Below are 900,609 nucleotides of genomic sequence, written 5' to 3' on the forward strand. Positions count from 1 at the left end.
TTAGTCAGCCGCAACTGGCAGGAGAGCAGATTCCGGCTCAGCATGACGCTGCGGCGTGCGGAACTGCAACCGGACCGTACCTGGAATTTGCAGTCTTCGATACCGAGAGCTGGCCGCCCCGCCGGACGCCAAGTGTCTCGTTGATTCCGATCCCGATTCCGACCAGGATCCCGCGGCCATCGAGTCGCTCATCAGCTGGGGTTGCCGGGCCAGGCCGGTCCTGATTCGGGCCGTCTCAGTGGTCCTGAATCGGGTTGACATACTCACCCCGGCCGCCCTGGTATTGGTCGAACATCGCTGGCAGCTTACGTAGTGGTACGAAAGACCAGGTACTAGCATTTTTCGTACAACCAGGAGGCAGTGATGGCGATAACAGCAACTGAAGCCCGCCGCGGCCTTGTCCGTCTCATCGAGCGGGTCAACCTCGACCGCACCGAGGTTGAGATCGTGTCAAAGCGCGGATCCGCGGTTTTGATGTCGAAGGATGCGTACGACGCTTTGGTGGAAACAAGCTACCTGCTGAGTTCGCCCACGAATGCCCGCCGCCTGGTGTCGGCTCTGCAATCTGCCCGCGGAGCCGACACCGTCACACACGAGCCTTCGAGCTCCCCGTAGCATGGACTGCCTATTGCTCCATGGCCTTGTCTAGCATCTTCGTAATTGCCTTGAGTATTTCAGGGTCCACCGGACCACTCAGAGCCCTCACTGCGGAATCGCGTAACCCGGAGAGTCTCTTGATCCGCACTTGCGGAAGCACTGCCTCCAAGTCTGAAGGAAGTTCTGTGTCCTCGTGGAGCAAGTACTCCGGGTAAACATCAAATATCTTGGCAAGAACGAACAGACACTTATCCGGGACGACCTGATCCTTGCCTTCCTTGAGCAGGGACCATCTGGTGCGGGAGATGTAGTAGCCGAGCTTATCGGCTCGCTCGTGGATCGCCGGGTATTCGTACGGCTGCCCTATGGCGTCCGTTCTCATGTCCAGAAGCAGGTTGACCTTCCGGGCCAGCCATTGAGCTCGCCAGAGTTTCTCTTCTCGAGTGAGCTTTCGTTTGACGGTCGGGCGGACGGTCGAGGCTGTGTCGTTCGCCGCCACGGATAGCTGCCCCTCTCGGGGCTCGTTACGGAGCTCATCGAGGTCGATGGCGTCGAGATGAGCCTCGATAATTGGAGCCAGGTACTCTATGCCGGTGGTGTTGAGGGTTTCCAAAATCTCCTTCAGTTTCACTGCCCGCCCCATATCGAGCTTGACGGTGAACGAGTGGCGTGGGCCCTTAGAAGGCCGGCCCCGGCCTTTGGCGATGCGTTCCATTCCGCCGATTAAACATGTCTTTTACGAATCCAATTGGGCTAGGTTCGTACATACGAGGCATGACGTAGGCAGGTGTGAATATGGTTTCCTCATAAACCAACACTCTCGCTGTGGGATATCTCACAAAGAAATTCGAACGGCTACGTGCATCGTCGCCGCGTTCGATGCCCGACATTGAAACTTGAAACACCGGCGCGTGCGGACCCGCCCCGTTCCAACAGAAGTTCTACCTCTCGTATGCGGGACCTTCGTACTGACGATCCATATCGGTGACCCGGTTGGAGAGTCTCGCAGCGTCTATCTCCCTCTGCATCTCCAGATTCCGGCCCTTCCACTGCTCATAGCTGGGCCCGCTGTACTGACCGAGAGAGTCGCTGTCGCGGCGCTGGTGCGCAGCGAACTCCCTGTGTGCGTATTCCTCGGCCAGGTCCATGAGCGTTGCGCCGTCCCTGAGCCTCGTAGTCCTGAGGAACTTCACCAGCACATGAGACTGAGCTCCGAGGATCTCCCGGCGCATGTCGTCATAGCTCGGCGGACTCGGGTTGCCGTCCAACTTCTGCTGGATACGCTCGCGCAGGGCTAGGAGGCCCTGAGCGGCAGCCCGATAAGCCTGTTCGGCCGCCGCCGCCCGCCGTTCCCGCTCCTGAGCCGCGAGCAGGACGTCTGCGACCTCCTGGCGGGCATCTGCCCGAGCCTCGACCATCGCATCCTGTTTCGCCCTGCGCCTGAGCCGGGGCACCTCTTCGAGTCGCGCATCAACTTTCTGTCTGTCGTCACTCAGGGACTTGGCGGCCTCGCTGAGCTTGGCCTTTTCCGCGCGCACCTCCCGGCGTTCCTCCCAAAGCTTATCGGTGTCACGCTTGGCGACAGCGAGGGTGGCCCGCGCCTTGTCCGCCGTACGGGCATACTCGGCACTGGAGGTCCGCTTGGTCGACCGGTCAGTGACCATGCGCTGAGGGTCGTACCCCGCTGCTTCGAGGGCGTCACACAGCTCCTTGCGCTGCTTCACGAAATGCCCCGGCCCGCGGAAGAAGTCCTTCTGTGAGAGCCGGCCATCGTCGGTTACCGGTACAACCGACAGCTGCAGGTGAGGACTGGATTCATCCAAATCGAGGGACCCGCAGACGATGTTCTCCTGGCCGAATTCCTTGCATGCCCATTCCAGCTGGGCGTACATAAATCGCTGCGCCTCGTCGTTGAGTCCATCGCTGCGCCAGTCGGGACAGTGCGCGTCGAACCACCGCGGGTCGATCTGGAGCATGATGCCACGCATGACGACGGCATCTTTGCGAAGGGGCTTCTTGACCTGCGCCAGTCGACTGTCCCGGTAGTCGGCAAACTCCGCGCTGGGCGGCCTGGTCCTTCCCGCTGGGTCCTTCGTAACGACCGGCACACGAAAGCCGCCCTCACCGTCGTTGACGAAGGTGATATTCATCTTCGACCGGGCCAGGTCGATGTTGGGATTCCGATGGCCGAAGTTGAACCCCGCGGCCAGATCCGGCCCCCTACCGAGATGACGATCACGGGCCACCGCATGGGAGCCAGCGGCCTTGACCTTGGCCTCCGGAGAGGCGTCGTAAGTGACAGTCCAACTCACAGTGACCACCTCCGCTTCGCTCCGATGAAGCCTCCGGCGGCGCTCCCGCGGGGACTCCGTTTCTGAAGTCCGCTGCCCCTCCGCTCATGGGCCCCTGCACCCATAACCGGAGCCTCTGCACCGCACTTCAGAAACGGAAGAGCCGGAAGCGTAGCCCCATACACCTTTACTCTTCGTTCCAAGGTTCCCGAGGCCCTCCGGGGGCCGCTGCGCGGAGCTTCCTCGGCGCTGGGCGCCTCGACCAACCGATCCGTCAGCGCTCCACCGGAGCCCTGACGAATCGCAACGTGCTGGCCGCCGAAAGCGCTCATCGCGCACCTCCCGCGACCAGCAGCCCGCCGTTCGCGCGGAGCCGCGCGACCTTCCGATCAAGCTCGGCCCGGTGCGCTTCGACGCGCTGCCGACGGTCGTCCTCGGTGAGCACCGTGCAGGAGTCCGCATGCCTCCCGTAGGAGCCAGCGGGGCGCGGCGTGCAGGTGCACATCGCCGCCATACGCTGCTCCACCTGCCAGCGCTCGATCTCCTTCTGCCGCTTCTTGGCCGCAACCTCGGCCGCACGCTGCTCTGCCTCCTCAGCGGCTGCGGCAGCAGCCTGCCTGCGCCGTTCGCTCTCCTCGGCAGCGGCGACCTCGATAGCAGCCTTCTGCGCGAGGTACGCGGCCAGCTCGGATTCCGGGATCAGCTCGATCACGTCCCGGTTGTTTTCCATCAGGATCGACACGGCGAGGAAGCGGGCCGCGTCCTGAGCACCCTTCACCACCGCGACCGGAGCCATTTCGTGCGTCGTCGTGATCTCGCCGAGCGGCTCGCCTTCGCGATTCAGCACCGGCTCGATCCGGCGCGCGGCATTCACCGTGACCCTGCGGATGCTCACGAGCATCTCGGCGCGGATCATCGGGTAATCCTCATGATCGTTGCCGGTCAGCTGCAGCGACTCCGGGATCGAAACTTCGACCGCCCACCCAATGCGGCGCAGGAACTCGTCGATGTCCACCGGCGGGAAGCGCTTCGCACCCTGGGCGTTGAACGCCAGCACGTCGCTGGGCTTGCGCGCCTTCATCGTGAGTCCGAGCGACTGCGGCGTCTCGGTGCTCGACATCATGATCAGCCGCGGAGCGACCACCTGCCCGCTGCGGGTATGCCGCTTGTACGGCTCCGTGGCGCGGTGATTGTCCGTGTACCGCAACGTCTCGTCGTACGTCGGCGTGATGTCGAAGCGGGCATCATCGTGATGAGTGATCTTCGCATCCCCGACAGCTTCCAGCGCGTTGCGCCCCGGAGGCTGCACGTACGGCCAGTCACAACCAGCCAAAGCCACCAGCGCCTGAGTCTGCGCGGCGACCTCATCAGCAAGGATGCCCTTGCCCGACCCCTTCGGGCCGCAGATCGCCAGCACCGACTTGTGCCACGTCGTACCGAGGCCCTCGGCGACCAGAACGCTACGCTTCTGCTCGTACCGCGAGCGGAGCAGCTCCAACCGCGGCAGATCATCGGCGAACGCGTCTCGGTCAGCGGCCTCTGCCGCATCCAGCGTCATCCCGTCCATCACCGCGCGCCGAAGCTTCCGCTTCCTGGCAGCGAGGCTCTTTCCGCCCTCGGCAGCTGACACGCGCCCGGCCATGTGCGCGTCCAGTTCGACGCTGAAATCGAAGTTCGCCACGATGCGCCCGCGCCCGTACTGGTACTTGCCCGGATTGCCGTCCTGCTTGTTGTCCGTTAAGTACGTGCGCTCGGTCTGGTGCACTCCCGGAATCGCATCTGCCCGCCGCGACTCGTGAGGCAGGTACTCACAGAGGTCGAAGAACGCCTTCGACGCAGCACCGGAGCCTTCGTGCTTGTCCCCGCCCTCCTGGGCCACGACCTCCTTCGGCCACCGCACGCGAGCACTCGGTACCTCCAGTGCGTTCGAGACCGTGCGGGTCTTTGGGCGCTTCTCCTTGAACCACAGCACGAGGTGCCAGTGCAGGCCCTTGAGACCAATGCACCGGCAGTCCACACTGCCCTCGTCCACTTCCACGAGCCGATCGAACGGGTGAGCGGTGAAGGCCGACCACATCTCACCGAACTGCTCTTCGAGGAGGGCAAGACCGTCTTCCAGCTGCTCCTGGCTGTACATCGGCTCACCCGTCTCCGGGTGGTTCGCGTACTGCATCACCGAGAACACCCGCGAGAGCGTCTGAGCACGCTTCACCTGATCCGGGGTCTCGGAGGCCTTCTGTTCCTCGAAGAAGGCGCGGGCAGCCTCGATGTGGTCAGGCGACGAAGGCACTTCGAAGGGCTCCACATCGTCGCTGGGATCAGCTCCCGGCACCTCGAACGCGGAGTAGTCAACGGGGGTATCCGTTGGAGGAGATGGCGTATCCGTTTCTGAAACGGATACGCGCGAACCCAAGGAGTCGCGCGTGCACACAGGCTCCTGGCCTGCGGAAACGTCGTTCTCGGGGGTGTGTTCGTCGGTCGTGTATCCGATATCCGTTTTCTGAGCGGGAGAAAATCCCGGCTCACACAGCATGTTTTGGCTGTTCGGAGCGACGACGGGCAGCCCGCCTGCGGCGGGTGCCAGGCCAGGCCCTCCGGGCGGAGTCAGGCCGGTGGGAGCGATGCTGCGGATGCGGGAGGTGGTGCTCACTAGGCACCACCGCGCTTGCCGTAGCGCTTAATGACAGCCTGATGCGTAACGCCAAGCGCGTCGCCGATCTTGGCCCAGGTCACGCCGTCGGCGCGGGCGTCGGCGACGGCCATCTCCACGGCCTCTTCGAGGACGGACCGGAGCACGCCGAGGTCGTAGAGACGCGCTTCGGCGTCGGCAAGGGAGGGATCACCCTGACGCCAGCGGAAGCCGTCGACGTGTTGGAATGCGGCAGTGTTGGCGGTCATCAGACACCGCCCATCACGGAGGCCACCACGGCGCGCTGGTGCGGGGTGAGGGGTATGCGGGCGAGGCGCTCACCGGCCAGGCGGCCAGCGGCGCGCGCGGCGGCGATGACGGGATCAAGGTCGTCGACCTTTTCAATGGCGACCGAGTCCTGGTCATGACCAGAACGGTGCGGCGCGAATGCGCGGGAAGCGTCGATAACGACAGACATCACGAAAGTCCTCACGGAGGAGCCTTCCGCTCCACTCCCGACAACGAGGGCGGACTGTTCCCCGTTGCGATGGACTACTTATCAGTTCAACCGGTGGTTACGGTCTCCCTGAGCCTCGGTCTGTCGCCACCCGAGACACCATTAGCGAGGTGGAAACCCGGTGGCGAACCGGGCTGACGCCAACCTCTAGCGTTTATATGCAAGCATTGTCACACGACTTGACTTGCCATTGCAACGACGTGGTGAGTCAGCCGCGGCGCGGCTCTATCCGAATGAGGTCCGGGTCGAACTTCACGTGCCCCGGCTCGACCGGCTCAATGGTCACGGTCACCAGCTCGTCCACGAGCAACCGACGACGGTCCATGTCCAACGCCTCCCACTTCCGCGCGACGGCCTCGTGTCGCTGCGCGGTGCCGACCGGATCGTCGATGCCGGCCAGGAGGTCCGCGGTCGGCGACAGCGTGCTATCCAGCAGTTCTGCATCGATCTCAGTGATTCGCGCCTGGGCCAGCCCGAGCCCCTCGGTGATGTTCTTGACGGGCTGACGCACGTCAGCGAGAAGCGGGGTCAGCTCCTCGATGCGCTCGACCAGGGCCTTGCGCTCAGACAGCAGGGCCTCCCGGTCGATGGCCCTGTCCTCCTGTGGTGCGACGAGGTCGTGCACATCCAACGCCGAAAGCCGGGTGAGCACGGCTTCAACCACCATCGCATCGACGGCATCGCGCTGTCGCGATAGGTGGAAGTGCTCGCCGCACTTGTATGTGCCGAATCCCCGGCTGTTGTTCCCGGAAACAAGCGTCGCCCCGCACTTGCCGCACAGGCCGACAGACGACAGCAGGTACTTCGGGGCGTTGCCTTGCCTCGCGGCCCGGCGTTCGTTGTCCTCCAGCTTCGTTACCGCTGACCTCCACGTCTGCTCGCTGACGATGGGCGGGAACGCTTCGCCCTGGACCGGGAACAGCTCGCCGGTCGAGTACTTCTTGATGTAGCCGGCGTAGAGCGGGTTCGCCAGTAGATAGCGCACCGCGTCGATGGAGAACACGGAGTTGCGGGCCGTTCGGTGCCCCGCGGCGTTGAGATCTTCCCGGATGCGGCGGATGGACAGCGACGGTTCACCGAGGAAGGCATCGAAGGCTCTCCGGACCGCGGCGGCCTGCACGGGGATGATGTCGCCCTCCTTCGTCCAGCCGAATGGCGTCCAGGCCGAGGCGGGGATCCCTTCAGCTCGCCGCCGGGCATTCGACCGGAGCTGACGCTCGGATTTTCGACGGGTCTCGAACCGCGCCATGATTGTCAGGAACCCGGCGCGCATCTCGCCGTCCGCCGTTGAGAGATCGATCTCTCCGTCCACCGTCGCGACGTTGACGCCGGTGTCCATCAGGGTGTTCATGTCCCGTGTCGAGCGCAGCAGTCGGTCGATGTCCACGGCGACGACGAGTTCGAACCGTCCTGCCTCGGCGTCGTGGAGCATCCGTGCCCAGTCCGACTTGGGCCCACGGGGCTTTGAGGCCGAGACATCGTTGTCTTCGTACCACTCCACGATCTGCCAGTCACGGGCGCTGGACAACTCCGCGATTTTTCGGCGCTGTGTCTCAACGCCCCACCGCTCGCCCGTGGCGTCCATCGAGATCCGTACGTACGCGGCTACAGTCTTCATGCCCCAACGTTACAACCCCAATATGTGCTACGAGAACCCGCTCTACATGGCGGAGGATGCCGGCGCGGCAGACCTGATCGCCGGCGGCCGGCTGCAGCTGGGCATCAGTAGGGGGTCACCCGAGCAGGTCATCGAGGGCTGGCGCCACTTTGGCTTCGCTCCCGCCGAGGGCGAATCCGACGCCGACATGGGCCGCCGGCACACCGAGCGCCTGCTCGAGGTGCTCACTGGTGAGGGATTCGCGGCGCCGAATCCGCGCCCGATGTTTCCGAACCCGCCCGGTCTGCTGCGCGTGGAGCCGCACTCGGAGGGTCTGCGCGAGCGCATCTGGTGGGGTTCCGGCTCGAACGCCACTGCCGTCTGGGCGGCAAAGCTCGGCATGAACCTGCAGAGCTCCACGCTCAAAGACGACGAGAGCGGCAAGCCGTTCCACATCCAGCAGGCGGAGCAGATCGCGCTCTACCGGCAGGCCTGGAAGGAAGCCGGGCACGAGCGGGAACCGCGCGTCTCAGTCAGCCGCAGCATCTTTGCACTCACGGACGAGCGCGATTGGCATTACTTTGGCCGGGACCGCCGCAGTTCGGACCAGGTGGGCAACATCGACGAGAAGACCCGTGCAATTTTCGGCCGCTCCTACGCGGGTGCACCGGACGAACTGGCCGCCAAGCTGGCCGAAGACGAGGCGATCGCGGCCGCAGACACGCTGCTGCTCACTGTCCCGAACCAGCTTGGTGTCGACTACAACGCCCACGTGATCGAATCCATACTCCAGCACGTGGCGCCGCAGCTCGGCTGGCGCTGACCGGCGCGGACGGCGGGGACTACTTCCCGAAGTCGGCGCCCCGGCTCACGCTTCACGCTGTAAACGAAAAAACCCCGCAGATCCCATAAACACTGGGAACTGCGGGGTTCTAGCTGGTGGCTCCGACCGGCGTCGATCCGGTGACCTTTCGATTTTCAGTCGAACGCTCTACCAACTGAGCTACAGAGCCTTGGTGACGTGTCACCTTGACGGCCGGAATTTCTCCTGGCAATCAGAGCGACCCTGACGGGACTTGAACCCGCGACCTCCGCCGTGACAGGGCGGCGCGCTAACCAACTGCGCTACAGGGCCTTGCTTTTACTACTGTTTCTTGCTGTTTGCGGTATCGCTACTGCAATTTTTCAAGGCCTTTAGCCTACCAGACTTTTTCATCCGGCCCGACCAGTTCCTTGCGTACCCCCAACGGGATTCGAACCCGTGCCGCCGCCGTGAAAGGGCGGTGTCCTAGGCCGCTAGACGATGGGGGCCAGGACGCCATCCGGCAAAACCCACTGGATCAAGGGCAAAAAACAAGGGCCGAAGCCTTCCGTTTTGCGCCCTTCGGGTTCCTCCGAACTGGACCTATAAAACTATAGGGCCAACTTCCGGAAACTCCAAAATCGGCCCCACGACCCGGGAATACGCAGCCGGCGGGGTCTGGACAAGGCCGGTACCGCTGTGCGGATGATGGGCAGATGGACGCCGCCGCTGCCCTCAACGAGATCGCCTTTTGGCTCGAACGCGAGCGTGCCACGACGTTCAAAGTCCAGGCGTTCCGCAAGGCGGCCGATCTGATCGCCGGCCTCTCGCCCGAGGAACTGGCCGCGCGGAGGCGGGACGGCCGGCTCAAGCGTATGAAGGGGATCGGCGACCGGACGTTCGAGGTGATCGCCCAGGCCGTCGACGGCGGGATTCCCGACTACCTCGCGGGCCTGCGCGAACGCGGCGCCGCGCCGCTCGCCGAGGGCGGCCGCGAGCTGCTGGCGGAGCTCCGCGGGGACCTGCACACGCACAGCAACTGGTCCGACGGCGGGTCCCCGGTGGAGGCCATGGTGGATGCTGCCCGGATGCTGGGCCGCGAGTACCTGGCCCTGACCGACCACTCGCCCACGCTGCGGATCGCGAACGGGCTGAGCGCCGAACGCCTGAGTGAACAGCTGGACCTGGTCGCAGCGATCGACGCAGGCCGCCCGGGGGTCCGCCTGCTCGCCGGCATCGAGGTGGACATCCTCGAGGACGGGACGCTGGACCAGGCCCCGGAGCTGCTGGACCGCCTGGACATCGTGGTGGCGAGCGTGCACTCGAAGCTCCGCTCGGACAGCCGCACCATGACCCGGCGGATGCTGGCCGGAATCGAGGACCCGCACACCCGGGTGCTGGGCCACTGCACCGGCCGGCTCCTGAACGGCTCGCGGGGGACGCGGCCGCCGTCGGAGTTCGACGCGAAGCGGGTGTTCGAGGCCTGCGCGGACCACGACGTCGCCGTCGAGATCAACGCCCGGCCGGAGCGCCAGGACCCGCCGGATGAACTGATCCAACTGGCGCTCGACGCCGGCTGCCTCTTCAGCATCGATAGCGACGCGCACGCCCCGGGCCAGCTGGACTTTCTGCAGTACGGCGCGGAGCGGGCCGCCCGGAACAACGTGCCTGCGGAGCGAATCATCACCACCTGGCCCGTGGACCGGCTCCTGGAATGGTCCCGGCGCGGCAAGTAGACGCGGCGACGAGGTATGGCCAGACGCCAGGGAATAACGGCCGCGACGCTCAGGCCAGCAGCAACACGGCCAGGGTCACCATCACGACGGCGATTCCGGCGTCGAGCACGCGCCAGGCAGCCCGGCGCCGGAACAGGTCGGTCAGGAACCGAGCCCCCGCGCCGAGCGCGGTGAACCACGCCACGCTGCCCAGGCCCGCCCCGGCGGCGAACCACCACCGCCCGGACTCGCCCTGGGCAGCGGCGAGCGACCCGAGCAGCAGCACGGTGTCCAAGTAGACGTGCGGGTTGAGCCAGGTGAAGGCCAGGCAGGTGGCCAGCACGGCCGCCCGGCTGCCGGCCGGTTTGCCCAGGGTCTGGTCCAGCTGCTGCCCGCGGACCGCGCGCCAGGCTGCGAGCGCCCCGTAGGCGAGCAGGAAAGCGGCCCCGGCCCAGCGGATCACCACGAGGGCGGCCGGCGCCCGGTCCAGCAGGACGCCGATGCCCGCGACGCCCAGCAGGATCAGCAGCAGGTCCGATACGGCGCAGACGGCCACCACCATGGCGACGTGCGAGCGCTGAATGCCCTGGCGCAGCACGAAGGCGTTCTGCGCGCCGATGGCAACGATGAGGGACAGCCCGGCGGAGAGGCCGGAAAACAGGGGGAAGATCACTGTTCCACGGTAGGTGCCGCATCCAGATGAAACCAGTTAAACTTCCTGCGCATACGTAAGATGGGCTAATGATCGACATCTCGCCCGAGCAGGCCCGGACGCTGGCGGCCATCATCACGCATGGCAGCTTCGACGCGGCGGCAGCCCACTTGTCCGTGACACCCTCGGCCATCAGCCAGCGGATCCGCGCCGTCGAGGCAGCCGTCGGCCGGCCGGTGCTGACCCGGGCCCGGCCGCCGGGGCTCACGGAGTCAGGCCAGGCCGTGGTGCGGTTCGCCCGGCAGCTGGAGTTGCTCTCCGCGGACCTCGCCGAGGAACTGGAGCCGGCGGAACCCCACGGGCGGACCCGCCTGACCCTGGTGATCAACAGCGATTCACTGCACACCTGGGCCTTGCCCGGCCTGGCGGCAGTTGGGGACAGCATCCAGCTGGAGATCCTCCGCGAGGACCAGGAGCACTCGCTGGACCTCCTCCGCGCCGGCGCCGCGGCCGCCGCGATCACGGCGACGGCGGCGCCGGTTCCGGGGTGTTCGTCGCGCAGGCTGGGGGTTATGCGTTACCTGCCGGTCTGCGCGCCGGAGTTTTCCCGCCGCTGGTTTGAATCCGGCGTCACGGCGGCGGCGTTGGCCCGCGCCCCCGTGCTGGTCTACGACCGCAAGGACGATCTGCAGGACCGCTGGCTGCGCCGGTTCAGCCGTTCAGCCCTCCAGCCGCCGCGGCACTACGTCCCGGCCGCCCAGGAGTTCGGTGACGCCATCCGCTGGGGCATGGGGTGGGGCCTGATGCCCGAGATCGAGATCGGCGAGGACCTCCGGGCCGGGGCACTGGAGCTCCTCGGTCCCGGCAGCCCCGTGGACATCACCCTGCACTGGCAGCAGTGGCGGCGGGGTTCGACGGCGCTGGGAGAGGTGGCGGACGCCGTCCAGGCGGCCGCGCGCGTCCTCCGGTGAGGCCGGCCGGACCGCAGCCCGAACCGCTGGCCGGACCACTGCCGGGAACATTGGCAGGAAACCGACTAGACCTGACCGATTTCCGCCAGCCGCAGGCCCGCCGCTCGGGCTAGATTGGCAGCATGGCAACAACCGCCGAGACAGGCTCCCCCACTCCGGACAGCGCCCACCCGGGCACCACAATCCCGGACAGCACCCACCCCAACAGCACCCACGAAGCGGCCTCGCATGCCGCCCCTCCCGCAGCGGCCACGGCGCCCCTCCGGCCGGGACAGATCAGCGGGCTGGGGATCGCCGCCGTCGTGGTCACCGTTGTCCTCTGGGCATCGGCCTTTGTGGGGATCCGCGCCGTCGGGCCCAGCTTCTCCCCCGGGGCGCTGACCCTGGGCCGGCTTTCGGTGGCCGCCGTCGTGCTGGGCCTGGTGGTGCTGCCGCAGTTCCGCAAGGCGGCCGTGTTCCCCCGGGGCCGCGAGTGGTGGCCCATTCTGGCCTACGGCGTGATGTGGTTCGGCGGCTACAACGTTGCCTTGAACGCCGCCGAACACATGCTCGATGCCGGCACGGCCGCGCTGCTGATCAACGTCAACCCCATCTTGGTCGCTGTGATGGCCGGGATCATCCTGAAAGAGGGCTTCCCGCGCTGGCTGATCATCGGCAGCCTGGTCGCGTTCGGCGGCGTCGCGGTGATTGCCCTCGGCTCCGGCCAGCGCTCGACGGCGGACGTCGCCGGGGTGCTGCTCTGCCTGCTCGCCGCCGCCCTCGCCGCGGTCAGCGTGATCGTGCAGAAGCCGGTGCTGCGGAAGTTCCCCGCGGCGCAGGCCACCTGGTTCGGCATCATGGTGGGTGCCGTGTGCTGCCTGCCCTTCAGCGGCCAGCTCGTCGCCGAGCTGCAGGCCGCGCCGCTGCCAGCGACGCTGGGTCTGGTCTACCTCGGTGTCTTCCCCACCGCGATCGCGTTCACCACCTGGGCCTACGCCCTCTCCCTGATCGACGCCGGACGGCTCGCCGCCACCACCTACCTGGTGCCCGGCACCACGATCCTGATCTCCTGGCTGGTGCTGGGCGAGATTCCCACGATCTGGGGTCTGGTGGGCGGCGTGATCTGCCTCGCCGGCGTCTCCCTGACCCGGCGCCGCTCGCGGCCGGGCTCCCGCCAGACTCCCGGGCCGGTCGCGAAGCCGGGGGCATAGAGTTCTGGGTATGCCCGCTTCACTGCCACCCGGCCTGCCGATCGTGCCCGACGCAAACGACTCCGGAAACGACGACGGCCGCGAGCGCACCGGGCCCGACGGCGGGCCGTTCCCGATGTCCGAGGACGAGTTCGAAGCCGCCGTGGGTGACGCGCTGGACCGGATCCCGCCGGAGCTGGCGAAGACCATGAACAACGTGGCGGTCTTCATTGAAGACGACTACATCGCGCAGCCCGGCGAGGACCCGGACACCGTGCTGCTGGGCCTGTACGAGGGCGTGCCGCTGACCGAGCGGGATTCCTGGTGGGACGCGGGCTCGCTGCCGGACCGGATCACCATCTACCGCCAGCCGACCCTGGAGCTCTGCGCCTCCCGCGAGGACGTGGTCGAGGAAGTAACCGTCACCGTGGTGCACGAGATCGCGCACCACTTCGGCATCAGCGACGAGCGGTTGCACGAACTCGGCTGGGGCTAGCCGGCCCCGGGGCGACTAGCCTTGGAATCATGGGACACGACCACAGCCACTCGCACGGCATTACGGCCACCGGCAAGCACCGCAAACGCCTGATCGCCGTCCTGGGCATCACCCTTGCCGTGGTCCTGATCCAAGTCGCCGGCGCCATGGTCTCCGGCTCGCTGGCCCTGCTGGCCGACGCCGGGCACATGCTCTCCGACGCGGCCGGCGTATTCATCGCACTGCTGGCCGCCTGGATCGCGGCCCGGCCGGCGAGCGATGCAAGGACCTACGGCTACCAGCGTGCCGAGGTCCTGGCCGCGCTGGCCAACGCGCTGGTCCTGATCGTCATTTCCGTGGTCATCTTCACGGAGGCCATCCGGCGGCTCGGCTCGGCCCCCGAGGTTCAGACCGACGTGATGCTCTTTGCCGCCGTCCTGGGCGCGGTAGCCAACCTCGTCTCGCTGCTGATCCTGCGCGGCGCCCAGAAGGAAAGCCTCAACGTCCGCGGCGCCTACCTGGAAGTCCTCGGCGACCTGCTCGGCTCCTTCGCCGTCATCGTCGCCGCCGTGGTCATTATGGCCACCGGCTACCAGGCTGCGGACACCATTGCCTCGATCGTGATCGCCCTGATGATCCTGCCCCGGGCCTGGCACCTGCTCCGCGACGTCGTCGACGTGCTCCTCGAAGCCACCCCCAAGGGCGTGGACGTGCAAATGATCCGCGAACATATCCTGGCCGTGGATGGTGTGGTCTCCGTCCACGACATCCACATCTGGACCATCACCTCGGGGGTGCCGGTGTTCTCCGCGCACGTGGTGGTGGAGGACGCGGCGCTGGGCGCCCGCGGGGCCGACCGGGTGCTGGACAAGCTCGTCAGCTGCCTCGGCTCGCACTTCGACACCGAGCACTGCACCTTCCAGCTCGAACCCGCCACCCACGCGGAGCACGAGGCCCACCAGCACGCCTGACGTCCGACCGGTCACGACGCGACACACCGGAATAAATGTGACCGAATCACATCATTGTTGTTTATGTTATTGATGTGACCTCTGTTGCCAAAGTGGTATTTGGCACGTAGCCTCGTCCGTGCTGGGCGATCCACAGAGGGGCATTTACCCGTGCCGAAATTCCGACCTCGCTCGCTCCAGCCTGAACGCAGCGAGGTTTTCCATGGTTTGGACCCGACCGGGCGGCAGGGGCGCAGCCCTCTGCACCGCCGTCGTGCTGCTGGCAACACTGGCCGTCCCGGCCCAGGCCGCTCCGGCCCCTGCGGGCTCCGTCCCGGGAGTGAGGGTGCCGGCCGCCCCGGACCTTCCGTCGCCGGAGGACATCGCCGCGGCGAAATCCAGTGAAAGCGCGACGGCGGAGCAGGTCACCCGCATCGACCGCCTATTGGCGGAGGCGGCAACGGCCCGGGACAACGGGCTGGCCGCCTCGCTCTCGGCCAACAACGCCTACGCCGACGCCCTGGTGGAGCTCGGGATCCGGCGGGACGCCGCCAAGCTGGCGGCCGCCAAGGCCTCCGCCGCCGAGGCCGAACAGGCCAAGGCGCGCAAGCTGATCGGCCAGCTCGCCGGGGACCTGTACCGCAACGGCGGAATGACGCCGGCCCTCGGCAGCCTGGTCAGCAGCAACGGCCAGGCCCTGCAGCAGGCCGCCACGCTTGAGGCGGTAGCCGCCGGCCGCACCCGGGCCTTCCAGTCCGCGGAGACCGCCGCCGCTGCCGCCCAGTCGGCCAAGGCCTCCGCGGCCGACGCCGACCGCGCCGCCGACGACGCAGCCCGCACAGCCGAGTCCCGCAAGGCCGACGCCGAACGGGCCAACGAGGCCCGGCAGCGCGTGGTGACCGACGCCGCGGCGCAGCGCACGGTACTGGTGGACCAGCTGGCCACACTGCGGAACACCACCGTGGCACTCGAGTCGGCGCGGGTGGATGCCCTGGACCGGCAGCGCCAGCAGGCGCAACTGGCGGCCGTGACGGCCGTGTCCAACCAGCTGCCGGCCCCGCAGCCCGCCCGGTCCGGGCAGCCGGCGCCCGCACCCGCTGTACCGGCGCCCGCCGTGCCGGCGCCTGTTCCTCCGGCTGCCGCTCCCCCGGCGGCTCCCGATCTTCCCGCGCCGCCTGTCCCGGCTCCGGCCCCGCCGCAGGCTCCTGCCCCGCCGCCCCCGCCCGCTCCGGCTCCGGCTCCGGCTCCGGCTCCGGGCGGTTCCAACCAGACCGCGGTGTCGGTGGCGCTGGGGAAGACCGGCGCCCCGTATTTCTACCAGTACGGCGGAACCGGCGCCTACGGCTTCGATTGCTCGGGACTGGTGCAGAATGCCTTCGCGGCGGCCGGCAAGTCCCTGCCCCGCACGGCGTCCGAGCAGTTCGCCCAGGCTCCCGTGCATGTCCCGCTGTCCCAGGCGCAGCCGGGCGACTTGCTGGTGTGGGGCTCCGCCCCAGGGTTCTACCATGTGGCCATCTATCTCGGCGGCGGACGGGTGGTGCAGGCACTGAACGTGGACGCGGGTATCACCGTGACGGACCTTGCCGCCATGTCCGGAATGCAGCTCCACCCCATCGCCGCCCGGTACTGACGCCCGGTACTGACGTCGGCCGGAGGACCTAGGAGAGCACGTCCTTCGTCGCGAACCTGGCATAGGCGAGCGCCCCGAACACGGCCAGGTACCCGCCCTGCAGCAAGGCGTTGGCGGCGAACGAGTCCCAGACGATGGGCTGGCGCAGCAGGTCGGCGAAGTCCAGCCAGCGGTGGCTGAAGAGCCACGGGTGCAGCCACTCCAGCTGCGGCAGCGCATCCGCGACCTGGGCGACGACGGCGAGCACCACCGTGGCCGCCATCGCGCCGACGGGCACGTCCGTGAGGCTGGACATAAACAGGCCGATGGCGGAGACTCCGACGAGGGACACGGCGAGGTAGGCAGCGATCAGCAGCAGCCGTCCCAGGGCTTCGACGGCGCCGATCGTGTCGCCGGAGAGCAGGGTCACGGGCCCCACCGGGAAGAGCGCAGCCCCGATGCCGGCCCCCACCAGGGCCACGGTGAGCGGGGCGGCAACGGCGAATACCACCGCACCGGCGTACTTCACCAGCAGCAGCCGGCCCCGGCCGGCCGGGGCCGCCAGCAGGTACCGCAGGGTCCCCAGGCCCGCTTCGCCGGCGAGGGTGTCGCCGGCGACCACGCCGATCGTCAGGGGGAGGAACAGCGGGACGGCCACCAGCATCGCGGTGACGCCCACGAACAGCCCGTTCTGGCTGATCCGGTCCAGGAACGCTGGCCCGCGGCCGGGCGGCACGGCGGAGGAGAGCCGCACGGCCACGGCGATCAGCACGGGGATGGCGGCCAGGGCGAGCAGCATGGCCCAGGTCCGGCGGCGGCGGAAGAGCACGCCGAGTTCGGACCCGAGCAGGCGCAGGCCTGGAGTCCTGGCCGCGCCAGGAGGGAGGGCTACCGACGGTTCATTGGGCAACGTCAAACCCCTCTCCGGTCAGCTCGACGAAGCGGTCCTCGAGGCTGCCCTGTTCCAGGGCGAAGCCGCGCACCCGGACGCCGGCCGCGACAAGGGCCTCCACTACTGCCTCCGGCGTGGGCGCGCCGTCGTCGGACCCGGCAGGTAGCGGCGCGAACAGCAGTTCGCCGCCCGCCGCAGCGGTACCGCCGTCGGCCCGCAGCCCCAGGCCAGCCATCACCCGGGCGGCGTCCCCGGGGTCGGGAGTCAGCAGCCGGATCCTGGCGTTTCCGGCCCGGCGCAGCTCCGTGAGCGGGCCCTGCGCCACGAGGCGTCCGGCGCTCATGATGGCCGCGTGGGTACAGATCTGCTCCACCTCGGCGAGCAGGTGGCTGGAGACGAACACGGTGGCGCCGTCGGCCGCGAGGGAACGGACCAGATGGCGGACCTCGCGGGTGCCCTGCGGATCCAGCCCGTTGGTCGGCTCGTCCAGCACCAGCAGCTCCCGGGGCACCAGCAGGGCGTTCGCGATGCCGAGGCGCTGTTTCATGCCGAGCGAGTAGGCCCGGACCTTCTTGTCCGCCGCGTGCCCCAGCCCCACCCGCTCGAGCGCCGTGCGCACGCGCTCCTTCCGGGTCCCGGCCGGCGCCCCTGGGTCCGCGGCGTCAAAGCGCAGCAGGTTCGCCGCCCCCGAAAGGAACGGGTAGAAGGCGGGCCCTTCGACCAGGGCACCCACCCGCGGAAGCACGGTGCGCAGCTGCCCCGGCATCTCCTCGCCCAGGACGCGCACCGAGCCGCTCGAAGCCGCGGCCAGGCCCAGCATGATCCGGATGGTGGTGGTCTTGCCCGAGCCGTTGGGGCCAAGGAAACCGAACACGGAACCGCGCGGCACGGCCAAGTCGACGCCGTCGACCGCCAGCTGCCGGCCGAAGCGTTTGCTCAACCCCCGGGTCTCGATGCTCAGTTCGGTGGACAGCGCGACGGCGGTCACCGCCCGGCGGCCGCGGCCTGGAGCCGCTCCAGCGGGACGGATCCGGCGAAGACTCGGCCGTCGTCGAGGATCAGCACGTTCACGAGGGCGGTGGAAAGCAGCCTGCCGCCGGGCACCGGGACGCTCGCCTGGGCCAGCAGCGACGCCGCGCTCCCGGGCCCGCCCTGCTGCTCCGGGGCCTTGCCCGCGGCCCCTGCCATTGCACCCGCCGGAAGTTCGATGACGGATTCCCAGCCGGTTCCGCTGACGTGGACCTTGTCCTTGAAACCTTCCTTGGCCTTGTCGTCCGGCCGGCCCTTTGTGCCGTCGGATTTGTGGTCCGGGACCGGGATTTCCTTGACGGTGGCCCCGGGCGGCGGGCTGAACGTGAAGATTGCGGCGTCCGGGGCCTCGAGCGAGAGCTTGGTGAAGGCGACGCGGAACGCCGGGTCCGCCTGGCCGCGTGCCTTCACTTCGACGCCGAGCGGCATCCCGTTCTGGCCGTCCACCGAGATCGCCACGGAGGCCAGCAGGGTGGTCGAGGACTTGGGGGTGAGCATCAGCTGGTAGGCGGCGCGTCCGGCCACCTGGACATCCGTCCCGACGGACACGTCGCTGCTCTTCTCCAGCTTGGCCAGGAGTTTTTCGGCCAGCTGGTCCGGGGCGGGAACGGCGTCCTTCCCGGAGCCGTGGCGGTCTTTCAGCCCGGCAGGGAGGACGGCATGCGCGGCGGTGTTGTCCTTGGAGTTGTAGAACCAGAGATCGGCGCCGTGCCGGACGACGTCGCGCTCCGCCAGCCGGTCCAGCACCTGGATGCGGGCGTTGTCCGGGCCGTCACGGTAGATGCGGGCGGTGTGCGGCCCGGTCAGCAGCTCCAGCCAGGCGGTGTCGCCGTTCGCGGCTCCCGGACCGGCCTGCGGGGGTTCCGGCAGGCCGAGGCTGGAGGTTTGGTCCAGCGTTCCGGAGAAGGATGTTTCGCGGTGCTGGGCGATGAGCGCCAGCACCTGCTCGGGTGATTTGGCCGGCAGCGGATCGCCCGCGCTGGCCGGCAGGGATCCCGCCAGCACCCCGGCGGCGATCACGGCAGGAACGGTGACGGCCGGCAACCAGCGCAGCCAGGGGCGGGTCATTGCGACCGAGCACCAACATTGCAGCTCATGAATCAACTTTACGCCCGGGGCGGGCCTGCATCACCGCTCCCGCTCGGATTGCTTCAACGGACCTACGCCAACGTCCCGGCGCCGGCATTCCCCGCATCCGGCACCACGGTGCCTTCGCCGCCGTCGACCGTGAGGCGCTGCCCGGTGGCGATCAGCGTGGTGGCGTCCGGGACTCCGACGACGGCGGGGATGCCATATTCCCGGGCGACGACGGCGCCGTGCGAGTTGGGCCCGCCCATCTCCATCACCAGCCCGCCGGCGGTCAGGAACAGCGGCGTCCAGCCCGGGTCCGTGGATGGCGCCACCAGGATCTCGCCGGGCTCCAGCCGCGCGCCCTGCGGGTCGAGGATGACGCGGGCAGCAGCGGTGACAGTGCCGGCCGAAGCCGGGGTGCCGTTCAGCACCCCTGCGTCCGCGCCCGTCCCGGATGCGCGGGACCGCAGCGCCTCCGGTTCGGTGCCGTCCGAGAGCAGCACCCGCGGAATGTGCCGGCGGCCCAGTTCCCGGGCATAGTCTTCGCGGCGCACCTCCACCACCGCGTGCAGCGTCCGTCCGGCGAGGGCCTCGCGGGCCTCGACCAGGTCCAGGAAGACGATGTCGTCGGCGTCCGCGATGCGGCCGGCCGCGGCCAGCTCCGTCCCGATGGCCTGCAGTTGCGCGCGCACCGCGGCGAGGGCCTCGACGATGTGGTACTTCGGCAGTTCCCGCAGCCCGGCGAACATCCGGGTGCGTTTCAGGGCCGCCCGCACCAGGGCCGCGCGCAGCCGGCCCCGCTGGCCCGCGGCGGCGGCCAGCCGCTGCACCTGGGCCTCGGCGTCCCCTGCGGCCTTGCTGAACTGCCGGTCCGGGGCCAGGCCGGGATCCTCGAGCCGCAGGTAGTTGGCCAGGACGCCGAGGATGTGGGCCGGGTCCTCGGACCAGCGGGGCACGCCGAGGTCTATTTCCGCCACCGCCCGGTGCCCGTAGCGGCCCAGGAATCCGGCAAGCCCGGACTGCACGACGGCGGGCAGCTCCCGGGCCCGGTAGCGGCGGGCCAGCTCCGGCACCGCGTCGGCGTCGGACCCGGCGCCCTCGAACACCGCGGCGGCGCCGTCGTCGGCCCGGATGGCCTCGGCGAGCTGCCAGAGCGCCAGGTCCATCTCGGTGGTGACGTTGTGGGGCAGCCCCCGCAGCACCGGCTGCAGCGCGCCGGGCCCGGCGCCGGTGCCCAGCAGCCTGCCGGCGGCCGCCAGCAGGGCAAAGCCCAGGGCGGGCAGCGGCAGGATATTGGGCACCACCGGGAAAAGCTCCCGGCCCAGGATGCGCTCCACGTGGTCCAGCCGCTGCACCGCGGTGGACCCGGCCGGCACCACCAGGGCGGCCCGGAAGCGTTCGCCGAAGCGCTCCGCCCGGCGCAGCGCGGCCTCCGGCCGGACCAGGGCGCGCAGCAGCGACTCCGGGACCTTGGCCCGTGCCGCCACGGGGACAACATGCCGCAGCAGCCGCCACGGCGAGCGGCTGGTGACGGAGAACCGTGGGTCATCGAACAAGGACCGCAGCACCGCCGCGGAGCGGGCTTCCATCACGTCGAAGACCCGCGGCACCAGGGCCCGTCCGACGCCGTTGCGCAGCACCGGGGTCAGGTCGAAGAACAGCCGTTGCCCGGCCGCGGCATACGGGGAGGGCCCGTCGTGCGGGACGGGAACCTCGAAATGCGCCGCCCGGGCCACGGACGAGGCGATCAGCCGGAAGCCTGCCAGCCCCATCGGCGTCAGCGGGCGGGTCAGGCCCTGCGCCAGGCTAAAACACAGGTAGACGCGGGTCCCGCCGGGGTCATGCCGCCGCTCCGGCAGGGGGTAGAGCGTGGTGATGGGCCGCGACTGGGTCAGCCACGCCGCTCCGCCGTCGTCGATCGCCCATTCGAGATCCTGGGGCGCACCGAAGTGCACCTCCGCACGGCGGCCCAGCAGTTCCAGCGCCAGGAGCCCGGCGTCGTCGATACACGGCCGGGTGCCGGCGTCGGGCTGGATGATCCGTTTGGTTCCGCCGCCCGGCAGCGGCCGGATAGCCACGGCTTTGCTCCCGATCCGGCGCTCGAGGATCCGCCGGGTGGCGCTGTCGATGACGAAATGGTCAGGGTTGACCGCCCCGGACACCACGGCCTCACCGAGGCCCGGGCTGGCATCAATGACGGCCTCATGCCGCCTGCCGGTGACCGGGTTCGCGGTGAACAGCACCCCGGCCGTGGCCGCATCCACCATCCGCTGGACCACGACGGCGAGCGACACGGCCGCGGGGCTGATCCCGTGGGAGGCGCGGTAGCTCACCGCGCGGTCCGTCCAAAGCGAGGCCCAGCACTCGCGGACCGCGGCCAGGACCGCCTCAATACCCACGACGTTGAGGAAGGTGTCCTGCTGGCCGGCGAAACTGGCGGACGGCAGGTCCTCGGCGGTTGCGGACGAGCGGACCGCCACGAGGACGTCCGGGCCCAGCGCCGCGTAGGCCTCGCTGACCGCCTGGACAACGTCGTCCGGGACGTCCGCGGCCAGGACCAGGTCCCGGGCGTCAGCGGCCAGGGCGGCGAGCCCGGGGAGGTCCTCCGGAGAGGCCGCGGCCAGGGACTCGTGCACGGCGTCGAGCCCGGCGCCTTCGGTGGCGCGCCGGTAGGCCTGGGTGGTCAGGCAGAATCCCGCCGGGACCGGCAGCCCGGCCCGGAGCAGTTCGCCGAGGTTGGCAGCCTTGCCGCCGACCTCGGCCAGCTGTTCCGAGCCGGTCAGCTCAAGGGCCATCACCAGTCCGGGCTGCGGCTTTGTCCCTGAAACGGATGGGTGCTCCACCTGGCGGTCCTCCCTTGGGCGAGGAAGTGTTCGGCCTAGGAGCCGAGCATGGGTCCGAAGCTGGGACGGTCGGCCAGCCGGGGATCCTCCCGGTCCGGGACCACCATAACGGGGCCCTTGGCGTGGTGCAGGATGCCGTCGGAGGTCGATCCCAGCAGCATCCCGGCGAAGCCGCCCCGGCCGCGGGTGCCCACCACCACGAGTTCCACGTGCCGGCTCGCCTCGACGAGGATGTCAACCGGGGAACCGTCGACGAGCTGCGTCTCGACCTCCAGCCTGGGGAAGTGGCTCTTCAGCCAGGCCACCCCGGCGTCGAGCTGGACCCGGATGTCGGCGAAGAGGGCCTCGCGGTCCATCGGTGCGGGAACCCAGGCGAGCGAGCCGCTGTACTGCGGGACGGCGCAGACCAGGCGCAGCGGGGCGGAGAGGCGTTCGGCCTGGGCCGCGGCCTCAAGGACCGCCACCCGGGCCTGTTCGGAGCCGTCTACCCCCACCACCACGACGTTTTCGACCGGCTGGTGCCCGGACTTTTCCCGCTCGGCACGGACGTGCTTGTCGTCCGTGGTTTCGCCCAGCCGGTCCCCGCAGATCAGCGGGACGGTGACCGTGGGGCATTTGGCGTGCGCGGGCAGCGCGCTGCTGACCGATCCGAGGAGCCGGCCCACGAAGCCGCCCCGGCCGCGGGTGCCGAAGACCAGCAGTTCGGCGGTCTCCGTCATCTCCAGCAGGACGCCGGAGGCGTCGCCGTTCTCCACGGAGGCGTCGACGTCGATGTTGTAGCCGGCCACCTTGTCCAGCGCTTGCTTCAGGATCGCCTCGGCGCCTTCGCGGATCACTGAATCGTCCACCGTGGCGTAGCCGCCGTCCAGCCCGGACGCGGCGAAGACGGGCACCGAGTAGGCGGTCACGATGTGCAGCGGACGACGCCGGCGCTCGGCTTCCCGGGCCGCCCACACCAGGGCGCAGTGGCTGTGGTCCGAGCCGTCCACGCCGACCACGATCCCCCGGGGAGCATGCTCCACGGCCGCGTCTCCCGCCGGGTCCGGATGCACCTGTTCTCGGGCCATGGGGTCCGCCTCCTCGCGATACGTGGCTCTGTTGCGGCTATTCTGCCAGAACTGCGCGGATGCGGGCTCCACCTGCCCGGCAGGCAGGTTTTACCAACTGTTTACGTGGCGTTCCGCTGTCCAGGGAACCCGCGCGGCGGCGGCGATCCGGCGGGTCCTGCCCTGTGCGAAACCGCGTAAAACCGCGAAAAAATCAAACTGAAGCCGGCCCTGTTCACAGCCGGCAATCTTGGGTATCCTCTGAGGCATTGCTGAACCGAGACTCGTCTTTCAGATCGCAGGCTCCCCTGTGGAGTGCGCCTGGACGGGTCGATGGTGAAGCGTTCCGGGCATGGGTCCGGAATCCGCATCATTCGAGGAAGGACCCCGCAGTGTCGAGCATGCCCGTGTACGGCGGAATCGAACGGACCAGCACTGTGGTCATCGGCACGGGGCTTTCCGGACTGGCGGTGGCCAGCGAGCTGCAGCGCCGGGGGGTCGACGCCATTGTTGTGGACGGACTGGACCTGCTCGGCGCGGGGAACCCGGCCAACACCTCCTCGCTGCAGCGGTGCGACGCGGCGGACGCGGCCACGCTCAGGGAACGCAACGAGATCCTTCGGCACCTGCGCAACTACGCCATCAGCCACAAGCTCGATATCCGCAACGATGTCCGGGCATTGCAGCTGGACCACCTCGACCCGGACGGGTTCGGCGTCGAAGGTCTGGGCGGCGCCTGTGACGACGTGCTCGCCGGCGCGCACCGGATGCAGCCGTGGGCGGTCAGCACCCCCAACGGGATCCTGTACGCCGACCACCTGGTCCTCACCCGTTGCGCGCACAGCCAGCTGCGCCGCATGCTGGCCGAGTTGGGGGTGGCTGCCGGCCAGAACCTGATGGCCGCCATGCACGCGCTCGGCATGTACCTCGTCGGCGTCGGTGAACTCATCACGCCCACGCCCAAGGAAGTCCTGCGCCAGGCCAAGCTGGTGGGCCAGGCCATTTCCGCCAAGGTCAACCCGGAAGGCATGCCCTCCCTGCTGACCGGCGGGCTGGCCCTGCCGGCCTAGGAGTCGTCGCCGGCGTTGAGGCGGCGCTTCGCCGACAGCGCCAGGGCCACCAGGATGCCCACGGCTACCGCGACAAAGACCACGATGCTCCAGGGGAACGGCTGAGAGGCGTCAGGCGCCGGCGTCGGCGCGACCGTCGAGCCCGGCGGGGCGGTGCCCAGCGTCGGCACCGTGCCCGACGCCGGGGCGGTGCCCGACGCCGCACCCGCCGCCGCCGATGCCGTAAACGAGAAGGTGCCCTCAATCGGGTGGCCGTCGGAGCTGGCCACCCGCCACTGCACGGTGTAGGGCCCGGCCGGGGCGCCCGCCTTGAGCTTCTGCGAGGCAACGTTGTCCACGATCTGCACCGCGCCGTCGGACCAGTTGGTGCCGGCGGCGTCGGTGACGTTGATCTGGGTGCCGAGCGCCAGCGGACGCTCGCTGAGGGTGAGTGAAACCGTCCCGGGCGCCGCGGGCACCGTGGCGCCGGCGGCGGGGCTGGTCGATTCCAGGGAATCGTGGGCGGCTGCCGGTCCGGCACCCAGCAGCGCGGCGCCCAGCAGGAACGCAACCAGCGCGGTCAGGCCCAGCAGGGCACCCGGAAGTTGTCTGGTCAAACGCATGACTGGCCCGCTCCTAGTGTTGGCTTCCTTACAGACTAGGCGAGTTTGGCGGGTGGGCGCCGTCACGCCTAATAGGATTTAGCTAACACCCCTTTTCCCCTCCCGGAGGACCAATGCTTAAGCAGGGCTCTGCACTCGACCGGTATTTCAAGATTTCCGAGCGGGGGTCGAACTTCTCACGCGAGATCCGTGGCGGGTTCGCCACGTTCTTCGCCATGAGCTACATCGTGGTCCTAAATCCGCTGATCCTCTCCGGCCCGGACTCGTCCGGCGGAACGCTCGGCTTCCCGGCAGTCGCCGCCGTCACCGCCTTCGTGGCCGGCATCCTGACCATCCTGATGGGCGCCTGGGCCAAGCATCCCTTCGCGCTGGCCACCGGCCTCGGCGTCAACGCGTTCGTGGCCGTCACGGTTGCCACCAATCCGGGCCTGACCTGGCCGGACATGATGGGCCTGGTGGTCCTCTCCGGCGTCACCATGCTGATCCTGGTGCTCACCGGTTTCCGGACCGCGGTGTTCAAGGCCGTCCCCGAGGGGCTGAAGACCGCGATCGTGGTCGGCATCGGCCTCTTCATCGCCCTGATCGGCCTGGTCAACGCCGGCTTCGTCCGCCGCATCCCGGACGTCGCGGGCACCACCGTCCCCGTGGGCCTCGGCTTCGACGGCAAGCTCCTCGGCTGGCCCACGCTGGTCTTTGTGCTCGGCCTGATCCTCACCATCGCCCTCGTGGTCCGCAAGGTCAAGGGCGCGATCCTGATCGGCATCGTCAGCTCCACCATCCTGTCCGTCATCCTGGAATTCACCCTGCACATCGGGCCCAGCTTCCAGAAGGACAAGCCGTTCAACCCGCAGGGCTGGTCCCTCGTGGCGCCCAAGTTCACCGAATGGGCCGCCCCGGACCTGTCCCTGATTGGCAAGGCCAACCCGTTCGGCGCGTTCGAGCACCTCGGCTTCGTGGCCGCGACCCTGCTGGCCTTTGTGATCCTGCTGAGCATCTTCTTCGACGCCATGGGCACCATGGTGGGCCTGGCCACCGAGGCCGGCACCATCGACAAGGACGGCAACATCCCCAACGTGGACCGTGTGCTGCAGATCGATGCCCTGGGCGCGATCGTCGGCGGCGGCGCGTCCGTCTCCTCCAACCAGATCTATGTCGAATCCGGCGCCGGCATCGGCGAGGGCGCGCGCACCGGGCTGGCCTCGATCGTCACCGGGCTGCTGTTCCTTGTCGCCATGTTCTTCACCCCGCTGATCAACCTGGTCCCGTTCGAAGCCGTGGCTCCGGCGCTCGTCGTCGTCGGCTTTATGATGGTCTCCCAGGTCGGCAAGATAGACTGGCAGGACTGGGGCATCGCGATCCCCGCGTTCCTGACCTTCACGCTGATGCCGTTCACCTACTCGATCGCCAACGGCCTGGGCGCCGGGTTCATCTCCTTCGTGCTGATCCGACTGGTCCAGGGCCGCGCCCGCGAGGTGCACCCGCTGATGTGGGCCGTGGCCGCCGCGTTCCTGCTGTTCTTCGGCATCGGTCCGATCGAGGCCGCGCTGGGCATGCACTAAACGCACCTCCCCCGCCGAGTCCGCAGTTCGCGGCAATGTTTTACGGAAAACATTGCCGCCGATTGCGGACTCGGCGGCGTTTAACCGGCTTTTGGGAAAGGTTCCGGGATTTCGGACACCCTGACGGCGGCGCTGCTGGTTTTCGGGCCCGGGCTGGGGTGAGCTTGGGACATGCCTTCTCCCGCCCGCACCACCGACGTCCCGCCGCAGCCCTGGACCGGCCGGTTCGACGGCGACGGCCCCGAGCACCGACGCTGGTGGCAGGCCGTGACGCCCTACGCCCCGCACCGGCCGACGCACCCGCAGCCTGCCGGCTCCTCCGCGGCCCGGCCCGCCGTCCTCCTCGGCTTCGGCAGCGACGCCGGCGTGCGCCGGAACAAGGGCCGCGTCGGGGCCGCCGCCGCACCCGCAGCCATCCGCGCCGCGCTCGGCCCGCTCGCCTTCCACCTGGACCGGGACGTGCACGACGCCGGCGACGTCACCGTCACCGGGGACGCGCTGGAAGCCGGGCAGGCGCGGGCGGGCCTCGAAATCACCGGGCTGCTGGACGCCGGCGCGCTGCCAGTGGTGCTCGGCGGCGGCCACGAGACCGCCTTTGCCAGCTACCTCGGCGTCGCCGGCTCCGCCGCGGTCCGGGAGGGCCTCCGGGTGGGCGTGCTGAACCTGGACGCCCACTTCGACCTCCGTGACGAGCCCGTGGCCAGCTCGGGAACCCCGTTCCTGCAGATGGCCCGGGCCGAAGCCGCCGCGGGCCGCGAACTGCAGTACGCCGTCGTCGGGATCTCCGACCCCAACAACACCCCCGCGCTGTTCCGGACCGCCGCCGAACTGGGTGTGGACTACCTGCTGGACGAGGACTGCTCCGCGGACGCGGCGCACGCCTTTGTGGCCGCGTTCCTGGCGCAGGTGGACGCGCTATACCTGACCATCGACCTGGATGTGCTGCCGGCATCGGTGGCGCCCGGCGTCAGCGCCCCGGCCGCCTACGGCGTCCCGCTGCCGGTGATCAGCGGCATCTGCCGGCAGGTGGCCGCGAGCGGGAAGCTGCTGCACCTGGACGTTGCGGAACTGAACCCGGAGTTCGACGTTGACGGCCGCACCGCCAAGGTAGCCGCCCGGCTGATCAACACCCTGCTGCGGTAACCGCACCGCCGCGGCAGGAGCGCTCAGATGGCCGTGTGTGGCGCCTGGCCCTCGTCCCCGTGCTGTTCCACCGCGCGGCGCTGGCGCAGCCGGTCCAGCCGGTTCATCACCGGCGCGGTCGTTGCACCGTGCAGCACGATCGACATCGCCACCACCAGCCCCACAAACGCCCAGAGCTGCTCCGCCTGCGCGCCGAAGTTCCCGTGGCCCAGTGCGAAGGCGAGGTAATACAGCGAGCCGATGCCGCGGATGCCGAAGAAGGAGATCGCGATGCGTTCGCGGGGGCCGGTCTTACCTCGGGCCAGCCCCAGCCAGCCCGCCAGCGGACGCACCAGCAGCAGGAACGCCAGAGCCACCAGCACCTCGGCCCATCCGATCCCGGCCAGCAGGCCGCGCGCTATAGCCCCGCCCAGCAGCACCAGGATCACCACGGTCAGGAGCCGCTCCAGCTGCTCCACGTAGGAGTGCATCACGCGGTGGAAGCCATGCGTGCGTTCTGCGGCGCGGATGGTGACGGCGCAGACGAACACCGCCACGAAGCCGTAGCCCTCAACCATCTGGGTCACGCCGTAGGCCAGGAATGTTGCCGCCAGCGCCACAAAACCCTCGGAATGGTTGGACAGCCGGACGCTCTCGTGCCGGGCCGTGAAGAAGAGCCGGCCCAGCAGCTTCCCCGTCGCGAGCCCCAGCAGCACGCCGACGCCGATCCGCCAGAGCACGTCCACGGCTAGAAAGTGCCCCAGCCAGCCGGACGGGGACGCGCCCGCGAAGCTGATGGCGATCGCGAGGTAGACAAACGGGAACGCCAGGCCGTCGTTCAGGCCCGCCTCGGACGTCAGCCCGAAGCGGATCTCGTCCTCGTGTCCGGTTTCCGTTTCCTCATCGGCGGGCTCCCCCACCTGCACCTCGGAGGCCAGGACTGGGTCGGTGGGGGCCAGGGCGGCCGCGACAAGAAGCGCCGCGCCCAGCCCGAGGCCCAGGAACCACAGTCCCAGCAGGGTAAGGCCGAGGATGCACAGCGGCATGGCCAGGCCGAGCATCCGCCAGGTCGTTGACCACTGCCGGCGTCCGAGCGGCCGGTCCAGCGCCAGCCCGGCGCCCATCAGTGAGACGATGACGCAGACTTCGGTCAGGGAGGTGACAAATTCGCCGTGCTGCAACGGATCCGGGTCCGGCAGGGCGGGCATCAGGGTGAACGCCAGCATGCCCGCGCCGAGGAAGACCATGGGCATCGAGAGGGGCGCGTTGCGCAGCAGTTTGGGCAGCACGGCCGCGATGAAAACGGCGATTCCGGCCGCGGTGTAGGCAACACTGGGAGCCTCAAACACGTGCACGTCCTCCTGCCGCGAGCGGGATGCGGGCCTGGAATGGGTCGGGGCGCCGTTCCAACCAGAACGGCGCCCCTCGCCTCAAAAGATATACCGCCACCTGCACACTATCGGCTCCGGGCCGGTAAGCCACGCCGGACAGACTAGAATGGAGGGCGGCCAACCGGCCGGATTCTAGGAAAGACCAGTTAATGAACACACACACCATGCAGGCCCAGGCCGCTGACGCCACGTCCATCAGGCTCTCGTTTGCCAGCGCCCACGAGGTCCACCACGGCCTTGAAACGGCCGTCAACACGCTGATCGCCTCGGCCGTCCAGGACCGCCGCTGCGGGATCCGGGTCACCCGCCACGAGCCCGGCGCGTACACCGTGGCGCTCGACGAAACCGTGCCGTTCGGCGAAACGCACGAGGACGTCGCCGCCTAGCCCGCGGGCTGCCAGACGTCGAAGGGCCGGTGCGGGGTATTCCCCGCACCGGCCCTTCGCTTTGCCGCTCGCGGCGCGGGCGCTTAGCTCCGGCGCACCTGCACGCCGTCGGACTTCAGGAACAGCTGCGGCTCCGGTGCCGCGCCCGGCACCAGCCAGAGCACGTTGCCGCTGGCCGAGACCTCTTCGACGTCACCGGCCGCCAGCAGCTGTGCGTGCTTCACGATTTCGACCCGGTCCCCCGCCTTGAGGCTCTTCCAGTCGGAGACCGTGGCGGCGAATGCCGTGCGCCTGGACATGACCGTCCCGCGTGATTTCATGAACTTCTACCCCTTTGTAGATTCGTTTTTTAATTCTGGGCCCACAACATCATTGGTGTGGGCTTCGTCATATATTTACTACATTTTCCGGTCCCCCATTGACCGTGTTGCGCACGATTTCGGGGGCGCCGGAAAATCCCTGCCTGCCTCGTATTTTCTTTGCCTTCAGGCCAGATTTCCGACGGCGGATTCGGCTGCCGCCCGGACCTTGCCCGAGGCCACCAGTGCGTCCGCAGCCTCCAGCTCGGGCGAGAGGAACCTGTCCGTGCCCGGGCCTTCGACGACGTCGCGCAGCACCGCGATGACCGCGGCCCCCGCCCGGCCCGGGGTCAGCTCACCGCCGGAAAGCTCGGTCCGGATGTCCAGCGCCCGGGCCGAGGTCACGAGTTCAATCGCCAGGACGCGGCGCAGGTTCTCCACCGCGCGGCGGAGTTTGCGGGCAGCGTGCCAGCCCATCGAGACGTGGTCCTCCTGCATCGCGGAGCTCGGGATCGAGTCCACCGACGCCGGGACGGCGAGGCGCTTGTTGTCCGAGACCAGCCCGGCCTGGGTGTACTGGGCGATCATAAGCCCGGAGTCGACGCCGGGGTCCGAGGCAAGGAAGGCCGGCAGCCCGTGCGAGCGGGCCGGGTCCAGCATCCGGTCGCTCCGGCGCTCGGAGATGGAGCTCAGGTCCGCGACGGCAATGGCCAGGAAGTCCAGCACGTACGCCACGGGGGCGCCGTGGAAGTTGCCGTTGGAGCTGACCCGGCCGTCCGGCAGGACCACCGGGTTGTCGATCGCGGCGGCCAGTTCGCGGGAGGCGACCAGGGCGGCGTGGTCCACGGTGTCGCGGACCGCGCCAGCCACCTGGGGTGCGCAGCGCAGCGAGTAGGCGTCCTGGACCTTGGTGTCGTTGATCCGGTGCGAGGCCACGATCGGGGAATCGGACAGGACCCGGAGCATGTTGTCCGCGGAGGCGGCCTGGCCCGGGTGCGGCCGGAGCGCGGCGTGCAGCTCGGGCAGGAACACCTGGTCCGTGCCGAGCAGCGCCTCGACGCTGAGCGCGGCGGTGATGTCCGCCGCCGTGAGCAGCTGGCGGATGTCCGCGATGGCCATCAGCAGCATGCCGAGCATGCCCTCGGTGCCGTTCACGAGGGCTAGGCCCTCCTTTTCGGCCAGGGTGACGGGTTCGATCCCATGCGCGGCGAGAAGGTCTGCGACCGGCCGGCTGTCCTTGGCGCCGTACAGCTCGCCGTCGGGGCCGGTAGCTTCGCCTTCGCCCATCAGGACCAAAGCCACGTGGGAGAGCGGCGCGAGGTCGCCGGAGCAGCCGAGCGAGCCGAATTCGCGGACCACCGGGGTGATGCCGGCGTTGAGCACGTCCACCATGGTCTGCAGCACCACGGGGCGGACGCCGGTGCGGCCGGAGGCGAGGGTCTTGGCGCGCAGGAACATGATGCCGCGGACCACCTCGCGCTCCACCGCCGGACCCATGCCGGCGGCGTGGCTGCGGATCAGGGACTTCTGCAGCTGGGTGCGCAGCTCGGTGGGGATGTGGCGGTTGGCCAGCGCGCCGAATCCGGTGGAGATGCCGTAGGCCGGCGTCTCGCTGTGGGCGAGGCCGTCGATGTGGGCGCGGACCTTGGCGACGGCGTCGAGCGCGTCCTGGGCGATGGTGACGTGGGCGTCGTGGCGGGCGACGGCGACGACGTCCTCGGGGGTGACGCCGCTGGAGCCGAGGGTGACGGTGAGCGGCGAGTGGGTGGTGATGGTCACTTTGTGGATCCTTCGTTCATGGGGATGCGGACGCCGCGTTCCTTGGCGACCTCGACTGCGCGGTCGTAGCCGGCGTCGACGTGGCGGATGACGCCCATGCCGGGGTCGTTGGTGAGCAGGCGTTCGAGCTTCTGCGCTGCGAGGTCGGTGCCGTCGGCGACCGAGACCTGGCCGGCGTGGATGGAGCGGCCGATGCCGACGCCCCCGCCGTGGTGGATAGAGACCCAGGTGGCGCCGGAGGCGGTGTTGAGCAAGGCGTTGAGCAGCGGCCAGTCGGCGATCGCGTCGGAACCGTCGGCCATGGCCTCGGTCTCGCGGTACGGGGAGGCGACGGAGCCGGAGTCGAGGTGGTCGCGACCGATCACGATGGGGGCCTTGACCTTGCCGTCCTTGACGAGCTGGTTGAACAGCAGGCCGGCTTTGGCGCGGTCGCCGTAGCCGAGCCAGCAGATGCGGGCCGGCAGGCCTTCGAACTCCACCCGGTTCTGCGCGGCGTCGATCCAGCGGTGCAGGTGCTTGTTCTCCGGGAAGAGCTCCTTGATGGCCGCGTCCGTCACCGCGATGTCCTCGGGGTCGCCGGAGAGGGCAACCCAGCGGAACGGGCCCAGGCCCTCGCAGAACAGCGGCCGGATGTAGGCCGGGACGAAGCCAGGGAACTCGAAGGCACGGTTGTAGCCGCCCTTGCGGGCCTCGTCGCGGATGGAGTTGCCGTAGTCGAACACCTCGGCGCCGGCGTCTTGGAATTCCACCATGGCCTGGACGTGCTTGGCCATGGAGGCCTGGGCCTTCTTGGTGAAGCCTTCGGGATCGGCGGCGGTCTCGCGGTGCCATTCCTCGACCGTGATGCCCTCGGGCAGGTAGCTCAGCGGGTCATGGGCGGAGGTCTGGTCCGTGACGATGTCCACGGTGAGTTCGCCGGCGTTGTGGCGGCGCAGGATTTCGGGGAAGACCTCGGCGGCGTTGCCGACGTAGCCGACGGACCAGCCGCGGCGCTCCTCCTTGGCTGCCAGGACCTTGGCGATGGCGGCGTCGAGGTCGGTTTCCACCTCGTCGAGGTAGCGCTTGCCGGCGCGGCGGCGCAGGTGGCTCTCGTCGACGTCGACGATCAGGCAGGCGCCGTCGTTCAGGGTGACGGCGAGCGGCTGGGCGCCGCCCATGCCGCCGCAGCCGCCGGTGAGGGTCAGGGTGCCGGCGAGGGTGCCGTTTTCGTCCCCGGTGAGTTTGCGGGCGATCGCGGCGAAGGTCTCGAAGGTGCCCTGCAAGATGCCCTGGGTGCCGATGTAGATCCAGGACCCGGCGGTCATCTGGCCGTACATCATCAGGCCCTCGGCCTCGAGTCGGCGGAATTCGGGCCAGGTCGCCCAGTCGCCGACGAGGTTGGAGTTGGCCAGCAGCACGCGCGGCGCCCACTCGTTGGTGCGGAAGACGCCGACCGGCTTGCCGGACTGGACCAGCAGGGTCTCGTCCTTCTCCATGGTTTGAAGGGTGCGGGTGATGGCGTCGAACGCGGCCCAGGACCGGACGGCGCGGCCGGTGCCGCCGTAGACAACCAGGTCGTCCGGGCGCTCGGCGACCTCGGGGTCCAGGTTGTTCATCAGCATGCGCAGCGGGGCTTCGGTCTGCCAGCTCTTGGCGGTGAGCTCGGTGCCGCGGGCTGCTTTGACCGGGCGGGCGCCGGTGGTGAAATCGGCGGGTGCCATGGGGGCTCCTTCGTTCTCTGGGGTGGTTCGCGGGAAGAGGTTCTGTATCAACTAAAGCCTGTCCGGAGGCCCGGAAACAGGGGGTTCGAACGGGTGCTGTCCGGGATGCCAGACCCACCCGGGTACCCCAAGCAACTGGCAGCAGGGGCCGTTTTGAACGCCCAAAACGGCCCCTGCTGCCAGTTACTTGTCCGGGTCAGGCGGAGGGGCGGCCGTGGATCCGGGCCGAGAGGTCATCCGCGGCCTTTTTGACCCGCGCGGCCAGGACCGGCCACTGCTCCGCGGGCAGTTTGTCCTCCAAAAACGTCACAGCGACGGCGGCGGTGGGCCAGCCCGCATGGTCCGTCACGGCGGCGGCGATCGAGCCGAAGCCCGGCGTCACCTCGCCGTGTTCGGTGGCGTAGCCGCGCAGCCGGACCTGGTCCAGATGCGAGGACAGCGCGGAGTACTTGGTGATGGGCGATTCGGTCTCATGCCGCGCGCTGAAGGCCGCGGCGTTCGGGTACAGCGCCCGGACCTGGGACTTCGGCAGCGCGGCCAGGATTGCCCGCCCGCTGGCGGTGAGGTGGCTGGGCAGCCGGACGCCGACGTCGGTCACGAGCGAGGGCCGGTTCTTGGCACGCTCCTCGACGATGTAGAGCACGTCGCGGCCATGCAGCACGGCCAGGTGGGCACTCTCGCCGAGCACGTCCACGAGCGTCGCCAGCATGGGCCGGCCCAGCCGGGAGAGCGGCTCCTGGCGGGAATAGGCGGAGCTGAGTTCGAAGGCGCTGATGCCAAGGCCGTAGCGCTGTTCCTCGTGCAGGTGCAGCACAAAGCCGTTCGCCTCCATCACGCCCAGCAGGTGGTAGACGCTGGAGCGCGGCAGGCCCAGGGAGGTGGCAATGTTCGACGCCGCCATCGGCCCGCGTTTGGAGGCCAGCAGCTTCAGGATGCGCAGCGTGTTCTCGGCCGCCGGGACCTTGGACGCGGCCCTGGCAGATTTGGCGGCGGGCTTCGGCGCGGCGCTGGCGGCCACGTCTGGCGGGGTGATGGCGGCTGGCATGTGGTCCCCTTCGACGTCGGGCGGTGTCCGGTATCCCGTACTTAAGCATGCACCCTGGCCGCCGGCACCGGCGGGTACGCAGCAGAAGCCGGTGTCTGGAATACCAGACATTGTCAGTGTCGCCGCTGCGGGCCTTCCGCCCCTAGCCCGGCAGCCGGCGGCGGTGCTTCGCTGGACGCACGCCCCGGAACACGAGGAGGACCGCCGTGCGCTGGCTCGCAGGACTGTTTCTGGTCGCCCACGGCCTCGTCCACCTGGCCATTTGGCTGCCGCGGCCGGACGCCAAGGCGCCGTTCGACGTCGGCCGGTCCCCGTTTGCCGGGGAGGTGCTCCGGCTGGCCGTGGCCCTGGCCATCGCCGCCGCGGCGGTGCTGGGCCTCGGTGGTCTGGGGGTCCTGGTGGCGGCGCCGTGGTGGATTCCGGTCACGGTTGCCGGGGCGGGAATTTCCGCGGCCCTGCTGCTGCTCACGTTCAACCCGTGGTGGCTGATCGGCCTGGGCATCAATGCCGCCATCATTGTCCTGGCGCTGCAGCAGGGGTGACGCGGGCGTGGTCATTCGTCAGAGCCTGCAGGAGGCCGGGCTGAAAGCCGTCAAGACGGTGCACACGCTGGCCTGGTTCAGCATCGAGGCGTCGATGGTCTACGTCCTCTATGCCGGGATCCGGGGGCGCTCCGACCGGCGGGCAGGCATTGCCGGCGCCATCGTGTTCGCCGAAACGGCGATCTTCGCGGGCAACGGCTTCCACTGCCCGCTGACGGCGGTCGCGCAACGCCTCGGCGACGAGAGCGGCTCCGTGACTGACATTTACCTGCCCCAGTGGTTTGCCCGGAACCTGCCGGCGATCCACGTGCCGCTGATCGTGCTGGCCGTGGCTCTGCACGGGCGCAACCTCCGGGCGGCCGTTAAGGAAACCGGCGGCAGGATCGTCTCGCTCATGCGCCCACTCTAACCACCCGCCGGGCACCCCCCCCGGGGAGCTACCCGCGGGTAAGTAGTTTTCAGGTGCGGCCCAAGTGGTTTGGGGGTGCCAAAGGGGTAGCTGTTACTCGTGTTACTCAGGACGGCGGACCGTAAGGTTGCCGTACGACGTTACCGGACCGACCGGGCGCCTCCGCTGGGGGAGACCTCCGATCGATACGGACCGCCGGGGCCCCGCCGCCGGCCAGAGCGGCGGCGGGAGCCCTCCGCGCTGAGGTGGGACTCAGCGCCCCGGTCTCAGAAACTGGGCGCCAAGTCCCACCTCGGCAGCAGCGGAACCCGCCGCTCGTGAACCGGGCAGGCAGCCTACCGGGCGGACCAGCCGCCATCCATGGTGTAGCTGGCGCCGGTGACCATGCCGGCGTCGTCGGAGGCCAGCCAGGCCACCAGCGAAGCCACCTCCTCGGGCTCGACCAGCCGCTTGACGGCCGCCTCGGTGAGCATGATCTTGGTCAGCACCTCGGACTCGGGGATGCCGTGCACCTTGGCCTGGTCCGCAATCTGGGATTCCACCAGCGGCGTCCGGACATAGCCGGGGTTGATGCAGTTGGACGTGACACCGTGCGCGCCGCCCTCCAGCGCCGTCACCTTGCTCAGCCCTTCCAGGCCGTGCTTGGCGGAGACATAGGCGCTCTTGAACGGCGAAGCCCGCAGCCCGTGAACCGAGGACAGGTTGATGACCCGGCCGAACCCGTTTGCGTACATGTGCGGCAGCGCGGCCCGGACCAGCAGGAACGGCGCCTCCAGCATCAGCGTGATGATGCGGCGGAAGTCGGCCGGATCGAATTCCTCGATCGGGCTGATGCGCTGGATCCCGGCGTTGTTGACCAGGATGTCGCAATCCAGGCTGAGCGTCTGCAGGGTTTCGACGTCGAGCAGGTTCACCGCCCAGGCGGTTCCCCCGACCTCGTCGGCGAGGGCTGTCGCGGCGGCCTCGTCGACATCCGCGACCACCACCTTCGCACCCCTCGCAGCGAGGGCACGGACGCTGGCCGCGCCGATTCCGCCCGCGCCGCCGGTGACCAGTGCCTTGCGGCCATTGAGCGTATTTTCCATTACCCAGCCTTCCAGTTCAGAGATTCACGGTCATCAGAGTCAAACAGTTCAGCGGTTGGCCGCCACGGCCAGGCCCTCGCGTTCGGCGTCGGCCCGGTCCACCTCCTCAAGGGCGATGCCCTTGGTTTCCTTCAGGCTAAGCACTGCCACCGTCGTAATGGCGCAGGCCACTACCAGGTAGATGGCGGTGGGCAGCCAGGAGCCGGTGTCCTTGAGCCATGCGGTGGCCAGGAGCGGCGCCAGCGAACCGGCGAAGATCGAGGTGACCTGCGAGCCCAGCGAGACGCCCGCGTAGCGCATGCGGGTGGGGAACAGTTCGGACATGAGCGCCGGCTGGCCGGCGTACATAAACGCGTGCAGGCACAGGCCGATCGTCACGGCGAGCACAATGATCACCGGGTTGCGGGTGTCGAACATCGGGAAGGCGAAGAACGGCCAGGTGGCACCGGTGATCGCGCCGACCAGGTAGACCGGCTTGCGGCCCCAGCTGTCCACGAGCCTGCCGACCTGCGGGATGACCAGGAAGTGGATGACGTGGGCGATCAGCAGGGCGAGCAGCAGCGAGGACGTGTCGTACTTGTGCACGCTCTTGAGGTAGACGATCGCGAAGCTCACCACGAGGTAGTACATGATGTTTTCCGCGAACCGGAGGCCCATGGCCTGGAGGATGCCCTTGGGGTACTTGCGGATGACTTCGCGCACTCCGTAGCTGACGGCCTGCTCCTGCTCCAGCTGTGCCTTGGCCTCGAGGAAGATCGGCGCCTCGGAGACATGGGTGCGGATGTAGTAGCCGACGAACACGATCACGGCGGAGAGCCAGAAGGCCACACGCCAGCCCCAGCCGAGGAAGTCTGCGGCGCTCAGAACGTTGGACATGATGAACAGGACCAGGGTGGCCAGCAGGTTGCCGACCGGGACAGCGGCCTGGGGCCAGCTGGACCAGAAGCCGCGGGACTCGTTGGGGCTGTGCTCGGCCACGAGCAGCACGGCGCCGCCCCATTCGCCGCCGAGGGCGAAGCCCTGGATGAAGCGCAGTGCAACCAGCAGGGCCGGGGCGAGGTAGCCGATGTCGGCGAAGCCTGGGAGGCAGCCCATCAGGAAGGTGGACACACCGATGATCACGATGGTCAGTTGCAGGGTGGGCTTGCGGCCCAGCTTGTCGCCGATCTGGCCGAAGACGATGCCGCCGAGCGGGCGGGCAACGAACCCGACGGCGTAGGTCAGGAACGCCTGGATGATGCCGTCCAGCTCATTGCCGGTGGCCGGGAAGAAGTACTTGCCGAACACCAGGGTGGCGGCGGTGGCGTAGAGGAAGAATTCGTACCACTCCACGACGGTGCCGACCATCGATGCGGCGACGATTTTCTTGAGGCCTGCACCCTTGGTGGCTGCGGCGGGGGATGCTGCGGAGCGTTGTTCTACGCTCATTTGGTTCTCCTTAGTGTCCACGGTGACACGCGCTGTGATTCACGGCACGGAAAATGGGCTTCATCGAGTATTGCCGCACATTACCCGTGGTTCAATGGCCAAACGGGCACGATGTGTGTGCAGAATTGCAGATATGAAGGCAAATCCCGACGACCTTTTGGTCCTGCTGGCCGTCTCGCGTTCGGCCAAATTCACGACGGCGGCGCAGGTCCTGGGCCTGAACCACACCACGGTCTCGCGCCGGATCGCCGCCCTGGAGAAGGCCCTCGGCGGCAGGGTCCTGTCCCGGGCCTCCGGAGGCTGGGAACTGACGGACCTCGGCGCCGCGGCGGTGGCTGTCGCGGAGCAGGTGGAAGGCGCCGTGCGCTCGCTCGAGCAGCCGGGCACGACGCCGGACCCGGTCACCGGCGTCGTGCGGATGACCGCCACGGACGGTTTCAGCGCCTATATCGCGGCCCCCGCGGTGGCCCGGCTCCGTCGCCTCCACCCCGGCCTCAGCGTGGAGATCATCACAGTAACCCGGCGGGCGCTGCAGCAGCGCTCCGGGCTGGACATTGAGGTGGTGGTCGGCGAGCCGCAGGTGCACCGCGCCGAGGCGGCCCGGCTGGGCGAGTACATGCTGGGCATGTACGCCTCGCGCAGCTACCTGGCCGAGTACGGGACGCCGGCGTCGGTGGACGAACTAAAGGAGCACCCGCTGGTCTACTTCGTCGACTCGATGCTCCAGGTGGACGACCTCGACGCCCCGCGCCGGCTGGTGCCGACGATGCGGGACGGGCTGAGCTCCACCAACGTCTTTGTCCATGTGGAGGCCACGCGGGCCGGGGCGGGGATCGGCTTCCTGCCCTGTTTCGCCGCCGACCTGCACCCGGATCTGGTCAGGCTGCTGCCGGAGCAGTTCGCCGAACTGCTCCCCTACTGGATGGTCCTGCGGCCGGATTCGATGCGCCGGCCTGCCGTGGCCGCCGTCGTGCAGGCGCTGCGTGAGCAGACCGATGCGCACCGGGAGGCCCTGATGGGCCGCGGCGGCTACGCATCGACTGCTCCGTAGGCGCCGTTTTTGGGGCCCGAAAAGGGCCGTTACTGAGCAATCGACGACGACGCCGGGTCGGGTGACGACGACGCCGGGTCGTGGCGGACGGCGGCGCCGGCGGCGAAGGCGCGCACCTTGGCGTCGTCCCAGCTGTGGGCCGGCACGGCGCCGCCGAGCAGGCGACGGGCGAGGCCGGGGTCGTCGTCGAACGGTTCATCGCTGCCGGCGATGATCATGTTGCCGTAGCGCCGGCCTTTGAGCATGGCCGGATCGGCGATGATCATGATGTGTTTGAAGGCCGCCGCGATGGTGGCGGCGTCCTCGCGCGCGTTGGTCAGGGCGGGGGCGTCGCCGGAATTCACCAGGTAGATCCCGCCGGGCGCCAGGACCCGCTTGGCGTGTGCGGTGAACTCCGCGGTGGTGAGGGGCCGCGGGGTCACGGCGCCGGCGAAGACGTCGCGGATAATGAGGTCCCGGGTCTGCGGGGTGAGGCTCTCGGTCACTTCCCGGGCCTCCCCCACGCGCAGGCGCAGCAGCGGCGCTTTGGGCAGGTCGAACCAGCCTCGGACGTACTCGGCGAGCTTGCCGTCCAGTTCCACCACCACCTGGCGGGCGTCCGGATACGCGGCGTGGAAGTAGCGCGCCAGCGAGCAGGCCCCGCCGCCGAGGTGCAGGGCCCGCAGCTTCGGCCGGCCCGCAGGGGGCCAGCGCGATTCCACCAGCGCGGCGATCCAGCGCATGTATTCGAAGTCGAGGAACAGCGGGTCCGCGAGGTCGATGTGGGAGCTCATGACGCCGTTGATCCGGAGCAGCCAGCCGGTCGAATTGTCCTGGTCCGGAATGAGCTCACAGTCGCCGGTATCGATGTAGTAGACGCCCGCGGCGGGGCCGTCAGGGCGGGCACCCTTCGGCACCTCCACCACTCCCGGCGCCGGTGTTCCGCCGTTCCGGCCGGCCGCCCTGCCCCGCTTCGCCATCAGCCGTCCGCCGTTTTGCTCATGCTTCAACCCTAGCGGGCGCCGCTCCGGCTATTTTCCGGATCTCCTTGAAATCGAATGCGAAGCGTGCTTAGTATCAAATGGTAATCATGCTTACTATTCGAGTTCGGCGCTGCCGGTGTTCTCGCCGGCAGCAGATCTACAAGGAAAGAGAGCGACGATGACAGAGAACCAATGGCCCCAGGACGGTACCTACGGCACGCCGACGCACGGCGCGCAGCTGGGTACAGAACCAGAACTGCGGCACAGCTCGACGTTCCCGCCCGCTTCCACCGTGACGCCTCCCACCGGGACATCCTCGAAGACTGATACCGCCAAGGGCGAGGCCAGCGAAGTGAAGCAGCAGGCCGCCGAATCGGCACAGAACGTTACCGAAACGGCGAAGGCCGAAGCGGCCCATGTGGCCGGTGAGGTCAAGAGCAACGCCAAGGACCTCCTGCACCAGGCACGGACCGACCTCACCGCGCAGGCCGGAACGCAGCAGCAGAAGGCCGCCCAGGGCTTGCACTCCATCTCCAGCGAACTTCACACCATGGCAAGCGCTTCGGACCAGCCCGGCGTCGCGACCGACCTGATCCGCCAGGCCGCCGAGCGGTCCTCGTCCGCGGCCACGTGGCTCGAAAACCGGGACCCCGGATCCTTGCTCAATGAGGTCAAGTCCTTTGCCCGCCAGCGCCCCGGCACCTTCCTGCTGGCCGCTGCAGGCGCAGGCATCCTGGCCGGGCGGCTGAGCCGCAGCCTCAGCGCCGGCGCCCCGGAGACGACGCCGACTTCGCAGCCCACCGGCACCGCCGCCCAGTACGGCGCCCCGGCCGCCCGGGTACCGGACGCCGGCGTCGCGGTCCCCCCGCCGCCGGTAACCTACCCGGAAACGACGACGGCGAGCTTCGCCGACCCGTATCCGGCCAACCCGGGCGCCGACACGTACCCGCCCAGCCCGCTTGAGGGATCCGGCACCCAGGCCGACCCGTGGGCCAACGACCCGCTGGCGGCCGATCCGTACCGCATCGATCCGGCTGTCGACCCCGACCGTAAGGATCCGTTCGACGGAGGCCGTCGATGAGCAGCGAGATGCCCACGGGCGCCCCGATGCCTCCCACCGAGGCCCACATGAAGGCGGAAACCACCTCCCTGGGCGACCTGCTCGGTGACGTCACGCGGGACATGTCCACCCTGATGCGTCAGGAAGTGGAGCTCGCCAAGGCCGAACTGAAGCAGACCGCCGGCCGGGCAGGCAAGGGCAGCGGCATGTTTGCCGGCGCCGGCGTCGCCGGGCACTTCGTCCTGCTGTTCCTCTCCCTCGCCCTCTGGTGGGGGCTGGGAACCCTGATGGGACTGGGATGGTCCGGCGTCGTCGTTGCGATCATCTGGGGCATCATCGGCGCCGTGCTGGCCTCGATGGGCCGCAAGGAACTGAAGGCGATCAAGGGTATGCCGCAGACCGCGGAGACCCTCCAGGAAATCCCCCCGACCCTCAAGCCCAGCCACTAGAGCGAGGAAAACACAATGAGTGAAAACCCGGATGCCATCCGCGCCGACATTGAAGCAACCCGCGCCCGGCTCGGCACCAACGTCGACGCCGTGGCGGACAAGGTTACCCCGTCGCACATCGTCCAGCGCCAGACTGACAAGGTCAAAGACGCAGTGTTCGGAGTGAAGGAGAAAGTCATGGGAGCAGCCGACCACACCACCGGCAACGTGCATTCCGCGGGCGGCAGCGCCGCCTCGCACCTGAACGACGCCGGCTCCGCCGTCGCCGACGCACCGCACCTTGCCAAAACCAAGACCCAGGGCAACCCGCTCGCTGCGGGCCTCATCGCCTTCGGCGCCGGCTTGCTGGTGTCCTCGCTGATCCCGGCGAGCACCAAGGAGCGGGAAGCCGCGGACGCCCTCAAGACGGCCGCCGAGCCCCTCACCACCGAGCTGACCGAGGCCGCAAAGCACGTGGCCGAGGGCCTCAAGGAGCCCGCCCAGGACGCCATGGAGAACGTCAAGGCCACCGCCGCTGACGCCGCCCAGAACGTCAAGGGCGAAGGCCAAATGGCCGTCGCCGACGTCAAGGACCGTGCGGCCGACGCCAAGGACAACGTCCAGCAGGCGTAGCCCCACCCGGTAGACGGCCGGTTGCCCTCGCTGACGCGCTGGGCAGCCGGCCGCTGCGCTTAACCTCGAAAGAAGAACTCGATGGCCAAGAACCTCACGAACGCGGAAACTGGCTCTATGGACGACGCCGAGACCGCCAAGAGCAGCACCGCCAAAGCCAGGACCGCGCCCGCACCGGACGACTCCCGCAAGCCGAGCAGCCCTACCGATGTCACCAAACCCTCCTGGAAATACATCGCGAAGAAGACCCTGCGGGAGTTCACGAAGGACCAGTGCCCGGACCTCGCGGCATCGCTGACCTACTACTCGGTGCTCTCAATCTTCCCGGCCCTGCTGGCGCTGGTGTCACTGCTGGGTCTTTTCGGGGACGCCCAGAAAACCACCTCGGCGCTGCTGGACATCGTCCAGGGGATCGCGCCCGGTGAGACCGTCAAGACGATCCGCCCGGTGGTCGAAGAACTGGCCGGCTCCTCGGCCGCGGGCTTGACGTTCATTGTGGGCCTCCTCACCGCCCTCTGGTCCGCCTCCGGCTACGTCGGGGCGTTCGGGCGGGCGATGAACCGGGTGTATGAGACGGACGAGGGCCGGCCCTTCCTCAAGCTGCGCGGCACCATGCTCGCGGTAACGGTGGTTAACCTGCTGATCGTCGTCGTGCTGGCCGCGATGCTTGTGCTCAGCGGGCCGGTGGCCGAATCCGTGGGGAACATCATCGGCCTGGGCGGGGCCTTCCTGGCCGTCTGGAACATCGCCAAGTGGCCGGTGATGCTGGCGCTGGTGATCGTGGCCATTGCCATCCTCTACTACGCCACCCCGAACGTGAAGCAGCCCAAATTCCGCTGGATGAGCATGGGATCGGCCATCGCCCTGGTGGTCTTCCTGCTGGCATCCCTGGCGTTCGGCTTCTACGTGGCCTACTCCAACAGCTACAACAAGACCTACGGCGCCATCGGAGGTGTGATCATCGCGCTGCTCTGGCTGTGGATCCTGAACATGTCGCTGCTCTTCGGCGCCGAGTTCGACGCCGAAACCGAGCGCGGACGCCAGCTCCAGGCCGGCATCGAGGCCGAGGAGACCATCCAGCTGCCGCCGCGCGACACCAAGCAGAGCGACAAGCTGCAGGCCAGGGAGGAAGAGGACATCCGGCGCGGGCGGGAGCTCCGCGAGGAACACCGCCGCAACGGCCGGGCGGGGGACCAAAGCCCCTAGGCGCCCCGCACCCGGACGGGCTGTACTGGGGGGACGCACCGCTGGGGGGTGCCACCGTCCGCCTACCGGGAGGGTACATGCCGGCACCTGCAGCAGCTTCCCGGCCGGTCGCCGTCGGTTACGACGGTTCCGAGACCTCGCAGCTCGCCGTCCGCTGGGCCGCCAGCCATGCCGTCACCCGCCGCCTGCCCTTGAAAGTGGTGCACGCCTGGGTCTGGCCGATGTTCACCAAGGATCTGGGCCCGGTGAAGGGCGTCGCCGGCAGCGGGCTCCGGCATTCCGCCGAGGCCATCCTCGCCGAGGGCCTCGCGCTGGCCCGCGAGGCCGCGCCGGGGCTCGACGTCGACGGCGTGATGGAAGCCGGCCTGCCCGCGCAGGTGCTGCGGCATGCGTCCGACGGCGCCGCCCTCCTGGTCGTCGGAAGCCGCGGCATGGGCGGGGTGCTGGGACATCTGGCCGGGTCGGTGTGCCTGGAACTGGCCAGCTCCGCGCCGTGCCCGCTGATGGTGGTCCGCCGCCCGCACCTGCCCGGCCGGCCCGTAGTGGTGGGCGTCGATGCCGCGGCCCGGAGTTCGGCCGTCCTCGCCGACGCCGCCCGGCTCGCGGCCGCGATCGGGGCCGGGCTGCAGCTGGTCCACGTCGAGACGGGCCGGGGCGGGACCGGCAGGGAGCACGGCCGGCACGCCCCGCTGCACGGCTCCGAGCTGCTGGAGCACGCCGTCGCCGAGGCCGGGCGGCTGGTCCCCGTGCTTGCCGCCTTCGGCACCCTCAAGGACGGCCACCCGGCCGCCAAGGAACTGGTGGAGGCGGCGGCAGACGCGGATGTGCTGGTGCTCGGCACCCACAACCGCGAGGGGGGACTCGGCAACACCGTCTCCGCGGTGCTGCACAAGGCCCCCTGCAATGTCATGATTACGCGCTGATTCCCGGGCACCGGGAACACCGCTTCCGGAGCCCCCGATTCAGGAAGAGGAGTGTGGGAAAGGGAGGCGCTGTGCGAGCCTGGTGGGTTGCGCAGCCGGGCCCGATTGCCGCCGGGCCGCTGGTGTTCGGCGAGCGCCCGGACCCTGTGCCCGGCCGCGGGGAAGTCCTGCTGCGGGTGCGCGTCTGCGGGGTGTGCCGCACGGACCTGCACCTGGCCGAGGGCGAGCTGGCGCCCCGGCGGCCCGGCGTCGTCCCTGGGCACGAGGTGGTGGGCGAGGTGCTCGACGTCGGCCCCGGAGCGGCCAGGTTCCGCCGCGGTGAGCGGGTGGGGGTGGCGTGGCTGGGCGGCACCTGCCGGTCCTGCCGGTTCTGCCTGCGCGGGCAGGAAAACCTGTGCCTGTCCCCCACGTTCACCGGCTGGGACCGCGACGGCGGCTACGCCGAACTGATCACCGTTGCCGAGGATTTTGCCTACCGGATTCCGGACATCTTCCCGGATGAGCAGGCGGCTCCGCTGCTGTGCGCCGGCATCATCGGCTACCGCGCCCTGGTCCGCGCGGAACTGCCCGTCGGCGGCCGGCTGGGCATCTACGGCTTCGGCGCCTCCGCCCATCTCGCCGCCCAGCTGGCGCTGTACCAGGGGGCCAGGGTCTACGTGATGACGCGGTCGCGGGAGGCCCGCCGCCTCGCGCTGGAGCTCGGCGCCACCTTCGCCGGCGGGGCCGACGAAGTGCCGCCGGACCCGCTCGACTCTGCGATCCTCTTTGCCCCCGCCGGCGCCCTGGTGCCGCCCGCGCTGCGGGCCCTCGACCGCGGCGGGACGCTCGCCGTCGCCGGCATCCACCTAAGCGACATCCCGCCCCTGCACTACGCCGCGGAGCTGTTCCAGGAGCGGCAGCTGCGCAGCGTCACGGCCAACACCCGGGCCGACGGCGAGGAGTTCTTCCGTCTCGCCGCGGAGATCCCCCTCCGCCCCACCACGGTGGCCTACCCCTTTGACGCCGCGGACCGGGCGCTGCAAGACCTGGCCGCTGACCGGGTCACCGGCGCCGCCGTCATCCGAGTGGCCCCCTAGCCATCCTCTAACCATCCGCTAGCCGGCGCGGCGGAACTCGTGCTTCTCGCCGGCCCGGAGCAGCACCTGCCGGGCGCCCACTCGGACCAGGACCGGGGCGGCGTCCCCCGGGGCGGCGGAAACGAGCAGCCGGTCTGTTTCCAGGTGCACCGCCAGCAGCTGGTCGCGGTAGCGGACCTGGAAATCGACACGGCGGAGTTCGGCCGGGAGCCGGGGCGTGAAGTCGAGGGCGTCCCGGGTGATCCGCAACCCGGCGAAGCTGCGCTGGATGACGTCGATCGTCCCGGCCATGGCGCCGAGGTGGATGCCGGAACTGGTGGTTCCGCCCTGGGTGTCGTCCAGGTCCGCGTCCAGGGCTTCGCGGAACGTGGCCCAGGCCTGCTCGGGGTCGCGCTGGGCAAGGACCGAGGCGTGCGCCACCCGGCTGAGCGTGGAGCCGTGCGCCGTCCGGGCCAGGTAGAAGTCCACGGTCGCGGCCAGCTGCGCCGGGGTGACCGTGTAGCCCAGCCGGCCGAGGACGCCGAGGAGCTGGTCCTCGCCCAGGACGTAGAGCAGCATCAGTACGTCGGCCTGTTTGGCGAGCCGGTAGTGGTTGGTGCTGTCGCCTTCTGCTTCCAGGATGAGGTCCAGCCGCTCGATATTGCGGTAGCTGCGGCGGTAGTGGTTCCAGTCCAGTTCCCGGAGCGCACCGTAGCCCGCGAACTGGCTGATGATGCCGTCCCCGTGGAAGGGGACGAACATGTGCCGGCTCAGCCGCGTCCAGGCCGCTATTTCCGCCGTCGTTACGCCGAGCCGGGCCCGGAGGTCCTCCATGTCGAAGCCCCGGACGGACCGCATGATCCACCCGGCCTGGTCGAACAGCCAGGCGGCCATGATGTTGGTGTAGGCGTTGTCGTCCAGGCCGCCGCCCGGGTCGCCCGGATTTCCGGTGTGGTACTCGTCCGGGCCCATGACTCCGCGGAGGTGGAACCGGTCGTCGATGGGGTCATGCTCGGCCATCGAGGCGAACAGGCGGGCGACCTCGACAATGAGTTCCGCGCCGTGCTGGGTCAGCCAGCCCCGGTCCTGGGTGGCCTCGAAGTACTGCCAGGCGTTGTACGCGACGGCCAGCCCCACATGGCGTTGGAGGTGGGAATAGTCCGGCACCCAGTGCCCGGAAAGCTTGTTGTAGAGCAGCTTGGGGGTCTGCTCCGTGCCGTCGCTGCCGCTTTGCCAGGGGAACAGCGCGCCGCGCCGCCCGGCCGCCTTCGCGGCGTCGCGGGCCGTGCCGAGCCGCCGCCAGCGGTAGTCGATCAGCTCCCGGGCCAGCGAGGGCAGCCGGGAGTTCAACACCGGAAGGACAAACAGCTCGTCCCAGAAGACGTGCCCGCGGTAGCCCTCCCCGTGCAGCCCCCGGGCCGGCACACCCGCGTCCAGCTCGGCGGTGTGCGTCGTGAGGGTCTGCAGCAGGTGGAAGACGTGCAGGTTCAGGATCAGCTGCGCCTGTGAGGGGGCGTCGGACTCGATGATGAACGGGGCGAGCAGCAGGTTCCAGGCCCGCTCATGGTCCGCCAGCAGCGCCTCGAAACCGCCGGACCGCGCCAGCACCGCCTCCGCGCCCGTCAGCGGGGAGGAGACCGCGTGGTCGCGGGAGCTGGCCACCCCCACCGTCTTGGTCACCGTCACGGCGCTTCCGTCCGCGACCGGCACCTCGAAGCGGTGCGCGTACAGCCCGCCCAGCTGCTCGAAAACTGAATTGGCCGGGCCGGACAGCTCGGTCCGCAGCGCCAGGGCGATGCCGATCCTGCTCTGGCTGGTCTGCACCTGAACGCTCAGTCCGACGGCGCCGTCTACGGCTGTGTTCTGCCCACCGGCGGACTGCACACCGGCGGAGTGCACACCGGCGGAGTCCGTCACCTGCACCTCCGTCAGGTGCCGCGTGGACAGCTGCGCGTCCTCCGGGACGTTGGAGTTGGTCACCCCGGTGTCGCAGCCGCTGCGGATGCTGACGCGGCCGCTCCAGCCGTCGGCCGTGAGCCGCGTCTCCAGCGCGGCGAGGTGCGGCTCCGCCATCGAGACGATGCGGCGCTGCACCAGCTGCAGCCGCCGCCCGGCGTCGTCCTCCAGCAGCGCTTCCCGGGTGAGCAGAGCCTGCTTGAGGTCCAGTGTGCGGCGCTCCCGGCGCAGCGTCAGGCCTCCCTCGGACCACCAGGCGCCTTCCTCGATCCGCAGGTCCAGGTGCAGCCAGTCCGGGATATTCACCATGTGCTCGTCCACGGTCCGCTGGCCCTGGACCGTGCTGGCCAGCCGGTTGTAGACGCCCGCCAGGTAGCTTCCGGGGTAGTGGACTCCGCCGCCGCGGTGTTCGGGCGCCGCGCCGCGGGTGGCCAGATAGCCGTTGCCCAGGGTGGTCAGGGCCTCCCGGTGCCCCTCGTGCGCCGGATCGAAGCCATCGTAGACCAACAGCCAGGGGTGGGTAATGACGAGGCCGATGTCCAGTTCGCTGACGTCTTCGACCACGATGTCCGCGCCGGCGGCTTCGAGTTCGGCCCGCCGGCCGGAGCGGTCGATGCCAACCACCAGCCCGAAACCGCCCGCGCGTCCCGCTTCCACCCCGGCGACGGCCGCTTCGATGACCATGGCCCGGCCGGGCGGGATGTCCAGCCGGCGGACCGCTTCCAGGGCCAGCGCGGGGGACGGCTTTCCGGCGACGGCGCGCCGCGCGGACGCCTGACCGTCGGCAATGTGGTCGAAGGATCCGTCGAGGCCGACGGCGGCGAGGAGCTCGGCCGCATGGGTGGCGGAAGTGGCGAGCAGCACCGGGATCCGGCCCGCCCTGAGCCTTTCCAGCAGGGCCACCGTGCCGGGGAAGGCCCTCGGCGGCTGGCCGCGCAGCAGCTGCCCGAACAGCTCGTCCTGCCGTTTCCCGAGTCCGAACGCCGTCCATTCCTCCGGCCCGTCCGCGGGCGAGCCCGCCGGCAGCCGGACCCCGCGCGAGGCCAGGAACGCCGCGGCCCCGTCGGCAGGGGTCTTGCCCTCGATGAACGCGGTGTAGTCGGCGTCCGTGAGCGGCCCCCGCCGGGCTCCCGCCGGCAGCCGGGGATCGCCGAAAACCTCCTCAGCGAGCCGCTGCCAGGCGGCGGTGCGCAGTTCCGCGGTGTCCAGGACCACGCCGTCCAGTTCGAAGACGACCGCGTCGACGGGCGCCAGTGCGGCGGCGACTGTGGGCGAGTCCGTCATGCGCTATTCGTACCAGTCATCGGTGGGACGCAACAGTGGCGGCCGGCCCGGCGCGCGGCTTAGCCAAGGAGCGCATCCAGGGTCGTGAAGCCAAAGCCGGCCTGGCGGATCCGGGTGATGAGCTGCGGCAGGGCGTCGGCGTCCAGGGTGCTGCCGTCGTCGGGGTTGGAGCCGATGTGCATCAGCACGATTTCGCCCGGCTGCAGCCCGGCGAGCGCCCGGTCGGCGACGGTTTGGGCCGTGATCCCGCCGCTGGTCCCCTTCCAGCCCAGGGTGTCGACGCTCCAGCGGACCGGCAGGTAGCCCAGCGCGTTCACCGCGGCGATGGTCCGCGCGTCCCGCTCGCCGAAGGGGAAGCGGAACAGCGGGCGGGCATCGGCGCCCGCGGCCGCGATCGCCGCCTCCGCCCCGGCAAGTTGCTGGGCGATCTGGGCGTCGCTGAGGGACGTGAAGCCCGGGTGCGTCATCGAATGGTTGCCCACCCGGTGGCCGGCGGCCACAATCGAGGCGACGCCGCTCGGGTTGGCGCTGGCCCAGTTGCCGGTGAGGAAGAAGGTTGCCCGGACGCCGGTTGCGGCGAGCGTCTCCAGGATGCTCGGCAGGCCCGCCGAGTTGGCGCCGGCGTCGAAAGTCAGCGCGACCACCGGCCCCGCGTTCGGGATGAGCCCGACGTCGGCGCCCCGGAGCGCCGCCGGGAACGGGTCCGCGGGCGGCGGCGGCTCGACCGGCGGCGCCGGCGGGGGCTCAGCGGGCGGCGGTTCGGCGGGCGGGGGCGGGGCCTCGGTTGGCGGGGCCTCGGTTGACGGCGGGCTCGATGGCGGGCTGGCTGTGGTGCTCGAGGGCGGCGACGGCGTCGTGCTCGGGGTCGGCGCAGCGGCAGCGGACGGGGAGCCTGAGGCCGCCGGGGGTGGACCGTCGGACCGCCCGGCGAGGATCACCGCCGTCACCACCGCCGCGGCGACAAGCAGCACCGCGGCCGCCAGCGCAACCAAACGGCGGCGGTTCCCGGCCACGATCGACCACATGCTTCACCATGGCACCACCGGCCCCCGCGAGGTAGGGCTGAAGGACCCGCGCCACGGAGATGGGGAGGCCGCGCAGTAGGATGCAGGTAGGCGCAGGCGAGGGGTCCTGAGCGAAGAACGAGGCGGTTGACCGTGAAAATTGCGCTCCGGTATCCGCTGGTTGCGGGCACGGTTGCCGTTCTCCTGGCGGTGATATTGCTGCTGGTGTCGGGCCAGGACGGCATCGCGAGGATCGCCGCGAGCATCTATGCCCTCGCCGTCGCGGCCTACCTCGCCGTTGGCATGGTCCGTCGCCTGATCGGGGGCCAGTGGGGCATCGATATCCTCGCCGTCACCGCCATCGTCAGCACCGTGCTGGTGGGCGAATTCGTCGCTTCCATGATCATCGTGCTCATGATGGCCGGAGGCACCGCCCTCGAGGACTACGCGGCGGGCCGGGCCAAAAAGGAACTGACGTCCCTGCTGGAGCGTGTGCCGCAGACCGCCCACCGGGAACGCGCCGCCGGCCCCGCCGCTGCAGCGGGCACCAACCGTACCAACACTACGAACGCCGCCGGAACCAACCCGGCCGACACCAACACCGACAGCCATCATGAGGACGTGGCGGCCACCGACGTCGCGGTCGGCGACATCCTGCTGGTCCGGCCCGGTGAAGTGGTCCCGCTGGACGGCGTGCTGCTCTCCGAGGCCGGAACGTTCGACGAGTCCTCGCTCACCGGGGAAAGCCTGCCGGTGGAGCGGGTGGCCGGCGAGCCCCTGATGAGCGGGTCGCTGAACGGCGAGGCCGCCATCCGGATGCGGGTCACGGCGCTGATGGAGGACTCGCAGTACAGCCGGATCGTCGCCCTCGTGAAGGAGGCCGCCGAAAGCAAGGCGCCCATGGTGCGGCTGGCGGACCGCTACGCCGTCCCGTTCACCGCCTTCGCCTACCTCCTGGGCGCAATCGGCTGGATCATCAGCGGCAGCCCGGCCCGCTTCGCCGAGGTCCTGGTGGTCGCCACCCCCTGCCCGCTCCTGATCGCCGCGCCGGTGGCGTTCCTGGGCGGCATGAGTCGGGCCGCGCGCGGCGGCATCATCGTCAAGTACGCCGGGGTGCTGGAGCTGCTGGGCCGGATCCGCACCGCCGCGTTCGACAAGACCGGGACGCTCACCTACGGCAGGCCGGCCCTGGTTGAGGTCCGGACCGCCGGGGCCCTGCCGGAGGACGAGGTGCTGCGGCTGGCCGCCTCCGCCGAGCAGTACTCCTCCCACGTGCTCGCGGCCTCCGTGATGGACGCCGCCCGCTCCCGCGTGCTGGCCTTCGAACGCGCTTCCGAGGCCACCGAATACGCCACGCACGGCGTCCGCGCCCGGCTGGACGGGCGGGACGTAGTGGTGGGCAAGCCGAACTTTGTGGCCGAATCCGCGGAGGGGGTGGTGGAGACGGAGCTGGTGTCCGGGCAGCTGGGCATCTACGTGGGGGTGGATGGCAAATTCGCCGGCTGCCTCGTGATGAGCGACCCGCTCCGCGCCGAGGCACGCCGCACCCTGGCCGAGCTCCTTGACCTGGGGGTCTCCGAGACCGTCATGCTGACCGGCGACGCCCTGGCCACCGCCGAACACATCGCGGAGGCCGCCGGACTCACCGATGTCCGGGCCGAGTGCCTGCCGCCGGACAAGGTCGAGGCCGTGCGGTCGCTGCCGCTGCGCCCGGTCATGATGGTGGGCGACGGCGTCAACGACGCCCCGGTCCTGGCCGTCGCCGACGTCGGGATCGCGATGGGCGCGCGGGGCTCGACGGCGGCCGGCGAGTCCGCCGACGTCGTGATCATCCTCGACGACCTGTCCAAGGTCGCCTCGGCCGTGCGGATCGGCCAGCGGACCGTGAAAGTAGCGCTGCAGAGCATCTGGATCGGTATCGCGTTGAGCGTGGCGCTGATGGTGGCGGCGGCCGCGGGCTATGTCCCGGCGATCGCCGGGGCCTTGTCCCAGGAAGTGGTGGACCTCGCCACCATCCTGAATGCGCTGCGCGCGCTCAGCTCCGGGCAGCCCAAGGGCAGCGCGGGTGAGCAGGCGAAGAGGACGCCAAAGGTCAAGGCCACGCGCTAGTCGACATCATTTTCGAGCCATGGGAACCCCTGCGGAGAAGCATTCGCCCGGTTAGACACGGTCTCGAAGTTGTGAAGCCTAGGCGTGATTGGCAGATCCTGGGGAGTAACGGATACTTCGGCTACGACAGCAACGGGTTCCGTGCTGATGAACTGGCATTCGGTAATCTGCCCTAGAACAGGGTCTGTGTAACTGGGCATTCGAGTGAATTTCGTGGCCGGAAGCACATAAACCACGCCAGCTCGTGTAGGGGCCCGGCCTCCGGGCGTTGAAGCGTATGAGAGAAAAATACGTCGCTCCGACAAGGGGCCCACGGCATTTCCCGGATAGAAGCAGGCGTTCAGGAAGCGGCGGCACGTTGGAGACCGGATAGCGTACGCAATAGCCCACGTGGGATCTTCGGTCGCAAAGATGGCTTTTGTCTTCGAGAACTCGTCAGGACTGAAATCTAAGGGCGCTTGGGGTATGAGCGTCGAAAGCCCCGGTGTTTGCGAACCGTGGAGCAGGAACCCTTCGGCTGCAACGAGTTTGGCAAGGCGAGCCCAAACCGCGTCGCCGTCGACCGGAGCGGGTAGATGCCACGAAGATCTGTCCACGCGTTCAACGCTAGCAGCGGCTCATCAGGACAATTGCGGAGCGGTATGGGACGGGCGGCTAAAGCTAGCCAACGAGGTTGTCTCAAACGCGTCGCGTTTTGTCTGCAACAAACATATGCTGTGCCCGTTGGGAGAGCTATCCGATAAGGTTCAGCCCTTGGACGGAAACGCCATAGGGGGAAGCGTTCAGCTTTCACCAGTTTCACATTTGGCGTTCTAAAGTGATCTTTGGTTCGTATTTGTATGGGGGTGGTTGGAATGGCAAGGAAGCGCGGATTTCTCGCAGAGGTTCAACGTCAGCAGCGACTGGCTCAGCAGCGAGAAAGTACTGCTCAACGAGCTGTAGAGGCTGCCCAGGCAAGAGCAGTGAGAGCCCGGGCTGCCGCGGTTCGGGCAGCGGCGGCAGCGGAACGGGCGTCTGAGGCCGAACGCAAGCGGCTCGAGAAGGAGGCCCAAGCAGCGCACGTCGAAGCGCAGCAGGCTGTGGTCGAGAAGCTCAACCGCGACCTAGCCGATGAATATGCGCAGATAGACGACCTCCTTGCTGCCACCCTGGAGTCAGACGATTGGGTCGACCTGCAGTCTTTGAAGCGGAAGGCACAGCACCCACCTTTCCCGCATCCCGAATTGGAACGTCCGAACCCAGTTCCTGGACCTATCGAGGTACCCCCAGCTCCGGTCCTGCGCGAACCAGAACCTCCAACGGGACTCTTCGGCCGGAAGAAGAAGCTCGATGCGGCGCGCCAGGAGGCCAATGCCGAGTACGAGCATGCCATCCGGGAATGGACTGCCTACAGGGATTCGATCCCGCCAAAAGAAGCCGCGCTCAAAGCAACACACGCTGCCTTCGAGAAGAAGCGGCTCGAGCAGCTCAAGGCTGAACGTTCACGTTATGAGAGCGATTGCAAGGAGCGCGAGAAGGAGGTCACGGAGCACAACGCCGCAATCGACGACCTTGAGGCCGCCCTCGGCTACGGGGAAACCGATGCGATCGAGGAATACGTCGGGATCGTCCTTGCAAACTCCATCTATCCCGACCACTTTCCCGTTCAGTACGAGACCAAGTTCGACCCGGCCACGGCCGAGCTGAAGCTCACTGTAGCTGTCCCAGCACCGGACCACGTCCGGACCGTGAAGGCCTTTAGGTACGTCAAAGCCAGCGACGAGATCACCGAGACGCCGCTGTCAAAGACGGAAGCGAACAATCGCTACGCCTCCGCATTGAACCAGATCGCGATTCGTTCACTGCACGAGATCTTCGAGTCCGACCGCCAGGGCCTTATCCGAGCAGTCTCCCTGCAGGTCGGCCCCCAGACGAAAGATCCCGCGACGGGGCGAAACACCTTTATTCCCCTCGTTGCAGTGACATCTCCCCGGGAGACGTTCTTGGAGTTCGATCTCTCTGGCGTGGTCCCTGCTGCCACGCTCCAACACCTCGGCGCAGCCGTGTCCAAAAACCCCGCTGCGCTTTCAGCGGTGGATCCCGCTGGCGTACGCACGTCGTGAGTCCGGAGCACCTGCAATTCAACCCCGCCCCCGGGTGGCCGCCAGCACGGGCCGGATGGATTCCCCCTGCGGGCTGGAGGCCGCCGAGCTCCTGGCCCGAACCACCGCCGGGCTGGCAACTCTGGGTGCCCGTCAGCGGGAACGCAGCGGCAGTCGCGCCCACCGGTGTAGCAGATCTCGGTTGTGACGAGCAAGATCAAGAGACAGAGCAGAGAAGCGCCCCTGGTTCGGGGGGTGAGAAGGAGACGGAAACGTTCGAAGCGCTGGAGGCAGAGAACGCGAGACTCCGCAGACTACTCGCGGACGCTTCCGAGGCGTACGAAATCACCGTTCAGCTCGATGACCAGAAGGTGCTGCAGGAAGTAGGCATCTACAGGTACCACCACCCTCTCGAGAACGCTTCGGCTTACCTGCCGCGCCTCCAGGACGTCGAGTCCCGCTCAGCGGCCCTGATCCGCGACGGCCATGCGATCGAGACATCAAATATGTTCACCTTCGACAACTCGCTGGCCAAGGGCCGGAAGATGTCCGCCGATCTAGCCAAGCTAATGCTCCGCGCGTACAATGCCGAAGCCGAGAACAGCGTCCGCACGCTGAAGGTCGGCAACGTCCAGACGGCCAAGAGGCGACTGGAAGCCTCCCGCGTCGCCATCGCTCGATTGGGAGCGATGATGCAGATGCGCATCAGCGATGCCTATCATTCGCTCCGTATCGAGGAGATCGAACTGACGGCCGACTGGCTCATGATGAAGCAGGAGGAGAAGGAACGGGAGCGCGAAGAGCGAGCCCGCCTCCGCGAGGAGCGGCGCGTGGAGAAAGAGCTCGCAGAGGAACGCGCCCGGCTCGACAAAGAGCGCGCTCTGCTCATGCAGACGATTGAGACTCTCACCGCTGCCGGGACCACGAACGATGACATTGTCCGGAGGCTCGCCGAGATCGACCAGGCGATTGCAGACAACGACTACCGTGCGGCCAACATCCGCGCGGGCTTTGTCTACGTCATCTCCAACCGAGGAGCCTTCGGCGCGGGGGTCGTCAAGATTGGTCTGACGCGTCGGCTCGATCCCACCGACCGTGTGAGCGAGCTCAGTGGGGCTTCCGTGCCCTTCCGCTTCGACATCCACACGGTCTACTTCTCCGAAGATGCTGTCACCCTCGAAGCCCATCTACACCGGCACTTTGCAGACCGAGCCATGAATCAGGCGAATGCCCGGAAGGAGTTCTTCTTCGCCACACCGGCCGAAGTACGGGACGTCCTAGCAGGCCAGGTCGGTAGTCTCCTTGAGTTCACGGAAGAGGCCGCGGCGACGGAATACTTCCAGTCGCTGGGCGCGTGGCCTCCGCAGCGAAGGGCACTAGACAACGGACTATAAGCTCCGCCTCGCTGGGGATGAGGTCCAGGCATGGGGACGTGCGCACTGTGACCGGCAGGCAAGCCCTGTCGCCGGGCGGGGACTCGTTGTCGGTCGTCGTGAATTCGTAGCAAATGCCCGCGTTCCTCCCTCTTGGCGCGGTGCTGTCTCTCAGGCTTTAGACGGGCCGATGCGCCAGCCGGAACTCCTGGAGGGCCATAAGCCTACTGCGGCCCCTAGCCCCCGGACGCCAGCTTCTCGGCTTCCGCGATCCGCGGGACAGTTCTGAGGTAGCTGTCCGGGTTCAGAGAGATCGAATCGATGCCCTCGCGGACCAGGAAGGCCGCGAATTCCGGGTGGTTGCTGGGGCCCTGCCCGCAGATCCCGATCTTGATCCCGGCGGCGTGCGCCTTGCGGATCGCCTCGCTGATCATGGCCATGACCGCCTCGTCGCGTTCGTCGAACAGCGCGGCCAGCTGCGCGGAGTCGCGGTCCACGCCCAGGACCAGCTGGGTGAGGTCGTTGGAGCCGATCGAGAACCCGTCGAAGCGGGTGGCGAACCGCTCGGCCAGGACCACGTTGGAGGGGATTTCGCACATCATGTAGACCTGCAGGCCGTGCTCGCCGCGGACCAGGCCGTTCTCCGCCATCACGGCCAGCACCTTGTCCGCTTCCTGCGGCGTCCGGCAGAACGGGACCATCACGATGATGTTGCTGAAGCCGATCCGTTCCCGGACCCGTTTCAGGGCCCGGCACTCGAGCGCGAAGCCGTCCCGGTACCGGTCGTCGTAGTACCGGGAGGCGCCGCGGAACCCCAGCATGGGGTTCTCCTCGGCCTCCTCGAAAGCTGAACCACCCACCAGGTGCGCGTACTCGTTGGTCTTGAAGTCGCTGAGCCGCACAATCACCGGGTTCGGGTGGTAGGGCGCGGCGATCTTCGCGATGCCCAGCGCCAGCGCGTCCACAAAGTAGTCCCGGGGGTCGGCGTAGCCGCGCGTCAGGTCCCGGATCTGCGCGGCCTCCTGGGGATTCGTGACCCGTTCCGGATGGACCAGCGCCATCGGATGGACCCGGATCAGGGCGCTGATGATGAACTCCATCCGGGCCAGCCCGACGCCGTCCGCGGGCAGCCGCCACCACTGGAAGGCGGCCGCGGGGCTGGCGATGTTAACCATGACCTTGGTGCGCGTCGAGGGCAGTTCACCCAGGTCCACCTCCTCGGTTTCGAACGCGAGCGTGCCGGCGTAGACGCGGCCCGTGTCGCCTTCAGCGCAGGACAGGGTCACCGCCAGGCCCTCGGCCAGCACCCCGGTGGCGTTGCCGGTCCCGACGACGGCGGGCACCCCCAGTTCCCGGCTCACGATCGCCGCGTGGCTGGTGGGGCCGCCGTGGTCGGTGACGATCCCGGCCGCGCGTTTCATGATGGGGACCCAGTCCGGGTCGGTCATTTCGGTGACGAGGATGGCGCCGTCGCGGAACTTCTCAATGTCCGCGGCGCTCCGGATCACACATGCCGTCCCCTGCGCGATGGAGTCGCCGATCGCGGCCCCGGTTGCGAGGACGGTTCCCGTTTCCAGCAGGTGGTGCAGGGTGAAGCGGGAGCCGGTTTTTAGTGACTGCACGGTCTCGGGCCGGGCCTGGACCATAAAGAGTTCGCCGGTTTCGCCGTCGCGGGCCCATTCCATGTCCATCGGCCGGCCGTAGTGCTCCTCGACGGTCACGGCCCAGCGGGCCAGGGTAAGGATCTCGGCGTCGGCCAAGACGAAGGCGCGGCGTTCGGCGTCGGAGGTGTCCACCGTCCTGGTGCGGGCGTGGCCGCCGCGGCTGTAGACCATCTTCTGTGCCTTGGAGCCGAGGGTCTTCTCGATGATCGGGCTGATCCCCTCGGCCGGGCCTTCCGCCGCGGCGGCGTCGCCGAGCAGCGGCTTGAACACGAGGTACTTGTCCGGGTTGATGCTGCCCTGGACCACGGTCTCCCCCAGGCCCCAGGCGGCGCTGATCACGGCCGCGCGCGGGAAGCCGGAGTCCGTGTCGATGGAAAACATCACCCCGGAGGCGCCGACGTCGGAGCGGACCATCCGCTGCACCCCGATCGAGAGCGCGACGTCGAGGTGGTCGAAGCCCTTGACCTCCCGGTAGCTGATGGCCCGGTCGGTGAACAGCGAGGCGTAGCAGCGCCGGCAGGCGTCCATGAGTTCCCGGTCGCCGGCGACGTTGAGGAAGGTTTCCTGCTGGCCGGCGAAGCTGGCGTCGGGGAGGTCCTCGGCCGTGGCGCTGCTGCGGACCGCGACGGAGGCCCGCTCCCGCCCGGCGCGCCGGCCCAGGTCCCGGTAGTGCGAGCGGATGGATTCGGCGATGTCCGCCGGGAACTCGCTGGCCAGGAACAGTTCGCGGATGGCTTCGCCGGTTTCGCGCAGCGTTGCGTCACCGGACCGGTAGGCCAGGATCCGCGAGCGCATCGCCGGTTCGATCCCGTTCGCCGCGATGAAGGTCCGGTAAGCCGCGGCGGTGGTGGCGAACCCGTCGGGGACCCGCACGCCCCGGGCCTTGAGGGACTGGATGAGTTCGCCCAGCGAGGCGTTCTTGCCGCCGACCTGGGGGACGTCGCCCATGCCGATTTCTTCAAACCACAGCACATGTTCGGGCATGCCGGCGCTCCTCGGGTGTTGGTCCGCCAATGGTCCGATCCTGCTTCCCGGCGCGGCGCGGGGTCAGAGGCTTTGGACCTTTTAGCCGGCGCTTAGGCGGCGGCGCTCAGGCTGTGCGGCCCGTCCTGCGGTGGCGGGCCGCCTTGTAGAGCCAGTCGGCGAGCAGGACGGCGGGGATCGCGGCGAGCGCCACGGCGAGGCCGCCGGGGGTCGGCGGGGCGTGGCCCAGCAGGGCCGCGAGCGGGCCCAGGAACAGGAAGACCGCCAGCAGTCCCAGCTCCGCCAGCACGGCCCAAAGCAGCAGCCGGTTCGAGAACCAGCCCAGCCGCCAGGGCGGGGAAGTGGCGCTGCGGCACGCGAAGGCGTTGGCGAGCTGGCCCAGGACCACGGTGGTGAACGCGGCGCCCGAGGCGGCCAGCAGCGCGTCCGACGGCGGCAGTTCGGCTCCCGGGCTCCAGCCGGCGCCGAAAAGCACCGCGGTGTAGGCGATCATTTCCATCAGGGCCTCCACCGGACCCAGCAGCCCGAACACCCGGACCATCAGGGCCCGGTCCATCAGGTGCCGGCGTTCCGGCGGCCGCTTCAGGGCCCCTTTGCTGGGCGCCTCGCTGCCGAGGGCCAGCGCCGGCAGCAGGTCGGTGCCGATGTCCAGGGCGAGGATCTGCAGCACGCTCAGCGCCAGCGGGAACCGCCCGCCGGACAGTGCCCAGAACACGAACGGTGTCAGCTCGGCGACGTTGTCCGTGAGGTGGTAGGTCAGGAAGCGGCGGATGTTCGCGTAGGTGGCGCGGCCCTGCTCCACGGCCGCGATGATCGTGGCGAAGTCGTCATCCAGCAGCACCAGGTCCGCCGCCTCGCGGGCCACGTCCGTGCCGCTGCGGCCCATGGCGACCCCGATATCCGCCTGCTGCAGGGCAGGTCCGTCGTTGACGCCGTCGCCGGTCATGGCCACCACGTGGCCGCGGTGCTGCAGCAGCCTGGCCACCCGGAGCTTTTGTTCGGGCGAGACCCGGCTGACCACGACGCCGTCGCGGTCCAGTAGCGCCGCCAGAACCTCGTCGTCCTCCGGCAGGGTGTGGCCCTCCAGCACCAGCTCCGGGGATCCGATCAGTCCGGTTTCGCGGGCAATGGCGGCGGCCGTGAAGGCGTGGTCGCCGGTGACCATGCCCACCTTGATGCCTGCCTCGCGGGCCGCCTGCAGCGACAGCCGCACCTCCGCGCGGGGCGGGTCGTGCAGGCCGATCAGGCCCAGCAGCGTCAGCCCGGTCTCCAGCTCGTCGGGCTTGCTGTGGGCGCCCGGCGGGCCCGGCAGGCTCCGCTCCGCGACCGCGAGGACCCTGAGCCCGCGCGAGGCCATCTGGTCCACCATCCCCACGGCGGGCCGGGCGCCGTCGTCGCCGCCATGGCCGCTGCATAAGGGGATCACGGACTCCGGGGCGCCCTTGACGAAGAGCGTGGTGCCGACGACCGCGGACTCCCGCAGCCGCCGGGGGTCGAAGGCGAAGCGGTGCGACGGCGTCCGCTCCCCCACCCGGCCGTCCGGTCCTGCCAGCCGGGCGGCGAGCGCATCGATGGCGGCTTCCATCGGATCGCCCTCGGCGATCCACTGTCCCTCGTGCGGCACGGCCCGGCCCACCGAGGCGGCGCGCGCGGCGGCGCTGAGCCGCTGCCCCGCCTGGTACGCGTCGGCCCCTGGCGGGCCGCCGCCGTCGCCGGTGACGTCCGCTTCCGGCACGTAGCCTTGCCCGCTGATGCCGAGCGGCCCGGCGGGCGTCCAGACCTCGACGGCGTTCATCCGGTTCTGCGTGAGGGTTCCGGTCTTGTCGGTGCAGATGAAGGTGGTGGAGCCGAGCGTCTCGACCGCCTGCAGGTTCCGCACCAGGGCCTTGCGCGAGGCCATCCGCTGCGCGCCGATCGCCAGCGAGAGGGTGACGGTGGGCAGCAGGCCCTCGGGCACCAGCGCCACGGCCACGCCGATCGCGAAGAGGAACGCGTCCCGCCACGAGATGCCGACCAGCAGCGAGAGCAGAAAGAACAAGGCGCCGATGCCCAGGGCCACGGCGGCGACGATCCGGACAATCCGCTGCAGCTCCAGGGCCAGCGGGCTCGGCGGCGCCGCGACCTTGCCGGTGAGCGCGGCGATCTCGGCGAGCCGGGTCCGTCCCCCGGTGCTGGCCACCACGCCTTCGGCCGTGCCGATGACCAGGAAGGTCCCGCCGAACACGGAGTCGCCGGCGGCTTTAGCCACCGCTTCGCTTTCGCCGGTGAGCATCGATTCATCCACTGTGCAGCCGGCGGCGAGGGCCAGCTTCAGGTCCGCCGGCACCCGGTCTCCAGCCACCAGCACGACGGCGTCGCCGGGCACCAGTTCGGTGGTGTGCACCTTAACGACGCGGTTGTCGCGGCGCACAGAGACCATGGCCGGAAGCAACTCGCGCAGTTTGGCGGCGGCGTGCTGGGCGCGTTCCTGCTGGATGTAGGCGAACACCCCGTTGACGATGATCACGACGATGATGGCGACACCCAGTTGCGGCATCCCGGCGACGAAAGCGAGGACGGCAGCCACCCAGAGCATCACGGCGAAGAAGTGGGTCAGCTCCGCGAGCAGCCGCCGCCAGCCGGGGACCCCGCGGACCTGGGGCAGCCGGTTGGGCCCGGCCCGTTCCAGCCGCCGGGCGGCCTCCGCGGAGCTGAGCCCGGAGATCCCGGGCGCGTAGCTCATGCTTCCGAGGATGCCCCCGGGCGTCGGCGCAGGTTAGGGCCAAAAGTCACCGGCGCCGTCGTTCAACCGCCTGCGTCAGTTGCCGGTGGCGGCCGGCGGCCGCTGCCGCCCCAGCGCGCGCAGGTACGCGCCGAACCCCTGCGGCGCCCGCGCCTGGGTCCGCCCGGAGGTCAGCACGCGCATGCTGTCCGTGGCGAGGACGGTGAAAGCGAGGCTGCGCAGGCCCTGGACGAGGGTGCGGTCCTCGTGCGACTCCTGTTTGGAGAAGCCGCCTGCGGCCAGGTAGGCGGAGGCCCGGACGCCGAAGTTGGCGCCGTAGATGTGCGGGTGGTTTTCCTCGAAGGGGTGGCGCTCCAGCCAGCGGCGCAGCAGTTCCGGGTCCATGCCCACGGGGTCCGGTTCCACCGAGCCCAGCACCGCGTCTGCTCCGGCCTCCGCGAACTCGAGCTGCCGGACCAGCCAGTTCACCGGGACCTGCGAATCGGCGTCGGTGTTGGCCAGCCAGGTCCGGCCCGGCCAGGGCGCCGGCCGGGAGCGCTGGCCCGGTGCCCGCCGGCCGCCGAGCACGGCGCTGCGGACGCCCGCCGCCCGGCTGGCGCCGGCGCTGCGCAGCCGGACCTCGAGTGCGCTGAAGCGCGGGTCGGCGTCGACGTACCCGGCCGTAATCGCGGCGGAGCGGTCGGTGCAGCTGTCCAGGACGACGGTCACGCTGACTGCTACCCCGGGCCGCTGCCGCTGCAGCTCGTCGGCGGCGCGCTGCACCGCCTGCAGCGCCTGCCCGAGGTGCTGGTCCTCGTTGTGGGCGGGCATGACCACGGCGACGGCGTCGATGCCGGGGCGCCGTTGCGGGGTCCTGGCCGTGCCGGCCGCTCCACTCACGGCAGCCGCTCCGGGGCGCGGAGAATTTCCAGCACGAAGTCGCGCTCCCGGTAGAGGCCGGCGTCGGCCCAGCGGAGCTGCCGACGGGCGGCGGCGTGGACGGTGTCGCCGTCGAGTTCCCAGCCGTCGATCGGGTGCCGCCAGTGGCATAGCGCCAGCGTGCCGCCGGGCAGCAGGGCGGCTTCCACACGGTCGAACAGGGCTGCCAGCTCCTCCGGCGCGAGGTAGTAGCCCACCTCGGAGACTACGATCAGGTCAAACGCCCCCTCCGGCCAGTCCTGCGGGACGGTGAGGTGGCGGGTCCTCGCGGCGGGCAGGTGCGCAAGCCGCCGGGCGGCGTGCGCCAGGGCGGCGCTGCTGGCATCGACCGCCAGGAAGCTCTCACAGCGCTCCGCGAGGTCCACGCTCAGGGTGCCGATCGAGCAGCCGATCTCCAGTCCGGCGGTGAAGGTCCGGGCGGGCAGCGCGGCGAGCGTCAGCGCGCGTTTGCGGTGCTCGTACCAGCTGGTGGTGTAATCCCAGGGGTCCTCGTCCCGGGCGTGGACGGCGTCGAAGAGCCCCTCGGCGTCCGCCGCGGCGTAACCGGGGCGGACGCCTGCGGGCGGAGCGGGCGCCTGCCAGGCGAAGGTTTCCCAGGGCCGGGAGAAATGCTCCAGGAACGCCGGCGGGAGCAGCACTTCGTCCCCCGGCCGGTCCGAGAGTGCCCGGACCTGGGAGGTGTGCGCCGCCATGGCCTGCGCCTTGGCCTGTTCCTCGGCCGGCGACAGCGGGATCCGCAGCCACGGCTGCCAGGCCGGATCCCCCGGGCTCGCCCAGAGCCAGTACCAGACCGGGTATTCCAGCAGCCCGTAGCCGGCCGCGGCGGCCGCCTCGGCGGCGGCGGCGCCCAGCGCGTCGTGGTCGGTGTGGCCGTCGTGCCGGTACGGCGCCACGAGGACGATCCGCTCCGCCGACCGTCCGGTGGCGGCCGCGGCGTCGCCGATGGCGGCCAGGACCTGCTCCCGGTGCCCGGCAAGCCTTCCGTCAGGGAGCCCGAGGTACCGCCACTCGGCGGTCGGGACAAGCTGGCCCAGCGCACCGGCGAACTCGCGCAGCCGCAGGGCTGACAGCTGATCCGGGGTGGTACTGGGCGATTCGGGGTGCGAGGCCTCCCCCGCCGTGCACAGCAGCACCCGGACCTCGGCGCCGAGCCCGTGCAGCCGGGCCAGCAGACCGCCGGCGCCGAGCGATTCGTCGTCGGGGTGCGCGGCCAGGACAATAAACGCCATGGCGGCCAGCTCCGTTGCGTCCAGCGGCAGTTCCGGCAGGGCTGCGACGCCGCTGCAGGCCCAGTCGGCCTCGGGCGTCCCGGCGTCGTGGTGCGTAAAGCTCACCATGGATGGTCCCCCTTGAAGGTCAGGGCCCCGAGCTGGGCGTCGTCGCGCATGGCGTGGTGCTGGCGGACGTAGAGCGAGAGGTCGGCCATGCGTTTGGCGTAAGGCTCGTCGAAAGCCAGCGGGCCGGGCCCGAGGTTCCGGCCCACCAGCGCCTGGATCCGGTCGGCGGCGGCGGCCACGCTGCCGCGCACGCGCAGCGCCTCACTCCACGCGCCGGGTCCGGCGAGTTCCCCGGCGTCGATCCGCGCCGCGGTCCCCGCGAGGTAGTGCAGCAGGCCCGAGATCGTGCGGTCGATTTCGCCGAGGTGCGCGAGGGCCAGCTGGTCCGGGTCGCGGCCGCCGTCGGCCGCCGTCTTGAGCGCGTCCGTGTAGCTGCGGGCCACGGCGACGGCGCCGCCGAGCCAGCAGGCGGCGACCCCCATCCCGCCCCAGGCGAAGCCGGGGCGCCGGTAGTACCAACCGGTGCCGCCGAGCGGCACGGCCGGGACGGCATCGAAGTGCACGGTGCCGCTGGGGATTTCGCGCAGGCCCCGGCTTTTCCAGAGCGGGTCCGCGAAGCTGACCCCGGCGGCGTGCAGGTCGACGGCGAAGGCAGCGCGGCCGCCGCCCTCCACGTGGGCGGTCAGCACGGCGTGGTCGAGCTGCGCGGCGATGGAACACCATGGCTTGGACCCTTGGAGGACGACGGCGCCGCCGGCCTCCTTGGCGTCCAGCGTCAGCCCTGGCGCCTCGGCGGCGAATACCCCCCATGTCCCGTCGAACGGGACGCTGTTTGCAGCCTCCGCCCCCGCCGCGGCCTGGGCGAGGATGGCGGCGGCGTCAAGGTGGGGCTCCAGGATCCGGCCGGCGGCGACGTCGACGGCGGTGACCGAGGCGAGGATCTCCCAGAGAAACGCGGTCCGGCCGGACCCGGGCTTGGGGGCGGTCTCCCCCAGATCTTTGGCAAGGGCCAGCAGTGCCGGGACGTCCCCGACGCCGGCCTCGGCGGCTTCCAGCAGCGGCCCGAGCCCGGCAAGATCTTCCGGGGAGGAGCTGATCCGCACGGCGTGGGGAGGGCGGGCGTCCTGGGTCGCGTTCATTCGGTGGCCTTTGTCCTTTGCGAAGTACGCCTGGTGCTGTCCGTGCCAACGGCTGTGGGCCTGAGCCGCCGTCGGATAAATCTAAGCATACTTAGCATTTTCCTGCCGCGCCGTGCTGCCGCCTGTTTAACGCACGAGGGCGAGCGCGAAGCCGTCCCAGCCCTTCGACCCGACCGTCTGGATCACGGTGGCGTCCAGCCGCGGGTCCTCCCCCATCATCTGCAGTGCCGCGACGATCCCCGGGGCATTGACGGGGTCCAATGCGGGCTCCAGCACCGCACCCTCCCAGACCACGTTGTCCATCACCACCGTGGTGCCGGGCCGGCCCAGTCTGATGGCCCAGTCCAGGTATTGCGGGTTGTTTTCCTTGTCCGCGTCGATGAACACGAAGTCGAAGGGTTCGGCGTCCTCGGTTTCCAGTTCGCGCAGTGTGTCCAGGGCGGCGCCCACCCGGATGTCCACGAGGTGGCCGAGGCCGGCCCGGTCGAGGTTCGCGCGGGCCACCTCGGCGTGCCGGGGCAGGTATTCGCAGGTGACGAGCCGGCCGCCGTCGGGCAGGCCCTGGGCCATCCAGATGGTGCTAAACCCGGCCAAGGTGCCGATCTCCAGGACCCGGCGGGCGCCGGAAAGCCGGACCAGCAGCTTCAGCAACTTGCCGGCGTTCGGGGCGACCTCGATGGGCGGCATTCCCGCCTCGAGGGCGGCTTCCACCGCGTGCCGCAGCGATTGATCGGGCTGGACCACGACGCCGGAGAGGTACTCCTCGACGGCGATCCAGCGGGACGTGGGCTGATGCTCGATCATGCGCCCAGTCTTCCAGTTGGCCCCGTCCGGCGGTAGGGCCGGGGCCGGGCGCAAACGCTGTCACATGACAATGACACGACACCGATCAGCGGTAGGGTAGCCATGACCAAGACTGATATTGGGGGAGCCGCTTCAGAGGTGAAGGACGTATGACAAGCACGGACCAGCCCACCAAGACCCCTCGCCCCTTGCCGGAAGCGCCGGAATGGGCGCGGCTGGAGGACCTGTCCATGACCCGGCTGCTGGACACTCCCCCCGAGGAGCGTTTCGACCGGATCACCCGGCTCGCCCAGAGGCTTTTTGGAGTCAGCGCTGCCAGCATCTCCCTGATTGCGGAGAACCGACAGTACCTAAAATCGTTTGTGGGTCCGCTCTCCCGCGAATCGGAGCGACGCCACACGTTCTGCACCGAGACGATTAAATCCTCCGAAACACTGATCGTGGAAAACGCACTTGCCGACGACCGCTTCAAGCAGAGTCCGCTGGTGACCGGCAATCCGCACATCCAGTTTTACGCGGGCCATCCGTTGACCGGCCCGGGCGGAACCCACGTGGGGACGTTCTGCATCATCGACCAGTCGCCCAGAACGTTCAGCGCGGAACAGCAGGAAATCCTTGAGGACCTGACGAAAATAATCCAGCGCGAGATGAACCTGTCATGGGACATCGACCACGGCGCCCGGGTGCAGAGGGCTCTGCTGCCGGCCACCCCCGAGCCCCCGGCCGGGTACTCGCTGGGCACGTGCTTCTACCCCGCTTCCGGGCTCAGCGGCGACTTCTACGAACTCGGAACGACGTCGGCCGGGCAGCTCCGCATCACCGTGGGCGACGCGATGGGCAAGGGCATCGGCCCGGGACTCGTGGCCAGCGCTGTGCACACCGCCTTCGTCAACACCGGGTGGGAGGCCGGCCCGGGCGCCATCTTCGAGGATGTGGCGGCGCGCCTCGACGAAACCCTGGCCCGGGTCGGATCCTACGCAACGATCTTCCACGCCGTAATTGACCCGCTCAGCGGGGAAGGCCGCTACGCGGACGCCGGCCAGGGGCTCAGTCACATCCTGCGGGCGGACAAGACCATCGATCGGCTCCCCCCGACCGGGCCTCCGCTGGGACTGATGCCCGGGCAGTCGTGGGACACGCGTCCTTTCAGTCTCGGCCCCGGGGACGCCATACTCATTCCGACTGACGGTCTCCTGGACCTGCACGGCGGTGACCTTGACCGCCTCACCGACGCCATGGCCGCGCACGGGACGGACGACCATCCCGATGCCGTCGTCAGGGCCCTGTGCGACCGGCGGGGGAAGCGCGTCATTCTGGACGACATCACCGCGGTCCTGCTGCGACGGGACGGCCACTTCCACGTGGGCCTTCCCGAAGGGGCACCGGGGTGAGCGACCCGCAAAGGTTTCCGGATTCCGACGGCGCACATGGCCTTGACCACCGTCCGGGCCTGAACCCGGTCTGGGTCCGGCTCCTCGTGGTGCTGACACTGCTCGCCGGAGTCAACTACGTCGCCTGGCGCTGGCTGGCGTCCCTCAACTGGGACGCCTGGTGGATTGCTGTGCCCCTGGTCGCCGCCGAAACCTACAGCCTGATCGATGTGCTGCTCTTCGGCATGACCGTCTGGCGGCTCAAGACCCGCACGGCCCCGGCCCCGGCGCCCGCGAACGCCACCGTGGACGTCTTCATCACAACGTACAACGAGCCCTTGGACCTGGTGATGACGACGGCCCTGGCCGCCCAAAAAATCCGCCACCCGCACAGCACCTGGATCCTGGACGACGGGGACCGGCCGGAACTCCGGGACCTGGCCGCGGCGAACGGCCTGGGCTACGTGACCCGCGGCGCGGCGTGGAGCGGGATGCCCCGGCACGCAAAAGCCGGAAACCTCAACAATGCGCTCATGCTGACCGAGGGCGAGTTCCTGCTGATCCTCGACGCGGACCAGATTCCTGAACCGGACATTCTGGATAAGACACTGGGCTACTTCAACAACCGCAAAGTCTCCCTCGTCCAGACGCCCCAGTACTTCAGCAATGTCCCGGCGGACGATCCCCTGGGCAGCCAGGCCCCTCTGTTCTACGGCCCCATCCAGCAGGGCAAGGACGGCTGGAACGCCGCCTTCTTCTGCGGTTCCAACGCCGTTCTCCGCCGGGAAGCCCTGATGCAACTGGGCCTGGTCGGATACGTCAGGGAAACCGAAAAGAGCATTCGGCGCGCGCTCAGTGCGTCCCAGGCCGCCATCCGCAAGGCCCGGAAAGCAGCCGCCGGCGGGCCTGCCCTCCTGCAGCAGACCCTCGACGAAGTCGAAGCGGCAACCCTGGAAGCACGCCGCAGGCTCGACGCCGGCGACTCCCTGAGCGAGATCACGTACCGCGCGCGGCTGCGGGTGGACCAGGCGGTCCAGGCGCTGGTGCTGGCCGACGTGTCCGCCCTGCAGGCCGACCTGGAAGAGATTGCCGCGCTGTCGCCCGTGGAGGTCGGCGAAGCCGGCGTGCCGGTGGTGACCGACGACGCCGTCCAACGGCTCGCGGCCCGCGACTGGTCCCCCCTCGGGGCCATCGAGTCGGTCCAGGCCGTACTGGACGCGTTGTCGGTGGAACGGACCGACGAGGCCCAGCCGGTGATGCCGCTCGCCACCATTTCCGTAACGGAGGACATGGCGACCTCCATGCGGATGCATGCCATGGGCTGGCAGAGCGTCTACCACCACGAGGTTCTGGCCCACGGGCTGGCCCCCGAGGACATCGGCACTATGTTGACCCAGCGGCTCCGCTGGGCCCAGGGCACGATCCAGGTGTTCCTGCGCGAGAACCCCCTGTTCCAGCGGGGATTGAAGCTGGGCCAGCGGCTGATGTACTTCGCGACCATGTGGACCTACCTCAGCGGTTTCGCCGCCGTCGTCTATTTCGCCGCTCCTATCATCTACCTGCTCTTCGGCATCCTGCCCGTCACCAGCCTCAGCGCGGACTTCTTCCTCCGCTTCATCCCGTTCATGGTGGTCAACCAGCTCCTCTTTGCCGTTGCCGGCAGGGGTATCCCCACCTGGCGGGGGCAGCAATACAGCCTTGCCCTGTTCCCCACCTGGATCAAGGCATGCACGACGGCGGCGCGGAACGTCTGGTTCGGACGGCCCCTCGGCTTTGCCGTAACCCCAAAGGACCGCCAGTCCGGAGGGCCACGCTGGAGCCTGATCCGCCCGCAGCTCGCCGTGTCCGTGGCCTTGTTCCTCGCTGCTGTGGTGGGGATTGGGCGGCTGGCGGCCGGAATGTCCGAACCCGTCGGCACCCTCGTCAACGTATTCTGGGTGGTGTTTGACCTGGTTGTCATGAGCGTCCTGGTCCGGGCCGTGCTCTACCGCGGCTACCCGGCCGGCGAAGGGGCCGCCAGCAGCACCGAGACCTCCTCTGAAAGGGCCCGCCCGTGGACCTGAGCTATGAAGTGAACGACAGCTACGCCGAAGTTTCCGCGGTCGGCCGGCTCAACATGGTGTCAGCGCCGAAACTCCGCGAAATGGTCGCGGACGTTGTCGCATCGGGCTCCGCCCGGATCGTGATCAATCTGGCCGAGACCTCCTTTATGGACTCTTCCGGCCTGGGAGCGCTTATTGGCTGCCTGAAGGCTGCCCGGCAAGCAGGCGGCGATCTCCGGATCGCCGCCGTCCAGCCGCAGGTCCAAATGGTCCTGGGGCTCACCAGCATGGACAAGATCCTGACCTCGTACCCCTCCGCAGCCGAAGCCTTTGGGGATGACTGACATCCTGGCCCGGCGGACGCTTCGCCAGGCGGCACTTCCGGAAGCCATCGAGGACGTCCATGCCGAACTCGATGAGCTGTGGGTTGACGCGGCCTTCGTCCCGGACATGGACCGCATGACGTTCGCCACGGCGGTCATCGAGGCTGCCAGCAATGTGGTCCAGCACGCTGTTCCCGAGTCCACCAAGCCGGTGGAACTCGGGGTGGATATCAGCGTCACGCCCGTCAGGCTGGAGGCCCGGGTCAGCGCCTTCGGTGCCGCCTGCCCGGACCCCATCGACACGGACGCCGCCATGCCTGACGAGGAAGCCGAATCCGGGCGCGGGCTCGCCCTCATCCGGGCCTTGGTCACCACCGTGACCTTCAAACGGCAGGACGGGACCAACACCTGGATCCTGTCACGGTCTCCGCTGCACGACTGAGCCAAACCTTCGACAATCCTAGGGAACCCCTGCCTCTTTTGGCTTCCGGTCCGGCCCGGTCCTTGCGGAGAATGGAGATGACGGGTTCCCTAGGGAGGCCGGGTCCCGTCAGGATGCCCCGCTATGCCGGGCCCGCTTTAGGAGTTCCGATGAAGCTGCTGAGAAGCGTGGCCGGCGTTTTGGCCCTTGTCGCGCTGGGACTCACGCTCGGGGCCGTACCAGCACAAGCCGCCGCCGCGTCGATCAGCCTCAGCCCGGCCACGGGAGTGGCGGGGACCGTGGTCACAGTGACCGGATCCGGCTTCCCCAAGAAGGGCACCGGGACGCTCACCGCAGGGGTCAATTCGGCCGTGTTCAAGGCCAGCGCCTCGGGCTACTTCAGTGCGGCGGTGGTCATCCCCCAGACCTCCGCCCCGTTCCTGGACGTCCAGGCAGTCTCCGCATCCGTCAAGGCGTCGGCAACCTTCACCATCGTGGCTTCCGCGCCGGCGGGGGAAACCGGCCCGCCACCGATCAGCGCCTCGCCGCTGCGATTCGGCGTCGGCACCCCGGGCGGCCCGCTGGCCGCGTCCGAACTGGACGAGGCCGCCTACCTTGCCGGCGAATCGCCGTCGGTCATTTTGTCCTACAAGGATTTCAACCAGCCAGCGCCCATCACCGAGCTGGACGCGGTCCGCGGCCGCGGCGCCGTAAGCCTGCTGACCTGGGAACCCTGGGCCTGGGGCGGCGGGACCGAGCAGCCGGCCTTTGCCCTGGATCGCATTGCCACCGGGAACTTCGATGCCTATCTGCGGCAGTGGGGCCAGGCCCTGGCAGCCTGGGGACACCCGGTGATGGTGCGCTTCGGGCACGAGATGAACGGAAACTGGTACCCGTGGTCGGAGGGGGTCAACGGCAATGGCTCCGGGGACTACGTGGCCGCGTGGCGGCACGTCCACGACGTCGTCGCCGCCACCGGCGCATCCAACGTCACCTGGGTCTGGAGCCCCAACGTCCCCTATCCGGGGTCCACCTCCCTCGACGGGTTATACCCCGGCCCGGCATACGTGGATGCGGTGGCACTCGACGGGTACAACTGGGGAACCTCGACGGCGACGAGCGCCTGGACCTCACCGCAGGAGCTCTTCGGCTCCGGCTTCGCCGAATTGCGACGGCTCGCCCCGGGCAAGAACATCCTCGTGGCCGAGACGGCGTCCGCGGAACAGGGCGGCTCCAAAGCCGCGTGGAACACCGCGCTGATCAGCTATCTATCAGCGCAGCCGGACATCACGGCCGTGGTTTGGTTTAACTTCAACAAGGAAACGGACTGGCGGATCAACAGCAGCGCGAGCTCCGCCACTGCCCTGGCCGATGCCCTGGCGGCGCGCCCTCGGTCAGTCGCCTAGAACCGCTTCCAGCCGGTCCAGCTTGCCGTCAGGAGGGCTTACTGGTTAATGGGCTTGTCCAGGAAGAGGCTGATGGTCTGGCCGGGCAGAAGTTCCCCGGCCGGTAAATCGGCGAAGGCGTACCAGGCGCCGCCGGTGCCGGTGAGCGGACGGTTCGCGGCCCTCAGGTCCGTTGGTGAAAGTCGTGCCCGTTGGCGATGCCCCGGAAGGACGTCCCAGTTTGGGGATCCCCAAGCGGGACGCCCCGGCGGCCACGCGGCATCAAGCGGAGGTCTTGGCCTCCACTTGTGCCTTGAGCTCGGCAAGCATCGCCTCCACGTAGGGCTCGTGTTCCTTCACCATCATTCTCTCGATTGGCTCCCCCACGAGCGGGACCTTCACGTCCCACTCGGCCTCTGCGACTACCTTGGTGCCGCCTCCGGCGGGTTCGAACGTGAACCTCCAGGTCGGCTTCTCCGCGAAGAAGTGGACCTGCGCGACGATACGCTGACCCGGGACGACCTCGGTGTACTCGACGCCGCCCGCCAGGCGGAAGCCCAGGAGATGCGTGTTCAGACGGGCCGAAGTGCCGACGCCTTCAGGCTTGATGTCGACATCCGTCACCTCGACGTCCTTCATTTTCCACAGGTGCCTGATGTCCAACGCGAAGTCGAACACTGTGTCGACCGGGACGTCGATCGTGATGCTGCGTGTCAGTGTGGCCACGGCTCTAAACTCCCTCAATATGGACGGTCTCCCGTCTTCGTACTCCGACGCTAGGCAGGTGGCATGAAGGGCTCTAGAGGAGAAGGGCCCGGCCGGCCCAGGCATTGCAGGGGACCACACCGCGGTCCGGAGCAAACTCAGACGCCGGGCTACTCGCCCAGGGCTTTCTCCAGCCGGTCCAGCTTGCCGGTCAGTTCGCCGGTGTAGCCGGGGCGGATGTCGGCCTTGATGACCAGGGAGACGCGGCTGCCGAAGCGGCCCACGGCCTCGGTGGCCCGCTTCACGACGTCGAACACCTCGTCCCACTCCCCCTCGATGGTGGTGAACATGGAGTCCGTCCGGTTCGGCAGCCCGGATTCCCGGACGATCCGCACGGCCTCGGCGACGGCGTCGTGGACCGAGGCGTCGTCGGCGTCGGAGCCGGCCGGAGCACCCGCGGGCCGGCCGGAAGGGGAGACAGAAAATGCAAGCAACATGGCTCCAGTTTGCCACGCCCGAAGGAGCCCGCGCCGGGTCAGATCCGCGGTCCGACACGTCACAAAGGGGCGTACCGGCCGGTAACAGGTTTCCTCCACCTCCGCGTTGCTACCCTGAGCAAATGAACCGGGGAGTAGACCGCAGGCCGCTCCGTGCGGACGCCGCGCGCAACGTCAACAAGATCATTGCCGCGGCCCGCCAGTGCTTCCGTGAACACGGCCCCGAGGTCCCCCTGCAGACCATCGCCGTCACCGCCGGGGTGGGGCCCGCCACGCTGTTCCGGAACTTCGCCGACAAAGAGGAACTGGTCCTGGCGGCCCTGCACCAGCAGCTAAAACTGCGGGTCAACCCGGTCATCGAAGAGGCCCTGGCCGGCAAGGACGCCGCGGAGGGTCTATTCCGGGTGGTCGACGCCCTGATGGGGGTTGCCAGCGACGAAGCCAACCTCCTCGGCGCGGTGGCTGGCCGCCGCGGTGTGCTCACCGGCATCACCGGGGACCTGATTGAGTCGATGGCCGTGCTGTTGGGCCGCGGCCAGGGCCAAGGCACGCTGCGCAGCGACATCTCCATGACCGACATGATCCGGCTGCTGGCCATGCTGATCGGCGTGGTGGACACCATGGAAGCCGGCTCGGACGCCTGGCGCCGCCCGGTGGCCCTGCTCGAAGACGCCATCCGAGACGAACGGCCCGACCGGCCGCTTCCACCCCAGTCGCTGCTGCCGGGAACCGTGTACGGCACCGCGTTCGGCGTCGGCTACGGCAAAACCTCCGGGACCACGTACCGTTGATCCCATGACATGGGAAACCGTGGCCGGCGTGATCGGTGGCCTGTTGCTGGTCTACGCCGCCCTGCTGGTGCTGCTGTGGGGCTACGCCCGGCGCCACCCCGAGACGGTCACCATGAAAGACGCCCTGCGGCTGCTGCCGGATCTGCTCCGGCTGATCCGGCGGCTGATCGCCGACCGCACCGTCGCGGCGGGGGTGCGCATCCGGCTGGCCCTCCTGCTTGCCTACCTGCTCTCCCCGATCGACCTCGTCCCCGACTTCCTGCCGGTGATCGGCTACGCCGACGACGTCGTCATCGTCGCCTTGGTGCTGCGCTCCGTGGTTGCCCGGGCGGGCGAGGAGGCCGTGGCGCGGCACTGGCCCGGCACCCCCGAGGGGCTGGGGCTGATCCTGAAGCTGGCGGGCCTCGGCGCCGCCCGGTGAGCTGCCCCACGCTCGGACGCCCTGCGGAATAGCGCCCGCGAAGCAGCCGTTGACGCTTGCATGAAGGCAATCACCTACAGCGAATACGGCAGCCCGGACGTCCTCGAGTTGACGGAGCAGCCCCTGCCGAAGGTCGGGCCGGGCATGGTCCTGGTCAAGGTCAAAGCAGCAGCGGTGAACCCGGTGGACTGGAAGATCATGGCCGGCTACCTGGATGCCGCCATGGATCTGGAGTTCCCGGCGATCCCCGGGTGGGACGTGGCCGGCGTCGTCGAGTCGGTGGGCATCGACGCTCCGCACTTCAAGCCCGGCGATGAAGTCATCTCCTACGGCCGCAAAGACTACGTCCACGGCGGCAGCTTCGCCGAGTACATCGCCCTGCCGGAACGGCTCGTGGCGCGCAAGCCCGCGTCCCTGGGCTGGAACGAAGCCGCCGGCCTTCCGCTGGCGGGCCTGACGGCTTACCAGGTCCTCACCCGCCTCGGCCTCGCGGCCGGCGAGACGGTGCTCATCCACGGCGGCGCCGGCGGCGTCGGATCCCTGGGCATCCAGATTGCGGCCGCCCTCGGCGCCCGGGTGATCGCGACCGCCTCGGAGAAGAACCACGATTTCCTCCGCTCCCTCGGGGCCGAGCCGGTCAGCTACGGGGAAGGCCTCGCGGACCGGGTTCGCGCCCTCCGCCCCGAAGGCGTCGACGTTGTGGCGGACTTCGTCGGCGGGAACCTGGAAGCCACGCTGGCTGTCCTGGCATCCGGCGGCCGGCACGCCTCCATCGCGGACAGCGAGGTGGAGGAGCACGGCGGCACCTGGATTTGGGTCAATCCGGTGGGGGCCGACCTGCAGGAGCTCGCCAAAATGGTCGACGAGCGCGGGCTTCGGGTGGAAGTGGCGGACAACTTCCCGCTGGCGCGGGCCGCCGATGCCTTCCGGCTCAATATGGGTGGGCACACGCGCGGCAAGATTGTGGTTAAGGTCGACGGCGACGCCTGACGCCCGGCGGGCGGCCGGTCTGGCCGCCCGCAACGGCTGGGCCTGAACCGTTCAGCTGCCGCCTTGTTCTTCTGCCGGCTTTTCCTTGGCTTCATGAACGTGCTGGGCCGCCTCCTGCAGATGCTGCTGCAGTTTCTCTTCGGACTCGCGGCGGCGCCGGGCCATCTCGCGCAACTCCCGGGTGGACTCGGTGCCGGGGGAAACGAAGTGTTCGTGCGGCTTGGAGTGGTGCGCCTTGGCGGCGTCCGGAGTCGAGTCCGGCGTCGAGTCCGGGGTCGCCGCGTCAGGGGCCGCCGGATCGGGCGCAGCGCTGTTCGGAGCATCATTGTGGGTCATCTTTCAATACTCCCATCGGACGTCCCGGCGCGCTAAGGGCTAAAGACCGTTGAACGGCCCGCCGCGCATTAGTTCCAGCCGAGCAGCCGCAGCCCGGCCGCCGCGCCCGCCCCGGCCAGGACCACCACCAGGAACGGCGCCCGGAACCACAGCGCGACGGCCGCCGCGGCGAGGGCGCCGAGCCGGGCGTCCAGCGCCAGTGACTGCCCGGACGCCACCGTGTTCAGGACCGTCAGCGACGCCAGCAGCCCGATGGTCATGGTCCCGGCGATCCGGGACATCCGGGGATTGCGCAGCAGGCTGGCCGGAACGAGGTACCCCACCAGCTTCCAGGCGTAGGCCAGCACGCAGGAGAGCAGCAGCCACAGCCAGAGCGTCATGAGGCCTCCCCCGGGCTGCGGCGGCTTTTATGGCCGCGGTGTTGGTCCGCATAAGGGTCCACGTCCGGTTCCAGGCCCTCATCCGTGCGCCCATGGCTGAACCATCCCACCACCGCCGCCACGGCCGCGGCCACCAGGATCGGCACCCCGGCCGGCACCAAGGGCACAGCCAGGACCGTGGTCAGGGCGCAGACGACGGCGATCGCGACCGGTTCACGGCCCTTGAGCCGCGGCCACAACAGACCAAGAAACGCCGCCACCGCCGCGCCGTCGAGCCCCCACTGCTTCGGGTCGCCGAGGGCGGACCCGGCCAGCGCCCCCACGGAGGTGAAGAGGTTCCACAGCACAAAGATGCCGACCCCGGCCGTCCAGAAGCCCCGGCGCTGCTCCGCCGGGTCGGTCTGGCCGGTGCTGGTGGCCGTCGATTCGTCGATGGTCACGTGCGCCGCGGCGAACCGGCGCCAGCCCCGTGGCTGGAGCAGCGCGTTGAGCTGCATGCCGTAGATGCCGTTGCGCATGCCCAACAGGGTGGCTGCGCTCATCGCCGCGATCCCCGAGCCGCCGCCGGCCACGACGCCGATAAAGGCGAACTGCGAGCCGCCGCTGAAGAGCAGCAGGCTCAGCGCCATGGTCTGCCAGAAGTCGAGCCCGGAGGTCACCGACAGTGCCCCGAAGGACACGCCGTAGAGGCCGGTGGCGATGCTGATGGAGAGCCCCACCCGGACGGCCGGGGACTGTGCCAGCCTCACCGGAGGCGCTTCGGGGCGCGCCGGGACAGGCTCCAGGCCCACACGATCAGCGGGGCCTGCAGCGGCAGGCGCAGGCTGTGGACGCGCCGCTGTACCGGTGTGCCGGCGGGCCCGTAGGCCGTGCGGAGCACGTGCAGGTGCCCGGCGAGGAAGGCGGTGAACAGGACGGTGATCCCGCCCGCGGCCGCGCGGCGGGTCTGCGGGATCAGCAGTCCGACGCCGGCGCCGGCCTCCAGCAGGCCGCTCGCCGCGATCCATTCCTCGCGGGACAGCACGGCGAGGGGCCCGTTGCGCCGGCTGCCGGAGTCATCGCGGCACAGGTAGTCCGGGACCACCGGGGCGAAAAAGCCGGGGTCGCGGAAGTGTTTTGCCGCGCTGGCCAGCAGCAGTCCGGCCAGGGCGGCCGCGGAGAGCGTCTGGGTTGCCTGGGGGGACCAGCGAAAAGGCATGGAACCATGCAACCACAGCGGCGGAGCGGCCGGTAACCGGAGCCGTAACCTGCGGTGCGGCCTGCGAAAACAGGACTTTCCGCAGGGGTCCGCCAGGGCCGCCCGGGAGTACCTTGGTGACTATGAGCAGTGTCGTGGAGATGACCGGCGTCGTGAAGCGGTTCGGGGCCGTGACCGCCCTCAACGGCCTGGACTTCGAGGTGGCCGCCGGCGAGGTGCACGGCTTCCTGGGTCCCAACGGGTCCGGCAAGTCCACCACGCTGCGGTTGCTGCTGGGCATGCTGCGGACCAATGCCGGATCCATCCGGGTGCTTGGACTCGATCCCTGGCGCGACGTCGCGACGCTGCACCGCCGGCTGGCGTACGTACCCGGCGACGTGTCCTTGTGGCCCAACCTGACCGGCGGCGAGGTGATCGAGCTCCTCGGCAGGCTGCAGGGCGGCCAGGACCGGGCACGGCGGGATCGGCTGCTGGAGCTGTTCGAGCTGGATCCCACCAAAAAGGCCCGCACCTATTCCAAGGGCAACCGGCAGAAGGTGGCGCTGGTCGCCGCCCTGGCCACCGACGCGGAGTTGTTCCTGCTGGACGAGCCCACCAGCGGGCTGGATCCGCTGATGGAGGACGCCTTCCGCGGCTGCGTCCGGGACCTGCGGGCGCAGGGGCGCACGGTGCTGCTCAGCAGCCACATCCTCAGCGAAGCCGAAGCGCTCTCGGACAGGGTCAGCATCATCAGGGCCGGCCGGGTGGTGGAGACCGGCCCGCTGGAGCAGTTGCGGCACCTGTCCCGCACATCCGTCACGGCCGACGTCGGCGCCGTGCCGGACGGGCTGGAGCTGCTGCCTGGAGTGCACGATGTGGTGGTCGCCAACCACCGGGTCAGCGCCCAGGTGGATCCCTCGGCGCTGGGGCCTTTCCTGCAGGCCCTGACCTCGGCCGGGCTGCGCTCGCTCACCAGCCAGCCGCCGACGCTGGAGGACCTGTTCCTGCGGCACTATGGTTCCGGCGACGGCGCCGGAGGCTCCGTTACGGCTGGGGCCGGCCATGCCTGAGACCCTGGCCGGCACCGGGATCCTCCTCCGGCTGGGGCTGCGGCGGGACCGCTGGCTGCTGCCGGTGTGGGTGCTCGGCTTCGCCGTCGTGGCCTATTCGACGGCGCTGGCCGGCGCGGACCTCTACCCGGACGTCGGCAGCCGCATTGAAGCCGCCAACGCCCTGAATGCCACCGCCGCGATGGTGGCGATGTTCGGGCGCATTTACGATCCGGCCTCCCTCGGGGCGCTGTCGCTGATCAAGTACACCGCGTTTATGACCGCCATCCTCGCGGTCTTGATGGTCATCCTGATCATCCGGCACACCCGGGCCGATGAGGAAAGCGGACGCCTGGAGTTGCTCGGAGGCGGCCGGCTGGGACGCGACGCGGCACTGGCGGCCGCCCTCAGCATCGGCTTCGGCGCAAGCCTGGGCGTGGGGCTCCTCTCGGCCGCCGCGCTGGCCGCCGGCGGGCTCCCCGCTGCCGGGTCGCTGGCCTTCGGCCTCGGCTGGGCCGCCACCGGGATGGCGTTCAGTGCCGTGGCCGGCGTCGCGGCGCAGCTGACCGCGAGCGCCCGCGCCGCCACCGGGCTGAGCGTCGGCGTCATCGCGGTCACCTACGGGCTGCGAGCCGTCGGGGACCTGGCCGAACCGGGGCCCTCGGTGCTGTCCTGGCTCTCGCCCATCGGCTGGAACCAACAGATCCGGGCGTTCGCCGGGGACCACTGGTGGGTGCTGGCGCTGCCGCTGGCACTTTGTGTCCTTCTGATCCCGGCCGCGTTTGGCCTCCGGTCCCGCCGGGATCTGGGCGCCGGGCTGCGCGACGAGCGGCCGGGTCCCGCGGTGGGTTCGGTCACCGGGGTCTGGGCCCTGGCGGTGCGCTTGCAGCACCGGGTGTGGCTTGCGTGGGCCGTGGCGTTTGTCGTCTTCGGGATCGTCATCGGGTCCTTGGTCGGCAACGTTGAGCAGATGCTGAGTTCCCCCAACGCCCAGGACCTGATCAAGCAGATCGGGGGCACCTCAGCGCTGCAGGACGCCTTCCTGGCCGCTGAGATCAGCATCATGGGCCTGCTCGCCGCGGCGTACGGTGTGTCGGCAGTGAATCATCTGCGCGGCGAGGAAGCGGCGGGCCACACCGAAGCCCTGCTGGGGACGGCCACGACGCGCATCCGCTGGGCCAGCAGCCACTTTGCCTTCGCGCTGGCGGGGATGGCGGTGCTGATGGCGCTGGCCGGGGTGTCGATCGGCGCCGGCGCCGCCGCGACGATGCAGGACCCGGGGCTGGTGGGCCGGTCCACCGTCGCCTCGCTCGCGCAGATCCCCGCGGCGTGGGTGCTCGCCGGCGTGGCGCTGGCGGTGTTTGGCTGGGTGCCCCGGCTGGCGGGGGCGGTCTGGGGCGTGCTTCTGGCCTTCGTGGCGCTGGGAGAGTTTGGCGTGCTGTGGAATGCCCCCGGATGGCTGATGGACCTCTCCCCGTTCCGGCATTCGCCGCTGCTGCCGGTTGGCGCCGACGCGGTGCCTGCGCTGGTGGGACTGACCGCCGCCGCCGCAGGACTGGCCGCGCTGGGCTACCTCGGCTGGCGCCGCCGCGATCTGGCCGCGTAGCCGGACACGCGCAACAGCCCAACGATTCGGACGCCCCGTCCGGTGGCGCGCGAGATCTCAGCCCGCCCGGCGCACCATCTCGGTGATCCAGGTGGGCGCGAACGGCGACGTGCAGCCGGGCGGAGTCGGATAGTCCTTGAGTACGCCGAGGCGCTCACCGATGTCGATGGCGCGGGCGCGGTGCTCGGCGTGCTCGATTCCGATCTGGGCCAAGCAGTGGTTCATCGCCCACTGCAGGCGGTCCGGGGCATCTTTCATCTGCGCCTCAATGATGTCCAGGAGTCCGCCGAGGTCGAGGCCAACCGGATTCTTCGCCACCCGCTCGGTAGTCAGCGCCCAGCCTGCACTCGCGACCACCGGATCCGAATCGGAGAGCCACAGCAGCCGCAGCTCTTCGTTGTGGGGGTTCTTCTTCACCACATAGTTCACGAGCCAGTCGTGCACCTTCGGGATGCGGGCCGCACGCAGCATTACATCCAGCTCGTCGGTCCCGAACCCCGCCGGGCGGCAGATAAGAATCGCCACCAGCCGCGCCGGCGTCTCCCCCGTTTCCCACAGCCGGGTGGCAAGCTCCTGCTGCGTCTTCAACCGCTTCGCGATGGCGCGCAGCTCGCTGAGCTTCACCCCGTGATCATCGCCGTGCTTCTCGTTCACCAGGCGTGCCTTCGGGTCCTCGAGTGTGGCCAGTTCTGCCATCACCTCGGCCACTGACTGGGTCAAAGCCGTCTCGTTCATTCCGGGTTCCTGTCCGTCGTTTCGAGAGTCAGCCTACGACTGAAACCGGCGTGGTGGCACCTGCCCCGCACTTTGTGAGCACCTCATGGGTCCTCGGCGGCAGGGGCCCTACAGCGAAGCGAGCAGCCGGGCGCGGACCTCCGCGGGGCGGTTGGTGGTGATCTCCTGGATGCCCAGTTCCCGGCAGAGTTCGACGTCGTCGGCCGAGTCCACCGTCCAGACCCGGAACCGGCGGCCTGAATCGAGCCAGCGCCGGACGGCGCGGGCGTGCCCGCGGACGTAGGAGATGCCGGGTCCGGCCAGGCCCACCTCGCAGTCGTCCAGGATCCGCTCGCCCTCGGTCTGGGCGGCCTTCAGGACGTTGGCGAGAGCACCACCGGTGAGCGCGCCGAGGCCCAGTTCCTCCCGGATTTCCTCCACGTTCACGTCGTCCACGAGCTGGCAGATGGCGGCGGCCGGCACGGACTGGAGCAGGTGCTTTACCGAGTCGGGGCTGAAGCTCATGAAGGAGACCCGGATGTTGTCCAGCATTGAGGTGGCCCGGTCCCAGCCCTCGGCCTCGAGCACGGCCAGGACCCGGTCCTCGAGCTTGAGCTGGTACGGGCTGGGGTGCTTGAGTTCGATCGCCAGCCCGATCTCGCGGCCGGCCCCGCGCAGGATGTCCAGCAGCTCCGGGAGCGTCAGGAACTGCTCGGAGAGGGCACCGTATTCCTCGGGAATGCGGGCGCCTTTCCACGAGCTAAAGTCCAGCTGCCGCAGCTCCGCCAGGGTCCGCTCCGAAACCGGGCCGGTCCCGTCCGAGGTGCGGTCAAGATTGGCGTCGTGGAGCAGGACGGGGTGCTGGTCGCGGGTGAGGTGGATGTCGCATTCCACGCCGTCGGCGCCGTCGGCGATGGCCTGCAGGTACGCTGCGCGGGTGTGCTCGGCGAAAGCTGCGCTGGCGCCCCGGTGGGCGTAGACGAGCGGGCGGGCGGCGGCGGGCTCCTCGGTAGTCATGCTGACACGTTAGCGGACGCCGGTGACGGATGCGCGGCTAGGCTGGGGACATGCAGGTGAACACTGAACGACCCGCCCGCCCCGCCGTCCCGGCGGCCGGAGCCGGACACCGGCTCTCCCCCGCGGACGCCGAGAAAGCCGCGGCGCTGCGGAAGATGAAGCTGCTGGCGGTGTCGCTGCTGATCGGCATGGCGGTCATTTTCGTGGTGGCCTTCGCCCTGCAGAAGCAGTACCCGTGGCTTGAGTACGTCCGGGCCGCGGCCGAGGGCGGCATGGTGGGCGCCCTCGCGGACTGGTTCGCGGTCACGGCGCTGTTCAAGTACCCGCTGGGCCTGAAGATCCCGCATACCGCGATCATTCCCCGGCGGAAGGACCAGATCGGGGCGTCGCTGGGCGAATTCGTGGAAACCAACTTCCTCTCCGAGCAGGTGGTGAAGGAGAAGCTGGCCAGCGTGGATGTCGCGCGGAAGGTCGGCGCCTGGCTGTCCGGCCCGGGCGGCGCGGAGCGGGTGGCCAAGGAGGGCGCGGCCGTGATCCGCGGCGCGTTCACCGTGCTGAACGACGACGACGTCCAGGCCGTCATCGAGGGCATGGTCCGCCGGCACCTGCTGGCCCCGCCGTGGGGGCCGCCGGTGGGCCGGCTCGCCGAGCGCGTGTTCGACGACGGCCACCACCACGCGCTGGTGGACCTGCTGGTGGACCGCACCGTGGACTGGGTCCGGGACAACCACGAGACGGTCAACCGGCTGGTCACGGACCGCTCCCCCGCCTGGGTCCCCAACTTCGTCGACGGCCTGGTGGGCGACAAGGTCTACGTAGAGATCCTGAAATTCACCCACGCCGTGCAGGCCGACCCGCAGCACCAGGTCCGGCTCGCGATCGACAAATACCTGAAGGAACTGGCCCAGGACCTGCAGCACGATCCGGTCATGATCGCCCGCGCCGAGGGCGTCAAGGCGCAGGTGCTGGGCGACCCGGAGGTGCGCGAACTGGCTTCCCGGACCTGGGGCACCGTCAAGGCCGCGCTGCTCGCCGCCGTCGACGACCCGCACAGCGAGCTGACCGTCCGGTTCAAGGCCGCCGTGCACGACTTCGGCACGCGCCTGGTGGTCGACCCGGAACTGGCTGGCAAGGTGAACACCTGGATCGGCGACGCCGCGGGGTACCTCGTGAACAATTACCGCGCGGACATCGCCGGTGTCATCACCGATACCGTGGCCCGCTGGGACGCCGAGGAGACCTCGCAGAAGATCGAACTCCAGGTGGGCAAGGACCTGCAGTTCATCCGGATCAACGGCACCGTGGTGGGCGCCCTCGCAGGGCTCGCCATCTTCACCGCGGCGAATTTGGTGTTCGGCTGACCAACGCGCGAACGGACACTTGAGGGCCGCTAGGCGGGCGCGACCTTCGCCCGGGGCCGGCCGTGCAGGGCGAAAACCGTAAACGCCAGCGCCGCGAGCGCCGTGACCACAAGCAACAGCAGCCCGATCGAATAGCTGTGCGTCGCGGCGTCGTAGGTGGCGCCCATGACCAGCGGCGGGAAGTAGCCGCCCAGGCCGCCGGCGGCGCTGACCACCCCGCTGATGCTGCCCACCTTGCCCGCCGGGGCGAGCACCCCCACCCAGGCGAACACGCCGCCGGTGCCCAGGCCCAGGGCCGCCGCCATGGCGACGAACGTCAGCCCGGCGGGCACGTCGCCGTCGGGCTGCAGGTTCACCACCCAGGCCAGCACCGCGACGCCGGCGAGCGAAACCACCACCACGGGCTTGGGGCCGAACCGGTCCGCGACGACGCCGCCCACCGGCCGCGCCAGCACGGCGGCCAGTGCGAACCCGGCGGTGCGGGCACCGGCAGCGCTGGGATCAAAACTGTAGACATCGCGCAGATAGGTGGGCAGGTAGGTGGCGAACGACACGAATCCGCCGAAGACGACGGCGTAGAGGAAGCACATCTTCCAGGTGACCGGGGTCTTGGCCGCGTCCAGCAGCTTGGGCAGCACCGGCGCGTTGTTGCGGCTCCAGCCCGGTGATTCCTTCATCAGGAACCAGACCAGCGCGGCCATGACGGCCAGGACCCCTGCAATCAGCAGGTGCGTGGGGAAGTACCCGATCCAGGCGACCAGCCGCGGGTTCAGGAACGCCGCCAGCGCGGTGCCGCCCATCCCGGCGCCGAAGACCCCGGTGGCGAAGCCGCGCCGGGACGGTTCGTACCAGGCGCTGACGAAGGGGATGCCGACGGCGAAGACCGTTCCGGCGACGCCAAGGACCAGCCCGGCGCCCAGCACCAGCGGGAAGGATCGGATGGTGCCGCCGAGGGCCACCAGCAGGATCGGGACGATGGCCGCGAGCAGGACGAAGCTGAACATTGCGCGGCCGCCGTACTTGTCTGTCAGGGCGCCGACGACGATCCTGCCCAGCGAGCCGACGAACACCGGCATGGCGACGAGGATGCCGGTGGTGGCGGGGTTGAGCTGGAGGTTCTGGGTGTAAAACGCCCCCAGGGTGGCCACCGAATTCCACGCCCAGAACCCCGCCACGGAGGCGGCGGTGGCGAGCACCAGGTTGAGCGTCCGGCCACCCGGGGCAGCTGCGGACGGGTTAGCTCCGGCCATCGTGGTTCCTTTCGATTCAGCGGGGCGGGGTCAGTAACGCAGGCACCTCACCGGTTCCGGGTGTCCCGGTCGCGGGTACCGACGGCGGACCAGCCGCGGCGGGCGGTTGTGGTGGAATTCCGCGCGGCGGCGGCGCCGGCTTTGGCGCCGTCCCGGTCGCGGTCCCGCGAACGGTAGACGATGTAGGGGCGGAAGAGGTAGTGGAACGGGGCCGTGAAGGCGTGCACCAGGCGGGTGAAGGGCCAGATCACGAACAGCGCCATGCCCACCAGGGTGTGCAGGTGGAAGGAGAACGGTGCCGTCGCCATCGCCGCGATGTCGGGCTGGAAGATGAACAGCGAGCGGAACCACGGGGCCACCGTCTCGCGGTAGTTGTGCCCGTGTTCGCCCTCGAAAACGCTCGCCAGGGTGGTCCAGAGGCCAAACACGATGGCCGCGGTGAGTACCACGTACATGGATTTGTCGTTCCGGGTGGTGGCCATGAACACCGGCCCGGTGGTGCGGCGCCGGTAGATCAGCAGGATGATTCCGCCCAGGGTTCCCACCCCCGCGATCCCGCCCACCAGCAGGGCATTGAAATGATAAAACTCCTGGCTCATTCCCACGGCCTGGGTCCACGCCATCGGGATGACCAGGCCGAAGAAGTGCCCGGCGATGACGGCGAGCAGGCCGAAGTGGAACAGCGGCGAGGCGATCCGCAGCAGCCGGGATTCGTAGAGCTGGGAAGACCGCGTGGTCCAGCCGAACTGGTCGTATTTGTACCGCCAGACCAGGCCGCCCACCAGCACGACGACCATCACGTAGGGCAGGACGCCCCAGAGCACGATGTCCAGCGCCGAGATCGGGGCGGTGGCTCCGGGCTCGGCTTCGGAGGCAAGCATGATCAGGCCCCCTTCACGGGCAGCAGTCGAGGATCGTACGGGTCCAGCCCCACCGCTTCTGTGGGCGGGCCGTAGCCGGCCATCCGCATGACCGCCTGTTCATCCGCGGGCGACTTGCCGGGCAGCGTGGCGCAGATGGCCTGCAGGATGCGGGCGTGCGGCAGCTCGTCCCGGAGCAGCCCGAAGCGGAGCATCTCCAGGCTGGCCCGGTAGCGGCTCAGCAGTTCACGCCCGGCCGCCAGGTCCACTAGCGCGGCGTATTCCAGCACCATGGGCAGGTAGTCCGGCAGTTCCCCGTGGGTGTCCACCAGGATGTCGCTTTGCCGGTAGGTCTTCTTGAAGTTGCCCAGCACTTCGCCCCGCCGCCGGGTGTCCCCGTCGGTCCAGTAGGACAGGTGCAGGGCGTGGCGTTTGCCGAGGTCGAACTCGCGCACGTAGTGGGCCTGGAGTTCCATCGGCGGGGTGGATTCCAGCCGTTGCAGGACCTCGGCGAAGTCCGCGACGGCGCCGGGGAATTCGGCCAGCGCGGCCCGCATCAGCGGCACGCGCCCGAGGAGCTCCTCGTCCGGGTAGGACAGGCACCAGGCGGCGGCGAGATAGACGATCTGCTGGCGGCGGGTCACGGCTGGTCCTCCGCGGCCGCCAGAGTGCCCGGCTCGGGCGGCCTTTCCGGGAAGAGTCCCGCCGGTGCTCCGGTTCCGTCCCAGTTGAGCAGGTTCACCCGGCCCCGCAACGTTGTTTCGCCCGGCGCCGCGCCGGAGGTCTGCCGGTCGCGGAGGGCGTGGAAGGTTTCCACCGCCACCGGGACGGGCCTGCCGCTGGCCTCGCCGAAGGGCGAGGAGTCTTGCATGCCAGGGCCGCCGTCGAAGTCCAGCGAGCAGCCCATCTCCTCGAGGTCGTGGGCCTGTTCCACGTGGGCCTTGGGGATCACGTAGCGTTCCTCGTATTTCGCGATCGCCATCAGCCGGTACATCTCGTACATGGTCTGGCTGTCCATGCCCACGGCTTCGGGGATGGTGTCGTCCGGGTCGTTGCCGAGGCTGATCCCGCGCATGAAGGAACGCATGGCCGCCAGTTTCAGCAGCACCGCGGTGACCCGGTCCGTGTCCCCCGCGGTGAAGAGCTCGGCGAGGTACTCCACCGGGATGCGCAGCGCGTCGATGGCGCCGAACAGGTTGCCTGCGTCCTCGCCGTCGTGCCCCTGGTCCCGCAGCAGGTCCACCACGGGTGAGAGCGGCGGGACGTACCAGACCATCGGCATGGTCCGGTATTCGGGGTGCAGCGGCAGGGCCACCTTGTAGACCTTGGCCAGGGCGTAGACCGGCGAGCGCCGGGCGGCGTCGATCCAGTCCTCCGGGATGCCCTGGGCCCGGGCGTTGGCCTGCACTGCGGGATCGTTCGGGTCCAGCAGCACGTCCATCTGGGCGTCGTAGAGCTCTTGCGGGTCGGTGACGGCGGCCGCCGCGGTGACGGCGTCGGCGTCGTACAGAAACAGCCCGAGGTACCGCAGCCGGCCCACGCAGGTTTCCGAGCAGACCGTCGGTAGCCCCACCTCCACCCGCGGGTAGCAGAAGGTGCACTTCTCGGCCTTGCCGGTCTTGTGGTTGAAGTAGATCTTCTTGTACGGGCAGCCGGTGACGCACTGGCGCCAGCCGCGGCACTTGTCCTGGTCCACCAGCACGATCCCGTCCTCCACGCGCTTGTAGATGGCGCCGGAGGGGCAGGAGGCCATGCAGGAGGGGTTCAGGCAGTGCTCGCAGATCCGCGGCAGGTAGAACATAAAGGTCTGCTCGTAGGCGAACCTGATCTTGTCCTCGGATTCCCGCCGGACCTTTTCCACGATCGGGTCCAGGTGCCCGTTCTCCGCGGAGCCGCCCAGGTCGTCGTCCCAGTTCGCGGACCAGGTGATCTTGGTGTCTTCCCCGGTGATCAGGGACTTGGGCCGGGCCACCGGGAAGTCGTCGCCCAGCGGCGCGTCCACGAGCGTTTTGTAGTCGTAGGTCCAGGGCTCGTAGTAGTCCTTGAGTTCGGGCTGGACCGGGCTGGCGAAGATCCCGAGGAGCTTCTTGACCCGGCCGCCGGCCTTGAGCACCAGCTTGCCGCGCTTGTTCAGCACCCAGCCGCCGTGCCACCTCTCCTGGTCCTCGTAGCGGCGCGGGTACCCCTGCCCTGGGCGGGTTTCGACGTTGTTGAACCAGACGTATTCGGTGCCGGCACGGTTGGTCCAGGCCTGTTTGCAGGTCACGGAGCAGGTGTGGCAGCCGATGCACTTGTCCAGGTTCATGACCATGCCCATTTGAGCCATAACACGCATCAGTACTGCACCTCCTGGGAACGGCGCCGGACGGTGGCCACCATGTCCCGCTGGTTTCCGGTGGGGCCGAGGTAATTGAACGCGTAGGCCAGCTGCGCGTAGCCGCCGATCAGATGCGAGGGCTTGACCAGCAGCCGGGTGACGGAGTTGTGGATGCCGCCGCGCCGGCCGGTGGCCTCGGACTTCGGCACGTCGATGGTGCGCTCCTGGGCGTGGTGGACGTAGACGACGCCGGCCGGCATCCGGTGGCTGACGATCGCGCGGGCCACCAGGACGCCGTTGATGTTTAGGCATTCCACCCAGTCGTTGTCCTTGACCTCGATGGCGTCCGCGTCGGCCGGGCTCATCCAGACCGTCGGGCCGCCGCGGGAAAGCGAGAGCATCAGCAGGTTGTCCTGGTACTCGGAGTGGATGGACCACTTGGAGTGCGGGGTCAGGTAGCGGACCACCACTTCCATGGATCCGTCCCGGCCCAGCTTGGGTTCGCCGAAGAGCCGGTGCATGTCCAGCGGCGGCCGGTAGATCGGCAGGGCCTCGCCGATGTCCCGGATCCAGTCGTGGTCGAGGAAGAAGTGCATCCGCCCGGTCAGGGTGTGGAAGGGTTTGAGCCGTTCGATGTTGATGGTGAAGGGTGCGTAGCGTCGGCCGCCGGTTTCGGAGCCGGACCATTCCGGCGAGGTGATCACCGGGACCGGGCCGGCCTGGGTCTGGGCGAACGTGATGAACTTTTCCTCCGAGCCCTCGGAGAGGTCCGCGAGTTTCTTCCCGGTGCGGACTTCCAGGTCCTTGAAGCCCTGCACGGACAGCGCGCCGTTGGTGGTGCCGGAGAAGGCCAGGATGGCCTCGGCCATTTTCGCGTCGGTGTCGATTGCGGGGCGGCCGTCCGCGGCGCCGCCGAGCATCACCCCGTTGGAGCGGCTGAGCCTCTCCAGCGCGCCGGCGAGTTTGTAGGTGACGTTCTTGACCGTGAAGCCGAGTTTGTCGGCCAGCGGCCCGACGGCGGCCAGCTTGTCCGCGATGGCCGTGTAGTCCCGCTCCACCACGGAAAAGACGGGCATGTTCTGGCCCGGGACCGCGGGGATGGACGTGTCCCGCCAGTCCCGCACGGTCCCGCCGGGCTGGGCGAGCTGGCCGGGGGTGTCGTGCTGCAGCGGCACGCTGACCAGGTCCTTGCGGACACCCAGGTGCGTTTTGGCCTGCCGGGAGAACTCCTGGGCCAGCAGGTGGAACATGTCGAAGTCTGTTTTGGTCTCCCACGGCGGGTCGATCGCGGGGGTGAAGGCGTGCACGAACGGGTGCATGTCGGTGGAGGACAGGTCGTGCTTCTCGTACCAGGTGGCCGCGGGGAACACGACGTCGGACAGCAGCGTGGTGGAGGTCATCCGGAAGTCCGCGGAGACCAGCAGGTCCAGTTTCCCTTCCGGCGCCTGCTCGTGCCATTTCACGTCCTTGGGTTTGAGCCCTTCGGCGTGGTCCTTGCCCAGGACGTTGTTGTGTGTGCCCAGCAGGTTGCGGAGGAAGTACTCGTTGCCCTTGGCCGAGGAGCCGAACAGGTTGGAGCGCCACAGCACCAGGGTCCGCGGCCAGTTTTCCGCGGCGTCCACGTCCTCGATCGCGGGGTTCAGGGTCCGGTTCTTCAGCGCCTCCGCGATGTAGCCGGGGGTGTCCCGCGCGGTGCCGGCGGCGACGGCGGCCTCCGCCTCGTCCGCGACATCCAGCGGGTTGCGGTCGAACTGCGGGTAGAACGGCATCCAGCCCAGCCGGGCGGACTGGGCCATGGCGTCCGCGGTGTGCATCCCATCCAGGGCCCCGGTGGAGAGCGGGGACTTCAGCGCATCCGCGGAGTAGCCGTCCTGCCGCCACTGGTCCGTGTGCATGTACCAGTAGCCGGTGCCGATCATGGTCCGGGGCGGGCGAGACCAGTCCAGCGCGTTCGCGAGGGACACCCAGCCGGTGGCCGGCCGGGTCTTTTCCTGGCCCACATAGTGCGCCCAGCCGCCGCCGTTGCGGCCCATGCAGCCGGTCAGCATCACCAGCGCCAGCACGGCCCGGTAGGTGGCGTCGCCGTGGAACCACTGGCAGATCCCGGCGCCCATGATGATCATGGACCGTCCCTTGGACTGCTCGGCGTTGCGGGCGAACTCGCGGGCCACCCGGATGCAGGCCTGCGCGGGAACGGAGGTGATCTCCTCCTGCCACGCCGGGGTGTAGGGCGTCCCGGCGTCGTCGTAACCGGCGGCCCAGTCGCCCGGGAGCCCGTCGCGGCCGACGCCGTACTGGGCCAGCATCAGGTCGAACACGGTGGTGACCAGCTGGCCTTCGAGCTCGATGACGGGAACACCGCGCTTCAGCACGCTGCCGTCCCCGCCGGCGTCTTCGAAGCACGGCAGCAGGATCTCGGCGCTCTCGCCGGAGACTTCGCGCAGCGACAGGGCGGGATCGACTCCCTCGAGGTCCAGGTTCCATTTGCCTTCGCCGGTGCCGGAGTAACGGAACCCCAGGGAGCCGTTGGGGACTGCGGGCCGGCCGGCCTTCTTGTCGAACAACACCGTGCGGAACGCCGCGTCCTCGGCCAGGGATTCGGCCGGGAGGTCCTGGGCGGTGAGGAACTTGGCCGGGGTGAGGGTGCCGTCGTCGCGTCGTTCCAGCCGGACCAGGAACGGCAGGTCGGTGTATTGACGGACGTAATCGGTGAAGAACGGCACCTCGCGCTCGACGAAGAACTCTTTGAGCATGACGTGCCCCATCGCCATAGCCAGCGCCGCGTCCGTCCCGGCCTGCGCGGGGAGCCATTCATCGGCGAACTTGGTGTTGTCCGCGTAGTCCGGGCTGACCGTGACCACCTTGGTCCCGCGGTACCGCACCTCTGCCATCCAGTGCGCGTCCGGGGTGCGGGTCACGGGGACGTTGGAGCCCCACATCATGAGGTAGCGCGCATCCCACCAGTCGCCGGATTCCGGGACGTCGGTCTGGTCGCCGAAGACCTGCGGGCTGGCCACGGGCAGGTCGGCGTACCAGTCGTAGAAGGACGTCATCACCCCGCCGATCAGCTGGATGAAGCGGGTCCCGACGGCGTGCGAGACCATGGACATCGCGGGGATGGGCGAGAACCCGGCGCAGCGGTCCGGCCCGTAGGTCTTGATGGTGTTCACGTGCGCGGCGGCCGCGATCTCGATCGCTTCCTGCCAGGACACCCGGACCAGTCCGCCCTTGCCGCGGGCCTGCTGGTAGCGGCGGCGGCGCTCCGGGTCCCCCACGACGTCGGCGAAGGCCAGCACGGGGTCGCCCAGCCGGGACTTGGCCTCGCGGTACATCTCGACCAGCACACCCCGGGCGTAAGGGAACCGGACCCTGGTCGGGGAATATGTATACCAGGAGAAGGCCGCCCCGCGCGGGCATCCCCGCGGCTCGTATTCCGGGCTGTCCGGGCCCACGGACGGGTAGTCGGTCTGTTGCGATTCCCAGGTGATGATGCCGTCCTTGACGTACACCTTCCAGGAGCAGGATCCGGTGCAGTTCACCCCGTGCGTGGACCGGACCACCTTGTCGTGGCTCCAGCGGTCGCGGTAGAAGATGTCGCCCTTGCGGCCGCCTTCCCGGAACACCGCCCTGCCGTCGTCGGTTTGGTCCCATTTCGTGAAAAATCGGCCCAGCTTCAACATTGCATCCGAGGCGGGTCCGTCCAACCCCGCGGAGCCTCCGGCAGTCATGCCCCCAAGCTATGGGCCGGATTCCGGCGCCGATAGGGCCCTACGGCACTGGGCGGCCCCCGGCTTGTGCGTGCCGGGCGGCGCGGCACCGGGTCAGAAACTGATTCCCTTGACGAGGGTGACGAGCTGGTCCTTGGTCTGCTCGGCCGTGGGACCGGTGGGGGAGATCAGGATTTGCGCGGTGAAGATGGCCATGTTCTGGCCGCGGGCCACCATGAGGGACAGGTACGTGAGCGGTACGTCGCTGGGCGGACGCATGGCTTTGGGACCGCCGGGATCCGTCCGCACGATCAGAATCGCCCGGTCTCCGACGCCCTGGACGTCCTGGCCGTCCGGCACCGGCCGGGACAGCAATGAAGCGCCGCCCGGATGCAATTCGATGGAAAACACCAGCGAGTCCGGCCCGGGCGTACCCGGGGCGCCGAAGGTGTACCGGCAGTTACCCTCGCCCGGGAGGACCTGCGCCTGCGTGGTCGCGTCGAACGCCTGTTTGACCGCGTCGGCGCTGACCAGGGCGCACACGGGATTGTCGGTGGTGACCTGCGGGCCGACGGGCGGCGCGGACGGGACACTGAGCGCGCTCCCGTTGCCCCAGCCACCATCGACGGCGGCGTGTGCGAGCGAGCGGGCCGTGGCGTTGCCGTCCGGGACGGGTACGCCGGACGTCATCGGCGGCGTCGCCACGATGCGCAGGTCCAGTGACTCGGTGCCGCGGACCGCCTTGAGGACCGTGTTGGCCGATGCCCCGCCAGGTTCGCCGCGGAACCACCCCGTCCACTGGAAGCACGCGAAATCGCCGATGCCCGCTACGGGCGAGCAGTCCGGCGTCTTCCTCGCCTCGGCAATCTCTGCTGCCGACGCGGGCGAGGTCAACGCCACGGACAGGGCGTTCATGCCCTGGTCGGATTTGCTCATGTAGCTGCACAGGTACGCGGGGCTCCCTGGCGGTTTGCCCGCCTGGTTCTGGCCCGTGCCGGCGAAGCTCGGATCCACCTTGGCTGCAATCTCCGGGGTAATGAGGTCGCAGGCCGGATTACTCGAACCTGACGACGGCGACCCCGTCGAGGCAGGCGTACCCCCTTGCGCGCAGGCGCCGAGGAGAAGCACCAGGGCCGCGGTGAGCGCAAGGAAGTGTCGAGACGAACCGATCCGATGGCGCATTGTCTCCCCCAGTCCGCGGAGACTGCCTCCGCGTTTCAGGGGCGGCTCCGATAACACCCACGCTAGGGACCGGCGCCTCGTGTCAACAGGGCCGACCGGCCCCGGGGCCCCACGTTGTAGCTTCGCCCGGACTAGGCGAAGGGCTCCAGCTCGACGCCGGCCTGCTCCAGGGCGGCGCGGACGGCGGCGGCCACCGCCACCGAGCCGGGGGTGTCGCCGTGCAGGCAGAGCGAGTGCGGGGTCAGCGTGACCACCGTGCCGTCCACCGCCAGCACCTCGCCCTTGAGGGCCAGGCGCAGCGCGCGCTCGACGATCTCGTCCGGGTCCTCGATCACCGATTCCTCCTCCAGGCGCGGGACGAGCGTGCCGTCCGGGAGGTAGGCGCGGTCGGCGAAGGCTTCATGGAACACGGGGTTGCCGGCCTCCCGGGCAATCCCGAGCAGCGCGGAATGCTCCAGGCCCAGGATCGGCAGCCCGGGATCGTAGGCCTGGATGGCTGCGACCACGGCGGAGGCCTGTTCGGCGTCGTGGATGGTGCGGTCATAAAGGCCGCCGTGCACCTTGACGTAGTCCACCGAGGCGCCGACCGCATGGGCCACGCCGTCGAGCGCGCCGAGCTGGTAGAGGACGGCCCCGAACAAGTCGTCGAAGGTCATGTCCATGGCGCGGAGGCCGAAGCCGGCCAGGTCGGGGTAGCCCAGGTGCGCGCCGACTTTGACGTCGAGCTCGTAGGCCGCGCGGCAGGTGTCCAGCATCGTGACGGGGTCGCCGGCGTGCAGGCCGCAGGCCACGCTGGCGCTCGTAACCAGCGGGAACATCGCCGCGTCATCGCCCATGGTCCAGGAGCCGAAGGACTCCCCCAGGTCGGCGTTCAGGTCCACGGCTCAGCCTTCCGTTTCAGGGCCGGCGGCCGGGGCTTCCGGGGCCGTGTCGGCCGTGTCGGCCGCATCCGCGGGGCGGTCCGCGCCGCCGGGCTGCAGCTCGCCGGGGATGGTCGTGGGCATGGGGCCGAACGCCTCCTTGGCGTTCGCGATCACGGCACGTCCCATCATCCGGTTGCCGACGCCGCCCACCACGGCGCCGACGCCGAACGGCAGCGCCCGGCCCAGCAGCGCGGTGCCCTGGCGCTTGAGCAGGTTCCGCAGGAAAGCCTGCTGGATCCGCTGCCGCACGGAGCCGAAGCCGATCAGCGGAGCGCGGCGCGCAAACAGCGACCCCCACGCCTGGGTGGGTCCCTTGCCCTGGCCGGCGGCCTGGCCGCTCAGGGAGCTCAGCAGCGCCGTGCCCTCCTCGCCGAGCATGATCGCCATGACCAGGGTGCTGGCCTTCTCCGGGTCCACCATCCGCACCCCGTGGAGTTCGGCCAGCGAGGTTGCGTACAGTGCGGTGGCCTCGAGGAACCCGACCGTCGCGACGGCGGAGAGCCCCAGGGCGGCCACGGTGCCGACGCCGGGGATAACGGCCGATCCGCCGACCAGGGCGCCGCCGCCGGTGACGGCGGCCAGGTAATTGCGTTCCAGGATGGCGGCAAGCTGCGCCGCGGAGGCGTGCGGGTGCTTGCGCTGCAGCCGCCGCAGGTTTGCGAGCACCAGCGGGCGCTGGATTTCCACCGCGCGCAGGAGCATGTTGTGGACGCCGGCCTTGGGCTTGCCGTCGGCGTCGAACATCGCGCTGTGGGCGGTCTTCTGGGCAATTTTCATTGCCGGGTTGCTGCGCTGGGCCATCGTCGCCTCTCCGGAAACCATAAGGGTGCTGAACTTCTTCCAGCCTTAACACTAGGCCACAGCCCGTCCGGCCGCTCCTGCGCAGCAGGGCAGAGCCACCCGACCCGCCGGTTCAGGGCAGCTGGAGCACCCAGGATTCGGCCAGGGCGACGAAGGCCGAGGAGGACGGCCCCAGGGGGCCGGGGTAGACCGCCGGCGTTCCCGGCCATTCCACCCCGAATTCACTGAGCCGGCCCGTGCTGCAGGGCAGGTAGACGTTGCTCAGGGCGGCACTGCCTTCGCCGAGCTGGAAGTTCGGCGCGGTGAACTGCCGCCGGTCCAGGACCCCGTGGACGGCCAGTTCCGCCTTGTGGCCGGTGGCGCGGAACCCGGTCTCCGGGTCCACCTCCACCGTGAATTCGTCATGGGTATGCCCGACGCCGGTCAGCGGGAACCGGGCCGCCTCGGGGAAATAGCGGGTGAGTTCGGTGGCCAAGGTCTCCGCGAAGGCTTCGTTGGCGCCATAGCTCCGCCAGCCCTGCAGGGTGGCCACTAGCAGGGCGGTGCCCGCACCCCAGCGGGACCAGTCGGCCCGCCAGAAGGTCGCGAAGCAGCTGGCCGGCTCACCGGGAACCTGGGCGCCGCTGGGGTCCGCGGGGTGCAGCGCCAAGCCCACGTTGATCCCCACGAAGGCCAGGCTGCGCCTCCCCGTTGCGGTGGCCGTTTTCTCCATGGAAGGAGCCTAACGGGGCGGCAGCGGCCGCGGGCGGAAGGTCGTTGCTTCCGGCCGCGGCCGTGTCCTCGCGCGGTTTCCCGGCTGAAGCGGCTCCGCCTGGAGCCCGCCGCTTAGCGCGGGGTGCGGATGAGCTTCTTGTTAACGAACTCGTCCATGCCGAAGCGGCCCAGCTCGCGGCCCACGCCGGAGCGCTTCACGCCGCCGAAGGGCATGTCAGCCTGGGTCTGGGCCACCGAGTTGATGAACACCATACCGGTGTCCAGCTGGTCGGCGACGTCCTGGGCCTTCGCCGGGTCGGCGCTGAACACCGAGCCGCCCAGGCCGTAGGGCGAGCCGTTGGCCAGGTCGATCGCTTCCTCCACGCTGGCCACCTTGTAGATGACGGCGGCGGGGCCGAACAGCTCCTCGGAGAACGCGCGCATCTCAGGGGTGACGTCGGTCAGGACGGTGGGCTCCACGTAGGCGCCGGGGCCGTCCACCTTGTGACCGCCCGTGCGCAGGGTGGCACCCTTGTCCACGGCGTCCTGGATCTGCTCGACCAGGCCGTCCGCGGCGCTCTGGGAGGACAGCGGACCGAACCGGGTGTCCTCCTGCTGGGGATCGCCGGGCTTGATCCGGGCCATCCGCTCGGTGAACTTCTCCACGAAGGGCTCGTAAAGGTCCTCGAGGACGATGAACCGCTTGGACGCGGTGCAGGCCTGGCCGGCGTTGCCCATCCGGCCCCCGACGGCGGCCTTGACGGTGGCGTCCAGGTCATCGGAGTCGAGCACGATGAAGGGATCGCTGCCGCCCAGTTCGAGGACGTACTTCTTGAGGTTGCGCCCGGCGACCTCGGCCACCGCCGCTCCGGCCCGCTCGCTGCCCGTCAGGGAGACGCCCTGGACGCGGGGGTCAGCGATGATCTCCGCCACCTGGTCGTTGTCCAGGAAGAGGTTGGTGTAGGCGCCCTCCGGCAGGCCGGCGTCGTGGAAGATCTTCTCGATCGCGAGGGCCGACTGCGGGCAGCTGCCGGCGTGCTTGAGCAGGATGGTGTTGCCCAGGACCAGGTTGGGCGCGGCGAACCGGGCCACCTGGTAGTAGGGGTAGTTCCACGGCATGATGCCAAGCAGCGGACCGATCGGGGTGGAGCGCACGAGTGCGTCACCGCCGCCCCTGACCTCCAGCGCCTCGTCCTTGAGGAATTCCGGGCCCTCGGTGGCGTAGTAGTCGTAAATCGAGGCGACCAGCTTGACCTCGCCGCGGGCCTCGACCACGGGCTTGCCCATCTCCTTGGCGATCAGGCGCGCCAGTTCGTCCTCGCGTTCCCGGTACAGCTCGGCGACCCGGGCGATGACCTTGGTGCGTTCCTCCACGGGCGCCTTGCGCCACTCGAGGAAAGCCTGCTGAGCGGCGGCGAGCGCCGTCTCGACCTCTTCCTGGGTTGCGAGCGGAAATTCCTTTTCCGTCTCTCCGGTCGCGGGGTTCACTGTCTTGTAGGCAGTCATTGGTCCACCATCTCCGTTTCTGGCTGGTTTGAGCCGGTTCGGGCGCGGGACCGCGGTCTGGCGCCGGGTTCGGCGCCACGGCGGTTCCCGCCCAGTGCGTGGGCCGGCCTGTTCCCAAGAGCAGGACCGGTCCCGTAGGCGCCAACCGGCGCCTTCCCCGGACTATTCCAAGCGTGCCGCGTGGCTGCCCGGCACCGCTAGTTGACGGCGCGCACCACCGGGATCGACGCCGTCGGCGGTCCGCCCGGGAACACCGTCGGCGGGGGGCTCACGACGGCGTGCAGCGGCACGGCGACCGAGTCGGCGCCGACCGTGAACCGCGCCCCGCGGACGTCGACCTCCAGCGGCGCCCCGTCCGGGACCGTGAGCCGGAGCAGCGTGTGGTCCAGTTCGACGTGCAGCAGCCCGCCGCGGAGCTTCAGGTGGAAGTCCAGGGAGTCCCAGTCGGCGGGAAGCCGCGGATCGAAGTGCGGCACGGCACCCTGGTCCCGCAGGCCGGCGAAACCGCTGACCAGCGAGCTCCAGACGCCTCCGGTGGAGGCGATGTGCACACCGTCGATCGTGTTGCCGTGGGTGTCGTCAAGGTCGATGTAGAGGGCGTGTATGAAGTGCTCCAGCGCGGCCTCCCCATGGCCTACCTCGGCCGCCATGATGCCCTGCACACACGCGGAGAGGGTGGAGTCCCCGGTGGTGATGGGGTCGTAGAAGTCGAAGGCTCGGCGCTTTTCCTCCGCAGTGAAGTCCTGCCACTGCAGGAACATCGCCAGCACGGTGTCGGCCTGCTTGAGCACCTGGTGCCGGTAGATCACCAAGGGATGGAAGTTCAGCAGCAGCGGGTACTTGGACCGCGGCGTGTCCCAGTCCCACGGCTCCAGCGTCATGAAGTCGTTGTCCTGCGAGTAGACCTGGAGGTCCTCGTCGTAGGGCAGCTGCATCCGGTTCGCGGCCTGCTCCCAGAACTCCCGCTCGGCGTCGTCGATCCCGGGGTGGTCCAGCGCCGCTGCGGCACGCAGATTAAACCGGGCCATAACGTTGGTGTAGAGGTTGTCGTTAACGACCGCGGTGTACTCGTCCGGGCCGGTGACACCGTGGATGTGGAACAGCCCGTCCTTGCCGAAGAAGCCCAGCGAGGCCCACATCCGTGCCGTCTCGATCAGCAGATCGGAGCCGAGGGTCTCCTTGAACTCCGTGTCGCCGCTGGCCCAGATGTACCGGTTCGTGGCGAAGGCGATCGCGGCGGCGATGTGGAACTGCGCCGTGCCGGCGGCGTAGTAGGCACTGGCCTCCAGGCCGTTGATGGTGCGCCACGGGAACAGTGCGCCGTCCACGCTGAGCTCCTTGGCGCGGACCCGGGCCTCGGGCAGCAGGTCGTGGCGGAATTCCAGGACCTGGCGGGCGTTTCCCGGGTTGGTGTAGGTCAGGTAGGGCAGCAGGTACACCTCCTGGTCCCAGAAGTAGTGCCCGTCGTAGCCGGAGCCGGAGACGCCCTTGGCCGGGATGCCGGCCACGTCGGCGCAGGCGGTGGCCTGTGCCAGCTGGAAAAGGTTCCAGCGGATGCCCTGCTGCAGCTCGGCCTGGCCGCCCACCACAATGTCGCTGGTGGTCCAGTAGCCGCGGTAGTGCGCCGCGCTCTGGGCGAAGATTTCGGCCACGGACAGCAGTTCGGCTTCGGCCGTGCCGGCGAGGTCCTCGTCCGCGGCCCGTCCCACCGCGTAGCTGACGCTTTTCTCCAGCACGAACGGCGCGTCCGGGTTCACGGCGAGGACGTAGCGGACACTGCTGTCATCCTGGTCCACCTGGGTGTCGAACGGCTGGACACCGGCGGAAGTCCAGTGGTCCACGGCCATCCCGAGCCGCTGCTTGGACTCGGCGGCCTCCCATGAGAGCCGGAGCGAGCCGTCGCCGCCGTCGAGCCGGACCGGGAGCAGCACCCTCCCCGCGTGGCGGCCGGCGCGGCGCGGGTCGTGGGCCGAGTGGTCCTCCACCGGCTGGTCCTGCCGGTTCACCACGGCCGAGGTAACGTCCGCGGAGATTTCCCGGTCGGCCGCGACTTCCAGCGAAATGCCGAGGGCGCCGCGGGCCTGGTACCCCACCGCACGGCGCTCCGTGGTGGTCACGGTGGCGCCGGAGCGGCACTGCCAGACGATCCGACATTCGTAGACCCCGGTGGCGAAGTCCACGCTGCGCCGGTAGTCCAGCACCGTGGACTCCTCGAGACTGAGCATTTCGCCGTCGATGATGACAACGAAGTTGTTGGCGTCCGGAACGTAGAGGATGCGCTGGCCGGTGCGGGCGAAGCCGTAGGCGTTTTCCGCGTGCTTGATGTCCCAGATCTCATGGAAGCCGTTGATGAAGCTGCCCGGAAGTTCGGCGTCGGCGGCCGCCCAGTGGGCGCCGCGGATGCCAAGGTGGCCGTTGCCGAGGCTGAAGAGGGTCTCCAGCGTGCCGGCGTTGCCGGGCAGGTGGACGGTTTCCACGAGCTGCCAGGGGTCGTTGGGGAACCTGGCGCGGTCCGAGGTGATGAGAGCCATGGTGAATCCTTTTGGCAGTGGCGGTTGTGCGGGTGGGTGGTGGCGGCCGGCTAGAGCAGTTCGGCCAGATCGCCGACGACGATCGTGGCACCCGCGTCGAGCAGGGTCTTCCGGCCCGCACCGCGGTCGACGCCAATGACCGAGTGGAAGCTCCCCGCGCTTCCAGCCTGGACACCGGAGACGGCGTCTTCGACGACGATGCACTCCTCGCTGGGCAGGCCCAGCAGCTGTGCGGCGTATTCGTAGGTGGCCGGGCTGGGCTTGCCCGGCAGGCCTTCGGCGACCGCGACGACGCCGTCGACCACCACCGGGAAGTAGTCCGAGAGCCCGGCGGCTTTCAGCACCGGAACGGCGTTGCGGGAGGACGAGACGACGGCGAGCTTGAGTCCGCGCCCCCGAGCGGCCTCGATGAAGCGGACCGAGCCCTCGTAGGGCGTGACGCCACCGGCCGCCACGATGTCGTTGAAGACCTTGTTTTTGCGGTTGCCGAGGCCGTGCACGGTGTCGTGGGCCGGATCGTCGTCGGCCGGGCCTTCGGGCAGCACGATGTTGCGCGAGGCCAGGAAGTCACGGACGCCGTCGAAGCGCGGCTTGCCGTCGATATGGTCGAAGTAGTCACTTTCGCGGTAGCCCGGCGCGTCCGGCACGCTCTGGAGGAACCCGTCGAAGAGTTCCTGCCAGGCGCGTTCGTGCACCACCGCGGTGGGCGTCAGGACGCCGTCGAGGTCAAAGAGGATGGCGGAGGCGCCGGCGAGGACATCGGCCGCGGCGGTGCTACTCGAAGTTTCGGTGCCGTTGGAAATCTCGGCGCTGTTGGAAATCTGAGTCATGGAGCGAATGTCCTTTCAGACGGTGGCTGGAAGTCTTGGGAAAAACGGGGCCGCCGCGGGACCGCGCCGGGCGGCGGTCCCGGGGCGCGCGGTGGCGGGCATCAGCGCCGGCGGCGGGTGCTCCGGCGCTCCACCAGCTTGGTCTCCAGCAGGTGGGCGGCGGGCGGATTCTGGTTCCCCGGGTGGTGGAGCCTCTCGACCAGCAGGTTGGCGGCGAACGCGCCCTGGTCGGCGACCGGCTGGGCGATGGTGGTCAGCCCGAGGAACCAGCTCATCTGATGATCGTCGATGCCGATGACGGAGACGTTTTTGGGTGCTGACAGGCCGAGATCCCGCAGTGCCATCAGCGCGCCGAACGCGGTTTCGTCGCAGCCTGCGAACACGGCGGACGGCATCCGGCGGTTCTCGATCAGCTCCGTCATGGCCCGGCGGCCGCCCTCGATGCTGGATCCGGCGTCGAGCACCAAGTCGGGGTCGACGGTCAGCTCGTGCTCGGCGAGGGCCAGTTCGAAGCCGCGCCGCCGGGCGTCCGCGGTGTCCACGGAACGTCCCGCCGGCTCCCGTCCGGCCAGCATCGCCAGGTCCCAGTGGCCCAGTCCGAGCAGGTGGCCGGTGGCCTGCCGCGCGGCCTCCTGGTCGTCGATCCCCACGTTGTCCCACGGCACGGCGTGCATCCCCACGCTTGCGACGGCCAGGCCGGAGGCTTCCAGCGCCGCAATCTCACCGCGGTCGAGGGCGACGTTCAGCAGCAGGACACCGTCCACGCGCTGGGCCAGGCCGGCGAGGTCGCCGAAGAGTTTGCGCTGCACGCTGGGCCGGTTCCGCAGGCTGACCAGCACGGTGTCGTAGCCGCTGTCGGCGAGGACTTCCTCCGCGGCCTCGACCGCCTGCGCGAAGTACCAGGCAGTCGCGGTGGGAACAATGATGGCCACGGAGCCGGTGGTTCCGCCGGCCAGCCGGGCGGCGGCCGAGGACGCCTTGTAGCCGAGCTTGGCAGCCGCGTCGGTGACTTTGGCCTGCGCTTTTTCAGAAACGTTGGGGAGGTGCCGGAGCGCCCGGGAGACGGTGCAAATGGAGAGCCCGGAAAGGGCGGCCACGTCCTGGATTGTCACGCGCGGAGCCTTAGTCATGCGACACGGGCCTGGACCTTTCTTCCCCCTGCAGTAGTGGGCCGGTTTAAATTGGCCAAAGTAAACTGTAAACGCTTATAAATTGGGCGCGCAAGTGGCTGTTCCTGTCCATCGGGTGGAATTATCCGGCGGCTCCGGGCGCCGTCCGGCTCAGCGCAGCACGTAGTGGCGCAGGAACGCGCCGACGTCCACCAGTTCCGCCGCCGAGACCGAGTGGCCCATCCCTGGGTAGCTGCGCGCCGTGAGCTGGGTGTGCCGGTGCAGCCATTCCTCGGTGTGCGCAGTGGCGTCGTCGTTGATTACCGGGTCCGCCTTGTCCCGGCCCCAGAAGAACGGCGGCCGCGCGGCAAAGGACTCGCTCATGGCCAGCAGCTCGTTGTCCAGCACAAAGCCGGACAGCCCGACGACGGCGCGGAACCCCTCCGGCCGCAGCCGCAGCAGGGTACTTGCCATGGCCATGCCCTGGGAGTAGCCGAGCAGGCTGACGCTGCTGTGCTGCCCCTTGACCGAATCAATCCAGCTGAAGACCGAGGTGGTGGCGGAGATGACGTCGGCGAAGTCGTGGGTGAGGAAGTAGTCCAGCAGGAACCAGCCGTAGTCGTCGCCGATCACCTTCGGCCCCCGCGGGGCGGCGCAGGTGAACTCGGGCGGCAGGCCGGGGAAGAGTTTGGCCATCCGGGTCTCGTCCGTGCCGTAACCGTGGAGCATCACCAGCAGCGGCGTGTCCGCGCGCTCGTGCTCGGGCCTGGACCAGGCGACAGTTTCCATGGGGACAGCCTAGCCAGCCGCCGCCTGCCCCGGTCCGCAGCGGTTTCCGCGGCGGCTCTGGATTTGCGCTACGGATTCGGACGGCCGCACCCCGGACCCGCGCCGCGCCCGTCCGAAACCGCCGCACCCGTCCGGAACCGCCGCGAAATTAGCCCCGACACACCGAATTTTCCGGCGGCGCGTGGCCACAATCGTTGAAACGACAGGTACCGGGCTGTAGCGTGACGCTGGACAGCATGCTTAGCATTACCTATCGGTCCCACCGGACAACAAGGAGCAAGTCATGAGAATCGGTTCCTCCATCTTCCTTATCGCCCTCGGCGCCATCCTGGCCTGGGCCATCGCGCCCGGCCTGATCCCCAACGTCGACCAGACCATGATCGGCTACATCCTTATGGTGGTCGGCGTAATCGGGCTGGTCGCATCCCTGATCCTGGCCTCCCCCGGCCGCAGCCGCACCCGCCGGGTCAGCGAAACGCGTTCCGTCGTCGACCCCAACACGGGCGAGACCATCACCCGCAACGAGAGCCGCGACGCCGGCATCTAGGCACTCCCCCGGCGCAGCGATGCGCCGCAGCAACCAACCCGGACGCCGGGCCGGACCGTAAAGGTCTTGCCCGGCGTCCGGCGTTTAAAGCGCCACCCCCCCTCATCCGACGGACATGCCCGTCCCCGGCGGCCGCGAATGGACATATGCCGTATATGCCCAAGCTCCGAGCTCAGCTATGAACATGTTCGGCACCATTGGCTTCAAAGAATGGGCATGCCCGCTTCCCCGCCACCCAACGGACATGCCCATCCCCGGGCGCCACCAATGGACGTATGCCGTATATGCCCAAGCCCGGATCCGAGCAATGGGCATGTTCAGCAACGTCGGCTTCAAAGAATGGGCATGCCCGTCGGCCACGCCGCGGGTCGGGCATGTCCCCACGGCAGCAGCAAACCGCTTCTGCGTTCGTGTTGTTTTGTCGTTGACAAAGCCACATGAACAAAGATAAAGTCAATCAATTCCACTTCATGTGATGGATGTCACCGAAGGAGGAAGCCGCAGCACCCGCAGTTATCGTCGCAATGGAGGGCACGTGTTCGCCGAGGAACGCCAGCAACTGATCGTGGAGCTCGTCGCCGCCAGCGGCCGGGCCAGCGTCACCGACCTCGCCGAGCGTTTCAACATCACCACCGAAACCGTCCGCCGCGACCTGGCCGCCCTCGAGATCGCCGGCAGTGTCCGCCGGGTCCACGGCGGCGCCGTCTCACCGGAGCGCTTCAGCACCACGGAAGAAAGCATCCTCGAACGCACGGTGCAGCGGCAGAGTGAGAAGACCCGGATCGCCAAGGCCGCCCTTGACCTCATTCCCCAGGGCCGCGCCGGAAGCGTCCTGATCGACGCCGGTTCGACCACCGAGGCCCTCGCCGAGATGCTCGCTGCCCGGACCGCGGGGGCGGGCGCGGGGGCAGCAGCGGGCCAGGCCGGAGCGGGCCCCGCAGCAGCGGGCGGGCCGTCGGGGCCATCCGCCGGTGAAGCGGAGCTTGTTGTCATCACCCACGCGCTGCCCATCGCCGCGAAGCTCTCCGGCGAGCCCGGCATCGCGCTGCACCTGCTAGGCGGCAAGGTCCGCGGCCTGACCCAGGCCGCCGTCGGCCAGTCCACCGTGGAAGCCGCCCGGCGGATCCGGCCCGATATAGCGTTCATCGGCACCAACGGCATTTCCGCGGCCTTCGGGCTGAGCACTCCCGATCCTGAAGAAGCAGCCGTCAAGGCTGCCTTCGTCCATTCAGCGCGCCGCATCGTGGTGCTGGCTGATTCCTCCAAACTGGACGCGGAAACGCTGGTCCAGTTCGCCTCCCTGAAAGATCTGGACACCGTGATCACAGACACGAACCCCAGCCCGGACCTCGCCGCGGCCCTCGCGGACGCCGGAGTGGAGGTGGTGGTCGCATGATCGTCACCCTCACGGCCAACCCCAGCCTGGACCGCACCGTGGCGCTGCCCGGGCCCCTGCTCCGCGGCGAGGTCCAGCGCGCGATCTCGGTCCGGCAGGAATCCGGCGGCAAGGGCGTCAACGTCTCGCGCGCCCTCGTGGCCTCCGGGCTCAAGACCGTCGCGGTGCTTCCCGGCGCGGAGGCCGACCCGGTCCTCGCCGGGCTGCGCGAGAACGACGTGCCCTTCGCCGCCCTTCCCATCGGCGAGCCGCTGCGCAGCAACGTGGCCCTCACCGAGCCCGGCGGCGTCACCACCAAGATCAACGAACCCGGCCCGGTCCTGAATGCGGAGCAGCAGGAGGCCCTGATCGGGCTGCTGCTGGATTCGGCCCGCGGCGCCAGCTGGGTCGTGCTGGCCGGATCGCTCCCGCCCGGAGTCCCGGCCGACTTCTACGCCACCGTCACCCGGCGGCTGCGTTCCCTGCACGACGGCACCGAGGCACCCCTCATCGCCGTCGACTCCTCCGGCGAACCGCTCGCCGCCGCAATCTCCGGGGATGCCCTGGGGAGGCCGGACCTGCTTAAACCCAATGCCGAGGAACTGGCGGAACTGGCTGCCGCAGCCGGATTCCCCACGGACAAGTCCGCCGAGGAACTTGAAGCGGATCCGGAGGCTGCCGCGGCAGCCGCCGCCGCCGTCGTGCGTTCCGGAGTGGGTGCGGTACTCGCCACCCTCGGTTCCAAGGGTGCGGTGCTTGTGACGGCCGACGGCGCGTGGCTGGCCACGCACCCGCCGGTCAAGGCGGTCAGTACGGTCGGCGCCGGCGATTCCTCGCTTGCCGGCTACCTGCTCGCCGCCAGCCAGGGCGCCGCCCCGGCCGATTGCCTGCGTCAGGCGGTGGCCCACGGGGCTGCCGCTGCCTCCCTGCCCGGGTCGACCGTCCCGGCAGTGCACCAAACCACCCCCGCCGCCGTAACCATCACGGCCCTGAAGAAGGATTGTCAGTGACCCAGCTCATTACAACCGAACTGGTCGAGCTCGACCAGAATCTCGGCACATCGCCCGAGGACGTGATCCGGCACCTGGCAGGCAGAGTTGCGGCCAACGGACGCGCCACCGAAGTCGAAGGCCTCTTCGCCGATGCCTTCGCCCGCGAGTCGAAGACCGCCACCGGTGTGCCCGGCGGCATCGCGATTCCGCACTGCCGCTCGACGGCGGTCACCGAGGCAACACTGGCCATGGCGCGCCTGTCCCAGCCGGTCGATTTCGGCGCCAAGGACGGACCCGCGGACCTGATCTTCTTTATCGCGGCCCCCGAAGGCGCGGACCAGGACCACCTCAAGCTGCTCTCCAAGCTGGCCCGCTCGCTGATCAAAAAGGACTTCACCGCCGCCCTGCGGGCCGCCTCGACGCAGGCCGAAGTCGTGGAGCTGGTTGAGGGTGCGCTGGCGGACAAGCCCGCCAGCCACGCCGCCGACGTCCCGGCCGACGCCGCAGCACCGGCCGCCGGAGCAGCCGCCGGAGCCGGGGCATCCGCCACGGCTCCACGCGCCAAGCGCCTCGTCGCCGTCACCGCCTGCCCCACCGGCATCGCCCACACCTACATGGCGGCCGACTCGCTCGTGGCAGCGGCCAAGGAAGTCGGGGTGGACCTGCAGGTGGAGACCCAGGGCTCCTCCGGCGCGAAGGCCCTGGACCCGGCCGTGATCGCCGCCGCCGACGCGGTGATCTTCGCCGTCGACGTCGATGTCCGCGGCAAGGAGCGCTTCGCCGGCAAGCCCGTTATCAACGCCCCGGTCAAGCGAGGCATCGACGAGCCGGAGAAGATGGTCCAGGAGGCCCTCGCCGCGGCCGACAACCCCAATGCCCGGCGTGTGCCGCACTTCGGCGCCGAGGAACAGGCCCAGCACGAGGCCGAGGAAAAGGGTGAGCACATCGGCCAGAAACTCAAGAAGGCCCTGCTCACCGGCGTCAGCTACATGATCCCGTTTGTGGCGGGCGGCGGCTTGCTGATTGCCCTCGGCTTCCTGATGGGCGGCTATCTGATCACGAAGTACGCGGACGCGATCGTGGTGCAGAACAGCCTCTTCAACCTGCCCACCGAGTTCCCGGACAACGCCTGGGGGCCCGTCGGCGCCTACCTCGGGGCCGTGCTGTTCAAGATCGGCGCCCTGTCCCTGGGGTTCCTGGTCCCGGCCCTGGCCGGCTACATCGCCTACGCCATCGCCGACCGTCCCGGCATCGCGCCGGGCTTCGTCGCCGGTGCGGTGGCAGGCTTTATGGGCGCAGGCTTCCTCGGCGGCATCGTCGGCGGCCTGCTCGCCGGCTACGTCGCGCACATGATCGGCAGGCTCCAGGTGGCGCGCTGGCTGCGCGGCCTGATGCCGGTGGTCATCATCCCGCTGCTGGCCTCCCTGGTCGCCTCGGGACTGATGTTCCTGATCCTGGGCGGACCGATCGTCGCGATCACCAAGGGCCTGAACGGCTGGCTGTCCGGCCTCACCGGTGCCAGCGCGATTGCCCTCGGCGTGATCCTGGGCCTGATGATGTGTTTCGACCTCGGCGGCCCGGTCAACAAGGTCGCTTACGCCTTCGCCGTCGCCGGCCTCGGCGCCGCGAGCATGGACAACCAGGCGCCGTGGCAGATCATGGCCGCCGTGATGGCTTCCGGCATGGTTCCGCCGCTGGCCATGGCCCTCGCCTCGACCGTGCTGGACAAGCAGCGTTTCAGTCTGGCCGAGCGTGAAAACGGCAAGGCTGCCTGGCTGCTGGGCGCGTCCTTCATCTCCGAAGGCGCCATCCCCTTCGCTGCCGCCGACCCGCTGCGCGTCATCCCGGCGAGCATGCTGGGCGGAGCCGTCACGGGCGCCATCTCGATGGCGGCAGGCGTCGGTTCCAAGGCACCGCACGGCGGCCTGTTCGTCTTCTTCGCGATCGACAACTTCCTGATGTTCGTGGTGGCAATCGCGGTCGGCACGGTAGTCACCGCCCTCGCCGTGATCGCGCTCAAGCGCTGGGCAGTCAAGAAGACCGTTGATACGGTGGAACCGGTTCCCGTAACCGTCTGAGCCGGTCCGCAAGAAACCTTCCCGAGCTGATAATCCCAAGCTGAATCCAAGGAGCAACAATGACCGAACGTAACGCCACCATTGCCAGCCGCGTCGGGCTGCACGCCCGCCCGGCCGCCATCTTTGCCGAGGCTGCAGGCGAGTTCGATCTCGAAATCACCATCGCCCGGCTCGGCGAACCGGAGGACGAGGCCATGGACGCCGCCAGCATCCTGTCCCTGATGAGCCTGGGCGCCTCTCACGGCGAGGTTGTGGTGTTGCGTGCCGAGGGCGACGGCGCGGACGCCGCCCTTGAGCGCCTGGTCCAGATCCTCGAAACGGACCACGACGCCGAATAGCACCACCCCGTGCGGCCGCCGGCCCTCCTCCCCTGCCAGGGGCGGCGGGCCGGCGGCCGCGCGTCGTTAAGGCCCGGGCTTGTGGCTCAGCCCAGAGGGACATGCCCATTCCCCGCGACCAAACCCGCGCGGGACATGCCCATTCCCGGCCGCGGCCTATGGACATATAGGCACTATGTCCAATGGCGGCCCCGCCCGCTGGGCATGTCCAAGAGTCCGGCCCCGCCCGGGCTTCGAGGCAGCGCATGCCCATTCCTCATCGCCAACTTCCAAGGGACATGCCCATTCCCGGCCGCCTCCCCCGCTGGACAGGCCCATTCCCGGCCGCGGCCAGCGGACATATAGGCATTATGTCCAGTAGCCGCCCCGCCCGCTGGGCATGTCCGGCAGCGCAAGTCCCGTGATGGCGCCGCACAGGTGGCGCCCACGGGGCGCCAACGGGCCGCCGTCGTCCCCGCCCACCGCGACCCCGGGCCAGATTTCATAAGTGAACTTAGTAAGTGCTTGTCTTCGCCGTGCGGCGTGGATAGTTTGGGAACCGCGGCACCACCACCGTGGATCGCCGCGGCAACGTACCCGGACCGAAGGAGATCACCGCATGGCAAGCGTGCAGGAAAGCATCGAAGTTGACGTCCCCGTGTCCACCGCGTACAACCAGTGGACCCAGTTCGAGACCTTCCCGAACTTTATGAAGGGTGTGGAGGCCGTGGAACAGATCGACGAGACTTCCCTCCAGTTCCGCACCGACATCGCCGGGGTGCGGCGCGAATATCTAGCCCAGATCACCGAGCAGGAACCTGACCGCAAGATCGCCTGGGTCAGCACGGACAAACCCCGCAATGCCGGAACCGTCACCTTTGAACCCCTCGGCGCCGAACGCTCCCGCGTCAACGTCGAACTTGAATGGGAGCCCGAAGGCGTGGTGGAGAAGGCCGGTTCCGCCGTCGGGGCGGACAGCCGCCAGGTCAGCGCGGACCTGGGCCGCTTCAAAGAGTTCATCGAGTCCCGCGGCATCGAGACCGGTGAGTGGCGCTCCTCCGTTGACCGCGGCGAGGTCGACGACGTCGACCCTGCGGACCCTGGCGCAGGCGGGCCGCGCTAGCCATGCCCGCGAAAAAGGGTGCGTCGCAAGGTTCCGAGAGTCCCAGCATCAAGGACCCCGAACTCTACGAAGCGCTGCTGGAAGACGGCGCCTCAAAGCAGAAGGCGGCCCGGATCTCCAACGCCGCGGCCAAGCGGGGCCGGTCCGCCGTGGGCCGCAAGGGCGGCAAGTCCGGCGACTACGAGGACTGGACCGTCCCGCAACTGAAGGAAAAGGCCAAGGAGATCGGCCTCAAGGGCTACTCGGCCAAGAAAAAGAGCGAACTGATCTCCGCTCTGCGGAACTCCTGAGCCGATGACGGCGGGGCCGCCGGTCAACACCGGTGCGGGCTCAGGCGCCTTTGCGCGCGGTTTTGGCGGCAGGGGTCTTCGTAGCAGCGCTCTTGGACGCGGTGGTCTTGGCAGTGGTGATCTTGGCGGGGGCCTTCGTGGCCGGTTTGGCCGCCGTCCCGGCACCGCCGGAGGCAGCCTTGGCGGCGGGTTTGGCCGAGGTGCTCGCCGCGGTCTTGACCGTTGCCTTCGGGGCCGCCCCGGACCGGGGCGCCCTGGCCCCGCCGGCCTTGGCCTTGCTCCCGCCGCTCCCGCCGTCACCGCCGTCACCGCCGGCTGCGACGCCGCCGGCCCCGGCGCCGCCGCCCGCCGCCGCACCGCGTTTGCGCTCGATGCTGCGCTTCAGCGCCTCCATCAGGTCGATCACCTCGCCGGTTCCCGCTTCCGCCTCCGGAGCGCCGAAGGTCGCCTCCGTGTCCAGCGATTCGCCCTGCTCGAGCTTGGCCTCGATCAGCTGCCGCAGCTGGATCTGGTAGTCGTCCGTGAACTGCTCGGGTTCGAAGTCGGCCGCCATCGAGTCCACCAGGGCGGCGGACATTTCCCGTTCCTGCGCCGAGATCCGGACGCTGGCCTCGAGCGCGGGGAAGCTCGCCTCGCGGACCTCGTCGGCCCACAGCAGGCCCTGCAGCACCAGCACATCGCCGCGGATCCGGAGCGCCCCGAGCCGGCTCTTCTCCCGCAGCGCGAACTGGACAATGGCCACCCGGTCGGTGTCCTCCAAAGCACGGCGCAGCAGCACGTAAGCCTTGGGCGACTTGGCGTCGGGTTCGAGGTAGTAGCTCTTCTCGAACGTCATCGGGTCGAGCTGCTCGGCGGGGACAAACTGCACCACTTCGATCTCGTGGCTGTTCTCGGCCGGGATGGACTTGAGCTCCTCGCGGCTGAGGATCACCGTGCGGCCGTCTTCCTCGTAGGCCTTGTCGATGTCCTCGTAGTCGATGATTTCGCTGCAGACCTCGCACCGGCGCTGGTAGCGGATCCGGCCGCCGTCGGCGTTGTGGACCTGGTGCAGGCTGATGTCGTGGTCCTCGGTGGCGCTGTAGACCTTGACCGGAACGTTGACCAGGCCGAACGCGATCGCGCCTTTCCAGATGGCTCTCATGGCTCAAGTGAACACCAGAGCCGCACGGAGGTGAAGTCTTTTGGCTGAGGGCAAGGAACGCGTCCGGGTCGACGGCCGGGAACTGGTGCTGACCAACCTGGACAAGGTCATGTACCCGGAGACCGGAACCACCAAAGCCGATGTCCTGGCCTACTACGCCGCGGTGGCGCCGGTGTTGATCCCGGCGGCCGCGAACCGGCCGGCCACCCGGAAGCGCTGGGTCCACGGCGTGGGGACCGCCGAGGCCCCCGGCGAGATGTTCTTCCAGAAGAACCTGGACCACTCCACGCCCGGCTGGGTGCCGCGCGCCGCCATCACCCACAAGGAACGCACCATCCAGTACCCGCTGGTCAACGATCCGGCCACGCTCACCTGGCTGGCCCAGATCGCGGCCCTGGAAATCCACGTGCCGCAGTGGCGGGTGGACCCGCACGGCAACGCCCTGCCGCCGGACCGGCTGGTGCTGGACCTGGACCCCGGCGCCGGCGCCGGCCTGGCCGAATGCGCCGAAGTCGCCAAACTCGCCCGCAGCATCCTGGTGGACGTAGGCCTGGAGCCGGTCCCCGTGACCAGTGGCAGCAAGGGCATCCATCTCTACGCCGCGCTGGACGGCACCCAAAGCTCGGACCAGGTCTCGGACTTCGCGCACGAACTCGCCCGGGCCCTGGAGGCGGACCACCCGGAGCTGGCCGTGAGCGAAATGAAAAAGATCCTGCGCACCGGAAAGGTGCTGGTGGACTGGAGCCAGAACAGCGCCGCGAAGACCACGATCGTGCCCTACTCGCTACGCGGCAGGCTGCGGCCCACGGTGGCGGCTCCCCGGACCTGGCGCGAACTCGCCTCGGCCTCCCTGCGCCAGCTGGACTACCGGGAGGTGATGCAGCGGGTGAAAGCCGGCAAAGACCCGTTCGCGGTCATCTCCGGAGGCGCGCACGACGGCGCTCACGGCGGCGCGCACGGCGGCGCGCACGGCGGCGCACCCGACGGCGCCGGGGCCGACACCCCCGCGGAGCTCGACGGCGGCAGCGCCGACCCCCGGCTGGAGGAATACCGCGCCAAACGGGACGCGGCGGCCACCCCGGAGCCGTTCACGGCGGATCAGCACCGGAGCCGGAACGACGGCGGCACCCTCCGGGAAAGCTTCGTCATCCAGGAGCACCACGCCAGCCGGCTGCACTACGACTTCCGCCTCGAGCGCGACGGCGTGCTGGTGTCCTGGGCGCTGCCCAAAGGGGTCCCCACCACCAAAGCCAAAAACCATCTCGCGGTCCAGACCGAGGACCACCCGATGGACTACGCGGACTTTGAGGGCAGCATCCCCAAGGGCCAGTACGGCGCCGGCTCCGTCAGCATCTGGGACCGCGGCTCCTATGACTGCGAGAAATGGATCGCAGGCAAGGAAGTCATCGCCACCCTCACCGGGGAGGAAGGCGGCCGGCTGGGCGGGACCCGGCGGTTCGCGCTGATCCACACCGGCCAGGCCAACGACCAGTGGCTCATCCACCTCATGGACCCGCCGGGGCACAGCCACACACCCACCGCCAAAGAGGCTCCGCCTGCCGGGGCGAAGGCCCAGTCCGGCACCGCACCTGCCGCCGGCGCCGCCCCGGCTCCGGATCCAGCCCCGGATCCAGCGCAGCTCGCACCGATGCTGGCCAGCCCCGGAACCCCCGCGGACCTGGCGGACAAGGACTGGCAGTTCGAGCTCAAATGGGACGGCGTCCGCGCCCTGGTCCTGGCTGACTCGCAACGGATCCGGCTGATCAGCCGCAACGGCAATGACATGTCCGCCAGCTACCCGGAGCTCACCGACCGCTCGTGCTGGCCACCGCAGGACTTCGTCGCCGACGGCGAGATCATCGCCGTCGGCCCGTCCGGCCGGCCCGACTTCGGGCTGCTGCAGGGGCGGATGAAGCTCAGCAAGGCCGCCGACGTCGCGAAGGCGCGGGCCGCCACCCCGGTCCGCCTGATGCTTTTCGACCTGCTCACCGAGGGCGGCGAGGACCTCCGGCGCCGCCCGCTCCGGGAGCGGCGGAAACGCCTCGAAGCGTTCGCCGCGGCAGGCTTCCGGTCCGGCCCCCAGGAAGATTCCTGCCCGGTGGAGCTGTCCGAGGTGATCGACGCCGACGTCGGGCACCTCCTGGAAAGCGCCGAGGAGCTCGGACTCGAGGGCGTGATGGCCAAGCGCACCGGCGGACGCTACGTGGGGCAGCGGAGCCGGTCCTGGCTGAAGCTCAAGTTCGAGAAGACCCAGGAGGTGGTGGTCGGGGGCTGGCGGCCCGGCAACGGCGGCCGCCGCGACTCGGTCGGTTCGCTGCTGCTGGGCATCCCGGACGGGAAGACACTGCGCTACGTGGGCCGGGTGGGCAGCGGATTTTCCACCCGTGAACTCCAGGAGCTGCGCCAGCAGCTGGACGCCATCCCCCGCAAGACATCCCCCTTCAGCGAGGTCCCCGCGGAGGACGCCGCCGACGCCCGGTGGGTCTCGGCCAGGCTGGTGGGTGAGGTCACCTTCGGCGACTGGACCTCCAGCGGGAAGCTCCGCCACCCGGTCTGGCGGGGCTGGCGCCTGGACAAGGCGCCAGCCGACGTCGTCGCCGAACATGACTGAGGGCCCGCCGTAACGGGCCCTCATGGTGCTTAGTCGTGGTGCGGGATCTGCGGCCTGCTTTGGCGGTGGATGGCCGCGTCGGCCACCTGCTGCGCCTGTTGCCCTCGGACCACGTCGCGGTCCTTGGGATGACGGTGCTTGCCGCTGCCGTCCGGCCACTCGTGGCCGTCGGCCGGCGACGGCGGCTGAGGACGTTTGCCCTCCGGGCCCGGAACCTCGTCCATGGAGTCCGCGAGGTGGCTGGCAACCTCAGGCTTGATCTCTTCCCTAGAGTGATGATCCGCCATGGCTCTTCCTTTCTGCGATGAAATGAAGCGTCCCACAATCGTAGGTCGGCGCCGGTGAGAAGTCTCTAGGTGCTACCAGCGGACTTTCTTCTGCGCGGGGCCCTGCTTGCCGCTGGCGTGGGTGGGCTTATGGCTGCGTCCAACGCTTGGCAGTCCAGCGCCGCCGCGGGATTTGCTGGCGAGCATTTCCTTCTGGGCGTCGGTCAGGCGGGACTTCACGCCGCGCTCCGGTTTCGGTGCGGCGCCGGGTCCTTCCGCGCCGGGGGTCCCGGGCTGCTCCTGCTTGCCGGTGTTCTCTGTCATGGGAGGCTCTCCTCGGCTCGGCATGAATTGACGCCGGCAACGCAACCGGCGACGGGTCCACCATAGGCAGTTGCCACGCTGCTTGAACAGGGGTTCGGCAGCGGCACCGACGTTAGGCTGTGGCGCATGGATTACACGCTTCGCCACGCCACCGCCGACGACGCCGATGCGCTGGTACGGATGCACACCCTGGCGCACGAGCAGTGCTACGCCTCCCAGCTGCCCGCGGCGTTCTTCGCAGCCCGGCGCGCCAACATCCTTGATCGGATTGAACGGCGCCGCCCGCACCTGGACAGCACCGAACCCCGGATCATCGCCGTGGACGCCGGCGGCGACATCATTGGATTCGCCGACGCCGGACCGGGCCGGGACGCGGACCGGCCCCGTGACCTGGAGCTGTACTCCCTCTACACGCTGACCCCGGCCTACGGTACCGGGCTGGGCGCCGCGCTGCTGACGGCCGCCCTCGGCGACTCCCCCGCGTACCTGTGGGTGCTTGAAGACAACCCCCGCGCCCGGGGCTTCTACGCCAAGCACGGGTTCGTGCCCGACGGGCAACGCAAACTGCTGCCGCCCGAGTGGTCCGAGCTGCCCGAAATACGCCTGACCCGGCCGGCGGCGCCCCGGTAAAAGGGGCCCGCACTGCCCCGAAAAGCCCCCTGGACGGGCTCAAAAACGAAAAAGTTGCAAAAAAGATAAGCGAACTGGCTACTTCCCAAGAACGGCGCGGTCAGATCGCCCGTGCGGGCGCCGCTGAAGTGGCGCCCAGACGCCGGAATCGGCTGATCATACGGCACCGAAATCGGAAACGCCATGGACATCGCGTAAAATTGAAAGCCTGCCCGGAGCGGGGCAGCTACAAGTCGCAAGCAAATGACCTCCACAGGAGTTGCCCAAATGCCCAAAGACCGAAGCACCACCGACTCTTCAGCCGGCGTTTTGAACGCCAGCGGAACTAACCAAGGCGCACCCAGGGGCGCTAAGAAACCACGGCTGCGCCGCCGTCGACTCCGCGAGTCCGACGTCAACGTTGTCGACCAGCCCATGCTTAAAAAAGCGCTCGGCGGCACCATCGTGGGAAACACCATGGAATGGTACGACGTCGGCGTGTTCGGCTACCTGATCACCACCATGGGACCGGTGTTCCTGCCGGAAGCGGACAAGTCCGTCCAGACCCTCTTCCTGCTCGGCACCTTCGCCGCCACCTTCATCGCCCGCCCGCTCGGCGGCGTCGTATTCGGCTGGCTTGGCGACAAGATCGGCCGGCAGAAGGTTCTCGCCGCCACCCTGATGATCATGGCGGCCAGCACGTTCGCCGTCGGCCTCCTGCCCGGCTACGCGCAGATCGGCATCTGGGCCGCGGTCCTGCTGGTCCTGTTCAAGGTGATCCAGGGCTTCTCCACCGGCGGCGAGTACGCCGGTGCCACCACCTTCGTGAGCGAGTACGCGCCGGACAAACGGCGCGGCTTCTTCGCCAGCTTCCTGGACATGGGCAGCTACCTTGGCTTCGCCGCCGGTGCCGCCCTGGTGTCCGTGCTGCAGCTGACCCTGGGCCAGGACACCATGGAGCAGTGGGGCTGGCGCATTCCCTTCCTCGTGGCCGGTCCGCTGGGCCTGATCGCCGTGTACTTCCGGAGCAAGATCGAGGAATCCCCCCAGTTCCAAGCCACCCTGGACGCGCAGGAGAACCTCGCCAAGGACGCCACTGCCGCTGACACGGCCGCGTCCAAGGGCCCGGTCGGCATCGTAAAGGCCTACTGGCGCTCCATTATCGTCGCCATGATCCTGGTCGCCGCGGCCAACACCGCGGGCTACGCCCTGACCTCGTACATGCCGACGTACCTGACCGAGTCCAAGGGCTACGACGAGGTGCACGGCACGCTGCTGACCATCCCCGTGCTGGTCATCATGAGCCTCTGCATCCCGCTGACCGGCAAGCTCTCCGACCGCATCGGCCGCCGCCCCGTGCTGTGGATCGGTGCCCTGAGCACCGTCGTCCTGGCCGCCCCGGCGTTCCTGCTGATCGGCGTCGGCGAGATCTGGTCCACCCTGCTGGGCCTTGGCCTGATCGCCTTCCCGGTGACGTTCTACGTCGCCAACCTGGCCTCGGCCCTGCCGGCCCAGTTCCCGACGGCCAGCCGCTACGGCGCCATGGGCATCGCGTACAACTTCTCGGTTGCCATCTTCGGCGGAACCACCCCGTTCATCGTCGCGGCCCTGATCAACGCCACCGGCAACGACATGATGCCGGCCTACTACCTGATGGCCACCTCGGCGATCGGCGCAGTGGCGATCTACTTCCTCAAGGAATCCGCCCAGATGCCGCTGCCGGGCTCCATGCCCAGCGTGGACACCCAGGCCGAGGCCCGCGAACTGGTCGAGACGCAGGACGAGAACCCGCTGATCGACCTCGAGCACATGGACATGCCGCTCACCCCGGCAGAGGCGACCGACGGCGACGCCGGCAAGGTTCCGGCCCCGGCTTAGTCCGGACTGGACCGGCCCGTCCCTCCGGACGGACCCCACAGCCAAGCGCCCCGCCCGTAGAGGCCCGTCGCGCACGTTTCCCCTTGGGGAAGCGTGCGGGACGGGCCTTTGGCGGGTCAGCATCCCTTCCGCACCGCACCCTCTGGAGGCCCCGATTGCAGTCCCTGCTGGGACACGTCCGCGTGCTGCACCACCTTGGACCGGCAAACCGCGACCGAGCCTCGGCGCTGCGTCTTGCCGTCAGCGTGGCCGGGCCCTCACTGGCACTGCTCGCGGCCGGGCGGCCCGAGCTGATCGTCTACGCCGTGTTCGGCGCCCTGACCGGAATGTACGGCCGGTCCGAACCCCACCAGCTCCGGCTCAGGCACCAGCTCCAGGCGGCCCTGGTCCTGCTTGGCGGACTAGGCGTCGGCGTCCTGCTCTCGGTCCACCAGCTCCACTCCTGGACGCTCGTGGCCGTGGAGTCGGTCCTGGCCGCCGCGGGATCCTTGTTGGCGGACAAGGTGGGGTTGAAACCCAACGGGCCGTTCTTCGGGATCCTGGCCCTCGGCGCGTGCGCGTCCATCCCCACCCCCGGCCCATGGCCGCTGGCGCTGCTGGTCGGTGCAGGGTCGGCTGCCTTCTCCATCGCGGTCGGCTTTGGCGGCTGGGTCCGCGGCCGCGTGTGGGAGCCCGGCGCGGAGCGTCAGGTCCCGCCGCTGCGCGGCATCCGCCGTCGTGCTGCCTGGATCCACGCGGCACGGTACTTCGCAGCGGTCGCCGCGGCCGGCAGCATCGGGGTGGGGAGCGGCAGCGGCCACCCGCATTGGGCGATGGCCGCGGCAGCCGTTCCGCTGGCGGGGGCGGACCTGCCCAGCAGCGTCTACCGCGGGTTACACCGGATCGTCGGCACCCTGCTGGGCCTGGTGGTGGTGGCCGCGGTGCTGTTCCCCTGGGCAGGGTCGCCGCTGCGGCTTTTGCCCGGCCACGAAACGGCCGTCCTGGCCGTCCTGGTGATCGTCCTGCAGTTCACCACCGAGCTCTTTATGGCCCGGCACTACGGTCTCGCGATGGTGTCGTTCACGCCCGTCATCCTGCTGGTGACGCAGCTGGCCTTCCCCGCCGATCCGCACCTCCTGGTGGCGGAGCGGGCGGTCGAGACCCTGGTCGGCGCCTGCACCGGCATCGCCGTCGTGATCCTCATCCGGCGCCGCCGCCCGTCCGCAGCGGCTCCGGGCAGGTAGGCGCGTAGCCCGCCGTCCCCTACTTCGCGCGCCGCGGAGGCCCGGCCACGAGCCGCGCCGGCAGCACGCGCGTCGCAGCGGTGAGGATCTTGTAGCGTTTGCTGGGAATGGAGACGGCTTTGCCCTTTTCGTTGTCCGCCAGGCCCTCGCGGACCACCTGGTCGGCCTGCAGCCACATCCAGCGCGGCGCCACCGTTTTGTCCATGCCCATCCGGTCGTGGAACTCGGTGTGCGTGAAGCCGGGGCAGACGGCCGTCACTTTCACCCCGCGCCCGGAGTAGGCGAGGTTGGCCCAGCGGCTGAAGCTCAGCAGCCAGGCCTTCGCGGCGGAGTACGTTTCCCGCGGCAGGAACGCCGCCACGGATGCCACGTTGATGACCCGGCCTGAGCGCCGCTGCAGCATCCCCTGCAGTGCGGCGTGGGTTAGTTCCATGGCCGTCTGGACGTGCAGCCTGAGGTGCTGCCTTTCCTCGGCGATGTCATTGTCCGCGAAGGAACGCAGCAGCCCCATTCCCGCGTTGTTGATCAGGATCTCCACCGGCCGCGCCGGGTCACTGAGGCGCTCGACGACGGCGGCCACGCCGCCGTCGTCCGCCAGATCGGCGGCCAGCACCTCCGCACGAACGCCGTAGCGGTTCTCCAGGTCGGCTGCGCTGGCGCGGAGCCGGGCCTCGTCGCGCGCCACCAAGACCACGTTGTGCCCCTGCTCCGCGAGCTGGCGGGCAAACTCGGCCCCGAGTCCTGCGGTGGCTCCGGTGATCAGGGCGGTGGCGGCGGTAGCGGACGGTCCTTGAGCGGGTGTGTTCATAGCCACAGCCTAGCGGCGCCGGATGAGTTGGTTCAGGCCAGAGCCGGTCCTGCGGCCAGTTCCCCACCGGACGGGCCGTCCGTGGCACGGTCCGTGGCGATGGCCGGTCCGGAGCCCGTCAGGTCAGCGATGTCTGGCGCGGCGCCGTCGTCCGCCCCCTGGTAGCGCTGCTGCAGCTCGTCGGCGGCGAGCTCGTACCAGGTGTGCGCCCCGAAGGAGGGGCGGGGGGTGTCCAGGTGGCGGTACAGGGCGTCGGCCAGCTGTCCCAGCGCGGCGTCGGAGAGTGCCTGCACCGTCGCGGCCGGATCCATGGTGCCCTCGAAATAGTCGGAGAGTTCGAGCCCGTCGATCAGGTCCGGTCCATCCGGTGCAGGGGCCGCCGCCGCCGTGTCCCCGGGAGCCTCGATGCCGGCGCTGACCCGGCCGTGGACGCTGCCGGTGATCTCACCGTCAAGGTCGGCAAGGACCTCGCCGTCGGTGCCGACGTGCAGCAGGCAGATCGGCAGTTCTGCCGGTTCCTGGAGGATAAGGCGGAAGCCTTCGGTCGCGGCGGCTGCTGCGACGGCGGCGGCGCCGGGCGCGGCCGGGCCGGAGGCCGGGTCCGTGGTCGCCGCGAGCTGCCGGAGGTAGAGCAGGATCTCAGGATCGAGGTGGGAGGCGCCGTGCAGGTCGATGATGACGTCCGCGCCGGCGGCTAGGCGGCTGGCGCGCCGCATCATGTGCAGCAGGTCGGGGTAGTTTGCCTGGCTCAGGCAGCCGGTGACTTCGAGGGTCACCTGTCCGGGATCGACATCAACACGGACAAGCACACGCAGTTTGTGGTTCACGGGGTTCTCCAAATGAAGCGTCCTTGAGCCAACTGCATAACTCAAGCTAAACCATACGAGGTTGTTGCGCGGGCCACAAGCGGTCAGGCCCCGGCGGGTTCCTGTTCCGGCCAGTCGATGCACTGATTGTAGGCGTCGTGTTTGCGCAGATAGCGGTAGATGTAGGGGCAGTGCGGAATGATCCGCTTCCCCGACGCCACGACGTCGTCCAGGGCGAAGTGCGCGAGCACCCCGGCGAGCCCCTGGCCCGCGAATTCCTCGGCGGTTTCGGTGTGGATGAAGTCCACATGCCCGGGCCGGTCGACATAGCGCACCTGGACGGCGAGCTTGCCGCCGACGCGAAGTTCGTAGCGGTGCAGGGCGTCATTGCGGGTGGTGGAGACGTCCGGGGCGAACGTGTCTTCAGTGTCTACCGAGTTCTCCGTCATGGTTCGACATTGGCACTTAAAGGCGGGCGTGGCAATGGCAGTCCGGATCCGCCGGCGCTTCCGCCGGGGCTGCGGGCCGGAACCCGGCCCAGCAGCAGCACGGCGAGCACAAAGCAGGTCGCCCCGCCGCCAAGGAGCCCCACCGTGAGCCCGTTGAGTGCAGCGTCGGTGACCGGGATGAAAACGACGACGGCGGCCGTCACCACGGCGGCGGCCGGCCGGGCATGGGCGTTGCCCGGCGCCGTCGGCCGTTCCTCCAACCGCCCGAACAGCGCCAGCACCGGCAGCAGCAGAATGACGACGCCCAGGAGCGCCAGCGGCCGGGTCCACCACCACGCAGCGGTTCCCCCGGCGGGCTGGGGCAGATCCGTCAGCAGCAAGAGACCGGACATCGCGGCGAGCAGCGGCAGGTGCCACAGGTAGACGGTCATGGAACGCCGTCCCGCCCGGGCCAGCAGCGTTTGGACCGGGCCGAGGGCTGCCAGCCGGGCGAGCAGGGGCCGGAGCAACTGGAGCGCCGAGGCCTGGGAGACGGCCAGCAGAAACAGGGTGAGGTTGGGCGGGTTGAGGTTCACAAGCATGTTCCCGGAGTACAGGCGCAGCACCACCAGCAGGCCGAGAACCAGGTTGCTGCCCGCCACCAGGCCGAGGAGCCCGGCGGGCCCGAGGCTCCGCAGCGTCCCGTCGGCCAGCAGGAAGCCAAGCTGTTGCACGGCGCACCACAGGAACACCATGTTGGCGTAAGCCAGCTGGGGCAGGGCCCCGCGGAGGCAGTCCACGGCCACCACCAGCGAGACGAGCACGGCCAGGGTCAGCCAGGGCGCCCGGGCATGGAGCGCGGCCAGCCACGGGAGGTTCAGTTGCGCCGCCAAATACGCGGCCAGGAACCACAGCGGCATGCCCGCGCCGCTGGCCAGCAGCTGGATCACCTGGGGGTCCACGCCGCTGAGCCGCGCGGCCCACAGGCCGGTGAACATCACGGCCAGCAGGACCGCGGCGGGCCGGATCAGCCGCAGCAGCCGGCCCTGGACGAACTCGAAAGCGTTCCCGCCCAGGCCCCGCAGCCGCCGCCAGGAGTGCAGGCCGGTAATGCCGCCGGCGACGAAGAACAGCGGCATCACCTGCAGCACCCAGACCACGGGTTCGAACCAGCGCTGGTTGCCGAGGGTGTTTTCGGAGCTCACGGTGCCGTCCGGGTGCAGGACCGGGCTGACCATCAGGGTGTGGCCGATGACCACCAGCGCAAGGCAGAAGAACCGGGTGAGGTCAATGACCAGGTCACGCTCCGGCACGGAACCTGCCGGGCTGTCCGTGCTCCGGAGCCCTGGCATCCGCTGTCCGGCGCCGCCGGCCATCGCTGGGCTACACCTCTCCTACGCTGTCCACAGCACCATTGTGGCCCAGACTGCGGACCGGGGTAAGAGCGGCCGGTCCCGTCGGCCCGGCAGGGATGGATCGAGCGGTCCGGGCCCGCTAGCCCCGGATGGCCACGACGCCCAGGACCACTGCGAGCAGCGGCAGGGTGCCCTGGGTGGCGGCGGCCCGAAGGTACTTGCGTCCGCTGAGACCAAGCACGAGCGCGGCCAGCAGCATGGACCCGCAGCTGCTGAGGATAAGTGTCCAGCCCGCCACGGCCGCGGAAGTGCCCGCCCCGCCGAAAGCCACGCAGCCGGCGCCGATCAGGGCACCGACGGCTAGGAACAGGTTGTAGAAGCCCTGGTTGTAGGCCATCGGGCGGGTTGTCTCCGCGTCCGCCTGCGAGGCCAGGCCGAACCGCTGCCAGGTGGCGGGCCGGGTCCAGGTAAAGGATTCCAGGGTGAAGATGTAGACGTGGAGCAGGGCTGCCAGCAGGGCAAAGACGAGGGAGGCCAGGATCATGGCTTGATCCTAGCCTCCCGCCGTTGCCGAACTGGTGCCGGAGCTACCGGGCCAGGGTGGCCAGCGCCGTGGCCGCGAAGGTCCCCGCCGCGGCGCCCCACTCGGATAGCAGTCCCTGAAGGTTCTCGCCGTCTTTCCGGTGGGTGGCGGTGCGGGTTTCGAGGGTTTCAAGGACGCCGGTCCGCAGCTCCGTGTTGAAGTTGACCTTGCCCACGTTCATGCTGGCGGCCTTGACGAGCTCCGCGGCGGGGATGCCCGAGGCGCCGTGCAGCACCAGCGGAATGCGGGTCCGCACGGCGATGTCCTGCAGCACGTCCCAGCGCAACTCGGGCTCGCCCTGGTACCGGCCGTGGACGTTGCCCACGGCCACGGCCAGCAGCTGGGCGCCGGTACGGGTCACAAAGTCCTCCACCTGCGCGGAGTCGGTAAGCCCGGCCGCCCCCGCCGCCGGTGCGCTGCCTGCGGCGTCGGCTCCGAAGGCGCGGTCCTCATCGCCCGCGAGTCCGCCGAGCTCGGCCTCGATCACGATCTCCCCTGCGAAGCCGGCGCCGTCCAGAACGGCGCGCGCGGCACGGACCAGGGCGATGTTGTCTTCGTAGTCGAGTGCCGATCCGTCCACCAGGACCGAGTCGGCCCCGGCGGCAGCGGCGTCGGCAATCACCCGGAGGTCGGAGGCATGGTCGAGCTGGACGGCCACCGGGACGCCGGCATCGTCGGCCAGGCCGCGCAGTGCGGCGACCAGCCGCAGCCCGCCGGGCGTGGCCGCCGTGCTTGGCGAGACCAGCAGGATGGCGCCGCGGCCGGCGTCCTCCGCCGCCGCCACGACGGCGAGCGCCGTCGTGAAGTCGTAGCAGGTGAAGGCCGGGACGGCTGATCCCTGCTGCAGGGCGGCGCCGACGAGGGAGTCGAGACGGGCTCGCATCAGACGCTCAGGCCTCCCACCAGGATCCAGGCCACGAACGTCAGCGCGAAGCCGGCCAGGCCCAGCACGGTGGTGAGCACGGTCCAGGTCTTGAGGCCGTCGGCCACGCTCAGGCCGTAGTACCGGACAACCACCCAGAAGCCGGCGTCGGTCACGTGGGAGAGGCCCAGGGAGCCGAAGCCGATGGCGATGACGATCACAGCGATCTGGGCCGGGGTGTAGCCGCCGCCGGCCACGGCGGAGGAAAGCAGGCCCGCCGTGGTGACGATCGCGACCGTGGCCGAGCCCTGGGCGGCGCGGAGGGCCAGGGAGATGATGAAGCCCAGCAGCAGCAGCGGAACACCGAGGGTGTCGAGGGATTCGGAGAGTGCCTTGCCGATGCCGCTGACCTGCAGGACCCCGCCAAAGACGCCGCCTGCCGCGACCACCAGCAGGATGGAGGCGATCGGGGGCAGGGCCCCTTCGAAGATTTCGCCGGTTTCCGTCAGCGACCACTGGCGGCGGACGGCGAGCAGGAAGAAGGAGAGCGCGACGGCCACCAGGAGGGCGAGGACGGGGGTGCCGACGAAGGCCGCGACGCCGTACCAGAAGCTGTTCTTGTCGATCACCAGGGTGCCCACGGTGCCGAGCAGGATCAGCACGATCGGGGTGGCAATGAGGGTGATGATGAGTGCGGGGCGGGGCGCGGCCAGGGCCTTGCTGCCCGGGCCGTCATGGCCGACCCGGACCAGGGAGGCGGAGCCGAACTCGTCCACCTGGGCCTTGACGGAGGGCAGCAGTTCGTAGTCCTTGCGGTTCATGATCGAGGCCACGAAGTAGGACAGGAAGCCGAGCGGCACGCAGATCGCCAGCGAGATCAGGGCGATCAGTCCGATGTCGGCCCCGAGCACGCCGGCGCCGGCCACGATGCCCGGGTGCGGGGGCACCGCCACGTGGATGGCCAGCATGATGCCTGCCATGGGCAGGCCGAACTTCACCGGGTGGACGTTGGCGATCTTGGCGAAGGCGTAGACGATCGGCACCAGGACGATGATGCCGACTTCGAAGAAGACCGGGATCGCGACCAGGAAGCCGACGGCGGTGAGGGCCACGGCCACCCGCCGGGCGCCGAGTTTGGCGGTGAAGTGGTCCGCGAGCGACTGCACGCCGCCGGAAACTTCGATCATCCGTCCCAGGATCGCGCCGAGGGCGATCAGCAGGGCCACCTTGCCCATGGTGCTTCCGACCCCGTTGGCCACAACGGTGAAGACGTCCTTGAGCGGGATCTGGGCGGCCACGGCCACCAGAATGCTGACGGTCAGCAGGGCCACGAAGGCCTGGACCTTGAAGCGGATGATCATCAGCAGCAGCAGCGCAACGCCGGCCACGGCGATGGTCAGCAGCAGCGGAGTTCCCAGCTCCACGGCCGGCTTGATGACGGGCGCGTCGGCCGCGCGCACCATCAGGGAATTGAGCAGGGGGTTCATGCGGGGTGTCTCCTTTGACGTCACTCTAGCCAGTGACCGGGATTTGGACGACGGCGGACGGCGCCGCCGTCGTCGGGTACGGGGTTCCGGAGCAATCCGGGTGGCGCGGTGGTTTAGGCGTTGCGTCTGGTGGGAGCGAGGACCTTGATGACGGCGGAGTCGTCGGCGGCGGCGAGCCCCTGGGCCTGGCCCAGCCGGTAGAGCTGTTCGGCGGCGGCCGCCACCGGGGCGGCGAGTCCCGCGGCGCGGGTGGCCTTGCCGACGATCCCCATGTCCTTGACGAAGATGTCCAGGCGGCTGAGGACCTCCGCACCGCTTTCCGTGTAGGCCTCGAGGATGCGGGGGCCGCGGTTGGAGAGCATAAATGACCCCGCGGCGCCGGCTTCCAGGGCCGCGAGCGTCTTGGCTTGGTCCAGGCCGAGGGCGTCCGCGAGGGCCATCGCCTCGGCCGCCGCGGCGATGTGGATCCCGCAGAGCAGCTGGTTGACGGTCTTGAGGGCCTGGCCGTCGCCGGGCTTGTCCCCCACCACGGTCAGGGTCGAGGCGAGCAGTTCCAGGACCGGGCGGGCCGCTTCCAGTGCCTGCGGTTCGGCGCCGACGACGATCAGCAGGTCGCCTTCGCCGGCGCGCTTGGGCCCGCCGGAGAGCGGGGCGTCAACGAGGCCGACGCCGTACTCGGCGAGCCGGGCGACGGTGGACGGAATGGCCTCGGTGCCGACGGTGCTGCCGAGGATGACGACGGCGCCCGGCTTCAGCACGGCGGCGACGCCGTTTTCGCCGAAGAGGACATCGTCCAGCTGCTCGCCGTTGCGGACGGCCAGCAGCAGCGCATCCGCGCCCTCCGCCGCTGCCCGGGCGGAGGCGAAGGTGCGGACCCCGGCGTCTTCGGCGAGCCGGACGCGCGGCTCGGCGATGTCGAAGCCGTGGACGGTCAGGGCGGTGGCGAGGCGGGCGGCCATGGGCAGCCCCATGGCGCCGAGGCCGAGGACGGTGACTTGGTAGTTCATGGTCTTCTCCGTTGAAAGCTGGGTGCGGGGACTAGAAGGTGTTGCTGAGTTTGCGGGTGACCTGGGCCAGGGACTCGTCGTCGCCGACGTTGCCGGCGAAGACCACGTACGGGATGCCCTTGGCGGGACCGTCCACCGGCTCCCACAGGCTGACGATGCCCGGCAGCATGGGGCCGCGGACGATCGCGTGGCGGATTTCCAGGCCGTGGGCGGCCACGTCCGAGGAGGTGATGCCGCCCTTGGCGATGACAAAGCGCGGCGGGAACGTCTTCAGCGTCCGGTTCACCACGGCGACGACGGCCGCCGATACGGTGCGGGCAATCCGGAGGCTCTCCGCGGCGTCGTCCGTTTTGATGAGCAGCCGGCTGGTGTGCAGGATGACGTCGGCGCTGTGCAGGGCCTCCACCACGGTCCGGACGATTTCGTCAAGGTAGCCCTCGGCGTCGCCGTCGAGGAGCTTTTCGACGTCGATTTCCACGATGCGGGCGGAGCTGTGCTGTTCGACCAGGGCTTTGAGCTGGCGGGTGGTGACGCCGACGTGCGAGCCGACCACGATCAGGCCGCCGGCGTCCGAGGGTGTGTTGCCCGCGTAGGCTTCCTCAGCGCTGAGTTCGGCACGGATCTCCTGGCCGATGCGGCCGCGGACAAACGGCGGGCCTACCCGGTAGAGCAGTTTCTTGCCGCGCCGTTCGGCTTCCTCCAGGCCCAGGGCGAGGGCACGGAGGTCGTTTTCGGTGACGATGTCGGCGACGATCGGGGTGGAGTCGGTGGCGGCGTCGAGGGCGTCGGCGATGGCCTTGGCCGAAACCTGGGGATCGCCGTCCGGGCCGGCGGCGCGGATGACGTCCAGGTCCAGGACGATCACCGATTCCGCGGGGAAGCGGCCCTTGGACTTCTCTTCGACGTATTTGGCCAGTTCGGAGTTCGCGAAGCCGAAGCTCGCGTCCCTGGCGAATTCCGTCTCCGCCACGGGGGTGAGCCGGCCGGCGCTGGCGCCGGTTCCGCGCATGTAGTGCACGCCGCCGATGGTCACGCGCCCCGCGTCGGGGAAGGCGGGGACGATCACGACGCCGTCGGTCGCCTCGCCCCCGGCGGCGGCGACGGTGGCCGCGATGGTGTCCGGCTCCAGCGGGAAGTGGCCGCGGAGGGTGGAGTCGCTGCGGCTGACGAAACCCAGGCGCAGCCTGGAACCGGCAGCGCGTGAACCGGCGCCGTCGCTGGGCCCGGCGCCGTCGCTCACAAGGGCGGCCGCGGCCAGGGCGTTGCGGACCACTTCCTCGTTGCGGGCGGCCGCCTCCGCGGGGTCCAGGCTCCGCGTGTTGGTCAGCACGTAGACGGCGTCGGGACGGCGGCCGTCGATCCGGTGGCCGAACGCCCAGCTGAAGTCGTCGACATCCCAGCGGGTCAGGACCGGCAGGTTCGCGACGGACTGCGTTCCGGTCGGGTCGTCGTCGAGCACCACCAGGATGCGCGGTGACGCTCCGGCCGCGGCGGCGAGGGCGTCGGCGACGGTCCAGGCGGGAATTTGGACCTCGGCCGGGAAGGCGGCCAGCACGTCGGCTTCATAAGGCTCTGCTTCAAAGGGCACTTGCACTCCATTGTGGGAACTCTGCTGCGGTGTGGATTTGTAAGATGTCTGACATCTAACATTTGAATGTTAGTGTGGCATACGGCACAAAAACGCGCAAGTAGACTTGTCAGTCAGGTAACTCGGTGACGGCGGATGGGGAAAATTGGCTAGGAAATCGTTGGTCGGCGTGGTGGCAGATGAGCTGCTGGACCGCATCATTGCCGGCGAATTTCCGCCCGGGGCATCGGTCCCCGGCGAGCTGGAGCTGAGCGCGCGCCACGACGTGAGCCGCATGACGGTCCGCGAGGCGATGAAGACCCTGGAAGCCCAGCAGATCCTGAGCGTGGAGCGCGGCCGGGGAACATTTGTGAACCCGCTGAACCGCTGGGCCTCACTGGAGGCAGTCCTCCGGGCGGCCTCCGAGGGCGAGAACGATGCCGCGGCCGCCGTCCAGTTGATCGAACTGCGCCGGATGCTGGAAACGGGCGCCTGCGAGCTGGCGGCGGGGCGGATGGGCGAGTCCGACCTTGCGACGCTGCGCGGGCAGGTGGAAGCGATGCGGGAGGCGCATGAGAAGCACGACGTCGCGGCGTTCGTCGCGGCCGACCTGGCCTTTCACGACCTCATCCTGCGCGCATCGGAAAATGTTTTTGTGGCCGTGCTGTTCGCACCGCTGCACCGGGTACTGGAAAAGCGGCGGACGCAGACCTCAGAGGTGCGCGAGATCCAGGCGCACGCGATCGGCCATCACCGGAGCATTGTGGAGGCGCTGTCCACACGCGATCCGCAGCGGGCGCGGGAGGCCATGGACGCCCACATGCAGCAGACGCTCGATGACCTCAAGACCTACGTCCTGGCGGAACCCCGGGCCTGAGGCGCCGGCGTTGGCAGACCGGCGACTCAGGCGAGCGAGAGGAAGAGTTTCTCGAGTTCGGCCCGGTCCAGGCTCGGATCCTCCTGCTGCATGCACTGCTGCAGGCCGGTGGCGATGATGGAGAAGCCGGCCTTGTCCAGGGCACTGGAGACCGCGGCCAGCTGCGTAACGACGCTCTTGCAGTCCCGCCCCTCTTCGATCATCCGCGTGACCGCGGCGAGCTGGCCCTGGGCGCGGCGAAGACGGTTGATGACGGACTTCATGTCGCTGGGATCGAGTTCCATGGGTGGCCTCCGGGAGTAATTGGATTCCTTCCCATGATATACCCCCCTTGGTATTCCGCATACCCCGGGTGGTATAAGAGGGCGAACTGACGCGTAAATCACAGGCCCTAGGGACATATGCACCTAGCGGAGCCGCACATTCCGGCGTATTGCTGGGATCGTGAACGCGGCCAGCTTCAGCAATCCGGCAGAGGCCCGAAAAGGTGCCCCCACCACCGGCTCCGGGCCCTGGACACGCTACGTCGCCTTGGGAGACTCCTTCACCGCCGGTCTGGGCGATCCGGAGCCCCTGAACCCCGGCGGCATGAGGGGCTGGGCGGACCGGATCGCCGAGGAATTCAGCGCCGCGCGCCAGGATTTCGCCTACGCCAACCTGGCCATCAGCGGCCTCGTGCTGCAGCAGATCGTGGACCAGCAGCTTGCCCCGGCGATTGCCCTGAAACCGGACCTCGTCACCCTCTCCGCGGGCGGCAACGACCTGGTCTTCCACCGGCGCGACCCGGACCGGCTGGCGGCCAGCCTGGACGAGGCCGTGGCGGCGCTCTCCGCCACGGGGGCGACGGTTGTGCTGTTCACCGGGCCCGACTGGGGGGACACCCCGGTCTTCGGCCACATCCGGGGCAAGGTGGCCGTCTTCAACGAGAACATCCGGACCATCGCCGCCCGGCACCACGGCGTGATTGCCGACCTGTGGACACTGCGGCAGTTGAGCGATCCCCGGATGTGGGATCCGGACCGCCTGCACTTCTCGCCGCTCGGCCACCACACGATCGCCTCGATGGTGCTGGACACGCTGCACGTCCGGCACGGCCTGGAACCGCTGCAGCCCAAGCCGCTGCCGGCCGGCAACTGGCGGGAGACCCGGGCCGGCGACCTGGCCTGGGCCACGCACTACCTGCTGCCCTGGATGATGCAGCGCGTCCGGCCGCGACCCGGCAACGGACCTCCCGCCCCGAAGCGGCCCGAACCGGGCCCGGTCTTCGGCTGGCCGGGCAATGCGGCCCACCCCTAGTCCCCCACCCCTAGTCCGGCCGGGATCTGTCGGCTAATCTGCAGGGACGGCCCCGGCCGGAGACTGCAGACCGATGGCGATCATGAGGAGCGAAGTTGTCTAATCACACTTACAGCATTTCTGAAATTGTCGGGACCTCGAATGAAGGCGTGGACGCCGCCGTGCGCAACGGCATCGCCGAGGCCGCAAAGACCCTCCGGAACCTGGACTGGTTCGAGGTCAAGGAGATCCGCGGGCACCTCGAGAACGGCCAGGTGGCCGACTGGCAGGTGACGATCAAGCTCGGGTTCCGGCTGGAGCGTTAACGTCCCGGGAGGACCGCCCGTGCAGTACCGCCAGCTGGGCCGCTCCGGCCTGAAGGTCTCCCGCCTCGGCCTGGGCACCATGAATTTCGGGCCGCAGACCGAAGAAACGGCCGCGCAGGCGATCATGGATGCCGCCCTGGACGCCGGCATCAACTTCTTTGACACGGCCAATGTCTACGGAGGCTCCAAGCACCGGGGCTGGACCGAGGAGATCCTGGGCCGCTGGTTCGCCAAGGGCGGCGAGCGCCGGGAGCGGACAGTGCTCGCCACCAAGGTGTACGGCACCATGGAGGACCGCCCCAACGAGTCCAAGCTCTCCGCCCTGCACATCCGCCGCGCCCTCGACGCGAGCCTGCAACGCCTGAAGACCGACCACATCGACCTCTACCAGTTCCATCACGTGGACCGGAACACGCCCTGGGAAGAGATCTGGCAGGCGGTGGATGTGGCGGTGCAGCGGGGCAAAATCCTCTACGCGGGCAGCAGCAACTTCGCCGGCTGGCACCTGGCCCAGGCCCAGGAGGCCGCGGCCCGCCGTCAGTCCTACGGCCTGGTCAGCGAACAGTCCATCTACAACCTGCTGACCCGCGACGTCGAACTCGAGGTGCTGCCGGCCGCGCAGCACTACGGGCTGGGCATCCTGCCGTGGTCTCCGCTGCATGGCGGGCTGCTCGGCGGGGTGCTCAAGAAGGAGGACGCCGGCGTCCGCCGGACCCAGGGCCGAGCCCTCGAAGCCCTCAAAAAGCACCGGAATCAGATCCGCCGGTACGAGGACTTCGCGGACGAACTCGGCCAGGAACCCGGGCAGCTGGCCCTGGCCTGGCTGCTGCACCAGCCCGCCGTGACGGCCCCCATCGTCGGCCCGCGCACCATTGAACAGCTACGCGCCGCCCTGGGCGCACTCCAGGTGCAGCTCGACGCCGAAGCCCTCACGCGCCTGGACGCGATCTTCCCCGGCCGGCGGACCGCCCCGGAGGACTACGCCTGGTAGGGGCCGCCGCAGCTTTTTCGGGCCGGATCTTCGAACAGTTCCGGCCAGCGGATGGGCCAAATTTCCCCGTAAACTCAGGGATTTACGAAAATTTTCCGCGCGCCGGGTGGCATTTTGATAGTAAGCATGATTAGTATTTAGGCAGAAGGATGAAGCGCACCCGGCAACCCGGGTGTCTCCTCAACGAAAGAGAAGGGCCGATAAAAATGGGTTTTTTCGCATTTCTGATTCTGGGTCTTATTGCCGGCGCAATCGCTAAGGCTATCCTGCCGGGCCACCAGGGCGGTGGATGGGTTATCACGCTCGTCCTCGGCGTCGTGGGCGCTCTGCTGGGCGGCCTCATCGGCGGCGCACTTTTCGGCACCGGACTGCAGGAATTCTTCTCGCTGACGACGTGGCTGCTGGCGATCGGCGGTGCGATCATCGTACTGCTGGTCTACGGCATGATCACCAAGCGCTCGCACCGCTAAAACGGAGCGACCGGAAAACCGGTCCCGGGATTCATTTCCCGGGGCCGGTTTTTTGGCACCGGGCCAGTATTCGAATACGACTTCCAGAGCACCAAGAGCAGGAGTACAGCATGAAAGCCAAACTTCTTTTCGGCACCGGACTCGCAGCAGGCTTCGTCCTGGGATCCCGTTCAGGGCGGGCGGCCTACGAGAAACTCAAAGCCAGGGCGGCAGGCCTCTGGGAGAGCAAGCCCGTTCAGGACAAGGTGGCCGCCGCGACCGAAGCGGTCAAGGAAAAGGCCCCCGAGGTGTCCAGCCAGCTGACGGAGGCCGCACTCCGCGCGGGCACCGTCATCAGTTCAGCCGTTCGCCGGGACGACGCCGCGGACGTTCCCGCCGATGTCGTCTCTGATCCGGCCCTGAACGACACGACCGGACAGGACTGGTCCGACGAAGGCGGCGCCACGCCGGCCGGCCCGTCCACCAACGTGGACGCGGCGAAGCACTGACACACCCGGGAACGGGAACCCTCACCGCGGGGCACCGGCCGCCACACCGGCGGCAACGCCGCCCAGCACCACGGTGGCATCCAGTTTTCGCGAACTGAACACACGGCCGGAGAGCCCGCTCCCGGCGAAGATCTCGATGGTCCGGGGCGCCTGGCGCCGGCTCGTCTCGATCAGCAGGTGGCCGCCCGGCGCCAGCCATTCCGGCGCCGCGGCGGCCACCCGCCGCTGCAGCTCCAGCCCGTCCGGACCCCCGTCCAGGGAGACCCTCGGTTCGTGCAGCCGCGCCTCCGGCGGCATGGTCCCGATCATCGCCGAGGGAACATAGGGCGCATTGACGGCCAGAACATCCACGCGCCCGCGCAGCCGCTCCGGCAGCGCATCGTAGAGATCACCCTCGTGGACCTCGGCGCCCAGCGGCTGCAGGTTGCGCCGCGCGCAGGCCACGGCGGCAGGGTCGACGTCGGCGGCGTGCAGCTCCAGCGGGCCGGCCACGGCCAGCGCTGCCCCTACGGCGCCCGAGCCGCAGCAGAGATCCACCACAACAGGGGTCCCGGCCGCGGGGCGCGCCTGCAGGAGCCTTGCGGCCAGCCGGACAAGGTATGCGGTGCGGCGGCGCGGAACAAACACCGCGGGGTCCACGGCGATGCGGAGACCACAAAACTCCGCCCAGCCCAGCAAGTGTTCCAGCGGCAGGCCGGAGACCCGGCGCCGGAGAAGGGCCTCGAGCTCCGCCGCGGTGGCCGCGGCCTCCAGAAGCAGGGCAGCCTCGTCCTCGGCGAATACACAGCCGGCGGCGCGGAGCCGGCCGACCACCTCGGTCCGTTGCGCGGGAACTGCCTGCACGGATCACACCCTTTCCGCCGCGCGTCCCGGCAGCAGCTCCTGGAAGCCCCATGCTATCCAAGGAGCACCCAGACACCCCTGTGAACTTGCTGGTAAATCCATGTGCAAGCGCTTACAGTTGTGACTTGGCTCTCAGTAGCCGGTCTCCGCATCCACCCTTCGTCGAGGCAACGTCGCTCACCCGGAAGGTTTCCATCGTGTTCACCCGCAGCTCCAGCCTGCCCCGGCCGCCCCGTTTCAGGGGCAGCCACGGGCTCCCCCAGCCCCGCTACGCCGCCCGCACCGCCACGGCCCTGGCAGCGGCGCTGGCCGCCGTCGTCGTCGCCGTCGTCCCTGCCCATGCCACCCCCGGGGCCGGCGATCCGGGCACCCCGCCGGGGTCCCACGCGCTGCGCGGGCCGGTCACGGACGAGCGGTTCTACTTCGTGATGGCGGACCGGTTCAGCAACGGCAGCACCGCGAACGACGACGGCGGCCTCGGCGCAGACCCCATGGTCTCCGGCTTCGATCCGACAAAGAAGGGGTTCTACAACGGCGGGGACCTCAAGGGCCTGCGGGAGAAGATCGACTACATCCAGGGCCTGGGCACCACGTCGATCTGGCTGACCCCGAGCTTCAAGAACAAGGCGGTCCAGCCGAAGGACCACTCCGCCGGCTACCACGGCTACTGGGTCACCGACTTCACCCAGATCGACCCGCACCTGGGCACCAACGCCGAGCTGAAGACGCTCATCGACGAGGCACACGCCCGCGGCATGAAGGTGTATTTCGACATCATCACCAACCACACCGCCGACGTGATCAGCTACCAGGAAGGCGACCGGACGGCCTACAAGTCCAAGGACGCCTCGCCCTACCGCACCGCCGCCGGCGAACCGTTCGACGACCGGGACTACGCCGGCACCTCCACCTTCCCGAAACTGGATGCGGCCACCTCCTTCCCGTACACCCCGAAGCTCGCACCCGGCGACGAAAACCTCAAGGTCCCGGCCTGGCTCAACGACCCCACGCTCTACCACAACCGCGGGGACACGACGTTTGAGGGCGAAAACTCCTCCTACGGCGACTTTTTCGGCCTGGACGACCTCTTCACCGAAAACCCCGCCGTGGTCCACGGCATGGCCAGCATCTACGAAAAGTGGATCGGCGATTTCGGCGTGGACGGCTTCCGGATCGACACCATGAAGCACGTCAACGACGAGTTCTGGCAGCAGTTCGGCCCCCGCGTGCTCGACTACGCCAAGGCACACGGCAAGGACGAGTTCTTTATGTTCGGCGAGGTCTTTGACACCTCCAAGAGCTTCACCTCGCAGTTCACCACCCGCAACAAGATGCAGGCCGTGCTGGACTTCCCGTTCCAGGAGGCCGCCCGCAACTTCGCCTCCCGCGGCCAGGGCGCGAAGGAGCTGGCGACCTTCTTCGACGGCGACGACTGGTACACCGACGCCGATTCGAACGTCTACGAGCTGCCCACGTTCCTGGGCAACCACGACATGGGCAGGATCGGCAGCTTCATCACCGCGGACAACCCGAAGGCGGACGACGCCGAACGCGTCGCCCGGGACCGGCTGGCGCACGAGCTGATGTACTTCTCGCGCGGCAACCCGGTGGTCTACTACGGCGACGAACAGGGCTTCACCGGCCCCGGCGGAGACCAGGACGCCCGGCAGACCATGTTTGCCAGCAAGGTCCCGGACTACCTCGACGATGACCTGCTCGGCACCGACTCCACCCACGCGACCGACAACTTCAACCCCTCCCACCCGCTGTACCAGGAGATCAGCAAGCTCGCGGCACTGACCTCCGAACACCCTGCCCTGCGCAACGGCGCCCACCAGAACCGCTATGCCTCCGACGGACCTGGCATCTACGCCTTCTCCCGCACGGACGCGAAGGACCAGCGCGAATACGTGGTCTCGATCAACAACAGCACGCAGGCCCAGACGGCCGCGGTCCCCACGTTCGTGGGCAAGCGCACCTTCGCCCGGATCTACGGCGACGCGAGCGCCGAGGTCAAGACGGCGGCGGACGGCAAGCTGACGGTGACGGTTCCGCCGCTGTCCGCGGTTGTCTACGAGTCCGCGGGCCGGATCCCGCAGTCCAAGGCGGCCCCCGCCGTCGTGCTGCAGGAACCGGCAGCGGCGGCCGCGGACAACAGCCGCGTCCGGGTGGCCGCCGACGTCGACGGCAGCTCCTTCTACGAGGTCACCTTCCAGGCCCGCACGGCCGGCGGCGAGTGGGCCTCCATCGGCACCGATGACACGGCGCCGTACCAGGTCTTCCACGACGTATCAGCCCTTCGCGCCGGCTCGGCGGTCGAGTACCGCGCAATCGTGCTGGACAATGGCGCGCACTCCGCCGTAAGCCGGCCCCGCAGCGGCACCGTCCCGGCCCCGGCGCTCAGCATCGTCAACCCCAAGGAAGGCAGCAGCGTCCGCGGCAAGGTGGAGGTCGGCGCCGTCGCCAGCCCGGACAAGGCCGACTACGTGGTCCGGTTTGAACGCAGCATCAGCGGCGGTCCATGGTCGACGTTCGGCGAGGACAGCTCCTCCCCCGCGTACACCGCGGTGGACGACCTGGCCAAGCTGCAGGTGCCAGACGGCACCCAACTGCGCTACCGCGCCCTGATGACCGTGCCAGGCGCCGGCGAGGTCGCCAGCGGCATCCGCACCGTGGTCGCCGGGGACCTCCCGCAGCCCTCCTCAGTCACGGTGGCGGGCAACCTCGACTCGGAGCTGGGCTGCCCCGGAGACTGGCAGCCGGCCTGCCCCGCGGCCTTCCTCAAGCTGGACCCGGCGGACAAGGTCTGGCGGCTGACCGTTCCCGATCTCCCGGCCGGCAGCTACGAGTTCAAGGCCGCGATCAACGGCTCCTGGGACGAGAACTACGGCGCGGGCGGCGGGGCCAACGGCAGCAACATTGTGCTGAACCACCCCGGCGGCGCCGTGACCTTCCGCTATGACCACAGCACCCACCTGATCAGCGCCGTCTACGCCTCCCAGCAGCCGGCGGCGGTTGCGGTGGCCGGAGACCTCGACTCCGAGCTCGGCTGCCCGGGCGACTGGATGCCGGACTGCCCGCAGGCCCAGCTCACGCTGGGCCCGGCGGACCTCGTCTGGAAGCTGACCATCCCTGATCTGCCGGCCGGCACCTACTCCTACAAGGCCGCCCTCAACCGGTCCTGGACCGAGAACTACGGTGCGGGCGGGGAACCGGGCGGCGCCAACATCTCCCTGGTGCACGGCGGCGGGCCGCTCACCGTCCGGTACGACCACTTCACCCACCGGATCAGCGCCGGCTAAGGCGCAGGCCCAGGCCCAGGCCCAGGCCCAGGCCCAGCGGAGCGAAAGGCCGGCATGCGCCACGGGGGTACATGCCGGCCTTTCGCTGTGCCGGAGACCAGGGCGAGGGACCCTTGGCTCCTCCCGCCGGCCCTCAGCTGACGAGGCGGAGCTGCGGGACGGGCCGGGCGGAAGCGAGCCGGGTTGCCAGCTTCTGGGCCGCGGCGGCCGAGGGACGGGCCGCGGGATCCATCGCCGTCATGGCGGTCAGCAGGGACACCCAGTTGGCACCGAGGCTGGCCGGGATCTCCGGCGCCCGCAGGGTGCGGGCCACCAGCGACTCGACCGGGGTGCCGGGGTAGGCCTTGACGCCGGTGAGGCATTCGAGCAGCACCAGTCCCAGCGCGTAGATGTCCGTGGCAGGGTGGACAGGCTGTCCGGCCGCCTGCTCCGGGCTCATGTAATGCACGGTGCCCGACGAGTCGCCGGGCTCCGGGGCCGTCCCTGCCGGCGTGGCGATCCCGAAGTCGGCGATTCGTACCGAACACCTCCGGAGCGCGCTGAGCAGGATATTCGCGGGTTTGATGTCGCGGTGGACGAGTCCGCGCCCGTGCACGTGTCCGAGTCCGGACAGCGCGGCGGCGGCCCAGCCGGCCACCTCCTCCGGCGGGCAGGCGCCGCCACGGATCCGCTCGGCCAGGCTGCCGCCAAAGGCGAATTCCTCGACCAGGAACGGCCGGCCGGCCCACTGGTCGCCGCCGGGAACGGTTCCGGCGGCAATAAACCGGATGACGGCCGGGTGGTCCAACGAGGCGAGGATCCCCGCCTCTGCATGGATCCGACTCGCGTCCTTCTCGCCCGGACCCTCGGCCACCTTGATGGCCACCGGCCGGTCGTTGGACAGGTCCGTGCCACGGAAAACGGTGGCGGTCGCCCCGCGGCCCAGGAGTTCATGGACCAGGAAGCGCCCTTCGGGGGCGTCCGGAAGGTGCAGGATCTTGGCGTCGAGGCCGGCCGCGGCGGGCACGGCGGTGGGAAGGTCCGCCACGGTCGCTAGGGTCGCAGTCACGAGAGTGCGAGCAAGGCGTTGGAGGTATGGACGATGCCGTCGAGCTGGAACCCGCAGGAGCAGCGCCACACGGGCGGAAGGTCGGCGGAGCCGTTGCCGGCGTCGAACGAGTAGACGGACATGGCGTCCAGCACCGGCGCCGTCCATTCCATCGGCGTACCGCAGTGGCTGGGCGCCGGACTTGCCGTATTCAAGGGCAGCGAGGGCGCCGCGGCGCCCGGCTCTGCGGGTGACCGGGGCGCAGCAAAGGGGGCCGCACCGGCTCCCGGGGTTCCGGTGATCGTCAACAACTCAGTCACGACTCCTCCACGCACACGATTATCTGACACAAGTAGTAAGCATACATATCACTAGTCGAACTAGCTAGTTAATATGCCGTGATACTTTGCCGGCCGGTGCGGGACGGGCTCAGTGGTGTCCCGGCTGCCCGTCGAGCGCCTCGGTCATGCGGCGCAGGAAACCGACGATGATGCGGCTTTCCTCTGCGCTCAGCTCTTCGGCCACGGCCAGCATCCGGCGGTGCATCTCGCCGAGGGTGGAGCGGACCTCGGAGTCGGTGGCGGCGGTGGGGACGATCACGAGGGAGCGTCGGTCCGTGGGGTGCGGCTCGCGGCGGACGTGGCCGCTTTGGACGAGACGGTCAATCAGCGAGGTGGTGGACGCCGTCGTGATCCCCAAAGTGCGGCTGAGGTCTTTTGGCCCGACCCGCTCCCCCGTCGCCTGGGCACGCAGCAGGTACCGCAGCGCCAGCAAGTCCGTCTCGCCCATGCCCATGGAGTCCCGGGTGGAACGGCGGGTGGCGACCTCGGCAGCCCGGTAGCTCCGCAGCGCGTGCAGCACGGCCGACGGCGGATCAAGCCGATCGTCCGGGCCGTACCAGTACCCTGAGTGCGAGGCGCTGTCCGAGTTCATTCCTCAATCCTAGCCTGACTTATTACTAGATGGACTTGGAATGATGGGGCCTGTCTCCATCAACTGGAAAGTTGCCTGAGGCCATTGACGAAGGCTGGCGTCAGGGCCATTATTTCCCCTAGACGACGCTGGGGCGCTGTGGCACGAGGAGCCGCGCCGTGGACAGGCAACCGTTTCTAAGTTCATTCGAGGGACGCGTGCGGGGCGTCAATCCCGCCGCAGCAACCCGACGCAGCAACCCGGCCAGACGGTGCCGGCCATGATGACAGCGGTGTTGCGCCTGGTCCTCCAGTTCCGGCTGTTGGTGCTGGCCGTGGCCGCGGGAATCCTCGCTTTTGGGCTGACGACACTCCCCGGTATGGCCGTGGACACGTTCCCCGAATTTGCGCCGCCGCAGGTCGAAATCCAGACCGAGGCCCTTGGGTTGTCCGCGGCGGAAGTCGAACAGCTGGTCACCTCGCCGATGGAGGCCGACCTGCTCAACGGCGTGGCCTGGGTGGAGGCAATCCGCTCCAAGTCGGTGCCCGGACTGTCCTCGATCCAAATGGTTTTCAAACCGGGCACAGACTTGTTCCGCGCGCGCCAGCTGGTTTCGGAGCGGCTGACGCAGGCGCGCGCCCTGCCGAACGTGTCGGCAGCACCGGTCCTCATGCAGCCGCTCTCCTCGACCAGCCGGGTGATGATGATCCGGCTGACCTCCACCGACATGTCGGCCATCGACATGTCGGTACTCGCCCGCTGGACCATGAAACCCGGCCTGCTTGCCGTGCCCGGCGTCGCAAACGTTGCCATCTGGGGCCAGCGCGACCAGCAGCTGCAGGTCCTGGTTGACCCGGCACAGCTGGCAGCCAAAGGCGTGACGCTGGACGAGGTCATCAAGACTACCGGCAACTCCGTCTGGGTCTCGCCCCTGAGCTACCTCGAGGCCTCCACCCCGGGCACGGGCGGCTTCTTCGAAACGGGGCACCAGCGGATCGGCGTCCAACATGTCCTGCCCATCGCGTCCCCGCAGGACCTGGGCCGGATTCCCATTGAGGGAGCCAACGGCAGCCTCACGCTCAAGGACGTTGCCACGGTCGCAACGGACCACCAGCCCCTGATTGGCGATGCCCTCCTGGGCAAGGACGCCGAGCTGCTGCTGGTCATCGAGAAGTTCCCGGAGACCAACACGGCGGCCGTGACGAAGGGCGTGGATGAGGCCCTCAAAGCGCTCCAGCCCGGCTTGCCGGGCGTCAAGATCGACACCACCGTCTACCGGCAGGCGGACTTCGTCCAGGAGGAAACCGGCAGCCTAGGCATCGCGTTGCTGATCACGCTGGTGCTGATCGTGGCCATGTTCGGCGCATTCTTCCGCTCGTGGCGCGCCGCCGTCATCAGCCTGGTCACCATACCGGTCGCGCTGTCCGCGGCCGCGCTGCTGCTGTACGCGCGCGGCACCGGGATGAACACGATGGTCCTGGCCGGGATGGTCCTGGCGCTGGCCGTCATCGTCGGTGACGTGGCCGAGGATCTCAACGGCCTCGCCGGGCTGAGGGTTAAAGACCCGGGGGGCCACGAGCGGGACAAGGAGTGGAGGGTGGCCTTCATTCCGGAGGCCATGCGCTCGGTCCGGACACCGTTGCTCTACTCGCTGTTGATCATGGCGCTAGGCGTCATGCCGGCGTTCTTCGTGGCGGGCGAGAACGGGGCGCTGTTCGGCCCGCTTGTCCTGAACTATCTGCTGGCCCTCGTGATCGCCACAGTCGTGGCGCTCACGGTTACGACGGCGCTGGCGTACTACCTGCCGGCAGGTTCCGCCCCGCGCCGCGACCACGCCGCCCTGGCTCGGCTTGAGGGCGGATACGGCAGGCTCGAATCCCGGGTGACCACAAAGGCCCGGTGGGTCTTCGCGGCCTCCGCCGTGGTGGCGCTGGCCGGACTTGCCCTGGCCCCGCAGCTGGCCGGTTCCCGCCCCGTGGTGCCCGTCCTGGCCGACAGGACCCTAGTGGTGCACTGGAGCGCGGCGGCCGGCACCTCGGACCAGGAAATGAGCCGGATCACCGAAGCGGCCGCCGTCGAGCTGCGCGCCCTGCCGGGGGTCGCGAACGTGGGCGGACATGTGGGCCGCGCGGTCACGTCGGACCAGGTCGGTGACGTCAGCTCGGGTGAGCTGTGGGTCACCGTGGATCCGGACGCGTCCTACGGCGACACTGCGGCCGCCATCGGGCAGGTCGTCGCCGGGTACCCCGGCCTGACCAGCAAAGTTTCGACCTATCCGCAGGAGCGCATCGACCAGATCCGCGAGGCCGGCGACAACGGCTTCGGGGTGCGGGTCTTCGGCCTCGACACGGCGGTCCTCCGGCAGAAGGCTGCAGAGGTGCAGCAGATCCTGGAGCACACCGCCGGCGTCGTGAATCCCCACATCGACGCCCCCGTGGAACAGCCGATCGCGGAGGTCAAGGTGGACCTCGCGGCTGCGCAGAAGGCCAGCATCGTGCCCGGTGACGTTCGACGCGCGGCAGCAGCCCTGCTGCAGGGCATCGAAGTTGGAAACCTCTACGAGCAGCAGAAGGTCTTCTCGGTGATCGTGAAGGGGGCGCCGTCAACGCGGAACAGCCTCGACAGCGTCCGCGATCTGATCATCGACACCCCCAACGGCGGGCATGTCCGCCTTGGCGACGTGGCCCAGGTAACGATGGTGGGAAACGAAGCCGCGATCCTGCACGAAGACACCTCACGGCGCATCGACGTGAAGGCCGAAATCCAGGGCCGTTCCGTCGCCGACGTGCAGCAGGACATCAACACCAGGCTGCAGCAGATGCAGTTCCCGCTCGCCTACCACGCCGAGGTCCTGACCCGGTACGCACAGGTGCAGGGCAACTACCAGTGGCTGTGGATCCTGGCCGCCATTGCGGCGGCCGGCGTGCTGGTGCTGCTGCAGACGGCGGCCGGCGGCTGGAAGCTCGCCGGCATGATCTTCCTGGGCCTGATCCTGTCCCTGTCCGGTGGAGTGCTGGCTGCCCAGGCCTCAGGCTCGGTCAATTCGCTGGTTTCGCTCGTCGCCTTCGCGGCCGTGCTGGGGATCGCCGCCCGCGGCGCCCTCCTGCTGCTGGGAGCGGTCCGGGTCCTCCGGGCCAAGGACAGCGCCGCCCCGTGGCCCAACCTGGTGCTCCGGGGCGCGCGGGAACGGATGGGACCCACCCTCATGACCGCTTTGATGGCCGCGGTAATGCTGCTGCCGCTGGTCCTGATGGGCGGCGTCGTCGGGACGGAGATCATCCTGCCACTCGCCGTGATCATCTGGGGCGGGCTGCTGACGACGACCCTCTTCATGCTGTTCGTTATGCCCGCTGTGCTTCTTCGGTTCCAGCCGATGGAAGCGCTAAGCCCCCGGACCGGCAGGGGCCCCCTGGACCGGCCCGGAAGTCAGGATGTGCCATGAACCCGACCGCTTCGCGCCGGCGCCGAAAGTCCGCCGCGCTGGCCTTTGCCGCAGTCCTGGCGCTGGCTGCCGCAGGCTGCGCCAAGATCGAGGAGGCCGCACCACCCAACGGCGACCCTGCCGTCCTCGCGGCGGTTCCGGGCACTGACCTGCACCGCATCACCCTGACCGAGCGCGCCGTCGAGCGCGTCGGCCTCAAGACGGATGTGACGGCCATGGATCCGCAGACGCAGAAGCTGAGCGTCTCCTACTGGGCCATCCTGTACGACAGCACCGGCAAGACCTGGGTCTACACCAATCCCGAGCCCCGCGTCTACGTGCGCCAGGGGATCACCGTCGAGCGGGTCAACGGCGCCGTCGCGCTGCTGAGCGAGGGGCCCGCGGCCGGCACCGTGGTGGTCACCACGGGAGCCGAGGAGCTGTACGGCGCCGAATTCGATACGGCGCACTGACATGCGCTGGCTCATCGGCATCAGCCTGCGGTTCAGGACCATCGTCGTGGCCATCGCGTGCGCGGTGATGCTGCTCGGCTCACTGCAGCTGGGCTCCGCCTCCGTGGACGTCTTCCCCGAATTTGCGCCGCCCCGGGTGGAAATCCAGACCGCGTGCCTGGGGCTGACCGCGGAGGAAGTCGAGCAGCTGGTGAGCGTCCCGATCGAGGCAGCGGTGGGCGGCATGCCGGGCCTGGACGAGGTGCGGTCCAAGTCCGTGCCGCAGTTGTCCTCGATCGTGCTGATCTTCCATCAGGGTACGGAGCTGCTCAACGCGCGCCAGTTGGTGTCGGAGCGGATGGCGGCCGTGACGGCGGCCCTGCCCACCTGGGCAGCCCCGCCGGTGATGCTGCAACCGCTGTCCGCCACCAGCCGGGTTATGAAGATCGGGATGACGTCTGCGGACCGGTCCCTGATCGAGATGTCCATGCTGTCCTACTGGACCATCCGGGCGCGGCTGCTCCGCGTCCCGGGCGTAGCCAATGTGGCCATCTGGGGCGAACGCCTGCAGATGCTGCAGGTCCAGGTGGAACCGGACAAACTCAAGGCCCAGAACGTGTCGCTGAACCAGGTCATGGAAGTCACCGCCGGCGCCCTCGACGCCGGGCTGCTGAAGTACTCCCCGGGACGGTTCATCGGCACGGGCGGCTTCATCGACAGCCCGACCCAGAGAATGGGGGTCCGGCACGTCCAGCCCATACAGACGCCGGCCGACTTGGCCCAGGTCACCCTCCGGGAGAAAGACGGTGTGGCGCTGCATCTGGGCGACGTCGCCCAGGTGGTGGAGGACCACCAGCCGCTGATTGGGGATGCCGTCATCAACAACGGGCACGGGCTCATGCTGATCGTCGAGAAACTGCCGTGGGGCAACACCCTGGACGTGACCAAAGGCGTGGAAGAAGCCCTGAAAGAGCTCCAGCCGGGGTTGAGCGGGATCAGCTTCGACACCACCATCTTCCGCCCGGCGAGCTTCGTCGAGGAGTCCATCTCCAACCTCAGCACCGCCCTGCTGCTGGGCTGCCTGCTCGTCGTCCTGATCCTCGGCGCTTTCCTTTTCCAATGGCGTACGGCCCTGATCAGCCTGATCGCGATTCCGCTCTCGCTGCTCACGGCGGCCCTGGTGCTCTATTTCACGGCCAGTTCCATCAACACGATGGTCCTGGCCGGCCTGGTCATCGCCGTCGGCGTGGTGGTGGACGACGCGATCATCGACGTCGAAAACATCATGCGCCGGCTGCGGCAGCACCGTGCCCGGGGCAGCGACGAACCGGCGGCCTCCGTGGTCCTGAAGGCCTCCCTCGAGATGCGAAGTCCGATCGTGTACGCGACCCTGATCATTGTGGTCGCCGCCGTGCCGATCTTCTTCCTGGACGGACTGACCGGCGTCTTCTTCCGGCCGCTGGCCATCACCTACACCCTGGCGGTCCTTGCCTCCATGCTGGTCGCCCTGACCGTGACGCCGGCCCTGGCCCTGATCCTGCTGGGCAACGCAAAACTGGAGAAGCGGGACCCGCCGCTGGTGCGGGTGCTCAAGCGCGGCTACCACGCCGTGCTGTCCCGGATCATGAACCGTCCCCGTTTCGGCTACGCGGGCTTCGCGGCCCTCGCCGTCGTGGGCCTGGCGATCACCCCGCTGATGGGGTCGTCGCTGTTTCCGACGTTCAAGGAACGGGACTTCCTGATGCACTGGATCTCGCAGCCGGGAACCTCGGCGGAGGAGGAGTACCGGATCTCGCAGCGCGGCTGTGCAGAGTTCCTCAAGGTGCCGGGCGTGCTGAACTGCGGCACCCATATCGGGCAGGCGTTCGCTGCCGACGAGATTGTGGGGGTCAACGCCGGCGAGCACTGGATCAGCATCGACCGCCACGCGAATTATGACGAGACCCTGGCCGCCGTCCAGGAAGTGGTGGACGGCTACCCGGGACTTCACCGCGACGTCCAGACCTATCTGAAGGAGCGGATCGAGGAGGTCCTGACCGGGGCCAGCGAGCCCGTGCTGGTCCGTGTATTCGGTGACGACCTGAACGTGCTGCGGGAACAGGCCCAGCGGGTCAAGAAGATCCTGGATGACATTCCGGGCACCGACGACGCCCATGTGTCGCTCGAGGTCGAGGTGCCGCAGATTGCGGTCACGGTGGACCTGGCCGCAGCGCAGAAGTACGGGCTCAAGCCCGGGGACGTGCGGCGGGCGGCGGCGACGCTGGTGGCCGGCGAAGAGGTCGGCGACGTCTTCCGGGACGGGCGGGCCTACGACGTGCAGGTCTGGAGCACCCCGGCGACCCGTTCCAGCGTGACCAGCATCGAGGATCTGCCGATCGACACCCCCAGCGGGCAGCGCGTCCGGCTGGCCGACGTCGCCGCCGTCAAACTGCAGGCGACGCCGAACCAGATCGACCGCACCAACGGGTCCCGCCGGGTGGAAGTGGGATCATTCCTGGACAAGGGCGCAGACATGGGGGTGGTGGTCGGCCAGGTGCAGGACCGGCTGGCCGCCCTGCAACTGCCGGCCGGCTACAGCGTCCAGCTGCTGGGTGAGTTCACCGAGCGCGAGGCCGCGACGAACCGCCTCATGATCTTTGCGGTGGCGGCCCTCGCCCTGATCCTGCTGCTCCTGCAGACCTCGTTCCGCAGCTGGCGGCTGGCATTTCTTTCGCTGTTGACGCTGCCATTTGCCCTGGTCGGCGGCGTGATGGCTGCATACATCTCCGGCGGGGTCCTGTCCCTGGGCTCGGTGGTCGGGTTCCTCACGGTCATGGGGATCGCGGCTCGCAACGGCATCCTGCTCATCAACCACTGCCAGCATCTGGAAAAGCACGAGGGACAGGCGTTCGGCCGTGCCCTGGTGCTGCGCGGGGCCGGGGAACGGCTCTCGCCGATCCTCATGACCACGCTCGCCACCGGGCTGGCCCTGGTGCCACTGGTGGTCATGGGCGCTGTCCCGGGCCATGAAATCGAACACCCCATGGCCGTCGTCATCCTGGGCGGCCTGGTCACGTCAACGCTGCTCAACCTGTTTATTGTGCCGTCGCTCTATCTGCGTTTCGCCAGATCGAAGAAGGAGCGCCTGGCCGCCACACCCGGGGTTGCCGGCTGACACCCGACGCTCCCGGCGATCACCACCAAGAAGAGGACAGACCGATGTTTCGTATGCAACGTGCCGCATTCACTTGCCTCATCGCCCTCCCGCTGTCGTTCCTTGCCGCGGGCCCCGCCGCGGCCGGCACGGCGGACTGCGGGCCGGGCTCGCTGCCCGAGTTCAACGCCGCTGACTTCCCCGGGCACCCCTCGATTGACAACAAATGGCTTCCGATGGAACCGGGAACGCGGTCGGAGTTCTCCGGCACCGTCACGGACCTCAGCTCGGGGACCCCGGAAACCCACGAGCACCGGGTGGTGTCCATCGTGACCGGACTGACCAAGAAGATCGATGGCGTTTGGACCGTGGTCCTGTGGGACCGGGACTACTCCGACGGGATCCTGGCGGAGTCGGAACTGGCTTTCTTCGCCCAGTCCAAGCACGGTGACGTATGGCTCCTCGGTGAATACCCGGAGGAGTTCGACGCCGGCCGGTTCTCCGGCGCCCCCAACACCTTCATCTCGGGCCTGGACGATGCGCACGGAGGCTTCGCCATGCAGGCGCACCCCAGGGAAGGAACGGACGCCTACACCCAGGCCTCGGCCCCCTCGATCGATTTCCTCGACTGCGCCCGGGTGGTGGACCGCAACGGATCCACGCTGAAGATCGACGAGTTCAACCCGCTGGACGGTGCGGCCGTCGGCCACCAGCAGAAGTATTACCGCGCCGGCGTCGGAAGCTACAAGGTCACCGCGTCCGGCGGGGACAGCCAGGAAGTCCTCAACCTGGACAGGACGGTCACGCTGGATGCCAAGGCGCTGGCCAGCGCCAACGACCGGGCGAAGGCGCAGGACCGCCACGGCTACAAGGTCAGCCCCGACATCTACGGCCAGACCCCCAGGGCCGTCGAACGGTAGCGCCCGGCGACTGGCCGCGGGCCGCAAAACCCCGTGACGCACAAAAACCCCCGGCTTCCTGTCACCAGGAAGCCGGGGGTTTTTCCACTCTTCGCTAAAAGAGTGGGCCCTGTGGGGATCGAACCCACGACCCACGGATTAAAAGTCCGATGCTCTACCAACTGAGCTAAAGGCCCCCGCCGACAGCCTCAGCCGGCGGAAAATCCGCCGTTGACAGGCACGTCGGCCCAGTCCATTTCTGGACGTTAACACTGTACCCCAGACACAGGCGGCCTTTGACACCCGGGCCGACACGCCGTCGTCGGAGGCTGCGGCGCCGTCGTCCAGCGGCCGAACACCATGCTCGATTCCCGGAACGCACAGGAGTAGCGTGGGGGCATGAGCGAGCAAGCAGGAGCCAGCAGCCCCGGACCGCACCGTCACCACAAGCCCAAGCCCTTTGCCCCGATCGATTTTGAACCGTTCGCCGGCGGGGCGGACCCGGCGCGGGTCTCCGAGGCCGCCCATCTCGCGGCACAGGCGCTCGTGCGGCGCGGTCGGGACAGCGACGACCCCAAGGTCACCAAACGGCTGGTCAAACTTGCCGACGAACAGGGCCTGGACGCCATCGCCGAAATGTGGGCGGAGAGCCCGGCGCGGTCCCTGCCCGGCGCCCTCTGGCGGCTCTACGCCCTCCGCGCGGCGACGATCCGGGACCCGGAACGGATTTCCGTCTACTTCAAGGCGGGCAAGGACACCGCACAGGTATCCCACGTGGTGGCGGGTGCGGCAGAACCTCCCGGCGCCGAGGAGATGAAGTCGATGGCGGACGCCATCCTCTCCGGCGCCTTCGACGGCGAGTTCGACGTCGCGCTGGAGCGGTCCGCGGCGTTCTGCCGGGTGGTGGCGCTGGGCCAGGCCACCCTTGCCGACGGCGCGGAGCACAGCAACGAGAACCATGCGAGCAAGCTCACGCGCAATTCCCACCTGCTGGTCAAGACCGCCGAGGACCTCGAACACGCAGCCAACGCCTGGCGGCTGGGCGAGCTGGACTGACTCCAAAGCCGGCCGGCGGCCCGCAAATCAGGCCTTTTAGCCCTGCCCGGAGGCACTGTCAATACGCATGCCGGGCCCGTGCTGTCAATGTTGACTTGGGCCTGCCGACGTAGAAAACTGAAGGCGGTGTCGAACCGCGAAACCCCCGGGCTTCAACAATTAGCCGCCTAGAGCGGCCTACCGCCGAGAGGCGTATCCGGTTCGGCACCATTTTCATGCCCTGCCGGGCGGACGGTTTCCAGCCGTTAATTCCCGGGCGGTAAAGTAATCCCCATGCGCGGGTCATCGTCACGTTCCAGGGCCGGCAGACAACGCCCGTGTACGCCTCGTCCGGAGACCGGTAACCCCACGTGAAGCTGCGCCTTTTCCCCCAGGAGCCCGCAGGGCTGAACCTGCTGTCCCAGATGGCCCACCAGATCGCCCTCGCCACGGGAACCCTTTCGGAGATCCTCGGCGCGCCCGCCAGCGAGCATTCGCGGCTCGTGGAGGACATGCACGACCATGAGGCCAAGTCCGCGGAACTGCATTTTGCCCTCCTGACCCACATGCGGACCAGCTTCCTGAACCCGCTCCCCCGCGAGGACATGTACGCGCTCTCCCGCTACCTCAACGAGGCAATGGAGAAGCTCGACGCCGCCGCCGACCTCGTCTTCCTCTACAAGCTGGAACGGCTCCCCAAACGCGCGGCGGACCAGCTGGAAATCATCAGCCGACAGGCCGAACTCACGGTCGACGCCATGCGCCAGCTGAACAACCTTGATGACCTCGAGGATTACTGGATCGAGGTCCTGCGGCTCACCAAGCGCGCCGAGCGCACCCACCGGGTCTGGGTAGCGGACATGCTCAAGGACATGAAGTCGGCCCAGTACGCCCGCAACCGCGACATCGCGGACCAGCTCGTGGAAGTCACCAAGGACATGCGGCGGATCGCCACGCAGGTGGGCAGCATCATCGTCAAGGAATCCTGAGGTGTCCCTGGCCCTCTTTGCCCTGGTGGTCCTCTTCGCCGCGGCATTCGCCTTCCTCAACGGCTTCCGGGACGCTTCGTCCTCCGTTGCCCTCGCGGTCCGGACCAGGGCCCTGACCCCTACCGTCGCGGTGCTGCTGGCCGGGATGTTCAACTTCATCGGCGCCGCCCTCAGCGCGGCGATGGCGCTGACGGTCAGCCGTACCTGGGTGGCCCTCCCGGCCGGGGCCAACGGGCTGACCATCCTGATCGCCGGACTGCTCAGCGCCGTGCTGTGGGGCGTCTACACCTGGTGGCGCGGCATTCCCTCCTCCTCCACGCACGCCCTGGTGGGCGGCCTGGCCGGCGCCGGCGTCGCCAGCGTGGCCGTGGGCGGGAACTCCGTGGCCGGAGCGGACCAGTCGCTGCTGTTCCAGGTGGTGCTGCCCCTGCTGATCTCCCCCCTCATCGCCTTCGTGGGCGCCTACCTGCTGGTCTGGCCCGCCACCTGGGCGGCCCGGTACACCCCGCCGAATGTGGTGAACAACAGGTCCCGGCGGGCGCAGGCCATCGCCGCGGGCGCGGTGGCCTTTGGGCACGGCCTGCAGGACGGCCAGCGCACCAGCGCCGTGCTCATCCTGGCGATGCTGGCCGCCGGGCTGCCCGACGGCGGCTCCACACCCGCGTGGGTGGCGCTCCTGACGGCCGCCATGCTGACGGCGGGCACCCTCGCGGGCGGCTGGCGGATCTCCTACACGATCGGCTACCGGCTGGTGCGGATCGATCCGCTGCGCGGGTTCGTAGCCCAGCTCTACAGCAGCGTCATCCTGCTGGTGGGCGCCATCGGACTGCACTGGCCGGTTTCCACCACCCACACCGTGACCTCGGCCGTGCTGGGGGCGGGCACGAACCAGGGTTATGCCGGGACGAACCGGCGGCTGGTGGTCCGGGTGCTCGCCTTCTGGGCCCTGACCCCGCTGGTGACGGCGGCGGCGGCGTTCGTGCTGGAACTCGCCCTGTCCCCCCTCACCGGGTTCTAACCCCCGCCGACTGCTGGTTATCCGAAGCGGCCGGAGACGTAGTCCTCGGTGGCCTTCACGGTGGGGTTGCTGAAGATGGTGTGGGTGTCACCGTATTCGATCAGCTTGCCGGGCTTGCCCGTGCCCGCGATGTTGAAGAATGCCGTCTTGTCCGAGACGCGGGCGGCCTGCTGCATGTTGTGGGTCACGATCACCACGGTGTATTCGTCCTTGAGCTCGTTGATGAGGTCCTCAATGGCGAGCGTGGAGATCGGGTCCAGGGCCGAGCAGGGCTCGTCCATCAGGATCACCTGCGGCTCCACGGCGATGGCGCGGGCGATGCAGAGGCGCTGCTGCTGGCCGCCGGAGAGTCCGGACCCGGGCTTGGCCAGGCGGTCCTTGACCTCGTTCCAGAGGTTGGCGCCGCGCAGGGAGCGCTCCACGAGGGAGTCGGCCTCGCCCTTGGAGATCTTCTGGTTGTTCAGCTTCACGCCGGCCAGCACGTTGTCCCGGATGGACATGGTGGGGAACGGGTTGGGCCGCTGGAACACCATGCCGATCTGCGAACGGACCGTCACCGGGTCCACGCCGGGGCCGTAGAGGTTGTCGCCGTCGAGCAGCACCTCGCCTTCCACCCGGGCGCCCGGGATGACTTCGTGCATCCGGTTCAGGGTGCGCAGGAAGGTGGACTTGCCGCAGCCGGAGGGGCCGATGAAGGCGGTGACCGACTTGGCGTCGATGCTGATGTTGACGTCCTCGACGGCCAGGAATTTGCTGTAGTAGACGTTCAGGTCTTTGACGTCGATGCGCTTAGACATGCTGTTCCTTCACTTGTGGAGATAGGGACCGGGTGCCGGCGGGTGGCCTAGCGGCCGGCCTTCGGGGCGAAGATGCGGGCCACCAGGCGGGCAGCCAGGTTGAGCAGCATCACGAGGATGATGAGGACCAGGGCCGCGCCCCAGGCGCGCTGGTCGGAGGGACCCGGGTTGGACGGCGAGGTCGGGTTGAGGATCTGCGTGTAGATGAAGGTGGGCAGCGAGGCCATCCAGCCGCCGAACACGTTGTTGTTGATGGAGGTGGCGAAGCCGGCGGTGACCAGGATCGGGGCGGTCTCGCCGATCACGCGGGCAATCGCGAGGGTGACGCCGGAGGCGATGCCGGAAATCGCCGTCGGGATGACCACCTTGAGGATGGTCCGCCACTTGCGCACGCCGAGGGCGTACGCGGCTTCGCGGAGTTCGTTCGGGACGATCTTGAGCATTTCCTCGCTGGAGCGGACCACCACCGGGATCATCAGCACCGAGAGCGCGACGGCGGCAACCGCGCCGGTCTTGGTGCCGGGGCCGACGACGGCGAAGAAGAACGCCGCGGCGAACAGGCCGGCCACGATCGAGGGGATGCCGGTCATCACGTCGACGAAAAACGTGATGGCACGGGCCAGCGCACGGTCCTCGCCGTACTCGACCAGGTAGATGGCGGTGAGCAGGCCCACCGGGACGGAGATGACGGTGGCGAGCAGGGTGATCTGCACGGTGCCCAGCAGCGCATGGTAGATGCCGCCCATCACGGGCGCGCCTTCATCGACGCTCTTGTTGTCGAACGACCCGGTGACGCCGTTCATCGAAGTGCCCAGGAAGCCGGGGTCCAGCAGGCCCGGGAGGCCCTTGACGAGCACCGTCCAGATCACCGAGATCAGCGGCAGCAGGGCAATCAGGAAGGCGCCCACCACGAGGCAGGTGGCCATCCTGTCCTTGGCCTTGCGGGAGCCTTCCACGACGGCGCTCCAGCCGACCAGGCCGACGGCAAAGAGCAGGGCAGAAACGATGCCCCAGCCGAAGGCGTTGAAGCCGACCAGGGCCAGGATGGCCGCGCCGAGGACGAGCGCGAGGCCCAGGACGATGTACGGCGCCGCCTTGGGTAGCTGGCCTTTGGTCAGGGCCGAGCGTTTGCGGACCGGGGTCATGGTGGAGGTCATTTAGTTGGCTCCCGAGAATTCTTTGTGCCGGGTGATGATCCACCGGGCGATCATGTTCACGCCGAGGGTGATGACGAACAACACCAGGCCGGCGGCGATCAGCGTGCTGACCTTGAGACCTCCGGCTTCGGGGAAGTTCAGCGCGATTTCGGCGGCGATGGTCTGGTTGCCGGACTGGATCAGGCTTGCCGTGAGGGCGCCGGAGGACAGTACCAGCGCGACGGCCATGGTTTCGCCGAGGGCGCGGCCCAGGCCCAGCATCACGGCGCTGACGATTCCCGGCCGGCCGAACGGCAGCACGGCCATCCGAATCATCTCCCAGCGGGTGGCGCCGAGGGCAAGCGCGGCCTCCTCGTGCAGCTTGGGGGTCTGCAGGAAGATTTCGCGCGAGAGCGAGGTGATGATCGGCAGGACCATGACCGCCAGCACAATGCCCGCGGTGAGGATGGTCTTGCCGGTGGCCGAGGCAGGCCCCTGGAAGATGGGCAGCCAGCCCATGTTGGCGGCCAGCCAGTTGTACGCCGGTGAGATTTCCCTGGCCAGGAACGCCGCGCCCCAGGCGCCGTAGACCACGGACGGGATGGCGGCCAGCAGGTCGATCACGTAGCCAAGGCCGGACGCCAGCCGGCGGGGGGCGAAGTGGGAGATGAAGAGTGCGACGCCGATCGCGACCGGGGTCGCGATCACGAGGGCAATCACCGCGGCGATCAAGGTGCCTACGACGATCGGCCAGATGTAGGCGAAGAAGCCTGCGCCGCCCTGGATCTTGTCGGGGGAGGCCACGAGGGCGGGGATTGCCTGGATGACGAGGAAGAGTGCCACGCCGAAGAGGACGGCAAGGATCAGGCACCCTGCGGCCAAGGTGGCTGCGGAAAAGACTTTGTCTCCGGCGCGGCCTGCGCCCCGGGACGTGGTCAGGGAGGTGGTGGTCACTTCACGATCCTTCAGCTTCGATCTGCACCGGCGGCTGCACGGATCGCTCCGGGCCGACGGCGGTGAATCTTTGGGTACTTCGGACAAACGCCTAGGTTCCCTGCCCCGGGCGGACGGTCAGTGACCGTCGTTTCGGAACAGGGAACCTGGGTCAGGCTGGTGTTTCCACTATGCCTTGCGGCGCAAGAGAACCCTAGGACTTGGCCTTGATGGATTCGATGGACTTGAGCGCCTTGTCCTGCAGGGTCTTGGACAGCGGCGCGGACTTGGCGGCGTCGGCGGCAGCCTTCTGGCCGGCGTCGGAGACTACGTAGCTTTCGAAGCCCTTGACCAGGTCTGCGGTTGCCTTGGTGTCGTAGGTGGCGCACACGACGTGGAAGGAGACCAGCACGATCGGGTAGGCACCTTCGATCGTGGTCTTGCGGTCCAGCTTGATGGAGAGGTCGTTGGCGTTGCGGCCCTCGACCGGCTTGCCGGCGTCGACGGCCTTGGCAGCGGCGTCGGCGGAGATCTTGGTGAACGAACCGCCGACCTTGATCTGGGCGATGCCCAGCTTGCCACTGACAGCGGAGTCATCGGCGTAGGTGACGGCGCCGGGGGTGTCGGTGACCGTCTTGACGACGCCGGAGGTGCCCTTGGCGTTCTCGCCCTTCAGGGACGCGGGCCAGATGCCGGAGGACTTGTCGGTCCAGACGTCGGACGCGGCAGCGGCCAGGTAGTCCGTGAAGTTCTGCGTGGTGCCGGAGTCATCCGAACGGTTCACCGGGGTGACCTTGAGGTCCGGCAGCTTGGCGTCGGGGTTGAGCGCGGCGATGGCCGGGTCGTTCCACTTGGCGATTCCGCCGCGGAAGATCTTGGCGACGGTGGGAGCGTCAAGCTTGAGCTCCTTGAGGTCGGGCAGGTTGAAGGCCACTGCGATCGGGGAGATGTAGACCGGGATGTTCAGCGCGCCGTCGGGGCCGCACTTGGCCTGCGCGGCGGTCATCTCCTCGTCCTTCAGGTAGGCGTCGGAGCCGGCGAACTGGGCCGAGCCGTCGATGATGGCCTTGCGGCCGGCGCCGGAGCCGTCCGGGGAGTACTGCACGTTGGCACCCTGGTTGGCGGAGGCGAAGTTGGTCTTCCACACGTCCATGGCCGCACCCTGGGCGGACGAACCGATGCCGGTCAGCGTGCCGGTGACCTTGACGGCCGCGGCGGACGGCGTGGCCGACTGAGCGGTGTTGGTGGCGTTGTCGGAGCCGCAAGCGGTGAGCGCGAGAGCGCCGGCTGCGATGACAGCGATGGCCGAGTTGCGGCCGAAGCGTGATGCCTTCACTAGATGTACCCCTTCCAGGGTTATTCAGATGCGTGCCGGACCGGAGACGTCCGAACAAAAAGACGGTGGATACGGTTTGTACCTTTACCGAAGCTAAGTGCCCTAAGTGACGAGAATTGCGGTCCAAAGTGAACGGCAGGTTAACGGATCCCGGCTATTCGCTGACATCTGACGGGTTGAGGTTGCGTCGCGTGCGTCACAGTCGTAGGGGCCGCAGCCTGCGTCCCGGGCACCGCAGACGGCAAATAGACTGGTAGGCATGGCCCCCGCTACCGGACTCACTGCAAGCGCACGATTCCTGCGCGGGCGGGTCCGCACCGGATTTGTCCGGAGCCGCAAATCGCTCCTGCCGGCCATCCAGATGACGGCCTGCGCGGTGGGGGCCTATGCCTTCGCCGAGTACGTCCTGGGCCACACCGGGCCGCTGTTCGCCGCCACCTCCTCCCTGATCGCCCTGGGCTTCTCCCGAGATCCCCGGCTGCGAAGGGTCGTGGAGGTGGGCCTGGGCTGCACCATCGGCATCGTAGTGGGCGACCTGCTGTTGCACTGGCTGGGCGCGGGGATCTGGCAGGCCGCCGTCGTGCTCCTTTTTTCGATTCTATTGGCCCGCTTCCTGGACAGCGGAACTATTTTCACCACACAACTGGGCCTGCAGTCCCTGCTGGTGGTGCTGCTGCCGGCCCCCGCGGGAGGTCCGTTCACCCGGAGCATCGACGCGGTGGTCGGGGGCGTGTTCGCGCTGCTGGTGACCTTCCTGATTCCCAAGGATCCGCGCCGGGAACCCCGCAACGACGTCAAGAAACTGCTGCACGAACTGGCCGAGGTGCTGCGCGAATGCGCCTCGGCCCTGACCCACAGCGACTCCACCCAGGCCTGGCATGCGCTGATCCGCGGCCGCAACTGCCAGCCCCTGGTCGACGCGATGCGCCAGACGCTCCGCGCCTCCGGCGAGGTCGCCACCCTCGCCCCCGCCTACCGGCGGCACCGGGAGGAGCTGGACCGGCTGGCACAGTCGGTGGACTTCATCGACCTCGCACTGCGCAACAGCCGAGTCTTCGCGCGCCGGCTGACCAGCGCCATCAACCACGCCGCCCTCTCGGACGAGGCGACCGAGAACATCGCCGAGGTCCTGCAGGAGACCGCTGCCGCGATCGACGAACTGGGGCTGGGCCTGGCGGAGGTGCAGGACGGCGCCCGGCGCGCCCATCTGCGCACCGCCCGGGTGGAACTGAGCGAGACGGCCGGCCGGCTGCACCCGCGCCTGCTCGATGTGCAGCGGCTTGAAGGCGAAACCGTGGTGATGCTTTTCCGCCCGCTGATGGTGGACCTGCTCGAGGCCGCGGGCATGGATCCGGACGAGGCAAGGGACGTCCTGCCCGCCCTCTAGGACCGGGCCACCGGGCCGGCTTCCGGACGCGCGGGCGCGGGCACGGCTGAGCTACCCGGCCGCGCTAAATGCAGGAGTGGTCGTAGTCGAACCCGCCGGAAACATATTGGGTGAGCGTGACCTTTCCGCCGCCGGTAAGGGCGGCGTCCGCGCAGTTGCGCTTGGCGCCGGCGAGGGACCGGGCGCCGGCGAGCCAGCTCGGCAGTGTGTAGAGGTTGCTGGCGGACGGCACCGCACCGACGATTTGGTCCCACTGGCTGCGGGTCGAGTAGAGGCCCGCGCGGGCGCCGATGCTGGCGAAGTAGGCTGCCATGCCCTCGAGGTCCGCACGGTTCGCCAGGGTCTCGCTTGACCAGCTGTTGCCGGTCTCCACATCGAGCCACCAGAGGTACGACGCCGGGTTGCTCACACCGCGGATGGTGGCGTCGTCGTTGGCCTTCGCGTAACCGTACATATAGGAGCAGGCAGCTCCGTAGGAGCCCGCGGTGCATTCCCCGTAAGGATTCGCCACGGTGGTCCCGCCGTAGGTGTTGCTGGCAGGCCACCACGACCCGGACGCCCCGGGATTCGCGGTGTTGACGTACAGCGCGACCAACGGCTGGCCGGTTCCTCCCTTCGCGGTGCCGGCCCAGGTCAGCTGTGTGCCGAGGCAGGGGTTTGTGGTGTTGGCCAGGCCATTGTTGACGCCGACGATGCCGAAGGTCTGGCCTTTTGGCAGGGCTTTGCCGCACTGCGGCCATGACACGTCGTTGCCGGGTCCGGGTGCCGTGGCTGCCTGGGCGGGAACGGCGACAACGGTCAGCAGGGCGACGGCGGCCGCGGCCAGGGCCACCCGGAAGCGCCTTGGGAAAACAGCTGGGGTACGAGCAGACATCGTCGGCCTTCCGCTTTGGGCCTTACAGGGGCAGGACCCCAGCATGGGCGGACGAGGCGTGCGCGGTCAAGGCTCTCCCGCGGCCGAGGCCGCCCACGCTGTAGCCGGCCTCCGGCAGGATTGTCAGCGCCCCCGGTTAGGGTTGAGCAATGGCAACGAAGACAACCCGCGCCGCCAAGGCGCCGGGCTATAAGTGCGCGGAATGCGGCTGGACCACGGCCAAGTGGGTGGGCCGGTGCGGCGAATGCCAGGCATGGGGAACAGTCGAGGAAACCGGCGCCGCTGTGGCGCGGACGACGGCGGCGGCCACCGTCCTGGAGCCCGCTCGCCGGATCGCCGAGGTCGACGCCACAACGGCAGCGTTCCTCCCCACCGGGGTGGACGAGCTGGACCGGGTACTCGGCGGCGGGCTGGTGCCCGGCGCGGTGATCCTGCTGGCCGGCGAGCCCGGCGTGGGCAAGTCCACGCTGCTGCTGGACGTCGCCGCCAAGTTCGCCCGCACCGCCCAGGACGTCCTCTATGTCACCGGTGAGGAGTCCGCTGCCCAGGTGAAGCTGCGCGCGGACCGGATCGACGCCGTCGCCGAATCGCTGTACCTGTCCGCCGAAACGGACCTCGGCCAGGCACTGGGCCAGGTGGAAAAGCTCGAACCCAGGCTGCTGGTGGTGGACTCGGTCCAGACCCTGAGCAGCGCCGACGTCGAGGGCAGCGCCGGCGGGGTCTCCCAGGTCCGCGAAGTTGCAGCCTCCCTGATTGCCGCGGCCAAGCGCCGCAACATGACCACCCTGCTGGTGGGGCACGTGACCAAGGACGGCTCCATCGCCGGCCCCCGGCTGCTCGAGCACCTGGTGGACGTGGTCTGCCAGTTCGAAGGCGAGCGGCACTCCCGGCTGCGGCTGCTGCGGGCTGTTAAGAACCGCTACGGGCCCACCGACGACGTCGGTTGCTTCGACCTGAACGAGGACGGCATTGTGGGCCTGGCCGACCCCAGCGGCCTGTTTGTGTCCCGCACCAAGGACCCGGTCTCCGGCACCTGCATCACCGTGACACTGGAGGGCCGCCGGCCGCTGCTCGCCGAGGTCCAGTCGCTGCTGGCCGAGAGCGCCAACGCGCAGCCGCGCCGGGCCACCAGCGGCCTGGACAGCTCCCGGGTGGCGATGCTGCTGGCCGTGTTGCAGCAGCGGGCCGGCTGCCTGCTGAACAAGGACGATTCCTACGTGGCGACCGTCGGCGGGGTGAAGCTCAGCGAGCCTGCCACCGACCTCGCCGTGGCCCTGGCCGTCGCCTCGGCCAAAGCCAAAAAACCGCTCCCCCAGCGGCTCATCGCTTTCGGCGAAGTGGGCCTGGCCGGCGAGGTCCGCCCGGTGCCCGGGATCAACCAGCGCATCCAGGAGGCTCACCGGCTGGGGTTCACCCATGCCGTGGTCCCGGCGAGCCCCAACGGCCCCGGCCCGGTCCCGGCGGGCTTCTCGGTCCGGGAGGTGGGCCATCTGGCCGAAGCCCTGGGCCTGCTGATCAGCTGACGGCCGGTTCCGGCGCCCCGGGCGCGACTTAGGACCCTAGCGTTCCGCTTCCTGCAGGCGCACGATTGGGCCGGAAGCTACCAGCGGCGAAGGGACCGGTCATGATGTGGGGGTACGGGCAGAACCTGTGGTGGATGTGGCTCTGGGGCATGCTGCTCCTGGTCGGAATCGCAGTCCTCGTGCTGCTCGCGATCCGGGTCTTCGGCGGACCCGGCCGCGGAGCCCTGCCCGGGCAGGGGCACCCCGGGGCCTACGGCCCGCCGCAAGGTCCCGGACGGGGTCCCGGAACTCCCGGCGGCCGGAGTGCGGCCCGGCTGATCCTCGATGAGCGCTTCGCGAGGGGCGAGCTGACGGCGGAGCAGTACCGCGAGCAGGTAAAGGAACTCGGCGAGGGCCCGTAGTGCCGCCGATCAGCCGCCGGAAGGCCCTGCTGCTGGGCGGGCTCGGAGCCTCCGCGACCATTGCCGGCGGGGCGGGACTGTGGTCTTCGCTCAACTCCCGGCCGTCGCCGGTCACCGGGCTGGACCTAAGCCAGCCGGCGGCGCTCCGCAGCTCGGGCGGTATCCTCGCCGCCACCCTTGAGGCAGCCCCGGGGCGCTTGCTACTTGCTGGTCGGCAGGCCGGGGCCCTGGGCTACAACGGGGGCATCCCTGGCCCCACCCTGCGGCTCCGGGCCGGCGAGGTGCTCCGGCTCCAGCTGGTGAACAGGCTCGCCGAACCGACCAACCTGCACCTGCACGGGCTGCACGTCTCACCGCAGGGCAACAGCGACAACGTGTTCGTGACCGTGGAGCCGGGCAGCAGTTTCGACTACGAGTACCAGCTCCCGGCCGCGCACCCGCCGGGCCTGTACTGGTATCACCCGCACCACCACGGCAAGGTCGCGGCCCAGATCTTCGCCGGACTCTTCGGGGCCATCATTGTCGAGGACGCCGAGCCGGTCCCGGCGAGCGCCGAACGCATCCTGCTGGTCTCCGACACCAGCCTGGACGGCGCCGGGGACGTGGCCGAGCCCGCGGAGCCGGAGCGGATGGCCGGGCGTGAGGGCGCGTTGCTCCTGGTCAACGGGCAGGCCAATCCCCGTTTCACGGCGCGCCCCGGGGACCGGGAGCACTGGCGGATCGTCAACTGCTGCGTGGCCCGCTACCTGCGGCTGCGGCTGGACGGGCAGAAGTTGCAGCTGCTGGGGATGGACTCCGGGCGGTTCCCGGCGCCGTCGGACGTGCGGGAGGTGCTGCTGGCGCCGGGGAACCGGGCGGAGCTGCTCGTCACGGCCGCCGCCGGGGAATCGGTGCTGCGGGCGCTGCCCTATAACCGGGGAAGCCTTGCCGGGATGGCCGGACGCGGCATGGGCCCGGCCCGGCCGGAGGGCGGGGAGGGCGCGGCGGACCCGGCCGGCAGCGCCCTGGCCACGCTGCTGGTCGCCGGGGACCCCGCCGCAGCCTCAGCCGCCGCCCTCCCCGCCGGGCCCGCACCGCCGGAGCTGGGCTCCGCCGTCGTCGCCGCCCGCCGGCAACTGGTCCTTGGCACCGGCATGGGGATGGGTGCGGGCATGGGCATGATGGGCTTCACCATCAACGGCCGGGTCTTCGATGAGTCCAGGACGGACACCACCGCGGCCGCCGGCACGGTCGAGGAGTGGACGCTCGTCAACCGCAGCCCGATGGACCACCCGTTCCACCTGCATGTGTGGCCGATGCAGCTCATCGCAATAAACGGCCGGCCCGTGGAACCCGGGCTGCGGGATGTGGTCAATGTGCCGGCCAACGGACGGGTCACCGTGCGGATCGCGTTCCTGGATTTCACCGGCCGCTCCGTCTATCACTGCCACATCCTGGACCATGAGGACCTCGGCATGATGGGCGTGATCGAGGTGCGCTGACGCCGCGCAGACCAACAGCCGACAGAGGCTCACCGGCCGTGCGCCAACTCTTGCCAAGCATACCCCCCGGGGGTATGTTGGGAGGGAAGCCGGACGCAAGAAACCTCCCGGGAGGCAGGACCCATGGAACACCAGCACAGCGGACGAACAAGCCAACTGCAGCCCGGAGGCAGCGCCGGACACACCCACCACGGCCCGCCGTCCGTCCCGGACGATGAGCATGTGGTGCACAGCCACGGCCAGCATGCCGGGCACAGCGTCGCGATGTTCAAGAACCGGTTCTGGCTGACGCTCGCGCTGGCGGTTCCGGTGGTGCTGTTCAGCCCCATGTTCGGGAACCTGCTCGGCTACCAGCCTCCCGAGTTTCCCGGTTCCGCATGGATCCCGCCGGTCCTGGGCACGGTGGTGTTCCTCTACGGCGGCCAGCCCTTCCTGAAGGGCGGCCTCGCCGAGCTGAAGTCGCGCCGGCCGGGAATGATGCTCCTGATCGCCATGGCCATCACGGTCGCTTTCCTCGCATCCTGGGCAACCAGCCTGGGCATCGGCGGATTCGACCTCGATTTCTGGTGGGAACTGGCCCTCCTGGTGGCGATCATGCTGCTGGGGCACTGGATCGAGATGCGGGCCCTCGGCTCGGCCCAGGGGGCACTGGACGCGCTGGCGGCACTGCTGCCCGACGAAGCGGAGCGCCTGACCGACGGCGGCACGGAGACCGTGAGCGTCGCCGATCTCCTGCCAGGAGATGCGATCCTGGTCCGCCCGGGCGGCCGGATGCCGGCGGACGGCACCATCACGGAGGGCCAGGCGGAGTTCGACGAATCGATGATCACCGGCGAATCCAAAACCGTCCTCCGCTCCCCCGGCGATCCCGTGGTCGCCGGGACCATCGCGACGGACAACAGCGTCCGCGTGCGGGTCTCGGCGATCGGGGAGGACACCGCCCTGGCCGGGATCCAGCGCCTCGTCGCCGAGGCCCAGGCGTCCTCCTCGCGCGCCCAGGCCCTGGCGGACCGGGCTGCGGCCTTCCTGTTCTACTTCGCCGCCGGGGCCGGTGTCCTGACCTTCATCGTGTGGACCCTGCTGGGCAGCGTGGCCGACGCCGTTGAGCGCACCGTCACGGTGCTCGTCATCGCCTGCCCGCACGCCCTGGGCCTTGCCATCCCGCTGGTGATTGCCATTTCCACCGAGCGGGCTGCCCGGGCCGGTGTGCTGATCAAGAACCGGATGGCACTGGAACGGATGCGCACCGTCGACGTCGTGCTCTTCGACAAAACCGGAACCCTCACCAAAGGCGCCCCGGCGGTCCGCGCCGTGGCCGCCGCGGAGGGCACCGGCCAGGATGATGTCCTGGCCCTGGCCGCCGCGGTGGAGTCGGACAGCGAGCACCCCGTGGCCCGCGCGATTGTCAGCGCCGCCCGCGAGAGCGGACTGGACGTTCCGACAGCCACCGATTTCACCGCCCTGACCGGCCGCGGCGTCCGCGCCGGCATCGGAAGCAGGCAGCTCCACGTGGGCGGGCCGGCCCTGCTGCGGGAACTGGGGGCCGCGGAACCCCCGGAGCTCGCCGCCGTCACCGCCGCCTGGATCGAGCGCGGCGCCGCGGTGCTGCACCTGATCGAGGGCGGACGGGTGCTGGGCGCGGTCAGCCTGGAGGACGCCGTGCGCCCGGAATCCCGGCAGGCCGTCGCGGCCCTGCAGCACCGCGGCATCAAGGTCGCCATGATCACCGGCGACGCCGCGCAGGTGGCCCGCGCCGTCGCCGCGGAGCTGAACATCGACGAGGTCTTCGCCGAGGTGCTGCCGGCGGACAAGGACAAGAAGGTCGCCGAACTGCAAGGCCGCGGACTGAAGGTAGCCATGGTGGGCGACGGCGTGAACGACTCCCCCGCGCTGGCCCGGGCCGAGGTGGGGATCGCGATCGGCGGCGGGACGGACGTGGCGGTCGAGTCTGCCGGGGTGGTCCTGGCAGGCAACGATCCCCGGGCGGTGCTGTCCATGGTGGACCTTTCCCGGGCCAGCTACCGGAAGATGTGGCAGAACCTGGTCTGGGCCACCGGCTACAACGTCATCGCCGTTCCGCTGGCCGCCGGCGCCCTGGCCTTCGCCGGGATCGTCCTGTCCCCCGCGGCCGGCGCCGTGCTGATGTCCGCCTCGACGATCGTGGTGGCGCTGAACGCCCAGCTGCTGCGGCGCCTGAAGCTCAACCCGGCCCAGGTCCGCTGAGCCGAACGCCCATGGACGCCGGTGCCGGTCACGGTGCTCATCGGGGTTGCGGAGTCGCTGCCGGCGGCGGACGCCTCGGTCGACGTCGACCTCTCCAGCATGGGCCGACGTTCCCGCCCGGTTACCTCGGCACCCAGGCCTCCCGGGGCGGGGATTGCCGGGGTTTGCTGGAGCGGGGGCGCCCCCGCCGGCCCGGTAACCGGGCCGGAGCGCCGGCGACTGGACGCACGAAGGGCGCATGCCGCAGTGGCAGGCGCCCTTCGTGCACCCTCGCTTAAGCCTTTTTGGGCGGCAGCGCGAGCTTGAAGATCTTGGCCCAGGTGGAGCCGACCTGCTTCAGCAGCGGACCGGTGGTGTACGGCAGGCCGTAGCGCTTGCAGATCTCCTGCACCTTGGGCGCCACCTCGGCGTAGCGGTTGGAGGGCAGATCCGGGAAGAGGTGGTGCTCGATCTGGTGCGAGAGGTTGCCGGTCATCAGGTGCATGAACTTGGAACCGGAGATGTTGGCCGAGCCGATCATCTGGCGCACGTACCAGTCGCCGCGGGTCTCGCCGTCGACCATGTCCTCGGTGAAGGTGTCCGTGCCGTCCGGGAAGTGGCCGCAGAAGATGACCGCGTGGGCCCAGACGTTGCGGACCGCGTTCGCGGTGAGCGTGCCGTAGAGGGCCTGCTTGCCGGAGCCGGTGAGCATGGCCACGGCGGGCGTGGCGGCGTAGTCCTTGGTGAACTGCTTGAGGGCCTTGCGGCCAAGCGCCTTGAGGTCCTTGGTCAGGGCCTCCTTGGACTTGTTGCCCTCCTTGTAGTCCACGAGCTCGAGGTCGTAGATCGCGATGCCCCACTCGAAGACGGGGGCGAGCAGCGCGTTGTACAGCGGGTTGCCCAGGTTGAAGGGCTTCCATTCCTGCTGCGGGTCCATCCGCAGCAGGTTGTACCCGATGTCGTTGTCTTTGCCGACGACGTTCGTCCAGCGGTGGTGCAGGTCGTTGTGGGTGTGCTGCCAGGAGCGCGCCGGGGTGACGAAGTCCCACTCCCAGGTGGTGGAGTGGATGTCCGGGTCCCGCATCCAGTCCCACTGGCCGTGCAGGATGTTGTGCCCCAGTTCCATGTTTTCCAGGATCTTGGCGAAGCTGAGCAGCGTGGTGCCGGCGGCCCAGGCGGCCTTGTTCTTGCTGACCAGCAGCGCCGCGCGGCCGGAGATCTCCAGGCCGCGCTGGATCTTGATCATCCGGCGGATGTAGGCGGCGTCCGAGGAACCGCGCTTGGCGAGGATGTCGTCCTTGATGGCGTCAAGTTCACGGCCGAGCTCGGCGACCTGCTCGTCGGAGAGGTGTGCGGCCGCGGGCGGGCGCAGCAGCGGGCTGCCCGTCTCGGCGAGTGCCCCGGGCCGCTTCTTTACGGCGGCGGGTGCCTTGGCGGCGGCGGCAGAGGCGCCCTGGGGAGCGTCCTCGGATACGTCGGGCTTGTCGGAAACAATCGTCATGCGGTGGTTCTCCTCAGAGGTCGAGGTTAACGGGTCCGGCGGCTGCCGAAACACACGTCTGGATTAGTTGGCCGGGCTCGCCGTGGACTTCGTCCGTGCGCAGGTCACGGACCTGGCCTGCCCGGAGGGGGATGAGGCAGCTGTGGCAGATGCCCATCCGGCAGCCGCTGGGCATCAGGACGCCGGCGTCCTCGCCGACGTCGAGCAGGGGCGTGTCGCCGTCGGCCTCGACTTCGCGGTCGGAGGCCTCGAACGTGACCAGGCCGCCGTCGTGGCCTCCGCCGCCGGCGAGTTTGGTGCTGAAGCGCTCGATGGTGAGGCTGGCCTCCGAGGGTTCGGTACTTGCCGTTTCCGCCTCCCAGAGCGCCTCGGTGTCGTCGAGGAAACCTTCCGGGCCGCAGGCGTAGGCGGCGCGTCCGCGCCAGTCCGGGCACAGCGCGTCCAGCGCCTCGGTGGTGCCAAAGTCCAACCGCCCGCGTTCGCCGCTGAACCAGTGGATGACCTTGAAATTGGGGAATTGGTCGGCCAGTTCGGCCAGTTCCTCACGGAAGATGGCATCCTCCGCGGTCCGGGCGGTGTGGACCAGGACGACGTCGGCGTCGGGGCGGTGCGGGACCAGGGTCCGGATCATCGACATCACCGGGGTGATGCCGCTGCCGGCGGTCAGCATCAGCAGCGGACGCGGGTGCTCCGGCAGGACGAAGTCGCCCTGCGGCGGGGCCAGGAAGAGGACATCGCCCGGCTTGGTAGTGCGGACGAGTGTGCCGGAGACGGCCCCCATGTCCGTCACGGTGATGGCCGGGTCCTCGCCGGCGGGTGCACTGAGCGAGTAGGAGCGCCAGTGGCGCACGCCGTTGAGTTCGACGCCGATGCGGGCCCACTGGCCTGCCCGGTGTGCTTGCCAGCCTCGGCCGGGACGGAAGAAAATGGTGGCGGAATCGGCCGTTTCTGGAACCACCCGGGTGACCACGCCGCGCAACTGGCGGGCGGAAAACACGGGGTTGAACAGCGACAGAATGTCTTCTGGAGCTAGGGGGGTGGTCAGTAGAGATGCGGCGCGCGCCAGCTTACGGAGCCGGATCATCTACCAATCCTATGTCGGCATGCGTCATAATTCTTCACCCAAGGCATACGATCTACCTTAATAAACTATCCCCGCACAACAACTTTTTGGAATCCTGTGATGGACGCTTCCCCCGTCGGCCACCCCGGCTATCCCGCATATGACCCGCCCTGGCTGGCACTGCCGAAGGAGGTCTCCGACATGCTCCGGCCCAGGATGCCCGGCATTGTGGAGGCCATCATCGAGGCCGTGCCGCAATTGGTTCCCGCCTATGCCCGGCCGATCGAGGGCCGGTTCGGGCGCGGGCTGCGGCGCGGCGTTGCGACGGCGCTGGACCGCTTCCTGCAGCTTCCCGGCACCACGCTCCCGGCGCTCTCCGAGGAGAGCCGGCAGCTGGTGGCGGGGCTGGGCAGCGGGGAGTTCCGGCAGGGCAGGAGCATGGATGCGCTGCTGAGCGCCTACCGGATGGGTGCCCGCGTGACGTTCCGCGAGATGTCGAAGGTCTCGGTGGAGCACCATCTGGGCCAGAATGTGGTGGTGGACCTTGGCGAGTCGATCCTGGCCTACATCGACGAGCTCTCCGCGGTCAGCGCGGAGGCGTACGCCTTTGAGCAGTCCGAGCGCGCCGGCGCAGTGGACCGCCGCCGCACCGAACTGCTGGACCTGCTGCTGCTGGGGCAGGCGGACGAGGCGGCGCTGCGCCAGACCGCGGCCATGGCGGACTGGTCGCTGCCCCAGCGCATGGTGGTGGTGACGCTGCCGGTGGACCGGGCCGCCGGACTGCGGCTGCGGCTGGGTCCGGGAACGCTAGTGATTGAACGCGAGACCGACGCGGTGGCGCTGGTCCCGGCACGCAAGTCCAAGTCCGCGCGGAAGGACCTGGAGAAGGCACTGCGGGGCCGCGGCGCCTCCGTGGGCCCGGCCGGCGGCTGGGAAAAGGTGCCCGATTCCCTGCGGCTGGCGGTGCTGGCGGCGTCGGTCCTGCCGCACCGGGACGGCCCCGAGGACCCGCCGATCTGGGCCGACGAACACCTCTCGGCGGTGATCCTGGGCGCCGAGCCCTCCGCCATCGCCGAACTTGCGAACCGCCGGCTCGCTCCGCTGGAGGGGCTCCGCCCGGCGCAGCGCGAGCGCCTGGCCGAAACGCTGCTCTCCTGGCTGCGCCACTGGGGCCAGCGCGCGCCGGTGGCAGCGGAGCTTGGCATCCACCCGCAGACCGTGGGCTACCGGGCGGCCCAGCTTCGGGAGCTCTTCGGCGATGCGCTGGAGGACCCGACGGCGCGGTTTGAGCTGGAGCTCGCGCTCCACGCCGGTAAGCGTTAGACAGCGACGCCGCTAGCTGGCGATCGCCTCCCGGCCCTGAAGCCGCATCTCAAGATCGTTCATCACAATCGCGGCGAGGTCTTCCAGCGATTTAGTGTCCTCGGCGCTGAACTCCCGCGGCTCCCGGTCCAGGATGCAGAATGTGCCGAGGTTGTGGCCGTCCGGGGTGCGCAGCGGGACTCCGGCGTAGAACTGCAGTCCGAACTCGCCCGCCACCAGCGGGTTGGTCAGGGTCCTGGGGTCCGTCGAGGCGTCCTCGATGATCCAGGGCCCGTCCTGCAGGATCGCCGAGGCGCACAGCCCGGGGTCGCGGCCGATCTCGGTGACATCCGTGCCGTGGTGGGCCTTGAACCAGATCCGGTCGTGGTCCACAATGCTGACGATCGCGACCGGTACCGAAAACAGCCGGGCGGCGAGCGACACGATCCGGTCGAAGGTGCCGTCGCCGGGGGTGTCGAGGATGCGGTAGCGCTCGACGGCGCGCATCCGGCCCTCCTCGTCGTTTGGCCCCGCCGTGCGGTCCAGCCGGTGCCGGGCCGCGCTGTTGATGACTTCCTGGCGCAGCGCCAGTGAGACTTCCCGGGCGTGCGGCCTCGCGGCCGGGTCGCGGGACAGCATCGAGGACAGCAGCGCCACCCACATGGGGGCGAGTTCTTCCGGAATCTGCGGGTCCTGCAGCAGTCTGGCGACGGCGGACTGGATCGGCGCGCCGGGGTAGGCCATCTTTCCGGTCAGCCCTTCGAGCAGCACGAGCCCAAGGGAGTAGATGTCGCTCGCCGGGCCGGCGGGTTCGCCGGCGGCCTGCTCGGGGCTGAGGTAGGCCGGCGTCCCGGAGGTGCCGCCGTCGTCGTCGGCGCGGTCATGGCCGAGGATTGCCGCGACGCCGAAGTCGGTCAGCTTGGCGCGGGGGCGGCGGTCGTCGCTGCTGTAGTCCACCAGCAGGATGTTGGCGGGCTTGATGTCCCGGTGCACGATCCCGTGGTGGTGGATGTAGGACAGTCCGTCCGCCAGGTCGTAACCGATGTGGGCCATGTGCGCGGCGGACAGCGGGCCCAGCAGGGACCGGCGGCGCAGGTCCTGTCCGGGGACAAGTTCCATCACCAGGTAGGTCAGCCGGGAGCCCGGATGGCTCAGGTCGGCGCCGGCGTCGTACAGCGTGACCAGGGCATGGTGGCTCATCCCGGCGAGGATCCGCACTTCCTGCCCCTGCCGGCGGGTACGCTCAAAATCGTCCGCATCGTTGCGGAAGAGCTTGACCGCCACTTCGCGCCGGAGCAGCTCATCGTGCGCACGGTAGACGGTAGATTGGCTTCCCCTGCCAATGAGGGCTTCAATCCGGTACCGCCCGCTCAGCAGAAAGCCGGATTCCAGAGTTATTGTCAACGAGTTTGCTGTTCCCTCGATACGGGTCCGCACGGGGAATCGGGCGGATCAGTCCTAAGCCAGCCAGTCGGCCAGCGCCCGCGCAATTAGCAAGGTTACTTATGATACCGCGGAAAGCGGATTCAGGAAGACCCTGCGGCGGGTTATTCCGGGCACCCCGGCGGGGCCCCGGCTGGAAGTCCGGACGGCTGTCCGGCGGCTACTCCGGACGGCTGTCCGGCGGCTACTTTGCGGGGTTGTGGGTGCCGATCGGCACAAGCGTGAGGTCCGGGTGGTTCTTCTCGATCCGGCGCAGCGCCCAGATGTCGTTGAACAGTGCCAGGTACTCCCCGTCGGAGCGCAGCAGCACCTCTGCGCCCGGCACATTCGCCAGGGCCGGCATGGCGTCCGCCGTCGTGATCCGGGCCAGTGAGTACGGAAGCCGCTCGAGCCGCATCGGGGCGCTGAAGTCGTGCGCCATCCGGTCCTCGACCACCTCGAACTGCATCGGGCCGACGGCGGCCAGCACGGGTGCCTGGTCGCCGCGGATGTCGGAGCGGAGCACCTGGATGACGCCCTCGTGTTCGAGCTGTTCGATGCCGCGGCGGAACTGCTTGAAGCGGCTGGGGTCCTTGGAGCGTGCCACCTGGAAATGCTCGGGGGCGAACAGCGGGATGGCGGGGAACTCCACCGGCTTCTCCAGGAACAGGCTGTCCCCGACACGCAGCGAGGAGGCGTTCACCAGGCCAACAACGTCGCCGGGGAAGGCCTCGTCGATCACCTCGCGTTCGCGGCCGAAGACCTGCTGGGCGTACTTCGTGGCGAAGGACTTCCCGGTCCGGCCCTGGGTGACCACCATGCCGCGTTCGAAGACGCCGGAGCAGACCCGGATGAACGCGACGTGGTCGCGGTGGGCCTTGTTCATGCCGGCCTGGACCTTGAAGACGAACCCGGCGAACGGGGCGTCAACGGGCCGCGGGTCGCCCTCGACGTCGGGCCGGGGGGCGGCGGGCGGCGCGAAGTCCACCAGGGCGTCGAGGATTTCCTTCACGCCAAAGTTCAGCGCGGCAGAGCTGAACAGGATCGGCGTCGCCTTGCCGGCGTGGAAGGCGTCGACGTCGAACGCGAGGTTGGATTCGATCACGAGACCGGCCTCGTCAACGGCATTGGACCAGTCCCCGCCCTGGCTGGCGGCGGCCTGCTCCGGGGTGAAGTACTCGGTGAGGGCGATGTTGGCGCCGGCGTTGTTGCGCTGGAACCGGGCGAAGCGGTCGTTGCGCAGGTCCCAGACGCCGCGGAAGTCGCCGGAGATGCCCACCGCCCAGGTCAGCGGCATGGGCTGCAGGCCGGTGCGTTCGGTGATCTCATCCATGAGCGCGAGGGCATCCAGGCCCGGCCGGTCCCACTTGTTGATCACGGTGATGATGGGCAGGTTGCGCTGCTTGCAGACCTCGAAAAGCTTCATGGTCTGGGTTTCCAGGCCCTTGGCGGCGTCCACGAGCATCACGGCGCAGTCGACGGCGGCGAGCACCCGGTAGGTGTCCTCGGAGAAGTCCGCGTGGCCCGGGGTATCCAGCAGGTTGATGACGGTGTCGCGGTAGGCGAACTGCAGGGCCGCGGAGCTGATGGAGATGCCGCGGTCCTTTTCCATCTGCATCCAGTCGGAGACGGTTTCCTTGCGGTTGGCCTTGCCGCTGGAGGCACCGGCGGTGCCGATCACCTTCGCATGCAGGGCGAGCGCCTCGGTCAGCGTGGACTTGCCGGCGTCGGGGTGGGAAATGACTGCGAAGGTCCGGCGCCGGGCTGCCTGCTTGTGAATCTCCTGGACTCGGGCGGGGCTGTGGACTTCTTGAGACACGGTGCTACTTTCGCTGCGGCTGTGGACGGGTCACGGCGCGGAGAGCCCGCGGTACACCCAAGGCTTCAAGTTTATCGCAGGCGGGGGCGCGCCCGGGCGGCGGCCCAAAAATGCGCTTTACCGCAAAGACAGCTTTGGCCATCCTTGGGGGCCTCAGGTGCGGGCCGGAATGGGCCACTTTGAGGCTTGTTCGTGCGGAAACAGCCCTCCGGTACCCCTATGATGGTGCTTACGGGAAACCGGGCACTTTGTTCTTGCCGGAAAACGTTGGAAAACCGACGAAAACCGGCGCACTTGCGGGCAGCGGACCGCACCTTTGAAGGGAAAACCTATGGCTCGGAGCCCCGAAGATGCACTCAAGGCGACTCTGGCCAGGGTGGCACCGGGGACGGCCCTGCGGGACGGGCTCGAACGCATCCTGCGCGGACGGACCGGCGCCCTGATTGTGCTGGGCATCGACCGGACCATCGAATCCATCTGTTCCGGCGGCTTCGAAATCGGGATCGACTTCTCCCCCACCCGGCTGCGCGAACTGGCCAAAATGGACGGCGCCATTGTCTGCGACAAGGACGCGAGCAACATCCTGCGCGCGGCGGTCCAGCTGGTGCCGGACTCCAGCATCGAGACCCAGGAATCGGGCACCCGGCACCGGACCGCCGAACGGGTTGCCATCCAGACCGGCGTTCCGGTTATCTCGGTGAGCCAGTCAATGCAGATCATCGCGCTGTACGTCAACGGCCTGCGCCACGTCCTGGAAGGCTCCGAGAAGGTCCTGGCACGCGCCAACCAGGCCCTGGCAACCCTGGAGCGCTACCGTTCGCGCCTGGACCAGGTGACCAGCTCGCTGTCCGCCCTGGAAATCGAGGCCATGGTGACGGTGCGCGACGTCGCCGTGACCCTGCAGCGCCAGGAGATGGTGCGGCGCATCTCCGAGGAGATCTCCCAATACGTGCTGGAACTCGGCGAGGACGGCCGGCTGCTCTCGCTCCAGCTGGACGAGCTGACGGTGGGCCGCGGGCCCGGCAGCGACGTGATCATCCGGGACTATTCCGGCCCGCACGCCTCGGCGGAGGACATCGAGAAGGCCGTCAAGGCCCTCGTGAACCTGGGCCCCACCGAGCTGATCGACCTCGGCAAAATCGCCGGGATCGTCGGCTTCGCCGGCGGGGAGGCGAACCTCGACGCCGTCGTGCAGCCGCGCGGCTACCGCCTGCTGTCCGGGCTGAAGGCGGTGCCCAAGGCCGTCGCCGACCGCCTGGTGGACCACTTTGGCGGGCTGCAGTTCCTGATGGCCGCCACAATCGATGACCTGATGACCGTGGACGGCATCGGCGACCAGCGTGCCCGGACCGTCCGCGAGGGCCTGAGCCGGATGGCCGAGGCGAGCCTGCTGGACCGGTTCCTCTAGGCCCCTGAGTCCCGTCGATTGCTCCGTAACGGCCCTTTTGGGCCCGGAAAAGGGCCGTTGCGGGGCAATCGATGAGGTTCAGCCGAGCTGGAAGACGGCCTTCGGGCTGGTCTTGTTGCCCAGCCGGGCAGTGAACACGTAGGTGCCCGCCGCGGGCTGGGCCGCCACCGCGGTGCAGCCCTCCACCGAGCGGTTGCGGGCCCACGGGAAGTTCGCCGTCTCGCTCTGGCCGGGGGCGATCGTCTTGACCACGTCGCTGCTCTCGATCTGGCAGTCCTTGGAGGAGAAGATCCGGTCCGAACCGCTGGTGACCACGTATTCCATCTGCGACGTCCCGATGTTAACCTCGCACGGGACCCGGTTCCCGTTGCTGACCTTCAGGGTCAGCAGCGGCTTCTCGCCGGGCGCGTAGGCGGCCTTGTCGGTGGCCGCGGCGACGGTGAGCAGCTTCTCGTCGCAGCCCGTGCTCGGGCTAGGTGTGGCCGCTGCGGTCTGCTGCGGGCTGGGCGGCGGGGTGCTGCCCGGCTGTTCCTGCTGCGGGGTTCCGCTGGCCGTAGCCGCCGGCGCGGCATCGTTGAGGGCGTTGGAGATGGCCACAAAACCGCCCACGGCGAGGGCGAGCACCAGCAGCAGGATGGCCCCGACGAACAGCCGGCGGCGGCGGTAGACGGGGCTGACCGGCTTCCGTGCAGGGTTTCCGCTGGTCTGTGCCCTGGCAGACGCCTTCGGTCCCGAACCGTGCGTGCCTGAGTTGCCTTGCCTGACCATTCTTCTAGGCTAGAGAACGCGGCGGGTTCTGCCTGCCAACCACGCCGCTGGCGGCACTATGGCCCGCATCTCTATTAAGCTGGACCGATCAAAGCCTTAGCCGATTCCCCCGCCCTGCGGGCCGCCCCGGCCGTTCCAGCCGTTGCCCTTGCCCGCCTGCACGCCGCCGTCGCGGACTGGTTCGAGGACACCGCCCGCGACCTTCCATGGCGGGCGCCGGACTGCTCCGCCTGGGGTGTGCTGGTCAGCGAGATCATGCTTCAGCAGACGCCCGTGGTCCGGGTCCTGCCGGTCTGGACGGAATGGCTCAAGCGCTGGCCGGCTCCGGCCGACCTGGCCCGGGAGGCCGCCGGCGAGGCGGTCCGGTCCTGGGGCCGGCTGGGATATCCGCGCCGGGCGTTGCGGCTGCACGCGGCCGCCGTCGCGATCGTGGACAACCATGGAGGCCAGGTCCCCGGCCGCTACCCGGACCTGCTGGAGCTCCCCGGCGTCGGGGCCTACACGGCGGCCGCCGTCGCCGCGTTTGCGTTCGGCCGCCGGGAGACGGTGGTGGACACGAACATCCGCCGGGTCCATGCCCGTCTCGTCACCGGAGCCGCGTTGCCGGCGCCCGCCCTGACGGCCGCCGAGATGAAGCTGGCAGCACAACTGCTGCCCGACGACGACGGCGCATCGGTGCGGTGGAACGCCGCCGTGATGGAACTAGGGGCGCTGGTGTGCACCGCCCGGGCGCCGAAATGCGGTGAATGCCCGGTCCGTGACGCCTGCGCGTGGCTCGCCGCCGGCGAACCGCCGCCCAGCTACACGCCCAGGGGGCAGGCCTGGCACGGGACGGACCGGCAGGTGCGCGGAGCCGTGCTCGCCGTCCTGCGTGTGGCCGTATTTCCGGTGGCCCGCGATCTGCTGGAACGCGCCCCGGTGGATCTGGGCTTCGAAGCGGACGGGATCGGTGTTCCGCTCGCGGCGCTGCACCGGCTCAACTCGGCGCCGGAGCAGCTGGAACGCGCGGTGACCGGGCTGCTCAGCGATGGCCTGGCCGAGCTTCACGACGGCGGCCTGCGGCTTCCCGGCTGAGCCTTCCGGGTTGCGACTTCCGCGCCGGGTCAGGGTTCCCCGAAGCCGGCCTGGATCAGGGATCCCAGATAGTCCACGGCCCTGCCCGCGTCCGGGCCGCTGGCCTCGACGTGCAGCACGGTCCCCTTGACGGCACCGAGCATCATGAGCTCGGTCATGGACGCGCCGTCCACGCCGTTGACGGTGACATCGGCGTCCATTCCGGCCAGGCCGCCGGCAATTTTCGCCGCCGGCCGGGCGTGCATCCCGGCCTGGTTGACGAGTTCGAAGTCGCCCTGGGCGTCCGGCGGCTGCTGGTGTTCGTGCTCGGGCCCGTGCGGGTGGGCCGGCGGCCGGTAAACGGCTTCGGCCGCCTCCTTCACGGTCTCGGCGTCCGCCCCGGCCTGGGCCGAGACCGCGGCGGCGACCAGGCCTTCGATCAGCGGGGCGTCGGCGAGGTGGATGGACTCCGGTTCCGCGGCGAACTCCACCGCAGACTCGGCCGTCATAACGGCGGACCCAAGGTCGGTCAGCACCACAACGCCGCCCCCGCCGGCGGCCCGTTCCAGCGCGGCCATGACCTTCTCCAGGCTGGTTCCGATCCGGCCGTCGTCGGTGCCGCCCGCGGCGATGATCAGGACGTCCGGCGCCATTTGAGCGGCGAGTTCGACGGCGCCGTCGGCAATCTTTTCGCTGTGCGAGACGACGACGAGCCGGACGGTCATCCGGCGGCCCCCGACGCGGCGCGCAGGATCAGGGCGCTGGAGACCGCTCCCGGGTCCCGGTGGCCGATGCTGCGCTCCCCCAAATAGCTGGCGCGTCCCTTACGGGCCAGCATCGGATCGGTGGACACGGCCCCTGCCTCGGCCGCCTCGGCCGCGGCGGCCAGGACCTTGTGCACGTCGCCGTCGCCGGCTGCGGCGGCTGATGCGTCGACGGCGGGGGTCCAGGCATCCACCATCGTTTTGTCCCCCGACTCGGCCTTGCCGCGGGCCACGATGCCGTCGCGGGCCGCCTGCAGGGCCGCGGCCAGCATGCCGGCGTCGATGTCTTCGGCGTCCCCGAGGGCGGTGGCGGCGCGCAGGAAGGCCGTTCCGTACAGCGGGCCGGCCGCCCCGCCCACCTTCGACATCAGGGTCATGGCGGTCAGTTTCAGCGCCGCCCCGGCCGTTTCGGGCGGGGTTTCGGCGAGCTTATCCATCACGGCCCTGAAGCCGCGGTCCATGTTTTCGCCGTGGTCGGAGTCCCCGATGGGGCGGTCCAGTTCGATGAGTTCAACCCGGTGCTCGGCCATGGCCTCCGCGGCCAGCGTCAGCCACCGCACGGCCCAGTTGACGTCCAGCCCCACGTTCAGACGCCCCAGCGAAGGGCGGGCGTGTGGACGGGCGCGTCCCAGAGCCCGGTCATCTCATCGTCGAGGCGCAGGACGGTGATTGAGCAGCCCTGCATCTCCAGCGACGTGATGTAGTTGCCCACCAGCGAGCGCGCCACGGTGACGCCTTGGTCCGCGAGTCGCTGCGCGGCCCGGCGGTAGACGATGTACAGCTCGCTCGCCGGCGTGCCGCCCATGCCGTTGACGAACAGCAGCACCTTGTCGCCGGAGTTGAGGCCGAGGTCGCTGACCACCGGGTCCAGCAGGCGGTCGGTGATGCCGTCCGCGGCCTCCATGGGAATTTTGTGCCGGCCGGGCTCGCCGTGGATGCCGATGCCGATCTCGATTTCGTTTTCCTCGAGCTCGAAGCTGGGCACTCCGGCGTGCGGGACGGTGCAGGCGCTCAGGGCGACGCCCATGCTGCGCACGTTCTGGTTGACTCGGTCGCCGATGGCGGCCACCGCGTCGAGGCTGTCGCCGCGTTCGGCCGCCGCGCCGGCGATTTTCTCGACGAGGACGGTGCCGCCCACACCGCGGCGCCCAGCCGTGTAGAGCGAGTCCTGCACGGCGACGTCGTCGTTGACCAGCACCGTGCGCACCTCCACCCCTTCGGCCTGCGCCAGCTCCGCGGCGGTCTCGAAGTTCAGTACGTCGCCGGTGTAATTCTTCACGATGTGCACGACGCCGGCGCCGGAGTTCACCGCGAGGGTGGCCGGCAGGATCTGGTCCGGGGTGGGCGAGGTGAAGACCGCGCCGGGCACCGCGGCATCGAGCATGCCCATTCCGACGTAGCCGCCGTGCAGGGGCTCGTGGCCGCTGCCGCCGCCGGAGACGAGGCCGACCTTGCCCGCCACCGGAGCGTCCTTGCGGACAATGAATTTCGGATCCGGGTGGACGGTCACGAGGTCGGCATGGGCCAGCCCGAACCCTTCCACTGACTCGTCGACCACGGCTTTGGGATCATTGATGAGTTTCTTCATGGCTGTGCTCCCTGGATGGTGTCCTGGCTGCTTGATTAGACCCTACTACCGGGGCCCGGCCAGCGGTAGGCTCCGGATTCAACCACCACCGCAGGTCAGGTCCGGGGCGCTGCCTCGGGGGTGAAACCGGGCCACGCGTCGGCGCCGAGCGCGTCCTGGCGGCGCGGCCGGTGCGTGGAACCGGTGCTGTCCCCGCCGGACGGGTCCGGCGGCAGCGGAACGGCGTCGACTGTCATTTGGAATGCGGAGAAATCTGGAAAAATCACGCGATTCTGCAATTTCTGCCTCCGGAAGCTGGCGGCCCGCCCCATCGGGCCGGGATCAGTTTATCCACCAAGTTGATTTAGCGGAAGACCCCTCGCCCCGGACAGCGGCGGCCTACAGCGTCCGGATCATCCGGGTGTTGCCCAACGTGTTCGGCTTGACCCGCGCCAGGTCCAGGAATTCGGCGACACCTTCGTCATGCGAGCGCAACAGTTCCGAGTACACCACCGGGTCCACCGCCGTCTGGTCCGCCATCACGTCGAAGCCGTGCTTCTTGAAGAACTCCACCTCGAAGGTCAGGCAGAACACCCGGGAGATGCCCAGCGCCCTCGCGTCCTCGAGCAGGCGCTCCACCAGCAGGTGCCCCACACCCTTGCCGCGCCAGGCGTCCGAGGTGGCCAGGGTGCGCACCTCGGCCAGGTCCTCCCACATCACGTGCAGCGCCCCGCAGCCGATCACCTCGCCGTCGGCCGCTTCGGCGATCCGGAACTCCTGGAGGCTTTCATAGTAGGCCACGGTTTCCTTGGCCATGAGGATCCGCTGGTCGGCCAGGGGCGCCACGAGGGTCTTGATGGCGGCGACGTCGGACGTGCGGGCAGGGCGGATGCGGATCGTCTCAGTCACAGCCCAATCCTACGGCGCGGGCCCGGCGGCGCTCCTTCGGCCGGCCCCGCGCGGATCAGAGGCCGAGCTCGTCCGGGACGGGGAGGTCTTTGTCCAGCAGGTGCCTGGCGAGGAAGTGCTCGACGACGCCGTACCAGACCTTGGCGTGCTGCGGCTGCAGGATCCAGTGGTTCTCGTCCGGGAAGTAGAGGAAGCGGTGGTCGGTCTCACCGTTTTCGTCGGCCGCCAGTGCGGACTTGGAGAGCAGTTCGTACCAGAGCCGCAGCCCCTCGCCGATCGGCACCCGGTAGTCCTTGTCGCCGTGGATAACCAGCATGGGGGTGCGGATGTTCTCCACGTGCAGGTGCGGGGAGTTCTCCGCGGCCATCTCTGCCGTCATCTCCTTGAGCCAGTACTGCGCGGAGTCCGTCGTCGGGCCGAACTGGTCCAGGGCCCAGAGGCTGGCGTGGGTGACGATCGCCTTGAACCGGTCCGTGTGGCCCGCGACCCAGTTGGCCATGTAGCCGCCGAAGGAGCCGCCCATGGCCGCAGTGCGCGTCTCGTCGATGTCCGGGCGGCGCACCACGGCGTCGGTGATCGCCATCAGGTCCTGGAAGGGCGCGTTGCCCCACTCGCCCCAGCCGCGCTGGATGTGCTCCTGTCCGTACCCGGTCGAAAGCGCCGGGTCCGGGAGCAGCACCGCGTACCCCCTGGCCACGAGCAGCCACGGATTCCAGCGCCAAGTCCAGGCATTCCACGAGCCCAGCGGGCCGCCGTGGATCCAGAGCAGCAGCGGCGCCGGGTTGCCGGCCGAGGCGCCCTCGGGCATCGCCAGGTATCCGGGCACCCGGTCGCCGCCCGCCGAGGTCGCCTCCACCCGCTCGAGCACGCCGCGGTAGGCGGGACGTTCGGCGGGGGCGGGAAGGCGGGTGACGTCGCCGCTGGACAGGTCGATCCGCACGGCTTCCGCCGGGAATTCGTAGGAGCTCCGCAGCGCAAAGGCACTGCGGCCGTCCGGGGCGACGGCGACGTCGGTGTAGGCGGCTCTGTCGCGCGTCAGCCGGACCGGCTCAGCGTCCCGGCCGGTGGGGCCGGTCACGGCGATCCGGAACACCGGGGAGGCCCCGTCCTCGTCAGCGGTCACGAGCACGGCCGAGCCGTCCGGCAGCCAGGCCGCGGGCCGGGCCCAGCGGTCCCAGCCGGAGGCGAGCGGCACCAGGCCGGCACCGTCGGAGTCCGAGTCGGAGTCAGACTCGGCGCCGTCGCCCGAGACGTCCAGGAGGTGCAGCGCGACCCGGGGAGCCTGCTCCGGGGTGGTGTCGGTCTCGCTGAGCACCACCAGGGTGCGGCCGTTGGGGCTGACCGGGCCCGGGAAGTAGCTCATGCCCTCGGTGTCGAGCAGGACCCGCCGGGTGCCGCTGGCGACGTCGACGGCCACCAGCACGGTGCGGGAGTCGGCATTGGCGAGCGGTTTGGTGAAGCTGCTGAAGAGGGTCTTGCCGTCCGGGCTGGCGACCATGTCGGCCTCGCGCAGCCCGTTTCCGGCGTCGGGGGTCAGGTTGCGCAGGCGGACCGGCGGGGCGGCGTCGACCGTGGCCGGTTTGCCCGGCTCCGGCTCTGGGCCGGGTTCGACGGCGAACAGCCGGGGCTGCGCTGGCCCCAGGTCCGCGTCCCAGTAGCGCACCGGATAGCCGCTGTGCAGGATCGCGGCCACCTTGTTGTCCTGGCGCGCCTTGCGGCGGTCCTCGTCGTTGTCCTCGTCCGTGGAGCCGGCGAGCACGGATGCCGTCACGAACAGGGCATCGGCGTCCCTGGCGGCCAGGAGCCCGCTGACGCCGCCGGCGCGGGAGAGCGCCACGCGGGCCTCGCCGCCGTCGGCCGGCAGGACCCACAGTGCGTTGACCGGCTCGGTGTCCGGGTTTTCGGGATCCGGGCGGGCGGAGGTGAAGTAGAGCTTGCCGTCGGCGGCGAACACGGCCCCGGCCTCGCCCTTGGCGCTGCGGGTGATCCGCCGGGCCTGCTTGTTGCCCTCCGGATCCAGTTCCCACAGCGCGGTGCGGTATTCGGTGCCCTTGTCGTTGAGGGTGGCCACGGTGGTGACGAGCCGTTTGCCGTCGGGGCTCAGGGCCAGGCCGCTGACCTTCGGGATGGCGAGGTAGTGGTCCAGGTCGTGGAACGGGGTTTCGGGGTGTTCGCCCAGGGTGCGGGGATCGGTAGAAGCCATGCCCCTGATTCAACACCCCCTGTGCCGCGGATCACACCCCGTTCACTCTGAGTGAAACACTGCTTTCAGATCTCTTTATCCGGAAAACACGGCGGACGTCCAGAGTCAGTTGGCATGATGGGTCCATGAATCCTGAAACGCCCCTCCCCCGACGCTCCCTTCTGCTCGGTGCCGGCGCCCTGGGCGGCGGCGCCCTGGCCCTCTCCGCCTGCGCCGGCCCCGGCACCGGCACCGCGGCCTCCACTGCGGCGGCGGAGCCCGCGGTACCGGCCGGCACCGCCGTCAGGGTCGGCAAGCTCAGCGACGTCTCGGTGGGCGGCACGGCCACCGGGAAGGTGAACGGCAAGACGGTGGTGATCTTCCGGCCGGATGAGAAGACCGTCCTGGCGTACGACGCGACCTGCACCCATGCCGGCTGCCCGGTGGCGCCTGCCGGGGCGGACTTCGCCTGCCCCTGCCATGGTTCCTCGTTCAAGGGCGCCGACGGCAGCGTGGTCAATGGTCCTGCCCGCTCGCCGCTGGCCAGGCTGACGGCCGCGCTCGACGGCGAATGGATCACCGTCAGCGCCTGACGCCCCGCCACAGTGTGAGCGCAGCAAAAAACCCCGGCCGCCTCCTTGAGGGAAGCGGCCGGGGCCTTTCTTTGGCGTTGTACCTGCCTGGCGCCTAGACGCTCGGAGCGATCTCCGGGATGCGCGGCTTGGCGTTGCCGGCGAAGGTGAACTTCGCGTTGTCGCCTTCGCCCTCCACATCCACCACCACGATGTCGCCGGAGTGCAGTTCGCCGAAGAGGATCTTTTCGGAGAGCTGGTCCTCGATCTCGCGCTGGATGGTGCGGCGCAGCGGCCGGGCGCCCATCGCGGGGTCGTAGCCGCGGGTCGCCAGGAGCACCTTGGCCGCGGGCGTGAGCTCGATGCCCATGTCCTTGTCCTTGAGTCGCTTCTCGAGGCGGGTGACGAACAGGTCGACGATCTCGATGATCTCGTCCTGGGTCAGCTGCGGGAACACCACAACGTCGTCAACACGGTTCAGGAACTCGGGGCGGAAGTGCTGCTTGAGCTCCTCCGTGACCCGGGCGCGCATCCGGTTGTAGCCGGTCTGCGTGTCCGTGCCCGACTGGAAGCCGGTGGCAACGCTCTTGGAGATGTCCCGGGTGCCGAGGTTCGTGGTCATGATGATCACGGTGTTCTTGAAGTCCACCACGCGGCCCTGGGAGTCGGTCAGGCGGCCGTCTTCCAGGATCTGCAGCAGCGAGTTGAAGAGGTCGGCGTGGGCCTTCTCCACCTCGTCGAACAGGACCACGGAGAATGGACGACGGCGGACCTTCTCGGTCAGCTGGCCGCCCTCCTCGTAGCCCACGTAGCCCGGAGGGGCACCGAAGAGCCGCGAGACGGTGTGCTTCTCCGAGTACTCGGACATGTCCAGGGTGATCAGCGCGTCTTCCTCGCCGAAGAGGAACTCCGCGAGGGCCTTGGCCAGCTCGGTCTTGCCGACGCCGGTGGGGCCGGCGAAGATGAACGAGCCGCCCGGACGCTTCGGGTCCTTCAGGCCTGCGCGGGTGCGGCGGATCGCCTGGGACAGGGCCTTGATGGCCTCGTTCTGGCCGACCACACGCTTGTGCAGTTCGTCTTCCATCTTCAGCAGGCGCGAGGACTCTTCCTCGGTGAGCTTGAAGACCGGGATGCCGGTGGAGTTCGCCAGCACCTCGGCGATGAGATCCTCATCCACCTCGGAGATGTCGTCCATGCCGCCGGTCTTCCACTGGCGTTCCTTCTCGGCGCGTTCGGCAATGAGCTTCTGCTCCTTGTCGCGCAGCGAGGCGGCGCCTTCGAAGTCCTGCGCGTCGATCGCGGATTCCTTCTCCAGCTTCATGGCCGAGATCTTCTCGTCCATGACCTTGAGTTCCGGCGGGGCGGTCATCCGACGGATGCGCAGCCGGGCGCCGGCCTCGTCGATCAGGTCGATCGCCTTGTCCGGCAGGAAGCGGTCCGAGATGTAGCGTTCGGAGAGGCTGGCCGCCGAGGCGAGGGCGCCGTCGGTGATGGTGACGCGGTGGTGCGCCTCGTAGCGGTCACGCAGGCCCTTCAGGATCTCGATCGCGTCGGCGACGGAGGGTTCCTTGACCTGGATCGGCTGGAAGCGGCGCTCCAGCGCGGCGTCCTTTTCGATGTGCTTGCGGTACTCGTCCAGCGTGGTGGCGCCGATGGTCTGGAGCTCGCCGCGGGCCAGCATGGGCTTCAGGATCGAGGCCGCGTCGATGGCACCCTCGGCCGCGCCGGCACCCACCAGGGTGTGGATCTCGTCGATGAAGAGGATGATGTCGCCGCGGGTGCGGATTTCCTTGAGGACCTTCTTCAGGCGCTCTTCGAAGTCACCGCGGTAGCGGGAGCCGGCCACGAGGGACCCGAGGTCCAGCGTGTACAGCTGCTTGTCCTTGATGGTCTCCGGCACGTCGCCGCGCACGATCGCCTGGGCCAGGCCCTCGACGACGGCGGTCTTGCCGACGCCGGGCTCACCGATCAGCACCGGGTTGTTCTTGGTGCGGCGGGAAAGGACCTGCATAACGCGTTCCATTTCCTGCTCGCGGCCGATCACGGGGTCCAGCTTGTTTTCCCGCGCGGCCTGGGTCAGGTTCCGGCCGAACTGGTCGAGGACGACCGAGCCGGCGGGGGTGCCTTCGGCCTGGCCGGGGCCAACGCCTGCACCGGTGGTTTCCTTGCCCTGGTAGCCGGAGAGCAGCTGGATGACCTGCTGACGGACCCGGTTCAGGTCCGCTCCGAGCTTGACCAGCACCTGGGCAGCCACACCTTCACCCTCGCGGATGAGGCCGAGCAGGATGTGCTCGGTGCCGATGTAGTTGTGGCCCAGCTGCAGGGCCTCGCGCAGCGAGAGCTCCAGCACCTTCTTGGCGCGCGGGGTGAAAGGGATGTGGCCGGACGGGGCCTGCTGGCCCTGGCCGATGATCTCCTGTACCTGCTCGCGCACTCCGTCGAGCGAGATGCTCAGGGATTCGAGGGCTTTGGCGGCAACACCTTCACCCTCATGGATCAGGCCCAAGAGGATGTGTTCGGTGCCGATGTAATTGTGGTTCAGCATGCGTGCCTCTTCTTGGGCAAGCACAACTACGCGACGGGCACGGTCCGTAAATCGCTCAAACATTTCGCCACACTCCTAGCTACGACGTACTTTGATGCTACGTGGCGGAGTTCGAGATTTGTGGCTTGTTCGCCACGGGGGAAACCGGGGCGGGCCGGTGGCGTCACATCCGTGGACGAAGGCGGCCGCCCGGTGCCCGCACTCGGGCCCGGGAGTGGCTGCGCTCCCGCCCGGTTACTGCGGCCGAAACCCGCACGGCACGGCGTGTCCCCGGCTAATGGCGGCATTCCCAGCCGGTAACCGGGCGGGAACGCGACGGCGCCGCCACTACCGGACGGCGCACATGACAAAGCCCCCGCCGGAAGGCAGGGGCTTTGTCACTGGAAAATGCACCGGCACGCCGGGTGCGGGCCGAGTACGGGCGCGGCCGGAAGCTAGGAATTCGCCTTTTGGTACGCTTCCTGAATTTCAGCCTGGATACGGCCGCGACTGTTTACCGCATAGCCGTTGTCCCGGGCCCACTGCCGGATCTGCGCCGAGTCCTGATTGCGGCCGCTGGTTACTTTAGTCCGGGTTGCCCGGCCGCTTGATGTTTTACGTGCATGGCCTACGTACCGCTCAAGTGCCGAGCGGAGTTCAGACGCATTGCCGGACGACAGGTCAATTTCATAACTGACGCCGTCCAGGCCAAACCGGACAGTTTCGTCCGCGGATCCCCCATCCAGATCATCAACGAGGATGATTTTAACTTTCTGTGCCATAAAGACTCTCTTTTCAAAAGGACGAGTATTTAGAAAAGCAGGATGTATCTGTAAAAAGTATCTATCCTTTTATGGCCGCGAGTCAAAGCGGAAAAGCCCGTCCAAAGAAAATCCACAGGAAGGAATAACTGCCGGTTTTAGCGCTGTTCGGGGGAATGCCCGTTTTCCGGAGCGGGATTCTGTTCCTGCCCGCGGGCCGCCGCCTCCGCCTGGGCGCGCGCTTCAGCCTGGCGTTCGGACTTGTCTGCGTTGAAGATCGACTTCATGGCGAACCAGAAAATGAGTCCAACCACAACGGATGGGAGCAGGACGGCAATGTACTCCATGCTCAGTGGCCCTCGGGCTTGAGCAGCGGGAAGAGGATGGTCTCGCGGATGCCGGCGCCGGTGAAGAGCATGACCAGCCGGTCGATGCCGAGGCCGATCCCGCCCATCGGCGGGGCGCCGTATTCGAGCGCGCGGAGGAAGTCCTCGTCCAGCTGCATCGCTTCGACGTCGCCGGCGGCGGACCGGCGGGACTGCTCGGTGAGCCGGTCGCGCTGGATGACCGGGTCAATCAGCTCGGAGAATGCGGTGCCGCGCTCCATCCCGCCGATGATCAGGTCCCAGGCCTCGATCAGCCGGTTGTCTTCGCGGTGGTGGCGCGCCAGCGGCTGCGCGGAGGGCGGGTAGTCGTAGACGAAGGTGGGGTTGAGCAGCGTGGGTTCGACCAGCTCGCCGAAGAGCTCGACCACAAGCTTCTCGGCGTCCCAGCCGGCGTCGACCTTGACCTCGTGCTTGGCGGCGAGGGCCAGCAGTTCCGCGACGGGGGTCTCCGGGGTGATGTCCTGGCCCACGAAGTCGGAGAGGCCCGGGTACACGGCCATCCAGGCCCAGTCGCCGTCGAGGTTGATCTCGCCGGCCTCGGTCTGCAGCACGCGGCCCACACCGGCGGCGTCGGCGGCGTCGAGGATGATTTCCTTGATCCGGTCGGCCATCACGAACTGGTCGGCCCAGGCTTCGTAGGACTCCAGGGTGGTGAACTCGGGGCTGTGCGTGGAGTCGACGCCCTCGTTGCGGAACACGCGGCCCATGTCGTAAACCCGGTCGATTCCGCCGACGACGGTGCGCTTGAGATACAGCTCGGTGGCGATGCGCAGCGTCATCTTCTGGTCGAAGGCGTTCATGTGCGTCTCGAACGGGCGGGCGGTTGCCCCACCGTGCACCAGCTGGAGCATGGGGGTCTCGACCTCGACGTAGCCCTGGCGGTGCAGGGTTTCGCGGATGGAGCGGGTGATCGCGGCCCGGGTGTAGACCATTTCGCGGGCCTCGTCGCGGACAATGAGGTCCACGTAGCGCTGGCGGACGCGGGTTTCCTCGTTGAGTTCAGCGTGCAGCACCGGCAGCGGCCGCAGCGCCTTGGACGCCATCGACCAGGACTCGGCCATCACGGAGAGCTCGCCGCGGCGCGAGGAGATGACCTCGCCCTTGATGAAAACGTGGTCGCCGAGGTCCACGAGGGACTTCCAGTCCGCGAGCGCCTCCTCGCCGATGTTGGCCAGGCTGAGCATGACCTGCAGCCGGACGGCCTTGCCATCCACACCGCCCTCCTGCAGGGTGGCGAAGCACAACTTGCCGGTGTTGCGGATGAAGACGATGCGGCCGGTCACGCCGACGACGTCGCCGGTGGTCTCGTCGGCCACGAGGTGGGCGTACTTTTCGCGGATCTCAGTCAGCGAATGCGTCCGCTCGACCCCCACCGGATATGCCTCGATGCCGCGTTCGATCAACTTGGCGCGCTTCTCCATACGGACCAGGGTCTGTTCGCTGGCGTCGGAGTGCTCGTTCGGGTCAGGGGTGTTTTGGGAAGTCACAATCCCTAAGTTTACCGGGCATTCGGGACCGGCCGGTGCGGGAGGGGCGGGAATAGACCGGGAATACACTCACAGCTATGGAGACGTGGACGATTCGGACCGACGACGGCGAGGGGCACCTCGAGCTGAACACGTTCAGGCCCGCGCCGGGAGCGCGATCGGAAGCGCCGTCGGAAGCCGCGCCGGACCCGGCGGCAGGGGCCGGCGTCGTCGTGGTGCACGGGACCTTGATCACCGCCGCCCTGTACCGCCCGTTCGCCCGGAGCCTCGCGCGGCTGCTGGGCCGCCCGGTGCACTGCTACAACCGGCGCGGCCGGGCCGGGTCCTCGCCGCAGCCCGCGGACTACTCGGCGGCGACCGAGGTGGCCGACCTGGCTGCGGTGCTGCGCGGGACGGGCTCCACGGACGTCTTCGCGCACAGCTACGGCGGGTTCGTGGCGCTGCAGGCGGCCCGCAGTGTGCCGATCCGGCGCCTGGTGACGTACGACGCCGCCGTGTCGCTCGCCGGGAACCTCGCTAGCCGCTGGCGGCCCGAACTGGAGCGTTCGGTGGCGGCCGGCGAGCTGGACGCGGCGTGGGCGCACCTGGTCCAGGGGCTGGAGACCGCGGGCCCGGTGTCGAAACTGCCGCTCGGCGCCCTGCGTATGCTCAGTATCCTCTCGGCCCGGACCACCGTCGGCGCTCAGATGCGGGAGCTGCTGCCCACGGCCGTCGCGGAAATGCGCGCCGTGCTGGCCGCCGACGCAGAGCTCGCCGACTTCGCCGCCGTCACCACACCCACGCTGATGCTCACCGGCGGCTGGAGCCCGGACTACTTCGCCGAAACCGGGCGGCAGCTCGCGGCAGCAGTCCCGTCGATCGAGTTCGCCGTGGTGCCGGGCCAGCTGCATGAAGGTCCAATCCGGCCCGGGAACCGCCGGCTGTCCCTGATGGCGGCCAGGTTCCTGCTCGGCTCCGGCACTCCGGCGCGGCTGGGATTCCGGCGCCGGCTGCGGCTGGGCCGCTGAGGTCTGGCACTAGAATCGGGGGCGACCTATGTCGAAAGGAACCCCTTGGCCAAGCTCTACTTCCGTTACGGCGCGATGAACTCCGGCAAGTCGACGGGCCTGCTGCAGGCCGCGTTCAACTACGAGGAGCGGGGCCAAAGGGTTGTGCTCGCCAAGCCGGACGTCGACACCAAGGGCGACGCCGACGTCGTGTCCCGGCTGGGGATGACGCGCTCGGTGGATTTCCTGGTCCCCGCCGGGGCCTCCGTCCGGGAACTGTTTTCCGCGCACGCCCACGGCGACGACCCGGACGCCCTGCTCCAGCACGTGGACACGCCGCCGGTGGCCTGCCTGCTGGTGGACGAGGCCCAGTTCCTCGAGCCCGAGCAGGTGGACGACCTCTTCCGCATCGCCGTGCTGGACAACGTCCCCGTGCTCGCCTACGGCATCCGCACCGATTTCCGGACGCGCGCCTTCCCGGGATCGCTCCGGCTCCTGGAGATCGCGCACACCCTGGAGGAGCTCAAGACCATCTGCCGCTGCGGCCGCAAGGCCATCTTCAACACCCGCCGGATCGGCGACGAGGTGGTGTTCGACGGCGACCAGGTGGCGATCGACGGGCAGGACGCCTGGTACGAATCGCTGTGCGGCTCCTGCTATCTCGAAATCTCCGGCGGCAGGCTGGGCTAGCCGGGGCCACCCCTGCTACGCGGAACCGGGCGCCTCGGCTAGGCTCGGAGCATGACCCGCGAGAACATCAGAACCCCCGACGGCGGCACCCTCGAGCTCTTCAGCACGGGCGCGGACCTCGCCTCGGCGGGTTCCGGCGTCGTCGTTGTGCCGGCCTCGATGGTGACGGCCGCTGACTACACCCGTTTTGCCCAGAAGCTCAGCGCCGCCCTGGGCCGGCCGGTCCACACTTTCAACCGGCGCGGCCGCGGTTCGTCCTCGCCGCAGCCGGAGGATTACACGCTGGACGTGGACATCCACGACCTGGATGCCGTGATGAAGCACACCGCGAGCACCGACGTCTTCGGCCACAGCTTCGGCGGCGCGGTGGCGCTGCACGCCGCCCGGACCCTGCCGGTAGAGCGCCTCGCCGTGTACGACCCGGCGGTCTCGGTGAACCACAGCGTCACGGCGGACTGGACCCCCGAGTACGAGCGCCTGACCGCGGCGGGCGACGACGACCGCGCCCTCGCCGTGCTGGTCCGCGGCCTCGAAACCGGCAGCGCCCTGTCCCGGATGCCGCTGTCCATGCTGACGCTGGCGAACAAGCTCACCGCCGGAACGCCCGTTGGCAAGCAGCTGCGGGAGCTCATGCAGACCGGGGTCCGCGAGATCAAGGCGATCATTGCCGCGGACATGCCGGCCGAGCCGTTCCTGGAGCTGCCGCTCGAGACGCTGATCATCGTGGGCGAGAAGAGCCCCGCGTACTTCGGCGTGGCCTGCGGGCAGATCCACGACGTGCTCTCCGGCTCCAGCTACACGATCCTCCCGGGCATGGGCCACGACGGCGTCAACAAGGCGCCGGACAAGCTCATCTCCGAACTCAGCGCGTTCTTCGCAGGCTAAGCCTCTCCGGCCCCGGGCCGGCCGGGTCAGTGGGCCGCGGGGCCGCCGGCGCCCTCCGTCTTGCGCATCAGCACGGACAGCACGACGGCGGCGAGCGCTATCGCGGCCGCTGTCAGGAACGCGGCGTGCATGCCGGCGACGATCCCGGAGCCGGCCGAGACGACCGCAAAGATCGAGACCAGCAGCGCGGTTCCGGCCGCGCCCGCGACCTGCTGCAGCGTGCTCATGATGGCCGAGCCGTGGGAGTACAGGTGCGGCGGCAGCGGGTTAAGCCCGGTGGTGAAGGCAGGGGTAAACAGCAGCGCCAGGCCCAGGCTCAGCGTCACGTGCAGGGCAATGATCCAGGCCACCGGCGTCTGGGCGTCCAGCCCGGAGAACTGCCAGAGCGAGAGCACCATCAGGGCCGAGCCCGTGACGGTCAGGGGAAGCGGGCCGACCTTGTCGAAGAGCCGGCCGATGAACGGGCCAAGCAGGCCCATCGCGAGCCCGCCCGGCAGCAGTGCGAGCCCGGTTTCCAGCGACTTGAGGCCGCGGATTTCCTGCAGGTACAGGGGCAGCAGGATGACGGCGCCGAACAATGCAATCATCGCCACCACGAGGAGCAGCACGGAGACGGTGAACATCCGGAAGTTGAAGGCGCGCAGGTCCAGGAGCGGTTCGTTGGACTTCTGCAGCCGGAGCTGGCGCAGGACAAAGGCCAGCAGGGCCACGACGCCGACGGCGAGCGCCGCCACCGCCGCGGCCGAGGGCCCTCCCTTGCCGCCGCCGATCTGGCTCAGGCCGTAGACGACGCCGCCGAACGCGGGCACCGTCAGCACCACGGAGAGCGCGTCGAGCCGGGTCTTTTCGTTTTCGCCGATGTTCCGCAGGAACCTGGCGCCAATGCCGAACGCCAGCAGGGCGATCGGCAGGACGAAGACGAACATGAACCGCCAGGAGAAGTGCTGCAGGATCAGCCCGGAGACCGTGGGGCCCATAGCCGGCGCCACGGAGATCGCGATGCTCACGTTGCCCATCACGGCGCCGCGGCGTGACACCGGGACCAGAGTGAGGATGGTGGTCATCAGTAGCGGCAGCATGATGGCGGTGCCGCCGGCCTGGATGATCCGGGCCAGCAGCAGGACCTCGAAGCCCGGCGCCAGGGCCGCCAGCAGGGTCCCCCCGGAGAACAGCCCCATGGCCAGCATAAAGACCGCCCTGGTGGAGAGCCGTTGCAGGATGAACCCGGTGGTGGGAATGACCACCGCCATGGTCAGCATAAAACCGGTGGACAGCCACTGCACGGTGGGCGCGTCGACCCGCAGATCCACCATCAGCCGCTGCAGGGCCACGTTCATGATGGTCTCGTTCAGGATCACCACAAAGGTGGCCACCAGCAGGGTCGCGATGATGGTCACGGACTCCCTGGACAGCTTCTCCGGCCCGGCCGCCGGGGTGTCCCCGCGCTGCGACGTCGCCGGGACGGCGTCGTCGGTCCTGGGCGGCGGCGCCACGCTGGCTTGGACGTTGGAAGGGGCATCTGCTGGCATGGGGATTCCCTCAGGGAGTTGAAGTGGATTCGGCGCGCATCGTCGCCACTACGATTTCCAACCAGCCGTTCGCGCCGGTAATTCCCGACACGGCAAAACAACGCCGGGTCACTTACGGCCCATGCTGGACCCATGGACCGGCGCTAGGTGACCCCGCGTTGCTTCTTCGGGAGCGACGCGGGGTCAGGAGTTCAGCGGGACGTTGTCGATCAGCCGCACCGGGCCGACTTTGGCCGCGATCAGCACCAGGCCTTCGCCGCGGAACGGGGTTTCCCGGCAGTTCTCGGCGAGGGGATCGAGGGTGCGCGGATCCACGACGTCGAAATAGTCCAGCGCCACGAGCGGCTGGGACTCCACCAGCGCCCGGGCCGAATCCAGGTCGAGCGGCTCGTGGGCGTTGGCCCGCTCCTCGACCAGCCGCAACGCCCGGGACAGCACAAGGGCGGCCTCACGTTCGGCGGCCGAGAGGAACCGGTTACGGCTGGAGAGCGCCAGCCCGTCCGGGGACCGCACGATCGGCACCGGCACGATCTCCACCGGGAAGTTCAGGTCCGCGACCATCCGCTGGACCAAGGCCAGCTGCTGGGCGTCCTTCTGGCCGAAATAGGCCCGGTAGGCGGCCTGGCCTGCGCCGGGAAGCCCGTAGTGCAGCAGCTTCGCAACCACCGTCAGGGCACCGTCGAAGTGCCCGGGCCGGGACGCACCCTCCCATTTTTCCGCGAGCACGCCGGAGGTGATCCGCACCATCGGTTCCCCGCCGGGGTAGACCTCGTCCACCGACGGTGCGAAGGCCAGGTCGACCCCTTCGGCGTCGAGCAGGGCCAGGTCCGCCTCGAGGGTGCGCGGGTAGCGGTCGAGGTCCACGGCCTCGCCGAACTGCAGCGGGTTGACGAAGATACTGGCCACCACAACGTCGTTCTGCTCGACGGCGGTGCGCGCCAGCCGGGCGTGGCCCTCGTGCAGGGCGCCCATGGTGGGCACCAGCCCCTGCGAGGTGCCGCCCTTTTCGGTGAGCAGGCGTGCGCTCTCCTTGCGGAGCTCCGCCGCCGTGGTTACAATCCGGATGGCCATCTCAGGGTCCTTCCTCGGGATGCGGGCCGTCGGTGCCGGGGCCCTCGAGGGCCTGCCTGATGCCGTCGATTTGCTCCGGCCTGAGCAGCCCGCGGCTGCCGGCACGGCGGGCCGTCGCCCGCGCCATGGCCAGGTACGCGTCCAGAATATCGCCCGAGCCGCCGCCGAGTTCGCGCAGGGCCTCGGTGTGCGCGGCGACCGTCCCCACGTCCCCACGCGCCACGGGCCCGGTCAGCGCGGACTCCCCCGAGGCGAGGGCGTTCTCCAGGCTGGCGCGCAGCAACGGACCCAGCATACGTTCCGGTGACTCGACGCCGACTTCGCGCAGCAGTTCGGACGCCTGCGCCACCAGCGTGACCAGGTGGTTGGAACCGTGCGCCAGGGCAGCGTGGTACAGAGTGCGGTCCGCCTCGGCGATCGCTACCGGTTCGGCGCCCATCTCCACCACGAGGGCCTGCGCGATCGGCAGCATGGCCGGATCCGCCGTCACGCCGAAGCTGCAGTCCAGCAGCCGGGTGAGGTCCAGGCTCATGCCGGTGAACGTCATGGCAGGGTGCAGCGCCAGCGGGATGGCCCCGGCGGCGCGGACTGGATGCAGGATCCCGACGCCGAACCGCCCCGAGGTGTGGGCCACGAGCTGGCCGGGCTGCCAGGCCCCGAGCTTCGCGAGGCCCTCCACGAGGGGGCCGAGGGCGTCGTCCGGGACGGCCAGGAGCACCAATTCGGCGCGCTCCACGATGTCCTGCACCTCAAGGATGGGGACGCCGGGCAGCAGTGTTTCGGCGCGGTCGCGGCTCGCGTCCGACACGGCGGAGACCCCGACGACGGCGTGCTCCGCGGCGCGCAGGGCCGCCCCCAGGACGGCCCCCACCTTGCCGGCTCCAATGATTCCGACGCCGAGGCGTCCTGGCTTAGCCATGCTGCGGCCCTTCCTGTGGTGCGGGTTCGACGGCCTCGGGTTCGACGGCCGCGGGTTCGACGGGTGCGGCCCCGGCGAGCCAGTGTTCGCTGGTCTGCCGTTTCCGCGCCGTCCGGGCGCGGGCCGCCTGCGCGTCCAGCAGGGCCCGGGCCTCGTCCAGCCCGGCCTGGACCAGCCGTGGCGCCACCGGACCGGCGGTGGTGTGCAGGACCAGGTCCGCAACCCGGAAGCGCCGGGCCAGCGGCCCCTGCTGCAGCGCCATCGACTGGGTGCGCTGGTGCGGAACCAGCACGAGCTGGCGCCACCAGCGGCCGGAGCGGATCAGCAGCGCGGTGCCGGTGGCGGCAAAGCCGTTGCGCCGCCAACCCAGCGGGGCCAGCAGGCGCGACCGCCGCGGGGTGGTGACGAAGCCGCTTTCGTCCGCGGCTGCGGAAGCGCCCGCAGCACCGGGGGCGCCGCCGTTGGCCGGGGCGACTCCGTGCAGCCCCGCGGTGAAAACCCGCACGGGTTCCGGGGTCCCGGGATCGGGAAGGACCAGCGACAGCATGGTGAACACCTCCGCCAGGGTCCCGACCGGGAGCAGGGTGGTCCGGGAGGAACCCTCGCCGTTCCTTCCCGCGGCCCCGTAGCCGGCCACGTTGACCTGGATCCGGTACCAGCCGAAGATCCGCCACAGCGGGGGCTGGCTGACACGCAGGGCCTGGATCCGGCCCGGCGGCAGGGTCTGGGCCTGGGTGTCCAGCAGGCCGTAGTGCAGCCGGATCCCGTCGGCGGAAACGGCGGCGGTGAAGTTGTAGCCCTTGTTGAAGGAGTTCCAGTACGCCGCCACGAGGCCCAGGCCGGCAGGGATCAGGTAGAAATAGAAACTGCGATTCTCGGTCACGGCGGAGAGCACCACCGAGGCCACGGCTGCCAGGACAATGAAGACGCTCTGCTCGCTCAGCACCAACGATCCGGCCAGGCGGGGCGGTGGAACGGTCAGCACGGTGTGTTCCGGAGCCTCCACTGCGGCCGGAACGGGCGTCCCGGGCCGCGCCGTCGCGCCGGCGGGTCCTGTCGCGCCGGCGGGACCCGTCGCGCCGGCGGCTCCGGAGGCGCTGGCCAGGATGGCCGCGCGGAGCCGGCGGGCCTCGTCGGCGCGCAGGTAGGCCAGGTGCACCGCGGACTGGCCGGCGTCGGCCACCTCGAACCTGAGCTCCGCGAGCCCGAAGATCCGTGCGAGCAGGGGCTGCACGACGTCGATCGCCTGGACCCGGTCCAGCCTGGCCTGGCGCTGCTGCTTGAACAGGAATCCGGTGTTGACACGGACGTAGCCGTCCGCCACCTGGTAGCGGGTGAAATACCAGCTCAGTACAAAGCCGAGCACGGTCAGCAGCAGCACCGTGCCGCCGCCGAGCAGCAGCCAGGGGGCGCGTCCGGCGAGCCGCTCGTCAAAGACCGGGCCGCCCTGGAGCAGGCGTTCGAAGGAGTCGCGGCCAAAGAAGAAGAAGAGGGCGGCCAGCGCCACCCAGCCCCGGACAAAGGGCGACGCCGGATGCACGCGCTGCCAGCCGTCCCCGGTGGCCGTCACAGTCCGGCCAGCCGGGCCTCGCCGCGGGCGGAGAGCTGTTCACGCAGCCGCGCCCCTTCGGCGGCAGGCAGGCCGGGGATTTCAGCGCTGGTTCCGGCCGAGGCGGTGTGGAGCTTGAGCGTGCACAGGCCGAGGCCGCGTTCCACCGGGCCCGCGCCGATGTCCACGTACTGCATCCGCCCGTAGGGCACCACCAGCACACGCTGGAAAAAGATGCCGCGGCGGATCAGCAGGTCATCCTCGCGTTCGGCGTAGCCGATGGACCGCACCTGGCGCGGGATGAGCAGCAGCCGCCAGAGGGCGAGCAGGAAGGCCGCGGCGGGGACGGCAACGGCGAGCCAAAGCGGGGGCCAGGGCCACGCCCCGTTCAGGACCAGCACAAGCGGCAGGGACAGCACCACGACGGCGATGAGGTTGCCCAGCGCCCAGCCGGCGACCCGCACGGTGACGTACTTCGGTGAGACCCGCAGCCAGGACACGCCCGGCGGGTCAATCGCCTCGGTACGCATATTCGCCCTCCGCCTTCGGTTTGCCGCGCTTGCCCTGCAGCCCCGGGGTCCCGTCGGCGTCGCCGTCCTCGGGCGGAATGCGGCAGAACCGCTCCACCACCAGGCCCACCACAATCATGACGAGGCCGCCGCCGGCCATGACCAGCGTCTGCCAGGTGATGGCCTGCCCGCTGCGCACATTCCACAGCCGGAGCTGGTCCAGGAAGATCCCGGCGTGCCAGCCCAACAGCATGGCGCCGGTGTACGCGCATGCCTGGGCGAGGACCAGGGTCCAGGCGGCCAGGATCGGGTTGAGCATTTTCTTCTTTTTGCCGTTGCGCCAGCGCAGTACCCGGATCCCGAGGACCAGGGTCAGGACCACGATCACGCCCATGGTGACCAGGCCGGTCAGCGGCAACACCGGGGTGGCGAGGCTGTAACGGCCGGCCATCAGGGTGGCGAACCAGCCCGCGGCGGCCAGTCCGACGCCGATCACCAGCAGCACGAGGGGGTTGGTCAGCTTCACGGGGCCCCCACCGCGCCGGCCCCGGCCACGCCGTTGAGGCCCTCGAAGCCGTCGAAAGGCCTGAGGTCTGGGAAATCGGCGGCCCTGGCGGCCAGTTCGCCCACCCGTTCGCCGTTGAGCTCGGCCGCGGGGTCGATCAGGGACCACGGGTACAGCACGAAGGCGCGTTCCGCGGCCCGCGGGTGCGGGAGGGTCAGTTCGGGGTCGGAGCTCACCACGTCACCGTAGGTGATGATGTCGACGTCGAGCGTACGGGGGCCCCAGTGGACCTCGCGCACACGCAGGTGCTTCTGCTCCACCGCGTGGCAGTGCCGCAGCAGTTCCTCCGGGCTCAGCGAGGTTTCCACGGCGATCACCATGTTCAGGAAATCGGGCTGGTGGGCGGGGCCCCCCACGGCCTTCGTCTGCACGATCGGCGAAATGGCCAGCAGCCGCACTTCCGGCGGGTCGACGAGGTCCGCGACCGCGGCGGAAAGCGTGTCGTTGCGGGCCCCCAGGTTGCTGCCGAGGGCGATCACGGCCCGCGTGTAGGCGGCGGGCTGGACATTCATGGCCGGTCCCGGTGCACGCTGACGGACACGTCGCCGAAGTCGACCTCGATCGGGGCCTGCGGCTTGTGCACCGTGATGTCCACCGCCGCCACCGGGAAGCGCTGCAGCACGTCCTCGGCGATCCGCACGGCAAGGGCCTCGATCAGGTTCAGCGGGGCGCCGGTGATCCAGCCGCGGATCACCTCGGCCACCTCGCCGTAATGCGCGGTGTCCAGGACGTCGTCGGACGCCGCGGCCTTGCTGAAGTCCAGGTGCAGCACCGCGTCGACGACGAACGGCTGGCCCTCCCGGCGTTCGAAGTCGAACACCCCGTGGTGCCCGACGGCGGTGACACCGCTCAGCGTGATCCGGTCCATGGCCGGCCGGTCAGCTGTTGCCGGGCGCGGCGGGCACCGGCGACGGGCCGGCGGCCGGGGCGATGCGGGCGGCGACCTTGACGGCGTCGAGGCTGGGGCCGACGTCGTGCACCCGGACGGCCCAGGCGCCACGGTAGGCGCTGATGGCGGTCACGGCGGCGGTGGCGGCATCCCGTTCCTGGGGCGGGGCGGACTTGCCGGCGACGGTCAGCAGGCTGCCGAGGAAGCGTTTGCGGGACGCGGCGACGAGGATCTTGTGCCCCAGCCCCTGGAGCACGTCCAGGCCCCGCAGCAGTTCCCAGTTCTGCGCCTCAGTCTTCGCGAAGCCCAGCCCGGGATCCACGATGATCTGCTCCGGCGTGGCCCCGGCGGCGTACAGCCTGTCCCGGATTCCGGCGAGTTCGGCGGCGACCTCCTTGGCGACATCGCGGTAGTCCGTCAGGGAGTCCATGGTGCCGGCGTCACCGCGGCGGTGCGTGAGGATATAGGGGGCCTTGCTGCGCGCCACGAGCTCAATCATAGCCGGCTCGATCGTGAGGCCGGAGACGTCGTTAATGATCGTGGCCCCGGCGGCCAGCGCCGCCTCGGCGGTGGCCGCGTGGGTGGTGTCGATACTGACCAGGGCGCCGGCCTTGACCAGGGCCTCGATCACGGGCAGCACCCGGCGTTGTTCCTCCTCGACGCTGACTTCGGCGGCGCCGGGGCGGGTGGATTCCCCGCCGACGTCGATGATGTCCGCGCCGGCGTAGTACATCCGCAGGCCGGCGGCGACGGCGGTGTCGGAGGTGGCGTGCTTGCCGCCGTCGCTAAACGAATCCGGGGTGACGTTCAGGATCCCCATCACCAGCGTCCGGTCCGTGGGCAGGTCCTTGAAGCTCGCGGCCGGGCGCGGCTTGCGCAGCACGGGCAGGGGCGAGGTGGCAGGTCCCGTTCCGGGGGCTGCGGCGAGGGAGTCCATAGTGTGGTTTTCTTACCTTCCGAGGATGAGGCTCATGGCTTCGGCGCGGGTGGCCGGGTCATGCAGTTGCCCGCGGACCGCGCTGGTGACGGTCCTCGCGCCGGGCTTGCGGATGCCGCGCATGGACATGCACAGGTGTTCGCATTCGACCACGACGATCGCGCCGCGCGGCTTCAGGTGGGTGGTGAGGGCTTCGACGATCTGGGTGGTCAGCCGCTCCTGCACCTGCGGGCGGCGGGCGAACATGTCCACCAGCCGGGCCAGCTTGCTCAGCCCGGTGACCTTGCCGTCATGCGAGGGGATGTAGCCGACGTGGGCCACCCCGTGGAACGGCACCAGGTGGTGCTCGCAGGTCGAGTAGAACGGGATGTCCTTGACCAGGACCAGTTCCTCATGGTCCAGGTCGAAGGTGGTGGCGAGGATCTCCGCCGGGTCGTGGTGCAGGCCGGCGAACATCTCGGCGTAGGCCTTGGCCACCCGCTTCGGGGTGTCGAGCAGGCCGCTGCGGTCCGGGTCTTCGCCGATGGCGAGCAGGATCTCGCGCACCGCCGCCTGGATCCGCGGGCGGTCCACCTTGCTGCCTGAGTGCCCGTCCACCGCCGCCCCATCCACAGGGAGGGGCGCGGCGGTGGCGGGAACGTCGTCGTCGTCGAAGTAGGAAGTCACAGAAGAAGCCTAGCCGGGATGGCCGTCGGGCCCCAGATCGGTCACGCCGCCCTGGAAGGGCTCCTGTCCAGGGACACCCTGGGCGTGCGGGGGCCGGGTGTCCAGCGGCTCCTCGAGCCGGGCTTCCTTGGCTTCCTCCTGCGCCTCGCGCTCGGCTTTTTCGCGGCGAGACTCCACCGGGCCGACGGCCTGGATCGGCCGGCTTTCCTTGGAGAGCCAGATCTCGCGGAAATCGCGCTTACGGATGTTCGTGAAGACCTGGGCGATCTCGTGCTGGTTCAGCGTTTCGCGTTCCAGCAGCTCCAGCGCCAGCTGGTCCAGGACGTCGCGGTTCTCGGTCAGGATGGCGTAGGCCTCGTCGTGCGCGCCCTCGATCAGGCGGCGCACCTCCTCGTCCACCACGTAGGCGATCTGGTCCGAGTAGTTGCGTTCGTGCCCGGCGTCGCGGCCCAGGAAGGGCTCGCCGCCGCCCTGGCCGAGGCGCACGGCGCCGACGCGCTCACTCATGCCGAATTCGGTGACCATCTTGCGGGCGATCCCGGTGGCCTTCTCGATGTCGTTGGACGCACCGGTGGAGGGGTCGTGGAAGACGAGTTCCTCGGCCACCCGGCCGCCCATGGCATAGGCCATCTGGTCGAGCAGTTCGTTGCGGGTCACGGAGTACTTGTCGTTCTCCGGCACCACCATGGTGTAGCCGAGGGCGCGGCCGCGGGGCAGGATGGTGATCTTGGTGACCGGCGCCGAATTCCGCAGCGCCGCCGCCACCAGGGCGTGTCCACCCTCGTGATAGGCGGTGACCTTGCGCTCGTGTTCCTTCATGACCCGGCTGCGCTTCTGCGGGCCGGCCATAACACGGTCAATGGCCTCGTCGAGGGCGCGGTCATCGATCAGGTTGGCGTTGGACCGGGCCGTGAGCAGGGCGGCCTCGTTGAGGACGTTGGCCAGGTCCGCGCCGGTGTAGCCGGGGGTCTTCTTGGCGACGGCCTTGAGGTCGACGCCGGGAGCCATCGGCTTGCCCTTGGCGTGGACTTTCAGGATCTGGTCGCGGCCGATCAGGTCCGGGGCCTCGACCGAAATCTGCCGGTCGAAGCGGCCCGGCCGGAGCAGGGCGGGGTCGAGCACGTCGGGGCGGTTGGTCGCAGCGATCAGGATGACGTTGGTCTTGACGTCGAAGCCGTCCATTTCAACCAGGAGCTGGTTGAGGGTCTGCTCGCGTTCGTCGTTGCCGCCGCCGATCCCGGCGCCGCGGTGCCGGCCGACGGCGTCGATCTCGTCCACGAAGATGATGGCCGGTGAATTCTGCTTGGCCTGTTCGAACAGGTCGCGGACACGGGAGGCGCCGACGCCGACGAACATTTCCACAAAGTCGGAACCGGAGATGGAGAAGAACGGCACGCCGGCCTCACCGGCGACGGCGCGGGCCAGCAGGGTCTTGCCGGTGCCGGGAGGGCCGTACAGCAGCACGCCCTTGGGGATCTTCGCGCCCACGGCCTGGAACTTGGCCGGTTCCTGGAGGAACTCCTTGATTTCCTGGAGTTCCTCGACGGCTTCGTCGGCACCGGCGACGTCGCTGAAGGTCACCTGGGGCATGTCCTTGTTGACCATTTTGGCCTTGGACTTGCCGAACTGCATGACCTTGGAGCCGCCGCCCTGCATCCGGGAGAGCAGGAACCAGAACAGCACACCCAGCAGCAGCACCGGGACCAGCAGGGAGAACAGGCCGGAGAACCAGTTGGTCTCAACCGGCTGGTCCGTGAAGCCGCTCGGCGGCTTCGAGTCGGTCACGGCCTTGACGACGTCGAGCGCGCGGGCGTTGACGAAGTAGAACTGGACGTTCTTGCCCTTGTCCTGCCCGTCGACCTGCAGATTGTCCTTCAGGACCAGGTCCACGCGGTTCTCGGCGTCGAAGATCTTGGCCTGCTCGACCTTGCCGCCGGCGGTCAGGAGCGCCAGGCCCTTGTCCGTGTCGATGCGGGCCGAGCCGCCCGGGGCCAGCGTGGCAAAGGCCAGCAGGAGCATGCCGATTACAACGACAATCCAGATGCCCGGGCCCTTGAAGAAACTCTTAGCTTTCATCTGATCGGGGGCTGGCCCCGTCCCTCCTGGTAGTGCTGCACGGCGACCGATTTGCGCGCGTGGGTGCTGCGTCAGGTTCTAGCTATACACCGTCGCAGTGACTCACGCACGGTCAAAGCCAAAAGTTCCCTGTCGGCGTAGCGGAGGGCTGTGCGGGTGCGGAATTGACCCGCCGCCGGGCCGGAGGAAGGACGCGTGGTTACTCGTAAACGTGCGGCGCGAGGGTGCCGACGAAGTCGAGGTTGCGGTACTTCTCGGCGTAGTCCAGGCCGTAGCCGACGACGAATTCGTTGGGGATGTCGTAGCCGACGTACTTGACGTCGATCTGGACCTTCGCGGCGGTGGGCTTGCGGAAGGCGGTGCAGATCTCCACCGAGGCGGGGCCGCGGGATTCCAGGTTGGTTTTGAGCCAGGACAGCGTCAGGCCGGAATCGATGATGTCTTCGACGATCAGGACGTCCTTGCCCATCAGGTCGGTGTCGAGGTCCTTGAGGATCCGGACCACGCCGGAGGACTGGGTGCCGGAGCCGTAGGAGGACACAGCCATCCAGTCCATCGAGACGTGGCTGTGCAGCGCCCGGGCCAGGTCGGCCATGACCATAACGGCGCCCTTGAGCACACCGACGATCAGCAGATCGCGGCCTTCGTAGTCCTTGTCGATCTGGGCAGCGAGTTCAGTGATCCGGGTCTGGATCTGCTCCCTGGAGTAGAGAACGTGCTTGAGGTCTGCCTGGACGTCGTTTGAATCCACCAATGGCTCCTGTGTAGATGCGGGTGCGACTATTCTTGGGGCGGTTTTTGAGGCCGGAATACAAGCTTCCCACAGCGTGCGCCCCCGCGGGGAACGCCGGCGGGTGCGGACGGCTCCGCCGCGGACAGCTGGGCGAGCGAGAGCCGGTAGACGCTCACGCCGCCGGGCAGCTCCACCGGCCCGGCCGATCCGTGCCGGCGCAGCAGCGCTTCGGCGGCCAGCAGCCGCTGGTAGCTGGGCTGTTGGCCTCCAACGGCGGCGGCGGCCTTGGCGATCACCCGGAACCTCAGCGCCGGCGCCAGGTCGCGCAGCGCGGCCTCGGGCAGGGCCAGCTCCGCGCCGAGCTCCGTGCCGGTGCGCTCCTGCAGCCGGGCGAAGGTGTCGTTTGCCACATCCTCGAGGTAGTCGGCGTCGAGCTGCAGGATCGCCGCGGTCCGGGCCAGCGACTCGGCGACCCCGGGGCCGAGTTTGTCCTCCAGCATCGGCAGGACCTCCACCCGGGTCCGGGACCGCGCAAAGGAGGGGTCCTCGTTGCTGGGGTCGTGCCAGGGGTCCAGTCCCTCGGCGGCGCAGATTTCCAGCGTCTCGGCCCGGCGCAGGCCCAGGAACGGCCGCAGCAGGCGGCCGCGGACCGGCCGCATCCCCGCCAGCGAGCGGGTTCCGGAGCCGCGGGCCAGTCCCAGCAGGACCTGTTCGGCCTGGTCGTCCAGGGTGTGGCCGAGCAGGACGGCCGCGGCGCCGGTGTCCTCGGCGGCGGCCTCGAGGGCGGCGTGCCGGGCGTCCCGGGCGGCGGCTTCCGGGCCCATCCCGGTGGGGGCGACGTCGACGGTCCGGACCTGGACCGGCGCGAGGCCCAGCTCGGTCAGCGCCGCGGCCGCCGCGGCGGCGACGCCGGCGGAACCGGGCTGCAGCTGGTGGTCCACCACAACGGCGCCAACGGAGACCGGGTGCCCGTCCACATGGCCGCGTCGGGCAAAGTAGGCGGCGACGGCGGCGAGGGCGAGCGAGTCAGGGCCGCCGCTGCAGGCCACGAGGACCCGTGCGGGGTAGCCGGCGTCGGCGAGGGCGTCCTGCAGTTTCTTCCGCGCCTTGCCGACGACGGGCGCCAGCCGGCCGGGCCGGCGTCGTCCGCGGGAAGCCCCCGGCAGGTCCGGGTGGGTATTGGCGGGCACGGGGACTAGAGCCCCATCCGTTCGAGCCAGAGCTTCGAGTCGTGGATTTCGGGTTCGGTGGGGAGGTGGTCGGCGGACTCCCAGACCCGGTTGAAGCCTGGCATCCCGGCGGCGTCCACCACTTCGCGGACGAACTTCGAGCCGTCGCTGTACTGGCGCATCTTCGCGTCCAGGCCGAGCAGGCTCCGGATGAACTTCTCGATGGTGCCGCGGTCCTTGCCGCGGGCGTTGAAACGCTGCCGGATGGTCTTGACCGACGGCACGATGCTGGCATCCACGGCATCCATCACCACGTTGGCGTGGCCTTCCAGCAGGCTCATCACGGCGGTGAGGTGGGAGATCGCCGCCCGCTCCTCGGGGTCCTGGAGCAGGTCCAGGATGGCGCCGCGTCCCGGCGCCGCGCCGGGGCAGGAGCGGTCCCGGAGCGATTTCGCGGCCGCGGCGGCCCGTTCCATGATCGAGTCGACGTTGCCCAGCAGGTGGACGCTGAGGTTCTCGATCTGGTCCAGCATGTGGTGGCGCAGCCACGGGGCGGCGGCGAACTGCACGCGGTGGGTCTGCTCGTGCAGGCACACCCAGAGCCGGAAATCCTCGGGCGCGACGTTGAGCTCGCGTTCCACTGAGACGATGTTGGGCGCCACGAGGAGCAGCCGGCCGGCGGCGGGGGCCGTGGAGTTCGGGGCCAGGGCGGAGAAGGGGTCGTACTGGCCCAGGACCTTGGAGGAGAGGAATGCCAGGATCGCTCCCAGCTGGCTGCCCGTGATGGCGCCGCTGACGCTGGCCGCGCCGGGGCCCACGGTCCCGCGGCGGCTTTCGAGCATTTTCTCGATCGCCGGCTGCAGCATCACGGCGAAGCTTTGCGTGTTGGCCTTGGCCCAGGAGGCGCGGTCCACCACCAGGACGGACGAGTCGCGGAGGTCGCGGGCCGCCTCAAGCCCGGTGATGTCGTGCACGTGCGGTACGGAGATGTCCGCCATAAGCCGCAGGTTTTCGACGGCGGCGCCGATCTCCGCGGACCCCAGCGTCGGGCCGGCCGGGGTCAGCCGCGCCGCGGTGGAGGCGGCCAGGTCCCAGTTGATCAGGGCCTGGGCCTGGGCTGCGGTCCCGGCGGGGGCCTGGGCTGATGTCTCGCGCGAAGAGGACTCCATAGCCCCCATCAGATCACAGCGGGCCGGCAATCCGCCTTAATTCGTCGGCCGGCGAACGCGCAGCCGGTGATCGCCGGTTAGACGGTTCCCTGCAGGTTAGACGTCTCTGCGCATCGAGTGCGCGGGGAACCGTCGAAACGGCGCAGCATCAGCGGCAGCCGCAGGCGGCCAGGGCGGAGGCGGTCCGGTCCAGGGCTGCCTTGTTGCCGGCCGCGCCGGGCGTCAGGTTGTTGCCGATGAAGGAGAAGACCAGCAGCCGGCCGTCGGCGTCCACCACGTAGCCGCTGAGCGCGATAACCGTGTTCAACGTTCCGGTCTTGGCACGGACCAGGCCGGCGCCCCGGGCGGTGCTGGTGTCCGTGTACCGGCTGCCGAGTGTTCCGGTCAGCCCGGCCACCGGGAAGCCGGCCAGGGCGGAACGCAGCCGGCTGTCCGCCCCGGTGGTCATCGCCCGGACGACGGCGGAGAGCTGCCGGGCCGAGACCTGGTTCGCCAGGGTCAGTCCGGCCAGGTCGGCCGCCCGGAGCGTGGCCGACGGGATCTTCAGCTCCTCGAGCTGTTGCAGCACGGCGGCGACGGCGCCGTCGTTGCTGGCCGGTTTGCCGCTGGCCGACGCCACCATCCTGCCCATGACCTCGGTGAGGTAGTTGTCCGAGGTGCGCAGCAGCAGGTCCACCTGCTGGCCTACGGTAGCCGACTCGACCTGGGCCAGGACCTTCCCGGCGCGCCCCCCGGCCTGGCTGCCGGCGTCGCCCGGCGTCTTCTCCGGGGCCTTCTCCGTGGCCGGCACCCGGGCGACGCCGGGGGTCACGGTGATCCCCGCGGCGGCGCCGGCTGCCGTGAGCCGCGCCGCGAAGGCCTCGGCGGCGGCCATGGCGGCGTCCCGCGGGCGGGGACCGGTGGTGGTGCCGGGTTCGAAGCGGGCCGAATTCAGGGCCAGCGGGAATAGCGGGGCCACCTCGCCGGCGGCAACGTCTTCCGGGCTCCAGGCCGGGCTGAGCGGCGGGCCGGTGAACAGAGTGTCGTCCAGCAGCACGGTCACCGGGCCGGAGACCCCGTCCTGCTGGAGCCCCTGGACGGTGGACTGAGCCAGGGTGGCGAGCCCGGCATGGCCCAGCACCGCATCCGGCGCCGACTCCCCCGCGCCCAGCAGTACATCGCCGCCGCCGGTCAGGACAACGGTTCCGGGTGCGGCGCCGGCAACGGCTTTGGTGCTGAAGCGCCGGTCCGGGCCGAGGGTGCGCAGCGCGGCCGCGGCGGTCAGGAGCTTGATGTTCGAGGCCGGGGCGCGGACCTCGTCGCCGCCCCGGTCAAAGAGGACCTCGCCGGTGACGGCGTCCTGCACCACCCCGGTGAAGGACCCGGCGCCGTCGGCCTTCAGGGTGGCATCGAGCTGGCCGGCGAGCGCCGCGGCATCGGGTACCGGCGCCGCATCACTGAGCGGCCGCGCACCGCCGCCCGGGCCGCCGGCGTCCGGTGCGCTCAGGGTGGCGGGCAGCTGCTGCCAGGGTCCGGCCGCCACCGGCTCCGGCGACCGGGCGGGACCGAGGAATCCGGGGCCGACCGCCATGCCTGCGGGGAGAAGGAGCGCTACCACCAGGAGGGTCAGGAGCACCATCGGGACGATGCGGCCGAGCCGTGCGGACGCCGGAGCCGTGCTGGCGCGGCGCTTACTGCGTGTCATGCTGCTGCTGGTCCTTAGTCCCGAAATGTCCCCACTAGTTCCTGAAACCTGGGCCTGTCGCTATATCCTCAATAGTAGTCGGCGGCACCGGCACTGCTTTTTCCATGCCTCACGTGTGCCGCGCACCCCCTGAATCCGTCGAGGAGCATTCCATGAAGCATGACGTGACCATCGAGATCCCCAAGGGATCGCGCGTCAAGTACGAAGTCGACCACGAGACCGGCCGCGTCCGCCTGGACCGCGTCCTGTTCACCTCCATGCAGTACCCGACGCACTACGGTTTCTTCGAGAACACCCTGGGTGAAGACGGCGACCCGCTGGACGCGCTGGTGCTCCTGCAGGACTTCGATCTGCACCCCGGCGTGATCGTCGAGGCACGCCCGATCGGCGTCTTCAACATGACCGACGACGGCGGCGGCGACGCCAAGGTCCTCTGCGTGCCGGCCGATGCCCGCTTCGACCACATCAACGAGATCAGCGACGTCAGCGAATTCCTGATCAAGGAAATCGAGCACTTCTTCACCCGGTACAAGGACCTGGAGCCCGGCAAGTGGGTCAAGGCCGAGGGCTGGGGCGACCGCGCCGCGGCCGAAGCCGAACTCGAAGCCTCGATCAAGCGCTTCGTCCCGCACACGCACTAACGCGTCCGTAACACCAACGCGGGGTCACTTTTCGCCCGTCCGGCCGAGCGCCATGGGCCGCAAGTGACCCCGCGTTGCGGTTTAAGCCGCCGCGGGGGTTGCCAGCCGCGGGTCAGGATTGTGTGAAACTGTTGGTCCATGAACGCCGAGCCAGCCTTTAGCCCGCCCTGCGGCCCGGTCACCGGATGGCGCGACGGCGCCGTGCTCCGGGCCACGGGTATTCCGTACGCCACCGCGGCGCGGTTCCAGCCCCCGGCCAGCGCCCCCGACTGGACCGAGCCGCTCCCGGCCACTTCGCCCTCCCCGGCCTGCCCGCAGGCCCCGGTCCCGTTCCTGGATGACATCCTCGGCACCCGGTACGGGGAACTGCCGGGCAGCGAGGATTGCCAGCGGCTCTCGATCACCCTCCCCGCGGACCTGCACGACGGCGAACGCGTGCCGGTGATGGTCTGGCTGCACGGCGGCTCCTACACCTCCGGCTCCGGGGACCTGGCGATCTTCGATCCCAAGGCCCTCGTCGCCGAGAACCGCGTGATCGTGGTCTCCGTGACGTACCGCCTGGGCCTGTTCGGCTACCTGGCCACCGGCACCGGCCGGCCCGCGAACCTTGGCCTGCTGGACCAGCTCGAGGCGTTCCGCTGGGTGCGGCGCAACATCGGCGCGTTCGGCGGCGATCAGGAGAACGTCACGGCGTTTGGCCAGTCCGCCGGCGGCGACGCCGTCGCGCACCTGATGTCGACGCCGGAGGCGCCCGCCTTGTTCCGGCGCGCGATCATCCAGAGTGCCCCGCTGGGCATCACCCGGGGCCGGGCAAAGATGAGCGCCGCGATGGGTGTGGCGGCCGAGGCCGTCACCGAGGACACCCCGGCAATGGACGTCGTCGAGATCGAGGGGCACGTCTCCCAGGTGGCCCGGAAATACGGGCTGATCGCGGCCATGCCGTTCGGCACGCAGTACGGGCATGCCCCGCTGCCGCCGGAGACCGCCATTGAAGACGCCTGGAACTCCACGGCCCCCGGGATCGAGGTCCTGATCGGGCACACCTCCGAGGAAGCCCGGATGTTCCTGCCACGCAACCGTGCCGTCAGCCGCGTGGGCCGGGTCCCGGTGCTCGGCCCCGCCGTCGTCAAGGCCATCAGCTGGGCCGTGACCGAGGCGGTCTACGGCAGGGCGGCCCGGCGGTTTGCCCGCCGGCATGCCCGGGCCGGGGGCACGGCCTACCGCTATGTGCTCTCCTGGGCCGCGCCGGGAAACCCCTATGGCGCCGCGCACACCGTGGACCTGCCGCTGCTGTTCGGCAACGAAAAAACGTGGGCCGGAGCCGGACTGCTCGCGGGCGCGCACTGGGAGGACATCAACGCCCAGGGCCGGGAACTCCGTGCCTTGTGGGCCCGCTTTGCCGCCGGCGGGGGCCTGGAGCGCCGGGGCGGGATCCCCGGCGCCCTCCGGTACCGCTCGGTCTGATCCGTGTCCGAACTGCACCCTGTCCCGGGCGCTCCCCGGTGAAAACCCTCGGCGTCGACCTCGCGGCAGCCACCAAAAAGACCGCGGCGGCCGTCCTCGAATGGGGCGGCGGCGGCGCCCGGCTGGTGCACCTGGCGCTGGGCGTCGACGACGGCGAGATCGTCCGGCTTTTCGGCGCCAGCGACCTGACCGGAATCGACTGCCCGGTCGGCTGGCCGGACGCCTTCCTGCCCTTCATCGCCGGCCATCTGGCCGGCGATGCGCAGCCCGTGCTGGACTACGACGGAATCGAGGGCCGCCGCTTGCTGGCCTACCGCGACACCGACCGCTTTGTCACCGCCCGGACCGGACTGATCCCGCTGAGTGTCTCCGCCGACCGGCTGGCCCACCCGGCGATGCGCTGCGCCGTTATCCAGGCCAAGATCGCGGCGGAGCACGGGCCGCAGGCCAGGGACGGCAGCAGCAAGCTGGCCGAGGTCTACCCGGCCGCGTCGCTGAAATCGTGGGGGCTGTTGGCGCGCGGCTACAAGGGCCGCGGCGGCGCGGAAACTCAGCGCCTCGGCGAGCTGCTGGGCGTGCTCACGCGGGCGGCACCCTGGCTGGACCTGGCCGGCCACGACGAGCAACTGGCCGCCTCCGACGACCTGTTCGACGCGCTCATCGCCTCCCTGACCGCCCGGGCCGTGGCGCTGGGCAACACGCTCCGGCCCGACGCAGCCCACGCCCGGACCGCCCGGACCGACGGCTGGATCCACCTGCCCACCGGCGCCCTGGGCGCCCTCCCCGGCCCCCGGCCGTAGCGGGGCGGCTGCTCCGGCCCGACTATTCCGCGCCGGCTACTCCGCGCCGAGGGTCCAGCCGCTGATCTCCTTCGCGTCCTCACCGTGCTCCCGGGTGTGGTTGTGCGCGCGGATGCGCCGGTCCTGCAGCGACTGGCGCAGCAACGAATGCCGCTCGGCCAGGCCGGGTACCCGGTCGATCGCGTCGATGGCCAGCTGGAAGCGGTCGATCCCGTTGAGCATGGCCATATCGAACGGCGTCGTTGTGGTGCCTTCCTCCCTGTAGCCGCGCACGTGCAGGCCGTCCTGGTTGGTGCGGCGGTACGCCAGCCGGTGGATCAGCGAGGGGTAGCCGTGGTAGGCGAAAATGATCGGCTTGTCCGCCGTGAAGATGCCATCAAAGTCCCGCGGGGTCAGCCCGTGCGGGTGTTCCGCGGCGTCCTGGAGCCGCATCAGGTCCACCACGTTCACCACCCTGATCTTCAGCCCCGGCGCCCCCTCCTTGAGCAGTTCGGCCGCGGCGACGGTTTCCACCGTGGGGACGTCGCCCGCGCAGGCCAGCACGACGTCGGGCTCCTCGCCGGGGACCTCGGAGCCGGCGAATTCCCAGATGCCCAGTCCGCGCTGGCAGTGGTGCGCCGCGTCGGCCGGTCCCAGCCAGGTGGGCGAGGGCTGCTTGCCGCTGACGACGATGTTCACGTAGTCCCGCGACCCGAGGCAGTGCTCCATCACCGAGAGCAGGGTGTTGGCGTCCGGCGGCAGGTAGACGCGGATGACCTCGGCTTTCTTGTTCACCGCGTGGTCAATGAACCCCGGGTCCTGGTGCGAGAATCCGTTGTGGTCCTGCTGCCAGACATGCGAGGAGAGCACGTAGTTCAGCGAGGCGACGGGCTGGCGCCATGGCAGCTCGCGGTGGACCTTGAGCCACTTCGCGTGCTGGTTGAACATCGAGTCGACGATGTGGATGAAGGCCTCATAACAGCTGAACACGCCGTGCCGGCCGGTCAGCAGGTAGCCCTCCAGCCAGCCCTGGCACAGGTGTTCGCTGAGGACCTCCATCACCCGGCCGGCGCGCGCCAGGTGCTCGTCGCGTTCCTCGATCCGGTACTGCCAGACCTTGTCCGTGACCTCATAAACGTCCTGCAAGCGGTTCGACGCCGTCTCATCCGGGCCGAAGAGCCGGAAGGTTTCCGGGTTTAGGGCGATCACGTCCCGCAGCCACGCGCCGAGGGTGACCATGGCGCTGACACGTTCGCGGCCCGGCCGGGCAACGTCGACCGCGTGGTCCGCGTACCCGGGGAGCTTCAGGTCGCGCAGCAGGATGCCGCCGTTGGCGTGCGGGGTGGCGCTCATCCGCAGCTGCCCGGCGGGGGCGTTCGCGGCGACATCGGGCCGGAGCCGGCCGTCCCCGTCGAACAGTTCTTCCGGGCCGTAGGATTCCAGCCACCGGCCGAGCTGCGCGAGGTGCTCGGGGTTGGTGCGGACCTCGGAGAGGGGCACCTGGTGGCTGCGCCAGGTGCCCTCAACCTGCAGCCCGTCGACCGTTTTCGGCCCCGTCCAGCCCTTGGGCGAACGCAGTACGATCATCGGCCACGTGGCAGCGGGTACGTCGTTGCCGTCCGCGCCGGCCCCAGTTGTTCCGGTCCTGCGGGCCGACTGGATGCACCGGATGTCGGCCAGGCAGCGGTCCAGTACAGCGGCGAAATCCCGGTGCGCCGCCTCGGTATCCTCCGGATCCGCGACCGTCACGAAATACGGCTCGTGCCCGTAGCCGCGCAGCAGCTGCTCCAGCTGCGCCTGGGGCATACGCGCCAGAATCGTGGGGTTGGCGATCTTGTACCCGTTCAGGTGCAGGATCGGCAGCACCGCCCCGTCCGACGCCGGGTCCAAGAAGTTGTGGGAGTGCCAGCTGGCGGCCAGCGGTCCGGTCTCCGCCTCCCCGTCGCCGATCACGACGGCGGTAACCAGCCGGGGGTTGTCGAACACCGTGCCGTAGGCGTGCGCCAGCGAGTACCCGAGTTCGCCGCCTTCGCTGATGGAACCCGGGGTCTCCGGGGCAGCGTGGCTCGGGATGCCGCCAGGGTAGGAGAACTGCCGGAACAGCTCGGCCAGCCCGTCCGCGTCGGGGCCGACATTGCTATAGATCTCCGAGTAGGTCCCCTCCAGCCACGCGTTCGCGACCACGGCCGGTCCGCCGTGACCCGGACCGGCGACAAACAGCATTTCCTGCTCGTCCCGGCGGATGACGCGGTTCAGGTGGGCGTAGATGAAGTTCAGGCCAGGGGTGGTTCCCCAATGGCCGAGCAGCCGGGACTTGGTGTCCCCGGCGCTGAGCGGCTCGCGCAGCAGCGGGTTGGCGCGCAGATAGATCTGGCCCACCGAAAGATAGTTCGCGGCCCGCCACCACCGGTCCACGAGCCTGAGCTCTGCAGCGTCGGCCGTGTCCGCGGCCCCCGGCCCGGTCCGCTCATTCAACCCATCCACCACGTGCGTGCTCCGCTTCCGTCCGTGCCGCCGGCGGCGACGTCCTCCCCCATCGCAACATCTCCGGGGGCGGGAAACAAGCCCGCCGGGGCCCCCGGCCGCAGCGGGGCGGCAGGGTCTGCGGCGGGTCTGTTACGGGGCGGTTACCGGGTGCTTGCCTCCCCTTGGGCAAACGGTAGTGTGTCATCCAGTATGTTCACGCTGACCATCAACCAAACCGACAGCCGGCGAGACGGCGACCGGGTGCCGCAGCTCCTCAAGGACCTGCGGCACATTCCGGCGCGCCTGGATTTCGACCGCTCGGTGGAGGACGAGGTGCAGGGCATCGTGGACTGCCCGCGGCAGGCGGTCGAGGCGGCCCTGGTCGCCCTGCGCACCGGCGCCTGGTATGTCGGGATCGGCGTCGGCCCGGTCAACGAACCGCTGCCGAACCAGATCAAGGACGCCTCCGGCCACGGCCTGGTCTACGCCCGCCGGGCCGTGGACCGGCTGCGGAACAGCAAGGAGCGCGTGCCGGTCGCGGTGGAGGGCCCGTTCGCGGACCTGGCCGCGGAAGCCGAGGCCGTGCTGCGGCTGCTGGGCCACATCGTGCACGACCGCAGCGCCGCCGAGTGGCGGGTGCTGGATCTGCTGACCCCCGGCGTGCGCGGACAGCAGAAGGCCGTCGCCGAGGAGCTGGGCATCACCACCCAGGCTGTCAGCAAGGCCGTGGCCCGGGCCCAGTGGAACGAAGAGCACGCGGCGCGACCGGCCGCAGCCCGGCTGCTGGCCCTGATCCTCGACGTCCGGTAGCGGCTAGCCCCGCGGAGAACCTAGCGCAGGATGCTGCGCAGCACGTGGGCTGCGCCGTCGTCGTAGACCGAGTGGGTGACCTCGTCGGCGGCGGCGATCACCTCCGCCGGCGCCTGGCCCATCGCCACGCCGCGGCGCGCCCAGGTGAGCATTTCAATGTCGTTGCGGCCGTCGCCGACCGCCACCGTGCGGTGCGCCTCGATGCTCAACCGCCCGCGCAGTTGTTCGAGGGCGCTGGCCTTCGTCACGCCGGCGGCGGCAATATCCAGCCAGGCCGTCCAGCCCACCGAGTAGGTGACGCCGGCGAGGCCGACGTGGCGGATCGCCGCGTTGAATTCCTCGGGCGTGTTCTCGGAACTGAACACCACAACGCGCACGGCGGTGGCCTCGAGCATGGTCTGGAAGTCGACGCCGATCGCCTCGACGCCGAAGCTGGCGTCCTGGAAGCGTTCGGTGGAAAGGAAGTTGCCGTTCTCGTCCTCAAGCGCGTACTTGGCGGAGGGCAGCCGCTTGCGCAGTGCCCGGAGCGCGGGTCCGGGGTCGAACGTGGCCTTGTGCAGCACCTCGTAGCCGTCGGCCAGCCCGGAATCCAGGCGCAGGGTGACGCCGCCGTTGGAGCAGACCGCGTAGCCGTTTTCGATGCCGATGTGCTCGATGATGGGCAGCGTGGCGTTGAGCGACCGGCCGGTCGCGATCATCACCTCGTGCCCGGCGGCCACCACGGCCTGGGCTGCTTCCCGGACCGGGACGGACATGTGCCCGTCGTGGTCGACGAGGGTTCCGTCGACGTCGAGGGCGATCATCATTTTTTCGTTTGCGTCTCGCTGGTCATCGTTGCCAGCGACTGAGGTTTCAGTCAATGTTGTCATTCCACAAGTAGAGCAGACACCGCCGACACCGGCTAGGACGCGCGCCACAGCGCGGGGTGAAGCCTGGGTGAACAGCGGCCGACGGCGGGTGGCCTGGAGGACGGATCGCTTAAAGGACGGGGAGCACGGTCATGCCGCCGAGGTACTTCTGCAGCGCCGCGGGGACGTTGACCGAGCCGTCCGGGTTCTGGTGGTGCTCCAGGATCGCGACGATCCAGCGGGTCGTGGCGAGGGTGCCGTTCAGGGTGGCCACCGCGCGGGTGCCCTTGGGCGCCCCGTCCTCGTTCAGCACGCGTTCGCGGATGTTGAGCCGGCGCGCCTGGAAGGTGGTGCAGTTCGACGTCGAGGTCAGCTCGCGGTACGCGCCCTGCGTGGGCACCCAGGCTTCGCAGTCGAACTTGCGGGCGGCCGAGTTGCCGAGGTCCCCGGCGGCCGTGTCGATCACCCGGTAGGGCAGCTCGCACTTGGCCAGCATCTCCTCTTCCCAGGCCAGCAGGCGGGCGTGCTCGGCGGCGGCCTCCTCGACCGTGGTGTAGATGAACATCTCCACCTTGTTGAACTGGTGGACGCGGATGATGCCGCGGGTGTCCTTGCCGTGCGACCCGGCCTCGCGGCGGTAGCAGGAGCTCTGCCCGGCGTACCGGATCGGGCCGCCGGTGAGGTCCAGGATCTCGTCCGCGTGGTACCCGGCCAGGGCCACCTCCGAGGTCCCCACCAGGTAGAGGTCGTCCTCCGCGAGGCGGTAGATCTCGGCGTCGTGCTTGACGTCGAAGCCGGTGCCCTGCATGGTTTCGGGACGGACCAGCGTGGGGGTGATCATGGGGACGAAGCCGGCATCGATGGCCTGCTCCATGGCCATCTGCAGCAGCGCCATCTCCAGCCGGGCGCCCACACCGCGCAGGAAGTAGAAGCGCGAGCCGGAGACCTTGGCACCGCGCTCCATGTCGATGGCGCCGATCAGTTCGCCGATTTCCAGGTGGTCCCGGGGCTCAAAGTCGGGGAACTCGCGCGGCGTCCCGACCGTCTTGACCACCACGTAGTCGTCTTCGCCGCCGGCAGGGACGCCGTCCTCGACGAGGTTGGGGATACCGCGCAGCAGTTCCTCCTGGGCGGCCTGGGCGACGTCGGCCTCCGCCGAGGCCTCCTTGACCGAGGCGGCGAGGACTTTGACCTCGGCGAGCAGGGCCTGCTTTTCCTCGCCCTTGGCCTGCGCCACCTTCTTGCCGAAGGCGTTCTGCTCGGCGCGCAGGTTCTCGAAACGGATCAGCGCGGCACGCCGGGCCGAATCCGCGGCGATGATCGCGTCCACCACGGATTCATCGGCGCCGCGGGCGCGCTGGCTGGCCCGGAACTTGTCCGGATTGTCGCTGAGGTCTTTTACGTCGATCACCAGATAAGAGTATCGAATCCGGGGGGTGCCTTTCGGCCGTCCTGCCGCGCCGCACGGCCGGGATAGTGTTGGAGCAACATGCGCGACTGGCTGCTCTACCTCGTCATCGCTGGGGCCCTGGTATTTGCCGTCTCCAGCTGGTGGGGTGTGCGCCGGCTGAAGGCCAAGCACACGCGCAGCGCCGTCTGGGAAGAAACGCACAACCCCGGCCTGGGCAGGCAAAAGGTCGCGGTGGTGCTGAACCCGATCAAGGCGCGGTCCGCGGAGGCCAGGGTCCTGGTTGAGAGCGCCTGCCTGGCGGCCGGCTGGGAGGCCCCGCGGTTCTTCGAGACGACCGCCGAGGATCCCGGCTTCTCACAGGCCAGGGCCGCCGTCGAGTACGGGGCCGACGTCGTCCTCGTCGGCGGCGGCGACGGCACCGTCCGCGTCGTGGCCGACGTCCTCGCGCACACCGACATCGCCATGGGGCTGCTTCCGCTGGGCACCGGGAACCTGCTGGCCCGCAACATCCACCTGGACATCGGGGACCTGCACGGCTGCGTGGAGACCGCCCTTTTCGGGCACCAGCGCTTCATCGACACCGCCCGGATGACGGTCGAGAACGCGCTGACGGGGCAGTCCGCGGACCACGCCTTCCTGGTGATCGCCGGCATCGGCATGGACGCCGAGGTGGTGGGCGATACCAATGACGGGCTCAAGAAGGCGGTGGGCTGGCTCGCCTACACGGAAGCCGGGGTGCGGCACCTTCCGGGCCGCCGCAAAAGGGTCGCCATCTCCCTCGATGACCAGCCCGAACAGTCACGGAAGATCCGCAGCGTCCTGTTCGCCAACTGCGGGCTGATCCCCGGCGGCATCGACTTCATCCCGCAGGCCATGATCGACGACGGGATGCTGGACGTGGTGGTGATGAGCCCGCGCAGCGCGATCGGCTGGCTGGCCATGTACTGGAAGATTGTGCTCAAGCACAAGCGGAACCTGCCGGTGATGACGTACTACCGCTCGGCCAAGATCGTGATCAAGTGCGCCGAGCCGATGCCCACCCAGGTCGACGGCGATCCGTCCGGGGAGGCCACGACGGTCACCGTGCAGATCGCGCCCGGTTCACTGCTGGTCCGGGTGAAGGAAGGCGTCGGCCGGGAAGACTAGCTGGCTTCCTTCTTGGCGGCTTCCTTCTCCGCTTCGGACTTTTTCGCCTCCGCTGCGGCCTTGGCGGCGCGGGCCTCGGACTGCTCGCGGATCATCGCCTGCTCCTCTTCGAAGCGCAGCCGGTCCGCCCGGTCGGCGTCGTCGCCGTCCCAGTCCTGGTTGTCAGCCGTCGGCTTGGGATTGACAATCATTCCCTGGCCGTCATTTTCTGTGCTGGTGCCTGACATGGCCCGCTCCCTCCGGTGGACTACCCCAATATGGATCAGGCAAGCATACGCACAGTTTTCAAGGGGTGGAAGTGCCGGATGAGGCATTTGTCTACGCTGTGGGCGAAGCCTCCGGGTTATATTCCTGCACCACAGATGCCCCGCTGAGTATGTCTTCGACCCAGGCGTGGGCGGCGCGGAAGGCCTGGTCAGAGGTGTGCGGGGCGACGTCGGCGCGCTGGCCGTCCGCCCGGCCGTAGGAACCCAGGAAGCGGGTGGCCGGGCTGATCCGGTGCAGCCCCGCGAGGGCGTCCGCCACCCGGGCGTCACCGACATGGCCGTCCGCGTCGATGCTGAAGAAGTAGTGGCCCAAGTACTGGCCGGTGGGCCGGGACTCAATCCTGCTCAGGTTCACGCCGCGGGTGGCGAACTGGTCCAGAATCTCCATCAGGGCGCCGGGCCGGTCCTCCGGCAGCGGGACCACCACGGTGGTCTTGTCGGCCCCGGTCCGCTCCGGCAGGACACCCGGGCGCCCCACCAGCACAAAGCGGGTCACGGCGCCCGGGTTGTCGCCGATGTTTTCGGCCAGCACCGCCAGGCCCGGCTGCTCGGCGGCGACGATCGGGGCACAGATCGCGGCGTCGTAGTGCGGATCGTCCTCCAGCAGGCCCATGGCAGCGGCGGCCGTCGAGGACCCCGGGATATATTCTGCGTCCGGAATATTCTGGTCGACCCAGAGCCGGCACTGCGCCCAGGCGTGTCCGTGGGTGGAGATCCGGCGGATGTCACCGATCGTGACGCCGGGCCGGGCCACGAGCACAAAGCTGATGGGCACGAGCGCCTCGCGGAGGATCCGCAGCTCCTGCCCCGTGGCAATCGCGTCCAGGGTGGCGGTGACCCCTCCCTCCACGGAGTTCTCGATCGGCACCATCGCCGCGTCGGCCGATCCGTTGCGGACCTTGTCCAGCGCCGTATTGACGTTCGAGGAGGGGATGCGGACGGCATCCGCCGCGCCGGGCACCTGCATCAGAGCCGCCTCGGTGAACGTGCCTGCAGGGCCGAGGAAGGTGTAGGTGACTGGGACGGCGGGCATCGGTTTTCCTTTGTTTACAGGATGACGGGCTTGAGCCCGCTGTCGGAGACGAGCGGCAGGCCATTCTCAAGCCACTGGTCCATGCCGCCGGCAACGTTCAGTGCGGAGTAGCCGTGGCCGACCAGCCACTGCGCGGCACGAAAGGAACGTCCGCCGGTGCGGCAGATGACATAGAGGTCCTCGTCCGGATCCAGTTCATCGAGCCGGGCCGGGAGCTGGTCAAGGGGGATGTGCAGGGCGTGCTCGGCGTGGCCGGCCGCCCACTCGTAGTCCTCGCGCACGTCCAGAAGCCGTGCCGCCTCGGGGATATCGGAAACGGTCACGGTCTCGATCTCGCTCATGGTCGTCCTCTCCGCTGGAACCAAGTCTGCTTCCAGCGTATCGCCAGCGCCTGGAACGCGTGCACAACCCGGCGGCACGTTACGCTTCTGGGGAGCGCAAAGGAGCCCCTTGGCCGAGATCCACGAACTATCAGCCGTCGGGCTCCGGGACGCCCTGCGCTCCGGCGAGCTCTCGTCCCGCCAGGCCACGGCTCACTTCCTGGACCGCATCGCGGACAACAACCCGCACCTTGGCGCGTTCATTACGGTCACCGCGGAACAGGCCCTCGCGGACGCCGCCGCCGCGGACACCCGCCACGCCCGCGCGGCCAACGACAATGGCCGTGCCCTGCCGCTGTTGCACGGGATGCCGACGGCGTTCAAGGACCTGACCGACGTCGCCGGCGTCGTCACCACCCACGGCAGCGCCGCCCTGGAGCACAAACCGGCCCCGGCCGACGGCGCCCTCGCCGCCGCCCTGAAGGGCGCCGGCGTCGTCTCGCTGGGCAAGACGCAGGTCCCGGAATTCGGGCTGACGGCCTACAGCGAGAACCGGATCGCCCCGCCCTCGCGCAACCCGTACGCGCTGAGCCGCAGCTCCGGCGGCTCCTCGGGCGGCAGTGCTGCCGCCGTCGCCGCGGGGCTGCTCCCCTTTGCGCCGGGCTCCGACGGCGGCGGCTCCATCCGCATCCCCGCCGCGGCCTGCGGGCTGGTGGGCCTGAAGCCGGGCCGCGGGCTGGTCCCGGCAGGGGAAAGCACCGGCGACCCGGCCAGGCTGGTGGTCGCCGGCCCGCTGGCCCGCTGCGCTGCGGATGCCGCCCTGCTGCTCGACGCGCTCGTCCCGGCGGAGAACGCACCACGTACGTCGGGGCAGTCTCCCGGGCCCAGGAGCAGCTACCTGGCGCTGGCCGGCCAGGATCCGCCCCGGCTGCGGATCGGCGTCAGCCTAGACAGCCCGTGGCAGGCGGTCTTCCCTTTCACGCCGGACCTCGAGGCCCTCGACGCCCTGGCCGCGGGCATCAGCCTGCTGGAGGCTGCCGGGCATGAGACCGGCGAAGCCGCCATCCGGTACGACAACCGCTACCCCGGTGCGTTCACGACAGCCTGGACCGCCGGCGTCGGCGGTGCCCGGATCGCGCCGCAGCGCGAGGCGCTGCTGACCCCGCTGACCCGGACCTTCCGGCGCCGCGCCCAGCAGCGCAGCGCGGCGAAGCTGGACGAGGCCCTCGGGTTCCTGCGGCAGTTCGAGCGGGACACGGTGGCGCAGTTCGCCGCCTGGGACCTGGTCCTGAGCCCGGCGCTGGCGCAAACGCCGCGCCCGGTGGGCTGGTTCACCGGCGCCGCACACGGGGACGGCTACTGGCCCGCCGCCGAGCGGGCCACCGACGCGGACGAGGACTACCGTAAGCAGTGCGAGTTCGCGCCGTGGTCCTCCCTGGTCAACGTGTGCGGGCTGCCCGCGATCAGCATCCCGGTGCACTGGACCGGCGGCGCCCCGGGGTCCGGCGTGCCGATGGGCATCCAGCTGGTGGGCCCCCTGGGCTCCGAGGGGCTGCTCCTGCAGGTCGCCGCGCAGCTGGGTTTCTAGCCGGCCCGCGGCGGGGATTTCCCGGGCCGCCCCCGCGTGGGGTTTACTGGTGCCGACGCGGGTCAAAGACAGGAGAGCGATCGATGAAGATCACCGGAGCAGTGCTTGAGGAAATCGGCCGCCCCCGGCCCTTTGCGGAGTCCAAACCCATCAGCATCGCTGAGCTGGAACTCTCTGCCCCCGGGCCCACTGAAATCCTTGTCCGCCTCGAGGCCGCCGGCATCTGCCACTCGGACCTCAGCGTCGTCGACGGGAACCGCGTCCGCCCGGTACCCATGCTGCTGGGCCATGAAGCCGCCGGCCGCGTCGTCGAGGTCGGCGCCGACGTCACCGACCTGGAACCCGGCCAGCGCGTAGTTATGTCCTTTTTGCCGCGCTGCGAGCAGTGCGCCAACTGCGCCGCCGACGGCCGGCTGCCCTGCACCGCGGGTTCGAAGAGCAACGGCGAGGGCAGCCTGCTGCACGGCTCCATGCACCTGAGCCGCGGCGGCGAGACCGTCTACCACCACCTCGGTGTCTCCGGATTCGCCAGCCACGCCGTCGTGGACCGGGCCTCCGCGGTGCCGGTCGACGACGACATCCCCGCGGACATCGCCGCCGTCCTCGGCTGCGCGGTGCTCACCGGCGGCGGCGCCGTGCTGAACGCGGCGAAACCCCGGCCCGAGGACAGCATCATGATCGTGGGGCTCGGCGGCGTCGGCATGGCCGCGCTGATCACCGCCGTCTCCCAGGGAATCTCCCGGATCGTCGCCGTGGACACCCTGGCCGAGAAGCTGGAGCACGCCCGCCGGCTCGGCGCGCACGAAACCTACACCCCGCAGCAACTGGCCGAACAAGGCGTCAAGGCCAAGTTCGTCGTCGAATGCGCCGGCAGTGCCCGGGCATTCGAGACCGCGTTCGCCGCCACCGACGTCGGCGGCGCCACGATCACGGCGGGTCTGCCCTCCCCCGACTCCCGCGCCCAGCTGTCCCCGCTGACCATCACGGCGGAGGCCCGCACGATCGTTGGCAGCTACCTCGGCTCGGCGGTCCCGGCACGCGACATCCCCAAGTACGCCCAGCTCTGGCTGGACGGGAAGCTGCCGGTCGAGGAGCTCATTTCGTCCCGCATCGCCCTGGCGGACATCAACCAGGCCATGGACCAGCTGGCCGACGGCAAAGCGGTCCGCCAGGTCATCATGTTCGACGCCGGGTGAGGGCAACCGGGGCGGATCCAAAGGGCGAAACACCCCCGAATTGACTTGCCCCGGGCCGCCGCGGATGTGACAATCGCGCGCCGCGGTGTCAGCATTAAGTAAATGAGCACAACTCATTTAGCCAATCCCCCCGCTACAACGCCGGGCGATACCTCGTTTTTTGGCCACCCGAAAATGCTGGCCAGCCTCTTCTCCGTAGAAATGTGGGAGCGCTTCTCCTTCTACGGAATGCAGGGGATTCTTCTCTACTACATGTACTTCACCGCCGCTGAGGGCGGCCTGGAGATCAACAAGGCCCTCGCCGCCAGCCTCGTCGGCGCCTACGGCGGCGGCGTCTACCTGTCGACCATCCTGGGCGCCTGGCTCGCGGACCGGCTCTTCGGCTCTGAGCGGGTGCTGTTCGGCTCCGCCATCATGATCATGGCCGGCCACATCGCCCTCGCCCTGATCCCCGGCGTGCCGGGCCTGATTGCCGGCCTCGTGCTGGTGGGCGTCGGCTCCGGCGGCCTGAAGGCCAACGCCACCGCACTGGTCGGAAGCCTGTACCGCGAGAAGGACGAACGCCGCGACGCCGGGTTCTCCATCTTCTACATGGGCATCAACGCCGGCGCCCTGATCGGCCCACTGGTCACCGGCTGGCTGCAGGAGAGCCAGGGCTTCCACTGGGGCTTCGGCGCCGCCGCCGTCGGCATGGCGCTGGGCCTGGGCATCTACGCCCTCGGCCGCAACAAGCTCCCCGAGGAGGCCCACCGGGTTCCGAACCCGCTGCCCGCCGCGGACCGCACCAAGTACGGCCTCATCTTCGCCGGCATCGCCGCGGTCATCGCCGTGCTGCTCGCCACCGGGACCGTGGACGCGGACAACCTCGCCATGTCGATGGCCTATGCCGCGATCGGCGCCTCCGTGCTCTACTTCGTGCTGATCTTCAGCAGCAAGAAGGTCACCGCCAACGAGCGCGGCCGGGTGGCAGCGTTTATCCCGCTGTACATCGCCTCCGCCGCGTTCTGGGCGCTCTTCCAGCAGCAGTTCACCTTCATTGCCGTGTACTCGGAGGAGAAGCTGGACCGGAACCTGTTCGGCTGGGAAATGCCGGCCGCCTGGGTCCAGTCGATCAACCCGGTGTTCATCATCATCTTCGCCGGTGTTATGGCGGCGCTGTGGACCCGGCTGGGACGCAAGCAGCCCGGTTCGGCGCTGAAGTTCTCGATCGGGCTCTTTGTGATGGGTCTGGCGTTCCTGGCGTTCATCCCGCTGGCCGGCGAGGGAAAGACGCCGCTGCTGGCACTGGTGGGGATCCTGCTGCTGTTCACGCTCGCGGAACTGTTCCTCTCGCCCATCGGCCTGTCGGTGACCACGAAGCTGGCGCCCCAGGCCTTCCACACCCAGATGGTGGCCCTGTTCTTCCTCTCGGTTTCGCTGGGCACCACCCTGGCCGGCATGCTCACCGGCCTCTACAACCCCGACGACGAACTGCCGTACTTCATCGGCGTCGGCGGCACGGCGATGCTCCTGGCCGTCGGCCTGGCCGCGGCCTCCCCTGCCATCAAGAAGCTCATGGGCGGCGTACGCTGAGCTGAATGAGCACCCGAAATCGCCCGCCGGTTGAGGCCCGCGTCTACGTCCCCGCCCCCGGCGAGGCGTCCGACGTCGAACCCATGCCGGCGGGCGATGTCACTGAGGGCGTGGTGCGGGTGGGCGGCACCATCCGCCGCCCACACCAGCCGCAGTCCCTGGCTGTCGCCGCCTACCTGGACTGGCTTGAAGATGCCGGATTCGAGGGCGCGCCAAGGTTCCTGGGCCGCGACGGACAGGGCAGGGACGTGCTGACCTTCCTGGTCGGCGAATGCGCCGGGCCGGTCCCGGAGGCCTGGGTCCAGTCCGAGGAGCTGCTCGCGTCCGTGGCCCGGCTGCTCCGCCGGCTGCACACGGCCTCGGCCGGTTTCGTGCCGGACGCCTATCCGTTTCCGCCCCGCTATACCCCGCCGGGCGCGGTCAGCCCGGACCCGGGTGAACTCGTGTGCCATCTTGACGTCACTCCGCAAAACGTTGTGGTCCGGGACGGGCTCGCCGTCGGGCTGGTGGACTTCGACCTCGCCGGCCCCGCCACGGCGTTCAAGGATTCCTTCAACGCCGCGTCGCACTGGGCACCGCTCCGGGACCCGGCCGACGGGTGGCCGGGCTGGGAAGCCACCGACCCGTTCCGGAGGCTCCGGATTTTCGCCGATTCCTACGGCTGGACCGATGCGGAAAGGCGGGCGCTTCCGGCGTTCGGGATCGAGGCGGCCGCACTGAGCTACCGGCGGATGGAGCACAACGCGAGGGTCCTCGGCGGTGGCTGGGCCCGGATGTGGGGCGAGGGCGTCGGCGGCATGATCCGCCGCCGCGGCGCCTGGCTCGAGGCGAACGCGGAACGGCTGGTGGGGGCGCTCAGCCGCTAGGTGCCCGGGGGGTGCGGCGGCCGCTCAGCGGCTGACGGGTTCGGCCGCGCCCAGCAGGGCAAGCTCGGATCGCCGCGGCATCCCTTCCCAGTCGCCCGACATCAGGCACGCGTAGGCCCCCGTGCGGACAGCCGTCAGCAGCCGCTCACGCACCGGCTGCCCCTCGAGCAGTTCGGCGAGGTAGCCGCCGACAAAGGCGTCACCGGCCCCCACGGTGTCCACGGCCCGGACCGGAATGGCGTCCTGTTGGTGCTCCTCGCCGTCCACGAGGGCCACGCATCCTCGCGCGCCGAGCTTGATGACCACCTGCGCCGGGCCAAGGGCCGCGAGCCGGTGCGCCAAGTCGAGCGGTTCCGCCGCCTCGCCCACCACGATCGCCGCCTCGTCGTCGCCGGCGAACACCACGTCCGCCTGCCGCACCAGCGCCTCGAAGGCGGTTGCGGCGGCGTCCTTCGGCCACAGGGCGGAGCGGTAGTTAAGGTCGAAGGACACCAGGGTGCCGGCGGATTTGGCGCAGTCGATGGCGGCCTGGACCGCCGCCGCGGCGGACCGGGACAGCGCAGGGGTGATGCCGGTGACGTGGAGCAGGCGGGCGGCAGCGATTTTCCGTTCCGGAACGTGCTCCGGCGCGAGCGTCGATCCCGCACTTCCTGAGCGGTAGTACCAGACCTTGGCCGTCTCATTGGTGCGGCGTTCCTTGATCATGAGCCCCGTGGGGGCATCGGGGGCACGGCCGCACTCGACGTCCAGCCCCTCCGCCATCAGCTCGCGCAGGACCAGGTCGCCCAGGCTGTCCGCACCCACCCGCCCCACCCAGGTCACCGGGGTGCCCAGCCGGCGCAGGGCGATCGCCACGTTGCTTTCCGCGCCGCCAATGCCCAGCCGGAGTGACTCCGTGAAGGCGAGGGGTCCTGGGGTGGCGGCTTTCATCAGCGCCATCGTCTCGCCGAGGGTGACGACGGCGCTCGGCCCGGCGCTCACCCCGCGCTCCCGGCGCCGCGCGCTTCGGCGACCAGGCGGCTGACCCTGGCCGCCCGCCGGGTCAGCTCGGAGAGGTCGCCGCCCTTGAAGGCGTCCCCAATGAGCGGGCCGCCGAGGCTGACGGCCAGCGCCCCTGCCCGGATCCAGCCCGGCGCGTCCTCGATTGCGACTCCGCCGGAGGGGATGACCGCCAACTCCGGGAACGGCCCCCTTAGCTGGGCAATATAGCCGCGGCCGACCGTCGACGCCGGGAAAATCTTGACGGCCGTGGCGCCCGCCCGCCATCCGGTGAACAGTTCCGTCGGCGTCAGGCCGCCCGGGAAGACCGGGATGTCCCGCTCCGCGGCGGCGCGGACAATGGCGCTGTCGGTCACCGGGGTGACGAGGAAACGCGCCCCGGCGTCGAGGGCCTCTCCGGCTTCCGTCTCCGCCGTGACGGTGCCGACGCCGATTTCGACGTGGTCCCCGAAGTCCCGGATCAGTCCGGGCAGGAGCTCAAAGACCCCTGCCGTGCTCAGCGTCAGCTCGATCGAGCGGACTCCCCCGTCGGCGAGCGCGGCGATGACGGGTGCGTATTCGCGGGCGTGGCCGGCGCGCAGCACCGCCACCACGGGGTTCGCCTGCAGGATGGCGCTCGGGGCGGGGCGCCGGAGGGTGTCCGTCCCGCTGCTCATGTCACGGTTCCCAGTTGCCATGGCACAAATTCTTCCTGTCCGAGGTCGAGTTCTTCGCTGACGGTCTGCGCCCCGGATGCCACGGCGAGGATGCGGGCAAAGATCAGCTCCCCCACCTCCTGGACTGTCGCTTCGCCGTCGACGATGACGCCGCAGTTCAGGTCCAGGTCCTCCGGCATGCGTTCGTAGAGCTCGGTGTTGGTGCCGAGTTTGATGCTGGGCACAGGCTTGCAGCCAAAGACGGAGCCGCGGCCGGTGGTAAAGCACACGACGTTGGCGCCGCCGGCCACGAGCCCCGTGACGGACACCGGGTCGTAGCCTGGTGTGTCCATGAAGACGAGCCCGGGGCTGGTCATCGGCTCGGCGTAGGCGTAGACGGCGGACAGCTCGGCCTGGCCGGCCTTGGCCACGGCGCCCAGCGATTTCTCCAGGATCGTCGTCAGGCCCCCGGCCTTGTTGCCGGGCGAAGGGTTGTTGTCAAGGCTTCCGCCGCCGGAGCTGGCGTAGTCCCGCCACCATTCCAGCTGCCCCAGCAGCCGCTGCCCCACCTCGGGAGCGATGGCCCGGCGGGTGAGGAGGTGCTCGGCCCCGAAGACCTCGGGCGTTTCGGCGAGCGCCGACGTTCCGCCGTAGGCGACCAGCAGGTCCGAGGCGACCCCCAGCGCGGGGTTGGCCGTGATGCCCGAGTACCCGTCCGAGCCGCCGCAGTTCAGGCCCAGCACCAGCTCGGAAACGTCCACGGGCTCCCGCTGCAGTTCGTTGATGGCCGGGAGCATCCCTTCGATCAGGGCCACCCCCGCCTTGACCGTGGCCCTGATCCCGCCCGAGTCCTGGATGGTGAGCCGCTCGATCAGCGCGGGCGCGGTTTCCGGGTCGAGGAAGCGTTCCGTCTGGAGCATCTCACAGCCGAGTCCGAGGACCAGCAGGCCGGCGAAGTTGGGGTGCGCCGCGTAGCCGCGGAGGGTCCGGACCAGGACTTCGGCGCCCGCGCTGCCCAGCACCATGCCGCAGCCGCTGCCGTGGGTCAGGGCAAAAACGCCGTCGACATTGGGGAAGGCGTCAAGGGCGCTACCGCGGAACTGGTCGGCGATCATCCGGGCGGTGCTGGCCGAGCAGTTAACGGAGGTCAGGATGCCGACGTAGTTGCGGGTGCCGACCTTGCCGCCGGCCCGGCGGTAGCCCTGGAACGTGGGGCGCGGCCCGGCCGGAACGGCAGGGCCGACGCGGGCCGTGCCAAACTCGTAGTCCTGCTTCACTTCGTCCATGCCGAGGTTGTGTGTGTGCACGTGGTCCCCCGGCCGGATGCCCGTCAGGGCGCGGCCGATCGACTGCCCGTACTTGTGCACCGGCGCGCCGCCGGCGACCGGCTTCAGCGCGATCTTGTGCCCGCGCGGGACGTTGGCCCTGACTTCCAGCACCGGGCCGGCGGTGTCCGGGGCGGGGTCCGATGCTGCGTCCAACAGCCTGGTTCCGGCGGGGAGGTCGCGGGTGGCGACCCCCACGTCGTCGCCGGCAGCCAACTGCAGGACGCAAGACGCGAGCGGAAGGGTTGCGGCGGTGGTCTCGGGGGCGGTCACCAGTCATGCACCGTCCCGTCAAGCAGGCGGGCCGTCGGAAGGTACGCCGGGGTGTACTCGAAGCCGGCGGCGAGGTCGTCGTCGTAGTCCACGCCCAGGCCGGGGTTGTCCCCCGGGTGCAGCAACCCGTCCTCGAAGGCGTAGCTGGTGCGGAAGACCTGCAAGGTCTCCTCGGAGTGCTTCATGTACTCCTGGATGCCGAAGTTGTGGATCGCCAGCCCCAGGTGCAGCTGGGCCGCCTGGCCCACCGGGGAGATGTCCGTCGGGCCGTGGAAGCCCGACTTGATCTGGTAGATCGCGGCGAAGTCCATGAGTTTGCGCAGCGCCGTGATGCCGCCCGTGTGGGTCACGGCGGAGCGGACGTAGTCGATCAGCTGCTCGGTGATCAGCGTCTGGTAGTCGTAGACGGTGTTGAAGACCTCGCCGATCGCCAGCGGGGTGGTGGTCTGGGACCGGACCCGCCGCATGCCCTCCTGGTTTTCCCCGGGGGTGCAGTCCTCCAGCCAGAACAGGTCGTATGGCTCGAGGCTCTTCCCCAGCGAGGCCGCCTGGTTCGGCGTCATCCGGTGGTGGCCGTCATGCAGCAGGACCAGTTCCGGTCCGAACTTCTCCCGGACCGCGGCGAACACGCCTGGAACGTGGCGGAGGTAGGCGCGGGAGTCCCAGAGTTCCTCCGCCGGTTTCGGGAGGCGTTTGGCGGGTTCGTAGTCGTAGCGTTGTCCGGGCCGCTGGTCCCCGGCGACGCCGTAGATCTGCCCGAGCCCGGGGACGCCGGTCTGGATGCGGATGGCTTTGAAGCCCTGGTCGAGATGGTTTTGGATCGAGACGCACAGGGCGTCCAGGTCGGTGCCCGACGCGTGGCCGTAGGCGAGGCAGCCGATGCGGGAGGCGCCGCCGAGCAGTTGGTACAGCGGCAGGCCGGCCACTTTTGCCTTGATGTCCCAGAGTGCGACGTCGACGGCGGCAATCGCGGCCATCGTGATGGGGCCGCGCCGCCAGTAGGCGCTGCGGTAGAGGAACTGCCACGCGTCCTCGATCATCGCCTCGTCGCGCCCGATGAGCAGCGGGACCACGTGCTCGCTGAGATAGGCGGCCACGGCCAACTCGCGGCCGTTGACGGTGGCGTCGCCAAGCCCCATCACACCGTCGTCGGTGGTGATGCGCAGGGTAACGAAGTTCCTTCCCGGACTGCTGACCAGGACCTCGGCTGAGCGTATCGTCATTGATGTTCCTTCCGGGGTCAACCGCGGGCGGCGTAGGACTGCAGGGGCAAGTTGTAGGTGAGGTCGACGGCGGTTTCCACGGCTTCCGCCATGCCCAGCCGCCCCTCGGCGACGAGGCGCGCCAGGTACCCGGCGTCGATCCGCCGGGACAGGTCGTGGCGGGCCGGGATGGAGGCGAGCGCCCGGGTGTCGTCGACGAAGCCGCTCGTGTTGTAGAAACCGGCCGTTTCGACGGCGGATTCACGGAAGCGCCGCATCTGCTCCGGGCTGTCCAGGAACCACCAGGGGGCACCGAGTTTCATGGCGGGATAGCATCCGGCGAGGGGCGCGAGTTCCCGCGAGTAGACCGTTTCGTCGGTGGTGAAGGCGATGAAGCGGAAGTCCTTGTTCATGCCGAAGCTCTCCAGCAGCGGCCGCAGGGAACGGGTGAACTCCACGCCGACGGGGATGTCGAAGCCCTTGTCGGGGCCGTAGGAGTCATACACGCTGTGGCAGTGGTTGCGCAGCACTCCGGGATGGAGCTGCATCACCAGGCCGTCCTCGACGGACATCCGGGCCATCTCATACAGCATGCTGCCGGAGAACGCCTGGGCCTCCTCGGCGGTCACTTCCCCGCGGACCGCCGCGGCAAAGATCCGGTGCGCCTCCTCCGGCGGCAACGGGGTGGTGTCCGCCAGCAGATGGCCGTGGTCGGTGGCGCGGGCGCCGGCGTCGACAAACGCGCGGCGCCGCTGCCGGAGGGCTGCCAGGAAGCTGGCGTAGTCCGCTACCTCCAGCCCGGAAACCTCGGAGAGCATCCGGATTTCGTCCTGCCACCTGGGGTGGTCGATATGCAACAGCGAATCCGGCCGGAAGGTCGGAACGATCCGGCCCGGCCCCAGGGCATCACTTAGTTTGCGGTGGGCGGAAAGGTCGGACAGCACCGAATCCGTGGTGGCCAGAATTTCCACGTTGAACCGGTCAAGAATGGACCGGGGGCGAAACGCCTCGGTGTGGAGCAGGGCCGAGAGCTTGTCGAAGATGACATCGGCATTCTCCGCGGACGGCTGCAGCGGCGTCTCGAAAACGACCGCCAGCTCGTGTTCGAGCCAATAGCGGGTGGGCGTTCCGCGGAACAGTTTCCAGTTCTCGCAGAAACGCCGCCAGATCAGGCGCGCATCCCGCTCCGCCAGGGCGCCGTCCTGCCGGTTCGCCACACCGAGTTCAGCCGGCGAGTAGCCCTGCGAGACCAGCATGCGCACGAGGTAGTGGTCCGGAATCACCAGCAATTCCGCGGGGTTTCCAAAGAATTCGTTGTCCACGAACACCTCGGCCTCGACGTGGCCGTGCATCGACACGATGGGCAGTGCTGACACGGCGTTGTACAGCTCCCGGGCGATGGTCCGTGTTGCCGGATCCGCAGGAAGGGCCCGATCGGGGTCGATCGCCCAGGCAGTGGAATCACTCATGTAATTTGCCTCTCCAATGAAACAAAATGCAACAAAATCAACGTTTGAACTAAATCTAAATATGCACGCCGATGCCTCGTAAAGCAATGAAAGTGGCGTAATTGCCGGGATTTTGCCGCGGTGAGACCGGGCCTTCAAATGATTCTTTCTGAAACTATTGACAGATCATTGCAAACGGTTGCAGGATGTGACGGACCGCACATGACGGCGGCTGACGACGATGTTAGGTGAAGTACGAATGAAGGGATCCATCACGGTCCGGGACGTGGCGAAGGCGCTGGGCGTCTCGCCGTCGACGGTGTCCAGGGCCCTGTCCTCCTCGGATCTGGTCGCCCCCCGCACCCGCCAGCAGATCGTCGACAAGGCTCGGGAACTGGGCTACACCCCCAATAACGCCGCCCGGGGACTCGCCACCGGCCGCAAGGGGACGCTCGGCCTGGTGGTCCCGGATCTGGAAAACCCCTATTTCGCTTCGGTCACCAAGGGCGTGCAGGCCAGGGCTCTCGCCGCAGGCTATTCGGTCTTCGTGGCCGACTCGGACGAGGACAGCCGTGTGGAGCGGGAGCTGGTGAGCAAGCTCAAGCCGCAGGTGGACGGGCTGATTCTGTGCTCCTCCCGGATGTCGGACGCGGACCTGGCGTCGCTGCTCGGCGGTATCCCCGTGCTGCTGATCAACCGGCGTCTGCAGGGCCTGCCGGACATCACCGTCGACGACCAGGAGATTGTCCGCCAGGCGCTCGAACACCTCCACGCCCTGGGACACCGGAAGGTCGGCTATGCCGGCGGCCCCACCGGTTCCTGGTCGGACCAGCAACGGCGCCTCGGCATCGAAAAGGCCGTCCCGGGCCTGCCCGGACTTGAAGTGATGTCTTTGGGCTCGTTCGCGCCGGTCTTTGGCGGCGGCCAGTCCGCGGCGGATCTCGCCGTGGCCGCCGGTCTCACGGCCGTCCTGGCCTACAACGACCTCATGGCGCTGGGCATCATCGCCCGGCTGCATGCCCGGGGCATCACCGTCCCGGACGAGATGAGCGTGGTCGGCATTGACGACATCAACGCCGCAACCCTCGTCTCCCCCGCTTTGACCACTGTCCGGGCGCCCTTGCGGAAGGTTGGCAGCGCCGCCGTCGATCGGCTGGTCGACAGCCTGGATCCCCATTCGGCCCCCCGCGCCGCCGAGTACCTTCCGATCGAAATCGTTGTCCGGCAGTCCACATCCGTAGTGCCCTCCGCCATCCGTGAGCGTCCGTCCGGCAACGCTGCCGGACGCAATGAAAGGAAATCCCATGCGAGCATCTAGAAGAGTCCAGTGGGCAGCAACCCTCGGCGTGGCCGGGCTGCTGGCCACCGGCTGTGGCGCCCCGGGGAGCGACAACGCCTCCGCAGCGACGCTGTCTGCCGGCAGTGTTCCGGAGAAGCCCTCCAAGGCCGTGACCCTGAACATCCTCGACGTTGCCGGCAACAAGCAACTGACCGGCGCCATCTTCGACCAGTTCGCCAAGGACCACCCGGACATCATTTCTTCGGTCACGTGGGAGACCGCCGGCGCGCCCGACATGGCCGGCAAGGTCAAGGCCCAGCAGCAGGCCGGAAACCTCAAGATCGACCTCGTCCTGACCGGCACCGACGGCCTGGCCGCCGGTATCAGCGAGAGCCTGTTCGCCCCGGTCGCCAAAGACTACAAGGACCGGCTGGGCAACATGGCCAACTACCAGGAACCTGCCGCCGCGATGCAGAAGCTCGCGCAGGACCAGGCTGTCGCGCTGACCTACTACCCCTCCGGGCCGCTGCTGGAGTACAACCCGGACAAGGTGCCCAACCCGCCGAGCACGGCAGAAGAACTCCTGAGCTGGGCCAAGGAGCACCCGGGCCGCTTCGGCTACGCCCGCCCGGCCAACTCCGGCCCCGGCCGCACCTTCCTGATGGGCCTGCCGTACATCCTCGGCGACTCCGACCCCAAGGACCCGGTGAACGGCTGGAGCAAGACCTGGGACTACCTCAAGCAGCTCAACCAGAGCGTCACGTCGTACCCGACCGGTACGGGCGTGACCATGAACAACTTGAAGAACGGCACCTGGGACATGGCGATCACCACCACGGGCTGGGACATCAACCCCCGCGCGCTGGGACAGGTGCCGGAAAACTTCAAGACGAAGGCGCTCAAGGGGTTCACCTGGGTCACGGACGCGCAGTACGCCGCGGTGCCCAAGGGTGTCTCCGCGGACAAGATGGCCGCAATCCTGCAGGTACTGCAGTACGCACTGACCCCGGAACAGCAGGCCAAGACATTTGACACCGGCTACTTCTACCCGGGTCCGGCCATCAAGGACGTCAGCGTTGACCTCGCCCCGCAGGCCAGCAAGGATGTCATCGCCAAGTTCGGCCGCCCTGAATACGATGCGCTGATCAAGGACAACCCCAAGGCCACGCCGATCGACGCCGCCGCCCTGGTCAAGGCCTTTGACACCTGGGACACGCAGGTGGCCACCGGAAAGGTTGAACAGAAGAAATGAGCATTCACGCCACGAGTTTTGAGACGCTCGAGCTTGAAAATGTGGCCCGCTCCTTCGGCGGCCAGAACGCGCTCCGGAACCTCAACCTCTCGATCCGCAGCGGGGAGTTCATCGCCCTGCTGGGACCGTCCGGCTGCGGCAAGTCGACGGCGCTGAACTGCCTGGCCGGCCTGCTGCCGCTGACCGGCGGGCGCATCCTCATGGACGGCAAGCAGATCGACCAGCTCCCGCCCGAGAAGCGCGGCTTCGGCATGGTTTTCCAGAACTACGCCCTCTTCCCGCACCTGAGCGTGGAGAAGAACATCGCGTTCGGCCTCGAGATGCGCAACGTTCCCAAGGCGGAAATCAAAAAACGTGTGGCCGAGGCGATCGAACTGGTCCAGCTCGGTCCGCACGCGAGCAAACTGCCGGGCCAAATGTCCGGCGGCCAGCAGCAGCGCGTGGCAATCGCCCGCGCCGTCGTGCTCCGCCCGCCGCTGGTCCTGATGGACGAGCCGCTCTCGAACCTGGACGCGAAACTGCGTCTGGAAATGCGGACCGAGATCCGCCGCCTGCACCAGTCGCTTGGCCTCACCACGCTCTACGTGACGCACGACCAGGAGGAGGCATTGTCGCTGGCCGACCGGCTTGTGGTGCTCCGCCTCGGCGAGGTGCAGCAGGTCGGCACGCCGCAGGAGCTGCACGAGCACCCGGTCAACTGGCATGTGGCGGACTTCATGGGCTACCGCAACCTGTTGGAGGGCGTCGTGGAACGGGTCCACGGCGGCGCCGTGACCGTTTCGGTCCTCGGCACCACCATTACCGGTTCCACCAAGGAACCGCTCCGCGCCGGCGACGCCGTAAAGGTGGGGCTGCGCCCCGAGGACTTCGACATCGCCCCGGCAGGGACGGCTCCGGCCGGCCTTGCCAGCATCGACGCGACGGTCGAAGTCGTCGAATACCAGGGCCGTGAGTTCGCGGTCGAGGCCCGGTCCGACGCCGGAAAGCCGCTGCACGTCCGGACGCCCCGCCATGTGGAACCCGGCCAACGGGTCACCCTGACCGCAGCGCAGGAGCGGGTGCTGGTCTTCCCGGCCGAGCTTTCGGCGGCGGCGAGCCCGGCCCCCGAGCTTGAGGCGGCGGTACTGTGACCCTCACCGGGCAGCGCCCGGCCCGGGTGGAGCAAGAGGAACCGGGCAACCGGCCCGCACTGTCCCACCGGCTGGCCGAACGCGGCATCGACAAGCTCCTGCTCCTGCTGCTGCCAGCCCTGGTGTTCGCCCTGGTGCTCTTCGTCTACCCGTTCGTCTACGGCCTCGGACTGTCCTTCCAGCCTAAAACCGGCGGACTGTTCGGCGCCTACGTGAAGTTCTTCACGGACCCCTCGGTCAGGGGGCTGGATTCGATCTGGGTGACCCTGCAGCTGGCACTCCCGGCGGCCCTGCTGAACGTCCTGGTCTCGGTTCCGATCGCGTACAAAATGCGCGGAAAGTTCCGCGGCAAGCGCGCCCTGACCACGGTGCTGGTCATCCCGATCACGCTCGGCACCGTCCTCACCGCCGAGGGCCTGCTGAACTTCTTCGGCCAGCGCGGCTGGCTGAACCGCTTCCTGGGACTCCTCGGCTTCGAGCCGCTCCAGCTGGTCCAGAACTACTGGGGCGTGCTCTGGTCCCTGATCATCTCGGGGTTCCCGTTCGCGTTCCTGCTGATCCTGTCCTACCTCTCCGGCATCGACCCCTCGCTCGAGGCGGCTGCCCGGACCCTGGGCGCGGACTGGAAGCAGCGCTTCCGCCGGATCACCCTGCCGCTGCTGGCACCCGGACTGGCCATCACCTTCTGCCTGACCTTCGTCCTGGCCTTCAGCGTCTTCCCCTCGGCCATCCTCGTCGGCGACCCGTCCGGGTCCACCCGGGTCATCGCCTACGTTGCCTACAACGCCTGGGGCCAGCAGTTCGACTACCCGCTCGCGTCCGCAGCGGCCATCGTTATGGGCGCCGTGGAACTGGTCGTCATCGTTCTGGTGCTGATCTGGCGCTCCCGCATGTACAAAGGATCCACCGGAGGTAAGGGCTGATGAGCCTCACACTTAAACCAAAGTCCGGCGCCACGCCCGCCGCCGCCAAACGGCCGCTGGCGGCTTCCCCTGGAACGTTCCTGATCTGGGGAAGTATGGCCGTGTTCCTCCTGCTGCTGCTTGGCGTGGTGTCCTCCGTTGTCGTCAACTCCTTCGCCAAGGAATGGTTCGACACCTGGTTGCCGTCGGGCTACACGCCCGCCTGGTACGCCGACGCCTGGAAGGAATACGACCTCGGCCAGGTCATTGGCACCACGCTGACTGTCTCCATCGCCGTCGTCGGAATCTCCGTGCTGATCGGCGCGCCTGCCTCCTACGTGCTGGCCCGCCGCAGTTTCCCGGGCAAGAACATCCTGATGCTCGTCTTCCTGCTGCCGATCATGATGCCCCCGATCACCTACGGGATCCCGCTGGCGACGCTGCTGACGTACTACCACCTGGCACCGGGCCTGACCGGCGTGATCCTGGCCAACCTGGTTCCGTCCATCCCGTTCGTCATCCTGACCATGACGCCGTTCATCGAACAGATCAACCCGTCGATCGAGTCGGCGGCACGGATGTGCGGCGCCAACATGCTGCGGCTGTTCACGAGGATCCTCGCGCCGCTCCTGGTGCCGGGCATCCTCGCCGCCGCGGTCCTGGTGCTGGTCCGGACGGTGGGCATGTTCGAGCTGACCTTCCTGACCTCGGACTCCACCTCCGACACCCTTGTGGTGGCCCTGTTCACGGCCATGACCGGGGCCGGCATCCGCGCCCAGCAGTCAGTCGACGCGATGGCCGTGGTCTACATGCTCATGATGATGGTGCTGCTGGTGGTGGCCCTCCGGTTCGTCAATCCCACCCAGCTTGTCTCGCAGGTCCGGGACGAGACGGACTGACCGCCGGGCGGCCGCACGGGCCGCCCTCCCCCGCCGGCTGAAAGGCCAACGATGTCTGCAATCACCACCACAGAACGCCTCTCGCTCGCAACTGTGGCGGCGGCAGCGGAACGCCCCGGCGTCTCCGGTCCCGCCGTGGATCCCCGTGCCCTCAGCACCGGCATGGTCCACTTCGGCGTCGGCGCCTTCCACCGCGCGCACCAGGCGGTGTACACCGAGGACGCCGCCGCGGCTACAGGCGATACCCGGTGGGGAATCCTCGGCGTCACCGGACGGTCGGCGCGGGTAACGGAACAGCTCGGACCCCAGGACGGCCTCTACACGGTGCTAACCAAAGCCCGGGACTCCTCGTCGCTGCGGGTGATGGGCTCGCTGCGCGGGGTCGCGTTCCCGGGAACCGGCTCCGACGAGGTGCTGCGGACGCTGGCAGTCGAGAGCGTGCACCTGGCATCCCTGACCATTACCGAAAAGGGTTACCCGCGGGTACTCGACGGCGGGCTTGATCTGACCAATCCCGCGGTGGCGGCGGACGTCGACGCGCTGAAAGCCGAGGTCGCCAGCCGGGGCTTCGGCGGCCCGGGCCGCACCCCTCTCGGCCTGCTGGTACGGGGCCTGGCCCGGCGCCACGCGTCCTCCGGCGCCCCGTTCGCGGTGATGTGCTGCGACAACCTGATGTCCAATGGCAGCGTCACCCGCCGCCTCGTGCTGGAGCTGGCGGAGGCGGCAGGGGCGGAGGGACTGTTGGAATGGCTCGACGCCGCCGTCACGTTCCCCTCCACGATGGTGGACCGGATTGTCCCCGCGACAACCGAGGCGAACCGCAGGGAGGCCGAACGGCTGCTGGACCTCCGGGATGAGGGCCTGGTGGTGGCGGAGCCGTTTGGCCAGTGGATCATCGAAGACAACTTCCCCGGTCCGCGCCCGGCATGGGAGCGTGCCGGGGCTATCGTGACCGGCGACGTCGGCACCTTTGAACTCGCCAAACTGCGGATGCTCAATGCCACCCACTCCCTCCTGGCGTACCTCGGCGCACTCAGGGGGTACCCAACGATCGCCGACGCCGTCGCCGCCGACGGGCTCGTGGAGGAGGCGCGCCGCCTGCAGCGCATCGACATCATTCCCACCCTGACGCCCCCGCCGGGCACGGATCTGGGAGACTACGGCGAATCGATCCTGGACCGGTTCGCCAACCCGAACCTGGGCCACACCACCCTGCAGGTCGCCATGGACGGGTCGCAGAAGCTGCCGGTCAGGATCCTCGGAACGGTGGCGGACCGGTTGTCCGCCGGCGAAGTCCCCCACTCCGGCGCCCTGCTGGTCGCGGCCTGGATGGTGTTCGTCTACCGCGGGCGGGACGTCAAGGGCCGGCCGCTGGCCTTGGATGATCCGATGGCGGAAGCGCTGCGGGCAGCCGCGGCCGGCCCGGAGGCCGGGCTCGCCGGCCGGCTTCTGGCGGTCAAGGAAATCTTCCCCGAGGAACTCGCGGGCCATCCGGGATTCCGCGCGGCGGTGGCTGAGGCGGTCCGGAAGCTGCTCTCAGAGATTCCGTAGGCGGCAGGCCGCAACCTGCCCAGCGCCCTTACCGGCCGATGAAGTCCGCGTTCGAGAAGGCGACGCCAAGGGTGACGACCACCAGCACCGTGATGGCAATCGCGACATAGCCCAGGACCAGGCCGGCGATCGCCATGCCCCGCCCGGCCGGCTCCCGGCTCAGCGCGAGATGCCCGAGGACGACGGCGGCCAGTTGCGGGAGCAGGAAAAAGCCGAAACCCAGGAAGGACGCGATGCCACAGCACAGGCTCGCGATGCTCAGGACCTTCGGAGCGGCGGCCACGCCGTAGTAGTTCGGCTGGCCGTAGGCATCGGCGTGCGGTCCCGGCGGCCGCCCGTAGCTGCCCGGGTAGCCGGCCGGCTGCCCGAGGTGCGGTGCCGACGCCGGCATTGGCGGGACATGGCCGTCGGGACCATACGGCGGGCTCCAGGGCGGCTGGTCCCCGCGCTGCGCCCCATCGTGCCTGGTCTGATCGGTCATGGTGTTCCCCTCTGGCATGTGTCCCTCAAGATTACCGCCGCGCCGTTTCGAGAGCGTGACCTGCGGCGTCACAGCGGCCCGATTCCCGCGAAACCATGTTGCCCCGCCCCCCGCGTCTGGCATGCTGGAGCCATGGCTAGCCGCGCGGGCACTGTTGCCCAACCCCAAGACCTTGTTGACCTCACTGCGCTCCTGGACGCGTACTACGACGTCGCGCCTGACCTGGGCGACCCAGGCCAGCGGGTGGCGTTCGGAACCTCCGGGCATCGGGGCTCAAGCCTCAAGGCCTCGTTCAATGAGCCCCACATCCTCGCCATCACCCAGGCCATCGTGGAATACCGCGCGGGCCAGGGCATCACCGGTCCGCTGTACCTCGCGAAGGACACCCACGCCCTGAGTGAACCGGCGCAGAATTCCGCTCTCGAGGTCCTCGCGGCCAACGGCGTGCACGTCCTGATCGATGGCCGCCACGGCTACACACCCACCCCTGCCCTGAGCCACGCCATCCTGACCCACAACAACAACTCGGCCGCCGGCGCGCCGCAGGCCGACGGGATTGTGGTGACCCCCAGCCACAACCCGCCCGGCGACGGCGGCTTCAAGTACAACCCGCCGCACGGCGGCCCGGCTGACACCGACGCCACCGGCTGGATCGCCAACCGCGCCAACGAGCTCCTCGAGAACGGCCTGCGCGGGGTCAAGCGCGTCCCGATTGCCGAGGCCCTGGCGGCCGGCACCACCGGGAAGTTCGATTTCCTCTCCAGCTACGTCGACGACCTGCCGTCCGTGCTTGACCTGAACGCCATCCGCGAGGCGGGGGTCCGCATCGGCGCCGACCCCATGGGCGGCGCCTCCGTGGACTACTGGGGCGAAATTGGCGAACGCCACCACCTCAATCTCACCGTCGTGAACCCGACCGTCGACCCGCAGTGGGCCTTTATGACGCTGGACTGGGACGAGAAAATCCGGATGGATTGCTCCTCGCCGTCGGCCATGGCATCGCTGATCAACCGGATGGCTGAGGGCGCCAGCTTCGACATCGCCACCGGGAACGACGCCGACGCCGACCGGCACGGCATCGTGACGCCCCTTGTCGATGGACAGGGCGGCCTGATGAACCCCAACCACTACCTCGCCGTTGCCATTGACTATCTGTACCGGCACCGCACCGGGTGGAACCCGCAGTCCGTGATCGGCAAGACCCTGGTGTCCTCCTCCATCATCGACCGGGTGGCCGAGAGCCTGGGCCGGAAGCTTGTTGAGGTGCCGGTGGGCTTCAAATGGTTCGTGCCCGGCCTGCTGTCCGGCGAGGGCGCCTTCGGCGGGGAGGAATCCGCCGGCGCCTCGTTCAACAAAATGGACGGCAGCGTCTGGACGACGGACAAGGACGGCATTCTGCTGGCCCTGCTGGCCTCCGAGATCACCGCGGTCACCGGGAAGTCCCCCTCGCAGCTGTACAAGGGCCTCACCGACCAGTTCGGCGACCCTGTGTACGCACGCATCGACGCCGCCGCTACCCGGGAGCAGAAAGCCGCCTTGGGGAAGCTGTCGCCCTCGGACGTCACCGCGACGGAACTGGCCGGCGAGACCATCACGGCCAAGCTGACTGAGGCACCGGGCAACGGCGCGGCCATCGGCGGCCTCAAGGTGGTCACCGAGAACGCCTGGTTCGCTGCCCGGCCTTCCGGCACCGAGGACGTGTACAAGATCTACGCCGAGTCCTTCAAGGGCGCGGAGCACCTCAAGCAGGTCCAGGCCGAGGCCAAGGCCCTGGTGGACGGGGTTATTTCCTAGCCGGACCGCCCCGGAAGCCCGGCATGGCTCCGGGGCGGCGGCTCAGGCCGTCTGTTCCTCGCGGAGGCTGGTTGCCAGCACCGACCGGTCCCGGCCGAGCGTTTTCGCGCGGTAGAGGGCGGCGTCCGCCGAGGCGACCAGGGCCTTCATATCGACCCGGCCGGGGCCGGTCGAGGCAATCCCGTAGCTCACAGTAGGAAGCCGGGCCGCTACGTTCGGTTGTGCTTCCTGCAGCCGGCGGCTGATGACGGCCGCCATCTCACCGGCCCGCTCCGGACTGAGGCCAGGCAAGAGCAGGATGAACTCCTCCCCGCCGTAGCGCCCCACGAGGTCTGTGGAGCGGACCGCTGACGTGCACGCGGCAGCGAACGCCTGCAGCGCCTCGTCGCCGGCAGCATGCCCGTACTGGTCATTGACGGCCTTGAAATGGTCCAGGTCGGCCAGGACAAGGGCGGCGGTGGTCCGGGCGCCGCTGAGGCGGCGCAGTTCATTCTCCGCCAGGTCCACGAAGGCGGTGCGGTTGAGGAGCCCGGTGAGCCCGTCGACGGTGGCGCGCGCCCGCAGGTCACGGGTCAGCTGCTCGTTGCTCAGCTCCACCATGGTGAAAGAGGCCAGCACCAGGATCATCGAGGTGAGGAGTGTCGTCACCACCGAGCCGAAGTAGGAGACGAAGACCGGGCCTTCCGGGCCGTCGATAAGAAAAGCGGCCAGCCGGCCGGCGTAGAAAACGGCCAGGAACGCTGAGCCATAGGCGAGGGGGCGGTGCACGCGGGAGTAGTCGACGTCGAGCACGAAGAGCTCCCGGGACGAAAGCCCGAGCATCAGTCCCATCATGCCGAGCAGGACCGCGCCGCCGGACCAGTTGTTGGTTGCCGGATGGTCCAGGATGGACAGGATACCCGTCACGGCCGGACCCGCCAGCATGGCCCAAAGCTGGGAGCTTCGGTTGCGCAGCGACCGGGCGCCCGCCCACATGGCGACGGCTCCGCCAACCAGCAGGGTGTTGCCCAGCGGGTTCGCCCAAGCCTGATGCTCGGTACCATCGAGCAGATACGACGCCGATCCGGTGAGGAAGAGCAGCAGGGCGGAGCACCACCATCCGCTGAAAAGGGATCGGGTCCGCCGGTAGGTGATGAAGTAGAACAGGCAGAGCAGCGTCAGGGTGACTACGGCCAAGGCAACCCGCAAGGTGGAGGTGTCAAGCATCATCCTGTGGTTCCCCCAGCACGCACCTCGTGACCCCGGTGGTTGTCGGTGTCAGTCCCATTTTGACCCAAGTATTGCACCTCGGACGGCGAATGAAGAGGTTCGTTCACAATGTTGCCTCCCAAAGCCGGAGCAGCCGCCTCGTGGAGTGTCCGCCGTCGGGAGCCATGTCCACCAGTGCGATCCGGTCCAGCTCCAGGTTCTCACCGGCCCTGGGCGCTTTCCCGTCCCGGTGGGACACATGCGGACGGAACCCCGCCATGGTGTAACCGGGGGTGGCGATCCGGCCCGGCAACGCCTCGACCACTCCCACGAGTGCCTCATGGAGGCCCTGGAGTGGGGCGCTGGCCTCGATCAGGCTGACCGGGACTGACCCGCCGCGGCCAAAGCCAGCCTCTCCGCCGACAGTGACGGTGCTGCCCAGCGCGGCCCGGACCGGCGCGTCCATAAGCCCGGCCACGCGCGCGGCCAGCGCGTCATCCCCGACGGCGGCAGCGTCGCTGCTCTCCGGGCCCCCGGCACCGTCGTCGCCTTCCGACGGTGGCCCGTCGCCCTGCGGCGGTGGCTCGACGACGTCGAACTTCACCAGCGTGATGTGCAGGGGCCAGGCGTCGCGGGGGAATTCCATTCCCTCGGTGACCGGCTCTAGGAAGGCGACCACAATCAGGTTCCGCATGGGCATAGTCTGCCACTGCCCGCCGACGTGGTCGCCGCCCGGTGGTCAGACGGTACGGACCACGTCTTCGTAGGCGAACTTGGGCTTCGGAGCGCCCCAGGCGTTCTCGGCGGCCTGGCCGATGTTGACCACCATAAAGCTCTTCTGGCTCCCGTCCGCGAAGAAGGCGGCATCGATCTTGCCAAAGTCGGCGCCGGTCATCGGCCCGGCCGAAAGTCCCAGCGACCGGACGGCGAGGATGAAGTACCCGGCCTGCAGGTGGGCGTTGTTGTTGCCGGTGGCCGCGGCGAGGTCCGGCGCGGCGTCGTACATGGCCTTGGGGGCGTTATAGCCGGGGAGGAAGGTGTCCCACTGCTCATGCCAGGCGGTGTCGGTGCTGAGGACCGCGACCAGGGGCGCGGACGCAGTCTTGGCGCGGTTTCCGGCGGAAAGGGCGTCCACCAGGGTGGCCCGGGCCTCGTCGGAGCGGACGTAGGTGACACGCAGCGGCTGCGAGTTGAACGCGGTGGGACCGAACTTGGTCAGTTCGTAAATGGCGCGTGCCTGCTCGTCCGTGACCTCGCCGGTGAAGGCGTTGGCTGTGCGCGCCTGGGCAAAGATGGCGTCCACCGCTGCGGCGTCGATTACTGCTTCTTCATGGGCGATCGTCATTCGCATCCCTTTCGCTGGGGGCGGCCCGTCCGGGGCGCTGCTGCTGTCCCTTGCTTCAACCGGCGTTCCGGCCGGCAGCTTCCCGGCGAACGGCGTGAGCTCGCCCACAGCGGATAGCGGCGGGGTTTACTTCCCCGCCGTCACCGCTGCGTGCCCTGCACGGCCGACGTCGAGTTCCTCCGGAAAGGTCTCCCAGTGCCTGAGCGGCGAGAAGATGACCGGCAACGCCGAGGCGGCGGCAATGACGGCCGACGCCCAGAGGACGGTGGCCTCCCCGGCGAGGAGTGCGAGGAAGCCGCCAGCGAGGCTGGCCACGGGCATCACGCCCAGGGTGACGAGGCGGTAGCTGGACATCGCCCTGCCCATCAGGCCCACGGGGACGAGCCGGGCCACGATGCCGGCACCCGCCAGGCCGTTGAGCACCACGAAGTAGGACCAGCCGAAGCCGGAGAGGCCCACCCAGAACACCGCCGGCAACGCCAGGGCGGGGGCCGCGGGAACCAGCAGCATGGAGCAGGCGCCGGCCAGGCTGGCGATGAGCTTGGTCCTGCCGATTCCGAGGCGGCGGGTTATGCCGGTGGCCATCAGGGAGGCCGCCAGTCCGCCGGCGGCGGAAACGGCGCCCAACGCGACGACCTGGTCCACCGGTATCCGCAGGTCATTGAGGACAAAGACGACCTTTGCGCCGGCGGCCCACATTCCGGCCGCGTTGACCAGCGCAATCGAGCCCATCAGGGCCCGGACGATCGGGTGCCCCAGTGTGAAGCCCAGCCCGTGGCGCGCCTCCGCCCAAAATCCCGTTGGCCCTGGGGACCGGGCGGACCGCGTCTCGGGGAGCCCGCACGTCACCGCGGCGGAGAACAGATAGGCCACGCTGGAAATCGCCAGGAGGGCCGGCGCAGCGGCGAGCCGAATCAGGGCGCCGGTGACGCCGGGGGCCGCGACGGCAAGGCCGCTTTGGACGGTCTGCACCCTGGCGTAGCCCCGCGCGAGTTGGTCTCCCGCCAAGAGCGTAGGCATCACCGCCGACTGCGCCGAGGTAAAGAAGACGTCGGCGATGCTGATGACGGCGGCGACGAGGAAAAGGTGCCACAGCTGCAGGGCCCCCGCCGCATAGGCAACGGGCACAGTCAGCACCGCGGCTGCCCGGACGAGGTTGGCGCCGATCAGGACCGGTTTCCGGGGCCAACGGTCCACCAGGACGCCGGCGGGTACGCCGAGAACCAGGAACGCCGCCAGGCCCAGGGCATTGAGGATTCCCGCTTCAAAAGCGCCGGCGCCGAGGACGGCAACGGCCACAACCGGCAACAGGGCGCGCGCGACGTCGTCACCGATCCCGTCGCCGATGCCAGCAATAAAGAGCCACCGGAACGGTCCCCGCAGGAGCGGCCCGGAAGATGCAGCGCCGGAGCCCTGTTCTTTGCCGGCGGGGCGGCTACTCTGGGAGCCAGGCGATGTGCGAAATGTCACACGTGAGGGTGTCAGGTAACGCCTGACGTTGTCAACGCCGCCACGCACGAAGGGGCCAAGATGGTCGACGTCGATTCGGGACAGCGCTATTGCTCTTTCTGTGGCCGCGTCGGGAGCCGGGACCGGCGGCTCGTGGATGGCCCGGGCATTTCGATCTGTGAGCACTGCCTGGGCGCCGCCCGGGATCTTCTGGACGCCCCCGAGCAGGCTGACGGTGCCCGCTCCCTTGGGCCCGATTGGGAGCGGCTGAGCGATGAGGAACTCCTGGCGCAGCTGCCCAAAATTGCCCGCCTCGGCTCCCAAGTCGAGGGTCAACTGCGGCACTGGGTCGGCGCCGCCAGGGAAAGAGACATCAGCTGGTCCCGGATCGGTGCCGCCCTGGGCATCACCCGGCAAACCGCGTGGCAACGGTTCAAGGAGGCCCCCTGAGCGGGGTGGGGCCGGGGATCAGGCGTCGTCGTACGGCAGGGGGCAGCCGCAGACTGGCTCTGCTGGGTCGGCTACCCGGCGGCGAAGAGCATCGGCCCGCATGACGCCGAAGAGGATGCTGAGAATCTTTCGCACTGAACCCATCCGTTGACCGAGCACTGCCGAATCCCTAGTGAACGACATGCTCGTCCGCGGCGCCCTGAACGGGCGCTGCGGGTGCGGCGCCAGCCGGCCAAACCGGCCCAGTGGTGGTGTAAGCAGATCGGAGGTGGGGATGGACCGCACGGCCATCAATCCCCTCTGCACTCTCAGACTGCTCCTGGTCGGCGGCCTCTTCGCGGTCATCTGGATCATTTTCGGGGCCGGCGCGGCTCAAGCAGCCGAGTCCTCGGACCCGCCGCCGGCAGAGCCGGCGAATGGGTCGATATCCTCGCTCATCCCGCCCCTCAAACCTGTTATCGCGGCGGTCCAGACGCCCGTTCACCCGGCCCCACAAGAAACGTCCATCCGCCCGGCCCAGGTGTCTGAGAAGCCCGCGGTTGCCCCGTCCGCACCGGCCGGCGATCTCCTACTGGACGGGACCATGGCCAAAGCCACCGCACCCTCGGCGACCTTGGCTCTCGATGCCGCCCTTTCACCGGCGTCCGATCCCCTGTTGGACAAGACCCTAGTTCTGATCCCGGTCACCGCGCCGGTCACGCACGTGGCCGAAGCGGCTGTGGCCCCGGTCCTTGCGCCGGTCACGCTCCTTGCGGTCGGCACCGTACAATCGGTGCTGTCCCCTGTGACGGACGTCGCCGTCGGTGTTCTCAACCCGGTGAGTGGCGTTTCCAGCAGCCTAGTTGGCACCCTGACGCACACGGTGGCGGCACCTGCCTCACCCGTGCTCACCGTCCCGGGCGTCACGCCGTCAAGTGCGCCCGGCGGTGTCCAGGCCGGCACTGGAGCATCGGCTTCTCTCGCAACGGAAGCTTCCGCTCCGTCCCAGCTCCGGAGGACTACGGCTAACCCAACGGCGTCGGAGTTCGCATTCCCGGTAGGGGCGGGCGCTTGGATGACCACGGCGTCGACGTCCGGCGACGAAAGTTCTCCGCGGGGCCCGTTTGGTACGCCAAACCACAGAGATCCCGCTACCGTTCCGGCACCGGTCTCCGGTAGCCAGGGAAGCGGCGGCTCTGCGGGCCCTGGCCAGGCAAGCGCTGCTGATCTTTCCTACCGCTTCATGTTGCCCGTCACACGGAACGGGGAAGGCTTCCCCTTCAGTTTTGTTGTCCCCAAGGCCGCTGACCCGGCACCTGGATTCTCACCCGGCTGATGATGCCTGCGCCGCGCTCCCGAGCGCGGAAGAACGACTAGGCATACCGGCACCCTGCCGGGAGAACCATCAATCCACGTGAGGAAAAACAGTCATGAATTCATTTGTCCGAAACACCCTCTGCGCCGCTGCCTTCGCCGGCGGAATCATTGTAGTTGGGGCCGGAGCGGCCTCGGCCGATACCGGGACCCAGCAGCACCTCGCCAGCAGCGGCCAGACAAGCATCACCTCGGCCTCCACGACGGCGTACCGCGACAGCATCGCGACGAACCTCGGCCTGGGCCTGGGCGCTAACCTGAACACGGCCAGCACCCTCCAGGGCACCAGCAGCGGGAACACCACCGGTACCGACCGCGGGTCTTACACCTCGACGTCGAACCTCGGCCTGGGCCTGGGCGCGAACCTGAACACGGCCAGCACCCTCGAGGGAACCAGCGGTGGAAACACCACCGGCACGGACCGCGGGTCTTACGCCACGGCGTCGAACCTCGGCCTGGACCTGGGCGCTAACCTCAACACGGCCAGCACCCTCCAGGGCACCACCGATGAGAACTCCGGCACCAACCGCGGAACCTACACCACGGCGTCGAACCTCGGCCTGGACCTGGGCGCTAACCTCAACACGGCCAGCACCCTCCAGGGCACCACCGATGAGAACTCCGGCACCAACCGCGGAACCTACACCACGGCGTCGAACCTCGGCCTGGACCTGGGCGCTAACCTCAACACGGCCAGCACCCTCCAGGGCACCAGCGGTGGGAACACCACCGGCACGGACCGCGGGTCTTACACCACGGCGTCGAACCTCGGCCTGGGACTGGACGCGGACCTCAACACGGCCAGCACCCTCCAGGGCACCAGCGGTGGAAACACCACCGGCACGGACCGCGGGTCTTACGCCACGGCGTCGAACCTCGGCCTGGGACTGGGCGCGGACCTCAACACGGCCAGCACCCTCGAGGGAACCAGCGGTGAGAACACCGCCGGCACGGACCGCGGGTCTTACACCTCGGCGTCGAACCTCGGCCTGGACCTGGGCGCTAACCTGAACACGGCCAGCACCTTCCAGAACACCAGCGGTGGAAACACCACCGGTACCAACCGCGGAACCTACACCACGGCGTCGAACCTCGGCCTGGACCTGGGCGCTAACCTGAACACGGCCAGCACCTTCCAGAACACCAGCAGCGGGAACACCACCGGCACGGACCGCGGGTCTTACACCTCGGCGTCGAACCTCGGCCTGGACCTGGACGCGAACCTCAACACGGCCAGCACCCTCCAGGGCACCAGCGGTGGAAACACCACCGGCACGGACCGCGGGTCTTACACCACGGCGTCGAACCTCGGCCTGGACCTGGACGCGAACCTCAACACGGCCAGCACCATCCAGAACACCAGCGGTGGAAACACCACCGGCGTCCTCGGCCGCTAAGTTCTGCTGAGGCTGAATATGCCAGGGCGGGGCCCGGATGCTGCACAAAGCACCCGGGCCCCTGCCTGAGGCAGGGTGCGTTTACCTTTCGGTGGGCGCGGTCACGGACGCAGCCGATGATCCTTGACCAGCAGGCGGGCAGAGAAGTGTTCCTCTTACTGTCTGAGGTCACTGATGAAATTAGTCCATGGGAATCGGTGCAGCTCTCATCGCTCGTCCGGCCATCCGGCCGGACGGTGAAGGACGCCGGGTTCCGCCGCTGGACAGCGTTCTCGGGCGGCTGCGCGGGTTCTGTGCGACGGCGGTCGGGGACGCGGCGCTGATGGACTTTGGCGAGGCGGCGGAGTTCGCCGGCCAGGTCGAGGAGATCTCCCGAGCCGCGGAATACCTGCAGCTCGTCGCCGCGGGGGCGGTGGAGCGCACCCGTCGGGAGGCCGCCGCCGACGGCGCCCCGGCCCTCGATGACGGCTACCGCAAAACCGGCGAGTTCCTCCGTGACCGGTTGCAGATCAGCGCCGTCGAGGCCCACCGCCGGCTCACCCTGGCTCAGGAGCTGTTGCCCCGCACCGGGATGACCGGCCAGCCGCTGCCGCCTCTGCGCGAGGAACTCGGCGCGGCCGTGGCCGCCGGGACCGTCCCGTCCCGCTCGGCGACCATCATCACCCAAGCTTTGGGCCGGGTCCGGCCCGTCTGCGACGCGGTGACCAGCGCCCGGATGGAACATGCCCTGACCCGCACCGCAATCGAGCACGACCCGGACTACCTGACCCGGATCACCCGCCGCTGGGTGGACGCGATCGACCAGGACGGCGCCGAACCGAGCGAGGAAGTCCTCCGCCAGCTCCAGGGCGCCTTCATCCGGAAACCCCGCCACGGGCTGCAGCACCTGGAAATCTTCGCCACCACCGAACAGTTCGAACACCTGCTGACCGTGATGAACACCGCCACCAACCCCCGCACCAGGGGGACCGCGGCCGCCAACGGGGCTGCCCCCGGCGGAGCGGACGACGGATCAGACGGCGGAGAGGCTGCGGACGGCTTCGTGCCGAACGTCCTGGACCGGCGGTCGCGGCCGCAGAAACACCTCGACGGCCTCGTCGGCGGCTGCAAGGTCGCCATGGCCTCCGGCGGACTACCCGCCACGGGCGGCCTCCGGCCCCAGGTCATGGTCACCATCGACTACCGCGACCTCCTCGAACGCCTCCACCGGCTGACCGACACCGGGGAAGCTTGGAAGCTGGAAAAGTCCGTGGACGCCGGAAAGTTCGACCGGACCGGGGACGCCAGCGGACTCAACCCTGGCACCGGCGCCGCCACCGGCCCCCTCGGGTTCACCGGCACCGGGACCATGGCGTTCACCGGCCCCGTCACCGCCGCGACCATCCGCAAAATCGCCTGCGACGCCGACATCATCCCCGTCCTCCTCGGATCCAAGGGCCGCGTCCTGGACATCGGCCGCACCACCCGCGTCTTCCCGCCCCACATCCGCAAAGCCATCACCGCCCGCGACCAGGGCTGCGCGTTCCCCGGCTGCACCATCCCCGCCCCCTGGTGCGAAGCCCACCACATCGACTACTGGTCCCGCGAAGGCTCCACGAGCACCGACAATGGAACACTCCTCTGTTCACACCATCACCACCTGATCCACAAGGAACAATGGACCATCCAGCCCCGCAACGGCATCCCATGGTTCATCCCGCCACCCCACCTCGACCCCCACCAGCAACCGAGACGCAACCACTACTTCCGCTGCTGAGGCACGAGGCCAGTTGGCCAAGAGCCGCCCCCGGGACAGCGAATCATGCGCCGAGCACAAACTTCCCGTCCGGGCCCTCGGCCGCGCGGCGGGTGCCCGCGTTTGAGTAGACACTGACCGACCAGAGTGATTCCTCGCTGAACGGGCCGAGGTGCCAGTCCGAAAAGCGGTGGGTCAGGGTGAGACCGGAGCCGGCAGCCGCCACGTCCTGCTGCGCAGGTCCGCCCCTGGCCTTCGTGGAAGTACCGATGATGAGGCGGCCACCCGGATTCAGGATCGAGGAGACCTGCTTGAAGATTTCCGGCAGAGCGTCACCAAGGAGGAAGGCCGGGACGTTCCCGGACATGAGGACGCAGTCATAGGCGCCCGGAAGTCCCCGTGTGCGCAGTGCCGAGGCAGACACGGCTCCGCCACTCAAGTTCTGAAACCAGGCCCGGTCGAACAGTTCGCGGGCGACCGTCAGGACGTCGTCGGACGGATCAATGCCGTACGCCATATGGCCGCGGGCCCGAAGCGCGCCGACCGCCGACCCGATACCGCAGCCGAGATCCAGGATGTAGGCCCGACGCGGACTCAGCATGTCGACGAACCGCGCGTCCACTTCGAGGTCGACGCCGGCGTCGACCAGGCCGCGCATCTTGGCGGCGTACGCGGCATAGCCGGGTCCGGGTCCGGGTCCGAGATTCACAGCATCAGTCTGCCCCGGCGCCGTCACGGCGTTCAGCGCCGCCAGCGATACGGGGTCGTCGTGGACACCCGGACCAGGCCGTAGCGCTCCAGGATCGGCCGTGAATATGCGGTGGAGTCGCTGTGGATGAGAGTCTTGCCCAGCGACAGCGCCGCACGTGCCCGGGCTGCGGTGACCGCGCGGTAGATCCCCCGGCCTCGCCACTGTTCGCGCGTAGCCCCGCCCCAGATCCCTGCGAAGTCCGTGTCCGGCACCGGTTCCAGCCGGCCTGCGCTGACGATCACCCCTGCATGTTCGGCCACCCACAGCTCCATGCCGTCGTCGCGGGCCATTCGGCGCAGGATCGCTTCGGCGTTTCCGTCCGAAACGGGACTGCCAAAGACCTCGTCCTGCATGGCGCTCATCGCCCGGATATCCGGTTCCTCCGTCACGCGCCGCAGGCTCACCCCAGGCGGCAGCGCCACGTCGACGTCGAGCGCATCGGCGGCCCCGATCATCACGGACTCGGTCTCCTCCGGCTCAAAACCATTCGCCAGCAACGCGTCGTGGAGCCCGGGCGCATGGTCGTGGCCGCGGGTCTTCCATTCAACCCGCGTGATGTCCGGATCCGCACGGTAGTACGCCACGGTCTCGGCCACCCACCGCGCGATCGTCTCTGCGCTGGCGCCGGCCAGGTCCGGGTAGGTCACAAACCCGCGGCCGCCCGCAAAGGTCACGAGCCGCAGCGGGCCCAGCCGCTCGACGGCGACCGCGCTGGGAGTCTCGGCGTCGGTGCGGAGTTGCTGGTCGTACGCCGCAAGGAGTGTTGAGGTATCCATCAGGCCCACGGTACAGCGGCAGGCCGGGTTGGCGTCGAAACCTGTCCTTCCGGGGCGCGTAGTACGGTAAGCGGTAGCACGGCCAGCATGGCCGGCCCGGGGGAGGTCAAGTGGGTACAAAGCGTCGGCTGGGCGCTGCGGTCGGGGTCGCCGGAGTTGCTGTCCTTCTTGTCAGACTCCTGGCCAAGGTCAACGATGCCGCGCGCTATCCGGACAGTCTTAAGGTTCTAGCCGTCGTCGTGCTTCTTTTGGCGGTGGTCATTCCCATTTGGCTGACGTGGCTGTTTCACAAAGCGAGAACGTTTAAGGCGCAGCTGCAACTGGCCCATCCCAGCGCGCTCGTCGTGGATACCTTCTGGACCGGGCGGGAACTCGGGCGGTTCCTCAAGAAAGGCCCGCTGTCACCGAAGGCGAAGGGGACCGGATACATCCTTGCCCTGGTTGCGGACGCCCGCGGGCTCCAGCTGGTCAGACCGCGACGGCGGCCCGTCTATTTCGGACTCGTGCCGTGGGAGCAGGTGGTCTCAGTGAGAATGGAAACCCTGCGGAGGCCGCTGGAGCGCCGGGCCATGGTGGTCATCGAAATTGAATCGTGGGGCACGCCGTATGTCGCCGTTTTCCGTCTGGTGCCTTCCGGGAGGCAGAACCGCGAAACAGGAATGGATCTCGCCGAGATGATCCTCGCAAAGAGGCCCCGTGTTCCTTTGCCGGAGAACCGTGCGTAGCATGGCAACCCTCGAGAACCTGGCCAACGTCAGGTCCGCCTATGACACGGTGGCCGAGGCATATGCGACGGCGCTCCCGGACACCAGCTTCGAGGCCCCACTGGATATGGCCATGATCGATGACTTCTGCGCCAGGCTTCTCGCCGTCCCCGGGCCCAAGGTGATCGACGCCGGATGCGGCGCCGGGCGCCTGAGCGCCTACCTCAGCAACGCCGGGCTGGACGTCATCGGGGTGGATCTCTCGCCGGGGATGGTCCGGGTGGCGCGGCGGAGCCATCCCGGGCTCGTCTTCGAAGTGGGCCAACTAACCGATCTCCCCGCTGCAGATGCTGCCGCGGACGGCATCCTTGCCTGGTACTCGATCATCCATTCAGCGCCGGCGAAGTTACCGGCGATCGCCCGCGAATTCTGGCGGGTGCTGCGCCCCGGCGGCCTGGCCCTCATCGCCTTCCAAGCCGGCAGCGGACACCGCGCGCTTGAACGCGCCTACGGGCACGACGTCGAACTCCGGGGGGAACTGCACTCCCCCGACGAAGTCGCGCTCCGCTTCACGGAGCAGGGCTTCGTGCTTGAGGCGCAACTTGTCCGGGCCGCACGGTCAATTGAAAAACACCCGCAGGCAATGCTCCTGGTGCGCAAACCCGTGGTCTCCGGACCCTAGCCACCGGCTGCCGGAGCGCCGTCGGCCCCTTAGTCCCCTTCGGCGGGCTGTCCGATGCGGATCCAGTATCGCCAAACCTTGTCAGTGCCGGAGTTGCTGCCCTCGCGCATTCCGCCCTGGCGCTCGATCGTTGCCTCCGAGGCGACGTTGCCCGCCGCGCAGACCAGCAGTACACGGTCCATCCCGTGGCGACGCGCCTCCTCGACCATCTGTCCAAGCGCCCAGGTTCCCAGGCCGCGGCCCCGCGCGGACGGCCGGATGCCGTAGCCGATGTGCCCGGCCCGGTCCACGGCCCTGTTGCCCTCGTGCCTCAGCGCGATCCCGCCGAGCACTTGTTCGCCGTCGATGATCCAGCGGTAAGTGCAAACGGCCGACTCCGCGGCCAGCCGATCCAGCCACGCCTCGAAACCGGCCCGAGACTCGACGTCGTCGTCCGGCAGCAGCCCGAAGCCATCCTCGTGGAGGCCTGGCCCCCACTCCGCGCGGGCCGCCAGCCAGGCCGCATGCAGGCGTTTCGCGGGAGCAGTCAGGGCAAGCATTCCGCAACTATATCGACGCCACCGGGCGCCGGCCCCGCCCGGCCGGCGCGGTAAAGTGGCACCCGGAAGATTCCTTCCCGGTCCCGCCACACATTCTTGAAAGGCTCGCTGCAATGAGCATGCTCGGCACCAAATGGAAGATCCACGGAAACGGCAAGTCCATTCGACCCGGCGAGGTTGTCCGGCCGGATGAGCGCCTCGCGTGGCCCCTGACAATCGGCGTGGGCATGCAGCACGTTGTCGCCATGTTCGGCGCCACCTTCCTGGTCCCGATCATCACGGGTATGCCGCCGGCCACCACCCTGTTCTTCTCCGGCATCGGCACCCTGCTGTTCCTCGTCATCACCAAGGGCCGGGTGCCCAGCTACCTCGGTTCCTCCTTCGCCTTCATCGCCCCGATCATGGCCTCACAGCAGCAGTACGGGATCCCCGGGGCGCTGGGCGGCGTGGTGCTCGCCGGCGTCGGGCTGGCCATCATCGGCGCCGTCGTGCAGAAGTTCGGCGCCGGCTGGATCAACCGCCTGATGCCGCCGATCGTCACCGGCGCCATCGTGGGCCTGATCGGCCTCAACCTCGCCCCCGCTGCCAAGAACAACTTCGATGCCGCCCCGATCACCGCCCTGATCACCCTCGCCGTGATCATCGTCGTCAGCGTCTTCTTCCGCGGAATCCTGGGCCGGCTGAGCATCCTGGTGGGCGTTGTGGTGGGCTACCTCGTCGCCATGATCCGCGGCGAGGTCAACTTCGCCAAGGTCGACGCCGCCGCGTGGGTGGGTCTCCCGCACTTCCAGACCCCCGAGTTCCACCTCGGCGTCGTCGGCTTGTTTGTGCCGGTGGTGCTGGTGCTGGTGGCGGAGAACATCGGCCACGTGAAGTCGGTTTCCGCCATGACCGGACAGAACCTCGACGGCGTCTCGGGACGCGCGCTGATGGCCGACGGCGCCGCGACGGTGCTGGCCGGCCTTGGCGGCGGCTCGGGCACCACTACCTATGCCGAGAACATCGGCGTTATGGCCGCCACGAAGGTTTATTCGACCGCGGCCTACTGGGTGGCCGGCATCTTCGCCGTTGTGCTGAGCTTCTCGCCGAAGTTCGGCGAACTGATCGCCACCGTCCCGGCGGGCGTACTCGGCGGCGCCGCCACCATGCTCTACGGCATGATCGGCGTCCTGGGCGTCAAGATCTGGGTGCAGAACAAGGTGAACTTCTCGAACCCGATCAACCTCACCACCGCCGCCGTGGCCCTGATCGTCGGCATCGCCGATTACACCTGGACTATCGGCGACCTGAAGTTCACCGGCATCGCGCTGGGCTCCGCGGCCGCCCTGGTGATCTACCACGGCATGAAGGCCATCGCGAAGGCCCGTGGCACCGTGGCCGAACCGGAAACCGAAGGCGCCGCCCCGGTCGCCGCGGTCAAGGCTGCGGTCAACGCAGCAGCGAAGCGCGCCCCGAAGAAGCGCCGCTAACCCCGGTCCGCGGCACAAGAAGGCCGGCGCCCTCCCACCATCTAGTCTGGTGGAAGGGCGCCGGCCTTCGGCGTGTGCGCGGCGGTTTAGCCGGCGTCGAACGATTCCTTGTCCTCGCCGTCGCGGTCCTTCGGAGCTTTCTCCTCCGGCAGGTCCGTGCCGCTGCCGTCCGGGATGCCAGCGGCGTCTTGGCCGGATTCCGAGGAGAACGGGCGGCCCGGCGCGGGTTCCTCGGTGTTGGCCGCGTCCATCTCCGCGTCCGAGGACGGCACCGCGCCGCCGCTTTCGGCGGACGCTTCGTTGCCCTGCTCGAATCCGGGTTCACTGCTTTCGTTTTCCGCGTTCATCTGCTCCTCCGTTCCTCCGAAGCGTCCAGCTCCGGGTTCTCCTGCACTGTCCTGGTCTTCGGCGCCGAACTGGCTCAGATCCGGCGCGCCGGCCGGGTACGTCTCGCCGTCCGGGCTGTCCTGGTTGAGGCCCGCGGCGTCGAAAGCCTCTTCTTCGCGCGGCTGGGCGAACGTCTTCCCATCTCCGCCTGGCATTTCCTGCTCCGCGGTGGGCGTACCGTAGCCGCCTGCTTCTTCCTCAGCGGCGTGTCCGTGCTGGTTTTCCTGAGTCATGTCGTTCCTCCTGCGCTCTGGCATTTGGCCGGTCGAATCTGGATGATCGGATCGAGGGGTAGGCCGCGCCCGGGGGGGCGCGTCCTACCGTATCTTCCACCGTACCGGAAAATCGTCAGTACGCTTAGTACCAAGTTTTCGATCCAGTTTAGGAGCGCTGATGCCGGACACCGGGGAAAGCCGCGAGGGCGGCCGGGACGAGACCTTCGACGAAAAGATGGACCGCAACTGGGCGGAGCTGCTGCAGGAACTCCGGGTGCTCCAGACGGGCGTCCAGATCCTTGCGGGCTTCCTGCTGACACTGCCCTTCCAGTCCCGATTCGAGACACTGGACGCCTTTGAGCTGACGCTCTACCTCGCGAACGTCGTCCTGGCGGCACTGACGACCGCCTTGATTCTGCTGCCGGTCAGCGCGCACCGCAGGCTCTTCCGCAAGGGGCTCAAGGAAACCCTCGTAGCGAGCGCGGACCGCATCGCGAAGGTGGCGCTGGCCGGCGTCGCCCTCCTGAGCGTGGGAACTTCGGCGCTGGTCTTCGATGTGGTGGCGGGACGGGCCGCCGGGCTTACGGCGGGGGCCGCACTGCTCGCCGTACTGTTGGCGTTGCTGGTCCTGATTCCCAACCGGCTCCGCCGTCGGGCCGTTCGGGGATAAGTCATGGCCGCTACAGACGTTCAGACCATTCATCCAGATTCAGGAGCAAAGATGCGCAAGTGGGCCAAGGAACACGGACTGCTGCTGGCCAACATCGGACTTTTCCTCGTCTTCTTCGGCGGCATGGTGGTCAGCGGGGCGGCCGACTACAGCGAGGACCAAGTGTCCCACGGCCAGTCCGCCGTCGGAATCTTCGAGTACCTCGGTACCGGCGCCTTCCTTGAGGCGACCTTTGAGAACTGGGAGTCGGAGTTCCTGCAGATGGGCATGTACGTCATCCTGACGGTGTTCCTCTTCCAAAAAGGCTCCTCCGAGTCCAAACCGATCGGAACGAAAGCCCCGCAGGATGAGGACCCGCGGCACGCCACGATCAAGGCGGCAACGCCGTGGCCGGTCCGCCGCGGTGGGTGGGTGCTCAAGCTCTACGAGCACTCCCTCTCGATCATGTTCGCGCTGCTGTTCCTGATGTCCGTCGTGCTGCACGCGGTCGGCGGCAGCGAGGAGTACAGCCAGGAACAGCAGGCCCACGGCCAGCCGGGTGTCACGGTGCTGGGCTATCTCGCCACAAGCCGGTTCTGGTTCGAGTCATTCCAAAACTGGCAAAGCGAGTTCCTCGCCGTCGCGGTGCTGGTGGGCGCCTCCGTATACCTGCGCGAGCGAGGCTCGCCGGAGTCCAAGCCGGTGGCCGAGCCGCACTACGAAACCGGCGCATGACCCGGACGCCTACTCCGCGGGGCGGTCCCTTCGCCCGGCGGCGTCGCCAGGCGGTTCCTCGCCCTCGGCAGGCTCGTAGGTGTGGTCGAACGGCATCTCGTTGAGGTCGAGGTTTTCGTTGGAGTCCTGGCCGGCCACGAGTTCGTGGGCTTCCTCAATCGTGTCGACGCTGGGCATGGAGCCCTTCAGCGGCTTGCCCGCCGTCTCCGTGATGAAGTAGACCGCCACAGCCCCGATCGCCGAGGTGGCCATCAGGTAGTACGCCGGCATCATTTCGTTGCCCGTCCCCGCAATCAGCGACGCGATAATGAACGGCGCCGTGCCGCCGAAGATGGCCACGGCGAAGTTGTAGGCGATGCCCATGGCCCCGTACCGGCTCTCGGTCGGGAAGAGCGCGGGCAGCGCCGAGGCCAGGTTGGCCACGTAGAACGTCAGTGGAAAGGCGATCAGCGCCAGGCCCAGCAGGGTGGACCAGATGGCGCCGATGCCGATCAGGAGGAAGGCCGGGGCGGCCAGCACCACGGTGCCGAGCGAACCGATCCAGAGCACCGGCCGCCGCCCGATCCGGTCCGAGAGCTTGCCCGTGAACGGAATCGCGGCGGACATCAGCACCAGGATCGGGATGGTCAGCAGAGTGCCGTGGAGTTCGTCGTAGCCCTTGTTGGACGTCAGGTACGTCGGCATGTAGGACGTCAGCGCATAGCCGACCGTGTTGGCGGCGGCCACCAGGATCATGGCGAGCAGGATTCCGCGCCAATGCGAAGCGAAGATCGCGACCGGTCCCTTGGTTTCCGCGGCCTCCCCCGCCGGAGCGCCGGCGGCCTGCGCGTCGAGGCTCGCCTGGAACGCCGGGGACTCCTCGATCTTCATCCTGAAGTAGATGGCAATCAGGCCCAGCGGCCCGGCAATCAGGAACGGGAGCCGCCAGCCCCAGGCCTCCATCGCCTCCCCGCCGAGGGTGACCTGCAGCAGCGTGACGAGGGCCGCCCCGATGGCAAAGCCCATGTAGCTGCCGAGGTCCAGGAAGCTGGCAAAGTAGCCGCGCCGGGCGTCCGGGGCGTGTTCGCTGACAAACGTGGTGGCACCGGCGTATTCGCCGCCGGTTGAGAAGCCCTGGATCAGCTTGGTGGCCACCAGCAGGACGGCGGCCCAGATGCCGAGGACGGCGTAGCCGGGCAGCAGCCCCACCACGAAGGTGGAGGCCGCCATGATGATGAGGGTCATGGCGAGGACCCGCTGGCGGCCGATCTTGTCGCCCAGCCAGCCGAAGAACACGCCGCCCAGCGGCCGCGCGATGAAAGTCGCGCCGAAGGTGCCGAGCAGGAACAGGTTCTGCACCGTCTTGTCCGCCTCGGGCAGGAAGACCGGGCCCATGGTGGTGATCAGGTAGCCAAACACGCCGACGTCGTACCATTCCATCGTGTTTCCGACGATGGTGCCGCCGAGGGCCTTGCGCATGACGCGGCGGTCAACAACGTTGATGTGTTCGACCTCGAGCCGGCGCTCCTGGAGCCTGGACCGGCGGGGGCTGTTGCGCTTCATGGACATGGTGCTCTCCTGGGCAGGGCCACGGTTTTGCGCGTGGCCCTGGCAGGGAGTCACGGCCCCCAATTGAGGCCAGTTTAAGTCCAAGCCATGCCTGAGACCAGAGTTGGAGCGCCCGGAGTGCTCGCCCGGCCGGCGGGTTACGCCCCTTCGAGCACCTGGCTGGTGGTCCAGGCCAGGTACTTCGCGGCCTTCGCGATCGCTTCCTCGGGGCTCGGCGCCGCGTCCAGCAGCTGGGCGGCCGCGACTACCCCGTGGCGGGCCAGCTCGTCCGGGGTGACAAGGATCCGGCCGGCGACCATGATCACCGGGATGCCGAGCGCGTGCGCGGCGTCGGCCAGGGCAATGGGCGCCTTCCCGGTCAGTGACTGGGAGTCCAGCGAGCCCTCCCCCGTGATCACCAGATCAGCGTCCGCGAGCTTTTCGGCCAGCCCGGTGAGCCCGGCCACAAGGTCGAACCCGCCTTCCAGTACGGCGTTCGTGAAGGCCAGGAACGACGCCGGGAACCCGCCGGCCGCGCCCGCGCCCGGGACGTTGACGTCCCGGCCGCTGGCCTGCCGCAGCACCGAGGCCCAGTTGCGCAGCCCGGCGTCGAGCACTTCCCTGGTGTCCTCGTCGGCACCCTTCTGGGGGCCGAAGACGTGGGCCGCACCTTCAGGCCCGTAAAGGGGATTCTGCACATCCACGGCGATCCGGAACTTCACGGCTGCAAGCCGGGGATCCAGTCCGGCGACGTCGACGGCGGCGACCTCGGCGAGCGAGCCGCCGCCGAGGGGCACCACGTTCCCGGCGTCGTCGACGGGCTTGAGGCCCAGGGCACGCAAGGCGCCGCTGCCGCCGTCGCTCATCGCCGAGCCGCCCACGCCCAGCACGATTTCGGTCGCGCCGGCGTCGAGCGCGGCCGCGATCAGCTGCCCGCATCCGTAGCTATGCGCGCGCAAGGCGTTCGCCGGGGTCGGTTCCATGTGCGCGAGCCCGGATGCCTGTGCCGTCTCGATGACCGCGGTGGCGCCGCCGAAGGCATCCTGGCGGATGGCCCAGGCCGCCCCGATCGGGGCCAGGATCGGCCCGACGACGGCATTCAGGCGTTCCTCGTATCCGGCCGCGACGGCGGCCTCCAGGGTGCCTTCACCGCCGTCGGCCACCGGGAACTGGACGGTTTCGGCGTCGGGGTACACCCGCAGGGCGCCCTCGGCCATGGCGGCGGCGGCTTCGGCGGCGGTCAGGGAGCCCTTGAACTTGTCCGGGGCGATCAGGATACGCATGGCTCCATCCTGCCAGCCGGCACCGACTTTCCCGCACCGCGACAAGGCCGGGGCGCGGTAGTAACGTGGGCACTTCCGGAAACCCGGCAACCTCCCGCGGCAGTCCGCGGCCGTATTGGCACGCTTCCGCGGGACCAGAGCACAGGAGGAAACGGTGGGCGACAGCAGACAGGCCAGCGGAACCGGGCCCGGCATCAAGGGACTCGTCTTGGTCCGGCACGGGGAAAGCGAAGGAAACGTTGCTGCCACGCTTGCCCGTGAGGCGGGGGCGCACGTCATCAACGTCCCGGCGCGCGACGCCGACGTCGGACTCTCCGAGACCGGCCGGGAACAGGCGCTGGCGCTGGGCCGCCTGCTGGCCGCCGTCTCCGAAACGGACCGTGCCGCCGTGTGGTCCTCCCCGTACGCCCGCGCACGCCAGACCGCCCAACTCGCCGTCCAGACCGGCGGGTGGCAGGTGCGGATCCGGCTGGATGAACGGCTCCGCGACCGCGAACTCGGGATCCTGGACATGCTGACCTCCGCCGGCGTGGAAGCCCGGCTGCCGGAGGAAGCCCAGCGGCGGCGGTGGCTGGGGAAGTTCTACTACCGGCCGCCGGGCGGCGAGTCGTGGGCCGATGTCGTGCTGCGGCTGCGGTCGCTACTTGCCGATCTGGACCGCGACCACCCGGGCGAAGAGGTTCTGCTGGTCTGCCACGACGCCTTGATTGTGCTGTTTCGCTACATTCTCGAGGGCCTCACGGAGGCAGAATTGCTGGACATCGCCGCCACCACCAGCGTCCTGAACGCCTCGGTCAGCCGCTTCGTGCGGAGGGATTCCACGGGGGCGTGGGAGCTGGAAAGCTTCAATATGGCGGACCATCTGACGGAGCACGGCGTCCCCGTCACCGAGCACGCGGGAGACGCAAATGTCCATCCGCGCTGAGGCCGCCGCCCAACTGACACCCACGCTGCTGCGCGGCTGGCCGCTGCCCGGCGGCGGCGCCGGCAAGGACGACCGCGGTTCGGTACTCGTGGTCGGCGGTTCCCGTAAAACGCCGGGTGCAGCCCTGCTGGCCGGCATCGCGGCCCTGCGCTCCGGGGCCGGGCGGCTGACCCTTGCGACGGCGGAGTCGACGGCGGTTCCGCTGGCCGTCGCGTTTCCCGAGTCCGGCGTGGTGGGCCTGCCGGAGACGGCGCGCGGATCGGTGAAAGGCCCCTCGGCCTCGCTGCTGGCCGACGAAGTGGAGGCCGCCGACGCCGTCCTCATCGGGCCCGGACTGGACGACAAGGATGAGACGCTGGCGCTCCTCCGGGGCCTGCTGCTCCCGGGGCGGGGGCGGCCGAAGCGCGGCCCCGCCGTCGTGCTCGACGCCTATGCCCTGGGCTGCCTGCCCGAGCTGGTCGACGAACTGAAGCCTTGGGCGGGCAGGCTGATCCTCACCCCGAACATCACCGAAGGCGGCATCCTGCTGGGCCGGGATGTTGAGGACCTCAAGCGGGACGTGCCGAAGATTGCCGAGGCCTACCAGGCTGTGGTGAGCTGCCAGGGGGTGATCGCGGAACCGGGCGGGGACCTTTGGGAAATCACCACCGGACACAGCGGGCTCGGCACCTCCGGGAGCGGCGACGTCCTGGCCGGCGCCATCGCAGGCCTCCGGGCACGCGGCACCACCGACGCGCAGGCCGCCTGCTGGGGTTCCCACCTGCATGCCGCCGCCGGCGATAGGCTCGCGAGCCGACTCGGCGGATTGGGCTATCTGGCCCGAGAGCTCTGCGACGAATTACCTGCGCTGATGGTGGAACTCAGCAGCTGAGCACCACAGCCGGCGGGCCGAAACGGCACCTCAGTCCCCCCACTGCCCCCGCTCCTGCAGGACCGCCTTCAGCAGGTCGGCCCGATCGGTGACGATCCCGTCCACCCCGAGGTCCAGGAGCCGGTGCATCTCGGCCGGTTCGTTGATGGTCCAGACGTGCACGTGCAGGCCGTGGCGGTGGGCGCGGCGGACGAACCCGGCCGTCACCACGGTCATGGCGCCGTAGCGGACCGGGACCTGCAGGGCGTGGACGCCGCGGAGCACCCTGTCCGCCACCCGGCGGAGCAGGGGCGCGGGAAGCAGCGCGCCCAGCAGCACAAAGAGCGCGTTGGAGGCCATGCCGGCGGAGCTTGCGGCGGGACGGCTGAGGCGGCGCAGCACCGCGCGCCGCCGCCGGTCCGAGAAACTGGCAATCAGGACGCGGTCGTGCAGGCCGTACTGCTCGATCGCCGCGGCCAGGGTTTCCACCGAGTTCCAGTCCTTGACGTCGAGGTTGAGCCGGACCTCCGGGAACTCCGTGACGAGTTCGGCCAGCAGTGGGATCGGCTCCGCGCCGGCGATCCGGGCCTTGGCCACGGTCTCGGCAGACAGCTCGGAAATGCGGCCGCTGCCGTCCGTGACCCGGTCCAGTGTTTCGTCGTGGAAGAGCAGCAGGACGCCGTCGGCGGTGGTGTGCACGTCGGTTTCCAGGTAGCGGTAGCCGAGGGCGACGGCGGCGCGGAACGCGGCCATGGAGTTCTCGGCGCCCTCCGGCGAGAAGCCGCGGTGGGCCATCGCTACGGTCTCGCCCGCGGCGCTGCCGGAGGCGAGGAAGGGGTGCGCGTCGGTCACTCTTGAAGCGTACCGGAGCGGTTCGCTCAGGATCCCTGCGGCAGGATCTCCACCCCGTCGCTGCAGTGCAGCAGCGTGCGGCCGCCGCCGTCGAGGTCCACCCAGACCGTGGTGTGGTCCACCGTCAGCGCGTCCACGAACCCGCCGGTCTCATAGCCGGGCGCGAGCCGGACCCGCACGCGGTCGCCCTGGCGCAGGCTCTGCCAGTGAGCGTCCGGGTCCACCCGCCGCAGCGGCTGCTCATCAAGATGTCGGTTACCGTTCCTGGCCATGATTGCCCCACTTCAGTCATACGATCCGTTCGGTGCTGCCAGCCTAGGAGACCAAGGTGAACGGCAGTTGTCAGCCAGCTGGGAATCCCGTGACCGCCGGGTGCCGGCCGGTTTAGGGAGGCGGCGGGACTTTACGGGAGCCGGACACCCAGTTCGGCGAGCTTGGCTTCGAGGATCTGGGCCACGCCGTCGTCGTCGAAGTGCGGTGCCTGCTGGCCGGCGGCGCGGATGGCCTCGGGGTGGCCGCTGGCCATGGCGTAGCCGTGCCCGGCCCAGCGCAGCATCTCGATGTCGTTGGGCATGTCGCCGAACGCCACCACGTCCTGCGCCTGAACGCCCAGGGACGCCGCGTATTCGGCCAGGGTCACGGCTTTGTTGACGCCGGGCAGGGACAGCTCCAGCAGCGCGATGTTGGGTGCGGAGTGCGTGGCGGCGGCCAGGTGCGCGACGGCCGGGGACACCTCGGCCAGGAATTCGTCCGCGGTTCCTTCCCGGACGATCGCGAGGAACTTCACGACGGCGTCGTCGGCAGTGAGCGTCTCGTGCAGCGGGGCCGGCGTGAATTCGGCGAGCAGCCCGGTGGAGCCGGTGCCGAGGAAGCCCGGTTCCAGGTGGAATCCGGTGAGGGTTTCGGCGGCGAACAGCGCGGAGGGACGCAGCCGCTGGATGATGCGGCGGGCCTCGAAAACGGCGTCGAGCTCCAGCGCCCGGGCGGAGACCACCCTATCCGCCTCGAGGTCCCAGACCACCGCGCCGTTGGAGCAGATGACCGTGCCGGCATGGCCCAGCTGGTCCTGCAGCGGGTGCAGCCAGCGCGGCGGGCGGCCAGTGACAAAGACCAGTTCCACTCCGGCGTCGCGGCAGGCGTGGAAGGCGCGCACGGTCCGGTCGCTGATGTTGCCGTCGTGGCCGAGGATCGTTCCGTCAATATCACTTGCTACCAGCCGCATACTGCCAGTCTACGTGGGCGGCGCCGGGCGGCGGCCGGGGGACGGCAGGCGGGACAGCACACGCCGACGGCGGTCAGAATCGTTCGTAGATGCCGGTCATGGTGGCCCGGGCAAGGACGTGCGGGCCCAGCTTGCCTTCCAGCTTGGCCGGGGACGCACCGGCGTCGAGCCCGGACTTCTCCACGTTCAGGGCGAGCACCGTGATGACGTAGCGGTGCGGACCGTGGCCCTTGGGCGGGGCCGCCCCGAGGTAGCCGGCCGAACCGCCGTCGTTCCGGAGCTGGAAGGCACCGAGGGGCAGGCCTCCGCCGTGGCGTGAGCCGGCGCCGGCGGCCAGCGAGGTGATGTCCGCCGGGAGGTCCAGCACGGCCCAGTGCCAGAAACCTCCGTGGCCCGGGGCGTCCGGGTCGAACACCGTAACGGCGTAGCTCCGGGTGCCGGCCGGGGCGCCGCTCCATTGCAGCGGCGGTGATTCGTCCCGGCCGCCGGGTCCGGTCGAGGCACCGCGCTGGGCCGCGGGCAGGATCTGGCCGTCCTCGAAGGTGTCGCTGCGGAGCGTGAAGGTTGCCATGGCTTCCTCTCAGTTGCTGGTGAGGCCCGCACTTTCCGGGTCGAGTTCCATCCGGTTCACTTCGGCCCGCGTCGGCGGGTTGGCGCCGGCGCGGGAGACCGTGACGGCAGCCGCAGCGGCGGCGTGGGCGAGGAGTTCGCGCAGGCTGCCGGCCGAAAGTTCGCGCAGGTCCTTGCGGTTCTGTGCCCCGTTGAGGCCCAGGTCCACGATGCCGGAGAGCAGCGCCGCCATAAAGGAGTCGCCCGCGCCGACGGTGTCCGCGACTTTCACCGGCGGCGCCGGGACGTGCGCCTCGCCGGCGGCGTTCACCGCCCACGGGCCGGAGGCGCCGCGCGTGACCACCACCATGGCGGGCCCCTCCGACCCGCCGAGCGAGAGCCAGCGCCGCGCCGAATCCAGCGGATCCACGCCGGGGTAAAGCCATTCGAGGTCCTCATCGGAGGCCTTGACCACGTCCGCGAGCGTGACGAACTTTTCGGCCTGGCGGCGCGCGTAGTCGGCGTCAGTGATGATGCTGGGCCGGCAGTTGGGATCGAAGCTCACCGTGGTCGACGGGTGGGCATGTTCGACGGCGGCGAGCACATCCGCGGCGCCGGGCGCCAGCATGGTCGCGATCGAGCCGGTGTGCAGCAGCGTGCTGCCCTGCAACATAAACGGCAGCCGGTCCGCAAGGCCGGGCAATTCCCACGCGAGGTCGAAGATGTAGCTCGCGGCGCCGTCGTCGTCGATCTGGGCAGTGGCCACCGACGTCGGCAATTCGTCGGGTCCGAGCGGGAGCAGCACAGAACTGGACCGCAGGTGCGCCGCGACGGCCTCCCCGTAGGCGTCCCGCCCGAAACGCCCGATGAACTGCACCGGGTGGTCCAGCCGGGCCAGGCCCACCGCGACATTCAGGGGGCTGCCGCCCACATGGGCCTGGATACCTGAGGAGCGCTGGACGACATCAACCAGGGCCTCACCGATGACTGTGAGCATGCTCATACTCTGCCAGAGAACGCGTCGCGGCGCTCCTGTGAACCGGAGTTGGATGATTTGGCGGTATACCCCCAGGGGTATATCCTTTTGGAATGGCAGACCTCAACATCCCGGCCGGGCGGAGCGCCGTCGTGCTGGGCCTGCGCCAAAATCTTGCCCAGTTCATGCTGCTCGTGGCGGTCAACGCCCTCGTCGGCGGCACCCTTGGCCAGGAGCGCACCGTCCTGCCCCTGCTGGCCAGCGACGTTTTCCATCTCGACAAGTACACGAGCGCGCTGACCTACATCCTGGCCTTCGGCCTGGCCAAGGCGGCAACCAACTACTTCGCCGGGACCCTCTCGGACCGCTTTGGACGCAAGCCGGTGCTGGTGGCGGGGTGGCTGATCGCCCTCCCCGTCCCGCTGCTGCTGATCTTCGGCACCAGCTGGTCCTGGATCGTTGCCGCCAACGTGATCCTGGGCATGAGCCAGGGCCTGACCTGGTCCACCACGGTGGTCATGAAGATGGACCTGGTGGGCCCGAACCGGCGCGGCCTGGCGATGGGCTTCAACGAGGCCGCGGGCTATCTGGGCGTGGCCGGCACCGCCCTATTCACCGGTTACCTCGCCGCCTCCTACAGCCTGCGTCCGGCGCCGTTCCTGCTCGGCGCCGCGTACATCGCCCTGGGCCTGGGCCTGTCCGTACTTGCCGTGAAAGAGACACACCACCACGCGAAGGCCGAGGCCGCGAACCACGTGGAAGCGCACAGCGGTGCCGGAGCGGCTCTCAGCACCCGCGAAATCTTCACCCTGACCAGCTTCCGGGACCGTTCGCTCTCTTCCGTGAGCCAGGCCGGGCTGGTGAACAACCTCAACGACGGGCTGGCCTGGGGACTGTTTCCGGTGCTCTTCGCCGGCGCCGGCCTCTCGATCGAGCGGATCGGCATCCTCGCGGCGGTGTACCCGGCGGTCTGGGGCGCGGTGCAGTTGGTCACCGGCGCGGCCTCGGACCGGCTGGGCCGCAAGTGGCTGATTGCGGCCGGCATGTTCGTCCAGGCCGCGGGGCTCGCGATTGTGGCCGCTGGGCATGGCTTCGAAATCTGGCTGCTGGCGGCCGTCCTGCTCGGCGTCGGCACGGCCATGGTCTACCCCACCCTGCTGGCGGCCATCGGCGATGTGGCCCACCCGCAGTGGCGTGCGCGGTCGGTCGGCATCTACCGGCTGTGGCGCGACGGCGGTTTCGCCGTGGGCGCGCTGCTGTCCGGGCTGCTCGCGGACGCTTACGGCATTCCGGTGGCGATCTTCGTCGTCGCCGGCGTGACCGCGGTGTCCGGGCTCGTCGTCGCGGTCAGGATGCGCGGCACCGACCACCACGCGTAGCGCGGCGGCGCGCACCAGCCCGCGCAGGGCCGGCACCACGCCGGCTCAGCGCTCCGCGCCGCCCTGCTGGTAGACGTCCGGAATCCCGTCCTGGTCCGAGTCCCGTTTCTCCTCTTCCTCCGCCGCCCGGTACTGCCGGTTCCGGGTCTTGAGAACCGCGGTGGCCAGCAGGGCGGCGAGCAGTGAGGCTGCCAGGATGCCGACCTTGGCGTGGTCGTCGTGGAGGCTGCCGTGGCCGAAGCTGAGTTCCGCCACCAGCAGCGACACGGTGAAGCCGATCCCGGCCAGGATCGAGACACCGAAGACGTCGATCCACTTGAACGAACTGTCCAGGCGGGCCCTGGTGGCCTTGGTCAGCAGCCACGTGGTGCCCAGGATGCCGGCCGGTTTCCCCAGCACAAGGGCCAGGATGATGCCCAGGGTCACAGGGTCGGCCAGCGCCGAGCCCAGCCCGTCCCAGCCGCCCACGGCGACGCCGGCGGAGAAGAAAGCGAAGACCGGCACCGCGACGCCGGCAGAGATCGGCCGGAAGCGGTGCTCGAAGATCTCAGAGAGCCCGGGACCGGCTTCCGGCCCCCCGCTGGCCTGCGAGCGGAGGACCGGGATGGCGACGCCGAGCAGGACGCCGGCCACCGTGGCGTGGATGCCCGAGGCGTGCACGAGGGCCCAGGTGGCAAGGCCGAGGGGCAACAGGATGAACCACGCTGCGGGGGCCTTCAGCCCGAAGAAGCGCCGGTATCGGTGCGCCAGATAGGTGTACAGGCCCAGCGGCACAAGGGCCAGCAGGAGGGGTGCGATCTGAATATCGCTTGAGTAAAAGACGGCGATGATGGTGATGGCGATCAGGTCATCCACCACGGCGAGGGTCAGCAGGAAGATCCGCAGCGCACTGGGCAGGTGCGAGCCGATGATCGCGAGGACCGCGACGGCGAAGGCTATGTCCGTGGCCGTGGGGATGGCCCAGCCGCGCAGGGTCTCCGGGCTGCCGAGATTGACGACGGCGTAGATCACCGCCGGGATGATCACGCCGCCGGCGGCCGCGGAGACCGGCACCACCGACTTGTTCAGCTGGCGCAGGTCCCCGGCAACGAATTCACGTTTGAGCTCCAGGCCGACCAGGAAGAAGAAGATGGCGAGCAGTCCGTCGGCCGCCCAGGCTCCGAGGCTGAGGTCAAGGTGCCAGGGCCCATAGCCGATTTTGAAGTCGCGGAGGGCGAAGTAGCTTTCCGATGCCGGCGAGTTGGCCCAGACCAGGGCGGCGACGGCGGCGGCCACAAGGAGGGCGCCGCCAACGGTTTCCTTGCGCAGGATTTCGCCGATGCGCAGAGACTCGGCGTAGCTGCCTCGGCCCAGGATTGTGGGGCCGGGCGTGCGGGGCAGAGGCGTGGGGGGTGGGCTGTGGCTCATGCGGAAGTCCTAAAAATTGGGTCGACTGAACTATGCCGACCAGACTTCCCGGCGCACCCGAGTCCAGTCTAGGCGATGACCGGTTGCCGCAGCCCGCCGGGGCTCAGCCCAGCAGTTGCTGGACCAGTTCGCGGCATTTCCGGTACGCGGGGGCCTTTGGCTCGATCAGCGCGAAGTGGTCGCCGGGGACCTTGAGGAGCTGGACAGGGGCGCCGCCGGCCTTGGCCGCCGCGGCGTAGGCCTCGGACTGGCTCAACGGGACGGTGTCGTCCTCGGTGGTGTGCACGGCGTAAACGGGGACCCGGAGCGGCACCGCGCTCATCGGGTCCGCGAACTTATGCCGTTTGGGGTATTTTTCCGAGGACCCGCCCAGGAAGTTGCTCACGGCGCCGTTGCTGAGGTTCAGCCGCTCGGCTTCGGCCAGGTTCAGCAGCCCGGACTGGCTGACCACCCCGGTGAGGTGCACCGCGGCGTCGCCGTTCTTGCGCTGGAGCTGGCGGTCCGCATCCGGTGCGCCAAGCTCGCCGAGCCGGCTCCGGCCGGCCGCCCAGACGGCCAGGTGTCCGCCGGCCGAGTGGCCCAGCGCCACCACGCGGTCCAGGCCGAGGCTGTGTTCTGCGGCGAGGTCACGGAGTTTGTCGATCCCGGCGAGGACGTCGGCGAAGGTATTCGGCCAGCCGCCGCCGTTGCCGGCCCGCCGGTACTCCAGGTTCCAGGCGGCGACGCCATGCGCGGCAAGGTCCCTGGCCAGTGGTTCGCCGAGTTCGGCCCCGTACTGCGAACGCCAGTAGCCGCCATGGATAACCACCGCCACGCCCCTGGGCTGGGCCGCGTCAGGGAGAAATAGCTCCCCCCACTGGCTCGGGTCGTCGCCGTAGTGGTACTTCTGCCGCTTCACTGTGTCCTCCTTGGGGCCCGGTGAACAGGCGGTGGCTGCCCCCAGTGTCACCGCCGCTGCGGCCGCGAAGAAAGCACGACGCCGCACATCAGCCATGTGCAGAGCCTACCTTGGGCGCTGCACGGCGCTGCGGAAGGCGGCTCCGTATTGCGGCCGCAGAATGGCCGCAGAGCGGCCGCAGAGTGGCCGAAGGGCGGTGCGCCGGGCCCGCTGTCGGAGCCGGGCCGTAAGCTGGGCCCATGGCTAGCAATTGGGAGCGCCTTGACCCCGCGCTGCGCGAATCCGTGCAGGACAATGTGGAACTCTACGAGCGGGTCCGTCCTGCCCTGAAACTGGTAACCCGCGATGTGTTGCTGACGCTGCGCACCATGCTCAAGGGCACCGAGGTGACGCCACTGTTCGTGACAGGCCGGACCAAGACCGTCGAGTCGTTCCGCGAGAAGATCTCCCGGGTCGAGGAGCCGCTGGAACCGGGAGGTCCGCCGGTCCTGAAGTTCCCGGACCCGTTCCGCACGCTCAATGACATGGTGGGCATCCGCGTCATCACCAAGCTTCCGGCCGAGAACGCCGTCGTCGCCAACCTGATCAAACGCCAACGCCAGCTCTTCGATTGCCGCGGCGACCGCGAGAAGGACATCGGCTCCATCGAGTCGGGGACCTACGGCTACTCCAGCCGGCACCTGATCCTGCGGACCATCCAGAACGAGACCGTCAAGGAGTACCAGCAGGCCTTCAACCCGGACGCACAGCCCAACGGCAGCTACTTCTTCGAGTGCCAGATCCGCACGGTCTTTGCCCACGCCTGGAGCGAAATCGAGCACGACATCCGCTTCAAAGCCGAGGATCCGCGCGCCTGGACCCCGCACTTCGACCGCCAGTTCACCGCCACGGCCGCCATGCTGGAGACCGTGGAGAGCGCGTTCGCCGACCTGCATGAACGCTACGAGGAGGTCCGCAGCTACTGGGACATGGACGGCGAGGGAGCGGCGCAGCTGACCCCGAACCGGATCCGCGACGTCTGGCGGACGCTGCTGCCGCACGTGGACCGGAAGGTCGACGACGACTGGGGCTGGGCCGCCGAGCTGATGGCCGCGCACGGCCTGAACCAGACTGTACAGCTGGCGGGCCTGCTGAGCGCCAACCGGATCACCGAGGTCCGCCGGGCCCTGGACCACCGCTACTCCCCCGGCCCGGACCGGCTGCTGGACGACCTGTTGCTCTGGCAGTACGGCACCACCCACATTGACCTCACCGCGGAACCCGCCGACGCCGTCCCGCACCCGCGGCGGGACAGCCTGCTGCGCCGGCTCAAGCAGATCGAGCGCTACCGGCTCACGCAGGGTTAGGGGCAGGCCCTAGAGTGCCGTCGGTTCGAGCCGTTCCTCGACCACCTCGGCACCGGACCCCGCGGACCGGACCCGCCTCACCCGGTACGCGGCCTTCCCGGGGACTTCCGTGAACGCTTCGACCAGTTCGGTCCCCCGGTAGAGCAGGCCCACGCCGTCGTCGGTGCAGTGGGTCTCACCCAGGGTCCCGTCGGCCACCAGGCGGTGGACCGTGGGCCGGCGCGCCGCTTCGGAGTCGTAGTGGACGCCGTTGTCGAACGGAAGCAGCCCCAGGCCGTTGTTCACCGCGCGCAGGTCGGGACCGAACGAATCCGTGGTGCCGCCCTTGAACCAGCAGATCGAGCCGGCCGACACCCCTGCCAGCACCACTCCGGCTTCCCAGGCGCGGCGGAAGATCCCCTCCAGCTCGTGGGCGCGCCAGACGGCGAGGAGGTTGACCACCGAGCCCCCGTTCACCCACACAACGTCCTGCTCCAGCAGGTACTCCTCGATGTTCTCCACGTTGGGCATCGTGAACAGGTTCAGGTGGGTGAGATCGAACCCGGCCAGGCGCCCGGCTTCGCTGACTTCGTTGTTGAACCAGCGCTGGTCACCGCTGGCGGTCCCGACGTGGGCGACCTTAGGGGCCCGCCCGCTGGCGCCGGAGAGGTCCACGGCGTGATGGACCAGTTTGTTGAACTCCAAGCGCGTCCGCGAACCCGGCCGGTAGCCGCCTGAGGTCGCAAGGATGGTCGGACTTTCGGCAGGCATAGGGTGTTCTCCTCGAACGGGGACGGCAGGCTCAGACGCAAACTATGAGACTAGCCGCCCCCTAAGCCTCGTGGGCTACTTTGGACGCTAGCGGCCCGGCTCAACGATGAAAGAAGGACCACGTGGACAATGACGCAGGCAGCTGGTTCCTCAGCGGCGCCGAGCGGGCCAACCCGGCCACGGCCGTTCAAGCGGGCGGCGCCGGGTCGCCGTCGTGGTCGGAGGGCAACCTCGTGCGGCCCCTGATTCACGGCGCGAGCTACTTCGCCCGTCTGCATGAGGAGCTGAGCGCGCTGCGGGCGGGAGACCGTGTGTGGTTCACCGACTGGCGCGGCGACGCGGACGAGCGGCTGCTGGCGGACGGGCCGTCGATCGGCGACCTGCTAGCCGGCCTGGCCCGAGCGGGGGTGGAAGTCCGCGGCCTGGTCTGGCGATCCCACGGTGAGCGCATCTCGGCGCCGATCAGCGGCCGCTCCAACCAGCGCCTGGGGCGCGAGATCAACGACGCCGGCGGTGAGGTGCTGCTCGATCAGCGGGTCCGCCCGTTTGGTTCGCACCACCAGAAGATGGTCGTTATCCGCCGCCGTGACGACCCGTCCCGGGATGTTGCGTTCGTTGGCGGGCTGGATCTTTCCCACAGCCGCAGGGACGACGCCGACCACGCGGGAGACCCGCAGGCGGTCGTCATGGACTCCCGTTACGGTCAACGGCCGCCGTGGCATGATGCCGCCCTCGAACTGCGGGGCCCTGTGGTGGCTGATGTGCTGGCAGTCTTCGCCGAACGGTGGAACGACCCCCATCCCCTGGACCGCACGCCCTACCGGATGCTGCTGCAGCGCCTGGCCAAAATGCCGCGGCACCCCGAACCGCTCCCGGCCGCCGCTCCGCCGCCGCCGCCGGCGGGCCCGCACGCCGTGCAACTGCTGCGCACCTACGGCGTGAAGCGTCCGCCGTTCCCGTTCGCACCCGAAGGGGAACGCAGCATCGCCCGCGCCTACACCAAGGCCTTTGCCCGCGCCCGCTCGCTGATCTACATCGAGGACCAGTACCTGTGGTCCACCGAGGTGGCTGCGGGGATCGCGGAGGCCCTCGAACGGAATCCCGCCCTGAACGTGATCGCCGTCGTTCCCCGCTACCCCGACGCGGACGGCGCCATCGGCGGGCCGCCCAGGCGGCTCGGGCAGCTGCGTGCCCTCGACAGACTGCGCCGGGTGGCGCCCGGCAGGGTCGGCGTGTTCGACCTGGAGAATAGCGCGGGAACCCCGATCTACGTGCACGCCAAGATCTGCATCATCGACGACACCTGGTTTACCTGCGGCTCGGACAACTTCAACCGCCGCTCCTGGACCACCGACAGCGAGCTCACCTGCGCCGTGCTGGACACCAGCGCCGGAAACCGGCAGGCCTCGGACGCCCAGGCCGGCCCGGCCCCGGCCCGGTCACTGGCCCGGTCACTGGCCCACCAGCTCCGGCTCCAGCTCTGGGGCGAACACCTGGGCCTGGACGAGGGGGATGGCCGGCTCGAGGACCCGGCCGAGGGACTGGCGCTGTGGAACGCCGCAGCCAACGCGCTCGATCGCTGGCACGACGCCGGCCGCGGCTCGCCCCGGCCCGCCGGACAGGTGCGCCGCCACACCGTCGAACCCGTGTCCCCGCTCCAACGGCTCTGGGCGGACCCCCTCAACCGCCTTATCGTGGACCCTGACGGCCGGCCCCGCAGGCTGCGCGGGACTGCCCGGTTCTAGGCGTAGCCGGGCTTTTTCGGCCAGCTCCGGGAGCGGTTTTTGGCGCAATATAAAAAGTACGCTTAGTATTTTGGTGAAACGGTCCGTTGGACCGGGACTTGAATCTGGTTTGTGAAAATCTTCATCAGAAGAAAAACAAAGGGAGTCACTATGTTGCTTTGGATCGCTATTATTCTCGCCGTTCTTTGGCTTCTGGGCCTGCTCGGCAGCATCGGCGGCGGGTTCATCCACCTGCTGCTGGTCATCGCCGTCGTCGTCCTGGTCTTCCACTTCATCCGCGGACGTTCGCGCGTTTAGTCCGGACTGCGTAGGGCTGTGGCGGGGGTGCTGAGAATTCAGCGCCCCCGCCATTGTCTTGTCCCCTGAGCCCTCCACCCGGGCGGCCGCGGCAGAGCAGCGGCCCGCGGACGCTGGCCGGCAGTCAGGAATCCGGCCTGCGGAACCGCGCCACGTAGCGGCGCTGCCACGGTGTTTCCACTGCACCGCGCCGGTAGTTCTGCCGCACGAAGGCGACGGCGTCGGCCGCCGGGACGCCGTCGAGGACGGCGATACAGGCCAGGGCGGTGCCGGTCCGGCCCCGGCCGCCCCAGCAGGCCACCTCCACCCGCTCCGTTTCCGCCCGCCGCCAGGCCTCCTGGAACGCGTCGAGGGCATCGACGTCGTCCGCGGGCACATGCAGGTCCCGCCAGCGGACCCACCGGGAGTCCCACGCCACCGGCCGCGGGCTGCTGCCGAGCAGGTACAGCCCGAACTCCGGCCGCGGCCCGGCCGGAAACGGCGCCAGGAGTGGCCGGCCGCGGATGAGCCGCCCGGAAGGAAGACTGAGCACACCGGGCAGTCCCGGCTCCCACGTCGGCGCCATAGTCCCGAGCGTAGCCGTCGGGCCGGAATTACGCACCGGCCGCCTTCCCGCCCAGTTACCTTCCGCGTGCAGCCCCAAAAAAGCTGCAACACGCCGCGTTTTCCGGTGTCCGGACCAGGGTAACCGGGCAGGAACGTGGACATTCGGGCTGCAGGGCCCTAGCGGCCAGGCGAACGGGCCCCTAAAGTGGCGCGGAAACCAAAAACCCGGGACCGGGCCTCACTGAAGGGATCCACGGATGTCATTCCAGGCGTACCTCGACACCATCGAGGACAAAACCGGCCTCACTCCCCGCCAACTCCTCGAGCTCGCCCGGGAGAAAGGCTTCGGCGACGGGTCCGTGAAGGCCGGCGAGATTCTGGACTGGCTGCGGGCGGACTACGGCCTGGGCCGCGGCCACGGCATGGCGCTCGTCCACGTCATCCGGCAGGGTCCGGGCATCAGCAGCAAGCACGTCGGAACCACGGGCGCGCACAGCGATGAGTCGGACACACTCTGGCTGGACGGCAAGGCGTCGAAGCCGGTCTCGTAGCACCGGCTCGGCTATAAATCTGACATACTCGTCCGCTGGCTGGTCATAAAGTGGCCACATCGCGGACGCCGGTGGCACCATTCTTGGATGCTTGAGGCAACTAAATCCCCTGAGTCCGTCCCGGAGACCCGCACCGCAGCGGATGCCCCGGTCAATCCGGCCCTCGCCGCCGAGGCGAAGATCGCCCGCATTGCGGTCACGGTGTTTCCGCTCCTCGTCGTGGCAGCCGGCGTCGCCGGATTCCTCCTGCCGGGCGCCTTCAAGCCCCTGGCGCCCAGCGTGCCGTACCTGCTCGGCATCATCATGTTCTGCATGGGCCTGACCCTGACCCCGCCGGATTTCGCCTCCGTGGCGAAGCGACCCTGGGCCGTAGTGCTGGGCATCGTGGCGCACTACATCATCATGCCCGGCGCCGGGTGGCTGATCGCCCAGGCGCTGCAGCTTGAGCCGGAACTCGCCGTCGGCCTGATCCTGGTCGGCTGCGCGCCGTCCGGCACGGCATCGAACGTGATGGCGTTCCTGGCCAAGGGCGACGTGGCCCTGTCCGTGGCCGTCGCGTCCGTCTCAACGCTGATCGCCCCGGTGGTCACCCCGCTGCTGGTGCTGTTCCTGGCCGGGTCCTACCTGCAGATCGACGCCGCCGGCATGGTGCTGGACATCGTCAAGACCGTGCTTCTGCCGGTGGTCGCAGGCCTGCTGGCCCGGCTGTTCCTCAAGAGGCTTGTCGCCCGGGTGCTCCCGGCGCTGCCCTGGGCCTCCGCCGTCGTCATCTCGCTGATCGTGGCGATTGTGGTGGCCGGCAGCGCCAACAAGATCGTCGCCGCCGGCGGCATCGTCTTCCTCGCGGTGGTCCTGCACAACGGCTTCGGCCTGGGCCTCGGCTACCTCGCCGGCAAGCTCGGGCGGCTCGACGACAAGGCCCGCCGCGCCCTGGCCTTCGAGGTGGGCATGCAGAACTCCGGCCTCGCCGCGACGCTGGCCACGGCGCACTTCAGCCCGCTCGCCGCACTGCCTTCCGCCGTGTTCTCGCTCTGGCACAACATCTCCGGTGCCATCGTGGCGGCCTGGCTGGCGCGCCGCCCGCTGCGCGACGCCTGATCCCGGACGGGTCACTCACGGCCCCACTCTCGGTCCTGACGCTTCCCGCTTCGACTCTGTTGCCCTGCATGACGGGCGCAGGGCATGTGCCTTGCGGGGCCCGTACCGGGTCGGGAGGATGAGGGGACCGCGTAGGCACACCAGGGAGGCGGAACTTGCCCATGGACGACCAGTACACAACTGAACGAGACAGCTTCGGCAGGCTGCTGGCGGACCGGCAGGTCTGGCGGCAGGCCGCCACCATCCCGGCGGCCGGCGAACTGACCGCCCGCTGGCTGGAGGGGCGGAGCCAGTACCAACCGGGAACGTTCACGCCTGACATTGACGCGGAGACCGCGCCGATCGCCGGCCTGTTGGCGGAACTCAACCGGAACGGGCTGTTCACCAAGGAATCACAGCCCGGGCTCCTCGATGGCGCCGGCGCGCAGCGGGCCTACGTGACGGGATTCTGCACGTCGGAGTCGGCCGGCCGCCTGCTGGACCTCTCCGCACGGACCGAATTCGTGACGGTGGCGCACGCTCCGGGGGAAATGAGCCGGGCCTCGATTCCCGTGACCCTGCAGGTGTCCGAGATCGTCACCGTGCTCGGCACAAGCGAGAGCCCGATTGAAGCGGACCAGCTGCAGGACTGGTCGGCCGAGGCCAACGAGGCGCTGGCCCTGGTCCTGGCCGAGTCCTGGTACGTAGAAATTTTTGACCCGGTGTGGGGGCGCGACGGCGTGCTGCTCCCGGCGGTCCTCGACGCCCTCACTGCTGACTGAACCGACGACGGCGGCCCGGCGGGTTCAGCCGATGCTGGCTGCCTCGTCGAGGGTGCGTGATTCGAAGTGCTCCAGCAGCTCGCGCATGGCCTCCACGCCCTGCGTAAACGTCGCCGAGGCCCGCCACTGCTCGATCTGCTCCAGTGATTCCCACGGCCCGGTGCTGATGAACCGGTTCCGGACGTCGCGGTCGTGCATCAGCACCGCCCTGGTGTGCGGGTAGTCCTCCTGCGTTTTGCGGGCCAGGTCCCGCCAAGCCTGGATAAAATCGTTCTCGCGTCCCGGGTGGACCAGCCAGATTCCCAGCGTGTAGACAGACATGGCTGCCGCCTCCATTCTCTGTACGGGGTTGATAGCGCCGATTATGTTCCCGCGGCGGAGTACCCGGTAGGGCCGGATTGCCCGGCCAGTTCCGGCCAAATGACGAGCGGCGCCCGGCTCCTGCGCTAGCCTGTCACCGTGGGCCGTTGGACTTCCGGCGGCCCGGCCCGTGGCCGAGGTGGCCCCGGAGCCAGAATCTGTACGTTGTTCAGTATCGAGCAAAGGATGATCATGGCTATTTCAATTGAACTCGGCAAGAAACTCGACAAGGCCTACGAGAACAAGAGCCTGGACGAAGTGCTCGCCGCGCCCCCCTCAGCACTGGCGGGACTGACGGAGAAGCACGACGAGATGCTCGCCAGCATGGGCATCAACACGGTCCGCGATCTGGGCAGCAACAAGTTCTTCGCCACCGCCGGCGTCCTCGTTGCGCTCTCCGGCCACGTCGGCTAGCCAAAGGTCCGTCCAACAGACTGACAAGGGCCCGTCCGGTTTCAACCGGACGGGCCCTTTGCTTAACCCGGGCGGCGGCCGTGCGGGCGCTACCCGATCAGCGCCAGCACCGCTCCGGCGGTCACCACGCCGCCGGCTTCGGCGCGCACATCCGCGACGGTCCCGTCCCGGTGCGCGGCCACCTGGGTTTCCATCTTCATCGCTTCCAGCACGACGACGGGGTCCCCGGCCGCGACCCCGGCCCCCGGCTCGACCAGCCACTTCACCACGGTCCCGGCCATGTGGGCACGCAGTTCCGCCCGGTCCGCGGCGGCCCCGGCGTCGGGCGCTGTCGCGTCCTCCGGCGAAACCCCGGCCGGGAGGCCGCCGGAGCGTGCCCAGCCGTCCAGCAGCTCCGCCGGCAGTCCGACTGCGAGACGCTTGCCGTCGATGTCGACGGTGATGGTGCGGCGTTCGCCGTCGGGCGCCGTGGCGCTGTAGCCCGGGTCGGCGGCGATGGAAACTGTGTCCGCGAAGTCGGTCTCGATCCAGCGGGTGTGGATGCCCAGGCCGGTTTCGGAGGTGAAGTCCGGCGACTCCAGCACGGCACGGTGGAACGGCAGCACCGTGGCCACCCCGGTGATGCTGAATTCCGCGAGGGCGCGGCGGGCCCGGCGCAGGGCCTGCTGCCGGTCCGCCCCGGTGACGATCAGCTTCGCCAGCAGCGAGTCGAACTGCGGCGGAACGAACGAGCCGGAGCGGACGCCGGAGTCGAGCCGGATGCCCGGGCCGGTGGGGCCGGAGAACTCCGCAACGGTGCCCGGTGAGGGCAGGAAGCCCCGGCCCACGTCCTCGGCGTTGAGCCGGAATTCGAAGGAGTGCCCGCGCGGTGCCGGGTCCTCGGTGAAGCGCAGCGGCTCCCCGGCGGCGATGCGGAACTGTTCCTGGACCAGGTCGATCCCGGTGGTTTCCTCGGTGATGGGGTGCTCAACCTGCAGGCGCGTGTTGACCTCCAGGAAGGCGACCGTGCCGTCGGCCGCGACGAGGAACTCCACCGTGCCTGCGCCGGAGTAGCCTGCCTCCCGGCAGACGGCTTTGGACGCCTGGTAGATCTGGCTTCGCTGCCCGTCAGTGAGGAACGGTGCCGGGGCTTCCTCAACGAGTTTCTGGTGCCGGCGCTGCAGCGAGCAGTCGCGGGTGCCGACGACGACGACGTTCCCGTGGGTGTCCGCGAGGACCTGCGCCTCGACGTGGCGCGGCCGGTCCAGGTAGCGCTCCACGAAGCACTCGCCGCGGCCGAACGCGGCTACGGCCTCGCGGACGGCGGAGTCGAAGGCTTCCTCGATTTCTCCGAGCTCACGGACCACTTTCATGCCGCGCCCGCCGCCGCCGAAGGCCGCCTTGATCGCGATCGGCAGTCCGTGCTGCTCGGCGAAGGCGCGGGCCTCCGCCGCGGAACCGACGGGGCCGTCGCTGCCAGCCACGAGGGGTGCCCCGGCGCGGACGGCCGTTTCGCGGGCGGTGATCTTGTTGCCCAGCAGGCGGATCGCATCGGGGGCGGGACCGATCCAGGTCAGGCCGGCGTCGAGCACGGCCTGGGCAAAGTCGGCGTTTTCGGACAGGAAGCCGTAGCCGGGGTGGACCGCGTCGGCGCCGGAGGCGGCCGCGGCGTCGAGGAGCTTGGGGATGTTCAGGTAGGTGTCCGCTGGCGAGTTGCCACCCAGGGAGAACGCCTCGTCCGCGGCGGAGACGTGCACCGCGTCGGCGTCGATGTCGGCGTAGACGGCGACGGACGCCAGCTGGGCGTCGTCGCAGGCCCGGGCAATCCGGACGGCGATTTCGCCGCGGTTGGCGATCAGGACCTTGCGCATCAGTTACTCACTTCGTGTTCGGCGGCTGGTTCGGGGATGTGGTTGGGGGTGGCGTGGCTGGTGGTGCCGGGCTTGGTGGTGCCGGGCTCAGCCCAGCGGAAGCGGATGGTTCCGCCGATCGGGACCTGCGCGGCGAGGTCCAGTTGCGAGTCGACGACGACGCCGATTACCGGGTAGCCGCCGGTGATCGGGTGGTCGGCCAGGAAGAGCACGGGAAGGCCTTCGGGCGGGACCTGCAGGGCGCCGGCGACGGTTCCTTCGCTGGCCAGTTCCCCGTCCCGGATGCGCTGCAGCGGGGTTCCGTCCAGGCGCATGCCCACCCGGTTGGACTGCGGCTTTACCTTCCATTCCTGGCCCGTCAGGGACTCCAGCGCCGCGGCGTCGAACCAGTCGGCGCGCGGGCCGGGGACGACGTCGAGCACGGTCACTCCGGTGCCGGGGAACTCAGGCTGCAATTCGGGGTTCCCGACGACGCCGGACTCGGAGTCGCCGCCGGCGGCCAGGAGTTGCCCGGCAGCCAGCGGGGCAGGGCCGATCCCGGACATGGTGTCGGTGGAGCGGCTGCCGAGGACCGGGGCGGCATCCACGCCGCCGCGGACCGCGAGGTAGCTGCGGAAGCCGCTTGTGGGGCCGCCGATGCTGAGCGTTTCGCCGTCGAGCAGGGCGAACGGGGTGGCCATGGGGACGGTGCGGCGGCCCGGGTCCGCGTCCGGGCCGGCGGGGGTGGTGATGGCCAGTTCGGACGGCGCCCCGGCAACGGCCAGGACCTGGTCCCCGACGGCCTGGACCGTGAGTCCGCCGGCGACGGTCTCGATCGCCACTGTCTCAATACCGGCTGCGCCGGGCGCGTTCCCGACGAGCCGGTTGGCGCGGCGCAGCGAGGCGCGGTCGAGGGCGCCGGCCGCGGAGACCCCCAGGCCGGAGTGGCCGTGGCGTCCGAGGTCCTGGATCAGGCTCTGCAGCCCGGGCGAGACGATCCGGAGTCCGGCAGCCGCGTCCGGGGCCGGGGCCGTTTCCGGCGCGGAGGTTTCAGGCTTCGGTTCCGGGGCCAGCGTCACGGTCTCCCGGACCGCGCGGAACTGGATCCGGGAACCGGGGGCGGCGAGGGCGGGCTGCTCCCGGTCGAGGTCCCACATCCGGGCGGAGGTGCGGCCGATCAGCTGCCAGCCGCCGGGTGAGCGGCGCGGGTAGACGGCCGAGAAGCTTCCGGCGAGTGCCACGGACCCGGACGGTACGGCGGTGCGCGGGGAGCTGCGGCGGGGAACGGTGAGGGCCTCGTTCTCCCCGACGAGGTAGCCGAAGCCCGGGGCGAAGCCGGCGAAGGCCACGGTCCACGGCTGGCCGGTGTGCGCGGCGATTACGCCGTCGATCCCAAGGCCGGTCAGTTCCGCGACCTCTGCGAGGTCCTCGCCGTCGTACACGGTGTCGATCACCACCAGTCCGCCGTCGCGCTGCACGGGGGCGGCGAGGTCGAGCTCCAGCAACTGCCTGGCGATCCGGCGGGCCGCGACGGGCGAGTCGGCCGTGACCATAACGGTCTCGGCGGCCGCCAGGACGTCCACCTGACCCGGCAGCGGGTGCTCCAGGAGCTGCGCCTGGAGCGCGAGCACGCCTGGGGTGCCGGCGAGTTCGGCGAGCACCGCCCGGGTGCCCACCGCCCGCACCGCGTTCACTTTGTGGCCGGCGTCCTGCCGTGCTGCCGCCGTATCCATTGCTGCCTCCATGATGGTTGCCACCTCCAGGGTCCGCGCCGCCTAGGCGCGGGCGTCCTGCAGCAGCCGCTCTTCCTCGCTGGTCTGCGGGTTCCGGCCGATGGCCAGGCCCACCACGGTCACCACGGCGGACACAGCCAGGTAGCCGGCGATCAGGAACCAGTTGCCGGTGGCGGCGAAGAGTGCCGTGAAGATCAACGGGGCGACGGCGCCGCCGATCACGCCGGCCAGCGTGTAGGCCAGCGAGCTGCCGGCGTACCGCAGCCGGGCGGGGAACTGCTCGGTGATGTAGGCCGCCTGCGGCCCGTACATAAACGCGTGGAGCGCCAGGCCGATCACGACCCCGATGGTCAGCATCAGCACGGACTTGCCCTGGACCATCAGGAAGAACAGCGGGATGTAGAGGGCCGTGCCGACGGCGGCGATGCCGTAGACGAGGCGGCGGTTGAAGCGGTCCGTGAGTGCGCCTGCGGCCGGGATCAGGGCCAGCTGGAAGGCCGAGCCGATGAGGATGGCGCCGAGGACGTTGCCGGTGGTCATGCCCAGCTGCTTGGTGGCGTAGAGGGCCACAAAGACAGTGAAGAGGGAATAGAGCACGTCGGGGCAGATGCGCGACAGGGCGGCGGCCAGCAGGGCGCGGGGTTCCTTCGTGAAGACCTCCTTGATGGGGGCCTTGGGGGCCTCGCCGTGGGCCTGGATGGCCTTGAAGACCGGGGTTTCCTCGAGCTTGAGCCGGATCAGGAGGCCGAAGACCACCAGCAGGGCGGAGGCCAGGAAGGCAACACGCCAGCCCCAGGAGAGGAACGCCTCGTTGCTGAGGGTCGCGGCGAGCAGGGCCAGGACGCCGTTGGCCATCAGGTTGCCGGCCGGCGGTCCGATCTGGGCGGCCGAGGACCAGAATCCGCGCTTGCGGGCGTCGCCGAATTCGCTGGAGAGCAGGACGGCTCCGCCCCATTCGCCGCCGACGCCGATGCCCTGCGCGAGGCGCAGCAGCACCAGGATCGCCGGGGCTGCGACGCCGATCGCGGAGTAGTCGGGCAGCACGCCGATGAGCACGGTGGCGACGCCGATCAGCATCAGGGTGACCACCAGGACGTGCTTGCGGCCGATCTTGTCGCCGAGCCGGCCGAAGACCACACCGCCGATAGGGCGGGCGAGGTAACCGACGGCGAAGGTGGAGAAGGACAGCAGCAGGCCCACCAGCTCATCCCCCACGGGGAAGAAGATCTTGGGGAAGATCAGTGCCGAGGCCACGGAGTAGATCGCGAAGTCGTAGTACTCCAGCGAGGTACCGGTAAGGCTTGCGATGTAGGCCTTGAGGGCACCGGGCGGCAGGTTCCTCTTGCCAGCCTTCTTGCCGGCGGCCGGAACGGCCTGGTTGGGTGTGGTCATGATGTTCCTCCAGTTGCGGGTGGTGCCTGTGCTGGGTGGGTGTGCTTAGACGAAGGGGGCGGTGCCGATGCCGGCGGCGTTGAGCGCCTCGCGGACGGCGGCTGCCATGGCGACGGCTCCCGGGGAGTCCCCGTGGACGCAGATGCTTTCGGCGCGGATCTTCAGGAGGGAGCCGTTGATGGTGCGGACAGCGGAGTCCGTGGCCATCCGGAGCACATGCTCGGTGACTTCTGTGTGGTCGTGCAGCACGGCTCCGGGGAGCGTGCGGGACACCAGGGTGCCGTCCGGGTTGTAGGCGCGATCCGCGAAGGCTTCGGTGACGGCTCGCAGCCCGGCGGCCTCGGCCAGGCGGAGCACTTCCGAGCCCGGCAGGCCCAGGATGGCCAGGTTCGGATCGACGGACTTCACGGCGTCGACGACGGCCTTCGCCTGCGCGGTGTGCGCGACGATCGCGTTGTAGAGGCCGCCGTGCGGCTTGACGTAGCTGACCCTGCCGCCCTCCGCGGCGGCCAGCGCCTGCAGGGCACCGATCTGGTAGACGACGTCGTCCGCCAGTTCGACCGGGTCGATGTCCAGGAAGCGGCGCCCGAAACCAGCCAGGTCGCGGTAGCCGACGTGGGCGCCGATCACCACGCCGGCGGCGACCGCTTCACGGCAGGTCTTCCGGATGACGGAAGGGTCCCCGGCGTGGAAACCGCAGGCCACGTTGGCGCTCGATACGGAGCGGAACATCGCGGTGTCGTCGCCGAGGCTCCAGCGTCCGTAAGACTCGCCGACGTCGCTGTTCAGGTCGATGGTGGTCAGCCCGGTAGTTGCCATGTGTGATCCTCGTCTCAATGCTTGGCCACTTCAAGGATGCACTATCTCGTCGGATTGTTCAACAATCCGACGATTCCCTTTCGGGACAATCGTGTAGATTCGGCACTATGACGACTTCCGACGCCGGCCCCCGCGCCCTCGCGGCCGCGGCCCGCCTGCGCATTGCCGTCCCGTCGGTGGCGGACCGGGTCGCGGCGGAACTGCGCCAGCAGCTGGCCGACGGCGTGCTGCTGCCGGGGACCCGGCTGACCGAGTCGACGATTGCCGAAGACCTCGGCGTCTCCCGCAACACCGTGCGGGAGGCCTTTGCCGAACTGGCTGCGGAACGGCTGGTGGTCCGGCACCCCAACCGCGGGGTCTTTGTCGCCAGCCTGGCCCCCGGCGACATCCACGATGTGTACACCGTGCGGCGCGCCGTCGAGGTCGCGGCCCTGCGCGGCGGGGGCAGCCCGGAGCAGGTGGCAGCAGTCCGCGCCGCGGTCGAGGAAGGCAGGGCGGCGGCGGACGCCGACGACGAGGAGGCACTGGGCACCGCGAACCAGCACTTCCACCGCGCGATTGTGGCCCTGGCCGGGAGCCGGCGGCTGGACACCATCATGTCCCAGGTACTCGCCGAGATGCGGCTGTTTTTCCACAAGGCCACCGTGGATGCGCACTTCTACCGCAGCTACCTGGCCGACAACGAACAGATCTGCGCCGCGCTGGAAGCCGGCGAACCGGACCGCGCCGCGGACCTCCTGCTGGCCTACCTCGACCGCTCGGAACAAAAGCAGAGCGCCGTCCACGGCGAGTGAGCCGGCGCCTGCCGCAGGACCCGCGGCCGGTGGCGGCTTCGGGGGCCCTTGCTAGGGTGGAATCATGAAACGCACCCTCGCCGCCGCCTCCCTTGCCGTCCTCGCGATCACCCTGTCCGGCTGCGGCCAGGTGCAGCAGGCCACCGACAAGGCAGTCAGCGACGGCGCCTCCCAGGTTGCCACCGCAGCCGGCAACGAGCTCAAGAAGCAGGCGTGTTCCCTGGTGGCCGACGGCCTGGTCAGCGCCTCGGACAAGAAGGCGTTGGGCGGCCTCGTCTCGGGCGCCCAGGCGGCCGGACTGCCCGCGGAGATCACCACGCCGCTCAAGCAGATCGCGGACTCGGGCGACCAGGTGCCGGCCGATTCGGTCAAGGCCTTGCAGGACGCCTGCGCCAAGTAGCCGCAGCTCGGAACAACTTCTAGCGCTTGCCCTTTTTCCGGGAGCCCTTGCCGCGGCCCTTGTCCGGGTTCGGTGCGTAGCGCTGCGCGACCTTGGGTTTCTTCACCGCGGGGCCGCGCCGGTCCGGTTTCGGCTCGCGTTTGGGCTTCTCCTGTTGCGCCGACGGCTGCCGGGAACTCGCCGCGGTGCGGCCGCGGACGATCCCGATGAACTCCTCGATCACCTCGTCGGTGGAGTCGCTCGGCCAGGCCAGGGCGATTTCCGTGGTGGGCGCCCCGGTCAGCTTCCGGGCCACCGTGTCCTTGACGTTGAAGTGGCGCGCCACAGACATCGGCAAGACCACCAGGCCCGCGCCGCTGGCAACTACCTGCAGGGCCGGTTCGGGTCCGCCCAGGGCAGCAACATCCAGGAACGTCTCGGTAGCCAGGTCCGCCAGCGCCACCTCCTCGAACACGGAAATCTCGTGGCCCTTGGGCGCCACCACCACGGGCTGCTCCTCGTAGAGCGGGATGACGCTGAGGCCCTCGCGCTCCACCGGCAGCCGGACGAAGCTCAGGTCCGCGGAGCCGTCGCGGAGCACTGCCAGCTGGGCGCCGTCGTCGGACATAAAGGAGCGCAGCGGAACGTCGGGCATCCGCTCTTCCCAGCGGCGGATCCACTTGCCGGGCGTCACACCGGCCACGTAGGCGAAGCTCAGCTCCCGCGTCTCGGGCAGCGAATCGTCGTGGGACTGGGCGGTTTCTTCTTCTGCGGACACATGTTCACAGTACCGCCAGTACCGGGGGCCGCTGCCGGTCCGGCACCAGATTGGTGCCCTGCGCGCATCCCGCCGGATACCCTTGAAGTATGACCTCCGCGAACTCCCAGTCCATGAAGCCGGCCACCGTTGCCAAGAAGCTTGGTATCTACCTGCCCGCAACACCCCAGGAGTTCCAGGATTCGGTTATCACCCGCGCTGATTTCGCCGAGCTCCAGGCCAACCCGCCGGAGTGGCTGGCCGAGCTGCGCCGCACCGGCCCGCACCCGCGCCCCGTTGTCGCGCAGAAGCTCAACGTCTCCATCAGCGGCCTGGCCCGCGGCGGCGTCGAGGAAGCGCTGACGACGGCGGAAATCACCGCGCTGCTGCAGGCTCCCCCGGCGTGGCTGGTCGCCGAGCGCGCCACCCATGCCGCCGTCCGCTCCGAAGCCCAGCGCGTCAAGGATGAGGCCGCGAAGAAGGACGCCAAGAAGGCCCGCGCCAAGGCCGAGTAGGCCGCCGCCGTTTCGACGGTTACGTGCCCACTCGACGCTGCCAACCGCCCTGCCGGCAGGGAACCGTCGAAACGGCGGGGTACCGCCCCTAGTCCTGGTGCAGCTGGACGTAGTTTCCGCAGCCGTCGTCGAGCACGACACTTGTGCCGCCGGGGCCCTCCGAGGGTTCACCCTGGAAGATCACGCCCTTCGCCGCCAGGCGCTCGTACTCGGCCCGCACATCCGGCACGCCAAAGACGATCGCCGGCAGGCCCGCGTCGTGGCAGGCGTTCATGTAGGCCGCGCCGATCGGGTTGTCGCTGGGTTCGAGCAGGAGCCCCACCGAGCCGCCTCCCGCGCCGTCCGGATCCTTGATGATGTAGAGGTTGTGTTCCGGCAACGCCATGAGTGTTTCGAAGCCCAAAATGCCGGTGTAGAACTCGTGGGCGGACGCCGGGTCCTTGACGTGGATGGAGCACATTTTTAGTCGCATGGGCCCTAGGCTACGCGAGGCCGGCCCGCCCGGGAACGGGCCATTGACGGCCCGCCCGGGATGGATTCCAATGGAATCAGCGGAACAGCGTCCGCCCGGGACGGGTTCCGCAGGAGGTGCGCGATGCCGTCACTGCCAGGATCCGGTCCGCTGTGGGCCCTGCAGATCCTGCCCGTCGCCCTCCTCGTGATGGCCGCCGCGGCCGGTTCGGTGTACCTCGCGCGGAAGCATCACGCGTCCGACGGCGCCCTGCCGGATGCCGTGTTCTGGGACGGCTTCGCCGGCCTCGCCATTGTTGCCCCCGCCGTTCTCCTGCCGTCGCTGGCCTCCCCGCCGGCCGGGCTGCTGCTCGGCACCTTGGCCGTAACGACGGCGGCGCTCAGTTACCGTTGGACCCCGGAATTGTTCCGCCGGCAGGAGGCCCGGCGCGCCGCTCGGGATGCAGCGGCCGCCGATGCCGCGGCCGCCCTCCGGCATCAGGCGGCCCTGGCCCGCTGGCAGCGCTATGAACTTGATCCGGCCTGCAGCATCGATTTCCCGGCCATGAGCGACCCGCGCCGGCCGGAGACCGCCGCCATGCTCAAGGCCATGAAAGCGGCCGAGCAGCAGCGCACCTGGGCCGGACGCGGCCCGGCCTCCGGCGGCTACAGCACCGCCGTCGACCGGCTGGAGCGGGCCCTGGCCGAGGCCGAGCGCGCCGCGGGCGCGCAGCACGATTCCACAGAACTGCGCATTTCTTCTGAGGGGGCACGATGACTGACATCACGATTATCGGAAGCGGCAACATGGCCCGGGCGATCGGCCTCCGGGCGGTGGCGGCCGGAAGGTCCGTTCAGGTCCTGGACCGGAGCCCTGACAACGCCGCGAAACTCGCGGCGGAGCTTGGATCCGCGACGACGTCCGGGGGCCTGGGCGATGTGCCCGACGGGGACATCGTGGTCCTGGCCCTCTACTTCGAGCCGGCCAAGGAGGTCGCCATGCACTACGGCGACACGCTCAGCGGCAAGACGGTGATCGAGATCAGCAACCCCGTCAACATGGAGACGGGCGACTCGCTGGTGGTCGAACCGGGAACGTCCGCGGCGGAGGAAGTGGCCAAGCTCCTCCCCGGCGCCCGGGTGGTCAAGGCATTCAACACGACGTTCGCCGGCACCCTCGCCGAGGGCTCAGCGAAGGGCATGCCGCTGGACGTCTTTATCGCCTCCGACTCGGAGGCGGCCCGGAACGAGGTGGCGGCCTTCGTCGCCGCGGCAGGGCTCCGGCCCCTCCAGGTCGGGGCGTTGCGACACGCCCGCGAGCTGGAGGGGATGCAGCTGCTGGTGGTGGGGCTGCAGTTGAACCCGGCCTACGAGTCCTTCAATTGGGGAACGGCACTCAAGATCCTCGACTGAGCAGCGCCAACCGGCACAACTAGAGCTCGACGGTCCCGCTTTCGCCAACGCTCATCCGGCTGTTTGTGACCTTCGACTTCACCCACTGCAGGACGGTCGCGGCGGTTCCGCCCGGGCTGGTCCAGTACTCGGCCGAATCCGAATCCACGTGCAGCAGGACCACCTCCGGGGTTTCCGGGCCGTCCGGGAACCACGCCTCAACTGCCTGGTTCCACCGGTCGCGGATTTCCTGCCGGTCCGTGACCACCTCGGCCGTGCCGGCCACGGAAACCCACTCCGTGCGCCTCCCGAAGGAGACATTGACCGTGGGATTGGCGCTGATGTGGGCGACCTGGGAGGTGTCTGCCGACGTGAAGAACCACATGTCGCCGTCGGCCTCGACGTCCTGGACGGCCAGCGGCCGGCTGACGAGTGCGCCCTTTTCGTTGATGGTGGTGAACATCCCGATCCGCGAATCGTTGATGATTTCCGTCACCTTGCTGATGTCCTGTGCGTCCGACATGCGCTCACCTCGTCCTTGATCCAACGGGGAAGGTCCCCCTCCCGCCAGCCTATTGATAAGTGTGCTTACTTTTCAAGATGCACACCCACAAGCTGGCGGAGGGGGACCTTCGGCGCCGGTTGCCGGCAGGAACGAATCCGGTCAGTGGCCCCGGGACAACACCTGGCCCCTGAAGAATTCCGGGCGCAGCCTGGCCATGACCAGCATGAGCACCGCTCCAAGCAGGATGACGCCCATGCCCAGGATAAAGACCAGGCCCAGCCCGCCGACGGAGGAACCGGAGCCGTACCCGGGGTCCATCGAGTCGTAGGCGGTCTTGACGAACATCACCAGCAGGATGACGCCGCCCAGCAGCGGGGCCAGGAACTTGAAGAAGAACGAGTGCGCGCCGCTGAAGGCCTGGGCGCGGAAGAACCAGACGCAGGCCAGGGCGGTGATGCCGTAGTAGAAACAGATCATCATGCCGAGCGCCGTGATGGTGTCCCACAAGGCGTTCTCGGACAGGGTCCGGGTGACGACGTAGAACGCGGCGGCCGCCACGGCCGAGGCAATGGTGGCATAGCTCGGCGACTTGTAGCTGGGGCTGATCCGGCCGAACTTGTGTGGCAGCGCCTTGTAGTGGCCCATGGACAGGAGGGTGCGCGCCGGGGACACAAAGGTGGACTGCAGCGACGCGGCCGAGCTGCTGAGGATGGCCAGCGACATCAGGATCGCGAACGGTCCCATCACGGGCCCGGCGAGGACGGCGAAGATACTGCCCTGGTTCTCCGGGTTTCCGGCGCCGAGGCCCTCTTCGCCGATGCCGGCGAAGGCCAGCGTGGACAGCGCGACCGTCATGTAGATGATCACAATGACCAGGACCGTCACGGTGGCGGCGCGGCCCGGGGTCTTCTCCGGGTTCCGGGTCTCCTCGTTCATGGTCAGCGTCACGTCCCAGCCCCAGTAGATAAAGATGGAGAGCGAAACGCCGGCCGCGAAGGCGGAGAAGGACTCGACGGCGAAAGGGTTGAACCAGTCCAGCGCGATGGCGGTGGCATCAAAGGCGGTGCCGTTGGCCACGTGGCTGAAAGCAGCGACGGCGAACCAGCCCAGGACGAGCAGCTGGAAGGCGACCAGGACGTACTGGACGGTCTTGGTGGTCTCCATGCCCCGGTAGGAGATCCAGCAGGCGAGGGCGATGAAGACCAGCGTGGTGGCGATGTTGAGCGGCAGGTTGGTGGTCAGGTCCGCCAGCTCCGGGTTGCCGAAGAGCTGCGCCAGCATGAGGTAGAAGAAGTCGACGGCGACGGCCGCCAGGTTGGAGAGCACAATGATGGTCGCTGCGATCAGCCCCCAGCCGCCCATCCAGCCGATCCACGGGCCGAACGCCCGAGACGCCCAGGTGAACGAGGTGCCGGCGTCCGGCATGGCGTTGTTCAGCTCGCGGTAGCCGAAGGCCACGAGCAGCATGGGGAGGAAGCCCACGAGGAAGATCGCCGGGAGGTGGACGCCGACCTCGGAGACCGTGGGACCCAGGGCGGCGGTCAGGGTGTAGGCCGGGGCGATGCAGGAGACACCGATGACGACGGCGCCGATCAGGCCCACCGATCCGGCTTTCAGTCCTTTTTCGCTCAGGCCGTGGCGCTGCTCGGTGTGTGCGGCCTTGGAGGTCGCGTGTTCGGTGCTCATGCTCGTGCCTCTCGGGAGGTGTCATTCGACGTTGAATGGGACAAGTTCTTGAGTTCGTAGTCGCTGGGGACCACGATCATCGGCACCGGCAGGGCGCGCAGGATGCGGTTCGCGGTGCTGCCGAGGAAGATGGAGCGGTTGCGGGCAAGCCGGCTCGAGCCGATCAGCAGGACCTCGCCGGGCTCCCACTCGAGCCGGTCGACGGCCTCTTCGACGCTGCGGCCCTGGGCCACGACGACGTCGGCCTTCCCGGCGAGTCCGCCGTCCGGGGCATCCGCCGGAAGGGCTGCCGAGAGGTGCTTGGTGGCGTAGGCGCGGGCGGCTTCGGCAGCCTCCGCCGAGTCCCCGTCGTCCAGGGTCAGCAGCGAGACGACCCGCAGCGGCACCTCCCGGTTCACTGCCATGGAGACGGCAAAGTCCAGCAGCTTTTCCGCGCCCGGGCGGTCCCCGAGTCCGCAGCTGACGCGGGTCAGGGCATCGCGGCGGTGGTAGCCGTGCGGGGCCAGTGCCACCGGGACGGTGGCGGCGTGCAGCAAGGCACTGGCCACAGACCCGACGGTGAAGCGCTTGAACAGCCCGTTGCTCGTGGCGCCGATGATCAGCATGTCCGCCTGGAACTCCTCGCAGGCCTCGATCAGGGTCTGCGCATCGGATTCACCGCTGCGGATGTGGGCCTTAGCGGGGACGTCCGCGGGCACCAGGGCCAGCGCTTCGTCGAGCCATTCGCTGGCCTGCTGGTGCAGGTAGCTGTCATAGCCGGCGGCGGGGGCGTGGGCCGCGTTGAAGACCCCGGCGTCAGGGATGGCCACCACCAGGTCCAGGCCTGCTCCGCGGCCGCGGGCCAGGGAGACGGCCAGATTGATGGCATCGCGGCCTCTGGCATTGGCTGAATACCCCACTACGTAACGCATCTGGCCGACCTCTCTGGTTGTTTGGGTTAGGGGTTTGTGGATAGGAATTCGGCTCTAGCGGGCGGCCGGGGTGCGGTCTGCGGCGGCGACGATCCGGGCCGCCGTCGCGCGCCCCATCCGCACGGCGCCGTCGACGTGCTGGTAGCCCTCGGCCGCGAGGTCGGAGCAGGCCCAGTAGATCGGCCCCACCGGCGTGTGCTGGTCCTTGCCGTAGCGGTGCAGGCCGCCAAGGTCATAGCTGGCGGCGTATGCGCCGCGGGTCCATTCCTCGGAGCCCCAGTCGGACTCGTAGTAGACCTCCGGCTCGAGGGCCTTCTCGCCCAGGAAGCCCGCAATCGATTCGAGGATGGCGCGGCGGCGTTCCCCGGCGCTGAGCTCGAACATGGCGTCCGCTTTTTCGTCCGAGACGAAGCCCACCAGGGTGCCGCGGGGATCCCCGTGGTTGGTGTTGTCGTAGACCTCCTGGACCAGGGCATCGGCCCCGAAGCAGGTGCCGGACAGCCCGTCTTCGCGCCAGAACGGGGTGCTGTAGACGGCGTGGACCTTGATGACCAGGCCCAGCGACTGGTGCTGGTGCATCTGGTGCTGACGGCGCGGCAGCGGCGGGTTGTAGGAGACCCGGGAATAGAGGTTCGGCGGGACGGCCATGATCACAAAACGGGCGTTCACCGTGGCGCGGTCCGAGACCACAGTGGCGCGGTGGCCGTCGGCACTCTCTTCCCAGTTGACCGTGCGCACCGGGCTGGAGAGGACGACGTCGTCGCCCAGTTCCGCTGCCTGGAGCAGCGAGACCTGCTGCATGCCGCCGACAACGCGCTTGTCCAGGATGAAGTCTTCATCGGTGAGGTTGGTGAAGGACCCGGCCGACGCCGCCATCAGGACCGCCTGCAGGGCGGAGAAGGCGTGCGCGGGCTTGGTCAGCATGCCCCCGGCAATGAACAGGCCAATGTTGTTGCAAGCCTCCTCATCCGAGGAGTTCGCGCGCAGCCAGTGATGGAAGGAAATGGTGTCCAGCTCACGGGCCTTGGGGTGGGCCCACGGTTCGGCGGCGCCGATTTCCGCGGCGAGTGAGTCCAGCAACTGTGTCAGCTTGTCCATTTCGGCCGCCGCGGTGTCGCCGACCGGGAAGGTCTCCCCGGTGTACAGCGTGCGCTTGCCGCCGGCGCCGATGTAGACCGAGTGTCCCTCTCGGTAGCGGTCGTAGGTCTTCAGGCCGAGCTCCTTGAGAAGCCCAAGCAGTGCGGTCTGGTCCGGCGAGACCCACTGGCCGCCGATCTCCAGCATGGCGCCGTCGACGGTGTCCGTCCAGGTCCGGCCGCCCACGCGGTCGCGCGCTTCCAGCACAGCGACGCTCAGGCCCGCCTTCCGCAGCTCCCGGGCAGCGGTCAGGCCGGCGGGGCCGGCTCCAACGATGACGACGTCGCGGTCAAGTTCAAGCATGATGTCCTCTCTGTGGCCGCAGCGTGATGCTGGCCACTAAATGAATGTCATTCATTTAGGACGACTATAGCGGCAACGCTGGAGAGAGGGAAGACCCGGCGCAAAGTCGCCTTCGGTGGAATAATCCGGTGGAATGGTCCAGAGGACAGCCCAGTAGAAAGGCCCGGAATGCCGGCAGCCACCAGCGCCACCGCGGAGCCGCACCGCCCCGACGCCAAGCAACGCCGCCGCGTGGGCCGGCCCCCTGCGGCCGTCCTTGACCTGGACGGCATCACGGCCGCCGCGCTGCGGCTGGTCCGCAAGAGCGGCTATGACGGATTCACCATGGCCGCCCTGGCCCGGTCACTGAATGTGGCGCCGTCGGCCATCTACAACCATGTCTCCTCCAAACGGGAGGTGCTGGTCCTCATCCAGGACCACCTGACGTCGTTCGTGGATGTCTCGGCCTTCGAAACCGAGCCGTGGGAGCAGGCCGTCCGGGAATGGGCCTGGAGCTACCGGGACGTTTTCTCCCGACACACGCCGCTGATCCCCGTGATTGCGGTGCTTCCGGTGGCCGACGCTCCGAAGACCCTCGCCATGTACGAGACCGTCAGTGCAGGGTTCCGCCGGGCCGGCTTCCCGCAGGAGCGCATCATTGCCGCCATCGTGGCCCTGGAATCCTTCATCTTCGGCTCCGCCTACGACGTGACGGCCCCGGCGGACATCTTCGACGCCGGCACCCTGGCGGCCTCGACGCCGAACTTCACCTCCGCGGTGGCCAGCATGGGCGAGCAAGGTTACGCGAACCAGGCGGATGTGGCTTTCAGCCTGGGGCTCGAGGCTCTGATCGCCGGGTTCGGCGCGCTGCGCGCGTAAAGTGCCGCCTAGAACTTGCCGTAGCGGGCGCGGGCCATGGAGTAGAGGCCATAGGCGACCAGCCCCGCCGCAACCGCGGCGAGCAGAAACGCGCCGTACGGCTGGGACCCGAGGGTTTTGAGGCCGCCGTCCAGGCCGGTGGATTTCGATGGATCCGCGGTGGCCGCGGCGACAATGATGAGAATGCCGACGAGGGCGAGCACTACCCCCTTGGCGGCATAGCCCACCGTTCCGATCCATTCGACCGCGGTGCGGGCCTTGCCCGGATCCTGCAAGTCCTTCATGAACTTCCGCGTGACACCGCGGTAGGCGTAGTAGGCGCCGGCGCCGATGATCGCCAGTCCCAGGGCGGTCAGCAGCACCACACCGGCAGGCGCCGCCATGAGTTTGGCGGTGAAGTCGCTTGCCGACTGGCTGGAGCTTTTGCTGCCGCCCGTGGCGAAGACCGCGAAGGTAAAGGACAGAACACCGAACACCACGGCCTTCCCCGCAGCCGAGGCTGCCTCTTGCAGCTTCTTCTTTGACTCGGTTTCGGACCGGGTTGCGAACACGGCCTCGCCCACCATCCAGAGGGCCAGCGCGGCGCAGGCGGCGAACCCCGCCCAGAGCAGGACCGGGCCTCCCGGTTTCGAGGCCAGTGATCCAATCGCCCCCGACTGGTCGGCCTGGCCACCCTGGCCCCTGTCGATTTGCAGGGCAATGGCGCCGACCAGGATGTGGACCAGCCCGATAAACACGTAGCCGGCGCGCGCCAGCATCTGCAGGGCCGGGCTTCGGCTCGCCGACGCTGCCTCGGATACCGCCCGATTTGCCTTCTGCGAGGCGTTGCCCATGGCCAAACCTTCCCGGTGAGAACGTGATTTCCTATGGCCCGCTCAGCAGCGGCCGGGCCGCCGGCGTCGCGGAATGCTTCAGTGTAGATCCGTCCCCGGGCGTCCGGACAGACCCGGGTGGCCCGGCGAAGACATCCCCCGCCCGACGGCACCCTCTTGCTGGCCTGCGGGGGCGAGCCGGGCTAGGGTGGCGGCAATAATCAACTCTTGGATTGGGGACCAATGAGGTTTTGGCGCTCGGTGATGAGCAGAAGAAGAGTCTTCGTAGCGGCGCTGCTCGGGCTCGCCCTGGCCGGCTGCCAGCCGATCGCCGGACCGCCCAGTGCCGGCCCGTCGAGTACCGACTCTCCCGGCACCGAGCCGTCCTTGGCGGCCGCCGCGGTGGCCACGCCCTCGTCAGCCGAGTTTGCGGCCATCATCCAGACGGCGGTCGAGGACCGCAACGGTGTTGTCCTGGATCTTCCGCCGGCCCCGCGCTTGCCGGAGGGGAAGACGACTGCGGCCTACCGGGCCAAGCGCGAGCGGGACCTGCCGGTGGTCACCGAGTCGAAGACGCGCTTCAAGTCATTCGGGTTCTGGTACACGTCCTTTTCCACCACCGTGACTGTGGAGTCGACCGAGCTGAGCGGCACCGAAGCGACCGTACGCTTCAAGGAATTGACGGAACAGCATCAGTCTTCGGCGGCTAATGGCCCGAGCAATGTCCCGGCGGGCTACTCCCTGCCGCAGATTGCGACGTTCAAGGCGTCCGTGCAGGGCTGGCAGCTCGACAGCATCACCCCCGTGGGGAACAACTTCGGCCTGCCGATGTCCGTCGTTCCGCACTGAGGCCGGAAACAAAAAAGAACCCCGGTCCGAAGACCGGGGTTCTTTTCATTTGCGTGCGCGAGGGGGGATTTGAACCCCCACGCCCTTTCGGACACTGGCACCTGAAGCCAGCGCGTCTGCCGTTCCGCCACTCGCGCGCAACTTCTTTCACCCAGCTGAAGGCCGTATTCCGGACCATCAACCTCGTAAAAGCAACGAGATCAAGCATAACGGACAACTGCGGGAAAACACCAATCGGGGCATCCGGGGCGCAAAACGGCCCGGAATTCCGTACCGGCTCCGGGTCCGGCGGCGGCCGGCACCCCGGGGTCCCTTCCTTGCGCCGCGCACGCCGCAGCCCGGACATCGGCGCACGTCAGCGCAGGTCCGGGGCAAATTTCACGGCCGGGACGGCGGGGCTCATTAAGGTCATTCCCAGCCTTGCCCAGTAGTATCTGATGTAGGAGTGCCCGAATACGGCGGACTCCCGCGAATGTTGGAAACCGAGTTCCGGAACAAACGCTGCACCGCAGCCGTCAGGAAAGGAGAAGGACCATGGGCTTGCTGGACAAAGTCGAGCGCGGCATCGAAAAGGCCGTCCGCGGAGTCTTCTCCACCGGTTCTCGCGCCCAGGTTGAACCCGTCGAGATCGCCAGCCACCTCCGCCGCGAAGTGGATAACAAGGCACTGACCATTGCCGCGGGGCGCACCCTGGCTCCCAACGTCTTCGATGTCCTCCTCAGTGGTGACGATTTCCAGCGGGCCCAGGAATGGGGCACCCCGCTCGCCGAAGAGCTCTGCGACGTCGTGATCAACCACGTCCGCAGCCAGGGCTACACCCTGCAGGGCCCGGTGCGGATCAGTTTCCGCCGCGACGATGAGCGCCGCGCGGGCGATTTCGAGATCAAGTCCCGGACCGAGAAGGCGGGCGGAGCTCCGGCGCAGCCTGGGGCCCAGGGTGCCATGCCGGCCGCCCCGACCCGCCAGCCCGCACGCCTACAGCCGGTGCTGGACATCGACGGCCAGCGCTATTCGCTGAATGCTCCCTCCGTCGTATTGGGCCGTTCCTCCGAAGCGGACATCCTGATCGATGACACGGGAGTTTCCCGCCGCCACCTGGAAATCCGCACGGGCCAGGGCACCGCACAGGCCATCGACCTGGGGTCTACGAACGGCAGCTACGTGAACGGCCACAAAATTGTGGGCACGTCGGAACTCACCGACGGCGCCACGATCACGATGGGACGGACCAAAATCATTTTCCGCCTTCTGCCCGCCAACCCGGGCGGCCGCCCGTGAGTGAACTGACCATCACCGCCCTGCGCTTTGGTTTCCTGATCCTGCTCTGGGTGCTCATTTTCAGCATCGTTTCCGCCATGCGCCGCGACCTGATGATCGGCCGCAAAGCCGCCGCTGGCGCCCCGACGGCTCGCCAGGTGCGCCGCAATCCCGCCCTGGCCGAGCCCGCCCCGGCCCCGGTGAAACAGCAGGCCCGCCAGCTCATCGTCACCGAAGGACCGCTTAAAGGCACCACCCTTCCGCTGGCCGCGAGCCCCATCCTGCTCGGCCGCGCCCAGGAAGCAACCCTGGTCCTGGAGGACGACTACGCCTCCGGCCGGCACGCCCGCCTGTTCCCGCAGGGCAGCCGCTGGTTCATCGAGGACCTCGGTTCCACCAACGGCACGTATCTGGCAGATCAACAGCTCACCCGGGCACTTCCGGTTGAGCTGGGTGTCCCCGTGAGAATCGGCAAGACGGTCATTGAATTGAGGCCGTAGCCATGGCTGCCCCCGAGACTCCCGCAGACAAGGCAGCAACTGCCCCGAAGCGGCCGCTCATCATGCGTTATGCCGCGCGTTCCGACGTCGGGCGCGTGCGGTCGAAGAACGACGACTCCGCCTACGTGGGCCGCCACCTCGCCGTCGTCGCAGACGGCATGGGCGGGCACGCCGGCGGTGACGTGGCCTCGGCGGCCACCGTCCTGGACATGATCCACCTCGACCGCGACGACTACGACGGCGAGGCCGGTGAAGCCGACACGGTTCTGGCGGACGAGATCCAGACCGCCAACTCGCTGCTCTCCGAACTGGTCCACATCAACCCGAAACTGGCCGGGATGGGAACCACGGTCACGGCGCTGCTGCTGGCCGGGGGCAAGCTCCACTTCGCGCACATCGGCGATTCGCGCGCTTACCGGCTGCGCAACGGCACCTTCGAACAGGTCAGCGTGGACCACACCTTTGTCCAGCGGCTCATCGACGAGGGCCGGCTGCGCCCCGAAGAGGCGGAGACCCACCCGCACAAGAATGTCCTGATGCGCGTGCTCGGCGACGTCGATGCCAGCCCCGAACTCGACCTGGACGTCCTCGGCGTCGAACCCGGCGAACGCTGGCTGCTCTGCTCCGACGGGCTGAACTACGTCGCCGGCCATGTGGTTGAACGCACCGTGCGCGAGACCAAGAGCCTGCGCGAATGTGCCGAAAAGCTTGTTGACCTCACCCTCGAGGCCGGCTCCCCCGACAACGTGACGGTCGTGATGGTGGACATCGCGGAACAGACGCCCGACGACGTCAACACCGCCGCCGTCGAGGTCGTCCCCGCCCCGGCCACCGTCGCCGGCACGGCACGGGCACCTCAGGCGCCCACTGCCGCAAAGGCGCCGCCGACGGGCAGCACCGGCAGCACCTTTGCCGGCAACGCCGCCGCAGGCGCCCTGACGGGGAAGCCCGGCGACGCGGACGCGAAGAACCCGGAATCCGGGGCCGAGCGGGCCAAGGAACCCCAGCCCTCCACCGACCCGAACCTCGGCGAGCACCTGTCCGCCGAGGTCCTGCGCGAGGAACTGTCCACCCGGCCGCACGAGCTTGTGGGCGCCGCAGCAACCGCCGCCGAATCCGGCTCTATTCCCTCGATCGCCGGCCGGACCGTGGCCCGCCGCGCCGCCACCGTGCTGACGCACAAGGCGGAACAGGACAAGGACGAAGTCGAGGAGTACAAGCCCCCGGTCAAACGCCGGCGCTGGCTGACGATCTCGATCGCCGCGGCCATCGTCGCCGTCCTGGGCATCGGTCTCTGGCTCGGCTACGCGTGGACGCAGACGAGGTACTACATCGGTGAGCACGACCAGCGCGTCGCCATTTTCAACGGGGTGTCACAGCGCCTCGGGCCCATTCCGCTTTCCACCCTCGAGACAGTGACTGAGATCCGGATGTCCGACCTGCCAGAGTTCTCCCAGCAGCGTGTCCGCCAGACAGTTCCCGCCCGGGACCTCTATGACGCGCAGCGGATCGTCAAGAACCTCGAACGCACCGGCACGACGGCGCCGGCCGACGAGTGCCTGACGCCCTCTCCCGCGCCGAGCGCCAGCGGCCAAACGCCTACCCCTGCCGCGCCCTCGGGCTCGGCCGCGGCCCCCGCACCCTCCGGCTCAGCCACGCCGTCGCCGGCCCCGACCAATTGCGAGGGGGCCAAATGACGCCTATCGACCCCACCCCCCGGCCGCGCCGCAACGCCGAGCTGGTCCTGCTGATCCTCGCCCTCGCGGTGGGTATCGGCGCGAACGCCCTTGTCGGCGTCGACCGTCAGAAAGCCTTCGACACGGACTTCTGGTTCCAGTCCGGGCTGCTCGCCGCCGCGGCGCTGGCCTTCCACGTGGTCCTCCGCCTCCGTGCTAAATATGCCGATCCGGTAATACTTCCACTGGTCGTGGCCCTCAACGGCCTCGGCCTGGCCATGATCCACCGCCTGGACCGGGTCAACGAGGACACCGGAAACAACCAGCTGCGCTGGACCCTCGTAGCCATGGCCGTGGCCATCGCGGTGATCTTCATCCTCAAGGACCACCGGCTCCTGCGCCGCTTCACCTATATTTCGCTTGCGGTCAGCGCGGTGCTGCTGATCCTTCCGCTGGTCCCGGGGATCTCCGCCGGCGAGGTCCTGGGCGCCAGCGTCTGGATCAAGCTGGGATCCATGACGTTCCAGCCCGGCGAACTTGCGAAGGTCACGCTCGCCATCTTCTTCGCGGGGTACCTGTCCTCCAACCGCGACCTGATCCTGCTCGCCGGCCGCAAGATCGGTCCCGTGCAGTTCCCTCGGTTCAAGGACATGGGTCCGATGATTACGGCCTGGCTGGTGAGCATCGGCGTGCTGATTTTCCAGCGGGACCTTGGAACCTCGATCCTGTTCTTCGGCCTGTTCCTGGTGATGATCTACGTTGCCACCAGCCGGATCAGCTGGGTCATCATCGGCATCGTGCTGATGGCGGCCGGCGGCTTCGTGGCCTCGAAGGTCTTCTCCCACGTGGCATTGCGGATCGACGGCTGGGTGAACGCCTTTACACCCGAGGTCTACGATCGGCAATTTGGCGGCAGCCGCCAGATCGTCGAGGGCCTGTTTGGCATGGCCAACGGCGGCCTTGTGGGCACCGGCCTTGGGCAGGGGCGCCCCAACCTCGTCCCCTTCGCGAACAGCGACATGATCGTTGCCTCCTTCGGCGAGGAATTGGGACTGATCGGCATCTTCGCGATCGTGCTGATGTACCTGCTGCTCTTCACCCGCGGCTTCCGGGCCGCGCTCGGCACCAGGGACGCCTTCGGCAAACTGCTCGCCACCGGACTGTCCTTCGCGATTGCGCTGCAGTGCTTCGTGGTGATCGGCGGCGTCACACGCCTGATCCCGCTCACCGGCCTGACCACGCCCTTCCTGGCCGCCGGCGGATCCTCGCTGCTGGCGAACTGGATCATCGTCGGGCTGCTGCTGATGATCTCGCACACCGCCCGCGGCCCGGTGGACACCACCCCGCTCCCGCCGGGCCAGGACCCTGACGCGAAGAAGGACACACCTTCCCTGCCGCCGAAGCCCGCCACGGCCCCGGCCCGCAGTGCCCGAACCAGTCCAGAAGCTCCCACCGAGGCGGTGAAACACCTGTGAACCAGGCCATTCGCAACTCCTGGATCGCCGCGATCGCGATGTTCGCCCTGATCTTCGGCGCGCTCAGCTATGTCCAGGTGGTCGGAGCCGACGAGCTCAAAGCCAACGCCTGGAACAAGCGCACCCTGCTCCAGACCTACTGCAACGACCGGGGTTCGCTCATCGTCGGCGGCACCCCTGTGGCGCTGTCGGAGCCGGGAAACGACAGCTGCCAGTTCCAGCGCCGCTACACCCAGCCGGAGCTCTACGCGGGTATCACGGGCTATTTCTCCAAGAACTACGGCCTGACCGGTATGGAACTGGCCATGAAGGACCAGCTCTCCGGCAGCTCCGACCAGCTGTTCCTGGACCGGGTAGGCCAGCTGTTCCTCGGCAACCAGCCCAAGGGCGCCTCGGTTGAGCTCACGCTCGATCCGAAGATCCAGAAGCTCGCCTACGACCTGATTCCGGAGGGCCAGCGCGGGTCGATCGTGGTGACCAACCCGAAGACCGGCGCCATCCTGGCCATGGTTTCCAAGCCCTCGTACGACCCCAACCTGGTTGCCACCCAGGATGCCGACGCCGAGGCGGCCAACATCACCGCCCTGAACAAGATCCCCGGCATCAACCTGAACCAGTCCGTCAGCGGCCCCACCGGCGCGCTGCTGGCCCCCGGGTCCGTCTTCAAGATCATCGACACGGCCGCGGCCCTCAGCTCGGGCAAGTACAACAAGGACAGCGTGCTGCCCAACCCGGCCGAGATGCCGTTCCCCGGCATCCAGTACAAGCTACCGAACTACGCCGGCGGCAACTGCTACACCCGGGACACGGCCACCTTCGCGTTCGCCCTGCAGCAGTCCTGCAACACGCCGTTCGCCAGGATCGCCCTGGACCTCGGGCAGAAGGCGATCGCGGACCAGGCGGCCAAGTTCGGGTTCGGGCAGGACTTCGGCGACCAGCTCAAGCTGGAATCTGCCAAGAGCAGCTTCCCGAGCGAGCCGCTGGATGCAGCCGGCCTCGCGCAGTCGGCAATCGGGCAGCGTGACGTGCGCGCCACTCCGCTGCAGATCAACCTGATGACGGCCGCGATTGCCAACGGCGGCGTCCAGATGAAGCCAAGCCTGGTCAAAACCCTGCGGGCTCCGGACTTGCGGATCATCGACGAACCCAAGCCGGAAACGCTCCGGACGTCCACCACCCCGGAAATCTCCCGCCAGATCACCGAGTGGATGACCAGCGTCGTCAGCGAGGGCATCGGCCGCGGTGCCGCGGTGCCCGGCATCCAGGTGGCCGGCAAAACCGGCACGGCCGAGCTCGGCACTGGCCTGAACAACTCATGGTTTACCGGGTTCGCCCCGGCCAACGACCCGCAGGTGGCTGTCACGATTGTTATGCAAGGCGTAGACATCACCACCGGCGCACAGCTAACCAGTCCGAACGCAAAGAAGATTTTTGAGGCGGTGTTGAATAAGTGAGGCCTACATCGGGAATCACCCTCGGCGGCAGATTCCAGCTGACCACACGCATTGCGATCGGCGGCATGGGTGAAGTCTGGAAGGCCAAGGACCTAATCCTTGGCCGGATCGTCGCCATCAAGGTCCTCAAGGAGGAGTACACCGGCGACCCCGGTTTCCTTCAGCGCTTCCGGGCCGAAGCGCGGCACACCGCCCTGCTGAACCACGTCGGCATCGCCAACGTCTTCGACTACGGCGAGGAGGAGGGATCCGCCTACCTTGTGATGGAGCTCGTCCCGGGCCAGCCGCTGAGCAGCATCATCGAGCATGAGCAGGTACTCTCACCGGACCGCACCCTGTCGATGATCTCCCAGACGGCACGAGCCTTGTCTGTTGCGCACGCCCAGGGCCTGGTGCACCGCGACATCAAGCCGGGCAACCTGCTCATCACCCCGGACGGGCGGGTCAAGGTCACGGACTTCGGCATCGCACGGCTCGCGGACCAGGTGCCGCTGACCCAGACCGGCCAGGTCATGGGCACTGCCCAGTACCTCGCCCCGGAACAGGCCACCGGCCAGACTGCTACCGGCGCCTCCGACATCTACTCCCTCGGCGTCATCGGCTACGAGTGCCTCACCGGGCACCGCCCGTTCTCCGGCGAATCCCAGATTGCGATCGCACTGGCCCAGGTCAACGACGCCCCGCCGCCGCTGCCGGACACCCTGCCCCGGCCGGTCCGCGCCCTGCTGATGTCGATGCTGGCCAAGGATCCCAAGAACCGCCCGGCGGACGCGATCAAACTGGCCGAAGCTGCGGACGCGATCCGCAACGGCGACATTGCGGCCGCGCACGCGGCCGTCCCCGGCATGCTGCTCTTCGAGGCGGCCACCGGTCCCATGACAGCGCCGGTGAACGTCCCCACCGCCGCCACGGGTGTCATCGGCGCCAGCGCGGCCGAGGACAAGTCGACGTCGGCGCTTCCGGTAATCGGTGCAGCCGGCGCCGGCGCAGCGGCCGGGCTGGCCGCGGGAGCCGCCGCGGCCAGCGGCTACGGCGCCCGGAACGCCCTGTCCCGCGCGGATGCGCTGGCTGCCGAGCGGAACTGGGCGCACGAGGAGGAAGAGGACTACGACGGCTACGAGCCGGAGGAAGAACCCCGCCGCAAGGGGCGCAGCCCGTGGACCTGGCCGCTGATCGCCCTGATCCTGCTAGTGCTGTTTGCCCTGATGGGAATCGTCCTGTCCCAGGCCGGGATCCTGTTCCCGTCGTCCCCTGCCGCCACGAGTTCCAAGGCCACCACCACAAGCGCCGCGCCGACCTCCAAGAGCCCCAGCCCCACGTCCAGCTCCGCCACGCCCACGCAGTCGACGCCGGCTGCGATCAACCTGTTCCCGGACGCCTACAAAGGCCGGCCCTACAACGATGTCCGGGCGGAACTGAACAGCATGGGCCTGCAGGTCAAGGGCGCGCCGGTCTTCGACCCCGCGGCCCCGAACACGGTGCTTGATATCAATCCCTCCGGGCCCGTCCAGCGCGGAGACGTCATCACGGTCAGCTACTCGAAGGGACCCGAAATGGTGACTGTCCCCTCGCTGGAGCAGGGTGCCACCGAGGCGGCCGTCCAGCGGGCGATCGAGGCCGCCGGACTGCGCTGGCAGAAGGGCGACCCGGTCGACGGCAAAAAGAACCAGCAGGAGGGCACCTTCGTGAGCTCCGAGCCCGCCTCCGGCAAGCAGGTAGCTGCCGGCTCCGTCGTGATCTACCACCTCGCCGCCGCCCCGGCCTCTCCCGCGCCGAGCGTCAGCACAACAAAGTAGGCACCGTGTCCACTTCACCCCGCACCCCATCGCACCGGGAGGACAGCAGCCCGGTGACCAGCCAGCGCGTCCTCAGCGGGCGCTATGAGCTGGGTGAGCTGATCGGCCGCGGCGGTATGGCCGACGTCTTCCGCGGGGTCGACACCAGGCTGGGACGGACGGTGGCCATCAAGCTGCTGCGCCCGGATCTTGCCCGGGACCCGCAATTCCAGGCCCGGTTCAAGCGGGAGGCCCAGGCTGTCGCCGCGCTGAACCACCCCTCAATCGTCGCCGTGTTCGACACCGGGGACCATGCCGTCCCCGGCGGCCACGACGACACCGTGCGCGTGCCGTACATCGTGATGGAGTACGTGGCCGGCAAGACCATCCGCGACCTGATCAGGGCCAAGGACGTCACCATCGACCAGGCCATCGACTACAGCCTGGGCGTGCTCTCGGCCCTGGATTACAGCCACAAGGCCGGCATCGTGCACCGGGACATCAAGCCCGCCAACGTGATGTTCTGCCCCGACTCCAACAGCGTGAAAGTAATGGACTTCGGGATTGCCCGCGCCATGGCGGACTCCTCGGCGACCATGACCCAGACGCAGGCGGTGGTGGGCACGGCCCAGTATCTGTCGCCCGAGCAGGCCCGCGGCGAAACAGTCGACGCGCGCAGTGACCTGTATTCGGCCGGCTGCCTGCTCTACGAAATGCTGACCGGGCGGCCGCCGTTCATCGGTGACAGTCCTGTTTCGGTGGCCTACCAGCACGTCCGCGAGATCCCGGACCCGGCCAGCAGCCTCAATCCGGACGTTTCCGAGGCTTTGGACAGTGTGCTGGCCAAGGCACTGCAAAAGAACCGCGCCGACCGCTTCCAGGACGCCGCGGCCTTCCGGCGGGCCCTTCGGGCAGCGCGCAGCGGCGTTGCCGTGGCCGCGCTGCCGCGCAGCGAGAGCCCCACGGATCCGAACAACACGGTCGCCTCCCCGGACCAGGCGCCGCCCACCGCCGCTTTCGCCCTGACCGGCGCCGCGTTCCTCGACGACACCGCCGCCGGCATCCCGCCCGCGCACCTCGCGGAAAGCGACGAGCCGCTCACCGCGGTGTCCGGCAGCCACGTGCCTCCGGACACCGGAAGTCTGCCGCTGAGCCTCCCGGCCGAGCGCGAACCGACCGTCCAGCAGAAGTCCCGCCGTCGAACCTGGATTGCCACGCTCGTGATATTCACGCTGCTGGTGCTCGCCGGCGGCGGACTGTGGCTCTACAACATGGTCAACCAGCAGCCGCCGCCGGTGGCCAAGGTGGACGTCCCCACGGTGGCGTCCCTGACCGAGTCCGAGGCCCTGCAGAAGCTTTACAACGCCGGGCTCAAACCGAAGCTGAGCCGGGTCCAGCATGAGACGGTTCCCAAGGGAACCGCCGTCGGAACGGTACCCACGGCCGGCAGTTCACTGGAACGCAATTCGGAAATCACGCTCAAAATCTCCGAGGGGCCCAGTGTCATCACGATCCCTGCGGACCTGCCCGGCAGGACCGAGGCGGACGCCAGGGACGTGCTGCGCCGGACCGGCCTGACCGGAGCGCCGAAAACCACCCTGAACAACAGCCCCAACGTGGCGGCCGGCGTGGTCATCACCACCAACCCCGCGCCGGGGCAAAACGTCGCCGTGGGGAGCACCGTGGAAATCATCGTCTCCACCGGCAAGGTGGCCGTTCCACAGCTGGTCGGGCTCCCGCAGGCGGAGGCGGAGGCGGCGTTGAAGAACGTCGGGCTCATTGCCAGCATCAAGGAAGTCGAAAACACCCAGGTCGAACCGGGTAAGGTGACCGCGCAAAGCGATCCTGCGGACGCCGCTGTGGAACAAGGCAAAACGGTCACCATCACCGTGGCCAAGGCCCCGCCACCCCCGCCGACGCCGACCCCCTCGCCGTCGTCGACCAAGATGAACACCAAAGGCAGCGCTGACAATCTGCTCGGCGGCTTCACCGGCCCCTAGGGCCACTCCCCGGGCGTTGACGCCGGTGGTTAGTGCTGGATCAGCGGGCTCAGGTCCGCGGCCCGCGCCGCCGCGCCTGCCATTCCGAGGGATTCAAGCCAGTTGCCCAGCATGAGGTAGCCGCCCTCGGTCAGCACCGATTCCGGGTGGAACTGCACTCCACACAACGGGGCCGTGCGGTGCTGCAGTCCCATCACGACTCCGGTTCCCGTCTCGGCGGTGATCTCCAGGACTTCAGGGATGCTTTCTCGCACGGCCGCGAGCGAGTGGTAGCGCGTCGCGGTGAAAGGCGACGGGAGGCCGGTGAACACGCTCGTGCCGTGATGCTCCACAAGCGAGGTCTTGCCGTGCATGAGTTCGGGGGCGTGGGTCACGCGGCCGCCGTAGGCCTCGGCCAACGCCTGGTGCCCAAGGCAAACACCCAGCATCGGTTTATTGTGGCTGCCGCACCACTTGATCAGCTCGATGCACACCCCGGCCTCGGCCGGCGCTCCGGGCCCGGGCGAGATCAGCACACCGTCGCGCGCTTCGGCCATCTCAATCGCCTCGGCCAGCGTCACGTCGTCGTTGCGGACCACCGTGGTCTCCGCGCCGAGCTCCTGCAGGTAGCCGACCAGGGTGTAGACAAAGCTGTCGTAGTTGTCCACGACCAGGATCTTCATTGTGCTCATGGGTGCCTTGCTGTGCCAATCGTCGAGACAGTGAACGGGCTGGATTGCGCCATCCGGAGGAACAGGAACAAGACCATCAATACCAGTTCCCCGGCCGGCAAGACCAGCGCCGACGCAACCCGAAGCCGCGGCCGGTGCGGCAGCGGCGGCGTGGTTCCCGGCACGACGCGGGTGCAGCCTGAACTACAGCTAGAATTGGCTGCGATTAGGATTCCAAACCTGACCAAAAGCGTGATGGCTGCCGGTTATTCCTCCCTGCAGGATATCAAGCAGAGCCATCCGCTTTTCGTCCAGCCCGCCAAGGAGGACCCGTGCCAGAGTCGAAGCCGCGTAAGAGGACTGCCCGCGTGGCGCAGCAGACTTCTGCGACGCAGGTCTACAAGCCGAACCCCGTGTGGTTCAAGCCGGTCATGTTCGGCCTGATGATCATCGGCCTGCTGTGGATCATCACGTACTACATCAGCGAAGGCGCCTTCCCGGTCAAAGACTGGGCCTCGTGGAACATCGTGGCCGGCTTCGGCATCGCCATCGTGGGCTTCCTGATGACGACGCGCTGGCGCTCCTGACGCATTCCACCCCTTCGCAGCGGGCCGGCACACCGGGTGTGCCGGCCCGCTGCGTTAAGCCCGCCGCACGTCTGGGCATGCCACGGGCGATAATGCTGGAAGGCAACATTTCCCAGCAAAGGATTACGCATGACCCCGGACATTACCGGCTGCATCATCGGCGAAGACGGCTTGGCCCGGCCGGCCTGGGCGGCCGCCGACCCCCTGCTGCGCGACTACTACGACAGCGAGTGGGGTCTTCCGGTGCGGGACGAGCAGGGGCTGTACGAACGGATCAGTCTGGAGGCCTTCCAGGCGGGACTGTCCTGGGCAACGATCCTGCGCAAACGGCCGGCCTTCCGCGCCGCCTTCGCGGAGTTCCATCCGGAGACTGTGGCGGCGTTCACCGAGGACGACGTCGAGCGGCTGTTGCTGGACGCCGGAATTGTGCGAAACCGGCTCAAGATCCGGGCCGCGATCACCAATGCCCGCGCCACCCTCGAACTCAGGGACGACGGCGGACTGGTTGACTTTGTCTGGTCTTACCGGCCGGACTCCACCCCCGAGCCCACGGCCATGGACCAGATCCCGACCAGCTCACCGGAATCCGCCGCTTTGTCCAAGGCACTGCGAAAGAGGGGCTTTGTGTTTGTGGGGCCCACCACCATGTACGCCCTGATGGAGGCCATCGGGATGGTCGACACCCACCTGCTGGGCAGCCACCGCAGAGGAACCTCGGGCGTCTGGGACAGTTAGGCAGCTGCCCGGCGAACAGACTGTGGGTCCACAGCTGTGCACAAGACGCCGTAAGTTATCCACAAGGTGTGTGTGAACTTGTCCGGGCGGGGGCGGCCAAGAGGCGCCCAGCGGCGTCGTTCCGCTTCGAGACCGGCACTGTGATGCCAGCCTTCCGCCGAATGACAGCTCTGTAAGTTATTAACAATGTGGATTGCCTGTGGATAACGGCGTCCGGTGCCCCGGTAGCTGTGGGGTCCGCAGCATCCGGGCCTCGGCGGAGGACTCAGCCACCGAGTTCCGCGGCCAGGGGGCCGCTTGATATTGGCAATGACCTCTGGCGCCGAGTTATCCACACTAGGACGGAGTTGTTCCCACAACTTATCCACAGCTGGGGACAACTTGGCGCACTGCCGTCCGCCCTGGATCCTGAGAGGCCTGCAACGTCGCGGTTTCTCCCGGAGTAGTTAGAGCATCAAGTTATTAACACTGTGAAAAACGCTGTGCATAACTTCGTTGAAATCAGATAAAAGGGCCGCCGAGCGTGGATGCCATGCCCATTCCGTGGCTGCGGGACGGCATGCGCGGGCCCGTCCGGGGCGGCCCGGAGGTATAGCGCGCCCGTGGGCCCTCCCTGGGGTGGCGAAGGACGCACCGGGCAGCCGTTGGACCTCCCTGGGGTGGCGAGGGGCCTACAGGCGTTCCCGGGAGTTCCCTCGATCCCCGCGGCCCCGAGGCACCACGTCCACAGCCCGCAAAGTTGTCCACTTAAGCACAGCACCCAACGCGAAAGTTATCCACAGATGTGGAGAGCTTCACGGCGTCGTTCCGTAAATTTGCCAGCTGTGGCCCTCAGATCCGGCATTCCGACCTGAACTACAGACGTGTAAGTTACCAACAATGTGGATAAACCCTGTGGAAAAGCGTCGGCAGAACGCAGAACCGAGGGCGCACCGGATTCGGAAGGGCGCTACGGTTTCGGACCAGCGCACCCCGGGCCCGGGCCGCGCCAGTCCGAAACCGTCGCGGAAACCGGCGGCAGGGGGTGGGGAGCGGCCAAAGGGGCGGGGTGCGGTGGAGGCCGGCTTTGGGCGCGGCCGGCGTCTAGGCCGGAAGGGCGTTGGCGGCGACGCGCAGGGCGGTGGCCGCAATGAGCAGGCACACCACTAGGGCCAGTCCGGCGGCCTGCAGCAGTCCCCGGCGGGGGCCGCGCGGAGTGTAGGCGAGCACGGCGGCACACAGGGCCCCGGTGACCAGGCCGCCCAGGTGGGCCTGCCAGGCGATCTGCGGGACCACAAAGCCAATGACGCCGTTGATGGCGATGAGCACCCAAAGCTGCCTGGTGTCACCGCCGCGGTGACGCTGGACCACCAGCATGGCGCCGAAAAGACCGAAGATGGCACCGGAAGCGCCCACGACGCCGGCCAGGGGCTGGCCCGGAACGTAGCCCGGTGTCAGCAGCAGATAGCCGACGGAGCCGCCCACGGCGGAGAGCAAATACAGGGCCAGGAAGCGGATGCGCCCGAGGAGGGGTTCCAGCGCCTGCCCGAACATCCACAGCATGTACATGTTCAGCACGATGTGGAGGATGAAGCCCTGGGAATGGAGGAAGGCCGACGTCAGCATGCGCCAGGGCTCGAACACTCCATATTCCGGGGTGGCGTACACGGTGGCGAATGCGAAGTTTTGGTAAATCCCGTCATTCGGAACCACCCACTGCAGCACGTATAGCAACGCACAGGCAGCGATGATCCCCAGCGTGACCAGGGGCCTCCCTAAGGCGGCGGCGCCGCCGTAGACCGAGCGCGGTGCCGGCGTCGTGCGCTTTGTTTCGTTGACACAGTCAACGCATTGGAATCCGACGGCGGCCGCCCGCTGGCAATCGGGGCACGCGGGGCGCCCGCACCGCTGGCACCGCACATAGGCGGGGCGGTCCGGGTGCCGGGGGCATACCGGGATCTCCGCGGACGGCTCTGCCGCCGGAATTCCGTAGCTCATGGCCTGGGGCTAGAGCTTTTCTACGTCAATGCTGTTGATAACAACGTCCTCGACCGGGCGGTCGCCCATGCCGGTGCGGACACCCTCGATGGCGTCGACGACCTTCTTGGATTCCTCGTCCGCCACCTCGCCGAAGATGCTGTGCTTGCCCTGCAGCCAGCCGGTGGGGATGGTGGTGATGAAGAACTGGGATCCGTTGGTGCCGCGGCCCATCTGGATGCCGGCATTGGCCATGGCCAGCTTGTAGGGCTCGTTGAAGGTGAGCTCCGGGTGGATTTCGTCGTCGAACTTGTAGCCCGGTCCGCCGATGCCGCGGCCCAGCGGGTCGCCGGCCTGGATCATGAAGTCCTTGATGATGCGGTGGAAGATGGTGCCGTTGTAGAGCGGCGTGCCGGTCTTGTCCTCGCCGGATTCCGGGTGGGTCCAGGCCTTTTCACCGGTCGCCAGGCCGACGAAGTTGTCGACGGTCTTCGGCGCGTGGTTGCCGAAGAGGTTCACGACGATGTCGCCGAGGCTCGTGTGGATAGTGGCTTTTGCGGTTGCGTTGGCAGTCATAGGCCCTATTCTTCCACGGCAGGTCCCCACGTACAGGGCCGCGCAGTCAGTTCCGCGCTGGGTGAAATCGGGGCCAAATCGGGCCGAATAATGGCCGGTGGGGTCCCGGACACGTAGGCTAACAGCAGAACCGTCACATTAATCGGGAGGTAGTTGTGAAGAAAACGGATCGTATTGCCCGTGAGCTGGAGCAGTCAGTCAGCACCGCAGTAGAGAACGCCAAGGACTGGGCAGCCCCCCGGGTTGAAGCAGCAGTCGACTGGGCCGTCCCCCGTCTGCAGCAGGGCCTGGACACCGCTTCTCCCAAGATCCAGAAGGGCCTGAAGTCGGCCGCCCACAACCTGGCCGGCGGCGTTGCGACGGTAACCCCCCGGATCCAGGACGGCCTGGCCCAGCTGGCGCCCAAGATCCACGACGCTGTCGACAGCGCCACCCCGCGGCTGCACGAGGCCCTGGACAAGGCCACCCCGGTAATCGCCAACGCCCGCGACCGCGTCGTCGTCGAGTACCTTCCCAAGCTCTCGGACCAGATTGGCCACGCCTCCGACGCCGTGCACCGCACCCTTGAAGGCGCACCGGCGCACGTAGACGCCGTGGCACAGCGGCTGGTCGACTCCGGTGTTGTCCACAACATCCAGGAGCAGGCGCAGACCGCCGGGCAGCAGCTCAAGGCCGCCGCAGCCGAAGCCAGCCGTGTTGTCACGGGCGAGGTCGCCAAGCAGCAGAAACCGAAGCACCGCGGTTTCCTCATCTTCGGCGTCATCGCTGCGGCCGTGGCCGCCGGCGTCGCCGCCTGGAAGGCCTCCAAGCCGATCGAGGACCCGTGGAAGACCCCGGCCCCCGTCACGCCCACCACGCCCGCGCCGGTCCCGGCCACCACGGTCACCGACGTGAAGGACACTGCAAAGGACACGGCCGACGACGCGGCTGCGGCAACCGTCGCGGCCGCCGACAAGGCTGCCGAGGCCTCAGCTGAAGCCGCCGACGAGGTGGCTGCCAAGTCCGACGACACCTCCACGAAGGTTGCCACCGACGCCAAGACCGCGGTACGGAACATTGCCTCGAGCCTGAACGGCGAAAACAAGGCGAAGTAGCCGGCCGCCGCACGGCACCAAGCATCAGGGAGGGATTCCGCCACCGGCGGGATCCCTCCCTTTGGTTTGCCCGCATTCGCCGCTGCCCTCCCCGGGCCCGCCCTACCCACGGCTTCCCTTCCCGCGGTGCGGGCCCCGCCGACAGCCGCCGGCTGCGGTGCAGGTGCTAAATTTGGGGGGATGTCACCCGAAAAATCCTCTGCGGACACCCTGCACGATGCGTTGCTGCCTCCGGCCGTCTCCATCGTCATTCCTGCATACAACGAGGAAAGTGTTATTCGGCAGTGCCTGATTGCCGCCGTCTACCAGTCCGTCCCCGCCCACGAGATCATCGTGGTGGACAACATGTCCAAGGACCGCACCGCGGAGATCGTCCGGCAGATGCAGTTGGAATACCCGGAGAGCCCGATCATCCTGCTCAGCCAGGACAAGGACCAAGGCCTGATTCCAACGCGCAACTTCGGCCTTGACCACGCCACCGGCGACATCCTGGGCAGGATCGACGCCGACTCCGTGCTGGAGCCGGACTGGGTGGAACAGGTCCAGAAGGCCTTCACGGACCCGGCGGTCCATGCGGCCACCGGTCCCGTCGTCTATTACGACATGCCGATGCGTCGTTTTGGCCTTAAGGCCGATGACAAGATGCGCCAGCTCATGCTCAAGCTGGCCAAGCATCAGTATCACTTCCTCTTTGGCTCCAACATGGCCCTGCGCCGTTCAGCCTGGGAGACGATCCGGTTGGAGACCTGCCGGGACGAGAAGGACGAGATGCACGAGGACATCGACCTCTCGCTGCACCTCGCGGACCACGAGCTCCGAATCCAGTACTGGCCGCAGATGGTGTCCGGCATGTCGGCACGCCGGCTCGAGGACTCACCGCGCGACTACCGCTACTACGTCACGCGGTTCGACCGCACGTACAAGGCGCACAACGTCAAGAAGATGGCGCTGAAGGCACCGATGGTCGTCTTCTTTTCGGTCTACTTCCCGGCCAAGCTGCTGCGCGCCATCCACACCGTCAACACCGCCCAGCCGGCCCGGCGCGGCGGCCAGTAGGCCCCGACGGCGCCCGCCGCCGTCGTCGTCAGTCCGTTCCCAGCTCCGCGAGGCGGGCGGCGCTGCGCCGCACCGCACGGGAGCGGCGCTGTCCCATCACGACGACGGCGAGACCCACCAGGATCATCCCCAGCCCGGCGTACGTGCCCGCGGGGAGGGTCTCGCCCAGGAACGCCGCCGCCAGCAGTGCCGCGCCCGGGATCTCCAGCAGAATGATCATCGACACCAGCAGCGGACTCATCGTGGCGAGCAGGTGGTTGAACGCCGTGTGGCCCACGAGCTGGGCGCAGACCGTGATGGCAAGGATTCCCAGCCAGCCCGACGCTTCGAAGCCGACCAGCGGCTGCCCGGCAGCGAGGGCCATCACGGCGACGACGGCCGCGCACATGCCGTAACAGAGCGTGGTGTAGACGCCGGTGCCCATGGTCTTGCGGGCCTTGCCCCCGGCCAGCGTATAGATGCCTGCCAGCACTCCGCCGGCGACCGCGAGGAGATCCCCGGCCAGGGCTTCCGGTGAGCTGCCCATGTCGAAGCCGGTAATAGCCACCACTCCGCCGAAGGCGAGTCCGAGGCCGGCCAGGACCTGCCAGCGGTGCCGGACGCCGCGGAAGAGCTGGAACACGGCAATCCAGCCCGATTGCAGGCAGACCAGGGCGGTGGCGGCGGCCACTGAAGTCAGCTGGAGGGAGGTGATGAAGCAGGCGAAGTGCAAGGCCAGCGCGACCGCTGCGGCGAGGGACCAGCGGAACTCGCTGCCCGTGACCCGGCCGAACTGGCGGGGCTGCCGCACCAGCACGGGCCCGGCCATAACCGCCGCTCCGATCGCGTTGCGCCAAAAGGCGATCGCGAGGGCGCTGACGGAGGTGGCGCCCAGGGTGGCGGCAATCAGGGGTCCGGACGAGGCGACGCCCAGCACCCCCAGCGCGGCGAGGAAGAAGTTCACGCTTCAACAGTAGTGGGCAGGCGGCCCTGTCACCGTCCTGGGGGTCCCGTGACGCGGGCATCCTGCCGGGTACAACGCAAAAGGTCCCGGCCAGCGTTTCCGCTGACCGGGACCTTTTCCTATGGTGGAGGCACGGGGACTCGAACCCCGAACCCCCTGCTTGCAAAGCAGGTGCGCTACCAATTGCGCCATGCCCCCATAAGAAGCAACCCGTCAATCATACCCCAGCGCCGGAGAGCTGTTTCCAGCTTCCCTGCCGGGATCCGGGCTAATCAACCGTGTCGGTCGACTGGCTCCAGACTGCCTTCCGGGCCTCGGATTCCTGCACTTTCCTGTAGAGCAGGACGCCTGCGATCGTGGCTGCAACTACCAGCAACTTCTTCACATGCACCCCGTTCCGGTCCGGTTTCACGTGGACCTTTACAGGAACCAGTACAGGTTCCGTGGGCGTACCAGGACTTGAACCTGGGACCTCTTCGTTATCAGCGAAGCGCTCTAACCGCCTGAGCTATACGCCCCGATGCCTCATCGGGCCGAGATATGACTTTACAGCACATCCCGGCCCGATCTCAAATCGAGGCATTCCCCCAGGGATTCCCGGGGAAAAGTAGAGGATTTAGTCGTCCGTGAGGGTGACGCCGATGCCGCCCACGAGGGTGGCCGCGATGTTGTAGAGCACTGCCGACAGCATCGACAGGGCGGTCAGCAGGACCACATTGATCACCGCGATAATCACGGCGAAGGAGGCCACCTGACCGAGGGAGGCGACCTTCTTCAGCTCGAAGCCGCCGCTCTCGGAGCCGGCCAGGGTTCCGAGCAGGCCGTCGACCTGGTCGAAGATGCCGGTCAGGTCCAGAACGGTCCAGAGCACGATCGCGGCAACGACAGTGACGATGCCGAGGGCAACGGACAGGAGGAAGGCCATCTTGAGCACGGACCAGGGGTCCACCTTGCTGACCAGCAGGCGTGCGCGGCGTACCTTGGCCTTCGGGGCCGGCTTCACGAGGCCCGGCTGGCCGGGCCGCTGGCCAGCGGCTTCTGGGCGCTGTCCCGGCACTGCCGGGCGCTGGCCGGGCGCGGCGGGGCGCTGGCCGGGTGCGGCGGGGCGCTGGCCGGATCCGACGACGCCCGGGCGCTGCTGCGGACGCGACGGCGCGTTCACCCGCGGGGCGGCAGCCGGCGGCCGCATTCCGCCGGGACCGCTGCTCGACTTGGGATATGAGTCGGAATTACTCACGCGTTACCTCCGGTGTTGTCTTCGTCCAGCTCGGCATGGCCTGATGACTCATCTGACTCCGGGGCCGGTACTGATTCTGTCTCTGCGGACCCCTCGCGTGATCCGGTTTCTCCAGCCAACGTTACGTCATCCTGCTCCGTAGCCGGAGGTTCAGCGCCGCTTTCGAGGTCAGTTTCCTCGGTCTCGAGGCCGCGCTCACTGTTCCGGGCCACCGCGATGATGCGGTCGTTCTTGTCCGGCTTGGCGAAGATCACGCCCATGGTGTCCCGGCCCTTGGCCGGAACGCCGGCCACCGAGGACCGGACCACCTTGCCGCCTTCCATGACCACCAGGACCTCGTCCTCTTCCTGGACGATCAGGGCGCCAACGAGGTGGCCGCGTTCTTCCTGGTACTTGCCGACCTTGATGCCGAGTCCGCCGCGGCCCTGGAGACGGTACTCCTCCACCGCGGTCCGCTTGGCGAAGCCGCCTTCGGTGACAATGAAGACGAAGGAGCCGTCCTGCACGACGTCGGCCGCCAGCAGTTCGTCATCCTCGCGGAACTTCATGCCGGTCACACCCGACGTTGCCCGGCCCATCGGGCGCAGGGCCTCGTCCGTCGCCGTGAACCGGATCGACTGGCCCTTGCGGGACACCAGCATCAGGTCATCGGTCTCGGACACCAGTTGGGCGGAGACAAGCTCGTCGCCGTCGCGCAGGTTGATGGCGATCACGCCGGCTGACCGGTTGGTGTCGTAGTCCTCTAGGCGCGTCTTCTTCACCAGGCCGCGCTTGGTGGCGAGCACCAGGTACGGGGCGTGCTGGTAGTCGCGGAGGTCCAGCACCTGGGCGATGTGCTCGTCCGGCTGGAACGCCATCAGGTTGGCCACGTGCTGGCCCTTGGCGTCGCGGCCGGCTTCCACGAGCTCGTACGCCTTGGCGCGGTAGACCCGGCCCAGGTTGGTGAAGAACAGCAGCCAGTGGTGCGTGGTGGTGACGAAGAAGTGCTCGACGACGTCGTCGCCGCGCAGCTGGGCGCCCTTGATGCCCTTGCCGCCGCGCTGCTGCGAGCGGTAGTTGTCGCTGCGGGTGCGCTTGACGTAACCGCCGCGGGTAATGGTGACGACCATTTCCTCTTCGGGGATCAGGTCCTCGATCGACATGTCGCCATCGAAGCCCAGCAGGACCTTGGTGCGGCGGTCGTCGCCGTGCTTGGCCACGATCTCGGCGAGTTCGGTGCTGATGATCTCGCGCTGCCGCTCTTCGGAGGCCAGGATCGCGTTGTACTCGGCGATCAGCGCCTCGAGTTCGGCATGGCGGTCCTGGATCTTCTGGCGTTCCAGGGCGGCGAGGCGGCGCAGCTGCATGTCCAGGATGGCCTTGGCCTGGAGGTCATCGATATCCAGCAGCTGCATCAGGCCCTCGCGGGCGGCGTCGGTGGTGCTCGAGGCCCGGATCAGGGCGATGACCTCATCGAGGGCGTCGAGGGCCTTGAGCAGGGCGCGCAGGATGTGCGCCTCTTCCTCGGCCTTGCGGAGTCGGTAGCGGGTTCGGCGCGCAATGACGTCCATCTGGTGCGTCACCCAGTGCCGGATGAACGCATCGAGGCTCAGCGTGCGCGGCACACCGTCCACGATGGCCAGCATGTTTGCGGCGAAGTTGTCCTGCAGCTGGGTGTGCTTGTAGAGGTTGTTCAGCACCACCTTGGCGACAGCGTCGCGCTTGAGCACAATAACGAGGCGCTGGCCGGTGCGGCCGGACGTCTCATCGCGGAGGTCGGCGATGCCAGAGATCTTGCCGTCCTTGACGAGTTCGGCAATCTTGATCGCCAGGTTGTCCGGGTTGGCCTGGTACGGCAGTTCGGTGACCACCAGGCAGGTGCGGCCCTGGAGTTCCTCGACGTTGACGACGGCGCGCATGGTGATGGAGCCGCGGCCGGTACGGTAGGCATCCTCAATGCCCTTGTGGCCCAGGATCGTGGCGCCGGTCGGGAAGTCGGGTCCCTTGATGCGCTGGATCAGCTCTTCGAGCAGTTCTTCGCGGCTGGCGGTCGGGTTGGCCAGGTACCACTGCACACCGTCGGCGACCTCGCGGAGGTTGTGCGGCGGGATGTTGGTGGCCATACCGACGGCGATGCCTGAGGAGCCGTTGACCAGCAGGTTCGGGAACCGCGCCGGCAGGATGGTGGGTTCCTGGTTCTTGCCATCGTAGTTGTCCTGGAAGTCGACGGTTTCCTCGTCGATGTCGCGGACCATTTCCATGGCCAGCGGCGCCATCTTGGTTTCGGTGTACCGCGGTGCGGCGGCGCCGTCGTTGCCGGGCGAGCCGAAGTTGCCCTGGCCCAGGGCCAGCGGGTAGCGCATGGTCCAGTCCTGGATCAGACGGACCAGGGCGTCGTAGATCGCGGTGTCGCCGTGCGGGTGGTACTGGCCCATGACTTCGCCGACGACGCGGGCGCACTTGTTGAAGGAGCGCTCGGGCCGGTATCCGCCGTCGAACATCGCATAGAGCACGCGGCGGTGCACCGGCTTGAGGCCGTCCCGGACGTCGGGTAGGGCGCGGCCCACGATCACGGCCATGGCGTAATCGAGGTAGGAGCGCTGCATTTCGGTCTGCAGGTCGACCTGCTCGACGCGGTCCGTCAGCACATCGGTGTCAAGAACGTTGCCTTCGAGTACGGGCTCCGCACCGGATGCGGCGGGGACTTCGGGTGTTTCGTCACTCATCGTCTATGTTTTCCGTTTCAGGTATATATCGGTTCAGGAATATTCAGGGCCGAGGCGCTAGATATCCAGGAACCGAACGTCCTTGGCGTTCTGCTGAATGAAGTTTCGTCGCGATTCAACGTCCTCGCCCATCAGGGTGGAGAAGGTCTGGTCGGCGGCCAGGGCGTCGTCCATGGTGACCTGAAGCAGGGTGCGGTGTTCCGGGTCCATGGTGGTGTCCCACAGCTCCGTGTAATCCATTTCGCCGAGGCCCTTGTAGCGCTGGATGCCGTTGTCCTTGGGGATACGGCGCCCGGCGGCCTGGCCGGAGACCAGCTTCGCGTCGCGTTCCCGGTCGCTGTAGACGTAATCGTGCGGCGCGTTCGACCACTTGATCCGGTACAGCGGGGGCTGGGCGAGGTAGACGTAGCCGTTCTCGATCAGCGGGCGCATATAGCGGAACAGCAGGGTCATCAGCAGCGTGGTGATGTGCTGGCCGTCAACGTCGGCATCGGCCATCAGGACGATCTTGTGGTACCGCAGCTTGGCTAGGTCGAAGTCCTCCCCGATGCCGGTGCCGAAGGCGGTGATCATGGACTGCACTTCGGCGTTGCCGAGCGCCTTGTCCAGCCGGGCGCGCTCGACGTTCAGGATCTTGCCGCGCAGCGGCAGGATGGCCTGGGTTTCGGGGTTGCGTCCGCGCTTGGCCGAACCGCCGGCCGAGTCACCCTCCACGATGTAGACCTCGCACTTCTGCGGATCCTTGGAGGAGCAGTCGGAGAGCTTGCCGGGCATGCCGAAGGATTCCAGCGGGCTTTTGCGGCGCGCGTTGTCGCGGGCCTTCCGGGCGGCCATCCGGGCCTGGGCAGCGGAGATGGCTTTGCGGATGACGTCGCGGGCCGGGCCCGGGTTGCGTTCCAGCCAGTCGCCGAGACCGTCGGTGACCACACGCTGGACGAAGCCCTTGACCTCGGAGTTGCCGAGTTTGGTCTTGGTCTGGCCCTCGAACTGCGGCTCGGAGAGTTTCACCGAGATGACCGCGGTCAGGCCTTCGCGGATGTCGTCACCGGTGAGGTTGTCGTCCTTTTCCTTGATGATGCTCTTCTCCCGCGCATAGCGGTTGATGAGTGAGGTCATCGCGGCGCGGAAACCCTCTTCGTGGGTGCCGCCCTCGTGGGTGTTAATGGTGTTGGCGTAGGTGTGGACGCTCTCGGAGTACGCGTTGGTCCACTGCATCGCCATTTCCAGGGCAATGTGCCGTTCCGTGTCCTCGGTCTCGAAGGCAATGACGTCCTCGTGGACGACGTCGACCTTCTTGCCCGAGTTCAGGTGCTTCACGTAGTCCAGCAGGCCGTCGTCGTACTGGTAGACCACCGTGTGGAACTCGGCGGGGACTTCGCCCTCCGTTTCGACGACGTCAAGATCCAGGTCACCGTCGTCGGACGGTTCCGCGGCGGCGTGGCGCTCGTCGGTCAGCGTGATGCGCAGGCCCTTGTTCAGGAAGGCCATCTGCTGGAAGCGGGCCCGCAGCGTTTCGAAATCGAATTCCGTGGACTCGAAGATGGTGGGATCCGGGTAGAACGTCTGGGTGGTCCCGGTCTCGGAGGTCTCCTCGCCCTTGACCAGGCTGCCCTGCGGCTTGCCGCCGTCGGCGAAGGACATCCGCCAGACGTGGCCCTGCCGGCGGACCTCGGTGTCAACGCGGCTGGAGAGGGCGTTGACCACGGAAATGCCAACGCCGTGCAGGCCGCCGGAGACCGCGTACCCGCCGCCGCCGAACTTTCCGCCGGCGTGCAGGATGGTCATCACGACTTCAACGGTCGGCTTGTGCTCGGTGGGGTGCATGTCCACGGGGATGCCGCGGCCGTTGTCGACCACCCGGACGCCGCCGTCGGCGGTCAGGACGATCTCGATGTGTGTGCAGTAGCCGGCCAGCGCCTCGTCAACCGAGTTGTCCACGACTTCGTAGACGAGGTGGTGCAGGCCGCGCGGTCCGGTGGAACCGATGTACATGCCCGGGCGTTTCCGGACGGCTTCCAGGCCCTCGAGCACCGTGATGTCGCTGGCACCGTATTCGCGCGGCGTGGCCGCCTCCGCGGGCAAGTCCGCCGCGGCGCCTCCCGCTGCTGGGTCCGCTGCCGGGAAATCTGTATTGTCGTTAGCCACAGGCGCTTTCGACTCCTCTATGTTCGTTGAAGGCCGGCCGTCGCCGTCTCCGGAGAGGAACGGCTACCGCCAACAGGCACGTCACTGATGGCGCCGGCAGCATCGCCTGCAAGGACCCGCCTCCGCACACAAAAAGTGCGTCGGAAACGGACTCAGTCGACGTTTCACCGGCGCCCAGTTATCTACCACGATTCTATCGTGTTATAGGGCGGAATCCCGCATTCCAGGGGCTCAAACGGCAGGCAAAGTGCCGCTGGGAGGCCGTTGGCTCCACCTGCAAGGCTCCAGAGGTGCTCCCGCTGGGTTCCTATACGCATCCGGGGCGTTGAAGCGCCCTACACGGCGTTTGCGGATTTTTCAATAGTTTTGGAAGAAGTGCTTCATACCCCGCGGCAAACAGCAGCGGGCCGCTACCCGTAGGTGTCGCGCGGGCCGCGCCCGTTGACCGTCCGGGCACCCTTGCGCCAGCTCGGCGCCGCGGGACCGAGCACCTGGATGCTGGTCACGACGCCGTCGCCGAGTTCCACGCGGAATTTCTCCAGCAGGCTCAGGCTCAGCAGGCGCAACTGGGTGGCCCAGGCCGTCGAATCGCAGCGGACATGCAGGGTTGTGTCGGTGAAACTCTCCGGCGTGCAATGCGCGGAAATTTCCGGGCCGACGAGGGCCGGCCACTGGGCCATCACGGATCCGACCGCCACGGGTGAACTCCAGCCGCGTTCGGCCACCAGCCTGCCCACCACTTTGCCGAGCCCCAGCGGATCCCGTCCGGTGCCGTGGAACTGGCCAAAACCGCGGGTCCCGGCACTGCGCGCCGGCTTCTGCGTACTTCCCGGCCGCGGCGGTGCCTTCCGCCGGATTTCCCCGCGGGCCGCCGCGGCATCGCGCATCCGGTTCAGCGCAGCCTGCGCTGCGTCGATGTCGTCAGGGTCCCGGCCCGGCTGCAGGCCGCCGTCGGTATCCTTATTCATCGCTTGTCCGGCTCATCGATTCCTCCCGGAATGACCTTCACCCGCCGACCGGCCAGCTCGGCCGGGATGTCGTCCTCGACGGCGGCCGTCACCAGGACCTGCTCCGCGCCGGAGACTATTGCGGCCAGTTTACGCCGCCGCTGGACGTCGAGCTCGGCAAAAACATCGTCCAGGATCAGGATCGGGGCCGACCCGCCCGTGCGTGCATCGTCGAGCATCACGTAGTACGAGGCGAGGCGCAGCGCCAGGCACATGGACCAGGTTTCCCCGTGCGAGGCGTACCCCTTGGCCGGGGCCTGACCCAGGACCAGGTCCAGTTCGTCGCGGTGCGGGCCCACCAGGGAAATGCCGCGTTCGAGTTCCTTGCGGCGGGAGGCCGCGAAAGCCCGGACATACCGTTCCGTGAGTTCCTCGACGCCCAGCGGGCGGAGGTCTTCGAGACCGTCCGCCGGGGCGGCCCCCGGAACGGCGCCGGAGGATTCGCCGTCGTCGTCAAGCGCCCCCTGCAGGTTGGAGCGGTACACGGCTCCGGCCGTCTTGGACCCGTCGGTGAGCTGGGCGTAGGCGTTGTTGAGGTGGGGCTGCAGCCGTTCCACCAGTTCGAGCCGCGCGTGCAGGAGCTCTGCGCCGGCCCTGGCCATGTGCTGGTCCCAGACATCAAGGGTTGCCTCATGGCCGGCGGTGAATTTTCCGGCGCGGCCGGATTTCAACAGGGCATTGCGTTGCTTCAGCACACGGTCGTAGTCGCTGCGGGTGGCTGCGTGCCGCGGAACAAGGCTGACCAGCAACTCATCGAGGAAACGGCGCCGGTTGGACGGATCGCCCTTGACCAGGGCGAGGTCTTCGGGGGCAAAGAGCACGGTCTGGCAGATTCCGAGGATGTCCCGTGCGCGCACCGGGTTGCTGCGGTTGATCCGGGCCCGGTTGGCGCGGCCGGCGTTGATCTCCAGTTCCAGCACCGTGGACTGCTCACCGCGGACCAGCTTGGCCCGGATCATCGCCCGCTCGGTGCCGAAGCGCAGCAACGGGGCATCGGTACTCACACGGTGGGAGCTGAGGGTGGCGAGGTACCCGATCGCTTCCATCAGGTTGGTCTTGCCGATGCCGTTGGACCCGACGAGCACGGTGACCCCCGGTTCCAGGCTGAGGTCCACTTGGGCGTAACTGCGGAAATCCGTCAGCGAAAGTTGTTCTAGGTACACGCCGGTGTCAGGACTCCAGGGATTACTTGGCCGGCCGGGTGGCGTGGCCGCCGAACTGGTGGCGCAGGGCGGACACCATCTTCATGGCCGGCGAGCTGTCTTCCCGGGAGGAAAAGCGCGCGAACAACGCCGCCGTGATGGCCGGGGCCGGCACCGCGTTGGCGATCGCTTCCTCCACAGTCCAGCGTCCCTCGCCGGAATCCTCCACGTAGTCGTCGATCGATTCCAGCCCAGGATCCTCATCGAGGGCCTTGACCATCAGGTCCAGCAGCCAGGACCGGACGACGGTGCCCTTCTGCCAGGCCCGGAAAGTGCCCGGCAGATCCGTGACGATGTCCTTTGCCGCGAGGAGTTCGTAGCCTTCCGCGTACGCCTGCATCAGTCCGTATTCGATGCCGTTGTGCACCATCTTGGCGTAGTGGCCGGCGCCAACGCCGCCCACGTGGACGAAGCTGTCGGCCCGATCACCTTCCGGACGGAGCGCATCGAAGACCGGAAGGGTCCGCTCGATGTCGGCAGCGTCGCCGCCGGCCATCAGTCCGTAGCCGTTCTGGAGGCCCCAGACGCCGCCGGACACACCGCAGTCGGCGAAGTGGATGCCCAGTTCGGCCAGCGAGGCGGCGTGCTTCTGGTCTTCGGTGAAGCGGGAGTTTCCGCCGTCGACCACGAGGTCGCCGGCGTCGAGTTTGCTGCCGAGTTCCGTGATCACGGCGTCGGTGATCTCGCCTGCCGGGACCATAACCCAGATCAGCCGGGGCGCAGGCACGGCGGCGATCAGCTCGTCCACACTGGCGACGTCGGTGACATCCGCGTTGCGGTCGTAACCGGTGACTTCGATTCCACCCTTGCGCAGCCGCTCGCGCATGTTGAAACCCATTTTTCCAAGGCCGATCAGTCCGATATGCACGGGGTGAACTCTTTTCTGCGCTGGGATTTCGGGTGGGCCCACGCCGCCAAGGTTCCCTGCCTAGCTTGAGAGGCGAGGGTGGCGGTGGGGACTAGTTGGGCAGGCGGACCGGCATAACCAGGTAACGGTAGTCGCCCTGGTCTTCGCCGTCGGCGTCCTGCTGGGCGGTGATCATCGCTGGCTTCGGGGCCGTGGTGAACGAGAACCGGACGAATTTGGTCTCGATGACACTCAGACCCTCGATGAGGTAGTGCGGGTTGAAGGCAACGGTGATGTCCTCGCCGGTCAGCTGCGCTTCAAGCTCTTCCGAGGCCTGGGCATCTTCGCCGGTTCCAGCGTCGAGGTGCAGCTGGCCCTGCGTGAACGCGAGGCGCACCGGGGTGTTCCGTTCGGCCACGAGGGAGACACGGCGAACGGCCTCGACCAGTTCCTGGGTCTGCACAGTGGCGTGGATCGGGGTGGAATCGGGGAACAGCGAGCGGATCTTCGGGTAGTCGCCGTCAACCAGGAGCGACGTCGTGGTGCGGCCGCCGCTCTCGAAACCGATCAGCCGGCTGTCGTCGTCGGCAAGGGCGAGGTTGATGTCGCCGCTCCCACCGAGGGTCTTGGCAACTTCGTTCAGGGTCTTCGCCTTGACCAGGGCGCTGGTGGAGATGCCGGGGGTGGCGGGCTTCCACGGAACTTCGCGCATGGCCAGACGGTAGCGGTCCGTGGCGAGCAGCGTGATGAGATCGTCCTCGATTTCCATCCGGACGCCGGTGAGGATGGGCAGCGTGTCATCCTTGCTGGCCGCGATGATCACCTGCGATACGGCCTGGGCGAAGGAATCACCCGGCACCGTTCCGCTGATCGGGGGCAGCGCGGGCAACGGCGGGTATTCGGCTTCCGGCATGGTGGCCAGGTGGAAGCTGCTTCGGCGGCAGCTCAACGTGACTTTGTTGCCGTCGGTCTCAATTTCGACCGGTGCCGATGGCAGGCTGCGGCAAATGTCGGCCAGGAGACGACCGGAAACCAGGATGGTGCCTTCGGTGCTGATGTCGGCGGGGATTTCCAGGCGCGCCGAGGTCTCGTAGTCAAAGCTCGAGAGGCTCACGGTGCCGGCTTCCGCCTTGAGGAGCAGGCCCGAAAGCACGGGTACGGGCGGCCGCGGAGACAACGACCGGGCGGCCCAGGTCACGGCTTCGGCCAGGACGTCCCGCTCGACTCTGAACTTCACGGAAGGGTGCCGCCTTTCATTGCTGCTGACATCGCTACGAATCATCACTAAAAATCACACTGCCATGGCGGTTCCGGACGTCGTGCCGGATCCGCCAAAAAGGTAAGTGCATGCATCCCGGGCCCGGCTCACCCGACCCCGGTTCCTGGGATCGAATGCCAAGAGCGTGTCCGGGACGGACGCACTGCAGACAGCTTAGCCCCAAGAACCGAGTTCTCCCATCCCCGGGTTACACCAGTGTGGTTCACGACCTGGTTCAGCACGGCCCCTGGGCCGGCCGGTGGAGGGTCGAGAAGAAACTGTTGTTTGAGGGAATTTCATTTTCTTGGGATTAGTAGTGTTAATAACTGCTGTGGAAACTGTGGATAACTCGATCTCGCGGTGCGGTTCCGCGGTTAAGCCCTGTTCATGGACTGTGGGTGGAGCAGGTTTTAAACAGGGTGTGGATGGGGACAACATTTTGGGCCGTTTCGCCGATCCACAGGCGCCTTAAGGGTTTTAAGCCCATTAACCGCGGTTGTCCCCTTAACTATCCACAGGGTTGTCCACAGTGCACTGTTAATAAGGTAAGAATGCGCGATGCGGGAGGTCAGGAATTGCGCTGCTGCTGCTTGATCCGGTTGGTCAGCTCGGTGACCTGGTTGTAGATCACACGGCGCTCCGCCATCAGCTCGCGGATCTTCCGGTCGGCGTGGATCACCGTGGTGTGGTCCCGGCCGCCGAGTTCCTGGCCGATCTTGGGCAGGGACATGTCGGTGAGTTCCCGGCACAGGTACATGGCGATCTGCCGCGCGGTCACCAGCGTCCGCGTCCGGGACTTGCTGCAGAGCTCCTCCATGCTGAGCTTGAAGTAGTCGGCAGTCTGGGTGAGGATCTGCGCTGAAGTGATCTCCTGGGCGCCGTCGTCGGTGATTAGGTCCTTGAGCACCATCTCGGCCAGGGCCACATCCACGGGCTGCCGGTTAAGGCTGGCGAAGGCCGTGACACGGATCAGCGCACCCTCAAGCTCGCGGATGTTGCTGGAGATCTTCGAAGCGATGTATTCCAGGGCGTCGTCGGGCGCTGAAAGACCCTCGCTCAGCGCCTTCTTACGGAGGATCGCGATGCGGGTTTCCAGTTCCGGCGGCTGGATATCGGTCAGCAGGCCCCACTCGAAGCGGGACTTCATGCGGTCCTCGAAGCCGGCCAGCAGCTTGGGCGGCTGGTCGGAGGTGATGACCACCTGCTTGTTGTTGTTGTGCAGGGCATTGAAGGTGTGGAAGAACTCCTCCAGCGTCCGGTCCTTGCCGGCGAGGAACTGGATGTCATCGATCAGCAGTACGTCGACGTTGCGGTACGTCGTCTTGAAGCTCGTACCCTCGTCGTCGCGGATGGAGTTGATGAAGTCGTTGGTGAATTCCTCGGAGTTCACGTAGCGGACCCGGATCCCGCTGTAGAGCCGGCGGGCGTAGTGGCCGATCGCGTGCAGCAGGTGGGTCTTGCCCAAGCCGGAGTCGCCGTAGATGAACAGCGGGTTGTAGGCCTTGGCCGGTGCCTCGGCTACGGCGACGGCGGCCGCGTGCGCAAAGCGGTTGGAGGAACCGATCACGAAGGTGTCGAAAACGTACTTCGGGTTGAGCCGGCCGAATTCATGGGAGGTGCTCGGCAGCATCGGCTGCGGCTTCAGTTCCACCAGGGGGTCGGCCACCAGGGAAAGCTCGTCCGTGGGCTCGGGTTCGATGTGGAGCGGCACCAGATCGGTGTCGACGTCGATCGCGCAGCGGATCTCGTCGGAAAAGACATCGCGCAGGGCATCGTCGAGGGCTTCCTTGACCTGGGTCTGCAGGACCTCACGGGTGAGTTCATTGGGGACGGCCACCAGCAGGGTGGACCCGATCAGGCCCTGGGCCTGGGCGAGGATCACGAAGCCACGCTGCCGGGGGGTGACCCGGTGGTCGTTCTCCAGGAGGCTGACCACCCGCCGCCAGGAACTTCCGACGGTATTGGCGTGGTTGGCTTCGTCTACCGTCATCAATCAGTTCCTCAAACCTTGCTTGCCTGCGTTACCTGCAGCCACAGGACCCGGACCAGACTGCTGGCCCCGGGGTTAATCCACAGGGTTGTGCACAGTCCGTGGATAATCGGCTACTGGGACACTCTAGGGGATGAAAAGCCTAGAAGATAGCTGGGGTTAGCCCTGTGGATAATCACATGGGTGTAGTTCGAAATCGGGGCGCGTGACGCACTTCATCCACAGGCTGGCGGGCAGGTTAACCACAGCTGGGGACAGGCAGCGGCGCAGCTCCCGGTTTGACTCGGGAGGCGTTTTTCCCCTAACGTTGTGAAGTCCTTTGTGTCCGCTTTTCGCCTCATTTGAATCTCTCCCCGACGCCTGCGTCTTGCGAGTCGAGGGTGGCGGCACATACAAAACTTAGCGTCGGCCAGTTCTTCCCCTTTTTTGATCGGGTGGGCGCACCTTTGATCCACTGGAGTAACTAACGTGAGCAAGCGGACTTTTCAGCCGAATAACCGCCGTCGAGCCAAGAAGCACGGCTTCCGCCTTCGTATGCGTACCCGTGCCGGCCGTGCCATCCTGGCAGCCCGTCGTGGCAAGGGCCGCACCGAGCTGTCGGCCTAAATAACTGACTCGTCGGTCACCATCCCTATGCGAGTTGAACGGTGTTAGCCACCCGGAACCGTCTGAGGACCCCTACCGATTTTTCAACAACTGTACGTTCCGGCGTCCGCAATGGACGCCGGAACTTAGTGTTATATACGGCAGCTCTCGCTGCCGATGAACCAAGCCGGATCGGTTTCATCGTTTCCAAGAGTGTAGGGAACGCTGTTGTCAGGAACCTCGTTAAGAGGAGACTAAGAGAAGCCGGCGCCTTGTCGCTGCAGAAGTATCCCAGCGGGTTCGCTATCGTGGTCCGGGCCTTGCCCGCCTCGGCGGCCGCCGGCTGGGAGAACCTGCTGGGCGACTATGACGCCGCTTTGGAGACAACCATGAAACGGTTGGGCAGCCGCCTTCCACAGGCCGCTTCTACAGTTTCTTACGAGACAACACAGGAAGGGACCCCGCGTGCGTAACTCAACTGCCGCCGTCGTCCCCGTCCCTGGATCCCGTCTCAAAGCCGCGGCAGCATGGCTCGGCCGGGCCGTTTGGAATCTGCCCCGCAACATCCTGATCCTGCTGCTGATGGCCTACCGCAAGGTGGTCTCGCCGCTCTACGGCCAGGTGTGCCGCTTTTTCCCCAGCTGCTCGGCGTATGCGCTCGAGGCAGTCACGGTGCACGGCGCCGTAAAGGGCAGCTGGCTTGCGGCCCGGCGCCTCTCACGCTGCCACCCATGGAATTCCGGCGGTGTGGACCACGTCCCCGCCGGGCACCGGGAGTGGCCCGAGGGCCACACCCCCAGAATTGTTGTGCTCAACAACCCGGACAAGTATCTGGCTGTTGAGCCTGATGGAGAAGGCCGCTCGGCGGCCTGACGAATAGGGATATCGTATGGACTTCTTTGAAACAATCATGTTTCCGTTCAAGTGGCTGGTTTCCATCATCATGGTGGGCTTTCACGACGGACTGAGCGCCATCGGCCTCCCGGCCGCCAACGGCTGGACCTGGACGCTGTCCATCATCGGGCTGGTGCTGGTCATCCGTGCCGCCCTGATTCCCGTGTTCGTCAAGCAGATCAAGGCCCAGCGCGGCATGCAGCTGCTGCAGCCGGACCTGAAGAAACTGCAGGACAAGTACAAGGGCAAGACCGACCAGCTTTCCCGCCAGGCCATGGCGCAGGAACAGATGGCCATGTACAAGAAGCACGGCACCAACCCGTTCTCGGCCTGCCTGCCCATGCTGATCCAGATGCCGTTCTTCTTCGCCCTTTTCCAGGTGCTTTCGGGGATCAGCAACGCCAAGACCACCGGCAAGGGCATCGGCGCCCTGAGCCACGACCAGGTGGTGCAGTTTGACGAGTCCAGCATCTTCGGCGCCCCGCTGTCGGCCTCCCTGCTGCACGGCGGTGCCGGCGGAAACGACGTGGCTGTCTGGGTCCTCTCGATCGTGATGATCCTGGCCATGACGGCCTCGCAGTTCATCACCCAGAAGCAGATCATGGCGAAGAACATGTCCGAAGAGGCCATGGCTAGCCCGTTCATGCGCCAGCAGAAGATGATGCTGTACATCCTGCCGCTCGTCTTCGGCGTCGGCGGTATCAACTTCCCCATCGGTGTCCTGATCTACTGGACCACCACGAACCTCTGGACCATGGGCCAGCAGTTCTTCGTCATCCGCCGCATGCCGACGCCGGGGTCCCCCGCCGCCAAGGCCTTGGCCGAGCGCCGTGCCGCCAAGGGCCTGCCGTCCCTGCCCCTGATGGGTGCCAAGAAGGCCGACGCCGAGGCCGAAGCGGAAGCCGCCGCCGCCGTCGCCGCCAAGAGCCAGCGGGTACAGCCGCAGCGCAAGAACAGGAAGAGGAAGTAATGTCCGCCGAGAGCACCGAACACGCCATTTCCGCCGAAGCGGCTTCCCAGCCCGAACTCCGGGACGACGTCCTGGCCGACGGCACTACGGCGCAGGACGACGCCGACGACGCCGGCCGCGGCACCGGTAAAGGCTCCTCGGCGAGCCGTCTCGAAGAAGAGGGCGACGTCGCCGCGGACTACCTCGAAGAGCTGCTCGACATCGCCGACATCGACGGCGACATCGACATCGAGGTCCGCAACGGCCGCACCTACATCTCGATCGTCGCCGAGGAGGAAGGTTCCGGCCTCGAGAATCTGGTGGGCCGCGACGGCGAGGTGCTCGAAGCCCTCCAGGAACTGACGCGCCTCGCGGTGCTGTCGGCCACGGAGAACCGCTCGCGCCTTGTGCTGGACATCAACGGCTACCGCGCGGACCGCGCCGGCGACCTGCAGCAGATCGCTGAAGACGCCATCGCCTCGGTCAAGGACACGGGTAAGGCCGTCGCGCTGGCCCCGATGAGCGCTTACGAACGAAAGATCGTGCACGACGCCGTAGCCGATCTTGGATTTGTCAGCGAGTCCGAAGGCGAAGGTGCCGACCGGCACATCGTTGTCTCCGCAGACTGAATCCGCGGACTAGCTTGATGGTTGAAATTACTGCGGCCGAACTGAAGGCCGCCGAAGCTATCTTTGGTGACCGGCTGGATTTGGCCAAGGGCTATGTGGAGCACCTGGCCACGTCCGGGACCGAGCGGGGCCTGATCGGGCCCCGTGAAGTACCGCGGCTGTGGAGCCGGCACGTCCTCAACTGCGCCGTGATCGAGCGGGAAATCGCCCACGGAAGCCACGTGGCCGACGTCGGCAGCGGCGCCGGTCTTCCCGGACTCTGCCTCGCCATTGCGCGCCCGGACCTCGAACTCACTCTGATCGAACCCTTGGAGCGCCGGGTGATCTGGCTCCAGGAAGTGGTCGATGACCTCGGACTGGACAACGTCACCGTCATGCGGACCAGGGCGGAACTGGCCGTGGGCCAGGTAACGGCCGACGTCGTCACAGCCCGCGCCGTGTCAGCCCTTTCAAACCTTGCCGGACTGACCATTCCGCTGCTCGCCGGAAAAGGCGAAGTCGTAGCGATCAAGGGTCGAAGCGCCGGCGAGGAAATCGAGAAGGCGGCTAAAGTCATCCGCAAGCTCGGTGGTGTGGAGACCTCTGTGGTGGTGGTTGGTGAGGACCTCCTGGAGGAACCCACAACCGTAGTCCGAATCGTTGTGAACAAGCCCCGAAAGATTGCGTAGCACCAGCCCAGTGCCGCCGGTCTTATTAGGGAAGAGGTTAGGCTAGTGATCGGCAGTAAACGCCGAATGAGAGTGAGAGTGTCAGAGTGAGCAGTAGCGAAGCCTCCACACAACGGATTCCCCCGTTCGTGTCCCTGGGGTCAGCACGTGCCTTCGGGGTGCCGGCTGTCGCTCACAATGTCCCCGCTAAGCAAACTCTTGCGGTTGCAGACTCACCTTTTGCCAGCGTTTCACGTGAAACTTCCGCTCCCTCGATCGGCAACGTACTGGACTCCATTGATGATTCCAGTCCGATCGCCCGCGAGCTCGCCCACGAGAACAAGCGCCGCGAGCGGCTGTTAGGACGCGAGCTGCCAAAGCCGGAAAAGACCCGCATCTTCACCGTCTCCAACCAGAAGGGCGGGGTGGGCAAGACCACCACTACCGTTAACATCGCTGCCGCCTTGGCCGCCGCCGGGCTCAACGTCCTGGTCATCGATATTGACCCTCAGGGCAATGCGTCCACCGCGCTGGGCATTGAGCACCACGCGGACGTCGACAGCATTTACGACGTCCTGATCAACGATGTGCCGTTGCAGGACGTTGTGGCTCCCTGCCCCGACATCGCCAAACTGATCTGCGCCCCCGCCACGATCCACCTCGCCGGCGCCGAGATCGAACTCGTCAGCCTCGTGGCCCGCGAGCAGCGCCTCCGGCGCGCGATCGATGTCTACGCCAAGGAACGCGCCAAGAACGGCGAGGAGCGGCTGGACTACATCTTCATCGACTGCCCGCCGAGCCTGGGACTCCTAACCGTCAACGCTTTCTGCGCGGCCGGTGAAGTCCTGATCCCGATCCAGTGCGAGTACTACGCACTGGAGGGCCTGAGCCAGCTGCTCAAGAACATCGAGATGATCCAGAAGCACCTCAACGCGGATCTGGTGGTCTCGACTATCCTGCTGACGATGTATGACGGGCGCACCAACCTTGCGGCTCAGGTGGCGGCCGAGGTACGCGAACACTTCCCGGAGCAGGTTCTTGGAGCTGTAGTTCCACGCTCGGTGCGCATTTCGGAGGCGCCGAGCTACCAGCAGACCGTGATGACCTACGACCCTTCCTCCAGCGGCGCTCTATCCTATTTGGAAGCCGCAGCGGAAATTGCTGAACGTTAGAATCTTCTCAACAATTGCACTAGCCAGAGCCGGAGTATGCCGGGCTCTTCCACTGGAGGGATTTATCCATGAGCGATAAGCGACGCGGCCTTGGCCGTGGACTTGGCGCGCTGATTCCAAGTTCCGCCTCGGCCAACGCCTCCGGGAACGGTTCCGCCCCGTCCCGGCCCGTGGATCTGTTTTTCCCCGAAGCCAAGAAGCGAACCCCGGACACTGCGGCGGCCGATGAGACCACTGCAGCTGATGCACTGGATGCGAAGACGACGGCGTCTTCCGCAGCCAGTGATTCAGTAGGGTCTGATGCCCAAGCGAAGGCGCCTGCTTCTAAGCCGGCGGCGAAGGACGCCGAAGCCGCGGCTTCGACATCGGATGAAGCTGCGCGTCCTGCCGCCAAGAAAGCACCGGCCCGGAAACCTGCCGCGGCCAAGACCGATGCCCCGGTCGCTGCGCGAGAGACCACCGAACCGGCCGCCGCGACCTACGGCGACAGTGACGACAACGGCGTGGACCTCGTCGACGTCCCCGGCGTCCGTTTTGCCGAAATCCCTGTCTCGCACATCCACCCCAACCGCAAACAGCCCCGTTCGGTCTTCGATGAGGACGACATGGCGGAGCTCGTGCACTCTGTTCGCGAAATTGGCGTGCTCCAGCCAATTGTGGTTCGTACCTCAACCGAAGAAGGTGGCGAACCCTATGAACTCGTCATGGGTGAGCGGCGCTGGCGGGCAGTTCAGGCCGCCGGACTGGACACCATCCCGGCAATCGTCCGCGACACGACCGACGACGACCTGCTGCGGGATGCTTTGCTGGAGAACCTCCACCGCAGCCAGCTGAACCCGCTCGAAGAAGCAGCGGCTTACCAGCAGCTGCTGGAAGACTTCGGTACCACGCATGAACAGCTCGCCGACCGGATCGGGCGATCCAGGCCTCAGGTGTCCAACACGCTTCGACTGTTGAAGCTGCCGCCGCTGGTACAGCGCCGGGTTGGTGCTGGCGTCATCTCGGCAGGACATGCCCGGGCCCTTCTTGCGCTTCCGGACGCTGCCGCCATGGAGCGCCTTGCGCAGAAGATTGTGGCCGAAGGTATGTCGGTCCGGGCCACTGAAGAGGCTGTGACGCTGTACCAGAGCCCTGCGGCCGCGACGAAGAATAACATTCCCCGCCCCGGGGCACGCCACGAACGCCTCGACTACCTGGCCTCCTCGTTGTCAGACCGTCTGGACACCAACGTCAAGATCTCCCTCGGCGCCCGCAAGGGGCGCGTCAGCATCGAATTCGCGAGCGTTGAGGACCTCAACCGGATCATGGACGTACTGACTCCCGGTAACCCAAGCTAGATCCTAGGTTTTACTCAAGGCAGGCCCCGTTTCACGTGAAACGGGGCCTGTTTTTTGTCGTGACTGACTCGTAGCTGCCGGCCAAACCATATTGAAGCTGATGTACTTTCGTTCTTGAGCCATGCCGGGGCATTCTGGGGCCGGCGAACCTAGGCTTACCGGACACCGCTTTTGGAGTCCCTTTGAGGCGCCTGTGTGGCGGTAACTGTGTGGCCGTACCCGGCGCCCCTTTGCCGATGCCTGGAATTCGCGGTCATGGTCGGCGCAGATGGTGTATGTGTGGCCAGGGAGCTTCGGACGACACCCAGCGTCGCTCCTAGACCGGCCCAATGGGCGACCCCAAACGGGCGCGAATTGAACGGCCGGAGGCGTCCGGGGGGGGCTGGAGCTGTTTGGCTGGGGTCCCCTACTGCAGCCGGAGGTCCGTAACGTTCGGTGTTACCCGCTGAATGCCTGGTCCGCAGGCGGGATCCAGGCTGATCGTTGGATGATTAGGCGCCCGCAACGTCAATTCAGGGGCTGGTTTCACGTGAAACATCATTCTCGCTTTGTCGGCGTAACCTCATTCGCACTCTTTGCGCTAGCGGTGCACGGCCCCGCAGGTGACTCAGTAGGCGGGGCACTCTCCCGGTCGGTGCAGTCCAACTCCGGTGCCGAGCACAACGATGGGCTCAGGGATGTACGAGATCTGGAGGCACGTTGGGGCGCACAAGATCCGGCCCGTGGACCATTCAGAATTCTCACGAGGGCAGTTTATTGCGCAAAATCCGGCGCACTCACCTACCGCGAAGATGCACTTCCTGTGTGGAATGGCCGTCGACGTGGGGAACCGCCTGCCGAGCCATGCGTGCTGTGCACCTACGCAGCGTGTTCTTCGATTGCACAGCGACCGCGGGTACCAATGGCGAACAGTGGGAATGTTTCACGTGAAACCGAGCGGTTCCCGGCCGCATCCGGCTTTGACGATACCGGGTCCTTGTTGCCCAGAGAGCGCATGAGTCCGCAAAAGGTAAGTTAGCGGTTGTGGTCGACGGAAACTGAGGCTGTCTCCGGTTCGGTGCACCTTGCTCGGTGCACGTGATCTGGACCGTGAAACTCCGCTCTTCGCGAGGGTCGAAGGGGTGCCTGGTGTGCTGAACCTTGCGGGACACACAGTGGAGAGAGAAAGTCTGACGCCACCCCGTGGTCTGGCAGGGGGCGTGTAGGGCCCGAGGCAGCAGCTCCCGTGTGGGCGGACGAAATACCTCCTGCGTCGCCAGCCAAGCCTCCGGAGACGGCAGCAAAGGCACCCCTGGGCGCCGGCATAGCGGCCTGTGCAGCGGCGAGTCCCTTTACTCCCAGCGAACGTGCCCAGGGCGGCTTACTGGCGTGTCACAGGAACTCGGGGGCGACTATGTCAGTTGTCCCCGGCAAGCGGACCGGACCGGTGACAGGACAGCCAGATACTGCGGGCGCTGATATTGCAAACGGTCCCCCGTAAACGGGACAAAACGCCGGACAGACAAGGCCTGGTCTCTCGAGTCTGGCTAAGCCAGAAGTTCGCGGCAATTCGTACAAGGCGGTGAACGGACAGCACGGCTTCAGAAATCGACGGGACCGTACGGCGTGCGGTCAGCACCACCTGGCCACGGGCCAGGATCGCCGGGTGCCCGTGGCTGCTCGCTATGGCTCCCAGCCGCGGTTCCGTATCTTCACCACGTGTCCCGTCCAGTCCGTAGACGACAACTTGCATGGATGGTCATGAACGTATCAACACGGACTACGCGGGCCATGCAGCGTCACTCCCCTGCGGGATCTTCCCGCGGACGCCCGAGGCTCGACCCACGTCCAATGCGAGCCGTCGAGACTTCCCGATCCGTGACAGAATTTGATGCGGAGTCGGTTGACCGCGAACGAAGTCGCTACACTGCAGCGGCCGGGCTCCATCCACTCCGGGGTGCCGCTACTGACCCACCACTCTCAGCCGGCAGCCCAGCCGGCTGCCTCCCTGCGGGTCCAGTGAGTAAGTTGAACCAGCCCACCAGGGCTTTGCCCAGGTTGTGGCAAACAAGGTTCATCGCAGCTGAGGTGCAGTCTTGGAACGCTAGGCGTCTGTCCCGACTGTCGATCTCCAATCCTTTGGTACGTGGATACAGCGGTGGATATCGCTGTGGATAACTTTGTGGATTACCAAGCGGCCTCGTGGGTTGGGTTCCGGATCGAGTGTCGCGGCCGGCGGCCTCGACGAACGCCCGTATGCCCGCAGTACGAGATGCCCGGCGATGTTTCACGTGAAACGTGATCGTATCCACTCCCCAGCCAACCAGAACATTGACTTTCGCCGCGGAAATCTACATCACTGGGTTAATTTCCGAATCTTTCATCTTGGATGTGTGCCATTGCCTCCACCTCCGGCGCCGTCCAATCATCCGCGAGGTCGCCCACGGCTACAGTGATTGTGAACGCTTGGTGGAGAGATCGTCAAAACTGAAGTGGGACTACCTGTGGATAGAGCTGTGCGTAATATCTCAGCTGCCTGTGGAAAACTATGTGCATAAGTTCTGTGGAGAAGAGTCCATCGCGAGCCGACGTGGACCAGTCCACTCGGTATGGCGTCGGCCTACTGAGCCGGTTTCGCAGTCCCACCTGGCCCCGTGAAGCGCGTCGCCCCCACCGAAGGGAGATGGGTGGGCGGTGCGGTCGCGGTCCTGGGACCTCACCGCGGGGACACCTGCGGCATGCCTCGATATCCATGGTGGCGAAATTTGCACTCCCCGACCTTCAAACCCTGTTGCCGTACTTCGCGAACCACATCGAGGAATTCGGGCCAACGCCCTCCCAGCACCGGAGGTCACCCGGCACGCGCGTGATCCACTGCGGCGCTGATGGGGGCATCCGTCCCGCCTACCGCGCTGCAAATGGTCACTGGCTTGTGGGCAGGGGCAAGCCGGGCGCCGGCAACCCAAGCGAACGAGGCGTGGGAACAGACCCGCTCAAGTCAGCGCAGTGTCGGCACGCCAGGATCCCACCGACGGCATAGCGGACTGTACCTGGGCAGATGGAGCTCGGTGTAACTGGCCAGTCCCTCACGGTCCTATGGCGATCGTGTCGGCTGACGGGATGTTCGTGGATGCACGGGTACCTGGGGTGGCATGGCCGGGGCCGGCTTGCCCGACTGTGGTCACCCAAGGGACCTTCTGCCGATCCCTGTCCGCGGCACCGGTGTTTGTCGGAAAGTGATCGACTACTAGAGGCCCACGTCGCCGGGGGTGGTGAATGTTCTGCAGAGGATTATCGGACTGAGTGAGCGACACGCCACTGTCCTTGCAGGCAGAAGTGCTGTGGCTCAGTGCAGTGGGTTGCCCTGGGTGAATACGTGGCTTAGTTGTGAAGGAGTGGATGGGTAGGTCCGCCCATGCGCCCGCAGTGCTGGTGCATGAGCGTGTGCCTGCCGGCCGAGAGATGGTCAGCCCTCATCCGCCGTGGCGTTGTGCCGCTGGCCCCTTGGCCGACGGAGGCGAACTGATGGCATATCACGTACCCCCCTCTTCGCTGCGGTGGGCTCACTGCGTTGCCCGGTGAATGCCTAGTCGTGACTTTGCGCGGATCAGAAACGGAAGCCCAGTAGTGGGATTCGGCAACGGGCGACGGGCGGCGAGGCCTTGGGAATGGGCGATGAGTTCCGGCAACTATCTGGCGACGACATGCCTCCCGCTGCCGTTTCACGTGAAACATCCATGTCTGGGCGGCTGCGACTTCTCTGGGCTGTGGATCAGCGCGGGCTGTGGTCCTGGGACTCGTGCCGCCTTATAGATATGGACGTGGCCTGCCAAGGGTCATTGCGGCGCGCGATTGCCGCTCTGCAGGAGGGACTCGCCGACGGACAGCGATGCCACCGCGTGCGGTGTGAAGCCTATCGGGATCCAGGGGATGCAGCGGGTCATGCCGGCGTGTTTGGGCCATTTGAAGGTCAAAACTGCCCCCTGAGCACACTATTCGAGACTTGACTATCGTTAGTCGCTTTAGGTGCGGCAGCTCGGCAGCCTGCCGACATGGCAGCTGTGCATTGCAGTACCAGGACCACGCTGGAGCCTCGAGGGATGTTTCACGTGAAACCGCCCAGCTTGTCACAAAACGTTCGCGCCGAGCGTCGCACAAAGGGGCCCGACTGCTGGCGTCGCGGACGGCCGGCGCATGCGTGGCTATCGCTATTGCGCACCCGTTTCAGGCACCGTCACCCGCAGTACGCTGCAATCTTGCTGATTCAGCCAAACTGATCACAGGACAGTCCCCCGCCGCGGAAACCTGCACCGCTTCACGCGAATCGACCTAGGAATCTGTAGTTCAACCCGACGATTGGCACTACGCACCGATCCGCCCTTTTCAATTCGTCCTGGACATTCAGCGGACCGTGCAGAAGGCGCCTGCGATCTGGTTTCACGTGAAACGCTGTGAGGATCCTGTTTCACGTGAAACGTTCTTCGCTCGCCTGCTGGCGTCAGCGGAAACTCCATGAGTTCGGCTGAACTACGGCGGAATTGGGGCGAGGGTATATGTATAGGCGAGGAGTTGGACTGAGTGCGATGCTCCTTCCACGCTCTTCTCCCGGCTACCTAAAGACGTGGCCAGGTTTGCGGCCCCGTGGACTCGAAGGTCGCGCGGTCCGTGTTCCACGTGAAACTAATCCCCCTTGGGGGTCGCATGGAATCCTTCTCGTCTACTCACTGCACGGGCTCCACCACGAGCGTTTCTGATCCGGCATTCCGGCTTGGCTAGCGGGTTCGGAGTTACTCAGGACCGGGCGAGTATGACCAGGAGGCCCGCAATACTTGAGTACAGAATCCAGGACCGCTACGAAAGCGGAGCCACCGGGATCATACAAAAAACATTGTGCGCCGTGCCCAGAATCCCCAGGTGTCCGCCTCGAGAGGTGGGGTGCGCCTGCTTGCCCTCCCCCCGCATCGGGTGCGCAGACCCCGGGGCAAAAGAAATGGCGGCTCCCTCACAATGAGAGAGCCGCCACGCAGGCAGACCCTGCTAGCGGGCCGCCCGGACAACCGTTGCCCGGTTAGGACAGGACGTCCGCGAATTCCTTTTCGAAGAACTGCTTGGGCCTAGCACCGATGACGGTGCTCTTCACTTCCCCGCCCTGGAACAGGTAGACCGCCGGGATGGACGTGATGCCATATTCCGCAGCGATGGCCGGGTTGTCGTCGACATTCACCTTGACGACGTTGACCTTCTCGGCGTATTCGACCGAGATCTCGTCCAGGATGGGACCGAGCTTGCGGCAGGGGCCGCACCATTCAGCCCAGAAGTCCACGATGACCGGCTTGTCGGCTCCCAGCACGTCGGTGCTGAAGCTGGCGTCAGTTACGTCTTTAGCGTTGCTCATAACCTTGTCTTTCTCTTGGGTTGCTTGCCGCGCGCTGATTAGGCGTGGAGGTCTGCGAGGTAGTGCTCGACGTCGAGGGCGGCAATGCAGCCGGACCCCGAGGCGGTGATGGCCTGGCGGTACGTCGGGTCGATCACGTCGCCGGCGGCGAAGACGCCCTTGACGCTGGTCTTGGAGGTCCGACCATCGACGGCGATCGTGCCTTCCGGCGAGAGCTCCAGCTTGCCCTTCACCAGGTCGGTGCGGGGATCGTTGCCGATCGCCACAAAGACGCCGGTGACAGCGAGTTCGGTTTCGGTGCCGTCAACAAGGTTCTTCAACCGGAGGCCGGTGACCTTGTCTCCGCCGAGAACGTCCTCCACCCCGCTGTTCCAGATGAAGTTGATCTTTTCGTGCGCCAGGGCACGGTCGGCCATGATCTTGGAGGCGCGCAGGGTGTCGCGGCGGTGGACCACCGTGACGGACTTCGCGAACTTGGTGAGGAACAGTGCCTCTTCCATGGCGGAGTCGCCGCCGCCGATGACGGCGATGTCCTGGTCCTTGAAAAAGAAACCGTCGCAGGTTGCGCACCAGCTCACGCCGTGTCCCGAGAGGCGCTTCTCGTTGGGCAGTCCGAGTTCGCGGTAGGCCGATCCGGTCGACAGGATGATGGAGCGCGCCTGGAAGGTCTCCCCCGTCGCGATGGTGACGGTCTTGATGTCGCCGTCGAGGTCCAGTTCGGTAACGTCCTCAAACTGGATTTCAGTGCCGAAGCGTTCGGCCTGCTTCTCGAAGTTTTCCATCAGGTCCGGGCCCATGATGCCGTCCGGGAAGCCCGGGTAGTTCTCGACGTCGGTGGTGTTCATCAGCTCGCCGCCAGCGGTAACCGAACCGGCCAGGAGCAGCGGCTTCAGGTTGGCGCGTGCCGTGTACACCGCGGCGGTGTAGCCTGCGGGGCCCGAGCCGACGATGATGACATCACGTACTTCGGACGCGGTGTTTTCTGCGTTGCTCACTGAACGGTGAACCTCTTCCTTTGTCGATGCGCCCGCCTGCGTGGCCGGCCACATGGCACAACTACCGTGGGGATGCGAATATTCCGCCCGCGCCGTGAACGGCGAGGGTATGCACAACTACTCAGGCTACCGGTGGGAACGAGAAAACGGGGACCGTCCTGCGAGGGTTACGGGCGCCGGCTACTGGACCTTGATCTCGGCCAGGCGCAAACCGAAGCCGTAACGGGTCTTGGGCGCGGCCAGCTTGGGCAGGCTCTTGATGGAGACGATTACGTACTGCGCCGTGACGGGTTCCGGCAGCGGCAGGGTCAGCTCCGGCGAGGTGAAGCTATTGCTGCCCACCTGCTTGGCTCCGTCCAGCGAGGGCCGGTCGTTGGTGAAGACGCTGATGTTGCCGCCGGAGGCACCGAGCTGGCTCAGGGTCACCGAGGAGATCTGCGCGGGGCCCTTGAGTTTGACGACGAGCGGGACGCCGTCGGGCGCGAAGCCGCCCCAGCTGTCGGTGGCAAATTCCATGTCGGACCAGTAGCTGGCGGCGTTGCCGTCATAGGTCTTGACCAGGTCGCCGTCGTAGGTGGCGGCGAAATCGAAGTTGCCCTGGCGGGTGACGGACTCGATGGCTGGAGGCACGGCCGCCGGCGGCGCACTTTGGCTTGCCGTGGCGGTTCCCGTCTGCGCCGGAGTTCCGGTTGCAGGCGTGGTTTTGGCGGCTTCGGGCGTCCCGCCCTTGAAGAGGCCGCCGAGGTTGGTAACGGCGAAGATCAGGCCGATCACCAGCACGGCAGCGAGCAGGGCGCCGACCAGCCAGCGCATGGAGCGCGGTTCGCGGCGTGGCTCGTCGTCGTTCTCGTCATCGGCGTCGTAGTCGCGGTATTGGTCCTCCGCCGCGCCCTTGCGGGCGAAAGCCGGGAAGCTTCCCGCGGCCCGGCCCGCGCCGGCGCCTTTGGAGCCGGCCGTCTCCATCGAGGTGGTCCGCTGCTCGGGCTCGGCGTAGTCGTAGTTTTCGTCCTCCCACAGGGACACCTTCGGCGTCTCGCCGGCAGGGGCCTTCTGAGCCGCGGGTGCAGCGGGCTGGACGGGGTGGGCCGCCGTTGGTTGCGGCGCCGCATCCTGTGGCGCGGTCTTGGGGGACTTGGCGGCGCTGGCCGCGGCTGCCCCTGCAGCTACACCGGCTGCGCCTGCAACTCCGGCACCACGGGCGCCGGCACCCGCGCCGCGGGCACCTGCCGCCGGAGAGGCCGCGGGCGGGGCCGGAACACGCTGCGGCGGGGCTGAGGGCGTCGCGGGACGCTGTCCTGCCTGCCGCTGCTGGTCTCCGTAGTTGATGTACCCTGCTTCGACTTCCTCGTCGTCGTAGAGTCCGTCGTAGGTCTCGGGTTCCTTGGAACGGGCCTGTCCGAAAATCTCGCTGCCCAGCGTGTCGGTGAAGAACGGTTCCACATACGGCGGGTTTGAACTGACCACCAGGTCCAGGAGGTCGGCGGCCGAGGTGTGGTTCGTGATGAGGTAAGTGGCGGCGTCGCTCACCCCGAGGTCGAGGATCTGGACGTGACCGGGACGTTCTCCGGTCGCCACCTCGCGGGCGCTCTGGGCCACCTGGTCGGCGTTTCCCGGGCCGGCTACGAGAATGCTCACCGGGCGGTTGAGCACCTGGTCCACTCCGTCCAGCACCAGATCCTGGTCATGCGAGGTCAGTACCGTGGCTGTGACCTTGTAGCGGCCGCCAAGTACTGATCCGACATCGATCGGGTGGGACACGGGTTCCTCCTAGACTGTCCGGGAACTGCCGGCCTTGATGACGTCAACAGTCACCGCAGGCCCCCCGGTAAGCCGGTGGACCTCAGGTCTGCAACTCCCCTTGTTAGTCTTCGATCCTAGCCGATACAGTGTCCGCGCCGCGTGATTCCGGTATCCGGAAGCGCGGAAGGGTCATTTTTTCTTCCGCCGGCCGAACGGGAAGTGCGGGTTGTGGCCGGCTTGGCCCTGGTAGGTCCGGCGGCCGGGCAAGGGTATTTCGGACCGGCCCTGGCTGCCCTGGGCGGTGCTGGGAACCTCTTCCTCGGGGAGGTAGCCGCCGTCTGCTCCCCAGCCGCGGCCGTCGTCGTGGAGGTCCGGGCCGGCGCGGAACGAGGCGGCGTCGAATTCGCCGGAGATCCGGGGAATCAGGCCGGTATCGACCGAGGTGGTGGCGCGCTGCGGCGCCGGGCGGGCGGGGGCCGGACCCTCGTGGGCCAACGGCTCGCCGGCGACAGTGTCTTCGGCTTCCGGGCCGGCCGCGGCGGGGGCGCGGCCGAGCCGGCCCAGCAGCGGCTGCAGCAGGTCCTGCAGTTCCGTCACGCGGAGGACCTTGAGCAGGACGAAATAAACGGCGAGCATGACCGGGCCGACGACGACGATCGTCACCAAGGCCGCGGGCCTGCTGCTCCAGGCGAAGCCGTCGGCCCGGTAGCTGCCCATAAGCCAGAGGGCTCCGGCCCCGGCCAGCGCCGAGCCGAGCGCCGCGTAGCCCATCCGGATGTAGGAGCTGGCCACCCGGGGCCCGTCGAGATGCCCGAGCAGCCGGCGCAGGAAGAAGGCGCTGACGATGACCGAGAGGATGTTGCCGGCGGTATAGAGGACGGCGATGGCGAAGATGATCTGGTCGAAGGGAAGGAACTGGATGAAGAAGGCCGCCACGACGTTGACGGCGGCGAGCACCAGCTGGATGAAGAAAGGGGTCCGGGCGTCCTCGTTGGCGTAGAACACCCTGGACATCATGAAGTTGGCGCTCATGAACGGGGTGCTGAGGGCCAGGATGGTGAGCGTCTGGGCGAGCATGACGCCGTCCTGCCGGTTTTCGCCCGAGAAGAACATGCCCAGCGGGCCAGCGAGGGCGAAGAGCGCCAGGGCCCCGAAAACCGTGGCGACCGCCATGGTCCGCAGGCCATGCGACAGCGCCCGCCGCAGCTCGGCCCGGTTGCCGTCCTGGGACGCGCGGGTCATCCGGTTAAACAGGACCGTGGCGAGCGAGAGCGCGATGATCGAGTGCGGGAGCAGGTAAAGCTGGCTGGCCACCTCCAGCACGGCGTTGCCGGGCATGGTCGCCGCCGCGGCGTGCGCGCCGGCGCGTTCGAGCCGGAGGCGTTCGGCGCCGGGGATCGTGGCGATGCGCATGACGTAGAGGAAGGCCAGCTGCCCGACGGCGGCGGTGGCCAGGGTCCAGACGCTCAACTTCGCGGCCTGCCCCAGGCCCACGCCGCGCCAGCCGAAGCGCGGCCGCAGGCCCAGCCGCAGCCGGAAGACCGGAACCAGCAGGATGGCGGTCTGCGCGACGACGCCGATCGTGGAGAACCCCGCGACCAGGAAGGTCTGGAAGGTGCCCCAATTGTCGAGGGTGTGCGGGTTGGCCGCGTTGGAGCCGAGGATCCAGATGAACATGCCCAAACCGGCAATGGCGACGATGTTGTTCATGATGGGTGCCCACATGGCAGGCCCGAAGGCGCCGTTGGCGTTCAGGACCTGGGTGAGCAGGGCGTACAGGCCGTAGAAGAAAATCTGCGGGAGGCACCAGAAGGCAAAGGACACGGCCAGTGACTTCTGCTGCGGTGAGTAGCCCTGGGTGGTCAGTTCGATCACCCAGGGGGCCAGCAGCGTGACCAGCAGCGTCAACGAGAGCAACACCACCACGGCCAGGGTCAGCAGCCGGCTGATGTAGTCCGCGCCGCGGTCCGGTCCCTTGCTGGCTTTGATGATCTGCGGCACCAGGACGGCGTTGAAGACGCCGCCGGCCACCAGCAGGAAGATCAGGTTCGGCAGGTTGTTGGCGTTGATGAAAGTGTCGGTAACCGTGGAGCCGAGACCGAGGGCCGCAGCCAGCATCCAGGTCTTTCCGAAGCCCAGGAAGCGTGAAACCAGCGTTCCGGCGGCCATCACGGCGCTGGAACGAGCCTCTCCGGAACGGGCGGCCTGGGCGGCGGCTGCCCCGGAGGGGGCGGGCTTTTCAGAGGGGGGCTTAGCTGCAGACATTGTCTTCATCGTCTCACCCGGGCGCGCGTTTGTACGCACGCCGGGCGGGCGCCTCAGCGGTGTTCGGGCAGAACTTCCCGGGCGAGGTCCGCGATGCGTCGCTCATTCGGGAAGGACAGTTTGCGGGCCAGTTCGTGGAGCGGAACCCAGGCGACGTCGACGGCCTCCTGGTCCGGATCGTTCTCTATGGTCAGTTCCCCGCCGGTGGACTGCAGGAGATAGTGGTGGACCGTCTTGTGCACGCGGTGTCCGCTGACAGTAAACCAGTAGTCGATGCTGCCCAGCGGCGCCAGGATCTTGCCTTCGATCCCGGTTTCCTCCGCGATCTCGCGGACCGCGGCCTCCTCGTTGCTTTCCTCGCCCTCCGGGTGGCCCTTGGGCAGGCACCATTCGAGGCGTCCGCCGCGGTTGAGGCGGGCGATGATGGCGACCCTCAATTCGGCGTCGGAGGTGTCCACCACAACGCCGCCGGCGGAGACTTCCTCGACGGTCGGCAGCGAAGCCTGTCCCGGGTGCTGCGCGGGCGCGACGTGGGCACCGATTGCCGAAGGCAACGGTGCGTTTGTCCTCCTGCCGGGAGCGCTCGGTACGGGATGGGCCATGAAGTCCACTCTAACGACTCTTGCCCTGACTTGATGACCTAAACATGACGGGAACGTGGCTGGGCGGAAAACCGGCGCGGCGTCCCGGCCGCGTCGCGCCGCGGCCTCCGGCGGATCGTGGACGGCTCCGGTGTGGTGCTGGCCCGGATTTCTGACAAGCTTAAGAGACTATGGCGCACGTACATCACCAGACTGACTCCCACACCGTCGACTTCCAGGTGGACCCGGTGGTCCTTGAACTTGGGCAGCGCTTTGTCGACGCCGGTCATGAGCTGTCCCTGGTGGGAGGCCCGGTGCGTGACCTCTTCCTGGGCCGGGTCTCGCCGGACCTGGACTTCACCACGGACGCGACGCCGGATGAGACGGTGGCGCTGATCAAAAAGTGGGCCGACAACTACTGGGAGATCGGGCGCGCCTTCGGAACGATCGGCATGCGCAAGGCCGGGTTCCAGATCGAGATCACCACCTACCGGGCCGAGGCCTACGATCCGGAGTCGCGTAAGCCGGTGGTGGCGTTCGGTTCATCGCTCACCGACGACCTGCTGCGTCGCGACTTCACGATCAACGCCATGGCCCTGCGGCTGCCGGCGATGGAACTCGTGGACCCTTTCGGCGGCGTGCGGGACCTGCACTCCTCCACGCTCGCCACCCCCGGCTCCCCGGAGGACTCCTTCTCCGATGACCCGCTCCGGATGATGCGCGCCGCCCGCTTTGCGGCCCAACTGGGCGTGACCGTGCACGCGGACGTGCGCCAGGCCATGACGAAAATGGCCGAGCGGATCAAGATCATCTCCGCCGAACGGGTGCGGGACGAGCTCGTCAAGCTCATCTGCGCCCCCCGGCCGCGGACCGGCGTGGACCTGCTGGTCGAGACAGGGCTGGCCGAGTTCGTGCTGCCCGAAGTCTCCGCCCTGCGGCTGGAATCCGATGAACACCACCGCCACAAGGACGTTTACCAGCACTCGCTGCAGGTCCTGGAGCAGGCCGCGGCCCTGGAATCGGAAGTTGACGGGCCCGTGCCCGGCCCGGACTTCGTGTTGCGGTTCGCGGCGCTGATGCACGACGTCGGGAAGCCCGCTACGCGCCGCTTCGAGCCCGGCGGCGCGGTGAGCTTCCGGCACCACGACATGGTCGGGTCCAAACTGACGTCCAAACGGATGAAGGCCCTGCGCTTCGACAACGACACCATCAAGGCCGTGGCCAGGCTGGTGGAGCTGCACATGCGCTTCTACGGCTACGGCGACGCCGGCTGGAGCGATTCCGCCGTCCGCCGCTACGTCACCGACGCCGGACCGCTCCTGGAGCGCCTGCACCGCCTGACCCGTTCGGATGTGACCACCCGCAATCAGCGCAAGGCGGAGCGGCTCGCCTTCGCCTACGATGACCTCGAGGCGCGCATCGCGGCGCTCCGCGAGCAGGAATCCCTCGAAGCCGTCCGGCCGGACCTGGACGGCGGCCGGATCATGGCACTGCTGGGGCTCAAGCCGGGTCCCGTGGTGGGCCGGGCCTACAAGTTCCTGCTTGAGGAACGGATGGAGCACGGCCCGCTCGATCCGGAAGTGGCCGAGGCAAAGCTGCACGAATGGTGGGCGGCGCAGCCGGAAGCCGCCGCCGTCGACGTTTCCCCTACAGAGGAGTCCTAAGTGATTGCATCGTCCGGCGGACCCCGCCCCCAGCTCTGGATCCTGCGCCACGGCGAAACGGAATGGTCCAAGAGCGGGCAATACACCGGCCTCACCGACCTCCCGCTCACCGTGGAAGGGGAGCAGCAGGCCGTCGAAGCGCGGAAGGTGCTCGACGCCGTGGACTTCGATCTGGTCCTGACCTCGCCGCTGCGCCGGGCACGCCGGACGGCGGAGCTGGCGGGGTTCCCCGACGCCCAGCTGGAACCCCTCGCGGTGGAATGGGACTACGGCGAGTACGAAGGCATCAGTTCGGACCTGATCCGCAAGGACAACCCCGACTATCTGATCTGGACGCACGGCGTGCCCAACGGGGAAGCCCTCGACGACGTCGCCGCCCGCGCGGACAAAATCGTGGCCCGGGTGCTCGAATCCGGCCTGGACAACGTGCTCATTGTGGCGCACGGCCATTTCTCCCGGATCCTGACCGCGCGGTGGCTCGGCCTCGACCCCCACGAGGGCCGGCACTTTGTGCTCGGCACCGCGAAAGTGTGCACCCTGGGCTGGGACAAGAAGACCCCCGCCATCGTCCGCTGGGGACTATAAAGTCCGCCGCAAAAAGTTTTTCCTAGAAACCTAATGAATTCTGTGGTCGATGGCTGCATTCATGGTGTATTTTTATTTCTGACCCCAGTGCGACTTGCCAGGGTCATGGCGCGCGTCGCCCGGCCAGTACGCCGGAGCCACGGCAGAACAGAAAAGGAGGTTGGGAAAATGATTACTACTTTGACTCGCGGATGGATGTACACCTTCACCGCCACCCCGGCCTCTGTCGCTACCGCGCGCCCGAAAGTCGGACTTTCCGCCTGCTAAATACCCCGCCCCGGCCATGAGCCGGAGCCGGTAGCTTGCCGGGCCTCTCCTCCGGGGAGGGCTTGGGCGGAACGTCGGACCCAGCGGACCCACGCGGTTGCGCAGTCACCCCATAGTTCGGAACCCAGCTTCTTGTTGGGGCTGCGGCGCACTTCGCGCGGGGGCCATTCATTCACGGTTGTTCTTCACAGCTGTGAATCCACCTAATTAGCGCCGGGCATTTCCGCGCCTAATTCAGAGTCTTTTCCATCAATTTCTGGGGCTCTAATTGGCGTGCCTAAATTCTTTTCCATTTACCCAAAATGAAAGGTCCACCGTGACTATTGCATCAACTTCCGCCACCCGACCCGCCACCCGGCGGACCCGTCTCCACCGAAACCCCCGAGGGGAGGTGACACCCATGCTCCGAAAACTGCACGACGTCTTCGTCTTCAACCCGAGCCAGGCACGCCGCGAGAACACCCAGTTCAACGCCCAGCTGCTGGAACAGCGGCGCGAAGATGTTTTCCTCGCCATGTACCGGCTGGGAATGCTCCGCTGATGCGCCGGCGATTCAGCCCGTCCCTAGCAGGGGAACCTGCCCGGCGAAGGAGGAACTGTTGACAGCCATGGCTACCGATCCGCAAGGAGCCCACGCGGCGACGCGTGGGCTCCCCCGTTTAACCGCCCCGCCGCCCCGGTAAGCTCGAGGCATGCAGGAGACAAAGCCGCCGGAGAACCGCAAGCGGACCCGACTGGTCGTCCCCAGCCGCAGTGACCTGCTGCTGCGGAACTTCACCGAACTCATCGGCGGCCCGCTTGGCCGGCGCACGGCTCCCGGCATCGTCTCCCCCGGATTCTTCACCGTGGAACGGGTCCTGGTGTTGCTCACCGTCCTCGCCGCCCTGCTGGGGATCCTGCTCAAGGGCTACTGCCGCGGCAACGGCTGGGAATCCCCCGGCCAGTTCTACGCCACCTGCTATTCGGACTTCCCCGAGCTGTTCCGCAACCGCGGGCTCGGCGACGGAGCCTTCCCGTTCGTCACCGCTGGCAGCTTCTTCGAGTATCCCGTGCTGATGGGGTTCATCGCCGGCGCCACAGCACTGCTGGTCCCCGGTGCCGGCGTCACCGATTCCCGGGTCCTGGCCTACTTCGATGTCAACGCCACGCTGATCGCCGCCGTCTGGATCATCACCGTGCTGGCCACCGCCCGCACCGCCCGCCGCCGGTCCTGGGACGCAGCCATGGTGGCCCTCGCGCCGGGCATTGTCCTCGCGGGATTCATCAACTGGGACATGTGGGCCGTCGCGCTGCTGGCACTGGGCATGTACTTCTTCGCCAAGGACAAACTGCTCCTGGCGGGCCTGTTTATCGGCCTCGGCACCGCGACCAAGCTCTACCCGCTGCTGATCCTGGGCGCGGTAGTGCTGCTGGCCATCCGCACCGGCAGGATCCGCGCGTTCCTGGTCACCGCCGGGGCCGCGGCCGCCACCTGGCTTGCCGTGAACATCCCGGCCGCCACCAGCGACCCGGCGGGCTGGAAGTACTTCTACCAGTTCACCGAGTCGCGCCCGGCCGGCTACAGCTCCCCCTGGTTCGCCTACAACCTCGTCGCCGGCCGCCTCGGCTGGAAGCCGCTGGAGGCCGAGTCCATCAACGCCCTGGCCCTCAACCTCTTCCTGGCGGCCTGTGTACTGATCGCGGTCCTGGCCCTCGCGGCACCGCGCAGGCCGCGGCTGGCCCAGTTGGTGTTCCTGATCGTGGCCGCCTTTATCCTCACCAACAAGGTGTATTCGCCGCAGTTCGTGATCTGGCTGATCCCGCTGCTGGCCCTGGCGCGGCCGCGCTGGCGCGACTTCCTGATCTGGCAGGCCGTTGAGGGCCTGCACTGGGCCGCCGTGTGGATGTACCTCGGCCAGGTGACCAGCGGGGGTCCCACCCAGCACAACATCGATATGCCCTACTACGTCCTCGCCGTCCTCGCCCACATGCTGGCCACCGGCTACCTGATGGCGCGGGTGGTGTGGGACATCTGCGACCCGGGTTACGACGTCATCCGCCGGCACGGGGTGGATGATCCGCACGGCGGCCCCTTCGACCGCGCCGCGGACTGGTTCCGGCTCGATCTGGCTCGCCCGTCAGCGTCCGTGCTGCCGTGGCGGCGCGCCCGCACTGGGGGCTGATCCGGGTGCCCGACGTCGCCGTCGTTGGTTCCGGGCCCAACGGGCTGGCGGCCGCGGTGACGATGGCGCGGGCCGGCCTGGCGGTGCACGTCTACGAGGCTGCCGGGTCCGCGGGCGGCGGGCTCCGCACCGCCGAGCTGATCGAACCCGGACACTTCCACGACGTGTGTTCGGCGGTCCACCCGATGGCCCTGGTCTCGCCGTTCTTCCGCGCGTTCGAGCTGTCGCGGCGGGTCCGGCTGGAGGTGCCCGAACTCTCCCACGGCGCCCCTCTCGACGGCGGCCTGGCCGCCCTCGGCTACCGCTCGCTGGAGCGGACCGTCGCCAGCCTGGGGCGCGACGGCGGCCCCTACCGCCGGCTGATGGCGCCTCTGCTGGACCGGCTGGACGGGATCACCGACCTGAGCCTCAACCAGCTGCTCCGGGTTCCCAAGGATCCGCGCGCGGCCGCCATCTTCGGGCTGCGGACCATGGAGCAGGGCTCGGCCCTGTGGGGACTCAGATTCCGCGGCGAACTGGCGCCGGCGCTGCTCAGCGGGGTCGCCGCCCACGCCGTGGCGCCCCTGCCGACGCTGCCTGCGGCGGCAGCGGGCCTGCTGCTCGGCGCGCTGGGCCATGCCGGCGGCTGGCCCATCCCGGTGGGAGGCTCGGCTGCGATCGCCGGGGCGATGGTGGCCGACATCGAGGCCCACGGCGGCGTGGTGGAGACCGGGGTGAGGATCGGCTCGCTGGCACAATTGCCCCCGGTCAAGGCCACGCTGCTGGACGTCGCGCCGCCGGGGCTGCTCCGGATCGCCGGCGACAGACTGCCGCCCGGCTACCGTCGTGCGCTGGGACAGTTCCGCTTCGGCAACGCCGCCTGCAAGGTCGACTTCATCCTCTCCGGCCCGGTGCCGTGGGCAGCCCCGGAACTCGCCGACGCCGGCACCGTCCACGTGGGTGGCACCCGGGCCGAGACAGCGGCTGCCGAACGCCTGGTGGCCGCCGGCCGGCATCCCGGGCGGCCCTATGTCCTGGCCTCCCAGCCCTCCCGCTTCGATCCGGGCCGTGCCCCCGGCGGCCGCCAGGTTCTCTGGACCTACTGCCACGTTCCCGCCGGGTCCACGGTGGACATGGGCGACGCGGTCACCGCCCAGCTGGAACGCTTCGCTCCCGGCTTCCGCGACCTGGTGGTCGGCCGCCGCGTGACAACGGCCGCGGAGCTGGCGCACTACAACGAGAACTACGTCGGCGGCGACTTCAGTGCCGGGGTGATGGACCTGCGCGGCCTGCTCTGGCGGCCCGTGCTGGATCCCGTCCCGTGGCGGACCCCCCTGCCCGGGGTGTACCTCTGCTCCTCTTCCACACCGCCCGGGCCCGGCGTGACCGGCATGTCCGGCTTCCACGCGGCCAAACACGCCCTGAAAGACATCTTCGGACTGTCGCTGCCGGACCTGGCCCGCTAGCGGACGTCCGCGAGGACCCCGGCCGTCAGGCGGCCGTCGCGCATGGTCGCCACCGCGTCCGTGAAGGACACCAGCCCGGTGTCGTGGGTGACCATCAGGGTTGCCACGCCGAACTCGTCCGTGACCTCGCGCAGGAGCCGGACAATCTCCTCGCTCCGGCCGCGGTCCAGCGCCGCCGTCGGCTCGTCCACCAGCAGCACCGCCGGGCTGGCCATCAGCGCCCGCGCGATGTTCACCCGCTGCCGCTGCCCGCCGGAGAGTTGGTGCGGCCGCTTGTCGAGGACCGACGCCAGGCCGACGCGCCCGAGCAGGCTCGCGGCCTTACGCCTTTCATCACCGAGCGGTTCGGCCCGCAGGTGGGCGGCGACCAGGAGCTGTTCCACCGTTGTGAGGGACGGCAGCAGGTTCGGCTGCTGGAAGATGATCCCGATGCTGTCCCGGCGCAGGGCGGTCCTTCCGGCCTCCGTGAGTGAACCGGCGTCCTGGCCGGCCACCACAACGGATCCGGCTGTGGGCCGCACCAGGGTGGCGGCCACGGCCAGCAGCGAGGACTTTCCGGAGCCTGACGGGCCAACGAGGGAGACGAATTCCCCCCGGCGGAGGTCCAGGCTGACACCGTCGAGGGCGCGCAGGGTCCCCTCGCCGTCGGGGTATTCGAGGGTGACGTGGCTGAGGTGCAGGGCGGTTTCCATAAATATGCCTTTCGAAGAATGTTTTTCCTGCCGACGGCGGGCGCCGGCAGGGCGGGAGGTTGGTCAGTTGCCGCCGAGCGCCAGCAGCGGGTCGATACGGGTGATGCCGCGGACCGCCAGCGCCGCCCCGGCGAGGCCCAGGACCACAATTCCGGCGACGGGCAGCACCGTGGTCTGCATGGTGGTGAGGAACGGCGCCGCCTGGGCGGCCAACAGGCCGCCGACCAGGCCGGCTGCCCCGCCGGTGGCGGCCCCGGCGACGAGGACGACCGCCGCCTGCACCATGGCGTCCTTGAGCACGTAAGCGGAGGAGCCGCCGAGGGCTTTTAGGACGGCGATGTCCCGGGTGCGCTGCACGGTCCACACGGTCAGGAACGCCACGATCACCAGCGCGGAGATGCCGTAGAGGAAGGCCTGCATCAGCATCAGCGAGCCGTTCTCGCTCCGGTAGGAGCCAAGCGCCTGAAAGGATCCCTCCCGGCTGGCGCTGACCGTCCCCGCCGCCTGGTTGGCCGCGGCGACATCCGCGCCGCCGGCGTCGAAACTGGCCGCGATCACGGTGGCGATGGCCTCCCCGCCGGCCAGGTGGGCCAGCTTCCGCCAGTCCCCCAGAGTGGTCCAGACGACGCCGGTGTGCGAATACCACCGGTCCTCGACCACGGCGGAGACCGCCAGCTCGGTGCCGCCCACCGACAACCGGCTGCCGACCGCGAGATCGAGCTCCTGGGCGAGTCCGGATCCGATCACCACGGTGCCGTCGCCGACCGGGGCGGGGGCGAGGCCGCCGCCGGCGTCGACGCCGAAAACGGCCACGTTGGCGGTTCCGGCCGGATCCCCGCCGACGCCGAGGCTCTGCAGCCGGCTTTGGCTGATGCCGAGGGCTTCGGCCCGGCTGACGCCGTCGCGGGCGGACCAGGCTGCCAACTGGGCGCCGGTGACCTCGGATTCCGTGAAGGAGGCCTTGGGGCTGCTGCCGGCCGGTGCGCCGAAAACAAGCTGATCGACCGGCAGGTCCGCGATGGCGGACGTGGACTGGTTGCCGAGCCCGGCGGTGAGCCCGGAGAGCATCACGAGCAAAAGGGTAATGAGGGCAACAACGCCGCCCATCAGGGCGAAGCGGCCCTTGGCGAAGCGGATGTCACGGATGGCGAGAAACATGGGTGTCCTTTGTGGTGGTTACTGGCGTCCTTCTACTCTGGCGCGGCACGGCCTGCCTGCCATCGGGGGTCCGGATGGTCCGCGGCGGCCGTCCGGTTGATCCGCCAGTCAACCAAAAGGTTGATTGTGGCCAGGCTTCGCCCGATTCCCCCCATAGTTGCCCGGCGTGCAGCCCAACCCGGCGCTAGGCTGAAATCATGGAGGTCAAGAGCGGCGAAGCGGAGCGGGACGCCACCGGCGCCGCCGTGATCCTGCGGATCCTGCGGGTCAGCCTGCACGTGGGGTTTGCTGTGCTGCTGCTCGTCGCGCTGGTCCGGCTGCTGTCCGGCGGGATCAACGGCCCGGCGTGGCTGCACGTCGGCCTGGCCCTGTGCCTTGCCGGCGTCTACCTCGCCGGCACGGTCCTGGAGAAGCGCCACTCCGCCCGGCCGGTCCGCTTCAACCCCGGGCCGCTGTCCGCCTGGTGGCTGGGAGCGGTGTGCCTGCTCTGGCTGCTGCTCATCTGGGGCAGCCCCGACTTCGTCTGGCTGGCCTTCCCGCTCTTCTTCCTGCAGCTGCACGTGCTTCGCCGGGGTCCGGCGCTGGCCGCCATAGCGGCCAGCACCGTGCTGGTGGTCGCCGCCCTGTGGTTCCACAACGGCGGCCCGGCCGGGAACCCGCTGCAGCTGCCCATGGTGCTCGGGCCACTCTTTGGCGCGGCCTTCGCCGTGGTCACCGGCCTGGCCTACCGCGCGCTGTACCTCGAAGCCGAGAATCAACGGCTGGCCGCCGAGGAACTCCGCCGCACCCGCGCCGAACTGGCCCGCAGCCAGCACGACGCCGGAACCCTGGCCGAGCGGACCCGGCTGGCCCGCGAAATCCACGACACCCTGGCCCAGGGCTTTTCCAGCATTGTGCTGATGGGACGGTCCGCCGAGCAGGCGCTGGAAGCCGGCGACACCGCGATGGCCCGCGACCGGCTCAGGACCGTTCAGGACACCGCCGCCGCCAACCTGGCCGAGGCCCGCAACTTTGTCCGCGGCCTGCAGTCGCCCGACCTGGAACAAAGCTCGCTGGTGGACAGCCTGCGCCGGCTGTGCACCCAGACCGAAACGGAGGCGGCCGCCCGCGGCGCGGCACTGCGCTGCCGCCTCGAGGTCGAGGGAACCCCGTCGGAGCTCCCCAACCCCTACCGGACCACCCTGCTGCGGGCAGCCCAGTCCAGCCTCGCCAACGTGTGGACCCATGCGAACGCCGGCACCGCCGTCGTGACCCTGTCCTACCTCGGCTCGGAGGTGGCCATGGACATCTTCGACGACGGCGCCGGCTTTGAGCCCTCCGCGGTGCCGGAGAGGACCGACGGATCCGGCTACGGGCTGGCATCGCTGCGGGACCGGGTGGCGGCGCTGGCCGGAACCCTGGATGTTGAGTCCGCCCCGGGTGAGGGCACCGTGGTGGCCATCCGGCTGCCGCTCGAGGGGGAACCAGCAGCGGCCGAACCGGCCGGCGCCCCCGTGAAGGGGGAACAGTGAAAGAAATCCGCGTCCTGCTCGTCGACGACCACCCCGTGGTCCGGGCCGGCCTGCGGGCCATGCTCACGGGGTTCGAGGGCATCGCCGTCGCCGCGGAGGCCGCCGACGGCGCCGCCGCCCTGGCCGCGCTGTCGCGGCTCAACACCCTGGGCGAGCCGGTGGACGTTGTGCTTATGGACCTGCAGATGGGCGCCGGCATGGACGGGGTCACGGCGACCGGCAGGATCAAGGCCGGCGAGGCCGGGACGCCGGCGCCGCCCGTGCTGATTCTCACAACGTTCGACTCCGACGCGGACATCCTTGCCGCGGTGGAGGCCGGCGCCAGCGGCTACATGCTCAAGGATGCGCCGCCGGAGCAGATCCGCCAGGCGGTGCTGGCCGCCGCCGCCGGCCAGACCGCCCTGGCCCCGGAAGTCGCCGCACGGCTGCTGGGCCGGATCCGGAACCCCGAGCCGGCCCTGTCTACCCGGGAGATCCAGCTGCTGGAGTTGCTTGCCACCGGCCTGGGGAACCGTGCCATCGCCCGGCAGTTGTTCATTTCCGAGGCGACGGTAAAGACACACCTAGTGCACATCTACGGGAAGCTCGGTGTGGACAACCGCACGGCCGCCATCGCCGTGGCAGCGCAGCGGCGGATCATCCGGCGGGGCTAGGCGGACTTCATGACACCCGGAATGTCCCGGGCACAGGGCATAATGACGCGAATGGGGAAAATTCAGAAGCTTGCACTGGGCCTGGTAGGCCTCCTTCTTGGCGCCTCGCTGGTGGCCTGCGACGACGGCCGGACCGGGGCGCAGGACGCCGCGAAAGCGCTCGCTTCCGCGGTGGCCGCGCTCGACGTCGGCGCCGTCCCCTTTGAAGGCAAGGATTCCGGGGCGGCGAACGAGAGGCTCCACGAGATCTTCAAGGGGCTGGACCCGGTCAAGCCGGCGGTCCAGAGCGGCGAACTCAAGCTGGACTCCGGCACCGCGACCGTGCCGCTGGAGTACAGCTGGAAGATCGGCGCCGCCGAATGGAAGTACACGGTCACCGCCCAGCTGAAGAAATCGGGCGACAAATGGCTCACCGTGTGGAGCCCCGGGCTGCTGGTTCCCGGACTGGCCGACACTGAAATCCTTGGCACCTCGACCGAGGCGCCGCAACGTGCCGAAATCCTGGGTGCCGCCGACGCAAAGCTGGTCACCTACCGCCCCGTGGTGCACGTCGGCATCGACAAGCCCCGGCTGGGTTCGGCCGATCCCGCCGCCTCCGCAGCCAAACTCGCCCAGCTGGTGGGCGCCGATCCCGCCGCCTACACCCAGCAGGTCCAGGCCGCCGGCGCCGAGGCGTTTGTCACCGCGATCACCCTCCGCCAGGACGGCCGGACTATCACCGACGAGCAGATCGCCGCGGTGCCTGGCGCCCGCGCCATCGCCGATTCACTCCCCCTCGCTCCCTCCCGCACCTTTGCCCGCGCGCTGCTGGGCAGCGTGGGCGAGGCCAACGCCGAACAGATCGAGAAATCCGGCGGTGCGCTCAAGGCCGGGGACAGCACGGGCACCGGCGGCCTGCAACAGCAATATGATGCCCAGTTGCGCGGCACCGACGGCGTTCAGGTCTTCGCCCAGACGGCGGGACTCACCGCGGAACAACGCCAGGCCCAGCTCAACGGCGGCCGCCGAATCTTCTTCCAGGAACCGATGAAACCCGGAACCCCGCTGAAGACCACCCTGGACCCGAAACTGCAGCAGCTGGCCGAGGACATCCTGGCCAAGGTGGGACCGGCGTCGGCCATCGTGGCGCTCAGGCCCTCCAGCGGCGCGGTGCTGGCCGCCGCGTCGGGTCCGGGCAGCAACGGCTACGACACGGCCATGCTCGGCCAGTACGCCCCCGGATCCATCTTCAAGATTGTCGATTCACTGGCCATGTTCCGCACCGGCATGACCCCGGACAGCAAGGTGGACTGCCCCGCCACCCTCACCGTGGACGGCCGGACGTTCAAGAACGCCGAAGGGTACCCGGCCTCCTCGCTGGGTTCCGTGACGCTGCGGGACGCCTTCGCGCACTCCTGCAACACCGCCTTCATCAACGCACGCGAACAAATCAGCCAGGCCCAGCTGGAATCGGCTGCCACATCCCTGGGCGTCGCCGTGGAGGCACCCTCGCTGGGCGCCGCGGCCTTCCTGGGCTCCGTCCCCGGTCAAGCCGACGGCACCGAACACGCTGCCTCGATGATCGGCCAGGGCAAGGTGCTGCTGTCCCCGCTCACAGCGGCCATCATGGCAGGCTCCGTGGCCAAGGGGGCCCCCGTGGCCCCGGTGCTGGTCCTGAACCCGAACGCGGCCGCCGCGGGAAGCCCCGCGCCGTCGGCCGGCGCCACCGCCGAGCCGTCGACGTCGGCCCCCGCCCCGGCAAAGTCCGCCGGCACCCCGGTGACGGCCGCCGAAGCCGCCTCCCTGGCTGACATGATGCGCGCCGTGGTGACCTCCGGCCACGCGGGCTTCCTGGCTTCGGTGCCGGGCGCGCCCGTGGGCGCCAAGACCGGGACCGCGGAATTCGGCAAGGACAACCCGCCCAAGACCCATGCCTGGATCGTGGCCGTGCACGGTGACCTCGCGGTGGCCGTGTTCGTTGAGGACGGCGGCCTCGGCGCCACCACGTCCGGGCCCCTGCTCAAGGAGTTCCTCACCGCCGCCGGCTGAGGCACGCGTTTGCGGCCGCACCGTCCGCCGAAAATGGCGGACGCTCCTTCCCCCGATGTGAAGAAGCGTCCGCCATTCCAGTGCGATGGTGTCGGGCGTACTAGGCAGTGAAACTGTCCGCAATGTCCAGTACGTCATCCAGAATGGAGAGTCCGGCCCAGAATGGAGAGTCCGGCCCGGGTGTCTCCCACCAGGGTGTTGCAGGGAGGAACCACGTGGATTCGGTTGAAGTTGGCGAAAGGCAGGAGGCCGCGGGACTTGCAGGCCGCCACAAGCTGGTTCATTTCCGGGCTTGAGCCGCCATAGGCAGCCATTGGCTCGCGCGTCTCACGGTTCTTGACCAGCTCGATGGCCCAGAAGACCCCTGTGCCGCGCACCTCGCCGACGGACGGATGGTTCGCCGCGAAGCCGGTCAGGGCCGGTCCGATCACGGTCTCTCCGAGCATGGCCGCATGCTGCACGGTCCGCTCGTCCTCCATCGCGTTGATGGTGGCCACCGCGGCCGCGGTCGCCAGCGGGTGGCCGGAGTAGGTCAGGCCGCCCGGGTAGACCCGCTTGCCGAATGTGGCCGCGATTTCGGGGCTGATGGCGACGCCGCCCAGCGGAACGTAGCCGGAATTCACGCCCTTGGCGAAAGTGAGCAGGTCCGGGACGACGTCGAAGTGCTCGACGGCGAACCATTTGCCGGTCCTGCCGAAGCCGGACATGACCTCGTCCGCGATCAGGACAATGCCGTGTCTGGTGCAGAGGTCCCGTACGCCCTGAAGGTAGCCGGGCGGCGGCAGATAGATGCCGGCGGTCCCCGGAATCGATTCGAGGATCAGCGCCGCGATAGTGGATGGGCCCTCGAAACTGACCAGTTGCTCCAAATGTTCCAGGGCGCGCTGGCTCTCTTCTTCCTGCGTAGTGGAATGGAACGCGGTGCGGTAGAGGTAGGGCGGGAAAAAATGGATGGTCCCGGTGCTGGCATTGTCACTGGCCCAGCGGCGCGGATCCCCTGTCAGGTTCACGGCGAGCTGGGTGCCGCCGTGATAGGAGCGGTAGGCCGAAAGGACTTTGTGGCGGCCCGTGTGGAGCCGCGCCATACGGACAGCGTGCTCATTGGCATCCGCACCTCCGTTGGTGAAAAAGACCTTGTCCAGCTCGCCGGGGGTCCGTTCCGCGATCAGACGGGCCGCCTCGGAGCGGGCGTCATTGACGTAGCTCGGGGCGATAGTGCAGAGTTTGGCTGCCTGCGCTGCGACGGCGGCCACGACGGCGGGGTGCTGGTGGCCGATATTCGTGTTGACCAGCTGGGACGAGAAGTCCAGATACTTGTTGCCCTCACCATCCCATACATGGGATCCCTCGGCCGCGGTGATCACCATAGGGTCCAGGAGGTCCTGGGCGGACCATGAGTGGAAGACGTGCTTGCGGTCCAGCTCGTACGCCCGGCGGGCGCCTTCGGCGTCGTGCTGGACCGGCAGAACGCCGCTTTCAATAGTGGAAGTCATGTTGAGTGCCTTTCTGGTGTAGTGCTGGTCACGCGTTCTGCGGGAAACCGAGGTTGATGCCGCCGTGGCTGGGATCCAGCCAGCGGGAGGTCACAGCCTTGCCCCGGGTAAAGAACCCGACGCCCTCGGTGCCGTGGGCGTGGGTATCGCCGAACAGCGAGTTCTTCCAGCCGCCGAAGGAGTAGTAGGCCATGGGGACAGGTACAGGGACGTTGATGCCGACCATGCCCACCTCTACCTCGTTCTCGAAGCGGCGGGCCGCGCCGCCATCGTTCGTGAAGATGGCAGTGCCGTTGCCATAGGGGTTGGCATTGATCAGCTTCAGCGCCCGCTCGTAGCTGTCAACACGCACCACAGACAGGACCGGGCCGAAGATTTCGTCCTGGTAGATGGACATGTCCGGGGTGACGTTGTCAAAGAGTGTGGGGCCGACGAAGAAGCCGTCCCCTTCGGCGTCGGCTGCGACGTTGCGCCCGTCGACCACCAGCGTGGCGCCGGAGGCCTCTCCGGCGTCGATGTAGCTTGCGACCTTATCGCGGTGGACTGCCGTGACGAGCGGGCCCATGTCGCAGCCGCGGAGGCCGTCTCCGGTGCGGAGCGACCGCGTACGTTCCGCGATTTTCGCCACGAGCTCGTCGGCGATGCCGCCCACCGCGAGGAGCGCCGAGATGGCCATGCACCGTTCGCCGGCGGAACCGAACCCGGCGTTCACCGCCGCGTCGGCGGCGAGGTCGAGGTCGGCGTCGGGCAGGACAATCATGTGGTTCTTGGCGCCGCCGAGGGCCTGGACGCGCTTCCCGTTCGCCGTAGCGGTCTGGTAGACGTATTTGGCGATCGGCGTGGATCCGACGAAGGACACGGCCTTAATATCGGGGTGGCTGAGCAGGGCATCGACGGCCACTTTGTCGCCGTGCAGGACGTTGAAGACGCCGTCGGGCAGCCCGGCTTCCTTCCAGAGTTCGGCCATCCAGTTGACGGCCGTGGGGTCCTTTTCGCTGGGCTTGATGACGACGGTGTTGCCGGCGGCGATGGCAAGCGGGAAGAACCACATGGGCACCATGGCCGGGAAGTTGAACGGGCTGATGATGGCTACCGGTCCCAGTGCCTGCCGGATCGAGTGGACATCCACGCTGGTGGAGGCGTTCTCCGTGTAGCTGCCCTTGAGCAGGTGGGGGATGCCGCAGGCGAATTCCACCACTTCTTGCCCCCGGGTCACTTCCCCAAGGGCGTCATCCAGGACTTTGCCGTGCTCGGACGTGATGATGGCGGCGAGCTCGCCCTTGCGGGCATTGAGCAGTTCGCGGAACGCGAAGAGGATCTGGGTGCGGCGGGCGATGGAGGTGTCCCGCCAGGCGGGGAATGCGGCCCTGGCCGCTGCGACGGCGGCGTGGCTCTCGTCTTGGCTGGCCAGCGAAACCTGGCCAGTGACCTTGCCCGTCGCCGGGTTCGTCACAGGGGCTGTCCGGCTGCCGGCCGGAACGTAGCTGCCGTTGATCCAGTGCTCGATGATGTTCAAGTAGTTCTCCTCATGCGCGGTGGCGTGGCTGTTGCGTCCAGTGTGTCCGGCGCGGAGGCACACCATAAGGGTCGGTGTGTAAAGAGATTGATGATGTGTTTTACACTTTGTAAATGTTGCCCACCGTCCGCTCGATTCTCGGCCTTCCCGTGCTGCGCGAGGCAGGTCCCCGGCTCCTCGGCGGCGAAGGGGCGCTGGATCAACCTGTCCGCTGGGTCCATGTGAGCGAAGTACTCGATATTTCCGGACTGCTGTCCGGCGGGGAGCTGGTGCTCACCACGGGCCTCGAACTGGAGAAGGCGCCCGGTCGCACGGAATCGTTCATCCGGTCGCTGGAGGACGCCGGGGCAGCAGGCCTGATTGTGGAAATCACCGGAAACCGGACGCGCAGCCTGGAAGCACTGTGCCTGGCCGCGCTCGGCACGGCGCTCCCCGTGATTGTGGTGGAGCGGCGGGTGCGCTTCGTGCAGATTACGGAGATCGTGCACCGGATGATTGTCGCCGAGCAGCTGGAGCGGGTGGAACGGGCCCGGGATGTCCACGAGGCGTTCACGGTGCTGAGCCTGGAAAGCGCAGGGACGGAGCAGGTCGTGGAACGGGCGGCCGTCATGATCGGTGCCCCGGTAGTCCTGGAGGACCTCTCGCATCTCGTCCTCGCGTATTCGGCCGGCAAGCTCCTTACTGTCGAGCTCCTCGACGACTGGGAGCGCAGGTCGCGCACCACCCCGTCCGCTCCGGAGACATCACGGAGTGGCGCCGAGGCCTGGCTGCAGACGCCGGTGGGCGTGCGCGGGCAACTCTGGGGACGACTCGTGGTTCCGGTGCCGCTCGACGACGACGAGGCGGCGGCCATGGTCCTGGAGCGCGCCGCGCAGACGCTGGCCATCAATCGGCTGGCCGAGCGGGACCGCCGCGAGCTGAGCCACCAGGCGCAGGCCGGGCTTCTCAATGCCCTGCGGCAACCGCGCGGGCTGGGCGAGGGCGAAGCGCAGACCCGAGCCGCCGCCCTGGGTCTCAGGCGCGCGCCCTATTACGTTCCGGTCGTGTTCCGGAGCCGCGGAGCATCTTCCGCCGCCCCGCCCGACGACCCTGCATCCAGCCGAGATCCACTCGCCGGGCAGCAGGAGGAGCGCGCACTGCTGGAGCAGCTCGCCCGGGCACTGAAGTCTGTCTCCGGCACCGCGCTGACCGCGAGTATCCGTTCAGGCTCGGTCGGCATGATCCTGGCGATTCCGGCGAAACAACTCGAAGACTCGATGCTCAACCGCCTGGCCGGGGCCCTCGCCGGGGACGCCGCCCCGCAGTCGGGAGCGTCCCTCGACGGAACCCGGCCGGCTGGCCCCACGGACGTGGAGTGGAGCATCGGCGTCGGCCGTCTGCGGGGTTCTTTGTTGGAGGCGGCGGCGGGCATCGACGAGGCCTCCCACGTCGCCGAAACGGCGGCGACCCTGCCGGGCGACCGCAAGCCGTTCTACCGGGCGACTGACGTCCGCCTGCGCGGGCTGCTGGCCCTGCTGCGCAAGGATCCCCGCGTGCAACAATTCGTCGAGTCCGAGCTGGAGGGCATACTTCATGCCGAGGCCCGGGGCGCGGAAGGCTACCTTGAGCTCCTCGGTCAGTACCTGGAGTCCGGTGGCAACAAAGCCGCCCTCGCCCGCAGGGGCTTCCTCAGCCGGCCGACGCTCTACGCCCGGCTGGGCAGGCTTGAGGAGCTCCTCGCCGTCGACCTCGACGACGCCGAATCGCGGACTTCGCTGCACGTCGCACTCCTCCTGCACCGGCTGCGGGCCCTGTGACCATGCGGATCCACGCAGAGTGCGAGCATTGACCCATGGCAAAGCCCTTTACCCTGACCCAGCTTCGATATTTCGCTGTGGTGGCAGAGCTCGAAAACATGACGGCCGCGGCCGAGCGGCTGCTGGTGACCCAATCCACGCTTTCCACGGCGATGGCCCAGCTCGAGACCAGCCTGGCCACGCAGCTGTTTGTTCGCCTGCGGACGCGCGGCCTGAGGCTGACGCCCTCGGGCCGGCAACTGGTCCAGGACATCAAGGTGTTGCTGGAACATGCCGATTCCCTATACGAATCGGCCCGGGGGCTGGCGACGAGCCTGGTCGGCGAACTCAAAGTCGGGGTTTTTGCGCCGCTGGCACCGTTCAGGCTCCCGGCTATTCTGCAGACTTTCGAAGGCCAGCATCCGGGAGTCGAGGTCTCCTTCCTCGAGGCCGACCTGGCCAGCCTGCAGTCCGCGCTGCTCGAGGGGCAGTGCGATGTGGCGTTGATGTATGGCCTCGGCCTGGGCCGGGGATTCACCCGCACGGTGCTGGAGCGGGTGCCGCCCCATGTGCTGGTCCACGCCGAGCATCCCGCGGCTGTCCGCTCCGAGCGGAGCATAGCCCTCAAGGAGCTCGACGGCGAACCGTCCGTGGTGCTGGACCTGCCGCACAGCCGGGAATACTACGAGCAACTTTACGCCATCGCCGGGGTGACACCCAATGTCCGGCACCGGTTTGCAGGCTATGAAACGGTCCGGTCATTCGTGGCGAAGGGCCACGGGTACGCGATGCTCAACCAGCGGCTCCACAGCGACCTGACCTACTCCGGGGGAAGGGTCGTGGCGCTTACCCTGACCGATGATTTGCCCCCGATCGAAGTGATGCTGGTCCGTCCGGAGGGGGTCACGCCCACCCGCAGGGCCCTGGCTTTCGAGGAGACGTGCATCCGACTGTACGGTGCCGCGCGGCACTGATTCCCCGCAGGTGGCACCGGGGAAGCGGAGTTGGCATCGACAAAATCGATTAGGCCTCCAAAAACTATCAATTGGACACATGTGAAGCGGATCACACACAGTTGCTGCAGTGCGGTGATGACGGAGACTCTCCGGCGAGAAAATCCCCGCAGCGACGGCCCCCGGCCGAATCGCCAGCGCGAAAGCCATGTTGATCAAAGGAGATTCAATGGTTCCGATTTACGCCCCATGTGTCCGAAGCATGTCCTGGCAGGGGCATGCCGGCAATACGGCGGCAACAATGTCAGATGTCATTTCCCGTGGCCGTAACACGCCACAGGACTCCGGAAACACGGCGACTCTAGCGTGGCAGTCATGACGATCAACGACATCACGGACCAGCCTCCGGTCTCCGGGACCGCCACAGCGACCGAGCGCCGGGGCACGGGCCCCGGAATCCCGCCCATCACTAAAATGCAGAAGCGGGTTCTGGCCGGAGGCAGCATCGGCCAGTTCATCGAGTTCTACGACTTCACGCTCTACGGACTAACCGCCGTCATCTTCTCGCAGCTCTTCTTCCCGGGCAGCAACCCTGTCGCGGCCATGCTGGCGACCTTCGCCACGTTCGGCGTCGCGTTCGTGGTCCGCCCCATCGGAGGGTTGTTCTTCGGAGCCCTGGGCGATCGAATCGGCCGGCGCCGGGTCCTGACCATCACGCTCATCGCCATCGGCGGGGCAACCGCACTCATGGGGCTGCTCCCAACATATGGCCAGATCGGGGCCTGGGCACCTGTCCTGCTGGTCCTCTGCCGTCTCATCCAAGGCTTCTCCGCCGGCGGGGAATCCGTGGGGGCACCGTCTTTTGTCTTCGAGCACGCCCCCGTGAAGAGCCGAGGGTTCTGGCTCAACATCACCATCGCCGCCACCGCGCTACCCTCCGTCTTTGCCGGTTCGATGATCCTCATCCTCAGCCAGTCGATGCCGAACGAAGCCTTCATGGCGTGGGGCTGGCGCCTGCCGTTCCTGCTGGCTCTGCCACTGGCACTCTTCGGCGTCTGGATCCGCAGCCGCACCGTGGAGAGCGACGCGTTCAACGAGGCAAAAGCTGCCCAGACCAAGGAATTCAGCCCGGTCCGGGAGGCCTTCCGCGAAAACAGGCTCCGCATGGTCCAGGTCATCTTTGTTATGGGTCTCACGGCGATGGGCTTCTACTTCCTCTCGGCGTACTTCGTGTCCTACGTCCAGACCACCGGCCACCTGAGCCGCGAGCAATCGCTCCTGGCCAATGCCGCGGCCCTGGCCCTCTACGCCGTCCTGCTTCCCGTCGGCGGCCGGCTCAGTGACCGCTTTGGCCGCAAACCGATGCTTCTTGCAGGTTCGGCCGCCCTGGCCTTGTTCTCGGTCCCGAGCTTCATGCTCGTGACGAGCGGCAGCCTGCCGCTCGCGCTGCTGGGTCAGGCGCTCTTCGTCGTCGCGCTCTGCATCTACGGCGGCGGTTGCTATACCTTCTTCGTTGAAATCTTCACGACGCGCACACGCTTCACGTCGGCGGCGATCAGCTACAACGGGGCCTACGCACTCTTCGGCGGCACGGCGCCGTTCATCGGTACCGCCCTCGTCGGCGGCACCGGTGTGCCCCACGCCCCCGGCTTCTACATGGCGGCCGCTGCCCTCGTCGTCCTCCTCCTGGTGCTGTTCACCAAGGTTCCCGAGACGCGCGGGCGTATCGGCTAAACCCCCTCCTGCTCCCCGCCACCGCTACACATAAAGGATTTCCCATGCACCCAGCAGCTTTCCTCCAAGATTTCCACCACGTGGCCACCATCGGTGCCACCTCCAACAACGGTGTCGACCGCCAGGCGGCCACGGCGGAGGACGCGCAGACACGGGACTGGTTCGCAGGTTGGGTGCGCGACGCCGGATGGGAACTCCGGGTGGACGGAATCGGCAACATGTTCGGGCTGCTGGAGTGGACACCGGGGGCGCCGTACGTGCTCATCGGTTCGCATCTCGACAGCCAGCCGCTCGGCGGACGTTTCGACGGAGCATATGGTGTCGTCGCCGCCATGCACGCCGCCCGGCGGCTCGACGCCGAGATCGCCGACGGCGGCGCGGCGCCTCGGTTCAACCTGGCGGTCGTGAACTGGTTCAACGAGGAAGGCGGCCGCTTCGCCCCGAGCATCATGGGAAGCTCGGTCTTCGCCGGATTGCTGCCGAGGGAACGGATGCTGGCCGTTGCCGACTTGCAGGGCATCACCGTCCGCGAGGCGCTGGACGGCATCGGGTACCTCGGCACATCCGAGGGGCCCGATGTCGCCAGCTACGCGGAGATCCACATCGAGCAGGGCCGGATCCTTGAGCGCGAGGGCATCACGATAGGCCTGGTCGACAGCAGCTGGTACACCCAGAAACTCGACATCGAGGTGCTGGGCGAACAGTCGCACACAGGAGCGACGGCCATGGCGGACCGGCATGACGCTCTGGTCGCGGCGTCGAAGATCATCCTGATGGTCCACGACGTCACGCAGGATTTCGCCGACGAGGCCCTCGTCTCGTCTGTGGGCCAGCTGACCCTCGAACCCAATTCGCCTATTGTGGTGGCGCGCCGGGTGCATCTCGTCGCAGACCTCCGTTCGGGCGACCCCGACATCGTCAAGGCCGCCCGGGCCAAGCTCATCGCGGACATCGACGTGCTCGCCCGCGCGCACGACATCAAGGTCAACGTCAAGGACTTCGACATCCGCCCCATCCGCCGTTTCCCCGAAACGGGCCTGGAACTCGCGGACAAGGTGGCCGCCGATCTCGGCCTCTCCTCGCGGCGTATCCAGACCATGGCCGGCCACGATTCTGTCGCCATGAACACCGTGGCGCCGTCCGTGATGCTTTTTATCCCCAGCGTGGACGGCGTATCGCACTGCGAACGGGAATTCACCACCGACGCCGATATGGTGACCGGAGTGGACATGCTCACCGGAGTCGCCCGCCAGCTCATCGGCGGCGCCCTCGCAGAAACCGCTTCCCGGCCGGCGGCGGGCGTGGCATGACCGAACTGCACTATCTCGATGCCACCACGGCACTGCGGCTCTTCCGGACCAGGGAATTGTCCCCCCTCGAACTGCTGGAGGCCGTGGCAGCCAGGACGGAGGCCGTGAATGCGGGCATCAACGCCCTAACGGAAACCCTGTTCGAGGAAGCCCTCCCTGCCGCCCGCCAGGCAGCAGCCAGCTATGCCCGCGGCCGGAACCTGAAGCCGCTGCTCGGGCTGCCGGTAGCCGCCAAGGAGAAGCATGGGCTGAAGGGGCGCACCCTCTCGCAGGGGCTCGTCGCCCGCCAGGCAGAGCGTGCGACGGCCGACCATCCCGTCATCGACCGGATCCGGCGTGCCGGGGGAATCATTCACGCGCGCACCACGACGCCGGAATACAGCTGCGCTACGGTCACCCACAGCCCGTTGTGGGGTGTCACCCGCAACCCCTGGAATCCGCGGTACTCTCCCGGCGGCTCCTCGGGCGGCTCCGGGGCGGCGCTGGCCGCCGGCCTCGCCCCGCTCGCCACGGCCTCCGACATTGCCGGCTCAACCAGGCTCCCGGCGGCCTTCACAGGGACTGTCGGGTATAAGGCGCCGTACGGCCGGATTCCCGGGCTGGCGCCGCTCTCCGCTGACCACTACCGCGGTGACGGCCCGATGGCACGGACCGTCGCGGACGCAGCGCTCTTGGCCAACGTGATGGCCGGCCGGCACCCCGGGGACCACACGTCCCTCGACGGCGGCCCGGCGCTTTCCATCCCCGCCGGCGGCGCCGACTCGGTGGCCGGACTGCGGATCGCGCTGTGCATCCGGCTGGGGAACTACCCGGTGGCCGCGGACGTGGAGGCCAACACGCGCGCCGTGGCGTCCGCGCTCCGCGACGCGGGCGCCGTGGTGGAGGAGATCGAACTGCCCTGGACCACGGAGGACATCAGCCGGACGATCTTCACGCATTTCGGCTACCTGCTGGGCCCGGCGATGGAAGACGAGACGGCGGATTCACCCGAACTGCTGGCCGCCTACACCCGGCGTTTCATGGCCGACGCGCGCAAGGCGGCCGGGGAGAACCGCTTCATCGACGGGATCAGGGCGGAGACCCGCATCCAAGCCGAGCTTGCCGCGGCCATGGCAGGCTTCGATGCCCTGATCTGCCCGGTCTCCGCCGTCGCTGCCCTAGACGCAGACGGGATGTACCTTGACGGGATCGACGCCGCGGGTGGTGTGCGGCTCGACCATTACTGGCAGGGTCACATGACGGCGCCGTTTAACATCGCCAACCGCTGTCCCGTGCTCGCCGTGCCCAGCGGAATGGCCGACTGCGGCATCCCCACAGGGGTCCAGATCGTGGGCCATCCGTTCGATGACGCGATGGTCTTCGCTGTTGGTGCCGCCGTAGAAGCTGTTCGACCATGGGCAGCACGTCGGCCGGATCTTCTCGTGATGAGCTAGCCACCGACCCCCGCCGCCGCCTGCCCCGCACCCGCCGTGGGAGGATTGCTGTGTGGCTCATATTGACGTTTCCGGCATCGACTACTTCCTCTCCGACGGCACCCAGCTGCTCAACGGCGTGACGTTCAAGGTCCCGGACGGCACCAAAACGGCGCTGATCGGGCCCAACGGGACGGGCAAAACCACGCTGTTCCGGATCATCGCCGGGGACCTCGTCCCGGACGAAGGCGTGATCGGCCGCTCCGGGAACATGGGCATCATGCGCCAGTTCGTCGGCCAGGTCCGGGACGACTCCACGGTCCGCGACCTGCTGGTCTCCGCCGCCCCGCCCGCGCTGGCGTCCGCCGCGCGCGCCGTCGACGAGGCGGAACTGGCCATGGTGGAGCACGACGACGAACCAACCCAGATGGCCTACGCCCAGGCCATCGTCGACTGGGGCGACGCCGGCGGGTACGACGTCGAAACCGTCTGGGACGAAGTCTGCATGGCGGCGCTCGGCCTGCCCTTCGACCGCGCCCAGCACCGACCGGCGTCCAGCCTCTCCGGCGGCGAGCAGAAGCGGCTGGTACTCGAGGCGTTGTTCGCCGGCCCCGACGAACTGCTGCTCCTCGACGAACCGGACAACTACCTCGACGTCCCCGGCAAGCGCTGGCTCGAGGCCAAACTCAACGAGTCGAAAAAGACCGTGTTCTTCATCAGCCACGACCGCGAGCTACTGAACAACGCCGCGGGCCGCATCGTGACGCTGGAACCGGGCATCAACGGCGCCGGCGCGTGGATCCACGGCGGCGGCTTCGGTTCCTACGTGGACGCCCGCGCGGACCGCAACGCCCGCTTCGAGGAGCTCCGCAAGCGCTGGGACGAGGAGCACGTGAAGCTCAAGGAACTCGTCAACATGTACAAAAACAAGGCCGCGTTCCGCTCCGACATGGCCAACCGCTACCACGCCGCGCAGACCCGGCTGGCGAAATTCCTCGAGGCCGGGCCGCCCGAGGCGCTGCCGATCGAGCAGAACGTCACCATGCGGCTCAAGGGCGGTCGCACCGCCAAGCGCGCCATTGTGGCGGAGAAGCTGGAGCTTACCGGGCTGATGAAGCCGTTCTCCACGGAAGTCTGGTTCGGCGACCGGGTGGGCGTGCTCGGCTCCAACGGCTCCGGCAAGAGCCACTTCCTGCGGCTGCTCGCCACCGGCGGCACCGACCCGGAGCGGGAGCACCTGCCGGTGTCCGACGTCGAAATCGCCGAGGTCCCGCACGAGGGCACCGTGAAACTCGGCGCCCGGATCCGGCCCGGCTTCTTCGCCCAGACGCACGTCCGGCCCGACCTGCTGGGCAAGACCCTGCTGGAGATCCTGCACCGCGGAGACGAACACCGCTCCGGGCTCGGCCGCGAGGCCGCCGCCGGGGCCCTGGACGGCTACGGCCTGGCCTCCCAGTCGGAGCAGAAGTACGAATCCCTCTCTGGCGGCCAGCAGGCCCGGTTCCAGATCCTGCTGCTGCAGCTTTCCGGCGCCACCCTGCTGCTGCTCGACGAGCCCACGGACAACCTTGACCTGCACTCGGCCGAGGCGCTGGAACGGGCCATCGACCACTTCGAGGGAACCGTCCTGGCCGTCACCCACGACCGCTGGTTCGCCCGCACCTTCGACCGCTTCCTGGTCTTCGGCTCGGACGGCAAGGTCTACGAATCGGCCGAGCCGGTCTGGGACGAAAAGCGCGTCGAGCGTGTCCGTTGAGCCGCACCACACCCGGCGGAAGCAGTGAACCCATGAGCAGAACCGCCAGCGCCACGGAACTGAAGGCCGCCGCCGCGGCGACCTTCCTGGTATTTGGCATCAACGGACTGGTCTTCGCCAGCTGGGCGGCCCGGATCCCCGCGGTGACCGAGATCCTCCAGATCAGTTCGGGACAGATGGGCACCCTGCTGCTGTGCGTCGCGGTCGGCTCGCTGATCGCCCTGCCGACGGCCGGCTGGGTGGTCGGCCGGATCGGCACGGCCAACACGGTCCGCGCGGCCGGCATCCTGGCAGCGGCCGCGGGCGTCGGCATCGCGGTGTCCCTCAATGCCAGTTCCATTGCCGGAACCGCCGTGTCACTCTTCTTCTTCGGCATTGGCATCGGCCTGTGGGACGTCTCGCAGAACATTGAGGGCGCCGACGTCGAACACCGGCTGGGCCGGACCATCATGCCGCAGTTCCACGCCGCGTTCAGCGGCGGCGCCTTTGTGGGTGCACTGGTCGGCGCGGGGCTGTCCACGCTGGGGGTGGGCCTGCCGGCGCACCTGCTGGTCATCGCCGTCGTTGTGGCCACGGCCGCTTTGGTGGCGCCCCGGTACTTCCTGCCACACGTCCCGGCAGCCGTTCCGGCCGAGGGAGAGGCCAAGCCTCCCCGCGCTGGGTCGGCGTGGCGGGACGGCCGCACCCTGCTGATCGGCGCCGTCGTCCTCGGCGCCACCCTGACCGAAGGCGCCGGCAACGACTGGATCGCCAAGGCCGCCGTGGACGGCCTGGGAGCCGAACAGTCCACCGGAGCCCTGCTGTTCGCGGTCTTTGTGCTGGCGATGACCGCGATGCGCTTCTTCGGCGGACGGGCGATCGACGTGTACGGCCGGGTGGCGGTGCTTCGGGCCAGCATGGCCGCCGCAGCCGCCGGACTGGGATTCTTCGTTTTTGCCGGCAACATCTGGCTTGCCACCGCCGGTGCTGCCCTGTGGGGCGTCGGTGCCGCCCTTGCATTCCCGATGGGGATGTCCGCCGCCGCGGACGACCCGAAGCACGCTGCCGCACGGGTGTCGGTGGTTTCCACGATCGGATACGTCGCTTTCCTGGCGGGGCCGCCGCTGCTGGGCTACCTCGGCGACCTGACCGGGATCCGGCTGGCGCTGCTCGCTATCGGGGTGCCGATTCTGGGGGCGCTGCTGCTCGCCGGCGCCGCGAGGCCCTTGCGCGCCAGCTAAGCAGCCGGCGTGCGTCGGCATTCTCCCGGATGCAGCTCCCCTGCCAGCCGAGCCAGAGCAGCAGCACCACGGGTACCGCGAGGCACAGGGCGCCAACCGTGTCCGTCAGCCAGTGCGCCGACAGGTAAGTCCTGCTGATCATCATAGCCACGGTTCCAGCCCCGGCCGCCAGCCACACCCAGGCCTTCGCCATCAGCAGGGCCAGCACCAGGACAAAGGCCGCCGTGGTGGCGACGTGCCCGGAGGGGAAGGACCCCGTATCGGTCAGGACCACCGTGTTCTGCGGGCGTTCGCGCAGCAGGGCGGCCTTGAGCAACTGGGTCGCCACAAGCACGGCCACCCCGGCCGCAGCGCTGAAGACGGCTGCCCGCGGCCGCCTGCGGGCCAGGAGGGCCACCACCAGCAGCCCGTGGAGCACCAGCACGCCGCGGTAGCCGGCGATATTCAGGAAGGCGTTGATGCCGTCCCAGAACGGGCTGCGCAGGCCCGTAATGAATCCGGCCCAGGCGTGGTCGAGGCCCAGGAATGGGGGCCTGGCAACGTCGGCGAGCAGCATCCCGCCCAGCACGGCCGCGACGGTCAGCATCGCGGCACTGGCCGCCAGGAGGCGGCCCGTGGGCGCACGCCGGGGATCCAGCACTCGGGTCATCGCCTCATCCTAGCGGCGCTCGGCAGTAGGCTGGGGAAATGCGAAGCATGCTGAGAAAAGCCCCGGGCCGGCTCGAGACGCTGGACCGGAAACTGGTCCGGGCTGTGTCCGGGCTGCCCGGCGGTGGCCACGACGATTTTTTCCGGCGGCTCTCCTCCGCCGCCAACAACGGCAAGCTCTGGTTCGGGATCGCGGCCGTGATGGCACTCTTTCCCGGCAGGACCCGGCGGGCGGCCCTGCACGGCGTGCTGGCGCAGGGTGTGGCCTCCGCGGTCACCAACCTCGTGTTCAAAACACTCCTGCCGCGCGCCCGCCCGCTGCCTGAGCACCTCCCGGTCTTCCGCTTCGTCCACCCTCAGCCGAAGAGTTCCTCCATGCCCTCGGGGCACTCCGCCTCGGCCGCGGCCTTCGCCCTCGGGGTGGGACTGGTCAGGCCCGCGCTGGGCGCCGCCGTGGCGCCGGTGGCCGCCGGGGTGGCGTACTCCCGCGTCCACACCGGGGCGCACTGGCCCTCGGATGTCTTCTTCGGTTCCGCGATCGGGGCGGGCGCGGCGCTCGTGACGCGGAAGTGGTGGCCTGTGCGCCCACCGTTCCCCGCGGTCCAGCGCACCCCCGTGCCGGCCCCGGCGCTGCCCGACGGCGAGGGGCTCGGCATCGCCGTCAACACCCTGGGCGGCTCCTACGCCGAGGAAACAGTCGACGCCCTACAAGAAGTATTCCCTAAGGCGTATATAAAGGAGATCGGTCCCGACAAGGATGTGGCGGAAGAAATCGAGGCGGTCGCGACCCGGCCCGGCGTCGTTGCCCTCGGCGTCTGGGGCGGAGACGGGACCGTGGGCAGCGCCGCCGCGGCGGCCGTTGAACACTCCGTCCCGCTCCTGGTGCTGCCCGGCGGTACGCTGAACCACTTTGCCCGCGACGCCGGCACCCCCACCCTGCAGATCGCGGTCGACGCCGCCACCAACGGGGAGGCGGCGCGGGCCGACATCGGCCACGTCGCGGTGGAACGGGGGCTGCCGGAGAACCCCGAAAAGCTTGAGATCACCATGCTGAACACCGCCAGCATCGGCCTCTACCCCAACCTCGTGCGGCGGCGGGAGCAGCTCCAGCCGGCGTTGGGGAAGCCGCTGGCCGGCGTCGTCGCCATGTTCCGGACCTTCGCTGCGGGCACCCCCACCACCCTGGTTGTGGACGGCGTGCGGCACAAGCTCTGGATCCTCTATGTGGGCCGGGGACGCTACTACCCGCGCGACCATGCGCCCCTGGTCCGGCCGGTGCTCGACGACGGCGTGCTGGACCTGCGCATGATCACCGCGGACGAATCGTTCGCCCGGCTGCGCCTGCTGTGGGCCGTGCTGACCGGGACGGTGGCGACGTCGCGGATCACCCATCTGCGCGAAGCCAGCCGGATCCGGGTGGAACCGGCTGACTCGACCATGGTGCTGGCGGTGGACGGCGAAGTCATGCCCGCGGTCCGGGCCGTGGAGTTCTCGGTCAAGCACGGCGGGCTGGTCTACTACACCCCGCAGGTGAACGACTGACCGGGTGCCGTCCCTAGGAGCCGACCCTGATTCGCCCCTGAAACAACCCTGAGAACGGCGAATTCGCGGCCCGGCCTCGGTAGCGTGGTGCGTACACAACCACACGCTACGCAAAGGAACGCTTCCATGATCGAAGCACGAGGCCTGACGAAGGTGTACGGCGAAAAAACCGCCGTCGCCGGAGTCGATTTCACTGTCGAGGCCGGCCGGGTCACCGGTTTCCTGGGCCCCAACGGCGCCGGCAAGTCCACCACCATGCGGATGATCATGGGACTGGACCGGCCGACGTCGGGTTCCGTGACCGTCAACGGGGTGCCCTTCAACCGGCACCACGCGCCGCTGCGCGACGTCGGCGCCCTGCTGGACGCCAAGGCGGTCCACACCAGCCGCTCGGCGTACAACCACCTGCTGGCCATGGCCGCCACGCACAGCATCCCCAAAAAGCGCGTGCACGACGTCATTGAAATGACCGGGCTGGCCGAGGTGGCCAAGAAAAAAGTCGGCGGCTTCTCGCTCGGCATGGGCCAGCGGCTGGGGATCGCCGCAGCGCTGCTCGGGGACCCGCAGACCGTCATCCTGGACGAGCCCGTCAACGGACTCGACCCGGAAGGCGTGGTCTGGGTCCGCAACCTGGTCAAATACCTGGCCTCCGAGGGCCGCACCGTGTTCCTGTCCAGCCACCTGATGAGCGAAATGGCCGTCACCGCGGACCACCTGATTGTGATCGGCCGCGGCAGGATCATCGCCGACGCACCGATCCAGGAGATCGTCAACGGCAAGGGGCACAACCGCACCCGGGTCCGTACCGACCAGCCGGACCAGCTGGTGCGCCTCCTGGCCGGAACCGGCGTCTCCGTGGAGATCCAGGACAACGAACTCCTGGAGGTCACGGGGCTGGAGCCGCGCCTCATCGCCCGCACCGCGCTCGAGAACCAGGTCATGATCTACGAACTCACCCCGCTCCAGGCCAGCCTTGAGGAGGCCTACATGGAGCTGACCAAGGATGAGGTCGAATACCACTCGCTGATCACCACGGGCGCCAGCGCCCCCGCCCAGGCCGGAGGCCACTAAGCCATGAGCTCGACCACACTCGAACCCACCCCGTCCCGCCGCGGGGCGCACTCCGGCGCTGCGAACCAGGCCGGCAACCGGGCCGGCGAGGGCCTCAGCACCGGCCCGGGCCCCAGTTTCTTGCGGGTGCTCAACTCCGAAGTCATCAAGTTCCGCACCCTGCTGTCCACCCTGATCCTGCTGGGTGCAACGATCGTCGTCATTGTGGGCGTCGGCGCCCTGGCGGCCTGGGGAATCGGCCAGGCCCTGCAGGCCTCCGGCGACAACCCGCGGCGCTCCGCCGCATTGGCCGCCCAGGGCGACATAGCCGCCGCGGCGCCAAGCGCGGGCATCTCGTTTGCCCAACTGATCCTCGGTTCGCTGGCCGTGCTGATCATCAGTTCTGAATTCACCACGGGAATGGCCCGGTCAACGTTTATGGCCGTGCCCAAGCGGATTCCGGCCTTCGTTGCCAAGCTCCTCGTCGTCACCGTCGCCGCCTTCCTTGTCACCGCCCTCTCGCTCTACCTCGCCGGCCTGGCGGCGGTACCGATCCTCGACCAGTACGGCCACACCCTCGACGTCTCCAGCGGCCAGTACTACCGGACCCTGCTGATCAACAGCGCCTACGTGGCCGCCGTCGCTGCTATTGGCCTGGCCCTGGGCGCACTGCTGCGCAACTCCGCCGGCGGCATCATGAGCCTTGTGGGCATCTTCTTCGTGCTCCCGATTGCGCTGCAGATCATCCAGGGCGACTTCGTCAAGGAACTGCGCAAGTTCATCCCGGACAACACGCTGGCCCCGATGACTGCCGCCGAGCACCTCCCGGACACCCTCGAAGCCTGGCAGGCGGCCCTCGTGTTGGGCGCGTGGGTGGTGATCCCGTTGGTGCTGGCCGGGTTCCTGCTCAAGAAGCGGGACGTCTAGCCGCATTGGCCCGGTCCGGGCAGGCCGCTGCCGGTTTGGCCGCGGCCTGCCCGGCACCCCAACGGGCAGGCCGGGCAGTGGTTTCCGGCACATTTCAAAATTGCCTGTGAGGCATCAGGCTTTGCCCCGTACGCCCTCTCACTGGAGATCCGCCCCAAAACAGGCGGCGTAATCTGTGGGCTTGCACAGAACATCGCCATTCCATTGCCGTCTAGGGTGAAACGACACTGTGGTCCACCGCACATCCGTCCCGGGCATCGCTTGGCGCGGGGCACGGACCGACACCACCCACGAAGGACGGCGCTTCATGCAGGCTGACCAGCAACTCTCCAAATCCCTGAAACCCCGGCATCTGTCCATGATCGCCATCGCCGGCGTCATCGGTGCCGGGCTCTTCGTCGGCTCCGGCGCCGCGATCCAGCAGGCCGGCCCCGGCATCCTTGTCGCCTACCTTGCCGCCGGTCTCGTCGTCATCCTGGTCATGCGGATGCTCGGCGAAATGGCAGCGGCGAACCCGGAAACCGGGTCCTTCTCGACCTACGCGGACAAGGCCCTGGGCCGCTGGGCTGGTTTCAGCATCGGCTGGCTCTATGCCTGGTTCTGGATCATCGTGCTCGGCATCGAGGCCACGGCGGGAGCGGCCATCATGCACCGTTGGGTCCCCGGCATCGACCAGTGGGTCTGGGCGTTGATCCTTATGGTGCTCCTGACCCTGACCAACCTCGGTTCGGTGAAGTCCTACGGGGAGTTCGAGTTCTGGTTCGCCTCCATCAAGGTCGCCGCCATTGTGCTGTTCCTGCTCTTCGGCGCCGCCGCCATCCTCGGCCTGATCCCCGGCGTTCCGGCCCCGGGCCTGGACAACCTGACCGGCAAGGGCGACTTTATGCCGAACGGACCCGGCGCCGTACTGGCCGGCATCCTGGTGGTCGTCTTCTCCTTCTTCGGCGCCGAAATCGCCACCATCGCCGCCGGCGAATCCGAGAACCCGGTCGACGCCGTCAAAAAGGCCGTCAAGTCCACGGTCTGGCGCATCCTGGTCTTCTACATCGGCTCGATCGCCATCGTCGTGACCCTTCTGCCGTGGAACTCGGCTTCCGTGGCGAAGAGCCCCTACGTCGCCGTGATCGAACTCTTCGGCATCCCCGGCGCCGGAACCATCATGGACATCGTGGTGCTGACCTCCGTGCTCTCCTGCCTCAACTCGGGCCTCTACACCGCCAGCCGCATGCTCTTCTCGCTCTCCCGCCGCGGCGACGCGCCCCGGTCCTGGATGCGGATTTCCAAGCGCGGCGTCCCGGCCGGGGCCGTGCTCGCCTCCACCGTGGTCGGCTTTATCACCGTGGGCCTGAACTACATCGCCCCGGACACCGTCTTCCTGTTCCTGGTCAACACCTCGGGTGCCATTGCCTTGTTCGTCTGGCTGGTCATTTCCGTTTCCCAGTTGATCCTGCGCCGCCGGATGGGCGCCGCAGCTAAGGAACTGGAGCTGAAGATGTGGCTTTTCCCGTACCTGACCTGGGTGGCGATCATCAGCATCGTCGCCCTGCTGGTGGGCATGGTGGCGCTCGAGTCCACCCGGGAATCGCTGCTGCTCTCCCTCGCCCTGGCCGCCGTCGTGGTCGGAATCGGACTGTGGCGCTACCGCAAGCACGGCGCTGCCACTGAGGAGCGGACGGGCCAGCCCGCCGCCGAGGCCCCCAGTGAGCAAGCCGCCGCCGGCGTCGGCCCGGCGTCGTAGCTTTCCCCGACGTGCCCCGCCACCGGACATGCTCAACGCCGGCGGTCACCGATGGACATATTGCCCATATGCCCATCGGTGGACGCCGCGGGAGGGCATGTCCGGTGGACTGCGGCCACAGGGCGGCCACAGCAGCGCCCTAGCCACGGCACAGCCCGGCGCGGTTGCATGGGGGCATGGACACCCCGACCCCGCCCCCGCACCCCAACCACGACCGCGGCCTGGAATTCGACCTCGGCACGCTGATGAGCCGCCGCTCGCTGGGCATGTTCCTTGGCGCCGGCACCGCCGCGGCCCTCGCTGCCTGCACCCCCGGCGGCTCCTCCTCCGGAGCCACCCCGTCCGCCGCCGCAACGAGCGCTGCCGCCACGACGGCGGGTCCGACGACGGCGGCCACCGCCTCTGCCTCCCCCACCCTGACCCGCGCCATCGCCGAATGCGGCGTCGAAATCCCGCAGGAAACGGCCGGGCCGTTCCCCGGCGACGGCTCCAACGGACCCAACGCCCTGGCCGCCTCCGGGGTGGTCCGAAAGGACATCACGGCCAGCTTCGGGACCACCTCCACCAAGGCCGCCGGCGTGCCGCTGACCGTGACGCTCACCCTGCTCGACAACGCCCAGGGCTGCGCCCCGCTGGCCGGAGCCGCCGTCTACGCCTGGCATTGCGACAAGGACGGGAAGTACTCGATGTACGACGCCGGGCTGAAAAACGAGAACTATCTCCGCGGCGTCCAGGAGGCGGACGCGAACGGGCAGGTCACCTTCACCACCATCTTCCCGGGCGCCTACAGCGGACGCTGGCCGCACATCCACTTCGAAGTCTTCGAATCCATGGGCAACGCCACCTCCGCCGGGCAGATCCTCGCCGTCTCGCAAATCGCCCTGACCGATGCCGCCTGCAGGGACGTCTATGCCTCGGCCGGCTACGAGTCCAGTGCCCGCAACTTCCCGCGGACCACACTCAAGTCAGACAACGTGTTCGGCAACGACGGCGGGATCTACCAGCTGGCGACGATGGCCGGTTCGGCCGCCGGCGGGTACACCGCAGGACTCAACGTCACCGTGTAGCGGCGGCGCTAGACTCGGAGCCATGCCTTCTTCCAGCACTGCCGCAGACCACATCCGGGACCTCGGCGCGTACGTCAGCGCGTCGCCGTCGAGCTTCCACGCCGTCCACGAGGCCGCCCGGCGGCTGGATGCGGCGGGGTTCACGGGCCTCGACGAGTTGCAGCCGTGGGACGGCAGCGGCGGCAGTGCCGGCGCCGGCAAGTTCTACGTGATCCGCGACGGCGCCCTCATCGCCTGGGTGACGCCGACGGGTGCCGGACCCGCCACCGGCTTCAACATCCTGGGCGCGCACACCGATTCGCCCTCCTTCAAGCTGAAGCCCAAGGCCACCACCGGCAAGTTCGGCTGGCTGCAGGCCGGCGTCGAGGTCTACGGCGGCCCGCTGCTGAACTCCTGGCTGGACCGCGAACTGCAGCTCGCCGGGCGGCTGGTCATGCTGGACGGCACCGAGCACCTGACCGCCACCGGGCCGCTGCTGCGCTTCCCCCAGCTGGCCATCCACCTGGACCGCGCCGTGAACGAGGGCCTGGCCCTGGACAAGCAGCAGCACATGAACCCGGTCTTCGGCCTCGGCGACCCCGCCGGCGCGGACCTCCTGGCCCTGCTCGCGGACCGGGTTGCCGGCGCGGACGTCGACGCGGCGCAGGTCGGCGGCTACGACATCGTCATCGCGGACACCCAGGCCCCGGCCGTCTTCGGTGCCCACGGGGAGTTCTTCGCGTCCGGACGGCTGGACAACCTCTCCGCCACGCACGCCGGGCTTGCCGCCCTCATCGCGCACGCCTCCGCCCCGGTGCCGCCGCAGGGCCCGATCGCCGTGCTTGCCGCGTTCGACCACGAGGAAATCGGCTCCGCCTCCCGCTCCGGTGCCTGCGGGCCCGTCCTGGAAGACATCCTGGTCCGCATCTCCGACGGGCTCGGTGCCACCGCGAGCCAGCGCCGGCAGGCGTTCGCGGCGTCGTTCTGCGTCTCCGCCGACGCCGGGCACGCCGTGCACCCCAACTATCCGGAGCGCCACGATCCGGCCAACCGGCCCGTCCTGAACGGCGGGCCGCTGCTGAAGATCAACGCCAACCAGCGCTACGCCACGGACGCGGCCGGTGCGGCGCTCTGGGCCGGGCTCTGCGCCGGCGCCGGAATCCCGTACCAGGAGTTCGTCTCCAACAACGTGATGCCCTGCGGCTCGACGATCGGCCCGCTCACCGCCACCCGGCTAGGGATCCGGACGGTCGACGTCGGCGTGCCACTGCTGTCGATGCACTCGGCCCGCGAGCTGTGCGGCGTCGAGGACCCGCACCGGCTCGCTGCCGTGACCGAACTGTTCTTCCGTACCGCGGCCCGTCCGGCCCCGGCGGCGTCCTAGGAGCCGGCGAGGCCGATCACGAGGTTGATGGTGGCGGCCAGGATGACGGTGCCGAACAGGTAGGACAGCAGGCTGTGCTTGAGGGCCTCGGCGCGGATCGCGTGGTTTTTCAGGGCGGTGTCCGACACCTGGTAGGTCATCCCCAGGCTGGTGGCAAGGTAGGCGAAGTCGGTGTACTGCGGCGGTTCGTCCTGGTTGAAGTCGATGCCGCCCACCGCGGACCCCGCCTTGGGCGCGGTGCTGTAGTAGAGCCCGGCGTACCGGACGGTGAAAAGCGTCTGCACCAGCATCCAGGCCAGCGCGACGGACGCGAGGGCCAGCAGGCCGCCGCCCAGCCGCGATCCGCCGTCGTTGCTGCTGTGCGAATCGAGCACGACGGCGGCCACGGCCGCGAGGCTGGCGACGTTGGCGGCCAGGATCATCAGGTCCGTGACGCTGCGGGATGGATCCTCCGAGGTCGCGTGGGCCTCGGTGCCGGCGGCGTCCAGCGGGCCGATCACGATCCACACCCAGACCACATAGGTCAGCGCGGCGCTGCTCCAGCCCACCGCCGGGGCCTCCACCCAGCGCCCGGCCAGCCCCGACGCGCCGGCAGCCAGCAGCCCGGCCAGCACCATCACGGCGAAGCGCAGCCGGCTGCGGTGGATCGTCGTTGCCGTTGAACGGGAGGGCGAACCAGTACTCATGCCCCGATCATGGCACACGCGCCCGGGGGGTTATCCACATGCCGGGCGGGGCGCTTCCGCCGCGGGCGCGGCGGGGCTTACGGTGGCGGAATAAGAAATCGCCGAAACCCGCCCGGATGCACTAAGCTATTGAAGTCTGTGCTGCGCCCTGCCTCCGTTCCGGGGGCGATGCACCGCACTGGTACCGCAAATGAACCTCCTGTTACGGAAATGCCGTAACCGCTTAGCCCAAAGGAGGTGGGTTCACATATGCGTCCTTACGAATTGATGGTAATCATCGACCCCGAGGTCGAAGAGCGTACCGTTGAGCCGTCGCTTCAGAAGTTCCTGAACGTCATCACCAACGATGGTGGAACCATCGAAAAGGTTGACATCTGGGGCCGTCGTCGACTGGCTTACGAAATCCAGAAGAAGTCCGAAGGTATCTACGCCGTGGTGAACTTCACCGCTGAGCCGGCTACCGCCAAGGAACTTGACCGCCAGCTGAGTCTCAATGAGACCATCATGCGCACCAAGATCACCCGCCCCGAAGAGCAGAAGGTTGTTGCTGAGTAATCAGCTCCACCCCTCAATCTTTAACCCCGCAGGAACGAACAAGGAGGCAGTAGATGGCAGGCGAAACCACTATTACGGTCATCGGTAATCTCACCAATGACCCCGAACTGAGGTTCACACCGTCCGGTTCGGCAGTAGCGAACTTCACCATCGCGTCTACTCCCCGCACCTTCGACCGCCAGTCCAATGAGTGGAAGGACGGGGAAACCCTGTTCCTCCGCGCGTCGGTATGGCGCGAAGCAGCCGAAAACGTCGCCGAGTCCCTCACCAAGGGCATGCGCGTGATCGTTTCCGGCCGCCTGAAGAGCCGTTCCTACGAAACCAAGGAAGGCGAGAAGCGCACCGTTATCGAGCTTGAGGTCGACGAGATCGGCCCCAGCCTGCGCTACGCCAACGCCAAGGTCAACCGCACCCAGCGCTCCGGCGGTCAGGGTGGCCAGGGCGGCTTCGGCGGCGGCAACAGCGGCGGTTTCGGTGGCAACTCTGGTGGAAACCAGGGCGGCGGCAACTCCGGCGGAAGCTGGGGCGGCAACCAGCCCGCGCAGCAGGATGATCCCTGGGCCACGCCCGGGGTCAGCAATGCAGGCGGCGGCTGGGGCAACGGCCCGGATTCCGAACCTCCCTTCTAAACAACATCTAAGGTCCGACGTCGGGACCCGCGACGCTGCCGCATGGCAGCGGCGCGACGACCGCCGCGGACCACCACCATCCCGTGGATCAATATCCACGGGCTCCCTAGAATAGGAGCTCCACGATGGCTAAGGCTGAACTCCGTAAGCCCAAACCAAAGTCCAACCCCTTGAAGGCCGCTGACATCACTGTCATCGACTACAAGGACGTAGCATTGCTGCGCAAGTTCATCTCCGACCGCGGAAAGATCCGCGCCCGTCGCGTCACTGGCGTCACGGTGCAGGAACAGCGCAAGATCGCCCAGGCAATCAAGAACGCCCGCGAAGTTGCTCTGCTGCCTTACTCCGGCGCTGGCCGCGGCTAAGGAAGGGATTAACTAACATGGCAAAGCTCATTCTGACCCACGAAGTAACCGGTCTCGGTGCTGCTGGCGACGTTGTCGAGGTCAAGGACGGTTACGCACGTAACTACCTGCTGCCCCGCAACTTCGCCCTGACCTGGTCCAAGGGTGGCGAGAAGCAGGTTGAGTCCATCAAGGCTGCCCGTGCCGCCCGCGAGCACGCTTCCCTGGAAGACGCTCAGAAGCAGGCCGCTGCACTGCAGGCCAAGCCGGTCAAGCTCGTTGTCAAGGCTGGCGAGACCGGACGCCTGTTCGGCACCGTCAAGCAGGGCGACGTGGCCGACGCTGTTGAGGCCGCTGGCCTTGGCCGCATCGACAAGCGCAAGGTTGAACTGCCGGCTCACATCAAGTCGACCGGTTCCTACCAGGCCAACGTCCGTCTGCACGACGACGTCTCCGCTGTGATCGAGCTCGACGTAGTCGCAGGCAAGTAGTCTCTTTGACTGACTGAACTGCTGGAAGGCCCCCGCTTCCGGATTCCCTTGGGAACCGGACGCGGGGGCCTTCTGCTTTAACGCCATCGCGGAGTCAGCCGTGGTGCAGCTCCGTGGTGACATGCCGGTAGCCGAGCCGGATCAGTTCCGCCAGCACGGCGTCGTCGACGTCGTCGAGCTTGTTGATGTACAGGCAGCCGGCGCCGGTCTTGTGCTTGCCCAGGCCGCCGAGCAGTTGGGCGGCCTGGGGCCCGTACGTGAGGCCGTAGAGCGAAAGGCTGGATTTCCTGGGGGAGAACCCGACGGCAGCGGCGTCGCCCTCCCTGCCGCTGGCGTACTTGTAGTGGCAGCGGCCGAAGCCCACAATCGTCGGACCCCACATTTGAGCCGGTTCCCCGTGATGTCGGACATCAGCGCCAGCAGGCGAAAGCCGTCGCTGCGCCGCACCGGGTGTTCGACGGCGGCGAGGAACTCCTCCACGGACGCGCCGGTTGCCTGGGTCTTGTTTTCTGCCATGCGGGCAGTCTCGCAGATGCGGTCCGTTGCTGTCAGCCGCGCCCTCCGCCCCGGCCGCCGCCGGTGGTAGCCTGCTGCGGTGAACGCCATGCCTGCAGCGCCCCGTCTCCGCCCCTTCGCCCAGGTGGATGTGTTCACCGACGTGCCCTATCGGGGCAACCCGCTGGCCGTCGTCGTCGACGCTGAGGGCCTCGACGGCGGGACCATGCAGCAGTTCGCCAACTGGACCAACCTCTCCGAGACCACCTTCCTGCTCCCGCCGACGCAGCCGGAGGCCAACTACCGGGTCCGGATCTTCACGGGCAGCGAGGAATTTCCCTTTGCCGGCCACCCCACCCTGGGCTCGGCGCACGCGTGGCTCGAAGCCGGCGGCGTCCCCGGCAGGGACGGCATCCTGGTCCAGGAATGCGCGGCCGGGCTGGTCAGGGTAAAGCGCGACGGCGCCCGGCTGGCCTTCGCGGCCCCGCCGCTGACCCGGACGGGTGCCGTGGCCGAGCAGGACCTGGTCCATGTCGCCGCCGGGCTCGGGCTGCCCCGGGAAGCAATGCTGGACGCCTCGTGGCTGGTCAACGGCCCGCAATGGATTGGCGTGCTGCTCGAGTCCGCCGAGCAGGTGCTGGCCGTCAGGCCGGACTACGCCGCGATGGAGGGGCTCAAGGTGGGGGTGATCGGCCCGCACCCGGGAGGATCCGCCGTCGACTTCGAGGTGCGGACGTTTATTCCCGGGGACGCGGCCGCGGAGGACCCCGTCACCGGCAGCTTCAACGCCGGGGCCGCGCAGTGGCTGATCGGCAGCGGACGCGCCCCCGAGTCGTACCTCGCGGCGCAGGGAACGGTGCTGGGCCGGGCCGGCCGGGTCCACGTCGACGCGCTGGGTGACGACATCTGGGTCGGGGGCAGCTCGGTCAGCTGCATCGAGGGGTTCGTCCTGCTCTGACCGGGCCCGGGGAGGGGAATAAACGGGTGATGCCACCGCTTCTATAGGTAGATGCAAACGCATGTAATAGCGTTGCTGAACTGGATTCGAACTAGGAGCACACCGTGGAAACCCGCCGTATCACCGTTCTCTCCGCCGGTCTTGGCGTCCCCTCGTCGTCCCGCCTGCTGGCGGACCAGCTGGCGGCCGCGGCCGAACGCCAGCTAACCGGCGCGGGCTATGCCGTAACGGTCGACGTCGTCGAACTGCGGGATCTGGCAGTCGAGATCGCCAACAACTTCGTGACCGGCTACGCCGCGCCGCGCCTCGCCGAGGTGATTGCCGGCGTTGAGGCCTCCGACGGCATCATCGCCGTCAGCCCGGTCTTCAGCGCCTCCTACAGCGGTCTGTTCAAGTCGTTCATCGACGTGCTGGACCCTAAGTCCCTGGACGGCAAGGCGGTGCTGCTGGGCGCCACCGGCGGAACCGACCGGCACCAGATGGTGCTGGACTACGCCATGCGCCCGTTGTTCAGCTACCTGCGCACCCGGACCGCTGCCACCGGCGTCTTCGCCGGCCCCCAGGACTGGGGTACAACGGGCGAGGGCGGATCGCCGCTTTCGGCCAGGATTGAGCGGGCGGCGGGGGAGTTCGCCGCCCTGCTCGACGGCGCCCAGCCGCGGCCGCGCCAGGCAGCGCTTGAGTCCTTGCCGTTCGAGCAGCTCCTCGCGGGGATCTCCGGCGGCAACTAGCGCGGCTCCCGGCGGCCGGCCCGCCCGACCGGGCGTGGCTGAACTTATTCGGCGGCCGGTTCGTTGTGCGGGACATGAAATGTCCTGTGGATTCCGTAGACCTGGTAATGAGCGAACGAAGCGGCGTGGAGATTGATTACTGCCCGCAATGCCGCGGCGTGTGGCTGGACCGCGGCGAGCTCGACAAGATCATCGACCGCGCGGCGGAGGGCCTGGCGCCGTCCGCCCCGGCCGCTCCCGCCCCGGCGCCGGCCCCGCCGGGACACATTCCGCCGCCGCTCTACAACCTGGACCCGCGCCGGGATGACCGCCGCCCGGACGACCGGCGCTTCGACGACCGGCGCCACGATGAGCGCCGCGACCGGCCAAGGTATGACCAGCCGCGCTATGACGACCGCCGCCGGCCCAAGAAGAAGGAAGGCTGGCTGGGGGACCTGTTCGACTTCTAGGCGCGGCCCGTCGCCGCGCCGGTCATTCCTCGAGCAGGGCGATGAACTCGCGCGCCTGCTTGAGGGAGATGTCCGAATGCCGGGTCAGCGCGGCCGCCGCACCCTCGGTGTCGCCGCTCCTGGCCAGCGTGCGGATGCGGCCGTAGATCTCGTCGTTGAGCATGTTGCTGCTGACCTCGCGGGTGACCTCGCCCTTGCTGGCGATTGCGCGGTACCGGTAGGGGAAGCGCTGCGGCGCGTCCTCGTCGTCGTCGTGCGCAGGCTGCCGGGGGGCCTCGCGGGGCCGGTACGGCTGCGGGTGGGCGGCCAGGGCCCCCACCGCGTCCCGGGAGGCGCGCAGGCCCTCGCCGGTGGCTTCCAGGTAGAGCTTGATGGCCGCCATGGCCTGGCCCTGGGCAATCAGGGCGTACAGCCGGCGGTGCTGTTCCTGGTCCAGCTTGGCCGCGGCGGTGCGGGCGAGTTCCGCCGAATTGCGGATGGGCTTCGGGGACTCGTCCGGCCGGGCGGCCGGGCGGCGGCGCCCCAGGGCGCGCGCGGCCAATACGACGGCGACGCCCGCGAGCACGAGGATCAGGAGGGGGACGAGCAGGGCTTCCATGGACTACAGCCGATCTATGTAATTCTTGGCGGTCAAGAGGTCTGAGTGGGTGGCCTGGCGCAACAACTTGATCGCCTGCAGTTTGTGCCCGGAGCGGGCAAGGGACTGCAGCTGAAGGGTGAACTGGGGGCTGAGCTGGCCGCCGGGCAGCACGGCCCCACCCAGAGCTGCGCGGGCGTGCTCCTGCTGCTGCGAATGCTGCTGTTCGTTCTGGCTCGGACGGGTTGAAGCATCCACGCGGGCCCGCGCGGCCAGGGCCGCCTTAACCTGGGCCTCGTAGTGGGCGCGGGAACGCATCGCCAGTTCGAGCTGGTAGCGCTCGGCGTCGGAGATGCCGAGGTTGCGCGGTTTAAGTGCCGCGGCCACTGCCCACAGGATGCCCGCGAGGATGAGGGCAGGCAGTATGACTATCAAGACGTCGCCCATGGCCACAGCTTATGCCAGTTGGCAGTTATCCACAGCACATTCCGGGTTTCGCATACACGCCGCCGCCTGGGACTTCAATGAGGCCGCAAATCCGTGACAAGCATCACAAAATTCGCATATTTGGGCTGTTGTGTGGCCCGGCCTCGCGGGTGCTATCCCCAGCCGCCGCGGTGCGGGCTGTGGATGAAGAGGTGGCAAATTTCTTTTTCGTCCACAAGGGAAAAGTGGTATTTCCGCAGGTCAGGGGCCTATAGAGCGGCAAACAATTCTTCTATCCACAGTTGTTCCCACAGGCTGTGCACAAGCAGGGGCCACTAGTCCACAGCTTATCCACAGGAGAGCCGGGAAGCCGGGTTGGAGCCTGCCCGATCGGGGGCTAACGTTGCGGGTGTCCGGCCGCGGGGCACCTGCCTCCGGTCCCGCCGCGCGGCCCGGCCCCACCGACGGAACCGTCCGGCGAGACCTGACCGGCGCCAGTCCTGCGGGGCAGCACAGACTGTCGGTGCGTGCTGATACGAATTAACCGGCGGGTGCCTGCAGGCGCGTGGCACCATTTGCCGCAACCCAGGCACCACAACACATGGCTTATCCGCCGGCAGGGAACGCGACCCCGCCGGAACACAATGAAGGACGGCAGTTTTGTCAGTTACGCATCTGGACTCGGTCGAGGGCACCCGGGGGGCCGAAGGCAGCCGCAAGCCGCCGCAGGACATCCCGGCGGAGCAGTCCGTGCTGGGCGGCATGATGTTGTCCAAGGATGCCATCGCGGACGTTGTGGAAATCCTGCGCGGCCAGGACTTCTACCGCCCGGCACACGAGACCATCTACGAGGCCATCATCGACCTCTACGGCCGCGGCGAGCCTGCCGACGCCGTCACCGTCTCGGACGAGCTGACCAAAAGGGGCGAAATCAACCGGATCGGCGGCCCGGCCTACCTCCACGAGCTGATCCAGACCGTTCCCACCGCGGCCAACGCGGGCTACTACGCCGAGATCGTGGCCGAACGGGCCGTCCTCCGCCGCCTGGTCAATGCCGGAACCAAAATCGTCCAGCTGGGATACGGCCAGGACGGCGAGGTGGAGGATCTGGTCAACCAGGCCCAGGCCGAGGTCTACGCCGTGGCCGAGCGCCGCACCGCCGAAGACTACGTTGTGCTCAAGGACGTGATGGAATCCACGGTCGATGAGATCGAGGCGTCCGGGCACCGTGGCGAGGGCATGGTGGGCGTCCCCACCGGGTTCTATGAACTCGACGAACTGACCCACGGCCTGCACCCGGGCCAGATGATCGTGATCGCCGCGCGCCCCGCCGTCGGTAAGTCCACCTTCGCGCTGGACTTCGCCCGCTCCGCGGCCATCAAGAATAACCTCGCCACCGTGATGTTCTCCCTGGAAATGGGCCGGAATGAGATCGCCATGCGCCTGCTCTCGGCGGAGGCAACGATCGGCCTGCAGGATCTGCGCAAGGGCACCATCAAGGACGAGCAGTGGTCCAAGATCGCCACCACCATGGGCCGGATGAACGATGCGCCGCTGTTCATCGATGACAGCCCCAACATGTCGCTGATGGAGATCCGGGCCAAGTGCCGCCGGCTGAAGCAGCAGCACGACCTCAAGTTGGTCATCCTCGACTACCTGCAGCTGATGAGCTCGGGCAAGAAGGTCGAATCCCGCCAGCAGGAAGTCTCGGAGTTCTCGCGTGCGCTGAAGCTGCTCGCCAAGGAGCTCCAGGTACCCGTGATCGCGCTGTCTCAGCTGAACCGTGGCTCGGAGCAGCGCCAGGACAAGCGCCCCATGGTCTCGGACCTCCGTGAATCCGGCTCGATCGAGCAGGACGCCGACATGGTCATCCTGCTGCACCGCGAAGACGTCTACGACAAGGAGTCCCCGCGCGCCGGCGAGGCGGACATCCTGATCGCCAAGCACCGTAACGGCCCCACCAAGGACATTGTGGTGGCCTTCCAGGGCCACTACTCCCGCTTTGCCAACATGGCGGGCGACGCCGGCGGCGGCGGAGGCTTCTAGAGCAGGTGGTTAGGCAGCCGGTTTCCGGGCGCCCGGCCCCTGATCTCCAGCAGTTCACGGGCGTGGGCGTGCAGCCGCCGGTCCTCCTCGGACACCGGAACCCACTGCGGAACCGGAACTGACGTACCGGTCTCGTCGCGCGCCACCATCACCGTCAGGCAGTACGTGGTGAGGTTCAGTTCGTGGCCCTTGGGGTCACCGGAGCGGACGTGGACGGCAATGTGCATGCCCTTCGTCCCGGTGTAGACCAGCCGGGCCTCCACCTCCACGAGGTGGCCGATCAGCAGAGGGCGGTAGAACCGCACGCCGCCTGAGAAGACCGCCACCGTGTCCTTGCCGCAGTAGCGCGAGGCGCAGACGTAGGCGGCTTCGTCGATCCACTTCATCACGATGCCGCCGTGGACCTTGCCGCCCCAGTTCACATCCGTGGGGGCGGCCATAAACCGCAGCGTGACGCGTTCGGCGGTCCCGGCGTCGGTGTATTCCTGCCCGCTCATGGCCTGGACGATGTCCTCACGGACCTTGATCCGCGCCAGGGCGTGGTCGCGCTGCTCGATTTCCTCCGGTGTGGACGGTTCAAACTGCGGGACCGGGATAGGTTTGCCGTCCTCGCCCACCGCCACGAAGATCACCATGCACTGGCTGCGCATGGTGGCCGGCCCGCCCTTTGGGTCGCCGGAGGAGACCACCGTCCGAATGTGCATGGAGGACCGGCCGGTGTAGACGATGGTGGCCGTGACCTCCACCATGTCGCCGCTGTTGACCGGATCCGCAAAGTGGATGTTGCCCACATAGGCGGTCACGCAGTAGGACTTCGCCCAGCCGACGGCGGCGGCGTAGGCCGCCTTGTCCACCCACTCCAGCACCGTCCCGGCGTCCACCGAGCCGCTGTGGCCGACGTCCGTGGGGGCGGCGAGGAAGCGCAGGGTGACGGCGTTGGCGGAAGTCTCACTCATGGAAGTGAGTGTACTGACCGGCGGCTTTGCCGCCCGCGGCCCGTTGACACATTCGGGGCGCCGGCCGCCACACAAGGCCCCCCACACAAACCCGCCAAAAGCCGCCAGGCACGGCGGCGGGCGGCCACCGTGGGGTGACCGCCCGCCGTCGGACGTACCGGGGGAGCCGCTGCTAGGCCAGGGCGCTGAGCCGGGAGCCGCTGCGGCCGAAGAGGGCCTGGTCCACGGAGACCTTGCCGGCGCCGACGAGGGCCACGGCCAGGGCCGCGGCAGCCAGGATCAGCACCAGTTCGTAGCCGCCCGCGGCGGCGAATATTCCCGCCGGGGCATGTACCAGGAACAGGGCGCCCAGCATGTCGACGGCGAGCAGCACGGCAAAGACGCGGGTCAGCACGCCGAGGATCAGGGCGACGCCGCCGACGAGCTCGAGGGTGGCGATTACCGGGGCGACGAGGTTGGCGGCCGGGACACCCATCTGCGCAAAGGCGGCCTGGGTGCCGGCAATGGTGAATTCGTTGAATTTCTGCCAGCCGTGGGCGGCAAACAGGAAGCCGGTAACGATGCGCAGGATCGTGCGGGCCGTAGTGGTGAGTGTGGGCTGGTTCATGGCATACCGTTCTGGGATCTGAAGGCGGGGGCTGCGCCTTTTACTTGAAGATTCAACTTCCATGATTGAGGTCATTGGTTGAAAAGTCAACTAATGCGACGCCGGGCGACGCCCGCGGGCCGGGCGGGACCGCTAGGGTGGTTCCGTGCCCGCGTCAGCCCCGAGTCCCGTTACGCTTCCGCCCCCGGCCCGCCGGCGTGAAATCCTCCGCCTTGCCGTTCCCGCCTTCGGGGCGCTGGTCGCGGAGCCGCTGTTCCTGCTGGCGGACTCCGCCATTGTGGGGCACCTGGGGGTCGCCCAGCTCGCCGGCGTGGGGCTGGCCTCGGCGGTTTTGCATACCGCGGTCGGACTCATGGTGTTCCTGGCCTACTCCACAACTCCGGCCGTGGCGCGGGCGGTCGGCAACGGACAGCTGCCCAGGGCGCTGGCGGCCGGCCGCGACGGCGTCTGGCTCGCGCTGCTGCTCGGGCTCGTCCTGGCCGCGGCCGGATTCCTGGCCGCCGAGCCGCTGCTGGACCTGATGGGCGGCCGCGGCGAGGTGCGCACCTATGCCGTGGACTACCTGCGCTTCTCCATGCCCGGCCTGGTGGCGATGCTGCTGGTCTTTGCCGGCACCGGCGTGCTGCGGGGCCTGCAGGACACCCGGACCCCGCTGGCCGTGGCCGCCGCAGGCTTCACCGCCAACATCGCGCTGAACCTTGTCCTGGTCTACGGCCTCCAGCTCTCGGTCACCGGTTCGGCGCTGGGCACCAGCATTGCCCAATGGGGCATGGCGCTGGCCTATGTTGTGATGGTCCAGCGCAACGCCCGCGCCCACGGGGTGTCCCTGCGCCCGGACTGGCGCGGGATCCGGGCGCTGGCCAGGGTGGGCTCCTGGCTGATGCTGCGGACGCTCAGCCTGCGCATCGCCATCCTGGCCACCGTGCTGGTGGCCACCGCCCAAGGCCCGGCCAACCTGGCCGCGCACCAGCTGGCGATGACCATCTTCACCTTCCTCGCATTCGCCCTCGACGCCCTCGCCATTGCCGCCCAGGCCCTCATCGGCAAGGAACTCGGGGCCTCCCGCGCCGCCGCCGCCCGGGAGCTCACCGGCACCATGGTCCGCTGGGGCCTCGGTTTCGGCGCGCTGACCGGGGTCCTGCTCGCCGCCGCCGCGCCGTGGGCCGGGCTCTTGTTCACCCCCGACGACGGCGTCCGGTCCACCCTCACGCTCGCCCTCTGGGTCCTGGCCGCGGGCCAGCCGCTCGCCGGCTACGTGTTTGTCCTGGACGGGGTGCTGATCGGCGCGGGCGATGCGCGGTATCTGGCGATCGCCGGCGTCGTGAATCTGGCCGCCTATCTGCCGCTGCTGCTGGCGGTCCGGCTCTTTGCCCCCGACGGGGCGACCGCGCTGCCCTGGCTCTGGGCCGCCTTCTCGCTCGGCTACATGCTGGCCCGCGCCCTCACACTGGGGCTGCGGGCCCGCACCGACCGCTGGATGCGGCTCGGCGCACACTGACGCGGCCGGGACGCGGCAGCCCCTAAACTGGACGGGTGACTCTCCCCGTATCCCCCCGCACCGCCACTGCCCTGACCGCTGCCGCTGACCTGTGGAAACCCGTGCTGGTCCGGGCCGCCGTCGCGCTGGTGTTCGGCGCCGTCACGGTGTTCTGGGCGGCCCCCTCCGTCGCCGGAATGGGCTGGGCGGGCGGACTCTACCTGCTGGCCAGCGGGGTAGTGCTCATCTGGAGCGTCAAAAAAACCGGCCTGCCGCACGGTGCAACCGCCGCCAAGACCCTGGCCGCTGCCGGCGCCGTGCTCACGGGGACCGGTGCCGCCGTCGGGCTGCTCCCCGGAAGCCTCGTCTTCGGCACGGTCGGCGCCCTCGGCCTGGGGCTCGCCGGTGCCGCTGAACTCTACCTTGGCCTGGCCACCCGCCGCCGTTCCGTGCTGGCGCGCGACTGGATCGCCTCCGGCGTGATCGGCCTCGGCACCGCGGTGGCGCTGCCCTTCTTCATCGACCTCGGCCCGCACGCGCTGCTGGGTGTTGCCGGCGGCGGCGCGATCATTGGCGGCGTGCTGTGGACCCTGGCGGGGCTGACCCTCCGGCATGATGCGCGGGGGGTTTCCGCGGAGGCCGTAAACTAGAGGGGACAGGTTCTACCCTGCGTAGAACAATCGCGGTATCACGACTGCCACGCCTGCCCGGCGCTGGCGGCAGGAGGAAAGCACCTTGGCAGAGCAGAAATCAGGAGAACGCCGCAGCCTGCGGACCTCGGTCAAGGGACCGCTGATGTTCTCCGCGTTCTGGGCAGTGCTGGCCTTTGTCGCCGTCCTGATTTTCGCCTCCGGTGGCAGTGCCAGGGCCCCCCGCTTCGACCTGGCCTTCACCGGCGCGGGCATCGCCTTCATCGTCACACTCGTGATCGCCGCCATGCTCTCGATGAGCTACAAGGACAACGCCGAGCACCTCGGCAAGGGTTCCGGCGTTAACCTGAGCTCGAAGCGGCCGGGCTCCTCCCATGGCGGCCCCGGCACGCAGCCGGCCCCCGAGGCTGACGACGCCGGCGGCGAACTCCGCTAGGACGCAGCCTTCCGCGCCCGGTAGGCGGCCACATGCGCGCGGTTGGCGCAGTTCCCGGTGTCGCAGTAGCGCTTTGAGCGGTTCCGGCTGAGATCCAGCACGACGGCGTCGCAGTCATCCGCGGCGCAGACCAGCATCCGGTCCATTTCCTTGCTGCGGATCACATCCACCAGTGCCATCGCGGCCTCCGTGCTCATCCGGTCGGCCAGCGGAGCTTCCGACGTGGTCGCGTGCAGGTGCCAGTCCCACTGATCGTGTTTGACCAGCTGCGGGAGCGCCCGGGCCTCACGCAGCAGCCGGTTGACGGTCTCGACGGCGGGGCCCTCGCCGGCCAGCCAGAGCGCGGCCAGTTCGGCACGGAGCCGGTGCACGCTCGCCAGTTCCGCAGCGTCCCGGGTCCGCGAGCCGGTGAAGCCCTCGGCGGCGAGGAAGCGGTCCAGGTCCGCAACGGTGGCCAGCTGCTCCTCCCCGTTGGCCGCCGTGTTGATCAGGCCGACCACCGAGCGCAGCGCAACTTCTGTGTCAGGGGCAAAAACCATCTTGACTCCTTACGTTGGCCGGGCGTACTGTCATGACCATAACCCTACTTTACTCCTGACAGGAGGCAGTCCGTGTCTGCCGCACGCCGCCCCGCCGCGCCCTCGGGCCTGAACCAACCGACCCGGCACGCCGCCGGCCCAAAGGGCGCAGGCCCAAGGCCCGGCGCCACGGGCTTCCTGGCCTCGGGGCTGGGCGTGGCCCTGTTCTCCTCGGCCGTGTTCGGCCTCTCCGGATCCTTTGCCAAGGCGCTGCTGGAGACGGGCTGGACGCCCGGCGCCGCGGTGACCGCGCGGCTCAGCGGGGCCGCGCTGGTGTTGGCCGTCCCGGCCGCCCTCGCCTTGCGCGGCCGTTGGCACCAGCTCCGGGACAACTGGCTCACCGTGCTGCTGTTCGGCCTGATCGGCGTGGCCGCGTGCCAGCTGTTCTACTTCAACGCCGTCGAACGGCTCTCGGTCGGCGTCGCGCTCCTGCTCGAATACCTGGCCCCGGTCATCATCGTGCTGTGGCTCTGGGGGGCCAGCCGGAAGCGGCCGCGGCCGCTCACGATTGCCGGCACGCTGCTCTCGCTCGCCGGACTGGTCCTGGTGCTGGACCTCACCGGGGCGGTGAAGATCGATCTCATCGGTGTGATGTGGGGGATCGCGGCCGCCGTCTGCCTGGCCATCTACTTCTTCATCACGGCCAGGGAGAACGACACCCTGCCGCCGATCGTGCTGGCGTCCGGCGGGCTCGTGGTGGGCGCGCTGGTGATGTGGCTGGCCGCGGCCACCGGGCTGCTGCCGATGGCCGCCAGCACGGCCGACACCCGGCTGGGCCCCTGGGTCACGCCCTGGTGGGTAGCGCTGGGCGGCCTGGTGGTCCTGGCCACCGTGCTCGCCTACGTGTCTGGCATTGTGGCCGCGCGGGCGCTGGGCTCCAAGGTGGCGTCCTTCGTCTCGCTCACCGAGGTGCTGTTCGCCGTGATCTGGGCCTGGCTGCTCCTCGGTGAGCTACCCGGCCCGGTCCAGCTCCTGGGCGGTGTGCTGATCGTGGGCGGGGTGGTGCTGGTCCGGCTTGACGAGCTCCGGCGGCCCGCCGCGCTGCCCGCGGAACTCGACCACGCGAACGACGTCGAACCCGTGCCCTGAGCGGCCGCGCCCGCCGCGGCGGCGGACGGCCCGGACGCGGGGCTACTTGCCGAAGCTGCGCAGCCGGAGCGAGTTGGCCACCACCAGCACGGAGCTCGCCGCCATCGCCGCGCCCGCGATCATCGGGTTGAGCAGGCCAAGCGCGGCCACCGGGATGCCCACTGCGTTGTAGAAGAAGGCCCAGAACAGGTTCGTTTTGATCGTCGCCAGCGTCCGGCGGGACAGTTCGATCGCCTGTCCGACCTGCCCCAGCTCGTTTCCCATCACGGTCAGGTCCGCAGCCTCGATGGCAACGTCCGTGCCGGAGCCCATGGCAATGCCGAGGTCCGCCTGCGCCAGCGCCGGTGCGTCGTTCACGCCGTCGCCGGCCATCGCCACCGTGGCGCCGCCGGCCTGCAGTTTCCGGACCGCGTCCACCTTGCCCTCCGGCAGCACCCCCGCGAAGACGTCCTCGGCCGGGATGCCAACGGCGGCGGCAACCTGGCCGGCCGCCGCGGCGTTGTCGCCGGTCAGCAGGATGGGCCGCAGCCCCAGCTCGCGGAGCCGGGCGATGGCCGCCGCGGAACCGGGCTTCAGCGTGTCGCGCAGGCTGATGATGCCCGCCGGTTCGCCGTCCACGGCCACCCAGACGGCGGTGGCCCCGGCGCCCTCCGCGGCGGCCAGGGCTTCCTGCTGCGGGCCGGAGACGGTGACGCCGTTCTCCTGCAGCCAGCCGGACCGGCCCACCGTGACGAGGCGCCCATCCACGCTGCCGCGGACACCGCCTCCCGGCGCCGAGTGGAAGCCGGTGACGGCGGGCAGCGCGGCGGCGCCGCCGTTCTCCTGCCCGGCGGCGAGTGCCGCAGCCGCGATGGCCCGGGCGACGGGATGTTCGGAGGCGGCCTCCGCCGCGCCGGCGAGGCGCAGGACCTCGCCCTCGCCGAACGGGGCGAAGGCGCGGGTGCCGTCAACGGCGAGGTGGCCGGTGGTGACGGTGCCGGTCTTGTCCAGCAGGATGGTGTCCACGGTGCGGGTGTCCTCGAGCACCTGCGGTCCCTTGATCAGGATGCCCAGCTGGGCGCCGCGGCCCGTCCCGGTGAGCAGGCCGACCGGGGTGGCCAGGCCGAGGGCGCACGGGCAGGCGATGACCAGCACGGCGACGGCGGCCGTGAAGGCGGCGCGGAGCTCGGCGTCGTTGACGGCGGGGCCGGCGGCGAGCAGCCAGGCAGCGAAGGTGGCCGCGGCGATGGCGAGGACCACGGGGACGAAGACGGCGCTGATCCTGTCCGCGAGCCGGGCGATCGGCGCCTTCCCGGACTGCGCCTGGGAGACCAGCCGGCCCATCTGGGCCAGGGTGGTGTCTGCGCCCACCCGGGTGGCGCGGACCAGGATCCGGCCGGAGGTGTTGATCGTGGCGCCGGTGACCGGGCTGTCCGGCCCGACCTCCACCGGCACCGATTCCCCGGTGACGAGCGAGGCGTCGACGGCGGACGTGCCCTCGAGCACCACCCCGTCGGTGGCGATCTTCTCGCCGGGGCGGACGACGAGGACGTCCCCGACCCGGAGCCTCTCCGCGGGCACCTTGAACTCGAGCCCGTCCCGGAGCACGGCCGCGTCCTTGGCGCCCAGGTCCAGCAGGGCCTTCAGGGCGTCGCCGGCCTTCTGTTTGGCGTTTGCCTCCAGGTAGCGGCCAAGCAGCAGGAAGGTGGTAACGACGGCGGCGACCTCGAAGTACAGTCCGCCGGAGCCCATGCCCTCCATGCCCGGGTGCTCGGTCAGGCGGGGATCGGCCAGCAGCTGCCACGCCGAGAAGGCGTAGGCGGCCGTGACGCCGATTGACACGAGCGTGTCCATGGTGGAGGACAGGTGCCGGGCATTCACCGCGGCGGCCCGGTGGAACGGCCAGGCCGCCCAGCTGACCACGGGCAGCGCCAGGGCGCCGGCAACCCAGCCCCAGTTCGGGAACTGGAAAGCCGGGAACATGGAGATCAGGAACACCGGGACGGTAAGGGCGGCCGCGGCCATCAGGCGGGGACCCAGCGTCGCCGACGGGCCTGCGGCCGGCGCCTCGGCTGCCGCGTCCCGGGGCGTCTTGAGCGTGGCCTTGTAGCCGGCGGCGTTCACCGTGGCGGTGATTTGCTCGTCCGTGATGCCTGCCGGAACGGTGACCCGGGCGGACTCCAGCGGCAGGTTGACCGAGGCGGTGACGCCGTCGAGCTTTCCGAGCTTGCGTTCGACACGGCCCACACAGGAGGCGCAGGTCATGCCCTCGATGTCGAGTTCAATCACCCGGCTTCCGGGCTGGTCCAGCAGTTGCGCGTTGCTCACGGTAGGTCCCCTTCGGTCCTGCTCGGTAAAAGTGCTGCCCGGCGGCGGGCTCAGGCCTCGTTCGCTACCACCAGGTAGCCGGCTTCGGCGACCGCTTCGCCGATCTCGGCGGGCGAGAGCGGCTTGTCGGAGGTGATCGTCACGGTCGAGACGCCGCCGGCGTTCAGGTCGACGTCGACGCTTTCGACGCCGGCCAGCGCCTCGAGTTCCTCGGAAACGGAGGACACGCAGTGCCCGCACGTCATGCCGGATACTTCAACGGTGGTGGAAACGGTGCTCATGGCTAGCTCCTTGGTGGGGGACTGGGGGTTGCCCAGCCCGATGGTGTGGTGAGTGGTGTTGCCGCTACCGCAGCAGGCGCCCGATGGCATCGGTGGCCTCCTTCACTTTGAAGTCGATGGCTTCAGCCCGAAGTTCCGGATCCGGCTCCGCCGCCGCACCGACCACGCAATGGCCGATGTGCTCCTCCACCAGCCCGAGGCTGACGGCGTGCAGGGCCTTGGTGACGGCGGCGACCTGGGTCAGGATGTCGATGCAGTACTTGTCCTCATCGACCATCCGGGCGATGCCGCGGACCTGCCCCTCGATCCGTTTGAGCCGCTTGAGGTAGGCATCCTTGTTGGCGGAGTAGCCGTGCTGCTGGGGCGCGGTGCCGTCCAGGGCGGCCGTGGCGGAGGCGTCGGACTCGTTCATGCCCTCAACATATACCCCCTAGGGGTATCTGGCAAGTACCCTCCGGGGGTATCGTGGCCGCGCCCGGCCGGACCCGGAAATTAAAGAGCTCCGGAGTGCGTTATTGGGGGATACGCACTCCGGAGCAGCTATGGGGTAGGGGGTTTCCCGCCTACGACTACAACCTTACTTGGCGGTAGCGACGATGCGCCAGCACCTCGAATAACTACTTTCGCTTTATTTTCCCGGGTCCGGCCGGGGCCCGAATCCCTGGGAGGCCGGGCCGTCCGGGGACAGCTGGCCGGCATGGAAATCGAAGTGGTCAACCGGGTAGGCGTAGACGTCCGCCAGCGACATCCTGGGCCGGAAAAACGGGTCCCACCGCTCGGGAAAAGACATGCAGCGGCCTAGTCGCCCGCGGGTCTCGCGGGCCAGGCGGCGCTCCAAAGCCAAGGTGGTGCGGCGGAGTTTCGCGGCCATCCGGCGGCGGTTGAACACGCGGGCGCCGGCCTTTGAGCCCCAGTAGTTGACGACGTCGAACGGGGCCGTCCCGGCGTTGAGAAGCCGCGCGAAGCCGCGGTTGACGGGAAGCGGCAGCCGGCCAAAGACGCGCACCAGCGGCAGCAGCGCCAGCACCACCATGTAGCCGAACACCATGTGGTACAGCAGTTCCTCGTTGCTCCAGCGGGTTCCTGCGCTGCGCCGCCGCAGCCACTCCGGCGTGGCGGCGGCCAGGCAGGCCTCCAGCTCGGCGCAGTTCCGGCGGTAACCGGCGGCCACGTCCGCGCGGTCAAAGCGCTTGGGGCTGTTGGGGCGGCCTTCGGGAGCGGCGGGGTCAGGAACCACGGCGGGACCCGCCCGGTCCGCTGGCACGGGCGGGAACGATCAGGATGGGCCGGTCCTGGTGGTGGCTCAGCCAGGCGGCCACCGAGCCGTTAAGGGCGGCGGTGATCCGGTGCCCCAGCCCGGGTTCGGGGGTGCCCACCACGATCATGGCCGCGCCGGCGTCCGCCGCCAGCCGCCCGAGCGCCCGGGCCGGATCCCCGGCCAGGGTCCGCAGGCTCCACTCGACGCCGGGACCCTCGCAGGCCGCGGCAATCTCGGAGCGCAGGCGCTCCGTCTGCGCCCGGAGTCCCTCGTTGTCCGCCTCGGGGTGCAGCGAGAGCCGGTGGGCGGAACGGGCCGGATCCCACTCCACCAGGTAGCTGGCCTCGTCGACGAAGGCGCAGACCAGCGGCGCGGCAAGGACCCGGGCCAGCTCCACGGCGGTTTCGAGCACCTCGGGCGACCGTCCGGGGAGGACACCGACAACCAGCGGTGGATGGGGCGTGCGCTCGGCGGGCATGGTCCATTTTTGCCTACATCCGGGCTGCCCGGCTAGGGCCATCGTGCCCGAGGCAGCTCTTGCCGGGGTGCTCAGTGCCGCCGACCGGGACTTCGTCGAGACCCAGTCCGAGTTCGTCGACTGAATGGGCTTAAACCATTGCGGCGGCCGGGCCGGGGTGGTTGCATGTAGGGCATGGCTACCGCAGAGAGTTACGTCCTGGCGATTGGAACCAAGAAGGGCCTTTGGCTGGCAACCAGCCCGGACCGCCGAAACTGGTCGCTGTCCGGCCCGCATTTCCTGATGAGCGAGATCCCCAGCATCGGCATCGATACCCGCGACGGCCGGACGCGGATCCTGGTCGGGGTCCGCTCGGAGCACTGGGGACCCACGGTCTTCCATTCCGACGACCTCGGCGAAACCTGGCACGAGCCGGAAAACGGCGCCATCCGATTCCCCGAGGACACCGACGCCGCACTGGAGCGCGTCTGGCAGATCCACCCCGACGCCGAGTCCCGCCCCGGCGTCGTCTGGGCCGGCTGCGAGCCGATTTCAGTCTGGAAGTCCACCGACGGCGGTGAGCACTTCGAACTCAACCGCGGCTTGTGGGACCACCCGCACCGGAGCGAATGGGGGGCCGGTTACGGCGGTGCCGCGGCCCACTCGATCGTCGTCAACCCCGACGGTGACAAGGTGCACGTGGCGATGAGCACCGGCGGCGTCTACCGCTCGCTCGACGGCGGCACCTCGTGGGAGCCGCGGAACAAGGGGATCTCGGCCCGCTTTAACCCCGATCCCTACCCCGAATTCGGCCAGTGCGTCCATAAGATCGCGGCGGACGCCGCCGTCGACGGCCGCCTGTACGCCCAGAACCACCACGGCGTCTACCGCAGCGACGACGGCGCCGAAAGCTGGGAGTCGATCGCCGAGGGCCTGCCGGCGGACTTCGGCTTCGTGATGCTCACGCATCCGCACCGCTCCGGCACGGCCTGGGTCATCCCGCTCAAGGCCGACGGGGAACGCATCCCGCCGGACGGCAAGCTCGCCGTGCACCGGACCGACGACGCCGGGGCCAGCTGGAAACGTCTGGATGACGGCCTGCCGCAGGCCGAGTTCAACGCCGTGCTCCGCGACGCGGCCTGCGTCGACGCGGCCGAACCCGCCGGTGTCTACTTCGGCACCCGCGGCGGCAGCGTCTACGCCAGCGCCGACGAGGGCGACCACTTCACCGAGGTGGCCTCGCACCTGCCGGACGTGCTCTGTGTCCGGGCCGCGCAGGTGACCGGCGCCCGGGTGACCGGCGGCCACGCGGACGCCCTCGCCGGGGCCGAGGTTGCCGGGTGAGGCGCACCGTTGCCTGACATCAGCGTGGTGCTCCCCAGCGTGCTGCAGCCCCTGGCCGGCGGGCAGTCCGTCCTGACTGCGCCCGCCGAGGGGGCCGTGAGCGTCCGGTGGCTGCTGGACGCGGTGGCCGGTGACTTCCCCGCGCTGTCCAGGCGGCTGCGGGACGAGACCGGTGCCGTCCGCCGTTTCGTGAATATCTACGTCAACGGGAACGAAATCCGGCGCCTGCAGGGCCTGGGCACCGAGGTGGCCCCGGGCCAGGAAGTGCTGATCATCCAGTCCGTGGCCGGCGGCTAACGCCTCAGGCCACGCGCCAGAGGCTGCATTCGTCCGTGTTGACGGCCTTGCGCGTGCCGGACTGCCGGTCCAGGATCCAGACAACGCCGATTCCCGGTGCCGTCTCCTGCACGCAGCCGCGGCGGATTACAACGTCGTCGTAGTTCGGTCCGACCCGCAGCCGCGCCTCGATCTCGTCGCCGCGGTGCAGCTGGTCAAGGGCGCGGACTCTGGTGATCTGGGCTTTGGCTTCCTTCAACATCGCTGGCCTCCTGGACTGGAGCTGGTGCCTGCTCTTGCCGGCACTTCCAGTGTCCGGCGCCAATGTTGCCGCCGCGTTTCCGCCCGGTAAGCGCTGGGTTAGTTTTCCGCGGGGCGCCTCCTGAGGGGTTCCGGCTGCCGGGCGGGGCGTTCAGGGGCTCAGCCGGTCCTCCGGATGGTGGATCCGGAACCAGCGGTAACCGTAACGGCCCAGCTCCAGTTCGAAGCCGCCGTCGTCCTGAAGCGGGATATCCTCGCCGTCGAGCAGGTCCTGCAGCACCGCGCCGGCGTAGGAACGGCCGGGCTCCCCGGGTGTGGCCGCGCTTGCGGTGACCGAGGCGGGTTCGGCCCCGAAGTTGTGCGCGAGGAGGAGGGCGGAGCCGTCCCGGCTGCAGCGGTGCAGCAGCACCCGGGCGACAGGCTGCTTGACCAGCTCGAACCGGCCCCAGCCGAGCTCGGGACTTTCGCGGTAGCGCTGGATGAGCACCGCGATGAAGTTCCACAGCGACTCCGGATCCCGTTTGGCCGCGGCGGCGTTGATGTTCTTGGGGCCGAAGTAGCCGTCCACCACCCGGGCCACCAGCTCCCGCTCGGGGGCGGTGGAGAAGCCGCCGTTGGCGGTGTCGTTCCACTGCATCGGGGAGCGGACGGCGGAACGTCCGTCCGCCCGCAGGTCCTCGCCCATCCCGAGCTCCTCGCCGTAGAAGAGCACGGGGGTGCCGGGCAGCGAGAACATCAGCGAATAGACCATGCGGATCCGGGCCGGGTCGCCGTCGAGCATGGTCGGCAGCCGGCGCCGGAGCCCGCGGCCGTACATTTGCATGTCCTCATCCGGTCCGAAGGCGGCAAAGACTTCCTCCCGCTCCGAGTCGCTGAGCTTGTCCAGGGTCAGTTCGTCGTGGTTGCGGACAAACATGGCCCACTGGTTGTCCGGATGGATTGCCGGCCGGGAGGCCAGCGTCCGGGCCAGCGGTCTGGCATCGCCGCGCGCCAGCGAGAGGTACATGTTCTGCATGGAGAGGAAGTCGAACTGCATGTTCAATTCATTGCCCGCCGCGCCGCCAAAGTACTTGAGCTGCTCCTTGTAGGGCAGGTTGACCTCGCCGAGCAGCACGGCGCTGCCGTGCCGGCGATTCAGGAAGCTGCGCAGGGCGCTGAGATAGTCGTGCGGATCAATGCGGGCGCGCTTGTCCCTGGGTTCGCCCCGCAGTTCCAGGAAAAACGGGACCGCATCGAGCCGGAAGCCGTCGAGTCCCAGCTGCAGCCAGAAGCCCATGGACTTGGCGATCTCGTCCCGGACCGACGAATTCATCACGTTCAGGTCGGGCTGGTATTTGGCGAACATGTGCAGGTACCACTCGCCGGTGGACTTGTCCTTGGTCCAGATGGACGTTTCCTCGCCGGGGAACACCACCTGGTCCGAGGTGTCCGGCGGGGTGTCCTTGCGCCACACGTAGTAGTCCCGGTAGGGGTTGTCCACCGATTTGCGGGCTTCCACGAACCAGGGGTGCTTGTCCGAGGTGTGGTTGATGACGAAGTCCGCGATCACCCGGATGCCGCGGTCATGCGCCGTGCGGATGAATTCCACGACGTCGCCGAGGGTGCCGAGCCGGCCGTCGACACCGTACATGTCGGTGACGTCGTACCCGTCGTCGCGGTCCGGCGAGGGGTAGAAGGGCATCAGCCAGATGCAGGTGACGCCCAGGGCGGCCAGGTAGTCCACCCGCTGGGTCAGGCCGGCGAAGTCCCCGGTCCCGTCGCCGTCGTCGTCGAAAAAAGTCTCCGGGTCCAGGCAGTAGATCACGGCGTTCTTCCACCAGAGGTCGGAGGTCTCGGCGATCCTCATGCGGTCTGCTCGTGCGGGGTGTGGAATCCGGTGGTAGCCATCGTCAATGTCTACCCTCGGTATCCGGGTCTGTCGAGGGAATCCCGCCGGGCAGCAGTCCGGGCCGGGCGCCGGGGGATCGACGCGGGCGCTCCGCCGCGCCAGAATAGGGCCCATGCGACTGCCCCTGATGCCCCCGATCGCGCCGATGCTGGCGAAAGCCGTCGGCGCCCTGCCGGAGGGGGCCATGAGTTTCGAGCCCAAGTGGGACGGCTTCCGGTCCCTCATCTTCCGCGACGGTGCCGAGGTGGAGATCGGCAGCCGCAACGGCAAACCCCTGACCCGCTACTTCCCGGAGCTGGTGGAGGCGCTGAAGCTGAACCTCCCACCGCGGTGTGTGCTCGACGGCGAGATCATCCTGGTGGGGGCCGCCGGGGACCGCCTTGACTTCGACGCGCTCCAGCAGCGGATCCATCCCGCCGCCAGCCGGGTCCGCCTGCTCGCGGACCAGACCCCCGCGAGCTTCGTCGCGTTCGACCTGCTGGCGCTGGACGAGGAGGATTTCACCGCCCGGCCGTTCGAGGAGCGCCGCGCGGCCCTGGAACGGGTGCTCGCGGGCAGCTCCGCGCCGGTGTACCTGACCGCCGCGACCCGGGACCGGGACACCGCGGGACGGTGGTTCCGGCAGTTCGAGGGCGCCGGCCTGGACGGGATCGTGGCCAAGGCGCTGGGCTCGGGGTACCAGCCGGACAAGCGCACGATGTTCAAGGTCAAGCACGAACGCACCGCGGACTGTGTCCTGGCCGGGTACCGGGTGCACACCTCCGGCCCGGACCGGATCGGTTCGCTGCTGCTGGGACTGTACGACGACGACGGCGTGCTGGCCAACGTGGGCGTGGTGGGGGCGTTCCCGATGCAGCGCCGCATGGACCTGTTCGAGGAACTCCAGCCGCTGGTCACCGGTTTCGCGGACCACCCGTGGGCGTGGGCCCGGCAGGAGGAGGGGGCGCGGACGCCGCGCAACGCCGAAGGAAGCCGGTGGAGCGGGGGCAAGGACCTGGGTTTCACGCCGCTGCGCCCGGAACGGGTGGTCGAAGTGAAATATGACCACATGGAGGGGCCGCGGTTCCGGCACACCACCCAGTTCGTCCGCTGGCGGCCGGACCGGGACCCCGCCTCCTGCACCTACGCCCAGCTGGAGGAGCCGGTCAGCTACGACCTGGCCGCGGTGCTCGGCGCCGGCGGGCCGCCGTCCGGCGGCTGAACCGTCCGCCGTCGGGCGGTCCACAGAACGCTCCCGCCCGGTTCCTCCGCCGCCACCCCGGCGACACGCGGAAAAGCCCGGTGTGTTCCGTGAACACACCGGGCTTCCCCCGAAGTAACCGGGCGGGAAGGCCGGGGCCTTAGCGCAGGCCGAGCTCCTTGGTGGGAATCTTGAACGATTCCTTGGCGGTCAGCGCCGAGACGGCGGCGATGGCGCAGATGATTCCGGTGAAGATCGTGATCTGGACCCAGCCGCCGGGCTTGATACCGCCCATGGCCGCGACGATTGCGGGGGCGAAGCCGGCCATCAGGAAGCCGAGCTGGGTTCCGATCGCCAGGCCGGAGAAGCGGACCTTGGTGCTGAACATTTCCGCGTAGAAGGAAGGCCAGACGGCGTTGGAGGCCGCGTAGCCGAAGGAGAAGAAGCCGATCGCGGCCAGGAACATCAGCGGGACGCTGCCGGATTCGAGGCTGAGCAGGAACACCGGGGTCAGCACCGCGCTGGCCAGCGCACCGTAGATGAAGACCGGCTTGCGGCCGATCCGGTCGGCGAGCATGCCGAACAGCGGCTGGGTGCCGAGGGCGACCAGGTTGGCGCCCACCACAAGCCAGAGCGTGACGGTGCCGTCCACGTTGGCCACGTTCTTGGCGTAGCTGATGGCCAGGGTGCCGAACACGGTGGAGACGGCGGCGATGAAGGCACAGGCGACCACTCGCAGCACGTCGCGCCAGTGGTGCTTGAGCAGGTCGGCGACGGGGAGCTTGGAGATCTGCGCGGACTTCTGTGCTTCCTCAAAGGCCGGCGGCTCGTGCAGGGTGCGGCGGATGAAGAACGCGACCACCACAACGACGGCGCTGAGCCAGAACGGGATGCGCCAGCCGATGCCGTACTTGACCTCGTCCGGCAGCGCCAGGACGGGGATGAAGACGAGGGCGGCGAGGATCTGGCCGCCCTGGGTGCCGGTCAGGGTCCAGGAGGTGAAGAAGGAGCGGCGGTTGTCCGGGGCGTGTTCGAGGGTCATGGAGGAGGCGCCGGCCTGCTCGCCGGCGGCGGAGAGGCCCTGGCAGAGCCGGGCGATCACCAGCAGCGCGGGCGCCCACCAGCCGACGGTCTTGAAGTCCGGCAGGCAGCCGATCACGAACGTGGAGGCGCCCATCAGCAGCAGGGTGAACATCAGGACCTTCCGGCGGCCCACCCGGTCACCGAAGTGGCCCAGGATCACGGCGCCCACCGGACGTGCCACGTAGGCGAAGCCGAACGTGGCGAAGGACATGATCGCGGCGTTCGCGTCGGCGTCCGGGAAGAAGACCTTCGGGAAGATCAGGGCGGCGGCGGAACCGAAGATGAAGAAGTCGTAGTACTCGACGGCGCTGCCCAGGAAGCTGGCGAGGGCTGCCTTCTTTGGTGTCCCGGCCGGTGCGGCAGTGCCCGGCGTCGTAGACGGGAGTGTCTGGCTCATGGTGTTCCTTTGTGTGACGACGTTGTCGCGGATGGATCGGGAAGGTCTCACCGGCCGGTGGCTTTAAGTGTGCGGCAGCCGGTGGACCGAGGAAAGACCCGGACTAGTAGCCACATGGTGGGAGCTACTTGTGCGATGTAGCAAGCATGGCTGTGATTGCCATCACTTGTCAACAAAAATAATCATCATCTAGCAATAGCTCTCACCATGTGAGAACATCGATGCATGAGTGTGAACCAAGACACAGAGCCGGCCCCCGCGGCCGAAGCCCCCGGCGGCCCCATGGATGCGGCCGAAGATACTGCCGAGACCTCCCCCCCCGGGACAAAGAAGGCCGCCCGGGAGGATTCCCGCACGGACATGGTGGGCAAAGCCCTGGGGCTGCTGGTCCTGCTGGGGGACGAGCCCCGCGGCGCCAGTGCCGCCGAGCTCTCGCGCCGCGCCGAACTGCCGTTCAGCACCACGTACCGGCTGCTCGGCTCGCTGACCAGGGACGGCTTCGTGGACTACGAGCCGGACGGCCGCCGCTACCACCTGGGCCTGCGCGTCTTCCAGCTCGGCCAGCGGGTTTCCAACCACCACGGCTTCGCCGGCACCGCCCTTCCCATCCTGCGCCGCGTCACCGAGGAATCCGGCGAGGCCACCATCCTGTCCGTGCGCGACGGGAACCACCACCTCACCGTCAACAAGGTGGACGGCCCGCAGACCTTCCGGGTCACCTCGGACCCCGGCCACCTCGGCGCCCTGCACACCACCTCGGTAGGCAAGGCGCTCATCGCCTTTGCCGACGACGCCACACGGCGGCAGCTGGTCGGGGAGCTGGAGCTCGAGCCGCTTACTGAGTTTTCCATCACGGACCGGGACGCCTTCCGGGCCGAGATCGAGCTCGTCCGCCAGCGCGGCTACGCCACCATGGATGAGGAAAACGAGCTCGGCATGCGCGCCGTCGCCGTCCCGGTCTTCAACTCCCAGGGCCACGCCTTCGCCTCGCTGGCCACCGCGGTCCCGGTCTTCCGGATGGGCATGGAGGCCCTCGTGGCCCTGGTGCCGCTGCTCCAGTCCGCAGCGGCCGAACTTTCGGCCCGGCTGCCCCAGCAATAGATGGCCATGTTCGCAATAAGAACAATAGTGCAATATGTGAACACTTGCGCTAATGTAATCCCCATCACCCGGCCCGCCGCTTGCACCGTGGCCCGCCGAGTGCCGTTGTCAAAGGAGCTAGACGGATGAGCAACCGAGCAGAGTCCTTCCTCGTGGGCCTCGTAGGCGATGGCGTCACGCCGTCCCTCACGCCCCCCATGCACGAACGCGAGGGCGATGTGCAGGGCCTGCGGTACCTGTACCGCCCCATCGACCTCACCGAGCTCGGCCTCCCGGGCCAGGCCATCGGGGACCTCCTCACCTTCGCGCACCGCCTCGGCTTCAACGGCCTGAACATCACCCACCCCTGCAAACAGCTGGTGCTGCAGCACCTCGACGAGGTCTCCCCGGATGCCCGGCGCCTCGGCGCGGTCAACACGGTGACCATCCGCGACGGCCGCTTCATCGGCCACAACACCGACTTCTCCGGTTTTGCCTCCGCACTCGCCTCCGGCCTACCGGGGGCGAAGCTGGACCGCGTGGTGCAGCTCGGCGCCGGCGGCGCCGGATCCGCCGTCGCCTACGCCCTGCTCACCGCGGGCGTCCGCCGCCTGGACCTGGTGGACACCGACGCGGCACGCTGCGCCGACCGGGCGGCCGAACTCGCCGGGTTCTTCCCGGACATTGTGGTCACCGCGCGGACGACGGCGGAGCTCCCGGAGCTCATGCCGCTCGCCGACGGCCTGGTCCACTGCACGCCGGTGGGCATGGCCGCCCATCCGGGCGTCCCGCTGGAGACGTCCCTGCTGGAGTCCCGGCACTGGGTCGCGGACATCGTCTACCGGCCGATCGAGACCGAACTGGTCCGCGAGGCCCGCGCCCGGGGGTGCGAGGTGCTCGACGGAGGCCGGATGGCCGTGGGCCAGGCCGCCGACGCCTTCCGGATCTTCACCGGCCTCGACGCCGACGCGGACCGGATGCGCGCCCACTTCCTGGAGCTCGTCGCCGCCGAGGAGGTGGCGGCCTGATGCGCACCGGAATCGCGACCGTCTGCCTCTCCGGGACCCTGCGGGAGAAGATGCAGGCCTGCGCCATCGCCGGCTTCGACGGGATCGAGATCTTCGAGCAGGACCTCGTCACCTCGTCGCTGAGCCCGGAGCAGATCCGGTCGATGGCCGCAGACCTGGGCCTGACCCTTGACCTGTACCAGCCGTTCCGCGACTTCGACTCCGTGCCGGAGGAACTGCTGGCCGCCAACCTGCGCCGGGCCGAGGCCAAGTTCCGGCTGATGTCCCGGCTGGGCATGGACACCATCCTGGTCTGCTCCAACGTGGCCACCGCCAGCATCGACGACGACGAGCTGCGCGCCGCCCAGCTGTCCCGGCTCGCCGCACTCGCCGGCGACCACGGGGTGAAGGTCGCCTACGAGGCCCTGGCCTGGGGCAAGTACGTCAACGACTACGAGCACGCCCACCGCCTGGTGGAACTCGTGGACCACCCGAACCTGGGCACCTGCCTGGACTCGTTCCACATCCTGTCCCGGGACTGGGACACGGCGCCGATCGAGCAATTCAACCCGGAGAAGATCTTCTTCGTCCAGGTGGCGGACGCGCCGAAGCTGTCCATGGACGTGCTGTCCTGGAGCCGGCACTACCGCGTCTTCCCGGGAGAGGGCCAGTTCGAGCTCGCCAAGTTCATGGGCCACGTGGTCCGTGCCGGCTACACCGGTCCGGTCTCGCTCGAGGTCTTCAACGATGTCTTCCGGCAGTCCGACGTCGAGCGAACCGCCGTCGATGCCATGCGCTCGCTGATCTGGCTCGAGGAACAAAGCGCGCGGTGGCTGGAGGCGAACCCGTCCCCGGCCGAGGCTGCTGCCGGCGCCGGCCGCCGCCGCCATCCGATGGAGCTGGCCACGCTGCCGCGGGTGGCCGAGCCGGCCGGGTTCAACTTCGCCGAGGTCCGGGCCGCCGACACCGCCGCCCTGGAGACCCTGCTGGGCCAGCTGGGTTTCGGGTTCAACGGCCGGCACCGGACCAAGAATGTGCAATTGTGGACCATGGGCCACGCACGCGTGATCATCAACGAGGAAGCCCCCGCCGCCGCGGAGACCGCCATTGCCGCGGTCGGCTTCGACGTCGATTCCCCCGTGATCGCTGCGGCCCGGGCGCAGCAGCTGAAGGCCCCCGCGGTGCCGCGCAAGAGCCAGGCGAACGAGGAGGTCTTCCAGGGCTTCGCCGCGCCGGACTCCACCGAAATCTTTCTCTGCCAGGGCAACCCGGACGGCATACCCGCCTGGGTCAGCGAATTCGGCCCGACCGCTGGCGCCGAAACCGGCCCGGCCGCGGCTCCGCAGGCCGTGATCGACCACGTCAACCTCGCCCAGCCGTGGCAGCACTTCGACGAGGCCGTGCTGTTCTACACCAGCGCCCTGGCCCTGGAGCCGCAGCCGTACGCCGAGGTTGCCAGCCCCACCGGGCTGGTCCGCTCCCAGGTGATGACCACCCGGGACCGGGGTGTGCGGCTGGTGCTGAACCTGGCCCCGCTGCACCAGCAGGAGGCCGGCCCGGAGCCGGCCGGCAGCGCGCCCGCCGGAACCCCGCGCCGGACCTACCAGGAACACATCGCGTTCGCCGTGGACGACCTCGTGGCCACGGCCCGGGCCGCCCGCGGCCGCGGACTGGAATTCCTGCAGATCCCTGCGAACTACTACGAGGACCTGGACGCACGGTTCGACCTGGACCCGGCGTTCCTCGCCACGCTGCGGGAGTTGAACCTGCTCTACGACCGCGACACCGACGGCGAGTTCCTGCACTTCTACACCGCCACCGTCGGCAGCGTGTTCTTTGAAATGGTGGAACGCCGCGGCTCCTATGACGGCTACGGGGCACCCAACGCCCCGGTCCGGCACGCCGTCCAGTACGACCACCTGCACCAGCTGAAACTCACCGCCTGACCGCACCCGGCCAGGACCCACCCATCCCACCCACCGAAAGGAGGCTGCTGTGCCTGAAGAGATCAACCTCGAGATTTTCAACGCGGACCCGCTCACCGAGGTCGTGTCCGACGCAGCGCCCGAGGCCACATCGAAGCCCGCCGCCAAGGCGGCCCCGGCCCTGGACACCGCCGCGGAATCGCAGCAGATCCTCAGCGACGAGATGACGGCGCTCAGGGATGCCTACGCGCAGGCGCTCCGGAACGGCGCCCCGGCGGAGACCCAGCCGCGGCTGGACTACCCGCCGTACCGCAGCAGCATCCTGCGCCACCCGACCAAGAGCCTGCAGCACGCGGACCCGGAAACCATAGAGCTGTATTCACCGGCGTTCGGGCACATGGACGTGCACGCCCTTGAAGCCGACCTCACGATCCAGCACAACGGCGAGCCGCTGGGCGAGCGGATCATCGTCTCCGGCCGGGTGCTCGACGGCGACGGCCGGCCGGTGGCGGGCCAGCTCGTGGAGATCTGGCAGGCCAACTCCTCCGGCCGCTACATCCACAAGCGCGACCAGCACCCGGCGCCGCTGGACCCGAACTTCACCGGCGTCGGCCGCTGCATCACCGGAGCGGACGGGTCCTACAGTTTCACCACGATCAAGCCCGGCGCCTACCCCTGGAAGAACCACCTGAACGCCTGGCGCCCGGCGCACATCCACTTCTCGCTTTTCGGCCAGGAGTTCACCCAGCGGATCGTCACCCAGATGTACTTCCCCGGCGACCCGCTCTTCGCCCTGGACCCGATCTACCAGTCGATCGTGGACCAGGACGCACGGGACCGGCTGGTCGCCACCTACAACCATGACCAGACCAAACCGGAATGGGCGCTGGCCTACAACTGGGACATCGTCCTGACCGGCTCGAAGCGGACCTGGACCGAAAACGAAGCATTGGGCGCGGACGGAGACGACCATGAGTAAATTGACCCCCACCCCCGGCCAGACCGTGGGCCCGTTCTACGGCTACGCCCTGCCCTACGCCAAGGACCGCGAGCTGCTGGCCCCCGGATCCGCCGGCTCCATCCGGCTCCAGGGCACCGTGTACGACGGCGCCGGCAACCCGGTCCCGGACGCCATCCTGGAGATCTGGCAGGCCGACGCCGAGGGCAACGTCCCACAGCGCACCGGCTCCCTGGTCCGTGACGGCTACACCTTCACCGGATTCGGCCGCAGCGCCGTCGGCAACACCGGCGTCTTCACCTTCACCACCGTCAACCCGGGCCCCGCCGCCCCCGGCGCCGCGCCGTTCATCTCCGTCGTGGTGTTCGCCCGCGGCCTGATGAACCGGCTCTTCACCCGGGTCTACCTGCCCGAGAACGAGGAAGCCCTCGCCGCCGACCCGCTACTGGCCTCGCTCGACCCGGAGCGCCGCCGGACCCTGATCGCCCGGCGCGACCCCGACGGCGGCCTCAGCTGGGACATCCGGCTGCAGGGCGAGGACGAGACGGTCTTCCTCGACTTCGAGGGAGCCGCGGGCGCGGGGGACGCCACGTGACCTCCCCGCACGCCGGGCCCGGCCCGGACGGCGACTTCGGCCTGCTGAGCCCGGTGTCGGCGTCGCCCCGGGTGGCTGCGCTGACCGGGGACCGGGCGGTGCTCGCCGCCCTGCTCCGGGTCGAAGCCGGCTGGGCTGCCGTCCTGGAAGAGGCGGCCCTGGTCCCGGCCGGCTCCGCCGCGCTCGTGGCGGCCGCCGCCGTCGACCGCTACGACGTCGCCGGCATCGCCGTCCGCGCCCAGGGCGGCGGCAACCCGGTGATCCCGCTGCTCGCCGACCTCCGCGACCAGGTCGCCGCGCTGGACTCGGCCGGCATCGGCGCCGGACGGGCCGTGCACAGCTCGTTGACCAGCCAGGACGTGCTGGATACCGGACTGATGCTGCTGGCCGCCGGCGCCGTGCGCGAACTGCTCACCGAGACCCGCCGCACGACGGCGGCCCTGGCCGACCTTGCGCAGCGGCACCAGCGGACCCTGTGTGTGGGCCGCAGCCTGACCCAGCATTCGCTGCCGTTCAGCTTCGGCCTGAAGGCCGCGCAGTGGTTCCACGGGCTCGCCGCCGCCGCACAGCGGCTCGAGGCTCTGGAACTGCCGGTCCAGACCGGCGGAGCCGCCGGCACCCTGGCGGCCGGTACCGTGCTGGCCGAAGGCTCGGCCCTCGGCCCGCTCGAGCTGGCCGACCGGCTCGCCGCACGGTTGGGGCTGGCCGCCGCCCCCGCGCCGTGGCACACCAACCGCCTCGCCGTCACCGCGCTCGGCGACGCCCTGGCCGCCGTGACCGACGCGGCGGGCAAGATCGCCGCCGACGTGCTGTTCCTGAGCCGGCCCGAGGTGGCCGAACTCGCCGAACCCCGGGCCGCCGGCCGCGGCGGCTCCTCGGCCATGCCGCAGAAGCAAAACCCCGTCCTGTCCGTGCTGGTGCGCAGCGCCGCCCTGCAGGCACCGGCGCTGGCAGCCCAGCTGCACCTGGCGGCAGCCAATTTCAACGACGAACGCCCCGACGGCGCCTGGCACAGCGAGTGGACCGCGCTGCGCTCGTTGCTGCGCCTGGCCCTCGGCGCGGCAGTGCAGCTCCGCGAACTGGCCGAGGGCCTGCAGGTCTACCCGTCGGCGATGCGGCGGAACCTGGACCTCGCCGGCCCCCTGCTGCTCTCCGAGGCGGTGGGCGCCGCCGTCGGTCCGCTGCTCGGGCCGGACGGCCGGAGCCGGCTCCAGGACGTGGTGGACCAGACCCTCCAGGTGCACGCCGCCGAACAGTCCAGCTCCTACCGGAAGCTGCTCCGGGCCGCCGTCCCGGCGGAGCTGCTCTCCGACGAGCGGCTCGAGGAGCTGCTGGATCCGGCCAACTATCTGGGCCAGGCGCCCGAAATCTCGCGCCGCATCCTCGCGGCGTGGCCGGCCTTCGCGCAGCCCGGCGCCGAACCGACCGACCCCACAAGACCGACCGAAGAGAAAGGCGCCAACCGTGGCTAGACCAACCCTCAAGGCCGTACTGCTCTCGCCCGTGCGCGAGCTCGGCGACAAACCCCTCCTCGTGCTGGGCCCGTCCCTGGGGACCTCCACACTGCTCTGGAGCCAGGCCGGCGCCCTGCTCGGCGACGACGCCGACGTCGTCGCCTGGGACCTGCCCGGTCACGGCGTCTCCCCGGCCGCTGCGGAGACCTTCACCGTCGCCGAACTGGCCGACGCCGTCGTCGAGCTGGTCGATTCGGTCGCCCCCGGCGCCCGGTTCCACTACGCCGGCGTGTCCCTCGGCGGTGCCACCGGCCTGCAGCTGGGCATCAAGCATGGCGAACGGCTCAAGAGCCTGTCCGTGCAGTGCACCGGCGCGAAGATCGGCACGCCCGAGGGCTGGCTGGAACGGGCCGTGACGGTCCGCAACCAGGGCACCGGTGTGATGATCGAGGGCTCCGCCCAGCGCTGGTTCGCGCCGGGCTTTATGGAGCGCGAGCCGGACCGCAGCAGCCACTTGCTGCACACCCTGCGCGACGCCGACCGCTTCAGCTACGCCTTCTGCTGCGAGGCCCTCGCCGGCTTCGACGTGCGGGACGAACTCGGCGGCATCCGGGTCCCCACCCAGGCGCTGGCTGGCGCCCAGGATACCGTCGCGCCGCCGTCGCTGGCCCGGGAGATCGTAGACGGCATCACCGCCGGCGGCGGCACGGCCAATGCGGCGACCCTGGAGGAGGTGGCCCACCTGGCGCCCTTCGAGGCGCCCGGCCACGTGGCCGAACTGCTGCGCAGCCTGATCAGCTGGACCGAATCACGCGGAGCCGGCCAGTGAGCCGGCCGGCGGGTGGGCCGGAACGGAACGGTGTGGTCCAGCCGGATGCCACCAGCCAGGAGATCTACGACGGCGGCATGGCCGTGCGCCGCGAGGTGCTCGGTGCCGCGCACGTGGACCGGGCCAACGCCGCCAAGGACGCCTTCACGGAGGACTTCCAGGACATGATCACCCGGATCGCCTGGGGCGGGATCTGGACCCGGCCCGGGCTCAGCCGGCAGATGCGCTCGGCCGTCACCATCACCGCGATGGTGGCGCACGGGCACTGGGAGGAACTGGCCATGCACGTCCGCGCCGCTATCACCAACGGCCTGAGCAGGGACGAAATCAAGGAAATCCTGCTGCAGACCGCGATCTACTGCGGCGTTCCCTCCGCCAACACCGCCTTCAAGACCGCCCAGCAGGTGTTCCGCACCATCGACGAAACTGATCCAACCGCCGCACCCCCACCCAACTGACTCGCACTTGGGGCCGTTTTCAGGGCTGAAAACGGCCTGATCTGCCAGCCAGTTGGGAGGGAACGTAACCATGAGGGACATGAGAGATGACTGAGGCTTTTTTGTACGACGCCGTGCGGACCCCGTTCGGGAAGTTCGGCGGCGGGCTCGCCGCGGTGCGCCCGGATGACCTGGCAGCGCACGTGATCGGCGAGGCCGTGAAGCGAGCCCCGGGGCTCGATCCGGAGCGGATCGCCGAGGTGGTGTTCGGCAACGCCAACGGCGCTGGTGAGGAGAACCGCAATGTCGCCCGGATGGGCACGCTGCTGGCCGGGCTGCCGGTCTCGGTTCCGGGGACCACGGTCAACCGGCTCTGCGGGTCCTCGCTGGACGCGGCGATCATCGCGTCCCGCCAGATCAACACGGGCGACGCGGACCTAATGCTGGTCGGCGGAGTTGAATCCATGTCCCGGGCGCCCTGGGTGCTGCCCAAGACCGAAAAGCCCTACCCGGCCGGGGACCTCGCCCTGGTCTCCACCACGCTCGGCTGGCGGCTGGTGAACAAGGCCATGCGCCCGGACTGGACCGTCTCCCTGGGCGAGGCCACGGAGCGGCTCGCCGAAAAATACGGGGTCGGCCGCCAGGCTCAGGACGAATTCTCCGCCAACTCGCACAACCTCGCCGCAGCGGCCTGGGACGCGGGCTTCTACGACACCCTGGTCGCCCCGGTCCCGGGCACCGACCTGGTCCGCGACGAGGGCCTCCGTCCCGGGTCCTCCGCGGAGAAACTTGCCGGGCTCAAAACCGTGTTCCGGACGGAGCAGGGCACCGTCACCGCCGGGAACGCCTCCCCGCTCTCGGACGGCGCGTCCGCGGCGTGGCTCGGCTCCGAAACCGCGGCCGGCCTGCTGGGGATGGACCCGCTGGCGCGCATCGCCGGACGCGGCGCGCACGCGAACGACCCGCAGTTTTTCGGTTACGCCCCGGTGGAGGCCGCGAACAAGGCCCTCGCGAAGGCCGGGATCGGCTGGGAGCAGGTCGGCGCCGTCGAACTCAACGAGGCCTTCGCCGCGCAGTCCCTGGCCTGCATCAACGCCTGGGGCATCGACCCGGCCATCGTGAACCGGCACGGCGGCGCGATCGCGATGGGCCACCCCCTCGGCGCCTCCGGAGCCAGGATCCTGGGCACCCTGGCCCGGTCCCTGCAGGCCTCCGGGCAGCGCTGGGGCGTCGCCGCGATCTGCATCGGCGTCGGCCAGGGCCTGGCCGTCGTCCTCGAAAACGTTTCTACCGCCGGCCGGAATAACCCGTCGGCGCCGGCTGCAAAGGGCTAGGACATGCTGAACTTCATTGACACCGTGGGCGAGGCCGTCGCCGGGATCACGGACGGCTCCACGGTGATGATCGGCGGTTTCGGCAACGCCGGGCAGCCGTTCGAACTCATCGACGCCCTGCTGGACTGCGGCGCCACCGGCCTCACCGTGGTCAACAACAATGCCGGCCAGGGCGATCAGGGCCTGGCCCTGCTGATCAAGGAAGGCCGGGTAAAGAAAATGATCTGCTCCTTCCCGCGGCAGTCCGATTCGTGGCACTTCGACGCGAAGTTCCGCGCTGGCGAGATCGAGCTGGAGCTGGTGCCGCAGGGGAACCTGGCTGAGCGGATCCGGGCCGCCGGCGCCGGCATCGGCGGCTTCTTCACCCCCACCGGCTACGGCACCATGCTGGCCGAGGGCAAGGAAACCCGCTTCCTGGACGGCAAATGGCAGGTCTTCGAAACGCCCATCCACGCCGACGTCGCGCTGATCAAGGCGCTCACGGCCGACGGGAAGGGCAACCTCGTCTACCGCAAGACCGCCCGCAACTTCGGCCCCATCATGGCGGCGGCCGCCAGACACACGATCGTCCAGGTCTCCGAAATCGTCCCCACCGGCGGTCTGGACCCGGAAAACGTTGTGACCCCCGGAATCTACGTCAACAGCATCGTGAAGGTGGCCTGAGATGAGCCTCAAGACGAGTATCCAGACCTCGGACGCGCCGCTGGGCCGCGACGACCTTGCCCGCCTGGTGGCCCGGGACATCAAACCCGGCTCGTTCGTGAACCTGGGCATCGGCCAGCCCACCCTGGTCTCCAACTACCTGGAGCCGGAGCAGAACGTCACGCTCCACACCGAGAACGGCATGCTGGGCATGGGCCCGGAGGCCACCGGGGACCAGGTCGACGGCGACCTCATCAACGCGGGCAAGGTCCCCGTGACCGAGCGGCCGGGCGCGTCCTACTTCCACCACGCCGACTCCTTCGCGATCATGCGCGGCGGCCACCTGGACATCTGCGTGCTCGGCGCGTTCCAGGTCTCCGCCACCGGGGACCTTGCCAACTGGCACACCGGCGCCGCGGATGCGATTCCCGCCGTCGGCGGCGCCATGGACCTGGCGACCGGCGCGAAGGACGTCTTTGTGATGATGACGCTGCTGACCCGCGAGGGAGTGTCCAAGCTGGTGGAGTCCTGCACCTATCCGCTCACCGGAATCGGCTGCGTGACCAGGGTCTACACAGACAAGGCGGTCTTCCTGACCGGCCCCGACGGCGTCCAGGTGCGCGAGACCTTCGGCTGCACCCTCGAGGAGCTGCAGGCCCTGGTGCCGGTGCCGCTCACCGCCGCCGCACCCTAAGCCTCCGTATAAAGTGATGCGTGATCGAGAGGCGTTAAATGACTGAGGCAGCAAAGGGCACCCGGGCCGACGGGGCGCCCGCGGCCAGCGACCAGTACGTGCAGTCGCTGGCGAGGGGGCTGGCGGTGATCCGGTCCTTCGACTCGGACCACCCGCTGATGACGCTGACCGAGGTGGCGGCCCGGACGGACCTCACCCGGGCCACCGCGCGCCGCTTCCTGCACACCCTCGTCGAGCTCGGGTACGTCCGCACCGACGGCAAGGCCTTCGCGCTGACCGCCAAGGTGCTCCAGCTTGGCTACGCCTACCTCTCCGGGCTGTCGCTGCCGCAAATCGCGCAGCCGCACCTGGAGGAGCTCTCGCTCAAGCTGGGGGAGTCGACGTCGGCCGCCGTGCTGGACGGGACTGACATCGCCTACATCGCCCGGGTCGCCACGCGTCGGATCATGACCGTCGGCATCACCGTGGGCACCCGGTTTCCGGCGTACGCCACCTCCATGGGCCGAGTGCTGCTGGCCGCCCTCCCGCCGGCACGGCTCAAGGAGTACCTGGCCACGGCCGAACTGCGGCCCCTCACACCACGCGCGATCGGCACCCCCGAAGAACTCGTGGCGGAGCTGGATACCGTCCGCGGCCAGGGCTGGTGCCTGCTGGACCAGGAACTGGAGCTGGGGCTGATGTCCCTGGCCGCGCCGATCCACGACGGTCCCAAGGTGGTCGCCGCCATCAACGTCTCGCTGCAGGCCCAGGCCGTCGCTGCGCAGCCGGACCCGGCGGCCTACCTGGAGTCGGTCCGCGAGGCCGCCGTCGCCACCGCGGAGCTCATTTCGGCCGACCTCTCCGCCGGAGGCTGATCCGGGGCAGGGCCCGTGCCGATACCCCGGCCTAGCCCCGGCGGGCCTGGGCGAACAGCTGCCGCAGCGTAAAGAAGCAGCCCAGGGCGCTGAACAGCAGCGCCATCAGGAATTCACCCTTGAGGTCCTCGATCAGGTCCGGGTTGCTCGTCAGGTTGTAGCCCAGGAGGTCCCATGCCTCGGGTTGGGCCAGCATCGCCAGCGGTGAATCGCCCACGTAGTCGGCCAGGTCCACCCAGATGCTGGCCAGGAATGACAACAGCACCGTCACGATTGTCACGCCCACAACCACCCACGCGCCATGCTTGGTCATGTTTGAGCCGCGGCCCGCCATGCTGCCGGCGAGATACAGCCGGGCGGCTCCTGCCGCGGTTACGAAGGCAACGATTGACCCCATCCACCCCAGCTTCCACAGGAGCAGCCAGAGTCCGACGCCGACCGGCACCACGGCGAGGGCAAAGACCGTGCCGCGCACCGTGCTATCCAGGGACTCCGGCCGGACCGGGGGGAGGGGCCGGGGGAGGGGGAGGGGCAACGCGGGCAGCTGCGCCTGCCGGTGTTCCGCGGAATCCGGCCAGGGCGCGCCGTCGGGCCACCGCTGGCCGTAGCGCGGCTCGGCCGGGCCAAAGGATTCGGATTTTTTTTCAGCGTCAAAATCTGCGCGCTCTGTCATCATTCCCCCAAATGAGATGAGTGTCCCGGTCATCGATGTGCCGGTAAGTCCCGCCCAGTCTGGCACAAGGCGGCCCGAAAATGAGGATTTTGGCGGCATTGTTTCGGCCGGGACGGTGCTGCCGTGATTCCTAGACCTCTTGCGCCAGGTTCCAGCCCCGCCCCGATAGGATTTCCCTGCGGGACCCATCCCGACCACTTGCCCGAAGGACGCCATGCCACAGACCAATGCCGCGCAGGAAACCCCCGGCCAGGACGCCCCCGTCCAGCCCAAGCGCGCCGCCGTGATCATCAACCCCATGAAATCCTCCGGCGAGGACTTCAAAGCCTCGTTCTACCGGCTCTGCGAAACACAGGGCTGGAGCGAACCGCTGTGGCTCGAAACGACCGCCGAGGACACCGGCCTGGGCCAGGCCCGCCAGGCGCTCGAGGCGGGGGTCGACGTCGTTATCGCCGCCGGCGGCGACGGCACGGTCCGCTGCGTGGCCGAGGTCCTTGCGGGCACCGGGACGCCGATGGGCCTGGTCCCGATGGGCACCGGCAACCTGCTGGCCCGCAACATCGGCGTCGACATCACCGATCCGGTGGCCGCCAGCTATGACGTCCTGAACGGCAGCGACATCAAGGTGGACGTGGTGAAGGCCAGCCTGGACCACGCCGAGGACGAGCAGGTCTTCCTGGTCATGGCCGGCCTTGGCTACGATGCGGCGATCATGGCGAACACCGTCGACGAGCTCAAGGACCGTGTGGGCTGGCTCGCGTATGTGGAAGCCGGCATCCGGCACCTGCCCGGCAAGCCGGTGAAGGCGCATATCAGCATCGACGGGCAGCACCCGGTGCGGCGGCGGATCCGCAGCGTGATGGTGGGCAACTGCGGCAAGATCACCGGCGGCGTGGAAGTCTTCCCCGACGCCAAGATCGATGACAACATTCTTGACGTCCTGATCCTGGCCCCGGCGGGCAGGCTCGGCTGGTTCAGCGTGCTGGCCGGCATGTTCGGGCGGAAGGACAGCAAGAACAAGTCGGTGGAGTACTTCGCCGGGAAGACCGCGGAAATCAGCCTCGACCATGAGCAGGAGTTCCAGCTCGACGGCGATCACATCGGCAAGGCCAAGCACCTCAAGGTCACTGTGGAGCACGAGGCGCTGGCCATCCGGATGACGAAGGCGGCTTAGCCCTCCGTCGCGGGGACCTGCCGGTAGGCGAGGATCTCGGCGAGCTCGGCCAGCCGGTGGGCCCGCGCGGATTCAGCGGGGGTGAACGGCTCGCCGGGCCGGATGAAGCTGATCGGGCCGTGCCAGGCGGTTGGGATCCGCAGCAGCGTGCCGTCCCGCGGGTCCTGGAACGGCGGCCCCGGGTCCGATCCCGGCAGCGCAACGATCCGCGCCCGCAGCAGCTCCGCCACGGCCAGCGGCAGCTCGGCGGGATGGGCGGCGATCCGGGCCGCGAGGCTCAGGGCGCCGGTCTGCCCGTCGGCCATGGCCAGGGCGGTGGTGGGCCAGACCTGCGGCTCGCGGCCGCCCCCCTCGCGCAGGGCCCGCAGCAGCCCGGCCTCGCCCACCTCCCCCGGGGCGGACAGGACAAATTCGTCCAGGACCCCGCCCGGCACGTGGTGGACGTGGATGCTGAGGATGTTGGTCTCCAGCCCGGCCAGGGCCTGTGTGAGCTTCTGCAGGGCGCCGGGCCGGTCCCGCAGCACCGTGCGCGCCCGCCACAGGGCCGGTGCTGCGCCGAGCCGGCTGCGCTGCCGCAGGGCCGGGGCGTGCAGCCAGCGCCGCAGCATCCGCGCCGCCGACGGTTCGGCCACCCAGATCACCAGCACCGTGGCGGTCAGCGTGAGCACCAGCACTTTGGCCAGGTACGGCAGGTGCGTCTCGACGACGGCGGCGTGCACCAGCAGTTCGATCGGCAGCATCACGGCGACGTTGGCCAGGGTCAGCCGCGCCTTGGTGGGTTCGGGCATCTGGCCGCAGACCTCGCAGCTCAACTCCGCCGGCGTTGTGCGTTTTGCTCTGGGCTTCATGCTCCTATCGTGTCCGCCGGCTGTTTCGGGCTGGTTGCCGATGGATGAAGATTGGCGTCCCGGCGCGGCCCGGCCCAGGAGCTGCGGGCCGGGCGGGTCAGCGGCTGCGTTCGCCGGAGTACTCGGCCGTCCGGCGGCCGGGGGCATCCGCGCCGCCCTCGGCGTCGCTTCCCGGCTTCGCGCCGGATCCGGCCAGCGAAGCCAGCAGGTCGCGGATCTCCGCCAGCAGCGCGGTGTCCGGCGGGAGGGGCTTCTCCTCCGGCTCGGCGGTGGCCAGGCGCTGCTTGACCATCCGGTTGATCCGGTTCATCGGCGCCACAAAGATGAAGTACACCACCGCGGCGGTGATCATAAAGGTCACAAAGGCCGTCACGACCGCCCCGATATTGACGAAGGTCTTGTCGTTGCCGGGCCAGACGTAGAAGCCGAGTCCGTGCGTCTCGACGCCGCCGGCGGCCGCAATAACCGGGTTGATGATGTTTGTGGTGAAGGCCGTGACCAGCGCGGTGAAGGCCGTGCCGACCACGACGGCGATGGACAGTTCGATCACATTGCCGCGCAGGATGAAATCCTTGAATCCTTTGAGCATGGTGTCCTCTCGAATGGTGTTTCAACCGCTAGACGCTACCATCTCGACCCCCAACAAGGCTTCCGTTCAACGGAATCCGAGGCCCGGAATGTCCCGCTGCAGGCGTACGATTCAACCGGATGCCAGTGCCGCCGTCGTTCCCTGAACCGAATGCAAAGGAAGGCCCATCCCGCCCGTGAAGCCCGCGACGTTGCTTGCCGACATGTTCACCATGGCTCCGGCCAACAAGGATCACCAGGTCGCGGTCCGGTGCGCCGTGGGCGTCTTTGTCCCGCTACTGAGCCTGGTGCTGCTGGGCCGCCTGGATCTGGCCATCTTTGCCTCCTTTGGCGCCTTCACCGGAATCTACGGCCGGAACGAGCCCCACGGCCGGCGGCTGATCCTCCAGCTGCGGGCCGGCGCGCTGATGCTGGCGGTGATCCTGCTCGGTGCCCTGACGGCCCGGGCCGGGGAAGTGTTCGCCCTCACGCCATCCGGCAGCACCTGGCTGCAGGTCCTCGCCACCACGCTGGTGGCCGGCGGCTGCTCGCTGATTGTCGCCTGGTGGCGGCTCCGGCCGGCGGGGTCGCTATTCCACATCTTCGCCTTTGCTGCGATTGCCTCGATCCACAACCAGCCGCCGCTGTGGCAGGGCATGCTGGTGGCGGTCCTGACGGTCATCTTCGCGCTATTGATCGGCCTGTCCGCCCGCGTGCTCCGGAGCCGCCGCCAGCCCTGGTCCTGGCCCCGGCCGGCCCGGCCCACCGCAGTGGAGCGCCGCGTGGCCCGGCTTGAAGCGGTGGGATACCTCGTGGCGGCGGGGCTGGCCGGCACCCTTGCCACCCTGATCGGGGAGTGGCTCGGCTTCGGTCACAACTACTGGGCCATGGTAGCCGCCGTCGTCCCGCTGGTGGGGCACACCACGCGGCACCGCCTCAGCCGCGGCCTGCAGCGCATCATCGGGACCGCCCTGGGGCTGGTCCTGCTCGCCCTGATCCTGCTGCTGGAACCCGCCCCCTGGCAGACCGTGCTGGTGATCGCCGCCTGCCAGTTCGGCGCCGAAATGTTCATCGCCCGCCAATATGTGCTGGCCCAGGTCTTCGTCACCCCTTTGGCCCTGATTTCGACCCTGTTGGTGGCCCCAGTGCCGGCGGGAACGCTGCTGCGGGACCGCTTCCTGGAGACCGTCATCGGGGCCACCGTCGGCGTCGCCGTGGTGCTGGCTCCGGCCGTGTGGCGCCGGCTCAGCGCGGGTGGCCATTCAATGGAAGACTGATACCAGGCACAGCAACAGCTTGGGGAAGCAGGACGGATGGCTAATTCCCGCACCGGGGACTCGGTGGTGGACCGCGTGGTGCGCCTGATCGAGGCGTTCCCCGAGGGCTCGACGGCCCTGCAGCTCTCCGACCTCGCGGACCGTGCGGGCCTGCCCCTGACGACGGCGCACCGGCTGGTCCGGCAGCTGGCCGGGCACGGCCTCGTGGAGCTGGGCGGCGGGGGATCGGTCCGGCTGGGGCTGCGGCTGTGGGAGCTGGTGAACCGGAATTCCCCCACGCTGGCCCTGCGGCAGGCGGCCATGCCCTTTATGGAGGACATCCAGCAGGTGCTCCACCAGAACGTGAACCTCGCCGTGCTGGACGCTTGGGAGGCCCTGTTCGTGGAACGGTTGTCCCGTCGCGGCTCAGTTGCGAACCGCGCCCAGATCGCCGGCCGGATGCCCGTGCACCTCTCCTCGGCCGGACTGGCTTTGATGGCCCACCAGCCGGCCCCTGTGCAGGCGGAGTACCTGCGCCAGTTCACCGATCCCGCGGGCGGGGTGCGCGCCGCGGACGTCCGTGCGCTCCTGGCCGAGGTGGCCGGCCAGGGTTTTGCCGAGCTGGCCGGAGTGGTGGATGCCGACACCTGGGGAATCGCCGTTCCGGTGCTGGACGGCCGGAAGCGCGCTGTGGCGGCACTCGGCGTCGTGGTCCCGCTGCGGGAGGTGCGGCTGCAGGCGCTGGTCCCGGCCCTGCAGACCGCGGCCCGCGGCATCGGCCGGCGGCTCGGGGACGCCCGCGCGGCCGCTGATTTCCGTTCAACGGAAAGCCTGTAACGCGGATCACCCCGGTGGGCGCACACTGTAGCCAGAGAAAGCACCGGCCCCGGACGCCCAGCAGTCCCGGCCCCGCAACGAAGCGAGGACACCATGGCAAACCGCAAAGTCATCACCACCCAGGTCGCGATCATGGGGGCCGGCCCGGCAGGGCTGATGCTCTCGCACCTGCTGGCCAAAGAGGGCATCGAATCCACCGTGATCGAGATCCGCAGCCACCAGGCAATCTCCGAAACCGTCCGTGCGGGCATCCTGGAACACGGCTCCGTAAACCTACTCGTGGACAGCGACGTCTCCGACCGTGTCCTGCGTGACGGCGACCGCCACGACGGCATCGAACTGCGCTTCAACGGCGAAAGCCACCGGATCGACTTCCAGGACCTCGTCGGCGAGTCGGTCTGGCTCTATCCCCAGACCGACGTTTTCCTCGACCTCGCCGCACGGCGCCGGGCGGACGGCGGCGATGTCCGGTACAGCGTCACCGACACCACCATCTACGACCTTGAGGGCGACCCAAAGGTCTGGTTCACCGATGCCGACGGAGTGGAATGGGAGCTGCAGGCCGACTTCATCGCCGGCGCAGACGGCTCCCGCAGCCACAGCCGGTTCCAGATCCCGGAGGCCCAGCGCAAGTGGTACTTCCACGAGTACCCCTTCGCCTGGTTCGGGATCCTGGCCGAGGCGCCGCGCAGCTCCGACGAACTGATCTACGCCAACTCCGAGAACGGCTTTGCCCTGATCAGCCAGCGGACCGAGACCGTCCAGCGAATGTACTTCCAGTGCGATCCCAACGAGAACGTCAACGACTGGAGCGAGGACCGGATCTGGGACGCCTTCCGCAGCCGCGTCAACGGCAACGGCTTCGAACTCAAGGAGGGACCGGTTATCGACAAAACCGTCCTGAAGTTCCGCAGCTTTGTGCACGCCCCGATGCGCCACGGCAAGCTCTTCCTAGCCGGCGACGCAGCCCACACCGTCCCACCGACCGGGGCCAAGGGCCTGAACCTCGCGCTGCACGATGTCAAGGTGCTTTTTGAGGGCCTCGACAGCTTTTACAAGACCGGCTCCACCAGGCTCCTGGACCTGTACAGCGACCGCGCCCTGGACCGGGTCTGGAAGGCGCAGCACTTCTCCTACTGGATGACCTCCATGCTCCACACCCCGACCGACGCCGACGACTTCGCCCGCGCCCGGCAGCTCGGCGAGCTCAGCTCCGTGGTGTCCTCGAGGCACGGCCGCGCCTACCTTGCCGAGGCCTACACGGGCTGGCCGGCAGGACGCTAGGCGGCCGCGGCAGGGCGCAAAATTCCGTCGACAGCACCCCGGGCCAGGACTAGCCTTTAACCGTCCCAGCATGACCCCAACAAGGACGACGGAGAGGTGTCCGATCATGGGAAGCACGGAGAATATCGAGCTGGTCCGGCGAGGGTACGAGGCCTTCAACGCCGGGGATATGGCGACCCTCAACGAGCTGTTCGCGGAGGACGCAGTCTGGTACGTGGCCGGCAGCGGCGTGCTCTCGGGAACGAAACAGGGCCGCGACGCCGTCCTGGCCTACTTCGGGGAACTGGGAGCACGCACCCAGGGTGACTTCCAGGCCAGGGTCCAGGACATCGTCGGCGGCGAGGACCACACAGTCGCGATCCAGCAAACACACGGAACCAACAACGGCAAGACCCTGGATATGTCCACCGTCATCACGTTTGTGGTCCGTGACGGAAGAATCGCCGAGGGCAGGGAGTATTTCGAGGACACGGCCAGGGCTGACGATTTCTGGGTCTAGCCCGTGCCGACACCCTAGCTTGGGCCGCGGCCAGCCCCAGCCAAGCGGCGGTCACGGAACGGGCGCGGGATCTTTCCGCGCGTCGTCCATGGGGACCGCCGCCGGGGTTTCCGTGCCGCCGGCTCTGGCCTTTGCGGCGCCCGGCTTCCGCCCCGACCGGCCGTAGACCAGGTACATCGTCACACCGGTGATCACCATCAGCAGCACCGTGTAGACGAAGGTGTTGGACACCCCCTCGATGCCCTCGGCGCCGTCGGTGTTCGCCTTGATGACCAGGCCCAGCGGCTGGAAGAGCGGGTGGGCCAGGAAGATCGCCGTGTCGTAGTCGTCCAGCATGCTGTTGAAGTTCAACGCCGTGACCGCGGCCGCGGCAGGCAGCACGATCGGCAGCAGAATGCGCCGGAAGATGTAGAGCGTCTTGGCGCCCATAATCCCGGCGGCCTCCTCGAGCGAGGAGTTGACCGCGGCGAAGGAAGCCTTGAGCATCCTGAGCGTAAAGGGGATCTTCACGGTCACAAACGCCACCAGCAGGATCACGGTGGTTCCGGTCAGCACGGCGCCGCCCACCAGCGGATTCGGGTGGTCATAGCTAAGGATGAGGCCCAGGGCCAGCAGCGCCGCCGGCAAAATCCACGGAATGTGCAGCAGGTACTCGACGGCGGTGGTGACCCAGTTGCGGTACTTCTGCAGGATCCGGGCCACGAACAGCAGGCCGCCGACGGCGATCACGGCGGCCAGCGCGCTGTAGGCAATGCTGATGAGGAACGGCCGCAGCCCCGAGGGCTGGGTGAGAACCCGGACGTAGTTGTCCAGGGTCAGGCTGCCCGGCTGCAGCTGGCCGGTCTGGATGGCGGCGCCGTCGGCAAAGGAGTACAGCACAATCAAAACCACCGGCAGCGTGTAGACCGCGAACAGCAGGTACGCGAGGGCATGCACGACGGCGTTGGCCGCGGGGTTGGTGATCTGCTGCTTCTGCAGCCCGGCGGAGACCTTGGAAACCGAGAAGTAGGTTCCGCCCTTTTCCAGCCGCGTCATGACGGCGAGCATCAGCATGGTCGCCACGCCCAGGATGACGGCCAGCAGGGCGGCAAGGTCCCGGGAGGTGGGGCTGTTGGTGAACGTCAGGATCATCGGGGTGATGGTCTGGAAGTCCCGGCCGCCGAGCACCTGCGGCGCGGACAGGGCGCCGAGTCCGGTCAGGAAGGACAGCACGGTCACGGCGAACAGGGTGGGCTTGAGCATCGGCAGCACAATCCGGCGCAGGATCGTCCAGGTGGAGGCGCCCATGTTCCGGGCCGCCTCGATGGTCTGGTAGTCCACCCCCTTGAGGGCGTTGGTGACAAACAGCATGTGGTTGGTGGTGGTGGCAAAGGTCATGACGGCCAGGACGGCGAAGAACCCGGAAAACCAGCCGCGGTCCAGGTCCGGGAAGAGGGAGACCAGGAACCCGGTGACGATCCCCTTCTCCCCGTAGATGAACTTGTACCCTGCGGCGAGGACGATGCCGCCGTAGATGAATGTCGTGGCGTAGCCGAGGAACAGGATCCGGGAACCGCGGATCTTGAAGTACTGGGTGACCAGCACAATGAAGATCCCCACCACATTGACCGTGATGGACAGCGCGACGGCCAGCAGGAAGCTGTTGCCCAGCGATTTCATCGCCCGCTGCGAGGAGAACAGTTTCTCGGCGGCCCGGCCGGAGAACTTCCCGTCCGGGAAGAACGTCTGGATCAGCACATTCGCGTTGGGCCAGACCAGGAAGGCGGCGATGAACCAGGTCAGGACGACCCCGGCCGCCAGCACCGCCGGGGAGCGGAGCATGCTCCGGGTGCTGGCGCCGCCGGCGCCGGCCCGGCTCACGCCCGGTTCGCTTCCTGCAGCCGGCCGCCCAGCGAGACGCCGGTTTCCGGGTGGTACTGGAGCACGTGGGCGGGCTGGACGTAGACGGTCGCGGGGCTGCCGGTGGCGGGGTGGGCGCCGCCGTCTTCCTTGACCAGCAGGCGGATCTCGGAACCGTGGCAGCGCACGACATACCGGCTGTGCAGCCCGTGGTACGTCCGCGAAATGACGGTCCCGTCCACCGCAACGGCCGAGCCGTCAGCGGCCGGCTCCAGCGACGCCTTCTCCACCCGGAGGTAGGAGTTGGCCGAGGGGTCCAGGGCGTGGCGTGAGAGCCGGTTCAGTTCGGCGACGAGGTCGGCGCCCAGGCGCGAGCTGTCGCCGATGAAATTGCAGACGAACTCGGTGGCGGACTCGTCGTAGATGCTCTGCGGCGTGCCCACCTGCTCCACCACGCCCTTGTTAAAGACGGCCACCCGGTCGCTCATGGCCAGCGCCTCGTCCTGGTCATGCGTGACGTAGACCGTGGTGATGCCGAACTCGCTCTGCAGGTCCTTGAGCTGCTGCCGGAGCTGGTGCCGGAGCTTGGCGTCCAGGTTCGAGAGCGGCTCGTCGAGCAGCAGGATCTTCGGCTGCAGCACCAGCGCCCGGGCTACGGCGACGCGCTGCTGCTGGCCGCCGGAGAGTTCGGCGACGTTCTTGTGCAGCTGCTCCTCGGACAGGTCCACGCGCCGGGCGATGTCGCGGACCAGCCGGTCGCTCTCGGCCGCTGTCTCCTTGCGGACGCGCAGGCCGAAGGCGATGTTTTCCCAGACCCTCATGCTGGGGAACAACGCGTAGTTCTGGAACACCATGCCCACCTGCCGCTTATCGCTGGGCAGCCGCGTGACCGCCCGGCCGTCGACGTAGACCTCGCCGGCGGAGGGCTCGATGAACCCCGCCAGCGTGCGCAGCGCCGTCGTTTTGCCGCAGCCCGAGGGACCCAGCAGCGTAAAGAACTCGCCCTGCTTCACCTCCAGGTTGAGCCCGGGGATGGCGGTGAAGTCACCGAAAGTGACCTCGATGTTTTCGAAACGGATCATGGGACCTGTCTTTTCTGGCGGCGGGGCAGAGGCGGCGACGGCGATGGCGGGCCGGGCCGGCGCTGCTGCCGGCCGGGCCCGTCCGCCCGGCTCAGCTCATGTATTCCAGTTCGATCTTTTCTACCCACTTGCCCATGTTTGCCTGCACGAAGTTCCAGTCGATGTCCTGCTGCTTGAGCGTCTTGAAGAACTCGACGACCTCGGGCTTGGCCTTGGCCACGGCGGCCGTGTTGACCGGCATGGAGTTGAACTGCTGGGCCCAGGCGCCCTGGGTCTCCGCGCTGCCGAACCAGTTGATGAACTTGAGCGCCTCGTCCTTTTTCTTCGAGCCCTTGACCAGGGCAACCTGCTCGATCGCCAGCGGCACGCCCACGGACGGCATTACGGTGCCCACGGTGACCTTGAAGGATTTCTGCCGTTCGGCGATGATCGAGGACGGCATCTGGCCCATGTCCGTGTCGCCTGAGGCGATGCGGGCGAAGAGATCGGTCTTGGCGACCGCCGGGGTGCCGTTCTTGAAGTACCCCTCGATCTGCTTCCAGCCCTCGTTCGAGATGCCCAGGTCCCCGCCGTCGTCCTTGTAACGGGTCAGGATGCTGGCGAAGACGAGCTGGGCAGTCGCGGTGCCCAGGCCGGTGACGCGCTCGTAGCGGGACTTGAACTTGTCCTGCGTCCAGAGGTCGGTCCAGTCCTTGGGCGCCTGGTCCTTGCTGTACTTGGCGGAGTTGTAGCCGAGAAGGATTGCCTGCTGGACCAGGGGCCAGTACGCCTTGGAATCGGACTTGTCACCCTTGGCTGCATCGACTTCCCCGGACCACGAAGGGGTGAACGGCTCAACCGCGCCGGCGGCCTTGATCTGCTCGAAGTACATGTTGTTCAGGCCGAACGCTACGTCGGCGATCGGGTTGTTCTTCTCGGCGATCAGCTTGTTGGTGGCGTCGGCACCGCCCGCACCCACGATTTGGATTTTGAACCCGGCCTCCGCGGCCTTCTGGGTCAGCCACTCGCCGCGGCCCTCGCCGTTGGAGTTCGTGTACACCACCAGGGTCTCGCCGGACGGCGGACCGGAGGGGGCGACGGCGGCCGGCCCGGCGGCGGCGGAGGAGGACCCGGGGGCTGCGGCGCCGGCGCCGCAGCCGGAGAGCAGGCTGACGGCGACGGCGGCGGCAACCATGGTTTTCAACGTGCGCACAGGTGGGACTCGATTCTGATTGGGATCAGGGGGCATTGTGGGGCCAGCCTATAGCCGCGGGCTGCGGATTGGGTCGATTATGCCTATCGAATCGATAAAATCGTTCGGGCCACGAGGTTCGAGTTTGGCCTGCGCACGGGAACGGCTCGCGCCCGCGGGCTTAACGCCCCGTGAACACCCGGCACCGCCCCGGCAGGTCAGGCCAACGTCAGGACCGGGCGTTGAAAACGTCCGCGCCGAAGCTCTTGAGGCCCGGCGCCCCGGCGTACCCGAGCCGGGGCAGCGAGAAGATGTCCTCGATGCTGGCAAGCAGGCTGAAGTGGTTGTACGGCGTGTCCGTGGCCGTGCCGCCCCGAGTGAAGGGCGAGAGCACCAGGGCACCGACCCGGCCGCCGGCGGCGCCGCCGGGAATCGCGGCGGATCCGGTCGTCTGGCCCTCGGTCTCGTCGAACGTGATGACCAGGACGCCGTCCTGCTTGAAGGCGGGGGAGTCGAGGATGGCAGGGACCTGCTCGCGCAGCCAGCTGTCGCTGGCGGCCAGCCCTCCCGGGCTGCCGTCAACGCAGGGGCTGTCGTGGCCGTCGTTGCAGAGGTTGGGCGAGATGTAGGAGAGATTGGGGGTCGTGGCAATGGACTGCAGATCTCCGGCCAGGGCCGAGAAGTCCACCACATTGCGCTCGCAGTCCGGGGAGGAAGTGATCGCGGTGAAGTAGACAAAGGGGTTATGCCTGGTGGCGTACTGGTCCCCCGGTTTGGCGCCCTGGTGGTCGTCCTTGGCGCCGGGTTCTGGATGCAGGCAGGGGGTCCCCATGTCCTCCATGTAGCCCTTCCAGGTCTTGCCCGCGGCGCTGAGCTGGCCGGCGACAGTGGGGACGGACTCGGGATAGACGCAGCCGGTGCCCTGCACCTGGCCCAGGGCGGCCGTGCCGGTCTGGGTGAGGGGCGCATACGTCGGGCAGTCGGCGCGGGTCATCGGATTGGAGGCCTGCCCCGAAATCTGGGCCAGATAGTTGGGGTTGGAGTTGTGCGCGATGCCGTAATACTCCGAGAGCAGCACCCCCTGGGCGCGCAGGGTCCGGGAGAGATACGGAGCGGCGGAGCCGGAACCCCACACCTTGTCGTAACTCTTGTTTTCGAAGTTGATGATAAAAACGTGGCCGGGTTTGCCGGCCGCCTGCGGCCCGCCGGAGGGCGACGACGGCGGCGCAGAAGTTGACGGGGGCGGGGTCGACGGCGGGGCGCTCGCCGTCGTCGGTGCAGTCGCCGTGGGCGTGCCGCTGCCGGTGGGGCCGGGCGGCTGCGGGGCCGGGGTGCAGGCGGCGGCCGCGGTGATGAGCGCGGAGGCAAGCAGGAGGCCGGTCATCCGGCGGGCGGGGAGGGCACGGTTCCGGCTCATGCGTTGCGGCTTTCTCTTGACGCTGTGGTCCGTGTCTTAAGCAAAGCCCTTTGCCGCCCCCGGCGACAGCGCCCGGGCGGTATTCACAGGGAGTTCACACCATTGCCGTGCGCGCGGCGCTGTGCGAGTCGATCGCCTTGGCATAGCAGTACGAGTGTTCCACCCCGGCGTAGGGGCCGAAGTTGGGCACGGGTGTGAAGCCCGAACTCTCGTAGAAGTGCCGGCCGTCGGCCTGTACCGAACCAGCCTCCGCGGTCAGGGTGGTGATGCCCAGGGCATGGGCGTGTCCCTCCAGCGCCGCCAGGATGGAACTGGCCACCCCCGAGCCGCGGGTATACGGCAGCACGTAGAGGCGTTTGATCTCCGCCATGCAATCGTCCAGCAGCCGCAGACCGCCGCAGCCCACCGGCTGGCCGGACGCCTTGTCGTGGGCCACCAGAAACACCGCGGTGTCCGTCTCCGACGGCGGCGGTCCGGGCTCGTGGTTGCTGTGGCCGAAGCGGGCGTCCAGTTCCGCCTGCTGGGCGGCCCGCAGGTCGGCGCCCACGGGGTTGGCCCAGGGGACTTGCCGGATGTGGAGCCGCGGGTTGGTCTGCATCGCTGCCTCGATTCGCCGAAGGGTTATGCAGACCAAGGCTAGGGAGGCGCGGTTTCGCCGGTGTTTCCGCCGTGTAAGGGCTTCGAGAACTCGGCGGCCCGGGGCCCGAAGTACAGGCTAGGCCGGGCGGCCGGTGGGGTCTTCCGCCGTCGGGTCCGCGAGGGCGAGCCCGCCCACCGGACTGTCGTCCCAGTGGATCAGACGCCAACCGGCGTCGGGATCGCCTTCGAGGGCCACGATACCGGTGTTGGCGAGCACGTGCCGCGCCGCGAACCCCGGCTCGACGTTGGCAGCGCGCAGCCCGGCCCAGACCCGGATCGCGGCGCCGTGGCTGACCACGGCCACGGTGGCGTCGTCAGCGCCGGTGGACGCGGCGGCAATCCTCGCAATCGAGTCGTCGTAGCGTTCGAAGAAGTCGTGCCCGCTGGGCCCGGCGGGCATCCGCCGGTCCAGCTCGCCCTCGGCCCAGGCGAACACGGTGCCCAGGTAGCGCAGGTGGGATTCGCGATCGGTGAGCTTTTCCAGGGCGCCGGCTTCGATTTCCCGCAACCCGGCGAGCACCTCGATTTCCAGGCCCCGGCTGCTCGCGAGCGGTGTGGCCGTGAGCTGGGTGCGGACGAGGGTGGACGCGTAGAGCAGCTCGATCCGCTCGTTCACCAGGGTGCGGGCGAGGGCGGCGGCCTGCCGCTCGCCTAGTTCGGTCAGGCCGGGTCCCGGGTGGGCGGTGTCCAGTTGGCCCAGGACGTTGCCCGGGGTCTGCCCGTGGCGGATCAGCAGCAGCCTCATGGCAGCGATTTTACCGGCTGCCTGTGCCGGCTGCGCCGGTCACTGGATCCGGTCACGGGATCCGGACCGTGGCCTGGATTGGCGCGTGGTCGCTGGGGTAGCGGTCGTCCAGGCGGAAGGTGTTGACCGCGGCCTCGGCAACCTGGATATTCGGCGTCACCGCGATCCAGTCGATCCGGCTTTCGCCGATGACCGGGTCCTTGTAGTTCGGGAACGTCCCGTACTCCGGGGTCAGCCGCTGCTTCGCTGCGGTCCAGGAATCCCGGAATGCGCCGCTGCCCACCAGGGTTCTGTACGCCCCGGAGGCGCCGGCGTCGGCGTTGAAGTCCCCCATCAGGACGGTCGGCAGCCCGGGCTCGCGGGTTGCATGCTCGATGATGGCCTCGGCGCTGCGCAACTGGGCGTTCTCTGACTCGTGGTCGAAGTGGGTGTTGACCACCATCAGCTCACGTCCCGTACAGCTGTCCTCGAACCGACCCCACGTGGCGATCCGGGTGACGTCGTTGCCCCAGGTGGCCGATCCGGGCACCGTGGGCGTGTCCGAGAGCCAGAACTGGTCCCACATGCGCAGGCGCAGGCGGCGGGAGTCGTAGAAGATGCAGGAGTGCTCGCCCCGGCGGCCGCCCTCGCGGCCGTGGCCGATCATGCGGTAGTGCTCCGGAAGGGCTTCTTCGATCACGGCCAGCTGGTGCTCCAGGCCCTCCTGGATGCCGAGGACCTCCGGGAGTTCCTCGGCCAGGACGGCCTGCAGCGCCGGGACGCGCTCGGGCCAGTAGTCGGCCTGCCCCGGCAGTGTCGACGCGATGTCGCAGCGGATGTTGAAACTCATCAGGCTCAGGGCGGCCGCGTCCGCGGCCGCGGCCGCAGTGCCGGCGCCGGGGTCGGCTTCAGCGCCGGGGTCGGCCAGGACAGTCCGTGCGGTCGACGCGGTGTCGCTCGGCAAGGGGTTCTCCTCGTGTCGGTAACAGTCCCAGCTTCCCCGTGGAAGCTGGCCAGTCCTCGACGGCCGCGTAAACGGCGGCCTGCCGGAAGGTTAACTCAGGGCAAGCACGGCTAGGCCAGGTGGTCCACGAGCTTGTCGGCGATGCCGGTGTACTTGCCGGGGGTCAGGGCCAGGAGCCGGGCTTCGGCGTCGGCGGACAGGCCAAGGCTCTGGACGAACTCCTGCATCCGGGCGGCGTCCACGCGCTGGCCCCGGGTCAGGTCCTTGAGCCGCTCGTACGGGTTTTCCATGCCCTCGACGCCGGCGATCGCCTCGGCGCGCATCACCATCTGGATCGCCTCGCCGAGGACCTCCCAGTTGGTGTCCAGATCCTTCGCCAGCACGTCCTCGGCGACGTCGAGGCGGTCCAGGCCCTTGGCCACGTTGGAGATGGCCAGCAGGGAGTGGCCGAACGCGACGCCGATGTTGCGCTGCGAGGAGGAGTCGGTGAGGTCGCGCTGCCAGCGGGAGGTGACCAGGGTGGAGCCCAGCACGTCCAGCAGCCCGGAGGAGATCTCCAGGTTGGCCTCGGCGTTCTCGAAGCGGATCGGGTTGACCTTGTGCGGCATCGTGGAAGAGCCGGTGGCGCCGGCCACCGGGATCTGCGCGAAGTAGCCGATCGAGATGTAGCTCCAGATGTCCGTGCAGACGTTGTGCAGGATCCGGTTGAAGCGCGCGACGTCGGCGTACAGCTCGGCCTGCCAGTCGTGGCTCTCGATCTGCGTGGTCAGCGGGTTCCAGGCCAGGCCCAGGGACTCGACGAAGCTCCGGGCAACCTGCTCCCAGTCGGCGCCCGGCACGGAAGCGACGTGCGCAGCGTAGGTGCCAGTGGCCCCGTTGATCTTGCCGAGGTATTCGGTCCGGGCGATGCGGTCCAGCTGGCGGGTCAGCCGGTGCGCGATCACGGCGAGCTCCTTGCCCAGCGTCGTGGGGGTGGCGGGCTGGCCGTGGGTGCGGGAGAGCATCGGCACCGCGCGGTTGGCCTCGGCCATGGCGCTGATCTGCGCGACGAGCTTGCGGGCCGCCGGCAGCCAGACGTCTTCCACGGCGCCCTTGACGCCGAGCGCGTAGGAGAGGTTGTTGATGTCCTCGGAGGTGCAGCCGAAGTGCACCATGGCGGTCAGGTGCTCGATCCCGACGCCGGGCAGCCGGCGGCCGATGTAGTATTCCACGGCCTTCACGTCGTGCACGGTGACGGCCTCGATGTCGGCCAGCTCGGCGACCGACGCGGCGTCGAATTCGGTCACGATGGCGCGCAGCTTCGCCTGCTGCTCCGCGCTCAGCGGCCCGGCGCCCGGCAGCACGTTGTTGCTGGTCAGGTGGATCAGCCATTCAACCTCGACGGCGACCCGGTCGCGGTTGAGGGCGGCTTCGGAGAGGTAGTCCACCAGCGGCGCGACGGCGGGCTGGTAGCGGCCGTCCAGCGGGCCGAGAGCGATCTGGTGGTCGGACGCGGCGAGGGCCAGGCGTCCGGACGGCGTGCGGGTCTCAGCTGTGGCGGCAGTTTCAGGCATGGTCCGATTCTTTCACGAAGTGCCGCCGGGCCTTAAGCGCGCGGGTGCGTATGACATCCCGGCGCTGCCGGCGTTCCCCGGATCCGCGGGCCGGGGCGCAGGGCCGCCGGCTTTTCCACATAGCCGGCGCAGCCGGTTCCGGCCCCCGCAGGGGGTCCCTAGCGTTGGAATCCGGGACGGGAACTGCAAGGGAAGGGAGCTCCGGCCATGAGCGGCACGTTGACGGCAACCGATGCGGCGGCCTGCGCCTCACGCAGCTACGAGGTCCAACAGCTGGCGGCCAGGGTGGCGTCCTGCGCGGAGCAGGCCGGCGCCGTCCTTGCCGGTCTGACCCGGCTGGAGCTCCAGGACTGGCAATCCCCGGCGGGCCGGGCCTACCGCACCACGCTGTCGTTGCAGGCCGCGTCCCTGCGGCGCGCCCGGGACGCGCTGGCGGACGCGCAGGCGGTGGTGATGCGCCACGCCCAGCAGGTGACACTCTCATCCGGACGCCCGGGCTACTGATGGCGGAGATAACTCCGTCGGGCTCCGGCGAGGTTCCGCGCCCGTCCGTGCCCGCTCCCGACGGGATGCTGCGCATCCGCGGCGGGGTGGGCGGCCTCAGCTTCCAGTTCGAAGAGCTGCTGGCCGGCGCCGCGGCCCTGGACGCCGTCGTGCGCCGGCTGTACGCCGTGGAAGGCGAAGCAGACGGTATCCGCCGGTCACTCTTCCAGTACCAGACAGATTCCTACCGCAGCGGGAGCGACGCCATCATCGCTGTCGGGGAGGCGGGCCGCGACGTCGGCCGGGTCCGGGCCGAGCTGGAACACATCGCGGCCCAGGTCCGGGCCAGCCACCGGGAGTACGAGTTCACCGAGGCCCGGAACGCGCTGCTGCTCCGGATGGGTCTCGGCGCCCCGGAGTACGGCACTTCTCCGGTGCCTTTCGAGCTCCCGGGCGTGCGGGACCAGGTTGAACACGCGGTGGCCGAGGCTCCCCGCGGCCTCGCCCTGCTGCTGGGCCTGACCTTTCCGCTAGCGGGGGCCGTCGGGGTCCTCAGCGGCCCCGCTGACGTCCGCCGCGCCGTCCGGGACCTGACCGCGGCGCCGGGACTGGAATTCCTGAAACCGAGGCCGGTCAGGGTTGTCGGCAGCGAAACGGCCACCGCGGACGTGGATGTCTCCCCGGCCGGCCTGCTGCGCCGGGCCGAGGCGGTGGGCCGGACCAGCGGCGACATCGAAGTCATCCGGGTCGACGGCGGCAGCGCGCGCGCCTGGGTGGTCATCATTCCGGGAACGCAGCTCGGCGGCTTGCCCGAGGGGACGAATCCGTTCGACACGGCCGGTATCGCCGAGGCGCTCGGCTACGACTCGGAGGCAACAAACGCGGCTATCCGGCAGGCGCTGCGGGAAGCCGGCGCCGAAGCGGGCGAGCAGCTCGCCGTGGTGGGCTACAGCCAGGGCGGCATCCACGCCATGAACCTCAGCCGGGACAAAGCCTTCCTGGCCGAATTCGACCTCAGGTTCGTGCTGACCGCGGGTTCCCCGGTGGGCGGCATCACCCCCGAACCCGGGATCGGCAGCCTGCACCTGGAGCACCGGCACGACTGGGTGCCGGGGGCCGACGGGCTGGCCAACGCGGACACCAGGGACCGGGTGACCGTGACCCTGACCAATGACCTGGCCATGCCGCCGCCGCAGGACTTCGGGCTCGGCCCCGGCCACCGGCTGGAAAACTACGCGGCCGGGGCGGAAGCGGTTTCGGCGAGCAAGGATCCCTCGCTGCAGGCTTCCACCGCCGCGCTCGCGGCGGTGGTCGGGGCCGGTGGCACCGCGACGGTCACGAGGTTCTCGCTGCGGCGCGAGGCGCTGGCCCCGAAGGGCGTCCCCACGGCGCCGGGCCCGGACCGCGGCAAGCCCGTAACGCCGTCGGCCGGTCCGCCGGCACGGGACGCGAGTCAGGGTCCGCGACCGGACGCGCGGGCGGATGCGAGGCCGGATGCTAGACCGGTGCCGCCGGGGGTGCCGGGTTAGAGCCGGGGGTTAACGGCGGCCGCCCGGAAGCCTGCCGGCGACCAGGGATACCACGGTGATGATGATGGCGGCCAACACTGCCGTCCAGAAGAAGGAGTCGATGGTGAAATGCACCGGCGTGTAGGAGCTCAGCCATGAGGTGAGGTACAGCATGGCGGCGTTGATGACGATCGTGAACAGTCCCAGCGTGAGGATGGTGATCGGCAGCGACAGCAGGCTGACCAGCGGTTTGACGAGGGCGTTGACCAGGCCGAAGATCAGCCCGATGAACAGGTACGCCAGGATGATCCCGATCGTGTCCGTGCCCTGCGTGACGCCGCTGTTGGCCACGGCCCCGGTGGTGGCGGTGGTGGAGATATCCATCCCGGGAAGGATCCAGCTGGCGATCCAAAGGGCCAGTGCATTGACGATGACCCGCACGAAGAGTGAGCGCATGGCCCCATGCTGTCACATCCCCGGGCCTCCCGGCAGGAGGTCGAAGTAGGCTAGGTCGCATGACTTCATCAGAGAACCAGGCCGGCGGGATCCGCCCGCGGCCGGTGGTAGACCTCCTTCCCCGTTACGCGGCCGGCAAACCCCCGGTCCCGGTCGAGGGGCTGGTGAGCTACAAGCTGTCCTCCAACGAGAATCCCCTGCCCCCGATTCCTGCAGTGCAGCAGGCCATCGCGGCGCAGACCGACTTCAACCGCTATCCGGACCCGCTCAGCAGCAAACTCCGCGGCGAGCTGGCCGGTTTCCTGGACGTTCCGGCCGAGGACATCGTTACCGGCGCGGGCAGCCTCGGGGCGCTCAACCAGTTGCTGGCCACCTTTGCCGGCCAGAACGACGACGGCAAGGCCGACGAGGTCATTTATGCGTGGCGCTCGTTTGAGGCCTACCCCATCAGCGTGGGCGTCGCCGGCGCGCAGAGCGTGCAGATCCCGCTGACCGCCGACGGCCGGCACGACCTGGACGCGATGGCTGCCGCGGTAACGGCGCGCACCCGGATGATCCTGCTGTGCACCCCGAACAACCCCACCGGACCCATCCTCACCACGGAGGAAACTGAGCGGTTCCTCAAGACAGTGCCCTCGGACATTGTGGTGGTCATCGACGAGGCCTACCAGGAGTTTGTCCGGGCCGAGGACGCGGTTGACGGCATCGAGATGTACCGCAAGTACCCCAACGTGGTGGTGCTGCGGACCTTCTCCAAGGCGCACGGCCTGGCCGGACTACGCGTGGGGTACAGCGTCTCCCAGCCGGAGCTCACCCAGCACCTGCGGGTGACCGCCACACCGTTCGCGGTTTCGCAGATCGCCGAGGCGGCGGCGGTGACCTCGCTCCAGCACTTCGGCGAGGTTGTAGAAAGGGTACAAAGCCTGGTCGACGAACGGGACCGCGTGACGGCCGGACTGCGCGACCTCGGGTGGTTCGTGCCGGACGCCCAGGGCAACTTCGTCTGGCTGAATCTGGGCACCAACAGCGCGGAATTCGCCGCGCTGGCAGGGGAGCGGGCGCTCTCGGTCCGGGCCTTCGGCAACGAGGGCGTGCGCGTGAGCATCGGCGAACCCGAGGCCAATACCCGGTTCCTTGAATTGTGTGCGATCTATACAAAACCCCCGCAGCGTTCCTAGCGCTTAACATGAAGTCCGCCGGGAGCCCGCTGCGGATAAAGTAGGGGACGAGTAAGCCAAATATATGCCGGACCGGGAATGTATTCCTTGTTCGGCATATATCCCAGCGATTGCGGCGCATTCGGATGCGGCAGGCAAGGAGACGGTATGGGCGCCACACATCTGCCCTCCACCGAGTTCGACGGAACCGGCGTGGACGACCAGCGGGAGGCGCAGGCCGAGGCCGTGTTGGGCGATCCCGCCGTCCCCATGGTCCAGCTGCTGCGCCCGGATGGCGCCCTGGGCACCGATCCGGTGTTCTCCGAGTACGCGGCCCGGCTCGATGCCGAGAAGCTCCGCGGGTTCTATGCCGACATGGCGAAAATCCGCCGCTTTGACGTGGAGGCCACCGCCCTGCAGCGGCAGGGCCAGCTGGCGCTGTGGGTCCCGCTGACCGGCCAGGAAGCGGCGCAGATCGGATCCGGCCGCGCGAGCCAGCCGCAGGACTACATTTTCCCCACCTACCGGGAACACGGTGTCGCGCTGACCCGCAACGTGGACCTGGCCGAACTGCTGCGCCAGTTCCGCGGCGTGTCCAATGGCGGCTGGAATCCCAAGGACACCAACTTCCACCTGTACACGCTGGTCCTTGCCGCCCAGACCCCGCACGCCGTCGGCTACGCGATGGGCATCCAGCGGGACCAGAAGCGCGCCGCAGCCCAGGCGGCAGCCGCCGGGTCCGCGGCCCCGGCGCAGGATCCGAAGGCCGCCGTGATGGTCTACTTCGGTGACGGCGCCAGCTCCGAGGGCGACGTGCACGAATCCATGGTGTTCGCCTCCTCGTACAACGCCCCCGTGGTGTTCTTCTGCCAGAACAACCACTGGGCCATCTCCGTGCCCACCACCGTGCAGACCCGCATCCCGCTCTCCAACCGTGCCAAGGGCTACGGCTTCCCCGGCATCCGGGTGGACGGCAATGACGTGATCGCGGTCCACGCCGTCACCGAATGGGCCCTGGAACGCGCCCGCCAAGGCAAGAGCCCGGTCCTGATCGAGGCCTTCACGTACCGGGTCGGCGCGCACACCACCGCGGATGACCCCACGAAGTACCGCGGCTCCGAGGAGGAGGAGCAGTGGCGGGCAAAGGACCCGCTGGAACGGCTCGAGAAATACCTCCGCGCCGAAGGCCTTGCCGACGACGCATTCTTCGACCAAGTCAAGGCCGACGGCGACGAGCTCGCCGCCTATGTTCGCAAGACCACCCACGACCTGGAAACCCCGGACATCCGGACGGCGTTCGCCAACACCTACGCCCAGGCTCACCCGCTGGTGGCCGAAGAGCTGGCGTGGTTCGAGGAGTACAGTGCCGGCTTCGCCGACGAGGCGGAGCCTGCCGATACGGAGGCGGCCAACTGATGACCACCATGACCATTGCCAAGGCCATCAACGAGGGCCTCCGGGCCTCGCTGGCCGGTAACCCGCGCACCCTGCTGATGGGCGAGGACATCGGCCCGCTGGGCGGCGTCTACCGCGTCACGGACGGCCTGATCGGCGAATTCGGCGCCGACCGCGTCGTCGACACCCCGCTGGCGGAGTCCGGCATCATCGGCACCGCCATCGGCCTGGCGCTGAGCGGCTACCTGCCGGTCTGCGAGATCCAGTTCGACGGCTTCGTCTTCCCGGGCTTCAACCAGATCACCACCCAGCTGGCCAAGATGCATTCGCGCAGCAACGGCAACCTCACCGTGCCCGTAGTTATCCGGATCCCGTACGGCGGCGGCATCGGCTCGATCGAACACCACTCCGAGTCGCCCGAGGCGCTGTTCGCCCACACCGCCGGGCTGCGGATCATCACCCCGTCCAACCCGCACGACGCCTACTGGATGATCCAGCAGGCCATCGACTGCCTCGACCCCGTGATCGTCTTCGAGCCGAAGCGGCGCTACTGGCTCAAGGGCGAGGTGGACACCACCTCCCCGGGCCAGTCCGCGGACCCGTTCCAGGCCCACGTTCTGCGCGCCGGAACGGACGCCACAGTCGTGGCGTATGGTCCGCTGGTACCGGTGGCCCTCGCCGCCGCTTCCGCCGCCGCCGAGGACGGCCTCAGCGTGGAAGTGATCGATCTGCGCTCCATCTCGCCGATCGACTTCGACACCGTCACGGACTCGGTGCGGAAGACCGGCCGGCTGATCGTGGCGCACGAGGCGCCGACCTTCGGCGGTATCGGCGGCGAGATCGCCGCCCGCGTCAGCGAGCGGGCCTTCCACTCGCTCGAGGCCCCGGTCATGCGCGTCGGCGGCTTCCACATGCCTTACCCGGTGGCCAAGGTGGAGGAAGACTACCTCCCCGACATCGACCGCATCCTTGAGGCGCTGGAACGCGCCCTCGCCTACTGACGGGGATCTCCATGACCGTGAACAAGTTCAACCTTCCCGACGTCGGCGAAGGCCTGACCGAGGCCGAAATCGTCTCCTGGAAGGTCAAGGCCGGCGACACCGTGGCCGTCAACGACGTGCTGTGCGAGATCGAGACCGCCAAGTCCCTCGTGGAGCTCCCGTCCCCGTACGCCGGGACCGTCACCGAGCTGCTGGTCCCGGAGGGCGTGACCGTCGACGTCGGGACGCCGATCATCAGCGTCTCGGACACGGCGACTCCGGAGCCCGCCACCGCCCCGCCTGCGCCGCCCGTGCCAGCCCCCGCGCCGGCGGACGCTCATGCTGCACCGATGTACGGCACGCTCCAGCCGGAGACCTCCGACGCCGGCGGGCCCCCGGCCGGCGGCCCGCTGGTCGGTTCCGGCCCTAAAGCCGACGCCGTCAAGCGCCGGCGCCGGATCTCCGCGCCGGCAGTTCCGGCGGCCGCCGCCCCGGCCCCCTCCGTCGCCCCGGCTCCCGCCGTCGCCCCGGCTCCCGCCGTCGCCCCGGCTCCCGCCGTCGCCCCGGCTCCCGCCGTCGCCCCGGCTCCCGCCTTCGAACCCGTCGAGGCGCACGACATCTGGATCACCCCGGAGGCTGTCGCCAGCGCCGAGCGTCCCGCCCCGGCAGCAGCCGAGGCGATCGACCAGCGCCCGACGCTGGGCGGCGCCATCACCGGACTCGTCAGCCGGGTCCTGGCCAAGCCCCCGGTCCGGAAGTTCGCCCGTGACCTTGGCATCGACCTGGCCGACGTCGTGCCCACCGGCGCGCGCGGCGAGGTGACCCGCGAGGACCTGGTCAGCTACCAGGCCCAGCGCGACGCCGAGCTGGACCAGGCGGATTCGTTCTGGGGCAAGACCGGCCGGCCCCAGGAGCAGCGGATCGAACGCATCCCGGTCAAGGGCGTCCGCAAGGCCACCGCCCGGGCCATGGTGGAGTCCGCTTTCGCGGCCCCGCACGTGTCCATCTTCGTGGACGTCGATGCCAGCCGCACCATGGAGTTCGTCAAGCGGCTCAAGGCCTCCCGCGACTTCGAGGGCATCAAGGTCTCGCCGCTGCTGATCCTCGCCAAGGCCGTCATCTGGGCCGCGGCGCGCAACCCCAGCGTCAATGCGAGCTGGGTGGATGCCGAGGACGGCAGCGACTCAGCCGAGATCCACGTCAAGCACTTCATGAACCTGGGCATCGCCGCCGCGACCCCGCGTGGCCTGATGGTGCCGAACATCAAGAACGCCCAGGACCTCTCGCTCAAGGAACTCGCGCTGGCCCTCAATGACCTTGCCACCACGGCGCGGGCGGGCAAGACCCAGCCGGCGCAGATGCAGGGCGGCACTCTCACGGTCACCAACATCGGCGCCCTGGGCATCGACACGGGCACGCCGATCATCAACCCCGGCGAGGTGGCCATCGTGGCCTTCGGAACCATCAAGCAGAAGCCCTGGGTCCTGGACGGCGAGGTGATCCCGCGCTGGATCACCACCCTTGGCGGCTCGTTCGACCACCGGGTGGTGGACGGGGACCTCTCGGCGCGGTTTATGGCCGACGTCGCGTCCATCCTCGAAGAGCCCGCCCTGCTGCTGGACTGAGCTCCAGCTGGACTAGCTGCCGGGGTAGGCCGAAAGCAGTTCCGCCATGCCTGGGGCGCTGCCCCAGCCCGCCGCGGCCGCGGCGGCGGCGAACAGCACGCCGGCCAGGCCGAAACTGGCGGCCGTGACGGCGCCGAGGAACTTCCAGTCCTCGCGCAGGACGCTCCGGACCGTATCGGGCATCCGCAGTGCGGGGGAGATCAGGTTCGGGGCGCTGTCCACCGATCCGTCATCAAGGTAGGCAACCACCCGGCCGGCCGCGCGGTCCACCCGCATGGTGCTGATGTGGTTTCCGTGGCGAGCCAGCAGGATGTCGTGGCCAACGAGCTGGCGGCGCTGGATTGCAGGCATGGTGTCTCCCGGGATGAAGGCGGATAGGGCTGTCCGCACCGTCGGGGGCATCCCCAATTTTACCGGCGCGACGGTCGTCCCGGCCGGCAAAACCGGCGTGAGACTGCCCACGGGGGCTGGTGACGCCGGTCAAATCCGCGGGATACCTGTCCCCGGCCCGCGCAGCGGCACTAGAGTGGCACCAGCCCCCGCCGAGCCGGCGGACGCCGATCAAAGGAGATTTTGCGTGTTCTCGAGCCCGTTCCCCGCAGTGGATATCCCCGACGTCAGCCTCTACGAGTACCTCTTCGGCGGTTTGGCGGAGGAAGACCTGGACCGGGTCGCCGTCGTCGACGGCACCAGCGGCGCGGCAACGAGCTACCGCGAGCTGCGCGACCGGATCAATGCCCTCGCCGGTGCCGTTGCCGCCCAGGGCCTCGGCGTCCATGGCGTCGCCGCCATCCTGTGCCCGAACATTCCGGCGTTCACCGTGGTTTTCCACGGCCTGCTCCGGGCCGGCGCCACCGTCACACCGATCAATTCGCTGTACACAGCGGACGAGATCGAGAAGCAGCTCACCGACGCCGGGGCAACCTGGCTGTTCACGATTTCCGCCCTGCTGCCCGCGGCCCGCGAGGCCGCCGAACGCGTCGGAATCGGTGCGGATCGGCTGGTGGTGCTCGACGGCGCCGAGGGCCACCCCTCGCTGACGGACCTGCTCACCTCCGGCGCCCCGGCCCCGGACGTCAGCTTCGATCCGGCCACCCACATCGCCGTGCTGCCCTACTCCTCCGGCACCACCGGCCGACCCAAGGGCGTGATGCTCAGCCACCGGAACCTCGTGGCGAACGTGGAACAGTCGCGCGGGCTGCTCAAGGTCACCCCGGATGACCGGCTGCTGGCCCTGCTGCCGTTCTTCCACATCTACGGACTCACCGTGCTGCTGAACCTGGCCCTGAGGGAGCGGGCCCGCCTCGTCACCATCCCCAAGTTCGACCTAGCGGAGTTCCTGCGAATGATCCAGGACCACAAATGCAGCTACCTCTTCATCGCCCCGCCGGTGGCCGTGGCGCTGTCAAAGCACCCCATGCTGGCGGACTACGACGTCAGCTCCGTCCACACCACCCTCTCCGGCGCGGCGCCGCTGGACGGCGAACTCGGGGCGCGGCTGGCCGAACGGCTCGGCTGCCGGGTGCTGCAGGGCTACGGCATGACCGAGATGAGCCCCGTCTCCCACCTGATCCCGGTCGACGCCACGGACGTGCCCGTCAGCTCGGTCGGCTACACGGTGCCCAACATGGAATGCCGGCTGCTCGACCCGGCCACGGGGGAGGAAATCGAGGTCCCCGCCGAGGGAACCAGCGCCCCGGGACACCTGCTCTGCCGCGGGCCCAACGTGATGCTCGGCTACCTGAACCGGCCCGAGGAAACGGCGGACACCTTGGACGCGGACGGGTTCCTGCACACCGGCGACATCGCCACGGTCCGGGCCGACGGCGTCGTGACGGTGGTGGACCGGCTCAAGGAACTGATCAAGTACAAGGGCTACCAGATCGCGCCGGCCGAGCTCGAAGCGTTGCTGCTGACCCACCCCGGCATCGCGGACGCCGCCGTGATCGGAACCGCCGACGCCGACGGCCAGGAGGTGCCGATGGCGTTCGTTGTGCGCCAGCCGGGGGCCGACGGCGAGGCGCTGGACGAGGCCGCCGTGCAGGACTTCGTGGCCGCCAGGGTGGCGCCGTTCAAGAAGATCCGGCGCGTCGAGTTCATCGACGCCGTGCCGAAGTCCTCCTCCGGCAAGATCCTGCGCCGGATGCTGAAGACGGCACAGCCGGCACCGCAGCCCTAGGGTTCGCTCTTCCTAAGCCCTAGTCGGAGGAGTCGGTCTTGGCGATGTAAACGTCGCAGGGGGCGTTGTGGGCCACGCTGTTCGCAACGCTCCCCAGCACCCGGCCCAGGCCGCGCATCCGGCGGTTGCCGACCACGATCATCTGCGCGCCGGAACGCTCCGCCTCGTGGATCAGGGCCTCGGCGGGCTTGCCCCGGGCGGCGGCGTAGGTGACATTGATCTCCGCCGTGCGCAGGCTCTCCGCGACCGACTTGGCGACCTTCTCGGCGTCGTCGGCGTCGGAAACAATCCACCGGTCGCTGCCGCTGCTGAACACTTCGGTCCGGTCGCTGTCGAAGGCGCTGACCACGTGCAGGGTGGCTCCCAGGGAGACCGCCAGGTCCCGGGCCGTGTGCGCGGCCTTGAGGGCAGTCTCACTGCCATCGACGCCAACAACGATGATTCCGGTCATGGGGGCTCCTCTGGTCAAGCATGAGTAGGGTCAGGCACGTTGCGGGGCACAGCAATGATTCAGGCTACAACGCCGCGACGGCTTCCCCCAGCACCGGCGCCAGGCGCCGGACACCTTCTTCGATGGCGTCGGGAGGCACCGCGCTGTACGCGAGTCGAAGTTTGTTGGAGGGCTCATCGGAGTGCGTGAAGGCCGCCCCGGGAATGAAGACGACGCCGGCGTCGATGGCCTTCTGCAGCAGCGGATAGGTGTCGACGCCCTCGGGCAGGGTCACCCAGACGAAGAAACCGCCCTCGGGCCGCGTCCAGCTCAGCCCCTCCGGCATGTACTTGGCCAGGGCCGCGAGCATCGCCTCGCAGCGTTCCTGGTAGAGACCGCGGTAGGTGGCGATCTGGCCGCGCCAGTCGTAGTCCCGCAGGTACGCGGAGACCAGCATCTGGTTGAGGGTCGGCGGGCACAGGGTGACGGCCTCCGAGGCCAGGTAGTAGCGGCGCTGCAGATGCGCCGGGACCAGGGCCCAGCCGATCCGCAGGCCAGGGGCGAAGATCTTGGAGAAGGAACCCATGTAGATCACGTCGTCCGGGTTGCCGGCCCGCAACGGGGTCAGCGGGTTGCCGTCAAAGCGCAGCAGGCCGTAGGGGTTGTCCTCCAGCACCAGAATATTCGCATTACGGCATATATCCACGACCTGCTGCCGACGCTCGGCGGCCAGCGTGATACCGGAAGGGTTGTTGAAGCTTGGGATGGTGTAGAGGAACTTGATGTTTTTGCCCGCGGTCTGCAGGGCGGCGATCTTGGCTTGCAGGAGGTCCGGAACGATCCCGTCCTCGTCCATCGGCACGGTGCCCACCTCCACCTGGTACGCCTCGAACGTGTTGAGCGCTCCGACGTAGGTTGGATCCTCCACGAGCACGACGTCGCCCGGGTTGCAGAAGACCTTGGTGGCGACGTCCTGGGCGGACTGCGAGCCGGCCGTGATAACAACGTTTTCGGGCTTCGCGTCGAGGATGCCTTCGGCTGCCATGACCTCACAGATCTGCGTGCGGAGCTCCTCGGTGCCCTGCCCGCCGCCGTACTGCAGGGCGGTCAGGCCCTGCTCGGCGATGATTTTCGCGGCAGACTGGCCGAGGCGTTCCAGCGGGAGCGACTGCAGATAGGGGCTGCCCCCGGCCAGGGAAACCAGTCCGGGCCGCAGGGAGATGTCGAAGACGTCCCGGACGGCCGACTGCTTGATGTTTGCTGCGCGCTCCGAGAAAAGCCTCTCGTGGCGGTGGGCGGACGTAGCCGCTCGTTCGATTGCGTCAATTGCCTCGGCCGGAAGTAGCTCTGCGGCGGCATCAAGTGTTTCGTGGCTCACAGTCCTAGGATACAGGGCGTCGTTGCCAGTAGGAAAACTTTTGTTCACAAAGCTGCCCCGGACACGTCCGGATGCAGGACACCCCCGGCAGTGGGGACTGCCGGGGGTGTCGGTGTGCAGTGGGGACTACGCTGCTTCGGTGCCGCGGGCCTCTTCGAGGGCGGCGAACACGCCCTTGATCTGTTCCACGACCTCGGCGTCGTCCTTCGGGTGGGTCTCCGCGAAGCGGACCATCGAGCCGGGGACGGCGAGCTTGACGCCTTCCAGGACCCGGGCGCCGGCGATGCCGACGGCCTTGCGGGCTTCGTCCTGGGCCCAGACTCCGCCGTACTGGCCGAAGGCAGTGCCGACGACGGCGGTGGGCTTGCCACTGAGGGCGCCTGCGCCGAACGGGCGGGACAGCCAGTCGATGGCGTTCTTCAGCGGCGCGGGCACGGTGCCGTTGTACTCCGGGGTGACCAGCAGCAGGGTGTCCGCGTCGTTGGCGGCGGCACGCAGGGCGGCGGCGGCGGCGGGAACCTGGCCCTCGACGTCGATGTCCTCGTTGTAGAACGGGATGTTGCCGAGGCTCTCGTGAATGACGACATCCACCTGCTCCGGGGCGTGGAGCTGGATGGCCTCGGCGAGCTGGGCGTTGGTGGAGCCGGCGCGCAGGCTGCCGACCAGGGTGAGAACGGTGTTGGTGCTCATGTGAACTCCTTGTATCGCGCCGCGGAGGTTCCGGCGGCTGGATGGTCGCGGAGGCTTTGGGGGGCCTTCACCCATGCTAAACGGACTGTGGTCCGTTTAATATTCCCCGGCGCTACAATGGGCGCTGTGAGCTTAATCCCAATCCGCCCCGGCGCACACGCGGGCCCGGCTGACGGCCAGGGCGGCCTGACGTCCCGGCCCGCGGCCGAGTCCGAGCGCCGGGATGCCGCCCGCAACCGTGAGTTGCTACTCCGGGCCGCCCGCGAGCTCATCGACGAGTGCGGGGCGGACCGCCTCACGATGGCCACCCTCGCCCAGCGGGCAGGGGTGGGCAAGGGGACCGTGTTCCGCAGGTTCGGCAGCCGGGCGGGACTGATGATGACCCTGCTCAGTGACGCCGAGGCCCAGTTCCAGGGCAGGTTTATGTTCGGCCCGCCGCCGCTGGGCCCGGGCGCCCCGGCGCTCGAGCGGCTGGTGGCCTTCGGCGCCGAACGCATTGGCTGGGTGCTGGAATACGGCGAGCTCGCCCGCGCCGCGGACGTGTCGGCCTATAACCGCTTCGATGTGCCCGCCGCCGTCCTCTGGCACCGCCACCTGGAGTGGCTCTTGCGCCAGGCCGGGGTGACCGCCGACCCCTGGCTGATGGCGGGGGCCTTGAGCGTCACCCTCGAGCCGGAGCGCATCCTGCACTCCGTCCGGGTCCACGGCGTGGCGCCGGCCCGGCTGGTCGAGTCCTGGCGGGAGCTGGCCACCCGGGTGGTTAAAGGCGCGTAGGCTAGCCGATCGGATCCACGGCTGCCAAGTCAAATCAATTCAAATGAGTTATTCATAACGATCTGGTAGTGGGTATACCGTTTGGTCGCATTTCGCGCGGCGGCCCGCAATTTCTTTGTGATAGTTTCCTCTGGAATGTGACCCGCAACATAGTCCACAAGGACTGGCCGGAAGGCCTGCGGGGGGCCAGGCACCCGCTGGCCGTGATCCCGGATCGGCAGCGGAAACCCCCTGCCATATGGGGGGATAACGGAAGGATCCATGCTGTGAATCTCGTTAAGACCCGTGCGCGCGGCGCGGCGGAAAAGACCGCCCCGGCAGCGGCAGGCACGGTAAAGACACCGGCGATCCAGAACTAGTCGTCCCATGCTCCGATATCTCGCCAAACGTGCCCTCACGTACGTCTTTATGATCTTCCTGACCACCACCGCCGGGTACTTCCTGGCCGTGAACACCCTGCAGCCGGCGCTGCTGGAGCAGGAACGGATTCCGCGGCCCACCCCCGAACAGGTGGTCAATTCCTTCCGGCTCAAGGGACTGGACCCTGAGCTCAGCCCGTGGGAACGCTACGTCGACTGGCTCACGGCGATCGTTACCCGCTGGGACTGGGGACGCAGCCCCAACGGTGCGTTCATCAACGCCGAGTTCGGTGACCGCGTCTGGATCTCCACCCGGCTGTTCCTCGCCTCCATCATCCTGACCCTGATCATCGGCGTCGCACTGGGCGTGTACACGGCGGCCCGGCAGTACAAGGCCTCGGACCGGGTCATCACGTCCTACAGCTACCTCGTCCACATTGTCCCGGCGCCGATCGCCTACTTCCTGGTGCAGCTCGGTGCCATCAACGTCAACGAGACGGTCGGCGAACGCATCTTCTTCGTCACCGGCATTTCCACGCCAGGGATGGAGGGCAACGGCTGGGCACAGTTCATCGACATGCTGGCCCACTACGCCGTGCCCACCTTTGCGATCACGATCGTCGGGTGGGGAACCTACCAGATCGCGCAGCGCCAGTACCTGCTGGACAACGTCAACGCCGACTTTGTCCGCACCGCCCGCGCCAAGGGCCTGACCCGCAACCAGGCCATCAGCCGCCACGCGCTGCGGGTGTCCTTCATTCCGGTCGCGCAAAGCATCGCGTTCACCATCCCGGCCATCTTCGCCGGCGGTTTCTTCGCGGAGAAGATCTTCGCCTGGCACGGCGTCGGCTCCTGGAGTATCGACGCGATCGCGCTGCAGGACGTCAACGCCGCGACGGCGACCCTCGCCTACGGCTCCGTAATCTTCGCGATCGGTGCGATCCTCGCCGACTTCGCCACCACGCTGGTCGACCCGAGAGTGCGGGTGCAGTAACCATGACCAACCTCAATGCCATCGACCCCGCCGCGGTCGCCGACGAAGCAAAAATCGAGAACAACGACGTCGTCATCGCCAAGTCCTCGATCATCCTGCGCCGTTTCCTGCGCAACAAAACAGCCGTCGCCGGACTGGTGATCTTCCTGGCCCTGGCCCTGTTCTCCTTTGTCGGCGGCTTCTTCAACAGCTGGGACAAGGAGACGATCGACCCGTTTAACATCGGCATGCCGCCGTCGTCCGAGCACCTGCTCGGCACCTCCCAGGCCGGAATCGACCTCTACGCCCTGACCGTGGAGGGGACGCGGATCTCGATCCTGATCGGCCTCGTCGTGGGTCTCGTCTCGGTCCTGATCGCCGCCGTCTACGGCTGCACCATGGCCTACTTCGGTGGGAAGGTGGACAAGGTCATGCTGTTCATCCTCGAAGCGCTGATCATGATGCCTGCGCTGCTGGTGGTGGCCGTCGCGACGAGCGGCGGGGGCAACGGACTGCAGCAGACGCTGCCCAGCTGGCTCCTGCTGATCATCGTCCTGCTGGTCTTCAGCTGGATGGGCACTGCGCGCCTCATCCGCTCGCTCTCGATGTCCCTCATGACGCGCGACTTCGTCAAGGCGGCCCAGTACATGGGGATCCCGCCGCGGCGCATCGTCTGGCGGCACCTGGTCCCGAACATCGGCTCGCTGCTGGTCCTGGACATCACCCGCGGCGTCACCGGCGCCATCCTGGCCGAGGTGGCGTTCTCCTTCATCGGCATCGGCATCAAGGTCCCGGACGTCAGCCTGGGTGTGCTGATCGGCCAGGCCACTTCCCAGGTCTCCACCTTCCCGTGGATGTTCTGGGTCCCGCTGACCGTGATGTTCCTGCTCACCGGTTCACTCGCCATGATGAACGACGGCCTGCGTGACGCGTTCGATCCCAGCTCCAGCTCAGTAGGCAGCGCCAAGAAGAAAAAGAAGACGGTATGAGCCACGAAATGACCGCCAGCGGGTCCGCCGACCTCTCCACCGCCGAGCGCCTGCATGTCGCCGGGCTGCACCCCGCCAACCGGCACAACACGGATGCCGTGCTGTCCGTCCGCGACCTGAACGTCCGGTTCAACACGGAGAACGGGGTGGTGCACGCGGTCCGCGGCATCGACTTCGACCTGAGCGCCGGCAAGACGCTGGGCATCGTGGGCGAGTCGGGCTCGGGAAAGTCCGTCACCTCGATGGCCATCATGGGCCTGCTGCCCCCGACGGCGGAGGTCACCGGATCGGTCCGTCTCCAGGGCAAGGAACTGCTGGGACTCAGCGACAAGGCCATGTGCCAGTTCCGCGGCAACGACATCGCCATGGTTTTCCAGGACCCGCTGTCCTCGCTGACCCCGGTCTACACGGTCGGCACCCAGATCATCGAGGCGCTCACGGTCCACAACCCCACCATGAGCAGGCAGGCCAAGGAAGCGCGCGCCGTCGAACTGCTCGGCATGGTTGGCATCCCCAGCCCGAAGGACCGGCTGAAGGCCTTCCCGCACGAGTTCTCCGGCGGCATGCGCCAGCGCGTGATGATCGCCATCGCCATCGCCAACAACCCGCGTGTGCTGATCGCCGACGAACCGACGACGGCGCTGGATGTCACCATCCAGGCGCAGGTCCTCGAAGTGCTGCACACCGCGCAGGAGGAAACCGGCGCCGCCGTCGTGATGATCACCCACGACCTGGGCGTGGTGGCCGGCATGGCCGACGACATCATGGTGATGTACGCCGGCAAGCCGGTGGAGACCGGCAGTGTCGACGACATCTACTACAACCCGCGGATGCCCTACACGATCGGCCTGCTCGGCGCGGTGCCGCGCGTCGACGTGGCCGAGAAAACCTCCCTCGTGCCGATCGAGGGCATCCCGCCGAACCTCATCCACACCCCCACCGGCTGCTCCTTCGCTCCGCGCTGCCCGCTGGTGAGCGAGGCCTGCCTGCAGGGCGAGCCGGAGTTGTGGCCGGTCGCCGGCGGGAATGCGGGCGGCGACTCGGCGCACCGGGCGGCCTGCATCAAGACCGACTCCCTGGGGGAGGGCGTGGACGCCCGCGAGGTGTTCAAGGCACCCGCCGTGCCGGTGTCGCGCTTTGACGCGATCCCCCGGGCCGACCGCCACAGCGTGCTGGAACTCCGGGAGGTCAAGAAGCACTTCCCGCTGCTGAAGGGTGCCCTGATCAAACGCCGCATCGGCACCGTCAAGGCGGTGGACGGGCTGAGCTTCGACATCCGCGAGGGCGAGTGCTTCTCGATCGTCGGCGAATCCGGCTGCGGCAAAACCACCACCCTGCTGGAAATCATGGAGTTCCACAAGGACCAGGACGGCGAGGTGGTCATCGGCGGCCTGAGCAACAAGCAGGCCTCCGACGCGAAGACCAAGAGCGCCATGCGCAAGGAACTCCAGATGGTGTTCCAGGACCCCACCGGCGCCCTGGACCCGCGGTTCACCGTCTTCGAAGTGCTCGCCGAGCCGCTCGAGAACGCGGGCATGGCCAAACCCCAGATCCGGAAGCGGATCATGGAGCTGATGGAACTGGTAGGTCTCCAGCCGGACCACGTCAACCGGTTCCCGAACCAGTTCTCCGGCGGCCAGCGGCAGCGCATCGGCATTGCCCGGGCCCTCGCCGTGAACCCCAAGCTGGTGGTCCTCGACGAGCCGGTCTCCGCCCTCGACGTCTCCGTCCAGGCCGGCGTGATCAACCTACTGGATTCGCTCCGCGCGGAACTTGGGCTCAGCTACCTGATGGTGGCCCACGACCTGTCCGTGGTGCGGCACATCTCCAACCGCGTGGCCGTGATGTACCTGGGCAAGATCGTTGAGATCGGCGACGTCGACAGCGTCTTCGACAATCCGCGCCACCCCTACACCCGGGCACTGCTCTCCGCGATCCCGGTCCCGGACCCCGTCCTGGAACGCACCCGCGAACGCATCATTCTCCAAGGCGACCTGCCCTCGCCGCTGGAGGCGCCCAAGGGCTGCAACTTCGCGACACGCTGCCCGGTCTTCGCGGCCCTGCCGGCGGCGAAGCAGGAGAAGTGCCTGACCCTGGAGCCCGCGCTGGAAACGGCCAAGGCTCCTTCCCCGGCCGCTGCCGCGGCCCCCACAGACCAGCAATTCGCCTGTTTCTACCCGGACGGCGAACTGGACGCGGACATGCTCGTTGTCCACGAAACCACCTGATTTACGCACCCGCATCAACTCGCACCAAAATAAGAAAAAAGGGGAACACATGAAGAATCTGACCAAGATCGGCGGCGTTACCGCCGTCGTGGCAGCGCTTGCGCTCACCGCTTGCGGCGGTGGCGGCGGCGCGGCAAAGGGGCCCGAGGCCGCCAAGGGCCAGGAAGCCGGCAGCGACCTGGCCAAGCTCGTCAGCATCAACGCCAAGGACGCCAAGGACCTGCAGCCGGGCGGCACCGTCACCCTGCCGCTGGGCAACCTCGGGCCGGACTTCAACGGGTTCTCCAACAACGGCAACAGCGCGGACAACACCGCCCTGCACCGCCCGATCGACCAGGCCGGCACCTGGGGCTGCTGGAACTTCGACTTCGACGGCACCGCCTCGCCGAACAAGGATTTCTGCGAAGACGTCAAGAGCGAGGTCAAGGACGGCAAGCAGACCATCACCATCAAGGTGAACCCGAAGGCCACCTACAACGACGGCACGCCGATCGACGTCAAGACGTTCGAAAACACCTGGAACATGCTCAAGGGCACCAACAAGGACATCGACATCGTCAGCTCCGGCGCGTACGAGTTCGTTGACTCCGTCAAGGCCGGCTCCAGCGCCAAGGAAGTCATCGTCACCACCACCCAGCCGGTCTACCCGCTGGACTCCCTCTTCACCGGCTTTGTACACCCGGCCGTGAACACCCCGGCGATCTTCAACGACGGCTTCACCGGCGAGATGCACCCGGAGTGGATGGCCGGTCCGTTCAAGGTCGACAAGTACGACAGCGCCGCCAAGACGGTCACCCTCGCCCAGAACGACAAGTGGTGGGGCAACAAGCCGGTCCTGGAAAAGGTCGTCTTCCGCCAGCTGGAGAGCAGCGCCGCAATCGCCGCCTTCAAGAACGGTGAAATCGACGGTGTTTCCGCGAACACCATCACCCCGTACAAGCAGCTCGACGGCACCAAGAACTCCGAGATCCGCCGTGGCCAGCGCCTCTTCGCCGGTGGCCTGAACCTCAACGCGCAGAAGGCCCCGCTGACCGACGTCGCCATCCGCAAGGCGATCTTTTCCGCCGTCGACCGCCAGGCGCTGCGCAAGGTCCGCTTCAACGGCCTGAACTGGGAAGAAGAGAGCTCCGGCTCGATGATGCTCCTGCCGTTCTCCAAGTACTACCAGGACAACTACCCGGTCAAGGAATCCGGCGCCGACGCAGCCAAGAAGGTCCTGACCGACGCCGGCTACAAGGCCAACGCCGCAGGCATCATGGAAAAGGCCGGCGTTCCCGCCGCCTTCAAGATCAGCAACTTCGGTGACGACCCCACCACGCTGGCCTTCGCGCAGACCCTGCAGAACCAGCTCAAGGCAGCCGGCATGGACGTCGGCATCGACCAGCGCGCTTCCGCGGACTTCGGCAAGGTTGTGGGCAGCCGCGACTTCTTCCTGAGCATCTCCGGCTACACCGTTGGCTCGGACGCAACCGACGCCGTCAAGCAGTTCTACGACTCCAAGACCAACGCGAACAAGCTCGGCGACGCCGAGCTCGACGCTGCGATCCAGAAGCTCTCCACGATCCCGGACAACGCCGAGCGCAACAAGGCGGCCATGGACGTTGAGAAGAAGCACATGGAGAAGTACTTCTCCATGGGTGTTGTGATGAACGGCCCGCAGATCTCCTTCGTCCGCACCGGCCTGGCCAACTACGGCCCGTCCCTGTTCAAGAGCCTGTCCCAGGTTCCGGACTGGACCACCATCGGCTGGGAAAAGAAGTAACTCTCTCCTCCCTTCCGACGCTCCCTCAGCTATAGCGGCTTTTCGGGCGGCGCTCCCTCACTTCGTGGGGGAGCGTCGCCTGATTTGTTGTCAGAGCTGCGGGAGCGTCGTGCGGGGCCGGAGTAGCGTGGAACCATGCCCGCCGAGTCCGCAGCCCCCGTCCGCACCGCCCCCATCCGCACCGCCATCGCCGGCTTCGGCCTGTCCGGCAGCGTCTTCCACGCGCCGCTGATCGCGGCCAACCCGGCCTACTCGCTGGACGCCATTGCCACCTCCGACGCCGGCCGGAAGGCTGCCGCCACCGCAAGTCACCCCGCGGCCAGCATCGTCGACTCCCCGGCCGATCTCCTCGCCCGCGTCGGCGAGCTGGACCTGCTGGTGCTGGGGACCCCGCCGGCCACCCACTATCCGCTCGCCAAGGCGGCGCTGGAAGCCGGCCTCGACGTCGTCGTCGACAAGCCCTTCACGCTGCACAGCGCCGAGGGCGAGGAACTCATCAACCTCGCCGCGCGGCTGGGCCGCGTGCTGACCGTGTTCCAGAACCGGCGCTGGGACGGCGATTTCCTGACCGTCCGCGGCCTGCTCGAGCGCGGCCTCCTGGGCACCGTCACGCGCTTCGAATCACGCTTCGAACGCTGGTCCCCGCAGGTTACGAAGGCCTGGAAAGCCGCCGCCACGGCGGACGACGGCGGCGGGGTCCTGTTCGACCTCGGCACGCACCTGCTGGACCAGGCCGTGCAACTCTTTGGCCCCGCCGCCGTGACGCACGCGGAGCTGGCGGCCCGCCGGCCCGGGGAACGGGCGGACGACGACGTCTTTGTGGCCCTGCGGCACGATTCCGGGGCCACCAGCCACCTCTGGATGAACCTGCTCTGCGCCCAGCAGGGCCCGCGGTACCGCCTGCTGGCCAGCGACGGCGGCTTCACCAAGCACGGCGTCGACCCGCAGGAGCCTTATCTCGCCGCCGGCGGGAGCCCGCTCGACGCCGACTACGGCGTGGAGGACCGCGAATGGGCCGGCCAGCTGGGCCGCGACGGCCACCTGGACCGCCTGCCCACCGAACGCGGCGCCTACCCGGCGTTCTACCGGATCCTGGCGGACAAGATCACCGACGGCGGCGCCCCCTCGGCACTGCCCCTCCCCGTCGATCCGGAGGACGCCGTCGAGGTCCTGAAGCTGATCGAGCGGGTGCGGACCCTCGTCTGACCGGCTTTTCGCAGGCTCGTTTACCCTCAGGGCTTCACAACTGTAACTTGCGTCACTATGGTCGAAGCCGTGGGCCTTCACCAGTCTTGGTCGGGTGAACCCCGGAAGCGGCCTTCGGCAACGACGCCCTCGGCCGATTGGAGAGCGAACCCAGCGCAGCCGGCCGCTACCGTGTCCCGCTGCCCTGGCAGAAATGGAGCAGCACGATGCAAAAACTCAAAAGGCTCATTGCACCGCTGAGCACGGTAGGCCTTGCAGTGGGCTTGTTGGCCGGTGCAGCCAATCCTGCCGCCTCAGCGGAGACCGCGGCCGGCCCCATGCAGAACTACGTTGTTCTGTACACGGCCAACGGGGTCTCGGATGCCTCGCTGAAGTCGATCGCGGCCGCCGGCGGAACCGTAGTCCAGAGCTACCCGGAAATCGGCGTGGCGATCGTAAAGTCGGACCGCGCCGGCTTCGGCCCGGCCCTGAAGGCCCGTGACGGGTCGGTCCAGGGCGCGGCCTCCACGGCCGCCCTTGGGGTCGCCGCCGGCGAGGGCGCCGCGGAGGATGCCGACGCCCAGGCGCCCGTCGCTCCGGGAACCCCGGCCCCCGGAGGCGACAGCCTGTCGGGCCTGCAGTGGGACATGGACCAGATCCAGGCGCCCGCGGCCCGTGCCCTCAACGGCGGCAGCACGTCCGTGGTGGTCGGCGACATCGACACCGGCCTCGACTACACCCACCCGGACCTGGCCGCCAATGTCGACTTCGGCAAGAGCGTCTCCTGCGTCGGCGGGGTGCCCAACCAGTCCCCGTCCGCCTGGATGGACGACCATGGCCACGGCACGCACACCGCGGGCACCATCGCGGCCGCCAAGAACGGCATCGGCATGGTGGGAGTGGCGCCGAACGTGAAGATCGCCGGGATCAAGGCCAGCACCGCGGACGGCTTCTTCTACCCCGAGGCCATCGTCTGCTCCTTCATGTGGGCGGCCGCCAAGGGCATCCAGGTCACCAACAACAGCTACTTCGCGGATCCGTACCTCTTCAACTGCAAGAACGACCCCGAGCAGCGCGCCATCTGGGAGGCCGAACGCCGGGCCATCCGCTTCGCCCAGCAGAGCGGCACCACGGTGGTTGCCGCCCAGGGCAACTTCTCGGACGACCTTGCCCACCCCACGCGCGATGTCATGAGCCCGGACAACGCCGCGCCCGTCTCGCGTGAGATCACCAACGCCTGCGCCGTGGTGCCTGTGGAGGTTTCCGGGGTGATCGGTGTAACGGCCAACGGCAACAAGGGCTTCAAGTCCTACTACTCCAGCTACGGCGTGGGCAGCGCCGACGTCGTGGCTCCCGGCGGGGACCGCCGCCTGCAGGTGACCCCGGCGGCCGTCAACGGGCGTGTGCTGTCCACCTGGCCGTCGTCCAAGCCGTGCTCCGCAGCGCTCAAGGTGGTCGAGGCCAGTGCGGTGTACTGCTACCTGCAGGGCACCTCGATGGCCTCCCCGCACGTCGCAGGAATCGCGGCCCTGGTGGTCAGCAGCGGCGTCACCACCCCGGGCGCCGTGGCCGCGCGGATCAGCGGCACCGCCGACGGCATGGCCTGCCCGGACACCGCCATGTATGCCCCGTTCCCCTCGCAGTCCAACGGCGCACCGCAGGTCTGCCAGGGCGGCACGGGCGGCAACGGCTTCTACGGCAAGGGCCAGGTGAACGCCCTCCGCGCGATCGGGGGCTGACCGGGAATTAAACAGCAAGCGACTGTTCCAATGGAACAGTCGCTTGCTGTGTCCGGCTGGGCCGGGACCGGTAAGGCTTACGCGGAGACGAGCTCGTGCCAGTCGGCGACGAGGGGCAGGTTGTGCGCCTCGGAGACCGAACGGTGCGCCACCTTGCCGCCGGCGATGTTCAGGCCGGCGGCGAGGGCGGCGTCGCGCTCGAACGCGGCCTTGACGCCCAGGTTCGCCAGCGAGACCGCGTAGCGCAGGGTGACGTTGGTCAGCGCGTAGGTGGACGTGTTCGGCACGGCACCGGGCATGTTGGCCACGCAGTAGAAGATCGTGTTGTGGACCTTGTAGGTCGGCTCCTGGTGCGTGGTGGGGTGGGTGTCCTCGAAGCAGCCGCCCTGGTCCACCGCGATGTCCACCAGCACGGAGCCGGGCTTCATCCGGGACACGAGCTCGTTGGTGACCAGCTTGGGGGCCTTGGCGCCGGGGATCAGCACGGAACCGATCACGAGGTCGGCGTCGACGACGGACTTCTCGATCTCGTAGGCGTTGGACGCGACGGTCTTCAGGCGGCCCTGGTACTGGGCGTCCAGTTCGCGCAGGCGGTTGATGTTGATGTCCAGGATGGTGACGTCCGCACCGAGGCCCAGGGCCATCGCGGCGGCGTTGGTACCGGCCACGCCGGCGCCCAGGACAACCACCTTGGCCGGGCGGACACCCGGAACGCCGCCGAGCAGCACACCCTTGCCGCCGGCCGGAGCCATCAGCGAGGTGGCGCCGACCTGGACCGACAGTCGGCCGGCAACCTCGGACATCGGGGCCAGCAGCGGCAGCGAGCGGCCCTCCTGCACGGTCTCGTAGGCGATGGCCGTGACACCGGAGTTGATGAGCTGCTGGGTCAGTTCCGGCTCGGCCGCCAGGTGCAGGTAGGTGAAGAGGACCAGGCCCTTGCGGAAGCGGTGGTATTCGGCCTTGACCGGCTCCTTGACCTTCATGACCATGTCGGCGCGGGCCCACACGTCGTCGGCCTCGGTGACGATCTCGGCGCCGGCAATGGCGTATTCCTCGTCGGTGATGCCGGAGCCAAGGCCTGCGCCGCGCTCAACCAGCACGGTGTGGCCGTGGTGGCGGAATTCGTGCACCCCGGCGGCCGTGATGGCCACGCGGAATTCGTTGTTCTTGATTTCTTTGGGGACACCGATGATCATTTGTGGGCTCCGATGGTGGCGGCTTTGTGGGCCGGGATGTACGAGGGAAGTCGTGATTCCAGAATAGGACCGGCTGTGAGGCAGGCGACAGTGCCTCCGGAACCGTCCGCGGCGCCGCCCCCGTCATTCCGCGGTTCTGGAAAAAACTGGCTCGACATTTGTCGATTCCCGGAGCGTCAGGTGTCGCCTGCTGTTCGTCGCCGCGCCGCTCGTGGGCGGACCCGGCGGGGCAGTAAGGTGGCAGCATGCAGCAGCAGGACGTGGAGCAGCTCGTGGAGAGCGTGGCGCAGCGGCTGGGGCGCGGGCTCTCGCTCGAGGACCTCGACGGCGTCCTGCTCGCCTACAGCTCCAACCAGTCCCAGGCGGACCGGGTCCGGGTCAATTTCCTGCTCAGCAAGCGTGTTGCAGTGGACGTCAGCGCCTGGCAGCTCTCGCACGGGATCGCGACGGCGGTGCGCCCGGTGGTGGTGCCGGCCAACGAGGAACTGGGCATGCTGGGCCGCGTGTGCGTCCCGCTGCTGGTCCGCGGGTTCCGGGTGGGGTACCTCTGGGTCCAGCTCGACGCCGAGGAACCCACCGCAGGCGCCGTCCTGGCCCGGCTCCCGGAGGTGGCGCCCGAGCTCGAGCGGCTCTCGGCCCTGCTGCTGGACTCCAACACCGCCGAATCCGAGTTCCGCCGCCGCCGCGAACAGGAGTTCCTGGCCGCCTGCCGGGGCGAGGTGAACGCCGTCGCCGCCGTCGCGGGCTGGAAGGAAGTCCAGGGCCGCGGGCCGTGGCAGCTGGTGACCGTTCTCGACGCCGACGGCTGGGCCGAGGGATCGGACCCGATCGCCTCCACCCTGATCCACCGCTCCTCCGCGCTGCAGGCCACCATCGGGGTGGACGCCGCCCTCTTCAGCGCCGGGACCGAGACGCACGCCGTCGTCTTGTTCAGGGAGTCCTCCGGCCGCGCGGCCCACGCCCAGGTCCTGGTCCACTACCAGCTGGAACTGTCCAAGCGTGCCGGCCGCCCGGTCCGCCGTATCATCCTCGGCACCTCAGAAGGTTTCTCCCGGCCGCGCGAACTCGCCGAGGCCTACCGGCAGTCCCGCCAGGCCGCGCAGGCCGCGGCGGTCGATCCCCAGCTCGGCGAATTGGTGGACTGCCGGGCCACCGGCCTCTACCAGCTGCTGGCCTCGGCCGGCGGCGGCGCCGGCGCCTGGGCGGACGCAGGATCCGTCTACTTCAAAATTCTGGAGGACCACGACCGCAACGGGGAGCTGCTGCCGGTGCTGGAGCTCTTCTACGACAACGACAGCTCGGTCCAGGAAGTGGCGGCCAAGCTGCACCTGCACCGGAGCAGCGTTTACAACCGGCTGGGCCGGATCCGGCAGGTGCTCGGCGTCGATCCGCTCAAGGGGATGGTCCGGCTGGAACTGCATGCGGCGCTCAAGGCGCGGCGCTGGGCCGACCGGCCGAGGATCTGACGTGCCGGGTGCCTAGTGGTCGTCCCGGAGGGCGGGATCCTGCGCCGGCTCCCGCACTGTGTCTCGCGTTGCATCCCGCTGTGCCTCTCGCCTGCGGCGCGATATCCGGCTGTCGGTCCACAGGGCGACGGCGACGAACGCGACGCAGCTGGCCATAAAAGCCGCCGTGTAGTTCAGCCCCATCACGGTTCCGAGGATGCCGGTGAGCACCATGGCGGCGATGCCGGCCAGGATGTGCCACCCTCTGAACTTACCCACAATTCAAGCGTAACCCCGGCCTCTGCCGCGTTTCCGCGCGGGGCCGGGATCGTTGTTTGATCCTTATCACGCCGTCATGCAACATCCGCGCCGCCGTCATCTTTGCTCCCGGAAGAGTCCCCGCCGCCGGCCGGCTGGGCCGCCTTTTCCGCCGCCGTGTTCTTCTTTTGCGTCTCAAGCCACGCCATGATGTCGGCCAGCCGGATCCGCCGGTGCGTTCCGCGGTACTCCACCGGAATCTCGCCGCGGTCCGTCATGTTGCGCAGGTAGGTGTGCGAGATCCCCGCCAGCTCCGCGGCCTTCGAGGTGGTCAGCATCTCTTCCACGCTGCTGACCGTAACCGACTCGCCCCGGCTGAAGCGGCCCAGCAGGTCCACGACGGCGTCCCTCGCCGCCGGCGGTACACGGTGCACGGTGCCGTCGACGAACACGGTGATGTCGCTGCTGCCGTTGAGCGCGTACCGCAGTTTCTGTGCATCCTCGGCCGGGAGCCCGGCCGTCACCCGGGGCGCAATCAGTGTCATGGAGTGCATCCTAGCGCCCCGGGCCGGGGCTCACACGCCCGTTACAGGCCGAGGTCTTCGAGCACCGGCAGCTTGGCCCGGACCCAGGCCCGCGCCTCGGTGGCACTCGGGGCGGACAGGGCCAGCCGTGCCAGCTCCTGCGCCTCGGCCAGGGTGACCGTCTTCAGCACCGCGGCCACGGCGGCGATGGAACGCGCCGTCATGGACAAGGTGGTGACGCCCAGGCCGGTCAGCACGACGGCGAGGGCCGGATCCGCTGCGGCCTCGCCGCAGACCCCCACCGGCTTGCCGTGCCCTTCCGCGGCCGAACCCTCGACCGTGAGGCCCACGAGCCGGAGCACGGCCGGCTGCCACGGGGTGTTCAGCGCCGCGAGCGGGCCGAGCTGCCGGTCCGCGGCCATCGCGTACTGGGTGAGGTCGTTGGTGCCCAGGCTTGCGAAGGCCACCTCCCGGAGGATGGCCTCGGCGGTGAGCGCCGCGGACGGGACCTCCACCATCACGCCGGGCGTCTTGATCCCGGCCTCGGCGCACAGCGACGCGAAGCGCGCGGCTTCCTCCGCCGTCGAAATCATTGGCGCCATCACCCAGACGTCCGCCTCGGAGTCCTGCTCCGCCCGGGCGATGGCCTGCAGCTGGCGTTCCAGCACCCCCGGCGTGGTGAAGTCGGTGCGGTAGCCGCGGACGCCGAGCGCGGGGTTCGGCTCGGTGGCGTCGGTGAGGAACGGCAGCGGCTTGTCCGCTCCGGCGTCGAGCGTGCGGAGCACCACTTTCTTCCCGGGGAAAGCGTCGAAGACGCCCTTGTACGCGGCGGCCTGCTCGTCCACGGAGGGTTCGGTGTCCCGTTCCAGGAAGCAGAATTCGGTGCGGAACAGGCCAACACCCTGGGCGTTGAGCCCGGCGGCGGCCACGGCGTCCTTGGCCCCGCCGACGTTGGCCAGGAGCGGCACGAGGTGGCCGTCCGCCGTCGTGCCGGTGCCGTCAAAGTCCGCCAGCAGCGACGCGGTGGCGGCCCAGTGCTCCGCGGCGGCGCGCTGCGCGTCCTCCGGGTCCGCCGTGATGGTGCCGGCGGCGCCGTCGACATAGACCTCGGTGCCGTCCGGCAGGGAGTCGACGCCCGCGGCAGCGACGACGGCGGGCAGGCCAAGGGAGCGGGCGATGATCGCGGTGTGGGACTGCGGTCCGCCGCCGGCGGTGAGCAGTGCCAGCACCTTCGCCGGATCGAGCGTGGCCGTGTCCGCCGGGGCGAGGTCCTCGGCAATCAGGATGAACGGCGTCGCGGAGGACGGGATGCCCGGGGCGGGCACACCGCGCAGCGCGGCCACGATCCGTGCCCGGACGTCCAGGACGTCGGTGGCGCGCTCGGCCATGTAACCGCCCAGGTTGTGCAGCATCTCCGACACCGACGCGCCGGCCTCCCAGATGGCCCGCTGGTTGGAGGTGCCCCGGCCGATCAGCTTGGCGGCCGACTTCAGCAGCATGGTGTCCGTGGCCATCAGCGCCGTGGCCTCCAGTACGGCCTTGCCGTCGCCGCTGACCGTCTCGGACCGGGCCTTGAGTTCGTCGTGCACGGACTTCGCCGCCGCCTTCAGCGCCGCCGTCGCGTCCTCGGCGGAGACGCCGGCCGGCAGCTGCTCGCCCGCCGGGGGCTCGCTGACCGGCTTCGGCATCTGACGGATGGTGCCGATGATCCGGCCGGGGCTGACGCCTACTCCTTGGAAGTTCTGCACTGAAAGTCCTCGTTCTCTGCGGTGAGCCAGTAAAGAAAGTGTATGTGATGCACTTCATATAGCGTTGCTATAGGTGCTAGGGTAGCGGTTATGAGTATCGATGGCCAGCTACCGCCCAAGATCCGGCTGCTCCGCGCAGCGGCGGGATTGCTGGCCAAATCCGGAGGCGCCGCGGTCTCCACCCGCCAGATCACGCAGCTGGCGGGGGTCACCGCGCCCACCCTGTACCACCACTTCGGGGACAAGGAAGGGCTGTTCGACGCCGTCGTCGCCGCCGGCTTTGAGGAATACGTCGCCGGCGAACGCGACTTCGCCCCGTCCGGGGAGCCGCTGGAGGACATCCGGCGGATGTGGGACCAGCATGTGCAGTTCGGGCTCAAGCAGCCGGAGCTGTACCTCGTGATGTTCGGCAATATCCGTCCCGAGAGCCGTCCCGCCGTCGTCGCCGACGCCGAGGCGCTGATGGAGGAAATGCTGAACAAGGCGGCCGTCGCCGGCCAGCTGGCCGTCCCGCCCAAGGAGGCGGCCCGGAGTATCCTGGCCGCCAACGTGGGCGTGACGCTGATGCTCATCACGGAGAAGGCGCCGGAGCGCAACCTTGAGCTCTCCAGCATGACCCGGGACGCGATGATCTTTGCCGTCTCCACGGAGCAGGCACGGGCGTCCGGGCCGGGAGACTCCGGGAAGTCCCCGGTGGTGGTCGCGGCGATCGCCCTGAACGCGGCGCTGCAGGCCTCGCACTCGGACCAGCTCTCCAGCTCGGAACTCAAGCTCTTCCTCGAATGGCTTCATCGGATCTCCACCAGTTCCACCAGCTAGCTCGACGAAATATCGGACAATCCTGCGGTGCAGCAGGGATCACGGTTAGGAAATCACATGGCAACAGAGACAGTGGCGAAACCCCGGAGCAGCGTGCGGGTCGGCGTACAGAAATTTGGCACGTTCCTCTCCGGAATGATCATGCCCAACATCGGGGCCTTCATTGCCTGGGGCATCATCACGGCCTTCTTCATCCCGGCGGGCTTCACCCCTAACACGGACCTGGCCAAGCTGGTCGGGCCGATGATCACCTACCTGCTGCCGCTGCTGATCGGCTACACCGGCGGGCGCATGGTTTACGGGGTGCGCGGCGGCGTCGTCGGCGCGGCCGCGACGATGGGTGTGATCGTCGGAACGGACATCCCGATGTTCATCGGCGCCATGATCATGGGCCCGCTGACGGCCTGGATCATGAAGAAGATCGAAAGTCTCTGGGAGAACAAGGTCAAGCCCGGCTTTGAGATGCTGATCGACAACTTCACCGCCGGCATCGTCGCCGCCGTGATGGCCATCTTCGGCATGCTGGTGATCGGCCCGGTGGTGAAGGCCTTCAGCAACGGCGCCAGCGCCGTCGTCGAGTTCCTCGTCAACAACGGACTGCTGCCGTTCACCAGCGTCTTCATCGAGCCCGCGAAGGTCCTGTTCCTGAACAATGCCGTCAACCACGGAATCCTGACCCCGCTCGGCACCGAGCAGGCCCTTGCCCAGGGCAAGTCCATCCTGTTCCTGCTCGAGGCCAACCCCGGCCCGGGCGTCGGCATCCTGCTCGCCTACATGATCTTCGGCAAGGGCATGGCCAAGGCCTCGGCCCCCGGCGCCGCGCTGATCCAGTTCGTCGGCGGCATCCACGAAATCTACTTCCCGTTCGTGCTGATGAAGCCGATCATCATCCTCGCCGCGATCGGCGGCGGCATGACCGGCATCTTCACCCTGGTGCTCACCGGCGCCGGGCTGCGTTCCCCCGCCGCCCCGGGCAGCATCATCGCGGTCTTCGCTGCGACACCGGCTGACAGCTTCCTCGGGGTGGCACTGTCCGTGCTGCTGGCCGCGACCGTGTCCTTCCTGATTGCCTCCGTGATCCTCAAGGCCAGCAAGGACGTTGAGGGTGACGAGCTCGGTGCCGCCACCACCCGGATGGAAGCCATGAAGGGCAAGAAGAGCTCCGTTTCATCCGCGCTGGCTGGAGCCGGTGCGGGCGGCGTCGCGGTCCTGGCCGGGCCGGTCAAGAACATCGTCTTCGCCTGCGACGCCGGGATGGGATCCTCCGCGATGGGCGCCTCGGTGCTGCGGAACAAGATCAAGGCCGCCGGCTACCCGGACGTCAAGGTCACCAACTCCGCGATCGCGAACCTCAGCGACACCTACGACGTCGTCATCACACACCAGGACCTGACCGAACGGGCCAAGCCCGCAACCTCCAACGCCGTGCACGTCTCGGTGGACAACTTCATGAACTCGCCGAAGTACGACGAGATCGTGGAACTGGTCAAAAGCAGCAACGCGCCGGCGGATGCGTCCGGCGCGGTGGCCGGCGGCGCCGTGGCTGGCGCCAGCACAGCCGCCGCCGCACCGGAAACCGAAGCCGGACCGTCCGGCATCCTGGTCGCCGACAGTGTGGTCCTCAGCGGCACCGCCACCACCCGCGACGCCGCGATCGACGAGGCTGGCCGGCTGCTGCTGGACCGCGGCGCCGTCGACGCCGGCTACCTGGACGCCATGCACGAGCGCGAGGAATCCGTCTCCACCTACATGGGCAGCTTCCTCGCGATCCCGCACGGCACCAACGCCGCCAAGGACCACATCATGAAGTCCGCGGTGTCGGTGGTCCGCTACCCGAACGGCATCGACTGGAACGGCAAGGAGGTCAAGTTCGTCGTCGGCGTCGCCGGCATCAACAACGAGCACCTCCAGATCCTGTCCTCAATCGCCAAGGTCTTCACCAACAAGGCCCAGGTCGCGCAGCTGGAGGCGGCCACCACCGTCGACGAAGTGCTCGACCTGTTCGGAAGGGTCAATTCCTAGTGAAGGCTGTTCATTTCGGAGCCGGCAACATCGGCCGCGGATTTGTCGGGCTGCTGCTGCATGAGGCCGGGTACGAGGTGGTGTTCGCGGACGTCGCGGATGCCCTCATCACCGCACTCGCCGCGGCGGACAGCTACCAGGTGCACGAGGTGGGGGACAGCCCCGCCGTGCGCACCGTGGACAACTTCCGTGCGCTGAACTCCGGCACGCAGGAAGCCGACGTCGTCGCGGAAATCGCGACGGCGGACATCGTCACCACCGCCGTGGGCCCGCACATCCTGAAGTTCGTGGCGCCCGTGATCGCCAAGGGGATCGCGGCCCGGGGGGCGGGGCTGGCGCCGCTGCAGGTGATGGCGTGTGAGAACGCCATCAACGCGACCGACATCCTGAAGTCCGAAATCGCCGCGCAGTGGGATCCGGCGGCCGGGTCCCTGGAGGACGCCGCCGTATTCGCCAACACCGCGGTGGACCGGATCGTGCCGAACCAGGAGGCCGGACAGGGCCTGGACGTCACGGTGGAGACCTTCTACGAGTGGGTGATCGACCGGACCCCGTTCGCGGGCAAGGAGCCGGTCATTCCGGGTGCGACCTTCGTGGACGACCTGGCGCCCTACATCGAGCGCAAGCTCTTCACGGTCAACACCGGGCACGCCTCCGCGGCGTACTTCGGGTTCGAGGCCGGGCTGGGCAAGATCTCCGAGGCGATGGCGGACCAGGACGTCGCCGCGGACGTACGCGCAGTGCTGGACGAGACCAAGGAACTCCTGGTGGCCAAGCACGGCTTCAACCGCGAGGAACAGGAAGCCTACGTGCAGAAGATCCTCGGCCGCTTCTCCAACCCGCACCTTCCGGACACCGTGAACCGGGTGGGGCGGGCGCCGTTGCGCAAGCTCAGCCGGCACGAACGCTTCATCGGCCCCGCCGCTGAGCTGGCCGAGCGCGGGATCGTGCCCGAGGCGCTGCTCGGAGCGATCGCCTCCGCGCTGCGCTTCAACGACCCGGCCGACGCCGAGGCGGTTGAGCTGGCCCAGCTCCTGAACTCCGCCACCCCGGAGGACGCCACCACGCGGATCACCGGCCTGGACGCGCAGCACCCGCTGTTCCCGGCCGTCCGTGCCCTCGTCGAGGAGGCCAAGGCCGCCGTCTAGCCGGACGCTCCCTCACGTTTGACGGAAAATCGACGGGCCCTCCCTCACATCATGTGAGGGAGGGCCCGTCGTTTAAGTCCCGGAGCTGCGGGAGCGTCAGGGGCGGGAGCCGGCGGCGGCCGTTTCGGCGTCGGCCATTGCCTTCCATTCGGCCACCCGGGCCTGGTGCAGCGGCGTGCGGCGGACGACGGCGAACGCCGCGGCCAGGACCGCGAACCAGAGCGGCGTGACCAGCAGAGCGACGAGGGTGTCCGGCTGCGTGGTCAGGGCCCAGATAAGGAACGCGAAGAACGCGAACACGACCCAGACCATCGGGACACCGCCGGGCATCTTGAACGTCGACGCCGCGTGCAGCTCCGGCCGGCGCTTCCGGAACACCAGGTAGCTGGCCAGGATGATGCTCCAGACGAACATAAAGCAGACGGCGGAGACGGTGGTGACCATGTCGAACGCCACGCCCACGTCCTTGCCCGCGTAGAGCAGGGCGACGCCGGCGAGCAGCAGCACGCAGGACAGGAACAGGGCGTTCTGCGGGACCTTGCGGCTGGAGAGGCGGCCGAAGAGCTTGGGGGCGTCGCCGTCGTTGGCCAGGCCGTAGACCATCCGGGAGGTGGAGTAGATGCCGGAGTTGGCCGAGGACATGGCGGAGGTCAGGACGACGAGGTTCACGACGGTGGCGGCCATGCCGAGGCCGGCGAGGGAGAACATGGCGATGAACGGGCTCTGGCCGGCCTTGAAACCGGTCCACGGGGTCACCGACATCAGGATGATGAGGGCGCCGACGTAGAAGAGCATAACGCGCAGCGGGATCGCGTTGATGGCGCGCGGCAGGTTGTGCTCCGGGTTCTTGGTCTCGGCCGCGGCCGTGCCCACCAGCTCGATGCCCACAAAGGCGAAGACGGCGATCTGGAAGCCGGCCACGAAGCCCATGAACTCCTTGGGGAACAGGCCGCCGTGGCTCCACAGGTTGCTGAAGCTCGCGGCGCCGGCGTTGGACTGGAAGCCGGTGAAGATCATGACCAGGCCCACCGCGATGAGCGCCACGATCGCCACGATCTTGATCAGCGCGAACCAGAATTCGGTCTCGCCGAAAGCCTTGACAGTGGGCAGGTTCAGCAGCAGCAGGATGATGATGGTCGCGATGCCCGGGACCCAGAGCTGGATGCCGGGCCAGAGCTCCTCGGCGTAGCCCGCGATCGCGATCACGTCCGCCACGCCCGTGACCACCCAGCAGAACCAGTAGGTCCAGCCGGTGAAGAAGCCGGCCCAGGGGCCCAGCAGGTCGCCGGCGAAGTCGCTGAAGGACTTGTAGCTCAGGTTGGAGAGCAGCAGCTGGCCCATGGCGCGCATGACGAAGAACAGCATGAAGCCGATGATCATGTACACGAAGATCACGGAGGGACCGGCGACTGAAATGGTCTTGCCGGAGCCCATAAAGAGGCCGGTGCCGATGGCGCCGCCGATGGCCAGCAGCTGGATGTGCCGGTTGCTCAACGAGCGTGCAAGGTGGGGCTCGGTGTCCCGGCTGGAGGCAGTTCTCTGCTCCGCGGTTGTCTGTTGGGGCATGTCAACAATCCTTTGTGTGGTCCGCCGAAGGTGACGGCGGTTACAAATCAGCCTTTCCAAAGTACAGGTTTGGAAATCGTGGTGCGCTATCAAACGTTCTCCGCAGCGTCATGGCAGGCTGGTCGGATGACTTCCACTTCGGCTGGCCAGAACGCACTGCTAACATTCGGCGTCGACGGCGGGACGTTCCGCCTCCGCCGCGCGGTTCGGGCGGACCTGCCGGCCATTCTCCTGCTGCTCGCCGACGACCAGCTGGGCTCCGCGCGGGAGGATGCGGCGGATCTGACCCCCTATGAAGCGGCTTTCGAGGCGATCGACGCCGACCCGGCCCACCTGCTGCTGGCAGGGGAGCTGGCGCTGGCGGACGGGTCCGGACCCCTTGTGGTGGCGACGTTCCAGCTCAGCTTCCTGCCGGGCCTCTCCCGGCGCGGCTCGTGGCGGGCGCAGCTCGAGGCCGTCCGGGTTGCCGGCGAGCTGCGCGGCCAGGGTGTGGGCGCCGCCATGGTGGAGTGGGCTCTTGGGGAGTCGCGGCGTCGGGGCTGTTCGCTGGTGCAGCTCACCACGGACAAATCGAGGACGGCGGCGCACCGCTTTTACGAGCGGCTGGGGTTCGCGGCGAGCCATGAGGGCATGAAGCTCCTGCTGTAGCTTCCCCACCATCGGTTCCATTGGCTCTTAGGGTGCCTAACTGTTAGGCTTCCTAACTATGAGTGAAGAAATTCTGCCCGACGCCGGCCTGCTCGCCCTCGCCGGCGATTTCCGTGAGGCCCTGCGCCACAGCATCTACCTGGTCCGGCGCCTCGACGCCGACGGTGAACTCAGCGCCGCGCAGCTGAGCACGCTCAAGATGCTCCTCGACGCAGCCGACGAGGCCGGCGTGCGGGTGGGCGAGATTGCCCGCAACCTCGGCGTCAAGGTGCCGAGCGCCACCGAGCAGATCATCAAGCTCGAACGCGCCGGGCTGGTCCGCCGGGACGCCGATCCGGCCGACTCCCGGGCCGTCCGGGTCAAGCTCACCCGCGAGGGCCACGCCGCCGTCGACTCCGCGAACGAGCGCCGCAACGCGGTTATGGCGGGCATTCTCGGTTCCCTCACCGCAGCCGAACGGGAGGCCCTGGCGGCTGCCATCCCGGTGATCGGCAGGATCAACGCGTCCCTGCAGCCCTGACGGCAGCCCCCGCGGCCCGCAGGGCACCACAGCAGACCAAACCAACGACATTAGGAGCGCCCTCCATGGACGGCCAGCTCACGGCGCCAGCGCCGGAAGCAACATCAACCCTCGAGGCCGAAAAAGCCTCACTGCTTAAGCAGCCCAAGGCGGTCTGGGCCACGGCCCTCGCGGCGGTGTTCGCCTTTATGGGGATCGGGCTGGTGGACCCCATCCTGCCCGCCATCGCCAAGAACCTCGACGCCACCCCCAGCGAAGTATCCCTGCTTTTCACCAGCTACTTCCTGGTCACCGCCGTCGCCATGCTGATCACCGGGTTCGTCTCCTCCCGGATCGGCGGCAAGCGGACCCTGCTGGCCGGCCTCGCCATCATCGTGGTGTTCGCCTCGCTCTCCGGCTTCTCCGGCAGCGTGAGCGAACTCGTCGGCTTCCGCGCCGGCTGGGGCCTCGGCAACGCGCTGTTCGTCGCCACCGCCCTGGCCGTGATCGTTGGCGTCGCGAGCGGCGGCGCCGGGACCGCCATCATCCTGTATGAGGCCGCGCTGGGCCTGGGAATTTCGCTCGGCCCGCTGCTGGGTGCCCTTCTCGGCGGCTGGCAGTGGCGCGCCCCGTTCTTCGGCACCGCAGTACTGATGGCCTCGGCCTTCATCGCCCTGATCGCGCTGCTGCCCAAGACCCCGCTGCCCGCGCGCAAGGTCCGGCTCCGGGATCCACTGCTAGCCCTGGGCCACAAGGGCCTGCGGACGACGGCGGCCAGCGGGCTGTTCTACAACTACGGCTTCTTCACCATCCTGGCCTTCACCCCGTTCATCCTGGGCATGGATGCGTACGGGATCGGCGCCGTGTTCTTCGGCTGGGGCGTCGCCGTCGCCGTCTTCTCGGTATTCGTGGCCCCGGTACTGCAACGGCGCTTCGGCGCGGTCCGGGCGCTCGGCGGCACCCTGGCGCTGCTGCTGCTGGACCTCGCCGGCCTCGGCCTGGCGGCGGGGCACTCGGTTCCCGCCGTCGTCGTCCTGGTGGTGGCCTCCGGCGCGCTGCTGGGGATCAACAACACGATCTACACCGAGCTGGCCATGGGCGTCTCGGATTCGCCGCGGCCGGTCGCGTCCGCCGGCTACAACTTCGTGCGCTGGATGGGCGGCGCGCTGGCCCCGTTCGCCGCGGCGCAGCTGGGCGAGCACTTCGGGCCGCAGGTTCCGTTCTTCGCCGCGGCCGTGGCGATGGGGCTGGCGATCGCGGTGGTCCTCGGCGGTCGCCGCTACCTGGCCGCGCACGAGCCGCAGCTCGTGTAGGCCGCGCCCAGGACTCAAACAAGTGAGGCCCATGTTCCCGCGGGAACATGGGCCTCACTTGTTGCTTCGCCGGAGCGGATTACTTCCTGGCGGAGCCCTTCGGGACGAAAAGCGTCTCCGCGTGCTCCAGGGCCATGCCGTTGGTCTCCGGCACCTTGAACATCACAAAGAAGAACGACGCCGCCGCGAACAAGGCGTACATGGCGTACGTCAGCGGCAGCGAGGCCGCCGCCATCACCGGGAAGCTCAGCGTGATCGCGAAGTTGGCGATCCACTGGGCGGCCGCGGCCAGGCCCAGGGCGCGGGCGCGGATGCGGGACGGGAAGATCTCACCCAGCAGCACCCAGACCAATGGGCCCCACGAGGCGCCGAAGCTGATGACGAAGACGTTGGCGGCCACCAGGGCGGCAGGGCCCCAGGCGCCGGGAAGGGTGATCGCGTCGCCGGAACCGGTGGCGGAACCGAAGGCGACGGCCATGGTCGCCAGCGAAACGGCCATGCCGATGGAGCCAGCAAGCATGATGGGGCGGCGGCCGATCCGGTCCACCAGCGCGATCGCCACGAGGGTCACCAGGATGTTCGTGATCGCGGTGGCCACGGAAATCGTGAGCGAGTCCTTCTCCTGGAAACCGACAGCCTTCCAGAGAGTCGTGGAGTAGTAGAAGATCACGTTGATGCCGACGAACTGCTGCAGCACCGACAGGATGATGCCGATCCACACCACGGGCTGCAGCCCCAGCGCCTTGCCGCGCAGCGACCCCTTCTGGCCCGCGAGCTGGTCCTCCTCGATGGCCTTCTTGATGTCCCGCAGGTGGCGGTCGGTGTCGTCGTCCGGGGCGATGGATTCGAAGACCTTAAGGGCTTCCTCGTCCTTGCCCTTGAACACCAGGAAACGCGGCGATTCGGGCAGCGTGAAGGCGATCCAGCCGTAGACGACGGCGGGGACGGCGCCGGCGATGAACATCCAGCGCCAGGCCTCGACGCCGAACCACAGGTTCTGGTCGGCGCCGCCGGCGAAGTTCGCGAACACGGCGTCGGAGAGCAGAGCGGCGAAGATACCGGTGGTGATGGCGAGCTGCTGCAGCGACGCCAGCCGGCCACGGACGTGCCGCGGCGAGATCTCGGAGATGTAGGCCGGCGCGATCACCGAGGCCAGGCCGATGCCCAGGCCGCCGATGAGGCGCCAGAAGATCAGGTCCCAGACGCCGAAGGCGAAGCCGGTGCCGATGGCGCTCACCAGGAACAGCAGATGGCGCTCACCAGGAACAGCAGGGCGCCGATCTTCATGGCGGGGATCCGGCCGTAGCGGTCCGCGACCTTGCCGGCGAGGTAGGCGCCGGCCGCGCAGCCGAGCAGGGCCACAGCGACGGCGAAGCCTGTCACGCCCTCGCTGAGCGCGAATTCGTCCTTGATGGCGTCGACGGCGCCGTTGACGACCGAGGAATCGAAGCCGAAGAGGAAGCCGCCAACGGCGCCCGCCACGGCCAGCCAAATGACCCGTTTGGGGATCTTGGCGACGGTCTGGTCTTGGGTGGTGGTCATGTGGCTCCCTCGGCAATTCGTGGTCCACGGCTCGCGCCGCAACTACCCAGTCTTACACCGGTGCCACCGCGGTCCCTGTCACAGGGCGCCGAAAGTGAGATGAAACATACAGTTAGCGGCCGGCCGGCAGACGCGAACGGCAGGCAGTCCAATAGACTGCCTGCCGTTTGCGTATGGCCCGGGTTTTTAGTGCGCCGGGACGGACTCCTTGGCGGCGGCCTTCGGGTCGGTGAGCTTCTTGTTCGGCAGCGCGAAGCTGATCAGGAAGGCAACGCCCGTGAGCACGGCAGCGGTGAGCATCACGGCGTCGATCGACTGGGCGAAGCCCTCGGTGATAGGCCGGGTCAGCGCCGAGTTGGCGGTGTGCAGCCAGCTCGTGTCGTTCAGCGAGTCGTTGCTGGCGCCGTTCTTGAAGAACTCGTAGAGCTTGGCGTTGGCAGGGTCCGCGGCCACGGCCGGGTCCTTGAGCACCTTGAGGTAGTCCGCGTTCTGCACGGCGTCCTTCATCCCGGTGGCGATCTTGTCCGCGGCGAGGCTGAACAGCATCGAGATGAACACGGCCGTGCCCACGGCGCCGCCCATGGAGCGGAAGAACGCGGCGGAGGAGGTGCCCACGCCCATGTCCTTGGCCGGGACGGAGACCTGCATGGCCAGGGTGAGCGGCTGCATGCAGAAGCCCAGGCCCAGGCCGAAGAACACGGCGATCGCGCCGGGCACCCAGAGCGGGGTGTCCACGCCGAGGGAGAGGCCCATCACGACGGCGGCAGCGGTCAGGACGGCGGTGCCCAGGATCGGGAAGATCCGGTAGGTGCCCGACGCCGAAATGGTCCGGCCCGCCGTGATGGAACCGGTCAGGATGCCCACGGTGAAGGTGATCATCATCAGGCCCGCCTCGGTGGGGGTCAGCCCCTTGACCAGCTGCAGGTACATCGGCAGCATCGCGATGGCACCGAACATGCCGACGCCGATGATGAAGTTCAGCAGCGAGGAGAGCCCGAAGGTGATGTTCTGGAACAGCCGCAGCGGGATCAGGGCGTAGTCCCCGGCACGCTTCTCGGCGAGCAGGAACGCGACGATGCCGAGCACGCCAAGGCCATAGCAGAGGAAGGATCCCGCAGAGGTCCAGCCCCAGGTGCGGCCCTGTTCGGCGACCAGGAGCAGCGGCACGATCGCCAGGGTGATGGCGGCGGCGCCCCAGTAGTCGATCTTCTGCTTGAGGTGCTTGGCCGGCAGGTGCAAGTACAGGAACACCACGGCCAGGGCGGCCAGGCCGATCGGAATGTTGATGAAGAAGACCCAGCGCCACCCGTCGAAGCCCAGGATCGTAGTGGTGCCGGCGAAGGCGCCGCCGATGACGGGCCCCAGCACGGAGGAGATGCCGAAGACCGACATGAAATAGCCCTGGAACTTGGCGCGGTCCTTCAGCGCCACGATGTCCCCGATGATGGTCAGCGCGAGGGCCAGCAGGCCGCCGGCGCCCATGCCCTGGATGCCGCGGGCAATGGCGAGTTCGGTCATCGAGTGCACCGAGCCGGCGTACAGCGAGCCGGCCAGGAAGATCAGGATGGCGGCGAGGTAGAGCGGGCGGCGGCCAAAGATGTCGCTGAGCTTGCCGTAGAGCGGGGTGCTGACCGTGGAGGTGATCAGGTACGCCGTCGTGGCCCAGGCCTGCAGCGAGAGGCCGTCCAGGTCGTTGGCGATGGTGTAGATCGAGGTGGACACAATGGTCTGGTCCAGCGACGACAGGAACATGCCGAGCATCAGGCCCACCATGACGGTGATGGTCTGACGGTGCGTCAGGACCTCGCCGGGCAGGCGTGAGGATTGGGTTTTGGACATAACTGCTCCAGGGGGAAGTTTGTGGGGGTCAAGCGTGATGGTTGCTTTCAGTAACTATCTTACCGGCTGGTTTGTTCCCGTCCGCATCCCCGTCCGCCTCCCCGCCCCCGGTGCGCTGGCGGGGGAGCCGCTCAGCGTTCCAGCAGGATCCCGTCCGGGTCGCACCAGATCCGCTGGCCCGGGCGGACGGCGACGCCGTCGATGTCCAGCTCCACGTCCGTCTCGCCGGCCCCGGCCTTGGCACTCTTGCGCGGGTTGCTGCCGAGTGCCTTCACCCCGAGCGGCAGTCCCGCGATCGCCACCCGGTCCCGGATCGCACCGTTGATCACGACGCCGGCCCACCCGTTCTCTACGGCGCTCGCCGCGATCATGTCCCCCATCAGCGCCGTGCGGAGCGAGCCGCCGCCGTCGACCACCAGCACCGCGCCGTGGCCCGGGGAGCCCAGCAAGGCCTTGACCAGGGCGTTGTCCTCCCGGCAGCGGACGGTGCGCACCGGGCCGCTGAAATGGCTGAGGCTGCCGAGGGACTGAAACTGCAGGGCGATCGAGTCCAGCTCCTCACCCCGCTCGTCGAAGAGGTCGGCGGTGTTGATCTGGTTCGCGGGGTTCACGGGGGAGTCGGGCACGGGTTCTCCTGGTTCTCGGCAATAGCTGGCAGGTGTTGATGCCCACGATAGTCTGGGCCCACACTGATCATCAGCTGCAGTCATCAGTTCCGGGGGGAACCACATTGAGCCTGTCCGACACCGCTCCGGCGGCGCTTGCCGAACCGAAACGCCGCGTCCGCCCGGTGTGGACCGCCGGCGTCGTGCTGGTCAACGTGGGGATCAACGCGGCGTTCTTCGGCCCGCTGCAGGTGCTCCTCGGCCAGCAGGCCGCGGCCTTCAATGAGGGCGAGAAGGAGGCCATCCTCGCCCTCGTGACCGGGGCAGGGGCGGCGGTGTCGCTCGTGGCCAACCCGCTGTTCGGCGCACTCAGCGACCGGACCGTGGCCCGCCGCGGCCGCCGGGTGCCCTGGGTACTCTTCGGCGCCATCCTCGGCGCGGCCGCCCTGATTGCGCTCGCCGGCGCCCCGAACGTCGCCGTGATGACGATCCTCTGGTGCCTCGTGCAGGCCGGCTGCAACGGCGCCTACGCCGCCATCACCGCCGCCATTCCGGACCGGGTGCCTGCGCCGCAGCGCGGCACGGTGGGAGGCCTCGCCGCGATGGGCCAGACGGTGGGCATCCTCGCCGGCGCGGTGATCGCCGCCGTCGTCTCCGGCAACTTCGCGCTTGGCTACCTGGTGTGCGCGCTGGCGCTGCTGGCCGGCGTCGTGCTGTATTTCTTCAAGAACGACGACGTCGCGCTGCCGCGGGACGGGCGGCCGCCCTTCCGGCTGGCGGAATTTGCGATGAACTTCTGGATTTCTCCGGCCGGGTACCCGGACTTCGCCTGGGCCTGGTTGACCCGGCTGCTGGTGAACATCGGCAACCACATGATCACGCTGTACCTGCTGTTCTTCCTCACCGACGCGGTGCGCCTGCCCCAGACGGAGGGCCTGGCGGCGGAGACCGGCGTCCTGATCCTCACCGGCCTGTACGCGGTTATGGTCATCATCACCAGTGTGATCGGCGGCCGGCTGAGCGACCGGATGGGCCGGCGCAAACCGCTCGTTATCCTCTCCTCGGCGGTCATCGCCGTGGCCGCGCTGGTCCTGGCCGTGGCCCCGACCTGGCCCGGGGCGCTGATCGGGGCCTCGGTGCTGGGCATCGGCTTCGGCGCCTACCTGGCCGTCGACTTCGCCCTGATCACCGAGGTGCTGCCCACCGCACTGAACCGGGGCAAGGACCTGGGCGTCATCAACATCGCCAATTCGCTGCCCCAAGTGATCGCGCCGCTCATCGCCTACCCGTTTGTGGCGTTGTGGGGCGGGTACGTTTCGCTCTACCTGGCGGCCGCGGCGATCGGCCTGCTGGGCGCCGTCTTTGTGGTGAAGATCAAGGGCGTGGACTAGGGCTTCCGGGTCCCGTTTGACTGGCATCGGGCCCGGTTCCGTGACGTATAGTGGACGGGATTCCCGAGGCAGCGCTGTGGACTGAACTTGCCGGCTGCCGAGAAAAACGACCCCGGAACGCTGCTGATGCCTGAATTCCCTTCGGATCTTCCGCCAATGGCCCCGCCGCCCACCCTGCCCCGGCAGCGGCGTCGCTATGCGCGGATCCTCGAGGTCTCGGCCGGTTTTGCCCGGAAGGGCCTGGACTCCGTGGTGCTCTCCGAGGTCGCGGCCAAAGCGGACGTCCCGCTGGGCACCCTGTACCGCTATTTCCCCTCGCCGACCCAGCTGATGTTGGCCCTTTACCGCAAGCAGCTCGGCGAGCTGCACCTCGGCGAGTGGCCGTCCGGGGCCAAGGTTCCGGCGCATGCGCTAGTGGGTGTGGTGATGGAGATCTTCCACATGCGCCTCATGCAGCCTGCCGTGGAGCAATGCCTTAACCGGGTGGTCTACGCCAAGGACACGGACACCACCCGGCTGCTCCGGGACATCGACACGACCGCGGAGAAAGCCGTCACCGTGGTCAGCGGCGACCCCGCCGTCTCGCGGGTCCTGCTGCTCACCGTCACGGGCCTGGTCCAGTCGGTCCGCTGCCGCCGGCTCTCGCTCTTCGAAGCCGAGGAAGACCTGAAGAAGGCCTGCTCCCTGCTTTCCAGGGAGCACGGGGCCGCGTAGCTGGTCTAGACCAGTTACCCCAATGTGTCCGGGTGAATCTTCGCCCCGGCCCTGCGTTGTCTACCATGGCAGAACCGGAGCGGCGCGAGCCAGCACTTCCGGGAGCTTCACCGCAGGCCCGCCACCCCGGGGCCGCCCGCGAAGTTCCCCCCGACCATCTCGGGCACCACTGTGCGTGCCCCAGCAGCCAAGTGCCGTACGCCCACGGTGAGCCCCAGGAGACAACGACGTGTCCATTGAAACCATCATTCCCGCCAATTCCACCGCCCCGGACTCGGCCGCAGATGCGCCCGTAGCGGCGCTCAGCGACGAGGAAATTTTCGCCTCCCACCAGGGTGGCAAGCTCTCCATCGCCAGCACCGTCCCGCTTGAGAGCAAGCGCGATCTCTCCATCGCCTACACGCCCGGCGTCGCCCAGGTCAGCCGCGCCATCGCGACCAACCCGCAGCTTGCCAAAACTCTCACCTGGGCCCAGCGCCTGGTGGTTGTGGTCAGCGACGGCACCGCCGTTCTGGGCCTCGGCGACATCGGCGCCAGCGCCTCGCTGCCCGTGATGGAAGGCAAGTCCGCCCTCTTCAAGACGTTCGGCGACCTGGACTCCATCCCGCTGGTCCTCAACACCACCGACGTCGACGAGATCATCGAGACACTGGTCCGGCTCCGCCCCAGCTTCGGCGCGGTCAACCTCGAGGACATCTCCGCCCCCCGCTGCTTCGAACTCGAAGAAAAGCTGATCGAAGCCCTCGACTGCCCCGTCATGCACGATGACCAGCACGGCACCGCCGTGGTCGTCCTGGCCGCGCTGACCAATGCCGCCAAGGTCACCTCCCGCGAGCTGGAGGGGCTCCGCGTGGTCGTGTCCGGCGCCGGCGCGGCCGGCATCGCCGTCGCCGAAATCCTGCTGACCGCCGGCATCGACGACGTCGTGCTGCTGGACTCCCGCGGCGTGATCAACCGGGACCGTGCGGACATCGCCGCGGACCCGGCCAGCAAAAAGGCCCAGCTCGCAGCCCGCAGCAACCCCCGCGGCGTGACCGGCGGCCCCGGCGAGGCCCTGCTCGGCGCCGACGTGTTCATCGGCGTCTCCTCGTCCCGGCTGGACGAAGAGCACCTCAAGCTGATGAACCACAGCGCGATTGTCTTCGCCCTCTCCAACCCGGACCCCGAGGTGCTGCCGGAGGTTGCGTCCAAGTACGCGGCCGTCGTCGCCACCGGACGCAGCGACTTCCCCAACCAGATCAACAACGTGCTCGCCTTCCCCGGCATCTTCCGCGGCGCCCTCGACGCCGGCGCCCGCCGGATCACCCCGGAGATGAAGCTGGCCGCGGCCCGCGCCATCGCCGAACTCGCCGAGGGCGAGCTCTCCGCCGACTACATCGTGCCGAGCCCGCTGGACCCGCGCGTGGCCCCGGCCGTCTCGGCCGCCGTCGCCGCTGCGGTGGAGGCGGACTAAATAGCCGCCACCGTCGCCGGCCCTAGACTGGGGCGATGAACCCCGAGACTGTTGTGACGGTCCTCTGCGGCCTGGCCATCCTGATGGGCGTGGCCGGCATCATCATCCCCGTGCTGCCCGGCAGCATCCTGATCGCCCTGAGCCTGCTGGCCTGGGCCATCTGGGGAGGGGCCGGCACCACGGGCTGGGTGGTGTTCGGGGTCGGCGTGGTCCTGGTGCTGGCCGGGATGGCCGCCAGTGCCGTGCTCACGGGCCGGAAGCTCAAGCAGCACAGCATTCCCGGCCGGTCCGTCGTCGCCGGCCTGGTGTTCGGCGTCGTCGGGATGTTCCTCATTCCGGTGGTGGGGCTCTTCGTCGGCTTCGCGGCCGGGCTGCTGCTCAGCGAACTGCACCGCACCCGCGCCTGGCGCACCGCGGTCACCTCCAGCTGGGCTGCGCTAAAGGCCACCGGCCTGGGCGTGATCACCGAGTTCGGGCTGGCGTGCCTGGCCGCGAGTACCTGGGTGATCGGCGTCTGGGTGGCGGCCGCCGCTTAGCCGTTCGGCCGGCCGCCCAGCGGGCCCTATTAGCATGGAAGAATGAGCGCTGGACAGTCCTTGGGACCCATCTATCGCGACACCCGCGACCTCACGCCGTTCGGTAGCCCGCAGGTCCGCACGCCGGTGCGGGATATCGCGGACGGCGTCGGCGGCATCCTGCACACGGCGCTCGGCGGCCGGAGCGGGGCACTGCTTAGCGTGGACGGCACCATCCCCCGGCTAAAGCGGATCTCCGGGAAGGCAGCCAGGGCGGTGTACGAGGCGACCTTCCACAACACCGACCCCAACCGGCTGATCGCCGCGGGCCGCGCCTACCCCGGCTGGGCCGGCCTTTGCTATGTGCTGGCCGGGCTCCTCGCGCACCAGCAAGGCGGCTACCTCCGCGCCTCGGAACTCCTCCAGCGCGGCCTCACCACGAGGAACGACGACGACGCCAACCAGTTCGCGTCCGGCTACCTGACCCGGGTGGTCACCCGGGTTGAGGTGGCCGAGCGCCTTGAGGTTCCCGTTCTCTTCAGCGAGGAAGCGGTGTTCCTGGCGCTTTCACACTCCCTGCGCGAGACAGGCCACCTCGAGGCGGCGCTGCAGACCGTTGCCTCGTTGCCGCCCTCGCTGCCCGCGGCCCTGGCCCGGTGCTCGGCAGCGTTTTCGCTGGGCCGGGACAAGGAAGTGACCGTCTGGACCGAGGGGCTGTTGAATGCCGATGACCTCTCGGCCGCGCTGCTGCTGATCCGGGCCCGGTCGCTGCGCCGCCTCGGTGCGTCCAAGGCCTCCCAGACGGCATTGAAGGAAGTTCTCCGGCGGCGGAAGACCCACCTGGCGTTCCGCAATGATGCCCTGACGGACCGCGCCTTGCTGCTCCTGGACAACGGCCGCAAGTCACTGAATCCCCGCGACTGGCTGCGCGGCCGGCCCGCCGAACTGGAAACTTTCGACGTCATCCGTAAGGACGCGGAGGAACGCAGGCTCTGGGAACAGGAATGGAAGGCGCTCAACGGGGAATGATCCGTTGCGGGCGGATGCGGCGGGCTACTGCCAGGCAATCCCCGCGAGCACCGGAACCAGCTGTTCGGCCAGCAGCACCAGGCCCAGGGCCACCATGATGACCCCGCTGGCCAGTGTCACTCGTTTTGCCGCGCCGGGCCGGGAGTACAGGAGCTTGCGGGCCAGCAGCGCCACGCAGCTGTAGATGACGGCTACCAGCAGCACAAAGGTGAGGCCCAGCAGGCCGGACTGCAGCGGCACCGGCAGGGCAGCGTCCGTGCTGACGAACTGCGGGACCAGGGCGAGGAAGAACAGCAGCCCCTTCGGGTTGATGCCGCTGGTACCCATGCCCTGCAGGAAGATCTGGAACTGGTTGGCGGGTGCCGTGGATCCTGCGGGTGAAGGCGCACCGAAGCTGGCGCCCCGCCACGACCGCACCGTGCTGGCGCCCAGCCACAGCAGGTAGGCCGCACCCGCCACGGTCAGCCAACCCAGAAGCCCGGGCATGCCGGTGATTACCGCGGCCAGCCCGGCGGTCAGGAGCGCCGTATGCACGACGTACCCGCCGCACAGGCCGGCAACCGCGGGCACGAAGCTGCGCTCCCTCAGCCCGGCCGCGATCGAGTAGGCCCAGTCCACGCCCGGCGTGCAGGCGAGGGCCACGGCGACGCCGATGAAAGCGAAAAAGAGCTGGGGGTTCATGGCGGTCTCCTGAGGCTGCGGCTACAGAGCCAAGCCTAGGAATTTCCGGCCCATAAGTGTTCACTGATTTCGCTCAGAAATCCGCCGACGGTAAGGTTATTGCGTGATCGACCACATTGACAGAAGTATTTTGCGCCACCTCCGCGAGGACGGGAGGATGACTGCCACCGCGCTCGCCGCGAAGGTGGGCCTGACCGTGGCGCCGTGCCACCGCAGGCTCCGCGAACTGGAGGCCGCCGGCGTGATCCGGGGGTACCGCGCCGACATCGACCCGGCCGCGGTGGGGCTTGGCTTCGAGGCGATTGTCTTTGTCACGCTGCGGCAGGTGGACCGCGCCACCATGGAGATCTTCGAAAACCGGGTGGCGGAAAACCCCAACATCGTCGAGGCCCAGCGGCTCTTCGGCGAACCCGACTACCTCTTGAAGGTCATTGCGGAGGACCTGCCGGCGTACCAGCGCTTTTACGACGCCGAACTCACCTCGCTGCCTGGCGTCGAGCGGCTGACCTCCACCCTGGTGATGAAGAACCTGAAGGCAAACGCCGGGCCGCCGGTCTGACCTGCGCTGTCCGTGAGTCGGCTCCGCTCACCCGTCCAGCAGTGCCGTGGTCCGGTAGGGGATGACCTCGCGCAGGAACATGCTCGTGGAGGTCCGGACGATTCCCGGGCAGAGGCGGATTTCCTCGGAGACCCGGTAAAGGTCGTCGGGGCTGGTCGCCACCACCCGGATCAGCAGGTCGGTGTCTCCGGCGGGCGCGTGGCACTCGAGCACCTCCGGGATGTTTCGCAGCGCGGCGATCGCCTCATTCAGGTGGCTCTGGTCCAGTTCCGCGCTCACCGCCGCCGCCACCCCGCGGCCCAGCGCGGAGGGAAGCACCCTGCTGCTGTTGGGCCGCAGCGCGCCCGACGCCGTCATCCGCTCCAGGCGGGACTGCACCGTTCCGCGGGCCAGGCCGAGTTTCTGGGCCAGCACCATAATGGGGACCCGGGGGTCCGCGTCGAGAGCCAGAAGGATCCGCCGGTCCGTCGCGTCCAGCTGCTGCAATCTGACCACTTCCTGCCAATCATTGAGATGCGCTCTGGTCAGTCTGACCAGTATGCGCTATGTCCGTTGCACTAACTGTATGGCTCCTGCTCAAATAGTGGCAACAAGGATGCGGGCCACCGCCGGCACCCGAAGGCTACGGATCCCCGGCACACCACCCGGACTCCCGATCAGGCCCCCGCAAGGAGCCCGCCGCTGATTGACTCTTGTTCACGCATCGTCATTCCGCACACCCTTTCGGCAAGAGCCCCTGAGCCCCCGACGTCGGATCTCCGAAGTCATCGGTGGCTGAGGGGCTCTTGTGTCGTCCGGCATAGGCTGGTGTCATGACAGCAGCCGGTCGTTTCGCCCCCAGCCCCTCCGGCGAACTGCATGTGGGCAACCTGCGCACCGCCATCCTCGCCTGGCTCTTCGCCCGGTCCACCGGCCGGCGCTTCCTGATGCGGGTGGAAGACCTTGACCGGGCCCGGGCCGGCGCCGAGGCGGAGCAGCTCCGCGACCTGGCGGCGATCGGCGTGGACTGGGACGGCGGCGTCGTCCGCCAGACGGAGCGTGAGCACCTCTACACGGAGGCAATCGAGCGGCTCACCGCGGCCGGCCTGACCTACGAATGCTTCTGCACCCGCCGCGAAATCCAGGAGGCACCTTCCGCGCCGCACGCCCCGCAGGGCGCGTATCCCGGCACCTGCCGCAGCCTGTCCGAGGCTGACCGCGCGGCGAAGCGTGCCGTCCGGCCCGCGGCGGTCCGGCTCCGCGCGGCGGTTGCCGAGGCGACCGTGCAGGACGTGCTGCACGGCAGTTTCACCGGCGTCGTGGATGACTTTGTGCTCCGCCGCAACGACGGGGTCACCGCGTACAACCTGGCCGTCGTGGTGGACGACGCGGCGCAGGGCATCGACCAGGTGGTGCGCGGCGACGACCTGCTGCCCTCCACCCCGCGGCAGGCCTACCTGGCCACCCTGTTAGATATTCCCGTTCCGGAATATGCCCACGTGCCGCTCGTGCTGAACGCCGACGGCGCCCGTCTCGCCAAGCGCGACGGGGCGGTCACCCTCGCGGACCTCGCCGCCGCCGGGGTTTCCGTGGAGGAGGTGCGCGATGCGCTGCTGGGCTCGCTGGGCCTGCCCGCGGGATCCCTGGAGAACGCGCTGACCGCGTTTGCCCCCGCCGCACTGCCCCGGGAGCCGTGGATGGGGCCGGGGCTGGGCAGGCGCGGCGCGTAGGCTGGAAGCATGTCAGAACCAGAGTTCAGCGAAGCGCCCTCCCCGCGGCCCGGATTTACCGTCGAGACCGCCAAGGTCCTCGCAGAGGTGGCGCACAACCGGCAGAAGGACAAGCTCAAGCGGCCCTACCGCGAGCACGTGATCGCCGTCGGCGATGCGCTGGCCGACTTCGACGACGACATCCGGATCGCCGGGTACCTGCACGACATCGCGGAGGACACCCCGATGACGCGGCAGGCGCTGCTGGACATGGGCGTGTCCGAGCGGGCCGTGGACATCATCGAGCGGGTCACGAAGCGCCTGCACGAGAACCCGGACGACTACCAGGCCGGCATCCGGTACATCGCCGAGGACCACGACGCGACCCTGGTCAAGATCGCCGACAACGCGCACAACTCCCTGCCCGAACGGGTCCGGGCGCTGGCCGAGAAGTGGCCGGACAAGCCGCCGGTCACCCGCTACGCCGACGCCCGGCCGGTGCTGTACGCCGCGGTCCCGGTGGAGGAAACCCGCAAGATCCTGGCCCGGATCAACCCGTGGCTGCTGGAGGAACTCGACGACATGCTCGACGAGGCCGACGAGACCGACTACGAAAACCTCTCCTACGACGACGCCCCGTAGAGGCTAGACGCGGCCCAGCAGGTCGATGTCCTCGAGGAACTCCTGCTGCACCTCGGCGCTGACGGTGGTCCGGGTGTCCGCGATCGCGTCGAGGTAGTCCTGCGTCGCCGGGCCCTTCCGGACCGCCTCGCGCACGGCCGCCCCGCCGTCGTCGTACACCGCCTTTTCCAGCGCCCGCTGGGAGGCGCTGCGCGCCGCGTATTCGATGTCCGCGGGGGAGAAGCCCTCGGTACGGTCTACCAGCAGCTCCACGTCCACGTCGTCCACCACGGTTGCCGGGATGAAGCGTTGCCACATGGCCTCGCGGGCCAGGCGGTCCGGCAGGCCGATCGGGATGACGTAGTCGAAGCGGCCGTGGCGCAGGAACGCGGAGTCCAAGGCGCGGATGAAGTTGGTGGCGCAGACAAGCAGCCGACCGGGCTGTTCGCGGAAGGCCGGGATGATCTTCAGCAGCTCGTTGGTGACGCCCTGCAGCGGCGACGGCGGATCCCCGGCCCGCTGCGAGGCGATCTCCTCCACCTCGTCGATGAACACCACGGCGTGCTCCAGCTCGGCGATCTCCAGGAAGGTCTCACGCAGCGCGCCGGCCAGGCCCTTTGGATCGGAGGCCAGCCGGGACGGGAAGACCTCCACGAACGGCCACTCCAGGCGGGAAGCGATTGCCTTGGCGAAGGTCGTCTTGCCGGTGCCGGGCGGCCCGAACAGCACAACGGCGCGCGGCGGGACCACACCGTATTCGTCGGCGAGGTCCGCCTCGGCCAGCGGCAGCACCAGGCGGCGCTCCAGGAGCTCCTTCTCGTTCCGCATGCCGGCAACGTTTTCCCAGAGGTCGCGGGCCAGGATCCGGCCGCCAAGCTGGCTCAGCGGTTCGAGCTCCTGCCGCTGGACCGGGATTTTGCGTTCGAAGTAGCGCAGGTTTTTCTTCAGCACGAAGCCGCGGCTCAGGAAGGCCTCGACGCGGGTCTCGGATTCCGGCATGAGCGCGGAGAGCTTGTTCAGTCCGTGCGGCGCCATCCGGTTTTCGACCGCGGCCAGCAGCGAGGTGCCGATCCCGCGGCCGCGGAACTCGGGGAGCGTGGCCAGGAAAACGATCCAGCCCTGGTCGTGCGCGGCGCGGCCGACGGCGGCGCCCACCACCTGCTCGCCCTGCACCGCGACGACGGCGTGGTCCTTCTCGCAGGAGGCAAGGACCTCGGAGAGCGCGTAGACCGGCTCGACGTTGGTGGCCTTGAGGGATTCCCAGAGGTGCAGGATCCCGTCCAGGTCGGCCGAGTGGAAATCCCTGATTCGCCAGTTGGTCATGAGGTGTCTCCCGGGTGGTTCGTCGCTGAGCCAGGTGGAACTACTTTCCTCCGAGCTTAGGCGAACCGGGGAGGTGGCAGCGCAGCATTACGCCGCCACCTCCGCCTGCCCGGGACTAGAGCGCGGCCAGCAGGTCTTTCATTTCCTTGATCTCGTCCGTTTGGGACGCCGCGACGTCCTTGGCCAGCTTGATCGCCTCCGGGTTCTTGCCGCCGCGGACCTCCGCGTTGGCCATCTCGACGGCGCCCTCGTGGTGGGCGATCATCTGGGTCAGGAACAGCTTGGCGGCCTCGGTGCCCGTGGCGGCGTCGAGCTTTTTGAGCTCGTCGTCGCCCAACATGCCGGACATTGCGTGGCCGCCCGGCATCTGGGTGGATTCGTTCCAGTCCCGGAGCCAGCCGGTCATCCGGTCGATCTCCGGGCCCTGGGCCGCCTTGATCCGGCCGGCCAGGGCGGTCACCTTGGCGTCGATGCCGGGCTTCTTGAGCATCATCTCGCTCATTTGGACCGCCTGGGCGTGGTGCGGGATCATCCCCTGGGCGAACATGGTGTCCGGAGCGTTGTGGTCGGCCGCGGCACCTGCGCCGGGCATGGCCTGGCCGGAGCTGTGGTCCATCCCGGGCATGCTGCTGCCGCCGGAACCGGAACCGGTCGAGCAGCCGGCCAGGGCGATGACGGCGGCCAAGGCGGTGGCGGAAATTGTCAGTGCTTTGTTCACGGGAAATCTGTCCTTTGGGAATCCGGCAGGTGCCGGCGTCGGACGGTGCGCGGCATAAGGCGCGCGCATCGGGTGGGCATGGGTGCGCGCGAAAAGCGGCACGGATTCCCTTTATGTCCGGCTAATGGACAGCTCGTTCGGCGTTGGCGTCGCCGGATGGTGGGAGCAAGCGGAGGCCGGCTCGGCTGAAGGCGCGGTGCGCGGCTGGACCGCCAGCAGTGTGGTCCCGGGTGCCGGCGCGTGCAGGGATGCCCCCGACGGTGCGGGGGTGCACGAGACGTGCGCGGAGCTCTGGCCGCCGCAGACTCCGCCGCAACCGCACGACGGCGGGGCGGGAGTTTCGTGGCGGGGCGACGTACCGGGGTGGGTTGATGCGGAGTGCCCGGCGGCTGAGTGCCCGGAGCCGGAGTGCTCGGCTTCCGCGTGCCCGGATGCTGAGGGGCCGGACGCTGCCGCCAGCGCCACTTCCCCGGACGGCGCTCCGGCCGCGGACGCGTGCGCGGCGTGGGACGCCGAAAATACATGCATGCCCAGAAGGCCCGCGAGCACGGCCAGGACTGCGGCAAGCAGGGCGGCCCGGACGAGCCCGGCGGCGTGATGCCGGGTGCGTGCTGCGACCATGACCTACCTCCGTCCGGGCTGTTGTTCCGCAGTTCAGGCTACCGCTGTTCAACGCCGGGCCCGGGGATTGTGTTCCCCGCCCGGGTGGGTCAGATCCCGAGGGAGGCCAGGCTCTGCCGGAGGGTCTCGGCCGAGTGGTGCAGCGAGGCCAGTTCGCCCTCGTCCATCGGGGTCTCCAGCACCGCCCGCACGCCGCCGTGGCCAACGATGCTCGGCAGGGACAGGGCCACTCCGTCGATTCCGTACTGGCCGGCCAGCACGGTGGAGACAGGCAGCACGGCGTTCTCGGCGCGCAGCAGCGCCTCCACGATCCGGGCGCCGGAGAGCCCGATCGCGTAATTCGTCGCGCCCTTGCCGGCGATCACCTTGTAGGCGGCCTGGGTGACCTCGCGGGCGGTCTCGGCCAGGTAGCCGGGCGTGAAGATGCGGTCGCCGTCGACCTTCCAGTCCCGGATCGGCACCGGGCCGATCGTCGCGCCGGACCAGACTGGGAACTCGGTGTCGCCGTGCTCGCCCACCATGCTGGCGTGGACGCTGCTCACCGACACCCCCGCGCGGTGGGCCAGCAGCCAGCGCAGCCGCGAGGTGTCCAGCACGGTGCCGGAGGAGAATATCCGCGACGTCGGCAGCCCGGTGATCTTCTGCGCGGCGACGGTCAGTACATCGCAGGGGTTGGTGACCAGCACGTAGACCGCGTCCGGGGCGTGTTCGAGCAGCTGCGGCATGAGTTGTTCGAGGATGCGGACGTTGGTGCCGGCCAGGTCCAGCCGGGTCTGGCCGGGAGACTGTTTGGCCCCGGCGGTAATGACCACGACGTCGGCGCCGTCCGTGACGCTGATGTCCGCACCGCCGTTGACGGTGGCCGCGGCTGCGGTGAACTGGGTGCCGTGGGCCAGGTCCAGGACCTCGGCTTCGGCCTTGGCCGCGTTGACGTCGTAGAGGGCGACGTGGCTGGCCGAACCGCGGATCAGGGCGGCGTAGGCCAGCGAGGTGCCGACGCTGCCGGCGCCGACGACGGCGAGTTTGGAACCGGAATGTACGGACATGGGCGTCTCCATCGTGCGCGGTCAGCCGGCCGCGGTTCCGACGGTTCCGGCCGTTTCGCCGCCGTCGATGACGAATTCGGCGCCGGTAACAAAGGAGGACTCGCCGCCGGCCAGGTACACGGCGAGGTCGGCGATCTCCGTGGGCTGGCCGATCCGGTGCAGCGGGACGTGGCCGGTATCGAAGATCATGCCATCGGTCATGGGGGTCTGGATGACGCCGGGGTGCACGGAGTTGACCCGGATCCCGTCCCGTCCCAGGTCCAGCGCCGCGGCTTTGGTCAGGCCCCGCACGCCGAACTTCGAGGCGGTGTACCCGGCGAGACTTTCGTAGCCGCGCAGGCCCGCGATGGAGGAGACATTGATAATGGAGGACGCGCCGGCCTTGGCCAGTGCCGGGGCTGCGGCCTTGATGCCGTTGAAGACGCCGGTGAGGTTCACGTCGATGATCCGCGCCCACTGATCGTGCGGGTACTCGTCGATCCGGCCGAAGTTCACGATGCCGGCGTTGTTCACCAGGACGCTCAGGCCGCCGAATGCTGTGACCGCCTCGTTGACGGCGGCGTCCCAGTCCGCCGGCTTCGTCACGTCCAGGTGCACGTAACGGACGCCGTCGCCGAGTTCCGCCAGCAGCCGGGCGCCGTCGTCGTCCAGGACGTCGCCGACGACGGCCCTTGCCCCCTCAGCCAGGAAGCGCCGGGCGATGGCCGCGCCGATGCCGCGGGCGCCGCCGCTGATGAGGGCGACCTTGCCGTCCAACCGTCCCATGCTGGTCCCTTCCGAGCCGCAGCCGTCAGCGCTCCAGGAGTCCGCGACGGACCGGCCGACATCCGGCCAGCCCTCCCAGCATGGCCACGGAAAGCGGGGTTGGGCAGGGCCGTTGGGCCTACGGGCGACGGCGGCAGAAGGGTGCGGGCCGCCGTCGTGGGTTCGTTAGAGGTGCTGGATCCCGGCCCGCTGCATGGCGTCCTGGTAGACGGCGACGTTTTTGGCCAGGAGTTCCTCCTGCTTTGCCGGGGAGACGGCGAAGGCGCGGCCGCCGAGGGCGGTGGCCTTGTAGATCTTCACGCCGCGGTTCTTCAGCGAGGAGTGGTAGGTCTTCTCGAAGAGCGTCAGGAAGGCGTGGGCGTCGGCTCCGTGGGCGATGATCGCGGAGGTGCGCTTGTTGATCTTCATGAACTGGCGGAAGGGACGCAGTCCGTCGGTCTTCTCCTGCACGTTCAAGGCCGAGGCAAGTTCCGGGTCGCGGACCCACGGGTAGGCGTTCCACGGCATCACGTAGCGCGGGTCGAGCTCGACGGCCTCGTAGATGGAGGTGGCGCGGCGGGCGGCCTCGTCCTCGTTGAAGTGGGAGACGAACCCTGACTCGCAGCCCTTGCCGGGCGCGATATGGAGGCTGACGATCCGGCACTCGTCCTCGTCATGGACGGGATCGATGTAGGGGACCACGGATCCCGGCTTCTTCTCCATCAGTTCGTCGCAAAGTTGGGTCACAGCCGCGATGTTCGGTTCCTGCAGCAGGGTCTTCTTTTCGTCCCAGTCAATCGTCACGATTTCTCCCTCAGCACTCGGCGTCCAGAATCAGGCGTCTTGTTCCACTCTACGCTTCTGTTTCCGGGCGTGTTCCCGGCCGTCGCGGAAGAGGCGCCGGACCCCTAGTCACCGCTCCGGCGACGGGCGTACGCTTAAAGCGCCTGCAGGTAACCACTTGATTAAGCCGGGCTGATCAGGACATGAAAATGTCCGGGCCGTCTCATAGCGAGATCGCGAAGGTACCTGCAGGTCCTGTGTTTAAGGCTGGGTGCGCCGGAGTTTAGGCTTGCGAGTCGCGGGATACAGTTTCGCCTCTACAGCAACACTGGCGCTCCCGCACCTCAGCATCTCAGCGTCTTGACGAGGTGCCGGATTTTGCGGCGCTGGCGGGGTGCCGCCAGCAATGCCGTTCCCGGCAGCGGCGGGGCGGTGGAGTCGTACCTGTGGCCCGTCGGCGTCGTGAGTTGGAGAGTGTGGCGGGGTCCGGGCAGGGGCTGGGTGCTCCAGCCGGGGGTTTCTTTGGTGTGGTTGCAGGCTTCGCAGAGTCCCGCACTGTTGCCGAGACTGGTGGTGCCGCCTTCGTGCCAGGGGACGATGTGGTCCAGGTGGCGGATGGGGGCGTCGCAGTACGGGGTGCGGCAGGTGTGGTCGCGGGCCTGGATGAAGCGGCGCAGTCCGGGCGGGAAGAGCCGGGCGCGGGAGTCCATGGCGACGAGGTCGCCGGTGGCGGGGGCGGTGTAGAGCCTGCGGAGCCAGACCCGCATCGTCTCCTCCTGGTCCGGGCCGGCCAGGGCCCGGGCCCACCCGGCGGGGACGATGCCGTAGCCCGGGAGCCGGGCGGGTTCGCTGTCGCCCTGGAACAGGGTGCGGTCGGTCATAACGAGCTGTATTTCGATGCCGCTGATCCCGCCGGGAGTGCCGGTGGTGCGTTCGACGAGTGCGTCGGCCATCAGTTGGCCGCGTGAGCGGTTACCCCCGGCGGAGTGGGCGGTGTCCGCGGCCCGGGTCAGGGCGGCGTGCACGGCGACCCCTGCCGCGACGGGGAGCAGGGCGGTGAGGTAGCACATGGTGTCCGGGGCCGGGCGGAGACTGACGTGGCGTTCGGCCTCAGCATGCGCGGCACGCTGGGTGACGGACCGCGGGTCCAGACGGTAGACGGCGGACCGCGCCGCGGCGATGATCGCCCGGTCCCCGGCGCCATCGAAAGCTCCGGTGTCGGCCGCCAGTTCCTCGTCCACGGCGGTCCGGTCGGCCGCGGACAGGCACGCGGTCTCCCGTACCAGGAGGGTGGCGCGCCATTCACTGAGCTGGCCGGCTTCAAGGGCGGCGAGCGTGTGCGGCATTTCGGTGACCAGGGCCTTGGCCAGGCCGAGGAGCCGGCCGCCCTTGGCCGGTGATTCCCGACGTGCGAGGGCGAGCTGCGCCCCAACCCCGGCGCCGAGCTGGTCGGAGGGCAAACCGGCGTCGGCTTGTGCGCGGCGCTGGAGCAAATCGAACGCGACGGCTACACGGGCCTGGCGGGCGGCCAGGGCAGACTTCCGGTCTTCCAGCGCCCGGATCTCAGCGATCATCATGGCGGCGTCGCTGTCGGCGTTCGGCGCGACGCCGGACAGGACTGCTGCATCCGCGCGCAGCGCCGCGGCCGCGCCAGCCGTTGCTGGCGTCACCTCGCAACTGCAGGCGCAGGTGCACCCCTCTGCTGCCGGAGCCTCCGCGGACCACTGCTTGCCGTCCATAGAAACACGCTATCGGTCACCTGTGACAGTAAAAGCGGGTCCGGAATCCGCCCATCCGTAAGCTTTAGGTAAGCGCCTCAAACCAAGGAATTCATGCCGACCAACAGACAGTCACTAAAACAGGACGGCTTCACCGGATTCCGGCCGATCGGGGAGCTGGACATCCACCGGATCCCACAGAAACCCGGCATCTTCGCGGTGCTCCGGCCGGATGCCAGCGCACCCGGCACCGCCGGCCCCCAGTTCCTCGCCAGAAGCACGGCAGGCGTCTTCAAAAAGAAGGACCCCACCCTGAAACCGGATGCGCTGGCCGCCAAATGGATCGACGGCGCCGACGTCCTCTATGTGGGCAAGGCCGGCCCGGGGAGCAAGGGCAACCGGGGGCTGCGCCGGCAGATCCAGGAGTTCGTCGACCTCGGCCGGGGCAAGCCGCCGGGCCACTGGGACGGGCGGCTCATCTGGCAGCTCGCCGCCGCCAACAAGCTGGTCATCGCGTGGAAAGAGCTGCCCGTGGAGCAGCTCGCAGCGGCCGAGGCCGGGTACCACGCCGCGTTCGTCGAGGAATACGGCAGGCTGCCGTTCGCCAACCTGGTCCAGGCACGGGTCAAGGGGGCCTAGCCGTGAAGGGCGTCCGACCAAACGAGCCGGCTACACCCCGCCCCGGTACGTAAGCCGCCCCGCCGCCAGCGTCGCGGCCACCGGCATCGCGGCGAACTCGGCGTCGGAGGCGGCCAGCGGGTCGGCGTCGAGGACAACGACGTCGGCCGGGTCGCCGACGCTGATCCGGCTCCGTCCGCGCGAGGAGGCAGCCAGCGCCTCCTGCCGGGTGAGGGCCTGCTCCGGATGCCAGGGTTCCCGGCCGTCCTGCCGGGCGCGGGTGGTGGCGGCGGACATCGCCGTCCACGGTTCCAGCGGCGCCACCGGCGCGTCGGAGCCCAGCGCCAGCGTCGCCCCGGCGTCGAGCAGGGACCGCAGCGGGAACGCCCGTTCCGTCCTCCCGGCCCAGTTGGAATCCGCCGCATCCCGGTCATCGAGCGCGTGGGCCGGCTGCACGCTGGCGGTGATGCCCAGTTCGCCGAACCGCGCAAAATCCTGCCCCCGGACAAACTGGGCATGCTCAATCCGGCCGCGGATCCCGGCCGCCTCGAAGGCATTCAGCGCCACCTCGTTGGCGCCGTCGCCGATCGCGTGCACCGCCGGGACGAACCCGGCCGCGCGGGCCTTGACCAGCAGGCCCAGCAGTTCCGGCTCGCTGACCGTGAGCAGGCCGCGGCCGCCGTGCGGGTACGGGTCCACGCAGTAGGCCGTGCGCGTGTTCAGGGACCCGTCGATCAGCACCTTCAGGGGCCCCACCCGCAGCAGATGCCCGCCACCCGGAACCGGCTGCCCGGTCCGCATGCCCTCGCCAATGGCCCGGTCCAGATCCTGCGGATAGACGCCGGCATCCACCCTCAAGGAATCAAAGCCCGCGGCGATCCGCCGGAGCCAGGTGTCCCGGTTCCAGACCATCTCGAAGTCGACAATGCCCACAATTCCGCGGGCCGCGGCCGCCCTCCCGGCGTCGCGAACCATGGCGTCCACCGCCGCGTCGGGCAGGCGCCCCAGCTCCCGGGTCAGTTCAAAGGCCGGATCCTCGCGGAGCAGCCCGTCAGCGCCCACCGATACCCCGTAGCGGGCGGCCGCCGCACTGTTGAGCCACACACAGTGCAGATCATGGCTGATCAGCGCCGTCGGGACGCCTGCCGTCGCGCCGTCGAGCAGTTCAAGGCTGGGCGCGTCCGCCCACACGGCGTCCCGGAAGCCGACCCCCACCAGGGGACGGCCGCCGTCCGCCTCGCCGCCGGAGTCCCCCGGGGTGGAACTTCCCAGACGGGAACGCACGACGGCGGCCGCCTCACGCGCCGACGTCGCGCCGGACAGGTCGATCCGGCCGGCTGCCAACGCCCACTGGGTCATGTGGACATGCTCATCCCACAGCCCGGGAATGACGCAGCGCCCGTCCAGGTCCACCACCGGTGACCCGGCCGGAAACTCTGTCACCGACCCCGATGGCACAATCTGCGCAACCCTGCCGTCTGTAATGAAAATGTCACAAAGCGTTTTTTCGCCCGGCTGACGGGCCGCAGCGAGAACAAGACCTGACGGGGCGGCGTGGGAGGCGGGTTTCGGCATAGGGACAAGGCTAGGGGCGCGTCCGGGCGGCAGCAATCCGCACCACACTGGCCACTGCTTCCACACCGATCCCAGCTCGGCCGCGCGGTACGGCCCGCAAGGGACTTTCGCCCCCTTGCCCGCGGCGGGCGGTGCGGTCATTCTGGAGTTGGGGCGGTTCCTGCACGGCATTTGGGGGATGAACCGCTCAAAGCGAAGTATCGGTCTCGCTAGTACCTGGGGTGAGGAAATGGCAATTGCACTTTCCAGCTTGGGCAGGAAAGGCAGGAGACCGGCCATGATACGTACCGAATTCCCAACAGAATTGAATCATCCAACAGCAGCGGTCCTCGGCGCCCGGGGCGCTGATGCCCTGTGAGCCCGCTGCGCCACCTCAACCACGCCAGCCGGGCCCGCGCCTACCACGCGCACCCCTCCCACGGTGATCCGCGGATCAAGGTCGTCATCCGGATCGACACCACGGAGGAATCCGCGCGGGTGGAGGTGCGCGGCGTCGTCACAACCGCCAACATCCGCGCCCTTTACGTCGTCTGCCGGCGCGTGACGTCCAAACTCGCCGGCTACGAGCTCGTCGTGGACCTGGCCCATGCGCGGGTCACCGCCGCCGCTTTCGAGGAACTCCGTGAGCACGCCCGCCAGTCCATCGTCTCCTCCGGCATCGACACCTCGGTCACCCCGTGCCGCCTGCGGATCGTCGATCCGCCGGTCATCCTCCGAACCAAGGAGCTTGCGTGAAAGCACTCGTGTACGGCGGCCCGGGACAGAAATCCTGGACGGACGTCCCTGATCCGACGATCCAGCATCCGTCGGACGTGATCGTCAAGGTGGACACCACCACCATCTGCGGCACGGACCTGCACATCCTCAAGGGCGACGTGCCCGCCGTGACCAAGGGCCGGATCCTCGGGCACGAGGGCGTCGGCACCATCACCGAGACCGGGTCCTCCGTGACCGGACTCAAGGTGGGAGACCGGGTCATCATTTCCTGCATCAAGTCCTGCGGACACTGCGCCAACTGCAAAACCGGCCTCTACTCGCACTGCATGGGCGAGGAGGGGCAAGCCGGAATCGGCTGGGTCTTCGGCCACCTGATCGACGGCACGCAGGCTGAATACGTCCGCGTCCCGTACGCCGAAAACTCGCTGCACCTGCTGCCGGCGGGCGTGAGCGATGAACAGGCCGTGATGCTCTCCGACATCCTGCCCACGGGGTTCGAAATCGGCGTGCAGTACGGCCGGGTCAAGCCCGGGGACACCGTGGCGGTGATCGGTGCGGGCCCGGTCGGGCTTGCCGCCATCGCCACCGCGGGCCTCTACGGAGCGGCCTCCATCATCGCCGTCGACCTTGACGCGAACCGGCTGGAAAAGTCCCGCGAGTTCGGCGCCACCGACGTTGTGCTCTCCGGCGACGCCGACTGGAAGGACCAGGTCCTGGCCCTCACCGACGGGCAGGGGGTGGATGTGGCCATCGAGGCTGTCGGCATCCCGGCCACCTTCACCATGTGCACGGACATCGTCCGGCCCGGCGGCAACGTGGCCAACGTGGGGGTGCACGGCAAGCCCGTGGAACTGCACGTGGAAAACCTCTGGATCCAGAACATCAACATCAGCATGGGCCTGGTCAATGCCAACACCACCCCGATGCTGCTGAAACTCGTGGCCCAGAAGAAGGTGCCGGCGGAGAAGTTCGCCACCCACCATTTCACCTTCGACCAGTTCCTGGACGCCTATGACACCTTTGCCCGCGCCGCTGAAACGAAAGCCTTGAAAGTGGTGATCACGGCATGAAGGCGCACGTCGTCTACGACTCGGCGTTCGGCAACACCAAGTCCGTGGCGGAGGCCGTCGCCGGCTCGCTCGGCGACCTCGACGCCACCCCCGTACCCGTCAGCGACTTCCGTCCCGACGACCTGGCCGCGGGGGACCTGCTGGTCCTCGGCAGCCCCATCAACGGCTGGCGTCCGACGCCGAAAATCACCGAACTGCTCTCGACCCTTGGCGACGGCCACCTCAAAGGCGTCAAGGCGGCCGCTTTCGACACCCGCGTGCGGATGTTCATCCACGGCGACGCGGCGAAGAAGATGGCGCATGCGCTGCGGGACAGCGGCGCCGACATCATCTCCGAGCCCATGCCGTTCTACGTTCAGGGCAGCGAGGGGCCGTTGCGTCCCGGCGAAATCGAGAAGGCAGCACGATGGGGCAAGTCACTGCGGGAGGCGTTGGATCGGCCATGAAACCGGGCCGGATTGTCATGCTGGTGCTCGGCACGCTTGCCGCGTTGCTGGGCCTGGGGCTCCTGGCCGGGGCCGGTTTCACCGGCTGGGCCAACTATCAACAGCGCGACGGCGGCTACTTCACCACCCCGTCGGAACGGTACTCGGCGGACTCCTACGCCCTGACCTCGCCGCGGCTGGACATCATGACCGACGCCAGGCCCGGCATCGACCCGGCCGTGATCCCCGGAAGCGTGATGCTCCGCGGTTCCACGGCGGACTCGGCGAAGCAGATCTTCATTGGCATCGCGCCACAGGCGGATGCGGCACGGTACCTGACCGACGTCAGGCACTCGGAGCTCACCGAGGTCCGCTTCTCGCCCTTCCGGGCCGAATACCGGGACGTAGCCGGCACCAAACCGCCCGCCCGGCCCGCCGACCAGACGTTCTGGACGGCCTCTGCCACCGGCGCCGGCAGCCAGGAACTCAAGTGGGACGTGCGGCCCGGGAACTGGGCCGTGGTGATCATGAATGCGGACGCGATCAGCCCGGTCTCCGTCGATCTCCTCGGCGGCGCGCGCTCGGACCTGCTCTGGCCGGTGTTCCTCGGGCTGCTGATCGGCGGCATTGTGCTGCTCGCAGTCGGCGTCCCGCTGATTGTGGCCGGGGCGGCCGGGCTGGGCCGCGGGCATCCGCCGCAGGGGCCGGGACAAGGGCCGCAGCCCGGGATTGCCTACGCGAATTCGGCGGCGCAGCCCTACGGCGGCGGCCAGCCGCCGGCGGGCAGCTACGTCTACCCGGCGCGCCTCAGCGGCTATCTTGACCCGAACCTTTCCCGCTGGCTGTGGCTGGTCAAGTGGTTCCTGGCCATTCCGCACTACATTGTGCTGTTCTTCCTGTGGTTCGCCTTCGTTATCACCACGATTGTGGCCGGGTTCGCGATCCTCTTCACCGGCCGCTACCCGCGCTCGCTGTTCAACTTCAATGTGGGGGTGATCCGCTGGAACTGGAGGGTCGCCTTCTATTCCTACTCGGCGATCGGCACGGACCAGTATCCGCCATTCACCCTCGCCCGCACCGGGTATCCCGCGGACTTCGACGTCGACTATCCCGAGAAGCTCTCCCACGGCCTGGTGCTGGTGAAGTCCTGGCTGCTGGCGATCCCGCACCTGCTGATCGTCGGAGTGCTGACGGGGACCATGCGCGGCTGGGGCGGCCGCGAAGGTTACTGGGACGACGGACGGTGGATCCAGCAGAACGCCGGCATCTCGCTGATCGGGCTCCTGGTGCTCATCGCCGGCGTTATCCTGCTATTCACCGGCCAGTATTGGCGGGGCCTGTTTGACTTGCTGATGGGCCTGAACCGCTGGATCTACCGGGTCATCACCTACGTGGCCCTGATGCGCGACGAGTACCCGCCGTTCCATCTGGACATGGGCCCCACCGACCCCGGTGACCTGCAGCCGCTGGCGCCCGCCGTGCCCCCGGCCGCCCCCGCGTACGGACAAGCAGCCCCCGCGTATGGACAAACGGGCCCTGCCGGGGGCCCGCCAGCCCCTGCGTCGGGCCCGCCGCAGCCGGGCCAGACGTCCCAGCCGCCGGGTTTTTACGGCATCGGCGGTCCTCCCGCGTCAGTTCCGCCGGAGGTCCGTGAAGGCCGGGGCGGCCCGGAGAGTCCCCCGCCACGCCCCTGACCCGGCCAGGATGCCCTCCCCGTCCTCTTGCCACCGGGCCCCGGCGAGAACATAGTTGAGGGAATTCACCACTCCGGGGCGGGAGGCAGGGACAGATGCTGACTAACCAGGTGCCGGCCGGCGGCCTGCTGCAAGGCAAAACCGCACTGATCTACGGCGCCGGCGGGGCGATCGGGGGAGCGGTGTCGCGGTCCTTCGCCGCCGAGGGAGCCACCGTCTATCTCGCCGGCCGCACCGAGTCCCGGCTGGAGAAAGTCGCCCGGGACATCAGGGACGACGGCGGACGGGCGGAAACCGCCGTCGTCGATGCGTTGGACGAGGAGCAGGTGGACGCCTTCGTGGATGCCGCGGCCAAGAAGTCCAAACGGATCGATATTTCGTTTAATGCCATTTCCTTCGGCGACATCCAGCAGCCGCTGATGGAAATCGACGTCAACGACTTCACCCAGCCGATCACCCTGGCCACGCGTACCCACTTCCTCACCACCCGGGCCGCCGCCGGCCACATGCTCAAGCAGAAGTCCGGTGTGGTGCTGATGTTCGGCGGGTCCGGCCCGCAGACCGTGGCCGGCCTCGGCGGGTTCAAGGTGGCCCTGGATGCGATGGAGGGGCTGAGGCGGCAGTGGGCGCTGGAGCTGGGAAGGTACGGCGTTCGGGTGGTCACCATGGTGAGCGGCGGCATCATCGAGACCATTCCTTGGCAGGTGGAGGGCCGGGAGGAGATCGTGGTGGAGATCGCCAAGGCCGCGCATTTGAACCGCACAGCCACCCTGGCGGACGTCGGCAACGTGGCCAGCTTCATCGCCTCGGACAAGGCCGGCGCCATCACGGACGCCACCATCAACCTCTCCAGCGGCGCCATCGTGGACTACTGACCGGGATTCTCGCAGCCTCCGGCAATACCCACGAAACATTCAACAAGGGACAATGATTGCAAGGCGGCACCGCATGGGGCGCCTGCGAATTTCAGTCGGGAGGCGGGAGCCATGGTGATCAGCCAACTGCCGCATACACGATACAGGCGACACAGTTGGCCGGTTGCGGCGGGCGTGGTGGCCTGCCTGGCAGCTGCGGCACTGGCCTGCTCGGCGCAGCCGGTGGTCACGGCTGCCCCGGCGGTCCGGGTGGTGGTTGTTGGCGATTCGCTGAGCACCGGGCATGGGACCTCGCCCCGCTACGCGTGGCCGGCCCTGATCCGGACGGACCCCCGCCTCGCCGGATTCCAGGTGGTCAATGCCGCAGAGAACGGCAGCGGCTACGTCAGGCCCGGCGACACCGACGGTACCTTCGGCAGCCAGGTGGACCATTTCGTAACCCGGGACACCGGCGTCGTGGTGTTCTTCGGCTCCGAGAACGACCTTGACTACGACCCGGCGGTCGTCGGCGCTGCGGCCTTTGCGGCCATCACCCACGCCGAAGCCGTGGCCCCCGCTGCGAAGATCATCGTGGTGGGGCCGCCGTCGTACTCGACCGACGCGGACCAAGGGCTCCTGGAGATCCGCGGGCAGCTCAAGTCCGCGGCTCAGGGGGCGGGCGCCGAATTTGTCGATCCGATTGCGGAGGGCTGGATCAGTGACGACGTCGAGGACCTGATCGGACCCGACGGCGACCACCCCACCGTCGCCGGGCAACGATACCTTCTGGAGCACATCGCCGCCGTCATCGAGCAGGCGGCGCAGCAACCCGTTGCGGAGCCAGGACGCGCTTCGGAGTGAGCGACGGCGGGGTAAGCGCCGGCGGGGGAAGCGCCCCCGGGGTCGCTTTCCGGGCAAACTCCTAGGAAGCTCAGCTACCCTCGGCCCGTGCCACCTTTCGATGTCGTGATAAGTTCCTGGCAGATTGACTGGACCGCCGCGGCGGTCATTGTGTCCTTAGGAGTGCTGTACGGTGTCGCACTTGCAGCTGCGGCGAACAAGGGCCGGAACTGGCCGCTGTGGCGGACCGGGGCGTTCTACGTCCTGGGTCTGGGCTCCCTCACAGTGCTTACATGCGGATTCCCGGGTGTGTACAGTGCCGAGCTCCGCTGGGCCTTCACCTTGAAAATCACGCTGATGCTGTTCGTCGTGCCGCTCCTGATCGGGTTGGGGAAACCCATCTCCCTGGCCCGCTCGGCACTCAGCGGCGAGGGGATAGTCCGGCTGGACGCGGTGCTGTCAAACCGGCTGCTCCGGTTCGTGAGCAACTCGCTGGCGGCGCCGTTGCTGGGGCTCGCCCTGTTCTCAACCTTTCTGACTCCGGCCTTCTACACGCTGCGCACGAACCCAGTGGCCGAGGCGCTCCTGACTGTCGGCATTCCGTTGCTTGGCCTGCTGATGGCGCTTCCCATCATCGAAGAAGCGGACTTCCATCGCTCCAGCGCTTTTATCACCCTGGAGTTTGTCTTCGTCTTCATTGAGTTGCTTATCGATGCGGTGCCCGGAATCCTGTTGCGCCTGAACGGACAGGTGCTCGATCACGTTGCAACGCGACAGGCGGGGCCAGCCTGGTTTCCGGATGCCCTGCGCGACCAGCAACTCGCGGGGGACGTCTTATGGTTCATCTGTGAAATCGTGGACCTGCCGCTCATCATCCTGATGTTCATGCGGTTCTCCCGGACCGACAAACGCGAGGCGCGGGGCTTCGACCAACTGACCGACAGCCAACTCGACGAACTGAACGCCGAGCACCTGAGACGCGGCCGCTAGGCCACCAGGTTGGACGCAGCGCCCTCCATGTGCTCGAGAATCGTTGTGCGGGCGAGGGCGGCGTCGCCGGTTTCGATCGCGGCGATGATGTCGTGGTGCCGGTCTACGCTCATGTTCTTGACGGCCCGATCCACCCCGGCATACATGATCGACATGCGGATGGATCCCTCCAGTGATTCCCAGGAGTGCAGCAGCGTCTCATTGCCGGTGAGACGGCACAGGGTTCGGTGGAACTCGAGATCGGATTCAATCCGTTCCTCCAGGGTGCCCTCGGCGGCCGCGGCCATGGCGTCGATGGCTGAACGCAGGGACACAATCACGGCCGCCCGGTCCGGGAGTTCACACAGCGCCCGGACCGCCAGAGACTCGAGTGCCGCCCGAACGGCGAAGATGTCCCGGATTTCCTTGGCGTCCAGATGCCGTACGGACAGTCGGCCGCGCGCTCCGGCCGAGAGCAGCCCTTCCTGCTCCAGCTGACGCAGGGCTTCACGGAGTGTTCCACGGCTGATCTGGAGCATCTCGGAAAGCTCGGTCTCCACCAGATGGCGGCCGGGTTCGAGTTCACCGCTTGTGATGGCCGTGCGCAGGGCGGACAGCGCCTGTTCGCGGAGGCTTTTCTTCTCCAGTCCCAGAAGCGGGGCGGTTAGTCCGGCCATGGTACGTCCTCACTGTCAGTGGTCAACTGTTTACAGTTGGCTTGTTAACAGTTGATGGTACGGCACGCCGGCGGGGCCGGCACTCGCCCGGCCCCGCCCGCGTCCCCAGGCTGTGCGTGCCTTCAGCCGAGTTCGGCGAGCACCTTGGCGACGATCCGCTGCACCGTGAGCCCGTAGCGTTCGTGCAGGGTGGGCAGTGCGCCGGCGTCGAGGAACTCATCGGGCAGCGCCACCGGTACCACGCGCTTGCCCAGGCCCGCCGTGACCACGGCCGACGCGACGGTCTCAAAGAGGCCGCCCACCACACTGTGGTTTTCCAGAGTCACGGCGAGGCGGTCCGAATTCAGCTCGGCGAGGACGGTCGCGGCGTCGAACGGTTTGATGGTCGGAGCATGCACTACGGCAACGTCCACGTGGTGCACCGCCAGCGCCTCGGCCGCCTGGAGTGCACGCATGGTCATGAGCCCGCTGGAGATGAAGACGACGTCGTTGCCGCCGCGCAGGACTTTCGCCTTGCCGAGTTCGAACGTGTAGTCGTACTCGTCCAAGACCGTGGGGACGTTGCCGCGCAGCAGACGCAAGTACGTGGGCCCTTCATTGGCAGCCAGTTGCGGGACAGCCTGTTCGATGTCCAGGGAGTCACACGGATCCACGATGGTCAGGTTGGGCATGCCTCGGAAGATCGCCATGTCCTCGGTGGCCTGGTGGCTGGGGCCGTAGCCGGTGGTGAGCCCCGGGAGGCCGCCGACAATGTTGACGTTGAGGTTGGGTTCGGCGGCGTCCAGGCACAGGAAGTCGTAAGCGCGCCGGGCGGCGAACACCGAGTACGTGGACGCGAACGGGACCAGGCCGGTCTCGGCGAGGCCGGCCGCGGCACCGAAGAGCAGTTGCTCGGCCATGCCCATCTGGAAGAAGCGGTCCGGGAAGGCCTGGGCGAAGATGTGCATGTCGGTGTACTTGCCCAGGTCCGCGGTCAGGCCCACGATCCTGTCGTTCTCCTGCGCGGCTTTGACCAGGGCGTGCCCGAACGGCGCCGGCGCGGTTTTCTGGCCCGGGTCCGCGAAGGAGGCGATCATGGCCGAGGTCTTGAGCTTCGACGTGGTTGCGGTGCTCATCGGACGGCCTTTCCTTCGAATCCTGCGGTCAGCTGCTCGCGGCAGGTCTGCCATTCGTGTTCTTCGATGCGCATGAAGTGCGCCTTTTCGCGGTCCTCGAGCAGTGGGACTCCGCGGCCCACCTTCGTGTCGCACAGGATCACGGAGGGGCGTCCGACGGCGTCGGCCTGGGCGGCCGCCTGGTCGAAGGCGGCCAGCAGCGCGTCGACGTCGTTCCCGTCCACGCGCTGGGTGTACCAGCCGAAGGCCTCCCACTTTTCGGTGACAGGCTCGGTCCGCAGGACCGTGTCGGTCTTCCCGTCGGCCTGCAGGGCGTTGATATCCACCATGGCGGTGAGGTTGCCGAGTTGGTGGTGGTGGGCGCCCATGGCCGCCTCCCAGGTAGAGCCCTCGTCGAGTTCGCCGTCGGAGAGGAAGTTGAAGACCCGGGCGACCGAGCCCTGGTACCGCAGGCCCAGAGCGGTGCCGACAGCGATGGAAAGGCCGTGGCCCAGGGAACCGCCGGAGATTTCCATTCCGGGGGTGTAGGTGGACATCCCGGACATCGGAAGCCGGGAATCGTCGGAGCCGTAGGTCTCCAGCTCCGTGACCGGAATGATCCCGGCCTCGGCGAGGGCGGCGTAATGGCCGATCGCGTAGTGGCCGGTTGAGAGCAGGAACCTGTCTCGCTCGGCCCACTCCGGATCCTCGGCGCGGAACCGGAGCTGGTCCGCGTAGACAACCGCGAGCATGTCAGCGGCGCCCAGCGCCTGACCCACATAGCCCTGGCCCTGGACTTCGCCCATGTTCAGGGCATGGTGACGGATCCGGAAAGCGGCGCGGGTGACCCGGCCAAGGCGGTCCGCCTCTTGTCCGAAGGCTGTGCCCCCGGCTGTTTCATCCTGTGTGAGAACCACAAGTCTGCCTTTCAAGAAAGTGATGTGAGGAGCGTGGGGGGAGGCCTGCGGCGGCTTCCCGCCAGTCTTCCTATGCGCTCACGGAGACGGGAGTGCTTTTGGTGGCCTCGTCCGCGAGTTCGCGTTCGCGCTTGCCCCAGGTTTCACGGGTGGCGACGGCGGCCCACAGGCCGATGGCGGCGTACGTTCCGAAGAGGAGGGCCGGGCCCATCCACCCGAAGCTGACGAAGAGCAGCGTGGTGATGAACGGGGTGAAGCCGGACACCATGGCCGAGATCTGGTAGGCCAGCGAGGCGCCGGAGGCGCGAGTCTTGGCCTGGAAGAGCTCCGGGAACCAGGCGCCCTGGGCGCCGGCGAGCGAGTTCTGGCACACCGCGTAGGAGATCACGAGGGTGGCGATGATGAAGATGAACAGCCCGGCGTTGACCAGCAGGAACATGGGCACTGCGAACGCGGCCGCGAAGGCACAGGACCAGATGTAGAGCGGGCGCCGCCCGATCCGGTCGGTCAGCCTGGCCCAGGCCTGCGTGGCGAAGATACCAATCGCGGAGGCGATGCACAGTGCGGTGAGCGTCTGGGTCTTGTCCGCCAGGTGCTGGCTGTTCAGGTAGGAAATCATGTACGTGATTGACACGGCGTAACCTGCGGTCTCGGCGACGCGCAGGCCGATGCCCTTGACGATGTTGCGCCAGTCGGTCTTGAGGACCTCCACGATCGGGGACTTCACAATGTCGCCGCTGTCCTTGACCTCGTCGAAGACGGGGGATTCGGGGACCTTGGAGCGGATGACCAGGCCGACGATGACCAGCACGATGCTGGCCAGGAACGGGATGCGCCAAGCCAGTTCGCCGCCGAGCTGGACGCTGACGAGGAAGACGAGGTTGGCCAGCAGGAGCCCGACCGGGAAGCCGGCCTGGACTATGCCGGTGTACTGGCCTTTGGACTTCCACGGGGCGTGCTCGTAGCTCATCAGGATGGCGCCGCCCCACTCGGCGCCGAAGGCCAGTCCCTGGACAATGCGGACGAAGACGAGCAGGGCCGGGGCCAGCAGGCCGACCTGGCCGTAGGTGGGGAGCAGGCCGATTAGGAACGTGGCGACGCCCATGAGGATCAGGGAGGCGACCAGGACAGGTTTGCGACCGAGCTTGTCGCCGAGGTGGCCGCCAATTATGCCGCCGATCGGACGGGCGGCAAAGCCGACGCCGAGCGTGGCGAAGGCGGCCAGAGTGCCGGTGACCGGGTCCCCGGTGGGGAAGAAAGCCGTGCCGAAGTAGAGGGCAGCTGCAGTGCCAAAACCGATGAAGTCGTAGGTTTCGATGACTGCGCCAACGCCGGATCCGATGGCGACCCGTTTTGCGTCCTTCGTGCCGTGGACCGGGCCCCGCAAGGTGAGAGCTTCGTTGCTCATGTCAATCCCTTTCGAAGAGAGCTGCTGGCGATCAGGCGCCAACACTGTCGACTGTTAACAGATGATACGCCAGTGTGACCCGCGTTATAAGCAATGTCAACAGTCAACTTCAAAGGTTGACTGTTGACAGTCGAACTCGTAACGTGGTCCGCATCACTACCGCCTTCGGGGCGCGACCAGAGGAACGACAATGATGTTCAATTCCCGACTTGGCTGCTCTTCCATCAGCTTCCGCCATCAAGACCTGCCCACCGCCTTGCGCACTATCGCGGAGCTGGGTTTCGGCGAAATTGACCTCGGGGCCCTCCCCGGAGTCTGCGACCACGTCCCCTACGACCTTGATGCGGCGGCCGTCGCAGCCGTAAGGGCCGCGGTTGCCGACTCGGGCCTGCGGGTCCGTTCAGTCAACGGGGACATCGGGGACCTGAACGCCGTGCTCGACGCCCGCATGCAATCAGCCCGCGACCGCCACCTCGACGCCCTGCTCTCCCTCGCGGCAGGCACCGGCGCCCGGGCCTTGGTGCTGCCCTGCGGGGCCCTCAGCCACGACCCGGTTCGCAGCATCGGGGAGGACCTGGACGCCATCGCCGCGCAGCTCATCAGGGCTCAGAGGCGGGCGAGGGAGTTCGGCGTCGAGCTCTGGACGGAGTCACTGCATTTCCTGCGCTTCTGCTGGAACCTCGAGCTCGCCGAACTGCTGGCGAAGCGGCTGGACGGATCCGGCGTCGGGATCGTCATGGACTTCAGCCACATCGTGGCCGCCGGCGAGAACCCGCTGGACTATCTGGGACGCCACAGCGGCCGGATTGCGCACGTCCACCTGCGCGATGCCGTCCCGGGGAACATCAACCTCAGCCTCGGCAACGGCGACGTCGATTTCGCCGCCGGGCTGCGTGCCCTCGCCGCCGGCGGGTACACCGGACACTTCTCCCTGGAACTGGAAACCCGCGACGTCACCCACGACGAACGCCCGGCTGCCGCCGCCAAGGCTGCCAGCTTCATCACCGACCTCATCTGAACGATCCCGGCAACACAACACCCCCTTCAAGGAGCATCATGAGCACCACCATTCAGCGCACCGCCGTTCTCACCGGCGCAGCCTCGGACCGAGGCATCGGCCTCACCACCGCACGCCGCTACGCCAGCCAGGGCTGGGCGGTAGTGATCCTCGACCTCGACGGCGAGAAGTCGGCCAAAGTCGCCGCCGAAATCGGCAATGACTTCAACGTTCCCGCCTTCGGCTACGAGGTCGACGTCGTCAACGAGGACTCCGTGACCGCCGCGTACGACGCCGTGGCAGCCGAGATCCGCTCCGGCCACCTTCCCGCCGTCGGCGCCTTGGCCAACATCGCCGGCATCACCTCGCCGGTTCCGTTCCTTGAGACCACCCTGGACCTGTGGAACAAGGTCATGGCCGTGAACGCCACCGGAACCTACCTCGTCACCAAGGCGTTCCTGCCGGACATGATCGCCAGCGGCTGGGGCCGGATCGTGAACATGTCCTCCGTCTCCGCCCAGCGCGGCGGCGGTGTCTTCGGCAAGGTCCCGTACTCCGCCGCCAAGGCCGCGATCCTGGGCCTCACCAAGGCCCTCGCCCGCGAGATCGGCGGCACCGGCGTGACTGTCAACGCCATCACCCCGGGCGCCGTAGACACGAACATCCGGGTGGGCAGCACCGAGGAGCAGGAAGCGGCCATCAACGCCGGAATCCCGCTGGGACGCAACGCCACCACCGAGGAAATTGCCTCGGTCATCACGTTCCTGTCCTCTGAGGAATCCGCCTACCTCACGGGCACCACCATCGACATCAACGGCGGAAGCCACCTCCACTAGCGGAAACGCCACAACAGACAATCGAGCGCAGCCGGGAGCCCGCCATGACCAAAATATTCAACGATCCGTCCGCTTTTGCCGAGGAAGCCCTCGCCGGCTTCTGCGATGTCCACGCGGACCTGGTCCGCCAGGTGCCCGGCGGCGCCGTCCGGCGACGCCGCTCCGAGCGCCCCAAAGTAGCTGTTCTGGCCGGGGGTGGCTCGGGCCACTACCCGGCCTTCGCCGGCCTGGTCGGGGCCGGGCTGGCCGACGGCGCCGTTGTAGGCAATATCTTCACCTCGCCGTCCGCACAGCAGGCCTACTCCGTGGCGAAAGCCGCAGAGACCGGGGCCGGGGTGGTGTTCGCTTACGGCAACTACGCCGGGGACGTGATGAACTTCGGCCTGGCCAGCGAACGGCTGGCCGCCGAGGGAATCGCCGTGGCGAACGTCCTGGTCACGGATGACATCGCCAGCGCGCCGCCGTCGGAATCCGCCAAACGCCGCGGCATCGCCGGGGATTTCACCGTCTTCAAGATCATGGGCGCCGCCGCCGAAGCCGGTGCGAGTCTGGCCGACGTTGTCCGCCTGGGCCGGAAGGCCAACGACAGGACACGAAGCATCGGCAGCGCCTTCAGCGGATGCACCTTCCCTGGCGCCGCCGCACCGCTCTTCACCCTCGACGACAAGATGATGGGCCTTGGTCTGGGCATCCACGGCGAGCCCGGACTGTTCGACACCGAACTGCCGCCGGCGCGGGAACTGGGCCGGGAACTGGTGGCCCGACTGCTGGCCGAAACGCCCCACGGCGCCGGACAGCGGATCGCCGTGCTCCTGAACGGGCTCGGCTCCACAAAACATGAAGAGCTGTTCGTGCTCTGGCTGACGGTCGCTCCGCTGCTTCGTGAAGCCGGCTACACCCTGGTGATGCCGGAGGTCGGCGAACTCGTCACAAGCCTGGACATGGCCGGTGTTTCACTGACCGTCACGTGGCTCGACGATGAACTGGAACTGCTCTGGACCGCTCCCGCGGAGTCGCCCGCCTACCGGCGGGGGAACGCCGCCCGCCCCGGCGGCGAGACGGACGAGCCGATGCCGGCCGAGGATTCGGCGGCCCCGGAAACCTTCGCGGCGTCCAACGCGTCCCGTGACTACGCGCGCCACTGCGTCGCCGCCTTAGCGGCGGCGCGCGAGACACTCCATGACGCCGAGGAATCCCTTGGCCACCTCGACGCCATCGCCGGCGACGGCGACCACGGGCGGGGCATGGTCCGCGGCATTGATGCGGCGTATGCCGCAGCCGCGGGCGCCGCGGCCCGCGGCGCCGGCGCCGGAGATGTCCTCCGTTCCGCCGGAGACGAGTGGGCGGACACCGCTGGCGGTACCTCCGGCGTACTCTGGGGCGCCGGCCTGAGGGCCTTCGGCGATTCCCTCGGCAACGACCAGGCGCCGGATACGGCCGCCCTTGTGGCAGCAGTGGCTTCTTTTGCTGCCCGGATCGCCGCGCTCGGCAAAGCCGACGTCGGCGACAAGACCATGGTGGACGCGCTCGTCCCGTTCGTCGCAACCTTTAACCGGCTTGCCGGCGAGGGGGCCGGTGCGGACGCGGGCTGGGCGGCCGCGACGCGGGAAGCCACCGCGGCAGCGAAGGCCACAGCGGCGCTGCGCCCGCTAAAGGGGCGGGCGCGCCCCCTGGCGGAAAAGAGCGTGGGCACACCTGATCCGGGGGCCACGTCGCTGGCGATGGTGTTTGCGGTGTTCGGCCAGCACCTCACCGCCGTGCGGCAGCCAGCAGGAGCAGGCGCGTGAGCCCGGCGATCGGTCTCCGGCTGATTGTGGGCGCGGACGAAGCCGGCGTCGACTACAAGGACCAGATCCTGGCGGACCTGAGGGAAGATCCGCGGATCGCGGAGGTCATCGACATCGGGGTCAACCGCGGAGACGCCCCGGAACTGTTCACCAAGGCGTACCCGTATGTCGGCATCGCCGCGGGGGAGCTGATTCGGGACAGGCAAGCGGACCGGGCCATCCTGTTCTGCGGGACGGGGATCGGCGTCGCCATTGCCGCCAACAAGGTAGACGGCATTCGGGCCGCGACCGCCCATGACTCCTTCAGCGTGGAGCGCTCCGTGCTGTCCAACGACTGCCAGGTTCTCACCATGGGCCAGCGCGTCGTGGGGCTGGAGCTGGCACGGAGGCTCGTGCGGGAATGGATCGGGTACACTTTCGATCCCTCGTCCGCCTCGGCGGACAAGGTCAAGGTGCTCACCGACTTCGAGGGCTGCTGACCCCCGCCTACTCCACGGTGACCTTGATCCGCTGCACCACGTTGTTGCCCATACCCTGGTAGTTCCACACCGGCTCGAGCGGCTGGGTGGAGCCGCTCGCGTCCGTGGCCCGGCAGGACAGTTCGTGCTGACCCGGGTCTGCCACCCATGGCATCGACCAGGCGGACCACGCGAAGGGCGCCGCGGGGTGCTCCAGCTGGGCCGGGGACCATTGGCCATCGATCCCCACCTCCACCCGCTGGACCGCGCCGTGGCCGGACCAGGCCCGCCCGGTGAGCATCACCGGTCCGGGAGGCAGGAACCGCTGCCGGGTGAAGAAATCCGGAACCCCCGGCGGCACCATCAGTGAGCGGACCTTGATCCACGTGACCGGAGTGCCGGGGTCGTCCGCGTCCTGCTGGTAGCGGTAGGCGACGGACTGCTGGAAACCGTCGAAGGGCCCGGCGAGGACCTTGATCGAAGAGAGCCACTTGACGCTGGCCATGCCGTACCAGCCGGGGACCACGAGCCGCAGCGGGTAACCGTGCTGCGGCGGCAGCGCGGCGCCGTTCATCGCGTACGCCAGCACGACGTCGGGCCGCAGCGCCTCGCTGACCGGCAGGCTCCGGGCGTACTGCTGGCGCACCCCGCCCTGGATCCCGGCGTCGGCCCCGGTGAACGCAACCTCGACGGCGTCCTCGTCCACGCCGGCCTGGGTCAGCAGGTAGGCCAGGGGCACCCCGGTCCAGACCGCGGTGCCGACGCCTTCGAGCATCCAGGGCTGGCTCAGCGGCCGCGGCTTCAGCAGCGACCGGCCGTTGCCGGCGCACTCCAAAGTGACCGGGACACTGATGCTCGGCGCCCGGCGCAAGGCCCGGAGGTTCAGTTCCAGCGACCGCTGCACGGCCCCGCCGATCCGCAGGTGCCAGCTCTCACCGTCGATCGCCGGGATGTCGAAGTGGTTCAGCAGATAGTGCAGGCCGGGCGGAGTCACGTCGTTCCTGAGGGCCTCGAGCGGCATCGAATGGTTCCTGAGGGCGAGCTGGAGCTCCTCGGCCGTGAGCGGTCCGTGGCTGGGTTCACCGGGGTGCGCTGCCAGCGTCTGCGCCTGCCGGCGCCGGGCCATAACGGGGGAGGTGTGCTTGGACATTTGCTTGGGCATGGGACTGCGATTCTGTTCCGGACCAGCCCGGCTGTGCACCGGCGCCAGGTGCTTTCAGGTCTACGCCGCGGTCCCTGCCCCGTCAATACCGGGCCCGCGCCCCGGCCGGGGCAAACGTGTCTACAGGGTATGCGCCTCGGCCAGGAAATCAGCCAGTCCCAGCGGTTCCTGCCCGGTCAGTTCGTGCACGGCCGACGTCGGCCCCGCCAGTTCGCCGGCGGCAATGGCGGTGTAGGTGCTGACCCAGGCGTCCACCTGCCAGGGCGGCGCCCCATAGGATTTCCGGGAGGCGTACGCCTCGTCCCGAGTCTCGTTGTGGTAGCTGATGGTGCGTCCGGTGCCGGCGGTCAGCAGCTCCGCGGCGGTCGCCAAGGAAAGGTTTTCCGGCCCGGTCAGGTCGTAGCTCCGGCCCACGTGCAGCGCGGGATCGCGCAACACCGTCAGGGCGGAGCGGGCGATATCCGCCCGGGCGACAGCCGCCATCAGGCCGTCCCCGGCCGGGCCGCGGATCACCCCGTCCTCGCCGGCCAGCAGCGGCAGGAAGTCCAGATAGAAGTTGTTCCGCAGGATCGTGTAGTCCATGCCGGACGCCTTGATCCGTTCCTCGGTGGCGTAGTGGTCCCGCCCCAGCGTGAAGGTGCAGTCGGGTCCGGCCCCGAAAAAGGAGGTGTACACGATGTGCCGCACGCCTGCCTCGGCCGCCGCGTCGACAAAGGTGTAGTGCTGCTGCAGCCGGTCCTCGGCCTCCGCCGCGGAAACCATAAACAGGGTCTTCACGCCGGCCAAGGCTGACCTCGCCTGCGCCGCGTCGGCGTAGCTGGCGACCGCCGGCACGGCGCCCTCAAGGTCTGGGGCGCGGGAGGCGTCGCGGACCAGAAGCCGCTGGGGGCTGCCAGCCGCCGCGAGCAGCCGGGCCACCTGTCCGCCGAGCTGGCCCGTGGAGCCGGTGACGGCGAGGTCCGGAAGCGTCCCCACGGCTCAGGCCTCGCGGGAGGCGGGCGACTTGGTCTGGGCCGGGTCGCGCTCGGCGAGCGACCCGATGGCGGCGTCGATCTTGTCCATGATGACCGGGTCCAGTTTCACGCCGGCCGCGGCCACGTTTCCGGCAATCTGTTCCGGACGGGACGCGCCCATGATCGCCGAGGCCACGTTCTTGTTCTGCAGCACCCAGGCGATGCTCAGCTGGGCCATGGTCAGCCCGGCTTCCTCGGCGATCGGCTTGAGCTGTTGGACTCCGGTGAGGACCTCGTCGGACATCCAGCGCTCGATCATCCGGGCGCCGCCCTTGGCATCGGTGGCGCGGCTGCCCTCGGGAGCGGGCTTGCCCGGGTGGTATTTGCCGCTGAGCACACCCTGGGCCATGGGGGACCACACAATTTGGGACAGACCGAGCTCCTCTGAGGTCGGGACCACCTCGGCCTCGATCACCCGCCACAGCATGGAGTACTGCGGCTGGTTGGAGATCAGCTGGAAACCAAGGTCCTTGGCGAGGGCGTGGCCGTCGCGGATCTGGCTGGCCGTCCACTCGCTGACGCCGATGTACAGCGCCTTGCCCTGCCGCACGATGTCGGCGAAGGCCTGCATGGTTTCTTCCAGCGGCGTCTCGTAGTCGTAACGGTGCGCCTGGTAGAGGTCCACGTAGTCGGTCTGCAGCCGGGTCAGGGAGCCGTTGATGGATTCCATGATGTGTTTGCGGGAGAGCCCGAGGTCGTTGTGGCCCTTAGGCCCGGTGGGGCCGAAGACTTTGGTGAAGACCTCGAGCGATTCGCGCCGCTCGTCCTTCAGGGCCTCGCCGAGGACCGTCTCCGCCGCCGTGTTGGCGTAGACATCCGCCGTGTCGAAGGTGCTGATCCCGGCGTCGAGCGCTGCCCGCACGCACTGGGTGGCGACGTCGTTCTCCACCTGCGACCCGTGCGTGAGCCAGTTGCCGAAGGTGATTTCCGAAATCTTGAAGCCGCTGTGCCCGAGGTATCTGAATTCCATGGGTTCCAACGTAGCCCAGATGACCGCTGGGGGTAAGGGCTCAGCTGGCCTTGCGTTGCTGGTCCGGTCGCTGGGCTGCCTGCGGCCGCTGGTGCTTGAGAGCGGTCAGCGATCCGGTGTCCAGCACCGGGCTCGCGGCCGGCAGCGGGGGCTTCGTGAAAGCCCGCGGCGCCGCAGTGAGGGCGCCGTTGCGGTCCGTCGCGGACTCGATCAGCGGTCCGACTTCCTTGATCTCGCGCACCGGAGCCTGCGGGCTGGGCAGTTCGCGGACCGAAACCTTGACCTCCGGCGCGGCTTCCGCCCTGGCCCGGGCGGTGGCGCGCGCATCGGCGCGGGCGACGGCGGCGGCCCACTCGGGGGACAGCTGCGGTTCCTTGCGGGCAGGCTTGGCGGGGCGGGCGGCCTTCGCGGGGCGGGCCACCTTCGGGGCGGCGGCAGGCTTCGCGGCGGCTGGCTCAGGAGCGGCCCGCCGGCCGCGCAGGAGGGCAGTGACGCCCGCGGCGAGCAGCCGTCCGAGTCCGGCCAGCAGCAGGGTGATGACAAAGGCGAGGAAGACGCCGAGGAACATAACCAGGGCTACCCCGAGGGTGCCGAAGAACGTCAGGTGCATGGCGATCGTCGTCGGGTCTTCCACTTCGCCTCTCCTCTTCCAGCCTGCAGTGAGGTCCGTGCCGTCATGGTCGCGCCGGGCTACGGCCCCTGTTAACCATACGGACAATCTCGAACTGACACGCGGGCAAAGCGGCCGGTCCGGCAGGATGTGTCCAAGCCGATACCTTCGGCCGGCGTCTATAGTCGGAAGCAGCCCATGCCGGAGGTCTCCGGCCAGCCGGAAGGACCCTTTTTGACGTCACACCAGGGACATTGCCCGTGCCTCTCCGGCGAGCAGTACGAAGACTGCTGCGGCCGGTACCACCGCGGTGAAGCGGCGGCACCGACCGCGGAGCAGCTTATGCGCTCCCGCTACAGCGCCTTTGTGGTGCTCGACGCCGATTACCTGCTGCGCACCTGGCATCCGGACACCCGGCCCGCCGCTCTGGAGCTGGATCCGGCCATGCAGTGGCGGCGCCTGGACATCGTCTCCGCAAGCCGCGGCGGCCCGCTGGACACGGAAGGCACCGTCGAGTTCAAGGCCTACTTCCGGCACGACGGCGAACCCGGCGTCCACCACGAAACCAGCCGGTTCCGGCGCGAGGAACGCCGCTGGTACTACGTCGACGCCCTCACGCTTGCTTAGCGCTCTTCGACGGTCTCCACCGGCGTAAAGCCCGCGCGGTCCACCTTGCGGTGGAATCGCATGCCGGCCAGGCCGCCGAGCATGGCGCCGATCAGGGCAACCACCGCGACGACAACCGCGGCGACAATGCTGGTGGTGGTGAGGTCACCCTCGTTGACGGGGATGCGGGGGAAGCTGTTCAGGTTGGCCAGGACGTTGTACTGCTGGCCGGCGGTCAGGGCCAGGACGGCCACGATGATCGCCGCAATCAGTGCCCAGATCCACACCATCAGGCCCTGCCGGGCGCCGTTGAAGCGGGCCATCCGGCCGGCCACGTAGCCGCCGCAGTAGTAGGACACGAACAGGATCACGAGGAGGGTGATGATGCCGACGATCCCGACGCTTTGGTTGCGCGAGGCCTGGTTGACGGCGTCGTTGACGTTCGTGTTGGTGGCGAGGCCGACGGCGGTGCCGGCGGCGGCGACCAGCGCGGTCAGCAGCACGGCCATGCCGGTGGCGGCGAGCCAGCCGAAGAATGCGGACCCAATCTTGATACCGCCGAACTGCTCCTTCTCGCGGGCCACCACCGTCTCGCGGGTGGGCACCTCTTCCACAACCACGTCGTGGTGGCGCTCGTGGTCGTCGCGGGTCCCGTGGATCACCCGGTTGTCACGGCCGGCTGCAGCGCCCGCAGTGGAGCCTTCGGCGGCGCCGGCCAGCGGCGCAGCGGGGAAGGCGCGGGTGTCGTTGGTCCGCTCGGCGCGGTCCTCGGCGCGGCGTTCCGCCCGGCTCTCGGCACGCTCGTCTGCCCGGTCCTCCGCCCGGCCCTCGGCGCGGCCCTCGGCCCGGTCCTCGGCGCGGGATGCTTCGGCGCGGCGCTCGGCGCGCTCGTCGGCTACAACGGGGCCTTCCGCGGTCACGCCGTCCTGGCGCGCGTCGTGGATTCGGGCCTCTCGGTCCAGGGTTCCGTTTTCCTCGCGTGCGCGGCGGGGAGCGCGGTCTTCGGGGCCTGCTGTGCTGCTCATGATGGCTGCTCGCTTTCATTGATTGACCCGAACTCATTGTTTGAGCCGGGCACGGCAATGCTTCGACCGTCATCAGGTCTTGGCACCACCTAACCACGGCACCGCATCAATAGCAAGGATGCTTACTATCTAGCCGGCGGCGCCGCAGCGCAGGCATCGACGCACGTCAGCGGTACTTTCGGTGCAGGTTCTCCTTCACCGACGCGCGCGGGCTGGCGTCTGCAATCCACGGCCCGGTCCCCTCGGACTGGTCCAGCACCCCGGCCTCAAGCCACTCGTAGTCGCCGGCGAGCACAGCGCGCGTGAGCACGCGGTCGCCGTCGTCGGTGTTGCGCCAGAGCTGGTCGAAATACTCCTCGATCCGGACCCGGGCCTGCTCGCAGTAGGCGTCGGCGAGTTCATAGGCGGAGGCGCCCCGTTCCGGGGCGGTCCGCAGCAGCACTTCCGCCCGCGAGCAGCACGCCGCCATCGCGAACAGCTCGGCGCCGATGTCCACGATCCGGCCCAGGAAGGCCTGCTTGTGCTCCAGCTTCGCCTGCCAGCGGCCCATGCCGTAGAAAGTCTGCCGCGCCAGCCGCCGCGATGCTCGCTCCACAAAGCGCAGGTGCCTAGCGAGCCGGCCGAAATCGCCGTAGGAGCGCGGATCCATGCCCGTGCCGGCCACCAGCTTCGGCAGCCAGCGCGCGTAGAAGCCGGAGGCGCCGACGGCGGCCTTCGCCTTCTCGGACAGGCTGGCATCCTCCGAGGCGAGGGCGCCGGCGGCGGCCAGGTGGGCGTCCACGGCCTCACGCGCGATCAGGAGCCGCATGATTTCCGAGGAGCCCTCGAAGATCCGGTTGATCCGCAAGTCCCGGAGCTGCTGCTCGGCCGGGACCGCGCGCTCCCCGCGGGCCTCGAGCGAGTCGGCCGTTTCAAAGCCGCGGCCGCCGCGGATCTGCACGAGTTCGTCGGCGATCCGGCAGCTGATCTCGGTGGACCAGAGCTTCGCGAGGGCGGCTTCGATCCGGACGTCCTTTTGGCCGGCGTCGGCCAGCTCGGCAGAGAGCTCGAACACCGCGTCCAGGGCGAAGGCACTCGCGGCAATGAAGGCGATTTTTTTGCCCACCGCCTCGTGCTGGCCCACCGGGCGGCCCCACTGGGTGCGGGCGTTGGACCATTCGCGGGCGATCTTCAGGCTCCAGCGGCCGGACGCCACGCAGAGCGCGGGAATGGAGAGCCGGCCGGTGTTGAGCGTGGTGAGCGCGATTTTCAGGCCCTGGCCCTCGCGGCCTAGCCGGTTGGCGGCCGGCACCCGGACCTGGTGGAAGCGGGTGACGCCGTTTTCGATGCCACGCAGGCCCATAAAGGCGTTGCGGTTCTCCACCGTGATGCCGGGGGAGTCCATCTCCACCACAAAGGCGCTGATGCCGCCCTTGTGTTCGGTGCCGTCCGCGCCGATGTGCTCGGGGACCAGTGCCATCACCACCACAAGTTCGGCGATCACGCCGTTGGTGGTCCACAGCTTCACGCCGTCCAGTACGTACGACGACCCGTCCTCCGACGGTACGGCGGTGCTGCCCATCCGGGCCGGGTCGCTGCCGACGTCGGGCTCGGTGAGCAGGAACGCGGTCACGGCGCCGGCAGCGCAGCGCGGCAGGTACTCCCGCTTCTGCTCGGGCGTGCCGAACACCTTCACCGGCTCCGGAACGCCGATCGACTGGTGCGCGGAGAGGAGGGCCCCGAGGCTGGGGTGCACCGATCCAAGCAGGGCCAGTGCGCGGCCGTAGTACACCAGCGACAGGCCGAGGCCGCCGTAGTCGCGGGGGATCTTCATGCCGAAGACGCCGAGGCCGGCCAGCCCGGACAGGTATTCGTCGGGGATCCTCGCGTCGCGCTCGATCCGGCGCCCGGACATGGTGCGGCAGTAGGCGGTCAGGCGCGCCATAAACGCTTCGCCGCGTTCGACGTCGTCCGCGGGCGCCTGCGGCCAGGGGTGGACGAGGCTGAGGTCGAAGCTGCCCAGGTACAGGCCCTTGGCAAAGCTGGGCCGGTCCCAGCTGGTATCGCGGGCGGCCTCGGCGACGGCGCGGGCGTCGGCGGCGGTCGCCTCGGGCCCGATCTTCTGCGCGGCCACCGGCACCTCGGCGGCGGGGCTGTCGGCGGCGGGATCTTCGGTGGCTGGGTTATCGACGGCGGAGCTCACGGGGCATCTCCTCTAACCGGGTTGGCCGGCTCGAGCCCTGGATCCGCCGCGGGTGGTGGACCCTTCAGCTGTCCCGCAATACTACCCGCGGGTAGGTGCCGGTACTAGGGGAGGGCTGCCCTATCAGGTCGCCGGGGAAATCGCCCGGGAGCTCCACGGCGCCGGCGTGGTGGGCCAGCCGATCCCAGGCGTGGTTGATGCCGTGGACAGCGCCGAGCAGGAGGCTGGCGGCAATGAACCAGGCCAGCCGGCCGACGCCCAGCAGGGCCAGCGCTGCGAACGCCGCCGTCGTGATGAAAAAGGTCAGGAGGAGGGCGAACACCAGGGTCCCAAAGAACACCATGGTGGCGGTTTCCACCGTGCTGAGATCGAACTGCATTCTTCCTCCTGCACCGTCGCTTCGGCTGAATCAGTAGCCCGAGCGTAGGGCGCCGGAAGGGGGCCCAGCCAGAGTCGCGGGGCGCGTCGGAAGGTCTTGATACGGGATCGAAATGCTACCCGGGCGTAGGTCACAGAGAGGTCGCGGAAACCTCACCAGCAACAGGCGTAACGGGCGGCGCCGGCGTTGGCGGCGCCTTCGTTGGACCCGGGGACGTCAGTCGTCCGTCTCGGGAGCGCCCTGCGCCAAGACCTGGAAGTCCGCCCCGAGCTGGACCTCCACCGTCCGGCCGTCGTCGAGGCGCACCTTCACCTCGTAGGCGGTGCTGCCGTCGTTTTCCCGCTCCACTTCCGTGACGCTGCCCTGCCCGACCCTGGCCAGGGCCGCGCTCGCGGCCTGGTCCCGGTCCCCGCCGGTGAGGGGCGCCAGGCCGGCGTCGTCCGCGTCGGAATCGTGTGAGTCGTCGTCCGGCTGCGGCGCGATGCTCACGCCGGGTACCGGGTTGCCGGGGCCCAGCAGGCCGTCCGCCGCGACGGCCACCGTGGCGCCGCCCAGGACTACCGCCGTCGTCGCCGCTCCTATGATCCATGCAGTCTTGGTCAGCATGACGGTCTCCTCCCACGTGGTACTCCCAGTGTGCTCCCGCGGCGCCGCAGGTTCAACGGTTTTTCCCCGCACCCTGCGTTAACCTAGGAGCTGGCAGTTTTTTCTTTGATCCGCTGCCCGACCCCACTCCCCGGCAGCGATTGGAGAACTGCGTGTCCCGTTCCGCCGTGTCCTCCGCCGACGCCATCAGTGCCCGGCTCCGGGACCTTGAACTGCTCACCAAGGGGCCTGCGTGGGCGCTAACCCGCTCGGCGCCGTGGGTGATCGCCGTGCTGCAGGCATCCTTCACCCGCACCCGGCCGCAGCTTCCGCTGGAACAGTTCCACGCCGACGTCGACGCCTTCCTTGAGCAGCTCCGCCGCCAGGACCCGGGGCTGGGTGGCTCCGCCAACGGCAAGGGGTTCGGCGACGAGTGGACCCGCAGGAACTTCCTGACCCGGCGCAACCAGTCCGGCCAGATCGTCTACGAGGTCACCGAGCCCGCGGCCCGAGTCCTCGCGTTCCTGGACAGCCTCTCCAGCGAACGCTCCACGCTGAACGGTTCCCGGCTCGGCACACTGCTGGGCGACGTCGAAAAGCTCGCCAACGAGACCAACCCGGACCAGAGCGCCCGGCTCGAGTCCCTCGAGGAGGAGATCGGCGAACGCCGCCAGCTGATCGAGGAAATCAGCTCCGGCGAGTTCGACGGGCTGCTCGACGACGAGGAGGCCGTGGAGGCCGCCGGGAACATCCTGGACCTCGCCGCGAGCCTGCCTGCGGACTACAAGAAGATGCGTGACCGGATCGAGGAGCTGGTGGGCGAGCTCCGCAACCAGATCATCGAGGAGTCCCTGAGCAAGGGCGCCACCATGGCGCAGGTGCTGGAGGCGGACAAGCGGCTGCGGCAGAGCCCGGAAGGCAGGACGTTCCGGTCCTTCACCGCGTTCCTGGAGGACCCGCAACAGCAGCTCCGCTTCCGTTCCGCGATCGGCGAGGTGCTCAGCCGGCAGTTCGCCGACGAGCTCAGCCAGGACGAACGCGAGACGCTGAAGAACCTCGTGGCCGAACTGCGCACCCAGCACAGCCAGATCCAGCGGATCTACGGCAAGCTCAGCGAAAGCCTCAACACCTACGTCCAGAGCGACGACTACCGCCAGTCCGTCCGGCTCCGCAAGGTCCTGCGGGAGGCCGAGCAGGCGATCCGCTCGCTGCCCTACGAACGCGAGCGCCCCGGACTGGTCCGCGGCCCGGTGCTCTTTAACGCCGGCTTCGAGTCCCTGGCCATGGTGAAGCTCTTCGACCCCGACGAGTTCGCCGCGCCGCCGAAGCTGGCAGACCCGATCGCGTTCAGCGACTCGGACCGGGTGCGCTCGCCGCGGACCGGCAAGGCCAGCCCCGAGGCCATCCGCGCCGCCGCCGCCGGGGCGTCCACGCTCACCGAGGCCTGGGAACAGCTCCCTGAGACCGAACGCCACATCAACTCCATCCGCGCGCTGCTCTCGCACGCGCTGCACCAGGGCGCCGGCTTCGACCGGGGCGCCTGGGCGCCGCTGGACTTCGAACAGATCGACGGCTCCACGCGCACCGCGTACCTGCCCGTCGTCACGCTCAAGAAGGATTGACAATGACCGAAGAGACCACGACGGCGGCAGCGGAACCGGAGCACGTCCACGCTGCCCCCTTCACCGTCACCCCGCGCGACACCTTCGTCGACGGCGCAGCCCTCTTCCCGGGGGACACCGGCGTGCTCCCGATGAAGGTCCGCCAGGCCCTCGTCAAGCTCCTCAAGGGTCCGTACATCGACGGCGGCCGGGACGAAAAACTCTGGACCACCCTGCTGGACAACCAGCTGATCCTGCGCAGCCGCCTTTCCGAGCTCTTCCTGACGCTGCAGCTGGACCACGACCGCAAGGTGGCCGTGCTGCGCCCGGTGGACCCCGAAGCGATCGGCGGCAGCACCCGCTCCAGCATCCTGCGCCAGCAGCGGGCCCTGAGCCGGGTGGAAACCATCGTGCTGCTGCGCCTGCGCCTGCTCCTGGACCGCCACGTCACCGCCCAGACCGACCCCACCATCACGCGCGAGGAAATCGCGGACCTTGTGGCCCACTACCAGCCCGCCGGCCAGCAGGACGCCCTCCGCGATTCCGACGTCGTCAACCGCGCCATCACCAAGCTCCTGGCCCGCCAGCTCCTCCTCACCACTGGCCTGGACGAGGTCTACACCATCTCCAACGCCCTCCCCCTGGCCCTCCCCTTCGAAAACATCGGCGACATCCCGGCCCAAATCGAATCCCTCATAGCCGCCTCCACCGACCCCGCCGGCACCGAACCCCTCCTCGACCTCGACAGCGAGAGTTCCGTAGATGACGAAAGCGGCGACGGCGATGCCGCCCCCGCCCCTTCGCCGGGCGGCTCCGCTGCAAGCAGCGAGCCGCCCGGCTCCGACAGGCCCGATGCCACTCCCTGGGCGGCATCGCCGCCGTCGCTCCTGAACCCGAACGACAGCGGTGACGCCGGGGACATGCGGCAGCATGCGTCTAAGCGAGGAACGAGCGAGCATGCAGAGCATGTGTCCGGTGGCACCGCTGAAGGCGACCAAAATGCCATGAGCAACGATGCGGAGGAGGCCAAGTGAGCATCGCAACCATGCTGCCAATGGGCGAGCTCACCAACCCCGGCCAGATGCGCCTCGCCCTCGTCCAGGTCGTCAACTGGGGCACGTTCCATGGCGCCCACACGATGCACGTGGACCGCAACGGCACCCTGCTGACCGGCAATTCCGGCGTCGGCAAGTCCACGCTGTTCGACGCGATGCTCCGGGTTTTCGACGCCCGTCCGCGGTCCAACGAGGCCGCGGCGCAGCGCGCCGGCGGTGCGGTGGAAGACAAGCGGACCACGTTCACGTACATGCGCGGCAAGGTGGGGGACAAGGCCGTCGGCGAGGGCTCGGCCAGCGCGTTCCAGCGGCCCGGGGCGACCTGGTCCGCCGTCGCGCTGACCTTCGACAACGCCGCCGGAACCCGCGTGACCATCTCCGCGCTCTTCGACCTGCCCAAGAACGGCACCGAGTCGAGCGTCGGCCGGTACTACCTGATCGACAACAAACCGCTGGACCTGGCCGCGGTCGAGGGCATCGCGGAGAAGCGCTTTACCAAGTCGGCGCTGGATGTGATCTTCCCGGATGCCCAGATCTTCGACGTGCACAAGGCCTTCGCGGAACGGTTCCGGCGCCTGCTCGGCATCAACTCGGACCAGGCCCTGCCGCTGTTGCGCGTCATCCAGGCCGGCAAGGGCCTGGGCGGCAGCGTCAACACCTTCTTCCGCGACCAGGTCCTGGACGCGCCCGCCACGCTGGCCGCCGCGGACGACGTCGTCGAGGAGTTCAGCAACCTGATGTCCATCCGGCAGCGGCTCGAGGACGTCCGGCAGCAGCGCGACCAGCTGGCACCCGTCCCGGGGCTGAACAAGGAATACGCCCAATCCCTGCTCGACGCGAACCGGCTCCGGGACCTCGCGGGCGAGGAATTCGAGGCCTACAAGCAGCAGCTGGCCGTCACCGTGCACGAGAAAACGCTGGAGCGCTTCAAGGCGCTGGCCCAGGCGAAAGCCAAGGAACTCGGCGCCGAACGCGGCGTCCGGGATTCCCTGGCCAAGGAACTCCGCCAGCTCGAGGCGGACTACAACAACCAGGGCGGCAACGCGATCTCCGCGATCGAGCAGTCGCTGGAAAACGCCCGGGTGGGCCTCAAACTCCGCCAACAGGTCGAGGAATCCGCCCGCAAGGCCCTGACCGACGCCGGACTGGAGCTCCAGTGGACCGCCGCCGGCTGGGAGCAGGCGCACGAACATGCGGCCGCCCGCTCGGCCGAGCTCAAGGATGACTCGGAAGCGCTCAAGGAACTCCGCTTCGAGGCATTTGACGGCCACGCGACCAGGAAACGGGAGCTCGCCGCAGCCCAGCAGGAACTCGTCTCGCTCAAGACGCGCAAGTCGCTGCTGCCGCCGTCGAGCATCGAAAACCGCAGCGCCATTGCGGCGACCACCGGCGTCCCGGAGGAGCAGATGCCGTTCGGCGGCGAACTGATCGACCTCGCGGAGGGCCAGGAGCAGTGGCGGCCGGCCGCCGAGCGCGCGCTGCGCAGCCTTGCCACCACACTGCTGGTCCCCGGCGAGCACTTCGCCGCCGTCACCCGCTACCTGAACGACCATCCCGTCCGCGGCGCCCTGCGCGCCGTCGACGTCTCCAAGCCGCTGGCCGGCGGGGCCCTGGCCGTGGAGGACGCGGCCGACGGCGACCTGCTGACCAAGCTGGACATCCTCACCGCCGGTCCGGCCGCCGAGGCGGGCGAGTGGATCCGCGAGCGGATCGCCCTGGACTTCGCCTACCCCTGCGTGGAGGACCCGGACGAGCTGGCCCGGCTGGACAAGGGCCTGAGCCTGGGCGGCGTGGTCAAACGCAACCGCCACACTGTGGAAAAGGACGACCGCTTCACCTCACGGCAGGACTACGTCCTCGGCTTCGACAACGCCGCCAAGCTTGAACTCGTCGCCGCGCAGGTGGAGGACCTCCAGCAGGAACTCGCCAAGGCCGCCGAACTGGCCCAGAGCCGGGAAGAGTCGCACCAGGGCATGACCCGGCAGCTTGAGGCGCTGCGCCGCGTGGCGGAGGACCACCGACCCTGGGAGCACGTCTCGGCCGCGGTGGCCGCGGACGAGCTCGGGCGGATCGAGCAGCGGCTGAAGGATGCCCTCGCCGCGCAGGCGGACCTGGAACCGCTGCGCGCCAACATCGAGGTTGCCCGGCACAAACACCAGTCCAGCACCGAGGCCGCCGCTGTGCTCCAGAGTGAATACAAGGCCCTCGACTCGCAGCTGACCACGGCGGACTCGCTGCTCGACGCCGCGCGGGCGCGGCTGGAGCAGTCGCCGCCGTCGGAGGCCACCGCCGTCGCGCTGGAACCGTACTTCGCGGACTTCGGCGAGGTCCTGGAGATGCACGAACTGGACAACCTCGCCAACCAGGTTCGGACCCGGCTGCTGGCCGAACTGCACGCGGCCGAGTCGCGGGGGCAGGCCACCTCGGAGCGGCTCACCCGGATCTTCGAGGGCTTCGTCCGCGAATGGGGCACGGCCATCTCGGCCGACCACGGCACGTCGATCGGCGCCGCGGGCGAGTTCGAATCCCGTTACCACGCGATCGTCAGCGACGGCCTGCCTGCGCAGGAGGCCGAGTTCCGGCAGTTCTTCAACCAGCGCACGCACGAATCCTTTTCCACGCTGCTGCACCTGCTGGACGAGGAACGCCGCTCCATCACCAGCCGCATCCTGCCGCTGAACGGGATTCTCTCCGAGGTGAACTTCCACGAGGGCAGCTTCCTGGAACTCGACATCAAGCAGACGCTGCCCGCCACCGCCAAGCAGTTCAAGGACGCCATCCAGAACGCGCTCAAGGTCCGGCACGTCCGGCCCGGGAAAGCCGCCGCGCCGGCCACTGGCACGGACCCGGACGATGACGCCGAGCTCACCAACCGCTACAAATCGCTCGAAACGCTCGTGAAGCGCCTCGGCTCGCAGACGCCCGAGGACCGGCGCTGGCGTGCCGAGGTGCTGGACGTCCGCGGACACCTGTTCATCCAGTGTAAGGAGCACCGCGAGGTGCAGGCGGCGGCCTCCAAGGCAGCGAAGCGCGGCGGCAAACGGACCGAGGTTTTTATGCACGCGGACACCGGCTCGATGTCCGGCGGCGAGCGGCAACGCTTCACCGCCTTCATCATGGCCGCTGCGCTGAGCTACCAACTGGGCATCGCCGAGCAGGGCTTCACCACCTACGGCACGGTGATGATGGACGAGGCCTTTGTGCTCGCCTCGGAGGAATTCGCCGGCGCCGGAATCAAGGCGCTGCACGAATTCGGCTTTCAGCTGCTTCTGGCCGCGCCGGAAAACGTGATCGACCTGTCGAGGCACCTCGGCTCGGTCACCGAGATCCTGCGGGACAAGCGCACCAACCGCTCCGGCGTCCTCACGGCCCCGGTGATCGCCCCGGGCCCCGGCTCCGGCGGGAGCTGGCGGTCCGAGGCGAACCCGGTGGACATCGTCCTGCGCTGAGCCTGCAGTTTCCCAAGCAACGCGGGGTCACTTACCGCCCATAAATCCCCCGGTGATGGGCGGTAAGTGACCCCGCGTTGCTTGTGCCCGGCGCTACTGTCCCCGCACGCGCTCCAGGAACTGGACCGTGCGCGCCGCCAGGCCGTCGATCTGCCGCAGCACGACGGCGGCGGGGTCCGGGTTGATCTCGTTCACCGGAGGTGCCACCCGGACGTTGCCGCAGCACCCGAAGTCGGCGCAGATCAGGGTGCCCACGGTGTTGCCGTTGCGGCCGGATTGTCCGGCCCGCTTGGCGACCCAGAGCACGACGTCGTCCTTGGAGAAAAGGTCGCGGCAGAGCTCGCACAGGACTGCACGGTTCTTCTTGGCCCCGCCTTCCGGGGCGCGGAGCATGATTCCGGTGGGGCCGGTCTGGCCGGGCAGTACCAGGTAGCCGCGCAGCGGCATCTTCCCGTCCCGCCACCCGAGGAAGTCGAGGCGCTCCCAGTCCAGGGAATCGAAGTTCTTGGGCAAATTGAGTTTGGCGGCTTCTGACCGGCTTGCGTTGATTAAGGAGGAGCGGATCTGCTGGGCAGTGATTTTTTGCACGGGGGTGACTTTCGGAATCGGTTGGTCCGGCCCGACGGCTGATTAGCGCGCCGGGGCGGAAATAGGCAGGGCTCTGCCGGACTGTGACTCCGGGTGAAATCGGGTGCTACCGCGGGATCAGGCCGCGGCGGTACCCGAGGGTCCGGGAAGGGCCGGCGACTGTGCGGCCGCGGTGCAGGCCAGAGCGGCCACCCCGCTAACCGCGGCAACAGTCATCTTGGCGATGCCCATGCTCACTCCCCATCAAAAAATTTCCAGGGCCGGTTCCGATTCGCCGGCCGCGCCCATCCTTGCAAACGTCCATGACGCGTGTCTAGTTTTCATGCCGTCGTCGGGACGCGCTCCAGCCGAAATAATTACGGTACCCAAACCTTTCGTAATTATGCGAAAGATAGGCTAGCCTTACTTAGGTTTGCATCACTTACCTAAGGAGTTCCGTGGCTTCCGCCGACTTCCCGCGCCCCTCCGGCCGCACCGCCCGCCGCCCCCGACCCCAGACCGCCGTACGGGCCGCCGCGCTCATTGCCGCCCTGGGCCTCGGCCTGACCGCGTGCTCCACCGGCCCGGCGTCGTCGACGGCGGCTGCCCCCGCCCCGGCCGCCGGCTCGGCGTTCCCGGTGACCATCAAGCACGTCTTCGGCGAGACGACCATCAAAAACCAGCCGCAGCGGGTCGTGACGGTTTCGTGGGTCAACGACGACGTCTCCCTCGCTCTCGGCGTGGTCCCGGCAGGAATGCCCAAAAACGAGTGGGGCGGCAACGCCAAGGGGTCCACGCCCTGGAAGGACGCAGCGCTGGACAAACTCGGCGCCGGGTTCGGATCGGGGAAGGCCCCGGCGCAGTACTCCGAGGCGGACGGCATCAACTTCACCGAGATCGCCAAGCTCAACCCGGACGTCATTCTCGGCGCCTACTCGGGCCTGACCGCGGAGGACTACAAAAAGCTCAGCGCAATCGCGCCCGTCGTAGCCCAGCCCGAGGTCGCTTACGGCACGTCGTGGCAGGATTCCACGGTCATGATCGGCAAGGCCCTGGGCAAGGAAAGGGAGGCGTCCAAGCTCATCGCCGACACCGAAGGAGCCATTAAGGACAAGGTCTCGCGGTACCCCCAGCTCGCGGGCAAGACCTTTATCTACGGCAACCTCGAGCCGGCTAAGAGCGACGGCATCAACATCTACACTGCCAATGACAACCGCCCGCGCTTCCTCAGCGAGATCGGCATGAAACTGGCCCCCGTCGTGGCGGAGAAGTCCGGGAACTCCAAGGAATTCTTCATCCCGTGGTCGGCCGAGAAGGCCAACGAACTCAGCTCGGACGTCTTCGTGAGCTGGGTCCCCGATGCGAAGGCAGCGGATTCCATCAAAGCCGACGCCCTGCTGGGCCAGATTCCGGCCGTCAAGAACGGCGCCCTCGTCGCCGATTCCGACAACACCCTGACGCTGTCCATCTCGGCGTCCTCCCCGCTGAGCCTGCCCTGGGCCTTGGACGCCTTCCTGCCGAAGCTGGCGGGCGCGGGGGACAAAGCTGCCGGCCCCGGAAAGTAGGACCCGTCCCATGAGCATGCCTGCGACGATGGCGCGCCTCCCAGCGCCCGCCGCCTTGGCGGCGCCGGGGGCACCGGCGCCGGCCGGCGCTTCGGGTGCCCGCCGGGCAGCCTGGCTGGTGGCCGCCGTCGTCGTACTGGGGCTCGTGGCCGCCGCGTCCCTGGCCGTTGGCGCCCGCGGCCTCAGTATCGGGACAGTGGGGCAGGCGCTGGCCGCGTTCAATCCGGACGACGGCGACCACGCCGTCGTCCATGCCCGGATCCCCCGCACCGTCCTTGGGCTGCTCGCGGGCGGGGCCCTTGGGCTCGCCGGGGCGGCGATGCAGGGGGTTGCCCGCAACCCGCTGGCTGACCCGGGGATCATCGGTGTCAACGCCGGCGCAGCCCTGGCCGTCGTCACCGGCATATATGTGTTTGGGATTTCCTCGCTGTCCGGATACATCTGGTTCGCGTTCCTCGGAGCCGCCGCGGCTGCCGCCCTCGTGTACGTCATCGCGTCGCTGGGCCGGGACGGTGCGACGCCGGTGAAGCTGGCCCTGGCCGGCGCCGCCCTGAGCGCGGGACTGTATTCACTCATGAACGTCATCCTGGTCTCGAGCCAGGACAGCCTGGACCGCTTCCGCTTCTGGCAGGTCGGCGGGATCGCCGGGCGTGACTGGTCCACGATCCACGCCGGGCTGCCCTTCCTGCTGCTCGGCACGGCCATTGTGCTTGGGGCGGGACGGAACCTCAACGGGCTCGCCCTGGGCGACGACGTCGCCAGCGGCCTCGGCCAGCGCGTGGGCCTGACCCGGGGTATCACCGCCCTGGGCGTCGTTCTGCTCTGCGGTTCGGCAACTGCGCTGGCGGGGCCCATCGGGTTCGTGGGGCTGGTGGTTCCGCATGCCGTCCGCTTCCTGACCGGCCCCGACTACCGCTGGATCCTGCCGTTCTCCCTGGTCCTGGCCCCCGTGCTGTTGCTCGCGGCCGACGTCGCCGGCCGGGTAATCCTGCTGCCGGGCGAGGTTCCGGCCGGAATTATGACGGCGCTTGCCGGTGCGCCGGTCTTCATCTGGCTGGTCCGCCGGAGCAAGGGGGCCGGACTGTGAGTGCCGCACCCGCAACCGGGAAGCCAGCCCGTATGCCCACCCGCACTGCTTTCCTGGCCCTCGCCGTGGTGGGCGTCTTCGCCGCAGCCGTGCTGCTGGGCAGCTACACCGTGACCATCCCGGACTTCTTCAGGATTCTGGCGGCGCACCTCACGGGCGGAGCCAAGATCCCGGGCGCAAGCTTCATCGTGATGGAAGACAAGCTGCCGCGCGCCGTGGTCGGTGGCCTGACCGGTGCGGCGTTCGGCCTCTCCGGCGCCCTGTTCCAGACGATGCTGCGCAACCCCCTGGCCAGCCCCGACGTGATCGGCATCAGCTACGGCGCCAGCGCTGCGGCCGTCGCGGCAATCGTGGTCTTCGGCGCCTCCGGGGCCGTCGTGTCGGTGGCGGCCCTCGCGGGGGCGCTCGGCGTCGCCGCCCTTATCTACGCAATTTCCCGGCGTGGCGCCCTCGGTGCGGCGGCAGGCCGCGGGGACGCGGCGGGCAACCGGCTGATCCTGGCCGGCGTGGGCATCGCGGCCGCCCTGCAGGCCGTTGTTAGTTTCCTCATGACCCGGGCGGACATCCGGACCGCTGCCGACGCGCTCGTCTGGCTCAACGGCTCGCTCAACGCCGCCAGTTGGGAGCGGGCCGGAGTCCTCGGCCTGGCCCTGCTCGTGCTGGTCCCCGGCGTGGCCGTCCTCGCCCTGCCGCTGCGCATCCTCGAACTCGGCGACGACACCGCGGCGGGCCTGGGCATCCGCGTCGGCCGCACCCGGCTCGCCGTCGTCGTGACCGCAGTGGGCCTGGCCGCCGTGGCAACCGCGGCGGCCGGACCCGTCGCCTTCGTGGCCTTCCTCGCTGGTCCGATCTCCCGCCGCGTTGTCAACAAGGCAAGCCTGCCGGCGGCCGCCCTGGCCGGGATGCTGATCGTGCTGGCCGCCGATTTCCTTGCGGCGAACCTCGCACCCCTCGTGCTCAGTGGGACCGTACTGCCCGTCGGCGTCGTTACCGGCGCGCTGGGTGCACCCTTCCTCCTGTGGCTCCTGGTCACCGCCAACCGAAAGGACGCCTGACATGGCCACCCTGCACGCCTCCGGCTTGACCCTGAAATATGACCAGCGGATAGTCCTTGAGGGGCTGAGCACCGAGATCCCCGAGGGCGAGGTGACCATGATCGTGGGCGCCAACGCCTGCGGAAAATCGACACTGCTCCGCGCCCTGTCCCGGCTGCTCAAGCCCGCGGCCGGCACGGTGAGCCTCGGCGGCAAGGACATCCACACGAGGCCAGCCCGCGAGGTGGCCCGCATCCTCGGGCTGCTTCCGCAGCATCCGACGGCGCCTGACGGCATCACCGTCCGGGACCTGGTGGGCCGCGGCCGCTTCCCGCACCAGAGCTTCTTCCGCGGCTGGTCCGGCGGAGCATCGCTGCAGGATGAGCGCGCCGTGCACGAGGCCATGTCCGCTACCGACACCCTGGGAATCGCCGACCGTACCGTCGATCAGCTCTCCGGCGGGCAGCGGCAGCGTGTATGGATCGCGATGGCCCTGGCCCAGGAAACCGAGGTGCTGCTGCTCGATGAACCCACCACCTACCTTGACCTCGCGCACCAGGTGGAAGTCCTGGACCTGCTGACGGACCTGAACCGCCGGCGGGGCACCACGGTGGCGATCGTGCTGCACGACCTCAATCTGGCCGCTCGCTACGCGGACCACATCATCGCCATGAAGAACGGCCGCATCGCCGCCGAGGGCGACGCCGGGACGGTCATCACGGAGTCCTTGGTCCGCGACGTCTTCGGGCTCGAGTCCAGGGTGGTGTCCGACCCTGTCTCCGGCACCCCGCTGATTGTCCCGCTCGGCCGCCACCACACCGCGCCCGCCCATGCATCGCCCGCCTCCGTACCGAACCCGCAGCTGGAGCTGATCCCATGACCGCAACGCGTCCCCCGTCCCCGGCTCCCGCGGCGGTGACGGCACTGCCCGCCGCCGAGCCCATGACCAGGGCATTCGACGTCCGCGTCACGGCCGTGGAACAGCTCAGCCCGAATTTCCGCCGGATCACCTTCGGCGGCTACTCGCTGCGCCACTTCGGCGTGCACGGAAACACCCTGGACCTGCGGATCAAGCTCATGATCCCCTCCCGGGCCGCCGACGGCACCGGCCTCCCGCTGCCCGAATTCCGGACCGAAAAGCCCGCCTGGTACAGCGAATGGCTGGCCCTGGACCCGGCTGTCCGGGGCGCCATGCGCACCTACACCGTGCGGCAGGCGCGCCTCGACTCCGTCTATCCGGAGATCGACGTCGACTTCGTGCTGCACTTCGACGCAGCCGGCAAGGGCGGCCCCGCCGCCGACTGGGCGGCCCGTGCCCGGCCGGGCGACGGGCTGGTCCTGATCGGGCCCAACAACCGGGCAGCGCACTGCGTCACGGCGGAAAGCTACGCCGGCATCGAATGGCGGCCGGGCCTGGCCCAAAGGGTGCTCCTGGCCGGCGATGAAACAGCGGTTCCCGCCATCGGCGCCATCCTCGAATGCCTCCCGCCGTACCTGAGCGGCCAGGCGCTGCTGGAGGTCCCCTCGCCCGCCGACTTCCAGGACCTCGGCTCGCCCGCCGACGTCGCCGTCACCTGGCTGGCCCGCAGTACGGCGAACGGGACCCGGCCGCGCGGCGAGCGCCTCCAGGCGGCCGTCCGCGCGGCCGTACCGCCGCCGGGCTGGGTGGGCGTCACCGCACCGGATCCCTCCGCCGGCCCGGAACCCGAGGACGTCAACGTGGACCTGGACATCCTCTGGGACACCCCGGCACGGCTGGATGCGGCGGCGCTCCGCACCGGCCGCAACCCGGGCAAACCGGCCGGCGCCCTCCCGTTCTACGCGTGGATCGCGGGCGAAGCTGGCACCGTCAAGGACCTGCGCCGCTACCTTGTGCGGGACGTGGGGATCGACAGGAAGCAGGTTGCGTTCATGGGGTACTGGCGGCAGGGGAAGGCGGAGCTCTAGGCCGTTTCCCGCGGAACCGCCGCACCGCTTGTGCCCCGGACGTTAACCCCGACGTCGTCCGGCGGCGCTACCGTGGCGCCATGGCCGAGAATCTCCTGACTCCGGGTCCGAACGGGCGGCGGGTCTTTGTTGCCCTCGGGGACTCCTTCACCGAGGGTGTGGGCGACCGCAGCAACAGGCTGCCCAACGGGGTCCGCGGCTGGGCCGACCGCGTGGCCGAGAAACTGGCGAAGGCGGACCCGGGGTGGGAGTACGCCAATCTCGCCATCCGCAGCAAGCGCCTGCGCCACATCATCGCGGAGCAGCTGGAACCGGCCTTGGCCATGGAACCGACCCTGGTTACCCTTTACGCCGGCGGGAACGACATCCTGGACTTCGGCACGGACATAGAAGACCTGATGGATGACTACGAGTACCTCGTCTCAAGGCTCGCCGCCAGCGGGGCCACCGTGGTGCTGTTCACGGGCTTCGACGTCAAGGTCTCGGTCCTGCTCGAACCGTTGAAGAGGCGCAACACCCTCTACAACCGGCGCGTCCGCGAGCTGGCCCACTGGTACGGCGCGGTGCTGGTCGACTACTGGTGCTTTGAGGCTTTCCACGATCCGCGAATGTGGGATACGGACCGGCTGCACATGTCCAAGGCCGGCCACAAGTACCTGGCCGCGCAGGTGCTGGACCATCTGGGCGTGCCGCACAACATCAGCCCCAAAGAATGGGAGCCGCCGGCCAGGCTCGGCCTGCGGGATTGGGAGCGGCGGCAGCGCCGCTGGGTGCACGACTGGGTGCTGCCCCTCTTTGGCCGCAAACTTCGCGGCGTCACGCTGGGAGACCAGCTCAACCCGCGGTGGCCCCAACCTGTGAAGGTCCCCCGCAAGGGCGGGCTGAAGAAGCTGCTGCCGGGGTGAGCTAGCTGTCCAGCAGGTTTTCGTACCCCGGTGCGACGCGGCTGGCGTGGAACTCCTCGACGTCGAATTCCGCCACGCCGTTGACGTAGAAGGGGTCTTGTTCCAGCGCAGCGTCCAGGTCGGCGCGGTCCGCGTTGGAGAGCAGGAGGGCGCCGGTGCGCGGGATCTTGCGGCCCGCCACCATAAAGACTCCGCGGTCGAAGGCATCCTGCAGCCAGGCGACATGCGCCGGCAGGTGGAAGTCGACGATCTCTTCAGGCACCTTGTAGGTCAGGGAGACTACGTACATAGCGTCAGCCTACCGCCTGCGCGGGGCGGCCCGGAGGGTACTTTGGCCGCCCGTACCGCGCCTGGTTGAACCCTCAAGCTTCGAGTCTCCTAGAATGGTGCCATGACCGAACCGCGCTGGCTTAACGCCGACGAACGCCGTGCCTGGCTGGCCCAGCTGAGCATCAACACGCTGCTGCCCGCCGCGCTGGACACGCAGCTGCACGCGGCCGGAAAGCTCTCGCTGTTCGACTACAACGTCCTGGCCATGCTGTCCGAGGCGGAGGGGCGCTACCTGCCCATGAGCGAACTCGCGGCACGCACCAGTGCCTCGCTGTCGCGGCTCTCGCACGTGGTGACCAAACTCCAAAACCGCGGCTGGCTGGAGCGCCGGCCGCACCCCGGCGACGCCCGCGTCACCACGGCACACCTCACCGACGCCGGCATGGCCACCATTGCGGGGCTCGCGCCGGGCCATGTGGAGGCCGTCCGGTCGCTCTTCCTGGACGCCCTCGATCCGGACGACGTCGCGGCCCTGGCCCGGATCGGCGAGAAGATCGTGTCCCGGCTCGACACCGACCACTGGATCCTGCGCGACAACACGCTTCCCCCCGCCTAGGGCAGCCCGCACGGTCCCTTGGTTGCTCTCAGCAACAGATGGCAAACTGGGGTCCATGGATTTCGCTGCCCGCTACGTTGCACTCGGAGACTCCTTCACGGAAGGAGTCGGCGACGATGATCCGGCCCGCCCCAACGGGGTACGCGGCTGGGCGGACCGCGTCGCCGAGCAGTTGGGCGCGGCCGACCCGGGCTTCGGCTACGCCAATCTCGCCATCCGCGGGCGGAAACTCCGCCAGATCATGGCCGAGCAGGTGGACGCCGCCGTCGCGCTGAACCCCACTCTGGTGACCATCTACGCCGGTGCGAATGACATCCTCCGTCCCAAAATCGACATCGATGACCTTCTGGTGGAATACGATGCGGGCATCCGCAAACTGAAGGCCACCGGCGCCACCGTGGTGATGTTCACCGGCTTCGACGCCCGCGGCTCCAAGGTTTTTGGGACCATGCGCGGCCGGACCGCGATCTACAACGAACTGGTCCGCGGCATCGCCGGCGATCACGGTGCCCTGCTGGTGGACTACTGGCGGTTCAGCGAGTACTACGACTGGGGCATGTGGGCCACCGACCGGATGCACATGTCCGCCGCCGGCCACGCCAACATGGCCAAGCGGGTCCTCACCGTGCTGGAGCACGAGCACTCGATCGACGTCCCGCCGATGACGCCGGTCCCGGAACTCAGCCGCTCCGAGGCGATCCGCGCGAACGCCCGCTGGGTGCGCGAATTCGCTGGCCCGTGGGTGGTGCGCCGCGTCACGGGAAAGTCCTCCGGCGACGGGCTGTCGCCGCGGTATCCTCAGCTCACCCGTCTTTAGCAACGCAAGGAGCAACAGGATGACCCGCAGCGCCCTCAGCTTCCCGGCCGGTTTCCTGTGGGGAGCCGCCACCGCCGCTTACCAGATCGAGGGCGCCGCACGGGAGGGAGGCCGCGGGGAATCCATCTGGGACGTCTTTTGCCGGGTGCCGGGGGCCGTCGCGGATGCCCAGAATGGCGGTGTCGCCTGCGACCACTACCACCGCACGGCCGAGGACATCGCGCTGATGAAGGACCTGAACCTGGCCGCCTACCGGTTCTCGATCTCCTGGGCCCGCTGCATGCCCGACGGCGTGACGCCGAATCCCGAAGGCATCGCGTTCTATTCGCGCCTGGTCGATCAGCTGCTCGACGCCGGCATCACACCCTGGGTCACCCTGTACCACTGGGACCTGCCGCAGGCGCTGGAAGATAAGGGCGGCTGGGCGTCACGGGAAACCGCCGAGCGTTTTGCCGCCTACGCCGCTCTCATGCACGAGGCGCTCGGGGACCGGGTGCGGATCTGGACCACCCTCAACGAACCCTGGGTCTCCGCGTTCCTGGGTTACGCCGCAGGCATCCACGCCCCGGGACGTCGGGAGCCCGCCGCGGCGCTCGCAGCTGTCCACCACCTGCTGCTGGGCCACGGACTGGCCGTCCGCGAGCTCCGCCGGCGGGATCCGGAGGCGACGCTGGGCATCACCTTGAACCTGACGGTGGCCGATCCTGCCGATCCGGACCGGGAGGGGGACGTGGACGCGGCCCGCAGGGTGGACGGACAGTCGAACCGGCTGTTCCTGGACCCGATCTTCCGCGGCGAATACCCGGCGGACGTGCTGGCCGACGTCGCGCACCTCGGCATGGCCGACGTCGTCCGGCCGGGGGACCTCGACGTGATTTCGGCACCCGTCGACGTGCTGGGCGTCAATTACTACCACGGGGACGCCTTCACCACCGACCCCGAGCCGCGGCCGGCGCAGCCGGCGTCCCCGCTGGTTGCGGCCGACGGCGTCCGGCAGGTGCCGCGCGGCCTGCCCGTCACCGGGATGGGCTGGGAGGTGCAGCCCGAGGGCCTCCGCTGGCTGCTGAACCGGCTGCAGCGCGAGTACACCGGCCCGGCCGGGATCCCGATCTACATCACGGAAAACGGCGCCGCCTTCGAGGACGTTCCGGATGCCCGGGGATTCGTCGATGACCGTGCACGGCTTGCCTTCTTCGACGAGCATCTGCGGGCCCTGCACGCGTCGTTGGCCGACGGCGTGGACGTCCGTGGCTACTTCGCCTGGTCCCTGCTGGACAACTTCGAATGGGCCTTCGGCTACCACCAGCGCTTCGGGCTGGTCCGGGTGGACTACGACACCCAGCGCCGCATCCCGAAGGCCAGCGGCCTGTGGTACTCCCGCGTCGCCGCGTCCAACGCCCTGACGGCGATGGACGAATCAGCCTAGGCGCGGAATCCCTGCGTCGCGAGGATGCCGCCGTCGTTCCGGATGGCAAGAACCTCAACGTCCCAGCCGCTGGTGGCCCGGTTGAGCATGGGAACCCCGCCAGCCACGACGGCCGTCGCGAGCACATCGGCGGTGACGATGTCCGCCGCGGCGACCGAGACCTGCCGGAATGCGCTGACCCCGGCGCCGCTGGTCCAGATGTGGTCGCCGCGCTCGGCGGAACCTGAGGTGGCCAGCGCCCCCACGCCCGTGCCGCCGCCGAGCGGGTAGGCGGCGATCAAGGTCGTGCGGTCCTCCGGGTCGACGATCCCGGCCTGCCAGGAGGCCCGGCTGCCGGCGATGGGCGAACCGGTAGCGAGGACATCGCCGCCGGCGTTCAGGCACCAGTCGCCGAGCCCCAGCGACTGCAGGGCGGCTCCGGCTTCTTTGATCGCGAAGCCCTTGACAGCCCGGACAGGTCCGGAACGCCGTCCGGCCGTTCCGGCGTGAAGGCGCCCTCGGTCAGGAGCCGCCATTGGGCGGCCTCGGCATAGCGGTCCCGGAAGTCCTGTGAGGCCGCCCGCAGCGTCAATTCCCTGCGGGCAAGCCTGCTGGCCTCGGATTCCGTCCGGTACAGGCTGAAACGTGCGTCGAGTTCCTGGAACAGCCGTTCGACGGCGCCGGTGGCGTCCGTGAGTGCCTCCTCTGCCGCAGCTGACCGCTCGCCCGGAGCAACCGGCACGGTGAGGCTGATGACGGTTCCCATGCAGCGGAAGGTCTTTGCCTTCAGCTGCGGGACCTCAAGGTCAGAGGTGGGCTGCATCAAGGGCTGCCTGGAGCGAGGTCAGATAGGCGGAGCTGGTGACGGTGGCGCCGCTGATGGTCTGGACCTTGGCCGATTGGGCCTTGAGGACCGCCGCGCGCAGCAGCGGCGCGGCGCGGTTGCTGATCTGCACCGACTTCCGGTCGTCATCGGTGAGCTGCAGGGCGGTGACGTCGGTAATGGTGCCGGCGCTGACACTGATCTGCACCTGCACCGCGCCGAAGCGGGTCTGTACAACCTTGCCGGCAAAGGTACCGGCCGCGTTCGAGCCGGTGCCCGAGGAACCGGACGAGCCGGTGGACCCGGAGGCAGCTGCGGAACTCCCCGCCGACCCGCTCGAGCCCTTGCTGCTTGACCCGGATCCCGACCCCGTGGTGCCGGTGGTCCCGGTGCCAGTGGCCCCGGCGGGGCCGGCCGTGGTGCCGGTTGCGCTGGCCGTGTCCGCCACGTGGGTTCCCGACTGCCAGCCGGCCACCAGGATCCCGGCGGAGGCCAGGGTTGCTGAAACTATTGCGCGGATTCTCACCAGTCGAACCTTTCGTAGTGGAGTTGCTCTTCCCGCACGCCGGCCCGGCGTGCGTCATCGAGGACGTTGCGGGCCCATCCGGCCGGCCCGCAGACGTAGACGTCGGCGTCGGCCAGGTTGGGCGCGTAGCTTGCCAGCCGGTAGCCGGCGCGCGCCTCGCTCTCCGGCAGCCAGGTCTGCGCTCCCCGGGGCCGGCGCCCGGTCAGGTGGAACAAGGTGGCGCCGCGGCGCTGGCAGAGCTCGAGGATCTCGTCGCCGAGGTACAGCCCGGACGTGCTGTGGCCGCGGAGAATGACGGTGGCGTCCCCCGGCTCGAACGGAGTCCGCTCCAGCAGGGCGCGGATGGGGGTGATGCCGATGCCGGCGCCGATCATGACCACGTGCCGGCGGCTGCGGGCCGCGGTGCTGAACAGCCCGTAGGGTCCTTCGACCGCAACCCGGGTGCCGGGCTTCAGCCTCGCCAGCGCCGCCGAGCCCTGGCCGAGGTTGCGGACCGTGATCCGCAACCGCCCGCCGCCGTCGGCGTCCACCTGCAGCGGCTCCGCGGAGAGGCTGAACGGATGCGGGTGCCACCACTGCCCGGGGGCCAGGAACCGCCAAATAAAGAACCGGCCGCCGCTGCCGGACAGCTCGTCGAGGTGCCGGCCCGCCATTTCGATGCTGACCGCCCCATGGCCCACGGCCACCACCCGGCTGACGCGCAGCTGGTGCCGGAGCGTGGCCACGACCGGCTCGAGGACCCGGTAGTGCACCAGCGCCGCCCCGGTGCCGATGCAGACCGCAAGCCAGTACCAGCGCTGCCAGGTGCCCTCGGCAAAGAGGCCGCCGACGCTGAACTGGTGGGGCAGTGACGTCAGCACCGCGGCGTAGGTCAGCAGGTGGACGGCGTACCAGAACTCATAGGGAAAACGACGGCGGACGGCCACCAGCGAGGTCACGACGACGGCGATGAACAACGCCAGCGAAACGAACGCGAGCCACATGTCGGGCACGAGGACCCACAGGGCCACCGCTTCGCTGACCGGGTCGAGCCCTTCGGCCAGTCCGTAGCCGGTCGCGAGCAGGACGCCGTGTGCCAGCAGGAGGTAGAGGGAGGGTTTTCCGAGTTTGCGGTGGAATTCAAGGGCGCGGTCATGGCCCACGGCGCCGTCGATGATCGGCAGGCGGGCCGCGAGGAGCAGCATCAGCAGGACCAGGTCCATCCCGGCGAGACCGGCCACGATCCCCGGTGCCGTGATGGCTCCGGCAACGCTTGAGAAGCCCGCGGCACTGCCGTCGGCGAGCCACAAGGCCACGGCCCCGGCCACGGAGGTCCAGGCAATCACCGTCAGGAGGTCTGCTTGAATCATCCGCCGGCGGTGTTGTCCCTTGAAAGCGTTACCGGGGGCCCGTCGGACCGCGGGGCGCACGGCGGTCTGGGTTGATGTGTTCATGCATCCAAGACTCTGCCCGGTGCCTATCATTTTGCTGTGAAAGGACTGCGCCCCTGTTATGACTTCGCTGCGGGGGCCGCCGCCGCTTATACACCCCGGAGACCCGGATTGGTCTTTAATTCGCCAAACTCGTAGACTTGGTAGGCGCTAGGTGGCGCGGAGCGTGTGCAATTGCTCCGGTTGGCGGGAAAGTCTGCGAAATCAGGCTCTTCCGGTGGCCGGTAGTTAGGGGCTCAAGTTGCGTGCACTCCTGTATTCGCCCAGTTTCCGGGCACTCCGCGGTGGCTACCTCAAAGGTTTCCTCCGCCCCGTGCCCGAGACCCACAATCGTCGCCGCAGTGATGACTGCAACCGGTTCAGCCGGCTGCCGCAGCACCGCCGGACGCATGTGGGAGCTGGATACGGACGCTGCCGATCGCACGGTTACGCGGAACTCCGCCGACCGTTTCATTTTATTTTCACGAGGAGAGTCGTCATGGCAGCACACTGCCAGGTGACCGGAGCCGAGCCGGGCTTTGGACACAGCATTTCGCACTCGCACCGCCGCAACAAGCGCCGGTTCGACCCGAACATCCAGAAGAAGCGCTACTGGGTTCCGTCCCTGCGCCGTAATGTCACCCTGCAGGTCTCTGCACGTGGCATCAAGACCATCGACGTACGCGGCATCGACGTAGTCGTCGCCGCCATCCTGGCACGAGGAGTGAAGCTCTAGTGGCAAAGGACAAGGACGTACGTCCGATCATCAAGCTCAAGTCGACCGCGGGCACGGGTTACACCTACGTGACGCGCAAGAACCGTCGTAACGACCCGGACCGTATGGTCCTTCGGAAGTACGATCCCAAAATCCGCCAGCACGTCGAATTCCGAGAGGAGCGCTAAACACATGGCTAAGAAGTCAATGATCGCTAAGAACGAACAGCGTAAAGTCATCGTCGAGCGTTACGCTGCAAAGCGCCTCGAACTGAAGAAGGCTCTGGTTGACCCCAACTCAACCGATGAAGCACGCGAAGCCGCACGCCTCGGCCTGCAGAAGCTGCCCCGCAACGCCTCGCCGGTCCGCCTGCGTAACCGCGACATCATCGACGGCCGCCCCCGCGGTACGTTCCAGAAGTTCGGTATCTCCCGTGTTCGCTTCCGCGACATGGCTCACCGCGGTGAGCTCCCGGGCATCACGAAGTCTTCCTGGTAATTCAGTACTCCTGAATCCAGTGGCTTGAAGAAGGGCCGGCACCCGTTTGGGTGCCGGCCCTTACCGCGTTAAGGGCCGTGCCCGCCGTGCGGCTTTCATCGGAGGCGCTGCGGTGACGGAGCACACACGCCAACATTCGACGCCGGCTGCCCCGGTAAGGGCGTTGGCGGCCAGATTAGGCCCGTCTTTCCGCGGATCTTCGTGCCAGGGGGGCCGATTTGTTTGGGGTCGGGTTGGTGTGTAAAGTAGTTCGAGTCGCCGCCGCTGATGCGGAGAGATAGCGACCGACCCCCTTCTAAACGGCCTGGAAAATGGTTCGCATCTTTGCGTGCTGATGACCGGGCGGGGACCTTCTTGGGAGAATGTGATTCGCGGAAATGCGAATTTGCGAATACTCCCGGGTTCGGGTAAGTTTGAAAAGTTGCTCCGGAGCGATCCTTGACCGAATTGATGGTTGTGGTGGTGCCGGGTGTGTCTGTTGTTTGAGAACTCAATAGTGTGCCAAGTTTGTTGATACCAATTTATTGTATTGAATTGGTTGAATTTGCCGGGCCCGCCACCCCGTGGTGTGGTCTGGTGTTTTTAGCTGGTTTCAAATTTTGTGCAGTGTTTGTTCCCGTTTTCCCGGGGGCGGATGCTGTGTCTGTTCTTCAACGGAGAGTTTGATCCTGGCTCAGGATGAACGCTGGCGGCGTGCTTAACACATGCAAGTCGAACGATGAACCTCACTTGTGGGGGGATTAGTGGCGAACGGGTGAGTAACACGTGAGTAACCTGCCCTTAACTCTGGGATAAGCCTGGGAAACTGGGTCTAATACCGGATATGACTCCTCATCGCATGGTGGGGGGTGGAAAGCTTTTTGTGGTTTTGGATGGACTCGCGGCCTATCAGCTTGTTGGTGAGGTAATGGCTCACCAAGGCGACGACGGGTAGCCGGCCTGAGAGGGTGACCGGCCACACTGGGACTGAGACACGGCCCAGACTCCTACGGGAGGCAGCAGTGGGGAATATTGCACAATGGGCGCAAGCCTGATGCAGCGACGCCGCGTGAGGGATGACGGCCTTCGGGTTGTAAACCTCTTTCAGTAGGGAAGAAGCGAAAGTGACGGTACCTGCAGAAGAAGCGCCGGCTAACTACGTGCCAGCAGCCGCGGTAATACGTAGGGCGCAAGCGTTATCCGGAATTATTGGGCGTAAAGAGCTCGTAGGCGGTTTGTCGCGTCTGCCGTGAAAGTCCGGGGCTCAACTCCGGATCTGCGGTGGGTACGGGCAGACTAGAGTGATGTAGGGGAGACTGGAATTCCTGGTGTAGCGGTGAAATGCGCAGATATCAGGAGGAACACCGATGGCGAAGGCAGGTCTCTGGGCATTAACTGACGCTGAGGAGCGAAAGCATGGGGAGCGAACAGGATTAGATACCCTGGTAGTCCATGCCGTAAACGTTGGGCACTAGGTGTGGGGGACATTCCACGTTTTCCGCGCCGTAGCTAACGCATTAAGTGCCCCGCCTGGGGAGTACGGCCGCAAGGCTAAAACTCAAAGGAATTGACGGGGGCCCGCACAAGCGGCGGAGCATGCGGATTAATTCGATGCAACGCGAAGAACCTTACCAAGGCTTGACATGAACCGGTAATACCTGGAAACAGGTGCCCCGCTTGCGGTCGGTTCACAGGTGGTGCATGGTTGTCGTCAGCTCGTGTCGTGAGATGTTGGGTTAAGTCCCGCAACGAGCGCAACCCTCGTTCCATGTTGCCAGCGCGTAATGGCGGGGACTCATGGGAGACTGCCGGGGTCAACTCGGAGGAAGGTGGGGACGACGTCAAATCATCATGCCCCTTATGTCTTGGGCTTCACGCATGCTACAATGGCCGGTACAAAGGGTTGCGATACTGTGAGGTGGAGCTAATCCCAAAAAGCCGGTCTCAGTTCGGATTGGGGTCTGCAACTCGACCCCATGAAGTCGGAGTCGCTAGTAATCGCAGATCAGCAACGCTGCGGTGAATACGTTCCCGGGCCTTGTACACACCGCCCGTCAAGTCACGAAAGTTGGTAACACCCGAAGCCGGTGGCCTAACCCCTTGTGGGAGGGAGCTGTCGAAGGTGGGACTGGCGATTGGGACTAAGTCGTAACAAGGTAGCCGTACCGGAAGGTGCGGCTGGATCACCTCCTTTCTAAGGAGCACCTACAATGCTCATCACCGGACGCATGTCCTGTGGTGGTGTTGTCAGGAGTACGCCCGTTGCGCAGACGATTGTTCTGCGGCGGGTGCTCACGGGTGGAATATCAACAAATAGCGGCCGCTGCGTTTTCTCCGGCACCCAGTACGGAACCACCCTTGTGTGGTTCCTGGAACGGTGTTTGAGGGTACGGGCGGTTTAGTGTTTGGCACACTGTTGGGTCCTGAGACAACAGGACCGGGGGTGACCCCGGGACTTGTGTTTCTGGTTTCCCGGCTGCGACGAACACGCACTGTATGGGTCCTTTTGGGGGCCTAAGTGTGTGGGGTGTGTGGTACGGGGTTGTTGTTTGAGAACTACATAGTGGACGCGAGCATCTTTTATAAGAAGCAATTTCCAAGAATTATGAACCTGGATCTGGCTGCGCGTGATGGTGTCACTCCTTTTGGGGTGGTGTTGTTGGGTGTGGTTGGTTTCGTGGTTCTCTCGAAATTACTCCTTGATCTTTTGTGGTCAAGTTTTTAAGAGCACACGGTGGATGCCTTGGCATTAGGAGCCGAAGAAGGACGTAGGAATCTGCGATAAGCCTGGGGGAGTCGATAACCGGACTGTGATCCCAGGGTGTCCGAATGGGGAAACCCCGCCAGACGCGCGAGTGATCTGGTGACCCGCATCTGAACACATAGGGTGCGTGGAGGGAACGCGGGGAAGTGAAACATCTCAGTACCCGCAGGAAGAGAAAACAATAGTGATTCCGTTAGTAGTGGCGAGCGAACGCGGATCAGGCTAAACCGTTCCATGTGTGATAGCCGGCGGGCGTTGCATGGTCGGGGTTGTGGGACTTTCCGTTCTGTCTCTGCCGGGACAGTGGGGTGAGAGCATGTGCATAGGTGAACGGTCTTGAAAGGCCGGCCAGAGAGGGTGTGAGCCCCGTAACCGAAATGTTGTGTGCCGCCTGGGAAGTATCCCAAGTAGCACGGGGCCCGAGAAATCCCGTGCGAATCTGTCAGGACCACCTGATAAGCCTAAATACTCCCTAATGACCGATAGCGGACCAGTACCGTGAGGGAAAGGTGAAAAGTACCCCGGGAGGGGAGTGAAACAGTACCTGAAACCGTGTGCTTACAATCCGTCGGAGCAGCCTTGTAGTTGTGACGGCGTGCCTTTTGAAGAATGAGCCTGCGAGTTAGTGTTACGTCGCGAGGTTAACCCGTGTGGGGAAGCCGTAGCGAAAGCGAGTCTGAACAGGGCGTTGCAGTGGCGTGATCTAGACCCGAAGCGAAGTGATCTACCCATGGCCAGGTTGAAGCGACGGTAAGACGTCGTGGAGGACCGAACCCACTTCAGTTGAAAATGGAGGGGATGAGCTGTGGGTAGGGGTGAAAGGCCAATCAAACTTCGTGATAGCTGGTTCTCCCCGAAATGCATTTAGGTGCAGCGTTGCGTGTTTCTTACCGGAGGTAGAGCTACTGGATGGCTAATGGGCCCTACAAGGTTACTGACGTCAGCCAAACTCCGAATGCCGGTAAGTGAGAGCGCAGCAGTGAGACTGTGGGGGATAAGCTTCATAGTCGAGAGGGAAACAGCCCAGACCACCAACTAAGGCCCCTAAGCGTGTGCTAAGTGGGAAAGGATGTGGAGTTGCGAAGACAACCAGGAGGTTGGCTTAGAAGCAGCCATCCTTAAAAGAGTGCGTAATAGCTCACTGGTCAAGTGATTCCGCGCCGACAATGTAGCGGGGCTCAAGTACACCGCCGAAGTTGTGGCATTCAGATATTAGCTAAGCCCTTGTGGTTCAGGCGTCTGGATGGGTAGGGGAGCGTCGTGTGGGCAGTGAAGTCGCGGTGGAAACCAGCGGTGGAGCCTACACGAGTGAGAATGCAGGCATGAGTAGCGAAAGACGGGTGAGAAACCCGTCCGCCGAATGATCAAGGGTTCCAGGGTCAAGCTAATCTGCCCTGGGTAAGTCGGGACCTAAGGCGAGGCCGACAGGCGTAGTCGATGGACAACGGGTTGATATTCCCGTACCGGCGAAAAACCGCCCATGCTGAACAGGGGATACTAACCGCCCGAGACCTGCCCGACCGTCCTTTGGATGGAAGGGTTTTGGTGGAGCGCGGGACCTGATCCTGGGAGGCAAGCGTATTAACAGGTGTGACGCAGGAAGGTAGCCGAGCCGGGCGATGGTTGTCCCGGTCTAAGGATGTAGGGCGAACGGTAGGCAAATCCGCCGTTCATGATGCCTGAGACCCGACGGGACCCCCGTATGGGGGGATTCGGTGATCCTATGCTGCCTAGAAAAGCATCGACGCGAGGTTTTAGCCGCCCGTACCCCAAACCGACACAGGTGATCAGGTAGAGAATACTAAGGCGATCGAGAGAATTATGGTTAAGGAACTCGGCAAAATGCCCCCGTAACTTCGGGAGAAGGGGGGCCCCTATCGTGATGGACACTGGCTGTCCGGAGCGTGCAGGGGCCGCAGAGACCAGGGGGAAGCGACTGTTTACTAAAAACACAGGTCCGTGCGAAGTCGCAAGACGATGTATACGGACTGACTCCTGCCCGGTGCTGGAAGGTTAAGAGGACCGGTTAGCCGCAAGGCGAAGCTGAGAATTTAAGCCCCAGTAAACGGCGGTGGTAACTATAACCATCCTAAGGTAGCGAAATTCCTTGTCGGGTAAGTTCCGACCTGCACGAATGGAGTAACGACTTCCCCGCTGTCTCAACCATAAACTCGGCGAAATTGCAGTACGAGTAAAGATGCTCGTTACGCGCAGCAGGACGGAAAGACCCCGAGACCTTTACTATAGTTTGGTATTGGTGTTCGGAGTGGCTTGTGTAGGATAGGTGGGAGACGTTGAAGCCCGGACGCCAGTTCGGGTGGAGTCATCGTTGAAATACCACTCTGGTCACTTTGGACATCTAACTTCGGCCCGTAATCCGGGTCAGGGACAGTGCCTGATGGGTAGTTTAACTGGGGCGGTTGCCTCCTAAAAAGTAACGGAGGCGCCCAAAGGTTCCCTCAGCCTGGTTGGCAATCAGGTGTCGAGTGTAAGTGCACAAGGGAGCTTGACTGTGAGAGAGACATCTCGAGCAGGGACGAAAGTCGGGACTAGTGATCCGGCGGTACATTGTGGAATGGCCGTCGCTCAACGGATAAAAGGTACCTCGGGGATAACAGGCTGATCTTGCCCAAGAGTCCATATCGACGGCATGGTTTGGCACCTCGATGTCGGCTCGTCGCATCCTGGGGCTGGAGTAGGTCCCAAGGGTTGGGCTGTTCGCCCATTAAAGCGGTACGCGAGCTGGGTTTAGAACGTCGTGAGACAGTTCGGTCCCTATCCGCTGCGCGCGCAGGAAATTTGAGAAGGGCTGTCCTTAGTACGAGAGGACCGGGACGGACGAACCTCTGGTGTGTCAGTTGTACTGCCAAGTGCACCGCTGATTAGCTACGTTCGGATGGGATAACCGCTGAAAGCATCTAAGCGGGAAGCTCGCTTCGAGATGAGATTTCCATACACCTTGCGTGTGAGAGGCCCCCAGCCAGACCACTGGGTTGATAGGCCGGATGTGGAAGCGAGGACTAACGACTCGTGAAGCTGACCGGTACTAATAGGCCGATAACTTACACCACACACCCCCCGGGCAAACGGATTCAAAAGCGTTTGCCACCAACGGGCGGTACAAAGAAACAAGACTGCTTGCGTCCACTATGTGGTTCCCAAACAACAAACCCGTTGCTTGGCGAACCGATAACTGAATAACAACACCACAACTGCACCAAGTGCAGCGAACATGTTGTAACCACCAGATTTCCCACCCCAGGCCCCGGCCAGGGTGCGGACACAGGGTTACGGCGGTCATAGCGTGGGGGAAACGCCCGGTCCCATTCCGAACCCGGAAGCTAAGACCCACAGCGCCGATGGTACTGCACCCGGGAGGGTGTGGGAGAGTAGGTCACCGCCGGACAACCATTAGGTCGAGAGCCTCCAACCACCAGGTTGGAGGCTCTCCACCTTTAACCACAAAACGTCCCAGCGCCGTTGGCCGCACCCCTCCAGACCTGGAGCAGCGTTGGGTGGGAAGCCGCCAGACCTGCGGGAGCGTCGGGTGGGAAGCCGCCAGACCTGCAGGGGCGTCGGGAGTGGGCCGCGAAGATCGGCGTCGGACTCGTCAGCGGGGGAACTTCCGTCTGTGTAGCCACGCCAGGAGTTCAATCGCGAGACCGCCGCCAAGGCCGGCGGCCAGAGCGGCCAGCAACAGGCCGGCGGGCGGCCAGGACAGGATGAAGAACTCCTGTGCCAGGGGGAGGTTGAGCAGGATCACGAGCGCAGCGCACATCGCCGCCAGCACCCCCACCCGGCCTGTGTTGAGCGGCCGGGACACGACCGCAAGGATCCAGAGCCCCACCACCGAGAGGGTGAGGACTGAAGCGGAGCCCAGCGTCTCCGGCGTCGACCCTCCTGAGAGCGCGATCCCGTTCAGCGCCAGCAGCGCGGCCGCGACGATCAGCCCCGCCGGCACGGAGAACCAGAGGGAACGGCGCAGGAAACCTGGCTTGTACCGGCGGGCGTTGGGCATAAGCGCCAGGAAGAAGGCGGGGATGCCGATCGTCAGGCCGTCGGTGAAGGACAGCTGGCGGGGGAGGAACGGGAAGGGCCACTGCATCAGCCCGAAAGTCACCGCAATGGCGATCGAATAGGCGGTCTTGCTGAGAAAAAGGCTCGAGACCCGTTCGATGTTTGCGATCACCCGGCGGCCTTCCGCCAGCACCTCCGGGAGCCGGTCGAAGCGCCCGTCGAGCAGGACCAAACGCGACACCGCTTTGGTGGCGGGCGCGGCCGAATCCATGGCTATGCCAAGGTCCGCCGTCTTGAGGGCGAGTGCGTCGTTTACTCCGTCCCCGGTCATGGCCACGGTGTGTCCTAGCCGTTGAAGAGCGGTGACCATGTCCTTCTTCTGGTCGGGGCTGACCCGGCCGAACACCGTGTTGCGGCCCATGACCTCCTCGAGCAGCTGCGGGTCCTCCGGCAGCTCGCGGGCGTCGAAGCCATCCGCCACGTCGACGCCCACCCGGCGGGCGATGGCCGCGACGGTCCGCGGATCGTCACCCGAAATGATTTTCACCTCGACGCCCTCGGCGCGGAAGAATTCCAGGGTTTCCCGGGCGTCTGAACGGGGTTGCTCCCGGAACGTCAGGAGCGCTACGGGCCGGAGTCCGGCGGGCAGCGTCGCCACCTTGCCCGCTGCCGGCAGCCCGTCAGCTCCGGCCAGGAGCAGCGTCCGCAGACCCGCCCGTGCCAGCTCGCCGGCCTGTCCCAGGACGCCGGCGTGGCCGGCTGGTGCAAGGACCATTTCCGGTGCCCCAAGAATCCAAGTGGGCGTTGTGCCGTTGCTGCCGCCGAAAGAGACCCCGCTCCACTTCCGGGAGGACGAAAACGGAACATAGGAGACCGACTGGAAGCCGCCGTCGTCCTCAAAAGCGGTGGCAAGGCTCCGGGCCGTCGCGTTCGCCTCGGGTTCGGTGGCAAACCAACCGAGGGCCTGCTGCCAGCCGGGGTCGGGCGAGGGAGTCAACTGGTGGACGGCGTCGAATTTGAGGCCCCCCTCGGTCAGGGTGCCGGTCTTGTCCATGCACAGGATGTCCACCCGGGCGAGTCCTTCCACAGCTGCGAGCTCCTGAATGAGCACCTTGTGGCCGGCCAGCCGGAGTCCGCCGACGGCAAACGCCACGCTGGTCAGCAGCACGAGGCCCAGCGGAACCATGGCAATCACACTGGCGATGACGCCCACCATGGCCCCGGTCCAGGCGCCGGTGGCAAGGGCGTCTTGCCAGCCGCCCCGTGACTGCAGTTCGCCGTTGATCACCACGACGGCGACGGGCAGGATTCCCCAGGCGATCCAGCGGAGGACACGGTTGAGGCTGTTACGGATCTCCGAGTTCACCAGCGAGAACCGGCGCGCATCTGCCGTGAGCCGGCTGGCGAAGGACTCGGCTCCCACCCGGACTACCCGGGCTTTGCCGTGGCCTGCCACGATGATGGATCCCGAAAGCACTTCCGAGCCGGCGTCCTTGTCGATCGGATCCGATTCGCCGGTAAGGAGGGATTCGTCGGCCTCCAGCCCGGCCGCGTCGAGCACCGAAGCGTCCGCGGTGACCTGGTCCCCGGCGCGCAGGACCAGGACGTCATCCCGTACGACCTCGGCCGTGGCGATCTCGAGGATCTGGCCGTCGCGCAGCACCCTCGCCCGCGGGGCGTCCAGCACGGCGAGGCGGTCCAGGGATCTCTTCGCCCTGAACTCCTGGACCACGCCGATTACCGCATTGCCCGCGGCTGCCAGCCCAAACAGCGCGTCCTGCCAGCGGCCCAAGAGCAGCAGCACCAGAAAACTCGTGCCGACGATCGCGTTGAACAGCGTCAGGACGTTGGCCCGGAAAATCTGCCACAGGCTCCGGCTGGTCTTGTCGGGCACACGGTTGTCCAGGCCACTTTCAATGCGGGCAGCGACCTCGTGGTGCGAAAGTCCGTTCACGGCGGGACCGGAGACACGCCGATGGAGCAGAGCGGGGTTCTGGCGCCGGGGTTGTGCCCTCACCCCCCGATGGTAACCGGCCCGGGGGACGGAAGTGATGGAGCTTACGGCCCGGATCCACCGGAAATCGACGACGCCGGCCAGGGACGGGCGGGTGCGCGGAGCCCGGCGCGGCCCCATGTTGGGCGGACCGGCGGGGGATTTCACGGCCATTGCGCAGCTGGAGGGACGGCTCCGGGGCGGGTTTGCGATTGCCGCCGGCTGGGTGTATTGTTTTCTAAGTCGCCACGAGGGAGACCAGCGGAAATGCTGGAGTACCGGAGGCGGCCAACCCCCCCCCAAAAAATAATTCAAAACCAAGGTCTTCCGTCGCCTCAGGCGCCAGGAGAATTCTGGTGGGGCTGGTTCGTCTGCTGATGTAGGTCGCGGAAACGCTGATTTGCTTCGCAGGCTGGGACCGGGTAACTTTGAAAAGTTGCTCCGGAGCGATCCTCGACTGAATTGATGGTTGTGGTGGTGCCGGGTGTGTCTGTTGTTTGAGAACTCAATAGTGTGCCAAGTTTGTTGATACCAATTTATTGTATTGAATTGGTTGATTGTGCCGGATTGTCCACCCCGTGGATGGTTTGGTGTTTTTAGCTGGTTTCAAATTTTGTGCAGTGTTTGTTCCCGTTTTCCCGGGGGCGGATGCTGTGTCTGTTTTACTTCAACGGAGAGTTTGATCCTGGCTCAGGATGAACGCTGGCGGCGTGCTTAACACATGCAAGTCGAACGATGAACCTCACTTGTGGGGGGATTAGTGGCGAACGGGTGAGTAACACGTGAGTAACCTGCCCTTAACTCTGGGATAAGCCTGGGAAACTGGGTCTAATACCGGATATGACTCCTCATCGCATGGTGGGGGGTGGAAAGCTTTTTGTGGTTTTGGATGGACTCGCGGCCTATCAGCTTGTTGGTGAGGTAATGGCTCACCAAGGCGACGACGGGTAGCCGGCCTGAGAGGGTGACCGGCCACACTGGGACTGAGACACGGCCCAGACTCCTACGGGAGGCAGCAGTGGGGAATATTGCACAATGGGCGCAAGCCTGATGCAGCGACGCCGCGTGAGGGATGACGGCCTTCGGGTTGTAAACCTCTTTCAGTAGGGAAGAAGCGAAAGTGACGGTACCTGCAGAAGAAGCGCCGGCTAACTACGTGCCAGCAGCCGCGGTAATACGTAGGGCGCAAGCGTTATCCGGAATTATTGGGCGTAAAGAGCTCGTAGGCGGTTTGTCGCGTCTGCCGTGAAAGTCCGGGGCTCAACTCCGGATCTGCGGTGGGTACGGGCAGACTAGAGTGATGTAGGGGAGACTGGAATTCCTGGTGTAGCGGTGAAATGCGCAGATATCAGGAGGAACACCGATGGCGAAGGCAGGTCTCTGGGCATTAACTGACGCTGAGGAGCGAAAGCATGGGGAGCGAACAGGATTAGATACCCTGGTAGTCCATGCCGTAAACGTTGGGCACTAGGTGTGGGGGACATTCCACGTTTTCCGCGCCGTAGCTAACGCATTAAGTGCCCCGCCTGGGGAGTACGGCCGCAAGGCTAAAACTCAAAGGAATTGACGGGGGCCCGCACAAGCGGCGGAGCATGCGGATTAATTCGATGCAACGCGAAGAACCTTACCAAGGCTTGACATGAACCGGTAATACCTGGAAACAGGTGCCCCGCTTGCGGTCGGTTCACAGGTGGTGCATGGTTGTCGTCAGCTCGTGTCGTGAGATGTTGGGTTAAGTCCCGCAACGAGCGCAACCCTCGTTCCATGTTGCCAGCGCGTAATGGCGGGGACTCATGGGAGACTGCCGGGGTCAACTCGGAGGAAGGTGGGGACGACGTCAAATCATCATGCCCCTTATGTCTTGGGCTTCACGCATGCTACAATGGCCGGTACAAAGGGTTGCGATACTGTGAGGTGGAGCTAATCCCAAAAAGCCGGTCTCAGTTCGGATTGGGGTCTGCAACTCGACCCCATGAAGTCGGAGTCGCTAGTAATCGCAGATCAGCAACGCTGCGGTGAATACGTTCCCGGGCCTTGTACACACCGCCCGTCAAGTCACGAAAGTTGGTAACACCCGAAGCCGGTGGCCTAACCCCTTGTGGGAGGGAGCTGTCGAAGGTGGGACTGGCGATTGGGACTAAGTCGTAACAAGGTAGCCGTACCGGAAGGTGCGGCTGGATCACCTCCTTTCTAAGGAGCACCTACAATGCTCATCACCGGACGCATGTCCTGTGGTGGTGTTGTCAGGAGTACGCCCGTTGCGCAGACGATTGTTCTGCGGCGGGTGCTCACGGGTGGAATATCAACAAATAGCGGCCGCTGCGTTTTCTCCGGCACCCAGTACGGAACCACCCTTGTGTGGTTCCTGGAACGGTGTTTGAGGGTACGGGCGGTTTAGTGTTTGGCACACTGTTGGGTCCTGAGACAACAGGACCGGGGGTGACCCCGGGACTTGTGTTTCTGGTTTCCCGGCTGCGACGAACACGCACTGTATGGGTCCTTTTGGGGGCCTAAGTGTGTGGGGTGTGTGGTACGGGGTTGTTGTTTGAGAACTACATAGTGGACGCGAGCATCTTTTATAAGAAGCAATTTCCAAGAATTATGAACCTGGATCTGGCTGCGCGTGATGGTGTCACTCCTTTTGGGGTGGTGTTGTTGGGTGTGGTTGGTTTCGTGGTTCTCTCGAAATTACTCCTTGATCTTTTGTGGTCAAGTTTTTAAGAGCACACGGTGGATGCCTTGGCATTAGGAGCCGAAGAAGGACGTAGGAATCTGCGATAAGCCTGGGGGAGTCGATAACCGGACTGTGATCCCAGGGTGTCCGAATGGGGAAACCCCGCCAGACGCGCGAGTGATCTGGTGACCCGCATCTGAACACATAGGGTGCGTGGAGGGAACGCGGGGAAGTGAAACATCTCAGTACCCGCAGGAAGAGAAAACAATAGTGATTCCGTTAGTAGTGGCGAGCGAACGCGGATCAGGCTAAACCGTTCCATGTGTGATAGCCGGCGGGCGTTGCATGGTCGGGGTTGTGGGACTTTCCGTTCTGTCTCTGCCGGGACAGTGGGGTGAGAGCATGTGCATAGGTGAACGGTCTTGAAAGGCCGGCCAGAGAGGGTGTGAGCCCCGTAACCGAAATGTTGTGTGCCGCCTGGGAAGTATCCCAAGTAGCACGGGGCCCGAGAAATCCCGTGCGAATCTGTCAGGACCACCTGATAAGCCTAAATACTCCCTAATGACCGATAGCGGACCAGTACCGTGAGGGAAAGGTGAAAAGTACCCCGGGAGGGGAGTGAAACAGTACCTGAAACCGTGTGCTTACAATCCGTCGGAGCAGCCTTGTAGTTGTGACGGCGTGCCTTTTGAAGAATGAGCCTGCGAGTTAGTGTTACGTCGCGAGGTTAACCCGTGTGGGGAAGCCGTAGCGAAAGCGAGTCTGAACAGGGCGTTGCAGTGGCGTGATCTAGACCCGAAGCGAAGTGATCTACCCATGGCCAGGTTGAAGCGACGGTAAGACGTCGTGGAGGACCGAACCCACTTCAGTTGAAAATGGAGGGGATGAGCTGTGGGTAGGGGTGAAAGGCCAATCAAACTTCGTGATAGCTGGTTCTCCCCGAAATGCATTTAGGTGCAGCGTTGCGTGTTTCTTACCGGAGGTAGAGCTACTGGATGGCTAATGGGCCCTACAAGGTTACTGACGTCAGCCAAACTCCGAATGCCGGTAAGTGAGAGCGCAGCAGTGAGACTGTGGGGGATAAGCTTCATAGTCGAGAGGGAAACAGCCCAGACCACCAACTAAGGCCCCTAAGCGTGTGCTAAGTGGGAAAGGATGTGGAGTTGCGAAGACAACCAGGAGGTTGGCTTAGAAGCAGCCATCCTTAAAAGAGTGCGTAATAGCTCACTGGTCAAGTGATTCCGCGCCGACAATGTAGCGGGGCTCAAGTACACCGCCGAAGTTGTGGCATTCAGATATTAGCTAAGCCCTTGTGGTTCAGGCGTCTGGATGGGTAGGGGAGCGTCGTGTGGGCAGTGAAGTCGCGGTGGAAACCAGCGGTGGAGCCTACACGAGTGAGAATGCAGGCATGAGTAGCGAAAGACGGGTGAGAAACCCGTCCGCCGAATGATCAAGGGTTCCAGGGTCAAGCTAATCTGCCCTGGGTAAGTCGGGACCTAAGGCGAGGCCGACAGGCGTAGTCGATGGACAACGGGTTGATATTCCCGTACCGGCGAAAAACCGCCCATGCTGAACAGGGGATACTAACCGCCCGAGACCTGCCCGACCGTCCTTTGGATGGAAGGGTTTTGGTGGAGCGCGGGACCTGATCCTGGGAGGCAAGCGTATTAACAGGTGTGACGCAGGAAGGTAGCCGAGCCGGGCGATGGTTGTCCCGGTCTAAGGATGTAGGGCGAACGGTAGGCAAATCCGCCGTTCATGATGCCTGAGACCCGACGGGACCCCCGTATGGGGGGATTCGGTGATCCTATGCTGCCTAGAAAAGCATCGACGCGAGGTTTTAGCCGCCCGTACCCCAAACCGACACAGGTGATCAGGTAGAGAATACTAAGGCGATCGAGAGAATTATGGTTAAGGAACTCGGCAAAATGCCCCCGTAACTTCGGGAGAAGGGGGGCCCCTATCGTGATGGACACTGGCTGTCCGGAGCGTGCAGGGGCCGCAGAGACCAGGGGGAAGCGACTGTTTACTAAAAACACAGGTCCGTGCGAAGTCGCAAGACGATGTATACGGACTGACTCCTGCCCGGTGCTGGAAGGTTAAGAGGACCGGTTAGCCGCAAGGCGAAGCTGAGAATTTAAGCCCCAGTAAACGGCGGTGGTAACTATAACCATCCTAAGGTAGCGAAATTCCTTGTCGGGTAAGTTCCGACCTGCACGAATGGAGTAACGACTTCCCCGCTGTCTCAACCATAAACTCGGCGAAATTGCAGTACGAGTAAAGATGCTCGTTACGCGCAGCAGGACGGAAAGACCCCGAGACCTTTACTATAGTTTGGTATTGGTGTTCGGAGTGGCTTGTGTAGGATAGGTGGGAGACGTTGAAGCCCGGACGCCAGTTCGGGTGGAGTCATCGTTGAAATACCACTCTGGTCACTTTGGACATCTAACTTCGGCCCGTAATCCGGGTCAGGGACAGTGCCTGATGGGTAGTTTAACTGGGGCGGTTGCCTCCTAAAAAGTAACGGAGGCGCCCAAAGGTTCCCTCAGCCTGGTTGGCAATCAGGTGTCGAGTGTAAGTGCACAAGGGAGCTTGACTGTGAGAGAGACATCTCGAGCAGGGACGAAAGTCGGGACTAGTGATCCGGCGGTACATTGTGGAATGGCCGTCGCTCAACGGATAAAAGGTACCTCGGGGATAACAGGCTGATCTTGCCCAAGAGTCCATATCGACGGCATGGTTTGGCACCTCGATGTCGGCTCGTCGCATCCTGGGGCTGGAGTAGGTCCCAAGGGTTGGGCTGTTCGCCCATTAAAGCGGTACGCGAGCTGGGTTTAGAACGTCGTGAGACAGTTCGGTCCCTATCCGCTGCGCGCGCAGGAAATTTGAGAAGGGCTGTCCTTAGTACGAGAGGACCGGGACGGACGAACCTCTGGTGTGTCAGTTGTACTGCCAAGTGCACCGCTGATTAGCTACGTTCGGATGGGATAACCGCTGAAAGCATCTAAGCGGGAAGCTCGCTTCGAGATGAGATTTCCATACACCTTGCGTGTGAGAGGCCCCCAGCCAGACCACTGGGTTGATAGGCCGGATGTGGAAGCGAGGACTAACGACTCGTGAAGCTGACCGGTACTAATAGGCCGATAACTTACACCACACACCCCTCCCCGCGAACCAACATCAAAAGGGGTTCGCACCACGGGAAGGGTACAAAGAAACAAGATACGCTTGCGTCCACTATGTGGTTCCCAAACAACAAACCCGCCACGGGCACGTTGCTAACGGAACCAAAACAACTGAATACAACACCACAAGTTGTAACCACAGATTTCCCACCCCAGGCCCCGGCCAGGGGCGCGGACACAGGGTTACGGCGGTCATAGCGTGGGGGAAACGCCCGGTCCCATTCCGAACCCGGAAGCTAAGACCCACAGCGCCGATGGTACTGCACCCGGGAGGGTGTGGGAGAGTAGGTCACCGCCGGACAACCATTAGGTCGAGAGCCTCCAACCACCAGGTTGGAGGCTCTCCCCCTTTACCCACCAAACCCCCACCACCGTCGCGCCTGGAAGCTGTGGCGCGGCCGCCGCGGAGGAACCGCTTCCGTTGCCGGCACCCGGTCGGCGGTTGGCGCGTCCGCTGATGGCTGAAAAGCGGCGCCCAAGGCCCTCGAAACCCGGAAATTTTCCCAAAAAAGGGCGAAAACACGCGGAATTTGCCACCTTGGCGGCGGCAAGCTGGTAAGTTTTCGAAGAGTGGCTTACACGCATGCCGCGTGCAGGCTTCAGAAATTAGAACCGTCCAGGAGGACATAAATGGCTAAGAACCGTAGTGAACTTGTTGCAGAGGTAGCTGGCAAGGCCGGCACCAGCCAGGCAGCCGTCAACTCCGTGCTCGATGCACTGTTCGAGGTTTTCGAGACCTCTGTCGCCGCGGGCGAAAAGATCACCATCCCCGGCTGGCTCGCCGTCGAGCGCACCGACCGTGCAGCCCGCACCGGCCGCAACCCGCAGACCGGCGAGACCATCCAGATTGCCGCTGGCCACAGCGTCAAGCTGACCGCCGGCTCCAAGCTGAAGGCTGCTGTCGCCAAGAAGAAGTAGTCTTCTTCGAGCGCTTGAAAGGAGCGGCAACCTGCGGGTTGCCGCTCCTTTGCGTTAACTCCTGCCGCCAGGATTCGGTGCGCGGGCGGCCGTAGCGGACAATGGAGTTGTGCCTTCCCCAGCAAAACCCCGAACTACAGCAGCGCCTTCCCCGAGCGGGGGAGTGTCTGGCTCCGGTGCCGGGGTTCGGGGGATTAGCCGGCCCTGGCAGCTCGCCGGCCTGGCCGCTGTGTTCGTGGGACTGGCGGCTGCGCTGCTCTTCTCCGGTGCGGCGGGTGCCCGCGCGGTCTCGGACCCCGGAGCGCTGGTCCGCTGGGGTCTCCCGGTCAGCAAGGCCGTCCACAACGCAGCCCTTGCCACGGTGATCGGCGGCCTGATTTTCGCCGTCGGGATCCTGCCCAGAAATCTCAACTGTGCGCGTTCCAGGGACAGTGACGCCCCGGAACATCCGGCGTTCACCCGCGTCCTGGCCGTCGCCGCCGCAGCCGGCGTTGCCTGGACCCTCTCCGCCGTCGCGGTACTGGTTCTGAGCTACTCCGATATCGCGGGCCAGGCGATCTCGGGGGATCCTGAATTCACCAGGTCCCTCGTCTACTTCATGACCGACATTGAGACCGGGCGGGCCTGGCTGACCGTCGTTATTATCGCCGCCGTGGTCACCACCGCGCTGTTCGGCGTCCGCTCGCGCGGCGCCCTGGCGCTCACCCTGATCCTGTCGCTGGCGGGACTGGCCCCGGCGGCGCTGATCGGGCACTCCTCCAGCTCCAGCGACCATGAGGGCGCCATCAACTCCCTGGGCCTCCACCTGGTGGGTGTCTCGGCCTGGCTGGGCGGCATCATCGTGCTGACGCTGCTCTCCGGCATCCTGTCCGCTCCAGGCGGCAAGGCCGACATCACCGAGCCGACCCTCCGCCGCTTCTCCGCCGTGGCCGGATTCGCCTTCGCCCTGGTCTTCGCCTCCGGCGTGATCAACGCGAGCATCCGCGTGGGCAGCTGGGCCGACCTCTTCGGGTCGACCTACGGGCAGCTCATTGTCGCGAAAGCGTCGGCCACCCTGGTCCTGGGCGGTGTCGGGTTCATGCACCGCCGTTGGGTCATTCCGCAGCTTGGCGCCCCGGGCTCGGGCCTGTCTGCCCGCCGGGTGCTCTGGCAACTGGTGCTCGTTGAGCTGCTGGTGATGGGCGCGACGTCGGGGATCGCCGTCGCCCTTGGCCGCTCCGCCCCGCCGCAGGGCGAGACGGCCGCCCAGAACGCCTCCCCGGCCTTCATCCTCTCCGGCTACGAGCTGCCTCCGGAACTGACGCCGCAGCGCTGGCTCACCGAATGGCGGTTTGACTGGCTGTGGGTCGCCGTCGCCGTCTTTGGCCTGGTGACCTACGTCCTGGGCATCCGCAGGGTCCGACAGCGCGGCGATTCCTGGTCCTGGTTCCGGTCCGTCAACTGGGTGATCGGCCTGGCGGTCCTCACCTACGTGACGTCGGGGCCGCCGTCGGTCTACGGCCGGGTGCTGTTCTCGGCGCACATGGTCGACCATATGGCGCTGACCATGGTGGCACCGATCTTCCTGGTCCTGGGCGCCCCGGTCACCCTCGCGCTGCGCGCTCTGACTCCGCGGCGGGACAGCTCCCGTGGGCCGCGGGAATGGCTGCTGGTCTTTGTGCACTCGAAGTTCTCGCAACTCGTCACGCACCCGCTGTTCGCCGCGGCCAACTTCGCCGGGTCGATTGTGCTGTTCTACTACTCGGACGCCTTCGGCTACGCAATGCGCGACCACGTGGGCCACGAACTGATGAACCTGCACTTCGCGCTGACCGGCTACATCTTTGTGCTGACCATGATCGGCACGGACCCCCTGCCCCGGCGGGCGCCGTACCCGATGCGGCTGCTGCTGTTGCTGGCCACCATGGGCTTCCACGCGTTCTTCGGCGTCGCGATCATGGGAGGCACCGGCCTGCTCGCCGCCGACTACTTCGGGAACCTGGGCCGCACCTGGGGTCCCTCGGCCCTGCTGGACCAGCAGATGGGCGGCGCGGTGGCGTGGGGGATCGGCGAAGTGCCCACCCTGCTCGTGGCGATCGGCGTCGCCGTTATGTGGTCCCGCTCCGACGCCCGAGAGTCCAAGCGCACCGACCGCGCGGCAGACAGGAATAACGACGCCGATCTCACCGCTTACAACGATATGTTTGCCAAGCTCGCCGAACGCGACGCGAAGCTGGCAGAGCGCAATTCAAAGCTGGAAGGACGCTGATGAGCGAAACCGTACGCACCCACCTCCGGGTCCGGGCCTCCGAACTCGTAGGCCGCGGCTGGCTGAACACCGGCGGCAAATCCCTGGACCTCGAATCCCTCCGCGGCAAAATTGTGCTGCTCGACTTCTGGACCTTCTGCTGCATCAACTGCCTGCACGTCCTGGATGAACTCCGCCCGCTCGAGCAGCAATACTCCGACGTCCTTGTGACCGTCGGCGTGCACTCGCCCAAGTTCGAGCACGAAGCGGACCCGGTGGCGCTGGCCGCCGCCGTCGAACGCTACGAAATCCGCCATCCCGTCCTGGACGACCCGGAACTGGAGACCTGGAAGGCCTACACCGCCCGCGCCTGGCCCACCCTTGTGGTCATCGACCCCGAGGGCTACATCGTGGCGCACCTCTCCGGCGAGGGCCACGCGGACGGCCTGGCCGTGCTTATCCCCGAACTGATCGCAGAACACGAGGCCAAGGGCACCCTGCACCGCGGCGACGGGCCCTACGTGGCGCCGGAGCCGACGTCGGGCACACTCCGGTTCCCGGGCAAGGCCCTGTACCTGCCGGCCGGCCGTGGCCGTTCCGTCGCCGCGGACGAGGTTGGGCAGGAGGACCCGGCCGGAACCTGGCTGGTCACCGACACCGGCCACCACCGGCTGGTGGAACTGGCCACCGACTTCGAGACGGTGCTGGGTACCTACGGTTCGGGCGAGAAGGGCCACGCCGACGGCGGCGCCGCGGACGCGCGCTTCAACGAGCCGCAGGGCCTGGTGCTGCTGCCCGAGGACGTGGCAGCGAAGGCCGGCTACGACGTCGTGGTTGCCGACTCGGTCAACCACCGGCTGCGCGGGCTCTCCCTCGCGGACGGCACCACCACCACTCTTGCCGGCAACGGGGTGCAGCGGCTCCTTGAGACCGGCCCGGCCCGGGTGGACGAGGAAGGCGCCGCGTACGGTGCCCGGCTCGAGGCCGATCCGCTGCAGGTCTCGCTGAGCTCCCCCTGGGACGTCGTGTGGTCCAGCAAGCTCAACGCCGTCGTGGTGGCCATGGCCGGGGTGCACCAGATCTTCAGCTTCGACCCGGTCACGGGGGCGGTGTCCATCATCGCAGGCAACGGACTGGAGGGCCTGCTCGACGGCCCGGGCGCCGAAGCCTGGTTCGCCCAGTCCTCCGGCCTGGCCGAGGATGCGGAGGGGAACATCTGGGTCGCTGACTCCGAGACCTCGGCGCTGCGCAAGCTCGTCATCGCCGATGATGGTGCCATCACGGTGGAATCCGCCGTGGGCAAGGGATTGTTCGACTTCGGCTTCCGGGACGGCCCGGCGGCCGAGGCCCGGCTTCAGCACCCGCTGGGCGTGACGGTGTTGCCGGACGGCTCCGTGGCGATCGCCGACACCTACAACGGTGCCGTGCGCCGCTACGACCCCGCCACCGGGACGGTCTCCACGCTCGCGCGCGGGCTGTCCGAACCCTCGGACGTCATTGTGGACCACACGCACGTGGCCGGCGCCGAACCGCTGCTGGTGGTCGTCGAGGCGAACAAGCATCAGCTCGTCTACGTGCCGATCCCCAAGGAAGCGCAACAGGTCGACGAGGGTGCCGTGCAGACGCACCGCCCCAAGAGCCCGGTGGCACCAGGGCTGCTGTCGCTGGCGGTCCGTTTCACCGCCCCGACCGGGCAGAAGCTCGACGACCGCTGGGGCGACCCGACGCAGCTGAAGATCTCCTCCACTCCGCCGGAACTGCTGGTGGCCGGGGGCGGAACCTCGGTGGGGCTGCTCCGCACCCTGGAGCTCTCCTCCGACGTCCCCGAAGGCGTGCTGCACATTACCGCCCGCGCCGCAGCCTGCGACGGACCGGAAACCGACGACGGCGAAATCCCGGACCACGCGGCCTGCCACCTCTACCAGCAGGACTGGGGCATCCCGGTGGCGCTGCAGGCCGACGGGGACAACGAGCTGGTCCTGGACCTGCGCGGCATGGACTGAGGCTGAGCCAACCGACGCCTAGTTGCTTAGCTGCGGCGTGAGCTTCACTGTGTCGCCGTCGATGTCCAGGCGGGTGGTGAAGCTGAAGTCGTGGACCGCGTTGAGCTCGGTGACGGCGCCGGTGAAGAGGTCTGTCTGCCGCGCCTTGATCCGGGCCTTGCCGTCCAGCGGCGCCACTACCCAGCGGCCGCCGAAGGGCTCGATCTTGACGACGGGATAGTCGGTGATGCTCCAGTCGATGGTTCCGTCCGCCACCCGGTTATTGGTGGTGTGGTAGAACGGGCAGTCCGGCTGCAGCTGCTGCTTCTTGTCCGCCTGGTCGGCACAGTCGTCGAGGAACTGCTTGACCTTGGCGCCGACCGCGTCCTTAAGGCCGTCGGTGGCCTGGGTCAGCAGGTTCAGCGGTGCCGGGGGATTGTCCCGGCCGGCGAGGGTTGCCCGGGTCGCGGGAGCCGCGAAGAACTGTCCGTTCAGGGACGCCTCGTACTCGCCCGGGTAGAACACTGCGAAGGTGTTGCGGCCGTTGGGCATGTTCACGGGAACCCCGTTAAGCGTGGCCTGGTTCGAGTTCACCACGGTGACGTTCAGGGTCGGCAGTTCCGCCGGGACAAAGGACCAGTCGTGGAAGAACAGCCACTGGGTACCGGAACGTTGCAGCAGGAACTCGGTGTGCAGCTGGGTGCCGTTGATGGAGTAGTCGATCGGGACCATAACCTGGTTCCCGCCGCGGTCCTCGGCGTCGCCGAATTTGACCCCGGAGATCCGCGCGGCAGCGGTCTTTAACGCGGCTCCGTCCAACATGGCGGGGTTGCTTTGCGGCACGGTGGCGTGCAGCAGGCCCAGCGCTTTCCCGCCTTCACCCTTTTGCAGGGCGTCCAGATACTCGCGGACCGGCTGCTGCGGGCTGGCAAGGGAGTTGTTTACGAGATTGATGGCGACGACGGCGCCGGCCACGGCGAGCATCAGGCCCATCAGCCACCCGGCTGCAATCCTGACCAACGCCTGACTCATCTGCACGTCTCTTACGTTACCTGCACGCCCACTGAATACACGTGTCACAGGAGTCACGTGTGACGTGCACCATTACCGCCGGACGATCAGGCGGTGACGCGTCTAGCGGCGGCGGCGCCGGGATGCGGTTCCGAAGACTCCGCGGAGCAGTTCCCGGCCGATCTGCGTGCCCAGCGAGCGTGCCATGCTTTTGAGGCCGCCGCCGAGGGCCCCGCCCAGGGCCCCGGCGAGATCTCCGGCCATTCCTCCACCGGAGTCCTGCGGCTGCGGGGCGCGCCGCTGCGGTGCGCGTTCCGGTTCGGGCGCCGGGGCGGGACGGCTGCTGGGGCGGCCGAGGATTTCTTCCTCGATCCGGCGGGCATCCGCGTCGACGGCGTTGGGGTCCAAGCCGGCCCCGGAGCCCGTGGGCGGTTGTGCCGTGGAGCCGCCGGCAGCTGCGCCGGTCGGCGACGCCGCCCGGCCGGTCAGCTTTTCGTAGGCGGAGACGTTGTCCACGGCCGTGCCGTACTTGGCGAGCAGGACGGACCCAGCCACCGTGCTGCCAATCAGCGCGTCATCGCTCGGGCCCATGACGGACTCCGGGGCACGCAGCCGGGTCAGGGCCACCGGGGTCGGTGCGCCCTTCTCGTTCATCACGGTGATGACGGCCTCGCCGATTCCGGCCGAGGTGAGGGTCTCCTCGAGGTCGTAGTCACTCATCGGGAAGGTGGACACCGTCGCCTTGAGGGCCTTGGCGTCCTCCGGGGTGAAAGCGCGCAGGGCGTGCTGGACCCGGTTGGCCAGCTGGCCCAGGACCTCCGCCGGAACATCCTTCGGTGTCTGCGTCACGAAGAAAATGCCTACACCCTTGGAACGGATCAACCGGACCGTGGTGGTGATCGCGTCCAGGAAGGCCTTGGAGGCGTCATTGAACAGCAGGTGTGCCTCGTCCAGGAAGAACACGAGTTTCGGCTTGTCCAGGTCGCCCGCCTCTGGCAGGTCCTCGAACAGGTCGGCCAGCAGCCACATCAGGAAGGTGGAGAACAGCATCGGCTTGGTCTGCAGCGTCGGCAGTTCCAGGCAGCTCACGACGCCGCGGCCGTCGGGGGCGGTCCGCAGCAGTTCGGCGGTGTCGAACTCCGGTTCGCCGAAGAACTTTTCCATCCCCTGCGCCTCGAGGGTGATCAGTTCTCGCAGGATGACGCCGGCGGTGGACTTGGAGAGGCCGCCCAGGTTCTCAAGTTCGTCCTTGCCCTCGTCCGAGGTCAGGAACTGGATGACCGCCCGCAGGTCCTTGAGATCGATCAGCTCGAGGTTGTTTTTGTCCGCGAAGTGGAAGACCAGCTGCAGGCTGGACTCCTGGGTCTCGTTGAGCTCCATCACGCGGGAGAGCAGGATGGGGCCGAAGGATGTAATGGTGGACCGGACCGGGATGCCGGCGCCGTCGCCGCCGAGGGCCAGGAACTCAACCGGGAATGTCTTGCCGGCCCAGGCCTGGCCGATGCTGTCGGTGCGGGCCTTCAGCTTCTCCGAGCCGGTGGCGGCCGTGGCGAGGCCGGAGAGGTCGCCCTTGATGTCCGCGAGGAACACCGGGACGCCGGCGGTGGAGAGTTGCTCGGCCATCATGTGCAGCGTGACGGTCTTGCCGGTGCCGGTCGCGCCGGCCACCAGTCCGTGCCGGTTCATCATCGACAGGGGCAGCCTGACGGGGGCGTCCTTGTGGAGTTCGCCGTCGACGATCGCGGCTCCCAGCTCGATCGTGGGCCCCTCCAGGGTGTAACCCTTCTGGATGGTGGCGACTTTGTCTGCTGTGGATTTGATGGCCATGCCGCTAGCTTAGCCGGGTCCGGAAGCCCGGACCCGGCCTCCGCCGATGTTTATTTTCGGCGGCCCGTCGGGACCTATCCGGCGAGAGCCTTGAGGACCTCCTGCGCCACGTCCTCGCTGGACTGCGGGTTCTGCCCGCTGATGAGGTTGCCTTCGCGGACCACGTTGGAGCTCCAGGCCGCACCGTTTTCGACGACGGAGCCTTTCTCCTTCAGCACGTCCTCGACGAACCAGGGCGTGTTCTCCCCGGTGCCGCCGCCGAGTTCCTCTTCGTTCGTAAAGACGGTGAGGCGGCGCCCTGCGAAGGCGAAGTTGCCGGCGTCGTCGACGGCGCTCAGCAGGCCGGCGGGGCCGTGGCAGAACGGCGCGATGACCTTGCCGGCTGTGTTGGCCTCGACCAGCAGCCGGCCGAGGTCCGCGTCCTCGAACAGGTCTGCCATGGGCCCGTGGCCGCCGGGCATCACGATCGCGTCGTAGCCGGCGAGCTCGACGTCGGCCAGCACCAGCGGGGCCGAAAGCTCGGCGTCGATGTCGGAAAGGTACGCGCGGAAAGCGTCGGCGCGGTCCTGGCCGCCGGCGGATTCCGCCGCGAGGCTGACCTCGTCAACCGTGGGCTTGGCGCCGCCGGGGGTTGCGATGTGGACGGTGTGCCCGGCACCGCGCAGGGTCTGGTGTGAGACGACGAGTTCCTCGGCCCAGTAGCCGGTGGGGTGCTTGCTGCCGTCGCGCATGGTGAGGGAATCTGCGGCGGATACGACCATAAGGATGTTAGCCATTTGTGTGCTCCTGTTCTGCCGGCGTAAATGCCGACCACGGGGGTGGTGATGGGGGTGGGGTTAGCGTGAGGCTTCGAGCTCGGCGAAGGTGGCGTCATCGAGGACGACGCCGCTGGCGGCCAGGTTCTCTTCAAGGTGCGTGACGGACCCGGTGCCGGGGATCGGCATCATGGCGGGGGAGCGGCGCAGCAGCCAGGCGAGGGCCACCTGCGAGGTGGTGGCGCCCAGCCGGGTGGCGGCCTCGGCGAGCGGGCCGCCGGGCCGGACAAGTTCGCCGGCCGAGATCGAGGCCCACGGGATGAAGCCGATCCCGTTCTCCTCGGCGTAGCCCAGGACATCCTCGGAGCTACGGTCCGTCAGGTTGTAGCGGTTCTGCACGGTCGAAACGGTGAAGTAGCGCCCTGCCAGCTCAAGCTCGGCCACACTGACCTGGGACAACCCCAGCGCCTTGACCTTGCCTTCCTTCTGGAGGTCGCGGAGCACGCTGAACTGCTCCTCCGGATCAACCTTCGGATCAATCCGGTGCAGCTGCAGCAGGTCCAGCGCCTCCACCTTGAGCTTGCGCAGGCTCAGCTCGGTTTGCTGGCGCAGGTACTCGGGGCGGCCCAGCGGCACCCATTCATTCGGGCCGGTGCGGGTGAACCCGACCTTGGTGGCGATTTTCAGGCCGTCCCGGTAGGGGTGCAGCGCCTCGGCGAGGATCTCCTCGCTGATGTTGGGGCCGTAGGAATCGGCGGTGTCGATGAAGTCGACGCCAAGTTCTACGGCGCGGCGGACGACCGCGACGGCCGCGTCCCGGTCGGCGGGTTCACCCCAGACGCCGTCGCCGACGATGCGCATGGCGCCGAAGCCCAGGCGGTGCACGGTTCCCAGGTCCTTAAGCTCAATCGTTGCCAATGGTTCCGGATGCTGTGAGTTGTCGTGGCTCATAAGCGTGGCAACCCCCTAAGCCTGCTGAGTATTCCGTTCACCCCGCTGGCGCCGCCGTTTGCACAGGATGCGGGCCGGGACGGGAAAGCGCCCGGACTGCAGCTATTCGTCTCCCCGACCGCACGGAAACCGTACGTTTTTCCGCCCGGTTCCGGGCCGAAAGGCCGGACCAAGTAGTCGCCCGCGGAAAAGCGAGTACACGGGGGTAAAAGACACGTAGATCCATTGAAAAGTCGAGTGGAAACGACCCCGCTCCGCGCGTATATCCACGCATAGCATCGGGGTTTAAGGATGCGGCCACAATCGGCCGCATTTGCTGTGTCTCATTTGCTGTGTCTCATTTGCCGTGTCTCTGGGGGTCTCAATGCTCAACCGTTCGCACCACTCTGTCCTCACCCGCCGGCTTGCTGCCGCCGTCCTCGTCCCGGGCGTGCTGACCAGCATGCTGCTGTTTGCCCCGCAGGCGACTGCCGCCACCGGAGCCGTCGACGGCGTCTGCAACGGGGTGGTCAACCAGCTGGCACACCGGGGCACCGTCCAGGAGAACCTGCTCAAAGCCTCGGCGAAGAAGAACGCCGACATCATCGCCCGGCTGCAGGCCGAACGCTCCGCCCTGCAGGCCAGCGCCGCGGCCGTTAAGGCGCAGCTCGATGCGACAACGGCGTCTATCGCCGCCCTCGACGCGGCCGAACTGGCTCTTGACGGCCAAATTAGGGCGGCGCAGGATAACCTTGCCTCGCTGGAGGCTGAACGGTCCAGGGTCGACGCAGCGGTGACCGATTTGAAGGGGACCCTGGCCGGTCTTGAGGCGGAGAAGGCAACGGCCGCGAACCAGCTGGCACCCCTGCAGGAGGAAGAAGCGCTGGCCGTAGCCGCCGCGGATCAGTTGAAGAGCCGCGCCGCCGCGGTCGATGCCCAGATCGGTGCGACCAACACCCAGCTCAGCGTGGCGCTTAGCGAGAAGGAGACGCTGGCGGCGGCGGCAAGTGCAGCGGAGGCAGCGTTGGCCGGCAAGAACGCGGAGATTGCCGCGGCCGAAGCCGAACTCACGGCCCTGAACGCCGCGGCCGCTACCGCCGCGGCGGCAGTGGTGACTGCCGGGACTGCCGTGGCCGATGCCGAGTCGGAACTGCAGAGCCTTGAGGCGGCGGGAACTGCAGCCCAGGCCGAACTTGATGCACAACTTGCCAAGGTCAGCGCCGCAAAAGCCACCCTCGCCGGCCTCCAGGGTGAGGCCACCGCGGCCGAAGACGCCGTCGCGGCCAAAAACGCCGCGATCGCGGCGGCCCAGGGCGAACTCGCGTCGCTGCAGGCCGATGCCCGGGCCGCCACGGACGCGCTTGCCGCGAAGAACGCCGAGATCACCACGGCCCAGGCAGAGCTCACAACTTTGCAGGCCACCGCTCGCAGCGCCGCAGCCGCCGTCACCGCCAACAGCAACAAGATCGCTGCACTGAACGCCGAGATCGCGTCGCTGGAGCAGCAGATCGCGGCGAAGAACGCCGAGATTACGGCCAAGCGGGCCCAGCTGACCACCGCGCAGAATGAACTTGCCGCGCTGCAGGCCACCAAGGCAACCCGGGAAGCCGAGATTGCAGCGCTCACAGCCCAGATTGACGCTATCAAGGGCAACTCGAAGCAAAAGCGTGACCTGATCGACCTGCGGGACCTCAAGCAGGGCGAGCTCACCACAATCAACAGCCAGATCAGCGCCAAGACCGCCACCATTGCCGGCTACCAGGGAGACCTGGCCACCCTCCAGAAAGCGGTAAGCGACCTCAACGCGCAACTGCTGGCGAAACAGCAGGAAAGCAGCGCGCTGCAGCAGCAGGTCGCCCCGCTCCAGGCATCCCTGACCGCCGCCAATGACGCCGTCGCCCTCAAGCAGAGCGAGATCGCGGCACTGAAGGCGCAGATCCCGACGCTCCAGTCGGCCGTAACAGGGGCCGACGCGGCCGTGGCCGACAAGCAGGCCGAACTCGCTGCTCTTCAGGGGCAAATCCCCGCATTGGAGGCCGCTGCGGCCACTGCCACCCGCGCGGTCGCGGCGCAGGAGCAGATCGTGGCAGCCCTGGAGGCAGCCGTGCCGACGCTCACAAGCAACGTTGCGGAGAGCCAGGACGCGATCGCTGCGCAGAAGCTCGTGCTCGAGAAGTTGAAGGGCGAGCTTGCGGCCGCCAACTCCACCCTCACTGCAGCGCAGGCGGCCGCGACGGCCAAGGCATCCGAGCTGGCCGGGCTGCAGTCCCAACTGCCGGCCCTGACAACGGCCCTGCAGGACGCCGCCGCGGCGGTGAGCGCCAAGCAGGCAGAGATCGCAGCACTGAACGCCCAGCTTGACACCCTCGTGGCCGAGGTCACCGCGCTGAACGGGCAGGTTGCGGCCAAGGAACGTGAAATTCTCGACCTGCAGACCCGGGTCGCCCCGCTGCTGACGCAGCTTGACGCGCTGAACGGTGAGATCAGCGCCACCGAAACCAAGCTGAAGGAACTCCAGTCGCAGCTGACCGCACTGGACACGAAGTTGACCGATGCCAACGCCACGCTCGCCGCCTTGCAGGCGAGAAAGGGGGCCAGCAAGGATTCCATCGGCGCCCAGAAGAAGATCGTGACCGATCTCCAGGGCCAGCTGGGCAGTGTCCAGAACCAGATCGCGGCCATCGACGGACAGATCGCCCTGGGCGGTTGCGTGGCCCGATCGTCGTGACCAGGCACTGACACGGTCTAGCGGAACCGGACAGGAGGGGACCGGCCCAGCGGCCGATCCCCTCCTGCACGCAGCGGAGAGTGGCGGCGCAGGCGGGGAGCACCACAGTGGCGGCAGAAATATCCCGGGGCCGGGCGTCGTTATCTCCAGTGTGCGTCCGCCGGGATCCGGCGTGGCCGCCACCTGATCTTGATCATGCTCCGCAACGAAAGGCCGGCTTTTCCGTGACTGTTCCGCTTTCCATCCTTGACCTGGCAATCATCGGCAAGGGCCAGACGGCGGCAGACAGCTTCGCCGGCAGCGTGGCCATGGCGCAGCGCGCCGAGGAACTTGGCTACCGCCGCATCTGGTACGCCGAGCATCACAACATGTCCTCTATCGGTTCCTCCGCGACCAGCGTGCTGATCGCCCACGTTGCCGCACAGACCAAGAGCATCCGGCTCGGGGCGGGCGGTGTGATGCTGCCCAACCACTCGCCGTTGACCATCGCCGAGCAGTTCGGCACGCTCGAGACCCTGCACCCGGGACGGATCGACCTGGGCCTGGGCCGCGCCCCGGGCAGCGACCAGAACACCATGCGGGCGCTGCGCCGGGACCCGATGAGCGCGGACAGCTTCCCGCAGGATGTCCTGGAGCTGCAGGGCTACCTGAGCGGGCCCACCCGCATCCCCGGCGTCGAGGCCACCCCGGGCCAGGGCACCAACGTGCCGCTGTACATCCTTGGATCCTCGCTGTTCGGGGCGAAGCTGGCCGCTCAGCTCGGACTGCCGTATGCCTTCGCCTCGCACTTCGCCCCGAACGCCCTGCAGGACGCCGTGGCCCTCTACCGCCGCGAGTTCCGGCCGTCCGCGCAGTTGGACGCCCCGCACGTGATCGCCGGCGTCAACGTGATCGCCGCGGACTCCGCTGCCGATGCGCAGGAAATGTTCCAGGCCACCAAACGGGCCCGGGTGTCGCTGTTCTTTGGCAACGGCCGCGTCTTCAGCGACGACGAGGCGGACATGATCCTGGATTCGCCCCAGGGCCAGCACATGGCGCAGATGATGAAGTACTCCGCGGTGGGCACCCCGGGGGCCGTGGTCGACTACCTCGAGGAGTTCACGGCGCACGCCGACGCCGACGAACTGATCGTCGCGCACCAGAGCGCCCGGGTGGAGGACAGGCTTCGGTCCGTCGAGCTCCTCGCGGAGGCTGCCGGAATCGTTGACTTGGCAGCGGGGCGCCCCTAGCGTTAAGCCTGCCGCGGGCTGCACCCAGGCCGCCGGCCACAACCCCGCTTCGCGGTCCGGATTCATCTTCAGAAGTCCAGGTGTCACTATGAAGATCAAGTCCATAGCTGCACCCCTGCTGGTGGTCCTCGTGCTGCTGGGAGGTTCCCTTGCGGGAAGCTGGGCGCCGGCCGCCGCTGCCGGCACCACCTACTTCATCAGCGTAGACGGCAACGATGACAGCGACGGAACCTCGCCCAACTCGGCCTGGCAGTCCCTGCTAAAGCTCAACACCACGGCGCTGAAGGCCGGCGACTCCGTGAGCTTCCGGCGGGGCGACACCTGGACCGGCAGCATCGTGGTCAACCAGAGCGGCACGGCCGACGCAGCCATCACCTTGAACAGCTACGGCACCGGAAGCTCGCCGACCCTCACCGGCGGTGAATCCAGCGGGCAGGGCGCGAACTGCGTCACGATCAACGGAAACTTCATCACGGTGGACGGCCTGCGCGCCGATTCCTGCGGGTACGCCGGGTTCAGCATCTCCGGCGACAACACCACCCTCAAGAACTCCACGGCGACCCACAACGCCGCCGGCATCAAGGTGGGCCAGGGCTCGGATTTCGGCCACTACGTGAACAACAACCTGGCCAACAACGACGTGATGAACGTCAATACGCCCGGGATCAACTGCGGCACCCCGCAATCCGTGAGCTGCAACGATGATTCGGGCGCCTTCGGCGTGCTGATCAACGGCAGTGACAACGAGTTCACCGGCAACACCGTCACCGGATCCACGGCGAAGTCCTACGATTTTTCCCACGACGGCGGCGCCTTCGAAATCTTCAACGGGAGCCGGAACAGCATCCACCACAACGTGGCTGTGGACAACAACGTGTTCTCGGAGATCGGCCGTTCACCGGGGGCCGCAGCCGACGGCAACACCTACCGCTACAACCTGATCCGCTCCAGCTGCGGCGAGAACTGCTCCCAGGCCACCGGGCTGATCGCCCGCGGACCGAAGTCATCTTTCGGCCCAACGGACGGCACCGTCTTCGAATTCAACACCGTATGGCTTGACGGCCCGGAGTCCCAGGCTGTGGTGTGCCACGCGGCGTGCCCCGCTTCCACGGTCATTCGGGGGAACATCCTCGTCGCGGTGCGCAATTCGCTCTGGATCGACGGCTCGGGCTGGACCGAACAGGAGAACGTCCTCAACGGGCCCAGCTCGGTGGAACCCAGCGGCACTTCCACGAGGGAGCCGGCGGGCTTCGTGGACGCACCGACCGACCTCCACCCGACCAGCCTGAGCCCCGCGATTGACCGCGCGGGCTCCAGCCCTTTCACCGTGGACCTCGATGGGCAACCCGTCGCCCAGAACGGCGACTGCCAGGGTGACGGAGGGGCCGACGCCGGAGCCTACGAGTACCAGGCGCCAGCCTGTTAGCAGTCGGAGTGCGGGCCCGCCGCGCCTACTCGCAGGCCACCCCGTCGCCGTCGCGGTCCAGTTTGCTGCTGTATCCGGGCTGCCCGCGGCGGATGGGCGCTGCCCCCGCGGCCCGCACGGCAGCGCAGTTGGCGTAGAACACTGCGGCCGGTGCGGGTGCCGGCGGGACGGGAGCGGGGGCCGGGGCCGCCTGTGCCGGTGCCGCGGGCGGTGCGGCGGGCTGGGCGGGCGGAGCCGCGGCGGCCGGTGCGGGGGCCGGCGGCTGCTCGCTGGTGGGGGCCAGGGCGTCCGGGCAGTCGCCCAGGATCCGGGCCATGGCATCGTGTTCCGCCTGGGTGACCCAGAGTGCATAGCTGGCCTTGACCGAGATCTGCCGGGCCACGTAGGCGCAGCGGTAGGACTTGTTCGGCGGCAGCCAGGTGGCGGCATCGCCGTCGCTCTTTTGCATGTTCGCCGGACCGTCCACGGCGAGGAGGTTGAGCGGGTCGTTGGCAAAGGCGAGCCGCTGGGCCGGGCTGAGCTGCTGGGCGCCCTTCTGCCAGGCGTCGCTGAGCGCCACAACGTGGTCGATCTGGACGGCGGCGCTGGTGCTGTTGCCGCGGACGAAGTTGATCAGCTTCGCAGTGTAGGGGTCGTTAAGGGCGCCGGAGAGCACAACACAGTCACGGGTTCCGGCCTTGAGCGCCACCGCCGTGAGGTCACGGCGGAGCGTGTCGTTGCGGGTATCGCAGCCGTTGCGGTCGACGTCGGCCCAGGCCTGGCCGAACTGGTCGCGGGAGTACCCGGTCTTGGGCGCCCGGCCCTTGACCGGCAGGGTGGCCAACACGTCGAGGACCTTGCTGGCGTAGGCTGGCTGCTGGCGCGGAGCCGAGGCGCCGGCCAGGCTGACGGCGGGGGCGGTGTCCGGATCCAGCGGGGCGCCGGCGTCGGCCGACGGGCTCGGCGTGGGCGACGGCGTGGCGGAGACTGCCGTGGCGGAGGCGCTCGGCGCGGCTGGGGCCGTTGTTACCGTGGCCGGGCCGGCGCAGGCGGTGGACGAGACCAGCAGCAGCCCTGCCACGCCGCAGGCGATCCAGTCCACGCCCCGGCGCATCGATCCCGGTGCCGTGCCGGCCAACCTGCCGTTTCCGGCGCTAATCTTGCGCAATCGTTCCCCCAGTTTGTGCCTGTTTCCGGGCCGGTTTTCGGCCTTTCACAGCCTACCGGCGCCGGTGCCGGAGCCCGCGCAGGCCACGCGGGGTGCGGCGTGCCGGGTGGGTGCCCGGCGGCCTCAGGCCAGAAGCAGCGCCACCCCGATCATGGCGGGGACCGCGACGACGGTGGTGACCAGGACTGTGTCCTTGGCGACCGTGAGTCCGGTCCGGTACCGGTTGGCCACCACATAGACGTTCTGCGCCGTGGGCAGGGCGGACGTGACCACCACGGCGAACAGCGCGGTGTCCTGCAGGCCGAGGGCGAAGCGGGCGAAGAGGAAGGCGAGCAGCGGGTGGACGATGAGCTTGAAGCCGGTAGCCAGCAGGGTGTCGGTCCGCCGCGCGGCCGAGGCCTGCAGCGGCCGGGACCCGTTCAGGCTCATGCCGAAAGACAACAGCATGGCCGGGATCGCGGCCCCGCCGATCAGATGGATGGGCTGCAGGATGAGCGCCGGTACTTCCCAGCCGGTCCCCGCGACGAGCAGTCCCAGGCCGGAGCCCACGATCATCGGGTTGCGCAGGATCATCAGGACGAAGCTCAAGGGGGTGGTCCGGTGGGCGCTGGTGGTGGCATCGAGGATAAGCAGGTACATCGGGGTGAAGAAGGCGAGCTGGAAGATCAGCAAGGGCGCCACATAGCTGGCATCGCCGAGCACGTAGACGGCGATCGGAATGCCAAGGTTGGCGGAGTTGGCCAGTGAGGCGCTCATGGAGGACACCAGGGCCTCCGGGAGCTGCCGTTTAAGGACGAACCGCACGATGCCGAAGTAGAGGGCCGCCGTCGTGATGGCACCCACAGCGGTCACCAGCAGGGGCGCCGCGAAGATGTCGTGGAGGCGGGCCTTGCTGAGCGTCTCGAACAGCAGGGCCGGGCTCGCCACAAAAAAGGTCAGGGCGCTGAGGACGGAGCGGGCGTTCTCGCCCAGGATGTTGCGCCGGCCGACGAACATGCCAACGAGGATGATGAACCAGACGACGAAGAATCCAGCAAGGACGCCTAGCACTCCGGCGCTGCTAGTTCAGGGTGGCGTTGTTCAACGCGTGCGGAGGGCGCAGGAGGCCGGCCGTGTGGCTTTCCGCCGGATCGTTGCCGATCTGGACCACCTTGTTGTCCTTGTCCACGTGGACCACCTTGGGGTTGTAGGCCTTGGCCTCTTCCGTGGTCATCTGCGCATAGGTGATCAGGATGACGATGTCGTTTTCGTGCATCAGGTGCGCCGCCGCGCCGTTGATGCCGATGACGCCGGATCCACGCTCGCCGGCGATGGTGTACGTCTCCAGCCGGGCGCCGTTGGTGACGTCGACGATCGCGACGAGTTCACCGGGGAGGATGTCGGCGGCCTCGAGCAGGTCCAGGTCCACGGTGACCGAGCCGACATAGTGAAGGTCCGCGTGGGTGACCGTGGCGCGGTGGATTTTGGACTTGAACATTGTTCGATTCATAACGTCATCAGTCTACCGCCGGCGCCGCGGCTGCGCTGTGAGCCAGGGAACACCGACGGCGGCGGCAACACCAGTGGCGGACGGCTTCAGGCGGCGGGGGTGATCGACGCGGCGGTCTCGGCGAGGATTTGGCGCGCCGCGACGATCGCGGGCCGATTGGCGCTGGAGCGGCGCACCGACGTGAAGACGGTGCGGTGCGGACTGCCGGGGAGCTCGATCAGCTGGGCTGTGGTGCCCCGGCCGGTCCAGACCAGGTCCGGCATCAGCGCCACCGCGTTGCCCGACTCGATCAGCCGGATCTGCGCCTGCAGGTCGGCGGTCTCAAAGCGCACATCGGGCTCGAACCCGGCGCTCCGGCAGGCCTGTTCGGCCCAGTGCCGGGACGCCGCGCCCCGGGGTTCCATCACCCAGGACATCCCGTTGGTGTCGGCGAGGGTGGTGATTGCGGGGCGGCCCGGGGACGCCGGCGGAACCGCCAGACGGATCGCGTCGCCGGTCAGGCGGACCCGGTCCAGTTCGGCGTAGCGGGGTGCCGCGTGGCCCGGGTACTGCTCGGCGATGACCAGGTCAAAGTCACGCGCCCACGTCTCGTGGAGGGCGGTCTCGGGCTCCCGTTGGACCATCTCGATCCGGACTTCCGGGTAGCTGGAGGACATCCGGGTCAGGGCGTCGGGCATAAGCGCCAGTGCCGCGGACTGGAACACGGCGATCCGCACCGTCCCGGTCACCGTGGTCAGCGAGGCGGCCAGATCGGCCTCCGCCTGTTCCAGGGTTTCCAGCAGCTGGGCGGTGTGGGTGACCAGGACCTCGGCCTGCGGGGTGAGCTGTACGCGGCGGCCCGTTTTCCTCAAGAGTTCGACGCCGGCTTCCTTTTCCAGCAGCGCCAGCTGCTGCGAGACCGACGACGGGCTGTACTGCAGCGCCTCGGCGACTTCCGCCAGCGTGCCGCGGATCTTGAGTTCGCGCAAAAGGCGCAAGCGCCGGACGTCGAACATCACTATTCCTTTGTGAATTCTAATGGTTATTGATTAGGAGAATTCACTTTATCTAATGCAATGGGGCTTGCATACTGTTGTCATCGAGTAACCCCCATCACAGGGCGGATTGATGGGCGACACCCCACTGCAGGAGACCCTGATGAGCACCAGAGATTTGACCAGATCGATCATGCGGCGCAAGCCCATCGACGACATTGAAGAGGAAAACAAGCACAGCGGCCTGTTCAAAAGCCTGGGCCTCTGGCAGCTGACGGCCATCGGCGTCGGCGGCATTATCGGCGTCGGCATCTTCTCGCTGGCGGGCCTGGTGGCCCACGGCAGCGAGAGCGAACCCGGGGTGGGCCCCGCGGTGCTGTTCTCCTTCCTGATCGCGGGGCTGGCGTCCGCCGCCGCCGCGCTGTCCTACGCAGAATTCGCGGGCATGATCCCGCGGGCCGGCTCGGCCTACACCTACGGGTACGTGGCACTGGGCGAGGTGATCGGCTGGTTCATCGGCTGGGACCTGCTGCTGGAGTACATCGCCATCGTGGCGGTGGTGGCCATCGGCATCTCCGGCTACTTCGACGCGTTCCTTTCCGGCATCGGCATCCACATGCCCGTCTGGATGACCTCGACGGCGGATGAGGGCAAGGGCGGCGTGGTGAATATCCCCGCGATTGCCGTGTGCCTCCTCGTGACCTGGATCCTCTCCCGCGGGACCAAGACGTTCGGCCGCTTCGAGCTCGTGGCCGTGGCCATCAAGGTGGTCCTGATCCTGTTCATCATCGGCCTGGGCATCTTCTACATCAACACCAACAACTACAACCCGTTTATGCCCAGCGGGTTCGGTCCGGTGCTGGCGGGCTCGGCCACGGTGTTCTTCGCCGTCTTCGGCTACGACGCGATGAGTACGGCGGCGGAGGAGGCCACGGACGGCAAAAAGCACATGCCCAAGGCGATCATCCTGTCCCTGATCGTGGCCATGCTTCTCTACGTCGCCGCGACCCTGGTGCTCACGGGCATGCAGAACTACCAGGACATCGACCCGAAGGCCGGCTTCGCCTCCGCCTTCAACGGCGTGGGCCTGCCGGTCATCGCCACGATCATCTCCGTCTTTGCGGTGCTGTCGATCCTGACCGTGATGCTGACCTTCCTGCTCGGTGTCACCCGCGTCTGGTTCTCGATGAGCCGGGACGGGCTGCTGCCGGGCTGGTTCGCCAAGACCGACCGCCACGGTACTCCGCAGCGCGTCACCTGGATCGCCGGCGTGGCCTCGGCCCTGTTGGCCGGCGTCTTCCCGATCAAGGCCGTTGCCGACCTGACGAACATCGGCATCCTGGCCGCGTTCGTCGTCGTCTGCCTCTCGGTGATCATCTTCCGCTACAAAAAGCCCGACGCCCCGCGCACGTTCCGGCTGCCGCTGATGCCGGTGGTCCCGCTGTTCGGCATGCTCGCCTCGGCGTTCCTCATGCTGCAGCTGCACTGGGAGACCTGGGTCCGCTTCGGCGTGTGGCTGGTAGTGGGGCTGGTCATCTACTTCGGCTACGGCCGGAAACACTCCCTGATGAACCCGGAGAGCCCGCGGCACCAGGAGGCCGTGGAAATGCACCGCCACGTCGGCTAGCCGCACCGCTGCGGCCCATCCCGCGGCCCCTCCCCGGACGCTCCCTCAGGTCCGGCGCGATATCGGCGAACCCTCCCGCGCCCGGTGCGAGAGGGCTCGTCGTTTCGGTGCCAAACGTGAGGGAGGATCGCCCCGCGGAAGCTTCGATTTTTCTAACCAGTATTGCTCAGAAAACATCGCTTTATCTTATGAAAATTTGCTCTCATACTGATTTCAAGAACGGTCCACATATTGAGAAAGAACGAGTGCCACCATGACCAACACCTCAACGGAATCCGGCCTGGCCAGCGGCGGGGACGCGGGCAACGAAGCCACGCACGCCGCCGTCTCGGAAGGCTCGCCCGTGCTTGAGGCCGCAGCCCTCGCCGAGGAGACCATCACCCTGGTGCGCCGCTGGCTCACCGAGGCGGCCAAGGTCCCGGTGGATGCCTCGGCGGAGCAGCTCGCCGGCGTCCTGAAGGACCCCAACGGCCTGGACTTCACGGTCGGATTCGTCGACGGCGTCGTCCGCCCCGAGGACCTGCAGGTCGCTGCGCGCAACCTCGCCGCCCTGGCCCCCAAGGTCCCGGCCTTCCTGCCCTGGTACATGCGCAGCGCGGTCCGCCTCGGCGGCACCATGGCCCCGGTCCTGCCGCAGGTGGTCATCCCGGTTGCCCGCCGCGTGCTCCGCGAAATGGTCGGCCACCTGATCGTCGACGCGACCGACGCCAAGCTGGGCCCGGCCATCGCCAAGATCCGCCGTGACGGCATCAAGCTCAACGTCAACCTCCTCGGCGAGGCGGTGCTCGGCGAGCACGAGGCCTCCCGCCGGCTCGAGGGCACCCACACCCTGCTGGCCCGCCCCGACGTGGACTACGTCTCGATCAAGGTCTCCTCCACCGTGGCCCCGCACTCCGCCTGGGCCTTCGACGAGGCCGTGGAACACGTGGTCGAGAAGCTCACCCCGCTCTTCACCCGCGCCGCGTCGTTCCCCAAGCCCAAGTTCATCAACCTAGACATGGAGGAGTACAAGGACCTGGACATGACCATCGCGGTCTTCACCCGGATCCTGAACAAGCCGGAGTTCAAGAACCTCGAGGCCGGCATTGTTCTCCAGGCCTACCTCCCGGACGCCCTCGCCGCGATGATCCGCCTGCAGGACTGGGCCGCGGCCCGCCGCGCCGACGGCGGCGCCGCCATCAAGGTCCGCGTGGTCAAGGGCGCCAACCTGCCGATGGAACAGGTCGAGGCCTCCCTGCACGACTGGCCGCTCGCCACCTGGAACACCAAGCAGGACTCGGACACCAACTACAAGCGCGTCATCAACTACGCGTTGCACCCGGACCGGATCGGCAACATCCGGATCGGTGTGGCCGGCCACAACCTCTTCGACATCGCCTTCGCCTGGCTGCTGGCCAAGCAGCGCGGGGTGGAGCAGGGCATCGAGTTCGAGATGCTGCTCGGCATGGCCCAGGGCCAGGCCGAAGCCGTCAAGCAGGACGTCGGGTCGCTCCTGCTCTACACGCCGGTGGTCCACCCCGCCGAGTTCGACGTCGCGATCGCCTACCTGATCCGCCGGCTCGAAGAGGGCGCCAGCCAGGACAACTTCATGTCCGCGGTGTTCGAACTTAGCGAGAACGAATCCCTGTTCGAACGCGAGAAGCAGCGCTTCCTCGCCTCCCTCGCCAAGCTCGACGACGAGGTCCCGGCCCCGAACCGCCGGCAGAACCGCAGCCTCCCGGCCGCGCCGCTGCCGCACGATTCGTTCGAGAACACCCCGGACACCGACCCGTCGCTGCCGGCCAACCGCGACTGGGGCCGCGCCATCCTGGGCCGTGTCGCCAGCTCCACGCTGGGCAACGCCGCCGTTGAGGCCGCCACCATCAACGACGCCGAGACCCTGAACACGGTCATCGACACCGCCGTCGAAAAGGGCAAGGCCTGGGGCGCCCTCACCGGCGCCGAGCGCGCCGAAATCCTACACCGCGCCGGCGACGTCCTTGAGGCCCGCCGCGCCGACCTGCTCGAGGTCATGGCGTCCGAGACCGGCAAGACCATCGACCAGGGCGATCCCGAGGTCAGTGAGGCGGTGGACTTCGCGCACTACTACGCCGAGTCCGCCCGCCGGCTCGACGACGTCGACGGCGCCACCTTTGTCCCGGCAAAGCTCACCGTCGTGACCCCGCCGTGGAACTTCCCGGTGGCCATCCCGGCCGGCTCCACCCTCGCGGCGCTCGCCGCCGGGTCCGCCGTCGTGATCAAGCCCGCCAAGCAGGCCCGCCGCAGCGGCGCCGTCATGATCGAGGCGCTCTGGGAAGCCGGCGTTCCGCGCGACGTTCTGACCATGGTGCAGCTGGGCGAACGCGAACTGGGCCAGCAGCTGATCTCGCACCCGGCCGTGGACCGCGTCATCCTGACCGGCGGCTACGAGACCGCCGAGCTGTTCCGTTCCTTCCGCAAGGATCTGCCGCTGCTGGCCGAAACCAGCGGCAAGAACGCCATCATCGTCACCCCAAGCGCCGACCTGGACCTCGCGGCCAAGGACGTCGCGTACTCCGCGTTCGGCCACGCCGGCCAGAAGTGCTCCGCGGCCTCGCTGGTGATTCTCGTCGGCTCGGTGGCGAAGTCCAAGCGCTTCCACAACCAGCTGATCGACGCCGTCACCTCGCTGAAGGTCGGCTACCCGGAGGATCCGGCCAGCCAGATGGGGCCGATCATCGAGCCCGCCAGCGGCAAGCTCCTCAACGCCCTGACCACCCTCGGCGAGGGCGAGGCCTGGGCCGTGGAACCGAAGCAGCTGGACGACGCCGGCAAGCTCTGGAGCCCGGGCGTGCGCTCGGGCGTGCGGCGCGGTTCCTACTTCCACCTCACCGAGTTCTTCGGCCCGGTCCTGGGCGTGATGACCGCCGAAACCCTGGAGGAGGCCATCGCGATCCAGAACCAGATCGAGTACGGCCTGACCTCCGGCCTGCACTCGCTCAACTCCGACGAACTGGCACTCTGGCTGGACACCGTCCAGGCCGGCAACCTCTACGTCAACCGCGGCATCACCGGCGCAATCGTGCAGCGCCAGCCCTTCGGCGGCTGGAAGAAGTCAGCCGTTGGTGCCGGCACCAAGGCCGGCGGCCCCAACTACCTCGCAGGGCTCGGCGACTGGGCCAGCAAGCCCAGCACCGCCGTGGCCACCTCGGCACACTCCGGCGTGCGCCGGATCGAGGAGACCGCCAAGGGCTTCCTTACCGCTGAGGAGCTGGCCCCGCTGCAGCGCTCGCTGGCCTCCGACGCTTTGGCCTGGGCCGAGGAGTTCGGCACCGCCAAGGATGTCTCCGGGCTGAGCGCCGAACGCAACGTCTTCCGCTACCGCCCGTTGCCGGTTACGGTGCGGCTCTCCGACGGCGAACCGCTTGGGGGGCTGGTCCGGGTGGTTGCGGCCGGCCTCCAGGCAGGATCGGAGCTCACGGTGTCCAGGGCCGTCGAACTGCCCGCCCAGCTGCGTGCGGTGCTGTCCGGCCTGGGCGTCGCCATCACCGTGGAGGACGACGCCGCGTGGCTGGCCTCTGCGGCCAGGCTCGCCGCGGCAACGAAACTGCCCGTGACCCGCATCCGCCTGATCGGCGGCGACGCGAAGGCGTTGGCGGAAGCCACCGGCGGCCGCCCCGACCTGGCCGTCTACTCCCACCCGGTCACCGAGGCCGGGCGCGTGGAACTGCTGCCGTTCCTGCACGAGCAGGCCGTCAGCATCACAGCGCACCGCTTCGGCACCGCCAACCACCTCTCGGACGGCCTGATCTAGACGGTCCTCCGGGCCGCTCCAGGGCAGACAGCGTCGCCGCCGTGACCGCAGCCAAACTGTGGGCACGGCGGCGACGGCCGTTTAAGGCTCAGCCCAGGTACCAGCCGGGCGGCACCCAGGACGCGGGAACGGCGTGCGCGGAGAAATCCTCGCAGCCGGAGCAGAAGTACGCCACCTCGCCCAGTTTGCTGACCGAGCCGTCGCGTCGGTGCTTCGCGGGAACAAACGACTCGAGGTACACGAACTCATCCGTCCCGCACCGTTCGCAGAAAGGGATGCCCACGTAGTCCGCGTCGACGCGAACGGAGGCGGCATGCGGGTCGAGGCGGCCCAGCGGCGGATGCGGCACGCTTTCCAGCGGCGGCGCCGCCGCCAGCGGTGCCGTGGCCGCCAGCGGGTGGGCCGGAGTCAAGGGGCGGCCGTGCCGCACCGGGCCGGGTCGCATGGCGGGATGGGGACGATGTGTGGCTGGCGTCATTGCTGGCCTATCCCGAACGCTCCCCGCAGCCTGCCGCCATAGCCGAATGGCAGCAGCCAGCGACAGCGTTCGTTGTCTCGAAATGTTGTGGCGGGCCTCTGCTTGACCTTCAACACAGTCAGGATAGGACAAGTACCACCTGCGTTCAATGGCTGCGTACTGGCCCGGCCGGCCAAGTATTTTGTGGCACGTAGCGGGGTGCGGCTGAGTAGGTACAGGGGAGCGCGGGGACTAGGTGGAGCGGTTCAGGGCGCGTCCCACGATGGTCTGGGTGAGGGCTTCGATGACCTCGGTGTTGGCCAGCGGGTTGCGGATCAGGGTGAAGTCGACGTCGCCGACGCTGGGCAGGTCGAAGCGCCGGGTGATGATCTTCAGGTCCTCCGGAACCAGCGAGGACGGCATCACGGCGACCCCAATACCGGCGCGGACGGCGGCCAGTACCCCGCTGATCTGCCGCGTGGTGCAGGTGATCCGCCAGGTGCGGCCGGTTGCCTCAAGCGCATCGATGGCCAGCTTCCGGCTCAGGCTGGGCGCGGGGTAGGCGATCAGCGGCACGGGATGGCCGGGGTCCAGGGAGGTCTGCTCAAGCCCCACCCAGGCGAAGGAGTCCTGCTGCACCACGGTGCCGTCCTTGGCGCCGGCCACCCACTTGACGAAGACCAGGTCCAGCTGCCCGGCGTTGAGCCGCTTGTAGAGCTGGTCGCTCTGTCCCACCGTCAGTTCGAGGTTGATCTGCGGATAGATCTGGCGGAATTCGCGCAGGATGCGGGGCAGTCCCGTGATGGCGAGGTCGTCCGCGGTGCCGAAGCGCAGCCGGCCGCGCATCGCGGAACCGGAGAAGTAACGGGCCGCGGAGTCGTGCGCGGCGAGGATGCTGCGCGCGAAGCCCGCCATGGCGTCGCCGTTGTCCGTCAGGCGCACGTCGCGGGTGTCGCGGGCGATCAGGGTCCGCCGGGCTGCGGCCTCCAGTTTCCGGACGTGCTGGCTGACGGTCGGCTGCGCCAGCCCCAGGCGCTCGGCGGCCCGCGTGAAGCTGAGCGTCTCGGCCACGGCCAGGAAGGAACGGAGCTGGGCGGGTTCAAACATGCGGCCTCCCGGCCAGTTGGTCGACGTACCGGTCCACTCTCAGCCTCCCCCATTGCGATTCGTGATGCTAGTTATATGCAGAATAGCCTTCCATAATCGTTTCGGGCCAGCATAGCGTTAAGGCGACCCCGTTGACCCGCTCCCTTGAGGACTTTCCGTGGCACCCCCTCCGCCTTTCCAGGCCGCAGACCCGCAACACGATCAACTCCGGCAGGTCCCCCTGCCGCCAACCGCCCAGCCTTCCACCGCCCAGATCGGTGTCGTCACCGAGCGGCTGCCGTGGAGGCATACATTCATTTCGCTCAAGGTCCGCAACTTCCGGATCTTCGCGATTGGACACTTCATCGCCGTGGTGGCGCTCTGGATGCAGCGCATCGCCCAGGACTGGCTGGTCCTGCAGCTCTCCGGCTCCGTCACCGCCGTCGGCGTCACCGTGGCCCTTCAGTTCCTGCCCTCGCTGTTCCTGGGCCCCTGGGCGGGCATGATGGCGGACCGTTTCGCCAAGCGCAGGATCCTCATGCTGTGCCAGTCCGTCGCCGCCGTGCTGGCGGCGCTCCTCGCCGGCCTGGCTCTGTCGCAGCGGATCGAGGTGTGGCACGTTTACGCGATCGCGCTGACGCTGGGCCTGGTCACCGTGCTGGACCAGCCGGCCCGGCAGGTCTTCGTTAACGAGCTGGTGGGGCCGGCCTACCTGCGCAACGCCATCAGCGTGAACTCCACGATCTTCCAGCTCGGCGGCCTGATCGGCCCGGCCTTCGCGGGTGTGCTGCTTGGCGCAGTCGGGGCAGGCTGGGCCTTCGCCGCCAACGCCGTCGCGTGCTGCTTCACCGTGACCATGCTGCTGGTCCTGCGCAAGGACGAGCTGCACCTCACGCTGCCGGCCGCCAAACGGAAGGGCATGCTCAGGGAAGGGCTGCAGTACGCCCTGGCCAAGCCCACGATCTACTGGCCCTGGCTGATGGCCGGCTTCATCGCGGTGTTCGCGATGAGCCTGCCGGTGCTGCTGGCGGCCTTCGCGGACCGCGTGTACGACGCCGGTGCCGGCGGCTACGGCCTGCTCAACGCCCTGGTGGCGCTCGGGGCACTGGCCGGGGCCATCACGTCCGCCCGGCGGCGCCAGCTCCGGCTGCGCTCCGTCGTGCTGGGCGCCGGGATGTACGGGCTGATGCTCTGCCTGGCAGCAGCGGCGCCAACGATGGAGTGGTTTGGGGTGGCGATGGTGCTGGCCGGCTTCTGGTGCCTGATGTTCCTGACCGCAGCCAACCAGCTGGTCCAGGTCAGCGCCAACATGGGGATCCGCGGCCGGGTGATGAGCCTGTACATTATGGTGCTCATCGGCGGCCAGGCCATCGGGGGGCCGCTGATGGGCTGGCTGGCCGAGCACCTGGACCCGCAGACGGCGATCCTCGTTTCCGGCGGAGTGCCGGCGCTGGCCGCGGCGGCAGTCGCCGTCGTACTGGCCCGCCGCGGGCAGCTGATGCTGAAGGTGGACCTGAAGGACCGGCGGCGGCTGCTGCGGATTGTCCGGAACGCGTAGCTTTCCGCGCCGGTTTTGGACAGGGGCTCCGCGGATCCGCGCAGCGGGGGTCCGAAACCGGCGCGAAAACCGGAAGCGGGAAAAGTGGAGCGGCTGACGGGAATCGAACCCGCGTATCAAGCTTGGGAAGCTAGCGCTCTACCATTGAGCTACAGCCGCAGCGGGAGGGTCCAGGATCCTGGTCCACTCCTGCGGAACAACGAGACTTACCTTACCCCAGCCGGGGGATTTCCCAGAACAGCGATGCCGGATCCCGGCTGGCTGCCCGGCGCTCCCTCAGCCAGGCGAGGCAGGCCGCACCCTCGGCCCGTTGGAACTCCCGCAGGGTTGGTATGCCGGGCGGGGCGGGTGCCCTGGCGCTGTCGGTGAAATAGCCGGCGAGGGCTGCCAGCACGGCGTCGATGTGCTCCGCAGCCGCGCCGGCAAAGGCGCGGTGCTGCCGCAGGGCCGCCTCCGTGTCGCACCCCGGGTCGCTGACCCGGGCGTCGATCAGGACCGTGAGCGCGTCGAACCAGGAGGCCCCGCGCGCCGCCCACGGCCAGTCCACAATCACGGCGCCGCCGTCGCCGGTCACCAGGACGTTGTCCGCGCGCAGATCCACGTGGACCAGGTGGTCGCCCCGGAGCGCGTCGGCGGCCCCGGCGGCGAGCGATTCCAGCTCCGCGTGGTGCGCAGCAGCCCAGGCGTCCAGGTCCGCGGACGGAGCGCCGCGCAGCCGCTTCCAGCCCTCGAAGACACTCCGCACCTCGTCCGGCAGGGCCGGCAGCGCCGCGAGGGCATCAGCTGGCAGCGGCGCGGCGGCGATGGTGTCCACCGCGTCGAGCACACGGTGGAGCTCGGTTCCGGAGAGCCGGGGATGCCGGCCCTCGACGTCTTCCAGCACGACGGCGACCCAGCCGCCGTCGTCGTACACCCCGGCCAGCTTCGGCACGGGAAGGTGGCCCGGCAGGAGCCCCATCACCCGGGCCTCCCGGCGGTGCAGGCCCGGCGAGTCTGGATTGGGCTCGCTGCCCACCGCCTTGACGAAGAACCGGCCGCCGGCTTCGGTCAGCACCCTGTCGGCGCTGCCGGGGGAGTAGCCGCCGCTCTGCGAACGGGCCGACACCACCGGGCTGCCGAGGATGGCCTCGACGCCGGAGCGGACCGCGGCGGGCAATTCGTGCCAGCCCAAACGATTGTTCATGGTGAAACAGTAGCCGGGGCGCGGACCGGGGGCGGCGCATAACTCTTCGATAAAGGCCCGCCCCCGCATCTGCCCGGGGCCGGCGTTGCTGGCTATCCTGAAGGGGTTAGCTGCAGTCTCCGGGGAAGCCGGCTACGTCCATCAGCCGCCCGCCGAGCGAGGATTTCCGTGGCCTTTGCAGAGTACGAAGTGGTGATCCGGCGCGACGCGATGAGCGTCTACAACTTCCTGCTGGATCCGCGTAATCTTCCCTCCTGGCGTGACGGGATTCGCGGCGTTGAACTGGTCTCCGGTACGGCCTGCTCGAAAGGGGCCATCTACCGTCCCCGGCTGGCCGCGACCGCGCGGCCCGCGGCCGCCGGGGAATTCCAGCTCACCGCTACCCGGCCCGGGGCCGAGATCCAGTTCCAGGCGATTGCCGGACCCGCGCAACTGCACGGGGGCTACTACCTCAGCACTGAGGGCTCCCGCACCCGCGTCCGCTTCGCCCTCCGGTCCCGCAATGCGGGGCTTTCGCTCCTGATGTACCCGAGGCTCCGCCGGGAAATGATGGGGCAGGTGGAACAGTTGGAGCAGCTCAAGTCCCTGCTGGACCACCGGCAGGAAGCGGCTTAGCGTGATTTTGCTGTAACACTGGCCCCACGCCCACCAGCCGGCAACGAGTGGGGTATTTTTGAACCTGTGCTGATCTCTGACCGCGACATTCGTACCGAAATCGATTCCCAGCGGATTGTGCTGGAGCCGTTCGACCCCGACATGGTCCAGCCGTCGTCGGTGGACGTGCGGATTGACCGGTTCTTCCGGCTGTTCGACAACCACAAGTACGCGCACATCGACCCGGCCGAGGACCAGCCCGAGCTGACCCGCCTGGTGGAGGTGGACCCGGGGGAGCCGTTTATCCTGCACCCGGGCGAGTTCGTTCTGGGGTCCACCTACGAGACCGTCACCCTGCCGGATGACATCGCCGCGCGTCTCGAGGGCAAGTCCTCGCTGGGCCGTCTTGGCCTGCTGACGCACTCAACGGCGGGGTTCATCGATCCGGGCTTCTCCGGCCACGTGACCCTGGAGCTCTCCAACATGGCCACGCTGCCGATCAAGCTCTGGCCGGGCATGAAGATCGGCCAGTTGTGCTTCTTCCGCCTGAGCTCGGCTGCCGAGCATCCTTACGGTTCCGGTGAGTACGGCAACCGCTACCAGGGCCAGCGCGGCCCGACGGCGAGCCGCAGCCACCTGAACTTCCACCGCACCGACATCTAAACAGCACCGACATCTAGGCCGGCCGCCGGTCAGCCGGCCGCCCCTCAGCCGGCCGGACGGACCGGTAGCGTCGCGCGCCGGGCCGGCCGCCGCAGCATCCGTACCACCGGCTCCACGAAGCGGGCTGCGAGCGGACCCATGATGGCCATGATCAGCACGTAGGCGGTGGCCAGGGCGGCGAGCTCGCGGGGCACGACGCCGGAGGCGACGGCGAGCCCGGCGATCACAATCGAGAACTCGCCGCGGGCAATCAAGGCCGCCCCGGCACGGAAGCGCCCGGCGATGGCGATCCCGGCCCGCTTGGCGGCCCAGACTCCGGTGATCATCTTCGTTGCCGCCGTCAGGACTGCCAGGACCAGCGCCCAGCCGAGGACCGGCGGGATGGACGCCGGATCCGTGTTCAGGCCAAAGACCACAAAGAAGATTGCCGCGAACAGGTCCCGCAACGGCTCCAGGATCCGAGTGGCACTGTGCGCGGTGGCGCCGGAGATCGCAATCCCGAGCATAAAGGCGCCCACCGCCGCCGAGACCTGCATCGCGGCGGCCAGCCCCGCGACCAGCAGCGCCGCCCCGAGCAGGTTGAGCAGGAACACCTCGGAGTTTTCGCTGTGGACGGCCTTGGACACGTGGTGGCCATGGCGCAGCGCGACCACCAGCACCAGCGTGACGACGGCGAGCGAGATGCCAACCGTCTGCAGGCCCACCAGGAACGTCACCCCGGCGAGGGTGGCGGTCAGGATCGGCAGGTAGACGGCCATGGCCAGATCCTCGAACACCAGGATGGACAGGATCACCGGCGTCTCACGGTTACCGATCCGTCCCAGATCGGTGATGACCTTCGCGGCGATTCCCGACGAGGAGATGTAGGTGACGCCGCCCATCACCATGGCCCCCACGAGTCCCCAGCCGAGCATCAGCGCCAGCGCCGCCCCCGGGACGAAGTTGAGCACGAGGTCCAGCACGCCGGCCTGCCAGGAACGCCGCAGTCCGGTGACGAGCTCGGCCGCCGTATATTCCAATCCGAGCATAAGTAGGAGCAGGATGACACCGATTTCGCTGGAAAGATGTGCAAACTCGTGCATCCCCTCCAGCTTGACGAGCCCGCCGGCACCAAAAAACAGGCCGCCGACGAGGTAGAGCGGGATGGGGGACATGCCGATCCGCCCGGCCAGCCTGGCCAGCAGGCCAAGGCAGAACACGACGGCCCCCAGTTCGATGAGGGTCAGGGCGAGCGGATCCATGCCACTTATCCGTTGCGCAGGATGCTGGCTGCCGTGTCGAGGCCTTCCTGCGTGCCCACCGCGACCAGCAGGTCACCGGGGTGCAGAACGACGTCGGGGCCGGGCGAGGGGAGGACTTCGCCTTCGCGCATGATGGCAACAATGGAGGCACCGCTGCGCGTCCGGATGCAGGCCTTCCCCATCGGCTGGTTCTGGAAGGGGGAGTCCGCCGCGATGGAGAACTGCCGGGTGACGATCCCCGGGACCTCCCGGTGAGCCTCGGACAACTGCATGGCCAGGCGCTGTCCTCCCAGCAGATTGCCGAGCGCGGCGGCCTCGTCGGCGGTCAGCGGAATGGACGCCTGGCAGGTGTCCGGGTCATCCCAGGTCGAGACGATCAGCTCGGTCTGGCCTTCGCGGTACTCGACGACGCCGATCCGGCGCCCCGAGGCGGTCATGAAGTCCTTGCGCCGGCCCAGGCCGGGAAGGTCTGTCTCATCCACGTTCATGCCTCCAGCCTAGTGCGCCTGCCGGGTTTTGGGGCAGGTTCAGGCCGCGGGCACCACGGCGATTTCGGTCTTTCCCGGCGGCTTGACGGGCAGCATAACCAGCAGCCCGGCCAGCAGCACAACCATGATGCCGAGGATGCCCCAGCGCTGCGCTTCGCCGGGGGCAACGAGGGGCGTCGCGATGGTTATGCACAGGGTGAAGAGCGCGGGCGCCAGGAAGCTAACGGCCCGGCCGGTGGTGGCGTACAGGCCAAACAGCTCGCCGGATTCTCCGTGCGGGGCGAGCCGGGCCAAGTAGGCGCGGGACGAGGACTGCGCCGGCCCCACGAACAGGCACAGGAACAAGCCAAATACCCAGAACGTGGTGCTGCCGGCCCATTCCATGCCGAGAAGGAAATAGGTTCCGTTGCCCAGGGCCAGCAGGACGCTGCCCGCGACCAGCAGGCCGGCCAGCGATCCGATGATGACCGCCTTGGGTCCCACTTTGTCGTCAAGGAAGCCGCCCAGCAGGGCCCCGACGGCGGCAACCACGTTGCCGAAGATAGCGAAGAAGATGACCTGTTTGAGCTCAAAGCCGAAGGTTCCGGCGGCGATAATCCCGCCGAAGGTGAACACGGCGGCGAGCCCGTCGCGGAAGATCGCGCTGGCGAGGAGGAAGAAGATCGTGTGCGGGCTGGTCCGGTAGATGGCGCGGATCCTGCGCACCAGCAGGCCGTAGGAGGCGAAGAACCCTAGTGCGGCCTGCCGGGCCTTGGGCACCTCGGGGACCGCGAACATGACCGGAATGGCGAAGACCAGGAACCAGAGGGCGGAGAACACCGCCACGAGGCGGATGTTCAGGCTGTCCTCGGTGGAGGCGCCGAACCAGTCGATGCTGGGCTGGACGAAGAGCTGCAGCACAATCAGTAGCGCCACGATGCCGCCGACATAACCCGAGGCCCAGCCGAAGCCGCTGATCTTGCCGATGTTGGCGGGGGTGGAGATCTGGGCCAGCATGGCGTTGTAGTTGACGCCGGCGAATTCGAAGAACACATTGCCCAGCGCAATCAGCGTCACTCCCAGGAGCAGGAACTCCGGGCGGGGGAAAACGAAGAAACAGAGCCCGGTCAGCAGGGCGACCGCGGCGGTGTTGACGCCGAGCCAGAGCTTGCGCCGGCCGCCGGTGTCCGAGCGCTGCCCGGTGACCGGGGCCAGCAGCGCGATGGCCAGCCCGGCGATGGCCAGTGCGCCGCCCAGGACCGCCGAGGCTTCGTCTTCGCCGCCGAAGGCCTTGGAGGTCAGGTAGACAGTAAACACAAAGGTGGTCATCACCGCGTTGAAGGCTGCGGAACCCCAGTCCCAGGCGGCCCACGCGAGGACCTTGCCCTTGCTTGTGGCGTGGCTGCCGGACTCGAGTTCCGAGGCCGGGCGCATGGCCTCGGGGGCGGTGGCGGAGTTCATAGCCTGATGTTAGCCGTCCGGCACGGCCCAGCCGCGGAGGAAACGGCCCGGGCCGCGGCGGCCGCTGCGCCGGGCCGGCAGTCCGGCCGGGCGGCCCCGGCCCCGTCATGCGGGAAAGAATTTGTGCACGCTTGGTAAACTTGCCGCACCGAACCTAACCAATGCCCCGCCTGCTCCAACTTTTTGACAACCGAGTTCCTGACGTTGCGGAGATACCAGTGATCACAGTCCTTGCCGTGCACTTCGCGGTGGCTGCTGTGGCGCCGTTCCTCTTCCGCCGGCTCGGCCGGAACGCGTTCTTCGCGCTGGCCGCGGTGCCCGCGGGATCGTTCGTCTGGCTGGCCTTCCAGCATGGTGCGGTGTACTCGGCCGCGGGGTCCACCTCGGTGGTCCTTCCGTGGATCCCCAACCTCCGGCTCGAGCTGGCCTTCCGGATGGATGCCCTGGCCTGGGTCATGTCGCTGCTGATCCTGGGCGTCGGGGCGCTGGTCCTGGTCTACTGTGCACGCTACTTCAAGGACAAGGACAGCTATCTGGGCGGCTTCGGCGCCCAGCTGCTCGCTTTCGCCGGAGCGATGTTCGGCCTGGTCACCGCCGACGACCTGCTCCTGATGTTCGTCTTCTGGGAACTGACCACGGTGCTGTCCTACCTGCTGATCGGCTACGCCCGCACCCGGTTGTCGGCCCGCCGCTCGGCGCTGCAGGCCCTGGTGGTCACCACCGCCGGGGGCCTGGCCATGCTGGTCGGCCTGATCATGCTGGGCGCCACTGCGGGAACCTACCGGATCTCGGCGCTCCTGGCGATGGCGCCGGAGCTGGTGACGGGTCCCGCCGCGGACGCGGTGGCGGCCGCCGTCGTGCTGGTGCTGGTGGGCGCGATCACGAAGTCCGCGCTGGTACCCTTCCACTTCTGGCTTCCCGGAGCGATGGCCGCGCCCACGCCGGTCAGCGCGTACCTGCACGCCGCCGCCATGGTCAAGGCGGGCATCTACCTTGTGGCGAGGCTCGCCCCCGGGTTCGCCGAGACGGCGTTCTGGCTCCCCGTGGTGCTCGGCCTGGGGCTGGCGACCATGCTGGTGGGCGGCTACCGCGCCCTGCGCCAGACCGACATCAAGCTCATCCTCGCCTACGGCACAGTTAGCCAGCTGGGCTTCCTGACCATGGTGGTGGGCCTCGGCAAACCCGACGCGGCGCTCGCCGGACTCGCCTTGCTCCTGGCGCACGGACTCTTCAAAGCCACGCTGTTCCTGGTGGTCGGCATCATCGACCACCAGGCCGGGACCCGCGACATCCGGAAGCTCTCCGGGGTTTACCGCTCCTCCCGCGCACTGGCCATCGTGGCCGCCGTCGGCGCGGCCTCCATGGCCGGTATCCCGCCGCTGGCGGGCTTCGTGGCGAAGGAATCGGTCTTCGAGGCGTTCGTGCACTACGGCACCGGCGCCGCGGCAGGCCCGTGGGGGCCCGTGCTCCTCATCGGCTTGGTCGTGGGCTCCGTCCTGACCTTCGCCTACAGCGCACGGTTCATGTGGGGCGCCTTCGCGGTCAAGCCCGGCGTCGAGACCACCCCGTTCAAAGCCGTCAAGCCCGCCTTCCTGGCGGCCCCCGCCGTCCTGAGCCTGCTGACCATCCTCTACGGGCTGTGGCCTGCCGCGGCGGATGCGTGGATCCAGCCCTACGCGGCGCTGTTTGTGCCTGACGGCGAGGATCCGGCGGCCGCCGCCGGGCACCTGGCACTGTGGCACGGGCTCACCCCGGCGCTGGGGATGACCGCGGTGACGTTCGCCCTCGGCCTGGCGATGTTCTACGGACGGAACGCAGTCGCCCGCGCCCAGGGGCTGGTGCCCGGCTGGGTCGACGGCGACCGCGCCTACCAGCTCACCATCGGCGCCCTCGACGATGCCGCGGTCTGGGTCACCGGCCGCACCCAGCGCGGTTCGCTCTTCTTCTACCTGGCCGTCATCCTGAGCGTCGCCTTTGTCCTGCCGCTCACCGCGCTGCTGCTGGCCAACAAGCCGCTGCCCGGGGGCCTGTACTTCATCGACCCGGGCTCGCCGCTGCAGCCCGTGGTCGGCGCCGGCATCGTGATTGGAGCTCTCGCCGCGGTGCGGGCCAACAAGCGCTTCCTGGCGGTGCTGATGGTCTCGGTCACCGGCTACGGCATCGCCTTGATGTTCGCGCTCCAGGGCGCGCCGGACCTTGCCCTGACGCAGATGCTGGTGGAGACCATCATCCTGGTGGCCTTCGTCCTCGCCATGCGCAGCCTGCCGGCCGAACTGCGCGACCGCACCGGCGGCAAGTACCGGGTCGTCCGCGTGATCATCGGCGCCGCGTTCGGCGTCACGATGATCTTCGTGGCGATCTATGCCCTGGGAGCGCGGGTGGCCACCCCGGTCTCGCTGGAGTTCCCGCGCCTGGCCTATGAGGAAGGCAGCGGCCTGAACATCGTGAACGTCACCCTCGTGGACATCCGGGCCTGGGACACCTTCGGCGAGATCTCGGTGCTGGCGCTCGCGGCCACCGGCGTCGCCAGCCTGATTTTCGTCCGCGGCCGCGGCGACCGCATCGGTCCGTCCGCCTCGGTGGCGGAGGGGACGGTCGGGCGCCGGGCGGGCGTGGCCGGCAACACCCGGGACAACGCGGCCCTGGCCATGAGCCGGCGTTTCGCGGCGTCGGCGCGCGACGCCTGGCTGGTGGCCGGCCGGACCATGGCCCCGGAACGCCGCTCGATCATCTTCGAGGTGGTCACCCGGCTGATCTTCCACTCGATGATCGTCTTCTCCCTCTACCTGCTGCTCGCCGGCCACAACCTGCCCGGCGGCGGCTTCGCCGGCGGCCTCACCGCCGGGCTGGCGCTCACCATCCGCTACCTCGCCGGGGGCCGCTTCGAACTGCGCGAGGCCACGCCGGTCAGCGCCGGTGCACTGCTGGGGATCGGGCTCGCCACCGCCGCGGCGTCCGGCATTACGCCGCTCCTGCTGGGCGGCCAGGTCTTCCAAAGCGCCGTGATCGAGCTGTGGCTGCCGGTCTTCGGCGACATCAAATTCGTCACCTCCACGATCTTCGACATCGGCGTCTACATCGTCGTCGTCGGCCTGGCCCTGGACGTGCTGCGCAGCCTGGGCGCGAAAATCGACGAACATTTCGAAGAGCGGCCGGAAGACCAGCCGGACGAGCAGCCCGGGGCGCTCTTCGACGACGGCCAGCCCAACGGCGTCCCGGCCGAAACAACCGCCAAGGGGATAACATGAGCGTCAACCTGACCCTGCTGACGGTAATGGGAGCCCTGTACGCCTGCGGCATCTACCTGCTCCTGGAACGCAGCCTCACCCGGGTCCTGCTCGGCCTGATGCTGCTGGCGAACGCTACCAACCTGCTGATCCTGGCCACCGGCGGCTACGCCGGGCTCGCCCCGCTCTTCAGCAAGGACACCCCCGCGGGGGACTACAGCGACCCGCTCCCGCAGGTGCTGATCCTGACCTCGATCGTGATCTCCTTCGCGGTCACGGCCTTTATGCTGGGCATCATCTACCGCACCTGGGTGCTGGCCCGGCAGGATGAAATCCAGGACGACGCCGAGGACCGCCGCGTGGCCGAGACCCCCAGCTTCGACGCCGAGGACGACGCCGTCATCCCGGCCGAGACCTCCGAGTTCCCGCTGGTGTCCGCCGCCCGAAGCGACGACGTCGTGCAGGCCGGCGCCCGCCGGATGCCGGCCGTGGACGCCGCGGCGGAGGAACAGCCCGGATCCCAAAACATCGGCGCCGGCCCGGACGGAGGGACCAAGTGAACATCGCCAGCTTCGCCCCCCTCGCTGTCGTCCTCCCCATCCTCGGGGCCGCCCTGACCTTCCTCCTTATCCGGCATTCCAGGGCGCAGCGGACCGTGAGCATTGCGCTGCTGTCCCTGACCCTGCTGCTGGAGTGCTGGCTGCTGGCCTCCGTCTGGGAAGGCGGCACGGCGGCGGTGAACATCGGCGGCTGGCTGCCGCCTTGGGGCATCGTGATGGTGGTGGACCAGTTCTCCTCGCTCATGCTGGTGGTGTCCTCGGCCGTCAGCCTCGCCGTGCTGGTCTACGCCACCGGCCAGGGCATGGCCGACGGGGACAGCGACGCCCCCGTGTCGATCTTCCACCCCACCTACCTGATCCTCGTCGCGGGAGTGTCCAACGCCTTCCTCTCCGGCGATCTCTTCAATCTCTACGTCGGCTTCGAGATCCTGCTGACCGCCAGCTACGTGCTCATGACCCTCGGCGGGACGGGCCCCAGGATCCGCGCGGGCGTGACCTACGTGGTGGTCTCGGTGGTGTCCTCGGTGCTGTTCCTGATCGCGATTGCCATGATCTACGGCGCCACCGGGACGATCAACATGGCGGACCTCGCCATCAAGCTCGCCGACGTGGACCAGGGGACCCGAAACCTCCTGCACGTGCTGCTGCTCGTGGCATTCGGCATCAAGGCCGCCGTGTTCCCGCTGAGTTTCTGGCTCCCCGACTCGTATCCGACGGCGCCGGCCCCGGTCACCGCTGTGTTCGCCGGCCTGCTCACCAAGGTGGGTGTCTACGCGATAGTCCGCACCGAAACCCTGCTGTTCCCTGGAGACACCTTCAATACCCCGCTAATGGTCGCGGCGCTGCTGACCATGGTGGTGGGCATCCTGGGCGCCCTGGCGCAGAGCGACATTAAACGTTTGCTGTCCTTCACCCTGGTCAGCCACATCGGCTACATGGTGTTCGGCCTGGCCATGTCCTCGGTAGCGGGGCTCGCGGCCGCGGTGTTTTACGTGGCGCACCACATCACCATCCAGACCAGCCTGTTCCTCGTGACCGGCCTGATCGAGCGCCGCGCCGGGAGTTCCTCGGTGGACCGGATCGCCGGGCTGGCCAAACTCTCGCCGCTGCTGGCCGTGCTGTTCTTCGTGCCGGCCATGAACCTGGCCGGCATCCCACCGCTCTCCGGCTTCCTCGGCAAGCTGGGCCTGCTGCAGGCCGGTGTTGCCCTCGGGACCCCGCTGGCCTACGCCCTCGTGGCCGGCGGCGTGCTGACCAGCCTGCTGACCCTGCTGGCCGTCGCCAGGGTCTGGAACCGCGCGTTCTGGCGCAAGCCCGAGGACGCCGAACATCCGGATCCCGTGCTGCTCGCCGTCCCCGGCGGCCAGCCGGCCGGGGACCGCGTCGGCCAGCAGAACGTGACCCTGCTGCCGCGCACCATGATGGGCTCCACGCTGGGGCTGGTGCTGCTGGGAGTGGCGCTGACGGTCTTCGCCGGGCCGCTGTTCCAGGTCGCCGGGCAATCGGCTTCCGAGATGCTCGACCGGTCCTCCTACATCCAGGCCGTGCTGGGGGACGAGGCCCAGGCCCCGGTGATCGCGCAGCAGCGGCAGGAGGGGGCAAAATGACGCGCAAGCGGATCTCGCTGCGCCAGGAGCTGCCGCTGCTGGTCTGGCTCGTCATCGTCTGGGGCGCCCTCTGGCAGGACTTCAGCGCCGGCAACCTGCTCTTCGGCGCCCTGATCGCCGTGGTGGTGGCACGGGTGTTCTACCTGCCGCCGGTGGAACTGGGCGGCCGCTTCAACGTGCTGCGTGCCGTGCCGTTCGCCCTGGTGTTCCTGGCCAAGGTGGTGGCGGCCAGCTTCCAGGTGCTGTTCCTGGCCGTGGTCCGGGGGCCGCGGGTAATCAGCGCCGTCGTCGCCGTCCCGCTCCGGAGCCACTCCGACCTGCTGGTGACGGCCACCGGGCATGTCATCTCGCTGATCCCGGGGTCGCTGGTGGTGGAGGTGGACCGCTCCACGTCCACGCTTTACATCCACGGCATCAACGTCCGCGACGCCGAGGATGCCGCCAAGCTCCGCAAGGAAGTCCGCGACACCGAGGCCGGGCTGATCCGGATCATGGGCACCAAGGCCGAACTCTCCGCCCTGCAACAGGAGGTGGGCGCATGATGCCCCTGGTCCTGGCCATTACCGCCGTCGTGCTGTCCCTCGCCGCCGGCGGGGCGATCATCCGCATCGCGCGCGGGCCCTCGCTGCTGGACCGGGTGCTCGCCGCCGACGTGCTGCTCGCCATCCTCGGCGCGGCGCTGTGCATCGACATGGCCGTGAACCGGCACCTGAACAACCTGATGCTGCTGGTGGCCATCTCCATCATCGGCTTTGTGGGCTCGGTGACGGTGGCCCGTTTTGTGGCGGACCGGAGGAAACAGCCCAATGAATCCTGAGACGTTCCCCGCCGACGCCGTGATCGACGCCGTCTCGGCCGTGTTTATGGTGCTCGGGGCGGTGATGTCCCTCGGCGCGGCGATCGGCCTGCTGCGGTTCCCGGACCTGATGAGCCGGATGCACGCCGCGACCAAGCCGCAGGTGCTGGGGCTGTTCCTGCTGCTCTGCGCGGTGGGGCTGCAGCTGCGCACCTGGTGGGTGTGGCCGGTGCTGGTGGTGGCATGGATCTTCCAGCTGCTGACCGTGCCGGTCTCCGCCCACATGGTGGGCCGGGCCGGCTACCGCACCAAACACCTTCACCCGGAGCTGCTCAGCGCGGACGAGCTGGAGGCCGTGGTGCAGCAGGCGGCCGGCAAGAGCGGGTTCACCGACGACGACGTCGAGTGACGCCGCCGCCGGGACCCGCCGCTCTGGACGAGGCGGTTTAGACCAAGCGGTTTAGACCAGATCCTGGGTCTTGGCGAAGCGGGTGATCGCGCGCTGCGTGCCGCGGTTGGCGAGGACCTGGATGATGGCGCTGACCGAGGCCGAAATCAGGGCAAAGGTCAGGGCCTGGCGCAGGGTGGTGGGAACGTCGTCGTCGTGGCCCTTGGGCGGCTTGTTGCCGGTGGTCTTTTCCCAGACGGTGTCAACCACCTTGGTGCCGACAAAACCGGCGACGAGGCTGATGCCGGTGCCAAGCAGTTTGATGAAGATGTTCATGCGGCGTACTCCTTGCGGGAGGGAACAGGGCTTCCCCTAGCCTAGCCTCCCCTGGCGCCCCGACGGCCGAGGAATTCGGTCAGGGCCTCGACCACCAGTTCGTGGTCGGCCTTCTGCGGCAGCCCCGAGACCGTGACCGTGCCCACCGCGCCGGTTCCGCGCAGGTAGACGGGGAACGAGCCGCCGTGGGCGGCAAACTCCAGCTGGTCGAACCAGGCGTTGTCCTCGATCCTGCGCCCGGCAGCCCGGGCCCGGAGTCCCACGAGGAGCGACGGGACTTCATACCGCGAGGCCGTGCGCTGCTTGGCCCTGATCCAGCGCTCGTTGTCCGGGGTGGCACCCTCGAGGGCCGCGTGGAAGAGCACCTGCTCACCCTTGGTGATGTCGATGGCGATGGGGTGGTTGCGCTGCCGGCCGAGCTCCACCAGCAGGAACCCGAGCTCCAGCGCGTCGTCCTTGCTGAAGGACTCGAACTGCAGTTCATCGATTTCCGTCAGGATCCGGCCGATGAGCGCGGCCAGGGATCCCGGCGGCTGCGGTTCCGCGGAGTCGGGGTCGTAGTCGGGGGAAGGCGCTTGTGCATCGCTCATGGGATTCAGCTTCCGTTACGTTCTGCCGCTGCGCAACCCCAACGGGTGTAAACTGGGCCAGCCCATAAGGGTGATTTTAAATACGACAGGGGAGCGCCGCCGTCGGCCATCCGGAGCAGTCCGGGGATCCACAGGTGGGCGCTGAGAGTGCGGACAGCCGCAGACCCTCGAACCTGATCCGGTTAGTACCGGCGCAAGGGAGTCGAGTTCTCAGGGTGCCCGGCACCCGTGGCGGAAGCCGCGCGCAGCCGGAACACCCTCCCCTCCTGTACCTCAGGAGGACGATATGACTGATATTTCTGCAAAGCAGACACTGGCCACCGGCAAATACAGCTGGCGTGTGGTCGACATTGTGCTGGCCGCGTTGATTGCTGTTGCCGGCGGCGTGATTTTCTGGGCCTGGTCCCAGGGCGCCAACCTCGTAGCCGTGCCGCTGAACGCGGTCTACCCGCCGCTGACCGGGCTCTACGCCGGCGGCTGGATGATCCCGGCGGTGCTGGGCATGCTGGTCATCCGCAAACCGGGAGCAGCGCTGTTCTGCGAAACCGTGGCCGCCACGGGTGAGCTGATCATGGGTTCCCAATACGGCGCCTCCGTGCTGTTCTCCGGTTTCGTGCAGGGCCTCGGCGCCGAGCTCGTCTTCGCCGCGTTCCTGTACAAGCGGTTCAACCTGCCGGTGTCCCTGCTTGCCGGCGCCGGCGCGGGCCTGTTCTGCGGCCTCAACGACTCCTTCCTGCCCTGGGGCTGGAACATCGCCTACGAGACCGGTGACAAGTTCGCCTACATCGTCTTCTGCGCCGTCTCTGGAGCCGTGATCGCCGGCGGACTGTCCTGGCTGGCCACCCGCGGGCTGGCCAAGACCGGGGTGCTCGCGTCGTTCGCGTCCCGCAAGGCGGCATCGGAACCCGTGTTCTCCTGATGCCCGCACACGCATGACTTCTGTCTACGACGTACGACCCGCCGCGGTCACCGCCCGCGGCTGGGGCTGGCGGCACGCCGGGCGGACACGTCCGGCCGTCAGCGGACTGGACCTGGATATCCGCCCGGGCGAGCGTGTGCTGCTGCTGGGCCCTTCCGGTTCCGGCAAGTCCACGCTGCTGCACGCCTTGGCGGGGGTGCTGGGGGAGGGCGCCGGCCCGTCCGCAGCTGCTTCCGCAGCCGCTTCCGCCGACGCGGACGACGCCGACGAGACCGGCAGCCTGCTGATCGACGGTGTCCCGCCCCGGGCAGCACGCGGACGGGCCGGCCTGGTGCAGCAGGACCCGGAAACCCAGGTGGTGCTCTCCCGGGTCGGCGACGACGTCGCCTTCGGCGCCGAGAACCTCGCGGTCCCGCCGGCGGAGATCTGGCGGCGCGTGGCGGAAGCGCTCGACGACGTCGGGCTCGGCGGGCTGCCGCTGGAGCACCCTACGTCGGCGCTCTCCGGCGGCCAAAAACAGCGGCTGGCCCTCGCCGGGATCCTCGCGATGCGGCCCGGGCTGCTGCTGCTGGACGAACCCACCGCCAACCTCGACCCCGCCGGTGTCCTGGAGGTCCGCGACGCCGTGGGCCGCTGCGTGGACAAGTCCGGGGCCACACTGGTGGTCGTGGAGCACCGCGTGGCCGTCTGGAAAGACCTCGTGGACCGGATCGTCGTGCTGCAGCCGGGGTCCGGCGCGGACTCCGGCGTGCTCTTGGACGGGCCGCCCGAGACGGTCCTGGAGCAGGCGCGGGACATGCTCATCGCCGCCGGCGTCTGGGTGCCGGGCCACGTCCCGGCGACGCGGGCGCGCAGCGGCGTGGCAGACGGGATCACCCGCGGTGGCGGCCCGGCGGGCTCAAATGCCGGCCAGCTGCTGCTCGCCGCCGAGAAACTGGCCGTCTCCCGCGAACGGCCCCGCCGCACCGGCCTGCTGGGGGGATTCCGGACGGCCCCGCCTGCGCCGGTGCAGGCCGGCATCACGGCCCAGGTCCGGGCCGGGCAGGCCCTGACCATCACCGGCCCCAACGGCTCCGGCAAATCGACGTTCGCCCTGACCCTGGCCGGCCTGCTGGCCCCCGTTGCCGGGTCCGTCTCCGCCACCACCGAGTTGAGCGCCGGCGCGGGCATCGACCCGTACAAGTGGAAGGCCCAGCAGCTGATCGCCCGGATCGGCACGGTGTTCCAGGAACCCGAGCACCAGTTCGTCACCGGCCGGGTGCTGGATGAGCTGATGTTCGGCCCCCGCCACCTGGGCCGCGGCGAGGAACGGGTGGACGAGCTGCTGGAGCGACTGCGGCTGCGCGACCTCGTGGACGCCAACCCCTACACGCTCTCCGGCGGCGAAAAGCGTCGGCTCTCGGTAGCCACCGTGCTCGCCGCCCACCCGCAGGTCCTGGTGCTGGACGAGCCCACCTTTGGCCAGGACGCCAACACGTGGGCAGAGCTGGCCTCCTTTCTCTCCGAGCTGCTCGACGCCGGCACGGCCGTGGTCTCGGTGACCCACGACGCCGAATTCAGCCAGGTCCTGGGCGGCGCCGAGCTCGCCCTCGGCGCCCCGCAGCCCGGGTTGTCCGGCCGGGCGCACCCCGGGGTGGCTGCACCGTGAGGGAGACCCTGACCCTGCGCGGCAACGATGCCCTGCTCACCCGCGCCAACCCGCTGGCCAAGTTCTCCGGCGTCCTGCTCATCACCGTGGCGCTGGCGCTGTCCATCGACTGGGTTTCCGCATCCGTGGCGCTCGCCGGCGAGCTCCTGCTGTTCCCGCTCGCCGGCCTGACCCTGGCCCTGCTCTGGCAGCGCGGCTGGCCGCTGATCCTCGCCGCGGCCGTGGGCGGCTGGAGCACCGCCATCCTGGCGGCGGACCACGGACGGACGCTGCTCGACGTCGGCGTCTGGTCCATCAGCGAGGGCTCGCTGCAGCTCGGGATCGGGTTCCTGCTGCGCGGCCTCGCGATCGCGCTTCCCGCGGTGCTGCTGATGAGCTGCACGGACCCGACGGATTTGGCCGACGCCCTGGCGCAGCAGGCCAGGCTGCCGCACAGGTTCGTGCTGGGCACCCTGGCCGCGATGCGGCTGGTGGGGCTGATGGCCGAGGAGTGGCAGACCATCGGCATGGCCCGGCGCGCCCGCGGGGTGGGCTCGCACGGAAACCCCGTGCAGCGGCTGAAGGCCACGCTGGGGCAGAGCTTCGGGCTGCTGGTCCAGGCGGTCCGCCGCGCCTCCCGGCTCGCGGTGACCATGGAAGCACGCGGTTTCGGCGGCGCGCAGCGGACCTGGGCGCGGCAGGCGACGTTCAGCCGGCTGGACGTGTGGGTGCTGCTCGGGGGCGTGCTGATCGCCGGCGCCGCCGTGGCCGCGGCGATCGGCGCCGGCACCTGGAACATGGTGTTCCTGGGACAGCAATAGCAGCCCGCCCGGGGGAGGCGAGGGCGGCGCTATATCGCACGAGGTGAATATTTTGTGAGATTGACTGCTAATCGCGCGGTCCGCAGGGGTTAAATAACTCATCCGTGATATTTATTGGATATGACTCAACAGACTGCTGAATACGTTGGCGCCGTGCTCCGGGATGCCCGGGGCGAGAAAGGCTGGACCCAGGGACAGCTCGCCGCCGAGCTGGGAACCAGCCAGAGCGCCATCGCCCGGATGGAGCAGGGCAAGCAGAACCTGAGCCTGAAAATGATCCAGCGGCTCGAATCGATCTTCGGCCGCACCATCGTCAAGGTGGGCCGGCCCGCCATGACGCACCTCCGGGTCGAAGGCGGCCGCACCCTCTCCGGCGCCGTGGACGTCAACAGCAGCAAAAACGCCGGCGTCGCCCTGCTCTGCGCGAGCCTGATCAACCGGGGCACCACGGTGCTGCGCCGGCTGGCCCGGATCGAGGAGGTCAACCGGATCGTCGAAGTCCTGACCAGCATCGGCGTCGAATGCACCTGGCTCAACGCCAACGACCTGCAGATCCGCCGCCCGGCCGTGCTGGACCTGGATTCGATGGACGTCGAGGCGGCCCGCCGCACCCGGAGCGTCATTATGCTCCTGGGCCCGCTGCTCGACGAGTCCGCCGAATACCGGCTGCCCTACGCCGGCGGCTGCGACCTCGGAACCCGCACCGTGGAGCCGCACATGCAGGCCCTGCGCCAGTTCGGCCTCAGCGTGGACGCGAAATCCGGCTTCTACAGCGTGCAGGCGCCGCCCTCGGACGGCCACGACCGCTCCTTCGTCCTGAGCGAGCGCGGCGACACCGTCACCGAGAACGCCATCATGGCCGCCGCCCACCGCCGCGGCACCACGATCATCCGCAACGCCAGCCCGAACTACATGGTCCAGGACCTCTGCTTCTACCTGCAGATGCTGGGCGTCCAGATCGACGGCGTGGGCACCACAACGCTGAAGATCGTCGGCCGCCCGTCAATCGACGTCGACATCGAATACTTCCCGTCCGAGGACCCGATCGAGGCGATGAGCCTGATCACCGCCGGCATCGTGACCAACTCAGAAGTCACCATCCGCCGGGTCCCGATCGAGTTCATGGAGATCGAACTCGCGACGCTCGAGCAGATGGGCCAGCGGCTGGAAGTGTCGGCCGAATACGTTGCCCGGAACGGCCGCACCCGGCTGGTGGACGTCACCACCCAGCCTTCGGAGCTGCGGGCGCCGGAGGACAAGATCCACCCGATGCCCTTCCCCGGCCTGAACATCGACAACCTGCCGTTCTTCGCCGTGATCGCCGCCAACGCCCACGGCCAAACGATGATCCACGACTGGGTCTATGAGAACCGGGCCATCTACCTGACCGAGCTGAACAAGCTCGGCGCCCAGGTCCAGCTCCTGGATCCGCACCGGATCTACGTCAACGGGCCCACCAAGTGGCGGGCCGCGGAGGTCGGCTGCCCGCCGGCCCTGCGCCCGGCGGCCTGCCTGCTGCTGGCCATGCTCGCCGCCCGCGGCGTGTCCGAGCTGCGCAACATTTATGTGATCGAGCGCGGCTATGAGGACCTGGCCGAACGGCTCAACACGATCGGCGCCAAGATCGAGTATTTCCAGGACTAAGCAGCCTGAATCGCCCGGCCGTTGGGGGTAGCGCCACGGGGGAGGGGCTGACGGACAATGGTTCCATGCGCACCTTTGGCGTCGAGGAGGAACTGCTGATCGTGGACCCCGCCACCGGGGTCCCGTTGGCGCTGGCCGACGCTCTGCTGGGCGGTCTGAAGCCGCAGCCCGCCGCCGGGACGGCGCCGGCCACGGAGCCCGCGCACGACGATTCGGGGTTCAGCTTCGAGCTCAAGCTGGAGCAGATCGAAACCCAGACCCTGCCCTGCCTGGATTACGGCGCCCTGCTCCGGCAGATCCGGGCGGCCCGGGCTTTCACCGACCGGGCCGCCCAGACACACGGCGCCCGCGTGGCGGCCCTGGCCACGTCGCCGCTGGCGTCGGTCACCCACACCACGCCCAACCCGCGCTACGCCACCATGCAGAAGAGGTTCGGCCTCACCGTGCAGGAGCAGCTGACCTGCGGGTTCCATGTCCACACGTTGGTGGAGTCGCCGGAGGAAGCGGTCGCGGTGCTGGACCGGATCCGGGACAAGCTCGCCGTGCTGATCGCCCTCAGCGCCAACTCGCCCTACTGGAACGGCACGGAGACCGGCTTCGAGAGCTACCGGACGCAGGCGTGGAACCGGTGGCCCGGGTCCGGGCCCACCATGATCTTTGGCAGCCTGCCGGTCTACCGCCGGGTGGTGAGCCGCCTGGTGGAGACCGGCGTGCTGATGGACGAGGGGATGGTCTACTTCGATTCGCGGCTGTGCCGGCACCACCCCACCGTGGAGGTGCGGGTCGCGGATGTGTGCCTGCGGGCCGAGGACGCGGCGCTGATCGCTGTCCTGGTGCGGGCGCTGGTCGAGACGGCGGCCCGGGAATGGGACGACGGCGTCGACCCCGCCCCGGTGCCGACGCTGCTGTTGCGGATGGCCGCCTGGCAGGCCAGCAACTGCGGGCTGCGCGGGCAGCTGCTCGACTTTGGAACCTTCACCCCCGCCCCGGCGGCCGAGGTGGTGCATGCCCTCGTGGACTTCCTGGCCCCCGTGCTGGCAGAGCAGGGCGAGCTGGACCTCGCGCGGCTCGGCGTCGACCGGATCCTGGCGGACGGCACGGGGTCGGAGCAACAACGGCAGGCGCTCGCCGCCCCGGGGCAGGTCACCCCCGCCGACGACGCCGGGCTGGCCGCCGTCGTCGCCCACGCGGTGCGGGTCACGACGCGCGGCGCGGACACTGAGAAGATGGAGGGCGCAGCGGACCCGGCCCCCACATTGTCCCGGGTCCGCCGGAGCTAGACCTGCTTGAGCGCGTGCCCGAGGTCCCGGATCAGGTCCTCCACCTCTTCCAGGCCCACCGACAACCGCACCACGCCGTCGCTCAGCCCGATCGCCGCGCGGCCCTCCGGGCCCATGGCGCGGTGCGTCGTGGTGGCCGGATGGGTGATCAGCGACTTTGAGTCGCCCAGGTTGTTCGAGATGTCGATGATCCGCAGCGCGTCCAGCAGCGCGAAGGCGGCCTCTTTTGCCGAACGACCCGGGGACGGGGACAACTCGAAGGTCAGTACGGTGCCGCCGGCCTTCATCTGCCGTGCCGCGAGGTCGTACTGCGGGTGGGAGGGCAGCAACGGGTACTTGACCCAGCTGACCGCGGGCTGTTCCTCGAGCCAGCCGGCCAGCCGCAGCGCGGAGGCGGAAGAGTGGTTCACCCGCAGGCCCATGGTCTCCAGGCCCTTGGTGAGTACCCAGGCGTTGAACGCCGAGAGCGCCGGGCCGGTGTGGCGCATAAGCTGCTTGACCGGGCCGTCGATGAACTCTTTGGTGCCCAGGATCGCGCCGCCGAGCACCCGGCCCTGGCCGTCGATGTGCTTGGTGCCGGAGTAGACGATCACGTCTCCGCCGAGTTCCCCGCAGCGCTGGAGCAGGGGGGTGGCAAAAACATTGTCGACGACGACCGTCGCGCCGGCGGCGTGCGCCAGTTCGCTCACGGCGGCGATGTCCACGATTTCCTGCATCGGGTTGGACGGGGACTCGAAGAAGACCGCCGTCGTCGGTTCCGACAGCGCCGTGCGCCACTGGTCCAGGTCCGGGCCGTCCACGAAGACCGTCTCTACGCCCCAGCGCGGAAGGATCTCGTTGAGGATCACAAAGCAGGAGCCGAACAGCGAGCGGGCCGCGACCACCCGGTCGCCGGCTGCCAGCAGCGCCCCGAGCGCGGTGAACACCGCGGACATGCCCGAGGCGGTGGCGAAGCATGCCTCGGTGCCCTCGAGCAGCCGGAGCCGCTCTTGGAACGTGGCCACCGAGGGGTTGCCGTAGCGCGAATAGACAAAGCGCTCGTCCTCGCCGGTGAAGGCACGCTCCGCCGCGGCGGCGGATTCGTAGACGAAGCCGGAGTTCAGGAAAATCGGCTCGGTGGTCTCCTGGAAACCGGTGCGGTCAAGCCCGCCGCGGACTGCCTGGGTGTCCGGGCTCCAGCCCTGGGCGTCGGGATTGAAGCCCACTTAGCGCTCGTCCCGGTTGGTCGGGAGGCCGCGGTTCTTCCAGCCATTCACGGTGCGGGCGCCGGAGGTATCCGGTTCGCCCTCGAAGCCTTCCAGGACGTTGTAGGCGGTGAAGCCGGCGGCCGTGGCGGCGGTGGCAGCCGCCACGGAGCGCGCACCGGAGCGGCAGAGGAAGATGAGGTCGGCGCCGCCGTCGTCCGGCAGCTGCGCCCGCAACTGCTCCAGGAACCCCGGGTTAGGGGAGCCGCCGGCCAGCGTCCACTGGATGAACAGCGGCTCCCGGCGTCCGCCCGCGGTCTCAGGGATGCCAATATGTGCCCACTCGCCCTCGGTGCGGACGTCCACCAGGACGGCGCCGGCCTCAATCCGCGCCCAGGCCTCCTCCGGGGTCAGGTCTCCGGCGTAGCTCACGCGTGGCCTTCGCCCTCGAACTCGACGGCGTCGAGTTCGTCCACCGCGTTGGCGACGGCGGCGTCGGCGCTGGCGATCGCGGCCGGGAGCACCACGGCTTGGGCCACGATCACGGTGCTGCCGTTGAAGGTGGCCGAGGGGCTGCCGTGCAGGACGTAGCCTTCGGCCAGCGCGGCGGAGACGCGCTCGCAGAAGGCGCGGTCGTCGGGGCCGGTGAACAGGCGGTAAGCCAGCTTCTCCTCGGCGCGGGGGCCGGCCGGGGACGGTGCGGGGGCTGTCCCGGTTGCTGTATCAGGCACAGCGGGGGCGGACGCGTCAGGCATGACGGATCTCCTTCTTTCACGCTTGCAGCTCGAATTTCGATATGCCGAGTATTCACCTGAGGCACCCCGCCGCGAAAGGGAGGGTTGCCGACCGGCCAGTCAGGGCTTGGCGCCGGGTCTCATTACTCCCGAAAAACCTAACACCTGCGACGGCGGCGGGCAGAGCCGCCGCTGTCATGTTAAGTCACTATGCGCTGGCCCGCCGATGCCGTAGGCTCACCCGTATCGCGTCTGCGGGCGGTGTGGTGGGGGCTCATTGCGCAGTCCGGCCCTGGCCGCCGCCCGGACTGTTCCCCTGGCCCTTTCGGCGAGATGCCAGCTACTTCAACGGAACCGGGGAACTCCATGAACCTGCCCATGAACCTGCGCCGCAGCGCACCAGCATCCCTCCTGATTTCAGCGGCCCTCGCGCTGGCCGGCTGCGGCCAAACGACGACGCCGGCCACGTCTCCGGCGAACACCGTCGAGCCGGGCTCAGCCGCCGCCTCGCAGGCCGCCGGCCAGTCACGTAGCGCGGCGCCAACCCCGACGCCGACGCCGAAGGCATTCACGGGGGCCGAACTGACGGCGATTATCGCGGGGCTTGCCGACGGCGAAGGGAATGCGCTTACGGTGGTGCCCGCGGAGCAGTTGGAGAAGGGCATCGAGATCTCGAAGCAGACGATGTCGGAGGCCGTGATATCCCCGGCAGAGTGCGCCGTCGTGGCGGACAGCAACGCCCAGATTCCGGCCGGCAGCACCTATGCCGGCGGTGTCGCCAAATCCACCACGGTCCAGGCCCTCACCGTCGTCACGCTGGTCGCCGTCGCGGATCAGAAACAGCTGGGGGTGAACCTCGAGGCGGCCGTGGCCAAAAGCAAAAAATGCACAAACTTCAGCATGGAGATCCGCGGCCAGAAGATCACGAGCCAGACCGAGATCCTGCCGGTGAAGACCAGTGCGGACACCTCGTTCGGCTCGCTGGCCACCCAGACCCTGCCGAGCGGGCAGCTTTTGACGACGTTGCTGGTGACGGGCGTCAAGGGAAACCTGTCGGCCTCGGCGGTGGCCACAGGCCCGGATGTCACGCGGGCGGCGGCGGCCACGCTGGCCCGGCTCGTGGACGAAGCCCTCGCGCAGGGCGCCACCCGGAGCTGAGCGGCGGCGCTACTGGATCGTGGCGTACAGCGCGTTCAGCTCGGCCGTGAGCTGCCGGCGCAGCTCGGGGGTCCCGATTTCCTTGCCGTCGATGTGGTTTACCGGGGCGAGGAGCCGGATGCTGGAGATAAGCCACACGGCGTCCGCGTCGTAGAGGTCAGCGGGTACCAGCGGGCCGTAGCCCAGTTCCCAGCCGGCGGCCTTGGCCGCGGTGAACAGCGCGCCCTGCGAGGTGCCGGGAAGGATGCCGCTGTCCAGCTGCGGCGTGATCAGCCGGCGCACGGTGCGGACCCCGCCCGCGCCGTCGTCGGAAGTCTCCAGGTGCGCCAGCAGGACGGTCGACGTCGGGCCCTCCAGGACCCGTCCGTCGGCGGACGTGAAGATGACGTCGTCCGCGCCCTGGGCGTGGGCGTAGCGGAGCGCCGCCATGTTCACCGCGTAGGACAGGGTCTTGGCGCCCAGCAAAAGCCAGGGCGCGCGTTCGCCGACCTCGCTGTCATAGCCGCGGTCCAGCAGGATGACGTCGATGCCGGTCTCGCGCTGTTGGCGCCCTGCAGCCGGGGGCGGGGAGGCCTGGACCCAGCAGGTGGGCGTCGCGGCGCCCTCGACGCCGCGGGTGGCGAGGAGCTTCACCACGAGTTCGTCCGTCCCGTCGGCGTCACCGCCGGCCTGGCCGCGGAACTCGCTGATCGCGGTGTCGATGGCGCGGCGCCAGGCATCCTCCGCCGGGATCTCGAGCTCCAGCGCCCGGGCGGAGCCGGCCAGCCGGCTCAGGTGAGCCTGCAGCTTCCGCGGCGCACCACCCACCGCCAGCAACGACTCGAAGACGCCGTCGCCGCGGGTGGCGCCCTGGTCCGTGGCCATCAGTTGCGGCCGGGACGAGTCGGCGACCCGGCCGTTCTCAAATGCGGGATCGAGGAACACCAGCACCGTGGCAGGGGCCGGAACAGAGGCGGAGGTAGTCATGCCTTCAGCTTAGTGCGGCCCGCGGCGGGATAAGCTGTGCGGGTTGCCCGTTCCGGAACTGTTCCGCGGGTCTGGAGCTTGAGGGGTACGCCTGTGCTGTGGCCGTTTCCGCTGACCGGGATATTGCCGTCCTGGGTGATTCTGATCCTGACGGTGATTGACCTCGTCATCCGTGTGCTGGCGTTGGGGATTATTCCCGGCAACCGCCGGCCCACCACCGCGATGGCCTGGCTGCTGGGCATCTTCTTCGTGCCGGCGCTTGGCCTGGTGCTCTTCCTGCTGTTCGGCAACTTCCGGCTCTCCCGCCGCCGCCGTGCCCAGCAGGAAGCCGTGAACACCCGGATCAGGGCCGGTACCTCCGAACTGGCCGCCGTCGAAAGCCGGTATAACGGGCCCGAATGGGTGGCGTCCGCCGCGGAACTGAACAAGACCCTCGGCTCGCTGCCGATGGTGGACGGCAACAGCGTGGAGCTGCTGCCCGGCTACCCGGATTCCATCAAGGCGATGGCCGCGGCGGTCCGGGAGGCCAAGTCCTTCGTCAACGCCGAGTTCTACATCATGAGCTCGGACCACGTCACCGACGACCTGCTGACGGCCCTGGAGGACGCCGCCGAGCGCGGCGTCGAGGTCCGGATCCTGTTCGACCACCTCGGCACGCTGCGCATCAAGGGATACCGCAAGCTGATCGCACGGCTCAAGGCCAGCAAGATCCGCTGGCGGCCGATGCTGCCGCTGAGCCCGGTCCACGGCCAGTGGCGCCGGCCGGACCTGCGCAACCACCGCAAAATCATGGTGATCGACGGCGAGGTCGCCTTCACCGGCTCGCAGAACCTGATTGAACCGTCCTACAACAACCCGAAGCACCGCAAGGTGGGCCGCGAGTGGGTCGAGCTGATGACCTGCATGCGCGGCCAGATCGTCACCACCCTGAACGTGGTGTTCGCCACCGACTGGCTCAGCGAGACGGATGAGTCGCTGGAGCACCAGCTGGGGCACCGGCCCGAGTCGGCGCCCGGAAACGTGACCGCCCAGGTGGTGCCCAGCGGCCCCGGCTTCATCACCGAAAACAACCTGCGCCTGTTCAACACGCTGATCTACTCCGCGCAACACAAGCTCTCGATCTGCAGCCCGTACTTCGTCCCGGACGACTCGCTGCTCTACGCGGTGACGACGGCGGCCCAGCGCGGCGTCGACGTCGAACTGTTCGTTTCGGAAAAGGGCGACCAGTTCCTGGTCCACCACGCCCAGCAGTCCTACTACGAGGCGCTGCTGGAGGCCGGGGTGCGGATCTACCTCTACAAGGCGCCGTTCGTGCTGCACGCCAAGCACTTCACGGTGGACGACGAGGTGGCCGTGCTGGGCTCGAGCAACATGGACATGCGCTCGTTCTCGCTCAACCTCGAGGTCTCGGTGATGCTGCTCGGCGAGGACATCGTGCAGCGGATCCGCGCCGTGGAAGACACCTACCGCGGCATATCGCGCGAGCTTAAGCTCGAGGACTGGGTCAAGCGGCCCATGGGCGTCAAGTACGTGGACAACGTCGCCCGGCTCACGGCCACCCTGCAGTAGACCTATCCCGGCGGGAACTCCGCGCCGAGCGCCGAGAGGACCCCGAAGGCCTTGGTCCGGATCTCTTCGTACTCCTCCTGCGCGGAGGAATCCGCGGTGATGGCGCCGCCGATGCCGAGGCTCAAGGTGTCGCGGTCCGTGCCGGCGGCGATCACCAGGGTCCGGATGGCTACGGCGAGGTCGGTGGCGCCGCTGAGGGAGAAGTAGCCGATCGCGCCGGAGTAGACGCCCCGAGGCGCGGCCTCGAGCCGGTCCAGAATGGCCATGGTACTGACCTTCGGGGCCCCGGTCATGGAGCCGGCCGGGAAGCAGGCCGCCACGGCCTCGGCCCGCGGCATCCCGGGCCGGAGCCGCGCGTCGATGGTGCTGACCATCTGGTGGACCGTGGCGTAGCTTTCGATCGCGCACAAGCGGCCGACCGAGACGGAGCCGGGCACCGCGAAGTGGCTGAGGTCGTTGCGCAGCAGGTCCACGATCATGATGTTCTCGGCCCGGTCCTTGGGCGAGGATTCGAGGTCGCGGCGAAGTTCCGCGTCCCGCGCGGCGTCGGCGGCGCGGCGCCGGGTGCCCTTGATCGGCTCGGCCCGCATCGCGCCGTCGGCGCAGATCCGCAGGAAGCGCTCCGGCGAGGTGCTGGCCACGGTGAGATCCGCCAGCCGCAGAAAGCTCGCGAAGGGTGCCGGGTTGCGGCGCCGCAGGGCCAGGTACGCCTGCCACGGGTCGATTTCCCCGGCCGCCGCGGTGGCGGTCAGCGCCGTGGTGAGGCAGACCTCGTAGCTGTTGCCCTCGGTGATCTCGTGCTGGGCCGCGGCGACCTTGGCCTTGTAGGCGGCCTCGGAGTCCCGTGCGTCGAAGTCCAGGGCGGCGGCGGTACCGGCCGACTGTCCGCCGCCGTTGCTGCCGCCGGCCGCGGACTCGACCTCCGCGGCCGCGACGGCGGCGCGGGCAGCGGCCAGCCAGCCGCCCGCGTCCGGGGTGTCGAGGGCGAGCAGCCACGCGGTGCGTTCCCGGTGGTCCAGGACCACGGCGCGGCCGGCGAAGATCAGGCTCGCATCCGGGGTGGCGGCGTCGACGTTGCTTCCGCCGGTCTCGCGTTTGAGTTCGTAGCCGAGGTAGCCGAGCCAGCCGAGGGTGAACTCGCATGGGTAGCCCTCCGGGGCGCGCAGCGCACGGCGGCCCCACACCCCGTCAAGCCAGCGGAAGAACCCGCCGTCGGTCCGCACGGTGGAGTTGCCGACGCTCACCCGGGTCCGGCCCGAACGGTGCCGGACGGACTGGCCGTAGCTGCCGCCGTCGTCGGCCAGGATGCTGAAGCGGCTGCGTTCGGCGGCAGCACTGCCTTGCCGGGCCGTGTCGCCGGCGCTGGCCTCGGCCAGGGAGGAATCGAGCCACACGGCGTTCGGGGAGCCGCCGTAGAGCAGTTCGAAGAGCCTGGCCGCGTCCGGCGCGGCGTCGAGCCGCTCGGCCGTCAGCTGCAGCCCCCGGCGGGCCGAGAGCTCCGGGAGCAGCACCGCTGCCAGGGTGGGAAGGTACTGGAGGGCCTGCAGCACCTCAGTGGGCGCGGCGCCGTCGGCAAGGTTGAGGACCCGAACGTCGGCCCGGGAGGGGACATCGTCCGCGGCCAGCCACTCGTCTTCCTGCCGCGCCCACTGCTCCCAGTAGGGGCGGTAGCTCTCGCCGTCGCGGGCCAGCGCCCGGGTTTGGCGGTCCTTGTCGGGGGAGTCGGCCCAGATCACGGCGTCCAGGTAGGGTGCGGCGGCCGCGGCGGCCGCTCCGACGCCCTCGACCAGGACGATCTCGGCCGGCTGGGTCATCCGTGTTTCGCCGTCGTAATGCCGTTCCCAGTCCCAGCTGACCCAGCGGGCGGCCTCGCCGCGCCGCAGCGGGGCCAGCACGGTGGCGGTGTAGCGTTCGATGCCCGCGGCCAGTCCGTTCCAGCCGGGGTAGAGGTCTTCGAGGTGGAAGAGCGAGACCTTGTGGTGTTCCCGGAGCCGGGCCGCGAGTTCGATGGCCAGGGTGGTTTTGCCTGCGCCCGAGCGTCCGTCGATGGCAATGATGACGGGTGCGGGGCTCATGAAGTAGAGCGTACCGGGTGCCCCGGGGTGTCCCGGTGCGGCCGGTCCTGCGGTGGCCGCAGGGCCTGCTGCCGGGCGGCGCGGACGTGCTTGAGGATGCCGGGGACCGCGGCGTGGATCAGGTCCCAGGTGAGGTCGAAGTCGGCATGGCCGCCGTACCAGGGGTCCTCGATGCCTTGGTCCAGCGGATCCTTGCCGGCCACCGCGGGGTCGAAGCTGCGCAGCATCCGGATCTTCGCCAGCGAGGCCTGGTCCGGCGCGGCCTGCCGCAGCCAGCCGTAATGGTCAACGTCCAGGGCCAGGATCAGCTCGCGGGAGTGGAACCAGTCGCCGCGCCACTCGCGGGCGACGTGCAGCTCGGAACCGATATTGTGGGCGGCCAGTTTGCGGGCGGCGCGGGGGTCGATCGGCCGGCCCACCTCATAGGCGGTGATGCCTGCTGAATCGACCTCGACGCCGGTGAGCTGCGCCGCGGCCGCGGCCTCCGCCAGCATCAGTTCGGCCATCGGGGACCGGCAGATGTTTCCGGTGCAGACCGTGATGATCCGGTACTGGCTCGACGTTGAGGTCATGACTAAGCATGAGGGATTCGGTGGCGGCTTGGCCAGTTGGGCCGGTCCGCCAGGCCGCGGGGGCGCGGCCTGCCGGCGGGTCCTTTGGCTCTGGACCGTCGGCCGGGCCGCCCGCAGACTGTCTTCATGACGGATCGGGAGTCCTCTGCCGTGCCGGCGGTCATGCCCGGGGAAGCGGACGGGGACGCGCCGTATGGTGCTCCGGCGGGGGCCGCCGCGGTCCCGCCGCCGCCGTCGGAAAATCTGCCAGCGCGGCCGGAAGCGCCGGCCCAGACGGGCCGTGGCCCCAACCGGCGCGCGAAGCGCTTCTCCTTCGGTTTCCTTCAGCTGCTGGGACTCGTCCTGGTCGCTGCCCTGGCCGGCGCCGGATCCTCGCTGCTGCTCGCGCGGTTCAGCGGCTGGGGAAGCCCCACCGTGGTCAAACAGTATGTCAGCACCGGCGGCGCGGTGTCCGACCACCCCACGGATATCAAGGGGCTGCTGGCAACCTCGCTGCCGGCCGTGGTGTCGGTGAAGGCCACCACCACGCAGTCCAACCCGTTCCTGGATCCAAGCGGCGGCACCCGGGTGACGGCCGAAGGGACCGGCATTGTGATCGGCAGTACCGGGGAGATCCTCACCAATGCCCATGTGGTCCGGGGCGTGGTCAGCGGGGCGTCGACCGTGAGCGTGACCTTCCATGACGCGAGCCGGCGCGCCGCCCAGATCGTCGCCTCGGACAGCGAGAACGACTTGGCGCTGTTGAAGGTTGCCGGCGTGACTGGCCTGCCCGTGCTGGAACTGGGCGATTCCGGAGCCATGGCGCCCGGCGATCCGGTCATCGCGATCGGCTACGCCCTGGGGCTGGACGGCGGCCCCAGCGTCACCACCGGCATCATCTCGGCCACCGGGCGGACATCGACGACCGAGACCGGTTTCGGCACAAACTCCCGGCTCACCAATCTGCTGCAGACCGATGCGCCGATCAGCTCGGGTGACTCCGGCGGCCCGCTGCTCAACACCGAGGGCCACGTGATCGGCATCAACACCATGGTGGCCACGTCCACCTCGCAGACCGCCGCCAACGGGATTGGCTTCGCGATCGCGGCGGACACGGTGAAAGCGCTGCTGCCGGCACTCCGCGCGGGCGGCTAGGGGGGGCGGCTGGCGGGCTGCCGGCCTGGGTTACTCAACGGATTCTGCTGGGTGCTCCTTCTCCGGCAACCGCGCCCTGAGCAGTTCGATTTCGTGAGCCAGCCGGGCGATTTCCCTTCGGAGGGGCTCTTCGTTTGCCTCGACGTCGGCGGCCGTTTCGACGGCGACTTGTTCCACCAGCCAAGACGCGACTGAGGCGGTCACCACGCCAAGGACGGCTATCCCGCCGATCATGAGCCCGGCCGCTACCAGCCTGCCGATAGCGGTCACTGGGTAGTGGTCGCCATAGCCCACGGTGGTGATCGTCGTCATTGCCCACCAGAGAGCGTCCCAGACGTTGGTGATATTGGCCCCGGGGACGTTTTCTTCAGCATCGAGGACAGCGAGGCCGCCCGCGTAAACCAGGAAGAGGGCGGACACGAGGACATAGGTAATAATCCGGCCGCGAAGGGCATTGCCGCCAGTGCGGTGCAGAATCCGAAGGAGTGTCACCAGCCGGAGCAGCCTGAGGGGTCGCAGCGCGGGAAGGATCAGGATTGCCAGCTCGTGGAGGTTCCCAAGAAACCAGCGACCCCGCCGCGGAGCCAAGTACAGGTTGACGGCGTAGTCCACCGCGAAAGCACCCCATGTGATCCAGATGATCATTTCGACGAGTTGGGCCTCGCTGTCCGGCAAATTGGCGATGACCTGCACTGAGTACGCCGCCAGGAACAGAACGGCCGCGCCGAGCATGGGCCACTCGGAGTATTTCCGCCATAGCTTTTGGTTCATGGGCACAAGGCTATGGCAGGGGTGAGTAAGATCCGCGCGGGCGGCTAGGCCCGGTTCCAGAGTGCCTTGCGGAGGAGTCCCTTCAGTTCGCCGACCTCGTCGCCGCTGAGTCCGGCGAGGGCCGCCGCTTCCGCGGCCCGCGCGGCGGCTTCGGCCTGCCGGAAGAGCGCTGCTCCTTTCGCGGTCGCGGACACGATCTTGGCCCGGCGGTCCAGTTTCCCGGGCGCGCGGATCACCAGGCCGCGCTGCTCCAGCTCGTCGATGAGGGTGACGATCTGGCTGGGGTCGAGGCTGAGGAACTCCGCCATCTCGCGCTGAGTGGGCTCCAGTTCGCTGTTGGCCAGGGCCAGGACCGAATACGAGCGTTCCTTGAGGCCGAAGTCGGCCAGTGCGCGGTTGTTCAGGACGGAGCCGGCGGCGTGCAGCTTCGCCAGCAGGAAGCCCGCATCCAGGCTGATGGAGGCCGCCACGAGCTTATCTTCCGGCCGGGTGCCCGGCTGGGCGTCTACTTCGGTCGTCATGCCAGCTCCAATAGTCTAAAAAATAAATCGTTGACATTTTCAATTATCCATACTTTCATGGATACAGAACAGCATCGCACGCCGAAGGGCCGGATGCACGGCAGCTAGCAAAGGAGCAGCATGAGCCTGTCAGGAAAAGTAGCAATCGTCACCGGAAGCGGCCGGGGCCTCGGCCTGGCCTACGCCCGGGAGCTGGCTCGCCACGGCGCCGCCGTCGTTGTCAACGACGTGGACGCTGCGGTCGCCCAAGAGGCGGTCCGGACCATTGAGTCCGACGGCGGCCGGGCAGCGGCCGTCGTGGCCCCGGTGGGCAGCTCCGAGGTCGCCAAGCAGCTGGTGCAGGCCGCCCTCACCGAGTTCGGGAGGCTGGACATCCTGGTCACGAATGCCGGCATCCTGCGGGACAAGAGCCTGCTGAAGATGACCGACGAGGACTTCGACGCCGTGATCAACGTCCACCTCAAGGGCACCTTTACCTGCGCCCGGGAAGCCTTCGGCTACTTCAAGGAGAACGGTATTGCCGGCCGCATCATCACCATCGGCTCGCCCACCGGCCAGCGCGGCAACTTCGGCCAGACCAACTACGCCGCCGCCAAAGCCGGGATCGTGGGCATGGTCCGCACCTGGGCGCTGGAGATGAAGAAGGCGGGTGTCACCGCCAACGCGGTCATCCCGGTCGCCGCCACCGCCATGACCAAGACCGTGCCGTACTTCCAGAAAGCGGTCGAGGCGGACGAACGGGGTGAGGCCATGCCGGCATTCTTCCGCTACGACCTCGGCTTCGGCACCGCCGACGACGTCGCCGGGCTCGTCGCGTTCCTCGCCTCCGACGCCGCCGCCGGCGTCACCGGCCAGGCCATCGGCGCGGGCGGTGACCGCCTGCAGCTCTGGACCCATCCCGAGGCGGCCGCCACCGAATACCGCGAGGGCGGCTGGGGCTATCAGGACCTCGTCGAGGACTTCGGCGCGCTCTTTGGAGACAAACTGCAGAGCGTGGGCGAGGAATTCCTGCCGCTGCCGGAGGAACTGCAGCCCGAACCGGCACAGGTCCGCTGAGATGGCCGCCGCAAGCTACGAACTCGGCATCGACGCCGCAAAGCTCGATGCGATTGACATGCACGTCCACCTCGAGGTGGACGGCCACGGCCACGGTTCGCTGCCGGCCGAGCTCACCGAGGCCTCCGCCAAGTACTTCAAGGCCGAGGACCGGACACCGTCGCTGGACCGGATCGCTGAGCTCTACCGCGAACTGAACATGGCCGCCGTCGTCTTCACCGTCGACGCCCGGACCCAGCTCAAACATGAGCCCAACAGCATCCCCGAACTCATCGCCGGGGCCGCCCGGAACAACGACGTGCTGATCCCGTTCGGAAGCGTCGACCCGCGCACCGGCGCCGAGGCCATTCAGGGCGCCAAACACCAGGCCGTGGACCTGGGCGCCCGCGGCTTCAAGTTCCACCCCAGCCTGCAGGGCTTCGACCCCTCCAACGAGCAGTTCTACCCGCTCTGGGCAACGCTGCAGGAACTGGGCCTGCCGGCGATCTTCCACACCGGCCAAAACGGCATGGGCGCGGGCCTGCCCGGCGGTTTCGGCATCAAGCTGGCCTACTCCAACCCGCTGCTGCTCGACGCCGTGGCCGCCGACTTCCCGGAGCTGCAGATCATCATGGCGCACCCCTCGGTGCCGTGGCAGGACGAGGCCAACTCGATCGCCACGCACAAGGCTAACGTGTTCATCGACCTCTCCGGCTGGTCCCCGAAGTACTTCCCGGAGTCGCTGGTGAAGATGTCCAACTCGGTGCTGCAGGACAAGGTGCTGTTCGGTACCGACTTCCCGCTGATCACTCCGCAGAAATGGCTGGCCGCCTTCGCGGACCTGCCGCTCAAGGACGAGGTCCGGCCCAAGATCCTCAAGGACAACGCCGTCCGCCTGCTCGGGCTGGAGGGCTGAGATGACTGCCGAGACCGCCGTCGCGGCCGACAGCGCCGCGGATGAGCGGCTCTACGGCGTCTGCGACTTTTACGACGCCGAATCGCTGCTCACCGACGCCGAACGCCGGGTCCTGGGCAGGCTGCGCGCCTTCCTGGACCAGCAGGCACGGCCGCTGCTCGCCGACTACTGGGAGCGGGGGGAATTTCCCGAGCAGCTGGCCCGGCCGCTGATCGATCTGGACCTGATGGAGCCGGCCGAACTGACCGGCGCCCCGGGCGCCGGCCACACACCGGCCCGGGGAATCTACCAGGGTTTCCGGATCTTCGAACTCGCCAGGACCGACGCGTCCCTGGCCACCTTCTACACCGCCCAGGCCGGGCTGTTCCGGACCGCCATCCGGGTCGGTGCCTCCGCGGAACAGCAGGCCCAGTGGATGCCCCGCGTCCTCGATTTCTCGCTCAAGGGCGTCTTCTCGCTGACCGAACCGGAGTCCGGCTCCGACATCGCCGGAGGTCTGTCGACGACCGCCCGGCGGGACGGCGAGGGCTGGGTCCTCAACGGCGCCAAACGCTGGATCGGGGGTGCGGCCACCGCCGACGTGCTGGCGGTGTTCGCCCGCGACGAAGCCGACGGGCAGGTCAAGGCGTTCCTCGTGGAGCGCGAGGCCCCCGGCGTGACGCTGGAGAAGATCCACGGCAAGACCGCGCTGCGGATGATGCAGAACGCGCACATCACCCTGGACGGCGTGCGCGTCCCGGAGTCGATGCGCCTGCACAACGTCAACTCCTTCAAGGACGTGGCCGCCATGCTGCGGGCCATGCGCTCCGACGTCGCCTGGATCGCCACCGGCATGGCTGCCGGCGCCTTCGAGGCCGCGCTGCGCTACGTCACGGCGCGGCAGCAGTTCGGCCGGCCGGTGGGATCCTTCCAGCTCGTCCAGGAGAAGCTCGCCCGGATGCTCGGCAACGTCACCTCCGCCCTGTCCCTCGTGGTCCGGCTGACCGAACAGCAGGCGAAAGGCATCTACCGGGACCAGGATTCGGCCCTGGCCAAGATGCAGACCTCCCTGCTCATGCGCGAGACCGTGGCGCTGGCCCGCGAGGTGGTGGGCGGCAACGGCATCACCCTCGAGACCGACGTCGCCCGCTTCCATGCCGACGCCGAGGCCGTTTACTCCTACGAGGGCACCCACGAAATCAACGCCCTGATTATCGGCCGCGCCCTCACCGGCCACAGCGCCTTCACCCGCTAGCCCCCGACGCCCGCGCGTCCCGCCGCCGTCGATCCGCTCACCCCAACCACCACAGGAGCCAAAGATGCCCAACCTCGTCGTCGACTTCGACAAACTGCTCACCCTCGCCGGCACCGACCTCGGCGCCACCGACTACCGCGAAATCAGCCAGGAACAAATCAACAAATTCGCCGATGCCACCGGTGACGACCAGTGGATCCACGTGGACCCGGAACGCGCCAAGGACGGCCCCTTCGGCGCCCCGATCGCGCACGGCTTCCTCACCCTCTCGCTGATCATCCCGTTCTGGGGCGAGCTGTTCGACGTCGAGGGCGTCACCACCAAGGTCAACTACGGCCTGGACAAGGTCCGCTTCACGTCGCCGGTCAAGGTCGGCTCGAGGATCCGGATGCGCGCGACAATCGCGGAGGTCACCGAAGTCAAGGGCGGCGCCCAGATCAAGGTGTCCAACACTATCGAAATCGAAGGCCAGGAACGGCCCGCCGTCGTGGCCGAATTCCTCGCCCGCTTCTACAAATAAGCCCCACCCACCATCCCACCACCCCCACTGCCCCAAGGAACAACGATGTCCCAGATTTCGCAGTTGCAGGCCATGGACGCGGACACGCGTCGCCGGGAGGCCCGGACCGTCATCGCCTCCAGCTACCTCGGAAGCACCATTGAGTATTACGACTTCCTGCTCTACGCCACGGCCGCCGCCGTGGTCTTCCCCAAGGTCTTCTTCACCGGCATGGACGACTGGGTCGGCGTCGTCGCCGCCTACGGCACCTTCGCCGCCGGCTACGTCGCGAGGCCCCTGGGCGGCATCATCTTCGGCCACTTCGGCGACAAGCTCGGCCGCAAGGGCATGCTGATTGTCTCCATGCTGGTCATGGGCATCGCGTCCACGCTGATCGGGCTCGTCCCGGATGCCTCCGTGGCCGGCCCCTGGGGAGCCGTCCTGCTGGTGATCCTGCGCGTGTTCCAGGGCATCGCCGTCGGCGGCGAATGGGGCGGGGCGGCGCTGATGGCGCTGGAGCACTCCGAGTCCGGCAAACGCGGCTTTGCGGCGTCCTTCGTCAATGCCGGCGCGCCCACCGGCGCGGTGCTCGGCACCCTGGTGATGGGCGCCTTCTCCGCCCTGCCGAACGCGCAGTTCCTGGCCTGGGGCTGGCGGGTGCCGTTCCTGCTGTCCTTCGTGCTGCTGGGCGTGGGTATGTTTGTCCGGCTCAAGGTCTCCGAAAGCCCGATCTTCAAGGCCGCGCTGGAGCAGGAGCAAGCCGAGGAGGCCGCGCAGGGCGCGGCAGGGCGCCCGGAGGTCCCGCTGCTGCAGGTGCTGCGGCGGCCGAAGACCCTGATCTTCACCATGCTGGCCGGAGCCGCCGGGTTCGCGCTGCAGGTTGTCCTGGCAACTTTCTCCGTCACCTACGCGGTGTCCAAGGGCGCCGATCGCCAAGGCGTGCTCTACGCATTCGCGGCGGCGTCGTTTGTCTCGATCATCTTTGTGGTCATGGGCGGCCGGCTCTCCGACAAGCTGGGCCGGCGGCCCGTGATGATCGGCGGCCTGGTGCTCTTCATCGCCTACCTCGTCCCGATGTTCCAGCTGCTCTCCTCCAACAACATCGGCCTGATCTTCGTGGCGTTCGCGGTGGGCCTCATGATCCACTCCACGCTGTTCGGCCCGCTCGCGGCCTTTGTCTCCGAGCAGTTCGGCACCACGTCCCGCTACACCGGGGCCTCGCTGGGCTACCAACTGGCCACCCTTCTGGGCGCAGGGTTCACCCCCGGGATCGTGGCGCAGATCTTCAAGGACTCGGGACAAAACACCTCCTCCGTGGTCTGGTACCTCGCCATCATGTCGGTTGTGTCGATCGTCTTCATCCTGCTGACCCGGGAGCCGAAGAATAACGATCTAGAAGCCGTCCGGTCCTAACCGGCCCTTCAGGCACTACCGTCGAACTAGAAAGGATTTGCCATGGAGAATCTTGGCATCGGCTCCTGGCTGCAGCGTCGCAGGCCAAAGTCGGGCACAAAGGCCGCCGTCATCGCCGGAACGCGGGAGCTCAACTACGAGGAGTTCGCCCGGCGCGCCGCCCGGCTGGCGAACGCCCTGCGGGACCGCGGGGTGGCCAAGGGAGACCGGGTGGCATACCTCGGTGAGAACGATCCGTCCTTCCTGGAAACCCTGTTTGCTGCCGGGCTGCTCGGTGCGGTCTTCGTTCCGCTCAACACCCGGCTGGCTCCGCCCGAAATCCAGTTCCAGCTCCAGGACAGCGGAGCGGTGCTGCTGGTCCATGCGGCCGCCCTCGCCGGCCTCGCCGAGCGCGGCTCGGCGGGGACGGCGGTGCAGGGCCGTGTTGTGGTCGACGACGGCGACGCCTCCGCCGAGATCCTGTCCTCCGGCGGCGCGGTGCCCAACGGCGGCGGCGCTGCGCCCGCCGTCGTTGGGTCCGCTTCTGCCGCCTCCGCCGAAGAGTTCGAGGCGGTGCTGGCCTCCGGCGCCGAGCTGGCCCCCGACGTGCCCGTGGGGCTCGACGACCCGGCCATGATCCTCTACACCTCGGGAACCACCGGCAACCCCAAGGGGGCGCTCCTGACGCACGGCAACATCACCTGGAACTGCATCAACGTGCTGGTCGATTTCGATTTCTCCTCCGCCGATGTGGCCCTGATGATCTCGCCGATGTTCCACGTGGCCTCGCTGGACATGGGCGTCCTGCCCACGCTCCTGAAGGGCGGCACCGTGGTCCTGGAGCCCAGGTTCGACCCACGCCGCACGCTGGAGCTGATCCAGCAGCACCGCGCCACCACCATCAGCGGGGTTCCCACCACCTACCAGATGCTGTGCGAGCACCCGGACTGGGATTCCACCGACCTCAGCTCGCTCAACAAGCTCACGTGCGGCGGGTCCGCTGTCCCGATGCGGGTCCTGGAGGCCTACGAGCGGCGGGGCCTGCGGTTTTCCAACGGCTACGGCATGACCGAGACGGCCCCCGGCGCCACCACCCTGCCGGCCGCCCGGTCCCGGGACAAGGCCGGCTCCTCCGGCCTGCCGCACTTCTTCACGGACGTCCGCGTGGCCGATCCCCTGGACCCGGAGGCCGGCCAGGCCGCGCCGGGCACCGTGGGGGAGATCCAGATTAAAGGGCCCAACGTCATCGAGCAGTACTGGAACCGGCCCGAGGCCTCGGCCGATTCCTACACCCCGGATGGCTGGTTCAAATCCGGCGACATGGGCTACAAGGACCCGGACGGTTTCGTCTTCATCTCCGACCGGCTCAAGGACATGATCATCTCCGGCGGGGAAAACATCTACCCGGCCGAGGTTGAGCAGGCCATCGCCGAACTCGACGCCGTCGGAAGCGTCGCCGTGATCGGCGTGCCGGACGAGAAGTGGGGCGAGGTGCCCCGGGCCGTGGTGTTGCTGCGGGAGGGGGCCGGCCTCACGGAGGATCAGCTGCGCGCCTACCTGGACGGCCGGCTCGCGAGGTACAAGATCCCCAAGTCGGTGGTGTTCGTGGACGAGATGCCCCGGACCGCCAGCGGCAAGATCCGGAAAGCCGAGCTGCGGAAACTGGCACCCGCCAACGGTCAATAAGCGCGAACGGGCGCTTGCGGCCCGGTCCGCCGAGACTAGTGGAGCAGGGCCAGCAGGACGCCAACGGCCATAAACAGCACCCCGAACGTCCGGTTGAGGATCCGCTGGCCGCGGGCGTCGTGCGTGAAGCGCTGGAAGGTGGTCGCGGCCGCGGCGAAGAAGAACCACATGACCAGGATGTCGATCACGATTACGGTGGCGGCGAGGACCAGGTACTGCGCCAGCAGCGGCTGGTCCGGGCGGATGAACTGGGGCATAAAGGCCAGGAAGAAGACGATCGCCTTGGGGTTGAGCAGGTTGACCCAGAGGCCGCGGCGGAACATCGAGAACGCAGGTTCGTTGCGCAGGGCCGCGGCCTTCTCCTGGTCCAGGTCGGGCTTGTGCCGGAACTGCTGGATGCCCAGGTAGACGAGGTAGGCGGCGCCGGCGTACCGGATGATGTTGAAGGCAAGCGGCGAGCTCGCCACGAGCACCCCGACGCCGAGGGCCACGACCAGGATGTGCACCACTAGCGCTGCCTGCTGGCCCAGGATGCCCCAGATGGAGCGCCGGAAGCCGGAGTTCAGGGAGTTGCTCATGGTGTTGATCGCGCCTGCGCCGGGGGTGAAGCTGATCAGGACACCGGCGCCGGCCAGGGCGAGCCAAAGGGAGAGTTGCACCTGCCAAGTTTACGGTTCCGCCCCTGCCCGGGCCGCCTTGATGACGGGCCGGGCCCAGGGGCGGGCCGGGGTCAGCCCTGGCGGATGCCGTATTCGAGGATCATGTTGCCTTTGCTGGTCTGCTGGGACGACTGAAGCTCAAGCCGGGTCAGGGGGTCGCCGTCGTTGAACAGCCGACGCCCGCTGCCGGCAATGACCGGGTGGACGATCAGCATCAGGCTGTCTAGCAGTCCGGCGAACAGCAACTGGCGGACCAGGGAGATGCTGCTGAAGACGCCGATGTCGCCGCCGTCGCCGTTCTTCAGGTCCGCAACGAAGTCCTCCAGCGGCCGGTCGATCAGCCGGGAGTTCTGCCAGTCCAGGTCCCCGGTCAGGGTCCGGGAGGCCACAAATTTGGGCAGCGGATTGATGAAACCGCCGAAGTCGGCGTCGGCCTCGGCGTTCGGCCAGTACTGGGGCCATTGCTGGTAGCCGACGCGGCCCAGGATGCCGGCGTCGATCCGGCCCATCATCTCGCCCATACCTGCTCCCAGCTCCGCGTCGAAGCTGTCGAACTGCCACAGGAACGGGTCTTCCACCACACCGTCCACGGAACTGAACAGACCGGCCGTGACCTTGCGCATGCTTTCTCCTCACCGTTGGGTACTTGACTGCACCCTAGCGGCAGTCGGGATGACGGGGAAAGGGCGGCAGGAAGTTGCTCCGGACCGCGGCGCCGCGGTCCGGAGCCCTTCCGAGCGGGGTGCGGGTCAGCCGTTGGCTGCGGATCCGTCCGAATCCGCATCGCCCGGGCCGCCATGCCCGCCCGGGCCCTGGCCCTCCTGGGTGGCGGTCACGGCGAAGTTGTCATCCAGCAGCACGGTGGCACGGGTGCCGTCGGCCTTGGTGATGTGCGCTTCGTACGTCGCGCCGTCGGCGTCGGTCTCCATCCGCTCGATCGTCGCACCGGGCTGGGCTGCCTTCACCGCCGCTTCGACCTTCGCGGCGGTGTCGCCGGTGAGAATCTCCTCCGTTTTGCCGTTGGCCTGGTGCGGACCGCGCGCGGCTCCGCCGCTCCCTGCCGTTCCGCTGCCGGTGGCGGCAGTTGTGGCCGACGACGTCGTCCCGGCCGCGTCGTCGGCCATCGCCGGGAGGGCCGAGGCTCCGATCGCGCCGCCGCCGATTACCGCGGCAAGCATGAGTGCCGCTGTGCCTTTATTGATCTTTGCCATGGTGCTGCTCCTTCGCTGGGGTCCGGGATTCCGGGCCGGCCGACGTTTGCGGCTGTAACCACCGTGGTATGCGCAGATTTGGCGGGACTTTGGCGGCACTGTGGCGCCGCTGTGAAGGCAGCGGCGCCGGCACCGCTCCGCCAGCGCGCGTGGAGACAACCAGGGCGCGGGGCGTTACGATGCTCTCAACCGTGCGGCATCAGTGCAGCAGCCAGGCTTGGGGGAGTCGATGGACAGGATCGTCGGAACGATGTTTGCCGGAGCCTTACTACTCACAGCGTCGTCCTGCGCTCTACCCGGGGATGGAGCGTCGTCGTCCTCCGCACCGCCACTGTCCGCCACGCCCTCGTCTACCACGCCCCGGTCCGTGCCGGCCGTGAACTCGGCGGCCCCGGCGGCCGTGCCCCTGCCCGAGCTTCGGTTCGCCAACCCCGACTACTACGCCATGCCCGGCCAGACAGTCACTTTCAGCGTCTCCGAATCGCTGCCCCGCGGGGTCAACATTGCGCAGTTCGAATGGGATTTCGACGGCAACGGGGTGGTTGACCAGGTGGGGCCGATCCCGGTGGCAACCCACAGCTATCCCGCCCTGTTCGAGGGCACCGCCACGGTGCGGATCACTCACGCCTCCGGAGGCCGGTCGACGGCGTCGACCGGCGTCCACATCGGCCGCGGCCCCAGGGACGGGCTCCCCGTCGCCCCCGTCAACGTGAGCGTGGCGGTCACCGCTCATTCCAACGGCATCAGCACCGTTCACGTAACCTGGGAACCGGGCGGCCCGGAGCCCTACCGGTGGGGTGTCACCGTGGACGGCATTCCTGCGGGCATGGTGGAGGGAGCGGCGCGGTCCGCGACCATCACGGACGTGCACCGTGTCAGGGACGTGAGGATCGGCGTTGTCGGTTTCACCCAGAACCAGGCCATGGGGGACTCGGCCAGCGTGACGCTTCCCGCGCTGTCCTACTAGGCTCCCGCTCCACGCCCGCAGGGTCTCAGGCCCGGGCGATCACTTCGCCGTTGGGAATCAGGAACCAGCCGTCGTCCGTGGAGCCCCAGCGGTGCCAGCCCGCGGAGATCCGGGCCAGGTCCGCCGCGCTGGCGAAGCCGTACTCGAGCGCCTGGTCCGCGAACGCCGAGTGCAGCACCCGCTCGCCCCAGACCCGGGCCTGCCAGCGGCGCTGCTGCCCGGTCGCGTAGAGCCAGTTGCTGCTCGACGGTGCGACGTCGGTGAACCCGGCCGCCTGAGCCCAGGACACGAGCCGCCGCCCGGCGTCGGGCTCGGCCCCGTTCCGACGCGCGATGCGCTGGTAGAGCTCCATCCACTCATCCAGTTCGGGAACGGCGGGATACCAGCTCATTCCGTGGAAATCGGCGTCGCGCACCGCCACGATCCCGCCGGCCTTGGCCACCCGGCGCATCTCCCGGAGGGCGGCCACCGGATCCGCAGCACCTGGTGGCTGCAGCACCTGGTGGGCGTGGACGACGTCGAACGTCTCGTCCGCGAAGTCGAGGTCGTAGATGTTGCCGGCGACGAAGTGGACGTTGGCCACCCCGCGCTCAGCGGCCAGGGCGCCCGCCTGGCCGATCACCTCGGGCGAGCGGTCCAGCCCGGTGACCTCGCCGGGGGCAACAAGTCCGGCGAAATCGCAGGTGATGCTGCCGGGTCCGCAGCCGACGTCGAGGACCGACACCCCGGGGGTCAGGTGCGGGAGGACGAACGCCGCTGAGTTCTGCGCCGTGCGGGAGGCGTGGGCGCGGACCACGGACTCGTGGTGGCCGTGGGTGTAGACGTCGTCGGGCTGCTGGGCGCTCATAAGGAAACGCTACGCCGACCGCAGCCGGATGGAGCCCAACTGACTGCCGCCAGTTGTTGTGGACCCCTCGAAACGACAACTATTGCGAGTCAGAGGGGGGAAGGGCTGCTTCTTCGCCGGCGCGGACCGTCGCGTCGATCATCGCGTGCATAAACCGGGTGGCGAGCTCGAGTTCCTCGGCCGTGAAGCCCGCCAGCGCGGCGGCCATGTGCCGGGCGAGCGGGGCAAACATGGCGCCGCCGTCGCGGTAGGCCTTAGGCGTCATCCGGAGCTGGACCTGACGGCGGTCCGAGCCCTGCCGTTCGCGGACCACGTGGCCGGACTTGTCGAGCCGGTCGATCAGGGCGGTGGTGGCGGGGGAGCTGAGGTGGAGTTCCCGGCGCAGCACCCCGGGCGTGACCACCTGGTTCCTGGACGTGTGCTGCATGATCACGGATAGGGCGTTCAGGTCGGTGCGGTGCATGTCATTGCGGGCGCCGGCCGCATCCGCAAAGCGGTTGGCCTCCAGACTGAACTCCTGGAGCAGGCTGACAAGCGGCGGCGGGCCTGCGGCGTCGGGGCGTCCCGGCGGTTCACTTGACATCTCACCCCTCCTGCTCCGCCCCGGGGGGCTTGCGCGGTTTGCGCCATCCGGAGTTTACTCCAGCCCGTCCGCTGCAGCAGCGAAATATTTCTAGACTGTCACTTATATCCATGATGGAGATAATCTATCATTTACTAAATTCTACTCCGCGTCGCCACCCGAGAAGGACACCATGAAACACAGCCGGCAAAACCCCCACCGAGTCCCGTTCTGGCTGCGCTGGCTCGTGCCCGCCGTCCTGGTCGTCGCCTGGCTGGCCATCGCGGGTATCGGCGGCCCTACCTTCGGGCGGCTCAGCGAGGTCTCCTCCAACGACCAGGCCTCATTCCTGCCCGCTGGCGCCGAGGCCACCGCGGCCCAGGACTGGCAGGCGAAGTTCCGCGACTCCAAGGAGATCCCCGCGGTCATCGTGATCGAGGGCGATTCCGCCTTCACCCCGGCGCAGCTTGGCGAAGCCGCCGCGCTCAAGGGCAAGCTCGCGGCCCTGCAGGCCGGCAGCACCGTGATCGGCCCCATTCCGTCCGAGGACTCGAAGGCCGTGCAGTTTGTGGTGCCAATCGCCTCCGGCGGTGAGGTGAAGACGGTCGTCAAGGAACTCCGGGACGAGGTTAAGGCCTCGGCGCCGGAGGGCATGCGGACCTTCGTTACGGGCCCGGCCGGGCTCACGGCAGACCTGGTCAGCGCGTTCGCCGGCATTGACGGCATCCTGCTGCTGGTGGCCCTCGGCGCGGTGTTCCTGATCCTGCTCGTCGTCTACCGCTCGCTGCTGCTGCCGATCGCCGTGCTGTTCACCTCGGTCTTCGCGCTCTGCGCCGCCATCCTGCTGGTCTTCGGCATGGCGAAGCTGGGCTGGATCCAGCTCAACGGCCAGAGCCAGGGCATCCTCTCCATCCTTGTCATCGGTGCCGCCACGGACTACGCGCTGCTCTACGTCGCCCGGTTCCGGGAGGCCCTGACGCACACCACCAACCGGACGGCCGCGGCGCTGACAGCGTGGAAGGCGGCCTGGGAGCCGATCCTGGCCTCCGGCGCCACGGTCATTATTGCCCTGCTCTGCCTGCTGTTCTCCGACCTCAATTCCAACAAGGCCCTTGGCCCGGTGGCGGCCGCGGGCATCCTGTGCTCGCTCTTCGCGGCCCTGACCCTGCTGCCGGCGATGATGGCGCTGCTGGGCCGCGCGGCCTTCTGGCCTTTCCGCCCCAAGCTGCTGCCGGAGACAGAGCGCGAGCCGGAACTTCTTACGGGCCTCGAGGGCCAGAAGGGCCTCTGGCGTGCCACCGGCTCCCTCGTCTCCCGCCGCCCCCGCACCGTCTGGATCGCCTCCGTGCTGCTGCTGTTGGTGGCCTCCGCCGGCGTCCTGCAGCTCAAGGCCAACGGCGTGCCGCAGACCGACGTCATCCTCGCCGCCTCCAACGCCGTCGATGGCCAGGACGCGCTGGCCCGCCACTTCGACGCCGGCTCCGGCAGCCCCGCCGTGATCGTCGCCGACGAGGCGAGGGCCCAGGAGGTGCTCGCGAAGACCAAGACGAGCGACGGCGTCGGGGACGCCTATCTGCTGGCCGAGGGCAGCGTGCCCATCGTCCAGGGCGCCCCCGGCGCACCGGCCGCGCCCGCCGCCCCGGCCGCTCCGACGGCGCCCGCGGTCAGGGATGGCAAAGTCCTGATCAATGCGACGCTGAACTTCGCCGCGGACTCCAACGAGGCGGAAAACGTTGTGCTGGACCTCCGTCGGGAACTGAAGAAGATCGACGGCGGAGCCCTGGTGGGCGGGGTGACCGCCACGGCCCTGGACACCAACACCACGGCCCAGCGGGACCTCGTCACCATCATTCCGGTGGTGCTCGCCGTGATCCTCGTGATCCTGATGCTGCTGCTGCGCTCCATCCTCGCACCGGTGCTGCTGGTCGCCTCGGTGGTGCTCTCCTACGGCGCGGCCATGGGCGTCTCGGCCGTCGTGTTCAACCACATCCTGGGCTTCCCGGGGGCGGACGCCACCGTTCCGCTCTTCGGCTTCGTGTTCCTCGTCGCACTTGGCGTGGACTACAACATCTTCCTGATGAGCCGGGTCCGCGAGGAGTCCATCAAGCACGGCACCCGGCCGGGCATCCTGCGCGGCCTCGGCGTCACCGGCGGGGTAATCACCTCGGCCGGAGTGGTGCTGGCGGCGACCTTCGCGGCCCTGGGCGTTATCCCGATCATGTTCCTGGTGCAGCTTGCCTTCATCGTGGCGTTCGGGGTGCTGCTGGACACCGTCCTGGTCCGCTCCCTGCTGGTCCCGGCTCTCGCCTATGACATCGGCCCGCGGATCTGGTGGCCGGGCAAGCTCGGACGCCCCGACGCGGATGCGGCCGGACGCGGACTGCCGGCCGCCCCGGAGCCGGAAACCGCCGAGGCGGGAATCCGCTAGCCGGGTCCCCGTCTGCTTCCGCCGCCTGCCGGCCTCATTGCCGCAGCCGCCGTCACCGTTTCTGGTCCCCCCACCAGGCAACCGTGGCGGCGGCTGCTTCCGAGAGCGGCGTCGGCTGTAACCCCAGCGCCGCCTCGCTCGCGGCGGAATCCATCACGAACGGTTTCTCGAACTGGTAGAGCATCTCCGCCACCTCCCGGAGATCCGGCGCGAACAATCCCATGGACCGCAGTGCCCAGCCCGGTAGTGCTGCCATTCTGGGTTTTGCGACGCCGGCAGCTTCAGCGAATGCCGTTGCCAGCTGACGTTGTGTGAGGGCCGGTCCAGAAGGCGTGTGCCACACCCGGTTCCAAAGCTGCGGCGCCTGGGCGGCATGGATCATTGCGGCCGCCAGGTCGGGCACGTACGTGAACGCGTGCGGCTGGTCCGCGCTGCCGACCACCCACAATTTCCTTCCGGCCAAAACGGGCTCCACCATGCGCTCGCCGCCGTGGGAGATACTGACCCGTGGACCAAAGAAGTCGCCCGCGACCATGCTGAGGGTGTTGGTGGCCGACGCCGCCCGCGCCTTGAGCAGTGCAGTGCGGATGCCGCGCTTGCCGCCCCGGGCCTCCCGGGGACCCGCCTCGGTCATCGGCCGTTCCGGCTCGCTGTAGGAATACAGGCTTTCCGGAAACACGACGACGGCGCCGGCCTCGGCCGCAGCGGCCAGCACCGTCTGCTCGGCGCCCGGAAGCTCCGCCGCCCAGGCCCGTGCCGTGTACTGCGATCCGTGGATGCAATGGAAGACAGCTTTGGCGCCCTGGAACAGCTGCCCCAGCCGCGCCGGGTCGGAGACATCCGCGGTGATCCGCTCGACGTAGGGATGGGACGGCCCGCTGCCGGAACGGGTGAGCACCCGCACCCGGTGGCCTGCCGTGGCGAGCTGCTCGGCAACCGTCCAGCCGACCGGACCGGCGCCGGTGACAACAAAGAGCGCAGGGCCCGTGGTGTCGGGGAAATCGGACGGGGACATGGCGTTCTCTCATTCGCTGTGATTGTCAGGGAGAGCGGTGCTCTCAAAATCAGGATGCAGAGGTTTCAGATGCAAGTCAAGAGCAGTGCTCACATTTGTTGACACTGCTCCGGATTGTGGAATGCTGGAGCCATGCCGCAGACCGCCACCGCCCCGCCCGCCAGGCCCTCCACGCCCCGCGAGCGGGCACGGGCGCAGACCATCCGGGACATCGTGCGCATCGGCCGGGAACATCTTGCCCAGCACGGCGCCGCCGCGCTGTCCCTGCGCGCCGTCGCCAGGGAGCTTGGCGTCGTTTCCTCTGCCGTGTACCGGTATGTGGAGAACCGCGAGGAACTGCTGACCCTGCTGCTGGTCGATGCCTACAACGAGCTGGGGGACGCAGTGGACGCCGCCGTGCAGGCTTGCCCGGAGGGCGATTTCACCGCGAGGTTCGAGGCGCTCGGAGTGGCGGTCCGGGCCTGGGCGCTGGCGCAACCGCCCAGCTATGCTCTGCTCTTCGGCAGTCCGGTACCCGGCTACCAGGCTCCGGCCGAGCGGACCACCGGCCCCGGGACGCGGGTGATCGGCGCCTTGGCGGCCATCCTGGACGGTGCGTGGCGGGCCGGCCAGCTCTCCAGGGCGGACCCCCGGGGCGCCGCCGAGGCCGCACAACTCGCGGCGGACCTGGCCAAAATCCGCGGCGAGATGGGGCTCGCCGTGCCCGACCCTGAGCTGGCGCGCGGTGTCCTGGTCTGGACCTCGTTGTTCGGCGCCGTCAGTTTTGAAGTGTTCGGCCAGTATGGCAAAGACACCTTCGCGGCCCGGGACAAGCTGTTCGCGCACCATCTGGCCGTCCTCGCCGGGGTGGCCGGGCTGCGGTCCTAGGCACGCCCCTTCCCGTGCCGCCGCTGACCCGGCCCGCTGTTGCCTCCCGGTGGTGCTCGATAGACTGCGACTGCGCCAACGCCGGCGCCCACCGCCTGCAGGAGGGATCCACACATGTCTGAAAACAGTGAGTTCGATCGAACGGCAGCACACGAGCGCCCCGGCGCCGCCCCGGTCCCGGCCGCCGACGAGCGGGTAGTCGACGAGCCGGCAGCGGAGGCCGACGCCGGCCAGTATGTCGAGGGCGACTACGGCCGGGCGGGCGTAGCGGGAGAGAATCCGGCAGCCGCGCCCGAGGGCGAGTACCCCGAAGGTGACTACGGCAAGGCGGGCCTGGCTAGCGGCACGCGCGTCGGGGACGAAGCTGGGGACTACCCCGAGGGTGACTACGGCCGCGCCGGCGCAACCGGACCGGACGCCGTCATCGGTGAGGAAGGCGAGTACCCCGAGGGCGATTACGGCACGGCAGGCGCAGCCGGTCCCCGGCGGACCGGTCACCGGGCCGAGGGCGCCGAGGACGAGCCGGTGGGGCGCGACGGCGCAGTCCGGGACGACGCGGGCCGAGAGGACACCTAGGCCGCCCGCCCACGCACTGCACCCTTTCACACGGCGTTCTCGCACAGCGAAACCAGCCACGACGGGGCATTGCCGCGCCCGAAAACCCGCAATAATCCGGGGCTTCGCGACGGCGCCGGCGCCTCTAAAGCCCCCCTGCGCCCAAAGTTGAGCGAACCACACTCAACTTCGGATTGACTTCTCCGGAGCGCTGGGTAAAGTTGAGTGCAGAGCGCTCAATAAGTGGGCGCGCCTCGTCCTCGACGGGCTCGAACTCCGGGTATGGCCCGGCCGCCGGGCATCCGCCCGGTTGCCGGGGCCAGCAAGTTTCCAAGGAAAGAAGGAAGCAACACATGTCACGTGCAGTAGGTATTGACCTCGGAACCACCAACTCCGTCGTCTCCGTTCTCGAAGGTGGCGAGCCCACCGTCATTGCCAACGCCGAGGGTGGCCGCACCACGCCGTCGGTTGTTGCATTCTCCAAGTCCGGCGAAGTCCTGGTCGGCGAGATCGCCAAGCGCCAGGCCGTCAACAACATCGACCGCACCATCGCCTCCGTCAAGCGCCACATGGGCACCGACTGGAACATCGCGATCGACGACAAGAAGTACACCGCGCAGGAAATCTCCGCGCGCATCCTGATGAAGCTCAAGAACGACGCCGAGTCCTACCTCGGCGAAAAGGTCACCGACGCCGTGATCACCGTTCCCGCGTACTTCAACGACGCCGAGCGCCAGGCCACCAAGGAAGCTGGCGAGATCGCGGGTCTCAAGGTGCTGCGCATCGTCAACGAGCCCACCGCGGCCGCCCTGGCCTACGGCCTGGACAAGGGCAAGGAAGACGAACTCATCCTCGTCTTCGACCTGGGCGGCGGAACCTTCGACGTCTCCCTCCTCGAGGTCGGCAAGGACGAAGACGACTTCTCCACCATCCAGGTCCGCGCCACCGCCGGTGACAACCGCCTCGGCGGCGACGACTGGGACCAGCGCGTCGTTGACTACCTGCTGAACCAGCTCAAGGTCAAGGGCATCGACCTCTCCAAGGACAAGATCGCCCTTCAGCGCCTCCGCGAGGCGGCGGAACAGGCCAAGAAGGAACTCTCCTCCTCCTCCAGCACCAACGTCTCCCTCCAGTACCTCTCCGTCACCCCTGACGGACCGGTCCACCTGGACGAGCAGCTGACCCGCGCCAAGTTCCAGGACCTCACCAAGGACCTGCTCGAGCGCACCAAGAAGCCGTTCCACGATGTCATCAAGGAAGCAGGCATCAAGCTCTCCGACATCGACCACATCGTGCTGGTCGGCGGTTCCACCCGCATGCCCGCCGTCTCCGAACTGGTCAAGGAACTCGCAGGCGGCAAGGAGCCGAACAAGGGCGTGAACCCGGACGAGGTCGTCGCCGTCGGCGCCGCGCTCCAGGCCGGTGTCCTCAAGGGCGAGCGTAAGGACGTGCTGCTGATCGACGTCACCCCGCTCTCGCTCGGCATCGAGACCAAGGGCGGCATCATGACGCACCTGATCGAGCGCAACACCGCCATCCCCACCAAGCGCAGCGAGACCTTCACCACGGCCGACGACAACCAGCCGTCCGTGGCGATCCAGGTCTTCCAGGGCGAGCGTGAGTTCACCCGCGACAACAAGCCGCTGGGCACGTTTGAACTGACCGGCATTGCACCGGCCCCGCGCGGCGTTCCGCAGGTGGAGGTCACTTTCGACATCGATGCCAACGGCATTGTGCACGTCTCCGCGAAGGACAAGGGCACCGGCAAGGAACAGTCGATGACCATCACCGGCGGCTCCAGCCTCTCCAAGGAAGACATCGACCGGATGGTCCGCGACGCCGAGGAGCACGCAGCCGAGGACAAGGCCCGCCGCGAGGCGACCGACACCCGCAACACCGCCGAGCAGCTCGCCTACTCCGTGGACAAGCTGATCGCCGACAACGCCGACAAGCTGCCGGAGGAGGTCAAGACTGAGGTTCAGGCCGACGTCGACGCCCTCAAGGCCGCGCTGGAAGGCACCGACGACGCCGCCGTGAAGACCGCGTTTGAGAAGCTCCAGGCTTCGCAGACCAAGCTCGGCGAGGCCATCTACGCCCAGCCCGGTTCCCCCGACGGTGCCGCTGGCGCGCAGGGTGCCCCGGCCGGCGAGCATGCTTCCTCCGACGAGGACATCGTTGACGCCGAGATCGTTGACGAAGACGAGAAGAAGAAGTAATCATGCCGCACCACGGTAACGAAGAAGAGCACGCTGGCGAGGGCCGGGACGAGAACCAGAAGCCGGTGATCCACGACAACCGCAAGGTTGATCCGAAGACCGGCCAGGCCCGCCACCCCGACCAGGAGCGCGCCGGGGACGCCGACGGCGGGGACGCACTGTCCCAGGCCGAGGACATCCTCAACAGCGTCGACGTCCCGGCGGCCGAGTCGGTGGCGCAGGGCGTCAGCGCCGGGGAGGCGGAGGAACTGAAGAACGACCTCCGCCGCCTGCAGGCCGAGTACGTCAACTACCGCAAGCGGGTCGAACGTGACCGCGCCGTGGCAGGGGAAATGGCCGTCATCGGGGTCCTGAACGCCCTGCTTCCGGTGCTCGACGACGTCGACGCCGCCCGGCAGCACGGCGACCTCGCGGACGGACCCTTCGCCGCGATTGCCGCAAAGCTGGAGAATGCGCTTAAGACCTACGGCCTGGTGCGCATTGACGAGACCGGCGTGGAGTTCGATCCCACTATCCACGAGGCCCTCATCCAGCAGCCCGGCCCGGACGTTGTCACCGACACCGTCAGCCAGGTCCTGCGTTCCGGCTACAAGTCCGGCGACCGGGTGCTCCGCGCAGCCCAGGTCATCGTGTCTGTTCCGGCGTAGTCACCTTCGCGAAGCGAGACAAGGGGCCCCGCCCCTGCGCCGGGTGGCCAAGGATCTGCGATCCTCGGCCACCCGGCTCCGGCAGGCCCGATGCCACTCCCGGGCCCCTTGCCTCGCTCCGCTCCTGCGGTTGTCTCGCCTTAACGCTTTGTACTTTGAAAGGAAACGCCAGTGGCTAGCCAGGACTGGGTGGACAAGGACTTCTACAAGATCCTTGGAGTCGCCAAGGACGCTTCCGACGCCGACATCAAGAAGGCCTACCGGAAGCTGGCTCGGCAGCACCACCCGGACACGAACGCCGGTGACACCGCCTCGGAGAAAAAGTTCAAGGACATCTCCGAGGCCTACTCCGTGCTGTCCGACCCGGACGAGCGCCAGCAGTACGACGCCATCCGCGCGATGGGCGGCGGCGCGCGCTTCGCTCCCGGCGGCGCGGGCGGGGGTGCCGGCGGCGCGGGGTTCGAGGACCTTTTCGGCGGCCTGTTCACCGGCGGCGGCGGACGGCACTCCGGCGGCTACAGCACCGCCGGCGGCATCCCGCCCGAGTTCGCCGACCTCTTCGGCGGCGGCGGAGGCTTTGGCGGCGGCCAGTCCTTCCAGCGCGGGCCGCAGAAGGGCGCCGACCGCACCGCGTCGACCAGCATCTCCTTCGCCGGATCCATCCGCGGCACCACCATCGGGCTGCGCGAGCCGGACGGCGAGGTCATCGACGTGCGGATTCCGGCCGGGATCAAGGACGGCCAGAAGGTCCGCGTCCGCGGCAAGGGACAGTACGGTCCGGCCGGCAACGGCGACCTCATGGTCACGGTGTCTGTGAAACCGCACGATTTCTATACCCGGGACGGGGACAACCTGCGCATCCACGTTCCGGTCACGTTCCCGGAAGCCGCCCTCGGCGCCGACATCGAGGTTCCGACCATCGACGGCGACAAGGTCAAGGTCCGGGTGCCCGCGGGGACGCCGTCGGGCCGGACCTTGCGCGTCAAGGGGCGCGGCGTGAAGCACAGCAAGGCCACCGGCGACCTGCTGGTCACCATCGACGTCGCCGTGCCCAGGAAGCTGGACAAAGCCGCGGAGGAAGCGGTGAAGGCCTTCGCCGCGGCCACGTCCGGCGAGGACGTCCGCGCGGGCCTGGCAGCCAAGGCCCGGCTGTAGGAGTCCTGGCATGGACATCGAGTTCGATCAGCCGATCTTCGTCATCTCCGTCGCCGCGGAGCTGGCGGACATGCACCCGCAGACGCTGCGCCAGTACGATCGGCTCGGCATCGTCTCGCCCAGCCGCGCCCCCGGCAAGTCCCGGCGGTATTCGCAGCGCGATGTGAACATGCTCCGCGAGGTGCAGCGGCTCTCGCAGGAGGGCGTCTCCCTGGAGGGGATCAAGCGGATCCTGCAGCTGGAGAACCAGGTGGCCGCGCTGCAGCGGCGGGTCGCCGAGCTCACCGAGGAGCTGGGCCGCCGACGGCAACCACTGGATTCGCGGATCTTTGCCGCCGGCGCGGCCGGCGACGTCGTCAGTCTGGCCCGCGGCCAGCGGCCCCGCGCCCGCTCGCAGGCCCTCGTGGTGTGGCGGCCCGGAGCTTTAGGCCAGTAGCGCCGCATTCCGGCAGGGCCGCCGAATAACGCGGACCTGCCGGAATGGGACCCGGGAAGCGCGGAGGGCGGTGCTGGCTCCTCCGGCATCCTCCGGATCGTTGGGTCACGGATGAGGGGATCCTTAGTAGAGGGGGGTCAGTAACTGGCAGGGGAGTCGTCGTCGGCGGACCGCACAAATTGTGCGGCAAGGGCCTCGGAGCCCCGGGCCAGCAGCGCGACGTCGGCCCCCACCAGGATGAAGTCGGCACCGCTGGAGAGATAGTGCCGGGCGGTGTCCGGGTTGAACGCGTTGACGCCGGCGGGTTTGCCGGCCGCTTTTGCCGCGGAGAGGCAGTGCTCAACGGCGGCGCGGACCTCGGGATGTTCCTGTTGTCCCAGCAGGCCCATGGACGCTGCAAGGTCGGAGGGCCCCAGGAAAATCGCGTCCACACCGTCCACTTTCAGGATGTCCGCCACGGCATCTACTGCCGCCACCGACTCGATCTGGACCGTGACGCTGATGGTTTCACCGGCGCGGGCCAGGTAGTCCGGGACCCGGTTCCAGCGCGCAGCCCGGGCCAAGGCCGAGCCGACGCCGCGCATGCCGTGCGGCGGGTAGCGGGTGGCGGCCACCGCGGCTTCAGCCTCCGCCGCCGAGTTCACCATGGGGATCAGCAGGTTTTGAACGCCCAGGTCCAGGTACTGCTTGATCAGCACCGTGTCATTGACAGGTGGCCGGACCAGGGTCTGGACCGGATAGCCGTGGATGGCCTGCAGCTGGGCGAGGATGGATTCGAGCCCGTTGGGGCTGTGCTCGGCGTCGACCAGGAGCCAGTCCAGGCCGGAACCGGCGCAGAGTTCGGCGATCAGGGGGCTGCCGGAGCAGACCCACATCCCGGCCAGGGGGCGGTCCGCGGCGGCGAGCGCGTCCCGGAAGGTGTCGTCTAGTCGAAACGGCATGTCACGCTCCCGAGGGGTCCGTAGTCGGCGTGCACGGTATCGCCCTTGTAGACCCACATGGGCCGGGTGAAGGAGCCGGCGAGAATGATGTCGCCGGCTTTCATTCCGTCCCCGTGGGCGGCGATTTTGTTGGCCAGCCAGTGCACCCCGGCGGCCGGGTGGTCCAGGACTCCGGCGGCCACGCCGGTCTCTTCGACCGTCTGGTTCTTGTAGAGGATGGCTGACACCCAGCGGAGGTCGACAGCGTCGGGCTTCACCGGACGGCCGCCGATCACCATGGCACCCATGGCGGCGTTGTCCGCGATGGTGTCCACGATGGTCCGGCCCTCCATTTCGATCCGGGAGTCCAGGATTTCCAGGGCCGGCACCACGTAGTCGGTGGCGTTCAGGACGTCGAAGATGGTGCAGCCGGGTCCCTCGAGCGCATCCTTCAGCACGAACGCCAGCTCCACCTCCACCCGCGGATGCGTGTACCGGTCCCACTCCACGGAGCACCCGGTTTCGAGCACCATGTCATCGAAGATGGCGCCGTAGTCCGGTTCGGTGATGCCCGTGGCGGCCTGCATGGCCCGGGACGTGAGGCCGATCTTGCGGCCCACCAGGGTCCGGCCGGCGTCCTCGTTGCGGCGGCGCCAGAGCTGCTGCACGGCGTAGGAGTCCTCCACGGTCATGTCAGGGTACCGGGCAGTCAAGCGGGGAATGGGCGTCCGGCTCCGCCCGGCTTCCACCAGTTCATCTGCGATCGCCTCGATCGTCGCTGCGTCCAGCATGGCTAAAGCTGCGCCCCGAGCTTGAATCCCTCAGCCTCAGAGCCTTCCTTGCGGGTGTACGAGAAGCCGTCGGCCCCCACGGTTACGGCCATTTCGGAGGCGTCGGTGCGTTCGATCACCGGCTGCGGGTTCCCGTCGAGGTCCAGGACCAGGGAGGCTTCGGTGTACCAGGACGGAACCACGGGGTTGCCCCACCAGTCGCGGCGCTGGTTGTCGTGCACGTCCCAGGTGATGGTGGGGTTGTCCGGATCTCCGGTGTAGTAGTCCTGGGTGTAGATCTCCACGCGGTGGCCGTCCGGGTCCAGGATGTACAGGTAGAAGGCGTTGGAGACGCCGTGCCGGCCGGGGCCACGTTCGATCCGGTCGCTGATCCGCAGGGCGCCCATCTTGTCGCAGATCTGGATAATGTTGTGCTTCTCGTGGGTGGCGAACGCGACGTGGTGCATGCGCGGGCCGTTGCCGCCGGTCAGGGCGGTGTCGTGCACGGTCTGCTTACGGTGCATCCACGCGGCGTAGGTGACGCCGTCGGAGTCCTGGATGTCCTCGGAGACGCGGAAGCCGAGGTCCTCAAGGTACTTGCGGCCGCGCGGGACGTCCGGGGTGACCTGGTTGAAGTGGTCCAGCCGGACCAGTTCGCCGGCGGAGTAGAGATCGTAGCGCTGGGTGAGGCGTTCCACGTGCTCCACCTCGTAGAAGAACTCGTAGGGGAAGCCCAGCGGGTCCTCCACGCGGACGGCGTCGCCGATGCCCTTGGTGAAGCCGTCCTTGCGGCGTTCGGTACGGCACCCCAGTTCCTTGTAGTACGCCTCGGCGGCGTCCACTTCGGCGGGGGACTTTACCCGGTAGGCGAAGGCCGCGACGGCGGCGATGGGGCCCTTGCGGAGCACCAGGTTGTGGTGGATGAACTCCTCGAGGGAACGCAGGTAGATGGCGTTCTCGTCCTCCTCGGTCACGTGCAGGCCCAGGAGGTCCACGTAGAACTCACGGGACTTGGCGAGGTCGGTGACCACGATCTCCATGTAGGCGCAGCGGACAATGTCCGGCGCCGGGACCGTGGGGGTGGGGATGAAGTTGGACATGGGATTCTCTCTTCTTTGAAAGGGTTCTGGGGTGGCGCTGGCCGGAAGGCTCAGGCGCCGAATTTGGGGGTGTGGACGGTGCCCAGGGTGATGTGCACGGCCTGCTGGTCGGTGTAGAAGTCGATCGAGCGGTAGCCGCCCTCGTGGCCGAGGCCGGAGGCCTTGACCCCGCCGAACGGGGTGCGCAGGTCGCGGACGTTGTGGCTGTTGAGCCACACCATCCCGGCCTCGACGTTCTGGGAGAAGTTGTGCGCGCGGGTCAGGTTCTGGGTCCAGATGTAGGCGGCGAGGCCGTACTTGGTGTTGTTGGCGAGGGCAAGGGCTTCCTCGTCGGTGTCGAAGGGGGTGATGGCGACGACGGGGCCGAAGATTTCCTCCTGGAAGATCCGGGCGTCCGGCGCGACGTCGGCGAAGACGGTGGGGGCGATGTAGTTGCCCTCGGGGAGGTGGTCCGGGCGGCCGCCGCCGGCGAGGAGCCGGCCCTCGGACTTGCCGATCTCGACGTAGGAGGCCACCTTGGCGTAGTGCTCGGGGTGCACCAGCGCACCGACCTCGGTCTTCGGGTCATGCGGATCGCCGACGACGATGTTCTTCGCCCGGGCGGCGTACTTGTCGCAGAACTCCTCGTACACGGCACGCTCCACCAGGATCCGGGAGCCGGCCGTGCAGCGCTCGCCGTTGAGCGAGAAGACGCCGAAGAGGGCGGAGTCGATCGCGGCGTCGAGGTCGGCGTCGGCGAAGATGATCGCGGGGCTCTTGCCGCCGAGCTCCATCGAGAGGCCCTTGAGGTTCTCCGCGGCGTTGCGGAAGATCGTCTGGCCCGTGGTGGTCTCGCCGGTGAAGGAGATCAGCGGGACGTCCGGGTGCTTGACCAGGGCGTCCCCGGCCTCCTCGCCGAGGCCGTTGACCAGGTTGAAGACGCCGTCCGGCAGGCCGGCGTCCTTGAAGATCTTGGCCCAGAGCGAGGCGGAGAGCGGAGTGAATTCGGCCGGCTTGAGGACCACGGTGTTGCCGGTGGCTAGGGCCGGGGCGAGCTTCCAGGACTCGAGCATAAACGGCGTGTTCCACGGCGTGATCAGGCCGGCGACGCCGATCGGCTTGCGGTTGACGTAGTTGATCTGGGCGCCGGGGACCTTCATGGCGTCGTCGAACTGCGCCACGATCAGGTCCGCGAAGAAGCGGAAGTTCTCCGCCGCGCGCAGCGCCTGGCCCTTGGCCTGGGTGATGGGCAGGCCGGTGTCGAAGGTCTCCAGCTGCGCGAGCCGGGTCTCCTGGGCTTCGACGGCGTCGGCGATCTTGTTCAGCACGCGGGCACGTTCCCGCGGTTTCATCTTCGGCCACGGGCCGTCGGTGAAGGCTTTGCGGGCGGCGGCGACGGCGAGGTCGATGTCCTCCTTCTGCCCGGCGGCGGCCGTGGCATAGGTCTCGTTGGAGACCGGGTCCAGGACGTCGAAGGTCTTGCCGCTGATGGAGTCGACGAACTCGCCGTTGATGAAGTGCCGGATGTGGGTGGTCAGGTCCTGCGGGACGTAGTGCGTGGTGGTAGCAGGAGCAGTAAACGTCATTGTTGTCTTCCTAACTGTTGCTCTGGGCGAGGTACGCGTCCAGGGTTGCGGAGCGGTGCAGTCGGGCGGCCTTTTCGATCTCGTCGGCGCTCGCGCCCGACTCGATAAGCCGCAGGAGCATCTCGTGTTCCTGCACCGATTTCCGGGCGCGGCGGGGGACGAAGCGGAAGGTGGACGTGCGGAGGGACGCCAGCCGGTTCCAGCCCCGGTGGACCAGGTCCAGGATGTGGGGGTTGGGGCAGTGCTCAAACAGGATGCCGTGGAAGGTCTGGTTTAGCCGGGTGAACCGGTCGGGGTCGAAGTCCTGCAGGCACTCGCGCATCTCGGCGTTGACCGCCCGTGCCCTAGCGATGTCCGGCGCGCCGATCAGCGGTGCCGAGAGCGCCGTCGCGGCCCCCTCCACGATGCTCAGGGTCTGCATGGTGTAGAGATACTCGGTGGGGTCGATCCCGAAGACGGTGGCTCCGACGTTCCGCTCGAATTTCACCAGGCCTTCGGCCTCGAGCCGGCGGATGGCTTCGCGGACCGGCACCACGCTGACGCCCAGGTCCTGGGCGATCTTCGCCAGTACCAGCCGGTAACCGGGCGAGTACGACCCGTCCACAATCCGCCCCTTGACGGCCGCATAGGCCCGCTCGGACTTGCTGACTGTCTGGGAGCCAGCGGCACTGGTCTTGTCACTCATGGGCTTTGCCGGCTTCCCATTCCTGGTAGCGGGTCCGCCATGCCGCGTTGAGCGGGTACAGGCCGTCCACGCTGTGGCCCTGCTGCACCATCTCGGCGATGAACGATTCCTCGCGCTCCTGCGCGATGGAATCATCCGCGAGCTCCTCGGCCAGCGCCGGCGGGATCACCAGGATGCCATCCGCGTCGGCCACGATGATGTCCCCGGGCTGCACGGTGGTGCCGCCGCAGGCGATGGTGATGTCCGTGTCCCACGGGATGTGCCGGCGGCCCAGGACCGCCGGGTGCGGGTTGGCGTAGAAGGTGGGCATGTCCAGGGCGGCGACGGCGGAGAAGTCGCGGACACCGCCGTCGGTAATGACGGCCGCCGCGCCGCGGACCTGGGCACGCAGCGCCAGGATGTCTCCGATGGTGCCGGTGCCCTTCTCGCCCCGGGCCTCCATGACCAGGATTTCTCCGTCCTTGACGGAATCGATGGCCCGCTTCTGGGCGTTGAAGCCGCCGCCGTGGGCCGTGAACAGGTCCTCGCGGTTGGGGACGTAGCGCAACGTCCTGGCCAGGCCCACGATCCGCTTGTCCGGCCGGGTGGAGGTCAGGCCGTCGATGCTGACGTTGTCCAGGCCGCGCTTGCGCAGCTGGGAGGACAGGGTGGCGGTGCAGACGCTCTCGAGCTTGTCCTTCAGCTCGGGGGAGAGGGCCGGGGCGGGGGCCGCGAGCCCGGCCGCCTCGCGCGAGCCGTACGCCTCCTCCCGCTGGAGGTCGTCGGTCTTCGGCCGGGCACCGAAATCGGCGAACGGCGTCGTTCCCTCGGCGATCCGGGTGACGAGGCGGCCGGTGCTGAGGTCTGCGCCGCTGACTTCAACCTCTACGAGGTCACCGGGCTTGGCCACGGAGGCGCCGGCCGGGGTGCCCGTGAGAATGATGTCGCCTGTCTCGAGAGTGAGCAATTGGGACAGATCAGCGATGAGACGGGCGAACGGGAAAAGCAGGTCCCCGGTCGTGTCGTCCTGGACCAGGCTGCCGTTGTGCCAGGTACGGATCCGGAGCCGTTCCGGGTCGATGCCGTCCGCAGCGAGCAGGGCCGGACCCACCGGGGTGAAGCCGTCGCCGCCCTTGGACCGGAGGTTGGACCCCTTGTCCGCGTACCGGAGGTCGTAGACGCCGAGGTCGTTGCTGGCGGTGACCCACTCCACGTGGCTCCAGGCGTCGTCGATGTCCACGCGGCGGGCGGGCTTGCCGATGACCAGGGCGATCTCACCTTCGAAGCCGAGGAGTTCGCAACCGGCCGGGCGTTCGACGCTTGAGCCGCTGAGGGCCAGGGAGGATGATGGCTTCAGGAAGTAGGACGGCTGCTCAGGCGTCCGGCCCCGCTGGGCCGCCCGGCTGGGATAATTAATGTGCACTGCGATGACCTTGCGGGCCGATGCCAGAGTGTGGTCGGTGACCTGTTCCAAGCGCTACTCCTCAGCGAGTACGATATCGTATACGAAAACTATCTCTCAGGAATCAGGGAACGTCAACCCCGGTCTTCGCTCCGGATCACGTACTTCCGAGGCCCTCGTAGTGCGGCGGCCGTGCGGAACCGAACAGCAAAAAAGTGCCCGGGACCTGACGAGGTCCCGGGCACTATTTCACGAGGGTCTATTTTCCGGCTGCGATGAGAGCGTCGAGGTCTTCCCGCTCGCGCTTTCCGTAGGTTTCCCGCGTGGTGAGCGCTGCGATCAGCCCGATCGCCCCGCAGGCAATGTAGACGATCGATACGCCGCTCCAGCCCCAGGCTGCGGCGGTCGCCGCTGCGATCAGCGGGATGAAGCCGGAAATCGCTGCGGAGAACTGGTATCCGATGGAGGCGCCGGATGTCCTGGTGCTGGCGTGGAACAGTTCGGAGAACCAGGCACCCTGGGCGCCCGCGAGCATGTCGTGGAGGATTGGGAGTCCGATGATGTAGACCAGGATGATCAGGAACGGAACTGCCGTGTTGACCATCAGGAACATCGGGAAGCCGAACAGGATGATGCCGGCCGAGCCGGCCAGATACAGCTTCCGGCGTCCGATTCCGTCGGTGAGCCGGCCCCACAGGATTGTGGTCACGACGCCCAGGGCCGCAGCCAGGACCAGGCCCGTCAGGCCCGTCTGGCGGTCAACGATCTTGTTGGTCGTGATGTAGGACAGCAGGTAGGTCACGATGACATAGAAGCCGCCGGACTCGGCCAGTCGGAGTCCGATGACGCGGAGGATGTTGCGCCAGTCATCCTTGATAACCGTCAGCAGCGGGTTCTTGACGAGCTCGCCCCGTGCTTTTGTTTCCTCGAACTCGGGCGACTCGCTGACCTTCATCCGGATGATGATGCCGGCAATAATCAGGATCGAGCTGGCAAGGAACGGCACGCGCCAGGACCACTCGTTGTTCCAGCCGGTGGTGGCGAGGAAGACGAGGTTGGCCAGGAGCAGGCCGAGCGGCACGCCGGCCTGCGGGATGCCGGTGTAGCGGCCGCGCTGGCGCCACGGCGCATGTTCGAACGTCATCATGATGGCTCCGCCCCACTCCGCCCCGAAGGCCAGGCCCTGGATGATGCGGATCGCAACGAGCAGGATCGGGGCGAGGACGCCAACCTGCTGATACGTGGGAAGGATGCCGATCACGAAGGTCGCCGCGCCCATGACCAGGAGCGCCCCCACCAGGACGGGCTTGCGACCGTACTTGTCGCCGAGATAGCCGCCGATCAGGCCGCCCAATGGCCTCATGGCGAAGCCCACAGCCAGGGTGGCGAACGCCAGCAGGGTGGCAGCGAGGGGGTCCTGACCCGGAAAGAAGGCCGTGCCAAAGTACAGCGCAGCCGCTGTGCCGTAGGCCAGGAAGTCATAATTCTCGATGGTCGTGCCAACGGCACTGCCGATTGCGACCTTGAGCTTGTCGGGCGATCCCGTTTCAGCCTGGCGGCTTTGTGTCTGTGTGAGCGTGCTCATCAGCGTCCATATCTCCTTCGATATGGGAGGGGGAGTCTTCCCCGTCCCGGGGTGCCGCAGGCTCGCACCAGTCGACGCCGGAGTCCGGCGTCAGCGGGGGTGGTTCAGGCCCTTGACGTTGTCAATGTGGTAAAAACTGCGGATGTGGTCGCCCACGGCCCGCCTGGCTTCTTCGGAGTTCCGTTGCCGGATTGCCTCGAGGATGTGCCGGTGTTCGCTGCGGACAACTTTCGCCGTCGACTTCCAGTCGGTGAGGCGCGCGTAGGCCTCGATCATCTGGCGGTTTATGGCGGTCCGTAGCGAGCCCATCAGATGGGCGGTCAAAGTGTTCCCGGTGGACTCCGCGATCCTTACGTGGAAGGCGGCGTCCAGCCGGTTGAAGTCGGCTGTGGAAATGTTGGGGTCGTCCATCTGGTCCAGAATCAGTTCCAGATCGTGGTGATCCTGCGCGGTGGCGCGGACCGCGGCCTCCTCACAGCACCAGGTCTCCAGGGCGACCCGGGTTTCGAGTACGTCGTTCTGGTCGAACTGGCCGAGGGCGAGTTGAAGTTTCAGCAGGTTGACGAAGCCCGAGCCGGGCTCGCCCACCAGTACGGCGCCGCCCTCAGCTCCGCCACCCGGCCGGATGTCCACGATGCCCAGCGCCTCGAGAACACGCAACGATTCCCTGAGCGAGGGCCGGGACACACCCAACAGGGCGGACAAGTCCCGCTCGCTGGGCAGCTTGTCTCCGGCCTTTAGCCTGCCGTCCAGGATCCGGTCCTCTATCTGGGCCATCACCTGCTCGTAGGTCCGGACCCTCTGGACCGGCTCCCATGCTTCTGCTGTCATGTTCGACCACCTCATTGATTGTCTTGCCGTCGGCTGACCGCTGTCGGCATTTCCATCGTAACCGTGGCCTGAAGGTCTGACCTATGCGTGTTGCAGAAGCTCGGCCCGGAACTCGGATTCCAGCTGCCGGCGGATCTGCACGGCAAGCAAGGTCTCGTCGGCGTCGACGTCGTCCCAGGAGACGGTCCCGTCCTTTGGTACATCCCGCTTGAGTTTCATTCCATGGGCCAGGCCCAGGGGCAATGCGTTGCGCTCCAGGGAGACGCGGGCCGGGGCGAGCTTTCCGAAGGCGGTGTAGCCGCCCTCCCCGTCCAGGACTTCGCCGGCTTTGAGCTCCTTCTTGGCCGTGGTCATGACGTCCCCGCGGAAGCCTGTGGGGGAGCCCGTGGCCTCTCCCCGCAGGACTGCGGAGGCAATACTGACACCGAGCTCCAGACCGATCATGTGGTACGGCCGGTACAGGGAGCCGTAACGGCCGGTCGGGTCCGTCTTGACCCCGTATTCGGCGAAGCACTGCACGGCGTAGTCGGTTTTGGCTTCGAACGTCACGTAGACGCCCCAGCGCAGGTCCCGCTCCACCTCGGTGCCGTCCCGGTGCAGGCTGGAAGCGATCTCCACGGTGCCGCGCCGGGTCAGGATCCCGCCGACGGATTTTTCCCGATAGACGTTGGGCAGGTCGTCCACTCCGGCCGGCGGGAAAAACAGGCCCTCGTCCTGCGGCGTGAGCCCGGTGCCGTTGGCGACCGCCGCCATTTCGATCGCTGACTTCGTGCCGTCCAGGAAGGAGTTGAACATCTTGGGGTTGAAGTCGCCCGACGCGAGTTGTTCGTCGCTGAAGCCGTAGTAGTTCCATACGGTGTCCGGCGTCGAGTAGTTGTACTCGGGCAGGTACTTGGTGCCCTTGCCGGCGGCGACGATGTCGAAGCCCACCGTGCGGCACCAGTCGACCATCTCGCAGATCAGTGCCGGCTGGTCGCCGTAGGCCATTGAGTAGACGACGCCGGCGGCTTCCGCCCGGCGTTGCAGGATGGGGCCCACCATGCAGTCGGCCTCAACGTTGACCATGATGATGTGCTTGCCGTTGTCGATGCTCTGTACGGCATGAGCGGTCCCGACGATCGGGTTGCCCGTGACTTCCAGAATGACCTCAACCTGCGGGAGCTGGATCAGTTCGGCGGAACTGTCGGTGACGTAGGTCGTGCCGTTTCGAAGAGCCTCGGCAAAGTTTGTCGCCGCATAGCGGTCGGCGGGCCAGCCTGTGCGTTGGAGGGCGCCGCGGGCCTTCGGCACGTCAATGTCCGCGACGCCGACGACGTGGATCCCTTCCGTGTTGAGGGCTTGGGTGAGAAACATGGAAGCGAATTTTCCGGCTCCGATTACGCCGACCCTGATGGGTCCTTGGGTTGCGGTTCGCTTCTGCATAAGCGAGTAGAGATTCATGGGGCTACTTCCTCGTAGTATCGCCGAAATACTTTCGGTCCATTGGTCTGACCATCTGGTATTACAACCATGGCACGAATCCGAGCGAAGTGTCAACGGTCACATCCTGGGTTACGTCGTGGGGCGGCTGCGCTCCCGGGCCCGCGCCGTGGGCCCGCGCCGTGGGCCCGCGCCGTGGGGCGGCCGCGCGGAACCTTCTAGCGCGCCGTCGGCGGCCGGCCCAAGTAGTCGGCCCGCCATAACTGAGTACCCGCGACAAAAGTCAGGTGGTCGCGCCCGCATAGTCGCGTACCGGCAGCCCGTGACTCCCGCCCGGGCGGCCGGTTGAATTGTCTTGGCAGCCGCGTGGCAGCCAAGCCTAGAGTTCCAGTGCAAATGTCGGGGGGCAGCACATGTTGACTTCATTGATTCCGGACGCGACAGCGCCGGCGTCCGCAAGGATCGCGGGCCGGCCATGAACTCCGGGTTGCAGGCCGTCGCACTTTTCGGAAGCTCCCTGCCCGGCCTTCTCCTGCTGACACTCGGACAGTCGCTCGTCGTCGTCTGCGTCTGCTTTGACCTGGTCCGGGCCGTCTCGGTGCCGCGGACCCGCCGCCGCTATGTGGCCAACACCGTGTTCCGCACCCTGGCGCTGCCGTCGATCCTCAGCATGGCCCTGATTGTGTTGGTCGAGGCGGCATCGGGGGCGTGGGAACAGGTGGGCGGCGGGGTCTTCGTCCTGGTGTCCGTCATCTTCCGTTGGCACCACGACACCGACGAGGACAGCTGGTGGACGGGCAAGGGCAAACAGCTTGGCCGCTGGCTCCGGAGCCGCGCGGTGACACGTTTCGTCACCGCCCCGGCCGCCGCCTGAGCCTTCCCGGCCCCGCGCGCAGCGACCGGCAGCCTACTCGTTGAACAGTCCGGCCAGGTCCTCGGCCGTCAGCGCTCCGCCGGAGAGGGCGTCGCCTTCCATCACGTCGGCGAACAGCTGGGACTTCCTGGCCTTGAGCGCCATGACCTTCTCCTCGATGGTGTCCTTCGCCACCAGTCGGTAGACCATCACGTTGCGGGCCTGGCCGATCCGGTGGGTCCGGTCAACCGCCTGCGCCTCCGATGCCGGGTTCCACCACGGGTCCAGCAGGAAGACGTAGTCCGCCTCGGTCAGGTTCAGGCCGAAACCGCCGGCCTTGAGACTGATCAGGAATACGGGGGCCGCGCCGTTTTTGAACTCGTTGACGACGTCGGTGCGGTTGCGGGTGCCGCCGTCGAGGTAGCAGAACTCGATGTTTTCCTCGATGAGCCGCTCGCGGACCTTGCCCAGGAAGCCGGTGAACTGGCTGAAGATCAGCGCCCGGTGGCCCTCCGCCACGAGGTCCTCCAGCTGTTCGAACAACACGTCGAGCTTGCTGGAGCGCACCGCCGAGAGGGAGGGGTCGATCAGGGACGGGTCGAGGCTGAGCTGGCGCAGCAGGGTCAGCGACTGGAAGATCGTGAACCGGTTCTTGTTGACGTCCTCGATCAGGCCCAGGATCTTCTGCCGTTCGCGCTGCAGATGCGTCTGGTAGACCTTCTGGTGCCGCGGGTTCAACACGACCTCGAGGACCTGCTCCTGCTTGGGCGGCAGGTCGTGGATGACTTGCTCCTTGGTGCGGCGCATCATGAGCGGCCGGACCCGGCGGCGGAGCTTGTCCAGCTGCGCCTTGTCCCCGTTCTTCTCCACGGGCTTCTGGTAATACTCGGCGAAGCGCTTGGGGCTGGAGAAGAGTCCCGGCGCCACGATCGAGGTCAGCGCCCAGAATTCCATCAGGTTGTTCTCCAGCGGCGTGCCGGTGATAGCCAGCTTGAAGCCGGCCGGAAGCTTCCGGGCACACTGGTACGCCTTGGACTGGTGGTTCTTCACGAACTGCGCCTCGTCCAGCACCAGGCCGGCCCACTGCCGGGAGGCATAGGCGTCGTAATCGATCCGGAACAGCGCGTAGGACGTGATGACAATGTCGGCGTCGGCCATCGCCTCGGCCGGCACCGAGCCGCTCTTGGCAAAGGTTTCGCTGATGGCCCGGACGGTGAGGCCGGGCGCGAACCGCGCGGTTTCGGCCTGCCAGTTGCCCACCACACTGGTGGGCGCCACCACGAGGAACGGCGCACCGCCGGTCTCTGCGGCCGCGACCTTGGCGGCGCAGATCAGCGCCAGCGCCTGGACGGTCTTGCCGAGGCCCATGTCATCGGCCAGCACCCCGCCGAGGCCGTGGCGGTAGAGGAAGCTGAGCCAGTTGAAGCCCTCCAGCTGGTACGGGCGTAGCTCGGCATTCAGCGTGGACGGCAGCGGCAGCCCCTTGACCCCGCCCTCCAGCAGCCCGCCGACGGCATCGCGCCAGGCGGCGGCCTGCTCGTCGACGATTCCCAGCTGCGCCAGCTCGTCCCAGAGCCCGGCCTGGAAGCGGCTGATCTGCAGCGGCGCGTCCTTGTTGTCCTGGAGCTCACGCGCTTCCTCGATCAGGGCGCGCAGCTGGTGCAGCTCGGGCAGGTCCAGGGAGAAGTAGGCTCCGCTGGGCAGCAGCATCTTGGTCTGGCCCGCCGCGAGGGCGGAGAAGACGGCAGCGAAGGAGACCGGCTGGCCCTCGAGCGAAATCTGGATTCCCAGGTCGAACCAGTCACGCTGCTCGGTGGCCTTGGTGGAGATCGAGACCACCGGGGCTTCCTCGGCCTCGCGGTAGTCGGCGATCTCGCCGGCGATGTCCACCGAGACCTCCGGCAGTTCGCGCAGCGCCGGGAGCACCTCCTCGGTGAAGGCGAGCGTGTCCAGGCCGCTGAGTTCCGCGGAGGCCGCCAGCCGGGGGGTGCCCCAGCCGCCCGTGGCCGATTCGCCGAGCTTCGGGACCACGTCCCAGGGCTGGCCCACGGTCTCCAGGATCCGGGCCTCGGCGGCGTCGTCGCGGTACCCGTGGTCACCCGGGTGCCGCCAGAGGGGCTGGGCGGTGACCAAGGTGCCGGATTTGTAGTGCCATTCCCAGTGCAGCCGGACCCGGTGGTCGGCGCCGTAGTTCGCCAGCAGGGACAGGGTGGGGACGGCCAGGGTGGGCAGTTCGACGGATTCGTCGGAGGCCGTGACCCGGGCAGTCTGCTTGAGCTTCGGGTAGAACCCGGTCAGGAAGCGGCCTTCATCGCGGGCGGGAATGCGCAGCGTGGTGCCTGCGGTGACGAAGGTCAGGAGTTCCTCGCTGAGTCCGCCCTCCAGCGGCGCGAGCGTGATCGCGGCATCCCCCGGGGCGACGCCGGGCAGCGCGTCGGCGTCGGAGGTCAGGAAGATCCCGTGGGCAGGCCGGCCGATGGTGCCCACCGACGCCGGATCGACCACGGTCCCCTCCACGGTGATGGTCGGGGCGAGCGCCAGCCCGCCGCCGTCGGGCTCCTCGGCGCCGAGCCGGGCCAGATTGAGTCCGACGGCGGCCGGCTCGCCGGCCAGGTGCACGGGGTCATCCCCGCGGCCGTGGACCAGGGCGAGGCCGATCTTCCTGGCTTCGCCCAGCAGGCCCCACAGGTTCTTCCCGGCGTAGGTGTTCAGCCCCAGCCAGGGCGCGGTGCCGGAGTGCTGGCGGTTCGCCAAGGCGGTATGCGAGGCAAGGAATTCCTGCATCCACTCCACATGGGCTTCGTTGCATTCACGCCGGTAGTTCAGGTAGCTGAGGGTGTTCCAGGAAACGTCGCCCCGGATCCACTTGCCCTTGGCGCCCATAATGACGGGGCGCGCCTTCAGCTGGCGGACGCTGCGCAGCGGATCGCGGCGTCCCGTGTAGGAGAAGTGCGGTGCAGGTTCCTCGATCTCGAACTGCAGCGCCAGCGGGACGCCGTTGGTCGACGCCGTGATCCCCGGTCGGGCGAGCAGCGGGCTGAGGGCCTGCTCCCAGTCCGGCAGGTCCTGGGCCGGGGGCTGGCGGGAGAGCCGGGAGGAATCCGCGGGTGCCAGCAGCTGCATGCGGGTGGCCGGGTTGTCCTCGGCGGCAAAAAGCAGCGCGGCCACGTGCTTGCAGTCCTTCCGGACGGGGCAGCTGCACACCCCGACGCTGCAGCTCCAGCCGCTTCCCTTGCGCACCAGCTTCGCCGTCGTCGAATACGGCACATCCGCGCCGCCGCGGACCTTCCCGAGCATCAGGCCGGTGGCCGCATCAAAGGAAATCCCGGAGACCCGGCTCCCCATGGCGTAGGCAAGCCCGGCCGCGAGGGAGCGGTCGTTGATCGCGGGGGTCTGTATTGCCAGTGCCGCACTCTCGTCCGGATGGGATGGCATGTGCGCACTACTTTCAGCAGTTGGTCATCTGATCCATCTTAGCCAGCCCGGCGGGGCCCGGAAACTTCGCCAGACGTTCACCTGCCGCACGGCCCGCCGGCAACGGAGCGGACCTACCGTGGAGGAGACCTGAGCACCGCCCGCACCACCGTGAGGATCCCCATGAGCACCAGCCTGACCACGAGCCCGTCCGACACCGGCCACGCCCCGGTCCTGACCAGGGACAGCCTGCACGGCGGCAACGTGGATGTTGTGGACGCCAACGTGGACGTCGTCAACGCCATGTATGCGGAACTGCTCGATGCCGAGGAGATCGCGCCGGCCGCGCTGTGCAGCTACTACGTGGATTTCTACCTGACGCAGGCCCTCGACGGGGGCTTCGCCCAGTACGTCTTCACCCTGCCGGAGCGTGGGGAGATTGACGGGTACATCCGGGCCGGGCTCGCTGGCATGGGCGCCACGGCGCATCTGGACCTGTTCAACCGCAGCGTGGCCGCCTTCGATGCGCTCTCGGAGGAGGACGCCGACGCGTACCTCGACGGGGATGCCGGTCAGGGGTTTGGAGAGGGCAGCGAGGCCGCGGCACCGGAGGCCGTCCAGCTCCTGGAGCGGCTCGACGGCGAATTCGAGCCGCTGCTGGAGACCGAGGACATCATCGCGCTCAACGCCGCCTGGCTCCGCAGCCAGCCGGACTTGCTGGTGCTGGACGCGGACGAACTCGACCGGCACATCCACGAACGGGTGTCCCGGATTCCCAACCTGGCGGAGCGGCAGGCCGAGGCGGCCGAGGAGGAACGCCTCAGCGCACCTGAGTTCGAGTTGATCATCCGGGAACTGTGCGAGGTGGCCGGACATACCCTGTTGAAAATCACCATGGGCGACCCGAACCACGACCTCAACGGCGAACGCGTCCTGGCCTGGCACTTCACCACGGACCAGGGCGAGTTCCTCATGCTGGAGGACGACGACGAGGCGTACATGATCCACCCGGAGACCCGGGAGATCGTGGCCGCCGTCGAGTTCGTGGACGACGACGGCGACGAGGACGACGAGTCCGGGGCCGGCTCCTAGTAGCCCCCGGCCGACGTGACCATGTCCCCGGCCGGGTTCACGAGGTACCAGACGCCGCCGACGCCCTGGCCTGTGATGTCGCCGGGGGCCTTGTCCTTGACGTAGTAGTACACCGGCATGCCGTTGATGGTGAGCTGTTTTTTGCCGTCCGGCGTGGCGATCGTCCCGATCTTGCCGGTGACGCCTTCCACGGCGGGAGCGTCAGAGCCTGCGAGCACGGGCGGCCACGCCGCGATGCAGGAGCCGGTGCAGGCGCTGGTGCCGGAGTCCTTGGTGTCCTTGGCGAAAAGGTAGACGCTCATGCCCTTGGCGTCCACGACCACCTGCCCGGCCTTGGTCGCTGCGGTCTTGAGCGCGGCGGCCGACGCCGGGGCGCCCGACTCGCTGCCCGCTGCCGGGGTGGACGCTGCCGGGGTCGGCTGGGCCGAAGCGGCTGGGCCCGTCGTCGTGCCTGCGGGGGACGTCGGCGATGTGGCGGTCCCGCTGCCGGCGCAGCCGGAAAGGGCCGCGGCGAGGGCGAAGACGGACAGGGCGGCGCCGAAGTGCTTGGTCATGATTTGCTCCTTGGCTAGGTGCCGGCCCTCTCGCGGTCCGGCTAGTTGGTACGACGGCGGAGGGTGAAGAATGGTTCACGGACGCCCGGTGAACTTTTTCGCCGGCGTGGACGTCCTAGGGGGCAGCAGGAATAAGCCCGGGAGGTGCCGCGTGCCGCTGGATGAAGAGGTGGTTGCCGCGATCTACCGCGACCACGGCGCGGCCCTGCGGCGGTTCGTCCTGGGCGCCTGCCACGACCCGCAAATGACGGAGGACGTTGTGCAGGAAACGGTGCTGCGCATCTGGCGGCAGGCGCCGCAGATCACCGGCAGCCTGCGCAGCTACCTGTTCCGGACCGCGCGCAACATCCTGATCGATAACTACCGCAGGTCCCAGCACCGGCCGCGTGAAGCGCAGGAGCGGGACGTGCCCGACTCGGCCGGCGCCGCCGACCGGGTGGATGAACTGCTCAACCGGGTCCTGATGGAGGAAGCCCTGCTGCGCCTCAGCGCCGAGCACCGGGAGGTGTTGGTCGCGCTCCATTACCGCCGCTTCACCGTCCAGGAGGCCTCCGAGCATTTGAATATTCCCGCCGGCACAGTGAAATCGCGGGCCTTCTACGCGGTCCGGGCGCTGCGGACCATCCTTGACGAAATGGGGGTGCAGCGGTGAACGGACCCGGACCCCACCAGCTGCTTGGCGCGTACCTGCTCGGCGGCCTGCCGCCGGACGAGGCGGCAGACTTCGAACGGCATCTGGCCGAATGCCGGGATTGCCGCGCCGAACTCGATGAACTCGCCAGCCTCCCGGCGCTGCTGGACGCGGTCCCGGTGCCCGACGCCGTAGCGCTCGGGGCCGCTGCTGCCGACGCCTCGCCAGGGGCGGCGCCGCCGGTCCCCGCTCCGGCGCTGCCGCGGCGGCTGCTCGACGAATTGTCCTCCCGCCGTCGGAAAATTCGACGCCGGTGGACCACGGCGCTCGCTGCCGCGGCGGCGGCGTGCCTGGCGCTCGGCATCCTGGCCGCGCCGCTGGTCAACCCGCCGCCCAAACCGGACGCCAGCTACTCCGTCCAGGCCGGGGACGGGCTGCAGTTCACGGTGTCCCTGGTCAAAAAGAGCTGGGGCACCGAGCTCGCTGTCGAGGGCCGGAGCCTGCCGGTGGACGGAACCTTGTCGCTGTGGGTGAGGGCCGGCGACGGCGGCGAAGACCGTGCCTGCGCCTGGACGGCAACACCGAGCGGGAACGTGCGCGTCACCGGAGCCACGCCGCTGCAACTCGCCAACATCACCAGGATTGAGATGCGGAACGGCCAGCAGACCATGGCCGTCATCGCCGTGCCGCGCGGGTAGGGCGGACGGGGTGCGGGAACCGGCGGCGGGCCGGCGCGCATTTAGTGTCAGACCCCCTTGCTTCTCTGAAGGTGGGGGAGCCGTCGCTTCCCCACCACCTGCGGCAGGCACGTCCGCACCGGCGATTGGGGATTCGTTATGGAACAGGCATTTGTGGTTGTTGACTCCGGCAGGGACCTGGCGCACCGCCTGATGGCGGCCGGGCGGACCAAACCGGCAGCGGTCATTTCCTGGCATCCCGGGCAGCGGGATAACCGTATCGACGTGGACTATATCGCCCGGGAGGTCGGAGACCTTGCCGAAGTCTTTTTGCTGGAAAACGGTCCGGAAAGCTATGCCTTCGGCGACTGCCTTCCGGCCGGCGCCGAGGTGTTCGGCAATGCGGCGCGGGTTTATGCGGAGGATCTCCGCTGGATGAAGGACGTGCACCGAAGCCGGCTGCGGATGGCACGGGACCGCAGCGCAGCCGACCGTGCGGCCGAGGACATCATCGACGATGTGCTGAGCCTTGTCACCGTCGCTCCGGCGAAGGCCGCGCCGGTCCGGACCGCGCCGCGGCGCGTCCAGGGGACCGTGAAGGCCTTCGCCAGCGCGGGATCCCGGGCCATCATCGAACTCGGCGACGGCAGTTGCTGCACAATCCAGCGCGAGCACGTCGTCCCGCCGGTCCGCCTCGACTGGATGCTGGACATCGGCCAGTCCGTCGAGGGCGATCTCAACGAAGAGGACAAGACGCTCGATATCAACGGCCTTAAGATCTCGCCGCGCCTTGCAGCGCTGTACCGGCCCGGTGACCTCGTTTTGGCCCTGGCCGAGCAGGTGTGCGCCAACAGTGCGAAGCTGACCCTCTACCCGGGGTCCAGTTGGTCCGTGGAACAGGCGCGCATCTCTTCCAACCCCCTCGACGCCGTGGACAGCCTGGTGACCGAGGGCGAGGTGGTGGTGGCACGTTTCCTGCACGAAAACGGTGCAGTGGTGCTGTCCCTGCTCGATGTTGACGAGGATGCCGACGTCGCGCCGGCCCCCGCCCTCCTCACCGGCGGCACCCCGTGGCTACGGGCCGGACGGCACCTCACCGAGCAGCCGGCGTCGGGCCGGACGTTTCCCGCCGAGGACGCCGGGGCCGCCGGAACACGTGCAGCTGCCGCGGATCAGGACAGCTCCACTATTACAGCGTTGGCTCCTAAGCCGTCGGCTGCCCTGATGGCCACCCAGCTCCAACTGGAAGCCGAGCGGCGGAAAGTCGCCGCCCTGCAGGAACTTGTTGCCGCTGCCAGCCAGGCCGGAGCCGAACTCGTCAGCCTTCAGCGGGCGCAGGATGACTTGCGGCTCGAACTCCAGGCGGAGCAGCAGATTGCCGAGGGAGCCCGGGTGGCGATGGAAGCCTCGGCGGCGCGGCTTGCCGGGGTTCAGGCCGAACTACTGGACCTCAAGGCCTACAAACGCCGGACGCAGGCCGCCCTCAAGCGCTCCCTGGTCACCGGCTCCGACGGCCTGTTCGCAACCGATGACGAACGCCTGCGGCACGATGTGTACCTCGCCTGGGTACGGAACGTTCCGGCGAGCGACAAGACGCGGCAGGCGCTGCCCTTGGAATGGAAGGCCGGCCCGGAATTTGCGGCGTCCCTGTATCGCTTCACCGACCCCGGAGTGGTGGCGAAAGCGCTGAAGGCCACGGTGGAAGTCCTGATTGGCGCGGCGGACCGGAATCCCGCGCGTGAAGTCCACGCCCTGCGCGCCGCCTCGGGAGGAGACACCGCCCAGCTCGTGCGCGCGGACGGTGCCCGCTGCTTCCGCGCCGCGGTCGAGCAGAAGGTGGCGGCCGCCCGCCGGCTGCACTACTGGAAACTGCCAAACGGCACGGTTGAGCTCTCCCGGGTGGTGGTCCACGACGACTTCAAGCCGTAGCCGCGGACAGGCTCCTACATCCGGGCGAGCCGGGCCCGGACGGCCATAAAAACGCCATAGCAAATCAAGCCGGCGCCGACGGCGGCCAACATGTACATGCCCAGCGGCTGATCGCGTAAGGCTTTCAGTCCGCCGTCGAGCCCGGTTGACTGCGACGGGTCCGCCTTCACCGTGGCTATGACGACCAGCAGCCCCGTCAGCAGCAACGCAACACCCTTGGCTGCGTAACCTGCTACTCCAGTGACGGACACCGCAGTCCGGGCGTGCTCATTGGAGGGCATGCGCAGATACTTGATGAACGACTTCCTGAAGCCCCGGATGGCGTAGACAACGCCGGTCACGGCCACCGCGGCACCGATGACGATCAGCAACAGGACGCCGCCCGGGGCCTGCATGAGCTGCAGGGTCAGGTCGCTGGTGGACCGCCGGTGGTCTGCTTGGGCGCCGATAGCGACGGAAGCCAGCGTGAGCGCGAACCCGGCGTAGACCACAGCCTGCAGGGCGGCCTTGAGTTTCTTGCCGACCTTCTTTTTCGTTGGCAGGTGGGAGAAGTCGAAAATGGCATCACTGGTCTGCCAGATTGCCAGCGCGACGCAGGCGGAGAAGGCGCTCCACAGCAGGATGGGACCCGCCGGTTGCTTGGAGAGCGATTCAACGGCGCCGCTCACATCAGCCTGCCCCTGGCCGCCCATGGCGAGCCGGATCGCGACCAGCCCGATCAGGAAGTGCAGGATGCCCGAGACGGCAAACCCGGCCCGTGCCGCGTATTCGAGCGGCTTCGAATTGGTGACGTCCTCGGCGACTTCCGCGGCGTCCTGGAGTTCTTTTTTAATGGTCGGTCCCTTGCGTCATTGAGTTCTACCGCTGCGGTGTTGCCGCCGCCAGCCATGATTGTCCCGTAATCGTGCCACGGGAACCGGCTGCGTGATAGCAGCTACGCGGCACTAATGCCGGACACGGGCGGGCGTGCGGCCGGTGGCGTCAGCGGCGCCGGTAGCAGAGATCGAAGATCAGCCGGCCCGCCTCGTGGGCCTTGTTTTCGAAGCTGGTCAGGATGCGGCCCTCGAACCTGGGCGCCCAGCCGCCGACGTCGTCGACTCCCTCGTTGGGGCCGGTGTGCTCGGTGCTGACCGGGGCGCGGCCTTCCCTGACCGGGGCGCCCCCCACGACCGACTCCACGCCGGATTCCCAGACCTGCGTGAGCGGACTGTCGTCGCCGCTGCGCTCGCCGTCGTGCAGGTTCTCGAAGTCGGCCGAGCCCGCCAGGACCTCACGCACGTGCACGGCGTAGTTGGACCAGTCGGTCGCGATCCGCCAGATACCGCCGGGTTTGAGCGCCCGGGCCGCGAGGTCCGCGAAAGCAGGCTGGATGAGGCGGCGCTTGTGGTGCCGGGACTTGTGCCACGGGTCCGGGAAGAAGACCCAGAGCTCGGCGACCGACTCCTCCGGGAGCATGCTGGCCAGCACCTCGGGGGCGTTGGCCTCCACCACCCGGACATTGGTCAGCCCGCGGCTGTTGATCTTGATGAGGGTGTTGGCCAGACCAGGGGTATAGACCTCCACGGCCAGGAAGTCCTTGTCCGGGTTCTCCTCGGCCGCGTGGCACACAGCGTCGCCGAGACCTGAGCCGATCTCCACAATCAGGGGGGCCTTCCGGCCAAATTCGGCTTCGGCGTCGAAGACATAGTCCGGATGCACCGAGGTGTTGGCGACGTGCCTCGGCACGTCTACCGCCCACCGGTCCGAGTGCTCTTCCCACGCGGCCTGGCGCCGGCCCTGGAGGCGGGTGCCGCGGCGCACGAAACTGACCGGCCGGCCGCCGTAGGTGCCAAAGGAGGCTTGGCTGCCGGGCGTGACCGGGCGGGGATCCTGCGACGGCTGGGGGAATTCTGGAGACTCACTCATCACCTCCAGAATAGTGGAGTTCCGGCACCCGGCGGGGCGGGCAGGAGTGCCCGCCCCGCCGGGTGATGGACTAGACCGTGAGGTCCTTGCCCTTCGTCTCCGGTATGGTGAAGACGAACGCCGCGGAGACGGCCAGGAGCAGGACCGCGTACACGTTGAACAGCTGCGGCAGCTGCAGGCTCGAGCCCAGCCATTGCTGCAGGTAGGGTGCGGTGCCGCCGAACAGGGCCACGCAGATCGAATACGGGACTCCGACGCCAACGGTGCGGATGCTGGTCGGGAAGAGCTCGGCGTAGACGGCCGGGACGATCGCAGCGCTCGCGGCGATGAAGATCAGCATCACGGACATGCTGACGGCCAGCTGCCAGGCGGAGTCTTTGAGCAGGGCGGTCATCGGGAAGTGCATAATGCCTGCACCGATGGCCCCGGACCACAGCACCTTCTTGCGGCCGATACGGTCGGAGAGCTTGCCCCAGAAGGGCAGCGCGGCGATGAAGACGATGTTGCCGATCACGCCAGCCCACAGGGCCTCGCCGCGGTCGATCTTCAGCGCGGTGGTGGCGTAGCTGGGGGCCACAACACCCCAGATGTAATAGATAACCGTCAGGCCGACCGTCAGGCCGATCACCTGCAGCGCCTGCTTGCGGTGGCGGACAATTTGCGGCCAGATCGGGGCGCGCTTTTCCTCCGCGGCTTCGCCCGCGAAGACATCCGTTTCGTGCAGCCGGGACCGCATGATCAGGGCGTACAGGCCCATCGCCGCGCCGACCAGGAACGGGATGCGCCAGCCCCATGCGTTCATCACTTCGGTGCTCAGGGCCATGTTCAGCACGGCACCCAGCAGGGTACCGAACAAGATGCCCACCGTGCCGGAGGTATAGATCAGGGTGGCCCAAAAGCCGCGGTGTTCGCGCGGCGCCATCTCGGAGAGGTACGTCTGCGACGACGGCAGCTCGCCGCCGTGCGCCAGGCCCTGGACCAGGCGTGCCACCAGCAGCATGAGCGAGGCCCAGGCTCCGACCGCCGCGAAGGTCGGCGCGATGCCGATCATCAGGCTCCCCACGGACGCGAGGCCCACGGCAAGGGTCATGGACGCCTTGCGGCCGATCCGGTCACCGATCCAGCCGAACAGGAAACCGCCGAACGGACGGGCCACGAACCCGACGGCGAAAATCGCCAGGGTCGATAGCACCGCCGACGCCGGATCGGCCTTGCTGAAAAGCTGGCTGGCGATGAACGGCGTAAACGTGGCGTAAATGGCCCAGTCGTACCATTCGACGGCGTTGCCGATGCCGGTGCCGATGATGGTCTTTCGGGTGGAGGTCCGGGTTGCCGTTGGCATGGACGCGGTTGCAGTCATGGGTCTTCTCCCTTGGGGTGGGCTAGGAAAGTGCGGGGGCGGCGGCGTGGGCCGGGGCGGAGGCTGCCGCGAGTGCGGCCAGCCGGGACATGGCGAGTTCTGCGTAGAGCGCGGCACCGTCGGCCAGCACGCCGTCGTCGAACGTGGCGTACGGGGAGTGGTTGTACGCGGTGGTGGTGTGGTCGGCGTCGCGGGGGACGGCGCTCAGCCCGATGAACGTGCCGGGGACCTCGGCGAGGACCCTGGAGAAGTCCTCGGAACCGCTCAGCGGGGTGGCCCAGCGGGCGAGCCGGGAATCGCCGAACAGGCCCTCGATGACGTGCTCCGCGGTGCGGGTCTCATCCTCGTCCGTGATGGTGAGCGGGTACTCCTGCTGGTAGTCGACGTCGACGTCGAGCCCGTGCGCCGCCGCGATGCCCTTCAGCAGGCGCGGCACGGCCTCCATCATCTTCTGCCGGGATTCCTCGGAGAAGGTCCGGATGGTGGCCTCGATGCGGGCGGTTTCCGGGATGATGTTGCGCTTTGTGCCGGCCTGGAGCACGCCCACCGACAGGACCACGGGGTCGAACATGTTGAACTGGCGGGTGACCATGACCTGCAGGGCGGTGACCATTTCGGCCGCCGCGGTGACCGGATCCTTGGCCGAGTGCGGGGCCGAGCCGTGGCCGCCGGAGCCGAGCACGGTCACGGTCAGGCCGTCGGAGGAACTGAGCATAACGCCCGGTTTGGTGCAGAACGTGCCGTGCGGTTCCAGGGCGGAGAAGACGTGCATGCCGTATGCGGCGTCCACGCGCCGGCCGGGGGCGTCCAAGACGCCTTCGCGGATCATGTAGCTGGCGCCGTCGAAGCCTTCCTCGCCGGGCTGGAACATCAGGACAACGTCGCCGGAGAGCCGGTGCCGGCGTTCGGCCAGCAGGGTGGCGGCCCCGGTGAGCATGGCGGTGTGCAGATCGTGGCCGCAGGCGTGCATGGCGCCGTCGATCCGGGAGGTGTAGTCCACGCCGGTCTTTTCCTGCACCGGCAGGCCGTCCATGTCCGCCCGCAGGAGCACGGCCGGGCGGGTGCCGGCGCCGGGGGCCTGCCCGCGCAGCACCGCCGTGACCGACGTCGTGTCCCGGCCCAGTGTGATCTCATAGCCGAGTCCGTCGAGGGCCTGGAGCACCTTCTCCTGGGTGCGGGGAAGCGTCAGGCCGATTTCCGGCTCCCGGTGCAGTTCATGGCGGAAGCGGGCAAGATCCGCCTGCATTTCGCGGGCGTCTGCGGTGATCGGCACGTGGTCTCCTCTGTGGTGCGGTCTGTGGTGGGTGTGGTCTCGCGTGGACTTGCGTCTATTCTGGAGTGACCTGACTCACAGAGTCGGAAACGCCTGAAAATATGCAAGATATGCGATGCATTGCAGGTTTCGTGCAGCGTCGAAGGGAAATCATGGAAATCAGCGAGGAAGATCTTGCCCTGATCAATGTCCTGCAGATCGCCCCGCGCATGAGCTGGGCGGACGCGGCGGAGGTGCTCGGCGTTCACGCCACAACTCTCGCCGCCCGCTGGGAACGGCTGCGGGCGGCCGGCGTCTCCTGGGTCACCGCGCACCTGATTGGCGACCCCCACCAGATGTGCCTGGCGTTCGTCGCCGTGGACTGCGAAATGAACCGGCGCGAGGAAGTGACCGCGGAACTCGCCGGAATGCCGGAGATCGTGACGGTGGAAGAGGCGGCCAGCAACCGGGACCTAATGCTGACCGTGATCACCCCCTCCCTGGACGACTTCAGCTCGAGGGTGGTCTCGAGGTTGAAGGAGATTGACGGACTGCTCAAGTACCAGACGGCGCTGTGCACCCGGCTGCACTCAAGCGGCGGCTCCTGGCGGCTCAACGTGCTGAGCCGCGCCCAGCAGGCCGCCGTGCGCGCCATGGCGGGCGCGGAGACAACCGGGGCAGTTCATTCCACCGCCAGAGACCAGCTTCCGGCCAGTCACCTGGCTCTGCTTCCCTTCCTGGCCAAGGACGGCCGGGCCACGGCGGCGGACATCGCCCGTGCGCTGGGCCGGCACCCTGCCACGGTCCAGCGGCAGCTTAACCGTGTGCTCGCCAGCGGGATCCTGTCTTTCCGCTGTGAGGTCGCCCAGAAGCTTTCCGCCTTTCCCGTGACCTGCCAGTGGTTCGTGAACGTTCCGGCCGGCCGGCACGAGGCTGCGGCTGCCGAGCTGAAGACGATGCGGAATGTGCGGCTCAGCGCCTCCACCACGGGGCCCACCAACTTTGTGATCATCATGTGGCTGCAGTCCCTGGCGGACGTGATGAGCATCGAGCTGGTGCTGCAGCAGAAGGTGCCCGGCATGGTGCTGGTGGAAAGCGTGATCATGCTCAGCACCGTGAAACGCGTGGGCTGGATGCTAAACCCTGACTCCCGGGCGAGCGGCGCCGTCGTGGTGCCGGCGCAGGGGCTCGACGCCGCCGGTTAGCCGGACCGCCGGGGCCGGTGGATGACCCTCTTGTAGGCTGTGGCACGTGTCCCGAACTGACCCGCCCGCACCCCGCGCTGACGCCCCGGAGGCTGCCGGCATTTTCCACCGCCGCTACCTGCTGGTGACCCTCGGCGCCTTGGCCCTTGTGTTCCTGGCCGCCTTCGAATCGCTGGCGGTGACCACCATCATGCCGCTGGTCAGCCGGGAGCTCGACGGTGCCAGCCTCTACGCGCTGGCCTTCGCCGGGCCGCTGGCCACCGGCGTGATCGGGATGGTGGCGGCCGGCAACTGGTCGGACCGGCGCGGGCCGGCGGGCCCGCTGTACGCCTCCGTGGCACTGTTCGGTCTGGGCCTGCTGATCGCCGGATCGGCGGGGGCCATGCCGGCCCTCGTTGCCGGGCGGCTGGTGCAGGGACTGGGCGGCGGTGCGATGACAGTGGCTCTTTACGTTGTGCTCGCCCGGGTCTATCCGCCAGTGCTGCACCCTAAGATCTTCGCCGCGTTCTCCGCAGCCTGGGTGATCCCTTCCCTGGTGGGCCCCTTCGCGGCAGGTCTGGTGGCGCAGCTGGCCAGCTGGCATTGGGTGTTCCTCGGCGTCGTGGGACTGGTGGTGCCGGCCCTGTTGATGATCGTGCCGGCCCTGCACGGACTGCGCGGCGGTCCCGAAAACGCGAGGGGAACCGCCAAGGAAACTGCGCCGGGGGAGGAGCCCGCGGCCGGTGCGAGCCGATCCCCGGGCTACGGCGGGCTGGCCTGGGCCGCGCTCGCGGCGCTCGCCGTGCTGGGCCTGAATCTCTCCGACCGGCTTCCGACGGCGGGCGGCATGGCCGCCGGCGCCGCGGTAGCAGCCGTCGCCGTCGCCCTGATCGCGGTCCGCCCGCTCGTGCCGCGCGGAACCTTGACCGCCCGACGTGGCCTCCCCAGCGTCATCCTGACCCGCGGGCTGGCTTCGGCTGCGTTTTTTGGCGCCGAAGTCTACCTGCCGTACCTCCTGGTGGAACGCTATGTTTCCTCGCCCACCTTCGCCGGACTGACCCTTACCGGGGGCGCCGTCGCGTGGGCTGCCGGTTCCGCGGTCCAGGGCCGGCTCGGGGCGCGCCTTGATCACCGCCGCGCGGTTCGGACCGGCGCAGCCCTGGTGCTGGGCGCCATCGTCCTGGTGCTGGTGACCACGATGCTGCACTGGCCGGCCGCCGTCGTGATGATCGCCTGGGTGTTCGCCGGCGGCGGCATGGGGTTGATGTATGCGCGGCTGAGTGTGATGACCCTGGCGTTGTCCGACGAGCACAACGAGGGTTTCAACAGCTCGGCGATGTCCATTTCCGATTCTCTCGGCGGCGCCCTGGCGCTCGCCGGCACCGGGCTCGTCTTTGCGGCGTTCGCGCCAATGACGCCGGCGGCGGGCGCCGGAGCCGCCTCCTTTGTGGGGGTGTTCGCGCTCACCGCCGCGATGGGCGTCGGGAGTGTGGCGGTGGCAGCGCGGGTGTCCCGCCCCGGCCTACCCAACTGACTGGCAGATCAGGCCGTTCTGAGCCCCGAAAAGGGCCTGATCTGCCAGTCAGTTGGGAAGGGCTGGAAACGGGAGGAGGCGCGCAGGTGATAGACTGGGGGAACTTGATGTGCAGTGATGCCCACTTTTGGTTCGGTTGACCGGCTTCGGTCTATCAGTCGGATCCCTGCCGGATTCCCTCGGGAATCCGCCCCAGGAAGTGGGACTTTTTCATGTGAGAGGCACATCCTGCGTCGATGAACGCGTTCTATTTGGTCCCGGCCGCCCGCATTTATGCTGCGGATAGCCCGGTTGATCACCTGACTTTTCTTCGGCGAACCCCTGGTCCAACCGGAGCCGGGGGCCGATATCCGCATGGATACCGCCTGAAAGACCTTTGAAACACATGACTACTTTTGCTGCCCTCGGCACGCCCAAGGCCCTCGCCGACACCCTCACCGCCCAGGGGATCGTTGAACCGTTCCCCATCCAGGTCAAGACCCTCCCGGACACCTTGGCCGGACGTGACGTCCTGGGCCGTGGCCGCACCGGCTCCGGCAAGACCATTGCGTTCGCCATCCCGCTGGTAGCCCGGCTCGCTGAGCGCGAGGCCGCCCACTTCCGCAAGCCCGGCCGCCCCATGGGCCTGGTCCTGGCCCCCACCCGCGAGCTGGCCACCCAGATCAACGCCACCATCGAGCCGCTGGCCAAGGCCGCCGGCCTCACCACCACTGTGATCTACGGCGGCATCTCCCAGGCCCGCCAGGAAAAGGCGCTGCGCGCCGGCGTTGACATTGTCATCGCCTGCCCCGGCCGCCTGGAGGACCTGATCCGCCAGCGGATCCTGACCCTCGAGGCCGTCGAGATCACCGTCCTGGACGAGGCAGACCACATGGCTGACCTCGGCTTCCTCCCGGTGGTCAAGAAGCTGATGGACATGACTCCCACCCAGGGCCAGCGCCTGCTGTTCTCAGCCACCCTGGACAACGGTGTGGACAAGATCGTCCAGCGCTACCTGTCCAACCCGCTGACCCACTCCGTGGACGACCCGCAGGCCGCGGTGACCACCATGGAGCACCACGTCCTGGTGGTCAACGACCAGACCGTCAAGAAGCAGCTGATCGTCGAGCTCGCCTCCGGCGCCGGCCGCCGGGTGCTCTTTATGCGCACCAAGCACCACGCCCGGAAGCTGGCCAAGACCCTGACCGACGCCGGCATCCCCGCCGTCGACCTGCACGGCAACCTCTCGCAGAACGCCCGTGACCGCAACCTCGCCGAGTTCTCCTCCGGCGACGTTCGCGTCCTGGTGGCCACCGACGTCGCGGCCCGCGGCGTCCACGTCGACGACGTCGAGCTGGTCATCCACGTGGATCCGCCCACGGAGCACAAGGCGTACCTGCACCGCTCGGGCCGCACCGCCCGCGCCGGTTCCGACGGCACCGTGGTCACGCTGACCCTGCCGGAGCAGCAGTCCGACGTCAAGAAGCTGATGAAGGCCGCCGGCGTCGAGGTCAACTTCGAGCGCGTTACCGCCAACTCCCCGCTGGTCGCGGAGCTCGTGGGCGAAATGGCCGAAAGGATCGATCCGCGCACCCGCGCCGCGCTGCTGGCCACCAAGGCCAAGCAGCAGGGCGGCGGCACCTCCACCGGTGCCAACGCCGAGCGCAAGCGCGCCCGCCGCCAGGCTGCACCCACCGCGGGTGGCCGGGGCGGACGAGGTGGCCGGGGCCGGGTCGCCGCTGAGGCACCGCGCACGGACCTTCCCCGCGCCGAGCGGCGCGCCGTGGCCTACGAAGGCCAGGCCGCTGCCCGCAACGCCGCCGAGCGCGTCGCGGAAAAGAACCAGGACCGGGCCGACGCCGAGCGCGCCGAACGCCGTAACGCACGGGGCCGTGGCCGCACCACTGCCTACGCGCACCACAACGATGTGCCCGCAGCCGGCGGCCGCGCTTCGGCCGGCCGTGGTTCGGACGGACGCGCTGCCGAGGTCCGTAGCGACTCCCGCGGCGGTTCCGCTCCCCGGGGCGGCGCACCCCGCACGGGTGGAGCTCCCCGCACCGGTGGCGCACCGCGCACCGGCGGCGCAGCCGGCGGGCAGCGCGGCGGACGCCCCGCAACCGGCCAGCGCGCAGCTGCCGGCGCCAAGTCCGGCGGTTCAGCACCCGTTTGGTCCTCCAACACCGGCGGAACCTCCGGCGGGTCCTACGCAGGCGGCGGCAACGGCCGCTCCGGCGAAGGCCGTCCGGCCCGCAGCGGCGGCCCCCGCCGCGCGTCGGCTCCGGCGTCGAACGAACGCCGCAGCCGCTAAGGTTTCGGTTTTCCGCTACACAAATGGACGGACGCTACGGGGATTCCCGCAGCGTCCGTCCGAAAGCGTAGCGCCGGTCTGAAAGCGCAGCGTCAAGCTACCAGCCGCGGGCGCGCCACTCTTCCAGATGCGGGCGTTCCGCGCCGAGGGTGGTGGGCTTGCCGTGGCCCGGGTGCACCACGGTGTCGTCCGGGTACACGTCAAAAAGCCGCTCGCTGACATCGCTGAGCAGCTGGGCAAACCTCACGGGATCCTTTTGCGTGTTGCCCACGCCTCCAGGGAACAGCGAGTCGCCGGAGAAGATGTGCGCCGGGCCCTCCGGGTCCTGGTACACGAAGGCCACCGAGCCCGGGGTGTGGCCGCGCAGGTGAACCGCCGTCACGTCGAAACCGTCGAAGTTGCCGACGTCGCCGTGATCGAGCAAGACATCAACCTTCACCGGTAGCTCGGCGGCGTCATCCGTCCCCGCGGCTGTCTTTGCGCCGGTCGCTTCAACGAGGCCGGGGAGCGCGCGGACGTGGTCCCAGTGCTGGTGCGTGGTGGCGATCAGCGCCAGTTTCGGCGTCGCGCCGGTATCCGCTGCGGCGTCGGCGAGGAGCCCTTGGATCGCGGCCAGGTCATCCGCCGCATCGATCAGCAGCTGTGCGCCGGAGGCCTTGGCCGTGAGCAGGTACACGTTGTTGTCCATCTCGCCGACCGAAATCCGGCGGATGGTGATGTTACGAAGCTTGTGTATGAGCGAGTCCATGGGCTGCAGTCTACAGATTCGCTATTCACGGCCCTGGGACACCCAAGTGGGGTCCGCGGAGCGGGAGCCGACGACGGTGTCCGCGGCGGCGTCGAGCTTCTCCAGTTGCGCCGGGGTCAGCACGAGGGCCAGGGCGCCCAGGTTCTCATCGATCCGGTCCGCTTTGCGCGTGCCGGGGATCGGGACCACGGGCAACCCGAGCTTCCGGCCCTGCGCAAGCAGCCAGGCCAGCGCCACCTGGGCCGGTGTCACTGTCTTTCCGGGGCCGCTCAGCTCGGCGGCGACGGACCGGACCGCGGCCACCACGGCCTGGTTGGCGTCCAGGGCGTCGTCGGCGAAGCGCGGGATGTTGCGGCGGAAGTCGTTGCTGCCCAGCTTCGAGGCGTCCACGGTGCCGGTGAGGAATCCCCGGCCCAGCGGCGAATACGGCACAAAACCCACGCCGAGTTCGGCCGCGGCAGGCACGATGTTGCGTTCCACGTCGCGGCTCCAGATGGACCACTCGCTCTGGACTGCGGTGATCGGGTGGACGCTGCTGGCCTCCCGCAGCTCCTCGGCCGTCACCTCGGACAGACCCAGGTGCCGCACCTTGCCGGCCTGCACCAGCCCCGCCATGGCCTCCACGGTTTCCACAATCGGAACGCGGAGGTCACGGCGGTGCATGTAGTACAGGTCGATCGTGTCGGTGCCGAGGCGCTTCAGGCTGCGGTCCACGGCCTGCCGCACGTAGGCGGCGTCGCCCCGGATGTCCGAATAGCCGGTGGCCGGCGTCCCCACCAGGCCGAACTTGGTGGCCAGCTGGACCTCGCCGCGGCGATCTTTGAGGAGTTGGGCGATCAACTCCTCGTTGCTGCCGCCGCCGTAAATGTCCGCGGTGTCGATAAAGCTGACGCCCGCGTCCACCGCATGGTGCAGGGTGGCCAGCGCCTCGGCCGGATCCACCTCCCCGTACACCGGAGTCACGGCCATGCCGCCGAACCCCAAGGGACTGACGCTGAGGCCGTCGCCGAGCCGGACTGTTGCTGAAGTCATCTTTGGTCTCCTGTCGCTGCGTCAATAGTGCCGTCCCTGCCAAGAACCCCGGCGGGCGCGTGGCTATTCCGGGCTCCGGCGCCACGTTCTCCCCACTTTTCACCGCTGCAAGGCCCCGACGACGGCGCGTTGCGGGGGACACGCCGTCGTACTGCCTTAAGGGTGGGGAGATTCCGCGGATTTCCCGGCCGGCAGCAGCTTCAGGCCGGCCGCGCAGCCGACGATTCCGGCGATAAACAGCAGTTTCAGCGGGCTGGCGGGCTCGACGCCGGTCGCCATGGCCCAGCCGACCGTCAGGGCCGCGCCGATCCCCACCCAGGCGTAGGCCGTGCCCAGCGGGATGCGCTTCACGGCCACGCCCAGCCCCACCATGCTGAGCGTGGCGGTCACGGCGAAGACCAGGGTGGGCAGCGCCCGGGTGAAGCCGTCGGAGAGGCCCAAGGCTGTGGCCCAGACCGCCTCCAGCACGGCGGAAACGAGCAGGATGAGCAGGCCAGAGTCGCTGCCGGGGCTGTGGCGGCCGATGTTGGCGTACGCGGCGCTGCCATGGTTATGCCACCAGCTTCAGGCCGGCAACGCACGCGACGATCCCGCCGAGCAGCAGGATCCGCGCCGTCGTCGCGGGTTCCACGCGGGTGGCCATGGCGTAGGCGGAGGTCAGCACCACACCGACGCCCACCCAGACGGCGTAGGCCGTTCCGGTGGGGATGGACTGCATGGCGACGGCGAGGCCGCCGGTGCTGGCCAGGACGGAAACGAGGAAGACGGCGGCCGGCGCAATCCGGCGGCGGCCCGTGGCCTGCGCCGTTCGGTGCAGGGCAGCGGCCCAGACCGCTTCCAGCGAGCCGGAAAGAATGAGAATTAACCACGACATGACTGCTCCTGTGGCCAGTCTTGTCGCGTGCCGGGTACTGATCCGTCGTCCGGAGGCCCAGGAAAGGGCCTTGATTCCAGCGTAGCAACGCCCGGGCGGAGGGGCGAACCGCCGGCGAACTCCCGGCAGGTCCGGTGTGCCAGCAACCGGTCTGGGCTAGTCCGTCACGGGATCGATCGACACAACAGCCAGGAACCCGCGGCCCAGGATCTCGGGGGAGGCGCTGTCCGAACCCACGACGGCGTCATAGCGGTCCAGCGGCTCGGGCCCGGCTTCGGATGCGCCCCCGTCCGCGGTGCCTGGCGTGACGGCGGCCTGGCCCTGGAGCAGGATGCCCAGCTGGCCCTCGAACACGGGGTGCGCTCGTTTCTTCGAGAGCTCGATGATGGAGGTGTAGCCCTTGAACGCCCCGCGTCGTGTGATCACGTTCAAATCGCGGACGTCACCCGTCGGCAGGGCCCCGGCGGCGGCCGCGTCGCCGGAGAACCGGAACGGCCGGTATTGCTCCAGCGGGTGCTCGGCGCCGTCGACGCTCAGCAGCAACAGTTCGCCCTCGACCACGGTCAGGACGCGGTCCATCCCGGGGAACGCGGAGAACTCGCCGGCCCTGGTCATCTCCGCGATGCTCACCCGCCAATCCCAGCTGCTGTCCCCGGCGCCCTGAGCGGCAGGCTGCGGGAAGCGGGCCACCTCGCGGGTCACACCGCCCCCGTTGCGCCAGGGACGGGGCTTGAGCGCGGCGTAGCGGATGATCTCCATGGATCCAGCCTAGCCGTCAGCCCCGCGGGTGCCGGGCAGCGTAACAACTGCGGTGCCGGGGGCGGGCTTGCTAACGTCAAAGGACCAAAAGGTTACGAAGGGATCCGCGATGTTCGTCAAAGTGTGCGGCCTCAGCACCGCCGAATCGGTGCGGGCCGCGGTCGACGCCGGGGCGGATGCCGTCGGCTTCGTGCTGACCCCCAGCCCCCGCCAGGTCAGTCCGGACCGTGCCCGGGAGCTCCTCTCCGGGGTGCCGGCCGGGCTGCCCGCCGTGGGCGTCTTCCGGCACGAGGAGGCGGCCGACGCAGTCGCGGTGGCCCGGGAGGCCGGCCTGGAATGGGTGCAGTTGCACGGCGAACGCGCCCCGGGGGATGTCCGGACCGTGCACGCGGCTGCCCTGAAGGTCATCCGGGCCATCACCATGGCCGACGCGCCCGAAGCGTTTGCCGACTGGGGAGAGGACCTGCTGCTCATCGACGCCGCCGTGCCCGGCTCCGGCGAGGCCTGGGACTACGCCTCCGTCCGCCGGCTGGGGCTGGCGGGCCGGAAGTGGCTGCTGGCCGGCGGCCTGGACCCGGCAAACGTGGCCGCGGCCGCCGCGGCGGCGGGCGCGTGGGGAGTGGACGTCTCCTCCGGCGTCGAACAGTCCCGCGGCGTCAAGGACCTTGCCAAAATCATGGCCTTCGTGGAGGCGGCCAAGGCTGCCTGACCGGCACGCGGCGGCGGCCGGGAACGGATTCCCGGCCGCCGCGTGCGCCGTGCAACTAGGAGCGCTTGATGACTACGTCATCGATGTAGCAATCGCCCATCTGGCGGTTGTGTTCGGCCCCCAGTTGGACCTTGCTCAGCGCGCTGCCGGCCATGCTGACCGCGCTGCTGGAGTACTTCAGCACTCCGTCGAACCAGACCTGGATGGTCGACTTCGTGCTGTTGCTGGTGACCCGCATCTGGACCCGGTGCCAGGCGCTGAGGCTGATGCTTCCGGCGATCAGCTTGGTGTAGACGAACGTCCCGTTCGGGGCGGTCACCCGAAGCCACAGCTGGCCGTTGCTGTTGTAGCGGTAAACGTCGGCCACCCGGGTGCTGCCGGAGAAGACGCGGAAATAGGGCACGTCGTTGCCGGCTACTCCGGCCTGGGTGATGTTGAACCAGCCGTCCGCGTAGACGGTTTTGGTTCCGGCGGCCAGGGTCGGTGTGGAGAGGTTTGCCAACGAACCGGCGTCCGTGGTGACGTGGAGTTTGGCCGAGCACGTCCCTGTCTTGGCCAACGGGCTCGTGACGGCCGCCGTGCCGGTACCGGACACCGTCGGAATGAACGGTGCGAGGCTGCCCGACTCAAAGTTCGTGGCGACGGCGACGGTGCCGGGGAAGCTGTTCGAGGGCACGGGGGTGCCGGTCCTGCAGGTAGCCGCCGAGCTCGCCTGCGCCGTACCGAAGAGCATGCCCGTGACGAGCAGGCCGGTAGTGGCAATCGTGCCGAGTGCTTTTAGTTTTCTCATTGATCTACTCTCAGGATTTCGTGCGAGCGGTTACTTCAACTGATCCAACGGGTGCGAACCGCCGGCGCTGGTTTTTGGCAGCTCATTCGACTGCCCGATCAGCGTCACGCCAAGAAAGGGTCATCGCGCCTCCGCCGGGGCGGGCCTGGTTCGCCGGTAGTCCACGGCCAGCAGGCCGAGGGTGACAAGGGCTAGGAGGCAGACCCCGGCCGGAGGGGCCCAGAGCCGCGCGTAGATCATGGCCGTGGCCACGAGCGTGGAGAGGGTGAGACTGACGGCGACGGCGAGCGCAGTTGCCAGCGGGATCGCGCCGGCGGCCACCGTGGAGCTGGCCGGTCCGAACCGGATGAGGAGGACCAGCGCCGTGCCCGGCCCGGCCAGCAGGAACAGGCCGACGACGGCGAGCCGGAGTGACTCTGGCCCCACGAAAGAGAGCGGTATGGCCGCTACCGCCACGGCTGCCGTTGCGTAGCCCACGTGCGTGCGTTCAATTGCCATTTTTTGCTCCTTCGATGTGGAAGATGACCCCGCCGGCGTTTTCGCTGACCTTTTGCCAGCCCGGGCTGGTGCCGCAGGTGTCGATAAAGCGCTGAAGATCCCCGGCCGGCGTCGTGCCGCGCAGTTCCGCGGCGTGCTGCTGGGATACCGTGACGATCAGGTACGCTCCGGCTCGCCTGGCGATCTGGTTTGCCGTGTCGCAGCTCAGCGGTGCGGCGTCGGGCCGGGGTTCGACGGCGGCCAGGGCACGGTAGTCATAGCTGGCATAGTCCTGGTATTTCCAGGGGGTGTTGCGGATCGCCTCGATCAGCACGGAGCCGGCAGGTGCCGTCGCGTAGAGCCGGTCCACGAGCGCGATTTCGGCCCGTGAGAAGGTCTCCATGCTGTCATTGCCGTACCGCGTGACGAGTGTGGTTGTGGCCAGCGCCGCGCCGAGCACGAGCAGTACCACACCGCGCACCAGACCGGGTCCGGCCGGCCGGTCCCACATCAGCGGGAGCACCACCAGGCACGCCGCGAACGGCAGGCTGAACAGGAAAAGCCGGAGCAACAGTTCGCCGCCGTAGGGCTGGACCGAAACCAGCAGGAGCGGAGCGAGGGCGCCAACCGCGGCGGCCAGCCACGGTGTGGCCCTCCGGTGGCCCATAACGGCGCCGATGATCGCCAGGATCCAGATCACCCCGACCTCCGCGATCCGGGTGTAGACCACGGCGAGGTGCGGACCGCTGCCGGAGATCCTGTCGTTCAGTGCCCCGAGCGTGTTCGCGCCAATGTCGCCGAAGGAGCCGAAGAGCTGGTCCTGGTGGCCCTGGAAATAGGCAGAGGCGACAAAAACGAGCCAAAACACCGGCAGGACCAAGGCCAGCAGCGGCAGGAACCGCGAGCGCAGCCGCCCGATCAGCATAAACGCCACGAGGACCGGGACAGCGGCGAACGGGGTGAGCTGGTGCGAAGCCGTCATGGCGAGCAGGATCAGTGCGCAGATCCCCATGAGGATCGCTGAGTCCCGCTGGGAGGGCTGGATCAGGCCCCGCCGCTGCGGCACCGATTTGTCCAGTTTGTCCACGGTCCGGGCGAGCGCCATGGTGAAGCGGTTCCCGCCGGTGGGCCAGGCCCAGCCGCTGAAGGTGCTCAGGAGGCAGGCGAAGAGTGTGACGAGCAGGATAAACGCGTAGGCCTGGGGCGCCAGGTAGTCCTGTCCGACCCAGCTGGTCAGGTAGAAGATCCAGACGCCGGCCCAGGCCTGCCGCCGGTTTGCCGTGAGCCGCGTGGCCAGGGCCAGCAGCGGGGCGAGCAGCAGAAGGTTGATGCCGACCGGTGCCCAGGTGGCGATGGTCATCAGGTCCTTCGCGCCGGTTGCGCCGGAGAGCATGCCCAGCAGGTCAAAGAAGCCCGGCCAGTTGAAATAGGCGTCCAGGTTCGGGTTCAGCTGCCCGGACTGGGTGATGCTGTCGGCAATGCCGAGGTGCCGGTAGCTCGCCTCAAGCCGGGGCAGACCGTGGATGATCGGATCGGCTCCATGCAGGATCAGCACCGTGACCAGTACCTGGCCGGCAAGCAGCGCCGGGACATACTGCCGAAGGTTCAAGGAGGCGACAAAGCCGGTCAGGCTGAGGGCCAGGGCCACGAAGTACACCGGGGGAAGCAGGGCGATGAGCCCGGCCCCGCCGGTCTGGGCCGGGTCGACCTCCCGCAGGCCCCAGATGCCCAGGACCAGGGCCAGGGCCGCGATCCCCGCCAGCGCGCCGATCTGCCAGAGCGGGCTTGACTCCACCCGGTGCTCGGCGGACGGAGGAGTGGCGCCGTGTTTTGCGGGGTGTTTAGCCTCGTCCCTGGGGCCTTCATGGCGCCCATGCGCCTGGGGAGCAGCAGGGACAGCGGTAGAAGGTTCGGGTGTCATGATTTCTCGATTCCAGTGGGCTCGTTGAATGCCGCTGAAGAGACCGGGTCAGGTGCAGCGGGCTTCACTCGGGTCAGAGTGATCAGACGCCAGACGGCGATGAGCGCCGCGGCCGCCTGGGCGGCGGACCAGAGCACGGATACGCCGGTAAGGCCAAATTGCTGGGCAACGGCGGCGGCCGGGATGACCACCAGCGCGGCCGTAAGGACCGCGACGAATGTCGATTCCATCAGGCGCCCGCGGGCGCGGCACAGGCCGTAATAGACCTGGGTCACGCAGCTGAGCAGCAGTGCCGGTACCAGGACCGGCAACAGCACCCAGGCGGAGGCGTAGTGCGGACCGAGGAACTGCAGGAGGTAGGGACCCAACAGCAGGAGGATCAGCCCGGCCGCGAGGGTCAGCAGCAGGCTTGCGCGGATGGCGGAGGAAACCAGCCCCGGTCTGGACCGCGTTCCGGCCAGGGCTGTCTGGAGTGAAAACCCGGCCGACTGCGGGACGAAGAAGACCGCAGAGGCCATCATCCACACGATGTACCAGGCGGCGGTCGACCCCGGGCCGAGGGTGGCGGCGACGATCAGCGGCAGGAGGTAGCCCGGCGCCCGGTCCGCCAGCATCAGGGCGTGGTTGGGAAGTCCGGGCCTGAGCAGTCCGAGAGCGGACCGGGGGCGCAGGCCGTGCCGCCAGTCCGGTTCAAGCTGTGCCCGGCGCAGCTGCCGCAGCCCCGCGAGAACGCTGACCAGGGCCCCCGCCGCCACGGCGCCCACCACGACGGAGAGGTCGCGGATCCCGGCGGCGAAGGCCAGGCCGAGAACTCCCAGCTGCACCAGGCTCTGCAGCAGGCTGCGGACCAGGGCACGGTCGGCCCGCTCCTGGGCCACGCCGATGTGGTCCAGCTGGTAGGCCGCGCTGGCGAAGAATGCCGTCGCCAGGAAGATGATGGTGACAACCGGGTTGCGCCAGGCCTCGCCGACGCCGGTGCCCATCGAATAGGTGACCGCCGCGAGCACTCCGCCCACCAGTAGCGCGGAAACCCCGACGGTCAGCAGGCTCGTTGCGGTCAGCCGGCGGCCGCCGTCGGGCTCGCCGGGCAGGAGGGTCAGGGTGGCCGGCCCGACGCCGAGCATGCCGAGTTGGACGGTGAGGAGGGCGGCGGACACCACGGCCGACCCGAGCCCGATCTGCTCCGGCGGCAGCAGGAGCGCGGCGAGCGCCCAGAACAGGAACCCCGTCACCATGGGGGCGATCCGGGCCGCCGCGAGCCAGGCCGCGTTGCCTCCGACGGAGAGCGGGCGCGACTGGGGGCGGAGGATCTCGCCGAACATGGCGCGGTAGTTGTAGAGCAGGAAGCCGGCCCAGTAGGGCAGGAAGCGGGGGGCGTGGACCAGGGACAGGCCGACGCCGCGCACGGAAGCCAGCAGCGGCAGGACGGCCAGCCAGCCCGCCCGGCCCGGATGCTTCCGGATGGTCCGGGCCATGCCGGCGCCGTCCTGGAGCCATTGGTCGCGGGCGCAGTCGAAGGTGTCGGCGAAGCGGTGCCGGACCACGGTCGTGGGGGAGACGCCGAGCTTGTAGCCGCCGTCCTCGAGCCGGATCCGCAATTCGATGTCCTCACCGGAACGGAAGTTGTCATCGAAGCCGACGGACAGCAGCACGTCCCGGCGCATCAGCGTGGCGCTGACACCGAACCAGGACCGGACACGGCTGTGGTTGTGGTGCCAGGCCAGGGCGGCGCCCCAGTAGCCCGGGCCGTCGGACTCGCTGGCCAGCCCGAACTGCAGGCCGTCGAAGGCGCCGTCGTCGAATTCGCGCAGCAGCCGCCTCAACGTGCCCGGCGGAAGCACAACGTCGGCGTCGATCAGGGCGACGACCTCGCAGCCCGCGTTTTGGACCCCCAGCATCCGCGCGGCCGGCAGGCCGCGGCCCTCGTCGGAGAGGACGCGGGCCCCGAGGGACCGGGCAATGCTGACAGTGTCGTCCAGCGAACAGCCGTCGACCACGATGATCTCGCGCGGGTGCTGGGCGCGAACCGACTCCAGGCATTCGCCCAGCCAGGCCGCGGCATTCCGCGCCGGAATGATCACCGACACTTCAAGGTCCCCCACTGGTCCGTACCTCACTCATCCAATTTCGAGCGGACCAGGTTGGCCACGTAATCCGAGGTCCGGTCGGCGGACCAGTCGGCCGGGATCCGCAGGAGCGAGCAGGGCACGTCTTCCAGCGCCCGGCGCACAACCGCGGCCTTTTGCCCGAAATGGTCCTCGAGCGGGACCAGCCCGGTCGCGCCGAGTGCTTCGACCAGCCGGCGGGACACCATGGGCAGTTCGGAGTGGAAGTTGCCGATGATGCGGGACGTCATCCACTCCCGGCTGCGGGCCTCCAGCCTTGCGTCGGTGCCGTCGAACCGTTCGAGGAAGATCGCCAGCCGGGCCGGCGCGGCGGAGGAGATCCGTTCGGCCCCGAACACCTGGTCCGGATGCACCATCCGGTGCTCGGGGGACCAGCGGCGGGTGAAGGCCGCGGTCTTCGGGTACCGGACGATGACCGGGTGCACGGCCGTCGCCAGGCGCGCGACGGGGTTGGTGAGCCAGCCCGGCGCCAGGGGCTTCCGGGTACCGTGGAAGAGGTCGGGATAGATGGCGCGGTGGTGCGGTTTGATGAACATCGGCTTGGCGTAGCCCATGAGCATGCCGTCCGCGCCGGTGAAGGCCCAGTCGTCGGCCATAAACCGGACTCCGGGGGTGGCGACCAGCTTGGCGACGGTGCTGGTTTTGCCCACCCCGCCCCAGGCCGGCAGCAGGACGCCGGAGCCCCGGAAGTCCACGACGGCGGCGTGGATCATGGCGGCGTCCTCGCGGACGCAGAGCCGGTCCAGCAAGGGGATGACGGCAGTCAGGAGTTCCCCCTGGCCCTGGATACGGTAGCCGTCGCGTGTTTCGATGATCTGCACTCGGTCCGCGGGCAGGTACAGCGAATCGCCGGTAAAACGGTAGGCGTCCTCTGCATGCGACTGGCCGGGAACCTCCGACACGGCTCCGCTGATGTGCAGCCGAAGCGGCGCCCGGGAGCCGCGCAGGAAGGGCGCGAGCATGTCGCGCAGCTGGGACTCGCCCGGCGTGTCTGGCTCGACGTCGATGCCGACCAGCCCGTGGACGTCAAAGCTCGCGCCGGCGGCGGCGCCGGCAGGGGTGAGCACGTCCCGCTCCGACTGGCTCATGGTTCGAGCCTCCCGGAACCACGACCGCGGCCGCTGACGCAGTCGCCGGGCCCGCCTACTGAGATCGCTTTCACTGAACTTCCCTCCACAGATCGTCGGGTGCTGGCTGGCGTGTTTCCTGCTGGGCGGGGGCCGGAGGCAGCCGGCGCCCACGGACATACCCCAGGGCGGTCGTGGCGAGCACAGCCATCACGGCGGCAGAGCGGCCGAGGCCGGCGAGGTCATTCCCGCGCACCGCGTCACGGATTCCGGCAAACACGGCGCGCGGCAGGACCTGGCGGACATAGCGCCGTTCGGGGCCGAGCGCCCGCTTGTGCCCAACGAGCCGGCTGACCCGGGCCTTCGAAATGCCCTCCGACCAGGACCGCGCCAGCATGTACTTCAGCGTGCCGCGCTCCCTTGGGACGTGGTGGTGCACCACGGCGGCCGGTTCGTACACCACCCGCGAACCCGGGGCGCCGATCACAGCCCGGATGCACAGCTCCGTTTCTTCGCAGCCGAGGGGCTGCGCGTCCTGACGGCCAAGCTCCGGGTTGAAGCCCCCGACACGCTTCAGCACGTCGGCCCGGAAGGACATGTTCGCGCCGATCACGTTGCGCACTTCGGCCGCGACTTTGGGCAGGCCGTGATAGGTGCAGCCGACAATCCAGTCGAGTTCCTCGGCGAAGTAGCGAGGCCGGCCGGCATCCCAGGCCGGCTGGACGCTGCCGCCGACTGCCAGCACATCATCGTCGTCGTACATGGCGGCGAGCCGCTCGAGCCAGTCCGGGTCGGCCTCGGCGTCGTCGTCCAGGAAGGCGACGATCTCGGCATTGGCGACCCCGGCGCCGGTGTTCCGGGCACCGGAGAGGCCCTTGGGCCCGGTATTCTCCACGATCACGACGTCGGGAACGCTGAAGATGAGCCGCTTGTACAGCTCCACGTTGTAGTCGACGACGACGATCGTCTGCTGCGGGCTGTGCGTCTGGGGCCGTAGCGAATCGATGGCGCCGATGAGGAGGTCCCAGCGCTCTTCCGCGTAGGAGCAAATGACGACGGACACGCTCGGCAATCCCGGGATCTGGGACATCCTATTCCCCTACCGCTACGCCGAGCACGCTCCGCGGATCTGTGGGAATGTGCGGGAACGCCTTGTTCGGATACTTGTATTTGACCCGGCGCAGGGCCTCGGGCCGGGCGCCGGCGGTCGGGGCCTCCCAGCTGAGGCGTTCCCGGGCCAGGGTGCGCAGCACGCGCCACCCGTCCCGGAAGGTGTGGAGGTTTGAGTTCCCGGAGATCCGGGCCAGTTCGCGGCTGGGCACCTCGGCGATCCGCAGCCCGGCCCGGGAGGCGCGCACAATCAGCTCTGTTTCGATTTCGAATCCGTCCGACTGGAGTTCCAGCACCTCGACGCATTCCCGGCGCAGGGCGATGTAGCCGTAGCAGAGGTCGGAGAAGTCGCTGCCCAGGACGAGATTGGCCAGCGCGGTGAGCAGCCGGTTGCCGGTGGTCCGCAGCAGGGTGATGTCGTCGGAGCCGCCGCCGGTCACGTAGCGGGATCCCTTGACGAAGTCGTATTCGTGCTGCAGCGGGGCGACCAGCCAGCCGATTTCCTGGGGGTCCATGCTGCCGTCCCCGTCCAGCATGACGATGATGTCGCCCGAGGCGGCGGCAAAACCTGCGCGGACGGCGGCACCTTTGCCTGCCCGGTGCTCGTCCACCACCACGATGTCCAGGCGCAGGGCCTTGGCCACCTCGACTGTGCTGTCGAGGGAGCGCCCGTCGACGATGACAACCTCGTCCACGTAGGAAGGCATGCGGCGAAGGACCCAGGGCAGGTTCATGGCCTCGTTTAGGGTGGGGATGACCACGCTGACGGAAGCTGGAATCATGGGCGGCGTCGTCTGAGGGCGCGATTTTGAAGCAAGATTTGGGATGGACATTAGCCTCACCACTCAATGACGTTGTTAGCTTTCGCCCCAACTGCAGTCATTCCCGGTTGTCAGGAACCAGGATGTAGACCTACGTGCGTACTGCCCGTTGCGGCAACTTCCATGATTTCCCCCTTTCCATAGTCGACTCAGGAACTTGTAAAAACCTTGGGTTAACTTGAACTTTCAAGCTAAATCCGCGGGGTCTGCGGAACCGTTGATTGGCGCCGCCGTCGGTGCCAGACTGGCGCCATGCGGATACCCGGTGAAGGCGGCGCTACCCGACAGGCCAGGGGCCGGAAGCCCGGTTTCAGGCGCCTGCTCGTGCCCGCCGTCGTCCTGTTGCTCGCCGGCTGCTCCAGCGGGGGCACGCCGAATCCTGCCCGGTCGACGCCGCCGCCCGCACAGGCTGCCCCGTCGACGCCGCCGCCTGCGACCGCGCCTGCCGCCGAGTCGGCGCCGCCCGCCGCTCCCGCCAAGCCGGCCCCGCCGCCAGCGCGCACCAAGCCGGCCCCGCCGCCAGCCGTACTGTCCGACCTGGAACTGGCGGCGATGCAGAGCCTGCCGGTGGGGGATCTGCCGGGCTGGAAACAGGTCTTCACCGAGGACTTCACCCAGGGGGATGTCCCGCTCGGCGCCTTTCCGGGGCCCGCCTACCAGGGGCGCTGGAGTGCCGGCTACAAAGACGGGACGCCGGATACCGCGGGCCAGGCCAATGGCGGCAAATCCGGCTACTACCCGAGCAGGGTGCTCAGCGTGAGCAACGGCGTCCTCGACTGGTTCATGCACTCGGAGAACGGGGTGTTCATGGGGGCCGCCCCGACGCCCAGGATTCCGAACGCCAGCACCGCGCCGCCGCGGGCGAACAGCCTGCTCTACGGCCGGGTTTCGGTCCGGTTCAGGGCCGATTCGCTGGCAGGGTACAAAACGGCCTGGCTCTTCTGGCCGGACAGCGGGGTCTGGCCGCGGGACGGCGAGATCGATTTTCCCGAAGGACAGCTGCGTGACATCATCTACGGCGCGGCGCACTATGCCGCACCGCAGGACGGGTTCGACAAGTTCGACTCGACGTCGACGTTCACGTCCTGGCACATCGCCACCACCGAATGGAGCCCGGGGCGGGTGGAGTTCCTGCTCGACGGACGCTCCCTGGGGGCCAGCACCACCCTTGTCCCGAGCACACCCATGCACTACATCCTGCAGACCGAGGCCTGCCTGCCGGCGTGCCCGGCGCCGCAGACCCAGGGGCACGTCCAGCTTGACTGGATCGCCGTCTGGTCACGCCTCTAGCGGACTACTTCCTGCGGATCTCAAAGGCGTCGGTGTGGCTGTAGCCTTCCGCCGGCACCAGCTTCGCGGTGAGGGAATCCCGGTCCGCCCTCACATCCAGCGTGCCCAGGGTGGCGTTGCGGTTCTTGCCTGACCAGCTGGCGAAATAGCCAACTTCCGGATCGTCGTCGTGGACGTTGTAATGGCCGATCCCGCCAATGCCGACGCCCACGAAGACCGTCCCGGCGCCCTGGACCATCGTGTCATCGGTGTCGGCCAGGCACTGGGTCGAGAACGACGCCGGGACCAGGCCCGGGCAGCCGCCGGAGAGGCCCAGTTGGTGCGTTCGCTGGTAGACATGGTCGTGGCCGGCGAGGACCAGGTCCACCTTCTTCTCGATCAGCATGTTGGTAAATTCCTCACCGGGCTGGCAGCCGTAATTGCCCAGGCTGAAGCACGGGGCGTGCATCCCCACCACGGTCCACGGGATATTGCGGGACTTGGCCCCGTTCAGTGCCTCCGCGGTCCACCGCCAGCGCTCGCTGCCCCGGGAGTAGTCCAGCGGGTTCCCGCCCCGGAAGTCGATGCCGGGCGAGACCATCACGATCCGCACCACCGGGTCCTGTTGCGGGACATCCACGTACCACTGGGTGCCGTACTCGCCCTGCAGCCCGGGCAGCCTGTTGGGCAGGCACTTGACGATATTGGCGATGTCCCCCTCGTGGCCGTCGCTCTCATGGTTGCCGGTGACGACCTCGTACGGGAAGCCGGCGCCAAGCTTGCCGGTCACGAGGTCGCAGAACTGCTGCTCGATCCCCGCCATGTAGGTGTAATCACCAAGGCCCAGGTTCAGTTGCGGTTTGAGCTGCGCAATCACGTCCAGCACCTTCCGGGCGCCGTTTCCGACGCCGGTGTCCCCCTGGGCGGTGAAATGAACGGAGGAGCCCTCGATGGGCGGGGGCGAGGGCTCCGGCGGGGCCGCCGACGTCGGCTGGCCCGCAGAGCTGGACGGCGGAGGCTGCGGGGTCTCCGGGGTGCACGCTGACAGCATCAGGGCCGCCGTCAGCAGGCCCGCCGCAAGGCCGATCCTGTTCGGTGCGCGGGATGATCGGGCCACGATTCCTCACATCAAGAGTCTGAGCCCGGCCGGCGCGGCCGGGCAGCGACGGACGATTCGGCGACGGACAATTCGGCGGCTGCTAGGCCTAGGGTAAGCCCGGCAGCTCGGCCAAGGCCAGAGGTCTTTGGCCGGTTGGCCGCGGCCGTCGTGGGCGCGGGGCCGGCGGCCGCGGCACCTATCGCCGCCCGGGCTTCCTCGCTAGCATGCTTCTTGGGACTTCCGATTCCCGGCGGGCACGCCCGCCACCGATGCGAAGGAGAAATGGCGATGACCCTGCCCGAAGGATTGACCCCCGGCGTCTGGACCTTGGACATGTCCCACAGCGAGATTGGATTCAGCGTCCGCCATGCCGGAATCAGCAAGGTCCGCGGCCGCTTCAACGAAGCCTCGGCGGAAGCGCGTGTGCGGGATTCGCTTGCCGACGCCAGCCTGCACGCCACGATCAAGACCGCCAGCTTCGACTCCGGCGACGCCAACCGCGACGGCCATGTGCGCGGACCCGACTTTTTCGACGTCGAGAACTTCCCCGAGATGACCTTCCGCGCAACCTCCATCAGGGGCGACGGCGAGGACTACGTGCTCACCGGCGACCTCACCATCCGCGGCGTGACCAAGCCCGTGGACCTCGAAGTCGAGTTCACCGGCATCGCGGTGGATCCGTTCGGCGCCACCCGGGCCGGTTTCAGCGCCGAGACGGACATCAGCCGCAAGGAATTCGGCCTGACCTGGAACGCCGCCCTCGAGGCCGGCGGCCTATTGGTCAGCGACAAGGTCAAGATCAACGTCGAAGCGGCCATGGTCAAGCAGGCCTGATTCAGGGGCCGCTCAGGGCTAACCCCTGATCCGGATCCGCGGCCGGCGGGAGACAATGGTGCCATGAAGACACTGCTCAACATCATCTGGCTGGTTTTCGGCGGCCTCTGGCTGGCGCTGGGATACTTCCTGGCCGGCATCATCTGCTGCCTGCTGATCATCACCATCCCGTGGGGGCTGGCCTCGTTCCGGATCGCGTCCTACACCCTGTGGCCGTTCGGCCGCATGGTGGTGGACAGGCCGGGCGGGAACGGCGTCTTTACCCTGCTCGGAAATGTCATCTGGCTGCTGGTGGCCGGCATCTGGATCGCGATCGGGCATGTGGTCACGGCCTTCGCCATGGCGATCACCATCATCGGCATCCCGCTGGCCATCGCGAACCTCAAGCTCATCCCGGTATCCCTGATGCCGCTGGGCAAGCAGATCGTTCCCACCGATCGGCCCTTTGTGACCGGCTACCGCTAGGGCCTGTCCGGGCGGACCACCCGGCACCCGAGGGAGAGTGCAATGCCAGAGTCAACGTTTCCGGAAGCGGCGCCCAGCGATGATGAGCTGATGCTGGTCATCACCCGCGAGTTCCAGGTCCCAATCACGGCGGTCTGGTCCGCACTGACCGATCCGGACCAGGCCCCGGCGTGGTGGGGTCCGCGGGGGTTCCATGCCCCGCGGGAAAGCATTGACGCCGACCTGGAGGTCGGCGGCCTGTACCGGGCCTGCATGGTCCAGGACGCCACCGGGCAGGAGTACTGGTGGAGCGGGGTCCACACGGACATCGAGCCGCCCAGTCTGTTTGTATTCACCCATGCCTGGGACAAGCCGGACGGGACCAGGGGCTTCGAGACCGAGGTGACGTTCCGGCTGGAGGAGATCGACGGCGGCACCCGGATGACCTTCACCCAGGGGCCCTTTGACACGGCGGAGAACCGCGACAGCAACGGCTCCGGCTGGCGGGAGTCGTTCGACCGCCTCGCCGAACACCTCCGCCGCGGCGCATAGGAAAGCCAGGCAACGCGGGGTCACCTAGCGCCCATCCCGAGAGGATTTATGGGCGCTACGTGACCCCGCGTTGCGGTTGTGGCTACGGTTTCAGGGCCGCGGACTCACGGATTTCGTAGCTGAGGTTCTGCAGGTCCTCATCGGCCTCATTGACCTGGATGCGGTAGCCGTCGGGGTCCAGGACGGTGAAGTACCGCCCGAAGGTTTCATCCATGACGGGCGAGGCCTCGTAGCCGGCCGCGGCCAGCCGCTCCGCCAGCGGCTCAAGCTTCTCATCGCTGATGAACTGCAGGGCCACCGCGCCGGCGTCGTCGTGTGTGCCGGGGTGCCGGGCGATGTGCAGCCCCAGCGAGCCGCCGACCGCGTTAAGGTCGGCCCAGGTGCCGCTGGTCGCCTCGGTCCGTTCGGCAAGGCCCAGCACCGCGTAGAAGGCGCGGGAGGCCTCGACGTCACGGACGAAGCGGATCGGGGTGATTCTCATTCGCTGTGGCCTTTCGTTGTGTCCAGGGTCCGGGCCAGGGCCTCTTCCACGAAGGCGGACAATGAGAGCCCCTCCTCGATTGCGGCGTGCTTGACCCGCTTCACCAGCGGTGCCGGCAGATAGACGTTGAACTGCACTTTCTCTGTCATGGCTAGGATGCTAGCAATCTAGTGTCATGGCTGCAAGGGGTTTCTCAGCTAAGTTCGCCCTGCAGGTTCCGCCGCGCCGCGTCCTGCCACAGTTCCCGGCCGCGTGCGGTGTGGAAGAGCGGGTCCAGGTCCAGCAACCGGCGCACGACGGCGGCGCGTCCGGCAGCGAAATCGGCGTCGCCGATGTGCGCGAAGTCTTCGCGGACGGCGGCGAGGTAGCGTGCGTAGGCCGCCGGCTCGCCGGCCAGAACGGAGAGGTCGGCGTCGCTGAGCAGTGCGGCGGCTCCGTCGTCGGGGTCCGGCCGGTGGTTCGCTGTCATCCTGACCAGCCGCGCGACCTCGTCCACCTTGTCCGCGGGCAGCCCGTCGTGCGCCAGCCGCTGCTCGGCGAGCCGGGCCGACTCTTCCTCGTCCTCGCCGGCGATGCCGCGGTAAATCGCGTCGTGGAACCAGGCCGCGAGCAGCACCGTGCGGTCCGGCCGCGCCGGCGCCGCCAGCAGGTCGAGGGCCTCCAGCACGGCGAGCAGGTGGGTGCGGCCGTGGTACTTCCGGTGCTCCTCGCCCCAGCGGTCCAGCAGGTCCAGGAAGAGCGCGTCGTGGCCGGGGAGGACCTCGTTCCAGCGGGTCAGCAGCGGCAGCTTCAGGGACCCGTTGCGCCGCCTCGCCGGAATCCGCAGGCCGCTCGCGATCAGCTTGCGGACCAGGACCCTGCCCTCAACCGGAACGGCTCCGGCGGCCACTAGGGCGCCGTAGCGGGCTTCGGCGACGTCGTAATGGTCGCCGTCGAACGCCCGCTCCGGGATGCCGGCGGCCCGGGCGAAGGCATGCAGTTCCTCGAGCGAGCTGTCCGAGATGAGGTGCGAGAAGCGGGTTCCGTGGGCGGGCCACAGCGGCGGATCAAGGTAGACGGCCATGCAGGCAGTCTACGAGGCGGCCGGCTGGATGTTCTGGTTGCCGCGGAAGACGTTGCCCGGATCGAACTCGCGCTTTACCCGCGCCAGCCGGGCGTAGTTGTCCGCGCCAAAGGCCGCCCGGACGCGGTCCGCGCCCTCGTCCCCGACGAAGTTCAGCCACACGCCGCCGTTGGCGTAGGGGGCAATGTCCTGGCGGAACTTCTTCACCCAGGCCTTGGCCTCCTGGCCGCCCTCCGGCGTCTCCTCAATGCCGAAGGGGTGCGTGACCCACTTGGCGCCGCGGTTCTGCAGCGGGGTCTGGGCCGCCGCCGGTCCCGCGACGGCGCCGCCCCAGCGGGCCACCAACTGCTGGGAGTGCGCCCCCGGAAGGTGCCGCGCGGAGTCCACGATCACGTCCAAGGCGTCGTCTGGCAGTTCGTCGTGGTAGTCCGCGCTCCAGTAGTTGTAGAGGTTGGGCGGGTCGTCGATCATCGACTGGAAGTCGGCGTAGGCCATCTCCCCGACGAGGTCCACGGCCGGGCCCAGCTCACGGAACGGGACTGCGTTTTCCGCCCCATCGGCGGGGTCGCCCGCGTAGAGGTAGGCCAGTCCCACGGCCTGCTTGCCCACCATGTCCTCCGGGACAAAGGGTTCCGGCGGTGCCGTCAGGTACACGAGCGCACTGCCGACGGCGTCCGGCGCCGCCAGCGAGAGCTCTCGGTAGGCCCGGGCGAGGTCCGCGGACGCGGCGCCGGGCCAGAGCATCAGGCCGGCCTGCACAGTGGGCCCGAGTTCGTGCAGCCGGAAGGTGAAGCCGGTGGCGACGCCGAAGTTTCCGCCGCCGCCGTGCAGCGCCCAGAACAGTTCCGGGTTCTCCTGGGCGCTCGCGGTGACGCGCTCGCCGGCCGCCGTCACGAGGTCCACCGAGAGCAGGTTGTCGCAGGCGAAGCCGAACGAGCGTTCCAGCCAGCCCGAGCCGCCGCCGAGGGTGAATCCGGCCACCCCGGTGGTGGACGCCCGGCCGCCGGTGGTGGCGAGGCCGTGTTGCTGGGTGGCGCGGTCGAACTCGCCCCAGGTGACGCCGGCGCCCACCGCCACGGTCCGGTTCTCCGGGTCCACCGTGATGGACTTCATCGGACGGACGTCCACCACCAGACCGTCGTCGTTGGTGGACATGCCGGCCACGGAATGGCCGCCCGCCCGGACCGCGACGTCGAGGCTGTTGTCCCGGGCGTAAGCCAGGGCGTCTGCCACGTCGGCGGCGTCCGCGCATTGGGCAATGACGGCCGGGTGCCGGTCGATCATCGCGTTGAAGAGTTTTCGAGTGTCGTCATAGTCCGTGCTGTCCGGCCTGACCCATTTCATGGCTGTGCTCCCTAGCCGACCGCGGCTCCACCCCACCCCAAAAGCCTACGGCGGATGCCCCGGCAGGGCTACAGCGGACGGTATCCCGGGTCTGCAGGCCCCCGGTGCAAAAAGGTTCCGGAAGATGAGCGCCTGTGACGGTCGTATTGACGCAAATGCGGGTTAGAGTGAGCCTATGACTCGTATCCGCGTTTCCGAGGCTGCCCGGTTCCTCGGCGTCAGCGACGACACCGTCCGCCGCTGGACCGAGAACGGCAGCCTCACCCCGCTCAAGGATGAGGCGGGCCGGCTCGCCGTCGACGGCCTGGAACTTGCCACCCTCGCCCGGGACCAGGCGAAACTGCCGGATGACCCCGCCCGCGCCGGAAGTTCCGCCCGGAACCGCTTCGTCGGACTCGTCACCGCCATCACCGCGGACACCGTGATGGCCCAGGTGGAGTTGCAGTGCGGGCCGTTCCGGGTTGTGTCCTTGATGAGCAGCGAAGCCGTCCGCCAACTCGGCCTGGAACTGGGCTCGGTGGCCACCGCCGTCGTCAAGGCCACCACGGTGATCATCGAAAGCCCGCACGGAAGGGCGCTGATATGAGCCGGTTCCGCAGCGCCGCCGTGGTGCTGGCAATGGCCCTGGCAGCCGCGGCCTCCGGCTGTGCCGCCCCGGCCGGCGGGGGCGCACCGGACAAGGACCTGACGGTGTTCGCGGCGGCCTCGCTGAAGGCGCCCTTCACTGCCCTGGCGAAGAAGTTTGAGGCCGGCCACCCCGGGACCAGGGTCACGCTCAGCTTCGCCGGCTCCGCCGACCTCGCCACCCAGCTCAGCCAGGGTGCCCCCGCGGACGTCTTCGCCTCCGCGGACCAGAAGAACATGGCCAAAGTTGCCGGCGCCGCCCTGGTGGACGGTGCTCCGCGGGACTTTGCCAGCAACGTCCTGGCCATCGCCGTGCCGCCGGCCAACCCGGCGGACATCGGCTCGTTCGCCGACCTGGCCAGGCCCGGGACCAAGCTGGTGGTCTGTGCGGCCCAGGTTCCCTGCGGCGCCGCGGCCGCGACGATTGCGGCCAGGGCCGGTGTGGCGCTGAAGCCGGTCAGCGAGGAGTCCGCCGTCACGGACGTGCTCGGCAAGGTCACCTCGGGGGAGGCCGACGCCGGGCTGGTCTACGTCACCGACGTCAAGGCCGCCGGCGACAAGGTCAAGGGGGTCGACTTCCCAGAGTCCGCCTACGCCGTCAACAAGTACCCGATCGCCGCGCTGAAGGACAGCAAGAACAAGGAACTGGCCGCCGCCTTCGTTGCGCTGGTCAGCGGAGCCGAGGGGCAGCAGGTCCTCGCCGACGCGGGCTTCGGACGTCCGTGACGCGGCACGGCTACAGCGGCATCCCGCGCTGGGTGCTGGGCCTCGCCGCCGCCGGGGCACTGTTTGTGCTGCTGCCGCTCGCGGCCATGGTGGCCCGGGTCAATTGGGCCCAGTTCATTCCGCTCGTCAGCTCTGAGGCCTCGCTAACCGCCCTGGGCCTGAGCCTGCGCACGGCGGCGGCGAGCACCGTGCTCTGCGTTGTGCTCGGGGTTCCGCTGGCGCTGGTGCTGGCCCGGGGCGAATTTCGGGGCCAGCGGCTGCTGCGTTCTTTCGTGCTGCTGCCGCTGGTGCTGCCGCCGGTGGTGGGCGGCATCGCGCTGCTGTACACCTTCGGCCGGCAGGGGCTGCTGGGGCGGAGCCTTGAGGTGGCCGGCCTCCAAATCGCGTTCTCGACGACGGCGGTGGTGCTCGCGCAGACCTTCGTGGCGCTGCCGTTCCTCGTGGTCAGCCTCGAAGGGGCGCTCCGCTCGGCCGGCAGCCGGTACGAGGCCGTGGCCGCCACCCTCGGCGCGCGCCCCACCACCGTGCTGCGCCGGGTCACCCTGCCGCTGGTGCTGCCCGGGCTCGCCTCCGGCGCCGTGCTCTCATTCGCCCGCAGCCTCGGTGAATTCGGCGCCACCCTCACCTTCGCGGGAAGCCTGCAAGGCGTCACCCGCACCCTGCCGCTGGAGATCTACCTGCAGCGGGAGACCGACGCCGACGCCGCCGTCGCGCTTTCCCTGCTGCTCGTCGTGGTGGCGGTCGTCGTCGTCGGACTCAGCTACCGGGGTGCGTCGCCCGCCGGCCGTGCGGGCGGCCGAACTGCGGGCAGCCTTGCGGCGGCCGGGCAGGCGCCGGCATGACGTTCACGTTCGACGCCGCCGTCGCCACCCGCGGTTTCGACGTCGCGCTGGAGCTCGGGCCGGCGGAAACGGTGGCGGTCCTCGGACCGAACGGCGCCGGGAAATCCACCCTGCTGTCGGCCGTGGCGGGCCTGCTGCGGCCCGATGCCGGCCGGGCGGAGCTGGACGGGCGCGTCCTCTTCGACCTGGGCCCCGGTCCGCAGGCGTGGATCCCGCCGCACCGCCGCGGCACCGCCCTGCTGGCCCAGGAGCCGCTGCTGTTTCCGCACCTGAGCGCACTCGAAAACGTCGCCTTCGGTCCCCGGAGCGCCGGTGTCCCTCGGACCCAGGCGAGGGAGGCGGCCAGGCACTGGCTGGCGGAGGTCGACGCCTCGGACCTGGCCGGCCGGCGGCCCTCGGAACTCTCCGGCGGCCAGGCGCAGCGGGTGGCGGTGGCCCGGGCGCTGGCGGCCGACCCGGGCCTGCTGCTGCTCGACGAGCCGATGGCCGCCCTGGACGTCCACGCGGCCCCGCTGCTGCGGCGGCTGCTCAAGCGGGTGCTGGCCGGGCGCCGCGCCATCATCGTGACGCACGACGTGCTCGATGCGTACATGCTGGCCGACCGGGTGGTCGTACTGGAGGGCGGCAGGATCACCGAGGAAGGCCCTACCCGGGAGGTGCTTCAACGGCCGCGGAGCCGCTTCGCCGCGGGGCTGGCCGGGCTGAACCTCGTGGCCGGGACCGTCACCACGGACGGGCTCCGGACGGCCTCGGGCCAGGAACTGGCGGGCCGGCACGAGGACCCTCCGGTTGCGGGGCTGGGCGGCGTGGCGGCCTTTCCGCCGTCGGCCGTCTCCGTGTTCCTGGACGAGGCGCACGGCAGTCCACGGAACTCCTTCCCGGTGACGGTGACCGACCTGGAGCCGCACGGAGACCAGATCCGGGTGCGGGCCGGGGAGCTGTCCGCGGACGTGACCCCCGCGGCGTCGGCGGATCTGGGCCTGGCGCCGGGGGTGCGCGCCTACTTTGTGGTCAAAGCGGCCGCGGTGTCCGTGTACCCGGCGTAGGGCTATTGGGGGCCCTGGTCCTAGGCGTCTTGCGGCTTCTTCCGGACCGGGTGCTGGCTGACGATCGAGACGCGGTTGAAGGCGTTCATGGTGATGGCGAGCCAGCTGACCGCGGAGAACTCGGCGTCGGTGAGGTGCTTGCGTGCCTGGCGGCCCTCGTGCTCGCGTGCGTCGGCGTCGGAGATGTTGGTGATCGCTTCGGCGAGGGTCAGGGCGGCGCGTTCCTTTTCGGTGAAGAGGTCCGTGTCGCGCCAGGCCGGGAGCACCGCCAGGCGCTGGGCTGATTCGCCGTTCGTGACGGCGTCCCCAACATGCAGGTCCAGGCAGAAAGCGCAGCCGTTGATCTGCGAGATGCGCACGTTCAACAGTTCGATCAGCGCCTGGTCCAGGCCCGCCTCGGTGGCGGATTCCTTGACTTTCAGGCCCAAGCCGTTGAGCGCACGCCACGCGGCGGGGTGTTCTTTGTCCAGGAAAACGCTGCGCGGGCCGTGCCCGGGGGCTGAAGTCTCACTCATGCGTCCCAGATTACAGAGGCCGGGGGACACCCCGCCCGCACGGCGTGTGACAAACTTGTCAAATGTATGACAGACTTTACCCGTAGCCGTTATTCGATCCGGTGGTCGGTTCCTTGGGGGAGCCGACCGCCGGATCGCTTCCTTGTGACGGACATGCCCATCCCTCAGCCCCGCCGCCGGGCATGCCAACCCCCCGCGCTGCCGCCCACGGGACATGTCCATTCTTGGGCGCGAAGGATGGACATAGCGGGAATATGTCCATTGGCTGGCGTCAGGGACGGATATGTCCATTCCAAGGGCCAGATGCGGACCAACCGATCCCGGGGTGCTTTGGCCCGGAGACGGACATGCTCATTCCCGGGCGCTAACGACGGGCATGTCCATCCGAGCGTGTCAGCGACGGGCATGTCCGGTGATGCGGGCGAGACGTGTCCCCGCCGCCACCAGAGCGTCCGCGTCGCTGGCCACGATCACGCCCGCGAAGTTGTCCGCATAGTCACCCAGGTCATCATGGACTGAACCGACGACGGCGTACACCGGCGTCGTGCCGCTCCGGGCCAGGATAGCGGCGATGATCTTGCCCTGGCCGGTCTGGGAGTCCAGTCGGCCCTCGCCCACCACCACCGCGCTGCTGGCTGCCGCCTGCGCGTCGAAGTCGAGCAGGTCCAGGACGAGGTCCGCGCCGGAGACCAGCCGGGCCCCGTACTTCGCCCACATGCCGCCGGAGAACCCGCCGGCGGTCCCGGTACGCTCAACCGGGCGGGGGTCCCGGCCCAATGCGCGGGCAAATCCGTCCGCCAGGTCTTCGAGCCGCCGCGTGAGGGCCTCCACCGTGGCGGGTTCGGCGCCCTTCTGCGGCCCGAAGACCCGGGCGGCTTCTCCGAAGCGGGTGGTCACGTCGCTGAGGACCACCACCTCGGCGCCGTTGAGCCCGCCGCGCTCCTCGATGGCGGCGATGGCGCCGGCCCCGCCGTCGGTGGTGGCGGAGCCCCCGGCGGCCACCAGCAGGCGCCGCGCCCCGAGCCGGACGGCTTCCGCCATCATCACCCCGGTGCCGTAGGTGCTGGCCAGGACGGGGTCCCGGTCCCCGGCTGTGGGCAGGTTCAGTCCGCTGGCGAACGCGAGTTCGACGACGGCGGTCCCGTCCGGGGCCAGCGCAACGACAGTTTCGACATCGTCGCCCCAGGGGCCCATGGTGCGGACCCGGACCGGACGGGCGTCGAGTCCCCGGACCAGCACCTCGAAGGTCCCCTCGCCGCCGTCGGCCACGGGCAGTTCGACGGCGGCCGCGCCGGCAGCGCGGATCCCGGCGGCGATGTGGGCGCTGACCTGCGCGGCCGCGAAGGTGCCCTTGAAGCTGTCCGGGGCAACGAGGATGCTCACGGGCCTAGAATCCCACCTTGTCGCGGCCCTTGAGCTGCAGCATTTCGCGGGCCTCGTCCGGGGTGGCGATCTCGAAGTTCAGCGCCTCCAGGATGGTGCGGATCCGGGTGACCTGCTGGGCGTTGGAGGTGGCGAGCTGGCCCGGGCCGATCCAGAGCGAGTCCTCCAGGCCCACCCGGACGTGCGAGCCCATGGCCGCGCCGATCGTGGCGAGCGGCATCTGGTTCTTGCCGGCGCCCAGGATGGACCACTCGTAGTCGTCGCCCAGCAGCCGGTCCGCGGTGCGGCGCATGTGCATCAGGTCTTCCGGGTGCGCCCCGATGCCGCCGAGCAGGCCGAAGACGGACTGGACGAACAGCGGGCCGCGGGCCAGGCCGCGGGCGTGGAAGTGGGCCAGGTTGTTCAGGTGGGAGATGTCGTAGCACTCGAATTCGAACCGGGTGCCGTTTTCGTTGCCGATGCCGAGAATGGTTTCGATGTCCTGGAAGGTGTTCTTGAAGACCAGGTCCCGGCTCTTCTCAAGGCCCTCGCGCTCCCACTCGTGGCCGAACACCGTGAACCGGTCCAGCATCGGGTAGAGGCCGAAGTTCATCGACCCCATGTTCAGCGAGGCAAGCTCGGGCTTGAAGAGGGCGGCCGGCTGCATCCGCTCCTCCACGGTCATGTGCGGGGAGCCGCCGGTGGTGATGTTGATGACGGCGTCGGTGTTGCGCTTGAGCTTGTCCAGGATCGGGGCGAAGTGCTCGGGCTCCTGGGAGGGCCGGCCGTCCTTCGGGTCGCGGGCGTGCATGTGCACAATCGCGGCGCCGGCCTCGGCTGCGCCGATCGCGGCGTCGGCGATCTCATCCGGCGACACCGGCAGGTGCGGGGACATCGACGGCGTGTGGATGGCGCCGGTGACGGCGCTGGTGATGATGACTTTGCGTGCAGCAGCCATGGGGTTGCTCCTTCGGGGCTCAGTAAAGCTTTTCGGTGTTGCCGTCGACGGCAAGGGCCTGGCCGTTGACGTTGCGGGCCAGGTCGCTCGCGGCGAAGGCGGCCATGTTCGCGATGTCCTCGGCCTCGATCAGCCGGCCCAGCGAGGACTGGTTGTGGTAAAGCTCGGAGACCTGCTCCGCCGGGAGGTCCAGCATCTGCGCCTTGGCGGCGATGACGGCGTCGATCCGGGGGCCGTTGACGGCGCCGGGGCAGATCGCGTTGACCCGGATCCGGTCCGGACCCAGTTCGATCGCGAGGGTCTTGGTCAGGCCGACGACGGCCCACTTGGACGCCGAGTAGGCGCTGCGTCCGGCCATGCCGAGCCGGCCGGCCGCGGAGGAGAGGTTCACGATCGAGGCGCCGGTGCCCTGCCGGAGCAGGGGAAGGGCGTGTTTGATGCAGTAGAACTGGCCGTGGATGTTGACGTCGAAGGTGGCCTTCCAGGCGGCGGCGTCGAGTGTTTCGAGCGGACCGGTGGGCCCGGCGATCCCGGCGTTGTTGACCAGCACGTCCAGGCCGCCCAGTTCCTCGGCCACCGTGGCCATGAGCTCACGGACCTGGGCCTCGTCGGAGACGTCGCTGACCGCGGCCGCGAGGCCGTTCACGCGTGCCTTCTCGACGGCGTCGGCGTCAATGTCGGTGACGAACACGGCGGCGCCAAGTTCCTGGAACTTCTGGGCGATGGCCAGGCCGATGCCGTTGGCGCCGGCGGTGACGAGGACGCGCTTTGCGGTGAAATCCATGGGGGTAGTCCTTGCAGTGGTGGTTCGGGGGTCCGCTCCGCCGGCGCCAGGGCGCCGGCGGAGCCGCAACGGTGGTGCGTTGGGTGGGGCCTTAGTGGGCGGCGGGGACGGCGTCGGGCTTCTCGGTGCCGCGCTTGAGCATCAGGGACAGCAGCGCGCCGATGATGCACATGCCTACGATGAACCACAGTCCGGCGAGTTTGGAGCCGGTGGCGTCCTGCATAAAGCCCATGACGTACGGGCCGAGGAAGCCGCCGAGCAGGCCGATGGTGTTGACCAGGGCGATGCCGCCGGCCAGGGAGGCTCCGCTGAGGCGGGTGGCCGGGTAGGTGAAGAGGATCGGCTGCAGGGCGAAGAAGTTGAACGCGGCGAGGCAGAAGCCGATCATGCCGAGCACCGGGCCGCCGACTGCGCCGAGCGCGAAGCCTGCGACGATGCCGATCATGGTGCCGGTGACCAGGAGCCGGGAGCGCCTTCCGTCGGTGGCGAAGCGGGGCACCAGCAGCGCCCCGGCCGCGGAAAAGATCCACGGGATGGAGGTCAGCAGGCCGATCTGGAGCGGGTTGAGCTTGCCGTAGGTGCCGATGATCGAGGGCAGGAAGTAGGACAGGGCGTAGACGGCGATTTGGTGGGTGAAGTAGACGCCCACCACCAGGAGGATCTGCTTGTCCTTGAGCGCGTCGCGCAGGCGGTGGTTGCCGGAGGCTTCGGCGCCCGCCTGCTCTTCGGCTGCGATCCGGGCTTCAAGGTCGGCGGCTTCCTCGGGGCTGAGGAACTTGGCCTGGCTGGGCCGGTCCGGGAGCTTCTTCCAGACGACGTAGGCGAGGACGCAGGCGGGAAGGCCTTCGACCAGGAACATCCACTGCCAGCCGTGCAGTCCGGCCAGGCCGTCCAGGGTCAGCAGCAGGCCGCCCAGCGGGGCGCCGACGATGTTGGCGATCGAGACGCCCAGCAGGAACATGCCGTTGGCCTTGGCGCGGTCTTTGACCACAAACCACTGGGTGAGGAAGTACATCACGCCGGGGAAGAGCCCGGCCTCGGCGACGCCCAGCAGCATCCGCATGATGTAGAAGGACCACTCGCCCTGGACGAAGGCCATGCCCGCGGAAATGAGGCCCCACGTGATCATGATCCGCATGATCCAGAAGCGGGCGCCGACCTTGTGCAGGATCAGGTTCGACGGGATTTCGGAGAGGGCGTAGGTCAGGAAGAAGAGGCCGGCGCCGATGCCGAAGGCGGTGGCGGAAATGCCGAGGTCGATCTGCAGGCGGTCCTTGGCCATACCGATATTGGTGCGGTCCAGGAACGCCATGATGTAGGCGCCGATCAGGAGCGGCATGACTCGGCGGAGGATCACGCCGTTAATTTCCTGCGGTGTGCGCATCTTCGTTGGTGCGGATACAACTGACATGGGTCTTCGTCCTTGAATTGGTGGTCAGGATTGATGGTCAGGGTAGACAGCGGGCAGCACGGTGGAAGCCCTTGACGCAGTGGGTGCGTTTGGTGGTGGTGTTTCGGGTGGTGCGGGGTGTCAGGGAACGGCGGGGGAACAGCCGCAGGTGCGGCCGATATGGAGGCGGTGCCGGCACACCCGGGAGGTGTAGCTGCCGGACGGGGTCTCGATGCGTTTGAGCAGCATGGCAAAGGCCTCGTGGGCCATTTCCTGCTGCGGCTGGACAATGCTGGTCAGGTTGATCAACCCGGAGCGGCTGTGCGGCAGGCCGTCGCAGCCGGCCACGGCCACGTCCTCCGGGATCCGCAGGCCGCGCGCCAGGGCGTACTCCATAACGCCGATGGCGAGCTCATCGCTGCCGCAGACCACTGCCTGCGGCGGTGTTCCCGAAGCGAAGAGGCGTTCCGCAGCCAGCCGGCCGCCCTCGTTGTTGACCCGGGTGCTGATCTTGCGGTCCCCGCTGATTACGACGCCGGCGGCGGCCGCCGTCCGCACGAAGGCCTGTTCCCGGGCCAGCGAGGCAGTGGAGAAGCGGGGGCCGATCACCGTGGCAATCTCGGTGTAGCCGTGGCCGAGCATGTGCTGCATCAGCAGCGTGGCCGCGGCGTCGTCGTCGATCCCCACGAAGTCGGAGTCGAGGAAGTCGGCCCGGCGGGACAGGCAGACGTAGGGGATCCGGGCGGCCCGCAGGGTGCGGAGGGCGCGGGCGTCGTCCCGGAGCGAGGCGGCGAGGATGACGCCGTCCACATTGCGGTTCGCCAGCGTGGCGGTGACCTGGGCAAGGATTTCCGGGTCGTCCTGGGTGGTGGCGACGAAGACCTCGTAGCCGGAGTCTGCTGCCGCCGATATGATGCCCTGGGCCCAGCGCGGGAACATCGGGTTGATGATGTTCGGCAGGATCAGGCCGATCACGCGGGTGCGCTGCAGGTCGGTGGACTGGGAGGACTTACGGGGCCTGAAGCCCAGTTCGTTCGCCACGTGGATGATGTGGCGCCGGGTCTCCGGGGAGACGCCGCCTTTGCCGTTGAGGACGTAGGACACGGCCGCGGAGGAGACTCCCGCCGCGCGGGCCACGGCCGCCGCGGAAACTGTGGCAACAGGGCCGTCGGCGGCAACGGTGGTGGCTTGCTCCTGCATTCTGACCCTCCTTTGCGTTGGCTTTTCCTGCTGTGACCTCAGTTACAGTAGGCAACCCGCGCAGCGTTAAGCAACGTTAAGTGATTTGGTGGTGAGGCTCGGGCTTGCGGTGCTTGGGCTGATGGACATGCCCATCCCGCGGACGCGGGCTTGGGTTCGGGTTCGGGTTGGTCGCCGGCAGGCGCGGGCGCGGCTCGGGTTTTGGCGGGTCGCCGGCAGGCGCGGGCGCGGGCTCGGGTTGGCCGCGGCTCGGGTTTTGGCGGGTCGCCGGCAGGCGCGGGCGCGGGCTCGGGTTGGCCGCGGCTCGGCGGGCGCGGCCTGGATCGGTCGGCTCAGTGCGGCGCGTGGCCGAATTCCGGCCATAGCTCCGATGGGCATGCCCATCCTCGGGCTCGCCCAGTGGGCATATTCGGGTTATGCCCACTCTTCGGCTCGAAGGATGGGCATGCCCGTTAGCGGGAAGGGCTGCCAGCGGGCATGTCCAACGCCCCGCGCAAAGGATGGGCATGTCCGTCGTGGCGAAGCGTGGGAGTCGGGCATGTCCGGCGCTCTGCGCGAAGGATGGGCATGTCCGTAAGTGCGGGCCGCATCCCCGCGAGGACTCAGGCCCTAGACAGCAGTTTCGCCGTGGGCAAACATGGAGCAAAAGGGGCCGAATTCAAAGTTGAGCGGGTTAGACTCAACTTTGACGCCAGTCTTATCCCGGAAGGAGCTCTCTTTGGACGCCAAATTCACCACCAAGAGCCAGGAGGCTCTTTCGGCAGCCGCCATGAACGCATCGACGGCCGGCAACCCCCAGCTGGAACCGGCACACCTGCTCAAGGCGCTGATGGACCAGCGCGAGGGGGTCGCCGTCGCGCTCCTGCGCGCCACCGGTACCGATCCGGATGCCGTCAGCGTCCAGGCGAGCTCCGCGATCAAGGCGCTGCCCTCCACCTCCGGCAGTTCGGTGCAGCAGGCCCAGCTCTCCCGCGCGGCGATGAACGCCATCAAGAACGCCCAAAACGAGGCCGAGCGCCTCGGCGACTCCTTCGTCTCCACCGAGCACCTGCTGCTGGGCCTCGCGTCCGGCAACGACGACGTCGGCCGGCTCCTGCGCGACGCCGGCGCCTCCCACGAAGCGCTCCTCGCGGCCCTGCCCGGCGTCCGCGGCGACCGCAGGGTGGACAATGCGGACCCCGAAAACACCTTCCAGGCGCTCGAGAAGTTCGGCACCGACCTGACCGCGATCGCACGCTCGGGCAAGCTGGACCCGGTGATCGGGCGCGACGCCGAAATCCGCCGGATCATCCAGGTCCTGAGCCGCCGCACCAAGAACAACCCGGTGATCATCGGCGAGCCCGGCGTCGGCAAGACCGCCGTCGTCGAGGGCCTGGCCCAGCGGATCGTGGCCGGCGACGTCCCGGAAAGCCTGCGCGGCAAAACCCTGATCGCCCTGGACCTCGCCTCCATGGTCGCCGGCGCCAAGTACCGCGGCGAATTCGAGGAGCGGCTCAAGGCCGTCCTGGAGGAAATCAAGAGCTCCGAGGGCCAGATTGTCACCTTCATCGACGAAATCCACACCGTGGTGGGCGCCGGCGCCACCGGGGACAGCTCCATGGACGCCGGCAACATGCTCAAGCCCATGCTGGCCCGCGGCGAGCTCCGGCTGATCGGCGCCACCACCCTGGACGAGTACCGCGAGAACATCGAGAAGGACCCGGCCCTGGAACGCCGCTTCCAGCAGGTCTTTGTCGGCGAGCCCAGCGTCGACGACACCATCGGCATCCTGCGCGGGCTCAAGGAGCGCTACGAGGCGCACCACAAGGTGGCCATCGCCGACTCCGCCCTTGTCGCCGCCGCGTCGCTGTCCAACCGCTACATCACCGGCCGGCAACTGCCGGACAAGGCGATCGACCTCGTGGACGAAGCCGCCTCCCGCCTCCGCATGGAGATCGACTCCGCCCCGGAGGAAATCGACCAGCTGCGGCGCCAGGTGGACCGGCTCACCATGGAGGAGCTCGCGCTGGCGGGCGAGACCGACGCCGCCTCGGTGGAACGGCTCGCCGCCCTGCGCGCCGACATGGCCGACAAGAAGGAGGAACTGGCCGGGCTCAACGCCCGCTGGGAGGCGGAAAAGGCCGGCCTGAACCACGTCGGCGACCTCAAGGCCAAGCTGGACGAGCTGCGGTCCGCCGCGGACAAGGCCCAGCGCGAGGGCGACCTGGAAACCGCGTCGCGCGTGCTGTACGGCGAGATCCCCGCCCTGGAGCGCGAACTGAACGCGGCCGCCGAAGCGGAGTCAGCCCGGGTGGCCGGCGGCGGCGCGAAGCAGGACCTGATGGTGGCCGACGAGGTCACCGCGGACGACATCGCTGAGGTCATCTCCGCCTGGACCGGCATCCCCGCCGGGCGCATGCTGCAGGGCGAGAGCCAGAAGCTCCTCGAGATGGAGCACGTCCTCGGCGAGCGGCTGATCGGCCAGTCCAAGGCCGTCACCGCGGTATCCGACGCCGTGCGCCGAGCCCGCGCCGGGATCAGCGACCCCAATCGGCCCACCGGATCCTTCCTGTTCCTTGGGCCCACCGGCGTGGGCAAGACCGAACTGGCCAAGTCGCTCGCCGACTTCCTCTTCGACGACGAACGCGCGATGGTCCGGATCGACATGTCCGAGTACTCGGAGAAGCACTCCGTGGCCCGCCTGGTCGGCGCGCCTCCGGGCTACGTGGGCTACGAGGAAGGCGGCCAGCTGACCGAGGCCGTCCGACGTCGTCCGTACTCCGTGCTGCTGCTCGACGAGGTGGAGAAGGCGCACCCGGAGGTCTTCGACATCCTGCTGCAGGTGCTCGACGACGGCCGGCTCACCGACGGCCAGGGCCGCACCGTGGACTTCCGCAACGTGATCCTGGTCCTGACCTCCAACCTGGGCAGCCAGTTCCTCGTGGACCCGAATCTCGACGCCGCCGCCAAGCGGGAGGCCGTGATGGCCACGGTGCACGCCTCGTTCAAGCCCGAGTTCCTGAACCGGCTCGACGAAGTGGTGCTGTTCGACCCGCTGAGCGTGGAGGAGCTGGCCGAGATCGTGGAACTGCAGGTCAAGGAGCTGGGCGAACGGCTCAAGGGCCGCCGGCTCAACCTGGAAGTCACCGAGGGTGCCCGCGCCTGGCTGGCCGTCACCGGCTACGACCCCGCCTACGGCGCCCGGCCGCTGCGCCGCCTTGTCCAGCGGGAGATCGGCGACCGGCTGGCCAAGGCCATCCTGGCCGGCGACATCGCCGACGGCGACACCGTGCTGGTGGACACCGCACCGGACCTGATGGAGCTCACCATGGGCGGCCCGGACGTGTCCTCACGGCCCGACGGCGGCGCCTCCACCGGCAGCGGACTCTCGGTGCGCCGCAAGGAGTAAGCACCCCTGCGAAGGGCCGCCACCCGCGTTGTGCGGCTGGCGGCCCTTGTTCTGGGCTGCTTTTAGGCGTGCTGCTCGTCAGTCGAGGCAGAGGCAGAACGGATGGCCGGCCGGGTCCAGGAAGACCCGGAAGGTTGTGCCGGGCTGATGCCCGTGCTTCCTCGCGCCCAGCTCAAGCGCCGCGGCCTCGGCGGCATCGAGGTCGTCAACGACGAAGTCGAGGTGCATCTGCTGCGGGACGTCCTGGCCGGGCCACTGCGGCGGCGTGTAGGACTCGACCCTCTGGAAGCTCAGCGAATCACCGTAGTCGGCGCGGATGGAGCACCAGCCGTCGTCGTCCTGCTCCATTTTCCAATCGAGCAGCGTGCCGTAAAACTCGGCAAGGGACTTGGGATCAGGGCAGTCCAGTACAACGACCGGGAAGCGTGCGATAGCCATGGCGACACTCTAGGACCAATTCCGGCGGAGCGCACCAGAATAACTACGGCAGTAGGGATTCCTTGATGACGTTGCCGGCGTCCACGGCGACGTAGCAGTCCACCCGCCGGTCCCCGGTGCCCCAGCTGGAGGAACTCGGATAGGCCAGCTTGTAGCTGAGCAGGTAGTCGCTGGACTTGTCGGTCAGCAGGGCTGACTTGCAGGCGTCGAGCGCCTTTTGCTTCAGCGGGTCGCGGCCCGGGTAGGCGTCCGAGGCTGCGTACGACTCGATCGCCACCAGCTGCGCAGAATGTCCCGTGTCGCAGGCGACCACCGTGGACGCCGCGGCATTCGGGTCGAAGTCCTTGAAGCAGTCGCCGAGGCGGAAGTCCATCGGGTTGACGCCTTCCAGCGGCAGCGCGCCGCGGGGCGCGGGAGAAGCCGACGACGCGGACCCTGCCGGTGCGGGGGAGGTGCCGGCCGCAGGCTGCTGCTTGGCGGCGCCGAGGGCGGTCAGCCACCAGATCACCAGGCCGAGCACCACAACGGCGGCGAGGGTGGCGCCCACCTTGGCCAAGCCCAGCCGCTGGGCGTGGGCCCACAGGGTGCGGCCCAGCTCTTGGGCCCCGGCTCCCGGCTTCGAGGCCCGCAGCTGCGCCGTCCGGGCCGAAAGGAGCTTGCCGAACTGGGCGGCGCCGGAGGCCGGTTTGCGGTTCGGGCGGACCTGCGGCCTCGGGCGGACCTGCGGCAGGGCCGACGTCGGCGGTGCGGAAGGCCGCGGCGGGATATGGACGGAAGAGGGAAGCCGCGCCGGCGGGGTCGTTGCCGGGCGGTGCCCGGCGTCGTCGGGGTGCGGAACGTCAGGCATTCCTGCATCGCCGAGCCTGGCGTTCTCGCTGCTCTCAGGCCTCTCGGTCACTCGGGAAATCACCTCTTCCATGCGTTGCGCCGGGGCTGGATGTCCGGCTCGGGGCCCCGTTGCCGGGAGCCCATCAAGAGACTCTATCGAAGAAGCGCGCGGGCCCGCATGCAGGCCAGGGTCCGGACCTGGGCCCGGCGGGCGCGGCGGGACGCGCAGCTTGCACCGTGACGCCGTCCACAGCGGCCGGGGCGGCGAGCAGTACCGGCCGAAAGCATGTAATCTAGGTGTACGACAAATTGACCAAACATTCCGGGGCCTCACCGATCGCCAAATGGTGACCACCTCCGGTCCGAGTACAAAAGGGGGTCACGCCATGGGGCGCGGCCGTCAAAAGGCAAAAGCTACCAAGCAGGCTCGGGATATTAAGTACTATTCCCCGAACACTGACTACTCTGCGCTTCAGCGTGAGCTGAAGAGCTCCGAGGGTCGTGCACCGAGTCGATTCTCGAGTGAGCCCGTTGAGCCGGACTATTCGGCTTATGTCGATAAGTACGCGGACGATGTGGAAGAGGACGACGACGAGGTAGATTCCCGTCGGATAGGTTAGTCGCCACTTTATTCCGGGATCCCCCGCAGGCAGGGGACCCGGCCATGTTTTTCGGCCCGCCGGCCACACCCCGCCCGGGGCGTGCCCGGCGGGTTTCTTGCGTCCGGCCCTTCCCGCGATTGCTTGCTGGGTCCTGCGCCGCGGGCTACCTTGGGTGTGCCGGAGCGTCCGGCGTGCTTCCGGAGGGACTGTTCATGGCCATTCGATCGGGTTTCACCGAAGGGGAGGTCTGCTGGACCGACCTCCAGACGTCGGATGTGGCGGCGGCCAAGGACTTCTACGCCGCCCTCTTCGGCTGGAGGTACGAGGACCTGCCCACTCCTGACGGCCGCAGCTACGCCAGGGCGTTCCTGGGCGAGGAGCTGGTGACGGTGATCGCGCCGCAGAACCCCCGCCAGCAGCAGGCCGCAGCGCCGGGGCAGTGGAACGTCTACTTCGCCGTCGACGACGCCGCCGGGCTCGCCGCTGATCTGCCCCACGCCGGCGGGACCCTGGAGTTTGGCCCCGAGGACGTGGAGGGCACCGGCGTGATGGTCTTCTTCACCCCGCCCGGCGGAGGGACCACCGGGGCGTGGCAGGCCGGCAGCCACTTTGGCACGGCCCGCACCGAGGAGCCGGGAGCCCTGGCATGGGTGGAACTGCTCACGCCCGAGCCGCAGGCTGCCGTCGGGTTTTTCCAGCAGCTGCTGGGCCATGAGGTGACCGAATACCCGCAGGACGACGGCGGAACCTACACAACTTTGATGGTGGCCGGCGCCGAGGTGGCCGGGATCGCCACGGTTCCGGCGGCCGAACGGAACCTGGAGCCGGGCTGGCAGGTGTATTTCGGCGTCGCAAGCGTGGCCGATGCCGTGGCGGCGGCCCGGGCGGCGGGCGGCGTGGTGCTGGTCGAGCCGGAGTCCGGTGACGAGGCCGGCACCATCGCCACCCTGGCGGATCCGCAGGGCGGCGTCTTCAGCGTCCGGGAGGTCTAAGGGGTGGGCCCACGCCGGCGAGGGCCCCGGCCTGAGCTTGCGAAGGCTGGGAGCCGGTGGGGATTAGGCGTAGGCGTTGACCATCCGGACGGCGCCGCCGTCGACGCCCTTGGCGCCCTGGACGTAATCCGGGCCGGACTTGAGAACCGAGTCGGAGTTTTCCCCGACCGTGCCCATGATCCAGGAGGGCAGGCCGCGGGCGTTCAGGTGGCTCACCGCGGCGTCGGCGGCTTCCGGGGAGACGATCGCGACCATGCCCACACCCACGTTGAGGGTGCGCTCGAGGTCGGCCAGCGGGACGTTGCCCAGCTCGGAGACCAGCTTGAAGATAGCCGGCAGTTCCCATGTGGCGCGGTCCACGGTGGCCAGCAGGCCCTGCGGCAGCACGCGGGCCAGGTTGGCGGCGAGGCCGCCGCCGGTGACGTGGCTGAAGCCGTGCACGGCCTGGCCGGCGGCGGAGCCGTTGACCGGGAAGGTGCGGGCCAGGTCCAGGCAGTCGGCGGCGTACACGCGGGTGGGCTCCAGGAGCTCCTCGCCCAGGGTCCGCTCGAATTCGGAGACGTGCCGGTCCAGGGCCCAGCCGGCGTGGTTGACCACGCGGCGGACCAGCGAGTAGCCGTTGGAGTGCAGGCCGGAGGAGGCCATGCCGATTACGACGTCGCCGGCGCGGACGCGCTCCGGGCCCAGCAGGGAGTCGGCCTCGACCACGCCGGTGGCGGCGCCGGCGACGTCGTACTCGTGCTCACCGAGCAGGCCTGGGTGCTCGGCGGTCTCGCCGCCCACCAGGGCGGTACCGGCGACCGAGCAGGCGGCCGCGATGCCGCGCACGATGTCGGCGATCCGCTCCGGGACCACCTTGCCGCAGGCGATGTAGTCGGTCATGTACAGCGGCTCGGCGCCCACCACCACGATGTCGTCCACCACCATGCCCACGAGGTCGAAGCCGATGGTGTCGTGGATGTCCATGGCCTGCGCGATGGCCACCTTGGTGCCCACGCCGTCGGTGGACGTGGCCAGCAGCGGCCGCTTGTAGGTCAACAGCTTCGAGACGTCGTACAGCCCGGCGAACCCGCCGACGCCGCCGATCACCGAGGAGTTGTGGGTCGCCTTAACGGCGTCCTTCATGAGTTCGACGGCGCGGTCGCCCGCTTCGACGTCGACGCCGGCGGAGGCGTAGGTGATGCCGGTGTTCTGGGCGTCGTTCATGTCAGCGGCCGGGGAGGCGGAAGTCATACTGGCTCTTTCTTGTCGGCATCAAGCTTGTCGGCGGGTACGCGGTCGGCGTCGGTGAGCAGCTCTTCGAATTCGGCGTCGGGTCCCGGATCGCAGCCGGTGGCTCCGGCCTTTTCGGCGGGATCCTCGTCGGCCGGGATGGCGGCGTCGGACGCGGCGTTTGCGGCGGCATCGGACTTGGCAGGAAGGCCGCCCGGGTCGGTGCGTTCCAGCAGGTTCTTGCCCAGCTTGTCCGCGCCGGGCAGCTCGATCGGGTACTGCCCGGTGAAGCAGGCCGTGCACAGGCGTTCGCGCGGCTGCCGGGTGGCGCCGATCATGCCGTCCTCGGAAATGTACGCGAGGGAGTCCGCGCCGATGGCCTGGGAGATCTCGTCGATCGTGGCGCCGTTGGCGATCAGTTCGGCGCGGGAAGCGAAGTCGATGCCGTAGAAGCAGGGCCACTTGACCGGCGGGGAGGAGATCTTGATGTGCACGGCGGCGGCGCCGGCCTCGCGGAGCATCCGGACGATGGCGCGCTGGGTGTTGCCGCGGACGATCGAGTCGTCCACCACCACCACGCGCTTGCCGCGGATCACGGATTCCAGGGCGTTGAGCTTGAGCCGGATGCCGAGCTGGCGCAGCGTCTGGGACGGCTGGATGAAGGTGCGGCCCACATAGGCGTTTTTGACGAAGCCGTGCGCGAATGGGATGCCGGATTCCTCGGCGTAGCCCACGGCGGCGGGGGTTCCGGATTCCGGCACCGGGATGACGATGTCCGCTTCCTGGGTGTTCTCGCGGGCCAGCTGGCGGCCCATCTCCACGCGGGATTCGTACACCGAGCGGCCGGCGATCGCGGCGTCCGGGCGGGCGAGGTAGACGTACTCGAAAACGCAGCCGGCCGGCGTCGGCTCGGCGAAACGCTGGGAGCGGACGCCCTGTTCGTCGATGGCGATGAACTCGCCGGGTTCGATCTCGCGGATGAAGCTCGCGCCGACCGTGGCGAGGGCGGACTGTTCGGAGGCGACTACCCAGCCGCGTTCCAGCCGGCCCAGGACCAGCGGGCGGATGCCGTAGGTGTCGCGGGCGGCGTAGAGGGTGCCTTCGTCCATATAGACGAAGCAGAAACCGCCCTTGATCTTGGGCAGCAGCTCCAGGGAGGTCTGTTCGAGGGACTTGCCCTCCTCGCCCTCCAGCAGGGCGGTGACCAGGGCGGTGTCCGAGGTGTTGCCCTGCTTCATCTCACCGGTCAGCTGGCCGCCGTTGCGGTCCATGATCATGGCCTTGAGCTCGGCGGTGTTGGTGAGGTTGCCGTTGTGCGCCAGGGCGACGGTGCCGGTGGCGGTGGCGCCGAGGGTGGGCTGGGCGTTGGCCCAGTGGCTCGCGCCGGTGGTGGAGTACCGGCAGTGGCCGACGGCCAGGTGCCCGGTCAGGGTGTTCAGCGTGGTCTCGTCGAAGACCTGGGACACGAGGCCCATGTCCTTGTAGACGTTGATCCGCTTGCCGTCGCTGGTGGCTATACCAGCCGACTCCTGGCCACGGTGCTGCAGCGCGTACAGCCCGTAATAGGTGAGTTTTGCTACCTCTTCGCCGGGAGCCCAGACCCCGAAGACGCCACAAGCGTCCTGCGGGGCCCTTTTCGCCAGAGAGAAGATCATGAGAAAGTTTTCCATCGCCGCGTGCCACTGGTCGATTATCTCACGTTGTGCGCTAGGACTTTTCCGGCCGCCGGTTTGTGACCTGCCGGGCCGATGGGCGACCGCTCAGGCGCGGCTCTCGTCGTCGGTGTCCGGCACCGAATCCGGAACGGACTCGACGACGGCGTGCTCGGTGCGGCGGACGCTCAGCCGGTCCAGCACAAGGGCGACGGCGGCGCCCAGGATCGCGCCGCCCGCAGCGCAGAAGGTCAGGAAGAAGCCGAAGACGGAGTTGGCGTCGTAGCCCTCGTCGCCGGGCAGGGCGTAGGCGATGACGGCGGCCACCGCAACGCCCAGCAGCCCGCCCAGGATCAGGAACGGCACGTACCTCGGGGCGCGGCGGACGGTGACGGAGCGGCGTTCGGGCGCAGCGGGGGTGTCTTCAGGAGCCATGGCATTAAGCCTACTGCCCCGCGGGCGCCGCTTCTCCGCCGGCGTTTTCGCCCCGATTCCGGGCAGCCGCCACGCGGATCCGCGGTGCAGCCGTCCGATCCCGTGGCGGAAATCCGGAACCCTAGCGGGAACGTGGGCGGCGGGGCACACTATGTGGTGGGGGAGGGTGCGGTCCGGACTTTTTAAGGACGCACCATGGCAGTTGCAGCGGACAAGATCCGTGACCGGCAGCGCATTATCTGGGACCAGTTCGCGGCGGGCTGGAAGAAATGGGACGCGGAACTGCTGGACTGGCACGGCCCCTTCGGCGACGCCGTGATCCTGGACGCCAGGCTGGACCCGGGCTCCCGGGTGCTCGACGTCGCGGCCGGTTCCGGTGAGCCCGGGCTCACGGCCGCCGCGCTGGTTCCGGACGGCGAGGTGGCGCTGACGGACATCTCGGCCGGCATGCTGCATGTGGCCGAGGAGAAGGCTGCGGCCCGTGCCCTGCCCAACGTGAGCTTCAGGGTCTGCGAGGCCGCGGAGCTGCCGTTCGAGGACGGTACGTTCGACGTCGTGCTGTGCCGGTTCGGTTTTATGTTCTTTCCCGAGGTGCGGGCCGCGCTGCGGGAGATGGTGCGGACGGCCAAACCCGGCGCACGGATCAGCGCCGCGGTCTGGGGCAGGGCCGCCGCCAACCCGTGGGCCAGCCTCGTCCTGGGCACGCTTGCGCAGCACACGGAACTGCCGCGCCCGCCCGCGGACATTCCGGGCCTGTTCCGCTGTTCCGCGCCCGGCCTGATGACCCGGCTGTTTCGGGACGCCGGTCTGCTCGCTGTGGCGGAGCGGACGGTCAGCACCGACCTGGTCCACGATTCGCCGGAGAGCTACTGGGAGTTCATGACCGACATCGCGACCACCGTGGCGACGGGCCTGGCGCAGGCGGATGAAGAGGTGCGCTCGCTGATCCGGTCGGACGTATTTCAGATGCTGGGCCGCTACGAGCACGGGGGATCACTTCGGCTACGGTCGACCGCGACGATCGTGACCGGCATCCGGCCCTAGGGGTTTCCGCGAGCGGGCCGATTTCCGCGGGCGGCTCGGTTTCCGCGCCGGTTTCGGACGGATGCGCCCCGGGTCCGGGCCGCGGCTGTCCGATGCCGCAGCGGATTCCTGGATCCGGCGCGGAATTAAGTCCGGCAGGCCGGGCGGATCCGCCGCGGGACCCCCTCGGCCGTGAGGAAGGCCGCGAACCTGGCCGGCCCGGCGATCTCCGCCCAGGTCCAGCGGATCACCCGCCGCCCGGCGGACCGGATCCGGTCCTCGCGGCGCTTCTCGTCGATGACCGCCTCCGAGGGCGTCCGGCCCTGGAGGTATTCCGCCTTGCGGTACTTGACCAGGCCGTCGAATTCCCCGCAGAGGCGCTCTTCAGGCCACTCAAAGTCGGAGTAACCAGCCAGACCGCGGGCATCGCGGATCTCGGCCTGCAGTTCCGGGGGCTTGAAGCCCAGCCGGTGCATCAGTGCCCTGCCCGCCGATTCGCCGGGAGATCCCGACGCCGGGTCTGCGAAGGCGATCGCAGCCCGGATTCTGCGCGCCGCGGCCGCGGTGTAGCTGGCGCCGATGCCGGCGTCGAGCTCCTCCTTGCTCAAGGCTGGCAGCCCGGGCTGGGGCTTCAGCACATGGTCGAGCGCGGCCGTGGCCTGTTCGAAGGACTCGAAGGCAGCCAGGTCCAGTACCGTCCGGATCCGGGTCGTGACCAGCAGCCCCCGGCGCTCCTCGACCTGCAGCGAGGCCGGGTCGGCGAAGTGACGCCGGACGCCCGCCCGCGAACGCCCGCCGCCGTCGTCGGACGTGCAGGCGTGCACCAGCGTTGCCGGGCCCAGCAGGGGCACGTCCCACAGTGCAGCGGAGGACTGTCGGCAGAACACCGTGCGGCTTTGCAGCGTCGACGCCGCCGCCTGGATCAGGAGCGGGTAGCGGCCCCAGCCGGCCAGCGCATCCCACGCCGCGGCGGGAACGTAGACGCCCTGCCGGATGCGGCGCAGTTCGCCGGAGGCCGCCCGGCGGGCCAGTTCACGGGAGTCCCGGCCGAGCCGTGCCGAGTCGCTGCTGAGGATGAGGCGGGGGAGGTCCATGCCCCGATGCTGGTTCCGCCGGAGGTGCACCGGCAACGGGGCCGACGCCGGATGTGGACAACTTTCGCGGCGGTGGCGGTTTTGCGCTGCGCTTTCGGACAAGCGCACCCCGGGCCCGGGGCGCAGCCGTCCGGATCCGCAGCGGATTCCCGTAACCGGCGCGGGCGGCCCCTTAGACGCCGAGCTCGTCCTTCAGGGCGGCGACGTGGCCCTCGGCCTTGACCTGGTACTGCGCCAGCTTGACCTTGCCCTCGGGATCGAGGACCACGGTGGAGCGGACAATGCCCTCGGTGATCTCGCCGCGGACCAGCTTTTCGCCCCAGGCGCCGTACGCCAGGGCCACGGCGTGGTCCTCGTCGGCGAGCAGCGGGAAGGTCAGCGCGAAGTCGCCGGTGAAGTGGGCCAGGGCCTCGGGGGCGTCCGGGGAAATGCCCAGCACCTCATAGCCCGAGCCCTGCAGGGAGGAGAGGCTGTCGCGGAAATCGCAGGCCTCGGTGGTGCAGCCCGGCGTGGCGGCCTGCGGGTAGAAGTACACAATGACGTTCTTCCCGCGGAAGTCGGCCAGGGACACCGGCTTGCCCTCGGCGTCGGGCAGGGTGAAGTCGGGGGCCGGGGTTCCGGGCTGCAGCTTGACGGTGACGTTCTGGCTCATGGGAGTCCTTCGCTGGGAGGGCGGTGGGAAATTGGTCTGTAGTGCACAACACTAGAGGCGGAACCGGTATTCCGGCGGCTCAGAACCGGGTTCGACGACGCCGACTCAGCGCTGGATCAGCGGGGGGTGCGCTGGCGGAGGGACCAGTCGAAGGCTGTTGCCGCCGGGGCCTTGTACTCGAGGCCAACGTACCCCTCATAACCGAGCTCGCGGCTGCGGGTGATCCAGCGCTCCAGCGGCAGGTCCCCGGTGCCGGGCGCCCCGCGGCCGGGGGCATCGGCGATCTGGACGTGGCCGAAGTCCGGGGCATGCTTTTCGATGACAGAGTCGACGTCGTCGCCGTTGACCGCCAGGTGGTAGAAGTCTGCGAGCACCTTGATGTTCGCCGCACCGCTTTCCTGAGTCACCCGGGCGATGACGCTGAGGGCGTCGTTGGCGGTGAGGAGCGGGTAGCGGGGCGCGCCGCTGAGCGGTTCGAGCAGCACGGTTCCGCCAATCCGGGCCACGGCGCCGGCGGCGGCCGCGAGGTTCTGGACCGCCAGTTCGTCCTGCGCCTCCGGGGTGTGCCCGTCCTGCCGGTTGCCGTACAGGGCGTTGAACGACGTGCAGCCGAGCCGCGCGCCGATGCCGGCCACGACGTCGATGTTGTCCCGGAATTCGGCGGCGCGGCCGATCCAGGACACCAGGCCGCGGTCGCCGGCAGGCATGTCGCCGGCGTCGAAGTTCAGGCCGGTAAGCCGTACGCCGGCGTCCGTGATCGCCCGCTCGAAGCGGCCGAGCTCCGCGTCCCCGGGGACGGAGCTTGCGAACGGCCACCAGAATTCGACGGCGTCGAACCCCGCAGCCTTCGCCGCGGCGGGACGCTCGAGCAGCGGCAGTTCGGTCAACAGGATGGAGCAGTTCACGGAAAACATCACGGTGCGCTCTTTCTGGAGTCGTTCTGGTCCCGGCGGGTCCGGGAAGGGCTAGCGGCGCTTCCGGGGGTCCTTCCGGGCGGCCAGGCCCACCAGTGCCCCGATGCCAAGGCCGATCAGCAGCCCGGTAAACGGCTTGTCAACGGTGGCCACGCCAATGGAAAAGCCAAGGGCGGCGCCAACGAGCATTCCGATCCACAGGGACTGGTAGTTCACAGCCTCAGGCTAGCAAGTCCTGCTGCGGGTGCGGCCTGCGGTCAAGCTGCCCCAACTGTGACAGAGCCTGTAACACGGCCGGCGGCCTATAGTCGGAGGGTGGAACACAGCATCCCGGGCCGACCTGGCCGGGCGTCCGAGATCGATGGGTTTGTGGACCGGCTGGCGTCGGTAAAAACCGGGCCCGGCTGCGCCAACTTCTTCGATGACACCGTGCCCGCGAACGCGCTCCGCCGGCGGAACCTGGCGAGCTACCTGCGGGAAATGCGGGAGCGCGCCCCGAAGGTGCTGCTGGTGGGGGAAGCCCCGGGCTTCCGGGGCATGAGGATCACGGGCGTTCCGTTTACCAGCCGCACCATCCTCGAGGGACCGGCCAACGGGTTCGGCCTGTTCGGGCCCGGAAAGGGATACGTGCTGCCGCCGGAAGCGCGCGGTGTTGCGGCGGAGCCGACGGCGACGGTGATGTGGGAAGTGCTGGCGGAGCTGGATTTCCTGCCGCTGCTCTGGAGCGCGTGCCCCTGGCATACCCATGTGCCGGGCATGCCGCTTTCCAACCGAACCCCGACGGCCGTCGAAGCTGCGCTGGGGAGCAGGTTTTGGCAGGAGCTGGCCGGGATTTTCGCGATCGAGACCGTGGTGGCCGTGGGAAATGTTGCACACCGCAGCCTGCACCGGAACGGCGTCGAGGCACCGAAAATCAGGCATCCCGCCCACGGCGGCCGGTCCGGATTCAAGCGGGGGCTGGAGGAACTGATCGCGGCCGGCGGCTGGGACGGCCACGCCTAGCTTTTGATCGTGCTGGCCTGGTGACAGCTGGTTCATAGCTTTTCCATAGCCGGTGTGGCTAACTTAGCGAACTATGGAAGAGCGCACGACCCGGCAGTCCGGTTACCGTCCCACCGGCAGTGGGAGCTCCCGACGTCGCTTGCGGGCGTTCCGCCGTCGTCGGGCCGTGCTGATGGCAGTGTGCGCCACCCTGCTGGCTGCGGCGCTGGGTGCGGTCGTCCACCCGGCTGCCCAGGCCGGCTCCACGGCGTCCGTCCGGACAGGCAGCGTCACAGGTGCCGCCCCGGCCACTTCGGCGCCGGCACCGGGCGCGACGGCCGCCCCGGCCGCCGCCCCGGCCGCCGTGGGGGGCTTGGGCCCGGCTTTGGATGCCAGGATCAACGACATCGTCGCCGCCAATCCGGAGTATCAGATCGGGGTGGCCCTGCTTGATGTATCTGACGGCGCGGCCGCCTCCGGCGAGGTCCGCCAGTACGGGGTGGAGTCAGCATTCGTCGCGGCCAGCACCGCCAAGGTCCTGGCGGCGGAGGCGTTTTACCATCTTGTGGAAACCGGGGCCGCATCGCTCGATGACCCCCTGGGTGACTACACCGCGGAATTCCAGCTGCAGGCCATGATCCAGCAGAGCGACAATGACTCCTGGTCGCTGATCATGGACTCCGTGGGCCACGCGGAGCTGACGGACTACGCGGCCTCGATCGGCGTGGACTACAGCCCCGAAAGCAACACGCTCACGCCCGCTGACATGGCCCGCATCCTGGCCGGCCTCTACACCGGAACGCTGCTGACACCCGCGGACACCGCCCAGTTGCTGGCCTTCATGCAGAACACCAACTATGAAACGCTCATCCCGGCCGCCGTACCGGTCGGCGTCGCCGTCTTCCACAAGTACGGGCTGCTCGGCGGGGAATTGCACGACGCCGCCATCCTCGCCGAGGACGGCCGCGCCTACGCCCTTGTCGCCTATACCAAGGGCGATGACTTGGACAGCGTCTCCGAACGGACGGAAGTCATCCATCAACTGACGCAGGCCGTGGCGGACACCTTGTTCTAGGGGCCGGGTTCTAGACGCCGCCAACTAGGGGCGGGGGCCGTCCGGGCTGCTTTGGGCTGCGGTCCGGGGGCACTTTGCCGCCCGCCGGCGTCGGCCCGGCGTTTCGTGTCAAAGTGCCCCCCGGAAGGCCGCGCGCGGCTCTGCCTGGCGTGGAAAGTGCGGCTAACGGCCTACTTCGCCAGGAACCCCAGCAGCGCCTCGTTGACCTCGGCGGCGTGGGTCCAGAGCATCCCGTGCGGGGCGCCGTCGATCTCCACATAGTCCGCAGTCGGGAGGGCCTTGGCGAAGCGCCGGCCGGTGACATCGATCGGCAGGATCTGGTCCGCGGTGCCGTGCACAATCAGGGCCGGGACGTCGATCTTGGGGATGTCCCCGCGGAAGTCGGTGAGCCAGGTGGGCTGCGCGGCCACGGACGCCGTCGGGCCGCCTGCGGTGGCGAGGTTCCAGCCCGCCCGCAGGACTTCCTCGCTGAGCCGGGGTGTGCCCAGGAACGTATCGCTGTTGTAGAAGTTCTTGAAGAAGTCGGTGAAGAAGGCGTAGCGGTCGGCCGTGACCGCTTCGAGCAGGCCGTCGAACACGGACTGCGGGACGCCGTCGGGGTTGTCCTCGGTCTGGAGCACGTAGGGCTCCAGCGACCCGAGGAACACGGCCTTGGCCACCCGGGCGGAGCCGTAGCTGCCGAGGTAGCGGCCCACCTCGCCGGTGCCCATCGAGAAGCCCACCAGCACGGCGTCGTTCAGGTCCAGCGTGGTCATCAGGGTGTTGAGGTCGGCGGCGAAGGTGTCGTAGTCGTAACCCTCGGTGGGCTTGCTGGACTTGCCGAAGCCGCGCCGGTCGTAGGTGATCACCCGGTAGCCGGCGGCCAGGAGCGCGGCGGTCTGCTTTTCCCAGGAGGAGCCGTCCAGCGGGTAGCCGTGGATCAGGACCACCGCCTGCCCGGTCCCGTGGTCCTCGTAGTAGAGCTCGACGTCGGTGCTGTTTTCGGTTCCAACCTTGATGTATGCCATGAAGCGATCCTCTCGGTACGGTCTGAAGTCAATCCGTGCGTCCCGCAGCGGGTCCCACTGTAGGGAACCAACGTGCTGCCCGGCTAGGGTGTTCCGCGAATTTGCGTAGAATACCCCCCGGGGTATAGTGGAAGCACTAGACCTACCACTGAGGAGACACCAGATGTGCCGACAGGTTGCATGCAAAAAGTGCGGTAAGACCACGTGGGCCGGCTGCGGCCAGCACGTTGACCAGGTTATGCGCGGCGTCAAGAGCGCGGACCGCTGCAAGGGCCACGAGAACGAGCCTAAGACCGGCTTCTTCGCCAAGCTCTTCGGCCGCTGACGTAGGCGTTGAACCGGCCGCGGGTGGCCCCAAGGGCCTCCGCGGTCGACACGACTTGGCAAGGACCCGGTTTGCCTAACCTCGCTTGCGAAGCTGGACAGGAGCGGACTCATAGCCGGACGTGAGCGGAATGTGCGCGGCACGTTCGCCGAGCACAGCCAGGGCCCTGGCCGAGCGATTGGGAAACGGGGAACAGGCCAGCCGCAGCCAGACGCCGTCGGAATAAGCATGGAACCGGTCCGGGCTGACGTGCAGATCTTCCGCGGCAGCTACGATCCGCGTGTGGGCCGCCATGTACCGGTCCGGCGAAATGCAGGGTATGCGGGCACTCAGTTCCAAATGAACGTCCAGGTTGGCCAGATCCAGTGCGGCCTCGGCCTGGGCGGTATCGTCGAAATCCAGCAGGCCCAGCGGCGAGGCGCCGTCGGCGAGGATTTGCTTGTCGTGGAGGTCGCCATGCGCCCAGACCAACGGGTCCGGCGCAGTCCGCAGCAGATTCCGGATCACGTCCTCGGCCCGTGCGGTTAGGGTGGCGCGTTGGGATGCGGCTTCCTGAATGTCGTTGTAGTGCCGCAGCCAGCGGTTCACCCAGCGCCGCAGATCCGCGACCTCCGCCTCCGGGGAATGGGCGGGCAGCGCGGCCAGGGCTGCGTGCCCGGCGGAGCTAGTCACCTGGGTGGTCCAGGCGTCCTGCCACCTCTCCCACAGCCGGTCGAACTCTTCATCACTGAGACCGGCGGTGTCGTCGGCCAAATCCCCCAGGGGTTGGCCGGGAACGGCGCTGAAGGCGATGACGTCCGGAGAGTTCCGCAGCACTCGGGGTGCGGTGAAGGTCCCGGGGGCGAGGAGGAGCTCGGTCTCCGCGCAGCGTTGCGCGGGGACGATTGCACCGCCGGGCGGGAAGATCTTGATGTAGCCAGCATCGGTCCGGACGACGGCACGCAGGTGCGGCCGGTAGGACACCAGTTCCCCGCGCCGGGCCTCGGCCCGCAGGGACGGCAGCCCCGGATCGTCCATGGGCAACAGCTCGAACGCTCCGCCGCAGAGCACGCCTCCCCGGACGCCGGCCTGCCCCGGCGCAACGACCTCCAGGATGTAGTCCCCGACCGTTCTGTCCGGCCACACCCGGTGGATCTTCCAGGTTTGCCCGGAAGAGTCGACGGCGGACCGCGGAACCTGCGAGTGCCAGCTCATGCGATCAACTCCGTCGATCGGTGGATATGACAGTCCGGCGCCCGTGTCCCTGCAGTGCCATGCTCATTTCGGCACCTTGAACAGTTCACCCGGTTCTGCGGTCTGCTGCCGATGGACCCAGCCGGCAAAGCGGGAGTCCGGATCAACCAGCAATGACTGCGGCGCCCCATCTTCGAGAATTTCGCCGTCTTCGAGCCAGATCACCCGGTCGCACGATTGGGCCGAGTTGACGTCGTGGGTAATGGTGATGGAGGTCCGGCCCTCGGTGAGTGTGTCCAGGGCGTCGAGGACCGAATCCCGGGAGGCCGGATCCAGCCCGGCCGTCGCCTCGTCCAGGATGACGATCGGGGCCCTGCGGAGCATGGCGCGGGCTACGGCCAGCCGTTGACGCTGTCCCCCGGAAAGGTCGTTGGCCGCCTCGCCGAGGACAGTTTCGTAGCCCTCGGGCAGTGCGCGGATGAAACCGTCGGCTTGTGCAAGGACAGCCACGGCTTCGATCTCCTCATCGGTGGCATCAAGGCGGCCGAACCTGATGTTTTCCCGGACCGAAGTTCCGAACAGCACGGAGTCCTGGAGCAGGATTGAGACATGGGAACGCGCGGAAGCGATGGTCAGGCCGCGCAGGTCCTCCCCTCCGAGACTGACACTCCCCTCCCAGGGGTCCACCATCCGAAGGATCATGCTTGCCAGCGTGGACTTCCCGGCCCCGGAGGGCCCCAACACGGCGCAGTGCTGACCCGCCGGTATGGTCAGGGTGATTCCCTTGAGCACCGAAGCCCCGTCGAAGTGGCCGGCCCAGACGTTGTCGAACACGACGTCCGGGTGGGGGCTCTTGAGCGCGACGGCGTTAGGTGACTCGGGAACGTCACTCTGGGCGTCGAGCAGGTCGGCCACCCGTTCCCCGGAGGCCGTCGCGCGGGCGATACGGCTGGTGTACCTGGCCACATCCTTGAGCGGCCTCATCCCGGTTTTCAGGTAGAACAGGAAAACGGTCAGATCTCCGGGGGTCATCGCATGTTGCATCACCCTCCATCCGCCGGCGGCGAGGACCACCCCCGTGGCGATTCCGGTCAGGACGTCGGTCTTCCGTTGCAGGCTGGCGGACAGCCTCAGCGTGGCCACCCCCGAGCCAGACGCTGCCTGGTTGCTCTTGCCGAAGCCCGAGCTGAGGGTGTCTTCGAGTCCATACGCCTGGACTTCGCGCATTGCGCCGAGGGTTTGTGCGGCCGTGGTGGCCAGGGCACTTTCGCCCTTGCGTGATGTGCGGGCCGCGGTGGTAATCGATCCCGAACTCTTACGGGAAAACAAAATGAATATCCCGATGGACACGAACGTCACCAAAGCGATAAAAGGATCGAGCCAGAGCATGATGATCATCATGGCGATCAGGGACACGACGTTGCCGATGAGGGGCAGCCCTGCTGTGACTGCCACGTCCTGCAGCCGGGATACGTCCGCGACGAGCCGTTGGACCGTGTCGCCGGTGGAGGCGTGGCTGTGGTGGCGCATCGACAGGCTCTGGAGGTGGCGGAAGGTTCGGGCGCGCAATTCGGAGGAAACGCGGGTGCCCACTAGGGCAAACGAGATCGCGGACAGGTAGCTTGCCACGGCCCGGATTAGGCTGATGACAACTACTGCGCCGGCGCAGAGAAGCAGCACCTCGGCGCTTGCCTCCACGCTGAGCGGGGACCTGCGCAGATTGGCGCCGAGTGAGTGTGAGACGGAGTCGAGGACGATCTTCACCGGCCACGGTTCAAGTAGCCGGAAGAGGATTTCCACGGCCATGGCAATGAATCCGTAGGTGATCAGCAGCCTGTGCCCGCGCAGATGCGGGCGGATGCACCGCAAGGTCCGCTGCATCGGAGTGGGTTCGGAGGGCGCGTTGGTGCCGGTCCTTCGCCACAGTGTTCGCCAGCTACGGGGGTGTGAATGCCTGGCAGCGGTGGTCATTGCGTGGCCAGTCTGCGGGCAGGCGGCAGGGCCCCGGTGATCCGGGACAGCACACCGCTCCAGCTGAATCTCTGCACCGCGTCGCTGCGGGCCTCGAGCCCGAGCCTCTCCCGCAGGTTCGGGTCTTCGCCGAGCCGGATGAGGGCATTCGCCAGTGCGGCCGGCTCCCCGGGCGGGACGAGGATTCCGGTGCGGCCGTCCTGGATGATGGACGGAATCTGGCCCACGGCGCTCGCGATCACGGGCAGCGCGGCCGCCATGTACTCAAAGACCTTCAGCGGTGAGAAGTAATCGTCCTCGCCGGGGGCGTCCGGGGGATAGGGGGCAGCGGCGGCGTCGAATTCTGCCATGAGCCCGGGCACGGCGGCCGGCGCAACGGCGCCCGTGAACACCGTTGGCACGCCCAGAGACTCTGCGAGGCGTTCGAGATCCGCCCGCCCGGGCCCGTCACCGACCACCTGGACCTGCCAGCGCAGGCGCGGGTCAAGGGTCTGCCGGTTGGCCAGGGCCACACCGTGCAGCAGGCCGGGGACGCCATGCCAGGGCTTCAGCGTTCCCACAAACCCGACCGTGAGGTGATCCGCGTTCCGGCGCCCGGGGCGGCGGGCCGAAACCCGGTCGACGTTCACGCCGTTCGCTGCCAGCACGGTTCTGGCGGCCGGCACCCGCGCCCGCACCCAGTGCACCACAGGATCCGAGACGCAGGCCACGACGTCGGCCGTTGCCGCGTTGCGGCGGAACACCGTCTCGGCCTTCTTCACATCCAGCAACCGGCGGTACCGCTGCTGCTCCTCGATGAGGGGGGCGTTGACCTCCAGTACTGACGGCACGTCCAAAATGCGGGCCACCACGGACAGTGCCGGGCTGAACAGCGAATAGCGCTCGTAGAACAGCCCGCAGCCGTTGCGCAGGACCTCGTCCGCCAGGCCCAAGGCGGCGTCCTGGACGGCCCGTTCCCGGGCGGGGCCCGGGGCGGATTCCGGCCTGACTTCGACGACGTCGAGATCGGCAAGATCGCTGGGCCGCTCGGTGCCGATCTGGGTGCAGTAGACCGTGACGGCGGCGCCGGTCCCGCGCCACGCCCGGACGATTTCTTGGACGTGCACCGAGGAGCCCTTGGTGCCGAAAACAGGCACACCGGGGTCGGCGCAGAGGTATGCCACGCGTGTCATGCGACTCTCCTTTCCGAACGGGAGAGGGACCTCAGGAGCTCGGCCTGGCGGTGGACGTCGTAGTCCTCCTCGATCAGGGCGCGGGCATTGCGGGACATGGCAACCCTGTCCGTGGCGGGGGAGCGTAGGGTGAGGATCCCGCGGGCCACGGCGTGCGGGTTGCCCGGCCGGACCAGGACTCCGGTGGAGCCGTTCCGGACCACCTCGGGGATCCCGGTGACGGATGTGCTGACGCAGGGGACGCCGGTGGCCATGGCCTCGAGCAGGACCGTGGGCATGCCGTCCGCGTTGCCGTCGGCGCCGATCACGCAGGGCGCCACGAAGATATCGGCGGAGTGGAGCAGTTCGTGGACCTCGTCCTGGGTCTGGGGGCCGAGGAGGCGGACGTGCCCGCGGAGACGGAGCTGATCGATGCTCGCCTCCAGTTCCTCGGCCATGGGCCCCGTCCCGGCGATCCGGAGGTCCATTTTGACGCCCTGGTCCAGGAGTTCCGCGGCCGCGGGCAGCAGATGCTGGAAGCCTTTCTTCTCCACCAGGCGGCCGATGGCGGCGATCCTCAGGGTGGTTCCGAGCGGGTGGGGCTCCCGGTACGGGAAGCGTTCCAGCTCCAGTCCGTTGCGCACCAGATGGAGCCGGGACGTCGAGCCCGGGAAGCGGCGGCGCAGGTAGCGCATGTTGTACTGGCTGATGGTCACGGCGTGGTGGGCCTGCTCCAGCTTGAGCCGCAGATCCTCGTCCTGGACTGACTCATGGAAGATATCCACCGCGTGGGCCGTGAACGAGAAGGGGATGCCGGTAATGAAGGACGCCAGCCGGGCGACCGTTGTGGCGCCCGAAGCGAAGTGAACGTGCATGTGGCGGATGTTCCGGCCGTTCAAGGCGGTGGCCAGGTTGATGGCCTGGACGGCTTCGTCCGCCGTCACAGCGGCGAGTTTGGCGAAGTTCAAGCCAAGGGCGGCCGTGAGCCCCGCCTCCTCGGCCAACTGGAGGGCCTCCCACAGGGCCACCGTCTTGATGGGGCGGTCAATGTAGGTCACCGGTGCCTGGACCCGGGCGAGGTCGGGGTGGAATCGGGCGTCGTTGGTGGGCAGGAGCGAGAAGATCTCGATCCGGTCCCCCACAGCTTCGCGGGCGAGGATTTCCGCAACGATGAACGTTTCGGAGAACCGCGGATACATCTTGAGGACGTAGGCGGTCCCCGGCTCAGACGGCGACACGGCTGGCACGCTCCTTCGGATCGAGGGCCGGAACGCTGGACTTCGGACGGAAGAGGGGCTGGAGCAACTCTGCCGCCAGCTGCGGCACCCGGATGAGCCCGTCAAGCACCGCCTGACGCCGGTCCACCGCGGCCCCGAGCCTCGCCGCGAGCCATCCGCCGAAGACCTCGGGGGTCAGGGTGCCGATGTCCTGGTGTTCCAAATACCCGGCGGCGGCCAGGGACACTGCCCGGATGCGCTGCTCTTCCCGCGCCTCGGTCCGCGGAACGATCAGGGCGGGCACGGTGGTGCTCATGATCTCGCACACCGTGTTGTAGCCGCCCATCGAAACGACGGCGGCCGCGTGGCGGAGGTGGTAGGGCAGGTCGTCCACTGCGGGGACAACCTTGACGCCGGGGCCGGCTTGGCGCCGCAAGTCGTTGAGCTGCTCCACGGGCATCTGGGGACCCGCCACGATCAGATGGCCCAGCCCCTCCGGCACGGGTGCGGCGACGGCCACGCGGGCCAGGGCGTGGCCGTCCGAGCCACCTCCGACCGTCGTCAGGCAGTAGGGCCCGGGCATGCAGCTCGTTCCGGAGCCGGGGGGCCGTCCGGCGGCAAGGTAGCCGGTGAAGTGGATGAGATTCCGGAGCGAGAAGGGAATCTCACCGGCGGCAACGGGATCGTGGACGGCGGGGTCTCCGTAGATCCAGATCTGATCGAAGAGGGCCTTGACCAGCCGTGGACCGCCGATGCTGGCCCACTCCGCGGAGGCCACGTCCGGGGAATCCAGGACTTCCCGGAGACCCAGCACCACCCGCACCTGGCACCCGGAACGGGCGCGCCGCAGGGCGGATTCAAGTTCGCGGTTCACCCCGGTGGCGTGGCGGTCCACCACCACCAGATGCGGGCGGAACCCGGCCAGGACCGCTTTGAGGAGCCTCGCCCGCATGGACACAAGGTCGTCCATCGGCATGGTGAGGTTCCTCGGCAGGTAGCCGCCGGGGCTCTTGCCCACCCCGGGAAGCAGCACCCAGTCCCAGCCGTCCGGCGCCGGGAACGCGGGCGCCAGCGCGGTGCCGGTGATGAGGATGCCGGTGACCGGGCGGCCGGTCAGGCCCGGAATCTGGTTGTTCAGGGCGTGGGCCAGCGCCAGATTCCGGCGCATATGCCCCAGGCCCACTGAATCGTGTGAGTAGAGCACTATCCGCATGGGCTCCATTGCGATCCTCCCCGTACCCCACAGCTCAGGGGGTGTTCCTTGCCGGCGGTGGTTGCCGTTAAGACCAGCCTGCAACGCCAGGGTGAGGAGCGGATGAGGGGACGATTAAGGAGTCTTCATGAAGGGGTGTGCCGGCCGCCGCCCGGTCAGAGGTGCACGCGCGCGGCCTCCAGCGGAATCCTGATCAGGAACCGTGATCCCTGGCCATAGGTTGATTCCACGGTGGCTGTGCCGCCGTGGGCCTCGGCGATGGCGGTGACAATGGCCAGGCCAAGGCCGGATCCTTCCTCCCCCCGGCCCTGGCGGGCCCGGCCGAAACGCTCAAAGATCCGCTGCTGGTCCTTGGCCTCGATGCCGGCGCCGGTGTCACGCACCCACAGCAGCAGCTCGTCGGCGCCGGGCCGTTCGGTGCCGTCCGGCGCCGTCGGGCGTTCAATCCTGCTGCCCAAGGCGATCGTTGAGGACTGCCCGGTGTACTTGACGGCGTTGGCCGCGAGCTGCACAAAGGCCTGGGTGAGGCGCTGCGGGTCGGCCTCCACGGTGCAGTCGGCGCATTCATCGATCAGCCAGCGGCGGTCCGCGAGGACACGGATCTTCTCCATCACCTGGTGGAGGAAGTCGGCGATACGGATTGGCGCCTTCCTGATGAAGTCAGGGTGGCCGGCATTGGCGAGCAGGAGCAGGTCGTCCACCAGGCGCTGCATCCGGTCCACCTCTTCCAGCAGCACCTCCCTGGTTGCGGTTACATCGGCAGGGTCGTCGACGGACACCAGTTCCAGGTGCCCGCGGAGAATCGTGAGGGGGGTCCTCAGTTCGTGGCCGGCGTCGTCGAGGAACTGTTGCTGCTGCCGCGCGCCTTCGTCGAGTCGTTCCAGCATGGTGTTGAACGTCTTCGCGAGAAGCGTTACATCGTCCTCCCCGTCACGGACTTCCACCCTCCGCGTGAGGTCCTCATGGCTGACCACGCGGGTGGCTTCGCGCAGGCGCCGGAGCGGATCCAGCAGGCGCCCCGCCACCAGGGCACCGATCAGGGCGGCGGCGAGCAGCGTGCCGGCGGCCACCAGGGAGTAGGTCTGGACTGAGGCGAGATTGTGGTCCCTTTGGTCGGCGGCGTCCCGGCCGAGCAGCAGATACGTCCCGGTGTTTTCGCCTGCCGTGCCCGGCACCGGCAGGGCCACCGTCCGGAGCGGGCGGCGGCCGGCGTCGAACGCGCCGAAGGAGGCGGCCCAGCGGTTGGGAAGCTTGGTGACGGAGGACTGCAGGGTGGCGTCAAGCAGCGGCTCCTTCGGGTTCCCCTCTTTGATCCAGGCAATGCGCCCGTCGACGATTCCGGCCATCACTTCGTTGCTGCGGGGTTCGATGTCCTCGGCGGCCTCATGGAGCCTGCTGCCGTACGAATCGCCGCTGGCGGCGCTGTTGGTCCCGACCAGTTTGACCACTGAATTGCCCTTGTCCAGGATGGCCTGGTCCACCCGGGCGTCGGAGTCCTGGAACTGGACGATGAAGGCGATGAGGCCCGCGGTTACCAGCCCGGTGAGCATCATGCCCAGCATGGCGGCGATCACCCGGAAACGCACCGAGTGGAACTTCGCGCTCCACCCGGACGGGTCCGTGGCGGGAGCTCCGCCGGAACGCGTGACGGATGGTTTGGCGCCGGCCGGTTTGGTAGCGGCCGGCGTCCCGGGCGCCCGTCGGCCGCTTGGAAGCAGCCGGTCCAACATGGAGGTCACGGTTCCCCTTCCCCGGTGAGCCGGTAGCCGGCCCCGCGTGTGGTGACGATGTGGTCCGCGCCGATTTTTTGCCGTAACTGGCGGACATAGACGTCCACCACGTTGGACGTCCCGTCAAAGTCGTAGCCCCAGATGTGGCTGAGAAGCTGTTGCCGGCTGAGGACCTGTCCCGGGTGGAGCAGGAACATTTCCACCAGCGCGAATTCGCGGGCCGAGAGTTCCACCGTCCTGTCCCCGACGCTGACCGAGCGGGTGTGGAGGTTCAGCTCCAGGACGCCGTGCCGGATGATGTGGTCCGCGGGAGGGTCGTTGTTCTCGCCCGGGCGGACCCGGCGCCGGATCCGGGCGACGAGTTCCTCGAAGCGGAACGGCTTGGTGATGTAGTCATCCGCGCCGCCGTCCAGCCCTGCGACGGTGTCCGCGGCAGAGGCCCGCGCGGTGAGGATGATGACGGGGAGATCCATCCCGTTTTTTCGGAGCACGCTCAGGACGGTGAAGCCGTCGAGGCGGGGAAGCCCGACGTCCAGTAGCAGGAGATCAAACTGGCCGCTGGACGCATAGTCGACGGCCGTCACGCCGTCGGTCACCACGGTGGGGACGAAGCCGGCAGCCCGCAGGCCCTTCTCGATAAACCGGGAGATGCGTTCTTCGTCTTCGGCTATGAGTATGCGGATCACTGCGACCCCAAGGAGTTCGAGCCGGCTCGAAAACTGTGGCGTCTCCTGCATTTGAGCTGGGAGGAACGTCAGGAGCCCCAGCAGCCCCGATCGGCCCGGAATACGGGCGAAAACCCGGACACGGTCGGTGTCCGTGCGCAAAGCTCCGGCGTCCACGATTGGCTTGGGATCCGGTTTCCTCCCATCCTGCCCCTGCAGCCGGGCCTGCGCCACCCCCTCGCGGTACGCATTTTCCGCACGGCGACTTATCGCGACGCCGTCGGCGACCGCCCGCTAGGCTGGCAGCTATGCCGAAGAAGATTACCGTCAGCCTGCCCGACGCGACCCTGCGTGAATACCTCCAGCCGCACCCGGACGTCACCGTCCTCGAGTGGGACCTGTCCGGGGAACCGCCGCAACCGCGCCTGGACATCGTGGTCCCGCCGTACATGGGCGGCACCAAGGTGCTGCGCGGGCTCGAAGGCGTGGAGACCGCTCTGGTGCAGAGCCAATCGATCGGCTACGACGGCGTCGAGGAGTTCCTGCCGTCCGGAAGGGTGTTCGCCAACGCGGCCAGCGTCCACGAAACGTCCACGGCCGAGCTGGCGCTGGCCCTGATCCTGGCCAGCCAGCGCGAGCTCCCGCGGGTGCTGCAGAACCAGCAGGAGGGCCGCTGGGAGAGCCGGCCCACCGCCAGTCTCGCGGACCAGCGTGTGTTGATCGTCGGCTACGGCGGCGTCGGCAAAGCGATCGAGGACCGGCTGCTGCCGTTCGAAACCACGGTGACCCGTGTGGCCAGCCGGGCGCGGCCCGATGACCGCGGCCACGTCCACGGCATCGACGAACTTCCGGCCCTGCTGCCGGAGCACGACGTCGTCATTGTGGGGGTTCCGCTCAGCGACTCCACCCGCCACCTGATCGACGACGCCTTCCTCTCCGCAATGCCCGACGGCGCGCTCGTCGTCAACGTGGCCCGGGGACCGGTCGCGGACACCGAGGCGCTGGTCAAGCACACCTCCTCCGGCCGGATCCGCGCCGCCCTGGACGTCACCGATCCCGAGCCGCTGCCGCAGGACCACCCGTTGTGGGGGATCCCCGGCGTCATCGTCAGCCCGCACGTGGGCGGGGCGAGCGCGGCCATGCGGCCGCGGATGGGGAAGCTGGTCCAGCGGCAGATCGAGCTCATGCTGGCGGGCGAACCGCCGGTGAACGTGGTGCTGGGCGGCTGAGTCAGCCCGGGGGTGCTATTCGGGCGCCCCGGACTGCGCCTTTTCGGCGAGCCGCTGCAGCTGCCATCGATGCACGTCGGGCAGCCACTCCAGCGGGGCCGAGGGGCCGACCCGCGCGTCGTCGGGAACACCGCCGTCGTGCAGGGCCTGCACGTACGCGCGGTCCTGGTTGATCCGTGCCCGCAACTGGTCCGCTCCGCCGACCGAGCCGTGACCGGGGATCACGGCATCGACACGGTCGGCCACGGTCTCGAAGAGCCGCAGCGCCGCGAGGTAGTCCTCGAGCGGATCCGCGGCCCCCAGATCGAGGAATGGCATCAGGGTGTCGGAGAGCATGTCGCCCGCGACGAGGACGCCACGCTCCTCGATCAGCAGCGCGGCATGGCCCGCGGTGTGGGCCCGGTGCTCGATGATCCGGACAGTGGGGCCGTCCCAGGGAAGCTCTGCCGAGTCCGAGGGCAGCCCGGTAATCAGGCCGAGCAGCTCCAGGGGGATGTCCTCGGCCAGGTCCGGCGGAAGCACCCCGGCCACGCGGTCCCGCCAGTCCGCGGTGGACAGCAGCTCCTGCATCGAGGCTGCGCAGCGGGCTGTGCCGTAACGGGGCGCGTCACCAAAGGCCTCGTGCCACAGGACGTGGTCCCAATGGGGATGAGTGGCGAAGCCCGCGACGACGGGCTGGCCCAGCTCGCGAAGGTCGTGGGCGAGGGTGGCCAGTTCGCTGCGCGTTATGCCGGGGTCGATGAGCAGCACCCCGTCCCTGCCCTGCACAATCACGGAATTGCTCTGGATGAACCCGCTCTCGTGGACTAGAACGCCCTCGGCGACTTGCCTCAGCATGGGATGCCCTCCGCTCGTGGTTTCCCGGCCGTGTCCACCACACAGAACCTGTTGCCCTCCGGGTCGGCCAGGATCACGTAGTCCGCGTCCGCCGGCCGTTTGCTCCACTCCACCCGGGTGGCGCCGAGCGCCAGGAGCCGCCGTACTTCGGCCTCCTGTTCGTGGGTATACAGGTCCAGGTGGAGCCGCGGCGGGATCTGGAGGGCTGCGGGGACGCGGTCCAGCGAGATGCAGGTGCCGCCGCCTCCTAGCGGTTGCAGGATGACAAAGTCGTCGCCGGGCGCGTGCCGCGGCTCGTAGCCCAGCGCGGCCTGCCAGAAAGCCATCTGGCGTTCGAGGTTGTCCACCCGGATGACGATCGAACCAATGCTCAGCATCCGGCTAAGGTACACCCCTGGGCCGGCGGACGGGCACACCTGCCGCCTGACTCCGCGGCCCGGCGGCCAGCCCACCACCATATAATTCGAGCATGCCAATCAGCCGCCTTGACCGAGGCAACCCCGCCCAGCCGTCCGCCCCTAAACAGGACAGACGCGGGCTGTGAGCGGCGGCTTGGTCGCCCTGCTGGACGACATCGCAGCCCTGGCCAAGATCGCCGCCGCCTCGGTGGACGACGTCGCGGCCGGAGCGGCGAAGGCGGGGGCCAAGGCCGCCGGCGTCGTCATTGACGACGCCGCCGTCACCCCGCAGTACGTTTCCGGCGCGGACCCGTCCCGCGAGCTGCCCATGATCAAGCGGATCTTCTGGGGCTCGCTCCGGAACAAACTGCTGATCATCCTGCCGGCGCTGCTGCTCATCAGCGCCTTCATTCCGGGCGTCATCCCGTTCATCCTCATGCTGGGCGGCACCTACCTCTGCTACGAGGGTGCCGAGAAGGTCTGGCACAAATTCTTCGGGCACCACGCCGCCGAAGAAGACACACCCGCCGTGGACCGGGGCCCGGAAGCGGAGGCCAAGGTCACCAAGGGCGCCATCACCACCGACTTCATCCTCTCCTGCGAGATCATGGTCATCGCCATGAACGAGGTGGCAGCCGATTCCCTGTGGGTCCGGGCGGCCATCCTGGTGGCGGTGGCGCTCGTGATCACGGTGGCCGTGTACGGCGCCGTCGCACTCATCGTCAAGATGGACGACATCGGCCTGCACCTGGCGGCCAAGGAATCCGCGGGCGCCCAGCGCTTCGGCGAGCTGCTCGTCAGGGGGATGCCCGCCGTGCTGGCCACGATCACCGTGGTCGGGACGGTCGCCATGCTGTGGGTGGGCGGGCACATCATGCTGCAGGGGGCCCACGACCTCGGCTGGCACCTGCCGTATGACCTGGTCCACGTCCTCGAGAAACCGTTCGTTGCGATCCCGGTGGTGGGCGGTTTCCTGGCCTGGCTCGTGAACACCCTGTGCTCGGCCGTCCTCGGCCTCGCCTGGGGCCTGGTGGTCATGGCGATCCTGCTCCCGCTGCTCAAAGTGCTGCCGTTTGGCAAGAAAACGAGCGGTCATGAAGAGGACGCCGCCCGCTCCGCCGCCGAGGGCCGTCAGCCGGCAACGCACGACGCCGCTCCCAACCCCTAGTTCGGACCGGTCAGGCAGGACGCAGGCACGCGCTCAGCACGCTTCGGCAGGCGTGCCCGGGGAGCGGGAACGACAAAGCCCTCGGTGGGGTTCCGAGGGCTTTGTGCTTTTCTGTGGCTTCCACCGAATGGGGGCGGACACCTGGCACCGAATGCGCCCGGTCCGGCACCGAGGGCCGGTCCGGGCGCCCGGGGTCAGGAGCGGTGCGCGCCGTTGCCCGCAGGCCGGTCAGCGGGAAGGTGCTCCCGCGCGGCGTCTTTGAGCTGCTCGGAGGCCGGGCGTGCGTTCTGGGCCTCGGCCTTGATCCGCGGCGCTTCTTCCTCGGCCTTGTTCAGGTAGTGCTCCCAGCGGGCGGACATGGGCTTGATCAGGCCGCCGCCAACGCCGACGACAACGACGCCGACGATGGCAGCCAGGACGGCGATCAGGATCGGGGTCGTGACGGTGGTGGCGATGTCCACCTGGTTCAGGGCCGCGATGATGCCGATGCCCAGGATGAAGATGCTGGCGATATTGGCAAGGGTCTTGCCGTATGAGAGCCCGCCGAGGGAGCCCTGAATCAGGGTCTTGACGGCGGCCGCGATGGCTGCGCTGATGATCACGATAATGATCGCAACGACGACCTTGGGCAGGAATGCGATGATCGCGGCCAGCAGGGTGCTCACCGGGTTCGGACCGAAGACGCCGAAGGCGAATTGCAGCACGAAGAGTACGAGGGCGTAATAGATGATCTTGGAAATGATGTCGCTGGCGTCCAGCGCGGAGTTGGCCAGGGCCTTCTTGACGCCGCCGCGCTCCACAGCCCGGTCGAAACCGACCTTGTGCAGCAGCTTGGACAGCGCCTTTGCGATAGCTTTGGCGATCAGCAGCCCGATGATCAGGATGACCAGGAACAGCGCCAGCTTAGGAACGAATTCCACAACGGTGGCCAGGCCGGCCTTGAGTGTATCTTCCATTCTTTATTCCTCCAGAACTTTGGGGATGCGGGTAAATGATGCGGTCCGTGGATTTTTTGTCCGGTTTCACTAAACACCGCAGAAACCCCAAAAAGCAAGCAAGCTTAGTAATTTTGGTACACAACCCATCTGTTTGGTGCCCGGCAACGAAGTCATGTGGGGGCGTGTATTCTCAGCAGCTTGGCCGGGCCGACGTCGGTGGATCCTCCCTGCCCCCCGGGACCCCAACCGCTCCCAGCCGCCGGACGTAAACTGGCGTTCGAGTCATCGTGCGTGAAGCAGCGTGAAAGTGGAGACCGGATGCTCTGGAAACTGCTCGTCGAATACCTGAGGCCGCAGCGGCGGCTGCTGCTCGCCGTCGTCGTCTTCCAGCTGGCGGCGTCCATCGCCTCGCTGTACCTGCCCACCCTGAACGCGGACATCATCGACCAGGGCGTGGCGCGCGGGGACACGGACTACATCCTGCGCACCGGCGGCGAGATGCTCATGATCACCCTGCTGCAGATCGCCTGCACCATCGCCGCCGTCTACTTCGGCGCGAAGGCCGCGATGGCGCTGGGCCGGGACGTGCGCGGGGCGATCTTCACCCGGGTGGCGGAGTTCTCCGAGCAGGAAGTGACCCGGTTCGGCGCGCCGAGTCTGATTACCCGCTCCACGAACGACGTCCAGCAGGTCCAGCAGCTGGTGCTGATGTCCGCCACGCTGATGGTCACCGCGCCCATGCTGAGCATCGGCGGCGTCATCATGGCGGTCCGGCAGGACGTCCAGCTGTCCTGGCTGATCGCGGTCAGCGTGCCGGTACTGCTTATTGCTGTGGGCCTGATTGTCACCCGGATGGTGCCGCTGTTCCGGCTGATGCAGACCCGGATCGACACGGTCAACCGGGTGCTGCGCGAACAGCTCACCGGCATCCGCGTGGTCCGTGCGTTCGTCCGCGAGGACGTCGAGACCGCCCGCTTCGGCCGCGCCAACGAGGACGTCACGGACACCGCGCTGCGTGCCGGGCGGCTGATGGCGCTCGCGTTCCCCACCGTGATGCTGGTGCTCAACGTCTCCTCCGTGGCCGTGATCTGGTTCGGCGCGTTCCGGATCGAGGACGGCTCCATGCAGGTGGGGACCATGATCGCGTTCCTGAGCTACCTGATGCAGATCCTGATGTCCGTCATGATGGCCACGTTTATGGCGATCATGATCCCGCGCGCGGCCGTGTCCGCGGACCGGATCGGTGCGGTGCTGGGCACCGAGTCCAGCGTCCGGCCGCCGGAGCGCCCGGTCAGCCTCGCCGGTGCAGCCCGCGGCGAGCTGGAGATGCGCGACGTCGGATTCGCCTACCCGGGCGCCGAGGCGCCGGTCCTCTCGGACGTGGGATTCACCGCCCGGGCGGGGCAGACGACGGCGATCATCGGGTCGACCGGCTCCGGCAAGACCACCCTGGTGAACCTGATGCCGCGGCTCTTCGACGCCACCTGCGGCTCGGTGCGGATCGACGGCGTGGACGTGCGCGAGCTGCACCCGGACCTGCTCTGGGGGCACATCGGCCTGGTCCCGCAGAAGCCCTACCTGTTCTCCGGCACGGTCCGCAGCAACCTGCTGTACGGCAAGCCCGACGCCACCGAGGACGAGCTCTGGCGGGCGCTGTCCATCGCGCAGGCGGAGGATTTTGTCCGGGAGATGGAGGGCGGCCTGGATGCGCCCATCTCGCAGGGCGGCACCAACGTCTCCGGCGGGCAGCGGCAGCGGATCGCGATTGCCCGGGCGCTGGTGAAGCGGCCCGAGCTCTACATCTTTGACGACTCGTTCTCCTCGCTGGACACCGCCACGGATGCCCGGCTGCGGCAGTCGCTCAGGCAGCACACCGCCGGCGCGACGCTGGTGATCATCGCCCAGCGGGTCTCCAGCATCGCGGACGCGGACCAGATCCTGGTGCTCGACGACGGCCGAATCGTCGCGCACGGCACACACGAGGAGCTGCTGGAGACTTCGCCGACGTACCAAGAGATTGTGAACTCCCAGCTCGCCGCGGAGGAGGCGGCATGAGCGGGCGTTTGAGCAGCAGCGAGTCCCGGACGCCTGCTGCCGCTGGTGGCGGTGCCGCTGGCGCTTCCGGCGCCGCCAAGGAGGCCCCGCTGCGGATTCCGCGTCCGGCCGGCGGCCCCGGCCGCGGCGGCCCGTTCGCCGGGATGAACATCCCCGCGGAGAAAGCCATGAACTTCGGCCCGTCCGCGAAACGGCTGCTGGGCGAACTCCGCCCCGAGCGGATCTGGCTGACGCTGGTACTGGCCCTCGCCGTCGTGAGCGTGACGCTGTCCGTGATCGGGCCGCGGCTGCTGGGCGAGGGCACCAACCTGATCTTCGCCGGCGTCGTCTCCAAGCAGCTGCCCGCCGGGGTGAGCAAGGCGCAGCTGATCGCGCAGCTGCGGGCCGCGGGGGAGAACCAAAAGGCGGACATGCTCAGCGCCATGGCGCTGACGCCCGGCACCGGGATCGACTTCGCCGCGCTGTCCTCGGTGCTGCTGTGGGCGCTGGTGCTGTATGTGCTCGCGTCGGCATTTATGTGGATGCAGGCATATATCCTCAACGGCGTGGTGCAGCGGACCGTGTACCGGTTGCGCGAGCGGATCGAGGCGAAGATCAACCGGCTGCCGCTGCGCTACTTCGACACCGTGCAGCGCGGCGAGCTGCTCAGCCGGGTGACCAACGACGTCGACAACATCTCCCAGAGCCTGCAGCAGTCCATCAGCCAGGCGGTGACCTCGGTGCTCACCGTGGCGGGGGTGCTGGTGATGATGGTGATCCTCTCGCCGACGCTGGCGATCATCGCCCTGGTGACCATTCCGTTGACCCTGGTGACGACGGCGGTGATCGCCAAGCGCTCGCAGAAGCTGTTCGTGGCGCAGTGGAAGAACACCGGCGAGCTGAACGGCCAGATCGAGGAGACCTACACCGGGCACGCACTGGTGAAGGTGTTCGGCCGGCAGCGCGAGGTGGAGGAGCGGTTCCGGCAGAAGAACGCGGAGCTATACCAGGCGAGCTTCGGCGCGCAGTTCATTTCCGGGCTGATCATGCCGGCCATGACGTTCATCGGGAACCTGGTTTATGTGGGGATTGCCGTGGTGGGCGGCCTGCAGGTGGCGTCCGGGGCGATGCAGCTGGGCGACGTGCAGGCGTTCATCCAGTACTCGCGGCAGTTCACCCAGCCGCTGGCCCAGCTGGGGTCGATGGCGAACCTGCTGCAGTCCGGGGTGGCTTCGGCGGAGCGGGTGTTCGAGTTGCTGGACACGGAAGAGCAGTCGGCGGATCCGTCTCCGGCGGAAGCGCCCGACGGCGGGCGGGGGCGGCTGGTGTTCGAGGACGTGTCCTTTGCCTACTCGCCGGACAAGCCGCTGATCTCCCACCTGAGCCTGGTGGCGGAGCCGGGGCAGACCGTGGCGATTGTGGGTCCGACCGGGGCCGGCAAGACCACGCTGGTGAACCTGATGATGCGCTTCTACGAGCTAGACGCCGGGCGGATCACCCTCGACGGCGTGGACGTCGCCGCAATGTCCCGGCACGAGCTGCGCTCGCGGATGGGCATGGTGCTGCAGGACACCTGGCTGTTCGGCGGGACCATCCGGGACAACATCGCCTACGGCCGGCCGGATGCTTCGGAGGCGGAGATCCTGGAGGCGGCTAAGGCGACGTACGTGGACCGGTTCGTGAAGTCCCTGCCGCAGGGTTACGATACCGTGCTCGACGACGAGGGCGCCAACGTCTCGGCGGGGGAGAAGCAGCTGCTGACCATCGCCCGGGCGTTCCTGGCCCGGCCGTCGGTGCTGATCCTGGACGAGGCGACATCCTCCGTGGATACGCGGACCGAGGTGCTGGTGCAGAAGGCGATGAGCGCGCTGCGGTCCGACCGGACGTCGTTCGTCATTGCCCACCGGCTCTCCACCATCCGCGACGCCGACCTCATCCTGGTGATGGAAGCTGGCCAGATTGTGGAGCAGGGCAGGCACGCTTCACTGCTGGAAGCGGGCGGGGCGTACGCCCGGCTGTACGAGGCCCAGTTCGCGGCTCCGGTGGCGGAGGTTTAGGGGGCAACAGGCGTCTATCCGGTCGAGCCGAAATGAAAAGTTCGCCTTTGGGCGGCTCAACTTTGCGTAATATCCGCTATCGGACGCCTGGGGCGGACTCACAGACTTCGGCGGCGACGGAAAGTGTTCCCATTGCCAGACGGGTAGAACGTCGAGCAGAACGTTAGGGCAGACGCTGTTTGCACTAAATGCCTCGTTCGTGACGGGCAAGCGGCGCGGAGCATCAACTGTGAAGTACGCCTTTTGGTGCGGTGGACTGGCGCAGGGTTATGGCGGGCTACATGCCTGGGCCGAACCTGCGTCTTGAGCGCAAACGCGATTACGGCATAGATCAAGATATGAAGACCGACGGCGTGAGCAACCCTCGACAGGAGGCTAATTTTCACGCCGCGCACTGCAGTCATTCAAAGTCACCCTGACCTCTTAATTGGCAACCGAGTTGCTTTCGGCCAACGTCGTGATTGGCTTAGCTCCATGCAACTCATGGATTTTTGGAAGGACGCAGAAAAGGATGGCTGGTCTGTAGGCCAGTGGACCTCCAGTGACCCTTTCACAACACTTTCACACCTCGCCAGGCAAGCCGGTTGGGAGGCTGTAGGCACAAGAGCGGGAGAAGGCCCAGTTTCTACTTTGCGTCCCGTCACTCAGGCGGAAGCCCGAGAAGAATCCATGAGCGCGGTACACGGGCTGAACGCCCAGCCCCTTCACGTCGACGGTTCGCACATGCTTCGGCCGCCGGACATCGTATTGCTGTTCTCAGCAGCTCCGAATGCGACACCAACTCGACTTTGGAAGCCCGGGCGAAGTAGGTTCAGCAGGGATGCAGCTCTCAATGGCCTATTCATGGTCGGGCATGGCCGGTCGGCCTTTCTAGCCCCAGCCCTCGATTTAGACGGGTGGCGGTACGATCCCGTAATTATGCGACCCGCGGATGAGCGCGCGCGGAGCATCGCGAATGGTCTGGACGCAGGATCAGATCGCGATGCGACTGAAGTGTCGTGGGATCGCAAGAACACCATGCTGATTATCGCAAACCGAAAAGTACTTCATGGCAGGGCTGCCGTGACCGACGGTGATGAGGAACGGAAGCTGATCAGAATGGCTTTTTACGCTAATAGGGGGAGCAGTTGAGGGCGGCTTATGATCCCGAAGGTCTGTGGTTGAAAGCTAAGCTTTTCATAAATCGTGCAATGGACGGCGACCCTCGTTCCTTCGATGAACGAGCCATGTGGGCGACCCTAGCCCTCGAGCTAATTGCAAAAGCAGCGCTGGCGACTCATTCTCCTATTCTCATAGCAGATCCGAACGACGACGCAAGTCTTCTGGGCGCATCTGGCCTCGTCAACGCCGACAGTGGATTTAAATCTGTCCGTGCGACCACTCTCTACCGTCGCTGCAAGCGCGCGTTTAGGCCTTTTGATGAGAAGAAGGCCGAGGTCTTTGCCACTGCACGCAATGAATATCTTCATGGCAGTGCAATAGCCTTTGCTGCCATACCTGAGCATGTGTGGTGGGCGGACTTTTGGAGCTTGGCATCGCCTCTCATCGATGCCCAGGACAAGGACATCGGAGAATTCGTTGGTGACCGTAGAGCTGAAGTCGTGCAGGTGCATCTACAGAACAATAAGAAATATCTGGTGCAGCGCGTCGAATCGTTGATTAGTCGGTCCCAGACGCGGTATGAGGAAAAACTTTCGGGGAGGATTTCCGCGGCAAGGTTGAAACAATGGAAATCCGAGAGTGATCTTCGGGCCCATTTGAAGTACTCGACTAATTGTGAATGCCCGGCCTGCGGTCAATTAGGGCTGATCGAGGCGGATGATGTAGAGAATATCCGGGTTGAGACCTGGAGCTACTCTGAAGAAGAGTATGGCTACCAAGGACTCGCTGATGCGGTGGCGGAGTATTTCGTTTGCGAGGACTGTCAATTAGTGCTCAACGGATACGAATTGCTCCAGGAGGCCGGGATCGAAACAATCTTTGAGGTCGAAGACGACGATTTCGTCGAACAACTGGCTCAAGAATCGGAATACGGTAACGAGTAAGTCCAATATCGGCGCTCCAAGTACTTACGCAAGACGCGCCGGTCCCCGCTTAGTGATGGGCAGCCGTGACGGCGGAAGCCGGAAAGCGACTGACATCTGGCCGCCTGGACCACCAAGCTACCGGCCCGACCGGGCGGACATATACTGCGCTATCTGCCGTTGCCTTTTCCTGAGCGCGTGCCCTAGGTGCCCATCGACGACGCGTCCCTACTGGATGGACCGGAATGGCCCGTTCATCGGTGACTAGGAGGGCGCTGGCAACGAGGAAGGGGTCGGTTTGGCGGCACGGCCGAAGGCCAAAGGGGCGGGTGGCGGCCGCTTGCGTGGAGGCACCTCGTGCCCTAATAGCAAAGTGGCCCGAGTGCCGACGTGACGTTGTTAGGGGTCGCGGCTTCGAATCCTGCTTATGCTTCATTGCCCGTTCAACGACCGGGACAGTGTTATATCCAGTCAACCGCTTCTTCGTCCACCGTGAATCGTCCCCTATTGAAGGATAGGTTAGTTCGGTGAGCAAAGCAGATGAAACTGGTGATGGGGAAGCCGCCGAAACAGACGAGGGGCGCCCAAACCCTTCGGTCGATCAGATAAGGCCGTTCACAAGTGCGGCCGACTTCGCTGGCGTGCAGGCGGCGATGAAGTCTTTGGCTGATCAGGCTGCTCCTTTGAGTAGTGCGGCCGACTTCGCTGGCGTGCAGGCGGCGATGAAGTCTTTGGCTGATCAGGCTGCTCCTTTGAGTAGTGCGGCCGACTTAGCTGGCGTGCAGGCGGCGATGAAGTCTTTGGCTGATCAGGCTGCTCCTTTGAGTAGTGCGGCCGACTTAGCTGGCGTGCAGGCGGCGATGAAGTCTTTGGCCGATCAGGCTGCTCCTTTGAGCCGTGCGGCTAACTTCGCCGGTGTGCAAAGGACATTGAAGGCCATCGCCGAGCAAACGGAGGGATTCGGCGCCCTCGATAGGATGGCAGAAATTAGCCCGATCTTGGAAACACTCAGGTCGTATTCAGGGAACTTATCGGCCGCTCGCGCCTTGGGCTACAGGCCGCTTAAAGAAGCTGCGCAAAAACCGTCCTTCGTCTACTCAAGAGAGATGACATCTCACGCCTCGTACTTTGAGCAATGGGAGATGGAGGTGGACAGTTTCGATGAGTTTCTCACGGCAGTAAACCGGCTCTGTAGAATGCATCCGGGGTTCACTTTCCTTTGGCGGGGTCAGGCCGATGCAGACTGGCCACTTCAGAGCTCACTTTTTAGAGCGATCTGGAATGCAAAGGGTGTCCAATCGCCGGGCCATAGCCGTCGAACAGCTGAACCGTTCCCCACTGAGGACGACATGGTTAGGGCTGAAGCAGACATTCTCGCCTTTGTGCGAGAATATTGGCGGTTTGAGGATCTCGGGGCTCTTTCGACATTTGCGCGCTTACAGCACTTCGGTGCTCCGACTCGGTTGCTCGACGTTTCACGTAACCCCCTCATCGCTGCTTGGTTTGCGACGGCTAAAGAGGAAGAGACCGAGGAACGCGACTGCCGCATATTTGCCCTGGCAACGGGCACGCTCCCCGGTAGTGAGCTACAGAAAGCTACGCAAGACACGAGTAGTCGTGTTGACTCGGCCGACGCAGCTTCCCCAATGCCTTTCTGGCATACGCTTCACAACGATAAGCTTCGGGCAGAGTACGAGTGGGGAACCGGCAGGGTTCGGCGGTTTTGGATTCCGCCCCACTACGAGAGTCGGATTGCCGCGCAGAACGCCGGTTTCATACTGGACGGCGTACCCCTTGCTTCCCCAGATCTCGATCGGCAATTTCATAAGAGAGGCACTGAAACGCCTTGGACATACGGGGACAGGCTCGCTAGTGCTTCTATTACTACCCGGTTCTCGCGGCCCAATCAGCCAGTCGGAAGGCGTATCGCGACAGCGCTCCCGCCCAGCTTCACCTTTCGTATTTCGGCTCGAGCTAAACAGGAGATTCGAAAATCTCTAAGTGACCACTTTTCGTACAATTTTGCCTCGATATACCCCGACATCCAGGGCGCCGCCATGGCCATGGGCGGCCGCCTGCGTGAAATCTTTTCTGACAGTTAGTACGTGACCGGCGTGATGCCTTGCGAACACAACGACTTCGGCCTAGGGCCGTGGCGGCTGCTTCCCCGCGGTCTCCGTGACAGGCGCGGTCATATTGTAGGTGGCCAGTCCTACAACCGCTGCGGGTCCTCGGCGTACATCTGCAGGCGGATTTCCAGCGCCTCGGTCATGTGGCGGGCGGCGATGTCGCCCGCCACAGTCGCGTCGCCGGTCTCGATCGCCGTCACCAGAGCATCGTAGTCGGCCAGCACCGCGTCCCAACGGCCCGGGTGGGTGAGGGTGGTCAGCGTGTAGCGGCGCACCTGCTGGTCCAGGCCGGTCAGCAGCCGCATCAGTGAAGGGCTGTGGGCGGCGGTCCAGATAAGGCCATGGAACTCACGGTTTGCCTCGGCCAAGGCCGGCCCGTCGTCCGGATCCAGCGCCCGCATGCTCTGGTACTTGGCCCGCAGCAGCCGGACGTCCAGGTCCGTCCGCTTGCGCGCCGCCTTGGCCGCAGCCGCCTCCTCCAGCACAATCCGCGACTCGTAGATGTCCACGATCTCCTCGGCCGTGTGCGTTCTGACCGCCAGGACCTTGCCGCGGCGCTCCAGCAGGCCGTCCTGCTCCAGCCGCTGCAGCGCCTCGCGGACCGGGGTGCGGGATGCGCCGTACCGCTCCGTCAGCTTGACCTCGGTGAGGGTCTCCTCCGGCGTGATCGCCGAACTCAGGATGTCCTCCCGCAGGCGGCTGTAAACCGACTTCTCCAACACCGTGCACGCTCCTCACCGGGGCCCGGACCTGACGTCCACGGCAACCATCCGGGTTCCCATCACCCAGCTCGCAGTATACATTTGCATTCAATTGCGGCGCCGGAGTTCTGACCGCCGCACCAAGGCACCGAAGGAGCGTCCATGCCCGCCGATATCCTGCTGGTCCACGGAAGCATGCTGGGCGCCTGGTGCTGGGACGACACCATCGCCAAACTCGCTGCCCTCGGCACCGAGGCAGCCGCCTTCGACCTTCCGGGCCACGGCGACGACGGCACCCCGCGGGACACGGTGACTGTCGCCGACTACGTCGCCGCCGTGGTGAAGCACCTGGACGCTGCCCCCGAACCCGTGGTCCTCGCCGGGCACAGCATGGCCGGGTACCCCATCGCCGCCGCGGCCCTGCAGCGCCCGGACAAAGTCCGGCGCCTGGTCTACTTCAGCGCCCAGGCCCGGAAACCCGGCCACTCCTGGGCGGACACACTGGACCCCGGCATCCGTGAGACCTACGAACGGGAAGCCGCCGAGCGCGGGGACGGCAGTTACGTGGTCCCCGATGACGTGGTGGCCTCCCGCTGGCTCTCCTCGCTGGACCCGGACGACCCCGCGGTCCGGGCCATCCGCACCCGCCTCACCCCGCAGCCAGCCGGGCCGCTCTTCGAACCGTGGACCCTGCCCGCCGGCGCCCTCGAGGGCGTCCCCGTGACCTACATCTGGCCCGAGGACGACCGGCAGAACACCGAACGGCGGATGCGAATGTCCCTCTCCAACCTCCCGGCCTCCACCCGGCTGGTCACCATGAGCGGAGACCACTGCGCCATGCTGACCAACCCCGCGGGCACCGCCGCCGCCCTCCACGCCGTCGTCGCCGGGTAGCGGCGCCCGGTTCCTGAAAGGGTCTAGGCGACGGACCCGGCCCGCCGGCCGAACACCGCCCCGGCCGCCAGCCCGCTGCCGCCCGGGTAATTGCCGCTGAACAGCCCGCCCAGGGCCTCGCCGCAGGCCAGCAGGCCCGGGATGGGCGCGCCGTCGTGATCCAAAACCCGGCCGTAGGTGTCCGTCTTCAGGCCGCCGAACGTGAACGTCACCCCGCAGGTGACGGGGAAGGCGTAGAAGGGGGCGTTCTCCAGCGCCAGCGCCCAGTTGCTCTTGGGCGGCACCACGGCGGCCGCGCGCCCGTCCTTGACGTTCGGGTCAAAGGGCCGGCCGGTGTCGATGCCGGCGTTGAACTCGGACACCGTGCGTTCCAGCCCGGCCGAATCGATGCCCGCCCGCTCGGCCAAGGTGGCCAGGTCATCGGCGACGATCACCGAGACGCCGGGCATCTCGTACTCCTCGGCGCGCAACATGGGCCGGGTGGTGGAGTCGAACAGCTGGTACGCAACGGCTCCGGGCTGCTGCAGGATGTCCCTGCCGTAGCGGGCATAGGTGTAGTTGCGGAAGTCCGCGCCCTCGTCCACGAAGCGCTCGCCGCGGCGGTTGACCACGATGCCCAGCGGGTAGCCGCCGCGGGTCAGCTGGTTAGTCAGCTCAAAATTGCTCTCATTCTCGGCAAAGCCGGCATCCCAGGCGACGCTGTGGCAGGTGGACCAGTCCCCGCCCTGCGCAGCTCCGGCGTCCAGGGCGGCGCGGATCATCTCGCCGGTGTTCCCCGGGGTGCCGCGGACCTTCGCGTTCTGCCAGCCCTCGCCCAGGTAGCGCTGCCGCATCTCCGGATTCGCTTCGAAGCCGCCGGAGGCCAGGATCACGGACTCCGCCCGCACCTCTCCCTCTACGCCGTCGCCGTCGCGGAACCTCGCGCCCACCACGCGCGCATCCTCGACGATCAGCCCGGTCGCGGCGTGGCCGTAGCGGACGCCGACGCCGGCGCGTTCGGCCGCCGCCACGTGGTCCTCCATCAGGCCCTTGCCGCCGCCGACGTTGCCGATGTGCAGGCCGCCCCAAAACAGGAACGATCCGTCCGGCCGGCTGTAGGCCTGGCGTTCGTACATCAGCCGGTACTTCAGCCCCTGCCGCTGCAGCCAGCGCAGGGTCCCGTGGCTCTCCTCCACCAGCACCCGGGACAGCTCCGGATCGTTCCGGCCACCCGAGACTTTCTCCAGGTCCGCGAGGTAGTCCTCCTGCGTGTACGGCGGCACCTCGGTGACGGCGTGCCGTTCGTCGGGCTCGACGACGTCGGCCAGGTCTTCCGGCCCGCCGTGCGGGATGCGGGTGGCGCCCGCGGTGTAATAGCTGTTGCCGCCGGCGCGGGCCTTCTCCGCCTTCTCCAGCAGCAGCACCGAGCGGCCGTTCTCCGCCGCGGCCAGTGCCGCCGTGAATCCGGCGTTGCCGCCGCCTACCACCAGAACGTCTACATTCTTCACCATTTCAGACTCCATTCTCGCTGTTGAATACGAATGTATACAACAGAATGCAATTAGACAAGGGGTGGCGCGAAGTATTGCGGGGAAGTGGTGGTGGCGCAAGAAACGCAGCAGGGAGCCCGACCGTATCCGGCCGAGCTCCCTGCTGATCCCGCCGCACCGCCGCTACGGGCGCGCTGTGCTCAGTTGGTTTTGGCGATGAAGACGTCGCACGGTGCGTTGTGGGCAACCGTGTTGGCCACGCTGCCGAGGACCCTTCCCAGGCCCTGCATCCGGCGGTTTCCCACGACGATGACCTTGGCCTCGAGTCGTTCGGCCTCGCTGATGAGGACCTCGTGCGGCTTCCCATGCGCGGCGGTGTAGGTGGTGGAGACGCCCGATGCGCCCAGCAGCAACGCCACGCGCTGCGCCACCTTGGTCGCCTGCTCGGCGTCGGAGACGGTCCAGTCCTCGCCCGCGATTTCCAATACTTCGGTCTTGTCGCTCGCGTACGCGGTGACGACATTGAGGGTTGCGCCCATGGCCGAGGCCAGGTCCGCGGCGGTACGCGCGGCCCGCATGGCTGTTTCTGATCCGTCGACGCCGACGATGACGATGCCTGACACTGGTCGATCTCCTTCTTTGGGTACTCATGGCGGTGCTCCCGGACGCCCTGCGGGCACCGGGTGACCTGCAGGGGTCTTACGGCGCAGGGATCTCCTGTGCGTCGATGTACATCTCGATCCGGATGTTCTTGGCAACTTCCAGGTGGGCACTGGCGATCTTGCCGGCCCGCTCTGCGTCGCGGTCGCGGATGGCGGCCACCAGTTCCTCGTGTTCCTTCAGCACCTGATTCCAGCGAGCCGGCGTGGCCAGGGTGGTGCCGGGGTAGCGGATGAAGTGGACCAGGATGCGGTCGAGCAGATCCAGCAGCGCGGCGCTGTGGCTCGCTGCCCAGATGCGCTCGTGGAAGGTGCGGTTCACGGCGGCCAGCTGGGCCGCGGTGGCCTCCTCGAACTTCAGGTCCACCATGCTCTGGTGGGCGCGCTCGATCAGCATGAGGTCCATGTCCGTGTGCCGCAGAGCTGCCGTCTTGGCGGCGGCTTCCTCCAGGAAAGAGCGCACTTCGTAGAGGTCCAGCATCTCCTCGGGCCGGTACTCCCGGACCTGCATTCGGGACCCGATCCGCTCCACGAGGCCCTCGGTTTCCAGGCGGCGCAGGGCTTCCCGGATAGGGGTGCGGGACACGTTGTACTTCTTGGCGAGCGCGCTCTCCACCAACTGGGCCTTCGGCGGGAACTCCTGGGCAATGATCGCGTTGCGAATCATCAGGTACGGACTCATGAGTGCCGGATTGCTCATCGCTGGTTTCCTCCTTGTGGCAGCAGCTGTTGTGAACATCAGGCGGTCCTGATTCAACTCAACATACAGTCGCAGGTCATTTTAACACACGGTATACATTCTCCGCGTTCGGTCGACACGGAAGGAGCGCCTCCCCCGACTTTATGTCACGGTTCGGTAACTGGTGTGTGCCAACACACATTTTTGTTGCTCGCTTCTCCAAAACGGTATACATTCGACCGAAAGCGAGGACAGTTCCTCAAAACTGTACCGAAAGTGCTTCAAAGATCGACCGGTACCAACGACGGTACGCAGGAACCATTGAGGAGACACCATGACCAGCCCCACCGGCACGGTCCAACTGGGGAAATCGGACTCCCCACGAACGTCAGTAATTCAAGTCCCGGCCGCCCTGGTCCGCGGCGGGACCAGCAAGTGCTGGATCTTCCGCCAGAGCGACCTGCCGGCGGACACCGCGGACATCGAACGCCTGCTGATCCGCACCTTCGGCTCACCGGACCTCCGCCAGATCGACGGCGTCGGCGGCGCATCCTCCACCACCAGCAAGGCGATCATCGTCGATGACCTCGGCTCGGCCGACGGCGTGGTGAACTACCGCTTCGCCCAGGTGGCGATCGACAACCCCTCGGTGGAATGGGACAGCAACTGCGGCAACTGCGCCACGGGCCTGGGACTGTACGCGCTGCACGCCCGGCTGGCGACACCGGCCGACGGCGTCTCCCGCGTCACGATCGTCAACACGGTCACCGGGCTCAGCCTGGTCTGCGAGGTCCCCACCCCCGGCGGCGAGGTCCCAACCTACGGGGCGCGGCAGATCCCGGGGCAGTATTACCCGGGAGTGCCGGTGGACATCATCTTCGAGAGCAGCAGCTGGACCAGTTTCGAGACGGAAATGCCCACCGGCCATGCCGTCGACGAGGTCACCGTCCAGGGACGAACCTTCCACGCCACCCTGATCGACGCCGGCGCCCCGGCGGCGATCTTCGATCCACGCGATTTCGGCTTCACCGGCCGGGAAAGCGCGGAAGAGCTGGAGGAACTGGTGGCCCTCGCACCGGAGCTGCGGTCCGCCGCCGCCAAGGTCATGGGCATCCCCAGCCACCTGACCTCCATTCCCAAGGTTGGCATCGTAGGCCCGCCGCCGGCAGGGGAGACGGGCGTCTCCGCACGGATGATCTCCATGGGCGCCCTCCACCCCGCCATCGGCCTCACCAGCGCCGTCGCCATCGCCGCCGCCTCCGGACGTGCGGGGTCCGTCGTCGCGAACGCCGCGGTTGCCCAGCCGGACCATAACGGCGAAAACAGTTTGGCGATCCACCTCCTCAACGGCGCGACCAGGACGGCACTGGACGCAGCGGTTCCCACCAAGGTCGCATTCCAACGGTCCGCCAGGGTCATCAGCGAAGGAACAGTGCTCGTCCCCGGCGACTGACCGGGCGGCAGGCTTACATTCACAAGGACGTGTCATGAAAATCAGCATCCAGAATTTGCAGCTCAAGTACGGCGATTTCGTCGCCATCGAGAACCTCAACCTAGACATCGGCGACGGCGAGGCCCTGGTTCTCCTGGGTCAGTCCGGCTGCGGCAAGACCAGCACCATGCGCTGCCTTGCCGGCCTGGAGGAACCCAGCTCCGGCCGGATCATCATCGACGACGTCGTGGTGTTCGATTCGGAAAAGGGCATCAACCTGCCGCCGAACAAGCGCAACGTCGGCATGGTCTTCCAGTCCTACGCGGTGTGGCCGCACATGACGGTCTTCCAGAACGTCGCGTACTCCCTGAAGCTGCAGCGGCTCTCCAAGTCCGAAACCCAGGACCGGGTCATGGAAGTGCTCACCATGGTGGGCCTGGAGAAGTTCGCCGACCGCGGCGCCAGCCTCCTCAGCGGCGGCCAGATGCAGCGCGTGGCCCTGGCCCGCAGCCTGGTGATGCGCCCCAGCGTACTGATGCTTGACGAGCCGCTGTCCAACCTGGATGCCCGGCTCCGTGACCGCCTCCGCGTCGAACTCCGCGAGATCCAGCTGCGCCTCGGCCTGACCTGCGTCTACGTCACCCACGACCAGCATGAGGCCTTCGCCCTGGCGGACCGCATCGCGCTGCTGCAGGGCGGAAAGATCGTCCAGATCGGCGGTCCGCGGGAAATGTACGAGTCCCCGGCCAGCGCCTCGATCGCCCACTTCCTGGGCGTCTCCAACGTCATGGACTGCGAGGCCGTGCCGGCGGCGGACGGCTCCGCCACCGCCAAGGTTGCCGGCCACGGCCTCACCATCCACTCCGCCCAGCGCGCCGCCACGGCCCCGCAGCAGATGAAGGTCTGCATGCGCGCCGAAGACCTCCAGATCAGCTCCCGGCCCACGACGGCGCCCAACGCCTGGCAGGGCAAGGTCATGGTGGCCGGCTTCCAGGGCAACGACGTGCGCTACGCCGTCGAACTGGAGGGCGGCCTGGAACTGGACGCCCTCGGCACCATCAAGCGGGGCGAACAGCACGAGGTGGGCGACTTGGTCTGGGTCAGCATCGACCCGTCGCAGGTCCAGATCCTCCCGGCGGAGGTGCTGGTATGAGCCTCAAGACGCCCCTGGCGGACCCCGTCATCACGGCCAGCCCAGCCCCCGTCGCCTACCGCGGGACCAAGGCTCTGGGGAACCTGCGCAAAAGCACCCCCGCCATGGTCATCATCGCGATCCTGGCCGTACTGGTGCTCCTGCCGCTGGCGCTGGTGCTGCTCGCGGCGTTTTCCGACGCCGTTCCCCGCCCGGGCAACATCTCCCTGGGCGGGCTGACGCTGGACAACCTGATCCTTCTGGCCAGCCCCGAAGCCCTGGGGGCGCTCGGCAACTCGCTCATGGTGGGCGCCGGATCGGCCGTGGTGGCACTGGTCATCGGGGCGTTCCTGGCCTTCGTCTGTGCCCGCACCGACGCGCCGCTGCGGAAGTTCATCTTCTTCATCGGCATGGCCCCGATGTTCATCCCCGCCCTGGTCGGTGCCCTGGCCTGGTCGCTGCTGTCCTCCCCGAGCGCCGGCTACCTGAACATCCTGCTCCGCGACCTCGGCATCGACTTCATCCTCAACATCTACAGCCTGCCGGGGCTGATCTTCGTACTCGGGATCTTCTACGCCCCGTACGCCTTCCTGCTGATGCACAGCTCGCTGTCCATGATGAACGCCGACCTCGAAGAGGCCGCCACGGTCCACGGGGCCACCCTGAAGACCATGCTGCGCACCGTCACGCTGCCGCTGGCACTGCCTGCCGTCCTCGGGTCCGCCATCCTGGTCTTCGCCCTGACCATGGAGAACTTCCCGGTGGCCCAGGTGATCGGCAACCCGGCCGGCATCGACACCCTGCCCACCTACATCTACCGCCTGATGAGCGCGACGCCGGCCAAGAGCAACCAGGCCGCCAGCATCGCCATCGTCCTGACCGCTGCCCTGCTGATCATCACGGTGGTCCAGCAGCGCATTATCAACAAGCGCAAGTTCACCACGGTGACCGGCAAGGGCAACCGGCCGCGCCAGGTCCCGCTGCGGAAGCTGCGCTGGCCGTTCACCATCATCGCCCTCGCCTATTTCGCCGTCGCCGTCGTCCTCCCGATGCTGGCGTTGCTGGCAGCGTCCATGCAGGCCACCCCGTTCGTGGCCTCCATCTCCCAGCTCTTCGAGACCGGGGCGATGAGCTTCGCCAAGCTCGCCGACGTGCTCGGCTCCCACGATTTTCAGCTGGCGCTGCGCAACAGTGTGATGGTGGCCCTCCTGGCCGCCATCGCGGGCACCACGCTGAGCTTCGTCGCCTCCTACGTCCGCTACCGGACCAAGTCGCGCCTCGGCCAGCTGATCGAGCTGATCGCGATGACGCCGCTGGCGGTTCCCGCCATCGTTATGGGCATCGGCCTCCTCTGGACCTGGCTGCTGCTACCGGTTCCGGTCTACGGAACGCTGGCGATCCTGGCGATCGCCTGCGTGGCGGTCTTCCTGCCGCAGGGTTACCGGGGCATCTCGGCGTCGATGCTGCAGATGGACCAGGACCTGGAGGACAGCGCCGTTATGCTCGGCGCCCGGCGGGCCAAGGCGATCGTCTCGGTCACCCTCCCGCTGATGCGCGTCGGCATCACGTCCTCGTTCCTGCTGTTCCTCATGCTCTCCATGCGTGAGCTCAGCGCCTCGATTTTCCTCTTCACCTCCAACACCCGGATCCTCTCGATCCTGGTGTTCGACAACTTCGACAACGGGCAGAGCCAGGCCGCCGCGGCCGTCAGCGTTCTGTACATCGTCGTGATCGCCGTGCTGGCGGTGATCGCCCAGAAGGTGGGCGCCGACCGCAAGCTTGGCGCCAAGTAACGCTTCCCAAACCACACCATTTGAAAGGGTCTAAACAATGAAGTTAGCGTCCAAAATCCCCCTGCTCGGCCTCGGCGTCGTCCTCTCGCTGAGCATGGCCGCCTGCGGCGGCTCCGCCCAGGGCACCAGCGTTGTCACCGCCACGGCGGAGGTGAAGACCGACGACGGCCTGGTCATCAACGGCGAAAACATCGCGGACAAGGCCACCTATGACAAGGCCAAGACCCAGACGCTGAGCCTGTATTCCGGCTACACCGAGTCCTCCGAGAGCGCCCTGGTGGCGGCCTTCACCAAGGACACCGGTATTAAGGTCAATGTGGTGCGCCTGACGCCGAACAAGCTCGCCGAGCGCGTCCAGTCAGAGCAGGGCGCCGGCAAGCTGGGGGCGGACGTCATCCGCACCTCGGACTACCGGATCGCCAAGACCCTGGAGGATGCGAAGGTCTGGAAGGCCTACGATGTGCCGGGTGCGGCGCAGTTCAAGGACGTCTCGATCGACGGCGGCCAGTTCACCCGCATGTTCAACTCCGTCTACACGCTCGGCTACAACACCCAGCTGGTCAAGGAAGCGGACGCCCCGAAGTCCTGGGCCGACGCCGTCAGCGGCAAGTGGCAGGGGAAGCTGGGCATCGTCCAGGGCGGCTCCGGCGGCAGCACCGCGTCCTTGAGCCGGTTCATGGAAACGAAGATGGGCTCGGACTACTTCGCCAAGTACGCGGCGCAGAAGCCCACCATCTACGACTCCCTTGGCGCCGAGGCCACCGCGCTGGCCCGCGGCGAGGTGGCGGTGGGAACCGTCACCATCAGCGGCACAAACATCTCCGCCGTGCAGGACAAGGCTCCGGTAAAGTTCATCGTCCCGGATGAGGGACTCGTGGCCTACGACTACTACCTGGGCATGGCCGGGTCCGCCACGAACGTTGAGGCGGCCAAGGTGTTCATGAACTACAACCTGTCCAAGCAGGGCCAGAAGGTTTTCGCACAGCTGGGCGAATACCCGGCCCGGACCGACGTCGAGCCGCCAACCATCATGGGTATCAAGCTGCCGGCCGCCGACTCCGGCAAGGTCTACCGGATGGCCAACTCCGACGCGACCACCTTCGGCAAGGACGACCTGGCCAAGTGGAACAAGGTCTTCGGCTACAGCAAGTAACCCGCAAACTGCCCGGGCCCTTGGGCCCGGGCAACGGGCCGCAGCGGGGCGGCGAATGATGATCACCGGGATCATCGCCTATTCGCAACGTGCGCCGCCCCGCTGCACCAACCCGCGGTCCCTGAGCGTCCGGCCGTAACTAATCCGCGCAGACTCCCAGCGCCGGATATGCTCTACCAAGCCGCTGCAGTCACCCTCCGTCGCCGAGCAAGGGTTCCGGGTCCGACCCTGCGTGAGCCGGCCGACGACAGCGCTGTAAGCGGCTGTCTCGGTGTAGCCGTTCTCAAGGAGGAGACCAAGGTGACTAAGACCGCGCAGCGCGCTGCTGCTCCTGTGGGCGACAGCCCCGGCAAACGTCCGCGGCGCACCGCCCCTCGGCGCCTTATCCTGCTGATGGCTGCGAGCGTGCTCGCTGTCCTGGCTCTGGTTTTCCTCGTGCTGGGCGGAGGCAGCTTCCAGCCAGCGTCCGGCGCGAAACCGGAGGGGACCATGACCGCCGTCCAGATCATTCCCCTCGTCATCCTCGTCGTGATGTTTGTCGTCGCTACTAAGTGGCCGTTGAACATCGGCGTCATGGGGCTGGTCGCATCCTTCGGCGTCGGGTACTTCCTGCTCGGCATGACCGACAAGGAGATCCTGGCGGAGTTCCCCGCCAGCATTGTCCTGACGATCATCGGGGTGACCTATTTCTTCAGCATGGCCCAGCGGAACGGCACCATCGACATCATCGTGCAATCCTGCGTGCGCCTCGTCCGGGGCAAGACCATGGTCTTGCCGTGGGTGTTCTTCCTCATCGCGGCCGCGTTGACGTCGCTGGGCACTTTCTCTCCGGCCGCCGTCGCGCTGCTGGCACCGGCGGCCCTGGGTTTCGCCTACGAATCGCGCATCCATCCCGTGCTGATGGGCGCGTTCATCATCAACGGAGCCCATGCTGGCGGCTTTTCCCCGTTGTCCGTGGCCGGCGTGCTGGTCCACGACGTCGCGCTGAAGAACGGCTTCCCTATTTCCCAAGGGGCACTCTTCACGGCGAGCTTCGCCCTCAACCTCATTCTCTCCGTCCTCACCATTGCCGTCTTCGCCCTCCTGGGCAGGCTGCGCGATGGTGAGCAGGGGCAGCATACGGCTCTCGACGCAACCCGTACCGCTCGTCCCCACGGCCAACAGATCCTTACCCTCGTGCTGATCGCCATCATTCTGGTGTGCACCCTTGGGTTCCACCTGCCGATCGGCTTTGTCGCCCTGTCTGCCGGCCTCCTGCTGGCCTTGGTCAACATCAAGGAACACCAGACGTTCATCGGCGGCATCTCCTGGTCCACGGTCCTCCTTGTGGCCGGCATGATCACCTATGTCTCCCTGCTCCAGCACGTGGGCGTCATCGACACCCTTGCCAAGCAGGCCTTGGCACTCGGCGCGCCATTGCTGGTCGCCCTGGTCCTCTGCTACGTAATCGGCGTCAGCTCAGCCTTCGCCTCCTCCACGGCACTGCTGACAGCGTTCATCCCCCTTGCCGGTCCGCTCCTGGCCACCAGTTCGTTGAGCGCTTCCGGAGCAGTTGCGGCGCTGGCTATTGCTGCCACCGTTGTGGATGTCTCCCCGTTCTCCACTGACGGTGCGCTGGTGGTGGCCAACGCAAGCGAGAGCGACCGGCACCGCGTCTACCGCCAGCTCATGATCTACGCAGGCGGCGTCGTGCTGGTCGGCCCGGCGCTTGCCTGGGCCCTGCTGGTACCCACCGGCATTATGTGATCGTTCCTGTGGGTCCCAGATAGGCATGGCGACCTGTCCCGTGGGCCCTGTGGGCCGACGGGGGCGGGCAAGACCACGCTGGTGGACCTGATGATGCGGTTCTGGTGCTCGACGCCGGGCGGGGGCTGGTCCCTGCCCGAGCGTGCGAGGGATGGGGAAATCGCGGAGTGCTAGGGGGTGCCATGGTCTCGAGGCGAGGTCTACGGTGGAGGAGTGAGTGATCGCCCCGAAATCTTCACTGTTGGTGAACTGCGTGCCTCCGGCCACGTCCACAAGGACCTGCGCCGCGAAATCCGCGACAACCTGCTCGAAGCGCTCGCCGCCGGCCGCGACCCCTGGCCCGGGATGTACGGCTTCGGCCGGACCGTCCTGCCCCAGCTCGAACGTGCTCTGCTGGCCGGGCACGACGTCGTCCTGCTCGGCGAACGCGGGCAGGGCAAGACCCGGCTCCTGCGCACCCTGGCCGGGCTGCTGGACGAGTGGTCGCCGGTGATCGAGAACTCGGAACTGAACGAACATCCCTACGAACCCCTCACCGAGCACTCACGCGCCCGCGCCCTCACCGAGGGGGACCGGTTGCGGGTGGCGTGGCGGCACCGCTCGGAACGGTACGTCGAAAAGCTCGCGACGCCGGACACCTCCGTCGCGGACCTGATCGGCGACGTCGACCCGATGCGGGTGGCCGAGGGCCGCCGCCTGGGCGATCCGGAAACCATCCACTACGGCCTGGTCCCGCGCTCCAACCGCGGCATCATCGCCATCAACGAACTGCCCGACCTCGCCGAGCGGATCCAGGTCTCCATGCTCAACGTGATGGAGGAACGCGACATCCAGATACGCGGCTACGTGCTGCGGCTGCCGCTGGACGTCCTTGTGGTCGCGTCCGCCAACCCGGAGGACTACACGAACCGGGGCAGGATCATCACCCCGCTGCGGGACCGCTTCGGCGCCGAGATCCGCACCCACTACCCGATCGAGCTCGACGACGAGGTGGCCGTCATCCGGCAGGAGGGCCACCTGGTGGCCGGCGTCCCGCCCGTCATCCTCGAAATCCTGGCCCGCTACACCCGGGCGCTGCGGCAGTCCCCGGCGATCAACCAGACCTCCGGGGTGTCCGCGCGGTTCGCCATCGCCGGCGCCGAAACCGTCGCCGCGGCCGCCCTGCGCCGGGCCAGCGTGCGCGGCGAGGACCAGGCCGTCGCCCGGATCATCGACCTAGACGCCGCCGTGGAAGTCCTCGCCGGGAAGATCGAGTTCGAATCCGGGGAGGAAGGCCGTGAACAGGACATCCTGGACCACCTGCTGCGGATGGCCACCGCCGAAGCCGTGCGGGCGCACTTCCACGGCCTCGACATGGGGGAACTCGTCGCCGCCCTCGACGGCCACACCACGGTCACCACCGGGGAGCTGGTCACCGCGCGGGAGTTCCTGGACAATCTCCCGTCGCTCAACGGATCCAGCCTCTACGACGACATCGGTGCCCGCCTCGGCGCGGAAAACGACGGGCAGCGCGCCGCCGCCGTCGAACTGGCGCTGGAAGGCCTCTACCTCGCCCGGCGGATTTCCAAGGATTCCGACGACGAGGCGACCGTTTACGGTTAGGCGCAGTCACGGCTAAGGAGGGCCCACGACCGCTCACCACCGGTCCCGGTACAGCCGCTACGCGGGCGGGCCCGATCCGCTCGCCCCGCCGGTGGACCTGGCGGAGGCGCTGGACGCCGTCGCCGAGGACGTGATGGCCGGGTACTCGCCCCGGCACGCCCTGCAGGAATACCTGCGCCGCGGCGGCCGCAACCAGGAGGGCCTGGACGAGCTCGCCGGCCGGGTCCAGCAGCGGCGCAAGGACCTGCTGGGCCGGCACAAGCTGGACGGCACGCTCAACGAAGTCCAGAAACTGCTGGAGACCGCTTTGCTGGAGGAGCGCAAACAGCTGGCCCGCGACGTGCGGATGGACGACACGGACCGCGCCTTCCGGGAGATGCAGCTGCAGAACCTGCCCACCTCCACGGCGGCAGCGGTCCACGAGCTCGCCTCCTACGACTGGCAGTCCAGCACCGCCCGCGAGGCCTACGAGCAGATCAAGGACCTGCTGGGCCGCGAAATCCTGGACCAGCGCTTCGCCGGCATGAAGGAGGCGCTCGAGGGCGCCACCGAGGAGGATCGCGCGGCGGTGGCCGAGATGCTGGTCGATCTCAACGAACTGCTCGACAAACACCGCCGCGGCGAGGACACCGACGCGGACTTCCAGGCGTTTATGGCCAAGCACGGCAAGCACTTCCCGGAGAACCCGCAGTCGGTCGAGGAGCTGGTGGACGCGCTCGCCCAGCGCGCGGCCGCCGCCCAGCGGCTCATGCAGTCCATGTCCGCCGAGCAGCGCGAGGAACTAATGCGGCTCTCCGCGCAGGCGTTCGGCTCGCCGGAGCTTATGGCACAGTTGGGCCAACTCGATGCGAACCTGCAGGCATTGCGCCCGGGGGAGGACTGGTCCGGCTCCGAACGCTTCGAGGGCGAGGAAGGGCTGGGACTCGGCGACGGCACCGGAGTGCTGCAGGACCTCGCCGAGCTGGACGAACTCGCCGAACAGCTCTCCCAGTCCTACAACGGCTCCCGCCTGGACGACCTGGACCTGGACGCCCTCACCCGCCAGCTGGGGCAGGACGCCGCGGTGTCGGCCCGCACCCTGGCGGAGATTGAGCGGGCCATGCACGACGGCGGCTTCCTGCAACGCGGCGCCGACGGCGACCTGAAGCTCTCCCCGCAGGCCATGCGGCGGCTCGGCCGGTCGCTGCTGCGGGACACCGCCAAGCAGCTCTCCGGCCGGCAGGGCCGCCGGGACACCCGCGTCGCCGGGGCGGCGGGGGAGCAGACCGGCTCCAGCCGGCCGTGGGAGTTCGGCGACGCCGAGCCGTGGGACGTCACCCGGACCATCACCAACGCGATCCGCCGCACCATCGCCGACGGCGGCGACCCGCGCCACGGGCTGCGCCTGGCCGTGGACGACATCGAGGTCACCGAAACCGAGGCGCGCACGCAGGCCGCCGTCGCCCTGCTGGTGGACGTGTCCTTCTCGATGGCCGCCGAGGGCCGCTGGGTGCCGATGAAACGCACTGCGCTCGCACTCCACCACCTCGTCTCCACCAAGTTCCGCGGCGACCGGCTGCAGCTAATCAGCTTCGGCCGCCACGCGCAGACCATGGACATCGGCGAGCTCACGGCCCTGCCCGCGTTCCGGGAGCAGGGCACCAACCTGCACCACGGGTTGCTGCTGGCCGGCCGGTTCTTCCGCCAGCACCCGTCCATGCAGCCGGTCCTGCTGGTGGTGACCGACGGCGAACCCACCGCGCACCTGGAGTCCGACGGCGAATCCTGGTTCTCGTATCCGCCGGACCCGGAGACAATCCGCGTCACGGTGGCCGAGCTGGACCGGCTGGGCCGCGCCGGCACCCAGGCCACGTTCTTCCGGCTGGGCAATGACCCCGGCCTGGAACGTTTCGTCGCCCGGATGGCCCGCCGGATCGACGGCCGCGTCGTGGCGCCCGACACCGGCGACCTGGGCGCCGCCGTCGTCGGCGAGTACCTCCGCGCGCACTTCCGCGGCCGGGCGTTTGGTGAGGAGGACTGGGCCGGATAGGGACTCACCGCGCGGTTGAAGCCATGACTTCAATACTGAATTTTCGACGCCGACGCGCGAACTCTGAGGCGTGCCGGTCGTTCGGACCCGCGCGCCAATGGTCCTTCCCAGTTCACCCGTCAGCAACCATCCCGCCTGCCGTCGTTCTCCCGCAGCCAGCAGTCTTTTCACGAACCCCCTTTTTGCCCGGCAGGTCCCCCGCCGGGCGGAGAATCCGCTGCACGCAAGGAGTACTCCGTGTTCGTGAAAAGCACCCTCGCCGCCGTCGCCGTCCTTGCCTCCCTGGCCGGGACAGCGGCAGCCCCGGCCCCGGCGGAGGCAACCAAGCCGGCCCCCGTCGTAGTCGGCCAGCCGCTCGCCCAGGCGCACGCGCACAATGACTACGAGCATGGCCGTCCCCTGTTCGATGCGCTGGAGCATGGCTTCACCAGCGTGGAAGCGGACGTGTGGCTGGTGGACGGCGAGCTGCTGGTGGCCCACGACCGGGCGGGGGTCCGGCCCGGCGTCACGCTCGAGAGCCTCTACCTCGATCCGCTCGAGGATCTGGTCCGCGGCCAGGACCACAGCGTCTACCCGCATTGGGACGGCAGCCTGCAGCTTCTGATCGACATCAAGAGCGACGGCGAATCCACCTACGCCGCCGTCGAGCAGAAACTGGCCGAGCACCGCGACATCATGAGCCGCTACAGCCACGGCAGCACTAAGACCGGCCCGGTCACCGCGGTCATCAGCGGAAACCGCCCGCTGGCCACCATGCAGGCGCAGGAGACGCGCTTCAGTTTCTACGATGGCCGCTCCGCGGACCTCACCTCCGGAAAGCCTGCCAGCCTGATGCCCCTGGTTAGCGACAATTGGACCAAACTCTTCATCTGGCAGGGCGTGGGCCCCATGCCGGAGGCCGAGCGCGCCAAACTGCGCGCCTACGTGGCCGACGCGCACGCCAACGGCTACCGCGTCCGCTTCTGGGCCACCCCGGACCTGCCCGGCCCCGCACGCGACGCCGTCTGGAACGAACTCTTCGACGCCGGCGTGGACCACATCAACACTGACGACCTCGCCGGGCTGCAGCAGTTCCTGACCGCCCGCCGGGCCTGAGCCGCAAACCCCCGACCCCGCCACAGAGGAGCACCGCCATGCCTTCAAAGACCATCACAACGACGACGGCGGCAGCCGTCCTGGCGCTCGGCCTCTTTGCGTCCCAGCCCGCCACCGCCGCCGACAACAACGCCAATGGCACCGCCGACAGCCAAGCGTTCACGTTCGGCGTGATCGGCGATATCCCTTACGGCGACGCCGAAATCGCGAAGTTCCCCGCACGCATCCAGGACATCAACGCCGACAGCGCACTGAAGTTCGTCACCCACGTGGGGGACATCAAGAACGGCTCCTCGGTCTGCTCGGACGAGTACTTCGGGAAGATCCGCGCGCAGTTCGACACCTTCGAGCACCCGCTGGTCTACACCCCGGGCGACAACGAATGGGTGGACTGCCACCGCACCAACAACGGCGCCTACAACCCGCTGGAACGGCTCGACAAGCTGCGGGATGTCTTCTTCGACGAGCCCGGCAAGACCCTAGGCGCCACCATGCCGGTCAAGACCCAGGCGGACCTCGGACTGCCGGAAAACGTCCGCTTCACCCAGAACCGCGTGGCGTTCTCCGTGCTGAACATCCAGGGCAGCAACAACTCGCTGCAGCCGTGGACCGGCCTAGGCAAAACCGCCGCCACGCCCGAGCAACTGGCCGAAGTTGAGCACCGGACGGACGCCGTCCTGGCCCAGATCCGCACCACCTTCGCTGACGCCGAACGCCGCAACGACCGCGCCGTCGTCCTGATGACCCAGGCCGACATGTTCGACCCGTCCCAGCTCTCCGCCGCGACCGCCAACCCGGACACCGTGTCCGGCTTCCGCGAAATCGTGCAGGCCATCATTGCCGAAACGAACAACTTCGACGCCCCGGTTTACCTCATCAACGGCGACAGCCACGTCTTCGCCGAGAACCAGCCGCTCGCGAAGGGCTCACCCTGGCTGGACGTCTACGGCCAGCCCGCCGCCGACGACCTGCAGCGCATCACCGTGGACGGATCCGCCAACGCCACCAACTACGTCAGGTTCACCGTCGCCGGCAACAGCGCCGCCGGCGCGGACGTTCTGGCTTGGGAAAGGGTCCCCTTCAGCCGGTAGGCGCCGGACGGAACCGGACGACGGCGGGAGGCCTTTGCCCATGTTGGGTGCGGGCTGCTGCCATTTCCTGTCGAATCGGGGCAGAGTTGTTCGTAGTAGAGGTGAGCGGCCGCCCGCGAGGGGCGCCCCAAACCTAAGGAGATGACATGCAGTTCTTGCTTTCCGTGATCCACGACCAGCTGGAGCTCGCGCCGTCGGACGAGATGGCGGCGATCGACGTGTTCAATGACCGGCTCCAGGCCGAGGGCCACTGGGTCTTCGCCGGCGGGTTGGGTTTCCCCGACACGGCCACCGTCGTGGACAACCGGGGCGATTCCTCGGTGGTCACCGACGGGCCCTTTGTGGAGTCGAAGGAGTATCTCGCCGGCTTCTGGATCGTCGAGGCCCCCGACCTCGACGTCGCCCTCAAGCTCGCCGCCGAGGGGTCGAAGGCCTGCAACCGGAAGGTCGAGGTGCGGCCGTTCCTGTGACCGGAACCGACGCCGGCGGCGCCGTCGCCCAGGCCTACCGGGAGAACTGGGCCCGGGTGGTCGCCGCCCTCACCCGCCGTTTCGGCGACCTCGACCTCGCCGAGGAGGCGGCGGCCGAGGCGTTCGCGACCGCCGTCGAACGCTGGCCGTCAGACGGCGTCCCGCCCAACCCCGGCGCATGGCTGACCACCACGGCCAAGCGCAAGGCCATCGACCGGCTCCGGCGCGAAAACAAGCGCGACGGCAAACACCAGGAGGCCCAGTTGGTGTTCGACGACGACCCTCCGAGCCGCTCGGCGCCGTCGAGGACGACCGGCTCCGGCTGATTTTCACCTGCTGCCACCCGGCCCTCGCCTTGCCGGCCCGCGTGGCGCTGACCCTGCGGATGGTGGGCGGGCTGACCGTGCCCGAGATCGCGCGGGCCTTCCTGGTGCAGGAGAGCACCATGGGGCAGCGGATCACGCGTGCGAAGGCCAAGATCAAGGCCGCGCGGATCCCGTACCGGGTGCCGGTCGCGGAGGACCTGCCGGGCAGGGTCTCCGGCGTGCTCGCCGTGCTCTACCTGGTCTTCAACGAGGGTTATCTGGCGACGGGCCCCGGCGTCGACCCGGTCCGCTCCGACCTCACCGCCGAGGCCATCCGGCTCACCCGCCTGCTCCGGACCCTGATGCCCGACGACGGCGAGGTGGCCGGCCTGCTGGCCCTGATGCTCCTGACCGAGGCCCGCAGTGCCGCCCGGATCTCGGCAGCCGGCGTGCTGGTGACCCTCGACGAGCAGGACCGGGGTGCCTGGGATGCGTCGCTGATCGCCGAAGGCCACGGCCTGGTGCGTGAACGGCTCGCCTCCGGACTGGCTCCGGGGCCGTACCAGCTCCTCGGGGCCATCAACGCCGTGCACACCTCGGCCGTCGATTTCCGTGGCACCGACTGGTCCCAGATCGTCGCGCTCTACGACCAGCTGGCGGCCCTCGACCCCTCGCCGATTGTCGCGCTCAACCGGGCCGTGGCGGTGGGGGAGCTGGACGGGCCGCAGGTGGCGCTCACCGCCGTCGACCGGCTTGAGGCAGACCTGGCCGGGTACCACGCCTTTTACGCGACCCGAGCCGAGCTGCTACGGAGGCTGGGCCGCATCCCGGAGGCGCGTGCGGCGTATGGGAAAGCCATTGAACTGGCGGGAAACTCCGCCGAGGCGGCCACCCTGAGGCGCCGCCGGGAGCAGCTGGGATCCTGAACCGGACCCAGCCAGAATCTTGCGCGGCACTGCGGCGTCCGCGAGGATGAACGCCATCCCCCGTCCTGCGAAGAAGGAGCTTACCCGATGACGAAGTACCTGATCTCGTTTCCAAGTGCCGCCATGGTCTTCCCCGAGGAGGAGCTGCAGGCCGTTGCGGACGCGTCGCACGCCGTCGTCCAGGAGGCGAAGGACGCCGGCGTCTGGGTCGTCGGCGGCGGCATCGACGAGAGCATTCCGCCGGTCATGGTGGACGCCGACGGGACCGTCCGCGAGGGCACCTACCCACAGACAACGCAGCTCGAAGGTGGCTACTCTGTGCTGGAACTGCCGTCCTACGATGCGGCTGTGGAGTGGGCGGCCAAGATCGCGGCCGCCTGCCGCTGCTCGCAGGAGGTACGCGCCTTCCAATACGACCCGGCCAGCTGACCGGGACTTTCAGTCATGGAGCCGATGGATTGCCTGGTCATTTACGTCCCCACCGACGCAGCTCACGCCGTCCGGCAGGCGATCGGCGACGCCGGGGCTGGCAGGCTGGGCAACTACTCGCACTGCTCGTTTAGCGCCGAAGGCACCGGGCGCTTCATGCCGTTGCCGGGCGCGCACCCTGCCATCGGCGCCGTCGGTTCCCCCGAGGAAGTTCCGGAAACGCGGATCGAAGCCATCTACCCGCGCTCCCGGCGCGACGCCGTCGTCAACGCCGCACTGTCCGCGCACCCCTACGAGACGCCGGCGTTCATGACCTTCCCCATCGACGCCAGCCTGCCCGCTGGGTCTCGGCCGGAGGCTTAGGGCTCCTCGAGGATCAGAATGGTGTCCGGCCGGACGCCGTCGAATTTCATGGCTTCGGCCGCCTCCGGCGTCGCCATGATGCGCTGGAACGCGTCCAGGTCCGGGACCTCGGCGATCAGGCCTACGCGCTGGCTCTTGGCCGGGTCGGTGAAGGTCCGAACCGTAATGCCCAGGGGGCCGAAGACTTCCTCGCGTTTGGGTGACTTGAGCCAGTGTTCGACGTCGTCGACTTCATGGAAAATCAATAGTGTTGGCATCACTCGCCTCTGCTTTCTGGGGCTGCGCCAGGAGCCGAGCAGGTCAAGGGGCCGTGTCCGGACATCCCGATCACGCTGAACGTACCACGGTCCCGGAGGCGCCGGTAGAACCAAAAATTGACCGTCCGGACGCTCGCCAAGCGGCCTAGCGGCTGCTCACCTTCCCGAACAGCCTGGCGATCGGGGCGAGCACGATCGGGCGGGCGGCGTACCAGCCGGCGGCGGTGATGGCGATGGCGGCCGCGAAGAGCCAGAAGCCCACCCAGTTCACCTCGTCGGTGCCGGCGAACATGTGGTTCAGGTTGCGCAGCGCCCCGGTCGCGAATACCAGGAACACGTGGATCAGGATGAACAGCACGAAGAACAGCATCGTGGGGAAATGAAGCGCCCGCGCCACCTCCACCGGGTAGGCCTTGTTCAGCGTCGTCGCGTTCTTCGGCCAGAACTCGCTCATGCGCACCCCGGTGATCGCCGCGAGCGGGGCCGCGATGAACACCACCACGAAGTACATGAGCTGCTGCAGGCTGTTGTAGTTCACCCAGCCGTTCTCCACCGGCCAGTCGAGCGTCAGGTACTGCAGCAGCGCCGAGGCCGCGTTCGGGAACACTTCCCAGCTGGTCGGGACAATCCGCATCCAGTGGCCTGAGGCGAACAGCAGCACCGCAAAGATGAGGCCGTTGGCGAGCCACAGGATGTCCAGCGACTGGTGCAGCCACAGCGTGATGCTGATCTTCTTGCCGCCGCGCTCGGGCGTCCAGTACGCCGGCGGCTTCTGCTGCGTGCGTACCTGGTAGCCCGAGCGGATGATCAGCGCCATCAGGAAAATGTTGAAGAAGTGCGCCCACTGCGCCCACCACGGGAAGCCTTGTTCGGCGGTCTCGGGCAGGTGGTACTCGCCGGGGTACCGCTCGAGGAACGCCGGCACGCCCGGCAATGTCGTCACTCCCCGCGCGGCGAGGATGAGCATCCCGGCGGCGGCAATCGCTGCCACGGCGAGGAGCGCAATGCGCTTGACCCACTGCGCCAGAGTCCGCGAGCCGTAGAGCTTCGCCTCGGCCTTGGGCTTGGCGGGAGTTGCGGGTTTTGCCGGTTGTTCGACGACGGCGGGCCGTGCCGCCGCGGCCGGAGCTGGTGCGACAGCGGGGGTCTTGGGGACCACCGGTTCATTCGGCGACGCTGGTGGTTCCGCTGCGGCATCGGTCTCCGCAACGACGACGGCGGCTGGGGCCACAGGTTCGGGAACCGCCTGCGCGGCCTGCGCGGGCGCGGGCGCAGGAACAGGAGCAGCGGTTGGTGCGGCGGCTGCCGGAGCAAGTCCGGCCGGCGGCCATGGCTCACCCCCGGGGACGCGAGGGAGTCCGCGGCGAAGCTGGGCGGCTCCCGGCGTGGGCGCAGCCGTGGCAGCAGCGGGCGCTGCTGCCGCCGGCGTCGTCGCCTGCGCTGCCTCCTCAACCGGAGCAATCGGAGCGGCCGGGGTCGCAGCGGCAGCCGGAATAGCCGACGCGGGCTTCGCTGCTGTAGGCGGAGCCTCGGACACGGGCGCCGCCGACAGCGGACCCACGCCAGCGGGAGGCCAGGGCTCCCCGCCCGGCACCCGCGGCAGCCCGCGGCGGAGCTGCCGCGCACCCGAGCCTGCTGCCGGGGCGGTTACGGAAGGAACGCCGGCTGCGAGCACCGGGGCGGACAACGCCGTCGTAGCTGGAGCTGTTTCCTCGGCGGCTGCGGGTGCGGAAACCATGCGGGCGGGCGCCTGGCCGGCCGGCGGCCAGGGCTCGCCGCCCGGCACACGCGGCAGGCCCCGCCGGAGGGAGCCGGATTGAGTTGCCATGGTTACTTCTTCCGGGCCTCGAGGGCGCTGATGAGCTGGGGGACAACCTTGAAGACGTCGCCCACCACCCCAAAATCGGCGATCTCAAAGATGGGCGCGTCAGCATCCTTGTTGACGGCGATGATCGTCTTCGCGGTCTGCATGCCGGCCCGGTGCTGGATCGCACCGGAAATGCCCAGCGCGATGTACAGCTGCGAGGACACGGACACCCCGGTCTGGCCCACCTGCTGCGACTGCGGGACGTAGCCGGCGTCCACCGCGGCACGCGAAGCACCAATCGCGGCGCCGAGGGTGTCCGCGAGCTGTTCGACCAGGGCGAACTGTTCCGCCGACCCGAGGCCGCGGCCGCCGGCGACCACCTTCGCGGCACCGCGCAGCTCCGGCCGGGTGATGGCGGCGACGACCTCTTCGAAGGAATCGATCCGCGCGGCCTTCTTGCCGGAGGGCGTCACCACCAGGGTGTCCGGCGCCGGCGGCTGCGCCTCGGCGCGGGCCTCGATGGAGCCCTGCCGGATGGTGATGACCGGCGGCCCGAACGTGGCCGTGGACGTCACGTCGTAGGCGCCGCCGTAGACCGAGTGGTGGGCGACGACGCCCTCGTCATCGCGGGAGACCCCGACGGCGTCGACGGACACCGCGGCCCGCTCCCGGGCCGCGTACCGGCCGGCGAGGTCGCGCCCGTTGAGGGAATGCGAGATCAGGATGGCATCCGGCCGCACCTGCTCCACCGCGGCGGCCAGCGCGTCAACGCCCGGCACGCCCAGCGCGGACGCATCCGGGGTTTCGGCGATCAGTACGTGCGCGGCACCCAGGCCGGCGGCCTCAGCGGCGGCGGCACTCCCGGCGTCGGGAGCGGCCAGTACCAGGGCAACCGGGGTGCCGGCTGCCGCGGCGGCGCCGAACAGCCCGGCCGCGGCCTTCTCCAGTTCGCCGGAGGCGCGGGTTTCGACGACGACCAGGATTGCGTCACGAGGGAATTCAGTCATGTCCGTTGTTCCTTACGCCAGTCGGTTTTCGATCAGGAACTCGGCCAGCTTCTCGCCGGCATCGCCCTCGTCAACGATCTTGGTGCCTGCCGCGCGCGGGGGCTTCTCGGCAATGGTCAGCATGATCGACCGCGCCGTGTCCGGGTCGTCGGCCGTGACGTCGAGGTCCGCGAGCGTCAGCACCTCGAGGGGCTTCTTCTTCGCGGCCATGATGCCCTTGAAATTGGGGAAGCGCGGCCCGGGGAGCGCCTCGGTGATGGAAATTACCGCGGGCAGGTCCGCGGACACCTGCTGCACGCCGGATTCGACGGCCCGGGTGCCGGACACCGCGCCGTCGCGGATCTCCACGGAACTCAGCCCGGAGGCGAGCGGCACGTCCAGCAATTCCGCCAGCATGGCGGGGACCATGCCGCCGGATCCGTCAGTGGAGACGTTGCCGGCGATGACCAGGTCAAAGCCGGCGCGGCGGATCGCTGCCGCGAGGGTGTCGGCGGTCAGGCCAAGATCCGCGCCCCGGAGCGCCTCGTCGCAGATGTGGATGGCGCTGCCGGCGCCCATCGCGAGCCCCTTGCGGATCGTCGCCGTCGCACCTTCGGGGGCGAGGGAGAGGACGGCGACGTCGGTGCCCTCGTTCGCGTCGGCGTAGGTCAGGGCCAGCTCCAGCGCCCGCTCGCCGATCTCATCGATGACAGTTTCGCTGGCCTCCCGGTCGGCGAGACCTGTTTCAAGGTTCAGTTTTCGGTCCCCGTACGTGTCGGGGACCTCCTTGACTAGGACGATAATCTTCATCGATGGCTCTTCCTGTGGCGGGCATGTCCCCAGAGGGGACACGTCGGATCTCCATAGAGTCTACGAAAGTGGCGGGCGGCCCGGGTGACGGGGGCCGTGTCGGGCGGCGCGGGACGACGTTAGCGTGCGGCGGCTGCAGTGATTCAGAGGCGTGCGGGGCGGACCCGTACCGGCGCGAGCCACGCGGTGAGCCCGACGGCGACGAGGCTGCCGGCGCCGATGATGGCGGCGAGAACCACGATCTGGAACCGTCCCGCCTCCAACGGAGAAACGCCGCCGAAGATAGCTCCCACGAACGCGCCGGGAAGGGTGACCAGCCCTGTGGTTTTGGTTTGATCAACCGTCGGGACAAGAGCCGCCGAAATGGCCTGACGAACTTGGTCTGCAGTCGCCTGGCGCGGGCGCGCCCCGAGGGCGAGCCACCCTTCGACCTCATCCCAGCGGTCGTTGACCAGCTCAATGAACCGGCGGCCGGACAGGGTCGCGATGGTCATCGCGTTCCCGATCACAATGCCACCGATCGCCAGAACGTATCTGGGCGTGAACGCGATCGCCCCGGTGGCAAACACCAGAATTCCCGCGGCGAGGACTCCGGCGCCCATGCTGGCTGCCACGGGGAGCAACCGCGAGCGGAGCGACCCGAGCCGTCGCGCCGAGGTGGTTGCCGCGATGGTGAACATGACCGTTAGGGCCGCCGCGACCAGCCAGGGCGACTGGATTACACCGGACAGGACAAAGCTGATGGCGGCGAGCTGCACGGCGCCGCGGGCGACGGCGAACGCGGCGGACCAGGGGGCCGGCACCCGCGCGCCCGCCAGCACGACCGTTGCCATCCCGACGAGGATGACCACGCCAAGGGCGGTCCGGAACGACTCGTCAAACGTCACGCCGGTTTACGCCGCATCTGGGACTTGGTCATAGGCCGATTTTTGCATGCGTTGCACATGGGTCCTGGTATCCAGTCCGGCGCCGAGACCATGGACGTTGCGGCCGGCACCGGCGGCTACGGCAGCTGCGACGGGCGCAGCAGCACCGCCTCGCCCGCGCGGTCAGGGTCAAGCGGCACCGGGCTGATCAGGACCGCCGGCCCACGGTGCAGGGCGCCGTCGGACAGCACCTGACACCGCACCCCGCCCCGACCCCGCATGGCCTTGTGGGCGCCGGGGGCGAGCATCTCGTCCATCCAGGCGCAGGGATGCGCAGGCCGCCCGGCCTTGAAGCGCACCAGGTCCCCGCCGGATTCCAGGGCGAATTCGTGGCCGAGCAGCGGAGCCAGCTCGGCGCCCCGGAGGTGCACGTTGCGGCGCGTCAGCAGCGGGTCAAACGGGACAGTCCCCAGCTCGGCGGCTATCGCGGCTAGGGCCTCGACGGCGAAGACGGTCACGGCGGCATCCATGTGGGCGGCCTTGCCGAAGAACCGGTCCCCAACTATTCCCTTGCCGGCCACTAACTCGGCCCGCGCGGCGTCAGTGGTGGGAACGTCGGCTGCGCCGTCACGGGCACGGCCGAAGTAGGCGTGGGCAGGCGAGACGAGCAGGTGGAGGATCTCGACGTCGTACCTGTAACTAGCCGTCATGCCACCAAACTATCGCCTCGCCGGAGTCTCGGAGAACGAGGGTCGGGACGAAATGCTCATTGTGGGGCTCCGCCAACAGGGCCACGATGATCGTATGAATGCTGAGACACCGAAGGCCGCGGAGCTGAGCCTTCCCCAGGCCTTCCTCCTGCTGGCGACAAATGACAATGACGGCAAGCCCGCGGTGCCGGTGTTCGCGCTCAGGACCACGCTGGCCGGGGCCATCCTGGCCGAGCTGGAACTGGCTGGCGCGATCGAGCTGCAGGGAAAACATGTCCGCGCCACCGGCACGGCAGCGCCGGCGGACTACCAGCACGAGCTGGAACTCATCCGGGGCAAGTCGCGGCCCCACACTCCCAAGCGGTGGGTGTCCATGCTGGAAGGCCGCACCGAAGTGCAGCGCGTCTACGAGACGATGGCGTCGCGGGGGATCGTGGAACATGTCGGCGAAAAGCATCTGGCCCGGTTCCGGGCCGTGCGGTACCCGGAAAAGGACCATGCGCCGGAGGCGGCGTTGCTGGAAAAGCTTGAGGCCGCGCTGAGCGGTGCACCGTCCGAGGCCGAGAAGACCGGGGCTGAGGAGCCGGCGGCTCCTCAGCCCGATACGACGGCGGCCGATACGACGGCGGCCGTGGCCGAAACGGCGGCGTCAGAGCCCGCCACGCATGATGCCGCGGCGGGTGCCGCCCCCGGTGCCGCCGCGCCCGAATCGAAGGGGCCCGACGCCAGGACGTCGGCGCTGTTCGCGTTGCTGCACGCGGCCGGATTGTTCGGGAAGCTCTTCCCGGCGGCGGACCGGGTCTTCGCGGACGAGCTGGCAAAGGACTACTGGCCCGCCCGCGCGGTGGAGGACGAACTCCGGCTGATCAGGCTGGCCCAGGAAGAGGCCGCAACGCTGTAGCGCGGGCGCGCTCTACCGGCCGATTCGTTTCAGCGCACGGTGGGCTTCGGCCGCGGTGGGCCGGTTGCCGGGCTCGGCGTCGGTCATGGAGTGCAGCAGCATGGACCAGCGCCGCCGGACCGTGTCCGGGAGCCGGGGTGCGCGGAGCGTCCGGGCCACCATGGACTCCAGCGCGGGGCCTGGGAAGGCCTTGATGCCGGTGAGGCACTCGAACGTGACGAGCCCCAGCGCGTAGATGTCGCTGGCGCTGGTGGTGGTTGTCCCATGCACCGCCTCGGGGCTCAGATAGTGCGGTGTGCCGGAGGCGGCATGGTTCGGCCGGTGCCGCGAACTGGTGGCAATGCCAAAATCAGTCAGTTTCGCCAGCCCCGACGGCCCGGCGCTCGCGGAACGGTCCGCAAGGATGTTGGCCGGTTTGACGTCATTGTGGACCACGCCCTTGCGGTGGACGTGCGCCAGCGCGCCGGCGACGTCGCCCATCCAGGCCGCCACGAGGGGCATCCGCAGTGGCCCGTCCCGCAGGACGGTCCGAAGGTCCGGACCGCTCACCAGCTCGGTGACCAGGTAGTTCCGGCCGGACCCGCGGCCGCCGTCATCCGGCATGCGGCCGTAGCCCTTGACGCGAACGATATTCCGGTGGTGGAGCGGGGTGTGAAGGTCTTTCTCCCGGCTGAACGGCGATGCCGCGTCGCTGGCGTCGGACCGGAAGATCTTGACGGCCACCTCGGAGCCGTTGGCGGCGTCGGTGGCCCGGTAGACGTCGGCCTCGGAGCCCCTGCCCGCCAAAGTCCCCAGCCGGTAGTGCCGGTCCAGCAGTCGGTCTTCTGGGAGGGGGCCGGAGAAGGCGGCCCGGGGAGCGGCAGCCGGTGCCGGCGGCCGGGTGAGGGCGAGTGTCACTGCAGCAAAGCTTGCAGCTCGTCGGGCGTCAGCCCCGCGGCCAGGGCCAGGGCCGAGCGGTCCGCCCCGAGGCCCGATGCTGCCTTGAGGGCGTTTTCGAAGCGCTCGTGGGCCGCGTCCAGTTCCCAGTGCAGGCTCTCCACCCGGGCGGAGGCCAGCCGCACGGCGGCGAGGGGTTCAGCGGCAATATCTGCGTCCAGCCGGTAGCCACATCCGCATGTCCACGCGGCGAACCCTGACTGCAGCGGCGCCCACGGCAAGGAGGCCGACTCGGCCGCCGCCATGGTCATTAACGCGCCGCAGTGGGTGGGAGCCGCCGGTGCAGGAGCGCTGGCGTCCGTGACGGCAGGCAGGTTGGTTCCAAATGTCTTGCGATCAACTACGGCCGTCATTCGATCCACCATTCTAGTAACTAGTTCACAATGTAGCTAGTCTAACTAGTGTTTGGCGATTGTCCAGTCGACGCCGGTTCTAGTCGCCGTCGACGTCGATTTCGTCCACGGCTTTGCGCATGTGCAGCAGGAAATGCAGCACCGCCTTGGCTTCCTCATCGCTCAGGGATTCGGCCACCTCGATCATCCGCCCGTGCATCTTGCCCAGGGTGTGGCGGACTTCCTCGTCGGCCCCACGGGTGGGGCGAAGGATGATGGCGCGGCGGTCCGACGGGTGCGGCTGGCGCGTGATGTACCCGCTGGTTGCCATGCGGTCAACCAGGGCAGTCATGGATGCTGAGGTCATGCCCAGCCGGGCGGCGAGTTCCTTGGGGCGGACTTCCTGGCCCGCAGTCTCAGCCTCAAGCAGGTACCGCAGTGCCAGGAGGTCTGTCTCGCCCATCGCCATGGAGTTGCGGGTGCGCCGCCGCATGGCGGTCTCCGAGGCCCGATACTCCCGGAGCGCGTTCAGGATATCGACTGCGTAAGGCTGCCCGTGTGCCTTCGGCGGGTACCAGTAGCCTTCTCTTTCGGCGGGCGGAGTCACGCTAATTCCTTCGATGGACTAGTTGTACGTTCGTCTAACCAATAGATACTAGCCCAAGATCCCGCTCCGGGCGGCAACGCCGCCGCGCGGATGCCGCCTACCCTGCCGCAGCGCCGGGTTTGTCCTCCAGCAGGCCCCCGCTGGCCCAGCGGCGCAACGCGAGCTTCTCGCCGTCGTCGAACTCCATCAGCGCCACCCGGCAGAGCTCCTCGACGTTCCTCGTCCACGCCGCCGCCAGCTCCGGGGCCGGCAACGCGCCGGTGAGCGGGACCCCGGCATACCCAAGGCCCTGGAGGACAAAGTTCACGGCCGCGCGGGAGACCGGCTGCCCTGCCGCGACGCAGTCGTCGCGCACCGCCTTGGACAGCTCAACGCGGTTGCCGGGGTGTTCACGCAGCTTCGCTTCCAGCGACAGGAAAACCTGCCGGAACTGGTCGGACGAGAGCGCCGGGACATCCGTCACCCTGATGATCTGTTCCTCGATCGCCGGCTGCAGGCTGGCCGGGGCAGGAAGATCCTCGGCCGAGAAGCGTTTGGCGTCCCAGACCCAGCCGCTCTGGGCTGGAGAATATTCCACGCTTTGGCCGATCTGCGCTACCCAGGCGCCGAACTTTCCGGCACCTCCCCAGTCTGTCTTCAGTGACGGGTCTGCCGTGAGGGCGCGGTGGGCAACCAGTGCGCCGGCAACCGGTCCCGGAGCGGAACGGACAAAGGCCACGAGCTCGCGGACCGCAGGCGAGGCCGGCTTGGGCTTCGGCTTGCCCGCGGCCGGGGCTGGTGGTTGCTTTGGGGACGCCACTGTGTGGATTGACTCGGCCGCGCTCCCGTTGAGGACGGCCACAAAGTCGTGGGATTCCACCACGCTGTCCGCCATCTCCCGGTACGCGAACGCGACGGCACCGGCAGCAATCACCGTGGTCATCCGGTCCGCGGCGCGGAAACGCTGGATCAGCGAGGTGAAATCCGCGTCCGCCGAGGCCACGAAAAACTCTTCAATGTGTGCCGCGCCGGACAGGGCGTCCATCGCGTCCAGGACGAGGTTGATGTCCGTGCTGCTCTTTCCCCGCTGCGTGAGGGACGGGCAGTCGATCACCCGGAAGCCCGCCCGGGTCCAGTACGGCCGGTACTTGGAGTAGATGACGGGGTTGAGGTAGCAGTTGCGGATCAGGAAGCGCCGGGAGTCCTCGCCGGCGACGCCGTCGGCCAGCGCCTCCGTCCAGTGCTTGGGATCCTCGGCGAACCGTTTGGCTGCCGCCGGGTCCAAGGCCATCAGGCCCGTGTAGACGTTGTCGAAGTCCACAAACATCGCGGCGCGGATCCCCGGCCGCCGGGACTGATGGAGAGGTTCGGTCATCGGCTCAGTCTGCCAGCAGGATGGGGGAGTGCACCAGAAGCGAATCCGCGGGTTGCGTAGTCCGCCGTGGTTATGCCGCCGAAGGGACTTTAAGAGGTTCGATCCTGCCCAGCACGAACAGGTAATTCGCGGCACCAAGCAGCGAGATGAAGCCGATGACCGCGAGGGGCGCCACAAATGACCCTGTTTGGTCCACCAGGACGCCGATCAGGACGGGCGTGAAAATGCCCCCCAGGTTGGACGCGAAATTCTGAAGGCCGCCGATGGATCCGACGTGCCGGGAGCTCGGGGCGACGTCGGCAGGTAGTGACCAGATCCCGGTGGCGGCAACCGTGAGGCTGGAGTATGCAACGGACAGCATCGTCAGCGCCATCCATGCCTCGGGAACCATTGCGGCGAACATGATGACCGACCCGCCGATCATTCCTCCCGCTATGGCGGTCTTGCGAACCCGGGTCACCGACGCGCCGCGCTGCACGGCGCGGTCGGCGAGGTAGCCGGCCAGCCAGCCGAAGGCGACCGCGCAGATGCCGGGGATGGCACCGAAGATGCCAAGTTTGAGCAGGTCGAATCCGCGTTCCCTGACGAGGTAGCCCGGGAAAAACGTGATGAAGAAGTAGATGGCGCTGTTGAGACAGAAGAAGCCAAACATCATGCTGAGGATGGTGCGGTATTTGAAGAGTGCCCGCCACGGCAGCTGCGCGGCGCCGTGGTCATCGGTAGCTGCACTCCGGGCGCCGCCTTCCTGGATATAGGCGCGTTCCTCGGCATTGGCGCCCGGGTGTTCCTCGGGGTTGCGGTAGGTCTTCCACCACACTGCCGCCCAGATGACGCCGACCAGCCCGATGATGATGAAGACGGCGTGCCACGAGGTGAACGCGACGATCAGTGTGACGATCGGAAGGGCGATGACTGCCCCCACTCGGGAACCGGAGTCCCAGATGCTGGTCGCGAAAGCTCGCTCGCGCACGGGAAACCAAGTAGCCACCACCTTGGCTGCGGTGCTGGGAGCCGGACTCTCCCCGACGCCGAGCAGGAACCGGGCAGCGAAGAGCGACCAGAAGTTCTGCGAAAAGGAGGTGGCGATCGTAAAGATGGACCACCACAAGGCCGCCAGGGAGAAGGATTTCCGCGGCCCGACCCTGTCGACGTACCACCCGGCCGCCAGCTGGCAGAAGTCGTAGGCCCAAAAGAAGGCGGCAAAAATCAACCCCTGCTGGGTTGCCGACAGTTCAAAGTCCTGGCCCATGAACGGCAACGCCACACTCAGGCTGGAGCGGTCCAGATAGTTGATGCTCAACCCGACGAACGCGAGCCAGATGATCACCCAGCGCCTGCGCGACCGGGTGCGGGGAGCCGCGGAGGAGGACGGCGAAGCGTGCCTGCTGCCCAAGGCGGTCATACGGTCTCCTTTGACATGACAGAAGTTTCGGATGTTCAGGCAACAGGGCAGCGAGAAACCAGGGACAAACTGTCGCCCAAGCCATGCCGAAATCTGGCTAATCATATAGAGCGTGTGGTCTGAGGCCAGATCCGAGCGAGCAACCTTGCGACACATCCGGCCACGGACCGTGGCTTATGATTCCCACAGCGACTCCGTTCAACCAGCCCAAAGAGGTAACCGCGTGCCCCCTCGTCTTCCGTCCGATCAGTCCAAAAGCAAGGCGGGCGTGGGTGATGTCTACGCCTCGATGCGGGCTTCCATCCTCAGGGGCGAAATTGAGCCCGGTGCCCGCATCAACATTGATGCGGTTTCCCGCAGCCTGGGCGTTTCGCAGACGCCGGTTCGGGAGGTTCTGCAGCGGCTCGAGGGCGACAATCTGGTGGTTTACAGCCCCGGACGGGGCTACAGCACCACACCGTTGCTGGATCTTGCCGAGCTGCGTGCCCTCTTCGAATTCCGGTTGCTGGTGGAGCCGTGGGCCGCCCGCTCGGCCGCCGTAGACCGGCTCGCCAACCCGGCGGCGGCCCTGGAAAAGGAGCTGTCCGCCTTTCGCGCCACGATGGAAGCCGGGGGAGAGCTGCGGCAGGACCTGGTTGCCCATGACACCCGATTCCACGACACCATCCTCGCCGCGGCCGGAAACCCGGTGGTGCGCCATGCCTTTGCCCAGACCCATTGCCACCTGCATACGTTCCGGCTGTATCCGGCAGATATTGACGGCGCCATCACAGCGGCTGAGCACTCCGCCGTCAGGGACGCCATCTCGGCATGCCTGCCGGACCAGGCGGAACAGGCCATGGCCGAACACATCAGAAACTCCTTCCACCGCTTCGCCCAGGCTTTTGAGGGCGCCGATGAGCTCCCGCCGCTAGAAGACAGCGGGCCTCCCAGAAGGCGCATCGTCGAGTGAAGAGAAGCCCTGGCCAGCCGGCCAGGGCTTCTTTGTTTCCCGGGGCCCTTGATCTGGATCACTGTTCCTATATTATTAACTCAATTCATATAGGAATTGCGTCCGCTCGTTGAATTGACCAGAGAGAAGATAACTGTGCCTTCCATCATTTCCATCCACACCCAGGACGTACGTTTCCCCACGTCCCTCGAGCTTGACGGCTCCGACGCCGTCAACGTCGACCCGGACTACTCGGCCGCCTACGTCGTCATCCGCACCGATGCGGGCGAGGAAGGCCACGGCTTCGTCTTCAGCTGCGGCCGCGGCAACGAGATCCTCACCCACGCGATCGACGCATACGCCAAACTGCTCCTCGGCCGCGATATCGACGAACTCATCTTCGACCTCGGCGGGGCATCCAAGCGCCTCGTCCATGATTCCCAGCTGCGCTGGCTGGGCCCGGAAAAGGGCGTCACCCAGATGGCCTGCGGCGCCCTCGTCAGCGCCCTCTGGGACATCCGCGCCCGGCGGGAAAACAAGCCCCTCTGGCTGCTGCTCAGTGAGATGCCCGCCGAGGAGATTGTCGACGTCGTCGACTTCACCCACATCCGGGATGCCCTGAGCCCGCAGCAGGCACTCGACATCCTCCGCGCCGGCGAGGACGGCAAGGCCGCCCGCATCGCCTCGCTCAAGGTGGATGGGTTCCCGGCGTACACGACGTCGCCCGGCTGGCTCGGCTACAGCGACGAGAAGCTGGTCCGGCTCAGCAAGGAAGCGGCCGCCGACGGATTCTCCATGATCAAGCTCAAGGTGGGCGGCGACATCAACGACGACCGCCGCCGCATGGCCCTGGCCCGTCAGGCCGTCGGCGATCTGCCCATTGCCATCGACGCCAACCAGCGCTGGGAGGTCTCCGAAGCCATCGAATGGGTCAACCAACTCGCCGAGTTCAACCCCTACTGGATCGAGGAGCCCACAAGCACGGATGACATCCTGGGCCACGCCGAGATCCGCAAGGGCGTTTCCCCCGTCCGCGTCGCCACCGGCGAGGCCGTTGCGAGCCGCATCGTCTTCAAACAGCTGCTGCAGGCCGGCGCCATCGACGTGCTCCAGCTGGACTCCACCCGCGTGGGCGGCGTGAACGAAAACATTGCCAACCTCCTGCTCGCCGCCCGCTTCAACGTCCCGGTCTGCCCGCACGCCGGCGGGGTGGGACTCTGCGAGCTCGTCCAGCACTTCTCCTTCTTCGACTGCGCGGCCGTCAGCGGCAGCCAGGACGGGCGCATGATCGAGTACGTGGACCACCTCCACGAGCACTTTGCCGAGCCGGTCCGGATTGTCAACGGCCGCTACGCCGCACCGCAGCTGCCGGGTACGGGCGCCGAAATGATCAGCTCTTCCCGCGCCCGGTGGGAATTCCCGGGTGGCGCCGGCTGGCTGGAGGTCGGGAACCGTGCCGCTGTCACGGGCGGCTCGCTGACGGCCACCGGCGCGGTCCGATGACGACCACAGCCGCTGAGCTCCACGCGAAAGTCGAGGCGGCCCACACGGCATTCGAGAAGGGCCGCGCCGCGGATCCCCGGACCCGCGGAGGCTGGCTTGACGCCGTGGCCGACGGTCTCGAGGCCGACGCGGAAGCCCTGGTGGAAATCGCCGGCGAGGAAACGCACCTCGGCGAGGCAAGGCTACGCGGGGAGCTGAAGCGCACCGTCTTCCAGCTCCGCCTCTTCGCCGCCGAAATCCGCGCCGGCGAGCACTTCGACGCCACCATCGACCACGCGGATGCGGAGTGGGGCATGGGCCCGCGCCCGGACCTGCGCCGGCTCAACGTGCCAATCGGCGTCGTCGGGGTGTTCGGGGCATCCAACTTCCCCTTCGCCTTCAGCGTGATCGGCGGTGACAGCGCCTCGGCGCTCGCCGCGGGCTGCGCCGTCGTGCACAAGGCACACGACGGACACCTGAAGCTGGCCCTGCGCACGGCTGAGACGGTGGCCGCGGCCCTCGACGCCGCAGGGGCGCCTTCCGGGCTCTTCTCGCTGGTCACGGGGAGGGCCGCTGCGGAGGCTTTGGTCGACCATCCCCTCGTGAAAGCCATTGGATTCACGGGTTCGACGGCGGGTGGCCGGGCACTGTTTGACCGCGCCAACGCCCGTCCGGAGCCGATCCCGTTCTACGGCGAACTCGGCGGCATTAACGCGGTGTTCGTGACCGAAAAGGCGTGGGCCGCCCGGCGTGACGAGATCCTCGGCGGCTATGCCGGTTCCTTCACGATGGGCATGGGGCAGTTTTGCACGAAGCCGGGGCTACTCTTTGTGCCCGGCGGCCAGACGGACGGGGTGCGGGAGGTGCTGGGGGACGCACTGGCGGACTTTGTGCCGGCTCGGCTGCTCAGCAGCCGGCTGCACGAGGGTTTCTCCGAGGCAGTCAGGGCGCTGCAAAACGGGGACGGAGTCGACGTGCTGGTCGAGGGCGACTTCGCCGCGACGCCAGCTCCCACCTTGCTCCACACGACGGCCGCCGCCGTGCGCCGTGATCCGGCGGTCCTCCGCCAGGAGATGTTCGGACCCGCCAGCGTGCTGGTGGAATACGGCGACGAATCCGAGCTTCCGGCGCTCGCGGAGCTCTTGGAGGGCCAGCTCACCACCACGCTGCAGGCGGAGTCGGATGATGACGTCGCCGAGCTTGCAGCACGGCTGACGGACATCAGCGGCCGGGTGCTCTGGAACGGCTGGCCCACCGGCGTAACCGTCAGCTACGCCCAGCATCATGGCGGTCCCTACCCGGCAACGACGTCGGCCACCACCTCGGTGGGCACGGCCGCCATCCGCCGCTTCCTGCGTCCGGTGGCCTACCAGTCCTTCCCCGAGGGACGGCTGCCGGAACCATTGCGGGACGCCAACCCGTGGAACGTGCCGCAGCGCATCGACGGGACCTGGCGGCAGCCCGCGGCTGATTCCGCGGGCCAGGGCGAGGGGCAGCGGTGAACGCGCCGCTGCCCTCGGCCTCCTCGGTTCTGCCCGATGATGCTGCGCGGGCCCTGCTGGTCGGCCGGCTCTGGGACCCGGCAACGGGGGGCCCGCGGGTGGTCGCGGTCCAGGAGGGGGTTGTCTTCGACCTGACCGGCCTGGCGGGAACCGTCTCCGAACTGCTGGAGCTTCCCGACCTGGCCGCAGCGGTCCGTGCCGCCCTGACGGAGCCGCGCTGGAGCGCCGACGACGTCGTCAGCGCATCCCTGGCGAGGGACGCGGACCGTCCGCACTTCCTGGCGCCGGTAGACCTGCAGGTCATCAAGGCCTGTGGCGTGACCTTCGTGGACAGCATGATCGAGCGTGTCATCGAGGAGCGCTGCGGCGGAGACGCCAGCCGCGCCCTCGAGGTCCGCGATCTCGTGGGCCGCGCACTCGGCGGCAGCATCGCCTCCATCCGCCCGGGTTCGGCGGAAGCGGCCGAGGCCAAGAAGGTACTGATCGCCGAGGGGCTGTGGTCACAGTACCTGGAGGTCGGCATCGGGCCGGACCCCGAGGTCTTCACCAAGGCACCGGTGCTCTCCTCGGTGGGGCTGGGAGCCGGAATCGGCATTCCCGCCTTCTCTTCCTGGAACAACCCGGAGCCGGAACTGGTGCTAATCGCCACCTCGCAAGGTGCCGTTGTGGGCGCAACGCTGGGCAACGACGTGAATCTCCGGGACGTGGAAGGACGAAGCGCCCTGCTGCTGGGTAAAGCGAAGGACAACAACGCGTCCAGCGCGCTGGGTCCCCTGATCCGCCTGTTCGACGGCAGTTTCACCCTTGAGACCTTGCGCCAGGAGGAAATCCTGCTGCGCGTGGAGGGAGAGGACGGCTACGAGCTAGAGGGCCGCAACTCCGTGGCGCGGATCAGCCGGCCATTCGAGGAGCTTGTGGCGGCAACATACGGCAGCCATCACCAGTACCCCGACGGGTTCGCATTGTTCACCGGGACCCTCTTCGCGCCCACCCAGGACCGGGAGGTTTCCGGGCAGGGCTTCACACACCGGCTGGGCGACCTCGTGACTATCCGCAGCCGACACCTCGGGGCCCTCATCAACCGGGTCGGGGCTGCGGAAGAGCTGCCTCGATGGTCGTTCGGCCTGCGGGAACTTTTCGGCTATCTGCAGGACCAGCGCGCAGCTCAGGAACCCACCCTCAGCACCAGCTAAGCCGAACGGACCGGCCGGGCGGGCCGTTCGCCGGCGGACCAAGACAGAGAAGGACGACGGCCGGGAACTTCCCGCCGTCGTCCTTCTGCGTACCGATGACCGACTGAAAGGAACTCCATGAAGTTTGCCCAGATTGGCGCCCCCGGCGCCGAACAGCCCGTTCTCGTCCACGAGGAAAGGCACTATGCGCTCAGCAGCCTCACCCCCTCAATCGACGGAAACTTCCTGTCCCAGGGCGGCCCGGCGGCCGCCGCCGCCGCGCTGACCGCGGGCACCCTCCCGGAAATCAATGCCACGGGCGTGCGATTCGGCGCTCCGGTCGCGCGGCCGTCGGCGGTTATCTGCGTTGGCTTGAACTACGCCGCACACGCCGCCGAATCCGGCGCCGAGCCGCCCACACACCCGGTCATCTTCCTCAAGACCCCCAACACTGTCGGCGGCCCGGATGACGCCGTGGGCATCCCCCGCGGATCGACCCGGACCGACTGGGAAGTTGAGCTCGGTGTGGTCATCGGGAGCCGCGCCTCCTACCTGGAGTCCCCCGAAGCGGCCCGGGACCACATCGCAGGCTTCGTAGTGGTCGATGATCTCTCCGAGCGTGATTTCCAGCTGAACGTCTCCGGCGGCCAGTGGTCCAAGGGCAAGAGCTCGCCGGGATTCTGCCCCACCGGACCGTACCTGGTCACCCCCGACGAGGTCGGCACCGGCGATCTGCGGCTGCGCAGCTGGGTCAATGGCGAACTCCGCCAGGACTCCTCCACGGCGGACATGATCTTCGACGTCGAGACCATCGTCTGGAACCTCAGCCAGTACATGGTCCTCGAACCCGGCGACCTGATCTGCACCGGCACACCGGAAGGGGTCGCGTTGTCCGGGCGCTTCCCGTACTTGAAGCCCGGCGATGTGGTGGAGATAGAAATCCAGGGCCTGGGGCGCCAGCGCCATGAATTCGTAGCATGAGCGGGGAACAGGGCATGGAGTTTGCAGGTATCCGGGTCATCGTCACCGGCGGAGCCTCTGGTATTGGCGCCGCCACAACGGCCCTTCTGGTCGGCAGGGGAGCCAGGGTGGCGGTGCTGGACCTGCACCCGGAGGCCGTGGCCGCGCCCGTGCTCGCGATCCGGTGCGACGTCGCCGACGACGCTTCGGTCCGTGGCGCAGTCGAGCAGGCGGCCCGGGAGCTCGGAGGAATCGACGTCGTCGTCAACAACGCCGGGATAGGGGCGCAAGGCACCGTCGCGGACAACGACGACGCCGAATGGCACCACGTCCTCGATGTCAACGTGGTCGGCGCAGTCCGCATGAGTCGGGCCGCGCTGCCGTACCTCCGCCAGTCGGCGGCGGCCGCAATCGTCAACACCTCCTCCATCGCCGCCACCGCCGGGCTGCCGGGGCGGGCGCTCTACGCGGCCAGCAAGGGCGCTGTCCGTGCCCTGACGATGAGCATGGCGGCGGACCACATCCGCGAGGGCATCCGGGTCAACTGCGTCAATCCAGGCACCGCGGACACGCCATGGGTCAGCCGCCTGCTAGGCCAGGCTGACGATCCCGTGGCGGAACGCGCCGCGCTGGAGGCCCGCCAGCCGCACGGCCGGCTGGTCGCCCCGGAAGAGATCGCCGCCGCCATTGCCTATCTTGCGAGCCCGCTCGCCGGCTCGACCACGGGGACCGAACTGGCTGTCGACGGCGGCATGCAGGCGTTGCGCCTGCGTCCCGCCGGTTAGGAGGCGGCCGGCCGGTCCGGGGCCATCCGCACCAGGGTGGCTTCGGCGAGGGGCGCCGGCTCCTCGTCGAAGGCGCGTGCGAAGCGGTAGAAGGAGCTGCGGATGTGCTCGCTCATGGCATCCTCGGCCGCGGCCGGGTCCCGGTCGGCGATGGCCGCGTGGATGCCCTGATGCTCCACCAGGGTGATCCGGCCGTCCCAGTCGGCTGGGTAGAGGCGGAACATGTGGAGGTGGCAGTGGGTCTGGACGTAGGCCTGCTGGACCACGTGGTTTCCTGCGGCAGCCAGGATCAGGTCATGGAAACGCGCATCATGGGCCACCAGGTCCTGGCGGAGGTTGGCCGTTTCATCGACGTGGCGTTCAAGTGCCGCGAGCTCGGACCGGAGGGCGCCCGAGGGGTTTGACAGCCGCTCCACTGCCGCCGAGCGCGCCGCCCAAGGTTCCACCAGAAGCCGGAACTCAAACAGGGAACGGAGCTCCGCCAGGCTCAACAGCGGCGTGGTGCTGTACCCCCGGCTTGGGTAATACCTCAGCAGGTTGTCCCCCTCCAGTCGCTGGAGTGCCTCCCGGACCGGAGTGTGGGATACCCCCAGCCGCCGGGACACGGCATCGATGTTGATGCGCGTCCCCGGTGTGATTTCGCCGTCCAGGATCGACTGGCGCAGCGCCGCATAGACCCCGCCGGCAGCGACCTTGGTCATCGATGTGTCGCCTGCGGTTGGTGCCGTCATTTTCTTTCCTCTCGGTGGCCGAAGAGTCGCCCGCGGCGCCCTTTCGGCAGTGGTGCAACAGGCCTAAGTTCACAAAGCTTGACCTGGATCACATTGCATATATGATACAACATATTCCTATACGATCCTCGTCGCACACAGCGGCCGGGGACACCCGGGACGCCGTCAGCGCCCGCTTCCGATACGCAGTAACGATCACAGGAGAGTTCCCATGTTCAGAGCAACACCGAAGTTGCTTCTTGTTCCGGCAGTCGCTTTGGCCCTGGCGTTGGGGGGCTGCTCCTCGGGCGGCGCTGCGAACGCCGGCGCTTCAACAGGAGCCGTGGCGGACAGCCATCTCACGAAGATTCTCAAGTCGAAGTCGATCAAGATCGCCGTCAGCGCCGACTCCCCGGGTTACGGGGTCATGAACTCGAACGGAGACCGCGAAGGGTTCGACATTGACGTCGCCAACGCGCTCGGCGCCTCGCTGGGCGCAAAGATCGAATTCGTCACCGCGACAAACGAAAGCCGCATCCCGCTGCTGCAGACCGATAAGGCGGATGTCGTGATTGCCACCTTCACCGCGTCCGACGCGCGTGCCCAGGTGGTCGAGATGTCTGACCCGTACGCGGCCAGCTCCACGGTCTTTATGGTGCCGGCCGGAAGCCCGATTGCCAGCTACGCCGACCTGGACGGCAAATCGGTCGCTACTTCACGGGGCAGCGTGGGCGAACAGATCCTCAAGGCCAGCTTCCCCAACGCCAAAGTGACCGGGTTCAACACCACGGCCGACTCCATCCAGGCGCTGAAGAGCGGGAAGGTGGACGCCCTGATTGAAAACAACGCCATCGTTGGCGGGCTCGTGAAGAAGGAACCAACCGCGTTCCAGGTCGTCAAGGGCGACCCGATCAAGCCGGCGCTGTTCTCGATCGGCGTTAAGCCGGGTGACCAGACGTGGCTGAACTACCTCAACAACTTCATCCGGAACTACAACATCTCCGGACAAAACGAGGCGTCGCTGCAGAAGTGGTTCGGGCTGAGCCTGCCCCCCTTCCTCGCCCACTAACAGATAGTCGAACGCGCCTCCAGCGTGGGTGGGGGATCGAAAGCCCCAACCCATGCGGCCGTTCACGGACAGGACCCTTTGCTCATGGCTTTATATTTTGGAGACCTTCTCCCGTACAGCTCGCTCCTCTTGGAGGGGCTCTGGACGGCCTTGTACATCACCATTGTGGCCATGCTGGCGGGCAGTGTGCTCGGTGTCCTCGTGTACCTGGGGAAGGCCGGACCCGGAAAAGCAATCAGTATCCTCTGCACCTGCTATATCGAGGCCATTCGCAACACGCCTCTGCTCGTGCAGCTGTACTTGATCTACTTTGCCCTTCCCGCGTTGGGCATCAACCTCGAGCCCATCTGGGCGGCCGTTATCGGCCTGACCTTGAACAACGCCGCCTACACGGCCGAGATCTACCGCGCAGGGTTCGAATCAGTGCCCCGCGGACTGCGTGAGGCCGGAAAGGCGCTGGGCATGAAACCCGCCCAGATCGTTCGCTACATCGTGCTGTTGCCGGCCACCCGCAACGTCTTCCCCGCATTGACCAACCAGCTCATTCTGCTGTTCCTGGCTTCGTCGATTGGATCCATCATCTCGCTCCCAGAATTGACCAACGCGATCATGAGCGTCAGCAACACCACGTACCGGACCATTGAGGTACTGGCCGTCGGCGGCCTCCTCTACCTCGGAGTGTCAGCGCTGATGTCCTTGGTCTCAAAGCGGGCCGAAACGACCCTGTTCCGTTGGGCGGTGGGTACGCATGTTTAGGCCCTTCGATTGGCAGGACCTCGTGCCCCTGGCCGAGGGTGCCTGGCTGACTATCCAACTCTGCGCAGTCTCCGGAGTGCTTGGTGTCATCTTCGGCCTGATCCTCGGCATCGCCCGGACCTCGCCGAACCGAATCGCCCGGTGGATCAGCACTATCTACATCAGCTGCGTCCGCGGGATTCCCGTCCTGGTCATCATCTTCTTCGTCTTCTTCGGAATCCCACTGCTGTTCCCGGGCCTGGAGCCGGATAAGTTCTCCTCGGCCGTCCTAGCCCTGACCTGCTTCGCAGCCGCCTACGTGGCCGAAATCGTACGCGGCAGCATCGAGGCCGTCGAGAAGGGCCAAAGCGAAGCGGCCGACGCGCTGGGTCTGGACTACTGGCGGAAGCTCCGGTACGTCATCCTGCCGCAGGCGGTCAGGATCATGGTCCCGCCCGGCATCGGCTTCCTCATCGGGCTGGTCAAGGACTCGTCCCTGGTCACCGTCACCGGCCTGCTCGAGCTCACCCACGCGGGCAATGTCGTCACCAACCTGACCGGTGATCCCATCAAGACATTCCTGGTTGTCGCCGGCATGTATTTCGTCATCTGCTACGGCATCTCACTGTTGGGACGGCTGTACGAGAAAAGGACCGGGATCCACGTGGACCCCCTCAAACTCCCAGAGCCCGCGGGCATCTAGAACGGAACATGAAAAGTGATTGTTGTTGAGAACCTGAACAAGAAGTTCGGACAAAACCATGTGCTGAAAGGGGTGGATTGCCACATCCGGGAGCGCGAGGTCGTGTGCGTCATTGGCCCCTCCGGTTCCGGGAAAAGCACCTTTCTGAGGTGCATGAACGGACTGGAATCGATCACTTCCGGCAGCATTGTTATCAACAAGCACCGGCTGGATGACGCGAAAACCAATATCAACCTGGTTCGGCAGGAGGCCGGGATGGTCTTCCAGCATTTCAACCTCTTCCCGCATTTGAAAGTCATCGACAACGTCATGCTGGCCCCGCTCAAGGTGGGCAAGGTTTCAAAGGAAGAGGCTCGGGCCAAGGCAGAAATGCTTCTGGCAAAGGTTGGTCTCGCCGCGAAGATGGACACTTTCCCAGGGAGCCTTTCGGGCGGCCAGATGCAAAGGGTGGCCATCGCCCGAGCACTCGCTATGGACCCGAAAATCATGCTCTTCGACGAACCGACGTCCGCTCTCGACCCCGAGATCGTCGGCGAAGTGCTGACCGTCATGAAGGATCTGGCAAACGAGGGTATGACCATGGTGGTCGTTACCCACGAAATGGGCTTCGCCAGGGAAGTGGCCGACCGGGTGATCTTCATGGACCAGGGGCTGATCGTCGAGGAAGGCACCCCCGAACAGATCTTTTCCACTCCACAGCACGCGCGAACTCAAGGATTCCTCAGCAAGGTTCTCTAGCCCGCCACGCCCAAACATTGCAAGGAGCATTTCCATGACTGCTGCCACGTATATCGGATCCCGAACCTTCAGCACCACTCCAACGGATCAAGCTCCGCCGCGAGCAGGAGAAGTGCAGATCGAGGTGTCCTACACGGGGCTATGCGGAACCGATCTGCATATCTTCCACGGCGACATGGACGCCCGGGTCAGGATGCCGGCGATCATTGGACACGAGATGTCCGGTGTCATTGCCGGCCTAGGTGAAGGCGTGACCGGGTGGACCGTCGGCCAGCCGGTAACCGTGATGCCCACCCTGTCCTGCGGTTCCTGCGCCGCCTGCACCCGCGGACACGGGCACATTTGTCACAAGCTCGACTTCATCGGCATCGATTCGGACGGCTCGATGCAAAGCTCCTGGAACGTACCGGCGAACGTCGTGATCGCCCTCCCTGAAGGCCTGGCGCTCGACGAGGCCGCGCTGATCGAACCCACGGCGGTGGCCGTCCACGACGTGCGCCGCGCCAGGCTTGTCGCAGGCGAATTCGTCGTCGTCATCGGCGGAGGCCCAGTTGGCCAGTTGATCGCGTCCGTCGCGCTGCGGCGGGGAGCCCGCGTGGTTCTGGTCGAACTGGACCCCGCCCGGCGGGCCCTCGCGAAGGAGTCCGGCATCAATGCCATCGACCCGCGCGAACAGGACCTACTCGACCTCGTTCTGCAGGAAACGGACGGAGCCGGTGCAGATGTGGCTTTTGAAGTCTCCGGTGCGGCGTCCGGCGTGAACTCCGCCGTCGATGTCCTCACCACGAGGGGGCGGCTCATCATGGTGGCGATTCATCCCAAGCCCAAAGAGATTGACCTGCACCGATTCTTCTGGCGGGAGCTGGAAATGTTCGGCGCCCGGCTGTACCAGCGCGAGGACTTCGAGGAGGCGGTGAGGCTCGTGGCTACCGGCGCGATCCCTGCACGGCGGCTGATCTCGCGGGTCGTCGGTCTGCACGACGTCGAAGAGGGCTTCTTGGCCCTCGAGTCCGGCGGCGCCATGAAGGTCCTCGTCGACTGCCGTCCCGTGGCCATGTCATGAGCGGCGGCCTTTTCGACCTCACCGGGCAAACCGCCGTCGTCACCGGCGCGCGGCGGGGCATCGGACTGGCCATGGCCGTGGCCCTGGCCGAGGCGGGCGCCGACATCATCGGGGTGTCGGCGAACCTTGAACCTGTCGGCAGCGCCGTCGAGCAGCGCGTCACGGATCTTGGCCGCCGCTTCACCGGCATCCGCGCGGATTTTGGCGACCGCGAAGCCGTGCAAAGCCTGACCGGCGAACTGGCCGCAGCGGGCACGATCGACATCCTGGTCAACAATGGCGGCACGATCGCCCGCAAACCGGCAGCCGAGCACCCGGATGACATGTGGGACCAGGTCATCGAAGTCAACCTCTCCAGCCAGTTCATGCTGAGCCGGGAAATCGGGAAAACCATGCTCGAGCGGGGGAGCGGGAAGATCATCTTCACGGCCTCGCTGCTTAGCTTCCAGGGCGGCATCAACGTGCCGGGGTATACCGCGTCCAAGGCCGGCATCGCCGGTCTCACCAAGGCGCTCGCCAACGAGTGGGCGCCGAGGGGCGTGAACGTCAACGCGGTGGCACCCGGCTACATTGCCACCGACAACACCCAGGCCTTGCAGGATGATCCGGTCCGGGAAAAGGGCATCATCGAGCGAATTCCCGCTGGCAGATGGGGACGCCCCGACGACCTCGCCGGCGCAACGGTGTTCCTTGCCTCCCGGGCCTCGGATTACGTCAACGGGGTCATTCTTCCCGTTGACGGCGGATGGCTGGGCCGCTGAGATGCCCTCCCTGCAGCTTCCGGCCGTCGCCAGCCGGCCCGCGCCGTCGCAGATCCTGCGCGACACCCGTGTGATCGCGGTTCTGCGGGCCACCCACGCCGCCGCCTACGCTCCCGTCATTGACGCCCTCCTAAAGGGCGGTGTTGTCAGTGTCGAACTGACGTTGAGCACCCCCGGAGTGTTCGCTGAACTTCCGCGGCTGCAAGAACGATTTGGTGCCTGTGCCGAATTCGGGGTGGGGACCATCACCACGGTTGCCGAGGCACTGAAGGCTATCGAGGCCGGGGCCAAGTACCTCGTTACCCCGCTGACAGATCCGGCCGTCATCGCGGCCGCCGTCGACCATGGGGTGGCTGTCTACCCGGGCGGCCTGACGCCTACGGAGTTGTTCGCCGGCTGGTCGGCGGGGGCCACCGCCGTCAAGGTCTTCCCGGCATCGTTGGTCGGTCCGGGCTACGTTTCCATGCTCCGCGGACCGTTTCCCGACATCGAAGTGGTTCCGTCGGGCGGGGTGGGAGTCACCGACGCCGCGGCCTGGATCCGAGCCGGGGCGCTGGCCGTCAGCCTGGGCGGGCCCTTGATTGGCGATGCCTTCCAAGGGGGAGATTTGAAACAGCTCACCGAACGCGCCGTGCGGCTACGCGGCCTTGTCGACGAGGCGGGGGAGTGAGCCCCATTCCGCCAGCCCCGTATCTTGTGACCCTCGGGGAGACGATGGCGCTCCTTACTGCGGAGCAGCCGGGGCCGCTGGCCCACGTCTCAGCCATGGGCCTTGGCATCGGCGGCTCCGAATCGAACGTGGCCATCGGGGTGCAGCGGCTCGGGGGAAACGCCGTGTGGTGCGGCCGTGTGGGCGCCGACTCGCTGGGGCAACTCGTCCAGCGCGAGATCCGGGCAGAGGGAGTGACGGTGCGGATCACGGAAGACCCGGCCGCGCCGACCGGTCTCATGCTCAAGGAACGCCGCACGGTGGCCACGCAGAAGGTCAGCTATTACCGGGCCGGCAGTGCAGGCTCACGCCTCGCATCCGTTGACCTTGATCCGCTGCTGATCGCGGGCGCTTCGGTCCTGCACGTCAGTGGCATTACCCCTGCATTGTCCGGCTCGGCTGCGGCAGCCGTCCGGCACGCCATGGAGTTGGCGAGGGAACAAGGTGTGACTGTCTCGTTCGACCTCAACTACCGGGCCAATCTCTGGAGCGCGGCCGCCGCCGGGCAGTCCTACCGGGCACTGATTCCGTTGGCCGACGTGGTGTTCGCCGGCGATGAGGAAGCAGCCCTGGCCGTGGGACGGGCGGAGGATCCAGTTGAACTGGCCAAGCGTATAGCCAACCTGGGCCCCGCCCAGGCCGTCATCAAGCTCGGCAGCGAGGGCGCCGTCGCCCGGATCGACGGGGAGATCTTCCACCAGGGCGCCGTGCCGGTCCAACCTGTGGATACCGTTGGCGCCGGCGACGCATTCGTCGCCGGCTACCTGGCGGAACTCATGGCTGGCAGCGCACCGGCGCAACGGCTTGGGCTGGCCGCGAAGACCGGAGCCTTCGCCTGCCTTGCCTACGGCGACTGGGAAGGACTCCCGCGTCGGGAGGAACTTGGGCTCCTGCACCAACGCGAGGCGGTGACACGCTAAGGGTCAGCGGCTACAGTGAACCGGCGCTTCCTGCCCAGTAGCAACGACGACGGCGGGAAGCTCCCGCCGTCGTCGTTGTTCTGCGCCGTGCCGGTGCTAGGCCGAAGCCGAATCCAGGTTGGCCGCGCCGTGGTTCAGGCTGAGCGTGAAGGTGTTGGGGCCGCTGGCGTGGACCGCGATGTTGGACTTCGCGGTGTTGTGACGGACCGAAAGGTCGTGGACGAGGACGTCCAGCTCGTGGTGCATCGTGGAGCGGTCCCAGAGCTTGTGGGTGACAGAGTTGGCAGTTTCAAACGTCATTGTTCAGTGCTTCCATTCATGTTTCCGGGTGTCCGGCCGCCGCACCGATGCGGAGCCGCCGTGTCCATACCAGGAACGCCTGAGACTTGGGCGGCTCTGCGAGCTCACCGGTTTGGCCTCATTGCGTCCACCAGGATGGTGCCCTGGCTCGCTGCGGACGCGTGGCGTCCAGCGAAGACCGGGGCTATGCGGGCGGGGAGTCGAAACCCCTGCCTGCCTTTTTATGATGCACAGCGGCCCAACGCCGGCTCAAGCCAGATGGCGATTATTGCAGGTGAGACTCGTCACAGGCACGCCGTGGCGGGCTCCAACGGACCGCCGTGCTCCCGAGCTTTACGCGTCGAGCGTGTGGGCCCTGGCTGCGGTCGCCCCCGATGCGAGCTGGCGTTTGACCTGCTCAAGCTCTTCTTTGAGCTCATCGACGGTGGCCCGGTATTTGTCGAAGGCAGCAGCCCGGCGCCGTGCCGCGATGAAACTGACGACGGCGGCGACAATGGCCAGCGGGAACGACAGCAGCAGGGCCCAGCCGGACGTGCCAAGGAAGTCCAGTGCCACGGGAAGGGCGTGTTTGAAGGCCAGGAAGTCGTTCACCCCGCCGACGACGCCGTTCAGGGCTGAGTCCAGCGGGCCCAGGAACTGGCCCACCACAGGTGTGCCGGAAAACGACGGCGCGCTCAGCGGCGGTTCGGCCCCGGTAGACCAGCGCGGATCGGTGAAGTGGTTCAGGACGTAGATCCCGGCTGCGGCGTTGAGGGCCGCGAAGAGCAGCACGGATCCAAGGGCGGTCCAGTGCAGGCTGCGCGGGCGCCAGAGGCCGGCCACGAGGGCGAAAGCGGCGGCCGCAACCCAGGTGAAGGTCCGGAGTTCGTCGCGGCCGAGGCCGGCCAATAGATCCACGGAGTTCCCGCCTTACGGTTGAAGTCGATGCTGGTTCAGGTCCCGAGAGAGCCTATCCCAGTCGACTCCTCGGCGCCTGCTGGGCCGGCCGCCGCAGCCAGCTCGTCGGCGAGTGACGCCGCGGCGACCGGCGCGGAGGTGTCGACCCGCACGGTCCGGCCCACGCCCAGGGGGACCGCATTGGCCGACCATTCGGCCCAGTCGCGTTCTGCCGCGTTTCCGGTCGGATGAATCGCGTGGCGTTGCCGGCCCAGGCATCGTTCCCACGCCAGTCCCGGAGGCAGTTCGCACCAGACCTCCGTTACGCGGGGATTACCGGATTGAGCCAGGCCTTCGCGGACCAAGCCAAGGTCCCGCGGCCGGTACCACCACGATTCGACGATCGCCGTGCCAGGAATCGCGGCCACCAACTGCCACATGGTTTCCGAGGCGATCTGGCCCAGCTTGCTGCTGCCGACCCGGCCCAGACACAGATCCGCGAGGGCTTCCTTGATGCTGTCCTTGGAGACCACCGGCACGCCCAGTTCGTCCCCGAGCCGCGCCGCCAGGGTGCTTTTGCCCGCGCCGGGAAGTCCGTTGACCAGGATTACGGTTTCAGCCATGGTTCATTGTGGCCTGCCGGCGGCGTCCGGACCGCTAGTCTTCAGCTCATGACCTCCATAATTGCCCTCGCGTTCTGTGCGGTGCTCGGCGTCCTGGCTGTGTTCCAGCTGCTGCTCATCGTGGGTTTTCCCCTCGGCCGGTTTGCCTGGGGTGGCCAGAGCGCGGTGCTTCCGGCGCGTCTCCGGGCCGGAAGTGCCGTCGCAATCGTGGTCTATGCAGCCTTCGCGGCAGTCGCGCTCGACCGCGCCGAGCTGATCGGGGTCCTGCCTTGGGACACGGTTGCGGTGGTCGCAATGTGGGTCGTCGCGGCTTACTTGTTGCTGAGCGTGCTGCCCAACCTGGCCTCGAAGAGCCGGCACGAAAAGCGCGTCATGGTGCCGGTCTCCCTTGTCCTCGCGGTGCTGGCGGTTCTTGTCGCCCTCGGCTGAGCCGTTTCAAGCCCCCAGGCCTGCCACGAACCGTTCCACAGCGGTGAACGCCAGCGCCTGGGACGCCTGCGAGGCGCGCCAGTCGCCCGGAATCTGCAGGGAGTGGTCGGCGTCGTCGATCTCAACAAACGTGGCTGCTGTCCCGGGCAGGCCGGGGTAGCTCAGCCGGACAGGCGCGCCTTGGCCGCGTGTTCCACCAGGACCGGCACGAAGTCGCGGACCCGGCCACCATCCAGTGCCCGGTGTTCTTCCCGCACAGTCTCTTCAATACTGGCGCGCGAGAGGTTGGGAAATCGTTCCGCAAGGCGGTCGACCACGACCCCGAGAGCCTTCACTTCGTCGTCCCTGTTCACTCCCCAAGTGTCGCGCCTGCCGCGCCGGCCGGTCAAGGATCCCACTTGTGAAATGCGTTAGTGTCCACTAACGTATCAAGTGTGTTGGATGCCTTGGAGGTTGCTGCGGAGCCGAACCGGCGCCGTCTCCTGCAACTCCTGGCGCGCCAGGAACAAACGGTTGGCCAGTTGGCCGCGCAGTTCACTGTGAGCCGCTCCGCAGTGTCCCAGCACCTGCTCCTGCTGGAGGAGGCAGGGCTTGTAGCCGCCCGCAAAGAGGGGCGCAACAGGTACTACCGGCTCGACCCCACAGGCATGGCACGGCTCCGCAACCTAGTCGAACAGTTCTGGACGCACGAACTGGATCTGCTGGCCTCGGATGCAGCAGCCGTGGCAGTACAGCGTCACAACCCGCCTCAACTCCTCGACCCCACGAATTCCCGCCGAGATTAAGGACCCGTCCCATGAGCTTCGATAAGACCATCCACCTCCCCGTCACAGCCGACGAGGCATTCGCCCTGATCACCGAGCCGGAGCGGCTGCGCCGCTGGCAGACGGTGGCGGCCCGGGTTGACCTTCGGATCGGCGGAGAATACCGCTGGACGGTCACCCCCGGCCATCACGCCTCCGGCACATTCCAGGAAATCGAGCCCGGCAAGCGCATCGTCTTCACCTGGGGCTGGGAATCCGGGATGGACCTGGCTCCCGGGGCATCCACCGTAACGATCACCCTAGAACCCGACGCCGAGGGCACCTCGCTGCGCCTGGTCCATGACGGACTCACTCCCGAGCAGGCCGTTGCGCACGCCGAGGGGTGGAACCACTACCTGGACCGCTTGATCGCCGAAACGTCCTCCGCTGCCGGCGCCGGACCCGACGAGTGGTCCGTGGCCCCGGACCCGATCGACCACCTCAGTTCCGCCGAGGCATCACTTGCCGTTCTTCTGGGAGTGCTGCGCAAGCTCACTCCGGCAGACCGGGACAAGGCCACCCCCTGCGAGGCGTTCAATGCCCACGAACTGCTCGAGCACCTGGCCGGTTCCCTAAAGGGGATTGGCGGCGCCCTCGGCGCGAATCTGCCGGAAGACGCCGACGCCGCACCGGAGGTCCGGATCGCGGGTCTCGCCCAGCCCACCCTGGAAGCCTTCGCCCGCCGCGGTCTGGAGGGCACCATCGACATGGGATTCGCTGAACTCCCCGCGACCATGGTGGCCGGCATCCTCAACCTCGAGTTCCTCGTCCACGCATGGGACTTCGCCAAGGCCTCCGGCCAGGAGCTAGTTGTGTCCGACGTCCTCACCGACTATGTCGAAGGCCTTGCCCAGGCAACCATCTCCGAGCAGGTCCGTGCCAGCGGCAGCTTCGCGAGCGCCCAGCCGGTGGCGGAAACCGCCGGGAGCCTGGAACGCCTGATCGCGTTCACCGGCCGAACCGTCGCCGCCTAGAGCCTTCACCCCAACCACCCCGGCACAACAATCAGGAAAGCAGGACCACATGTCCAAGTTCGTCTTTATCTACCACGCACCGATGACTCCCGCGGAGGCGGCGCCGCCCGCCCCGGAAGACATGGCGGCCGTCATGGGGCAATGGAACGCCTGGGCCGGGAAAGTCGGTACCGGCCTCATCGACTTCGGCACCCCGCTGGCCAACGGCGTCCGCGTATCCGCCGACGGAGCCACCGCGCCGAGCCAGCGTGAAGTCGCCGGCTACAGCATCATCGAGGCCGAAAACCTGGCGGCCGCGGTGGAGCTTGCCAAGCAGCACCCGCACCTGAACATGCCGGGCGGCTGCGAAATCGAGGTCCACGAGGCCCAGCAGATCCCCGGAATGTAGCCCGCGGCTCCGGAACCATCCATCCGGCGGGCGTGTCCGCCACTGCTCCGGCGGTGGCGGACGCGCCGGCGCGCTGGCCGCCGTCGGGCAATTAGCGCACAGTATTGGGTCTTTTTTGACTGGGTGGCACAGGCTTACCGTGGTCGGAGGGCGCTGCCCAGTCCGGGTGGCCGAGCATCGGGAGGATCCTGTCATGACCACGCATGTCGCGGACTGCAGCGTAACCAACTGTTCCTTCAACGACCATTCGGCCTGCAACGCCGCGGCGATAACGGTCGGAGGCCGCGAAGACCACGCTTCCTGCGCCACCTTCATCGATACCGGAACCCACGGCGGCCTGCCCAAGGTCCTCGCCGACGTCGGCGCCTGCCAGCGTACAGAATGCGCCCACAACGACCACCTGATGTGCAAGGCCGCCGAAGTCCACGTGGGCCCGGGGGCTGACAACGCCGACTGCCTCACCTACGCCCACAGGTAGGTCCGGTTTTCGTCGACGGACCTCCGCAGGCTCATCAGTGAACGGTGCACGTCACGTGAAGAGACCGTCGCCGATGTAACCTCCCGCCCGGGTTCCCGGCGGAACCGCAAAAAGTCCAGAGCCGGTGTGTTTGAGGTACTCCACGGCCAGGGTGTCTTCCTTCGCCATGGCCCGCTGCATAGGCACGTAGTGCGTCCGGGGGTCCGTGACGAAGGCGATGAAGAACAAGCCGGCGTCGAGGTGGCCCAGGCCGTCGGAGCCGTCGGCGTAGTTGTAGCCGCGCCGGAGCATCTTGACGCCGTGGTTCCGATTTGGGTGCGCGATCCGGACGTGGGCGTTCAGCGGGATCAGCGGTTTCCCGGAGCTGCCCTTGATCTCGAAATCGGGGGCGGTGAATTCCGCTCCGCCGGAGAGCGGGGCCCCGGCGCCTTTGGTGCGTCCGATCAAGTTTTCCTGCTCGCGGAGCGAGGTCCGGTCCCAGATCTCGATGTGCATCCTGATCCTGCGCGCGACAAGGTAGGTGCCGCCGGCCATCCATGCCTCTTCCGGGAGGGTTCCCGCCCTGGCCCACACATGCTGGTCCAGCAGGGCGGTGTCCTCGGCCTTGAGGTTGTTGGTGCCGTCCTTGAAGCCGAAGAGGTTCCGTGGCGTGGCCTGCGACCGCGACGTGGAGGAGGTCCGGCCAAAACCCAGCTGGGACCAGCGGACCCGCGTCTGCCCGAATCCGATCCGGGCCAGGTTCCGGATGGCGTGGACCGCCACCTGCGGGTCGTCGGCGCAGGCCTGCACCACGATGTCCCCGCCGGTGCGTCCGGGCTGCAGGCCATCGCCGGGGAAGTGCGGCAGGTCGATCAGGGCGTCCGGGCGGCGGCCGTCCAGGCCGAACCGGGCCTTGCCGTCCTTCTCGAACAGGCCCGGGCCGAAACCAAAGGTAATGGTGAGATTTGCAGCACCCAGGTCCAGCGCCTCGCCGGTGTCCTCGGGCGGGGCGTCATAAGGGCCGTCGACGGCGCCGGTGGCGCCCGCGCTGCGCCCCGCGGTCATCGCCTCCGCGGCGGCGGTCCAATCCTGGAGGAGCCGGATGAGGGCCGCCCGGTCCTCGGTGACGACGTCGAAGGCCGCCATGTGCAGGCGGTCCTGGGCCGGCGTGATGATGCCCGCCTGGCGGTCGCCGCGGAAGGGGATGCTATCCCGGGGCGCCACCAGTGGAGCGGCCGCGGCGGCAACGGGGTCGTGGCCGAAGAAACCTGCTGCCAGGCCGGCGACGGCGCCCCCAGCGCCGGCCAGGGTCAGGAGTCCGCGGCGGGACAGGCCGCTGCTCCCGGAGCCGGAGTCCGTGCCGGCGCCGGGCGCCGCGCCGCCGGCCGGCGTTTGATCACCGGCCGGCGTCGGCTCGCCGGGGCTGCCGCTGATGGGGCAACCGCTCACAGGGCTACCGCCGACGTGAGCCGGGCGAGCGGTTCGCCCAGGGCATCGACCAGGGATGCGAGCTGCTGGACCTCGGACTGGCTGAGCTCGTTGTAGAAGGCGAAGCCGCTGCCGGTGGAGTGTTTCTTGAGCCCGGCCTGCAGCGCCGCGAATTTCTCCTCGAGGACTCCGGCCAGGGCAGGGTCCTGCTGTTGCAGCGCAGGTTTCAGGCTCTCGAAGGCGACCCGGGCGCCGTCGACGTTGGCCTGGAAATCCCACAGATCGGTGTGGGACCAGATCTCCTCCTCGCCGGTGACTTTGCCTGTGGCGACCTCGTCCAGGAGTTCCTTGGCGCCGTTGCCGAGCTGGTCAGCGGAGAGCTCCACCGTCCGGGTGCGTTGAGCCAGCTCCTCGGTGTCGGCGACGAGCTGGGTGGCCACGGCGGCGCGCTCCGCCGGGGCGAGGGGAGTATAGCCGGCGGGCGGGAACAGGTCTTTTTCGGCCCGGTGCCAGCCGGTCCAAGCCTGGCCCGGCTCAAGGTCGGCCTCGCGGGCATCGAGCTTGGGGTCGAGGTCTCCGAAGGACTCGGCCACCGGCTCGATGCGCTCCCAGTGCATGCGGGTCGCGGCGTAGAGACCGCGGGCCGTGGCCGCGTCCCCGGCGGCGTAGGCGGCCGCGAACGCCTTGGTCCCGTCCACCAGCTGATTGGTTTGGTCCGACACGAACGCGGAGTACTGCCGGGTGCCCGTCTCCAGAAGTGCGCGAAGGCTGGCGTCAGCCGCTGGGGTGCTCGCGACCTGCCCCGGTCCGGCGGCTCCCCCCGGTGTCTTTTGAGTGTCCGCGCAGCCGCTCAGGGCCAGCGGCGCGGCGGTGAGCGCCGCAACGAAAACAAGCGCTTTCCGCAATCGTGGAGCGATTTTGGGCATGGATGTACCGGGCATGGGTGTTTCCTTCTGACTGTGGTCTGATCGTGCCCTTACTTAGGTGCACCTAAGTAAGCAGATTACCCACCTCAGGCGATTACGCAAACTTTTTGTATCCTAATTTTGCTTAGGCGAGCCTAAGCTAATACCATCGAACGGGTGACCACGCAGCTTGACTTCATGCGGGTGCCCTTCGCCGCCGACCTTGCGAGCTACGGGGACCGACCCGCCATCCTGACCGACACCCTGGCGCTTAGCTACCGGGAGCTGGCCGAACGCGTCGACGAACTCGCCCTCCGGCTCGGCACCGAGCGCAGGCTCGTTGCGCTGACCGCCGCTAACGACGTCGACTCGCTCGTCGCCTACCTGGCGGCGCTGGTGGGCGGGCACCCCCTCATCCTCCTGCCCGAGGACAAGCCGGCCGCCCTGGACTCCCTGCTTGCGGCCTACGACCCCGACGTCGTGCTGCGGCCCGGCGGCGGGCAAACGGTCCTGGAGGAGCGGCGCCCGGGCACACGGCACGAGCTCCACCCGGATCTCGCCCTCCTGCTCAGCACCTCCGGATCCACGGGCTCGCCCAAGCTGGTCCGGCTCTCGCACACGAACCTGCAGTCCAACGCCGAATCCATTGCGGAATACCTGGGCATCACTCCGGAAGACCGGGCCGCGACGACGCTGCCCATGTCCTACTGCTACGGACTGTCGGTGATCAACAGCCACCTGCTCCGCGGCGCAGGCCTGGTCCTCACGGACCTGTCCGTCGTCGACCCGTGCTTCTGGGAGCTCTTCCGAAACCGGGGGGCGACGGCGTTCGCGGCCGTGCCGTACACGTTTGAGCTGCTCGAACGCGTGGGGTTCGCGGAGATGGAGCTGCCCGGTCTGCGCTATGTCACCCAGGCCGGGGGCCGGCTGGCGCCGGAGTCGGTCCGCCGGTACGCCGAGCTGGGCCGCCGGAACGGCTGGGACCTCTTTGTGATGTACGGCCAGACCGAGGCGACAGCCAGGATGGCCTACCTGCCGCCGGAACTCGCCGCCACCGTCCCCGGCGCGGTCGGCGTAGCCGTGCCCGGCGGTTCGTTCCGGATCGACCCGGTTCCGGGCCTGGAGCACGGCGAACTGGTCTACACCGGCCCCAACGTCATGCTGGGCTATGCCGAGACCCCGGCGGACCTCGCCCGGGGTCGGACGGTAACGGAACTCCGCACCGGCGATCTCGCCCGGAAGCACCCCGCGGGAGTGTACGAAGTGGTGGGCCGGCGCAGCAGGTTCGTCAAGATCGTTGGACTGCGCGTCGACCTGGGGCAGGTGGAACGGCTCCTCGCCGACCTCGGCGCGCAGGCGGCCGCCGCCGGGACGGACGACGGCGTCGTCGTCGCAGTCGAGGGCGACCACGACACCCGACTCCTGGGCAAGGTCCTCGCCCAGGGCATGGGGCTGCCGCGCGCGGCCCTCGAACTCCACGCCGTCGAGCAGCTTCCGCGCCTGGCGACGGGCAAACTCGACTATCAGGCCGTCCTGGCGCTGTCTCGGCCCGAGCGCGGGCCAGCGGCCGCGGCACCGGGCGCCGACGCTGTCGCCGTCGGCCCCGGCAGTGTCCGCGGGATCTTCCGGGACGCCTTGGAGTGCGAGGAGATTGCCGACGGCGACACTTTCGTCTCGCTCGGCGGGGATTCGCTGTCCTACGTGGCAGCTTCGGTCCGGCTGGAGCAGGTCCTGGGCCACCTTCCCCAGGACTGGCACGTGACCCCGGTCCGGGACCTGGAGCAGCGCGCGGGCGGGGCGCCGGTGCGGAGACGGCGGCGCTTCTTCGCCCCGCTCGAGACGGGCACCGTGTTGCGGGCGGTGGGGATCGTCCTGATCATCGGCACCCACGTCGGCCTGTTCAAGTGGCAGGGCGCAGCCCATGTCCTGATGGCCGCGGCCGGGTACAACTTTGCCCGCTTCCAGCTGGCCGGTGACCGCATCCCCAGGCTGCGGCGGCAGCTGGCGAGCCTGGCCAGAATTGTGGTGCCCAGCATGGCGTTCATCCTGTTCGCCTATCTGGCCACCGACAACTACACCCCGGCCAACATCCTGCTGCTGAACGCCGTCATCGGGCCCGAAGCGGTGACCACCCAGTGGCATTTCTGGTTCATCGAGGTCCTTGTCTACCTGCTCCTGGCCATGACAGCTTTGCTGGCCATTCCATGGGCGGACCGCGCCGAGCGGCGCTTCCCCCTGCTCCTGCCGTTGGCCCTGACCGGCGCCGGCCTCCTCACCCGCTACGAGCTGGTGCACCCCGGGGTGCCGCACACGGCGCCCGCACTCTGGCTCTTCGCCCTGGGCTGGGCCATTGCACGGTCCCGGACGGCGGCCCAGCGCGGCGTGGTCTCGGCCATTGCCGTGCTGACCGTTCCGGGGTTCTTCGACGACGCGGCCCGGGAGGCAACGCTCCTCGCTGGGATCCTGCTGCTCATCTGGCTTCCCACCGTTCCGGTGCCGAAGGGCCTCCGCCGCCTCACGGTGCTGCTGGCGAGCGCCTCGCTGTATGCGTACCTGGTGCACTGGCTGGTGTACCCGCCGCTCGCCGGAATCAGCCCGGTCCTCGCCGTGGCGGCCTCGCTCGCCGCGGGGGTGGCGTACTGGGCGCTGTGGACCCGCGTAATGTCTGCGGCCAGCCGGTGGTGGACCGGCGCGCAGCTCCGCAGGGCGGCCCGGCGGCTGAAAGGTCAGGGGCCGGAGAGCTCCAGCCGCGGATAGAGGACGTCGAAACCCGCGCTGAGCCCGCCGTTCAGCGCCCCGATCACGTGGCCGCCATTGGGAACCTCGTGGTACGTGACGGTCATCCCCGCGGCAGTTGCCGCGGCGGAAAGGTGGCGGGCCGCCTCCAGATACACCGGATCGTCGGTGGACGCCGTGAAGATCGCGGTGGTGTCCGGGTACTTCCGCTGCGTCAGGATGTTGGCTGGTTTCTCGGCGTCGTAGGCCGCCTGGCTGCCGCCGAACATCTCCCGAAGGTTGGTCTCCGGATCTTCCGCGCCCGGGTATTCCTCCCCGGAAATGTCTAGGACGTTGCCCCAGACGGAGGGATACTTTGCCGCGAAAGAGATCGCGCATTGGCCGCCGTGGGAATAGCCGGCGATGGTCCAATACTTGCGATCGTCGATGATGTGCAGGTGGCCCCGCGCCCAGTCGACCACGTCGCGGTTAATGAACGTCTCGGGACGTCCGTGGAGCGGCGAATCCAGGCAGAGATTGTCGACGGCGGGGTTTCCGAGTTGGTCTGCGACGATCACGATGGGGGCCAGCCCGTCGTGGCGTGCGGCAAAGTCATCCAGAGCCGTCTTGACGTACTGGGGGTCCGGATTCCCGGGCTGCCCCATCATAAAAACCACCAGCGGCAGGGCGGGCGGGTCGGCCACCAGGGCCGCCGGGGGAAGGTACAACCCCGCCGGCCGCGAGGCGAAACCGGACACTGTTGGCGGGATGGCGACCTGGGCTGCCGTTCCCTCCGGCGGCAGCTGCTCCGGAGCCTTCCAGCGCTCCCACAGCGGCGCCTGATGCTTGGTCGGGATGCGGGGTTTGATGGGATCCAGCTCGATTCTGGGGGCAAGGGAAATCCCCAGCAAGGACGCCACAGTCGGGTGCAGACCGTAGTGGGCGTTGACTCCCAGCACCGCGGTGACGGCAAAAACGACGGCCGCTGCGCACGCCAGCGCTTTCCGCCACGGCCGTGATCGCCGGAAGCTGGCCGCGCAGATTCCCAGCCCCGCAAAACACGCGATCACCCAAAGCCGGACTTGCCACCCCAGCGGGCTGCCGAAGGCGTGGATAAGGCCCTCCGAAACAATCAGGACCGCGGCACCGACGGCGGCGCCAACCACCCCCGCCTTGGCCGGGAAGACCAGGAGCCGCAGCCGGCGTCCGAGCAGAAGGGCGACGGCGCAACCCACGCTCAGCGCGTAGAAGGTCAGGATCAGGGGGCCGTCAACGATGTTGAGGGTCAGCAAGAAGGAATCCATTGAAACCCAAGAATGCGTGATACGGGGACCATCCCCGGCCGGGACGGCAGCTCCCGCGGCGTGAGGGGGCCGGTGCAAACAATCAACCAGACCGGCCTTCGGCTCCGGTCATCGCGTTGATCATACTGCCGCGACTGGCGCCAGGCCGAGGGGAGGAAGTAACCACGAACGGGCAAAGGAAACGCCACCCGGCAGCTGGCGGGTGGCGTTTCCTGACGTTCTCTGTGCCGGCATCGAGAGTCCGGCCCGCGGGGCTTACTTGTCGCGGTTTTCGGCGTCGTCCTCGTTCTTGGTGACGGACGCGACGGCGCCGGTCTGTTCGTCGAGCAGGACTTTGCCGGTGCGGGGCTCATCAAAGTTGAACATGGCGTTTACGGAGCCGGCCGTGGCGTCGGCGGAGGCGTCGCCGATCTGGCCCGTGTGCCAGTTCTCCTCAATGAAGCGGAGGACTGAGGCCTGGTCGGTCTCGGTGTGGTCCACAAAGTTCTTCTTTGCGTACGGGGAGATGACCACCAGCGGCTGGCGCGGGCCCGGTCCGCAGCGGTCGGCGTAGCCACCAGCCATGGGAACTCCGCTGGCTGCGGCGTTCTGGCACCAGGCGGCGTCGTCGGGACTGTTGGACGAGTTCTTCACCTTGGCAGCTGCGTGGTCGTACCAGCCGTCGGAGTCGTCGTACGCGAGCACGACGGCGGTGTTCTCCCAGTTCTTGGACTTCTGGATCTGGTTGACGGTGTTGGTGATGAATTTCTGCTCGTCGATCGGGTCGGAGTAGGCGGCGTGGCCGTCCTGGGACATTCCCGCCTTGAGGAAGGACACGGCAGGCATATTGTCGGTGTCGAGGACCTTGTTGAACTCGGCGAGGTCGTACTGGTGGTTGGCCTGGCCGTTGTGGCCGATCTCCGCGTCCGACGCCGGCGCCAGGTGGTGCGGGTTGGCGGTGGAGGCGTAGTACTGGAACGGCTGGTGGTGCGGGGAGTAGTCAACGACGCTGGCCCCGGCCGCGTTCGTGTGGCTGGACAGGCATGACGCCGGAGTCGTGGCGGTGGCTGCGGTGGTCGGCGTGAAGCCGCCCTGGAACCAGCCCCACGACGTGCCCTTGGCGTTGAGCAGGTCGCCGATGTTCTTGCCGTTCATGCCGGCAAGATTGTTGGTCTTGGCGTGGCTGTTGTTCGAGCAGTCGTCGTAGACCGGATCCGGGTCGTTGATGACCGTGCCGACGCCCTTGGCATCCGGCTGGCGGACGGCGTAGTCGCTGGTGGCAGACGCGGCGGGCTGCCCCGTGGCGGTGTATTCGGTGGCCCCGTGGGTCTGTCCGGAGACCAGGTTCAGCGCACCCGGGGTGGAGGGCCCGAAGACGGTGCTGTAGTGGTTGTCGCTCATGGCGTAGTGCTGGGCGTAGTTCCAGATGCCGGTGACGGTGTTGCCGTCGTAGTAGTCCATTGTCAGCCCGGGGCGCCCGTACTGGTTGGCGCCGCAGGCATCGCGGCTGGTGAACTGGACAAATTTGTCCATGGCCCCGCCGTTGTAAGCCTTCTGCTCGGCGCCGTAGTTGTGGTCCTGATCGCAGGTGACGGCCTGCATGGGTGACAAGCGGGAGGGCTGCACGGAGTTGGGGTTGTTGGGCGCCAGCAGGCCGGCGGAAGCCAGGGTGTTGATGTCCTTTGGCGTGTTCTTTGCCGCGGTGAAGGCTGCAGCCTTGGCGCCGCTGCCCTGCTGGGTTTCCCCCGGAATGTTGGCGGCCTTGGGGTAGGTGGCGAAGTAGTGGTCGAACGAGACGTTTTCCTGGAAGATCACCACCACGTGCTTGATCGGCGTCGCCGTGCCGCCGTGGTTCTCGAGCGCGGCGGCCGGACCAACACCGAAGCCGACCAGGCCGGCGGTCAGGGCCGAGGCCGCCAGCGCTGTGGCGCTCGTGGCTGCGGCCACGCGCTTTCGGGTGAAGCGTTGAGATGAATGAGGCATGGGGTATCCAATCGTTCCTGTTCGGGCGTGGCGGAGTGGAGGGCGTTATTTGGCCGGGATGACGGTGGCTTCGTAGGTGAGGATTTCGGTGCCGTTGCCCTCTTCGCCGTTGTCGGGGGCCACCTTCATGGTGAGGTGGTCGCCGTCGGCGGTCATCTTGAAGGGGTTGCGAGTGGCGACGTGCCCGGCAGTGGACCACTGCTGGAACGGGACCTCGCGGGTTACGCCGTGGGACTTGAGGTCGATCATCGCCATGCCGCCAAGTTCGTACGTGGCTCCGGTGCCGCCGGCCGCCGGGGTCTGCGGCAGGTTGGTAATGCCGCCGCAAAGCATCTTGGAGTTGGGCACGTACTGGCAGTCCTGGTAGTCGATGAAGAAGTTCGGGTTCTCCCAGGTTGAGAGCTGCTTGCCCTGAAGATCCCATTCGGCGAAGCGGCGCGAGCCCCAGGTGTTGCCGACCAGGTGGCCGGTCTGCTTGTCCATCACGATGCCGCCAAAGTGGTCCGGCACCTCGAACTGCTTGTGCACGTCGAGGGTGGTCGCGTCGACCTTGTAGATGATCGCACTGCTGTTCGGCCGGTACTGGGCCACCGGGACCCAGACGTTGGTGCCGTCGAAGTCGATGCCGCCCGGGTGGTACATGTCTCCTTCGCCCAGGATGATGTCCTTCTGCAGGTTCCCGGCCTTGTCCATCACGAACAGGTGGCCGATGCCCTTGCCGGGCGTACGGTCGAAGCCGTTCTGCGGGGTCGGAAACTTTGTGGTGGGTTCGGTGATCTGTACGGCCGAGAGGAAGATGTGGTCCTGGCTGTAAGCGATTCCCTCGGTGTGGTACGTGGGGAAGTTCAGCTTCAGCTTGGACGTCTGCTGCCACTTCGTGTTGCGGTCGACGCCGTTGAACGCGTCGGCCAGTGCGGTATCCGTTTCATGGTGCGTACCGGCGTCGTTTCCGCCTTGCTGGTTATTGTTGCCTGCAGCCTGGGCGGCCGCGGTGCCGCCGATTGCGGACGCTGCCAGGACGATGGATGCGGCGGCCGTCAGGATGCCTCGGGTGCGCGTGGTGCTCATGGGGGGAGCCTCTCAAAGGTCGAATCTCTGGGACTCCCCAAGTTACTTACTGGTAATGAACCCTGCGTGGAGGGTTAGTGAACAGCAAGCTGACTATCTGTCGGGCGGCGCGGCGGCCAGCGTGGCGCTAGGCCGACTCAAGGACTCGTTTGAGGGTGTCCAGCTGGTCCACCTCGGCGCGCATGGTCCGGGCTATCATCGGGCCCACAACTTTCATAAGTCCCTTGGGCTCAAGGTTCAGGCTGAAGCGAACGGTGGTTCCGCCCGTAGCTTCGCTCAGGCGGTAGGTTCCGGCTGGACGTGCCGGGCCCGCGACAACCTGGAAGTCCAGCCGCTTCCCGGGGTCCGCGGCGGTGATCTCGTAGTCACCGGTGATGGGCCGCCCGCCGGGCCCAGTGAGCGTCTGGGCGTAGACTGCCCCGACGGCACCCGGGGTGCCGGACTTCAGCGCAATGCTCTGTATCCCCGTCCGCCATGCAGCATTGTTCAGCCCGTCTGCGAGGAATGCATATACGTCCTCGGGTGAACGGTTGATGGTGACTTCGTTCTCGGCGTGAGCCATGGATGCCCCTCCTAGTTTTCCGGCTGCCGGTTCCCTGACTGGGACGAGCCGGCACTGACCACACTCTACTGCGCCGTGTTGTCCAGCTGAGTGGCCCCGCCGCGCCTAGACTTGGCCGAATGACGCCAGAACCAATCCTTGCCGCCAACGGGAAGAACTCCCTATGCGTCAATGGCGGCATCATTGAGTCGGTTTGGGTGCCGGGGTCGTTCGTGGACGTCGTCGACGCCAGGGATGCCATGCGGGCCACGGCCCAGCTCGCCGAGGCGGGGCGGATGCCGATGCTTTCCGTGATGACGGACGTGGAAATCAGCGCCGCGGCGCGCTACGAGTTCGCGAAGTCGGTTGATGTGCTCGCCATCGCCGTGCTGGGTTCCAGCGCGGTGGACCGCGTCGTGGCCGCGGCAACCAGCAGGGACAGCCAGTACCCGCACGAATTTTTCACGTCAAGGAACGACGCCGTGGCCTGGCTCAACGGGTTCGTCTCCGGCTCCGGGGGCCTTAGGCAGGACGAACCCGACTCCGCCATGGCGCCGCGCTCCCGTTAAGACCCTGCTCGACTGATTCCCTGCCCGACGCCGGCTACGTCCCCAGGATCAGGCCGGCGAGCTGCCGGGGGCGGCTGATGAACGGGGAATGGCTCGCATCCAGGCTGACCATGGTGGTGCAGCGTTCGCCCATTTGGTCCTGAAGCCCGGGGCTCAGGGCCCGGTCCTGTTCGCATCTGAGGTACGTGCTTCCAACGCTTTCCCACGCGATACGGCGAGGAACTCCACGGCCGTGACCGGGCCGCTGTCGCACGAGCAGCCCGGCAGCGCGCTCGCTGTCGGCTTCGGTGCAGTCGGCATAGAGGACCTCCCGGGCCCTCTCCGGCCGGATGCTGGTGCTCCCGTCCTCGTGGCGGTGTACCGCTGCGTTCACCAGCGCCCCGGCGCCGCCCAGCAGCGCACCGCTCTCGCCCGCGGCCGGCACGAAGGCCGCGACGTAGACCAGGTGGCGGACCCGGTCCAGCCCCGTGATGACGGATCCCCCGTAGGAATGGCCCACAACGACGGGCTCCGTCAGGCATCGGTCCACGGTCGCCTGGACGGTTGAAGTGTCGGCCGCGAGCGAGCCGCGGTGCAGCCGGGGGACGTGAACGGTTGCGCCCTGTCCGCGCAGTTCTTCCGCCAGGCGGTCGAAGTGCGCCGGCTGATGCCACAATCCGTGGACGAGAACGACCTCCAGCTTTTTCCTCATCGGCTCAGCGTACGGGTCCGCTAACCTCAACGGAGGTTTTCGCGCCGGCCCCGATAGGGGACCGGCCGTCGTCGCACACCCGTACCAAATAGTGCCGAACTGCTACGCTCCACATATCGGCCCGGCTCGGCTCGGGCGGGCTGAGCAACGTTGCGTACCAGCTTCAGGTGTGAGCGAGGGATTCAGCATGACGGTTGCCGAAATCCAGGTGGACCAGCGCGTGATCGGTATCGATTCGCGGCGCTTTGCTTCGGTCGAGAAAGCGCTGGTGGAGCTGATCACCAACAGCGACGACAGTTACGTCCGCCTCGAAAGAACCGGCGGGCACACCAGCGGCCGGATCCACGTGCGGTACGAGCGGCACCACACCGGCGCGGTGATCATGGTCGGCGACAAGGCGGAGGGCATGTCTTTCGAGCAGGCCGGCCGGATCCTCAGCTACGGCGGCGCGCACAGTCCGCTGGCGCGCGGCGAGGGCGACGGCCGCGGCTACTTCGGCCGCGGCCTCAAACAGGCGATCTTCGGCCTGGGCCACGGCTGGATCGAGACCATCCAGGGCGGCCGGTTCACCCGGATCGACGTCTTCCGCGGCGAGAACGGCGGCTATCTCTACGACGACGGCGGCGAGGACCGGCGCGCCTTCCCGGCCGACTATGCCCGGCTCGGCATCGACGAGGCGCCGGCCGCCAGCGGAACCCGGGTGAGCGTCGTCGTCGACAATCCCCACGTCCGGATCACGCAGTACAGCACCCTGCTGGAGTCCCTCGCCGACAACATCTACCTGCGCGCGGTGCTGGGGCGCCGGAGCGTGGAGCTGGAACACGGGCAGCCCGGATCGGGTGAGTACCGCAACGAGCCGGTCCGGTTCCGGGAGCCGCCCGCGGACCTGCTGCTGGGGCCGGACCTGCCCGGCAGCGTCGACTTTGATGGCCGGGAGTACCCGTTCACCCTCACGCTGAAACGCGCCACGGACACCGAATTGACCCTCAAAGGAGACGAACGCACCAGCGGCCTCATCGTCCTCTCCGGGCAGGCCGTCCTGGACTGCCAGCTATTCGACTTCGAAAACCAGGTGGGCACCGAATACCTCTTCGGCCAGGTGCGCTGCGACGCCCTGACCGTCATGCTGGGCCGCGGCCGGGCGGTCATCAGCGACGAGCGCGAGGGCCTGAACCTCCGGGACCCCTTTGTGGCCGCGTTCGCCCGGGCCGTGAGCCGGATGCTCGCCGACGCCGTGCAGGCCGAGAAGGAGAAGCTCACGCACCTCGAGCGCGCCACCACCTCCGGACGCACCGCGGAAATGATCGAACAGCTGCTGCAACACATGAACGAGGCCGCCGTCGTCGACCTGGGGCTGGAGACCGAGTCGCCCGCGAACGGGCGCCCGGCGGGGGATGAGGCGGCGGCGCTGCGCTTTACCACCCCGTTTTACTACCGGCCGCCGGGGCATCCGTTTCATGTAGCCCTGCTGCTGGATCCCGCCCGGCTGCCCGGCGGCGGCACGCTCACCTTCGAGGCCGAGCTGCCGGGCACGATGCGGATGGAGCCAGCCCCGGCCCCGGCCGCCGTCGAGGCGCTGGGGCAAACCCGGCGGCTGGAGTGGGAGGTCACGGGGGAACGGTCCGGTGACCGGGGCGAGCTCACGGCCCGGGCCGGCGACTACTGGGCCCTCTGCGAGATCGTCATCGCCGAGCACGCCTCGCACCGCGGCGCCGACCAGCCGCCGCACCCGTCGGCCGCCGAAGCTGTGCCCGGCGACACCGGCGTCGGCGTCGGCGTCGGTGCCGGCGACGTCGCCGGGCAGCAACGGGCGCAGCGCCGGGAGGCGCACCGGCCCGTCCGGGACCACGGCGTCGACCTCTTCACCGGGTATGAGTTCCGCAGCCTGCACAACAGTGCCGACCGGGCCGTGTACAGCGCGGAGGAGCGCAAGGTCATCATCAACACGGCCGCGCCCACGGTGCAGCTGTACGTTGACGGCCGCGGCCGATTCCGCGATTCGGCGCGGCTGCTGCTGGCAGAGCTCTTCCTGGACGTGATCGCGGACGAGCTCGCCCGGCGGCGGGCGGAGCAGCACGGCCACGGCGGGGACCTCGAAGCCTTCAAGAGCGCCAAGCGGGACATCATCCGCCGCTACGGCAGTGACGTCCACCGCACGTTTATGGGGTGAGTCGCACGTGGAGAAGAGGGGCTGCGCCCGCCTCTTTCTCCTAAGCCCGCCTACTTCCGCGCGCGATCGACGCTCTCGCCCAGCTCCAGATGGCATAGTCGAGATTGGTCTGTTCCACTCCGAGTACCTTGGCAGCACTCTTGAGCAGTTCACCGGCGCGTTCGGAACTGACGGGTCGCCCGATAGCGTGCGCTACGAAGCGGCCAATCCAGGTGTCTGCCTTCACACCGGGGTACCCAAGCAGCATCGTGAAGTACTCCCACGTCACAGGACCAAGACCCTTGACGTCCGTATAGATTGCCCGGTGCTGATCATTGTCAGGATCTAGGTCGGTGCGCTCTGCGATGCCGATCTCGGGACTCGTGAATCGCTTTGCGACTTCGACGATGGCCGCTGCTTTGGTCTTTCCTGCGTGGACTTTCTGGCGGTTAAGGATCTTTTCAAGTGCGATCGGGTCCTGCGCGGCTAGCCCAACCATTCCCTGAGTTCCAGTTTCTTCGGTGTAGTACTCATATCGGAGCACGGCCCCGCGGGCGCCGGTCCACGAATGGTCTTTGCGCTCCCTGCCATACCGAAAGCGGATCGACATGACCGCGTCCACCAAGGCTAGGTCCATTCGCTGGTATCCGCCGGGCCATTCCGCCCACGGCTCGGGGATGCTGTTGATGGCCGAGAGCAGTCTCTGGAGATCCTCCGAGCCGGTTGCGCTCACAGGTAGCTCCTGACACTCGCACGCAGGGCATCAGTGTGCTCGTAAATCTCTTCCAAAGAGCTGATCGGAACCCGGGTTTCTTCTTTGTCGCTGCCGAAGAGACCGATGTACTTCTGGGTCCGGTTGAAATGAAGCCGCGCGATCGGCTTGCGGTTGTTGTCGTCGAGAAGCACGGCGAAGTACGACTTCGCATCGCGTTGGGAGACGCGTGCAGGCTTGACCTCGCTGCACACGATTGCTCGGACGATCTGGTAGCCCTCGATTTCCTCGAGTGTTGTTTCGATCCCGTCAGCCGTTTCAAGATCGGCCTCGGCGACGGGGGCGCTGGTGACCGTCGCCGCAGCGGCGGCCTCGTCATTCTGCGGGAAGCCGGGCGCGCCGAGTGCTTTCTTCAAGCGCTCATTCACCTGGTCGTTGAGAAACTGCTTCGAGGCTTTGGCAACAAGTGCGGTGAACTGTTCCCGGACCTTCTGCGTGTAGGCGCCAGAGTAGACACGGCCGGTCAGGAATTTGATCCATTCGTCTTCCGGCTCCTTGAACTGAGCAGCCAGCGTCCGCTTGAGTTCACCGATGTACTTGAGTTCGCCGGCAGCGTTGATGATCGAATCGAGATCGAAGACATCTTTGGAGAGCTTCTGGAGTTCCGGGATGAGCGTCTCGTCGATGTCGTTGAGATCGAGAACGAGGAAAGGCTTCGCGTCCATGCGGTTCGGCGCGTCCAGATCGGTAAAGAACTGATAGATCTCGCCATTGGTCAGGATTGCAATACGCGCATTTGTCACGGCGAAGTAGCGGAACAGCTGCGAGGCGTGTTCGATCTTAACGGGTTCAGTGGACTTTTTGCACTCGATCAGGATCTGTACTTCGCCGTCCTTGACGATTGCGTAGTCAACTTTTTCGCCCTTCTTGAGGCCTACATCCGCGATGAATTCGGGGACGACTTCCATCGGATTGAAGACGTCATAGCCGAGGATTGTGGAGATGAAGGGCATAACGAACGCGTTCTTCGTTGCCTCTTCGGTCTGAATGACGCCCCGCTGCTGTCGCACCTTTGCCGCCAGCGCGGACAGTTTTTCTGCAAATTCCATGCGTCCCCCTTGAAAAATAATGATGTGCTTTCAATTTATCGCAGGCCACCGACAACGTTAGGCACCGAACCCTCGCGGCCCGCTGCGCGGCACGGACGCAGGGGGCGGTGCCCGAGCTGCCGCGAACCCATTGACACTCCCGCAGGTGTGGATTATTCTACAACCAAATGGTTGTAGATCAGTTGAGTGACGAAGCGGTGGACCGCCTGTTCCAGGCGTTTGCCGATTCAACCCGCCGGGACATCGTGCGCCGCGTGACGGTGGGGGAGTACTCAGTCTCCGGGCTCGCCGCGCTCTACGCCATGAGTTTTGCCGCCGTCCAGAAACATGTGGCGGTGCTTGAACGCGCTTCCCTGGTGACCAAGGAGAAGCGCGGAAGGAAGCAGATTGTGCGGGCCAACCACGACGGACTGCAGAAGGCCCGCCGGCTGCTCGATGAGTACGAAGTCATTTGGCGGCAACGGTCAGAGCGGATCGCGGACCTGCTCGCCGAAACGGATCCACCGAACGGCCCACCGGGCAGCAGCCGGGCGGAAGCCGGCGAAGAACGATAGGAAAGGGTTGGACATGACAGTCATCAGTTCAGTCAAGAACCTCGAGGCACTCAGCCTCAGTGTCGTGGCGGAGTTCGACGCCGGCGTCGAGCGCGTCTGGCAGATCTGGGAGGATCCGCGCCAGCTGGAGCGCTGGTGGGGCCCGCCCACGTGGCCGGCGACCTTTGAGAAGCACGACTTTGTCCCCGGCGGCGAGGCCAGCTATTACATGACCGGTCCCGGCGGGGAGAAAGCCCGCGGCTGGTGGCGCTTTGTGGCGCTGGAGGCCCCGCACCGCCTTGAGTTCGACGACGGCTTCTCGGACGACAGCGGCGAGCCGGTGGCCGAGATGGGCACGATCCACGGCGTCGTGACGCTGGAACCGATCGGTGACCGCACCCGGATGACGGTGCTGTCTACTTTCGAGACCGAGGACCAGATGGAGAAGATCGTCGCCATGGGCATGGAGGAGGGCATGAAGGGGGCGCTGGGCCAGGTGGACGCAATCCTCGCCGACTCCGTCCGCGCCTGACGTCCGCACTGGGACAAGCACTGCGGGAGGACGACGGCGGGTATCCCGCCGTCGTCCTCCCGCAGTGAGCTAGTTGTGCAGGGCCGCGTACAGGTTCAGGCTGGCCGAGAACACCAGCCACGAGACGTAGGGCAGCATCAGCAGGCCCGCCGTCGTGCTGATCGGTCCGAAGCGCAGCACGGCAGCGGCCGCCACTGCGGCGTGCGCTGCGATCACCAGCAGCGCGAGCCACAGGGCGGCGGTCCCCAGCATCGGGTACAGGCCGAAGAACATCAGCGGCCACGACAAATTCAGCAGCAGCAGGCCGGCATAGACAGTAAGGGCCTTCCGGCGCGGGAAGAGCTGCTGCCGCCAGACCAGCCACGCCGCCAGCGCCATCGCCGCGTAGAGTGCCAGCCAGGCCGAGCTGAACATCCAGCCGGGCGGGGTCCAGGGCGCCTTGTCTGCCGCCGCGTACCAGCCGCCGTTCATCCTGATCGGCAGGGAGCCCAGCAGCGATACCGCGAGGGACACCGCGAGAAAACCGATGAGGGCCGCCAGCCGGCGCGGGCGGGTGGCGGGGGCGGGGGTGCCCGGGGCGCTTAGTTCAACGTTCAAGAGCACTGACTCACTGTGGACAACCGCCCTCCCTCCCGTCAAACTACGACGGCGGGACCTTGCGCAGTCGTCACCATCCTCTACGTCTGGAAGGACATCATGGGCAACGAAGCTTCATGGCAGGAAACCATCACCCCGGGCCGTTTCGCCGGCAAGACCGTGATCGTCACGGGCGCCGGCTCGGGCATCGGCCTGGCCACCGCGCTCCGCGTCGCGAAGGAGGGCGGCAGGGTGGTCGCGGCGGACATCAGCAAGGAACGCCTGGATGACCTCGTGACCCAGAACGCGGGCCTGGATCTTGTGCCGGTGGCCGGGGACATCTCCACCGAGGAGACCGTCGCCGCCGTCGTGGCCGCCGCGGGCGGGCGCGTGGAGGCGCTCGCGAATGTCGCGGGCATCATGGACAACTTCGCCCCGGTCCACGAGGTGGACGACGCCGTCTGGGAGCGGGTCTTCCGGATCAACGTCACTGCCCTGATGCGCCTGACCCGCGCCGTCGTCCCGCTGATGCTCGAGGCAGGCACCGGTTCCGTGGTCAACGTGACGTCCGAGGCCGGGCTGCGGGGGTCCGCCGCCGGTGCTGCCTACACCGCGTCGAAGCACGCCGTCGTCGGCCTGACCAAGAACTCCACGGTGATGTACGGGCCGAAGGGCCTGCGCTTCAACGCGGTGGCGCCCGGGGCAACGATCACCAACATCGTGGCGGACTGGGGCTCCCAGCTGGCCGCCGAGCGGCTCGGCCCGCTGATGGGAGCCAACATCCCGACCCCGGCGACGGCGGCGCAGCTGGCGGCGTCGATCACTTTCCTGCTCAGCGACGACGGCACCAACGTCAACGGCGCCATCCTCGCGTCCGACGGCGGCTGGTCCGCGCTGTAGCGCAAGCCCATCCCGGACGCTCCCTCAGGTTTGGTGGTTTCTTGACGGACGCTCCCTCAGATCACCTGAGGGAGCGTTGGTAGATTTGCCGCCACACCTGAGGGAGGGTTTGTCGTTTGGCTCCCGGAGGTGAGGGAGGGTCCGAATTCGCACGCACGCGCAGTTCGCGAAATGATGTGGGCATGGAGCACACGGACCAGCAGCCCTGGGTGAAGAACTATCAGCCGGGCGTCCCGGCCGAGATCGAACTGCCGACGGAGTCGCTCGTCGCCATGTTGGAGCGGTCCGTGGCCGAGGCCGGAAGCGCGCCGGCCCTGGAGTTCTTCGGGCGCCGGACCAGTTACACGGAGCTCGGCGAGCAGGTGGACCGGGCTGCCGAAGGCCTGCGCCGGCTCGGGGTCCGGGCCGGCGACCGGGTGGCCTTGATCCTGCCCAACTGCCCGCAGCACGTCGTCGCCTTCTACGCGGTGCTGCGCCTGGGCGCCGTCGTGGTCGAGCACAACCCGCTGTACACCTCCCGCGAACTCCGCCACCAGTTCGAGGACCACCAGGCCCGGGTTGTGATCGCCTGGGACAAGGCCGCGGCGGCCATCCGCGAGTTCCCCTCCGACGTCGAGATCGACCACGTGGTCTCGGTCAACCTGCTGGAGGCCTTCCCCGCGGCCAAGCGGCTCGCCCTGTCCCTGCCGGTGGGGAAGCTGCGCGAGACCCGGGCTTCGCTGACGGCCCCCGCGCCGGGAACCATGCCCTGGAAGGAACTCCTCGGCCACGGCCGGATCGACCCCGCGCACCCCCGCCCCGCGGTGACCGACCTCGCCGCGATCCAGTACACCTCCGGCACCACCGGCCGGCCCAAGGGCGCCATGCTCACGCACTTCAACCTCTACGCCAACGCCCTGCAGGGCGAGGCCTGGATGGCCGGCGCCGAGTACCGCAAGGAAATTTTCTACGCGATCCTGCCGATGTTCCACGCCTTCGGCATGACGCTCTACCTGACCTACGGCATCCGAAAGCAGGGCCTGCTGGTCCTGTTCCCCAAGTTCGACCCGGACCTGGTGCTGGCCGCGATGAAGAAATCGCCCGCCACCGTCTACTGCGCGGTCCCGCCGATCTACGAGCGCACCGCCATGGCCGCCAAGGAAAAGGGTGTCTCGCTGCGGTCCTGCAAGTACTGCATCTCCGGCGCCATGAACCTGCCGGACCACGTGGTGGAGCTCTGGGAGTCCGTCTCCGGCGGCCTGCTCGTGGAGGGCTACGGCATGACCGAGTCCTCCCCGGTGGCGCTCGGCAACCCCTTCCACCCCACCCGCCGCACCGGCACCATCGGGGTGCCGTTCCCGTCCACCCTGATGAAAGTGGTCGACGTCGACGACGCCGCCGTGGAGGTCCCGCAGGGCCAGCCGGGCGAGCTGCTCATCAAGGGCCCGCAGGTCTTCCAGGGGTACTGGAACAACCCCGAGGAAACCGCGAAGACCCTCACCGCCGACGGCTGGCTGCGCACCGGCGACGTGGTGACGGTCGACGAAGACGGCTTCACCACCGTGGTGGACCGGGCCAAGGAACTCATCATCACCGGCGGCTTCAACGTCTCGCCCACCGAGGTGGAGTCCGTGCTGCGCCTGCACCCGGACGTCCGGGACGCCGCCGTCGTGGGCAAACCGCTGGAACGCGGCGGCGAGCTGGTGGTGGCCGCCGTCGAACTGGAACCCGGCACCGCACTGGACGAAGAGGCCCTGCGCGCCTACTGTCGTGAGCACCTCGTCGGCTACAAGGTCCCGCGCCGGATTGTCCCCGTCCCGGACCTGCCGCGTTCCATGCTGGGCAAGATCCTCCGGAAGCAGGTCCGTGAACAGATCCTGCAGGGCTTGTAGCGATGGGCGACGCCGCAGCGATCGACTTCACCTCCGGCGTACCCCGGCCGGGTGAGTTCACCGTGTCCTGGATCCACGGCTCGGAGTCCGCGAAGCACAACACGGATCCGGACATCCAGGTCCACGCCTATAACGAGCACAGCTTCGTGCTGCGCCAGAACATGGCGGTCAACTACGAGGCGCCCTTTATGTTCCTGCTGTTCGGCAACGCCCGCGCCGTGCTGATCGACACCGGGGCCACGGCCCCGGCGGAGTTCTTCCCGCTGCGCCGCGTCGTGGACGGGCTGGTGGAGGCGTGGCTGCCCGCCCACCCGCGGGAGGGCTACGGGCTGTTGGTGCTCCACACCCACCCGCACGGCGACCACATTGCGGGCGATGCCCAGTTTGCGGGCCGTCCCGACACGCTGGTGGTGGACGCGGAGCGGGGCAGCGCATGGGAGTTCTTCGGGTTCACCGACGACGACGACGGCGGCCCGCCGGCCCGGGTGAACCTGGGCGGGCGGGTGCTGGAATGCTGGCCGAGCCCCGGGCACCACAGCGCCGCCGTCACTTTCTACGACCGGTACACCGGGTTCCTGCTGACCGGAGACACCGTCTACCCCGGCCGGCTCTACATCCACGACTGGCCTGCCTTTGTCCGTACCGTCGACAAGCTGGTGCGCTTCTGCGCGGAAAGCCCGGTCAGCCATGTGCTGGGCTGCCACATTGAGATGGCGGGGGAGCCCGGCGTCGACTACCCGGTGTACACGACCTACCAGCCGGACGAGCCGCCGCTGCAGATGACCGTGGAGCAGCTGGGGGACCTCCGGCGGGCCATCGACGTGGTGGACGGACGCCCGGGACGGCACGTCTTTCCCGACTTCGTACTCTGCCTCGACGGGGACTGATTAGGCCCGCGGCATGTCCTTGCCGGGCCGGCTGGGCCGGCGGCGCAAGGACTAATGCGCCGCGATGCTCTCAGCCTCCTCGGGGCCGACGAAGCTGCAGGCCCCCGGGTGGCGCATCGGCAGCGTGCAGGTGCGGCCGGTGGGCAGGTGGACATTGGCGCACCGCCCGGTCACCGCCACGTCCTCCCGGACATGGGTGACGTGCACGCTGCTCAGGTCTTGGGGCGATGCCCCGCCGCCAGTGGTGACGGTGCTCACGGACGGATTGTGCTCTTGGCTGTTCACGGCTGAAACTCCTTGTGATCTGCGGTGCAGGAAGGGTTCTGTGCTAATCCGAAGTCACCAGCCTCGCACTGGCGGATTAACGCCGCGTTACCGGGGTGTTAGGTTCCCGTCTCATCGAGGCCGCACCTTTTGCCGCCGCACGGTCGTTGCGCATACTGGAAGGCAAACCCAGACACAGCTCCGGGATTCGCGCAGGCGGGAAGGACGGTGGCCCATGAGCGGCGGGGGAGGCTCGGCGTTCCGGCGCCGGGTGGAACGTGCGGCGGAGTTGCGCTCGATCCGGGCCAGCGGCAGCACGGTCGAGGATAATGACGAGCTCAGCGCGGCCGAGGAGCAACTCCGGCAGAAACGGGCCGCCGTGGACGACGCCGCCAAGGCCGAATACCTGGTCCGCGACGCCATGGCCCAGGGCAAGTTCGACAACTTGAAGTACGCCGGCAAGCCCATCCCGGGCCTCGGCGAGGTGTACGACCCCGACTGGTGGGTGAAGGGGCTGCTCCAGCGCGAGAACATCAAGGGACTGGGTCCGACGGCCATTCTGCTCCGCACCGAGGACGCCGCCCTCGATGCCCGACTTGATGAGCAGTTCTCCGAAAAGCAGGTGCGGGACATCCTTGCCGACTTCAACGCCCGCGTGATCGACGCCCGGCGCCAGCTCCAGGGCGGACCTCCGGTGGTCACGAGGACCCGCGACGTCGACGCCGAGCTTGAGCGGTGGCGCGAACGCCGGGCGGCCGGGACCGCCGCGGCTGCCGCGGCCGCGCCCGCACCGGAACCGAAGCAGTCCTGGTGGCGGCGGCCCTGGAGCCGCGGCTAGGCACACTACGGCTGGGTGCGTCGCGGCTGGGTGCGGCTTCGGCCGGGTTCATTCGGCAGGCGGCCGCCGTCGCTGCTGCTTCGTCGCTGCCCGCTGTTCCTTCGCCGCGAGGCGTCGGCGGTTCGAGGCACGGGTGGGCTTGGTGGCCCGGCGGCGGGCAGCGTCGGGAGCGAGGCCCGCTGCGACCAGGGCGGAGAGCTTGGCCCGGGCGATCTCGCGGTTGCGCAGCTGGGAGCGCCGCTCGGAGGCGGACACGGTGATGACGCCGTCGATGAGGCGGTGGCCCAGACGCGCGATGAGCCGCAGCCGCTGGCCGTCCGAGAGCACCGCGGACTCGGCCACATTCCAGGAGAGCTCGACCCGGCTGTCCGAGGTGTTGACGTGCTGACCGCCCGGCCCGGACGACCGGGAAAACCGCCAGCCGAGTTCTGACGCCGGGATCGTAAGCGCGGGTGACACCTCCAAGTCCATGCCACTAGCGTCGCACGTTATCCGTGGGGGTGTCCCGCCATTTGCTTGCAAGCGCCGCCGCCGCCGTGACGGCCCCTAGTGGGCGCGGACGGTGCGGGGTGCCTTGGCCAGGTTGTCCCGGAGTTCGGCGGCGTTTTGGCGGACCACGTACGCCGGGCGGTCCCGTTCCACACGCCAGCTCTCGGACAGCGGGCCGATGTTGACGGTGTCGAAACCGAATTCGTCGTAGAGCCGGGTCACGAGCTCGGCGGCCTCCGGAAAGTCGCTCGCGGTGGCCAGCGCACGGCGGTTCTCCGTGCCGGCGGGATTGCCGTCGGTGGCGATCTGGGTGGCCATGATGTGGTTGAACCCCTTGACCACCTTGGAGGCGGGAAGGTGCTCCTGCAGCAGTCCCGACGTCGTGGTCTCGCCGTTGTCCAGGGCCGGGAACCGTCCGTCGCGCTCCCAGTAGTAGTTGTTGGTGTCGATCACGATCTTGCCGGCGAGGGGCTCGGCCGGAATGTCCAAGATGCTCTTCAGCGGGACGGTAACGACGGCGAAATCGCCGGCCGCGGCGGTCTCCGCCGCGGTCGCTGCGCGGGCCTTGGGCCCGAGTTCAGCGACGAGGTTCGCGAGCGTTTCGGGCCCGCGGGAGTTGCTGATCACGACGTCGTAGCCGAGCTGGACCGCCTTGCGTGCGAGCTGGCTGCCAATGTGTCCTGCACCGATGATTCCGATTGTTGTCATATCCGGGCCAACGGCATCCCGGCCGGGGATATTTCACGCGCCGCCAATCCGAGCGCGGTTTCAGCTCAGGGGCGAAGCCAGTCCTGTTCGAAGTCCGGATGGTCGAAATAGGGCAGCGCCAGGGCCTGCAGCGAGCGCTCCATCCAGTCCAGCGACCGCGGCGCCCAGTGGGCCTCCTGGAGCGAATCGCTGACCATCGCCGTCAGCGCCGACTGCCGTGCCGCCTCGACGACGCCGATCAGCCGCCGCTTCGCCTCGCATTCGAGGAGCAGGCGCTGTTCGTACCATTCGCCGGACTTGGAGACGGTCCGGTCGCTGAGCAGGGTCCGGGCCGCGGCCTCGTCCTCGGAAATACGGTCGGACAGAAACTCGACAATGTCCACAAACCGAGGGTACGCGCGGCGGGCGGCCTTGGCATCACCCCAGCAAGTCGTCCTCATAGCACCAGCGCCAGTCTTCGCCCGGTTCGATGCTCCGCATGACCGGGTGGCCGGTGGCCTCGAAGTGTTTTGAGGCGTGGGTGCCGGGGGAGGAATCGCAGCAGCCCACGGTCCCGCACGCCAGGCACATCCGGAGGTGGACCGGCGTCGTGCCCTCCCGGCGGCAGTCCGCACAGAAGGGATCGCGCGGAACCTGCGGGTCCGGCGCGGCTTCGAGGTGTCCGCAGACCCCGCCGGGCTGCGCGATTCCTTCCCCGCCGCCGTCGCCAGGGGTGTCCAGCTCCTCCAGCGCGACGTCCAGCATGGATTCCTCCACGTCCAGCCGGTCGAGGACTTCGCTGAGCACCTCGTGGGCGTACTCGCCGCCGCGGCGCAACTCGAGCACCTTGGCCCGTTCCGCGTCCAGCATGGCGAGGCGCAGCTGGGCGTAGCGCTGGCTGGGGGTCGCGGCCTCCGCAGCCGGCCGGCCCAGCCGTTCCCAAGCCGCCAGGCCGCGCTCCTGGGTCCGCCGCTTCAGCATGGCCACGACCTCCGGGGGATCGTTGTCCGTGCGCAGTTCCTGCAGCCGCGCCACCCCGGCCGCGGTGGCCAGCTGCATCAGGGACGCCTGGTTAAGGGCGTCCTCGCGCTGGTCCGGGCCCTGCACCCGGAGCAGCCGGACCAGCGCCGGCAAGGTGAAGCCCTGCAGCGTCAGCGTCCCGCCGACTACCACCAGCGCGGCCAGGACCAGCACCGGCCGGTGTTCCAGGTCCGCCGGCAGCACCAGCACCGCCGCCAGCGTCACCACCCCGCGCATCCCCGCCCAGGACACAATCGCGGCGAACTGCCACGGCGGCGCCGGGTCCTTCCGGCGCACCGACGGGATCAGCCGGGGCAGGTACGTCGCCGGGAACACCCACACCGGCCGGAGCAGCAGCACCGCCAGCAGGATCACCGCGCAGCCGGCCCAGATCCGCCCGGCGCCCAGCGAGTCGTCCTGAACACCCTCGATGATGGTGCTGACCTGCAGGCCGATCAGCAGGAACACGGAGTTTTCCAGCAGGAACTGCACGGTGTTCCAGTTGCTGCGCTGGCTCAGCCGGGCAGCCCCGTTGGGCATCGACGGCGCCTTGGTGCCCATCACCAGCCCGGCGACGACGACGGCGAGGACCCCGGAGGCATGGATCGCCTCGGCGGGGAGGTAGGCGACGAACGGGGCCATCAACGACGTCGAGGTGTTGATGGCGACGTTCCGGATCCGCTTGCGGAGCTCGGTCAGGACGTAGGCGGCGGCCAGGCCCACCACCAGCCCGCCGCCGGCCGCGAGCAGGAAACCGCCGGCGATCCCGGCCGCGGACACGGTCCCGGCAATCGCCGCGATGGCGGCGCGCAGGCAGACCAGCGCGGTGGCGTCGTTGACCAGGGATTCGCCCTCGAGGATGGTGACGATCCGGCGGGGCATGCCCACCTTCCGGGCGATGGAGGTCGCGGCCACGGCGTCCGGCGGCGCCACCACGGCACCCAGGGCGATCGCAGCTGCCAGCGGAATTTCCGGGAACAGCCACCAGACCACCAAGCCCACGGCGAGGGTTCCGAAAATGACATAACCCACCGAGAGCAGCCCGATGGCCCGGCGGTTGGAGCCGAAGTCGAAGAGCGAGGTCCGCAGCGCCGCGGCGTAGAGCAGAGGCGGCAACAGCCCGATCAGGACCAGCTCCGGGTTCAGCTCGATCGGCGGGACAAAGGGGAGGAAGGAACCCGCGACGCCGGCCAGCACCAGCAGCAGGGGGACGGAGACGTTGAGCTTGCGGCCCAGTGCGCTGCCGGCACAGACAACGGCCACGAGCACCAGGAGTCCGAGAGCGAGTTCCATCAGGCCATTCTGTCAGGCGGGTCTTTCGGCGGATGCCGATCGGCTCCCGGCCGGCCCCGCGGTGTTACGCAAAGCTGTCTTCCCGCAGGCGCTGCTCCTGGCCGTGCCGGGCAGCGGCAGCAGCAGTGGCCGCCGCGTGGGCGTTCACGTGGTGGGCCTGGAGGTGGTGGCCGAACGGGTTGAAGCGGCTGTGTGCCAGTCCGTCGAATTCGTAAGCGGTCTCGGCGTGCTCCGAGCGGTCGACGCCGGCCACCTCGTCCTCGTGGCTGACGCGGAAGCCGATGCTCTTGTGCAGCGCGAGCCCGATGACCGCCGTGCCCAGCCCGGACAGCGTGACCGTGATTAGCACGGCCACGGTCTGCGCAACCAGCTGGTGCAGGCCGCCGCCGTAGAAGAGCCCGCCGCCCTGGCCGTCCACCGGGAGGGCGATGAAGCCGAGCGCCAGCGTCCCGATGAGCCCGCCGCCTAGGTGCACGCCGACGACGTCGAGCGAGTCGTCGAAGCCGAACTTGTATTTCAGGTCTACGAAGACGCAGCAGGCGGCGCCGGCCACCAGGCCCAGGCCGATAGCGGCGAGCGGGCTGACGTTGGCGCAAGAGGGCGTGATCGCGACCAGGCCGGCCACCACGCCGGACGCGGCGCCGAGCGAGGTGGGGTGGCCGTGGCGGACCTTTTCGGCCACCAGCCAGCTGAGCATGGCTGCGGCAGGGGCCGCGAGGGTGTTGACCCAGATCAGGCCGGCCTGTTCCGCCGTCGTCGCCGCACCGGCGTTGAAGCCGAACCAGCCGAACCAGAGGATGCCGGCGCCGAGCATGATGAAAGGGATGTTGTGCGGCCGGTGGGCCGGGTCCTTGCCGAAGCCGTGGCGGTTGCCCAGGATCATGACCAGCACCAGGGCGGCGGTGCCGGAGCTGATTTCGACCACGGTGCCGCCGGCGAAGTCGATCACCTGGCCGAAAACGGAGCTGACCGCCCCGCCGGCGCTCATCAGGCCGCCGCCCCAGACCATAAAGGCCAGCGGGCAGTACACCAGGGTGATCCAGACCGGAACGAAGAGCGCCCAGGCGGTGAACTTGGCGCGGTCGGCGATGGCGCCGCTGATCAGGGCGACGGTGATGATGGCGAAGGTTGCGCTGAAGCCGGCCTTGAGGAGCTCGGGGGAGCCCATCAGCCCGGCCAGGCCGAAGCTGGCGAACGGGTCCCCGAAGATGCCCAGGACGCCCTTGCCGCCAGTCATGGAGTAGCCCCAGAGCACCCAGACCACGCCCACGATGCCGGCCGAGACGAAGCTCATCATGATCATGTTCAGGGAGGCCTTGGCCCGGGTCATGCCGCCGTAAAAGAGGCCCAGCGCCGGGGTCATGAGCAGCGCGAGGGCCGCCGAGACCATGATCCAGATGTTTCCCGCAGTGAGTTCCACCTGCGTGTCCCTTCTCAACAAATCGCCATACCGGGACACCTCGCCGCCGGCCCCCAACCGGGTTTAATCCTCGCGGGCCGGTGTTTCAGGCAGTCGGGAACTACGTTGCAGGGAAGTTACAGGAATCGGTGTTGTGTGAAGACGGCGTCACGGCCATGTTTCGGGCATGTTAACGACGGCTCTCCTGCGCCGTTTCGACGGTTCCCTGCCCGCTCGACGTTTCCAAGCGTCGAGCGGGCAGGGAACCGTCGAAGCGGGCCCCGGAATGAAACTCGATACTTGAATGTTCAATAAAACATGGACTTTGGCATCTTTACCTTTGGCGAGCTTTCCCGCAACATCAGCACGGGCAGTGCCCCGTCGCCGCAGCAGCGTTTGAAGGAGATCATCGAGCTGGCGAAGCTGGCCGACCAGGCCGGCCTGGGACTCCTCGGCCTCGGGGAACACCACCGCCACGACTTTGCGCTCTCGGCGCCGGAAATCGTGCTCGCGGCGATCGCCCGGGAAACCACGAACCTGCGGCTTGGCACCGCCGTCTCGGTGCTCTCCACCCAGGACCCGGTGCGCCTCTTCGAGCAGTTTTCAACCCTGGACCTGATCTCCGACGGCCGCGCCGAGATCATCGTGGGCCGGGGCGCCTTTGTGGAGTCCTACCCGCTGTTCGGGCACAGGCTGGAGGACTACGACGACCTCTTCGACGAGAAGCTGCGGATGCTGCTGGAACTGCGGGACAACGCCGTCGTTGACTGGCAGGGGCGCCTGACGCAGAACCTGGCCGGAATGGACGTGGCGCCGAGGCCGGTGCAGGACAAACTGCCCGTCTGGGTGGGTGTGGGCGGGACGCCGGCGAGCTTTGCCCGTGCCGGACGACTCGGCCTGCCGCTGTTCGTTGCGCTGCTGTCCGGTCCCGCCCGGTTCCGCCGGCTCGTGGAGCTCTACCGGCAGAGCGCGGCCGACGCCGGCCACGATGCCGCCGGGCTTCAGGTGGGCGCGGGCGGCCACTTCTACGTCGCGCGCACGTCGCAGCAGGCCCGCGACACCTTCTACCCGCACTACCGCGCCTACTTCGAGCAGAACATGCCGCGCCCGGTGGACCACTTCCCGCGCGCCACCTTTGACGAGTGGACCGAGCCCGGCGGCGGCCTCCTGGTGGGAAGCCCGCAGCAGGTCATCGAGAAGCTGCTGGAAATCCATGCCACCCTCGGCAACAGCCGCTACCTGGCCCAGATCGGACTCTCCAGCCTCCCCTTTGCCGAGACCGCGCGCTCAATCGAGCTGCTGGCCACCGAGATCATGCCCGCGGTGAACCGCGAGATCGGCACCGCCGGCGCGGGCACTTCAGGGCGCCGCTGAGGAGCCATCCGATCCCCGAAAGACCCCTGGCCCTAGAACCGGATGATCTGGGTCAGGTAGCCGTAGTACTTCGGTCCCGCCGGGCGCAGCGGGTCGCCGGCGAACCCGAAGTCGTGGTGCCGCTTGTTGTACGACTCGGCGAGGTCGAGGAACTGCTCACTGATGTCGGCGCCCGACCCTCGGCAGGCCTTCTGCTTGATGCACTGGGCCATCGCACCGGCCACCGCTGGGCTGGCGAAGCTGGTGCCGTGGTTGACGCCGTAGCCGCCCGGGGCCGTGGACAAGATGCACACGCCCGGCGCCGCGACGGTGTGCCGCTGGTCCTTGATGTTGACCGCGTAGTTCGAGAAGAACGCCGGCTGGTCGTCCCGCTGGCCGATCGCGCTCCAGTCGTCCCGGCCACAGATGCTGGGGGCGAGCCCGTCAGGGCGCCCGTCGAAGTCGGCCATGGCCGTGGCCGTGACGACCTCGTGGTAGGCCGCGGGGATTGTTCCGGCGACGTCGGAGGCGGCGTTTCCGGCCGCGACCGCGTACGCCACCCCGGCCCGGACCGAGCGGCAGATCGCGTAGTGGATGGGGTCTGTTCCCTTGCCGCAGTTGGGCGTGTTGGAACCGGGGCCGGCGATGCTGATGTTGGCGACGTCGATGTCGTTGTTCCGGTCCTTGTCCCGGCGGGTCGAGGTCACCCAGTCAATGGCGCAGATCAGGCTGGCCTCGGTGATGGATCCTTGGTCGGACACCACCCGGACAGACCAGAGCGGGGTTCCCGGCGCCGTACCGATGATGCCGGCGCCGTTGTTGCGGGCCCCGATGACGCCTGCCACAGCCGTCCCGTGGCCCATCACGTCAACGGGCGTCACTTTGACCGGCTCGCCGCTGGTGCAGTCCACTCCGCCGCGCACATTGAGGTCCGGGTGGCTGCCGTCGATGCCGCTGTCGATGACCGCCACATTGACGCCGGAACCGCCGTCGTCCTTGCTGGCCCGCTGGTTGGCGCCTTCCCTGGCGTCTTCCAGGCTGCCGCCGATCCGCAGCCACCAGAACGGCGCCACCTCGGTGTTGGGCGCCTTGGGCTCCAGCGGCTTGTCGAAGTGCCGGCCGAGGGTGACGAAGTCGACGCTCGGGTCGGCGGCGAGGCTGCCGGCCTGGGCCGCCGTCATGGTGCCGGAGTACCCGCTTACCGCGTCCCGGTAGACCTTTGAGGCCGTGAAACCGAACTTCCCCTGGTGGGCGGCGGCCACGGCCCCCGGGTCTCCGGCGGTGTCCTTGAGCACCACGATGTAGCTCTGGGCCGAGGCGGCGGCCGCGGGTGCGGCGGCGGCGACCCCGCCTCCGGAGGCCAGCGCGAGGGCGGCCGCGCCGGCCAGGAAGCGGCGCGGCCGTGCGGCGTCCGGCGGGGGAGAGGCGGCGCCGGGCCGGAGGCGGTGCCAGCCCGTAGCCACGAATGTTTTCTGCATGCGCGGGAAGATTTTGCGGACAGTGGTGAACATCGTGGCCTCCAGTAAGCGTTGTCGCTTTCGAGTGCCCCCCGTCCCTCATGGTAGGCCTGCGGCGCGGAAAAATCAGGGGGTAAATGGTTGCCGCGGCACGGTGACGGACCGGCGGGCGGTTACGCCAGCGGCATTTCCAGGCAGCCGCCGGCCTCATCCCAGCTGCTCGCGGCGCCCAGGTCCGCGCACAGCTGCTGCATCCGGCCGGCGATATCCGGGGCACTGTGGCCCGCCAGTCGGGCCTGAAAGTCTGCGATGACCGTGGGAACCATCCGGAGCCGCCGCGGCGTCCCGCCGTCGGTCTCCAGCAGGAAGACAAAGGACCGGTCGTTGCGTTCCTCCGGGTCCACGGCGTAGTCATCGACGAAGTCCCCCGCGCCGTAAATAACCGGCCGGCCCCGGTACACCTCGACGCCGCGGACGACATGCGGCGAATGCCCAAAGACGACGCCGGCACCCGCGTCGACCAGCCGCCGCGCCAGGGCCCGGTGGGCGGCCGGGGCCTCGGAGCCCCAGTTCCCGCCCCAGTGCGCCGAGACGATGAGGAGCTGGACGCGTGATGCGGTCCGCCGGACCAGCTCCAGGAGCTCCTCGACGCGCTCCCCGGTGGCCTCCGCCGGAACGTAGTAAACGCCGGGGGAGCCGGGCGCCGCCTCCCAGTCCGGCTGGTTGTCCGTGAACGCCACGAATCCGACGGCGTCGGACCCCACCCTGCGCACCGCGGGCCGCCGGGCCGAGTCCCGGTCCGGGCCGGCCCCGGAGTGGAGGATCCCGTGCCGATCCAGCACCGGCAGCATCTCCCGCAGCGCATCCGGCCCGTAGTCGAGGACGTGGTTGTTGGCCAGGGAGACGACGTCGATCTGCGCGGCGACGAGGCTGCGCACGTTTTTGGCATCGGAGCGGAAGGTAAAGACCTTGCCCGGTTCCGGGACGCCGCCGTCGGCCAGCACACACTCGAGGTTGGCGATCCTCAGGTCCGCCTGCCGGAAGACGGGCAGGGTGTCACCCCAGGGGTACGCCGGGCCGGCGGTCTTCAGCCGCTCGTTCACCAGCCGGCCGAGCATTACGTCGCCGACGAACGCGATCTGCATGGCACCAGCATGGACCGCCCTTCAGGGGGAGGGGAAGCTACGGCGGTCAGCGTGCGGCGACCCCGCGCGACCGGCCGGCCTTGGGCGGGGCCGCGGCGGTGTGCTGCCCCAGAGCAACTGAGGCGGCCCTGGCCGCCTCCGACACTGCCGGACCCAGGCGTCCGACGTCGGCAATGGTCACCCGTTGCGTGGGGAAGCCCAGTCCGAGGACCCCGGCGAGCTCGCCGGTGTGATCAAAGACCGGCGCGCTGATCGAGCCCACGTCGCTGTTCCGCTCACCGAACGCCGCGAAGAACCCCTGACCGCGCGCCTGCTCGACCTGCTCGTCCAGCACGTCCCAGCTGGCGGGGGTGTTCGGCGTGAAGCGCGTCAGCTCCATACCGGCGAGCGCCTCCCGCGCTCCGGGGTCAAATGCGAGGAAGATCTTGCCCGGCGCCCCGGCGTGGATCGGCATCACCTGCCCCACCCGGAACGGGCGCATCACCACGTGGCGGGTCTCCGCGACGGCGACGACGGTGCGAAAGGCTCCGTCCCGGATATAGAGGCAGGCTGTTTCCCCGGTGTCGTCACGCAACTGCTGCAGGATCGGACGCACGATGCGGACGATGTCCAGCCCGAAGGTGCCAGGGCTGGCCCATTGGACCAGGCGCAGGCCGATCCGGTAACGGTCGCCGTCGCGGTCCAGGAAGCCCTCGCGGACCATGTTCTGCACGAGCCGTTGGCAGGTGCTGGTGGGCAGGCCGGTCTGGCGCGCGATCTGCGCCAGGGTCGGGTCCGGCTCCTCGAGTGAAAAGCAGTTAAGGATTTCCGTCACCTTGCCCAGCACGAGCAGCGGGGTCGATCCGGTGCCCTGTTCTCTTGCCAACGCGCGGGTTTCCTTTGTTCGGGGCGGACCCTGCCGTGCTAGGTGCGCTTGGGCGAAAGGGTCCTTTGAGGGTATTGACATCAGACTAACATTTCCCGCAGGATGGGTCACGGCCTCACAATGTGGGATTTGATACGTTCGGACAACGACTTGGAGACAGACTGTGAGCACACCGCGGGGCGTGGAGCAATCAAGTACGGCGCGACCGGCCGCCGGCCCAACCAGGATCGGGCTGATCGTTCCCAGCTCGAACAGCACGATGGAAACAGAGCTTCCGGAACTCTTCCGCCGGCAGAGCGAAGCGACAGGCCACCGGTACACCTTCCACTCGGCCCGGGCGGCCCTGAAGAACGTGACGGCGGCCGAGCTCGCCGCCATGGTGGCCAAGGCGGCGGACTGCGCCACGTCCGTCTCCGACGCCGACGTCGACGTCATCGCCTATGCCTGCCTGGTCGCGGTGATGGCCCAGGGCCCGGGGGCCCACGCCGGCTCCGAGGAGATCATTGCGCAGGCCGCCGAGGCCAACGGCCATCCGGCGGCGGTCACCAGCAGCGCCGGCGCCCTGGTGCGCACCCTGCAGCACCTGGGCGCGCGCCGGGTGGCAATGGTCACGCCCTACCTGCCTGAGCTGACCAAAACCGTCAGCGACTACATCGAGGGCGCGGGCATCACCGTGCAGGACGTGATCGGCCTCTCGGTGGCCGACAACCTTGAAGTGGGCCGGCTCGATCCGCTTGCCCTGCCGGGCATCGCGGACCGGCTCAACACGGAGGGCGTGGACGCCGTCGTCCTGTCCGCCTGCGTTCAGATGCCGTCGCTGGCCGCCGTGCAGACCGTCGAGGACGCACTCGGCGTGCCGGTCATCACGGCAGCGACAGCCACCACCTTCGAGATCCTCAACGCACTCGGACACACGCCGGCGATGCACGGCGCCGGACGCCTGCTGGCCGGCGGCGTGCGCACCGGTGCCCCGGTTCCTGCCTGACCTTCCACCGCGCCACCACGGCGCCATCCATAAGGGCGCGAGCCCTCAACATCAATACAACGGAGTGATGATGACAACCCAAGCAGTGACCCGGGAGCAGGCGGCACGCCGCGCGACCATTGCCAGCGTCGTAGGCACCACCATCGAGTGGTACGACTTCTTCCTCTACGGCACCGCTGCCGCCCTGGTGTTCCCGCAGCTGTTCTTCCCCGGCCAGAACGCCTTCGCCGGCGTTCTCTTCGCCTTCGGCACCCAGTTCGTGGGCTTCGTGGCCCGCCCTGTCGGCGCGGCAATCTTCGGCCATTACGGGGACCGCATCGGCCGCAAGACGACCCTGATGGCCACCCTGTTCCTGATGGCCTTCGGCACCGTGCTGATCGGCTTCCTGCCCACCTACCAGGCAATCGGCGTCGCGGCTCCGATCCTGCTGACCCTGCTGCGGATCATCCAGGGCATCGGCGTCGGCGGCGAGTGGGGCGGCTCGGTGCTACTGAGCATGGAGTGGGGGCGCCGGGGACGCCGCGGTTTCTCCGCCAGCTGGCCGCAGATCGGCGTGCCGCTTGGCCTGGTCCTCTCGACCGGCGTTGTCCGCATCACCTCGGGGATCACGGGCACGGAAGGCTTTGCCTCCTTCGGCTGGCGTATTCCGTTCATCATCAGCATTCTGCTGATCGGCGTCGGCCTCTTCGTCCGCCTGCGTGTGATCGAGAGCCCGGACTTCGAGGCCGTCCGCAAGTCCAACAAGATTGTCCGGAACCCCCTGATCGAGGTCATCAAGCGACAGCCCAAGGAAATCCTGCTCTCTGCGCTGGTCCGCATGTCCGAACAGGCGCCGTTCTACCTCTTCATCACCTTCGTGATCACCTACGCCGTCAAGCACCTGCAGCTCAACAGCAACTCGATCCTGGATGACACGTTGATCGCGGCCGCCCTCGGCCTGGTGAGCGTGCCGCTCTTCGGCTGGCTCTCCGACAAGTTCGGCCGGCGCAAGGTGTATGGCGTGGGCATCGTGCTGACGGCCCTCTTCGCGTTCCCGTACTTCGCGATGCTGGACACCCGCGAGCCCTTCATCGTGGGTGTGGCGATCGTCGTGAGCCTGATCCTGCACGACATCCAGTACGGACCGCAGGCGGCGCTCATCGCGGAGAGCTTCGACGCGGACATCCGTTACACCGGCGCCGGCCTGGGGTACCAGCTGGCCAGCGTCGTGGCCGGCGGCCCCGCGCCACTGATCGCCGCCGCGCTGCTGGCCCAGTACGGCAATTCGACCGCGATCTCGCTGTACATCATCGCCTGCTGCGCCATCGCCATGCTGGCCCTGATCTTCCTGCCGAAGGCCGGCCACCGCTTCGAAGAAAGCCCTGAAATCAAGACGGAAGCAACTGTATGAGCCTGACGCATGCGGGCATCGCCCCTGACGAAACGGCAGGCGCCGATCCCCTGACGGCGCCGCAGCCGACGGACCCGGCCGGCGTGGCCGGACCGCTCAGGGACCTGCTGGTCCTCGACCTGAGCCGGATCCTCTCCGGACCCTTCGCCACCATGACCCTGGCAGACCTAGGGGCCGACGTCATCAAGATCGAACAGCCCGGACAAGGCGACGACACGCGGCAGTGGGGGCCGCCGTTCCAGGGCGAGGAAGCCGCCTACTTCCTCTCCGTGAACCGGAACAAGCGCAGCCTGGCGGTCAACCTCAAGTCACCCGAGGGCCTGGCCGCGGTCAGGCGCCTGGCCCTGAAGGCGGATGTGCTGGTCGAGAACTTCCGGCCTGGCACGGCGGCGAGGCTCGGTCTTGGGTACGAAGAGCTCTCGCGGGACAACCCCGGACTGGTCTACGCCTCGATCAGCGGCTACGGGCAGACGGGGCCGGACGCCCTCCGGCCGGGGTACGACGCGATCGCCCAGGCGCGCAGCGGCATCATGAGCGTCACCGGTGAGGCAGACGGGCCGCCGGTACGGGTAGGAGTCAGCAGTGCCGACCTTGTTGCCGGAATGTGGGCGACCATCGGTGTGCTTGCCGCGCTGCATGAGAAGCAGCGCACGGGGAACGGACAGTGGGTGGACATCAGCCTGCTCGACGGATCCGTCTCCTGGCTGACCTACGTCTCCAGCGGCTACTTCGCAAGCGGCGATATCCCCACGCGCTACGGCTCGGCCCATCCGACGATCGCCCCCTACCAGGCGTTCCCCACCTCGGACGGCTTCGTCATGGTCGCCGTAGGCAACGACGGGCTGTGGCGGCGCTTCGCCGCGGCCCTCGGCGACCAGGGACTCGCGGACGACCCGAACTACGCCACCAACCCCTCCCGGGTGGCGCACCGGGACACCCTGATTCCCAGGATTGAGGCGGTCCTGCGCACGCGCAGCGCCGAGGATTGGGTGCGGATCCTGGACCAGGCCGGCGTCCCGGTGGGCCCGATCCAGACCGTCGACCAGGCCCTGGCCGACCCGCAGGTCCGGGCCCGGGGCATGGTGGCCGAACTGGACCACCCTACAGTAGGGCCAATGAAGGTGGTGGGCTGCCCGGTGCGCCTCACGCGCACCCCGGCGTCCGTGCGCACGGCGCCACCGCTTCTGGGCCAGCACACCGACGAAGTCCTGGCCAGTCTTGGCCTCGATCAGCTTTCGATCGCCGGGCTCCGGCGCGCGGGTGCTGTCCAGTGATGGCGGGGCAGCAGACCATGGAAGCCGTGTCCGTCGAGCACTCGGGGCCGGTGGCCACCATCACGGTGGGAAGCGGGGAGCGCTTCAACGCGATGGGGGCGGCCGAATGGCGCTCGCTCGGGGAAGCCGCCCGGTCACTGGCTGCGCAGGAGGTGCACGCCGTCGTTATCCGTGGCCGCGGCGGCACCTTCTGCTCGGGCTCGGACCTGCGGGAATGGGAACACTCCGCCGCCGTGGACGTGCAAGAGATCTTCGCGACGATCGAGTGGGCCTTGCAGGCGGTCGAGGCCCTGCCCATGCCGACCGTTGCAGTCGTCGAGGGTGCCGCGACCGGGGCGGGCTGCCAGTTGGCCTTGGCCTGCGACTTGCAGCTGATGGCCGAATCGGCCCGGATCGGCATGCCGATCGCCCGCCTCGGAATCCTGGTCCCGCCCTCATTTGCGAACAGGATCAGCCTGCGGATCGGGCCCTCCCGCACCAAGGACCTGTTCTACCGGGGCACCCTGCTGCGGGCGCCGGAAGCACACACCATGGGCCTGGTCAGCTCCTGCGTGGCGGACCACAAGGCCGAGCCTGAGCTTGCTGAGCTGCTCGCGCTCTGGGAGAGCCTCTCCGCGGCTTCGCTCCGGGCCGCCAAAGCCGCGGTAGACACCGGCCTCGGACCGCTGTCCCAGCCCGCGCGCGACTTGCCAGTGGGCCCGGCAACGGACCCGGCCGAGTTTGGCTGGCGGGTCGGGGCGTTCCTGCACCGCAAGAGCCACCCGGCTCAGCCGTTGTAGCCCTCTACCTGCGTGACGGGACGTGCCTCCGCGTCGTCCGGGTTTTCGCCATATTGTTTCTTGGCCCTCCGCTGCCGCAGCAGGTCCCAGCACTGGTCCAGGTCCTCCTCGAGCTGCCGGAGCCGGAGCCGGTCCGGGACGTGGTCATGGCCGGCACTTGCGGACTCTGCCCGTTCCCGGAGCTCTCGTTCCTCCTCCACCAGCGAGGTGATGCGCTCGAGGATGTCCTGTTCGTCCATGGTGTCCTACTTCCTGCGTTCCTGAAGCAACGGGTACCCGCCAGCGTAATCACGGCCGACACCGCTGACCAGAGGCCGGCAGGAGGGCCCGCCCCGCGGCGGTCCCGCCTGCCTGCCTCCTGGCCGCCCGGGCCTAGGCGGACCGGCGCCGCAGCTTCAGCAGGGCTCCTCCGCACAGGAGAGCCAAGGCAGCGAGATTAGCCCAGTTATTCGCGCCCAAGATGGCGGTGCCGGTTCCGGCGGCATTGAGCTGTGCGGCCTGACCGGTGGAGGCGAACCCCACGGTCTGGGCAGTGCACTGCGCGGCGGCGGCCGTGCCTGGGCCTGACGCGCCACCCCAGGCGTGGCCGCCGGAGTGGTTGCCCGGCGGGGTGGCCGTTTCGTCAGCCCCGGCCGCCGGGGCTCCGGTGCCGGCCGCGGAACCACCAAGCAGCCAGGCCGACGTCGCACCAGTCACCGGGGCGGTGACTGGTGCGGTGACCTGGGTGCCGGACGCGGTTCCTTGTCCGCCGGTGCCGTGCCCTTCGGTGCCGACCGACGGCGCCCAAGCGCCGGATCCGCCGGTCGTTCCCGGGCTGGTCCCGCCGGTGGTGGCGGCGGAGTCGCCGAGCAGCCCGATCGACGTGGCCCCGAGGGTTACCGGTGCGGTGACGGGGGCGGTGGCCTGGGTGCCGGAGGCTAGGCCGTCGATGCCGGAGGTGGTGTTCCCGCCGGTGCTGCTGGCCGGCGCCGCGGGGTTGGTTCCGCCGTTGGTGCTCCCGCGGGTGGTGGCGGCGGAGTCGCCGAGCAGCCCGATCGACGTCGCCCCTAGGGTTACCGGTGCGGTGATGGGTGCGATGACCTGGGTGCCGGAGGCGGCACCGTCGTTGCCGGAGGTGGTGTTCCCGCCGGTGCTGCTGGCCGGCGCCGCGGGGTTGGTCCCGCCGTTGGTGGCGGCGGAGTCGCCGAGCAGCCCGATCGACGTCGCCCCGAGGGTTACCGGTGCGGTGACGGGGGCAGTGGCCTGGGTGCCGGAGGCGGCACCGTCGATGCCGGAGGTGGTGTTCCCGCCGGTGCTGTTGGCCGGCGCCGCGGGGTTGGTCCCGCCGGTGGTGGCGGTTGAGTCGCCGAGCAGCCCGATCGACGTCGCCCCGAGGGTCACCGGAGCGGTGACTGGTGCGGTGGCCTGGGTGCCGGAGGCGGCACCGTCGCTGCCGGAGGTGGTGTTCCCGCCGGTGCTGTTGGCCGCTGCCGGGGTGGTGGCCGCGGTGCTCCCGCCGGTGGTGGCGGTTGAGTCGCCGAGCAGCCCGATCGACGTCGCCCCGAGGGTTACCGGTGCGGTGACTGGTGCGGTGGCCTGGGTGCCGGAGGCGGCACCGTCGTTGCCGGAGGTGGTGTTCCCGCCGGTGCTGTTGGCCGGCGCCGCGGGGTTGGTCCCGCCGGTGGTGGCGGTTGAGTCGCCGAGCAGCCCGATCGACGTCGCCCCGAGGGTTACCGGTGCGGTGACGGGGGCGGTGGCCTGGGTGCCGGAGGCGGCACCGTCGATGCCGGAGGTGGTGTTCCCGCCGGTGCTGTTGGCCGCTGCCGGGGTGGTGGCCGCGGTGCTCCCACCGTTGTTAGCGGTGGAGTCGCCGAGCAGCCCGATCGACGTCGCCCCGAGGGTTACTGGAGCGGTGACTGGTGCGGTGGCCTGGGTGCCGGAGACGGTACCGTCGCTGCCGGAGGTGGTGCTCCCGCCGGTGCTGCTGGCCGGCGCCGCGGGGTTGGTCCCGCCGTTGGTGGCGGCGGAGTCGCCGAGCAGCCCGATCGACGTCGCCCCGAGGGTCACCGGTGCGGTGACGGGTGCGATGACCTGGGTGCCGGAGGCGAGGCCGTCGCTGCCGGAAGTCGTGTCCGCCGCACTGGCGACTGAGGTTCCGAGTGCCAGCAGTCCGCCGGCAAAGAGGGTGCCGAGCAGCCCTCTGCGCAAGTTGGTATGCATGATGTTTTCTCCTGAAGCTGTTGGTGTTGCGGGCTGCCAGGACGGCAGTCCGATTCGGCCGTGGCCCGCCCGTTGCAGGGCAGGCAGGCGCCAACTAATCGGGAGAGGATCCGGGGTCGAAGGACACCGGTTCGGGAGCGGCCTGGAGCGGGTGGCGGGTCTCGCACATGCCCGGGGGCGGCCGGAGCTCGAAGGCTGTGGTCTCAGCGGCGGCACACGATCCCGGACCGGACCCAGGCTGGCTGCTCGCCGCGCCGGAACCCGGGATGGCGGGGACTGCGCCGGGGACTTCGTCAGCGGGGAGGTCGTTCGCCGGCTCCCGGGCCTCGCTAGAGGCGCCCGGGCCCCAGGCGCTGGGCAGCGCCTGGTGTCGCGAAGCAGTGGGCGTGGCGCCGGATTCCGGCGGCGCGATTCCGGCGGCGGTAGCGGCGCCGGGGGAACCCGGGGACGCGGTCGCAGCCTCAACCGGGTCCGCGGCGGGTGGTGCGGGCGCGGGCGCCGCGGGCAGCAGGGCGGGGGCCGTCGGCAGCGACGAAACGCCCGTCAGTGCGTCGGTGATCGGGTCTACTAAAGGTCCCGAACCGGGCACGAGCCCGGACACGACGGGGATGACTGTCCGGACCGCACCCGCTGCCGTGTCGGCCACGAGTTCTACGGCAGGGGAGGCCACATCCCTCAGTGCGCTCGACGGAACGTGCGTCACGGCGGGAATTGAGGCGGCAACCGGGTCAACAGAGCGGGGGAGGACGCGTAAAACCGGGGACAACAGCCCAGAGCTGTCGCCCCCGGAATCTGATGGCGGCGATTGGGGCGCGGCCGGCGGTGCCAGCGGTGCCGCAACGGAGAGCGCCGAGACGCCGGCGAGTTCGTCCTGGGAGGCGCCGGTCTCCGCGCTCGCGCTTGTCGCGGAAAGGGCCAACCACACTGCCGCCGCCGCACCGGCCAGCAGCACGGGTCGCAAATGGCGCGAGGCGCGTCCGGAAAGTCGTTCGTTCTTCACGTGCAACACCCCCCAGGTGCGGCGCAGTAATCGAGACGATGAGTTCGGCAACTTCCGTCACCCTAGCCACACCCGCAATCGGAAGTCCAGAGCTACGGCGAGAATTCCCCAATATGATCAGCTTGCTTATTATTTTCCCGGTTCCTAAAGTTGAAGGGGTAAGGCACCAAGATCGCCGCGGGGGACTTGGCCGGCCCGACGGCCGGCAACACCTCGCGCTGGCCCCAGGAGGACACATGTCGGAGCACACCATTGCAGGCAAAAAGGTCGCGTTTCTGCTGACGGACGGCGTCGAAGAGATCGAGCTGACCAGCCCGTGGAACGCCGTCAAGGAAGCCGGTGGCGAGCCCACCCTGGTGGCGCCCAAGGGCGGAAAGCTGCAGGGCTACGAAGGCACCGAAAAGGGAGAGACCTTCGACGTCGACCTCGCCGTTGACCAGGCCAGGGCCTCCGACTTCGACGCCCTGGTGATCCCCGGCGGCGTCGTCAACGCCGACCATCTCCGGATCCACAAGGGCGCCCAGGGCTTCGTCCGCGGATTCTTCGAACAGCACAAGCCGGTGGCCTCGATCTGCCACGGCCCCTGGCTGCTGATCGACGCCGGCGTCGTCAGCGGGCGGAAGGTGACCTCGTACCCCACGTTGCAGACCGACCTGAAGAACGCAGGCGCCCACTGGAGCGACGAGGAAGTGGTGGTGGATCAGGGGCTCGTCACCAGCCGGAACCCGCACGACCTGCCGGCGTTCAACAGCAAGCTGCTGGAAGAAATCGCCGAAGGCGAGCACGGCGGCCAGACCGCCTAGGCCGAGCGCCGCCCGCCGAGCGCCGCCCGGCGGGATCCGCCGGTACCGGGCCGGGCTGGCCGGCTGTCCGTGCCGGAGCCGGGCCTATGAACTGTGCCCGATTTCCGGCAGGATATGCCCTGTAAGCCGCGCCGGAGCGGCGGCGGCCGTCTGCCCGCTCCCTCGCCACCAGCCATCAAGGAGTCCCGGATATGACCACCCTCAATCCCTACCTTGGCTTCCGCGACAACGCGAAGGATGCCATGACCTTCTACCAGTCTGTGTTCGGCGGGGAGCTGAACATGAGCACCTTCGCCGAATTCCAGGCGAGTCAGGACCCTGCCGAGCAGGACAAGATCATGCACGCCATGCTGACAAGCGACAAGGGGATGGTGCTGATGGGGGCCGACACGCCGAACAGCATGGACTACACCCCCGGCAACAACTTCTCGGTATCCCTCAGCGGCACCGACGAGGCGGAGTTGCGCGGCTACTGGGACAAACTGTCCGACGGCGGCACGGTCAGCATGCCGCTGGAGAAGGCCCCTTGGGGCGACACCTTCGGCATGTGCAAGGACAAGTTCGGCGTGGACTGGCTCGTCAACATCGCGCCGGCCGCCGGCTAGCGATCAGCCGCCGGCCGGGCACCCCGCGGCAGGGGTGCCCGGCCGGCGTCTCGCCTTGGCTCAGTCGGGGCTGGTGTCCGTGGTGAGGCCGCGGTCGTCTGCGGTCTTTTCGTCCTGTTCTTCGGCCGGTCCGGGCACTTTATTCGCGTCGCCTTCGCCGGGGGCGTGGCCCTCCGCGGCGCCCGCTGGTGCGCCCGACGTCGGCGCCGCGGCGCCCGTGCCGCCGCCGGCGCTGCCGGGGTCGCGCGGAACGGGCGTCCCGTCCTCTTCCACCCCGTCGCTGACGATGTCTTCCGGGTCGGTCGGTGTGCTGCTCATGCGTTCCTCCGATGCTGGCCTGCGGGACGTCCGCCCCGGATGTTCCACCCAAGGTACAGGGGGTGCCGGGCTTTGTCAGTATGCTTACTAGACGCTGATCCAAGGCGCCGAACAGAAACGAGACCATCATGAGCAGGCCCGTGCGCATCGAGGTTGAGGCCGCGGGACACCTGGGCCACGTCTTCGCCTCCCGGCGGCCGGCAGGCGCGGCAGGGGCACCCGCCGTCGTCCTGATCCACGGAATCGGCGCCTCGCACCGTTACCTGCAGCGCCTTCACAAGCTGCTCGCGGAATCTGTGGACACCTTCTCGATCGACCTGCCGGGGTTCGGTGCCACCCCCAGGCCGGCGCACACGCTCAGCGTGGCGGAATACGCCACCTACATCCTCGGTGCCCTCGAGCAGCTTGGCGTGCTGGAGTTCGTGGTGGTCGGGCACTCGATGGGCACGCAGTTCGCGGTCGAAGCGGCGCGGCAGCACCCGTCGCGGATCCCGCACGTGGTGCTGATGGGTCCGGTGGTCAACGACCGGCGGCGCACCGTGGCGCAACAGGCCCTGGCGCTCGGCCGCGACTGCCTGTTCTTCGAGAGTCCGTCCTCCAACGCGCTGGTCTTCACCGACTACCTCCGCTGCGGACCCAGCTGGTACCTCAAGAACCTGCCGGTCATGATGGACTACCCGATCGATGAAAGGATCGGCGGCGTCACGGCTCCCGTGCTCGTGCTGCGCGGCGCGAACGACCCCGTTGCGCCGGCGGACTGGTGCCGCCGGCTGGCTGCCCACGCAGCCTCCGCAACATTCCTTGAAATCGAGGGAACCGGGCATGTGGTCCAGCACAACCGGGCCGTCCAGGTCGCCGACTCCATCCTCGGCTTCACCGGCGTCGCGGCTTCCGGAAGCGAAACCGCCCAGAGGTCTACCCCGTGAGTTCGGTGCTCCGGCTCGCCGCCTGGTGGGCCCTGGACTACGCCTACGCCGCCGGCCGGCAGCTGCGCAGCGCGGTCTCCCGGGTGGGCCCCGACGAGTTCCTCAGCGGCGCCGGCCGGCCCGTCGTCGTCATCCCCGGCATCTTTGAGGACTGGCGCTTTATGCTGCCGCTGATCCGGGAGCTGCACGGAGCCGGGCATCCCGTGCACGTGGTGACGGTGCTACAGCGCAACCGGCTTGCCGTCCCCAAAGCGGCGGCCCTGATTGCCGGCTACCTCCGCGATCGGGACCTGCGGGACACCCTGATCGTGGCCCACAGTAAGGGCGGACTGATCGGCAAGTACGTGATGATGTCGCTGGATCCGGAGCGGCGGATCACTAGGATGGTCGCCGTCGGATCCCCGTTCTCGGGCTCGCGGTACGCGGGTTACATGCTTCTGCCGAGCCTGCGGGCCCTGTCCCCGCGCAGCGCGGTCACCCTCCAGCTCTCCCGCGAACAACGCGTCAACGAGCGGATTACCTCCGTCTACGGGCTCTTCGACCCGCACATCCCGGAGGGCAGTGTGCTCCCCGGCGCCCGGAACGTGCCGCTGGACACGGGCGGGCACTTCCGGATTCTCGCCCATCAGGTCACCATCAGCACTGTCCTGGCGGAGGCGGCGGCGCCGGCGCCCCGGGTGACTGCAACACCGCAGGCCGCCGGCCCGGAGGGCTAATCCTCGAAGTGGGTCCGTGCCGGCCCGTGGCCCAGGGCGTCAACAATCGCCGCGGCAACGGTGTGCAGCTTGACATTGCGGGTGCTGGACGCCGCCTTGAGCAGCTCGAACGCCTCGGCCTGGCTGCAGCGGTTCTGCGCCATGATGATGCCGATCGCGACGTCGATCGCGGTGCGGGTCTCCAGCGTCGCCTTGAGGTTGACCGCCGTCTCGCTGAAGTGCGCGAACCGCACGGCCAACCCGAGCGCCATGGTCGTCTGGCTCACGAAGATGCTCGCCAGCTGCTGGGCCCGATCGTCGAAGCGGTGCGGCCGGTGCGAATACAGATTGAGCGCCGCCCGGGTTTCGCCGTCGAGCAGGAAGGGGACGGCCAGGATGGAGCGCATGCCGTGCTCCCGGACCCTGGCGGCGGACTGGGGCCAGCGCGGGTCAGCATCCAGGTCGGCAATGTGCACCGTGACCTGTTCCCGGGAGGCGGTCACGCAGGGGCCGTCGCCGAAGCCGTACTGAATCTCGTCCATGGCCTGCGCCGCTGCGCTGCTGCTGGCGACGGTGGCCGCCTTCCGCTGCCGGAGCAGGGTGATCCCGCACAGGATTTCATCACCGGGCTCGGACAGGCTGCGGGCCGAAACCCTGGCTAACTCGCCGAGGAATTCCTCCACGTCGGCACTGTTCAACACGAGCTGGTGCAGGTGCTGGTTGATCGATGTTGCGGTTGACTCGCTTACCACTATTCCTTGATGCCGTTTCGCTCGAACCGAATCGAACCGGCCAGGCGCGGCGCACCACAGCGAGGAAGGGGGCGGTGGTAGCGGCAGCGAAGCCGGATCGAATAACTATCCAACGGCCTTCTGCTAAACCGTACCGAAAAGAGATTATATACGGGACTTTGCCGGCGTTTCACCTGCCCTTCACCCCTGCCAAATGACTCCACGCCGCCGCCGACGTAGTCTTAGCCGTACCTCGAGGTATCCGGACGGAATCTGTATGCCACAGCTAGACACCCGGGAGGCCGCCTCCCGGCCCCTGACCATCGCCGACGCCGCCCGGACCGACGCGGCCACGGTACTTGCCCGCCTGGGGTCTGCCGCGGGCGGGCTCGCCCAGGCGGAGGCCGAGGAACGGCTCGCCACGCTGGGTCCGAACGCGGTCCGCACCCACGAGGCAAGCGGCTGGTCGGTGCTGGGGCGGCAGTTCCGCAGCCCCATCCTGATCCTCCTGCTCATCACCGCCGGGCTCTCGCTCTTTCTCGGGGACGCCACCAACTCGATCGTGATCGGCGTGATCCTGCTCGTCAGCGTCGGTCTCGGCTTCAGCAACGAATTCCGGGCCGAACGGGCGGCCGAGGCCCTGCATTCGCGGGTCACGCACACCGCCGTCGTACTCCGGGACGGGACCGCGCGCGAGGTGGACGTCACCGCCCTAGTGCCCGGCGACGTCGTGCAGCTGGGACTCGGCGCCATCATCCCGGCGGACCTGCGGCTGTTGTCCGTCAAGGACCTGCTCTGCGACGAGAGCATCCTGACCGGAGAGTCGCTGCCGGTGGGGAAGGATCCCGCCCCGGTGGCCGGCGGGGCCGCGCTGGGCGACCTGACATCCTGCCTGTTTATGGGAACCGTGATCCAGTCCGGCAGCTGCACCGGGGTGGTGGTGGCCACCGGGGGCCGGGCGGAATTCGGCCGGATCGCGCTCGGCCTGGGCGAGCGGCAGCCGCAGACCGAGTTCCAGCTCGGGCTCAAGCGCTTCTCCTTCCTGCTGCTTCAGGTCGCCATCGGGCTGACCTCGCTCATCTTCGTCGCAAACCTGCTGCTCCAGCGCCCGGTGATCGAGTCGCTGCTGTTCTCCCTGGCCATCGCCGTCGGGATCACCCCGCAGCTGCTGCCCGCCGTCGTCAGCACCAGCCTCGCCACCGGCACCCGGCAGCTGGCCAAACGCAGGGTGCTGGTCAAGCGGCTGGTCTGCATCGAGGACCTCGGAGACATGGACATCCTGGTCACGGACAAGACCGGGACCCTGACGGAGGGCCGGATCAGCTTCACCGCGGCCCTGCCGGTGGCCGGCGGCGTGTCCGCGGAGCAGCTGTTCACGCTGGGGCTGCTCGCCACCGAGGCGGACTACACGGAGGCGAAGAAGTCCGTGGTCGGGCAGAACCCGCTGGACGCCGCACTCTGGGAGTCCCCGCAGGCCGCGGCGTTCGAACCCGCCCGCTTCGAACGGCTCGACGTGATCGATTTCGACCACCAGCGACGGCGGACCAGTGTGCTGGTCCGCGACGCCGGCGGCCCCGCCCGGATCATCACCAAAGGCTCGCCGGAGGATGTGCTGGCGCTGTGCGGCGCCACGCCGGCCGCGGTGCAGGCCCTGCTGGATGAACAGTTCGACGCCGGTTCCCGGGTGGTGGCCGTGGCGTCCAGGAACGCGGCCGGGCTGGAGGACATGTCACCGGCCGACGAGAGAGACCTGGACCTGGCCGGGTTCCTGGTCTTCCTCGACAAGCCCAAGGCCAATGCACGGGAGTCCCTGGACCGGCTCGAGGCGCTGGGCATCACGGTCAAGATCGCCACCGGGGACAACGCCAAGGTGGCGGAGCGGGTCTGCGACGAGCTCGGGGTGCTTTCCGGCGGGACCATCACCGGGTCTGAGGCGGAGGCAATGTCCGATCCGGAGCTCAGCGCCGCCGCCCGCGAGGCCAGCATCTTCGCCCGGGTCTCCCCGGAGCAGAAGGCCCGGATCATCCGGCTGCTGCGCCAGAGCGGCGGAGCGGTCGGGTTCATGGGCGACGGCGTGAACGATGCGCTCGCGCTGCACCAGGCCGACATCGGCATCTCCGTGGACAGTGCCTCGGACGTCGCCAAGGACGCCGCCGACGTCGTGCTCCTCGACAAAGACCTCGGGGTGCTGGCCGACGGCGTCATGGAGGGCCGGCGGATCTTCGCCAACACAATCAAGTACGTGCTGATGGGCACCTCCAGCAACTTCGGCAACATGTTCAGCGCGGCGACGGCGTCCGTGGTGCTCAGCTTCCTGCCGATGCTGCCCGGACAAATCCTGCTCAACAACCTGCTCTACGACACCGGCCAGCTGGCCATCCCCGGCGACCGGGTGGACAGGGAACAGCTGCTGGCCCCGGCCCACTGGAACATCGCGTTCATCCGGCGCTTTATGTTCCTCTTTGGCCCGATCAGCTCGGTCTTCGACTTCGCGACGTTCGCCCTGATGCTGTTCGTCTTCGACGCCGTCCCGGGGGAGTTCCGGGCGGGCTGGTTCATCGAATCCATCGCCACTCAGACGCTGATCATCTTCGCCATCCGGACCCGCCGGGTACCGTTCCTGCGCAGCCGGCCCTCCCTCGGACTGCTCTGCGCCGCGCTGGGGGTGGTTGCCCTGGGCGTCTACCTTCCGCTGTCCCCGCTGGCCGCCGTGCTGGGCTTCGACCCGCTGCCGGTGCCCTTCTTCCTGGCCCTGCTGGGCATGACCGTGGTGTACCTGGTGCTGGTGGAGATCGCCAAGCAATGGTTCTTCTCCCGCGCCGCCCAGCAGCCCGCCGTGCCGGTGCTGCCGCGGGTCCGCCGCCGGGGCAAGGACCACCACGTGGCTCGGCGCGCGGCACGTTTCAGCACCCCGGACGCCGCCACCCGGCATGCCCGCCGGGCCCCGCTGGCACCCCGGCGGGGGAGGGGCACCCGGCGGAAACGAAACCGGGTACAAGGGCCCTCACATCCCCGGAACTCCTGACGGATAGTGGGAGAAAGCGGCCACGCTGCTCCGATGCCCACGCTGCTCCGGTGCCCAGCCTCCTCCGATGCCCAGCCCGCGGAGCGCATCCCAGGACGGGCCCGTCGGCCGGCGCCCGATTGGAAAGCCAAGACAATGAGCATTTTTGAAGACAGGGTCGACGCCGGGCGGCAGCTGGGGCGGCGTCTGGCGGACCTTCGCGGCAAGGACCTGGTGGTCCTTGGCCTTCCGCGCGGCGGGGTTCCGGTGGCGTTCGAGGTTGCCGCCGCGCTGGATGCACCCCTGGACGTGATCGTCGTTCGCAAGCTCGGGCTGCCGTACCAGCCGGAGCTGGCCATGGGGGCGATCGGCGAGGGCGGGGCCCGGGTCCTCGAGGAGCATGTGCTGGCCCAGGCCAGGGTCAGTGAGGCGGAACTGCAGGCCGTCGAGGACCATGAGCGGGCCGTGCTGGAAAACCGCGTGGCACGGTTCCGGAAGGGCCGCACCCGCCAGGACCTGACCGGTCGCATCGCCGTGATCGTCGACGACGGCATCGCCACCGGGTCGACCGCCCGGGTCGCCTGCCGGATCGCCCGCAAACTGGGGGCCGCGCGGGTGATCCTGGCGGTGCCTGTCGCCCCGGCCGACACCCTCGCGGGCCTGAGCGAACCCGATGAAGTGGTCTGCCTCGCCACGCCCCGGCAGTTTTCCGCCGTCGGCTACCACTACCGCGACTTCTCGCCCACCGAGGACGACGAGGTGATCCAGTTGCTCGACGCCGCCGCACGGCGGCTGAAGGACTCGCCGCCTCCGGCCGGCACGTCGGCGGTCACCGAGGATCCAATGGAGTTCGATGAAGAGGTGGAGATTCCGTCCCGGGGAGTGCGGCTGCAGGGCCAGCTCCACCTGCCGGTGCCTGCCCGCGCCGTGGTGGTTTTTGCCCACGGGAGCGGGAGCAGCCGGCACAGCCCGCGGAACCGGTTTGTGGCCAGTGTGCTGCAGCGCGCCGGCCTGGGCACGCTGCTGCTGGACCTGCTCACGCCGGCGGAGGAACGCAACCGCGCCAACGTCTTCGACATCGAGCTGCTGGCACGCAGGCTGTCCTCGGCCACCGACTGGCTGGCCACCCGCGCGGACACCGCGTCAAGTGCGGTCGGCTACTTCGGCGCGAGCACCGGGGCGGGGGCCGCGCTGTGGTCCGCGTCCGAACCCTCCGCCCGGGTGGCCGCCGTCGTATCCCGCGGCGGACGCCCCGACCTCGCCGGTCCGCGGCTCTCCGCGGTGCGGGCGCCGACGCTGCTGATCGTGGGAAGCTTCGACTATGAGGTGCTGGAGCTGAACCGCAAGGCCAAGGCCATGATGCGGTGCCCCAACCAGCTGGCCGTGGTCCAGGGCGCCACCCATCTTTTCGAGGAACCCGGGACATTGGCCGCGGCGGCCATACTGGCCCGGGACTGGTTTACCAGGTACCTTTTGCCCGAGACCGTACCGTCCCACAAGGAGTGAACCATGACCTACACCTACACCGCTGCCGTCCCGCTCGGCTGGGCGGATGCCGTCGAGAAGACCCGCGCCGCCCTGGCGGGCCAGGGCTTCGGGGTCCTGTCCGAGATCAACGTCCGCGACACCTTTGCGGCCAAGCTCGGCGAGGACGCGGCACAGGCCCTGGGCGACTACGTGATCCTGGGGGCCTGCAACCCGCAGCTGGCCAGCCGGGCCCTGGCGGCCGAACCGGAGATGGGGGCCCTGCTGCCGTGCAACGTGGTGGTTCGGCGAGCTCCGGGCGCGGCGGAAACGACCGTGGACGTGATCGACCCGCAGACCATGGTGCAGCTCAGCGGCAGCCCGGCAGTCCGGGAGGTGGCGGACGACGCCGGCACCCGGCTCCGCGCCGTCGTGGCCCAGCTGGCGGCGGACAACTAGGGGGCTCCTAGGCGCCGTGCACCTTGTGAGTGCCGCCCCGGCGGGCCCGGTAGGCGTAGACCAGCAGGGCGATCCCGCCGAGGATCATGCCGGCGGGGACGGCGAAGTCCAGGGCAATGAGCGCCGCCGTGGCCTGCAGGGCGAAAATTGCGCCCAGCACGCCGAGGGCTGCGGCTGGAATCAACGGCCACTTCATCCGGTCCTGGTGCTCTGACGGTCCGTCGGACAGCCGCACCCGGACCAGGGACAGCAGACCGAACGTTGCCGCCAGGCCCAGGAAAAGGACGGCGGCGACGGCGGTGCCGGGCAGCCCCGGCGGGAGGGCCACAATGACTGCCAGTGTGGCCATCACCCCGCACGGGATCAGGGCCCACCAGTTGCCCCGTTCGCGCAGGTAGACCGCGGCAAAACCGGCCGCCATAAACAGGAAAAGGTAGGCCCCGCCGCCGTCGCCCGGGGAGAGCTGCGCGGCGGTGATGACCGCGGCCAGGCCCAGGAACACCGAGCCCGGGATGGCCGCCCACCAGTTCTCCCGGCTGCGGACGAACAGGGACACGAACACCAGCCCCACCGCGGTGAAAATCAGCGGCGGCAGGAACGCTGCGATTTTGAAGATGCCGAGCAGGTCCAGCAGCAGTAGGCCGCCGACCGTCATCAGGACAATGCCCGCGAGAATACTTGTCTTTGCCGATTTCACCGTTGTCCTCCCGGAATCCGGCGGGCGGCCTCGCCGCTCTGTTAACTCAGGCTATGACGCCCCGGGGAGGCGCCGTAGGGCACAAAGCCCCCGCCCTCAGCGTCCCCGGCGGCGCCTGCTGCGCGGGCGGCGGCGCTCGACACGGGCGCGGATGCCCAGCAGCATCCTGCGCTCCATCAGGAACTGCAACGGCTCAAGCACGACCCGCAGCGGAATGCCCAGCGGCAGCGGCGAGTAGTCATAGCGGGTCCGCGCCAGCAGCCGGGTGCTGCGGGAGCCGAGGGGCTGCAGGACAAAGGTCCAGCCAACTTCCAGCCGGGGACCGCTCACACGCCGTCGGTCCCACGCGCCATCCCCGGCAGGCTGCCCGGTGCGCGGGTCCAGGGTGCCGCCCAGGGCCAGCACCGTCTCGGGTTCGAGCCGCCGGACCGGAATGCCGCCGCTGGCGGACAGTGGAATGATGTCGCCGACGGCGAGCTGCTGGAACTCCGGGTGGATCCGGTCGGCGCTGTGCATGCCGAGGCCCGCCGCGTTCTCGAGGGCGTCGTAGCTGTACATCCCGCCGCGGCCGGCCCCGAGTTGGACGAGCCACGGCCACACGGCCGACGGCGGGGCGGCGATGCTGACGGCCCGCGTGCTCTGTAGCCGGGGCGTTGGTACCAGTTCATCGCCCGCCAGCGGGCCAGCGGCTTCCTGCGAGGTCGCGCCCCAGTTCAGCAGGCGCGGCCGGACGGCGAGGACGTAGCCCGCGGCCGCGGCCGCGGCGCCAAGCGCCGCCAGCGGACCCTTCCATCCGGCCGGTCGCTTCCATCCGGCGGGCCGCTGCGCGCGGGACGCGGCGCGGCCGATCCGGCCTGAGCTCATGCGCCCGGCTGGCCTTCGCGGGACTCCTGGCCCACCACCAGCACCGGGCAGTGGGCGTGGGCCGCGCAGGCGCCGCTGACCGAACCCATGACCTGCGCGAGGAAGCCGCCTTGTCCGCGCCGGCCGACCACCAGCAGCTGGGCATCCTTGCTCTCGTCGATCAGCACCTTGGCCGGCGGCCCGAATTTGACCTGCCGGGTGAGCCGCTCCGGGCGTGCGTCCCCGAAGGCCCTCTCCAGGGACTGCTCCACGAGGCGCTTCGCGGTTTCCTCAAGCTCTTCGGTGGAGGCGGTGCGCTCCTCCGGCAGGTGGGATGCGAGGAAGAAATCCGAGGTGCCCAGGCAGGTGATGACCTCCAGCGGGGCGTTCAGGCCGGCGGCCATGCGTCCGGCGAGCCGGAGCGCCGTCGTCGAAAATTCCGAGCCGTCCACGCCCACGACTATCCGCTGATCTCCGCTCATGGCACCCACCTTTCCGGGTCGACCCGGCAGCGCCTAGGGCCAAAGGTCACCGCGGTCTGCGGAGGGTCCGTGGGCCGCCGGGGGTGCGCCGCGGCCGTCGGCCGTTCTAGGGTGGGGGGAACGCAGGCAGCCGACCACCGAGGAGACCCTGATGAAAATTGCAGTGACCGGAGGAAGCGGAAAGCTCGGCAGGAACGTGGTCCGCAGGCTCACCGACGACGGCCACGAGGTCACCAACCTGGACCAGGCGGGCGAGCGGGAGCACGGATTCACCCGCGTGGACCTGCGCGACTACGGTCAGGTGCTGGACGTCATCCTGGGCCTGGACGACCGGCACGCCGGGTTGGACGCGATCGTGCACCTGGCGGCCATCCCGGCCCCGGGCCTCGCCCCGGACGCGGCGACGTTCGAGAACAACATGCAGGCCACCTACAACGTTTTCCAGGCAGCACGCCGCGCCGGCATCAAGAAAATCGTCTACGCCTCCAGCGAGACGGTGCTGGGCCTGCCGTTCGACGTCGATCCGCCCTACCTGCCGGTGGACGAGGAGTACCCGGCCCGGCCGGAGAGCACCTACTCGCTGGTCAAACACCTCGAGGAGCAGATGGCGATCCAGCTCACCCGCTGGGACCCGGCGCTGAGCATCACCGGGCTGCGGTTCTCCAACGTGATGGATCCGGAGGACTACGAGGAGTTCCCCTCCTTCGACCACGACGCCCGGCTGCGCAAATGGAACCTCTGGGGCTACATCGACGGCCGCGACGGCGCGCAGGCCGTGGCGCGGGCGCTGGAGCACAGCACGCCCGGCTTCGAGGCCTTCATCGTCGCCAACGCGGACACTGTGATGAGCCGGCCCAGCAGCGAGCTGGCCGCCGAGGTGTTCCCCAACGTCGAGGTGGTCAGGGAACTCGGCGAACACGAGACCCTGCTTTCGATCGAGAAGGCCAAACGGCTCCTCGGCTACGCCCCGGAGCACAGCTGGCGCAACTACCACTCGCTGCGCACGACGCCGACAGAGGACTGAGGCGCAGACCCACCCCGACCGACCCAACCACTGAGGAGTTCCATGCAATACCGCACCTTGGGCAACAGCGGCGCCGTTGTCTCCAACTACGCGCTGGGCACCATGACCTTCGGCGCCGAGGCGAGCGAGGAGCAGTCCCGCGCCATCCTGGACGCCTACTTCGAGGCCGGCGGCAACTTCATCGACACCGCCGACGTTTACAGCTCCGGGGTGTCGGAGGAAATCATCGGCCGGTGGCTGGCCGACCGGGCCGAGCTCCGGGACCGGGCTGTTGTGGCCACGAAGGGGCGCTTCCCGATGGGGCACGCACCCAACGACGTCGGGACCTCCCGCCGTCACCTGGGCCGGGCGCTGGATGACTCGCTGCGCCGGCTCGGCGTCGAGCAAATCGACCTCTACCAGCTGCACGCCTGGGACCCGGTGACTCCACTGGAGGAGACGCTCCGGTTCCTGCATGACGCCGTCAGTAGCGGCAAGATCGCCTACTACGGCTTCTCCAACTTCCTGGGCTGGCAGCTGACCAAGGCCGTCCACGTGGCCAAGGCGCAAGGCTGGAGCGCCCCCGTGACACTGCAGCCGCAGTACAGCCTGCTGGTCCGCGAGATCGAGTCGGAAATCGTCCCGGCCTCGCTCGACGCCGGTATCGGGCTGCTGCCCTGGTCCCCGTTGGGCGGCGGATGGCTGTCCGGCAAGTACAAGCGCGACCAGCCGCCCGCCGGCGCCACCCGGCTCGGTGAAAACCCCAAGCGCGGGATGGAGGCGTGGGAGGCCCGCAACGGTGACCCGCGGACCTGGGACATCATTGACGAGGTGCAGGAAACGGCGGCCCGGCATGGCGTCAGCGCCTCCCAGGTGGCGCTGGCTTGGCTCGCGGACCGGCCGGCGGTCACCTCGGTGATCCTGGGCGCGCGGAGCACCGAGCAGCTCGCGGACAACCTGGCGGCAGCGGACCTCCGGCTCACCGATGCGGAGACGGATCGGCTGACCGAGGTCAGCCGGCCCCGCGTCGGCGTGTATCCGTACGGGCCCATGGCCCAGGAACAGCGCAGCCGGAAGCTCGAGGGCGGCCGCTAAGGGAACATCGCGGGGTCACTTCGAGCCCATCCAGCTGCCCCACATGGGCCGTAACTGACTGTGAGGATTGTGGTGGGACGGGGGTCAGTGGGCGGCGCGGTCGTGGTGGTGGCTGGACCAGATGTCGCCGATCTCCTCGGTGGACTGTTCCACGATCCTGCGCATGGCCGCGTGGGCGGCGTCCATCTCGCCGCGCTGGATGGCGCTGGCCACCTCCACGTGCAGCTGGAGCGCCTCATGCTGCGGCAGGTGCGGCATCAGCCCGTGCTCCGTCCGGCCGGTGAGGACCTCGGCGACGAGGTTGTGCAGCTGGGAGAACATCGGGTTGCCGGAGGCCCGGAGCACGGCGGCGTGGAACGCGATGTCCAGCCGCAGGAACTCGTCCTGGTCGCCGCGCTGGCCCGCCGCCCAGAGCCGCGCGGCCTGCGCGACGAGGTCGCTGCCGGTGTCCCAGGAGGCCCGCTCGGCGGCCAGCCGGGCGGCCTGCGGTTCGATTGCGCCCCGCAGTTCGTTCAGGGCGCGCAGCTGGTCCACCCGCCGGGAGGAGGCCAGCCGCCAGCGGATCACCTGCGGGTCGTACAGGTTCCAGGACTCCTCCGGCTGCACCACGGTGCCCAGCCGGCGCCGGGATTCCAGCATGCCCATGGAGGCGAGCACCCGGGTGGCTTCCCGCACCACGGAACGGGACACGCTGTGCTGGGCCTCCAGCTCGTCCAGTCGGAGGATCGAGTGCGGCGCCAGGCTCCCCTCGGCAATGGCGAGCCCCAGGGTCTGGACGAGCACGGAGTGCAGGTCAGCTGAAGACTCCGCCTTTGGGGTTTGCATGAATAAATCATACGGGTGGGCGCAAGGGGTTGTTTAAGTCTGCTTTATTTCTCTAAGATCGCTCCAGAGCAGATGTAAAGATGCATCCGCGGGTGGCTGGAAGTTGATCCGGCCCTGAAGACAAGGGAGTCGTAATGAAGCGGCGTTCAATTGTGAAGTACGCGGCCGTAGCCGCGGCGCTGTCGCTCGGCCTGACCGCCTGCGGCGGCGGCAGCGGCGATGCCAAGGCCGCCGGCACGGTGCGGGTCACGCTGGCCAACCACGTGTGGACCGAGGGCATCAAGGCAGCCATTCCGGAATTCGAAAAGGCCACTGGCCTCAAGGTCGAGCTCACCCAGCTCGGCGAGGACCAGCTCTCGGACCAGTACAACGTCAAGCTCAACGCCGGCAGCGACGAAATCGACGTCATGATGTACCGCCCGCTCCAGGAGGGCAAGGCGTTCGCGAAGAACGGCTACCTCGCCGACCTGACGTCCAAGGTCTCCTCGGACGCCAGCTGGGATTGGAAGGACTACCAGGAGGGCCCGGTCAAGGCCTCCACCGTGGACGGCAAGGTGGTCGGCGTTCCGATCATCACCGAACGCGAGGTGCTCTACTACCGCAAGGACCTGCTGCAGGCAGCCGGCGTCGCGGTCCCCAAGACCATGGACGAGCTGCAGGCAGCCGCCAAGAAGATCTCGGAATCCACCCCGGAGACCGCCGGCTTCGTGGCCCGTACCGGCAAGTCCGCCGCGGTCACCCAGTTCTCCAGCTTCCTCTACAGCTTCGGCGGCGACTTCACCGACGGCAGCGGCAAGTCCGCCGTCGGCAGCGACGCCGCGAAGAAGGCGTACTCCTTCTACGGCGGCCTGATCAAGAACTACGGCCCGAAGAACGTCAGCACCGACATGAGCTGGCCCGAGGCGATGGCCATCTTCACCCAGGGCAAGGCCGCCTTCTACACCGAGGCAGACTCGCTGTACAAGAACGCCACCGATCCGGCCAAGTCCAAGGTCGCCGACAAGGTCGGTTTCGCCGCCCTGCCCGCCGGCCCGGCCGGTTCCAAGCCGTACAACATCCCGTCCTGGGGCCTCGCCGTGAACAAGGCCTCCGGCAACCAGGACAACGCCTGGAAGTTCATCCAGTGGGCCACCAGCAAGGACCGCACCCTGCAGGCCCAGAAGGCCGGCGTTCCCGGCCCGCGTGCCTCGGTCTGGGCTGACCCGGCGGGTACCTCCACCTACCCGAAGGACCTGGCTGAGGCCATCGCGGCCAGCGCCAAGAACGGCGTCGGCCACGACCGTCCCGAGGTTGTCACCGTGGGCAAGGCCCGCGAAATCGTCGGCGCCCCGATCGTTGCCACCATCACCGGTGCCGATTCCTCGGCCGCGGCCGACTCGGCCCACGACGCCTTCCAGAAGTTCCTGGACAGCGAAAAGAAGTAGCGCCCCGGCGGTCCGCGCCTGATGCCTGGTGCCCAATGCCAGGCGCCGGGCGCGAACCATCCACGCACACCGCCGCGGCGGGACGGCTGCCGAGCCGCCGTCCCGCCGCGGCCATGCTCTGAACTTCACCCCCAACTCCTTAGGTGAACCATGTCTGTACTGAACACCTCCCGCGGCGACACCGCCCGTGACACCGCGGCCGGGTCCGGCCGCGCCGCGGCCCCCACGCCCGGCCCGCGGAAGAATTTCTCCGCCTGGGCCAACCGGCACCGCAAGTGGCTCTTCGCCGCACCGGCGATGATCTTCGTCGGCGTGTTGATCGTTTTCCCGCTCGCGTGGACGCTCTACCTGAGCCTCACCGACTCACAGGGCTCGGTCCGCGCCGCCTCCGAGTTCGTCGGCCTCGAGAACTACCTCACGGTGCTTTCCGACGTCGAACGGTTCTGGCCCGCCGTCGGCCGCACGCTGAGCTTTACCGGCGTCGCGCTGGCCTGCGAAGTTGTTCTGGGCATGGGCATCGCCCTGCTGTTGTGGCGGCCCTTCCGCGGCGAAAAATGGGTGCGCGTCGCCATCCTGCTGCCGCTGGTCGCCACCCCCGTGGCCGTCGGCATGATGTGGCGGCTGATCTTTGACCCCAACATCGGCTTCGTCAACCAGCTCCTCGGCATGATCGGCATCCCCCCGCAGCCGTGGCTCTCCGGCCAGGACAGCGCCCTGGGCACCACGATCTTCATGGACATCTGGCAGTGGACCCCCATGGTGGTCCTGATCCTGCTCGCCGGCCTGACCTCGCTCTCCGAGGAACCGGACGAAGCCGCCCGGATGGACGGCGCCAATGCCTTCCAGCGCTTCTTCTTCATCACCCTGCCACTCATGATGCCGACCGTGATCGTCGCCATCCTGCTGCGCGGCATCGATGCCCTGAAGACCTTCGACATCCTCTACGCCACCAAGGGCAAGGGCGGCGGGTCCTTCCACGAGGTGGAAACCCTCAACGTCTACGCCTACGGCCTGAGCTTCGACTACAACCAGTACGGGCTCTCCTCCGCGGTGCTGATCCTGTTCTTCATGATCATCATCGGCACCATGTGGCTGCTGACCATGCGCAAGAAAGCGGTAAGCAAATGACCGTCCTGAACCAGACCACCGAAAACACCACGGCCGCCCGGCCCGCGCCCGCTCCACGCCGCCGCAAGCCGCTGGCTACCCGCGCCTACAAGGTGTTCCGGGTTGTCGCGCTGATCGCCGTCGTGCTGTTCCTGATCGCCCCGCTGTTCTGGATGCTGCTGGCCTCCTTCAAGACCAACGTGGACATCTACGACACGGCCAAGTCGTTCGTCTTCACCCCCACCGGCGAGAACTACGCCAACGTGCTGCAGCGCAACAACTACTTCGTCTTCATCTTCAACAGCTTCTGGGTGGCGTTCGTCTCCACCGCGCTGTCCCTGGTCCTCGGCGTCCCGGCGGCCTACGCGATGAGCCGCTTCACCATGCACCGCTCGGCCCTGGTGGTCCTGATGGCCCGCGTCATCCCCGGCGTCTCGCTGCTGGTGCCCTGGTACTACGTCTTCTCCAACCTGAAGATGGTGGGCGGCTTCGAGGTCCTCATCCTCAGCCACATGTTCGTGGCACTGCCGCTGATCGTGTACATCATGATGAGCTACTTCGACTCGCTGCCGCTGGAGCTGGAGGAATCGGCCCAGGTGGACGGGCTCACCCCGATCGGCGCGTTCCGGCGCATCACGATGCCGCTGTCCGTCTCCGGCATCGCCACCGCCGGCATCCTGTCCTTCATCTTCTCCTGGAACAACTTCATGTTCGCCCTGGTGCTCTCCGGTTCCAAGACCAAGACCCTGCCGGTGGCGATCTTCGACTTCGTCTCTTACGCCAGCATCGACTGGGGCGGGCTGATGGCCGCCGCCACGGTGGTCACCATCCCGATCATGATCATTGCGCTCTTCACGCAGAAATACATCGTCTCCGGCCTCACCGCCGGCGCGACCAAGGGCTAGGCCACCGATGACACGCATCAGCAGGATTGAAACCTTTCTCGTCGCCCCGCGCTGGCTCTTCGTCCGGATCGAAACCGAGAGCGGGATCGTCGGCTGGGGCGAGGCCAGCTGCGAGGGCCGCAGCGAAACGGTCCGCACCGCCGTCGACCAGCTCTCCGAACTGCTCATCGGCAACGACGCGCTGCGGATCGAGGACCACTGGCAGGTCATGACCAAGGGCTCCTTCTACCGCGGCGGCCCCATCCTGGCCAGCGCCGTTTCGGGACTGGACCAGGCCCTCTGGGACATCGCCGGCAAGCACTTCAACACCCCCGTGCACCAGCTCCTGGGCGGCCACGTCCGCGACCGGATCCGGATGTACGGCTGGGTGGGCGGCGACGAGCCCAACGAGGTGGCGGACCAGATCAGCGCCCAGTTGGAGGTCGGTCTCACCGCCGTCAAGATGAACGCCAGCGGCCGGATGAGCCCCGTCGCCTCCGTCGCCGAGCTCGACGGCGTCGTCCGCCGGGTCGCGGCCGCCCGCGAGGTGCTGGGGGACCACCGCGACGTCGCGGTCGACTTCCACGGCCGCTTCAGCCTGGCCAACGCCCGCCGGGTGGCACCGCTGCTGGAGCCGTACCGGCCGTTCTTCCTCGAAGAACCCGTGGTCCCGGAGAACACGCACCTGCTGCGCGAATTCACCTCCTCCACCACGACGCCGGTCTCCACCGGCGAGCGGCTATACAGCCGGCAGGAATTCCTGCCCGCACTGCAGGCCGGCATCGCCGTGGCCCAGCCGGACCTCTCGCACGCCGGCGGCATCACCGAGGTCCGCAAGATCGCCTCGCTCGCCGAAATCTACGAGGTTCAGCTGGCCCCGCACTGCCCGCTGGGACCGCTGGCCCTGGCCGCCTGCCTGCAGGTGGGCTTCGCCACCCCCAACTTCCTGATCCAGGAACAAAGCATCGGCATCCACTACAACCAGGGCGCCGAAGTCCTGGACTACGTGGTGGACAAAACCCCGCTGAAATTCGTCGACGGGCACATCGAGCGCCTCACCGGCCCCGGCCTCGGCATCGAGATCGACGAGGCCGTGGTCCGGGCCGCGGACAAGCGCGGCCACGCCTGGCGCGGGCCCGTCTGGCGCCACCCCGACGGCGCCTTCGCAGAATGGTGAACAACATGGCATCCCAGCCCACCCCCGAGGACCTGCTCGCCGGGATCCGCGAGGCCCGCCTCGTGGCGATTGTGCGCGGTACCGACGGCGGAGCCGCCGCCAAGGCCGCCCTCGCGGCCATGGAGGAAGGCTTCCGCTACGTCGAAATCGCCCTGACCACCCCGGACGCGCTCGCCGCCATCCGCGCGGTCCGTGCCGCCGCCCCCGCCGGGTGCTTCGTCGGAGCCGGCACCGTCCTTACCGCCGCGGACGTGGCGGAGGTGGCCGAGGCCGGCGGCCAGTTTATGGTGACGCCCTCACTGGCGAGTTCCATCCAGGAATCCGCACGCCTCGGCATCCCCGTCCTGGCCGGCGCACTGACCCCCAGCGAGGCCTACGAGGCGATGAACCGCGGCGCCACCGCGGTGAAACTTTTCCCCGCCTCAATCGGCGGCCCCGGCTACCTCAAGGCACTCCGCGATCCTTTCCCCGGCATCCCGTTCATCGCGGTGGGCGGCGTCGGGCTGGACCAGGCGGACGGTTACTGGAACGCCGGCGCGGTCGCCGTCGGACTCGGCGGGCCGCTGTTCGGCGACGCCGGCTCGGGCGGCGACCTTGCCCCGGTGCGCGAGCGGGCCCGGGCGTTCGTGGGCCTGGCCGCCGGCTACGGCCGGGGAAGCGCCGCGGAGCCTGCGCGGTGAGCGTGGACCTGCTCACCGTCGGCGAATCGATGGTCTCGCTGCGCTCGGCGGGGCCGCTGTCCGCCGGCGGCAGCCTGGCCGTGCACGTGGCCGGGGCGGAATCCAATGTCGCCGTCGGCGTCGCCCGGCTGGGGCACAGCGTGGCCTGGGCCGGCGTCGTGGGCGCGGACCCGCACGGCGAATTCATCCTGCGGCAGCTGCGGAGCGAGGGCCTGGCAGTGCACCACCGCGTGGATGCCGCCCGCGCCACCGGGGTGATGTTCCTGGAGCGGCGCACCGCGGACATCAGCCGCGCCTACTATTACCGCGCCGGGTCCGCGGGCTCCACGATCAGCCGCGGGGACGTGGACCGGGCCTTCGCCACCGGCCCCAGGGTCCTGCACCTGACCGGCATCACCGCCGCCCTCAGCCCGGAAGCCCGGCGCGCCGTCGAATACGCGGCCGCACGCGGCGCGGCCGAGGGCCTGGTGGTCTCCCTCGACGTCAACTACCGCAGCAAACTCTGGTCCCGCGACGAGGCCCGCGCCGTCCTCACCCCGCTCGCCCGGCACGCCACCGTCCTGGTGGCCTCCGACGACGAACTCGGCCTCGTCGCCGACGGCGGCGCCGCCGCCGGAACGGACGCGGACGCCGCCGAACTGGCCATGGCCGCCGAGCTGCTGGACCGCGGCGTGCGGGAGGTGGTGGTCAAACGCGGCGCCGCCGGCGCCGGGGTGCACACCGCCGCCGGCCGCCGCGAGGCACCCGCCGTCCCCGTGACCAGCATCGACACCGTCGGGGCCGGGGACGCCTTCACCGCCGGCTACCTGTCGGCCCTGCTCGACGGCGGCGACGTCGCCGAGCGCCTGCGCCGCGGCACCCTTGCCGGCGCCTTCGCGGTCAGCACCGCCGGCGACTGCGAGGGCCTGCCCAGCGCCGCGGAACTCGCGCTGCTGGGCACCGCCCCGGACGGCAGCACGCAGCGCTAACACTCCAACCCCGGACCCCCTCCCGACCGACACCGAAAGCCTGGTACCTGTTGTGAAAATTATTGCTGCCGACGTCTTTGTCACCAGCCCCTCCCGCAACTTCGTGACCCTGCGGATCACCACCGAGGACGGTGTCACCGGGATCGGCGACGCCACCCTGAACGGCCGTGAGCTGGCCGTTGCCGCGTATTTGAAGGAGCACGTGGCGCAGTTGCTGATCGGGAAGGACCCGCACCGGATCGAGGACACCTGGCAGTTCCTCTACCGCTCTGCGTACTGGCGTCGCGGACCCGTCACGATGGCCGCGATCGCCGCCGTGGACATGGCGTTGTGGGACATCAAGGGCAAGCTGGCCGGGATGCCGGTGTACCAGCTGTTGGGCGGAGCGTCCCGGAACGGGCTGCGGGCCTACGGGCACGCCTCCGGCTCGGACCTGGAGTCGTTGTTCGACTCGGTCCGGGAGCACCTAGAGCTTGGCTACAAGTCCATCCGGATCCAGACGGCGGTGCCCGGGATCAAGGCTGTCTACGGTGTCGCTGCCCAGGCGCAGGCCTCCGGCGAGCGGTACGACTACGAACCGGCCGGGCGCGGGGCGTTCCCGCAGGAGGAGGACTGGGACACCCGCGCCTACCTGCGGCACCTGCCCACCGTGTTCGAGGCGGTGCGGAACGAGTTCGGGCCCGAGCTGCCGCTGCTGCACGACGGGCACCACCGGATGACGCCGATCCAGGCCGCGAAGCTGGGCAAGGCGCTCGAGCCCTACGACCTGTTCTGGCTGGAGGACTGCACCCCGGCGGAGAACCAGGAGGCGCTGCGCCTGGTCCGGCAGCACACCACCACCCCGCTGGCGATCGGTGAAATCTTCAACACCGTGTACGACTACCAGAGCATCATCAAGGAACAGCTGATCGACTACGTCCGGGCCGCCTCCACGCACTTCGGCGGGATCAGCCCGCTGAAAAAGGTGATGGACTTCGCCGCCCTGTACCAGATCAAGTCCGGCTTCCACGGCCCCACGGACATCTCCCCGGTCGGGTTCGCCGCGCAGTTGCACGTGGGCCTGGCCATCCACAACTACGGGATCCAGGAGTACATGCAGCACTCGGATGCGACCAACGAGGTCTTCGAGCAGTCCATGACCTTCGTGGACGGCTACCTGCACCCGGGCGAGACGCCCGGCATCGGCGTCGAATTCAACGAGGAGGCCGCCGCGGCCTACCCCTACCAGCAGGCCTACCTGCCCTACAACCGCCTCGTCGACGGCACGGTGCACGACTGGTGACCGGCTGAGGCCGGGCGGCTCTTATCGGGCGGCCACTTAACCACAAAGGTCCCGGGCGGCGATTCGATGCTCAGCCGCCCGGGTCCTGGCTTGTGGGGATCCTGAGCCGGACGGCCCGGGGCGCGTCCTGCCCTGGGGGCCTGCCCTAGTGGACGAGTTCCCGGGTCATCCCGAAGGGAACCTGGTCCGAGAGCGCCGCCGTGTAGTGGCCGGGCTTGAGGCGCGTCAGCAGGATGCCGTGGGTGCCCGTCAGCATGGCGAGCCGCTGCAGCCCCAGGACCGCGTCGTTGAGCCGTTCGTCGAGCAGCCGGCGGCTGTCGACCTGGATATCAATGCACTCGCTTGCTGTCGTCATCGCACAGTCTTTCCTGAAGGTGGTCGCCCTAATGGCCAACGGCTGAAGCGAGAGTAACGTCTGACTTAAATGTGAGTCAACTCACCACGCGGAGAGTCGGCGGACCGTGTTGATCCGTGCGGGTTGCATGGCTGAAGTGAACGGCGCAACCGGAACCGCGATAATCTTCACGGAAGAAAATAACAACACACGGCGCAAAGGCGGATGCGGGAATGGCAGAGCAAGAAACCGGGAAAGCGTCCGGCTGGTGGCGGGTCTTCCACGAAAAGTTCGTGGTGGAGGAACGCTACATGGACGCGGGTGCGCGGCGGAACCTGTACCGGACCGCCGTCGGCCTTATGGTCTTCGGTGCGGTGTTGTTCACCTTCATCCTGGTCAGCGTCTTGCAGCACGGCGGTATCAGCGTGGTCGATGAGCCGGTGCGCTCCGGCCTTCTGACGCTGCGCGGGGAGCCCACCACGACCATCATGATCATCCTGGCCATCGTTTTCGGACCCGTCGGGCTGCCCATTATCATCCTGGTGGTCACCGTGGCCTGGGGTCTGCTGGCCAAGCACGCCTGGCGGCCGATGGTATTGGCCGGTGCCATGCTGACCGGGGTCATCCTGGCGCAGCTGATCGGCCGGACGGTCGGCCGGCAGCGGCCGCCCGTGGACCTGATGCTTTTCGGGGCCGACTCCACGTTCTCGTTCCCCTCCGGGCATGTCCTGGGCGCGTGCGATTTCCTGCTCGTGACGACGTTCCTGGTATTTTCCCGCCGCAAGAACCCCAAGGCCGCCGTCGGGGGCTTCGCCGTGGCCGGCGTCGGTATCTTCTTCGCCGCCATAAGCCGGCTGTACCTGGGCTACCACTGGACCACCGACGCCCTCGCCTCGCTGTCCATCTCGTTCGTGATCCTGGGCGCCGTGATCCTGCTGGACACCTGGCGGACGGCCAGGATCCCGGGGGAGCAGGTTACCGGTGAACTCTCCAAGCACGAGACCGCCGCGGACTAGGCAATAACGGACTGCGGGGCGCGCTGCCGGTCAGCGCGCCCCTCGGCGTTTAAGCGCCGCGCGGAGCCGGGCGTTGGCCGCCTCCAGCTCCAGCACCTTGGCCACGCCGGCCAGGTTCAGGCCCTCCTCCAGCAGTTCGCCGATTCGGCGCAGCACCACCAAATCGGTGTCGCTGTACTGCCTGGTGCCGCCCGCCGTCCGGTCCGGCGTCAGCAGGCCCTTCCGTTCGTACAGCCGGATGTTCTGCTGCCCTGTCCCCACCAGCTGCGCCACCACTGAGATCGCATACACGCCGGCGTCGGCCCCCCGTTCCGCCATGGCCCCGCCTCCTTCATCCGCCGGAAAATTTTCCTCTTGCAGCAGTCTCGCACTGGTGCTATAAAAAATCTATATCCACCACCACAGATAGTTGCGGGCTGGATACGAACAGGAATTGGACTCATCTTTGATGAAGGAGTGGTAAGTGATGTTGATGCGTACCGACCCGTTCCGCGAACTGGACCGGCTGACGCAGCAGGTCTTTGGAACGACGGCCCGCCCGGCCACCATGCCGATGGACGCATGGCAGGAGGACGGCGAGTTTGTGGTTGCCTTCGACCTTCCCGGCGTCAACGTTGACTCGGTGGACCTCGACATCGAGCGCAACGTCCTCACGGTAAAGGCCGAAAGGCGCGACCCGACCCAGCCCAACGTCGAGCTGCTGGCCTCGGAGCGGCCCCGCGGGGTGTTCAGCCGGCAGCTGATCCTGGGCGACAGCCTCGACCTGGACCACGTGAAGGCCCACTACGCCGACGGCGTCCTGACCCTCCGCATCCCGGTGGCGGAGAAGGCCAAGCCGCGGAAGATCGAAATCACCCACACGCAGGACAAGCTGCAGGAGATCGGGAAGTAACCCCGGCCCGGCCCGCGGCCGGGGCGTGCGGGATCACAGCGTGGGAAGCAAAGTGCGGGGCTCAGACCGGTCCGGGCCGGCCTGAGCCCGCCGGATCCCCCTGGAGGGGGTGGAACGATGAACCGTGACCCGCGTGGGTTCTACGCCGCCCTGCAGGTGGCGCCGGACGCCACGCCGGCGGAGATCCAGCGCTCGTTCCGTGCGCTGATGCGGCTCCGGCACCCGGACCTGGAGGCGATTGCCCCCGCCGTACCCGGCGCCGGGGACCGGGCCGGGGATGAGGTGCGGCTGATCCTGGAGTCGTTCGCCGTCCTGAGGAATCCGGCGTTGCGGGCGGAGTATGACCCCGCCGCCCGGGCCCGGGACGCCGGACCAGCGCCGGCCGAAGGCCGCAGCATCCCGGTCCGTCATCACCGGGACCGGCAGCCGCTGCTGCGGGTGACCCCGGTGCGGTGGGAGCGGGGTCCGGAATGACCGCGGCGCCGGGTGTCCCGGTGCGCTTTGCCAGGCAAGGAAGTCCAAGAGAAGGAGTACGGCCATGAGCGCATGGCGGCGTTACGATTCGCACCTGATGCCGGCCTTTCACGAACGGTTCGAGGAGCGGTGGGGCGAGGGCACGGCACCGTTCCTTGACCCGGAGGCCCACGAACTGCCCCTTCCGCGTGCCCAGTGGATCAACGTGGACACCGGGGCGGCGCTGGCGGTGGTGCCCATCTGGTCCGCCGAGGACAGCCAGCAGCGTTCCTTCGGGGTGTTCTATTTGCCGCCGGCCGGTGACATCTGGGTCCTCCGGCCCGGTTTCACCGGCTACCTCGAGCCGGCGGCGGACGAGGCGGACCAGCTGCTGAGCCTGCGGAACGACGCCTTCAAGAAGGCCGTGGCGCATGCCAAGGAGTTCCTCCTGGGCCCGGAGGCCTCCACGTACTGAGCAGGCCGGCGACCTGAGCCGGCCGGTCCCCTGAGCCGCCCGGGGCGCGCTGGGGCCCCGGTTGTGGCGCGGGCACCTGCCGGGGCCTAAAATCAATCAACCACCAGCGCAACTGCATAGGGGATCCGCCAATGAACGCTTCCGCCCACGATCTGGCAGCCCTGCTGCCGCCCGGATTCACCATGGGCGTGGCGACCGCCGCTTTCCAGATCGAGGGGGCGCTGGACGAGGACGGCCGGGGGCCTTCGGGCTGGGACATGTTTGCGGCCCGGCCCGGCACGATCGTTGCTGCTCACAGCCCCGCGATGGCCTGCGACCACTACCACCGCATGCCCGAAGACGTCGCGCTGATGAAGGAAATGGGCATCGATTCGTACCGGTTCTCGCTGTCCTGGCCGCGGATCCAGCCCGGCGGTAGCGGCCCGGTGAACCCCAAGGGGCTGGACTTCTACGACCGGCTGATCGACCTGCTGCTGGCCAACGGGATCTCGCCGATGGCCACGCTCTACCACTGGGACACCCCGCTGGAACTGGACGAGGCCGGCGGCTGGATGAACCGGGACACCGCCTACCGGCTGGGGGAATTCGCCGCCATCGCCGCCGCGGCCTACGGCGACCGGGTGACGCGCTGGGTGACCATCAATGAACCTGCCACGGTGAGTGCCAACGGCTACATGCTGGGCGTTCACTCCCCGGGGGAAACCCACATGCTCAAGGCGCTGCCCAGCGTCCACCACCAGCTGCTGGGCCACGGGCTCGCGATGCAGGCGCTGCGGGCGGCCAAGGTGCCGGGCGAAATCGGTCTCACCAACGTCTATTCGCCGATGGTCCCGGCGTCCATCAACCCGCTCGACAAGGTCAGTGCCGGGCTGATGGACATGGCCCAGAACCGCCTGTACGCGGACCCTGTGCTGCTGGGCAAGTACCCGGACGCGATCAGGGCCGCCACATTCTTCTCCTCCTTCAGCCCGTCGAGCGAGGATATGGAGCTGATCTCGCAGCCGATGGACTTCTACGGGCTGAACTACTACATGCCCACCCGCGTGGGCGCCGGCCCGGGCGAGGGCACCGTGCCGAAGGGCATGGCCGAGGCCATGGGCAACGACCTGAACGGCGACGGGGGCGCTACCCCGTTCCACGTCCAGAGTTTCCCCGATACCGAAATCACCGCCTACGGCTGGCCGATCAGACCGGACTACATGGCCGTGGCGCTCGCGGAAATGGCCGAGCGTTACCCGGAACTGCCGCCGGTCTACATCACCGAGGGCGGCGCCAGCTTCGAGGACCTGGAGATCCACGACGCCGAGGGGCGGCTGATCGTCCCGGACGAGCGCCGCGTCCGGTATCTCGCCGAGCACATCGGCGCCGCCATCGAGGCGACGTCGCCCGGCGGCGCCGCCGAGTCGATCGAGCTGCGCGGCTACTACGTGTGGTCGCTGCTGGACAACTTCGAATGGTCCGCCGGCTACAAGCAGCAGTTCGGCCTGATCCATGTGGACCGGGACACCATGGCCCGCACCCCGAAGGCTTCCTTCCACTGGATCCGGGAGCTCATGGCGGCCCGGAACCGCGCCGCCGGCGCGGCCGGTGCCAACACGGCCTACGCCGGTACGCCGGCCGCAGCCTCGCCGGCCGCCGGTGCCGGTGCGCCTGCTGCCGGGACGACGGCCGGAGGCTAGAGCAGGTCCAGCTCCTGCAGGCGCTTGGCCATGCCCGCGCCGTCGGGGGAGTAGACCCAGGGCACGTTCGAGCCGGTGTGGTCCCCGGTTTCGGAGTGTCCGCCGGCCAGCACGGCCTCGCCGGTGGAGAGCTGGCGGATGCCGATCGCGGCCACCCGGTCGCCGTGCGCCTGGGCGAACTGCGAATAGATCGCCTCGTCGTGCTGGCCGTTGTCGCCGAAGAGAAGCCAGCGCATGTTGGGGAACTCCTTGGCCAGCAGTTCCAGGTTCCGGCGCTTGTGGTCCTGGCCGCTGCGGAACCAGCGGTCGTGGGTCAGGCCCCAGTCGGTCAGCAGCAGGGTGCCCGACGGGTACATGTTGCGCGTGATGAAGCGGGCCAGCGTCGGCGCGGCGTTCCACGGCCCGGTGGACAGGTAGATCACCGGCGCCTCGGGGTGTTCCACCAGCAGCCGGTCCATCAGCACGGCCATCCCCGGCGTCGCCATCCGGGCCCGTTCGTTGAGCACAAAGGTGTTCCACAGTGCCAGGAAGGGCCGGGGAAGGGCCGTGACCATGATCGTGTCGTCAATGTCCGAGACGATGCCCAGGCTGGTGTCCGGGGCGATGACGTAGATTTTCGCCTCCGCGGGCTCGGTGCCCTCGGCCCGCAGCATGGCGGTGTGCCAGCCCGGCGTGAGCTGGACCGGGATCACGGTGTCCACGATGCCGCCGCGGTCGGCGTGTACGCGGGTGGTGGTGCCGCCGATCTCGATGTCCACCTCGACGAACTGGATCGGGACGGACGTGAACGCGCGCCAGCCGCGGATGTTCTGGTTGCCGTTCTGCGCCGCCTGCTCGGCCCGGCTGCCGGGGGTCGGTTTGCTGGTGAGCACCACGCGGCCCAGGATCCGGACCCACTCGGTGGAACCATAGCCCTGGTAGGCGATGGTTTGCGGGGCGAACTTCCAGCGCCTGGCGGTCTTGAGTCGGAGATGGTTCACGGTGTCCGAGACCCGGTGGGCCAGCCGGAATGTCTGGCTGCCCTGGACCCGATTGTTCGGGGCGGGGTAGTCCGAGTCCTTCTGCGGTTGTTCCTGCGACGCCATTTCCATACCTCCACTCTCCCACAGCGGGCTGCCCGCCCGGCGATTACGTCCGCGGTTCAGCCGTTTCCCAGCAGCTCGCGCAGCGCGGTGGCGTTGCGCACCGCGTTGCCGCCGCCGTCGTTGTTGAAGTAGGCATAAACGTCCCGACCCGACGCCTGCCATTCGCGGATCCGGTCCGCCCACCAGCGGAGCTCCTGCTCCGAGTAGGACCCGGCATACAGGTGGTTCTGGTCCGGCCCGTGCAGCCGGAGGTAGACGAAGGCGGCGGTCGCCCGCAGGATGCAGGGCAGCTGCGCCCCGCTCATCACGCAGTAGGCGGCGCCGTGCCGTTCCAGCAGGGCATAGACGTCCGGGTGGTCCCAGCTGGTGTGGCGGAACTCCACGCTGACCCGGATCCACCCCGGCAGCGCGGCCAGGAAGTAATCCAGCCGGGCGTCGTCGCGGGCGAAACCTGGCGGCAGCTGCACCAGCAGCACGGCACGTTTGTCGCCGAGTTCATGCCAGCACCGGGTGATCCGCTCCACCCAGGCCTCCGGTCCGTACAGTTTCTTGCCGTGGGTGAGCCCCCGCGGAGCCTTGACCGACATGGTGAACCCCTCGGGCAGGCGGCGCTGCCAGCTGGCAAAGGAGGACTCCCGCGGCCAGCGGTAGAAACTCGCATTCAGCTCCACCGTGGTGAAACGGGCCGCATAGTGGGCCAACCGGTCCCGTGCCGGCAGCCCCGGCGGGTACAGCACACTCTCCCAGTGGTCGTAACTCCAGCCGCTGGTTCCGATCCGCACCGCGCCGGAGTGCGCCGGTGCGAGGTGTCCGGCCGTGGCTTGCGGTTGCGGCAATTCCTGATCCGGCATGGGGGGATCGTAACGCGGAATCCCCGTCCGGCGTCGGGCCGTGTGGCACTGTATGACCCATGGCACGCATCGAGGATTACGCTATGGTCGGCGACCTGCACACCGCCGCGTTGATCAGCACGGAAGGCTCCATCGACTGGCTCTGCCTGCCCCGCTTCGATTCGCCGGCGTGCTTCAACGCCCTGCTGGACAGCCCCAAGGCAGGCCGCTGGCTGCTCGCCCCCGCTGCCGGCGGCGAATGCACCCGGCGGCGCTACCGCAAGAACACCCTGATCCTTGAGACAGAGTGGGAAACCCCGGAGGGCAAGGTCAAGGTCATCGACTTCATGTCGCCCCGCGACGGCGCTGCGGACATCGTGCGGATCGTGGTGGGGGTCCGCGGGTCGGTGCGGATGCGCGGCGAACTGGCCCTGCGGTTCGACTACGGCCACATCGTTCCCTGGGTCCGCCATGACGAGCACGGCATCCACGCCGTCGCCGGCCCCGACGCCGCCTACCTGGTGACCGAGGCACCCCTGCGGGGCGAGCACATGCAGACCGCCAGCGACTTCACCGTCAAGGCGGGGCAGCGGATTCCCTTTGTCCTGACATGGGCGCCCAGCCACCTCGGCCGCCCGCGGGCGGTGGAGCCGGAGGCGGTCCTGGAAGCCACCGAGTCGTTCTGGCTGCAGTGGGCGGCCAAGTGCCGGGTCACCGGCCCGTACCGCGACGCCGTGCTGCGCTCGCTGATCACGCTCAAGGCGCTGACCTTCGCCCCCACCGGCGGCATCGTGGCGGCCGTGACCACCTCGCTGCCGGAGGAGCTTGGCGGGGAACGCAACTGGGATTACCGCTACTGCTGGCTCCGGGACGCGACCCTGACGCTCCAGGCCCTGCTCGCCTCCGGATACTCCGAGGAGGCCGCGGCCTGGCGGAACTGGCTGCTGCGTGCGGTGGCCGGGGATCCAGCCGACCTGCAGATCATGTACGGACTGCACGGCGAGCGGAGGCTGCCGGAAATGACGCTGGATTGGCTGGCAGGCTACGCGGGGTCAAAGCCGGTGCGGATCGGCAACGGCGCCGCCGGGCAGCTGCAGCTGGACGTCTGGGGCGAGGTGCTGGACTGCCTCGCCCTGACCCGGACCTCGTTGCTGCAGGACGGCGACGATTCCTGGGACGTCCAGATCGCCCTGATGGAGCACCTGGAGACCGCCTGGGACCGCCCGGACAACGGGCTCTGGGAGATGCGTGGGCCGCGCCGCCATTTCACCCACTCCAAGGTGATGGCCTGGGTGGCGGCGGACCGGATGGTCAAGGGCGTCCGGGATTTTGGCCTCCCGGGCCCGGCGGACCGCTGGGAGGCGCTCCGCGACACCATCCACGCCGACGTTATGGCCAAGGGGTTCGACGCGGCGCGGAACACCTTCGTGCAGTCCTACGGCCGGCCGGAGCTGGATGCCAGCCTGCTGCTCATCCCGCGGGTGGGATTCCTGCCGCCGGACGATCCGCGGGTGCTCGGCACCATCGACGCCGTGCAGCGGGAACTCACCCACGACGGCTTCCTGCTGCGCTACCGGCAGGAGCAGAGCGACGACGGCGTCCCGGGCGGGGAGGGCGTCTTCCTCGCCTGCTCCTTCTGGCTCGTGGATGCCCTGATCGGCGCCGGCCGGCGTCGGGAAGCCAGGGAACTGTTCGAACGGCTGCTCGCGTTGCGCAACGACGTCGGGCTCCTGAGTGAGGAGTGGGACGTTTCCGCGGCGCGGCAGCTGGGCAACACACCCCAGGCCTTCAGCCACTTCGCCTTGGTCCGGAGCGCCCTGCAGCTGCAGGCGGACGGCCGCTGACCCTGGGCCCGTGCGGGCGGACCGAAATCGGCCGGCACTTTTCTCCAGAGCTTAGATAAGTATACTTACTAATATCCCCGGTGGGGTGAAGATGGTAAGGAGAACGCAATGGCTGGATATTTCGAACTCGTGGATGCGCCCGACGGCGGCTACCGGATTCGGATGATGAACGCTGCCGGCGCCCTGATGGCCGTCTCCGTCACTTTCCCCACCAAGCGTGCGGCCGTGGCGGGCATCGCCCAGGCGCGGGAGATTGCTGGCACCGGCCTGGTCCGGGACCGCAGCGGTGACAGCCAGTCCGCCGTGATGGCTTCGCTGGCCAAGCGCAGAACCGGCGGGGGCACGGGGCGCGGCTCCTCGCTCTCGGGCGGAACCCTCGCGGCCACAAAGCGCACCCGTGCCCACCACTGAGCCGGCCGCCGGGCGCCGGGGCGCGGTCCTCTTCGACGTCGACGGGACGCTGATCGACTCGTCCTATATCCATACCCTCGCCTGGTGGCAGGCGTTCCGGCAGGCCGGTCACGACGTGCCGATGGCCAGCATCCACCGCGCCGTGGGCATGGGCGGGGACAGGATCCTTGACCACTTGCTGCCCGCGGACCGCGACACCGACGCCGATGCGGACATCATGACCTCCCAGGCAGCCGTGTTCTCCACGTTCTGGCCGGCCCTCCGCCGGCTCGACGGCGCCCGCGAGCTGCTGGCGCAATGCCACGACAGCGGCCTCGCCGTCGCACTTGCCTCCTCGGCCCGGGACCGCGACCTGGAGATACTGCGCGCCGTGATCGACGCCGACGCCTACATCCACGCCGCCACGAGCTCGGCCGACGCGGAGGAGAGCAAGCCGGCGCCGGACATCCTCGCCGCCGCGCTCACGGCTGTGGGGGTGGCCGCCGGGAACTCGGTCTACGTGGGCGACGCCGTCTGGGACATCTACGCGGCCGGCGCCCTCGGCATCCCGGCAATCGGCCTCACCTGCGGCGGCACCAGCGAAGCGGAGCTCCGCGCGGCCGGTGCCGTGGAGGTCTATGCGAGCCCGCGGGCCCTGCTGGACAACCTGGCCGGCAGCGCCATCGGCACACTGGCGGCACGCGTCCGCTGACCGGCCCGGGCGTCCTTCCGGGCGCACGGCCGGCCCCGCCCTCAGGAGGGAGGGAACTTCTTCCAGAGTTTGAGGAAGGCCCGCTCCGCGGCGGCGGCCAGGGCCTCCTCCTTGGCGTGCAGGCGCCCGTAGCTGAAGCCGTTCTCTCCGCTGCGAAGCGCGCGGCCGCCCAGCTCGGCCAGCCGCGCCCGGGCCACGACGCTGTCCTGGTGCAGTCCCAGGAGCTGCTGGATCCGGCGCGCCGACTTCGCCGCCCGCTTGGCCCGCTGACGCCGCTTTTTGGCCGCCTTCTTCCCGAATTTCTTGCCTGCCCGGCCGCCGCCGGGCTCGTTCGGCAGCGAGGCGGCCAGCTCCGCCGAGTACCGCAGACGCTTCGCGGCCTTGCGGACCTCGTGCAGGCCGGCATCCCGGGCGTTCTTGCCGTCGTCGGGGCCGCCGACTTCGCCGCCGTCTTCGCCGTCGTTTTTGCCGTCGTCGGAGTGCGGGGCGAGGCCTGCGGCGGCGCGCCGCAGCCGGCGTTCGTCCTTGGCCACGAGCTTGCCGATCCCCGTCCCGGGGTCCCGGGCCGCCGCCGGCGAGAGCGGCGCGTGGGCAAGGAACTGTTCCAGAGCCGCCAGCAGCAGGTCATAGCGCTCGCTTCCGAGGGCCTCGATGGCTGACTCGAATCCCGCGGCGGCCAAGGCATCGAGTTCCTCGTCAATCCGTGCGGCCGCCGGGCCAAAACGCAGCGCTTCGGGTTCCTGGGCAAGCAGGGCGGCCAGCCGTTCGTGGACCACCACGGGATCACGGGCCGCCCCGAGCAGTCCGGAGAGCCAGCGCAGTTCATCGCGGAGGGGTTCCACAACGCCGTCGTCGAACAGCCGCCGGCCCGTTGCCAGCAGTGAGCGGAGGCGGCGGGCCGCCACGCGCATCTGGTGGACATCTTCGGGCTGCTCTGCCAGCACGCCCGGCGCACGGCGGCGCAGTTCGGAGAGCTGCTCTCCGAGATAGGCCAGCAAGGCCTCGCCCGCGGTGGTTGCCACGCTTCACTGTACGTCCACGGTGCGGCAGTGTGGCAGAGTGCGGCAATATTTGCGCCCGACAGTGCCGCGGTGGGCCATCTCGGCATAGGCTGTCCGGGACCGGACACCAGACCGCTATCCCAGGGAGACCCGCATGACACGCCAGCACCATCTCGGCCGGGTCGCCGTCGTCACCGGAGCCGGCTCCGGAATCGGGCGGGCCGTGGCGCGGCTGATGCTCGCCGAAGGCTACCGCGTGATGCTGGCCGGCCGCCGGGAGGCTGCCCTGCTGGAAACCGGCGCAGGCCACGCGCAGGCGCTCGCCGTTCCCTGCGACGTCACCCGGGCGGACGACGTCAAACGGCTCTTCGCGGTGGTCCTCGAACAGTGGGGGCGGGTGGACGTGCTGTTTAACAACGCCGGCGTCTTTGGCCCCGCCGCCGCTGTGGACGAGATCAGCGTCGCCGACTGGGACGCCACGGTGGCGGTGAACCTGACCGGCTCCATGCTCTGCGCCGCCGCCGCCGTCCGGGCCATGAAGGCGCAGTCGCCGCAGGGCGGCCGGATCATCAACAACGGCTCCATCGCCGCGCATTCACCCCGGCCCCGGACCGTTGCCTACACGGTCACCAAGCATGCGATCACCGGGCTGACCAAGAGCATTGACCTGGATGGCCGCGGCTTCGGCATCAGCTGCGGCCAGATCGACATCGGCAACACCGCCACGGAGCTGATGGATGAGATCGGCGTCGGCGACGGCGCGCTTCAGGCCGACGGCAGCCGCCGGGTGGAGCCTACGTTCCCGGTGGAGGATGCCGCGCGCGCCGTGCTGCTGATGGCGGATATGCCCCCGTCAGCGAGTGTGGGCTCGATGGTGATTACCGCCGCCGGGATGCCGTTCATCGGCCGCGGCTGAGGCCCTAAAGCGGCAGCAGCCTGGACAGATCGGCCCGCAGACCGGAAGCGGCCACCGTGCCGGCGTCGACCGCGTCCGCCCAGCTGAGGCGGCCGGTGACCATCGCCAGCCAAGTGGCGGCGTCGCACTCGATGACGTTCGGGGGAGTGCCGCGGGTATGCCGCGGGCCCTCCACACACTGCGTGACGCCGAACGGCGGGACACGGACCTCCACCGAGTTGCCGGGTGCCCGGGCGGTGACTTCCTCGAGGGTGTAGCGCACCGCCGTCGCGAGTGTGTTGCGCGGGACCGCGTCGGCTTCGAGCCATGCGGCCAGCGCCGCGCGGCCTTCGTCCACGGGGATCCGTCGCCGCTGAACTGCCACGGGCCTAGTCCAACAGCGCCGAGACGGCGTGGCCGAGGCGGATCTTGCCGACCGGCCGGCCGCCGCCGAGCACCGGATCCACCACCTTCTCCAGCACGGAAGAAACCTCCGGGATCTCGACGGCGCCCGCGGCGGCCAGCAGGGTCAGGCCCACGAGGGTGGTGGCGCGGATGTTGCCGTCGAGGACCTTGATCGCCACCGAGACGCCCTGCGGGGTGGCCATGACCAGCACGCCCTCGGCGCCGATCTTGGCGATGATGCCCAGCTCGTCCATCACGATCGTGTTGGCCTGGCCCCGGCCCTGCACGGCCCACGGGTAGTCCAGCATGGAGGTGGCAATCGTGGCGGCGCGGGCGTTGGAGCTGTTGTCCCCGGGGGCCTTGGCCAGCTTCGAGAACGCGCGGGCGAGGCCGGTGAGGGACACGGCCGCCACCGGGGCCCCGCAGCCGTCAATGCCCAGGTGGGCGATGCGCTCACCGCAGTACTCCTCGATCACGGAGCGGATGCGCTGCTGCAGGGGATGGTTCGGTTCGAGGTAGCTGTGGGTGTCCCAGCCGTTTTCCGTGCAGGCCCAGAGGAACGCTGCGTGCTTCCCCGAGCAGTTGAACGCCAGCCGGGACTTGCCGCGCTCCGTCTGGACCAGCCAGGTCCGGGCCGTCTCGTCCTCGGGCCACGCGGCCGGGCACTGGAGCTGGGTTTCCTTGACGCCGGCGGCCTTCAGCATGCCCTCCACCACGTCCATGTGGTCCAGGGACCCTACGTGGCTTCCGCACGCGATCGCCACCTGCGCGCCGCGCAGCGGAACCCCGGACTGCATGGACGCCAGGGCCTGCAGCGGCTTGAGTGTGGACCGGGCGTAGATCGGGGTGGTGATGTCGCCGAGCTCGGTGACGACGTTGCCGTCCGCGGACAGCACGACGGCGGAGCCGATGTGCCGGGACTCGATGAAACCGCTGCGTTCAACGACTGCCAGTTCGACGGCGGACTCAACAGTGAAGGTGGCATGCGGGTTCGAAGGCATGCTGCAATTCTATGGTGCGATGCGGGCGCAGCCCGGTTACTCCACGGTGACCATCACGGACTGCCAGCCGGAGGCGCCGTCGGGCACGGGGTCGGCGCGCTTGTCCGTCTGCACCTCGCCGGTGCCGTCGGTGGCGCGCGCCTTGATGTAATGCGGCCCCGGGGTGGCTTCCCAGTCGAAGGACCACTGCCGCCAGGTCACCACGGAGGCCTCGGTCGAGAGCACCGCCTCGGTCCACGGACCGTTGTCGATCTGGACCTCCACCTTGGTGATGCCGCGGGTCTGGGCCCAGGCCGTGCCGCCGATCGCGACCTTCCCGGCGGCGACCTTGGCGAAGGACTTCGGAACCTCCACCCGGGCCATGGTCTTGATCGGGCCGCGCTCGGACCAGCCGCGCTGGGTCCAGTAGGCCTTGTTGTCCGCGAACCGCGTCACCTCGAGGTCCACCACCCATTTGGTGGCCGAGACGAAGCCGTACAGCCCCGGGACCACCATCCGGACCGGGTAGCCGTGCTCCAACGGGAGGGCCTCGCCGTTCATGCCGATCGCCAGCATCGCGTCCCGGTCATCCTGCAGGACCTCCAGCGGCGTCGAGGCGCTGAAGCCGTCGACCGAGGTGGAGAGCACCATGTCGGCGCCCGCCTTGGGCCGGGCCCGCTTGAGCGCGTCACGGATGGGCATGCCCAGCCATTTGGCGTTGCCGGCCAGGTTCCCGCCCACCGGGTTGGAGACGCAGGTCAGCGAGACATGGGATTCGATCAGCTGGGCGTCCAGCAGGTCCTGGAAGCTGAGCCGCACCTCCTGTTCGACCATCCCGTGGATCCGCAGCTCCCAGGACTGGGCGTCGATTTCCGGCACGCTGAGGGCGGTGTCGATCCGGTAGAAATCCTTGTTCGGCGTCAGCCAGGGGGTGACACCGGGTGCCTTGGACTGGACGCCGGCGGGCACGGCGGCGGCAGCCTTGGCGGGAGCGGGGAGCTTAAGGGCCTCACGGGCCTGCGCCACATTGCTGCGGGCGGCGCTCAGGAGCCGTCCGCCGGTGGCCGCGGCGGCGGCCGCCACGGCGGTGATGCCGGTGGCGGTGAAGAAAGCCCGGCGGCTGGTGGCGGGACGCTCCGGCTCCTTGGCGCCGCGGTCCGACGCCACCTCCGGCCATTCCCGCATCCGCCACAGCCGGGTGATCAGGAGCCGGAGCACGATGAGGCCGGCTGCGGTCCCGAGCAGCGAAGGAATGGCATCGAGGGGCTTAACTCCGGCCCGGGTCACCACGCTGGCCACGATCACCGCCCCCATCAGGAGCACCCCGGCGACGCCGAGCGCCCACCTGCGGTACGCCACGATGCCCAGCACGCACGCCAGCAGCAGGATGGTCAGGCCCATGCCCGCGAACAGGGCGGCCTTGTCATTGGTGCCGAAGGTGGCGATCGCGAAGTCCTTCATCCACGGCGGGGTGAAATCGATGAAGGTCGAGCCGAGGGCGATCAGCGGCGTCGCGCGGGCCGTGAAGAACGCCCCGGCCAGTTCCGCGACGGCCAGCACGACGGCGGCGGAGACCACCCCGGCCAGCGCGGCGAGGGGACCGGGCCCGGACAGCAGGCGCTTCCTGCGCTGGTGCATGCGCTGGTTCCTGCCCTGGGGGGTGGTGCCGGGCTTCGGGGTGCTGGGCGTTGTCATACAGGGTGTTCGGAGCGGCGAGGCCCGCGGATTGACCGCCCGGGGTGCGGAGCGTGCCCCGCCCCGTGTCTCGCCCGGTGCTCGGCGCCGCACATGCCCATCCTTGGGCGTGAGGGAGGGACATATGCGGATTATGTCCAGTGGCTGCGGCGTGGAATGGGCATGTCCGGTGGGACCTGGCCCGAAGAATGGGCATGTCCGTCGGAACCCAGGGTCAAGGGCCGAAGGATGGGCATGTCCGGTGGAACCCAGGGGCAAGGGCCGAAGAATGGGCATGTCCGGTGGAACAGGGCCGAAGGATGGGCATGTCCGGTGGAACCCAGGGGCAAGGGCCGAAGAATGGGCATGTCCGGTGGAACAGGGCCGAAGGATGGGCATGTCCGTCGGACGGTCACAGCTTAGGAGCCTGCCGGGTCCAGCACGTACCCTTGGGAACTGTGAAGGTACTTGTCATCGGCCCCGGCGGCCGCGAACACGCCATTGTCCGATCCCTGCTCGCCGACCCGAATGTTTCCGAGGTCCACGCGGCCCCGGGCAACGCCGGCATCGGCAAGCTGGTCCCCACACACCCCATCGACGCGAACGACCCCGACGCCGTCGCCGCCCTGGCCACCAGGCTCGGCGTCGACCTCGTGGTGGTGGGTCCCGAGGCGCCGCTCGCCGCCGGTGTGTCGGACGCGGTCCGCGATGCCGGGATCCCGGTTTTCGGCCCCAGCAAGGCCGCCGCCCAGCTCGAGGCCTCCAAGGCGTTCGCCAAGGAAGTCATGGCCGAGGCCGGCGTGCCCACCGCCATGGCCCGGGTGGCGTCCAACGCGGCGGAAGCCGCCGACGCGCTCGACACCTTCGGCGCGCCGTACGTTGTGAAGGATGACGGGCTCGCCGCCGGCAAGGGCGTCGTCGTCACCAAGGACCGGGACGAGGCGCTGGCGCACGCGCAGAGCTGCTTCGACGCCGGCGGCACCGTCGTGATCGAGGAGTTCCTCGACGGCCCCGAGGTCTCCGTCTTCGTCCTGTGCGACGGCAGCACCACCGTGGCGCTGTCCCCGGCGCAGGATTTCAAGCGCATCTTTGACAACGACGAGGGCCCCAACACCGGCGGCATGGGCGCCTACACCCCGCTCGACTGGGCCCCCGAGGGCCTGGTCCAGGAGGTCATCGACCGGGTTGCGCAGCCCACCGTCAACCAGATGGCGCACCGCGGCACCCCGTTCGTCGGCGTGCTGTTCGTCGGTCTGGCCCTGACGTCCCGCGGCACCCGCGTGATCGAGTTCAACGTCCGCTTCGGCGACCCGGAGACCCAGGCCGTCCTGGCCCGGCTAAAGACGCCCCTCGGCGGCCTGCTGATGGCCGCCGCGAAGGGCGAGCTGGACAAGGTCCAGCCGCTGCGCTGGTCCAAGGAGTCGGCCGTCGCCGTCGTCGTCGCCGCCGAAAACTATCCCGGCACGCCCCGTACCGGGGACCGGATCCGCGGCCTGAAGAAGGTTGAGGCGATCGAGGGCGTGCACGTCATCCATGCCGGCACCAGGCTCGACGACGAGGGCAAAGTGGTCTCCGCCGGCGGCCGCGTCCTCGCCGTGGTGGCGCTCGGAACCGACCTGGTCGAGGCCCGCGAACGGGCGTACGACGGCGTCGAACTCGTCCAGCTCGACGGCGGCCAGTTCCGCACCGACATCGGCCGCAAGGCCGCGCGCGGCGAAATCAAGGTGACGGCGCCCGGCACGGCCGCCGCCGTCGCCGCAGCCGCGGCCGCCGCGGCCGCGAAAGCGAAGGCGTGACCATGAACGCGACTGACTCCTCCCTGCCCGCGGGCGGCCTTGACACCGCTACGCTGGACCTGCCCGGCTGGACGCACGTCTACTCCGGGAAGGTCCGCGACCTATACATCCCGGCGGACTCCTCCATCACGGAGCGCTTCGGCCACGAGTGCGTCCTGGTGGTGGCCAGCGACCGCATCAGCGCCTTCGACCATGTCCTCGCCAGCGAGATCCCGGATAAGGGCCGCATCCTCACCCAGCTGAGCCTGTGGTGGTTCGAGCAGCTCGGCGTGGAGCACCACGTGCTCGCGGCCACGGTCGACGGCGGCGTCCCCGCCGCCGTGGAGGGCCGCGCCATGATCTGCAAGAAGCTCGAGATGTTCCCGGTGGAATGCATCGCCCGCGGCTACCTGACCGGGTCCGGGCTGGCCGAATACCGGGAATCCGGCACGGTCTGCAGCATCCCGCTGCCGCCGGGCCTGGTGGACGGGTCCAGGCTCGCCGAGGCCATCTTCACCCCCTCGGCCAAGGCCGAGGTGGGGGAACACGACGAGAACATCACGTTCGAGGAAGTTGTGGAGCTGGTGGGCGAGGACATCGCCGGCCGGCTCCGTGAGCTGACCCTCGAGATCTACACCAGGGCCGAGGAGATCGCCCGAGGCCGCGGCATCATCCTGGCCGACACCAAGGTGGAGTTCGGCATCGACACCGCCACCGGCGTCATCACCCTCGGCGACGAGGTCCTGACTCCGGACTCCTCGCGCTTCTGGGACGCAAGCACCTACGCCCCGGGCAAGGCGCAGCCGTCCTACGACAAGCAGTACGTCCGCGACTGGTTGACGTCCGCGGCGTCCGGCTGGGACAAGGCCTCCGACACGCCGCCGCCGGCACTCCCGGCCGACGTCGTCGCACGCACCCGCAGCCGCTACGTGGAGGCCTTCGAGCTGCTCACCGGGTGGTCCTTCGCCTGAGGCGGGGGCTGCGGCGCCGCTTGGGCGCCGGTCCGGCGGCCGGCGCTCGGCCAGGGGCCGCCCTGGTGCCGGCTAGGTGCCGGCGGCGGCCGCGGCGCGGCGCTGGGCCAGCCGGATTTCGAGCACGGCGTCCATGGCCTGCTGGACCCGGTCCGAGGCTCCGGCCGCGCTGAACTCCTTCTGGGCTTCCTCGAGGTACACGAGGGCCTCCTCGGCTTCGCCGGCGGCCTTGAGTGCCTTGCCCAGCAGGAGCGAAACCTCGCCCGCGGTGTGCCTGGCCAGCACGTCCCGCTCGGCGTGGATCTCGCGCAGCTTCTGCACGGCGCCGACGATGTCTCCCGTGAGGTAGAGCCAGCGCGCCCGGATAAAGGCAACTTCGAGGTGGTCCGTCTTGTTGCCGCCGACGATCGAGAGGGCCAGCTCGGCGCGTTCGATCGAGGACAGGGTTTCCGGCTCGACGATCCCGGAGGAGAGTCGCACCGCGGCGGAGGCCTTGTTGAACCTGGCCCAGAGGTCGATGTCGTGCGCGGGGGAGAGCAGCTTGGCGGCCTTCTCGTGGTACTTGATGCCCTCGGCGTAGTCGTGGCGCATGAAAGCGACGTTGCCGACCACCCAGGCCACTTCACCGGCCAACTGGGACATGGACTGCTCGTCCATCTGTTCGTTCATGTCCTGGCAGTACTTCCAGGCCTCGTCCAGCCGGCCGCTTTCGGCCAGGGCACCGATCAGCGCGCGCAGCGCACCGATGATGAGGGTGGAGCCCGTGGGCAGCTGGGAGCAGAGCCGCACCGCCTCCTCGGCTTGTTCCACCGCCGTGGTCAGCTGGCCCTGGCCCTGCGCGGCGGCGGCCAGCATCTGCCGGGCCCGCACCCCGAGGCCGGCCGACTCGGCGGCCATCGGGTGGTCCAGCAGGCGCTGTACGATCGCCTTGCAGTCGGCCCACATGCCCTGCTTGATCATGCATTCGGCCTGCATGTAGGTCATGTTCCACCAGGCACTGGTGTTTTTGGCCTCGAGGGCGATCTGGGCGGCCGCCGCGGCATGGACCGCCGCCAGCGGGTAGTCCCGGAGGTCCCAGGCCTGGCGGGCGTACAGGCCGGCCAGTACGTACTCGGCGTCGCTCACGGAAACCGGCTGGCTCCATGCTTCAAGGGCTTTGGGGGCGAGCTCCAGCCGGCGGGCGAGCTCCTCGATGACATCCGCGGTGGGTTCCCGGCGGCCGGTTTCGAGCAGCGAGATGTAGCTGGGCGAGTAGAGATCCTTCCCCAGCTCGGCCTGCGTGAGCCCACGCTCCAGCCGTTCCGCACGGAGTTTCTCCCCGAATCCGTTCCCCACGGATACCACCTCATTCCGGACACTTCATGTACTAAATGCTTGACACTCTCTGTGGAAAACATTTTACAATGTATGTCAACAAGGGCAGTGCTGACTTGGTAACGACTCCAACTCAAGATTGAGGAACTCTATGTTGAAGAAGATTGCAGCCGGCGCGGTCCTCGCGGGCGCCCTGGCTTTCTCCGCAGCGGCTCCGGCCGTTCTGTCCGCAGGTTCCATCGCCGATACCACCAACATCACCGCCGTTGGCAACTGGCCGGACCCCATGCGTACGGCCACGGCCGTGGGCAACTGGCCCGACCCGATGACCTACTCCACGAACGTCGGCAACTGGCCCGACCCGATGTAACCACACACTCGAAGGACAGCCCCGGCGGCACCGCAAGGTGTTCCGGGGCTGTTTTTTTGCCTTCGACCGCCATCGGGATCTAGACGGCGACGGCGGCGGGTGCCATGGCGGCCGGGTGACTTCCTGGAAACACAAAAGAGGGTCTTCCGAATGGAAGACCCTCTTTTTGACTGGTCGGGATGACAGGATTTGAACCTGCGACCTCGTCGTCCCGAACGACGCGCGCTACCAAGCTGCGCCACATCCCGATCCGTTACTTCAAAAGCAACTTCACAAGAGTATCCGATCCGGGCCCCGGATGCGAATCGGAGCCGTCACAGGGAGGACGGGCGGCGCCGGCTCAGACCAGCGAGTCCTTCCACGCCCCGTGCAGCCTGGCGAAGCGTCCGCCGCCGCCGATCAGCTCCGCTGGCGTGCCGTCCTCGACCACGCGGCCGTCGTGGACCACCAGCACCCGGTCCGCGGTCTCCACGGTGGAGAGCCGGTGCGCGATGATCAGCGCCGTGCGGCCGGCCCCGCCGGAGCCGGCGCCCCGCAGCAGGCTCGCCAGGCCTGCCTGGACCAGGCGTTCGGAGGGGATGTCCAGCGAGGACGTTGCCTCGTCCAGGATCAGCACCGCGGGCCGGGCCAGGAAGGCCCGGGCGAAGCTGATCAGCTGGCGCTGGCCGGCGGAGACGCGGCCGCCGCGCTTGTTGACGTCGGTGTCGTACCCGTCCGGCAGCGCCGTGATGAAGCCGTGGGCGCCGACGGCCTTCGCGGCGTCCTCGATCTCCTCACGGGAGGCCTCGGGCCGGCCGAGGGCGATGTTGTCCGCCACGGAGCCGCTGAACAGGAACGCCTCCTGGGTGACCATCACAACGTTGCGGCGCAGGTCCGCCGTCGTGAGCTGCCGCAGGTCCACGCCGTCGAGCGTGAGCGAACCGGAGGAGACGTCGTAGAAGCGGGCAATCAGCTTGGCGAGGGTCGACTTCCCGGCGCCGGTCTGGCCCACGAGGGCGACCGTCTGGCCGGCCGGGATGTGAAGGTCCAGGGCGGGGATGACCACCGGGCCGTCGCCGTAGCGGAATTCGACGTTCTCGAAGTCGATGCGGCCCTCCGCCTCCGGCAGGGCCACCGGGTTCTGCGGCGGCCGGACGGTGGGCACCTCCTCGAGCAGTCCGGAGACTTTTTCCAGTGCCGCCTGCGCGCTTTGGAAGGAGTTGTAGAACATCGAGATCTGGTCGACGGGCTGGAAGAAGCGCTTGGCCGAGAGGATCAGGGCCAGCAGCACGCCCACGGCGAGTTCACCGGAGAGCACCCGGAAGCCGCCGGTGAGCAGGACGACGGCGACGCAGACGTTCCCGATCAGGACCAGGCCGGGCTGGAGGACGCCGTTGAGGTTGATCGACCGGACGGTGACCTTGCGGTAGTCCTCGGAGAGTTCGGCGTAGCGCTCGGCATTCTGGCGCTCCTTGCGGAAGGCCTTGACGGCACGGATGCCGGTCATCGTCTCGACGAAGTGCACGATCAGCCGGGCCGAGACGACGCGGGACTCACGGAACGCGATCTCGGAGTGCTTCTGGTACCAGCGGGCCAGGAAGTACATCGGCACGCCGGCGGCGAGCACCAGCAGCCCGCTGCGCCAGTCGAGGGCGAACACGGTGACGGCGGTGAAGACCATAAACAGCAGTCCGGAGGCGAGCGAGCTGACCCCGGAGTCGAGCAGTTCCCGCAGCGCCTCAAGGTCCGAGGTCTGCCGGGCGATGATGCGGCCCGAGGTGTATTTCTCGTGGAACTCCAGGCTCAGCCGCTGGGTCTGGCGGAAGACGCGCACCCGCAGGTCCAGCAGCATCGCCTGGCTCAGGCGCGCCGTCGAGGTCACGTAGAGGGCGGTCAGGCCCGCCGTCGCGACGGCCGCGGCGAGGTACGCGGCGCCGGCCAGCATCAGCGGGAGGTTGTCGCCCGCACGCAGCGCCGGCAGGGCATGGTCGATCCCGAACGCGATCAGCGCCGGGCCGGCCACACGGGCGGCCTGGGACAGGACGACGGCGGCGATGGTCAGCCAGAAGCGCCGGCGGACCGGCCGGATCAGTGATCCGAGCAGGGCCAGGGAGCGGCGCCGCACGGCCCTGCTCTCGGACTTGGACAGGTGCGCGTTGTCCTCGTTGGCGGTGCCAAAGGTGGCCGTGCTCATCGGGACACCTCCTCGGCCTCGAGGGCGGACAGTTCGGAGTCCAGGTCCCGCGGTTCCGGGTCCAGGCTGGCGATCACGTAGCGGTAGTGGCTGTTCTGCGCGAGCAATTCCGTGTGGGTGCCGACGGCGGCGATCCGGCCGTCCTCCAGCAGGGCCACCCGGTCGGCCAGGGCCACGGTGGAGGGCCGGTGGGCCACGATCAGGGTGGTGGTGTCCGCGAGCACGGCGCGCAGCCGGGCCTCGACGAGCTCCTCGGTGTTGACGTCCAGGGCGGAGAGCGGATCGTCCAGGACCAGCACTTTCGGCCTGGCGGCGACGGCCCGGGCCAGGGCGATGCGCTGCCGCTGCCCGCCGGAGAGGCTCAGTCCCTCCTCACCGATCAGCGTGTCTAGGCCTTCCGGCAGGGAGTAGGCGAAGTGCGCCTGGGCGGTGTCGAGCGCCTCGGCCAGGATCTCTTCCCGGCGCTCCGGCGACTCCTGCCCCTGCACACCGAGCAGCACGTTGTCCCGGACGGAGCTGGAAAAGAGCGTGGTGTCCTCGAAGGCCACCGAGACGATGGTGCGCAGGTCCTCGACGCTGAAGTCGCGCAGGTCCACGCCGTCGATCGTCACCGAGCCCGCTGTAACCTCGAACAGGCGCGGCACCAGCTGCAGCAGGGCGCTCTTGCCGCTGCCGGTGATGCCCACCAGGGCCATCGTCTCGCCCGGCCGGATGTCCAGGCAGATGTCCTTGAGGATGGGCTTCTCCGGGGCGTCCTCGAAGGCGAAGGTGGCGTTGCGGAAGGCCAGGGCGCCCGTGAGCTCGGCCGGGCGGCGCGGCTCTTTCGGGCTGGTGATGGTGTTCACCGAGTCCATCACCTCGAAATGCCGGTCCACCGCGGTCTTGGCGGTCAGGGCCATGGCCAGCAGCATGCCGCAGAACTCCACCGGCGCGGCGATCACGGCGGCGGTGGCGAAGAAGGCCACGAGCGAGCCGATGCTGAGCTGGCCGCCGGCGGCCAGCATGATCCCGACGACGAGCCCGGCGCCGAGGGCCAGCTCGGGCAGCAGCGTGACGGCGAGGCTGAAGGCGGCCAGGTGCTTGGCCTTCGCGATCTCGGTCTGGCGGAGTTCCTCGGCCTGTTCGTTGAAGTTCTCCAGCGCCTCCCGGCTGCGCCCGAAGGCCTTGAGCACGCGGATGCCGTGGACGGATTCCTCCACCGCGGTGGCGAGGTCGCCGGCCTGGTCCTGGCTGCGGCGGGCCACCTGGCGGAAGCGGGTCTGGAAGCGGAAGCCGTAGATCATGATCGGCACGGCGGCGGCCAGGAAGATCAGCGCGAGCTGCCAGCTCATGGCAAACATCACGACGACGCCGATCACCACCGTGAGGGTGGTGACCACCAGCATGATCGCCCCGAACGCCATCCAGCGCCGGAGGAAGTTCAGGTCCGTCATGGCGCGGGAGAGCAGCTGGCCGGAGCCCCAGCGGTCATGGAAGGACACAGCCAGGTCCTGCAGGTGGTCGTAGAGCGAGACCCGCATCCGGGTTTCCACGGTGGTGGCCGGATTGATGACGAACTGCCGGCGCAGCGCAACGAGCCCGGCTTCGGCGATGCCCAGCCCGAGGATCACGGCGGAGGCGATCCAGACGGCCTGGCTGCTTCCGCCCGGCCGCAGCCAGTCGTTGATCAGGACCCGCAGCACCTGGGGGATGGCCAGGGCGACAAGGCTGGCCATCAAGGCAGAGACCAGGCCCAGGACAAGCCGCGGCATGATCGGCCTGACGTGCGGATAGAGACGACTGATTGCTGAGAAAAACGGGGTCTGCTTGGCCATGCCTGCTTCTTAGCTGCAACTGCGGAATGAATTACGCAACTGGATGTAGTTTCCGGTAGCAACTACCCTAGGCCATTTCGTGACCCGGTTCACAGGATATCGGCCCGTTCCGCAAACTGGCGCAGTAATTATGTTCCGCAATGTCAGGGGCGGGGGCTTGCCTCGTGGACATGCCCATCTCCCGGCGCGCCAACGGGACATGCCCATGCCAGGGCGGCGCGGTGGGACATGCCCATTGTTCGATCCCTCAAGTTCCGGACATGCCCGTTCCGCGGCCGCCCGGTTGAGCATGCTCAGTCTTCGTTACGGGGCTGGACGGACATGTCCATCCTTGGACGCAGGGGATGGGCAAAATGCCGTTATGTCCATCGCTGGGCGTGAACACTGGGCATGTCCGGTGGAGTGTTGGTCCTGGACGGGGCATGTCCCTCGCTGGGCGTGAAGGCTGGGCATGTCCGTTGGAACCTTGGATTCTGGCATCTTCGGCGCACGCCTTATTACGGGGATGCGCATGTCCCTCTGAAGCTGGCGCGGGGGAGACCCCGAGGGCTCAGCTCCGGGCGGTCAGGGTCAGCAGCACGGCCTCGGGCTTGCAGGCGATCCGGACGGGGGCGAAGCGCGAGGTGCCGATGCCGCCGGAGACGTTCACCGGCGTCGTACGGCCCTTGCTCTCCCAGTCGTGCAGGCCCTTGGCCCGCCAGGTGGGCAGGTCGCAGTTGGACACCAGCGCACCGTACCCGGGGACGCAGATCTGCCCGCCGTGGGTGTGCCCGGCCAGCAGCAGGTCCGCGGCGTCCCCGGTGAAGTGGTCCAGCACGCGCTGGTAGGGGGCGTGCACGACGGCGACCCGCAGGTGCGGCTTTGCGTCCTGGCCCCTGGTGCCGCGGGGCCAGCCGGCATAGCGTTCGAGGCCCAGATGCGGATCGTCGACTCCGGAGAAGTCGACGCGCAGGCCCTTGAGCACCAGCGACTGGCAGCGGTTGGTCAGATCCACCCAGCCGGCCATCCCGAAACCGGCCCGCAGCCTCGGCCAGTCCAGTTCCGTGGCTTTCTTCGGCCGCGAGGAGGGGCCAAGAAAGTACGTCGCCGGGTTCTTGAAGCGGGGGGCGTAGTAGTCGTTGGAGCCGGGAACGAAGACGCCGGGGAACTCCATCAGCGGCCGCAGGGCCTCCAGGACCGGCCCGACCGCCTTGGGGTGGCTGAGGTTGTCCCCGGTGTTGACCACCAGGTCCGGTTCCAGTCCTGCGAGGGACGCGAGCCAGGCGGCCTTGCGGCGCTGGCCCGGCACGAAGTGGATGTCGCTCAGGTGCAGCACGCGCAGCGGCCCGAAGCCCGGCGGCAGGATCGGGAGGCTTTCCTCCCGCAGCACGAACTGGTTCTTCTCCCACAGCCCGTAGCCGGTGGCCGAGGCACCCGCAACGGCTCCTAGGGCGGCGGTTACGGCAAAGCCGCGCCCGATGCTTCGGGCGCGGCTTGCCAGTTCGTTGAGGGCGGCCATCGGCTAGGGCTTCTTGTTCGTCGGCTCCGGCGTTGGTGCCGGGCTGCTTGGCGCCTGGGTCGGCGCCGTCGTCGGGGCAGGGGCCGGGGCGGGAGCCGGTGCAACGGGGGCGGTAACCATGTTCGACGGCGGTGCCGGGAACGGGTCGGTGCCGTACGCCGGGGCAATCTGGGCCATGAAGTTCGAGAACTGCGGGCCGGCGATCATGTACCCGTCGATGCCCTTGTAGAACTGGCCGTTGATGGTGATGTTCTGGCCCGGACGCTGCTGGTTGAGCAGCGGGTCGCCGAACCAGGAGGCCGTTGCCAGGCCGCGGGTGTGTCCGACCACCCAGGTGGAGCCGTTGTTGTTCGAGGTACCGGTCTTCGCCGCGATCGGGAAGTTGGTGCGGGTGGAGATCCGCGGTTTGATCAGGGCGCCCGAACCGCGGTTCAGGACCTCCTGCAGCGCGTAATTGACGCCCCTGGCGACCTCGGGCTTAATAGCGTCCCGGCAATTGGTGGCCTGGGCCGGCAACTGGGCGCCGTTCTGGTCCGTGACCGAGGTGATGGCGATCGGCTCGCAGTATTTGCCGTCGTTGGCGAAGGTCGCGAAGGCGCTGGCCATGGACAGCGGCGAGGTCTGGGTGGAGCCCAGCAGGTTGGCCGTGGTGAACATGTCGATCTTCGGCGTCGGCTCGGTGATCTTGCCGTCCTTGTCCACGGCAGGGAGGCCGGAATGCAGCCCCACGGAGTCAACGATTTTCTGGATGCCGCAGAAGTCCAGCTGGGCCGCGGAGGCGAAGGTGATGGTGTTGATGGAGTTGTAGAGGCCCTCGAGGACGGTCAGGGGCCGGTACCAGCTCTCCTCGGCGTTCTGCAGGTCTTCCGCCGCGCCGAGGTCTTTTTCGGCGGTGTTGTAGGCGCCGGTGGTCACGCCGCAGGAGTTCCGCCATTTGAAGTTCAGCGGGTACTTCCGCACGGCGCCGTTAAGCACCTGGTTCATCGACTTGCCCTCGTTGAGCCATTCGGCGAACGTGAACGGCTTCATGGTTGAGCCCGGCTGCGCGCCGCCGAGGCCGTTGAGGTCGTTGCCCTTCGCGTCGAGTTTGTCGACGTTGAAGTTCAGGTTCGTGTCGAACTTTGCCTCGGCGGGGAACCACACGGTGTTTTGGGCCATGTTGATGATCTTGCCGGTGCCAGGCTGGACCGAGACCAGGGCGGCGCCCCATTTGTCCGGGTTCGCTCCGGCAGAGGCATCCACCTGGGCCTGGGCGGCGGCCTGGGCGTTGGGGTCCAGCGTGGTCTTGATGGTCAGGCCGCCGCGGAAGATCTTCCGGTTGCGGGTCTCGGCGTCGGCGCCGTAGGCCGGGTTGTTCAGCAGCAGGTGCAGCACGTAGTCGCAGAAGTACGGCGCCGTGGAGGCGTACGCGCAGCCCTGTTTGGCCTGGCTGACCTTGGTTTCCACCGGGGCGGCGACGGCGGCGTCGTACTCCGGCTGCTTGATCTTCTTCTGCGTCAGCATCGCCTTCAGCACCAGGTCGCGGCGCACCTTGGCGTTGTCCGGGTGGGCGACCGGGTCGTAGAAGGACGGGCTGTTCACCAGGCCGGCCAACAGCGCGGCCTGCGGCAGGGTCAGGTCCTTGGCGGAGGTGCTGAAGAAGAGCTTTGACGCGGCTTCAATGCCGTAGGCGTCGCGGTTGAAGAAGACAATGTTCAGGTAGCCCTCAAGGATCTGCTCCTTGGTGAACTTCTTCTCCAGGGCGATGGCGAGCTTCATCTCGCGGAGCTTGTCCCCGACGCCCTTGTTGACACCGTTGAGCAGGACCTGGTCACCCTTGCCCTCGGACTCCAGCGACGAGTTGATGACGTTGTTGACGTACTGCTGCGTGATGGTGGACGCGCCCTGCTTGTTGCCGCGGGCGGTGCTGACGAGGGCTCGCAGGATGCCGGTGGTGTCCACGCCGCCGTGCTCGTAAAAGCGGCTGTCTTCGATGGCGACGACCGCGTCCTTGATGAACGGCGACATCTTGTCCAGCGACACCCGGGTCCGGTTTTCCGAGAAGAGGCTGGCGATCACGCTGCCGTCGGCAGCGAGGATGTTGGTGGACTGGCTCGGGGGATCGACCTGGAGCTCGGCCGGGAGGGCTTCAAAGAACTTGATCGACCCGCTGGCGGTGTTGCCCGAGAGGGCAGCCGCGGGAACCAGCAGCCCCGCCACGAGCACACCACAAATGGCGCTCACGCCCAGGAAAAGAATGATCTTTCCCAGGGTGGTGGCCGTGTCGAATAAAGGGTTCTTACCAGTCGCCATGTTTTCCACTTTACCGGCAAGGACTAGGCTTTACTTCATGACCAAATGGGAGTACGCCACGATTCCGCTCATTATCCACGCGACCAAGCAGATCCTGGATCAGTGGGGCGACGACGGCTGGGAGCTTGTCCAGGTTGTTCCGGGCCCCGATGGAAACGGCCTGGTTGCCTACTTGAAGCGGGAGAAGCAGTAGCCATGAGCACCCCTCAAGCGGCCGCCCCGGCCGCCGGCGCAGGCTCCACCAACAGCCCTGCCAACAGCGCCGAAACAGCCCCGGCCGGCACCGAAAACGCCGCGCGGACCGGCGCGTCGTCCGCCGTCGAACAGCGGCTCGCCGAGCTGGGACTCACGCTTCCCGCCGTGGCCGCCCCGGTGGCCGCGTATGTCCCCGCCGTCATCTCCGGCAACCACGTCTACACCTCCGGCCAGTTGCCGTTCATCGACGGCAAGCTCGAAGCCACCGGCAAGGTCTCCTCCGGGACCGAGGGCACCTCGGATGAACCGACCGTGGCCCCGGAGGCCGCGAAGCGCTACGCCGAGGTCTGCGCCGTCAACGCCCTGGCGGCCGTGAAAAGCGTGATCGGCGACCTCGACCGCATCACGCGGATCGTCAAGGTGGTCGGTTTCGTCTCCTCCGACCCCTCCTTCACCGGCCAGCCCGGTGTCATCAACGGCGCGTCCGAGTTGCTGGGCAAGGTCCTCGGCGACGCCGGCCAGCACGCACGTTCCGCCGTCGGCGTTGCCGTTCTGCCGCTCGACTCCCCGGTCGAGGTCGAACTTATCGCCGAATTCGCCTAGAAGGCCGGTCCTTTCCCTTGCCGCACTTAGCACGACGCCTGTTCGTCCTCCCCCCGGATCTTGAGGGGGCAGCCCGCAGTTGGCTTGAACACGGCGAGCGGACCCCCCGCGCGCCCCGCTATGCCTCCTCCGTGGTCCTGCTCCGGGACTCGCCCACCGGCCTGGAGACCTGGCTGGGGTACCGGCCGGGTACCTCGCCGCTGGGCGTGCTCGCCTTTCCGGGCGGCTCGCTGGAAGCCTCCGACGACGACGCCGTCGGCTGGCTCGGGCCCCCGCCGCAGTTCTGGGCCGAGAAGATGGGGACGCCCGACGTCGGGCTGGCCCGCCGCCACGTCGTGGGGGCGATCCGCGAGCTGTTCGAGGAGACCGGGATCCTGCTGGCCGGACCGGACCTGTCCACCACGGTGGAGGGAACCTCCTCGGCCGAGTGGATGCGCGCCCGGGAGGCCGTGGCCGAGCAGGAGAAATCCTTCACCGATGTACTGGCCAAGCGCGGACTGTCGGTGCGGACCGACCTGCTCAAACCGCTGGTGAACTGGCTCAGCCCGGACTTCTCACACCGCCGCTTCAATACCCGGTACTTTGCCGCGACGGTCCCGATGAACCAGCAGCCCTCGCTTCTGGCCAGCAAGGGCGTGTGGGGGCGCTGGGTCTGCGTCCGCAAGGTCATCGCCGAACGTGACAGCACCGCGCTGGGCGACGAGGTGGGCCAGCCGAACACCGTGGGCCTGAAGCTGGGCCAGCTCCTGGTCCCGGGCTCGGAGATCATGCTCGAGAAGATGGCGGCCGCGAACGGCTGCATCGCCTACCTCAGCTACAAGCGCACGGCGCACGCCTACCAGCCGACCCTCGTGGAGGAGGACGGCACACTGATGCTCGAAGTCGAGGCCGCCAAGACCGTGGCCGGGGAACCCCAGCGGGAGCGGTAGGAAGCCCGCCGGGCCTGTGCGGTAGGCCTGCGGGCATGGGCAATGGACATGCCCGTTGGGGCCGGAACTCGTTCTTGGACATGCTCATCGTTCGGGCTGAGCACTGGACATAGTGGGTGTATGTCCATTCCTGGCGTGCAGGGATGGGCATGCCCGTCGGGACCGGAACTCGTTGTTGGGCATGCTCATCGTTCGGGCTGGGCAATGGACATAGCGGGTATATGTCCATTCCTGGCGTGCAGGGATGGGCATGCCCGTCGGGACCGGAACGCCTGGTCGGACATGCCCGTTGCGACCGAAACGCGTTCTTGGACATGCTCATCGTTCGGGCTGGGCAAATGGGCATGCCCGTTGGGACCGGAACTCGTTGTTGGGCATGCCCGTCGGTCGGGCCGGGCAATGGACATAGTAGGTATATGTCCATTCCTGGCGTGCAGGGACGGGCATGTCCGTTGGTAGCTGCCGCGAAAACCACCGAGGGCCGGCCCGTTGTCGCGGGCCGGCCCTCAGTTTTTAGCGAACGTCGCGCGGAGCGACTAGCGGGAACGCTGGCGCAGGCGCTGCATGTCGAGGATGACGACGGCGCGGGCTTCCAAGCGCAGCCAGCCGCGCTGGACGAATTCGGCGAGGGCCTTGTTGACGGTCTCGCGGGAGGCGCCGACCAGCTGGGCCAGTTCTTCCTGAGTGAGCTCGTGGGCCACCAGGACGCCGTCGGTCGCGGGACGGCCGAAGCGGTCCGCGAGGTCCAGCAGGGCCTTGGCGACGCGGCCCGGGACGTCGGAGAAGACGAGGTCGGAGAGCGAATCGTTGGTGCGGCGCAGGCGGCGGGCCAGGGCCTGCAGCAGCTGGGCGGAAACCTCCGGGCGGGTGCGCAGCAGGGCGTTGAGGCTCTCGTTCTTCAGCCCGGCCAGGCGGGTTTCGGACACGGCCGTGGCCGTGGCAGTGCGCGGGCTCGGGTCAAACAGCGCCATTTCGCCGAAGAGTTCGCCCGGGCCGAGGATGGCGAGGAGGGACTCACGCCCGTCGGGGGAGGTGCGGCCGAGCTTTACCTTGCCGGAGACGATGAAGTAGAGCTGGTCACCCTGGTCGCCTTCCCGGAAAACCGAGGCTCCGCGTGAGAGGTCCACCTCGGTGAGTTCGTCCGTCAGCAGACGGAACGCCTCGTCGTCGAGCGTGGCGAAAAGGGGTGCGCGGCGCAATACCTCGATATCCATGAAATCTCCTGACTTGCTGTGTCGGCTGGGGCGCTTCAGCCATTGTTTCAGAATTTTGCGGCTTCTGTGACGTACTTGGCACCGAAACGCGCGAAACGGCGCCGGAGTGCGCGCTGGAGTGCGCGCCCGGGCCGCCGGCGCGCGGCCCCCCGGGCATCCGGTGTGCACCCGGGCGCGGGACCGTCAGGTCCGGCCGCCGCCGGCCGACAAAGTGTCGGTGCGCGCCGGTAGAATAGTGGCCTAGACGTTTCTAAGGAGCCCCCGGTGTACGGCTTGACCATTTTGGACCTGGCGTTGATCCTCACGCTCCTGTCCTACCTGATCTACGGCTTCCGCAACGGCTTCCTGGTGACGCTGGGCGGCATCGCAGGGTTCGCGGCCGGGGCGGTGGCTGCTTTTGTGTCGGTGCCAATTGTCAGCGACCTCGTCGACGACCCGTCCTGGCGCCTGACCGCGATCATCGCCACGGCCGTGCTGCTGATGATGCTCGGGCACGGGCTGGGCACCATGATCGGACGGCGCATCCGCAGCGTCGTCAAGATCAGCCCGCTCCGGCTGGCCGACCGGGTGGTGGGCGGCGGCGTCAACGTGGCCGTGTCCGCCCTCGTGATGTCCATGCTGGCGTTCAGCATCAGCGCCCTGGGCGTTCCCTTTGTGTCCCAGCAGCTTGCCGACTCCAAGGTGATCGGGTTTATCGACGGCGTCACCCCCACCCCGCTGAAGACGTCCATGGCCCAGCTGCGGTCGGCCGTCATCGGCGACGGGATTCCGACCCTGTTCGAAGGCATCGGCGGCCAGCCCGTGCCGGTCCCCAACGCCAGCACCGACACCCCGGCACTGAACAAGGCGGCCGCGTCCGTCCTAAAGATCGCCGGAACCGCCTACCAGTGCGGACAGAACCAGACCGGAAGCGGCTTCGTTGTCTCGCCCGGCCGCGTGGTGACCAACGCCCACGTGGTGGCCGGCGTCCCCGAACCCGTGGTTGAAGTCCCCGGCGGCGGGGCCCTCCCCGGCCGGGTCGTCTACTTTGACAGCCGCCACGACCTGGCCGTGCTGGCCGTGGAGGGTCTGCCCTCCGCGCCGCTGCCGCTGGGGCCAAATCTCCCTTCAGGCAGCCCCGCAGCGTTCGCCGGCTATCCGCACGGCGGCCCGTTCCAGTCCAAGCCGGCCACGGTGCGGGATGTCGCGACCGTCCTGGTCCCGGACATCTACGGCAACAATGCCGCGGCCGAGGATGTCTACCGGCTCGCCGGCGACGTCCAGCCGGGGAACTCCGGCGGCCCGCTGCTGACCATGGACGGGCAGGTGTCCGGTGTGGTCTTCGCCAAGTCCACCTCGGAGGCCTCGCTCGGTTTCGCCATCACCATGAACGACCTCGGCCCCGTGGCCGCCCAGGCCCCCGGGCTGGGCGACGCCGTCTCGCCCGGGCAGTGCATCAAGAAGTAGGCACCCCGGGCGAGGGGCTAAGTCAGCCGGCGCCCGCCTCGATCCACTCGAGGCTCTGGCCGTGCGGTCCGGCAATGGCCACCGGCAGGCCGTCCTCCAGCAGCAGGAAGCGGCCGCCGAGCCGGGCGGCGTCCATTTCCGGAACCACGCTGGAGCCGTCCGCCTGGACAATCACCGCGTGGCCCTCGTTGGAAATCCAGTGGCAGCCCCGGTCCGCGGCCAGCAGCGCCATGGTGTCCCGGAAGCGTTCGCGCCCGGCGGCGTCGAGGTAGGCCATCACCGCGCTGTGGAACACCACCAGGGCGGCGTCTGCCGGGGCCCGCCCGGCCAGGGCCATGAGCTGTTCGTTCAGGTCCCCGGCGACCAGCAGCGGCGGATCTGCCTGCGCGATGCCGATCGCCTGGCGCAGCCTCTCGCGGCGGAAGTCCTGCTCCGGCCAGATCAGCGCCTCCAGCCAGGCGACGTCGTCGGGGTCCCGGATGTCCAGCGGATTCAGGTCGATGCCGGCCCGCCAGGCCACCGCGGGCAGCCCGGCCGGCAGCGGAACGGGCCCGGTGGCGGCGCAGCGCAGGACCGGGTAGTTCCCGGCCGCGGCCCGGGCCGGCGCCAGGCGCGTCACGCCGCCGGGGCCGCCGTCGTACTCGTAGCCGTAGCGGTCCGGAAACAGCGCCAGGCCCGCCGAGGCGCCGACTTCGATCAGGGCCAGCGGACGGCCTTCCGCGGCGGCGATGCGGGACAGGGACGGCAGCAGCGCGGCGCAGCGGCCGGCTTCGTTCGTCTGGGTGGACCGGGAGAGCACAATCCGGGAGATGTCGTCCCAGCGGGCGTCCAGGAAACTCCGGAACTCCCGGTAGGGGCCGATCCGGGCGCCGAGGAAGCGGGCGGCGGCCAGCATCAGCAGCGGCTGGCGCTTAGTGTGCGGCCAGGCGTCGATCCGGCGGATCAGTTCCGGATCGTCCGCGATAGCCACCGACCACTCGGCATAGCAGGCGGAGTTTCCAGGGGCGTCGACGGTTCCAAAATGGCGGTACCAGTCCGCGGTCCCGGCAGGCTCCGCCGCGGGGGCCATGCTCAGTCCCGGCCCGCGTGCAGTTCGGCGAGGTATTCGACGGCGAAGCGGTACCCGAGGATGCCCGCCCCGGCAATCACGGCCTTGCTGACGTCCGAGAGGTAGGAGTGGTGCCGGAACGGTTCCCGGGCGTGCACGTTGGTGATGTGGACCTCCACGGCGGGCAGCTGCACGGCCGTGATCGCATCCCGGATCGCCACCGAAGTGTGCGTGTAGGCGCCGGCGTTCAGGACGATGCCCAGCGCCTTGCCGCGGGCGGCGTGAATGGCCTCCACCAGCGCGCCCTCGTGGTTGGACTGGAAGCATTCGACGTCGAGCCCGTGCGCCGCGCCGGCGTCCTTGGCCAGTTGTTCGACGTCGGCGAGTGTGGCCGTGCCGTACTTCTCGGGCTCGCGCGTACCCAGCAGGTTCAGGTTGGGTCCGTTGAGGACCAGGACGGTGCCGCGTCGGGCGACGGTGTCCAAGGGGTTGGCTTCGCTCATGCCAGCCAATGTACCGCGGAACCGCGGTCTCTGGCCCGCGCCTTGCCCGGAGCCTACTTCCTGAGCGACTGCGCGATCTGGGCCATCACGGTGTTGTCGGCCAGCGTGGTGGCGTCACCGACCTCGCGGCCCTCCGCGACGTCCTTGAGCAGGCGGCGCATGATCTTGCCGGAACGGGTCTTGGGCAGTTCCGGGACGATCAGGATGGTCTTGGGTTTGGCAATCGGACCGATTTCCTTGCCCACATGGTTGCGGAGCTCCTGGACCATCGCCTCGCCCGAGTCCACCGCGTCCCCACGCAGGATGACGAACGCCACGACAGCCTGGCCGGTGGTCTCGTCCGCCGCGCCGACGACGGCGGCTTCGGCCACGGCCGGGTGGGACACGAGGGCGGATTCGATCTCGGCGGTGGAAAGCCGGTGGCCGGAGATGTTCATCACGTCGTCCACCCGGCCGAGCAGCCAGATGTCGCCGTCGTCGTCCTTCTTGGCGCCGTCGCCGGCGAAGTACATCGTCTCAAAGCGGGACCAGTAGGTTTCCTTGAACCGTTCCGGGTCGCCCCAGATGCCGCGCAGCATGGCCGGCCACGGCTCGCGGATCACGAGGTAGCCGCCGGCGCCGTTCGGCACGGACTCGCCGGCCTCGTCGACGACGTCGACGGCGATGCCCGGCAGCGGGACCTGGGCCGAGCCCGGCTTGGTTGCGGTGACGCCGGGCAGCGGGGCGATCATCTGCGCGCCGGTTTCGGTCTGCCACCAGGTGTCCACGATCGGGGCCGGGTTCTCCTTCGTTTCCCCGTGCGCGCCGGCGTTGGAGCCGATGACCTCCCGGTACCACATCCACGCCTCGGGGTTGATGGGCTCGCCCACCGAACCCAGCACGCGGATCGAGGACAGGTCCGACTTGGCCGGGATCTCCTTGCCCCACTTCATGAAGGTGCGGATCGCCGTGGGGGCGGTGTAGAGGATGGAGACCTTGTACTTCTCCACGATCTCCCACCAGCGGCCCTGGTGCGGGGAGTCGGGGGTGCCTTCGTACATCACCTGGGTGGCGCCGTTGATGAGCGGGGCGTAGGCGACGTAGGAGTGGCCGGTGATCCAGCCGACGTCTGCCGTGCACCAGTAGACATCCGTCTCCGGGTGCAGGTCGAACACCGCCTTGTGGGTGTAGGCGCCCTGCGTGAGGTAGCCGCCGGTGGTGTGCAGGATGCCCTTGGGCTTGCCGGTGGTCCCGGAGGTGTACAGGATGAACAGCGGGTGCTCGGCGTCGTGGCCGACGGCGGTGTGCTCGGCGGACGCGGTCCCGACGGTGTCGGCCCACCAGTGGTCCCGGCCCTCGTGCCAGTCGACGTCCTGGCCGTTGCGCTTCACGACGACGACGTTCTGCACCGTGTGTCCGCTGCCGTCGCCCTCGTGGGCGAGGGCCTCGTCGACGGCGTGCTTGAGCGAGCTGGGCTTGCCGCGGCGGTAGGTGCCGTCGGCCGTGACGACAAGTTTGGCCTCGGCGTCGTCGATCCGGGACCGCAGCGCCTCGGCGGAGAAACCGCCGAACACCACCGAGTGGATGGCGCCGATCCGGGCGCAGGCCAGCAGGGTGATGACGGCCTCGGGGATCATCGGCAGGTAGACGGCGACGCGGTCGCCCTTGGCCACGCCGAGGGATTCGAACGCGTTGGCGGCCTTTTTGACCTCTTCGGTGAGCTGCGCGTAGGTGTAGGTCCGGGTGTCGCCTGGTTCGCCCTCGAAGTAGATGGCGACGCGGTCCCCGTTGCCGGCTTCGACGTGCCGGTCCAGGGCGTTGTACGCGGCGTTGATCTCGCCGCCGAGGAACCATTTGGCGAACGGCGGGTTGGTCCAGTCCAGCGTCTGGGTGAAGTCCTTGCTCCAGCTCAGCAGGCTGCGGGCCTGCTTGGCCCAGAACGCCGGCCGGTCGGCGTCGGCCTCGGCGTAATCGGCGGCGGTGACCACGGCGTTGGCCGCGAACTCGGCCGAGGGGGCGAACTTCCGGTTCTCCTGCGACAGGTTTTCGAAGGCGTCGCCCTGCCGGGGCGCCTGGGTTGTCGTGGAGCCTGGGGTCTGCTGGGACATGGTGAACCTCATCATTCATCGAGCCGTGCCGCACGGAACGTCCGTTGCACCGCAGTGCCCTGCCGCGTGCGCGGCATCGGGCATCGGCTGGTCACGGACGGGCCGCAAGAGCTGTTCCGAAATACACACTAACCCTTGGCGCTGACCGAACGTGTGCCCCGTCACACAGGGAGCCGTGAGCGGTGTTTATTAAGCGCCGAATGGCGGGGTCGGGGCCGCGGCCGGCGCATCACCCTCTGGGGAAGCTCCAGCTGCCCGGCCGTCCCCTCCCGGATCGAAGCGACCGCCCCGGACCAGGTCAGCATCCGGATCGAACCGTCCGGGGGAAACCCCTGCACCGCGGACCTTGCGCCGACCTCACATGAGTTCAGTGTCCCCGCGGGGGCAGGCACACTGCCGCTGACCATCACGCTTGTTTACGCGCAGGGCGAAAGGACCCACACGCTGGTGCTGGAGTGACGGCCAGTCAGCTAGTGATCGGTCCTGCTGTTGGCTAGGGTGAGATGGAGTTGTGACATCCGATGGGGGCGACAGGACCGCTGGCGGTCCTGTTTTTGCCTGCCGTTAGGCGGCACCGTCCAGGGTGCGGCCACGCTAAGGAGAACAGAATGAACGAGCAAAGCAACGGGCAGCTCAACGCGCCCTCCCCCAACGAAGCGACGGCCGGGCCCGCGCAGGCTGGCGGGCAGGCAGAACAGCCCCGCTTCACCGTGGACAAGCCGAACGCGAAGAACAACGAGGCCGTCCTGGGGCCCTTCACCGTCCGGGACCTCACCGTCTTCGGATCCACGCTGGTTCTCTTCATCGCCTCCCTGATCCCGATGTTCGCCATCCGGTACAACCTCTGGAACCTGGGCAGCCTCTTCTTCCTGGGCCTGGGGATCCTGCTGCCGTTGATCGTCGCGGCCCTCTTCGTGGCTCGCCGGGTCAGCCCGGGCACCAAAATCCGGATTGGCTCCCTCTCGGTCGACCAGTTCGGCTCCGTCGTGGCGTCGTTCAGCCTGGCCTTCTTCTTCCTGGCTGCCGCCGGCGCCTTTGTGCCCAGCATGCTTTTGGGCCTGCTGGGAGCCCTCGGACTCTTCGCCGCCACTGTGCTGGCTCGGCTGATTCCGGTCCTCGCCGGCGACTTCCTGCACCGCGCCGAAACCCCGGCCCATGTTGTGGCCCGCGAAGCCGCCCAGCCCGTGCGCAAACCGCGCGCCCCCAAGGCGCCAAAGACCGCGAAGGCCGCCGGCGAAGGCACGGCCGCCAAGCAGGGAACCAGCCCGCTGGCCGGTTGGGCCAAGAAGCTTGTCCCGGGCAAGCGGCAGGCCGGCGGGTCGGAGCGCGCGGCGCGCAGCCATGAAACCCCGGGAGCCTCGCCCGTTGCCGCCGCCGGCGCGGCCGGTGTGGCCGCCGCGGCCGGTGCCGCCGCGGCTGGACATGGCCGTCCGGCCGCCGAAGAGCCCGCAACCCAGGCGCACGGCGTCGTACCCACTGCCTCCTCGACGCCTGCAGCCTCCCCGACGCCGGCGGCCGCCTACGCACCGCCCGCCGCCGAGCAGACCCAGGCTGCGGCAGCGCCGGTCGCCCCCGCAGCGGGCGCGCCGGCCGCGCCGGCCGAACAGCGCGCCGGACTGGACGAGACCCAGGCCGCCGCGGTCCCGGCAGCGGCAGTGCCAGCCGCCGCAGGCCACGAGGCGCCCACCGCGCTCACGCCCCAGGTCCGTTCGCAGGAACCGATCGGCGCTACGGTGGATCCGGCGAGCCGGCGCGCGGCCGAGGCCCAGCAGCCCGCCTACGAGGCGTTCTGGTTCGCCGTCGCCCAACCCCGCACCGCCGTCGACGAGCACACCGGAGCGCCGGCGTTCGTCGTCGAGCCCGGGGGCTGGGTCCTCGCCCTCGAAGACCGCGGCCACGAGTTCCTGGTCCAGCACACGGACGGCCGCGTCGGTGTGCTGCGGGACCTGAGCAACATCGAACGCGGCTAGCCGGACCATGGCCACCAAACCCGGCAGCGCCGCAGGGCCCGTCGGAGCGGGGCTGCCCGGCGCTGTGAATGGCGCTGTGCCAGCCGGCGCGAAATCCCGCCGGACCCGGGCATCCGGGGAGACCTTGCTGGGGCTCAAACGCCGTGCCCGCCGGATCAACAAGGCGCTGGCCGAGCAGTACCCATACGCGCATGCGGAGCTGGACTTCCGCAGCCCGTTCGAGCTGGTAGTGGCCACCGTACTCTCGGCCCAGACCACCGACGTGCTGGTCAACCAGATCACGCCGGCCCTGTTTTCCCGGTACCCGGATGCCCGCAGCATGGCCGAGGCCGAGCCCGCCGAGCTCGAAGCCATCATCAAACCCACCGGGTTCTTCCGGGCCAAGGCGCGGAACCTGATGGCGCTGTGCACCAAGCTGGTGGACGACTTCGACGGCGAGGTGCCCGGCCGGCTGGAAGACCTGGTGAAGCTGCCCGGCGTCGGCCGTAAGACCGCAAACGTCGTCCTGGGCAACGCCTTCGGCATCCCGGGAATCACGGTCGACACGCACTTCGGCCGGCTGGCCCGCCGCTTCGGCTGGACGGAGTCGGACGACCCCGTCCGGATCGAGTCCGACGTCGCCGAGCTGTTTGAGCCCAGGGACTGGACCATGCTCTCGCACCGCGTGGTCTTCCACGGCCGGCGCGTCTGCCATTCCCGGAAGCCGGCCTGCGGCGCCTGCGCGGTGGCGAACTGGTGCCCCAGCTATGGCGAGGGCGAGACGGATCCGGAGAAGGCGAAAAAGCTGCTGAAATACGAGCTGGCCCCGGGCCAGGAGGAACTGCTGGCGAAGCTGCTGGCGGAAACCCACCGGGCCGCCGAAATCCGGATGGAATCCCAGCGGAGGCCGCGGTGACGGCCCGCCAGGATCTTGTTGACCTCGTGGCCGCGGTAGAGGCCGGAACGGCGCCGTCTCCTGATCCGCGCTGGCGCGAGCTGGCCGTGGAGCCGGGCGAACGGGTGCGCCGCGCGGCCGTGCTGATGCTGTTCGGATCCCTGGACGATGTCCCGGCGACCTCGGTGAAGCTGCTGGCGCCGGCGGACCTGGACGTGCTGCTGCTCCAGCGCGCGCAGACTCTGGATGACCATCCCGGGCAGGTCGCCTTTCCCGGCGGCGGCATCGATCCCGGCGAAACCGTTATCGAGGCCGCCCTGCGCGAGGCAGAGGAGGAAACTGGCCTGGACCCGCGCGGTGTGGACGTCCTGGGCGTCATGCCCGAGTTGGCGCTGCCGCGCGGGAACTTCCTCGTTACCCCTGTCCTGGGCTGGTGGGCGTCGCAGTCGCCCGTCCGGGTGGTCGACTACGGCGAATCCGCCCAGGTGTTCCGGGTGCCGGTCCGGGACCTGCTCGACCCCGACAACCGCGTTATGGCGACCGTCAGCCGGGCCGGCCAGACGTTCCAGAGCCCGGCGTTCACCGTCAACGGCGTGGTGGTGTGGGGCTTCACCGGGATGATCCTCAACCAGTTGTTCGACCAGCTGGGCTGGTCCGTCCCCTGGGACCGCACCCGCCTCCACGGCATCGACATCTAGCGGTACTAACCCGGCGTTGGTGAGACTGCGGGTGCCGTGTGTCAGCGCGATGTTACGAGCGGGCCGGGCCTCGCGGCGGCCCGCCGGGACGGTGTGGCGGACGGTTTGGCGGCCGGCTTCGAGGGTACGGCCGGTCTGCCGGGCGCCTCTCCGGCGGAGTGGTCCACGACCAGCCCGGTGGCGGCGTTCTCCCGCACCGCGGTGATGCCCGCGGCTGCCCCCTTGATGGTGCTGAAAAGCGGTGAAACGGCAACTACTGTCCCGTCCGGTGCTGTCAGCCTGAAAAAGTACGACTCTTCTCCGGCCGCTGCAATCTCGAATACGCCAGCCACTCTGCTGCCTCCCCGGTTCCCTGCCTCATTGCTTTGTGCCGGCGGATCATTCGGGATCGTCGCTGGCCTTTTTTGAGGGTAACGGGGCTCACAGAGCGGGCGCAACGCTACTGGCGGGTACGTTACCCCGGGTGTCCGGCCCGGGGCGGGCGGCAGTTTGAGTCTGCTATTTGGCGTTGTCGTAGGAGTCGACGACGGCGATACTCACCGGGAACTCCACCGGAATTCTGCCGAACAGCAGCTCCTTGGCGGCGGCCGCGGAGTCCTCGATGGCCCGGATGCTGGCTTCGACGGCTGCCTCGGGGCAGTGGACCATGACCTCGTCATGCAGGAAGAAGACCAGCTCGCCGGCCGGGGTGCCGTCCGCGCGCAGGGTCCGCAGCCGCCGTCGTAGTTCCGCCAGCCAGCAGGCGGCCCAGTCGGCGGCCGAACCCTGGACCACGAAGTTCCGGGTAAACCTCCCGCGCGAGCGGGCGAGGGCCTCGGCCCGGCGCTGTTCCTCCGCGGTGGCGGACTGCTGGCTGCGCATCCAGCGTTCGGAGGGCGGCGGGCTGCTGCGGCCCAGCCGGGAGGTAACGGTCCTGCCGGCCTCGCCGTCGCGGGCGGCCTGCTCCACGAAGCCGACCGCGCGCGGGTAGGTGCGCGCCAGCTGCGGCATCAGGCGCCCCGATTCGCCCGTGGTGGCGCCGTAAATAGCGCCGAGCAGCGCGACCTTGGCCTTGGCCCGGTCGCCGCCGAAGCCCTGCGCGGCGATGCCGGCGTACAGGTCCTTGTCCCGGGCGGCCTCCGCCATCCTGGAGTCCTGGGCCAGGGCGACCAGCACGCGGGGCTCGAGCTGGGAGGCGTCGGCGACGATGAGTTTGTGGCCCGGGTCGGCGTGGACGGCGCCGCGGATCTGCCGGGGAATCTGCAGGGCGCCGCCGCCGCGCGAGGCCCAGCGCCCGGACACCACGCCGCCCACCACGTATTCGGGCTGGAAGCGGCCGTCCTTGACCCAGGCGTCCAGCCAGGCCCAGCCGTTCGCGGCGTGCAGCCGGGCGAGTTTCTTGTAGGCCAGCAGCGGTTCGATCGCCGGGTGGGTGGATTCCTTCAGCTCCCACTGCCGCGTGCTTTTGACCTCGATGCCGTTCCGGTGCAGGGCCCGCATGAGTTCCTGCGGCGAATCCGGATTCAACGCCGGGGATTGCAGGAGGGTCCGCAGCTCGGTGTTGAGCGCCTCCAGCTTGGCGGGCCGGTGGCCCTGGGGCGGCCGCGGGCCGAGGTAGTCGGCGAGGATCCGCTCGTGCAGTTCCTCCCGCCAGGGCACGCCGGTGTGCTGCATCTCGGCGGCGATCATGGCGGCGGCGGACTCGGCTGCGAGCAGGAGCTGGAGCCGCTGCTTCCGGCGGTCGCCGTCGGGGTCGACCCCGGCCAGGGCTTCCTGCTGGGCGGCGTATTCGGCGCGGAGTTCCTCGGGGGAGTGCCTTGGCGCCGCGCGCAGCCCGGGGTCATCGAACAAAGCGCCCTGGTCCGCGGGCGGGGGAGGCGGCTGCAGTGCCCGCGGCGGCTGCTGGACGTCGTCGTCCTGGGTCAGCTTCTCAGCGTTGCGGGCGTACGCGGTGTGGGCGGTGAACTCCGAGTGGGCCAGGATCGCGCCGCACAGGGTCAGGTCGTAGCAGCGTTCCAGCTCGACGCCGGCGGCCAGCAGAGCCGGGTACCAGTCCTGCGTGCGGTGCCAGATCCAGCGCGGACGGTGCCGTTCCAGCTGGCGCACGACGCCGGGCAGCTCGGTGGCGCTGACCAGTCGCGGTTCGGGGACCGCGGGATCGGGGGCGCCCGACGGCGTGAGCTGTTGGAGGGCTGCGCCGTCGGCGTGGGCGGCGAGCAGCAGGTACATAGGCTCAATTCTGCCCTGCCGCGCCGCCCGGTTTTCCACATAGCCGAAGATGGCGGGCAGCTGCAGCGTCCGATGCCTCCAAAGTGGTGCCATGAGCAGGCATCAACTACCCGAGCCAGTCGCCAGTCAGCCCCCGTCCCGACAGTCCGGGGCCGGGCCCCAACCGAGACCGGACCCGGTGTCCAGCCCCGGGTCGTGGCTTCCCGAAGGGACGGCGGAGACGCTGCTCGTCACCGCGTCCGAGGTCCTGCGCGGCGAGGTGGAGCGCATCGTCGCCGCGGCCGGGCGCCAGCTAAGCCTGGCACGGGATGCCACGGAGGCGGCGCCGTACTGGGACTCCGCCGGCGCCGTGCTCGTTGGCAGCGACGTCCGGGAACTCCCGATCCGGCGCCGTGCGCCGGCAGTTCTGGTGGGACTGAGCGGTGAGGGGGACAGCCTGTGGCAGCTGGCCGCGGCCATGGGGGCCGAACGGGTGGCCGTCCTCCCCGAGGGCGGCCCCTGGCTCGCCGAGTACCTCAGCCGATGGCACGCCCCGGATCCGGGCGGGCATGTCCTCGGCGTCATTGGCGGCTGCGGCGGCGCCGGGGCCACCACCGCCGCCATCTGGCTGGCCCAGGCCGCCGCGGGACTGGGCGCCCGGGTCCTCTTGATCGACGGAGACCCGTGGGGCGGCGGCCTCGAACTGGCCCTCGCTGCCGAAGAAGAACCCGGGCTCCGCTGGCCAGACCTCGCCGAGGCCAGCGGCAGCATCGACCCGGATCAGCTCCACGAGGCGCTGCCCGAAGCGGGCGGGTTCTCGTTTCTGTCCTGGCCGGGCAACCGGGAACTGCCACGGGCCATCGACCCGGCCGCGGTCGCCGGTGTGCTCGACGCCGCGCGTCGGTGCTACGAGCTGGTGGTGCTGGACATCGGCCGCGCGCTCGAGCCACTGCGGACCTTCGCCTGGGAATGCGACCGGATCGTCGTCGTGCTGCCCGCCCAGCTCCGGGCCGCGGTGGCATCCGCCCGTTTGGTGCCGGAGCTACCTCCGGTGGAGACCGTGTTGGCGATCCGGACGAAACCCGGGGTCGCATTCGACTACCAGCTAATTTCCCAAGCCGTGGGGCTCCCCGTGCAGGCCATCGTGCCCGAGGTCCGGGGGACGGCCGCCGCCACGGAACTCGGGCGCCTGCTGGACGCCGGTGGACGGCGCAGCGTACAACGCTTCACCGAAGGAGTCCTGGCCTTCGGCGCGGACGTGTTCCCGTGAGTTCGCAGGTTGCGCCCGAACCGCCGGACCCGGAGAACCGACGGTTCCGCCGGCAGCTGCGCGGCCCCCAGCGGGGGGTGGATGCGTTGCTCCTTGAAGCGGTCCGCGAATCGGTCATGGCCGATGCTGGCCCGGTCACGCCGTCCCGCGTGGCCGCAGCCGTGCAGGCCAGCGGCAGGCTCCTCGGCACCGCAGGGGCGCTGGCCGCCGTCGAAAGCATCAGCGCCGAACTGAACGGGCTGGGACCGCTGCAGCCGTTGACGCGGGACCCGCTCGTGACGGACATCTTCGTCAACGGCCCGGCCTCGGTGTGGCTGGACCGCGGCCGCGGGCTTGAACGCGCCCCGGTTACCTTTGCCGGCGAGGCCGAGGTCCGTTCCCTCGCGGCCCGGCTGGTGGCCGCCGGCGGGCGCCGGCTGGACGACGGTTCGCCCTGCGTGGATGTCAGGCTCGAAGGCGGGTATCGGGTCCATGCGGTGCTGCCGCCGATCTCCACGGCCGGCACGCTGCTGAGCGTGCGGATCCGGCGCGAGTCGGTCTTCTCCCTGGACGAGCTCGGCCGTGCCGGCATGTTCGGGCCCATCGTGCGGGAGGTGCTGGAACGGATGGTGGCCTGCCGCCTGAGCTTCCTGGTCAGCGGCGCGACGGGGTCGGGCAAGACGACGCTGCTCGCCACGCTCCTCGGCCTGTGCCGACCGGGGGAGCGGCTGGTTCTGATCGAGGACGCCTCGGAACTGAACCCCGTTCATCCGCACGTGGTGTCGCTGGAGTCCCGCCACAGCAACCTCGAGGGCGGCGGCGCCGTCGGGCTCGGCGAGCTGGTCCGGCAGGCTCTGCGGATGCGCCCCGACCGGCTGGTGGTGGGGGAGTGCCGCGGCGCGGAGGTCCGGGAACTGCTCTCCGCGATGAACACCGGGCACACCGGTGCCGGCGGGACCATCCATGCCAACACTGCCGCCGCGGTCCCGGCCCGGCTGACGGCCCTGGGAGCTCTCGCGGGAATGGGGCCCGACGCCGTCCGGCTCCAGGCGGCCAGCGCCCTCGATGCCATAGTCCACCTGGAACGGACCGGTCACGGCCGGCACGTAGCATCCGTCGGGCTGGTCGGGGAAAACGGATCTGAACTGGCCGTCCAGGGGGCCTTGGAAACGATTGACGGCTCGGTCGTGTCCGGTCCAGCCTGGCCGGAGCTGGCCTCCCGCCTGGGCATGGATCCCGCTGCCGTGCCAGGCTGTCCTGGCGCCGCCGGAACCGACCGGTCGGGCGTGGCCCCATGACCGCCGCCGCCCTGACCGGAATCCTGGCACTGGCGCTCTGGCTGGTCTTCGCGCCGCCGGGTGGCTCCGGCCGGCGACTGCGGAGGATTCTGGCCGTTCCGCGGGGCGGGCGCCTGCCGGAAGCTGCTGCTGCCCTCGGGCGCGGCTGGCGGGCCCGCTTGCCAATGAGGCACGGCGGGCGGGCAACCCGCTCGGAGGTTCCCATGACCGTGCTCGCGCCACAGCTGGCTGCCCTGCTGAAGGGCGGACGGGCGCCTGCCCAGCTGTGGGAGGACCTCTGGCTGCTCTACGGGGACCCGTCGCCGGAGGGCTTCCCAACGGACGGCTCCGGGCAGCGGGACGGGTTGCCAGGCCGCGCCGGTGCCCTAGGTGCGACGTCGCGGGACATCGTGGCCGCTGCCCGGGCTGCTGCCCTGCGGGGATCCCCGGTGGCAGCGGCCATTCGAACGCGAGCCTCCCCGGACCACGGACGGGGCGGCCCCCGGAGTTATGACCGGAGGGAACGGGCGGTCTGGATGGAGCTTGCCGCGTGCTTCGACGTGGCCGAGGCCAGCGGCTGCCCGCTCGCCGACGTCCTGACGCGTTTCGCCGCCCACCTGGAATCCGACGGCGACGCCCGGGCCGCCCGGCAGACCGCGCTCGCCGGGCCTAAAGCCACGGTCCGGATCCTGACCTGGCTGCCCTTCCTGGGGCTCGGAATCGGGGTACTGCTCGGGGTGGATCCGTGGACCATCCTGCTCGGCACTCCCTGGGGCATGGCGGCTCTCGGCGCGGGGGTGGCCCTCACCGCGGCCGGCCGGATCTGGTCCGCCCGCCTCGTCCGGGCCGCGGCCGGGCGGCGGCCGTGATCCTGCCCCCGGGCCCGCTCGCGGTGGCCGTCCTGCTGGCCGCGGCGGTGGTCGTGGCTGGCACGGACCGGCGGTGGGAGGACCGGCGCTGGAGGATTCAGGACCAGCACCGGCCCGAGAGCTCGGCCGGCCGCGTCAAGGGCGGCGGCCACCCGGAGGGCCCTGATCTCGGGCTCCGGGATCCCGCGCTGATGCTGGAACTGATCGGCGCCATGCTGGACGCCGGCTCCGGGCTTGGCCGCTCGCTGGAACTGCTCGCTGGGCACGCCTCCGACGCGTTGCGCCGCCCGTTGGTGCCGGTCATCTCCGCCCTAGCGATCGGCGCCGACTGGGAGACCGCCTGGCGGGGCTCCGGTCCCGTTCCCGCCCCGGTGCTGGCACTCAAGGAAGCCTTGGATTTCGCGGCGAAGACCGGAGTGCCCTCGGCGGCCATCCTTTACGCGCAGGCGGCCCGGCTGCGCCGCGAGCAGTTCCGGGATGCCGAGCGCCGCGCCGCCGCGCTGGGCGTGAAGCTGGTCATCCCGCTGGGGCTCTGCTCGCTGCCCGCCTTCGTTTGCCTGGGCATCGTGCCGGTGCTGCTTGCGCTTCTGCCCCCGGGCGCATGAGTCCCGGCGCGCCGAGGGGACGCCGCCGGTCCGGGGGTCGCCGCAGGAACGAGACGCCGGGCCGCCACCGGAACGGGCCGCTTCCGGGCCGCGACTTCTCCTCCACACCCGGATTTATCCACTTGGGCCCGCAGCACTCTTACCGGCCGCGGCCGGGCAACGCAGATTGGAATCAGCCGGTGACCGTGCCGGAATCTCCCGAGAGGAACGCTCATGACTTTCCACCGAAACGCCCCCACCGGCCCTGACCGAGCGCAGGACGAAACCGGAACCGCGGACGTACGCGAAATTTACCCGGGCGCCCGGCAGGCACCGCCAGTGCAGGTCTTCCCCAGGCCCGCACGCCGGCAGCGGAAACTCCGCCATTCCGAAGCGGGGATGGCGACCGCCGAGTATGCCATCGCTACCCTCGCCGCCGTCGGGTTTGCCGGCCTGCTGGTCCTCATCATGCGCAGCGACGAGGTCCGCGGGTTCCTGCTAAACATCATCCGCACGGCCCTCGCGCTGCCGTGAACGGCGTGCCGCGGGGTTCGTCAGCCGGGCCGGCACGTTCCCGCGGCTCCGGGAAGCCGGGGACCCTGCGGCCCTTACCTCGGGCTGCAGCGGGGATCCTTGGCCCGCGCGGCGCGCAGGCGTGCCGGGGTGCCGTGACGGCCGAATTCGCCGTCGCGCTGCCGGCCGTCCTCCTGGTCCTTGGCCTGTTGCTGGCCGGTTCCGCCGCCGGGTTGACGCAACTCCGGCTCGAGGAGGCGGCCCGGGCCGGCGCAAGGGCGCTCGCTCGCGGTGAGGACGCCGCTGCTGTTGGTGGCATCGTCCGGCAGCTCGCCGGAGAATCGGCGCGGTCAACCGTGACTGCCGACGGAATCTGGCTCAGCGTAACGGTGTCCGGAGCTGTCAGCGGAGCGGCGGCTTCCCTGATCCCGTGGACCCTCACGGCGAAGGCCTGGGCGCGGCGTGAGTCCACGGACGCCGCGGCGCTCTCCGCTCCAGCGACGGCGCCCCACGGCCTGACCAGGGATGCATGATGGCCGTCCTCGTAAGGAACTCGGAGCTCGGCGCGGGCACCGTTCTCGCCGTGGGCCTCGGGCTGGTGCTGCTGCTGGCAGTGAGCGCCGTGGTGCTGCTGGCCCAGGCCGCGGCGCTGGCCGCGAAAGCCGCCTCGGCGGCGGATCTGGCGGCGCTCGCAGCGGCGGACGCCGCCCGCGGCCTTACACCCGGGGAACCGTGTGCCGTCGGCGCCGAGGTCGCCGGCCGGCACGGCGCCCGGTTAGTGGGTTGTTCGGTGGTATTCGGCGACACCGTCCAGGTCCGGACGGAACTCCCCTTCCACGGCATGTTCGGGCCGGCTATGGGGCTTGCCCGGGCGGGACCGCCGCCAGCCGGGGAAGACGGGCCGCCGGAGCCCGCCCGAGGACCGCCGGGGACCGGCGGCGGGTAACGCCGCCTGCTGGTCCGCCCGGCAGCGCCGGCTACCCGGCCGGGCTGGCCACCGGGCCGGCGGCCCCCGCGACCGGGGTCGCCGACTCCCCGGCGGGGCCGCCCATCAGGTCCGTGGCGTCGGTCAGCAGCATCTCGATCAGCGTGACGGCAGCGTCCTTGTCCAGCGGGTTGTTCTTGTTGCCGCATTTGGGGGACTGGACGCACGACGGGCAGCCGGACTCGCATTCGCAGGCCTTGATCGCATCGCGCGTCGCAGCGAGCCACACCCGGGCCTTGTCGTAGCCGCGCTCGGCGAAGCCGGCACCCCCCGGGTGGCCGTCGTACACGAAAATCGTCGGGACTCCGGTGTCGGCGTGGATCGCCGTGGAGACCCCGCCGATGTCCCACCTGTCGCTGGACGCCACCAGCGGCAGCAACCCGATGGCAGCGTGCTCGGCGGCGTGCAAGGCGCCGGGGAACTGCGCCTCTATCAGCCCGGCGCCCGTCAGAGACCTGTTGTCCATCACGAACCAGACAGCCTTGGTGAAGAGATCCCGGGCCCCCAGTTGCAGCGGTTCCTCGCCGAGGATCTCGTTTGAAATCAGCGCCTTTCGCTGGAAGGAGACCACCTGTGTCGTCACTTTCACATCGCCGAAATGCACCGCAACGTCACCCCACTGCGTCGTGCGGAGCGTCTCCAGCACCTCGATCTGGGTCACGTCGCGCGCCGTCGTGTAGTAGTCGGGGTTGGCGCGCCGCACCACAACGCAGTGTTCGCCTTCGTTCAGGTCCTCGACGACATAGCTCTCACCCTGATGGACGTAGATGGCGCCGGTGTGCGCCTGGTAGTGCGTCTGCGGCGAATCCATCGTGCCGAGCAGCGAACCGGTGTCAGCGTCCACAATACTCACCGGGCCGCCGCCGTCCGCCCGCAGATTCACCATGGCCGCGGCGCTCTGCGGGTGGGTCCAGAACCAACCGGCGGGACGTTTGCGCAAGTAGCCCTGGACGACCAGCTGGTCCAGCAACTTCTCGGCGGTCGGGCCGAACAGCTCCAGCTCCGCGTACCCCAGCGGCAGCTCCGCCGCGGCCGCGCAGAGGTGGGGTCCCAGCACATACGGATTGGAGGGGTCGAAGACCGTGGCCTCCACCGAGACGTCGAAGATCGCCTCCGGGTGGTTCACCAGATACGTGTCGAGCGGATCGTCGCTCGCGACGAACGCGGCGATGGCATCCTGCCCGGCGCGGCCCGCCCGGCCGATCTGTTGGAACAGCGATGCCCGGGTTCCCGGCCAGCCGGCGACCAGGACCGCGTCGAGGCCCGAAATGTCGATGCCCAGTTCCAACGCCGAGGTGCTGGAAACGCCCAGCAGCTCGCCGGAGCGCAGCGCCTTTTCCAGTGCCCGCCGTTCCTCCGGCAGGTACCCGGAACGGTAGGCCGCCACCCGCTGCGGCAGGCTCGGGTCCACCTCGTCCAGGAGGCGTTTGGTGATGGAGGCGATCGTCTCGGCCCCGCGCCGGGACTTGATGAACGCGATGGTCCGGATCCGGGAGGAAACCAGGTTCGCCAGCAGATCCGAGGTTTCGGCTACGGCGGTCCGGCGCTCCTTGGCCCCGTTCTCGCCGCGCAGCTCCGTCAGGGCCGGTTCCCAGAACGCCACGGTGGTGGCCCCGTGCGGCGAGCAGTCCTCGGACACCGCCCGGACGGGGGCGCCGATGAGCCGGCCGAAAGACGTTCCGGGATCGGACGCGGTGGCCGAAGCGGCGATGAACACGGGCCCCGGATGGCCGGCGCCGGGACTGTAGTAGGCGCAGATCCGCCGGAGCCGGCGCATCAGGTTGGCCACATGCGAGCCGAAAACACCGCGGTAGCTGTGCGCCTCGTCCACAATCACGTAGCGCAGCCGGCGGAAGAAGCGGGCCCACCAGGCGTGGTTCGGAAGGATCCCGAAGTGCAGCATGTCGGGATTGGCCAGGATCACGTTGGCGTGGTCCCGGATCCAGCGCCGGGAAGCAGGGTCGGTGTCGCCGTCATACGTTTCGGCGCGGACGGTGGGCAGCTGGAGCGAGCGGATGGCGGCCAGCTGGTCGGCGGCCAGGGCCTTGGTGGGGGAGAGGTAGAGCGTCACGGCGCCGTCGTCGTGGATCTTGCCGGGATCGGCCAGGACACGCAGCTCGGAGCGGTGGACCGCGTCCAGCGCCGGCAGTTGGTAGGCCAGGGACTTGCCCGAGGCGGTGCCGGTGGCGATCACCACGTGTTCGCCCGCGTGGGCCAGGTCGGCGGCCTGGACCTGGTGGCGGTAGGGCTCGTGGATGCCGAGCGAGCCGTAGGCCTGCACCAGATCCGGATGGACCCACTCCGGCCACGGCTCATTGACGGCCATCCGGGCCGGGATCGTCCTCACATGCCGCAGCTGCTCCGGGTCCGGGCCGCGGCCCAGCAGCGGGATCAGGGACTCATGGGGATTCACTCCAACATTGTTTCACCCGGGCTCAAATCGCCCGTCAGAAGCCCCTGCTGTCCGGGACCGCGTGCAGGGCAGGTTTCGGCCTCACCCCCGGGCGGCAATCGGCCTCACTCCACGGAAAGATCGGCGCCCTCGTCCGAGGAAGAGAGCATCAGCACGTGGCACACCGTGGTCCAGCCCAGATGTGAGTACAGCTGCTGGCCGTCCAGCGAGGCAAGCAGGAGTCCGCCTTCGACGTCGTGCTCGAACGCCTGCGCGGCCAGGGCCCGCATGATGAAGCTGCCGAGCCCCCGCCGCTGGAAGCCCGGCTCCGTGACGATCCGGTCGAAGACGGCGGTGTGGTCGGCGACGAACACCCGCCCGCTGGCAGCGACCTCGTCGCCGGCATAGACGACGGCGTGGTGGACGCCGCCCGCGGTTGTGGGCACCCACCGGAGGTCGTCGTCCGGAAGCCAGGGATCTTCGGCGTCCTGGGTCTCCATGTCCACGATCATCATGGTCTGCGACGCGGAGGTGACGTTCAGCCGGTGCTGCGCGGCCAGGGAAGTGTAGCGGGGCACATCGTTTGTGAGGACCGTGAGGATCCGGGCCGGGACCTCGGCGGTCTTGACGGCCAGGTCCGCAAACTCCGAGTCCGAGGGATCATAGGCGAAATACTCCCATTCGTGGGTGGTGTCCGCTCTCAGCACCGCGGGAAAGCGGCCCTCCCTGCGCGTCTCATAACCCCGGCAACCGGCCCACCCGGCAACCCAGACCTCAAGGAGGTGGGTGGTGTCTTCAACCATGGCGTCAAGACTCATGACATGAGCGTATTCCAGCCCCGGCACAAGCAACAGGGGCCGGGTTCTGTGACGGCGCTTGCTTACGCAATTGTGACTCGACAACGGCGCCGCCGGTGCCGCGAACCAACCCGAGACCCAACCGGCGACCCAACCGGCGCACGGCCGTGCCCCCGCCGTCGGACGGCACCGCGGGACCGCGCAGCCCACCGGTCCACGCCCGGGCCGGCATCGCGTTTTGCCCCGCCCAGTACGCTTAAATACGTGAATCGAATTGTGCTCTTCTACGGCTTTACCCCGATCGCGGACCCGGAGGCCGTCCGGCTCTGGCAGCGGGCCCTCTGCGAGAAACACGGGCTGACCGGCCGGATCATCATCTCCAAAGACGGCATCAACGCAACCGTCGGCGGCGAAATCGGAGCCGTCAAGCAGTACGTCAAGACGACCCGCGAATACAATGGCTTCCGCGGCATCGATGTGAAATGGTCCGACGGCGGGGCCGAGGACTTCCCCCGGCTCAGCGTGAAAGTACGCGAGGAGATTGTCTCCTTCGGCGCCCCCGGAGAGCTCAAAGTGGACGAAAACGGCGTCGTCGGCGGCGGCACCCACCTTGCCCCCGAGGAACTGCACCGGCTGGTCGAGGAGAAGAAGCAGGCCGGCGACGAGGTGGTGTTCTTCGACGGGCGCAACGGCTTCGAAGCCCAGATCGGCAAATTCAAGGACGCGGTGGTCCCCGACGTTGCGACCACCCACGATTTCATCAGGGAACTCGACTCGGGCAAGTACGACGCCCTCAAAGACAAGCCGGTGGTCACCTACTGCACCGGCGGCATCCGCTGCGAGGTCCTCTCCAGCCTCATGGTCAACCGCGGCTTCAAAGAGGTTTACCAGCTCGACGGCGGGATCGTCCGCTACGGCGAGGCGTTCAAGGACCACGGGCTCTGGGAAGGATCGCTCTACGTGTTCGACAAGCGCATGCACCTCGAGTTCAGCGAGGACGCCAAGACAATCGGCCAGTGCGTCCGCTGCGAAGCGCCCACCAGCAAATTCGAGAACTGCTCCAACCCGAGCTGCCGCACGCTGACGCTCTACTGCGCCGACTGCGCCTCGGATCCGGCCACGCTGCGCTGCCCTGATGGCTGCGCCGCCTGAGGCCTCGACTCAGAGCCGGCTGACGCGGTAGGCGAAGTTCGCCGGCGCCAGCGACTCGACCAGGACCGTCAGTACCGTGTCCGCGGAAAGCTGGACCACGTTGACCCGCGAGGTGCCGCACCGCAGGCTCAGATCCACCAGGATGCTCTCCTTGTCCCGGATGGTGAACGACACCCGCCGGGTGCTCCGGCAGACCAGTGTGAGGGCGTACGTCCCGCTCGGCAACTGCGTTGTGGTTTCGTTGCGCGTCGCCCCCGCGTCCAGGAACCCGTAGCCGGTGTGAAAAACCTGGCCATGGATCTCGGGCAGCACCTCCGCCACCCAGTGGTTCAAGTCCGCCCCGGTCACCGGCAGGTTCATGGCGGGATCCTCAGGAAGCGCCGCGTCGGTATACGTCACCGACGGGGAAGGCAGATCGTCGGCGGACAACCCGTCGTCGTACTCATACTCGCAAGCGGACAGCCCGCAGGCCACGACGGCGGCAAGCGCGACGGCGGCGACCGCGCCGCGCGACCGCGGCGGCCGGGGTGCCTGCGCGGTGGGCATACTCCGACTGTAGGCCCGGCCGCGGCGCCGGACCAGAGCCGATCGGCCCGGAACGCCGGGGCTTAGACCTCAGCGTGGCCGTCGGCGGAACGAGCTGCGGCTTAGCTCAGCTGGCGGGCATCAGCTGGTAGGCAAAGATAAGCGGGGCGTCCACGCTGGAGGCGCTGATCGTCAGCCGGCCCGCGGCGGGAACCTTGATCCTGGCGGTTTCCCGGCTCCCGTTGCAGGCGGCTCCCGACTCTGCCAGCCGTTTGCCGTCGAGGGAGACGTCGAAGAATTCCTTGCCGCCGCCGTCGCAGGTCATGGTGAGGATGTAGCTGCCGGCCGGGACGGTGGCCTCCCGGGCGATTGGATCCCGGTTGAGGATCTTTCCCGCGTCCGCCAGGACGATCCCGCCGGCCGGCGGCAGGGCGGTGGCCTTCCAAGTATCCACGTTGGCGGATTCGATGGAGCCGGCGGGGGAACACGCCGAGGCGCCGAGCACGACTGCGGCAACGGCCGCCGCCGCAAGGGCGCGCCGGAACGCGCGGGAGCGGGCCGGAAGCGGAGGAGCAAAAAGCATGCCTCCAACTTACCGGCTCCAGCGCCCCTCCCCGGCCCGGCCCACGCTAGCCCGCGATCAGCTCCAGCACCGGCCCCCTGTGCAGGGCAACGTACACCCGGTTCCGCAGCCGGTTCGCCTCCGCGTCGGTCAGCGTCCGGTCCAGCGGCTGCAGGACCAGCCGGATCAGGACGTTCACCTGGCCCGGGGCCAGCCGGAGGCGTTCGACGGCGGCCCGCGGCAGTTCGGCTGCTGGCGTCACGGCCAGTACCTCGAGGGATGCCAGCAGATCGGCGTCCGCCCCGAGTGCGGTGCGGGCCAGGTCGCCCAGCAGCTCGCCGTCGGCATCCTCTGCCGCGCCCAGGACCAGGGACAGGTCGCGCCGGATCTCGGGCATAGCCGACACCGGCCGGTACGGGCGCAGGTCCTGCAGCTGGGCCTGGACCTCCGGATGCTCCGACCGCAGCAGGCGGATGTCCTGGATGCCCTTGCGCAGCATCAGCGCCCGGTCCAGACCCAGGCCCAGGGCCAGCCCGGCCCAGCGGCGGGGATCCAGCCCGGAGCCGCGCAGTACCCGCGCCGCCACGAGCCCGCACTCGGCAAGTTCCAGCCACTCGCGGCCGCCGTCGGGCCCGGTGACCAGCACGTCCAGCTGCTGACCCATCGCCGTGTAAGTGTGCTCCGCGGGTGTGGCCCGCCACTGGACATCCGGATATTGCGCAGCCGGGAGCACGGCTTCCACCACAGCGGCCATCATCGCGTGCAGTTCGGCCGGACCGAGCAGGCCGCGGGCCTTGAGCCGCCACAGGTCGACCTGGTGCGGCGCGCCGACATGGGTCCGGTCCACCGCGTCGCGCCGGTAGACGAGACCCGGCAGCACATGGAGCCGGTCATAGTGGCCGAGCTCGCTGCGGAGCGTGTCCAGCAGGGCCGGGACGCCGGCCGACGTGTGGCTGCGGAGCATCACCGTGGGGCTGACGTGGCGCGAGTAACGAGAGTCCCGGGTGACGTCGTCCGGCGAATACCCCAGCCGGTCGTAGTTGTCGGCGGTGGCCACGAGGGGGCTGTGGCGGTGAGTTGTGGCGGGTATGTCCCAGAGCCGCTTCAGGCCGGCGGCCACGTCGGCCAGCAGCAGTTGGAGCGCGTGAGGGCCGGCGGCGGGGTCCGACAGGTCGCGGACGGCGAGGGCGGAGTTCAGCTCGGGCAGGGAAAGGTATGTCTTCATGGCGGGGTCCTTGGTTTTTTTGGGGGCGGGGAGGAGATATCACCCTCAACCGCTGTGCCGGACGGACCCCGGCGGCCACAGTCAGGCGCGCGTCAGAAAGCCCGTGCGGCCGGTAAACGGCCGAGGGCTGATAAATCGCTGCTGCCTGTGCATGGGTCCATGGTACGCCCGGCCCGAGTCCCGCGAACCCGGCAGGGCTTGACCTTGACGCAGCGTCAACATCTAGGCTCGCTGTAGCGGGCCGGAGAGACCGGTCGGCGCGGGAGGAGGCACCGTGGAGTGGTCCGTCCAGCAGATCGCCAAGCTTGCCGGCACCACGAGCCGGACGCTGCGGCACTACGACGGCGTCGGGCTGCTCAAGCCCAGCCGCACCGGGGACAACGGCTACCGCTACTACGACCAGCCCGCCCTGCTCCGGCTGCAGCGCATCCTGCTCCTGCGCGAACTGGGCCTGGGCCTGCCGGCGATCGCCGAGGTCCTCGCCCAGGAGCGGCCGGCGGAAACCGCGCTGGTGGGCCACCTTGAGTGGCTGAAACAGGAACAGGACCGGCTGGCACGGCAGATCGCGTCGGTCCAGCACACCATCGAGGCAGTGCAGGCAGGAAGGGAAATCATGGCAGAGAAGATGTTCGACGGTTTCGACCACACCCGGTACCAGGAGGAGGTGGAGGAACGCTGGGGCAAGGACGCCTACGCGCAGGGCGACACGTGGTGGCGCGGCATGGGGGCGGCCGACAAGGACACCTGGAAGCAGGCGTCCCGCCAGTTTCGCGACGACTGGACAGCGGCGGCGGAATCGGGCGCCGCCCCGGACGGCCCGGAGGCGCAGGATCTGGCCCGGCGCCAGGTCGAGTGGCTCAGCGCCATTCCGGGCACCCCGGCCGCAGCCGGCGGGAGCGTGAAGGACTACGTGTCCGGCCTCGGCGAGACGTACGTGGCGGATCCGCGCTTCGCCGCGAACTACGGCGGGGCCGCCGGGGCGGCGTTCGTGCGGGACGCGCTGCAGGCCTACGCACGGAAGCACCTCTGAGGCTTCGGCCCCTGCCGGACCCCTGACCCCGGACCCAGGACCGCGGACCGCGCGGGGCACGCGCCGCGCCTAAACTTGTCCGGTGACCCCCTCAACGCTCTTCACGGCCGGCAACACCCCCGACGCTCCGCGCAGCGACCTCCCGGACCTGCTCACGGCGCTCGCGGGGGACCTGCGCCGGATCGGCTACACGGTCGACGGCGTCGCCGGGCTCCTGGGCCACGCCGCCCACGCGGCGCTGGCCCGGGACCAGCTCGTCCCGGCCCTGATCGCCACCGAGGCCGCCGCCGGCGACGAGACGACGGCGGCGCTCGCCGCCGTCGTCCGCCTGTGGCTGCTGGCCGAACCGCAGCCCGCCGGGACCCTCGACGCCGCCCTGCCGGGCATCCGCACGGCGGGGCTGCTGGAGCTAGGCCTGGTGGAGCCGTCCGGGGAAGGCCGGGTGCAGGCAAAGGTGGACCTCCGCCCGTACGGCTGGGAGGGCAGTTCCGACGACGGCGCCCAGGGCGAAGATACCGTCAGCAGCGGCGGCGCCGAGCTCTGGGTGGCCAGCGACCTGGCCGCGCACCAGCGCCCGGGCGTGCTGCGCCACGACCACGTGCTGGGGATCGGGCAGGCCTCCACCACCCTGGTGCAGGTCACCGCCCGCCGGCACGTGGCCCGGGCACTTGACCTCGGCACCGGCTGCGGCATCCAGACCTTCCACCTGCTGCACCATGCCGAGCACGTCACCGCCACCGACATCTCGGACCGTGCCCTCGCGTTCACCCGCTTCAACCTGCTGCTGAACGCCGGGGCGCTGCACCTGGACCCCGCCGCCCTGGAGGCACGGGTGAGCCTGCGGCTGGGTTCGCTGCTGGATCCCGTCGCGGGGGAGGAATTCGAGCTGGTGGTCTCCAACCCGCCGTTCGTGATCACCCCGCGCAGCCTCGGGGAGGCCGCGGAGGACCAGTTCACCTACCGCGACGGCGGCCTGCCGGGAGACGACATCGTCGCCGCCCTGGTGCGGGACCTGCCCTCGGTCCTCACACCCGGCGGAACGGCCCAGCTGCTCGGCAACTGGGAAATCCGGGCCGGCGCCGCGTGGGCGGACCGGCCGCAGTCCTGGGCCAGCCCCGACGCGGACGCCTGGTTCATCCAGCGCGAGCAGGTCAGCCCCGGACAGTACGCCGAAACCTGGCTTCAGGACGCCTCCGAGGCCCGCGACCGGCGGCTCTACCAGGACTCCTACGCCGCCTACCTCAACGACTTCGCGTCCAGGGACGTGTCTGCCATCGGCTTCGGGATGATCTGGCTGCGGCGACCCGCGGCCGGCGCCCGGCCGGTGATCTCCCGCTTCGAGGAGATCACCTACCCGATCGAACAGCCCGTCGGCCCGCACCTCGGCGCCGCCGTCGAGCGCGCCGACTGGCTCGCCGCCCACGAGCTGGAATCCGCGCACCTGCTGGTGGCCGACGACGTCACGGAGGAGCGGCACCAGCGCCCCGGCGCCGAACACCCCGGCGTCATCCTGCTGCGCCAGGGCGCCGGGCTCCGCCGCACCAACCTGCTCAGCACCGAACTGGCCGGCTTTGTCTCAGCGTGCGACGGCGAGCTCTCCGTCGGGCAAATCATCGGCGCCCTGGAGGCCCTGCTGGGCGGGTACGAGGGCTACGACAGCGCGGCCTTCCGCGAGGGGCTCCTCAGCGAGGTGGCCAACCTGGTGCGCGACGGCTTCCTGCTCCCCGCCTGAGACGGGCGCAACGGCGGCCGGCGACGCCGGCAGCGCCGCCCCCGGCGCGGCCGCCGCCGGGGCGCCCTCGCGGCCGAACCGGGGCAGCACATAGGCGGTGACGGCCAGCGCCACGAGCACCCCGCCCGCGCCGGTGATGAGGAAGCTCAGCCGGATCGGCAGCAGCGCGCCCAGCAGGCCGCCGATGGCCAGGGCGGCGATGGACACGGCCCGGGTCATGCCGCCGATGATCGCCATCGCCTGGCCGCGCCCGCTTTCCGGGATGCGCAGGATCGCGATGGCCCCAAAGCACGCGTTCAGGGCGCCGCAGGCGGTACCCATCGCCGTGTAGGCCACGAAGAGGAGCTCCACGGTGGGCACCAGCGCCATCACCCCCAGGAAGGCCGAGGTCAGGACCATCGAGGCCAGCAGCACCCGCAGCCGGGCCGGCGGCGTCGTGATCCGCCCCGCCAGCGCGGCACCGGCCGCCATGCCCAGCCCGAAGGCCGCTGCCAGCAGCCCGTACTGGGTCTCGGTGGCGCCCAGCTCACCACGGGCCAGGAAGACCTCGAGCACATTGGTCGCCTCGCCCACGACGATAAAGAACAGTGCGCCCAGCACCAGGGCCCACACCAGGGCGTCCCGGCGAATCAGCCGCAGGCCGTCCAGCAGCGCCGGCGCTTCCCGGCCCCTGAGTTCCGCAGCGGTGCCGCGCCGGGTCCGGATCAGCAGCGCGCCGGCGCCCATCGCCAGATAGCAACCGCTCGCGACGCCGAACACGGCCCCCGAGCCGCTCCAGCCGCTGAGCAGCCCGCCCGCCGCCGGGCCGGCCATGCCCGCAATCATGACGGTGGCCTGCATGGTGCCCATCGCCCGCGGGGTGCCTTCCTCGCCGACGATCCGGGGCAGCAGCGCCTGCCAGGTGGGGCCGGCCACGGCCTGCGAGGCGTCGAGCAGGAAGGTCAGGGCGAACAGCACCGGGATGTGGTGGTCCACGAACTGCAGGCTGACGCCCATCCCCGCGACGGCGGCGGCGCTGAGCAGGGAGGCTGCCGTCGCGAGCGTGCGGGAATCCCGGGTGTCCGCCAGCCGGCCCGCCCAGGGCGCCAGCACCACCAGCGGCAGCGCCGAACACAGCAGGTACCCCGCTACCAGCCACGGTCCGGCAGCCGCCGTCGGGCCCGCGGCTGAAACGTTCTGGAGGTGCAGCATGATGCTGACCACGACGGCGCCCATGCCGGCCGTGGCCAGGAACCGGGAGCTGCTGGCGAGCAGAAAGTCGCGGTTGCGCCACAGCGGAGAGACACCGGATGCGTTCCGCCATTTATAAAGTATCTGTTTCATAAGTAGAAAGGTAGCCCGCCCCGAATCGCAGTGTCAAGCATTCCTTTCACAGTTTGGCGGGCGTCGGTAGACTGGAAGCGTGAATGCAGAAATACCGAAGGCGGAACTGTCCGCCGCTCCGGCCGCCAAGCGACGGCAGCGTCCGGAGAAGAAGGTCGAGATCACCGACCCGAAGGCGATCCGGGCCCTGGCCCACGCCGCGAGGCTCGAGGTGATTTCCGAGCTGTATTCCACTCAGGTCAGCCGGACCGCCACCGAACTGGCCGCCCAGACCGGCCTGACCCCCAGCGCCATGAGCTACCACCTGCGCGCCCTGCAGAAGTGGGGCATCGTGGTGCCGGCCGCCACTGCCGGCGACGCCCGGGAACGCCGCTGGAAAGCCGCCGGCACGGACTTCACCATCAACTCCGGCGGGGGAGTGGCGAGCCCGGAATTCGCCGTGCTGGACCTGGAGCTGGATGCCTACCGCCGGCGCGTCAACGCCTACGCCCGGACCCGGGACGAACAGCGCCAGCGCGGCGAGGTTGTGGACGGGACTTCCTCCGTCGTGCTGGCCAGCAACCTGCTGTACCTGACCCCGGCGCAGCGGGCTGAGCTGAACGAAAAGCTCTTCGATCTGCTCAAGGACTACGAGCTTGAGGACCCGGACCGGGTGCCCGAGGGGGCCGTCCGGATGGCCACCATGTGGTCGATGATCCCGGACGACCGGGGCAACGCCGCGCCGGCCTCCTGAGCACTGCCGGGGCTTCTCCAGGAGCCGCCGCCACCGGCGTTTCGTGACGTCCACAAGACGGGCCGGGAAGCCGGGGATTTGCACCCGGTTGCGCGGGAATCTGCAAAATATGGTGAACTAGGCGGATATGGGCGCATCTGCCCGAGCCACCTTTTTCTGTAGGAGCACCGTGCCAAGCAAGGCCCCCACCGGCAAGAAACTCGTGATTGTGGAGTCTCCCGCCAAGAGCAAGACCATCGCCAAGTACCTGGGCGAGGGCTTCATCGTTGAGGCCTCCATCGGTCACATCCGCGACCTTCCGCAGCCCTCGGAGCTCCCTGCAGACCTGAAGAAAACGCCGCTGGGCAAGTTCGCCGTCGACATCGAGCACGACTTCAAGCCGTACTACGTGGTGTCCCCGGACAAGAAGAAAAAGGTGGCCGAACTCAAGGCCCAGCTCAAGGGCGCCGACGCGCTCTACCTCGCAACCGATGGGGACCGCGAGGGCGAGGCCATCGCGTGGCACCTGCTGGAAGTCCTCAAGCCCAAGGTTCCGGTGTACCGGATGACCTTCGGTGAAATCACCAAGGAAGCCATCCACCGCGCCATGGACAACCTGCGCGACGTGGACCAGGACCTCGTGGACGCGCAGGAAACCCGCCGCGTGCTGGACCGCCTCTACGGCTACGAAATCTCCCCGGTGCTGTGGCGCAAGGTGGCTCGCGGCCTCTCCGCCGGCCGCGTGCAGTCCGTGGTGACCCGCATGGTGGTGGACCGCGAACGCGAACGGATGGCCTTCAAGGCGGCTTCCTACTGGGACCTGACCGGCCAGTTCGGCGCCGAGTCCGGCTCGTTCAAGGCCAAACTGGCGTCCGTCGACGGCGCTAAGGTCGCCAGCGGCCGCGACTTCAACGACAACGGCGAGCTGACCTCCCGCAACGTTGTGCACCTCAACGAGGAGCTCGCCACCTCGCTCTCCGCGGGACTGCAAACGGCGGACTTCCGGGTCCGTTCCGTCGACACGAAGCCCTACACCCGCCGTCCCGCGGCGCCGTTCACCACCTCCACACTGCAGCAGGAGGCCGGCCGCAAGCTTCGCTTCTCCTCGAAGAGCACCATGCAGGTGGCCCAGCGGCTCTACGAAAACGGCTACATCACCTATATGCGTACGGACTCGAACGCGCTGAGCAACGAGGCCATCACGGCCGCGCGGCGCCAGGCCTCGGAGCTGTACGGTCCGGAGTACGTTCCGCAGTCGCCCCGCGTCTACAGCGGCAAGGCAGCCAACGCGCAGGAGGCCCACGAGGCCATCCGTCCCGCCGGTGACTCCTTCCGCACCCCGGCGCAGGTCGCCAAGCAGCTCTCCGGCGACGAGTTCCGCCTCTACGAGCTGATCTGGAAGCGCACGGTCGCCTCGCAGATGGCCGACGCCAAGGGTTCGACGGCGACCATCCGCCTCGGCGCCGTCGCCACCGACGGCAGGGACGCCGAGTTCTCCGCCTCCGGCACCGTGATCACCTTCCCGGGCTTCCTCGCCGCCTACGAAGAAGGCAAGGACGAGAGCCGCGGGGACGAGGACTCCGAGGAAGCGCGCCGGCTGCCCAACGTGGCCAAGGACGACGCGCTGACTGCGTCGGAGATCGTCGCCGTCGGGCACGAGACCTCGCCGCCGCCGCGCTACACCGAAGCGTCGCTGACCGCGGAACTGGAAAAGAAGGGCATCGGCCGCCCGTCGACCTACGCCTCCACGATTTCCACCATCCAGGACCGCGGCTACGTCCGGAAGCAGGGCTCCGCGCTGGTGCCGAGCTGGATCGCGTTCTCCGTGATCCGGCTGCTCGAACAGCACTTCCACGACTACGTGGACTACGACTTCACGGCGGACATGGAAGCGGACCTGGACAAGATCGCCAACGGCCAGGAGGCCGGACCCGCCTGGCTCAAGCACTTCTACTTCGGTGCCGATTCCGAGCCCGGGCTGCTGAGCATCGTCAACAACCTTGGCGAGATCGACGCCCGCGAAATCAACTCCATCCCGATCACCGACGGCATCACCCTGCGCGTGGGCAAGTTCGGCCCGTACCTGGAAAGCTCGGTCCCCACCGTGGACCCGAAGACCGGCGAAGTGGTCGAGTCGGCCCGCGCCAACGTCCCCGAGGACCTGGCCCCGGACGAGCTCACCGCCGCCAAGGCCATCGAGCTGATGGAGACCGCGTCCCCCGAGGAACGCGTGCTCGGCACGGACCCGCACACCGGGCACACCGTCGTGGCCAAGAACGGCCGCTACGGGGCGTACGTCACCGAGGTCATCCCCGAGATGACCGACGAACAGCTCGCCAACCAGCCGGTGGAGTACTACAAAAACGGCAAGCCGAAGCCGCCGAAGAAGCCCGTCAAGGCCAAGCCCCGCACCGGCTCGCTTTTTGCGTCCATGGGCGTGGACACCGTCACCCTGGATGAGGCCCTGCAGCTGATGAGCCTGCCGCGTGTGCTCGGCCAGGACGCCGAGGGCAACCCCATCACCGTGCAGAACGGCCGGTTCGGCCCGTACCTGAAGAAGGGCACGGACTCGCGCTCGATCGGCTCGGAGGAGGAAATCTTCACCATCACGCTGGAGCAGGCGCTGGAGATCTACTCCCAGCCCAAGCAGCGCGGCGCCCGCGCCGCCGTGCCGCCGCTGGCGGAGTTCGGCCCGGACCCGGTCTCGGAGAAGAACATCGTGGTGAAGGAAGGCCGCTTCGGCCCGTACATCACCGACGGCATCACCAACATCACCGTGCCGCGGTCCACCTCCATCGAGGAGCTGACCCGGGAACAGGCCGTCGAACTCCTCGCCGAGAAGCGCGCCAAGGGCCCGGTCAAGCGCACGACGACGGCGCGCAAGGCCCCGGCCCGCAAGAAGGCCCCTGCCAAGAAGTAGGCGCATTTACATCCCGCTCGCGGGTTCCGTTCCAGCTCGACGTCCGAAGACGCCGACGGCGGACGGAACCCGCGAGTGGTTGTGCACATAGGTGGTTCACGGACTTTTGGGCAGGCGTCCGCAGCGGCAGGCTGGTGCCATGGAATACCCCGTCGCCGAGCCTGAGGACCCCCTCGCCGCCGTGTGGGCCGATTCTGCGGAGTCGGTCCCTTCAAGAGCGGCGGTCCAGGAGCCCCCGGCAGCAGCCCTGGCCGCGAGGTTTCCCGACGCCGCCAACCTCTGGCGCACCGAGGAACTGCTGGACCGGGGTCTATCCGCCCGGCAGATCCTGCAGTTGACCCGGGCAGGGGCTTTGGTCCGGCTCCGCCGCGGCTGCTACGTCCGCCGCTCCTTTTGGGCAGCACTCGATGCGGATGGTGCCTCGCGATGCCGGATCGAGGCCTACGCCCATCGCTGTCTGACTAGCTCAACGGGCGCCTACGTGTTCAGCCACACCACGGCAGCCCGGCTCCACGGCCTCTTTCTCTGGCAAGTAGACGACACCATCCACCTCACGGTGCCGTTTCTCCCGTCGTCCGGCGGCCACGCGCGCGACGTGAAAGCGCATACCCGTGCGCTGGCTCCCGCCGACGTCGTGCACGTGGCGGGGCATCGCGTTACGTCGTTGGCCCGAACGGCCGCGGACAGCTGCCTCGTCCTGAACTATTCGCAGGGACTGATCTTGATGGACCATGCCCTGCGGCTCGGTGCCGGCCGGGAGGCGGTGGAACTGGAGTGCGCCCGGCTCCGCAGGGCACCGGGTGTCGCGGCCCTGAAGAAGGTTGTTGCCCATGCGGATCCCCTTTCCGAGTCGCCGGGTGAAACCCTTCTTCGCGACCTGGTCCGGCGGCTGAGGCTTCCTGCTCCGCAGCTCCAGTTCGAGGTCCGGACGCGGCTGGGGATTCGCAGGCTCGACTGCGCGTGGCCGGAGCGGCGGGTCGCGTTGGAGTTTGACGGTCGCGGCAAATATTTCAACTACGCCCCCACCGCCGAGGCCATTTTTGCGGAGCGGCGCCGCGAGAAGGCCTTGATGGAACTGGGCTGGAAGTTCATCCGGGTCGAATGGCGGGACCTGTTCCGCGAGCAGGAGCTGAAGACGAGGCTGCTTCGGGTGCTCGGGCGCTGAGATTGCCGTCGGCTCGCGGCTTCGAGCCGGGCTCGCGGCGTCCAAACCGCGAGCCTGGACGGAACCCGCGAGTGGGCCGGCCGGGCGGGGGAGGAATTGCGGACCCGGGCGGGACGTGATCGAGTAGGAACATGACTGAACAGCCCGCACACCTGGACAACCAGCCGCTCAACGACCTCGAAGAGATGCTCGCCCGCGGGGAGCAGCCGGACGCCAACCCGGTGGACGTCATCCTGGCCTTCCTGAACAACGAGGTGTACATCGTCAGCTCCGATACGATCGAGGGCCCGGATTCCCAGGTCGAACCGCTGGTGCTGGCGAACTCCGCGGGCAAGCCGGTGCTGGCCGTCTTCTCGCACCCGAGCCGTGTCACCGAGCAGTACCTCGAGGCGGCGCCGAATGTGCTCGGCACCCAGGGCGCGGCGATCATCGGAAACCTCGGCGACGAGCTCGGCATGGTCATCAACCCCGGCGCCGTCTACGGCTTCGAAATCGATCCGGAGGGTGTGGCCAACATCCGCCGCGACTTCAAGCCCTCCGACGAGGAGCCGGACGCCGAGGACAGCAGCCAGGCCTAGCCGCGGGACCCGGTTAGGGCCGGGACACTCCGAGGACAATAATGGCCCTATGCGTCTTGGCGTCCTCGATATCGGCTCAAACACCGTCCACCTCCTCCTGGTGGATGCGCACCCCGGCGCGCGCCCGGTTCCGTTCGCCTCGCACAAACGTCCGCTCTCGCTGGTGCAGTTCCTCGACGCGGACGGCAACATCAACGACGCCGGCCAGCACGAGCTGATCGAGTTCGTCCTTGAAGCCTGGGAGTTTGCGGCGAAGCACAAGGCCGAGGACCTGCTGGCGTTCTGTACCTCCGCGATCCGCGAGGCTACCAACGGGGCCGCCGTCCTCGCCCGGGTCAAGCACGAAACCACCGTCACGCTGCGGGAACTGACCGGCAGCGAGGAGGCGTCAATGACGTTCTTCGCCGTCCGCCGCTGGTACGGCTGGGGCGCGGGACCCATGCTGAACCTGGACATCGGCGGCGGTTCCTTTGAAATGGCCTACGGGGAAGATGAGCTCCCCGAGCTAGCGACGTCGGTCCCGCTCGGCGCGAGCCGGCTCACCCGGGACTGGCTGCAGGAGGACCCGCCGTCGGCGAAAAGCGTCAAGGAGCTTCGACGCTACATCCGAAGCACCCTGAAGCCGGCGGTCCGGGACATCGCCAAGCTCGGCAAGGCCAACCACGTGGCCGGCACCTCCAAGACATTCCGCTCCCTGGCCCGCATCGCCGGGGCCGCCCCCAGCGGCGCCGGCCCCTACGTAAAGCGGGAACTGCATGCCACGGACCTGGGCCTCTGGGCGCAACGGATCTCCGCCATGGAAGTGGAGGACCGGCTGAACCTCCCCGGCGTCTCCGAAGCCCGCGCCCCACAGCTGCTCGCCGGCGCGCTGGTGGCGGAGGCTGCCCTTGAAATGTTTGAGTTCCCGAGCCTGGAGATTTGTCCGTGGGCCTTGCGGGAGGGGCTGATCCTCCGCCGGCTGGACCAGCTGGTCACCGAGGGCCCGCTGCAGCCCGCACCCCACGTTGCCATGGCCGAGGACCCGGCCGAGCCGCAGTCTCCCGGCGATGGGGGGCCGGACGCGGCGTAGGCACTCTCCGGCGGCGGTGTGTCGTTTCTGGCGCAGGCCGTTCGTCGAGTAGGTGGAAGGCCGGGAAAAGGAACCGGCCGAATCGTCAAGGAGGACAGCATGGCACAGTACCTGCTCAGCGTTTACCAGCCCGTCGGCCCCGCCCCTGCGCCGGAGGTGCTGGCGCCCGTCATGGCGAACCTTGAGGCCTTGAACCGCGAGCTGAAGGCTGCCGGCGCCTGGGTGTTCGCCGCGGGCCTGCACCCCACGGACACCGCCACGGTGGTGCGGCAGCAGGGCACGGAGACGCTCATTACGGACGGGCCGTTCGCCGAAGCGAAGGAGCACCTCGGCGGCTTCACCGTGATTGAGGCGCCGGACCTCGACGCGGCGCTCGGCTGGGCCGGGAAGCTGGCCCGCGCCACCACGCTTCCCATCGAAGTGCGGCCCGTCCAGCATTAGGCGCGGCACCGGAGCGCCGCAAACAGAAAGTTAAAAGCGAAGGCACCGGCGGCCCGCTGCGGGAAAATGGGGGAAACCCGCTGCAGACCCCCGGTGCCGGGCAGACATCCGCATGACTGCCTATCATCACTCGCACCCTCAATGAGGTAGTTCCTACGTTATTCGTGGAGTTTGGGAGCAAGCTGCGCTGAGGATGTGAGCTGGCTGTGAATCGCGGCGGACTGCAATGATGGGGGCATGAGCAACCGAATCGCATTCCTGGGCTGTGGGTCAATGAACGAGGCAATCATGAGCGGCATGATCGCCGGCGGGACGGACCCCGCCGACGTCGTCGCCACGGTCCGGCGTGCCGAACGGGCCGCCGAACTGGCCGAACGGCACCACGGCATCACGGCCATCGCCAGCGAAGAAGAACCGGAGAACAACACGCAGGCCGCCACCGGCGCCGCCGTCGTCGTCCTGGGCGTCAAGCCGGTGGGGATCGCGGACCTGGCCCGGGAGATCAGCGGTTCCCTCTCGCCCGAGACGATCGTCGTGAGCGTCGCTGCGGCAGTGTCGCTGGAGCAGCTGGAAGCGGCGCTTCCGGCGGGGCAGCCGGTGATCCGCGCCATGCCGAACACGCCGGCGAGGCTGGGCCGCGGCGTTGTGTCGGTCTCCGCCGGGAAGCACTGCTCGGCCGCGCAGCTGCAGCAGGCGAAGGACATCTTCGCCGCCGTCGGCACGGTCGTCGAGATTCCCGAGGAACAGGTGGATGCGCTGTCCGCGATCAGCGGCTCCGGTCCTGCCTACGCGTTCTACCTCGCCGAGGCCATGGCGGCCGCCGGGGCCGAACTGGGCCTGGACGCCGAGCTGTCGCTGCTGCTGGCCCGCGAAACGGTCGCCGGCGCCGGGCTCATGCTCGCCGAGCCGGGCGCCGACCCCACCGCGCTGCGCCGGGCCGTGACCAGCCCGAACGGGACCACCGAACGGGCAATCGCCACCTTCGACGAGCGCGGCCTCCCCTCGATCATCGCCGACGGCGCCCGCGCCGCCGCCGAGCGGGCCGCGGAAATCACGAAGCAGCTCGGCTAACGGCACGGCAAGCCATGACGGAGACCGGCGCCGGTGGCAGGATAGGACCCATGGAACTGCACATCACAGGCGATCCCGCGGCGGACAAACTGCTCAGCGAAGACGCGTTTGCGCTGCTCACCGGCATGCTGCTGGACCAGCAGGTGACCATGGAGTCGGCATTTGCCGGCCCCGAAAAGATCCGGACGCGCCTCGGCACCATGGATCCGGCCGCGATCGCCGAATACGATCCGCAGGCATTTGTCGAGATGTTCAAGGAACGCCCGGCGGTCCACCGGTTCCCGGGCTCGATGGCCGGCCGGGTCCAGGCCCTTGCCGAAACCGTGCACAGCGACTGGAACGGCGACGCCACCGCCATCTGGACCCGGGGCAAGCCGGACGGGCCGGAGGTGCTGCGCCGGCTCAAGGCGCTGCCGGGATTCGGCGAGCAGAAAGCCAAGATCTTCCTGGCTCTGCTGGGAAAGCAGTGCGGGCTCCGGGCGGAGGGGTGGCGCCAGGCCGCCGGCCACTACGGCCAGCAGGACGCCTTCCTCTCCGTCGCCGACATTGTGGACCCCGAGTCGCTGGGCAAGGTGCGCGCCAGCAAGCAGGCCGCCAAAGCCGCCGCGAAAGCAGCAGCGACCGCCGGGCCCTGATCCTGCGGTAGCCAGCCAGCGACGCCGGGAGGAACCTGCCCGACGCCGGAGGGAACCTAGTGCTTGGAGGTCGGGACCGTGACTGAACAGCCCGCAGGACGGCTCCTTTCGCTCTGGGCGGCCACCGCCGGAACCGCCTCGTACGCGTCCCTTGATGCGTCCGCGGACTCGCCCGTGGAGGTAGACGTTGCCGTGATCGGCGGCGGCATCGCCGGGCTGAGCGCCGCGCTGGCCCTGAAGCGGGCGGGCCAGACGGTGGCGGTGCTGGAGGCCTCGCGGGTGGGCACCGGCGTCACCGGAAACACCACGGGCAAAGTCACCTCGCTGCACCGGCTCGCCTACTCCGAACTCGCGGCCCGCCACGGCACGGGTGCGGCCGCGGTTTACGGGCAGGCCAACGAGGCGGCCATTGCACACATTGCCGGCGTCGTCGCGGCAGAAGGCATCGACTGCGGCTTCCGGCGGGTGGCCAACTACACCTACGCCGAAACCGGGCCGGCGCTTGCGCTGGTCCGGGAGGAGGCCGCGCTGGCGGAGCGGCTGGGGCTCCCGGCGTCGTTCACGGCGGATGTGCCGCTGCCCTTCGCCGTCCGTGGCGCGGTCCGGTTCGACGGCCAGGCACAGCTGCACGCGCTCAAATACGTGCAGGGCCTGGCCCGCGCCGTGCAGGGGGAGGGCAGTTTCGTCTTTGAGGAGTCGCCCGCCACGGGCTTCCGCGACGGTTCCCCGGCCGTAGTGGAAACCGGGCACGGATCGGTCCGGGCGAAGGAGATCATCGTGGCGACCAACCTGCCCTTCGGTGACAACGGACGCTTCGCTGCGCGGTGCTACGCGCACCGGTCGTATATTGTCGCCGCCCGGAGCGCCGGTCCTGCGCTGGACGCCACCTTTGTCAGCGTGGAGGAGCCGATGCGCTCCATCCTGACGGTCGACGTCGAGGGCGCCAGCTATGTGCTGGCCGGCGGCGAGGGGCACCGGGCCACCGAGAGCGTCGACTCTGCCGAACGGTACGGCCGGCTCGCGGTCTTTGCCCGCGACCGACTCGGCGCAGCGGAGACCGTCTTCCGCTGGTCCACCCAGGACGCCATGCCTGCCGACGGGCTGCCGTACGTGGGCCTCATGGGTCCGGAGTACCGGCATGTCCACGTGATCACCGGGCTGCGGAAGTGGGGCCTCACCAACGGCACCGCCGCTGCCTTGATCCTCCGGGACAGGCTCTGCGGTACCGCGAACCCGTGGGCCGCGGTGTTCGACAGCAACCGCAGCGCCGGCGGAATACAGGAGGTGCCCGTGGGGCCGGGCGAGGGGGCGCCGGCCGCCGTTGCCGCTCCGGCGGAGGGCATCCCGGCGGACATAGCCCCGGGAGAAGGGAAGGTGGTGGACGTCAGCGGTGCCAGGACCGCCGTGTACGTCAGTCCTGCGGGGGACGTCCAGGCGGTCTCCGCGGTCTGCACCCACCTTGGCTGCACGGTCGAGTTCAACCGGGCGGACGTGACGTGGGACTGCCCCTGCCACGGCTCCCGGTTCGCCACGGACGGCAGCGTCATCCAGGGCCCGGCCACCAGGAACCTGGCGGCTGCGCCGGAGGATCCCGGCCGTCCCCGTCGCGGGACTTAGTCCCGGCCGCCGCAGGCGCTACGGCCTCGCGGCGAACCGCTCCAGCAGGTCCACGTGGCCGGACACGATGAGCATGTCCCGTGCGGACACCTTCGTCTCGGGCCGGGCATAGGTGAAGTCCTCGCCCGGGGACTTCACGCCGACAATCGTGACCCCGTACTTGGAGCGCACCTTGGACTCGTCGAGCGTGAATCCCACCGTTTCGCGCGGCGGGTACATCTTCACGATCGCGAAGTCGTCGTCGAACTCGATGAAGTCCAGCATCCGGCCGGACACCAGGTGCGCGGCGCGGACACCGGCGTCGGCCTCCGGATAGATCACGTGGTTGGCGCCGATCCGGGTCAGGATCTTGCCGTGCGAGGGCGTGATCGCCTTGACCCAGAGATGCTCGATGCCGAGGTCCACCAGGTTGACCGTGATCAGCACCGAGGACTCGATCGAGGTGCCCACGCCCACGACGGCTGAGCTGAATTCCTGGGCCCCGAGCTGGCGGAGGGCGTCAATGTTGGTCGCGTCGGCCTCCACGACGTGGGTCAGGACGCTGGCCCACTTCTGCACGAGGCTCCGGTCGCGTTCGATCGCCAGCACCTCGCGGCCCTGCTTGACCAACTGCTCTGCGGTGGATGCGCCGAAGCGGCCCAGCCCGATCACCAGCACGGGCGCGTTGTGGGCGGGGCGGTTGACGGCGCCTGAGGAACTAGCCAATGATCGGTCTCTCTTCCGGGTAGTGGTACAACTGGCTGCGCTGGCGCAAGGCCAGCCCAGCGGCGAGGGTGACGGTGCCGACGCGGCCGGCGAACATCAGGACGGTGAGGACATAGACACCTGCCGGGGGCAGTTCGGCACTGAGGTTGGTGCTCAGGCCCACCGTGGCGAAGGCGGAAATCGTTTCAAACAGCACCCGGTCCAGGGACGCGCCGCTGATCTGGAGCAGCAGCAGGGCCGAGACCGCCACGAGGGTGGCGCCGGCGACGATGACGGAGATGGCCACCCGCATGGTGCCCTCGGGGATGGTGCGGCCGTAGACCTTCACGTCCGCGTCGCCGCGGGCCTCGGCGACGATCGCCAGGAACATCACCGCGATCGTGGTCACCTTGATGCCGCCGGCCGTCGACGCCGAGCCGCCGCCGGCGAACATCAGCGCGTCGGTCAGCAGCATGGTGGTGGAATCCATCTGGTTCTGGTCCACCAGGTTGAAGCCGCCGGAGCGGGTCATCACGGAGGCGAAGAGCGAATGCGTGACCTTGTCACCGAGGCTCATGCCGCCGATGGTGCGCATGTTCTCCCACTCCATCAGGCCCCAGAGCACGGTGCCTGCGGCCAGCAGGATCAGTGAGACCTGGATGGTCAGCTTGGTGTGCAGATTCCATTTCTTCCAGTTCAGCCCGTTCTGCTGCAGCACCATCACCACCGGGAAGCCCAGGCTGCCGAGGAAGACGCCGATCATCAGCGGGATGAGGATCCACAGGTCGGTCTCGTAGGGGACAATGCCGTCCGAGTGCGGGGTGAACCCGGCGTTGTTGAACGCGGAGATGGAGTAGAAGACGCCGTGCCAGACGGACTGGCCGAAGCTCTCGCCGAGCGCCAGGAACCGCGGGATCAGCGCCAGGGCCAGCACCGCCTCGATCACAACGGACGTGACGATGACGATCCGCAGCAGGGTGCCGACTTCGCCGAGGCGTCCGGCGTTCATGGCCTCCTGCGCGATCAGCTTGCCACGGACGCCGAGTTTCTTGCTGACCATCAGCGCCAGCAGCGAGGCCAGGGTCAAGGTACCAAGGCCGCCCACGAAGATGCCGACCAGGATCACCAGCTGGCCGAAAAAGGACCAGTGCACCGCGGTGGAAACAACGGTCAGCCCGGTGACGCACACCGCCGAAACCGCCGTGAAGAGGGCCTGGTGCAGGGGCGTCGCCTGCCCGGCGGCGGAGGACACCGGCAGCGAAAGCAGGGCGGTGAAGATCAGCACCACCACGGCGAACGCCGAGACGGCCAGGCGCGCGGGGGAGCTGTTGGCGATGTTGTCGATAAAGTCGCGCAACCGGGTGAAGATCCAGAGCCCCTCGCGCTCCGGCTGGCCGGGGTGCCAGCCGGCCGGGCTCGATGACCTCGACTGGCTTTGCGTCATGTGCGGCTTGTCCTCGGTTGAAACGGCGTCCTCAGTAGTAAACCACTATATTCCGCGCAACGACGGGGGAAGGGGCAGTGGGCTCCGGTAGCCTGTGATTGATGACCTTCCTGCCCGGACTCGCCCAGACCGCCCTGCCGACGACGGTGGTGTGGGACTCGGCCATGACGGCCTACAACTTCGGCCACAGCCACCCGATGGCGCCGGAGCGGATGGAACTGACCGCGCGGCTGGCCCGGAGCCTCGGGCTGCTGGACCTGGGCCACGTCTCGGTGGCCGCCCCCGAAGTGGCCACCGACGCGGAACTCGGAGCGGTGCACAGCGCGGACTACATCGCCGCCGTCCGGCGCGTCAGCGCGGACCCGGGCACCCCGGACCTGGAACGCGGCCTGGGCACCGAGGACGACCCGGCCTTCGCCGGCATGCACGAGGCCAGCGCCCGGCTGGCCGGCGGCTCGCTGCTCGCAGCCGCCGCCATCCTGGACGGCAGCGCGGTCCGGGCGGTGAACTTCGGCGGCGGCATGCACCACGCCGCACGGGAGCGGGCCAGCGGCTTCTGCATCTACAACGACGCGGCCCTGGCGATCGCGCGGCTGCTCGACGGCGGCGTGCAGCGGGTGGCATATATCGACGTCGACGCCCACCACGGCGACGGAACCCAAAGCATCTTCTGGGACGACCCGCGGGTGCTGACGATCTCGCTGCATGAGACCGGGCTGACCCTGTTCCCGGGCACGGGCTTCGCGAACGAGATCGGCGGCCCGAACGCCCAGGGCAGCGCGGTCAACGTGGCACTGCCGGCCGGAACGGGGGACGCAGGCTGGCTTCGGGCCTTCCACGCGGTCGTCCCGCAGCTGGTGGGCGCGTTTGAGCCGGAGGTCATCGTCAGCCAGCACGGCTGCGACTCGCACCGCCTGGATCCGCTGACGCACCTGAACATCAGCGTGGACGGGCAGCGCGAGGCCGCCACCGCAATCGGCAACCTCGCAGCCCGCTACTGCGACAACCGCTGGATCTCCACCGGCGGCGGAGGCTACAACGTGATCACCGTCGTCCCGCGCTCGTGGAGCCACCTGATCGCCATTTCCGCCGGCCGGCCCGTCCCGCTGCGGACCCCCGTCCCGGAGGATTGGCGGCACTACGTGCAGGAGAAGTACGGCGCCAAGTACGGTGTCGAGCCGCCCTCGGTGATGGGCGACGACGTCGACCTCTGGTGGCGTTCATGGGAGGTCGGCTTCGACCCGAACGACGAGGTGGACCGAACGGTAATGGCTACCCGCAAGGAAGTCTTCCCGCTCTACGGCCTGGATCCCTGGTTCGACTAGGGTCCCGTCCGGGCTGGCAACCCGGGCCGGTGGGGCGTCCGTAATTGGTGGATGCCATCTGGCGTATATGTCGCTAGTGTGGAGGACATGGTGACAGACGACGTATTTGCCGTCATTGCTGAGGCAACCCGGCGTGACATTCTGGTGTCCCTCCGCAACGGGGACAAAGCGGTGGGGGAGCTGGTCCAGGAACTCGAGGCGAGCCAGCCCACCATTTCCAAGCACCTCAAGGTCCTGCGCGAGGCGGACCTGGTCAGCATGCGCGCCCAGGGCCAGAAGCGCTACTACGCGCTGAACCCCAAGCCGCTGGCCGGCGTCGCGAGCTGGCTGGAGACGTTCGACGTCGGCCGTCCCGCCGCTGCCGTGCCCGCTCCCGCTCCCGCGACCGCAGCCCGCCCGCAGCCCGGCCCAGACACCCTCGCTGCCGGCACGGTGGCCGCCGCGGCGCCCGCGCAGGCGCTGCCCGGGGTTCCCGCGGGCAGCGCGCTGAGCCCCGCCGTAGCACTGCCGGTCGGGACCGCAGGGGAGGATCGGCGGCCGCAGCAGATCGGCCGGACGGTGGGCCGTGCCGCAACCCGCGCCGCGGACCTCCTGGCGAACCTGCCGAAGTTCGGACGCAAGAAGTAGCGGGCTACCTGGCGAGCAGCCGCACATGGTCCGGGGTCAGCTCGGAGATCCGGCTGATGCCCAGCAGGGCCATGGTGCGGAGCATGTCCTTTTCCAGGATCGCGATGGCCCGGTCCACGCCGGCCCGGCCGCCCGCCATCAGCCCGTAGAGGTAGGCGCGGCCGATCAGCGTGAAGTCGGCGCCGAGGGCCAGTGCCGCGATGATGTCGGCGCCGCTCATGATGCCGGTGTCCAGGATGATGGCCGCGTCGCTGTTGTCCGCCTTGAGCGCCGCCGAGACGTCCGGGAGCAGGTGGAACGGGATCGGGGCGCGGTCCAACTGGCGTCCGCCGTGATTGGACAGCACAACACCGTCGGCTCCGTGGTCCACCACCTTGCGGGCGTCGTCGACCGTCTGGATGCCCTTGACCACCAGCTTGCCCTTCCAGGTTTCGCGCAGCCAGTCGAGGTCCTCGAACGTCAAGGTGGGGTCGAACATGGAGTTGATCAGGTCCGCCACGGTGCCGGTGTAGCGCGAGAGCGAGGCGAAGGTCAGCGGTTCGTGGGTGAGGAAGTTGAACCACCACGCCGGCCGGTAGGAGGCATCCAACACGGTCTTCAGGGTCAGAGCCGGCGGGATGGTCATGCCGTTGCGGACGTCGCGGAGCCGGGCGCCGGCGACGGCGGTGTCCACCGTGACCATGAGGGTGTCGTTGCCGGCCCGGGCCGCGCGCTCGATCAGTTCCAGCGAGCGGTCCCGGTCAGTCCAGAGGTAGAGCTGGAACCAGTTCCGGCCGTCCGGCGCGGCGGCCGCCACGTCCTCGATGGACGCGGTGCCCATGGTGGAGAGCGTGTAGGGGATCCCGGCGGCCGCGGCGGCCTGCGATCCGGCGTACTCGCCCTCCGACTGCATCATCCGGGTGAAACCGGTGGGAGCGATGCCGACGGGCAGCCGGGAGGGCTTGCCCAGGATCTCGGTGCCGAGGTCCACGCTGGAGACGTCGCGCAGGATGCCCGGGCGGAACTCGATGTCCAGGAACGCCTCGCGGGCCCGGCGCAGGGTGATCTCCGCCTCCGCGGCACCGTCCGTGTAATCGAAGGGCGCCTTGGGCGTCCGCCGCTTGGCCATGTCCCGCAGGTCCCAGATGGTGCTGGCCCGGCGCAGCCTCGCCTCGCGGCCGAACTCCGGCTTCTTGAACTGCATCAGCGGCGCGAGGTCGGAATACTTCGGCACCCGGCGCCGGAGGGCGGCAGGCAGGCCGATGCCCGGGAGACCGGCGGGCGGCGTCGCGCCGGCCGCATCCACCGCGGTGGCCTCCGCCGTGGTGGGTGCCTCAGGGCTTCCAGGGTTGCCGATCATGGTGGGTTGCGTCATTGCTGCCTCCGGGGCGTCTCGATCCAGCACTGTGGTCCAACCACACTGTAGGTGATGTGGTCCAACCACATCAAGTACTATGTGGCCATGCGTACGCACCGGGTCGTCCTGCAGTGGATCGAAGAGCACCTTTCCAGCGGGCAACTGCGCGTGGGAGGAAGGCTGCCGGCGGAACGGACCCTGGCCGAGCAGCTGGGCGTCTCCCGCACCTCGGTCCGTGAGGCGATCCGGATCCTTGAGGCCCTGGGCGTGGTCCGGGCGGGCGTGGGCTCCGGGCCCGACGCCGGCACCGTGGTGATCTCGGACCCGACGGCGGCCCTCGGCTCGGCCCTGCGGCTCCACGTGGCCACCTCGCACCTACCCGTCGCGGACATAGTGCAGACGCGGGTGCTGCTCGAATCCTGGGCCGCTGCCCGGGCGCAACCCGATTCGCCCGCCCTAGCCGAGGCGGCAACGCTGCTGGAGCAGATGGAGGGCAGCGTGGACCCCGAGGAGTTCCTGGCCCTCGATGTGCGCTTCCACCTGGCGCTGGCCGACGCCGCCGGCAACGTGGTGGTCAGCGCCATGATGGGCTCCCTGCGCGAGTCCATCCAGGACTATGCCGGACGACTCACCGGGAACCTGCCGGACTGGGCCGCCACGGCGGCGCGGCTGCGGCAGGAACACCGGGGCATCCTGGCGGCGATCACCGGGCACGACGGCGCCGCCGCCGCCCGTCTGGTGGCGGAGCATATCGAGGGCTACTACGCCGAAGCCGGGCTGGGCGGCAGCCTGTGATCCTGCGGGAACGGTCCTGCCCCGCCGGGCCCGTGTCCGCAGCCCCGCACGCCGGGCACGCCGCGCGTCCGATTATTACGGCCAGCTTTGCCCTCCCGCCGTGACCGGGGATATGGTCGATGGCATGACTAACCGTTGGTATGCGTATTTTTCGTTGGCTCTGGAGGGGCCCGCGTCTAACTGACACGCATCCACACACCTTCAGAGCCAACAGGGCAGAGATCACTCTCTGCCCTTCGCCATTTCTCCGGCGGGTTCTGACCAGGGCCCGCTCCGCACCCCCGGAACAGGACCCGAACCATGAGCATCGAAACAGCCCCCGCCAGCCAGCAGTCCACCTCGAACCTGCGGGTCAGCGAATTCACGGCACTGCCCACCCCGCAGGACATGATCGCGGAGTTCCCGCTGGACGCGCGGGGCTCGGACGTCGTCGGGCGCGGCCGTGACGAGGTCCGCGCGATCCTGGACGGCGTTGACGACCGGCTCCTGGTGATTGTCGGCCCGTGCTCCATCCACGATCCTAAGGCAGGGCTGGAATACGCCCGGCGCCTGGTCAGCCAGGCCGAACGGCACCGTGAGGACCTGCTGATCGTGATGCGGACGTACTTCGAGAAGCCGCGCACCACGGTGGGCTGGAAGGGCCTGATCAACGACCCCCGGCTCGACGGCAGCCACGACATCGCCGCCGGCCTGCGCGCCGCCCGTCAGTTCCTGCGCCAGGTCACCTCACTGGGGCTGCCCACCGCCACGGAATTCCTCGAACCGATCAGCCCGCAGTACATGGCCGACCTCGTGGCCTGGGGCGCCATCGGTGCCCGGACCACCGAAAGCCAGATCCACCGCCAGCTCGCCTCCGGTCTGTCCATGCCGATCGGCTTCAAGAACGGCACCGACGGCGGCCTGCAGGTGGCGCTCGACGCCTGCAGCGCGGCAGGCGCTGCCCAGGCCTTCCTGGGGATCGACGACGAAGGGCGGGCCGCCCTGGTCAGCACCGCCGGCAACCCGGACACCCACGTCATCCTGCGCGGCGGCAGCGACGGCCCGAACTTTGCCGCCGCCGACGTCGAGGCCGCCTCCGCCCGGCTCGCCGCGAAGGGCCTGAACCCGCGGCTGATCGTGGATGCGTCCCACGCCAACAGCGGCAAGAACCACCACCGCCAGGCCGAGGTCGCGCTGGAGATCGGCGCACAGCTGGAGCACGACGGCGGCTCCGCGTCCGCCATCGCCGGCGTCATGCTGGAGAGCTTCCTGGTGGGCGGCGCGCAGGCCCTGGACGTCGCCGAACATGCCGCCGGAACCGACGACCTGGTTTACGGCCAGAGTGTCACCGATGCCTGCATGGACTGGGACGTGACGGCTTCCGTGCTGGCCCAGCTGGCGGCGTCGGCCCGCACCCGGCGCACGCGGCGCTGAGGACGCCGGATCCGGTCCGCCCTGGCTGGCGGCCCGGGGCCCTTGCTGCGGAAATCCTTCGCAGATTCCTGCGGAAACCTTTCACATTGGCACCACAAACCCCTAGAGTATCTAGCACATGGTTGTTTGATGGCTCAGCATCGGCACACCGCCATGTCGTTCAGACGGGGCAGCCGTTCGCTTGAGCAAAAGGAATAAGGGAAATGTCTTCGGAGGCCAACTTCTCCAACGCGCGCTTTCTCACCGTGGCCGAGGTCGCGGATGTCATGCGGGTATCAAAAATGACCGTGTATCGCCTGGTGCACTCCGGTGAAATGCCGGCGGTGCGCTTTGGCCGCTCATACCGGGTTCCGGAAAACGCCGTCGAGCAGTACCTCAAGGGTGCTGTCGTCGACGGACATACTGAGACGGCCTGAGTCTTCTGCGCTTGCACCGGGCCGCAGCAGACCCCCTCGCGGGGCCTGCGGTCGTGGTGTGCCCCGGATAGGCGGTACCCTGTTAAGGAACGTTTTACGTCATTGTAAGAACCTGTCAGTTGTTCAGTTCGCTTGCTTAGCCCGCGGACCCTTCCCAACGGGCAGGTACTGCATCTAGCCGGTAAGGAACTTTCGTGGGTTCAGTTATTAAGAAGCGTCGCAAGCGTATGGCCAAGAAGAAGCACCGCAAGCTGCTTCGCAAGACGCGCCACCAGCGTCGCAACAAGAAGTAGAGATACTTCAACAAGCGTCAATGCCCGTTGCCTTTCCGGCGGCGGGCATTTTCTTTGCTTGGGCGCAGGGGTTCCGCCGAAAGCGCGGCGGATGCGGACAGGGGCACCCCGGGCCCGGGCCGCGGCGGTCCGAAACCGTAGCGCAAACACGAGGCGCCCGGCCGGGCGCCTAGACCGTCGGGCCGCGGAAGCGGGAGAAGCCCCGCCAGAGGCCGTAGATGGCCCCGCCGACGGTCGCGGCCTTCAGGCCCAGGGTGGCGGCCCGGCGTCCGGACCGGAAGTCGTACACCGGCCAGTTGTGTTCGCGGGCGTGGCGGCGCAGGCGGGCGTCCGGGTTGATGGCCACCGGGTGGCCGACCATGCTGAGCAGCGGGATGTCATTGTGCGAGTCGCTGTAGGCCCAGCAGCGGTTCAGGTCCAGGCCCTCGGAGTCGGCGATGCCGCGGACAGCCACGGCCTTCGCGGGCCCGTGCAGAATCTCGCCCACAAGCCGTCCGGTGTAGGACCCGTCGCGGATTTCGCCCACGGTGCCGAGGGCGCCGGTGAGGCCCAGCCGGGTGGAAATCACGGTGGCGACCTCGATCGGGGTGGCCGTGACGAGCCAGACCGGGCGGCCCATGCGCAGGTGTTGTTCGGCGAGGGCCTTGGTGCCGGGCCAGATCCGGGACTCGATCATCTCGTCGTAGACCTCCTCGCCCAGGGCCGCGATGTCCTCCACGGTGAAACCCGAGGCCAGGCTCAGGGCGGTGTCACGGACGGCATGGACGTCGTCGATGTTTTCGCCGCGAAACACGAACATCAGCTGCTTCCACGCGAAGCCGGCCGCCTGGGGGATGGTAAACGCCCCGCGCTGGTACATCTTGCGGGCCACGTGGAACAGGCTCGCGCCCCTCATGAGGGTGTTGTCGACGTCGAAGAAAGCGGCCTCGCCGTGCTGCGCTGACGCAACCGGCCTCGTGGCCACGGCGACGATCTTCTCCTCGGGCATGCACCGAGTCTAGTCAATACCGGGGATTCCCATGCGCAAGCGGTCCCCGCGGCACCCCCGGCGACGCGTGGTGCGGCGGCCGCGTCGACGCCGGGCGGCGCGCCGGGCTACCGTGGAACCATGGCCACACCCGCGCCCCTTCCCGAAGTAGTCCTCATCACGAAGGCCGACTGCCACCTCTGTGCCGACGCGCGCGGCGCCGTCGGCCGGGTTACTGCCGCGCTGGGGCTCGGCTGGTCGGAACGGTCCATCGACGACGACGCCGAACTGCGCGAGCGCTTCGCCGAGGAAATTCCCGTGCTGCTCGTGGACGGTGTCCAGCGGGATTTCTGGCGGATCGACGAGGTGCGGCTGGCCCGGACGTTGCGGCGGGCGCTGGAGCGTTCCGCCTGAGCACGCCCGGACCTGCGCCTGCGGGAGCGCCCGCGGCTGCTTTGTGGCCCGAACTGCCGGGGCTCTAGAGTGGAGTCACAACGCGACGCAACGGAGCAGATAGTGACCTCGCTGGATTCTTCACCCGACGCCCTGCCCGGGGCAGCCGGGACTGCCGCCAAGCAGATCCCGCCCGCGGCCGTGGCCCGGCTGACGATCTATCTGCGCGCCCTGACGACGCTGTTGGCCGAGGGCGTGGACCGGGTTTCCTCCGAGTCGCTGGCCGAGGCGTCCGGGGTCAGCTCCTCCACTCTCCGCAAAGACCTCTCCTATGTGGGCTCCTATGGAACCCGAGGCGTCGGGTATGAAGTCCAGTACCTGAACCGGCATATTGCCGCCGCGCTGGGACTGACGCGCGACTGGAAGGTCGCGATTGTCGGTGCCGGCAACCTCGGCAAGGCCCTCGCCCGGTACGGCGGGTTCGAATCCCGGGGCTTTGAAATCGTGGCGATCTTCGACGCCGACCAGATGGTCGTGGGCAGCGAGGTGGGCTGGCTCCGGGTGAGCGACGCCGCGGACCTCGAAGCCGTGCTGCACCGCACCGGCGCGAACATGGTGGTGCTGGCGCTGCCCGCCGCAGTGGCGCAGGGCGTGTGCGACCGGGTGGTGGCCGCGGGCGTGCGCAGCATCCTCAGCTTCGCCCCGGTCATGCTCCAGGTGCCGCCCGGAGTGAACCTGCGGAAGGTGGACATGGCCACCGAACTGCAGATCCTCGCCTATCACGCACAAAGGGCGCAGGACCCGGAAGACGCCGACTAGCATCAGTCGGCGATCCGGATCCCGCGCCTTTGGCGGGGCCGCGGACTAGCGGCCGTAGGGGCCCTGCGAATACGGGTTGGCGAAAGGCTGCTTTTTCTGGAAGTACGGGGCCACCGACGGCAGGTACAGGATCACGATGCCGGCCGCGCCCATCAGGATCACGACGAGTTGCAGGATGCCGGACAGAACACCGAAGGCGAACATGCCGCCAAAGAGGCCCAGCAGCGAGAACGCGGCAAAGACAGTCCCCAGGATGCGGGCCCAGTTCTTACCCTTGCGGACCGGGAAGGCCACCAGGGAGTAGAGCCCGAAGGAAATCAGGCCGCCGATCACGCCGCTGACGGGGATGATGGCGCGCATGGCGTTGAGATCGTCCGCCGTGAGCTTTCGGCCCTGCTGGGCGGCCGCCTGCTGCATGGCGGTCTCGAAGTACCCCGGCCCGGAGAAGGAAACAACCAGGCTGTTGATGAGCGACAGCACACCCGCGCCGATGATCAGCCAGAACGCCAGGTCAAGCTGGGAGGGCCGGGTCCCGGCGCCGCCGGTGGGAAGCTCCGACGGGTACTGCGCATAGGGCGACTGGCCGTAGGGACTCTGGCCGTACTGGCCCTGGCCGTAGGCCGGCGGCTGCTGCCCGTACTGGGGGGCGTTCTGCCCGTACTGCGGCGGCTGCTGCCCGTACTGGGGGCCCTGCTGTCCGTACTGCGGGGCGTTCTGGCCGTACTGCGGTGCCTGCTGGCCGTACTGGGGTGCATTTTGCCCGTACTGGGGTGCATTCTGCCCGTACTGGGGGGCCTGCTGGCCGTACTGCGGAGTGTTCTGGCCGTACTGCGGAGCCTGCTTGCCCGACTCGGGTCCGTCCGGACTGGAAGGCTCGACTGGCGGGTTACTCATGGCGGTCCTTTGCATTCGATAGCGGATGGGACTGCCGGGACCAGTGTCTAACCCTGCCCCCAGCGTGGTTTAACTCCACCGTACCCCGGGCCTGCGGCGGTTTGGGTGATTCCGCAGAGGTATTCTCAGCCGCATTTTCCGCCGGTTGCAGCCCTCTGCCGCGCCGCGCTCCAGGACTCCGCGCCGGCCAGGGGACCTCGCTTGGCCGCGGGCTAGAACCGGGCCTTACCCGCGGTGAACCACGGCTGGGAGTTGGGCAGCCACATCAGCACGGTCGCGGCCAGGCTGATCAGGAAGCCCGGCCAACTGCCGCCGCCCGTGAGGCCGGTGCTGAGGGCCGCGAGCACCAGGCTGACGCCGGCGGCGATGGTCAGGGCAAAGCGAGCCCACTCCCAGCCCTCCTTCATCTTCATGGCGAGCGTGATCTGGGCCCCCGCCAGGGCGAGGGCCACGAAGACCAACAGGAACAGCAGAATGCCCGCCGGCGGTGAGACCACGAACAGCACGAGCGCGCCGAAGAGACCGATCACCCCCGCGAGCAGACCCAGCAGGCCGCCAATCACCCACACCCAGTAGGAGATCCGCAGTTCCGTGGGCATCGCGGGGACAGTGAACATTCCGGAGTAGCCGCCGGCGGGCAGGACCTCGTTGAAGGTCCGCGGCCAGTGGTCCGGCACCCTGAAGCCGCGTCCCGGTTTCGGGGGATTGGCGCCCGGCTCGTCGGGTTCGGGGACGTCGCCGGTGGTGCTCATGAATTTCACTTTAGACCGCGGCGCCAGTGCTTGCCAGCGGCCCCGGTTAAGCCAGGCACCCCGCGCCATCCGTGGATGGCGCGGGGTGCCTGGGGGGTCTCCGGCGAGGTGCCGGTATGGCCTGTCCGCTGCGTGCGGAGGCCGGACTAGGCTGCGGGGGCGATGAAGGCCAGTTCGAGGTTGATGGCAACCTTGTCGCTGACCAGCACGCCGCCGGCTTCGAGGACGGCGTTCCAGGTCAGGCCGAAGTCCTTGCGGCTGATGGTGGTTTCGGCGGTCAGGCCGGCGCGGGTGTTGCCGAACGGGTCGACGGCCACTCCGTTGAGCTCGGTCTCGAGCGCCACGGGGCGGGTGACACCCTTGATGGTCAGCTCGCCCTGGAGTTCGTAGGCATCGCCCTTGGGGACGATTGCGTTGGAGACGAAGGAGATTTCCGGGAACTTCTCGACGTCGAAGAAATCCTCGCCGCGGACGTGGCCGTCGCGGTTGACGTCGCCGGAGTCGAAGCTCGCGGTCTTGATGGTGGCGTTGACCTTGGAGTCGGCGACGTTCTCGGCGAGGTTCAGGGTTGCGTCGGCTTCCTTGAACTGGCCGCGGACCTTGCTGATGCCTGCGTGGCGGACGGTGAAGCCGATCTCGCTGTGCGAGGAGTCGAGGGTCCAGGTGCCGGTGGTGAGGTTTGCGGGAAGTGCCATGATGGTTCTCCTTGAGTCGGGTGGGTCGTGCGGAAGGTCATCTGATCGTTGGTTGCTGCTTCATTTGTTGAAGTCTCAACTAACTGCTTCACCCAGTATAAACATGCATTTGCATCTTTTATTCCGTCGCCGGGGAACATTTCGCAAAAAGTTTGAGTTCTACTTCCTGTAGAAGATTTCGTCATTGCCCCTGCCCTTTGAGAAACTGGTACACATGCCCCAAGCCACTGTTCATCTGCTCCGCCACGGCGAGGTCCATAACCCCGACGGCGTCCTGTACGGACGGCTGCCCGAGTTCCACCTCTCCGAACTCGGCCGGCAGATGGCCCGGACCCTTGCCGGGCACTTCAGTGAACGCGCCGCGCAGGGGGCCAGGATCGTGCATCTCGCGGCGTCCCCGCTGACCCGCGCCCAGGAAACGGCCCAGCCGATCTCCGAGGCCCTCAACCTTGACATCGTCACCGAGGACCGGATCATCGAGGCCGCCAACTACTTCGAGGGGATCCGCGTCTCGCGGGCCGAGATTCTCCGGCCGAAGCACTGGCCGATGCTGCGCAACCCGCTCCGGCCCTCCTGGGGCGAGCCCTACCGGGAGCAGGCCGCGCGGGTGACCGCCGCGGTGCAGGACGCGCGGCTGCGCGCCATCGAGCTCGGCGGCGACGGCGCGGAGGCGATCCTGGTCAGCCACCAACTGCCCATCTGGGCCACCCGGCTCAGCGCCGAAGGCAGGCCGCTGTGGCACGACCCGCGCAAGCGTGAGTGCACGCTCACCTCCGTGACCTCCCTGGTGTTCGACGACGCCGGAAAGTTGCAGTGCGTTGACTACAGCGAGCCCGCTGCCGCCCTGCTGCCCGGTGCCTCGAGCACCCCGGGGGCCTGACCATGCCAGCGAGCGACCCCCGGCTGACCCGCCGCAGCGTCCTGACCGCCGGCGGCGCGGCACTGGCCGGCGTGCTGGGACTCTCCGGCTGCGCCCAGGAAGACGCCCTCGCCAAGCAGGCCAGGGCCGGGGACAACAAGAACTACGTCGCCGGCGACGGCTCGGTGACCGAATTCGCCGTCGCCGACCGGAAGAAGCCGGTGGACATCAAGGGGACGCTGTTCGACGGGACCACCGTCACGGCGTCGGACTTCCCCGGCAAGGTCACGGTGCTGAATTTCTGGTTCGCCGCCTGCGCCCCGTGCCGGGTGGAAGCACCCTCGCTGGAGGCCCTGCACCAGGAGTTCAAGAGCCAGGGCGTGCAGTTCTTCGGGGTCAACCTGCGCGATGAAAAGGCCACGGCGGAGGCGTTCGACAAGACGTTCAACCTGACCTACCCCAGCTTCAACGACAAGGACGGCGCGGTGCTGCTGGCCGTCTCCGGTCTGGTTCCGCCGGGCGCGGTCCCCACCACGCTGGTGCTGGACAAGCAGGGCCGCGTTGCTTCCCGCGTGCTCGGTGAAATCCAGAAGGGCACCCTCAAGTCCCTGATCGCCGCCGCCGTGGCCGAGTAGCGGAGCCGACGACGCCGTGAACAGCCCCTTCGCCGAAGCCATCCTGAGCGGGTCGCTGCTGCTCGCCATCCCGGTGGCGCTGCTGGCAGGACTCGTCTCATTCCTCTCGCCCTGCGTGCTGCCCCTGGTGCCGGGTTACCTTGGCTACGTCACCGGGCTCACCGGCGTCGACCTGCAGCAGCAGAAGCGCGGCCGGATGCTGGCCGGGATCGGGCTGTTTGTCCTGGGTTTCTCGGTGATCTTTGTCCTGCTCGGCGGGGCGTTCGGCCAGCTCGGTACGCTGATCACCGGCTCGCAGAACGCCTGGATCACGCAGTTGCTGGGTGTGCTGGTGATCTTGATGGGCATTGTGTTCCTGGGCGGGTTCTCCTGGCTGCAGCGCGACGCGAAGATCCATGCCAAACCCCCCGCCGGCCTGTGGGGCGCGCCGCTGCTGGGCATCACCTTCGGCCTGGGCTGGGCGCCGTGCATCGGCCCCACCTACTCGGCCGTGCAGCTGCTGAGCCTTTCCGGCGGATCCTCCGCGGCGAAGGGCGCACTGCTGGCCTTCGTGTACAGCCTGGGGCTCGGCATTCCCTTCCTGCTGATTGCCCTGGCCGTGCGCCGCGGCATCGGCGTGATGTCGTTCTTCCGCAAGCACCGGCTCGCCATCCAGCGCACCGGCGGCGGCATCCTGATTCTGCTGGGCCTGCTGATGGCCAGCGGCGTGTGGGGTGCCTGGGTGTCCGGCCTGCAGTACTGGTTCCAAACCGATGTGAAATTGCCGATCTGATGAGCGAGCGAGTGAACGAACAGAAAAAGACCCCAGCCAACGGCACAAGGCGCCCCGGCACGCCCGGCGTCGGGACGAAGCCCGCCGGGGATGCCGTGTCTGCCGCCAAGTCGGACGCAATCCTGCCCTCGCTGGGACCGGCGGGCATGCTCCGCTGGGCCTGGACGCAGCTGACCAGCATGCGCACCGCGCTGTTCCTGCTCCTGCTGCTCGCCGTCGCCGCCGTCCCCGGATCGCTGTTCCCGCAGCGGCCCGCGAACCCCGCGGTGGTCACCCAGTACATCAAGGACCACCCGGACTACGGCAAAATCCTCGACGCGCTGCAGCTCTACGACGTGTACTCCTCGGCGTGGTTCTCCGCCATCTACATCCTGCTGTTCGTCTCGCTGATCGGCTGCGTGGTGCCGCGCGCCATCGTGCACTACAAGGCCATGCGCTCCCAGCCCCCGCGCACCCCGGCGCGGCTGTCGCGGCTGCCCGAGTACGGCACCCTGGTGATTCCCGCCGGCGCCGGGATCCCGGCGTCGCACGCGATCGATGACGCCGCAGCCCTGCTGAAGAAGCGCGGCTACCGGGTGGAGGTCAGGGACCGCGACGGAGCCCGGCCCTCCCTGGGCGCCGAACGCGGCTTCCTCCGTGAGGTCGGCAACCTCGTCTTCCACACCGCGCTGATCGGGGTGCTCGTCTCCGTCGCCGCCGGCGGGCTGTTCGGGTACAGCGGCCAGCGGATCCTCGTGGAGGGCGACACTTTTGTGAACACCCTGGTGGGCTATGACCAGTTCACCCCGGGCACGAACTTCCAGAGCAGCCAGCTGCAGCCCTATTCCATCCAGCTGGACAAGTTCCAGATCACCTTTGACCGCGAATCCAAGGGCAAGTTCGGCCAGCCGATCGACTTCAAGGCGGACGTGACCACGAAGGAGAACCCGGGGGCGCCGGCCGAACAGCAGGTGCTCAAGGTCAACGACCCGATAACCCTGGGCGGCACCAGCATCTACCTGACCGGCAACGGCTACGCCCCGGTGGTCACGGTGCGCGACGCCGCCGGCAACGTCGCCATGCAGGGCCCGGTCGTTGCCAAACTCCAGGGCGACAACTACTACTCCTCGGTGGTCATCAAGGTTCCCGACGCCAAACCCGAGCAGCTTGCCTTCGCGGGATTCTTCCTGCCCACCGCGTTCGTCACGCCGGAAGGCGTCTCCTTCAGCGGCGATCCCGAGCTGTTCAACCCGCAGCTGACGCTGAACTCGTACTACGGCGACCTCGGGCTGGACAGCGGCTCGCCGCAGAACGTGTTCGAACTCGACGTGAAGAAACTGACGCCGCTGAACGCCCGCAACCTGCCCACCAAGGGCATTGTGCTCACCCCCGGCGCTACCCACACCCTGCCGGACGGGAAAGGCACCATCAGCTTCGACGGGGTCAAGCGCTACGTGGGCGTGGACATCCACCACAACCCGGGCCAGGGCTACGCCCTCTTCTTCGCGCTGCTCGCCGTCGCCGGCCTGGTCACCTCGCTGTACGTCAATCGCCGCCGCGCCTGGGTCCGTGCCGGAACCCACGAGGACGGCCGGACCATGGTGGAGTACGGCCTGCTGGCCCGCGGCGAGGACCACCGCCTCGCGGGGGAGGCCTCGGCCATCCGCGCCCTGCTCGCGGCGGCGTGGCCGCTGGACGAGGCCGGCTCCCAGCCCGCTCCCAGCGCGGGGGCGGATAATGACCGGGCGGACGACGGCGCAGGCGCCGGCGCGCACCCCACCCAGGAACAACCCGCAGCAGATTCCCTCCAGACCACAGCCGGCTCTCCTGAGTCACAGAAGGATCAGTAATGTTCCCCATTAACGAAACCATGGGCCAGTACAGCGAGCTCTTTATGCTCCTCGCCGCCGGCACCTACACCGTGGCCTTCATCGCCTTCGCGTGGGACCTGGCCAAGAGCAGCAAGACGCTGCGCGCCGTGGACCTCAAGGCCGCGGAGCTCTCCGGTGCAGAGGTCGCCCGCGTCCCGGTGGGCGCCGGAGTCGGGGCCTCCTCCGCCGCCTTCGACCGCGCCGACTCGGACGTGGCCGGCCCGGTCGGGCGCGCCGAACGTCCGACGTCGGCGGTCACAGGTGGCCAGGGCGCTGGCCAGACCGCCGACGGCGGCATGCGCTACGGCGCGGAGCGCCGCGCTCCGGCCCGCGTCGCCGTCGCCGTGACCGTGCTGGGTGCCGCCATTCACGCCGCTGGCGTCCTCACCCGCGCGCTCGGTGCCGGCCGGGTGCCGTGGGGCAACATGTACGAGTTCCTGACCACCGGCGCGTTTGTGGCGGTGGCCGTCTTCCTGCTGGTGCTGATCCGCCGCGACCTGCGCTTCCTCGGCACCTTTGTGGTCGGCCTGGCCATCATCATGCTCGTGGCCGCCTCCGTGGCCTACTGGACTCCGGTGGGGCACCTCGTGCCGGCACTGCAGAGCTACTGGCTGATCATCCACGTCTCCATCGCCGTGCTGTCCTCCGCCCTGTTCACCCTGACCTTCGCGATGTCCGCGCTGCAGCTGGTCCAGTCGCACCGGCAAAAGACGATTGCCGCCGGCGGGGCCGACAAGCTGGGCTTTATGCGCCTTGTGCCCAACGCGTTGAGCCTGGAGAACCTGTCCTACCGGATCAACGCGATTGCGTTTGTGGGCTGGACCTTCACGTTGATGTTCGGCGCCATCTGGGCCGAGAAGGCCTGGGGCCGGTTCTGGGGCTGGGACACCAAGGAAGTCTGGACCTTCGTGATCTGGGTGGTGTACGCCGGCTACCTGCACGCCCGCGCCACCCGCGGCTGGACCGGCACCCGCGCCGCCTGGCTCTCAATCGTGGGCTACCTGTGTGTGGTCTTCAACTTCACGATCGTGAACCAGTTCTTCAACGGCCTGCACTCCTACTCCGGGCTGTAGGGCCGGGGCGGTCTACGGGCCGCGGGCCGGGTCTCGGGCCGGGTGCCCCTGGCCGCCGGCTCACGATTCGCCACACATGGCCGCTAAGCCTTCTCGCTTAGCGGCCATTTGCGTCAGATGGGCTCCGGTTGGAGACGGGACGCGGGGCCGACCCGGGACGTTGCCGCTGCTTCGCACCAGGGCTGGGCCTCCAGCCGCGTTCCACCAACGCCGCCCGCGGCTCGTCGCCATGGGTAGCCCGGACTCGTCGGCTGGCCGCGGTCCGTCCATTTGCCGAAGATGGCCGCCGGTTGGGGGCGGGACGCGGAGCCGACCCGGGAGGTTGCCGCTGCTTCGCACCAGGGCTGGACCTCCAACCGCGTTCCACCAACGCCGACCGTACCCGGGTGACTGCCGTCGGCTCCATGCCGGGGGCGAAGGGGGTCAGATCCCACTGGGTCAGCACCACTACCCGCCACCCGGCATCGCGGGCGTTCTCGTCCCGGAAGACGTCACTGCGGCGCTGAGCAGGTGTTGCGTGGTGGCCGCCGTCGTACTGGACCGCGACCTTCTCCGTTTCGTAGGACAGGTCCGGGTCCTGGATCCAGCCGCCCGTTTCATCGAACATTGGCACGTTGATTTCCGGTTCCGGCAGGCCATGGCGGAGCAGGAGCAGTCGGAGTTCGGTTTCTTTGGGGGAATCCGTGCCGGCACGGACCAACTCGCGGCCACGCATGGCGCGCCGGTAGCCCGGTGTGCCCCGCTTCCCTGCGAGATAGGCGTCCAGCTCAGCGACCGTGGCCAAGGGATTCCTGCGTTGGATGAGGAAGTCGCCGGCGATCACCAAATCATCGAGACTCAGTGTGCCTGCGAGATCGAACCACGTCCGCAATGGGGATGTGCAACTTACCTTGGCCCCGGCAACGATCTCCTCCGGCTGCAGGGACTGCTGATGGCCCACGACGTTCTTTCGTCGCACAGCGCGACGGCCCGGCGGGCTCGTCAGATGAACGAGGGGCATGTTCGCCAAGGATGCCGGTAGGGGGAAGCCCCACAGTACGGCTGCGGATAAATGGCTCACCACCGCGGCAGTTACGGCAACCAGGGCACGAACCCGTTCGAGGAGTGCGTCCGAGTTGGCGGCGGCGGTGCGCACTCCGTAACAGGGCGTGGCGAGGTCCCGGGCCCGGGTTCGACGTCGGCTTAACCCCGCCGCGCGGGCGTCTGCCATGGTGAATGGCTTGTCTCGAAGCTGTGCGGGTAGCTCACTTGGTTGGCGCATGATCGAATTCTGCGCCCGCCGGGAGGAGGCAAGGACGTTATCCACAGAGCGGGCTGGGTGTTGGGGAGTAGTGCACCCCTGGACGGAAGTTCGTGCCGCGCCTGTGTGTGGCGTCGGTTTGCCGGAGATGGCCGCTATGCGGGGTGCAATTCCGGCCGTGTGTGGCGAATGGCCGCTGCGAGGGTTGGGATAGCGGCCGTGTGTGGCGAATGGAGGCGGCTGCTTGCTCGTGGTGGTGGGCACATGGCCCTAGGGG

General features: G+C 68.4%; 827 protein-coding genes, 9 tRNA genes, 6 rRNA genes, 7 pseudogenes and 3 riboswitches. Of the genes and pseudogenes, 436 read left to right on the forward strand and 413 right to left on the reverse strand.

Annotated features, from left to right (window positions below; all coding sequences use genetic code 11):
* Positions 1–363: 363 nt before the first annotated feature.
* Positions 364–615 carry a type II toxin-antitoxin system Phd/YefM family antitoxin gene (locus AC6I9V_RS06945; protein WP_497898836.1) on the forward strand — a complete coding sequence of 84 codons (252 nt, stop codon included), beginning with the start codon at positions 364–366 and terminating at the stop codon, positions 613–615.
* Between the two features lie 10 nt (positions 616–625).
* Here the strand turns inward: AC6I9V_RS06945 and AC6I9V_RS06950 are convergent, their stop codons facing one another.
* The 6 genes from AC6I9V_RS06950 to AC6I9V_RS06975 form a co-directional block, all read right to left on the reverse strand.
* Entirely contained in the window at positions 626–1,312 is a 687-nt protein-coding gene (locus AC6I9V_RS06950; protein ID WP_497898837.1) for a hypothetical protein, read from the reverse strand.
* 226 nt (positions 1,313–1,538) lie between these two features.
* Positions 1,539–2,909: a plasmid recombination protein gene (locus AC6I9V_RS06955; protein ID WP_497898838.1), complete on the reverse strand. Its 1,371-nt coding sequence runs from the start codon at positions 2,907–2,909 to the stop codon at positions 1,539–1,541.
* Positions 2,910–3,216: 307 nt separating this feature from the next.
* On the reverse strand, positions 3,217–5,538 hold the full coding sequence (locus AC6I9V_RS06960) for a hypothetical protein (RefSeq protein WP_497898839.1): 2,322 nt from the start codon (positions 5,536–5,538) through the stop codon (positions 3,217–3,219).
* Positions 5,538–5,786, reverse strand: coding sequence for a hypothetical protein (locus AC6I9V_RS06965; RefSeq protein WP_497898840.1), 249 nt, complete (start codon positions 5,784–5,786; stop codon positions 5,538–5,540). Before AC6I9V_RS06965 ends, AC6I9V_RS06960 begins: the two co-directional genes overlap by 1 nt.
* Positions 5,786–5,995: a hypothetical protein gene (locus AC6I9V_RS06970; RefSeq protein ID WP_497898841.1), complete on the reverse strand. Its 210-nt coding sequence runs from the start codon at positions 5,993–5,995 to the stop codon at positions 5,786–5,788. Before AC6I9V_RS06970 ends, AC6I9V_RS06965 begins: the two co-directional genes overlap by 1 nt.
* A gap of 247 nt (positions 5,996–6,242) precedes the next feature.
* Positions 6,243–7,652, reverse strand: a complete 1,410-nt coding sequence (locus tag AC6I9V_RS06975; RefSeq protein ID WP_497898842.1) for a recombinase family protein — start codon at positions 7,650–7,652, stop codon at positions 6,243–6,245.
* Here AC6I9V_RS06975 and AC6I9V_RS06980 point away from each other — a divergent pair.
* Entirely contained in the window at positions 7,651–8,454 is an 804-nt protein-coding gene (locus AC6I9V_RS06980) for an LLM class flavin-dependent oxidoreductase (RefSeq protein WP_497898843.1), read from the forward strand. The two genes, AC6I9V_RS06975 and AC6I9V_RS06980, sit on opposite strands and share 2 nt — an antisense overlap.
* A gap of 114 nt (positions 8,455–8,568) precedes the next feature.
* Here the strand turns inward: AC6I9V_RS06980 and AC6I9V_RS06985 are convergent.
* The 3 genes from AC6I9V_RS06985 to AC6I9V_RS06995 all read right to left on the reverse strand — a co-directional run bounded on the left by AC6I9V_RS06985 (position 8,569) and on the right by AC6I9V_RS06995 (position 8,942).
* Positions 8,569–8,644 (reverse strand) — tRNA-Phe (locus AC6I9V_RS06985).
* A 48-nt stretch (positions 8,645–8,692) separates the two neighbouring features.
* Positions 8,693–8,766: transfer RNA gene (locus AC6I9V_RS06990), tRNA-Asp, on the reverse strand.
* 103 nt (positions 8,767–8,869) lie between these two features.
* Positions 8,870–8,942, reverse strand: a tRNA-Glu gene (locus AC6I9V_RS06995).
* Between the two features lie 207 nt (positions 8,943–9,149).
* Here AC6I9V_RS06995 and AC6I9V_RS07000 point away from each other — a divergent pair.
* Positions 9,150–10,169 (forward strand): PHP domain-containing protein, encoded by a 1,020-nt coding sequence (locus AC6I9V_RS07000; RefSeq protein ID WP_497898844.1) that lies wholly within the window; start codon positions 9,150–9,152, stop codon positions 10,167–10,169.
* A gap of 49 nt (positions 10,170–10,218) precedes the next feature.
* Here AC6I9V_RS07000 and AC6I9V_RS07005 read toward each other — a convergent pair whose 3' ends face one another.
* Entirely contained in the window at positions 10,219–10,821 is a 603-nt protein-coding gene (locus AC6I9V_RS07005; RefSeq protein ID WP_497898845.1) for a LysE/ArgO family amino acid transporter, read from the reverse strand.
* Between the two features lie 68 nt (positions 10,822–10,889).
* On the opposite strand from AC6I9V_RS07005, the gene AC6I9V_RS07010 reads away from it, so the two are divergent.
* The 5 genes from AC6I9V_RS07010 (at position 10,890) to AC6I9V_RS07030 (ending at position 15,995) form a co-directional block, all read left to right on the forward strand.
* Entirely contained in the window at positions 10,890–11,771 is an 882-nt protein-coding gene (locus tag AC6I9V_RS07010; protein ID WP_497898846.1) for an ArgP/LysG family DNA-binding transcriptional regulator, read from the forward strand.
* Between the two features lie 122 nt (positions 11,772–11,893).
* On the forward strand, positions 11,894–12,961 hold the full coding sequence (locus AC6I9V_RS07015; protein ID WP_497898847.1) for a DMT family transporter: 1,068 nt from the start codon (positions 11,894–11,896) through the stop codon (positions 12,959–12,961).
* Between the two features lie 10 nt (positions 12,962–12,971).
* A complete protein-coding gene (locus tag AC6I9V_RS07020; protein WP_497898848.1) occupies positions 12,972–13,436 on the forward strand; it encodes a metallopeptidase family protein in 465 nt (154 codons plus the stop codon).
* A 29-nt stretch (positions 13,437–13,465) separates the two neighbouring features.
* Positions 13,466–14,386: a cation diffusion facilitator family transporter gene (locus AC6I9V_RS07025; RefSeq protein ID WP_497898849.1), complete on the forward strand. Its 921-nt coding sequence runs from the start codon at positions 13,466–13,468 to the stop codon at positions 14,384–14,386.
* Positions 14,387–14,588: 202 nt separating this feature from the next.
* Positions 14,589–15,995: a C40 family peptidase gene (locus AC6I9V_RS07030; protein ID WP_497898850.1), complete on the forward strand. Its 1,407-nt coding sequence runs from the start codon at positions 14,589–14,591 to the stop codon at positions 15,993–15,995.
* A 28-nt stretch (positions 15,996–16,023) separates the two neighbouring features.
* On the opposite strand, the gene AC6I9V_RS07035 is transcribed toward AC6I9V_RS07030, so the two are convergent.
* The 5 genes from AC6I9V_RS07035 to AC6I9V_RS07055 all read right to left on the reverse strand — a co-directional run bounded on the left by AC6I9V_RS07035 (position 16,024) and on the right by AC6I9V_RS07055 (position 22,876).
* Entirely contained in the window at positions 16,024–16,884 is an 861-nt protein-coding gene (locus tag AC6I9V_RS07035; protein WP_497898851.1) for an ABC transporter permease, read from the reverse strand.
* The gene (locus tag AC6I9V_RS07040; protein WP_497898852.1) at positions 16,874–17,854 is read right to left on the reverse strand and encodes an ABC transporter ATP-binding protein; all 981 of its coding nucleotides are present in this window, start codon (positions 17,852–17,854) and stop codon (positions 16,874–16,876) included. The genes AC6I9V_RS07035 and AC6I9V_RS07040 overlap by 11 nt, the downstream gene beginning before the upstream one ends.
* Entirely contained in the window at positions 17,851–18,963 is a 1,113-nt protein-coding gene (locus AC6I9V_RS07045) for a LolA family protein (RefSeq protein WP_497898853.1), read from the reverse strand. Before AC6I9V_RS07045 ends, AC6I9V_RS07040 begins: the two co-directional genes overlap by 4 nt.
* A 92-nt stretch (positions 18,964–19,055) precedes the next feature.
* A complete protein-coding gene (locus tag AC6I9V_RS07050; RefSeq protein ID WP_497900273.1) occupies positions 19,056–21,761 on the reverse strand; it encodes a PEP/pyruvate-binding domain-containing protein in 2,706 nt (901 codons plus the stop codon).
* Between the two features lie 83 nt (positions 21,762–21,844).
* On the reverse strand, positions 21,845–22,876 hold the full coding sequence (locus AC6I9V_RS07055) for a universal stress protein (RefSeq protein WP_497898854.1): 1,032 nt from the start codon (positions 22,874–22,876) through the stop codon (positions 21,845–21,847).
* Positions 22,877–23,256: 380 nt separating this feature from the next.
* On the opposite strand from AC6I9V_RS07055, the gene AC6I9V_RS07060 reads away from it, so the two are divergent.
* Positions 23,257–23,925: an FAD-binding protein gene (locus AC6I9V_RS07060; RefSeq protein WP_497900274.1), complete on the forward strand. Its 669-nt coding sequence runs from the start codon at positions 23,257–23,259 to the stop codon at positions 23,923–23,925.
* On the opposite strand, the gene AC6I9V_RS07065 is transcribed toward AC6I9V_RS07060, so the two are convergent.
* A complete protein-coding gene (locus AC6I9V_RS07065; protein WP_497898855.1) occupies positions 23,922–24,527 on the reverse strand; it encodes a copper resistance CopC family protein in 606 nt (201 codons plus the stop codon). The two genes, AC6I9V_RS07060 and AC6I9V_RS07065, sit on opposite strands and share 4 nt — an antisense overlap.
* A 113-nt stretch (positions 24,528–24,640) precedes the next feature.
* Between AC6I9V_RS07065 and AC6I9V_RS07070 the strand changes: the two genes are divergently transcribed.
* A complete protein-coding gene (locus AC6I9V_RS07070; RefSeq protein WP_497898856.1) occupies positions 24,641–26,086 on the forward strand; it encodes an NCS2 family permease in 1,446 nt (481 codons plus the stop codon).
* A 171-nt stretch (positions 26,087–26,257) separates the two neighbouring features.
* On the forward strand, positions 26,258–27,229 hold the full coding sequence (gene hutG / locus AC6I9V_RS07075; protein ID WP_497898857.1) for a formimidoylglutamase: 972 nt from the start codon (positions 26,258–26,260) through the stop codon (positions 27,227–27,229).
* Positions 27,230–27,252: 23 nt separating this feature from the next.
* On the opposite strand, the gene AC6I9V_RS07080 is transcribed toward hutG, so the two are convergent.
* On the reverse strand, positions 27,253–28,557 hold the full coding sequence (locus tag AC6I9V_RS07080) for a cation:proton antiporter (RefSeq protein ID WP_497898858.1): 1,305 nt from the start codon (positions 28,555–28,557) through the stop codon (positions 27,253–27,255).
* Between the two features lie 191 nt (positions 28,558–28,748).
* On the opposite strand from AC6I9V_RS07080, the gene AC6I9V_RS07085 reads away from it, so the two are divergent.
* A complete protein-coding gene (locus AC6I9V_RS07085; RefSeq protein ID WP_497898859.1) occupies positions 28,749–28,985 on the forward strand; it encodes a hypothetical protein in 237 nt (78 codons plus the stop codon).
* An 83-nt stretch (positions 28,986–29,068) separates the two neighbouring features.
* Here the strand turns inward: AC6I9V_RS07085 and AC6I9V_RS07090 are convergent, their stop codons facing one another.
* The 4 genes from AC6I9V_RS07090 to AC6I9V_RS07105 form a co-directional block, all read right to left on the reverse strand.
* On the reverse strand, positions 29,069–29,305 hold the full coding sequence (locus AC6I9V_RS07090; RefSeq protein ID WP_349413221.1) for a hypothetical protein: 237 nt from the start codon (positions 29,303–29,305) through the stop codon (positions 29,069–29,071).
* Positions 29,306–29,470: 165 nt separating this feature from the next.
* Positions 29,471–31,063, reverse strand: coding sequence for a histidine ammonia-lyase (gene hutH / locus AC6I9V_RS07095; RefSeq protein WP_497898860.1), 1,593 nt, complete (start codon positions 31,061–31,063; stop codon positions 29,471–29,473).
* Complete coding sequence (hutU, locus tag AC6I9V_RS07100) at positions 31,060–32,763, reverse strand: urocanate hydratase (RefSeq protein ID WP_497898861.1); 1,704 nt, start codon at positions 32,761–32,763, stop codon at positions 31,060–31,062. Before hutU ends, hutH begins: the two co-directional genes overlap by 4 nt.
* A 196-nt stretch (positions 32,764–32,959) precedes the next feature.
* Positions 32,960–33,808: an IclR family transcriptional regulator gene (locus tag AC6I9V_RS07105; protein WP_497898862.1), complete on the reverse strand. Its 849-nt coding sequence runs from the start codon at positions 33,806–33,808 to the stop codon at positions 32,960–32,962.
* A 206-nt stretch (positions 33,809–34,014) separates the two neighbouring features.
* On the opposite strand from AC6I9V_RS07105, the gene AC6I9V_RS07110 reads away from it, so the two are divergent.
* Together AC6I9V_RS07110 and AC6I9V_RS07115 are read left to right on the forward strand one after the other, a co-directional pair.
* Positions 34,015–34,350 carry a hypothetical protein gene (locus AC6I9V_RS07110; protein ID WP_497898863.1) on the forward strand — a complete coding sequence of 112 codons (336 nt, stop codon included), beginning with the start codon at positions 34,015–34,017 and terminating at the stop codon, positions 34,348–34,350.
* 7 nt (positions 34,351–34,357) lie between these two features.
* Complete coding sequence (locus AC6I9V_RS07115) at positions 34,358–34,759, forward strand: hypothetical protein (protein ID WP_497898864.1); 402 nt, start codon at positions 34,358–34,360, stop codon at positions 34,757–34,759.
* 335 nt (positions 34,760–35,094) lie between these two features.
* Here the strand turns inward: AC6I9V_RS07115 and AC6I9V_RS07120 are convergent, their stop codons facing one another.
* Together AC6I9V_RS07120 and AC6I9V_RS07125 are read right to left on the reverse strand one after the other, a co-directional pair.
* Positions 35,095–35,844, reverse strand: a complete 750-nt coding sequence (locus AC6I9V_RS07120; RefSeq protein ID WP_497898865.1) for a 3-hydroxybutyrate dehydrogenase — start codon at positions 35,842–35,844, stop codon at positions 35,095–35,097.
* A gap of 48 nt (positions 35,845–35,892) precedes the next feature.
* A complete protein-coding gene (locus AC6I9V_RS07125; protein ID WP_497898866.1) occupies positions 35,893–37,272 on the reverse strand; it encodes an MFS transporter in 1,380 nt (459 codons plus the stop codon).
* Positions 37,273–37,405: 133 nt separating this feature from the next.
* On the opposite strand from AC6I9V_RS07125, the gene AC6I9V_RS07130 reads away from it, so the two are divergent.
* Positions 37,406–38,323 (forward strand): LysR family transcriptional regulator, encoded by a 918-nt coding sequence (locus AC6I9V_RS07130; RefSeq protein WP_497898867.1) that lies wholly within the window; start codon positions 37,406–37,408, stop codon positions 38,321–38,323.
* A gap of 29 nt (positions 38,324–38,352) precedes the next feature.
* Here the strand turns inward: AC6I9V_RS07130 and AC6I9V_RS07135 are convergent, their stop codons facing one another.
* Positions 38,353–39,282, reverse strand: coding sequence for a spermidine synthase (locus AC6I9V_RS07135; protein WP_497898868.1), 930 nt, complete (start codon positions 39,280–39,282; stop codon positions 38,353–38,355).
* 181 nt (positions 39,283–39,463) lie between these two features.
* Here AC6I9V_RS07135 and AC6I9V_RS07140 point away from each other — a divergent pair, with 181 nt between their 5' ends.
* The 6 genes from AC6I9V_RS07140 (at position 39,464) to AC6I9V_RS07165 (ending at position 44,611) form a co-directional block, all read left to right on the forward strand.
* On the forward strand, positions 39,464–40,366 hold the full coding sequence (locus AC6I9V_RS07140; RefSeq protein WP_497898869.1) for a hypothetical protein: 903 nt from the start codon (positions 39,464–39,466) through the stop codon (positions 40,364–40,366).
* A complete protein-coding gene (locus tag AC6I9V_RS07145) occupies positions 40,363–40,794 on the forward strand; it encodes a phage holin family protein (protein WP_497898870.1) in 432 nt (143 codons plus the stop codon). The genes AC6I9V_RS07140 and AC6I9V_RS07145 overlap by 4 nt, the downstream gene beginning before the upstream one ends.
* A 15-nt stretch (positions 40,795–40,809) precedes the next feature.
* The gene (locus AC6I9V_RS07150) at positions 40,810–41,406 is read left to right on the forward strand and encodes a DUF3618 domain-containing protein (protein ID WP_497898871.1); all 597 of its coding nucleotides are present in this window, start codon (positions 40,810–40,812) and stop codon (positions 41,404–41,406) included.
* Positions 41,407–41,487: 81 nt separating this feature from the next.
* Positions 41,488–42,612: a YihY/virulence factor BrkB family protein gene (locus AC6I9V_RS07155; RefSeq protein ID WP_497898872.1), complete on the forward strand. Its 1,125-nt coding sequence runs from the start codon at positions 41,488–41,490 to the stop codon at positions 42,610–42,612.
* Positions 42,613–42,689: 77 nt separating this feature from the next.
* Positions 42,690–43,535 (forward strand): universal stress protein, encoded by an 846-nt coding sequence (locus tag AC6I9V_RS07160; RefSeq protein ID WP_497898873.1) that lies wholly within the window; start codon positions 42,690–42,692, stop codon positions 43,533–43,535.
* Between the two features lie 71 nt (positions 43,536–43,606).
* Positions 43,607–44,611 carry a zinc-dependent alcohol dehydrogenase family protein gene (locus AC6I9V_RS07165; RefSeq protein ID WP_497898874.1) on the forward strand — a complete coding sequence of 335 codons (1,005 nt, stop codon included), beginning with the start codon at positions 43,607–43,609 and terminating at the stop codon, positions 44,609–44,611.
* 18 nt (positions 44,612–44,629) lie between these two features.
* Here AC6I9V_RS07165 and AC6I9V_RS07170 read toward each other — a convergent pair whose 3' ends face one another.
* On the reverse strand, positions 44,630–47,830 hold the full coding sequence (locus AC6I9V_RS07170; RefSeq protein ID WP_497898875.1) for an HAD family hydrolase: 3,201 nt from the start codon (positions 47,828–47,830) through the stop codon (positions 44,630–44,632).
* A gap of 59 nt (positions 47,831–47,889) precedes the next feature.
* Complete coding sequence (locus AC6I9V_RS07175) at positions 47,890–48,474, reverse strand: polysaccharide deacetylase family protein (RefSeq protein WP_497898876.1); 585 nt, start codon at positions 48,472–48,474, stop codon at positions 47,890–47,892.
* A 16-nt stretch (positions 48,475–48,490) separates the two neighbouring features.
* On the opposite strand from AC6I9V_RS07175, the gene AC6I9V_RS07180 reads away from it, so the two are divergent.
* The 4 genes from AC6I9V_RS07180 (at position 48,491) to AC6I9V_RS07195 (ending at position 54,418) form a co-directional block, all read left to right on the forward strand.
* Complete coding sequence (locus tag AC6I9V_RS07180) at positions 48,491–48,934, forward strand: hypothetical protein (protein ID WP_497898877.1); 444 nt, start codon at positions 48,491–48,493, stop codon at positions 48,932–48,934.
* A gap of 53 nt (positions 48,935–48,987) precedes the next feature.
* Entirely contained in the window at positions 48,988–50,943 is a 1,956-nt protein-coding gene (locus tag AC6I9V_RS07185) for a heavy metal translocating P-type ATPase (RefSeq protein WP_497898878.1), read from the forward strand.
* A 962-nt stretch (positions 50,944–51,905) separates the two neighbouring features.
* The gene (locus AC6I9V_RS07190; protein ID WP_497898879.1) at positions 51,906–53,045 is read left to right on the forward strand and encodes a hypothetical protein; all 1,140 of its coding nucleotides are present in this window, start codon (positions 51,906–51,908) and stop codon (positions 53,043–53,045) included.
* A gap of 125 nt (positions 53,046–53,170) precedes the next feature.
* On the forward strand, positions 53,171–54,418 hold the full coding sequence (locus tag AC6I9V_RS07195; RefSeq protein WP_497898880.1) for an SNIPE associated domain-containing protein: 1,248 nt from the start codon (positions 53,171–53,173) through the stop codon (positions 54,416–54,418).
* Positions 54,419–54,633: 215 nt separating this feature from the next.
* Here AC6I9V_RS07195 and ppsA read toward each other — a convergent pair whose 3' ends face one another.
* The 6 genes from ppsA to AC6I9V_RS07225 form a co-directional block, all read right to left on the reverse strand.
* Positions 54,634–57,045 (reverse strand): phosphoenolpyruvate synthase, encoded by a 2,412-nt coding sequence (gene ppsA / locus AC6I9V_RS07200; RefSeq protein WP_497898881.1) that lies wholly within the window; start codon positions 57,043–57,045, stop codon positions 54,634–54,636.
* A gap of 106 nt (positions 57,046–57,151) precedes the next feature.
* The gene (locus tag AC6I9V_RS07205) at positions 57,152–59,767 is read right to left on the reverse strand and encodes a cation-translocating P-type ATPase (RefSeq protein ID WP_497898882.1); all 2,616 of its coding nucleotides are present in this window, start codon (positions 59,765–59,767) and stop codon (positions 57,152–57,154) included.
* A gap of 75 nt (positions 59,768–59,842) precedes the next feature.
* On the reverse strand, positions 59,843–60,577 hold the full coding sequence (locus AC6I9V_RS07210) for a glycosyltransferase family 2 protein (RefSeq protein ID WP_497900275.1): 735 nt from the start codon (positions 60,575–60,577) through the stop codon (positions 59,843–59,845).
* 65 nt (positions 60,578–60,642) lie between these two features.
* On the reverse strand, positions 60,643–62,022 hold the full coding sequence (locus tag AC6I9V_RS07215; RefSeq protein ID WP_497898883.1) for a PIG-L family deacetylase: 1,380 nt from the start codon (positions 62,020–62,022) through the stop codon (positions 60,643–60,645).
* Positions 62,016–63,101: an acyl-CoA dehydrogenase family protein gene (locus AC6I9V_RS07220; RefSeq protein ID WP_497898884.1), complete on the reverse strand. Its 1,086-nt coding sequence runs from the start codon at positions 63,099–63,101 to the stop codon at positions 62,016–62,018. The genes AC6I9V_RS07215 and AC6I9V_RS07220 overlap by 7 nt, the downstream gene beginning before the upstream one ends.
* A gap of 126 nt (positions 63,102–63,227) precedes the next feature.
* On the reverse strand, positions 63,228–63,905 hold the full coding sequence (locus AC6I9V_RS07225) for an O-methyltransferase (RefSeq protein ID WP_349413198.1): 678 nt from the start codon (positions 63,903–63,905) through the stop codon (positions 63,228–63,230).
* A 149-nt stretch (positions 63,906–64,054) separates the two neighbouring features.
* Here AC6I9V_RS07225 and AC6I9V_RS07230 point away from each other — a divergent pair, with 149 nt between their 5' ends.
* From AC6I9V_RS07230 to AC6I9V_RS07250, 5 genes are all read left to right on the forward strand, one after another.
* A complete protein-coding gene (locus AC6I9V_RS07230; RefSeq protein ID WP_497898885.1) occupies positions 64,055–65,296 on the forward strand; it encodes a GAF domain-containing SpoIIE family protein phosphatase in 1,242 nt (413 codons plus the stop codon).
* 59 nt (positions 65,297–65,355) lie between these two features.
* Complete coding sequence (locus AC6I9V_RS07235; RefSeq protein WP_497900276.1) at positions 65,356–67,338, forward strand: glycosyltransferase family 2 protein; 1,983 nt, start codon at positions 65,356–65,358, stop codon at positions 67,336–67,338.
* Positions 67,329–67,661, forward strand: coding sequence for an STAS domain-containing protein (locus AC6I9V_RS07240; RefSeq protein WP_497898886.1), 333 nt, complete (start codon positions 67,329–67,331; stop codon positions 67,659–67,661). The genes AC6I9V_RS07235 and AC6I9V_RS07240 overlap by 10 nt, the downstream gene beginning before the upstream one ends.
* On the forward strand, positions 67,654–68,082 hold the full coding sequence (locus tag AC6I9V_RS07245) for an ATP-binding protein (protein WP_497898887.1): 429 nt from the start codon (positions 67,654–67,656) through the stop codon (positions 68,080–68,082). The genes AC6I9V_RS07240 and AC6I9V_RS07245 overlap by 8 nt, the downstream gene beginning before the upstream one ends.
* A 149-nt stretch (positions 68,083–68,231) precedes the next feature.
* Positions 68,232–69,467 (forward strand): glycosyl hydrolase, encoded by a 1,236-nt coding sequence (locus AC6I9V_RS07250; protein ID WP_497898888.1) that lies wholly within the window; start codon positions 68,232–68,234, stop codon positions 69,465–69,467.
* Between the two features lie 261 nt (positions 69,468–69,728).
* On the opposite strand, the gene AC6I9V_RS07255 is transcribed toward AC6I9V_RS07250, so the two are convergent.
* Together AC6I9V_RS07255 and AC6I9V_RS07260 are read right to left on the reverse strand one after the other, a co-directional pair.
* Complete coding sequence (locus AC6I9V_RS07255; protein ID WP_497898889.1) at positions 69,729–70,172, reverse strand: SRPBCC family protein; 444 nt, start codon at positions 70,170–70,172, stop codon at positions 69,729–69,731.
* A gap of 149 nt (positions 70,173–70,321) precedes the next feature.
* Positions 70,322–70,648 carry a thiamine-binding protein gene (locus AC6I9V_RS07260; protein ID WP_497898890.1) on the reverse strand — a complete coding sequence of 109 codons (327 nt, stop codon included), beginning with the start codon at positions 70,646–70,648 and terminating at the stop codon, positions 70,322–70,324.
* 122 nt (positions 70,649–70,770) lie between these two features.
* Here AC6I9V_RS07260 and AC6I9V_RS07265 point away from each other — a divergent pair, with 122 nt between their 5' ends.
* The 3 genes and pseudogenes from AC6I9V_RS07265 to AC6I9V_RS07275 all read left to right on the forward strand — a co-directional run bounded on the left by AC6I9V_RS07265 (position 70,771) and on the right by AC6I9V_RS07275 (position 72,850).
* Positions 70,771–71,439 (forward strand): TetR/AcrR family transcriptional regulator, encoded by a 669-nt coding sequence (locus AC6I9V_RS07265; RefSeq protein WP_349413195.1) that lies wholly within the window; start codon positions 70,771–70,773, stop codon positions 71,437–71,439.
* Positions 71,440–71,662: 223 nt separating this feature from the next.
* Positions 71,663–71,744: pseudogene (locus AC6I9V_RS07270) on the forward strand (YkvA family protein); the annotation flags it as partial.
* A 176-nt stretch (positions 71,745–71,920) separates the two neighbouring features.
* Positions 71,921–72,850 (forward strand): NADP-dependent oxidoreductase, encoded by a 930-nt coding sequence (locus AC6I9V_RS07275; protein ID WP_497898891.1) that lies wholly within the window; start codon positions 71,921–71,923, stop codon positions 72,848–72,850.
* 51 nt (positions 72,851–72,901) lie between these two features.
* On the opposite strand, the gene AC6I9V_RS07280 is transcribed toward AC6I9V_RS07275, so the two are convergent.
* From AC6I9V_RS07280 to AC6I9V_RS07295, 4 genes are all read right to left on the reverse strand, one after another.
* The gene (locus AC6I9V_RS07280) at positions 72,902–73,186 is read right to left on the reverse strand and encodes a hypothetical protein (protein WP_349413192.1); all 285 of its coding nucleotides are present in this window, start codon (positions 73,184–73,186) and stop codon (positions 72,902–72,904) included.
* A 68-nt stretch (positions 73,187–73,254) separates the two neighbouring features.
* On the reverse strand, positions 73,255–73,566 hold the full coding sequence (locus AC6I9V_RS07285; RefSeq protein WP_497898892.1) for an AzlD domain-containing protein: 312 nt from the start codon (positions 73,564–73,566) through the stop codon (positions 73,255–73,257).
* Positions 73,563–74,315, reverse strand: a complete 753-nt coding sequence (locus AC6I9V_RS07290; protein WP_497898893.1) for an AzlC family ABC transporter permease — start codon at positions 74,313–74,315, stop codon at positions 73,563–73,565. Before AC6I9V_RS07290 ends, AC6I9V_RS07285 begins: the two co-directional genes overlap by 4 nt.
* Positions 74,312–74,764: a DoxX family protein gene (locus AC6I9V_RS07295; protein ID WP_497898894.1), complete on the reverse strand. Its 453-nt coding sequence runs from the start codon at positions 74,762–74,764 to the stop codon at positions 74,312–74,314. Before AC6I9V_RS07295 ends, AC6I9V_RS07290 begins: the two co-directional genes overlap by 4 nt.
* Before the next feature lie 122 nt (positions 74,765–74,886).
* Here AC6I9V_RS07295 and AC6I9V_RS07300 point away from each other — a divergent pair, with 122 nt between their 5' ends.
* Complete coding sequence (locus AC6I9V_RS07300; RefSeq protein WP_497898895.1) at positions 74,887–75,813, forward strand: ABC transporter ATP-binding protein; 927 nt, start codon at positions 74,887–74,889, stop codon at positions 75,811–75,813.
* Positions 75,806–77,398, forward strand: coding sequence for an ABC transporter permease (locus tag AC6I9V_RS07305; RefSeq protein WP_497898896.1), 1,593 nt, complete (start codon positions 75,806–75,808; stop codon positions 77,396–77,398). The genes AC6I9V_RS07300 and AC6I9V_RS07305 overlap by 8 nt, the downstream gene beginning before the upstream one ends.
* A gap of 57 nt (positions 77,399–77,455) precedes the next feature.
* Here the strand turns inward: AC6I9V_RS07305 and AC6I9V_RS07310 are convergent, their stop codons facing one another.
* Positions 77,456–78,133 (reverse strand): DNA alkylation repair protein, encoded by a 678-nt coding sequence (locus AC6I9V_RS07310; protein ID WP_497898897.1) that lies wholly within the window; start codon positions 78,131–78,133, stop codon positions 77,456–77,458.
* Positions 78,134–78,241: 108 nt separating this feature from the next.
* A complete protein-coding gene (locus AC6I9V_RS07315) occupies positions 78,242–79,129 on the reverse strand; it encodes a glycerophosphodiester phosphodiesterase (RefSeq protein WP_497898898.1) in 888 nt (295 codons plus the stop codon).
* A 50-nt stretch (positions 79,130–79,179) separates the two neighbouring features.
* Between AC6I9V_RS07315 and AC6I9V_RS07320 the strand changes: the two genes are divergently transcribed.
* Positions 79,180–80,490, forward strand: coding sequence for a DUF445 domain-containing protein (locus tag AC6I9V_RS07320; RefSeq protein ID WP_497898899.1), 1,311 nt, complete (start codon positions 79,180–79,182; stop codon positions 80,488–80,490).
* A 29-nt stretch (positions 80,491–80,519) separates the two neighbouring features.
* On the opposite strand, the gene AC6I9V_RS07325 is transcribed toward AC6I9V_RS07320, so the two are convergent.
* The 14 genes from AC6I9V_RS07325 to AC6I9V_RS07390 form a co-directional block, all read right to left on the reverse strand.
* Positions 80,520–81,740 carry an MFS transporter gene (locus tag AC6I9V_RS07325; protein ID WP_497898900.1) on the reverse strand — a complete coding sequence of 407 codons (1,221 nt, stop codon included), beginning with the start codon at positions 81,738–81,740 and terminating at the stop codon, positions 80,520–80,522.
* Positions 81,741–81,787: 47 nt separating this feature from the next.
* The gene (gene narI, locus AC6I9V_RS07330; RefSeq protein ID WP_497898901.1) at positions 81,788–82,621 is read right to left on the reverse strand and encodes a respiratory nitrate reductase subunit gamma; all 834 of its coding nucleotides are present in this window, start codon (positions 82,619–82,621) and stop codon (positions 81,788–81,790) included.
* Between the two features lie 2 nt (positions 82,622–82,623).
* On the reverse strand, positions 82,624–83,244 hold the full coding sequence (gene narJ / locus AC6I9V_RS07335) for a nitrate reductase molybdenum cofactor assembly chaperone (RefSeq protein WP_349413182.1): 621 nt from the start codon (positions 83,242–83,244) through the stop codon (positions 82,624–82,626).
* Positions 83,241–84,935 carry a nitrate reductase subunit beta gene (gene narH / locus AC6I9V_RS07340; RefSeq protein WP_497898902.1) on the reverse strand — a complete coding sequence of 565 codons (1,695 nt, stop codon included), beginning with the start codon at positions 84,933–84,935 and terminating at the stop codon, positions 83,241–83,243. Before narH ends, narJ begins: the two co-directional genes overlap by 4 nt.
* On the reverse strand, positions 84,935–88,645 hold the full coding sequence (locus AC6I9V_RS07345) for a nitrate reductase subunit alpha (protein WP_497898903.1): 3,711 nt from the start codon (positions 88,643–88,645) through the stop codon (positions 84,935–84,937). Before AC6I9V_RS07345 ends, narH begins: the two co-directional genes overlap by 1 nt.
* Before the next feature lie 93 nt (positions 88,646–88,738).
* Positions 88,739–89,806: a hypothetical protein gene (locus AC6I9V_RS07350; RefSeq protein ID WP_497898904.1), complete on the reverse strand. Its 1,068-nt coding sequence runs from the start codon at positions 89,804–89,806 to the stop codon at positions 88,739–88,741.
* A gap of 131 nt (positions 89,807–89,937) precedes the next feature.
* A complete protein-coding gene (locus AC6I9V_RS07355) occupies positions 89,938–90,687 on the reverse strand; it encodes a LamB/YcsF family protein (RefSeq protein ID WP_497898905.1) in 750 nt (249 codons plus the stop codon).
* A 3-nt stretch (positions 90,688–90,690) separates the two neighbouring features.
* The gene (locus tag AC6I9V_RS07360; RefSeq protein ID WP_497900277.1) at positions 90,691–91,530 is read right to left on the reverse strand and encodes a hypothetical protein; all 840 of its coding nucleotides are present in this window, start codon (positions 91,528–91,530) and stop codon (positions 90,691–90,693) included.
* A gap of 112 nt (positions 91,531–91,642) precedes the next feature.
* Entirely contained in the window at positions 91,643–92,242 is a 600-nt protein-coding gene (locus tag AC6I9V_RS07365; protein WP_497898906.1) for a hypothetical protein, read from the reverse strand.
* A gap of 113 nt (positions 92,243–92,355) precedes the next feature.
* Positions 92,356–93,729, reverse strand: coding sequence for an NAD-dependent succinate-semialdehyde dehydrogenase (locus tag AC6I9V_RS07370; protein WP_497898907.1), 1,374 nt, complete (start codon positions 93,727–93,729; stop codon positions 92,356–92,358).
* A gap of 197 nt (positions 93,730–93,926) precedes the next feature.
* Positions 93,927–96,260, reverse strand: a complete 2,334-nt coding sequence (locus AC6I9V_RS07375) for a glycoside hydrolase family 65 protein (RefSeq protein ID WP_497898908.1) — start codon at positions 96,258–96,260, stop codon at positions 93,927–93,929.
* 50 nt (positions 96,261–96,310) lie between these two features.
* Complete coding sequence (locus AC6I9V_RS07380) at positions 96,311–97,090, reverse strand: HAD family hydrolase (protein WP_497898909.1); 780 nt, start codon at positions 97,088–97,090, stop codon at positions 96,311–96,313.
* Between the two features lie 101 nt (positions 97,091–97,191).
* Positions 97,192–98,202: a LacI family DNA-binding transcriptional regulator gene (locus AC6I9V_RS07385; protein ID WP_497898910.1), complete on the reverse strand. Its 1,011-nt coding sequence runs from the start codon at positions 98,200–98,202 to the stop codon at positions 97,192–97,194.
* 168 nt (positions 98,203–98,370) lie between these two features.
* Entirely contained in the window at positions 98,371–98,988 is a 618-nt protein-coding gene (locus AC6I9V_RS07390) for an alpha/beta hydrolase (protein WP_497898911.1), read from the reverse strand.
* Positions 98,989–99,271: 283 nt separating this feature from the next.
* Between AC6I9V_RS07390 and AC6I9V_RS07395 the strand changes: the two genes are divergently transcribed.
* The 7 genes from AC6I9V_RS07395 to AC6I9V_RS07425 all read left to right on the forward strand — a co-directional run bounded on the left by AC6I9V_RS07395 (position 99,272) and on the right by AC6I9V_RS07425 (position 105,710).
* Complete coding sequence (locus tag AC6I9V_RS07395) at positions 99,272–99,535, forward strand: DUF6458 family protein (RefSeq protein ID WP_146336037.1); 264 nt, start codon at positions 99,272–99,274, stop codon at positions 99,533–99,535.
* Between the two features lie 535 nt (positions 99,536–100,070).
* Entirely contained in the window at positions 100,071–100,931 is an 861-nt protein-coding gene (locus tag AC6I9V_RS07400) for a DeoR/GlpR family DNA-binding transcription regulator (RefSeq protein WP_497898912.1), read from the forward strand.
* Positions 100,928–101,920, forward strand: a complete 993-nt coding sequence (locus AC6I9V_RS07405; protein ID WP_497898913.1) for a 1-phosphofructokinase family hexose kinase — start codon at positions 100,928–100,930, stop codon at positions 101,918–101,920. The genes AC6I9V_RS07400 and AC6I9V_RS07405 overlap by 4 nt, the downstream gene beginning before the upstream one ends.
* The gene (locus AC6I9V_RS07410; protein ID WP_497898914.1) at positions 101,917–103,980 is read left to right on the forward strand and encodes a PTS fructose transporter subunit IIABC; all 2,064 of its coding nucleotides are present in this window, start codon (positions 101,917–101,919) and stop codon (positions 103,978–103,980) included. Before AC6I9V_RS07405 ends, AC6I9V_RS07410 begins: the two co-directional genes overlap by 4 nt.
* 59 nt (positions 103,981–104,039) lie before the next feature.
* On the forward strand, positions 104,040–104,318 hold the full coding sequence (locus AC6I9V_RS07415; RefSeq protein ID WP_056736454.1) for an HPr family phosphocarrier protein: 279 nt from the start codon (positions 104,040–104,042) through the stop codon (positions 104,316–104,318).
* A gap of 598 nt (positions 104,319–104,916) precedes the next feature.
* A complete protein-coding gene (locus AC6I9V_RS07420; RefSeq protein WP_497898915.1) occupies positions 104,917–105,420 on the forward strand; it encodes an SRPBCC family protein in 504 nt (167 codons plus the stop codon).
* A gap of 2 nt (positions 105,421–105,422) precedes the next feature.
* Positions 105,423–105,710, forward strand: a complete 288-nt coding sequence (locus AC6I9V_RS07425) for a DUF7218 family protein (RefSeq protein WP_497898916.1) — start codon at positions 105,423–105,425, stop codon at positions 105,708–105,710.
* Between the two features lie 40 nt (positions 105,711–105,750).
* Here the strand turns inward: AC6I9V_RS07425 and ku are convergent, their stop codons facing one another.
* On the reverse strand, positions 105,751–106,851 hold the full coding sequence (gene ku / locus AC6I9V_RS07430) for a non-homologous end joining protein Ku (RefSeq protein WP_497898917.1): 1,101 nt from the start codon (positions 106,849–106,851) through the stop codon (positions 105,751–105,753).
* Positions 106,852–106,891: 40 nt separating this feature from the next.
* Between ku and AC6I9V_RS07435 the strand changes: the two genes are divergently transcribed.
* Complete coding sequence (locus tag AC6I9V_RS07435) at positions 106,892–109,462, forward strand: ATP-dependent DNA ligase (RefSeq protein ID WP_497898918.1); 2,571 nt, start codon at positions 106,892–106,894, stop codon at positions 109,460–109,462.
* Between the two features lie 29 nt (positions 109,463–109,491).
* Here AC6I9V_RS07435 and AC6I9V_RS07440 read toward each other — a convergent pair whose 3' ends face one another.
* The gene (locus AC6I9V_RS07440) at positions 109,492–109,749 is read right to left on the reverse strand and encodes a hypothetical protein (protein ID WP_497898919.1); all 258 of its coding nucleotides are present in this window, start codon (positions 109,747–109,749) and stop codon (positions 109,492–109,494) included.
* 72 nt (positions 109,750–109,821) lie between these two features.
* Positions 109,822–110,052, reverse strand: a complete 231-nt coding sequence (locus AC6I9V_RS07445) for a hypothetical protein (protein WP_497898920.1) — start codon at positions 110,050–110,052, stop codon at positions 109,822–109,824.
* 126 nt (positions 110,053–110,178) lie between these two features.
* On the opposite strand from AC6I9V_RS07445, the gene AC6I9V_RS07450 reads away from it, so the two are divergent.
* From AC6I9V_RS07450 to AC6I9V_RS07460, 3 genes are all read left to right on the forward strand, one after another.
* Complete coding sequence (locus AC6I9V_RS07450) at positions 110,179–110,682, forward strand: GNAT family N-acetyltransferase (protein WP_349413448.1); 504 nt, start codon at positions 110,179–110,181, stop codon at positions 110,680–110,682.
* A gap of 267 nt (positions 110,683–110,949) precedes the next feature.
* On the forward strand, positions 110,950–112,539 hold the full coding sequence (locus AC6I9V_RS07455; protein WP_349413449.1) for an MFS transporter: 1,590 nt from the start codon (positions 110,950–110,952) through the stop codon (positions 112,537–112,539).
* 155 nt (positions 112,540–112,694) lie between these two features.
* Positions 112,695–113,762, forward strand: a complete 1,068-nt coding sequence (locus AC6I9V_RS07460; protein WP_497898921.1) for an FUSC family protein — start codon at positions 112,695–112,697, stop codon at positions 113,760–113,762.
* Positions 113,763–113,781: 19 nt separating this feature from the next.
* Here AC6I9V_RS07460 and AC6I9V_RS07465 read toward each other — a convergent pair whose 3' ends face one another.
* The 9 genes from AC6I9V_RS07465 to AC6I9V_RS07505 all read right to left on the reverse strand — a co-directional run bounded on the left by AC6I9V_RS07465 (position 113,782) and on the right by AC6I9V_RS07505 (position 122,686).
* Entirely contained in the window at positions 113,782–114,570 is a 789-nt protein-coding gene (locus tag AC6I9V_RS07465; protein WP_497898922.1) for an SDR family NAD(P)-dependent oxidoreductase, read from the reverse strand.
* 32 nt (positions 114,571–114,602) lie between these two features.
* Positions 114,603–115,397 carry a hypothetical protein gene (locus AC6I9V_RS07470; protein ID WP_497898923.1) on the reverse strand — a complete coding sequence of 265 codons (795 nt, stop codon included), beginning with the start codon at positions 115,395–115,397 and terminating at the stop codon, positions 114,603–114,605.
* An 83-nt stretch (positions 115,398–115,480) separates the two neighbouring features.
* Positions 115,481–115,825 carry a GNAT family N-acetyltransferase gene (locus AC6I9V_RS07475; RefSeq protein ID WP_349413453.1) on the reverse strand — a complete coding sequence of 115 codons (345 nt, stop codon included), beginning with the start codon at positions 115,823–115,825 and terminating at the stop codon, positions 115,481–115,483.
* Complete coding sequence (locus tag AC6I9V_RS07480) at positions 115,822–117,156, reverse strand: acyltransferase family protein (RefSeq protein ID WP_497898924.1); 1,335 nt, start codon at positions 117,154–117,156, stop codon at positions 115,822–115,824. Before AC6I9V_RS07480 ends, AC6I9V_RS07475 begins: the two co-directional genes overlap by 4 nt.
* Before the next feature lie 142 nt (positions 117,157–117,298).
* Positions 117,299–117,703, reverse strand: coding sequence for a DUF1304 domain-containing protein (locus AC6I9V_RS07485; RefSeq protein WP_497898925.1), 405 nt, complete (start codon positions 117,701–117,703; stop codon positions 117,299–117,301).
* Between the two features lie 43 nt (positions 117,704–117,746).
* Positions 117,747–118,625: a class II fructose-bisphosphate aldolase gene (locus AC6I9V_RS07490; RefSeq protein ID WP_497898926.1), complete on the reverse strand. Its 879-nt coding sequence runs from the start codon at positions 118,623–118,625 to the stop codon at positions 117,747–117,749.
* Positions 118,625–120,091 (reverse strand): GntP family transporter, encoded by a 1,467-nt coding sequence (locus AC6I9V_RS07495; protein ID WP_497898927.1) that lies wholly within the window; start codon positions 120,089–120,091, stop codon positions 118,625–118,627. Before AC6I9V_RS07495 ends, AC6I9V_RS07490 begins: the two co-directional genes overlap by 1 nt.
* 113 nt (positions 120,092–120,204) lie before the next feature.
* The gene (locus AC6I9V_RS07500) at positions 120,205–121,098 is read right to left on the reverse strand and encodes an NAD(P)-dependent oxidoreductase (protein ID WP_497898928.1); all 894 of its coding nucleotides are present in this window, start codon (positions 121,096–121,098) and stop codon (positions 120,205–120,207) included.
* A gap of 31 nt (positions 121,099–121,129) precedes the next feature.
* Positions 121,130–122,686 carry a four-carbon acid sugar kinase family protein gene (locus AC6I9V_RS07505; protein ID WP_497898929.1) on the reverse strand — a complete coding sequence of 519 codons (1,557 nt, stop codon included), beginning with the start codon at positions 122,684–122,686 and terminating at the stop codon, positions 121,130–121,132.
* Positions 122,687–122,831: 145 nt separating this feature from the next.
* Between AC6I9V_RS07505 and AC6I9V_RS07510 the strand changes: the two genes are divergently transcribed.
* Entirely contained in the window at positions 122,832–123,542 is a 711-nt protein-coding gene (locus AC6I9V_RS07510; RefSeq protein WP_497898930.1) for a FadR/GntR family transcriptional regulator, read from the forward strand.
* Positions 123,543–123,568: 26 nt separating this feature from the next.
* Here AC6I9V_RS07510 and AC6I9V_RS07515 read toward each other — a convergent pair whose 3' ends face one another.
* Positions 123,569–123,826, reverse strand: a complete 258-nt coding sequence (locus AC6I9V_RS07515) for a metal-sensitive transcriptional regulator (protein ID WP_056736480.1) — start codon at positions 123,824–123,826, stop codon at positions 123,569–123,571.
* A gap of 160 nt (positions 123,827–123,986) precedes the next feature.
* On the opposite strand from AC6I9V_RS07515, the gene AC6I9V_RS07520 reads away from it, so the two are divergent.
* The 5 genes from AC6I9V_RS07520 (at position 123,987) to AC6I9V_RS07540 (ending at position 127,092) form a co-directional block, all read left to right on the forward strand.
* Positions 123,987–124,838 (forward strand): SGNH/GDSL hydrolase family protein, encoded by an 852-nt coding sequence (locus AC6I9V_RS07520; protein ID WP_497898931.1) that lies wholly within the window; start codon positions 123,987–123,989, stop codon positions 124,836–124,838.
* A gap of 95 nt (positions 124,839–124,933) precedes the next feature.
* Positions 124,934–125,143, forward strand: coding sequence for a dodecin (locus AC6I9V_RS07525; RefSeq protein WP_011690139.1), 210 nt, complete (start codon positions 124,934–124,936; stop codon positions 125,141–125,143).
* A gap of 19 nt (positions 125,144–125,162) precedes the next feature.
* On the forward strand, positions 125,163–126,134 hold the full coding sequence (locus tag AC6I9V_RS07530; RefSeq protein ID WP_497898932.1) for an aldo/keto reductase: 972 nt from the start codon (positions 125,163–125,165) through the stop codon (positions 126,132–126,134).
* A 206-nt stretch (positions 126,135–126,340) separates the two neighbouring features.
* Positions 126,341–126,604: a GlsB/YeaQ/YmgE family stress response membrane protein gene (locus AC6I9V_RS07535; protein WP_497900278.1), complete on the forward strand. Its 264-nt coding sequence runs from the start codon at positions 126,341–126,343 to the stop codon at positions 126,602–126,604.
* 110 nt (positions 126,605–126,714) lie between these two features.
* Positions 126,715–127,092, forward strand: a complete 378-nt coding sequence (locus AC6I9V_RS07540; protein WP_497898933.1) for a hypothetical protein — start codon at positions 126,715–126,717, stop codon at positions 127,090–127,092.
* Positions 127,093–127,113: 21 nt separating this feature from the next.
* Here AC6I9V_RS07540 and AC6I9V_RS07545 read toward each other — a convergent pair whose 3' ends face one another.
* Positions 127,114–127,935: a putative protein N(5)-glutamine methyltransferase gene (locus AC6I9V_RS07545; protein ID WP_497898934.1), complete on the reverse strand. Its 822-nt coding sequence runs from the start codon at positions 127,933–127,935 to the stop codon at positions 127,114–127,116.
* 293 nt (positions 127,936–128,228) lie between these two features.
* Here AC6I9V_RS07545 and AC6I9V_RS07550 point away from each other — a divergent pair, with 293 nt between their 5' ends.
* Positions 128,229–131,237, forward strand: coding sequence for an alpha-amylase family glycosyl hydrolase (locus AC6I9V_RS07550; protein WP_497900279.1), 3,009 nt, complete (start codon positions 128,229–128,231; stop codon positions 131,235–131,237).
* Positions 131,238–131,370: 133 nt separating this feature from the next.
* Here AC6I9V_RS07550 and AC6I9V_RS07555 read toward each other — a convergent pair whose 3' ends face one another.
* The 3 genes from AC6I9V_RS07555 to AC6I9V_RS07565 all read right to left on the reverse strand — a co-directional run bounded on the left by AC6I9V_RS07555 (position 131,371) and on the right by AC6I9V_RS07565 (position 133,197).
* Positions 131,371–132,285: a serine/threonine-protein kinase gene (locus tag AC6I9V_RS07555; RefSeq protein WP_497898935.1), complete on the reverse strand. Its 915-nt coding sequence runs from the start codon at positions 132,283–132,285 to the stop codon at positions 131,371–131,373.
* Positions 132,282–132,584 carry a hypothetical protein gene (locus tag AC6I9V_RS07560; protein ID WP_349413466.1) on the reverse strand — a complete coding sequence of 101 codons (303 nt, stop codon included), beginning with the start codon at positions 132,582–132,584 and terminating at the stop codon, positions 132,282–132,284. The genes AC6I9V_RS07555 and AC6I9V_RS07560 overlap by 4 nt, the downstream gene beginning before the upstream one ends.
* A 109-nt stretch (positions 132,585–132,693) precedes the next feature.
* Positions 132,694–133,197 carry a MarR family winged helix-turn-helix transcriptional regulator gene (locus AC6I9V_RS07565; RefSeq protein ID WP_497898936.1) on the reverse strand — a complete coding sequence of 168 codons (504 nt, stop codon included), beginning with the start codon at positions 133,195–133,197 and terminating at the stop codon, positions 132,694–132,696.
* Between the two features lie 259 nt (positions 133,198–133,456).
* Between AC6I9V_RS07565 and AC6I9V_RS07570 the strand changes: the two genes are divergently transcribed.
* From AC6I9V_RS07570 to AC6I9V_RS07585, 4 genes are read left to right on the forward strand one after another with little or no spacing between them, the layout of a single operon-like run.
* Positions 133,457–136,618, forward strand: coding sequence for an efflux RND transporter permease subunit (locus AC6I9V_RS07570; protein ID WP_497898937.1), 3,162 nt, complete (start codon positions 133,457–133,459; stop codon positions 136,616–136,618).
* Entirely contained in the window at positions 136,615–137,070 is a 456-nt protein-coding gene (locus AC6I9V_RS07575) for a hypothetical protein (protein WP_497898938.1), read from the forward strand. Before AC6I9V_RS07570 ends, AC6I9V_RS07575 begins: the two co-directional genes overlap by 4 nt.
* A gap of 1 nt (position 137,071) precedes the next feature.
* Positions 137,072–140,203, forward strand: coding sequence for an efflux RND transporter permease subunit (locus AC6I9V_RS07580; protein WP_497898939.1), 3,132 nt, complete (start codon positions 137,072–137,074; stop codon positions 140,201–140,203).
* 44 nt (positions 140,204–140,247) lie between these two features.
* Positions 140,248–141,102 carry a hypothetical protein gene (locus AC6I9V_RS07585; protein ID WP_497898940.1) on the forward strand — a complete coding sequence of 285 codons (855 nt, stop codon included), beginning with the start codon at positions 140,248–140,250 and terminating at the stop codon, positions 141,100–141,102.
* 103 nt (positions 141,103–141,205) lie between these two features.
* On the opposite strand, the gene AC6I9V_RS07590 is transcribed toward AC6I9V_RS07585, so the two are convergent.
* Positions 141,206–141,278: transfer RNA gene (locus tag AC6I9V_RS07590), tRNA-Lys, on the reverse strand.
* A gap of 202 nt (positions 141,279–141,480) precedes the next feature.
* On the opposite strand from AC6I9V_RS07590, the gene AC6I9V_RS07595 reads away from it, so the two are divergent.
* From AC6I9V_RS07595 to AC6I9V_RS07605, 3 genes are all read left to right on the forward strand, one after another.
* A complete protein-coding gene (locus AC6I9V_RS07595; RefSeq protein WP_349413472.1) occupies positions 141,481–142,137 on the forward strand; it encodes a hypothetical protein in 657 nt (218 codons plus the stop codon).
* A gap of 350 nt (positions 142,138–142,487) precedes the next feature.
* On the forward strand, positions 142,488–143,105 hold the full coding sequence (locus AC6I9V_RS07600; protein WP_138767758.1) for a DUF47 domain-containing protein: 618 nt from the start codon (positions 142,488–142,490) through the stop codon (positions 143,103–143,105).
* A gap of 1 nt (position 143,106) precedes the next feature.
* Positions 143,107–144,123, forward strand: a complete 1,017-nt coding sequence (locus AC6I9V_RS07605; RefSeq protein WP_497898941.1) for an inorganic phosphate transporter — start codon at positions 143,107–143,109, stop codon at positions 144,121–144,123.
* Positions 144,124–144,140: 17 nt separating this feature from the next.
* On the opposite strand, the gene pstB is transcribed toward AC6I9V_RS07605, so the two are convergent.
* The 4 genes from pstB to pstS form a co-directional block, all read right to left on the reverse strand.
* Complete coding sequence (gene pstB / locus AC6I9V_RS07610) at positions 144,141–144,920, reverse strand: phosphate ABC transporter ATP-binding protein PstB (protein ID WP_138767760.1); 780 nt, start codon at positions 144,918–144,920, stop codon at positions 144,141–144,143.
* Between the two features lie 47 nt (positions 144,921–144,967).
* A complete protein-coding gene (gene pstA, locus AC6I9V_RS07615; protein ID WP_349413474.1) occupies positions 144,968–146,077 on the reverse strand; it encodes a phosphate ABC transporter permease PstA in 1,110 nt (369 codons plus the stop codon).
* A complete protein-coding gene (gene pstC, locus AC6I9V_RS07620; RefSeq protein WP_497898943.1) occupies positions 146,078–147,010 on the reverse strand; it encodes a phosphate ABC transporter permease subunit PstC in 933 nt (310 codons plus the stop codon).
* A 193-nt stretch (positions 147,011–147,203) separates the two neighbouring features.
* A complete protein-coding gene (gene pstS / locus AC6I9V_RS07625) occupies positions 147,204–148,325 on the reverse strand; it encodes a phosphate ABC transporter substrate-binding protein PstS (protein WP_349413476.1) in 1,122 nt (373 codons plus the stop codon).
* Between the two features lie 259 nt (positions 148,326–148,584).
* Between pstS and AC6I9V_RS07630 the strand changes: the two genes are divergently transcribed.
* Complete coding sequence (locus tag AC6I9V_RS07630) at positions 148,585–149,712, forward strand: FUSC family protein (protein WP_349413477.1); 1,128 nt, start codon at positions 148,585–148,587, stop codon at positions 149,710–149,712.
* Between the two features lie 64 nt (positions 149,713–149,776).
* Here AC6I9V_RS07630 and AC6I9V_RS07635 read toward each other — a convergent pair whose 3' ends face one another.
* Positions 149,777–150,544 (reverse strand): glycoside hydrolase family 25 domain-containing protein, encoded by a 768-nt coding sequence (locus AC6I9V_RS07635; RefSeq protein WP_497898944.1) that lies wholly within the window; start codon positions 150,542–150,544, stop codon positions 149,777–149,779.
* Between the two features lie 191 nt (positions 150,545–150,735).
* On the opposite strand from AC6I9V_RS07635, the gene radA reads away from it, so the two are divergent.
* The 4 genes from radA (at position 150,736) to AC6I9V_RS07655 (ending at position 156,214) form a co-directional block, all read left to right on the forward strand.
* Positions 150,736–152,109 (forward strand): DNA repair protein RadA, encoded by a 1,374-nt coding sequence (gene radA / locus AC6I9V_RS07640; RefSeq protein WP_497898945.1) that lies wholly within the window; start codon positions 150,736–150,738, stop codon positions 152,107–152,109.
* A 101-nt stretch (positions 152,110–152,210) separates the two neighbouring features.
* Positions 152,211–152,510 (forward strand): SHOCT domain-containing protein, encoded by a 300-nt coding sequence (locus tag AC6I9V_RS07645; protein WP_349413480.1) that lies wholly within the window; start codon positions 152,211–152,213, stop codon positions 152,508–152,510.
* On the forward strand, positions 152,510–153,991 hold the full coding sequence (locus AC6I9V_RS07650) for a multicopper oxidase family protein (protein WP_497898946.1): 1,482 nt from the start codon (positions 152,510–152,512) through the stop codon (positions 153,989–153,991). Before AC6I9V_RS07645 ends, AC6I9V_RS07650 begins: the two co-directional genes overlap by 1 nt.
* Positions 153,992–154,114: 123 nt before the next feature.
* Positions 154,115–156,214, forward strand: coding sequence for a heavy metal translocating P-type ATPase (locus AC6I9V_RS07655; protein WP_497898947.1), 2,100 nt, complete (start codon positions 154,115–154,117; stop codon positions 156,212–156,214).
* A gap of 274 nt (positions 156,215–156,488) precedes the next feature.
* Here the strand turns inward: AC6I9V_RS07655 and AC6I9V_RS07660 are convergent, their stop codons facing one another.
* Entirely contained in the window at positions 156,489–157,694 is a 1,206-nt protein-coding gene (locus AC6I9V_RS07660; RefSeq protein WP_497898948.1) for a fatty acid desaturase family protein, read from the reverse strand.
* Positions 157,695–157,707: 13 nt separating this feature from the next.
* Positions 157,708–158,778, reverse strand: coding sequence for a ferredoxin reductase (locus AC6I9V_RS07665; protein ID WP_497898949.1), 1,071 nt, complete (start codon positions 158,776–158,778; stop codon positions 157,708–157,710).
* Between the two features lie 99 nt (positions 158,779–158,877).
* On the opposite strand from AC6I9V_RS07665, the gene AC6I9V_RS07670 reads away from it, so the two are divergent.
* Positions 158,878–160,080: a PucR family transcriptional regulator gene (locus tag AC6I9V_RS07670; RefSeq protein ID WP_349413485.1), complete on the forward strand. Its 1,203-nt coding sequence runs from the start codon at positions 158,878–158,880 to the stop codon at positions 160,078–160,080.
* 12 nt (positions 160,081–160,092) lie between these two features.
* Here the strand turns inward: AC6I9V_RS07670 and AC6I9V_RS07675 are convergent, their stop codons facing one another.
* Positions 160,093–161,463, reverse strand: coding sequence for a protein kinase domain-containing protein (locus tag AC6I9V_RS07675; protein WP_497898950.1), 1,371 nt, complete (start codon positions 161,461–161,463; stop codon positions 160,093–160,095).
* A gap of 223 nt (positions 161,464–161,686) precedes the next feature.
* The gene (locus AC6I9V_RS07680; protein WP_497898951.1) at positions 161,687–163,300 is read right to left on the reverse strand and encodes a peptide chain release factor 3; all 1,614 of its coding nucleotides are present in this window, start codon (positions 163,298–163,300) and stop codon (positions 161,687–161,689) included.
* Between the two features lie 331 nt (positions 163,301–163,631).
* Between AC6I9V_RS07680 and disA the strand changes: the two genes are divergently transcribed.
* Positions 163,632–164,708 (forward strand): DNA integrity scanning diadenylate cyclase DisA, encoded by a 1,077-nt coding sequence (gene disA, locus AC6I9V_RS07685; protein WP_138767775.1) that lies wholly within the window; start codon positions 163,632–163,634, stop codon positions 164,706–164,708.
* 78 nt (positions 164,709–164,786) lie between these two features.
* Here disA and AC6I9V_RS07690 read toward each other — a convergent pair whose 3' ends face one another.
* On the reverse strand, positions 164,787–165,476 hold the full coding sequence (locus tag AC6I9V_RS07690) for a hypothetical protein (protein WP_497898952.1): 690 nt from the start codon (positions 165,474–165,476) through the stop codon (positions 164,787–164,789).
* A 255-nt stretch (positions 165,477–165,731) separates the two neighbouring features.
* Between AC6I9V_RS07690 and AC6I9V_RS07695 the strand changes: the two genes are divergently transcribed.
* Complete coding sequence (locus AC6I9V_RS07695) at positions 165,732–166,550, forward strand: iron-sulfur binding domain-containing protein (protein ID WP_497898953.1); 819 nt, start codon at positions 165,732–165,734, stop codon at positions 166,548–166,550.
* Positions 166,551–166,579: 29 nt separating this feature from the next.
* Here the strand turns inward: AC6I9V_RS07695 and dhaM are convergent, their stop codons facing one another.
* The 6 genes from dhaM to AC6I9V_RS07725 form a co-directional block, all read right to left on the reverse strand.
* Complete coding sequence (gene dhaM, locus AC6I9V_RS07700; protein ID WP_497898954.1) at positions 166,580–167,254, reverse strand: dihydroxyacetone kinase phosphoryl donor subunit DhaM; 675 nt, start codon at positions 167,252–167,254, stop codon at positions 166,580–166,582.
* On the reverse strand, positions 167,251–167,877 hold the full coding sequence (dhaL, locus tag AC6I9V_RS07705) for a dihydroxyacetone kinase subunit DhaL (protein WP_497898955.1): 627 nt from the start codon (positions 167,875–167,877) through the stop codon (positions 167,251–167,253). Before dhaL ends, dhaM begins: the two co-directional genes overlap by 4 nt.
* 2 nt (positions 167,878–167,879) lie before the next feature.
* On the reverse strand, positions 167,880–168,881 hold the full coding sequence (gene dhaK, locus AC6I9V_RS07710) for a dihydroxyacetone kinase subunit DhaK (protein WP_349413492.1): 1,002 nt from the start codon (positions 168,879–168,881) through the stop codon (positions 167,880–167,882).
* Between the two features lie 95 nt (positions 168,882–168,976).
* Positions 168,977–169,117: a hypothetical protein gene (locus AC6I9V_RS07715; RefSeq protein ID WP_497898956.1), complete on the reverse strand. Its 141-nt coding sequence runs from the start codon at positions 169,115–169,117 to the stop codon at positions 168,977–168,979.
* A 142-nt stretch (positions 169,118–169,259) separates the two neighbouring features.
* Positions 169,260–169,769 (reverse strand): amino-acid N-acetyltransferase, encoded by a 510-nt coding sequence (locus AC6I9V_RS07720; RefSeq protein WP_349413494.1) that lies wholly within the window; start codon positions 169,767–169,769, stop codon positions 169,260–169,262.
* A gap of 55 nt (positions 169,770–169,824) precedes the next feature.
* On the reverse strand, positions 169,825–171,972 hold the full coding sequence (locus AC6I9V_RS07725) for a S9 family peptidase (RefSeq protein WP_497898957.1): 2,148 nt from the start codon (positions 171,970–171,972) through the stop codon (positions 169,825–169,827).
* A 125-nt stretch (positions 171,973–172,097) separates the two neighbouring features.
* Here AC6I9V_RS07725 and AC6I9V_RS07730 point away from each other — a divergent pair, with 125 nt between their 5' ends.
* Positions 172,098–172,544: a QcrA and Rieske domain-containing protein gene (locus AC6I9V_RS07730; protein WP_349413496.1), complete on the forward strand. Its 447-nt coding sequence runs from the start codon at positions 172,098–172,100 to the stop codon at positions 172,542–172,544.
* A 94-nt stretch (positions 172,545–172,638) separates the two neighbouring features.
* Here AC6I9V_RS07730 and AC6I9V_RS07735 read toward each other — a convergent pair whose 3' ends face one another.
* From AC6I9V_RS07735 to lysS, 4 genes are all read right to left on the reverse strand, one after another.
* Positions 172,639–175,131, reverse strand: coding sequence for an ATP-dependent Clp protease ATP-binding subunit (locus AC6I9V_RS07735; RefSeq protein WP_349413498.1), 2,493 nt, complete (start codon positions 175,129–175,131; stop codon positions 172,639–172,641).
* Positions 175,132–175,502: 371 nt separating this feature from the next.
* Complete coding sequence (locus AC6I9V_RS07740; RefSeq protein ID WP_349413499.1) at positions 175,503–175,829, reverse strand: histone-like nucleoid-structuring protein Lsr2; 327 nt, start codon at positions 175,827–175,829, stop codon at positions 175,503–175,505.
* A 137-nt stretch (positions 175,830–175,966) separates the two neighbouring features.
* Entirely contained in the window at positions 175,967–176,155 is a 189-nt protein-coding gene (locus AC6I9V_RS07745) for a hypothetical protein (protein WP_349413500.1), read from the reverse strand.
* Between the two features lie 2 nt (positions 176,156–176,157).
* Positions 176,158–177,681 (reverse strand): lysine--tRNA ligase, encoded by a 1,524-nt coding sequence (gene lysS / locus AC6I9V_RS07750; protein WP_497898958.1) that lies wholly within the window; start codon positions 177,679–177,681, stop codon positions 176,158–176,160.
* Between the two features lie 77 nt (positions 177,682–177,758).
* Between lysS and AC6I9V_RS07755 the strand changes: the two genes are divergently transcribed.
* The 3 genes from AC6I9V_RS07755 to AC6I9V_RS07765 are packed head-to-tail and all read left to right on the forward strand — an operon-like array spanning position 177,759 to position 180,242.
* Positions 177,759–178,688, forward strand: coding sequence for an alpha/beta fold hydrolase (locus AC6I9V_RS07755; protein WP_497898959.1), 930 nt, complete (start codon positions 177,759–177,761; stop codon positions 178,686–178,688).
* Between the two features lie 45 nt (positions 178,689–178,733).
* Complete coding sequence (locus tag AC6I9V_RS07760) at positions 178,734–179,357, forward strand: thymidine kinase (RefSeq protein ID WP_349413503.1); 624 nt, start codon at positions 178,734–178,736, stop codon at positions 179,355–179,357.
* A 51-nt stretch (positions 179,358–179,408) separates the two neighbouring features.
* Positions 179,409–180,242 (forward strand): alpha/beta fold hydrolase, encoded by an 834-nt coding sequence (locus AC6I9V_RS07765; RefSeq protein ID WP_497898960.1) that lies wholly within the window; start codon positions 179,409–179,411, stop codon positions 180,240–180,242.
* 26 nt (positions 180,243–180,268) lie between these two features.
* Here AC6I9V_RS07765 and AC6I9V_RS07770 read toward each other — a convergent pair whose 3' ends face one another.
* From AC6I9V_RS07770 to AC6I9V_RS07840, 15 genes are all read right to left on the reverse strand, one after another.
* Positions 180,269–181,771: an MDR family MFS transporter gene (locus AC6I9V_RS07770; protein ID WP_497898961.1), complete on the reverse strand. Its 1,503-nt coding sequence runs from the start codon at positions 181,769–181,771 to the stop codon at positions 180,269–180,271.
* Between the two features lie 183 nt (positions 181,772–181,954).
* Positions 181,955–182,842 (reverse strand): pantoate--beta-alanine ligase, encoded by an 888-nt coding sequence (gene panC / locus AC6I9V_RS07775; RefSeq protein WP_497898962.1) that lies wholly within the window; start codon positions 182,840–182,842, stop codon positions 181,955–181,957.
* A 1-nt stretch (position 182,843) separates the two neighbouring features.
* Positions 182,844–183,761, reverse strand: a complete 918-nt coding sequence (locus AC6I9V_RS07780; RefSeq protein WP_497898963.1) for a Rossmann-like and DUF2520 domain-containing protein — start codon at positions 183,759–183,761, stop codon at positions 182,844–182,846.
* Complete coding sequence (locus AC6I9V_RS07785; RefSeq protein ID WP_497898964.1) at positions 183,754–185,331, reverse strand: PH domain-containing protein; 1,578 nt, start codon at positions 185,329–185,331, stop codon at positions 183,754–183,756. Before AC6I9V_RS07785 ends, AC6I9V_RS07780 begins: the two co-directional genes overlap by 8 nt.
* Positions 185,328–185,840, reverse strand: a complete 513-nt coding sequence (locus AC6I9V_RS07790) for a PH domain-containing protein (protein ID WP_497898965.1) — start codon at positions 185,838–185,840, stop codon at positions 185,328–185,330. Before AC6I9V_RS07790 ends, AC6I9V_RS07785 begins: the two co-directional genes overlap by 4 nt.
* Positions 185,821–186,345, reverse strand: coding sequence for a DUF3180 domain-containing protein (locus tag AC6I9V_RS07795; protein ID WP_497898966.1), 525 nt, complete (start codon positions 186,343–186,345; stop codon positions 185,821–185,823). Before AC6I9V_RS07795 ends, AC6I9V_RS07790 begins: the two co-directional genes overlap by 20 nt.
* Entirely contained in the window at positions 186,342–186,896 is a 555-nt protein-coding gene (folK, locus tag AC6I9V_RS07800; RefSeq protein ID WP_497898967.1) for a 2-amino-4-hydroxy-6-hydroxymethyldihydropteridine diphosphokinase, read from the reverse strand. Before folK ends, AC6I9V_RS07795 begins: the two co-directional genes overlap by 4 nt.
* Positions 186,893–187,252 (reverse strand): dihydroneopterin aldolase, encoded by a 360-nt coding sequence (folB, locus tag AC6I9V_RS07805; protein ID WP_497898968.1) that lies wholly within the window; start codon positions 187,250–187,252, stop codon positions 186,893–186,895. Before folB ends, folK begins: the two co-directional genes overlap by 4 nt.
* Positions 187,253–187,262: 10 nt before the next feature.
* Positions 187,263–188,210 carry a dihydropteroate synthase gene (gene folP, locus AC6I9V_RS07810; RefSeq protein ID WP_497898969.1) on the reverse strand — a complete coding sequence of 316 codons (948 nt, stop codon included), beginning with the start codon at positions 188,208–188,210 and terminating at the stop codon, positions 187,263–187,265.
* 12 nt (positions 188,211–188,222) lie between these two features.
* A complete protein-coding gene (gene folE / locus AC6I9V_RS07815; RefSeq protein WP_497900280.1) occupies positions 188,223–188,822 on the reverse strand; it encodes a GTP cyclohydrolase I FolE in 600 nt (199 codons plus the stop codon).
* A gap of 63 nt (positions 188,823–188,885) precedes the next feature.
* Complete coding sequence (ftsH, locus tag AC6I9V_RS07820) at positions 188,886–190,952, reverse strand: ATP-dependent zinc metalloprotease FtsH (protein ID WP_497898970.1); 2,067 nt, start codon at positions 190,950–190,952, stop codon at positions 188,886–188,888.
* 199 nt (positions 190,953–191,151) lie between these two features.
* On the reverse strand, positions 191,152–191,703 hold the full coding sequence (gene hpt / locus AC6I9V_RS07825) for a hypoxanthine phosphoribosyltransferase (protein WP_497898971.1): 552 nt from the start codon (positions 191,701–191,703) through the stop codon (positions 191,152–191,154).
* A gap of 29 nt (positions 191,704–191,732) precedes the next feature.
* Positions 191,733–192,779 (reverse strand): tRNA lysidine(34) synthetase TilS, encoded by a 1,047-nt coding sequence (gene tilS, locus AC6I9V_RS07830; RefSeq protein ID WP_497900281.1) that lies wholly within the window; start codon positions 192,777–192,779, stop codon positions 191,733–191,735.
* Between the two features lie 101 nt (positions 192,780–192,880).
* Positions 192,881–194,023, reverse strand: coding sequence for a zinc-dependent metalloprotease (locus tag AC6I9V_RS07835; RefSeq protein ID WP_497898972.1), 1,143 nt, complete (start codon positions 194,021–194,023; stop codon positions 192,881–192,883).
* A 148-nt stretch (positions 194,024–194,171) separates the two neighbouring features.
* Positions 194,172–195,707 carry a D-alanyl-D-alanine carboxypeptidase/D-alanyl-D-alanine-endopeptidase gene (locus AC6I9V_RS07840; protein ID WP_497898973.1) on the reverse strand — a complete coding sequence of 512 codons (1,536 nt, stop codon included), beginning with the start codon at positions 195,705–195,707 and terminating at the stop codon, positions 194,172–194,174.
* 152 nt (positions 195,708–195,859) lie between these two features.
* On the opposite strand from AC6I9V_RS07840, the gene AC6I9V_RS07845 reads away from it, so the two are divergent.
* From AC6I9V_RS07845 to AC6I9V_RS07855, 3 genes are all read left to right on the forward strand, one after another.
* Positions 195,860–196,348, forward strand: a complete 489-nt coding sequence (locus AC6I9V_RS07845) for an inorganic diphosphatase (protein ID WP_146336118.1) — start codon at positions 195,860–195,862, stop codon at positions 196,346–196,348.
* 138 nt (positions 196,349–196,486) lie between these two features.
* On the forward strand, positions 196,487–197,812 hold the full coding sequence (locus AC6I9V_RS07850) for a carboxylesterase family protein (RefSeq protein WP_497898974.1): 1,326 nt from the start codon (positions 196,487–196,489) through the stop codon (positions 197,810–197,812).
* Between the two features lie 38 nt (positions 197,813–197,850).
* A complete protein-coding gene (locus AC6I9V_RS07855) occupies positions 197,851–198,612 on the forward strand; it encodes a DUF429 domain-containing protein (RefSeq protein ID WP_497898975.1) in 762 nt (253 codons plus the stop codon).
* Positions 198,613–198,648: 36 nt separating this feature from the next.
* On the opposite strand, the gene AC6I9V_RS07860 is transcribed toward AC6I9V_RS07855, so the two are convergent.
* Entirely contained in the window at positions 198,649–201,075 is a 2,427-nt protein-coding gene (locus AC6I9V_RS07860; RefSeq protein ID WP_497898976.1) for a phosphoketolase family protein, read from the reverse strand.
* A 192-nt stretch (positions 201,076–201,267) separates the two neighbouring features.
* Here AC6I9V_RS07860 and AC6I9V_RS07865 point away from each other — a divergent pair, with 192 nt between their 5' ends.
* A complete protein-coding gene (locus tag AC6I9V_RS07865; protein WP_349413522.1) occupies positions 201,268–201,867 on the forward strand; it encodes a hypothetical protein in 600 nt (199 codons plus the stop codon).
* A gap of 20 nt (positions 201,868–201,887) precedes the next feature.
* Here AC6I9V_RS07865 and AC6I9V_RS07870 read toward each other — a convergent pair whose 3' ends face one another.
* The gene (locus AC6I9V_RS07870) at positions 201,888–202,736 is read right to left on the reverse strand and encodes an HAD family hydrolase (RefSeq protein ID WP_497898977.1); all 849 of its coding nucleotides are present in this window, start codon (positions 202,734–202,736) and stop codon (positions 201,888–201,890) included.
* A 109-nt stretch (positions 202,737–202,845) separates the two neighbouring features.
* Entirely contained in the window at positions 202,846–204,126 is a 1,281-nt protein-coding gene (serS, locus tag AC6I9V_RS07875) for a serine--tRNA ligase (RefSeq protein WP_497898978.1), read from the reverse strand.
* Between the two features lie 78 nt (positions 204,127–204,204).
* On the opposite strand from serS, the gene AC6I9V_RS07880 reads away from it, so the two are divergent.
* Positions 204,205–205,272 carry a diacylglycerol/lipid kinase family protein gene (locus tag AC6I9V_RS07880; protein ID WP_349413525.1) on the forward strand — a complete coding sequence of 356 codons (1,068 nt, stop codon included), beginning with the start codon at positions 204,205–204,207 and terminating at the stop codon, positions 205,270–205,272.
* On the opposite strand, the gene AC6I9V_RS07885 is transcribed toward AC6I9V_RS07880, so the two are convergent.
* The 3 genes from AC6I9V_RS07885 to AC6I9V_RS07895 form a co-directional block, all read right to left on the reverse strand.
* On the reverse strand, positions 205,269–205,499 hold the full coding sequence (locus AC6I9V_RS07885) for a hypothetical protein (protein ID WP_349413526.1): 231 nt from the start codon (positions 205,497–205,499) through the stop codon (positions 205,269–205,271). The genes AC6I9V_RS07880 and AC6I9V_RS07885 overlap by 4 nt on opposite strands.
* Positions 205,500–205,590: 91 nt before the next feature.
* Positions 205,591–206,571, reverse strand: coding sequence for a prephenate dehydratase (gene pheA, locus AC6I9V_RS07890; protein ID WP_497898979.1), 981 nt, complete (start codon positions 206,569–206,571; stop codon positions 205,591–205,593).
* 14 nt (positions 206,572–206,585) lie between these two features.
* The gene (locus AC6I9V_RS07895; RefSeq protein ID WP_349413528.1) at positions 206,586–206,912 is read right to left on the reverse strand and encodes a rhodanese-like domain-containing protein; all 327 of its coding nucleotides are present in this window, start codon (positions 206,910–206,912) and stop codon (positions 206,586–206,588) included.
* Positions 206,913–207,021: 109 nt separating this feature from the next.
* Between AC6I9V_RS07895 and AC6I9V_RS07900 the strand changes: the two genes are divergently transcribed.
* The 4 genes from AC6I9V_RS07900 (at position 207,022) to AC6I9V_RS07915 (ending at position 212,113) form a co-directional block, all read left to right on the forward strand.
* Entirely contained in the window at positions 207,022–208,479 is a 1,458-nt protein-coding gene (locus AC6I9V_RS07900) for an amidase (protein ID WP_497898980.1), read from the forward strand.
* Positions 208,480–208,562: 83 nt separating this feature from the next.
* On the forward strand, positions 208,563–209,675 hold the full coding sequence (locus tag AC6I9V_RS07905) for an alcohol dehydrogenase catalytic domain-containing protein (protein ID WP_497898981.1): 1,113 nt from the start codon (positions 208,563–208,565) through the stop codon (positions 209,673–209,675).
* A gap of 102 nt (positions 209,676–209,777) precedes the next feature.
* On the forward strand, positions 209,778–211,247 hold the full coding sequence (locus tag AC6I9V_RS07910) for a peptide MFS transporter (RefSeq protein ID WP_497898982.1): 1,470 nt from the start codon (positions 209,778–209,780) through the stop codon (positions 211,245–211,247).
* Positions 211,248–211,252: 5 nt separating this feature from the next.
* Positions 211,253–212,113, forward strand: a complete 861-nt coding sequence (locus AC6I9V_RS07915; protein ID WP_497898983.1) for an aminoglycoside phosphotransferase/kinase family protein — start codon at positions 211,253–211,255, stop codon at positions 212,111–212,113.
* A 24-nt stretch (positions 212,114–212,137) separates the two neighbouring features.
* On the opposite strand, the gene AC6I9V_RS07920 is transcribed toward AC6I9V_RS07915, so the two are convergent.
* Genes AC6I9V_RS07920 through uxaC form a run of 5 tightly spaced genes read right to left on the reverse strand, consistent with a single transcriptional unit; the run spans position 212,138 to position 218,016 of the window.
* A complete protein-coding gene (locus tag AC6I9V_RS07920; protein ID WP_497898984.1) occupies positions 212,138–213,094 on the reverse strand; it encodes a sugar kinase in 957 nt (318 codons plus the stop codon).
* Positions 213,091–213,789 carry a bifunctional 4-hydroxy-2-oxoglutarate aldolase/2-dehydro-3-deoxy-phosphogluconate aldolase gene (locus AC6I9V_RS07925; protein WP_497898985.1) on the reverse strand — a complete coding sequence of 233 codons (699 nt, stop codon included), beginning with the start codon at positions 213,787–213,789 and terminating at the stop codon, positions 213,091–213,093. The genes AC6I9V_RS07920 and AC6I9V_RS07925 overlap by 4 nt, the downstream gene beginning before the upstream one ends.
* Positions 213,765–215,345 carry a UxaA family hydrolase gene (locus AC6I9V_RS07930; protein WP_497898986.1) on the reverse strand — a complete coding sequence of 527 codons (1,581 nt, stop codon included), beginning with the start codon at positions 215,343–215,345 and terminating at the stop codon, positions 213,765–213,767. Before AC6I9V_RS07930 ends, AC6I9V_RS07925 begins: the two co-directional genes overlap by 25 nt.
* Positions 215,342–216,568 (reverse strand): D-mannonate dehydratase ManD, encoded by a 1,227-nt coding sequence (gene manD / locus AC6I9V_RS07935; RefSeq protein ID WP_497898987.1) that lies wholly within the window; start codon positions 216,566–216,568, stop codon positions 215,342–215,344. The genes AC6I9V_RS07930 and manD (AC6I9V_RS07935) overlap by 4 nt, the downstream gene beginning before the upstream one ends.
* Before the next feature lie 17 nt (positions 216,569–216,585).
* Positions 216,586–218,016, reverse strand: a complete 1,431-nt coding sequence (uxaC, locus tag AC6I9V_RS07940; RefSeq protein WP_497898988.1) for a glucuronate isomerase — start codon at positions 218,014–218,016, stop codon at positions 216,586–216,588.
* Positions 218,017–218,254: 238 nt separating this feature from the next.
* Between uxaC and AC6I9V_RS07945 the strand changes: the two genes are divergently transcribed.
* From AC6I9V_RS07945 to AC6I9V_RS07970, 6 genes are read left to right on the forward strand one after another with little or no spacing between them, the layout of a single operon-like run.
* Complete coding sequence (locus tag AC6I9V_RS07945; protein WP_497898989.1) at positions 218,255–219,313, forward strand: LacI family DNA-binding transcriptional regulator; 1,059 nt, start codon at positions 218,255–218,257, stop codon at positions 219,311–219,313.
* Entirely contained in the window at positions 219,300–220,526 is a 1,227-nt protein-coding gene (locus AC6I9V_RS07950; RefSeq protein ID WP_497898990.1) for an extracellular solute-binding protein, read from the forward strand. The genes AC6I9V_RS07945 and AC6I9V_RS07950 overlap by 14 nt, the downstream gene beginning before the upstream one ends.
* Positions 220,523–221,656 carry an ABC transporter ATP-binding protein gene (locus AC6I9V_RS07955; protein WP_497898991.1) on the forward strand — a complete coding sequence of 378 codons (1,134 nt, stop codon included), beginning with the start codon at positions 220,523–220,525 and terminating at the stop codon, positions 221,654–221,656. Before AC6I9V_RS07950 ends, AC6I9V_RS07955 begins: the two co-directional genes overlap by 4 nt.
* A complete protein-coding gene (locus AC6I9V_RS07960) occupies positions 221,653–222,579 on the forward strand; it encodes an ABC transporter permease (protein WP_497898992.1) in 927 nt (308 codons plus the stop codon). The genes AC6I9V_RS07955 and AC6I9V_RS07960 overlap by 4 nt, the downstream gene beginning before the upstream one ends.
* On the forward strand, positions 222,579–223,457 hold the full coding sequence (locus AC6I9V_RS07965) for an ABC transporter permease (protein ID WP_497898993.1): 879 nt from the start codon (positions 222,579–222,581) through the stop codon (positions 223,455–223,457). The genes AC6I9V_RS07960 and AC6I9V_RS07965 overlap by 1 nt, the downstream gene beginning before the upstream one ends.
* A 51-nt stretch (positions 223,458–223,508) precedes the next feature.
* Positions 223,509–225,008, forward strand: coding sequence for a mannitol dehydrogenase family protein (locus tag AC6I9V_RS07970; protein WP_497898994.1), 1,500 nt, complete (start codon positions 223,509–223,511; stop codon positions 225,006–225,008).
* A 28-nt stretch (positions 225,009–225,036) separates the two neighbouring features.
* Here AC6I9V_RS07970 and AC6I9V_RS07975 read toward each other — a convergent pair whose 3' ends face one another.
* Entirely contained in the window at positions 225,037–225,489 is a 453-nt protein-coding gene (locus AC6I9V_RS07975; RefSeq protein WP_497898995.1) for a DUF4190 domain-containing protein, read from the reverse strand.
* Positions 225,490–225,621: 132 nt separating this feature from the next.
* Here AC6I9V_RS07975 and pgm point away from each other — a divergent pair, with 132 nt between their 5' ends.
* A complete protein-coding gene (gene pgm, locus AC6I9V_RS07980) occupies positions 225,622–227,283 on the forward strand; it encodes a phosphoglucomutase (alpha-D-glucose-1,6-bisphosphate-dependent) (RefSeq protein WP_497898996.1) in 1,662 nt (553 codons plus the stop codon).
* A 42-nt stretch (positions 227,284–227,325) separates the two neighbouring features.
* Here the strand turns inward: pgm and AC6I9V_RS07985 are convergent, their stop codons facing one another.
* The 4 genes from AC6I9V_RS07985 to AC6I9V_RS08000 all read right to left on the reverse strand — a co-directional run bounded on the left by AC6I9V_RS07985 (position 227,326) and on the right by AC6I9V_RS08000 (position 231,286).
* Positions 227,326–228,492, reverse strand: a complete 1,167-nt coding sequence (locus AC6I9V_RS07985) for a GGDEF domain-containing protein (RefSeq protein ID WP_497898997.1) — start codon at positions 228,490–228,492, stop codon at positions 227,326–227,328.
* A 103-nt stretch (positions 228,493–228,595) separates the two neighbouring features.
* Positions 228,596–229,165 carry a hypothetical protein gene (locus AC6I9V_RS07990; protein ID WP_497898998.1) on the reverse strand — a complete coding sequence of 190 codons (570 nt, stop codon included), beginning with the start codon at positions 229,163–229,165 and terminating at the stop codon, positions 228,596–228,598.
* Between the two features lie 45 nt (positions 229,166–229,210).
* A complete protein-coding gene (locus tag AC6I9V_RS07995; protein WP_497898999.1) occupies positions 229,211–229,816 on the reverse strand; it encodes a malonic semialdehyde reductase in 606 nt (201 codons plus the stop codon).
* 126 nt (positions 229,817–229,942) lie between these two features.
* Entirely contained in the window at positions 229,943–231,286 is a 1,344-nt protein-coding gene (locus AC6I9V_RS08000) for an MFS transporter (protein ID WP_349413539.1), read from the reverse strand.
* Between the two features lie 60 nt (positions 231,287–231,346).
* Between AC6I9V_RS08000 and AC6I9V_RS08005 the strand changes: the two genes are divergently transcribed.
* The 3 genes from AC6I9V_RS08005 (at position 231,347) to AC6I9V_RS08015 (ending at position 236,221) form a co-directional block, all read left to right on the forward strand.
* Positions 231,347–231,715 (forward strand): ClpX C4-type zinc finger protein, encoded by a 369-nt coding sequence (locus tag AC6I9V_RS08005; RefSeq protein ID WP_497899000.1) that lies wholly within the window; start codon positions 231,347–231,349, stop codon positions 231,713–231,715.
* Between the two features lie 1,409 nt (positions 231,716–233,124).
* Positions 233,125–234,465, forward strand: coding sequence for a beta strand repeat-containing protein (locus AC6I9V_RS08010; RefSeq protein WP_497899001.1), 1,341 nt, complete (start codon positions 233,125–233,127; stop codon positions 234,463–234,465).
* A 187-nt stretch (positions 234,466–234,652) separates the two neighbouring features.
* Complete coding sequence (locus AC6I9V_RS08015; protein WP_497899002.1) at positions 234,653–236,221, forward strand: HNH endonuclease signature motif containing protein; 1,569 nt, start codon at positions 234,653–234,655, stop codon at positions 236,219–236,221.
* Positions 236,222–236,264: 43 nt separating this feature from the next.
* Here AC6I9V_RS08015 and AC6I9V_RS08020 read toward each other — a convergent pair whose 3' ends face one another.
* Together AC6I9V_RS08020 and AC6I9V_RS08025 are read right to left on the reverse strand one after the other, a co-directional pair.
* The gene (locus AC6I9V_RS08020) at positions 236,265–236,909 is read right to left on the reverse strand and encodes a class I SAM-dependent methyltransferase (RefSeq protein WP_497899003.1); all 645 of its coding nucleotides are present in this window, start codon (positions 236,907–236,909) and stop codon (positions 236,265–236,267) included.
* A 32-nt stretch (positions 236,910–236,941) separates the two neighbouring features.
* Positions 236,942–237,727 (reverse strand): GNAT family N-acetyltransferase, encoded by a 786-nt coding sequence (locus tag AC6I9V_RS08025; protein WP_497899004.1) that lies wholly within the window; start codon positions 237,725–237,727, stop codon positions 236,942–236,944.
* Between the two features lie 110 nt (positions 237,728–237,837).
* Here AC6I9V_RS08025 and AC6I9V_RS08030 point away from each other — a divergent pair, with 110 nt between their 5' ends.
* Both AC6I9V_RS08030 and AC6I9V_RS08035 read left to right on the forward strand, forming a co-directional pair.
* Positions 237,838–238,452 carry a hypothetical protein gene (locus AC6I9V_RS08030; protein WP_497899005.1) on the forward strand — a complete coding sequence of 205 codons (615 nt, stop codon included), beginning with the start codon at positions 237,838–237,840 and terminating at the stop codon, positions 238,450–238,452.
* 1 nt (position 238,453) lies between these two features.
* Complete coding sequence (locus tag AC6I9V_RS08035; protein WP_497899006.1) at positions 238,454–239,113, forward strand: class I SAM-dependent DNA methyltransferase; 660 nt, start codon at positions 238,454–238,456, stop codon at positions 239,111–239,113.
* Between the two features lie 29 nt (positions 239,114–239,142).
* Here AC6I9V_RS08035 and AC6I9V_RS08040 read toward each other — a convergent pair whose 3' ends face one another.
* On the reverse strand, positions 239,143–239,652 hold the full coding sequence (locus AC6I9V_RS08040; RefSeq protein WP_497899007.1) for a GNAT family N-acetyltransferase: 510 nt from the start codon (positions 239,650–239,652) through the stop codon (positions 239,143–239,145).
* A gap of 113 nt (positions 239,653–239,765) precedes the next feature.
* Between AC6I9V_RS08040 and AC6I9V_RS08045 the strand changes: the two genes are divergently transcribed.
* Positions 239,766–241,121 (forward strand): uracil-xanthine permease family protein, encoded by a 1,356-nt coding sequence (locus AC6I9V_RS08045; protein WP_497899008.1) that lies wholly within the window; start codon positions 239,766–239,768, stop codon positions 241,119–241,121.
* Positions 241,122–241,207: 86 nt separating this feature from the next.
* Here the strand turns inward: AC6I9V_RS08045 and AC6I9V_RS08050 are convergent, their stop codons facing one another.
* Positions 241,208–241,741, reverse strand: coding sequence for a hypothetical protein (locus tag AC6I9V_RS08050; protein WP_497899009.1), 534 nt, complete (start codon positions 241,739–241,741; stop codon positions 241,208–241,210).
* Between the two features lie 160 nt (positions 241,742–241,901).
* Here AC6I9V_RS08050 and AC6I9V_RS08055 point away from each other — a divergent pair, with 160 nt between their 5' ends.
* Both AC6I9V_RS08055 and AC6I9V_RS08060 read left to right on the forward strand, forming a co-directional pair.
* The gene (locus AC6I9V_RS08055; protein ID WP_497899010.1) at positions 241,902–242,393 is read left to right on the forward strand and encodes a DUF6328 family protein; all 492 of its coding nucleotides are present in this window, start codon (positions 241,902–241,904) and stop codon (positions 242,391–242,393) included.
* A gap of 51 nt (positions 242,394–242,444) precedes the next feature.
* On the forward strand, positions 242,445–243,107 hold the full coding sequence (locus AC6I9V_RS08060; RefSeq protein ID WP_349414634.1) for a DUF6766 family protein: 663 nt from the start codon (positions 242,445–242,447) through the stop codon (positions 243,105–243,107).
* 9 nt (positions 243,108–243,116) lie between these two features.
* On the opposite strand, the gene AC6I9V_RS08065 is transcribed toward AC6I9V_RS08060, so the two are convergent.
* Together AC6I9V_RS08065 and AC6I9V_RS08070 are read right to left on the reverse strand one after the other, a co-directional pair.
* On the reverse strand, positions 243,117–244,655 hold the full coding sequence (locus AC6I9V_RS08065) for an MFS transporter (protein ID WP_497899011.1): 1,539 nt from the start codon (positions 244,653–244,655) through the stop codon (positions 243,117–243,119).
* Between the two features lie 137 nt (positions 244,656–244,792).
* On the reverse strand, positions 244,793–245,917 hold the full coding sequence (locus tag AC6I9V_RS08070; RefSeq protein WP_497899012.1) for a glycerate kinase: 1,125 nt from the start codon (positions 245,915–245,917) through the stop codon (positions 244,793–244,795).
* Between the two features lie 154 nt (positions 245,918–246,071).
* On the opposite strand from AC6I9V_RS08070, the gene AC6I9V_RS08075 reads away from it, so the two are divergent.
* Positions 246,072–246,842, forward strand: a complete 771-nt coding sequence (locus tag AC6I9V_RS08075) for a histidine phosphatase family protein (RefSeq protein ID WP_349414629.1) — start codon at positions 246,072–246,074, stop codon at positions 246,840–246,842.
* On the forward strand, positions 246,826–247,713 hold the full coding sequence (locus tag AC6I9V_RS08080) for an NAD(P)H-hydrate dehydratase (RefSeq protein WP_497899013.1): 888 nt from the start codon (positions 246,826–246,828) through the stop codon (positions 247,711–247,713). Before AC6I9V_RS08075 ends, AC6I9V_RS08080 begins: the two co-directional genes overlap by 17 nt.
* Positions 247,714–247,743: 30 nt before the next feature.
* Here AC6I9V_RS08080 and AC6I9V_RS08085 read toward each other — a convergent pair whose 3' ends face one another.
* From AC6I9V_RS08085 to AC6I9V_RS08105, 5 genes are all read right to left on the reverse strand, one after another.
* Positions 247,744–248,544, reverse strand: coding sequence for a glycerophosphodiester phosphodiesterase family protein (locus AC6I9V_RS08085; RefSeq protein ID WP_497899014.1), 801 nt, complete (start codon positions 248,542–248,544; stop codon positions 247,744–247,746).
* A gap of 26 nt (positions 248,545–248,570) precedes the next feature.
* Positions 248,571–248,816 (reverse strand): hypothetical protein, encoded by a 246-nt coding sequence (locus tag AC6I9V_RS08090; protein WP_349414623.1) that lies wholly within the window; start codon positions 248,814–248,816, stop codon positions 248,571–248,573.
* Positions 248,817–248,947: 131 nt separating this feature from the next.
* Positions 248,948–249,766, reverse strand: coding sequence for an HAD family hydrolase (locus tag AC6I9V_RS08095; RefSeq protein ID WP_497899015.1), 819 nt, complete (start codon positions 249,764–249,766; stop codon positions 248,948–248,950).
* Positions 249,767–249,839: 73 nt separating this feature from the next.
* A complete protein-coding gene (locus AC6I9V_RS08100) occupies positions 249,840–250,337 on the reverse strand; it encodes a YbhB/YbcL family Raf kinase inhibitor-like protein (RefSeq protein WP_497899016.1) in 498 nt (165 codons plus the stop codon).
* Positions 250,338–250,346: 9 nt separating this feature from the next.
* Positions 250,347–251,312 carry a carbohydrate kinase family protein gene (locus AC6I9V_RS08105; RefSeq protein ID WP_497899017.1) on the reverse strand — a complete coding sequence of 322 codons (966 nt, stop codon included), beginning with the start codon at positions 251,310–251,312 and terminating at the stop codon, positions 250,347–250,349.
* Positions 251,313–251,404: 92 nt separating this feature from the next.
* On the opposite strand from AC6I9V_RS08105, the gene AC6I9V_RS08110 reads away from it, so the two are divergent.
* Positions 251,405–252,670: an MFS transporter gene (locus AC6I9V_RS08110; RefSeq protein ID WP_497899018.1), complete on the forward strand. Its 1,266-nt coding sequence runs from the start codon at positions 251,405–251,407 to the stop codon at positions 252,668–252,670.
* A gap of 45 nt (positions 252,671–252,715) precedes the next feature.
* On the opposite strand, the gene nhaA is transcribed toward AC6I9V_RS08110, so the two are convergent.
* Together nhaA and AC6I9V_RS08120 are read right to left on the reverse strand one after the other, a co-directional pair.
* On the reverse strand, positions 252,716–254,077 hold the full coding sequence (gene nhaA / locus AC6I9V_RS08115; protein ID WP_497899019.1) for a Na+/H+ antiporter NhaA: 1,362 nt from the start codon (positions 254,075–254,077) through the stop codon (positions 252,716–252,718).
* Between the two features lie 103 nt (positions 254,078–254,180).
* Positions 254,181–254,975 (reverse strand): alpha/beta hydrolase fold domain-containing protein, encoded by a 795-nt coding sequence (locus AC6I9V_RS08120; RefSeq protein ID WP_497899020.1) that lies wholly within the window; start codon positions 254,973–254,975, stop codon positions 254,181–254,183.
* A gap of 239 nt (positions 254,976–255,214) precedes the next feature.
* On the opposite strand from AC6I9V_RS08120, the gene AC6I9V_RS08125 reads away from it, so the two are divergent.
* The gene (locus tag AC6I9V_RS08125) at positions 255,215–256,321 is read left to right on the forward strand and encodes a GTP pyrophosphokinase (RefSeq protein WP_349414610.1); all 1,107 of its coding nucleotides are present in this window, start codon (positions 255,215–255,217) and stop codon (positions 256,319–256,321) included.
* A gap of 9 nt (positions 256,322–256,330) precedes the next feature.
* Here the strand turns inward: AC6I9V_RS08125 and AC6I9V_RS08130 are convergent, their stop codons facing one another.
* Positions 256,331–257,071, reverse strand: coding sequence for a Type 1 glutamine amidotransferase-like domain-containing protein (locus AC6I9V_RS08130; protein WP_497899021.1), 741 nt, complete (start codon positions 257,069–257,071; stop codon positions 256,331–256,333).
* Between the two features lie 122 nt (positions 257,072–257,193).
* Between AC6I9V_RS08130 and AC6I9V_RS08135 the strand changes: the two genes are divergently transcribed.
* Both AC6I9V_RS08135 and AC6I9V_RS08140 read left to right on the forward strand, forming a co-directional pair.
* Positions 257,194–258,816, forward strand: a complete 1,623-nt coding sequence (locus AC6I9V_RS08135; RefSeq protein WP_497899022.1) for a phospholipase D family protein — start codon at positions 257,194–257,196, stop codon at positions 258,814–258,816.
* 150 nt (positions 258,817–258,966) lie between these two features.
* Positions 258,967–259,113 carry a lmo0937 family membrane protein gene (locus AC6I9V_RS08140; protein ID WP_349414605.1) on the forward strand — a complete coding sequence of 49 codons (147 nt, stop codon included), beginning with the start codon at positions 258,967–258,969 and terminating at the stop codon, positions 259,111–259,113.
* A gap of 124 nt (positions 259,114–259,237) precedes the next feature.
* Here the strand turns inward: AC6I9V_RS08140 and AC6I9V_RS08145 are convergent, their stop codons facing one another.
* Entirely contained in the window at positions 259,238–259,678 is a 441-nt protein-coding gene (locus tag AC6I9V_RS08145) for a protein-tyrosine phosphatase family protein (RefSeq protein ID WP_497899023.1), read from the reverse strand.
* A gap of 238 nt (positions 259,679–259,916) precedes the next feature.
* Here AC6I9V_RS08145 and AC6I9V_RS08150 point away from each other — a divergent pair, with 238 nt between their 5' ends.
* The 3 genes from AC6I9V_RS08150 to AC6I9V_RS08160 all read left to right on the forward strand — a co-directional run bounded on the left by AC6I9V_RS08150 (position 259,917) and on the right by AC6I9V_RS08160 (position 262,069).
* Positions 259,917–260,210: a DUF4287 domain-containing protein gene (locus tag AC6I9V_RS08150; protein WP_349414601.1), complete on the forward strand. Its 294-nt coding sequence runs from the start codon at positions 259,917–259,919 to the stop codon at positions 260,208–260,210.
* A gap of 87 nt (positions 260,211–260,297) precedes the next feature.
* Positions 260,298–261,308 carry a bile acid:sodium symporter family protein gene (locus tag AC6I9V_RS08155; RefSeq protein WP_497899024.1) on the forward strand — a complete coding sequence of 337 codons (1,011 nt, stop codon included), beginning with the start codon at positions 260,298–260,300 and terminating at the stop codon, positions 261,306–261,308.
* Positions 261,309–261,469: 161 nt separating this feature from the next.
* A complete protein-coding gene (locus AC6I9V_RS08160) occupies positions 261,470–262,069 on the forward strand; it encodes a DUF6919 domain-containing protein (RefSeq protein ID WP_497899025.1) in 600 nt (199 codons plus the stop codon).
* A 24-nt stretch (positions 262,070–262,093) separates the two neighbouring features.
* Here the strand turns inward: AC6I9V_RS08160 and AC6I9V_RS08165 are convergent, their stop codons facing one another.
* Positions 262,094–262,390: an antibiotic biosynthesis monooxygenase gene (locus AC6I9V_RS08165; protein WP_497899026.1), complete on the reverse strand. Its 297-nt coding sequence runs from the start codon at positions 262,388–262,390 to the stop codon at positions 262,094–262,096.
* A gap of 231 nt (positions 262,391–262,621) precedes the next feature.
* On the opposite strand from AC6I9V_RS08165, the gene AC6I9V_RS08170 reads away from it, so the two are divergent.
* On the forward strand, positions 262,622–262,843 hold the full coding sequence (locus AC6I9V_RS08170) for a hypothetical protein (protein WP_349414593.1): 222 nt from the start codon (positions 262,622–262,624) through the stop codon (positions 262,841–262,843).
* Between the two features lie 89 nt (positions 262,844–262,932).
* Here AC6I9V_RS08170 and AC6I9V_RS08175 read toward each other — a convergent pair whose 3' ends face one another.
* Genes AC6I9V_RS08175 through AC6I9V_RS08190 form a run of 4 tightly spaced genes read right to left on the reverse strand, consistent with a single transcriptional unit; the run spans position 262,933 to position 268,601 of the window.
* Positions 262,933–264,693, reverse strand: coding sequence for an acetyl/propionyl/methylcrotonyl-CoA carboxylase subunit alpha (locus tag AC6I9V_RS08175; RefSeq protein WP_497899027.1), 1,761 nt, complete (start codon positions 264,691–264,693; stop codon positions 262,933–262,935).
* Positions 264,693–266,417 carry a 5-oxoprolinase subunit B/C family protein gene (locus AC6I9V_RS08180; protein WP_497899028.1) on the reverse strand — a complete coding sequence of 575 codons (1,725 nt, stop codon included), beginning with the start codon at positions 266,415–266,417 and terminating at the stop codon, positions 264,693–264,695. Before AC6I9V_RS08180 ends, AC6I9V_RS08175 begins: the two co-directional genes overlap by 1 nt.
* 30 nt (positions 266,418–266,447) lie before the next feature.
* Positions 266,448–267,797 carry an MFS transporter gene (locus AC6I9V_RS08185; protein WP_497899029.1) on the reverse strand — a complete coding sequence of 450 codons (1,350 nt, stop codon included), beginning with the start codon at positions 267,795–267,797 and terminating at the stop codon, positions 266,448–266,450.
* Positions 267,798–267,842: 45 nt separating this feature from the next.
* Positions 267,843–268,601, reverse strand: coding sequence for a LamB/YcsF family protein (locus AC6I9V_RS08190; protein ID WP_349414651.1), 759 nt, complete (start codon positions 268,599–268,601; stop codon positions 267,843–267,845).
* 122 nt (positions 268,602–268,723) lie between these two features.
* Between AC6I9V_RS08190 and AC6I9V_RS08195 the strand changes: the two genes are divergently transcribed.
* The gene (locus tag AC6I9V_RS08195) at positions 268,724–269,410 is read left to right on the forward strand and encodes a GntR family transcriptional regulator (protein ID WP_349414586.1); all 687 of its coding nucleotides are present in this window, start codon (positions 268,724–268,726) and stop codon (positions 269,408–269,410) included.
* Between the two features lie 64 nt (positions 269,411–269,474).
* Entirely contained in the window at positions 269,475–269,810 is a 336-nt protein-coding gene (locus tag AC6I9V_RS08200; RefSeq protein WP_349414584.1) for a hypothetical protein, read from the forward strand.
* A gap of 19 nt (positions 269,811–269,829) precedes the next feature.
* On the opposite strand, the gene AC6I9V_RS08205 is transcribed toward AC6I9V_RS08200, so the two are convergent.
* Positions 269,830–270,567, reverse strand: coding sequence for a LysR family substrate-binding domain-containing protein (locus tag AC6I9V_RS08205; RefSeq protein ID WP_497899030.1), 738 nt, complete (start codon positions 270,565–270,567; stop codon positions 269,830–269,832).
* Positions 270,568–270,656: 89 nt separating this feature from the next.
* On the opposite strand from AC6I9V_RS08205, the gene AC6I9V_RS08210 reads away from it, so the two are divergent.
* The gene (locus AC6I9V_RS08210; RefSeq protein ID WP_497899031.1) at positions 270,657–271,061 is read left to right on the forward strand and encodes a DUF5997 family protein; all 405 of its coding nucleotides are present in this window, start codon (positions 270,657–270,659) and stop codon (positions 271,059–271,061) included.
* 88 nt (positions 271,062–271,149) lie between these two features.
* On the opposite strand, the gene AC6I9V_RS08215 is transcribed toward AC6I9V_RS08210, so the two are convergent.
* Positions 271,150–271,533 (reverse strand): VOC family protein, encoded by a 384-nt coding sequence (locus AC6I9V_RS08215; protein ID WP_497899032.1) that lies wholly within the window; start codon positions 271,531–271,533, stop codon positions 271,150–271,152.
* A gap of 123 nt (positions 271,534–271,656) precedes the next feature.
* On the opposite strand from AC6I9V_RS08215, the gene AC6I9V_RS08220 reads away from it, so the two are divergent.
* Both AC6I9V_RS08220 and AC6I9V_RS08225 read left to right on the forward strand, forming a co-directional pair.
* Positions 271,657–272,289, forward strand: coding sequence for a hypothetical protein (locus tag AC6I9V_RS08220; RefSeq protein ID WP_497899033.1), 633 nt, complete (start codon positions 271,657–271,659; stop codon positions 272,287–272,289).
* Positions 272,286–272,924: an NADPH-dependent F420 reductase gene (locus tag AC6I9V_RS08225; RefSeq protein WP_497899034.1), complete on the forward strand. Its 639-nt coding sequence runs from the start codon at positions 272,286–272,288 to the stop codon at positions 272,922–272,924. The genes AC6I9V_RS08220 and AC6I9V_RS08225 overlap by 4 nt, the downstream gene beginning before the upstream one ends.
* 19 nt (positions 272,925–272,943) lie before the next feature.
* Here the strand turns inward: AC6I9V_RS08225 and AC6I9V_RS08230 are convergent, their stop codons facing one another.
* The 4 genes from AC6I9V_RS08230 to AC6I9V_RS08245 form a co-directional block, all read right to left on the reverse strand.
* On the reverse strand, positions 272,944–273,426 hold the full coding sequence (locus AC6I9V_RS08230) for a pyridoxamine 5'-phosphate oxidase family protein (RefSeq protein WP_349414574.1): 483 nt from the start codon (positions 273,424–273,426) through the stop codon (positions 272,944–272,946).
* 141 nt (positions 273,427–273,567) lie between these two features.
* Entirely contained in the window at positions 273,568–275,094 is a 1,527-nt protein-coding gene (locus AC6I9V_RS08235; protein WP_497899035.1) for an APC family permease, read from the reverse strand.
* Positions 275,091–276,005 carry a universal stress protein gene (locus tag AC6I9V_RS08240; RefSeq protein WP_497899036.1) on the reverse strand — a complete coding sequence of 305 codons (915 nt, stop codon included), beginning with the start codon at positions 276,003–276,005 and terminating at the stop codon, positions 275,091–275,093. The genes AC6I9V_RS08235 and AC6I9V_RS08240 overlap by 4 nt, the downstream gene beginning before the upstream one ends.
* A gap of 54 nt (positions 276,006–276,059) precedes the next feature.
* Positions 276,060–277,445 (reverse strand): flavin monoamine oxidase family protein, encoded by a 1,386-nt coding sequence (locus AC6I9V_RS08245; RefSeq protein ID WP_497899037.1) that lies wholly within the window; start codon positions 277,443–277,445, stop codon positions 276,060–276,062.
* Between the two features lie 168 nt (positions 277,446–277,613).
* On the opposite strand from AC6I9V_RS08245, the gene AC6I9V_RS08250 reads away from it, so the two are divergent.
* Positions 277,614–278,303, forward strand: coding sequence for a TetR/AcrR family transcriptional regulator (locus tag AC6I9V_RS08250; protein ID WP_497899038.1), 690 nt, complete (start codon positions 277,614–277,616; stop codon positions 278,301–278,303).
* An 8-nt stretch (positions 278,304–278,311) separates the two neighbouring features.
* On the opposite strand, the gene AC6I9V_RS08255 is transcribed toward AC6I9V_RS08250, so the two are convergent.
* Positions 278,312–279,136 carry a DUF1206 domain-containing protein gene (locus AC6I9V_RS08255; protein WP_497899039.1) on the reverse strand — a complete coding sequence of 275 codons (825 nt, stop codon included), beginning with the start codon at positions 279,134–279,136 and terminating at the stop codon, positions 278,312–278,314.
* A gap of 243 nt (positions 279,137–279,379) precedes the next feature.
* Between AC6I9V_RS08255 and AC6I9V_RS08260 the strand changes: the two genes are divergently transcribed.
* Complete coding sequence (locus AC6I9V_RS08260; protein ID WP_497899040.1) at positions 279,380–279,964, forward strand: hypothetical protein; 585 nt, start codon at positions 279,380–279,382, stop codon at positions 279,962–279,964.
* Between the two features lie 54 nt (positions 279,965–280,018).
* On the opposite strand, the gene AC6I9V_RS08265 is transcribed toward AC6I9V_RS08260, so the two are convergent.
* A tRNA-Leu gene (locus AC6I9V_RS08265) sits at positions 280,019–280,101 on the reverse strand.
* A 397-nt stretch (positions 280,102–280,498) separates the two neighbouring features.
* On the opposite strand from AC6I9V_RS08265, the gene AC6I9V_RS08270 reads away from it, so the two are divergent.
* The 7 genes from AC6I9V_RS08270 to pknB are packed head-to-tail and all read left to right on the forward strand — an operon-like array spanning position 280,499 to position 290,101.
* Positions 280,499–281,242 carry an FHA domain-containing protein gene (locus tag AC6I9V_RS08270; protein ID WP_497899041.1) on the forward strand — a complete coding sequence of 248 codons (744 nt, stop codon included), beginning with the start codon at positions 280,499–280,501 and terminating at the stop codon, positions 281,240–281,242.
* The gene (locus AC6I9V_RS08275) at positions 281,239–281,721 is read left to right on the forward strand and encodes an FHA domain-containing protein FhaB/FipA (RefSeq protein ID WP_497899042.1); all 483 of its coding nucleotides are present in this window, start codon (positions 281,239–281,241) and stop codon (positions 281,719–281,721) included. Before AC6I9V_RS08270 ends, AC6I9V_RS08275 begins: the two co-directional genes overlap by 4 nt.
* 2 nt (positions 281,722–281,723) lie before the next feature.
* Positions 281,724–283,418 (forward strand): PP2C family protein-serine/threonine phosphatase, encoded by a 1,695-nt coding sequence (locus tag AC6I9V_RS08280; RefSeq protein WP_497899043.1) that lies wholly within the window; start codon positions 281,724–281,726, stop codon positions 283,416–283,418.
* A complete protein-coding gene (locus tag AC6I9V_RS08285) occupies positions 283,415–284,872 on the forward strand; it encodes an FtsW/RodA/SpoVE family cell cycle protein (protein ID WP_497899044.1) in 1,458 nt (485 codons plus the stop codon). Before AC6I9V_RS08280 ends, AC6I9V_RS08285 begins: the two co-directional genes overlap by 4 nt.
* Positions 284,869–286,326, forward strand: coding sequence for a peptidoglycan D,D-transpeptidase FtsI family protein (locus AC6I9V_RS08290; protein ID WP_497899045.1), 1,458 nt, complete (start codon positions 284,869–284,871; stop codon positions 286,324–286,326). The genes AC6I9V_RS08285 and AC6I9V_RS08290 overlap by 4 nt, the downstream gene beginning before the upstream one ends.
* Positions 286,323–288,122 (forward strand): protein kinase domain-containing protein, encoded by a 1,800-nt coding sequence (locus AC6I9V_RS08295; protein ID WP_497899046.1) that lies wholly within the window; start codon positions 286,323–286,325, stop codon positions 288,120–288,122. Before AC6I9V_RS08290 ends, AC6I9V_RS08295 begins: the two co-directional genes overlap by 4 nt.
* Before the next feature lie 5 nt (positions 288,123–288,127).
* Positions 288,128–290,101, forward strand: coding sequence for a Stk1 family PASTA domain-containing Ser/Thr kinase (pknB, locus tag AC6I9V_RS08300; RefSeq protein WP_497899047.1), 1,974 nt, complete (start codon positions 288,128–288,130; stop codon positions 290,099–290,101).
* Positions 290,102–290,130: 29 nt separating this feature from the next.
* Here pknB and AC6I9V_RS08305 read toward each other — a convergent pair whose 3' ends face one another.
* On the reverse strand, positions 290,131–290,772 hold the full coding sequence (locus AC6I9V_RS08305) for an aminodeoxychorismate/anthranilate synthase component II (protein ID WP_497899048.1): 642 nt from the start codon (positions 290,770–290,772) through the stop codon (positions 290,131–290,133).
* Positions 290,773–291,083: 311 nt separating this feature from the next.
* Here AC6I9V_RS08305 and AC6I9V_RS08310 point away from each other — a divergent pair, with 311 nt between their 5' ends.
* Entirely contained in the window at positions 291,084–291,338 is a 255-nt protein-coding gene (locus tag AC6I9V_RS08310; protein WP_497899049.1) for a cell division protein CrgA, read from the forward strand.
* A gap of 129 nt (positions 291,339–291,467) precedes the next feature.
* The gene (locus AC6I9V_RS08315) at positions 291,468–292,073 is read left to right on the forward strand and encodes a DNA-3-methyladenine glycosylase I (RefSeq protein WP_497899050.1); all 606 of its coding nucleotides are present in this window, start codon (positions 291,468–291,470) and stop codon (positions 292,071–292,073) included.
* Positions 292,074–293,156: 1,083 nt separating this feature from the next.
* Here AC6I9V_RS08315 and AC6I9V_RS08320 read toward each other — a convergent pair.
* Together AC6I9V_RS08320 and AC6I9V_RS08325 are read right to left on the reverse strand one after the other, a co-directional pair.
* Entirely contained in the window at positions 293,157–294,050 is an 894-nt protein-coding gene (locus tag AC6I9V_RS08320; protein WP_497899051.1) for a rhomboid family intramembrane serine protease, read from the reverse strand.
* A gap of 9 nt (positions 294,051–294,059) precedes the next feature.
* A complete protein-coding gene (locus tag AC6I9V_RS08325; protein ID WP_146336206.1) occupies positions 294,060–294,605 on the reverse strand; it encodes a peptidylprolyl isomerase in 546 nt (181 codons plus the stop codon).
* Positions 294,606–294,760: 155 nt separating this feature from the next.
* Here AC6I9V_RS08325 and AC6I9V_RS08330 point away from each other — a divergent pair, with 155 nt between their 5' ends.
* Together AC6I9V_RS08330 and AC6I9V_RS08335 are read left to right on the forward strand one after the other, a co-directional pair.
* Positions 294,761–295,699: a hypothetical protein gene (locus tag AC6I9V_RS08330; RefSeq protein WP_497899052.1), complete on the forward strand. Its 939-nt coding sequence runs from the start codon at positions 294,761–294,763 to the stop codon at positions 295,697–295,699.
* A gap of 180 nt (positions 295,700–295,879) precedes the next feature.
* Positions 295,880–296,755, forward strand: coding sequence for a glycosyltransferase family 2 protein (locus AC6I9V_RS08335; protein ID WP_349412664.1), 876 nt, complete (start codon positions 295,880–295,882; stop codon positions 296,753–296,755).
* Between the two features lie 28 nt (positions 296,756–296,783).
* On the opposite strand, the gene AC6I9V_RS08340 is transcribed toward AC6I9V_RS08335, so the two are convergent.
* The 12 genes from AC6I9V_RS08340 to dnaA all read right to left on the reverse strand — a co-directional run bounded on the left by AC6I9V_RS08340 (position 296,784) and on the right by dnaA (position 310,089).
* Positions 296,784–297,698, reverse strand: a complete 915-nt coding sequence (locus AC6I9V_RS08340; RefSeq protein ID WP_497899053.1) for a DMT family transporter — start codon at positions 297,696–297,698, stop codon at positions 296,784–296,786.
* A gap of 122 nt (positions 297,699–297,820) precedes the next feature.
* Positions 297,821–297,896: transfer RNA gene (locus tag AC6I9V_RS08345), tRNA-Ala, on the reverse strand.
* A 70-nt stretch (positions 297,897–297,966) separates the two neighbouring features.
* Complete coding sequence (locus tag AC6I9V_RS08350; RefSeq protein ID WP_497899054.1) at positions 297,967–298,110, reverse strand: DLW-39 family protein; 144 nt, start codon at positions 298,108–298,110, stop codon at positions 297,967–297,969.
* A 32-nt stretch (positions 298,111–298,142) separates the two neighbouring features.
* A tRNA-Ile gene (locus tag AC6I9V_RS08355) sits at positions 298,143–298,216 on the reverse strand.
* A gap of 98 nt (positions 298,217–298,314) precedes the next feature.
* Positions 298,315–298,935: a DUF3566 domain-containing protein gene (locus AC6I9V_RS08360; protein ID WP_349412666.1), complete on the reverse strand. Its 621-nt coding sequence runs from the start codon at positions 298,933–298,935 to the stop codon at positions 298,315–298,317.
* Positions 298,932–301,640: a DNA gyrase subunit A gene (gyrA, locus tag AC6I9V_RS08365; RefSeq protein WP_497899055.1), complete on the reverse strand. Its 2,709-nt coding sequence runs from the start codon at positions 301,638–301,640 to the stop codon at positions 298,932–298,934. The genes AC6I9V_RS08360 and gyrA overlap by 4 nt, the downstream gene beginning before the upstream one ends.
* A 57-nt stretch (positions 301,641–301,697) precedes the next feature.
* The gene (gene gyrB, locus AC6I9V_RS08370; protein WP_349412669.1) at positions 301,698–303,785 is read right to left on the reverse strand and encodes a DNA topoisomerase (ATP-hydrolyzing) subunit B; all 2,088 of its coding nucleotides are present in this window, start codon (positions 303,783–303,785) and stop codon (positions 301,698–301,700) included.
* A 410-nt stretch (positions 303,786–304,195) separates the two neighbouring features.
* The gene (locus tag AC6I9V_RS08375) at positions 304,196–304,753 is read right to left on the reverse strand and encodes a DciA family protein (protein ID WP_349412670.1); all 558 of its coding nucleotides are present in this window, start codon (positions 304,751–304,753) and stop codon (positions 304,196–304,198) included.
* Positions 304,750–305,955, reverse strand: coding sequence for a DNA replication/repair protein RecF (gene recF / locus AC6I9V_RS08380; RefSeq protein WP_497899056.1), 1,206 nt, complete (start codon positions 305,953–305,955; stop codon positions 304,750–304,752). The genes AC6I9V_RS08375 and recF overlap by 4 nt, the downstream gene beginning before the upstream one ends.
* Positions 305,956–305,977: 22 nt before the next feature.
* Positions 305,978–306,862: a phosphogluconate dehydrogenase (NAD(+)-dependent, decarboxylating) gene (gene gnd, locus AC6I9V_RS08385; RefSeq protein ID WP_497899057.1), complete on the reverse strand. Its 885-nt coding sequence runs from the start codon at positions 306,860–306,862 to the stop codon at positions 305,978–305,980.
* A 91-nt stretch (positions 306,863–306,953) separates the two neighbouring features.
* Positions 306,954–308,078 (reverse strand): DNA polymerase III subunit beta, encoded by a 1,125-nt coding sequence (dnaN, locus tag AC6I9V_RS08390; RefSeq protein ID WP_349412673.1) that lies wholly within the window; start codon positions 308,076–308,078, stop codon positions 306,954–306,956.
* Positions 308,079–308,667: 589 nt separating this feature from the next.
* Positions 308,668–310,089 (reverse strand): chromosomal replication initiator protein DnaA, encoded by a 1,422-nt coding sequence (dnaA, locus tag AC6I9V_RS08395; RefSeq protein WP_146336216.1) that lies wholly within the window; start codon positions 310,087–310,089, stop codon positions 308,668–308,670.
* A 468-nt stretch (positions 310,090–310,557) separates the two neighbouring features.
* Between dnaA and rpmH the strand changes: the two genes are divergently transcribed.
* The 8 genes from rpmH to AC6I9V_RS08435 all read left to right on the forward strand — a co-directional run bounded on the left by rpmH (position 310,558) and on the right by AC6I9V_RS08435 (position 316,302).
* Positions 310,558–310,695 carry a 50S ribosomal protein L34 gene (gene rpmH / locus AC6I9V_RS08400; RefSeq protein ID WP_003800212.1) on the forward strand — a complete coding sequence of 46 codons (138 nt, stop codon included), beginning with the start codon at positions 310,558–310,560 and terminating at the stop codon, positions 310,693–310,695.
* Between the two features lie 41 nt (positions 310,696–310,736).
* Positions 310,737–311,147, forward strand: a complete 411-nt coding sequence (rnpA, locus tag AC6I9V_RS08405; RefSeq protein ID WP_497899058.1) for a ribonuclease P protein component — start codon at positions 310,737–310,739, stop codon at positions 311,145–311,147.
* On the forward strand, positions 311,140–311,547 hold the full coding sequence (gene yidD, locus AC6I9V_RS08410; protein WP_349412675.1) for a membrane protein insertion efficiency factor YidD: 408 nt from the start codon (positions 311,140–311,142) through the stop codon (positions 311,545–311,547). The genes rnpA and yidD overlap by 8 nt, the downstream gene beginning before the upstream one ends.
* A 16-nt stretch (positions 311,548–311,563) precedes the next feature.
* Positions 311,564–312,538, forward strand: a complete 975-nt coding sequence (yidC, locus tag AC6I9V_RS08415; RefSeq protein WP_497899059.1) for a membrane protein insertase YidC — start codon at positions 311,564–311,566, stop codon at positions 312,536–312,538.
* Complete coding sequence (locus tag AC6I9V_RS08420) at positions 312,538–313,146, forward strand: Jag family protein (RefSeq protein WP_497899060.1); 609 nt, start codon at positions 312,538–312,540, stop codon at positions 313,144–313,146. Before yidC ends, AC6I9V_RS08420 begins: the two co-directional genes overlap by 1 nt.
* Positions 313,147–313,163: 17 nt before the next feature.
* Positions 313,164–313,814, forward strand: a complete 651-nt coding sequence (gene rsmG, locus AC6I9V_RS08425; RefSeq protein WP_497899061.1) for a 16S rRNA (guanine(527)-N(7))-methyltransferase RsmG — start codon at positions 313,164–313,166, stop codon at positions 313,812–313,814.
* 86 nt (positions 313,815–313,900) lie between these two features.
* A complete protein-coding gene (locus tag AC6I9V_RS08430; RefSeq protein ID WP_349412678.1) occupies positions 313,901–314,965 on the forward strand; it encodes a ParA family protein in 1,065 nt (354 codons plus the stop codon).
* Between the two features lie 68 nt (positions 314,966–315,033).
* The gene (locus tag AC6I9V_RS08435; RefSeq protein ID WP_497899062.1) at positions 315,034–316,302 is read left to right on the forward strand and encodes a ParB/RepB/Spo0J family partition protein; all 1,269 of its coding nucleotides are present in this window, start codon (positions 315,034–315,036) and stop codon (positions 316,300–316,302) included.
* 5,047 nt (positions 316,303–321,349) lie between these two features.
* Here AC6I9V_RS08435 and trxA read toward each other — a convergent pair.
* From trxA to AC6I9V_RS08460, 5 genes are all read right to left on the reverse strand, one after another.
* Positions 321,350–321,676, reverse strand: a complete 327-nt coding sequence (gene trxA, locus AC6I9V_RS08440; RefSeq protein WP_349412681.1) for a thioredoxin — start codon at positions 321,674–321,676, stop codon at positions 321,350–321,352.
* Between the two features lie 38 nt (positions 321,677–321,714).
* Positions 321,715–322,671: a thioredoxin-disulfide reductase gene (gene trxB / locus AC6I9V_RS08445; protein WP_497899063.1), complete on the reverse strand. Its 957-nt coding sequence runs from the start codon at positions 322,669–322,671 to the stop codon at positions 321,715–321,717.
* A 180-nt stretch (positions 322,672–322,851) separates the two neighbouring features.
* Positions 322,852–324,429 carry an ABC transporter substrate-binding protein gene (locus tag AC6I9V_RS08450; RefSeq protein ID WP_497899064.1) on the reverse strand — a complete coding sequence of 526 codons (1,578 nt, stop codon included), beginning with the start codon at positions 324,427–324,429 and terminating at the stop codon, positions 322,852–322,854.
* Between the two features lie 171 nt (positions 324,430–324,600).
* Complete coding sequence (gene murJ, locus AC6I9V_RS08455) at positions 324,601–326,676, reverse strand: murein biosynthesis integral membrane protein MurJ (RefSeq protein WP_497899065.1); 2,076 nt, start codon at positions 326,674–326,676, stop codon at positions 324,601–324,603.
* 53 nt (positions 326,677–326,729) lie between these two features.
* Complete coding sequence (locus AC6I9V_RS08460) at positions 326,730–327,230, reverse strand: NUDIX hydrolase (protein ID WP_349412685.1); 501 nt, start codon at positions 327,228–327,230, stop codon at positions 326,730–326,732.
* A 218-nt stretch (positions 327,231–327,448) separates the two neighbouring features.
* On the opposite strand from AC6I9V_RS08460, the gene AC6I9V_RS08465 reads away from it, so the two are divergent.
* From AC6I9V_RS08465 to AC6I9V_RS08485, 5 genes are all read left to right on the forward strand, one after another.
* Entirely contained in the window at positions 327,449–328,921 is a 1,473-nt protein-coding gene (locus AC6I9V_RS08465; protein ID WP_497899066.1) for a CCA tRNA nucleotidyltransferase, read from the forward strand.
* Positions 328,922–329,506: a histidine phosphatase family protein gene (locus tag AC6I9V_RS08470; protein WP_395940440.1), complete on the forward strand. Its 585-nt coding sequence runs from the start codon at positions 328,922–328,924 to the stop codon at positions 329,504–329,506.
* 667 nt (positions 329,507–330,173) lie between these two features.
* The gene (locus tag AC6I9V_RS08475) at positions 330,174–330,314 is read left to right on the forward strand and encodes a hypothetical protein (RefSeq protein ID WP_349412688.1); all 141 of its coding nucleotides are present in this window, start codon (positions 330,174–330,176) and stop codon (positions 330,312–330,314) included.
* A gap of 151 nt (positions 330,315–330,465) precedes the next feature.
* Positions 330,466–331,935 carry a glycosyltransferase family 87 protein gene (locus AC6I9V_RS08480; RefSeq protein WP_497899067.1) on the forward strand — a complete coding sequence of 490 codons (1,470 nt, stop codon included), beginning with the start codon at positions 330,466–330,468 and terminating at the stop codon, positions 331,933–331,935.
* A gap of 5 nt (positions 331,936–331,940) precedes the next feature.
* A complete protein-coding gene (locus AC6I9V_RS08485; RefSeq protein WP_497900282.1) occupies positions 331,941–333,380 on the forward strand; it encodes a phytoene desaturase family protein in 1,440 nt (479 codons plus the stop codon).
* Here AC6I9V_RS08485 and AC6I9V_RS08490 read toward each other — a convergent pair.
* Complete coding sequence (locus AC6I9V_RS08490; protein WP_497899068.1) at positions 333,377–334,072, reverse strand: ABC transporter ATP-binding protein; 696 nt, start codon at positions 334,070–334,072, stop codon at positions 333,377–333,379. The two genes, AC6I9V_RS08485 and AC6I9V_RS08490, sit on opposite strands and share 4 nt — an antisense overlap.
* 63 nt (positions 334,073–334,135) lie before the next feature.
* Positions 334,136–335,230 carry an FtsX-like permease family protein gene (locus AC6I9V_RS08495; RefSeq protein ID WP_497899069.1) on the reverse strand — a complete coding sequence of 365 codons (1,095 nt, stop codon included), beginning with the start codon at positions 335,228–335,230 and terminating at the stop codon, positions 334,136–334,138.
* A gap of 197 nt (positions 335,231–335,427) precedes the next feature.
* Here AC6I9V_RS08495 and AC6I9V_RS08500 point away from each other — a divergent pair, with 197 nt between their 5' ends.
* The 3 genes from AC6I9V_RS08500 to AC6I9V_RS08510 are packed head-to-tail and all read left to right on the forward strand — an operon-like array spanning position 335,428 to position 339,422.
* Complete coding sequence (locus tag AC6I9V_RS08500; protein WP_497899070.1) at positions 335,428–336,741, forward strand: sensor histidine kinase; 1,314 nt, start codon at positions 335,428–335,430, stop codon at positions 336,739–336,741.
* Entirely contained in the window at positions 336,738–337,394 is a 657-nt protein-coding gene (locus tag AC6I9V_RS08505; RefSeq protein WP_497899071.1) for a response regulator transcription factor, read from the forward strand. Before AC6I9V_RS08500 ends, AC6I9V_RS08505 begins: the two co-directional genes overlap by 4 nt.
* A 51-nt stretch (positions 337,395–337,445) precedes the next feature.
* Positions 337,446–339,422 carry a penicillin-binding transpeptidase domain-containing protein gene (locus AC6I9V_RS08510; RefSeq protein ID WP_497899072.1) on the forward strand — a complete coding sequence of 659 codons (1,977 nt, stop codon included), beginning with the start codon at positions 337,446–337,448 and terminating at the stop codon, positions 339,420–339,422.
* 134 nt (positions 339,423–339,556) lie between these two features.
* Here the strand turns inward: AC6I9V_RS08510 and AC6I9V_RS08515 are convergent, their stop codons facing one another.
* Both AC6I9V_RS08515 and AC6I9V_RS08520 read right to left on the reverse strand, forming a co-directional pair.
* Positions 339,557–340,915 carry an aspartate aminotransferase family protein gene (locus tag AC6I9V_RS08515; RefSeq protein WP_497899073.1) on the reverse strand — a complete coding sequence of 453 codons (1,359 nt, stop codon included), beginning with the start codon at positions 340,913–340,915 and terminating at the stop codon, positions 339,557–339,559.
* 28 nt (positions 340,916–340,943) lie between these two features.
* Positions 340,944–342,431, reverse strand: coding sequence for a CoA-acylating methylmalonate-semialdehyde dehydrogenase (locus AC6I9V_RS08520; RefSeq protein WP_497899074.1), 1,488 nt, complete (start codon positions 342,429–342,431; stop codon positions 340,944–340,946).
* A 113-nt stretch (positions 342,432–342,544) separates the two neighbouring features.
* Between AC6I9V_RS08520 and AC6I9V_RS08525 the strand changes: the two genes are divergently transcribed.
* The 7 genes from AC6I9V_RS08525 to AC6I9V_RS08555 all read left to right on the forward strand — a co-directional run bounded on the left by AC6I9V_RS08525 (position 342,545) and on the right by AC6I9V_RS08555 (position 352,591).
* On the forward strand, positions 342,545–344,227 hold the full coding sequence (locus AC6I9V_RS08525) for a PucR family transcriptional regulator (protein ID WP_497899075.1): 1,683 nt from the start codon (positions 342,545–342,547) through the stop codon (positions 344,225–344,227).
* A gap of 35 nt (positions 344,228–344,262) precedes the next feature.
* Entirely contained in the window at positions 344,263–345,180 is a 918-nt protein-coding gene (locus tag AC6I9V_RS08530; RefSeq protein ID WP_497899076.1) for a LysR substrate-binding domain-containing protein, read from the forward strand.
* A gap of 453 nt (positions 345,181–345,633) precedes the next feature.
* Positions 345,634–346,893 (forward strand): MFS transporter, encoded by a 1,260-nt coding sequence (locus AC6I9V_RS08535; protein WP_497900283.1) that lies wholly within the window; start codon positions 345,634–345,636, stop codon positions 346,891–346,893.
* 44 nt (positions 346,894–346,937) lie between these two features.
* Positions 346,938–348,203, forward strand: a complete 1,266-nt coding sequence (locus AC6I9V_RS08540; RefSeq protein ID WP_497899077.1) for a M20 family metallo-hydrolase — start codon at positions 346,938–346,940, stop codon at positions 348,201–348,203.
* Positions 348,200–349,636, forward strand: a complete 1,437-nt coding sequence (locus AC6I9V_RS08545) for an amidase (protein ID WP_497899078.1) — start codon at positions 348,200–348,202, stop codon at positions 349,634–349,636. Before AC6I9V_RS08540 ends, AC6I9V_RS08545 begins: the two co-directional genes overlap by 4 nt.
* A gap of 52 nt (positions 349,637–349,688) precedes the next feature.
* Positions 349,689–351,371 carry an ABC-F family ATP-binding cassette domain-containing protein gene (locus AC6I9V_RS08550; RefSeq protein WP_497899079.1) on the forward strand — a complete coding sequence of 561 codons (1,683 nt, stop codon included), beginning with the start codon at positions 349,689–349,691 and terminating at the stop codon, positions 351,369–351,371.
* Between the two features lie 32 nt (positions 351,372–351,403).
* A complete protein-coding gene (locus tag AC6I9V_RS08555) occupies positions 351,404–352,591 on the forward strand; it encodes an MFS transporter (protein ID WP_497899080.1) in 1,188 nt (395 codons plus the stop codon).
* On the opposite strand, the gene AC6I9V_RS08560 is transcribed toward AC6I9V_RS08555, so the two are convergent.
* Positions 352,524–353,240, reverse strand: a complete 717-nt coding sequence (locus tag AC6I9V_RS08560; protein ID WP_497899081.1) for a phosphatase PAP2 family protein — start codon at positions 353,238–353,240, stop codon at positions 352,524–352,526. The two genes, AC6I9V_RS08555 and AC6I9V_RS08560, sit on opposite strands and share 68 nt — an antisense overlap.
* Positions 353,241–353,278: 38 nt before the next feature.
* Here AC6I9V_RS08560 and AC6I9V_RS08565 point away from each other — a divergent pair, with 38 nt between their 5' ends.
* From AC6I9V_RS08565 to AC6I9V_RS08590, 6 genes are all read left to right on the forward strand, one after another.
* A complete protein-coding gene (locus AC6I9V_RS08565; protein WP_497899082.1) occupies positions 353,279–354,781 on the forward strand; it encodes a bifunctional phosphatase PAP2/diacylglycerol kinase family protein in 1,503 nt (500 codons plus the stop codon).
* Between the two features lie 126 nt (positions 354,782–354,907).
* A complete protein-coding gene (locus AC6I9V_RS08570; RefSeq protein WP_497899083.1) occupies positions 354,908–355,852 on the forward strand; it encodes an ABC transporter ATP-binding protein in 945 nt (314 codons plus the stop codon).
* Positions 355,853–355,855: 3 nt separating this feature from the next.
* Positions 355,856–356,758, forward strand: coding sequence for an ABC-2 transporter permease (locus AC6I9V_RS08575; protein WP_497899084.1), 903 nt, complete (start codon positions 355,856–355,858; stop codon positions 356,756–356,758).
* A gap of 307 nt (positions 356,759–357,065) precedes the next feature.
* The gene (locus AC6I9V_RS08580; RefSeq protein ID WP_497899085.1) at positions 357,066–358,496 is read left to right on the forward strand and encodes an amino acid permease; all 1,431 of its coding nucleotides are present in this window, start codon (positions 357,066–357,068) and stop codon (positions 358,494–358,496) included.
* Between the two features lie 176 nt (positions 358,497–358,672).
* Positions 358,673–359,563: an intradiol ring-cleavage dioxygenase gene (locus AC6I9V_RS08585; RefSeq protein WP_497899086.1), complete on the forward strand. Its 891-nt coding sequence runs from the start codon at positions 358,673–358,675 to the stop codon at positions 359,561–359,563.
* Between the two features lie 22 nt (positions 359,564–359,585).
* On the forward strand, positions 359,586–360,926 hold the full coding sequence (locus AC6I9V_RS08590; protein ID WP_497899087.1) for a M18 family aminopeptidase: 1,341 nt from the start codon (positions 359,586–359,588) through the stop codon (positions 360,924–360,926).
* On the opposite strand, the gene AC6I9V_RS08595 is transcribed toward AC6I9V_RS08590, so the two are convergent.
* Positions 360,923–361,612, reverse strand: coding sequence for a DUF1345 domain-containing protein (locus AC6I9V_RS08595; RefSeq protein WP_497899088.1), 690 nt, complete (start codon positions 361,610–361,612; stop codon positions 360,923–360,925). The genes AC6I9V_RS08590 and AC6I9V_RS08595 overlap by 4 nt on opposite strands.
* Before the next feature lie 249 nt (positions 361,613–361,861).
* On the opposite strand from AC6I9V_RS08595, the gene rpsF reads away from it, so the two are divergent.
* The 4 genes from rpsF to rplI all read left to right on the forward strand — a co-directional run bounded on the left by rpsF (position 361,862) and on the right by rplI (position 363,631).
* On the forward strand, positions 361,862–362,167 hold the full coding sequence (rpsF, locus tag AC6I9V_RS08600) for a 30S ribosomal protein S6 (protein ID WP_056736825.1): 306 nt from the start codon (positions 361,862–361,864) through the stop codon (positions 362,165–362,167).
* 53 nt (positions 362,168–362,220) lie between these two features.
* Positions 362,221–362,796: a single-stranded DNA-binding protein gene (locus tag AC6I9V_RS08605; protein ID WP_349412705.1), complete on the forward strand. Its 576-nt coding sequence runs from the start codon at positions 362,221–362,223 to the stop codon at positions 362,794–362,796.
* Positions 362,797–362,921: 125 nt separating this feature from the next.
* The gene (rpsR, locus tag AC6I9V_RS08610; protein WP_003800144.1) at positions 362,922–363,161 is read left to right on the forward strand and encodes a 30S ribosomal protein S18; all 240 of its coding nucleotides are present in this window, start codon (positions 362,922–362,924) and stop codon (positions 363,159–363,161) included.
* Positions 363,162–363,178: 17 nt separating this feature from the next.
* Positions 363,179–363,631 (forward strand): 50S ribosomal protein L9, encoded by a 453-nt coding sequence (gene rplI, locus AC6I9V_RS08615; RefSeq protein ID WP_056736830.1) that lies wholly within the window; start codon positions 363,179–363,181, stop codon positions 363,629–363,631.
* A 94-nt stretch (positions 363,632–363,725) separates the two neighbouring features.
* Here rplI and AC6I9V_RS08620 read toward each other — a convergent pair.
* Positions 363,726–364,147, reverse strand: a pseudogene (locus tag AC6I9V_RS08620) (DUF1801 domain-containing protein).
* A gap of 88 nt (positions 364,148–364,235) precedes the next feature.
* On the opposite strand from AC6I9V_RS08620, the gene AC6I9V_RS08625 reads away from it, so the two are divergent.
* The 3 genes from AC6I9V_RS08625 (at position 364,236) to AC6I9V_RS08635 (ending at position 366,264) form a co-directional block, all read left to right on the forward strand.
* Positions 364,236–365,084 carry a PhzF family phenazine biosynthesis protein gene (locus AC6I9V_RS08625; RefSeq protein ID WP_497900284.1) on the forward strand — a complete coding sequence of 283 codons (849 nt, stop codon included), beginning with the start codon at positions 364,236–364,238 and terminating at the stop codon, positions 365,082–365,084.
* Positions 365,085–365,188: 104 nt separating this feature from the next.
* Positions 365,189–365,815: an FMN reductase gene (locus AC6I9V_RS08630; protein WP_497899089.1), complete on the forward strand. Its 627-nt coding sequence runs from the start codon at positions 365,189–365,191 to the stop codon at positions 365,813–365,815.
* A 74-nt stretch (positions 365,816–365,889) separates the two neighbouring features.
* On the forward strand, positions 365,890–366,264 hold the full coding sequence (locus tag AC6I9V_RS08635) for a TFIIB-type zinc ribbon-containing protein (protein WP_497899090.1): 375 nt from the start codon (positions 365,890–365,892) through the stop codon (positions 366,262–366,264).
* A gap of 22 nt (positions 366,265–366,286) precedes the next feature.
* On the opposite strand, the gene AC6I9V_RS08640 is transcribed toward AC6I9V_RS08635, so the two are convergent.
* Positions 366,287–366,862: a hypothetical protein gene (locus AC6I9V_RS08640; RefSeq protein ID WP_497899091.1), complete on the reverse strand. Its 576-nt coding sequence runs from the start codon at positions 366,860–366,862 to the stop codon at positions 366,287–366,289.
* 3 nt (positions 366,863–366,865) lie between these two features.
* Complete coding sequence (locus tag AC6I9V_RS08645) at positions 366,866–367,288, reverse strand: hypothetical protein (protein ID WP_497899092.1); 423 nt, start codon at positions 367,286–367,288, stop codon at positions 366,866–366,868.
* A gap of 639 nt (positions 367,289–367,927) precedes the next feature.
* On the opposite strand from AC6I9V_RS08645, the gene dnaB reads away from it, so the two are divergent.
* Entirely contained in the window at positions 367,928–369,313 is a 1,386-nt protein-coding gene (gene dnaB / locus AC6I9V_RS08650) for a replicative DNA helicase (protein ID WP_349412713.1), read from the forward strand.
* Here the strand turns inward: dnaB and AC6I9V_RS08655 are convergent.
* A complete protein-coding gene (locus AC6I9V_RS08655) occupies positions 369,310–370,269 on the reverse strand; it encodes an acyl-CoA thioesterase (RefSeq protein ID WP_497899093.1) in 960 nt (319 codons plus the stop codon). The genes dnaB and AC6I9V_RS08655 overlap by 4 nt on opposite strands.
* 172 nt (positions 370,270–370,441) lie before the next feature.
* Positions 370,442–370,876, reverse strand: coding sequence for a DoxX family protein (locus AC6I9V_RS08660; RefSeq protein ID WP_349412716.1), 435 nt, complete (start codon positions 370,874–370,876; stop codon positions 370,442–370,444).
* 145 nt (positions 370,877–371,021) lie between these two features.
* Between AC6I9V_RS08660 and AC6I9V_RS08665 the strand changes: the two genes are divergently transcribed.
* From AC6I9V_RS08665 to AC6I9V_RS08675, 3 genes are all read left to right on the forward strand, one after another.
* Positions 371,022–372,374 (forward strand): MATE family efflux transporter, encoded by a 1,353-nt coding sequence (locus AC6I9V_RS08665; protein ID WP_497899094.1) that lies wholly within the window; start codon positions 371,022–371,024, stop codon positions 372,372–372,374.
* 35 nt (positions 372,375–372,409) lie between these two features.
* Positions 372,410–373,003, forward strand: a complete 594-nt coding sequence (locus AC6I9V_RS08670) for a hypothetical protein (protein WP_497899095.1) — start codon at positions 372,410–372,412, stop codon at positions 373,001–373,003.
* A gap of 85 nt (positions 373,004–373,088) precedes the next feature.
* Positions 373,089–373,439, forward strand: coding sequence for a hypothetical protein (locus AC6I9V_RS08675; RefSeq protein WP_497899096.1), 351 nt, complete (start codon positions 373,089–373,091; stop codon positions 373,437–373,439).
* Here AC6I9V_RS08675 and AC6I9V_RS08680 read toward each other — a convergent pair.
* On the reverse strand, positions 373,436–373,978 hold the full coding sequence (locus AC6I9V_RS08680; protein WP_497899097.1) for a CGNR zinc finger domain-containing protein: 543 nt from the start codon (positions 373,976–373,978) through the stop codon (positions 373,436–373,438). The two genes, AC6I9V_RS08675 and AC6I9V_RS08680, sit on opposite strands and share 4 nt — an antisense overlap.
* A 177-nt stretch (positions 373,979–374,155) precedes the next feature.
* Here AC6I9V_RS08680 and AC6I9V_RS08685 point away from each other — a divergent pair, with 177 nt between their 5' ends.
* The gene (locus AC6I9V_RS08685) at positions 374,156–375,106 is read left to right on the forward strand and encodes an EamA family transporter (RefSeq protein ID WP_497900285.1); all 951 of its coding nucleotides are present in this window, start codon (positions 374,156–374,158) and stop codon (positions 375,104–375,106) included.
* Between the two features lie 42 nt (positions 375,107–375,148).
* Here the strand turns inward: AC6I9V_RS08685 and AC6I9V_RS08690 are convergent, their stop codons facing one another.
* The 5 genes from AC6I9V_RS08690 to AC6I9V_RS08710 form a co-directional block, all read right to left on the reverse strand.
* Complete coding sequence (locus tag AC6I9V_RS08690) at positions 375,149–377,413, reverse strand: heavy metal translocating P-type ATPase (protein WP_497899098.1); 2,265 nt, start codon at positions 377,411–377,413, stop codon at positions 375,149–375,151.
* Positions 377,414–377,463: 50 nt separating this feature from the next.
* The gene (locus tag AC6I9V_RS08695) at positions 377,464–377,694 is read right to left on the reverse strand and encodes a heavy-metal-associated domain-containing protein (protein ID WP_146336265.1); all 231 of its coding nucleotides are present in this window, start codon (positions 377,692–377,694) and stop codon (positions 377,464–377,466) included.
* A gap of 64 nt (positions 377,695–377,758) precedes the next feature.
* Entirely contained in the window at positions 377,759–378,106 is a 348-nt protein-coding gene (locus AC6I9V_RS08700) for a metal-sensitive transcriptional regulator (protein ID WP_497899099.1), read from the reverse strand.
* A gap of 216 nt (positions 378,107–378,322) precedes the next feature.
* On the reverse strand, positions 378,323–378,931 hold the full coding sequence (locus AC6I9V_RS08705) for a DinB family protein (RefSeq protein ID WP_497899100.1): 609 nt from the start codon (positions 378,929–378,931) through the stop codon (positions 378,323–378,325).
* Positions 378,921–379,430, reverse strand: coding sequence for a universal stress protein (locus AC6I9V_RS08710; protein WP_349412725.1), 510 nt, complete (start codon positions 379,428–379,430; stop codon positions 378,921–378,923). Before AC6I9V_RS08710 ends, AC6I9V_RS08705 begins: the two co-directional genes overlap by 11 nt.
* On the opposite strand from AC6I9V_RS08710, the gene AC6I9V_RS08715 reads away from it, so the two are divergent.
* The 3 genes from AC6I9V_RS08715 to AC6I9V_RS08725 are packed head-to-tail and all read left to right on the forward strand — an operon-like array spanning position 379,429 to position 381,050.
* Positions 379,429–379,554 carry a hypothetical protein gene (locus tag AC6I9V_RS08715; protein WP_497899101.1) on the forward strand — a complete coding sequence of 42 codons (126 nt, stop codon included), beginning with the start codon at positions 379,429–379,431 and terminating at the stop codon, positions 379,552–379,554. The two genes, AC6I9V_RS08710 and AC6I9V_RS08715, sit on opposite strands and share 2 nt — an antisense overlap.
* Before the next feature lie 50 nt (positions 379,555–379,604).
* Positions 379,605–380,753, forward strand: coding sequence for a WD40/YVTN/BNR-like repeat-containing protein (locus AC6I9V_RS08720; RefSeq protein ID WP_497899102.1), 1,149 nt, complete (start codon positions 379,605–379,607; stop codon positions 380,751–380,753).
* Positions 380,754–380,762: 9 nt separating this feature from the next.
* Complete coding sequence (locus tag AC6I9V_RS08725) at positions 380,763–381,050, forward strand: MoaD/ThiS family protein (protein ID WP_349412727.1); 288 nt, start codon at positions 380,763–380,765, stop codon at positions 381,048–381,050.
* 4 nt (positions 381,051–381,054) lie between these two features.
* Here AC6I9V_RS08725 and AC6I9V_RS08730 read toward each other — a convergent pair whose 3' ends face one another.
* Both AC6I9V_RS08730 and AC6I9V_RS08735 read right to left on the reverse strand, forming a co-directional pair.
* Positions 381,055–381,291 (reverse strand): hypothetical protein, encoded by a 237-nt coding sequence (locus AC6I9V_RS08730; protein WP_146336271.1) that lies wholly within the window; start codon positions 381,289–381,291, stop codon positions 381,055–381,057.
* Between the two features lie 150 nt (positions 381,292–381,441).
* Positions 381,442–383,136: an alpha-amylase family protein gene (locus AC6I9V_RS08735; RefSeq protein WP_497899103.1), complete on the reverse strand. Its 1,695-nt coding sequence runs from the start codon at positions 383,134–383,136 to the stop codon at positions 381,442–381,444.
* Positions 383,137–383,290: 154 nt separating this feature from the next.
* Here AC6I9V_RS08735 and AC6I9V_RS08740 point away from each other — a divergent pair, with 154 nt between their 5' ends.
* Positions 383,291–384,379, forward strand: a complete 1,089-nt coding sequence (locus tag AC6I9V_RS08740) for an ATP-dependent DNA ligase (protein WP_497899104.1) — start codon at positions 383,291–383,293, stop codon at positions 384,377–384,379.
* Between the two features lie 139 nt (positions 384,380–384,518).
* On the opposite strand, the gene AC6I9V_RS08745 is transcribed toward AC6I9V_RS08740, so the two are convergent.
* Positions 384,519–385,838: an MFS transporter gene (locus AC6I9V_RS08745; protein ID WP_349412730.1), complete on the reverse strand. Its 1,320-nt coding sequence runs from the start codon at positions 385,836–385,838 to the stop codon at positions 384,519–384,521.
* Between the two features lie 360 nt (positions 385,839–386,198).
* On the opposite strand from AC6I9V_RS08745, the gene AC6I9V_RS08750 reads away from it, so the two are divergent.
* The 12 genes from AC6I9V_RS08750 (at position 386,199) to AC6I9V_RS08805 (ending at position 397,647) form a co-directional block, all read left to right on the forward strand.
* Positions 386,199–386,939, forward strand: a complete 741-nt coding sequence (locus AC6I9V_RS08750; protein WP_497900286.1) for an IclR family transcriptional regulator — start codon at positions 386,199–386,201, stop codon at positions 386,937–386,939.
* A 125-nt stretch (positions 386,940–387,064) separates the two neighbouring features.
* The gene (locus tag AC6I9V_RS08755) at positions 387,065–387,946 is read left to right on the forward strand and encodes a shikimate dehydrogenase (protein ID WP_497899105.1); all 882 of its coding nucleotides are present in this window, start codon (positions 387,065–387,067) and stop codon (positions 387,944–387,946) included.
* Positions 387,946–389,871 carry a bifunctional sugar phosphate isomerase/epimerase/4-hydroxyphenylpyruvate dioxygenase family protein gene (locus tag AC6I9V_RS08760; RefSeq protein WP_497899106.1) on the forward strand — a complete coding sequence of 642 codons (1,926 nt, stop codon included), beginning with the start codon at positions 387,946–387,948 and terminating at the stop codon, positions 389,869–389,871. The genes AC6I9V_RS08755 and AC6I9V_RS08760 overlap by 1 nt, the downstream gene beginning before the upstream one ends.
* Positions 389,872–389,920: 49 nt before the next feature.
* Positions 389,921–390,829, forward strand: a complete 909-nt coding sequence (gene pcaH, locus AC6I9V_RS08765; RefSeq protein ID WP_497899107.1) for a protocatechuate 3,4-dioxygenase subunit beta — start codon at positions 389,921–389,923, stop codon at positions 390,827–390,829.
* Complete coding sequence (pcaG, locus tag AC6I9V_RS08770) at positions 390,822–391,403, forward strand: protocatechuate 3,4-dioxygenase subunit alpha (protein WP_349412733.1); 582 nt, start codon at positions 390,822–390,824, stop codon at positions 391,401–391,403. The genes pcaH and pcaG overlap by 8 nt, the downstream gene beginning before the upstream one ends.
* On the forward strand, positions 391,400–392,875 hold the full coding sequence (locus AC6I9V_RS08775; protein WP_497899108.1) for a lyase family protein: 1,476 nt from the start codon (positions 391,400–391,402) through the stop codon (positions 392,873–392,875). Before pcaG ends, AC6I9V_RS08775 begins: the two co-directional genes overlap by 4 nt.
* Positions 392,868–393,686 carry an alpha/beta fold hydrolase gene (locus AC6I9V_RS08780; RefSeq protein ID WP_497899109.1) on the forward strand — a complete coding sequence of 273 codons (819 nt, stop codon included), beginning with the start codon at positions 392,868–392,870 and terminating at the stop codon, positions 393,684–393,686. The genes AC6I9V_RS08775 and AC6I9V_RS08780 overlap by 8 nt, the downstream gene beginning before the upstream one ends.
* A 32-nt stretch (positions 393,687–393,718) precedes the next feature.
* Positions 393,719–394,144, forward strand: coding sequence for a 4-carboxymuconolactone decarboxylase (pcaC, locus tag AC6I9V_RS08785; RefSeq protein WP_497899110.1), 426 nt, complete (start codon positions 393,719–393,721; stop codon positions 394,142–394,144).
* Between the two features lie 86 nt (positions 394,145–394,230).
* Positions 394,231–395,457 carry a thiolase family protein gene (locus AC6I9V_RS08790; RefSeq protein ID WP_497899111.1) on the forward strand — a complete coding sequence of 409 codons (1,227 nt, stop codon included), beginning with the start codon at positions 394,231–394,233 and terminating at the stop codon, positions 395,455–395,457.
* 3 nt (positions 395,458–395,460) lie between these two features.
* Entirely contained in the window at positions 395,461–396,120 is a 660-nt protein-coding gene (locus AC6I9V_RS08795; RefSeq protein WP_497899112.1) for a 3-oxoacid CoA-transferase subunit A, read from the forward strand.
* Between the two features lies 1 nt (position 396,121).
* Complete coding sequence (locus tag AC6I9V_RS08800; protein WP_497899113.1) at positions 396,122–396,793, forward strand: 3-oxoacid CoA-transferase subunit B; 672 nt, start codon at positions 396,122–396,124, stop codon at positions 396,791–396,793.
* Between the two features lie 38 nt (positions 396,794–396,831).
* Positions 396,832–397,647, forward strand: a complete 816-nt coding sequence (locus tag AC6I9V_RS08805; RefSeq protein WP_497899114.1) for an IclR family transcriptional regulator domain-containing protein — start codon at positions 396,832–396,834, stop codon at positions 397,645–397,647.
* Positions 397,648–397,678: 31 nt separating this feature from the next.
* On the opposite strand, the gene AC6I9V_RS08810 is transcribed toward AC6I9V_RS08805, so the two are convergent.
* Positions 397,679–398,320: a hypothetical protein gene (locus AC6I9V_RS08810; protein WP_497899115.1), complete on the reverse strand. Its 642-nt coding sequence runs from the start codon at positions 398,318–398,320 to the stop codon at positions 397,679–397,681.
* A 214-nt stretch (positions 398,321–398,534) separates the two neighbouring features.
* Between AC6I9V_RS08810 and AC6I9V_RS08815 the strand changes: the two genes are divergently transcribed.
* On the forward strand, positions 398,535–399,494 hold the full coding sequence (locus AC6I9V_RS08815; RefSeq protein WP_497899116.1) for a diacylglycerol/lipid kinase family protein: 960 nt from the start codon (positions 398,535–398,537) through the stop codon (positions 399,492–399,494).
* Here AC6I9V_RS08815 and AC6I9V_RS08820 read toward each other — a convergent pair.
* A complete protein-coding gene (locus tag AC6I9V_RS08820) occupies positions 399,491–400,342 on the reverse strand; it encodes an ACT domain-containing protein (RefSeq protein WP_497899117.1) in 852 nt (283 codons plus the stop codon). The genes AC6I9V_RS08815 and AC6I9V_RS08820 overlap by 4 nt on opposite strands.
* 97 nt (positions 400,343–400,439) lie before the next feature.
* Entirely contained in the window at positions 400,440–400,931 is a 492-nt protein-coding gene (mscL, locus tag AC6I9V_RS08825; protein ID WP_497899118.1) for a large conductance mechanosensitive channel protein MscL, read from the reverse strand.
* Between the two features lie 202 nt (positions 400,932–401,133).
* Here mscL and AC6I9V_RS08830 point away from each other — a divergent pair, with 202 nt between their 5' ends.
* From AC6I9V_RS08830 to AC6I9V_RS08845, 4 genes are all read left to right on the forward strand, one after another.
* Positions 401,134–402,186, forward strand: coding sequence for an FUSC family protein (locus AC6I9V_RS08830; RefSeq protein ID WP_497900287.1), 1,053 nt, complete (start codon positions 401,134–401,136; stop codon positions 402,184–402,186).
* Between the two features lie 36 nt (positions 402,187–402,222).
* Positions 402,223–403,002 carry an IclR family transcriptional regulator gene (locus AC6I9V_RS08835; protein WP_497899119.1) on the forward strand — a complete coding sequence of 260 codons (780 nt, stop codon included), beginning with the start codon at positions 402,223–402,225 and terminating at the stop codon, positions 403,000–403,002.
* Between the two features lie 93 nt (positions 403,003–403,095).
* The gene (locus AC6I9V_RS08840) at positions 403,096–404,286 is read left to right on the forward strand and encodes a 4-hydroxybenzoate 3-monooxygenase (protein ID WP_349412746.1); all 1,191 of its coding nucleotides are present in this window, start codon (positions 403,096–403,098) and stop codon (positions 404,284–404,286) included.
* Between the two features lie 106 nt (positions 404,287–404,392).
* Positions 404,393–404,785 (forward strand): nuclear transport factor 2 family protein, encoded by a 393-nt coding sequence (locus AC6I9V_RS08845; RefSeq protein WP_497899120.1) that lies wholly within the window; start codon positions 404,393–404,395, stop codon positions 404,783–404,785.
* A gap of 51 nt (positions 404,786–404,836) precedes the next feature.
* Here the strand turns inward: AC6I9V_RS08845 and AC6I9V_RS08850 are convergent, their stop codons facing one another.
* The 8 genes from AC6I9V_RS08850 to purB all read right to left on the reverse strand — a co-directional run bounded on the left by AC6I9V_RS08850 (position 404,837) and on the right by purB (position 414,174).
* Positions 404,837–406,606 (reverse strand): ABC transporter permease, encoded by a 1,770-nt coding sequence (locus AC6I9V_RS08850; protein WP_497900288.1) that lies wholly within the window; start codon positions 406,604–406,606, stop codon positions 404,837–404,839.
* Between the two features lie 35 nt (positions 406,607–406,641).
* Positions 406,642–407,706, reverse strand: coding sequence for an ABC transporter ATP-binding protein (locus AC6I9V_RS08855; protein WP_497899121.1), 1,065 nt, complete (start codon positions 407,704–407,706; stop codon positions 406,642–406,644).
* Between the two features lie 91 nt (positions 407,707–407,797).
* A complete protein-coding gene (locus AC6I9V_RS08860) occupies positions 407,798–408,880 on the reverse strand; it encodes an extracellular solute-binding protein (protein WP_497900289.1) in 1,083 nt (360 codons plus the stop codon).
* 226 nt (positions 408,881–409,106) lie between these two features.
* On the reverse strand, positions 409,107–410,294 hold the full coding sequence (locus tag AC6I9V_RS08865; protein WP_497899122.1) for an alkaline phosphatase family protein: 1,188 nt from the start codon (positions 410,292–410,294) through the stop codon (positions 409,107–409,109).
* 94 nt (positions 410,295–410,388) lie between these two features.
* Positions 410,389–410,892, reverse strand: coding sequence for a GNAT family N-acetyltransferase (locus tag AC6I9V_RS08870; protein WP_497899123.1), 504 nt, complete (start codon positions 410,890–410,892; stop codon positions 410,389–410,391).
* Between the two features lie 117 nt (positions 410,893–411,009).
* Positions 411,010–411,678: a histidine phosphatase family protein gene (locus AC6I9V_RS08875; protein WP_497899124.1), complete on the reverse strand. Its 669-nt coding sequence runs from the start codon at positions 411,676–411,678 to the stop codon at positions 411,010–411,012.
* 52 nt (positions 411,679–411,730) lie between these two features.
* Positions 411,731–412,621, reverse strand: a complete 891-nt coding sequence (locus tag AC6I9V_RS08880) for an endonuclease/exonuclease/phosphatase family protein (protein WP_497899125.1) — start codon at positions 412,619–412,621, stop codon at positions 411,731–411,733.
* 110 nt (positions 412,622–412,731) lie between these two features.
* Positions 412,732–414,174, reverse strand: a complete 1,443-nt coding sequence (gene purB, locus AC6I9V_RS08885) for an adenylosuccinate lyase (RefSeq protein WP_497899126.1) — start codon at positions 414,172–414,174, stop codon at positions 412,732–412,734.
* 207 nt (positions 414,175–414,381) lie between these two features.
* Between purB and AC6I9V_RS08890 the strand changes: the two genes are divergently transcribed.
* Complete coding sequence (locus AC6I9V_RS08890) at positions 414,382–414,678, forward strand: hypothetical protein (RefSeq protein ID WP_497899127.1); 297 nt, start codon at positions 414,382–414,384, stop codon at positions 414,676–414,678.
* Positions 414,678–416,186 carry a hypothetical protein gene (locus tag AC6I9V_RS08895; protein ID WP_497899128.1) on the forward strand — a complete coding sequence of 503 codons (1,509 nt, stop codon included), beginning with the start codon at positions 414,678–414,680 and terminating at the stop codon, positions 416,184–416,186. Before AC6I9V_RS08890 ends, AC6I9V_RS08895 begins: the two co-directional genes overlap by 1 nt.
* Positions 416,187–416,195: 9 nt before the next feature.
* On the opposite strand, the gene AC6I9V_RS08900 is transcribed toward AC6I9V_RS08895, so the two are convergent.
* On the reverse strand, positions 416,196–416,621 hold the full coding sequence (locus AC6I9V_RS08900; RefSeq protein WP_497899129.1) for a phage holin family protein: 426 nt from the start codon (positions 416,619–416,621) through the stop codon (positions 416,196–416,198).
* 59 nt (positions 416,622–416,680) lie between these two features.
* Between AC6I9V_RS08900 and AC6I9V_RS08905 the strand changes: the two genes are divergently transcribed.
* The 4 genes from AC6I9V_RS08905 (at position 416,681) to AC6I9V_RS08920 (ending at position 421,778) form a co-directional block, all read left to right on the forward strand.
* Complete coding sequence (locus AC6I9V_RS08905) at positions 416,681–417,799, forward strand: histidinol-phosphate transaminase (protein WP_497899130.1); 1,119 nt, start codon at positions 416,681–416,683, stop codon at positions 417,797–417,799.
* Positions 417,800–417,946: 147 nt separating this feature from the next.
* Complete coding sequence (gene pdhA / locus AC6I9V_RS08910; RefSeq protein ID WP_497899131.1) at positions 417,947–419,194, forward strand: pyruvate dehydrogenase (acetyl-transferring) E1 component subunit alpha; 1,248 nt, start codon at positions 417,947–417,949, stop codon at positions 419,192–419,194.
* A complete protein-coding gene (locus AC6I9V_RS08915; RefSeq protein ID WP_497899132.1) occupies positions 419,194–420,174 on the forward strand; it encodes an alpha-ketoacid dehydrogenase subunit beta in 981 nt (326 codons plus the stop codon). Before pdhA ends, AC6I9V_RS08915 begins: the two co-directional genes overlap by 1 nt.
* An 11-nt stretch (positions 420,175–420,185) precedes the next feature.
* A complete protein-coding gene (locus AC6I9V_RS08920) occupies positions 420,186–421,778 on the forward strand; it encodes a dihydrolipoamide acetyltransferase family protein (RefSeq protein ID WP_497899133.1) in 1,593 nt (530 codons plus the stop codon).
* Positions 421,779–421,790: 12 nt separating this feature from the next.
* On the opposite strand, the gene AC6I9V_RS08925 is transcribed toward AC6I9V_RS08920, so the two are convergent.
* Complete coding sequence (locus tag AC6I9V_RS08925; protein WP_497899134.1) at positions 421,791–422,129, reverse strand: hypothetical protein; 339 nt, start codon at positions 422,127–422,129, stop codon at positions 421,791–421,793.
* 226 nt (positions 422,130–422,355) lie between these two features.
* Between AC6I9V_RS08925 and AC6I9V_RS08930 the strand changes: the two genes are divergently transcribed.
* On the forward strand, positions 422,356–423,957 hold the full coding sequence (locus AC6I9V_RS08930; protein ID WP_497899135.1) for an AMP-binding protein: 1,602 nt from the start codon (positions 422,356–422,358) through the stop codon (positions 423,955–423,957).
* A 19-nt stretch (positions 423,958–423,976) separates the two neighbouring features.
* On the opposite strand, the gene AC6I9V_RS08935 is transcribed toward AC6I9V_RS08930, so the two are convergent.
* From AC6I9V_RS08935 to AC6I9V_RS08945, 3 genes are all read right to left on the reverse strand, one after another.
* The gene (locus AC6I9V_RS08935; protein ID WP_349412779.1) at positions 423,977–424,408 is read right to left on the reverse strand and encodes a universal stress protein; all 432 of its coding nucleotides are present in this window, start codon (positions 424,406–424,408) and stop codon (positions 423,977–423,979) included.
* 64 nt (positions 424,409–424,472) lie between these two features.
* Positions 424,473–425,765, reverse strand: a complete 1,293-nt coding sequence (locus AC6I9V_RS08940) for an aminotransferase-like domain-containing protein (protein ID WP_497899136.1) — start codon at positions 425,763–425,765, stop codon at positions 424,473–424,475.
* Between the two features lie 126 nt (positions 425,766–425,891).
* Positions 425,892–426,455 carry an NAD(P)H-dependent oxidoreductase gene (locus AC6I9V_RS08945; RefSeq protein ID WP_497899137.1) on the reverse strand — a complete coding sequence of 188 codons (564 nt, stop codon included), beginning with the start codon at positions 426,453–426,455 and terminating at the stop codon, positions 425,892–425,894.
* Positions 426,456–426,581: 126 nt separating this feature from the next.
* Here AC6I9V_RS08945 and AC6I9V_RS08950 point away from each other — a divergent pair, with 126 nt between their 5' ends.
* The 7 genes from AC6I9V_RS08950 to AC6I9V_RS08980 all read left to right on the forward strand — a co-directional run bounded on the left by AC6I9V_RS08950 (position 426,582) and on the right by AC6I9V_RS08980 (position 436,464).
* Entirely contained in the window at positions 426,582–427,229 is a 648-nt protein-coding gene (locus tag AC6I9V_RS08950; protein WP_497899138.1) for a TetR/AcrR family transcriptional regulator, read from the forward strand.
* Positions 427,230–427,595: 366 nt separating this feature from the next.
* Complete coding sequence (locus AC6I9V_RS08955) at positions 427,596–428,582, forward strand: ABC transporter permease (RefSeq protein ID WP_497899139.1); 987 nt, start codon at positions 427,596–427,598, stop codon at positions 428,580–428,582.
* Positions 428,583–428,584: 2 nt separating this feature from the next.
* Complete coding sequence (locus tag AC6I9V_RS08960; RefSeq protein WP_349412786.1) at positions 428,585–429,550, forward strand: ABC transporter permease; 966 nt, start codon at positions 428,585–428,587, stop codon at positions 429,548–429,550.
* Positions 429,547–431,778, forward strand: coding sequence for an ABC transporter ATP-binding protein (locus tag AC6I9V_RS08965; protein ID WP_497899140.1), 2,232 nt, complete (start codon positions 429,547–429,549; stop codon positions 431,776–431,778). Before AC6I9V_RS08960 ends, AC6I9V_RS08965 begins: the two co-directional genes overlap by 4 nt.
* A 49-nt stretch (positions 431,779–431,827) precedes the next feature.
* Positions 431,828–433,540 (forward strand): ABC transporter family substrate-binding protein, encoded by a 1,713-nt coding sequence (locus AC6I9V_RS08970; protein WP_497899141.1) that lies wholly within the window; start codon positions 431,828–431,830, stop codon positions 433,538–433,540.
* Positions 433,541–433,675: 135 nt separating this feature from the next.
* Positions 433,676–434,746, forward strand: a complete 1,071-nt coding sequence (locus tag AC6I9V_RS08975; RefSeq protein WP_497899142.1) for a Gfo/Idh/MocA family protein — start codon at positions 433,676–433,678, stop codon at positions 434,744–434,746.
* Between the two features lie 206 nt (positions 434,747–434,952).
* Positions 434,953–436,464 carry a S8 family serine peptidase gene (locus tag AC6I9V_RS08980; RefSeq protein WP_497899143.1) on the forward strand — a complete coding sequence of 504 codons (1,512 nt, stop codon included), beginning with the start codon at positions 434,953–434,955 and terminating at the stop codon, positions 436,462–436,464.
* Between the two features lie 77 nt (positions 436,465–436,541).
* On the opposite strand, the gene ald is transcribed toward AC6I9V_RS08980, so the two are convergent.
* Positions 436,542–437,660 carry an alanine dehydrogenase gene (ald, locus tag AC6I9V_RS08985; RefSeq protein WP_497899144.1) on the reverse strand — a complete coding sequence of 373 codons (1,119 nt, stop codon included), beginning with the start codon at positions 437,658–437,660 and terminating at the stop codon, positions 436,542–436,544.
* 245 nt (positions 437,661–437,905) lie between these two features.
* Here ald and AC6I9V_RS08990 point away from each other — a divergent pair, with 245 nt between their 5' ends.
* Positions 437,906–439,126, forward strand: a complete 1,221-nt coding sequence (locus tag AC6I9V_RS08990; protein WP_497899145.1) for a PucR family transcriptional regulator — start codon at positions 437,906–437,908, stop codon at positions 439,124–439,126.
* A 12-nt stretch (positions 439,127–439,138) separates the two neighbouring features.
* Here AC6I9V_RS08990 and AC6I9V_RS08995 read toward each other — a convergent pair whose 3' ends face one another.
* The 3 genes from AC6I9V_RS08995 to ptsP form a co-directional block, all read right to left on the reverse strand.
* A complete protein-coding gene (locus AC6I9V_RS08995) occupies positions 439,139–439,384 on the reverse strand; it encodes a hypothetical protein (RefSeq protein ID WP_497899146.1) in 246 nt (81 codons plus the stop codon).
* Positions 439,385–439,458: 74 nt separating this feature from the next.
* On the reverse strand, positions 439,459–439,908 hold the full coding sequence (locus tag AC6I9V_RS09000) for a helix-turn-helix domain-containing protein (RefSeq protein ID WP_349412794.1): 450 nt from the start codon (positions 439,906–439,908) through the stop codon (positions 439,459–439,461).
* A 41-nt stretch (positions 439,909–439,949) separates the two neighbouring features.
* Entirely contained in the window at positions 439,950–441,635 is a 1,686-nt protein-coding gene (gene ptsP / locus AC6I9V_RS09005; protein WP_497899147.1) for a phosphoenolpyruvate--protein phosphotransferase, read from the reverse strand.
* Between the two features lie 90 nt (positions 441,636–441,725).
* Here ptsP and AC6I9V_RS09010 point away from each other — a divergent pair, with 90 nt between their 5' ends.
* Genes AC6I9V_RS09010 through AC6I9V_RS09020 form a run of 3 tightly spaced genes read left to right on the forward strand, consistent with a single transcriptional unit; the run spans position 441,726 to position 445,624 of the window.
* Positions 441,726–442,454 (forward strand): TetR/AcrR family transcriptional regulator, encoded by a 729-nt coding sequence (locus AC6I9V_RS09010; RefSeq protein ID WP_497899148.1) that lies wholly within the window; start codon positions 441,726–441,728, stop codon positions 442,452–442,454.
* Between the two features lie 57 nt (positions 442,455–442,511).
* Positions 442,512–444,476 (forward strand): PTS mannitol transporter subunit IICBA, encoded by a 1,965-nt coding sequence (locus tag AC6I9V_RS09015; RefSeq protein ID WP_497899149.1) that lies wholly within the window; start codon positions 442,512–442,514, stop codon positions 444,474–444,476.
* Complete coding sequence (locus AC6I9V_RS09020; protein WP_497899150.1) at positions 444,476–445,624, forward strand: mannitol-1-phosphate 5-dehydrogenase; 1,149 nt, start codon at positions 444,476–444,478, stop codon at positions 445,622–445,624. Before AC6I9V_RS09015 ends, AC6I9V_RS09020 begins: the two co-directional genes overlap by 1 nt.
* A 96-nt stretch (positions 445,625–445,720) precedes the next feature.
* On the opposite strand, the gene AC6I9V_RS09025 is transcribed toward AC6I9V_RS09020, so the two are convergent.
* Positions 445,721–447,190 (reverse strand): amino acid permease, encoded by a 1,470-nt coding sequence (locus AC6I9V_RS09025; protein WP_497899151.1) that lies wholly within the window; start codon positions 447,188–447,190, stop codon positions 445,721–445,723.
* 126 nt (positions 447,191–447,316) lie between these two features.
* Between AC6I9V_RS09025 and AC6I9V_RS09030 the strand changes: the two genes are divergently transcribed.
* The 3 genes from AC6I9V_RS09030 (at position 447,317) to AC6I9V_RS09040 (ending at position 449,650) form a co-directional block, all read left to right on the forward strand.
* Positions 447,317–447,838: a GNAT family N-acetyltransferase gene (locus AC6I9V_RS09030; protein ID WP_497899152.1), complete on the forward strand. Its 522-nt coding sequence runs from the start codon at positions 447,317–447,319 to the stop codon at positions 447,836–447,838.
* A gap of 58 nt (positions 447,839–447,896) precedes the next feature.
* Positions 447,897–448,358 (forward strand): MarR family winged helix-turn-helix transcriptional regulator, encoded by a 462-nt coding sequence (locus tag AC6I9V_RS09035; RefSeq protein ID WP_497899153.1) that lies wholly within the window; start codon positions 447,897–447,899, stop codon positions 448,356–448,358.
* Positions 448,359–448,423: 65 nt separating this feature from the next.
* Entirely contained in the window at positions 448,424–449,650 is a 1,227-nt protein-coding gene (locus AC6I9V_RS09040) for an MFS transporter (protein ID WP_497899154.1), read from the forward strand.
* 79 nt (positions 449,651–449,729) lie between these two features.
* Here the strand turns inward: AC6I9V_RS09040 and AC6I9V_RS09045 are convergent.
* From AC6I9V_RS09045 to rraA, 3 genes and pseudogenes are all read right to left on the reverse strand, one after another.
* Positions 449,730–451,192, reverse strand: a pseudogene (locus tag AC6I9V_RS09045) (sugar porter family MFS transporter).
* Positions 451,193–451,378: 186 nt separating this feature from the next.
* The gene (locus tag AC6I9V_RS09050) at positions 451,379–453,031 is read right to left on the reverse strand and encodes an MDR family MFS transporter (RefSeq protein ID WP_497899155.1); all 1,653 of its coding nucleotides are present in this window, start codon (positions 453,029–453,031) and stop codon (positions 451,379–451,381) included.
* Between the two features lie 131 nt (positions 453,032–453,162).
* A complete protein-coding gene (gene rraA / locus AC6I9V_RS09055) occupies positions 453,163–453,657 on the reverse strand; it encodes a ribonuclease E activity regulator RraA (RefSeq protein WP_497899156.1) in 495 nt (164 codons plus the stop codon).
* Positions 453,658–453,761: 104 nt separating this feature from the next.
* Between rraA and AC6I9V_RS09060 the strand changes: the two genes are divergently transcribed.
* The 5 genes from AC6I9V_RS09060 to AC6I9V_RS09080 all read left to right on the forward strand — a co-directional run bounded on the left by AC6I9V_RS09060 (position 453,762) and on the right by AC6I9V_RS09080 (position 458,738).
* Positions 453,762–455,027: an MFS transporter gene (locus AC6I9V_RS09060; protein ID WP_497899157.1), complete on the forward strand. Its 1,266-nt coding sequence runs from the start codon at positions 453,762–453,764 to the stop codon at positions 455,025–455,027.
* A 126-nt stretch (positions 455,028–455,153) separates the two neighbouring features.
* On the forward strand, positions 455,154–455,741 hold the full coding sequence (locus tag AC6I9V_RS09065; protein ID WP_497899158.1) for a TetR/AcrR family transcriptional regulator: 588 nt from the start codon (positions 455,154–455,156) through the stop codon (positions 455,739–455,741).
* A gap of 229 nt (positions 455,742–455,970) precedes the next feature.
* The gene (locus AC6I9V_RS09070; RefSeq protein ID WP_497899159.1) at positions 455,971–457,194 is read left to right on the forward strand and encodes an NAD(P)-dependent malic enzyme; all 1,224 of its coding nucleotides are present in this window, start codon (positions 455,971–455,973) and stop codon (positions 457,192–457,194) included.
* A gap of 35 nt (positions 457,195–457,229) precedes the next feature.
* Positions 457,230–457,730: a DUF456 domain-containing protein gene (locus AC6I9V_RS09075; RefSeq protein WP_497899160.1), complete on the forward strand. Its 501-nt coding sequence runs from the start codon at positions 457,230–457,232 to the stop codon at positions 457,728–457,730.
* A gap of 42 nt (positions 457,731–457,772) precedes the next feature.
* Positions 457,773–458,738: a hypothetical protein gene (locus AC6I9V_RS09080; RefSeq protein WP_497899161.1), complete on the forward strand. Its 966-nt coding sequence runs from the start codon at positions 457,773–457,775 to the stop codon at positions 458,736–458,738.
* Positions 458,739–458,762: 24 nt separating this feature from the next.
* On the opposite strand, the gene AC6I9V_RS09085 is transcribed toward AC6I9V_RS09080, so the two are convergent.
* Positions 458,763–459,419 (reverse strand): LysE family translocator, encoded by a 657-nt coding sequence (locus AC6I9V_RS09085; protein WP_497899162.1) that lies wholly within the window; start codon positions 459,417–459,419, stop codon positions 458,763–458,765.
* 103 nt (positions 459,420–459,522) lie between these two features.
* Between AC6I9V_RS09085 and AC6I9V_RS09090 the strand changes: the two genes are divergently transcribed.
* Entirely contained in the window at positions 459,523–459,978 is a 456-nt protein-coding gene (locus AC6I9V_RS09090; RefSeq protein WP_497899163.1) for an Lrp/AsnC family transcriptional regulator, read from the forward strand.
* Positions 459,979–460,005: 27 nt separating this feature from the next.
* On the opposite strand, the gene AC6I9V_RS09095 is transcribed toward AC6I9V_RS09090, so the two are convergent.
* Positions 460,006–460,464, reverse strand: a complete 459-nt coding sequence (locus tag AC6I9V_RS09095) for an Lrp/AsnC family transcriptional regulator (RefSeq protein WP_349412866.1) — start codon at positions 460,462–460,464, stop codon at positions 460,006–460,008.
* A 326-nt stretch (positions 460,465–460,790) separates the two neighbouring features.
* Between AC6I9V_RS09095 and gluQRS the strand changes: the two genes are divergently transcribed.
* Positions 460,791–461,687 (forward strand): tRNA glutamyl-Q(34) synthetase GluQRS, encoded by an 897-nt coding sequence (gene gluQRS, locus AC6I9V_RS09100; protein WP_497899164.1) that lies wholly within the window; start codon positions 460,791–460,793, stop codon positions 461,685–461,687.
* A 9-nt stretch (positions 461,688–461,696) separates the two neighbouring features.
* The gene (locus AC6I9V_RS09105; RefSeq protein ID WP_497899165.1) at positions 461,697–462,308 is read left to right on the forward strand and encodes an HD domain-containing protein; all 612 of its coding nucleotides are present in this window, start codon (positions 461,697–461,699) and stop codon (positions 462,306–462,308) included.
* Between the two features lie 3 nt (positions 462,309–462,311).
* On the opposite strand, the gene AC6I9V_RS09110 is transcribed toward AC6I9V_RS09105, so the two are convergent.
* The 6 genes from AC6I9V_RS09110 to AC6I9V_RS09135 all read right to left on the reverse strand — a co-directional run bounded on the left by AC6I9V_RS09110 (position 462,312) and on the right by AC6I9V_RS09135 (position 469,261).
* Positions 462,312–463,610, reverse strand: a complete 1,299-nt coding sequence (locus tag AC6I9V_RS09110; protein ID WP_497899166.1) for an ATP-binding protein — start codon at positions 463,608–463,610, stop codon at positions 462,312–462,314.
* A 115-nt stretch (positions 463,611–463,725) separates the two neighbouring features.
* Entirely contained in the window at positions 463,726–464,328 is a 603-nt protein-coding gene (locus AC6I9V_RS09115; protein WP_497899167.1) for a DUF305 domain-containing protein, read from the reverse strand.
* 710 nt (positions 464,329–465,038) lie between these two features.
* A complete protein-coding gene (locus AC6I9V_RS09120; protein ID WP_497899168.1) occupies positions 465,039–465,995 on the reverse strand; it encodes an L-lactate dehydrogenase in 957 nt (318 codons plus the stop codon).
* Positions 465,996–466,016: 21 nt separating this feature from the next.
* Entirely contained in the window at positions 466,017–466,760 is a 744-nt protein-coding gene (locus AC6I9V_RS09125; protein ID WP_497899169.1) for a glucose 1-dehydrogenase, read from the reverse strand.
* Positions 466,761–466,925: 165 nt separating this feature from the next.
* Positions 466,926–467,543, reverse strand: coding sequence for a uracil-DNA glycosylase family protein (locus AC6I9V_RS09130; RefSeq protein WP_497899170.1), 618 nt, complete (start codon positions 467,541–467,543; stop codon positions 466,926–466,928).
* Positions 467,544–467,866: 323 nt separating this feature from the next.
* Positions 467,867–469,261: an HNH endonuclease gene (locus tag AC6I9V_RS09135; RefSeq protein WP_497899171.1), complete on the reverse strand. Its 1,395-nt coding sequence runs from the start codon at positions 469,259–469,261 to the stop codon at positions 467,867–467,869.
* A 93-nt stretch (positions 469,262–469,354) separates the two neighbouring features.
* On the opposite strand from AC6I9V_RS09135, the gene AC6I9V_RS09140 reads away from it, so the two are divergent.
* Positions 469,355–469,879 (forward strand): hypothetical protein, encoded by a 525-nt coding sequence (locus AC6I9V_RS09140; protein WP_497899172.1) that lies wholly within the window; start codon positions 469,355–469,357, stop codon positions 469,877–469,879.
* Between the two features lie 30 nt (positions 469,880–469,909).
* On the opposite strand, the gene AC6I9V_RS09145 is transcribed toward AC6I9V_RS09140, so the two are convergent.
* The gene (locus AC6I9V_RS09145) at positions 469,910–471,433 is read right to left on the reverse strand and encodes an amidohydrolase (protein ID WP_497899173.1); all 1,524 of its coding nucleotides are present in this window, start codon (positions 471,431–471,433) and stop codon (positions 469,910–469,912) included.
* A 354-nt stretch (positions 471,434–471,787) separates the two neighbouring features.
* Between AC6I9V_RS09145 and AC6I9V_RS09150 the strand changes: the two genes are divergently transcribed.
* The 7 genes from AC6I9V_RS09150 (at position 471,788) to AC6I9V_RS09180 (ending at position 478,023) form a co-directional block, all read left to right on the forward strand.
* Complete coding sequence (locus tag AC6I9V_RS09150; RefSeq protein ID WP_497899174.1) at positions 471,788–472,168, forward strand: hypothetical protein; 381 nt, start codon at positions 471,788–471,790, stop codon at positions 472,166–472,168.
* Complete coding sequence (locus tag AC6I9V_RS09155) at positions 472,165–473,220, forward strand: zinc-dependent alcohol dehydrogenase family protein (RefSeq protein WP_497899175.1); 1,056 nt, start codon at positions 472,165–472,167, stop codon at positions 473,218–473,220. Before AC6I9V_RS09150 ends, AC6I9V_RS09155 begins: the two co-directional genes overlap by 4 nt.
* Positions 473,217–473,666, forward strand: a complete 450-nt coding sequence (locus tag AC6I9V_RS09160; protein ID WP_497899176.1) for a flavodoxin family protein — start codon at positions 473,217–473,219, stop codon at positions 473,664–473,666. Before AC6I9V_RS09155 ends, AC6I9V_RS09160 begins: the two co-directional genes overlap by 4 nt.
* On the forward strand, positions 473,663–475,339 hold the full coding sequence (locus AC6I9V_RS09165; RefSeq protein ID WP_497899177.1) for a DUF4389 domain-containing protein: 1,677 nt from the start codon (positions 473,663–473,665) through the stop codon (positions 475,337–475,339). The genes AC6I9V_RS09160 and AC6I9V_RS09165 overlap by 4 nt, the downstream gene beginning before the upstream one ends.
* Positions 475,340–475,434: 95 nt before the next feature.
* Positions 475,435–476,214, forward strand: coding sequence for an SDR family NAD(P)-dependent oxidoreductase (locus AC6I9V_RS09170; RefSeq protein ID WP_497899178.1), 780 nt, complete (start codon positions 475,435–475,437; stop codon positions 476,212–476,214).
* 177 nt (positions 476,215–476,391) lie between these two features.
* Positions 476,392–477,054, forward strand: a complete 663-nt coding sequence (locus AC6I9V_RS09175) for an SGNH/GDSL hydrolase family protein (RefSeq protein WP_349412833.1) — start codon at positions 476,392–476,394, stop codon at positions 477,052–477,054.
* Between the two features lie 87 nt (positions 477,055–477,141).
* Positions 477,142–478,023: a cytochrome c oxidase assembly protein gene (locus AC6I9V_RS09180; RefSeq protein ID WP_497899179.1), complete on the forward strand. Its 882-nt coding sequence runs from the start codon at positions 477,142–477,144 to the stop codon at positions 478,021–478,023.
* Here AC6I9V_RS09180 and AC6I9V_RS09185 read toward each other — a convergent pair.
* The 4 genes from AC6I9V_RS09185 to AC6I9V_RS09200 form a co-directional block, all read right to left on the reverse strand.
* Positions 478,020–478,679, reverse strand: a complete 660-nt coding sequence (locus AC6I9V_RS09185) for a GntR family transcriptional regulator (RefSeq protein ID WP_497899180.1) — start codon at positions 478,677–478,679, stop codon at positions 478,020–478,022. The two genes, AC6I9V_RS09180 and AC6I9V_RS09185, sit on opposite strands and share 4 nt — an antisense overlap.
* Positions 478,680–478,801: 122 nt before the next feature.
* Positions 478,802–479,794: a transketolase family protein gene (locus AC6I9V_RS09190; protein WP_497899181.1), complete on the reverse strand. Its 993-nt coding sequence runs from the start codon at positions 479,792–479,794 to the stop codon at positions 478,802–478,804.
* Positions 479,791–480,600 carry a transketolase gene (locus AC6I9V_RS09195; protein WP_497900290.1) on the reverse strand — a complete coding sequence of 270 codons (810 nt, stop codon included), beginning with the start codon at positions 480,598–480,600 and terminating at the stop codon, positions 479,791–479,793. Before AC6I9V_RS09195 ends, AC6I9V_RS09190 begins: the two co-directional genes overlap by 4 nt.
* 160 nt (positions 480,601–480,760) lie before the next feature.
* A complete protein-coding gene (locus AC6I9V_RS09200) occupies positions 480,761–482,098 on the reverse strand; it encodes an MFS transporter (RefSeq protein ID WP_497899182.1) in 1,338 nt (445 codons plus the stop codon).
* 193 nt (positions 482,099–482,291) lie between these two features.
* Here AC6I9V_RS09200 and AC6I9V_RS09205 point away from each other — a divergent pair, with 193 nt between their 5' ends.
* From AC6I9V_RS09205 to AC6I9V_RS09220, 4 genes are read left to right on the forward strand one after another with little or no spacing between them, the layout of a single operon-like run.
* Positions 482,292–483,116 (forward strand): sugar phosphate isomerase/epimerase family protein, encoded by an 825-nt coding sequence (locus AC6I9V_RS09205; protein WP_497899183.1) that lies wholly within the window; start codon positions 482,292–482,294, stop codon positions 483,114–483,116.
* A gap of 38 nt (positions 483,117–483,154) precedes the next feature.
* On the forward strand, positions 483,155–483,931 hold the full coding sequence (locus AC6I9V_RS09210; RefSeq protein WP_497899184.1) for an SDR family NAD(P)-dependent oxidoreductase: 777 nt from the start codon (positions 483,155–483,157) through the stop codon (positions 483,929–483,931).
* Between the two features lie 44 nt (positions 483,932–483,975).
* Positions 483,976–485,718, forward strand: coding sequence for a dihydroxyacetone kinase family protein (locus AC6I9V_RS09215; RefSeq protein ID WP_497899185.1), 1,743 nt, complete (start codon positions 483,976–483,978; stop codon positions 485,716–485,718).
* Positions 485,715–486,197 (forward strand): ribose-5-phosphate isomerase, encoded by a 483-nt coding sequence (locus AC6I9V_RS09220; RefSeq protein WP_497899186.1) that lies wholly within the window; start codon positions 485,715–485,717, stop codon positions 486,195–486,197. Before AC6I9V_RS09215 ends, AC6I9V_RS09220 begins: the two co-directional genes overlap by 4 nt.
* 7 nt (positions 486,198–486,204) lie before the next feature.
* Here the strand turns inward: AC6I9V_RS09220 and AC6I9V_RS09225 are convergent, their stop codons facing one another.
* From AC6I9V_RS09225 to AC6I9V_RS09240, 4 genes are all read right to left on the reverse strand, one after another.
* On the reverse strand, positions 486,205–487,326 hold the full coding sequence (locus AC6I9V_RS09225) for a sulfite oxidase (protein WP_497900291.1): 1,122 nt from the start codon (positions 487,324–487,326) through the stop codon (positions 486,205–486,207).
* Between the two features lie 132 nt (positions 487,327–487,458).
* Positions 487,459–488,313 (reverse strand): SDR family oxidoreductase, encoded by an 855-nt coding sequence (locus tag AC6I9V_RS09230; protein WP_497899187.1) that lies wholly within the window; start codon positions 488,311–488,313, stop codon positions 487,459–487,461.
* 3 nt (positions 488,314–488,316) lie between these two features.
* The gene (locus AC6I9V_RS09235) at positions 488,317–489,321 is read right to left on the reverse strand and encodes an aldo/keto reductase family protein (RefSeq protein ID WP_497899188.1); all 1,005 of its coding nucleotides are present in this window, start codon (positions 489,319–489,321) and stop codon (positions 488,317–488,319) included.
* Between the two features lie 40 nt (positions 489,322–489,361).
* Complete coding sequence (locus tag AC6I9V_RS09240) at positions 489,362–489,955, reverse strand: hypothetical protein (protein WP_497899189.1); 594 nt, start codon at positions 489,953–489,955, stop codon at positions 489,362–489,364.
* Positions 489,956–490,165: 210 nt separating this feature from the next.
* Here AC6I9V_RS09240 and AC6I9V_RS09245 point away from each other — a divergent pair, with 210 nt between their 5' ends.
* Complete coding sequence (locus AC6I9V_RS09245; RefSeq protein WP_497899190.1) at positions 490,166–490,558, forward strand: YchJ family protein; 393 nt, start codon at positions 490,166–490,168, stop codon at positions 490,556–490,558.
* Here the strand turns inward: AC6I9V_RS09245 and AC6I9V_RS09250 are convergent.
* From AC6I9V_RS09250 to AC6I9V_RS09265, 4 genes are all read right to left on the reverse strand, one after another.
* On the reverse strand, positions 490,555–491,562 hold the full coding sequence (locus AC6I9V_RS09250; RefSeq protein ID WP_497899191.1) for a TIGR04086 family membrane protein: 1,008 nt from the start codon (positions 491,560–491,562) through the stop codon (positions 490,555–490,557). The genes AC6I9V_RS09245 and AC6I9V_RS09250 overlap by 4 nt on opposite strands.
* Before the next feature lie 166 nt (positions 491,563–491,728).
* Positions 491,729–493,681 (reverse strand): acyl-CoA dehydrogenase family protein, encoded by a 1,953-nt coding sequence (locus tag AC6I9V_RS09255; protein WP_497900292.1) that lies wholly within the window; start codon positions 493,679–493,681, stop codon positions 491,729–491,731.
* A gap of 127 nt (positions 493,682–493,808) precedes the next feature.
* Positions 493,809–494,123 (reverse strand): hypothetical protein, encoded by a 315-nt coding sequence (locus AC6I9V_RS09260; protein WP_497899192.1) that lies wholly within the window; start codon positions 494,121–494,123, stop codon positions 493,809–493,811.
* 216 nt (positions 494,124–494,339) lie between these two features.
* Positions 494,340–494,729, reverse strand: a complete 390-nt coding sequence (locus AC6I9V_RS09265; RefSeq protein ID WP_497899193.1) for a PepSY domain-containing protein — start codon at positions 494,727–494,729, stop codon at positions 494,340–494,342.
* A 152-nt stretch (positions 494,730–494,881) separates the two neighbouring features.
* On the opposite strand from AC6I9V_RS09265, the gene AC6I9V_RS09270 reads away from it, so the two are divergent.
* From AC6I9V_RS09270 to AC6I9V_RS09280, 3 genes and pseudogenes are all read left to right on the forward strand, one after another.
* Positions 494,882–496,330, forward strand: a complete 1,449-nt coding sequence (locus AC6I9V_RS09270) for a DUF3375 family protein (protein ID WP_497899194.1) — start codon at positions 494,882–494,884, stop codon at positions 496,328–496,330.
* A gap of 2 nt (positions 496,331–496,332) precedes the next feature.
* Positions 496,333–497,100: pseudogene (locus tag AC6I9V_RS09275) on the forward strand (DUF4194 domain-containing protein); the annotation flags it as partial.
* A gap of 239 nt (positions 497,101–497,339) precedes the next feature.
* Entirely contained in the window at positions 497,340–500,813 is a 3,474-nt protein-coding gene (locus AC6I9V_RS09280; protein ID WP_497899195.1) for an ATP-binding protein, read from the forward strand.
* Between the two features lie 93 nt (positions 500,814–500,906).
* On the opposite strand, the gene AC6I9V_RS09285 is transcribed toward AC6I9V_RS09280, so the two are convergent.
* On the reverse strand, positions 500,907–501,401 hold the full coding sequence (locus tag AC6I9V_RS09285) for an FBP domain-containing protein (protein ID WP_497899196.1): 495 nt from the start codon (positions 501,399–501,401) through the stop codon (positions 500,907–500,909).
* Between the two features lie 521 nt (positions 501,402–501,922).
* Between AC6I9V_RS09285 and AC6I9V_RS09290 the strand changes: the two genes are divergently transcribed.
* The 6 genes from AC6I9V_RS09290 to AC6I9V_RS09315 all read left to right on the forward strand — a co-directional run bounded on the left by AC6I9V_RS09290 (position 501,923) and on the right by AC6I9V_RS09315 (position 507,918).
* The gene (locus tag AC6I9V_RS09290; protein ID WP_497900293.1) at positions 501,923–502,945 is read left to right on the forward strand and encodes an iron-siderophore ABC transporter substrate-binding protein; all 1,023 of its coding nucleotides are present in this window, start codon (positions 501,923–501,925) and stop codon (positions 502,943–502,945) included.
* Between the two features lie 10 nt (positions 502,946–502,955).
* Positions 502,956–504,032, forward strand: coding sequence for a FecCD family ABC transporter permease (locus tag AC6I9V_RS09295; protein ID WP_497899197.1), 1,077 nt, complete (start codon positions 502,956–502,958; stop codon positions 504,030–504,032).
* 32 nt (positions 504,033–504,064) lie between these two features.
* Positions 504,065–505,087 carry a FecCD family ABC transporter permease gene (locus AC6I9V_RS09300; RefSeq protein WP_497899198.1) on the forward strand — a complete coding sequence of 341 codons (1,023 nt, stop codon included), beginning with the start codon at positions 504,065–504,067 and terminating at the stop codon, positions 505,085–505,087.
* Between the two features lies 1 nt (position 505,088).
* The gene (locus AC6I9V_RS09305; RefSeq protein ID WP_349412848.1) at positions 505,089–505,946 is read left to right on the forward strand and encodes an ABC transporter ATP-binding protein; all 858 of its coding nucleotides are present in this window, start codon (positions 505,089–505,091) and stop codon (positions 505,944–505,946) included.
* Entirely contained in the window at positions 505,943–507,013 is a 1,071-nt protein-coding gene (locus AC6I9V_RS09310; RefSeq protein WP_497899199.1) for a siderophore-interacting protein, read from the forward strand. Before AC6I9V_RS09305 ends, AC6I9V_RS09310 begins: the two co-directional genes overlap by 4 nt.
* Positions 507,014–507,093: 80 nt before the next feature.
* Entirely contained in the window at positions 507,094–507,918 is an 825-nt protein-coding gene (locus tag AC6I9V_RS09315; RefSeq protein ID WP_349412849.1) for an SGNH/GDSL hydrolase family protein, read from the forward strand.
* A 1-nt stretch (position 507,919) separates the two neighbouring features.
* Here the strand turns inward: AC6I9V_RS09315 and AC6I9V_RS09320 are convergent, their stop codons facing one another.
* Positions 507,920–508,207, reverse strand: a complete 288-nt coding sequence (locus AC6I9V_RS09320) for a YciI family protein (protein ID WP_349412850.1) — start codon at positions 508,205–508,207, stop codon at positions 507,920–507,922.
* Between the two features lie 102 nt (positions 508,208–508,309).
* On the opposite strand from AC6I9V_RS09320, the gene AC6I9V_RS09325 reads away from it, so the two are divergent.
* From AC6I9V_RS09325 to AC6I9V_RS09335, 3 genes are read left to right on the forward strand one after another with little or no spacing between them, the layout of a single operon-like run.
* Positions 508,310–508,804 (forward strand): MarR family winged helix-turn-helix transcriptional regulator, encoded by a 495-nt coding sequence (locus tag AC6I9V_RS09325; protein WP_349412851.1) that lies wholly within the window; start codon positions 508,310–508,312, stop codon positions 508,802–508,804.
* A gap of 55 nt (positions 508,805–508,859) precedes the next feature.
* A complete protein-coding gene (locus AC6I9V_RS09330; protein WP_497899200.1) occupies positions 508,860–509,621 on the forward strand; it encodes an SGNH/GDSL hydrolase family protein in 762 nt (253 codons plus the stop codon).
* A 19-nt stretch (positions 509,622–509,640) separates the two neighbouring features.
* On the forward strand, positions 509,641–511,047 hold the full coding sequence (locus AC6I9V_RS09335) for a GH1 family beta-glucosidase (protein ID WP_497899202.1): 1,407 nt from the start codon (positions 509,641–509,643) through the stop codon (positions 511,045–511,047).
* On the opposite strand, the gene AC6I9V_RS09340 is transcribed toward AC6I9V_RS09335, so the two are convergent.
* Genes AC6I9V_RS09340 through AC6I9V_RS09355 form a run of 4 tightly spaced genes read right to left on the reverse strand, consistent with a single transcriptional unit; the run spans position 511,044 to position 513,724 of the window.
* Positions 511,044–511,478: an FAD:protein FMN transferase gene (locus AC6I9V_RS09340; protein ID WP_497900294.1), complete on the reverse strand. Its 435-nt coding sequence runs from the start codon at positions 511,476–511,478 to the stop codon at positions 511,044–511,046. The two genes, AC6I9V_RS09335 and AC6I9V_RS09340, sit on opposite strands and share 4 nt — an antisense overlap.
* Entirely contained in the window at positions 511,424–511,849 is a 426-nt protein-coding gene (locus AC6I9V_RS09345) for an FAD:protein FMN transferase (protein ID WP_497899203.1), read from the reverse strand. Before AC6I9V_RS09345 ends, AC6I9V_RS09340 begins: the two co-directional genes overlap by 55 nt.
* Positions 511,833–512,375, reverse strand: coding sequence for an FMN-binding protein (locus AC6I9V_RS09350; RefSeq protein WP_349412855.1), 543 nt, complete (start codon positions 512,373–512,375; stop codon positions 511,833–511,835). The genes AC6I9V_RS09345 and AC6I9V_RS09350 overlap by 17 nt, the downstream gene beginning before the upstream one ends.
* A complete protein-coding gene (locus tag AC6I9V_RS09355) occupies positions 512,372–513,724 on the reverse strand; it encodes a ferredoxin reductase family protein (protein WP_349412856.1) in 1,353 nt (450 codons plus the stop codon). Before AC6I9V_RS09355 ends, AC6I9V_RS09350 begins: the two co-directional genes overlap by 4 nt.
* A gap of 559 nt (positions 513,725–514,283) precedes the next feature.
* Here AC6I9V_RS09355 and rpmB point away from each other — a divergent pair.
* From rpmB to rrf (AC6I9V_RS09385), 6 genes are all read left to right on the forward strand, one after another.
* Positions 514,284–514,520 carry a 50S ribosomal protein L28 gene (gene rpmB / locus AC6I9V_RS09360; RefSeq protein ID WP_011693744.1) on the forward strand — a complete coding sequence of 79 codons (237 nt, stop codon included), beginning with the start codon at positions 514,284–514,286 and terminating at the stop codon, positions 514,518–514,520.
* Positions 514,520–514,687, forward strand: coding sequence for a 50S ribosomal protein L33 (gene rpmG / locus AC6I9V_RS09365; RefSeq protein ID WP_056737121.1), 168 nt, complete (start codon positions 514,520–514,522; stop codon positions 514,685–514,687). The genes rpmB and rpmG overlap by 1 nt, the downstream gene beginning before the upstream one ends.
* 4 nt (positions 514,688–514,691) lie before the next feature.
* A complete protein-coding gene (rpsN, locus tag AC6I9V_RS09370; protein WP_043485315.1) occupies positions 514,692–514,997 on the forward strand; it encodes a 30S ribosomal protein S14 in 306 nt (101 codons plus the stop codon).
* A gap of 650 nt (positions 514,998–515,647) precedes the next feature.
* A 16S ribosomal RNA gene (locus AC6I9V_RS09375) occupies positions 515,648–517,170 on the forward strand.
* A 517-nt stretch (positions 517,171–517,687) separates the two neighbouring features.
* A 23S ribosomal RNA gene (locus AC6I9V_RS09380) occupies positions 517,688–520,811 on the forward strand.
* A gap of 218 nt (positions 520,812–521,029) precedes the next feature.
* A 5S ribosomal RNA gene (rrf, locus tag AC6I9V_RS09385) occupies positions 521,030–521,146 on the forward strand.
* Together the 16S, 23S and 5S rRNA genes form the textbook arrangement of a ribosomal RNA operon.
* Positions 521,147–521,350: 204 nt before the next feature.
* Here rrf (AC6I9V_RS09385) and AC6I9V_RS09390 read toward each other — a convergent pair.
* Positions 521,351–523,711 carry an HAD-IC family P-type ATPase gene (locus AC6I9V_RS09390; protein ID WP_497899204.1) on the reverse strand — a complete coding sequence of 787 codons (2,361 nt, stop codon included), beginning with the start codon at positions 523,709–523,711 and terminating at the stop codon, positions 521,351–521,353.
* Positions 523,712–524,417: 706 nt separating this feature from the next.
* Between AC6I9V_RS09390 and AC6I9V_RS09395 the strand changes: the two genes are divergently transcribed.
* From AC6I9V_RS09395 to AC6I9V_RS09420, 6 genes are all read left to right on the forward strand, one after another.
* A 16S ribosomal RNA gene (locus tag AC6I9V_RS09395) occupies positions 524,418–525,940 on the forward strand.
* Between the two features lie 517 nt (positions 525,941–526,457).
* Positions 526,458–529,581, forward strand: a 23S ribosomal RNA gene (locus AC6I9V_RS09400).
* A gap of 212 nt (positions 529,582–529,793) precedes the next feature.
* A 5S ribosomal RNA gene (rrf, locus tag AC6I9V_RS09405) occupies positions 529,794–529,910 on the forward strand.
* Positions 529,911–530,239: 329 nt separating this feature from the next.
* The gene (locus tag AC6I9V_RS09410; RefSeq protein ID WP_011776355.1) at positions 530,240–530,527 is read left to right on the forward strand and encodes an HU family DNA-binding protein; all 288 of its coding nucleotides are present in this window, start codon (positions 530,240–530,242) and stop codon (positions 530,525–530,527) included.
* Between the two features lie 163 nt (positions 530,528–530,690).
* Complete coding sequence (locus AC6I9V_RS09415; protein ID WP_497899205.1) at positions 530,691–532,775, forward strand: bifunctional copper resistance protein CopD/cytochrome c oxidase assembly protein; 2,085 nt, start codon at positions 530,691–530,693, stop codon at positions 532,773–532,775.
* Positions 532,775–534,757, forward strand: a complete 1,983-nt coding sequence (locus tag AC6I9V_RS09420; RefSeq protein ID WP_497899206.1) for an NHL domain-containing thioredoxin family protein — start codon at positions 532,775–532,777, stop codon at positions 534,755–534,757. Before AC6I9V_RS09415 ends, AC6I9V_RS09420 begins: the two co-directional genes overlap by 1 nt.
* 18 nt (positions 534,758–534,775) lie before the next feature.
* Here the strand turns inward: AC6I9V_RS09420 and AC6I9V_RS09425 are convergent, their stop codons facing one another.
* The 4 genes from AC6I9V_RS09425 to AC6I9V_RS09440 form a co-directional block, all read right to left on the reverse strand.
* Complete coding sequence (locus AC6I9V_RS09425) at positions 534,776–535,768, reverse strand: hypothetical protein (RefSeq protein WP_349413932.1); 993 nt, start codon at positions 535,766–535,768, stop codon at positions 534,776–534,778.
* Between the two features lie 102 nt (positions 535,769–535,870).
* A complete protein-coding gene (locus AC6I9V_RS09430) occupies positions 535,871–537,574 on the reverse strand; it encodes a helicase HerA-like domain-containing protein (protein ID WP_349413933.1) in 1,704 nt (567 codons plus the stop codon).
* A 74-nt stretch (positions 537,575–537,648) separates the two neighbouring features.
* Complete coding sequence (locus tag AC6I9V_RS09435; RefSeq protein ID WP_497899207.1) at positions 537,649–538,350, reverse strand: type 1 glutamine amidotransferase domain-containing protein; 702 nt, start codon at positions 538,348–538,350, stop codon at positions 537,649–537,651.
* Between the two features lie 60 nt (positions 538,351–538,410).
* Positions 538,411–539,280 carry an aldo/keto reductase gene (locus AC6I9V_RS09440; protein WP_497899208.1) on the reverse strand — a complete coding sequence of 290 codons (870 nt, stop codon included), beginning with the start codon at positions 539,278–539,280 and terminating at the stop codon, positions 538,411–538,413.
* Positions 539,281–539,644: 364 nt separating this feature from the next.
* Here AC6I9V_RS09440 and AC6I9V_RS09445 point away from each other — a divergent pair, with 364 nt between their 5' ends.
* The 3 genes from AC6I9V_RS09445 (at position 539,645) to AC6I9V_RS09455 (ending at position 544,642) form a co-directional block, all read left to right on the forward strand.
* Positions 539,645–541,987: a coiled-coil domain-containing protein gene (locus AC6I9V_RS09445; protein ID WP_497899209.1), complete on the forward strand. Its 2,343-nt coding sequence runs from the start codon at positions 539,645–539,647 to the stop codon at positions 541,985–541,987.
* A 224-nt stretch (positions 541,988–542,211) separates the two neighbouring features.
* The gene (locus tag AC6I9V_RS09450; RefSeq protein WP_497899210.1) at positions 542,212–543,216 is read left to right on the forward strand and encodes an LLM class flavin-dependent oxidoreductase; all 1,005 of its coding nucleotides are present in this window, start codon (positions 542,212–542,214) and stop codon (positions 543,214–543,216) included.
* A gap of 88 nt (positions 543,217–543,304) precedes the next feature.
* The gene (locus AC6I9V_RS09455; protein WP_497899211.1) at positions 543,305–544,642 is read left to right on the forward strand and encodes a polysaccharide lyase domain-containing protein; all 1,338 of its coding nucleotides are present in this window, start codon (positions 543,305–543,307) and stop codon (positions 544,640–544,642) included.
* Positions 544,643–544,667: 25 nt separating this feature from the next.
* On the opposite strand, the gene AC6I9V_RS09460 is transcribed toward AC6I9V_RS09455, so the two are convergent.
* From AC6I9V_RS09460 to AC6I9V_RS09475, 4 genes are all read right to left on the reverse strand, one after another.
* Complete coding sequence (locus tag AC6I9V_RS09460; RefSeq protein ID WP_497899212.1) at positions 544,668–545,789, reverse strand: GmrSD restriction endonuclease domain-containing protein; 1,122 nt, start codon at positions 545,787–545,789, stop codon at positions 544,668–544,670.
* A 123-nt stretch (positions 545,790–545,912) separates the two neighbouring features.
* A complete protein-coding gene (locus AC6I9V_RS09465; protein WP_497899213.1) occupies positions 545,913–546,839 on the reverse strand; it encodes an AEC family transporter in 927 nt (308 codons plus the stop codon).
* A 10-nt stretch (positions 546,840–546,849) separates the two neighbouring features.
* Complete coding sequence (gene panD / locus AC6I9V_RS09470) at positions 546,850–547,278, reverse strand: aspartate 1-decarboxylase (protein WP_186372184.1); 429 nt, start codon at positions 547,276–547,278, stop codon at positions 546,850–546,852.
* Positions 547,279–547,364: 86 nt separating this feature from the next.
* Positions 547,365–548,273: a LysR family transcriptional regulator gene (locus AC6I9V_RS09475; RefSeq protein WP_497899214.1), complete on the reverse strand. Its 909-nt coding sequence runs from the start codon at positions 548,271–548,273 to the stop codon at positions 547,365–547,367.
* Between the two features lie 142 nt (positions 548,274–548,415).
* Here AC6I9V_RS09475 and AC6I9V_RS09480 point away from each other — a divergent pair, with 142 nt between their 5' ends.
* A complete protein-coding gene (locus AC6I9V_RS09480) occupies positions 548,416–549,879 on the forward strand; it encodes an amino acid permease (RefSeq protein WP_349413941.1) in 1,464 nt (487 codons plus the stop codon).
* 253 nt (positions 549,880–550,132) lie between these two features.
* Positions 550,133–553,651, forward strand: a complete 3,519-nt coding sequence (locus AC6I9V_RS09485; RefSeq protein WP_497899215.1) for a bifunctional proline dehydrogenase/L-glutamate gamma-semialdehyde dehydrogenase — start codon at positions 550,133–550,135, stop codon at positions 553,649–553,651.
* An 88-nt stretch (positions 553,652–553,739) separates the two neighbouring features.
* Here AC6I9V_RS09485 and AC6I9V_RS09490 read toward each other — a convergent pair whose 3' ends face one another.
* Both AC6I9V_RS09490 and AC6I9V_RS09495 read right to left on the reverse strand, forming a co-directional pair.
* A complete protein-coding gene (locus tag AC6I9V_RS09490) occupies positions 553,740–554,063 on the reverse strand; it encodes a hypothetical protein (protein WP_497899216.1) in 324 nt (107 codons plus the stop codon).
* 297 nt (positions 554,064–554,360) lie between these two features.
* The gene (locus tag AC6I9V_RS09495; protein ID WP_146336389.1) at positions 554,361–555,215 is read right to left on the reverse strand and encodes a LysR substrate-binding domain-containing protein; all 855 of its coding nucleotides are present in this window, start codon (positions 555,213–555,215) and stop codon (positions 554,361–554,363) included.
* 220 nt (positions 555,216–555,435) lie between these two features.
* On the opposite strand from AC6I9V_RS09495, the gene AC6I9V_RS09500 reads away from it, so the two are divergent.
* A complete protein-coding gene (locus AC6I9V_RS09500; protein WP_497900295.1) occupies positions 555,436–556,752 on the forward strand; it encodes an MFS transporter in 1,317 nt (438 codons plus the stop codon).
* An 85-nt stretch (positions 556,753–556,837) separates the two neighbouring features.
* Here AC6I9V_RS09500 and AC6I9V_RS09505 read toward each other — a convergent pair.
* Both AC6I9V_RS09505 and AC6I9V_RS09510 read right to left on the reverse strand, forming a co-directional pair.
* A tRNA-Gly gene (locus tag AC6I9V_RS09505) sits at positions 556,838–556,911 on the reverse strand.
* A 52-nt stretch (positions 556,912–556,963) separates the two neighbouring features.
* Positions 556,964–557,935 (reverse strand): phosphotransferase, encoded by a 972-nt coding sequence (locus AC6I9V_RS09510; protein WP_497899217.1) that lies wholly within the window; start codon positions 557,933–557,935, stop codon positions 556,964–556,966.
* Positions 557,936–558,103: 168 nt separating this feature from the next.
* On the opposite strand from AC6I9V_RS09510, the gene AC6I9V_RS09515 reads away from it, so the two are divergent.
* The gene (locus AC6I9V_RS09515) at positions 558,104–558,550 is read left to right on the forward strand and encodes an SRPBCC family protein (RefSeq protein ID WP_497899218.1); all 447 of its coding nucleotides are present in this window, start codon (positions 558,104–558,106) and stop codon (positions 558,548–558,550) included.
* Positions 558,551–558,616: 66 nt separating this feature from the next.
* Positions 558,617–559,192, forward strand: a complete 576-nt coding sequence (dcd, locus tag AC6I9V_RS09520) for a dCTP deaminase (protein ID WP_349413948.1) — start codon at positions 558,617–558,619, stop codon at positions 559,190–559,192.
* 44 nt (positions 559,193–559,236) lie between these two features.
* Here the strand turns inward: dcd and AC6I9V_RS09525 are convergent, their stop codons facing one another.
* From AC6I9V_RS09525 to AC6I9V_RS09535, 3 genes are read right to left on the reverse strand one after another with little or no spacing between them, the layout of a single operon-like run.
* Positions 559,237–560,433, reverse strand: coding sequence for a cation:proton antiporter (locus tag AC6I9V_RS09525; protein WP_497899219.1), 1,197 nt, complete (start codon positions 560,431–560,433; stop codon positions 559,237–559,239).
* Between the two features lie 5 nt (positions 560,434–560,438).
* Positions 560,439–560,921: a cation:proton antiporter regulatory subunit gene (locus AC6I9V_RS09530; RefSeq protein ID WP_175322308.1), complete on the reverse strand. Its 483-nt coding sequence runs from the start codon at positions 560,919–560,921 to the stop codon at positions 560,439–560,441.
* A 39-nt stretch (positions 560,922–560,960) separates the two neighbouring features.
* Positions 560,961–562,361 carry an MFS transporter gene (locus AC6I9V_RS09535; RefSeq protein ID WP_497899220.1) on the reverse strand — a complete coding sequence of 467 codons (1,401 nt, stop codon included), beginning with the start codon at positions 562,359–562,361 and terminating at the stop codon, positions 560,961–560,963.
* Positions 562,362–562,579: 218 nt separating this feature from the next.
* Between AC6I9V_RS09535 and AC6I9V_RS09540 the strand changes: the two genes are divergently transcribed.
* From AC6I9V_RS09540 to mnhG, 6 genes are read left to right on the forward strand one after another with little or no spacing between them, the layout of a single operon-like run.
* On the forward strand, positions 562,580–565,609 hold the full coding sequence (locus AC6I9V_RS09540) for a Na+/H+ antiporter subunit A (protein WP_497899221.1): 3,030 nt from the start codon (positions 562,580–562,582) through the stop codon (positions 565,607–565,609).
* Complete coding sequence (locus AC6I9V_RS09545; protein ID WP_497899222.1) at positions 565,606–566,148, forward strand: Na(+)/H(+) antiporter subunit C; 543 nt, start codon at positions 565,606–565,608, stop codon at positions 566,146–566,148. The genes AC6I9V_RS09540 and AC6I9V_RS09545 overlap by 4 nt, the downstream gene beginning before the upstream one ends.
* Positions 566,145–567,755 (forward strand): Na+/H+ antiporter subunit D, encoded by a 1,611-nt coding sequence (locus AC6I9V_RS09550; RefSeq protein WP_497899223.1) that lies wholly within the window; start codon positions 566,145–566,147, stop codon positions 567,753–567,755. The genes AC6I9V_RS09545 and AC6I9V_RS09550 overlap by 4 nt, the downstream gene beginning before the upstream one ends.
* A complete protein-coding gene (locus AC6I9V_RS09555; protein ID WP_497899224.1) occupies positions 567,752–568,297 on the forward strand; it encodes a Na+/H+ antiporter subunit E in 546 nt (181 codons plus the stop codon). The genes AC6I9V_RS09550 and AC6I9V_RS09555 overlap by 4 nt, the downstream gene beginning before the upstream one ends.
* Complete coding sequence (locus AC6I9V_RS09560) at positions 568,294–568,572, forward strand: MrpF/PhaF family protein (RefSeq protein ID WP_146336400.1); 279 nt, start codon at positions 568,294–568,296, stop codon at positions 568,570–568,572. The genes AC6I9V_RS09555 and AC6I9V_RS09560 overlap by 4 nt, the downstream gene beginning before the upstream one ends.
* Positions 568,562–568,960, forward strand: coding sequence for a monovalent cation/H(+) antiporter subunit G (gene mnhG / locus AC6I9V_RS09565; protein ID WP_146336401.1), 399 nt, complete (start codon positions 568,562–568,564; stop codon positions 568,958–568,960). Before AC6I9V_RS09560 ends, mnhG begins: the two co-directional genes overlap by 11 nt.
* Before the next feature lie 51 nt (positions 568,961–569,011).
* On the opposite strand, the gene AC6I9V_RS09570 is transcribed toward mnhG, so the two are convergent.
* Both AC6I9V_RS09570 and AC6I9V_RS09575 read right to left on the reverse strand, forming a co-directional pair.
* On the reverse strand, positions 569,012–569,275 hold the full coding sequence (locus AC6I9V_RS09570; RefSeq protein WP_146336402.1) for a DUF4235 domain-containing protein: 264 nt from the start codon (positions 569,273–569,275) through the stop codon (positions 569,012–569,014).
* A 41-nt stretch (positions 569,276–569,316) separates the two neighbouring features.
* Positions 569,317–569,865 carry a heme-degrading domain-containing protein gene (locus AC6I9V_RS09575; protein WP_497899225.1) on the reverse strand — a complete coding sequence of 183 codons (549 nt, stop codon included), beginning with the start codon at positions 569,863–569,865 and terminating at the stop codon, positions 569,317–569,319.
* 77 nt (positions 569,866–569,942) lie between these two features.
* A riboswitch (TPP riboswitch) is annotated at positions 569,943–570,083 on the forward strand.
* 68 nt (positions 570,084–570,151) lie between these two features.
* Between AC6I9V_RS09575 and AC6I9V_RS09580 the strand changes: the two genes are divergently transcribed.
* From AC6I9V_RS09580 to AC6I9V_RS09600, 5 genes are all read left to right on the forward strand, one after another.
* On the forward strand, positions 570,152–570,784 hold the full coding sequence (locus AC6I9V_RS09580) for an ECF transporter S component (RefSeq protein ID WP_349413958.1): 633 nt from the start codon (positions 570,152–570,154) through the stop codon (positions 570,782–570,784).
* A 13-nt stretch (positions 570,785–570,797) separates the two neighbouring features.
* The gene (locus tag AC6I9V_RS09585) at positions 570,798–572,432 is read left to right on the forward strand and encodes an ABC transporter ATP-binding protein (RefSeq protein WP_497899226.1); all 1,635 of its coding nucleotides are present in this window, start codon (positions 570,798–570,800) and stop codon (positions 572,430–572,432) included.
* Positions 572,429–573,232 carry an energy-coupling factor transporter transmembrane component T family protein gene (locus AC6I9V_RS09590; protein ID WP_497899227.1) on the forward strand — a complete coding sequence of 268 codons (804 nt, stop codon included), beginning with the start codon at positions 572,429–572,431 and terminating at the stop codon, positions 573,230–573,232. The genes AC6I9V_RS09585 and AC6I9V_RS09590 overlap by 4 nt, the downstream gene beginning before the upstream one ends.
* 120 nt (positions 573,233–573,352) lie before the next feature.
* Positions 573,353–574,876: a UDP-N-acetylglucosamine 1-carboxyvinyltransferase gene (locus AC6I9V_RS09595; RefSeq protein WP_497899228.1), complete on the forward strand. Its 1,524-nt coding sequence runs from the start codon at positions 573,353–573,355 to the stop codon at positions 574,874–574,876.
* Positions 574,877–574,941: 65 nt separating this feature from the next.
* The gene (locus AC6I9V_RS09600) at positions 574,942–576,156 is read left to right on the forward strand and encodes a glutamate--cysteine ligase 2 (protein WP_497899229.1); all 1,215 of its coding nucleotides are present in this window, start codon (positions 574,942–574,944) and stop codon (positions 576,154–576,156) included.
* Here AC6I9V_RS09600 and AC6I9V_RS09605 read toward each other — a convergent pair.
* The 3 genes from AC6I9V_RS09605 to AC6I9V_RS09615 are packed head-to-tail and all read right to left on the reverse strand — an operon-like array spanning position 576,153 to position 578,095.
* Positions 576,153–577,361: an O-succinylhomoserine sulfhydrylase gene (locus AC6I9V_RS09605; protein ID WP_497899230.1), complete on the reverse strand. Its 1,209-nt coding sequence runs from the start codon at positions 577,359–577,361 to the stop codon at positions 576,153–576,155. The genes AC6I9V_RS09600 and AC6I9V_RS09605 overlap by 4 nt on opposite strands.
* Positions 577,362–577,772: a rhodanese-like domain-containing protein gene (locus AC6I9V_RS09610; RefSeq protein WP_497899231.1), complete on the reverse strand. Its 411-nt coding sequence runs from the start codon at positions 577,770–577,772 to the stop codon at positions 577,362–577,364.
* Complete coding sequence (locus AC6I9V_RS09615) at positions 577,769–578,095, reverse strand: DUF1737 domain-containing protein (protein WP_497899232.1); 327 nt, start codon at positions 578,093–578,095, stop codon at positions 577,769–577,771. The genes AC6I9V_RS09610 and AC6I9V_RS09615 overlap by 4 nt, the downstream gene beginning before the upstream one ends.
* 13 nt (positions 578,096–578,108) lie before the next feature.
* Positions 578,109–578,222, reverse strand: a riboswitch (SAM riboswitch).
* 218 nt (positions 578,223–578,440) lie between these two features.
* Between AC6I9V_RS09615 and AC6I9V_RS09620 the strand changes: the two genes are divergently transcribed.
* Entirely contained in the window at positions 578,441–579,232 is a 792-nt protein-coding gene (locus AC6I9V_RS09620; protein ID WP_497899233.1) for a hypothetical protein, read from the forward strand.
* 9 nt (positions 579,233–579,241) lie between these two features.
* On the opposite strand, the gene AC6I9V_RS09625 is transcribed toward AC6I9V_RS09620, so the two are convergent.
* Positions 579,242–580,198 carry an aminodeoxychorismate lyase gene (locus AC6I9V_RS09625; protein WP_497899234.1) on the reverse strand — a complete coding sequence of 319 codons (957 nt, stop codon included), beginning with the start codon at positions 580,196–580,198 and terminating at the stop codon, positions 579,242–579,244.
* A gap of 93 nt (positions 580,199–580,291) precedes the next feature.
* On the opposite strand from AC6I9V_RS09625, the gene cls reads away from it, so the two are divergent.
* A complete protein-coding gene (gene cls, locus AC6I9V_RS09630; protein ID WP_497899235.1) occupies positions 580,292–581,767 on the forward strand; it encodes a cardiolipin synthase in 1,476 nt (491 codons plus the stop codon).
* A 2-nt stretch (positions 581,768–581,769) separates the two neighbouring features.
* Here the strand turns inward: cls and pabB are convergent, their stop codons facing one another.
* On the reverse strand, positions 581,770–583,842 hold the full coding sequence (gene pabB, locus AC6I9V_RS09635; RefSeq protein WP_497899236.1) for an aminodeoxychorismate synthase component I: 2,073 nt from the start codon (positions 583,840–583,842) through the stop codon (positions 581,770–581,772).
* Entirely contained in the window at positions 583,839–584,414 is a 576-nt protein-coding gene (locus AC6I9V_RS09640) for a low molecular weight protein-tyrosine-phosphatase (RefSeq protein WP_497899237.1), read from the reverse strand. Before AC6I9V_RS09640 ends, pabB begins: the two co-directional genes overlap by 4 nt.
* A gap of 126 nt (positions 584,415–584,540) precedes the next feature.
* Here AC6I9V_RS09640 and AC6I9V_RS09645 point away from each other — a divergent pair, with 126 nt between their 5' ends.
* Complete coding sequence (locus tag AC6I9V_RS09645; RefSeq protein WP_497899238.1) at positions 584,541–585,548, forward strand: S1C family serine protease; 1,008 nt, start codon at positions 584,541–584,543, stop codon at positions 585,546–585,548.
* 30 nt (positions 585,549–585,578) lie between these two features.
* Here AC6I9V_RS09645 and AC6I9V_RS09650 read toward each other — a convergent pair whose 3' ends face one another.
* Entirely contained in the window at positions 585,579–586,319 is a 741-nt protein-coding gene (locus tag AC6I9V_RS09650) for a potassium channel family protein (protein WP_497899239.1), read from the reverse strand.
* 44 nt (positions 586,320–586,363) lie between these two features.
* Positions 586,364–586,840, reverse strand: coding sequence for a MarR family winged helix-turn-helix transcriptional regulator (locus AC6I9V_RS09655; protein ID WP_497899240.1), 477 nt, complete (start codon positions 586,838–586,840; stop codon positions 586,364–586,366).
* Between the two features lie 120 nt (positions 586,841–586,960).
* On the opposite strand from AC6I9V_RS09655, the gene AC6I9V_RS09660 reads away from it, so the two are divergent.
* The 6 genes from AC6I9V_RS09660 to AC6I9V_RS09685 all read left to right on the forward strand — a co-directional run bounded on the left by AC6I9V_RS09660 (position 586,961) and on the right by AC6I9V_RS09685 (position 593,602).
* Positions 586,961–587,896 carry an SDR family oxidoreductase gene (locus AC6I9V_RS09660; protein WP_497899241.1) on the forward strand — a complete coding sequence of 312 codons (936 nt, stop codon included), beginning with the start codon at positions 586,961–586,963 and terminating at the stop codon, positions 587,894–587,896.
* 1 nt (position 587,897) lies between these two features.
* The gene (locus tag AC6I9V_RS09665; protein ID WP_497899242.1) at positions 587,898–588,791 is read left to right on the forward strand and encodes an amidohydrolase family protein; all 894 of its coding nucleotides are present in this window, start codon (positions 587,898–587,900) and stop codon (positions 588,789–588,791) included.
* Between the two features lies 1 nt (position 588,792).
* Complete coding sequence (locus AC6I9V_RS09670) at positions 588,793–590,025, forward strand: acyl-CoA dehydrogenase family protein (RefSeq protein WP_497899243.1); 1,233 nt, start codon at positions 588,793–588,795, stop codon at positions 590,023–590,025.
* A 64-nt stretch (positions 590,026–590,089) separates the two neighbouring features.
* Complete coding sequence (locus AC6I9V_RS09675) at positions 590,090–590,545, forward strand: MaoC family dehydratase (protein WP_497899244.1); 456 nt, start codon at positions 590,090–590,092, stop codon at positions 590,543–590,545.
* Positions 590,546–590,590: 45 nt separating this feature from the next.
* A complete protein-coding gene (locus tag AC6I9V_RS09680; protein ID WP_497899245.1) occupies positions 590,591–591,937 on the forward strand; it encodes an MFS transporter in 1,347 nt (448 codons plus the stop codon).
* A gap of 42 nt (positions 591,938–591,979) precedes the next feature.
* On the forward strand, positions 591,980–593,602 hold the full coding sequence (locus AC6I9V_RS09685; protein WP_497899246.1) for an acyl-CoA synthetase: 1,623 nt from the start codon (positions 591,980–591,982) through the stop codon (positions 593,600–593,602).
* A gap of 35 nt (positions 593,603–593,637) precedes the next feature.
* Here the strand turns inward: AC6I9V_RS09685 and AC6I9V_RS09690 are convergent, their stop codons facing one another.
* From AC6I9V_RS09690 to AC6I9V_RS09700, 3 genes are all read right to left on the reverse strand, one after another.
* Positions 593,638–594,261, reverse strand: coding sequence for a LysE family transporter (locus tag AC6I9V_RS09690; protein ID WP_497899247.1), 624 nt, complete (start codon positions 594,259–594,261; stop codon positions 593,638–593,640).
* 71 nt (positions 594,262–594,332) lie between these two features.
* Positions 594,333–594,884 carry a dihydrofolate reductase family protein gene (locus tag AC6I9V_RS09695; RefSeq protein ID WP_497899248.1) on the reverse strand — a complete coding sequence of 184 codons (552 nt, stop codon included), beginning with the start codon at positions 594,882–594,884 and terminating at the stop codon, positions 594,333–594,335.
* A 126-nt stretch (positions 594,885–595,010) separates the two neighbouring features.
* Positions 595,011–595,472: a hypothetical protein gene (locus AC6I9V_RS09700; RefSeq protein ID WP_497899249.1), complete on the reverse strand. Its 462-nt coding sequence runs from the start codon at positions 595,470–595,472 to the stop codon at positions 595,011–595,013.
* Positions 595,473–595,839: 367 nt separating this feature from the next.
* On the opposite strand from AC6I9V_RS09700, the gene AC6I9V_RS09705 reads away from it, so the two are divergent.
* Positions 595,840–596,439 (forward strand): hypothetical protein, encoded by a 600-nt coding sequence (locus tag AC6I9V_RS09705; protein ID WP_497899250.1) that lies wholly within the window; start codon positions 595,840–595,842, stop codon positions 596,437–596,439.
* A gap of 25 nt (positions 596,440–596,464) precedes the next feature.
* Here the strand turns inward: AC6I9V_RS09705 and AC6I9V_RS09710 are convergent, their stop codons facing one another.
* Both AC6I9V_RS09710 and AC6I9V_RS09715 read right to left on the reverse strand, forming a co-directional pair.
* Complete coding sequence (locus tag AC6I9V_RS09710) at positions 596,465–597,286, reverse strand: class I SAM-dependent methyltransferase (protein WP_497899251.1); 822 nt, start codon at positions 597,284–597,286, stop codon at positions 596,465–596,467.
* Positions 597,287–597,365: 79 nt separating this feature from the next.
* Positions 597,366–597,869, reverse strand: coding sequence for a MarR family winged helix-turn-helix transcriptional regulator (locus tag AC6I9V_RS09715; RefSeq protein ID WP_497899252.1), 504 nt, complete (start codon positions 597,867–597,869; stop codon positions 597,366–597,368).
* A 172-nt stretch (positions 597,870–598,041) separates the two neighbouring features.
* Here AC6I9V_RS09715 and AC6I9V_RS09720 point away from each other — a divergent pair, with 172 nt between their 5' ends.
* A complete protein-coding gene (locus tag AC6I9V_RS09720; RefSeq protein ID WP_497899253.1) occupies positions 598,042–600,276 on the forward strand; it encodes an MMPL family transporter in 2,235 nt (744 codons plus the stop codon).
* A gap of 52 nt (positions 600,277–600,328) precedes the next feature.
* Here AC6I9V_RS09720 and AC6I9V_RS09725 read toward each other — a convergent pair whose 3' ends face one another.
* Positions 600,329–601,291 (reverse strand): NAD-dependent epimerase/dehydratase family protein, encoded by a 963-nt coding sequence (locus tag AC6I9V_RS09725; RefSeq protein ID WP_497899254.1) that lies wholly within the window; start codon positions 601,289–601,291, stop codon positions 600,329–600,331.
* A 132-nt stretch (positions 601,292–601,423) separates the two neighbouring features.
* On the opposite strand from AC6I9V_RS09725, the gene AC6I9V_RS09730 reads away from it, so the two are divergent.
* From AC6I9V_RS09730 to AC6I9V_RS09755, 6 genes are all read left to right on the forward strand, one after another.
* Positions 601,424–602,158, forward strand: a complete 735-nt coding sequence (locus AC6I9V_RS09730; protein WP_497899255.1) for a TetR/AcrR family transcriptional regulator — start codon at positions 601,424–601,426, stop codon at positions 602,156–602,158.
* Between the two features lie 114 nt (positions 602,159–602,272).
* Positions 602,273–602,734, forward strand: coding sequence for a hypothetical protein (locus tag AC6I9V_RS09735; protein ID WP_497899256.1), 462 nt, complete (start codon positions 602,273–602,275; stop codon positions 602,732–602,734).
* A 332-nt stretch (positions 602,735–603,066) separates the two neighbouring features.
* A complete protein-coding gene (gene dnaK / locus AC6I9V_RS09740; protein ID WP_497899257.1) occupies positions 603,067–604,929 on the forward strand; it encodes a molecular chaperone DnaK in 1,863 nt (620 codons plus the stop codon).
* A 2-nt stretch (positions 604,930–604,931) separates the two neighbouring features.
* Entirely contained in the window at positions 604,932–605,576 is a 645-nt protein-coding gene (locus tag AC6I9V_RS09745) for a nucleotide exchange factor GrpE (RefSeq protein WP_497899258.1), read from the forward strand.
* 171 nt (positions 605,577–605,747) lie between these two features.
* A complete protein-coding gene (locus AC6I9V_RS09750) occupies positions 605,748–606,731 on the forward strand; it encodes a DnaJ C-terminal domain-containing protein (protein ID WP_349413993.1) in 984 nt (327 codons plus the stop codon).
* Between the two features lie 10 nt (positions 606,732–606,741).
* A complete protein-coding gene (locus tag AC6I9V_RS09755) occupies positions 606,742–607,167 on the forward strand; it encodes a heat shock protein transcriptional repressor HspR (RefSeq protein ID WP_349413994.1) in 426 nt (141 codons plus the stop codon).
* A 137-nt stretch (positions 607,168–607,304) separates the two neighbouring features.
* Here AC6I9V_RS09755 and AC6I9V_RS09760 read toward each other — a convergent pair whose 3' ends face one another.
* From AC6I9V_RS09760 to AC6I9V_RS09800, 9 genes are all read right to left on the reverse strand, one after another.
* Positions 607,305–608,108 (reverse strand): HpcH/HpaI aldolase family protein, encoded by an 804-nt coding sequence (locus AC6I9V_RS09760; protein WP_497899259.1) that lies wholly within the window; start codon positions 608,106–608,108, stop codon positions 607,305–607,307.
* Entirely contained in the window at positions 608,093–608,878 is a 786-nt protein-coding gene (gene hpaH, locus AC6I9V_RS09765; protein ID WP_497899260.1) for a 2-oxo-hept-4-ene-1,7-dioate hydratase, read from the reverse strand. The genes AC6I9V_RS09760 and hpaH overlap by 16 nt, the downstream gene beginning before the upstream one ends.
* A gap of 2 nt (positions 608,879–608,880) precedes the next feature.
* Positions 608,881–609,957, reverse strand: coding sequence for a 3,4-dihydroxyphenylacetate 2,3-dioxygenase (gene hpaD, locus AC6I9V_RS09770; RefSeq protein WP_497899261.1), 1,077 nt, complete (start codon positions 609,955–609,957; stop codon positions 608,881–608,883).
* A 50-nt stretch (positions 609,958–610,007) separates the two neighbouring features.
* Positions 610,008–611,522 carry a 5-carboxymethyl-2-hydroxymuconate semialdehyde dehydrogenase gene (hpaE, locus tag AC6I9V_RS09775; RefSeq protein WP_497899262.1) on the reverse strand — a complete coding sequence of 505 codons (1,515 nt, stop codon included), beginning with the start codon at positions 611,520–611,522 and terminating at the stop codon, positions 610,008–610,010.
* A gap of 10 nt (positions 611,523–611,532) precedes the next feature.
* The gene (locus tag AC6I9V_RS09780) at positions 611,533–612,207 is read right to left on the reverse strand and encodes a GntR family transcriptional regulator (RefSeq protein WP_497899263.1); all 675 of its coding nucleotides are present in this window, start codon (positions 612,205–612,207) and stop codon (positions 611,533–611,535) included.
* The gene (locus AC6I9V_RS09785; RefSeq protein ID WP_497899264.1) at positions 612,200–613,660 is read right to left on the reverse strand and encodes a fumarylacetoacetate hydrolase family protein; all 1,461 of its coding nucleotides are present in this window, start codon (positions 613,658–613,660) and stop codon (positions 612,200–612,202) included. The genes AC6I9V_RS09780 and AC6I9V_RS09785 overlap by 8 nt, the downstream gene beginning before the upstream one ends.
* Before the next feature lie 187 nt (positions 613,661–613,847).
* Positions 613,848–615,173 (reverse strand): MFS transporter, encoded by a 1,326-nt coding sequence (locus tag AC6I9V_RS09790; protein ID WP_497899265.1) that lies wholly within the window; start codon positions 615,171–615,173, stop codon positions 613,848–613,850.
* Between the two features lie 90 nt (positions 615,174–615,263).
* Complete coding sequence (locus tag AC6I9V_RS09795; protein ID WP_497899266.1) at positions 615,264–616,004, reverse strand: FadR/GntR family transcriptional regulator; 741 nt, start codon at positions 616,002–616,004, stop codon at positions 615,264–615,266.
* 81 nt (positions 616,005–616,085) lie between these two features.
* Entirely contained in the window at positions 616,086–617,444 is a 1,359-nt protein-coding gene (locus AC6I9V_RS09800; protein ID WP_497899267.1) for an NAD(P)H-dependent oxidoreductase, read from the reverse strand.
* A gap of 454 nt (positions 617,445–617,898) precedes the next feature.
* Between AC6I9V_RS09800 and AC6I9V_RS09805 the strand changes: the two genes are divergently transcribed.
* Positions 617,899–618,297, forward strand: coding sequence for a hypothetical protein (locus AC6I9V_RS09805; RefSeq protein ID WP_497899268.1), 399 nt, complete (start codon positions 617,899–617,901; stop codon positions 618,295–618,297).
* A gap of 33 nt (positions 618,298–618,330) precedes the next feature.
* On the opposite strand, the gene AC6I9V_RS09810 is transcribed toward AC6I9V_RS09805, so the two are convergent.
* A complete protein-coding gene (locus AC6I9V_RS09810; RefSeq protein ID WP_497899269.1) occupies positions 618,331–621,711 on the reverse strand; it encodes a DEAD/DEAH box helicase in 3,381 nt (1,126 codons plus the stop codon).
* Positions 621,712–621,873: 162 nt separating this feature from the next.
* On the opposite strand from AC6I9V_RS09810, the gene AC6I9V_RS09815 reads away from it, so the two are divergent.
* Positions 621,874–622,782: a DMP19 family protein gene (locus tag AC6I9V_RS09815; RefSeq protein ID WP_497899270.1), complete on the forward strand. Its 909-nt coding sequence runs from the start codon at positions 621,874–621,876 to the stop codon at positions 622,780–622,782.
* Here the strand turns inward: AC6I9V_RS09815 and AC6I9V_RS09820 are convergent.
* Entirely contained in the window at positions 622,779–623,336 is a 558-nt protein-coding gene (locus AC6I9V_RS09820; RefSeq protein ID WP_497899271.1) for a COG4315 family predicted lipoprotein, read from the reverse strand. The genes AC6I9V_RS09815 and AC6I9V_RS09820 overlap by 4 nt on opposite strands.
* Positions 623,337–623,487: 151 nt before the next feature.
* Between AC6I9V_RS09820 and AC6I9V_RS09825 the strand changes: the two genes are divergently transcribed.
* From AC6I9V_RS09825 to AC6I9V_RS09835, 3 genes are all read left to right on the forward strand, one after another.
* On the forward strand, positions 623,488–623,988 hold the full coding sequence (locus AC6I9V_RS09825; protein WP_497899272.1) for a sigma-70 family RNA polymerase sigma factor: 501 nt from the start codon (positions 623,488–623,490) through the stop codon (positions 623,986–623,988).
* Positions 623,985–624,665: an anti-sigma factor family protein gene (locus tag AC6I9V_RS09830; protein WP_497899273.1), complete on the forward strand. Its 681-nt coding sequence runs from the start codon at positions 623,985–623,987 to the stop codon at positions 624,663–624,665. The genes AC6I9V_RS09825 and AC6I9V_RS09830 overlap by 4 nt, the downstream gene beginning before the upstream one ends.
* 138 nt (positions 624,666–624,803) lie before the next feature.
* A complete protein-coding gene (locus tag AC6I9V_RS09835; RefSeq protein ID WP_497899274.1) occupies positions 624,804–626,573 on the forward strand; it encodes a hypothetical protein in 1,770 nt (589 codons plus the stop codon).
* Between the two features lie 14 nt (positions 626,574–626,587).
* Here AC6I9V_RS09835 and AC6I9V_RS09840 read toward each other — a convergent pair whose 3' ends face one another.
* From AC6I9V_RS09840 to AC6I9V_RS09855, 4 genes are all read right to left on the reverse strand, one after another.
* Positions 626,588–627,406 carry a DUF1206 domain-containing protein gene (locus AC6I9V_RS09840; RefSeq protein WP_497900296.1) on the reverse strand — a complete coding sequence of 273 codons (819 nt, stop codon included), beginning with the start codon at positions 627,404–627,406 and terminating at the stop codon, positions 626,588–626,590.
* A gap of 148 nt (positions 627,407–627,554) precedes the next feature.
* Entirely contained in the window at positions 627,555–628,478 is a 924-nt protein-coding gene (gene trmB / locus AC6I9V_RS09845; RefSeq protein ID WP_497899275.1) for a tRNA (guanosine(46)-N7)-methyltransferase TrmB, read from the reverse strand.
* Between the two features lie 70 nt (positions 628,479–628,548).
* Entirely contained in the window at positions 628,549–629,838 is a 1,290-nt protein-coding gene (locus tag AC6I9V_RS09850; RefSeq protein ID WP_497899276.1) for an MFS transporter, read from the reverse strand.
* A gap of 22 nt (positions 629,839–629,860) precedes the next feature.
* Positions 629,861–631,111: a M20 metallopeptidase family protein gene (locus AC6I9V_RS09855; RefSeq protein ID WP_497899277.1), complete on the reverse strand. Its 1,251-nt coding sequence runs from the start codon at positions 631,109–631,111 to the stop codon at positions 629,861–629,863.
* A gap of 152 nt (positions 631,112–631,263) precedes the next feature.
* Between AC6I9V_RS09855 and AC6I9V_RS09860 the strand changes: the two genes are divergently transcribed.
* From AC6I9V_RS09860 to AC6I9V_RS09870, 3 genes are all read left to right on the forward strand, one after another.
* Positions 631,264–632,295 (forward strand): Lrp/AsnC family transcriptional regulator, encoded by a 1,032-nt coding sequence (locus AC6I9V_RS09860; RefSeq protein ID WP_497899278.1) that lies wholly within the window; start codon positions 631,264–631,266, stop codon positions 632,293–632,295.
* A gap of 46 nt (positions 632,296–632,341) precedes the next feature.
* Entirely contained in the window at positions 632,342–633,808 is a 1,467-nt protein-coding gene (locus AC6I9V_RS09865; protein ID WP_497899279.1) for an MFS transporter, read from the forward strand.
* A gap of 385 nt (positions 633,809–634,193) precedes the next feature.
* Complete coding sequence (locus AC6I9V_RS09870; RefSeq protein WP_497899280.1) at positions 634,194–636,095, forward strand: DEAD/DEAH box helicase; 1,902 nt, start codon at positions 634,194–634,196, stop codon at positions 636,093–636,095.
* A gap of 97 nt (positions 636,096–636,192) precedes the next feature.
* On the opposite strand, the gene AC6I9V_RS09875 is transcribed toward AC6I9V_RS09870, so the two are convergent.
* From AC6I9V_RS09875 to AC6I9V_RS09895, 5 genes are all read right to left on the reverse strand, one after another.
* The gene (locus AC6I9V_RS09875) at positions 636,193–636,843 is read right to left on the reverse strand and encodes an MBL fold metallo-hydrolase (RefSeq protein WP_497899281.1); all 651 of its coding nucleotides are present in this window, start codon (positions 636,841–636,843) and stop codon (positions 636,193–636,195) included.
* Positions 636,844–636,864: 21 nt separating this feature from the next.
* On the reverse strand, positions 636,865–637,875 hold the full coding sequence (locus AC6I9V_RS09880; protein WP_497899282.1) for an aldo/keto reductase: 1,011 nt from the start codon (positions 637,873–637,875) through the stop codon (positions 636,865–636,867).
* Positions 637,876–638,031: 156 nt separating this feature from the next.
* The gene (locus AC6I9V_RS09885) at positions 638,032–638,400 is read right to left on the reverse strand and encodes a DMT family transporter (RefSeq protein WP_497900297.1); all 369 of its coding nucleotides are present in this window, start codon (positions 638,398–638,400) and stop codon (positions 638,032–638,034) included.
* Positions 638,401–638,425: 25 nt separating this feature from the next.
* Positions 638,426–638,749: a DMT family transporter gene (locus AC6I9V_RS09890; RefSeq protein WP_497899283.1), complete on the reverse strand. Its 324-nt coding sequence runs from the start codon at positions 638,747–638,749 to the stop codon at positions 638,426–638,428.
* Between the two features lie 9 nt (positions 638,750–638,758).
* Positions 638,759–638,823, reverse strand: a riboswitch (guanidine-III (ykkC-III) riboswitch).
* 82 nt (positions 638,824–638,905) lie between these two features.
* On the reverse strand, positions 638,906–639,508 hold the full coding sequence (locus AC6I9V_RS09895) for a HutD/Ves family protein (RefSeq protein WP_497899284.1): 603 nt from the start codon (positions 639,506–639,508) through the stop codon (positions 638,906–638,908).
* A 109-nt stretch (positions 639,509–639,617) separates the two neighbouring features.
* Here AC6I9V_RS09895 and AC6I9V_RS09900 point away from each other — a divergent pair, with 109 nt between their 5' ends.
* Positions 639,618–640,217, forward strand: coding sequence for a phosphoribosylanthranilate isomerase (locus AC6I9V_RS09900; RefSeq protein WP_497899285.1), 600 nt, complete (start codon positions 639,618–639,620; stop codon positions 640,215–640,217).
* Between the two features lie 55 nt (positions 640,218–640,272).
* On the opposite strand, the gene AC6I9V_RS09905 is transcribed toward AC6I9V_RS09900, so the two are convergent.
* From AC6I9V_RS09905 to AC6I9V_RS09935, 7 genes are all read right to left on the reverse strand, one after another.
* Positions 640,273–641,007: a hypothetical protein gene (locus AC6I9V_RS09905; RefSeq protein ID WP_497899286.1), complete on the reverse strand. Its 735-nt coding sequence runs from the start codon at positions 641,005–641,007 to the stop codon at positions 640,273–640,275.
* A gap of 120 nt (positions 641,008–641,127) precedes the next feature.
* Complete coding sequence (locus tag AC6I9V_RS09910; protein ID WP_349413427.1) at positions 641,128–641,505, reverse strand: hypothetical protein; 378 nt, start codon at positions 641,503–641,505, stop codon at positions 641,128–641,130.
* Positions 641,495–643,279 carry a hypothetical protein gene (locus tag AC6I9V_RS09915; RefSeq protein WP_497899287.1) on the reverse strand — a complete coding sequence of 595 codons (1,785 nt, stop codon included), beginning with the start codon at positions 643,277–643,279 and terminating at the stop codon, positions 641,495–641,497. The genes AC6I9V_RS09910 and AC6I9V_RS09915 overlap by 11 nt, the downstream gene beginning before the upstream one ends.
* Positions 643,280–643,401: 122 nt before the next feature.
* Entirely contained in the window at positions 643,402–645,522 is a 2,121-nt protein-coding gene (locus tag AC6I9V_RS09920; RefSeq protein WP_497899288.1) for a glycosyltransferase, read from the reverse strand.
* On the reverse strand, positions 645,519–646,619 hold the full coding sequence (locus AC6I9V_RS09925) for a hypothetical protein (RefSeq protein WP_497899289.1): 1,101 nt from the start codon (positions 646,617–646,619) through the stop codon (positions 645,519–645,521). Before AC6I9V_RS09925 ends, AC6I9V_RS09920 begins: the two co-directional genes overlap by 4 nt.
* A 70-nt stretch (positions 646,620–646,689) precedes the next feature.
* Positions 646,690–647,688: a glycosyltransferase family 2 protein gene (locus tag AC6I9V_RS09930; protein ID WP_497899290.1), complete on the reverse strand. Its 999-nt coding sequence runs from the start codon at positions 647,686–647,688 to the stop codon at positions 646,690–646,692.
* Position 647,689: 1 nt separating this feature from the next.
* Positions 647,690–648,490 (reverse strand): glycosyltransferase family 2 protein, encoded by an 801-nt coding sequence (locus tag AC6I9V_RS09935; RefSeq protein WP_349413422.1) that lies wholly within the window; start codon positions 648,488–648,490, stop codon positions 647,690–647,692.
* 291 nt (positions 648,491–648,781) lie between these two features.
* Here AC6I9V_RS09935 and AC6I9V_RS09940 point away from each other — a divergent pair, with 291 nt between their 5' ends.
* Complete coding sequence (locus tag AC6I9V_RS09940; RefSeq protein WP_497899291.1) at positions 648,782–649,819, forward strand: glycoside hydrolase family 16 protein; 1,038 nt, start codon at positions 648,782–648,784, stop codon at positions 649,817–649,819.
* Between the two features lie 4 nt (positions 649,820–649,823).
* Here the strand turns inward: AC6I9V_RS09940 and AC6I9V_RS09945 are convergent, their stop codons facing one another.
* Positions 649,824–650,915 carry a metallophosphoesterase gene (locus tag AC6I9V_RS09945; RefSeq protein WP_497899292.1) on the reverse strand — a complete coding sequence of 364 codons (1,092 nt, stop codon included), beginning with the start codon at positions 650,913–650,915 and terminating at the stop codon, positions 649,824–649,826.
* 270 nt (positions 650,916–651,185) lie between these two features.
* Here AC6I9V_RS09945 and AC6I9V_RS09950 point away from each other — a divergent pair, with 270 nt between their 5' ends.
* The 3 genes from AC6I9V_RS09950 (at position 651,186) to AC6I9V_RS09960 (ending at position 652,727) form a co-directional block, all read left to right on the forward strand.
* Positions 651,186–651,731: a YceI family protein gene (locus AC6I9V_RS09950; protein ID WP_349413419.1), complete on the forward strand. Its 546-nt coding sequence runs from the start codon at positions 651,186–651,188 to the stop codon at positions 651,729–651,731.
* Between the two features lie 63 nt (positions 651,732–651,794).
* Positions 651,795–652,196, forward strand: coding sequence for a YccF domain-containing protein (locus AC6I9V_RS09955; RefSeq protein WP_349413418.1), 402 nt, complete (start codon positions 651,795–651,797; stop codon positions 652,194–652,196).
* Between the two features lie 42 nt (positions 652,197–652,238).
* Complete coding sequence (locus tag AC6I9V_RS09960; protein WP_497899293.1) at positions 652,239–652,727, forward strand: SRPBCC family protein; 489 nt, start codon at positions 652,239–652,241, stop codon at positions 652,725–652,727.
* A gap of 82 nt (positions 652,728–652,809) precedes the next feature.
* Here AC6I9V_RS09960 and AC6I9V_RS09965 read toward each other — a convergent pair whose 3' ends face one another.
* The 4 genes from AC6I9V_RS09965 to AC6I9V_RS09980 are packed head-to-tail and all read right to left on the reverse strand — an operon-like array spanning position 652,810 to position 655,615.
* Positions 652,810–653,208, reverse strand: coding sequence for a VOC family protein (locus AC6I9V_RS09965; RefSeq protein ID WP_497899294.1), 399 nt, complete (start codon positions 653,206–653,208; stop codon positions 652,810–652,812).
* Complete coding sequence (locus tag AC6I9V_RS09970) at positions 653,205–653,357, reverse strand: ribbon-helix-helix domain-containing protein (RefSeq protein WP_497899295.1); 153 nt, start codon at positions 653,355–653,357, stop codon at positions 653,205–653,207. Before AC6I9V_RS09970 ends, AC6I9V_RS09965 begins: the two co-directional genes overlap by 4 nt.
* A gap of 44 nt (positions 653,358–653,401) precedes the next feature.
* Positions 653,402–654,271, reverse strand: coding sequence for a DUF4031 domain-containing protein (locus AC6I9V_RS09975; protein WP_497899296.1), 870 nt, complete (start codon positions 654,269–654,271; stop codon positions 653,402–653,404).
* Positions 654,272–654,280: 9 nt separating this feature from the next.
* On the reverse strand, positions 654,281–655,615 hold the full coding sequence (locus tag AC6I9V_RS09980) for an FAD-binding oxidoreductase (protein ID WP_497899297.1): 1,335 nt from the start codon (positions 655,613–655,615) through the stop codon (positions 654,281–654,283).
* A gap of 175 nt (positions 655,616–655,790) precedes the next feature.
* On the opposite strand from AC6I9V_RS09980, the gene AC6I9V_RS09985 reads away from it, so the two are divergent.
* Genes AC6I9V_RS09985 through AC6I9V_RS10000 form a run of 4 tightly spaced genes read left to right on the forward strand, consistent with a single transcriptional unit; the run spans position 655,791 to position 658,853 of the window.
* On the forward strand, positions 655,791–656,201 hold the full coding sequence (locus AC6I9V_RS09985) for a TOBE domain-containing protein (protein WP_497899298.1): 411 nt from the start codon (positions 655,791–655,793) through the stop codon (positions 656,199–656,201).
* A complete protein-coding gene (modA, locus tag AC6I9V_RS09990; RefSeq protein ID WP_497899299.1) occupies positions 656,198–656,965 on the forward strand; it encodes a molybdate ABC transporter substrate-binding protein in 768 nt (255 codons plus the stop codon). The genes AC6I9V_RS09985 and modA overlap by 4 nt, the downstream gene beginning before the upstream one ends.
* A complete protein-coding gene (locus AC6I9V_RS09995; protein ID WP_497899300.1) occupies positions 656,962–657,807 on the forward strand; it encodes an ABC transporter permease in 846 nt (281 codons plus the stop codon). Before modA ends, AC6I9V_RS09995 begins: the two co-directional genes overlap by 4 nt.
* Entirely contained in the window at positions 657,804–658,853 is a 1,050-nt protein-coding gene (locus tag AC6I9V_RS10000; RefSeq protein ID WP_497899301.1) for a sulfate/molybdate ABC transporter ATP-binding protein, read from the forward strand. The genes AC6I9V_RS09995 and AC6I9V_RS10000 overlap by 4 nt, the downstream gene beginning before the upstream one ends.
* A 20-nt stretch (positions 658,854–658,873) precedes the next feature.
* Here the strand turns inward: AC6I9V_RS10000 and AC6I9V_RS10005 are convergent, their stop codons facing one another.
* The 6 genes from AC6I9V_RS10005 to AC6I9V_RS10030 all read right to left on the reverse strand — a co-directional run bounded on the left by AC6I9V_RS10005 (position 658,874) and on the right by AC6I9V_RS10030 (position 665,062).
* Positions 658,874–659,368, reverse strand: coding sequence for a carboxymuconolactone decarboxylase family protein (locus tag AC6I9V_RS10005; RefSeq protein WP_497899302.1), 495 nt, complete (start codon positions 659,366–659,368; stop codon positions 658,874–658,876).
* Between the two features lie 393 nt (positions 659,369–659,761).
* A complete protein-coding gene (locus AC6I9V_RS10010) occupies positions 659,762–660,751 on the reverse strand; it encodes a glycerate kinase (protein WP_497899303.1) in 990 nt (329 codons plus the stop codon).
* Positions 660,752–660,755: 4 nt separating this feature from the next.
* Positions 660,756–661,688: a 3,5-dioxohexanoate:acetyl-CoA acetone transferase gene (gene kce / locus AC6I9V_RS10015; protein ID WP_497899305.1), complete on the reverse strand. Its 933-nt coding sequence runs from the start codon at positions 661,686–661,688 to the stop codon at positions 660,756–660,758.
* Positions 661,689–661,707: 19 nt separating this feature from the next.
* Positions 661,708–662,472, reverse strand: coding sequence for an SDR family oxidoreductase (locus AC6I9V_RS10020; protein ID WP_497899306.1), 765 nt, complete (start codon positions 662,470–662,472; stop codon positions 661,708–661,710).
* Between the two features lie 91 nt (positions 662,473–662,563).
* Complete coding sequence (locus tag AC6I9V_RS10025) at positions 662,564–663,883, reverse strand: MFS transporter (RefSeq protein ID WP_497899307.1); 1,320 nt, start codon at positions 663,881–663,883, stop codon at positions 662,564–662,566.
* Between the two features lie 120 nt (positions 663,884–664,003).
* Positions 664,004–665,062: a LacI family DNA-binding transcriptional regulator gene (locus tag AC6I9V_RS10030; protein WP_497899308.1), complete on the reverse strand. Its 1,059-nt coding sequence runs from the start codon at positions 665,060–665,062 to the stop codon at positions 664,004–664,006.
* Between the two features lie 718 nt (positions 665,063–665,780).
* On the opposite strand from AC6I9V_RS10030, the gene clpB reads away from it, so the two are divergent.
* Positions 665,781–668,450: an ATP-dependent chaperone ClpB gene (clpB, locus tag AC6I9V_RS10035; protein ID WP_497899309.1), complete on the forward strand. Its 2,670-nt coding sequence runs from the start codon at positions 665,781–665,783 to the stop codon at positions 668,448–668,450.
* A gap of 78 nt (positions 668,451–668,528) precedes the next feature.
* On the opposite strand, the gene AC6I9V_RS10040 is transcribed toward clpB, so the two are convergent.
* Both AC6I9V_RS10040 and AC6I9V_RS10045 read right to left on the reverse strand, forming a co-directional pair.
* Positions 668,529–668,888: a VOC family protein gene (locus AC6I9V_RS10040; RefSeq protein ID WP_349413403.1), complete on the reverse strand. Its 360-nt coding sequence runs from the start codon at positions 668,886–668,888 to the stop codon at positions 668,529–668,531.
* A gap of 43 nt (positions 668,889–668,931) precedes the next feature.
* Positions 668,932–669,786 carry a septum formation family protein gene (locus AC6I9V_RS10045; protein WP_497899310.1) on the reverse strand — a complete coding sequence of 285 codons (855 nt, stop codon included), beginning with the start codon at positions 669,784–669,786 and terminating at the stop codon, positions 668,932–668,934.
* 316 nt (positions 669,787–670,102) lie between these two features.
* Here AC6I9V_RS10045 and AC6I9V_RS10050 point away from each other — a divergent pair, with 316 nt between their 5' ends.
* The gene (locus AC6I9V_RS10050; RefSeq protein ID WP_082492711.1) at positions 670,103–670,336 is read left to right on the forward strand and encodes a DUF3073 domain-containing protein; all 234 of its coding nucleotides are present in this window, start codon (positions 670,103–670,105) and stop codon (positions 670,334–670,336) included.
* A 194-nt stretch (positions 670,337–670,530) separates the two neighbouring features.
* Positions 670,531–671,310 (forward strand): VOC family protein, encoded by a 780-nt coding sequence (locus tag AC6I9V_RS10055; RefSeq protein ID WP_497899311.1) that lies wholly within the window; start codon positions 670,531–670,533, stop codon positions 671,308–671,310.
* A gap of 63 nt (positions 671,311–671,373) precedes the next feature.
* Here AC6I9V_RS10055 and purM read toward each other — a convergent pair whose 3' ends face one another.
* From purM to AC6I9V_RS10070, 3 genes and pseudogenes are all read right to left on the reverse strand, one after another.
* Positions 671,374–672,543 carry a phosphoribosylformylglycinamidine cyclo-ligase gene (gene purM / locus AC6I9V_RS10060; protein WP_497899312.1) on the reverse strand — a complete coding sequence of 390 codons (1,170 nt, stop codon included), beginning with the start codon at positions 672,541–672,543 and terminating at the stop codon, positions 671,374–671,376.
* A pseudogene (gene purF, locus AC6I9V_RS10065) lies at positions 672,540–674,205 on the reverse strand (amidophosphoribosyltransferase). The gene purM and the pseudogene purF overlap by 4 nt, the downstream one beginning before the upstream one ends.
* Positions 674,206–674,282: 77 nt before the next feature.
* The gene (locus AC6I9V_RS10070; RefSeq protein WP_497899313.1) at positions 674,283–674,609 is read right to left on the reverse strand and encodes a hypothetical protein; all 327 of its coding nucleotides are present in this window, start codon (positions 674,607–674,609) and stop codon (positions 674,283–674,285) included.
* Positions 674,610–674,804: 195 nt separating this feature from the next.
* Here AC6I9V_RS10070 and AC6I9V_RS10075 point away from each other — a divergent pair, with 195 nt between their 5' ends.
* Complete coding sequence (locus AC6I9V_RS10075; RefSeq protein WP_497899314.1) at positions 674,805–675,653, forward strand: class I SAM-dependent methyltransferase; 849 nt, start codon at positions 674,805–674,807, stop codon at positions 675,651–675,653.
* A 125-nt stretch (positions 675,654–675,778) separates the two neighbouring features.
* Here AC6I9V_RS10075 and AC6I9V_RS10080 read toward each other — a convergent pair whose 3' ends face one another.
* From AC6I9V_RS10080 to AC6I9V_RS10095, 4 genes are all read right to left on the reverse strand, one after another.
* Positions 675,779–676,726 (reverse strand): hypothetical protein, encoded by a 948-nt coding sequence (locus AC6I9V_RS10080; RefSeq protein ID WP_497899315.1) that lies wholly within the window; start codon positions 676,724–676,726, stop codon positions 675,779–675,781.
* Between the two features lie 172 nt (positions 676,727–676,898).
* Complete coding sequence (gene bcp / locus AC6I9V_RS10085) at positions 676,899–677,378, reverse strand: thioredoxin-dependent thiol peroxidase (protein WP_497899316.1); 480 nt, start codon at positions 677,376–677,378, stop codon at positions 676,899–676,901.
* Positions 677,379–677,494: 116 nt separating this feature from the next.
* Entirely contained in the window at positions 677,495–678,295 is an 801-nt protein-coding gene (locus tag AC6I9V_RS10090; protein ID WP_497899317.1) for a hydroxypyruvate isomerase family protein, read from the reverse strand.
* 48 nt (positions 678,296–678,343) lie between these two features.
* Positions 678,344–678,508, reverse strand: coding sequence for a hypothetical protein (locus tag AC6I9V_RS10095; protein WP_349413393.1), 165 nt, complete (start codon positions 678,506–678,508; stop codon positions 678,344–678,346).
* A 99-nt stretch (positions 678,509–678,607) separates the two neighbouring features.
* Between AC6I9V_RS10095 and AC6I9V_RS10100 the strand changes: the two genes are divergently transcribed.
* Both AC6I9V_RS10100 and AC6I9V_RS10105 read left to right on the forward strand, forming a co-directional pair.
* Positions 678,608–679,294: a uracil-DNA glycosylase gene (locus AC6I9V_RS10100; RefSeq protein WP_497899318.1), complete on the forward strand. Its 687-nt coding sequence runs from the start codon at positions 678,608–678,610 to the stop codon at positions 679,292–679,294.
* Between the two features lie 172 nt (positions 679,295–679,466).
* The gene (locus AC6I9V_RS10105; protein WP_497900298.1) at positions 679,467–680,348 is read left to right on the forward strand and encodes a serine hydrolase; all 882 of its coding nucleotides are present in this window, start codon (positions 679,467–679,469) and stop codon (positions 680,346–680,348) included.
* A 170-nt stretch (positions 680,349–680,518) separates the two neighbouring features.
* Here the strand turns inward: AC6I9V_RS10105 and AC6I9V_RS10110 are convergent, their stop codons facing one another.
* Positions 680,519–681,355 carry an alpha/beta fold hydrolase gene (locus AC6I9V_RS10110; protein ID WP_497899319.1) on the reverse strand — a complete coding sequence of 279 codons (837 nt, stop codon included), beginning with the start codon at positions 681,353–681,355 and terminating at the stop codon, positions 680,519–680,521.
* A 163-nt stretch (positions 681,356–681,518) separates the two neighbouring features.
* Between AC6I9V_RS10110 and AC6I9V_RS10115 the strand changes: the two genes are divergently transcribed.
* Complete coding sequence (locus AC6I9V_RS10115; protein ID WP_186372174.1) at positions 681,519–681,680, forward strand: DUF8730 family Cys-rich protein; 162 nt, start codon at positions 681,519–681,521, stop codon at positions 681,678–681,680.
* Between the two features lie 75 nt (positions 681,681–681,755).
* On the opposite strand, the gene AC6I9V_RS10120 is transcribed toward AC6I9V_RS10115, so the two are convergent.
* From AC6I9V_RS10120 to AC6I9V_RS10150, 7 genes are all read right to left on the reverse strand, one after another.
* Positions 681,756–682,874 carry a phosphotransferase family protein gene (locus tag AC6I9V_RS10120; protein ID WP_497899320.1) on the reverse strand — a complete coding sequence of 373 codons (1,119 nt, stop codon included), beginning with the start codon at positions 682,872–682,874 and terminating at the stop codon, positions 681,756–681,758.
* A gap of 63 nt (positions 682,875–682,937) precedes the next feature.
* On the reverse strand, positions 682,938–684,734 hold the full coding sequence (locus AC6I9V_RS10125) for an ABC transporter ATP-binding protein (RefSeq protein WP_497899321.1): 1,797 nt from the start codon (positions 684,732–684,734) through the stop codon (positions 682,938–682,940).
* An 86-nt stretch (positions 684,735–684,820) separates the two neighbouring features.
* A complete protein-coding gene (locus AC6I9V_RS10130) occupies positions 684,821–685,996 on the reverse strand; it encodes a glycosyltransferase (RefSeq protein WP_497899322.1) in 1,176 nt (391 codons plus the stop codon).
* Positions 685,993–687,213 carry a glycosyltransferase gene (locus AC6I9V_RS10135; RefSeq protein ID WP_497899323.1) on the reverse strand — a complete coding sequence of 407 codons (1,221 nt, stop codon included), beginning with the start codon at positions 687,211–687,213 and terminating at the stop codon, positions 685,993–685,995. The genes AC6I9V_RS10130 and AC6I9V_RS10135 overlap by 4 nt, the downstream gene beginning before the upstream one ends.
* Positions 687,200–688,405, reverse strand: a complete 1,206-nt coding sequence (locus AC6I9V_RS10140; protein WP_497899324.1) for a glycosyltransferase family protein — start codon at positions 688,403–688,405, stop codon at positions 687,200–687,202. Before AC6I9V_RS10140 ends, AC6I9V_RS10135 begins: the two co-directional genes overlap by 14 nt.
* Positions 688,406–688,560: 155 nt before the next feature.
* The gene (locus tag AC6I9V_RS10145; protein WP_497900299.1) at positions 688,561–690,135 is read right to left on the reverse strand and encodes a sensor histidine kinase; all 1,575 of its coding nucleotides are present in this window, start codon (positions 690,133–690,135) and stop codon (positions 688,561–688,563) included.
* Positions 690,136–690,140: 5 nt separating this feature from the next.
* A complete protein-coding gene (locus AC6I9V_RS10150) occupies positions 690,141–690,821 on the reverse strand; it encodes a response regulator transcription factor (RefSeq protein ID WP_497899325.1) in 681 nt (226 codons plus the stop codon).
* Positions 690,822–691,108: 287 nt separating this feature from the next.
* On the opposite strand from AC6I9V_RS10150, the gene AC6I9V_RS10155 reads away from it, so the two are divergent.
* Entirely contained in the window at positions 691,109–692,029 is a 921-nt protein-coding gene (locus tag AC6I9V_RS10155) for a 2-hydroxyacid dehydrogenase (RefSeq protein ID WP_497899326.1), read from the forward strand.
* Positions 692,030–692,044: 15 nt separating this feature from the next.
* Here the strand turns inward: AC6I9V_RS10155 and AC6I9V_RS10160 are convergent, their stop codons facing one another.
* Both AC6I9V_RS10160 and AC6I9V_RS10165 read right to left on the reverse strand, forming a co-directional pair.
* The gene (locus tag AC6I9V_RS10160; protein ID WP_497899327.1) at positions 692,045–692,866 is read right to left on the reverse strand and encodes an MBL fold metallo-hydrolase; all 822 of its coding nucleotides are present in this window, start codon (positions 692,864–692,866) and stop codon (positions 692,045–692,047) included.
* The gene (locus AC6I9V_RS10165; RefSeq protein WP_497899328.1) at positions 692,860–693,243 is read right to left on the reverse strand and encodes a VOC family protein; all 384 of its coding nucleotides are present in this window, start codon (positions 693,241–693,243) and stop codon (positions 692,860–692,862) included. The genes AC6I9V_RS10160 and AC6I9V_RS10165 overlap by 7 nt, the downstream gene beginning before the upstream one ends.
* A gap of 163 nt (positions 693,244–693,406) precedes the next feature.
* Between AC6I9V_RS10165 and AC6I9V_RS10170 the strand changes: the two genes are divergently transcribed.
* On the forward strand, positions 693,407–694,432 hold the full coding sequence (locus AC6I9V_RS10170; RefSeq protein WP_497899329.1) for a DUF808 domain-containing protein: 1,026 nt from the start codon (positions 693,407–693,409) through the stop codon (positions 694,430–694,432).
* A 194-nt stretch (positions 694,433–694,626) separates the two neighbouring features.
* Here the strand turns inward: AC6I9V_RS10170 and AC6I9V_RS10175 are convergent, their stop codons facing one another.
* Positions 694,627–695,388, reverse strand: a complete 762-nt coding sequence (locus tag AC6I9V_RS10175; protein WP_349413378.1) for a mechanosensitive ion channel family protein — start codon at positions 695,386–695,388, stop codon at positions 694,627–694,629.
* Between the two features lie 300 nt (positions 695,389–695,688).
* Here AC6I9V_RS10175 and AC6I9V_RS10180 point away from each other — a divergent pair, with 300 nt between their 5' ends.
* From AC6I9V_RS10180 to AC6I9V_RS10195, 4 genes are all read left to right on the forward strand, one after another.
* Positions 695,689–697,425: an ABC transporter ATP-binding protein gene (locus AC6I9V_RS10180; RefSeq protein WP_497899330.1), complete on the forward strand. Its 1,737-nt coding sequence runs from the start codon at positions 695,689–695,691 to the stop codon at positions 697,423–697,425.
* Positions 697,422–699,461: an ABC transporter ATP-binding protein gene (locus AC6I9V_RS10185; protein ID WP_497899331.1), complete on the forward strand. Its 2,040-nt coding sequence runs from the start codon at positions 697,422–697,424 to the stop codon at positions 699,459–699,461. The genes AC6I9V_RS10180 and AC6I9V_RS10185 overlap by 4 nt, the downstream gene beginning before the upstream one ends.
* Positions 699,462–700,651: 1,190 nt before the next feature.
* A complete protein-coding gene (locus AC6I9V_RS10190) occupies positions 700,652–701,506 on the forward strand; it encodes a hypothetical protein (protein ID WP_497899332.1) in 855 nt (284 codons plus the stop codon).
* A gap of 506 nt (positions 701,507–702,012) precedes the next feature.
* Positions 702,013–703,587 carry an FRG domain-containing protein gene (locus AC6I9V_RS10195; RefSeq protein ID WP_497899333.1) on the forward strand — a complete coding sequence of 525 codons (1,575 nt, stop codon included), beginning with the start codon at positions 702,013–702,015 and terminating at the stop codon, positions 703,585–703,587.
* Positions 703,588–703,697: 110 nt separating this feature from the next.
* Here the strand turns inward: AC6I9V_RS10195 and AC6I9V_RS10200 are convergent, their stop codons facing one another.
* Positions 703,698–704,336 (reverse strand): GntR family transcriptional regulator, encoded by a 639-nt coding sequence (locus AC6I9V_RS10200; RefSeq protein ID WP_497899334.1) that lies wholly within the window; start codon positions 704,334–704,336, stop codon positions 703,698–703,700.
* Positions 704,337–704,477: 141 nt separating this feature from the next.
* On the opposite strand from AC6I9V_RS10200, the gene AC6I9V_RS10205 reads away from it, so the two are divergent.
* The gene (locus AC6I9V_RS10205) at positions 704,478–705,209 is read left to right on the forward strand and encodes an alpha/beta fold hydrolase (protein ID WP_497899335.1); all 732 of its coding nucleotides are present in this window, start codon (positions 704,478–704,480) and stop codon (positions 705,207–705,209) included.
* A gap of 23 nt (positions 705,210–705,232) precedes the next feature.
* Here the strand turns inward: AC6I9V_RS10205 and tcuA are convergent, their stop codons facing one another.
* The 3 genes from tcuA to AC6I9V_RS10220 all read right to left on the reverse strand — a co-directional run bounded on the left by tcuA (position 705,233) and on the right by AC6I9V_RS10220 (position 708,037).
* Positions 705,233–706,699 carry an FAD-dependent tricarballylate dehydrogenase TcuA gene (gene tcuA / locus AC6I9V_RS10210; protein ID WP_497899336.1) on the reverse strand — a complete coding sequence of 489 codons (1,467 nt, stop codon included), beginning with the start codon at positions 706,697–706,699 and terminating at the stop codon, positions 705,233–705,235.
* A 179-nt stretch (positions 706,700–706,878) separates the two neighbouring features.
* Complete coding sequence (locus tag AC6I9V_RS10215; protein ID WP_497899337.1) at positions 706,879–707,301, reverse strand: universal stress protein; 423 nt, start codon at positions 707,299–707,301, stop codon at positions 706,879–706,881.
* A gap of 76 nt (positions 707,302–707,377) precedes the next feature.
* The gene (locus AC6I9V_RS10220; RefSeq protein ID WP_497899338.1) at positions 707,378–708,037 is read right to left on the reverse strand and encodes a GntR family transcriptional regulator; all 660 of its coding nucleotides are present in this window, start codon (positions 708,035–708,037) and stop codon (positions 707,378–707,380) included.
* Positions 708,038–708,350: 313 nt separating this feature from the next.
* On the opposite strand from AC6I9V_RS10220, the gene AC6I9V_RS10225 reads away from it, so the two are divergent.
* The 13 genes and pseudogenes from AC6I9V_RS10225 (at position 708,351) to AC6I9V_RS10285 (ending at position 723,582) form a co-directional block, all read left to right on the forward strand.
* Positions 708,351–709,469, forward strand: coding sequence for a PrpF domain-containing protein (locus AC6I9V_RS10225; protein ID WP_497899339.1), 1,119 nt, complete (start codon positions 708,351–708,353; stop codon positions 709,467–709,469).
* Between the two features lie 34 nt (positions 709,470–709,503).
* On the forward strand, positions 709,504–710,601 hold the full coding sequence (locus AC6I9V_RS10230; RefSeq protein ID WP_497899340.1) for an ABC transporter ATP-binding protein: 1,098 nt from the start codon (positions 709,504–709,506) through the stop codon (positions 710,599–710,601).
* Positions 710,598–712,373, forward strand: coding sequence for an ABC transporter permease (locus tag AC6I9V_RS10235; RefSeq protein ID WP_497899341.1), 1,776 nt, complete (start codon positions 710,598–710,600; stop codon positions 712,371–712,373). Before AC6I9V_RS10230 ends, AC6I9V_RS10235 begins: the two co-directional genes overlap by 4 nt.
* 37 nt (positions 712,374–712,410) lie before the next feature.
* Complete coding sequence (locus tag AC6I9V_RS10240; RefSeq protein ID WP_349413366.1) at positions 712,411–713,526, forward strand: ABC transporter substrate-binding protein; 1,116 nt, start codon at positions 712,411–712,413, stop codon at positions 713,524–713,526.
* 300 nt (positions 713,527–713,826) lie between these two features.
* A complete protein-coding gene (locus AC6I9V_RS10245; protein WP_497899342.1) occupies positions 713,827–715,272 on the forward strand; it encodes an SLC13 family permease in 1,446 nt (481 codons plus the stop codon).
* Positions 715,273–715,485: 213 nt separating this feature from the next.
* Positions 715,486–716,874 (forward strand): sigma 54-interacting transcriptional regulator, encoded by a 1,389-nt coding sequence (locus tag AC6I9V_RS10250; RefSeq protein WP_497899343.1) that lies wholly within the window; start codon positions 715,486–715,488, stop codon positions 716,872–716,874.
* Between the two features lie 91 nt (positions 716,875–716,965).
* Complete coding sequence (locus AC6I9V_RS10255) at positions 716,966–718,903, forward strand: vWA domain-containing protein (protein ID WP_497899344.1); 1,938 nt, start codon at positions 716,966–716,968, stop codon at positions 718,901–718,903.
* 237 nt (positions 718,904–719,140) lie between these two features.
* On the forward strand, positions 719,141–719,998 hold the full coding sequence (locus AC6I9V_RS10260) for a phosphatidylinositol-specific phospholipase C/glycerophosphodiester phosphodiesterase family protein (protein WP_497899345.1): 858 nt from the start codon (positions 719,141–719,143) through the stop codon (positions 719,996–719,998).
* 38 nt (positions 719,999–720,036) lie between these two features.
* Positions 720,037–721,089 (forward strand): hypothetical protein, encoded by a 1,053-nt coding sequence (locus AC6I9V_RS10265; RefSeq protein ID WP_497899346.1) that lies wholly within the window; start codon positions 720,037–720,039, stop codon positions 721,087–721,089.
* Positions 721,090–721,235: 146 nt separating this feature from the next.
* Positions 721,236–721,559 carry a YciI family protein gene (locus AC6I9V_RS10270; protein WP_497899347.1) on the forward strand — a complete coding sequence of 108 codons (324 nt, stop codon included), beginning with the start codon at positions 721,236–721,238 and terminating at the stop codon, positions 721,557–721,559.
* Positions 721,556–722,790 (forward strand): annotated as a pseudogene (locus tag AC6I9V_RS10275) (RNA polymerase sigma factor). The gene AC6I9V_RS10270 and the pseudogene AC6I9V_RS10275 overlap by 4 nt, the downstream one beginning before the upstream one ends.
* A gap of 87 nt (positions 722,791–722,877) precedes the next feature.
* The gene (locus AC6I9V_RS10280) at positions 722,878–723,219 is read left to right on the forward strand and encodes a YciI family protein (protein ID WP_497899348.1); all 342 of its coding nucleotides are present in this window, start codon (positions 722,878–722,880) and stop codon (positions 723,217–723,219) included.
* A gap of 15 nt (positions 723,220–723,234) precedes the next feature.
* The gene (locus tag AC6I9V_RS10285; protein ID WP_497899349.1) at positions 723,235–723,582 is read left to right on the forward strand and encodes a hypothetical protein; all 348 of its coding nucleotides are present in this window, start codon (positions 723,235–723,237) and stop codon (positions 723,580–723,582) included.
* Here AC6I9V_RS10285 and AC6I9V_RS10290 read toward each other — a convergent pair.
* The 6 genes from AC6I9V_RS10290 to AC6I9V_RS10315 all read right to left on the reverse strand — a co-directional run bounded on the left by AC6I9V_RS10290 (position 723,579) and on the right by AC6I9V_RS10315 (position 729,018).
* A complete protein-coding gene (locus tag AC6I9V_RS10290; RefSeq protein WP_497899350.1) occupies positions 723,579–723,839 on the reverse strand; it encodes a hypothetical protein in 261 nt (86 codons plus the stop codon). The two genes, AC6I9V_RS10285 and AC6I9V_RS10290, sit on opposite strands and share 4 nt — an antisense overlap.
* Before the next feature lie 145 nt (positions 723,840–723,984).
* The gene (locus AC6I9V_RS10295; RefSeq protein ID WP_497899351.1) at positions 723,985–725,070 is read right to left on the reverse strand and encodes a cytochrome b/b6 domain-containing protein; all 1,086 of its coding nucleotides are present in this window, start codon (positions 725,068–725,070) and stop codon (positions 723,985–723,987) included.
* Positions 725,071–725,669: 599 nt separating this feature from the next.
* On the reverse strand, positions 725,670–726,653 hold the full coding sequence (locus AC6I9V_RS10300; RefSeq protein ID WP_497899352.1) for an electron transfer flavoprotein subunit alpha/FixB family protein: 984 nt from the start codon (positions 726,651–726,653) through the stop codon (positions 725,670–725,672).
* A 12-nt stretch (positions 726,654–726,665) separates the two neighbouring features.
* A complete protein-coding gene (locus AC6I9V_RS10305) occupies positions 726,666–727,442 on the reverse strand; it encodes an electron transfer flavoprotein subunit beta/FixA family protein (RefSeq protein WP_497899353.1) in 777 nt (258 codons plus the stop codon).
* Between the two features lie 143 nt (positions 727,443–727,585).
* Positions 727,586–728,329, reverse strand: a complete 744-nt coding sequence (locus AC6I9V_RS10310; RefSeq protein WP_497899354.1) for an ABC transporter permease — start codon at positions 728,327–728,329, stop codon at positions 727,586–727,588.
* A 116-nt stretch (positions 728,330–728,445) separates the two neighbouring features.
* Positions 728,446–729,018 (reverse strand): MOSC domain-containing protein, encoded by a 573-nt coding sequence (locus AC6I9V_RS10315; protein ID WP_497899355.1) that lies wholly within the window; start codon positions 729,016–729,018, stop codon positions 728,446–728,448.
* Between the two features lie 94 nt (positions 729,019–729,112).
* On the opposite strand from AC6I9V_RS10315, the gene AC6I9V_RS10320 reads away from it, so the two are divergent.
* Positions 729,113–729,919, forward strand: a complete 807-nt coding sequence (locus AC6I9V_RS10320) for a GOLPH3/VPS74 family protein (protein WP_497900300.1) — start codon at positions 729,113–729,115, stop codon at positions 729,917–729,919.
* Between the two features lie 12 nt (positions 729,920–729,931).
* On the opposite strand, the gene AC6I9V_RS10325 is transcribed toward AC6I9V_RS10320, so the two are convergent.
* The 5 genes from AC6I9V_RS10325 to AC6I9V_RS10345 form a co-directional block, all read right to left on the reverse strand.
* Positions 729,932–730,816 (reverse strand): serine/threonine-protein kinase, encoded by an 885-nt coding sequence (locus tag AC6I9V_RS10325; RefSeq protein WP_497899356.1) that lies wholly within the window; start codon positions 730,814–730,816, stop codon positions 729,932–729,934.
* Positions 730,813–731,208 carry a hypothetical protein gene (locus tag AC6I9V_RS10330; protein WP_497899357.1) on the reverse strand — a complete coding sequence of 132 codons (396 nt, stop codon included), beginning with the start codon at positions 731,206–731,208 and terminating at the stop codon, positions 730,813–730,815. Before AC6I9V_RS10330 ends, AC6I9V_RS10325 begins: the two co-directional genes overlap by 4 nt.
* Positions 731,209–731,287: 79 nt before the next feature.
* A complete protein-coding gene (locus AC6I9V_RS10335) occupies positions 731,288–731,794 on the reverse strand; it encodes a MarR family winged helix-turn-helix transcriptional regulator (protein ID WP_349413335.1) in 507 nt (168 codons plus the stop codon).
* 97 nt (positions 731,795–731,891) lie between these two features.
* The gene (locus tag AC6I9V_RS10340) at positions 731,892–733,148 is read right to left on the reverse strand and encodes an NYN domain-containing protein (RefSeq protein WP_497899358.1); all 1,257 of its coding nucleotides are present in this window, start codon (positions 733,146–733,148) and stop codon (positions 731,892–731,894) included.
* A gap of 70 nt (positions 733,149–733,218) precedes the next feature.
* The gene (locus AC6I9V_RS10345; protein ID WP_497899359.1) at positions 733,219–734,550 is read right to left on the reverse strand and encodes an MFS transporter; all 1,332 of its coding nucleotides are present in this window, start codon (positions 734,548–734,550) and stop codon (positions 733,219–733,221) included.
* Between the two features lie 289 nt (positions 734,551–734,839).
* Between AC6I9V_RS10345 and AC6I9V_RS10350 the strand changes: the two genes are divergently transcribed.
* The 6 genes from AC6I9V_RS10350 to AC6I9V_RS10375 all read left to right on the forward strand — a co-directional run bounded on the left by AC6I9V_RS10350 (position 734,840) and on the right by AC6I9V_RS10375 (position 741,382).
* Positions 734,840–735,502: a GntR family transcriptional regulator gene (locus tag AC6I9V_RS10350; protein ID WP_497900301.1), complete on the forward strand. Its 663-nt coding sequence runs from the start codon at positions 734,840–734,842 to the stop codon at positions 735,500–735,502.
* A gap of 135 nt (positions 735,503–735,637) precedes the next feature.
* Positions 735,638–736,984 carry an enolase C-terminal domain-like protein gene (locus tag AC6I9V_RS10355; protein ID WP_497899360.1) on the forward strand — a complete coding sequence of 449 codons (1,347 nt, stop codon included), beginning with the start codon at positions 735,638–735,640 and terminating at the stop codon, positions 736,982–736,984.
* A complete protein-coding gene (locus AC6I9V_RS10360) occupies positions 736,981–738,465 on the forward strand; it encodes an aldehyde dehydrogenase (NADP(+)) (RefSeq protein WP_497899361.1) in 1,485 nt (494 codons plus the stop codon). The genes AC6I9V_RS10355 and AC6I9V_RS10360 overlap by 4 nt, the downstream gene beginning before the upstream one ends.
* The gene (locus AC6I9V_RS10365) at positions 738,462–739,658 is read left to right on the forward strand and encodes a fumarylacetoacetate hydrolase family protein (RefSeq protein WP_497899362.1); all 1,197 of its coding nucleotides are present in this window, start codon (positions 738,462–738,464) and stop codon (positions 739,656–739,658) included. The genes AC6I9V_RS10360 and AC6I9V_RS10365 overlap by 4 nt, the downstream gene beginning before the upstream one ends.
* A 117-nt stretch (positions 739,659–739,775) precedes the next feature.
* On the forward strand, positions 739,776–740,618 hold the full coding sequence (locus AC6I9V_RS10370; protein ID WP_497899363.1) for a fumarylacetoacetate hydrolase family protein: 843 nt from the start codon (positions 739,776–739,778) through the stop codon (positions 740,616–740,618).
* On the forward strand, positions 740,615–741,382 hold the full coding sequence (locus AC6I9V_RS10375) for an SDR family NAD(P)-dependent oxidoreductase (protein WP_497899364.1): 768 nt from the start codon (positions 740,615–740,617) through the stop codon (positions 741,380–741,382). The genes AC6I9V_RS10370 and AC6I9V_RS10375 overlap by 4 nt, the downstream gene beginning before the upstream one ends.
* Here AC6I9V_RS10375 and AC6I9V_RS10380 read toward each other — a convergent pair.
* Positions 741,379–742,113 carry a GntR family transcriptional regulator gene (locus AC6I9V_RS10380; RefSeq protein ID WP_497899365.1) on the reverse strand — a complete coding sequence of 245 codons (735 nt, stop codon included), beginning with the start codon at positions 742,111–742,113 and terminating at the stop codon, positions 741,379–741,381. The genes AC6I9V_RS10375 and AC6I9V_RS10380 overlap by 4 nt on opposite strands.
* A gap of 322 nt (positions 742,114–742,435) precedes the next feature.
* Between AC6I9V_RS10380 and AC6I9V_RS10385 the strand changes: the two genes are divergently transcribed.
* The 8 genes from AC6I9V_RS10385 to AC6I9V_RS10420 all read left to right on the forward strand — a co-directional run bounded on the left by AC6I9V_RS10385 (position 742,436) and on the right by AC6I9V_RS10420 (position 748,790).
* Entirely contained in the window at positions 742,436–743,161 is a 726-nt protein-coding gene (locus AC6I9V_RS10385; protein WP_497899366.1) for a transporter substrate-binding domain-containing protein, read from the forward strand.
* An 84-nt stretch (positions 743,162–743,245) separates the two neighbouring features.
* Complete coding sequence (locus tag AC6I9V_RS10390; RefSeq protein WP_497899367.1) at positions 743,246–743,917, forward strand: amino acid ABC transporter permease; 672 nt, start codon at positions 743,246–743,248, stop codon at positions 743,915–743,917.
* A complete protein-coding gene (locus tag AC6I9V_RS10395) occupies positions 743,910–744,599 on the forward strand; it encodes an amino acid ABC transporter permease (protein WP_497899368.1) in 690 nt (229 codons plus the stop codon). The genes AC6I9V_RS10390 and AC6I9V_RS10395 overlap by 8 nt, the downstream gene beginning before the upstream one ends.
* 15 nt (positions 744,600–744,614) lie before the next feature.
* The gene (locus AC6I9V_RS10400) at positions 744,615–745,337 is read left to right on the forward strand and encodes an amino acid ABC transporter ATP-binding protein (protein WP_497899369.1); all 723 of its coding nucleotides are present in this window, start codon (positions 744,615–744,617) and stop codon (positions 745,335–745,337) included.
* Positions 745,338–745,449: 112 nt separating this feature from the next.
* Positions 745,450–746,400 (forward strand): zinc-dependent alcohol dehydrogenase, encoded by a 951-nt coding sequence (locus AC6I9V_RS10405; RefSeq protein ID WP_497899370.1) that lies wholly within the window; start codon positions 745,450–745,452, stop codon positions 746,398–746,400.
* Positions 746,397–747,161: an SDR family oxidoreductase gene (locus AC6I9V_RS10410; protein ID WP_497899371.1), complete on the forward strand. Its 765-nt coding sequence runs from the start codon at positions 746,397–746,399 to the stop codon at positions 747,159–747,161. The genes AC6I9V_RS10405 and AC6I9V_RS10410 overlap by 4 nt, the downstream gene beginning before the upstream one ends.
* 1 nt (position 747,162) lies before the next feature.
* A complete protein-coding gene (locus AC6I9V_RS10415) occupies positions 747,163–747,831 on the forward strand; it encodes a bifunctional 4-hydroxy-2-oxoglutarate aldolase/2-dehydro-3-deoxy-phosphogluconate aldolase (protein ID WP_497899372.1) in 669 nt (222 codons plus the stop codon).
* A complete protein-coding gene (locus AC6I9V_RS10420) occupies positions 747,828–748,790 on the forward strand; it encodes a sugar kinase (protein WP_497899373.1) in 963 nt (320 codons plus the stop codon). The genes AC6I9V_RS10415 and AC6I9V_RS10420 overlap by 4 nt, the downstream gene beginning before the upstream one ends.
* 96 nt (positions 748,791–748,886) lie before the next feature.
* On the opposite strand, the gene AC6I9V_RS10425 is transcribed toward AC6I9V_RS10420, so the two are convergent.
* From AC6I9V_RS10425 to AC6I9V_RS10435, 3 genes are all read right to left on the reverse strand, one after another.
* Positions 748,887–749,090 carry a hypothetical protein gene (locus AC6I9V_RS10425; protein ID WP_497899374.1) on the reverse strand — a complete coding sequence of 68 codons (204 nt, stop codon included), beginning with the start codon at positions 749,088–749,090 and terminating at the stop codon, positions 748,887–748,889.
* A gap of 333 nt (positions 749,091–749,423) precedes the next feature.
* Positions 749,424–749,987, reverse strand: a complete 564-nt coding sequence (locus AC6I9V_RS10430; RefSeq protein WP_497899375.1) for a hypothetical protein — start codon at positions 749,985–749,987, stop codon at positions 749,424–749,426.
* A gap of 35 nt (positions 749,988–750,022) precedes the next feature.
* Positions 750,023–750,589 carry a P-loop nucleotide/nucleoside kinase family protein gene (locus AC6I9V_RS10435; RefSeq protein WP_497899376.1) on the reverse strand — a complete coding sequence of 189 codons (567 nt, stop codon included), beginning with the start codon at positions 750,587–750,589 and terminating at the stop codon, positions 750,023–750,025.
* A 48-nt stretch (positions 750,590–750,637) separates the two neighbouring features.
* Here AC6I9V_RS10435 and AC6I9V_RS10440 point away from each other — a divergent pair, with 48 nt between their 5' ends.
* Positions 750,638–751,018, forward strand: coding sequence for a hypothetical protein (locus tag AC6I9V_RS10440; protein WP_497899377.1), 381 nt, complete (start codon positions 750,638–750,640; stop codon positions 751,016–751,018).
* A 161-nt stretch (positions 751,019–751,179) separates the two neighbouring features.
* On the opposite strand, the gene AC6I9V_RS10445 is transcribed toward AC6I9V_RS10440, so the two are convergent.
* Positions 751,180–751,371, reverse strand: coding sequence for a three-helix bundle dimerization domain-containing protein (locus AC6I9V_RS10445; protein ID WP_497899378.1), 192 nt, complete (start codon positions 751,369–751,371; stop codon positions 751,180–751,182).
* A gap of 60 nt (positions 751,372–751,431) precedes the next feature.
* Here AC6I9V_RS10445 and AC6I9V_RS10450 point away from each other — a divergent pair, with 60 nt between their 5' ends.
* The 4 genes from AC6I9V_RS10450 to AC6I9V_RS10465 all read left to right on the forward strand — a co-directional run bounded on the left by AC6I9V_RS10450 (position 751,432) and on the right by AC6I9V_RS10465 (position 753,661).
* On the forward strand, positions 751,432–751,803 hold the full coding sequence (locus AC6I9V_RS10450) for an ArsR/SmtB family transcription factor (RefSeq protein ID WP_497899379.1): 372 nt from the start codon (positions 751,432–751,434) through the stop codon (positions 751,801–751,803).
* Between the two features lie 11 nt (positions 751,804–751,814).
* Positions 751,815–752,795, forward strand: coding sequence for a TIGR03086 family metal-binding protein (locus tag AC6I9V_RS10455; RefSeq protein WP_497899380.1), 981 nt, complete (start codon positions 751,815–751,817; stop codon positions 752,793–752,795).
* A 49-nt stretch (positions 752,796–752,844) separates the two neighbouring features.
* Positions 752,845–753,183, forward strand: a complete 339-nt coding sequence (locus tag AC6I9V_RS10460; RefSeq protein WP_497899381.1) for a YciI family protein — start codon at positions 752,845–752,847, stop codon at positions 753,181–753,183.
* A gap of 193 nt (positions 753,184–753,376) precedes the next feature.
* Positions 753,377–753,661 carry a DUF1540 domain-containing protein gene (locus AC6I9V_RS10465; protein ID WP_497899382.1) on the forward strand — a complete coding sequence of 95 codons (285 nt, stop codon included), beginning with the start codon at positions 753,377–753,379 and terminating at the stop codon, positions 753,659–753,661.
* Between the two features lie 51 nt (positions 753,662–753,712).
* Here AC6I9V_RS10465 and efeB read toward each other — a convergent pair whose 3' ends face one another.
* Positions 753,713–755,089, reverse strand: a complete 1,377-nt coding sequence (gene efeB, locus AC6I9V_RS10470; protein ID WP_497899383.1) for an iron uptake transporter deferrochelatase/peroxidase subunit — start codon at positions 755,087–755,089, stop codon at positions 753,713–753,715.
* A complete protein-coding gene (gene efeO / locus AC6I9V_RS10475; RefSeq protein ID WP_497899384.1) occupies positions 755,086–756,009 on the reverse strand; it encodes an iron uptake system protein EfeO in 924 nt (307 codons plus the stop codon). The genes efeB and efeO overlap by 4 nt, the downstream gene beginning before the upstream one ends.
* Before the next feature lie 141 nt (positions 756,010–756,150).
* Here efeO and AC6I9V_RS10480 point away from each other — a divergent pair, with 141 nt between their 5' ends.
* Positions 756,151–758,730, forward strand: a complete 2,580-nt coding sequence (locus tag AC6I9V_RS10480; RefSeq protein ID WP_497899385.1) for an AMP-binding protein — start codon at positions 756,151–756,153, stop codon at positions 758,728–758,730.
* Here AC6I9V_RS10480 and AC6I9V_RS10485 read toward each other — a convergent pair.
* From AC6I9V_RS10485 to AC6I9V_RS10500, 4 genes are all read right to left on the reverse strand, one after another.
* Positions 758,700–759,980, reverse strand: a complete 1,281-nt coding sequence (locus AC6I9V_RS10485; protein ID WP_497899386.1) for an alpha/beta hydrolase — start codon at positions 759,978–759,980, stop codon at positions 758,700–758,702. The genes AC6I9V_RS10480 and AC6I9V_RS10485 overlap by 31 nt on opposite strands.
* 267 nt (positions 759,981–760,247) lie before the next feature.
* A complete protein-coding gene (locus tag AC6I9V_RS10490; protein WP_497899387.1) occupies positions 760,248–761,954 on the reverse strand; it encodes a phospholipase C in 1,707 nt (568 codons plus the stop codon).
* A gap of 45 nt (positions 761,955–761,999) precedes the next feature.
* Positions 762,000–763,022, reverse strand: a complete 1,023-nt coding sequence (locus tag AC6I9V_RS10495; protein ID WP_497899388.1) for a DUF6454 family protein — start codon at positions 763,020–763,022, stop codon at positions 762,000–762,002.
* 127 nt (positions 763,023–763,149) lie between these two features.
* Positions 763,150–763,584 carry an SRPBCC family protein gene (locus AC6I9V_RS10500; RefSeq protein ID WP_349413319.1) on the reverse strand — a complete coding sequence of 145 codons (435 nt, stop codon included), beginning with the start codon at positions 763,582–763,584 and terminating at the stop codon, positions 763,150–763,152.
* A gap of 119 nt (positions 763,585–763,703) precedes the next feature.
* On the opposite strand from AC6I9V_RS10500, the gene AC6I9V_RS10505 reads away from it, so the two are divergent.
* Entirely contained in the window at positions 763,704–764,132 is a 429-nt protein-coding gene (locus AC6I9V_RS10505; protein ID WP_349413318.1) for a DUF7793 family protein, read from the forward strand.
* 34 nt (positions 764,133–764,166) lie between these two features.
* Here the strand turns inward: AC6I9V_RS10505 and AC6I9V_RS10510 are convergent, their stop codons facing one another.
* Positions 764,167–764,823: an alpha/beta hydrolase gene (locus AC6I9V_RS10510; protein WP_497899389.1), complete on the reverse strand. Its 657-nt coding sequence runs from the start codon at positions 764,821–764,823 to the stop codon at positions 764,167–764,169.
* Between the two features lie 187 nt (positions 764,824–765,010).
* Between AC6I9V_RS10510 and AC6I9V_RS10515 the strand changes: the two genes are divergently transcribed.
* A complete protein-coding gene (locus AC6I9V_RS10515; RefSeq protein ID WP_497899390.1) occupies positions 765,011–766,993 on the forward strand; it encodes an ATP-binding protein in 1,983 nt (660 codons plus the stop codon).
* 40 nt (positions 766,994–767,033) lie between these two features.
* On the opposite strand, the gene AC6I9V_RS10520 is transcribed toward AC6I9V_RS10515, so the two are convergent.
* Together AC6I9V_RS10520 and AC6I9V_RS10525 are read right to left on the reverse strand one after the other, a co-directional pair.
* A complete protein-coding gene (locus AC6I9V_RS10520) occupies positions 767,034–767,705 on the reverse strand; it encodes a DUF8548 family protein (RefSeq protein WP_497899391.1) in 672 nt (223 codons plus the stop codon).
* Positions 767,702–768,793 (reverse strand): type I restriction endonuclease, encoded by a 1,092-nt coding sequence (locus AC6I9V_RS10525; RefSeq protein WP_497899392.1) that lies wholly within the window; start codon positions 768,791–768,793, stop codon positions 767,702–767,704. The genes AC6I9V_RS10520 and AC6I9V_RS10525 overlap by 4 nt, the downstream gene beginning before the upstream one ends.
* Before the next feature lie 167 nt (positions 768,794–768,960).
* Here AC6I9V_RS10525 and AC6I9V_RS10530 point away from each other — a divergent pair, with 167 nt between their 5' ends.
* The gene (locus AC6I9V_RS10530; RefSeq protein ID WP_497899393.1) at positions 768,961–769,347 is read left to right on the forward strand and encodes an ArsR/SmtB family transcription factor; all 387 of its coding nucleotides are present in this window, start codon (positions 768,961–768,963) and stop codon (positions 769,345–769,347) included.
* Positions 769,348–769,360: 13 nt separating this feature from the next.
* A complete protein-coding gene (locus AC6I9V_RS10535; RefSeq protein ID WP_349413314.1) occupies positions 769,361–769,858 on the forward strand; it encodes an SRPBCC family protein in 498 nt (165 codons plus the stop codon).
* 69 nt (positions 769,859–769,927) lie between these two features.
* Here the strand turns inward: AC6I9V_RS10535 and AC6I9V_RS10540 are convergent, their stop codons facing one another.
* Positions 769,928–770,461 carry a TspO/MBR family protein gene (locus AC6I9V_RS10540; RefSeq protein WP_349413313.1) on the reverse strand — a complete coding sequence of 178 codons (534 nt, stop codon included), beginning with the start codon at positions 770,459–770,461 and terminating at the stop codon, positions 769,928–769,930.
* Between the two features lie 93 nt (positions 770,462–770,554).
* Between AC6I9V_RS10540 and AC6I9V_RS10545 the strand changes: the two genes are divergently transcribed.
* The 3 genes from AC6I9V_RS10545 to AC6I9V_RS10555 all read left to right on the forward strand — a co-directional run bounded on the left by AC6I9V_RS10545 (position 770,555) and on the right by AC6I9V_RS10555 (position 774,092).
* Entirely contained in the window at positions 770,555–771,334 is a 780-nt protein-coding gene (locus AC6I9V_RS10545; RefSeq protein ID WP_497899394.1) for an SDR family NAD(P)-dependent oxidoreductase, read from the forward strand.
* Positions 771,335–771,516: 182 nt separating this feature from the next.
* A complete protein-coding gene (locus AC6I9V_RS10550; RefSeq protein WP_497899395.1) occupies positions 771,517–773,205 on the forward strand; it encodes a long-chain-fatty-acid--CoA ligase in 1,689 nt (562 codons plus the stop codon).
* Between the two features lie 2 nt (positions 773,206–773,207).
* Positions 773,208–774,092 (forward strand): MBL fold metallo-hydrolase, encoded by an 885-nt coding sequence (locus tag AC6I9V_RS10555; protein WP_497899396.1) that lies wholly within the window; start codon positions 773,208–773,210, stop codon positions 774,090–774,092.
* Positions 774,093–774,143: 51 nt separating this feature from the next.
* Here AC6I9V_RS10555 and AC6I9V_RS10560 read toward each other — a convergent pair whose 3' ends face one another.
* Positions 774,144–774,350, reverse strand: coding sequence for a hypothetical protein (locus tag AC6I9V_RS10560; protein ID WP_497899397.1), 207 nt, complete (start codon positions 774,348–774,350; stop codon positions 774,144–774,146).
* A 241-nt stretch (positions 774,351–774,591) separates the two neighbouring features.
* Here AC6I9V_RS10560 and AC6I9V_RS10565 point away from each other — a divergent pair, with 241 nt between their 5' ends.
* Positions 774,592–775,194, forward strand: coding sequence for a DnaJ family domain-containing protein (locus tag AC6I9V_RS10565; protein ID WP_497899398.1), 603 nt, complete (start codon positions 774,592–774,594; stop codon positions 775,192–775,194).
* A 48-nt stretch (positions 775,195–775,242) separates the two neighbouring features.
* On the opposite strand, the gene arfB is transcribed toward AC6I9V_RS10565, so the two are convergent.
* From arfB to AC6I9V_RS10590, 5 genes are all read right to left on the reverse strand, one after another.
* The gene (gene arfB, locus AC6I9V_RS10570; RefSeq protein ID WP_497899399.1) at positions 775,243–775,665 is read right to left on the reverse strand and encodes an alternative ribosome rescue aminoacyl-tRNA hydrolase ArfB; all 423 of its coding nucleotides are present in this window, start codon (positions 775,663–775,665) and stop codon (positions 775,243–775,245) included.
* Between the two features lie 75 nt (positions 775,666–775,740).
* Entirely contained in the window at positions 775,741–776,391 is a 651-nt protein-coding gene (locus tag AC6I9V_RS10575; protein ID WP_497899400.1) for an NADPH-dependent F420 reductase, read from the reverse strand.
* A 65-nt stretch (positions 776,392–776,456) separates the two neighbouring features.
* Positions 776,457–776,774: a DUF6221 family protein gene (locus tag AC6I9V_RS10580; RefSeq protein ID WP_497899401.1), complete on the reverse strand. Its 318-nt coding sequence runs from the start codon at positions 776,772–776,774 to the stop codon at positions 776,457–776,459.
* Between the two features lie 34 nt (positions 776,775–776,808).
* Complete coding sequence (locus tag AC6I9V_RS10585) at positions 776,809–778,683, reverse strand: Na+/H+ antiporter (protein WP_497899402.1); 1,875 nt, start codon at positions 778,681–778,683, stop codon at positions 776,809–776,811.
* A 64-nt stretch (positions 778,684–778,747) separates the two neighbouring features.
* Positions 778,748–780,103: an ammonium transporter gene (locus AC6I9V_RS10590; RefSeq protein ID WP_497899403.1), complete on the reverse strand. Its 1,356-nt coding sequence runs from the start codon at positions 780,101–780,103 to the stop codon at positions 778,748–778,750.
* Between the two features lie 297 nt (positions 780,104–780,400).
* Here AC6I9V_RS10590 and AC6I9V_RS10595 point away from each other — a divergent pair, with 297 nt between their 5' ends.
* Complete coding sequence (locus AC6I9V_RS10595; protein ID WP_497899404.1) at positions 780,401–781,456, forward strand: LLM class flavin-dependent oxidoreductase; 1,056 nt, start codon at positions 780,401–780,403, stop codon at positions 781,454–781,456.
* Between the two features lie 32 nt (positions 781,457–781,488).
* Here AC6I9V_RS10595 and AC6I9V_RS10600 read toward each other — a convergent pair whose 3' ends face one another.
* From AC6I9V_RS10600 to AC6I9V_RS10610, 3 genes are all read right to left on the reverse strand, one after another.
* Positions 781,489–782,913, reverse strand: coding sequence for a S8 family peptidase (locus tag AC6I9V_RS10600; protein ID WP_497899405.1), 1,425 nt, complete (start codon positions 782,911–782,913; stop codon positions 781,489–781,491).
* A 152-nt stretch (positions 782,914–783,065) separates the two neighbouring features.
* The gene (locus tag AC6I9V_RS10605; RefSeq protein ID WP_497899406.1) at positions 783,066–784,037 is read right to left on the reverse strand and encodes a CapA family protein; all 972 of its coding nucleotides are present in this window, start codon (positions 784,035–784,037) and stop codon (positions 783,066–783,068) included.
* A gap of 46 nt (positions 784,038–784,083) precedes the next feature.
* Positions 784,084–784,902, reverse strand: coding sequence for an IclR family transcriptional regulator (locus AC6I9V_RS10610; protein ID WP_497899407.1), 819 nt, complete (start codon positions 784,900–784,902; stop codon positions 784,084–784,086).
* A gap of 181 nt (positions 784,903–785,083) precedes the next feature.
* Between AC6I9V_RS10610 and AC6I9V_RS10615 the strand changes: the two genes are divergently transcribed.
* The 4 genes from AC6I9V_RS10615 (at position 785,084) to AC6I9V_RS10630 (ending at position 789,330) form a co-directional block, all read left to right on the forward strand.
* Complete coding sequence (locus tag AC6I9V_RS10615) at positions 785,084–785,887, forward strand: maleate cis-trans isomerase family protein (RefSeq protein ID WP_497900302.1); 804 nt, start codon at positions 785,084–785,086, stop codon at positions 785,885–785,887.
* A 70-nt stretch (positions 785,888–785,957) separates the two neighbouring features.
* A complete protein-coding gene (locus AC6I9V_RS10620) occupies positions 785,958–787,277 on the forward strand; it encodes an MFS transporter (RefSeq protein WP_497899408.1) in 1,320 nt (439 codons plus the stop codon).
* Positions 787,274–788,551 carry a CaiB/BaiF CoA transferase family protein gene (locus tag AC6I9V_RS10625; protein WP_497899409.1) on the forward strand — a complete coding sequence of 426 codons (1,278 nt, stop codon included), beginning with the start codon at positions 787,274–787,276 and terminating at the stop codon, positions 788,549–788,551. Before AC6I9V_RS10620 ends, AC6I9V_RS10625 begins: the two co-directional genes overlap by 4 nt.
* Positions 788,551–789,330, forward strand: a complete 780-nt coding sequence (locus tag AC6I9V_RS10630) for an enoyl-CoA hydratase/isomerase family protein (RefSeq protein WP_349414754.1) — start codon at positions 788,551–788,553, stop codon at positions 789,328–789,330. The genes AC6I9V_RS10625 and AC6I9V_RS10630 overlap by 1 nt, the downstream gene beginning before the upstream one ends.
* Here AC6I9V_RS10630 and AC6I9V_RS10635 read toward each other — a convergent pair.
* From AC6I9V_RS10635 to AC6I9V_RS10645, 3 genes are all read right to left on the reverse strand, one after another.
* Positions 789,318–789,569 carry a DUF2630 family protein gene (locus AC6I9V_RS10635; protein ID WP_349414753.1) on the reverse strand — a complete coding sequence of 84 codons (252 nt, stop codon included), beginning with the start codon at positions 789,567–789,569 and terminating at the stop codon, positions 789,318–789,320. The genes AC6I9V_RS10630 and AC6I9V_RS10635 overlap by 13 nt on opposite strands.
* A gap of 133 nt (positions 789,570–789,702) precedes the next feature.
* A complete protein-coding gene (locus AC6I9V_RS10640; protein ID WP_497899410.1) occupies positions 789,703–791,529 on the reverse strand; it encodes a beta strand repeat-containing protein in 1,827 nt (608 codons plus the stop codon).
* A gap of 94 nt (positions 791,530–791,623) precedes the next feature.
* Complete coding sequence (locus AC6I9V_RS10645) at positions 791,624–792,232, reverse strand: hypothetical protein (protein WP_497899411.1); 609 nt, start codon at positions 792,230–792,232, stop codon at positions 791,624–791,626.
* A gap of 533 nt (positions 792,233–792,765) precedes the next feature.
* Between AC6I9V_RS10645 and AC6I9V_RS10650 the strand changes: the two genes are divergently transcribed.
* Both AC6I9V_RS10650 and AC6I9V_RS10655 read left to right on the forward strand, forming a co-directional pair.
* Positions 792,766–793,332 carry a type 1 glutamine amidotransferase domain-containing protein gene (locus AC6I9V_RS10650; protein ID WP_497899412.1) on the forward strand — a complete coding sequence of 189 codons (567 nt, stop codon included), beginning with the start codon at positions 792,766–792,768 and terminating at the stop codon, positions 793,330–793,332.
* 191 nt (positions 793,333–793,523) lie between these two features.
* Positions 793,524–793,937, forward strand: coding sequence for a VOC family protein (locus AC6I9V_RS10655; RefSeq protein WP_349414749.1), 414 nt, complete (start codon positions 793,524–793,526; stop codon positions 793,935–793,937).
* Between the two features lie 60 nt (positions 793,938–793,997).
* Here AC6I9V_RS10655 and AC6I9V_RS10660 read toward each other — a convergent pair whose 3' ends face one another.
* Positions 793,998–794,255: a hypothetical protein gene (locus tag AC6I9V_RS10660; RefSeq protein WP_497899413.1), complete on the reverse strand. Its 258-nt coding sequence runs from the start codon at positions 794,253–794,255 to the stop codon at positions 793,998–794,000.
* 128 nt (positions 794,256–794,383) lie between these two features.
* Here AC6I9V_RS10660 and AC6I9V_RS10665 point away from each other — a divergent pair, with 128 nt between their 5' ends.
* Together AC6I9V_RS10665 and AC6I9V_RS10670 are read left to right on the forward strand one after the other, a co-directional pair.
* Positions 794,384–795,181 (forward strand): alpha/beta fold hydrolase, encoded by a 798-nt coding sequence (locus AC6I9V_RS10665; protein WP_497899414.1) that lies wholly within the window; start codon positions 794,384–794,386, stop codon positions 795,179–795,181.
* Positions 795,178–795,897, forward strand: coding sequence for an esterase/lipase family protein (locus tag AC6I9V_RS10670; RefSeq protein WP_497899415.1), 720 nt, complete (start codon positions 795,178–795,180; stop codon positions 795,895–795,897). Before AC6I9V_RS10665 ends, AC6I9V_RS10670 begins: the two co-directional genes overlap by 4 nt.
* Here the strand turns inward: AC6I9V_RS10670 and AC6I9V_RS10675 are convergent.
* Positions 795,894–796,628: a GAF and ANTAR domain-containing protein gene (locus AC6I9V_RS10675; RefSeq protein ID WP_497899416.1), complete on the reverse strand. Its 735-nt coding sequence runs from the start codon at positions 796,626–796,628 to the stop codon at positions 795,894–795,896. The genes AC6I9V_RS10670 and AC6I9V_RS10675 overlap by 4 nt on opposite strands.
* A 256-nt stretch (positions 796,629–796,884) precedes the next feature.
* On the opposite strand from AC6I9V_RS10675, the gene mgtA reads away from it, so the two are divergent.
* The 3 genes from mgtA to AC6I9V_RS10690 all read left to right on the forward strand — a co-directional run bounded on the left by mgtA (position 796,885) and on the right by AC6I9V_RS10690 (position 801,534).
* Positions 796,885–799,632, forward strand: coding sequence for a magnesium-translocating P-type ATPase (gene mgtA / locus AC6I9V_RS10680; RefSeq protein ID WP_497899417.1), 2,748 nt, complete (start codon positions 796,885–796,887; stop codon positions 799,630–799,632).
* A gap of 135 nt (positions 799,633–799,767) precedes the next feature.
* On the forward strand, positions 799,768–801,117 hold the full coding sequence (locus AC6I9V_RS10685) for a phosphoribosyltransferase family protein (protein ID WP_497899418.1): 1,350 nt from the start codon (positions 799,768–799,770) through the stop codon (positions 801,115–801,117).
* 3 nt (positions 801,118–801,120) lie between these two features.
* Complete coding sequence (locus AC6I9V_RS10690) at positions 801,121–801,534, forward strand: DUF302 domain-containing protein (RefSeq protein WP_497899419.1); 414 nt, start codon at positions 801,121–801,123, stop codon at positions 801,532–801,534.
* Positions 801,535–801,541: 7 nt separating this feature from the next.
* Here the strand turns inward: AC6I9V_RS10690 and AC6I9V_RS10695 are convergent, their stop codons facing one another.
* The 3 genes from AC6I9V_RS10695 to AC6I9V_RS10705 form a co-directional block, all read right to left on the reverse strand.
* Complete coding sequence (locus tag AC6I9V_RS10695) at positions 801,542–802,231, reverse strand: hypothetical protein (protein ID WP_497899420.1); 690 nt, start codon at positions 802,229–802,231, stop codon at positions 801,542–801,544.
* A gap of 96 nt (positions 802,232–802,327) precedes the next feature.
* Positions 802,328–803,095, reverse strand: a complete 768-nt coding sequence (locus AC6I9V_RS10700; protein ID WP_349414740.1) for an SRPBCC family protein — start codon at positions 803,093–803,095, stop codon at positions 802,328–802,330.
* Positions 803,092–803,556 (reverse strand): universal stress protein, encoded by a 465-nt coding sequence (locus AC6I9V_RS10705; RefSeq protein ID WP_497899421.1) that lies wholly within the window; start codon positions 803,554–803,556, stop codon positions 803,092–803,094. Before AC6I9V_RS10705 ends, AC6I9V_RS10700 begins: the two co-directional genes overlap by 4 nt.
* Positions 803,557–803,707: 151 nt before the next feature.
* Here AC6I9V_RS10705 and AC6I9V_RS10710 point away from each other — a divergent pair, with 151 nt between their 5' ends.
* Together AC6I9V_RS10710 and AC6I9V_RS10715 are read left to right on the forward strand one after the other, a co-directional pair.
* On the forward strand, positions 803,708–804,580 hold the full coding sequence (locus AC6I9V_RS10710; RefSeq protein ID WP_497899422.1) for an NAD-dependent epimerase/dehydratase family protein: 873 nt from the start codon (positions 803,708–803,710) through the stop codon (positions 804,578–804,580).
* Positions 804,581–804,622: 42 nt separating this feature from the next.
* Entirely contained in the window at positions 804,623–805,654 is a 1,032-nt protein-coding gene (locus AC6I9V_RS10715) for an aldo/keto reductase (protein WP_497899423.1), read from the forward strand.
* Positions 805,655–805,738: 84 nt separating this feature from the next.
* On the opposite strand, the gene AC6I9V_RS10720 is transcribed toward AC6I9V_RS10715, so the two are convergent.
* The gene (locus AC6I9V_RS10720) at positions 805,739–806,479 is read right to left on the reverse strand and encodes a FadR/GntR family transcriptional regulator (protein ID WP_497899424.1); all 741 of its coding nucleotides are present in this window, start codon (positions 806,477–806,479) and stop codon (positions 805,739–805,741) included.
* Positions 806,480–806,613: 134 nt separating this feature from the next.
* Here AC6I9V_RS10720 and AC6I9V_RS10725 point away from each other — a divergent pair, with 134 nt between their 5' ends.
* The 7 genes from AC6I9V_RS10725 to manD (AC6I9V_RS10755) all read left to right on the forward strand — a co-directional run bounded on the left by AC6I9V_RS10725 (position 806,614) and on the right by manD (AC6I9V_RS10755) (position 814,001).
* Entirely contained in the window at positions 806,614–807,903 is a 1,290-nt protein-coding gene (locus tag AC6I9V_RS10725; protein ID WP_497899425.1) for an ABC transporter substrate-binding protein, read from the forward strand.
* A 150-nt stretch (positions 807,904–808,053) separates the two neighbouring features.
* On the forward strand, positions 808,054–809,031 hold the full coding sequence (locus tag AC6I9V_RS10730; protein ID WP_497899426.1) for a carbohydrate ABC transporter permease: 978 nt from the start codon (positions 808,054–808,056) through the stop codon (positions 809,029–809,031).
* Entirely contained in the window at positions 809,028–809,915 is an 888-nt protein-coding gene (locus AC6I9V_RS10735; protein ID WP_497899427.1) for a carbohydrate ABC transporter permease, read from the forward strand. The genes AC6I9V_RS10730 and AC6I9V_RS10735 overlap by 4 nt, the downstream gene beginning before the upstream one ends.
* Before the next feature lie 7 nt (positions 809,916–809,922).
* A complete protein-coding gene (gene dgoD, locus AC6I9V_RS10740) occupies positions 809,923–811,071 on the forward strand; it encodes a galactonate dehydratase (protein ID WP_497899428.1) in 1,149 nt (382 codons plus the stop codon).
* Between the two features lie 5 nt (positions 811,072–811,076).
* Complete coding sequence (locus AC6I9V_RS10745; RefSeq protein ID WP_497899429.1) at positions 811,077–811,751, forward strand: bifunctional 4-hydroxy-2-oxoglutarate aldolase/2-dehydro-3-deoxy-phosphogluconate aldolase; 675 nt, start codon at positions 811,077–811,079, stop codon at positions 811,749–811,751.
* On the forward strand, positions 811,748–812,719 hold the full coding sequence (locus AC6I9V_RS10750) for a sugar kinase (RefSeq protein WP_497899430.1): 972 nt from the start codon (positions 811,748–811,750) through the stop codon (positions 812,717–812,719). The genes AC6I9V_RS10745 and AC6I9V_RS10750 overlap by 4 nt, the downstream gene beginning before the upstream one ends.
* Before the next feature lie 52 nt (positions 812,720–812,771).
* Positions 812,772–814,001, forward strand: a complete 1,230-nt coding sequence (gene manD, locus AC6I9V_RS10755; protein ID WP_497899431.1) for a D-mannonate dehydratase ManD — start codon at positions 812,772–812,774, stop codon at positions 813,999–814,001.
* Between the two features lie 145 nt (positions 814,002–814,146).
* Here the strand turns inward: manD (AC6I9V_RS10755) and AC6I9V_RS10760 are convergent, their stop codons facing one another.
* Entirely contained in the window at positions 814,147–814,356 is a 210-nt protein-coding gene (locus tag AC6I9V_RS10760; protein WP_349414726.1) for a hypothetical protein, read from the reverse strand.
* Positions 814,357–814,568: 212 nt separating this feature from the next.
* Here AC6I9V_RS10760 and AC6I9V_RS10765 point away from each other — a divergent pair, with 212 nt between their 5' ends.
* Positions 814,569–815,351, forward strand: a complete 783-nt coding sequence (locus tag AC6I9V_RS10765) for a phosphatase PAP2 family protein (protein WP_497899432.1) — start codon at positions 814,569–814,571, stop codon at positions 815,349–815,351.
* A gap of 30 nt (positions 815,352–815,381) precedes the next feature.
* Here AC6I9V_RS10765 and AC6I9V_RS10770 read toward each other — a convergent pair whose 3' ends face one another.
* Complete coding sequence (locus AC6I9V_RS10770) at positions 815,382–815,669, reverse strand: MerR family transcriptional regulator (protein ID WP_497899433.1); 288 nt, start codon at positions 815,667–815,669, stop codon at positions 815,382–815,384.
* Between the two features lie 148 nt (positions 815,670–815,817).
* On the opposite strand from AC6I9V_RS10770, the gene AC6I9V_RS10775 reads away from it, so the two are divergent.
* The 4 genes from AC6I9V_RS10775 to AC6I9V_RS10790 all read left to right on the forward strand — a co-directional run bounded on the left by AC6I9V_RS10775 (position 815,818) and on the right by AC6I9V_RS10790 (position 818,850).
* Positions 815,818–816,243: an Hsp20/alpha crystallin family protein gene (locus AC6I9V_RS10775; RefSeq protein WP_497900303.1), complete on the forward strand. Its 426-nt coding sequence runs from the start codon at positions 815,818–815,820 to the stop codon at positions 816,241–816,243.
* Between the two features lie 117 nt (positions 816,244–816,360).
* Positions 816,361–816,717, forward strand: a complete 357-nt coding sequence (locus AC6I9V_RS10780) for a J domain-containing protein (protein ID WP_497899434.1) — start codon at positions 816,361–816,363, stop codon at positions 816,715–816,717.
* 64 nt (positions 816,718–816,781) lie between these two features.
* Entirely contained in the window at positions 816,782–817,171 is a 390-nt protein-coding gene (locus tag AC6I9V_RS10785) for a hypothetical protein (RefSeq protein ID WP_497899435.1), read from the forward strand.
* A gap of 131 nt (positions 817,172–817,302) precedes the next feature.
* Positions 817,303–818,850 carry a GH1 family beta-glucosidase gene (locus AC6I9V_RS10790; RefSeq protein WP_497899436.1) on the forward strand — a complete coding sequence of 516 codons (1,548 nt, stop codon included), beginning with the start codon at positions 817,303–817,305 and terminating at the stop codon, positions 818,848–818,850.
* On the opposite strand, the gene AC6I9V_RS10795 is transcribed toward AC6I9V_RS10790, so the two are convergent.
* Positions 818,847–819,941, reverse strand: a complete 1,095-nt coding sequence (locus tag AC6I9V_RS10795) for an App1 family protein phosphatidate phosphatase (protein ID WP_497899437.1) — start codon at positions 819,939–819,941, stop codon at positions 818,847–818,849. The two genes, AC6I9V_RS10790 and AC6I9V_RS10795, sit on opposite strands and share 4 nt — an antisense overlap.
* Positions 819,942–819,991: 50 nt before the next feature.
* On the reverse strand, positions 819,992–820,786 hold the full coding sequence (locus AC6I9V_RS10800) for a DUF72 domain-containing protein (protein ID WP_497899438.1): 795 nt from the start codon (positions 820,784–820,786) through the stop codon (positions 819,992–819,994).
* A gap of 59 nt (positions 820,787–820,845) precedes the next feature.
* Here AC6I9V_RS10800 and AC6I9V_RS10805 point away from each other — a divergent pair, with 59 nt between their 5' ends.
* From AC6I9V_RS10805 to AC6I9V_RS10815, 3 genes are all read left to right on the forward strand, one after another.
* Positions 820,846–822,609: a glycoside hydrolase family 15 protein gene (locus AC6I9V_RS10805; RefSeq protein ID WP_497899439.1), complete on the forward strand. Its 1,764-nt coding sequence runs from the start codon at positions 820,846–820,848 to the stop codon at positions 822,607–822,609.
* Between the two features lie 108 nt (positions 822,610–822,717).
* Complete coding sequence (locus AC6I9V_RS10810) at positions 822,718–823,020, forward strand: YegP family protein (protein ID WP_497899440.1); 303 nt, start codon at positions 822,718–822,720, stop codon at positions 823,018–823,020.
* Positions 823,007–823,711, forward strand: a complete 705-nt coding sequence (locus tag AC6I9V_RS10815; RefSeq protein ID WP_497899441.1) for an HAD family hydrolase — start codon at positions 823,007–823,009, stop codon at positions 823,709–823,711. The genes AC6I9V_RS10810 and AC6I9V_RS10815 overlap by 14 nt, the downstream gene beginning before the upstream one ends.
* A gap of 41 nt (positions 823,712–823,752) precedes the next feature.
* Here AC6I9V_RS10815 and AC6I9V_RS10820 read toward each other — a convergent pair whose 3' ends face one another.
* Complete coding sequence (locus tag AC6I9V_RS10820; RefSeq protein WP_497899442.1) at positions 823,753–824,733, reverse strand: CHAD domain-containing protein; 981 nt, start codon at positions 824,731–824,733, stop codon at positions 823,753–823,755.
* 133 nt (positions 824,734–824,866) lie between these two features.
* Here AC6I9V_RS10820 and AC6I9V_RS10825 point away from each other — a divergent pair, with 133 nt between their 5' ends.
* Positions 824,867–825,628: an SDR family oxidoreductase gene (locus AC6I9V_RS10825; protein WP_497899443.1), complete on the forward strand. Its 762-nt coding sequence runs from the start codon at positions 824,867–824,869 to the stop codon at positions 825,626–825,628.
* A gap of 4 nt (positions 825,629–825,632) precedes the next feature.
* Here the strand turns inward: AC6I9V_RS10825 and AC6I9V_RS10830 are convergent, their stop codons facing one another.
* From AC6I9V_RS10830 to AC6I9V_RS10840, 3 genes are read right to left on the reverse strand one after another with little or no spacing between them, the layout of a single operon-like run.
* Positions 825,633–825,992 (reverse strand): sterol carrier family protein, encoded by a 360-nt coding sequence (locus AC6I9V_RS10830; RefSeq protein ID WP_497899444.1) that lies wholly within the window; start codon positions 825,990–825,992, stop codon positions 825,633–825,635.
* Positions 825,993–825,996: 4 nt separating this feature from the next.
* Positions 825,997–827,013: an asparaginase gene (locus tag AC6I9V_RS10835; RefSeq protein WP_497899445.1), complete on the reverse strand. Its 1,017-nt coding sequence runs from the start codon at positions 827,011–827,013 to the stop codon at positions 825,997–825,999.
* Between the two features lie 36 nt (positions 827,014–827,049).
* Complete coding sequence (locus AC6I9V_RS10840) at positions 827,050–828,630, reverse strand: molybdopterin-dependent oxidoreductase (protein ID WP_497900304.1); 1,581 nt, start codon at positions 828,628–828,630, stop codon at positions 827,050–827,052.
* A gap of 494 nt (positions 828,631–829,124) precedes the next feature.
* Between AC6I9V_RS10840 and purD the strand changes: the two genes are divergently transcribed.
* Positions 829,125–830,462, forward strand: a complete 1,338-nt coding sequence (gene purD / locus AC6I9V_RS10845; RefSeq protein ID WP_497899446.1) for a phosphoribosylamine--glycine ligase — start codon at positions 829,125–829,127, stop codon at positions 830,460–830,462.
* A gap of 2 nt (positions 830,463–830,464) precedes the next feature.
* On the forward strand, positions 830,465–831,412 hold the full coding sequence (locus tag AC6I9V_RS10850; protein WP_497899447.1) for a phosphoribosylaminoimidazolesuccinocarboxamide synthase: 948 nt from the start codon (positions 830,465–830,467) through the stop codon (positions 831,410–831,412).
* Positions 831,413–831,484: 72 nt separating this feature from the next.
* Here the strand turns inward: AC6I9V_RS10850 and AC6I9V_RS10855 are convergent, their stop codons facing one another.
* Entirely contained in the window at positions 831,485–832,747 is a 1,263-nt protein-coding gene (locus AC6I9V_RS10855) for a helix-turn-helix domain-containing protein (RefSeq protein ID WP_497899448.1), read from the reverse strand.
* 130 nt (positions 832,748–832,877) lie between these two features.
* Here AC6I9V_RS10855 and AC6I9V_RS10860 point away from each other — a divergent pair, with 130 nt between their 5' ends.
* Positions 832,878–833,096, forward strand: a complete 219-nt coding sequence (locus AC6I9V_RS10860; RefSeq protein ID WP_138768328.1) for a hypothetical protein — start codon at positions 832,878–832,880, stop codon at positions 833,094–833,096.
* Positions 833,097–833,267: 171 nt separating this feature from the next.
* Here AC6I9V_RS10860 and AC6I9V_RS10865 read toward each other — a convergent pair.
* From AC6I9V_RS10865 to AC6I9V_RS10885, 5 genes are all read right to left on the reverse strand, one after another.
* Positions 833,268–833,344 (reverse strand) — tRNA-Pro (locus AC6I9V_RS10865).
* A gap of 92 nt (positions 833,345–833,436) precedes the next feature.
* Positions 833,437–835,269 carry an ABC transporter ATP-binding protein gene (locus tag AC6I9V_RS10870; RefSeq protein ID WP_497899449.1) on the reverse strand — a complete coding sequence of 611 codons (1,833 nt, stop codon included), beginning with the start codon at positions 835,267–835,269 and terminating at the stop codon, positions 833,437–833,439.
* Positions 835,266–837,083: an ABC transporter ATP-binding protein gene (locus tag AC6I9V_RS10875; RefSeq protein WP_497899450.1), complete on the reverse strand. Its 1,818-nt coding sequence runs from the start codon at positions 837,081–837,083 to the stop codon at positions 835,266–835,268. The genes AC6I9V_RS10870 and AC6I9V_RS10875 overlap by 4 nt, the downstream gene beginning before the upstream one ends.
* A gap of 550 nt (positions 837,084–837,633) precedes the next feature.
* On the reverse strand, positions 837,634–838,581 hold the full coding sequence (locus AC6I9V_RS10880) for a metallophosphoesterase (RefSeq protein ID WP_497899451.1): 948 nt from the start codon (positions 838,579–838,581) through the stop codon (positions 837,634–837,636).
* Between the two features lie 3 nt (positions 838,582–838,584).
* Complete coding sequence (locus AC6I9V_RS10885; protein WP_497899452.1) at positions 838,585–840,873, reverse strand: transglycosylase domain-containing protein; 2,289 nt, start codon at positions 840,871–840,873, stop codon at positions 838,585–838,587.
* 37 nt (positions 840,874–840,910) lie between these two features.
* Here AC6I9V_RS10885 and sp36 point away from each other — a divergent pair, with 37 nt between their 5' ends.
* The 3 genes from sp36 to AC6I9V_RS10900 are packed head-to-tail and all read left to right on the forward strand — an operon-like array spanning position 840,911 to position 842,600.
* Positions 840,911–841,066 (forward strand): Sp36 family protein, encoded by a 156-nt coding sequence (gene sp36, locus AC6I9V_RS10890; protein WP_003797879.1) that lies wholly within the window; start codon positions 840,911–840,913, stop codon positions 841,064–841,066.
* Between the two features lie 2 nt (positions 841,067–841,068).
* On the forward strand, positions 841,069–841,671 hold the full coding sequence (locus AC6I9V_RS10895) for a RidA family protein (protein ID WP_497899453.1): 603 nt from the start codon (positions 841,069–841,071) through the stop codon (positions 841,669–841,671).
* A gap of 17 nt (positions 841,672–841,688) precedes the next feature.
* Positions 841,689–842,600 (forward strand): NUDIX hydrolase, encoded by a 912-nt coding sequence (locus tag AC6I9V_RS10900; protein WP_349412458.1) that lies wholly within the window; start codon positions 841,689–841,691, stop codon positions 842,598–842,600.
* A gap of 536 nt (positions 842,601–843,136) precedes the next feature.
* Here AC6I9V_RS10900 and AC6I9V_RS10905 read toward each other — a convergent pair.
* The gene (locus tag AC6I9V_RS10905; protein ID WP_011693220.1) at positions 843,137–843,814 is read right to left on the reverse strand and encodes a Crp/Fnr family transcriptional regulator; all 678 of its coding nucleotides are present in this window, start codon (positions 843,812–843,814) and stop codon (positions 843,137–843,139) included.
* Positions 843,815–844,078: 264 nt separating this feature from the next.
* Between AC6I9V_RS10905 and AC6I9V_RS10910 the strand changes: the two genes are divergently transcribed.
* A complete protein-coding gene (locus tag AC6I9V_RS10910) occupies positions 844,079–845,260 on the forward strand; it encodes a MarP family serine protease (protein ID WP_349412457.1) in 1,182 nt (393 codons plus the stop codon).
* A gap of 22 nt (positions 845,261–845,282) precedes the next feature.
* Here the strand turns inward: AC6I9V_RS10910 and AC6I9V_RS10915 are convergent, their stop codons facing one another.
* The 3 genes from AC6I9V_RS10915 to acs are packed head-to-tail and all read right to left on the reverse strand — an operon-like array spanning position 845,283 to position 848,898.
* Complete coding sequence (locus AC6I9V_RS10915) at positions 845,283–846,329, reverse strand: DUF2332 domain-containing protein (RefSeq protein WP_497899454.1); 1,047 nt, start codon at positions 846,327–846,329, stop codon at positions 845,283–845,285.
* Positions 846,330–846,331: 2 nt separating this feature from the next.
* Positions 846,332–846,811 carry a type II 3-dehydroquinate dehydratase gene (gene aroQ, locus AC6I9V_RS10920; RefSeq protein ID WP_349412455.1) on the reverse strand — a complete coding sequence of 160 codons (480 nt, stop codon included), beginning with the start codon at positions 846,809–846,811 and terminating at the stop codon, positions 846,332–846,334.
* A gap of 53 nt (positions 846,812–846,864) precedes the next feature.
* The gene (acs, locus tag AC6I9V_RS10925) at positions 846,865–848,898 is read right to left on the reverse strand and encodes an acetate--CoA ligase (protein WP_497899455.1); all 2,034 of its coding nucleotides are present in this window, start codon (positions 848,896–848,898) and stop codon (positions 846,865–846,867) included.
* Positions 848,899–849,033: 135 nt separating this feature from the next.
* On the opposite strand from acs, the gene AC6I9V_RS10930 reads away from it, so the two are divergent.
* From AC6I9V_RS10930 to AC6I9V_RS10945, 4 genes are all read left to right on the forward strand, one after another.
* Entirely contained in the window at positions 849,034–849,357 is a 324-nt protein-coding gene (locus AC6I9V_RS10930) for a hypothetical protein (protein WP_497899456.1), read from the forward strand.
* Positions 849,358–849,506: 149 nt separating this feature from the next.
* Positions 849,507–850,868 (forward strand): hypothetical protein, encoded by a 1,362-nt coding sequence (locus tag AC6I9V_RS10935; protein ID WP_497899457.1) that lies wholly within the window; start codon positions 849,507–849,509, stop codon positions 850,866–850,868.
* A 7-nt stretch (positions 850,869–850,875) separates the two neighbouring features.
* A complete protein-coding gene (gene nth, locus AC6I9V_RS10940; protein ID WP_497899458.1) occupies positions 850,876–851,763 on the forward strand; it encodes an endonuclease III in 888 nt (295 codons plus the stop codon).
* Complete coding sequence (locus AC6I9V_RS10945) at positions 851,760–852,440, forward strand: NUDIX hydrolase (RefSeq protein WP_349412449.1); 681 nt, start codon at positions 851,760–851,762, stop codon at positions 852,438–852,440. The genes nth and AC6I9V_RS10945 overlap by 4 nt, the downstream gene beginning before the upstream one ends.
* Before the next feature lie 41 nt (positions 852,441–852,481).
* On the opposite strand, the gene AC6I9V_RS10950 is transcribed toward AC6I9V_RS10945, so the two are convergent.
* Positions 852,482–852,772, reverse strand: coding sequence for a YegP family protein (locus tag AC6I9V_RS10950; protein ID WP_497899459.1), 291 nt, complete (start codon positions 852,770–852,772; stop codon positions 852,482–852,484).
* A gap of 166 nt (positions 852,773–852,938) precedes the next feature.
* Entirely contained in the window at positions 852,939–854,648 is a 1,710-nt protein-coding gene (locus AC6I9V_RS10955) for a bifunctional 3'-5' exonuclease/DNA polymerase (protein WP_497899460.1), read from the reverse strand.
* A gap of 178 nt (positions 854,649–854,826) precedes the next feature.
* Here AC6I9V_RS10955 and ssd point away from each other — a divergent pair, with 178 nt between their 5' ends.
* The 7 genes from ssd to AC6I9V_RS10990 all read left to right on the forward strand — a co-directional run bounded on the left by ssd (position 854,827) and on the right by AC6I9V_RS10990 (position 860,065).
* The gene (gene ssd / locus AC6I9V_RS10960; RefSeq protein ID WP_497899461.1) at positions 854,827–855,897 is read left to right on the forward strand and encodes a septum site-determining protein Ssd; all 1,071 of its coding nucleotides are present in this window, start codon (positions 854,827–854,829) and stop codon (positions 855,895–855,897) included.
* Positions 855,898–855,953: 56 nt separating this feature from the next.
* Positions 855,954–857,174, forward strand: a complete 1,221-nt coding sequence (locus tag AC6I9V_RS10965; protein ID WP_497900305.1) for a TadA family conjugal transfer-associated ATPase — start codon at positions 855,954–855,956, stop codon at positions 857,172–857,174.
* Positions 857,171–858,022, forward strand: coding sequence for a type II secretion system F family protein (locus tag AC6I9V_RS10970; RefSeq protein WP_497899462.1), 852 nt, complete (start codon positions 857,171–857,173; stop codon positions 858,020–858,022). The genes AC6I9V_RS10965 and AC6I9V_RS10970 overlap by 4 nt, the downstream gene beginning before the upstream one ends.
* Positions 858,022–858,627, forward strand: a complete 606-nt coding sequence (locus tag AC6I9V_RS10975) for a type II secretion system F family protein (protein WP_349412472.1) — start codon at positions 858,022–858,024, stop codon at positions 858,625–858,627. The genes AC6I9V_RS10970 and AC6I9V_RS10975 overlap by 1 nt, the downstream gene beginning before the upstream one ends.
* 213 nt (positions 858,628–858,840) lie before the next feature.
* Positions 858,841–859,140: a DUF4244 domain-containing protein gene (locus AC6I9V_RS10980; protein ID WP_497899463.1), complete on the forward strand. Its 300-nt coding sequence runs from the start codon at positions 858,841–858,843 to the stop codon at positions 859,138–859,140.
* A gap of 134 nt (positions 859,141–859,274) precedes the next feature.
* Positions 859,275–859,652 carry a TadE family type IV pilus minor pilin gene (locus AC6I9V_RS10985; protein ID WP_497899464.1) on the forward strand — a complete coding sequence of 126 codons (378 nt, stop codon included), beginning with the start codon at positions 859,275–859,277 and terminating at the stop codon, positions 859,650–859,652.
* A complete protein-coding gene (locus AC6I9V_RS10990) occupies positions 859,652–860,065 on the forward strand; it encodes an Rv3654c family TadE-like protein (protein ID WP_497899465.1) in 414 nt (137 codons plus the stop codon). The genes AC6I9V_RS10985 and AC6I9V_RS10990 overlap by 1 nt, the downstream gene beginning before the upstream one ends.
* Before the next feature lie 31 nt (positions 860,066–860,096).
* Here AC6I9V_RS10990 and AC6I9V_RS10995 read toward each other — a convergent pair whose 3' ends face one another.
* Positions 860,097–862,517, reverse strand: a complete 2,421-nt coding sequence (locus AC6I9V_RS10995; protein WP_497899466.1) for a DEAD/DEAH box helicase — start codon at positions 862,515–862,517, stop codon at positions 860,097–860,099.
* Between the two features lie 104 nt (positions 862,518–862,621).
* Positions 862,622–863,314: a GNAT family N-acetyltransferase gene (locus AC6I9V_RS11000; RefSeq protein ID WP_349412440.1), complete on the reverse strand. Its 693-nt coding sequence runs from the start codon at positions 863,312–863,314 to the stop codon at positions 862,622–862,624.
* Between the two features lie 243 nt (positions 863,315–863,557).
* On the opposite strand from AC6I9V_RS11000, the gene trhO reads away from it, so the two are divergent.
* Positions 863,558–864,445, forward strand: a complete 888-nt coding sequence (trhO, locus tag AC6I9V_RS11005; RefSeq protein ID WP_497899467.1) for an oxygen-dependent tRNA uridine(34) hydroxylase TrhO — start codon at positions 863,558–863,560, stop codon at positions 864,443–864,445.
* A 9-nt stretch (positions 864,446–864,454) separates the two neighbouring features.
* Here trhO and AC6I9V_RS11010 read toward each other — a convergent pair whose 3' ends face one another.
* From AC6I9V_RS11010 to srmL, 3 genes are all read right to left on the reverse strand, one after another.
* A complete protein-coding gene (locus AC6I9V_RS11010) occupies positions 864,455–864,991 on the reverse strand; it encodes a DUF6023 family protein (protein WP_349412438.1) in 537 nt (178 codons plus the stop codon).
* A gap of 106 nt (positions 864,992–865,097) precedes the next feature.
* The gene (locus tag AC6I9V_RS11015) at positions 865,098–865,553 is read right to left on the reverse strand and encodes a DUF6023 family protein (protein WP_349412437.1); all 456 of its coding nucleotides are present in this window, start codon (positions 865,551–865,553) and stop codon (positions 865,098–865,100) included.
* A gap of 46 nt (positions 865,554–865,599) precedes the next feature.
* Complete coding sequence (gene srmL, locus AC6I9V_RS11020; protein ID WP_497899468.1) at positions 865,600–866,757, reverse strand: PheS-related mystery ligase SrmL; 1,158 nt, start codon at positions 866,755–866,757, stop codon at positions 865,600–865,602.
* 274 nt (positions 866,758–867,031) lie between these two features.
* On the opposite strand from srmL, the gene AC6I9V_RS11025 reads away from it, so the two are divergent.
* On the forward strand, positions 867,032–867,787 hold the full coding sequence (locus AC6I9V_RS11025; RefSeq protein WP_497899469.1) for a MerR family transcriptional regulator: 756 nt from the start codon (positions 867,032–867,034) through the stop codon (positions 867,785–867,787).
* An 82-nt stretch (positions 867,788–867,869) separates the two neighbouring features.
* Positions 867,870–869,519 carry a DUF7059 domain-containing protein gene (locus AC6I9V_RS11030; protein WP_497899470.1) on the forward strand — a complete coding sequence of 550 codons (1,650 nt, stop codon included), beginning with the start codon at positions 867,870–867,872 and terminating at the stop codon, positions 869,517–869,519.
* Between the two features lie 60 nt (positions 869,520–869,579).
* On the opposite strand, the pseudogene AC6I9V_RS11035 reads toward AC6I9V_RS11030, so the two are convergent.
* Positions 869,580–870,842, reverse strand: a pseudogene (locus AC6I9V_RS11035) (MFS transporter); the annotation flags it as partial.
* A 79-nt stretch (positions 870,843–870,921) separates the two neighbouring features.
* Between AC6I9V_RS11035 and AC6I9V_RS11040 the strand changes: the two are divergent.
* From AC6I9V_RS11040 to AC6I9V_RS11080, 9 genes are all read left to right on the forward strand, one after another.
* A complete protein-coding gene (locus AC6I9V_RS11040) occupies positions 870,922–871,575 on the forward strand; it encodes an ArsR/SmtB family transcription factor (RefSeq protein ID WP_349412433.1) in 654 nt (217 codons plus the stop codon).
* Positions 871,576–871,744: 169 nt separating this feature from the next.
* Positions 871,745–874,474: a type I DNA topoisomerase gene (gene topA / locus AC6I9V_RS11045; RefSeq protein WP_497899471.1), complete on the forward strand. Its 2,730-nt coding sequence runs from the start codon at positions 871,745–871,747 to the stop codon at positions 874,472–874,474.
* Between the two features lie 139 nt (positions 874,475–874,613).
* A complete protein-coding gene (locus tag AC6I9V_RS11050) occupies positions 874,614–875,639 on the forward strand; it encodes a type IV toxin-antitoxin system AbiEi family antitoxin domain-containing protein (RefSeq protein WP_497899472.1) in 1,026 nt (341 codons plus the stop codon).
* 131 nt (positions 875,640–875,770) lie between these two features.
* Entirely contained in the window at positions 875,771–876,217 is a 447-nt protein-coding gene (locus AC6I9V_RS11055) for an SseB family protein (RefSeq protein WP_349412426.1), read from the forward strand.
* Between the two features lie 49 nt (positions 876,218–876,266).
* Positions 876,267–877,286, forward strand: coding sequence for a Ppx/GppA phosphatase family protein (locus tag AC6I9V_RS11060; protein ID WP_497899473.1), 1,020 nt, complete (start codon positions 876,267–876,269; stop codon positions 877,284–877,286).
* 99 nt (positions 877,287–877,385) lie between these two features.
* A complete protein-coding gene (locus tag AC6I9V_RS11065) occupies positions 877,386–877,727 on the forward strand; it encodes a YciI family protein (RefSeq protein ID WP_497899474.1) in 342 nt (113 codons plus the stop codon).
* Positions 877,728–877,964: 237 nt separating this feature from the next.
* A complete protein-coding gene (gene proC / locus AC6I9V_RS11070) occupies positions 877,965–878,798 on the forward strand; it encodes a pyrroline-5-carboxylate reductase (protein WP_497899475.1) in 834 nt (277 codons plus the stop codon).
* A 50-nt stretch (positions 878,799–878,848) separates the two neighbouring features.
* Complete coding sequence (locus AC6I9V_RS11075; RefSeq protein WP_497899476.1) at positions 878,849–879,433, forward strand: HhH-GPD-type base excision DNA repair protein; 585 nt, start codon at positions 878,849–878,851, stop codon at positions 879,431–879,433.
* A gap of 78 nt (positions 879,434–879,511) precedes the next feature.
* Positions 879,512–881,050, forward strand: a complete 1,539-nt coding sequence (locus tag AC6I9V_RS11080; protein ID WP_497899477.1) for an FAD-dependent oxidoreductase — start codon at positions 879,512–879,514, stop codon at positions 881,048–881,050.
* A gap of 18 nt (positions 881,051–881,068) precedes the next feature.
* Here AC6I9V_RS11080 and AC6I9V_RS11085 read toward each other — a convergent pair whose 3' ends face one another.
* Both AC6I9V_RS11085 and AC6I9V_RS11090 read right to left on the reverse strand, forming a co-directional pair.
* Complete coding sequence (locus AC6I9V_RS11085) at positions 881,069–881,707, reverse strand: potassium channel family protein (protein WP_186372291.1); 639 nt, start codon at positions 881,705–881,707, stop codon at positions 881,069–881,071.
* Between the two features lie 40 nt (positions 881,708–881,747).
* On the reverse strand, positions 881,748–883,178 hold the full coding sequence (locus tag AC6I9V_RS11090) for a TrkH family potassium uptake protein (protein WP_497899478.1): 1,431 nt from the start codon (positions 883,176–883,178) through the stop codon (positions 881,748–881,750).
* Between the two features lie 101 nt (positions 883,179–883,279).
* On the opposite strand from AC6I9V_RS11090, the gene AC6I9V_RS11095 reads away from it, so the two are divergent.
* Together AC6I9V_RS11095 and AC6I9V_RS11100 are read left to right on the forward strand one after the other, a co-directional pair.
* The gene (locus AC6I9V_RS11095) at positions 883,280–884,503 is read left to right on the forward strand and encodes an acetoin utilization protein AcuC (RefSeq protein ID WP_497899479.1); all 1,224 of its coding nucleotides are present in this window, start codon (positions 883,280–883,282) and stop codon (positions 884,501–884,503) included.
* Between the two features lie 87 nt (positions 884,504–884,590).
* The gene (locus AC6I9V_RS11100) at positions 884,591–885,130 is read left to right on the forward strand and encodes an ArsR/SmtB family transcription factor (RefSeq protein WP_497899480.1); all 540 of its coding nucleotides are present in this window, start codon (positions 884,591–884,593) and stop codon (positions 885,128–885,130) included.
* 4 nt (positions 885,131–885,134) lie between these two features.
* Here AC6I9V_RS11100 and AC6I9V_RS11105 read toward each other — a convergent pair whose 3' ends face one another.
* Entirely contained in the window at positions 885,135–886,484 is a 1,350-nt protein-coding gene (locus tag AC6I9V_RS11105) for an alpha-hydroxy acid oxidase (protein WP_497899481.1), read from the reverse strand.
* Between the two features lie 87 nt (positions 886,485–886,571).
* On the opposite strand from AC6I9V_RS11105, the gene AC6I9V_RS11110 reads away from it, so the two are divergent.
* The 4 genes from AC6I9V_RS11110 (at position 886,572) to AC6I9V_RS11125 (ending at position 889,383) form a co-directional block, all read left to right on the forward strand.
* Positions 886,572–887,261, forward strand: coding sequence for a FadR/GntR family transcriptional regulator (locus AC6I9V_RS11110; RefSeq protein ID WP_497899482.1), 690 nt, complete (start codon positions 886,572–886,574; stop codon positions 887,259–887,261).
* A gap of 300 nt (positions 887,262–887,561) precedes the next feature.
* Positions 887,562–888,674 (forward strand): 3-deoxy-7-phosphoheptulonate synthase, encoded by a 1,113-nt coding sequence (locus AC6I9V_RS11115; RefSeq protein ID WP_497899483.1) that lies wholly within the window; start codon positions 887,562–887,564, stop codon positions 888,672–888,674.
* Positions 888,675–888,877: 203 nt separating this feature from the next.
* Positions 888,878–889,090, forward strand: a complete 213-nt coding sequence (locus tag AC6I9V_RS11120) for a helix-turn-helix domain-containing protein (RefSeq protein ID WP_138768374.1) — start codon at positions 888,878–888,880, stop codon at positions 889,088–889,090.
* Positions 889,091–889,284: 194 nt separating this feature from the next.
* Positions 889,285–889,383 (forward strand): 30S ribosomal protein bS22, encoded by a 99-nt coding sequence (locus AC6I9V_RS11125; RefSeq protein WP_003792170.1) that lies wholly within the window; start codon positions 889,285–889,287, stop codon positions 889,381–889,383.
* Between the two features lie 169 nt (positions 889,384–889,552).
* Here AC6I9V_RS11125 and AC6I9V_RS11130 read toward each other — a convergent pair whose 3' ends face one another.
* Complete coding sequence (locus AC6I9V_RS11130) at positions 889,553–890,371, reverse strand: HAD family hydrolase (RefSeq protein WP_497899484.1); 819 nt, start codon at positions 890,369–890,371, stop codon at positions 889,553–889,555.
* 120 nt (positions 890,372–890,491) lie between these two features.
* Here AC6I9V_RS11130 and AC6I9V_RS11135 point away from each other — a divergent pair, with 120 nt between their 5' ends.
* Together AC6I9V_RS11135 and AC6I9V_RS11140 are read left to right on the forward strand one after the other, a co-directional pair.
* Positions 890,492–890,764 carry a glutaredoxin family protein gene (locus tag AC6I9V_RS11135; RefSeq protein ID WP_497899485.1) on the forward strand — a complete coding sequence of 91 codons (273 nt, stop codon included), beginning with the start codon at positions 890,492–890,494 and terminating at the stop codon, positions 890,762–890,764.
* 102 nt (positions 890,765–890,866) lie between these two features.
* Positions 890,867–891,562 carry a redox-sensing transcriptional repressor Rex gene (locus AC6I9V_RS11140; protein ID WP_349412412.1) on the forward strand — a complete coding sequence of 232 codons (696 nt, stop codon included), beginning with the start codon at positions 890,867–890,869 and terminating at the stop codon, positions 891,560–891,562.
* Positions 891,563–891,607: 45 nt separating this feature from the next.
* Here the strand turns inward: AC6I9V_RS11140 and AC6I9V_RS11145 are convergent, their stop codons facing one another.
* The 3 genes from AC6I9V_RS11145 to AC6I9V_RS11155 all read right to left on the reverse strand — a co-directional run bounded on the left by AC6I9V_RS11145 (position 891,608) and on the right by AC6I9V_RS11155 (position 893,903).
* On the reverse strand, positions 891,608–892,456 hold the full coding sequence (locus AC6I9V_RS11145) for a GtrA domain-containing protein (RefSeq protein WP_497899486.1): 849 nt from the start codon (positions 892,454–892,456) through the stop codon (positions 891,608–891,610).
* 212 nt (positions 892,457–892,668) lie between these two features.
* Positions 892,669–893,208 carry a hypothetical protein gene (locus tag AC6I9V_RS11150; protein ID WP_497899487.1) on the reverse strand — a complete coding sequence of 180 codons (540 nt, stop codon included), beginning with the start codon at positions 893,206–893,208 and terminating at the stop codon, positions 892,669–892,671.
* A 146-nt stretch (positions 893,209–893,354) separates the two neighbouring features.
* Positions 893,355–893,903 carry a YceI family protein gene (locus tag AC6I9V_RS11155; RefSeq protein ID WP_497899488.1) on the reverse strand — a complete coding sequence of 183 codons (549 nt, stop codon included), beginning with the start codon at positions 893,901–893,903 and terminating at the stop codon, positions 893,355–893,357.
* 214 nt (positions 893,904–894,117) lie between these two features.
* On the opposite strand from AC6I9V_RS11155, the gene AC6I9V_RS11160 reads away from it, so the two are divergent.
* The 6 genes from AC6I9V_RS11160 to AC6I9V_RS11185 all read left to right on the forward strand — a co-directional run bounded on the left by AC6I9V_RS11160 (position 894,118) and on the right by AC6I9V_RS11185 (position 900,113).
* Positions 894,118–894,783 (forward strand): histidine phosphatase family protein, encoded by a 666-nt coding sequence (locus AC6I9V_RS11160; RefSeq protein ID WP_497899489.1) that lies wholly within the window; start codon positions 894,118–894,120, stop codon positions 894,781–894,783.
* A gap of 2 nt (positions 894,784–894,785) precedes the next feature.
* On the forward strand, positions 894,786–895,397 hold the full coding sequence (locus AC6I9V_RS11165; protein WP_497899490.1) for a TlpA family protein disulfide reductase: 612 nt from the start codon (positions 894,786–894,788) through the stop codon (positions 895,395–895,397).
* 16 nt (positions 895,398–895,413) lie between these two features.
* Positions 895,414–896,169 carry a cytochrome c biogenesis CcdA family protein gene (locus AC6I9V_RS11170; protein WP_497899491.1) on the forward strand — a complete coding sequence of 252 codons (756 nt, stop codon included), beginning with the start codon at positions 895,414–895,416 and terminating at the stop codon, positions 896,167–896,169.
* On the forward strand, positions 896,169–897,998 hold the full coding sequence (gene resB, locus AC6I9V_RS11175; RefSeq protein ID WP_497899492.1) for a cytochrome c biogenesis protein ResB: 1,830 nt from the start codon (positions 896,169–896,171) through the stop codon (positions 897,996–897,998). Before AC6I9V_RS11170 ends, resB begins: the two co-directional genes overlap by 1 nt.
* Positions 897,998–899,092 carry a c-type cytochrome biogenesis protein CcsB gene (gene ccsB, locus AC6I9V_RS11180; protein WP_497899493.1) on the forward strand — a complete coding sequence of 365 codons (1,095 nt, stop codon included), beginning with the start codon at positions 897,998–898,000 and terminating at the stop codon, positions 899,090–899,092. The genes resB and ccsB overlap by 1 nt, the downstream gene beginning before the upstream one ends.
* Before the next feature lie 520 nt (positions 899,093–899,612).
* Complete coding sequence (locus AC6I9V_RS11185) at positions 899,613–900,113, forward strand: hypothetical protein (protein ID WP_497899494.1); 501 nt, start codon at positions 899,613–899,615, stop codon at positions 900,111–900,113.
* Positions 900,114–900,609 lie beyond the last annotated feature (496 nt).

The sequence above is a fragment of the Arthrobacter sp. SlRoot2-15 genome (assembly GCF_059739345.1).

Excerpts from the sequence above, each read along its gene's own strand:
- AC6I9V_RS06945 (WP_497898836.1), top strand. The coding sequence starts at position 364 with ATGGCGATAACAGCAACTGAAGCCCGCCGCGGCCTTGTCCGTCTCATC.
- AC6I9V_RS06950 (WP_497898837.1), bottom strand. The coding sequence starts at position 1,312 with ATGGAACGCATCGCCAAAGGCCGGGGCCGGCCTTCTAAGGGCCCACGC.
- AC6I9V_RS06965 (WP_497898840.1), bottom strand. The coding sequence starts at position 5,786 with ATGACCGCCAACACTGCCGCATTCCAACACGTCGACGGCTTCCGCTGG.
- AC6I9V_RS06970 (WP_497898841.1), bottom strand. The coding sequence starts at position 5,995 with ATGTCTGTCGTTATCGACGCTTCCCGCGCATTCGCGCCGCACCGTTCT.
- AC6I9V_RS06980 (WP_497898843.1), top strand. The coding sequence starts at position 7,651 with ATGCCCCAACGTTACAACCCCAATATGTGCTACGAGAACCCGCTCTAC.
- AC6I9V_RS06975 (WP_497898842.1), bottom strand. The coding sequence starts at position 7,652 with ATGAAGACTGTAGCCGCGTACGTACGGATCTCGATGGACGCCACGGGC.
- AC6I9V_RS07000 (WP_497898844.1), top strand. The coding sequence starts at position 9,150 with ATGGACGCCGCCGCTGCCCTCAACGAGATCGCCTTTTGGCTCGAACGC.
- AC6I9V_RS07010 (WP_497898846.1), top strand. The coding sequence starts at position 10,890 with ATGATCGACATCTCGCCCGAGCAGGCCCGGACGCTGGCGGCCATCATC.
- AC6I9V_RS07015 (WP_497898847.1), top strand. The coding sequence starts at position 11,894 with ATGGCAACAACCGCCGAGACAGGCTCCCCCACTCCGGACAGCGCCCAC.
- AC6I9V_RS07020 (WP_497898848.1), top strand. The coding sequence starts at position 12,972 with ATGCCCGCTTCACTGCCACCCGGCCTGCCGATCGTGCCCGACGCAAAC.
- AC6I9V_RS07025 (WP_497898849.1), top strand. The coding sequence starts at position 13,466 with ATGGGACACGACCACAGCCACTCGCACGGCATTACGGCCACCGGCAAG.
- AC6I9V_RS07030 (WP_497898850.1), top strand. The coding sequence starts at position 14,589 with ATGGTTTGGACCCGACCGGGCGGCAGGGGCGCAGCCCTCTGCACCGCC.
- AC6I9V_RS07045 (WP_497898853.1), bottom strand. The coding sequence starts at position 18,963 with ATGACCCGCCCCTGGCTGCGCTGGTTGCCGGCCGTCACCGTTCCTGCC.
- AC6I9V_RS07050 (WP_497900273.1), bottom strand. The coding sequence starts at position 21,761 with ATGGCCCTTGAGCTGACCGGCTCGGAACAGCTGGCCGAGGTCGGCGGC.
- AC6I9V_RS07055 (WP_497898854.1), bottom strand. The coding sequence starts at position 22,876 with ATGGCCCGAGAACAGGTGCATCCGGACCCGGCGGGAGACGCGGCCGTG.
- AC6I9V_RS07060 (WP_497900274.1), top strand. The coding sequence starts at position 23,257 with ATGCCCGTGTACGGCGGAATCGAACGGACCAGCACTGTGGTCATCGGC.
- AC6I9V_RS07065 (WP_497898855.1), bottom strand. The coding sequence starts at position 24,527 with ATGCGTTTGACCAGACAACTTCCGGGTGCCCTGCTGGGCCTGACCGCG.
- AC6I9V_RS07070 (WP_497898856.1), top strand. The coding sequence starts at position 24,641 with ATGCTTAAGCAGGGCTCTGCACTCGACCGGTATTTCAAGATTTCCGAG.
- hutG (WP_497898857.1), top strand. The coding sequence starts at position 26,258 with ATGCCTTCTCCCGCCCGCACCACCGACGTCCCGCCGCAGCCCTGGACC.
- AC6I9V_RS07085 (WP_497898859.1), top strand. The coding sequence starts at position 28,749 with ATGAACACACACACCATGCAGGCCCAGGCCGCTGACGCCACGTCCATC.
- AC6I9V_RS07090 (WP_349413221.1), bottom strand. The coding sequence starts at position 29,305 with ATGAAATCACGCGGGACGGTCATGTCCAGGCGCACGGCATTCGCCGCC.
- hutU (WP_497898861.1), bottom strand. The coding sequence starts at position 32,763 with ATGGCACCCGCCGATTTCACCACCGGCGCCCGCCCGGTCAAAGCAGCC.
- AC6I9V_RS07105 (WP_497898862.1), bottom strand. The coding sequence starts at position 33,808 with ATGCCAGCCGCCATCACCCCGCCAGACGTGGCCGCCAGCGCCGCGCCG.
- AC6I9V_RS07120 (WP_497898865.1), bottom strand. The coding sequence starts at position 35,844 with ATGGAAAATACGCTCAATGGCCGCAAGGCACTGGTCACCGGCGGCGCG.
- AC6I9V_RS07125 (WP_497898866.1), bottom strand. The coding sequence starts at position 37,272 with ATGAGCGTAGAACAACGCTCCGCAGCATCCCCCGCCGCAGCCACCAAG.
- AC6I9V_RS07130 (WP_497898867.1), top strand. The coding sequence starts at position 37,406 with ATGAAGGCAAATCCCGACGACCTTTTGGTCCTGCTGGCCGTCTCGCGT.
- AC6I9V_RS07135 (WP_497898868.1), bottom strand. The coding sequence starts at position 39,282 with ATGGCGAAGCGGGGCAGGGCGGCCGGCCGGAACGGCGGAACACCGGCG.
- AC6I9V_RS07140 (WP_497898869.1), top strand. The coding sequence starts at position 39,464 with ATGACAGAGAACCAATGGCCCCAGGACGGTACCTACGGCACGCCGACG.
- AC6I9V_RS07145 (WP_497898870.1), top strand. The coding sequence starts at position 40,363 with ATGAGCAGCGAGATGCCCACGGGCGCCCCGATGCCTCCCACCGAGGCC.
- AC6I9V_RS07150 (WP_497898871.1), top strand. The coding sequence starts at position 40,810 with ATGAGTGAAAACCCGGATGCCATCCGCGCCGACATTGAAGCAACCCGC.
- AC6I9V_RS07155 (WP_497898872.1), top strand. The coding sequence starts at position 41,488 with ATGGCCAAGAACCTCACGAACGCGGAAACTGGCTCTATGGACGACGCC.
- AC6I9V_RS07160 (WP_497898873.1), top strand. The coding sequence starts at position 42,690 with ATGCCGGCACCTGCAGCAGCTTCCCGGCCGGTCGCCGTCGGTTACGAC.
- AC6I9V_RS07170 (WP_497898875.1), bottom strand. The coding sequence starts at position 47,830 with ATGACGGACTCGCCCACAGTCGCCGCCGCACTGGCGCCCGTCGACGCG.
- AC6I9V_RS07180 (WP_497898877.1), top strand. The coding sequence starts at position 48,491 with ATGAGCCCGACGTCGGCGCCCCGGAGCGCCGCCGGGAACGGGTCCGCG.
- ppsA (WP_497898881.1), bottom strand. The coding sequence starts at position 57,045 with ATGCCCGAACATGTGCTGTGGTTTGAAGAAATCGGCATGGGCGACGTC.
- AC6I9V_RS07205 (WP_497898882.1), bottom strand. The coding sequence starts at position 59,767 with ATGAGCTACGCGCCCGGGATCTCCGGGCTCAGCTCCGCGGAGGCCGCC.
- AC6I9V_RS07210 (WP_497900275.1), bottom strand. The coding sequence starts at position 60,577 with ATGCCCGCCCACAACGAGGACCAGCACCTCGGGCAGGCGCTGCAGGCG.
- AC6I9V_RS07215 (WP_497898883.1), bottom strand. The coding sequence starts at position 62,022 with ATGGTGAGCTTTACGCACCACGACGCCGGGACGCCCGAGGCCGACTGG.
- AC6I9V_RS07220 (WP_497898884.1), bottom strand. The coding sequence starts at position 63,101 with ATGAACGCGACCCAGGACGCCCGCCCTCCCCACGCCGTGCGGATCAGC.
- AC6I9V_RS07225 (WP_349413198.1), bottom strand. The coding sequence starts at position 63,905 with ATGATCGAGCATCAGCCCACGTCCCGCTGGATCGCCGTCGAGGAGTAC.
- AC6I9V_RS07230 (WP_497898885.1), top strand. The coding sequence starts at position 64,055 with ATGACAAGCACGGACCAGCCCACCAAGACCCCTCGCCCCTTGCCGGAA.
- AC6I9V_RS07245 (WP_497898887.1), top strand. The coding sequence starts at position 67,654 with ATGACTGACATCCTGGCCCGGCGGACGCTTCGCCAGGCGGCACTTCCG.
- AC6I9V_RS07250 (WP_497898888.1), top strand. The coding sequence starts at position 68,232 with ATGAAGCTGCTGAGAAGCGTGGCCGGCGTTTTGGCCCTTGTCGCGCTG.
- AC6I9V_RS07260 (WP_497898890.1), bottom strand. The coding sequence starts at position 70,648 with ATGTTGCTTGCATTTTCTGTCTCCCCTTCCGGCCGGCCCGCGGGTGCT.
- AC6I9V_RS07265 (WP_349413195.1), top strand. The coding sequence starts at position 70,771 with ATGAACCGGGGAGTAGACCGCAGGCCGCTCCGTGCGGACGCCGCGCGC.
- AC6I9V_RS07275 (WP_497898891.1), top strand. The coding sequence starts at position 71,921 with ATGAAGGCAATCACCTACAGCGAATACGGCAGCCCGGACGTCCTCGAG.
- AC6I9V_RS07280 (WP_349413192.1), bottom strand. The coding sequence starts at position 73,186 with ATGACCCACAATGATGCTCCGAACAGCGCTGCGCCCGATCCGGCGGCC.
- AC6I9V_RS07285 (WP_497898892.1), bottom strand. The coding sequence starts at position 73,566 with ATGACGCTCTGGCTGTGGCTGCTGCTCTCCTGCGTGCTGGCCTACGCC.
- AC6I9V_RS07295 (WP_497898894.1), bottom strand. The coding sequence starts at position 74,764 with ATGCCTTTTCGCTGGTCCCCCCAGGCAACCCAGACGCTCTCCGCGGCC.
- AC6I9V_RS07300 (WP_497898895.1), top strand. The coding sequence starts at position 74,887 with ATGAGCAGTGTCGTGGAGATGACCGGCGTCGTGAAGCGGTTCGGGGCC.
- AC6I9V_RS07305 (WP_497898896.1), top strand. The coding sequence starts at position 75,806 with ATGCCTGAGACCCTGGCCGGCACCGGGATCCTCCTCCGGCTGGGGCTG.
- AC6I9V_RS07310 (WP_497898897.1), bottom strand. The coding sequence starts at position 78,133 with ATGAACGAGACGGCTTTGACCCAGTCAGTGGCCGAGGTGATGGCAGAA.
- AC6I9V_RS07315 (WP_497898898.1), bottom strand. The coding sequence starts at position 79,129 with ATGACTACCGAGGAGCCCGCCGCCGCCCGCCCGCTCGTCTACGCCCAC.
- AC6I9V_RS07320 (WP_497898899.1), top strand. The coding sequence starts at position 79,180 with ATGCAGGTGAACACTGAACGACCCGCCCGCCCCGCCGTCCCGGCGGCC.
- AC6I9V_RS07325 (WP_497898900.1), bottom strand. The coding sequence starts at position 81,740 with ATGGCCGGAGCTAACCCGTCCGCAGCTGCCCCGGGTGGCCGGACGCTC.
- narI (WP_497898901.1), bottom strand. The coding sequence starts at position 82,621 with ATGCTTGCCTCCGAAGCCGAGCCCGGAGCCACCGCCCCGATCTCGGCG.
- narH (WP_497898902.1), bottom strand. The coding sequence starts at position 84,935 with ATGCGTGTTATGGCTCAAATGGGCATGGTCATGAACCTGGACAAGTGC.
- AC6I9V_RS07345 (WP_497898903.1), bottom strand. The coding sequence starts at position 88,645 with ATGACTGCCGGAGGCTCCGCGGGGTTGGACGGACCCGCCTCGGATGCA.
- AC6I9V_RS07350 (WP_497898904.1), bottom strand. The coding sequence starts at position 89,806 with ATGCGCCATCGGATCGGTTCGTCTCGACACTTCCTTGCGCTCACCGCG.
- AC6I9V_RS07360 (WP_497900277.1), bottom strand. The coding sequence starts at position 91,530 with ATGGCCCAGCGCAGCAACCCGGCAATGAAAATTGCCCAGAAGACCGCC.
- AC6I9V_RS07365 (WP_497898906.1), bottom strand. The coding sequence starts at position 92,242 with ATGGAGAAAACGGCCACCGCAACGGGGAGGCGCAGCCTGGCCTTCGTG.
- AC6I9V_RS07370 (WP_497898907.1), bottom strand. The coding sequence starts at position 93,729 with ATGACTGCCTACAAGACAGTGAACCCCGCGACCGGAGAGACGGAAAAG.
- AC6I9V_RS07375 (WP_497898908.1), bottom strand. The coding sequence starts at position 96,260 with ATGGCTCTCATCACCTCGGACCGCGCCAGGTTCCCCAACGACCCCTGG.
- AC6I9V_RS07380 (WP_497898909.1), bottom strand. The coding sequence starts at position 97,090 with ATGACTCAGATTTCCAACAGCGCCGAGATTTCCAACGGCACCGAAACT.
- AC6I9V_RS07390 (WP_497898911.1), bottom strand. The coding sequence starts at position 98,988 with ATGGAAACTGTCGCCTGGTCCAGGCCCGAGCACGAGCGCGCGGACACG.
- AC6I9V_RS07395 (WP_146336037.1), top strand. The coding sequence starts at position 99,272 with ATGAGAATCGGTTCCTCCATCTTCCTTATCGCCCTCGGCGCCATCCTG.
- AC6I9V_RS07405 (WP_497898913.1), top strand. The coding sequence starts at position 100,928 with ATGATCGTCACCCTCACGGCCAACCCCAGCCTGGACCGCACCGTGGCG.
- AC6I9V_RS07415 (WP_056736454.1), top strand. The coding sequence starts at position 104,040 with ATGACCGAACGTAACGCCACCATTGCCAGCCGCGTCGGGCTGCACGCC.
- AC6I9V_RS07420 (WP_497898915.1), top strand. The coding sequence starts at position 104,917 with ATGGCAAGCGTGCAGGAAAGCATCGAAGTTGACGTCCCCGTGTCCACC.
- AC6I9V_RS07425 (WP_497898916.1), top strand. The coding sequence starts at position 105,423 with ATGCCCGCGAAAAAGGGTGCGTCGCAAGGTTCCGAGAGTCCCAGCATC.
- ku (WP_497898917.1), bottom strand. The coding sequence starts at position 106,851 with ATGAGAGCCATCTGGAAAGGCGCGATCGCGTTCGGCCTGGTCAACGTT.
- AC6I9V_RS07440 (WP_497898919.1), bottom strand. The coding sequence starts at position 109,749 with ATGGCGGATCATCACTCTAGGGAAGAGATCAAGCCTGAGGTTGCCAGC.
- AC6I9V_RS07445 (WP_497898920.1), bottom strand. The coding sequence starts at position 110,052 with ATGACAGAGAACACCGGCAAGCAGGAGCAGCCCGGGACCCCCGGCGCG.
- AC6I9V_RS07450 (WP_349413448.1), top strand. The coding sequence starts at position 110,179 with ATGGATTACACGCTTCGCCACGCCACCGCCGACGACGCCGATGCGCTG.
- AC6I9V_RS07455 (WP_349413449.1), top strand. The coding sequence starts at position 110,950 with ATGCCCAAAGACCGAAGCACCACCGACTCTTCAGCCGGCGTTTTGAAC.
- AC6I9V_RS07465 (WP_497898922.1), bottom strand. The coding sequence starts at position 114,570 with ATGAACACACCCGCTCAAGGACCGTCCGCTACCGCCGCCACCGCCCTG.
- AC6I9V_RS07475 (WP_349413453.1), bottom strand. The coding sequence starts at position 115,825 with ATGACGGAGAACTCGGTAGACACTGAAGACACGTTCGCCCCGGACGTC.
- AC6I9V_RS07480 (WP_497898924.1), bottom strand. The coding sequence starts at position 117,156 with ATGCCAGGGCTCCGGAGCACGGACAGCCCGGCAGGTTCCGTGCCGGAG.
- AC6I9V_RS07485 (WP_497898925.1), bottom strand. The coding sequence starts at position 117,703 with ATGATCCTGGCCTCCCTCGTCTTTGCCCTGCTGGCAGCCCTGCTCCAC.
- AC6I9V_RS07490 (WP_497898926.1), bottom strand. The coding sequence starts at position 118,625 with ATGCGAGCCCGTCTCGACTCCCTCGTCGGCGCCGCCCTGCAGCAGGGA.
- AC6I9V_RS07495 (WP_497898927.1), bottom strand. The coding sequence starts at position 120,091 with ATGAACCCCCTGCTCAATTCCCTGATGGTGCGCGCGGCCGACGCGCCC.
- AC6I9V_RS07500 (WP_497898928.1), bottom strand. The coding sequence starts at position 121,098 with ATGAACTACCAAGTCACCGTCCTCGGCCTCGGCGCCATGGGGCTGCCC.
- AC6I9V_RS07515 (WP_056736480.1), bottom strand. The coding sequence starts at position 123,826 with ATGGAACTCGATCCCAGCGACATGAAGTCCGTCATCAACCGTCTTCGC.
- AC6I9V_RS07535 (WP_497900278.1), top strand. The coding sequence starts at position 126,341 with ATGGGTTTTTTCGCATTTCTGATTCTGGGTCTTATTGCCGGCGCAATC.
- AC6I9V_RS07540 (WP_497898933.1), top strand. The coding sequence starts at position 126,715 with ATGAAAGCCAAACTTCTTTTCGGCACCGGACTCGCAGCAGGCTTCGTC.
- AC6I9V_RS07565 (WP_497898936.1), bottom strand. The coding sequence starts at position 133,197 with ATGAACTCGGACAGCGCCTCGCACTCAGGGTACTGGTACGGCCCGGAC.
- AC6I9V_RS07570 (WP_497898937.1), top strand. The coding sequence starts at position 133,457 with ATGATGACAGCGGTGTTGCGCCTGGTCCTCCAGTTCCGGCTGTTGGTG.
- AC6I9V_RS07575 (WP_497898938.1), top strand. The coding sequence starts at position 136,615 with ATGAACCCGACCGCTTCGCGCCGGCGCCGAAAGTCCGCCGCGCTGGCC.
- AC6I9V_RS07580 (WP_497898939.1), top strand. The coding sequence starts at position 137,072 with ATGCGCTGGCTCATCGGCATCAGCCTGCGGTTCAGGACCATCGTCGTG.
- AC6I9V_RS07585 (WP_497898940.1), top strand. The coding sequence starts at position 140,248 with ATGTTTCGTATGCAACGTGCCGCATTCACTTGCCTCATCGCCCTCCCG.
- AC6I9V_RS07595 (WP_349413472.1), top strand. The coding sequence starts at position 141,481 with ATGAGCGAGCAAGCAGGAGCCAGCAGCCCCGGACCGCACCGTCACCAC.
- pstB (WP_138767760.1), bottom strand. The coding sequence starts at position 144,920 with ATGTCTAAGCGCATCGACGTCAAAGACCTGAACGTCTACTACAGCAAA.
- pstA (WP_349413474.1), bottom strand. The coding sequence starts at position 146,077 with ATGACCTCCACCATGACCCCGGTCCGCAAACGCTCGGCCCTGACCAAA.
- AC6I9V_RS07630 (WP_349413477.1), top strand. The coding sequence starts at position 148,585 with ATGGCCCCCGCTACCGGACTCACTGCAAGCGCACGATTCCTGCGCGGG.
- radA (WP_497898945.1), top strand. The coding sequence starts at position 150,736 with ATGGCAACGAAGACAACCCGCGCCGCCAAGGCGCCGGGCTATAAGTGC.
- AC6I9V_RS07645 (WP_349413480.1), top strand. The coding sequence starts at position 152,211 with ATGATGTGGGGGTACGGGCAGAACCTGTGGTGGATGTGGCTCTGGGGC.
- AC6I9V_RS07655 (WP_497898947.1), top strand. The coding sequence starts at position 154,115 with ATGGAACACCAGCACAGCGGACGAACAAGCCAACTGCAGCCCGGAGGC.
- AC6I9V_RS07660 (WP_497898948.1), bottom strand. The coding sequence starts at position 157,694 with ATGACGATTGTTTCCGACAAGCCCGACGTATCCGAGGACGCTCCCCAG.
- AC6I9V_RS07665 (WP_497898949.1), bottom strand. The coding sequence starts at position 158,778 with ATGATCCGGCTCCGTAAGCTGGCGCGCGCCGCATCTCTACTGACCACC.
- AC6I9V_RS07670 (WP_349413485.1), top strand. The coding sequence starts at position 158,878 with ATGGACGCTTCCCCCGTCGGCCACCCCGGCTATCCCGCATATGACCCG.
- disA (WP_138767775.1), top strand. The coding sequence starts at position 163,632 with ATGGCTCGGAGCCCCGAAGATGCACTCAAGGCGACTCTGGCCAGGGTG.
- AC6I9V_RS07690 (WP_497898952.1), bottom strand. The coding sequence starts at position 165,476 with ATGGTCAGGCAAGGCAACTCAGGCACGCACGGTTCGGGACCGAAGGCG.
- AC6I9V_RS07695 (WP_497898953.1), top strand. The coding sequence starts at position 165,732 with ATGCTTCAGCAGACGCCCGTGGTCCGGGTCCTGCCGGTCTGGACGGAA.
- dhaM (WP_497898954.1), bottom strand. The coding sequence starts at position 167,254 with ATGACCGTCCGGCTCGTCGTCGTCTCGCACAGCGAAAAGATTGCCGAC.
- dhaK (WP_349413492.1), bottom strand. The coding sequence starts at position 168,881 with ATGAAGAAACTCATCAATGATCCCAAAGCCGTGGTCGACGAGTCAGTG.
- AC6I9V_RS07715 (WP_497898956.1), bottom strand. The coding sequence starts at position 169,117 with ATGACAGTCGACGCCGTTCCGCTGCCGCCGGACCCGTCCGGCGGGGAC.
- AC6I9V_RS07725 (WP_497898957.1), bottom strand. The coding sequence starts at position 171,972 with ATGGCTTCTACCGATCCCCGCACCCTGGGCGAACACCCCGAAACCCCG.
- AC6I9V_RS07730 (WP_349413496.1), top strand. The coding sequence starts at position 172,098 with ATGAATCCTGAAACGCCCCTCCCCCGACGCTCCCTTCTGCTCGGTGCC.
- AC6I9V_RS07735 (WP_349413498.1), bottom strand. The coding sequence starts at position 175,131 with ATGTTTGAGCGATTTACGGACCGTGCCCGTCGCGTAGTTGTGCTTGCC.
- AC6I9V_RS07740 (WP_349413499.1), bottom strand. The coding sequence starts at position 175,829 with ATGGCACAGAAAGTTAAAATCATCCTCGTTGATGATCTGGATGGGGGA.
- AC6I9V_RS07745 (WP_349413500.1), bottom strand. The coding sequence starts at position 176,155 with ATGGAGTACATTGCCGTCCTGCTCCCATCCGTTGTGGTTGGACTCATT.
- AC6I9V_RS07755 (WP_497898959.1), top strand. The coding sequence starts at position 177,759 with ATGGAGACGTGGACGATTCGGACCGACGACGGCGAGGGGCACCTCGAG.
- AC6I9V_RS07765 (WP_497898960.1), top strand. The coding sequence starts at position 179,409 with ATGACCCGCGAGAACATCAGAACCCCCGACGGCGGCACCCTCGAGCTC.
- AC6I9V_RS07770 (WP_497898961.1), bottom strand. The coding sequence starts at position 181,771 with ATGCCAGCAGATGCCCCTTCCAACGTCCAAGCCAGCGTGGCGCCGCCG.
- panC (WP_497898962.1), bottom strand. The coding sequence starts at position 182,842 with ATGGCCATCCGGATTGTAACCACGGCGGCGGAGCTCCGCAAGGAGAGC.
- AC6I9V_RS07780 (WP_497898963.1), bottom strand. The coding sequence starts at position 183,761 with ATGGCTAAGCCAGGACGCCTCGGCGTCGGAATCATTGGAGCCGGCAAG.
- AC6I9V_RS07790 (WP_497898965.1), bottom strand. The coding sequence starts at position 185,840 with ATGCGTACCGAGGCGATTGACCCGCCGGGCGTGTCCTGGCTGCGGGTC.
- folK (WP_497898967.1), bottom strand. The coding sequence starts at position 186,896 with ATGAATGTCCAGCCCGCCGCCTACACGCGGGCCGTGATCGCCCTCGGC.
- folB (WP_497898968.1), bottom strand. The coding sequence starts at position 187,252 with ATGGACCGGATCACGCTGAGCGGTGTCACCGCCGTCGGGCACCACGGG.
- folP (WP_497898969.1), bottom strand. The coding sequence starts at position 188,210 with ATGGACTCCCTCGCCGCAGCCCCCGGAACGGGACCTGCCACCTCGCCC.
- ftsH (WP_497898970.1), bottom strand. The coding sequence starts at position 190,952 with ATGAAAGCTAAGAGTTTCTTCAAGGGCCCGGGCATCTGGATTGTCGTT.
- AC6I9V_RS07835 (WP_497898972.1), bottom strand. The coding sequence starts at position 194,023 with ATGGAGTCCTCTTCGCGCGAGACATCAGCCCAGGCCCCCGCCGGGACC.
- AC6I9V_RS07840 (WP_497898973.1), bottom strand. The coding sequence starts at position 195,707 with ATGACACGCAGTAAGCGCCGCGCCAGCACGGCTCCGGCGTCCGCACGG.
- AC6I9V_RS07845 (WP_146336118.1), top strand. The coding sequence starts at position 195,860 with ATGAAGCATGACGTGACCATCGAGATCCCCAAGGGATCGCGCGTCAAG.
- AC6I9V_RS07850 (WP_497898974.1), top strand. The coding sequence starts at position 196,487 with ATGAACGCCGAGCCAGCCTTTAGCCCGCCCTGCGGCCCGGTCACCGGA.
- AC6I9V_RS07865 (WP_349413522.1), top strand. The coding sequence starts at position 201,268 with ATGTTCACGCTGACCATCAACCAAACCGACAGCCGGCGAGACGGCGAC.
- AC6I9V_RS07870 (WP_497898977.1), bottom strand. The coding sequence starts at position 202,736 with ATGACAACATTGACTGAAACCTCAGTCGCTGGCAACGATGACCAGCGA.
- AC6I9V_RS07880 (WP_349413525.1), top strand. The coding sequence starts at position 204,205 with ATGCGCGACTGGCTGCTCTACCTCGTCATCGCTGGGGCCCTGGTATTT.
- AC6I9V_RS07885 (WP_349413526.1), bottom strand. The coding sequence starts at position 205,499 with ATGTCAGGCACCAGCACAGAAAATGACGGCCAGGGAATGATTGTCAAT.
- pheA (WP_497898979.1), bottom strand. The coding sequence starts at position 206,571 with ATGCCCGCCGTCCCAGTCACCTACACCTTCCTCGGCCCTGCAGGCACG.
- AC6I9V_RS07895 (WP_349413528.1), bottom strand. The coding sequence starts at position 206,912 with ATGAGCGAGATCGAGACCGTGACCGTTTCCGATATCCCCGAGGCGGCA.
- AC6I9V_RS07905 (WP_497898981.1), top strand. The coding sequence starts at position 208,563 with ATGAAGATCACCGGAGCAGTGCTTGAGGAAATCGGCCGCCCCCGGCCC.
- AC6I9V_RS07910 (WP_497898982.1), top strand. The coding sequence starts at position 209,778 with ATGAGCACAACTCATTTAGCCAATCCCCCCGCTACAACGCCGGGCGAT.
- AC6I9V_RS07915 (WP_497898983.1), top strand. The coding sequence starts at position 211,253 with ATGAGCACCCGAAATCGCCCGCCGGTTGAGGCCCGCGTCTACGTCCCC.
- AC6I9V_RS07925 (WP_497898985.1), bottom strand. The coding sequence starts at position 213,789 with ATGGCAACTGGGAACCGTGACATGAGCAGCGGGACGGACACCCTCCGG.
- manD (WP_497898987.1), bottom strand. The coding sequence starts at position 216,568 with ATGACGATACGCTCAGCCGAGGTCCTGGTCAGCAGTCCGGGAAGGAAC.
- uxaC (WP_497898988.1), bottom strand. The coding sequence starts at position 218,016 with ATGAGTGATTCCACTGCCTGGGCGATCGACCCCGATCGGGCCCTTCCT.
- AC6I9V_RS07945 (WP_497898989.1), top strand. The coding sequence starts at position 218,255 with ATGAAGGGATCCATCACGGTCCGGGACGTGGCGAAGGCGCTGGGCGTC.
- AC6I9V_RS07950 (WP_497898990.1), top strand. The coding sequence starts at position 219,300 with ATGCGAGCATCTAGAAGAGTCCAGTGGGCAGCAACCCTCGGCGTGGCC.
- AC6I9V_RS07955 (WP_497898991.1), top strand. The coding sequence starts at position 220,523 with ATGAGCATTCACGCCACGAGTTTTGAGACGCTCGAGCTTGAAAATGTG.
- AC6I9V_RS07965 (WP_497898993.1), top strand. The coding sequence starts at position 222,579 with ATGAGCCTCACACTTAAACCAAAGTCCGGCGCCACGCCCGCCGCCGCC.
- AC6I9V_RS07970 (WP_497898994.1), top strand. The coding sequence starts at position 223,509 with ATGTCTGCAATCACCACCACAGAACGCCTCTCGCTCGCAACTGTGGCG.
- AC6I9V_RS07975 (WP_497898995.1), bottom strand. The coding sequence starts at position 225,489 with ATGACCGATCAGACCAGGCACGATGGGGCGCAGCGCGGGGACCAGCCG.
- pgm (WP_497898996.1), top strand. The coding sequence starts at position 225,622 with ATGGCTAGCCGCGCGGGCACTGTTGCCCAACCCCAAGACCTTGTTGAC.
- AC6I9V_RS07985 (WP_497898997.1), bottom strand. The coding sequence starts at position 228,492 with ATGATGCTTGACACCTCCACCTTGCGGGTTGCCTTGGCCGTAGTCACC.
- AC6I9V_RS07990 (WP_497898998.1), bottom strand. The coding sequence starts at position 229,165 with ATGCGGAACCTGATTGTGGTCGCCTTCCTAGAGCCGGTCACCGAGGGA.
- AC6I9V_RS07995 (WP_497898999.1), bottom strand. The coding sequence starts at position 229,816 with ATGACGATCGCCCATGAAGAAGCAGTAATCGACGCCGCAGCGGTGGAC.
- AC6I9V_RS08005 (WP_497899000.1), top strand. The coding sequence starts at position 231,347 with ATGGTCGACGTCGATTCGGGACAGCGCTATTGCTCTTTCTGTGGCCGC.
- AC6I9V_RS08010 (WP_497899001.1), top strand. The coding sequence starts at position 233,125 with ATGAATTCATTTGTCCGAAACACCCTCTGCGCCGCTGCCTTCGCCGGC.
- AC6I9V_RS08015 (WP_497899002.1), top strand. The coding sequence starts at position 234,653 with ATGGGAATCGGTGCAGCTCTCATCGCTCGTCCGGCCATCCGGCCGGAC.
- AC6I9V_RS08025 (WP_497899004.1), bottom strand. The coding sequence starts at position 237,727 with ATGGATACCTCAACACTCCTTGCGGCGTACGACCAGCAACTCCGCACC.
- AC6I9V_RS08035 (WP_497899006.1), top strand. The coding sequence starts at position 238,454 with ATGGCAACCCTCGAGAACCTGGCCAACGTCAGGTCCGCCTATGACACG.
- AC6I9V_RS08040 (WP_497899007.1), bottom strand. The coding sequence starts at position 239,652 with ATGCTTGCCCTGACTGCTCCCGCGAAACGCCTGCATGCGGCCTGGCTG.
- AC6I9V_RS08045 (WP_497899008.1), top strand. The coding sequence starts at position 239,766 with ATGAGCATGCTCGGCACCAAATGGAAGATCCACGGAAACGGCAAGTCC.
- AC6I9V_RS08050 (WP_497899009.1), bottom strand. The coding sequence starts at position 241,741 with ATGACTCAGGAAAACCAGCACGGACACGCCGCTGAGGAAGAAGCAGGC.
- AC6I9V_RS08055 (WP_497899010.1), top strand. The coding sequence starts at position 241,902 with ATGCCGGACACCGGGGAAAGCCGCGAGGGCGGCCGGGACGAGACCTTC.
- AC6I9V_RS08060 (WP_349414634.1), top strand. The coding sequence starts at position 242,445 with ATGCGCAAGTGGGCCAAGGAACACGGACTGCTGCTGGCCAACATCGGA.
- AC6I9V_RS08065 (WP_497899011.1), bottom strand. The coding sequence starts at position 244,655 with ATGTCCATGAAGCGCAACAGCCCCCGCCGGTCCAGGCTCCAGGAGCGC.
- AC6I9V_RS08070 (WP_497899012.1), bottom strand. The coding sequence starts at position 245,917 with ATGCGTATCCTGATCGCCCCGGACAAGTTCAAGGGCTCCCTGACCGCC.
- AC6I9V_RS08080 (WP_497899013.1), top strand. The coding sequence starts at position 246,826 with ATGTCCATCCGCGCTGAGGCCGCCGCCCAACTGACACCCACGCTGCTG.
- AC6I9V_RS08090 (WP_349414623.1), bottom strand. The coding sequence starts at position 248,816 with ATGGCCAGGAACGGTAACCGACATCTTGATGAGCAGCCGCTGCGGCGG.
- AC6I9V_RS08095 (WP_497899015.1), bottom strand. The coding sequence starts at position 249,766 with ATGCGGCTGGTAGCAAGTGATATTGACGGAACGATCCTCGGCCACGAC.
- AC6I9V_RS08100 (WP_497899016.1), bottom strand. The coding sequence starts at position 250,337 with ATGGCAACCTTCACGCTCCGCAGCGACACCTTCGAGGACGGCCAGATC.
- AC6I9V_RS08105 (WP_497899017.1), bottom strand. The coding sequence starts at position 251,312 with ATGCTCACAGTCATCGGTGAGGCCCTGGTTGATGTCGTCCAGCGCTCC.
- AC6I9V_RS08110 (WP_497899018.1), top strand. The coding sequence starts at position 251,405 with ATGGCAGACCTCAACATCCCGGCCGGGCGGAGCGCCGTCGTGCTGGGC.
- nhaA (WP_497899019.1), bottom strand. The coding sequence starts at position 254,077 with ATGAGCCACAGCCCACCCCCCACGCCTCTGCCCCGCACGCCCGGCCCC.
- AC6I9V_RS08125 (WP_349414610.1), top strand. The coding sequence starts at position 255,215 with ATGGCTAGCAATTGGGAGCGCCTTGACCCCGCGCTGCGCGAATCCGTG.
- AC6I9V_RS08130 (WP_497899021.1), bottom strand. The coding sequence starts at position 257,071 with ATGCCTGCCGAAAGTCCGACCATCCTTGCGACCTCAGGCGGCTACCGG.
- AC6I9V_RS08140 (WP_349414605.1), top strand. The coding sequence starts at position 258,967 with ATGTTGCTTTGGATCGCTATTATTCTCGCCGTTCTTTGGCTTCTGGGC.
- AC6I9V_RS08145 (WP_497899023.1), bottom strand. The coding sequence starts at position 259,678 with ATGGCGCCGACGTGGGAGCCGGGACTGCCCGGTGTGCTCAGTCTTCCT.
- AC6I9V_RS08150 (WP_349414601.1), top strand. The coding sequence starts at position 259,917 with ATGTCATTCCAGGCGTACCTCGACACCATCGAGGACAAAACCGGCCTC.
- AC6I9V_RS08155 (WP_497899024.1), top strand. The coding sequence starts at position 260,298 with ATGCTTGAGGCAACTAAATCCCCTGAGTCCGTCCCGGAGACCCGCACC.
- AC6I9V_RS08160 (WP_497899025.1), top strand. The coding sequence starts at position 261,470 with ATGGACGACCAGTACACAACTGAACGAGACAGCTTCGGCAGGCTGCTG.
- AC6I9V_RS08165 (WP_497899026.1), bottom strand. The coding sequence starts at position 262,390 with ATGTCTGTCTACACGCTGGGAATCTGGCTGGTCCACCCGGGACGCGAG.
- AC6I9V_RS08170 (WP_349414593.1), top strand. The coding sequence starts at position 262,622 with ATGGCTATTTCAATTGAACTCGGCAAGAAACTCGACAAGGCCTACGAG.
- AC6I9V_RS08175 (WP_497899027.1), bottom strand. The coding sequence starts at position 264,693 with ATGCGCAAGGTCCTGATCGCCAACCGCGGCGAAATCGCCGTCCGGATT.
- AC6I9V_RS08180 (WP_497899028.1), bottom strand. The coding sequence starts at position 266,417 with ATGGAGGCAGCAATGGATACGGCGGCAGCACGGCAGGACGCCGGCCAC.
- AC6I9V_RS08185 (WP_497899029.1), bottom strand. The coding sequence starts at position 267,797 with ATGACCACACCCAACCAGGCCGTTCCGGCCGCCGGCAAGAAGGCTGGC.
- AC6I9V_RS08195 (WP_349414586.1), top strand. The coding sequence starts at position 268,724 with ATGACGACTTCCGACGCCGGCCCCCGCGCCCTCGCGGCCGCGGCCCGC.
- AC6I9V_RS08200 (WP_349414584.1), top strand. The coding sequence starts at position 269,475 with ATGAAACGCACCCTCGCCGCCGCCTCCCTTGCCGTCCTCGCGATCACC.
- AC6I9V_RS08210 (WP_497899031.1), top strand. The coding sequence starts at position 270,657 with ATGACCTCCGCGAACTCCCAGTCCATGAAGCCGGCCACCGTTGCCAAG.
- AC6I9V_RS08215 (WP_497899032.1), bottom strand. The coding sequence starts at position 271,533 with ATGCGACTAAAAATGTGCTCCATCCACGTCAAGGACCCGGCGTCCGCC.
- AC6I9V_RS08220 (WP_497899033.1), top strand. The coding sequence starts at position 271,657 with ATGCCGTCACTGCCAGGATCCGGTCCGCTGTGGGCCCTGCAGATCCTG.
- AC6I9V_RS08225 (WP_497899034.1), top strand. The coding sequence starts at position 272,286 with ATGACTGACATCACGATTATCGGAAGCGGCAACATGGCCCGGGCGATC.
- AC6I9V_RS08230 (WP_349414574.1), bottom strand. The coding sequence starts at position 273,426 with ATGTCGGACGCACAGGACATCAGCAAGGTGACGGAAATCATCAACGAT.
- AC6I9V_RS08235 (WP_497899035.1), bottom strand. The coding sequence starts at position 275,094 with ATGAGCACCGAACACGCGACCTCCAAGGCCGCACACACCGAGCAGCGC.
- AC6I9V_RS08240 (WP_497899036.1), bottom strand. The coding sequence starts at position 276,005 with ATGCGTTACGTAGTGGGGTATTCAGCCAATGCCAGAGGCCGCGATGCC.
- AC6I9V_RS08245 (WP_497899037.1), bottom strand. The coding sequence starts at position 277,445 with ATGCTTGAACTTGACCGCGACGTCGTCATCGTTGGAGCCGGCCCCGCC.
- AC6I9V_RS08250 (WP_497899038.1), top strand. The coding sequence starts at position 277,614 with ATGCCGGCAGCCACCAGCGCCACCGCGGAGCCGCACCGCCCCGACGCC.
- AC6I9V_RS08255 (WP_497899039.1), bottom strand. The coding sequence starts at position 279,136 with ATGGGCAACGCCTCGCAGAAGGCAAATCGGGCGGTATCCGAGGCAGCG.
- AC6I9V_RS08260 (WP_497899040.1), top strand. The coding sequence starts at position 279,380 with ATGAGCAGAAGAAGAGTCTTCGTAGCGGCGCTGCTCGGGCTCGCCCTG.
- AC6I9V_RS08270 (WP_497899041.1), top strand. The coding sequence starts at position 280,499 with ATGGGCTTGCTGGACAAAGTCGAGCGCGGCATCGAAAAGGCCGTCCGC.
- AC6I9V_RS08280 (WP_497899043.1), top strand. The coding sequence starts at position 281,724 with ATGGCTGCCCCCGAGACTCCCGCAGACAAGGCAGCAACTGCCCCGAAG.
- AC6I9V_RS08285 (WP_497899044.1), top strand. The coding sequence starts at position 283,415 with ATGACGCCTATCGACCCCACCCCCCGGCCGCGCCGCAACGCCGAGCTG.
- AC6I9V_RS08305 (WP_497899048.1), bottom strand. The coding sequence starts at position 290,772 with ATGAGCACAATGAAGATCCTGGTCGTGGACAACTACGACAGCTTTGTC.
- AC6I9V_RS08315 (WP_497899050.1), top strand. The coding sequence starts at position 291,468 with ATGACCCCGGACATTACCGGCTGCATCATCGGCGAAGACGGCTTGGCC.
- AC6I9V_RS08320 (WP_497899051.1), bottom strand. The coding sequence starts at position 294,050 with ATGAGCTACGGAATTCCGGCGGCAGAGCCGTCCGCGGAGATCCCGGTA.
- AC6I9V_RS08325 (WP_146336206.1), bottom strand. The coding sequence starts at position 294,605 with ATGACTGCCAACGCAACCGCAAAAGCCACTATCCACACGAGCCTCGGC.
- AC6I9V_RS08335 (WP_349412664.1), top strand. The coding sequence starts at position 295,880 with ATGTCACCCGAAAAATCCTCTGCGGACACCCTGCACGATGCGTTGCTG.
- gyrA (WP_497899055.1), bottom strand. The coding sequence starts at position 301,640 with ATGAGTGACGAAACACCCGAAGTCCCCGCCGCATCCGGTGCGGAGCCC.
- AC6I9V_RS08375 (WP_349412670.1), bottom strand. The coding sequence starts at position 304,753 with ATGAATAAGGATACCGACGGCGGCCTGCAGCCGGGCCGGGACCCTGAC.
- dnaA (WP_146336216.1), bottom strand. The coding sequence starts at position 310,089 with ATGACGGTAGACGAAGCCAACCACGCCAATACCGTCGGAAGTTCCTGG.
- yidC (WP_497899059.1), top strand. The coding sequence starts at position 311,564 with ATGGACTTCTTTGAAACAATCATGTTTCCGTTCAAGTGGCTGGTTTCC.
- AC6I9V_RS08420 (WP_497899060.1), top strand. The coding sequence starts at position 312,538 with ATGTCCGCCGAGAGCACCGAACACGCCATTTCCGCCGAAGCGGCTTCC.
- rsmG (WP_497899061.1), top strand. The coding sequence starts at position 313,164 with ATGGTTGAAATTACTGCGGCCGAACTGAAGGCCGCCGAAGCTATCTTT.
- AC6I9V_RS08435 (WP_497899062.1), top strand. The coding sequence starts at position 315,034 with ATGAGCGATAAGCGACGCGGCCTTGGCCGTGGACTTGGCGCGCTGATT.
- trxA (WP_349412681.1), bottom strand. The coding sequence starts at position 321,676 with ATGAGCAACGCTAAAGACGTAACTGACGCCAGCTTCAGCACCGACGTG.
- murJ (WP_497899065.1), bottom strand. The coding sequence starts at position 326,676 with ATGTCTGCAGCTAAGCCCCCCTCTGAAAAGCCCGCCCCCTCCGGGGCA.
- AC6I9V_RS08465 (WP_497899066.1), top strand. The coding sequence starts at position 327,449 with ATGGCGCACGTACATCACCAGACTGACTCCCACACCGTCGACTTCCAG.
- AC6I9V_RS08475 (WP_349412688.1), top strand. The coding sequence starts at position 330,174 with ATGCTCCGAAAACTGCACGACGTCTTCGTCTTCAACCCGAGCCAGGCA.
- AC6I9V_RS08480 (WP_497899067.1), top strand. The coding sequence starts at position 330,466 with ATGCAGGAGACAAAGCCGCCGGAGAACCGCAAGCGGACCCGACTGGTC.
- AC6I9V_RS08490 (WP_497899068.1), bottom strand. The coding sequence starts at position 334,072 with ATGGAAACCGCCCTGCACCTCAGCCACGTCACCCTCGAATACCCCGAC.
- AC6I9V_RS08495 (WP_497899069.1), bottom strand. The coding sequence starts at position 335,230 with ATGTTTCTCGCCATCCGTGACATCCGCTTCGCCAAGGGCCGCTTCGCC.
- AC6I9V_RS08500 (WP_497899070.1), top strand. The coding sequence starts at position 335,428 with ATGGAGGTCAAGAGCGGCGAAGCGGAGCGGGACGCCACCGGCGCCGCC.
- AC6I9V_RS08510 (WP_497899072.1), top strand. The coding sequence starts at position 337,446 with ATGGGGAAAATTCAGAAGCTTGCACTGGGCCTGGTAGGCCTCCTTCTT.
- AC6I9V_RS08515 (WP_497899073.1), bottom strand. The coding sequence starts at position 340,915 with ATGACTTCCACTATTGAAAGCGGCGTTCTGCCGGTCCAGCACGACGCC.
- AC6I9V_RS08525 (WP_497899075.1), top strand. The coding sequence starts at position 342,545 with ATGTTGCCCACCGTCCGCTCGATTCTCGGCCTTCCCGTGCTGCGCGAG.
- AC6I9V_RS08530 (WP_497899076.1), top strand. The coding sequence starts at position 344,263 with ATGGCAAAGCCCTTTACCCTGACCCAGCTTCGATATTTCGCTGTGGTG.
- AC6I9V_RS08535 (WP_497900283.1), top strand. The coding sequence starts at position 345,634 with ATGCAGAAGCGGGTTCTGGCCGGAGGCAGCATCGGCCAGTTCATCGAG.
- AC6I9V_RS08540 (WP_497899077.1), top strand. The coding sequence starts at position 346,938 with ATGCACCCAGCAGCTTTCCTCCAAGATTTCCACCACGTGGCCACCATC.
- AC6I9V_RS08545 (WP_497899078.1), top strand. The coding sequence starts at position 348,200 with ATGACCGAACTGCACTATCTCGATGCCACCACGGCACTGCGGCTCTTC.
- AC6I9V_RS08555 (WP_497899080.1), top strand. The coding sequence starts at position 351,404 with ATGAGCAGAACCGCCAGCGCCACGGAACTGAAGGCCGCCGCCGCGGCG.
- AC6I9V_RS08560 (WP_497899081.1), bottom strand. The coding sequence starts at position 353,240 with ATGACCCGAGTGCTGGATCCCCGGCGTGCGCCCACGGGCCGCCTCCTG.
- AC6I9V_RS08565 (WP_497899082.1), top strand. The coding sequence starts at position 353,279 with ATGCGAAGCATGCTGAGAAAAGCCCCGGGCCGGCTCGAGACGCTGGAC.
- AC6I9V_RS08570 (WP_497899083.1), top strand. The coding sequence starts at position 354,908 with ATGATCGAAGCACGAGGCCTGACGAAGGTGTACGGCGAAAAAACCGCC.
- AC6I9V_RS08575 (WP_497899084.1), top strand. The coding sequence starts at position 355,856 with ATGAGCTCGACCACACTCGAACCCACCCCGTCCCGCCGCGGGGCGCAC.
- AC6I9V_RS08580 (WP_497899085.1), top strand. The coding sequence starts at position 357,066 with ATGCAGGCTGACCAGCAACTCTCCAAATCCCTGAAACCCCGGCATCTG.
- AC6I9V_RS08585 (WP_497899086.1), top strand. The coding sequence starts at position 358,673 with ATGGACACCCCGACCCCGCCCCCGCACCCCAACCACGACCGCGGCCTG.
- AC6I9V_RS08590 (WP_497899087.1), top strand. The coding sequence starts at position 359,586 with ATGCCTTCTTCCAGCACTGCCGCAGACCACATCCGGGACCTCGGCGCG.
- AC6I9V_RS08595 (WP_497899088.1), bottom strand. The coding sequence starts at position 361,612 with ATGAGTACTGGTTCGCCCTCCCGTTCAACGGCAACGACGATCCACCGC.
- rpsF (WP_056736825.1), top strand. The coding sequence starts at position 361,862 with ATGCGTCCTTACGAATTGATGGTAATCATCGACCCCGAGGTCGAAGAG.
- AC6I9V_RS08605 (WP_349412705.1), top strand. The coding sequence starts at position 362,221 with ATGGCAGGCGAAACCACTATTACGGTCATCGGTAATCTCACCAATGAC.
- rpsR (WP_003800144.1), top strand. The coding sequence starts at position 362,922 with ATGGCTAAGGCTGAACTCCGTAAGCCCAAACCAAAGTCCAACCCCTTG.
- rplI (WP_056736830.1), top strand. The coding sequence starts at position 363,179 with ATGGCAAAGCTCATTCTGACCCACGAAGTAACCGGTCTCGGTGCTGCT.
- AC6I9V_RS08625 (WP_497900284.1), top strand. The coding sequence starts at position 364,236 with ATGCCTGCAGCGCCCCGTCTCCGCCCCTTCGCCCAGGTGGATGTGTTC.
- AC6I9V_RS08635 (WP_497899090.1), top strand. The coding sequence starts at position 365,890 with ATGAAATGTCCTGTGGATTCCGTAGACCTGGTAATGAGCGAACGAAGC.
- AC6I9V_RS08640 (WP_497899091.1), bottom strand. The coding sequence starts at position 366,862 with ATGGAAGCCCTGCTCGTCCCCCTCCTGATCCTCGTGCTCGCGGGCGTC.
- AC6I9V_RS08645 (WP_497899092.1), bottom strand. The coding sequence starts at position 367,288 with ATGGGCGACGTCTTGATAGTCATACTGCCTGCCCTCATCCTCGCGGGC.
- AC6I9V_RS08655 (WP_497899093.1), bottom strand. The coding sequence starts at position 370,269 with ATGAGTGAGACTTCCGCCAACGCCGTCACCCTGCGCTTCCTCGCCGCC.
- AC6I9V_RS08660 (WP_349412716.1), bottom strand. The coding sequence starts at position 370,876 with ATGAACCAGCCCACACTCACCACTACGGCCCGCACGATCCTGCGCATC.
- AC6I9V_RS08680 (WP_497899097.1), bottom strand. The coding sequence starts at position 373,978 with ATGGTTTTTGCCCCTGACACAGAAGTTGCGCTGCGCTCGGTGGTCGGC.
- AC6I9V_RS08695 (WP_146336265.1), bottom strand. The coding sequence starts at position 377,694 with ATGAGCACCGTTTCCACCACCGTTGAAGTATCCGGCATGACGTGCGGG.
- AC6I9V_RS08700 (WP_497899099.1), bottom strand. The coding sequence starts at position 378,106 with ATGAACGAGTCCGACGCCTCCGCCACGGCCGCCCTGGACGGCACCGCG.
- AC6I9V_RS08715 (WP_497899101.1), top strand. The coding sequence starts at position 379,429 with ATGGTCCATTTTTGCCTACATCCGGGCTGCCCGGCTAGGGCCATCGTG.
- AC6I9V_RS08710 (WP_349412725.1), bottom strand. The coding sequence starts at position 379,430 with ATGCCCGCCGAGCGCACGCCCCATCCACCGCTGGTTGTCGGTGTCCTC.
- AC6I9V_RS08720 (WP_497899102.1), top strand. The coding sequence starts at position 379,605 with ATGGCTACCGCAGAGAGTTACGTCCTGGCGATTGGAACCAAGAAGGGC.
- AC6I9V_RS08730 (WP_146336271.1), bottom strand. The coding sequence starts at position 381,291 with ATGTTGAAGGAAGCCAAAGCCCAGATCACCAGAGTCCGCGCCCTTGAC.
- AC6I9V_RS08735 (WP_497899103.1), bottom strand. The coding sequence starts at position 383,136 with ATGAGGATCGCCGAGACCTCCGACCTCTGGTGGAAGAACGCCGTGATC.
- AC6I9V_RS08740 (WP_497899104.1), top strand. The coding sequence starts at position 383,291 with ATGCGACTGCCCCTGATGCCCCCGATCGCGCCGATGCTGGCGAAAGCC.
- AC6I9V_RS08745 (WP_349412730.1), bottom strand. The coding sequence starts at position 385,838 with ATGAGCCAGACACTCCCGTCTACGACGCCGGGCACTGCCGCACCGGCC.
- AC6I9V_RS08750 (WP_497900286.1), top strand. The coding sequence starts at position 386,199 with ATGGTGGGCAAAGCCCTGGGGCTGCTGGTCCTGCTGGGGGACGAGCCC.
- AC6I9V_RS08755 (WP_497899105.1), top strand. The coding sequence starts at position 387,065 with ATGAGCAACCGAGCAGAGTCCTTCCTCGTGGGCCTCGTAGGCGATGGC.
- AC6I9V_RS08760 (WP_497899106.1), top strand. The coding sequence starts at position 387,946 with ATGCGCACCGGAATCGCGACCGTCTGCCTCTCCGGGACCCTGCGGGAG.
- pcaG (WP_349412733.1), top strand. The coding sequence starts at position 390,822 with ATGAGTAAATTGACCCCCACCCCCGGCCAGACCGTGGGCCCGTTCTAC.
- AC6I9V_RS08790 (WP_497899111.1), top strand. The coding sequence starts at position 394,231 with ATGACTGAGGCTTTTTTGTACGACGCCGTGCGGACCCCGTTCGGGAAG.
- AC6I9V_RS08795 (WP_497899112.1), top strand. The coding sequence starts at position 395,461 with ATGCTGAACTTCATTGACACCGTGGGCGAGGCCGTCGCCGGGATCACG.
- AC6I9V_RS08800 (WP_497899113.1), top strand. The coding sequence starts at position 396,122 with ATGAGCCTCAAGACGAGTATCCAGACCTCGGACGCGCCGCTGGGCCGC.
- AC6I9V_RS08805 (WP_497899114.1), top strand. The coding sequence starts at position 396,832 with ATGACTGAGGCAGCAAAGGGCACCCGGGCCGACGGGGCGCCCGCGGCC.
- AC6I9V_RS08810 (WP_497899115.1), bottom strand. The coding sequence starts at position 398,320 with ATGACAGAGCGCGCAGATTTTGACGCTGAAAAAAAATCCGAATCCTTT.
- AC6I9V_RS08815 (WP_497899116.1), top strand. The coding sequence starts at position 398,535 with ATGCCACAGACCAATGCCGCGCAGGAAACCCCCGGCCAGGACGCCCCC.
- AC6I9V_RS08820 (WP_497899117.1), bottom strand. The coding sequence starts at position 400,342 with ATGAAGCCCAGAGCAAAACGCACAACGCCGGCGGAGTTGAGCTGCGAG.
- mscL (WP_497899118.1), bottom strand. The coding sequence starts at position 400,931 with ATGCTCAAAGGATTCAAGGATTTCATCCTGCGCGGCAATGTGATCGAA.
- AC6I9V_RS08830 (WP_497900287.1), top strand. The coding sequence starts at position 401,134 with ATGTTCACCATGGCTCCGGCCAACAAGGATCACCAGGTCGCGGTCCGG.
- AC6I9V_RS08835 (WP_497899119.1), top strand. The coding sequence starts at position 402,223 with ATGGCTAATTCCCGCACCGGGGACTCGGTGGTGGACCGCGTGGTGCGC.
- AC6I9V_RS08840 (WP_349412746.1), top strand. The coding sequence starts at position 403,096 with ATGGCAAACCGCAAAGTCATCACCACCCAGGTCGCGATCATGGGGGCC.
- AC6I9V_RS08845 (WP_497899120.1), top strand. The coding sequence starts at position 404,393 with ATGGGAAGCACGGAGAATATCGAGCTGGTCCGGCGAGGGTACGAGGCC.
- AC6I9V_RS08850 (WP_497900288.1), bottom strand. The coding sequence starts at position 406,606 with ATGCTCCGCTCCCCGGCGGTGCTGGCGGCCGGGGTCGTCCTGACCTGG.
- AC6I9V_RS08855 (WP_497899121.1), bottom strand. The coding sequence starts at position 407,706 with ATGATCCGTTTCGAAAACATCGAGGTCACTTTCGGTGACTTCACCGCC.
- AC6I9V_RS08860 (WP_497900289.1), bottom strand. The coding sequence starts at position 408,880 with ATGGTTGCCGCCGCCGTCGCCGTCAGCCTGCTCTCCGGCTGCGGCGCC.
- AC6I9V_RS08865 (WP_497899122.1), bottom strand. The coding sequence starts at position 410,294 with ATGAGCCGGAACCGTGCCCTCCCCGCCCGCCGGATGACCGGCCTCCTG.
- AC6I9V_RS08870 (WP_497899123.1), bottom strand. The coding sequence starts at position 410,892 with ATGCAGACCAACCCGCGGCTCCACATCCGGCAAGTCCCCTGGGCCAAC.
- AC6I9V_RS08875 (WP_497899124.1), bottom strand. The coding sequence starts at position 411,678 with ATGAGGCTGCTGCTGATCCGCCACGGGCAGACCCCGGGCAACGTCCTG.
- purB (WP_497899126.1), bottom strand. The coding sequence starts at position 414,174 with ATGCCTGAAACTGCCGCCACAGCTGAGACCCGCACGCCGTCCGGACGC.
- AC6I9V_RS08890 (WP_497899127.1), top strand. The coding sequence starts at position 414,382 with ATGAGCGGCACGTTGACGGCAACCGATGCGGCGGCCTGCGCCTCACGC.
- AC6I9V_RS08895 (WP_497899128.1), top strand. The coding sequence starts at position 414,678 with ATGGCGGAGATAACTCCGTCGGGCTCCGGCGAGGTTCCGCGCCCGTCC.
- AC6I9V_RS08900 (WP_497899129.1), bottom strand. The coding sequence starts at position 416,621 with ATGCGCTCACTCTTCGTGCGGGTCATCGTCAATGCACTGGCCCTTTGG.
- AC6I9V_RS08905 (WP_497899130.1), top strand. The coding sequence starts at position 416,681 with ATGACTTCATCAGAGAACCAGGCCGGCGGGATCCGCCCGCGGCCGGTG.
- pdhA (WP_497899131.1), top strand. The coding sequence starts at position 417,947 with ATGGGCGCCACACATCTGCCCTCCACCGAGTTCGACGGAACCGGCGTG.
- AC6I9V_RS08915 (WP_497899132.1), top strand. The coding sequence starts at position 419,194 with ATGACCACCATGACCATTGCCAAGGCCATCAACGAGGGCCTCCGGGCC.
- AC6I9V_RS08920 (WP_497899133.1), top strand. The coding sequence starts at position 420,186 with ATGACCGTGAACAAGTTCAACCTTCCCGACGTCGGCGAAGGCCTGACC.
- AC6I9V_RS08925 (WP_497899134.1), bottom strand. The coding sequence starts at position 422,129 with ATGCCTGCAATCCAGCGCCGCCAGCTCGTTGGCCACGACATCCTGCTG.
- AC6I9V_RS08935 (WP_349412779.1), bottom strand. The coding sequence starts at position 424,408 with ATGACCGGAATCATCGTTGTTGGCGTCGATGGCAGTGAGACTGCCCTC.
- AC6I9V_RS08945 (WP_497899137.1), bottom strand. The coding sequence starts at position 426,455 with ATGAGCACCAACACCGTTCTCACCCTGGTCGGCAGCCTGCGCGCCGGC.
- AC6I9V_RS08955 (WP_497899139.1), top strand. The coding sequence starts at position 427,596 with ATGCTCCGATATCTCGCCAAACGTGCCCTCACGTACGTCTTTATGATC.
- AC6I9V_RS08960 (WP_349412786.1), top strand. The coding sequence starts at position 428,585 with ATGACCAACCTCAATGCCATCGACCCCGCCGCGGTCGCCGACGAAGCA.
- AC6I9V_RS08965 (WP_497899140.1), top strand. The coding sequence starts at position 429,547 with ATGAGCCACGAAATGACCGCCAGCGGGTCCGCCGACCTCTCCACCGCC.
- AC6I9V_RS08970 (WP_497899141.1), top strand. The coding sequence starts at position 431,828 with ATGAAGAATCTGACCAAGATCGGCGGCGTTACCGCCGTCGTGGCAGCG.
- AC6I9V_RS08975 (WP_497899142.1), top strand. The coding sequence starts at position 433,676 with ATGCCCGCCGAGTCCGCAGCCCCCGTCCGCACCGCCCCCATCCGCACC.
- AC6I9V_RS08980 (WP_497899143.1), top strand. The coding sequence starts at position 434,953 with ATGCAAAAACTCAAAAGGCTCATTGCACCGCTGAGCACGGTAGGCCTT.
- ald (WP_497899144.1), bottom strand. The coding sequence starts at position 437,660 with ATGATCATCGGTGTCCCCAAAGAAATCAAGAACAACGAATTCCGCGTG.
- AC6I9V_RS08990 (WP_497899145.1), top strand. The coding sequence starts at position 437,906 with ATGCAGCAGCAGGACGTGGAGCAGCTCGTGGAGAGCGTGGCGCAGCGG.
- AC6I9V_RS09000 (WP_349412794.1), bottom strand. The coding sequence starts at position 439,908 with ATGACACTGATTGCGCCCCGGGTGACGGCCGGGCTCCCGGCCGAGGAT.
- AC6I9V_RS09010 (WP_497899148.1), top strand. The coding sequence starts at position 441,726 with ATGAGTATCGATGGCCAGCTACCGCCCAAGATCCGGCTGCTCCGCGCA.
- AC6I9V_RS09015 (WP_497899149.1), top strand. The coding sequence starts at position 442,512 with ATGGCAACAGAGACAGTGGCGAAACCCCGGAGCAGCGTGCGGGTCGGC.
- AC6I9V_RS09025 (WP_497899151.1), bottom strand. The coding sequence starts at position 447,190 with ATGCCCCAACAGACAACCGCGGAGCAGAGAACTGCCTCCAGCCGGGAC.
- AC6I9V_RS09030 (WP_497899152.1), top strand. The coding sequence starts at position 447,317 with ATGACTTCCACTTCGGCTGGCCAGAACGCACTGCTAACATTCGGCGTC.
- AC6I9V_RS09035 (WP_497899153.1), top strand. The coding sequence starts at position 447,897 with ATGAGTGAAGAAATTCTGCCCGACGCCGGCCTGCTCGCCCTCGCCGGC.
- AC6I9V_RS09040 (WP_497899154.1), top strand. The coding sequence starts at position 448,424 with ATGGACGGCCAGCTCACGGCGCCAGCGCCGGAAGCAACATCAACCCTC.
- AC6I9V_RS09050 (WP_497899155.1), bottom strand. The coding sequence starts at position 453,031 with ATGTCCAAAACCCAATCCTCACGCCTGCCCGGCGAGGTCCTGACGCAC.
- AC6I9V_RS09065 (WP_497899158.1), top strand. The coding sequence starts at position 455,154 with ATGCCTGAATTCCCTTCGGATCTTCCGCCAATGGCCCCGCCGCCCACC.
- AC6I9V_RS09075 (WP_497899160.1), top strand. The coding sequence starts at position 457,230 with ATGAACCCCGAGACTGTTGTGACGGTCCTCTGCGGCCTGGCCATCCTG.
- AC6I9V_RS09080 (WP_497899161.1), top strand. The coding sequence starts at position 457,773 with ATGAGCGCTGGACAGTCCTTGGGACCCATCTATCGCGACACCCGCGAC.
- AC6I9V_RS09085 (WP_497899162.1), bottom strand. The coding sequence starts at position 459,419 with ATGAACCCCCAGCTCTTTTTCGCTTTCATCGGCGTCGCCGTGGCCCTC.
- gluQRS (WP_497899164.1), top strand. The coding sequence starts at position 460,791 with ATGACAGCAGCCGGTCGTTTCGCCCCCAGCCCCTCCGGCGAACTGCAT.
- AC6I9V_RS09105 (WP_497899165.1), top strand. The coding sequence starts at position 461,697 with ATGTCAGAACCAGAGTTCAGCGAAGCGCCCTCCCCGCGGCCCGGATTT.
- AC6I9V_RS09110 (WP_497899166.1), bottom strand. The coding sequence starts at position 463,610 with ATGACCAACTGGCGAATCAGGGATTTCCACTCGGCCGACCTGGACGGG.
- AC6I9V_RS09120 (WP_497899168.1), bottom strand. The coding sequence starts at position 465,995 with ATGTCCGTACATTCCGGTTCCAAACTCGCCGTCGTCGGCGCCGGCAGC.
- AC6I9V_RS09125 (WP_497899169.1), bottom strand. The coding sequence starts at position 466,760 with ATGGGACGGTTGGACGGCAAGGTCGCCCTCATCAGCGGCGGCGCCCGC.
- AC6I9V_RS09135 (WP_497899171.1), bottom strand. The coding sequence starts at position 469,261 with ATGGACGGCAAGCAGTGGTCCGCGGAGGCTCCGGCAGCAGAGGGGTGC.
- AC6I9V_RS09140 (WP_497899172.1), top strand. The coding sequence starts at position 469,355 with ATGCCGACCAACAGACAGTCACTAAAACAGGACGGCTTCACCGGATTC.
- AC6I9V_RS09145 (WP_497899173.1), bottom strand. The coding sequence starts at position 471,433 with ATGCCGAAACCCGCCTCCCACGCCGCCCCGTCAGGTCTTGTTCTCGCT.
- AC6I9V_RS09160 (WP_497899176.1), top strand. The coding sequence starts at position 473,217 with ATGAAGGCGCACGTCGTCTACGACTCGGCGTTCGGCAACACCAAGTCC.
- AC6I9V_RS09165 (WP_497899177.1), top strand. The coding sequence starts at position 473,663 with ATGAAACCGGGCCGGATTGTCATGCTGGTGCTCGGCACGCTTGCCGCG.
- AC6I9V_RS09170 (WP_497899178.1), top strand. The coding sequence starts at position 475,435 with ATGCTGACTAACCAGGTGCCGGCCGGCGGCCTGCTGCAAGGCAAAACC.
- AC6I9V_RS09185 (WP_497899180.1), bottom strand. The coding sequence starts at position 478,679 with ATGGCCGGACTAACCGCCCCGCTTCTGGGACTGGAGAAGAAAAGCCTC.
- AC6I9V_RS09190 (WP_497899181.1), bottom strand. The coding sequence starts at position 479,794 with ATGAGCACCGCAACCACGTCGAAGCTCAAGACCTCGGCCATGATCGCC.
- AC6I9V_RS09200 (WP_497899182.1), bottom strand. The coding sequence starts at position 482,098 with ATGAGCAACGAAGCTCTCACCTTGCGGGGCCCGGTCCACGGCACGAAG.
- AC6I9V_RS09205 (WP_497899183.1), top strand. The coding sequence starts at position 482,292 with ATGTTCAATTCCCGACTTGGCTGCTCTTCCATCAGCTTCCGCCATCAA.
- AC6I9V_RS09210 (WP_497899184.1), top strand. The coding sequence starts at position 483,155 with ATGAGCACCACCATTCAGCGCACCGCCGTTCTCACCGGCGCAGCCTCG.
- AC6I9V_RS09215 (WP_497899185.1), top strand. The coding sequence starts at position 483,976 with ATGACCAAAATATTCAACGATCCGTCCGCTTTTGCCGAGGAAGCCCTC.
- AC6I9V_RS09225 (WP_497900291.1), bottom strand. The coding sequence starts at position 487,326 with ATGTCCAAGCACACCTCCCCCGTTATGGCCCGGCGCCGGCAGGCGCAG.
- AC6I9V_RS09235 (WP_497899188.1), bottom strand. The coding sequence starts at position 489,321 with ATGGAATTCAGATACCTCGGGCACAGCGGCTTCAAGATTTCGGAAATC.
- AC6I9V_RS09250 (WP_497899191.1), bottom strand. The coding sequence starts at position 491,562 with ATGAGCAGCACAGCAGGCCCCGAAGACCGCGCTCCCCGCCGCGCACGC.
- AC6I9V_RS09260 (WP_497899192.1), bottom strand. The coding sequence starts at position 494,123 with ATGCAGTTCGATCTCAGCACGGTGGAAACCGCCACCATGGTGTTCTTT.
- AC6I9V_RS09265 (WP_497899193.1), bottom strand. The coding sequence starts at position 494,729 with ATGCTGACCAAGACTGCATGGATCATAGGAGCGGCGACGACGGCGGTA.
- AC6I9V_RS09295 (WP_497899197.1), top strand. The coding sequence starts at position 502,956 with ATGAGCATGCCTGCGACGATGGCGCGCCTCCCAGCGCCCGCCGCCTTG.
- AC6I9V_RS09300 (WP_497899198.1), top strand. The coding sequence starts at position 504,065 with ATGCCCACCCGCACTGCTTTCCTGGCCCTCGCCGTGGTGGGCGTCTTC.
- AC6I9V_RS09305 (WP_349412848.1), top strand. The coding sequence starts at position 505,089 with ATGGCCACCCTGCACGCCTCCGGCTTGACCCTGAAATATGACCAGCGG.
- AC6I9V_RS09310 (WP_497899199.1), top strand. The coding sequence starts at position 505,943 with ATGACCGCAACGCGTCCCCCGTCCCCGGCTCCCGCGGCGGTGACGGCA.
- AC6I9V_RS09315 (WP_349412849.1), top strand. The coding sequence starts at position 507,094 with ATGGCCGAGAATCTCCTGACTCCGGGTCCGAACGGGCGGCGGGTCTTT.
- AC6I9V_RS09320 (WP_349412850.1), bottom strand. The coding sequence starts at position 508,207 with ATGTACGTAGTCTCCCTGACCTACAAGGTGCCTGAAGAGATCGTCGAC.
- AC6I9V_RS09325 (WP_349412851.1), top strand. The coding sequence starts at position 508,310 with ATGACCGAACCGCGCTGGCTTAACGCCGACGAACGCCGTGCCTGGCTG.
- AC6I9V_RS09330 (WP_497899200.1), top strand. The coding sequence starts at position 508,860 with ATGGATTTCGCTGCCCGCTACGTTGCACTCGGAGACTCCTTCACGGAA.
- AC6I9V_RS09335 (WP_497899202.1), top strand. The coding sequence starts at position 509,641 with ATGACCCGCAGCGCCCTCAGCTTCCCGGCCGGTTTCCTGTGGGGAGCC.
- AC6I9V_RS09345 (WP_497899203.1), bottom strand. The coding sequence starts at position 511,849 with ATGCAGCCCACCTCTGACCTTGAGGTCCCGCAGCTGAAGGCAAAGACC.
- AC6I9V_RS09355 (WP_349412856.1), bottom strand. The coding sequence starts at position 513,724 with ATGATTCAAGCAGACCTCCTGACGGTGATTGCCTGGACCTCCGTGGCC.
- rpmB (WP_011693744.1), top strand. The coding sequence starts at position 514,284 with ATGGCAGCACACTGCCAGGTGACCGGAGCCGAGCCGGGCTTTGGACAC.
- rpsN (WP_043485315.1), top strand. The coding sequence starts at position 514,692 with ATGGCTAAGAAGTCAATGATCGCTAAGAACGAACAGCGTAAAGTCATC.
- AC6I9V_RS09410 (WP_011776355.1), top strand. The coding sequence starts at position 530,240 with ATGGCTAAGAACCGTAGTGAACTTGTTGCAGAGGTAGCTGGCAAGGCC.
- AC6I9V_RS09420 (WP_497899206.1), top strand. The coding sequence starts at position 532,775 with ATGAGCGAAACCGTACGCACCCACCTCCGGGTCCGGGCCTCCGAACTC.
- AC6I9V_RS09425 (WP_349413932.1), bottom strand. The coding sequence starts at position 535,768 with ATGAGTCAGGCGTTGGTCAGGATTGCAGCCGGGTGGCTGATGGGCCTG.
- AC6I9V_RS09430 (WP_349413933.1), bottom strand. The coding sequence starts at position 537,574 with ATGGCCATCAAATCCACAGCAGACAAAGTCGCCACCATCCAGAAGGGT.
- AC6I9V_RS09435 (WP_497899207.1), bottom strand. The coding sequence starts at position 538,350 with ATGGCTAACATCCTTATGGTCGTATCCGCCGCAGATTCCCTCACCATG.
- AC6I9V_RS09440 (WP_497899208.1), bottom strand. The coding sequence starts at position 539,280 with ATGAGCCACGACAACTCACAGCATCCGGAACCATTGGCAACGATTGAG.
- AC6I9V_RS09445 (WP_497899209.1), top strand. The coding sequence starts at position 539,645 with ATGCTCAACCGTTCGCACCACTCTGTCCTCACCCGCCGGCTTGCTGCC.
- AC6I9V_RS09455 (WP_497899211.1), top strand. The coding sequence starts at position 543,305 with ATGAAGATCAAGTCCATAGCTGCACCCCTGCTGGTGGTCCTCGTGCTG.
- panD (WP_186372184.1), bottom strand. The coding sequence starts at position 547,278 with ATGAATCGAACAATGTTCAAGTCCAAAATCCACCGCGCCACGGTCACC.
- AC6I9V_RS09475 (WP_497899214.1), bottom strand. The coding sequence starts at position 548,273 with ATGTTCGACGTCCGGCGCTTGCGCCTTTTGCGCGAACTCAAGATCCGC.
- AC6I9V_RS09480 (WP_349413941.1), top strand. The coding sequence starts at position 548,416 with ATGAGCACCAGAGATTTGACCAGATCGATCATGCGGCGCAAGCCCATC.
- AC6I9V_RS09485 (WP_497899215.1), top strand. The coding sequence starts at position 550,133 with ATGACCAACACCTCAACGGAATCCGGCCTGGCCAGCGGCGGGGACGCG.
- AC6I9V_RS09495 (WP_146336389.1), bottom strand. The coding sequence starts at position 555,215 with ATGTTTGAACCCGCCCAGCTCCGTTCCTTCCTGGCCGTGGCCGAGACG.
- AC6I9V_RS09510 (WP_497899217.1), bottom strand. The coding sequence starts at position 557,935 with ATGAACAATCGTTTGGGCTGGCACGAATTGCCCGCCGCGGTCCGCTCC.
- AC6I9V_RS09525 (WP_497899219.1), bottom strand. The coding sequence starts at position 560,433 with ATGGATCCGCTCGCCCTGACCCTCATCGAACTGGGGGCCGTCGTGTTC.
- AC6I9V_RS09530 (WP_175322308.1), bottom strand. The coding sequence starts at position 560,921 with ATGAACGTGGATGAGACAGACCTTCCCGGCCTGGGCCGGCGCAAGGAC.
- AC6I9V_RS09535 (WP_497899220.1), bottom strand. The coding sequence starts at position 562,361 with ATGAACTCCGCCACCGCCCCCGAGGCCATGCGCCCGGCCTCGGAACTC.
- AC6I9V_RS09545 (WP_497899222.1), top strand. The coding sequence starts at position 565,606 with ATGAGCGTCAACCTGACCCTGCTGACGGTAATGGGAGCCCTGTACGCC.
- AC6I9V_RS09555 (WP_497899224.1), top strand. The coding sequence starts at position 567,752 with ATGACGCGCAAGCGGATCTCGCTGCGCCAGGAGCTGCCGCTGCTGGTC.
- AC6I9V_RS09560 (WP_146336400.1), top strand. The coding sequence starts at position 568,294 with ATGATGCCCCTGGTCCTGGCCATTACCGCCGTCGTGCTGTCCCTCGCC.
- mnhG (WP_146336401.1), top strand. The coding sequence starts at position 568,562 with ATGAATCCTGAGACGTTCCCCGCCGACGCCGTGATCGACGCCGTCTCG.
- AC6I9V_RS09570 (WP_146336402.1), bottom strand. The coding sequence starts at position 569,275 with ATGAACATCTTCATCAAACTGCTTGGCACCGGCATCAGCCTCGTCGCC.
- AC6I9V_RS09575 (WP_497899225.1), bottom strand. The coding sequence starts at position 569,865 with ATGAGCGATGCACAAGCGCCTTCCCCCGACTACGACCCCGACTCCGCG.
- AC6I9V_RS09580 (WP_349413958.1), top strand. The coding sequence starts at position 570,152 with ATGACTGATATTTCTGCAAAGCAGACACTGGCCACCGGCAAATACAGC.
- AC6I9V_RS09585 (WP_497899226.1), top strand. The coding sequence starts at position 570,798 with ATGACTTCTGTCTACGACGTACGACCCGCCGCGGTCACCGCCCGCGGC.
- AC6I9V_RS09595 (WP_497899228.1), top strand. The coding sequence starts at position 573,353 with ATGACTCAACAGACTGCTGAATACGTTGGCGCCGTGCTCCGGGATGCC.
- AC6I9V_RS09600 (WP_497899229.1), top strand. The coding sequence starts at position 574,942 with ATGCGCACCTTTGGCGTCGAGGAGGAACTGCTGATCGTGGACCCCGCC.
- AC6I9V_RS09615 (WP_497899232.1), bottom strand. The coding sequence starts at position 578,095 with ATGCCTGACGCGTCCGCCCCCGCTGTGCCTGATACAGCAACCGGGACA.
- AC6I9V_RS09620 (WP_497899233.1), top strand. The coding sequence starts at position 578,441 with ATGAACCTGCCCATGAACCTGCGCCGCAGCGCACCAGCATCCCTCCTG.
- AC6I9V_RS09625 (WP_497899234.1), bottom strand. The coding sequence starts at position 580,198 with ATGACTACCTCCGCCTCTGTTCCGGCCCCTGCCACGGTGCTGGTGTTC.
- pabB (WP_497899236.1), bottom strand. The coding sequence starts at position 583,842 with ATGAGCCCCGCACCCGTCATCATTGCCATCGACGGACGCTCGGGCGCA.
- AC6I9V_RS09640 (WP_497899237.1), bottom strand. The coding sequence starts at position 584,414 with ATGACCTCAACGTCGAGCCAGTACCGGATCATCACGGTCTGCACCGGA.
- AC6I9V_RS09645 (WP_497899238.1), top strand. The coding sequence starts at position 584,541 with ATGACGGATCGGGAGTCCTCTGCCGTGCCGGCGGTCATGCCCGGGGAA.
- AC6I9V_RS09650 (WP_497899239.1), bottom strand. The coding sequence starts at position 586,319 with ATGAACCAAAAGCTATGGCGGAAATACTCCGAGTGGCCCATGCTCGGC.
- AC6I9V_RS09655 (WP_497899240.1), bottom strand. The coding sequence starts at position 586,840 with ATGACGACCGAAGTAGACGCCCAGCCGGGCACCCGGCCGGAAGATAAG.
- AC6I9V_RS09660 (WP_497899241.1), top strand. The coding sequence starts at position 586,961 with ATGAGCCTGTCAGGAAAAGTAGCAATCGTCACCGGAAGCGGCCGGGGC.
- AC6I9V_RS09665 (WP_497899242.1), top strand. The coding sequence starts at position 587,898 with ATGGCCGCCGCAAGCTACGAACTCGGCATCGACGCCGCAAAGCTCGAT.
- AC6I9V_RS09670 (WP_497899243.1), top strand. The coding sequence starts at position 588,793 with ATGACTGCCGAGACCGCCGTCGCGGCCGACAGCGCCGCGGATGAGCGG.
- AC6I9V_RS09675 (WP_497899244.1), top strand. The coding sequence starts at position 590,090 with ATGCCCAACCTCGTCGTCGACTTCGACAAACTGCTCACCCTCGCCGGC.
- AC6I9V_RS09680 (WP_497899245.1), top strand. The coding sequence starts at position 590,591 with ATGTCCCAGATTTCGCAGTTGCAGGCCATGGACGCGGACACGCGTCGC.
- AC6I9V_RS09685 (WP_497899246.1), top strand. The coding sequence starts at position 591,980 with ATGGAGAATCTTGGCATCGGCTCCTGGCTGCAGCGTCGCAGGCCAAAG.
- AC6I9V_RS09695 (WP_497899248.1), bottom strand. The coding sequence starts at position 594,884 with ATGCGCAAGGTCACGGCCGGTCTGTTCAGTTCCGTGGACGGTGTGGTG.
- AC6I9V_RS09700 (WP_497899249.1), bottom strand. The coding sequence starts at position 595,472 with ATGGCAAAGATCAATAAAGGCACAGCGGCACTCATGCTTGCCGCGGTA.
- AC6I9V_RS09710 (WP_497899251.1), bottom strand. The coding sequence starts at position 597,286 with ATGAGCGCCCAGCAGCCCGACGACGTCTACACCCACGGCCACCACGAG.
- AC6I9V_RS09715 (WP_497899252.1), bottom strand. The coding sequence starts at position 597,869 with ATGTCAAGTGAACCGCCGGGACGCCCCGACGCCGCAGGCCCGCCGCCG.
- AC6I9V_RS09720 (WP_497899253.1), top strand. The coding sequence starts at position 598,042 with ATGAAACACAGCCGGCAAAACCCCCACCGAGTCCCGTTCTGGCTGCGC.
- AC6I9V_RS09725 (WP_497899254.1), bottom strand. The coding sequence starts at position 601,291 with ATGTCCCCGTCCGATTTCCCCGACACCACGGGCCCTGCGCTCTTTGTT.
- AC6I9V_RS09730 (WP_497899255.1), top strand. The coding sequence starts at position 601,424 with ATGCCGCAGACCGCCACCGCCCCGCCCGCCAGGCCCTCCACGCCCCGC.
- AC6I9V_RS09735 (WP_497899256.1), top strand. The coding sequence starts at position 602,273 with ATGTCTGAAAACAGTGAGTTCGATCGAACGGCAGCACACGAGCGCCCC.
- dnaK (WP_497899257.1), top strand. The coding sequence starts at position 603,067 with ATGTCACGTGCAGTAGGTATTGACCTCGGAACCACCAACTCCGTCGTC.
- AC6I9V_RS09745 (WP_497899258.1), top strand. The coding sequence starts at position 604,932 with ATGCCGCACCACGGTAACGAAGAAGAGCACGCTGGCGAGGGCCGGGAC.
- AC6I9V_RS09755 (WP_349413994.1), top strand. The coding sequence starts at position 606,742 with ATGGACATCGAGTTCGATCAGCCGATCTTCGTCATCTCCGTCGCCGCG.
- AC6I9V_RS09760 (WP_497899259.1), bottom strand. The coding sequence starts at position 608,108 with ATGCCGTTTCGACTAGACGACACCTTCCGGGACGCGCTCGCCGCCGCG.
- hpaH (WP_497899260.1), bottom strand. The coding sequence starts at position 608,878 with ATGCTGGACGCAGCGACGATCGAGGCGATCGCAGATGAACTGGTGGAA.
- hpaD (WP_497899261.1), bottom strand. The coding sequence starts at position 609,957 with ATGTCCAACTTCATCCCCACCCCCACGGTCCCGGCGCCGGACATTGTC.
- hpaE (WP_497899262.1), bottom strand. The coding sequence starts at position 611,522 with ATGACGTTTACTGCTCCTGCTACCACCACGCACTACGTCCCGCAGGAC.
- AC6I9V_RS09780 (WP_497899263.1), bottom strand. The coding sequence starts at position 612,207 with ATGAGTGACAAGACCAGTGCCGCTGGCTCCCAGACAGTCAGCAAGTCC.
- AC6I9V_RS09790 (WP_497899265.1), bottom strand. The coding sequence starts at position 615,173 with ATGAGCACGCTCACACAGACACAAAGCCGCCAGGCTGAAACGGGATCG.
- AC6I9V_RS09795 (WP_497899266.1), bottom strand. The coding sequence starts at position 616,004 with ATGACAGCAGAAGCATGGGAGCCGGTCCAGAGGGTCCGGACCTACGAG.
- AC6I9V_RS09800 (WP_497899267.1), bottom strand. The coding sequence starts at position 617,444 with ATGAATCTCTACTCGCTTATGCAGAAGCGAACCGCAACCCAAGGACCC.
- AC6I9V_RS09805 (WP_497899268.1), top strand. The coding sequence starts at position 617,899 with ATGAACTCCGGGTTGCAGGCCGTCGCACTTTTCGGAAGCTCCCTGCCC.
- AC6I9V_RS09810 (WP_497899269.1), bottom strand. The coding sequence starts at position 621,711 with ATGCCATCCCATCCGGACGAGAGTGCGGCACTGGCAATACAGACCCCC.
- AC6I9V_RS09815 (WP_497899270.1), top strand. The coding sequence starts at position 621,874 with ATGAGCACCAGCCTGACCACGAGCCCGTCCGACACCGGCCACGCCCCG.
- AC6I9V_RS09820 (WP_497899271.1), bottom strand. The coding sequence starts at position 623,336 with ATGACCAAGCACTTCGGCGCCGCCCTGTCCGTCTTCGCCCTCGCCGCG.
- AC6I9V_RS09835 (WP_497899274.1), top strand. The coding sequence starts at position 624,804 with ATGGAACAGGCATTTGTGGTTGTTGACTCCGGCAGGGACCTGGCGCAC.
- trmB (WP_497899275.1), bottom strand. The coding sequence starts at position 628,478 with ATGAGTGAGTCTCCAGAATTCCCCCAGCCGTCGCAGGATCCCCGCCCG.
- AC6I9V_RS09850 (WP_497899276.1), bottom strand. The coding sequence starts at position 629,838 with ATGACTGCAACCGCGTCCATGCCAACGGCAACCCGGACCTCCACCCGA.
- AC6I9V_RS09860 (WP_497899278.1), top strand. The coding sequence starts at position 631,264 with ATGGAAATCAGCGAGGAAGATCTTGCCCTGATCAATGTCCTGCAGATC.
- AC6I9V_RS09870 (WP_497899280.1), top strand. The coding sequence starts at position 634,194 with ATGACTACTTTTGCTGCCCTCGGCACGCCCAAGGCCCTCGCCGACACC.
- AC6I9V_RS09875 (WP_497899281.1), bottom strand. The coding sequence starts at position 636,843 with ATGGACTCGCTCATACACAAGCTTCGTAACATCACCATCCGCCGGATT.
- AC6I9V_RS09880 (WP_497899282.1), bottom strand. The coding sequence starts at position 637,875 with ATGACTTCAGCAACAGTCCGGCTCGGCGACGGCCTCAGCGTCAGTCCC.
- AC6I9V_RS09890 (WP_497899283.1), bottom strand. The coding sequence starts at position 638,749 with ATGTCGTGGTTAATTCTCATTCTTTCCGGCTCGCTGGAAGCGGTCTGG.
- AC6I9V_RS09895 (WP_497899284.1), bottom strand. The coding sequence starts at position 639,508 with ATGGAGATCATCCGCTACGCCGCGCTCAAGCCCCGTCCCTGGCGCAAC.
- AC6I9V_RS09900 (WP_497899285.1), top strand. The coding sequence starts at position 639,618 with ATGTTCGTCAAAGTGTGCGGCCTCAGCACCGCCGAATCGGTGCGGGCC.
- AC6I9V_RS09905 (WP_497899286.1), bottom strand. The coding sequence starts at position 641,007 with ATGAGAAAACTAAAAGCACTCGGCACGATTGCCACTACCGGCCTGCTC.
- AC6I9V_RS09910 (WP_349413427.1), bottom strand. The coding sequence starts at position 641,505 with ATGGCAATTGAACGCACGCACGTGGGCTACGCAACGGCAGCCGTGGCG.
- AC6I9V_RS09925 (WP_497899289.1), bottom strand. The coding sequence starts at position 646,619 with ATGAGCCAGTCGGAGCGGGACGTGCTCACCCCTGCCGGCGCCGCCGCC.
- AC6I9V_RS09930 (WP_497899290.1), bottom strand. The coding sequence starts at position 647,688 with ATGTCCCAGATCCCGGGATTGCCGAGCGTGTCCGTCGTCATTTGCTCC.
- AC6I9V_RS09935 (WP_349413422.1), bottom strand. The coding sequence starts at position 648,490 with ATGATTCCAGCTTCCGTCAGCGTGGTCATCCCCACCCTAAACGAGGCC.
- AC6I9V_RS09940 (WP_497899291.1), top strand. The coding sequence starts at position 648,782 with ATGCGGATACCCGGTGAAGGCGGCGCTACCCGACAGGCCAGGGGCCGG.
- AC6I9V_RS09950 (WP_349413419.1), top strand. The coding sequence starts at position 651,186 with ATGACCCTGCCCGAAGGATTGACCCCCGGCGTCTGGACCTTGGACATG.
- AC6I9V_RS09955 (WP_349413418.1), top strand. The coding sequence starts at position 651,795 with ATGAAGACACTGCTCAACATCATCTGGCTGGTTTTCGGCGGCCTCTGG.
- AC6I9V_RS09960 (WP_497899293.1), top strand. The coding sequence starts at position 652,239 with ATGCCAGAGTCAACGTTTCCGGAAGCGGCGCCCAGCGATGATGAGCTG.
- AC6I9V_RS09965 (WP_497899294.1), bottom strand. The coding sequence starts at position 653,208 with ATGAGAATCACCCCGATCCGCTTCGTCCGTGACGTCGAGGCCTCCCGC.
- AC6I9V_RS09970 (WP_497899295.1), bottom strand. The coding sequence starts at position 653,357 with ATGACAGAGAAAGTGCAGTTCAACGTCTATCTGCCGGCACCGCTGGTG.
- AC6I9V_RS09975 (WP_497899296.1), bottom strand. The coding sequence starts at position 654,271 with ATGGCCGTCTACCTTGATCCGCCGCTGTGGCCCGCCCACGGAACCCGC.
- AC6I9V_RS09980 (WP_497899297.1), bottom strand. The coding sequence starts at position 655,615 with ATGAAATGGGTCAGGCCGGACAGCACGGACTATGACGACACTCGAAAA.
- AC6I9V_RS09985 (WP_497899298.1), top strand. The coding sequence starts at position 655,791 with ATGACTCGTATCCGCGTTTCCGAGGCTGCCCGGTTCCTCGGCGTCAGC.
- modA (WP_497899299.1), top strand. The coding sequence starts at position 656,198 with ATGAGCCGGTTCCGCAGCGCCGCCGTGGTGCTGGCAATGGCCCTGGCA.
- AC6I9V_RS10000 (WP_497899301.1), top strand. The coding sequence starts at position 657,804 with ATGACGTTCACGTTCGACGCCGCCGTCGCCACCCGCGGTTTCGACGTC.
- AC6I9V_RS10005 (WP_497899302.1), bottom strand. The coding sequence starts at position 659,368 with ATGAGTGAGACTTCAGCCCCCGGGCACGGCCCGCGCAGCGTTTTCCTG.
- kce (WP_497899305.1), bottom strand. The coding sequence starts at position 661,688 with ATGGCTGCTGCACGCAAAGTCATCATCACCAGCGCCGTCACCGGCGCC.
- AC6I9V_RS10020 (WP_497899306.1), bottom strand. The coding sequence starts at position 662,472 with ATGGATTTCACCGCAAAGCGCGTCCTCGTCACCGCCGGCGCCAACGGC.
- AC6I9V_RS10025 (WP_497899307.1), bottom strand. The coding sequence starts at position 663,883 with ATGTCAGTTGTATCCGCACCAACGAAGATGCGCACACCGCAGGAAATT.
- AC6I9V_RS10030 (WP_497899308.1), bottom strand. The coding sequence starts at position 665,062 with ATGCAGGAGCAAGCCACCACCGTTGCCGCCGACGGCCCTGTTGCCACA.
- AC6I9V_RS10040 (WP_349413403.1), bottom strand. The coding sequence starts at position 668,888 with ATGGCTATCGCACGCTTCCCGGTCGTTGTACTGGACTGCCCTGATCCC.
- AC6I9V_RS10050 (WP_082492711.1), top strand. The coding sequence starts at position 670,103 with ATGGGGCGCGGCCGTCAAAAGGCAAAAGCTACCAAGCAGGCTCGGGAT.
- AC6I9V_RS10055 (WP_497899311.1), top strand. The coding sequence starts at position 670,531 with ATGGCCATTCGATCGGGTTTCACCGAAGGGGAGGTCTGCTGGACCGAC.
- purM (WP_497899312.1), bottom strand. The coding sequence starts at position 672,543 with ATGACTTCCGCCTCCCCGGCCGCTGACATGAACGACGCCCAGAACACC.
- AC6I9V_RS10070 (WP_497899313.1), bottom strand. The coding sequence starts at position 674,609 with ATGGCTCCTGAAGACACCCCCGCTGCGCCCGAACGCCGCTCCGTCACC.
- AC6I9V_RS10075 (WP_497899314.1), top strand. The coding sequence starts at position 674,805 with ATGGCAGTTGCAGCGGACAAGATCCGTGACCGGCAGCGCATTATCTGG.
- AC6I9V_RS10080 (WP_497899315.1), bottom strand. The coding sequence starts at position 676,726 with ATGGACCTCCCCCGCCTCATCCTCAGCAGCGACTCGGCACGGCTCGGC.
- bcp (WP_497899316.1), bottom strand. The coding sequence starts at position 677,378 with ATGAGCCAGAACGTCACCGTCAAGCTGCAGCCCGGAACCCCGGCCCCC.
- AC6I9V_RS10105 (WP_497900298.1), top strand. The coding sequence starts at position 679,467 with ATGGCAGTGTGCGCCACCCTGCTGGCTGCGGCGCTGGGTGCGGTCGTC.
- AC6I9V_RS10110 (WP_497899319.1), bottom strand. The coding sequence starts at position 681,355 with ATGGCATACATCAAGGTTGGAACCGAAAACAGCACCGACGTCGAGCTC.
- AC6I9V_RS10115 (WP_186372174.1), top strand. The coding sequence starts at position 681,519 with ATGTGCCGACAGGTTGCATGCAAAAAGTGCGGTAAGACCACGTGGGCC.
- AC6I9V_RS10120 (WP_497899320.1), bottom strand. The coding sequence starts at position 682,874 with ATGAGCTGGCACTCGCAGGTTCCGCGGTCCGCCGTCGACTCTTCCGGG.
- AC6I9V_RS10125 (WP_497899321.1), bottom strand. The coding sequence starts at position 684,734 with ATGCAGCGGACCTTGCGGTGCATCCGCCCGCATCTGCGCGGGCACAGG.
- AC6I9V_RS10130 (WP_497899322.1), bottom strand. The coding sequence starts at position 685,996 with ATGACACGCGTGGCATACCTCTGCGCCGACCCCGGTGTGCCTGTTTTC.
- AC6I9V_RS10140 (WP_497899324.1), bottom strand. The coding sequence starts at position 688,405 with ATGCGGATAGTGCTCTACTCACACGATTCAGTGGGCCTGGGGCATATG.
- AC6I9V_RS10145 (WP_497900299.1), bottom strand. The coding sequence starts at position 690,135 with ATGTTGGACCGGCTGCTTCCAAGCGGCCGACGGGCGCCCGGGACGCCG.
- AC6I9V_RS10155 (WP_497899326.1), top strand. The coding sequence starts at position 691,109 with ATGCCGAAGAAGATTACCGTCAGCCTGCCCGACGCGACCCTGCGTGAA.
- AC6I9V_RS10160 (WP_497899327.1), bottom strand. The coding sequence starts at position 692,866 with ATGCTGAGGCAAGTCGCCGAGGGCGTTCTAGTCCACGAGAGCGGGTTC.
- AC6I9V_RS10165 (WP_497899328.1), bottom strand. The coding sequence starts at position 693,243 with ATGCTGAGCATTGGTTCGATCGTCATCCGGGTGGACAACCTCGAACGC.
- AC6I9V_RS10175 (WP_349413378.1), bottom strand. The coding sequence starts at position 695,388 with ATGGAAGATACACTCAAGGCCGGCCTGGCCACCGTTGTGGAATTCGTT.
- AC6I9V_RS10180 (WP_497899330.1), top strand. The coding sequence starts at position 695,689 with ATGCTCTGGAAACTGCTCGTCGAATACCTGAGGCCGCAGCGGCGGCTG.
- AC6I9V_RS10185 (WP_497899331.1), top strand. The coding sequence starts at position 697,422 with ATGAGCGGGCGTTTGAGCAGCAGCGAGTCCCGGACGCCTGCTGCCGCT.
- AC6I9V_RS10190 (WP_497899332.1), top strand. The coding sequence starts at position 700,652 with ATGGACGGCGACCCTCGTTCCTTCGATGAACGAGCCATGTGGGCGACC.
- AC6I9V_RS10205 (WP_497899335.1), top strand. The coding sequence starts at position 704,478 with ATGCCCGCCGATATCCTGCTGGTCCACGGAAGCATGCTGGGCGCCTGG.
- tcuA (WP_497899336.1), bottom strand. The coding sequence starts at position 706,699 with ATGGTGAAGAATGTAGACGTTCTGGTGGTAGGCGGCGGCAACGCCGGA.
- AC6I9V_RS10220 (WP_497899338.1), bottom strand. The coding sequence starts at position 708,037 with ATGAGCAATCCGGCACTCATGAGTCCGTACCTGATGATTCGCAACGCG.
- AC6I9V_RS10225 (WP_497899339.1), top strand. The coding sequence starts at position 708,351 with ATGACCAGCCCCACCGGCACGGTCCAACTGGGGAAATCGGACTCCCCA.
- AC6I9V_RS10230 (WP_497899340.1), top strand. The coding sequence starts at position 709,504 with ATGAAAATCAGCATCCAGAATTTGCAGCTCAAGTACGGCGATTTCGTC.
- AC6I9V_RS10235 (WP_497899341.1), top strand. The coding sequence starts at position 710,598 with ATGAGCCTCAAGACGCCCCTGGCGGACCCCGTCATCACGGCCAGCCCA.
- AC6I9V_RS10240 (WP_349413366.1), top strand. The coding sequence starts at position 712,411 with ATGAAGTTAGCGTCCAAAATCCCCCTGCTCGGCCTCGGCGTCGTCCTC.
- AC6I9V_RS10265 (WP_497899346.1), top strand. The coding sequence starts at position 720,037 with ATGCCTTCAAAGACCATCACAACGACGACGGCGGCAGCCGTCCTGGCG.
- AC6I9V_RS10270 (WP_497899347.1), top strand. The coding sequence starts at position 721,236 with ATGCAGTTCTTGCTTTCCGTGATCCACGACCAGCTGGAGCTCGCGCCG.
- AC6I9V_RS10280 (WP_497899348.1), top strand. The coding sequence starts at position 722,878 with ATGACGAAGTACCTGATCTCGTTTCCAAGTGCCGCCATGGTCTTCCCC.
- AC6I9V_RS10285 (WP_497899349.1), top strand. The coding sequence starts at position 723,235 with ATGGAGCCGATGGATTGCCTGGTCATTTACGTCCCCACCGACGCAGCT.
- AC6I9V_RS10290 (WP_497899350.1), bottom strand. The coding sequence starts at position 723,839 with ATGCCAACACTATTGATTTTCCATGAAGTCGACGACGTCGAACACTGG.
- AC6I9V_RS10300 (WP_497899352.1), bottom strand. The coding sequence starts at position 726,653 with ATGACTGAATTCCCTCGTGACGCAATCCTGGTCGTCGTCGAAACCCGC.
- AC6I9V_RS10305 (WP_497899353.1), bottom strand. The coding sequence starts at position 727,442 with ATGAAGATTATCGTCCTAGTCAAGGAGGTCCCCGACACGTACGGGGAC.
- AC6I9V_RS10315 (WP_497899355.1), bottom strand. The coding sequence starts at position 729,018 with ATGACGGCTAGTTACAGGTACGACGTCGAGATCCTCCACCTGCTCGTC.
- AC6I9V_RS10320 (WP_497900300.1), top strand. The coding sequence starts at position 729,113 with ATGAATGCTGAGACACCGAAGGCCGCGGAGCTGAGCCTTCCCCAGGCC.
- AC6I9V_RS10330 (WP_497899357.1), bottom strand. The coding sequence starts at position 731,208 with ATGACGGCCGTAGTTGATCGCAAGACATTTGGAACCAACCTGCCTGCC.
- AC6I9V_RS10340 (WP_497899358.1), bottom strand. The coding sequence starts at position 733,148 with ATGACCGAACCTCTCCATCAGTCCCGGCGGCCGGGGATCCGCGCCGCG.
- AC6I9V_RS10345 (WP_497899359.1), bottom strand. The coding sequence starts at position 734,550 with ATGACCGCCTTGGGCAGCAGGCACGCTTCGCCGTCCTCCTCCGCGGCT.
- AC6I9V_RS10350 (WP_497900301.1), top strand. The coding sequence starts at position 734,840 with ATGCGGGCTTCCATCCTCAGGGGCGAAATTGAGCCCGGTGCCCGCATC.
- AC6I9V_RS10360 (WP_497899361.1), top strand. The coding sequence starts at position 736,981 with ATGACGACCACAGCCGCTGAGCTCCACGCGAAAGTCGAGGCGGCCCAC.
- AC6I9V_RS10370 (WP_497899363.1), top strand. The coding sequence starts at position 739,776 with ATGAAGTTTGCCCAGATTGGCGCCCCCGGCGCCGAACAGCCCGTTCTC.
- AC6I9V_RS10375 (WP_497899364.1), top strand. The coding sequence starts at position 740,615 with ATGAGCGGGGAACAGGGCATGGAGTTTGCAGGTATCCGGGTCATCGTC.
- AC6I9V_RS10380 (WP_497899365.1), bottom strand. The coding sequence starts at position 742,113 with ATGACGGCACCAACCGCAGGCGACACATCGATGACCAAGGTCGCTGCC.
- AC6I9V_RS10390 (WP_497899367.1), top strand. The coding sequence starts at position 743,246 with ATGGCTTTATATTTTGGAGACCTTCTCCCGTACAGCTCGCTCCTCTTG.
- AC6I9V_RS10395 (WP_497899368.1), top strand. The coding sequence starts at position 743,910 with ATGTTTAGGCCCTTCGATTGGCAGGACCTCGTGCCCCTGGCCGAGGGT.
- AC6I9V_RS10410 (WP_497899371.1), top strand. The coding sequence starts at position 746,397 with ATGAGCGGCGGCCTTTTCGACCTCACCGGGCAAACCGCCGTCGTCACC.
- AC6I9V_RS10415 (WP_497899372.1), top strand. The coding sequence starts at position 747,163 with ATGCCCTCCCTGCAGCTTCCGGCCGTCGCCAGCCGGCCCGCGCCGTCG.
- AC6I9V_RS10425 (WP_497899374.1), bottom strand. The coding sequence starts at position 749,090 with ATGACGTTTGAAACTGCCAACTCTGTCACCCACAAGCTCTGGGACCGC.
- AC6I9V_RS10435 (WP_497899376.1), bottom strand. The coding sequence starts at position 750,589 with ATGGCTGAAACCGTAATCCTGGTCAACGGACTTCCCGGCGCGGGCAAA.
- AC6I9V_RS10440 (WP_497899377.1), top strand. The coding sequence starts at position 750,638 with ATGACCTCCATAATTGCCCTCGCGTTCTGTGCGGTGCTCGGCGTCCTG.
- AC6I9V_RS10455 (WP_497899380.1), top strand. The coding sequence starts at position 751,815 with ATGAGCTTCGATAAGACCATCCACCTCCCCGTCACAGCCGACGAGGCA.
- AC6I9V_RS10460 (WP_497899381.1), top strand. The coding sequence starts at position 752,845 with ATGTCCAAGTTCGTCTTTATCTACCACGCACCGATGACTCCCGCGGAG.
- AC6I9V_RS10465 (WP_497899382.1), top strand. The coding sequence starts at position 753,377 with ATGACCACGCATGTCGCGGACTGCAGCGTAACCAACTGTTCCTTCAAC.
- efeO (WP_497899384.1), bottom strand. The coding sequence starts at position 756,009 with ATGCCCGGTACATCCATGCCCAAAATCGCTCCACGATTGCGGAAAGCG.
- AC6I9V_RS10490 (WP_497899387.1), bottom strand. The coding sequence starts at position 761,954 with ATGCCTCATTCATCTCAACGCTTCACCCGAAAGCGCGTGGCCGCAGCC.
- AC6I9V_RS10495 (WP_497899388.1), bottom strand. The coding sequence starts at position 763,022 with ATGAGCACCACGCGCACCCGAGGCATCCTGACGGCCGCCGCATCCATC.
- AC6I9V_RS10500 (WP_349413319.1), bottom strand. The coding sequence starts at position 763,584 with ATGGCTCACGCCGAGAACGAAGTCACCATCAACCGTTCACCCGAGGAC.
- AC6I9V_RS10505 (WP_349413318.1), top strand. The coding sequence starts at position 763,704 with ATGACGCCAGAACCAATCCTTGCCGCCAACGGGAAGAACTCCCTATGC.
- AC6I9V_RS10510 (WP_497899389.1), bottom strand. The coding sequence starts at position 764,823 with ATGAGGAAAAAGCTGGAGGTCGTTCTCGTCCACGGATTGTGGCATCAG.
- AC6I9V_RS10515 (WP_497899390.1), top strand. The coding sequence starts at position 765,011 with ATGACGGTTGCCGAAATCCAGGTGGACCAGCGCGTGATCGGTATCGAT.
- AC6I9V_RS10525 (WP_497899392.1), bottom strand. The coding sequence starts at position 768,793 with ATGGAATTTGCAGAAAAACTGTCCGCGCTGGCGGCAAAGGTGCGACAG.
- AC6I9V_RS10530 (WP_497899393.1), top strand. The coding sequence starts at position 768,961 with ATGGTTGTAGATCAGTTGAGTGACGAAGCGGTGGACCGCCTGTTCCAG.
- AC6I9V_RS10535 (WP_349413314.1), top strand. The coding sequence starts at position 769,361 with ATGACAGTCATCAGTTCAGTCAAGAACCTCGAGGCACTCAGCCTCAGT.
- AC6I9V_RS10545 (WP_497899394.1), top strand. The coding sequence starts at position 770,555 with ATGGGCAACGAAGCTTCATGGCAGGAAACCATCACCCCGGGCCGTTTC.
- AC6I9V_RS10550 (WP_497899395.1), top strand. The coding sequence starts at position 771,517 with ATGGAGCACACGGACCAGCAGCCCTGGGTGAAGAACTATCAGCCGGGC.
- AC6I9V_RS10555 (WP_497899396.1), top strand. The coding sequence starts at position 773,208 with ATGGGCGACGCCGCAGCGATCGACTTCACCTCCGGCGTACCCCGGCCG.
- AC6I9V_RS10565 (WP_497899398.1), top strand. The coding sequence starts at position 774,592 with ATGAGCGGCGGGGGAGGCTCGGCGTTCCGGCGCCGGGTGGAACGTGCG.
- arfB (WP_497899399.1), bottom strand. The coding sequence starts at position 775,665 with ATGGACTTGGAGGTGTCACCCGCGCTTACGATCCCGGCGTCAGAACTC.
- AC6I9V_RS10575 (WP_497899400.1), bottom strand. The coding sequence starts at position 776,391 with ATGACAACAATCGGAATCATCGGTGCAGGACACATTGGCAGCCAGCTC.
- AC6I9V_RS10585 (WP_497899402.1), bottom strand. The coding sequence starts at position 778,683 with ATGGAACTCGCTCTCGGACTCCTGGTGCTCGTGGCCGTTGTCTGTGCC.
- AC6I9V_RS10595 (WP_497899404.1), top strand. The coding sequence starts at position 780,401 with ATGGACTTTGGCATCTTTACCTTTGGCGAGCTTTCCCGCAACATCAGC.
- AC6I9V_RS10600 (WP_497899405.1), bottom strand. The coding sequence starts at position 782,913 with ATGCAGAAAACATTCGTGGCTACGGGCTGGCACCGCCTCCGGCCCGGC.
- AC6I9V_RS10605 (WP_497899406.1), bottom strand. The coding sequence starts at position 784,037 with ATGCAGATCGCGTTCGTCGGCGACGTAATGCTCGGCCGGCTGGTGAAC.
- AC6I9V_RS10620 (WP_497899408.1), top strand. The coding sequence starts at position 785,958 with ATGACAACCCAAGCAGTGACCCGGGAGCAGGCGGCACGCCGCGCGACC.
- AC6I9V_RS10625 (WP_497899409.1), top strand. The coding sequence starts at position 787,274 with ATGAGCCTGACGCATGCGGGCATCGCCCCTGACGAAACGGCAGGCGCC.
- AC6I9V_RS10630 (WP_349414754.1), top strand. The coding sequence starts at position 788,551 with ATGGCGGGGCAGCAGACCATGGAAGCCGTGTCCGTCGAGCACTCGGGG.
- AC6I9V_RS10635 (WP_349414753.1), bottom strand. The coding sequence starts at position 789,569 with ATGGACGAACAGGACATCCTCGAGCGCATCACCTCGCTGGTGGAGGAG.
- AC6I9V_RS10640 (WP_497899410.1), bottom strand. The coding sequence starts at position 791,529 with ATGCATACCAACTTGCGCAGAGGGCTGCTCGGCACCCTCTTTGCCGGC.
- AC6I9V_RS10650 (WP_497899412.1), top strand. The coding sequence starts at position 792,766 with ATGTCGGAGCACACCATTGCAGGCAAAAAGGTCGCGTTTCTGCTGACG.
- AC6I9V_RS10655 (WP_349414749.1), top strand. The coding sequence starts at position 793,524 with ATGACCACCCTCAATCCCTACCTTGGCTTCCGCGACAACGCGAAGGAT.
- AC6I9V_RS10660 (WP_497899413.1), bottom strand. The coding sequence starts at position 794,255 with ATGAGCAGCACACCGACCGACCCGGAAGACATCGTCAGCGACGGGGTG.
- AC6I9V_RS10665 (WP_497899414.1), top strand. The coding sequence starts at position 794,384 with ATGAGCAGGCCCGTGCGCATCGAGGTTGAGGCCGCGGGACACCTGGGC.
- mgtA (WP_497899417.1), top strand. The coding sequence starts at position 796,885 with ATGCCACAGCTAGACACCCGGGAGGCCGCCTCCCGGCCCCTGACCATC.
- AC6I9V_RS10685 (WP_497899418.1), top strand. The coding sequence starts at position 799,768 with ATGAGCATTTTTGAAGACAGGGTCGACGCCGGGCGGCAGCTGGGGCGG.
- AC6I9V_RS10690 (WP_497899419.1), top strand. The coding sequence starts at position 801,121 with ATGACCTACACCTACACCGCTGCCGTCCCGCTCGGCTGGGCGGATGCC.
- AC6I9V_RS10700 (WP_349414740.1), bottom strand. The coding sequence starts at position 803,095 with ATGAGCTCAGGCCGGATCGGCCGCGCCGCGTCCCGCGCGCAGCGGCCC.
- AC6I9V_RS10705 (WP_497899421.1), bottom strand. The coding sequence starts at position 803,556 with ATGAGCGGAGATCAGCGGATAGTCGTGGGCGTGGACGGCTCGGAATTT.
- AC6I9V_RS10710 (WP_497899422.1), top strand. The coding sequence starts at position 803,708 with ATGAAAATTGCAGTGACCGGAGGAAGCGGAAAGCTCGGCAGGAACGTG.
- AC6I9V_RS10715 (WP_497899423.1), top strand. The coding sequence starts at position 804,623 with ATGCAATACCGCACCTTGGGCAACAGCGGCGCCGTTGTCTCCAACTAC.
- AC6I9V_RS10720 (WP_497899424.1), bottom strand. The coding sequence starts at position 806,479 with ATGCAAACCCCAAAGGCGGAGTCTTCAGCTGACCTGCACTCCGTGCTC.
- AC6I9V_RS10725 (WP_497899425.1), top strand. The coding sequence starts at position 806,614 with ATGAAGCGGCGTTCAATTGTGAAGTACGCGGCCGTAGCCGCGGCGCTG.
- AC6I9V_RS10730 (WP_497899426.1), top strand. The coding sequence starts at position 808,054 with ATGTCTGTACTGAACACCTCCCGCGGCGACACCGCCCGTGACACCGCG.
- AC6I9V_RS10735 (WP_497899427.1), top strand. The coding sequence starts at position 809,028 with ATGACCGTCCTGAACCAGACCACCGAAAACACCACGGCCGCCCGGCCC.
- dgoD (WP_497899428.1), top strand. The coding sequence starts at position 809,923 with ATGACACGCATCAGCAGGATTGAAACCTTTCTCGTCGCCCCGCGCTGG.
- AC6I9V_RS10745 (WP_497899429.1), top strand. The coding sequence starts at position 811,077 with ATGGCATCCCAGCCCACCCCCGAGGACCTGCTCGCCGGGATCCGCGAG.
- AC6I9V_RS10760 (WP_349414726.1), bottom strand. The coding sequence starts at position 814,356 with ATGACGACAGCAAGCGAGTGCATTGATATCCAGGTCGACAGCCGCCGG.
- AC6I9V_RS10765 (WP_497899432.1), top strand. The coding sequence starts at position 814,569 with ATGGCAGAGCAAGAAACCGGGAAAGCGTCCGGCTGGTGGCGGGTCTTC.
- AC6I9V_RS10770 (WP_497899433.1), bottom strand. The coding sequence starts at position 815,669 with ATGGCGGAACGGGGGGCCGACGCCGGCGTGTATGCGATCTCAGTGGTG.
- AC6I9V_RS10775 (WP_497900303.1), top strand. The coding sequence starts at position 815,818 with ATGTTGATGCGTACCGACCCGTTCCGCGAACTGGACCGGCTGACGCAG.
- AC6I9V_RS10780 (WP_497899434.1), top strand. The coding sequence starts at position 816,361 with ATGAACCGTGACCCGCGTGGGTTCTACGCCGCCCTGCAGGTGGCGCCG.
- AC6I9V_RS10785 (WP_497899435.1), top strand. The coding sequence starts at position 816,782 with ATGAGCGCATGGCGGCGTTACGATTCGCACCTGATGCCGGCCTTTCAC.
- AC6I9V_RS10790 (WP_497899436.1), top strand. The coding sequence starts at position 817,303 with ATGAACGCTTCCGCCCACGATCTGGCAGCCCTGCTGCCGCCCGGATTC.
- AC6I9V_RS10795 (WP_497899437.1), bottom strand. The coding sequence starts at position 819,941 with ATGGAAATGGCGTCGCAGGAACAACCGCAGAAGGACTCGGACTACCCC.
- AC6I9V_RS10800 (WP_497899438.1), bottom strand. The coding sequence starts at position 820,786 with ATGCCGGATCAGGAATTGCCGCAACCGCAAGCCACGGCCGGACACCTC.
- AC6I9V_RS10805 (WP_497899439.1), top strand. The coding sequence starts at position 820,846 with ATGGCACGCATCGAGGATTACGCTATGGTCGGCGACCTGCACACCGCC.
- AC6I9V_RS10810 (WP_497899440.1), top strand. The coding sequence starts at position 822,718 with ATGGCTGGATATTTCGAACTCGTGGATGCGCCCGACGGCGGCTACCGG.
- AC6I9V_RS10825 (WP_497899443.1), top strand. The coding sequence starts at position 824,867 with ATGACACGCCAGCACCATCTCGGCCGGGTCGCCGTCGTCACCGGAGCC.
- AC6I9V_RS10835 (WP_497899445.1), bottom strand. The coding sequence starts at position 827,013 with ATGCCTTCGAACCCGCATGCCACCTTCACTGTTGAGTCCGCCGTCGAA.
- AC6I9V_RS10840 (WP_497900304.1), bottom strand. The coding sequence starts at position 828,630 with ATGCACCAGCGCAGGAAGCGCCTGCTGTCCGGGCCCGGTCCCCTCGCC.
- AC6I9V_RS10850 (WP_497899447.1), top strand. The coding sequence starts at position 830,465 with ATGAACGCGACTGACTCCTCCCTGCCCGCGGGCGGCCTTGACACCGCT.
- AC6I9V_RS10860 (WP_138768328.1), top strand. The coding sequence starts at position 832,878 with ATGTTGAAGAAGATTGCAGCCGGCGCGGTCCTCGCGGGCGCCCTGGCT.
- AC6I9V_RS10870 (WP_497899449.1), bottom strand. The coding sequence starts at position 835,269 with ATGAGCACGGCCACCTTTGGCACCGCCAACGAGGACAACGCGCACCTG.
- AC6I9V_RS10875 (WP_497899450.1), bottom strand. The coding sequence starts at position 837,083 with ATGGCCAAGCAGACCCCGTTTTTCTCAGCAATCAGTCGTCTCTATCCG.
- AC6I9V_RS10880 (WP_497899451.1), bottom strand. The coding sequence starts at position 838,581 with ATGGCCGCCCTCAACGAACTGGCAAGCCGCGCCCGAAGCATCGGGCGC.
- AC6I9V_RS10885 (WP_497899452.1), bottom strand. The coding sequence starts at position 840,873 with ATGGCGACTGGTAAGAACCCTTTATTCGACACGGCCACCACCCTGGGA.
- sp36 (WP_003797879.1), top strand. The coding sequence starts at position 840,911 with ATGACCAAATGGGAGTACGCCACGATTCCGCTCATTATCCACGCGACC.
- AC6I9V_RS10895 (WP_497899453.1), top strand. The coding sequence starts at position 841,069 with ATGAGCACCCCTCAAGCGGCCGCCCCGGCCGCCGGCGCAGGCTCCACC.
- AC6I9V_RS10905 (WP_011693220.1), bottom strand. The coding sequence starts at position 843,814 with ATGGATATCGAGGTATTGCGCCGCGCACCCCTTTTCGCCACGCTCGAC.
- AC6I9V_RS10915 (WP_497899454.1), bottom strand. The coding sequence starts at position 846,329 with ATGGCCCCCGCGGCGGAGCCTGCCGGGACCGCGGACTGGTACCGCCAT.
- aroQ (WP_349412455.1), bottom strand. The coding sequence starts at position 846,811 with ATGAGCGAAGCCAACCCCTTGGACACCGTCGCCCGACGCGGCACCGTC.
- acs (WP_497899455.1), bottom strand. The coding sequence starts at position 848,898 with ATGTCCCAGCAGACCCCAGGCTCCACGACAACCCAGGCGCCCCGGCAG.
- AC6I9V_RS10935 (WP_497899457.1), top strand. The coding sequence starts at position 849,507 with ATGAACGAGCAAAGCAACGGGCAGCTCAACGCGCCCTCCCCCAACGAA.
- nth (WP_497899458.1), top strand. The coding sequence starts at position 850,876 with ATGGCCACCAAACCCGGCAGCGCCGCAGGGCCCGTCGGAGCGGGGCTG.
- AC6I9V_RS10955 (WP_497899460.1), bottom strand. The coding sequence starts at position 854,648 with ATGTACCTGCTGCTCGCCGCCCACGCCGACGGCGCAGCCCTCCAACAG.
- AC6I9V_RS10970 (WP_497899462.1), top strand. The coding sequence starts at position 857,171 with ATGACCGCCGCCGCCCTGACCGGAATCCTGGCACTGGCGCTCTGGCTG.
- AC6I9V_RS10980 (WP_497899463.1), top strand. The coding sequence starts at position 858,841 with ATGACTTTCCACCGAAACGCCCCCACCGGCCCTGACCGAGCGCAGGAC.
- AC6I9V_RS10990 (WP_497899465.1), top strand. The coding sequence starts at position 859,652 with ATGGCCGTCCTCGTAAGGAACTCGGAGCTCGGCGCGGGCACCGTTCTC.
- AC6I9V_RS11000 (WP_349412440.1), bottom strand. The coding sequence starts at position 863,314 with ATGAGTCTTGACGCCATGGTTGAAGACACCACCCACCTCCTTGAGGTC.
- AC6I9V_RS11010 (WP_349412438.1), bottom strand. The coding sequence starts at position 864,991 with ATGCCCACCGCGCAGGCACCCCGGCCGCCGCGGTCGCGCGGCGCGGTC.
- AC6I9V_RS11015 (WP_349412437.1), bottom strand. The coding sequence starts at position 865,553 with ATGCTTTTTGCTCCTCCGCTTCCGGCCCGCTCCCGCGCGTTCCGGCGC.
- srmL (WP_497899468.1), bottom strand. The coding sequence starts at position 866,757 with ATGAAGACATACCTTTCCCTGCCCGAGCTGAACTCCGCCCTCGCCGTC.
- AC6I9V_RS11050 (WP_497899472.1), top strand. The coding sequence starts at position 874,614 with ATGGAATACCCCGTCGCCGAGCCTGAGGACCCCCTCGCCGCCGTGTGG.
- AC6I9V_RS11055 (WP_349412426.1), top strand. The coding sequence starts at position 875,771 with ATGACTGAACAGCCCGCACACCTGGACAACCAGCCGCTCAACGACCTC.
- AC6I9V_RS11060 (WP_497899473.1), top strand. The coding sequence starts at position 876,267 with ATGCGTCTTGGCGTCCTCGATATCGGCTCAAACACCGTCCACCTCCTC.
- AC6I9V_RS11065 (WP_497899474.1), top strand. The coding sequence starts at position 877,386 with ATGGCACAGTACCTGCTCAGCGTTTACCAGCCCGTCGGCCCCGCCCCT.
- proC (WP_497899475.1), top strand. The coding sequence starts at position 877,965 with ATGAGCAACCGAATCGCATTCCTGGGCTGTGGGTCAATGAACGAGGCA.
- AC6I9V_RS11075 (WP_497899476.1), top strand. The coding sequence starts at position 878,849 with ATGGAACTGCACATCACAGGCGATCCCGCGGCGGACAAACTGCTCAGC.
- AC6I9V_RS11090 (WP_497899478.1), bottom strand. The coding sequence starts at position 883,178 with ATGACGCAAAGCCAGTCGAGGTCATCGAGCCCGGCCGGCTGGCACCCC.
- AC6I9V_RS11095 (WP_497899479.1), top strand. The coding sequence starts at position 883,280 with ATGACCTTCCTGCCCGGACTCGCCCAGACCGCCCTGCCGACGACGGTG.
- AC6I9V_RS11100 (WP_497899480.1), top strand. The coding sequence starts at position 884,591 with ATGGTGACAGACGACGTATTTGCCGTCATTGCTGAGGCAACCCGGCGT.
- AC6I9V_RS11105 (WP_497899481.1), bottom strand. The coding sequence starts at position 886,484 with ATGACGCAACCCACCATGATCGGCAACCCTGGAAGCCCTGAGGCACCC.
- AC6I9V_RS11110 (WP_497899482.1), top strand. The coding sequence starts at position 886,572 with ATGCGTACGCACCGGGTCGTCCTGCAGTGGATCGAAGAGCACCTTTCC.
- AC6I9V_RS11115 (WP_497899483.1), top strand. The coding sequence starts at position 887,562 with ATGAGCATCGAAACAGCCCCCGCCAGCCAGCAGTCCACCTCGAACCTG.
- AC6I9V_RS11120 (WP_138768374.1), top strand. The coding sequence starts at position 888,878 with ATGTCTTCGGAGGCCAACTTCTCCAACGCGCGCTTTCTCACCGTGGCC.
- AC6I9V_RS11130 (WP_497899484.1), bottom strand. The coding sequence starts at position 890,371 with ATGCCCGAGGAGAAGATCGTCGCCGTGGCCACGAGGCCGGTTGCGTCA.
- AC6I9V_RS11135 (WP_497899485.1), top strand. The coding sequence starts at position 890,492 with ATGGCCACACCCGCGCCCCTTCCCGAAGTAGTCCTCATCACGAAGGCC.
- AC6I9V_RS11145 (WP_497899486.1), bottom strand. The coding sequence starts at position 892,456 with ATGAGTAACCCGCCAGTCGAGCCTTCCAGTCCGGACGGACCCGAGTCG.
- AC6I9V_RS11150 (WP_497899487.1), bottom strand. The coding sequence starts at position 893,208 with ATGAGCACCACCGGCGACGTCCCCGAACCCGACGAGCCGGGCGCCAAT.
- AC6I9V_RS11155 (WP_497899488.1), bottom strand. The coding sequence starts at position 893,903 with ATGGCACTTCCCGCAAACCTCACCACCGGCACCTGGACCCTCGACTCC.
- AC6I9V_RS11160 (WP_497899489.1), top strand. The coding sequence starts at position 894,118 with ATGCCCCAAGCCACTGTTCATCTGCTCCGCCACGGCGAGGTCCATAAC.
- AC6I9V_RS11165 (WP_497899490.1), top strand. The coding sequence starts at position 894,786 with ATGCCAGCGAGCGACCCCCGGCTGACCCGCCGCAGCGTCCTGACCGCC.
- resB (WP_497899492.1), top strand. The coding sequence starts at position 896,169 with ATGAGCGAGCGAGTGAACGAACAGAAAAAGACCCCAGCCAACGGCACA.
- ccsB (WP_497899493.1), top strand. The coding sequence starts at position 897,998 with ATGTTCCCCATTAACGAAACCATGGGCCAGTACAGCGAGCTCTTTATG.